The 906,800-nt window shown below is 66.7% G+C and carries 825 protein-coding genes, 19 tRNA genes, 1 other RNA gene, 8 pseudogenes and 3 riboswitches (2 of these 856 only partly in view); of the genes and pseudogenes, 504 read left to right on the top strand and 349 right to left on the bottom strand.

Features of this window, described 5'->3' with window-relative positions:
• Window positions 1-418 carry the 5' portion of a DnaA regulatory inactivator Hda gene (gene hda, locus AB3K92_RS25915; RefSeq protein ID WP_006484992.1) on the bottom strand. The gene continues 317 nt to the left of window position 1, outside the view, so only the first 418 of its 735 coding nucleotides appear in the window; its start codon is at window positions 416-418; its stop codon lies beyond the left edge, outside the window.
• Window positions 419-668: 250 nt separating this feature from the next.
• On the opposite strand from hda, the gene purM reads away from it, so the two are divergent.
• A complete protein-coding gene (gene purM / locus AB3K92_RS25920; RefSeq protein ID WP_369466080.1) occupies window positions 669-1,724 on the top strand; it encodes a phosphoribosylformylglycinamidine cyclo-ligase in 1,056 nt (351 codons plus the stop codon).
• Between the two features lie 111 nt (window positions 1,725-1,835).
• Window positions 1,836-2,231 (top strand): SgcJ/EcaC family oxidoreductase, encoded by a 396-nt coding sequence (locus AB3K92_RS25925; protein ID WP_369466081.1) that lies wholly within the window; start codon window positions 1,836-1,838, stop codon window positions 2,229-2,231.
• 34 nt (window positions 2,232-2,265) lie between these two features.
• Here AB3K92_RS25925 and tet read toward each other — a convergent pair whose 3' ends face one another.
• On the bottom strand, window positions 2,266-3,459 hold the full coding sequence (gene tet, locus AB3K92_RS25930) for a Tet(A)/Tet(B)/Tet(C) family tetracycline efflux MFS transporter (protein WP_369466083.1): 1,194 nt from the start codon (window positions 3,457-3,459) through the stop codon (window positions 2,266-2,268).
• A gap of 63 nt (window positions 3,460-3,522) precedes the next feature.
• Here tet and tetR point away from each other — a divergent pair, with 63 nt between their 5' ends.
• The gene (tetR, locus tag AB3K92_RS25935) at window positions 3,523-4,155 is read left to right on the top strand and encodes a tetracycline resistance transcriptional repressor TetR (protein ID WP_048022343.1); all 633 of its coding nucleotides are present in this window, start codon (window positions 3,523-3,525) and stop codon (window positions 4,153-4,155) included.
• Between the two features lie 3 nt (window positions 4,156-4,158).
• On the opposite strand, the gene miaA is transcribed toward tetR, so the two are convergent.
• Both miaA and mutL read right to left on the bottom strand, forming a co-directional pair.
• The gene (miaA, locus tag AB3K92_RS25940; RefSeq protein WP_369466084.1) at window positions 4,159-5,133 is read right to left on the bottom strand and encodes a tRNA (adenosine(37)-N6)-dimethylallyltransferase MiaA; all 975 of its coding nucleotides are present in this window, start codon (window positions 5,131-5,133) and stop codon (window positions 4,159-4,161) included.
• Window positions 5,130-7,130, bottom strand: a complete 2,001-nt coding sequence (gene mutL / locus AB3K92_RS25945) for a DNA mismatch repair endonuclease MutL (RefSeq protein ID WP_369466085.1) — start codon at window positions 7,128-7,130, stop codon at window positions 5,130-5,132. Before mutL ends, miaA begins: the two co-directional genes overlap by 4 nt.
• Before the next feature lie 183 nt (window positions 7,131-7,313).
• On the opposite strand from mutL, the gene AB3K92_RS25950 reads away from it, so the two are divergent.
• Window positions 7,314-7,997, top strand: a complete 684-nt coding sequence (locus tag AB3K92_RS25950) for a DedA family protein (protein WP_048022349.1) — start codon at window positions 7,314-7,316, stop codon at window positions 7,995-7,997.
• A gap of 72 nt (window positions 7,998-8,069) precedes the next feature.
• On the opposite strand, the gene AB3K92_RS25955 is transcribed toward AB3K92_RS25950, so the two are convergent.
• From AB3K92_RS25955 to AB3K92_RS25975, 5 genes are all read right to left on the bottom strand, one after another.
• Entirely contained in the window at window positions 8,070-8,894 is an 825-nt protein-coding gene (locus AB3K92_RS25955; protein WP_369466086.1) for a mechanosensitive ion channel family protein, read from the bottom strand.
• A gap of 334 nt (window positions 8,895-9,228) precedes the next feature.
• On the bottom strand, window positions 9,229-10,746 hold the full coding sequence (locus tag AB3K92_RS25960; protein ID WP_369466087.1) for a polysaccharide pyruvyl transferase family protein: 1,518 nt from the start codon (window positions 10,744-10,746) through the stop codon (window positions 9,229-9,231).
• Between the two features lie 267 nt (window positions 10,747-11,013).
• The gene (locus AB3K92_RS25965) at window positions 11,014-12,438 is read right to left on the bottom strand and encodes a mannose-1-phosphate guanylyltransferase/mannose-6-phosphate isomerase (protein ID WP_369466088.1); all 1,425 of its coding nucleotides are present in this window, start codon (window positions 12,436-12,438) and stop codon (window positions 11,014-11,016) included.
• 94 nt (window positions 12,439-12,532) lie between these two features.
• Window positions 12,533-14,347 (bottom strand): capsular polysaccharide biosynthesis protein, encoded by a 1,815-nt coding sequence (locus tag AB3K92_RS25970; RefSeq protein WP_369466089.1) that lies wholly within the window; start codon window positions 14,345-14,347, stop codon window positions 12,533-12,535.
• 233 nt (window positions 14,348-14,580) lie between these two features.
• The gene (locus AB3K92_RS25975) at window positions 14,581-15,738 is read right to left on the bottom strand and encodes a glycosyltransferase family 4 protein (protein WP_369466090.1); all 1,158 of its coding nucleotides are present in this window, start codon (window positions 15,736-15,738) and stop codon (window positions 14,581-14,583) included.
• A 123-nt stretch (window positions 15,739-15,861) separates the two neighbouring features.
• Between AB3K92_RS25975 and AB3K92_RS25980 the strand changes: the two genes are divergently transcribed.
• The 3 genes from AB3K92_RS25980 (at window position 15,862) to AB3K92_RS25990 (ending at window position 20,732) form a co-directional block, all read left to right on the top strand.
• Window positions 15,862-17,031 (top strand): polysaccharide biosynthesis/export family protein, encoded by a 1,170-nt coding sequence (locus AB3K92_RS25980; protein ID WP_369466091.1) that lies wholly within the window; start codon window positions 15,862-15,864, stop codon window positions 17,029-17,031.
• A 154-nt stretch (window positions 17,032-17,185) separates the two neighbouring features.
• A complete protein-coding gene (locus tag AB3K92_RS25985) occupies window positions 17,186-18,490 on the top strand; it encodes a glycosyltransferase family 4 protein (RefSeq protein ID WP_369466092.1) in 1,305 nt (434 codons plus the stop codon).
• Window positions 18,393-20,732, top strand: a complete 2,340-nt coding sequence (locus AB3K92_RS25990; protein WP_369466093.1) for a glycosyltransferase — start codon at window positions 18,393-18,395, stop codon at window positions 20,730-20,732. Before AB3K92_RS25985 ends, AB3K92_RS25990 begins: the two co-directional genes overlap by 98 nt.
• Window positions 20,733-20,838: 106 nt before the next feature.
• On the opposite strand, the gene AB3K92_RS25995 is transcribed toward AB3K92_RS25990, so the two are convergent.
• The 4 genes from AB3K92_RS25995 to AB3K92_RS26010 all read right to left on the bottom strand — a co-directional run bounded on the left by AB3K92_RS25995 (window position 20,839) and on the right by AB3K92_RS26010 (window position 25,582).
• Entirely contained in the window at window positions 20,839-22,860 is a 2,022-nt protein-coding gene (locus AB3K92_RS25995) for an HAD-IIIC family phosphatase (protein ID WP_369466094.1), read from the bottom strand.
• Between the two features lie 124 nt (window positions 22,861-22,984).
• A complete protein-coding gene (locus tag AB3K92_RS26000; protein ID WP_226112962.1) occupies window positions 22,985-23,632 on the bottom strand; it encodes an ABC transporter ATP-binding protein in 648 nt (215 codons plus the stop codon).
• Entirely contained in the window at window positions 23,629-24,429 is an 801-nt protein-coding gene (locus AB3K92_RS26005) for an ABC transporter permease (RefSeq protein ID WP_059698859.1), read from the bottom strand. Before AB3K92_RS26005 ends, AB3K92_RS26000 begins: the two co-directional genes overlap by 4 nt.
• 1 nt (window position 24,430) lies before the next feature.
• The gene (locus AB3K92_RS26010) at window positions 24,431-25,582 is read right to left on the bottom strand and encodes a hypothetical protein (protein WP_226112963.1); all 1,152 of its coding nucleotides are present in this window, start codon (window positions 25,580-25,582) and stop codon (window positions 24,431-24,433) included.
• A 451-nt stretch (window positions 25,583-26,033) separates the two neighbouring features.
• Here AB3K92_RS26010 and AB3K92_RS26015 point away from each other — a divergent pair, with 451 nt between their 5' ends.
• The 7 genes from AB3K92_RS26015 to AB3K92_RS26045 all read left to right on the top strand — a co-directional run bounded on the left by AB3K92_RS26015 (window position 26,034) and on the right by AB3K92_RS26045 (window position 40,170).
• Window positions 26,034-27,239 (top strand): capsule biosynthesis protein, encoded by a 1,206-nt coding sequence (locus AB3K92_RS26015; protein WP_226112964.1) that lies wholly within the window; start codon window positions 26,034-26,036, stop codon window positions 27,237-27,239.
• A 17-nt stretch (window positions 27,240-27,256) separates the two neighbouring features.
• Window positions 27,257-28,024, top strand: coding sequence for an SDR family NAD(P)-dependent oxidoreductase (locus AB3K92_RS26020; protein WP_369466856.1), 768 nt, complete (start codon window positions 27,257-27,259; stop codon window positions 28,022-28,024).
• Window positions 28,021-29,553, top strand: a complete 1,533-nt coding sequence (locus AB3K92_RS26025; protein ID WP_369466095.1) for an LTA synthase family protein — start codon at window positions 28,021-28,023, stop codon at window positions 29,551-29,553. The genes AB3K92_RS26020 and AB3K92_RS26025 overlap by 4 nt, the downstream gene beginning before the upstream one ends.
• A gap of 3 nt (window positions 29,554-29,556) precedes the next feature.
• Window positions 29,557-37,191 carry a type I polyketide synthase gene (locus tag AB3K92_RS26030; RefSeq protein WP_369466096.1) on the top strand — a complete coding sequence of 2,545 codons (7,635 nt, stop codon included), beginning with the start codon at window positions 29,557-29,559 and terminating at the stop codon, window positions 37,189-37,191.
• The gene (locus tag AB3K92_RS26035; RefSeq protein WP_021157189.1) at window positions 37,188-38,105 is read left to right on the top strand and encodes a UDP-3-O-acyl N-acetylglycosamine deacetylase; all 918 of its coding nucleotides are present in this window, start codon (window positions 37,188-37,190) and stop codon (window positions 38,103-38,105) included. Before AB3K92_RS26030 ends, AB3K92_RS26035 begins: the two co-directional genes overlap by 4 nt.
• 65 nt (window positions 38,106-38,170) lie before the next feature.
• Window positions 38,171-39,499, top strand: a complete 1,329-nt coding sequence (locus AB3K92_RS26040) for an aminotransferase class I/II-fold pyridoxal phosphate-dependent enzyme (RefSeq protein WP_027788280.1) — start codon at window positions 38,171-38,173, stop codon at window positions 39,497-39,499.
• On the top strand, window positions 39,496-40,170 hold the full coding sequence (locus AB3K92_RS26045) for a GNAT family N-acetyltransferase (RefSeq protein ID WP_369466097.1): 675 nt from the start codon (window positions 39,496-39,498) through the stop codon (window positions 40,168-40,170). Before AB3K92_RS26040 ends, AB3K92_RS26045 begins: the two co-directional genes overlap by 4 nt.
• Window positions 40,171-40,194: 24 nt before the next feature.
• On the opposite strand, the gene AB3K92_RS26050 is transcribed toward AB3K92_RS26045, so the two are convergent.
• Together AB3K92_RS26050 and AB3K92_RS26055 are read right to left on the bottom strand one after the other, a co-directional pair.
• Window positions 40,195-41,028 (bottom strand): class II glutamine amidotransferase, encoded by an 834-nt coding sequence (locus tag AB3K92_RS26050; RefSeq protein WP_175850418.1) that lies wholly within the window; start codon window positions 41,026-41,028, stop codon window positions 40,195-40,197.
• Window positions 41,029-41,242: 214 nt separating this feature from the next.
• Window positions 41,243-41,572 (bottom strand): carboxymuconolactone decarboxylase family protein, encoded by a 330-nt coding sequence (locus tag AB3K92_RS26055; protein WP_006484989.1) that lies wholly within the window; start codon window positions 41,570-41,572, stop codon window positions 41,243-41,245.
• 130 nt (window positions 41,573-41,702) lie between these two features.
• Between AB3K92_RS26055 and AB3K92_RS26060 the strand changes: the two genes are divergently transcribed.
• The 9 genes from AB3K92_RS26060 to AB3K92_RS26100 all read left to right on the top strand — a co-directional run bounded on the left by AB3K92_RS26060 (window position 41,703) and on the right by AB3K92_RS26100 (window position 49,416).
• Window positions 41,703-42,650, top strand: a complete 948-nt coding sequence (locus tag AB3K92_RS26060) for an AraC family transcriptional regulator (RefSeq protein ID WP_257249218.1) — start codon at window positions 41,703-41,705, stop codon at window positions 42,648-42,650.
• Between the two features lie 102 nt (window positions 42,651-42,752).
• Window positions 42,753-43,196 carry an inner membrane protein YiaA gene (gene yiaA / locus AB3K92_RS26065; RefSeq protein ID WP_027788274.1) on the top strand — a complete coding sequence of 148 codons (444 nt, stop codon included), beginning with the start codon at window positions 42,753-42,755 and terminating at the stop codon, window positions 43,194-43,196.
• 138 nt (window positions 43,197-43,334) lie between these two features.
• On the top strand, window positions 43,335-44,399 hold the full coding sequence (locus AB3K92_RS26070; RefSeq protein ID WP_369466098.1) for a glycosyltransferase family 2 protein: 1,065 nt from the start codon (window positions 43,335-43,337) through the stop codon (window positions 44,397-44,399).
• 64 nt (window positions 44,400-44,463) lie between these two features.
• Window positions 44,464-45,480: a hypothetical protein gene (locus tag AB3K92_RS26075; protein WP_301852891.1), complete on the top strand. Its 1,017-nt coding sequence runs from the start codon at window positions 44,464-44,466 to the stop codon at window positions 45,478-45,480.
• Complete coding sequence (locus tag AB3K92_RS26080; protein WP_369466099.1) at window positions 45,477-46,226, top strand: hypothetical protein; 750 nt, start codon at window positions 45,477-45,479, stop codon at window positions 46,224-46,226. Before AB3K92_RS26075 ends, AB3K92_RS26080 begins: the two co-directional genes overlap by 4 nt.
• Window positions 46,223-47,380: a hypothetical protein gene (locus AB3K92_RS26085; RefSeq protein WP_369466100.1), complete on the top strand. Its 1,158-nt coding sequence runs from the start codon at window positions 46,223-46,225 to the stop codon at window positions 47,378-47,380. Before AB3K92_RS26080 ends, AB3K92_RS26085 begins: the two co-directional genes overlap by 4 nt.
• Window positions 47,377-47,994 (top strand): phosphatase PAP2 family protein, encoded by a 618-nt coding sequence (locus AB3K92_RS26090; RefSeq protein WP_048022400.1) that lies wholly within the window; start codon window positions 47,377-47,379, stop codon window positions 47,992-47,994. Before AB3K92_RS26085 ends, AB3K92_RS26090 begins: the two co-directional genes overlap by 4 nt.
• On the top strand, window positions 47,994-48,938 hold the full coding sequence (locus AB3K92_RS26095) for a fatty acid desaturase family protein (RefSeq protein ID WP_369466101.1): 945 nt from the start codon (window positions 47,994-47,996) through the stop codon (window positions 48,936-48,938). The genes AB3K92_RS26090 and AB3K92_RS26095 overlap by 1 nt, the downstream gene beginning before the upstream one ends.
• 67 nt (window positions 48,939-49,005) lie before the next feature.
• The gene (locus AB3K92_RS26100; RefSeq protein ID WP_369466102.1) at window positions 49,006-49,416 is read left to right on the top strand and encodes a DUF3592 domain-containing protein; all 411 of its coding nucleotides are present in this window, start codon (window positions 49,006-49,008) and stop codon (window positions 49,414-49,416) included.
• Window positions 49,417-49,514: 98 nt separating this feature from the next.
• Here AB3K92_RS26100 and AB3K92_RS26105 read toward each other — a convergent pair.
• The 9 genes from AB3K92_RS26105 to AB3K92_RS26145 form a co-directional block, all read right to left on the bottom strand.
• A tRNA-Lys gene (locus AB3K92_RS26105) sits at window positions 49,515-49,591 on the bottom strand.
• 108 nt (window positions 49,592-49,699) lie between these two features.
• Window positions 49,700-50,449 (bottom strand): tol-pal system protein YbgF, encoded by a 750-nt coding sequence (ybgF, locus tag AB3K92_RS26110; RefSeq protein WP_021157175.1) that lies wholly within the window; start codon window positions 50,447-50,449, stop codon window positions 49,700-49,702.
• A 19-nt stretch (window positions 50,450-50,468) separates the two neighbouring features.
• Window positions 50,469-50,981: a peptidoglycan-associated lipoprotein Pal gene (pal, locus tag AB3K92_RS26115; protein WP_021157174.1), complete on the bottom strand. Its 513-nt coding sequence runs from the start codon at window positions 50,979-50,981 to the stop codon at window positions 50,469-50,471.
• Between the two features lie 17 nt (window positions 50,982-50,998).
• Window positions 50,999-52,294: a Tol-Pal system beta propeller repeat protein TolB gene (tolB, locus tag AB3K92_RS26120; protein WP_027788267.1), complete on the bottom strand. Its 1,296-nt coding sequence runs from the start codon at window positions 52,292-52,294 to the stop codon at window positions 50,999-51,001.
• A 109-nt stretch (window positions 52,295-52,403) separates the two neighbouring features.
• Window positions 52,404-53,474 carry a cell envelope integrity protein TolA gene (tolA, locus tag AB3K92_RS26125; RefSeq protein WP_021157172.1) on the bottom strand — a complete coding sequence of 357 codons (1,071 nt, stop codon included), beginning with the start codon at window positions 53,472-53,474 and terminating at the stop codon, window positions 52,404-52,406.
• Window positions 53,471-53,920 carry a protein TolR gene (gene tolR, locus AB3K92_RS26130; RefSeq protein WP_011351075.1) on the bottom strand — a complete coding sequence of 150 codons (450 nt, stop codon included), beginning with the start codon at window positions 53,918-53,920 and terminating at the stop codon, window positions 53,471-53,473. Before tolR ends, tolA begins: the two co-directional genes overlap by 4 nt.
• Before the next feature lie 10 nt (window positions 53,921-53,930).
• Entirely contained in the window at window positions 53,931-54,608 is a 678-nt protein-coding gene (tolQ, locus tag AB3K92_RS26135; protein WP_021157170.1) for a protein TolQ, read from the bottom strand.
• 130 nt (window positions 54,609-54,738) lie between these two features.
• Window positions 54,739-55,224: a tol-pal system-associated acyl-CoA thioesterase gene (ybgC, locus tag AB3K92_RS26140; protein ID WP_060174611.1), complete on the bottom strand. Its 486-nt coding sequence runs from the start codon at window positions 55,222-55,224 to the stop codon at window positions 54,739-54,741.
• Between the two features lie 101 nt (window positions 55,225-55,325).
• Window positions 55,326-56,072: an SDR family NAD(P)-dependent oxidoreductase gene (locus AB3K92_RS26145; protein WP_021157168.1), complete on the bottom strand. Its 747-nt coding sequence runs from the start codon at window positions 56,070-56,072 to the stop codon at window positions 55,326-55,328.
• Window positions 56,073-56,252: 180 nt separating this feature from the next.
• Window positions 56,253-56,353: riboswitch (ZMP/ZTP riboswitch) on the top strand.
• 137 nt (window positions 56,354-56,490) lie between these two features.
• Between AB3K92_RS26145 and glyA the strand changes: the two genes are divergently transcribed.
• The 7 genes from glyA (at window position 56,491) to AB3K92_RS26180 (ending at window position 61,279) form a co-directional block, all read left to right on the top strand.
• On the top strand, window positions 56,491-57,738 hold the full coding sequence (gene glyA / locus AB3K92_RS26150; protein WP_021157166.1) for a serine hydroxymethyltransferase: 1,248 nt from the start codon (window positions 56,491-56,493) through the stop codon (window positions 57,736-57,738).
• Window positions 57,739-57,744: 6 nt separating this feature from the next.
• A complete protein-coding gene (gene nrdR, locus AB3K92_RS26155; protein ID WP_006476792.1) occupies window positions 57,745-58,224 on the top strand; it encodes a transcriptional regulator NrdR in 480 nt (159 codons plus the stop codon).
• 153 nt (window positions 58,225-58,377) lie between these two features.
• Entirely contained in the window at window positions 58,378-58,941 is a 564-nt protein-coding gene (locus AB3K92_RS26160; protein ID WP_369466103.1) for a GspH/FimT family pseudopilin, read from the top strand.
• Window positions 58,942-58,958: 17 nt separating this feature from the next.
• A complete protein-coding gene (locus AB3K92_RS26165; RefSeq protein ID WP_369466104.1) occupies window positions 58,959-59,348 on the top strand; it encodes a hypothetical protein in 390 nt (129 codons plus the stop codon).
• A complete protein-coding gene (locus AB3K92_RS26170) occupies window positions 59,338-60,171 on the top strand; it encodes a PilW family protein (protein WP_369466105.1) in 834 nt (277 codons plus the stop codon). The genes AB3K92_RS26165 and AB3K92_RS26170 overlap by 11 nt, the downstream gene beginning before the upstream one ends.
• Window positions 60,172-60,374: 203 nt before the next feature.
• Window positions 60,375-60,836: a hypothetical protein gene (locus AB3K92_RS26175; protein WP_301853076.1), complete on the top strand. Its 462-nt coding sequence runs from the start codon at window positions 60,375-60,377 to the stop codon at window positions 60,834-60,836.
• A 14-nt stretch (window positions 60,837-60,850) separates the two neighbouring features.
• The gene (locus AB3K92_RS26180) at window positions 60,851-61,279 is read left to right on the top strand and encodes a type IV pilin protein (protein WP_175925874.1); all 429 of its coding nucleotides are present in this window, start codon (window positions 60,851-60,853) and stop codon (window positions 61,277-61,279) included.
• A gap of 54 nt (window positions 61,280-61,333) precedes the next feature.
• Here the strand turns inward: AB3K92_RS26180 and AB3K92_RS26185 are convergent, their stop codons facing one another.
• From AB3K92_RS26185 to AB3K92_RS26200, 4 genes are all read right to left on the bottom strand, one after another.
• The gene (locus tag AB3K92_RS26185) at window positions 61,334-61,777 is read right to left on the bottom strand and encodes a DUF3318 domain-containing protein (RefSeq protein WP_021157160.1); all 444 of its coding nucleotides are present in this window, start codon (window positions 61,775-61,777) and stop codon (window positions 61,334-61,336) included.
• A 43-nt stretch (window positions 61,778-61,820) separates the two neighbouring features.
• Window positions 61,821-62,210, bottom strand: a complete 390-nt coding sequence (locus AB3K92_RS26190) for a phage holin family protein (RefSeq protein WP_021157159.1) — start codon at window positions 62,208-62,210, stop codon at window positions 61,821-61,823.
• A gap of 122 nt (window positions 62,211-62,332) precedes the next feature.
• Window positions 62,333-62,635, bottom strand: a complete 303-nt coding sequence (locus tag AB3K92_RS26195) for a YqjD family protein (protein ID WP_006494044.1) — start codon at window positions 62,633-62,635, stop codon at window positions 62,333-62,335.
• A 32-nt stretch (window positions 62,636-62,667) separates the two neighbouring features.
• The gene (locus AB3K92_RS26200; RefSeq protein ID WP_124589402.1) at window positions 62,668-62,868 is read right to left on the bottom strand and encodes a hypothetical protein; all 201 of its coding nucleotides are present in this window, start codon (window positions 62,866-62,868) and stop codon (window positions 62,668-62,670) included.
• A gap of 85 nt (window positions 62,869-62,953) precedes the next feature.
• Between AB3K92_RS26200 and AB3K92_RS26205 the strand changes: the two genes are divergently transcribed.
• Window positions 62,954-63,592 carry a peroxiredoxin gene (locus AB3K92_RS26205; RefSeq protein ID WP_021157158.1) on the top strand — a complete coding sequence of 213 codons (639 nt, stop codon included), beginning with the start codon at window positions 62,954-62,956 and terminating at the stop codon, window positions 63,590-63,592.
• A gap of 165 nt (window positions 63,593-63,757) precedes the next feature.
• Here the strand turns inward: AB3K92_RS26205 and AB3K92_RS26210 are convergent, their stop codons facing one another.
• Window positions 63,758-64,945 carry an acyl-CoA dehydrogenase gene (locus tag AB3K92_RS26210; protein WP_021157157.1) on the bottom strand — a complete coding sequence of 396 codons (1,188 nt, stop codon included), beginning with the start codon at window positions 64,943-64,945 and terminating at the stop codon, window positions 63,758-63,760.
• A gap of 127 nt (window positions 64,946-65,072) precedes the next feature.
• Here AB3K92_RS26210 and AB3K92_RS26215 point away from each other — a divergent pair, with 127 nt between their 5' ends.
• A complete protein-coding gene (locus AB3K92_RS26215) occupies window positions 65,073-65,864 on the top strand; it encodes an IclR family transcriptional regulator (RefSeq protein ID WP_021157156.1) in 792 nt (263 codons plus the stop codon).
• Window positions 65,865-66,019: 155 nt separating this feature from the next.
• Window positions 66,020-66,430 carry a GFA family protein gene (locus tag AB3K92_RS26220; protein ID WP_369466106.1) on the top strand — a complete coding sequence of 137 codons (411 nt, stop codon included), beginning with the start codon at window positions 66,020-66,022 and terminating at the stop codon, window positions 66,428-66,430.
• Between the two features lie 135 nt (window positions 66,431-66,565).
• On the opposite strand, the gene AB3K92_RS26225 is transcribed toward AB3K92_RS26220, so the two are convergent.
• Window positions 66,566-67,369 (bottom strand): EAL domain-containing protein, encoded by an 804-nt coding sequence (locus AB3K92_RS26225; RefSeq protein WP_021157154.1) that lies wholly within the window; start codon window positions 67,367-67,369, stop codon window positions 66,566-66,568.
• A 373-nt stretch (window positions 67,370-67,742) separates the two neighbouring features.
• On the opposite strand from AB3K92_RS26225, the gene AB3K92_RS26230 reads away from it, so the two are divergent.
• The 5 genes from AB3K92_RS26230 to fahA are packed head-to-tail and all read left to right on the top strand — an operon-like array spanning window position 67,743 to window position 73,663.
• Window positions 67,743-69,395: an FAD-dependent oxidoreductase gene (locus AB3K92_RS26230; protein WP_060157327.1), complete on the top strand. Its 1,653-nt coding sequence runs from the start codon at window positions 67,743-67,745 to the stop codon at window positions 69,393-69,395.
• Window positions 69,396-69,423: 28 nt separating this feature from the next.
• Window positions 69,424-69,654: a DUF2783 domain-containing protein gene (locus AB3K92_RS26235; RefSeq protein WP_021157152.1), complete on the top strand. Its 231-nt coding sequence runs from the start codon at window positions 69,424-69,426 to the stop codon at window positions 69,652-69,654.
• Window positions 69,651-71,012 (top strand): MFS transporter, encoded by a 1,362-nt coding sequence (locus AB3K92_RS26240; RefSeq protein ID WP_059685105.1) that lies wholly within the window; start codon window positions 69,651-69,653, stop codon window positions 71,010-71,012. The genes AB3K92_RS26235 and AB3K92_RS26240 overlap by 4 nt, the downstream gene beginning before the upstream one ends.
• A 15-nt stretch (window positions 71,013-71,027) precedes the next feature.
• Window positions 71,028-72,362, top strand: coding sequence for a homogentisate 1,2-dioxygenase (gene hmgA / locus AB3K92_RS26245; RefSeq protein ID WP_048026668.1), 1,335 nt, complete (start codon window positions 71,028-71,030; stop codon window positions 72,360-72,362).
• Window positions 72,359-73,663: a fumarylacetoacetase gene (gene fahA / locus AB3K92_RS26250; RefSeq protein WP_369466107.1), complete on the top strand. Its 1,305-nt coding sequence runs from the start codon at window positions 72,359-72,361 to the stop codon at window positions 73,661-73,663. The genes hmgA and fahA overlap by 4 nt, the downstream gene beginning before the upstream one ends.
• 187 nt (window positions 73,664-73,850) lie before the next feature.
• Here fahA and AB3K92_RS26255 read toward each other — a convergent pair whose 3' ends face one another.
• The 5 genes from AB3K92_RS26255 to AB3K92_RS26275 form a co-directional block, all read right to left on the bottom strand.
• Window positions 73,851-75,011 carry an MFS transporter gene (locus AB3K92_RS26255; protein ID WP_021157148.1) on the bottom strand — a complete coding sequence of 387 codons (1,161 nt, stop codon included), beginning with the start codon at window positions 75,009-75,011 and terminating at the stop codon, window positions 73,851-73,853.
• A 103-nt stretch (window positions 75,012-75,114) separates the two neighbouring features.
• Window positions 75,115-76,284 (bottom strand): MFS transporter, encoded by a 1,170-nt coding sequence (locus AB3K92_RS26260; protein ID WP_200059817.1) that lies wholly within the window; start codon window positions 76,282-76,284, stop codon window positions 75,115-75,117.
• 237 nt (window positions 76,285-76,521) lie between these two features.
• Window positions 76,522-77,301 carry a 5,6-dimethylbenzimidazole synthase gene (gene bluB / locus AB3K92_RS26265; protein ID WP_219707440.1) on the bottom strand — a complete coding sequence of 260 codons (780 nt, stop codon included), beginning with the start codon at window positions 77,299-77,301 and terminating at the stop codon, window positions 76,522-76,524.
• A 179-nt stretch (window positions 77,302-77,480) separates the two neighbouring features.
• On the bottom strand, window positions 77,481-78,479 hold the full coding sequence (locus AB3K92_RS26270) for a 2-hydroxyacid dehydrogenase (protein WP_369466108.1): 999 nt from the start codon (window positions 78,477-78,479) through the stop codon (window positions 77,481-77,483).
• 30 nt (window positions 78,480-78,509) lie between these two features.
• Complete coding sequence (locus tag AB3K92_RS26275; RefSeq protein WP_059487238.1) at window positions 78,510-79,493, bottom strand: LysR family transcriptional regulator; 984 nt, start codon at window positions 79,491-79,493, stop codon at window positions 78,510-78,512.
• A gap of 36 nt (window positions 79,494-79,529) precedes the next feature.
• On the opposite strand from AB3K92_RS26275, the gene AB3K92_RS26280 reads away from it, so the two are divergent.
• Both AB3K92_RS26280 and AB3K92_RS26285 read left to right on the top strand, forming a co-directional pair.
• Window positions 79,530-80,183, top strand: a complete 654-nt coding sequence (locus tag AB3K92_RS26280) for a hypothetical protein (RefSeq protein ID WP_219707442.1) — start codon at window positions 79,530-79,532, stop codon at window positions 80,181-80,183.
• A 65-nt stretch (window positions 80,184-80,248) separates the two neighbouring features.
• Window positions 80,249-81,460, top strand: coding sequence for an alanine--glyoxylate aminotransferase family protein (locus AB3K92_RS26285; protein ID WP_060051879.1), 1,212 nt, complete (start codon window positions 80,249-80,251; stop codon window positions 81,458-81,460).
• Between the two features lie 18 nt (window positions 81,461-81,478).
• Here the strand turns inward: AB3K92_RS26285 and AB3K92_RS26290 are convergent, their stop codons facing one another.
• Window positions 81,479-82,414: a helix-turn-helix domain-containing protein gene (locus AB3K92_RS26290; RefSeq protein WP_369466109.1), complete on the bottom strand. Its 936-nt coding sequence runs from the start codon at window positions 82,412-82,414 to the stop codon at window positions 81,479-81,481.
• A gap of 137 nt (window positions 82,415-82,551) precedes the next feature.
• Here AB3K92_RS26290 and AB3K92_RS26295 point away from each other — a divergent pair, with 137 nt between their 5' ends.
• The 3 genes from AB3K92_RS26295 (at window position 82,552) to AB3K92_RS26305 (ending at window position 84,833) form a co-directional block, all read left to right on the top strand.
• A complete protein-coding gene (locus tag AB3K92_RS26295) occupies window positions 82,552-83,442 on the top strand; it encodes a DMT family transporter (RefSeq protein ID WP_059860473.1) in 891 nt (296 codons plus the stop codon).
• A 113-nt stretch (window positions 83,443-83,555) separates the two neighbouring features.
• Window positions 83,556-84,227 carry a hypothetical protein gene (locus AB3K92_RS26300; protein ID WP_048023664.1) on the top strand — a complete coding sequence of 224 codons (672 nt, stop codon included), beginning with the start codon at window positions 83,556-83,558 and terminating at the stop codon, window positions 84,225-84,227.
• 9 nt (window positions 84,228-84,236) lie between these two features.
• Window positions 84,237-84,833 (top strand): RES family NAD+ phosphorylase, encoded by a 597-nt coding sequence (locus tag AB3K92_RS26305; RefSeq protein ID WP_060130946.1) that lies wholly within the window; start codon window positions 84,237-84,239, stop codon window positions 84,831-84,833.
• Between the two features lie 95 nt (window positions 84,834-84,928).
• Here the strand turns inward: AB3K92_RS26305 and AB3K92_RS26310 are convergent, their stop codons facing one another.
• Complete coding sequence (locus AB3K92_RS26310) at window positions 84,929-86,143, bottom strand: MFS transporter (RefSeq protein ID WP_059487247.1); 1,215 nt, start codon at window positions 86,141-86,143, stop codon at window positions 84,929-84,931.
• 359 nt (window positions 86,144-86,502) lie between these two features.
• Here AB3K92_RS26310 and xdhA point away from each other — a divergent pair, with 359 nt between their 5' ends.
• The 4 genes from xdhA to AB3K92_RS26330 all read left to right on the top strand — a co-directional run bounded on the left by xdhA (window position 86,503) and on the right by AB3K92_RS26330 (window position 91,621).
• Window positions 86,503-88,047, top strand: coding sequence for a xanthine dehydrogenase small subunit (gene xdhA / locus AB3K92_RS26315; RefSeq protein ID WP_060130948.1), 1,545 nt, complete (start codon window positions 86,503-86,505; stop codon window positions 88,045-88,047).
• An 18-nt stretch (window positions 88,048-88,065) separates the two neighbouring features.
• Window positions 88,066-90,429, top strand: a complete 2,364-nt coding sequence (xdhB, locus tag AB3K92_RS26320; RefSeq protein ID WP_369466110.1) for a xanthine dehydrogenase molybdopterin binding subunit — start codon at window positions 88,066-88,068, stop codon at window positions 90,427-90,429.
• A gap of 84 nt (window positions 90,430-90,513) precedes the next feature.
• Window positions 90,514-91,131 (top strand): xanthine dehydrogenase accessory protein XdhC, encoded by a 618-nt coding sequence (gene xdhC, locus AB3K92_RS26325; protein ID WP_060331203.1) that lies wholly within the window; start codon window positions 90,514-90,516, stop codon window positions 91,129-91,131.
• Window positions 91,132-91,219: 88 nt separating this feature from the next.
• Window positions 91,220-91,621 carry a nuclear transport factor 2 family protein gene (locus AB3K92_RS26330; RefSeq protein ID WP_021157132.1) on the top strand — a complete coding sequence of 134 codons (402 nt, stop codon included), beginning with the start codon at window positions 91,220-91,222 and terminating at the stop codon, window positions 91,619-91,621.
• A 39-nt stretch (window positions 91,622-91,660) separates the two neighbouring features.
• Here AB3K92_RS26330 and AB3K92_RS26335 read toward each other — a convergent pair whose 3' ends face one another.
• The 3 genes from AB3K92_RS26335 to AB3K92_RS26345 form a co-directional block, all read right to left on the bottom strand.
• The gene (locus AB3K92_RS26335; protein WP_369466111.1) at window positions 91,661-92,608 is read right to left on the bottom strand and encodes a LysR family transcriptional regulator; all 948 of its coding nucleotides are present in this window, start codon (window positions 92,606-92,608) and stop codon (window positions 91,661-91,663) included.
• A 68-nt stretch (window positions 92,609-92,676) separates the two neighbouring features.
• Window positions 92,677-93,315: a DsbA family protein gene (locus AB3K92_RS26340; RefSeq protein ID WP_369466112.1), complete on the bottom strand. Its 639-nt coding sequence runs from the start codon at window positions 93,313-93,315 to the stop codon at window positions 92,677-92,679.
• Between the two features lie 94 nt (window positions 93,316-93,409).
• Window positions 93,410-94,852, bottom strand: coding sequence for a TAXI family TRAP transporter solute-binding subunit (locus AB3K92_RS26345; RefSeq protein WP_048029112.1), 1,443 nt, complete (start codon window positions 94,850-94,852; stop codon window positions 93,410-93,412).
• A 423-nt stretch (window positions 94,853-95,275) separates the two neighbouring features.
• Between AB3K92_RS26345 and AB3K92_RS26350 the strand changes: the two genes are divergently transcribed.
• The 3 genes from AB3K92_RS26350 to AB3K92_RS26360 all read left to right on the top strand — a co-directional run bounded on the left by AB3K92_RS26350 (window position 95,276) and on the right by AB3K92_RS26360 (window position 100,318).
• Entirely contained in the window at window positions 95,276-95,641 is a 366-nt protein-coding gene (locus tag AB3K92_RS26350; protein WP_021157129.1) for a BON domain-containing protein, read from the top strand.
• A 136-nt stretch (window positions 95,642-95,777) separates the two neighbouring features.
• Window positions 95,778-97,868: a D-(-)-3-hydroxybutyrate oligomer hydrolase gene (locus tag AB3K92_RS26355; protein WP_369466113.1), complete on the top strand. Its 2,091-nt coding sequence runs from the start codon at window positions 95,778-95,780 to the stop codon at window positions 97,866-97,868.
• Window positions 97,869-98,482: 614 nt separating this feature from the next.
• Window positions 98,483-100,318 carry a S10 family peptidase gene (locus AB3K92_RS26360; protein WP_042973160.1) on the top strand — a complete coding sequence of 612 codons (1,836 nt, stop codon included), beginning with the start codon at window positions 98,483-98,485 and terminating at the stop codon, window positions 100,316-100,318.
• Between the two features lie 157 nt (window positions 100,319-100,475).
• Here the strand turns inward: AB3K92_RS26360 and AB3K92_RS26365 are convergent, their stop codons facing one another.
• The 5 genes from AB3K92_RS26365 to AB3K92_RS26385 form a co-directional block, all read right to left on the bottom strand.
• Window positions 100,476-101,264 (bottom strand): sulfite exporter TauE/SafE family protein, encoded by a 789-nt coding sequence (locus AB3K92_RS26365; RefSeq protein WP_021157126.1) that lies wholly within the window; start codon window positions 101,262-101,264, stop codon window positions 100,476-100,478.
• 299 nt (window positions 101,265-101,563) lie between these two features.
• Window positions 101,564-103,003 carry a DHA2 family efflux MFS transporter permease subunit gene (locus tag AB3K92_RS26370; RefSeq protein WP_060377615.1) on the bottom strand — a complete coding sequence of 480 codons (1,440 nt, stop codon included), beginning with the start codon at window positions 103,001-103,003 and terminating at the stop codon, window positions 101,564-101,566.
• 136 nt (window positions 103,004-103,139) lie between these two features.
• Entirely contained in the window at window positions 103,140-103,871 is a 732-nt protein-coding gene (locus AB3K92_RS26375; protein ID WP_369466114.1) for a DsbA family oxidoreductase, read from the bottom strand.
• 231 nt (window positions 103,872-104,102) lie between these two features.
• Window positions 104,103-104,897, bottom strand: coding sequence for a transcriptional regulator (locus tag AB3K92_RS26380; RefSeq protein WP_081052705.1), 795 nt, complete (start codon window positions 104,895-104,897; stop codon window positions 104,103-104,105).
• Window positions 104,894-105,856: an ornithine cyclodeaminase family protein gene (locus tag AB3K92_RS26385; RefSeq protein WP_369466115.1), complete on the bottom strand. Its 963-nt coding sequence runs from the start codon at window positions 105,854-105,856 to the stop codon at window positions 104,894-104,896. The genes AB3K92_RS26380 and AB3K92_RS26385 overlap by 4 nt, the downstream gene beginning before the upstream one ends.
• 378 nt (window positions 105,857-106,234) lie before the next feature.
• Between AB3K92_RS26385 and AB3K92_RS26390 the strand changes: the two genes are divergently transcribed.
• From AB3K92_RS26390 to AB3K92_RS26430, 9 genes are all read left to right on the top strand, one after another.
• A complete protein-coding gene (locus AB3K92_RS26390) occupies window positions 106,235-107,014 on the top strand; it encodes an ABC transporter substrate-binding protein (protein ID WP_027788228.1) in 780 nt (259 codons plus the stop codon).
• Window positions 107,015-107,081: 67 nt separating this feature from the next.
• On the top strand, window positions 107,082-108,326 hold the full coding sequence (locus AB3K92_RS26395; protein WP_369466116.1) for an NAD(P)/FAD-dependent oxidoreductase: 1,245 nt from the start codon (window positions 107,082-107,084) through the stop codon (window positions 108,324-108,326).
• Window positions 108,327-108,825: 499 nt separating this feature from the next.
• Window positions 108,826-111,555, top strand: a complete 2,730-nt coding sequence (locus tag AB3K92_RS26400; protein ID WP_369466117.1) for a beta strand repeat-containing protein — start codon at window positions 108,826-108,828, stop codon at window positions 111,553-111,555.
• A 287-nt stretch (window positions 111,556-111,842) separates the two neighbouring features.
• A complete protein-coding gene (locus AB3K92_RS26405; protein WP_059492614.1) occupies window positions 111,843-112,202 on the top strand; it encodes a hypothetical protein in 360 nt (119 codons plus the stop codon).
• Between the two features lie 27 nt (window positions 112,203-112,229).
• Window positions 112,230-112,745 (top strand): sigma-70 family RNA polymerase sigma factor, encoded by a 516-nt coding sequence (locus tag AB3K92_RS26410; protein ID WP_175756235.1) that lies wholly within the window; start codon window positions 112,230-112,232, stop codon window positions 112,743-112,745.
• Window positions 112,742-113,527: an anti-sigma factor gene (locus AB3K92_RS26415; RefSeq protein ID WP_369466118.1), complete on the top strand. Its 786-nt coding sequence runs from the start codon at window positions 112,742-112,744 to the stop codon at window positions 113,525-113,527. Before AB3K92_RS26410 ends, AB3K92_RS26415 begins: the two co-directional genes overlap by 4 nt.
• Window positions 113,528-113,555: 28 nt before the next feature.
• The gene (locus tag AB3K92_RS26420) at window positions 113,556-113,987 is read left to right on the top strand and encodes a quinol oxidase (RefSeq protein WP_369466119.1); all 432 of its coding nucleotides are present in this window, start codon (window positions 113,556-113,558) and stop codon (window positions 113,985-113,987) included.
• A complete protein-coding gene (locus AB3K92_RS26425) occupies window positions 113,984-114,616 on the top strand; it encodes an outer membrane lipoprotein carrier protein LolA (protein ID WP_369466120.1) in 633 nt (210 codons plus the stop codon). Before AB3K92_RS26420 ends, AB3K92_RS26425 begins: the two co-directional genes overlap by 4 nt.
• 44 nt (window positions 114,617-114,660) lie before the next feature.
• Window positions 114,661-115,176, top strand: a complete 516-nt coding sequence (locus tag AB3K92_RS26430) for an SRPBCC family protein (protein WP_369466121.1) — start codon at window positions 114,661-114,663, stop codon at window positions 115,174-115,176.
• Between the two features lie 104 nt (window positions 115,177-115,280).
• Here AB3K92_RS26430 and AB3K92_RS26435 read toward each other — a convergent pair whose 3' ends face one another.
• From AB3K92_RS26435 to AB3K92_RS26460, 6 genes are all read right to left on the bottom strand, one after another.
• The gene (locus AB3K92_RS26435) at window positions 115,281-116,330 is read right to left on the bottom strand and encodes an ABC transporter ATP-binding protein (protein WP_369466122.1); all 1,050 of its coding nucleotides are present in this window, start codon (window positions 116,328-116,330) and stop codon (window positions 115,281-115,283) included.
• 28 nt (window positions 116,331-116,358) lie between these two features.
• Entirely contained in the window at window positions 116,359-117,957 is a 1,599-nt protein-coding gene (locus tag AB3K92_RS26440; protein WP_048024287.1) for an iron ABC transporter permease, read from the bottom strand.
• A 2-nt stretch (window positions 117,958-117,959) separates the two neighbouring features.
• Entirely contained in the window at window positions 117,960-118,994 is a 1,035-nt protein-coding gene (locus tag AB3K92_RS26445; RefSeq protein WP_048024285.1) for an iron ABC transporter substrate-binding protein, read from the bottom strand.
• A 66-nt stretch (window positions 118,995-119,060) separates the two neighbouring features.
• Window positions 119,061-120,359 (bottom strand): iron uptake transporter deferrochelatase/peroxidase subunit, encoded by a 1,299-nt coding sequence (gene efeB, locus AB3K92_RS26450; RefSeq protein WP_369466125.1) that lies wholly within the window; start codon window positions 120,357-120,359, stop codon window positions 119,061-119,063.
• 11 nt (window positions 120,360-120,370) lie between these two features.
• Window positions 120,371-121,504: a hypothetical protein gene (locus AB3K92_RS26455; RefSeq protein WP_369466126.1), complete on the bottom strand. Its 1,134-nt coding sequence runs from the start codon at window positions 121,502-121,504 to the stop codon at window positions 120,371-120,373.
• A gap of 65 nt (window positions 121,505-121,569) precedes the next feature.
• On the bottom strand, window positions 121,570-123,036 hold the full coding sequence (locus tag AB3K92_RS26460; RefSeq protein WP_060130972.1) for a carbohydrate porin: 1,467 nt from the start codon (window positions 123,034-123,036) through the stop codon (window positions 121,570-121,572).
• Between the two features lie 679 nt (window positions 123,037-123,715).
• Between AB3K92_RS26460 and groES the strand changes: the two genes are divergently transcribed.
• Window positions 123,716-124,009 carry a co-chaperone GroES gene (gene groES / locus AB3K92_RS26465; RefSeq protein ID WP_011351136.1) on the top strand — a complete coding sequence of 98 codons (294 nt, stop codon included), beginning with the start codon at window positions 123,716-123,718 and terminating at the stop codon, window positions 124,007-124,009.
• 46 nt (window positions 124,010-124,055) lie between these two features.
• Window positions 124,056-125,696 (top strand): chaperonin GroEL, encoded by a 1,641-nt coding sequence (gene groL, locus AB3K92_RS26470; protein ID WP_021163332.1) that lies wholly within the window; start codon window positions 124,056-124,058, stop codon window positions 125,694-125,696.
• 187 nt (window positions 125,697-125,883) lie between these two features.
• Here groL and AB3K92_RS26475 read toward each other — a convergent pair whose 3' ends face one another.
• Complete coding sequence (locus AB3K92_RS26475; protein WP_027788204.1) at window positions 125,884-126,750, bottom strand: hydroxymethylpyrimidine/phosphomethylpyrimidine kinase; 867 nt, start codon at window positions 126,748-126,750, stop codon at window positions 125,884-125,886.
• Window positions 126,751-127,004: 254 nt separating this feature from the next.
• Here AB3K92_RS26475 and AB3K92_RS26480 point away from each other — a divergent pair, with 254 nt between their 5' ends.
• The 8 genes from AB3K92_RS26480 (at window position 127,005) to AB3K92_RS26515 (ending at window position 133,630) form a co-directional block, all read left to right on the top strand.
• Complete coding sequence (locus tag AB3K92_RS26480; protein ID WP_004186709.1) at window positions 127,005-127,175, top strand: rubredoxin; 171 nt, start codon at window positions 127,005-127,007, stop codon at window positions 127,173-127,175.
• Between the two features lie 103 nt (window positions 127,176-127,278).
• Window positions 127,279-128,580 carry a hypothetical protein gene (locus tag AB3K92_RS26485; RefSeq protein WP_104765861.1) on the top strand — a complete coding sequence of 434 codons (1,302 nt, stop codon included), beginning with the start codon at window positions 127,279-127,281 and terminating at the stop codon, window positions 128,578-128,580.
• Window positions 128,581-128,773: 193 nt separating this feature from the next.
• Window positions 128,774-129,352, top strand: a complete 579-nt coding sequence (locus AB3K92_RS26490) for a YqgE/AlgH family protein (protein ID WP_027788202.1) — start codon at window positions 128,774-128,776, stop codon at window positions 129,350-129,352.
• On the top strand, window positions 129,349-129,798 hold the full coding sequence (gene ruvX, locus AB3K92_RS26495; protein WP_059498355.1) for a Holliday junction resolvase RuvX: 450 nt from the start codon (window positions 129,349-129,351) through the stop codon (window positions 129,796-129,798). Before AB3K92_RS26490 ends, ruvX begins: the two co-directional genes overlap by 4 nt.
• Entirely contained in the window at window positions 129,785-130,297 is a 513-nt protein-coding gene (gene pyrR / locus AB3K92_RS26500; protein WP_048024273.1) for a bifunctional pyr operon transcriptional regulator/uracil phosphoribosyltransferase PyrR, read from the top strand. The genes ruvX and pyrR overlap by 14 nt, the downstream gene beginning before the upstream one ends.
• A gap of 73 nt (window positions 130,298-130,370) precedes the next feature.
• Entirely contained in the window at window positions 130,371-131,402 is a 1,032-nt protein-coding gene (locus AB3K92_RS26505; protein WP_006476735.1) for an aspartate carbamoyltransferase catalytic subunit, read from the top strand.
• A 61-nt stretch (window positions 131,403-131,463) separates the two neighbouring features.
• Entirely contained in the window at window positions 131,464-132,753 is a 1,290-nt protein-coding gene (locus AB3K92_RS26510; protein WP_369466134.1) for a dihydroorotase, read from the top strand.
• A 19-nt stretch (window positions 132,754-132,772) separates the two neighbouring features.
• Window positions 132,773-133,630: a 1-acyl-sn-glycerol-3-phosphate acyltransferase gene (locus AB3K92_RS26515; RefSeq protein WP_060319962.1), complete on the top strand. Its 858-nt coding sequence runs from the start codon at window positions 132,773-132,775 to the stop codon at window positions 133,628-133,630.
• A gap of 45 nt (window positions 133,631-133,675) precedes the next feature.
• On the opposite strand, the gene AB3K92_RS26520 is transcribed toward AB3K92_RS26515, so the two are convergent.
• A complete protein-coding gene (locus AB3K92_RS26520) occupies window positions 133,676-134,515 on the bottom strand; it encodes a symmetrical bis(5'-nucleosyl)-tetraphosphatase (protein WP_369466137.1) in 840 nt (279 codons plus the stop codon).
• 340 nt (window positions 134,516-134,855) lie between these two features.
• On the opposite strand from AB3K92_RS26520, the gene rfbB reads away from it, so the two are divergent.
• From rfbB to rfbD, 4 genes are read left to right on the top strand one after another with little or no spacing between them, the layout of a single operon-like run.
• A complete protein-coding gene (gene rfbB / locus AB3K92_RS26525) occupies window positions 134,856-135,917 on the top strand; it encodes a dTDP-glucose 4,6-dehydratase (RefSeq protein ID WP_059860433.1) in 1,062 nt (353 codons plus the stop codon).
• An 11-nt stretch (window positions 135,918-135,928) separates the two neighbouring features.
• Window positions 135,929-136,822 (top strand): glucose-1-phosphate thymidylyltransferase RfbA, encoded by an 894-nt coding sequence (rfbA, locus tag AB3K92_RS26530; RefSeq protein WP_059485308.1) that lies wholly within the window; start codon window positions 135,929-135,931, stop codon window positions 136,820-136,822.
• Window positions 136,807-137,358: a dTDP-4-dehydrorhamnose 3,5-epimerase gene (gene rfbC, locus AB3K92_RS26535; protein WP_059485307.1), complete on the top strand. Its 552-nt coding sequence runs from the start codon at window positions 136,807-136,809 to the stop codon at window positions 137,356-137,358. The genes rfbA and rfbC overlap by 16 nt, the downstream gene beginning before the upstream one ends.
• Window positions 137,359-137,365: 7 nt before the next feature.
• On the top strand, window positions 137,366-138,250 hold the full coding sequence (rfbD, locus tag AB3K92_RS26540) for a dTDP-4-dehydrorhamnose reductase (RefSeq protein ID WP_185731794.1): 885 nt from the start codon (window positions 137,366-137,368) through the stop codon (window positions 138,248-138,250).
• A gap of 157 nt (window positions 138,251-138,407) precedes the next feature.
• Here the strand turns inward: rfbD and AB3K92_RS26545 are convergent, their stop codons facing one another.
• From AB3K92_RS26545 to AB3K92_RS26580, 8 genes are all read right to left on the bottom strand, one after another.
• Window positions 138,408-139,526, bottom strand: a complete 1,119-nt coding sequence (locus AB3K92_RS26545; RefSeq protein ID WP_369466140.1) for a glycosyl transferase — start codon at window positions 139,524-139,526, stop codon at window positions 138,408-138,410.
• Window positions 139,517-140,617, bottom strand: a complete 1,101-nt coding sequence (gene wecB / locus AB3K92_RS26550) for a non-hydrolyzing UDP-N-acetylglucosamine 2-epimerase (protein ID WP_226191542.1) — start codon at window positions 140,615-140,617, stop codon at window positions 139,517-139,519. Before wecB (AB3K92_RS26550) ends, AB3K92_RS26545 begins: the two co-directional genes overlap by 10 nt.
• 14 nt (window positions 140,618-140,631) lie before the next feature.
• Complete coding sequence (locus AB3K92_RS26555; protein WP_369466142.1) at window positions 140,632-144,306, bottom strand: polysaccharide pyruvyl transferase family protein; 3,675 nt, start codon at window positions 144,304-144,306, stop codon at window positions 140,632-140,634.
• Complete coding sequence (locus AB3K92_RS26560; protein WP_060058373.1) at window positions 144,306-145,613, bottom strand: ABC transporter ATP-binding protein; 1,308 nt, start codon at window positions 145,611-145,613, stop codon at window positions 144,306-144,308. Before AB3K92_RS26560 ends, AB3K92_RS26555 begins: the two co-directional genes overlap by 1 nt.
• A gap of 132 nt (window positions 145,614-145,745) precedes the next feature.
• The gene (locus tag AB3K92_RS26565) at window positions 145,746-146,984 is read right to left on the bottom strand and encodes a glycosyltransferase family 4 protein (RefSeq protein WP_369466144.1); all 1,239 of its coding nucleotides are present in this window, start codon (window positions 146,982-146,984) and stop codon (window positions 145,746-145,748) included.
• A 1-nt stretch (window position 146,985) separates the two neighbouring features.
• Window positions 146,986-147,594 carry a DapH/DapD/GlmU-related protein gene (locus tag AB3K92_RS26570; RefSeq protein WP_059485300.1) on the bottom strand — a complete coding sequence of 203 codons (609 nt, stop codon included), beginning with the start codon at window positions 147,592-147,594 and terminating at the stop codon, window positions 146,986-146,988.
• A gap of 116 nt (window positions 147,595-147,710) precedes the next feature.
• Window positions 147,711-149,138 carry a mannose-1-phosphate guanylyltransferase/mannose-6-phosphate isomerase gene (locus tag AB3K92_RS26575; protein ID WP_059485299.1) on the bottom strand — a complete coding sequence of 476 codons (1,428 nt, stop codon included), beginning with the start codon at window positions 149,136-149,138 and terminating at the stop codon, window positions 147,711-147,713.
• A gap of 117 nt (window positions 149,139-149,255) precedes the next feature.
• Window positions 149,256-150,083, bottom strand: a complete 828-nt coding sequence (locus tag AB3K92_RS26580) for an ABC transporter permease (RefSeq protein WP_059485298.1) — start codon at window positions 150,081-150,083, stop codon at window positions 149,256-149,258.
• Between the two features lie 747 nt (window positions 150,084-150,830).
• Between AB3K92_RS26580 and AB3K92_RS26585 the strand changes: the two genes are divergently transcribed.
• Genes AB3K92_RS26585 through AB3K92_RS26600 form a run of 4 tightly spaced genes read left to right on the top strand, consistent with a single transcriptional unit; the run spans window position 150,831 to window position 155,562 of the window.
• Entirely contained in the window at window positions 150,831-151,685 is an 855-nt protein-coding gene (locus AB3K92_RS26585) for a glycosyltransferase (RefSeq protein ID WP_369466147.1), read from the top strand.
• Complete coding sequence (locus AB3K92_RS26590; protein WP_060131126.1) at window positions 151,682-152,644, top strand: SDR family oxidoreductase; 963 nt, start codon at window positions 151,682-151,684, stop codon at window positions 152,642-152,644. Before AB3K92_RS26585 ends, AB3K92_RS26590 begins: the two co-directional genes overlap by 4 nt.
• Window positions 152,645-152,649: 5 nt before the next feature.
• The gene (locus AB3K92_RS26595; protein ID WP_175904027.1) at window positions 152,650-153,666 is read left to right on the top strand and encodes a glycosyltransferase family 4 protein; all 1,017 of its coding nucleotides are present in this window, start codon (window positions 152,650-152,652) and stop codon (window positions 153,664-153,666) included.
• A 12-nt stretch (window positions 153,667-153,678) separates the two neighbouring features.
• Window positions 153,679-155,562 carry a nucleoside-diphosphate sugar epimerase/dehydratase gene (locus tag AB3K92_RS26600; RefSeq protein WP_027788180.1) on the top strand — a complete coding sequence of 628 codons (1,884 nt, stop codon included), beginning with the start codon at window positions 153,679-153,681 and terminating at the stop codon, window positions 155,560-155,562.
• A gap of 89 nt (window positions 155,563-155,651) precedes the next feature.
• Here AB3K92_RS26600 and AB3K92_RS26605 read toward each other — a convergent pair whose 3' ends face one another.
• From AB3K92_RS26605 to AB3K92_RS26625, 5 genes are read right to left on the bottom strand one after another with little or no spacing between them, the layout of a single operon-like run.
• Complete coding sequence (locus AB3K92_RS26605; RefSeq protein ID WP_021161712.1) at window positions 155,652-156,758, bottom strand: glycosyltransferase; 1,107 nt, start codon at window positions 156,756-156,758, stop codon at window positions 155,652-155,654.
• Between the two features lie 27 nt (window positions 156,759-156,785).
• Window positions 156,786-157,808: a UDP-glucose 4-epimerase GalE gene (gene galE, locus AB3K92_RS26610; protein WP_318833893.1), complete on the bottom strand. Its 1,023-nt coding sequence runs from the start codon at window positions 157,806-157,808 to the stop codon at window positions 156,786-156,788.
• A gap of 15 nt (window positions 157,809-157,823) precedes the next feature.
• Window positions 157,824-158,960, bottom strand: a complete 1,137-nt coding sequence (locus AB3K92_RS26615) for a glycosyltransferase family 4 protein (RefSeq protein WP_369466151.1) — start codon at window positions 158,958-158,960, stop codon at window positions 157,824-157,826.
• Between the two features lie 51 nt (window positions 158,961-159,011).
• A complete protein-coding gene (locus tag AB3K92_RS26620) occupies window positions 159,012-159,836 on the bottom strand; it encodes a glycosyltransferase (RefSeq protein WP_021161709.1) in 825 nt (274 codons plus the stop codon).
• Entirely contained in the window at window positions 159,833-161,089 is a 1,257-nt protein-coding gene (locus tag AB3K92_RS26625) for a lipopolysaccharide biosynthesis protein (protein WP_059590324.1), read from the bottom strand. Before AB3K92_RS26625 ends, AB3K92_RS26620 begins: the two co-directional genes overlap by 4 nt.
• Window positions 161,090-161,352: 263 nt before the next feature.
• Between AB3K92_RS26625 and AB3K92_RS26630 the strand changes: the two genes are divergently transcribed.
• From AB3K92_RS26630 to AB3K92_RS26640, 3 genes are all read left to right on the top strand, one after another.
• Window positions 161,353-162,747, top strand: coding sequence for a phosphomannomutase/phosphoglucomutase (locus AB3K92_RS26630; protein ID WP_021161706.1), 1,395 nt, complete (start codon window positions 161,353-161,355; stop codon window positions 162,745-162,747).
• A gap of 671 nt (window positions 162,748-163,418) precedes the next feature.
• A complete protein-coding gene (locus tag AB3K92_RS26635; RefSeq protein WP_059485291.1) occupies window positions 163,419-164,297 on the top strand; it encodes a methyltransferase domain-containing protein in 879 nt (292 codons plus the stop codon).
• 239 nt (window positions 164,298-164,536) lie between these two features.
• On the top strand, window positions 164,537-165,217 hold the full coding sequence (locus tag AB3K92_RS26640; protein ID WP_369466155.1) for an acyltransferase family protein: 681 nt from the start codon (window positions 164,537-164,539) through the stop codon (window positions 165,215-165,217).
• Window positions 165,218-165,283: 66 nt separating this feature from the next.
• Here AB3K92_RS26640 and istB read toward each other — a convergent pair whose 3' ends face one another.
• Entirely contained in the window at window positions 165,284-166,081 is a 798-nt protein-coding gene (istB, locus tag AB3K92_RS26645; protein WP_175223704.1) for an IS21-like element helper ATPase IstB, read from the bottom strand.
• Window positions 166,074-167,579: an IS21 family transposase gene (gene istA, locus AB3K92_RS26650; protein WP_213309336.1), complete on the bottom strand. Its 1,506-nt coding sequence runs from the start codon at window positions 167,577-167,579 to the stop codon at window positions 166,074-166,076. Before istA ends, istB begins: the two co-directional genes overlap by 8 nt.
• Before the next feature lie 67 nt (window positions 167,580-167,646).
• Here istA and AB3K92_RS26655 point away from each other — a divergent pair, with 67 nt between their 5' ends.
• Window positions 167,647-168,072 (top strand): hypothetical protein, encoded by a 426-nt coding sequence (locus AB3K92_RS26655; protein WP_369466158.1) that lies wholly within the window; start codon window positions 167,647-167,649, stop codon window positions 168,070-168,072.
• Between the two features lie 374 nt (window positions 168,073-168,446).
• Here the strand turns inward: AB3K92_RS26655 and AB3K92_RS26660 are convergent, their stop codons facing one another.
• Window positions 168,447-170,096 carry an FAD-dependent oxidoreductase gene (locus AB3K92_RS26660; RefSeq protein WP_081332245.1) on the bottom strand — a complete coding sequence of 550 codons (1,650 nt, stop codon included), beginning with the start codon at window positions 170,094-170,096 and terminating at the stop codon, window positions 168,447-168,449.
• 254 nt (window positions 170,097-170,350) lie between these two features.
• Here AB3K92_RS26660 and AB3K92_RS26665 point away from each other — a divergent pair.
• The 4 genes and pseudogenes from AB3K92_RS26665 to waaA form a co-directional block, all read left to right on the top strand.
• A pseudogene (locus tag AB3K92_RS26665) lies at window positions 170,351-171,095 on the top strand (DDE-type integrase/transposase/recombinase); the annotation flags it as partial.
• Between the two features lie 118 nt (window positions 171,096-171,213).
• Window positions 171,214-172,242, top strand: a complete 1,029-nt coding sequence (gene waaC / locus AB3K92_RS26670) for a lipopolysaccharide heptosyltransferase I (protein ID WP_205713828.1) — start codon at window positions 171,214-171,216, stop codon at window positions 172,240-172,242.
• A gap of 75 nt (window positions 172,243-172,317) precedes the next feature.
• Complete coding sequence (locus tag AB3K92_RS26675) at window positions 172,318-173,202, top strand: Kdo hydroxylase family protein (RefSeq protein WP_021161704.1); 885 nt, start codon at window positions 172,318-172,320, stop codon at window positions 173,200-173,202.
• A gap of 37 nt (window positions 173,203-173,239) precedes the next feature.
• The gene (gene waaA, locus AB3K92_RS26680; protein WP_059498377.1) at window positions 173,240-174,598 is read left to right on the top strand and encodes a lipid IV(A) 3-deoxy-D-manno-octulosonic acid transferase; all 1,359 of its coding nucleotides are present in this window, start codon (window positions 173,240-173,242) and stop codon (window positions 174,596-174,598) included.
• A 68-nt stretch (window positions 174,599-174,666) separates the two neighbouring features.
• On the opposite strand, the gene ureG is transcribed toward waaA, so the two are convergent.
• The 16 genes from ureG to hemN all read right to left on the bottom strand — a co-directional run bounded on the left by ureG (window position 174,667) and on the right by hemN (window position 189,345).
• Window positions 174,667-175,314 carry an urease accessory protein UreG gene (gene ureG, locus AB3K92_RS26685; protein WP_027788168.1) on the bottom strand — a complete coding sequence of 216 codons (648 nt, stop codon included), beginning with the start codon at window positions 175,312-175,314 and terminating at the stop codon, window positions 174,667-174,669.
• A gap of 14 nt (window positions 175,315-175,328) precedes the next feature.
• On the bottom strand, window positions 175,329-176,009 hold the full coding sequence (locus AB3K92_RS26690) for an urease accessory protein UreF (RefSeq protein ID WP_042976674.1): 681 nt from the start codon (window positions 176,007-176,009) through the stop codon (window positions 175,329-175,331).
• On the bottom strand, window positions 175,996-176,619 hold the full coding sequence (gene ureE / locus AB3K92_RS26695; protein ID WP_369466161.1) for an urease accessory protein UreE: 624 nt from the start codon (window positions 176,617-176,619) through the stop codon (window positions 175,996-175,998). The genes AB3K92_RS26690 and ureE overlap by 14 nt, the downstream gene beginning before the upstream one ends.
• Window positions 176,620-176,643: 24 nt before the next feature.
• Entirely contained in the window at window positions 176,644-178,350 is a 1,707-nt protein-coding gene (ureC, locus tag AB3K92_RS26700; RefSeq protein WP_021161918.1) for an urease subunit alpha, read from the bottom strand.
• 28 nt (window positions 178,351-178,378) lie between these two features.
• Window positions 178,379-178,684 carry an urease subunit beta gene (locus AB3K92_RS26705; RefSeq protein WP_021161917.1) on the bottom strand — a complete coding sequence of 102 codons (306 nt, stop codon included), beginning with the start codon at window positions 178,682-178,684 and terminating at the stop codon, window positions 178,379-178,381.
• Between the two features lie 8 nt (window positions 178,685-178,692).
• Window positions 178,693-178,995, bottom strand: a complete 303-nt coding sequence (gene ureA / locus AB3K92_RS26710) for an urease subunit gamma (RefSeq protein WP_006406310.1) — start codon at window positions 178,993-178,995, stop codon at window positions 178,693-178,695.
• A 236-nt stretch (window positions 178,996-179,231) separates the two neighbouring features.
• Window positions 179,232-180,107: an urease accessory protein UreD gene (locus AB3K92_RS26715; protein ID WP_060131128.1), complete on the bottom strand. Its 876-nt coding sequence runs from the start codon at window positions 180,105-180,107 to the stop codon at window positions 179,232-179,234.
• A 181-nt stretch (window positions 180,108-180,288) separates the two neighbouring features.
• The gene (urtE, locus tag AB3K92_RS26720; RefSeq protein ID WP_059709739.1) at window positions 180,289-180,981 is read right to left on the bottom strand and encodes an urea ABC transporter ATP-binding subunit UrtE; all 693 of its coding nucleotides are present in this window, start codon (window positions 180,979-180,981) and stop codon (window positions 180,289-180,291) included.
• A gap of 4 nt (window positions 180,982-180,985) precedes the next feature.
• Entirely contained in the window at window positions 180,986-181,843 is an 858-nt protein-coding gene (gene urtD, locus AB3K92_RS26725; RefSeq protein WP_021161914.1) for an urea ABC transporter ATP-binding protein UrtD, read from the bottom strand.
• Window positions 181,840-183,027: an urea ABC transporter permease subunit UrtC gene (gene urtC, locus AB3K92_RS26730; RefSeq protein WP_048024225.1), complete on the bottom strand. Its 1,188-nt coding sequence runs from the start codon at window positions 183,025-183,027 to the stop codon at window positions 181,840-181,842. Before urtC ends, urtD begins: the two co-directional genes overlap by 4 nt.
• A 1-nt stretch (window position 183,028) precedes the next feature.
• Window positions 183,029-184,648 carry an urea ABC transporter permease subunit UrtB gene (gene urtB / locus AB3K92_RS26735; RefSeq protein WP_059498389.1) on the bottom strand — a complete coding sequence of 540 codons (1,620 nt, stop codon included), beginning with the start codon at window positions 184,646-184,648 and terminating at the stop codon, window positions 183,029-183,031.
• Window positions 184,649-184,787: 139 nt separating this feature from the next.
• On the bottom strand, window positions 184,788-186,095 hold the full coding sequence (urtA, locus tag AB3K92_RS26740) for an urea ABC transporter substrate-binding protein (protein ID WP_021157051.1): 1,308 nt from the start codon (window positions 186,093-186,095) through the stop codon (window positions 184,788-184,790).
• A gap of 431 nt (window positions 186,096-186,526) precedes the next feature.
• Window positions 186,527-186,850: a rhodanese-like domain-containing protein gene (locus AB3K92_RS26745; protein WP_059485281.1), complete on the bottom strand. Its 324-nt coding sequence runs from the start codon at window positions 186,848-186,850 to the stop codon at window positions 186,527-186,529.
• Between the two features lie 14 nt (window positions 186,851-186,864).
• Window positions 186,865-187,521 carry a protein-L-isoaspartate O-methyltransferase gene (locus tag AB3K92_RS26750; protein ID WP_369466165.1) on the bottom strand — a complete coding sequence of 219 codons (657 nt, stop codon included), beginning with the start codon at window positions 187,519-187,521 and terminating at the stop codon, window positions 186,865-186,867.
• A gap of 104 nt (window positions 187,522-187,625) precedes the next feature.
• Complete coding sequence (locus AB3K92_RS26755) at window positions 187,626-187,883, bottom strand: hypothetical protein (RefSeq protein WP_369466167.1); 258 nt, start codon at window positions 187,881-187,883, stop codon at window positions 187,626-187,628.
• Between the two features lie 70 nt (window positions 187,884-187,953).
• Window positions 187,954-189,345 carry an oxygen-independent coproporphyrinogen III oxidase gene (gene hemN, locus AB3K92_RS26760; RefSeq protein WP_027788157.1) on the bottom strand — a complete coding sequence of 464 codons (1,392 nt, stop codon included), beginning with the start codon at window positions 189,343-189,345 and terminating at the stop codon, window positions 187,954-187,956.
• Window positions 189,346-189,517: 172 nt separating this feature from the next.
• On the opposite strand from hemN, the gene AB3K92_RS26765 reads away from it, so the two are divergent.
• From AB3K92_RS26765 to AB3K92_RS26775, 3 genes are all read left to right on the top strand, one after another.
• Window positions 189,518-189,832 carry a YkgJ family cysteine cluster protein gene (locus tag AB3K92_RS26765; protein WP_369466170.1) on the top strand — a complete coding sequence of 105 codons (315 nt, stop codon included), beginning with the start codon at window positions 189,518-189,520 and terminating at the stop codon, window positions 189,830-189,832.
• Window positions 189,829-190,410: a DUF1439 domain-containing protein gene (locus AB3K92_RS26770; protein ID WP_021157056.1), complete on the top strand. Its 582-nt coding sequence runs from the start codon at window positions 189,829-189,831 to the stop codon at window positions 190,408-190,410. The genes AB3K92_RS26765 and AB3K92_RS26770 overlap by 4 nt, the downstream gene beginning before the upstream one ends.
• 81 nt (window positions 190,411-190,491) lie before the next feature.
• On the top strand, window positions 190,492-191,322 hold the full coding sequence (locus tag AB3K92_RS26775; RefSeq protein WP_021157057.1) for an undecaprenyl-diphosphate phosphatase: 831 nt from the start codon (window positions 190,492-190,494) through the stop codon (window positions 191,320-191,322).
• Window positions 191,323-191,432: 110 nt separating this feature from the next.
• On the opposite strand, the gene trmB is transcribed toward AB3K92_RS26775, so the two are convergent.
• Both trmB and AB3K92_RS26785 read right to left on the bottom strand, forming a co-directional pair.
• Window positions 191,433-192,200, bottom strand: coding sequence for a tRNA (guanosine(46)-N7)-methyltransferase TrmB (gene trmB / locus AB3K92_RS26780; RefSeq protein WP_369466174.1), 768 nt, complete (start codon window positions 192,198-192,200; stop codon window positions 191,433-191,435).
• Window positions 192,201-192,333: 133 nt separating this feature from the next.
• Window positions 192,334-192,408: transfer RNA gene (locus AB3K92_RS26785), tRNA-Gly, on the bottom strand.
• A gap of 76 nt (window positions 192,409-192,484) precedes the next feature.
• Here AB3K92_RS26785 and AB3K92_RS26790 point away from each other — a divergent pair.
• The 3 genes from AB3K92_RS26790 (at window position 192,485) to AB3K92_RS26800 (ending at window position 195,261) form a co-directional block, all read left to right on the top strand.
• Window positions 192,485-193,294 (top strand): Imm72 family immunity protein, encoded by an 810-nt coding sequence (locus tag AB3K92_RS26790; RefSeq protein WP_369466175.1) that lies wholly within the window; start codon window positions 192,485-192,487, stop codon window positions 193,292-193,294.
• 89 nt (window positions 193,295-193,383) lie between these two features.
• The gene (locus AB3K92_RS26795; protein WP_318826548.1) at window positions 193,384-193,728 is read left to right on the top strand and encodes a cupin domain-containing protein; all 345 of its coding nucleotides are present in this window, start codon (window positions 193,384-193,386) and stop codon (window positions 193,726-193,728) included.
• 372 nt (window positions 193,729-194,100) lie between these two features.
• On the top strand, window positions 194,101-195,261 hold the full coding sequence (locus AB3K92_RS26800) for an enolase C-terminal domain-like protein (protein WP_369466176.1): 1,161 nt from the start codon (window positions 194,101-194,103) through the stop codon (window positions 195,259-195,261).
• A gap of 11 nt (window positions 195,262-195,272) precedes the next feature.
• Here AB3K92_RS26800 and AB3K92_RS26805 read toward each other — a convergent pair whose 3' ends face one another.
• The 3 genes from AB3K92_RS26805 to AB3K92_RS26815 form a co-directional block, all read right to left on the bottom strand.
• The gene (locus tag AB3K92_RS26805; protein ID WP_369466177.1) at window positions 195,273-195,899 is read right to left on the bottom strand and encodes a LysE/ArgO family amino acid transporter; all 627 of its coding nucleotides are present in this window, start codon (window positions 195,897-195,899) and stop codon (window positions 195,273-195,275) included.
• 123 nt (window positions 195,900-196,022) lie between these two features.
• The gene (locus tag AB3K92_RS26810; RefSeq protein ID WP_021157064.1) at window positions 196,023-196,364 is read right to left on the bottom strand and encodes a multidrug efflux SMR transporter; all 342 of its coding nucleotides are present in this window, start codon (window positions 196,362-196,364) and stop codon (window positions 196,023-196,025) included.
• Window positions 196,365-196,487: 123 nt separating this feature from the next.
• On the bottom strand, window positions 196,488-197,417 hold the full coding sequence (locus AB3K92_RS26815; protein WP_021157065.1) for a LysR substrate-binding domain-containing protein: 930 nt from the start codon (window positions 197,415-197,417) through the stop codon (window positions 196,488-196,490).
• Between the two features lie 170 nt (window positions 197,418-197,587).
• Between AB3K92_RS26815 and AB3K92_RS26820 the strand changes: the two genes are divergently transcribed.
• The 3 genes from AB3K92_RS26820 to scpB (AB3K92_RS26830) all read left to right on the top strand — a co-directional run bounded on the left by AB3K92_RS26820 (window position 197,588) and on the right by scpB (AB3K92_RS26830) (window position 201,001).
• The gene (locus AB3K92_RS26820) at window positions 197,588-198,910 is read left to right on the top strand and encodes an MFS transporter (protein ID WP_021157066.1); all 1,323 of its coding nucleotides are present in this window, start codon (window positions 197,588-197,590) and stop codon (window positions 198,908-198,910) included.
• A gap of 61 nt (window positions 198,911-198,971) precedes the next feature.
• Window positions 198,972-200,195: a CaiB/BaiF CoA-transferase family protein gene (locus AB3K92_RS26825; protein WP_059498400.1), complete on the top strand. Its 1,224-nt coding sequence runs from the start codon at window positions 198,972-198,974 to the stop codon at window positions 200,193-200,195.
• The gene (scpB, locus tag AB3K92_RS26830; RefSeq protein ID WP_021157068.1) at window positions 200,192-201,001 is read left to right on the top strand and encodes a methylmalonyl-CoA decarboxylase; all 810 of its coding nucleotides are present in this window, start codon (window positions 200,192-200,194) and stop codon (window positions 200,999-201,001) included. The genes AB3K92_RS26825 and scpB (AB3K92_RS26830) overlap by 4 nt, the downstream gene beginning before the upstream one ends.
• Window positions 201,002-201,084: 83 nt before the next feature.
• On the opposite strand, the gene AB3K92_RS26835 is transcribed toward scpB (AB3K92_RS26830), so the two are convergent.
• The 3 genes from AB3K92_RS26835 to AB3K92_RS26845 all read right to left on the bottom strand — a co-directional run bounded on the left by AB3K92_RS26835 (window position 201,085) and on the right by AB3K92_RS26845 (window position 203,141).
• Window positions 201,085-201,627, bottom strand: coding sequence for a chromate transporter (locus AB3K92_RS26835; protein WP_059678066.1), 543 nt, complete (start codon window positions 201,625-201,627; stop codon window positions 201,085-201,087).
• Window positions 201,624-202,235, bottom strand: a complete 612-nt coding sequence (locus AB3K92_RS26840) for a chromate transporter (RefSeq protein WP_369466179.1) — start codon at window positions 202,233-202,235, stop codon at window positions 201,624-201,626. The genes AB3K92_RS26835 and AB3K92_RS26840 overlap by 4 nt, the downstream gene beginning before the upstream one ends.
• A 150-nt stretch (window positions 202,236-202,385) precedes the next feature.
• Window positions 202,386-203,141, bottom strand: a complete 756-nt coding sequence (locus tag AB3K92_RS26845) for a DeoR/GlpR family DNA-binding transcription regulator (RefSeq protein WP_021157071.1) — start codon at window positions 203,139-203,141, stop codon at window positions 202,386-202,388.
• Window positions 203,142-203,222: 81 nt separating this feature from the next.
• On the opposite strand from AB3K92_RS26845, the gene AB3K92_RS26850 reads away from it, so the two are divergent.
• The 5 genes from AB3K92_RS26850 to AB3K92_RS26870 all read left to right on the top strand — a co-directional run bounded on the left by AB3K92_RS26850 (window position 203,223) and on the right by AB3K92_RS26870 (window position 206,223).
• Window positions 203,223-203,822 (top strand): NUDIX domain-containing protein, encoded by a 600-nt coding sequence (locus AB3K92_RS26850; protein ID WP_021157072.1) that lies wholly within the window; start codon window positions 203,223-203,225, stop codon window positions 203,820-203,822.
• Window positions 203,819-204,199 (top strand): NUDIX hydrolase, encoded by a 381-nt coding sequence (locus AB3K92_RS26855; RefSeq protein ID WP_021157073.1) that lies wholly within the window; start codon window positions 203,819-203,821, stop codon window positions 204,197-204,199. The genes AB3K92_RS26850 and AB3K92_RS26855 overlap by 4 nt, the downstream gene beginning before the upstream one ends.
• Window positions 204,200-204,387: 188 nt before the next feature.
• Complete coding sequence (locus AB3K92_RS26860) at window positions 204,388-205,263, top strand: NAD-dependent deacetylase (protein WP_369466180.1); 876 nt, start codon at window positions 204,388-204,390, stop codon at window positions 205,261-205,263.
• 199 nt (window positions 205,264-205,462) lie between these two features.
• Window positions 205,463-205,849 (top strand): fluoride efflux transporter CrcB, encoded by a 387-nt coding sequence (gene crcB, locus AB3K92_RS26865; protein WP_021157075.1) that lies wholly within the window; start codon window positions 205,463-205,465, stop codon window positions 205,847-205,849.
• Window positions 205,850-205,872: 23 nt separating this feature from the next.
• Window positions 205,873-206,223, top strand: a complete 351-nt coding sequence (locus tag AB3K92_RS26870; RefSeq protein ID WP_048024203.1) for a DUF190 domain-containing protein — start codon at window positions 205,873-205,875, stop codon at window positions 206,221-206,223.
• Window positions 206,224-206,235: 12 nt separating this feature from the next.
• Here the strand turns inward: AB3K92_RS26870 and AB3K92_RS26875 are convergent, their stop codons facing one another.
• Together AB3K92_RS26875 and AB3K92_RS26880 are read right to left on the bottom strand one after the other, a co-directional pair.
• Window positions 206,236-206,799 carry a YggT family protein gene (locus tag AB3K92_RS26875; RefSeq protein ID WP_006488584.1) on the bottom strand — a complete coding sequence of 188 codons (564 nt, stop codon included), beginning with the start codon at window positions 206,797-206,799 and terminating at the stop codon, window positions 206,236-206,238.
• A 75-nt stretch (window positions 206,800-206,874) separates the two neighbouring features.
• The gene (locus AB3K92_RS26880) at window positions 206,875-207,804 is read right to left on the bottom strand and encodes a Rossmann-like and DUF2520 domain-containing protein (protein WP_369466181.1); all 930 of its coding nucleotides are present in this window, start codon (window positions 207,802-207,804) and stop codon (window positions 206,875-206,877) included.
• Between the two features lie 516 nt (window positions 207,805-208,320).
• Between AB3K92_RS26880 and AB3K92_RS26885 the strand changes: the two genes are divergently transcribed.
• Window positions 208,321-208,623 carry a hypothetical protein gene (locus tag AB3K92_RS26885; protein WP_021157078.1) on the top strand — a complete coding sequence of 101 codons (303 nt, stop codon included), beginning with the start codon at window positions 208,321-208,323 and terminating at the stop codon, window positions 208,621-208,623.
• Window positions 208,624-208,747: 124 nt separating this feature from the next.
• On the opposite strand, the gene AB3K92_RS26890 is transcribed toward AB3K92_RS26885, so the two are convergent.
• Window positions 208,748-209,416, bottom strand: a complete 669-nt coding sequence (locus tag AB3K92_RS26890; RefSeq protein ID WP_021157079.1) for a LysE family translocator — start codon at window positions 209,414-209,416, stop codon at window positions 208,748-208,750.
• 58 nt (window positions 209,417-209,474) lie between these two features.
• Window positions 209,475-211,031 carry a UbiD family decarboxylase gene (locus AB3K92_RS26895; protein WP_042973112.1) on the bottom strand — a complete coding sequence of 519 codons (1,557 nt, stop codon included), beginning with the start codon at window positions 211,029-211,031 and terminating at the stop codon, window positions 209,475-209,477.
• Between AB3K92_RS26895 and AB3K92_RS26900 the strand changes: the two genes are divergently transcribed.
• Together AB3K92_RS26900 and AB3K92_RS26905 are read left to right on the top strand one after the other, a co-directional pair.
• Entirely contained in the window at window positions 211,003-211,197 is a 195-nt protein-coding gene (locus tag AB3K92_RS26900) for a hypothetical protein (protein WP_124535574.1), read from the top strand. The genes AB3K92_RS26895 and AB3K92_RS26900 overlap by 29 nt on opposite strands.
• A gap of 430 nt (window positions 211,198-211,627) precedes the next feature.
• Window positions 211,628-212,737, top strand: coding sequence for a lytic transglycosylase domain-containing protein (locus AB3K92_RS26905; RefSeq protein ID WP_042973113.1), 1,110 nt, complete (start codon window positions 211,628-211,630; stop codon window positions 212,735-212,737).
• A gap of 126 nt (window positions 212,738-212,863) precedes the next feature.
• On the opposite strand, the gene AB3K92_RS26910 is transcribed toward AB3K92_RS26905, so the two are convergent.
• The 10 genes and pseudogenes from AB3K92_RS26910 to AB3K92_RS26955 all read right to left on the bottom strand — a co-directional run bounded on the left by AB3K92_RS26910 (window position 212,864) and on the right by AB3K92_RS26955 (window position 222,568).
• On the bottom strand, window positions 212,864-214,060 hold the full coding sequence (locus AB3K92_RS26910; protein ID WP_369466182.1) for a pyridoxal phosphate-dependent aminotransferase: 1,197 nt from the start codon (window positions 214,058-214,060) through the stop codon (window positions 212,864-212,866).
• 72 nt (window positions 214,061-214,132) lie between these two features.
• A complete protein-coding gene (nusB, locus tag AB3K92_RS26915; protein WP_027788132.1) occupies window positions 214,133-214,570 on the bottom strand; it encodes a transcription antitermination factor NusB in 438 nt (145 codons plus the stop codon).
• Window positions 214,567-215,085, bottom strand: coding sequence for a 6,7-dimethyl-8-ribityllumazine synthase (gene ribH, locus AB3K92_RS26920; protein WP_011351235.1), 519 nt, complete (start codon window positions 215,083-215,085; stop codon window positions 214,567-214,569). Before ribH ends, nusB begins: the two co-directional genes overlap by 4 nt.
• 53 nt (window positions 215,086-215,138) lie before the next feature.
• Window positions 215,139-216,281, bottom strand: a complete 1,143-nt coding sequence (ribBA, locus tag AB3K92_RS26925) for a bifunctional 3,4-dihydroxy-2-butanone-4-phosphate synthase/GTP cyclohydrolase II (RefSeq protein WP_369466183.1) — start codon at window positions 216,279-216,281, stop codon at window positions 215,139-215,141.
• A gap of 194 nt (window positions 216,282-216,475) precedes the next feature.
• On the bottom strand, window positions 216,476-216,994 hold the full coding sequence (locus tag AB3K92_RS26930; RefSeq protein WP_369466184.1) for a DUF1993 family protein: 519 nt from the start codon (window positions 216,992-216,994) through the stop codon (window positions 216,476-216,478).
• A 139-nt stretch (window positions 216,995-217,133) separates the two neighbouring features.
• Complete coding sequence (locus AB3K92_RS26935) at window positions 217,134-218,903, bottom strand: prolyl oligopeptidase family serine peptidase (protein WP_369466185.1); 1,770 nt, start codon at window positions 218,901-218,903, stop codon at window positions 217,134-217,136.
• Window positions 218,904-219,247: 344 nt separating this feature from the next.
• Window positions 219,248-219,498, bottom strand: a pseudogene (locus tag AB3K92_RS26940) (riboflavin synthase); the annotation flags it as partial.
• A 5-nt stretch (window positions 219,499-219,503) separates the two neighbouring features.
• Window positions 219,504-220,625, bottom strand: coding sequence for a bifunctional diaminohydroxyphosphoribosylaminopyrimidine deaminase/5-amino-6-(5-phosphoribosylamino)uracil reductase RibD (ribD, locus tag AB3K92_RS26945; RefSeq protein WP_175925923.1), 1,122 nt, complete (start codon window positions 220,623-220,625; stop codon window positions 219,504-219,506).
• 15 nt (window positions 220,626-220,640) lie between these two features.
• On the bottom strand, window positions 220,641-221,924 hold the full coding sequence (gene hemL / locus AB3K92_RS26950) for a glutamate-1-semialdehyde 2,1-aminomutase (RefSeq protein ID WP_369466186.1): 1,284 nt from the start codon (window positions 221,922-221,924) through the stop codon (window positions 220,641-220,643).
• A 191-nt stretch (window positions 221,925-222,115) separates the two neighbouring features.
• Complete coding sequence (locus tag AB3K92_RS26955; protein ID WP_048024193.1) at window positions 222,116-222,568, bottom strand: hypothetical protein; 453 nt, start codon at window positions 222,566-222,568, stop codon at window positions 222,116-222,118.
• Between the two features lie 255 nt (window positions 222,569-222,823).
• Between AB3K92_RS26955 and AB3K92_RS26960 the strand changes: the two genes are divergently transcribed.
• On the top strand, window positions 222,824-224,041 hold the full coding sequence (locus AB3K92_RS26960) for a Bcr/CflA family multidrug efflux MFS transporter (RefSeq protein WP_369466187.1): 1,218 nt from the start codon (window positions 222,824-222,826) through the stop codon (window positions 224,039-224,041).
• A 60-nt stretch (window positions 224,042-224,101) separates the two neighbouring features.
• Here the strand turns inward: AB3K92_RS26960 and AB3K92_RS26965 are convergent, their stop codons facing one another.
• The 4 genes from AB3K92_RS26965 to zwf all read right to left on the bottom strand — a co-directional run bounded on the left by AB3K92_RS26965 (window position 224,102) and on the right by zwf (window position 228,648).
• Complete coding sequence (locus tag AB3K92_RS26965) at window positions 224,102-224,362, bottom strand: T6SS amidase immunity protein Tai4 family protein (RefSeq protein ID WP_346656376.1); 261 nt, start codon at window positions 224,360-224,362, stop codon at window positions 224,102-224,104.
• Between the two features lie 141 nt (window positions 224,363-224,503).
• Window positions 224,504-226,432, bottom strand: coding sequence for a bifunctional transcriptional regulator/glucokinase (locus AB3K92_RS26970; RefSeq protein ID WP_059485261.1), 1,929 nt, complete (start codon window positions 226,430-226,432; stop codon window positions 224,504-224,506).
• Complete coding sequence (gene pgl / locus AB3K92_RS26975) at window positions 226,410-227,090, bottom strand: 6-phosphogluconolactonase (RefSeq protein WP_059678031.1); 681 nt, start codon at window positions 227,088-227,090, stop codon at window positions 226,410-226,412. Before pgl ends, AB3K92_RS26970 begins: the two co-directional genes overlap by 23 nt.
• Window positions 227,091-227,178: 88 nt before the next feature.
• A complete protein-coding gene (zwf, locus tag AB3K92_RS26980; protein WP_021163442.1) occupies window positions 227,179-228,648 on the bottom strand; it encodes a glucose-6-phosphate dehydrogenase in 1,470 nt (489 codons plus the stop codon).
• A 432-nt stretch (window positions 228,649-229,080) separates the two neighbouring features.
• On the opposite strand from zwf, the gene AB3K92_RS26985 reads away from it, so the two are divergent.
• The 4 genes from AB3K92_RS26985 (at window position 229,081) to AB3K92_RS27000 (ending at window position 233,483) form a co-directional block, all read left to right on the top strand.
• A complete protein-coding gene (locus tag AB3K92_RS26985) occupies window positions 229,081-230,328 on the top strand; it encodes an ABC transporter substrate-binding protein (RefSeq protein WP_059485260.1) in 1,248 nt (415 codons plus the stop codon).
• 138 nt (window positions 230,329-230,466) lie between these two features.
• The gene (locus AB3K92_RS26990; protein ID WP_369466189.1) at window positions 230,467-231,405 is read left to right on the top strand and encodes a carbohydrate ABC transporter permease; all 939 of its coding nucleotides are present in this window, start codon (window positions 230,467-230,469) and stop codon (window positions 231,403-231,405) included.
• Window positions 231,395-232,252, top strand: coding sequence for a carbohydrate ABC transporter permease (locus tag AB3K92_RS26995; RefSeq protein WP_011544828.1), 858 nt, complete (start codon window positions 231,395-231,397; stop codon window positions 232,250-232,252). The genes AB3K92_RS26990 and AB3K92_RS26995 overlap by 11 nt, the downstream gene beginning before the upstream one ends.
• Window positions 232,253-232,364: 112 nt before the next feature.
• Window positions 232,365-233,483, top strand: coding sequence for an ABC transporter ATP-binding protein (locus tag AB3K92_RS27000; protein ID WP_021163438.1), 1,119 nt, complete (start codon window positions 232,365-232,367; stop codon window positions 233,481-233,483).
• 252 nt (window positions 233,484-233,735) lie between these two features.
• Here AB3K92_RS27000 and AB3K92_RS27005 read toward each other — a convergent pair whose 3' ends face one another.
• The 5 genes from AB3K92_RS27005 to trxB form a co-directional block, all read right to left on the bottom strand.
• Window positions 233,736-234,095, bottom strand: coding sequence for a hypothetical protein (locus tag AB3K92_RS27005; RefSeq protein ID WP_369466190.1), 360 nt, complete (start codon window positions 234,093-234,095; stop codon window positions 233,736-233,738).
• 249 nt (window positions 234,096-234,344) lie between these two features.
• Window positions 234,345-234,470, bottom strand: coding sequence for a hypothetical protein (locus tag AB3K92_RS27010; protein ID WP_260429894.1), 126 nt, complete (start codon window positions 234,468-234,470; stop codon window positions 234,345-234,347).
• A gap of 306 nt (window positions 234,471-234,776) precedes the next feature.
• Window positions 234,777-235,400, bottom strand: a complete 624-nt coding sequence (locus AB3K92_RS27015; RefSeq protein ID WP_011351253.1) for a trimeric intracellular cation channel family protein — start codon at window positions 235,398-235,400, stop codon at window positions 234,777-234,779.
• Window positions 235,387-236,166: a Smr/MutS family protein gene (locus tag AB3K92_RS27020; RefSeq protein WP_027788120.1), complete on the bottom strand. Its 780-nt coding sequence runs from the start codon at window positions 236,164-236,166 to the stop codon at window positions 235,387-235,389. The genes AB3K92_RS27015 and AB3K92_RS27020 overlap by 14 nt, the downstream gene beginning before the upstream one ends.
• A gap of 136 nt (window positions 236,167-236,302) precedes the next feature.
• On the bottom strand, window positions 236,303-237,265 hold the full coding sequence (gene trxB, locus AB3K92_RS27025) for a thioredoxin-disulfide reductase (RefSeq protein ID WP_021163435.1): 963 nt from the start codon (window positions 237,263-237,265) through the stop codon (window positions 236,303-236,305).
• A 412-nt stretch (window positions 237,266-237,677) separates the two neighbouring features.
• Here trxB and AB3K92_RS27030 point away from each other — a divergent pair, with 412 nt between their 5' ends.
• From AB3K92_RS27030 to AB3K92_RS27040, 3 genes are all read left to right on the top strand, one after another.
• Window positions 237,678-239,987 (top strand): DNA translocase FtsK, encoded by a 2,310-nt coding sequence (locus AB3K92_RS27030; RefSeq protein ID WP_021163434.1) that lies wholly within the window; start codon window positions 237,678-237,680, stop codon window positions 239,985-239,987.
• A gap of 46 nt (window positions 239,988-240,033) precedes the next feature.
• On the top strand, window positions 240,034-240,723 hold the full coding sequence (gene lolA / locus AB3K92_RS27035; protein ID WP_048024184.1) for an outer membrane lipoprotein chaperone LolA: 690 nt from the start codon (window positions 240,034-240,036) through the stop codon (window positions 240,721-240,723).
• 182 nt (window positions 240,724-240,905) lie between these two features.
• Window positions 240,906-242,216, top strand: coding sequence for a replication-associated recombination protein A (locus AB3K92_RS27040; RefSeq protein WP_021163432.1), 1,311 nt, complete (start codon window positions 240,906-240,908; stop codon window positions 242,214-242,216).
• Between the two features lie 39 nt (window positions 242,217-242,255).
• Here the strand turns inward: AB3K92_RS27040 and AB3K92_RS27045 are convergent, their stop codons facing one another.
• Window positions 242,256-242,522, bottom strand: a complete 267-nt coding sequence (locus AB3K92_RS27045; protein WP_059856485.1) for a DUF2164 domain-containing protein — start codon at window positions 242,520-242,522, stop codon at window positions 242,256-242,258.
• 262 nt (window positions 242,523-242,784) lie between these two features.
• On the opposite strand from AB3K92_RS27045, the gene serS reads away from it, so the two are divergent.
• The 3 genes from serS (at window position 242,785) to AB3K92_RS27060 (ending at window position 246,129) form a co-directional block, all read left to right on the top strand.
• Window positions 242,785-244,086, top strand: a complete 1,302-nt coding sequence (serS, locus tag AB3K92_RS27050) for a serine--tRNA ligase (protein WP_021163430.1) — start codon at window positions 242,785-242,787, stop codon at window positions 244,084-244,086.
• A gap of 136 nt (window positions 244,087-244,222) precedes the next feature.
• Window positions 244,223-244,313, top strand: a tRNA-Ser gene (locus AB3K92_RS27055).
• A gap of 280 nt (window positions 244,314-244,593) precedes the next feature.
• Window positions 244,594-246,129: a methyl-accepting chemotaxis protein gene (locus AB3K92_RS27060; protein ID WP_021163429.1), complete on the top strand. Its 1,536-nt coding sequence runs from the start codon at window positions 244,594-244,596 to the stop codon at window positions 246,127-246,129.
• A gap of 105 nt (window positions 246,130-246,234) precedes the next feature.
• Here the strand turns inward: AB3K92_RS27060 and AB3K92_RS27065 are convergent, their stop codons facing one another.
• The gene (locus tag AB3K92_RS27065; RefSeq protein WP_369466192.1) at window positions 246,235-247,395 is read right to left on the bottom strand and encodes an alkane 1-monooxygenase; all 1,161 of its coding nucleotides are present in this window, start codon (window positions 247,393-247,395) and stop codon (window positions 246,235-246,237) included.
• 664 nt (window positions 247,396-248,059) lie between these two features.
• On the opposite strand from AB3K92_RS27065, the gene AB3K92_RS27070 reads away from it, so the two are divergent.
• The 5 genes from AB3K92_RS27070 to AB3K92_RS27090 all read left to right on the top strand — a co-directional run bounded on the left by AB3K92_RS27070 (window position 248,060) and on the right by AB3K92_RS27090 (window position 251,237).
• Entirely contained in the window at window positions 248,060-248,572 is a 513-nt protein-coding gene (locus tag AB3K92_RS27070) for a GNAT family N-acetyltransferase (protein ID WP_027788116.1), read from the top strand.
• 181 nt (window positions 248,573-248,753) lie between these two features.
• A complete protein-coding gene (gene minC / locus AB3K92_RS27075) occupies window positions 248,754-249,533 on the top strand; it encodes a septum site-determining protein MinC (RefSeq protein ID WP_048024177.1) in 780 nt (259 codons plus the stop codon).
• Window positions 249,534-249,592: 59 nt separating this feature from the next.
• On the top strand, window positions 249,593-250,408 hold the full coding sequence (minD, locus tag AB3K92_RS27080) for a septum site-determining protein MinD (RefSeq protein ID WP_042978309.1): 816 nt from the start codon (window positions 249,593-249,595) through the stop codon (window positions 250,406-250,408).
• Window positions 250,409-250,420: 12 nt separating this feature from the next.
• Entirely contained in the window at window positions 250,421-250,675 is a 255-nt protein-coding gene (minE, locus tag AB3K92_RS27085; RefSeq protein ID WP_006486661.1) for a cell division topological specificity factor MinE, read from the top strand.
• A gap of 160 nt (window positions 250,676-250,835) precedes the next feature.
• On the top strand, window positions 250,836-251,237 hold the full coding sequence (locus tag AB3K92_RS27090; protein ID WP_059485255.1) for a YXWGXW repeat-containing protein: 402 nt from the start codon (window positions 250,836-250,838) through the stop codon (window positions 251,235-251,237).
• A gap of 116 nt (window positions 251,238-251,353) precedes the next feature.
• Here the strand turns inward: AB3K92_RS27090 and AB3K92_RS27095 are convergent, their stop codons facing one another.
• Window positions 251,354-252,913 carry a chloride channel protein gene (locus tag AB3K92_RS27095; RefSeq protein WP_060157422.1) on the bottom strand — a complete coding sequence of 520 codons (1,560 nt, stop codon included), beginning with the start codon at window positions 252,911-252,913 and terminating at the stop codon, window positions 251,354-251,356.
• Between the two features lie 170 nt (window positions 252,914-253,083).
• On the opposite strand from AB3K92_RS27095, the gene waaC (AB3K92_RS27100) reads away from it, so the two are divergent.
• Window positions 253,084-254,082, top strand: coding sequence for a lipopolysaccharide heptosyltransferase I (gene waaC / locus AB3K92_RS27100; RefSeq protein ID WP_369466194.1), 999 nt, complete (start codon window positions 253,084-253,086; stop codon window positions 254,080-254,082).
• A 19-nt stretch (window positions 254,083-254,101) separates the two neighbouring features.
• On the opposite strand, the gene AB3K92_RS27105 is transcribed toward waaC (AB3K92_RS27100), so the two are convergent.
• From AB3K92_RS27105 to rph, 9 genes are all read right to left on the bottom strand, one after another.
• On the bottom strand, window positions 254,102-254,281 hold the full coding sequence (locus AB3K92_RS27105; RefSeq protein ID WP_021164136.1) for a hypothetical protein: 180 nt from the start codon (window positions 254,279-254,281) through the stop codon (window positions 254,102-254,104).
• A 102-nt stretch (window positions 254,282-254,383) separates the two neighbouring features.
• Window positions 254,384-255,694 carry an MFS transporter gene (locus AB3K92_RS27110; protein WP_175863702.1) on the bottom strand — a complete coding sequence of 437 codons (1,311 nt, stop codon included), beginning with the start codon at window positions 255,692-255,694 and terminating at the stop codon, window positions 254,384-254,386.
• Window positions 255,695-255,988: 294 nt separating this feature from the next.
• On the bottom strand, window positions 255,989-256,480 hold the full coding sequence (locus tag AB3K92_RS27115) for an energy transducer TonB (protein ID WP_021164133.1): 492 nt from the start codon (window positions 256,478-256,480) through the stop codon (window positions 255,989-255,991).
• A gap of 334 nt (window positions 256,481-256,814) precedes the next feature.
• On the bottom strand, window positions 256,815-257,108 hold the full coding sequence (locus tag AB3K92_RS27120) for a hypothetical protein (RefSeq protein WP_027788108.1): 294 nt from the start codon (window positions 257,106-257,108) through the stop codon (window positions 256,815-256,817).
• Window positions 257,109-257,341: 233 nt separating this feature from the next.
• Window positions 257,342-257,737, bottom strand: a complete 396-nt coding sequence (locus AB3K92_RS27125; protein ID WP_021164130.1) for a hypothetical protein — start codon at window positions 257,735-257,737, stop codon at window positions 257,342-257,344.
• A 142-nt stretch (window positions 257,738-257,879) separates the two neighbouring features.
• Window positions 257,880-257,967, bottom strand: a tRNA-Ser gene (locus AB3K92_RS27130).
• Window positions 257,968-258,011: 44 nt separating this feature from the next.
• A complete protein-coding gene (gene hemW, locus AB3K92_RS27135) occupies window positions 258,012-259,226 on the bottom strand; it encodes a radical SAM family heme chaperone HemW (RefSeq protein ID WP_059485251.1) in 1,215 nt (404 codons plus the stop codon).
• A gap of 34 nt (window positions 259,227-259,260) precedes the next feature.
• A complete protein-coding gene (gene rdgB, locus AB3K92_RS27140; protein ID WP_021164128.1) occupies window positions 259,261-259,887 on the bottom strand; it encodes an RdgB/HAM1 family non-canonical purine NTP pyrophosphatase in 627 nt (208 codons plus the stop codon).
• A gap of 1 nt (window position 259,888) precedes the next feature.
• Window positions 259,889-260,620: a ribonuclease PH gene (gene rph, locus AB3K92_RS27145; protein WP_021164127.1), complete on the bottom strand. Its 732-nt coding sequence runs from the start codon at window positions 260,618-260,620 to the stop codon at window positions 259,889-259,891.
• Window positions 260,621-260,793: 173 nt separating this feature from the next.
• On the opposite strand from rph, the gene AB3K92_RS27150 reads away from it, so the two are divergent.
• The 4 genes from AB3K92_RS27150 to AB3K92_RS27165 all read left to right on the top strand — a co-directional run bounded on the left by AB3K92_RS27150 (window position 260,794) and on the right by AB3K92_RS27165 (window position 265,100).
• On the top strand, window positions 260,794-261,717 hold the full coding sequence (locus AB3K92_RS27150; RefSeq protein WP_124922140.1) for a YicC/YloC family endoribonuclease: 924 nt from the start codon (window positions 260,794-260,796) through the stop codon (window positions 261,715-261,717).
• Between the two features lie 7 nt (window positions 261,718-261,724).
• A complete protein-coding gene (gene gmk, locus AB3K92_RS27155) occupies window positions 261,725-262,408 on the top strand; it encodes a guanylate kinase (protein ID WP_021164125.1) in 684 nt (227 codons plus the stop codon).
• 58 nt (window positions 262,409-262,466) lie between these two features.
• Complete coding sequence (gene rpoZ, locus AB3K92_RS27160; protein WP_006025620.1) at window positions 262,467-262,670, top strand: DNA-directed RNA polymerase subunit omega; 204 nt, start codon at window positions 262,467-262,469, stop codon at window positions 262,668-262,670.
• A gap of 63 nt (window positions 262,671-262,733) precedes the next feature.
• Window positions 262,734-265,100 (top strand): bifunctional (p)ppGpp synthetase/guanosine-3',5'-bis(diphosphate) 3'-pyrophosphohydrolase, encoded by a 2,367-nt coding sequence (locus AB3K92_RS27165; RefSeq protein WP_021164124.1) that lies wholly within the window; start codon window positions 262,734-262,736, stop codon window positions 265,098-265,100.
• A 190-nt stretch (window positions 265,101-265,290) separates the two neighbouring features.
• Here the strand turns inward: AB3K92_RS27165 and AB3K92_RS27170 are convergent.
• The 3 genes from AB3K92_RS27170 to AB3K92_RS27180 form a co-directional block, all read right to left on the bottom strand.
• Window positions 265,291-265,367, bottom strand: a tRNA-Arg gene (locus tag AB3K92_RS27170).
• A gap of 60 nt (window positions 265,368-265,427) precedes the next feature.
• Window positions 265,428-265,504, bottom strand: a tRNA-Arg gene (locus AB3K92_RS27175).
• 67 nt (window positions 265,505-265,571) lie between these two features.
• Window positions 265,572-265,648 (bottom strand) — tRNA-Arg (locus AB3K92_RS27180).
• A 129-nt stretch (window positions 265,649-265,777) separates the two neighbouring features.
• Between AB3K92_RS27180 and greB the strand changes: the two genes are divergently transcribed.
• Window positions 265,778-266,341, top strand: a complete 564-nt coding sequence (gene greB, locus AB3K92_RS27185) for a transcription elongation factor GreB (RefSeq protein WP_369466195.1) — start codon at window positions 265,778-265,780, stop codon at window positions 266,339-266,341.
• A gap of 83 nt (window positions 266,342-266,424) precedes the next feature.
• Here greB and AB3K92_RS27190 read toward each other — a convergent pair whose 3' ends face one another.
• Together AB3K92_RS27190 and AB3K92_RS27195 are read right to left on the bottom strand one after the other, a co-directional pair.
• On the bottom strand, window positions 266,425-267,570 hold the full coding sequence (locus AB3K92_RS27190) for a porin (protein ID WP_021163930.1): 1,146 nt from the start codon (window positions 267,568-267,570) through the stop codon (window positions 266,425-266,427).
• Between the two features lie 499 nt (window positions 267,571-268,069).
• On the bottom strand, window positions 268,070-268,336 hold the full coding sequence (locus tag AB3K92_RS27195; RefSeq protein WP_048024307.1) for a hypothetical protein: 267 nt from the start codon (window positions 268,334-268,336) through the stop codon (window positions 268,070-268,072).
• Here AB3K92_RS27195 and AB3K92_RS27200 point away from each other — a divergent pair.
• The 3 genes from AB3K92_RS27200 to AB3K92_RS27210 all read left to right on the top strand — a co-directional run bounded on the left by AB3K92_RS27200 (window position 268,335) and on the right by AB3K92_RS27210 (window position 270,220).
• Complete coding sequence (locus AB3K92_RS27200; RefSeq protein WP_369466196.1) at window positions 268,335-268,754, top strand: hypothetical protein; 420 nt, start codon at window positions 268,335-268,337, stop codon at window positions 268,752-268,754. The genes AB3K92_RS27195 and AB3K92_RS27200 overlap by 2 nt on opposite strands.
• Window positions 268,736-268,939, top strand: coding sequence for a cold-shock protein (locus AB3K92_RS27205; protein ID WP_011351289.1), 204 nt, complete (start codon window positions 268,736-268,738; stop codon window positions 268,937-268,939). The genes AB3K92_RS27200 and AB3K92_RS27205 overlap by 19 nt, the downstream gene beginning before the upstream one ends.
• Before the next feature lie 141 nt (window positions 268,940-269,080).
• The gene (locus AB3K92_RS27210; RefSeq protein ID WP_060275885.1) at window positions 269,081-270,220 is read left to right on the top strand and encodes an exonuclease domain-containing protein; all 1,140 of its coding nucleotides are present in this window, start codon (window positions 269,081-269,083) and stop codon (window positions 270,218-270,220) included.
• 18 nt (window positions 270,221-270,238) lie between these two features.
• Here the strand turns inward: AB3K92_RS27210 and AB3K92_RS27215 are convergent, their stop codons facing one another.
• Both AB3K92_RS27215 and AB3K92_RS27220 read right to left on the bottom strand, forming a co-directional pair.
• On the bottom strand, window positions 270,239-270,832 hold the full coding sequence (locus AB3K92_RS27215; protein WP_059619167.1) for a chorismate mutase: 594 nt from the start codon (window positions 270,830-270,832) through the stop codon (window positions 270,239-270,241).
• 223 nt (window positions 270,833-271,055) lie between these two features.
• Complete coding sequence (locus AB3K92_RS27220; RefSeq protein WP_006756195.1) at window positions 271,056-271,202, bottom strand: hypothetical protein; 147 nt, start codon at window positions 271,200-271,202, stop codon at window positions 271,056-271,058.
• A gap of 198 nt (window positions 271,203-271,400) precedes the next feature.
• On the opposite strand from AB3K92_RS27220, the gene AB3K92_RS27225 reads away from it, so the two are divergent.
• The 4 genes and pseudogenes from AB3K92_RS27225 to AB3K92_RS27240 all read left to right on the top strand — a co-directional run.
• On the top strand, window positions 271,401-271,790 hold the full coding sequence (locus tag AB3K92_RS27225) for a DUF2946 domain-containing protein (RefSeq protein ID WP_369466197.1): 390 nt from the start codon (window positions 271,401-271,403) through the stop codon (window positions 271,788-271,790).
• Window positions 271,791-271,916: 126 nt separating this feature from the next.
• On the top strand, window positions 271,917-274,280 hold the full coding sequence (locus tag AB3K92_RS27230; protein WP_369466198.1) for a TonB-dependent receptor: 2,364 nt from the start codon (window positions 271,917-271,919) through the stop codon (window positions 274,278-274,280).
• Window positions 274,268-274,591, top strand: a pseudogene (locus tag AB3K92_RS27235) (exo-alpha-sialidase); the annotation flags it as partial. The gene AB3K92_RS27230 and the pseudogene AB3K92_RS27235, both read left to right, overlap by 13 nt.
• Window positions 274,586-274,861 (top strand): annotated as a pseudogene (locus tag AB3K92_RS27240) (TlpA family protein disulfide reductase); the annotation flags it as partial. The pseudogenes AB3K92_RS27235 and AB3K92_RS27240, both read left to right, overlap by 6 nt.
• Before the next feature lie 79 nt (window positions 274,862-274,940).
• On the opposite strand, the gene AB3K92_RS27245 reads toward AB3K92_RS27240, so the two are convergent.
• The 7 genes from AB3K92_RS27245 to pepN form a co-directional block, all read right to left on the bottom strand.
• Complete coding sequence (locus AB3K92_RS27245) at window positions 274,941-275,195, bottom strand: GlsB/YeaQ/YmgE family stress response membrane protein (RefSeq protein WP_027788093.1); 255 nt, start codon at window positions 275,193-275,195, stop codon at window positions 274,941-274,943.
• Between the two features lie 262 nt (window positions 275,196-275,457).
• The gene (locus AB3K92_RS27250; RefSeq protein WP_021163939.1) at window positions 275,458-275,670 is read right to left on the bottom strand and encodes a hypothetical protein; all 213 of its coding nucleotides are present in this window, start codon (window positions 275,668-275,670) and stop codon (window positions 275,458-275,460) included.
• Window positions 275,667-277,400: an FAD-dependent oxidoreductase gene (locus AB3K92_RS27255; protein WP_219706757.1), complete on the bottom strand. Its 1,734-nt coding sequence runs from the start codon at window positions 277,398-277,400 to the stop codon at window positions 275,667-275,669. Before AB3K92_RS27255 ends, AB3K92_RS27250 begins: the two co-directional genes overlap by 4 nt.
• Before the next feature lie 144 nt (window positions 277,401-277,544).
• Entirely contained in the window at window positions 277,545-278,354 is an 810-nt protein-coding gene (locus AB3K92_RS27260; RefSeq protein ID WP_219706756.1) for a helix-turn-helix transcriptional regulator, read from the bottom strand.
• 170 nt (window positions 278,355-278,524) lie between these two features.
• Window positions 278,525-278,600, bottom strand: a tRNA-Thr gene (locus AB3K92_RS27265).
• Between the two features lie 205 nt (window positions 278,601-278,805).
• Window positions 278,806-279,819 carry a class 1 fructose-bisphosphatase gene (locus tag AB3K92_RS27270; protein ID WP_006485729.1) on the bottom strand — a complete coding sequence of 338 codons (1,014 nt, stop codon included), beginning with the start codon at window positions 279,817-279,819 and terminating at the stop codon, window positions 278,806-278,808.
• Between the two features lie 269 nt (window positions 279,820-280,088).
• The gene (gene pepN, locus AB3K92_RS27275; protein ID WP_059485245.1) at window positions 280,089-282,782 is read right to left on the bottom strand and encodes an aminopeptidase N; all 2,694 of its coding nucleotides are present in this window, start codon (window positions 282,780-282,782) and stop codon (window positions 280,089-280,091) included.
• 187 nt (window positions 282,783-282,969) lie between these two features.
• On the opposite strand from pepN, the gene AB3K92_RS27280 reads away from it, so the two are divergent.
• Entirely contained in the window at window positions 282,970-283,671 is a 702-nt protein-coding gene (locus AB3K92_RS27280) for a DUF4136 domain-containing protein (RefSeq protein ID WP_048024326.1), read from the top strand.
• A 54-nt stretch (window positions 283,672-283,725) separates the two neighbouring features.
• Here the strand turns inward: AB3K92_RS27280 and AB3K92_RS27285 are convergent, their stop codons facing one another.
• The 8 genes from AB3K92_RS27285 to AB3K92_RS27320 form a co-directional block, all read right to left on the bottom strand.
• Window positions 283,726-284,298 (bottom strand): TMEM165/GDT1 family protein, encoded by a 573-nt coding sequence (locus AB3K92_RS27285; protein WP_021163944.1) that lies wholly within the window; start codon window positions 284,296-284,298, stop codon window positions 283,726-283,728.
• 78 nt (window positions 284,299-284,376) lie between these two features.
• A riboswitch (yybP-ykoY riboswitch) is annotated at window positions 284,377-284,514 on the bottom strand.
• Window positions 284,515-284,678: 164 nt separating this feature from the next.
• Window positions 284,679-285,995, bottom strand: coding sequence for a guanine deaminase (gene guaD / locus AB3K92_RS27290; RefSeq protein ID WP_059485243.1), 1,317 nt, complete (start codon window positions 285,993-285,995; stop codon window positions 284,679-284,681).
• Entirely contained in the window at window positions 285,992-286,348 is a 357-nt protein-coding gene (locus AB3K92_RS27295; protein WP_081052653.1) for a hypothetical protein, read from the bottom strand. Before AB3K92_RS27295 ends, guaD begins: the two co-directional genes overlap by 4 nt.
• A 27-nt stretch (window positions 286,349-286,375) precedes the next feature.
• Complete coding sequence (locus tag AB3K92_RS27300; RefSeq protein WP_021163946.1) at window positions 286,376-287,401, bottom strand: adenosine deaminase; 1,026 nt, start codon at window positions 287,399-287,401, stop codon at window positions 286,376-286,378.
• A gap of 18 nt (window positions 287,402-287,419) precedes the next feature.
• The gene (gene xdhC / locus AB3K92_RS27305; RefSeq protein WP_048024332.1) at window positions 287,420-288,424 is read right to left on the bottom strand and encodes a xanthine dehydrogenase accessory protein XdhC; all 1,005 of its coding nucleotides are present in this window, start codon (window positions 288,422-288,424) and stop codon (window positions 287,420-287,422) included.
• A 638-nt stretch (window positions 288,425-289,062) separates the two neighbouring features.
• Window positions 289,063-289,575: a disulfide bond formation protein B gene (locus AB3K92_RS27310; protein ID WP_021164287.1), complete on the bottom strand. Its 513-nt coding sequence runs from the start codon at window positions 289,573-289,575 to the stop codon at window positions 289,063-289,065.
• A gap of 140 nt (window positions 289,576-289,715) precedes the next feature.
• Window positions 289,716-291,092, bottom strand: a complete 1,377-nt coding sequence (locus AB3K92_RS27315; protein WP_060221097.1) for an amidase — start codon at window positions 291,090-291,092, stop codon at window positions 289,716-289,718.
• 6 nt (window positions 291,093-291,098) lie between these two features.
• Entirely contained in the window at window positions 291,099-291,779 is a 681-nt protein-coding gene (locus tag AB3K92_RS27320; protein ID WP_048024337.1) for a GntR family transcriptional regulator, read from the bottom strand.
• 279 nt (window positions 291,780-292,058) lie between these two features.
• Between AB3K92_RS27320 and AB3K92_RS27325 the strand changes: the two genes are divergently transcribed.
• Both AB3K92_RS27325 and AB3K92_RS27330 read left to right on the top strand, forming a co-directional pair.
• Window positions 292,059-293,249: a gamma-glutamyl-gamma-aminobutyrate hydrolase family protein gene (locus tag AB3K92_RS27325; protein ID WP_021157482.1), complete on the top strand. Its 1,191-nt coding sequence runs from the start codon at window positions 292,059-292,061 to the stop codon at window positions 293,247-293,249.
• Between the two features lie 115 nt (window positions 293,250-293,364).
• Window positions 293,365-294,057, top strand: coding sequence for a DUF2968 domain-containing protein (locus tag AB3K92_RS27330; RefSeq protein WP_060229371.1), 693 nt, complete (start codon window positions 293,365-293,367; stop codon window positions 294,055-294,057).
• Window positions 294,058-294,135: 78 nt separating this feature from the next.
• On the opposite strand, the gene AB3K92_RS27335 is transcribed toward AB3K92_RS27330, so the two are convergent.
• Complete coding sequence (locus AB3K92_RS27335) at window positions 294,136-295,074, bottom strand: hypothetical protein (protein WP_219706752.1); 939 nt, start codon at window positions 295,072-295,074, stop codon at window positions 294,136-294,138.
• Between the two features lie 358 nt (window positions 295,075-295,432).
• Between AB3K92_RS27335 and AB3K92_RS27340 the strand changes: the two genes are divergently transcribed.
• Window positions 295,433-296,728, top strand: coding sequence for an MFS transporter (locus AB3K92_RS27340; RefSeq protein WP_042973445.1), 1,296 nt, complete (start codon window positions 295,433-295,435; stop codon window positions 296,726-296,728).
• A 91-nt stretch (window positions 296,729-296,819) separates the two neighbouring features.
• Here the strand turns inward: AB3K92_RS27340 and AB3K92_RS27345 are convergent, their stop codons facing one another.
• Window positions 296,820-298,730 carry a tetratricopeptide repeat protein gene (locus AB3K92_RS27345; protein WP_369466199.1) on the bottom strand — a complete coding sequence of 637 codons (1,911 nt, stop codon included), beginning with the start codon at window positions 298,728-298,730 and terminating at the stop codon, window positions 296,820-296,822.
• Window positions 298,731-298,788: 58 nt separating this feature from the next.
• On the opposite strand from AB3K92_RS27345, the gene AB3K92_RS27350 reads away from it, so the two are divergent.
• A complete protein-coding gene (locus AB3K92_RS27350) occupies window positions 298,789-300,432 on the top strand; it encodes an FAD-dependent monooxygenase (RefSeq protein ID WP_219706751.1) in 1,644 nt (547 codons plus the stop codon).
• Between the two features lie 8 nt (window positions 300,433-300,440).
• Here AB3K92_RS27350 and AB3K92_RS27355 read toward each other — a convergent pair whose 3' ends face one another.
• From AB3K92_RS27355 to AB3K92_RS27370, 4 genes are read right to left on the bottom strand one after another with little or no spacing between them, the layout of a single operon-like run.
• The gene (locus AB3K92_RS27355) at window positions 300,441-300,692 is read right to left on the bottom strand and encodes a formate dehydrogenase subunit delta (RefSeq protein WP_021157475.1); all 252 of its coding nucleotides are present in this window, start codon (window positions 300,690-300,692) and stop codon (window positions 300,441-300,443) included.
• A gap of 7 nt (window positions 300,693-300,699) precedes the next feature.
• Window positions 300,700-303,651 (bottom strand): formate dehydrogenase subunit alpha, encoded by a 2,952-nt coding sequence (fdhF, locus tag AB3K92_RS27360; RefSeq protein WP_369466200.1) that lies wholly within the window; start codon window positions 303,649-303,651, stop codon window positions 300,700-300,702.
• 17 nt (window positions 303,652-303,668) lie between these two features.
• Window positions 303,669-305,246, bottom strand: a complete 1,578-nt coding sequence (locus tag AB3K92_RS27365; protein WP_059590198.1) for an NADH-quinone oxidoreductase subunit NuoF — start codon at window positions 305,244-305,246, stop codon at window positions 303,669-303,671.
• Window positions 305,243-305,743 (bottom strand): NAD(P)H-dependent oxidoreductase subunit E, encoded by a 501-nt coding sequence (locus AB3K92_RS27370; protein ID WP_369466201.1) that lies wholly within the window; start codon window positions 305,741-305,743, stop codon window positions 305,243-305,245. Before AB3K92_RS27370 ends, AB3K92_RS27365 begins: the two co-directional genes overlap by 4 nt.
• A gap of 131 nt (window positions 305,744-305,874) precedes the next feature.
• Here AB3K92_RS27370 and AB3K92_RS27375 point away from each other — a divergent pair, with 131 nt between their 5' ends.
• From AB3K92_RS27375 to AB3K92_RS27385, 3 genes are all read left to right on the top strand, one after another.
• Window positions 305,875-306,981 carry a substrate-binding domain-containing protein gene (locus tag AB3K92_RS27375; protein WP_021157471.1) on the top strand — a complete coding sequence of 369 codons (1,107 nt, stop codon included), beginning with the start codon at window positions 305,875-305,877 and terminating at the stop codon, window positions 306,979-306,981.
• Window positions 306,982-307,082: 101 nt separating this feature from the next.
• Window positions 307,083-307,352, top strand: a complete 270-nt coding sequence (locus tag AB3K92_RS27380) for a hypothetical protein (RefSeq protein WP_042973441.1) — start codon at window positions 307,083-307,085, stop codon at window positions 307,350-307,352.
• Window positions 307,353-307,729: 377 nt separating this feature from the next.
• Entirely contained in the window at window positions 307,730-308,089 is a 360-nt protein-coding gene (locus tag AB3K92_RS27385) for a DUF4148 domain-containing protein (RefSeq protein ID WP_369466203.1), read from the top strand.
• Window positions 308,090-308,358: 269 nt separating this feature from the next.
• On the opposite strand, the gene ssrA is transcribed toward AB3K92_RS27385, so the two are convergent.
• The 4 genes from ssrA to ompA form a co-directional block, all read right to left on the bottom strand.
• Window positions 308,359-308,728: a transfer-messenger RNA gene (gene ssrA / locus AB3K92_RS27390) on the bottom strand.
• 17 nt (window positions 308,729-308,745) lie between these two features.
• Entirely contained in the window at window positions 308,746-309,462 is a 717-nt protein-coding gene (gph, locus tag AB3K92_RS27395; RefSeq protein WP_048024353.1) for a phosphoglycolate phosphatase, read from the bottom strand.
• A 13-nt stretch (window positions 309,463-309,475) separates the two neighbouring features.
• On the bottom strand, window positions 309,476-310,174 hold the full coding sequence (ubiG, locus tag AB3K92_RS27400) for a bifunctional 2-polyprenyl-6-hydroxyphenol methylase/3-demethylubiquinol 3-O-methyltransferase UbiG (RefSeq protein ID WP_021157466.1): 699 nt from the start codon (window positions 310,172-310,174) through the stop codon (window positions 309,476-309,478).
• A 154-nt stretch (window positions 310,175-310,328) separates the two neighbouring features.
• The gene (gene ompA / locus AB3K92_RS27405) at window positions 310,329-310,997 is read right to left on the bottom strand and encodes an outer membrane protein OmpA (protein WP_021157465.1); all 669 of its coding nucleotides are present in this window, start codon (window positions 310,995-310,997) and stop codon (window positions 310,329-310,331) included.
• Between the two features lie 527 nt (window positions 310,998-311,524).
• Here ompA and gyrA point away from each other — a divergent pair.
• The 16 genes from gyrA to cysM all read left to right on the top strand — a co-directional run bounded on the left by gyrA (window position 311,525) and on the right by cysM (window position 329,272).
• Window positions 311,525-314,128 (top strand): DNA gyrase subunit A, encoded by a 2,604-nt coding sequence (gene gyrA, locus AB3K92_RS27410; protein WP_042973437.1) that lies wholly within the window; start codon window positions 311,525-311,527, stop codon window positions 314,126-314,128.
• 83 nt (window positions 314,129-314,211) lie between these two features.
• On the top strand, window positions 314,212-314,811 hold the full coding sequence (locus tag AB3K92_RS27415; RefSeq protein ID WP_021157463.1) for a DUF2059 domain-containing protein: 600 nt from the start codon (window positions 314,212-314,214) through the stop codon (window positions 314,809-314,811).
• A gap of 155 nt (window positions 314,812-314,966) precedes the next feature.
• On the top strand, window positions 314,967-316,049 hold the full coding sequence (serC, locus tag AB3K92_RS27420; RefSeq protein WP_059856563.1) for a 3-phosphoserine/phosphohydroxythreonine transaminase: 1,083 nt from the start codon (window positions 314,967-314,969) through the stop codon (window positions 316,047-316,049).
• A gap of 33 nt (window positions 316,050-316,082) precedes the next feature.
• The gene (gene pheA / locus AB3K92_RS27425) at window positions 316,083-317,165 is read left to right on the top strand and encodes a prephenate dehydratase (protein ID WP_048024358.1); all 1,083 of its coding nucleotides are present in this window, start codon (window positions 316,083-316,085) and stop codon (window positions 317,163-317,165) included.
• A 186-nt stretch (window positions 317,166-317,351) separates the two neighbouring features.
• The gene (locus tag AB3K92_RS27430) at window positions 317,352-318,278 is read left to right on the top strand and encodes a prephenate dehydrogenase/arogenate dehydrogenase family protein (protein ID WP_059678012.1); all 927 of its coding nucleotides are present in this window, start codon (window positions 317,352-317,354) and stop codon (window positions 318,276-318,278) included.
• Window positions 318,279-318,291: 13 nt separating this feature from the next.
• Window positions 318,292-319,596 (top strand): 3-phosphoshikimate 1-carboxyvinyltransferase, encoded by a 1,305-nt coding sequence (aroA, locus tag AB3K92_RS27435; RefSeq protein WP_048024362.1) that lies wholly within the window; start codon window positions 318,292-318,294, stop codon window positions 319,594-319,596.
• Window positions 319,597-319,610: 14 nt separating this feature from the next.
• The gene (gene cmk, locus AB3K92_RS27440) at window positions 319,611-320,297 is read left to right on the top strand and encodes a (d)CMP kinase (protein ID WP_006476573.1); all 687 of its coding nucleotides are present in this window, start codon (window positions 319,611-319,613) and stop codon (window positions 320,295-320,297) included.
• A gap of 124 nt (window positions 320,298-320,421) precedes the next feature.
• Window positions 320,422-322,152 carry a 30S ribosomal protein S1 gene (rpsA, locus tag AB3K92_RS27445; protein WP_306304903.1) on the top strand — a complete coding sequence of 577 codons (1,731 nt, stop codon included), beginning with the start codon at window positions 320,422-320,424 and terminating at the stop codon, window positions 322,150-322,152.
• A 22-nt stretch (window positions 322,153-322,174) separates the two neighbouring features.
• The gene (locus AB3K92_RS27450; RefSeq protein ID WP_006486894.1) at window positions 322,175-322,498 is read left to right on the top strand and encodes an integration host factor subunit beta; all 324 of its coding nucleotides are present in this window, start codon (window positions 322,175-322,177) and stop codon (window positions 322,496-322,498) included.
• A gap of 210 nt (window positions 322,499-322,708) precedes the next feature.
• A complete protein-coding gene (locus tag AB3K92_RS27455; protein WP_021157458.1) occupies window positions 322,709-323,002 on the top strand; it encodes a lipopolysaccharide assembly protein LapA domain-containing protein in 294 nt (97 codons plus the stop codon).
• Between the two features lie 53 nt (window positions 323,003-323,055).
• Complete coding sequence (gene lapB / locus AB3K92_RS27460; protein WP_369466208.1) at window positions 323,056-324,228, top strand: lipopolysaccharide assembly protein LapB; 1,173 nt, start codon at window positions 323,056-323,058, stop codon at window positions 324,226-324,228.
• A gap of 90 nt (window positions 324,229-324,318) precedes the next feature.
• The gene (locus AB3K92_RS27465; protein WP_021157456.1) at window positions 324,319-325,719 is read left to right on the top strand and encodes a UDP-glucose/GDP-mannose dehydrogenase family protein; all 1,401 of its coding nucleotides are present in this window, start codon (window positions 324,319-324,321) and stop codon (window positions 325,717-325,719) included.
• 7 nt (window positions 325,720-325,726) lie between these two features.
• Window positions 325,727-326,677, top strand: coding sequence for a D-glycero-beta-D-manno-heptose-7-phosphate kinase (gene rfaE1, locus AB3K92_RS27470; protein WP_369466210.1), 951 nt, complete (start codon window positions 325,727-325,729; stop codon window positions 326,675-326,677).
• Window positions 326,678-326,740: 63 nt separating this feature from the next.
• Entirely contained in the window at window positions 326,741-327,733 is a 993-nt protein-coding gene (gene rfaD, locus AB3K92_RS27475) for an ADP-glyceromanno-heptose 6-epimerase (RefSeq protein WP_021157454.1), read from the top strand.
• A gap of 73 nt (window positions 327,734-327,806) precedes the next feature.
• Window positions 327,807-328,154 (top strand): helix-hairpin-helix domain-containing protein, encoded by a 348-nt coding sequence (locus tag AB3K92_RS27480; protein WP_021157453.1) that lies wholly within the window; start codon window positions 327,807-327,809, stop codon window positions 328,152-328,154.
• Between the two features lie 215 nt (window positions 328,155-328,369).
• Window positions 328,370-329,272: a cysteine synthase CysM gene (cysM, locus tag AB3K92_RS27485; protein WP_042973431.1), complete on the top strand. Its 903-nt coding sequence runs from the start codon at window positions 328,370-328,372 to the stop codon at window positions 329,270-329,272.
• A gap of 78 nt (window positions 329,273-329,350) precedes the next feature.
• On the opposite strand, the gene mltB is transcribed toward cysM, so the two are convergent.
• A complete protein-coding gene (gene mltB, locus AB3K92_RS27490) occupies window positions 329,351-330,694 on the bottom strand; it encodes a lytic murein transglycosylase B (RefSeq protein ID WP_369466212.1) in 1,344 nt (447 codons plus the stop codon).
• A gap of 43 nt (window positions 330,695-330,737) precedes the next feature.
• On the opposite strand from mltB, the gene AB3K92_RS27495 reads away from it, so the two are divergent.
• A complete protein-coding gene (locus tag AB3K92_RS27495) occupies window positions 330,738-331,661 on the top strand; it encodes a histone deacetylase family protein (RefSeq protein ID WP_021157450.1) in 924 nt (307 codons plus the stop codon).
• A gap of 30 nt (window positions 331,662-331,691) precedes the next feature.
• Here the strand turns inward: AB3K92_RS27495 and AB3K92_RS27500 are convergent, their stop codons facing one another.
• Complete coding sequence (locus tag AB3K92_RS27500) at window positions 331,692-332,612, bottom strand: alpha/beta hydrolase (protein ID WP_124922123.1); 921 nt, start codon at window positions 332,610-332,612, stop codon at window positions 331,692-331,694.
• Between the two features lie 216 nt (window positions 332,613-332,828).
• Between AB3K92_RS27500 and AB3K92_RS27505 the strand changes: the two genes are divergently transcribed.
• From AB3K92_RS27505 to AB3K92_RS27530, 6 genes are all read left to right on the top strand, one after another.
• Window positions 332,829-333,863 (top strand): methionine ABC transporter ATP-binding protein, encoded by a 1,035-nt coding sequence (locus AB3K92_RS27505; protein ID WP_027788053.1) that lies wholly within the window; start codon window positions 332,829-332,831, stop codon window positions 333,861-333,863.
• Complete coding sequence (locus AB3K92_RS27510) at window positions 333,853-334,506, top strand: methionine ABC transporter permease (RefSeq protein WP_369466215.1); 654 nt, start codon at window positions 333,853-333,855, stop codon at window positions 334,504-334,506. The genes AB3K92_RS27505 and AB3K92_RS27510 overlap by 11 nt, the downstream gene beginning before the upstream one ends.
• 31 nt (window positions 334,507-334,537) lie before the next feature.
• Window positions 334,538-335,332: a MetQ/NlpA family ABC transporter substrate-binding protein gene (locus AB3K92_RS27515; protein ID WP_021157447.1), complete on the top strand. Its 795-nt coding sequence runs from the start codon at window positions 334,538-334,540 to the stop codon at window positions 335,330-335,332.
• Between the two features lie 228 nt (window positions 335,333-335,560).
• Window positions 335,561-336,310 carry an electron transfer flavoprotein subunit beta/FixA family protein gene (locus AB3K92_RS27520; protein WP_021157446.1) on the top strand — a complete coding sequence of 250 codons (750 nt, stop codon included), beginning with the start codon at window positions 335,561-335,563 and terminating at the stop codon, window positions 336,308-336,310.
• A 16-nt stretch (window positions 336,311-336,326) separates the two neighbouring features.
• Window positions 336,327-337,262: an electron transfer flavoprotein subunit alpha/FixB family protein gene (locus AB3K92_RS27525; RefSeq protein WP_369466217.1), complete on the top strand. Its 936-nt coding sequence runs from the start codon at window positions 336,327-336,329 to the stop codon at window positions 337,260-337,262.
• A gap of 99 nt (window positions 337,263-337,361) precedes the next feature.
• A complete protein-coding gene (locus tag AB3K92_RS27530) occupies window positions 337,362-339,152 on the top strand; it encodes an acyl-CoA dehydrogenase (protein ID WP_175850039.1) in 1,791 nt (596 codons plus the stop codon).
• 100 nt (window positions 339,153-339,252) lie between these two features.
• On the opposite strand, the gene AB3K92_RS27535 is transcribed toward AB3K92_RS27530, so the two are convergent.
• Window positions 339,253-340,539, bottom strand: coding sequence for a D-amino acid dehydrogenase (locus tag AB3K92_RS27535; protein WP_369466220.1), 1,287 nt, complete (start codon window positions 340,537-340,539; stop codon window positions 339,253-339,255).
• 145 nt (window positions 340,540-340,684) lie between these two features.
• On the opposite strand from AB3K92_RS27535, the gene AB3K92_RS27540 reads away from it, so the two are divergent.
• The gene (locus AB3K92_RS27540; protein WP_011351353.1) at window positions 340,685-341,173 is read left to right on the top strand and encodes an Lrp/AsnC ligand binding domain-containing protein; all 489 of its coding nucleotides are present in this window, start codon (window positions 340,685-340,687) and stop codon (window positions 341,171-341,173) included.
• Between the two features lie 104 nt (window positions 341,174-341,277).
• Complete coding sequence (locus AB3K92_RS27545) at window positions 341,278-342,453, top strand: PA0069 family radical SAM protein (RefSeq protein ID WP_369466222.1); 1,176 nt, start codon at window positions 341,278-341,280, stop codon at window positions 342,451-342,453.
• Between the two features lie 49 nt (window positions 342,454-342,502).
• Here the strand turns inward: AB3K92_RS27545 and AB3K92_RS27550 are convergent, their stop codons facing one another.
• Together AB3K92_RS27550 and AB3K92_RS27555 are read right to left on the bottom strand one after the other, a co-directional pair.
• Window positions 342,503-342,970, bottom strand: coding sequence for an NINE protein (locus AB3K92_RS27550; protein ID WP_048022992.1), 468 nt, complete (start codon window positions 342,968-342,970; stop codon window positions 342,503-342,505).
• A gap of 109 nt (window positions 342,971-343,079) precedes the next feature.
• Window positions 343,080-344,219, bottom strand: a complete 1,140-nt coding sequence (locus tag AB3K92_RS27555) for a sorbosone dehydrogenase family protein (protein ID WP_369466224.1) — start codon at window positions 344,217-344,219, stop codon at window positions 343,080-343,082.
• Between the two features lie 153 nt (window positions 344,220-344,372).
• On the opposite strand from AB3K92_RS27555, the gene rpsP reads away from it, so the two are divergent.
• From rpsP to AB3K92_RS27585, 6 genes are all read left to right on the top strand, one after another.
• On the top strand, window positions 344,373-344,627 hold the full coding sequence (gene rpsP, locus AB3K92_RS27560) for a 30S ribosomal protein S16 (RefSeq protein ID WP_006476550.1): 255 nt from the start codon (window positions 344,373-344,375) through the stop codon (window positions 344,625-344,627).
• A gap of 42 nt (window positions 344,628-344,669) precedes the next feature.
• A complete protein-coding gene (gene rimM, locus AB3K92_RS27565; RefSeq protein ID WP_369466226.1) occupies window positions 344,670-345,347 on the top strand; it encodes a ribosome maturation factor RimM in 678 nt (225 codons plus the stop codon).
• Window position 345,348: 1 nt separating this feature from the next.
• Window positions 345,349-346,143 carry a tRNA (guanosine(37)-N1)-methyltransferase TrmD gene (gene trmD / locus AB3K92_RS27570; protein ID WP_006476548.1) on the top strand — a complete coding sequence of 265 codons (795 nt, stop codon included), beginning with the start codon at window positions 345,349-345,351 and terminating at the stop codon, window positions 346,141-346,143.
• A 133-nt stretch (window positions 346,144-346,276) separates the two neighbouring features.
• Window positions 346,277-346,669 (top strand): 50S ribosomal protein L19, encoded by a 393-nt coding sequence (gene rplS / locus AB3K92_RS27575; protein ID WP_006753174.1) that lies wholly within the window; start codon window positions 346,277-346,279, stop codon window positions 346,667-346,669.
• An 87-nt stretch (window positions 346,670-346,756) separates the two neighbouring features.
• Window positions 346,757-347,443, top strand: a complete 687-nt coding sequence (locus tag AB3K92_RS27580; protein ID WP_369466228.1) for a CoA pyrophosphatase — start codon at window positions 346,757-346,759, stop codon at window positions 347,441-347,443.
• A 120-nt stretch (window positions 347,444-347,563) separates the two neighbouring features.
• Window positions 347,564-348,502: a CobD/CbiB family protein gene (locus AB3K92_RS27585; protein ID WP_021159740.1), complete on the top strand. Its 939-nt coding sequence runs from the start codon at window positions 347,564-347,566 to the stop codon at window positions 348,500-348,502.
• Between the two features lie 67 nt (window positions 348,503-348,569).
• Here the strand turns inward: AB3K92_RS27585 and AB3K92_RS27590 are convergent, their stop codons facing one another.
• From AB3K92_RS27590 to AB3K92_RS27600, 3 genes are all read right to left on the bottom strand, one after another.
• A complete protein-coding gene (locus AB3K92_RS27590) occupies window positions 348,570-348,887 on the bottom strand; it encodes a hypothetical protein (protein WP_059678336.1) in 318 nt (105 codons plus the stop codon).
• Between the two features lie 67 nt (window positions 348,888-348,954).
• The gene (rsgA, locus tag AB3K92_RS27595) at window positions 348,955-349,896 is read right to left on the bottom strand and encodes a ribosome small subunit-dependent GTPase A (protein WP_021159738.1); all 942 of its coding nucleotides are present in this window, start codon (window positions 349,894-349,896) and stop codon (window positions 348,955-348,957) included.
• Window positions 349,893-351,152, bottom strand: a complete 1,260-nt coding sequence (locus AB3K92_RS27600) for a M48 family metallopeptidase (RefSeq protein WP_048022930.1) — start codon at window positions 351,150-351,152, stop codon at window positions 349,893-349,895. The genes rsgA and AB3K92_RS27600 overlap by 4 nt, the downstream gene beginning before the upstream one ends.
• Before the next feature lie 117 nt (window positions 351,153-351,269).
• On the opposite strand from AB3K92_RS27600, the gene orn reads away from it, so the two are divergent.
• Complete coding sequence (gene orn, locus AB3K92_RS27605) at window positions 351,270-351,890, top strand: oligoribonuclease (protein WP_048022931.1); 621 nt, start codon at window positions 351,270-351,272, stop codon at window positions 351,888-351,890.
• Window positions 351,891-351,924: 34 nt separating this feature from the next.
• On the opposite strand, the gene mog is transcribed toward orn, so the two are convergent.
• Window positions 351,925-352,539: a molybdopterin adenylyltransferase gene (mog, locus tag AB3K92_RS27610; protein WP_048022994.1), complete on the bottom strand. Its 615-nt coding sequence runs from the start codon at window positions 352,537-352,539 to the stop codon at window positions 351,925-351,927.
• Complete coding sequence (yjgA, locus tag AB3K92_RS27615) at window positions 352,523-353,125, bottom strand: ribosome biogenesis factor YjgA (RefSeq protein WP_272481918.1); 603 nt, start codon at window positions 353,123-353,125, stop codon at window positions 352,523-352,525. The genes mog and yjgA overlap by 17 nt, the downstream gene beginning before the upstream one ends.
• A gap of 127 nt (window positions 353,126-353,252) precedes the next feature.
• On the opposite strand from yjgA, the gene pmbA reads away from it, so the two are divergent.
• Complete coding sequence (pmbA, locus tag AB3K92_RS27620; protein ID WP_369466229.1) at window positions 353,253-354,623, top strand: metalloprotease PmbA; 1,371 nt, start codon at window positions 353,253-353,255, stop codon at window positions 354,621-354,623.
• Between the two features lie 85 nt (window positions 354,624-354,708).
• Here pmbA and AB3K92_RS27625 read toward each other — a convergent pair whose 3' ends face one another.
• Together AB3K92_RS27625 and AB3K92_RS27630 are read right to left on the bottom strand one after the other, a co-directional pair.
• A complete protein-coding gene (locus AB3K92_RS27625; protein ID WP_369466230.1) occupies window positions 354,709-355,209 on the bottom strand; it encodes a dihydrofolate reductase in 501 nt (166 codons plus the stop codon).
• A 270-nt stretch (window positions 355,210-355,479) separates the two neighbouring features.
• On the bottom strand, window positions 355,480-355,806 hold the full coding sequence (locus AB3K92_RS27630) for a hypothetical protein (protein ID WP_059706958.1): 327 nt from the start codon (window positions 355,804-355,806) through the stop codon (window positions 355,480-355,482).
• A 501-nt stretch (window positions 355,807-356,307) separates the two neighbouring features.
• Between AB3K92_RS27630 and AB3K92_RS27635 the strand changes: the two genes are divergently transcribed.
• Together AB3K92_RS27635 and AB3K92_RS27640 are read left to right on the top strand one after the other, a co-directional pair.
• A complete protein-coding gene (locus AB3K92_RS27635) occupies window positions 356,308-357,705 on the top strand; it encodes a sigma-54 dependent transcriptional regulator (protein WP_021159730.1) in 1,398 nt (465 codons plus the stop codon).
• 41 nt (window positions 357,706-357,746) lie between these two features.
• A complete protein-coding gene (locus AB3K92_RS27640) occupies window positions 357,747-358,718 on the top strand; it encodes a thymidylate synthase (RefSeq protein WP_059863503.1) in 972 nt (323 codons plus the stop codon).
• 102 nt (window positions 358,719-358,820) lie between these two features.
• Here AB3K92_RS27640 and AB3K92_RS27645 read toward each other — a convergent pair whose 3' ends face one another.
• Both AB3K92_RS27645 and AB3K92_RS27650 read right to left on the bottom strand, forming a co-directional pair.
• Complete coding sequence (locus AB3K92_RS27645) at window positions 358,821-361,334, bottom strand: DUF6600 domain-containing protein (RefSeq protein ID WP_369466231.1); 2,514 nt, start codon at window positions 361,332-361,334, stop codon at window positions 358,821-358,823.
• A 162-nt stretch (window positions 361,335-361,496) separates the two neighbouring features.
• Window positions 361,497-362,204, bottom strand: a complete 708-nt coding sequence (locus tag AB3K92_RS27650) for a helix-turn-helix transcriptional regulator (protein ID WP_027788033.1) — start codon at window positions 362,202-362,204, stop codon at window positions 361,497-361,499.
• A 195-nt stretch (window positions 362,205-362,399) separates the two neighbouring features.
• Here AB3K92_RS27650 and AB3K92_RS27655 point away from each other — a divergent pair, with 195 nt between their 5' ends.
• On the top strand, window positions 362,400-362,540 hold the full coding sequence (locus AB3K92_RS27655) for a hypothetical protein (protein ID WP_006753078.1): 141 nt from the start codon (window positions 362,400-362,402) through the stop codon (window positions 362,538-362,540).
• Window positions 362,541-362,670: 130 nt separating this feature from the next.
• Entirely contained in the window at window positions 362,671-363,183 is a 513-nt protein-coding gene (locus AB3K92_RS27660; RefSeq protein ID WP_012328135.1) for an acyl-CoA thioesterase, read from the top strand.
• Between the two features lie 71 nt (window positions 363,184-363,254).
• Here AB3K92_RS27660 and fumC read toward each other — a convergent pair whose 3' ends face one another.
• The 3 genes from fumC to AB3K92_RS27675 form a co-directional block, all read right to left on the bottom strand.
• The gene (gene fumC / locus AB3K92_RS27665) at window positions 363,255-364,649 is read right to left on the bottom strand and encodes a class II fumarate hydratase (RefSeq protein WP_369466232.1); all 1,395 of its coding nucleotides are present in this window, start codon (window positions 364,647-364,649) and stop codon (window positions 363,255-363,257) included.
• 155 nt (window positions 364,650-364,804) lie between these two features.
• Complete coding sequence (gene norM, locus AB3K92_RS27670) at window positions 364,805-366,193, bottom strand: multidrug efflux MATE transporter NorM (RefSeq protein ID WP_059620772.1); 1,389 nt, start codon at window positions 366,191-366,193, stop codon at window positions 364,805-364,807.
• 134 nt (window positions 366,194-366,327) lie between these two features.
• The gene (locus tag AB3K92_RS27675) at window positions 366,328-366,546 is read right to left on the bottom strand and encodes an RNA-binding S4 domain-containing protein (protein WP_021159725.1); all 219 of its coding nucleotides are present in this window, start codon (window positions 366,544-366,546) and stop codon (window positions 366,328-366,330) included.
• Between the two features lie 269 nt (window positions 366,547-366,815).
• On the opposite strand from AB3K92_RS27675, the gene AB3K92_RS27680 reads away from it, so the two are divergent.
• Window positions 366,816-367,217 (top strand): hypothetical protein, encoded by a 402-nt coding sequence (locus tag AB3K92_RS27680; protein WP_027788030.1) that lies wholly within the window; start codon window positions 366,816-366,818, stop codon window positions 367,215-367,217.
• A 123-nt stretch (window positions 367,218-367,340) separates the two neighbouring features.
• Here AB3K92_RS27680 and AB3K92_RS27685 read toward each other — a convergent pair whose 3' ends face one another.
• The 8 genes from AB3K92_RS27685 to fdxA all read right to left on the bottom strand — a co-directional run bounded on the left by AB3K92_RS27685 (window position 367,341) and on the right by fdxA (window position 371,723).
• Window positions 367,341-368,123, bottom strand: coding sequence for a DUF4088 family protein (locus AB3K92_RS27685; RefSeq protein WP_175925955.1), 783 nt, complete (start codon window positions 368,121-368,123; stop codon window positions 367,341-367,343).
• Between the two features lie 161 nt (window positions 368,124-368,284).
• The gene (locus tag AB3K92_RS27690; protein WP_021159722.1) at window positions 368,285-368,623 is read right to left on the bottom strand and encodes an AzlD domain-containing protein; all 339 of its coding nucleotides are present in this window, start codon (window positions 368,621-368,623) and stop codon (window positions 368,285-368,287) included.
• Window positions 368,620-369,387 (bottom strand): AzlC family ABC transporter permease, encoded by a 768-nt coding sequence (locus AB3K92_RS27695; protein ID WP_369466233.1) that lies wholly within the window; start codon window positions 369,385-369,387, stop codon window positions 368,620-368,622. The genes AB3K92_RS27690 and AB3K92_RS27695 overlap by 4 nt, the downstream gene beginning before the upstream one ends.
• Window positions 369,388-369,509: 122 nt before the next feature.
• Window positions 369,510-370,409, bottom strand: coding sequence for an AraC family transcriptional regulator (locus AB3K92_RS27700; protein ID WP_021159720.1), 900 nt, complete (start codon window positions 370,407-370,409; stop codon window positions 369,510-369,512).
• Window positions 370,410-370,470: 61 nt separating this feature from the next.
• Window positions 370,471-370,956 carry a CreA family protein gene (locus AB3K92_RS27705; protein WP_027788025.1) on the bottom strand — a complete coding sequence of 162 codons (486 nt, stop codon included), beginning with the start codon at window positions 370,954-370,956 and terminating at the stop codon, window positions 370,471-370,473.
• 119 nt (window positions 370,957-371,075) lie between these two features.
• Window positions 371,076-371,151 (bottom strand) — tRNA-Asn (locus AB3K92_RS27710).
• A gap of 71 nt (window positions 371,152-371,222) precedes the next feature.
• Window positions 371,223-371,298: transfer RNA gene (locus tag AB3K92_RS27715), tRNA-Asn, on the bottom strand.
• Between the two features lie 101 nt (window positions 371,299-371,399).
• Window positions 371,400-371,723 (bottom strand): ferredoxin FdxA, encoded by a 324-nt coding sequence (gene fdxA / locus AB3K92_RS27720; protein WP_011351384.1) that lies wholly within the window; start codon window positions 371,721-371,723, stop codon window positions 371,400-371,402.
• Between the two features lie 300 nt (window positions 371,724-372,023).
• Between fdxA and pncB the strand changes: the two genes are divergently transcribed.
• The 5 genes from pncB (at window position 372,024) to rmuC (ending at window position 377,994) form a co-directional block, all read left to right on the top strand.
• The gene (pncB, locus tag AB3K92_RS27725) at window positions 372,024-373,223 is read left to right on the top strand and encodes a nicotinate phosphoribosyltransferase (RefSeq protein ID WP_048022948.1); all 1,200 of its coding nucleotides are present in this window, start codon (window positions 372,024-372,026) and stop codon (window positions 373,221-373,223) included.
• Window positions 373,224-373,311: 88 nt separating this feature from the next.
• A complete protein-coding gene (locus tag AB3K92_RS27730) occupies window positions 373,312-373,974 on the top strand; it encodes a lactate utilization protein C (protein WP_059649268.1) in 663 nt (220 codons plus the stop codon).
• 43 nt (window positions 373,975-374,017) lie between these two features.
• A complete protein-coding gene (locus AB3K92_RS27735) occupies window positions 374,018-375,448 on the top strand; it encodes a sodium:proton antiporter (protein WP_021159715.1) in 1,431 nt (476 codons plus the stop codon).
• Window positions 375,449-375,529: 81 nt separating this feature from the next.
• On the top strand, window positions 375,530-376,519 hold the full coding sequence (locus AB3K92_RS27740) for a D-glycerate dehydrogenase (RefSeq protein WP_059590137.1): 990 nt from the start codon (window positions 375,530-375,532) through the stop codon (window positions 376,517-376,519).
• A complete protein-coding gene (gene rmuC / locus AB3K92_RS27745) occupies window positions 376,516-377,994 on the top strand; it encodes a DNA recombination protein RmuC (RefSeq protein ID WP_059589881.1) in 1,479 nt (492 codons plus the stop codon). The genes AB3K92_RS27740 and rmuC overlap by 4 nt, the downstream gene beginning before the upstream one ends.
• A gap of 88 nt (window positions 377,995-378,082) precedes the next feature.
• Here rmuC and AB3K92_RS27750 read toward each other — a convergent pair whose 3' ends face one another.
• The 6 genes from AB3K92_RS27750 to AB3K92_RS27775 form a co-directional block, all read right to left on the bottom strand.
• Window positions 378,083-378,568, bottom strand: a complete 486-nt coding sequence (locus AB3K92_RS27750) for a GNAT family N-acetyltransferase (RefSeq protein ID WP_027788021.1) — start codon at window positions 378,566-378,568, stop codon at window positions 378,083-378,085.
• Window positions 378,565-378,840, bottom strand: a complete 276-nt coding sequence (locus AB3K92_RS27755) for a hypothetical protein (protein ID WP_006401288.1) — start codon at window positions 378,838-378,840, stop codon at window positions 378,565-378,567. The genes AB3K92_RS27750 and AB3K92_RS27755 overlap by 4 nt, the downstream gene beginning before the upstream one ends.
• A gap of 39 nt (window positions 378,841-378,879) precedes the next feature.
• Window positions 378,880-380,178, bottom strand: a complete 1,299-nt coding sequence (gene glp, locus AB3K92_RS27760; protein ID WP_369466234.1) for a gephyrin-like molybdotransferase Glp — start codon at window positions 380,176-380,178, stop codon at window positions 378,880-378,882.
• 105 nt (window positions 380,179-380,283) lie between these two features.
• Window positions 380,284-380,901 carry a molybdenum cofactor guanylyltransferase MobA gene (gene mobA, locus AB3K92_RS27765; protein WP_369466235.1) on the bottom strand — a complete coding sequence of 206 codons (618 nt, stop codon included), beginning with the start codon at window positions 380,899-380,901 and terminating at the stop codon, window positions 380,284-380,286.
• Between the two features lie 27 nt (window positions 380,902-380,928).
• Window positions 380,929-382,041 (bottom strand): GTP 3',8-cyclase MoaA, encoded by a 1,113-nt coding sequence (gene moaA / locus AB3K92_RS27770; protein ID WP_021159709.1) that lies wholly within the window; start codon window positions 382,039-382,041, stop codon window positions 380,929-380,931.
• Window positions 382,042-382,172: 131 nt separating this feature from the next.
• On the bottom strand, window positions 382,173-385,307 hold the full coding sequence (locus tag AB3K92_RS27775) for an Rne/Rng family ribonuclease (protein ID WP_369466236.1): 3,135 nt from the start codon (window positions 385,305-385,307) through the stop codon (window positions 382,173-382,175).
• A gap of 721 nt (window positions 385,308-386,028) precedes the next feature.
• On the opposite strand from AB3K92_RS27775, the gene AB3K92_RS27780 reads away from it, so the two are divergent.
• The 4 genes from AB3K92_RS27780 to AB3K92_RS27795 are packed head-to-tail and all read left to right on the top strand — an operon-like array spanning window position 386,029 to window position 389,107.
• Window positions 386,029-387,033: an RluA family pseudouridine synthase gene (locus tag AB3K92_RS27780; protein ID WP_059589887.1), complete on the top strand. Its 1,005-nt coding sequence runs from the start codon at window positions 386,029-386,031 to the stop codon at window positions 387,031-387,033.
• An 11-nt stretch (window positions 387,034-387,044) separates the two neighbouring features.
• Complete coding sequence (locus AB3K92_RS27785) at window positions 387,045-387,704, top strand: HAD-IA family hydrolase (protein ID WP_027788016.1); 660 nt, start codon at window positions 387,045-387,047, stop codon at window positions 387,702-387,704.
• Window positions 387,701-388,102: a Rieske 2Fe-2S domain-containing protein gene (locus tag AB3K92_RS27790; protein ID WP_048022961.1), complete on the top strand. Its 402-nt coding sequence runs from the start codon at window positions 387,701-387,703 to the stop codon at window positions 388,100-388,102. The genes AB3K92_RS27785 and AB3K92_RS27790 overlap by 4 nt, the downstream gene beginning before the upstream one ends.
• Window positions 388,103-388,114: 12 nt before the next feature.
• A complete protein-coding gene (locus AB3K92_RS27795; protein ID WP_021159703.1) occupies window positions 388,115-389,107 on the top strand; it encodes a S49 family peptidase in 993 nt (330 codons plus the stop codon).
• Between the two features lie 61 nt (window positions 389,108-389,168).
• Here the strand turns inward: AB3K92_RS27795 and AB3K92_RS27800 are convergent, their stop codons facing one another.
• Both AB3K92_RS27800 and AB3K92_RS27805 read right to left on the bottom strand, forming a co-directional pair.
• On the bottom strand, window positions 389,169-389,891 hold the full coding sequence (locus tag AB3K92_RS27800; protein ID WP_048249558.1) for an SAM-dependent methyltransferase: 723 nt from the start codon (window positions 389,889-389,891) through the stop codon (window positions 389,169-389,171).
• Window positions 389,888-390,520, bottom strand: a complete 633-nt coding sequence (locus AB3K92_RS27805; protein WP_369466237.1) for a Maf-like protein — start codon at window positions 390,518-390,520, stop codon at window positions 389,888-389,890. Before AB3K92_RS27805 ends, AB3K92_RS27800 begins: the two co-directional genes overlap by 4 nt.
• 221 nt (window positions 390,521-390,741) lie before the next feature.
• Between AB3K92_RS27805 and AB3K92_RS27810 the strand changes: the two genes are divergently transcribed.
• From AB3K92_RS27810 to nagZ, 22 genes are all read left to right on the top strand, one after another.
• On the top strand, window positions 390,742-391,380 hold the full coding sequence (locus AB3K92_RS27810; protein ID WP_369466238.1) for a DUF177 domain-containing protein: 639 nt from the start codon (window positions 390,742-390,744) through the stop codon (window positions 391,378-391,380).
• Between the two features lie 98 nt (window positions 391,381-391,478).
• Window positions 391,479-391,658, top strand: coding sequence for a 50S ribosomal protein L32 (rpmF, locus tag AB3K92_RS27815; protein WP_006051932.1), 180 nt, complete (start codon window positions 391,479-391,481; stop codon window positions 391,656-391,658).
• A gap of 129 nt (window positions 391,659-391,787) precedes the next feature.
• Window positions 391,788-392,894, top strand: a complete 1,107-nt coding sequence (gene plsX, locus AB3K92_RS27820; protein WP_059486575.1) for a phosphate acyltransferase PlsX — start codon at window positions 391,788-391,790, stop codon at window positions 392,892-392,894.
• On the top strand, window positions 392,895-393,884 hold the full coding sequence (locus AB3K92_RS27825; RefSeq protein WP_042975163.1) for a beta-ketoacyl-ACP synthase III: 990 nt from the start codon (window positions 392,895-392,897) through the stop codon (window positions 393,882-393,884).
• Between the two features lie 83 nt (window positions 393,885-393,967).
• Window positions 393,968-394,900 carry an ACP S-malonyltransferase gene (gene fabD, locus AB3K92_RS27830; RefSeq protein WP_369466239.1) on the top strand — a complete coding sequence of 311 codons (933 nt, stop codon included), beginning with the start codon at window positions 393,968-393,970 and terminating at the stop codon, window positions 394,898-394,900.
• 36 nt (window positions 394,901-394,936) lie between these two features.
• Window positions 394,937-395,686 (top strand): 3-oxoacyl-ACP reductase FabG, encoded by a 750-nt coding sequence (gene fabG, locus AB3K92_RS27835; RefSeq protein WP_006476504.1) that lies wholly within the window; start codon window positions 394,937-394,939, stop codon window positions 395,684-395,686.
• A 144-nt stretch (window positions 395,687-395,830) separates the two neighbouring features.
• On the top strand, window positions 395,831-396,070 hold the full coding sequence (gene acpP, locus AB3K92_RS27840) for an acyl carrier protein (RefSeq protein ID WP_004197638.1): 240 nt from the start codon (window positions 395,831-395,833) through the stop codon (window positions 396,068-396,070).
• 167 nt (window positions 396,071-396,237) lie between these two features.
• Window positions 396,238-397,470 carry a beta-ketoacyl-ACP synthase II gene (fabF, locus tag AB3K92_RS27845; RefSeq protein WP_021159697.1) on the top strand — a complete coding sequence of 411 codons (1,233 nt, stop codon included), beginning with the start codon at window positions 396,238-396,240 and terminating at the stop codon, window positions 397,468-397,470.
• Between the two features lie 12 nt (window positions 397,471-397,482).
• Window positions 397,483-397,947 (top strand): hypothetical protein, encoded by a 465-nt coding sequence (locus AB3K92_RS27850; protein ID WP_060196093.1) that lies wholly within the window; start codon window positions 397,483-397,485, stop codon window positions 397,945-397,947.
• Window positions 397,948-398,038: 91 nt separating this feature from the next.
• A complete protein-coding gene (rpoE, locus tag AB3K92_RS27855; protein ID WP_006490873.1) occupies window positions 398,039-398,638 on the top strand; it encodes an RNA polymerase sigma factor RpoE in 600 nt (199 codons plus the stop codon).
• 86 nt (window positions 398,639-398,724) lie between these two features.
• On the top strand, window positions 398,725-399,342 hold the full coding sequence (locus tag AB3K92_RS27860) for a sigma-E factor negative regulatory protein (protein ID WP_027788009.1): 618 nt from the start codon (window positions 398,725-398,727) through the stop codon (window positions 399,340-399,342).
• Window positions 399,343-399,347: 5 nt separating this feature from the next.
• A complete protein-coding gene (locus AB3K92_RS27865) occupies window positions 399,348-400,400 on the top strand; it encodes a MucB/RseB C-terminal domain-containing protein (protein ID WP_059620763.1) in 1,053 nt (350 codons plus the stop codon).
• Between the two features lie 16 nt (window positions 400,401-400,416).
• Complete coding sequence (locus AB3K92_RS27870) at window positions 400,417-401,919, top strand: DegQ family serine endoprotease (protein WP_021159693.1); 1,503 nt, start codon at window positions 400,417-400,419, stop codon at window positions 401,917-401,919.
• 7 nt (window positions 401,920-401,926) lie between these two features.
• Window positions 401,927-402,163 carry a glutaredoxin family protein gene (locus tag AB3K92_RS27875; protein ID WP_027788006.1) on the top strand — a complete coding sequence of 79 codons (237 nt, stop codon included), beginning with the start codon at window positions 401,927-401,929 and terminating at the stop codon, window positions 402,161-402,163.
• A gap of 199 nt (window positions 402,164-402,362) precedes the next feature.
• The gene (gene lepA, locus AB3K92_RS27880) at window positions 402,363-404,156 is read left to right on the top strand and encodes a translation elongation factor 4 (RefSeq protein WP_021159691.1); all 1,794 of its coding nucleotides are present in this window, start codon (window positions 402,363-402,365) and stop codon (window positions 404,154-404,156) included.
• Between the two features lie 16 nt (window positions 404,157-404,172).
• A complete protein-coding gene (lepB, locus tag AB3K92_RS27885) occupies window positions 404,173-405,066 on the top strand; it encodes a signal peptidase I (RefSeq protein ID WP_027788005.1) in 894 nt (297 codons plus the stop codon).
• 153 nt (window positions 405,067-405,219) lie between these two features.
• Window positions 405,220-406,458 (top strand): ribonuclease III, encoded by a 1,239-nt coding sequence (rnc, locus tag AB3K92_RS27890; RefSeq protein WP_059620761.1) that lies wholly within the window; start codon window positions 405,220-405,222, stop codon window positions 406,456-406,458.
• A 60-nt stretch (window positions 406,459-406,518) separates the two neighbouring features.
• Entirely contained in the window at window positions 406,519-407,418 is a 900-nt protein-coding gene (era, locus tag AB3K92_RS27895; protein WP_027788003.1) for a GTPase Era, read from the top strand.
• Entirely contained in the window at window positions 407,405-408,241 is an 837-nt protein-coding gene (gene recO, locus AB3K92_RS27900) for a DNA repair protein RecO (RefSeq protein WP_021159687.1), read from the top strand. Before era ends, recO begins: the two co-directional genes overlap by 14 nt.
• Window positions 408,238-409,014: a pyridoxine 5'-phosphate synthase gene (pdxJ, locus tag AB3K92_RS27905; protein WP_059486583.1), complete on the top strand. Its 777-nt coding sequence runs from the start codon at window positions 408,238-408,240 to the stop codon at window positions 409,012-409,014. The genes recO and pdxJ overlap by 4 nt, the downstream gene beginning before the upstream one ends.
• Window positions 409,015-409,086: 72 nt before the next feature.
• Window positions 409,087-409,515, top strand: coding sequence for a holo-ACP synthase (gene acpS / locus AB3K92_RS27910; protein ID WP_021159685.1), 429 nt, complete (start codon window positions 409,087-409,089; stop codon window positions 409,513-409,515).
• A 16-nt stretch (window positions 409,516-409,531) separates the two neighbouring features.
• Entirely contained in the window at window positions 409,532-410,560 is a 1,029-nt protein-coding gene (nagZ, locus tag AB3K92_RS27915; protein WP_021159684.1) for a beta-N-acetylhexosaminidase, read from the top strand.
• Window positions 410,561-410,753: 193 nt separating this feature from the next.
• Here the strand turns inward: nagZ and AB3K92_RS27920 are convergent, their stop codons facing one another.
• The 3 genes from AB3K92_RS27920 to earP form a co-directional block, all read right to left on the bottom strand.
• Complete coding sequence (locus AB3K92_RS27920; RefSeq protein ID WP_027788001.1) at window positions 410,754-412,139, bottom strand: sigma-54 dependent transcriptional regulator; 1,386 nt, start codon at window positions 412,137-412,139, stop codon at window positions 410,754-410,756.
• Between the two features lie 269 nt (window positions 412,140-412,408).
• The gene (gene efp / locus AB3K92_RS27925) at window positions 412,409-412,966 is read right to left on the bottom strand and encodes an elongation factor P (RefSeq protein WP_011351421.1); all 558 of its coding nucleotides are present in this window, start codon (window positions 412,964-412,966) and stop codon (window positions 412,409-412,411) included.
• 128 nt (window positions 412,967-413,094) lie between these two features.
• Window positions 413,095-414,279 carry an elongation factor P maturation arginine rhamnosyltransferase EarP gene (gene earP, locus AB3K92_RS27930; RefSeq protein ID WP_369466240.1) on the bottom strand — a complete coding sequence of 395 codons (1,185 nt, stop codon included), beginning with the start codon at window positions 414,277-414,279 and terminating at the stop codon, window positions 413,095-413,097.
• A gap of 76 nt (window positions 414,280-414,355) precedes the next feature.
• On the opposite strand from earP, the gene uvrC reads away from it, so the two are divergent.
• The 7 genes from uvrC (at window position 414,356) to AB3K92_RS27965 (ending at window position 419,092) form a co-directional block, all read left to right on the top strand.
• Window positions 414,356-416,401 carry an excinuclease ABC subunit UvrC gene (uvrC, locus tag AB3K92_RS27935; RefSeq protein WP_021163084.1) on the top strand — a complete coding sequence of 682 codons (2,046 nt, stop codon included), beginning with the start codon at window positions 414,356-414,358 and terminating at the stop codon, window positions 416,399-416,401.
• Between the two features lie 90 nt (window positions 416,402-416,491).
• Complete coding sequence (pgsA, locus tag AB3K92_RS27940; protein ID WP_021163085.1) at window positions 416,492-417,079, top strand: CDP-diacylglycerol--glycerol-3-phosphate 3-phosphatidyltransferase; 588 nt, start codon at window positions 416,492-416,494, stop codon at window positions 417,077-417,079.
• Between the two features lie 137 nt (window positions 417,080-417,216).
• Window positions 417,217-417,292, top strand: a tRNA-Gly gene (locus tag AB3K92_RS27945).
• Window positions 417,293-417,345: 53 nt separating this feature from the next.
• Window positions 417,346-417,421 (top strand) — tRNA-Gly (locus AB3K92_RS27950).
• Window positions 417,422-417,472: 51 nt separating this feature from the next.
• Window positions 417,473-417,548: transfer RNA gene (locus AB3K92_RS27955), tRNA-Gly, on the top strand.
• A gap of 100 nt (window positions 417,549-417,648) precedes the next feature.
• Window positions 417,649-417,722 (top strand) — tRNA-Cys (locus AB3K92_RS27960).
• A 170-nt stretch (window positions 417,723-417,892) separates the two neighbouring features.
• Window positions 417,893-419,092 (top strand): site-specific integrase, encoded by a 1,200-nt coding sequence (locus AB3K92_RS27965; protein WP_369466241.1) that lies wholly within the window; start codon window positions 417,893-417,895, stop codon window positions 419,090-419,092.
• Between the two features lie 18 nt (window positions 419,093-419,110).
• Here the strand turns inward: AB3K92_RS27965 and AB3K92_RS27970 are convergent, their stop codons facing one another.
• The 12 genes from AB3K92_RS27970 to AB3K92_RS28025 all read right to left on the bottom strand — a co-directional run bounded on the left by AB3K92_RS27970 (window position 419,111) and on the right by AB3K92_RS28025 (window position 425,471).
• Entirely contained in the window at window positions 419,111-420,058 is a 948-nt protein-coding gene (locus AB3K92_RS27970; RefSeq protein ID WP_175897839.1) for a phosphoribosyltransferase, read from the bottom strand.
• Window positions 420,059-420,101: 43 nt separating this feature from the next.
• A complete protein-coding gene (locus tag AB3K92_RS27975; RefSeq protein ID WP_369466242.1) occupies window positions 420,102-420,425 on the bottom strand; it encodes a helix-turn-helix domain-containing protein in 324 nt (107 codons plus the stop codon).
• Window positions 420,422-420,682 carry a hypothetical protein gene (locus AB3K92_RS27980; protein ID WP_369466243.1) on the bottom strand — a complete coding sequence of 87 codons (261 nt, stop codon included), beginning with the start codon at window positions 420,680-420,682 and terminating at the stop codon, window positions 420,422-420,424. The genes AB3K92_RS27975 and AB3K92_RS27980 overlap by 4 nt, the downstream gene beginning before the upstream one ends.
• Window positions 420,679-421,644: a hypothetical protein gene (locus AB3K92_RS27985; RefSeq protein ID WP_369466244.1), complete on the bottom strand. Its 966-nt coding sequence runs from the start codon at window positions 421,642-421,644 to the stop codon at window positions 420,679-420,681. Before AB3K92_RS27985 ends, AB3K92_RS27980 begins: the two co-directional genes overlap by 4 nt.
• A complete protein-coding gene (locus AB3K92_RS27990; RefSeq protein ID WP_369466245.1) occupies window positions 421,641-422,099 on the bottom strand; it encodes a hypothetical protein in 459 nt (152 codons plus the stop codon). Before AB3K92_RS27990 ends, AB3K92_RS27985 begins: the two co-directional genes overlap by 4 nt.
• On the bottom strand, window positions 422,096-423,415 hold the full coding sequence (locus AB3K92_RS27995; RefSeq protein ID WP_369466246.1) for a pyridoxal phosphate biosynthetic protein PdxJ: 1,320 nt from the start codon (window positions 423,413-423,415) through the stop codon (window positions 422,096-422,098). Before AB3K92_RS27995 ends, AB3K92_RS27990 begins: the two co-directional genes overlap by 4 nt.
• Window positions 423,415-423,774 carry a beta-hexosaminidase gene (locus AB3K92_RS28000; RefSeq protein WP_369466248.1) on the bottom strand — a complete coding sequence of 120 codons (360 nt, stop codon included), beginning with the start codon at window positions 423,772-423,774 and terminating at the stop codon, window positions 423,415-423,417. The genes AB3K92_RS27995 and AB3K92_RS28000 overlap by 1 nt, the downstream gene beginning before the upstream one ends.
• 4 nt (window positions 423,775-423,778) lie before the next feature.
• A complete protein-coding gene (locus AB3K92_RS28005; RefSeq protein ID WP_175897834.1) occupies window positions 423,779-423,988 on the bottom strand; it encodes a hypothetical protein in 210 nt (69 codons plus the stop codon).
• A gap of 7 nt (window positions 423,989-423,995) precedes the next feature.
• Window positions 423,996-424,148 carry a hypothetical protein gene (locus AB3K92_RS28010; protein ID WP_175897833.1) on the bottom strand — a complete coding sequence of 51 codons (153 nt, stop codon included), beginning with the start codon at window positions 424,146-424,148 and terminating at the stop codon, window positions 423,996-423,998.
• A 2-nt stretch (window positions 424,149-424,150) separates the two neighbouring features.
• Entirely contained in the window at window positions 424,151-424,366 is a 216-nt protein-coding gene (locus tag AB3K92_RS28015; RefSeq protein ID WP_175897832.1) for a hypothetical protein, read from the bottom strand.
• A gap of 141 nt (window positions 424,367-424,507) precedes the next feature.
• Window positions 424,508-424,789, bottom strand: a complete 282-nt coding sequence (locus AB3K92_RS28020; protein WP_175897831.1) for a hypothetical protein — start codon at window positions 424,787-424,789, stop codon at window positions 424,508-424,510.
• A gap of 154 nt (window positions 424,790-424,943) precedes the next feature.
• Window positions 424,944-425,471: a helix-turn-helix transcriptional regulator gene (locus AB3K92_RS28025; RefSeq protein WP_175897830.1), complete on the bottom strand. Its 528-nt coding sequence runs from the start codon at window positions 425,469-425,471 to the stop codon at window positions 424,944-424,946.
• A 103-nt stretch (window positions 425,472-425,574) separates the two neighbouring features.
• Between AB3K92_RS28025 and AB3K92_RS28030 the strand changes: the two genes are divergently transcribed.
• The 5 genes from AB3K92_RS28030 (at window position 425,575) to AB3K92_RS28050 (ending at window position 430,839) form a co-directional block, all read left to right on the top strand.
• Window positions 425,575-425,823: a hypothetical protein gene (locus tag AB3K92_RS28030; protein ID WP_244117125.1), complete on the top strand. Its 249-nt coding sequence runs from the start codon at window positions 425,575-425,577 to the stop codon at window positions 425,821-425,823.
• A gap of 111 nt (window positions 425,824-425,934) precedes the next feature.
• Complete coding sequence (locus tag AB3K92_RS28035) at window positions 425,935-426,459, top strand: hypothetical protein (RefSeq protein ID WP_369466253.1); 525 nt, start codon at window positions 425,935-425,937, stop codon at window positions 426,457-426,459.
• 8 nt (window positions 426,460-426,467) lie between these two features.
• Window positions 426,468-426,860 (top strand): hypothetical protein, encoded by a 393-nt coding sequence (locus tag AB3K92_RS28040; protein ID WP_369466255.1) that lies wholly within the window; start codon window positions 426,468-426,470, stop codon window positions 426,858-426,860.
• A 154-nt stretch (window positions 426,861-427,014) separates the two neighbouring features.
• Window positions 427,015-429,753 (top strand): VapE domain-containing protein, encoded by a 2,739-nt coding sequence (locus tag AB3K92_RS28045; RefSeq protein WP_369466256.1) that lies wholly within the window; start codon window positions 427,015-427,017, stop codon window positions 429,751-429,753.
• 288 nt (window positions 429,754-430,041) lie between these two features.
• The gene (locus AB3K92_RS28050) at window positions 430,042-430,839 is read left to right on the top strand and encodes a hypothetical protein (RefSeq protein ID WP_369466258.1); all 798 of its coding nucleotides are present in this window, start codon (window positions 430,042-430,044) and stop codon (window positions 430,837-430,839) included.
• Between the two features lie 280 nt (window positions 430,840-431,119).
• Here the strand turns inward: AB3K92_RS28050 and AB3K92_RS28055 are convergent, their stop codons facing one another.
• On the bottom strand, window positions 431,120-431,302 hold the full coding sequence (locus tag AB3K92_RS28055) for a hypothetical protein (protein ID WP_369466260.1): 183 nt from the start codon (window positions 431,300-431,302) through the stop codon (window positions 431,120-431,122).
• 40 nt (window positions 431,303-431,342) lie between these two features.
• Between AB3K92_RS28055 and AB3K92_RS28060 the strand changes: the two genes are divergently transcribed.
• The 26 genes from AB3K92_RS28060 (at window position 431,343) to AB3K92_RS28185 (ending at window position 455,715) form a co-directional block, all read left to right on the top strand.
• Entirely contained in the window at window positions 431,343-431,816 is a 474-nt protein-coding gene (locus AB3K92_RS28060) for a hypothetical protein (RefSeq protein WP_369466261.1), read from the top strand.
• Window positions 431,817-432,001: 185 nt separating this feature from the next.
• Window positions 432,002-432,580 (top strand): hypothetical protein, encoded by a 579-nt coding sequence (locus AB3K92_RS28065; protein WP_369466263.1) that lies wholly within the window; start codon window positions 432,002-432,004, stop codon window positions 432,578-432,580.
• The gene (locus AB3K92_RS28070) at window positions 432,543-434,606 is read left to right on the top strand and encodes a phage terminase large subunit family protein (protein WP_369466264.1); all 2,064 of its coding nucleotides are present in this window, start codon (window positions 432,543-432,545) and stop codon (window positions 434,604-434,606) included. The genes AB3K92_RS28065 and AB3K92_RS28070 overlap by 38 nt, the downstream gene beginning before the upstream one ends.
• Before the next feature lie 2 nt (window positions 434,607-434,608).
• Entirely contained in the window at window positions 434,609-434,815 is a 207-nt protein-coding gene (locus AB3K92_RS28075; protein ID WP_059670916.1) for a phage head-tail joining protein, read from the top strand.
• Between the two features lies 1 nt (window position 434,816).
• Window positions 434,817-436,340, top strand: a complete 1,524-nt coding sequence (locus AB3K92_RS28080; RefSeq protein WP_369466266.1) for a phage portal protein — start codon at window positions 434,817-434,819, stop codon at window positions 436,338-436,340.
• 49 nt (window positions 436,341-436,389) lie between these two features.
• Window positions 436,390-438,408: a prohead protease/major capsid protein fusion protein gene (locus AB3K92_RS28085; protein ID WP_369466267.1), complete on the top strand. Its 2,019-nt coding sequence runs from the start codon at window positions 436,390-436,392 to the stop codon at window positions 438,406-438,408.
• A 66-nt stretch (window positions 438,409-438,474) separates the two neighbouring features.
• On the top strand, window positions 438,475-438,810 hold the full coding sequence (locus AB3K92_RS28090; protein ID WP_369466270.1) for a capsid cement protein: 336 nt from the start codon (window positions 438,475-438,477) through the stop codon (window positions 438,808-438,810).
• A 2-nt stretch (window positions 438,811-438,812) separates the two neighbouring features.
• Window positions 438,813-439,109 carry a hypothetical protein gene (locus tag AB3K92_RS28095; protein WP_060331543.1) on the top strand — a complete coding sequence of 99 codons (297 nt, stop codon included), beginning with the start codon at window positions 438,813-438,815 and terminating at the stop codon, window positions 439,107-439,109.
• Window positions 439,106-439,531, top strand: coding sequence for a hypothetical protein (locus AB3K92_RS28100; RefSeq protein WP_369466272.1), 426 nt, complete (start codon window positions 439,106-439,108; stop codon window positions 439,529-439,531). Before AB3K92_RS28095 ends, AB3K92_RS28100 begins: the two co-directional genes overlap by 4 nt.
• A gap of 30 nt (window positions 439,532-439,561) precedes the next feature.
• Window positions 439,562-440,500: a phage tail tube protein gene (locus AB3K92_RS28105; RefSeq protein ID WP_226257477.1), complete on the top strand. Its 939-nt coding sequence runs from the start codon at window positions 439,562-439,564 to the stop codon at window positions 440,498-440,500.
• Window positions 440,501-440,594: 94 nt separating this feature from the next.
• The gene (locus tag AB3K92_RS28110; protein WP_369466274.1) at window positions 440,595-440,897 is read left to right on the top strand and encodes a hypothetical protein; all 303 of its coding nucleotides are present in this window, start codon (window positions 440,595-440,597) and stop codon (window positions 440,895-440,897) included.
• Between the two features lie 101 nt (window positions 440,898-440,998).
• The gene (locus AB3K92_RS28115; protein ID WP_063813031.1) at window positions 440,999-441,274 is read left to right on the top strand and encodes a DUF1799 domain-containing protein; all 276 of its coding nucleotides are present in this window, start codon (window positions 440,999-441,001) and stop codon (window positions 441,272-441,274) included.
• Window positions 441,275-441,345: 71 nt separating this feature from the next.
• Window positions 441,346-444,099 carry a phage tail length tape measure family protein gene (locus tag AB3K92_RS28120; protein WP_369466275.1) on the top strand — a complete coding sequence of 918 codons (2,754 nt, stop codon included), beginning with the start codon at window positions 441,346-441,348 and terminating at the stop codon, window positions 444,097-444,099.
• The gene (locus AB3K92_RS28125; RefSeq protein ID WP_369466276.1) at window positions 444,089-444,427 is read left to right on the top strand and encodes a phage tail protein; all 339 of its coding nucleotides are present in this window, start codon (window positions 444,089-444,091) and stop codon (window positions 444,425-444,427) included. Before AB3K92_RS28120 ends, AB3K92_RS28125 begins: the two co-directional genes overlap by 11 nt.
• 1 nt (window position 444,428) lies before the next feature.
• Complete coding sequence (locus AB3K92_RS28130; protein WP_369466277.1) at window positions 444,429-446,096, top strand: tail fiber domain-containing protein; 1,668 nt, start codon at window positions 444,429-444,431, stop codon at window positions 446,094-446,096.
• Complete coding sequence (locus AB3K92_RS28135; RefSeq protein ID WP_369466278.1) at window positions 446,093-446,782, top strand: phage minor tail protein L; 690 nt, start codon at window positions 446,093-446,095, stop codon at window positions 446,780-446,782. Before AB3K92_RS28130 ends, AB3K92_RS28135 begins: the two co-directional genes overlap by 4 nt.
• A 4-nt stretch (window positions 446,783-446,786) precedes the next feature.
• Window positions 446,787-447,518 carry a C40 family peptidase gene (locus tag AB3K92_RS28140; protein ID WP_175897814.1) on the top strand — a complete coding sequence of 244 codons (732 nt, stop codon included), beginning with the start codon at window positions 446,787-446,789 and terminating at the stop codon, window positions 447,516-447,518.
• A complete protein-coding gene (locus tag AB3K92_RS28145; protein ID WP_369466279.1) occupies window positions 447,515-448,096 on the top strand; it encodes a tail assembly protein in 582 nt (193 codons plus the stop codon). The genes AB3K92_RS28140 and AB3K92_RS28145 overlap by 4 nt, the downstream gene beginning before the upstream one ends.
• Window positions 448,093-451,464: a host specificity protein J gene (locus AB3K92_RS28150; RefSeq protein WP_369466280.1), complete on the top strand. Its 3,372-nt coding sequence runs from the start codon at window positions 448,093-448,095 to the stop codon at window positions 451,462-451,464. The genes AB3K92_RS28145 and AB3K92_RS28150 overlap by 4 nt, the downstream gene beginning before the upstream one ends.
• Entirely contained in the window at window positions 451,464-451,769 is a 306-nt protein-coding gene (locus AB3K92_RS28155) for a hypothetical protein (protein ID WP_176115278.1), read from the top strand. Before AB3K92_RS28150 ends, AB3K92_RS28155 begins: the two co-directional genes overlap by 1 nt.
• Window positions 451,769-452,506, top strand: coding sequence for a hypothetical protein (locus AB3K92_RS28160; protein WP_369466281.1), 738 nt, complete (start codon window positions 451,769-451,771; stop codon window positions 452,504-452,506). Before AB3K92_RS28155 ends, AB3K92_RS28160 begins: the two co-directional genes overlap by 1 nt.
• A 57-nt stretch (window positions 452,507-452,563) precedes the next feature.
• Window positions 452,564-452,857, top strand: a complete 294-nt coding sequence (locus AB3K92_RS28165; RefSeq protein ID WP_369466283.1) for a holin — start codon at window positions 452,564-452,566, stop codon at window positions 452,855-452,857.
• Window positions 452,850-453,269 carry a glycoside hydrolase family protein gene (locus AB3K92_RS28170; protein ID WP_175897810.1) on the top strand — a complete coding sequence of 140 codons (420 nt, stop codon included), beginning with the start codon at window positions 452,850-452,852 and terminating at the stop codon, window positions 453,267-453,269. Before AB3K92_RS28165 ends, AB3K92_RS28170 begins: the two co-directional genes overlap by 8 nt.
• Window positions 453,266-453,760, top strand: coding sequence for a DUF2514 family protein (locus AB3K92_RS28175; RefSeq protein ID WP_369466284.1), 495 nt, complete (start codon window positions 453,266-453,268; stop codon window positions 453,758-453,760). Before AB3K92_RS28170 ends, AB3K92_RS28175 begins: the two co-directional genes overlap by 4 nt.
• Before the next feature lie 168 nt (window positions 453,761-453,928).
• Window positions 453,929-454,717 (top strand): DNA adenine methylase, encoded by a 789-nt coding sequence (locus tag AB3K92_RS28180; RefSeq protein WP_059670899.1) that lies wholly within the window; start codon window positions 453,929-453,931, stop codon window positions 454,715-454,717.
• 110 nt (window positions 454,718-454,827) lie between these two features.
• On the top strand, window positions 454,828-455,715 hold the full coding sequence (locus tag AB3K92_RS28185; protein ID WP_369466285.1) for a hypothetical protein: 888 nt from the start codon (window positions 454,828-454,830) through the stop codon (window positions 455,713-455,715).
• Window positions 455,716-455,767: 52 nt separating this feature from the next.
• Here AB3K92_RS28185 and AB3K92_RS28190 read toward each other — a convergent pair whose 3' ends face one another.
• The gene (locus tag AB3K92_RS28190; RefSeq protein ID WP_212175599.1) at window positions 455,768-456,268 is read right to left on the bottom strand and encodes a hypothetical protein; all 501 of its coding nucleotides are present in this window, start codon (window positions 456,266-456,268) and stop codon (window positions 455,768-455,770) included.
• A 209-nt stretch (window positions 456,269-456,477) separates the two neighbouring features.
• Here AB3K92_RS28190 and AB3K92_RS28195 point away from each other — a divergent pair, with 209 nt between their 5' ends.
• The gene (locus tag AB3K92_RS28195; RefSeq protein ID WP_369466286.1) at window positions 456,478-457,134 is read left to right on the top strand and encodes an SOS response-associated peptidase family protein; all 657 of its coding nucleotides are present in this window, start codon (window positions 456,478-456,480) and stop codon (window positions 457,132-457,134) included.
• Window positions 457,135-457,188: 54 nt separating this feature from the next.
• Entirely contained in the window at window positions 457,189-457,965 is a 777-nt protein-coding gene (locus tag AB3K92_RS28200) for a TIR domain-containing protein (RefSeq protein ID WP_369466287.1), read from the top strand.
• Window positions 457,966-458,120: 155 nt separating this feature from the next.
• Here the strand turns inward: AB3K92_RS28200 and gvpU are convergent, their stop codons facing one another.
• Window positions 458,121-458,585 carry a gas vesicle accessory protein GvpU gene (gvpU, locus tag AB3K92_RS28205; RefSeq protein WP_369466288.1) on the bottom strand — a complete coding sequence of 155 codons (465 nt, stop codon included), beginning with the start codon at window positions 458,583-458,585 and terminating at the stop codon, window positions 458,121-458,123.
• Between the two features lie 60 nt (window positions 458,586-458,645).
• Here gvpU and AB3K92_RS28210 point away from each other — a divergent pair.
• Window positions 458,646-458,757, top strand: a tRNA-Cys gene (locus AB3K92_RS28210).
• A 171-nt stretch (window positions 458,758-458,928) separates the two neighbouring features.
• Window positions 458,929-459,372, top strand: coding sequence for a GNAT family N-acetyltransferase (locus AB3K92_RS28215; protein WP_042977606.1), 444 nt, complete (start codon window positions 458,929-458,931; stop codon window positions 459,370-459,372).
• Window positions 459,373-459,488: 116 nt separating this feature from the next.
• Here AB3K92_RS28215 and AB3K92_RS28220 read toward each other — a convergent pair whose 3' ends face one another.
• Both AB3K92_RS28220 and AB3K92_RS28225 read right to left on the bottom strand, forming a co-directional pair.
• Window positions 459,489-460,037: a GNAT family N-acetyltransferase gene (locus tag AB3K92_RS28220; RefSeq protein WP_059486594.1), complete on the bottom strand. Its 549-nt coding sequence runs from the start codon at window positions 460,035-460,037 to the stop codon at window positions 459,489-459,491.
• A gap of 58 nt (window positions 460,038-460,095) precedes the next feature.
• Window positions 460,096-460,716, bottom strand: a complete 621-nt coding sequence (locus tag AB3K92_RS28225) for a helix-turn-helix domain-containing protein (protein ID WP_059551902.1) — start codon at window positions 460,714-460,716, stop codon at window positions 460,096-460,098.
• Between the two features lie 153 nt (window positions 460,717-460,869).
• Here AB3K92_RS28225 and AB3K92_RS28230 point away from each other — a divergent pair, with 153 nt between their 5' ends.
• Both AB3K92_RS28230 and map read left to right on the top strand, forming a co-directional pair.
• The gene (locus AB3K92_RS28230) at window positions 460,870-461,106 is read left to right on the top strand and encodes a ParD-like family protein (RefSeq protein ID WP_021163089.1); all 237 of its coding nucleotides are present in this window, start codon (window positions 460,870-460,872) and stop codon (window positions 461,104-461,106) included.
• A complete protein-coding gene (gene map, locus AB3K92_RS28235) occupies window positions 461,106-461,912 on the top strand; it encodes a type I methionyl aminopeptidase (protein WP_021163090.1) in 807 nt (268 codons plus the stop codon). The genes AB3K92_RS28230 and map overlap by 1 nt, the downstream gene beginning before the upstream one ends.
• A gap of 147 nt (window positions 461,913-462,059) precedes the next feature.
• Here the strand turns inward: map and AB3K92_RS28240 are convergent, their stop codons facing one another.
• Together AB3K92_RS28240 and AB3K92_RS28245 are read right to left on the bottom strand one after the other, a co-directional pair.
• Window positions 462,060-462,563 carry a GAF domain-containing protein gene (locus AB3K92_RS28240; protein ID WP_021163091.1) on the bottom strand — a complete coding sequence of 168 codons (504 nt, stop codon included), beginning with the start codon at window positions 462,561-462,563 and terminating at the stop codon, window positions 462,060-462,062.
• A 102-nt stretch (window positions 462,564-462,665) separates the two neighbouring features.
• Window positions 462,666-463,583, bottom strand: coding sequence for a LysR family transcriptional regulator (locus tag AB3K92_RS28245; protein WP_021163092.1), 918 nt, complete (start codon window positions 463,581-463,583; stop codon window positions 462,666-462,668).
• 109 nt (window positions 463,584-463,692) lie between these two features.
• On the opposite strand from AB3K92_RS28245, the gene AB3K92_RS28250 reads away from it, so the two are divergent.
• Both AB3K92_RS28250 and AB3K92_RS28255 read left to right on the top strand, forming a co-directional pair.
• On the top strand, window positions 463,693-464,565 hold the full coding sequence (locus AB3K92_RS28250; RefSeq protein ID WP_369466290.1) for a pirin family protein: 873 nt from the start codon (window positions 463,693-463,695) through the stop codon (window positions 464,563-464,565).
• A 126-nt stretch (window positions 464,566-464,691) separates the two neighbouring features.
• Window positions 464,692-465,177: a GNAT family N-acetyltransferase gene (locus AB3K92_RS28255; RefSeq protein ID WP_021163094.1), complete on the top strand. Its 486-nt coding sequence runs from the start codon at window positions 464,692-464,694 to the stop codon at window positions 465,175-465,177.
• Window positions 465,178-465,204: 27 nt separating this feature from the next.
• Here the strand turns inward: AB3K92_RS28255 and AB3K92_RS28260 are convergent, their stop codons facing one another.
• Genes AB3K92_RS28260 through AB3K92_RS28270 form a run of 3 tightly spaced genes read right to left on the bottom strand, consistent with a single transcriptional unit; the run spans window position 465,205 to window position 467,181 of the window.
• Window positions 465,205-466,074, bottom strand: coding sequence for a cytochrome c oxidase assembly protein (locus AB3K92_RS28260; protein WP_021163095.1), 870 nt, complete (start codon window positions 466,072-466,074; stop codon window positions 465,205-465,207).
• A 10-nt stretch (window positions 466,075-466,084) separates the two neighbouring features.
• On the bottom strand, window positions 466,085-466,531 hold the full coding sequence (locus AB3K92_RS28265) for a copper chaperone PCu(A)C (protein ID WP_111999616.1): 447 nt from the start codon (window positions 466,529-466,531) through the stop codon (window positions 466,085-466,087).
• A gap of 14 nt (window positions 466,532-466,545) precedes the next feature.
• The gene (locus AB3K92_RS28270) at window positions 466,546-467,181 is read right to left on the bottom strand and encodes an SCO family protein (RefSeq protein WP_021163097.1); all 636 of its coding nucleotides are present in this window, start codon (window positions 467,179-467,181) and stop codon (window positions 466,546-466,548) included.
• Window positions 467,182-467,463: 282 nt separating this feature from the next.
• Between AB3K92_RS28270 and otsB the strand changes: the two genes are divergently transcribed.
• Both otsB and otsA read left to right on the top strand, forming a co-directional pair.
• Complete coding sequence (otsB, locus tag AB3K92_RS28275; protein WP_021163098.1) at window positions 467,464-468,216, top strand: trehalose-phosphatase; 753 nt, start codon at window positions 467,464-467,466, stop codon at window positions 468,214-468,216.
• Window positions 468,213-469,592 carry an alpha,alpha-trehalose-phosphate synthase (UDP-forming) gene (gene otsA, locus AB3K92_RS28280; protein ID WP_021163099.1) on the top strand — a complete coding sequence of 460 codons (1,380 nt, stop codon included), beginning with the start codon at window positions 468,213-468,215 and terminating at the stop codon, window positions 469,590-469,592. The genes otsB and otsA overlap by 4 nt, the downstream gene beginning before the upstream one ends.
• Window positions 469,593-469,670: 78 nt before the next feature.
• Here otsA and AB3K92_RS28285 read toward each other — a convergent pair whose 3' ends face one another.
• Window positions 469,671-471,503: an ABC transporter ATP-binding protein gene (locus tag AB3K92_RS28285; RefSeq protein WP_042977612.1), complete on the bottom strand. Its 1,833-nt coding sequence runs from the start codon at window positions 471,501-471,503 to the stop codon at window positions 469,671-469,673.
• Between the two features lie 564 nt (window positions 471,504-472,067).
• Between AB3K92_RS28285 and AB3K92_RS28290 the strand changes: the two genes are divergently transcribed.
• Together AB3K92_RS28290 and AB3K92_RS28295 are read left to right on the top strand one after the other, a co-directional pair.
• The gene (locus AB3K92_RS28290; RefSeq protein WP_369466291.1) at window positions 472,068-473,132 is read left to right on the top strand and encodes a glycosyltransferase family 4 protein; all 1,065 of its coding nucleotides are present in this window, start codon (window positions 472,068-472,070) and stop codon (window positions 473,130-473,132) included.
• A 234-nt stretch (window positions 473,133-473,366) separates the two neighbouring features.
• Window positions 473,367-474,173 carry a hypothetical protein gene (locus AB3K92_RS28295; protein WP_059706919.1) on the top strand — a complete coding sequence of 269 codons (807 nt, stop codon included), beginning with the start codon at window positions 473,367-473,369 and terminating at the stop codon, window positions 474,171-474,173.
• A 242-nt stretch (window positions 474,174-474,415) separates the two neighbouring features.
• On the opposite strand, the gene gudD is transcribed toward AB3K92_RS28295, so the two are convergent.
• Window positions 474,416-475,768, bottom strand: a complete 1,353-nt coding sequence (gudD, locus tag AB3K92_RS28300) for a glucarate dehydratase (RefSeq protein WP_060058211.1) — start codon at window positions 475,766-475,768, stop codon at window positions 474,416-474,418.
• A 359-nt stretch (window positions 475,769-476,127) separates the two neighbouring features.
• Here gudD and AB3K92_RS28305 point away from each other — a divergent pair, with 359 nt between their 5' ends.
• Window positions 476,128-476,889, top strand: coding sequence for a FadR/GntR family transcriptional regulator (locus tag AB3K92_RS28305; protein ID WP_021163105.1), 762 nt, complete (start codon window positions 476,128-476,130; stop codon window positions 476,887-476,889).
• Between the two features lie 124 nt (window positions 476,890-477,013).
• On the opposite strand, the gene AB3K92_RS28310 is transcribed toward AB3K92_RS28305, so the two are convergent.
• From AB3K92_RS28310 to pdxY, 3 genes are all read right to left on the bottom strand, one after another.
• Entirely contained in the window at window positions 477,014-478,162 is a 1,149-nt protein-coding gene (locus tag AB3K92_RS28310; protein WP_042977615.1) for a branched-chain amino acid ABC transporter substrate-binding protein, read from the bottom strand.
• A gap of 382 nt (window positions 478,163-478,544) precedes the next feature.
• Window positions 478,545-480,689, bottom strand: coding sequence for a phosphocholine-specific phospholipase C (locus AB3K92_RS28315; RefSeq protein WP_369466292.1), 2,145 nt, complete (start codon window positions 480,687-480,689; stop codon window positions 478,545-478,547).
• Between the two features lie 382 nt (window positions 480,690-481,071).
• Complete coding sequence (pdxY, locus tag AB3K92_RS28320; protein WP_042977705.1) at window positions 481,072-481,932, bottom strand: pyridoxal kinase PdxY; 861 nt, start codon at window positions 481,930-481,932, stop codon at window positions 481,072-481,074.
• Window positions 481,933-482,105: 173 nt separating this feature from the next.
• Here pdxY and AB3K92_RS28325 point away from each other — a divergent pair, with 173 nt between their 5' ends.
• Window positions 482,106-483,167 carry an alpha/beta fold hydrolase gene (locus tag AB3K92_RS28325; protein ID WP_059620753.1) on the top strand — a complete coding sequence of 354 codons (1,062 nt, stop codon included), beginning with the start codon at window positions 482,106-482,108 and terminating at the stop codon, window positions 483,165-483,167.
• A gap of 27 nt (window positions 483,168-483,194) precedes the next feature.
• Here the strand turns inward: AB3K92_RS28325 and AB3K92_RS28330 are convergent, their stop codons facing one another.
• Complete coding sequence (locus AB3K92_RS28330; RefSeq protein ID WP_048024384.1) at window positions 483,195-484,193, bottom strand: LLM class flavin-dependent oxidoreductase; 999 nt, start codon at window positions 484,191-484,193, stop codon at window positions 483,195-483,197.
• A 639-nt stretch (window positions 484,194-484,832) separates the two neighbouring features.
• On the opposite strand from AB3K92_RS28330, the gene hpnI reads away from it, so the two are divergent.
• The 16 genes from hpnI to AB3K92_RS28410 all read left to right on the top strand — a co-directional run bounded on the left by hpnI (window position 484,833) and on the right by AB3K92_RS28410 (window position 503,162).
• Window positions 484,833-486,008: a bacteriohopanetetrol glucosamine biosynthesis glycosyltransferase HpnI gene (gene hpnI / locus AB3K92_RS28335; protein ID WP_059486612.1), complete on the top strand. Its 1,176-nt coding sequence runs from the start codon at window positions 484,833-484,835 to the stop codon at window positions 486,006-486,008.
• A gap of 157 nt (window positions 486,009-486,165) precedes the next feature.
• A complete protein-coding gene (gene hpnJ / locus AB3K92_RS28340) occupies window positions 486,166-487,587 on the top strand; it encodes a hopanoid biosynthesis associated radical SAM protein HpnJ (RefSeq protein WP_021163186.1) in 1,422 nt (473 codons plus the stop codon).
• 3 nt (window positions 487,588-487,590) lie between these two features.
• A complete protein-coding gene (gene hpnK, locus AB3K92_RS28345) occupies window positions 487,591-488,475 on the top strand; it encodes a hopanoid biosynthesis-associated protein HpnK (protein WP_369466293.1) in 885 nt (294 codons plus the stop codon).
• The gene (locus AB3K92_RS28350) at window positions 488,472-489,521 is read left to right on the top strand and encodes an HpnL family protein (protein ID WP_048024390.1); all 1,050 of its coding nucleotides are present in this window, start codon (window positions 488,472-488,474) and stop codon (window positions 489,519-489,521) included. The genes hpnK and AB3K92_RS28350 overlap by 4 nt, the downstream gene beginning before the upstream one ends.
• 87 nt (window positions 489,522-489,608) lie before the next feature.
• Entirely contained in the window at window positions 489,609-490,166 is a 558-nt protein-coding gene (locus AB3K92_RS28355; RefSeq protein ID WP_021163189.1) for a lipoprotein, read from the top strand.
• A gap of 270 nt (window positions 490,167-490,436) precedes the next feature.
• Window positions 490,437-491,126 (top strand): ABC transporter permease, encoded by a 690-nt coding sequence (locus tag AB3K92_RS28360; protein WP_021163190.1) that lies wholly within the window; start codon window positions 490,437-490,439, stop codon window positions 491,124-491,126.
• Window positions 491,123-491,836, top strand: coding sequence for an ABC transporter permease (locus AB3K92_RS28365; RefSeq protein ID WP_011351456.1), 714 nt, complete (start codon window positions 491,123-491,125; stop codon window positions 491,834-491,836). The genes AB3K92_RS28360 and AB3K92_RS28365 overlap by 4 nt, the downstream gene beginning before the upstream one ends.
• 20 nt (window positions 491,837-491,856) lie before the next feature.
• A complete protein-coding gene (locus AB3K92_RS28370) occupies window positions 491,857-492,657 on the top strand; it encodes an ABC transporter ATP-binding protein (RefSeq protein ID WP_021163192.1) in 801 nt (266 codons plus the stop codon).
• A gap of 22 nt (window positions 492,658-492,679) precedes the next feature.
• Window positions 492,680-493,720, top strand: a complete 1,041-nt coding sequence (locus AB3K92_RS28375; RefSeq protein WP_027787973.1) for a GlxA family transcriptional regulator — start codon at window positions 492,680-492,682, stop codon at window positions 493,718-493,720.
• Window positions 493,721-494,781: 1,061 nt separating this feature from the next.
• Window positions 494,782-496,014, top strand: coding sequence for an aspartate aminotransferase family protein (locus tag AB3K92_RS28380; RefSeq protein ID WP_369466294.1), 1,233 nt, complete (start codon window positions 494,782-494,784; stop codon window positions 496,012-496,014).
• A 30-nt stretch (window positions 496,015-496,044) separates the two neighbouring features.
• Window positions 496,045-497,097, top strand: a complete 1,053-nt coding sequence (gene aruF, locus AB3K92_RS28385) for an arginine/ornithine succinyltransferase subunit alpha (protein WP_059498074.1) — start codon at window positions 496,045-496,047, stop codon at window positions 497,095-497,097.
• Entirely contained in the window at window positions 497,094-498,128 is a 1,035-nt protein-coding gene (gene astA / locus AB3K92_RS28390; RefSeq protein WP_048024400.1) for an arginine N-succinyltransferase, read from the top strand. The genes aruF and astA overlap by 4 nt, the downstream gene beginning before the upstream one ends.
• Window positions 498,129-498,135: 7 nt before the next feature.
• A complete protein-coding gene (astD, locus tag AB3K92_RS28395) occupies window positions 498,136-499,599 on the top strand; it encodes a succinylglutamate-semialdehyde dehydrogenase (RefSeq protein ID WP_021163197.1) in 1,464 nt (487 codons plus the stop codon).
• 14 nt (window positions 499,600-499,613) lie between these two features.
• Window positions 499,614-500,954 carry an N-succinylarginine dihydrolase gene (gene astB / locus AB3K92_RS28400; RefSeq protein WP_021163198.1) on the top strand — a complete coding sequence of 447 codons (1,341 nt, stop codon included), beginning with the start codon at window positions 499,614-499,616 and terminating at the stop codon, window positions 500,952-500,954.
• Window positions 500,955-500,961: 7 nt separating this feature from the next.
• Complete coding sequence (gene astE / locus AB3K92_RS28405; RefSeq protein ID WP_369466858.1) at window positions 500,962-502,005, top strand: succinylglutamate desuccinylase; 1,044 nt, start codon at window positions 500,962-500,964, stop codon at window positions 502,003-502,005.
• 362 nt (window positions 502,006-502,367) lie between these two features.
• On the top strand, window positions 502,368-503,162 hold the full coding sequence (locus AB3K92_RS28410; protein WP_048024404.1) for an ABC transporter substrate-binding protein: 795 nt from the start codon (window positions 502,368-502,370) through the stop codon (window positions 503,160-503,162).
• A 98-nt stretch (window positions 503,163-503,260) separates the two neighbouring features.
• Here AB3K92_RS28410 and AB3K92_RS28415 read toward each other — a convergent pair whose 3' ends face one another.
• Together AB3K92_RS28415 and cdpA are read right to left on the bottom strand one after the other, a co-directional pair.
• Entirely contained in the window at window positions 503,261-504,760 is a 1,500-nt protein-coding gene (locus AB3K92_RS28415; RefSeq protein ID WP_021161766.1) for an HDOD domain-containing protein, read from the bottom strand.
• 25 nt (window positions 504,761-504,785) lie between these two features.
• Entirely contained in the window at window positions 504,786-506,528 is a 1,743-nt protein-coding gene (gene cdpA / locus AB3K92_RS28420) for a cyclic di-GMP phosphodiesterase CdpA (protein ID WP_194290282.1), read from the bottom strand.
• A 279-nt stretch (window positions 506,529-506,807) separates the two neighbouring features.
• Here cdpA and AB3K92_RS28425 point away from each other — a divergent pair, with 279 nt between their 5' ends.
• Complete coding sequence (locus AB3K92_RS28425; protein WP_021161764.1) at window positions 506,808-507,359, top strand: peroxiredoxin; 552 nt, start codon at window positions 506,808-506,810, stop codon at window positions 507,357-507,359.
• Between the two features lie 110 nt (window positions 507,360-507,469).
• Here AB3K92_RS28425 and AB3K92_RS28430 read toward each other — a convergent pair whose 3' ends face one another.
• The gene (locus AB3K92_RS28430) at window positions 507,470-508,099 is read right to left on the bottom strand and encodes an NAD(P)H-binding protein (RefSeq protein WP_027787962.1); all 630 of its coding nucleotides are present in this window, start codon (window positions 508,097-508,099) and stop codon (window positions 507,470-507,472) included.
• 239 nt (window positions 508,100-508,338) lie between these two features.
• Between AB3K92_RS28430 and AB3K92_RS28435 the strand changes: the two genes are divergently transcribed.
• The gene (locus AB3K92_RS28435) at window positions 508,339-509,823 is read left to right on the top strand and encodes an NYN domain-containing protein (protein WP_060072856.1); all 1,485 of its coding nucleotides are present in this window, start codon (window positions 508,339-508,341) and stop codon (window positions 509,821-509,823) included.
• Window positions 509,824-509,982: 159 nt separating this feature from the next.
• Here the strand turns inward: AB3K92_RS28435 and AB3K92_RS28440 are convergent, their stop codons facing one another.
• From AB3K92_RS28440 to AB3K92_RS28475, 8 genes are all read right to left on the bottom strand, one after another.
• Window positions 509,983-510,375, bottom strand: a complete 393-nt coding sequence (locus tag AB3K92_RS28440; protein ID WP_059677594.1) for a VOC family protein — start codon at window positions 510,373-510,375, stop codon at window positions 509,983-509,985.
• 105 nt (window positions 510,376-510,480) lie between these two features.
• The gene (locus tag AB3K92_RS28445; RefSeq protein WP_048024411.1) at window positions 510,481-513,789 is read right to left on the bottom strand and encodes an efflux RND transporter permease subunit; all 3,309 of its coding nucleotides are present in this window, start codon (window positions 513,787-513,789) and stop codon (window positions 510,481-510,483) included.
• A 104-nt stretch (window positions 513,790-513,893) separates the two neighbouring features.
• On the bottom strand, window positions 513,894-517,007 hold the full coding sequence (locus AB3K92_RS28450; RefSeq protein WP_219706207.1) for an MdtB/MuxB family multidrug efflux RND transporter permease subunit: 3,114 nt from the start codon (window positions 517,005-517,007) through the stop codon (window positions 513,894-513,896).
• A gap of 15 nt (window positions 517,008-517,022) precedes the next feature.
• Entirely contained in the window at window positions 517,023-518,390 is a 1,368-nt protein-coding gene (locus tag AB3K92_RS28455) for an MdtA/MuxA family multidrug efflux RND transporter periplasmic adaptor subunit (protein WP_369466296.1), read from the bottom strand.
• Window positions 518,391-518,643: 253 nt separating this feature from the next.
• Window positions 518,644-519,468 (bottom strand): IclR family transcriptional regulator, encoded by an 825-nt coding sequence (locus AB3K92_RS28460; protein ID WP_057056455.1) that lies wholly within the window; start codon window positions 519,466-519,468, stop codon window positions 518,644-518,646.
• Between the two features lie 634 nt (window positions 519,469-520,102).
• Complete coding sequence (locus tag AB3K92_RS28465) at window positions 520,103-522,067, bottom strand: PhoX family phosphatase (protein ID WP_369466297.1); 1,965 nt, start codon at window positions 522,065-522,067, stop codon at window positions 520,103-520,105.
• A 159-nt stretch (window positions 522,068-522,226) separates the two neighbouring features.
• Window positions 522,227-523,420, bottom strand: a complete 1,194-nt coding sequence (locus tag AB3K92_RS28470) for an ammonium transporter (protein WP_048024422.1) — start codon at window positions 523,418-523,420, stop codon at window positions 522,227-522,229.
• Between the two features lie 263 nt (window positions 523,421-523,683).
• Window positions 523,684-524,019, bottom strand: a complete 336-nt coding sequence (locus AB3K92_RS28475) for a hypothetical protein (RefSeq protein WP_059498062.1) — start codon at window positions 524,017-524,019, stop codon at window positions 523,684-523,686.
• A 193-nt stretch (window positions 524,020-524,212) separates the two neighbouring features.
• Between AB3K92_RS28475 and AB3K92_RS28480 the strand changes: the two genes are divergently transcribed.
• From AB3K92_RS28480 to AB3K92_RS28495, 4 genes are all read left to right on the top strand, one after another.
• Window positions 524,213-524,641 (top strand): hypothetical protein, encoded by a 429-nt coding sequence (locus AB3K92_RS28480; protein ID WP_021159399.1) that lies wholly within the window; start codon window positions 524,213-524,215, stop codon window positions 524,639-524,641.
• 90 nt (window positions 524,642-524,731) lie between these two features.
• A complete protein-coding gene (locus AB3K92_RS28485; protein ID WP_226202362.1) occupies window positions 524,732-525,187 on the top strand; it encodes an Rrf2 family transcriptional regulator in 456 nt (151 codons plus the stop codon).
• A 128-nt stretch (window positions 525,188-525,315) separates the two neighbouring features.
• Window positions 525,316-525,957, top strand: coding sequence for an NAD(P)-dependent oxidoreductase (locus AB3K92_RS28490; protein ID WP_021159401.1), 642 nt, complete (start codon window positions 525,316-525,318; stop codon window positions 525,955-525,957).
• 244 nt (window positions 525,958-526,201) lie between these two features.
• Entirely contained in the window at window positions 526,202-526,672 is a 471-nt protein-coding gene (locus tag AB3K92_RS28495; RefSeq protein WP_006484401.1) for an Lrp/AsnC family transcriptional regulator, read from the top strand.
• 42 nt (window positions 526,673-526,714) lie between these two features.
• Here the strand turns inward: AB3K92_RS28495 and AB3K92_RS28500 are convergent, their stop codons facing one another.
• Genes AB3K92_RS28500 through AB3K92_RS28510 form a run of 3 tightly spaced genes read right to left on the bottom strand, consistent with a single transcriptional unit; the run spans window position 526,715 to window position 530,214 of the window.
• Window positions 526,715-527,488, bottom strand: coding sequence for an ABC transporter ATP-binding protein (locus AB3K92_RS28500; protein ID WP_021159403.1), 774 nt, complete (start codon window positions 527,486-527,488; stop codon window positions 526,715-526,717).
• Between the two features lie 4 nt (window positions 527,489-527,492).
• Complete coding sequence (locus AB3K92_RS28505; protein WP_230956040.1) at window positions 527,493-529,127, bottom strand: iron ABC transporter permease; 1,635 nt, start codon at window positions 529,125-529,127, stop codon at window positions 527,493-527,495.
• Window positions 529,128-529,170: 43 nt separating this feature from the next.
• Entirely contained in the window at window positions 529,171-530,214 is a 1,044-nt protein-coding gene (locus AB3K92_RS28510) for a Fe(3+) ABC transporter substrate-binding protein (protein WP_060221621.1), read from the bottom strand.
• A gap of 255 nt (window positions 530,215-530,469) precedes the next feature.
• Between AB3K92_RS28510 and AB3K92_RS28515 the strand changes: the two genes are divergently transcribed.
• Window positions 530,470-530,631, top strand: a complete 162-nt coding sequence (locus AB3K92_RS28515) for a hypothetical protein (RefSeq protein ID WP_006476417.1) — start codon at window positions 530,470-530,472, stop codon at window positions 530,629-530,631.
• Window positions 530,632-530,778: 147 nt separating this feature from the next.
• Here the strand turns inward: AB3K92_RS28515 and AB3K92_RS28520 are convergent, their stop codons facing one another.
• Window positions 530,779-532,146 carry an amino acid permease gene (locus AB3K92_RS28520; RefSeq protein WP_048024431.1) on the bottom strand — a complete coding sequence of 456 codons (1,368 nt, stop codon included), beginning with the start codon at window positions 532,144-532,146 and terminating at the stop codon, window positions 530,779-530,781.
• A 291-nt stretch (window positions 532,147-532,437) separates the two neighbouring features.
• Window positions 532,438-534,729, bottom strand: coding sequence for an FUSC family membrane protein (locus AB3K92_RS28525; protein ID WP_369466298.1), 2,292 nt, complete (start codon window positions 534,727-534,729; stop codon window positions 532,438-532,440).
• A gap of 181 nt (window positions 534,730-534,910) precedes the next feature.
• Here AB3K92_RS28525 and recC point away from each other — a divergent pair, with 181 nt between their 5' ends.
• Genes recC through arfB form a run of 4 tightly spaced genes read left to right on the top strand, consistent with a single transcriptional unit; the run spans window position 534,911 to window position 544,651 of the window.
• The gene (recC, locus tag AB3K92_RS28530) at window positions 534,911-538,255 is read left to right on the top strand and encodes an exodeoxyribonuclease V subunit gamma (protein ID WP_369466299.1); all 3,345 of its coding nucleotides are present in this window, start codon (window positions 534,911-534,913) and stop codon (window positions 538,253-538,255) included.
• Window positions 538,252-541,962, top strand: a complete 3,711-nt coding sequence (gene recB, locus AB3K92_RS28535; protein ID WP_369466300.1) for an exodeoxyribonuclease V subunit beta — start codon at window positions 538,252-538,254, stop codon at window positions 541,960-541,962. Before recC ends, recB begins: the two co-directional genes overlap by 4 nt.
• On the top strand, window positions 541,959-544,250 hold the full coding sequence (locus AB3K92_RS28540) for an AAA family ATPase (RefSeq protein WP_369466301.1): 2,292 nt from the start codon (window positions 541,959-541,961) through the stop codon (window positions 544,248-544,250). The genes recB and AB3K92_RS28540 overlap by 4 nt, the downstream gene beginning before the upstream one ends.
• Window positions 544,247-544,651, top strand: a complete 405-nt coding sequence (gene arfB / locus AB3K92_RS28545; protein ID WP_021162067.1) for an alternative ribosome rescue aminoacyl-tRNA hydrolase ArfB — start codon at window positions 544,247-544,249, stop codon at window positions 544,649-544,651. The genes AB3K92_RS28540 and arfB overlap by 4 nt, the downstream gene beginning before the upstream one ends.
• Before the next feature lie 58 nt (window positions 544,652-544,709).
• Here arfB and AB3K92_RS28550 read toward each other — a convergent pair whose 3' ends face one another.
• The 5 genes from AB3K92_RS28550 to thiC all read right to left on the bottom strand — a co-directional run bounded on the left by AB3K92_RS28550 (window position 544,710) and on the right by thiC (window position 550,350).
• Entirely contained in the window at window positions 544,710-545,990 is a 1,281-nt protein-coding gene (locus AB3K92_RS28550; protein ID WP_021162066.1) for an EAL domain-containing protein, read from the bottom strand.
• Window positions 545,991-546,450: 460 nt separating this feature from the next.
• A complete protein-coding gene (locus tag AB3K92_RS28555) occupies window positions 546,451-547,377 on the bottom strand; it encodes a DMT family transporter (RefSeq protein ID WP_021162065.1) in 927 nt (308 codons plus the stop codon).
• Between the two features lie 143 nt (window positions 547,378-547,520).
• Entirely contained in the window at window positions 547,521-547,760 is a 240-nt protein-coding gene (locus tag AB3K92_RS28560) for a hypothetical protein (protein WP_021162064.1), read from the bottom strand.
• A 196-nt stretch (window positions 547,761-547,956) separates the two neighbouring features.
• Window positions 547,957-548,169 carry a glycine zipper 2TM domain-containing protein gene (locus tag AB3K92_RS28565; protein ID WP_021162063.1) on the bottom strand — a complete coding sequence of 71 codons (213 nt, stop codon included), beginning with the start codon at window positions 548,167-548,169 and terminating at the stop codon, window positions 547,957-547,959.
• Between the two features lie 249 nt (window positions 548,170-548,418).
• Complete coding sequence (gene thiC, locus AB3K92_RS28570; protein WP_369466304.1) at window positions 548,419-550,350, bottom strand: phosphomethylpyrimidine synthase ThiC; 1,932 nt, start codon at window positions 550,348-550,350, stop codon at window positions 548,419-548,421.
• Window positions 550,351-550,474: 124 nt separating this feature from the next.
• Window positions 550,475-550,591, bottom strand: a riboswitch (TPP riboswitch).
• Window positions 550,592-550,860: 269 nt separating this feature from the next.
• Between thiC and AB3K92_RS28575 the strand changes: the two genes are divergently transcribed.
• From AB3K92_RS28575 to AB3K92_RS28585, 3 genes are all read left to right on the top strand, one after another.
• Window positions 550,861-551,121 (top strand): pentapeptide MXKDX repeat protein, encoded by a 261-nt coding sequence (locus tag AB3K92_RS28575; RefSeq protein WP_369466305.1) that lies wholly within the window; start codon window positions 550,861-550,863, stop codon window positions 551,119-551,121.
• A 92-nt stretch (window positions 551,122-551,213) separates the two neighbouring features.
• Window positions 551,214-551,846 carry a cytochrome b/b6 domain-containing protein gene (locus AB3K92_RS28580; RefSeq protein WP_027787939.1) on the top strand — a complete coding sequence of 211 codons (633 nt, stop codon included), beginning with the start codon at window positions 551,214-551,216 and terminating at the stop codon, window positions 551,844-551,846.
• Window positions 551,847-551,875: 29 nt separating this feature from the next.
• Window positions 551,876-552,664 (top strand): molybdopterin-dependent oxidoreductase, encoded by a 789-nt coding sequence (locus AB3K92_RS28585; RefSeq protein ID WP_369466306.1) that lies wholly within the window; start codon window positions 551,876-551,878, stop codon window positions 552,662-552,664.
• Window positions 552,665-552,704: 40 nt separating this feature from the next.
• Here the strand turns inward: AB3K92_RS28585 and AB3K92_RS28590 are convergent, their stop codons facing one another.
• Together AB3K92_RS28590 and AB3K92_RS28595 are read right to left on the bottom strand one after the other, a co-directional pair.
• Window positions 552,705-552,986, bottom strand: a complete 282-nt coding sequence (locus AB3K92_RS28590) for a helix-turn-helix domain-containing protein (RefSeq protein WP_059486657.1) — start codon at window positions 552,984-552,986, stop codon at window positions 552,705-552,707.
• A complete protein-coding gene (locus AB3K92_RS28595; protein ID WP_042976757.1) occupies window positions 552,983-553,336 on the bottom strand; it encodes a type II toxin-antitoxin system RelE/ParE family toxin in 354 nt (117 codons plus the stop codon). The genes AB3K92_RS28590 and AB3K92_RS28595 overlap by 4 nt, the downstream gene beginning before the upstream one ends.
• A gap of 505 nt (window positions 553,337-553,841) precedes the next feature.
• On the opposite strand from AB3K92_RS28595, the gene AB3K92_RS28600 reads away from it, so the two are divergent.
• Window positions 553,842-555,014: an EamA family transporter gene (locus AB3K92_RS28600; RefSeq protein WP_059486883.1), complete on the top strand. Its 1,173-nt coding sequence runs from the start codon at window positions 553,842-553,844 to the stop codon at window positions 555,012-555,014.
• Between the two features lie 21 nt (window positions 555,015-555,035).
• Here the strand turns inward: AB3K92_RS28600 and AB3K92_RS28605 are convergent, their stop codons facing one another.
• From AB3K92_RS28605 to AB3K92_RS28635, 7 genes are all read right to left on the bottom strand, one after another.
• Window positions 555,036-556,235: an MFS transporter gene (locus AB3K92_RS28605; RefSeq protein ID WP_224052789.1), complete on the bottom strand. Its 1,200-nt coding sequence runs from the start codon at window positions 556,233-556,235 to the stop codon at window positions 555,036-555,038.
• Between the two features lie 466 nt (window positions 556,236-556,701).
• Complete coding sequence (locus AB3K92_RS28610; RefSeq protein WP_369466308.1) at window positions 556,702-557,526, bottom strand: phosphodiesterase; 825 nt, start codon at window positions 557,524-557,526, stop codon at window positions 556,702-556,704.
• A gap of 87 nt (window positions 557,527-557,613) precedes the next feature.
• Window positions 557,614-558,645, bottom strand: a complete 1,032-nt coding sequence (locus AB3K92_RS28615; RefSeq protein WP_059649300.1) for an ABC transporter ATP-binding protein — start codon at window positions 558,643-558,645, stop codon at window positions 557,614-557,616.
• 13 nt (window positions 558,646-558,658) lie between these two features.
• Window positions 558,659-559,567 carry an ABC transporter permease gene (locus AB3K92_RS28620; RefSeq protein WP_369466311.1) on the bottom strand — a complete coding sequence of 303 codons (909 nt, stop codon included), beginning with the start codon at window positions 559,565-559,567 and terminating at the stop codon, window positions 558,659-558,661.
• A gap of 10 nt (window positions 559,568-559,577) precedes the next feature.
• On the bottom strand, window positions 559,578-560,402 hold the full coding sequence (locus AB3K92_RS28625; RefSeq protein ID WP_048024450.1) for an ABC transporter permease: 825 nt from the start codon (window positions 560,400-560,402) through the stop codon (window positions 559,578-559,580).
• Window positions 560,403-560,418: 16 nt separating this feature from the next.
• On the bottom strand, window positions 560,419-561,447 hold the full coding sequence (locus tag AB3K92_RS28630) for an ABC transporter substrate-binding protein (protein ID WP_369466313.1): 1,029 nt from the start codon (window positions 561,445-561,447) through the stop codon (window positions 560,419-560,421).
• 85 nt (window positions 561,448-561,532) lie between these two features.
• Window positions 561,533-562,558, bottom strand: a complete 1,026-nt coding sequence (locus AB3K92_RS28635; RefSeq protein ID WP_126360616.1) for a substrate-binding domain-containing protein — start codon at window positions 562,556-562,558, stop codon at window positions 561,533-561,535.
• 845 nt (window positions 562,559-563,403) lie between these two features.
• On the opposite strand from AB3K92_RS28635, the pseudogene AB3K92_RS28640 reads away from it, so the two are divergent.
• From AB3K92_RS28640 to lpdA, 7 genes and pseudogenes are all read left to right on the top strand, one after another.
• Window positions 563,404-563,552, top strand: a pseudogene (locus AB3K92_RS28640) (Arm DNA-binding domain-containing protein); the annotation flags it as partial.
• Window positions 563,553-563,758: 206 nt separating this feature from the next.
• Window positions 563,759-566,689, top strand: a complete 2,931-nt coding sequence (locus AB3K92_RS28645; RefSeq protein ID WP_226191643.1) for an ATP-binding protein — start codon at window positions 563,759-563,761, stop codon at window positions 566,687-566,689.
• A 753-nt stretch (window positions 566,690-567,442) separates the two neighbouring features.
• The gene (locus AB3K92_RS28650) at window positions 567,443-568,069 is read left to right on the top strand and encodes a flavin reductase family protein (RefSeq protein WP_126360618.1); all 627 of its coding nucleotides are present in this window, start codon (window positions 567,443-567,445) and stop codon (window positions 568,067-568,069) included.
• 394 nt (window positions 568,070-568,463) lie between these two features.
• On the top strand, window positions 568,464-569,696 hold the full coding sequence (locus AB3K92_RS28655; protein ID WP_042975095.1) for a 3-methyl-2-oxobutanoate dehydrogenase (2-methylpropanoyl-transferring) subunit alpha: 1,233 nt from the start codon (window positions 568,464-568,466) through the stop codon (window positions 569,694-569,696).
• Between the two features lie 2 nt (window positions 569,697-569,698).
• Window positions 569,699-570,739 carry an alpha-ketoacid dehydrogenase subunit beta gene (locus AB3K92_RS28660; RefSeq protein WP_034195800.1) on the top strand — a complete coding sequence of 347 codons (1,041 nt, stop codon included), beginning with the start codon at window positions 569,699-569,701 and terminating at the stop codon, window positions 570,737-570,739.
• Between the two features lies 1 nt (window position 570,740).
• The gene (locus tag AB3K92_RS28665) at window positions 570,741-572,078 is read left to right on the top strand and encodes a dihydrolipoamide acetyltransferase family protein (RefSeq protein ID WP_059554911.1); all 1,338 of its coding nucleotides are present in this window, start codon (window positions 570,741-570,743) and stop codon (window positions 572,076-572,078) included.
• A gap of 5 nt (window positions 572,079-572,083) precedes the next feature.
• Complete coding sequence (gene lpdA / locus AB3K92_RS28670) at window positions 572,084-573,475, top strand: dihydrolipoyl dehydrogenase (protein WP_369466317.1); 1,392 nt, start codon at window positions 572,084-572,086, stop codon at window positions 573,473-573,475.
• 139 nt (window positions 573,476-573,614) lie between these two features.
• Here the strand turns inward: lpdA and AB3K92_RS28675 are convergent, their stop codons facing one another.
• Complete coding sequence (locus AB3K92_RS28675) at window positions 573,615-575,099, bottom strand: helix-turn-helix domain-containing protein (RefSeq protein WP_225740427.1); 1,485 nt, start codon at window positions 575,097-575,099, stop codon at window positions 573,615-573,617.
• 277 nt (window positions 575,100-575,376) lie between these two features.
• On the opposite strand from AB3K92_RS28675, the gene AB3K92_RS28680 reads away from it, so the two are divergent.
• From AB3K92_RS28680 to AB3K92_RS28715, 8 genes are all read left to right on the top strand, one after another.
• Complete coding sequence (locus AB3K92_RS28680; RefSeq protein WP_225723163.1) at window positions 575,377-576,228, top strand: oxidoreductase; 852 nt, start codon at window positions 575,377-575,379, stop codon at window positions 576,226-576,228.
• Between the two features lie 160 nt (window positions 576,229-576,388).
• Entirely contained in the window at window positions 576,389-577,126 is a 738-nt protein-coding gene (locus AB3K92_RS28685) for an SDR family oxidoreductase (protein WP_104768405.1), read from the top strand.
• 52 nt (window positions 577,127-577,178) lie between these two features.
• Window positions 577,179-578,078 carry an SDR family oxidoreductase gene (locus AB3K92_RS28690; RefSeq protein ID WP_369466320.1) on the top strand — a complete coding sequence of 300 codons (900 nt, stop codon included), beginning with the start codon at window positions 577,179-577,181 and terminating at the stop codon, window positions 578,076-578,078.
• Window positions 578,079-578,173: 95 nt separating this feature from the next.
• The gene (locus AB3K92_RS28695) at window positions 578,174-578,947 is read left to right on the top strand and encodes an SDR family oxidoreductase (RefSeq protein WP_104768407.1); all 774 of its coding nucleotides are present in this window, start codon (window positions 578,174-578,176) and stop codon (window positions 578,945-578,947) included.
• Between the two features lie 97 nt (window positions 578,948-579,044).
• The gene (locus AB3K92_RS28700; protein ID WP_021159565.1) at window positions 579,045-579,362 is read left to right on the top strand and encodes a nuclear transport factor 2 family protein; all 318 of its coding nucleotides are present in this window, start codon (window positions 579,045-579,047) and stop codon (window positions 579,360-579,362) included.
• Window positions 579,363-579,422: 60 nt separating this feature from the next.
• Complete coding sequence (locus AB3K92_RS28705; protein WP_104768410.1) at window positions 579,423-580,799, top strand: aldehyde dehydrogenase family protein; 1,377 nt, start codon at window positions 579,423-579,425, stop codon at window positions 580,797-580,799.
• Window positions 580,800-580,811: 12 nt separating this feature from the next.
• On the top strand, window positions 580,812-581,081 hold the full coding sequence (locus AB3K92_RS28710) for a hypothetical protein (RefSeq protein WP_021159563.1): 270 nt from the start codon (window positions 580,812-580,814) through the stop codon (window positions 581,079-581,081).
• Window positions 581,082-581,165: 84 nt separating this feature from the next.
• Complete coding sequence (locus AB3K92_RS28715) at window positions 581,166-581,729, top strand: DUF924 family protein (protein ID WP_021159562.1); 564 nt, start codon at window positions 581,166-581,168, stop codon at window positions 581,727-581,729.
• Between the two features lie 46 nt (window positions 581,730-581,775).
• On the opposite strand, the gene AB3K92_RS28720 is transcribed toward AB3K92_RS28715, so the two are convergent.
• Both AB3K92_RS28720 and AB3K92_RS28725 read right to left on the bottom strand, forming a co-directional pair.
• Entirely contained in the window at window positions 581,776-582,723 is a 948-nt protein-coding gene (locus AB3K92_RS28720) for an MBL fold metallo-hydrolase (protein WP_104768412.1), read from the bottom strand.
• A 66-nt stretch (window positions 582,724-582,789) separates the two neighbouring features.
• Window positions 582,790-584,460, bottom strand: coding sequence for a GMC family oxidoreductase (locus AB3K92_RS28725; RefSeq protein WP_369466323.1), 1,671 nt, complete (start codon window positions 584,458-584,460; stop codon window positions 582,790-582,792).
• Window positions 584,461-584,671: 211 nt separating this feature from the next.
• Here AB3K92_RS28725 and AB3K92_RS28730 point away from each other — a divergent pair, with 211 nt between their 5' ends.
• From AB3K92_RS28730 to AB3K92_RS28745, 4 genes are all read left to right on the top strand, one after another.
• Complete coding sequence (locus AB3K92_RS28730; RefSeq protein WP_230949566.1) at window positions 584,672-585,628, top strand: LysR family transcriptional regulator; 957 nt, start codon at window positions 584,672-584,674, stop codon at window positions 585,626-585,628.
• A gap of 141 nt (window positions 585,629-585,769) precedes the next feature.
• Window positions 585,770-586,564, top strand: coding sequence for a class II aldolase/adducin family protein (locus AB3K92_RS28735; RefSeq protein WP_175849675.1), 795 nt, complete (start codon window positions 585,770-585,772; stop codon window positions 586,562-586,564).
• A gap of 28 nt (window positions 586,565-586,592) precedes the next feature.
• A complete protein-coding gene (locus tag AB3K92_RS28740) occupies window positions 586,593-588,044 on the top strand; it encodes an aldehyde dehydrogenase family protein (RefSeq protein WP_369466324.1) in 1,452 nt (483 codons plus the stop codon).
• Between the two features lie 237 nt (window positions 588,045-588,281).
• Window positions 588,282-589,346, top strand: a complete 1,065-nt coding sequence (locus AB3K92_RS28745) for a porin (RefSeq protein ID WP_226214668.1) — start codon at window positions 588,282-588,284, stop codon at window positions 589,344-589,346.
• A 36-nt stretch (window positions 589,347-589,382) separates the two neighbouring features.
• Here AB3K92_RS28745 and AB3K92_RS28750 read toward each other — a convergent pair whose 3' ends face one another.
• Window positions 589,383-589,688 carry a hypothetical protein gene (locus tag AB3K92_RS28750; protein WP_021159554.1) on the bottom strand — a complete coding sequence of 102 codons (306 nt, stop codon included), beginning with the start codon at window positions 589,686-589,688 and terminating at the stop codon, window positions 589,383-589,385.
• A 167-nt stretch (window positions 589,689-589,855) separates the two neighbouring features.
• Between AB3K92_RS28750 and AB3K92_RS28755 the strand changes: the two genes are divergently transcribed.
• The gene (locus tag AB3K92_RS28755) at window positions 589,856-590,485 is read left to right on the top strand and encodes an NAD(P)H-binding protein (protein ID WP_021159553.1); all 630 of its coding nucleotides are present in this window, start codon (window positions 589,856-589,858) and stop codon (window positions 590,483-590,485) included.
• Between the two features lie 27 nt (window positions 590,486-590,512).
• Here AB3K92_RS28755 and AB3K92_RS28760 read toward each other — a convergent pair whose 3' ends face one another.
• A complete protein-coding gene (locus AB3K92_RS28760) occupies window positions 590,513-591,430 on the bottom strand; it encodes a LysR family transcriptional regulator (RefSeq protein ID WP_059589963.1) in 918 nt (305 codons plus the stop codon).
• 127 nt (window positions 591,431-591,557) lie between these two features.
• On the opposite strand from AB3K92_RS28760, the gene speB reads away from it, so the two are divergent.
• From speB to AB3K92_RS28785, 5 genes are all read left to right on the top strand, one after another.
• Window positions 591,558-592,523 carry an agmatinase gene (speB, locus tag AB3K92_RS28765; protein WP_369466325.1) on the top strand — a complete coding sequence of 322 codons (966 nt, stop codon included), beginning with the start codon at window positions 591,558-591,560 and terminating at the stop codon, window positions 592,521-592,523.
• On the top strand, window positions 592,516-592,980 hold the full coding sequence (locus AB3K92_RS28770; RefSeq protein WP_069253348.1) for a GNAT family N-acetyltransferase: 465 nt from the start codon (window positions 592,516-592,518) through the stop codon (window positions 592,978-592,980). Before speB ends, AB3K92_RS28770 begins: the two co-directional genes overlap by 8 nt.
• A gap of 144 nt (window positions 592,981-593,124) precedes the next feature.
• Window positions 593,125-593,802: an SOS response-associated peptidase family protein gene (locus AB3K92_RS28775; protein WP_369466859.1), complete on the top strand. Its 678-nt coding sequence runs from the start codon at window positions 593,125-593,127 to the stop codon at window positions 593,800-593,802.
• Between the two features lie 303 nt (window positions 593,803-594,105).
• On the top strand, window positions 594,106-595,536 hold the full coding sequence (locus tag AB3K92_RS28780) for a cytosine permease (protein ID WP_369466326.1): 1,431 nt from the start codon (window positions 594,106-594,108) through the stop codon (window positions 595,534-595,536).
• A gap of 160 nt (window positions 595,537-595,696) precedes the next feature.
• On the top strand, window positions 595,697-596,767 hold the full coding sequence (locus tag AB3K92_RS28785) for a porin (protein ID WP_369466327.1): 1,071 nt from the start codon (window positions 595,697-595,699) through the stop codon (window positions 596,765-596,767).
• A gap of 58 nt (window positions 596,768-596,825) precedes the next feature.
• Here the strand turns inward: AB3K92_RS28785 and AB3K92_RS28790 are convergent, their stop codons facing one another.
• On the bottom strand, window positions 596,826-597,782 hold the full coding sequence (locus tag AB3K92_RS28790; RefSeq protein WP_027787919.1) for a LysR family transcriptional regulator: 957 nt from the start codon (window positions 597,780-597,782) through the stop codon (window positions 596,826-596,828).
• A 188-nt stretch (window positions 597,783-597,970) separates the two neighbouring features.
• On the opposite strand from AB3K92_RS28790, the gene AB3K92_RS28795 reads away from it, so the two are divergent.
• From AB3K92_RS28795 to AB3K92_RS28810, 4 genes are all read left to right on the top strand, one after another.
• Window positions 597,971-599,281, top strand: a complete 1,311-nt coding sequence (locus AB3K92_RS28795; protein ID WP_048023682.1) for an MFS transporter — start codon at window positions 597,971-597,973, stop codon at window positions 599,279-599,281.
• 31 nt (window positions 599,282-599,312) lie between these two features.
• Window positions 599,313-600,584, top strand: a complete 1,272-nt coding sequence (locus tag AB3K92_RS28800) for a Zn-dependent hydrolase (RefSeq protein ID WP_059677611.1) — start codon at window positions 599,313-599,315, stop codon at window positions 600,582-600,584.
• A 49-nt stretch (window positions 600,585-600,633) separates the two neighbouring features.
• Window positions 600,634-601,656, top strand: coding sequence for a histone deacetylase family protein (locus AB3K92_RS28805; protein WP_059498010.1), 1,023 nt, complete (start codon window positions 600,634-600,636; stop codon window positions 601,654-601,656).
• A gap of 105 nt (window positions 601,657-601,761) precedes the next feature.
• Window positions 601,762-602,052, top strand: coding sequence for a hypothetical protein (locus AB3K92_RS28810; RefSeq protein WP_369466328.1), 291 nt, complete (start codon window positions 601,762-601,764; stop codon window positions 602,050-602,052).
• Between the two features lie 32 nt (window positions 602,053-602,084).
• On the opposite strand, the gene AB3K92_RS28815 is transcribed toward AB3K92_RS28810, so the two are convergent.
• From AB3K92_RS28815 to AB3K92_RS28830, 4 genes are read right to left on the bottom strand one after another with little or no spacing between them, the layout of a single operon-like run.
• On the bottom strand, window positions 602,085-603,047 hold the full coding sequence (locus AB3K92_RS28815; RefSeq protein WP_176130955.1) for a spore coat U domain-containing protein: 963 nt from the start codon (window positions 603,045-603,047) through the stop codon (window positions 602,085-602,087).
• Window positions 603,044-605,389: a fimbria/pilus outer membrane usher protein gene (locus AB3K92_RS28820; protein ID WP_369466329.1), complete on the bottom strand. Its 2,346-nt coding sequence runs from the start codon at window positions 605,387-605,389 to the stop codon at window positions 603,044-603,046. The genes AB3K92_RS28815 and AB3K92_RS28820 overlap by 4 nt, the downstream gene beginning before the upstream one ends.
• A gap of 46 nt (window positions 605,390-605,435) precedes the next feature.
• Complete coding sequence (locus AB3K92_RS28825; RefSeq protein ID WP_048023676.1) at window positions 605,436-606,155, bottom strand: molecular chaperone; 720 nt, start codon at window positions 606,153-606,155, stop codon at window positions 605,436-605,438.
• Window positions 606,156-606,170: 15 nt separating this feature from the next.
• Window positions 606,171-606,668 (bottom strand): spore coat U domain-containing protein, encoded by a 498-nt coding sequence (locus AB3K92_RS28830; RefSeq protein WP_059649315.1) that lies wholly within the window; start codon window positions 606,666-606,668, stop codon window positions 606,171-606,173.
• A 256-nt stretch (window positions 606,669-606,924) separates the two neighbouring features.
• Between AB3K92_RS28830 and AB3K92_RS28835 the strand changes: the two genes are divergently transcribed.
• Window positions 606,925-607,152 (top strand): hypothetical protein, encoded by a 228-nt coding sequence (locus tag AB3K92_RS28835; protein WP_369466330.1) that lies wholly within the window; start codon window positions 606,925-606,927, stop codon window positions 607,150-607,152.
• 96 nt (window positions 607,153-607,248) lie between these two features.
• Here the strand turns inward: AB3K92_RS28835 and AB3K92_RS28840 are convergent, their stop codons facing one another.
• The gene (locus AB3K92_RS28840; protein WP_091922273.1) at window positions 607,249-608,454 is read right to left on the bottom strand and encodes an MFS transporter; all 1,206 of its coding nucleotides are present in this window, start codon (window positions 608,452-608,454) and stop codon (window positions 607,249-607,251) included.
• 743 nt (window positions 608,455-609,197) lie between these two features.
• Window positions 609,198-610,109, bottom strand: a complete 912-nt coding sequence (locus AB3K92_RS28845) for a LysR family transcriptional regulator (RefSeq protein WP_059677616.1) — start codon at window positions 610,107-610,109, stop codon at window positions 609,198-609,200.
• A 180-nt stretch (window positions 610,110-610,289) separates the two neighbouring features.
• Between AB3K92_RS28845 and AB3K92_RS28850 the strand changes: the two genes are divergently transcribed.
• Window positions 610,290-611,210, top strand: coding sequence for a pyridoxal-phosphate dependent enzyme (locus tag AB3K92_RS28850; protein WP_369466331.1), 921 nt, complete (start codon window positions 610,290-610,292; stop codon window positions 611,208-611,210).
• 190 nt (window positions 611,211-611,400) lie between these two features.
• Here AB3K92_RS28850 and AB3K92_RS28855 read toward each other — a convergent pair whose 3' ends face one another.
• Complete coding sequence (locus AB3K92_RS28855) at window positions 611,401-612,672, bottom strand: DUF2242 domain-containing protein (RefSeq protein WP_369466332.1); 1,272 nt, start codon at window positions 612,670-612,672, stop codon at window positions 611,401-611,403.
• A gap of 115 nt (window positions 612,673-612,787) precedes the next feature.
• Complete coding sequence (locus tag AB3K92_RS28860) at window positions 612,788-613,681, bottom strand: LysR family transcriptional regulator (protein ID WP_048025422.1); 894 nt, start codon at window positions 613,679-613,681, stop codon at window positions 612,788-612,790.
• 108 nt (window positions 613,682-613,789) lie between these two features.
• Between AB3K92_RS28860 and AB3K92_RS28865 the strand changes: the two genes are divergently transcribed.
• Window positions 613,790-614,545, top strand: coding sequence for a TerC family protein (locus tag AB3K92_RS28865; RefSeq protein ID WP_021162687.1), 756 nt, complete (start codon window positions 613,790-613,792; stop codon window positions 614,543-614,545).
• 96 nt (window positions 614,546-614,641) lie between these two features.
• Window positions 614,642-614,977, top strand: a complete 336-nt coding sequence (locus AB3K92_RS28870) for a zf-TFIIB domain-containing protein (protein WP_369466333.1) — start codon at window positions 614,642-614,644, stop codon at window positions 614,975-614,977.
• Between the two features lie 94 nt (window positions 614,978-615,071).
• Here the strand turns inward: AB3K92_RS28870 and AB3K92_RS28875 are convergent, their stop codons facing one another.
• Both AB3K92_RS28875 and AB3K92_RS28880 read right to left on the bottom strand, forming a co-directional pair.
• Entirely contained in the window at window positions 615,072-615,482 is a 411-nt protein-coding gene (locus tag AB3K92_RS28875) for an Hsp20/alpha crystallin family protein (RefSeq protein ID WP_369466334.1), read from the bottom strand.
• Between the two features lie 16 nt (window positions 615,483-615,498).
• Entirely contained in the window at window positions 615,499-615,939 is a 441-nt protein-coding gene (locus AB3K92_RS28880; RefSeq protein ID WP_021162690.1) for an Hsp20/alpha crystallin family protein, read from the bottom strand.
• A gap of 247 nt (window positions 615,940-616,186) precedes the next feature.
• Here AB3K92_RS28880 and AB3K92_RS28885 point away from each other — a divergent pair, with 247 nt between their 5' ends.
• Complete coding sequence (locus AB3K92_RS28885) at window positions 616,187-617,104, top strand: 3-hydroxyacyl-CoA dehydrogenase NAD-binding domain-containing protein (protein WP_369466336.1); 918 nt, start codon at window positions 616,187-616,189, stop codon at window positions 617,102-617,104.
• A gap of 69 nt (window positions 617,105-617,173) precedes the next feature.
• Here AB3K92_RS28885 and AB3K92_RS28890 read toward each other — a convergent pair whose 3' ends face one another.
• Together AB3K92_RS28890 and AB3K92_RS28895 are read right to left on the bottom strand one after the other, a co-directional pair.
• A complete protein-coding gene (locus tag AB3K92_RS28890; RefSeq protein WP_059620716.1) occupies window positions 617,174-617,452 on the bottom strand; it encodes a DUF4148 domain-containing protein in 279 nt (92 codons plus the stop codon).
• Window positions 617,453-617,622: 170 nt separating this feature from the next.
• A complete protein-coding gene (locus tag AB3K92_RS28895) occupies window positions 617,623-618,471 on the bottom strand; it encodes a LysR substrate-binding domain-containing protein (protein ID WP_021162693.1) in 849 nt (282 codons plus the stop codon).
• Between the two features lie 328 nt (window positions 618,472-618,799).
• Between AB3K92_RS28895 and madL the strand changes: the two genes are divergently transcribed.
• The 11 genes from madL (at window position 618,800) to AB3K92_RS28950 (ending at window position 627,556) form a co-directional block, all read left to right on the top strand.
• Window positions 618,800-619,195, top strand: a complete 396-nt coding sequence (madL, locus tag AB3K92_RS28900; RefSeq protein WP_021162694.1) for a malonate transporter subunit MadL — start codon at window positions 618,800-618,802, stop codon at window positions 619,193-619,195.
• Between the two features lie 11 nt (window positions 619,196-619,206).
• Window positions 619,207-619,974 carry a malonate transporter subunit MadM gene (madM, locus tag AB3K92_RS28905; protein WP_021162695.1) on the top strand — a complete coding sequence of 256 codons (768 nt, stop codon included), beginning with the start codon at window positions 619,207-619,209 and terminating at the stop codon, window positions 619,972-619,974.
• Between the two features lie 134 nt (window positions 619,975-620,108).
• Window positions 620,109-621,755: a malonate decarboxylase subunit alpha gene (gene mdcA / locus AB3K92_RS28910; protein WP_027787897.1), complete on the top strand. Its 1,647-nt coding sequence runs from the start codon at window positions 620,109-620,111 to the stop codon at window positions 621,753-621,755.
• A gap of 10 nt (window positions 621,756-621,765) precedes the next feature.
• Window positions 621,766-622,080 (top strand): malonate decarboxylase acyl carrier protein, encoded by a 315-nt coding sequence (gene mdcC / locus AB3K92_RS28915; RefSeq protein WP_021162697.1) that lies wholly within the window; start codon window positions 621,766-621,768, stop codon window positions 622,078-622,080.
• A complete protein-coding gene (locus AB3K92_RS28920) occupies window positions 622,077-623,018 on the top strand; it encodes a biotin-independent malonate decarboxylase subunit beta (protein ID WP_369466337.1) in 942 nt (313 codons plus the stop codon). The genes mdcC and AB3K92_RS28920 overlap by 4 nt, the downstream gene beginning before the upstream one ends.
• Window positions 623,005-623,712 carry a biotin-independent malonate decarboxylase subunit gamma gene (gene mdcE, locus AB3K92_RS28925; RefSeq protein WP_369466339.1) on the top strand — a complete coding sequence of 236 codons (708 nt, stop codon included), beginning with the start codon at window positions 623,005-623,007 and terminating at the stop codon, window positions 623,710-623,712. The genes AB3K92_RS28920 and mdcE overlap by 14 nt, the downstream gene beginning before the upstream one ends.
• Window positions 623,699-624,367, top strand: a complete 669-nt coding sequence (gene mdcG / locus AB3K92_RS28930) for a malonate decarboxylase holo-[acyl-carrier-protein] synthase (RefSeq protein WP_059649393.1) — start codon at window positions 623,699-623,701, stop codon at window positions 624,365-624,367. The genes mdcE and mdcG overlap by 14 nt, the downstream gene beginning before the upstream one ends.
• Complete coding sequence (gene mdcB / locus AB3K92_RS28935) at window positions 624,364-625,230, top strand: triphosphoribosyl-dephospho-CoA synthase MdcB (protein ID WP_369466340.1); 867 nt, start codon at window positions 624,364-624,366, stop codon at window positions 625,228-625,230. The genes mdcG and mdcB overlap by 4 nt, the downstream gene beginning before the upstream one ends.
• The gene (gene mdcH / locus AB3K92_RS28940) at window positions 625,227-626,159 is read left to right on the top strand and encodes a malonate decarboxylase subunit epsilon (RefSeq protein ID WP_021163378.1); all 933 of its coding nucleotides are present in this window, start codon (window positions 625,227-625,229) and stop codon (window positions 626,157-626,159) included. Before mdcB ends, mdcH begins: the two co-directional genes overlap by 4 nt.
• Window positions 626,160-626,264: 105 nt before the next feature.
• Window positions 626,265-626,786: a phospholipase D-like domain-containing protein gene (locus AB3K92_RS28945; RefSeq protein WP_042977871.1), complete on the top strand. Its 522-nt coding sequence runs from the start codon at window positions 626,265-626,267 to the stop codon at window positions 626,784-626,786.
• Window positions 626,787-626,911: 125 nt separating this feature from the next.
• Window positions 626,912-627,556 (top strand): phosphoribosyltransferase, encoded by a 645-nt coding sequence (locus tag AB3K92_RS28950; RefSeq protein WP_059620710.1) that lies wholly within the window; start codon window positions 626,912-626,914, stop codon window positions 627,554-627,556.
• A 9-nt stretch (window positions 627,557-627,565) separates the two neighbouring features.
• On the opposite strand, the gene AB3K92_RS28955 is transcribed toward AB3K92_RS28950, so the two are convergent.
• A complete protein-coding gene (locus tag AB3K92_RS28955) occupies window positions 627,566-628,795 on the bottom strand; it encodes a polyhydroxyalkanoate depolymerase (RefSeq protein ID WP_059620709.1) in 1,230 nt (409 codons plus the stop codon).
• Between the two features lie 171 nt (window positions 628,796-628,966).
• On the opposite strand from AB3K92_RS28955, the gene AB3K92_RS28960 reads away from it, so the two are divergent.
• Together AB3K92_RS28960 and AB3K92_RS28965 are read left to right on the top strand one after the other, a co-directional pair.
• Window positions 628,967-629,596 carry a glutathione S-transferase family protein gene (locus AB3K92_RS28960; protein WP_059649325.1) on the top strand — a complete coding sequence of 210 codons (630 nt, stop codon included), beginning with the start codon at window positions 628,967-628,969 and terminating at the stop codon, window positions 629,594-629,596.
• 173 nt (window positions 629,597-629,769) lie between these two features.
• The gene (locus AB3K92_RS28965) at window positions 629,770-629,976 is read left to right on the top strand and encodes a hypothetical protein (RefSeq protein ID WP_042977865.1); all 207 of its coding nucleotides are present in this window, start codon (window positions 629,770-629,772) and stop codon (window positions 629,974-629,976) included.
• A gap of 108 nt (window positions 629,977-630,084) precedes the next feature.
• Here AB3K92_RS28965 and proP read toward each other — a convergent pair whose 3' ends face one another.
• On the bottom strand, window positions 630,085-631,572 hold the full coding sequence (gene proP / locus AB3K92_RS28970) for a glycine betaine/L-proline transporter ProP (protein WP_059589992.1): 1,488 nt from the start codon (window positions 631,570-631,572) through the stop codon (window positions 630,085-630,087).
• Between the two features lie 539 nt (window positions 631,573-632,111).
• On the opposite strand from proP, the gene AB3K92_RS28975 reads away from it, so the two are divergent.
• Window positions 632,112-632,444, top strand: coding sequence for a YnfA family protein (locus AB3K92_RS28975; protein WP_059497978.1), 333 nt, complete (start codon window positions 632,112-632,114; stop codon window positions 632,442-632,444).
• Between the two features lie 34 nt (window positions 632,445-632,478).
• Here the strand turns inward: AB3K92_RS28975 and dnaQ are convergent, their stop codons facing one another.
• The 3 genes from dnaQ to AB3K92_RS28990 are packed head-to-tail and all read right to left on the bottom strand — an operon-like array spanning window position 632,479 to window position 634,503.
• Window positions 632,479-633,213, bottom strand: coding sequence for a DNA polymerase III subunit epsilon (gene dnaQ / locus AB3K92_RS28980; protein WP_059486729.1), 735 nt, complete (start codon window positions 633,211-633,213; stop codon window positions 632,479-632,481).
• A 37-nt stretch (window positions 633,214-633,250) separates the two neighbouring features.
• The gene (rnhA, locus tag AB3K92_RS28985) at window positions 633,251-633,694 is read right to left on the bottom strand and encodes a ribonuclease HI (RefSeq protein ID WP_021163370.1); all 444 of its coding nucleotides are present in this window, start codon (window positions 633,692-633,694) and stop codon (window positions 633,251-633,253) included.
• On the bottom strand, window positions 633,691-634,503 hold the full coding sequence (locus AB3K92_RS28990) for a class I SAM-dependent methyltransferase (RefSeq protein ID WP_027787882.1): 813 nt from the start codon (window positions 634,501-634,503) through the stop codon (window positions 633,691-633,693). Before AB3K92_RS28990 ends, rnhA begins: the two co-directional genes overlap by 4 nt.
• Window positions 634,504-634,521: 18 nt before the next feature.
• Between AB3K92_RS28990 and gloB the strand changes: the two genes are divergently transcribed.
• The 8 genes from gloB to AB3K92_RS29030 all read left to right on the top strand — a co-directional run bounded on the left by gloB (window position 634,522) and on the right by AB3K92_RS29030 (window position 645,010).
• A complete protein-coding gene (gene gloB / locus AB3K92_RS28995; RefSeq protein ID WP_021163368.1) occupies window positions 634,522-635,328 on the top strand; it encodes a hydroxyacylglutathione hydrolase in 807 nt (268 codons plus the stop codon).
• A gap of 151 nt (window positions 635,329-635,479) precedes the next feature.
• Entirely contained in the window at window positions 635,480-637,048 is a 1,569-nt protein-coding gene (locus tag AB3K92_RS29000) for a transglycosylase SLT domain-containing protein (protein WP_042977861.1), read from the top strand.
• A 157-nt stretch (window positions 637,049-637,205) separates the two neighbouring features.
• Entirely contained in the window at window positions 637,206-638,423 is a 1,218-nt protein-coding gene (locus AB3K92_RS29005) for a nitrate/nitrite transporter (RefSeq protein WP_369466341.1), read from the top strand.
• 372 nt (window positions 638,424-638,795) lie between these two features.
• Complete coding sequence (carA, locus tag AB3K92_RS29010) at window positions 638,796-639,941, top strand: glutamine-hydrolyzing carbamoyl-phosphate synthase small subunit (RefSeq protein ID WP_027787879.1); 1,146 nt, start codon at window positions 638,796-638,798, stop codon at window positions 639,939-639,941.
• A 37-nt stretch (window positions 639,942-639,978) separates the two neighbouring features.
• On the top strand, window positions 639,979-640,638 hold the full coding sequence (gene leuE / locus AB3K92_RS29015) for a leucine efflux protein LeuE (RefSeq protein ID WP_021163364.1): 660 nt from the start codon (window positions 639,979-639,981) through the stop codon (window positions 640,636-640,638).
• Window positions 640,639-640,687: 49 nt separating this feature from the next.
• Window positions 640,688-643,942 (top strand): carbamoyl-phosphate synthase large subunit, encoded by a 3,255-nt coding sequence (gene carB / locus AB3K92_RS29020; RefSeq protein ID WP_021163363.1) that lies wholly within the window; start codon window positions 640,688-640,690, stop codon window positions 643,940-643,942.
• A 118-nt stretch (window positions 643,943-644,060) separates the two neighbouring features.
• Window positions 644,061-644,537, top strand: a complete 477-nt coding sequence (greA, locus tag AB3K92_RS29025) for a transcription elongation factor GreA (protein WP_021163362.1) — start codon at window positions 644,061-644,063, stop codon at window positions 644,535-644,537.
• A 14-nt stretch (window positions 644,538-644,551) separates the two neighbouring features.
• Window positions 644,552-645,010, top strand: a complete 459-nt coding sequence (locus AB3K92_RS29030) for a DUF4149 domain-containing protein (protein WP_021163361.1) — start codon at window positions 644,552-644,554, stop codon at window positions 645,008-645,010.
• A gap of 79 nt (window positions 645,011-645,089) precedes the next feature.
• Here AB3K92_RS29030 and AB3K92_RS29035 read toward each other — a convergent pair whose 3' ends face one another.
• Window positions 645,090-645,617 carry a YhbY family RNA-binding protein gene (locus AB3K92_RS29035; protein WP_059486740.1) on the bottom strand — a complete coding sequence of 176 codons (528 nt, stop codon included), beginning with the start codon at window positions 645,615-645,617 and terminating at the stop codon, window positions 645,090-645,092.
• A gap of 193 nt (window positions 645,618-645,810) precedes the next feature.
• Between AB3K92_RS29035 and AB3K92_RS29040 the strand changes: the two genes are divergently transcribed.
• The 11 genes from AB3K92_RS29040 (at window position 645,811) to phoR (ending at window position 658,050) form a co-directional block, all read left to right on the top strand.
• A complete protein-coding gene (locus tag AB3K92_RS29040; protein WP_021163359.1) occupies window positions 645,811-646,473 on the top strand; it encodes an RlmE family RNA methyltransferase in 663 nt (220 codons plus the stop codon).
• A gap of 166 nt (window positions 646,474-646,639) precedes the next feature.
• Entirely contained in the window at window positions 646,640-648,538 is a 1,899-nt protein-coding gene (gene ftsH / locus AB3K92_RS29045; protein WP_021163358.1) for an ATP-dependent zinc metalloprotease FtsH, read from the top strand.
• A gap of 72 nt (window positions 648,539-648,610) precedes the next feature.
• Window positions 648,611-649,510 (top strand): dihydropteroate synthase, encoded by a 900-nt coding sequence (folP, locus tag AB3K92_RS29050; protein ID WP_124909664.1) that lies wholly within the window; start codon window positions 648,611-648,613, stop codon window positions 649,508-649,510.
• A 28-nt stretch (window positions 649,511-649,538) separates the two neighbouring features.
• Window positions 649,539-650,894 carry a phosphoglucosamine mutase gene (glmM, locus tag AB3K92_RS29055; protein WP_021163356.1) on the top strand — a complete coding sequence of 452 codons (1,356 nt, stop codon included), beginning with the start codon at window positions 649,539-649,541 and terminating at the stop codon, window positions 650,892-650,894.
• 453 nt (window positions 650,895-651,347) lie between these two features.
• Window positions 651,348-652,382 carry a phosphate ABC transporter substrate-binding protein PstS gene (gene pstS, locus AB3K92_RS29060; protein WP_027787874.1) on the top strand — a complete coding sequence of 345 codons (1,035 nt, stop codon included), beginning with the start codon at window positions 651,348-651,350 and terminating at the stop codon, window positions 652,380-652,382.
• Between the two features lie 94 nt (window positions 652,383-652,476).
• Complete coding sequence (gene pstC / locus AB3K92_RS29065; RefSeq protein ID WP_369466342.1) at window positions 652,477-653,463, top strand: phosphate ABC transporter permease PstC; 987 nt, start codon at window positions 652,477-652,479, stop codon at window positions 653,461-653,463.
• Complete coding sequence (gene pstA / locus AB3K92_RS29070) at window positions 653,460-654,353, top strand: phosphate ABC transporter permease PstA (RefSeq protein ID WP_021157278.1); 894 nt, start codon at window positions 653,460-653,462, stop codon at window positions 654,351-654,353. The genes pstC and pstA overlap by 4 nt, the downstream gene beginning before the upstream one ends.
• A gap of 15 nt (window positions 654,354-654,368) precedes the next feature.
• Window positions 654,369-655,217 (top strand): phosphate ABC transporter ATP-binding protein PstB, encoded by an 849-nt coding sequence (gene pstB / locus AB3K92_RS29075; protein ID WP_021157277.1) that lies wholly within the window; start codon window positions 654,369-654,371, stop codon window positions 655,215-655,217.
• An 18-nt stretch (window positions 655,218-655,235) separates the two neighbouring features.
• Window positions 655,236-655,940 (top strand): phosphate signaling complex protein PhoU, encoded by a 705-nt coding sequence (gene phoU, locus AB3K92_RS29080; RefSeq protein WP_021157276.1) that lies wholly within the window; start codon window positions 655,236-655,238, stop codon window positions 655,938-655,940.
• Between the two features lie 31 nt (window positions 655,941-655,971).
• Window positions 655,972-656,673 (top strand): phosphate regulon transcriptional regulator PhoB, encoded by a 702-nt coding sequence (gene phoB / locus AB3K92_RS29085; RefSeq protein ID WP_027787869.1) that lies wholly within the window; start codon window positions 655,972-655,974, stop codon window positions 656,671-656,673.
• Between the two features lie 57 nt (window positions 656,674-656,730).
• On the top strand, window positions 656,731-658,050 hold the full coding sequence (phoR, locus tag AB3K92_RS29090) for a phosphate regulon sensor histidine kinase PhoR (RefSeq protein WP_021157274.1): 1,320 nt from the start codon (window positions 656,731-656,733) through the stop codon (window positions 658,048-658,050).
• Between the two features lie 127 nt (window positions 658,051-658,177).
• Here the strand turns inward: phoR and ppk1 are convergent, their stop codons facing one another.
• Window positions 658,178-660,241: a polyphosphate kinase 1 gene (ppk1, locus tag AB3K92_RS29095; RefSeq protein WP_021157273.1), complete on the bottom strand. Its 2,064-nt coding sequence runs from the start codon at window positions 660,239-660,241 to the stop codon at window positions 658,178-658,180.
• Window positions 660,242-660,519: 278 nt separating this feature from the next.
• Between ppk1 and ppx the strand changes: the two genes are divergently transcribed.
• Window positions 660,520-662,034, top strand: a complete 1,515-nt coding sequence (gene ppx, locus AB3K92_RS29100) for an exopolyphosphatase (protein ID WP_027787866.1) — start codon at window positions 660,520-660,522, stop codon at window positions 662,032-662,034.
• Window positions 662,035-662,110: 76 nt separating this feature from the next.
• Here ppx and AB3K92_RS29105 read toward each other — a convergent pair whose 3' ends face one another.
• The 3 genes from AB3K92_RS29105 to AB3K92_RS29115 all read right to left on the bottom strand — a co-directional run bounded on the left by AB3K92_RS29105 (window position 662,111) and on the right by AB3K92_RS29115 (window position 663,525).
• The gene (locus AB3K92_RS29105) at window positions 662,111-662,545 is read right to left on the bottom strand and encodes a hypothetical protein (RefSeq protein ID WP_069253908.1); all 435 of its coding nucleotides are present in this window, start codon (window positions 662,543-662,545) and stop codon (window positions 662,111-662,113) included.
• 178 nt (window positions 662,546-662,723) lie between these two features.
• Window positions 662,724-663,161, bottom strand: a complete 438-nt coding sequence (locus tag AB3K92_RS29110; RefSeq protein ID WP_081052724.1) for a DUF3592 domain-containing protein — start codon at window positions 663,159-663,161, stop codon at window positions 662,724-662,726.
• A gap of 40 nt (window positions 663,162-663,201) precedes the next feature.
• Entirely contained in the window at window positions 663,202-663,525 is a 324-nt protein-coding gene (locus AB3K92_RS29115; RefSeq protein ID WP_124842337.1) for a hypothetical protein, read from the bottom strand.
• Window positions 663,526-663,710: 185 nt separating this feature from the next.
• Between AB3K92_RS29115 and AB3K92_RS29120 the strand changes: the two genes are divergently transcribed.
• Window positions 663,711-664,256, top strand: a complete 546-nt coding sequence (locus tag AB3K92_RS29120) for a hypothetical protein (RefSeq protein WP_069253365.1) — start codon at window positions 663,711-663,713, stop codon at window positions 664,254-664,256.
• A 97-nt stretch (window positions 664,257-664,353) separates the two neighbouring features.
• Here AB3K92_RS29120 and AB3K92_RS29125 read toward each other — a convergent pair.
• A tRNA-Pro gene (locus AB3K92_RS29125) sits at window positions 664,354-664,430 on the bottom strand.
• 161 nt (window positions 664,431-664,591) lie between these two features.
• Between AB3K92_RS29125 and sixA the strand changes: the two genes are divergently transcribed.
• A complete protein-coding gene (sixA, locus tag AB3K92_RS29130) occupies window positions 664,592-665,053 on the top strand; it encodes a phosphohistidine phosphatase SixA (RefSeq protein WP_042973255.1) in 462 nt (153 codons plus the stop codon).
• Window positions 665,054-665,223: 170 nt separating this feature from the next.
• Entirely contained in the window at window positions 665,224-666,030 is an 807-nt protein-coding gene (locus AB3K92_RS29135) for a GNAT family N-acetyltransferase (RefSeq protein WP_059497959.1), read from the top strand.
• A 210-nt stretch (window positions 666,031-666,240) separates the two neighbouring features.
• On the opposite strand, the gene AB3K92_RS29140 is transcribed toward AB3K92_RS29135, so the two are convergent.
• Window positions 666,241-666,411 carry a hypothetical protein gene (locus AB3K92_RS29140; protein ID WP_165580743.1) on the bottom strand — a complete coding sequence of 57 codons (171 nt, stop codon included), beginning with the start codon at window positions 666,409-666,411 and terminating at the stop codon, window positions 666,241-666,243.
• Window positions 666,412-666,547: 136 nt separating this feature from the next.
• Between AB3K92_RS29140 and AB3K92_RS29145 the strand changes: the two genes are divergently transcribed.
• Window positions 666,548-666,724, top strand: coding sequence for a hypothetical protein (locus AB3K92_RS29145; protein WP_021157264.1), 177 nt, complete (start codon window positions 666,548-666,550; stop codon window positions 666,722-666,724).
• Window positions 666,725-666,783: 59 nt separating this feature from the next.
• Here the strand turns inward: AB3K92_RS29145 and AB3K92_RS29150 are convergent, their stop codons facing one another.
• From AB3K92_RS29150 to AB3K92_RS29170, 5 genes are all read right to left on the bottom strand, one after another.
• Window positions 666,784-668,154 carry an MATE family efflux transporter gene (locus tag AB3K92_RS29150; protein WP_369466347.1) on the bottom strand — a complete coding sequence of 457 codons (1,371 nt, stop codon included), beginning with the start codon at window positions 668,152-668,154 and terminating at the stop codon, window positions 666,784-666,786.
• 10 nt (window positions 668,155-668,164) lie between these two features.
• A complete protein-coding gene (locus AB3K92_RS29155) occupies window positions 668,165-668,488 on the bottom strand; it encodes a DUF2288 domain-containing protein (protein WP_027787860.1) in 324 nt (107 codons plus the stop codon).
• 76 nt (window positions 668,489-668,564) lie between these two features.
• A complete protein-coding gene (locus AB3K92_RS29160; RefSeq protein WP_369466349.1) occupies window positions 668,565-670,184 on the bottom strand; it encodes an acyl-CoA synthetase in 1,620 nt (539 codons plus the stop codon).
• Window positions 670,185-670,552: 368 nt separating this feature from the next.
• Window positions 670,553-671,254 carry a peptidoglycan DD-metalloendopeptidase family protein gene (locus AB3K92_RS29165; RefSeq protein WP_027787858.1) on the bottom strand — a complete coding sequence of 234 codons (702 nt, stop codon included), beginning with the start codon at window positions 671,252-671,254 and terminating at the stop codon, window positions 670,553-670,555.
• 141 nt (window positions 671,255-671,395) lie between these two features.
• Window positions 671,396-672,307, bottom strand: a complete 912-nt coding sequence (locus AB3K92_RS29170) for an aldose epimerase (RefSeq protein ID WP_369466351.1) — start codon at window positions 672,305-672,307, stop codon at window positions 671,396-671,398.
• A gap of 478 nt (window positions 672,308-672,785) precedes the next feature.
• On the opposite strand from AB3K92_RS29170, the gene AB3K92_RS29175 reads away from it, so the two are divergent.
• Together AB3K92_RS29175 and AB3K92_RS29180 are read left to right on the top strand one after the other, a co-directional pair.
• Window positions 672,786-673,616: an undecaprenyl-diphosphate phosphatase gene (locus tag AB3K92_RS29175; protein ID WP_021157259.1), complete on the top strand. Its 831-nt coding sequence runs from the start codon at window positions 672,786-672,788 to the stop codon at window positions 673,614-673,616.
• 181 nt (window positions 673,617-673,797) lie between these two features.
• A tRNA-Arg gene (locus tag AB3K92_RS29180) sits at window positions 673,798-673,874 on the top strand.
• Window positions 673,875-673,925: 51 nt separating this feature from the next.
• Here AB3K92_RS29180 and glmS read toward each other — a convergent pair.
• Window positions 673,926-675,743 (bottom strand): glutamine--fructose-6-phosphate transaminase (isomerizing), encoded by a 1,818-nt coding sequence (gene glmS, locus AB3K92_RS29185; protein ID WP_021157245.1) that lies wholly within the window; start codon window positions 675,741-675,743, stop codon window positions 673,926-673,928.
• Window positions 675,744-675,792: 49 nt separating this feature from the next.
• Window positions 675,793-676,887 (bottom strand): hypothetical protein, encoded by a 1,095-nt coding sequence (locus AB3K92_RS29190; protein ID WP_369466355.1) that lies wholly within the window; start codon window positions 676,885-676,887, stop codon window positions 675,793-675,795.
• A gap of 1,303 nt (window positions 676,888-678,190) precedes the next feature.
• Here AB3K92_RS29190 and wecB (AB3K92_RS29195) point away from each other — a divergent pair.
• From wecB (AB3K92_RS29195) to AB3K92_RS29220, 6 genes are all read left to right on the top strand, one after another.
• Complete coding sequence (gene wecB, locus AB3K92_RS29195; protein ID WP_048025864.1) at window positions 678,191-679,408, top strand: non-hydrolyzing UDP-N-acetylglucosamine 2-epimerase; 1,218 nt, start codon at window positions 678,191-678,193, stop codon at window positions 679,406-679,408.
• Between the two features lie 603 nt (window positions 679,409-680,011).
• Window positions 680,012-680,473, top strand: coding sequence for a (2Fe-2S)-binding protein (locus tag AB3K92_RS29200; protein ID WP_021157241.1), 462 nt, complete (start codon window positions 680,012-680,014; stop codon window positions 680,471-680,473).
• Entirely contained in the window at window positions 680,470-682,794 is a 2,325-nt protein-coding gene (locus tag AB3K92_RS29205; protein WP_369466358.1) for a molybdopterin cofactor-binding domain-containing protein, read from the top strand. The genes AB3K92_RS29200 and AB3K92_RS29205 overlap by 4 nt, the downstream gene beginning before the upstream one ends.
• Window positions 682,795-682,862: 68 nt before the next feature.
• Complete coding sequence (locus tag AB3K92_RS29210) at window positions 682,863-683,630, top strand: class II aldolase/adducin family protein (RefSeq protein ID WP_124475891.1); 768 nt, start codon at window positions 682,863-682,865, stop codon at window positions 683,628-683,630.
• A gap of 108 nt (window positions 683,631-683,738) precedes the next feature.
• Window positions 683,739-685,568 carry an acyl-CoA dehydrogenase gene (locus AB3K92_RS29215; RefSeq protein ID WP_321896061.1) on the top strand — a complete coding sequence of 610 codons (1,830 nt, stop codon included), beginning with the start codon at window positions 683,739-683,741 and terminating at the stop codon, window positions 685,566-685,568.
• A 148-nt stretch (window positions 685,569-685,716) separates the two neighbouring features.
• The gene (locus AB3K92_RS29220; RefSeq protein WP_369466361.1) at window positions 685,717-686,697 is read left to right on the top strand and encodes an NADPH:quinone oxidoreductase family protein; all 981 of its coding nucleotides are present in this window, start codon (window positions 685,717-685,719) and stop codon (window positions 686,695-686,697) included.
• 100 nt (window positions 686,698-686,797) lie between these two features.
• On the opposite strand, the gene AB3K92_RS29225 is transcribed toward AB3K92_RS29220, so the two are convergent.
• Window positions 686,798-687,334, bottom strand: a complete 537-nt coding sequence (locus tag AB3K92_RS29225) for a PadR family transcriptional regulator (protein WP_369466363.1) — start codon at window positions 687,332-687,334, stop codon at window positions 686,798-686,800.
• A 150-nt stretch (window positions 687,335-687,484) separates the two neighbouring features.
• Here AB3K92_RS29225 and AB3K92_RS29230 point away from each other — a divergent pair, with 150 nt between their 5' ends.
• The gene (locus tag AB3K92_RS29230) at window positions 687,485-689,509 is read left to right on the top strand and encodes an FAD-dependent oxidoreductase (protein ID WP_369466365.1); all 2,025 of its coding nucleotides are present in this window, start codon (window positions 687,485-687,487) and stop codon (window positions 689,507-689,509) included.
• Window positions 689,510-689,552: 43 nt separating this feature from the next.
• On the top strand, window positions 689,553-689,993 hold the full coding sequence (locus AB3K92_RS29235; protein WP_059486766.1) for a nuclear transport factor 2 family protein: 441 nt from the start codon (window positions 689,553-689,555) through the stop codon (window positions 689,991-689,993).
• Between the two features lie 183 nt (window positions 689,994-690,176).
• On the opposite strand, the gene AB3K92_RS29240 is transcribed toward AB3K92_RS29235, so the two are convergent.
• The 5 genes from AB3K92_RS29240 to AB3K92_RS29260 are packed head-to-tail and all read right to left on the bottom strand — an operon-like array spanning window position 690,177 to window position 695,240.
• On the bottom strand, window positions 690,177-691,253 hold the full coding sequence (locus tag AB3K92_RS29240) for a S9 family peptidase (protein WP_059677650.1): 1,077 nt from the start codon (window positions 691,251-691,253) through the stop codon (window positions 690,177-690,179).
• Between the two features lie 13 nt (window positions 691,254-691,266).
• Window positions 691,267-692,934, bottom strand: a complete 1,668-nt coding sequence (locus AB3K92_RS29245; RefSeq protein WP_369466367.1) for a bifunctional 3-(3-hydroxy-phenyl)propionate/3-hydroxycinnamic acid hydroxylase — start codon at window positions 692,932-692,934, stop codon at window positions 691,267-691,269.
• Window positions 692,935-692,984: 50 nt separating this feature from the next.
• A complete protein-coding gene (locus AB3K92_RS29250) occupies window positions 692,985-694,052 on the bottom strand; it encodes a maleylacetate reductase (protein WP_059590034.1) in 1,068 nt (355 codons plus the stop codon).
• Between the two features lie 7 nt (window positions 694,053-694,059).
• Complete coding sequence (locus AB3K92_RS29255; RefSeq protein WP_048025876.1) at window positions 694,060-694,362, bottom strand: Dabb family protein; 303 nt, start codon at window positions 694,360-694,362, stop codon at window positions 694,060-694,062.
• Window positions 694,359-695,240, bottom strand: a complete 882-nt coding sequence (locus AB3K92_RS29260; RefSeq protein WP_369466370.1) for an intradiol ring-cleavage dioxygenase — start codon at window positions 695,238-695,240, stop codon at window positions 694,359-694,361. The genes AB3K92_RS29255 and AB3K92_RS29260 overlap by 4 nt, the downstream gene beginning before the upstream one ends.
• Window positions 695,241-695,357: 117 nt before the next feature.
• Here AB3K92_RS29260 and AB3K92_RS29265 point away from each other — a divergent pair, with 117 nt between their 5' ends.
• From AB3K92_RS29265 to AB3K92_RS29295, 7 genes are all read left to right on the top strand, one after another.
• A complete protein-coding gene (locus tag AB3K92_RS29265; protein ID WP_369466371.1) occupies window positions 695,358-696,281 on the top strand; it encodes a LysR family transcriptional regulator in 924 nt (307 codons plus the stop codon).
• A 162-nt stretch (window positions 696,282-696,443) separates the two neighbouring features.
• Window positions 696,444-697,352 (top strand): transporter, encoded by a 909-nt coding sequence (locus AB3K92_RS29270; RefSeq protein ID WP_369466373.1) that lies wholly within the window; start codon window positions 696,444-696,446, stop codon window positions 697,350-697,352.
• Window positions 697,353-697,463: 111 nt separating this feature from the next.
• Window positions 697,464-697,613 (top strand): hypothetical protein, encoded by a 150-nt coding sequence (locus AB3K92_RS29275; RefSeq protein WP_369466374.1) that lies wholly within the window; start codon window positions 697,464-697,466, stop codon window positions 697,611-697,613.
• A 234-nt stretch (window positions 697,614-697,847) separates the two neighbouring features.
• Window positions 697,848-699,938: a TonB-dependent receptor gene (locus tag AB3K92_RS29280; RefSeq protein WP_369466375.1), complete on the top strand. Its 2,091-nt coding sequence runs from the start codon at window positions 697,848-697,850 to the stop codon at window positions 699,936-699,938.
• A gap of 29 nt (window positions 699,939-699,967) precedes the next feature.
• Window positions 699,968-700,735, top strand: a complete 768-nt coding sequence (locus AB3K92_RS29285; RefSeq protein WP_059627677.1) for an ABC transporter ATP-binding protein — start codon at window positions 699,968-699,970, stop codon at window positions 700,733-700,735.
• Window positions 700,732-701,748, top strand: a complete 1,017-nt coding sequence (locus AB3K92_RS29290) for an ABC transporter substrate-binding protein (protein WP_369466377.1) — start codon at window positions 700,732-700,734, stop codon at window positions 701,746-701,748. The genes AB3K92_RS29285 and AB3K92_RS29290 overlap by 4 nt, the downstream gene beginning before the upstream one ends.
• Complete coding sequence (locus AB3K92_RS29295) at window positions 701,745-702,788, top strand: iron ABC transporter permease (protein ID WP_059863456.1); 1,044 nt, start codon at window positions 701,745-701,747, stop codon at window positions 702,786-702,788. The genes AB3K92_RS29290 and AB3K92_RS29295 overlap by 4 nt, the downstream gene beginning before the upstream one ends.
• A 54-nt stretch (window positions 702,789-702,842) precedes the next feature.
• On the opposite strand, the gene AB3K92_RS29300 is transcribed toward AB3K92_RS29295, so the two are convergent.
• Both AB3K92_RS29300 and AB3K92_RS29305 read right to left on the bottom strand, forming a co-directional pair.
• A complete protein-coding gene (locus tag AB3K92_RS29300) occupies window positions 702,843-704,219 on the bottom strand; it encodes an ATP-binding protein (RefSeq protein WP_021157222.1) in 1,377 nt (458 codons plus the stop codon).
• Window positions 704,220-704,945 carry a response regulator gene (locus tag AB3K92_RS29305; protein WP_021157221.1) on the bottom strand — a complete coding sequence of 242 codons (726 nt, stop codon included), beginning with the start codon at window positions 704,943-704,945 and terminating at the stop codon, window positions 704,220-704,222. It lies immediately after the preceding gene.
• A gap of 246 nt (window positions 704,946-705,191) precedes the next feature.
• Here AB3K92_RS29305 and AB3K92_RS29310 point away from each other — a divergent pair, with 246 nt between their 5' ends.
• Both AB3K92_RS29310 and AB3K92_RS29315 read left to right on the top strand, forming a co-directional pair.
• Entirely contained in the window at window positions 705,192-705,938 is a 747-nt protein-coding gene (locus tag AB3K92_RS29310) for a MipA/OmpV family protein (RefSeq protein WP_369466378.1), read from the top strand.
• A 287-nt stretch (window positions 705,939-706,225) separates the two neighbouring features.
• The gene (locus AB3K92_RS29315) at window positions 706,226-706,561 is read left to right on the top strand and encodes a hypothetical protein (RefSeq protein WP_021157219.1); all 336 of its coding nucleotides are present in this window, start codon (window positions 706,226-706,228) and stop codon (window positions 706,559-706,561) included.
• 22 nt (window positions 706,562-706,583) lie between these two features.
• On the opposite strand, the gene AB3K92_RS29320 is transcribed toward AB3K92_RS29315, so the two are convergent.
• Window positions 706,584-707,975 carry a hypothetical protein gene (locus AB3K92_RS29320; RefSeq protein WP_369466379.1) on the bottom strand — a complete coding sequence of 464 codons (1,392 nt, stop codon included), beginning with the start codon at window positions 707,973-707,975 and terminating at the stop codon, window positions 706,584-706,586.
• Window positions 707,976-708,011: 36 nt separating this feature from the next.
• Window positions 708,012-708,275, bottom strand: coding sequence for a PAAR domain-containing protein (locus AB3K92_RS29325; protein ID WP_021157217.1), 264 nt, complete (start codon window positions 708,273-708,275; stop codon window positions 708,012-708,014).
• Between the two features lie 481 nt (window positions 708,276-708,756).
• Between AB3K92_RS29325 and AB3K92_RS29330 the strand changes: the two genes are divergently transcribed.
• The 12 genes from AB3K92_RS29330 (at window position 708,757) to AB3K92_RS29385 (ending at window position 727,511) form a co-directional block, all read left to right on the top strand.
• A complete protein-coding gene (locus AB3K92_RS29330; protein ID WP_369466380.1) occupies window positions 708,757-711,552 on the top strand; it encodes a type VI secretion system Vgr family protein in 2,796 nt (931 codons plus the stop codon).
• 2 nt (window positions 711,553-711,554) lie between these two features.
• The gene (locus AB3K92_RS29335; protein WP_060218229.1) at window positions 711,555-712,412 is read left to right on the top strand and encodes a DUF4123 domain-containing protein; all 858 of its coding nucleotides are present in this window, start codon (window positions 711,555-711,557) and stop codon (window positions 712,410-712,412) included.
• 118 nt (window positions 712,413-712,530) lie between these two features.
• The gene (locus AB3K92_RS29340) at window positions 712,531-713,130 is read left to right on the top strand and encodes a DUF3304 domain-containing protein (RefSeq protein WP_369466381.1); all 600 of its coding nucleotides are present in this window, start codon (window positions 712,531-712,533) and stop codon (window positions 713,128-713,130) included.
• Window positions 713,127-715,529, top strand: a complete 2,403-nt coding sequence (locus AB3K92_RS29345) for a DUF2235 domain-containing protein (protein ID WP_369466382.1) — start codon at window positions 713,127-713,129, stop codon at window positions 715,527-715,529. Before AB3K92_RS29340 ends, AB3K92_RS29345 begins: the two co-directional genes overlap by 4 nt.
• Window positions 715,530-715,641: 112 nt before the next feature.
• Window positions 715,642-719,379, top strand: a complete 3,738-nt coding sequence (gene tssI / locus AB3K92_RS29350; RefSeq protein ID WP_369466383.1) for a type VI secretion system tip protein TssI/VgrG — start codon at window positions 715,642-715,644, stop codon at window positions 719,377-719,379.
• On the top strand, window positions 719,376-720,302 hold the full coding sequence (locus tag AB3K92_RS29355) for a hypothetical protein (RefSeq protein WP_257249473.1): 927 nt from the start codon (window positions 719,376-719,378) through the stop codon (window positions 720,300-720,302). Before tssI ends, AB3K92_RS29355 begins: the two co-directional genes overlap by 4 nt.
• A gap of 37 nt (window positions 720,303-720,339) precedes the next feature.
• A complete protein-coding gene (locus tag AB3K92_RS29360) occupies window positions 720,340-720,741 on the top strand; it encodes a hypothetical protein (RefSeq protein WP_369466384.1) in 402 nt (133 codons plus the stop codon).
• A 69-nt stretch (window positions 720,742-720,810) separates the two neighbouring features.
• Window positions 720,811-723,627: a type VI secretion system Vgr family protein gene (locus AB3K92_RS29365; RefSeq protein ID WP_369466385.1), complete on the top strand. Its 2,817-nt coding sequence runs from the start codon at window positions 720,811-720,813 to the stop codon at window positions 723,625-723,627.
• 5 nt (window positions 723,628-723,632) lie between these two features.
• Entirely contained in the window at window positions 723,633-724,523 is an 891-nt protein-coding gene (locus AB3K92_RS29370) for a DUF4123 domain-containing protein (RefSeq protein ID WP_226166786.1), read from the top strand.
• On the top strand, window positions 724,520-724,906 hold the full coding sequence (locus tag AB3K92_RS29375) for a DUF805 domain-containing protein (RefSeq protein ID WP_369466388.1): 387 nt from the start codon (window positions 724,520-724,522) through the stop codon (window positions 724,904-724,906). Before AB3K92_RS29370 ends, AB3K92_RS29375 begins: the two co-directional genes overlap by 4 nt.
• Entirely contained in the window at window positions 724,903-725,382 is a 480-nt protein-coding gene (locus AB3K92_RS29380; protein ID WP_042973214.1) for a DUF3304 domain-containing protein, read from the top strand. The genes AB3K92_RS29375 and AB3K92_RS29380 overlap by 4 nt, the downstream gene beginning before the upstream one ends.
• Before the next feature lie 5 nt (window positions 725,383-725,387).
• On the top strand, window positions 725,388-727,511 hold the full coding sequence (locus AB3K92_RS29385) for a DUF2235 domain-containing protein (RefSeq protein ID WP_369466390.1): 2,124 nt from the start codon (window positions 725,388-725,390) through the stop codon (window positions 727,509-727,511).
• Between the two features lie 53 nt (window positions 727,512-727,564).
• On the opposite strand, the gene AB3K92_RS29390 is transcribed toward AB3K92_RS29385, so the two are convergent.
• From AB3K92_RS29390 to AB3K92_RS29400, 3 genes are all read right to left on the bottom strand, one after another.
• Window positions 727,565-728,803 (bottom strand): transglycosylase SLT domain-containing protein, encoded by a 1,239-nt coding sequence (locus AB3K92_RS29390; protein WP_369466392.1) that lies wholly within the window; start codon window positions 728,801-728,803, stop codon window positions 727,565-727,567.
• Between the two features lie 237 nt (window positions 728,804-729,040).
• Window positions 729,041-729,217: a hypothetical protein gene (locus AB3K92_RS29395; protein ID WP_155644059.1), complete on the bottom strand. Its 177-nt coding sequence runs from the start codon at window positions 729,215-729,217 to the stop codon at window positions 729,041-729,043.
• Entirely contained in the window at window positions 729,217-730,377 is a 1,161-nt protein-coding gene (locus tag AB3K92_RS29400) for a porin (protein ID WP_060060828.1), read from the bottom strand. The genes AB3K92_RS29395 and AB3K92_RS29400 overlap by 1 nt, the downstream gene beginning before the upstream one ends.
• 473 nt (window positions 730,378-730,850) lie before the next feature.
• Between AB3K92_RS29400 and AB3K92_RS29405 the strand changes: the two genes are divergently transcribed.
• Genes AB3K92_RS29405 through AB3K92_RS29420 form a run of 4 tightly spaced genes read left to right on the top strand, consistent with a single transcriptional unit; the run spans window position 730,851 to window position 735,825 of the window.
• Complete coding sequence (locus AB3K92_RS29405; RefSeq protein ID WP_124842413.1) at window positions 730,851-731,360, top strand: sigma-70 family RNA polymerase sigma factor; 510 nt, start codon at window positions 730,851-730,853, stop codon at window positions 731,358-731,360.
• Between the two features lie 3 nt (window positions 731,361-731,363).
• The gene (locus AB3K92_RS29410) at window positions 731,364-732,350 is read left to right on the top strand and encodes a FecR domain-containing protein (RefSeq protein ID WP_369466396.1); all 987 of its coding nucleotides are present in this window, start codon (window positions 731,364-731,366) and stop codon (window positions 732,348-732,350) included.
• Between the two features lie 54 nt (window positions 732,351-732,404).
• Window positions 732,405-734,981, top strand: coding sequence for a TonB-dependent siderophore receptor (locus AB3K92_RS29415; protein ID WP_369466398.1), 2,577 nt, complete (start codon window positions 732,405-732,407; stop codon window positions 734,979-734,981).
• A gap of 55 nt (window positions 734,982-735,036) precedes the next feature.
• Window positions 735,037-735,825 (top strand): hypothetical protein, encoded by a 789-nt coding sequence (locus tag AB3K92_RS29420; protein WP_060218217.1) that lies wholly within the window; start codon window positions 735,037-735,039, stop codon window positions 735,823-735,825.
• A 15-nt stretch (window positions 735,826-735,840) separates the two neighbouring features.
• Here AB3K92_RS29420 and AB3K92_RS29425 read toward each other — a convergent pair whose 3' ends face one another.
• Complete coding sequence (locus AB3K92_RS29425; protein ID WP_048025896.1) at window positions 735,841-736,731, bottom strand: LysR family transcriptional regulator; 891 nt, start codon at window positions 736,729-736,731, stop codon at window positions 735,841-735,843.
• 112 nt (window positions 736,732-736,843) lie between these two features.
• On the opposite strand from AB3K92_RS29425, the gene AB3K92_RS29430 reads away from it, so the two are divergent.
• Together AB3K92_RS29430 and AB3K92_RS29435 are read left to right on the top strand one after the other, a co-directional pair.
• A complete protein-coding gene (locus tag AB3K92_RS29430) occupies window positions 736,844-737,269 on the top strand; it encodes a VOC family protein (protein ID WP_059486828.1) in 426 nt (141 codons plus the stop codon).
• A 140-nt stretch (window positions 737,270-737,409) separates the two neighbouring features.
• The gene (locus AB3K92_RS29435; protein WP_021163062.1) at window positions 737,410-737,994 is read left to right on the top strand and encodes a flavin reductase family protein; all 585 of its coding nucleotides are present in this window, start codon (window positions 737,410-737,412) and stop codon (window positions 737,992-737,994) included.
• A 51-nt stretch (window positions 737,995-738,045) separates the two neighbouring features.
• On the opposite strand, the gene AB3K92_RS29440 is transcribed toward AB3K92_RS29435, so the two are convergent.
• Window positions 738,046-738,942, bottom strand: coding sequence for a LysR family transcriptional regulator (locus tag AB3K92_RS29440; protein ID WP_192387216.1), 897 nt, complete (start codon window positions 738,940-738,942; stop codon window positions 738,046-738,048).
• Between the two features lie 97 nt (window positions 738,943-739,039).
• On the opposite strand from AB3K92_RS29440, the gene AB3K92_RS29445 reads away from it, so the two are divergent.
• From AB3K92_RS29445 to AB3K92_RS29455, 3 genes are read left to right on the top strand one after another with little or no spacing between them, the layout of a single operon-like run.
• A complete protein-coding gene (locus AB3K92_RS29445; protein WP_369466401.1) occupies window positions 739,040-740,338 on the top strand; it encodes a CitMHS family transporter in 1,299 nt (432 codons plus the stop codon).
• 42 nt (window positions 740,339-740,380) lie between these two features.
• Window positions 740,381-741,739 carry an acyclic terpene utilization AtuA family protein gene (locus AB3K92_RS29450; RefSeq protein ID WP_059707021.1) on the top strand — a complete coding sequence of 453 codons (1,359 nt, stop codon included), beginning with the start codon at window positions 740,381-740,383 and terminating at the stop codon, window positions 741,737-741,739.
• Window positions 741,739-742,050, top strand: coding sequence for a hypothetical protein (locus AB3K92_RS29455; RefSeq protein WP_027787796.1), 312 nt, complete (start codon window positions 741,739-741,741; stop codon window positions 742,048-742,050). Before AB3K92_RS29450 ends, AB3K92_RS29455 begins: the two co-directional genes overlap by 1 nt.
• A 49-nt stretch (window positions 742,051-742,099) precedes the next feature.
• On the opposite strand, the gene AB3K92_RS29460 is transcribed toward AB3K92_RS29455, so the two are convergent.
• Complete coding sequence (locus AB3K92_RS29460) at window positions 742,100-742,921, bottom strand: nitrilase-related carbon-nitrogen hydrolase (RefSeq protein WP_369466402.1); 822 nt, start codon at window positions 742,919-742,921, stop codon at window positions 742,100-742,102.
• Between the two features lie 273 nt (window positions 742,922-743,194).
• On the opposite strand from AB3K92_RS29460, the gene AB3K92_RS29465 reads away from it, so the two are divergent.
• Window positions 743,195-745,024: a methyl-accepting chemotaxis protein gene (locus AB3K92_RS29465; RefSeq protein ID WP_369466404.1), complete on the top strand. Its 1,830-nt coding sequence runs from the start codon at window positions 743,195-743,197 to the stop codon at window positions 745,022-745,024.
• 71 nt (window positions 745,025-745,095) lie between these two features.
• On the opposite strand, the gene AB3K92_RS29470 is transcribed toward AB3K92_RS29465, so the two are convergent.
• Window positions 745,096-745,887, bottom strand: a complete 792-nt coding sequence (locus tag AB3K92_RS29470) for a response regulator transcription factor (RefSeq protein ID WP_369466405.1) — start codon at window positions 745,885-745,887, stop codon at window positions 745,096-745,098.
• Window positions 745,888-746,106: 219 nt separating this feature from the next.
• Here AB3K92_RS29470 and AB3K92_RS29475 point away from each other — a divergent pair, with 219 nt between their 5' ends.
• The 4 genes from AB3K92_RS29475 to AB3K92_RS29490 are packed head-to-tail and all read left to right on the top strand — an operon-like array spanning window position 746,107 to window position 751,227.
• Window positions 746,107-748,458, top strand: a complete 2,352-nt coding sequence (locus tag AB3K92_RS29475; RefSeq protein ID WP_369466407.1) for a hypothetical protein — start codon at window positions 746,107-746,109, stop codon at window positions 748,456-748,458.
• Window positions 748,455-749,675 (top strand): hypothetical protein, encoded by a 1,221-nt coding sequence (locus AB3K92_RS29480; protein WP_155638464.1) that lies wholly within the window; start codon window positions 748,455-748,457, stop codon window positions 749,673-749,675. Before AB3K92_RS29475 ends, AB3K92_RS29480 begins: the two co-directional genes overlap by 4 nt.
• A gap of 13 nt (window positions 749,676-749,688) precedes the next feature.
• Complete coding sequence (locus AB3K92_RS29485; RefSeq protein ID WP_369466410.1) at window positions 749,689-750,360, top strand: DUF1266 domain-containing protein; 672 nt, start codon at window positions 749,689-749,691, stop codon at window positions 750,358-750,360.
• Window positions 750,361-750,420: 60 nt separating this feature from the next.
• Window positions 750,421-751,227: a hypothetical protein gene (locus AB3K92_RS29490; RefSeq protein WP_059649398.1), complete on the top strand. Its 807-nt coding sequence runs from the start codon at window positions 750,421-750,423 to the stop codon at window positions 751,225-751,227.
• A 42-nt stretch (window positions 751,228-751,269) separates the two neighbouring features.
• Here the strand turns inward: AB3K92_RS29490 and AB3K92_RS29495 are convergent, their stop codons facing one another.
• Both AB3K92_RS29495 and AB3K92_RS29500 read right to left on the bottom strand, forming a co-directional pair.
• A complete protein-coding gene (locus AB3K92_RS29495) occupies window positions 751,270-752,199 on the bottom strand; it encodes a phosphatidate cytidylyltransferase (RefSeq protein WP_021163071.1) in 930 nt (309 codons plus the stop codon).
• Between the two features lie 37 nt (window positions 752,200-752,236).
• The gene (locus tag AB3K92_RS29500) at window positions 752,237-752,869 is read right to left on the bottom strand and encodes a lysophospholipid acyltransferase family protein (protein ID WP_021163072.1); all 633 of its coding nucleotides are present in this window, start codon (window positions 752,867-752,869) and stop codon (window positions 752,237-752,239) included.
• A gap of 234 nt (window positions 752,870-753,103) precedes the next feature.
• On the opposite strand from AB3K92_RS29500, the gene AB3K92_RS29505 reads away from it, so the two are divergent.
• From AB3K92_RS29505 to AB3K92_RS29525, 5 genes are all read left to right on the top strand, one after another.
• Window positions 753,104-753,235 (top strand): hypothetical protein, encoded by a 132-nt coding sequence (locus AB3K92_RS29505; protein WP_269112272.1) that lies wholly within the window; start codon window positions 753,104-753,106, stop codon window positions 753,233-753,235.
• Window positions 753,236-753,335: 100 nt separating this feature from the next.
• Window positions 753,336-753,947, top strand: coding sequence for a CDP-alcohol phosphatidyltransferase family protein (locus AB3K92_RS29510; RefSeq protein ID WP_021163074.1), 612 nt, complete (start codon window positions 753,336-753,338; stop codon window positions 753,945-753,947).
• A 73-nt stretch (window positions 753,948-754,020) separates the two neighbouring features.
• Complete coding sequence (locus AB3K92_RS29515; protein ID WP_369466414.1) at window positions 754,021-755,790, top strand: bifunctional alpha/beta hydrolase/class I SAM-dependent methyltransferase; 1,770 nt, start codon at window positions 754,021-754,023, stop codon at window positions 755,788-755,790.
• Window positions 755,787-757,193 carry a phosphatase PAP2/dual specificity phosphatase family protein gene (locus AB3K92_RS29520; RefSeq protein WP_369466416.1) on the top strand — a complete coding sequence of 469 codons (1,407 nt, stop codon included), beginning with the start codon at window positions 755,787-755,789 and terminating at the stop codon, window positions 757,191-757,193. The genes AB3K92_RS29515 and AB3K92_RS29520 overlap by 4 nt, the downstream gene beginning before the upstream one ends.
• Window positions 757,193-757,645, top strand: a complete 453-nt coding sequence (locus AB3K92_RS29525) for a hypothetical protein (RefSeq protein WP_048025904.1) — start codon at window positions 757,193-757,195, stop codon at window positions 757,643-757,645. Before AB3K92_RS29520 ends, AB3K92_RS29525 begins: the two co-directional genes overlap by 1 nt.
• A gap of 83 nt (window positions 757,646-757,728) precedes the next feature.
• Here AB3K92_RS29525 and AB3K92_RS29530 read toward each other — a convergent pair whose 3' ends face one another.
• Window positions 757,729-758,925 carry a sensor domain-containing diguanylate cyclase gene (locus tag AB3K92_RS29530; RefSeq protein WP_042978329.1) on the bottom strand — a complete coding sequence of 399 codons (1,197 nt, stop codon included), beginning with the start codon at window positions 758,923-758,925 and terminating at the stop codon, window positions 757,729-757,731.
• A gap of 307 nt (window positions 758,926-759,232) precedes the next feature.
• Between AB3K92_RS29530 and bcsB the strand changes: the two genes are divergently transcribed.
• The 9 genes from bcsB to AB3K92_RS29575 are packed head-to-tail and all read left to right on the top strand — an operon-like array spanning window position 759,233 to window position 773,929.
• Window positions 759,233-761,551: a cellulose biosynthesis cyclic di-GMP-binding regulatory protein BcsB gene (bcsB, locus tag AB3K92_RS29535; RefSeq protein WP_369466418.1), complete on the top strand. Its 2,319-nt coding sequence runs from the start codon at window positions 759,233-759,235 to the stop codon at window positions 761,549-761,551.
• A 3-nt stretch (window positions 761,552-761,554) separates the two neighbouring features.
• Window positions 761,555-762,769: a cellulose synthase complex periplasmic endoglucanase BcsZ gene (bcsZ, locus tag AB3K92_RS29540; RefSeq protein WP_059554796.1), complete on the top strand. Its 1,215-nt coding sequence runs from the start codon at window positions 761,555-761,557 to the stop codon at window positions 762,767-762,769.
• Window positions 762,754-766,635 carry a cellulose synthase subunit BcsC-related outer membrane protein gene (locus AB3K92_RS29545; RefSeq protein ID WP_369466420.1) on the top strand — a complete coding sequence of 1,294 codons (3,882 nt, stop codon included), beginning with the start codon at window positions 762,754-762,756 and terminating at the stop codon, window positions 766,633-766,635. Before bcsZ ends, AB3K92_RS29545 begins: the two co-directional genes overlap by 16 nt.
• An 11-nt stretch (window positions 766,636-766,646) precedes the next feature.
• Window positions 766,647-768,623, top strand: coding sequence for a cellulose biosynthesis protein BcsE (gene bcsE, locus AB3K92_RS29550; RefSeq protein WP_369466422.1), 1,977 nt, complete (start codon window positions 766,647-766,649; stop codon window positions 768,621-768,623).
• On the top strand, window positions 768,620-768,853 hold the full coding sequence (locus AB3K92_RS29555) for a hypothetical protein (protein ID WP_027787777.1): 234 nt from the start codon (window positions 768,620-768,622) through the stop codon (window positions 768,851-768,853). The genes bcsE and AB3K92_RS29555 overlap by 4 nt, the downstream gene beginning before the upstream one ends.
• Window positions 768,850-769,626, top strand: coding sequence for a cellulose biosynthesis protein BcsQ (gene bcsQ / locus AB3K92_RS29560; protein WP_021164403.1), 777 nt, complete (start codon window positions 768,850-768,852; stop codon window positions 769,624-769,626). The genes AB3K92_RS29555 and bcsQ overlap by 4 nt, the downstream gene beginning before the upstream one ends.
• Complete coding sequence (bcsA, locus tag AB3K92_RS29565; RefSeq protein ID WP_059486850.1) at window positions 769,623-772,160, top strand: UDP-forming cellulose synthase catalytic subunit; 2,538 nt, start codon at window positions 769,623-769,625, stop codon at window positions 772,158-772,160. The genes bcsQ and bcsA overlap by 4 nt, the downstream gene beginning before the upstream one ends.
• 27 nt (window positions 772,161-772,187) lie before the next feature.
• Complete coding sequence (bcsG, locus tag AB3K92_RS29570) at window positions 772,188-773,744, top strand: cellulose biosynthesis protein BcsG (RefSeq protein ID WP_124923210.1); 1,557 nt, start codon at window positions 772,188-772,190, stop codon at window positions 773,742-773,744.
• Window positions 773,726-773,929 (top strand): hypothetical protein, encoded by a 204-nt coding sequence (locus AB3K92_RS29575; RefSeq protein ID WP_042975818.1) that lies wholly within the window; start codon window positions 773,726-773,728, stop codon window positions 773,927-773,929. Before bcsG ends, AB3K92_RS29575 begins: the two co-directional genes overlap by 19 nt.
• A 69-nt stretch (window positions 773,930-773,998) precedes the next feature.
• Here AB3K92_RS29575 and AB3K92_RS29580 read toward each other — a convergent pair whose 3' ends face one another.
• Genes AB3K92_RS29580 through AB3K92_RS29595 form a run of 4 tightly spaced genes read right to left on the bottom strand, consistent with a single transcriptional unit; the run spans window position 773,999 to window position 777,206 of the window.
• Window positions 773,999-774,883: a pirin family protein gene (locus tag AB3K92_RS29580; protein WP_059497854.1), complete on the bottom strand. Its 885-nt coding sequence runs from the start codon at window positions 774,881-774,883 to the stop codon at window positions 773,999-774,001.
• Window positions 774,884-774,915: 32 nt separating this feature from the next.
• Window positions 774,916-775,308, bottom strand: a complete 393-nt coding sequence (locus AB3K92_RS29585; protein ID WP_021160831.1) for an OsmC family protein — start codon at window positions 775,306-775,308, stop codon at window positions 774,916-774,918.
• A gap of 46 nt (window positions 775,309-775,354) precedes the next feature.
• On the bottom strand, window positions 775,355-776,935 hold the full coding sequence (locus tag AB3K92_RS29590) for a sodium:proton antiporter (protein ID WP_226202618.1): 1,581 nt from the start codon (window positions 776,933-776,935) through the stop codon (window positions 775,355-775,357).
• A 10-nt stretch (window positions 776,936-776,945) separates the two neighbouring features.
• Window positions 776,946-777,206, bottom strand: coding sequence for a DUF1427 family protein (locus tag AB3K92_RS29595; RefSeq protein WP_021160829.1), 261 nt, complete (start codon window positions 777,204-777,206; stop codon window positions 776,946-776,948).
• Between AB3K92_RS29595 and AB3K92_RS29600 the strand changes: the two genes are divergently transcribed.
• Both AB3K92_RS29600 and AB3K92_RS29605 read left to right on the top strand, forming a co-directional pair.
• Window positions 777,205-777,480, top strand: a complete 276-nt coding sequence (locus tag AB3K92_RS29600; RefSeq protein WP_369466425.1) for a hypothetical protein — start codon at window positions 777,205-777,207, stop codon at window positions 777,478-777,480. The genes AB3K92_RS29595 and AB3K92_RS29600 overlap by 2 nt on opposite strands.
• 8 nt (window positions 777,481-777,488) lie before the next feature.
• The gene (locus AB3K92_RS29605) at window positions 777,489-778,175 is read left to right on the top strand and encodes a hydrolase (RefSeq protein ID WP_369466426.1); all 687 of its coding nucleotides are present in this window, start codon (window positions 777,489-777,491) and stop codon (window positions 778,173-778,175) included.
• Between the two features lie 22 nt (window positions 778,176-778,197).
• On the opposite strand, the gene AB3K92_RS29610 is transcribed toward AB3K92_RS29605, so the two are convergent.
• Complete coding sequence (locus AB3K92_RS29610) at window positions 778,198-779,121, bottom strand: LysR family transcriptional regulator (RefSeq protein ID WP_021160827.1); 924 nt, start codon at window positions 779,119-779,121, stop codon at window positions 778,198-778,200.
• Between the two features lie 118 nt (window positions 779,122-779,239).
• On the opposite strand from AB3K92_RS29610, the gene AB3K92_RS29615 reads away from it, so the two are divergent.
• The 6 genes and pseudogenes from AB3K92_RS29615 (at window position 779,240) to AB3K92_RS29640 (ending at window position 781,586) form a co-directional block, all read left to right on the top strand.
• On the top strand, window positions 779,240-779,407 hold the full coding sequence (locus tag AB3K92_RS29615) for a DUF1427 family protein (RefSeq protein WP_021160826.1): 168 nt from the start codon (window positions 779,240-779,242) through the stop codon (window positions 779,405-779,407).
• A 19-nt stretch (window positions 779,408-779,426) separates the two neighbouring features.
• Window positions 779,427-779,627: pseudogene (locus tag AB3K92_RS29620) on the top strand (hypothetical protein); the annotation flags it as partial.
• Window positions 779,617-779,829: pseudogene (locus AB3K92_RS29625) on the top strand (DoxX family protein); the annotation flags it as partial. The pseudogenes AB3K92_RS29620 and AB3K92_RS29625, both read left to right, overlap by 11 nt.
• A 25-nt stretch (window positions 779,830-779,854) precedes the next feature.
• Complete coding sequence (locus tag AB3K92_RS29630; protein ID WP_059677689.1) at window positions 779,855-780,769, top strand: hypothetical protein; 915 nt, start codon at window positions 779,855-779,857, stop codon at window positions 780,767-780,769.
• Complete coding sequence (locus AB3K92_RS29635) at window positions 780,766-781,461, top strand: YoaK family protein (protein WP_048025922.1); 696 nt, start codon at window positions 780,766-780,768, stop codon at window positions 781,459-781,461. Before AB3K92_RS29630 ends, AB3K92_RS29635 begins: the two co-directional genes overlap by 4 nt.
• Window positions 781,458-781,586 carry an alginate export family protein gene (locus AB3K92_RS29640; protein ID WP_230952407.1) on the top strand — a complete coding sequence of 43 codons (129 nt, stop codon included), beginning with the start codon at window positions 781,458-781,460 and terminating at the stop codon, window positions 781,584-781,586. The genes AB3K92_RS29635 and AB3K92_RS29640 overlap by 4 nt, the downstream gene beginning before the upstream one ends.
• Window positions 781,587-781,677: 91 nt before the next feature.
• Here AB3K92_RS29640 and AB3K92_RS29645 read toward each other — a convergent pair whose 3' ends face one another.
• Entirely contained in the window at window positions 781,678-783,264 is a 1,587-nt protein-coding gene (locus AB3K92_RS29645; protein ID WP_021160821.1) for an acid phosphatase, read from the bottom strand.
• 224 nt (window positions 783,265-783,488) lie between these two features.
• On the opposite strand from AB3K92_RS29645, the gene AB3K92_RS29650 reads away from it, so the two are divergent.
• From AB3K92_RS29650 to AB3K92_RS29660, 3 genes are all read left to right on the top strand, one after another.
• A complete protein-coding gene (locus AB3K92_RS29650) occupies window positions 783,489-784,874 on the top strand; it encodes a cytochrome-c peroxidase (RefSeq protein ID WP_021160819.1) in 1,386 nt (461 codons plus the stop codon).
• Between the two features lie 128 nt (window positions 784,875-785,002).
• On the top strand, window positions 785,003-785,389 hold the full coding sequence (locus AB3K92_RS29655) for a hypothetical protein (RefSeq protein ID WP_021160818.1): 387 nt from the start codon (window positions 785,003-785,005) through the stop codon (window positions 785,387-785,389).
• An 11-nt stretch (window positions 785,390-785,400) separates the two neighbouring features.
• Complete coding sequence (locus AB3K92_RS29660; RefSeq protein WP_059677691.1) at window positions 785,401-785,871, top strand: NUDIX domain-containing protein; 471 nt, start codon at window positions 785,401-785,403, stop codon at window positions 785,869-785,871.
• A gap of 70 nt (window positions 785,872-785,941) precedes the next feature.
• On the opposite strand, the gene AB3K92_RS29665 is transcribed toward AB3K92_RS29660, so the two are convergent.
• Complete coding sequence (locus AB3K92_RS29665) at window positions 785,942-786,385, bottom strand: hypothetical protein (protein ID WP_059649382.1); 444 nt, start codon at window positions 786,383-786,385, stop codon at window positions 785,942-785,944.
• Between the two features lie 136 nt (window positions 786,386-786,521).
• Window positions 786,522-788,231, bottom strand: a complete 1,710-nt coding sequence (locus tag AB3K92_RS29670; protein WP_027787758.1) for a glutamine--tRNA ligase/YqeY domain fusion protein — start codon at window positions 788,229-788,231, stop codon at window positions 786,522-786,524.
• 244 nt (window positions 788,232-788,475) lie between these two features.
• Between AB3K92_RS29670 and AB3K92_RS29675 the strand changes: the two genes are divergently transcribed.
• Together AB3K92_RS29675 and AB3K92_RS29680 are read left to right on the top strand one after the other, a co-directional pair.
• On the top strand, window positions 788,476-788,685 hold the full coding sequence (locus AB3K92_RS29675) for an ornithine acetyltransferase (protein ID WP_011351716.1): 210 nt from the start codon (window positions 788,476-788,478) through the stop codon (window positions 788,683-788,685).
• 178 nt (window positions 788,686-788,863) lie between these two features.
• Complete coding sequence (locus tag AB3K92_RS29680; RefSeq protein ID WP_369466431.1) at window positions 788,864-789,418, top strand: RBBP9/YdeN family alpha/beta hydrolase; 555 nt, start codon at window positions 788,864-788,866, stop codon at window positions 789,416-789,418.
• Window positions 789,419-789,508: 90 nt separating this feature from the next.
• On the opposite strand, the gene AB3K92_RS29685 is transcribed toward AB3K92_RS29680, so the two are convergent.
• Window positions 789,509-790,729 (bottom strand): CaiB/BaiF CoA-transferase family protein, encoded by a 1,221-nt coding sequence (locus AB3K92_RS29685; protein ID WP_048025927.1) that lies wholly within the window; start codon window positions 790,727-790,729, stop codon window positions 789,509-789,511.
• Between the two features lie 249 nt (window positions 790,730-790,978).
• On the opposite strand from AB3K92_RS29685, the gene alaS reads away from it, so the two are divergent.
• Window positions 790,979-793,603, top strand: a complete 2,625-nt coding sequence (gene alaS / locus AB3K92_RS29690) for an alanine--tRNA ligase (protein ID WP_060126119.1) — start codon at window positions 790,979-790,981, stop codon at window positions 793,601-793,603.
• Between the two features lie 230 nt (window positions 793,604-793,833).
• Here the strand turns inward: alaS and AB3K92_RS29695 are convergent, their stop codons facing one another.
• Window positions 793,834-794,748 (bottom strand): LysR family transcriptional regulator, encoded by a 915-nt coding sequence (locus AB3K92_RS29695; RefSeq protein WP_059486871.1) that lies wholly within the window; start codon window positions 794,746-794,748, stop codon window positions 793,834-793,836.
• A 124-nt stretch (window positions 794,749-794,872) separates the two neighbouring features.
• Here AB3K92_RS29695 and AB3K92_RS29700 point away from each other — a divergent pair, with 124 nt between their 5' ends.
• The 11 genes from AB3K92_RS29700 to AB3K92_RS29750 all read left to right on the top strand — a co-directional run bounded on the left by AB3K92_RS29700 (window position 794,873) and on the right by AB3K92_RS29750 (window position 811,054).
• A complete protein-coding gene (locus tag AB3K92_RS29700) occupies window positions 794,873-796,123 on the top strand; it encodes a YbfB/YjiJ family MFS transporter (protein ID WP_369466433.1) in 1,251 nt (416 codons plus the stop codon).
• Between the two features lie 377 nt (window positions 796,124-796,500).
• Window positions 796,501-798,165, top strand: a complete 1,665-nt coding sequence (locus AB3K92_RS29705) for a ShlB/FhaC/HecB family hemolysin secretion/activation protein (protein ID WP_369466434.1) — start codon at window positions 796,501-796,503, stop codon at window positions 798,163-798,165.
• A gap of 64 nt (window positions 798,166-798,229) precedes the next feature.
• Entirely contained in the window at window positions 798,230-801,376 is a 3,147-nt protein-coding gene (locus tag AB3K92_RS29710; RefSeq protein ID WP_369466435.1) for a GLUG motif-containing protein, read from the top strand.
• A gap of 280 nt (window positions 801,377-801,656) precedes the next feature.
• Window positions 801,657-805,043: a GLUG motif-containing protein gene (locus AB3K92_RS29715; RefSeq protein WP_369466437.1), complete on the top strand. Its 3,387-nt coding sequence runs from the start codon at window positions 801,657-801,659 to the stop codon at window positions 805,041-805,043.
• Between the two features lie 349 nt (window positions 805,044-805,392).
• On the top strand, window positions 805,393-805,929 hold the full coding sequence (locus AB3K92_RS29720) for an NUDIX domain-containing protein (protein WP_059497824.1): 537 nt from the start codon (window positions 805,393-805,395) through the stop codon (window positions 805,927-805,929).
• Between the two features lie 139 nt (window positions 805,930-806,068).
• Entirely contained in the window at window positions 806,069-806,506 is a 438-nt protein-coding gene (locus tag AB3K92_RS29725) for a thioesterase family protein (protein WP_021157113.1), read from the top strand.
• A 9-nt stretch (window positions 806,507-806,515) separates the two neighbouring features.
• On the top strand, window positions 806,516-807,451 hold the full coding sequence (locus tag AB3K92_RS29730) for a branched-chain amino acid ABC transporter permease (RefSeq protein WP_124922898.1): 936 nt from the start codon (window positions 806,516-806,518) through the stop codon (window positions 807,449-807,451).
• Window positions 807,444-808,673, top strand: a complete 1,230-nt coding sequence (locus AB3K92_RS29735; RefSeq protein WP_059497820.1) for a branched-chain amino acid ABC transporter permease — start codon at window positions 807,444-807,446, stop codon at window positions 808,671-808,673. The genes AB3K92_RS29730 and AB3K92_RS29735 overlap by 8 nt, the downstream gene beginning before the upstream one ends.
• Window positions 808,670-809,422, top strand: coding sequence for an ABC transporter ATP-binding protein (locus tag AB3K92_RS29740; protein ID WP_369466440.1), 753 nt, complete (start codon window positions 808,670-808,672; stop codon window positions 809,420-809,422). Before AB3K92_RS29735 ends, AB3K92_RS29740 begins: the two co-directional genes overlap by 4 nt.
• The gene (locus AB3K92_RS29745) at window positions 809,419-810,123 is read left to right on the top strand and encodes an ABC transporter ATP-binding protein (protein WP_059812390.1); all 705 of its coding nucleotides are present in this window, start codon (window positions 809,419-809,421) and stop codon (window positions 810,121-810,123) included. The genes AB3K92_RS29740 and AB3K92_RS29745 overlap by 4 nt, the downstream gene beginning before the upstream one ends.
• Window positions 810,124-810,307: 184 nt before the next feature.
• Window positions 810,308-811,054 (top strand): glucose 1-dehydrogenase, encoded by a 747-nt coding sequence (locus AB3K92_RS29750; protein WP_021162382.1) that lies wholly within the window; start codon window positions 810,308-810,310, stop codon window positions 811,052-811,054.
• Between the two features lie 52 nt (window positions 811,055-811,106).
• On the opposite strand, the gene AB3K92_RS29755 is transcribed toward AB3K92_RS29750, so the two are convergent.
• The 5 genes from AB3K92_RS29755 to iolC form a co-directional block, all read right to left on the bottom strand.
• Window positions 811,107-811,601, bottom strand: a complete 495-nt coding sequence (locus AB3K92_RS29755; RefSeq protein ID WP_369466444.1) for a heme-degrading domain-containing protein — start codon at window positions 811,599-811,601, stop codon at window positions 811,107-811,109.
• Between the two features lie 80 nt (window positions 811,602-811,681).
• Complete coding sequence (iolB, locus tag AB3K92_RS29760; RefSeq protein ID WP_048025939.1) at window positions 811,682-812,500, bottom strand: 5-deoxy-glucuronate isomerase; 819 nt, start codon at window positions 812,498-812,500, stop codon at window positions 811,682-811,684.
• A 43-nt stretch (window positions 812,501-812,543) separates the two neighbouring features.
• Window positions 812,544-813,473 (bottom strand): myo-inosose-2 dehydratase, encoded by a 930-nt coding sequence (gene iolE / locus AB3K92_RS29765; RefSeq protein WP_369466446.1) that lies wholly within the window; start codon window positions 813,471-813,473, stop codon window positions 812,544-812,546.
• 62 nt (window positions 813,474-813,535) lie between these two features.
• Complete coding sequence (gene iolD, locus AB3K92_RS29770) at window positions 813,536-815,419, bottom strand: 3D-(3,5/4)-trihydroxycyclohexane-1,2-dione acylhydrolase (decyclizing) (RefSeq protein ID WP_369466448.1); 1,884 nt, start codon at window positions 815,417-815,419, stop codon at window positions 813,536-813,538.
• Between the two features lie 70 nt (window positions 815,420-815,489).
• Window positions 815,490-817,448, bottom strand: a complete 1,959-nt coding sequence (gene iolC, locus AB3K92_RS29775) for a 5-dehydro-2-deoxygluconokinase (RefSeq protein WP_059706707.1) — start codon at window positions 817,446-817,448, stop codon at window positions 815,490-815,492.
• 315 nt (window positions 817,449-817,763) lie between these two features.
• Here iolC and AB3K92_RS29780 point away from each other — a divergent pair, with 315 nt between their 5' ends.
• The 8 genes from AB3K92_RS29780 (at window position 817,764) to AB3K92_RS29815 (ending at window position 826,844) form a co-directional block, all read left to right on the top strand.
• Complete coding sequence (locus tag AB3K92_RS29780; protein ID WP_027787741.1) at window positions 817,764-818,690, top strand: sugar ABC transporter substrate-binding protein; 927 nt, start codon at window positions 817,764-817,766, stop codon at window positions 818,688-818,690.
• A 68-nt stretch (window positions 818,691-818,758) separates the two neighbouring features.
• Window positions 818,759-820,342, top strand: coding sequence for a sugar ABC transporter ATP-binding protein (locus AB3K92_RS29785; protein WP_042976999.1), 1,584 nt, complete (start codon window positions 818,759-818,761; stop codon window positions 820,340-820,342).
• A gap of 27 nt (window positions 820,343-820,369) precedes the next feature.
• Window positions 820,370-821,395 carry an ABC transporter permease gene (locus tag AB3K92_RS29790; RefSeq protein ID WP_021162374.1) on the top strand — a complete coding sequence of 342 codons (1,026 nt, stop codon included), beginning with the start codon at window positions 820,370-820,372 and terminating at the stop codon, window positions 821,393-821,395.
• Between the two features lie 75 nt (window positions 821,396-821,470).
• A complete protein-coding gene (locus AB3K92_RS29795; RefSeq protein WP_021162373.1) occupies window positions 821,471-822,382 on the top strand; it encodes a sugar phosphate isomerase/epimerase family protein in 912 nt (303 codons plus the stop codon).
• Between the two features lie 59 nt (window positions 822,383-822,441).
• Window positions 822,442-823,455, top strand: coding sequence for a Gfo/Idh/MocA family protein (locus AB3K92_RS29800; RefSeq protein WP_059484327.1), 1,014 nt, complete (start codon window positions 822,442-822,444; stop codon window positions 823,453-823,455).
• An 18-nt stretch (window positions 823,456-823,473) separates the two neighbouring features.
• A complete protein-coding gene (locus AB3K92_RS29805; protein WP_369466452.1) occupies window positions 823,474-824,400 on the top strand; it encodes a TIM barrel protein in 927 nt (308 codons plus the stop codon).
• A gap of 56 nt (window positions 824,401-824,456) precedes the next feature.
• Complete coding sequence (locus AB3K92_RS29810; RefSeq protein WP_021162370.1) at window positions 824,457-825,629, top strand: Gfo/Idh/MocA family protein; 1,173 nt, start codon at window positions 824,457-824,459, stop codon at window positions 825,627-825,629.
• A gap of 330 nt (window positions 825,630-825,959) precedes the next feature.
• Window positions 825,960-826,844: a MurR/RpiR family transcriptional regulator gene (locus tag AB3K92_RS29815; protein ID WP_021162369.1), complete on the top strand. Its 885-nt coding sequence runs from the start codon at window positions 825,960-825,962 to the stop codon at window positions 826,842-826,844.
• Window positions 826,845-826,924: 80 nt separating this feature from the next.
• Here the strand turns inward: AB3K92_RS29815 and AB3K92_RS29820 are convergent, their stop codons facing one another.
• Complete coding sequence (locus AB3K92_RS29820) at window positions 826,925-828,445, bottom strand: CoA-acylating methylmalonate-semialdehyde dehydrogenase (protein ID WP_027787736.1); 1,521 nt, start codon at window positions 828,443-828,445, stop codon at window positions 826,925-826,927.
• A gap of 113 nt (window positions 828,446-828,558) precedes the next feature.
• Between AB3K92_RS29820 and AB3K92_RS29825 the strand changes: the two genes are divergently transcribed.
• The 7 genes from AB3K92_RS29825 to AB3K92_RS29855 all read left to right on the top strand — a co-directional run bounded on the left by AB3K92_RS29825 (window position 828,559) and on the right by AB3K92_RS29855 (window position 835,844).
• A complete protein-coding gene (locus tag AB3K92_RS29825; protein ID WP_059652440.1) occupies window positions 828,559-829,494 on the top strand; it encodes a LysR family transcriptional regulator in 936 nt (311 codons plus the stop codon).
• Window positions 829,495-829,611: 117 nt separating this feature from the next.
• Window positions 829,612-829,839: a sulfurtransferase TusA family protein gene (locus tag AB3K92_RS29830; RefSeq protein ID WP_006402122.1), complete on the top strand. Its 228-nt coding sequence runs from the start codon at window positions 829,612-829,614 to the stop codon at window positions 829,837-829,839.
• A gap of 200 nt (window positions 829,840-830,039) precedes the next feature.
• Window positions 830,040-830,462 (top strand): hypothetical protein, encoded by a 423-nt coding sequence (locus tag AB3K92_RS29835; protein WP_021162366.1) that lies wholly within the window; start codon window positions 830,040-830,042, stop codon window positions 830,460-830,462.
• Window positions 830,463-830,731: 269 nt separating this feature from the next.
• Window positions 830,732-831,436: a response regulator transcription factor gene (locus AB3K92_RS29840; RefSeq protein ID WP_006490421.1), complete on the top strand. Its 705-nt coding sequence runs from the start codon at window positions 830,732-830,734 to the stop codon at window positions 831,434-831,436.
• The gene (locus AB3K92_RS29845; RefSeq protein ID WP_059484323.1) at window positions 831,433-832,794 is read left to right on the top strand and encodes a FecR domain-containing protein; all 1,362 of its coding nucleotides are present in this window, start codon (window positions 831,433-831,435) and stop codon (window positions 832,792-832,794) included. The genes AB3K92_RS29840 and AB3K92_RS29845 overlap by 4 nt, the downstream gene beginning before the upstream one ends.
• 10 nt (window positions 832,795-832,804) lie before the next feature.
• A complete protein-coding gene (locus AB3K92_RS29850) occupies window positions 832,805-835,192 on the top strand; it encodes a CHASE2 domain-containing protein (RefSeq protein WP_059620630.1) in 2,388 nt (795 codons plus the stop codon).
• A 37-nt stretch (window positions 835,193-835,229) separates the two neighbouring features.
• The gene (locus AB3K92_RS29855) at window positions 835,230-835,844 is read left to right on the top strand and encodes a DUF4136 domain-containing protein (RefSeq protein WP_027787730.1); all 615 of its coding nucleotides are present in this window, start codon (window positions 835,230-835,232) and stop codon (window positions 835,842-835,844) included.
• Window positions 835,845-835,903: 59 nt separating this feature from the next.
• Here AB3K92_RS29855 and galU read toward each other — a convergent pair whose 3' ends face one another.
• Together galU and AB3K92_RS29865 are read right to left on the bottom strand one after the other, a co-directional pair.
• Window positions 835,904-836,788, bottom strand: coding sequence for a UTP--glucose-1-phosphate uridylyltransferase GalU (gene galU / locus AB3K92_RS29860; protein WP_059620629.1), 885 nt, complete (start codon window positions 836,786-836,788; stop codon window positions 835,904-835,906).
• Between the two features lie 87 nt (window positions 836,789-836,875).
• Window positions 836,876-839,743, bottom strand: a complete 2,868-nt coding sequence (locus tag AB3K92_RS29865) for a valine--tRNA ligase (protein WP_059620628.1) — start codon at window positions 839,741-839,743, stop codon at window positions 836,876-836,878.
• Between the two features lie 224 nt (window positions 839,744-839,967).
• On the opposite strand from AB3K92_RS29865, the gene AB3K92_RS29870 reads away from it, so the two are divergent.
• Both AB3K92_RS29870 and AB3K92_RS29875 read left to right on the top strand, forming a co-directional pair.
• A complete protein-coding gene (locus tag AB3K92_RS29870; RefSeq protein ID WP_059620627.1) occupies window positions 839,968-842,331 on the top strand; it encodes a UvrD-helicase domain-containing protein in 2,364 nt (787 codons plus the stop codon).
• Window positions 842,328-843,125, top strand: a complete 798-nt coding sequence (locus tag AB3K92_RS29875; protein ID WP_048025567.1) for a 5'-methylthioadenosine/adenosylhomocysteine nucleosidase — start codon at window positions 842,328-842,330, stop codon at window positions 843,123-843,125. Before AB3K92_RS29870 ends, AB3K92_RS29875 begins: the two co-directional genes overlap by 4 nt.
• Window positions 843,126-843,194: 69 nt before the next feature.
• On the opposite strand, the gene AB3K92_RS29880 is transcribed toward AB3K92_RS29875, so the two are convergent.
• A complete protein-coding gene (locus AB3K92_RS29880) occupies window positions 843,195-844,433 on the bottom strand; it encodes an MFS transporter (RefSeq protein ID WP_369466461.1) in 1,239 nt (412 codons plus the stop codon).
• A 407-nt stretch (window positions 844,434-844,840) separates the two neighbouring features.
• On the opposite strand from AB3K92_RS29880, the gene AB3K92_RS29885 reads away from it, so the two are divergent.
• Window positions 844,841-846,514, top strand: coding sequence for a methyl-accepting chemotaxis protein (locus AB3K92_RS29885; RefSeq protein WP_021160814.1), 1,674 nt, complete (start codon window positions 844,841-844,843; stop codon window positions 846,512-846,514).
• 21 nt (window positions 846,515-846,535) lie between these two features.
• On the opposite strand, the gene AB3K92_RS29890 is transcribed toward AB3K92_RS29885, so the two are convergent.
• Genes AB3K92_RS29890 through AB3K92_RS29905 form a run of 4 tightly spaced genes read right to left on the bottom strand, consistent with a single transcriptional unit; the run spans window position 846,536 to window position 851,438 of the window.
• Window positions 846,536-847,411, bottom strand: coding sequence for an HlyD family secretion protein (locus AB3K92_RS29890; RefSeq protein WP_014897260.1), 876 nt, complete (start codon window positions 847,409-847,411; stop codon window positions 846,536-846,538).
• A 12-nt stretch (window positions 847,412-847,423) separates the two neighbouring features.
• Window positions 847,424-847,627, bottom strand: coding sequence for a DUF1656 domain-containing protein (locus AB3K92_RS29895; RefSeq protein WP_011351756.1), 204 nt, complete (start codon window positions 847,625-847,627; stop codon window positions 847,424-847,426).
• The gene (locus AB3K92_RS29900) at window positions 847,624-849,825 is read right to left on the bottom strand and encodes an FUSC family protein (protein WP_226287505.1); all 2,202 of its coding nucleotides are present in this window, start codon (window positions 849,823-849,825) and stop codon (window positions 847,624-847,626) included. The genes AB3K92_RS29895 and AB3K92_RS29900 overlap by 4 nt, the downstream gene beginning before the upstream one ends.
• 14 nt (window positions 849,826-849,839) lie before the next feature.
• Window positions 849,840-851,438: an efflux transporter outer membrane subunit gene (locus AB3K92_RS29905; RefSeq protein ID WP_226287506.1), complete on the bottom strand. Its 1,599-nt coding sequence runs from the start codon at window positions 851,436-851,438 to the stop codon at window positions 849,840-849,842.
• Window positions 851,439-851,595: 157 nt separating this feature from the next.
• On the opposite strand from AB3K92_RS29905, the gene AB3K92_RS29910 reads away from it, so the two are divergent.
• Together AB3K92_RS29910 and AB3K92_RS29915 are read left to right on the top strand one after the other, a co-directional pair.
• Window positions 851,596-852,537 carry a LysR family transcriptional regulator gene (locus AB3K92_RS29910; RefSeq protein ID WP_042975805.1) on the top strand — a complete coding sequence of 314 codons (942 nt, stop codon included), beginning with the start codon at window positions 851,596-851,598 and terminating at the stop codon, window positions 852,535-852,537.
• Window positions 852,538-852,654: 117 nt separating this feature from the next.
• On the top strand, window positions 852,655-852,807 hold the full coding sequence (locus tag AB3K92_RS29915) for a hypothetical protein (RefSeq protein WP_006476208.1): 153 nt from the start codon (window positions 852,655-852,657) through the stop codon (window positions 852,805-852,807).
• A gap of 70 nt (window positions 852,808-852,877) precedes the next feature.
• Here AB3K92_RS29915 and AB3K92_RS29920 read toward each other — a convergent pair whose 3' ends face one another.
• The 4 genes from AB3K92_RS29920 to wrbA are packed head-to-tail and all read right to left on the bottom strand — an operon-like array spanning window position 852,878 to window position 856,183.
• Entirely contained in the window at window positions 852,878-853,708 is an 831-nt protein-coding gene (locus AB3K92_RS29920; protein WP_059555302.1) for a metallophosphoesterase, read from the bottom strand.
• A 25-nt stretch (window positions 853,709-853,733) separates the two neighbouring features.
• The gene (locus AB3K92_RS29925; protein WP_369466464.1) at window positions 853,734-855,155 is read right to left on the bottom strand and encodes an FAD-binding oxidoreductase; all 1,422 of its coding nucleotides are present in this window, start codon (window positions 855,153-855,155) and stop codon (window positions 853,734-853,736) included.
• 18 nt (window positions 855,156-855,173) lie between these two features.
• The gene (locus AB3K92_RS29930) at window positions 855,174-855,566 is read right to left on the bottom strand and encodes a DUF2069 domain-containing protein (protein ID WP_369466465.1); all 393 of its coding nucleotides are present in this window, start codon (window positions 855,564-855,566) and stop codon (window positions 855,174-855,176) included.
• The gene (gene wrbA / locus AB3K92_RS29935) at window positions 855,563-856,183 is read right to left on the bottom strand and encodes an NAD(P)H:quinone oxidoreductase (protein ID WP_060074034.1); all 621 of its coding nucleotides are present in this window, start codon (window positions 856,181-856,183) and stop codon (window positions 855,563-855,565) included. The genes AB3K92_RS29930 and wrbA overlap by 4 nt, the downstream gene beginning before the upstream one ends.
• Window positions 856,184-856,328: 145 nt before the next feature.
• Between wrbA and AB3K92_RS29940 the strand changes: the two genes are divergently transcribed.
• Complete coding sequence (locus tag AB3K92_RS29940) at window positions 856,329-857,660, top strand: YihY family inner membrane protein (protein ID WP_021160808.1); 1,332 nt, start codon at window positions 856,329-856,331, stop codon at window positions 857,658-857,660.
• Between the two features lie 16 nt (window positions 857,661-857,676).
• On the opposite strand, the gene AB3K92_RS29945 is transcribed toward AB3K92_RS29940, so the two are convergent.
• Window positions 857,677-857,994: an Mpo1-like protein gene (locus AB3K92_RS29945; RefSeq protein ID WP_021160807.1), complete on the bottom strand. Its 318-nt coding sequence runs from the start codon at window positions 857,992-857,994 to the stop codon at window positions 857,677-857,679.
• 159 nt (window positions 857,995-858,153) lie between these two features.
• On the opposite strand from AB3K92_RS29945, the gene AB3K92_RS29950 reads away from it, so the two are divergent.
• From AB3K92_RS29950 to aroC, 3 genes are all read left to right on the top strand, one after another.
• On the top strand, window positions 858,154-858,609 hold the full coding sequence (locus AB3K92_RS29950; RefSeq protein ID WP_006755543.1) for a CBS domain-containing protein: 456 nt from the start codon (window positions 858,154-858,156) through the stop codon (window positions 858,607-858,609).
• A 139-nt stretch (window positions 858,610-858,748) separates the two neighbouring features.
• Window positions 858,749-860,683 carry an MFS transporter gene (locus AB3K92_RS29955; protein ID WP_021160806.1) on the top strand — a complete coding sequence of 645 codons (1,935 nt, stop codon included), beginning with the start codon at window positions 858,749-858,751 and terminating at the stop codon, window positions 860,681-860,683.
• 238 nt (window positions 860,684-860,921) lie between these two features.
• Window positions 860,922-862,022, top strand: coding sequence for a chorismate synthase (gene aroC / locus AB3K92_RS29960; RefSeq protein WP_369466466.1), 1,101 nt, complete (start codon window positions 860,922-860,924; stop codon window positions 862,020-862,022).
• A 129-nt stretch (window positions 862,023-862,151) separates the two neighbouring features.
• Here aroC and AB3K92_RS29965 read toward each other — a convergent pair whose 3' ends face one another.
• A complete protein-coding gene (locus AB3K92_RS29965; RefSeq protein ID WP_048025575.1) occupies window positions 862,152-863,825 on the bottom strand; it encodes an electron transfer flavoprotein-ubiquinone oxidoreductase in 1,674 nt (557 codons plus the stop codon).
• Window positions 863,826-864,003: 178 nt separating this feature from the next.
• Between AB3K92_RS29965 and AB3K92_RS29970 the strand changes: the two genes are divergently transcribed.
• Window positions 864,004-864,786, top strand: coding sequence for an SDR family oxidoreductase (locus AB3K92_RS29970; RefSeq protein ID WP_011351770.1), 783 nt, complete (start codon window positions 864,004-864,006; stop codon window positions 864,784-864,786).
• A gap of 32 nt (window positions 864,787-864,818) precedes the next feature.
• Complete coding sequence (locus AB3K92_RS29975; protein ID WP_027787712.1) at window positions 864,819-865,259, top strand: thioesterase family protein; 441 nt, start codon at window positions 864,819-864,821, stop codon at window positions 865,257-865,259.
• 105 nt (window positions 865,260-865,364) lie between these two features.
• Here AB3K92_RS29975 and AB3K92_RS29980 read toward each other — a convergent pair whose 3' ends face one another.
• Window positions 865,365-865,910 carry a LuxR C-terminal-related transcriptional regulator gene (locus AB3K92_RS29980; RefSeq protein ID WP_369466467.1) on the bottom strand — a complete coding sequence of 182 codons (546 nt, stop codon included), beginning with the start codon at window positions 865,908-865,910 and terminating at the stop codon, window positions 865,365-865,367.
• Window positions 865,911-866,132: 222 nt separating this feature from the next.
• Here AB3K92_RS29980 and AB3K92_RS29985 point away from each other — a divergent pair, with 222 nt between their 5' ends.
• Window positions 866,133-866,837, top strand: coding sequence for a CoA transferase subunit A (locus AB3K92_RS29985; RefSeq protein ID WP_021162428.1), 705 nt, complete (start codon window positions 866,133-866,135; stop codon window positions 866,835-866,837).
• 1 nt (window position 866,838) lies between these two features.
• Complete coding sequence (locus tag AB3K92_RS29990; RefSeq protein ID WP_021162427.1) at window positions 866,839-867,480, top strand: CoA transferase subunit B; 642 nt, start codon at window positions 866,839-866,841, stop codon at window positions 867,478-867,480.
• Window positions 867,481-867,557: 77 nt separating this feature from the next.
• Here AB3K92_RS29990 and AB3K92_RS29995 read toward each other — a convergent pair whose 3' ends face one another.
• Complete coding sequence (locus AB3K92_RS29995) at window positions 867,558-868,490, bottom strand: LysR family transcriptional regulator (RefSeq protein WP_048025577.1); 933 nt, start codon at window positions 868,488-868,490, stop codon at window positions 867,558-867,560.
• Window positions 868,491-868,582: 92 nt separating this feature from the next.
• Between AB3K92_RS29995 and AB3K92_RS30000 the strand changes: the two genes are divergently transcribed.
• The 13 genes from AB3K92_RS30000 to AB3K92_RS30060 all read left to right on the top strand — a co-directional run bounded on the left by AB3K92_RS30000 (window position 868,583) and on the right by AB3K92_RS30060 (window position 881,678).
• Window positions 868,583-869,467, top strand: coding sequence for a DMT family transporter (locus tag AB3K92_RS30000; RefSeq protein WP_111997519.1), 885 nt, complete (start codon window positions 868,583-868,585; stop codon window positions 869,465-869,467).
• Window positions 869,468-869,753: 286 nt separating this feature from the next.
• On the top strand, window positions 869,754-870,650 hold the full coding sequence (locus AB3K92_RS30005; RefSeq protein WP_111997520.1) for an alpha/beta fold hydrolase: 897 nt from the start codon (window positions 869,754-869,756) through the stop codon (window positions 870,648-870,650).
• An 80-nt stretch (window positions 870,651-870,730) separates the two neighbouring features.
• Window positions 870,731-871,084: a RidA family protein gene (locus AB3K92_RS30010; protein ID WP_021162422.1), complete on the top strand. Its 354-nt coding sequence runs from the start codon at window positions 870,731-870,733 to the stop codon at window positions 871,082-871,084.
• A 44-nt stretch (window positions 871,085-871,128) separates the two neighbouring features.
• On the top strand, window positions 871,129-873,363 hold the full coding sequence (locus AB3K92_RS30015; RefSeq protein WP_193094025.1) for a bifunctional (p)ppGpp synthetase/guanosine-3',5'-bis(diphosphate) 3'-pyrophosphohydrolase: 2,235 nt from the start codon (window positions 871,129-871,131) through the stop codon (window positions 873,361-873,363).
• An 87-nt stretch (window positions 873,364-873,450) separates the two neighbouring features.
• Window positions 873,451-873,527: transfer RNA gene (locus tag AB3K92_RS30020), tRNA-Val, on the top strand.
• Window positions 873,528-873,798: 271 nt separating this feature from the next.
• Window positions 873,799-875,706, top strand: coding sequence for a threonine--tRNA ligase (gene thrS / locus AB3K92_RS30025; RefSeq protein WP_027787704.1), 1,908 nt, complete (start codon window positions 873,799-873,801; stop codon window positions 875,704-875,706).
• A gap of 49 nt (window positions 875,707-875,755) precedes the next feature.
• Window positions 875,756-876,280 (top strand): translation initiation factor IF-3, encoded by a 525-nt coding sequence (gene infC / locus AB3K92_RS30030; protein WP_071734130.1) that lies wholly within the window; start codon window positions 875,756-875,758, stop codon window positions 876,278-876,280.
• 189 nt (window positions 876,281-876,469) lie between these two features.
• Window positions 876,470-876,667, top strand: a complete 198-nt coding sequence (gene rpmI / locus AB3K92_RS30035; RefSeq protein ID WP_004191477.1) for a 50S ribosomal protein L35 — start codon at window positions 876,470-876,472, stop codon at window positions 876,665-876,667.
• Window positions 876,668-876,697: 30 nt separating this feature from the next.
• The gene (gene rplT, locus AB3K92_RS30040) at window positions 876,698-877,057 is read left to right on the top strand and encodes a 50S ribosomal protein L20 (protein ID WP_004192938.1); all 360 of its coding nucleotides are present in this window, start codon (window positions 876,698-876,700) and stop codon (window positions 877,055-877,057) included.
• A gap of 148 nt (window positions 877,058-877,205) precedes the next feature.
• The gene (gene pheS, locus AB3K92_RS30045) at window positions 877,206-878,219 is read left to right on the top strand and encodes a phenylalanine--tRNA ligase subunit alpha (RefSeq protein ID WP_021162419.1); all 1,014 of its coding nucleotides are present in this window, start codon (window positions 877,206-877,208) and stop codon (window positions 878,217-878,219) included.
• Window positions 878,220-878,315: 96 nt separating this feature from the next.
• Window positions 878,316-880,745 (top strand): phenylalanine--tRNA ligase subunit beta, encoded by a 2,430-nt coding sequence (gene pheT, locus AB3K92_RS30050; protein WP_369466468.1) that lies wholly within the window; start codon window positions 878,316-878,318, stop codon window positions 880,743-880,745.
• Between the two features lie 70 nt (window positions 880,746-880,815).
• On the top strand, window positions 880,816-881,202 hold the full coding sequence (locus AB3K92_RS30055) for an integration host factor subunit alpha (protein ID WP_006486093.1): 387 nt from the start codon (window positions 880,816-880,818) through the stop codon (window positions 881,200-881,202).
• Window positions 881,203-881,264: 62 nt separating this feature from the next.
• Window positions 881,265-881,678: a MerR family transcriptional regulator gene (locus AB3K92_RS30060; RefSeq protein ID WP_369466469.1), complete on the top strand. Its 414-nt coding sequence runs from the start codon at window positions 881,265-881,267 to the stop codon at window positions 881,676-881,678.
• 81 nt (window positions 881,679-881,759) lie between these two features.
• On the opposite strand, the gene AB3K92_RS30065 is transcribed toward AB3K92_RS30060, so the two are convergent.
• Together AB3K92_RS30065 and AB3K92_RS30070 are read right to left on the bottom strand one after the other, a co-directional pair.
• Window positions 881,760-883,970: a hypothetical protein gene (locus AB3K92_RS30065; protein WP_369466470.1), complete on the bottom strand. Its 2,211-nt coding sequence runs from the start codon at window positions 883,968-883,970 to the stop codon at window positions 881,760-881,762.
• A gap of 345 nt (window positions 883,971-884,315) precedes the next feature.
• Window positions 884,316-885,176 (bottom strand): tyrosine-protein phosphatase, encoded by an 861-nt coding sequence (locus AB3K92_RS30070; protein ID WP_369466860.1) that lies wholly within the window; start codon window positions 885,174-885,176, stop codon window positions 884,316-884,318.
• Between the two features lie 353 nt (window positions 885,177-885,529).
• On the opposite strand from AB3K92_RS30070, the gene AB3K92_RS30075 reads away from it, so the two are divergent.
• From AB3K92_RS30075 to AB3K92_RS30100, 6 genes are all read left to right on the top strand, one after another.
• Complete coding sequence (locus AB3K92_RS30075) at window positions 885,530-886,243, top strand: class I SAM-dependent methyltransferase (protein ID WP_369466471.1); 714 nt, start codon at window positions 885,530-885,532, stop codon at window positions 886,241-886,243.
• A 161-nt stretch (window positions 886,244-886,404) separates the two neighbouring features.
• Window positions 886,405-886,481 (top strand) — tRNA-Pro (locus AB3K92_RS30080).
• Between the two features lie 1,165 nt (window positions 886,482-887,646).
• Window positions 887,647-888,453 (top strand): hypothetical protein, encoded by an 807-nt coding sequence (locus AB3K92_RS30085; protein WP_369466472.1) that lies wholly within the window; start codon window positions 887,647-887,649, stop codon window positions 888,451-888,453.
• Window positions 888,454-888,467: 14 nt separating this feature from the next.
• Complete coding sequence (locus AB3K92_RS30090; RefSeq protein WP_113047424.1) at window positions 888,468-888,752, top strand: PAAR domain-containing protein; 285 nt, start codon at window positions 888,468-888,470, stop codon at window positions 888,750-888,752.
• Between the two features lie 419 nt (window positions 888,753-889,171).
• Window positions 889,172-890,380, top strand: a complete 1,209-nt coding sequence (bamC, locus tag AB3K92_RS30095) for an outer membrane protein assembly factor BamC (protein ID WP_021162411.1) — start codon at window positions 889,172-889,174, stop codon at window positions 890,378-890,380.
• A 522-nt stretch (window positions 890,381-890,902) separates the two neighbouring features.
• The gene (locus AB3K92_RS30100; RefSeq protein ID WP_021162410.1) at window positions 890,903-891,193 is read left to right on the top strand and encodes a putative quinol monooxygenase; all 291 of its coding nucleotides are present in this window, start codon (window positions 890,903-890,905) and stop codon (window positions 891,191-891,193) included.
• A 40-nt stretch (window positions 891,194-891,233) separates the two neighbouring features.
• On the opposite strand, the gene AB3K92_RS30105 is transcribed toward AB3K92_RS30100, so the two are convergent.
• The 3 genes from AB3K92_RS30105 to AB3K92_RS30115 all read right to left on the bottom strand — a co-directional run bounded on the left by AB3K92_RS30105 (window position 891,234) and on the right by AB3K92_RS30115 (window position 892,846).
• The gene (locus tag AB3K92_RS30105; RefSeq protein ID WP_021162409.1) at window positions 891,234-891,491 is read right to left on the bottom strand and encodes a hypothetical protein; all 258 of its coding nucleotides are present in this window, start codon (window positions 891,489-891,491) and stop codon (window positions 891,234-891,236) included.
• Window positions 891,492-891,626: 135 nt separating this feature from the next.
• Window positions 891,627-891,905, bottom strand: a complete 279-nt coding sequence (locus AB3K92_RS30110; RefSeq protein ID WP_011351789.1) for a hypothetical protein — start codon at window positions 891,903-891,905, stop codon at window positions 891,627-891,629.
• Window positions 891,906-892,129: 224 nt separating this feature from the next.
• Window positions 892,130-892,846: a YdcF family protein gene (locus tag AB3K92_RS30115; protein ID WP_059855350.1), complete on the bottom strand. Its 717-nt coding sequence runs from the start codon at window positions 892,844-892,846 to the stop codon at window positions 892,130-892,132.
• Between the two features lie 157 nt (window positions 892,847-893,003).
• On the opposite strand from AB3K92_RS30115, the gene AB3K92_RS30120 reads away from it, so the two are divergent.
• Window positions 893,004-893,321 carry a hypothetical protein gene (locus tag AB3K92_RS30120; protein ID WP_011351791.1) on the top strand — a complete coding sequence of 106 codons (318 nt, stop codon included), beginning with the start codon at window positions 893,004-893,006 and terminating at the stop codon, window positions 893,319-893,321.
• A gap of 190 nt (window positions 893,322-893,511) precedes the next feature.
• Here the strand turns inward: AB3K92_RS30120 and AB3K92_RS30125 are convergent, their stop codons facing one another.
• Entirely contained in the window at window positions 893,512-893,763 is a 252-nt protein-coding gene (locus AB3K92_RS30125) for a hypothetical protein (RefSeq protein WP_060056313.1), read from the bottom strand.
• A gap of 206 nt (window positions 893,764-893,969) precedes the next feature.
• A pseudogene (locus tag AB3K92_RS30130) lies at window positions 893,970-894,356 on the bottom strand (transposase); the annotation flags it as partial.
• 429 nt (window positions 894,357-894,785) lie between these two features.
• Here AB3K92_RS30130 and AB3K92_RS30135 point away from each other — a divergent pair.
• From AB3K92_RS30135 to truB, 9 genes are all read left to right on the top strand, one after another.
• Entirely contained in the window at window positions 894,786-895,688 is a 903-nt protein-coding gene (locus AB3K92_RS30135) for a LysR family transcriptional regulator (protein WP_021162406.1), read from the top strand.
• Window positions 895,689-895,762: 74 nt separating this feature from the next.
• A complete protein-coding gene (locus AB3K92_RS30140; RefSeq protein ID WP_369466473.1) occupies window positions 895,763-896,965 on the top strand; it encodes a pyridoxal phosphate-dependent aminotransferase in 1,203 nt (400 codons plus the stop codon).
• A 273-nt stretch (window positions 896,966-897,238) separates the two neighbouring features.
• Window positions 897,239-898,270, top strand: a complete 1,032-nt coding sequence (gene scpB, locus AB3K92_RS30145; RefSeq protein WP_042977016.1) for an SMC-Scp complex subunit ScpB — start codon at window positions 897,239-897,241, stop codon at window positions 898,268-898,270.
• A gap of 60 nt (window positions 898,271-898,330) precedes the next feature.
• Window positions 898,331-900,088 carry a 23S rRNA pseudouridine(2605) synthase RluB gene (gene rluB, locus AB3K92_RS30150; RefSeq protein WP_369466474.1) on the top strand — a complete coding sequence of 586 codons (1,758 nt, stop codon included), beginning with the start codon at window positions 898,331-898,333 and terminating at the stop codon, window positions 900,086-900,088.
• A gap of 458 nt (window positions 900,089-900,546) precedes the next feature.
• The gene (gene rimP / locus AB3K92_RS30155) at window positions 900,547-901,005 is read left to right on the top strand and encodes a ribosome maturation factor RimP (RefSeq protein WP_014897219.1); all 459 of its coding nucleotides are present in this window, start codon (window positions 900,547-900,549) and stop codon (window positions 901,003-901,005) included.
• Window positions 901,005-902,480: a transcription termination factor NusA gene (nusA, locus tag AB3K92_RS30160; protein ID WP_006476166.1), complete on the top strand. Its 1,476-nt coding sequence runs from the start codon at window positions 901,005-901,007 to the stop codon at window positions 902,478-902,480. Before rimP ends, nusA begins: the two co-directional genes overlap by 1 nt.
• 91 nt (window positions 902,481-902,571) lie before the next feature.
• Window positions 902,572-905,499, top strand: a complete 2,928-nt coding sequence (gene infB / locus AB3K92_RS30165; protein WP_027787688.1) for a translation initiation factor IF-2 — start codon at window positions 902,572-902,574, stop codon at window positions 905,497-905,499.
• Between the two features lie 114 nt (window positions 905,500-905,613).
• Window positions 905,614-906,012 carry a 30S ribosome-binding factor RbfA gene (gene rbfA / locus AB3K92_RS30170; protein ID WP_021162402.1) on the top strand — a complete coding sequence of 133 codons (399 nt, stop codon included), beginning with the start codon at window positions 905,614-905,616 and terminating at the stop codon, window positions 906,010-906,012.
• Between the two features lie 13 nt (window positions 906,013-906,025).
• Window positions 906,026-906,800, top strand: the 5' portion of a protein-coding gene (truB, locus tag AB3K92_RS30175) for a tRNA pseudouridine(55) synthase TruB (protein WP_021162401.1). It continues 158 nt past the right edge of the window; only the first 775 of its 933 coding nucleotides appear in the window; the start codon lies at window positions 906,026-906,028; the stop codon falls past the right edge of the window.

The following is a 906,800-nucleotide window of genomic DNA, read 5'->3' on the forward strand; positions in this document are numbered from 1 at the left end:
CGAGCGCGAGCGGCGCCGCGGGGCCCGCCGCGACGAACGCGCTCGACGGGTGCGCGCGTACTTCGTTGAACAGGTTGAACAGCGCGACCTGCTGGGTGTCGCTCATCCGGTCGCAGTCGTCGATCGCATAGATGCCGATGCGCGGGTCGAACGTGAACGCGCCGAGCGGGCTTTGCGGCGTGAGATAACGCGCATAGCCGTACGAGGCGTCGCTCACGAGCGCCTGCAGCAGATGGGTGCGGCCGCATCCGGGCTCGCCCCAGATATAGAACGACCGGTCCGGCACGGGGCCCGCCGCGAGCGCGAGGTCGAGCTTCTGCAGGCGCGAGATGAGCTCGTCGTTCTCCTCGTTCATGATGAAGTTGTCGAACGTGGCGGGCGGCGGCGTGCCGAGATCGAGCGTCAGTTGACGGGACACAACAGTCACAATGCGGGTCGGTTGAAAATACGCGTGCCGTACGCCGGGCACGCGCCGGGGACTGCGCCTTCGCGGGCTTCACGCGCGCCCGCACGCACGGCGCCACGCCGGTTTCGGCGCGGTTCGCTCGGCGATGAAAACGGGGACGTGTTGACCAAGATGCAATCCCTGACGATTCGGTGCTGGGAATTCCGGCCAACGGGCCGGCTTCGGGTAAAATCGCATTTTACCGACCTTCTCGCATTCCCCCATGAATCCTCCGAAATCCGCTCCCGACGCCCAAGGTCTGTCCTATCGCGACGCAGGCGTCGACATTGACGCGGGCGACGCGCTCATCGACAAGATCAAGCCTTTTGCGAAGAAAACCCTGCGCGACGGCGTGCTCGGCGGCATCGGCGGGTTCGGCGCGCTGTTCGAAGTACCGAAGAAGTACAAGGAGCCCGTGCTCGTGTCGGGCACCGACGGCGTCGGCACCAAGCTCAAGCTGGCCTTTCATCTGAACAAACACGACACCGTCGGCCAGGATCTCGTCGCGATGAGCGTGAACGACATCCTCGTGCAGGGCGCCGAGCCGCTGTTCTTCCTCGACTACTTCGCGTGCGGCAAGCTCGACGTCGATACCGCCGCAACGGTCGTCAAGGGCATCGCGCAGGGTTGCGAACTGTCCGGCTGCGCGCTGATCGGCGGTGAAACGGCCGAAATGCCGGGCATGTACCCGGATGGCGAATACGACCTGGCCGGCTTCGCGGTCGGCGCGGTCGAGAAGAGCAAGATCATCGACGGCAGCACGATCGCCGAGGGCGACGTGGTGCTGGGCCTCGCGTCGAGCGGCATCCACTCGAACGGTTTCTCGCTCGTGCGCAAGATCATCGAGCGCGCGACCCCCGACCTGTCGGCCGATTTCCACGGCCGCTCGCTCGCCGATGCGCTGATGGCACCCACGCGCATCTACGTGAAGCCGCTGCTCGCGCTGATGCAGAAGCTGTCGGTCAAGGGCATGGCGCATATCACCGGCGGCGGCCTCGTCGAGAACATTCCGCGCGTGCTGCGCGAAGGCCTCACCGCCGAGCTCGACCAGAACGCGTGGCCGCTGCCGCCGCTGTTCAAGTGGCTGCAGGAGCACGGCGGTGTCGCCGATGCGGAAATGCACCGCGTGTTCAACTGCGGGATCGGCATGGCCGTGATCGTCTCGGCGGCCGACGCCGACGCAGCGATCGCCGACCTGACAGCCGCCGGCGAACAGGTGTGGAAGATCGGCACCGTGCGTGCGACCCGCGAAGGCGAGGCGCAGACCGTCGTGGTCTGACGCACGGCCGCAGCAGATGCAGCAAGGAAAGCCGCCCGGATTCGATCCGGGCGGCTTTTTTTTCGGGCGCCGCGTGGCGTACGGGCGCGCGCCGATGAAGGAGGAGCGACGATGACCGAAGACGAACGCGTGATCCGTGAGCTCGTCGACAACTGGTTCGTATCGAGCCGCCGCGGCGACCTGGCGACCGTGCTCGACCTGATCGCCGACGACGCGATCTTCATGGTGGCCGGCAGGCCGCCGTTCGACAAGGCGGCGTTTGCGGCCGCGTCGCGTGACGCGAACGCCGGGGGCGGGCCCGCGCCGACGATCGACGGCCGTTACCGGATCGACGAACTGCGCGTGCTGGACGACTGGGCGTACATGCGCAATTTCATCGAGATCGAGGCGACTCCGCCGGGCGGCGAGACGATCCGCCGTTCCGGCCATACGCTGACGATCTTCCGCAAGGCCGACGGCCGCTGGCAGCTCGTCCGCGATGCCAATCTCGTGACGCTCGCGCATTGAGCGCGGCGGCGGGCGTGAATGTGCCGGCCGGTGCTCACGCGGACGGACGTGCCGCGCCCGCCGGCCGGGCACCGGCCAGCAACGGCGGGACGAGCAGATAAAGCAGCGCGGCCGCGGCCCAGACGAGCCCCGGCCACGTCGCGCGTGTCGCCGCATAGGTTGCGGTGACGACCAGCGGCCCCGCGACACCGATCAGGCTCGCCACGCTCGCGAGCGCGCCTTGCAGTTCACCCTGGCGCGCATCGTCGACCTGCCGCGCGAGCATCGCCTGCAGCGCCGGCAGCGTCATGCCGCCCGCCGCGAACAGCGGCAGCAGCGCGAACGGCACCCACGCGGCGGTCGCGAACGCAATCGCCACGAGCCCGAGCGCGTCGCCCGCGAGGCCCAGTGCGAGCGCGCGGCGCTCGCCGAGCCGCGCGATCAGCGGCCCGATCGCGAAAGCCTGCGCGAGTGCGTGACACGCACCGTAGCCCGCCAGCGACAGCCCCGCGATCGGTGTCGACCACCCGAAATGTTCCTGGCCGTACAGGATCCACAGCGTGGCGGGCGCCTGCGACACCAGCGCCACGATCACGTAGATGCCGATCAGCGGCACGAGCGCCGGTGAGCCGGTCAGCCGGCGCAGGCTGGCGAACGGGTTGAGCGCGCCGGCCGTTTGGCCTTCGCGGGCCGAACGCGGCCGCGATTCCGGCAGCGCGCGCCAGACGAGCACGAGATTGAGCGCGTTGAGCACGGCGGCCGCGACGAACGGCGCGCGCACATGCAGCGCGCCGAGCAGGCCGCCGATCAACGGGCCCGCGATGAAGCCGATGCCCATCATCGCGCCAAGCTGGCCGAAGCGTCGCGCGCGATCGGGTTCGGCCGTGACGTCGGTGACGTACGCAGTCGCGACCGCGACGTTCGCGCCGGTGATGCCCGCGATCAGCCGCCCGACGTAGAGCCAGGCGAGCGTCGGCGCGAGCGCCATCAGCAGGTAGTCGAGCGCGGCGCCCGCGAGCGACACGAGCAGGACGGGCCGGCGGCCGAAGCGGTCGCTCAGCGCGCCGAGCAGCGGTGCGCACAGGAACTGCGCGAACGCGTACAGCGCGAGCAGGATCCCGTAGTGGGTGTCGGTGCTGCCCGCATCGGCGAGCGAGCGCAGGAGCCCGGGGAGGATCGGCATCACGATCCCGACGCCGATCGCGTCGAGCAGGACCGTGGCCAGAATGGTAATCAGGGACGGATTCAAGAGGGTGACTCTATCGGTGATAGAGTGGCGATTATTCCACAACTTTCCCTATCGGTGATAGAGATGAAGGACACGGGAGCGCGGCTGACGCGCGACACGGTACTGCGCGCGGCGCTCGACCTGCTCGATGAGGTCGGCATCGATGGACTGTCGACGCGGCGGCTCGCCGAGCGGCTCGGCGTGCAGTCGCCGACGCTTTACTGGCATTTCCGGAACAAGGCCGAACTGCTCGACGCGATGGCCGAGGCGATCATGCTCGAGCGGCACGATGCGTCGCTGCCGCGGCCGGGTGAGGCGTGGGATGCGTGGCTTCTCGACAACGCGCGCAGTTTCCGCCGCGCGCTGCTGGCCTATCGCGACGGCGCGCGCCTGCACGCCGGTACGCGGCCGCGGGCGCTGCATTTCAGCTCGATCGAACGCAAGGTTGCGCTGCTCGGCGAAGCGGGTTTCGCGCCGGACGAGGCGGTCGACGTGATGTATGCGCTGGGCCGCTTCGTGGTTGGATGGGTGCTGGAGGAACAGGCGGAACCCGAAGGCGAGGCCGATGCGCCGCTGCCGGACGCGGCCGAGTATCCGTTGCTCGCCAAGGGCTGGGCAGCGCTGCGCGCGCGCGGCGGCGACGAAGCGTTCGAGCGCGGCGTCGCGCTGATCGTCGACGGCGCCCGCGCGCGCCTGGCGGCACGCGGGCGCGGCTGACGGTCAGGCCGGCGTGCCGCCGTCGAGCGCGCGTTCGAGCGCGTCGAGCGCGCGGGTCGTGGCGTCCGGCGCGATGCAGTCGACAACGATCCGCTCCGGCATCGCGCGCAGCCAGGTGATCTGGCGCTTGCAGAGCTGGCGCGTCGCGAAGATGCCCTTGTCTCGCATCGTCCGGTAATCGGTGTCGCCGTCGAGGAATTCCCATGCCTGCCGGTAGCCGACGCAGCGCATCGACGGCAGGTCGGGATGGAGATCCTCGCGACGGCGCAGCCGCTCGACTTCGTCGATGAATCCCGCGTCGAGCATCGCATCGAAGCGCTGCGCGATCCGTACGTGCAGTACCGCGCGATCGGACGGTTCGAGCGCGACCGGCACGAAGCGGTAAGCGGCGGCCGCATCGTCGCTGCGTCGCGGGGCGGCGAGCAGTACCGACATCGGCTGCCCGCTCAGCATGAACACTTCGAGCGCCCGCTGGATCCGTTGCGAATCGTTCGGCGCGAGCCGCGCGGCCGTGTCGGGATCGACCTGCGAGAGTCGCGCGTGCAGGGCGGGCCAGCCATCGCGCGCGGCTTCGGCATCGAGGGTCGCACGCACGTCCGGATCGGCGCCGGGCAGGTCGTTGAGCCCCTGCGTCAGTGCCTTGTAGTACAGCATCGTGCCGCCCGCGAGCAGCGGCGTGCGGCCGCGCGCGATGATTTCGCCGAGCAGGCGCAGCGTGTCGGCGCGGAAACTCGCGGCCGAATACGCGTCGGCCGGATCGATGATGTCGATCAGGTGGTGCGGCACGCTCGCGCGCTCTTCGCGCGAAGGCTTCGCGGTGCCGATATCCATGTCGCGGTAGACGAGCGCCGAATCGACGCTGACGATCTCGATCGGGCGGCGCGCGGCGAGCGCCAGCGCCGCGGCCGTCTTGCCCGATGCGGTGGGGCCGAGCAGGCAGGCGATCGTCGTCGGAGAGGACTGCGGTGAAGCGCTCATTGTCCGCGCATGAACAGGCGGTCGAGATCGTCCAGCGTGAGCTGATACCACGTCGGCCGGCCGTGATTGCACTGGTCCGCGCGTTCGGTCGCCTCCATCTGGCGCAGCAGCGCGTTCATCTCGTCGAGCGTCAGGCGCCGGTTCGCGCGCACCGCGTGGTGGCAGGCGAGCGTGCCGAGCAGCTCGTGCTGGCGCTCGGTCAGCACGCGCGAGCCGCCGAATGCGTGCAGGTCGGCGAGCACCGCGCGCGCGAGCGACTGCAGGTCGGCATCCTTCAGCAGCGCCGGGACCGCGCGGATCGCGAGCGTCGTCGGCGACAGCACCGCCAGGTCGAAACCGAGCGATTCGAGCGTGTCGCGCTCTTCCTCGACCGTGCCGATCTCGACCGGCGTGGCCGTCATCGAGATCGGCAGCAGCAGCGCCTGCACGGCGACCGAGCGGTCGGCGAGCGCGTTCTTGAACTGTTCGTACAGGATCCGTTCGTGTGCCGCGTGCATGTCGACGATCACGAGCCCGTGCGCGTTCTGCGCGAGCACGTAAATGCCGTGGATCTGGCCGAGCGCGAAGCCGAGCGGCTGCTCGTCGTGCGCGGTGGCGGCGATCGGCGATACGGTGAAGCCGGGCAGCGGGGCGAGCGGCGTGTCGGCCGAATCGCGCGCGATGATGGTCGTGCCGTCCGGTGTGCCGGCGCCGCTATCCTTGCGGCCGAACATCGCGTCGTAGAGCGCGAGCGGCTGCGCGACGGGCAGCGTGCCCTGCGTCATCCGTGCCTGGCGCATCCAGGTGTTGCCTGCCGACGAGGACGACGGCGACGAGAAGCCGCTGCCGCCCGTGCCACCGATGCCGCCGCTCGCGTGGCCCTGGCTCTGCCCGAGCGGCGTGTCGAGGAACGACGACGGCCCGCGCGGTGCCGGTTCGATATGCGCGGCATGGCCGCCCGCCGTGGTTTCCGGCGACGCGCCCGCATGGCGCGCGAGTGCGCGCTGGACCGCATGGAACACGTACTGGTGGATCGAGCGCGAATCGCGGAAGCGTACTTCGATCTTCGACGGATGCACGTTCACGTCGACGGCCTCCGGCGGCAGGTCGAGAAACAGGACATACGAAGGGTAGCGGTCGCCGTGCAGCACGTCCTCGTAGGCTGCGCGCACCGCGTGCGTCAGCAGCTTGTCGCGCACGAAGCGGCCGTTGACGAAGAAATACTGCTGGTCGGCGCGCCCGCGGCTTGCGGTCGGCAGCCCGGCGCAGCCGTAGACGGCGAGCGGGCCGGCCTGCTCGTCGAGCGGCAGGTGCGCGGTCGCGAAGCCGTCGCCGAGGATCTTCGCGACGCGCTGCGCGGGCTCGGTCGCATTCCAGTGCTCGACGGCCTTGCCGTTGTGCAGCACCGAGATCGCGACGTCCGGCCGCGCGAGCGCCGCGCGTCGGATCATTTCCAGGCAGTGGCCGAACTCGGTCTGCTCGCTCTTCAGGAACTTGCGCCGCGCGGGCGTGTTGAAGTACAGCTCGCGCACCTCGATCGTCGTGCCGGTCGCACCGGCGGCGGGCGACAGCACGCCCGTCTGCGCGTCGATCTTCATCGCATGCGCGGCATCGGCCGTCCGGCTCGTGATCGACATCTCGGCCACCGATGCGATCGACGCGAGCGCTTCGCCGCGGAAACCCAGCGTGGCGACCGCCTCGAGCTCCTCGAGCGAGCGGATCTTGCTGGTCGCGTGGCGCATCAGCGCGAGCGCCAGCTCGTCGGGCGGAATCCCGCAGCCGTCGTCGGTGATCGAGATGCGCTTGACGCCGCCTTCTTCCAGCACGATGCGCAGCGTCGTGGCGCCGGCGTCCATCGCGTTCTCGAGCAGCTCCTTGACGACCGACGCCGGACGTTCGACGACCTCGCCGGCGGCGATCTGGCTGATCAGCTGGTCGGGCAGGGGTTGGATCGCGCGCAGCGGGCGCGGAGCAGGGGCGGGCGTGTCGCCCGCGGCCGTTTCGGTGATTTCGGACATGGCCGAATTATAGCGAGGCGGCGGATGCGTGCCGGGGCGGCGGAGCGTTACGTTTTTTCACGGAGCCTTAAGGTAGTTTCGGTATCATGGCTCCGTTTCGCGCGCCGCCTTGGCCGGCGGGCGCTTCCGCCAAGCCTGGCCTGTTTCGGCCGTTCCGGCCCTATCGCCTTCGAGGAATCGCATTTGGATACGCTGCTTCATTTCGTCAACCTTGTCCTGCATATCGACGCCTTCCTCGGCGATTTCATCCGGCAGTACGGCGCGTGGGTCTATCTCGTGCTGTTCCTGATCGTGTTCTGCGAGACGGGGCTCGTCGTGTTCCCGTTCCTGCCGGGCGATTCGCTGCTGTTCATCGGCGGCGCGTTCGCGGCGACGGGCGAAATGAACGTCGGCGCGCTGATCGTGCTGCTGCTCGTCGCGGCGATCGCCGGCAACACCGTGAACTACCTGATCGGCCGCTGGGTCGGCCCGAAGGTGTTCAATACGCATATCCCGGTGCTCGAGCGCTTCCTTGACCGCGCCGCGCTGCAGAAGACTCACTCGTTCTACGACAAGCACGGCGGCAAGACGATCGTGCTCGCGCGCTTCATCCCGGTCGTGCGTACGTTCGCGCCGTTCGTCGCGGGCGCTTCGTCGATGAGCGTCGCGCGCTTCCAGCTCTTCAACGTGATCGGTGCGCTGGTGTGGGTGCTGCTGCTCGTGCTGCTCGGGTATTTCTTCGGCAACATCCCGTTCATCCGCCAGTACCTGAACGTGATCGTGCTGGTCGGGATCGGTGCGGCGATCGTGCCGGTCGCGCTCGGCGCGGTGTGGAAGCTGGTGCGCGGGAAGCAGTCGGATAATGTGCAGAAGACGGGCGGGCGTTGAGCGGGGGCTTTGCTTCAGTCGATAAAAAAGCGTGGCGGGTGCCACGCTTTTTTTTTTCGTCCGGTGCCGCCGTCATGCGCTGCGATGCAAGAGCGGTGTTTCGGGCGTCGGGTATTGCGCGTCGCGGAACGTCTCGAGGATCACGCGGTTGGTGTCGCAGTACACCTGCCAGTAGTTTTCCGGTTGCGTGGACGGGCGCACGAACAGCAGCGGGCCTTCCGGCGTGAACTGCAGCACGCCGACGTCCGGCGCCGGGGTGGTCAGCACGTTCGGGATCTGCTGGATCGACGCTTTCAGGCGGTTGATCGCGTCGACGGCATCGACGCCGTTCGCGATCTTCGCGGTCAGGTCGACGCGACGATACGACGTTGCGCTGTAGTTGGCGATGTTGTCCGAGAAGATCTTGTTGTTGCCGACGATCGTCACGATGTTGTCCGGCGTGACGATCGTCGTGCCGAACAGGCCGAGCTCCTTGACCGTGCCCGTGACGCCGCCCGCGTTGATCACGTCGCCGATCTTGAACGGACGCAGCACCTGCATGAACACGCCGGCGGCGAAATGTGCGAGCAGGCCGCCCCAGGCGGTACCGATCGCGAGGCCGAGGCCGGCGAGCAGCGCGGCGAACGAGGTGGTCTGCACGCCGAAGATCTGCAGGATCGCGAGGATCAGCAGGATCGTCAGCAGCACGCCGACGACGGAGGTCAGGTAGTCGGTGAGTGTCGGGTCGACCTTGCCGCTGCGGCGCACGACCTTGCCGAGCAGGCGGGTGCCGATGCGGATCGCCCAGCGGCCGACGAACCACAAGACGATCGCGGCGAGGAGGTTGAGGCCGAAGTCGAGGCCGCGGGTCATGACGAATTCCTGAACAGTAGCGATGTTCAATGTACGGTTCTCCATAGGAAATAAAAGGGTAGTCGCGACAATTCGAGTGACGGCCTCTTTATATCCGACCTGTGTCAACGAGACAACGCATCGATTTTTCTCCGAATCCAGGTGCTCGCGTGGATGGGGAGATTCTCCTTAGAGTGGCGGATGTACCGGCCGACGCATGCGGACGCCGACAGTGTCAGCTTAACTGGATAGCGCAATTGCGCGACAACGAACCTGCGGAAGAATCTTTGGCCGAGGGGACGCAGAATGGGCAGTGTGCCTTGCAAGGCACACTGCTGACATCAGTTGGTTGCCGTAGCCGATTCGCCAATCGGGACTGGGGTTTTATGTTGCTGTTACATTAGAGGTTAAGCCGCCCAGATAATTCATGAGGAGCTGTGAGGATGGATTTCATGCCTTCGACGGAGTGCCGAGCACGAGTCATAAAATTGGCGAAGCAAGCCCACTCGCTTGACGAATAATCTGTCTGCGTCGCGATGTCGCTATTGGGATCAATGATGCGACTTGCTAACCCGATTTCATCAAACAATTCCTTGATTTTAGGGACTGGAAATGCTGAACACGGGATGCCTGATGAAAGAGAGAAAATTGCGCCGTGATAACGCATCGTATATACGTGTTCGCTTGCTCGAATCGAATCAATGAACTCGCGTTCGTTTGTTGCGTAGACGATATTCTCGAAAGTGACTGTCATGTCTTGATCGAGAGCGGGCTCCATTAACACGGCTTTCGTTGCGACGCCCTGTGCATGTAGTTTCGATTCCAATGCCTTGAGATAGAATAGGCTCAGATTTTCCGTATCGTTGATCGGGAATTTCGGTACCAAGATGACCTCTCGTGTCGGCGCGGTGGGGCGCTCGCCGGCCGGTTGTACCGAGACACTGCGGTTTGAAAGAAATGGGTCTGGCATCCAACAGGCATCTTGTCGAATATCTCGAAGTGCTTCGATGCTGGTGGTATCGCGGCCGGATACATGAAAGGCATTGCTGATAAGTAGTCGATAGCCAGGCGCGCGAGCCGGATCGTCAAGCTCGGTTGACGAGGCGCCCACGCCAACGATTGCATAGGGCGTGCCGCTTGCAATCAATGCTTCAACCCAACCGGTTTCATAGAGCGGAAAATGCGGAGTCGAGAGCAGTCCGCCACCGCCGATCACGATCAGGTCCATTTTTTGAAGTAAATCGAGATCGAGAATCCTGGTTCGAGGAAGTAGCGGGATGTTCGTCGGTACATCGATCTTATGTTCCCAAGAACAGCCGAACAGATTGATGGGTTGCGTTTCCGCGAAAATATGGCGTAATAATGCGTCGACTGCGTGTACTTGACAGAAGTCCCCAGCGTTGCCATTCAGATAGGCGCCGAACGCAAGAACGCGGGGCAAAGATGCGGTGGCGAGTTGGCGCTTGGTTTGTGACTGTGCCGTTAGCGAGTCGAGAAGAAAAGTACGCTGCATCCGATCGGTGAACTCATCGGAACTGAGCAGTTCGTGAACCAGTTCGAACAGATTCAGATGACGAGACACGTGGGCGGCCCTAATTTTGTCGTCTGACAGATCGCGCCTTAGGATCGCGTTGTACGCAAGGTCGACCTCGGGACCGGCAAGCCGACTGTGCCAAACCACGTCAGCGCGAAGGGAACCGGTGTTTTGAAAGCCATAAGGAGCGGGTTGCTCGTGGCCAGCGGAAAAGTGCGACTGAAACTCGGAGCTGCGAACGATGCTCCGGCGCAGTTCGTCGAAGCTTGGTGCCTGTAAGGCATTCGTAATAATCTCTTCGCTTTCCGGATCCCGACCGAGCAATACCCTATAGAGCCATATGACGGAGTCTCTGGACAGTCTTGCGTTCGTGTTGCTTTCCACTTCTAATTCTCTCTGTCTCGTTCCTATCCCGAAACAATACTATTGAAATGAGATGGAATAAAGCAGATTGAAATATTCTGTAATATTCTTGTGGTGTTGAAGGTGTTTGAATTGTAGGGTTTATGCTGAGGGAAACTGCTTGACGATGTGCGGCAAGCTGGGGTTTCGAGCGCCCGTCGACCAAGTCCGGAAGCACGCAAATCTGCCGGCCCAACGATTGGGAACCGGCAAGGGATGCGTCGGAAGGCGACTGGCGCCGCCTCCAGATTACTTCGATGCTCGACCGTAAGTGTCCTCGAAGCGGACGATATCGTCCTCACCGAGATAGCCGCCGGATTGCACTTCGATCAGTTCGAGCGGGATCTTGCCCGGATTCTTAAGGCGGTGCGTAGCGCCTAGCGGAATGTAGGTCGATTGGTTCTCCGTCAGCATGATTTCCGCATCTCCATTCGTGACGAGCGCTGTACCCTTGACTACGATCCAATGCTCGGCTCGATGGTGATGCATCTGCAGACTCAACTGCGCGTTCGGATTTACGATAATTCGTTTGACTTGGAACCGGTCGCCCTGATCGAGGCCTTCATATGAGCCCCATGGGCGAATTACACGGCGATGCGTGACTGATTCGTGCCGTCCCGATGCATTAAGCCACTCCACGATTTTCTTGACGTCTTGCGTCTTGTCACGACTGGCTACAAGGACAGCATCGGCTGTTTCGACGACGACGATATTGTCCAGACCAATCGTCGCGACCATTCGATGTTCGGCGCGAACGTATGAATTAGATGTTGCATCCGCATAGACATCACCGATAAGCGTGTTGTCACAATCATCGACCGATGCGATGTCAGCAAGTGCGCTCCAGGATCCGATGTCGTTCCAGCCGAGCTCTGTCGTCGCGATAACTGCTGCGCGGGTGGTCTTCTCCATTACCGCGTAATCGATTGACACATTCGGGCAGGCGCCGAAGGAGTCAGCGTCGAGGCGCAAGAAATCACAGTCTCGACTCGACGATTCAAAGGTGAGTTCGGCATGGCGTGCGATGTCTGGTGCATAGCGTTTTAGTTCCTCCATGTATGTGGATGCTCTTAGCATGAACATACCGCTGTTCCAGTAATGGGTGCCGTCGGAGACAAAGCGTGCGGCCGTTGCGGCGTCGGGCTTTTCCACGAATGCATCGACCTCGTAGGCAGATTCGCCCGGCGCAATTGCAGGGCCTCGGCGGATATAACCATATCCTGTGTGCGCTTCCGTGGGTGTTATGCCGAACGTCACGAGGTACTGATCGTGGGCGATAGCTGCTGCGCCTTGCACTGCCGCTGCAAACGCATCGCCATTGGCGATCACGTGATCTGACGGAAGAACTAGGAGAAGCGCGTCGGGAGAGTCCTGAAGCGCAATCAGCGCAGCGATCGCGATCGCAGGCGCAGTATTGCGGCCGACGGGTTCGAGAACGATCGACGAGGGAGGCACGCCGACTTGACGGAACTGTTCGGCAACGAGAAATCGCTGCTCGTTGTTGGTGACGACGATCGGTCTCTGTACGTCGCCAATGTTGCTCAGACGAAGCGCCGTTTGCTGAACCAGCGTGTTATTGCCGGTCAGCTTCAGATATTGTTTTGGGTAACCGCCGCGTGACATTGGCCACAGCCGGGTGCCGCTTCCACCACACAGAATGACGGGATGAATCATGCATTTTCTCCAGAATTACTATCTATTGGCGTCCGATTAATCGGTTTGTTCGAGTAGATTTTGCAATTTCGAAAAATTTAATTGTTGCTAAAGGTCAGCTGACGCTCTCTGTGTCGTCCTTCGTGATAAGTCGCTTGCCATGGTCGGCGGCGTGACTGATTGCATTTCGACTCCAGCGCCAGCCCTTGATGAACGGGCGTGCGAAGTTCCCGTGGATCTTGTCGAGCGGGCGTGCCGCGGCTTCGGCAAGTTGTCGAACAATTGCCTCTGGTGTTGTGAAGAGGCTCAACTGCCAGTCCCAGTAAAGCGGATAGCGGAGGAGTACACCCGCTGTCAGCATATCCAGGGACAAGCTTCGTTCTCGCCAAGGCTGCGGGAGTGCATCGTGAGTCAATCCCCAGCCCGAATAAAACGGCAACCCGTAAGTGAATACCGGTTTTTCCCGTATGAGAGCGTCAAAGCCGGCGAGAGACGACAGGGTGTGCAATTCGTCGGTAACCTCGATCAGGGAGATCAGGTCTGCACTGGTATCGATGACATCGGCGAGGTGAGCTGCATCGATGAGCCCGGTACGATTGCCAGACAGTACATCCGGATGGGGCTTGTAGACGATGTATGCGTCTGGATGCTGCGCGCGAACTTCGCGCAGCAGATCCTCTGAGGTGGAGAGTGTGCCGGTACCGAGCCGAATCGATGCGTCGTCTGCTACCTGCCCGGCGACGAGTGCAATACGACGCCCCTTTGGCGCGGACCACATCGGAGCGCGGCGCCCGAGGTTGTATTTCGTGAGCCCTAGGCGCACGATCTCCTTCCGCAGTGCAGCCGCTCGCTTCAACTCGGCGTTGTCGAAGGTGGTTGTGTTAAGAATGATCGTCAGATCACTTGGACGGCATGCATCGAAATAAATCCCGCGTCGGTCGATGACTTGACTACAAGGAGGAGACATATCCGATCCGAGGCCGGCCGAATGCAAGAACCCGTCCTCGATCCGGACATGGCGAATGTCTCTGTCCAGTCCGTGTGTGGAGCGACCTCCCCAGATGGCAGCGTATTCGCCCTGATGGACATTTGATGCACGGGACGTCCAACGCAGTGTGCCTCCGCCCGCAGTCAGATATGGGGCTGCATATTTGCGCTTCCACCATTGAAAGCCGACGCATGCTACTTGATTGAGGTCACTGTACCGTATCGCGACGGAATGCTGCAATTCGATACTATCGAGCACCGAGTCCAGTGTGCCAATTTCGTTCGAGCATGGATCAAGGTAGGCTGCTAGTTGCAGGAACGTTGCATTGAAGAACTTGGTGAGGGTCGGTTGTGCTGTGCGTTCGGGCATCTCCACGTAATCGCTTGTTAGACCCCAACCTGCATAGTATGGCGAGCCGAAAGTGTAGACAGGAATCTCCGCGAGTAGGCCTGCCATGCCTTCGGACGCACCCACTGTATAGATCGCATCCGCTTGCTCGAGTATTTCGGCGAGAGAATGCGCGGTATTCAGGAATCGGGCGGTAGGGGGTAGGGCCGTCCTAGCGGATAGCCAGCGGCCTGATCCGGCGTCGGACGAGCGCAAGATCCAAAGGGGCGCTTCGGGATAAGCCGAGCCGGCAGCTTTAACCATCGCAGTGAATGCGGGGCGGCGATTGCGGCGAGGTGTACAGATGTCAGTATACGAAGTGTCGCGTTCATCGATAAGGACTACGCGTGGCGCTTCGTCGACCTCATACCACGTTGTGGGAAGGTCGGCGATACGCCGTCGAAGATGCAACGCATTCGTTGCCAGAATTCGCTGGATCAAGGCGGGTATACGGGCATCATTCGGAGCGTCCCGATCTTTGTCGAGTACTTTCTGGATCGCTGCGGTAAGTTCACCGTGTCGGGCCAGCTCTGTGGGAATGCCGAACCAAGACAAGGGTGGGGCGTGCCGTGATCGGCCGGCGCAAATGGGCCCAGGGCACATGTGCAATGCTGGGAGGCCAACCGGCGTAGCGGAGCTCGTAAATTTCCCGATTGTGCGCTCGCCAATCCAGGCAAATGGGGTGCGTCTGCCTAGCCAATTGGCCAATCGACGCCAGTATGCAATTGTCGTGGCATCGAGCGCGGGTATGGTGGCTCCCGTCGGCATTTGGGTTTGTGAGGGCCGCATTACCGAAGCGCCTCAAGGAAGCTATCGACGTTTCGAAAATGCTCGGCCCAGGTCGGGGCGTGAAAGCTGGAGATTCGTGCGACCTGTGCCGCTCGCTCGACACTCTCGAATTGGGAGTAAGCACGGATCCGCGTTAGCCATCCCGGGCCGTCGAGGGGGTCAATATAGTCCGGAAAATCCGACGAGATTTCGTGAAAGACGGACAAATCACTGGCTAGCACTGGTACCCCGAGCGTCAGTGCTTCGACTAGAGGCATACCGTAGCCTTCGACGAACGACGGGAAGAGAAGTGCGCGCGCGTGTCGGAGCCAAGCGTGAAGCCGTGCGTCGCTGCAGTCTGACTCTTCAATGACCGATTTGCGTAGCGGCACACACCGTTCGAGCATGTCGATGACGTTTTCGCACTCCCATCCGCGGCGGCCGATGATGACGAGTTTGGGGGCATCGTCCCCCATTTGTTCGACAAGACGTCGCCAGATGTGAAGCATGAACCAATGATTTTTGCGAGGCTCAATCGTTCCCAGCATCACGAAATATGGCTCACGGAGAGGCGGGGGCACATCCGTGAGAGATTCGACGCCGGGAGCCAATCGGGCGACGATCGATGGAGGTACAGCCAAACCGGCTTCGCACGCCTCCGTATGCAGAGACATGAGGGTTGCCTCTGAGTTGGTGATGAGCCCAGCTGCGTGCCGAAGCGCGGTACGTATGCGAAGACGGTGCGCTATGTCGACGCCTGGGCGGCAATATTCTGCGTGTGTGAGCGGGATCAGGTCGTGAATCATGAACACCGGACGAATTTGTCGGTGCTTCATCGCGGTGTAATACCGTGGATGCTCCATACCGTTGTGGCTCGTGTGCAGAAGCACGGAACGGCTGACAGTCGCGTTAGGCGCTATTATCTGGTCAACGCACGCGCGCGCCACGATCCGACGGATTACATGCCGATCGCGACTGGCCGATGACAGAATATCAAACGCCCGTTGTGAATTCCTATCTGACAGGATCGTGACGAAGCCGCGCTCGCTGAGGACTGCGCGCGCGTTTGACCCATACCGCTTGATATAGGCGAGGCCGACACGATCCACTCCCGTCGGTAATAAGCCGTCGTAAAGGCGTGACAGAAGTCGGGAGATGTCCAGAAAGATGTTTAACACTGTTGCAGAATCGTTGTGTTTAAGGCAAAACGGGAGGGGTGCGTCGTTTTTTTTGTCAGCGGTCGTCTATTGTAATTTACGGCGTGAGACAATTCGCGCCAATCTTAATCATGTGTCTCGAAAATGTTGCATTTGTCTCGTAGCGCGCTGGTTGCCTTGCTGGTCGGTGGGGCGGCGGTATTGACGGGGTGCGCTGGTATTCCTTCCTCCGGCCCAAGTGCGGCGCAAATTGGTCGCGTGACGGATCCACAGAGCAACCCGCTTGGCATTCAGATCGTCGACTTGACGGACGATGTCGCACGAAAGCTGCATGCTGAGCGCAACCACGCGGATTTTTCGACGGTTTTTGGCGATCGTGCAAAGTTCACGCAGCAGTTGGGCATAGGCGACACCATCGAAGTGTCGATTTGGGAGGCGCCGCCCGCGACGCTGTTCGGTGCGGCACAGGTTGATGCGCGAAGCGGTCCGAGCAATGCTCGAGTGACGGTACTGCCAGATCAGATGATCGACAGTGATGGCAATATCAATGTGCCATTTATCGGTGCAGTTAAGGCTTCGGGGCGGACTCCGGTTGAATTGCAGCAACAGATCGCGTCAAGATTGCGGCCGATTGCTCATGACCCGCAGGTCCTTGTGAAGCTGTCGCGTAATGTCACCTCCTACGTCACAGTGGTTGGCGATGTCGCCAACAGCAATCGGATGCAGCTCACACCTCGCGGTGAGCGTTTGCTCGATGCACTTGCGTCTGCGGGAGGGGTTCGCCAGCCGATCGACAAGATCACGCTGCAGGTTACGCGAGGCTCAACGGTCTCGTCGTTGCCGCTTGACGTCGTTATTCGTGATCCGCGGCAGAACGTGCCGCTTCAGGCTGGAGATGTCGTTACTGCGCTGTTCCAGCCCTTCAGTTTCATGGCACTTGGTGCAACGGGGAAAAATCAGGAAGTGAATTTCGAGGCGCAGGGTATTACGCTTGCGCAGGCGCTGGCGCGATCCGGTGGACTTGAAGATACGCGCTCGGATGCTCGTGGTGTATTTATCTTCCGTCTTGAGAGTGCCGACGCGCTGCGATGGCCCACGTCGCCCGTACGAACTACGGCTGACGGAAGGGTGCCCGTCATTTATCGAATCGATCTGAAGGACCCGAACGCATTCTTCGTTGCGCAAAGTTTTGTGATGGACAACAAGGATGTTCTGTATGTATCGAATGCACCTGTGACAGAAATTCAGAAAGTACTGAATCTCGTGTTCTCTGTTGCCTATCCGGTCGTGACCGGCGTACAGACATTCCGTTAACGAAGTTACGCGCGGCGCGATAGAGATCGTTTCGATTTTCTGCTCGACCAGTTTGCTCTGACGAACAGATGAGTTGTGGTCGGTGCGGGAATGCGGACGACATGTGCCGCTGTGACCCAATGAGAGCATCGAAGTCAGAGAGGCACGAAAAGATATGAGTCGTACAATTGCGATCGATGGTCACAATTTAGCGTTGCAGCGTGGCACAGGGGTCGCGACTTACGCAAAGAATCTCGCCGACGCAGTGACGACAATGGGGTGGAGCGTTCAAACCTTATACGGCGCGCCGGTGTCGCATCGGGCACCGGCACTACTGCGCGAGGTTTCCTTCTTCGATTATTTGGGTGGGATTCGATCAAAGCAGAATGTGCTATCCGAGATTGTAGGGTGGGTAAAGGAGGCTTTGACCACTCCGTTGGGGCGCACCGCTGTCGAGATTCCTGTGACTGGCAGTGTTGAGGTGCGGCGCTTCGACTCGAGATTACCTCGGCGGTCGGCAATCTTTAACGTCGAGGACATGTTTAGTGTTGCGCGACGGCACTTTCAGCGATATGGGCGTTTTCTCGAAGTCAAGATGGCACACGCACCGGATGCTATGCACTGGACTTATCCGTTGCCGATAAGGCTTGCGGGTGTGCCCAATATTTATACAATTCATGATCTCGTTCCGCTCAAGCTGCCCTACACAACACTTGACAACAAGCGGTATTATTTCAGGCTAATCCGGGAGTGCATTCGATCTGGGAACCTAATTTGTACTGTTTCGGAACAATCGAAGCGAGATATCGTGGAACTTTTTGATGTACCTGACGAGAGGGTCATCAATACTTACCAGGCGGTCGAGCCGTCGTGGGGTAACGCAGGCCGGAGTCGCAGCGAAGTCGAACACGAAGTTGCCGGATTATATGGTTTAGAGCCCGGTAACTATTTTTTGTTTTTTGGAGCGATTGAACCCAAGAAGAACGTTGGCAGACTCGTTGAAGCATTCTTATCGGTTCCGCTCCGAGCGAGCCTTGTCATCGTCGGTTCCCTCGCGTGGAAGTCCGCGGAAGAGATGAAGCTTATCGACAGTCTGTTGAAAATGCGGCCAGAACTGGGGCGTCGAATTCGCGTATTTGATTATGCGCCGAGACAATTTCTTGTAAGTCTAGTGCGGTCTGCAAAGGCCGTTGTGTTCCCCTCTTTATATGAGGGTTTTGGGTTACCGGTTCTTGAGGCGATGCAACTCGGCACGCCAACGCTTAGTTCCACCGAAGGTTCGCTTCCGGAGGTCGCCGGGGACGCGACATTGAGCGTCGATCCGTACGACGTCGCGGCAATTGCCCGTGGTCTAACGCAGCTTGATTGCGACGACGCTTTGCGTGCGCGCCTTGCTGCTGCGGGTATCGAACGGGCAACGCAGTTCAACATGTCTATTTACCAGACTCGATTGCGCGAGCTGTATCAACGAGTTTTCTAATCAAAAATCTAATGTTTCTGAGGGAGCGATCATGCTACAGGGGTTGTCGATTTTTCCAAATGCCAAGAAGCAACAGTTCATCGAGCACGTGAAGTCAGGTGATGCAGCTCGCGATGCTCGTGCATGGGAGCGAGCGGTCATTGCTTACCAAGACGCCCTGGATGTCAATCCGAAGGCGGAGGGTATCTGGGTGCAGCTCGGGCATGCACAGAAGGAACTGGGCATGTTCGGAAAAGCCGAGCTGAGCTATAAGCGGGCGCTTGAACTGAATTCCAGCAACGATGATACACACACGCAGCTCGGACATTTGTTTTCGGTGCGAGGCGATGTACGCAACGCTGTCAAGCACTATCGTTCTGCGGTGACTCTGGGCTCGAAGGATCCTATCGTCTTCTCTTACATCGACAGTCATGGGAGTGAGGTCGAACATGATCAGTCTGGTGCCACTGCGAATGGGCAGGCTCCGATCTACTTTGACTACAGCGACCTTGTACAGTACTTTCGTCACAACCGCTTCCCGACCGGTATCCAGCGCGTCCAAATCGAACTCTTCAAGGCGGCGCAAGAGGCTTCATTCGACGTGCCCATCCGAGCATGTGCATTCGTTGAAGGGACTGATTTCTGGGTAGAGATTGATCCGATTGCATTTCGGCGATTGTGTGACCTATCTTCTCTGCCGGGTGAAACTAACGATTCGGTCTGGGTCGGCGCACTCAATCAGGTGTTCGACGGGCTGTCGCGACGGGCATCAGTACGCTTTCCACGCGGGGCAACGCTCATCAATATCGGTACGTCCTGGTGGATCAAGGACTATGGCGCGTACATTCGCCAAGCCAAGCAGAAGTACGGTTTGCGGTATGTACCTTTCGTGCATGACTTGATTCCGCTGATCACGCCTGAGCATTGTTCGAAGGGGCTGGTTGAAGAATTCAAGGCGTGGATTGAACTCGTCATGCTTCAGGCTGATTTCATCGCGGTGAACTCCGTTAATACGAAGACCGACGTCGTCAATTATGCGGAAACACGTAAAGCGCTCGGCTACGAACCACAAGTCGTGAGACTGGACGCGGAGTTTGCGCGAAATTCGGTGTGTGCGGAAGATGACAGCTTCGTGACCGATTGCGGCCTGGTTGCCGGTCAATACGTTCTGTTTGTGGGCACGCTCGAATCTCGCAAGAATCATGCTGGTGTGTTTCAAGCATGGAAGCGGATGATTGCAAAGCGCGGAATCGAAAACACACCGATGCTCGTGTGCGTGGGTAAGCGCGGATGGTTGTTCGATCAGGCCAATGCGGTGGTTGAGTCCGACAGTAGGCTGGCCGGCAAGATTCTGACGTTATCAGGGATCTCGGACGACGAATTGGCATCGCTCTATCGCGGGTGCTTGTTCACTGTGTACGCGAGCTACTACGAAGGTTGGGGTCTACCTGTCACGGAAAGTTTGAGTTTCGGCAAGGTTTGTCTCAGTGCAAACAACTCTTCGCTGCCCGAGGCGGGTGGGAAGTTTGCGGACTACTTCGACAACGACTCAGTGTCGGATCTGGTGCGTGGTCTCGACAAACTGATATCTGACGAAGCATACCGGAAATCGCGCGAAGTGGAGATTGCATCGCAGTTCCGGCCGCGACGCTGGGAGGAACTGCTGCGCGATCTTGTCAACGGCGTGACGAATCATTTCAGCCAACCTGCGGCTAAGCAGCGGGACGAGTCGCCGGTTGCGCAGGTGGTGCCAGGGGTGCTTTACAGCCTCGCGGCTGATGAGCGGACGAGTGAAAACCGCGCCGTTGCAGAAACTATGCGTCACGAATTGACTTGGCACCCATCGGAGTCGTGGGGGTGTTGGGCAAAGAGCAAAACGGCGAAGCTTGCATTTAAGCTATCGGGAGATCGGAAGTTGGTGCGGGACGAATTTTTCGTCTATATGAAGCTTTCAAGTGGCCCCAGGCCGCTTACGGCAACGTTCCGCTTGGGTGTTCACGTCCTGGGGGCTGTGACTTTGCCGGCCGACGCGGTTGAGTATGTACGTTTTCGCGCAAAGCGCGCGTGGCTCGTCGATCGAGAGAGCAAGCTGTACAACGTTTTGGCGATCGATCATAACGAATTGACCGATCTTGCGATGCATTCCGATGGCGGAGACAAGCGAAATATCGGGATCGGCTTTCGCGAATTCGGGGTGTGCGATCCGGATGACTTCGAGTTCCGTCTTGAAATCATGGATCGACGGGACATGCGGGTAATCTAACGTCGCAAAAGTAAAACGGTCCCGGTTCCGTTTCCGGACTCGGGACCATTTGTCGATTCGCTAATGGCTGCAATGCTTGCGGAAACCGGCCTGCACCGCGTTGAGCTTAAGATTCGATCAGAATTGTCTTGACGTGTGGAGGGGCGACCCAGTCTTGAGCGGGGAGAAGCCTGCGCCACCGCCCGTCATACGGCTCGAAGCCGCATCGTTCGAAGAGATCCCTGCATAGGAAGTTGGCCTCGGTTTCTGCGATTTCCCCGATTATCTCGACGTGCCCGGCTTTCTGGATGCTGTTGGCAATGGCATGCATGGCGGCAATTTCCACGTCGAGTCCAATGACTCGACAACTCATCGCCCACTGCTTCACATGAAAGCTATCGATAAGGACCACACCGACAAGGCCATAGTTCGTATAGATATCCTTGACTTCGAAAGTGAGAAAGCGCCCACCTCGATTGAAAAAGGCAGCGACGGCTTCATGCGTCCATCGCACACCCGTTGTATTGAACTGATTCGTCTTGTTGAGCAGTTCGAAGGCACGCGGAAAACGTGACGCATCGACAGAGTCGATGGATTGAAGTTTGAGCGTCAAATCTAATGTGCTCAGGAATTCGTCACGTGAAAGCGTCTTGCTGTCCGTCTCGCGTTTGACTTGAGCCTGAATCATTTCGGTGCGACGAGTTGATTCTTCGCTAATGCCGACGACCTGAGTTTCAGGCGCCCACAATAAGATCCGCCGAGTTTCATACGGGCTGTGACCAAGCGTGCGGATATCGGGGAATGCTTGTTTTACCGCCGCGCGTTCCACAGGATTGTCGTCAACGAACACCGCATTTTTGGGTAGTAAGCTAGCCAGTGCGAGCACCTCGCGAACGTTTTCAGCTTTTGGGTTCCAGTTGATGCGACGGATGGCGAAATCTTCTAGCGTGATGCGATCAGCCGTGATATCACTCCAGAGTTCGCGAATGCGGTCCTCGCTGTTCTTGCTGACGATTGCGAGAAGGATGCCGCGCTTCTTCAAAAAAAGCAAAGCGTCGACGAGCCCGACAGGCCACCCTTCCATCATGTTCGGCCCCAGCGTTTCGGGAGCGCCCTCTGCAGCGATTCCGCGCCACAGACTATCGTCGAGATCCATGATCACGATTTTGACTGCATCGGCCTGGCGAATCGTTCGATAGAGGGCAGATGCTTCTGACCAGATCGCCGAAATGAACTGTTCGACTTTTGATCCGTAGAGCTTACTTGGTCGCTGAACTGGCTCCAGTCGGTTTGTATCCAGACCGAAGTCGAAATCTCCGAGGACCCCATGGTGGACAGTAACCGCAAGTGCATCATCTTGATGGTACTTTCGACCATACATGGAAGAGATATTGTCGATATCCAGAATATAAGCATTCTTGAATGACGCGACTTCGTCGGCAAGACGCTGATTCAATTGTTCTACAAAGTAGACAATATTGCGCAGGTCATAGCGCGGGAGCAAGCGGCCTAGCGGATTGTATTGCGGGATAAGGAAATTGCAGACAAATGACAGGATTCCGTGCTGCGCATTCCATCGCATAGCTTGTCGGACCATCTGGATCATTCGCGTGCAAGCTGCGTCGAAAAGTTTTTCGAAGTCCTGCGGTTGATCGTAGTTGAGGCGGCCGTACGATCTTTCGTGAAGGATATGGCGCAGCGGGATCTGTACGATCTGAAAATCATACTCTTCGATCGCTTGAGGTGGAGCGGGCGGCAACTGAGCGAGATTGTTGATTTGGATGTAATCGACAGCGCACTTTTGTGCGAATACGCCTCGCCACGCTTCAATTAGGCAGGATCCCAGCAGCAGTATCCGGCGGGGAGCAAGATCGCCTACTTGCAGGTCGGTTGGTGTGTGATAGTGGGTAATCAGCGACTCTGTACCGCTGCTTGCTTGCGTTTTGATTTCTGTCCGCTTGAGGCGCGATTCATCAGAATTCAAAAAAGCCGACACTACCTGTTCGAGGCGATAGCGACCAGATCGCAGCGCGTCTGACCAATCCGACAGCCCTTTTGTATCCGGCTCACGCTCGTGAATCGATTTGTAAAGTGCCGTGAGGCATTGTTCGATTGTAAAGCCTTCGTTTTCGCGCGCGTTGCTATCCATCGTTGTTGGCCTTTTGTAGGCGGCGGCCTTGCTTTGGCTTCGCCGGAATGGGGAGTATCGAGGGTAAGTTTACTCGTAGACGACGCTACCCGTTTGCATCGATTTGTGCAGTTTCCTAGCCCATCTACAGGGTCTCATAATGTGTATACGCCGCGTCGACGTCGGGAAAAGCCTGAAGTTCCCCCGAATCAAGGACATATGCGCGCGAGCAATGTTCGCGGATCATGTGCGGATCGTGCGAAACCATGATCATTGCCCGGTCAGCGCGCTTCTCGAACAATTCGACGTGGCACTTACGCTGAAAGTCGGCGTCACCGACAGCAATGACTTCGTCGATCAGAAAGCAATCGAATTCAATGGCCATGGAAATGGCGAACGCGAGGCGGGCGCGCATCCCGTTTGAGTACTTCTTGACTGGCTCTCGTAGGTACTGGCCGAGTCCGGTGAATTCTTCGACGAAAGGCTGCGCTGCTTTGTACGATGCCCCATATACCCGGCAGACGAACCGCAGGTTATCGAGTCCGGTAAGGCTGCCTTGGAACCCCCCGGAAAACGCGAGCGGCCAGGAAACACTCATCTTGCGATCGATGCGCCCCGAGGTCGGCAGTTCAGAGCCGCCGATCAAGCGGACAAGCGTTGATTTGCCAGCACCATTGCGACCAAGAATCCCGATTCGCTCGCCCTTTTGAATCTTGAGGTTGATTTGGTCGAGCACGACGCGCTTTCCGGAGCGAACTCGATAGTGTTTGCAAATACCGGAGAGTTCGATCATTGAGACTCCACTCGACGCGATGCGTCACGGACCACTGCAAGGCCGATCCAAGTCAGTACGAGGCAGATCGCGGAGACATACGGTACATCGTAATAAGGCTTAATCTCGTTGCCAAAATAGCCATAGCGAAATAACTCTACGCAATGCGGTACGGGGAAAATCATGACGATGTTGCGAATATTGGGTGGCAACCAGCTGGCCATTGCAAATGCGCCGGAAATCGGCAACTGGAAGTATGCGAGCGGATGCCAAAGCCGCTCGACCATTTCGCTATACTCGCTTAACCCGCCGATGATGAGGCCCATTGCGGCTGAATACCACGCAAGTAGTGCCCATCCAGCGACCATATTCAGCATATCGGCCGGCGGTGCAATGATTCCCATGCCGACGAAGATGAGTAGTAGCACCATCACCGAGAGTGTGATACCTGCGAGTTCGAGTGCAATGCGTGCGAGAAACAAATCGATTACTCGCACGTTGCGGTGAAAGAGCAGTGACGCATTAGGTTCGATTGCGAGTGCACATCGACTGATTGTATTGCGCCACACAAGCACAGTTGAATAACTGGTAAGTGCGTACGCGATGAGGCTGACATGATGGCCGGAGCTGACGTCATGAAACAGCCCCCACAGCAGCATCACGCCAAGTGTAAACATCATCGGTTCGGCAAATAACCATGCGAAGCCGATATTGTGTCGTCCGTAACGAGTAATGATCTCGCGCATGATCAGCGCGAAGATGATTCGACCTTGGATGGTCAGAGAGCGTAGCAGCGGCGTTGCATCCTTCTGGGCCATGTTAGTCTCGATGTTCCCGGACGCTGGCAAGCAGGAGACTGAGCGCGCCCCAGGTGACGAGGCCCACGACAAATGCCGTCAGGATTCCCCGGATGCGCTTCGGCTCAATCGCGATGTCGGGGCTGTTCGGTTCTACGAGCCGTTCTAGATAGAGCTGCTTGCGTTCTGCCTCACTGCGGGCATTTTCTAGGGCGGCCATAGCGGAGGCGAGTTGCTTGTCGGCAAACTGTGCATCCAGTTGCAGGCGCGCGTAGCCGGTTGCCTTCTGTGACAGTGAATCTTGTCCGCCGGTGACGCCGCCTGTCGCGACCTTGATCTGTTTCTGTAGTGTGTCGATGCTAGCCTTGAGAACCGGAACCTGTGGATTCTGCGGAGAAATGGCTTGCAACTGGGTCAGTTGGGTTTGCGCTGAGAACAGTTGCGTTTGCAGGCTGGTCACCTGCTGTAATTGAAGTGCTGATTGCCTGTCCGGGTCGAAGACGGTGTGTGAATTGCGAAATGCGGCAAGCGCGGCAGCGGCGTCTTTTGCCTTTTCGGCTGCAGCGTTGACTTGGCGCTGCGCAAATTGCACTGTGTCGGCCGCGGCGCGCTCGTTCATTCGGTTTACCAGTCGCTCGCTTAGATCCAGCAGCGCGTGGTTGAATCGGGTTGCTTCTTCTGAAGTGAACGCGCGGGTCTGGAGCGTCGTGATCCCAGAGGTCGCGTCCAAGTCGACGGTAACGACGTGCTTGTTATAGTACTTCCACAGCGATTCGAAGCTATCGTCAAACCCAGTGTGGAAGCGGCTGATAAAATCGCCTTGCTTCGAGTAGGCATTGCGGATAACGTTGCTGTGATTCAACTCCCTCAAAGCATCGCGTGACTGGATATAGTCGATGATCGGATAGGTATCGTCTTGGGAGCGAGCAAAACCGCCGCCCTGTAATAGGGCGCCGACGAGGCTCATCTGTGGGCGCTGCTCTGCGCTGCGAACAACAAAGCGTGACTCGGACACATAGACGTCCGACGCAACCACGCCAAAATATGCAGTCGCAAGTGCGGTCGGCGCGATCACAGTCAGTGCGAACAGCCGATTCACGCTTTTAATTTTCTCAAGCAGACTGCGCTTGGGTTTCAGCGGCGAGTTTGCCGTGTTGCCAGATACGTTTTCCAACTTGGTCCTAGATACTTTGGGTGCGATCCTGTGGCTGGTCGCCTGCGTCGTTTGCGAAGATGCGGGTGACGCAGGGCAAGGTCTTGCGCCGGTTGGTGGGGGCGGGGTTGGCCCGGCCGGTAAACCGACGTATCACCGCCACATGTCAAGCAAATTAAGATCTGGGTCGCCGTGCCGTTTAGGGGCGATCCGCGGAAATGGCTGCCTCGGGGTCGTCGAGATTCCGCGAGGGGCGGGTGATTATAGCCAGCCGGATCTTGTTGCGCTATCGATTGTCGCGTTAAGGCAAATTTTTTGAATATTTAATAATCTTTTGTGGATTGAGTGCGATAATCCAGCGGCCGTAAGAGTGGCGTACTGTCCCGGGGAGGTCAAGGTTGGCGTTTTCTGCAGGGGCGGTAGTCTCGCAGTTGCGTCATCTCACATTCGCCCGACATCCGAACATTACCCCATGCGTCGCTCATTTCTCGCCCTGCAAGGCACGGCGTCTCCGTTCTTTCGCCGACTCGCTTATGGGCTGCGCGCCAAAGGGCACGCAGTGAGGCGGGTAAATTTCTGTGGGGGCGATCTTGTCTACGGTGGTCGCGGCGAGCCGGCGTGGAATTACACTGGCCACCTTGATGAGTTGCCCAGTTGGTATGCGGACAAGATTCGAACTGGCGATTTCACCGATGTCATCATGTTCGGGGACTGTCGTGAAGTGCATCGACACATGCATCCAATAGCTGATGCCGCCGGTCTGCGCGTGCACGTCTTTGAGGAGGGGTATGTTCGGCCACACTGGCTGACGCTCGAGCGATACGGTGTCAATGGGCGATCGCAATTGCCGCGAGAGCCGGAGTGGTATCGTGCTCACCGTCACGCAACACCGGCAAGTCCGCCGGCTGCGCCGACTGGCTATAACCTCGCAGAGCGTGCATATCACGATATCGCCTATCGAATCGCCAATTCGCTGTTTGCAATGCGTTTTCGTCACTATCGTAGCCATAGGCCAGAGAATGGCCTTGTCGAGTACGCGGGGCTAGCTTTGCGTGCTGCGTCACAGAGGCAATATGAGGGGCATGCGAGGCGAGTTACCGAGGAATTGCTCCGTGAGTCGCGTGAGTATTTTCTTTTTCCATTGCAGCTCAATTCGGATGCGCAGATTATTGTTCACTCGCCATTTGATGGCGTCCGAGAGGCAATTCGATATATTGTCGAGTCATTTTCTCGCTGCGCGCCTGACGATACGTTGCTAGTTATAAAAAATCATCCCCTCGACACTGGGCTTATTAACTATCGCCGTTATGTGGCGTTTATTGCTCAGGAATTTGGTGTTGAGCACCGCGTGCGATTTATAAATGCAGGTCATTTGCCTACGCTGCTTGAGTACGCGCGGGGGGTTGTCGTTGTCAATAGTACAGTAGGATTGTCGGCATTGCATCACCGCCGCCCATTGATTGCCCTTGGCGATGCGATATACAACATGCCGGGGTTGACTTGGCAATCGGACGTTGATGCGTTCTGGGAAGCGCAAGTGCAACCTGATCAGCAACTCTATCAAGCGTTTCTCGACTACGTGATTCATCACACGCAGATTAACGGAGATTTCTATACTCGGTCGGGTGTGGAGCGTGCGGTTATCGGCGCTGTTCGACGCCTCGGGGCGGCGAAGTGAGCAGGGCGCCGACTAGGATTGTGATTACGGGGGCTAGTTCCGGGATTGGTTATGCGCTCGCGCTTGCTTATGCCAACGCAGGAGTGGTGCTTGGGCTGATCGGACGGGATGCTCAGCGGCTTCAAGCTTGTGCTGATGCATGCATCGCGCGTGGCGCCAAGGTCGTAACAGGGTTGCTCGATGTCCGCGACCCGGGAGCGCTGGAGATTTGGCTGCACTCTTTCGATAATGCTTTTCCAATAGAGTTGCTGATCGCCAATGCAGGACTCGCAAGCACGCTCAAGAGTGCTCGAGATTGGGAGGCACGTGATCGCATTACCGATGTCGTCGACACAAATTTCTACGGAGCGATCCACACGGTTTTGCCTGTGATTGAAAGGATGCGCGCGCGTAAGCGCGGCCGTATTGCGATGGTCAGTTCGATCGCTGCGCTTCGCGGCATGGCGATCTCTCCGGCCTATTGCGCGAGCAAGGCCGCGATCAAGGCTTATGGCGATTCCGTGCGCCCGCTGCTTGCGCGCGACGGCGTGGGCGTCACGGTCATTTTGCCCGGTTTTGTGAAAACGGCGATGAGCGACGCGTTCCCAGGCGACAAGCCGTTCCTTTGGAGTGCCGAGCGCTCGGCCGCATACATCCGCCGACGGCTCGATGCGGGCCGAAGCGAGATCGCATTTCCCGGGTTGCTCGCGTTCGGCATGCGCCTCCTGCCGCTTTTGCCGGCCGCGCTCGCCGACGCGATCCTTGACCGCCTGTCCTATCTGCCGTCGAAGGACCGGGTCAATTGAGCGCGCGTCTTGCCGTGACGCTGGCGGCTACCGTTGCGCTGTCGTTTGCGGTCGATGCGATCGCGGTCCCGCGCGCGCCGCTGAGGCGGCCACTGCTGTCGTCAGTGCTTCACATTCTTTCTGTACTCTTTGTGTTCGACTTGGTATTCGCCGCCACGTCACGACTGCTGTTTTCAGCGTGCGCTTCGCTTGCGCTAGTCGGTCTTGTCGCCGCAGTCAGCAATGCGAAGTACGAGTCGCTACGCGAGCCGTTCGTATTTACCGATCTGAGCCTTTTCAGTCAGTTGTTCTCGCATCCTCGTCTTTACTTGCCGTTTTTGAGCGCTGGCAAGGTCGTCGCGATCGGTGCCGGTATTGTGCTTGTGGTTGCGGGTTTTGCCGTCGAGCAGCCCGTATTTCCAGCGTCCCGCGCACTGGCCTGGTTCGCGGCGGTGCTGTTGTTCATGCTTGCCGTGCCCTTGGCAGCACGCGTACCGCTCACGCTTGATCCTTGTGCAGACCAGCGACGACACGGTTTTTTTGCCGTGTTCGTCGCCTATCTTCTCAATGGTTTTCGTCCTGCCGCGTATCGTCGGTTCCGCAAGGTCGTAGCGGCAGGGCCGTTCGCAACCGGCAGGCCGATGCGACGCCCAGACGTGGTCCTGATACAGAGCGAATCGTTCTTTGATGCGCGCCGGCTTGGCGAAGCAATCGAGCAGAAACTCTACAGTAGCTTCGACGACGCCCGTCGCGAGGCTGTATGGCATGGCGAGATGACGGTGCCTGCCTGGGGAGCGAATACCATGCGAACGGAATTTGCGGTGTTGACTGGCACAGAATCCTATTCGCTCGGGTATGCGCGCTTTTATCCCTATGCATTTGTAAGGAACAAAATCGCCTCGCTCGCATCCTGGTTCGACCGTTGCGGCTACGATACAGTTGCGATTCATCCCTATTACGCGGACTTTTTCGGGCGGAACCGGGTATTGCCGTTGCTAGGTTTTACGCGCTTTCTCGATATTCGCCACTTTGAGTTGGCGTCCCGTGCAGGCCCGTACGTTGCGGACGCCGCAGTTTCCGATTCGATCATTGGCGAACTTGAGGCGGCAGGGGCGGACCACCCGCGATTCATATTCGCGATGACGATGGAAAACCACGGCCCGCTGCACCTCGAGCAGGTTTTGCCTGGTGATTCGTCTTCGAGGCATACTCTGGGCGAAGACGCCTCTTGGCGCGACCTGACGGCATATTTACGGCACATTGAAAATGCCGACGCAATGATTGGCCGCTTGCTCGATCATTTGCGTACCAGCGATCGTGAAACCGTCGTTTGTTTCTACGGCGACCACGTTCCCGCGCTGCCTCATGTATTCGAAAAACTCGGCGTTACACCGCAAAACAGCGACTACTTCATATGGCGGAATTACGGCACGGATGCTCCCGAGCGCCGTAACCTGGCTGCCGAAGAACTCGGGTCGGTACTTTTGCATGTGGTACAAGATGACGGAAACCGCACGAAACAGCCGTGCGCATCCGAGAAAGCGACATAAAAGATGAACAGTAAGATTGCAATAATTGGGGTGGCTTGTCGGTTTCCCGGGGGCGCTAACGATCTTGGCGGCTTCTGGCAACTGCTGCGCGACGAACGCGACGCAGTGACCGAAATCCCCGCCGATCGCTTCGGCACCGATTTCTACCAGCACCCGTCCAAGCGCGAACCGGGCAAGAGCTACACGTTCTCGGCCGGCGTCGTCGACAACGTCGCCGGCTTCGATGCCGCATTCTTCGGCATTTCCCCGCGCGAAGCGGCCCAGATGGACCCCCAGCAGCGCCTGCTGCTCGAACTCGCATGGGAAGCGTTCGAGGACGCCGGCGTGCGCCCGGCCGACATGCGCGGCAGCAACTGCGGCGTCTTCGTCGGCGCCGCCAGCATGGATTACGGCAACCGCAACATGGACGATCTGAACGTGATCGATCCGTATTCGGCGACCGGCAACACCCTGAGTATCGCGTCGAACCGCGTGTCCTACCTGTTCGACCTGCGCGGCCCGAGCATGTCCGTCGATACGGCCTGCTCGTCGTCGCTCGTCGCGCTCCACCAGGCCGTCAAGGCGCTGCAGTCCGGCGAAGCCGACGTGGCGCTCGCGGGCGGCGTCAACCTGCTGCTGCACCCGTTCGGTTTCGTCAGCTTCTCCAAGGCGTCGATGTTGTCGCCGCGCGGCCGTTGCCGCGCGTTCGATGCGACCGGCGACGGTTATGTCCGCTCGGAAGGCGGCGCGTTCGTGCTGCTCAAGCCGCTCGATCGCGCGCTCGCCGACGGCGACACGATCCATGCGGTGATCGCCGGCTCCGGCGTGAACTCGGTCGGCCACTCGCCGGGCGGTATCAGCGTGCCGGGCGCGGCCGCGCAAGCATCGCTGCTGCGCAGCGTCTACGCGCGCGCGGGTATCGATCCGCAGTCCCTGGCGTATCTCGAGGCACACGGCACCGGCACGGCGGTCGGCGATCCGATCGAGGCGCGTGCGCTGATCGACGTCGTGTCGGGCGAGCGCCCGGCCGATCGTCCGCTGCTCATCGGTTCGGTGAAGACCAACATCGGCCACCTCGAAACGGCATCCGGCATGGCCGGGCTGCTGAAGGCCGTGCTGTGCCTGAAGCATCGCGCGGTACCGCGCTCGCTGCATTTCGTCACGCCCAATCCGGGCATCGATTTCGACGGTGGACGTTTGCGTGTCGTCGATCGCTTCATGCCGCTCGACGCAGGCGACGCGCCGCTGACGGTCGGCGTCAACTCGTTCGGCTTCGGCGGGACGAACGCACACGTCGTGCTGACCGAGGCGCCGGCTGCAAACGAGGCGTCGGCGGCCGCGCCCGAGCCGACTCACGCGCAGTTGTCTCCGCTCGTCCTGACCGCGCGCAGCGCGAATGCGCTCGGCGCACTCGCGGGCCGCTATCTGTCGATGCTCGACAACGGCGGCGACTGGCAGGCGCTTGCCGCCGCGGCCGCACGTCGTCGTCAATGGCTCGAGCATCGCGCGATCGTCGCGCCGGCCGACGCGGCCGAAGGCCGTGCGGCACTCGCGGCGCTGGCCCAGCCGGCACCGGAAGGGTTGCCCGCCTGCGTGGCGACCGGCCAGGCCCCGGCCGACACGCCACGCACCGCGCTCGTCTTCTCGGGCAACGGCTGCCAGTGGGTCGGGATGGGCAACGAGCTTTATGCCGAGAACGCCGTCTTCCGCGCGGCGCTCGACGAAGTCGACGCGCTGTGGTGCGCCGACGGCAGCCCGTCGCTGGTCGACGTGATGCGCGGTGGTCCGAGCGCGGAATGGCTGGCCGGCGCGGGCGCCGAATGGCTCGCCGCGACGGAGAACGCGCAGCCGCTGCTGTTCGCGATCCAGGTCGGCATGATCCGCGTGATCGATGCGAGCGGGATGCGTTACGACGCGGCGATCGGCCATAGCGTCGGCGAGATTGCGGCGGCGTGGGTGACGGGCGCGCTGTCGCTCGCCGATGCGGTGCGCGTGATCAAGATCCGCAGCCGCGCGCAGGCGATGACGCGCGGCAGCGGCCGGATGGCAGCCATCGGCATCGGCGATGCAGCGGCGCGCGAGCTGATCGCGCGCCACGGGCTTGCGCGCCGTGTCGAGATCGCCGGCATCAACAGCCCCGATGCGGTGACGCTCGCGGGCGAGCTGCAGGGTCTGCAGGCACTGGAGGCGGCGCTGCGCGGCAGCGGCAAGTTCTTCCAGATGCTGGATCTCGACTACGCATTCCACAGCAGCCACATGGATCGCATCGAGCCGGTCGTGCTGGCCGAACTGGCGAGCCTGCGGCCGCAGTTGGGCAACGGCACGTTCGTGTCGACCGTGACCGGCGGCGCGCTTGCCGGTACCGAGCTCGATGCGCGCTACTGGTGGCGCAATATCCGTGAGCCGGTGCGCTTCGGTGACGGCATCGCGCATCTGATCGAGCAGGGCGTGCGACTGTTCGTCGAGGTTTCGCCGCATTCGATCCTGCGTACGTACGTGAAGCAGGCGCTCACGGCCGCCGGCGCAACCGGCACGGCGCTGCCGACGCTCAAGCGCGGTCACGGCAGCGCGGCGACGCTGCGACAGGCGATTCTCGCGACGATCGCGCACGGCGCGAGCGTCGATCCCGACCGCTTTGCGCCGGGCGAATCGCGTGCTGCGTTGCCGTCCTATCCGTGGCAGCGCGACCGCTTCTGGCTGACGCCGACCGTCGAAGGGTACGGCCTCGTCAATCGCCGCCGCGAGCATCCGCTGCTCGGTTATCGCCTGCATGAGCACGCATTCGCGTGGGAAAACCAGCTCGATCCGGCGAAGCTGCCGATGCTGGCCGATCACGTCGTCGACGGCGGCGTGGCGTTCCCGGGCGCGGGTTACGTGGAAATGGCCCTCGCCGCGGCACGGACTTTCTTCGATACACCGGATGCGGCACTCGAAAACGTCGAGATCCGCACGCCGGTCGTTTTCCAGCCGCAGCAGGCGAAACTGTTCCGGCTCGTGATCGAGCCGCGCACCGCGACCTTCACGATCGAGACGCGCGACCGGATGTCCGACAGCGCGTGGACGCTGAACGTGACGGGGCGGATGCTGGAAAGCGGCAACGCGCTCGGCGATACGAGCGTCGTGCCGTCCGCCGCGCTCGATCGTCTGCTCGCGCTGCCCGCGGCCGACGGCGACACGCTGTACGCAAACACCGCGGCCATCGGCCTCGGCTACGGGCCGGCGTTCCGCTGGGTTCGCACCGTGCGGGTTGCCGCGAGTGACGGCGCGGCGCTGGCGGACGTCGCCGCGCCGGCCGCATGCGGCGACGCGCAGGCTTTGTCCGCGTATCTGCTGCATCCGGCGCTGATGGACAGCGGGTTTCATCCGCTGTTCGCCTTGCTGGCGGCGCACGCCCGCGAAGGCGAGCATCCGGCGTACGTGCCGGTGCAGATCGGCCGGGTCGACTATCTGCGCGGCGACACGATCGAGCGGGTGCGCGTGCAAATCGACCGGCACAGCCCGCATTCGATCGTCGCGCATTTCGAATTCCTCGACGCGCGGGGTGCGATCGTCGCGCGGCTCGGCGCTTGCCGGTTCCGGCGCGTCGATCTCGTCGGCCGTCGGCAGAACCTGCCTGCACGCTTCGTCTATCGCCTTGAAGACATGCCGCTGCCGGGCGACGTCGATGCAGCCGGTTTGCCGGCCCCCGATGCGCTGCTTGCGCAGGCCGTCGCGCGGCTGGACGCAACCGGTAACGACGTCCGCCGGGCGCAGCATCTGACCGAAATCCTGCCGCTGCTCGACGTGCTGGCGAGCCTCTACGCGCTCCGCGCGTTCGATGCGCTCGGCGCATTCGCCGGCACGTGGCAGCCGGCGGCGGGGCGTGCGGCGCTGGCTGCGCGTCTTGCCGACATGCTGGTCGAGGATGGTCTCGCTCATCGCGACGGCGCGCTGCTCGTGCGCGACGACGCGGCGTGCGCGGCGCTGCCGCCGCTCGACGAGCTGTGGCGCGGGTTGCTGGCCGAATCGCCGGGGCACGTGGCCGAACTGACGCTGCTCGCGCATTGCGGCGCGGCGTTGCCCGACGTGCTGGGCGGCGCGAAGGATGGCGCGCGCTTGCTGTCGCCGACTGGGCACAGCCTGGTCGAGCAGCTCCTTGCCGCGTCGCCGACGTGGCAGCACGTGCACGCGTTGCTGACCGCAAGCGTCGAGCAGGCGGTCGATGCATGGCAGCCGGCACGCCGGCTGCGCGTGCTCGAACTCGGCGCGACGGACGGCGACGTGCTGCAGACGCTCGGCATGCATCTCGCTGCCGCGCGCTGCGACCACACGATCGCGGCGACGGCCGGCCAGCTGGCCGGTTTCGACACGGATGCGGAAGCGGTGGTGCGCACGGTGGCACTGCAGTCGGGCGAGCGGCTGTCGCTGTCGGCCGATGACGCCGGGCCTTACGACCTGATCGTCGCGAACCGCGCACTCAGCGATCGTCATGATGTGGTCGATGCACTGAATGCGATGCGGTCGTGGCTGGCGCCGGGCGGACTGCTGCTGCTGGCCGAGTCGCGTCACGGCCGCTTCTCCGACATCGTGTTCGCCTCGCAGGCAACGTCGACGGAAGCCGCTGCCCCCGCGTCGCTGGCGCCGGCGGATATCGAGGCAGCGCTCGCACGCGCGGGTTACGTCGACGTTGTGCGGCACGTCGAGCAATCGCTCGATCTGGACGGTACGCCGACGTTCGTCATCGCGCGCAACCCCGCGAGCGCCGCTGCTGCACGACGCACCGACGACTCGAGCGATCTCGGTACGCTCGCACGCAACGAACAATGGCTCGTGATGCACGCGCCGGGTGCCGCCGGCGGTTTCGGCGGCCAACTGGCCGACGCGCTGGCGCGCGCGGGTTATCCGGCCGACATCGTGGACATCACGCATGCGGCCGACGCGATTGCGTCGTTGCCGGCCGGGCAGCCGGCGCACGTGGTGTTCTGCGCACCGGAAACGCCGCTGGCCGAATCGGCGACGGGCGATGGCCTGATGGCTGCGCAGCGTCACGGCGCGATCGCGCTGGCGGCGCTCGTCCGTGCGCTCGGCGCGCAGCCGAACGCGGCCACGCGCCTGACCGTCGTCACGCGCGGCGGCGCGCCGTTCGCCGGGGCCGCGAATGCGCATCCGGAACAGGCGACGCTGTGGGGCCTCGGTCGCGTGCTGGCGAACGAGCATCCCGAACTCGCGTGCCGCCTGATCGACGTCGATCGCGCGGTGGACGGGATTCCCGATGCGCTGATTCGCGAGCTGACCGGCTCGGCGGTCGAGGAAGAAGTCGTCCTGGGCGCACACGGGCGTCTGGTGCCGCGCATGCTGACGGCCGCGCAGGCCGCGGCTCGCAGCGATGGCGCGATCGCGCGTGCGGCCGTGCTCGCGTTCGATGCACCGGGCTCGTTGCGCAATCTCGAATGGTTCGCGTTGCCGGAAAGCGCACTGGGCGCGGACGAGGTGGAGATCGAGCCGGTTGCGACCGGCCTCAATTTCCGCGACGTGATGTATGCGATGGGGCTCTTGTCCGATGAGGCGGTCGAGACCGGCTTCGCGGGCGCGACGATCGGCATGGAGCTGTCCGGCCGCGTCGTCCGCGTGGGCAGTGCCGTGACGGCATTCGCGCCGGGCGATGCGATTCTCGGCTTCGCGCCGGCCTCGTTCGCGACGCGCGTCAGGACGCGCGCGCAAGCGATCGCGCTGAAACCCGAGCGTCTGACGTTCGAGGAAGCCGCGACCGTACCGACCACGTTCTTCACCGCGTATTACGCGCTCGTCGAACTCGCGCGGCTGCGTCGCGGCGAGCGCGTGCTCGTGCACGGCGGCGCGGGCGGCGTCGGGATCGCCGCGATCCAGCTGGCGCGCCACTTCGGCGCGGAAGTGTTCGCGACGGCCGGCAGCGACGAGAAGCGCGAGTTCGTGCGCCTGCTCGGTGCCGACCACGTGCTCGATTCGCGCAGCCTCGCGTTCGCCGACGACATTCGCGTGCTGACGGGCGGGCAGGGCATCGACATCGTGCTGAATTCGCTCGCCGGCGAAGCGATGGTGCGCAGCATCGACACGCTGCGTCCGTTCGGTCGTTTCCTCGAGCTCGGCAAGCGCGATTTCTACGAAAACAGCCACATCGGGCTGCGGCCGTTCCGCAACAACATCAGCTATTTCGGCATCGATGCCGACCAGTTGATGGGTGCGTTGCCGGAGCTGACCGAACGCCTGTTCGGCGAAGTGATGGCGCTGTTCGCCGCAGGCGTGCTGCATCCGCTGCCGTATCGCGCGTTCCCCGCCGAACGGGCGGAGGATGCGTTCCGCTACATGCAGCAGGCGCGCCAGATCGGCAAGGTACTCGTGACCTATCCGTCCGGCACGCCGGCGCCGACGCGCGGTGTCACGCGCGCGGGCTCGCTCGCGCTCGATCCGCATGGCACGTACCTGGTGGTCGGCGGCACGGGCGGGCTCGGGTTTGCGAGCGCGCGCTGGATGGTCGAGCGCGGCGCTCGCCGGCTGACGCTGGCGAGCCGTTCCGGCGAGCTTGCCGGTGCGGCCCGCGAGGAGGTCGAGCGCTGGCGCGCGACGCTCGGCGTCACGGTCGATGTCGTCTCGTGCGATGTGACCGATGCCGCGGCGGTCGATGCGATGATTGCCGCGATCGTGCGGCGCGGCAGCCCGCTCAAGGGCGTGCTGCATTCCGCGATGTCGATCGACGACGGCCTCGTGCGCAATCTCGACGATGCGCGGATGGCCGCGGTGCTCGCACCGAAGGTGGCCGGCGCGTGGAACCTGCACCGCGCGACACGCGCGCTGCCGCTCGACCTGTTCGTCGTCTATTCGTCGGCGACGACCTATCTCGGCAATCCGGGGCAGTCGAACTACGTCGCGGCCAACACCTTCCTCGAGGCGCTCGTCGAACATCGCCGCGCGGCCGGGTTGCCCGGCACGTTCATGGCGTGGGGCCCGCTCGAGGACGTCGGCTTCCTCGCGCGCCACGCGGATACGCGCGAGGCGTTGCAGTCGCGAATCGGCGGTGCATCGATCACGTCCGACGAGGCGATGGCCGCGCTCGAGCGCGCGCTGGTCGCGGGCGCGGCCGGCGAAGCCGTGGTCCGGCTCGACTGGCATGCCGTGGCGCGCGGGATGCCCGCCGCGAAGGCACGCCGGTATTCGCTGCTGCAATCGCATGCGAAGGGCGGCGATGCGCGCGACGGCGGCACGCAGTTGCGGGAAGAAGTGCTGGCCCTGCCGCGCGACGAAGCGATCGCGCTTGTTGCCCGGACGCTGCAGGCGCAGATCGCGCGGATCCTGCACATGACGCCGGATCGCATCGCGCTCGACAAGTCGGTGCTCGACATGGGCATGGATTCGCTGATGGGGATGGAACTCGGCCTGGCGGTCGAGGAAGCGTTCGAGGTCAAGCTGTCGGTGATGGCGATTGCCGAGGGCGCGTCGGTGACGACGCTGGCCGGACGCATCGTCGATTCGATCGGCGCGTCGGCCGATGCGTCCGACGCCGGGGCGGCGACCGATGCCGCTCAGGAGGCCGTCGCGGCGCTTGCCGCGAAACACGCGATCGAAGGCGAAGCGCGCGCGATGCTCGATACGCGGGCGGCGCCCGTTGCGGGCCAGGTGTCGCCGACGCTGGAGGTCGCGCGATGAGCGCGCCGTCCGGCTGGGCGACGCGCCAGGGCACGCTGGCAGGTCCGCTGGCGATCGACGGCCACGGGCTGCACACGGGGCGCCGGGTGGGGGTGCGGATCCTGCCCGCGCGGCCGGAAGACGGCGTGACGGGAATCGTGTTCCGTCGCGTCGCGCAGGGGCGCACGCTCGCGACGCTGCCGGTCGATCCCGCGCTGCGCCGCGCCCAGCCGCTCTGCACGATGCTGCGTAATGCCGACGGCGTCGGCGTCCGCACGATCGAGCATCTGCTCGCGTCGCTGCTCGCATGCGAGATCGATCACGCGATCGTCGAGATCGACGCCGAGGAAGTGCCGATTCTCGACGGCAGCGCCACGCCGTGGGTGGATGCCATCCGCGCGTGCGGCCGGGTCGCGCTCGATGCGCCGAAACGCTTCATCCGCGTGCTGCGGCCCGTCGTCGTCGGGGATGGCGAGGGTGACCAGCGGCGCGAAATGCGGGTCGAGCCGGCGCCGCGTTACGAACTGAGCGTGCGCAACGACCTGCGCGGCTTCGGCGACATGCATTGGGACGGTGCGCTGACGCCGGCCGCATTCGAAACCGAAATCGCGCCGTCGCGCTCGTACGGGCGCGTGAAATGGGCCGTGCCGGCGATCGTCGCCGGCTATCTGCGCGGCGTGCCGATCCTGCGCGGCGCACGGCCGTCGTGCACCGCGTCCATCGTCGGCAGCCGCGTGCTGGGCGGGATGCGCTTGCCGGATGAATTCGTCCGGCACCGCGTGCTCGACCTGGTCGGCGATCTCGCGCTGGCCGGCGCGCCGCTGCTGGCGCGCGTGAGCGCGCTGCGGCCAAGCCACGAGATGAATTTCCGGCTGGTCGACGCGCTGCTGGCCGCGCCCGACGCGTGGCAGTGGGCCGAGTTTTCCGACGCGTGACACCACGTCTTTTCATGACGCGCGGCGTAACATAGCGTCTTTTTCGAGATTAAGCGAAGGAAGCAATGGCACTGGGAGAGCATCTTCGCCAGCAACTGGCGGCGAAAGCGCTGAAACGGCAGCTGGAGCGCGCGACGGATGCTGCCGCGGCACCGGGCGTGCCCGGCACGCAGGCAGCGCAGACCGCATCGGCGCGCAGCCGCTTCGAATCGATGCCGCAGTATCAGCAGGTCCGGATCATGCGCGAGATGGGCGAGAAGCTGCGCGTCGACTCGCCGTTTTTCCGCGTGCACGACGGCGTCGCCGGTGCGACGACGCAGATCGGCGGACGCGAATACCTGAACTTCGCGAACTACAACTACCTCGGCCTGGCTGGCGATCCGGACGTGTCCGCGCGCGCGAAAGCCGCGATCGACCGGTACGGCACGTCGGCATCGGCGAGCCGGATGGTCGCGGGCGAACGCCCGGTGCAGCGCGATCTCGAACGCGCGTTGGCCACGTTCTACGAAACCGACGACTGCGTCGCGTTCGTGAGCGGCCACGCGACGAACGTGACCGTCATCGGCGCCCTGTTCGGCCCGGGCGACCTGATCGTCCACGACGCGCTCGCGCACAACAGCATCGTGCAGGGCGCGCAGCTGAGCGGCGCGAAGCGGCTGAGCTTCGCGCACAACGACTGGCAGGCGCTCGACGAACTGCTTGCGCGCGTACGCCGCGAATACCGGCACGTGCTGATCGCGATCGAAGGGCTGTACAGCATGGACGGCGATTTCCCCGACCTGCAGCGCTTCGTCGACGTGAAAACGCGCCACGGTGCATTCCTGCTGGTCGACGAGGCGCATTCGCTCGGCGTGCTCGGCGCGACCGGCAAGGGCATCCGCGAGCATTGCGGCGTCGCGCCCGACCAGGTCGACATGTGGATGGGCACGATGAGCAAGACGCTGGCCGGCTGCGGCGGCTTCATCGCCGGCTGCCAGCCGCTCGTCGACATGCTGCGCCATCTGGCGCCGGGTTTCCTGTACAGCGTCGGGCTGGCGCCGACGCTCGCCGAAGCGTCGCTGGCCGCGCTCGAGCGCCTGCAGGCCGAGCCGGAGCGCGTCGCGCGACTGCAGGCGCGCGGGCGGCAATTCCTGAACGAAGCGCGCGCCGCCGGGCTGAATACGGGCACGAGTGCCGGGTTCGCGGTCGTGCCGGTGATCACGGGGAGCTCGCTGAAGGCCGCGCAATGGGCCAATGCGATGTTCGACGAAGGGATCAACGTGCAGCCGATCTTCTATCCGGCCGTCGAGGAAAAGGCTGCGCGCCTGCGCTTCTTCATCTGCTCGACGCACGAGCCGGAACAGATCAGCCGGACGGTCGCCGTGTTGTCGCGACTCGCGGGGCGCAGCGGATGACGCTGGGAGGCGCGTTCGCGCAAGCGGCTCCGCGTGCCGGCGAGCGCGTGCGGTTTCGTGCGGCCGAGGCGAATGACGCGGCGTCGTGCGGGCCGCTCGTGTTTGCGTCCGGTGTGGCGGAATTCGGGTTTTTTCTCGGCGAAAGCGATGCGCGGTGCATCGCTTTCCTGCAGCAGGCATTCCGGTCGCGTCATGGGCGCTTCTCGTGGCGCCGGCATCGCGTCGCGGTCGCTGACGACGGCAGCGTGCTCGCCGTGATGGCGATTCACGACGGGCAACGGACGATGTTCGACGACGTGCATGTCGTGTGGGCGCTGGCGCGCTTTTTCGGCGTGCGCCGCACGATGGGGCAGTTGTTGCGCGGGCTGATTCTCGAAACGGAAATTCCGGCGCCGAAGCGTTCGCAGATTCTCGTCGCGCATTGCGCAACCGACGAGCGACAGCGCGGCACGGGGATCTTCAGCGCGTTGTTCCGTGACGCGCTGGACACAGGGGCATTGCCGGCCGACGGCAGCCGCGATGTCGTCCTCGACGTGCTGACCCGCAACGCGAGGGCCCGCGCGCTGTACGAACGGCTCGGGTTCACCGCACTGCCGCGGCCGCGCGACCGTTCGCGCCGGCTGCCCGCCGGACTTGATTCGGTTCGGATGCGGTTTGGTCGTCGCGGCTGACGGCGCGTATGGCAGCCTGCCGCGCTACTTGTGTCGCGGCGCGAACGGCCGCTGCTGCACATCAGCACCCTGCGCGACGATCGCCGTGCTCTCCGGCACTTCCTCCCACGCGCCGCGCAGGTCGACGAGCGGCTCGGACACGACCATGAATGCGTCGTCGCCGGCTTCGGCGATGCGCGGGTTGTGCGGATACAGCTCATGGAGGTGCTTGAACGACGTGCTGTGGAACAGCGAACGCGACTGCCGTTCGCTCGAGTAACGCACCGCGATGATCCGCTCGCCGTCGGTTGCGCAGATCGTCATGTTGAGCGGTTCGTCCACGCGGTGCCGTGCGGCCGTTTCCTCGACCATGCCGACCATCCGCTCGAGCGCGGGCAGCGGCATCTGCTCGAGGCCGTAGGTCAGCGCGAGGCGGAACATCAGTTCGGAGTCGGTCGAGCCTTCGAGCGTCGGGAACAGCGCGGGATCGACCTTCATCGTCAGGTCGCGGCGCAGCTTGTGAAAGTCGCGGATCAGCCCGTTGTGCGCGAACAGCCAGCGGCCGTGGCGGAACGGGTGGCAGTTGGTTTCCTGCACCGGCGTGTCGGTGGCCGCGCGGATATGCGCGATGAACATCCGCGAGCGGATCGCGCGTGCGGCTTCGCGCAGGTTGCGGTCGTTCCACGCGGGATGCACGGAGCGGTAGCGGAACGGCAGTTCGTCGGGGCGCCCGTACCAGCCGATGCCGAAGCCGTCGCCGTTGGTGGTCGTCGCCCCCAGCTCCGAATGCAGGCTCTGGTCGATCAGCGAATGCTTCGCGCGGAACAGCACGGTTTCCAGATGGATCGGATTACCCGTATAGGCGAGCCAGCGGCACATGGAGCGCTCCTTCACGATGGATCGTTCGCGCATGGTAGCCGACTTCGCGGCGCATCCTCGCCCGCGTGCGCCGGGCCAGCCATTCGGGCAGGTACGCTGGCCAATCGTCATACGTCAGTTGCCCGGGTGCGCGGTGCGCAACCGGGCAGACATGCAGCCATGAAACCATGCAGCCGGGCGCCGCCACGCGACGGCAGCGCCGCGGCCGTCGGGTTCAGTCGCCGAGCGCGTCCATCACGCGCGCCGAATAGACGAGCGCCGCACCCGCGTTCAGCGCAATCGCGACGCCGAGCGCTTCCGCCACTTCCTCCTTCGTCGCGCCATGCTTGGCCGCTTCGGCCGTGTGCACGGCGATACAACCGTCGCAGCGTGTCGTGACCGCCACCGCGAGCGCGATCAGCTCGCGCGTCTTTGCGTCGAGATGGCCGGTCTTCGCGCCGGCGCCGGATAGCGCCTTGTAGCCGGCCAGCGTGTCCGGCGACAGCTTGGCGATGTCGCCGATGCGCGTCGAGAGTTCCTTCCGGTATTCGTTCCAGTTCAGCATGATGCGTCCTTTTCGAGAAGAGGTGAGGAAGGCGGCGGGCGCCGCGATCTCGGGCGATGCAGGCTTATTCTGATCGTTCGCGCTGAGGGTTTCGATACGCTAGAGTGTCAATTTTTAGCGCAATCGTCTCATGGATGCCCTGAGTCAACTGCTGTCGCTGGGCCGCAGCCATGTCGAGCTCGACGTGCGCTGCCTGCTCGGCGGGCCGTTCGCGATGCCGCACGACCCGCTGCCGCCGGGCGAGGCGGCGTTTCACCTGGTGCTGGCCGGAACGTGCCGGCTGCGTACCGCGGAAGGGCGCACGCTGCAGCTCGCCGACGGCGATTTCGTGCTGCTGCCCGCGGGCGGCGCGCACGAGCTGCTCGACGCCGGCGCGGGCCGGTCGCGGCCGGTTGCGGCGCTGCGCGAACAGGGCGCCGGCGGCGGCGCGGTGCTGCCGGTCAAGTCGAATCTCGATCCGGCCGAACCGGGCGGCGCGAGCGTGGACCTGCTGTGCGGACGGTTCGTCTATGCGCGCGGCGCGGGCGAACTGCTGATGCGCACGCTGCCGCACGTGCTGCATGTCGGGCTGCGCGAGGCATCGGGGTTCGCACCGCTGCAACTGCTGACGAGTGTGCTGCGTACCGAGGCGTCGAATGGGCAGCCGGGCGCCGGCGCGATCGTGAACGCGCTCGGCCAGGCGCTGCTCGCGTATGCGTTGCGCGCGTACGGCCGTGGCGCGCGCGTGCCGTCCGGCTGGCTCGCGCTCGCTGCCGATGCGCGGCTCGGCCCGTCGGTACAGGCCGTCCTGCAGGCGCCGGAGAAGCCGTGGACGGTCGAGTCGCTCGGCGACACATCCGCGATGTCGCGTGCGACGTACGCCCGGCATTTCCGCGAGCGGGCCGGAATGAGCGTCGGCGCGTTCGTCGCACAGATCCGGATGATGCATGCGTGCGCGCTGCTGCAGGACACGCAGCGCGGGCAGGCGGAGATCGGGCAGGCGGTCGGTTACCAGTCGGAAGCCGCGTTCGGCAAGGCGTTTCGCGCGGTGCTCGGCACGACGCCGGGGCGCTGGCGACGCGCGCAGCGCGAATCGTAAGACTGCAAGCAAGCCGTCTTGCCGCGTGCCAAAGCTGCTACCATGCGCGAAACGCAGTTCAACGAAAACGATTTCGAACAAGAAGAAAGAGAGGGCAAAGCAATGAACCAGACCACCATCCAGCAACCGTCGTTCGCGTTCGTGGCCGCGTCGTGGGCCGCGCTGCTCGCCGGTTTCGCAGCATTCCTGATCGGTCTCTGGAACGCCGGCATGCAGCTCAACGAGAAGGGTTACTACTTCACCGTGCTGGTGTTCGGCCTCTACGCGGCGATCTCGCTGCAGAAGAGCGTGCGCGATCGCGCGGAAGGCATTCCCGTCACCGGCATCTACTACGGCCTCAGCTGGATCGCGCTGCTGCTGTCGATCGCGCTGCTGATCGTCGGCCTCTTCAATGCGACGCTGCAACTGAGCGAGAAAGGCTTCTACGCGATGTCGTTCGTGCTCGCGCTGTTCGGCTCGGTGGCCGTGCAGAAGAACACGCGCGACCTGCAGAACGCGAAGCCGCGCTATACCGACGCCGAATCGGCGCCGTCCGTCCAGGAGTGACCACACGCGAAGCGGGCGCCTTCCGGGCCGCCCGTTTTGCGACGACGGTCGCGGGCGACCCGCATCCGCCTATGCGTGCGGGCTCGCCGCCCATTCGTTTCATCCATGCCGTCGCGCATGACGATGGAGACATTCAGGATGCCGGACACCACGAAAACCTCGCCGCGCACGCGCACGGCGGCTCACGCCGTGGCGGCGAAGGCCGCGCTCGTGCTGGAAACGAACAACCTGCGCGGCGGTGCCGGCCTCGCGCAGGCCGTCGATAGCCTGAAGCGCCTCGTTTCGGCGCTGTCGAAGCAGACCGTGCCGCCCGCGGCACTCGCGCAATGGATCATCACGCACGACGGGCTGCCGGCCGATGCGTGCGTGGAGATCGTCGCGCTGGCCGGCCGCCCGATCGACTTCGTCGAGATCGGCGCGAGCACCGGCTACTACGATGCGAAGAACGACGGGTTCGATCGCGTCGACGCGGATCGTTGCGACATCGTCGTGTTCGGCGATGCCGATTGCCGGCCGGCCGACGACTGGCTCGAGCACCTGCTCGCGCCGTTTGCACGCGAAGCCGGCGATGCACCCGTCGCGGTGGCGGGGCGCACGAGCTATGCGCCGAACGTGCTCGGCATCGCGCTGACGTCGATCGATTTCATGTATTTCCCGAGCCCGCTGCGCGCCGGCGCGACGCGCAACTTCTACGCGAACAACGTCGCGTTCCGGCGCGACGTGTTCGCGCAATTTCGCTACGAGCCGCTCGACGGCGTCTATCGTGCGCACTGCCAGGTGATGGGGCTGCGGATGCAGGCGGCCGGTGTGGCCGTCGAATTCGCGCCGGCCGCGCATACCGAACATCGGCTGCCGGACACGCATCGCGAATCGCTGAAGCTGCGCTGGATGCGCGGCGAGGACAGCGTCGGGCTGACGCCGTATCTCGTGAACGCGTACCTGCCGAGAGGATGGCAGTGGCTCGGACGCAGCGGCCCGCTCGGCCCGTTCTGCGTGATGGCGATGCGGCTCGGCTACAGCCTGCGCGCGCTCGATCGCCAGCAGTTGCCGCGGCTCGGCGCCATGCGTTATCTCGCGGCCGTCGGCGTCACGATCGCGGCGTCCGCCGTCGATACGCTCGGTGCGCTCGCGCGCGGTTTCGGTCTCGCCGGGCGCGCTTCGGCCCGGCGCGATCTCGACGCGCTGTCCTATCACCGTCATTGAACCGGCGCCGCGCATCGCGCGCGGCCACGACACGCCGCATCCTGCCTTCATTCCGACCACGACCATGCCTTCTCTCGCCGCCCGTGTTGCCTGCATCGCCCTGTTTGCCGCCAGCGCCGGCGCCCATGCCGCGCCGGTCGATCACGCGGGGCGCGGGATCTACCACTTCGCGTCGCAAAGCGGCTGCCCGTTCGCGAACGCGACCGCCGCCGACTGCAATCGCGTCGCGCTCGATGCGCCCAACGTTCACGCGAGCATCGATACCGATGCGCACGCGATCGTCTTCTCGAGCGATGCGACGCGCCGCACGAAGGACGTGCTCGGCGACGTGCTGCTTCAGGGCACGGGCGTCGACCGCGACGGCCGGCGCGTGCCGTTGAGCGTGCATGTGCTGCTGCGTCGCGACGGCGCGAAATGGGACCGTGACGTGTACGTTCATGCGCCCGTGCACGGCACGTTCACCGATGTGCGGATCGATCCGTATCGCGTGCGCGTGAAGGAGGGCGATGGCGAACGCGACGTGCTCACGCCGGACGAAACGCTGGCACTGTTCGCGCATCCGTCGCTGGCATCGCGGCTCGCGCGGCATCTCGTGAAGGTGAGCGCGACCGATCCGAAGCAGCCATCCGCGGACGACATCACGATCGCACTCGGCGTCGGCGGCTTGACGAAGTCGGTCGCGCGCGCGAGCTTCACGTCGAGCGCGCCGCACGATGCGGACGTCGATCGCGCACTGGCATCGGGCACGTGGTCGATCCGTTTCGACGCACTGAGCAATCACATTCCGGTGTGGGTCGCGCAGCGCGAGCTGTTCCTGTTCGGTCTCGACGGCAGTGCGCTGCTGAAAGACGTGCGCGAGCGCGGTTTCCGCAAGAACGACCGGATCGAATTCGGCGCGCGCGACGGCAACGGTTATCTGCGCGTGAACGGCCGCGAGGAGGCATTCGCGGGGGCGACCGCGTCCGCGCATGCGTTCATGCAGGAAAGCTTCATCGGCCTGATCCTCGGATGGCGTCGCGATCCGGCCGCCGCCGCGGCATCCGCGACGAAATCCGCGTCCGCACGGGGTGTGCCGGCATGACCGCGGCAGGCGAGCTGCCCGCGTCGCCGCCGGCGTCGCACGATGGTCGCTTCGACTGTCTCGATGCGCCCGCGCCGCGCGGTGCGGCACGGGTGCGTGCGTACCTCGTCGATCGCATCAAGCGGGCGGCGATCCGGCAGCTTCATCGCAGCACGCATGGCGAGCGCTGGGTGCTGCGCATGTACCTGATCGGCGAGGAAGCGACCGAGTGCGCGTTGCACGAGGACTGGACCGGCCAGCCGCCGGACTGGCTCGCGCCGCGGATCGAGCAGCATCTCGCGGACGAGCGTCGCCACGCGGCCGCGTTCGCCGATGCGCTGCGCGCACGCGGCGTCGCGCCGTCGACCGCGCCGCACGAGCCGGACTGGCTGAGCCGGCGCAAGATCATGCGGTGGCGCCGGCTCGCGCAGCGCCATGCGCCGCATTTCGCGCAAGGCGTGCTCGTGCCGGCCTATGCGACGGGGCTGTGCGCGGAGCAGATGGCGATGCGCGTGCTCGCGCGCCACTGCGCGACGATCGGCGCTGCCCATCCGCTGTATCCGCTGCTCTCGCGCGTGCTCGCGGACGAGACGCGGCACGTCCGGCTCTGCGCGGACACGCTGCGCCGTCTCGTCGCGCCGTCCGAGCTTGCGCGGCTCGCCGCGTTGCTGGACGGGATCCGCGCGATCGAAGCCGGTTTCGGCGTGACGGGCGCGCTGGCGATGTACGCGGCCGGCTGGCTCCAGACGCTTCGTCCGCGCGCATGATGCCGAGGATCGTCTATCTCGCGACGGCCGACGCGCGCGGCCACCTGATGCGCGCACAACTGCTCGTGCATGCGTTGCGCGCGGCCGGCGCGCAGGTCGACGTGCTGACGACGTCCGATGCGGGGCAGGCGTTTCTGGCCGCGTTCGACATCGACGCAGCCGTGCTGTCCCGTCACTACGCGGTGCAGTTCGACGAACGGCAGAACATGCTGCGCGATGCGACCGATCGTAATGTCGCGCATTACGTGTTCCGGCCGACGCGCATGCTGCGCGACATCGCGCGGCTGCGTGCGATCGGCCGCGATGCCGATCTCATGATCAACGACTCGTTTCATCCGGCGCTGCTGTTCATGGGCGCGATGCCGGGCTGGCGGCGCCGCGTCGTTCACGTGTACGGCGGCAGCCTGCGCCGCGCGTTGACCGCGAATTTCGATGCACGGCTGCCGCGTGTGCTGGCGCGTGCTTTCGCACGGATCGTCGACTGGCAGATCGATTCGGCGCGGTGCTGCATCGAACACGATTTCGCATACGATGCGGCCGACGAAGTCCGGCGGGCCCACGCGCATTGCCGGCTGCCGACTCCGGTGCCGATCGTCGCCGAACGGCTGGCCTCGGAGCCGGCCGCCGCAGCCGTCTATCTGAATCCGCACTTCCGCGATATCGCGCTCGCCGATGCGTTGTCGGCTGGCATGCGCGACGCGGGGCTGGCCGCACACCGTGTGGGCGAGGGCTATGCGGGGCACGACGGCTGGACCGGCGTCGACGCCGATTGGGTGACGCGTGCCGCCCATGCACCGCTGATCGTGTCGGCACCCGGCATGGCTGCGCTGTCGATCGCACGCGTGTATCGCCGCCCGATCCTGCTCGTGCAGTCAGACCAGCCCGAGCAGGCGAGCAACGCCGCGCGCGCCGCACAGCTGCAGCTCGTGCACCGCGTCGTCACATGGCGCGGCGATGCGGCCGCGTTCCGATGGGAAGTCGGGCAGGCCGCGGCCGAGCTGATGTGCGATCCCGGTACGCAAGCAGGAACGATCGCCGGCCGCGAGCATGCGCGTGCGCGCGTGGACGCATGGACGTCGCGCCTCCTGGCGCTGCGTCCGTGTGCGCAGGTGGCCGATTCCGATACGCGCTGCGAGGCGCCGGCGCCACGATGAATTCGCTGTCGTTTCGTGACGATCGCCGGCCCGATATCCGGCAGATGCTGGCCGCGACGTTCGGCATGGCGGCCGGTCTCGCGATCTTCTTTCTGCTGGAGCGCGGCGTCACGCCGCACCATGTGTTCGCCACGGCGATCGATGCGCGGATTCCGTTCATCGCGTGGTCGTGGTTCGTCTATGTCGGCTTCTTTCCGTTCGTGATTGCGCTCGCCGGGTATGCCCGGCCGCCCGCGTTCGCCGCGTTCAGGGAAGCGGTGCTGATCGCGTTCGTGCTCGGTGTCGTGTGTTTTCTGCTGTTTCCGGAAGCCGTGCCGAGGCCCGACGTCGCGGAGATCGGCAACGCGTTCGTACGCCACCGCCTCGCGCGCATGTGGCAGCTCGATCTCGCCGCCAACGGCTTTCCGAGCCTGCATGTCGCGGTGACGTGTCTGGCCTGCCGGATGCTGGCGGACCGGCGGCGGCTCGCGACCGTGACGGTCGGTCTGCTGATCTGCACGTCGACGCTGACGCTCAAGCAGCATACGGTCGCCGATGTACTGGGCGGCGTGGCGCTCGCGATGGTCAGTGCGCTGTGGGTCGAGCGGCGTTCGCTGCGCAGGAGGCTCGCTTGATGGATACCCGCGTTCACCCGGCCGGGCCGAATGCCGAGCTTGCGCGGTTCGTGCCGGATCCCGCGTTGTTTCGCGTGAGCGCCGCGCGTGTCGGTGCGGCGCTGGCGGGAGACTGGCTGATGATTGCCGCTGCGTTCGCCGTTGCGATCGCGTTTGCGCATCCGCTTGTGTACGCGTTGGCCGCGATCGTGATCGCGCGCAGCCAGCTGGCGCTCGCGGTCATGATGCACGAAAGCGCGCACGGGTTGCTGGCGCGGAACCGGCGCGTCAACGACGCGCTGGGCCAGCTGTTTGCGGCCGGCCCGCTGTGGCTGTCGCTGCGTACGTATCGCGCGGGCCATCTGAAGCACCATCGCGCGCCGATGCAGCCGGACGATCCCGTCGCGCTGCTGTTCGGCGTGCACGACTATCCGGTGACGCGCAGGCGCCTGATCGGCCGCCTGCTCGCATACGCGTGCGGGATCGGCTACGTGACGAGTGTCGTGAAGCTAGCGCGCGGCGAGTTTGCGCATGCGTTGCCAAAGGTCGGGAAGTCGCGCGCGTATGCCGCGTGGGAGGTCGTGTCGATGCTCGCAGGCAACGGTGTGCTGTTCGGTGCGCTCGCGTGGGCCGGACATCCGCTGCTGTACGTCACTTTGTGGATCGTGCCGTCCGTCACGCTGCTGCCGCTCGCCGGGCAGGTGCGCGCGATCTTCGAGCACGCGGGGTTGCCTGCAGGTGCCGACCAGAGCCGCAACGCGCGCACGATCGCACGGCGTTCGTGGCAGACGTTCCTGTTCGGCCCGCACGCGATTCATTTTCATATCGAGCATCACCTGTTCATGCGGATGCCGTTCCATCACCTGCCGGCCGTGCATCGGCAGCTCGTGCAGCGGCAGTTGCTGCCTGAGCGCAATCTGTACGCGGGATATGGTGAGGTGCTGCGCGACGTCAGCGTGCGTTGACGCGCGAGAGGGGGGTATTGCCTGCCCCGTCCGGGGCGGGAATCATGAGCGGATCGATACCGGGAACATGATGGTCGACAGGCCTGCGAGGTTCAATTACGTGGCGCTGGCGATCGGCGCGATCCTGGCGGTGTGGGGCGCGGAAACGATCGACGAACGGCTCGCGTTGATCGAATCGTACGTTGCCGTGCAGGGGACGGTCGTCCGGTTGACCCACGGCGCGCATCACCCGTTGATCGAGTTCGTGACGAAAAGCGGCGAACGCGTTTCGTTTCCGGGGAGCTTCGTGACGGTGGGGTTCGGCGACACGTTGCCGGTGCGCTACGATCCGGCCAGGCCGCGAGCCAGCGCAACAGTCGACACGTTCACGAACATGTGGCTCGAGTCGATCATCTCGATCGCTTTCACGATGGCGTTTCTTTACGCCGGCTTGAAGGGAAAGTCGCTTCTGCCGAAACCGGGGGGAGGCGCCGAGTAGTGCGGCACGTATCGCGGAGATACCTGCCATCGACACGGATGCGACAGACGCAAAAAAGCCTCCGCTTGGGAGGCTTTATTTGCACTATCAAAGATAGTTGGTAGGGTGGGAGGGACTCGAACCCTCGACTCTCTGATTAAAAGTCAGATACTCTAACCAACTGAGTTACCACCCCACGTTCTTGAAACCTGTCGGTTCGTTGCTTGAACAACTTGGGCAACGACCCAAAGAGCAAAAGATTATAGCGACGGAATATCAGGCTGTCAACATTCCGCCGCGATAATTATTTGATCGTTTCAAGCTTGCCCTGCGCCGTCTGTGCAGCATTCGACCCGGCGTACTGCGAGACGACCTGCTCGAACGTCTTCTTCGCGGCCGCCTTCTGGCCTTGCTCGAGCTGGTTCGTGCCGATCGCCACGAGGGCGTCGGCCGCGCGCGGGTGCTGCGGGAACTTGCTGACGATCCCTTGCCACGTCGCAGTCGAACCGCGGTAGTCGCGCAGTGCGTATTGCGCATTGCCGTACCAGTACTGCGCGGTCGGCTGGTAGGGGCTCTGCGGATACTTCGCGATGAACGCGCGGAACGAAGCCGCGGCCGCCTTGAAGTTGCCGTTGCGGAACTGTTGTTGCGCCGCATTGAGCGCATCCGTTTCACCCGGCTGCACGGTGCCTTCGACACCATCGATCGTCGCCTGCTGCGGCTCGAACTTCTTGAGCCGCGTGTCGAGATCCTGGTAGTACTCCTTCTGCTGCCGTTCGAGCGTCGTCAGCCGGTTCGTCAGATCCTCGTTCTCGCCGCGCAGCGTCGCGACCTGCTGGTTCAGCTGGTCGAGACGGCCGGATTGATCGAGGATCGTACGCTGGGCGGCCGACAACTGGCTGGCCAGGTTGTCGGTCTTGGTGCGCAGATCGAGCACGGCGCGGCGCGCTTCGTTGTCGTCGAACACGCCGGCGTGCGCCGGCGCGACCGACCACGCCGCGCCCGCGACGCAGAATGCTGCGGCAACGCGCAGCAGGGATACACGGTGCGTCATACGGCGATTCTTCCGTTACTTACTGTTGGTAGACGAGGTCGGCGCGACGGTTCTGCGCCCACGATGCTTCGTCGTGACCCGTTGCCTGCGGCTTTTCCTTGCCGAGGCTCACGGCTTCCATCTGCGAATCGTTCACGCCGAGCAGTGCCATCGCGCGACGGACGGCTTCCGCACGCTTCTGGCCCAGCGCGAGGTTGTACTCGCTCGTGCCGCGTTCGTCGGTGTTGCCCTGGATCAGCACGTGGCGCTGCGGGTGGCTCTTCAGGTACTGGGCGTGCTGCTGCATCAGCGACTGGTAGTCGTCCTTCACCGAATAGCTGTCGAAGTCGAAGTAGATGCTGCGCTTCGCGAGCGGGCTGTTCGGGTCGTTCAGCGGATCGACGTTCACTTGCGCGACGTTGTCGGCGCTCGGCTGCGTGCTGACCGCACCCGCGTTGTTGGCCTTGTCGTCGAGCTTCACGCCCGACTTGCACGCTGCGAGCGCGCTGATCATCATCACGGCCAGGGCCAGACGAGCTTTATTCGACATCATGGTTACTCTCCTTGTGGTCATTGCATGAAGGGCCCCCACGACGGCTCACGTACGGAGCCGCCCTGGACGGACAGGATTTGCGGCGGCGCGCTGCCGTCGGAGGGCACTGCTGCCAGAACATTGCGACCACCCGACTGGGTAGCGTACAGAAGGTACTGGCCGTTTGCCGCGAAGCTCGGCGATTCGTCGCGATTCGTATTCGTGATGGCGTTCGCCGCGCCCGATTGCAGATCCTGAACGTACAGCTTGAAGCCCCCGCCCGTGCGGGAGATGTAAGCGAGCAGCTTGCCGTCCGGGCTGATACGCGGACTCGTGTTGTAGCTGCCGGTGAAGGTCACGCGCTGCGCGGCACCGGCGCTCTCGCCCTGTGCGGGCATCCGGTAGATCTGCGGCGCACCGCCGCGATCGCTCGTGAAGTAGATCCAGCGGCCGTCCGGCGAGTAGAACGGCTCGGTGTCGATCGAGCTGCTCTGCGTGAGGCGGCGCAGGCCGCCGCCCGTCGAATTGACCGAATAGATTTGCGTATTGCCCGTCAGCGACAGCGCGACGGCCAGCGTGTTGCTGTCCGGCGACCATGCCGGTGCGCTGTTGTTGCCCTTCTGGTCGGAGACGATGTAGCGGCGGCCGGTCGGCAGGTCGTGAATGTAGACGATCGGCTTCTTGCGCTCGAACGACACGTACGCGACCTTCGTGCCGCTCGGCGACCACGACGGCGAGATGATCGGCTCGGTGCTCGACAGCGCGATGCGCGCGTTCTGGCCGTCCGAATCCGAGATCTGCAACTGGTAGCGGTTACCGGTCTTGATCACGTACGACAGGCGCGTGGCGAACACGCCGCGCACGCCGAGCAGCTTCTGGTAGATGTAGTCGGCGATCTTGTGGCCGGCCGTGCGCAGCGTGGTGTCGGTGGCCGTCAGCGACAGGCCGCCGAGGCTTTGCTGCTTCACGGTGTCGTACAGGATGAAGTTGACCTTGTACTGGCCGTTCGCCTCGCGGTTCACGCTGCCGGCGACGAACGCATTGGCGCCCTTGGCCTTCCATGCGCCGAGATCGACCGATGCGGTCTCCGGCACGGGCGTGCTGCCTGCGTCGATGTTGGTGAATTTGCCGCTGCGGGCGAGGTCGGCGCGGACGATCGACGTGACCTGCTGCGGCAGGTTCGCCTCGTTCGCGAAATTCGCGGTGGCGATGGGGAACTGGGTCGACCCGACACCGGTGATCAGCACGTTGACCTGGGCGTTAGCGGCGCTGCCCGCCGTAATCAGACACGAGGCCACGAGTGCCCTGAAACCTAGCTTTGTCATCAAACTCATGCTTCTTGCTTCCCGTATGGCTTGGATCGCTGCGCAACGGCAGAGACAGTAAAAATACCCGATTCGTTCCCGTCCGACAGCGACGCCCGGAGTGTAAGCGCATTTCGTTTCACTCCGCCGCCTTGAAGGTAATCGTAATGTCAGACGGGGTACGACCGTTAGAATCGGGCGGCAACGGGACCGATGCGTGGATCGCATTGACCACGGCTTGATCCCACCCCGAATTCCCGCTGGAGCGGGAGACCGATGCGCTCAATACGTCACCGGACGGCGTGCACCGAATCTTGACGACGGTGGTCAGGCCTGCCCGCTCGCCGCCCCAAACGATGTTCGGCTTGACGCGGCGGCGCACCTTGTCGGCATAGCCGGGCGTCGCGGCATTGCCGCCGGAACCCGTACCGGTGCCGCTTTTCGCGAGGCCTTCGCCGCCGCCTTCACCGGCACCGGACAGGCCCTGCATCTGCGCGAGACGCGCGCTGCGCTCGCGGTCGAGCTTCGCGTTCGCCGCCGCATTGGCCTTCGCGCGTGCCGTGGCTTCGGCCTTCGCCTTGGCCTGGGCTTCCGCCTTTGCCTTCGCGGCCGCGTCGGCTTTCGCCTTCGCCGCCTGCTGCGCTTCGAGCTGCGCCTGCTTCTGCTGCTGGAGTTTCTGCTGTTCGAGCTTCTGCTGCTCAAGCTTCTGCTGCTCGGCGAGCTGCTGTTGCCTGAGCTTGTCGGCCTGTTTCTGCCGGTCGCGTTCCGCGGCCTTTTGCGCGGCGAGTGCGGCTGCCTGCTGCGCGGCAAGCTGCGCGCGCCGGGCTTCCTCTTCCTGTTGCGCCTTCAACTGCTGTGCGCGGCGCTGCTGCTCGAGCAGCGCTTCACGCGCGGCCGCTTCCTGCTGCCGCTTCTTCTGCTGCAGCGCGATGTCGGCCTGCTCGTCGCGCACGGGGGGAGCGGGGGGCGCGACCTTCGCGGGCGGCGCCGGCGTGACGACGGGCCGCGGTGCGGGCACGTCGGGCACCTCGGTCCACAGCTCGGCTTCGGCGCCGGCCGGCGTGCTGTTCTGCCACTGCACGCCGTGATAGAGGAACAGCGCGAGCAGCACGTGCATCAGCGCGGCGAGCGCGAATGCGCGCCAGGTACCGCGCTCGCGGGGAGGCTGAGGCGGGTAGGCGGAGCTGCGCGTGGATTGCTGCCGGTTCATTGCGATTTGACGAGGAGGCCGACGCGCTTGACGCCGCGCGCCTTCAGATCGGACATCACGGTCATGACCGCATCGTACTGCACGGTCTTGTCGGCCGCGATCACGACCGGCTGGTCGGGATGATCGGCCTGCCGGGCCACGATGAAGCTGTCGAGCTCGGCCTTCGTCATCGTGTCTTCCTGGGTCGCGCCCGAGTCGCCCTTGTACTTGACGCTCATCGTGCGATCGGCCTTGATGTTGACGACGACGGGCGGCGTCTGCTCCTGCGGCGCGGCGTTGCCGACGGTCGGCAGGTTGATGATCGACGGGGCGACGAGCGGTGCGGTGACCATGAAGATCACGAGCAGCACCAGCATCACGTCGATGTACGGCACGACGTTGATGTCGGCCATTGCACGGCGCGAGCGGCCGCCGCGCATGCTGGATCGGATGGGGCTTCCTGCCATGGCGCGCTCCTTACTGGGCCTGACGCTGCAGGATGTTCGAGAACTCTTCGATGAAGGTCTCGAAGCGGATCGCGAGGCGGTCGATGTCGTGCGCGTAGCGGTTGTACGCGACCACGGCCGGAATCGCGGCGAACAGGCCGATCGCGGTGGCGACGAGCGCCTCGGCGATGCCTGGCGCGACGTTCGCGAGCGTGGCCTGCTGCACGTTCGCGAGGCCGCGGAACGAGTTCATGATCCCCCAGACCGTTCCGAACAGGCCGATGTACGGGCTGACCGAGCCGACCGACGCGAGGAACGCGAGGTTCGCTTCGAGCACGTCCATTTCACGCTGGAACGACGCGCGCATCGCGCGGCGTGCGCCGTCGAGCACGAGGCCCGGATCGCTGATGCGCTTTTCCTTCGCCTTCAGGAACTCGCGCATGCCCGATTCGAAGATCCGCTCGAGCGCGCCGATCGTGTGGCGGTTGTTGGCTGCGCTCTGGTACAGCGCCTGCAGGTCGCCGCCCGACCAGAAATCCTTCTCGAAGCGTTCGGTCTGCGCGCGGGCGCGGCGGATCGCGAACCACTTGCGGAAGATGAAGGTCCACGACATCAGCGACAGCAGCAGCAGCAGCCCCATCACGGCCTGGGCCAGCACGCTCGCGTTGAGGACGAGGGAAATGATCGACAGGTCTTGAGAAGTGTTCATAGAGGTTTGAGTAACGTCCCTTCGGGGCGCCCGGTATGCGTGCGGCGCGGCGCGCCGGCCATGCCTGGCGCCGAACCTTGCTTAGTATCGAATCAGAAAGGCAAGTTCATAGGCTGTGTCTAAACGGCGCTCATGCGAGCTTCGTTGACAGTGCAGTCTGCCCGTCGTCGATGACGGGCCCGCGTTCCAGCGCGTCGAGCACGGCCGGCGGGATCGCCGCGGGCCGGATGCCGGTACGGTCGACGCAACCGAGGCGGATGTGCCCGGCCACGAGCAGCGTGTCTCCACACCAGGCTTCCTGCATGAACTCCACCGATGCGCGGCCGATGCGTCCGGGCCGGCTCGTGATCGCCAGGGTGTCGTCGAGTCGCGCCGGTGCGCGGTAGTCGAGCGACGTGCTGCGGACGACGAAGATCGCACCGGTATCGTCGGCGAGCCGACGCTGGTCGATGCCGCAGGCGCGCAGCCACTCGGTGCGGGCGCGTTCGAAGAACTTCAGGTAGTTGGCATAGAAGACGATGCCGCCTGCGTCGGTATCCTCGTAGTACACGCGCACCGGCCAGATGAAGCCGGAGGGCGCTTCCGGGGAGCGGGTAGGCTGGGTCATGGCGCGCATTCTACCGGAAGGCAGGAGCCTGATTCGTAACCGATTCGTAACGGAATGTAGTATGCGGTAGCACACTGCTGGCCGGCCCGAAGGGGCCGGCCAGCGGGGCTTCAGCCGCGGTGGACGGTCGGGCCGCCGGGTGCTTGCGCGATCGGCATCAGCTCGATCGTGTTGACGTTGACATGCGCCGGGCGCGTCGCGATCCAGTAGATCGTGTCGGCGATGTCCTCGGGCATGAGCGGCTGGACGTTGTTGTAGACGTTCGCCGCTTTTTCGTTGTCGCCGCGATAACGGACGTTCGAGAATTCGGTGCCGCCGCACAGGCCGGGCTCGATGTCGGTGACGCGCAACGGCGTGCCGAGCAGGTCGGCGCGCAGGTTCAGGCTGAATTGTCTGACGAAAGCCTTGGTCGCCCCGTAGACGTTTCCGCCTGCATAAGGGTACGAACCCGCGACCGAGCCAAGGTTGAAGATATGGCCGCGGCCGCGCTCGATCATGCCGGGCAGCAGCGCGTGCGTGACCGTGACGAGGCCCGTGCAGTTCGTGTCGATCATCGTGTGCCATTCGTCGAGGCTGGCCTTCTGGGCCGGCTCGACGCCGAGCGCGAGGCCGGCGTTGTTGACGAGCACGTCGAGCGCCGCGAATTCGGCGGGAAGGGCGGCCGGCACGGCCTCGACGGCCGCGCGATCGCGTACGTCGAGCTCGAGCGGCAGAAGCGAATCGCCGAGTTCGGCGGCGAGCGCATCGAGACGATCCTTGCGACGCGCGGTCGCGACGACGCGGTGGCCTCCGTTGACAAAGGCACGGGCGATGGCGGCGCCGAAGCCGGCGGACGCGCCTGTGACGAACACGATCATTGCTGCTCCTGGTCGAAGACAAAATAGCGGGTGATATCCCGCAAGCCTACTGAGAATGCCGCACCGCGGCAAGGCGGCAAAGCGTTCCGGCACGGGCGCGTAGAGTCTGGCCCCAATTGCTTCGGGCGCACCGCCGTGCGGTTGCCTATTCATGACGCATCCAATACACTAACGCGCTCATCACCCCTGCGTGACTGGCGATAGAACCCTTCGGGTTCAAGGTGGAGCATCCCACCGTGAAGCGCGGGGCGCCGTTTTTGCCGTTCGCCTGGGCAGCCGTTGTGCGCCGTCGCGTGCATCGCCGGTGGCTGTCCTGCCTCGCGTCATACGGATTCTTCCGCCACGTCGAGCTGGTCCCGCCAGCAGCGCACCGTACTCGGCCACTTCGGTCAACCTGTACACACTTAACGGAAACCGTATGTTTGACAGAGCCCAAAGCACCATCGCGAACGTCGATCCCGAAATCTTTGCTGCGATCGAGCAGGAAAACCGCCGCCAGGAAGATCACATCGAGCTGATCGCGTCGGAAAACTACACGAGCCCGGCGGTGATGGCCGCGCAAGGTTCGCAGCTCACGAACAAGTACGCGGAAGGCTATCCGGGCAAGCGCTACTACGGCGGCTGCGAATACGTGGACGTGGTCGAGCAGCTGGCGATCGATCGCGTGAAGCAGCTGTTCGGCGCGGAAGCGGCGAACGTGCAGCCGAACTCGGGTTCGCAGGCGAACCAGGGTGTGTTCTTCGCAATGCTCAAGCCGGGTGACACGATCATGGGCATGAGCCTCGCGCACGGCGGCCACCTGACGCACGGTTCGCCGGTGAACATGTCGGGCAAGTGGTTCAACGTGGTGAGCTACGGCCTGAACGAGAACGAAGACATCGATTACGAAGCGGCCGAGAAGCTGGCGCAGGAACACAAGCCGAAGCTGATCGTCGCGGGCGCGTCGGCGTTCTCGCTGAAGATCGATTTCGAGCGTCTGGCGAAGATCGCGAAGTCGGTCGGTGCGTACCTGATGGTCGACATGGCGCACTACGCCGGCCTGATCGCTGCAGGCGTGTACCCGAACCCGGTGCCGCACGCGGACTTCGTGACGACGACGACGCACAAGAGCCTGCGCGGCCCGCGCGGCGGCGTGATCCTGATGAAGGCGGAGTACGAGAAGCCGATCAATTCGGCGATCTTCCCGGGGATCCAGGGCGGCCCGCTGATGCACGTGATCGCGGGCAAGGCGGTGGCGTTCAAGGAAGCCCTGTCGCCGGAGTTCAAGGCGTACCAGGAGAAGGTGGTCGAGAACGCACGCGTGCTGGCGGAAACGCTGGTGAAGCGCGGGCTGCGGATCGTGTCGGGCCGCACGGAAAGCCACGTGATGCTGGTCGACCTGCGCGCGAAGAACATCACCGGCAAGGCAGCGGAAGCCGCGCTCGGCGCCGCGCACATCACGGTGAACAAGAACGCGATCCCGAACGATCCGGAAAAGCCGTTCGTGACGAGCGGCGTGCGCCTGGGCTCGCCGGCGATGACGACGCGCGGGTTCGGTCCGGCGGAAGCGGAACAGGTGGGCAACCTGATCGCTGACGTGCTGGACAACCCGGAAGATGCAGCGACGATCGAGCGCGTGCGCGCGCAGGTCGCCGAGCTGACCAAGCGTTTCCCGGTCTATCGCTGATCGACGATGCGTTGCCCGTTCTGCCGGCATGACGACACGCAGGTCGTGGACTCGCGCGTGTCCGAAGATGGCGCCGCGATCCGGCGGCGCCGTCGCTGCTCGGCTTGCGACAAGCGCTTCACGACGTACGAGCGGGTCGAGCTGTCCCTGCCGTTCGTCGTGAAGAAGGACGGCAGCCGCACGGAATTCGACCGTCGCAAGATCGTCGCCAGCATGCAACTCGCGCTGCGCAAGCGGCCGGTTGCCGCCGACGCGATCGACGCGGCGGTCGCCCGCATCGAGTATCAACTGCTCGCGACAGGCGAGCGCGAAGTGCGTAGCGAGAAGCTCGGCGAACTCGTGATGAACGAGTTGCGCGGCCTCGATACGATCGCTTATGTCCGCTTCGCATCGGTGTATCGCCGGTTCGAGGACGTTTCCGAATTTGCCGACGTGATCGAAGAGTTCCGTCGCGCCTCTCCCGCCAAGACTCCGCGTAAGCGCTGACGCGCTGCGTCCGTTCATCGTCTTCTCCGTTGGATCAGTTCGCGCCGATTGTGTCGGTCGCGATCGCATGCCGCCAGTCGGCCGTTCGGCAAATGGCGCGCGTCCGCACGCGTCGCTACAGTCGTCGCATCACCTTGGCGAAGGACGGCTGCGATGGGACTGCACGCTTTACCCCTGAAAAATGTGTTGCGCCGCTCGGGCGGGTTCACGCTCGTCGAGCTGATGGTCGCGCTTTCGCTGGCGGCCGGGCTCGCGCTCCATGCGGCGCCCGCCTTCGATCAGTGGCGGATGCGTGAACGTGTGGATGCACGCTCGCGCGCGTTGCTCGGCGCGCTGTCGTTTGCACGTGCCGAGGCGATGCGCCTCGGCGTGCGCGTCACGCTGTGCAGGGCCGGGAGCGCCGGCACCTGTTTGCGTGCGGGTGAGCGGTGCGATCCGGCCGAATGGTCGTGCGACTGGATCGTCAGCGGGCAGGTCGACGGGCAGTCACGCGTGCTGAGGCGCTATCCGCGCGATGTCGAAGTGGCCGTCGCGGGTGCGGCGCACGATCTCGCGTTTGCGCCGCCGGTCGGTCAGGCAATCGGTGGTATCCGGCGCTTCGAATTGAGTCCAGGACGCGACATATCGGGGGCTGACGCCACACGTGCGTCGCGTTGCGTGCGGATCGCGGCAGGTGGCCGGGCGCGGGTTGTCGCCGGCCGCTGCGACGCGGCGTGAATGTCATGCGCAACGCAATGCGCGGCACGTCGCTGCTCGAAGCGATGCTGGCCGTCGCGCTCCTCGCGGCCGTCATGCTGGCCGTGGCGGGCAGCCAGCTTGCGATGGCGCGTGTGCAGCGCGCGACGATCTGGCGTGAACGCGCGCTGTGGCTGGCTGATGCGCGTATCGAGCGCTTGCACGTGGCCGCGCAGGCTGACGATGGCCTTGCGGCGCGGGCCGCGGCGTCGCTGCCCGGCGGCGCGATGATGCGTGGCGATGGCCCGGGTGGCGTCAGCTACGCGGTTGTCGGCTGGCGCGGCGGTCATGCGGCTACCGGGCCGCGATGCGATGCGACGGGCAGGCCGGCGCAGCCGCCGTCTTGCGTCCGGATTCCGTATCGGGAGGCTGACGCCGATGAACGCTGATCGCCGCACGCGTGCGCATACGCTGCTTGAAGTATTGATTGCGATGACCGTCGGTCTGCTCGTGCTCGCGGCGGCCGGTGCGCTGGTCCACGCGCAGCGCATCGCCCAGCGGCGTGCGGACGACGGGTTCCGGATGCGCGATGCGGCTGGCACCGCACTGATGCTGATCGGCCAGCAGATCCAGATGGCAGGATTCCGGCCGCTCGATGCAGGGGGCGTGTCGTCGTTGCCGCCGGTGTTCGGCTGTTCGATGGCGCGTGTGAGGGGAAGTGGCGCGCAAGTGCGGTGCGAGCCCGTGCGCGCTGTATCGGACGCGCTGCTGGTCCGGTATGTCGGCGACGCCGTGTCGACGTGGCCCACCGTTAGCGGCCAGGTGCCGGATTGCCTCGGGCAGGGTATTGGCGGGGTCGGCGAACGTGCGCCGGTGGAGAACCGCTTCGATGTGCACGTTAGTCCGTCGACGGGCGAGCCCGAACTGTATTGCGAAGGAAACGGCCGTCCGGGCACGCCGCAGCCGGTCGTGTCGGGAATCGATCAGTTGCGGGTGCGCTATCTTCGTCGCGGCGGCACGCAGTTCGTCGATGCCGATGCCATGCGCGTCGACGACTGGCACGAGGTCGTGGCCGTGCATGTCTGCGTGCGGGCGCGCGGTGAACCGTCGGGCGAGCCGGCGCGGCACGTCGACTGCGATGGTCGCACCGTCGCTGTACAAGACGGCCGCGCGCGCATGACGCTCGATCGCATCGTCGCGTTGAGGAATGTCGCGGGCGCATTCGACGATACGCCGCGCGATGCAACGGATGCACGCGAGGTGCAGCGATGAGCGGAGCGGGGCGGTACGCACCGCAGCGGTCGGGATGCGGCGCGGCAGGCAACACCCGCGAGCGTATCGCGACAAGTGGCGAAGCCCTGCGGCGGGCTGCGGGTGCGGATGTCCTGGCGTCGAGACGGCGAGCGCCGCACCTGCGCTTGCGGTCAACCAGCCGCGATCGGCGTCGCGAAGCGGGCCTTGCATTGCCCGCGGTGATCGCGGTCGGCGCGGCGGTTGCGGCGTTGACAGGCACGTGGTTCGAGGCTGCGCTGACGGAATCGCGCCGCACGCGCGCGTTGTCCGATCGGCTGGTCGCATTTCACGCGGCCGATGCCGCGCTTGCTGCGTGCACAGCGCGATTGCGCCGGGGCTCGGCGCCCTACGTAAGCGAAGGCAAGTCGCATGCGGAGCCCGACGCTTGGCGGCGCGCGCCGGCGCTGGCGGCGGCCGAAGCGTTCGCTCCGTTCGCAGGATGGCCGGCGGTCGGGCAACCGCCACGATGCCTGATCGAAGCGTGGCGCGGGGCAGGGCCGGCCGATGCCCGCGCGTACGTGGTCACCGCGCGCGGTGTCGGTGCGCATGCATCGAGCGCCGTCTGGCTGCAGCATCAGGTCGCGATCCGCGACGGACACATCGTCGCCTTGCGCTGGCGTCACGTCGCGACGGTGCCTCGATGAGCGGTGGCCCATCCATGCAACGCGCGGCGGGATTCACGCTGATCGAGCTGATGATCGTGCTCGCGATCGTCGCGGTGCTGGCCGGATGGGGTATCCCGTCGTATCGCGAGCAGGTGGCGCGCGCTCATCGCGCATCGGCAGTCGCCGCGCTGTACCGGGCGGCCCAATATCTCGAAGCCCTCGAGGGCGTACCGCCTTCGGCATTGCCCACGGCACTCGCGCAAGCGCCGCCGGACGGGCGCGCGGTCTATCGTTTGGCGCTCCGGCGGCCGGACGGCGACGATTCGGCCGTGAGCTATGAGCTGGAAGCCATCCCGCTCGACACCGGCCCGATGCACGGCGATGCATGCGGCGCGTTCACGTTGCGCTCGGACGGGGCGAAAGGCAATGTCCGAAGTGATGCCGTCGACGGACAGGACGCCGCGTGCTGGGGTGTGCGTTGAGTTCGAACGAAAGGCGCGCCACGGCGGATGGCCGTGCGCACAGGATGCCGACGATCAGTCGTCGTGCGCGTCGAGCCCGCGCTCGTCGCGGGACGCCTTCCAGATCCGGTAGACCTCCCATGCAGCGAAACCGAGGGTGCCCCACTTCAGCGCGGGCCCCGCGCTCGCGCGCAGCAGCGAGCGAACGGGTTTGGCGAGCACGAGCGATGCGAGCGAACTCAGCATCGGATACTGGTTGACGAGCTGGCCGAGGCTCGCGTTCAGGTTCCTGGCGGACTGGCCGAACTTGTTGCTGGACAGGCCGGGGATGAACACCTTGAGCCAGCTGAAGCGCGTGACGGCCTGGCGCATTTCGCCGGCGGCTTCCGCGAGTTCGAGCCGCTCGACTTCGGATCGCAGGATCAACAGTTCCTTGCGGAGCGCGCGATGCTGCGACGCGCTCCAGTTCGATCGCGACGAATGGGAGCGGGGGGAATTGCCCGTGACGTTCTGGCTCATGGCGCGTCGGCGAAGTAGGTGGGAGGGGTGAGCGCGACTGCGTTCACGGCTTGCCGCGGAACAGTTCGCGGTCTTTCTCGAGTTCGGCGAGCGTCGCCTCGAATACGGTCGGCGCGTCGCGCAGGCCCGAACGGGCTTTCAGTGCGCACGCGATCCCGCCTGCGGCATAGAGCGCGGTGATCGCCGCGAGCGACTGCCAGCGGTAGGTATCCCAGAACGCGATCGCGACGAGTACGGTCAGGCTGATGAGTGCCATCGTCGCGAGCATCATCGCGGCGAGCCCGAGGAACAGCACGCCCATCAGGCGCTCCTTCTCCTCGGCAAGCTCGATGCCCACCAGTTCGAGGCGCGTTTGCAAAAGCCCGATCGCGGAGCCGACGAGGCGGCGCAGCGGTCCTTGGCCGGACGGCTGCGAGGTGGTGTCTGTCGTCATGGGTGAGGTGCGTGCGCGTGCAGTGTGCAGCTAGGACAAAGCCGGCCGGCGGAAACCGCCGGCTGGCTTCGACGCCCGCAGGCCGCGTGAAGCGGCCCGCGGGACGGAACGCGCAGGGCGCGTTACTTGCGGTTGATCAGCAGGCCGATCAGCACACCGACGCCGGCGGCGACGCCGATCGACGTCCACGGATGCTCGTGCACGTAATCGTCGGTCGCGCGGGCGGCCTTCTTGCCTTTCTCGACCACGACGACCTGGACGTCGGCTGCCTTTTCCTTGGCCTGCTTCAGGCGCGACATGGCTTTCTCGCGCAGCTCGGCCGCACGGTCGCCCGTGCTGCTCGCAGCTTGCTTGAGCAGGTCTTCGGCGTCCGAGAGAACGGTTTTGATATCCGACATCAGTTTCTCCTTGTTGATTTCCGACATTGCAACTCCCTTCATGCTGTCATGCTGCAGGTTCACATCGTAGCGAAACGCCTGCCTGCTGGCGAGCCGGGAAGAAACACGACGGCAGCGCAAGACCGCATGGTAAACGATTTGTAATCATCAACAGAGCGGCAAACGGGGTGAAAAGTTTCCCGCAGGGCTGCCAGCGCTGCATCGACACCGGGCAAAAATGACAAAAAAGTATGAATATCAAACGGAATAATCGTTCGCATGCCGCATTGCTTCCCGTAAGCTGACAGACTTTCCCGCGCCGACCCGGGCGCGGTTTCAACCAGCATCGTTCGAGGAGGGAACATCATGAGTCTGCGTCTTGGCGACATCGCACCGGATTTCGAGCAGGAATCGAGCCTGGGCCCGATCAAGTTTCACGAGTGGCTGGGCGACGGCTGGGGTGTCCTGTTCTCCCATCCGGCCGACTACACGCCGGTATGCACGACCGAACTCGGGCTGACCTCGAAACTGAAGGGCGAATTCGAGAAGCGCAACGTGAAGGTGATCGCGCTGTCGGTCGACGGTGTCGAATCGCACAAGGGCTGGATCAACGACATCAACGAAACGCAGTCGACGGTCGTCGGCTTCCCGATCATCGCCGATGCGGACCGCAAGGTTTCGCAGCTGTACGACATGATCCACCCGAACGCGAACGAAACGCTGACGGTGCGTTCGCTGTTCGTGATCGACCCGAACAAGAAGGTGCGGCTCATCATCACGTATCCGGCCAGCACGGGGCGCAACTTCGACGAAGTGCTGCGCGTGATCGACTCGCTGCAACTGACCGACAACTACAAGGTCGCGACGCCCGGCAACTGGAAGGATGGCGACGACGTCGTGATCGTGCCGTCGCTGCAGGATCCGGAAGAGCTGAAGAAGCGCTTCCCGAAGGGCTTCAAAGCCGTGCGTCCGTATCTGCGCCTCACGCCGCAGCCGAACAAGTAAGCATCGGCGGCACGTGAACGCGATACCGGGCCGCCGGCCCGGAGCGCGGATCCGATGAAAAACGGCCCGCCCGGCAGTGATGCCGGGCGGGCCGCGTCGTTTATGCGTGCGCGGCGCGGCGCGGCGCGGTGCGGCGTGGCTGCCGGGCGCGCCGCATCCGGCTGGTCAGAAGAACGCCTGGATGCCCGTCTGCGCGCGGCCGAGGATCAGCGCGTGGATGTCGTGCGTGCCTTCGTACGTGTTGACCACTTCGAGGTTCACGAGGTGGCGCGCGACGCCGAATTCGTCGGAGATGCCGTTGCCGCCGAGCATGTCGCGCGCGAGCCGGGCGATGTCGAGCGCCTTGCCGCAGGAGTTGCGCTTCATGATCGACGTGATTTCGACGGCCGCCGTGCCTTCGTCCTTCATCCGGCCGAGGCGCAGCACGCCTTGCAGGCCGAGCGTGATTTCTGTCTGCATGTCCGCGAGCTTCTTCTGGATCAGCTGGTTCGCGGCGAGCGGCCGGCCGAACTGCTGGCGGTCGAGCACGTACTGGCGCGCGGTGTGCCAGCACGATTCGGCGGCGCCCAGCGCGCCCCAGGCGATCCCGTAGCGGGCCGAGTTCAGGCACGTGAACGGGCCGCGCAGGCCGCTCACGTTCGGCATCAGGTTCTCTTCCGGTACGAACACCTCGTCGAGGACGATCTCGCCGGTGATCGATGCGCGCAGCCCGACCTTGCCGTGGATCGCGGGCGCCGACAGGCCCTTCCAGCCCTTTTCGAGGATGAAGCCGCGGATCGCGTCCTTGCCGTTCTCCTCGAGCTTCGCCCACACGACGAACACGTCGGCGATCGGCGAGTTCGTGATCCACATCTTCGCGCCGGACAGCGAGTAGCCGCCGGGCACCTTCTTCGCGCGGGTGACCATGCTGCCCGGGTCGGAGCCATGGTTCGGCTCGGTCAGCCCGAAACAGCCGATCCATTCACCGGTCGCGAGCTTCGGCAGGTATTTCTGCTTCTGCGCGTCGGAGCCGAATTCGTAAATCGGCACCATCACGAGCGACGACTGGACGGACATCATCGACCGGTAGCCCGAATCGACGCGTTCGACTTCGCGCGCGATCAGTCCGTAGCTCACGTAATTGAGGCCGGGGCCGCCGTATTCCTCGGGAATCGTCGGGCCGAGCAGGCCGACTTCGCCCATCTCGCGGAAGATTTCGGCGTCGGTGCGCTCGTGACGGAACGCCTCGGTGACGCGCGGGGCGAGCTTGTCCTGCGCATACGCCTGCGCCGCGTCGCGCACCATCCGCTCTTCTTCGGTCAGTTGCTGGTCGAGCAGCAGCGGATCGTCCCAATGAAAAGTTGCAGCACTCATCGTCTCATCTCCTGTCGGGCAGAGCCGGCGCTTCAGCGCTTGCTCCGGCCCCATGCCAAAAGTTCGCTTGACTCGTGTTCCGCTGTGCGGAACAATGTTTTGCAAATCGAACCCAGTGTAGCACCAGATGACACTTTCAACCATCGACGAAACCACGATCGACGAGCGCAAGTTCGTCGTCGCGCTCGCGCGCGGGCTCGACCTGCTGCGCGCATTCCGGCCCGGCGAGACGATGCTTGGCAACCGCGACTTCGCGGAGCGCACGGGGCTGCCGAAGGCGACCGTGAACCGGCTCGCCTATACGCTGACCGTGCTCGGCTACCTGCGCTACGACGAGACGCTCGGAAAGTATGCGCTCGACGCCGGCGTGCTGTCGCTCGGCTACGCGCTGCTGTCCGGCTCGGGGACGCTCGACCTCGCGCGGCCGCACATGCAGGCGCTCGCGCGCGACATCGGCGCGGCCGTGTCGCTCGGCTGCCGCGACGGGCTCGACATGATCTATCTGGAGACGATCCGCAGCGAGACCGCGCTGACGCTCGGGCTTGCGCCCGGTTCGCGGCTGTCGATGCTGACGAGCTCGATGGGGCGCGCGTACCTGGCCGTGCAGCCGGAAGACGTGCGCCGCGCGCTCTATGCGGAACTGCACCGCGCGGCCGGCGGCGCGGCCGACGCCGATGCGCTCGTCGCCGCCGCGCAGCACGCGGTGGCCGAGTTCCCGGCGGGCGGTTGCTGTTATTCGTTCCGGGCGTGGCACATGGACGTCAACGCGGCGGCCGTGCCGTTTCGCGAGCCGCGCGAGGGGCGCTGGCTGATCCTGAGCTGCAGCGGCCCCGCATCGTCGATGGACGAGGAGGTGTTTCGCACGCAGGTCGGGCCGAAGCTGAAGGCGCTCGCGCAGCGGCTCGGGCAGACGGCCTGAGAAACGCGGCGCGCGTTGCCCTCGCACCGCAACCGCGTCGTCGCCGGTGAAGGTATTGGTGACGGTGACGGCGGGAGGCCGCCGCCACCGTCTCTTGTGGCGCGTTCGAACCTCGCTCATCATCGTTCGCCAGCTTCCCGACGACGAGGTCTGCGATGTCTCACCCCGAATCCATGGAAGGCGGATGCGCGTGCGGCGCGATCCGCTACCGTATCGCCCAGGTCCCGACCGACGCCGGCTTCTGCCATTGTCGGCTCTGCCAGCGCACGACCGGTGCGGCGGTCGTCGCATCGGCATCGGTGCCGATCGACGCGTTCGAATACCTGCAGGGCGAACCGACCGTCTACGCGTCGAGCGCGTGGGGCGAGCGGCGCTTCTGCGGCCGTTGCGGCGCGCAGCTCGAATACCGGCTGAGCGACGCGCCGAAAACGGTCGAGATCAATTACGCCACGCTCGATGAGCCGTCGCGGCTACGTCCGGCGTGGCACGTCTGGTATCGGGATCGTTTCCCGGGCATCGAGATCGACGACGATCTGCCCAAGTACGACGATGGTGGAAGCGTGTAAGCGGTAACCGTCTGCACCGACGGGCAGGCGTCGCGCCAGGCCATCCGATCGCTTCATCCTTCTTCAAGCGGCGCCACACCCTCGCCGCGCATCCGGCGCACGGCTCCCCGCGTGCGCCGGCTACCTCCTGTCCGTTCAGGCCGTCACGACCTTCGCGAACACGGGCCCCTGCATGAACCGCACGTCGTGCTGGCGCAGCAGCTCGCACTGCGTTTCGTCGACGACGCCGTCGAAGATCAGCGGAATCCGCACGCGCTGCGCATATGCGACGAGCGCCTTGACCATCCCGTCGCGCAACGCGATGCCCGCATCCATCTTGATGTAGTCGGGGCGCGCCATGTCGGATTCGACCGCGAGGATGCGGCCCGGGTCGGGCAGCTTGTCCGCCACCTTGAAGCCGTGATGCTGGTAGCTGCGTGTCAGGTAGCCGAGGAAGGTCTTGTGCGCGACCGCGACCGCCGGTAGCTCGATCACGATCCGCTCGGGCGGCAGCCCGAAGCGCTGCAGCACCGACGAGAAATGCTTGCCGTGGTCGTACTTCACGCTCTTCAGCAGGCGTTCGTGCACGCGCAGGAACAACAGCCCGTGGCGCTGGGCGCCGAAGAAATTGATTGCGTGCAGCGCGCGCGACAGGCGGTCGATCGCCACGAGCGTCTGGTCGTCGACGGCCGAGTCGACCGGATCGTGCGGCGCGCCCGTGACGACGGTCACGGCCTGGAAGCCGAGTTCGTCGCCATAGCGCTCGATGGCGTCGGCGAACGACGTCGATTGCGGCGCGCCCGGCATCGTCACGTCGTAGATCGGTTCGTAGGCGCTGCCGAGCGTGCGCTCGGGCAGGTTCGCGCTTGCGGTGCCGCCATCGGCGAGCGCGAGGTGATCCCGCAGATACGGCAGTTGCCCGGCACGGGCGACCAGCTCGGGAATGGTGGGCGGAATCATCGGCGTGAGAAGGAAAAACGGCGGCCGAACGGGCCGCCTCGTAGCTTGATATTAGCAGTGCCGGCCAAGCTCGGCTCGGCGTTTCACTTATATGGTTATCCCGTCTTCGAGCCTCCGCCTAGGGTTTACGTTGATTTCACTATTCGTAATTGGTTTTACTATTCGTAAATCCAGAATTTGTCGCCGATCAAGAAATGCGGCAGGCGGGCGCCGCGAAACGGCGCCGTTCGCGAATCAACAGGAAGCAAGGAGCGAGACGTGGCGGTTGACAGGAATGGCACGCGGGACGGCGGCGCGGCGCGCCGGCAGGCGACGGGCGGGATGACGGGCGAGCCGGCGCGCGCCCGGCAGGGTTGAGGGGCGGACGGCGACCATGAGCATCGATTACCAGACGCTGAAGTTCGAATATCGTCCGCGTGCGCAGGACGCAAGCGTTCACCCGGTGATCGTCGTCGGCGCGGGCCCGGTGGGCCTCGCGGCGGCGATCGACCTCGCGCAGCAGGGCGTGCCCGTCGTGCTGCTCGACGACGACGACACGCTGTCCACCGGCTCGCGCGCGATCTGCTTCGCGAAGCGCACGCTCGAGATCTTCGACCGGCTCGGCTGCGGCGAGCGCTTCGTCGACAAGGGTGTCAGCTGGCACGTCGGCAAGGTGTTCCTGCAGGACGAGCAGCTGTACGCATTCGACCTGCTGCCCGAGGAAGGGCATGCGCGCCCCGCGTTCATCAACCTGCAGCAGTACTACGTCGAAGGTTATCTGGCCGATCGCGCGTTCGAGCTGCCAAACATCGATATCCGCTGGAAGCACAAGGTGACGGGCATCGAGCAGGCGGCCGAACACGCGGTGCTGACGATCGAGACGCCGGAAGGCCTCGCGACGCTGCGCGCGCAGTACGTGATCGCGGCCGACGGCTCGCGCAGCCCGATGCGCACGATGATGGGCCTCGAAAGCCACGGCCGCACGTTCAAGGACCGCTTCCTGATCGCCGACGTGAAGATGAAGGCGGAGTTTCCGACCGAGCGCTGGTTCTGGTTCGACCCGCCGTTCCACCCCAATCAGTCGGTGCTGCTGCATCGCCAGCCCGACAACGTGTGGCGCATCGACTTCCAGCTCGGCTGGGATGCCGATCCGGTCGCCGAGAAGCAGCCGGAGCGCGTGATCCCGCGCGTGCGCGCGCTGCTCGGGCCGGACGTCGAGTTCGAGCTCGAATGGGTGAGCGTCTATACGTTCCGCTGCCAGCGGATGGATACGTTCCGTCACGGCCGCGTGCTGTTCGCGGGCGACTCCGCGCACGGCGTGTCGCCGTTCGGCGCGCGCGGCGCGAACAGCGGCGTGCAGGACGCCGACAACCTCGCCTGGAAGCTGAAGCTCGTGCTCGACGGGCGTTCGGCTGACCGCCTGCTCGATACGTATGCGAGCGAGCGCGAGTTCGCGGCCGACGAGAACATCCGCAATTCGACGCGCTCGACGGACTTCATCACGCCGAAAAGCCCGGTGTCGCGCGTATTCCGCGACGCGACGCTGAAGCTCGCGCGCGACTGCGAGTTCGCGCGCAAGCTCGTGAACAGCGGCCGCCTGTCGGTGCCGGCGGTGCTGGCCGACTCGCCGCTGAACACGCCGGACCGTAATGGCGACGCATTCGCGGGCGCGATGCGCCCGGGCGCGGCGGCAGCCGATGCGCCGGTGCGTGCACAGGGCGCGCCGGGCTGGCTGCTGCAGCATCTGGGCAGCGGCTTCACCGGCGTGCTGTTCGGGCTGCCGGGCGATGCGGGCGCGCTCGCGCAGGCGCTCGACGGCCTCGCGCTGCCGGTGCGGCCCGTGCTCGTCGTGCCCGCCGGGCACGCGCAGCCTGTCGCGGGTGTCGACGTCGTGGAGGACGTCGACGGTTTCGCCGCGCAACGCTACGACGCGAAGCCCGGCACGTTCTACCTGCTGCGCCCCGACCAGCATGTCTGTGCCCGCATGCGCACGCTCGAGCGCCAGGCGCTTGCCGACGCGCTGGCGCGCGCGACCTGCGCACGCTGAATACGATAAAGACTCCGGAGACTCCGTCATGCCCTCACTCGACACCCGCCCGCGCCTGGCTGACCCGGACGCGTTCTATGAAGCGCTGATCGACATGCATCGCGACCTGTCCGACGCCGATAGCCAGCTCGTCAACGCGAAGCTGATCCTGCTGCTCGCGAACCAGATCGGCGACGCCGACGTGCTGCGCGAAGCGATGGCGCTCGCGCGCCAGGGCGTGACGCCGCCCGTGCATCCGGCCGCCGAGGTCGCGCAATGAGCGCGGCGCCGGCCGACGCGCGCGTGCTCGAAGTCGAGCACGTGATCGACGAAACCCATCGCCCGGGCTTTCACTGGATGCTGCTCGTGCTGTGCGGGCTGTGCCTCGTGATCGACGGGTTCGATGCTCAGGCGATGGGCTACGTCGCCCCGAGCGTGATTGCCGAATGGGGCGTGCCGAAGCAGGCGCTCGGGCCGGTGTTCAGCGCGAGCCTGTTCGGGATGCTGCTCGGCGCGCTCGGGCTGTCGGTGCTGGCCGACCGGATCGGGCGGCGCCCGGTGCTGATCGGCTCGACGCTGTTCTTCGCGGTGACGATGCTCGCGACGCCGTTCGCGGGTTCGATCCCGGTGCTGATGGCGCTGCGCTTCGTCACGGGCCTCGGCCTCGGCTGCATCATGCCGAACGCGATGGCGCTGGTCGGCGAGTTCAGCCCGGCCGCGCATCGTGTGAAGCGGATGATGATCGTATCGTGCGGCTTTACGCTCGGCGCGGCGCTCGGCGGCTTCATCAGCGCCGCGCTGATTCCGGCGCTCGGCTGGCGTTCGGTGTTCTTCGTCGGCGGCGCGGTGCCGCTCGTGCTCACGATTGCGATGGTCGCGCGGCTGCCCGAATCGCTGCAGTTCCTGGTGCTGAAAGGGCGCGTCGCGCAGGCGCGCGACTGGCTCGCGGGTTTCGCGCCGCAGGCCGGCATCGATGCGAACACGCGGCTCGTCGTGCGCGAGCGCGCCGCGACCGGCGCGCCGGTCGCCGAGCTGTTCAGCCATGGCCGCCTGCCGGTCACACTGCTGCTGTGGGCGATCAGCTTCATGAACCTGATCGACCTGTATTTCCTGTCGAACTGGCTGCCGACGGTGATGCGCGATGCCGGTTATTCGCCGGGTACGGCCGTGATCGTCGGCACGGTGCTGCAGACGGGCGGCGTGATCGGCACGCTGTCGCTCGGCTGGTTCATCGAACGCTACGGCTTCGTGCGCGTGCTGTTCGCCTGCTTTGCATGCGCCGCGGTGTCAGTCGGGCTGATCGGCTCGGTCGCGCATGCGCTGCCGTGGCTGCTGGCGGTCGTGTTCGCGGGCGGGTTCTGCGTGGTCGGCGGGCAGCCGGCCGTGAACGCGCTCGCGGGCCAGTATTACCCGACGTCGCTGCGCTCGACGGGCATCGGCTGGAGTCTCGGCATCGGCCGGATCGGCTCGGTGCTCGGGCCGCTCGTCGGCGGGCAACTGATTGCGCTCAACTGGTCGAACGGCGCGCTGTTCCACGCGGCCGCGGTGCCCGTGCTGTGCTCGGCGCTGTTCGTCCTCGGGCTTGCGGGCGTAACGCGGCGCAACGGCGTGCAGGCGCCGACCGCCGCCACGAATTGAGGGAGAAAGGAAACGATGACGCTTGACCTGTCGAAACCGGCAAATGCCGGCTACCTGAGCGGTTTCGCGAACGAATTCGCGACCGAGGCACTGCCCGGCGCGCTGCCGCACGGCCGCAACTCGCCGCAGCGCGCGCCGTACGGGCTGTATGCGGAGCAACTGTCGGGCACCGCGTTTACCGCGCCGCGTGGCCACAACCGCCGCTCGTGGCTGTACCGCATCCGCCCGGCGGCCGTGCATCGGCCGTTCGAGCCGTACGCGGGCCCGCAGCGGCTCGTGTCGGAATTCGGCGACTCGGCCGACGTGCCGCCGACGCCGCCGAACCAGCTGCGCTGGGACCCGCTGCCGATGCCGGTCGAGCCGACCGATTTCGTCGAAGGGCTGGTGACGATGGCCGGCAACGGGTCGGCCGCCGCGATGAACGGCTGCGCGATCCACCTGTACGCGGCGAACCGCTCGATGCAGGACCGCTTTTTCTACAGCGCCGACGGCGAACTGCTGATCGTGCCGCAGCAGGGGCGCCTGTTCATCGCGACGGAATTCGGCCGGCTCGACGTCGAGCCGTTCGAGATCGCGGTGATCCCGCGCGGCGTGCGTTTCTCCGTCGCGCTGCCGGACGGCGATGCGCGCGGCTACATCTGCGAAAACTTCGGCGCGCTGCTGCGTCTGCCGGACCTCGGCCCGATCGGCTCGAACGGCCTCGCGAACCCGCGCGACTTCCTGACGCCGCAGGCCGCTTACGAAGACCGCGAAGGCGCGTTCGAGCTGATCGCGAAGCTGAACGGCCGGCTGTGGCGCGCGGACATCGGCCATTCGCCGCTCGACGTCGTTGCGTGGCACGGCAACTACGCGCCGTACAAATACGACCTGCGCCTGTTCAACACGATCGGCTCGATCAGCTACGACCATCCCGATCCATCGATCTTCCTGGTGCTGCAGTCGCAGAGCGACACGCCGGGCGTCGACACGATCGACTTCGTGATCTTCCCGCCGCGCTGGCTCGCGGCCGAGGATACGTTCCGCCCGCCCTGGTTCCACCGCAACGTCGCGAGCGAGTTCATGGGGCTCGTGCACGGCGCGTACGACGCGAAGGCCGAAGGCTTCGTGCCGGGCGGCGCGAGCCTGCACAACTGCATGTCGGGCCACGGGCCCGACGCGGACACGTTCGAGAAGGCGTCCGCGAGCGATACGAGCAAGCCGCACAAGGTCGACGCGACGATGGCGTTCATGTTCGAAACCCGCACGCTGATCCGGCCGACGCGCTACGCGCTCGACACCGCGCAGCTGCAGGCCGACTACTTCGAATGCTGGCAAGGCATCAGGAAACACTTCAATCCGGAGCAACGATGAGCGATACCCAAGACTGGCGCGCGACGCTCGACCCGGCCCGCAAGAGCTGGGTCGAGACGGCGAACGATCCCGCCTGCGATTTCCCGATCCAGAACCTGCCGTTCGGGATCTTCAGCGATGCGAAGCAACCGGCGCGCCGCGCGGGCGTCGCGCTCGGCGACCAGATCGTCGATCTTGCGGCGCTCGTGCGTGCGGGCCTCGTGACGCTGCCGACCGATGTCGATGCGTTCGCCGCGCCGACGCTCAACGCGTTCATCGCGCTCGGCCGCGACGCGTGGCGCAGCGTGCGTGTGCAACTGTCGGCGCTGTTCTCGAACGATAACGCGACACTGCGCGACGACGCAGCGCTGCGCGCGCAGGTGCTCGTCGCGCAGCGCGACGCGGTGCTGCATCTGCCGGTCGAGATTCCCGGCTACACCGATTTCTATTCGTCGAAGGAACATGCGACCAACGTCGGCTCGATGTTCCGCGATCCGAAGAACGCGCTGCTGCCGAACTGGTCGGAGATGCCGATCGGCTACAACGGCCGCGCATCGTCGGTGGTCGTCAGCGGCACGCCGGTGCGGCGGCCGAACGGGCAACTGAAGCTGCCCGACCAGGAGCGCCCGGTGTTCGGCGCGTGCCGCAAGCTCGACATCGAACTGGAGACGGGTTTCATCGTCGGCAAGGGCAACGCGCTCGGCGAGCCGATCGCGTGCGAGGACGCGGAAGCGCACATCTTCGGGATGGTGCTGCTGAACGACTGGAGCGCGCGCGACATCCAGCAGTGGGAATACGTGCCGCTCGGCCCGTTCAACTCGAAGGGCTTCGCGACGACGATCTCGCCGTGGATCGTCACGCTCGACGCGCTCGAACCGTTCCGCGTCGCGCAGCCTGAGCAGTCGCCGCAGCCGCTCGCGTATCTGCGCCATGCGGGCAAGCATGCGTTCGATATCGCGCTCGAAGTGACGCTGCGCGCCGAAGGGGCGGCCGAGGCCACGTCGATCTGCCGCACGAACTTCAAGCACATGTACTGGACGATGGCGCAGCAGCTCGCGCATCACACGGTGGCCGGCTGCAACACGCGCGTGGGCGACCTGATGGGTTCGGGTACGATCAGCGGGCCGACGAAGGATTCGTTCGGCAGCCTGCTCGAACTGACGTGGAACGGCAAGGAGCCGGTCGCGCTGAACGGCGGCGGCAGTCGCACCTTCATCGAGGACGGCGACGAACTCACGCTCGCCGGATGGTGCCAGGGCGACGGCTATCGCGTCGGGTTCGGCACGTGTGCCGGCAAGATCCTCCCCGCGCGGAGCGCCTGACGGCGCGCGGCGCGACACGCAACAGATCGTTCGGAAGGACAGGGCGGTCCGCATTGCGCGGGCCGTTTTCGTTTGGCAGGCCGGGGGGCGGCGCGTGTGCGTCCGTGTGGGGCGCCGAGTATGAGCGTTAATGTTTGAGTCTGCGTCTGCGTCTGCGACATCGACATCGACATCGACAGCGCCGATATCAGACCGCGCGCTGCAACGCGGCGCGGCGCTCCCACAGCGCGGCCGCGACGAACGCGGCGACACAGACGACCAGCACGCCGACCAGCGCGTTGCTGCCCAGTTGCTCCATCAACGCGCCGGCGACCAGCGGGCCGCCGAAGCTCGCGGCGCTCCACGACGCCGACACGAGCGAACTCGCGGTGACGAGCGCCGCGCCGCGGAAGCGTTCGCCGCACGCGACGAGCGACAGCGTGTAGATGCTGCCGGCCGCCGCGCCGAGCACGAACAGCAGCGGCCAGCACAGCCATGGGTTCGCGATGACGAGCGGCAGCAGCGGCAGGCCGGCCAGCACGATCCAGCCCGCACCGAGGTGCACGCGTTCGCGGCCGAGCTTGTCCGCGAGCCAGCCGATCGGGAACTGCATCGCGGTATCGCCGAACAGCATGATCGACGCGAGCAGCACGGCCGTGGCGCTCGCGACGCCGTGATCCATCGCGTAGAGCGGCAGCAGCGACAGCGCGAGCGTATCGAACAGCGCGAAGAAACCGGTGCCGATGATCAGCGCGGGCATGCGCGGCAGCACGTCGAGCCAGCGGCCGTGCGCTTCGTGATGCGCGTCGTCGCCGGCTAGCGGCGCGCGCCGGATCGTCGCGAGCGTCGGCAGCGCGAGCAGGAACAGCGCGCCGCACAGCGCGAAGCGGATGCTCGTCGCACCGGCGATCTGGCTCACGAGCACGGGGCCCGCCATCTGGAACAGCGTGAAATTGGTTGCGTAGATCGCGACGACACGGCCGCGCGTCGAATCGTCGGCGAGCTGGTTGACCCACGCCTCGCCGATCGTGAACAGCAGCATCAGCGCGGCGCCGCACAGCACGCGCAGCGCGCCCCACAGGATCAGGTTCGACGTGAACTGCATCAGCGCCGTGGCTGCCGCGAGCAGCACGACCGATACGACGATCGCGCGGCGCGAGCCGATGTGGCGTGCGAGCGCGGTGACGAACGGGACGATCGCGAGGCCGCCGAGGGCCTGCGCGGCGGTCAGCATGCCGACGACGTTGGTGCCGTGCCCGGCCTCGGTCAGCGCGAGTGCGGTGAGCGGCAGTGTGGCGCCGGTGCCGAGGCCGACGACCGCGACGCTCAGGATCAGCGCGAGGAAATCGCGATTCAGAATGGCTTTCATCGGCCGGGATGCTACACCGCGGACCTTGAAAGGTCCATGAAGGCCATCAGGTTCGGATGGTGTTGCTGGCGTTGCGCGCGCAACGAATGCGTACGGGGCGGCGTTACACGTATTCGGTCGGCACGGTCACCGGGCGGCGTTCGAGCGACGCCGACCACAGCGTGAGCGCCAGCGCGGCGACGGCCATCGCGACGCCGACCCACGGCAGGCTCACGAGCGACACGCCGGAGCCGATCGCCATCCCGCCGAGCCACGCGCCCGTCGCGTTGCCGAGGTTGAATGCGCCCTGGTTCAGCGTCGATGCGAGGTTCGGCGCATCGCTTGCGCGGTCGACGATCAGGATCTGCAGCGGCGGCACGATCGCGAACGCGAGGATGCCCCACACGAAGATCGTCGCGAGCGCGGCGAACGGCAGGTGCATCGTGCCCGCGAACAGCGCGAGGACCACGCCGATCAGCGCGAGCGTCGCGATCAGCGACGGCATCCGGCGCCAGTCGGCGAGCTTGCCGCCGAGCGTGCCGCCCACCGTCAGCCCGAGGCCGAACAGCAGCAGCACGTAGGTGACCTGGCGCGGGGAGAAGCCCGTCACGTCCTCGAGGATCGGCGTGATGTAGGTGAACACGCTGAACAGGCTTGCCGACGCGAGCACGCTGATGCCGAGCACCATCAGCACCTGCGGATGCTTCAGCACGCTGAATTCGCGCGTGATGCTGGTGTCGGGCATCGCGAGATTCCTTGGCAGGCAGGCGGCGAGCGCGGCGGCCGCGGCGATGCCGATGCCGGTGACGGCCCAGAACGTCGCGCGCCAGCCGAATGCCTGGCCGAGCGCGGTGCCGAGCGGCACGCCGAGCACGTTCGCGAGCGTGAGGCCGGTGAACATCAGGGCGATCGCCTGTGCGCGGCGGTTCGGTGCGACGAGGTTGCTCGCGACCACCGAGCCGATCCCGAAGAACGCGCCGTGGCAGAACGCGGTGACGACGCGCGCAGCCATCAGCACCGCGTAGCCCGGTGCGATCGCGCAGAACAGGTTCCCCGCGATGAACAATCCGATCAGGCCCATCAGCGCGCGCTTGCGCGGCATCTTCGCGGTGACGATCGCGAGGATCGGCGCACCGATCGTCACGCCGAGCGCGTAACCCGACACGAGCATCCCGGCGGCCGGGATCGACACGCCGAGATCGCGCGCGACGTTGGGCAGCAGCCCCATGATCACGAATTCGGTGGTACCGATTCCAAATGCGGCGACGGCGAGGGCGAAAAGAGGTAAGGGCATCGCGGTGGGCTCGGGAAAAGCCGCCGCTCGGGCTGGCGCAGGATGCGCGGGACGGGCGGGCGGGAGGCGAACGACAGTCGCGATTCTACTTCAGTGAAAACCCCTATGCTTGGGGCCAAAACGGATGTTGCCGGCGTGCGACGAGGCTGCGCGCTTGAAGCTCACAGTGTGGGATTCAACGGGGCTTGCCGCGGTGAATGTGCCGGTGTCGGCACGATGCCGGCGACCGCGTACACGTCAGGCGATGCGTTCGGGGGAGCCGTCGACGCTCGTGGTCGGCGCGCCCGGGGTGCTTGCGGAGCCGGAGGCCGTGCCGGTGCCCGCTGTCGCGTCCGCGCGCGTCGAAGGCGTCGAAGGCGTGCCGGCGACATCGATCGGGGCCGGATCGTCCCAGCCGTTTTCGAACAGGCACGCTTCGATCGGCATCCGTGCGGCCCAACGCTCCTGCTCGAGCATCGGCTTCGCATAGAACGCGTCGACGTGCCCGACGCACAGCACGGCGATCGGCTTCGCGCCGTCGGGCATGCGCAGCAGCGCGCGCAGCGCGTCGACGTCGAACAGCGAGACCCAGCCCATCCCGAGCCCTTCGGCGCGGGCCGCGAGCCACATGTTCTGGATCGCGCACGCGGCGGATGCGAGATCCATTTCCGGCAGCGTGCGGCGGCCGAACACGTGGCGCTCGCGGCCGTCGGCGAGCGCGACGACCAGCAGCTCGCCGCATTCGCGCACGCCTTCGACTTTCAGCCGCATGAATTCGTCCTGGCGCTCGCCGAGTGCGTCGGCGGTCGCGCGGCGCTCGGCCTCGACCAGCGCGTGGATCGCGGTGCGCAGCGCGGGATCGGTGATGCGGATGAAGCGCCACGGCTGCATGAAGCCGACGCTCGGCGCGTGATGCGCCGCGCGCAGCAGGCGCGCGAGCACGGCGGGATCGACGGGCGCCGGCGTAAAGTGGCGCATGTCGCGCCGTTCGAAAATGGCGCGGTAGACGGCGGCGATGTCGGAATCGTCGAAACGCATGAGCGGGAGGGGCGGGATAACGTCGGCGCAACGATAGCAGACGGCGCACCGGAATCGTTACATCGGTCGAAACAAAGCGCGAAATTGTTGATGAAACGCGCGTCGTTTGCAGCGATGGCCATAAGCAAACGATTGCGGTGGCGCCGGCAACCGTCAAATGAGCCGTTTTCGTCGGTTTGTCAGCGATTCGCGGTCACGACGTTCTGCGGCGTGCCCGCATGCCAGGCCTCGATGTTCAGCAGCGTCGTGTGCGCGATCTCGGCCAGCGCTTCGCGCGTGAAGAACGCCTGGTGGGACGTGACGATCACGTTGGGGAACGTCAGCAGGCGGGCGAGCACGTCGTCCTGCAGCGGCAGGTCGGAGTGATCCTCGAAGAAGAGCCCGCTTTCCTCTTCGTACACGTCGAGCCCGAGATGGCCGAGCTGGCCGCTCTTGAGCGCATCGACCAGCGCCTGCGCATCGACGAGGCCGCCGCGCCCGGTGTTGATCAGCATCGCGCCATGCTTCATCCGCGCGAGCGTCCGTTCGTTGATCAGGTGGTGCGTCGACGGCAGCAGCGGGCAGTGCAGGCTGACGATGTCGGCGTGGTGCAGCAGTTCGTCGAGCTCGACATAACGCGCGCCGAACGCGATCAGTTCGTCGTTGTACGGCGGCACCGAGTGCGCGAGCACATGCATCCCGAAGCCCATCATGATCTTCGCGAACACGCTGCCGATGATGCCGGTACCGATCACGCCGACGGTCTTGCCGTGCAAGTCGAAGCCGAGCAGGCCGTTCAGCGAGAAGTCGCCTTCGCGGGTGCGCGCGACCGCGCGCGGCAGGCGGCGGTTGAGCGCGAGGATCAGCGCGACCGCATGCTCGGCCACCGCGTGCGGCGAATAGGCGGGCACGCGCACGACCGTGATGCCGAGCCGCTCGGCGGCGGCCAGGTCGACATGGTTGAAGCCCGCCGAGCGCAGCGCGATCAGGCGCGTGCCGCCGTCGGCCAGCCGTGCGAGCACGGCCGCGTCGACGGTGTCGTTGACGAACGGGCAGACGACCCCATAACCGTGCGCGAGGATCGCGGTTTCCGCGTCGAGGTGCGACGGCTGGAAGTGCAGCCGATAGCCGAACTGCCGGTTGGCGGCAGCGAACGAATCGTCGTCGTACTGCCGGCTGCTGAACAGGATCACGCGCACGCTGCATCTCCGAAGGCTGACGCGCGCAGTTTACTGCAGGCCCGTGACGATGTCGGAGCGGTCGGGCCCGCGCGGCGGCCGCAGGAAGCCGTAGTCGGTTCGTTCGCGGGCCGGCTGCGCACTGAAGTGATCGAGCGCGTGCTCGACGAAGCTGCGCGTGCGGGCCGGCACGTACTGGCGGTTCGGGTAGACAAGCGACAGTTGCGTGTCGGGATCGTCGATCCGGTAGCCGGCCATCAGCCGCACGAGCGTGCCGTTCGCGAGCGCGCCTGCGACGCACGGCTCGGGCAGCACCGCGATGCCGGCGCCGGCCACGGCCGCCGCCTGGACGAGCGCGAGCTGGTTGACCGTGCAGGTCGGGCGCACCGTGACGGAATGCGCGATGCCGTCGTGGCCGACCAGTTGCCACGCGGGCGCATGCTGGTGCGATGCGAGCGTGACCCAGTCGTGGCCCGGCAGGTCGTCGGGCAAGCGCGGCTCGCCGCGTCGCTCGAGATAGGCCGGTGCCGCGCACGCGACGAACGGGTTCGGCGCGAGCGCGTGGCCGATCAGCGTCGGGTTGCCGTCGAGCCGGTTGCCCGTGACGATGCCGACGTCGTAACCCGAATCGAGCACGTCGAGCGGCCCCTCGGAGACGGTCAGCTGCACGCGCAACTCGGGGTAGCGGTGCCGGAAGCTGCTGACGAGCGGCGTCAGTGCAAGCGGCGACAGCAGGCCCGACGCGACGACGCGCAGCGTGCCGGCCGGTTCGCGCACGGCATGCGCGACGGACGATTCGAGGTGGTCGAATTCCTCGAGCAGCGCACGGCACCCGTCGAGGTAGCGCACGCCGGCCTCGGTAAGCGACAGGTTGCGCGTGGTGCGGTGGATCAGCCGTGTGTTCAGGTGGCCCTCGAGCATCGCGATCGAACGCGTGACGAGTGCATTGGACACGCCGAGATGGTGCGCCGCGCGCCGAAAGCTCTGCTGCTCGGCGACGCAGACGAATACACGCATGGTCTGAATCTGGTTCATGGCTTGCGTATTTCTGGCCCGGTTGATTGATTATGGTTGACGCTTTTCGCCGCGCAACCTCGAAAGCGTATCGCGCGGCACCCAGTTTTCCTTCGTATCGAAAAATCGTTTTTTTCGATTCCGCAGACGATTGTTCAATACAGAAGCGATATCCGTCAACCTGCGAAAAGGGGCGGGTTGCGGAAAATCGAAATAGGGAGTAACGCGTTAAACACGGTGCTGTATCGATGCCTGCCGTTCAAAGACGGCAGGGTATTAGAGCAAGCGCTGGGTTTCTGGTATTTCATATGTCAATCAATGGGTTGTAGGCAATTCTGGTGCACTTGCTCCGGTATTGAAGGGAAGCGTACCCCAATACATGCAGAGGTAATGGATGTTTTTTGGGGCGGCACGTCGATTTTGCGTGCCGGATTCCATGAGGCGATTTTTAGGGCGGATTCGGTCTATTTTTTTGATGCAGAAGTCGCGTTGAACCGGCGGTTTCGACGAATCACGGTGTTATTGACGGAGAAAATCGTGCGCGTGGCGTACCAATGGAACCGTTTCACAACCTCGCCCGCAATCGTTTCTCATTTCGAATGGCTGGCGTGCGGCACACGCACGGCTGGCTGGCCCGGTCCGGCGACCGGGCCAGCGTTGCGCTGTCCGGTCGTGCGTGCCTCTTGCGCGAGGCGGCGGAACACGGAATGATCGATCAGTTCGCCATGCAGCGCGGCGAGCGTCCGTGCACTTCCTTTCCTCACCTTTTACCCGCCATGTCCATCGATTACTCGCCGATTCCCTGTCCCGTCGTCGTGCCGCTCGACGCGATCCTGCCCGAAGAACCGCTGCTGATGATGGGGGCCGGCCCGGTTCCGATCCCGGCCGCCGTCGCGAAGGCGAACACGATCGTGATCAACCACCTCGGCGCGACGATGGCGAAGATCATCGAGCAGGTGAAGGAGATGGCGCGCTACGTGTTCCAGACCCGCACGAAGTGGGTGCTCGGCGTCGCGGGCCCCGGTTCGGCCGCGATGGAAATGGCGATCTCGAACCTCGCGTGGCGCGGTACCCGCGTGCTGTCGATCCGCAATGGCTTCTTCAGCGCGCGGATGGCCGAGATGGCCACGCGCGTCGGCGCCGACGTCGCGACGCTCGAAGTGGCCGATCGCGCGGTCGCGAGCCTCGACGAGATCGCGGATGCCATCGCGCGCGAGCGGCCCGAGATCGTCACGATCGTGCAGGGCGAGACGTCGAACACCGTGTGGAACCGCGACCTGCGCGACATCGCGGCGCTCGCGAAGGCGGCCGGCGCGCTGGTCGTGGTCGACGCGGTGTGCACGCTGTCGACGATGCCGCTCGAGATGGACGCGTGGGGCATCGACGCGGTGATCACGGGGGGCCAGAAAGGACTGTCGTCGATTCCCGGCGTATCGCTGATCGCGTTCTCCGACGCCGCGTGGAACCGGATGAAGCAGCGCCCCGAACCGAACGCGCACTGGTGCCTCGACATGGCGCTCGCGGAGAATTTCTGGCACAACGCGGGCTATCACTACACGGCGCCCGTGTCGGGCGTGCTCGCGCTGCACGAAGCGCTGCGGCTCGTCTGCGCGGAGACGCTCGAAAGCCGCTTCGCGCGCCACCTGCGCTGCTCGCTTGCGCTGCAGGCAGGCGTCGAGTCGATGGGGCTCAGGCTCTATGCGCCGAAGGATTGCCGGCTGAACTCGGTCGTCGGGATCGAGACGCCGGAAGGGCTGACGCCGGGGATGGTCTGCGGCCACATCTCGAAGCAGTACCAGGTCGAGATCTCGGGCTCGTTCGGGTTGCCGATCGTGCGGATCGGACAGATGGGCGAGCAGTGCCGTGAACACAACCTGTTCCGGACGCTGCATGCGTTCGGTCGCACGATGGTCGACCTGAAGGTGCCGGTCGACCTGCCGGCCGGCGTCGCGGCGCTCGAACAGGAACTGTCGCGGCGCGGCGCGTAAGCGGCGACGGGGCCGCGCTCAGCGGCCCTGCATCGCACGCCGGTAGGTATTCGGCGTCGTACCGTGAGCGTCGCGGAAGCGATGGCTGAAGTGGCCGGCATTTGCATAGCCGCAGTCGGCCGCGATCTGCGCGAGCGGCAGCGCCGTCGTGCGCAACAGCTCGCGCGCCCGCGCCAGCCGTTGCTCGGCCACCCACGCGTGCGGCGCCCGGCCGAACGACAACCGGAACATCCGCGAAAAGTGGTACTCGGACAGCGCGGCGACGTCGGCGAGTTCGCCGAGCGTCAGCGGTTGCGTCAGGTACGTGTCGATGTAGTCGCGCACGCGGCGGCGCACGGCCGGCGCGAGCCCGCCGCGGAACGACGTGTCGGTGCGGGTCGTGCTCTGCCCGCGCAGCAGCAGGCTCAGCACCTCATGTGCGGTCTCGTTCACGCGCAGCCGCTCGTCGGCATCGTCCCAGCCATCCAGCGCGAGCGAGCGCAGCAGGGCGGCGACGCGCGCATCCTCGAAGTAGGTGCGGTCGGCGAGCTTTAGCTCGCGCGGCTCGCGGTCGAGTTCGCGAATCGCGCGCTGCGTGAAGTGCTCGGGCAGGAAATACAGGTGGATGAAGTGCATCTCCCCGCGCACCCACCAGCGTGATTCGTGGTCGCCGGGCAGCGCGCACAGCAGGCTCGGCGCACCGTAGCGCGGCACGCGCTGGCGTTCCGTCTGGTAGCCGCCGTCGAGGTAGCACGACAGCGTGTGGTGGCCCGGCTGCTCGTAGATCGTCTCGCTTTCGTCGGTGATCCGCGTCCATTCAGCGATCGCGAGATGGTCGCCGAGCCACGCAAGGCGCTCGAGCGTCGCGTTCGCGTCTGCGAGCGTGCGGCAGACCGACTGCAGGCCGAACGGCAGATCGCCGCCGGCCAGGGCGGCGGGGTGGTCGATGGGGGGCGCGGAAAGGGTGAGGCTCATGATGGGCCGAGTATAAGCGGGCGGGCGGCGCCGCGGGCGGCGGCCCGAAAAAGACCGCAATTCCGGACAATCGGCGCGCGTTGGGCGGCGGCATAGTCGGAGTCCCGTTTCACCCGTCTTTTTGGATCGTCGCCGCCATGAACCTGTCGCTTTATTTCGTCACCGTGTTGATCTGGGGCACCACCTGGATCGCGATCAAGTGGCAGCTCGGCTCCGTGCCGCCGCCCGTGTCGATCGCATGGCGCTTCTGGCTCGCGGCCGCCGTGCTGTTCGCGCTGCTGCGCGTGATGCGCCGGCCGGTGCGCCCGCCGCGCGAAGCGTGGCGTTTCCTGCTGGCGCAGGGCTTCGCGCTGTTCTGCCTGAACTTCCTGTGCTTCTACTACGCGGAACAGGTCGTACCGAGCGGCCTCGTCGCGGTGATCTTCTCGACCGCGCCGCTGTTGAATTCGATCAACGGCCGGCTGTTCATGGGCCGCCCGCTGCGGCCGTCGGCGATCGCCGGCGCGCTGCTCGGCCTGACCGGCATCGCGTGCCTGTTCTGGCAGCAGATGGCCGGCCATCTCGACGACCACGCGACCTGGATGGGGCTCGCGATCGCGCTGGCGGGCACGATGTGCTTCTCGGCCGGCAACCTGCTGTCGAGCCGGATGCAGTCGATGGGGCTGCACCCGCTCGCGACCAACGGCTGGGCGATGCTGATCGGCGCGGCGATCCTGACCGTCGGCAGCGCAGCGGCCGGCTTGCCGTTCACGCTCGACACGAGCCCGCGTTATCTCGGCGCGCTCGTCTACCTGGCCGTGCCGGGCTCGGTGATCGGTTTCACCGCCTATCTGACCCTTGTCGGCCGGATCGGGCCGGAGCGTGCCGCGTACTGCACGGTGCTGTTCCCGATCGTCGCGCTGGCGGTGTCGACGGTGTTCGAGGATTACCAGTGGTCGCCGCTCGCGGTGGTCGGGCTGCTGCTGGTGGTGGCCGGCAACCTGGTCGCGTTCGACCTGACGCGGAGGCTGTTTCCGAGGACGGCGTGACGGATGAGGGGGCCGCCCGATGTCGCCTGCCCGCTCGTCAGTTTGGTTGTCATGGTTGACTTGGTTTCGAATCGGGCCTACTCTCGAGCTTCCGGTCGTGCGAGGAGGTAGCGATGGTCAGGCAGGCTCATGCGCTTGAAGGCGCGGCTGCGGTTCTCGATGTCGAGACCGAGGAGGCGCTGCGCAGCGCCGTCGGCGCCGCGACCATGCTCGGGCCCGATCGGGCCCGGGCGCTGCTCAGGCTGTCGGACGAACAACTGGGGCACTTGTTCAAGGTCGGTATCGCCCAGGTCATCGATCTGGCCGGCACGATCACGTTCGGCATCGCTGCCGCCGCGACCCGCGACAGGCAACCGTCCGTTCGCAGGAAACCGCCTGCGAGGCCGGTGGCCCGCGCGGATGCCGCGGCCGCCGATTTCGAGCAGCGTGCGCTGGCCGAACGGCGGGCGCTCGTCGCGAAGGGCGCGCTGCTGCCGGCCGCGGAGATCTGGGCAGGGCTCGGCATGACACGGCAGGCGCTCAGCAAGGCGGTCGTGTCGGGGCGCATCTTCGCGGTCGACGTGGGGGCGGCGCAGTACTACCCGGCCTTTTATCTGACGGGCGATATCGATCGCAAGACGCTCGGAAAGGTGACGCAATGCCTCGGTGGGTTGCCGGGGTGGAGCAAATGGCAATTCTTCACGACGCCCAAGGCGTCCCTCGGCAACGTCACGCCGCTGAAGGCGCTGTCGCAGGGGAAGCTTGCCGAGGTCGAGCGTGCCGCGGCGGCGTTCGCGGAACGCTAGGAGGGGCGGTTGACGTTGAGGCCGCCGAGCGAACACTTCGCGAATGCGACGCTGGTTACGCGGACGATTCCGCCGGCGGCGCTGGTGCGCGTTTCCCGGTACGAGACGGGCGAGCCGTACTTCGGCAAGTCGGGCGGCAACCGTTTCGACGACCCGCGCAAGCGGCGCCGGTATGGCACCAGCTATTTCGGTTTCGACATGCACTGTGCGTTCGCCGAGACGGTGCTGCACGACGAAGTCGCCGATCTCGCCGCTGGCGGCTTTCCGCTCGTGACGACGGAGCTCGAGCGCTTCGTGCTGTCGTTTACCGGCTCGCCGCTGACGGTGGCCGTCCTGCACGGCTTGCCGCTGAAAAACCTTGGCGGCGACGGCGCGCTGTCGACCGTCGTACCGTACGGCATCCCGCAGCAATGGTCGCTCGCTGTGCACGGGCATGGCCGCCGGGTCGATGGTTTTCTGTATATGTCACGCCATCTCAACACGTCGGAAGCGCTCGTGCTTTTCGATCGTGCCGAACCGAAGCTCACGCTCGAGCGCGCCGTGCCGTTCCGGCGCCACGTCGACGCTGCCCGCGTGCTGCGGGACTTCAACATACTGCCGCGTTAAGTCACGTCAAGCCGTGTTTCGCCGGACGCCGACGAATGGACCCGCGCGGCTTTCGTCGGAAGGAGGGCCCGCGCGATATCCCGCGGCCCGGGCGCTCATGCCGCCGCGCCGCTCCCCGCAACCCGCGCCTGCCGCTGGTACAGCACCATCGACAGCGCGACGCCCGCGGCGGCGGCCACCGCCGCGAACAGGAACACCTGCGGATAACCGAACGCGCCCGCGACATAGCCGGCGAGCGGGCCCGTGATGCCGAGCGACAGGTCGAGGAACACCGAGTACGCGGACAGCGCCGCGCCGCGGCTCGCGGGCGGCACGAGCGCGACGGCCTCGACGCCGAGTGCCGGGAAGATCAGCGCGAAGCCGAAACCCGTCAGCGCGGCGCCGACGAGCGCGACATGCGGCACGGGCGCGAGCCACAGCAGCAGGAGGCCCGAGCATTCGAACGCGAACGACACGATCGCGACGCGGAAGCCGCCGTAGGTCTTGATCGTGTTCGCGAACAGCAGGCGCGCGCCGATGAACAGCGTGCCGAACACGGTCAGCGACAGTGCGGCGTTCGGCCAGTGGCGCGCCGCGTAGTACAGCGTGACGAAGGTGGCGATCGAGCCGAAGCCGGCCGAGCCGAGCGCGAGGCCGAGGCCGTGCGGCAGCACGCGCGTGAACACGCTCGCATACGACATCCGTTCGCCGTGCACGAGCGGCACGGAATCGATCAGGCGCGCGAGATAGAAGCCGGCCGCGGCGAGCGCGATCACGATCACGCCGATCAGCGCCGGATTCAGCGTATGCGCGATCGCGACGCCGACCGGCGCGCCGAGCGCGAGTGCGCCGTAGGTGGCGATCCCGTTCCACGAGATGACCTTCGCGTTGTGCGTGACGCCGACCCGACCGATGCCCCACAGGATCGCACCGGTGCCGCACAGGCTCTCGCCGACGCCGAGTACGAGACGGCTCGCGACTAGCAGCACGAGGCTCGCGACCGGCCAGTGGGCCAGCAGCAGCGCGACGAGCAGCAGCACGCCCGACACCCCGCAGCCGACCAGCCCGCGCAGCACCGTCTGCTTCGGCCCGAGCGTATCGGCGAAGCGCCCGGCGAGCGGCCGCGACGCGAGCGTCGCGAAATACTGGACGCTGATCGCGCCGCCCGCGACGATCGCGGAAAAACCGAGGTCGTCATGGACGAAGCCCGGCAGCACCGCGAGCGGCAGGCCGATGGTCAGGTAGCAGATGAACGTGAAGCAGACGACGGACACGATTTGCAGCGTGACCGCGAACCCGCTGCGCGGCGGTGTGGCGGAATCGGTTGACATGGGGTCGGAACGAATGAACGAAGCGAGCGGAAGACGGCGAAAAAGGGAATCGGGATTTTCCCATGGAACCGGTTTTCACGCAGGTACCATTTAGTTAGTCGCACCCCGTTTTTGACGATGGCGGACGGTGTTGAAGGCGTCTGGAACGGGTGCAGGGCACCGTGCGGAAAGGGCTGCGGGCGGCCCCGGCGCTCCCCCGGCGTTCCCCGGCGTTCATATCGCGGCAGTTATATGGGCCCCATGCGTGATGGGCTATGGGTTGCGAAATTTGATGGTGTTAGCGTGCAAACTGTCAGAAAAACGTCGGTCGAGCGCACTGCGCAGGCCGCCTTGCCCCCCATTTGAAGAATCATCGAGACATGAGTGAGCCGATCCGCTTCTACCATCGTCACGCGATCCGCGAAGTCAGCGGCGCGGACGTCACCCGCACCGTGCTGCAGTATCTGCGCGAGGACGCGCATTGCACCGGCACCAAGGAAGGCTGCGCGGAAGGCGACTGCGGCGCATGCACGGTCGTCGTCGGCGAGCTGACCGACACCGGCGCGGTCGAGTTCAAGGCCGTCAACGCATGCATCCAGTTCCTGCCGACGCTCGACGGCAAGGCGCTGCTGACGGTCGAGGACCTGCGTCAGCCGAACGGCGCGCTGCATCCGGTGCAGCAGGCGATGGTCGACTGCCACGGTTCGCAATGCGGGTTCTGCACGCCGGGCTTCGTGATGTCGATGTGGGCGCTGTACGAGAAGCACGGCCACGAAGGCTGCGGCAGCGCGTGCGCGAAGGCGAAGGACGTGCCGACGCGCACCGAGATCGCCGATGCGCTGACCGGCAACCTGTGCCGCTGCACCGGCTACCGGCCGATCGTCGATGCCGCGGTGCAGATGTTCGACGCACCGGCACCGTCGGCGCCGGTCGACACGGCCGCGCTGGCCCGCACGCTCGCGTCGCTCAAGCGCGACGACACGTTCGACTACACGACGCACGACGGCGCGCGCTTCGCGGCGCCGCGCACGCTCGACGCGCTGGCCGCGCTGAAGGCCGAGCGGCCCGACGCGCGCATTCTGGCAGGCAGCACCGACATCGGCTTGTGGGTCACGAAGCAGATGCGCCGGCTCGACGACCTGATCTACGTCGGCCGGATCGCCGAGCTGCAGCGTGTCGTGCACGGCGACGACTGGATCGAGATCGGCGCGGGCGTGACGGTCGAGAACGGGTATGCGGCGCTGGCCGGTACATATCCGGAGCTGACCGAAATGTGGAAGCGCTTCGCGTCGCTGCCGATCCGCAACGCCGGCACGATCGGCGGCAACGTCGCGAACGGCTCGCCGATCGGCGATTCGATGCCGGGCCTGATCGCGCTCGGCGCACGCGTGGTGCTGCGCGGCGGCGACACGGTGCGCGAGCTGCCGCTCGAGGCGCTGTACACGGGCTACCAGCAGAAGGACATGGCGCCGCACGAATTCGTCGTCGGCCTGAAGGTGCCGACCCGCACCGGCGCGCGCGAAAAGCTGCAGTTCCGCACGTACAAGCTGTCGAAGCGGTTCGACTCCGACATCTCGGCCGTGTGCGCGGCGTTCGCGTTCATCGCGGACGGCGACACGATCCGCGAGCCGCGCATCGCGTTCGGCGGAATGGCCGCGACGCCGAAGCGGGCGACGCACACGGAAAGTCTGCTCGACGGCGCGACGTGGCACGAAGCCACCGCGCAGGCCGCGATGCAGGCGCTCGAGCGCGACTACCAGCCGCTGTCCGACATGCGCGCGACGAGCACGTACCGCCTCGATACCGCGAAGAACCTGATGTACCGATTCTGGCTGGAGACGCGCCCGCACGACCCGCTGCCGCCGCAAGCCCTGAATGTGCGTGAAGTGGCCGCCGAAACCGGCACCGACGCGGCGCGCGTCTGAAGACGGAGAACCCCGAACATGAACCAGCAAGCAGAACCGTTCCTGAACACCCTCGATCCGCAAGCCGACGCCGCGCAGGTCCACGTCTCGCGCGCGCACGAATCCGCGCACCTGCACGTCAGCGGACGTGCCACCTACACCGACGACATCCCGATCGTCGCGGGCACGCTGCACGCGGCGCTCGGCCTGTCGGCGAAACTGCACGCGAAAATCGTGTCGATGAACTTCGACGCGGTGCGCGCGACGCCGGGCGTGGTCGCCGTGTTCACGGCCGACGACATTCCGGGCGTCAACGATTGCGGCCCGATCATCCACGACGACCCGGTGCTCGCGAAGGGCATCGTGCAGTTCGTCGGCCAGCCGATGTTCATCGTCGTCGCGACGTCGCATGAAACCGCGCGGCTTGCCGCGCGCCGCGCACAGATCGACTACGAGGAGTTGCCGGCGATTCTCACCGCGCAGGAAGCGCGCGCGGCCGAAACCTACGTGATCCCGCCGCTGAAGCTCGCGCGCGGCGACGCGGCCGCGCGCCTTGCCGCCGCACCGCACCGCGAGTCGGGCGAAATGCTGCTCGGCGGCCAGGAGCAGTTCTACCTCGAAGGGCAGATCGCGTACGCGGTGCCGAAGGACGACGACGGGATGCATGTGTACTGCTCGACGCAGCACCCGAGCGAGATGCAGCACCTCGTCGCGCACGTGCTCGGCGTCGCGTCGCACAACGTGCTCGTCGAGTGTCGCCGGATGGGCGGCGGGTTCGGCGGCAAGGAATCGCAGTCGGGCCTGTTCGCGTGCTGCGCGGCGCTCGCCGCGTGGAAGCTGCTGTGCCCGGTGAAGCTGCGTCCGGATCGCGACGACGACATGATGATCACCGGCAAGCGCCACGACTTCCATTACCGCTTCGACGTCGGTTACGACGACGACGGCCGCATCGACGGCGTCGCGCTCGACATGACGTCGCGCTGCGGCTTCTCGGCCGACCTGTCGGGCCCGGTGATGACGCGCGCGGTATGCCATTTCGACAACGCGTACTGGCTCGGCGACGTGAACATCGCCGGCTACTGCGGCAAGACCAACACGCAGTCGAACACCGCGTTCCGCGGCTTCGGCGGCCCGCAGGGCGCGTTCGCGATCGAGTACATCCTCGACGACATCGCGCGCTCGCTCGATCGCGATCCGCTCGACGTGCGCTACGCGAACCTGTACGGCAAGACCGAACGCAACGTGACGCCATACGGGCAGACGGTCGAGGACAACGTGCTGCAGGAGCTGCTCGGCGAACTCGAGGCGACGAGCGACTACCGCGCGCGGCGCGCGGGCGTGCGCGAATTCAACGCGCGCAACACGGTGCTGAAGAAGGGCATTGCGCTCACGCCGGTGAAGTTCGGCATCGCGTTCAACGTCACGCACTTCAACCAGGCCGGCGCGCTGGTGCACATCTATACCGACGGCTCGGTGCTCGTGAACCACGGCGGCACGGAGATGGGGCAGGGGCTCAACACGAAGGTCGCGCAGGTCGTCGCGCACGAGCTCGGCATCCGCTTCGGCCGGATCCGCGTGACGGCGACCGACACCAGCAAGGTCGCGAACACGTCCGCGACGGCCGCTTCCACGGGCTCGGACCTGAACGGCAAGGCGGCGCAGGATGCGGCGCGCCAGCTGCGTGAGCGGCTCGCGGTGTTCGCGGCGAAGCAGTTCGGCGACGGCAAGGTCGACGCGGCCGACGTGAAGTTCGGCAACGATTTCGTGTGGGTCGGCGGCAACGGCGTGCCGTTCGGCGACGTGATCGCGAAGGCGTACCTCGCGCGCGTGCAGCTGTGGTCCGACGGTTTCTACGCGACGCCGAAGTTGTACTGGGATCAGTCGAAGCTGCAGGGCCGGCCGTTCTACTACTACTCGTACGGCGCGGCCGTGTCGGAAGTCGTGATCGACACGCTGACCGGGGAGATGCGCACGCTGCGCGTCGATGCGCTGCACGACGTGGGCGCATCGCTGAACCCGGCGCTCGACATCGGCCAGGTCGAAGGCGCGTTCATCCAGGGGATGGGCTGGCTGACGACCGAGGAGCTGTGGTGGAACAAGGGCGGCAAGCTGATGACGCATGCGCCGTCGACGTACAAGATCCCGACGGTGAACGACACGCCGCCCGAGTTCAACGTGCAGCTGTTCAAGAACCGCAACGTCGAGGACAGCATCCACCGTTCGAAGGCCGTCGGCGAGCCGCCGCTACTGCTGCCGTTCTCGGTGTTCTTCGCGGTGCGCGACGCGGTGGCCGCGGTCGGCGACTACCAGGTGAACCCGCCGCTCGATGCGCCGGCCACCGGCGAGTCGATCCTGCGCGCGGTCAGCGCAGTGCGTGCGGCGCGCGCCGGTCAGGCAGGCTGAGATGAAACGGCTCCCGTGCTCGCTTCGTTCGCTGCTTCCGATGGGGGCGGTCAGCCTCCTTGGGGCGGCCCGGCGGAGGCTGACATGAACGGCCCCACGCGCTCGCTTCGCACCGCGCCGCCGGAGGCGTTCGCGCAGGGCACCGGCCAGCGCAACCGCGCGAGCGGCACGCGGGCGCCGATGCACATCGTGCTGTTCGGCGCCGGGCACGTCGGTCACGCGCTCGTCACGCTGCTCGGCGCGCTGCCGTGCGTCGTGCAGTGGGTCGACACGCGCGACGAGCTGTTCCCGGACGAATGTCCGCCGAACGTGCAGCCGGAGCCGACCGACACGCCGGAGGCCGTCGTCGACGCGGCGCCGCCCGGCGCATATTTCCTCGTGATGACGCACAACCACGCGCTCGACTTCTCGCTCGCCGCTCAGATCATGCGGCGGCGCGACTATGCGTACTTCGGGATGATCGGCTCGCGCACCAAGCGCGTGAAGTTCGAACGCCGGCTTGCCGCGCGCGGCGTCGATCCGGCGCGGCTCGTCGAGATGGTGTGCCCGATCGGCGTCGCGGGCATCGTCGACAAGGCGCCGGGCGCGATCGCGGTGGCCGTGTGCGCGGAGCTGCTGCAGGCGCGCTCGGGCATGCCGGTGGCCGATGCGAAGGCCGCGGCGGCGGGGCGTGCGCGCGACGACGTGTCCTGCGCGCGGTAGCATGGCGCGGCCAGGGCATGGCCGCGCGTTTTTGCATACACTGCACGACGACGCGCGGCACCGGGCCGCGCCTTACCGTGCACGCACCATGTCCGATCACCAGGTTTATCTCGACACGCTCGATGCGAGCCTCGTCGCCATCGAGCGCTGGCTGTCCGGCGCCGATACCGCGCCCGGGGCGCTCGACGCGCTGCTCGCTTGGTTCTCCGCCGATTTCACGATGATCCTGACCGACGGCCGCGAGGTCGACCACGACGGCACGCGCGCGCTGTTCGCGAAGCTCGCCGGCGCGAAGCCGGGGCTGCGCATCACGCTGTCGGACACCCGCGTGCTCACGGCCGACGCGTCACATGCGACGCTCACCTATCTCGAAGCGCAGCACGCGGCCTCGGGCGAGCTGCCCGCGCGCCGTGCGACCGCCGTGTTCGAACGCGACGCGGCGGGCGTCGTGCGCTGGACCCATCTGCAGGAAACCTTCTGCACGGCCTGAGCGGCCTGAGTGGCCGCGCCGAGGCTCGACGCTCGCGGCTCAGCGCTTGCGGCCGCGGGCGACCGTCAGCTCGTCGGACACGCTCTGCATCAGCGCGCACAGCCACGCGATGTCGGTCGGCCGGTCGGGTTGCGGATGCGTGAGCAGGTAGCTCTTGATGCGCGGAAACGGCACCGGCGGCGTGACGACGACGAGCGGCAGCAACTGCGCATAATGCGTCGCGAAGCGGCGCGTCGTCGTGAAGATCAGGTCAGACTGCAGCAGCACCTGCGGCACGATCCCGAAGTACGGAAGCGTCGTCACGATGCGCCGCGTGAGGTGCGCGCGGGCAAGGCCGATCTCGATCGCGTTGCGTTTGTCGCCGGTGTACGGCGTCGGCGCGACGTGCGCGGCCGACGCGTACGCGTCGCGCGTGAGCGGCCCGCGCGCGAGCGGGTGCGCGTCGCGCATCAGGCACACGATCGTGTCGGAGAACAGGTCCTGGCGTGCGAACTGCGGGTCGGGTTTCGGCCAGTTGCCGATCACGAGATCGAGCGCGCCGGATTCGAGCGCGCCCGCATGATCGAGCGCGGGATTCAGCGAATCGATTTCCAGGTGCGCATGCGGCGCCGCGTCGCGAAAGCGTTCGATCAGCGTCGGCATGAAGAAATCGTTCAGGTAATCGGGCGCGGCGACGCGGAACGTGCGCCGTGCGGACGACGGATCGAAGTCGCCGTGCGGCGTCGCGATGAAATCGACCTCGCGCAGCGCGCGCTGCGCGGCCTCGAGCAGCGACGCGCCGTATTCGGTCGGCACCATGCCGGATTTGCCGCGCACGAGGATCGGGTCGTTCAGCGTCTCGCGCAGCTTGCGCAGCGCGGTGCTGATCGCGGGCTGGGTCTGGTTCAGCCGCAGCGCGGCCTGCGTGACGCTGCGCTCGAGCAGCAGCGTGCGCAGCACACGCACGAGCCAGATATCGAGCGAGGCGGTACGGTCGTCGTCTTCCATCGGTGGGGGTGATTCGGGTGACGCGTAACGTTACCGTAATCGCGCGTTGCCGTGCGTGATACCGGCCATCACGCGCGGCCCTTCGGCAGCGCGCTGATCCGCTTGACCTCGCGCGATTCGAGCCAGTTCGGCGTGCGCGCGCAGTACAGCACCATCGGCAGCGCGTCCTCGCCCCAGAACAGCTGCCGGTTCATCCAGAACGTCGGCACGCCGAACACCCCGAGCGCGATCGCGTCGGCGTTGTTGCGCGCCAGCTGCGCGGCGGTCTCCTCGAATTCGATCAGCTCGTCGCCGTGGCCGACGCCGACCCGCTCGCACAATGCCGCGAACCCTTCCGGCGTCGACGAGTCGTTGCCGTCGCGCCAGATGAAGCGGAACATCTCCAGCACGGTCGCGATGTCGGCGCGCAGCGCGATCGCGAGGCGCAGCACCTTGTCGGACTCGAACGGGTGAGCGGGCGGCATCTTGAAGCGGATGCCGAGCTGCTCGGCGCGGAACAGCGCGTGACGGTACGTGAACACGCGCTTGGCCGGCACGTCGGCGCTGGGGCGCTGCCCCCAGTGCCGCTGCAGGTCGGGCAGCGACACGGCGACGGGTTCGAACGGCACGTCCGGCCACTTGTCGTGCTGTTCGAGGAGCAGGTAGGAGAACGGCGACACGAAGTCGAAGAACCAGGCGGGCTGGGCGATATCGAGGCCGGTTGTCATGTCGATCTCCAGTGGATGGGGCGTGCGGCGTCTGGCGGCGGCCTCCATGTTACGCGGCGGCGCACGCATGCGGCAATGATCGCGGATCGTCCGGTCAAGCGGAACCGGGAGTCGCCCGAGGGGGCGCGCCGGCCGGTGGCGCGGCGTCGGCACGTGCCTGCGGCGCACCGCCGGCGCCCGGCGGGCCGGCCGGCGTGTCGTGGTCGTGCGCGGTGAGCCGTTCGCGCACGAAGCCGATGTGCTCGCGCAGCACGTAGAACTGGCCCGCATAGGCGAGCGGCATCTTCATCCGGTTCACGGCTTCCTCGATGTCGTCGAGTTCGTCGAGCAACTGCACGCGCTCCTCGGCCGTGTGCTCGCCGAGCGCGCGGCGCTCGAGCGCGATCAGCGCGCCGTACCAGCGGTAGATGCGCGAGCGCACGCGCCAGCCGTACAGCGACGGCACGAGCCGCAGCCCGGGGATCAGCACGACGATCAGCGGCACGACCACGACGAGCAGCCGGTCGACGAGGCTCGCGACCCAGAACGGCAGCCGCCGGTACAGGAAGGACTTGCCGGATTTGTAGTAGCGCGCGGCGTCGTCGGACAGCGGGAAGCCGCGCGTGACGGACGACGGGAATTCGCCTGCGTGCTGCAGGATCGTCGCGTGGCCGTGCACCTCGCGCGCGGCCTCGATCAGCAGGTCGGACAGCGCGGGGTGCAGCGAGTCGCGTGCGACCAGCTCGATGGTCGGCGCGACCGTGTGGATGTCGGCGGGCGGCAGGTTGCGGCCGAGATCGTAGACGCCCATCGGCAGCGTGATCGCGGTCAGGTACGGGAAGCGCCGCGCATACGCCTCGGCCTGGGTGAACGAATACACGTGCACGCCCGGTGCGCGGAACAGCTTCGCCATCACCGGGATCTGCGTCGAGTCGCCGGACAGGAATGCCGCGTCGATCTTGCCGTCGAGCAGCGCGGTGGCCGCATCCTCGCCGGCGGTCGGCAGCAGCTCGGTCGACCCGCCCGGCACGATGCCGTTCATCTTCAGCAGCGCGAGGCTCAGTTCGCGCGCGCCGCTGCCTTCCGCGCCGAGCGCGAGCCGCTTGCCCTTGAAATCGGACAGGCGCGCGACGACCGGGCCGCGGTACATGATCGCGAGCGGCACGTAGCCGATGCTGCCCAGCGACACGAGGTGCTCGTCGCGCTCCTTCGGGCCGATGCCGCTCTGCACGAAGCCGACGTCGACCGGCGCGTTCGGGTTCGACAGCCGCGCGAGGTTCTGGGCGGACCCTTCGGACGACTGGACGTCGAGCGTGACGCCGTTCTTCGCGAGGATCGTCTTGTATTTCTGCGCGGCGTTCCAGTACGTGCTGCCGGGCGGCCCGGACGAGATCACGAGCGTGGACGGCGGGGCCGGCTGGATCAGCTTGACCGCGAGCCAGACGGCCGTGGCGGCGAGCAGCACGGTGGGGCCGATCGACAGCGCGAGGTCGCGCCACGACACCGCGACGAAACGGGCGAGGATGCGGCGAGGCGGGCGGGGGCGGGCTGGCTTCATGGGGGGCGGCGGATGACGCTGGCGTGACGTATCGGTGACGGTCGGCGCGGACGAGGCGGATTCTCGCGGCGATGGTACCCGGTTTCGCGGTGCGTGCGCGAGTGCGGCGCGGCGGCGCGACGACAGCGGCGGGGGCCGCCGCGTCAAAAGCTTTGCGCTTCCGCGGGCGCTGGATTACATTGTGCGACGCAGCCGCGCCCGATTCGCGCGCGACCCGGCACGCAATGAGACCGGGCGCGTCCGGCCGGCGGCTGTCCGGCCCGGCCGGCCCGCTCTCGCGTGCGCCGTCCGCCAGCCCGTCTTGCCTCTCTCGTATCGCCGTGGAAAACACCGGCTGTCCCGCCCGTTCGCGCGCGGGCCGGCTGTTTTTGGGGGTATCCGGCCGTACTGTGCACGGCCGTTCCGGAGTGATAAGGAGATAGCATGAAGTCGATCGTGTTGAGAGCGTTGGGTGTCGCCGCCGTGGCGGCCTGTCTGTCGGGCAGCGTGTATGCGCAGTCGAGCGATGCGGCGGCAACGGAAGCGCCCGCGGCAGCGACCAGCGCGCCGAAGGCCGCCGCGAAAACCGCGAAGAAGGCGAACCGCAAGCTCGGCTATACGGTGCGCAAGGCGATTTCGAAGGAATCGGGCGTGAACGTGTCGAACCTCGTCGTGCGTTCGAAGGGCGGCGCGATCACGCTGGAAGGCACGATGCCGGCCCAGGACCAGATCGACAAGGCCGAAGCTGCAGCCAAGGGCGTGGCGGGCGTGACGTCGGTCACGAACAAGCTGACGGTTCAGCAGCAGTGATGCCGGGCGGCGGCGCGCGAGCGCCGCGTGCGCCCGTTTCCAGGCGGGCCCCGGCATGCCGGGGCCCGTTTGCGCTTGAGAGGCCGCAAGCCGCATGAAGCGGCGGCGGACCGATAACGATATCGAGAGGGCGGCGATGACGAGGCTCGGGTGGGGCAGGCGGATGGTTTTCGGCGCGGCGCTGGCCGCGATCGCGCTACTCGGCGCCTGTAACGGCGACGAATCGGCCGAGCGCAACCGGTTGCCCGGTTTCGTGTCCGGCAGCGTGCGCACGACAGCCTATGACGGCGCGAGCGACGACCTGCTGACGGCCGGCCTCGGCAAGACGGGCCTCGGCTCGGCCACCGCCCCCGGCTTCGCGAACGCCGCCCGGCCGACTGGCGCCGAGCTGCGCCGCCTGGCGATCTGGTCGAACTACCGCGCGCTCGTCGACATGAGCGCGAACGGCGGCTACGGCCGCTTCTGGGGGCCGAACGTCGATCTCGACGGCAACGACACGCTCGGCGAAGGCAAGATCCCCGGCACCGAATATCTCGCGTACTCCGACGACGGCAGCGGCAGCAAGAACGTGACGCTGCTCGTGCAGGTGCCCGCCAGCTTCAATCCCGCGCAGCCGTGCATCGTCACCGCGACGTCGTCGGGCTCGCGCGGCGTGTACGGCGCGATTTCCGCAGCCGGCGAATGGGCGCTCAAGCGCGGCTGCGCGGTCGCCTACAACGACAAGGGCGGCGGCAACGGCGCGCACGAACTCATGTCGGACACCGTCACGCTGATCGACGGCACGCTCGCCAACGCGGTGCTGGCCGGCACCGCGAGCCTGTTCACCGCGAACGTGACGAGCGGCGATCTCGCCACCTTCAATTCCCGCTTCCCGAACCGCTATGCGTTCAAGCACGCGCATTCGCAGCAGAATCCCGAGCAGGACTGGGGGCGCGTGACGCTGCAGTCGGTCGAGTTCGCGTACTGGGCGCTCAACGAGCAGTTCGGCCCGCTGATCGACAGCTCGCATCACGGCGTGCGCTATCGCGCGGGCGACATCACGACGATCGCCGCGTCGGTCAGCAACGGCGGCGGCGCGTCGCTCGCGGCGGCCGAGCAGGACAGTCGCGGCTGGATCACCGCGGTCGTGGTCGGCGAGCCGCAAATCAACGTGCGGATGGCGCCGAATGCGGTCGTGCGCTCGGGCGGCCAGCCGGTGCCGTCGTTCGGCCGGCCGCTGGCCGACTACGCGACCCTCGCGAACCTGCTTCAGCCGTGCGCGGCCGCGTCGGCGTCGCTCGCCGGTGCGCCGTACCTGAGCGCGCTGCCGGCGGCGACCACGCAGTCGATCCGCACGCAGCGCTGCGCGACGCTCGCCGCGGCCGGGCTGGTGGCGGGGGCCGATACGCAAAGCCAGGCCGCCGACGCGCTCGCGCAGCTCCACGCGGCCGGCTACCTTGCCGATTCCGACCTGCTGCAAGCGCCGATGTGGGATTCGCAGGCGATTCCGGCGATCGCCGTCACGTATGCGAACGCATACACGCGCTCGCGCGTCACCGACAACCTGTGCAATTTCAGCTTCGCGACGACGAACCCGGCAACGGGCGCCGTCGCCGCGCCTGCCACGTCGCCGATGCCGACCGTCTTCGGCGTCGGCAACGGCGTGCCGCCGACGGCCGGCATCAACCTGGTGTTCAACACGGGCGCGGGTATCGACCACCGGCTCGCGACACCCGATGCGAGTTTCGCGGGCGCGCTGTGCCTGCGCCAGCTCTGGACGAACGGGATGCTCGGGATGCCCGCGAACGTCGACGCGGTGCGCGTGAACGCGAACCTGCAGGGCAAGCCGGCGATCATCGTCCAGGGCCGCAGCGATGCGCTGGTGCCCGTGAACCACGCATCGCGCGCGTACGTCGCGCAGAACGGCATCAGCGAAGGCGGGCGCAGCCGGCTCGTGTTCTACGAGGTGACGAATGGCCAGCACTTCGACGCGTTCCTGCCGGTGCCGGGCTTCGACACGCGCTTCGTGCCGGTTCACTACTACAACGTGCAGGCGCTGAACCTGATGTGGCGGCACCTGAAGAACGGTGCGCCGCTGCCGCCGTCGCAGGTGATCCGCACGGTGCCGCGCGGCGGCACGCCGGGCGCCGCGCCCGCGCTGACGAGCGCGAACCTGCCGCCGATCTCGGCCGCGCCGGGGGCGAACGCGATCACGACCGGTGCCGGCGCGATCGACGTGCCGCTCTGACGGCGCCCGCCGCGCCGCCCGCACGAAGCCGGACAGCCGTCCGGCTTTTTCCTTTGAGCGAATGGAATCGGTCCCGGATTGGCTTTTGTCCGAATGGCGAGCGCTGTAACAAATTCTTACTTTACGGCGGTAAATCAGAACCCTAATATGCGCCGGTATTTTCACTTAATTTAATAAATTACAGATACGAAGATATTCCTTTCCGTTTAGTTAATCGATCCTTTCGATTTTGTTAAATCGGCTCGAGTCACGGTTGATCGCTGTTCTGCGATTAATCGGTATCTCGCCGAGGGGGATCGTTCGTCTGTTCGAAGCGAGGTGCCCTTGTCGGGCGGGCCTTGCGGGGTGTGTTTTTGCCGTCGATTTTGTGTGCATGCAAATTCGCGCAATGAATTCGTATTGCTGCGGATTATTGAATTGCCGTTTGCAATGGAATTGATTCCATTGTGCGGTTGCAAAAAAACATGGGTGGGGTAAATCGTGCCGATCGGTATTCGCCGATCCGGTAAAAAACTCGGAGTGCGTCGCATAACGAATGCATTCCTGGTGCGGAGCGCCGGCGCAAATGATCCTTTGCGACCGGCGGTATTTATCGTTCTGTTCGAGAGGCAATAATGACGACACGGAAGTCCTTGAAAGACGGTTTCGCGCTATTCGGAACGACACTGAGCGTGCCGCTCGCCGCAGCCGCGGCCGCGGCGCTGCTCGTCACGGGGTGCGGCGGCGACGACGGGCCGAGCCCGGCTGCTTCGGCCGCCGCCGCGGCCGCGACGTCGGCCGGCGCCAGCACGCAGGCCAACACCAGCGCAACGGCCGCAGCGGCCGACCAGCCGTACGTCGACACCGACGTGTACGGCACCGGGCCGAACGACGCGGTCACGGATTCCACGGAAGGGGCGGCCGTCGTCCACCGTTCGGTCACGATCGGCGGCAAGACCATCAAGTACACGGCCACCACGGGCCACCTGACGACGATCGACCCGGTCACGTCGGCGCCGAACGCGAAGATGTTCTACGTCGCGTACACGCAGGACAATCCGGACCCGTCGAAGCCGCGCCCGGTCACGTTCTTCTACAACGGCGGCCCCGGCTCGTCGTCGGTCTACCTGCTGCTCGGCTCGTACGGGCCGAAGCGCCTGCAGTCGTCGTTCCCGAACTTCACGCCGCCCGCGCCGTACAAGCTGCTCGACAACCCGGACAGCCTGCTCGACCGTACCGACCTCGTGTTCATCAACCCGGTCGGCACCGGTTATTCGGCGGCGATCGCCCCGGCGAAGAACAAGGACTTCTGGGGCACCGACCAGGACGCCCGCTCGATCGACCGCTTCATCCAGCGCTACCTGACCAAGTACTCGCGCTGGAATTCGCCGAAATTCCTGTACGGCGAGTCGTACGGCACCGCGCGCAGCGCGGTCGTGTCGTGGGTGCTGCACGAGGACGGCATCGACCTGAACGGGATCACGCTGCAGTCGTCGATCCTCGACTACGCGAATGCGTTGTCCGCGCCGGGCACGTTCCCGACACTCGCGGCCGACGCGTTCTACTGGAAGAAGACGACGCTCAACCCGACGCCGACCGATCTCGACGCGTACATGGTCCAGGCCCGCAACTACGCGGACAACACGCTCGCGCCGCTTGCACAGAAGCCGAACCCGCAGGACGGCGGCTTCGTGAACGTGCGGCTGAACCTGAACCTGCAGACCGCGCAGCAGATGGGCGCGTACATCGGCACGGACCCGACGTCGCTGATCCAGACGTTCGGCAACCCGGCCGCGCTCGGCAACGTGCCGTCGTCGGACGACAACCCGCCGTACACGTTCTTCCTGACGCTCGTGCCGGGCACGCAGATCGGCCAGTACGACGGTCGCGCGAACTTCACGGGCAAGGGCATCGCGCCGTACATCCTGCCGAACTCGGGCAGCAACGATCCGTCGATCACGAACGTCGGCGGCGCGTATACGGTGCTGTGGAACAGCTACATCAACACCGACCTCAAGTACACGTCGACGTCGTCGTTCGTGGACCTGAACGACCAGGTCTTCAACAACTGGGACTTCAGCCACACCGACCCGACCGGCGCGAACAAGGGCGGCGGCAACACGCTGTACACGGCCGGCGACCTGGCGTCGACGATGAGCGTGAACCCGGACCTGAAGGTGCTGTCGGCGAACGGCTATTTCGACGCCGTCACGCCGTTCCACCAGACGGAGCTGACGCTCGCGCAGATGCCGCTCGACCCGACGCTCAAGGCGCAGAACCTGACGATCAAGAACTACCCGTCGGGCCACATGATCTACCTGAACGACGCGTCGCGCACCGCGCTGAAGGGCGATCTCGCCAACTTCTACGACGGCATCCTCGCGAACCGTACTGCGCTGCAACGGGTGCTGAAGCTGCAGGCGCGCACGCAGCAACTCAAGCAGCAGAAACTGCAGCAGCAAGGGCAGTAAGCGGAGCGGGCGGCTCGAGCCGCCCCGGATGGACGACAGCCCGATCGGCGCAGGCCGGTCGGGCTGTTTTTCATCGCAGCGGAGGCGGGCGCGGCGCGTCGGCGGCGCTGGCCGGGAAAAAGCGCAACCGCGGGCGAAGGGCGGGATCGGCGCCCGCCTACGCGAGCACGAGCCTCACGCCGACCGCGACGAGCGTCGCGGCGAGCAGGTTGCGCAGCAGCCGCTCGGGTGCGCGCGCCGACAGCAGGCTGCCGAGCACGATGCCCGGCAACGAGCCGAGCAGCAGCGACAGCAGCATCGACCAGTCGACCGAGCCGAGCAGCCAGTGGCCCATGCCGGCGACCAGCGTGAGCGGTACCGCGTGCGCGATGTCGGACCCGACGATGCGGGTCGTCGCGAGCATCGGATACAGCAGCAGGAGCACGGTGACGCCGATCGCGCCGGCACCGACCGACGTCATCGACACGAGCACGCCGAGCACGGCGCCCGTCAGCACGGTCGACCACAGCGTGCGCGCGGGGCTCGGTGTGAGCGGGTTGCGCGCGGCGAACGCGGTGAGCTGGGGCCGGAAGATCAGCGCGAGCGACGTGAGCAGCAGCGCGACGCCGAGCACGAGCTGGATCATCCGCGCGGTGCCCGGCGTATTCATCCCGTGCGTGTGCAGCCACCACAGCGTGATGGCCGCGGCCGGCACGCTGCCTGCCGCGAGCCGGCCCGTGATGCGCCAGTCGATCGAACCCTTCAGGCCGTGGACGAGCGTGCCGGTGGCCTTGGTCGCCGCCGCATAGAGCAGGTCGGTGCCGACCGCCGTCGCGGGGTGGACGCCGAACAGCAGCACGAGGATCGGCGTCATCAACGAACCACCGCCGACGCCGGTCAGGCCGACGAGGATGCCGACGAACAGGCCGGACAACGAGTACAGCAGATCGATATGGGGAAGCGACATCGGAAGCGGATGGTTATGCGGCGTTCGGCGGTAGCGGCGCGTGGGTCAAAGTCCGCCATTGTCGCAAATGTGGCGGGTCGGTGTACGACTGCGTTAAAAATCGGCCGGGAAGGCGCGGGCGGCAGGCGGCGCTGAAACGGGCGTTTGAACGGGGCAGGGCCAACGTGGTGGCCGGTGCCGGCCTGCGACGACAGGACGGGCGGTGCGCGGCACCCGGAAGAAGAAAAAGGGCGCGACGGTGCGCGCCCCGGGTTCGATACAGACGGCCGGATTCATCCGCCGCCTGCGGCTCGTCGGCGTCAGTGCATCGCGGGGCCGGTACCTTCGACGGCGTCCTGCCGCCGGATGCGCAGCGCGAGCCCGATCAGCGCGGCGGCGGCAGCGAATGCCGCGCCGAACGCGAAGGCTGCATGGTAGCCGCCGTTCAGTGCGTCGAGCGGCGCGGCGTTCGCGGCCGCGAGCACGTCGGTGCGGGCGGCTGCGAGGCTCGCGAGCACGGCGAGGCCGAGCGCGCCGCCCATCATGAACGCGGTGTTGACGATCCCCGACGCGAGCCCGGAATCGGCCGGATCGACGTCGCTCATCGCGGCGAGCAGCATCGGGTTGAACGCGACGCCCGCGCCGATGCCGAGCAGCGTCATGCCGGGCAGCACGTGCCAGGCGAAGCCGCCGTCCACCGGCGCGCGCGAAAACAGGGCGAGGCCGCAGGCCGCGATCAGCAGGCCGGCCGCGATCGGGCCGCGGATCCCGAAGCGCATCACGATGCGCGCGGACAGCCCGAGCGAGAACGCGGCCATGATCAGGTTCGCCGGCAGGAACGCGAGACCGACCTGCAGCGGCCCGTAGCCGAGCACACGCTGCATGTACAGCGCGGACAGGAAGAACCACGCGAACATCGCGGCCGCCCACAGCACGCCGATCACGTTCGCGAGCGCGACGTTGCGCGCGGCGAACAGCGTGAGCGGCATCAGCGGATGCGCGGCGCGCGCCTCGATCGCGATGAACAGGGCGAGCAGCGCGACCGCGGCGCCGATCAGCACGACGGTCTGCGTCGACAGCCAGCCGGCTTCGTTGCCGCCGACGATCCCGTAGACCGCCAGCATCAGCGACGCGGTCACGGTGACCGCGCCCGCGACGTCGAGCCGTGAGGTGCCGGCCGGCGCGCGCAGGCGCGGCAGCAGCGCGACGCACATCGCATAGACGGCGATGCCGATCGGCAGGTTGACGAGGAAGATCCAGTGCCACGACAGCGAGCTCGTCAGCAGCCCGCCGAGCAGCACGCCGATGCTGCCGCCGCCCGCGCAGACGAAGCCGTACACGCCCATCGCCCGCGCGCGTTCGCCGGGCTCGGTGAAGAGATTCATGATCAGCGACAGCGACACGGCCGACACCACCGCGCCGCCGAGCCCTTGCACCGCGCGCGCGGCGATCAGCATCGTCTGCGACTGGGCGAGGCCGCATGCGAGCGACGCGAGCGTGAACACGACGAGGCCGGCGAGGAACATGCGCCGCTGGCCATACAGGTCGCCGAGCCGGCCGCCGAGCAGCAGGCAGCCGCCGAACGTCAGCAGGTACGCGTTGACGACCCACACGAGGGCCGTTTCGGTGAAATGGAGGTCGGTGCTGATCGACGGCAGCGCAACGTTCACGATCGTGCTGTCGAGCACGATCATCAGCACGCCGAGGCAGAGGACGATCAGCGCGTACCAGCGCTTCTCGCCGTGGATCCCGTGGGTCATGGGCTTGCAGCCTTCTGATAGTTATTTGAAAGGATGCATTGTAGGCCCCCTCGGCGCGGGCTTCCTGCCGGTTTGTGGCAGGAGCGATGCGTAGTCGCGCGTCCGGGCGGGACGCGCGTGACGGATGCGACGGGCGTTATGTGCGCGCCGGCAGTTCGCAGCCGTCGGGGCCGCATGCGGCCGCGTCGCTGCCGTCGAGCTCGACGATGCCGTCGCGCCATGCCTGGTCGAGCGCCTGCGCGAATGCGTCGGCCGGCTGCGCGCCCGACACCGCGTAACGGCCGCCGAACACGAACAGCGGCACGCCGCGCCCGCCGATCTGCGCGGCGCGCGCGATATCGGCTTCGACTTCGTCGCGATACAGGTCGCTGCGCAGCACGTCTTCGACGGCCGCGCGCTCGAGCCCCGCTTCGACCGCGAATTCGGTGAGCTCGGCGTGATCGAACAGCGAGCCGTGCTCGCAGAAATACGCGCGGTACAGCCGCTCGGTCAGCGCGTGCGCGCGGCCCGTCGCTTCCGCGAGCTTCACGAGCCGGTGGCCGTCGAGCGTGTCGCCGACGAGCGTGCCGGGCAGGTCGTAACGCAGCCCGACGCTCGCGGCCGCATCGGTTACCTGGCGCAGCATCCGGTCGACCTGCGCGGGCGACATCCGGTACTTGCCGGCGAGCATCGCCTCGACCGGCTCGACCGGCTGGCCCGGCATCAGCCGGTATGCGCGCAGCGCGACGTCGACGCGCTCGGCGTGCGCGAACGCGGCGAGCGCCTCGTCGAAGCGGCGCTTGCCGATCCAGCACCACGGGCAGATCAGGTCGGACCAGATTTCGACGGTCAGGGTCGGGCGGGCAATCGGGGCGGGAGCGGTCGTCATGGGCGGTTCCGGGCAGCAAAAAAGTGTAACCGGGACTATATCACTTGTGCTTCGACGCTTCGTCCAGGCCGGGCGGGCGCGTGAAACGGGCGCCCGCCGCATCACGAAGCATAGACACGGAAGCGGCGCACCGATAGCGATGGCCGATACCGGCCGCCGCCGCGCGTCCCGACGAACAGGCGTTTCGTCGTCACGGCGAACGGGCGAACCCGCCCGCCCCCCGCGTTTCGCTTACGCGTCGCCCTGCGTTTCCTTCAGGTGCTTGAGGTGTTTGTAGACCGTCGCGCGGCCCATCCCGAGCACATTCGCGACGTAGTTCGCCGCGCTCTTGCCGCGGAACGCGCCCTCCGCGTACAGCGCTTCGACGAGCTCGCGCCGGTGCTCGCGCGTGAGCCCGTTCAGCCCGACCTGCCGCTCGCGCAGCCAGCCGTGCAGGAACGTGTTGATGCGCTCCTGCCAGTCGTCGCGGAACAGCTCGTCCGGCTGTGCGATCACGCCGGCACCCTTGATGAACAGGTCGAGCGTCGCGCGCACCTCGTCGAACACCGCGATGTTGAAGTTGATGCACATCATCCCGGCCGGGTGGCCTTCGTCGTCGAACAGTACGTTGCTCACGCAGCGCATCCGCCGGCCGTCCCAGTTCAGCTTCTCGTACGGGCCGATCACGCGCTCGCGCGCGGAATGATCGATTTCCTCCAGCGCGGAATCGTCGCCGACCTCGCGCTTCGACAGGTTGTTCGCGAGATACAGCACGGTCTGGTCGTGCAGGTCGTGGATCACGACTTCCGCGTACGGGAAGAACAGCGCGGCGATACCGTCGGCGATCGGCGCATAACGGGTGAGCAGCAGGTCTTTGACGGGGGATTTCTTCTTGCGCATCGGTGTCGCCATCTCGGGTGGGCGGGGGCCGGGCGGCCCATCGGGCCGGCGAGGCGGCGCGCCGGTGGCCGGCATGCCCGTGCGCCCGCGCGCGGCCGCCGCGGCGGTTGCGCCATTGTATCGGCCCCGCGCTCGCGTGCCGCTCATGCGCGCGTCAGGTGCGTGTACAGCGCGTGCGCGATCGCGATGTCCTCGAGCCCGAGGCCGATCGAGCGGAAGAATGCGTGACGCGCGTACGACGGTGCGGGGCAGGTGCCGGCGACGAGCGCGGGCAGGTCGCCGGCGATCCGCGCGGCTTCCCAGCCGTGCTCGGCCGTCGCGATCTGCATTTCGCCGGCGCTCGCGGGCGTCGTGTGCCGGTAGTCGCAGTACACGTCCATGCCGGGCAGCCACGCGGGCGGGATCTCGTGCGCGCGTGCGACGTTCGTGCTGATCGACGTGACGAGCGCGGGGCGCGTGAGCATCCCGTCGCCGAGCACGGGCGTGCCCGACGACGTGCACAGCGTCACGACGTCCGCGTCGCGCACGCAGGCTTCGACGCTCGCCGCGGCGCGTGCGCGCGGGTCGAGCTGCGCAAGCGCCGCCTGCTGCGCCGCGTCGCCGGCGAGCGCGGGCGAGTACACGCGGATCGTCTCCCAGTCGCGCAGTCCCGCGGTGTGCCGCAGATGCGCGAGGCCGACCGCGCCCGCGCCGACGATCGCGAGATGGCGCGCGTTGCCCGGCGCGAGACAATCGACCGCGAGCGCGGTCGTGCCGGCCGTGCGCTCGACCGTCAGCAGGCCCGCGTCGCACCACATCAGCGGCTGGCCCGTGCGCATCGACATCAGCGCGGTCCACGCGGTGACGATGGGCTTGCCGCCCGTCACGACGTACGGCGACAGCTTCGCGCCGAACACCTGCGCGTCGGCGAGCGCGCCAAGATACGTGATGAAGTCGCCGGCCTGCCCGGGAAACAGCGTGAGCGTTTGCGGCGGCTGCACCGCGCGCGCCGCGGCGAGCGACGCGAACATGCTGCGCAGCGTGCCGAGCACGTCGAGCGACGGCAGGGCCGCGCGCACCGCGGCTTCGTCGACGGTCAGCGGCAGGGTCGGGGCGGTTTGCGTCATGAGGACATCTCCGGTCGGGGCCGGACTGGACTGTCTCGATCGACGTGTCCGGCAGAGTTCGTGATGGACGAAAAGTCTAATATAGACAAACGAAATCGGGAGAATTTTTCTTTTCGAGACTGTGTGTCATCGCGAGATTCTGGAAAAATGTCGATAAATCAAGGGTATTTTCGATGTCGGGCGAATTTCCGACGACGCGTATCGGGGCACGATTCTCGTATCCCCTATAGTCTATCCTAGACTTTGAGTCTATATTTCGCGTGCAGGACACGACGCGCCGCCGCGTGGCGACCGCCTGCTTCGAATGCCGATCCGGCGCCCGGCCGCGGCCGTCGTGTACCGATCTTCATCGCCTCAATCCAGAACGGAAGGACCGTCATGAACTGGAAGCTCTCCCTCTGCGCCGCTGCGGCGCTCGCCTGTGCGGCCGTCACGGCCCACGCGGAACAGACCACGTTGCGCTTCGGGATCGAAGCCGCCTATCCGCCGTTCGAGAGCAAGACGCCGGCTGGTCAGCTGCAGGGTTTCGACGTCGACATCGGCAACGCGGTGTGCGCGAAGCTGAACATGAAGTGCGTGTGGGTCGAGAATTCGTTCGACGGCCTGATTCCGGCGCTGCAGGCGCGCAAGTTCGACGCGATCAATTCGGCGATGAACATCACCGCGAAGCGCAAGCAGAGCATCGACTTCACGCCGGCGATCTACGTGGTGCCGATCGTGATGGTCGCGAAGCACGGCTCGCCGCTGCGGCCCGACGTCGCGAGCCTGCGCGGCAAGCACGTCGGCGTGCTGCAGGGCTCGTCACAGGAGGATTTCCTGAAGGCGCACTGGGCCAACGCGGGCGTGGCCGTCGTGTCGTACCAGGATCAGGACCAGATCTACGCCGATCTCGTCGCGGGTCGTCTCGACGCGGCCGTGCAGGAAGCGCAGACCGCGCAGGACGGTTTCCTCGACAAGCCGGCCGGCCGCGACTACCAGATCGTCGGCGAGCCGCTGAAGGATCCGGCGACGCTCGGCGAAGGCACGGGCTTCGGGATGCGCAAGAACGACAAGGCGCTGCAGGCGAAGATCGTCGGCGCGCTCGACGCGCTGAAGAAGGACGGCACGCTCGGCGCGCTGTCGCAGAAGTACTTCAAGCGCGACATCGTCGCGAAGTAATGACCGCCGCGCGCCGGCCGCCGGGCCGGCGCGTGCCGCATCGAATCTCGACGCAGTACGGGGAACCATGGATTTCGACGTCATCGTTCTGGGGGCCGGCATCGTCGGCGTGTCGTCGGCGCTGCATCTGCAGGATCGCGGGTTGCGCGTCGCGCTCGTCGACCGGCGCGCGCCCGGCGAAGAAACGAGCCACGGCAATGCGGGGCTGATCGAACGCTCGTCGGTCGTGCCGTACGCGTTTCCGCGCCGGCTCGGCACTTTGCTGCGCTATGCGCGCAACCGCTCGGTCGATCTCTACTGGGACTACCGCGCGCTGCCCGCGTATGCGGGCTGGCTCGCGCGCTTCTGGCGCGAATCGTCGCCGCAGCGGCTCGCGGCCGCCGCGCGCGACCTGCTGCCGCTCGTCGCGGCGAGCGTCGTCGAGCACGACGCGCTGCTCGCGCGTACCGATGCGCAGCCGCTCGTGCACGACGGCGGGTGGATCGAAGCGTTCCGGTCGCCCGCGCTGTTCGATGCGGAAGCGCGCGTGCAGCAGCGCGTGGCCGACGCGCACGGGCTGCGGATGACGGTGCTCGACGCACGTGCGTTGCGCGCGACGGAGCCCGGCGTCAGCGACGCGTTCTGCGGCGCATTCCACTGGCAGGACCCGAAGACCGTGTCGAGCCCGGGCGGGCTGACCAAGGCCTACGCGCGGTTGTTCGAGCGCGACGGCGGCACGTTCGTGCGCGGCGATGCCAAGACGCTCGTGCATGTGGAGGACGGCTGGCAGGTCGGTACCGAACATGGGCCGATCTCGGCGCGCTCGGCGGTGGTCGCGCTCGGGCCGTGGTCCGATCACGTGTTCGCGCCGCTCGGCTACCGGATTCCGCTGCGCGCGAAGCGCGGCTACCACATGCACTACCGGCCGACGCGCGCACCGTTGAACGCGCCCGTGTGCGATACCGAGGAAGGTTTCGTCGTCGCGCCGATGGAAGGCGGACGGCTGCGGCTCACGACCGGCGTCGAGATCGCGCTGCGCGGCGCACCGCCGACCGGCGTGCAGCTCGCGCGTGCGGAACCGCTGGCGCGCGACGCGTTCGGCATCGGCGAGCGGCTCGATCCCGAGCCGTGGCTCGGGATGCGGCCGTGCACGCCCGACATGCGCCCGGTGATCGGGCCCGCGCCGCGCCATCGTCACCTGTGGTTCGCGTTCGGCCATTGTCACCACGGGCTTACGCTCGGCCCCGCGACCGGGCGCCTGCTCGCCGAAATGATGACAGGCGCGCCGACCTATATCGATCCCCATCCGTACCGGCCGGCACGCTTCGGCTGATCCCGCGGCGCGCGCAGCTTCGCGCGCGCGCCGGTTGCGACGCGGCCTTTACAATGTTTCATTCTGCTATCCGAATTACCGGAAATCACGCAATCGGAAATGATCTGCGTAATCGGCAAGAAAGATGATCGCCAAATAAAGAAAATCAGCAAATCGGCGATTTATCAATGCATTTTCATTTTGCTGAAATGTGTAATCGGCAGCCGCTCGTGACGGTCTGATGCACCGCGCCGCCAGCGCGTTCCGGTGTTACGCGGAATGTACCGGAACACGTTACCACCGGGCTCGCAAACGTTACGTTACATCCGGGCTATGCCGCCCTTTTTCGTCAGATGATTGCGATGCCGGAGTCGCGATTTTCGTCTGAAATCGATTAAAAAAGCGTTATTGCTTGCCAATAGACAGACGAATCAATCCGGTTTTTCGAATTGGCACACTTCGTGCAATCCGTCCCCATGCTTTATCAACGTTGTGCCAACCGAGATGGGGAAAAACAAAGATGGGACAAAATCTGAAATTGACGGGTGCAGCGCTGTCGGTCGCGACGGTGTTCGGGGTACTGGCTTCGGGTTCCGCGGTGGCGGGGCCCCTTGATGGGCTGCCGATCCCGCAAGTGATCGTCAACCCGCCGACGAACAGCGTCTCGGTCGGGCTGGTCGCGACGGGGACGTCGCCGCTGGGTTCGGTCACCGTGGCGGCGGGCGGGGCGGGCGCGATCCAGACGTCCCTTGGCGATCCCGGCCAGGCACTGTCGGGCGCCGTGGGGGCGGTGACGGGTGCACTCGGCGGTGGCGGCGGCACGGTGCAGCCGCTCGCGCCGGTTCAGGGTGTGGTGAACCAGGTGACGGGTGCGCTGAGCGGCGGCAACCCGGCTGGCGCGTTGAGCGGTGCGCTGAATACGGCGACGGGTGCGTTGGGCAATGCGGTTGGCACGGTGACGGGGGCACTGGGCAATGTCGGCGGCGGGGCGAATCCGCTGGCGCCGGTTCAAGGTGTCGTCAATCAAGTCACGGGTGCACTCGGCGGTGGTAACCCGGCTGGTGCGTTGACGGGTGCACTCGGTACGGTGACCGGTGCGCTGGGCAACGTCGGTGGTGGCGCGAATCCGCTGGCGCCGGTGCAGGGCGTGGTGAATCAAGTCACGGGCGCACTCGGTGGCGGCAACCCGGCAGGTGCGTTGACGGGGGCACTCGGTACGGTGACCGGTGCGCTGGGCAATGTCGGTGGTGGGGCGAATCCGCTGGCGCCGGTGCAGGGTGTCGTCAATCAAGTGACGGGTGCACTCGGCGGTGGTAACCCGGCTGGTGCGTTGACGGGGGCACTCGGTACGGTGACCGGTGCGCTGGGCAATGTCGGTGGAGGGGCGAATCCGCTGGCGCCGGTTCAAGGTGTCGTCAATCAAGTGACCGGCGCACTCGGCGGTGGCAATCCCGCTGGTGCGTTGACGGGTGCGCTCGGTACCGTGGCGGGTGAGCTCGGTGCTGGCAATCCGGCCGGCACGGTAAGCGGTGCAATCGGCAACGTGACGGGGGCGCTCGGCGCATTGGGCGCTATCGGCGGCGGCAATCCCGCGGGTGCGCTGACCGGCGCACTGAACACGGCGACCGGGACGCTAAGCAACGCACTCGGTACCGCAACGGGCGCGCTCGGCGGCGGCAACCCCGCAGGCGCACTGACCGGCGCACTCGGTACGGTCACGGGCGCACTGGGCGGTATCGGCGGCGGTTCGAACCCGCTGGCCCCGGTGCAAGGTGTCGTGAACCAGGTCACGGGTGCGCTCGGCAGCGGCAACCCTGCAGGCGCGCTGACCGGCGCACTCGGTACGGTCACGGGCGCATTGGGCGGTATCGGTGGCGGCTCGAACCCGCTGGCCCCGGTCCAAGGCGTCGTGAACCAGGTCACGGGCGCGCTCGGCGGCGGCAACCCCGCAGGCGCACTGACCGGCGCACTCGGTACGGTCACGGGCGCACTGGGCGGTATCGGCGGCGGTTCGAACCCGCTGGCGCCGGTGCAAGGTGTCGTGAACCAGGTCACGGGCGCGCTCGGCGGCGGCAACCCGGCAGGCGCGCTGACCGGCGCACTCGGCACGGTCACGGGCGCACTGGGCGGCATCGGTGGCGGCTCGAACCCGCTGGCCCCGATCCAGAACGTCGTCGACCAGGTCACCGGTACGCTCGGCAGCGGCAACCCGGCCGGCACGCTGAGCAACGCGGTCAACACGATCACGGGCACGCTCGGCAACGTCGGCGGCGCGGGCAGCCCGCTGGCGCCGGTGCAAGGTGTCGTCACGCAGCTCGCGGGCACGCTCGGCGGCTCGGATCCGCTGGCGCCGGTGCAAGGCGCCGTGAACCAGGTCGTCGGCACGCTGTCCGGCGCCGGTGGCGGCAGCCCGATCGCGCCGATCACGAACCTCGTAAACGGCCTGCAGAACGCACTGCCGACGGGCGGCAACGCGGCTGGCGCGCTGACCGGTGCACTCGGCTCGGTGACGGGCGCACTCGGCAGCCTTGGCAACCTCGGCGGCTCGAATCCGCTGGCGCCGGTGCAGGGTGTCGTGAACCAGGTCGTCGGCACGCTGGGCAACAGCAATGCGGTCGGCACGGCCACGAATGCACTGGGTAACGCGGTCGGCTCCGTCGTGGGCGCACTCGGCAACCTCGGCGGCACGAACCCGCTGGCGCCGGTGCAGGGCGTCGTGAACCAGGTGGTCGGCACGCTCGGCAACCTCGGCGGGTCGAACCCGCTGGCGCCGGTGCAAGGCGTCGTGAACCAGGTCGTCGGCACGTTGTCGGGCGCGGCGGGCAACAACCCGATCGCACCGATCACGAACCTCGTGAGCGGCCTGACGGGCGGCAGCAACGCGGCCGGCGCACTGACCGGTGCGCTCGGTTCGGTGACGGGCGCACTCGCGAACGGTCCGGTGGCCCTCGGGCAGGCGGCCGGCGCGCTGTCGGGCGCGGCCGGTTCGACGGCAGCGGCGGGCGGCAGCCTGCTCGGCTCGGGCGCGAACGCGGCCGGCGGCACGGCGGGTGCGGTTGGCTCGCTGCTGACGACGGGCGGCAACGCGACGGCGACTGTTGTCAACGCGGTCGGCACGACGGTGGGCACGGCGCTCGGCTCCGCGCCGGGCCTGTCGGTCACGCCGCATTCGGGCAACAGCGCGCCGGGCAACCCGCTCGCACCGGTGTCGTCGCTGCTCCAGTCGCTGACGGGCGCACTGCCGAAGTAAACGGCCGGACACGCTCGGCGGCGCGAGATCGGCCGCCGTGCGCAACGGGTCGCGCAACGCGGCATGACAGGGATGTCATGCCGCGTTGTCCTTTTTGGGGCGCGCTTTCTTTTGTCGCATGAATGGTCGCGGCATGAACGGTCGCGGCCGACGCGGAATATTCGGCCTCCTTCGTCCGTTTACATACCGAATCCCGGCAGCGCCGGCCGGCGGGATAATCGTCGTGACGAAGCCGATCGTTCCTGCCGGTGCCGCCGTGTCGCGATGCCGTGCCAAGGAGAAAGGACATGAAACGGATACTCGTTGCCGCCGCGCTGACGGCGGCTATCGTGCGGCCGGCCGCCGCGGAACCGCCCCGTGCCGGCGACGGCAAACTGGTCGACGAAGATCACATGACGCTCTACGTGTTCGATCGCGACGCGCCCGGCAAGAGCGCGTGCGACAGCGCGTGCGCGGCCAACTGGCCGCCCGCGCTCGCCGACGCGTACGACAAGGCCGTGGGGGCGCTGAGTCTCGTCGCGCGCGACGACGGCCGCAAGCAATGGGCGTATCGCGGGCGCCCGCTGTATCGCTGGAAGCAGGATCGCAAGCCCGGCGACGCGGGCGGCGACGGGATCGGCGGCATGTGGCACGTTGCGCGCCCGTGACCGCGTGGCGGTGCGCGAGGCATCCTGATGAGCTATGAATCGGATCTGCTGGTGTGGCTGCCGCATCTCACGCGCTATGCGCGTGCGCTGACGGGCGACCGCGCCTGGGCGGACGATCTCGTGCAGGACACGCTCGAGCGTGCACTGAACCGCCCGCCGCGCGATGGCGGCAACCTGCGCGCGTGGCTGCTGACGCTGCTGCGGCACCGCTTCATCGACCAGTTGCGCGCGCGGCACGAGATCGCGGTCGACGATGCGACGGCGCCGTGGCAGACGACGGCCGCGCCGGCCGGCGAGATCGGCGGGCTGGTGCTGCGCGACGTGCAGCGCGCGCTGTACCGGCTGCCGGTCGAGCAGCGCGAGGTGTTGCTGCTGGTCGCGCTCGAGGAGTTGAGTTATCGCGATGCCGCCCAGGTGCTCGGTGTCCCGGTGGGAACGGTGATGTCGCGCCTCGCACGGGCGCGCGGGCAGATGCGCGCGATGCTGTCGGACGAGCCGTCGGCGCACGGCACGGCCGCGTTACGGGTGATCGGGAAGACATGATGGACGAACCGCGCAAACCTTCGAACGACGAGCGGGACGACGATGCGTCGGCGCAACTGCTGTCCGCGTTGCTGGACGGCGAGCTGTCCGGGCGCGAGCGAAACGAGATGCTCGAGCGGGTGCAGGCTGATCCGGAGGCGGCCGAACGATTCGCGCATTACCGGGCGCAGCGCGACGCACTGCAGGCGCTGTTTCCGCTGCCGGGTGCCGCGCCCGCGCTGTTCGTGCAGCGCCGCGCGCCGCGTCGGCGCGGGATCGCCTATGCGCTCGCGGGGCTCGCGGCCGGGCTGCTGATCGGCATCGCGCTGCACGCGGGCTGGGTCGCGCTCGACAGCGAACCGGCGTTCGCCGCGCGTGCGGATGTCGCATACGCGACGTACGTGGCCGATCGCGAACATCCGGTCGAAGTCGGAGCGGGCGACCCGGAACGCCTCGCCGGGTGGCTGTCCGCGCGTTTCGGGCGGCCCGTGCGCGCGCCGTCGCTCGACGAATACGGCTACGCGCTGCTCGGCGGCCGGCTGCTCCCGGGCGACGCGGGGCCGGCCGCGCAACTCATGTACCAGCGCGCGGACGGCGAGCGCGTGACGCTTTACATGACGGCCTATGACGCACGGCGCGTCGCACCGCGGGCGATGTCGGCCGGCGACCGCTACACGTATTTCTGGTCGGATCGAGGGATGGGTTACGCATTGTCCGGCCGGGGCGATGAACGGCGCCTGCGCGAACTCGCGATCGAAGCGTGCGGTGAGCTCGGCGGCCAGACCGACGCGTGGAAGGGATGACGCGCACGGCGCCGGTACGGAGCAAGCGATGAAGATGACGATGACGAAGGGGCTCGTGCTGATCCCGTTGCTGGCGGCACTCGCCGTGGGCACGCCGCTTGCCCGGGCGGAAGGTGACGCACCCGTGCGCGTGCCCGTCGATGCCGACGGCGTGCAGCGGGTCGCGATCGTCGGCGGCAGTTATTTCTTCCGGCCGAACCACGTGATCGTGAGGGTGAACGTGCCGGTCGAGCTGACCGTGTCGGCCGAGCCCGGCCTGGTGCCGCACAGCTTCGAAATCGATGCGCCACAGGCCGGCATCGCGGTGCACACGGAACTCGGCACGATGCCGAAGACGTTTCGCTTCACGCCTGCGCAGCCGGGCCGGTTCGCCTACTATTGCACGTATCGGCTGCTGTTTTTCAGCAGCCATCGCGAGCGCGGGATGGAAGGCGTGCTCGATGTCGAGGCGGCGCCGTGATCGCCGCGTTGCTGGCCGCGAGCCTGATAGGAGCGAGCATGACCGCCGATCCCGTGACCGTCGCGCAGGCGCATTTCGACCACGTCCGCTCGTACCGCGCGACGATCCGCTCGTCCGCGCGCAGCGGCGAACACACGGAATTCCGCTACGCGTACCTGAAACCGGGCTTCGTCCGGATGGATTTCGTGTCGCCGCATCACGGCGCGGTGCTCGCGTACGATCCCGGCGACGGCAAGGTGCGGCTGCGCCCGTTCGGCGCGCATGCGCCGCCCGCGCTGACGCTGTCGCCGTCCAATCCGCTCGTGCGCGACCGCAGCGGCCACCGGGTCGACCGGTCCGACGTCGGTGAACTGTTGCGCAACGTTCATGCGCTGCAGGAGGGCGGCTCGACGGTGACCGAAGGCGAGGAGGCCGTCGGCGGCCGGACCGCGCTGCGCGTGTCGGTCACGGGTGCGCCCGCGCAAGCGGTCGACGGCGTGCATCGCTACCGGCTCTGGCTGGATACCGAGGACGGTTTTCCGCTGAAGGTCGTCAGCTTCGCGGACGATGGCGACGTGCCGCTGGAGACCGTGACGCTCGACGACGTCGAGATCGACGTCGCGTTTCCCGAACGTTTCTTCGCGCCCTGAACGGTGCACTGACTCATGCCCCGGACGGGCATGCCGGAGGCCGCATGGCGGAATACCGGTTCTCGACGACTTGGCGCGTGGACGCGCCGCTCGCGGCGGTGTGGGACGCGATCTACCAGGTCGACCGCTGGCCCGACTGGTGGAAGGGCGCCGTGCGTACCGTCGAGATCGAACCGGGCGACGTGCGCGGCGTCGGCGCGCTGCACCGGTACACGTGGAAGGGCGCGCTGCCGTACCGGCTCACCTTCGACATGCGCGTGCGACGCGTCGAGCCGCGTCATGCGCTCGAAGGCCGCGCGAGCGGCGCGATCGAGGGCGACGGATGCTGGTCGTTCGCCGCCGACGGCGCGCGCACGATCGTGAGCTACGACTGGCACATCCGCACGCACGTGCGCTGGATGAACTGGCTGGAGCCGCTGGGTCGGCCGCTGTTCCGATGGAATCACGACGTCGTGATGCGCGAAGGCGCGAAGGGGCTCGCGCGGCTGCTGGGCGCGGCCGTCGAGACGGACGGCCGGATTTTCCGGCCGTTGCCGAATGCAGGTTGCGCCGATGCCTGAACGTGCGTGAACGCGTGTAAAAGCGCCGAAAGCCGAAAGCCGAAAGCCGAAAGCCGAAAGCCGAAAGCCAACCGCCAACCGCCAACCGCCAACCGCCGCGCCGCTCAGCGCGCGTACGCCATCACCGCGCCATCCACCACCAGGGCGACACGTTCGCCCACGGCCGGACACCGGTGTCCCGGCACGCGAGCGCGCACGAGCACGTCGGGATCGGCATCGAGGCGCACGACCACGTCGGCATCCTGGCCCGCGAACTGCGCGGCTTCGACGCGCGCCGTATGGCCGCGCGCGGCGTCGGCCTGCGTGACCGGCACGATGCCGATCTGCTCGGGACGCAGCATCGCGTCGGCCGGCCCGTCGGGCAGCGGCGCGACAAGCGGCAGTTCGCCGAGCGCGCAGGCGATGCGCATGCCGCGCACGCGGCCGGCGAGCAGCACGGCCTGCCCAACGAACGACGCGACGTCGCGCGTGACCGGCTGCCGGTACAGCGTCTGCGGCGCGGCGGTTTGTACGAGGCGGCCGTGCCACATCACCGCCACTTCGTCGCCGAGCGTCATCGCCTCGGGCTGGTCGTGCGTGACGAGCACCGATGTCGCACCCGCCGCGTCGAGCGCATCCGCGACCGCGCCGCGCGTTTCGTGGCGCAGCGACGTGTCGAGCGCGGAGAACGGTTCGTCGAGGATCACGAGCGACGGCTCCGGTGCGAGCGCGCGGGCGAGCGCGACGCGCTGCTGCTGGCCGCCCGACAGTTGCTGCGGCGCGCGGCTCGCATACGATGCGGGCAGCCCGACCATCTCGAGCAGTTCGTCGACGCGATGACGGCGCCGCCGCGCCGCGCGCGGCAGCCCGAACGCGATGTTGTCGGCCACCGACAGATGCGGAAACAGCGCGCCTTCCTGCGGCACGTAGCCGATCCGGCGTGCCTCGGGCGGCAGGTGCACGTCGGGCGCGGCCACGCGGCGCCCGTCGATTTCGACGGTGCCGCGCTCGGCGCGCTCGAAGCCGCACAGCACGCGCAGCAGGGTGGTCTTGCCGCTGCCGGACGGGCCGAGCAGCGCGAGGCGCGAACCGCGCCGCACCGTGAGATCGATGTCGTGCAGGACGGTATGCGATCCGAACGATTTGGACAGGCCGCGGATGCGTAGTTCACTCATGGGCGGTTCCGGGGAAAAAGGGCGGCGCTCAGTTGCGCACCGACGCGCGGCCGAGCAGCAGGAACAGCAGTCCCGATGCGCCGAGCGACAGCGCGACGAGCAGCGCCGCATAGGGCGCCGCGGCGGCGAACGCGAGCGTCGCCGTATCGCTCCACACCTGCGTCGCGAGCGTGCGGGTGCCGATGGGCGACAGTAGTAGCGTCGCGTTGAGTTCCGTCACGACCGAGATGAACACCATCGTCGCGGCCGCGCCGAGGCCGGGTGCCGCGAGCGGCAGCACGACGCGCGTGAGCGTCGCGCGCCAGCCGAGGCCGAGCGAGCGCGCGGTTTCCTCGAGCCGGACCTGCACGTGCGACAGCGCGGCGCGCACGCTGACGACCGCGAGCGGCAGGAACAGGATCGCGTACGCGGCGACGAGCGCCGGTGCGCTCTGGTAGAGCGGCTGCAGCAGCCGCACCGTGATCGACACGATCGCCAGCGCGACGACGATGCCCGGCACGCCCTGCACGGTCATCGCCGTGCGCTCGAGGAGGGTGGCGACGCGGCCCGGATAACGGACCAGCAGGAACGCGAGCGGCAGCGCGAGCAGCGTCGTGACGGCCGCCGCCGCGAGGCCGTAGCCGGACGACGCGAGCGTGGCCTGCCACAGCAGCTCGGGCGACACGTCGGCGGGTGTGACGGCGGCCGCGCCCTGTTGCGTGAGCCAGTAGCCGATCATCGCGAGCGGCACGCCGAGCGTCGCGGCTGCGAGCGCGGCGAACGCGACGGTGACGGGGCCGCGCAGGTTGCCGAGCGGATAACGCATCGCGACGCGGCGTGCGGCGCGGTGCGTATGACCGTAGCGCGCATGGCCGCGTGCGCGAGCCTCGATCGCGAGGCACAGCAGGCACAGCGCGATCAGCACGCAGCCGAGCAGCGATGCGCCGCCGCCGTCGAACGCGGTGCGGTATTCCGCATAGATCTCGGTCGTGAACGTGCGAAAGCGCAGCAACTGGAATGCGCCGAACTCGGACAGCACGCCGAGCGCGACGAGCAGCATCCCGCCGCACAGCGCGGGGCGCAGCTGCGGCAGCACGACGCGGAAGAAGGTATGCCACGGCGAGCAGCCGAGCGTGCGCGCGCTTTCCTCCAGCGCGGGGTCGAGTTCGCGCAGCGCGGCGGCCACCGGCAGGTAGACGAGCGGGAAGTACGCGGAGGTCAGCACGATCAGCGCGCCGAGGAAATCCTGCAGGTCGAGGCTCAGCGATACCCACGCATAACTCGTGATGAACGGCGGCACCGCGAGCGGCGCGGCCGCCAGCGCGGTCCACAGCGGCCGGGCCGGCAGGTCGGTGCGCTCGATGAACCACGCGAGCGCCGTGCCGAGCAGCGTGCACGCGAGGGTCGCGGCGAGCGTGATCGACAGCGTGTTGACGAGCAACTCGCCGACGAGCGGGCGCCACAGCAGCTCGATCGCATCGTCGACGCCGAAGGTGGCCGCGCGGTACAGCGTGAAGCCGAGCGGCAACAGGATCGCGAGCGGCCCGCACGCGGCCGCGGCGACGAGCGCGCGCGACGGGCGCCGCCGTGTCGCGGTGCGCTCGTCGTCGCGCGCGGTGCGCGCCGTGCGGGACACGGCGTCGCTCATGCTCAGAGGAGGCCGGCCTGACGCAGCAGCTTGCCGGCCTGGCTGTCGTCGCCGAGCTGTTCGAACGTCAGCGCCGGCGGGCTCAGTTCGTTGAACGGTTTCAGGATCGGATCGGGGGCGACGCCCGGGTGCAGCGGATACTCGAAGCTGACATGGCCGCCCGCCATCAGCTTCTGCGCACGCTCGCTGACGAGATACGCGACGAACTTCTGCGCTTCCGGCTGGTGCTTCGATGCTTTCAGCACCGCGGCGCCGGACACGTTGACGGCACCGCCGACGTCGCCGTGGCCGAAGTGGTGGATCGCGCTGCGCGTCGACTTGTCGCCGAGTTCCGCGTGCAGGCGGTCCCAGTAGTAGTTGTTGACGATGCCGGTCAGCACGCCGCCGCGGTTGACGGCCGCAGTCACGCCTTCGTCGTCGTCGAAGATCTGCGCGTTGGCCTTCAGGCCCTTCAGCCATTGCAGCGTCGCGGCCTCGCCATGCAGCGCGAGCACCGCGCTCACGAGCGGCAGGAAGTCCGCGTCGCTCGGCGCGACGCCGACCTTGCCCTTCCATTCGGGCTTCGCGAGATCGAGCAGCGACGCGGGCAACTGCTGCGGCTGGATTTTCGCGGTGTTGTAGACGAGCACGTTCTCGCGCGCGAGCACGCCGACCCAGTTGCCGTCGGCCGGGTTGAAGCGCGCGGGCACCGACTGCAGCGTGGCGCCGTCGGTCTTCGCGAACAGGCCCTTGCGATCGAGCAGCACGAGCTCCGGCGAGTTTTCGGTGAAGTACACGTCGGCCGGTGTGCGGTCGCCTTCCGCGACGATCTGCGCGGCGAGCGCGGGGCCCTCGCCCGAGCGCACCTTCACGGTGATGCCGCTCTGTGCTTCGAAGTCCTTGACGAGCTGGTTCACGACTTGCTCGTGCTGCGCGTTGTACAGCGTGAGCGTCGCGGCATGCGTGCGGGTGGCGTGCAGCGCGCCGGTCAGCATCAGCGCGGCGGCCGCCGCGGAAATCAGGTGCCGCAGCGGGCGGCTAACGGGTGAAGTGATCATGTCGTTTTCAGCAGGTTGCATCCGGCCGGGCCGGAAAAGGTGTGCGTTGGCTGGCGTGGCGCGACGTCATGCCTCGAACAGTGCGGCGCCGATGTACGAACCGGGTTGCGCGCCCGGCGGGCACGCGAAGATCGCGCTGCCGACGTGCGTGGTGAACTGGTTCATGATGTCCAGCTTCGAGAGCTTCTCGTTGATCGGAATGAAGCCCTTGCGCGGGTCGCGCTGGTGCGCGACGAACATCAGCCCCGCGTCGTACTCGGTCTGCTGGCGCCACGGCGGCCAGCGCTCGATGTAGAAGCTCGTGCTGTCGTTGTACGAGTACGCGCGGCGCAGGATCTGCGCGCCGTTGTTGACCTGCGGCGATGCGAGGCGCGCGTGCGAGTTGTCGGGGATCACCGGGTTGCCGTCCTTGTCGGCCGCGTCGAGGTCGAGCGCCTCGAACTCGTGCTTCTGGCCGAGCGGCGCGCCGCTGTACTTATGGCGGCCGACCACCTGTTCCTGGAAGCCGAGCTCCGTGTTGTCCCAGTGTTCGAGCGTGATGCGGATCCGGCGCACGACCGTGTAGGTGCCGCCGTTCATCCATGCCGGGCCTTCGCTGCCGGCCCACACGAATTCGTTCATCGCGGCCGGATCGGACATCGGCGGATTCATCGTGCCGTCCTTGAAGCCCATCAGGTTGCGCGGCGTCTCGCCGGGCTTGCCCGACGTGAAGCCGGCCTGGCCCCAGCGCATCTGCGTTGCGTTAGCGCCGAGCCGCACGAGCTGGCGCACGGCGTGGAATGCGACCTGCGCGTCGTCCGCGCATGCCTGGATGAACAGGTCGCCGCCGGTTTTCTCGGGCAGCAACTGGTCGCCGTTGAAACGCGGCAGGTCGACGAGCGCGGCGGGGCGATGCTTCGCGAGGCCGTAGCGGTCCTTGCCCGCGAGCGCGAACAGGCCGGGCCCGAAGCCGAACGTGATGGTCAGGCGCGCGGGGCCGAGGCCGAGCGCGTCGCCCCCGTCGGCCGGCGCGACTTCGTCGCCGCCCGTCGCGGCGAGCGGTTGCGCGGTGTCGCCGCGCGTCATCCGCGCGGCGGCGTCGGTCCAGGTCTTCAGCAGCGCGATGACGTCCGCGCGCTGCGCCGTCGTCAGGTCGAGCGCCGCGAAATACGCGTGGCGCTGCTGCGGCGTCGTGATGCCGCTCTGGTGCTGGCCGTAGAACGGCTCGACGCCGTCGTGCGCGGGGGCCGGTGCGGCGGCGGCGGCATCCGCTGCCTTCGCGGCCGGTATCGACGCCGCCGCGAGGCCGGCGGCCACCGCGGCGCCGCCCGCCTTCAGGAAGCCGCGCCGTGCGGGGCGGGGCGGCTGGTTGTGATCGTCTGCCATGGTTCGTTCCGTTACTTCGCGAGCAACAGCGTGTTGACGTCGTCCGCGACGTAGTAGAAGCCGTCGCCCTCGGGCGTCATCGCGATGCCGAACAGGTTGCCGTTGCCGGGGGGCGACTGTGCCTTGTCGGTGTTGATCCAGCGCGCGTAGAGCTGCTTGCCTGCGACCGGGTCGATCTCGACGACCTGGCCGTTCTGCGCGTTGGTCGCGAGCAGGTGGCCGTTCGGTGCGGTCGCGAGCGCGAGCGGGCGGCGCAGGAAGCCGTCGGCGGTGACCTGGCGGCCGACGCCCGCGCTGGTGTCGCGCGTGAGCGGGTCGTCGATCTCGACGATCCGGTTGCCGATCGCGTCCGACACGTACAGCTTCTTCTGGTCGCCGGACAACGCGAGGCCGGTCGGGCCGACCAGGAACACGCCCTTGTCGGCCTGCGCGCCAAGGCCGCTCGCGACGACCGTTTCCTGCTTGATCACGGGCGGCTTGCCCGCCGGCACGTCGAGATCGAGGCGCAGTACGGTCGCCTGCTTGTAGATGGGCGGGTTGCCGTCCGCGCGGCCGACGCCGAAGCCCGCCATGCTGACGAACAGCGTCGCGCTGTCGCCGCGGTCGACCACGGCCATGTTGCCCCACGGGTCGTTGATGTTCGGGGTCGACCACGTCGATGCGATCTTGCCCTGCGGATCGAGCACGATCAGGCAGCCGGCACCCTTGGTGTTCGTCGTGCCGTCGTTGCTCGGCGTGCTGCCGACGATCACCCAGCCGGATTTGAGCATCGTCATCGCCGTCGACAGGCCGATGCCGCCCGGGCACGCCTTCAGGTCGCGCGGGATCGATGCGAACAGGCTCAGCTGCTTCGTCGACGGGCGGTAGTCGACGATCGTGCTGCCGGTACCTTGCAGGTTCGCCGAGTTGTTGAAGTTGTCGACGAGCACGTCGCCCGCCTGGATCGTGCCGGCCGACACTGGCGCGACCGCGATCGCGTACGGGTTCTGGTCGCCGTTGTCGGGCACCGTGTTGACGAGCGTGGTGTGGCGATGCAGCGTCTCGAGGAAACCTTGCGGCTCGGCGAGTGCGCCGGCGGCGGCCGTCAGGGCGGCGGCGGCCAGTGCGCCCGTCGCGAAGCGGCGAAGCGGGGCGGATTGAATCATGTGAATCTCCTGGAGGGCGCGCCGTCCGGGCGGCGCGCGAAAAACGGGTAGCGTGGGCGCGTCGCTCAGAACGTGATCGTCGTACGCGCGCCGAGCACGAACGTGTTGCGCAGCGGCTGCGTCGCGTCGCTCGGGTTCTGGCCGGCGCCCGCGTTGAACGTGTACTGCGCGTCGGCCTGGACGATCCACCACGGGTTCACCTGGTACTGGTAGGTCGCCTCGAGCGTCGTCTCGCGGGTGCGCACGCCGTACGGGCCGGTCGCGAACGTCCGCGCGGCCTGGTCGAGGTCGGTCACGTGGTTGCCGACCTGGATGTACGTGACGCCGAGGCCGACGCTGTCGTTGTCGCGGCCTTCGAACGGCGCCTTCAGCACGATCCCCGCATTGGCCGAGAAGCTCACCAGGTTGCGGTCGCCCGGCGCACCCATCACGCGCGCGAACACGCCGAGGCTGCGTGGGCCGGTCGGGTCGGGGCGCCAGATCATCTGGTCGGCCACCGCGTAGAAGCTGTAGTCGCCATGGTGCTGCTGCGCGTTGCCGTTCGACGCGGGATCGGAGAGCGACAGCCCGTCGGTGCCCACGTTCTGGTCCGCGAAGCGGCCGTTGTGATACCAGACGCCGATCTTGTAGGTGCCCGGCAGCCCGTTCGAGCGGCCGGTGTCCATTTCGCCGTCGGACGGCTGGTTCAGCGCGTACTGCAGCTCGCCGATATAGAGCGTGCCGTTGTGCAGGTTGAAGTTGGTGCCGCTGAGGTTGTTCGGGTTGTTGCCGAGCGGGTCGCCGTCGAACACGCCCGCGAGCGCGGTGAGCTTCGGCGTGATCTGCGCGCGCACGCGCACGCCGAGGCCCGCGAGCGGATACGCGGGGCCGCCGTTGGGCAGGTCGTACGACGGCAGCGCGGGCCAGCCGAACATCGTGTTGACGAACGTGTTCGCATACGTGCTGACCATGAATTCCTGGTCCAGGCTCTGCTGGCCGATCTTCACGTCGACGCGCTTGTCGAGGAACGACTGCTGGTACCACAGCTCCCACAGGCGCGTCGTGCCCTGCGCCTCGATGCCGCTCGCGGTGTTGAGCGTGCCGAGGTTCCGCGCGCTCAGGTTGGTGCCGTGGATCTGCAGCGCGCTGACGTTGAACGTGCCGCCGGCCAGGCCGGTCGCCTTCTGCGTGTCGACCGTCAACGTGGCCGTCGTCAATCCGTCGTAGGCGCCGCCGCGGTTCAGGCCGCCGCGCAGGTTCGCGAGGTATTCGCTGGTTTCGGTGATCTGCAGCGTCGCGCCGTACTTGCCGAGCCACGGGCGGATGCCGCCCATGTCGCCGAGCAGGCTCTGGCGCGTCCAGATGCCGGTCCACATGTTGGTCGGCTTCGCCTGGATCGAGAGGTCGGCCTCGGGCGCTTCGGGTTGTGCGTCGACGGGTACGTCGGCGAAGGCGGCGCCGCTCGCGAACGACGCGCATGCAAGGATGGCCGCGCAGGCGGCGGGGCGCATCCGGGCACGGACGCTGTCTCCCTGGAACGACGCAAACTTCATATCAAATTCCTGCTTCTAATTGGTTTGGAGTCCTGCTTGTCCATCGCTGTCCAGACGCTCGGCTCCGATTGGCCAGGGCAAGAAGCGAAGCGCAACGCGGCGCATCGTAGGAGTGTCAAATGGGAAAGTCAATGTAAACGAGAATGATTCGCATTAAATTACCGAATGTAATCCAGGGGCTTACGGACAGGGCGTTTGGCGTGTTTAGTGCAGAGGTAAACCGTAAATATCGGCGTAATAAAAATGAATGATTCGATGTGAGTCGATGGATCTGCGCGGTGGGGCGCGCGAGGTATTGGGCTGGTGCCGGAGGGGGTGTGTCAGCGGACAGATGTGGTGCCGTTACGGAAGTTTTTGTGTGATGGCATCGATCGCAGGAACTCCGTGCTTTCCCGGTGTCCAAACGGGGCTGGATGAGATTTCTGGGCCGCGCGGGCCTGCCAGGTTGGCCGGAAAGTGAATGTAAGGGGCTGTTGTGAAAGGATTTTTTGCCGTTTCCGCGCGCTTTCTGCGCTGCGTCTCCGCCCTGAAAATTCGTCCGGTTTCCCTTCTTGAATTTGTCAAAACCCGTCCATATAATTAGCACTCGCTGCACGAGAGTGCTAACAATTCTCTGCCGGGCGATAAGCCGGGCAGATTCCCTAAGCGTTCTTCAATCTCAGTCAAGAGAGGAGTGAATATGAACCTTCGTCCTTTGCACGATCGCGTGATCGTCAAGCGCCTGGATCAGGAAACCAAGACCGCCTCGGGCATCGTGATCCCCGACGCCGCTGCTGAAAAGCCGGACCAGGGCGAAGTCCTGGCCGTCGGCCCGGGCAAGCGTGACGACAAGGGCGCCCCGATCGCGCTCGACGTGAAGGTCGGCGATCGCGTCCTGTTCGGCAAGTACGCAGGCCAGACCGTGAAGGTCGACGGCAACGAACTGCTGGTCATGCGCGAAGAAGACATCATGGCCGTGGTCAACGCCAAGTAAGCGTCCACCGACGGTACATATTCCCAAGAATTCAAGGAGTTAGAAGATGGCAGCTAAAGACGTCGTATTCGGCGATTCCGCCCGTTCGAAGATGGTCGAAGGCGTGAACATTCTCGCCAACGCAGTCAAGGTCACGCTGGGTCCGAAGGGCCGCAACGTGGTGCTCGAGCGCAGCTTCGGCGGCCCGACGGTCACCAAGGACGGTGTGTCGGTCGCGAAGGAAATCGAGCTGAAGGACAAGCTCCAGAACATGGGCGCGCAAATGGTCAAGGAAGTGGCTTCCAAGACCAGCGACAACGCAGGCGACGGCACGACGACGGCAACCGTCCTCGCGCAATCGATCGTTCGCGAAGGCATGAAGTACGTCGCATCGGGCATGAACCCGATGGACCTGAAGCGCGGCATCGACAAGGCAGTCGCAGCGGCTGTCGACGAGCTGAAGAAGATCAGCAAGCCGTGCACGACGAACAAGGAAATCGCACAGGTCGGCTCGATCTCGGCGAACAGCGACACGTCGATCGGCGATCGCATCGCTGAAGCGATGGACAAGGTCGGCAAGGAAGGCGTCATCACCGTCGAAGACGGCAAGTCGCTGGCCGACGAACTCGACGTCGTCGAAGGCATGCAGTTCGACCGCGGCTACCTGTCGCCGTACTTCATCAACAACCCGGAAAAGCAAGTCGCCGTCCTCGACAACCCGTTCGTGCTGCTGCACGACAAGAAGGTGTCGAACATCCGTGATCTGCTGCCGGTGCTCGAGCAAGTCGCGAAGGCTGGCCGTCCGCTGCTGATCATCGCTGAAGACATCGAAGGCGAAGCGCTCGCAACGCTGGTCGTGAACAACATCCGCGGCATCCTGAAGACCGTTGCGGTCAAGGCGCCTGGCTTCGGCGATCGTCGCAAGGCGATGCTGGAAGACATCGCGATCCTGACGGGCGGCCAAGTGATCGCCGAAGAAACCGGCCTGACGCTCGAGAAGGCAACGCTGGCAGAACTGGGCCAGGCGAAGCGCATCGAAGTGGGCAAGGAAAACACGACGATCATCGACGGCGCAGGCGAAGCCGTGAACATCGAAGCACGCGTGAAGCAAGTGCGCGCGCAAATCGAAGAAGCGACGTCGGACTACGACCGTGAAAAGCTGCAAGAGCGCGTGGCCAAGCTGGCCGGCGGTGTTGCAGTGATCAAGGTCGGCGCAGCGACCGAAGTCGAAATGAAGGAAAAGAAGGCACGTGTCGAAGACGCACTGCACGCGACGCGCGCAGCTGTGGAAGAAGGCATCGTGGCAGGTGGCGGCGTTGCGCTGATCCGCGCTCGCACCGCGATCGCAGGCCTGACCGGCGCGAACGCCGACCAGAACGCCGGCATCAAGATCGTGCTGCGCGCAATGGAAGAGCCGCTGCGCCAGATCGTCACGAACGGCGGCGAAGAAGCCAGCGTCGTGGTGGCGGCAGTTGCTGCAGGTACGGGCAACTACGGCTACAACGCAGCGACGGGCGAGTACGTCGACATGGTTGAAGCCGGCGTCGTCGACCCGACCAAGGTCACGCGTACCGCACTGCAGAACGCAGCTTCGGTTGCAGGCCTGCTGCTGACGACGGACGCAGCTGTCGCCGAACTGCCGAAGGAAGACGCACCGATGCCGGGCGGCATGCCGGGCGGCATGGGCGGCATGGGCATGGACATGTAATCGACTTCGGTCGATGGTGTCCGGAGCGCGCAGCGATGCGCGTTCCAGCCAAAAGAAAAGACCCGCAGCGATGCGGGTCTTTTTTTATTGGTGCCGTCGAATCGGCGGCGGGCGCGGGACGGCCGGGTGCGGCAAGGATGGCGCCGCCGGTTCGCCGCGACGGCGGGACGTGCCCGCCGTGTCAGGCTCAATGCCGGTGCGACGTCCTCGGCACCGGGTCGACCTTGACCGCCGGCGGGGTATCGGCGTCTTCATTGCTGCGCGCCCAGAAGAACCGGTCGGGCAAATACGCGCCCATGCCGGGCCGGAACGCGTCACGCACGGCCTGGTACAGGTATTCCTGCGCCTCACGAACCGCTTCGGGCGGCTCCTGGCCGTTCGCGAGCAGTGCCGCGATGGCCGCGCCCAGCGTGTCGGTGATGCCCATCAGCCGATGCGGCGAACGATCCCACATGTCCTCGCGCAGCTGGCCTTCTTCGCCGTACAACGTGTTGACGAGCCGATGCGAGCCGGTCTCGGACGACAGGATGTACTCGCAGCCCTGCGACAGCAGGTGCGACACGGCCGCGTCGAGATTCGGCGCCTCGGCGTCGCCGTCCGGCTGCGCGAGCGCGATCAGCGTCGCGTAGTCGGCAACCAGCAGCGTGGTTTGCGGCGCGAGCAGGTCGGCGATCGATTCGCGCAGGTCGTCGGCGGCGAGCACGTGTTCGTCGTCGAGCGTGAAGTCCGGCGCGAGCACGAGCGGCACGCCGTCGTAGTCGGCGACGACCTCGGCGATCGCGCTCACGACTTCCGCACGCGTCGCCGCGCCGATCTTGAACGCGGCAACCGGCATGTCTTCGAGCAGCATGCGCGCCTGGGCGGCGACCACGTCGGGATCGAGACCGGTGACTTCGTCGCAGGCGGCCGAGTCGCGCACCGTGTAGCCCGTCAGGACGGACACGCCGTGACAGCCCATGCTCGCCAGGGTCATCAGATCGGCTTGGAGGCCGGAGCCGCCGGTGGGATCGGACAGGCCGAAGGTGAGGACGATCGGAGGGGCGTTGCTGGACATGTAAAAATGGGGCAAGAGAAAAACGGGAAAGCGACGGACATGCGGACGGCGAGGCGAAATGGGCGTTTTCGGCCCTGTGTTGCCCGGCAGGCCGCACTTTTCAGCCATTATGCGGCGGAATCCGGCCCGCACGACGGATTTTTTAGCGCAGCGCAACGTAGTCGCCTTACTCCAGCGCGATTGCTAGGCAGTCCGGCCCCGACACGGTACCATCATGGCTCCCGAATTTACCGACTTTCCCGACGCGGCTTAAGATGGAATACAAGAGCTGGATGTGCCTGATTTGTGGCTGGATTTATGACGAAGAAGCCGGGCTGCCCGAAGAGGGCATTGCCCCGGGCACGCGCTGGGAAGACGTCCCGATCAACTGGACGTGTCCTGAATGCGGCGCCCGCAAGGAAGACTTCGAGATGGTCCAGATCTGACCGGACCCTCGGCCCACGGCACACCGCTCAGGCCTCGCATCGGCCCGGCGCTCGCGCGCCGAGGCCTGCGCGAGCGACTTGACGATGACAGGCGCGCGCGTGCATGAGGCCCGAACCGGCGAACGTTCCCCACCCTGACGCATTGCCCAACCCGCGCGGCGGGGCCGTGCGCGCGGCCGACGCGTGGCTTGCGGCGGCTGCCGACGCATTCGAGCGTCGCGACGACGCGGCCGCGCCGCTGTCCGCCGCGGCGGCCGTGCTGGCGGAAGCCGGCTGGCTGCCGGCCGCGCGATTCGCGGGGCAGTTGTCGGCCGCCGTGCCGCTCGTCGCCGTCGAGCCGACTTCGGCTGGCTGGCGGGCCGCACTGCGCGATTTCCGCGCGGCCGTCGGCCGTCACAACCTGCGCGAGCTCGCGTGCTCGCCCGTTCTCTTCGAGCATTTCCGCGCCTTGCGCGCGCAAAGCGCCGCCGACCTGCGCGCGAGCGCGCCGCTCGACGCGCTCGCGCTCGTCGGCCGCGCGGTGCCGCCGGCCACGCTGCGCGCGTTGCCCGATGCGTTTGCGACCCGGATTCGTGCCCGCTACGAACAGGCGCTGCTTGGCGTGCTGCGCGCGGAACACGGCGCGCCCGATGCGGCACTCGCCGAACTCGACGCGATGCTGGCGGCGCTCGCGGGCGACGATCCCTACGATTTCTGGCGGCTCGCGGCCGCGTGCGTGCGCGCGCTGCGCGCCAGCGGCGCGCCGGAGCTGAAGCGCTTTCTCGCGCGGACGAACCTGCTGCTCGGCGAGCACGCGCAGGGCCGGCGCAGTGCGCCGCCGGAACTCGTGCGCGAGACGGTGGCGCTGCTGTGGCGCGATTTCGCGCTGTTCGGCGCCGCAGCCGAGGATGTCGCACTCGTCGACGTGCTGCACGACTACGGGCTGACGGTCGACTGGCACGTCGCCGGCACGCCCGCATCGGAGGCGCTGTGGGAGGCCGATGCCGCCCGGGCCGAGCACGATGCGGTTGCCGCCGCGCCGACCCGCGCGCTCGGCGTCGTGACGGTCAATGCACACGCCTATGAGGATTTCCTGCAGACGGCCGATGCGTCGATGGCCGACCTCGCAGCCGATCCGGCCGCGGCCGACGCGGGGGCCGCATGGCATGCGTCCGGCGCCGCCTACCGGGTCGGTACGGCCGCCTGCGCGCTCGGGCTCGGCCACGCGGCGCTGCTGGCCGATACGCTGGGCCTGGCGTGGCGCCGTGCGGCGCACGGCGTGCCGCTCGCCGACGGCGGCCTCGATGCGCACGGCCACGCGTCCGACATGCTGCGCGGGGCGCTGCTGAAGATCGCCGCCGGCGTGGCGCCGCCGGACCTCACCGCGGCGTCCGGCGCGCTCGGCGCGGCGCTCGGCCGGGCCTGACGAACAGGGGGACGAGCAGGGGACGAACACGCCGCGGCGGCCCTTGCAGCGCGGGCCTGCAACACGCTGCCGACAGCGCCCGCGCGCGTGTTAGAGTGCCGTGTGATCCGCGCGCGCCGTTGCCAGCGCGGCGCGGCGTTGCTTGTTGATCGCGGCCCGGTCAGGCCGCGGCGTCTTTGCTAAAATTCAAACCATGTCAAAGCCTTCCGATCGCATCAATCTCACCAACCAGTTCCTGATCGCCATGCCGAACATGGCGGATCCGACGTTTTCAGGAACGGTGGTCTATCTTTGCGATCACAGCGAGCGCGGTGCGCTCGGCCTCGTCATCAATCGTCCTACCGACATCGACCTCGAATCGCTGTTCAACCGCATCGACCTGAAGCTCGACATCGAGCCGCTGCTGCACATTCCGGTGTATTTCGGCGGCCCGGTCCAGACCGAGCGCGGTTTCGTGCTGCACGAGCCGGTGGAGGGCGCGAGCTACAACTCGTCGATGTCCGTCGAGGGCGGGCTGGAGATGACCACGTCGAAGGACGTGCTCGAGGCGGTCGCGACGGGCAACGGCCCGAAACGCTTCCTGCTGACGCTCGGCCATGCGGGCTGGGGGGCCGGGCAGCTCGAGGAAGAAATTTCCCGCAACGGCTGGCTGACGGTCGCCGCCGATCCGCGCATCGTGTTCGACACGCCGGCCGAAGAGCGCTTCGAAGCCGCGCTCGGCCTGCTCGGCGTCAGTTCGTCGATGCTGTCCGGCGAAGCAGGGCACGCATGAGTGGCGCGAGCGCGCGCGATGCGACGCTGCTCGCGTTCGACTACGGCGAAAAACGTATCGGGGTCGCGATCGGCAATGCGCTGACGCGCTCGGCCCGTGCGCTCGTCGTGATCCAGAACCTGAACCGCGAACACCGCTTCAAGGCGGTCGGCGAACTGCTGGCCGAATGGCGGCCGGACGCGCTCGTCGTCGGCCTGCCGATGCATCCGGACGGCACGCCGCACGACATGACGCAGCAGGCGAAGCGCTTCGGCAACCAGCTGAACGGCCGCTTCGGGCTGCCCGTCACGTGGGTCGACGAGCGTTATTCGTCGGTCGAGGCCGAGGCCGGGCTTCGCGAGCGCAACGTGCGCGGCCGTGCCCGGGCCGAGATGCTCGATGCCGAGGCCGCGCGCGTCATCCTTCAACAGTATCTCGATCAATTGTCCGACCATGAGCACCATTGACGCCGAGGCGCTTTACCGCGTCCTGCTCGACCAGATCCGCGCCGCGTACGGCACGGCGTTCGCGGAACCAGGCGGCCCGCGGCTCGCCGGCATTCACAGCGGCGGCGCATGGCTCGCCGAGCGCCTCGCGCGCGATCTCGGCGCGCCGGCGTTCGGCGTCGTGAACGTCGCGCTGCACCGCGACGATTACGCGAAAAAGGGGCTGCACAGCCAGGCCAGCCCGACGTCGCTGCCGTTCGAAGTCGACGGCGCGCGCATCGTGCTCGTTGACGACGTGTTGTATACCGGGCGCACCGTGCGCGCGGCGCTCAACGAGCTGTTCGACTACGGCCGTCCAGCCGCGGTCGAGCTCGCGGTGCTCGCCGATCGCGGCGGCCGCGAGCTGCCGGTCGCCGCGCGCTTCGCGGGCGGCACGCTGGACGTGCCGGCCGGCGCGACGCTCGTGCTCGCGCGCGACGACGCGCAGTTCACACTGCGCGTCGAGGCGCACGGCGCCTGAGCGGCACGCGAACCGTATCCCGGGCCGCTGGTTTGCACCGCGGCCCGTTTGCATAGTTGGAATCACGCACACCATGACCACCGACACCACTGGCCGCACCGGCAATCCCGCTGCGGCCGCGAGCCCCGACCGGTTCCGCTACGGCTTCCTGAAGGGCAATCCGCAGCTCACGAAAAACGGCGAGCTGAAGCACCTGCTGTCGATCGAGGGCCTGCCGCGCTCGATCGTCAATCACATCCTCGATACGGCCGAGCAGTTCGTCAGCGTGACGGACCGTGAAGTGAAGAAGGTGCCGCTGCTGCGCGGCAAGTCCGTGTTCAACCTGTTCTTCGAGAACTCGACGCGTACCCGCACGACCTTCGAGATCGCCGCGACGCGCCTGTCGGCCGACGTGCTGAACCTGAACATCAATGCGTCGTCGACGAGCAAGGGCGAATCACTGCTCGACACGATCAACAACCTGTCGGCGATGCATGCCGACCTGTTCGTCGTGCGTCATGCGTCGAGCGGCGCGCCGTACCTGATCGCCGAGCACTGCGCACCGCACGTGCACGTGATCAACGCAGGCGACGGCCGTCATGCGCACCCGACGCAGGGCCTGCTCGACATGTACACCATCCGTCACTACAAGCGCGACTTCACGAAGCTGCGCGTGGCGATCGTCGGCGACATCCTGCATTCGCGCGTCGCGCGCTCCGACATCCACGCGCTCACCACGCTCGGCGTGCCGGAAGTGCGCGCGATCGGCCCGCGCACGCTGCTGCCGGGCGGCCTCGAGCAGATGGGCGTGAAGGTGTTCCACAATCTCGACGAAGGTCTGAAGGGCGTCGACGTGATCATCATGCTGCGCCTGCAGAACGAGCGCATGAGCGGCGCGCTGCTGCCGTCGGCGCAGGAGTACTTCAAGACCTGGGGCCTGACGCCCGAGCGCCTCGCGCTCGCCGCGCCCGACGCGATCGTGATGCACCCCGGCCCGATGAACCGCGGCGTCGAGATCGACTCGCAGGTCGCCGACGGCCCGCAGTCGGTGATCCTCAACCAGGTCACGTTCGGCATCGCCGTGCGGATGGCGGTGATGGGCATCGTCGCCGGCAACAGCGACTGAGCCCGCTTTCGCGCATCCTGATCCAGGCACTCAACGCATTCAACGCATTCACAGACAGCGCATGAAGATTCATATCAAAGGCGGCACGCTGATCGACCCGGTCGCCGGCACCGAACGGCAGGCCGACGTTTTCGTCGCGGACGGCAAGATCGCCGCGATTGCCGACGCTGGCACCGCCGCGCCGGCCGGTTTCAACGCCGGGAAGACCATCGACGCATCGGGCCTGATCGTCGCGCCCGGCCTCGTCGACCTGTGCGCGCGGCTGCGCGAGCCGGGCTACGAGCACAAGGCGACGCTCGCGTCCGAGATGGCCGCGGCCGTCGCGGGCGGTGTCACGACCCTCGTTTGCCCGCCGGATACCGACCCCGTGCTCGACGAGCCGGGCCTCGTCGAGATGCTCAAGTTCCGCGCGCGCAACCTCCACCAGGCGAACGTGCATCCGCTCGGCGCGCTGACGGTCGGCCTCAAGGGTGAAGTGATCACCGAGATGGTCGCGCTGACCGAGTCCGGCTGCGTCGGCTTCACGCATGCCAACGTGCCGGTGCGCGACACGCAGGTGCTGCTGCGTGCGCTGCAGTACGCGAGCACCTACGGCTACACCACGTGGCTGCGCCCGCAGGACGCATTCATCGGCCGTGGCGGCGTTGCCGCGAGCGGCGCGCTTGCGTCGCGGCTCGGGCTGTCCGGCGTGCCGGTCGCGGCCGAGACGATTGCGCTGCACACCATCTTCGAATTGATGCGCGTGACGGGCGCACGCGTGCACCTCGCGCGGCTGTCGTCGGCGGCCGGCCTCGCGCTCGTGCGCGCGGCGAAGGCCGAGGGGCTGCCCGTGACGTGCGACGTCGGCGTGAATCACGTGCACCTGATCGATGTCGACGTCGGCTACTTCGATTCGCAGTTCCGGCTCGATCCGCCGCTGCGCAGCGAGCGCGATCGCGAAGCGATTCGCGTGGCGCTCGCCGACGGGACGATCGACGCGATCTGCTCCGACCACACGCCGGTCGACGACGACGAGAAGCTGCTGCCGTTCGGCGAAGCGACGCCGGGCGCGACGGGGCTCGAGCTGCTGCTGTCGCTGACGCTGAAGTGGGCGGACGAGACGCGTACGCCGCTCGCGCAGGCGCTGCGCCGCATCACGTCGGCGCCGGCCGACGTGCTGCAGCTGCCGGCCGGCCGCCTCGCCGAAGGCGGTGCGGCCGACCTGTGCGTGTTCGACCCGCGCGCACACTGGCGCGTCGAGCCGCGTGCGCTGAAGAGCCAGGGCCACAACTCGCCGTTCCTCGGCTACGAACTGCCCGCCTGCGTGCGCACGACGCTCGTCGCCGGACAGATCGCGTTCGAGCGCTCCTGAACCACGCCGGACCTTCGCCATGATTGCCCTTCGCAAGCTGCGTCTCGTCTTTCACCTGTTGCGCGGCATGGCGATCGTCGCGCTGCGTTTTTCGCACGTCACGCCCGCGCGGCGTGCCGAGATGACGCGCCGCTGGTCGCTCAAGCTGCTGCGGATCTGCGGGATGCGCCTCGTCGTTCATAACGACGGCGCGCGGCTCGATGCGAGCGCGCTCGTGGTCGGCAACCACGTGTCCTGGCTCGACATCTACACGATCAACGCGTGGCGGCCGACGCCGTTCGTGTCGAAGGCCGAGGTGCGGCAATGGCCGGTCGTCGGCTGGCTCGCCGAGAAGCTCGACACCGTGTTCCTGCAGCGCGAGAAGCGCACCGAGGCGATGCGGGTCATGCACGAAATGGCCGAGCGCCTGCGCAACGGCGGGCTGATGTGCGTGTTTCCGGAAGGCACGACGACGGACGGGCAGGAACTGCTGCCGTTCCATGCGAACCTGTTCCAGGCCGCGGTATCGGCGGGCTGCGCGGTGCAGCCGATTTGCCTGATGTACGAGGACGCGCAGCGGCGGCAGTCGGTCGCGCCGGCCTACACGGGAGAGCTGGCGCTCGGCAAGTCGCTCGACATGGTGTTGCGCGGCGGCCCGATCGTCGCGCATCTTTACGTGTGCGAGCCGATCGCGCCGGGCGGCGACCGGCGGGCGACGTCCGCCGCGGCGCGCGATGCGATCGCGGCCGCGCTCGCGACGCTGCAGGAGAGGGTCGGCAAGCCGTCGGCCGAGTCGCTCGCGGAACTGGCGAAGCATGCGTATCCGGTGACCGAGGTCGGTGGCGGCGAAGCGGGGAACGAGGCGGCCGACGCGCCCGTGCCGGGGCGAGAGGGCTGACGCGTTGGGGCCGACCCACCTCCGGCCCCGCGAATCAGTCTCTCGTCACTCTCCGCCCGGTGAGCGGCACGCTTCGCACTGCACCTGCGTGACCGTGCGCTGCGCCGGATCGGCCGTCAGCCGCACGGCCGACAGCTGATTACCCCATACACATCCCGAATCGAGCGCGACGACGTTCTCGCGCAGCATCAGGCCGAGCGCGGCCCAGTGCCCGAACACGACCGTCACGTCCTCCGTGCGGCGCCCCGGTACGTCGAACCACGGCAGGTAGCCGGGCGGCGCGCTGTCGAGGCCGCCGTTCGCCTTGAATTCCATCGCGCCGTCGGGCGTGCAGAAGCGCACGCGCGTGAATGCGTTGAACGCGACGCGCATCCGGTCGCGTTTCTTCAGGTTGGGACTCCATTGATTCGGCTCGTTGCCGTACAGCTGCTGCAGCGTGTCGCGCCAGTCGGGCGCGCGCAGCGCGCGCTGGAGTTCGTCGGCGAGTTCGAGCACCAGCGTGGTGTCCCACTGCGGCAGCACGCCCGCATGCACGAGCAGCATTCCGTTTTCCGCATGCACGAACGGGCGGTGGCGGACCCAGTCGAGCAGCGCGTCGGCGTCGGGGGCGTCGAGGATTTCGCCGATGGTGTCGCCCGGGCGCTCGGTGCGCAGGCCGGTGGAGACCGCAAGCAGGTGGAGGTCGTGATTGCCGAGCACGACGGTCGCACGCGGGCCGAGGTCGGCAACGGCGCGCAGGGCGGCGAGGGAGCCGGGCCCGCGGTTGACGACGTCGCCGGCGATCCAGAGCGGGGTGTCGGCAGGTGGGGACAGCTTGTCGAGCAGCGACTGGAGAGCGGAATGACAGCCCTGGATGTCGCCGATGGCGATGGGGGTGCGGGTCATGGGAGGCAAGTTGTTACAAATCCTGACGCGGGTCGAAAAAGGATGCGATCGCTGCAATGCAACTGCGAGCGTATTCGGTGAATTTTAACGTATTGATTTGAATGGGGATTTTTTCGGGGGAGGGGCCGGGGCGCTGTTTCAAGTTGTTAGCGACGTGGATTTTGACCCAACCCGCTTCTTATAATCAGTGGCCCCTCAACAAAATTAGCATTTCATGGTTTTGACGGTTACGGTCAGCAGTTAGAATGCCCGCCTTGGGGGGACGTGCACGTCATCGTCGCGTCCGGAGTTTGTGGCGGCTCGCGCTTGAGGCACGCCATGTATGACGAGAGGGAGCCTCATGATTCTGGTGACGGGCGGCGCGGGTTTTATCGGCGCCAATTTCGTAATCGACTGGCTGCGTCAATCCGACGAGGCCGTGCTCAACGTCGATAAATTGACCTATGCAGGCAACCTTCGCACGCTGCAATCGCTGAACGGAAGCCCGAAGCACGTATTCGCCCGCGTCGACATCTGCGACCGCGCGGCACTCGACGCGCTGTTGGCCGCACACCGGCCGCGCGCGATCCTGCATTTCGCGGCGGAAAGTCACGTCGATCGCTCGATTCACGGTCCGGCCGAGTTCGTTCAGACCAACGTCGTCGGCACTTTCACGCTGCTCGAGGCCGCGCGCCAGTACTGGAGCGCGTTGCCCGACGAGGAGCAGGCCGGCTTCCGGTTCCTGCACGTGTCGACCGACGAAGTGTTTGGTTCGCTGTCCGCAACGGATCCGCAGTTCTCTGAAACGACACCGTACGCGCCCAACAGCCCGTACTCGGCGACAAAGGCGGGCTCCGATCACCTGGTGCGTGCGTATCACCATACGTATGGCCTGCCGACGCTCACGACCAACTGCTCGAACAACTACGGCCCGTACCAGTTCCCCGAAAAACTGATTCCGCTGATGATCGCGAATGCACTCGCGGGCAAGCCGTTGCCGGTCTACGGCGATGGCCAGAACATCCGCGACTGGCTGTACGTCGGCGATCACTGCAGCGCGATCCGCGAAGTGCTTGCTCGCGGCACACCGGGCGAGACCTACAACGTCGGCGGCTGGAACGAAATGACGAACCTCGACGTCGTGCATACGCTGTGCGATCTGCTCGACGACGCTCGACCCAAGGCGCAAGGCACGTATCGCGACCAGATTACGTACGTGAAGGATCGTCCGGGGCACGATCGCCGTTACGCGATCGATGCGCGCAAGCTCGAGCGCGAACTCGGCTGGAAGCCGGCCGAGACGTTCGCAACCGGCCTCGCGAAGACGGTCGCCTGGTATCTCGACAACCAGGCGTGGTCGGACGAGGTGGCTTCGGGCGAATACCGCAAGTGGGTCGAGACCAATTACGCAGCACGCGTTTGACAGGAGAGGCGATGGCACGCAAGGGCATCATTCTCGCCGGCGGTTCAGGCACACGGCTCTATCCGATCACGCACGCAGTATCGAAGCAACTGCTGCCGGTGTACGACAAGCCGATGATCTACTATCCGCTGTCGACGCTGATGATTGCAGGCATCCGGGACGTGCTGATCATCTCGACGCCGCAGGACACCCCGCGCTTCGAGTCGATGCTCGGCGACGGCAGCCAGTGGGGGATGAATATCCGGTATGCGACGCAGCCGTCGCCGGACGGGCTCGCGCAAGCGTTCGTCATCGGCCGGGACTTCGTTGGCAACGATCCGTCGGCGCTCATCCTCGGCGACAACATTTTCTACGGGCACGATCTCGCGAAGCAGCTCGAGCGGGCCAACGCGAAGGATACGGGCGCGACCGTATTTGCGTATCACGTTCAGGACCCCGAGCGGTATGGCGTGGTCGAGTTCGATCGCGAATTCCGCGCGATATCGATTGAAGAGAAGCCGGCAAAGCCGCGTTCGAGCTATGCGGTCACGGGGCTGTATTTCTACGACAGGCAGGTTTGCGACATCGCAGCCGACATCAAGCCGTCGGCGCGCGGCGAGCTCGAGATCACCGATGTCAATTCGCGCTACCTGGCGGCGGGCCAGCTCGACGTCGAGCTCATGGGGCGCGGTTATGCGTGGCTCGATACGGGTACGCACGATTCCTTGATCGAGGCGGCGACGTTCATCGCGACGCTGCAGAAGCGTCAGGGGCTCATGGTTGCGTGTCCCGAAGAGATCGCGTACCGCCGCAACTGGATCGACGCGGAGCAGGTGCTGAAACTGGCACAGCCGCTCGCGAAGAACGCCTACGGGCAGTATCTCCGGAACCTACTCACCCATCAGGTCGCATGGCAATCCACGTAACGGCAACGGCACTGCCCGAAGTCAAGCTTATCGAGCCGAAAGTCTTCGGCGACGCGCGCGGGTATTTCTACGAGAGCTTCAACGCGCGCGAGTTTGCGGAGCACGTCGCTCCGGGCATCGAGTTCGTGCAGGACAATCACTCGCGATCCGCAAAGGGCGTGCTGCGCGGGCTGCACTACCAGATCGAACACACACAGGGCAAGCTGGTACGCGTGGTCGAGGGAGAGGTGTTCGACGTCGCAGTCGATGTGCGCCGCAGTTCGCCCAATTTCGGCAAGTGGGTCGGCGTGACGCTGTCCGCCGACAACCATCGGCAGCTTTGGGTTCCGCCGGGGTTCGCGCATGGCTTCCTTGTGGTGTCCGAGTCTGCTCAGTTTCTCTACAAGACGACCGATTATTGGTTTCCCGAGCACGAGCGCAGCATTGTCTGGAATGATCCGGACATCGGGATCGCGTGGCCGCTGGATGGCGAGCCGCTGCTGGCCGTCAAGGATGCCGCGGGCATGCGGTTGATGGACGCTGATCTTTTTGAGTGAGGTCGTGATGAATTCCGAGTCGACGATCCTCGTAACCGGTGTCACGGGTCAGGTAGGTTTTGAACTGCTGCGCTCGCTGCAGGGGCTCGGCCGTGTGGTGGCGTGCGACCGCTCGATGCTCGATCTGTCCGATCTCGACCGGATCCGTGCTGTCGTGCGGGCGTTGCAGCCGGCCTTCATCGTGAATCCGGCTGCCTATACGGCCGTTGACAATGCCGAGGACGACGTCGATGCGGCAAGACGCATAAATGCCGATGTGCCGCGGGTCCTGGCGGAAGAGGCTGCGCGCAGCGGTGCGGTGCTGATTCACTACTCGACCGATTACGTGTTCGACGGAACCAAGGCGGGCGCGTATACCGAGACCGATGCAGTGAATCCGCTGAACGTGTATGGGACGACCAAGCTCGAGGGCGAGCGTGCGATCGAGAACGCAGGGTGCGCGTATCTGACCTTGCGAACCAGCTGGGTATACGGGCGACGTGGCAGGAATTTCTTGCGCACGATGCTCAAGCTGGGCGCGGAGCGACCCGAATTGCGTGTGGTTGCCGATCAGGTCGGCGCGCCGACCTGGTCGAAAACAATTGCAGCCGCGACTGCGCACATCCTCTCCAAAGGGCTGGCGGCCCATGATGAGGCGTGGTGGCAGGCGCGCTCCGGAACCTATCATCTGAGTGCGGCCGGCGAGACGTCCTGGCACGGTTTCGCCAAGGCGATCCTCGGCATCGCGATGGGTGACGACGCACCCGCTGTGGTGCCGATTTCCGCGAGCGAGTTTCCGGTGCGCGCAAGTCGTCCGGCGAATTCGCGCTTGTCCCACGGCAAACTCGCCGAGACGTTCGGCCTGCATCTGCCCGATTGGGAATACGCGCTGGGCCTCTGCATGGCCGACTGAAAGGGAGCGCTGGCGATCGAACCCCTGCATCGCCAGGTATTGACGGGGAGCGTCAGGGTAACGGGCAGTCGCGCAAGCGGCGGGTCCCGTCACCGAGCGTTGCCGTCTTGTCAGCCTTGCATGCCAAAACAAACCGCGATCGAGCAGGGATGAAACACTAGCCGAGAATGCCTGTTGCCGAGAAACGGGCGGCCCAGCTGTTTGCGCTCCGGATCCGCGATACCTCGTCGGGCGCCGTCCGGTATTCGAGTGCCTCGACAACGATTGAAGACAGGTTCTCGGATCCGCTCGAGAGGAATGTACCGGGTTCGTCGCACCGCGTTGCCATTTCTCCGAAAGGGGTCGAGATGACCGGTAATCCAAGCGCTCTGTACTCGTAATACTTGATCGGATCGACACCGTCCGTGAGCGGGTTGCGCAGGAACGGAATCAGGCCGACGTCGAAATCCGACATCGCGGCGAGAGCGGCGGCGTGCTTCAGCGGCGGAAGAATCTGCACGTTCGCGGGCAGCGCGATTTGCGGGGGATGGAATAACGGCCCGATCAACCGGATCGTGTCCGCGGGGCTGCATTGCGCAAGCGCAGCGAGCCATTGCCAGTCGAACCACGGCCCCATGGTGCCCAGGTAACCCAGTACATGCGGCCCGGTATGATCCGACGTCTTTTCGCGGAACGCCGGAAGGACGGCTGGATCGAGCCCGTTGTGGACCAGCTTGGCGTCAGGCCGAATACTGCTCCAACTCGAGCGCAAGCCCGAAGACGATACGAAAACCGTGTCGACCTCGCGCGCGACAGCGAGTTCGGTGCGTTTCATCGCCGAGCGCGAAACGCCTCGATAGAACGACGGGAAGTCGTCCATCCTGTCGTAGAGCGACCGGGCGGGACGAGCCGCTCGTAACACGTCGAGCGCGAGCGCGGACGGCTTTCCGACCGCGAGAAGCGTGTTGCGCTCGGCGCAGAATTGCGTGACGCGACGCGTGATGTCACGCCATCCGAATCGATTGATTGCGGTGCCGAGGGGCAGTGGCTCGAGCGGAAGGCTGCGAATGCGGACGACGTCGAGCCAAGGTGGCGCGGCGGTATGCGCGTCGGACTTGCCTTCGCCGGATGGACGGCGCAAGTCTTGAAGCATGGGCAGGCGGGTTGGATACGGATCGATCCAGAGCACCCGGCCATGGGTTTCTTGATGAAACCACTCGACGAACTTGTGAGGTCGCTGTGCGAAGCTGCTCCATGGCACCGGCGACAGATAGACGAGTTGTTCGATCACGCGCATTGTTCCCGGATGACGTCGAAAATCCGCTGAGCTGCCTTTCCGTCACCGTAGGGCGAGACGCCGCGTGCAACCTTGCTGTACTCGTCGGCGTTGTCGAGCATCAGCTGGACCGCATCGACGATCGTATCGGTTTGAGTGCCGACGAGCTTGACGACACCGGCTTCGACAGCTTCCGGGCGCTCGGTCTCGTCGCGCAACACCAGGACCGGTTTGCCCAGAGCGGGCGCTTCTTCCTGCACGCCGCCCGAGTCGCTGAGGATGAGGTACGAGCGCTGCATGGCGGCGACGAACGGCACATAGTCGAGCGGCGGGCAGAGTCGGATCCGGGCGTGGTGCGACAGCAGTTCGCGCGTCGTACGCTGGACGTGCGGATTGGGATGAACGGGAAACAGCACCTCGACGTCGTCGTTGGCGTCGACAATCCGGCGAATGGCATGGCAGATCCGTTCGAGCGGAGCGCCAAAATTCTCCCGGCGATGCGCGGTGACCAGAATCAGCCGCTTCGTGTCGTCGATATCGACGCCGCAGGACGGATGTGTCCGCAAGACAGTGTGAAGCGCGTCGATGACGGTGTTCCCGGTCACCCAGATCTGGTCGCTGGGGATGTTTTCATGCAAGAGGTTGTCGCGCGAACTCGCTGTCGGCGCGAAATGCAGCCTTGCAAGGCGCCCCGCGAAAACGCGGTTCATCTCTTCAGGAAACGGATTGCGGAGGTCGCGGGTACGCAGGCCCGCTTCAATATGACCGAACGGTATATGCCGATAGAAGCATGCAAGCGCCGTGGCCATGACCGTCGTGGTGTCGCCTTGTCCCAGTACGAGATCGGGACGCTTGTCCACGAGCACGGCATCGATGCCGTCAAGCAGACGCGACGTCAGGCTGGCAAGCCCCTGATTCGGACGCATGATGTCGAGATCGACATCCGGTTTGATATCGAAACAGGTCAGGATCTGGTCGAGCAGATCGCGGTGTTGCGCGGTCGCGAGCACGTGCACCTTGAATCCCGGATCCGCTCGCAAACGCAGGATGACCGGCGCCATCTTGATGGCCTCCGGTCGCGTGCCTACGACGCACAGTATGGTTCTAGACATGCTGTCGCTTCGAATCAATCGATGTAGTCCAGATAGAAATGCGGGTAATCGCGCCACTTCTCCTTGAAGTAGTTCGCGTTTCGAAGGAATAGCTTGCGATAGGCCTCGCTGCCGCTGTCGGCGCCGGTCGTTTGATGGGGCTGATGGCGGATTCCGGACAAATCCCGGTAAGTGACCTTCATTCCGAGTGCCTTGACCTGGAAGCACAGGTCCGTATCTTCAAAGCAGGTCGGGTCGTAGAAGGTATCGAATCCTTGCGTCGCATCGAACGTGCGCCGACGCATGAAGAAGCCGCTGGTGCCGAGGAAGCCGATGTCGGCACGATAGCCGTCGCGGATTGCCGCCGCGTTCATCGCCCGATTCGGACAATAGTCGGCAATCATGCCGCCGAGATCGGTGCGCGTGGCGTCGAACCAGCCTGCATTCCATCCGATGACGCCGACACTCGCGTCGTTTTCCAGGACGTGCAGCGCTTCTTCGAAACCCGACGCGCCCACAAACCACTGATCGCTGTCGAAGAAGACGATGTACTTGCCCGTGCTGTGCTGAACGCCGAGATTACGTCCCGACGAGCAGCCATTCTCCGGGTTGCGGACCAGCCTGACGTTGGGAAATTCGCGCTCGACGAGTTCTGCGCCACCATCGGAACTTGCATTGTCGACGACAATCACTTCCGCTATGTATGGCGCAGCGTGCTGGAGCAGGGTCTGCAGGCAGCGTGCGATGATGCCCGCGTTGTTGTGGATCAGGATAACGACGCTGACGTCATGCCGGGGCTGCGGCGGGCACAGCTGCTCGATGCGGCCGAGCCAGCTGTTGCCCGCAACGAAGATGTCGTCGTTTTGTGTGACGGGTTCTGCCGCAGCGAGTGCGCCGCATTGCGCCGCGAACGACGCAAGGTCCGTGCGAACGTGCAGCAGCGGGGTGGCTGTCACGCCAAGTTCCATCGAACACACGACCGGCTTGCGCTGAAGCAGCGCCGCATAAATACCTGCGGTGGAGTCGGCGTAGCGCAGGCTCCGCGCCGCAAGCGGGAAGAACATGAAATCCGCATGGGCGATGTAGGCCGGCACTTCGCTCGTGTGCCGCATGCCAAGCATGACGACGTTATCCGGCAGGCCCGGCGTCAATTGCCCATCGGCGATCACGCAGAACGTGACGTTGGCGTTGCGCTCCGCGGTTTCCTTGAACCACTGGTAATCCACCGAGTCGAGTCCGTCGACCGAGTAGAACAGTGCGACGCTGCGGCGCTTGGACGGCATGTCGCCCGGACGGTTGTACTGCTTGTAGACGTCGAAGACCGTATGAACCGCGGCACCGGGCAGCAGCTCGATTTTTTCCCGAGCAGGCTGCGGGAGGGTGTCTGCAAGTGCCGGCATGCCGACGGTGCATCGATCGGCATCGACGGCGATCGACTCGAGGACGCGCATGGCCTGGCCATCGTGGCTCCAGTCCTGTGCGATGTCGAGGATCGTTTCGAGCCCGCGATTGCGCGCGAACTCGAAAAAGGGTGTGACCCGGGAGTCGGGCACGCCGATGATCAATTTCGCGCTTTCCGATACCTGACCGAAAATGTCCTCGATCTTCGTCGGATCGATATATTCGTGAATCAATCCGGGAATGCGGGGCGTGAGCGGCGCGGGCGTCGAGCCCGTATCCGGAGGCACGACCAGATAGACAACGCGATGGCCCGCGGCGAGCGCCGTCGTGGTCAGTTGTGCGTAGCGATGCCCGGAACCCGCCCAATCGTAGGCGTGAGCGGCGATGACGATGATTTCTTCGCGTTGCAGCTTGGCTGCTGCGCGGAACGAGAGGCGTTGATCTTCCGCAGTCGGAGTGCCGCTTGCCACTTCGATGGCGGCCTGCTGGATCTGCTGCTGTGCTTGCTGATACCGGTAATGGCGTCGTGCAGCAGACACGAGCGCGCGTACGCCGCCATTGCGCAGAATATAGGCGGCACGGCTCATGTAGGTGAGAGGGGCGGACATGTACCGGCGAAAAAGCATAGAGGATCCCGAAGTGGAGTGAATTGCGGCTGCGGCCACATTGGGTTGCGTGAGTGCTTCGGATTGGGCGTGACCCTGCTCGAATTGCCGGATCGTTGCCTTCAGGCTTGAAATTTTATCAGCTTGTTCCTCCGCGACTTTTCGAGCGGAGTCCTTGAGCGTCGTCGTTTGTGCGGCATGCATCTGTGACGCATGCTTGACGAACGCTTCCGCCGCGAGCAGTTTGTGGTTCGCCAGTTCCAGTCTGTTCTGAAGCTCGGCGACCTGTTCTTCCTGTTGCGCAAGCTGTGCGTCGCGGAAGTGCAGCAAACCCACTGTTTTCCCGAGTTCCGTCTCAAGCTGGCCGACCCGTGCGTCTTTCTCGGCGAGTTGTGAATCGCGGTAGCGCAGCAGGTCGAGCGCCTTCTCGCTCATGCGAGCGGCGCCATTCTTTTGCCAGATGAGCTGCTCGAGCCATGTGCTCATCCAGTCCAGCTGCTGGCTGCTCCAGCGACGCGGGGCTCCGCCGGACGCGGAGCGAACGGCCGCAAAAGCGTCGTCCAGTACGGTTGAATGTACGCAGGCCGAAGCGTTTAGCGCGTCGAGCTTTTCCTGCGCGATGATCCAGGGCGCGCCATCCGGATGTGTCAGCCTGCGCACTGCGGAGGTGAAGTCCGCTGCGTCGTCGTTCAGCTGAAGGCGCAGCGACGCCGGCAGGCCCGCCATATCGTGCGCACGCGCCATCTTGGCGTCATATTCCAGCGCCGCGACCGGGATCGATTTTCCGAGCGCGAGGATGCTTCCGTGCAGGCGCATCGAGAACGCGGCGTCACACTCGCCGATGACCGCGAATGCCTCGTCGGGCGTGATCCGGTCAATGATGACGCTTTCGATATGGGGCGACACCGCGAGCTTGAGGTGCTCGAGAAAGGATCGATCGGTGAGACGCTCCTGGTCGCCGACGCTCCATTGAAAGCCGAGCCACACGATCGACCAGCTGTCGTCCAGCGCTTCGTTCAACGCGGCGACGAGTTTTCCTTCCCAGTTCCGGTTGAACTCCCACGATCGGGCGATGACCGCCAGCTTCTTCTTTGTCCCCAACGGGGCGAGCTTGCCGGAAATGTGGACTTCGGCGGGCGGGCGGCTGACGAATGCCCAGCCCGGATCGGCGCCGACGGGAATGTCCCGACGTACGCCGATATCGTGCAGAAGCGCCTCGGAGTCGGTATCGCGTAGCGAAACGTGATCTGCATGCGTGAACACGTCGCGCGTGATGTCGCGGCCGGCCGGGTTGACCAGCGGTCCGACACCGTGTGCCCAGATGACCGTGCGGACCCCGAACTGTCGAGCCATGTAAAAAATCCGCGCATAGCCCGCGATATCGTTTTGGGTCGGGTCGTAAAGTGCCTCGACGTTGAACGGATGATGATCCTGAAAGATGCCGCCACCGCCGAATACCAGCAGATCGGCGTCGGACAGCGCGCGGCCGACGGCACCGAGATTGAAATAGTCGACGGCGGCGATGCCGTGGGCATGCGTCGTATATTCGGGGTTGATGCTCAGTGCGACGAGCTCGCCGCCGCGCTCCCGAACCTGGCGAGCGAGCAGGCCCAGCAACAATTCGTCACCGACGTTGGGTGCGCCGTAATAGCCGACCGCGACGACCTTGATGCTGCGCGCTTGCATGGTGTCGTTCTCCGTCATCATTCGAACTCGAATACCGGACACGGCGCGAGCCACCCCGATCCACTGTTGTTTTCCGGAAGCACGTCGATGTGGCCACCATAGGGCAGGCGCGCGTGCCGTTTGTATTCGCCGGAGGCGATATCGCCGACGCCGACCGCCAGCACATAGCGGTTGCCGGAGAAGCTCGCGCGCATCTTCCAGGTGAACTGGTACGTTCCGGCGGACAGGGGCGGGAGCGCAATATTCATGTGCTGGGTGGTCGCGCTCCACAGCACGATATCGTCGATGCTTTTGATCTGAAGTCCGAAGCAAGGCTTCGGGTTCGGCTCGGACACGCTGATCGATACGACGACGCGGAACGCTTCATTGAACGAGAAGGTCGTGCGTTCCTTGCCGTTCGCATCCTCGATCTTCACGTCGAGAATCGACGTCCGGTCCGACATGGCCGTCATGGCATCGCTTACCGCCGGGCTGGCGGGGGAATCGGTGTCGGTGTGCTGTGTCGGCACCTCGATGTCGATCGCGCTCCCGCCTTCTTCGTCGACGAGGTCGTTCGCATAGAGCTTGACCACGTCGCGGCACGGACCGTCCTTTACCAGCCGGCCCCGCTTCAGGTAGATGGCCCGGTCGCAGTACTCGACGAGGGTGTTGGTGGAGTGTGTTACCAGCAGGATCGTGACGCCTTCCTTCTGCATCTTCCGGATCCGCGTCAGGCATTTGGTCTGAAACGCGGTATCGCCGACCGCAAGCGCCTCGTCGACCACCAGGATATCGGGGGAGACGTGAATGGCTACCGCGAATGCGAGCCGGACGTACATGCCCGACGAGTAGGTCTTGACGGGCTGGTCGATGAATTCGCCGATGTCGGCGAACGCTTCGATTTCGTGAAAACGCGCGCGGATTTCTTCCGACGTGATGCCCATGATTCGGGCAGACAGCATCACGTTCTCGCGGCCGCTGAATTCCGGATTGAACCCGGCGCCGAGTTCCAGCAGTGCGGAGATCCGGCCGTTGACCGTGACCGAGCCGTCGCTCGGCGACAGCGTGCCGGCAATGATTTGCAGCAATGTCGACTTTCCGGAACCGTTTCTGCCGATGATTCCAATGGTCTCTCCCCGCCGGACGGGGAAAGAGACGTCGTGCAGCGCCCAGAAATCGCGACCGTATTGCCGGGAATTGCTCCCAGGGAGCTTGATGCGAGTCGCGAGCGAGTGCCGCAGCCGGTCCGCCGGTTTGTCGTAGATACGGAAGCACTTGGAGAGGTGCTCGACGTTGACGAGCAGCTGTTCCGTTTGGCTTGTAGGTTCAGGCTCGCGAGTTTGCATGAGAGGGAGCGAGTTAGCTTTCACGTGTTCAGCGCAGGCGGAAAAATGACGATCGCACAGTGGACCCAGGGGTCGGATGCCGACTTGCCTCGCGGCCACCGCGGTGGCACGGCGAGGTCGGCATTCGTTCGGTTACCGCGAATGCATCAGCCTATTGTAGAGGTCCCGTTTGGTGCGGACGCACGCATCGAGATCATACTTGTCCTTCAGGAGCTGACGGGCGTTCGTGGACAGCGTCGCCAGCATCTCGCGATTCTGGGCGAGCTCGATGATTGCGTCGGCAAATTCGGCCGCCGTATCGCAAATGACGATATCCCGACGGTTGACGGCGCCCAGCCCCTCGCAGCCCTTTGCCGTGCTGAGAACCGGAATGCCGTTGCTCATCGCTTCCAGGATCTTGACGCGCACGCCGCCGCCTGAAAGCAGCGGAACAAACAGTAGATGTGCATCCGCCAGAATCGGGTCGAGCGACGGCACGAAGCCGTGAACGAAGATGTGTCGTCCGTCGTGCAGCGCCTTGAGATCGTCCGGCGGGTTGCCTCCGGTGAAATGGAGCTTGATGTTGTGCGTCTCGAGCCTGTCGCGTACCAGTGGGAGAATGTCGCGGACAAACCACGCAACGCCTTCCGCATTCGGATACCACCAGAAGCCACCCATCCAGAGCAGGTTGACCTCGTTGGTCGGCTTCGCTCGGTAGTCGGTGTCCTTGATCGGGAAGCACAGCGGCAGATAGTGCTTTTCCACGGGTGCCTTCACGCGATCCATGTCTTCGCGTGAAATGAACGTCATGGCGTCGAAGCGCCAGACGTTGTCGATTTCGACGCGTCGGGCGTTGTGGCGGCTGATCTCGGCGATGCGCGCGACCGCTGCTTTTTTCCAGCCCGTCAGCTGCGCGGGAATCCAGAACGGGAAGAGGTCGGATTCGATGTTGTGACTGACCAGGACGGCCGGCAAGGCCGGGAAGAACTTGCGGAAAAAGGCCAGATGACTGCTGTGCACCTCAAGCATGTCGATCTTCTTTTCCTCGACGATCCGGCGGGCACTGCGAATTGCTGCAGGGCTGAAGTAGCTCGCATCCATGAACGGAAGCCCATGGAAGCAGTGGACCAGTGAATGCCACGCTCGTCCGGGCGTACCCATGTCGGCAGGCATGGCCGCCCGCGGCTCCACGTGGACCGATTTGAAATGTCGTTCATATAGTGAACGATTTTCCTCGATCTTCTTCTTTTCCTCGTCTCCACCGATGGTGAACAGATGGAAATCGTACTCGTCGACCAGCGGCGCGAGCGTATTCATCACGTAGATCGGGCCACCCGCGCTGGCAGGAAGCGGCGGGGACAGCGTAAAAACGAGGATGCTCTTTTTCTGCATATTAGCCACGGGATTCGTCAAACACGTCGGTGTCGAAGAAAGGGGAAAAGTCGGTCAGATAGGCGATGTCGGGATTGCGTTGGCCGATGATTTTTGCAGGCACGCCACCGACCACGGTGAAATCCGGGACGTCCTTCGTGACGACCGCGCCGGCCGCGACGACCGCGCCTTTGCCGATCGTTACGCCTGGCAGGATAATGGCGCGCGCGCCCAGCCATGCGTGATCGTGGATGGTCACGGTGCCGCCGATCGACATGAAACCAGGGTGGTTGTGATCGTGATGCAGGCTGAGAAGGCAGCACTGGAACGAGATGTTGACGTTGTTTCCGATCTCGATGCCCGTGCGACCGTCCAGGTAGATCTCACGATTGAGCACGCAGTTGTCGCCGATGCGCACGTTGCAGCGTGTGTGGTACCCGGTGAAGAACTGCCGCATGCTGACGTGCGTTCGTTGGCCGATGACGACACCCAGCACGCGTCGATAGTAGAAGTTGCGGACTCTTTCAATCGGCATGCGCGCAATGAAGTTGTTGCCGATGTAGTACTTGAGCGCGGCCAGGAAAAAATACGTCGACGACGCTAGCAGGCGGGCCTTGATCCTGCTTTTCATGCGGCCTCGGAAGCTTGCATTGGTCATGATGTGAGGGAGCGGTTATTCAGGCAGTTGCTGCCGTCGCGCGCCGGAAAGGACGACGACTGCAACCGCCTTTGCGCGATGGCAGAGGGCTAGCTTCGACCGTAGTTGTCGTCGAAGCGGACGATGTCGTCTTCGCCGAGGTAGTCGCCGCTCTGGACTTCGATCATCACGAGGTCGACGACGCCCGGATTGGTCAGACGGTGCTTGTGTCCGGCCGGGATATAGGTCGATTCATTGGTGCGCAGGTAAAACTCCTCATCGTTGTTGACGACGAGGGCCATGCCGCTCACCACGATCCAGTGTTCGCTGCGATGATGATGCAATTGCAGGCTGAGGCTTGCGCCCGGTTTGACCTCGATTCGCTTGATCTTGAAGCGGGTGCTTTCTTCGAGAACCGTATACATGCCCCACGGACGGCCTACCGTTCGATGTACCCGGAAGGTTTCGTGGCCTTGCGACTTGAGGGCCGCGTAGACGTGCCGAACGTCTTGCGCGCGATTGCGATCGGCAATGAGGAGCGCGTCGGGGGTGTCGACGACCAGGAGGTCCTTGACGCCTACGGCACCGACCAGCCGGTTGTCGCTACGGATGTAGCAATTGCTGACATCGTGGAGCAGCGCTTCGCCGTCCACACGATTGCCGTGGTCGTCCGGCTTCAACAGGTCGCCGAGCGCATTCCACGAACCGATATCGCTCCAGCCGATATCGCAGCGCACCACCGCAACCTTGTCGGAGCGCTCCATCAGCGCGTAGTCGATCGAAATATCGGGCGTGCGATTGAGCTGGTCACCATTCAGTTCGACCAATGAAACGCCACCGCCTTCCGACTGACGAGACTGCGCGATGCATGCACGCGTGGCTTCGAGCACGTCGGGGCAATGTTTTGCCATTTCCGCCAGCAGGAATGCGGCGGTAAAGCAGAACATGCCGGAGTTCCACAGGAACGATCCCGACTCGACGTATTGCCTGGCCACATCCACCGTCGGTTTTTCCACGAATCGCTTGACCCGCGTGCCGTCTGCCTCGATGTATCCGTATGCGGTTTCCGCAAACGTCGGCGTGATGCCGAAGGTGACCAGCGCACCCTTGAGCGCCAAGGCGGCAGCTTCCTGGACGGCGGTCGCGAAGGCGGCATCGTCCGTCACGAGGTGGTCCGCGGGAAGCACCAGCAGGATGGCATTTTCGCCGAGCGTTGCGGCAACACGCAGCGCGGCGGCGGCGATCGCGACGGCCGTATTGCGTCCGAACGGCTCGAGGATGAACGACGTCGACAGATGCCCGGTATTGACGGTGCTGAATTCGTCGCTTGTCTTGAAGTACAACTCGCGGTTCGTGACCGTCACGACTTCGGTGACGCCCGGAAGCTGGGCGCCGCGCTTGAACGCCTTTTGCAGCAGGCTCTCGCCATCTTCGAGGCGGATGAACGGCTTCGGATGGGATTCGCGCGAAACGGGCCACAGGCGAGAACCTGCGCCGCCACACAGGATGGTGGGAACTATTTGGGGCTGCGTCGACATGTGCAGAATATCTCCGGTGATTGCTCTATCGCGTCATGATCCGATCAGTCGGCGATCTATCCGCGTGCACGGCGACTGCCACTGATGCAAGGCGGCGTGCGAGCGCGCTGGCATGGATTACAGGACGTCTGCGAATCCCTTTCGGGTCCGCTGGAACCACCAGAATCCGAACCACGCGAGAAGCAGGGATGCGATCATGCAGGTTAGCCAGTTCGTCCAGTCGGGGGTGTGCCCGAAGATCAGCGTGTTGCGTCCCTCTTCGATGATGAACGTAAGGGGGTTGAGTTCGATCCAGTACCGATACTGTGGCGGCAGATTCGACACAGGGTAGAAAACCGGCGACAGGAACATCAGCACTGACGTGATGACACCGGTAATCTGCGAAATGTCTCGAATGTAGACGCCCAGAGCCGACAGAAACCATGCGAGCCCCAGTGAGCCGACGATCAGAGGCAGCATGACGACGGGGAACAGGATGGCGGTCCAGGGCAGCGAGTGGATAAGGATGCACTCGGCGATGATCAGGACCAGCAGGCTGATCGCGCTGTGGAACAGCGCCGACGCGAGCGCGACCACCGGCAGTATCTCGAGCGGGAAAATAACCTTTTTGACGTAGTTGACGTTTGCAAGGATCAACGTCGGCGCCCGGTTGATGCACTCTGCCAGCAGGCTGTGGAGGATCAGGCCGACGAACAGGACGATCGCGAAGCTTGCCTTGTCGTCGCTCGTGGTACCCCATCGCGACTTGAAGATGACGGAGAAGAAGAAGGTGTAGACGACGAGCATCAGCACGGGATTGAAGAACGACCACGCAAGACCCATTGCCGACCCGCGATAGCGCCCGACGACCTCGCGTTGAGTCATTTGCAGAATCAGTCCGCGATTACGGTAAATGCTACGGGCGATCGCCATCGGCGATGCCGGGTGCTTCGAGTTCGGATTCATCAAGTTGCGTGTCGTTGCATTCGGATCGGTGATGGAGCCCCCAACCCCTCGCCCACGTGGCGCAGCCATTGTTGCGGGGTGTCGTGAGTCTGAAAAAGGCGGCAATCCAGTTGGCCGCGACGTTTCAATGTGCTCCCGACTTCAATCCTGAGCGATCGGGCAAATAAGGTGCCATCGCCCGCAACGTATTCTAATGCAGGCCATCCGTCCAGCCCTGGGCTGAAGCGCTCTCCGCTTTGATCGACGGCGCTTGGCGACGCTGGGTTGAGGCCGGACCGGTACCGACTGACGACGGCTCGCCCATGGAAACCAAGTATCATCGCCGGAATGCCGATGACGCGCAATAGATGTTAATGTTTTCACATCTTTTAACAACTGGGCGTCCGGCGGGGGATTGACATGCTCAGGCCTCCTGGTGTTTATGAGATGCGGTATTCGGCACCGCGAGGGAGGCGCGCCCTGGAAGGGGCGCGTATCTCGTGCCGAAGCCGGTCCGGCCGTGGCTCGCCTGGGTCGCCGATCAGGGCGCAAACGCGCCGGGCCGGCACGGGCTGAGGGCAACGGCATTGCACGGCGTCCCGGGACGGGCGCGTCCGGCAAGGGTGCGACCAGTTAGAATTGCACCCGTATCGAGAGCACGCGGCAGGCATTCCCTGCACGCCTGACAAATGAGTAAGCCCGCTGTCTCCCAGACGGGCTAGCCAACCCATCGCGCTTGCTGCAGTCAAGCGCTTAGCCGAACTCCGGATGAATGTCATAAGCGCCCCACAACGTCAGTCCGATGACGTCGATGGTCTCTCCATTTCCCTGGTCGTATACCGCCCCGATATCGCGCAGCTGCGGCAGACGCTCGACAGCCTCGGCGCAGCGTGCGAGAACCTGCGGGTGGTTTCACCTGAATACCCCGTCGAGCTGTTCCTGGTCGACAACGGCGGACTCTGCGACATTTCGGGGGCGGTCGACCGGCTCGGCGCGCAAGGTGTGGCATGCCGAATATTGACGGGGCATGGCAACGTCGGTTACGGGCGTGGCCACAATCTGGCGATCGAGCATTCCACCGGGGCGTTGCACTTGATCCTGAATCCGGATATCGATCTGGATCCGCAGGCATTGGTGTTGGCCCGAGCGTTTTTCAATTCGCACGCCGACACGGGCTTGATCGCGCCTTGGGTCGGGGATGAAACAGGCGGGTTTCAGTATCTCTGTCGCCGGTTTCCGTCGGTCGTCGATCTGCTGGTTCGCGGCTTCTTGCCGACCTGGGCCAGACGGCCATTCCGGAAGCGACTTGCCCGCTATGAAATGCGCGATACCATCGACGGCAAGTCCGTCGTCTGGGATCCCCCCATCATCAGCGGTTGTTTCATGCTGTTTCGAACGAGCGTGCTGAAGACGCTAGGGGGCTTTGACCCTCGATATTTCCTGTATTTCGAGGACTATGACCTGAGCTTGCGCACCCACGATGTCGCGCGTGTCGCCTATGTCCCGTCCATCCGCGTGATTCATCACGGCGGAGGCGCTTCGCGCAAGGGTTTCGCGCACATTCGGATGTTCGCAGCGTCCGCGCTGAAGTTCTACAGCCGGTTCGGCTGGAGGTGGTGGTGAGCCGCATTGTCATAACCGGTGCGAACGGTTTCGTCGGCCGCGCCGTGTGCCGACTTGCGCTGGCGGCGGGGCATACCGTCACGGCGCTGGTGCGCCGGCCGGGTGGGTGTGTCGAGGGCGTGCGAGAGTGGGTGCACGACGCACCTGACTTCGAGGGAGTCGCTAGTGCGTGGCCCGAGGATTTGCAGGCCGATTGCGTGATCCATCTGGCCGCGCGGGTACACGTGATGCACGACAAATCCCCCGATCCGGACGCCGCCTTCGATGCGACCAACGTAGCGGGCACGTTGCGGGTTGCCGATGCGGCGCGCATGCATGGTGTGCGCCGGTTCGTCTTCGCGAGCAGCATCAAGGTAGTGGGCGAGGGCGATGCGGGCGTACCGCTCGCGGAGGATGCTGTCCCGGACCCGCAGGATGCATATGGGCGCTCGAAGCTGCGTGCCGAGCAGCAACTGGCTCGGCTCGGTGAGGTCGGTCTTGAAGTCGTCGTCGTCCGTCCGCCGCTCGTCTACGGGCCGGGGGTACGCGCCAATTTCCTCCGGATGATGGATGCCGTATTCCGCGGTGCGCCATTGCCATTGGCCGCGATTCCTGCTCGTCGCAGCATTGTCTACGTCGACAACCTTGCCGATGCCCTGCTGCACTGCGCAATCGATCCGCGTGCGGCGGGGGAGTGCTTCCACGTCGCTGACGACGATGCGCCCTCGGTTGCGGGATTGCTGCGGATGGTCGGTGACGCGCTCGGCAGGCCTGCAAGGCTGTTCCCGGTGCCGGCAGGTGCGTTGCGTGTGCTCGGTCGGCTGACCGGTCGAAGCGCCGCTGTCGCTCGCCTGACGGGCAGCCTGCAGCTCGACACGGGGCGTTTGAAGCGGGTACTGAATTGGCAGCCGCCATATACGACGCGACAGGGCCTCGAGGCAACGGCCGCATGGTATCGTTCGCGCCACATACAGAAATAGGCAACATGCACTTCACGATTAACACGTGGTTTGCCGCGGCAGCGGTGGCAACGGGCGCGGCCGTCGCCACGACGACGATCCTGCGCGTGCTGCTGGCCACCGGTCTGGCGTGGCGACTGGCCACCGACATCCCGAATGAGCGCTCGCTGCATACGCGCCCGACACCGCGCGTCGGTGGCTGGGGCATCGTGCCGGTCTGTGTTGTCGCATTGCTGTGGCTCGCGCCACAGATGTGGTTCATCGCCGTGGCGGCGGCGGGGCTGGCGGCCCTGTCGCAGCTCGACGATCGGCGCGGGCTACCCGCTCGTGTGCGGTTTGCGGCGCATTTGGCCGCGGTCGTGGCGCTGATCGTCGTCTACCCGGCCGCCGCCCCATGGTGGCTGCTCGTCGGGATTGGTTTCGTGATGGTCTGGCTGACCAATCTCTACAATTTCATGGACGGAGCGGACGGCCTCGCCGGCGGCATGGCGCTGTTCGGCTTCGGAGCCTACGCCGTTGCGGCACTGGCCGGCGCGCAACCGTCCCCGGATCTCGTCGTCGCGGGCGGGGCGATCGCGGGGGCCGCGTTCGGCTTTTTGCTGCTGAACTTTCATCCGGCGCGACTTTTTCTTGGCGACGCAGGTTCGATCCCTCTCGGATTCATGGCCGGCGCGCTCGGCTATTGGGGCTGGCACGGTGGCATTTGGCCGATCTGGTTTCCGGCGGCGGTGTTTGCCCCGTTTATTGCCGATGCATCTGTAACGCTTCTGAGACGTTTGTTACGCGGAGAAAAGTTCTGGCAAGCGCACCGGGAGCACTATTATCAGAGGATGGTGCGTTCCGGCATGAGTCACGAGCGTACTGCCGTGTATTGGTACCTCATCATGCTTCTGGGCATCGTCGTCGCTTTCTGGGCGCTCGGTCGTCCTGTCCTGCTGCAATGGTTGGTGTTCCTGGCGTGGTATGGCGTGCTGATGTGTATCGGCGTGGCGATCGACATGCGCTGGCGCCGGCTGCGGACGGTCATTGATAACAATTCGTGAGGTCTCTCGCCGATGTTGCGATCCAAAGCATCATGGCTGTCACTCAGTGCTTTCCTGTTCGATCTGCTGGCGGTTGTCGTCGCGTGGTTGTTCGCCTATCTCGTTCGCTTCAACGGTAGCGTTCCGCCCGATTTCCTGAGGGGCTCGCTGACTGCGCTCGCCTGGGTGCTTCCCGTCTATGCGCTGACGTTCCACCTGTTCGGCCTGTATCGCGGGCTGTGGGTGTTCGCGAGCCTGCCGGACCTGGTGCGGATTTCGAAGGCGCTTGCGGGCGGCGGCGTGATCGTGATGATCGGCGCCGTGATGTTCCAGCCGTCGCCGATCATCCCGCGTTCAGTGCTGCTGGTCTCCCCGCTGATGCTGTTCCTGATGATGGGCGGCGCCCGTGCGCTGTATCGCGCGATGAAGGAGTTTTACCTGTACGGCGGCCTCGTCGGGCAGGGCAAGCCGGTGCTCGTGATCGGCGCGGGCACGGCAGGCGCGAACCTGGCGCGCGAATTGTCACGCTCGGGCGAATGGCGTCTCGTCGGCCTGCTGGATGACGACAAGACGAAGCAGGGCCGCGAAATCTATGGCTACAAGGTGCTCGGCTCGCTCGACGACGTCGCGCACTGGACCGAGGCGCTGAAGATCGAATACGCGATCGTGGCGATTCCGTCCGCGTCGGTCGAGGTGCAGCGCCGGACGGCGACCCTCTGCGTGCGCGCCGGCTTGAAAGTGATGGTGCTGCCGTCGCTGACCGCACTGATGCCGGGGCAGGGCTTCCTGTCACAGATCCGCGAGATCGACCTCGAGGATTTGCTCGGCCGTGACGCCGTGACGATCGACACGCCGCACGTCGAGGCGCTGCTTCGCGGTCGTGTCGTGATGGTGACGGGCGCTGGCGGCTCGATCGGTTCCGAGCTGTGCCGGCAGATCCTGCGTTTCGCGCCAGCGCAACTCGTTGCGTTCGACCTGTCCGAGTACGCGATGTATCGCCTGACCGAGGAACTGCGCGAGCGTTTCCCCGATCAGCCGGTCGTGCCGATCATTGGTGACGCGAAGGATTCCCTGCTGCTCGATCAGGTGATGTCCCGCCACGTACCGCACATCGTGTTCCATGCGGCGGCATACAAGCACGTCCCGCTGATGGAGGAGCACAACGCATGGCAGGCGCTGCGCAACAACGTGCTCGGCACGTACCGCGTGGCCCGTGCGGCGATCCGCCACGACGTGCGTCACTTCGTGCTGATCTCGACCGACAAGGCCGTCAATCCGACCAACGTGATGGGCGCGAGCAAGCGCCTCGCGGAAATGGCCTGCCAGGCATTGCAGCAGACGAGCGGGCGCACCCAATTCGAAACCGTGCGTTTCGGCAACGTGCTGGGCAGCGCGGGCAGCGTGATTCCGAAGTTCCAGCAGCAGATCGCGAAGGGCGGCCCGGTGACGGTCACGCACCCGGAGATCACGCGCTTCTTCATGACGATCCCGGAAGCGTCGCAGCTCGTGCTGCAGGCGTCGAGCATGGGGCACGGCGGAGAGATCTTCATTCTCGACATGGGCGAGCCGGTGAAGATCGTCGATCTCGCATGCGACCTGATCCGCCTGTACGGTTTCTCGGAAGATCAGATCCAGATCGAGTTCACCGGGCTGCGGCCCGGCGAGAAGCTCTACGAGGAGCTGCTCGCGGACGACGAGGCGACGACGCGCACTCCGCATCCGAAACTGCGGATCGCGCGTGCGCGGGAAGTACCGGACAATTTCCTCGACGAGCTGCTGCCGTGGCTGATGCAGCATCGTGTCCTGCCCGATGACGAAGTGCGGCGAGACCTGCGGCGCTGGGTGCCGGAATACCAGACGGCCGTTACCCCGACGCTGCAGAGCGTGCCGTCGGTGCGCGTCGTATCGAACGGGTAACTTGGTGGCCGGGCGGCGGTTCGAACCGCATGGCAATGACGAAAAAAAACGCCCCGCGGGGCGTTTTTTTGATGAAGCCGGCGGGTCGTTCAGTGGCTGCGCCGCTCCTTCCTCACCACCATCCACCGCGGCACGCGGAACCGCACGATGCTGAGATACAGCCACACGTAGGTCAGCGCGAACAGCACGACGAACACGAACAGGTGCACCGTGTGCCGCCAGAACAGCGTCGCGGGTATCACCGCGACGAGGCACAGCAGCCACAGGTACGGCGACGTCAGCGAATTTCGGCGCGTGAGGTCGTGCGCGTGCTTCGTGCCGACCGCCCAGCGCATCAGCCGCTTGTACACGAGCATGTGCAGGTGCACGCCGTCCGGAATCCCCGGCGACATCCCCCGAATGAATTTCTTCCGGTAGATCGAGAAGCAGGTCTCGAAGATCGGGTACATGAACAGCAGCACCGGGTACCACGCGGATACCTCGCGGTTGCGCATCACGAGCATGATCGCGAGTTCCGCGAGCATGAAGCCGATGAAATAGGCGCCGCCGTCGCCGAGGAAGATCAGCCCGGCCGGGAAATTCCACAGGAAGAAGCCGAGCACGGCGCCCATCATGATGATCGACGCGGACATGACGACCGGGTCGCGGACCTGGAACGCCACGTAAGCGAGCGATGCGAACATCATGAAGCTGACCATCGACGCGAGCCCGTTGAAGCCGTCGATGATGTTGACCGCGTTCGCGAGCGCCGCGACCGCGAGCACGGTGATGAACGCCGAAATGGCCGCGTAGCGGAGCAGGAAATCGAGCGGCGGCACGCTGATGCGCGTGACCGCGATACCCATCAGCCAGAACGCGAGCGCGGCCGCGCCCATCGTGCAGAGCAGCCGCGCGCGCGGCGACACGCGTTTGGTCAGGTCCTCGACGAGGCCGGACAGAAACGCCGGCAGCCCGCAGGCCGCGATGCCGAGAATACTGCCCGCGATCGTCGGATAGTGCCGGGACAGAATCAGCGCGGCCACGACGACCCCGGCGAGGATCCCGATGCCCCCCACGCGCGGCACGGGCCGCACATGGAATTTCTGCACGCCGGCCAGGTCGCTGTCGACCGAGAATTTCTCGTGAAGGTGCGCGTAGCGCACGATGAACAGCGTGACGAGCAGGGAGACGATGAAGCCGGACGCGAAGCTGAGCATGGGATCGCTCGAAAAATGGACAGCGGATTATACAAAACCGCGGGGGTTCCCCTCCTGCCATCGCCAGTGGTCGACACACATTTCCTCGATGCCGAGCGTCGCGCGCCAGCCGATGATGTCGGCCGCGGCCTGCGGGTTCGCGTAGCACTCAGCGATGTCGCCCGGGCGGCGTGCGACGAGTTCGTACGGCACCGGGCGGCCCGAAGCCTTCTCGAACGCGCGCACGACTTCCAGCACGCTGTAGCCCTGGCCCGTGCCGAGGTTCACGACGAAGCTAGCGTCGCGTTTCGCGAGCGCGTCGAGCGCGGCGATGTGCCCCTTCGCGAGATCGACGACGTGGATGTAGTCGCGCACGCCCGTGCCGTCCGGCGTCGGGTAGTCGGAGCCGAACACGCGCAGTTTTTCCAGCTTGCCGACGGCAACCTGCGCGACAAACGGCATCAGGTTGTTCGGGATGCCGGCCGGATCCTCGCCGATCAGCCCGCTCGCATGCGCGCCGACCGGGTTGAAGTAGCGCAGCGTCGCGATGCGCCACGTCGGGTCCGACACCTCGAGATCGCGCAGGATCTGCTCGGCGATCAGCTTCGACTGGCCGTAAGGATTCGTCGCGGACAGCGGGAACGACTCGTCGATCGGCGAGCGCTCGGGCACGCCGTACACGGTCGCGGACGAGCTGAACACGAACTGCTTCACGTTGCGCTCGCGCATGACCTTGAGCACCGCGAGCAGGCCGCCGAGGTTGTTCTGGTAGTACTCGAGCGGCTTCTCGACCGATTCGCCGACGGCCTTGAGCGCCGCGAAATGGATCGTGCCGGTGATCGGATGCGCGTCGAACACCTTGGCGAGCGCGGCTTCGTCGCACACGTCGACCTGATGGAACGCGGGCGTCTTGCCGGTGATCCGCTCGATGCGGCGCACGGATTCGGCCTTGCTGTTGACGAGGTTGTCGACGATCACGACATCGAAGCCGTTGTCGAGCAACTCGACGGCCGTGTGCGAGCCGATGTAGCCCGCACCGCCGGTAACGAGGATGGTGCCTTTAGCGGTCATTGCAGATGCGCTCCTTCAGAGGGTGATGCCGGTTAACGAGTGGATGGTGCGCCGGTAGCGTTCGACGACCTGCTGTTCGTCGAATTCCGCCGCGACCTTCTGCCGGCCGCGTGCGCCCATCGCGTCGCGTCCGGCCGTTCCGAGTTCGATCATGCGGAGCAGCTGCTCCGCGAGGCTCGCGCTGTCGCGCACGCGGCACAGGAAGCCCGTGTCGCCGTCGGCGACGACGTCGCGGCAGCCCGGCACGTCGGTCGCGACGATCGGGCGCCCCATCGCCGATGCCTCCATCAGCGTGCGCGGCACGCCTTCGCGGTACGACGGCAGCACGACGCAGTCGGCCGCCGCGATATGGGGGCGCACGTCGTGCGCTTCGCCGAGATACTCGACGACGCCTTCGCCGACCCACGCATCGACATCCGCGCGGCCGATCGCGCTCGGATTGTCGACGCCGAGCGGCCCGAGCAGCTGGAAGCGCGCGTTCGGGAAGCGCTCGCGCACGACGCGCGCGGCCTCCACGTATTCGCGCACGCCCTTGTCCCACAGCAGGCGGCCGATCAGGATGAAGACGGGGGCGCTACCGGCCGGCAGCGGCACCGGCGCGAACTGTTCGAGATCGACGCCTTCGCCGTGCAGCAGCCGCGCGCGATCGGGATGCGCGAGCAACTGCTCGTCGGTGAAGGTGGCGAGATCGTCGCGGTTCAGGAACCACACTTCGCGCGGGAAGCGGAACGCGAACCGGTACAGGCGCTTCGCGACGCTCGCCGCGCGGCTCTTCTGGATGAAGACGTAACCAAGCCCCGTCGTCACCGCGATCGACGGCACGCGCGCGAGCCACGCGGCGACCGAGCCGTAGATGTTCGGCTTGATCGTGTAGTGAAACACGAGATCGGGCTGCAGCGCGCGGTAATGACGGACCAGTGAGGCAAGCGTGCCGAGATCCTCGCGCGGGCTCGTGCCTTTCGACGCGACCGCGAGTGCCACGTAGCGGCAGCCCATCTGCTCGAGCAGGGGCACCGTGCGATCGTGCGGTGCGATCACGATGACGTCGGCGCCGCGCGCGACGAGCGCGCGGATCAGCCCGTGGCGATACGTGTAGATCGCCCAGGCCGTGTTGCAGACGAGCGCGATGCGCAGCGGGGAGGTGGCGGACATGAAAAAAAGAAAAAATAAAGCGTCGAAATGGCCGAAAACGCCGGCTACGCGTCAGGCGGACGGCCGGGCGGCGAACAGCGTCTGCTTGATCCGCTGCAACGTACGGTACGGCGTCACGAAATGCAGCAGGTTCTTGGCGAGGCCGGCCCAGTCGTACGGGTTCAGCGCGTTGAAGTGGCTCAACAGCAGCGTGAGCGTCGACACCAGCTGGCGCCGGCGCTTGGTCGCACTGATCCCGCCCTCGTTCAGTTCGTAATAGAGGCCGAGTTCCGGCAGGTTCGCGCAATCGTAGCGTTGCATTAACCGCAAGAAAAGATCGAGATCCTCGGCCGCACGGTATTTCGCACGATAGTTCCCCACTTCGCGCACGGCGTCGATGCGCAGCATGACCGACGGATGCACGAGCGGCGAGCGCAGAAAGCGCGTGCGGCGCAGCGTGCGCGGATCGGCGGGCGGCGTCAGCATGAAGCGCGGTTCGCCGGCGCGCGACACGACCTGCGTCCACATGCCGACGCAGGCCACGCGCGGATGGGCGCCGAGATACGCGCGCTCCTTTGCGAGGCGCTGTGGCGCAGCGAGATCGCCCGCGTCGATGCGGGCCGCGAAGCGAAAGCCGCGCGCGGCGAGCGCGTCGATGCCGGCCGCGAGCGCGCGCTCGATGCCGCCGTTCTCCGGCATGCGCAGCACGTCGATCGTGAGGCCGGGCAGGTCGGGCGCGACGATCGGCGGCGTGCTGCCGTCATCGACGATCAGCACGTGCACGGGCGTGTCCTCGCGAAACGATGCGAGGGTCCGAACGACGTCGTCGTGCCCGTTGTAGGCCGGCATCAGCACGGCCACGTCGTCGAGCGGGGTCGGGCAATCAGGGGACGTCATGGTCGCAGCTTGAAACGGATGTAATAAAAGTTGACGGCGGCGGCGGCCAGATAGCCGGCTGCCAGCCCGACGAGCGCGCCGTACAGCCCGAGCCGCGGGATCGCGAACAGGTTGACGAGCGCGGCGATCGCGAGCGCGAGCAGCCATTTCGACAGCAACACGAATTTTGCTTGATATTTGAGAACGATAAGATTGCCTATCGCCTCGATGCCGGCCGGCACCGACAGCCAGACCGCCCAGCGGAAGATGTCGACCGACGCCTCGTAGCCGTGGCCGAACACCTTGCCGACGATCAGCGGGGCGGCGGCGTCGAGCACGAGCGCGCCGGCCGTCATCAGGCAGGCCGTCATCGCGATCAGCCGGACGATGTTGCGGCGCAGCCGCGCGACGTCCTGCACGCGATAGACGAAGGCGGGTGCGATCGTCTGCGCGAGCATCAGCGCGAGCGTGATCCAGTTCTCGTTGAGCTGCTGCGCGGCCGAGTAGCGGCCGAGATCGGCGAACGACACGTGACGCTCAAGCATCAGGCGGTCGAGCTTCAGGAACAGGTACATGCAGATGAGGCCGAGCCAGAACACGGTGCCGGCCGTCGCAAAGTGCCTGAACAGCGGCTTGTCGAACGTCCAGCCGAGCGAGCCGCCGTTACGATGCCGGTAGTACAGCATCAGCGCGAAACCGATGGCGGCGGCCTCGAGCGCCCACAGCCACGCGAAGCGGGCGGGGCCCGCGGCCGCACGGACGAGCAGCCAGACGAGCAGCGCCTTCGCCAGCGCGGTGACCATGCTGGTGACGAGCTGCGGCTTGCTGTAGGTCATGCTCTGCAGCCACGCGTTGATGACGCCGACGAACGGTTCGCGGAACACCATCGTGACCGCCAGGCCGGCGAGCATCGCGCCGACCAGCGGATCGAAGGCACCCGCTGCGATCGCGATCCAGGTCGCGACGAGCGCGGCGGCGGAGACGGCGATGCGCAGCGCGAATGCGCTGCCGAGTACTGCGCCGAGCTGGGCGGGCGGGCGCTGGACGATGGTCGGGACGAGGATTTCCGCGCCGCACACCCAGGTGAGCGGCGCCAGTACCAGGAGGAGCGTATTCGCATACTGCCATTTGCCGAACACATCCGGCCCGAAATAACGGGCCAGCAGGCCGCTGATCGCGATCGCGACGCCGATCTGCGTGAGCCGTTCGAGTCCCAGCCAGACGAGATTCGCGACGGCCTTCGCGACGTCCGGGTTGCCGAAGCGCTTCAGCATGCGCTGTGGCGGCGTGCGCGCAAGGGGGCCGGCAGGGCGCCCGGGGGCTGCAGGTCGGCGGCGACGGGACGGCTAGGCATTAAAATGGGCGGCATGCGCGTCATCAAAACCCGCGATTATAAGTGGGATCGGGGTGGCTTCCGCCGTTCTGCGCCAGCGGGTGCGCTCCTTGCCGGACGGGCATGTATCATGCGCGGCACCGGCGAGCGGCGGCCAGGCAAGCCAGACAATTTTCCATGCACGCAACTGAGAGAAGTGAATCGATGATCTCCCAATCCATCTTCAAGGCATATGACATTCGTGGCGTGGTCGGCAAGACGCTCGACACCGACACGGCGCGCGGGATCGGCCGGGCATTCGGCAGCGAAGTGCGCGCGCAGGGCGGCGACGCGGTCGTCGTCGCGCGCGACGGCCGCCTGTCCGGGCCGGAGCTCGTCGGCGCGCTTGCCGACGGCCTGCGTGCAGCGGGCGTCGACGTCGTCGACGTCGGCATGGTGCCCACGCCGGTCGGCTATTTCGCGGCGAACGTGCCGCTCGCGCTGAAGGACGGCGAGCGCCGCGTCGATTCATGCATCGTCGTCACGGGCAGCCACAACCCGCCCGACTACAACGGTTTCAAGATGGTGCTGCGCGGCGCCGCGATCTACGGCGAGCAGATCCAGGCGCTGTACCGCCGTATCGTCGACGAGCGCTTCGAAACGGGCAGCGGCTCGTACGAACAGTTCGACGTGGCCGACCAGTACATCGCGCGCATCGTCGGCGACATCAAGCCGGCCCGTCCGATGAAGCTCGTCGTCGACGCCGGCAACGGCGTGGCCGGCCCGCTCGCGACGCGCCTGTTCAAGGCGCTCGGCTGCGAACTCGTCGAGCGCTTCACCGACATCGACGGCACGTTCCCGAACCACCACCCCGATCCCGCCCACCCGGAAAACCTGCAGGACGTGATCCAGGCGCTCAAGGACACCGACGCCGAGATCGGCTTCGCGTTCGACGGCGACGGCGACCGCCTGGGCGTCGTCACGAAGGACGGCCAGATCATCTATCCGGACCGTCAGCTGATGCTGTTCGCGGAAGAAGTGCTGTCGCGCAACCCGGGTGCGCAGATCATCTATGACGTGAAGTGCACGCGCCACCTCGCGCAATGGGTGAAAGCGAAGGGCGGCGAGCCGCTGATGTGGAAGACGGGCCACTCGCTCGTGAAGGCGAAGCTGCGCGAGACGGGTGCGCCGCTCGCCGGTGAAATGAGCGGCCACGTGTTTTTCAAGGATCGCTGGTACGGCTTCGACGACGGCCTCTACACGGGCGCACGCCTGCTCGAGATCCTCGCGAAGACGGCCGATCCGAGCGCGCTGCTCAACAGCCTGCCGGACGCGATGAGCACGCCCGAACTGCAGCTCTGGCTCGACGAAGGCGAGAACTTCCGCCTGATCGACAAGCTGCAGAAGGAGGCGAAGTTCGACGGCGCCGAGGAAGTCGTGACGATCGACGGCCTGCGTGTCGAGTACCCGGATGGCTTCGGCCTCGCGCGTTCGTCGAATACGACGCCGGTCGTCGTGATGCGTTTCGAGGCCGAGACGCAGGAAGGGCTCGAGCGCATCCAGGAAGACTTCCGCCGCGTGCTGACGGCCGCGAAGCCGGACGTCAAGCTGCCGTTCTGAGTGCCGGTGGCGGCGCGGCCGCCACTGGTGCTAAACGCCCCCAGGGCTGGATCCGAAAAGCGGCTCACGCGCATCGCGTGAGCCGCTTTTCGCACTGTGTGCGGCTAGACCGCAATTCCAGTCGCAACGGGGCAGGTTTGTCCCTGTGCCGCAAGCATTCGATGTGATTTTGAGGCCTCGGGTGCCGTCTACGGCCACGCCTGCCTGATCAGATCGAGCGCGTTGCGTTGGGCGGGGTGGCAATGTCGAAGTCGAGTGCAGCTTCGCATGGACCTCGCCATTTCGACTCCTCGCGCGCGGCGATGAACGCTTGTCCCGAACGCTGACCGAATTTCGTTTCCTCGCCTTCGCCTGTCTGATTCACACCCGAATCATCGACATTATTTATATAGGTTCATATCGGATCCGGAATCCAGGCGGCCCAGATAGCGCGCAAATACGGGAATATCTGGGTATTCGACGAGTCCGAAGGCTCCCGGGCTGGCATTCATGGCTATTCCGAATATCTGACTCATTCGATCGATGTGGAGTATGCCGACAAGGCGGCTAACACGGAGACGGGTTTGCGCCCTGTTATCACTGCGTTGGTTGGCGCAAGTCAGAAATGGCGGAGGATGCTATACAATGTCCAGTCCGAACATCCCCACCAGCTGTCAACAGAGCATTGACATATGGAAACGATTGCCGCAGGAGCGAGGTTCGATTCACCATATATAAATCAGGAGACAATCACCGAAGCGACGAGGCGCGTCGACGAGGAGGGCCGACGTCTCGGCGTCGGCGGCGGAGGTCTTCATTTCGATACAAGGCGTTTCGCGTTGACCGTCGAATACATGAAAGCGTTCGAGCTTCACCGAGGGTATTGTGTCGAAATCGGTAGCCTCGAATACTTGAGCTCCAAAGTGATATGGTCGTTCTTTCCAGGCTCAACCGTCTGCGGCACCGAAAGCGACCTGCGATATGATCCGCTTCCTTTTGCTGACAATTCAGTCGACAACATAATCTGTACCGAGGTCATCGAACATATTTCGGACATTTCTTATCGGCAGGCGACGACGCTGAACGGAATATTCTTTTTCCTCGATGAGGTCTACAGGGTTCTTCGCGTTGGGGGGCGTGCGCTAATATCAACTCCGAATGCGGCCAGCCTATGGGCAATTCAGCGGGCGATGATGCAACAAGTGCCATTGATGTATGACTGGCACTTCCGTGAGTTCACGAAACACGAAATGCGTCAGATCGTTGAATATGCCGGATTTGAGATCGTTGAACATAACGCCGAGTTTGTATGGCATTTATGGGATTTCAGTCCGGTTGAAGAGTTCTTGAGGAACTCAAACTACGAATTGTCTGACCGGGGGGATGATCAGTTCATGATCATCGAGAAGCCGGCCCAGCGAATCCGGAGGCCGCACGATCTCAATCTGCCGTCCAAGAAAATCTGGAAAGAAGGTGGCCTGCGGCGGGTCAAGAATCAAATTCGACGAAAGCTATATAACCTCGACCTCAGGCTAAGGCTTGCGGCGAGGCGATTCGCCGGGCGTAATTAATGTACGAAACCAAATGCTCCCGCGGGGAGAAAGCGGTGTAAGCATCCCCGCCGCTCGCCAGTGTCTGACCCGGCCCCTTGATGCGGCCGGTCTCGAGATCCTGCACGCAACCGAGGGCGACGGTATGCCGAAACGGTTCTGCGGCCGATTGTGATTGGACCAGGGGCGATTCGTGGTGTGAGAAAATTGGCGCAACCCGCAACATGCGCTTGCGCCCCTTCCCGATTCGACCCGTCAACATGCTCGGAGCACTCCGCACCTTTCTTGCGCTGATCGTCATGGCCGCTCATCTAGGGCGATGGACTGATCTTACGGCAACATATGCCGTGGCGACGTTCTTCGTGATCAGCGGCTATCTGATGACCGCAACGCTCCATCGCAATTATGGGTTCGGATCATCGGGATTCTTTCGATTCTTCCTGAACCGATTCCTGAGGCTCTATCCGATGTACTGGATTGCAGCCGGCATGTCGGTTTTGCTGATTGCCCTTGAGCCCACGCTTGCGGAGGCATATCACCGAAATTTTCTGTTGCCCGACTCACTGCGATCGTGGGCTCGCTTGGCCATGAACTGGTACTGGCGCCCGGATTTTCCCCTGCCCGGCAAGCCGAGCGTATCGCACGTCGTGCCGCCGGCATGGGCGCTAGCCGTTGAATTTGCGATGTACGTGATGCTCGCATCGGGTGCTGCGCGCAACGTCAAAACCGGCGTGCTGTGCCTGCTTGTCGGCGTGTTGTTCCATGTTGCGATGGCTCATGACGTGAACGAGCGGATATATGCGATACCTGCGGCCGCACTTCCGTACGGCATCGGAATATGCCTCTATTTCGCAGTCAAGGCGTGTCGGGCTTCCGTCACCACGTATGCCTCGGTTACCGCTACGCTCCTGTACGCAGGATTTATATGCGCGCTGTGTTGATTTCCACCGAATCTTGACCCACCGTTTTCATCTAAATCTGACCCACCCCGAGACAGCGTAGTACATCTATTCCGGTGTGGATAACTCCTCACTGCCTGCTGCTTTTGCTGCTCTCTTTCTGGTTGCCTTCGCCTTGGCAGAACTGGACTTGAAGCGCCAGGATTCATTGCCCGTTTCGACGATGTGGCAGTGATGGGTAACGCGGTCCAGCAGCGCCGTCGTCATCTTTGCGTCCCCGAACACGGTCGCCCACTCGCCGAAGCTGAGGTTGGTGGTGATCGCGACACTCGTGTGTTCATACAGCTTCGAGAGCAAGTGGAACAGCAATGCGCCACCGGTCTGGCTGAACGGCAGGTAGCCCAGTTCGTCGAGGATCACCAGGTCGACGTACATCAGCTTATGGGCGATCTGGCCTTGTTTGCCGATGGACTTCTCCTGCTCCAGTGCGTTGGTCAGCTCGACGGTCGAGAAGTAGCGCACTCGCTTGCCGTGGCGCTGCACGGCCTCAATTCCGATCGCTGAGGCGAGGTGCGTTTTGCCGGTGCCGGGGCCACCGATGAACACGACGTTGTGTGCGCTTGCGAGGAACGACAGGTCACTGAGTTCTCGAACCAGCGCTTCGTCGACGTGCGCCTGCGCGAAGTCGAAGCCCTTCAGGTCGCGGTGAGCCGGGAAGCGAGCGGCGGTCATCTGATAGGCGATCGAGCGCACCTGTCGCTCCGCCGTCTCAGCCATCAGCAGCTGCTTCATGAAGCGCTCCGGGTCGAACTCCGTGTGACGCGACTGCGCCAGCAGCTCTGGCCAGGTGCTCGCCATGCCATGCAGTTTGAGCCCCTTGAGCTGGGCGGCGATGTCGTTAGACATGACGGTCCTCCGGTGGGTTGGCGCGCAGGGTTTCGTAGCGGCTCACGTCGGCGGCCGGCTCTTCGGTAAGCTGGAGTTTCGTCGTCGCGAGGTTGGTGCTCGTGGTGGGTGCCTTCAACCGGCTCAGCACGTTCAGAACGTGCTCCCCACTGGGGCGTCCCGAGTCCAGCGCTGCCTGCACGGCAAGCAGCACGGCATCGAGTCCGTGTTCGCGCACCGCGGCGAGCACCTGCGTCATGATGCGATCACCTCCCGGGTGCTTCAGTAGGTGCCGCTGCAACTGCTGCAGCGGCTGTGGCATCGTGACGAACGGAGCACCGTTGCGCAACGCGCCGGGTTTGCGCTCGACCAGCGTGATGTAATGGCGCCAGTCGTAGAAGGTCATGTGCCGCTCGAAGCTGCGTTCGTGGCGTGCGATCTCCTGGGCGTCGGCGACGACGCTGAGATATGCCGGATAGCAGCGCACGCTCACCAGCTGGTTCGTGTACTCGGTGGGCACGCTGTAGCGGTTGCGCTGGAAGTGGATGAGGCTGGTCGACGACACCCGCAGCGTCTGCTCGACATAGCCGTCAAACGGGCGTGGATTGGGCATCAGCCTGGTGCGCTCGTCCTGCAGCACGTCCTCGACCGTCAGCTCGGGCCACTGCGGGTGCCGCATCTGCCAGGCCTGACGACACTGGCCCGCGACCCATTCGTTCAGAAGCTCCAGCGTTTCCCAGCGTCGTAGCGCAGCCTCGTGCCAGATCTGGCGGCGCCGGTCCTGCACGTTCTTCTCAACGATGCCCTTCTCCCAGCCGGCGGCACGGTTGCAGAATTCCGGCTCGAACAGGTAATGGCCGCACATTGCCTCGAAGCGGGCGTTAACCGCGCGCTCCTTGCCGCGGCCGACCTTGTCCACGGCGGTCTTCATGTTGTCGTAGATGCCGCGGCGCGGAACGCCGTCAAACGCGGCGAATGCGCGGGCGTGCGCATCGAACAGCATCTCGTGACTCTGGGTCGGATAGGCGACCAGCCAGAACGCCCGGCTGGCATTGAGCTTGACGTGGGCGACCTCCAGGCGTCGCCGCAACCCGCCGATGAAGGCGTATTCGCAGCTCCAGTCAAACTGAAATGCTTCACCGGGTTCGAAGGCCAGCGGTACATAGGCCTTCCTGCGCGGGGCTTCAGCCTGCTCCTCGTGCCAGCGTCTCACGAAGGCGCTGACGCGGCCGTAGCTGCCGGCGTAGCCCTCGCCGCGGATGGCCTCGAACATGAACCGGGCCGTGCGCCGGTCACGCTTCGGGCGATGGCTGTCCGCCCGCAGCCAGCCCGTCAGCTGCGCGGCCCACTCGTCGACGACGCTCGGGCTGACGCGCTTCGGGTACTTCGGCTCAACGGCATCCGTTTGCCGAAGCCAGCTGCGCACCGTGTTCCGGGACAGGCCCGTGCGCCTGGCAATCTCGCGCAGCGGGACCTTCTCGCGGAAATACATCCGCCTGATCTTGGCCAATATGCCCACCGTGATCACCTCTGTATCCCCTGCTCAAAGATTGAGCAGGGCATTCAATCACGTGGGTCAAAATTCGATGAAAATTACTGCCTCAGGTGGGTCAGTTCTGCGTGGACATCAACACGCGCTGCATTTCCTCCCGCTCGATGCTGCAGGAATCCCTTACTACCTGAATCTGGCGGGATTCGCGGTGGCATTCTTCTTCATCGCGTCCGCGACGGAAGGGCGCTATTTCAGATGGATCGATCGAAATATCGGAGGCCTGTCTTACCCGATCTATCTCATCCACTATCAGGCTGCCTTCGCCATCCAGCTCCTTCTTTCTACGAAAGCAACTGGCTGGACGTTGTTCTGGTTCACGCTCCCCTTGGCGGTGGCTCTATCGGCGGCGCTCGAATACTTGAACAGGCAGATAGTTGACCCTTGCAGGAATGTGGTTCGCGCAAAAGGTGGCGTCCTGTCTGGCGGCACACCGGACATGAGCCAATCAGGCACCAGGTGAATTCAAGGTGTCTAGCGGAAACCTAGCAGCGTAAGACGTCCATCGCGGATCAGCTTGCGCAGCATCATCCGCAGGTTGTGCGTGGCGTCGAGCACTGTGTGGATTGCGTCACCCAGCGCGCCCTTGAGTCAGTTCCGATCGAGTTTGCCGTCGATCGCAACGTCCTTGTAGTCGCCTTGTAAAGAGTTGCAGGTTTTACGCGCCAATATGCCCGTTCCCTGCAACTCCCGTATCGTTTCGACCTTGCAGCCTGGCTGTACATGCTTTCAAGGATTGTTCAGGGTCGACTGCTTTCTCGGTTGAGTCGGTGAAGGCGACCAGGAATTCCATCGGGAACCTCGGAAAGTACAAGCAGCCATGCTGGCCCGTCGGCGTCATCTGTTCGCCAACACCGCACCTTCGTTCACCAGTATCGCGGACAGCTTTGCATAGTCGATGTTTTGAACACTGCTTCGCGAATCTATGGCGAGCGCTGCGGCGGCACCGGCCGCCTGACCGGTAATCATGAAGGTCGGCTCGACGCGTATCGATGAATACGCGACGTGCGACGCGGACAGTGCAACCGGCACGAGCAAATTCCGGATCTCGCTGTACTTGGGGGTGATCGATCGATACGAGATCGGGTACGGACGCGGCAGTGGCTGCCAAATGGCGCCTTCGGTACCGACCTGTCCGTCTACCGCAATGCGATTGACCGTATGCTGATCGATTGGGAACGCACCGAGACCAATGGGATCAGAGATCCTGGTTTCCGTGTACAGATCGTGCTGTGTCATCACATAGCTACCGACCATCCGGCGACTCTCCCGTACATAAAGGCGCCATGGGAACCCGCCGTTATCCTGGAACTCGTCCTTGCAGAACCCCCACGAGCGAACGTCTTCGCGTACGTTAGGCGGAATGCGGGGATCCGTCGCGAGAAACGTCAGGAGCGCCAGCGTATAACGCTTGTGCTCCGCCTCGATTTGGCGCCGACCGTTCGCATTCGCATTGGCATACTCCGCGCTTCCCTCGATCTCGTCCGTAGACAGCAGGCCGAGGCTATTGACGTCGAACTTGTTGTTGGGAATCGGAACGTTCGCGATGTAGTTGAACGTCTTGACGATTTCCGGGTGAGCCACGGCGACGCGCCCCAGCAGTTCGAATTCCTTGGGATCGTAGTTGGCCGGTTTGACGACGGGAATCTGGTTTCCCTTATCCGGAGTGAGGCAAAGCCGGTAGCCATATGCCTGCACGGCCGAGTCTGCCGTGCCCGGCGCGCCGAGATTGTTGGGCGCCACATGCGGAAGCAATCCGCTGTCCGGGCGACCTGGCACGACGTAGGGATCCACGCGCGCGCCGTCCTTGATGGAAATGGGGCCAACGCCGGCGAGGGGTTCGCCATATTGTGATTTCGCTTCGCGCCCGAGCGTATGGTCGACGCCGGCCTTCTCGAGCAAATCGCCTTCGTAGCTCGCATCGATGAATATCTTCGCCGCGTAACTATGTCCGTTGCTCGTCTGGACGACCTTGATCTCGTGATTGTCGGTTTGAACGCTCGCCAGTTCGGCACCGTATTCGACGGAAACGGACGGGGCGTCGGCAAGCATCTTCAGCAGAATGCTCTCGGCGACATGCGGCTCGTGAAATATGCCGCCCATCGTCCAGGTCTTCCCGTAGCGCGTGTTTACCGCGTCGACGAAACGATGCGCGAAACCGCCCATTGCCCATAGACGATCCTGGGGATAGGCGTCTGTCACGCCGATCCCGCTCGTCGTCATGCCACCGACGTGTTTCGTCGGTTCCAGAATGACGACCCGCTTTTTCAATTTCGCGGCTTCCAGTGCCGCGGATATACCGCCCGGCGTCGCACCGTAGACGAGGACATCGGCAGGGTCGGATCCCGGCGCCGGAACGGGCATGGCGACGGGCGGAGCGGGTGTCCCCTGTGGTTCGTCGTCCGTACCGTGGCCGCATGCCGCGAGAATGAGCACCGAACCGACCAGCAGCAATTTGCTTGCAACACTATCGAATACTACGAACATGTGACAGCGCGAGTGTTAGAGAAACAGGGTTAGATGATTCGAGCGACGAGGAGCCGGGCTCGGCGAGCGCCTTCATTATTACGACGTATTAAAAACGTTACGGCGCATTACGAAAGGTGCGCGGAGTTTATCACTTGCGGATGACACAAAACTATCGACTGAAACCCTGCGGATCCTTGCCGCGCGAGGCGTGGCGAAACGGGGGCAGGAGAGGGTGAGGGGCGGATCAAGGTACTGGCAAACAGGGGGCGGGGGCGACGAAGGCCGGCAAGCTGAAAGATGTCGTTGACCGACACCGAAAGCCACTGACAGAAAGGGAGGTCGAGCTGGCACAGGTCAAGCGTTAGCTGGTCGGGGTCGGAACGGAGCGCCATCTCCTCGAAAGGTTCTCGACGTACTTCGCGAAGGAGTCGAGGTGAGGTGCGGATTGAACAAATACGACGAGACTACCCCGTGCCGCCAATGTGCCGAGTGCTGGGCGTACCGGTGAGTGGCAACCATGTGTGGCGCAAGCGCAAGTCGCCCGAAAGAACGTGGCAGGAACTTCGCCCAGGAAGCGGAAGTGCTCACGGTCCACCGGCGAATCCGCGAAAGTTTTAGGCCCGAGCGTCTGTGGCGACATCTGGAGAAACGTGACGTGCGAATCGGTTTGCCCCGGGTCGGGAGGCTGCGCAGAAAACCGGGACAGCGCTGCAAGCCGAAACGCCGGTTCAAGGCCACGACGAGTTCGAATCACGGCCTGCCTGTCGCGTCGAATCCGCTGAACCAGGATGTCTCGGTGACGATGCCCAATCAAGCTGGTGTGGTGACATCACCTCTATCGCGATCGATGAGGGTTGGTTGTGTCCTGCCGGCCTGAGAGACCCGTACCGCGGTGAAATCGCCGGTTACGCGATGAGCGAACGGATGACGAAACATCTGGTCACGCACGCCGTGTTTCGCGCTGTTGCGACTCGCCGGCCGCCTGCAGGGCTGATTCGCCACACCGATCGCGGGTCGTAACACGGTGCGTTGGCCTATCAACTGCTCGTGAACGGGGTGACCGCTGCTAATTCAGTCCGACCTCAGTTTTTCGCCTGTCCGCCCCCCCGGGCGCGATAAAATCGCGTCTTTATGCCTGTCGCCGGCTGCCAGCCGGCGTTTTTTCAGCGTGCAAAAGATCCTGATCGTGCGCGTGTCGTCGCTGGGCGACGTCGTGCACAACATGCCGGTGATCGCCGATATCCGGCGCCGCCACCCCGATGCGCAGATCGACTGGCTCGTCGAGGAAAGCTTCGTCGACCTCGTGAAGCTCGTCGACGGCGTGCGCAACGTGCTGCCGTTTTCGTTGCGGCGCTGGCGCAAGAAGCCGTTCTCGGGCGCCACGTGGCGCGAGATCCGCGCGTTCCGCCAGCGCCTCGCGGCCGAGCAGTACGACCTCGTGATCGATTGCCAGGGTCTCATCAAGACGGCCTGGGTCGCGAGCTGGGCGCGCGGCCCGCTCGTCGGGCTCGGCAACCGCACCGACGGCGCCGGCTACGAGTGGCCCGTGCGTTTCTTCTATCGCAAGCGGGTGCCGATCGCGCCGCGCACGCACGTCGTCGAGCGCTCGCGGCAACTCGTTGCGGCCGCGCTGGGCGATCCGGCGCCGACGCCGGCCGACCCGGTCGACTTCGGCCTCGATACGCGCGCGGCGGCGCTCGCGGTGGCCGCGCTCGGCCTGAACCTGCCGGTGCCGTACGTGGTGTTCGTCCACGCGACGTCGCGTGCCGACAAGCAGTGGCCGGACGCCGCGTGGATCGAGCTCGGTCAGGCGCTCGTGCGGCGCGGCGCATCGCTCGTGCTGCCGTGGGGCAACGACGCGGAGCGCGCGACCAGCGAGCGGCTCGCGAAGGAATTCGGCGCGGCGGCGATCGTGCCGCCGAAGCTGTCGCTGCCGGCCGTGGTCGGCCTGATCGACGGCGCGGCCGCCACCGTCGGGGTTGACACAGGTCTGGTTCACATCGCGGCGGCGCTGAAGCGTCCGACGGTCGAACTGTACAATTTCGCGACGGCCTGGCGGACCGGCGGCTACTGGTCGCCGAACGTCGTCAATCTCGGCACGGCGGGGCAACCCCCGTCGATCGCGCAGGTGAAGTCGGCGCTCGCGGGCTTCGGTCTCCTGTAACGGCCGCCATAGGCACGAACCGGCACGCACCCGCACGCACCGGCACGAATCCGCGCGAACCCAAGCGAACCGATCATGAGCGAATCCCAGATCATCGAAGTCCCGTCCGCCGACTGGAGCGGACACAACCTGTCGGCGCCGCGCGAGCAGCTGCTGGCCGCCGTCGAGGAAGGCAAGGTGCTGTATTTCCCGCACCTGCGCTTCGCGATCGAAGGCGGCGAGGAAGCGCTGCTCGATCCGGCGCTCGCCGACCCGAAACGCAAAAACATCAGCCTCGCGCCGAACGGCGGCGCGCTCGCCGGCGTGCTCGGCGACAGCGTCACGCAGTCGGCGGTGCGCGCGCTCGTCGCGCGTTTCCAGCAGCAGGCCGGCACGCTCGTCGACGGCCTGTTTCCCGAATACCGCGGCAAGCTGCGCGTCGCGCCGACGAGCCTGCGGCTGATGCAGGTCGAGACGCGCCAGACATCCTGGCGCAAGGACGACAGCCGGCTGCACGTCGACGCGTTCCCGTCGCGGCCCAACTACGGCGAGCGCATCCTGCGCGTGTTCACGAACGTGAACCCGGCCGGCGTGCCGCGCGTGTGGCGCGTCGGCGAGCCGTTCGAGGATGTCGCGAAGCGCTTCCTGCCGCGCATCAAGCCGCAGCTGCCGGGTGCCGCGTGGCTGCTGAACCTGCTGCACGTGACGAAGTCGCCGCGCAGCGCGTACGACCACCTGATGCTGAACCTGCACGACAGCATGAAGGCCGATCTCGACTACCAGAAGACCAGCCCGCAGGAGACGATGCCGTTTCCGCCGGGCTGCGTGTGGATATGTTTCTCGGATCAGACTTCGCACGCTGTGATGTCCGGCCAGTTCATGCTCGAACAGACGTTCTTCCTGCCGGTCGACGCGATGGTTCGCCGCGAATGCGCGCCGCTCGGCATTCTCGAACGCCTGAAGGGCAGGGCGCTGGTTTGAGCGCGCACCTGCTTCGACGCAACACGAGGGCCGCCGCATGCTGCGGGTGATCTATCGCGCGCTGTGGTGGCTCGTCGCGCCGGCCGCGGTCATCCGGCTCTATGTGCGCTCGCGCAAGGAGCGCGGCTATCGCGAGCACATCGCCGAACGTTTCGGCCACGTGGCGGGCCGCTCGCGCGACGACCGCGCGCCGCTGATCTGGGTGCATGCGGTGTCGGTCGGCGAGACGCGCGCCGCGCAGCCGCTGATCGACGCGCTGATGCGCGCGCGTCCCGATGCGCGCATCCTGCTCACGCACATGACGCCGAGCGGTCGCGCGACCGGCGAACAGATCTTCGGCGATCGGGTGCTGCGTTGTTACCTGCCGTACGACATGCCAGGCGCGGTGCGGCGCTTCCTGCATGCGTGGCGGCCGACGCTCGGCCTCGTGATGGAAACCGAGGTCTGGCCCACGCTGATCGACGAGTGCCGCCGCGCGGACGTGCCGCTGGTGCTGACCAATGCGCGGATGTCCGCGCGTTCGTTCCGGCGCGCGGCGAAGTTCGGCGCGGCGACGCGCGACGTGTTCGGCGGCTTCTCGCGCGTGCTCGCGCAGAGCCCGGCCGATGCGGAGCGGCTGACGTCGCTCGGCGCGCGCAACGTCACCGTGCTCGGCAACCTGAAGTTCGACATGACGACGCCGCCGGAACTGGCGGCGCGCGGCCATGCGTGGCGCGACGCGATCGGCGCGCGGCCCGTGTGGGTCGCCGCGAGCACGCGCGAGAACGAAGAGGCGCTGGTGCTGCAGGCGTTCGCCGCGATGCGTACGCCCGGCGCGCTGCTGGTGCTCGTGCCGCGTCATCCGCAGCGTTTCGCCGAGGTCGAGGCGCTCGTCGGGCGCAACGGGCTCAAGTGCGTGCGACGCTCCGCATGGGCGGCCGACGCGGCGGCACTCGCGGCCGGCCGTCCGGCCGCCGAGCCGCTGCCGGACGACGTGACGGTGCTGCTCGGCGATTCGATGGGCGAGCTCGGCGCGTATTACGCGGCCGCCGACATCGCGTTCATCGGCGGCAGCCTGCTGCCGCTCGGCGGACAGAACCTGATCGAAGCGTGCGCGGTCGGCGTGCCGGTACTGATCGGGAAGCACGTGTTCAACTTCACGCAGGCGACTGCCGACGCGGTCGCGGCCGGCGCGGCACTGCAGGTCGAGGATCCGCTCGATCTCGCGCACGTGCTCGACGCGCTGTTTGCCGACAACGCGCGGCGCATCGCGATGGGCGCGGCCGGCGCGGCGTTCGCTTCGCGTCACCGCGGCGCGACCGCGCGTACGGTCGACGTGCTTGCCGCGCTGCTGCCGCCCGCCGAAGCCGGCGCGCATGCGCTGCCGGGCGTGCAGGACACCGCCGACGACGCATAGACGGCGGGCGGCGCGATGCCGCCCCGGCACGCGTGGCGGCGTCGCAGCGCGCCGCCACGCCGCTCACCTCACACCGTCAGCAAACCCTTCTTTTCGATGAACGCGATCACGTCCGCGACACCTTCGAGCGCCTTCAGGTTCGTCATCACGTAGGGCCGCTCGCCGCGCATCTTCTTAGTGTCGGACGCCATCACGTCGAGGTTCGCGCCGACTAGCGGCGCGAGGTCGGTCTTGTTGATCACGAGCAGGTCGGACTTCGTGATGCCGGGGCCGCCCTTGCGCGGAATCTTCTCGCCGCCCGCGACGTCGATCACGTAGATCGTCAGGTCCGACAGCTCGGGGCTGAAGGTCGCCGCGAGATTGTCGCCGCCCGATTCGATGAACACGATGTCGGCGTCGGGAAAGCGCGACAGCATCCGGTCGACGGCCTCGAGGTTGATCGACGCATCCTCGCGGATCGCCGTGTGCGGGCAGCCGCCCGTCTCGACGCCCATGATGCGCTCCTCGGGCAGCGCGCCGGCAACCGTCAGCAGCCGCTGGTCTTCCTTCGTATAGATGTCGTTGGTGATCGCGACGAGGTCGTAGCGCTCGCGCATCGCCTTGCACAGCATTTCGAGCAGCGTGGTCTTGCCGGAGCCGACGGGGCCGCCGATGCCGACGCGCAGCGGCGGCAGTTTCTTCGTGCGGCGGGCGGGGGAGGGTGCGGGTGCGTTCATGGCGTGTGTCGTGTTCAGGAGCGGAACAACCGCGAATACTGGGTTTCGTGCCGTGCGGACAGGATGCCGAGCTGCGGCGCGAACGTGTTGACGGCGTCGGGCGGCGTCGCGAGCGCGCGGCGTACGGCCGCGTCGATCGCGCCGCGCAGCGCGACGATGATGCGTTGCCCGGCGAGCTGGCCGAGCGGCACGGCCTTCAGCGCGGCGGACGTCTGGTTCTCGACCCAGCCGAATGCGTACGCGGCGAGGACGGCATCGGCACTCGCGTCGTGCGCGGCGGCCGCGTAGGCGAATGCGGTCGGCAGCGCGATCGGCGACATCGCCGCGAGCGTCGCGCGGCGCGCGGCATCGCCCCATTCGAGCGACGCGCACAGTTGCGCGAGCGACCAGCCCATCTGTTCGGTCTCGCGGCGCAGTTCCGCCGATTCGCGGCTCGCGACGAACCATGCATTTTCGGCGACGAGCGCGTGCGTGTCGTGCGCGTGCCAGCGCGCGAGCTGGTGCGCGAGGAACGGCAGCTCGCCGTGCGCGAGCACGTCGGTCAGGCCGCTGGCGATCCAGTCCCGCGCGGAATCGGCGTCGTGGATCAGGTTCGCGTCGAGCGCGGCTTCGAGGCCCTGCGAATAGCTGTACGCGCCGATCGGCAGCGCCGGCGACGCGAGATGCAGCAGCGCGACGAGTTCAGTGGTGGTCATGGCCGTGGCCGTGCGTGCATCCGGGACCATGCTGATGATCGTGATCGTGATCGTGATCGTGATCGTGATCGTGCGAGTGCGAGTGCGAATGGCCGTGATGCTCGCCGAACACCTGCTGCGCAAGCGCGTAATCCTCGGCGAACGTCGCATCGTGCCCGTGCTTGTGTCCGCCGCCATACGCGCCGGCTTCCGGCTGGAACGGCGCCTGCGTTTCCTCGACCTGCGTGCCGAGCCGGCGCAGCATGTCCGCGAGCACCGGGTCGGCCTCGAGCTTCAGGTAGCCGTCGCCGATCTCGACCGGCGTATGACGGTTGCCGAGGTGATACGCGGCACGCATCAGCGTGAGCGGATCGGCCGCGCGCACGCGCAGCACGGTTTCGGCGGCCGCGGCGATGCGCACGAGCGAGCCGTCGTCGGCAACGAGCACGTCGCCGTCGCGCAGAATCGTGCCGCGTGGCAGCAGCACTGCGACGTCTTCGCCGGTGTCGAGCGTCGCCGCGAGGCGGCTCTTGCAGCGGGCGTCATAGGCGAGCGTGAGCGTCGGCGCGCGTGCGACGAGCGACGCGGCGAGTTTCACGTTCGGGGCGATACGTTTGTCGAGGGTGCGCATGAAACAGGAACCGGAAGCCGGCCATCAGAACAGGAAATAACGCTGCGCCATCGGCAGCACCGTGGCCGGCTCGCAGGTGAGCAACTGGCCGTCGGCGATCACGTCGTAGGTTTCGGGATCGACGCTTATCGACGGGCGCCATGCGTTGTGGATCATGTCGGCCTTCGTCACGTTGCGGCAGTTGCGCACGGGCACGATCCGCTTCGCGAGGCCGTAGCGTTCCGCAATACCGGCATCGGCCGCCATCTGCGACACGAAGGTCAGCGACGTGCGCGCGAGCGCACCGCCGCGCGTCGCGAACATCTCGCGATAGTGGACCGGCTGCGGCGTCGGGATCGACGCGTTCGGGTCGCCCATCTGCGCCATGGCGATCATCCCGCCCTTCAGGATCATCGACGGCTTGATCCCGAAGAACGCAGGTTCCCACAGCACGAGGTCGGCCCACTTGCCGGGTTCGATCGAACCGACTTCGTGCGCGATGCCGTGCGTGAGCGCCGGGTTGATCGTGTATTTCGCGACGTAGCGCTTCGCGCGGAAGTTGTCGTTACGCGCGTTGTCTTCCGGTAGCGCGCCGCGCTGCACCTTCATCTTGTGCGCGGTCTGCCAGGTGCGGATGATCACTTCGCCGACACGGCCCATCGCCTGCGAGTCGGACGACAGCATCGACAGCGCGCCGAGATCGTGCAGGATGTCCTCGGCCGCGATCGTCTCGCGGCGGATCCGCGATTCGGCGAACGCGAGATCCTCGGCGATCGACGGATCGAGGTGATGGCACACCATCAGCATGTCGAGGTGTTCGTCGAGCGTGTTGATCGTGTACGGGCGCGTCGGGTTGGTCGACGACGGCAGCACGTTCGCCTCGCCGCACACCTTCAGGATGTCGGGCGCGTGGCCGCCGCCCGCGCCTTCGGTGTGGTACGTGTGGATCGTGCGGCCCTTGAACGCGGCGACCGTCGATTCGACGAAGCCGCCTTCGTTCAGCGTGTCGGTGTGGATCGCGACCTGCGTGTCGGTGTCGTCGGCCACCGACAGGCAGTTGTCGATCGCGGCGGGCGTCGTGCCCCAGTCCTCGTGCAGCTTCAGCCCGATCGCGCCGGCCGCGATCTGCTCGACGAGCGGCTCGGGCAGGCTCGCGTTGCCCTTGCCGAGGAAGCCGAGGTTGATCGGCCAGCCGTCGGCGGCCTGCAGCATCCGCTCCATGTGCCACGGGCCCGGCGTGCAGGTCGTCGCGTTGGTGCCGGTGGCGGGGCCGGTGCCGCCGCCGAGCATCGTCGTGACGCCCGACGCGAGCGCCTCGTCGATCTGCTGCGGGCTGATGAAGTGGATGTGCGTGTCGATGCCGCCGGCCGTCACGATCAGCCCTTCGCCGGCGATCACTTCGGTCGCGGCGCCGATCGCGATCGTCACGCCCGGCTGGATGTCGGGATTGCCGGCCTTGCCGATCGCGGCGATGCGGCCGTGCTTGATCGCGATGTCGGCCTTCACGATGCCCCAGTGATCGAGGATCACCGCGTTCGTGATGATCGTGTCGGGCACGTCGGCGGCCACGCGCTGCGACTGGCCCATGCCGTCGCGGATCACCTTCCCGCCGCCGAATTTCACTTCCTCGCCGTAGGTCGTGTAATCGCGTTCGATCTCGATCAGCAGTTCGGTATCGGCGAGCCGGACGCGGTCGCCCGTCGTCGGCCCGAACATTTCCGCGTACGCGCGGCGGCTCAAGCGTAATGTCATGTGCTGTTCCTGAAGAGCGGGGCGCGGCTTACAGCGGCCCCATCACCTTGCCCTGAAAACCGTAGACGGCACGATCGCCCGCGAGTGCGACCAGCTCGACGGTGCGCGTCTGGCCCGGCTCGAAGCGCACGGCGGTGCCGGCCGCGATGTTCAGGCGGAAGCCGCGCGCGGCCGCGCGATCGAACGACAGCGCGTCGTTGACTTCGAAGAAGTGGTAGTGCGAGCCGACCTGCACCGGGCGGTCGCCGGTGTTCGCGACGACGAGCGCGAGCGTCGCGCGGCCCGCGTTCAGTTCGTGTTCGCCGTCGTCGGTGAGGATTTCGCCGGGGATCATGCGGGGCCTCACGGAATCGGGTGGTGGACGGTCACGAGCTTCGTGCCGTCGGGGAAGGTCGCTTCGACCTGGATGTCGGGAATCATTTCCGGCACGCCGTCCATCACGTCGTCGCGCGTGAGCAGCGTCGTGCCGTAGTGCATCACCTCGGCGACCGTCTTGCCGTCGCGCGCGGCTTCCATTAGCGCGGCGGTGATGAAGGCGACTGCCTCCGGATAGTTGAGCTTCAGGCCGCGTGCGCGACGGCGCTCGGCCAGCAGCGCCGCCGTGAAGATCAGCAGCTTGTCCTTCTCTCGGGGAGTCAGTTTCATGAAGGCAAACGTTCAGTAAAACGTAATTTTTATCGGTGCGTGGGCGACAGGGCGAACGCGCGGGTCATCGTAGCACCGCGCCGTTTTGCGTGCGTCGTGTATCGGTTATGTAAGCAGCAAGGCGCGTGCCATGTGCATGGAACGCGGCGCGATGCGCGTTCCTGGTGCGCGATGCATGGGCAACGTGCAGCGCCGGTCGCGGCGCTGCATCGAAACGGTGCGTGGCGCGACCGGGCTCAGGTTTGCCAGAGGCGCAGCGGCCGTGCGTCGACGCCGTGCACGATTGGCCGCAGATGCAGCCAGCAGTCGGTGAAGTGGCGTTGCAGCGCTTCCATCGACGTCGACAGCGCGCGCACCAGCACGACGCCGGGTGTCACGCAGGTCGCGCTCGCGCGCAGCGTGGCATCGAACGGCATCCGCGCGGCGAGCGATTCGGCGAGCGCGGCGTCGCATGCGGCGCCGGCGGCCCACAACGTGCCGTATACCGGAAAGCCGGCGAGGCCCTGCAGCGCACCGCGCAGCGGATCGTGCGCGTCGAGCAGCGCACGTTCGGTCCACAGCGGCCGACCGTCGGCGTCGACGAGCGCCGCGCTCGACACGATGCGCCCGGCCGACCAGGTTTCGCCTGCCGCCTGCCGGCCGAGCTGCGTCGCGTCCCAGCCGATCGCGCTCGCGCCGTTGCCGAGCGTCACCTTGAAGTCGAGCGCGGCGTGCGCCGCGTCGAAGAACAGGTTGTTCTGCGGCAGCCAGTCGAGTCTCGCGTGCGCGCCGACCGTGATGCCGATGCGCTGCGTCGCGTCGAGACCGTTCGACTTGTACCACTTGGTCGCGCCGGGCGTTGTCAGGACCGCGTGCGTGCCGTCGCCGAGCGCGATGTCGATGTCGAGCCGGTCGCCGCCCGCGACGCCGCCCGGTGGGTGCACGATCACCGCGTGGCAGATCGCATCGCCTTCCGGATACAGCGGCCGCTGCACGCGCAACGGGCCGTCGTGCAGCCGGTGGGCGAGCGTCGTGCGTGCGCCGTGCCGCTCGAAGCCGAGTTCGAGGCGGCCGCGCCACGACTTGGCGACGGCGGGGCGGGACAGCGGAGCGTGGGAATCGGGGGCAGACATCGGCGGGAAGCAGGGGACGGACGCAGGGATCGAGAATGCTACCGCAACACTATACGCCCGAGTGTTCCGGTTGCTGAACGCGGTGAGGCGATGAAGCTGATAGGCGATGAAGCCGACGATCGCATGACGTGCATCGATCGCCGGCACCGCGCAGCGGCGCAATCGTGCGCCGCGTGCGTCGTTACACCGCGATCAGCTCGCGCACGCCGTTCGTCTCCATGTCCCGCGCATCACCCCCCGCGACGATCTCGCCGCGGCTCATCACCCAGTAGCGATCCGCGATCGAGCGCGCGAAATCGTAATACTGCTCGACGAGCAGCACGGTCATCTTCGATTCGTCGACGAGCTGGCGCAGCGTGCGCCCGATGTCCTGGATGATCGACGGCTGGATGCCTTCGGTCGGCTCGTCGAGGATCAGCAGCTGCGGTTCGCTCATCAGCGCGCGGCCGATCGCGAGCTGCTGCTGCTGGCCGCCCGACAGGTCGCCGCCGCGCCGCGCGCGCATGTCCTTCAGCACCGGGAACAGGTCGTAGATGCGGTCGGGTACTTTCGACGGCGCCTTGCGGCTCGCCGCGCCGACGAGCAGGTTCTCCTCGACGGTGAGCCGCGGAAAGATGTCGCGGCCCTGCGGCACGTACGCGAGCCCGGCCGCGACGCGCGCATACGGCGGCATCGCGCCGAGCGCGGTGCCGCGCCACGACACGCTGCCGCTCTTCGCGGCGACGACGCCCATCAGGCAGCGCAGCAGCGTGCTCTTGCCGACGCCGTTGCGGCCGAGCAGCACGGTGAGCTTGCCGTCGTCGGCGGCGAGGCTCACGTTGCGCAGGATATGGCTGCCGCCGTAGTACTGGTTCAGTGCTTCGATCTTCAGCATCGCATCAACGTCCGAGATAAGACTCGATCACCGCGTCGTCGCGCTTGACCTGGTCGAGGGTGCCTTGCGCGAGGACCGCGCCTTCGGCCATCACCGTCACGCGGCCCGATTCGCCCGCGAGCGCCGCGACGAATTCCATGTCGTGCTCGACGACCATCATCGAGCAGGTGCCGCGCAGCGTGTTCAGCAGCTCGGCGAGCTCCATCGTCTCGTGGTCGGTCATCCCGGCCGCCGGTTCGTCGAGCAGCAGCAACGCAGGGCGCTGCATCAGCAGCATGCCGATCTCGAGCCGCTGCTTCTGCCCGTGCGACAGCTCGCCCGCCGCGCGATACGCGTCGCTTTCGAGGCCGATCAGCGCGAGCGTCTCCTCGATCTTCGCCTGCGCGGTGCGGTCGAGCCGCGCGCGCAGCGACGCGAGCCAGCCCTTGTCGGTCTGCATCGCGAGTTCGAGGTTTTCCCACACCGGATGCTGCTCGAACACGGTCGGCTTCTGGAACTTGCGGCCGATGCCCGCGCGCGCGATCTCCGGCTCGTTCATTCGCGCGAGGTCGATGGTCTGGCCGAGAAACACCTTGCCCGCATCGGGGCGCGTCTTGCCGGTGATCACGTCCATCATCGTCGTCTTGCCCGCACCGTTCGGGCCGATCACGCAGCGCAGCTCGCCCGCGTCGATCGCGAGCGACAGCTTCTTCAGCGCGCGGAAGCCGTCGAAGCTCACCTCGATATCCTCGAGGTAGAGGATCGTGCCGTGCGACGTGTCGATGCCCGGCGGCACCACGCGCCCCATCGATGCGGTGCCGCTGACGGCGAGCAGCTCGTCCTCGGGCGGCGGCGTGAACTGGTAGAGGGCCGTTCCGTTCATGCACGTTTCCCCTTCGCGAGCACGGTTTCGACGAGGCCCATGATCCCGCGCGGCAGCAGCAGCGGCACGAGCACGAAGATCAGGCCGAGGAAGAACAGCCAGTATTCGGCGAAGTACGCGGTGAAGAAACTCTTCGCGCCGTTCACCGCGAACGCACCGACGATCGGCCCGATCAGCGTGCCGCGGCCGCCCACCGCGACCCAGATCGCCATCTCGATCGAGTTGCCGGGCGACATCTCGCCGGGATTGATGATGCCGACCTGCGGCACGTACAACGCGCCCGCGATGCCGCACAGCACGGCGGACACGGTCCACACGAACAGCTTGTACGCGAGCGGGCTGTAGCCGAGGAACATCAGCCGCGTCTCGCCGTCGCGCACCGCGGTGACCACGCGCCCGAGCTTGCTGGTGACGATCGCGCGCGCGGCGATGAACGCGAGCACGAGCGTCGCGAACGTCAGCAGCAACAGCACCGTGCGCGTGCCGGGCGACGTGATCGCGAAGCCCGCGATGCGCTTGAAGTCGGTGAAACCGTTGTTGCCGCCGAAGCCCGTCTCGTTGCGAAAGAACAGCAGCATCGCGGCGAACGTCAGCGCCTGCGTGATGATCGACAGGTACACGCCTTTCACGCGCGAGCGGAACGTGAAGAAGCCGAACACCCAGGCGAGCACGGCCGGCACGAGCACGACGAGCGCGAGCGCCCACGCGAGATGCTGCGTGCCGCTCCAGTACCACGGCAGCTGGTGCCAGTCGAGGAACACCATGAAGTCGGGCAGGTCGCTGCCGTACTTGCCGTCGCGGCCGATCTCGCGCATCAGGTACATGCCGATCGCATAACCGCCGAGCGCGAAGAAGAGGCCGTGGCCGAGGCTCAAGATGCCGCAGTAGCCCCACACCAGATCGAGCGCGAGCGCGGCGATCGCGTAGCACATCAGCTTGCCGGCGAGCGTCATCGCATACGCGGACAGATGGAACGCGCTCGACTCGGGCGCGACCAGCGCGGCGAGCGGCACGCCGATGCCGATCGCGATGCACAGCGCGATCAGCGCGAGCCACGCGCGGCGCGACAGCAGCGCGGGGCGGGGCGGCAGGCCGAGCGCGAAACCGTTCTCCGCACGCGCGGCGGCGGCGGGCTTCGGCGCGTCGGCGAGCGGCTTCGACAACGAATCGGTGATTGAAGTCATGTCACGCCTCCGCGCTGCGGCCCTTCGGGGCGAACATGCCCTGCGGACGCTTCTGGATGAACAGCACGATCATCACGAGCACCGCGATCTTCGCGAGCACGGCGCCCCAGAACGGCTCGATCGCCTTGCTGACGAGGCCGAGCCCGAAGCCGCCGAGCACGGTGCCGGCGATCTGCCCGACACCGCCGAGCACGACGGCCATGAACGAATCGATGATGTAGTTCTGGCCGAGGTCGGGGCCGACATTGCCGATCTGCGACAGCGCGCAGCCGCCGAGGCCCGCGATTCCGGCGCCGAACGCGAATGCGTACGCGTCGACGCGTGCGGTTTTCACGCCGACGCACGCGGCCATCCGGCGGTTCTGCGTGACCGCGCGCACGAACAGGCCAAGGCGCGTCTTCGTCAGCACGGCCCACGCGACGAATACCACCGCGAGCGCGAACGCGAGGATCACGAGGCGGTTGTACGGCAGGATCAGGTTCTGCATCACCGTCACGCCGCCGCTCATCCACGACGGGTTCACGACCTGCACGTTCTGCGCGCCGAACAGCATCCGCGTCGCCTGGATCAGGATCAGGCTCACGCCGAAGGTGGCGAGCAGGGTCTCGAGCGGGCGGCCGTACAGGTGCCGCAGCACGAGCCGTTCGAGCACGATGCCGACGAGCGCGGCCGTCACGAACGACACCGGCACGGCGACGAGCGGATACCAGTCGAACGCGCCGGGTGCGTAGCGCTGGATCAACGTCTGCACGACATAGGTTGCGTACGCACCGATCATCAGGAATTCGCCGTGCGCCATGTTGATCACGCCGATCAGCCCGTACGTGATCGCGAGGCCGAGTGCGGCGAGCAGGAGCACGCTGCCGAGCGACAGCCCCGCGAACAGCGTGCCCGCGATCTCGCCGCGGCGCTGCAGAGAGTGCAATGCGTCGAGCCCTTGCTGGGCGGCGTCGCGCACACGCGCGTCGGGCTCCGCGTAGCTGCCGTCGGCATTCTTCGCGACGAGCGGGCGCAACTGCTCGATCATGTCGAGATCGCTGCGCGCGGCCACGACCTGCACGGCTTCGAGGCGCTTCGCCGGATCGGCGTCGTGCAGCGCGGCGATCGCCCATAATGCATCGAGGCGGCGCTTCAGCGCGGGATCGGTTTCCTTCGCACGGGCGCGGTCGATCATCGGCTTGAGTGCCGGGTCGGGCGACTTCAGCAGCGCATCGATCGCGTCGCGGCGCGCGGCGACGTCGGGCGACGCGAGCGCGAGCCCCGACAGCGCGCCCGCGATTTTCGTGCGCAGCAGGTTGTTCAGCATCACGGGCTGCGCGTCGCCGGCCGGCGTCGCGGCCTGCGAGAGCGCGTCGTGTGCGGTGTCGCCGGACTGGATCAGCAGGCGGCCGTCGCCGGTCGCGAGCGCGTCGCCGCTCGACAGCGCGTTGAGCAACGCGACGGCGCGCGGATCGGGATCGGCGGCGAGCCGTTCGATCGCAGCCGTCTTCGCGTCGAAGTCGTCGCCGGCGAGCGCGGCGGTATCGGCGGCCGTCAGCGCGAACGCGGCGCGCGGCAGCCCGCCCGCGAGGGCGGCGCACGCGACGATCGCGACGGCGGCTCGGCGAAAGCGTGTAGGCATCGGGAAATCCTGTCGGGCGTGGAAGGCGGATGCGGGCGGCGATGCGCGGGCGCTTGCGGTGCGTCGGCAAGCGCGCCCGGGGCATCGGCGCCTGCAAGCGGGCGGAGCATCGCGCCGGTGCGCGACGCCCCGCGTCGCGTCAGGCGAGCGCCGTGCGCTGCCGGCGCAGGAACGCCGGGATCGACGTGACGATGTCCGGCTTGCCCTGGTTACCCGCGATGTACGGGCTCCACGGCTGCGCGCGCACGGCCGTCTTCGTCTTCCACACGACGTTGAACTGCCCGTCGCCGCGGATCTCGCCGATCATCACCGGCTTGTGCAGGTGATGGTTGCCGTCCATCGCGAGCGTGAAGCCCGACGGCGCGGCGACCGTCTGGCCGATCATCGCGACACGCACCTTGTCGACGTCGGTGCTCTTCGCCTTCTCGACGGCCTGCTTCCACATGTGGATGCCCACATAGGTCGCCTCCATCGGGTCGTTGGTCACGCGCTTCGCGCCGCCCGGCAGGTTGTTCGCCTTCACCCAGGCGGCGAACTGGTCCTTGAACTTCGTGTTGGTCGGGTTCTTCACCGACATGAAGTAATTCCACGCGGCGAGGTGGCCGACGAGCGGCTTCGTGTCGATCCCGCGCAGTTCCTCCTCGCCGACCGAGAACGCGACGACCGGCACGTCGGTCGCCTTGATCCCCTGGTTGCCGAGCTCCTTGTAGAACGGCACGTTCGAGTCGCCGTTGATCGTCGAGATCACGGTCGTCTTGCCGCCCTGCGAGAAGTTCTTGATGTTCGCGACGATGGTCTGGTAATCGCTGTGGCCGAACGGCGTGTAGACCTCCTGAATGTCGGCGTCCTTCACGCCCTTCGATTTCAGGAACGCGCGCAGGATCTTGTTGGTCGTGCGCGGATACACGTAATCGGTGCCGAGCAGGAAGAAGCGCTTCGCGCTGCCGCCTTCCGCGCCCATCAGGTACTCGACGGCCGGGATCGCCTGCTGGTTCGGCGCCGCGCCCGTATAGAACACGTTGCGCGACATTTCCTCGCCTTCGTACTGCACCGGGTAGTAGAGCAGCCCGTTCAGCTCCTCGAACACCGGCAGCACCGACTTGCGCGACACCGACGTCCAGCAGCCGAACACGCACGCGACCTTGTCCTGCGTGAGCAGCTGGCGCGCCTTCTCGGCGAACAGCGGCCAGTTCGATGCGGGATCGACCACCACGGGCTCGAGCTTGCGGCCCATCACGCCGCCGCTCTTGTTGATGTCGGCGATCGTCATCAGCGCGGTGTCCTTCAGCGACGTCTCCGAGATCGCCATCGTGCCCGATAGCGAGTGCAGGATGCCGACCTTGATCGGGCCGGTGCCCGCATCGGCCGCGTGCGCGAACGGGCTCTTGCCCGCGAGCGCAAGCGCGCCGGCCATCGAACCGAACTTCAACAGACTGCGACGTTTCATCGGGTTCCCCTTGACGTGTTGGATATGCGTGCGCCTTGACGGCGTCGGCCAACAGATAACGCAAGGCATGTGCCAGTCGTGCGGATGCACGCCCGGCGTGCCTGCGCGGGGCAGGGCGGGGCGCCGGGACGGGGCACATGACGCGTCGTGCAGCATGCGGGGTCCGTCGCGGTGCAGGGTCGCGGGCGGAAATGGTGCACGGTCGGGGTTCCCCGTTCCGGTGCCTGCGTGCGGTGCGGGAACGGTCGTGCACCATGACTTCACGCCAAGCGGGGTGGGGCGGCGCGGTACCGTCGCAGGTCAGACGACGCCGAGACGAACCGGAGCGGGAAAGAAAAACGGGCGCGCCATGCGCGCCCGTTCGGCGGGTCGGTATGACCGGCGGCGATGTGCCGGCCGGTGCGGCGGCGCGCGATGCGCCACCGGCGGGATCAGTAGCGCGGGACGGACGGATCGACGTCGCGCGACCACGCGTCGATCCCGCCTTGCAGGTTGTACAGCTTCGTGAAGCCGCGCGACTCGAGGAACATCGCGACCTGCGCGCTGCGCATCCCGTGATGGCACACGCAGACGATTTCCGCTTCGTCGTCGAGCTCTTCGCTGCGCGCGGGAATCTGCTGCATCGGGATCGACACGCTGCCGGCGATGTGCGCGGTTGCGATTTCCCACGGTTCGCGCACGTCGAGCACGACCGGCGCGGGGCGCGCGTTGTCGCCGAGCCATTCCGCGAGCATCGCGGCGGTCAGGATCTGCATGGAGGCTCCGCTGCTCAGAACTTGAAGCGCGACGGCTCGATCGCGTTGACGAGGTGGTCGATGTAGGTTTCGAACACGTCGGCGACGCGGTACTGCTTGTCGTCGATGCGCGTGATGATCTGCACCTTCATCACCGGACGGCCGCCGACGAATGCCGACAGGCGGCCGCCGACCTTCAGTTGCTCGAGCATTTCCTGCGGCACGACGGGCAGGCCGCCCGCGACGCAGATCACGTCGTACGGCGCCTTGCCGGCCCAGCCGCGCGAACCGTCGCCGAGGACGACTTCCGCGTTGGTCACGCCGTCGTTGCGCAGGTTGTCTTCCGCGAACTTCGCGATGGCCGGATCGATCTCGACGGCCGTCACGTGCCGGGCGCGATGCGCGAACAGCGCGGCCAGATAGCCCGAACCGGCGCCGATCACGAGCACGTTCTCGTGCTTCTTGACGGCCAGCTCCTGCAGCACGCGCGCTTCGACGCGCGGGAACAGCATCTTGCTGGTGCCGCCCGGCAGCGGCAGTTCGAGGTCGGCGAACGCGAGATCGCGGTATTCGGCCGGAACGTAGTTTTCACGCTTGACGATCGACAGCAGGCCCAGGACGTCGAGATCCAGCACGTCCCACGGCCGGATCTGTTGTTCGATCATGTTGAAACGCGCGTTTTCGATATTCATGGTGTGGTCACGCAGCCTGGTCGGCCATCAGCGGGGATAGAGAAACTTCGTGATTGTACCAAACGGGGCGGCCGCGAGCCCTTCAGGCGGCCTGCAACAGACCTTTACCCCTTGCTCTTCTTGATCTGCGCCTCGAAGGCGAGGTCGAGCTTGCTCGCCTTGCGCGGCTTTTTGGGGCCGAATTCGTCGACGAACTTGACGAACGCGTCGAGCGGCAGCGGTTCGCAGCGCTTCTCGGCGGTGCCGCCCGAGCGGTCGACGAGATAGAACAGGCCGCCCGCCATTGCGACGGCCGCGAAATGCGGGTTGCCGGAGCGGGTCTTCAGGCGTTCGACCGCGTGGGTCGCTTTGGTGGTGCGCATCGTGCGGATTCTGGCGGGGCGTAAGCCCCACACTGTATCAAACCGGCCGCCCGCATGCGCCCGGCCGACCCTAGACCGTGCGTGAATACCGCTGCTGCTGCGTTTGCCCGAGGTACGCGTCGAACGCCATCGCGATGTTGCGCACGACCATCCGGCCGGCCGGATGGATCGTCAGGCGGTCGCCCGCGATCGTCAGCAGCCCGTCGCGCTCGAACGGGCGCAGCGCGTCGAGTTCGCGCGCGAAATGATCGGCGAAGCGGATGCCGTGTGCGGCCTCGACATGCGAGAACGGCAGTTCGAGGTTGCACATCAGCTGCGTGATCACGTCGCGGCGCAGCCGGTCGTCGGGCGTGAGCCGCACGCCGCGCGCGATCGGCAGCCGGCCCGCGTCGAGCGCGGCGCCGTAGGCGGGCAGGTCCTTCGCGTTCTGCGCGTAGACGTCGCCGACCTTGCCGATCGACGACACGCCGAAACCGACGAGGTCGGTATCCGCGCGCGTGCTGTAGCCCTGGAAATTGCGTTGCAGCGTGCCGTTGCGCTGCGCGCGCACGAGTTCGTCGGACGGCCGCGCGAAGTGATCCATCCCGATGTACACGTAGCCGGCCGACGTCAGCATGTCGATCGCGAGGCCGAGCAGCGCGATGCGCGTTTCCGGCGGCGGCAGCGTCGCATCGTCGATCTGCCGCTGCATCTTGAACAGGTGCGGCATGTGCGCGTAGCCGAACACCGACAGCCGGTCGGGCGCGAGTTCGATGATCGTTTCCAGCGTGCGCGCGAAGACGGCAACGGTCTGGTGCGGCAGCCCGTAGATCAGGTCGACGCTCACCGAATGAAACCCCGTCGTGCGCGCGGCGGAGAGCAGGTCGGCCGTCATCGCGCGCGGCTGGACACGGTTGATCGCCTGTTGCACGGCCGGGTCGAAATCCTGCACGCCGAGGCTCAGCCGGTTGAAGCCGATATTGCGCAGGTGGACGAGCGTGGCGGGCGTGACCGTGCGCGGATCGATCTCGATCGAAAATTCGGCGTCGGCATCCGGCGCGAGCGCGAAGTGCTCGCGCGTGGCCGCCATCAGCTCGGCCGTTTCGTCGTCGGACAGGAAGGTGGGCGTGCCGCCGCCCCAGTGCAGCTGCGTGACCGGGCGTGCGGGATCGAACAGCGCGGCCTGCAGCGCCATCTCGCGCTTGAGCTGCTCGAGATACGGGCGTGCGCGGCGGCGGTTGTTGGTCGCGATCTTGTTGCAGCCGCAGTAGAAGCACGCGGTGTTGCAGAATGGGATGTGGAAGTACAGCGACAGCTCGCTCGACGAGGCGCCGGGGTCGCTCGCCGCGCGCAGGTAGTCGGCCGGGTCGAAATCGTCGCGGAACTGCAGCGCGGTGGGGTACGACGTATAGCGCGGCCCGTTCGCGCCGTATTTCGCGAGCAAATCGGGACGGAACATTGAGTCGGCAGAACCGGAACGCATGATGGTCTCGCGCTTTTTAGATGCTTTCGAGTATATAAACGCGCGATTGAGCTGCATTGTGTAATAACGTCGCAGCCGGCGATGGCACAATGCGGGGTGGGGCTGCCGGCACCGCGTCCGGTTGCCGCACCGTTTTTTGTTGTTCGTTCGAGAGAGCCGAGTGTCCGTCGAAATGCCTGTCCGCCCGGCGCCTGATGTCCCGCCGCCGCATGCGTGCCGCGAGGGCTGCGGCGCGTGCTGCATCGCGCCGTCGATTTCCAGCCCGATTCCGGGCATGCCCGACGGCAAGCCGGCCGGTGTGCGCTGCGTGCAGCTCGGCGACGACCTGCGCTGCCGGATCTTCGGCCGCCCCGAGCGGCCCGCGTGCTGTTCCGGGCTGCAGCCGGCCGCGGACATGTGCGGCGCGGCGCGCGACGACGCGCTCGCGTGGCTCACGCGTCTCGAGGCCGCGACGCGGCCGTCGCAACCAGGAGAGTGTTCAGCATGACCGCACCTTGCGCGCCCGGCCGGCGCCGTTTCCTCGCCGCAACCGTCGGCGCCATCGGCGTGACGCTGTCGCTCGCCGCGTGCGCGTCGACCTTCCCGTTCATCCCCGATCACTACACGTTCTCGCGCGGCGACGTGCAGAAGGCCGTCGCCCGCAAGTTCCCGTACCAGAAGACGGTCGCGCAGGTCGTCGACGTGTCGCTCGCGAACCCGGCCGTCAACCTGCTGCCCGACCAGAACCGCGTCGCCGTGCAGCTCGACGCGCATTTCGCGAGCCCGTTCCTGCGCGCGCCGGTCAGCGGCAAGTTCACCGTGTCGGGCCAGCTTGCTTACGACGCACCGAGCCGTTCGGTGGTGCTGAAGTCGCCGGCCGTCGACAGCCTCGCGCTCGACGGCGACGCGCAGATGTACGCACAACAGGTCGGCGCGGCCGCGGGCCTGCTCGCGACGCAGTTGCTGACCAACTATCCGATCTACACGTTCAAGCCCGAACAGCTGCAATTTGCCGGGGTGAACTACGAACCCGGTACAATTACGATTCTTACAAACGGCATACGCGTGGCGATCGTCGAAAAGTGACGACGAACCGCGCCCGGCCGGAGGGGGGCCGCGCGTGGAAGAGTGGCCCATTCATTCGACCATTTCGGAGTTGGGCCACGGATGGACTGGATCCTGATCTGCAAGGCTTTGATCCTCGGCGTCGTCGAGGGGCTGACGGAATTCCTGCCGGTGTCGAGCACCGGTCACCTGATCGTCGCGGGCAGCTTCCTGAATTTCAACGATTCGCACGCGAAGACTTTCGACGTCGTGATCCAGTTCGGGGCGATTCTCGCCGTCTGCTGGGAATACCGGCAACGGATCGCGTCCATCGTATCCGGGCTGCCCAGCCGGCCCGATGCGCGGCGCTTCACGCTGAACGTCGTGATCGCGACGATTCCCGCGATCGCACTCGGCCTCCTGCTCGAGAAGAAGATCAAGGCGGTGCTGTTCTCGCCGGTACCCGTCGCGTTCGCGCTCGTCGTGGGCGGGGCGATCATCCTGTGGGCCGAGGCGCGGCAGCGCGAACGCAGCGAGCCGCCGCGTGTGGTGTCGGTCGACGCGCTGACGCCGCTCGATGCGCTCAAGGTCGGCATCGCGCAGTGTTTCGCGCTGATTCCCGGCATGTCGCGCTCGGGCTCGACGATCATCGGCGGGATGCTGTTCGGTCTCGACCGGCGCGTCGCCACCGAATTCTCGTTCTTCCTCGCGATTCCGATCATCTTCGGCGCGACGCTCTATGAAACCGTCAAGGACTGGCAGGCGTTCACCGTCGATTCGCTCGGCCTGTTCGCGCTTGGCCTCGTCGCCGCGTTCGTCAGTGCGTTCGTTTGCGTGCGCTGGCTGCTGCGCTACGTCGCGACGCACGATTTCACGGTGTTCGCGTGGTACCGGATCGCGTTCGGGCTGTTCGTGCTGCTGGTCGGATACAGCGGCTGGCTGAACTGGGCGTGACGCGGCACGGAGGCGGGCGCGCCTCCAATGAGAAAAGCCCGATCGGCAGATAACCGATCGGGCTTTTTTTATCCGGATCCGGGCGGCCTGCGCCGCCGCAGCGGGAAGGCTCAGCCGGCGCGCTTGCGGAACACCAGGTCCCACACGCCGTGGCCGAGGCGCAGCCCGCGCCGTTCGAACTTCGTGACCGGGCGGTAGTCGGGGCGCGGTGCGTAGTCGGCGGCGGTGTTTTCGAGCGTTGGTTCCGCGCCGAGCACTTCCAGCATCTGCTCGGCGTAGTTCTGCCAGTCGGTCGCGCAGTGAATGTATGCGCCGGGCTTCAGGCGCGACGCGAGATGCGCGACGAGCGGCGGCTGGATCAGCCGGCGCTTGTGGTGGCGCGCCTTGTGCCACGGGTCGGGGAAGAAGATGTGCACGCCGTCGAGACTTTCCGGCGCAAGCATGTGCTCGAGCACCTCGACCGCGTCGTGCTGGATGATGCGGATGTTCGGCAGATCCTGCTCGCCGATCAGCTTCAGCAGCGCGCCGACGCCCGGCTCGTGCACTTCGACGCCGAGGAAGTCGTCGCCGGGGCGGTTCGCGGCGATTTCCGCGGTCGATGCGCCCATCCCGAAGCCGATCTCGAGGATGCGCGCCGCGCTGCGGCCGAACACCGCATTCCAGTCGGGCAGCTCCGGCGCATACGGCACCACGAAGCGCGGGCCGAGTTCGTCGAGCGCGCGGCGCTGGCCGGTCGACACGCGGCCGGCGCGCGTCACGAAGCTGCGGATGCGGCGGTGGTGCAGCGGATTGACGGCGTCGGCGCCTTCGGCGGCTTCGTCGGGAATGGCGTCGTCGTGCGGCGGCAGGCCGGCTTCGTTCGGATCGTCGTGCATCATCGGTACAGAGAAAGGCTCGGTTGCGGGCGAGGGCCCGTTGCGCGCAGCAGTGCGCCGGGTGAACCGGCACATGGTACAAAAAAGCCGCCTTCGACGAGGCGGCTTTTGCGTAGGCTGCGATGCAGCCGGAAAGTGGAGCGGGCGATGGGAATCGAACCCACGTCATCAGCTTGGGAAGCTGAGGTAATGGCCATTATACGACGCCCGCAGAACGCGTGATTCTACAGGGGTTCGGGTCGGGATGGCAAGCGGGAGGTTCGGCGCAGAGCAACTGACAGGGTTCGATGCCGGACCGTTGGCGTCGCGCGCAGTGGCGGGTGAGCCCTCGTATTCACGGGATCTACTGTCCAGGCTGCGACCTGTTGTTTGGACGGAGTGCGCTTGAAATCGGTCGTAAATGCGATCCTTTCTTTCATTCACTGGGACTGAAGGACACCAACTTTTCGGACCCGGTGTATGCCACTGGGTTCGCGGAGGGGGTGTGGATCGAGAGATTGATTTGCTACGCGCTCAAGTGCACGGTCGGATTCGCTTATACCGGGATGCTTGCATACGGAACACGTGCGGATGGCGGGACCCGCGTATTCGAGCACTGGACTTATGAATCCATGTTCGAAAACGCGCCCCTTCCTGCATGGCGATATTGGCCACCCGGTCGCACCTATCCTGCATCGCTTCCTCCCTGTCCGCCGAAGAACGAATCCGCAAGCGGCGAGGTTTGCAGCGACCAGGAGATTCCTGTCGAGGGTATCTGGGAGCCGTGGTTTCCGTTCGGCAAGGTGGGCTGTCCGAGCTACTTCCTCAAAGGCAGTGTTGCCCACAAGTACCTGTTGGAAGGTACGAACGACGAGCATGAGGTGCACTGGCGGCTGCTGTGGGAAGACGAGCGTTACCGGGATGGCAGCATTCCGGCGGAGGGGAAACTTACTGCCCCAAGCCTGTCGCCTGACCGACGCTACAGGGCCTGCCCGGAGAGCCTTGTCCGCGCACCGGTTACTGACAAAGCCCGACCGCATCGTCAGACGGCACCGCAGCGCCAACGCCGAACGAAACGCGCCGCCCTGCGCTTCCCCGCAGGCCGGTGTCGAAAATAGACGAGTCGGTGTCGGAAGCATGCAAGTCCCGACCACGCTTTCGCACTAACGTGACAAGCCTCTTACACGAACGTTAGTCTGGAGCTGACATGTCCGATTTCATCACCGTTTTGCGCGAAACCTGCCCGACGCCGGTCCTTGACGCGACCAAGTGGAAGCGTATCGGCGGCGATCCGCACACCGTGAACCTCAACGCGTACCTCTCCAAGGACGGCAGCAAGATCATGGGTACCTGGATCTGCACGCCGGGCAAGTTCGAGGTGAACTACGAGAAATGGGAGTACTGCCACTTCCTCGATGGCTACTGCATCATCACACCGGAAGGCGAGGAGTCGGTGCACCTGAAAGCCGGCGACGTCTTCGTGATCGAACCCGGCATGAAAGGGACCTGGGAAGTGGTGGAGATGGTGCGCAAGTACTTCGTCTTCGCCTGAGCGGGCCGGTAGATTCGAGCCACGCATACCGTCGTCGTCCGGATACCTTCGAGGTTCGCGCCCTCCGGGCGACCGCACGTTTTCGCGCGACAGCGTGGTCGATGCGGTGTACGTGGTGGGCCGGGGCATTCGTATCGCGGGGCGCGGTCAAATCGCCGGGGCCGGCGACACGGTCGACCGCGTACTCGTTCAAGCCGGCACACACCGGCGCATTCCGTCCAGGCGGTGCGCGTGGCCGATTCGAAAAGGCGATCGCCGCGCCGGCCTGCGCGTCATCGCCCAAACCCCTATGATGCAGCGATCCGCCCACCGTTCCGGTCGCATCGCGTACGTCGTTCGCTTGCGCCGGTCGCCACCCCCGGAATCCCGACCATGCGTATCACCGACATCCGCGAACGCACGATTCCCGTCTCCCGCTATGCCGACCTGGCCATTCCATCCGGCGGCCTGACAACGAGCGTCGTCGCGCTCACCACCGACGTCGTGCGTGGCGGCCGCCCCGTGACGGGCTACGGCTACGCATCGGTCGGTCGCTTCGCGCAGGGGGGCCTGATCCGCGAACGGTTCGCGCCGCGCCTGCTGGCCGCCGCCGACGCGCTCGCCGACGAAGCCGGCACGAACCTCGACCCGTTCCGCGCGTGGCGCGCGATGATGGCCGGCGAAAAGCCCGGCGGACACGGCGAACGCTGCGTGGCGATCGGCGCGCTCGACATGGCGATCTGGGACGCCGCCGCGAAAATCGCCGACCTGCCGCTCAATCGCTTTCTGGCCGACCGGCTTGGACGCACGGCGGCACCGCGCGTGCGTGTGTACGCGGGCGGTGGTTATCGTTATCCGCACGACGATCTCGCGCGCCTGTCGGACGAGATGCGCCGCATTGCCGACCTTGGCTACACGCACGCGAAGATCAAGATCGGTGGCGCGGACGTCGCTCAGGACAGCAGGCGCATCGAAGCGGCCGCCACGCAGTTGGCGGACAGTTCGCATCTCGCGGTCGACGCGATGAACACGTACGACGCGACGACCGTCGATATTGCCGTCGCGATGCTCGAGCCGTTCGGCCTCTGGTGGTTCGAGGACATCTGCGATCCGCTCGACCTGCCGCTCCAGGCGGACGTCGCCACGCGCTACGCGCCGCCGATCGCGGCCGGCGAAGCGCTGTTCTCGCTCGCGGAAGCGAAGCTGCTCGACCGCTACGGCGGCCTGCGTCCCGACCGCGACGTGCTGGTGTTCGACCCCGTGCATTGCTACGGGCTGCCGGGATACCTGCAGATCGTCGAGCACTTCGCATCGCGCGGCTGGCGGCGCGACGCGTTCTGGCCACATGGCGGCCACCTGTTCTCGCTGCACGTCGTCGCTGCGCTCGGGCTCGGCGGTGCGGAAGTCAATCCGTTCGCGTTCGATCCGTTCAGCGGGCTCGCCGATGGCGCAACCGTCGACGCAGGTTTCGCGCGCACGCCGCAGGCACCAGGCATCGGTTTCGAGCGGCATGCCGGCGCGCATCGCGCGTTTCGCGCGGTATCGGGCCGCTGATACCCAAAGCGCTAAAGTGCGTGGATCGCGAAACGCATCGCGAAGCCGAGCATCATCGCCGCGACGAACAAATCGAGCACGCGCCACGCCAGCGTACGGGCAAACCACGCGCGGCACGCGCGTGCGCCATAGGCGAGTATCAGGAACCACGCGAGCGAAGCCGCCATCGCGCCGAACGCGAACGGCGCGCGTTCGGCGGGCGCGTGACTCACGATCACGGTGCCGAGCAGCAGCACGGTATCGATCCACGCATACGGATTGAGCAGCGACACCGCGGCCGTCGCGAGCAGCGTGCGCGACAGCGCAGGGGCGTGGCGCGCGTGTGAGTCGTCGACGTGCTCCGGCCGCCGCCGCCGGATTGCCGAGCGCAGCGCGAGCAGGCCATAACCGGCGAGATAGGCGATACCGGCCCACAGCGCGGCCGATACCACACCGGGATGCCGTGACAGCAGTGCAGACAACCCCTGCGCGCCGAGCGCGATCAGCAGCGCGTCGCTGCCTGCGCAGACGAGGGCGATGGAGAAGAGATGGGGGCTCGAGATCGAGCGCTTGATGACGAAGGCGTCCTTGGGGCCGACCGACGTGAACAGGCCGGCGCCAAGCAGCAGGCCTTCGATGAAGGCAGAGGTGTCGAGCACGAGCGGGCCGACAACCTCTTAAGCTGAACCGGTGATGGTTACGATGAACGAAACGTTAAGGGCCGCGCGGGGGCGTTGTCAATGCCCCTGGCGCCCATGCGTCGACGACCGGCCCGCCACCGGTCAGTGCGTCGCCGCCTCGCCGAGGTTGAGCGCGACGAGCGCACAAACGGTCAGCGCGATGCCGGCGAGCTTCAGCGACGACACCGATTCGTCGAAGCAGACGATGCCGATCACGGCCGTGGCCGCGGTGCTGGCGGCGGCCCAGCTCGCGTACGCGAGCCCCATTTCGAGCCGCTTCGTCGCGAGCGCCATCAGCCAGACGGCGCACGCATAACAGACGACGGTGAGCGCGGACGGGAGCGGGCGGGAAAAGCCGGCCGAGTATTTGAGGCCGACGGAGCCGAGCACTTCGGCGAGGACACTGACGCCCAGCAGAAGCCAGGCAGACTGGAGCGGGGACACGAACGGCCTCCTTCCCCCGACGCTTATACCGAGCGGCGAGGAGAAGTGGAGGTGTCAGCGGTACCCAGAACGAAAGCAGCTTAGTACGCGCGGAAGGGCAATACAAGGCATGCGCCGCGCCAGTCATGCGCGGTCGGTGTTGCCGGCCGCCCACTCCGGTCGCTGCCCGAGCGTGTCGAACAGCCGGACGATCTCGGCTTTCACCTTCTGCACCGCGTTGCTGACGAGCGCCGTATCGTGCCAGCACAGCGACAGGTCGCGCGCGAACAGACGGTGCGCGACCGTCGACAGCTTGAGCTTGCGTTCCTCGATCTCGACGTGCGCGGCCGTCCACGGCAGGATCGTCACGCCGAGCTGCGCCATCACGGCAGCGAACAGCAGCCCGGTCGAACTCGCCTCGAAGCCGATCTCGTACGACAGCCCGGCCTCGCGCATTGCCCATTCGACACGGTTGCGGATCGTGTTCGGCGCGCTCGGCAGGACGAGCGGCATCCGTGCGATCGCATCGAGCGGCACGGGATCGTCCGGCACCGGGAATTCGGGCCACGTGATCAGGTACAGCGTTTCCGTCAGCAGCCGGTGGATCGCGATGCCGCGCGTCTCGACCGCGTCGACGACGATCGCGAGATCGAGCCGTGCGCGTTCGAGCAGCGTGTCGAGATCGGCGCTCGGCGCCTCGATCAGTTCCAGCATGATGCCCGGGTAGCGGTCACGCACCGCGCGGGCGAGCGGAATGGCCAGCACGCGCGCGGTGCTCGACGGCATCCCGACCGTCACGCGGCCCTGCGGCGTGTCGGCGTCGCGGCGCAGCAGCTCGCGCGTGCCGTCGGCCTGGCGCAGCAGTTCGAGCGCATGCCGGTACAGCGTGCGGCCGGCGGCGGTCGGCGCGACGCCGCGCACGCTGCGTTCGAGCAACTGCATCCCGAGATCCTGTTCGAGATTGCGCATCTGCTGGCTCACCGCCGGCTGCGCGACATGCAGCGCCTCGCTCGCATGCGTGACGTTGCCGCATTCGACGACCTTCACGAAATAGCGCAACTGCCTCAAGTCCATCGCCGCCGCCTCCCGATTCAAGTCATAAGCCAATCCGATCGAGCAAGATGAATATCATATTTTTCCCCGATCGATGGGGTTTCTATACTCGTCTCACACAAGAGCCAGCCTGCCGGCCATCCCGGACCGGACGCGGCAAAAGCGCCGGCCCCGCCGGCAAGGAGACGAAGATGTTCAAGGCGATCGACGCGCCGGCGGCCGGCGCGAAGCCGCGGCGCACGCCGCTCACGCGCGAGCAGGTCAAGGGCTTCTGGGCCGTGTATGCGGGCTGGGTGCTCGACGGCGTGGATTCGGTGATCTACGCGCTCGTGCTGATACCCGCGCTGACCGAACTGCTGCCGGCGTCCGGCATCGCGGCGACGCCCGCGAATCTCGGGATGTACGGCTCGATCCTGTTCGCGCTGTTCCTGATCGGCTGGGGGCTGTCGTTCATCTGGGGGCCGCTCGCCGACCGCTTCGGCCGCGTGCGCACGCTCGCCGCGAGCATCCTGATCTATTCGGTGTTCACCGGCGCGGCCGCGTTCGTGCACGACGTGTGGGCACTGGCCGCGTGCCGTTTGATCGCCGGGATCGGCGTCGGCGGCGAATGGGCGCTCGCGGGCACCTACGTGGCCGAGAGCTGGCCGGAAGATCGCCGCAAGATGGGCGCCGGCTACCTGCAGACGGGCTACTACTTCGGCTTCTTCATCGCGGCGTGCCTGAACTACACGATCGGCGCGACCTACGGGTGGCGCGCGATGTTCCTGTGCGGGCTCGCGCCCGCGCTGCTCGCGGTGTTCACCGTGATGCGCGTGAAGGAGCCCGGCCAGTGGCGCCGGCACGACGCACGCGACGGCGACGTGGCCGACGCGCGGCGCGCGCATCCGCTGCGCGAGATCTTCGCGCCGGCCTTCCTGCGCCGCACGCTGACGAGCGCGAGCCTGGTCGGCGTCGCGATCGTCGGGCTGTGGGCCGGCTCCGTGTACGAGGCGAGCGCGGTCACGACGCTGGCGGCGCGTGCGGGCATCGATCACATCGGCGCGCTGCGGCTCGCGTCGATCGGCGCGGCGATCCTGTCGTGCGCGACGATCGCCGGCTGCCTGGTTGCGCCGTGGCTCTCCGAACGGCTTGGCCGGCGCACGGCGCTCGGTGTGTATTTCGCGGGCATGGCCGGTTCGATCGTGTTCGCGTTCGGCTGGGCGTTCTACCAGCCGAACGGGCTCGCGGCGTTCATGGTGTCGCTCGCGTTTCTCGGTTTCTTCGGCGGCAATTTCGCGATCTTCTCGTTGTGGCTGCCGGAGCAGTACCCGACACGCGTGCGTGCCACCGCGTTCGCGTTCAACGCGTCGGTCGGCCGCTTCATCGGCGCAGGCGTGAACTTCCTGCTCGGCGCCGCGATTCACGGTTACGGATCGCTCGGCGTGCCGGTCGCATGGACCGCGGCCGCGTTCGGGCTCGGCATCCTGATCCTGCCGTTCGCGGTCGAAACGCGCCATCAGACGCTGCCCGAATGAGCGGTGCGCCGCGATCGTTCGGAAACAAGCCACACCCAGTCATCAATATCAGGAGTCCGGAATGCAGGCATTACAAGGAATCAGGGTCGTCGATCTGAGCCGCGCGCTGTCGGGGCCGTTCTGCTCGATGGTGCTCGCCGATCTCGGCGCCGACGTGATCAAGGTCGAGTCGGGGCCGCACGGCGACATGAGCCGCGCGTGGGGGCCGTTCGATCGCGGCGTGAGCACGTACTACCTGTCCTGCAACCGCAACAAGCGCGGCATCTGCGTGGATTTCCGGCAGCCGGCCGGCCTCGACGTCGTGCGCCGGCTGATCGGGCAGGCCGACGTCGTGATCGAGAATTTCAAGGCCGGCACGATGGACGCGATGGGGCTCGGTTACGCCGCGCTGAGCGCGCGCGACCCGCGGCTCGTGATGGGCAGCGTCACCGCGTTCGGCCCGCGCGGCCCGTTGCGCGACTGGCCGGGCTTCGACCAGATCGCGCAGGGCTACACGGGGCTGATGAGCCTCACCGGTTTTCCCGACGGCGAGCCGACCCGCACGGGCACCGCGATCGGCGATCTCAGCTCGGGGATGTGGGTCGCGACCGGCGTGATGGCGGCGCTGTTCGAGCGCGAGCGCACGGGGCGCGGGCAGCATGTCGGCACGTCGCTGCTCGAAAGCCTCGTGTCGCTGCTGAGCGTGCACGGGCAACGCTACCTGAGCCTCGGCGACGTGCCGCGCCGCACCGGCAATGCGCATGCGGTGATCGCGCCGTACGGCGTGTTCGAGACGGCCGACGGGCCGCTCAACCTTGCGCCGATCACGACCGACATGTGGCTGCGGCTGTGCCAGTTGCTGGATCTGCCCGAACTGCCGGACGATCCGCGCTTCGCGACCAACGATGCGCGTGTCGCGCACCGTGACGAACTGAAAGCGCTGCTCGAAGGCCGGTTGCGCACGCGCGGCAAGCGCGAATGGACGCAACGATTCGTCGACGCCGGGCTGCCGGCGGGGCCGATCAACACGCTCGACGAAGTGTTCGACGATCCGCAGCTCGCGCATTGCGGGCTGGTCGAACCGGTCGCGCATCCGACGCTCGGCACGCTGCGCCAGGTCGTCACGCCGCTTGGCGGGATGGGGGACGCGGTGCCGGCGCCGCGCACGCGCCATGCGCCGCCGCTGCTCGGCGAGCATACGGTCGACGTGCTGCGCGAAGCGGGCTACGACGACGACGCGATCGACACGCTGCTGGCCGGGCGTGCGATCTTCCAGGCGGAAGCGGTGGCGGAGGCCGTGCAATGAGCGACACGACGAAACACGATGGCGCGTCGCGCGTGACGGTCGACATGGTCGGCGAACGGATCGCGCGCGTGCGGTTCGCGAATCCGGCGCGACGGCATGCGCTCGACGCGCCGTTGCTCGATGCGCTCGTCGCGCGCCTCGATGCGCTGGCCGAACACCGTCCTCCGCCCGTCGTGATCCTGTCGAACGACGGCAGCGGCGACGTGTGGAGCGCGGGGCACGATCTGCGCGAGCTGGCCGACGATCGCGATCCGCTCGCGTACGGCAAGCCGCTCGAACGGGCGCTGCGGCGCGTGCGGACTTATCCGGGCGCGGTGATCGCGGCGGTGTCGGGTTCGGCGTGGGGCGGGGCGGTCGATCTCGTGATGAGCTGCGACCTGGTGGTCGCGGCGCGCGATGCGCGTTTTGCGATGACGCCCGCGAACATCGGCCTGCCGTATTCGACGAGCGGCCTGCTGCGCTTCCACGACAACCTGCCGATCCACGTGCTGAAGGAGATGTTCTTCTGCGCGCAGCCGCTCGATGCGGAACGCGCCGCGCATCACGGGCTCGTGAACCGGCTGGCGGAAGCAGGCGGTGTCGACGAGGCGGCACTCGACGTCGCGCGCACGATCGCCGCGAAGGCGCCGCTTGCCGTGCACGCGGTGAAGGAGCAGTTGCGCGTGCTGCAGGATGCGCGGCCGTTGCCGGCCGACGCGTTCGAACGGATCGCCGAGTTGCGCCGGCACGCGTGCGAAGGCGAGGACTTCGACGAAGGGCTGCGCGCGTTTGCGGAGCGGCGCGCGCCGGTGTTTCGCGGCGCGTAGGGCCGGCGCAAGCCCGCTATCGGCGTGAACAGGCCCGCTGCGTTCACGTGCGCGAGCGGTTCCGCGGCGCGAGGCGGCGTGCGTTACGCGCCGCCGATCGCGTGCACGCCGACGAGCAGCAGCGCGCCGATGGCGATCAACAACAGCGCATGGACGCGCGTATACATCACGCACAGCGTCGACGCGACCGCGATCGCGCGCGCGGCCCAGCCGCCGTCGAGCGCCTGCAGCAGCACCCACACCGACGCGAGGATCATGCCGGCCGCGACCGGGCGCAGGCCGCCCTCGAGCGCGATCTGCCAGCGCGCGCCCTGGTGCCGCCGCCACAGATGCGCGACGCCGTAGATCAGGAACGCCGTCGGGCCGAACAGCGCGAGCGTCGCGATCACCGCGCCCCAGAAACCGGCCACCTGCCAGCCGATCAGCGTCGCCAGCAGCGAGCCGGGGCCCGGCGCCATTCGCGCGATCGCGAAATCGTTCACGAATTGCGTGGCGGTCATCCAGTGATGCACGTCGACCACCTGCCGCTGGATGTCGGCGATGATCGCCTGCCCGCCGCCGATCGTCGCGATCGACAGCGGCGCGAATACGCCGACCAGCGCGGCGTAGCGTTGCGATGCGGTCATCGTGTGTCGCGCCCGGCCGGTGTGGCGGCTGCGCGGCGGTATTCGAGCGCGACGCTCAGCGTGCCGCCGGCCAGCACGGTCCACACCAGCGGCCAGTGCAGCACCGCAACCGACACGAAGGTGAGCGCCGTCACCGCGAACGGCAGCGCGCGGCGCGGCAACCGACGCACGGCGGTGATCGCCATCGAGATCGACAGCCCGATCGCCGCGGCCGCCGCGCCGGCGAGCGCGACATGCGTGAGCGGAAAGCGCGTGAGGGTCGAGAACGCGATGCCGAACAACACGATCAGCACGGCCGGCGGCGCGATGATGCCGGTGAAGCCGGCCACGGCGCCGCGCCATCCGGCGAGCCGGTAGCCGATCCAGATCGCGAGGTTCTTCACGTTGACGCCCGGCAGCGCCTGCGACAGCGCGAGGCCGTTGAGAAATGCCTCCTCGTCGAGCCAGCGGCGCTCGTACACGAAGTCGCGCATCATCCGGCCGCTGAGCCCGCCGCCGAAGCTGGTCAGGCCGATCTGCGAGAACGCAATGAACAGTGCGAGGACGCCGGGCGACGGCGCGTCGCCTGCGGGCGGCGCCGACGGGGAGGTGGCGGAGGGCGGGGGCATCGGGCGTGCAGTGCGTGGCGATGGGGTGGGCGCCCATGTTAGCAAGCGGACGCTGTCAGCACGCTGACATCGGCGAGGTGTTGGCGTGATGAAAGCACGCAGGTAATTCGATGGGCCCATCCAACCCATCCGCCACGGCCACGACCGACGCTACGCGCGCACGACCGTCACGCCCGCCGCTTCGATCGGCTTCGTCAACGCGGCGTCGGTTTCCTTTTCGACCACCACGGTGTGCGCCAGCGTCAGCTCGCCGATCACGAACTGCGACGCCGCGCGCAGCTTCGACTGCGACGCGAGCACGACGGTCTCGGCCGCGCGTTCGGCCAGTGCGCGCTTGATCGCCGCTTCCTCGAAATCGCCGGTGCTGAGCCCCGCAACCGGGTGCACGCCCGTCACGCCCATGAAGTAAAGATCCGCGTGGATGCGCGCAATGCCTTCCATGGCCGCCGCGCCGACGGCGACGATCGAATGCTTGTAGAGCCGCCCGCCGATCAGGATCACGTCGATCGACGGATGCGCGGCGAGCGCCACCGCGACACTCGGGCTGTGCGTGACGATCGTCGCGCGCAGGTCGGCCGGCAACTGGCTGACGAGCAGCGCCGAGGTGGTGCCGCCATCGACGATCGCCACCTGCCCGGGCGCGATCATCTCCGCGGCGCGGCGCGCGATGCGCCGCTTTTCCGCCGTCTCGAGCGTTTCGCGCTGCGCGAACGGCGCGACGGCCGGCGACGCCGGCAGCGCACCGCCATGCACGCGCTGCAGCAGGCCCTCGGCCGCGAGCTCGCGCAGGTCGCGGCGGACGGTGTCTTCGGATACGCCGAATTGCGCGCTCAGCTCGACCGCCAGCACCTGGCCGTCGCGCGCGAGTGCGTCGAGGATCGCTTTCTTGCGTTGTGTCGTCAGCATCGGGTTTGCACGAATTTTCTTGAAATTGCACGAATCTGCACGTTACCATGGGCACCGTCTTTTGTCGAACCGGAGGCTGGGATGGCTGCAACGCGGGACCGTGTCCGCATCGTCGATACGACGGTGCTGTCCGATGACTGGTATGTGCTGAAGAAGGTGACGTTCGATTTCCTGCGCCGCGACGGAACGTGGCAGCGCCTGAGCCGCGAGACCTACGATCGCGGCAATGGCGCGACCATCCTGTTGCGCAATGCCGATACCGGCGATGTGCTGCTGACGCGGCAGTTCCGGATGCCGGCGTTCGTCGGTGGACACGACGGCATGCTGCTCGAGGCCGCCGCCGGCCTGCTCGACGACGCGACGCCCGAGGCGCGCATCCGCGCGGAGGCCGAGGAGGAGACCGGTTACCGCGTGCGCGGCGTGCGCAAGGTGTTCGAGGCGTTCATGAGCCCGGGCTCGGTGACGGAGAAGCTGCATTTCTTCGTCGGTGAATACGATGCGTCGCTGCGCACCGGCGACGGCGGCGGCGTTGCGGAGGAGGGCGAGGATCTCGAGGTCGTCGAGATGCCGCTGCAGGCGGCGCTGGATGCGGTCGAGCGCGGCGAGATCGTCGACGCGAAGACGATCATGCTGCTCCAGTACGTCGCGCTGCGGGAAACCGCCGGCGCGCGCACGGCATGACGCCGCTGCTCGTGCTGGTCGCCGGCCCTTACCGCAGCGGCACGGACGGCGACCCCGCGCGCATCGCCGCGAACCTGCACCGGCTGGAGGAGGCGGCGCTCGCCGTGTATCGCCGCGGGCATGTGCCGATGATCGGCGAGTGGGTGTCGCTGCCGCTCGCCGTCGCGGCCGGGTCGCGACAGGTCGGCGACGCAGTCAGCGAGGCGTTCCTGTATCCGGCCGCGCACCGGCTGCTGCGCCGCTGCGATGCGGTATGGCGGATCGACGGCGCGTCGCGCGGAGCCGACGCGGATGTCGCCCTCGCGCGGCAGCTCGGCAAGGCCGTCTATTTCTCGGTCGACGACATTCCGGTCGTGCAGGACGATTCGGATCGCTGAACAGGCGGGAGGCGCCCGGCCAAGGCGGTGCAGGCGGCTCCGCGCGTCGCTCGCCCGCACCGCCCGCGGCCGGGCGGGCGTCGCGTCATGCCGTTGCATCGTGCACCTCATGCATGCCGCGCTGCGCGCGAACCGGCGTATGATCGCGACGCCACCCGCGCACTGTCCGACGCCACCGACGCCCCGTCATGCCGCTCTCCGATTCCGCTGATTTCACTGCTGCTGCTGCTGCCGCCGCGCAACTGCCCGCCGATCTCGTCGCTTCCGCCGTTGCCGCGCTCGCACGCGCAGACGCATTGCTCGTGACGGCCGGCGCCGGTATCGGCGTCGATTCCGGGCTGCCCGATTTCCGCGGCACGGACGGGTTCTGGCGCGCGTATCCGGCGCTGCGCCACGAGCGCTTCGAATTCCACGAGATCGCATCGCCGCACGCGTTCCGCGCGCGTGCGCCGCTCGCATGGGGCTTCTACGGGCACCGCCTCGCGCTCTACCGTGCGACGGTGCCGCATGCGGGCTTCGCGATCCTGCGCCGCTGGATCGACGCGATGCCGAACGGCGGCTTCGTCCTGACGAGCAACGTCGACGGCCAGTTCCAGAAAGCCGGCTTCGATCCGGCGCGGATCGTCGAGATCCACGGTTCGATCCACGTGATGCAGTGCCTGCGCCCCTGCTCGGACGACACGTGGGATGCGGCGCCGTTCGTGCCGGACGTCGATGAAACCACCTGCCGCCTCGTCGGCGAAATGCCGCGTTGCCCGCGCTGCGGCGGCCTCGCGCGGCCGAACATCCTGATGTTCGGCGACACCGGCTGGCTCGGTGCGCGCTACGACGCGCAGGAACGTGCGCTGGAAGACTGGATTGCGCGGGCCGGGCGTGTCGCCGTGGTCGAGATCGGCGCGGGCACCGCGATCCCGACCGTGCGCCTGCTGAGCGAACGGCTCGGCGCCGACGTGATCCGCATCAACGCGCGTGAAGCGCATGCGCGCCGTGCGGACGTGATCGGCCTGAAGGGCGGCGCGCTGGCGACGCTGGGCGCGCTCGACGCAGCCTGGCAACGCGCGTGACCGTGTGTGAACGTGCGGGTACCCGCCACGCGAACGGGCGGGCATCCCGCCGGCGGCGGCCGTTGCAGGCGCGACGCGAATCCGCATACATTTCAGCCAGTGCCGCCCGCACGCACGCCGCACGCGTGCGGCCCGGACATCACCCCGGGCGACCGGGGCCGGCGGCTGAATCCAGCCGCTTCATCGAACGGGAGCGCCCTTGTTCTATTCGATCGTCGCGATCTTCGTCGGCGCCGGGCTCGGCGCATTGCTGCGCTGGTTCCTGAGCCTCGCGCTCAACGAATTCTTTCCCGCCGTGCCGCTCGGCACGCTCGCCGCGAACCTGATCGGCGGCTACGTGATCGGCATCGCCGCCGTCGTGTTCACGACCCGCGTCGGGTTGCCGCCCGAGTGGCGGCTGTTCGTGATCACGGGCTTTCTCGGCGGCCTCACGACGTTCTCGACCTATTCGGTCGAAGTGATGACGCATGCGTTGCAGGGCGAATTGGGATGGGCGTTTGCGGTGGCTGCCCTACACTTGACTGGATCGTTCGCGCTGACGGCGCTCGGCATGTGGACCGCGCGCGCATGGCTCGCGGCGGCCTGAGCGTGCCGCCATCGGAGGGAGCGATGGACAGGATCTTCTTGCGCTTCTACGTGCACGAGCAGCACCGGCTGCACTGGAAGCCGCTGTGGGAATGGCTGCTGGAGGAGGCGAACCGGATGGGCGTCGCGGGCGGTTCCGCGTTTCGCGCGATGGCCGGCTTCGGCCAGCATCGCGTGCTGCACGAGGACCGCTTCTTCGAGCTGCAGGGGTCGGTCGCGATCGAGGTCGAATTCATCGTCACCGAGGACGAGGCGCAGCGCTTGCTCGCGAGGCTGTCGCAGGAAAAGGTGCGCGTGTGCTACGCGATGATGCCGGCGCAATTCGGCGTGATCGACACGCTCGGCGCACCGCCGGCGCAGGGGCCGGCGGTGTAGGGGGCGACGGCGTCAGATGCCGAACATCGTCAGCGACACGGCGGCGCGCGTGACGATCATCAGCAGCACCTGCACGATCACGAACAGCAGGATCGGCGACAGGTCGATGCCGCCGAGATTCGGGATCACGCGGCGCAGCGGGTTCAGGAACGGCGCGGTGAGCTGGTAGAGGATCGGCATGGCCGGCGAGCGCGGGTTGAGCCACGACAGCAGCGCCATCAGGATCGTCATCCAGATCACGAGATTGAGCGCCCACTTCACGACGGTGAGCAGCGCGACCACGACGAGCGTCGCGATCACCGCGGCCGGGTCGAAGCCGGCCATCACGACCATCAGCACGACATAGACGAGCGCGGTGAGGAGGGCGGCGACGACGCTGGCCCAGTCGATGCCGCGTACGCCCGCGATGACGCGGCGCAGCGGCAGCACGAGCCAGTTGGTCGCCTGCAGCACGGCCTGCGTGACGGGGTTGTACGGCGGCACGCGGACGGCCTGCATCCAGACGCGCAGGATCAGCGCGGCGCCGAACAGCGTGAAGACGGTATTGAGCAGAAAACGGGCGATCTCGCCGAACATCGTTGGCATCCTTTTTATACGGTCAGTAGCGTGCGGCCGCCAACGCCGGATGGCGGCGCATCGGCCGACACCTTATCACGCCTCGTCTCGCGACGGGGAGGGGTGCACGGCCGTGCGCGCGAGTGACGTTTCGACGGCTTCGGCGAGCGCCGGCAGCGACGCCGGCGGCGTCGCGCGCTGCGCCGCGAGCGCGACCGCGCGGCGCGTCAGCAACGCGTACAGCGTCGCGTGATCGCCGCCCAGCGTTTCAAGCAGTGCCAACTGGCGTTCGACGATGCCCGTATCGCCGCGCGACACGGGGCCCGAGAGCGCGTTCGCGAGCCCCTTGTCGCGTGCGGTCTCGATCGTACCGGCCAGCATCGGCAGCAGCGCGCGCAACGCGGCTTCCTCGTCGAAACCGAGGCCGCGCCACAGCTCGACCGCTTCCGCCAGCCCGCACAGCGCGAAGCTCGCCGCGTAGTGCGCGGCCGCGTGATAAAGCATCCGGCCGCCGGCCGGAATCGACAGCGGATGGCAGCCGAGTGCGGCGGCAAGTCGCATCAGCGTCGCATGCAATGCGCCGTCGGCTTCGATCGTGACCGAGCAGCCGTCGATGCGGGCGAGATCGGCGTCGGTGCCGCCGAACAGGTAGAGCGGATGGAAGCCGCCCGTGGCCGTGCCTTGCTGCTTCGCCGGATCGAGCAGTGCGACGGCCGACGCGCCGCTGCAGTGAACGACGGCCTGCCGCGCGGCGCGCGATGCGTCAAAGCGCAGCGCCGCGGCGGCGGACGCGAGATGGTCGTCGGGCACCGTCAGGAAGATCAGGTCGGCGGCGTCGGCGACCTGCTGCGGCGTGTCGACCGCCTGGCAGCCGTCGATGCGCGCGGCGAGGGCCGCGGCCGATGCGGGCGTGCGGCTCGCGATCGCGACGACCGGAAAGCCGGCCTGCGCGAAACGCTGCGCGACACAGCGTGCGAGACGGCCGGCGCCGATGAAGCCGAGGCGGGGTGTGTCGGGGACGGACATGGCAGCGAACGTAAGCGAAAACGAAGCAACCGCCAGTATCGCAGGAATGACGGCGGGGCCGCGAAAGGGCAGCTTCCGTGCGGACACGTGCGTGGCTGACAGTTACGCGGCGCGAACGACGTATCTATCGACGCCCGGGCACCACGGTCGATTCACGATCCTGGAATCCGACCCCGAAATATACCGAGCCGGTGTCCGGCTTGAAACGTCGGCATCTTGTCTCGAATTTGTAATCGTTCATTACGATCGCGTGCTCGCCGCACGCGCCGTATCCGGTAAGACTGACCGGCCATGATGTCGCGACCCGACTCGTCGGACGGAACCGCGCGGCCCGCAAGGCCCGCCGAAGGTGCTGCGAGCCGCGCCGCACGGCGGTTCCGGCCGCGTGCGATTGCAATTTGCAACAAATGCCCGATACGTGAGGAGCGCGTTTTCGCTACATTGCTTCCATGCGACGTGCATGCCCGCCGTTGCCGACAGGAGCGCATAAAATACCGCTCCAGCAGGAGAATCGAAGTGAAAAAGCTCATTCCGTTCATCGCCGCCGCTGCGCTGGGCCTGGGTGCCGCAAGCGCTGCGCAGGCTCACGTGTCGATCGGGGTCGGCATCGGTATCCCGGTCGCACCCGCGTATCCCGTTTATGCACCGCCGCCGCCCGTGTACTACGCGCCGCCGCCTCCGCCCGTCTATTACGCGCCGGCGCCGGCCTACTACGCGCCGCCGCCCGCCGTGGTCGTCGGCGGCTATGGTGGCTACTACGGTCGCCCGTACTGGCGCCATGGTTACGGCGGCTGGGGCCATCACGGCTGGCGTCGCTGATTCGTCCCGCGCGGCCTGACCGCGTGCGGCAAAACGGCGCAGCGTCCCGAGCGGGGCGCTGCGCCGTTTTTCTTTTCGGGCTGCCGCCCGGCCTCGGTGAGCGGCCCGTGCAGGCCGGCTGCGATTACACCGCGTGCACGATCAGGTCGCGGTAGCCGCCGACGATCACGCTATACGAGAAATACGCGAACAGCAGCGCCGACGCGACGTGACACGCGCGCATCAGCCCCGCGCCCGCGCGCTTGCGGCCCTGGCTCGCGAGCGTGCACATGAAGAGCGTCCATGCGAGGCCGCCGAGGAAAAAGCCCGACAGGAACACCGACGCGGTGGCCGGCGTGGTCGCGCCGGCTTTCGCGATCAGCGCGCCGCCGACCGCCGCGAACCACAGGATCGCGCTCGGCGACGACATCGCGAGCAGCATGCCGCGCAGGAAGCTGCGCCGCGCGCTCGCACGCGGCTGCGGCGCATCCTCGCCATCGTCGCCCGCCGCCTTGGCTGGCGCCAGCGCTTCCCGCGCCATCTTCCACGTGAGGAACAGCAGCACCGCGCCGCCGCCGATCCACACGATCCAGCGCACCGGCTCGAACTGCAGCAGCACGGCCATCCCGGCGAGCGCGAGCGCCGCATAGACGAGATCGCCGACGCACGATCCGATGCCGAGCCAGAAGCCCGGCCGGAAGCCGTGCGACAGCGTCAGCGACAGCATCGCGACGTTCACGAGGCCGATGTCGAGACAGAGCGACAGCGACAGAAAGAAGCCGTCGGACAGCATGGAGGCGGGCGGAAAGGTCATCTTCGTTGTTCTTGTTGCAATGGCAATCCACGGGCCGGCGGGCGCCGGCCGCGCGGCGTCAGAGTCCGATCTCCTGCCAGAGCCGGTCGACGCGCGCCTTCACGGCGGCATCCATCTCGATCGGGCGGCCCCATTCGCGGCTGGTCTCGCCCGGCCACTTGTTGGTCGCGTCGAGCCCCATCTTCGAACCGAGGCCGGCCACCGGCGATGCGAAGTCGAGATAGTCGATCGGCGTGCTGTCGACCATCACGGTGTCACGCACGGGGTCGACACGCGTCGTGATCGCCCAGATCACCTCCTTCCAGTCGCGGATGTTCACGTCCTCGTCGACGACCACGATGAACTTCGTATACATGAACTGCCGCAGGAAGCTCCACACGCCGAACATCACGCGCTTCGCATGGCCCGCGTAGCTCTTCTTCATCTGGACGATGGCCATCCGGTAGCTGCAGCCTTCGGGCGGCAGGTAGAAGTCGGTGATCTCCGTGAACTGCTTCTGCAGCAGCGGCACGAACACCTCGTTGAGCGCGACGCCAAGCACCGCGGGCTCGTCGGGCGGCTTGCCCGTGTAGGTCGAGTGGTAGATCGCGTCGCGGCGCATCGTGATGCGCTCGACGGTGAACACGGGGAACCACTCCTGCTCGTTGTAATAGCCGGTGTGGTCGCCATAGGGGCCTTCGAGCGCGTGTTCGTACGCGGCCGACGCGTTGCCGGCCGGGCGCGGCGGTGCGCCGGCCGGAGCGGGGGCGGGGGTGCCTTCCTGCGGATAAATGAAGCCTTCGAGCACGATCTCCGCGCGCGCGGGCACCTGCAGCGTGTCGACCCCGGGCGTCAGGCACTTCGCGAGCTCCGTGCGGCTGCCGCGCAGCAGGCCGGCGAACTGGTACTCGGACAGCGAATCGGGCACGGGCGTCACCGCGCCGAGGGTCGTGGCCGGATCGGCGCCGAGCACGACCGCGACCGGATAAGGCTTGCCGGGGTTGCGCAGCGCGAATTCGCGGAAGTCGAGCGCGCCGCCGCGATGCGCGAGCCAGCGCATGATCAGCTTGTTGCGGCCGATCAGCTGCTGCCGGTAGATCCCGAGGTTCTGCCGCGACTTGTTCGGCCCACGCGTGACCGTCAGGCCCCACGTGACGAGCGGCCCCGCGTCGCCGGGCCAGCAGGTCTGGATCGGCAGCCTGTTCAGGTCGACGTCGGCGCCTTCCCAGACGATCTCCTGGCAGGGCGGCGACGACACCGACTTCGGCGCCATGTCCCACACGGCCTTCGCGAGCGACAGCAGCTTGCCGGCGTCCTTCAGGCTCTTCGGCGGATCGGGTTCCTTCAGCGCGGACAGCAGGCGCCCGAGATCGCGCAGCGAATCGAGCGCGGCGTCGTCGCCCGCATCGACGCCCATCCCGAGCGCGACGCGGCGCGGCGTGCCGAACAGGTTGCCGAGCACCGGGAAATCGTAGCCGGTCGGTGCGTTGAACAGCAGCGCAGGGCCGCCGGCGCGCAGCACGCGGTCGCACAGCTCGGTCATTTCCAGCACGGGCGACACGGGCTGCGTGACGCGCCGCAGTTCGCCGAGCGCCTCGAGGCGCTGGATGAAATCGCGTAAGTCTTTGTATTTCATGAAGATGGTCCGGGCCACCCGCGTGGCGGGCAGCGATGGGCGGGCGCAGCGGCCGGCTGCGGCCCCGAATCGACCGACGATTTTACCCGCGCCGCCGCATGCCCGCCCGGCGGAGAAAAAAGTCGACCGCGCGCAAACCCCCTACGGCACGGGGCTCGCGATCTGAAGAGTGTCCTTAAATTACTTTTTGTTATAATTTCAAGGTTTTATAGTGTTGACGATCTATAAAACCCTGCTAGAATCCGCTCACATTGGCTGCAGGGTAAAAGGCTTCGAGCCGCCAATCACCGATCTTTGACGCAGCGCGTCACCGTCCGCCGATACCTGCACGGCGTATCCGACGGCCTTAGTCGTAGTCTCAGCCAGCGCCACCAGACGCTGGTTTTTTGCGTGGGTGCCACCGCGTATGCCCGCCTCGCCCAGTGTGCGAAGGTGCCGGCCCTCTTACACCGTGGCCTCGAACGGTACTTATACCGTTTCCCCGATGTCTGCACGCCCCGACCAAGGCGTGCGGCGTCGTGATTCCGCGGCGCGTTACCTGTCTCGCCATCGAGCTGAGCGAGCCGCACGAGTCATGTTCATGGGAGATGATCTGAATGAACGCTTGGTTATCGTGGCGTCCTAGTGAGCAGCATGCGCAATTCGTGCGCAGCATGCTGCGTCGCGGGACGCGTGTCAGTCACCATCTATTCAGCGTAGTCGGCTGTCTTGCGGTCGCGGTTGCACTCGCACTGTGGCTGCTGCCAACCGTGCGCGGCACGCTTGCCGCGAAGCTGATGCCGGTCGTATCCGCGGCCGTGCAAGCCGGCCCGGCCCGTCTGCTGACCGGCCATCCGCTGCCGAACTTCGCGCCCGCCGGCGCGCAGCCGCAGCAGGAAGACAGCCCTGAAACGGACGCGCTTGCGGTCGGCCTCGACGTCGCACCGGAAGCCAACGCGCAGGGCGATGCATCCGATCCCGCCCGCAACGGCCCGTCGCCCGTTGCGCTGGCGAAGCTGATCCCGACCCAGCGCGTGGCGGCCGATGCGCGTGACGACCGTGCGCTCGCGTCGAATCGCGAGCAGGCGCTGGTCGCGACCTACCTGTCGCGCCGTTACCGCGTCGCGCAGGAGCCGCTCGGCCAGCTCGTCAAGGCTGCGTTCCAGACCGGCCGTGACGTCGGCCTCGATCCGCTGCTGCTGCTGTCCGTGATGGCGATCGAATCGGGCTTCAACCCGTACGCCGAAAGCGGCGTCGGCGCGAAGGGCCTGATGCAGGTCATGTCGAAGGTCCATTCCGACAAGTTCGAGTATTTCGGCGGCACCGATACCGCACTGCAGCCGCTCGCGAACCTCCAGGTCGGTGCGCTCGTGCTGAAGGACTGCATTGCACGTGGCGGTTCGCTCGCGAACGGCCTGCGCCTGTACAACGGCTCGACGAACCCGGACGACACCGCATACGGCGCGAAGGTGATGGCCGAGCGCAGTCGCCTGCGCGATGTGTCGCACGGCCGCAGCGTGCCGGTCAACGCGCCGCAGGCGCCGGCGAAGCCGATCGTCACGGCCGCTGCTGTGACGGCGGCAGCGGGCGGCGCGAAGCGCGTGCATGCGACGCTCGAAACCACGACGTCGGCGAAGTCGACGGCATCGAAGGAAGCCGCGCCGCAGGACGACGCGAGCGTCGATACCGCGAAGTCGCACGGCGACCGCTCGGAGCTCGGCGCGTAACGCCCGGCGCTAGCGCATCGCACGGCTTCGGCCGGCAGGACATGAAAAAGGCACCCGATCAGGGTGCCTTTTGCTTTTTTGCGGCGCGAGAAGCCGCCGGCGTGCCGGCCGAGGCTCAGTCGTGGCTCAGTGCTGCCCGAACAACGTCGCGAGCCGTTCGACCGCTTCCTCGAGCCGCGAGTAGGCCGTCGCATAGGACAGGCGGATATAGTCGCGCGGCGCATGGACACCGAAGTCCATGCCGGGCACCAGCACGACGCCCGCGTCATGCAGCATCGCCGTCGTGAGCGCGGCGCTGTCGCCGGCCGCCGGGTGGGCGACGCCGCCGCAGTGCGCATACACATAAAATGCGCCATCCGGCATCACGGGCACCGTGAAGCCGAGCCGTTCGAGCGCCGGCGCGATGAAATCGCGGCGGCGCTTGAATTCGAGCCGGCGCGCTTCGTAGATGTCGAGCGCCGCCGGCTCGAAGCAGGCGAGCGCCGCGTGCTGCGCGAGCGCGGACGGGCAGATGAACAGGTTCTGCGCCAGCTTCTCGAACGTGCCGACCAGCGCGGGCGGCACGACCAGCCAGCCGAGCCGCCAGCCCGTCATGCTGAAATACTTGGAGAAGCTGTTCACGGTGACGACGTCGTCGCCGAATGAAAGCGCCGACACGGGCGCCGCGTCGTAGCTGAGCCCCTGGTAGATCTCGTCGACGATCGTGAAACCGCCGCGTGCGCGCACGGCTTCGACGATCCGCTTCAGCTCGTCCGGTTCGAGCGACGTGCCGGTCGGGTTCGACGGCGATGCGAGCAGCACACCGCGAGTGCGGTCGCCCCAGCGCGAGCGGACGTCATTCTCGGTGAGCTGGAAGCGTGCGTCCGGGCCGCTCGGCACGAGCACCGCGCGGCCTTCGGCCGCCGCGACGAAGTGCCGGTTGCACGGATACGACGGGTCGGGCATCAGCACCTCGTCGTCACGCCCGACGAGCGCGAGGCACGCGAGCAGCAGCGCAGCCGACGCGCCGGCCGTCACGACGATCCGCTCCGGGCTGATCGTGAGGCCGTAGGCACGCGCGTAGTGCGCGGCGATCGCCTCGCGCAGCGGTGCAATGCCGAGCGCGCTCGTATATTGCGTGACGCCGCGGCGCAGCGCGGCCGCAGCCGCTTCGACGACCGGCTCCGGCGCGGTGAAATCCGGCTCGCCGATGCCCATGTGGATAACATCGCGCCCGGAGGACTCGAGACGCTGTGCCTCCTTCATCAGTTCCATCACGTAGAAGGGCTGGATCGCGTCGACGCGTGCGGCGAGCTTGACGAGCGAATCGGTGGCGGTATTCATCGGGCGGGCAGGGGGAGGGGCGTGACGAAAGAAAAAACGGGCGCATGCGCGCCCGTTCCGGACCAAACGGTATCAGCCGTTGCGGCGCGCCTGCGTTTCGGCGGGGCGCAGCTTCGCGGCAAGCTTGTCGAGCACGCCGTTCACGTACTTGTAGCCGTCGGAGCCGCCGAACGTCTTCGCGAGTTCGACGGCTTCGTTGATGATCACGCGGTACGGCGTTTCGACGTGGTGCGTGAGCTCGAACGTCGCGATGAGCAGCACGGCGCGTTCGACCGGCGACAACTGGTCGATCGGGCGGTCGAGCGACGGCGTCAGCGCTTCGACGAGCGTGGTGTGCTCGCGGATCACGCCGTGCAGGATCGCGTCGAGCAGCTCCTTGTCAGCCTTGTCGTAACCGAGCGCGCCGCGCAGTTGCGCGTCGATCTCGCCGGAGGACGCGTTCGACAGCAGCCACTGGTACAGCCCCTGCGTCGCCAGCTCGCGCGATTGTCGGCGGGCGCTCTTCTTCATGCGCGCTCCTCTTCGTCGTCTTCGTCTTCCTCTTCGTCCTCGTCGTCATCGCCGAGCTGGTCGAGCGCCATCGTCAGGTTGGCCATCTCGACGGCGACGCGTGCGGCATCACGACCCTTTTCGGTCATGCGCGCGACGGCCTGCTCGTCGTTTTCGGTCGTCAGGACCGCGTTGGCGATCGGCAGGTTGAAGTCGAGGCCGATGCGGGTGATGCCCGCGCCGCTCTCGTTCGACACGAGTTCGAAGTGGTAGGTCTCGCCGCGAATCACCGCGCCGAGCGCGATCAGCGCGTCGAACTGGCCGCTTTCCGCGAGCTTCTGCAGCGCGAGCGGGATTTCCAGCGCGCCGGGCACCGACACGAGCAGCACGTCTTCACCGGTGACGCCGAGGCGTTCCAGTTCCTCGACGCACGCGTCGGCGAGGCCGTTGCACACCGGCTCGTTGAAGCGCGATTGCACGATGCCGATCCGCAGGCCGTCGCCTTCGAGATTCGGTTGGTATTGTCCGATTTCCATGATCTTGTCCGTGGTGTGGATGAACGGTTATAGGGCGAAAGCGCCGTGGCGGGTTACGCGTTGGACGCCGGGCAGGACTTGGCTTCGCCGCCGGGCATCGGAATGAAGCCCGTGACTTCCAGGCCGTAGCCGGACATGCTGCCCAGCTTGCGCGGATTCGACAGCACCTGCATCTTGCCGACGCCGACATCGCGCAGGATCTGCGCGCCGATGCCGAACGTCTTGAAATCGACCGGCCGGCGCTTCAGCACAGCGGCCTTTTCTTCCTCGTCGAACGCCTTGAAGACGTCGATCAGGTGTTCCTTCGTGTCGCCGCAGTTGAGCAGCACGATCACGCCGAGGTCGCGCTCCGCGATCTCGCGCATCGCGGCGTCGAGCGTCCACGAGTGCGTCGACACGCCCGTTTCGAGCAGGTCGAGCACCGACAGCGGCTCGTGCACGCGCACCGGCGTATCGGCGTCGGGCGCGGGCGCGCCGCGCACCAGCGCGATGTGCGGCGAGCCGCTCGGCTGGTCGCGGTACAGCACCGCGCGGAACGTGCCGTGCGCGGTCTGCATCGTACGCTCGGCGATCCGCTCGATGATCGATTCGGTGCGGCTGCGGTACTGGATCAGGTCGGCGATCGTGCCGATCTTCAGGTTGTGCTCCTGCGCGAATTCGATCAGGTCGGGCAGGCGCGCCATCGTGCCGTCGTCCTTGATGATCTCGCAGATCACCGCGGCCGGCGTGAGGCCGGCGAGCGCGGTGAAGTCGCAACCGGCCTCGGTGTGGCCCGCGCGTACGAGCACGCCGCCCGGCTGCGCCATGATCGGGAACACGTGGCCCGGCTGCACGATTTGCTCGGGGCGCACGTCGTGCGCGACCGCCGTGGCGATCGTGTGCGCACGGTCGGCGGCCGAGATGCCGGTCGTCACGCCTTCGGCCGCTTCGATGCTGACCGTGAACGCGGTGCCGTACTGCGTGCCGTTGCGGTAGGTCATCAGCGGCAGGTGCAGCTGCTTGCAGCGTTCCTGCGTCAACGTCAGGCAAACCAGGCCGCGGCCGTACTTGGCCATGAAGTTGATCGCTTCCGGTGTGACGAATTCGGCGGCGATCACGAGGTCGCCCTCGTTTTCGCGATCTTCTTCGTCGACCAGGATCACCATCCGGCCGGCTTTCAGCTCGGCGATGATGTCGAGCGTGGAGGCGAGCGTCATAAGGGGGCGAGAAAGAGGAAAGTGCGTATTTTACGCCAGCCGGACGGCGTTTCGGCTGGCAGGGGCCGCGCGCCGCCGGCAAGCGCTCCGGAAAGCGCCGCGGCCGACCTGAGCGGCAGGCCTGGCCGGCCCGCCGCGCGATGCTTGCACGCGCGGTGCGGACGGTGGCGGGCCGGGCCTTGCCCGGCCGCGCGTCAGGCTTGCTGGTCGCGCCCGCCCAGGTAGTCGAGCTTGCCGAGCTCGACGCCGCTGTGGCGCAGGATGTCGTACGCGGTCGTCACGTGGAAGAAGAAATTGGGCAGCACGAAATTCAGCAGGTACGACTCGCCGGTGAACTCGATCGGGCCGACGCGCATCTTCAGCACGATCTGGCGCGTCTCGCTGCCGTCGATCTGCGCGGCGTCGAAGCTTTTCAGGTAGTCGATCGTCTTCTGGATGCGTGCGTGCAGTTCGTCGAAGGTCTGCTCGACGTCCGGATAGCTCGGGATCTCGGAGCCGGCGAGGCGCGCGGCGCAGCCCTTGGCCGTGTCGGTCGCAATATAGACCTGGCGGACGAGCGGCAGCATGTCCGGGTACAGGCGGGCGCCGACGAACACCGACGGATCGATCTGCTTTTCGGCCGCATGCGCCTGCGCCTTGCCGAGAATGTGCTGAAGATTGGTCAGGCCGCGGATCAGCACGGGCAGCGAAGCCTGGTACATCGAGATGGACATGGGGACGACTCCTTGAGGAAGAGGGCGGCCGCTACGCGGCGCGTCGTGCATTGCGGTATCGAAACCGCTGTCGACGCATCTTAGCGCGACCGCATGACCCGTGCGCGTCGTTGGCCGTTCGGCCAATGGCGCCGGCCGGTCACGCGCGCTGCAGCCAGTCGATCATCCGCCGGTACCGGTCGGCGATATTGGCAGGCGATTGCGGCACGTGATCGTCGCCCCAGTAGCGGATCAGCCGCACGTCGCGTTTGAGCTGGGTCAGCGCCGCGAACATCCGTTCGCTTTGTTCCAGCGGCACGTAGTCGGCGTCGCCATGGATCAGCAGCAGCGGGGTCGTGATCCGTGCCGCGTGCAGCACCGGGCTGATCGCGTGATAGGCATCCGGGCGGATCGACGGCGGCGCGTCGATGTTCCAGCTGTTGTCGGCCAGCACCTTGCCGAGCAGCTCGAAACGCTCGGGACGGGTGTCGTGGCCCGTTTCGTAACGCAGGCGTGCGTCGAGCGACGCGTAGAGCGCGGCCGCATCGCTGATGCCGGCGCTCGACATGCCCGAGCGGAACATCGGCGTACGGGCGAGCAGCATCATCGTGGCCCAGCCGCCCAGGCTCTGGCCGTACAGGTGGAGCCGGCCGCGATCGACGAATCCGGCATCGACCGCGGCGTCGACCGCCGCGTGGACGTCGTCGAGCATCCTGTCTGCCATCGTCGCCGGCGCCTCGCCCAGCACGCCCCGCATGTTCACGTCGACGACCGCAAAGCCGTGTGCGGCGAACAGCTGGAAGTTGAACGGCAGCGGGCAGTCGGGTTCGTGAAACAGGTGCGGGTGGGGCGCGACCTTTTCGTACGGGTACACCCAGACGACTGCGGGTACCGGCGCACCCGCGTAATCCGGTGGCAGCAGGACGTCGACGAAGCGCTGCCGGCCGGGCTCCGCGCCGCGGCAGGCAAGCCGGTGCGTCGTGCCGGTCGCGATGCCGGCCAGCTGGCGATTCGTCTCGAACACCACGGTCGCGTCGCGCGCGCCGGCCAGGCGAACCGTCAGCCGGGTGGCGTCGCGACCGTGTTCGATGACGGCCGCGTACCGGCGCTCCGGTTCTGCCGATATGCGTTCGCGGAGCACCCCATCGTGATCTGCCGGTTCGTCGGCGTCGTTGGTGCCGCGCGTGTCCGGCGGCGTGTCCGTGACCGCCGCGCGTGTCAGCCCGGCCCGCGCGCACGCTTGCGGCGACAGCGCGGACAACGCGCCCGATGCGGGATCGAACGCCCACCAGTCGGGTGCGGATGCGGCGGGCGGATCGCCGAACGCGGCGCTGTCGAGCACGTCGGCCGTCGGTTGGCGGCCGAGCGCGTTGGCCGCCCATGCATCGTGCGCGTTCCCGAACAGCCGGCGGTGCAGATGCGCCATCACGGGCGTCGCCCGTTCGGCTAGCAGCGGCAGCGCGACGCGGCCATCGGGCAGCCACGTGAACGGCCCGTCGCGGTCGAGCGGGGACAGGTCGACGCTGCGCGCGGTCGTGACCGGCATCGCGGCCCCGGTCGCCGGGTCGATCAGGACGGCATGCACCGCATCGTCGTCGGCCGACAGCGTGACCGCCGCGATCCATCGTCCGTCCGGCGACCACGACGGCGAGCCGCACGCGCGGCCGGCCCGCGCATTGCCGGCCAGCCGGCGCAGCGTGCGGCCGGCGAATTCGTACAGGTGCAGCTCGGCCCGGTCGAGCCCGCCAAGATACGCGCGGTCGAAGCGGCGGCCATCGGCCAGCGGGCGGACGACGGCGAAGCAGATCGAGCCGCCGTCCGGCGACAGCGCGCAGGTGCGACCGTAGTCGCGCTGGAAGCTGTCGAGAGACAGCAGGTCGTCGACGGTGAAGCGGCGGTATTGCGGAGGATCGGAAGGGACGGCCGTCACGCAAGCTCCTCGTCGCATCGGTGGAAGCGGATAGACAAGATGCGTCGGAAACGAGTTCCGGCCCGGCCGCACCGGCCGCCGGCAAAGCCATGTCCGTGGTCGGGCACGACGGGGCGGGAATGTCGCCGGACCCCGGCGGGTGTTCGACACGATCGCCGCGCGCGATGCGAAGGGGGCCGGGGCGCGCGGCACGCGAGCATGTGCGGCAGTTGCTCGGGACGATTCCGGCGCGGGCAGGTGGGGAGGACGCAGGCGCCTGATTGCCGGTGCGCGGCGGCGCGAAGGACAAGGAAACGTGGCGGCCGGCAGCGTACCGGCCGCCACGCCGGAAACCGCCCGCGTGATCAGTCCTGATGTACGCCTTGCAACGTCGACAGCATCCGTTCGACGTGGCGCGCGATCATGTCGACTTCGAGATCGACCTTGTCACCGGCCTTCACGTGGCGCAGTGTCGTGACCTCGACCGTATACGGAATCAGGTTGATCGCGAACTTGCAGCCGTCCGCGCGATCGTCGATCGTGTTGACGGTCAGGCTCATGCCGTTGACCGCCCCTTGTACACGAGATAGCGGCCGAGCTCGCGCGGCGCGACGATCCCGTTCAGTGCGCGGCGTCCGTCGGCGTGAAGCGCGCGAGGATCCGCAGATCGTCGCCGACCCGCTCGACCCCGTGGAACGACAGCCGCGTGCGCGCATCGAGGCTCGCCGGCGCGGCGAGGTCGAACATGCCTGCCGCATCGGCGCCCAGCAGGCTCGGTGCGAGATAGATGAGCAACTCGTCGACGCACTGCTCGCGCAGCAGCGAGCCGTTCAGCTTGTGGCCGGCCTCGACGTGCAGCTCGTTGACGCCGCGTGCGCCGAGCGCCGCCAGCATCGCGGGCAGGTCGACCTTGCCGTGCGCATTCGCGAGCGGCACGATTTCCGCGCCGCGGGCCTTCAGCACCTTCGCCCGCACTTCGCCGGCGGCGTCGAGCCGGCCGCAGAAGATCAGCAGCGGAGCGCCTTCGAGCAGTCGCGCGTCGAGCGGCAGGTCGAGGCGACTGTCGACCAGGATGCGCTGCGGCTGGCGCGGCGTGTCGATCCCGCGCACGGTCAGCAGCGGGTTGTCCTCGCGCACGGTGCCGATGCCGGTCAGGATCGCGCAGGCGCGCGCGCGCCACGCGTGCCCGTCGAGGCGCGCGGCCTCGCCGGTGATCCACTGGCTTTCGCCGGACGGCAGCGCGGTGCGGCCGTCGAGCGACGCGGCGGTCTTCATCCGCACCCATGGGCGGCCGCGTGTCATCCGCGACACGAAGCCGATGTTCAGTTCGCCCGCTTCATGCGCGAGCAGCCCGCAGCGCACGTCGATGCCCGCATCGCGCAGCATCCCGAGGCCGCGCCCCGATACCTGCGGGTTCGGGTCCTCCATCGCGGCGACGACCTTCGCGACGCGCGCGTCGATCAGCGCGTTCGCGCACGGCGGCGTGCGGCCGAAATGGCTGCACGGTTCGAGCGTGACGTAGACGGTCGAGCCCGCGACGTCGTGGCCGCGTGCGCGCGCGTCCTTCAGTGCCTGGACCTCCGCGTGATCCTGGCCGGCCGGTTGCGTGAAGCCTTCGCCGATCACGTCGCCGTCCTTGACGATCACGCAGCCGACACGCGGGTTCGGTGCCGTCGTATACATGCCGCGCGCGGCGAGCGCGAGCGCACGCTGCATGTGGGCGAAATCGATATCCGAGAACATGCGCGCGGCCCCGGGTCAGGCAGCGAGTGCCGCGAAGGCGCGGCGCGCGGCCGCGAGCGTCGCGTCGATCACCGCGTCGTCGTGCGTGCTCGACACGAAGCCGGCCTCGTACGCGGACGGCGCGAAATACACGCCTTCGTCGAGCATCAGGTGGAAGAAGCGGTTGAAGCGCTCGGTGTCGCTCTTCGTGACTTCGGCGAAGCTGGTCGGCACGCGTTCGGCGAAGTAGAGGCCGAACATCGCGCCGATCGAGTCGGCCGCGAACGGCACGCCGGCCGCGCGCGCTTCGGCCGCGAGGCCGTCGGCGAGACGCTTCGTCTGCGCGGTGAGCGCGTCGTAGAAGCCCGGCGCCTGGATCAGCTGCAGCGTCTTCAGCCCTGCGGCGACCGCGATCGGGTTGCCCGACAGTGTGCCGGCCTGGTAGACGCCGCCGAGCGGCGCGAGGTGGGCCATGATGTCGCGGCGGCCGCCGAACGCGGCAGCCGGCATCCCGCCGCCGATCACCTTGCCGAGGCAGGTGAGGTCGGCCGTGATCCCGTAGTACGCCTGCGCGCCGCCGAGCGCGACGCGGAACCCGCACATCACCTCGTCGAAGATCAGCACGGCGCCGTGCTTCGTGCACAGCGCGCGCAGCGTGTTGAGGAATTCCGGCGTGCCGCGCACGAGGTTCATGTTGCCTGCGACCGGCTCGACGATCACGGCGGCGATCTCGTCGCCGAACGCGCCGAACGCTTCCTCGAGCGCGGCGACGTTGTTGTATTCGAGGACGGTCGTGTGCTTCGCGATGTCGGCGGGCACGCCGGCCGACGTCGGGTTGCCGAACGTCAGCAGGCCCGAGCCGGCCTTCACGAGCAGGCTGTCCGCGTGGCCGTGGTAGCAGCCCTCGAACTTGACGATCCGGCTGCGGCCCGTGAAGCCGCGCGCGAGGCGCAGCGCGCTCATCGTGGCCTCGGTGCCGCTCGACACCATCCGCACCTGCTCGATCGACGGCACGAGCTTGCAGATTTCCTCGGCGATCTCGATCTCGGCTTCGGTCGGCGCGCCGAACGAGAAGCCGTCGGCGAGCACGTTCTGCACGGCCGACAGCACTTCCGGATGGACGTGGCCGACGATCATCGGGCCCCACGAGCCGATGTAGTCGATGTACTGCTTGCCGTCGGCATCCCAGAAATACGGGCCTTGCGCGCGCGCGACGAAGCGCGGCGTGCCGCCGACCGAACGGAATGCGCGCACCGGCGAGTTGACGCCGCCGGGAATGGTCTTCTGGGCGCGTTCGAAGAGGATCTGATTGTTGGACATGAGCGAAACCTGCGAGAGAAGGGCGCGGGGGCCTGTGCACGGGCCGCGGCGCCTGGGCGGAACGATCGTCCGATTGTACCGGAGACGCGCGCGGCGGGCCCGCGGCGCGGTCCGCGGCCTTTCGGCGCGTGCGGGGTTGCGCGGGCCGGGGCCGGAAAGGAGGGGCAGATGCGGCGCGGCGGCCGCTTCGGTTATCGCGGCGGTTTGCGCTTGCCGGTCAGCTCGGCCCAGCGCTTCTCGAGCGGGCCTTCGACCATCGGCTTGATCACGGTGCCGGAGCTTTGCGCATCCCAGGTCTGTACCGAGTACGGATGCACGCGCAGCGCGTCGCGCGGGATCACGACGTCCTGGTGCGCGTCGACCAGCCAGTCGTAGACGAAGTCGATGCACAGCCGGTAGCCGCGCTTCGTCGCCGGATCGGGTACCTCGTACGGCGCGCGCGTCACGTAGCCGGAGCCGAACACGCCCTTGGGCTCCTTCGCGACGCGGTGCAGGAACACGCGGTCGCCCGGCAGGATGCCGCGCGCGAAGCCGCAGCCCCACACGTCATGCACGGCCTCGCCGGCCTTCACGCGCGCGGCGACGTCGGGCAGTTCGGGCCACGGCCATTTCTTGGGGCTCCAGATCAACAGGAAAGCGGTCATCGGTTCGGTCGTGCGTCGAATTGAATGGGTCAGACAATAGGGGAGTGAGGCGCTGCAAGCTTAATCGAATCCCTGCTCGCGATCCCGCGCGGCGGGCACCGTGCCGGTGTTTTTCCGCCGGTCGCGCGCCGGGCCGGCGGCACGAAAAAAAGTTGCGCGTACAATCATGGGCCCGAGCGCGTCGTTCGCGGCGCGGTCTCCCGTCTTCACCACCACGCGCGCCCCGATGCGCGCGGCGCTCCATTCCGGATACCCATGTCTCACGTCGTCCGGCGCCGGCCCGATGCCCGGCTGATCCTGTTGCTCGGCGCGCTCGCCGCCTGCGGGCCGATCGCTACCGACATGTACCTGCCGAGCCTGCCGTCGATCGCCGCCGGTTTCTCCGTCAGCCCCGGCGCCGCGCAGCGCACGCTGACGAGCTTCATGGCCGGCTTTTCGGTCGGCATGCTGCTGTACGGCCCGCTGTCCGACACGTGGGGCCGCCGTCCCGTGCTGCTCGGCGGCATCGCGCTATTTACGCTCGCGAGCATCGGCTGCTTCGTATCGAACTCGATCGACATGCTGATCCTCGTGCGCTTCCTGCAGGCGCTCGGCGCCGGCGCGGCGTCGGTGCTGTCGCGTGCGATCGCGCGCGACGCGCACGAGCCGACCGACGCGGCGAAGGTGCTGTCGATGGTCGCGATCGTCACCGCGGTCGGGCCGCTGCTCGCGCCGCTGATCGGCGGGCAGATCCTGCGTTTCTCGGGCTGGCGCGGCGTATTCGTCGTGCTGGCCGTGTTCGGCGCGGTGTGCGCGGCGACCGCGTACCTGCGCGTACCCGAAACCTGGCCCAAGGAGCGGCGCAAGAGCGCGGCCGTGCTCGCGTCGTTCGCGTCGTACGGGCGCATCCTGTCCGATCCCGTCGCATGGGGTCACATGCTGTGCGGCGGGATGGCGTTCGCGTCGATGTTCTCGTACATCACCGCGACACCGTTCGTCTACATCGAGTATTTCCACGTGTCGCCGCAGCACTACGGGCTGCTGTTCGGCCTGAACGTGGTCGGCATCATGATCGGCAACTTCACGAACACGCGGCTGGTCGGCCGCATCGGTTCGCTGCGCATCATCGCGGCCGCGTCGCTCGTGAGCTGCATCGCGTCGCTCGCGGTCGCGTTCGTCGCGCTGACGGGGGTGGGCGGGCTGTGGTCGATCGTCGTGTGCCTGTTCTTCGTCGTCGGCGTGGTCGGGATCCTGTCCGCGAACTGCACGACCGACCTCATGCATCGTTATCCGCACAATGCGGGCGCGTCGGCGGCGGTGTTCGGCGCGATGCAGCTTGCGCTCGGCGCGCTGGCGAGCGTCGCGATCGGCGCACTCGCGGACGGCACGCCGTTCGCGATGGGCGTGACGATCGGCGTCACCGGCGTGCTGTGTTTCGCCGGGCGCTATCTGGTGCTGCGCTGGCACGGACGGCCGGTGAAGGCGGGCGCTTGAGCGGCGGGGCGGAACTGGCGGAGGAGGGCGGTGGACGGGTTTGCACTTCCCACCTCTGCATCACTTTGAACGGTCTGACGAGCGATTGTCGAGTCGATAGCTGCGCTTCGGGTTGGTTACGAACCGTTTGACCTGCGCATCGAGTTCCCGACTGTGATACAGATCCAGGCATTTCAGAAAATCAAACCGCACGCCCTTGATTTCGGATTCGACGACCGGATTGCGATAGTCGCGAGCAAGAAAACGATTGACCAGCGATTTGCCCGCGTCGGGGTTCCGTTCCAGATCGAAGTGTGGGGATGTACGAACGTATGACGTCACGCGCGCCCTCGGCAGAAGGCATCGTCGATGCCTGTCGCGCCGCTGTTGTTTGCGCTGGTGCCGCTCATGCAAAACACCCCGAACGCCGGGCTTGAATCCAGCGTTCGGGGTGTCGTGGATCGACGGTGTTTCGCCGAAGCGTCAGTCCCGCGCGACGTCCTTCGCCGCCGGCGATGCGCCGTGGCTCAGCCAGTCGAGCACGTCGGCCGTTTCGTCGTCGCTCGCCCGCGCGCGCGCTTGCGCGACGGCCTCCGGCAACTCACCGTTGGTCGACGCCCGGCGGATCGCGACGCCGACCGCGAGGATGTCGATCATCAGCAGATGCAGGATCCGCGAGATCATCGACAGCTGCGATTCGCGCATCTCGATGTGGTCGGTTTCGAGCGCGACGGTCGCGCGCTTCGCGAGCGGCGTGTTGCTCGACGTGATCGCGATCACCTTCGCGCCGGCCTGCATCGCGACGTCGAGCACGCGCAGCAGCTCGGGCGCGCGTCCCGACTTCGACACCGCGACGATCACGTCGCCCTTGCCGAGCAGCGCGGCCGATGCGGCCTGCATGTACAGGTCGCCGTACGCGATCGTCGGGATTCCGAAGCGGAAGAACTTGTAGTGCGCGTCCTGCGCGACGATGTTCGAGTTGCCGAGCCCGTAGAACTCGATGCGCCGCGCGCCGTTCAGGATCTCGATCGCGTTCTCGACGTGCTCGAAGTTCAGGTGCTCGCGCAGCTGCAGGATCGCCGACACCGTGTTGTCGAGCACCTTCGCGCCGAAGTCGGTGGCCGTGTCGCCGAGATGCACCTGGCTGTGGCTCATCGGGATCGTGCCGGTGAGGCCGGTGGCGAGCTTCAGCTTGAAGTCCGACAACCCTTGGCAGCCGAGCGAGCGGCAGAAGCGGATCACCGTCGGCTGGCTCACGTCGGCCTTGCGCGCGATGTCGACGATCGGGTCGTTGATGATCGAGCGCGGATGGTTCAGCGCGAGATCGGCGACGCGGCGCTCGGCCGGCGTCAGCGCGTCGCGCATCTGGCGGATCCGTTCGAACACGGCCGACGACGCACCGCCCGAGCGGTTCGACAGCTGCTCCGCGAGGATCGCGGATACGCCGAGGAACGCCGGGTATTCGGCGGTGATCAGGTAGGTCGGGATGTTCTCGAGGTAGTGCGTGAAGCGGCCCTTCGCCTCGAAGCGCGCGCGGAACGACGAGCGCGTGAACAGCTCGCCGAGCTTCAGCGCGACGCCGCCGCCGATGTACACGCCGCCGAGCGCGCCGAGCGTCAGCGCGACGCTGCCCGCGAACGCGCCGAGAATCCCGCAGAAACATTCGACCGTCTCGAGCGCGAGCGCGTCGCCCGCATGCGCGCGCTCGACGATCTCGACCGTGTCGACGGTCGCGGCGACGCGCTTCTTGTCGCGCGCGGCGAGCGCGCGATAGATGATTTCCATGCCGGGGCCCGCACACACGCGTTCGAACGACACGTGCGGAAACTTCTTGCGCGCGTACTGCAGCACCAGATCCTCGCGCTCGTCCTGCGGCGCGAACGACGCGTGGCCGCCCTCGCTGCCGAGCGCGATCCAGCGGTCGTCGGCCGGAATCAGCCCCGACACGCCGAGCCCGGTGCCGGGCCCGAGCAGCCCGATCACGCTGTTCTGGCGGCGCGTGCCGCCGCCGACCTGCACGCGCTGCGCATCGGTCAGGCCCGGCAGCGCCATCGCGAGCGCGGTGAAATCGTTGACGACGAGCAGCGTGTCGAAGCCGAGCGCGCGGCGCGTCGCCTCGATCGAGAAGCTCCAGTCGTGGTTGGTCATCGTGACCTGGTCGCCGTCGACCGGGTTCGCGATCGCGATCGCCGCATGGTTCACGCGGTTGATCTTCACGTCCTTCAGATACTTGCGGATCGCGTCGGTGATTGTCGGATAGTCGGCGCCGGGATAGACGCGGATCTGCGTGATCTCGCCTGGGCCGGTTTCCAGCGCGAAACGCGCGTTGGTGCCGCCGACGTCCGCGAGCAGGCGCGGGCCGTCGGCATGCTGGCCCGCGACAACGGCCTTACTTTGCGCACCAGTAGACATCGAGCTGGGTCCCCTTGTCGTTGGCCAGTTGGGAAATCGCGTTCTTCTGCAGCGATGCGGCTGCGGCGTCGAGCACCGCGCGCTTGCGTTCGCCCGCGATCAGCAGGAACAGCCGGTCGACGCGCTTGAGCGCATCGAGCGAAAAGCTCACGCGCGCATGCGGCGCGGCGCCCGGATGCACGGCGACGAAGCGTTCGCGCGTCGTGATCGCGTGGTTCCATTCGGGCGCGTCGGCGAAGATCGACGCGGTGTGGCCGTCCTCGCCCATGCCGAGCACCGCGACGGTCGGCACGCGGTAGTCGGCGTTCGCGTTGAGCGCGGCGACGTGCGCATCGAGCGTGCTGCGCGTGTCGACGAGCGGCAGGAAGCGGGCAGGGGCCGCTGCGTGTTGCAGCAGCGTATCGCGCACGAGTTGCGCGTTGCTGGCCGCGTCGTCGTCCGGCACCCAGCGGTCGTCGACCAGCGTGACGTCGACGCCGGCCCAGTCGAGCGCCGCGTGCGACAGCGTGTGCAGGAACGGGCGCGGGCTCGTGCCGCCGGACACGGCGAGCGTCGGGCGCGCGGGGCCGGCGAGGGCCGCGCGCAGCGCATCGCCGACGGCGCGCGCGAGCGCTTCGCTTTGCGCTTCCTGGGTGTCGAAAGCGTGGATCTCGATCACATCTCCTCCGGACTGCTTTGTCTGTTCAAATCGTACGAATCGTGATGCACGTTGCCGCGTACGGTGGCGTACGCGGCAACGGTTTGTATCAGTTCTCTTCTTCGAGCCAGCAGGTGTCGTGCTGCGCGAGCATCGCGCTCGACGCGGCCGGCCCCCACGTACCCGCCGCATACGGCTTCGGCGGTTTCAGCGTGCGTGCCCATTCGTTCAGGATCGGCTCGACCCACTGCCAGGCGGCTTCCTGTTCGTCGCGACGCACGAACAGCGCGAGCCGGCCGTTGATCACGTCGAGCAGCAGGCGCTGGTACGCCTCCATCTGCCCTTCCTTGAAGAACTGGTCGAACGCGAGGTCGAGGTGCACGCTCGCGAGGTTCATCCCTTCGCCCGGCTGCTTCGCGAGGCAGTACAGGCGAATCGTCTCGTTCGGCTGCAGCCGGATCACGAGACGGTTCGCACCGGGGCGCAGCGCGGTCGGCCCCAGCGCCGAGTGCGGCACCGGGCGGAAGTTGACGACGATCTCCGCGACGCGATCGGCCAGCCGCTTGCCGGTGCGCAGGAAGAACGGCACGCCGGCCCAGCGCCAGTTCTCGATCTCGACCTTCAGCGCGACGAAGGTTTCGGTCTGGCTGTCGGGCTTCACGCCTGGCTCGGTCGCGTAGGCCGGCACCTGCGCGCCCTTGATCACGCCCGCATGATACTGGCCGCGCACGGCAACCTTGCCGATGTCGCGCGGATCGATCGGCTTCAGCGCGCGCAGCACGCGCAGCTTCTCGTCGCGCACCGAATCCGAATCCATCGAATGCGGCGGCTCCATCGCGACGATCGACAGCAACTGCAGCAGGTGGTTCTGCACCATGTCGCGCAGCGCGCCCGTATTGTCGTAGAAATCGCCGCGTGCCTCGACGCCGAGCTCCTCGGCGATCGTGATCTGGATGCTCTCGACCCATTCGCGGCGCCACAGCGGCTCGAACAGCGCATTGCCGAAGCGCAGCGCGAGCAGGTTCTGCACGGGTTCCTTGCCGAGGTAGTGGTCGATCCGGTAGATCTGGCCTTCCGCGAAGATCTCGCCGACCGCGTCGTTGATCGCATTCGACGACTTCAGGTCGTAGCCGAGCGGCTTCTCGAGCACGATGCGCGAGCCTTCGTTCAGGCCGACCGACGCGAGTGCCTTGCAGATCGGCACGAACAGCGACGGGCCCGTCGCGAGATAGAACACGCGGATGCCGGGCAGCGATGCGATCGCGTCGCGCAGCACGACGTAGTCTTCCGCACGGCCGAGGTCGAGCTTTACATACTCGATGCGATCGAGGAAGGACTTCCACGCGGTTTCGTCGAGCGCCTTGCCGGCGGCTTTCTCCGCGTGCGGCTTCACGTGCGTGTCGACCCACTCGAGATAACCCGCACGATCCGATTCGTGACGCGCCACGGCGACGATCCGGCCGCTCTCCGCCAGCATGTTCGCACGGTGCGCTTCGAACAGCGCGGGCAGGATCTTGCGCATCGACAGATCGCCGGTGCCGCCGAAAAGTACGAAGGTAAAGCTGGAATCGGTATGCATGTGTCTCCGCCGTGTTGGGGGTGCTGGGAAGCGATCCGTAGTGCGATAAAAATATTTTTGACACTGAATTGTAGTTTAACTACAATCCGCCGCAAGGGGTAGCACCTGGGTGAAGAAAAAAAGAAGTGCGGTCGATGAACTGCGCGAGCTTCGCCTTCGGGAACGCCTTGTGCCGAATGTTATCGGACATTGACGGCGCGCATCGTCCGCGCGCCGTTGGCCCCGGGCTCGCGCCGCAGCATCGCGGCGGGCCAGAAACACAAAGAGGAGACACGCCGTTGAATCTCGATTCACGCTTTCTGTAAGAGCCCGGCCGGTCATCGGCCCCGTACGCTGCATGCGTCCCGCGGCTCGATTTCCCCGTCGTTTATCAAGAAGCCGGTTCCCGGTCAGGGAACCTCACGAGTTGATTCAGTCTGGAGGAGATAAGTAATGAAAGTTCGCTCGATCATGGGCGCGCTCTGCGCGGCAGGTCTGATGGCTGGCGCCGTGGCGGCGCAGGCAGCCGAGAATGTAACGGTGCTGCACTGGTGGACCTCGGGCGGCGAGTCGAAGGCCGTCGGCGTGCTGAAGGACGACGTGCAGAAGCAGGGCTACGTGTGGAAGGACTTCGCGGTCGCGGGCGGCGCGGGCGCAGCGGCGATGACCGCGCTGAAGACCAAGGTGATCAGCGGCGACGCACCGTCGGCCGCGCAGATCAAGGGCCCGCTGATCCAGGACTGGGCCGACCAGGGCGTGCTCGTCAACATCGATTCCGCTGCCGGCGACTGGAAGCAGAACCTGCCGCCGGAAATCGACAAGATCATCAAGTACAAGGGCCACACCGTCGCGGCGCCGTTCTCGGTGCACCGCGTGAACTGGCTGTACATCAACAAGGCCGCGCTCGACAAGGTCGGCGCGAAGGTGCCGACCACCTGGCCTGAATTCTTCGCGGTGGCCGACAAGCTGAAGGCCGCGGGTATCCAGCCGGTCGCGATGGGCGGCCAGCCGTGGCAGGACCTGACGCTGTGGGAAGACGTCGTGCTGTCGCAGGGCCCGGCGTTCTACAAGAAGGCGCTGGTCGACCTCGACCAGGCGACGCTGACGTCGCCGCAGATGCTGTCCGTGTTCGACACGGTGCGCAAGATCCAGGGTTACTTCGATACCGGCCGTAACGGCCGCGACTGGAACCTCGCGACCGCGATGGTCATCAACGGCAAGGCCGGCATGCAGTTCATGGGCGACTGGGCGAAGGGCGAGTTCGAGAACGCCGGCAAGAAGGCGGGCAAGGACTACATCTGCGCGGCGGTGCCGGGCACGGCGAATGCCTACACGTTCAACGTCGACTCGTTCGTGTTCTTCCAGCAGAAGGGCGAGAAGAACGCGACGCCGGGCCAGCTCGCGCTCGCGAAGACGATCATGACGCCGGACTTCCAGGAACAGTTCAGCCTGCTGAAGGGCTCGGTGCCCGTGCGTCTCGGCGTGAAGATGGACAAGTTCGACGATTGCGCGAAGAAGTCGTATGCCGACGAGCAGACCGCGATCAAGTCGGGCGGCTTCGTGCCGTCGCTCGCGCACGGCATGGCGCAGAGCGATGCGACCGCCGGCGCGATCACCGACGTCGTGACGAAGTTCATGAACTCGCAGCAGGATTCGAAGAGCGCGGTCGCCGCGCTCGCGAAGGCCGCGAAGGTCAAGTAACGCGCGCCAGGCGCCCGGCCGGAAACGCTTCATCGGCCGGGCGTTTTTGCATGTGCAGCAAACGGGCTCGCCCGCGGGCCCGTGTCGTACCCGGCGCCGGCCCGGCCTGCGTCGCCCTCGTTCCAGGAGTCGAATCAAGTGGCTGCCCCTCTTAGCGGAAACGGATCCGGCGCTGCCGCCGCACGGCGTACGTCGCCGATGTCGGCCTTCGCCGATCGCTGGATCCCGAAGCTCGTGCTCGCGCCGAGCGTCGCGATCGCCGTGGTGTTCATCTACGGCTTCATCCTGATTACCGGCTATCTGTCGCTGACCCGCTCGCGGCTGTTGCCCAACTACGAATTCGACGGCTTCGGCCGTTACACGGACCTGTTCCAGAACGACGTGTGGTGGACCTCCGCCGCGAACCTCGGCTGGTTCGGGATTCCGTTCATCGCGATCTGCGTGGGGCTCGGCCTGTTCCTCGCGATCCTGCTCGACCAGCGGATCCGCAACGAAGGCGCGCTGCGCGCGGTCTTCCTGTACCCGATGGCGCTGTCGTTCATCGTCACGGGCACCGCATGGCAGTGGATCCTGAACCCGGGCCTCGGCCTCGAGAAGGTGATGCACGACTGGGGCTGGACGAGCTTCTCGTTCGGCTGGCTCGACGATCCGGACAAGGCGATCTTCTGCGTGGTGATCGCGGCCGTGTGGCAGTCGACCGGCTTCGTGATGGCGCTGTTCCTCGCGGGGCTGCGCGGCGTCGACGCCGAGATCTTCAAGGCCGCGCAGGTGGACGGCGCGACGCTGCCCACCATTTACCGCAAGATCGTGATCCCGAGCATGCGCCCGGTGTTCTTCTCGGTGCTGCTGATCCTCTGCCACATCACGATCAAGACCTTCGACCTCGTCGTCGCGCTGACGGCGGGCGGGCCGGGCACGTCGTCGTCGCTGCCGGCCATGTTCATGTACACGTTTTCGTTCAACCGCGGCCAGCTCGGGCTCGGCGCGGCATCCTCGGTGATGATGCTCGCGACCGTGGTCGCGGTGCTGGTGCCGCTGATGTATATGGAATCGAGGAGCACCCGCAATGCAGCCTAAGATGACGATCAGCCGGGCAGTGATCTATGCGGCACTGATCCTGTTCGCGCTGTATTTCCTGTTCCCGATCTACGTGATGCTGTCGACGTCGTTCAAGGACCTCGACCAGCTGCGCACCGGCAACCTGCTGACGCCGCCCACCACGTGGACCGTCGACCCGTGGGTGAAGGCGTGGAGCGGCGCCTGTACCGGCGTGCGCTGCGACGGCATGAAGCCGTTCTTCCTGAACTCGCTGCAGATGGTGATCCCGGCCGTGCTGATCTCGTCGCTGATCGGCGCGTTCAACGGCTACGTGCTCACGCACTGGCGCTTTCGCGGCGCGGACGCGCTGTTCACGATGATGCTGGTCGGCTGCTTCATCCCGTTCCAGGTGATCCTGCTGCCGATGGCGCGCCTGCAGGGGATGCTCGGCCTCGCCAACACGATTCCGGGCCTCGTGTTCGTGCACGTCGTGTACGGGATCGCGTTCACGACGATGTTCTTCCGCAACTTCTACGTGAGCGTGCCGGCCGAGCTGGTGAAGGCCGCGCGCATCGACGGCGCGGGTTTCTTCACGATCTTCACGAAGATCCTGCTGCCGGTGTCGCTGCCGATCTTCATGGTGTGCCTGATCTGGCAGTTCACGCAGATCTGGAACGACTTCCTGTTCGGGATCGTGTTCTCCGGCGTCGATTCGATGCCGATCACGGTTGCGCTGAACAACCTCGTCAACACGTCGACGGGCGTGAAGGAATACAACGTCGACATGGCCGGCGCGATCATCGCCGCGCTGCCGACGCTGCTCGTCTACATCGTCGCCGGCCGCTATTTCGTGCGCGGGCTGACGGCGGGCGCGGTGAAGGGGTAAGCGCGGCTTCATCCGATACGACGAACCGGCCGCGCCTCGCGCGCGGCGCATCGAAACGAACCCGACGCGGCGCCGGAGTGCGCCGCGCGAGACGAGACAGAGGATTCACAGCATGGCAAGCCTTTCCATCCGTGACGTGTACAAGACCTACCCGAACGGGGTGCCGGTCCTGAAGGGTGTCGACATCGAGATCGAGGACGGACAGTTCCTGATTCTGGTCGGCGGTTCGGGCTGCGGGAAATCGACGCTGCTCAACATGATCGCCGGGCTCGAGACGGTCACGAGCGGCGAGATCTGCATCGACGGCAAGGTCGTCAACGACCTGTCGCCGAAGGATCGCGACATCGCGATGGTATTCCAGTCGTACGCGCTGTATCCGTCGATGACGGTGCGCGAGAACATCTCGTTCGGCCTGAACATCCGCAAGGTGCCGAAGAGCGAACAGCAGCAGATCGTCGACCGCGTGTCGCAGATGCTGCAGATCCAGCACCTGCTCGACCGCAAGCCGGGCCAGCTGTCCGGCGGCCAGCGCCAGCGTGTCGCGATGGGCCGCGCGCTCGCCCGCGATCCGTCGCTGTTCCTGTTCGACGAGCCGCTGTCGAACCTCGACGCGAAGCTGCGTATCGAGATGCGCGCGGAAATCAAGCTGCTGCACCAGCGTCTCGGCACGACGATCGTCTACGTGACGCACGACCAGATCGAGGCGATGACGCTCGGCGACCGGATCGCGGTGATGAAGGACGGCGTGGTCCAGCAGTTCGGCGCGCCGCAGGAGATCTACGATTCGCCGTCGAACCTTTTCGTCGCGGGCTTCATCGGCGCGCCGCCGATGAACTTCATCAACGGCAAGCTGGTCGAGCAGGGCAGCGGGATCGCGCTCGAGATCGATACGGGCCTCGCGCGCAGCGCGCTGAACCTGCCGTTCGACGCGAAGCGGATGAACGGCCACGTCGGCCGCGAAGTGATCCTCGGGCTGCGTCCGGAGCGCATCACCGATGCGCGCAACGCGCACCACGGCGAGGCGTCGAAGCTGCAGCCGATCGACGTGCGCGTCGACGTGACCGAGCCGACCGGGCCGGACACGCACGTGTTCGCGCAGGTGAACGGCAAGCGGATCGTGAGCCGCGTGCATCCGGCCGCGAACCCGCAGCCGGGGCAGACGCAGTCGCTGCTGTTCGACGTGTCGAAGGCCGTGCTGTTCGATCCGGCGTCGGAAGAGCGGATCGCGTAACGTCGCACGTCTCGCCGAGAAAGCAAAGGGCCGTCATATCTCTGACGGCCCTTTGCGTTTTCGGCGGGCGATGCCGGTACTCACTGCCAATACGCGCAACTTCCGGGCGTCGGCGAACGCGCTCCGAATCTTCATAAGTGCGAAAAAACATCTCGTTTCCCCACTTTGTACCTTCCACGGGCGTGATGAGAGAGTTTCGCCAGCTCCTCGGTCACTGGGCAAAAAATAGCGTCACGAGTTGATGAAACGACGTCAATCGACCTGACGAAAGCGACGGTTGGATTTCAGTTTCCTGCGAACATCGGGGGCAAATATAACGGAGCCTAGAACGGAGAGCATGAGTAAGCTCAGGTAGACCGAGGCAGCGCTTAGAATCGGTACGAACAGTATTCTATGTCCTGCAGAGAACAGGTTGAGTGAAAAGAAGATGCGGAGCAGCACAAGGAATGGAACAAACATGGACGCAACGAAGCATTGCCGGTAGCGTTTCTTTGTGTGATCTTTCGAGGTTAGTTTTGCGCTATCGATAACGGAATGAATTTCGTTTTCGGAAGTGGATTTCAGCTCTGGAACAATCATTCGAAGGATGAACAGGAATGGGATTGTTTTCATCGCCGTTTTCCGGTGTAAGTAAGTATTTTCGGAAGTGTCGAGCGGAACGAGATCGAATGGTCGTGGCCTTGAGAAATGGCTGAATTGGTGTCCGGTGAAAATTTGACGTGTCGCGTCACGAGTGGGCTATCTCAATAACATCCTGGTGGAGAGGTCGGTTATTAATTTTGCGATTTGATTTCCATCAAGCTAGGGGGCGGGATTTTAAATCATTCATTCCGATTCCCGGATTTTCGATGGTGATCGTAATCAATGGAAGGTGCCCGGAGCTAGATGGAACGTTCCGCCGCCGAGCGGTAACGGGATCGCGCCGCCGATGCCAAATCCTGCGATATCACCTGCCCAAGTGGCGCCAGAAACGAGATCCAGTTCCATGATGGTCAATTCCCTCATCCGATATTTCCCCTTCAAATTTATTTGGATAACTAATCGATAAACATATATTACGAATTGCTTTCGCAGTGTTGCGCAATCGACGGATGTTTGCAACCAGTTTATTTTGAGATTTCCGCCTGGAGTCGTCGCGTTACATTTGATCAGCGAGAGGTGACATCGTGAGGGCTGTTGATGCGTTCGAAGGCGCGAAACGACCTAATGTTCTCGACGCCGCATTGGGGATTCGCCTCGAGCAAAGTTAAGCGGTGGACTGCCGAGATGGGGCGCTGCGGTGGATCGAGCCGCTCAGTGCGGCAGCCGCACGTCGAACTTGAAGGTCGCGAGCCGAGCGACGAGGATGAAGCCGGTCGCGAGCAGCACGCTGTACACGGAATCGAACTGCAGCCACACGAGCAGCAGGTAGAACCAGCAGCCGACGAACGCGCAGGTCGCGTACGGCCGCGAATCGCGCAGGATCAGCGGGATGTCGTTGCACAGCACGTCGCGGATGATCCCGCCGACCACGCCGGTAATCACGCCCATCATCACCGCGATGAAGCGCGGCATCTCGGCATCGAGCGCGATCGCCGTGCCCGAGATGCTGAAGATCCCGAGCCCGATCGCATCGGCGACGAGCAGCAGCCGCTCGGCCGACAGCCGCGACAGCATGCGCAGCACGAACGGCGCGAACAGCGCGAGCACGAAGATCGCGATCACGTAGTCGTCATGCACGACCCAGTAGAACGGCCGGCGCTCGAGCAGGATGTCGCGCAGCGTGCCGCCGCCGAACGCGGTGGCGAGCGCGACGACGAACGTGCCGACCGAATCGAGACGGTTCTTGCGCGCCTCGATGAAGCCCGAGATCGCAAAGGCCAGCGTGGCGATCGCCTCCAGTATCGCGATCGCGAGCGTCAGCCTAGGATGCGGCACGCGGCCCCCGGTCGGCGGGTGCCGCGAACGGCTGCAGCAGGACCAGCACCGCGCCCGCGCCGCCGTCGTGGCCGCGCGCCTCGCAGAACGCGATCACTTCTTCTTTCTGCACGAGCCACGCGCGCACCTTGCCCTTCAGCACGGGTTCCTTGCCGATCGAGCCGAGCCCCTTGCCGTGGATCACGCGCAGGCAGCGCAGCCCTTTCTTGCCGGCTTCGCGGATGAACTCGGCGAGCGCGTCGCGCGCCTCGTCGCGCCGCATCCCGTGCAGGTCGATCTGCGCCTGCACGATCCACGCGCCGCTCCTCAGCTTGCGCACGACGTCGCGGCTGATGCCGGGGCGGTGGTAATACAGCGAGTCGTCGCTGTCGAGCAGCGTCTCGGGATCGAATTCGTCGGACAGCGTCGCGTTCAGCACGGCTTCCTCGTCGCGCTGCGTCTGCTTCGGCACCGGGTCGGGCGGCGTGCGGCCGGCGGCCGCGCGCGGCGGGGCATTGAGCGGCTGGATCGCGCCGATCTCGTTGCGGAACAGGTTCGCGTCGGCTTCCGCCTTGCGCTCGGCCTTGGCCGTTTCGACGCGTTGGCGTTCGCGGCGATCGGCTTCGCCTTGCAGCGACTTGCGCAACGCGCCGAGGCCCGCGAGCCCCTGGCCGCGCAATGCGGCGGGATCGGGCGCGGGCGCCGGCGCGACGGGCGCGGGGTTCGCGGGACGGGCGGCGATCTGCCGCTTCGCGGGATCGCTCGGATGGGGCTGGTTCTTCGCCATGATTCGGTACGCAGGGCAGGCGCGTTCGGGCGCGCGGGCAAAAAAAAGCCGCTGCACGGCGGCAGCGGCTTTCCGGTCGAGCCCGCTTCGCGGCAGCGGACGCCATTGTAGCGCCCGGCGCGAGCGGTCTCGCGGCTTACTTCTTGTCGTGCAGGCTTTCGAGGTAGCGCTGCGCGTCGAGCGCGGCCATGCAGCCCGTGCCCGCGCTGGTGATTGCCTGGCGGTACACGTTGTCCTGCACGTCGCCGGCGGCGAACACGCCCGGCACGCTCGTCGACGTCGCGTTGCCGTGCAGGCCGCTCTTCGTCAGGATGTAGCCGTCCTTCATCTCGAGCTGGCCCTGGAACAGGTCGGTGTTCGGCTTGTGGCCGATCGCGACGAACACGCCCTGCACGCTGAGGTCTTCCGTCGCACCGGTCTTCACGTTCTTGATGCGCAGGCCCGTGACGCCCGAATCCTCGCCGGTCACTTCGTCGAGCACGTGATCCCACTTGATCACGACGGCGCCTTCCTTTTCCTTTTCCAGCAGGCGGTCGATCAGGATCGGCTCCGCGCGGAACTTGTCACGGCGATGGATCACCGTGACCTTCTTCGCGATGCCCGTCAGGTAGAGCGCTTCCTCGACGGCCGTGTTGCCGCCGCCGATCACCGCGACTTCCTGGCCGCGATAGAAGAAGCCGTCGCAGGTCGCGCAGGCCGACACGCCCTTGCCCATGAAGTGTTCTTCGGACGGCAAGCCGAGATACTGCGCGGACGCGCCGGTCGCGATGATCAGCGAGTCGCACGTGTATTCGCCCGAGTCGCCGATCAGGCGGATCGGCTGCTCGTGCAGCTTCGCGGTGTGGATGTGGTCGAACACGATTTCGGTGTTGAAGCGCTCGGCGTGCTCGAGGAAGCGCGCCATCAGCTCCGGACCCTGCACGCCTTTCGCGTCGGCCGGCCAGTTTTCGACGTCGGTCGTGGTCATCAGCTGGCCGCCCTGCGCGATGCCGGTGATCAGCACCGGGGACAGGTTGGCACGTGCCGCGTAGACGGCAGCCGTGTAGCCGGCGGGGCCGGAACCGAGAATCAGGACTTTGGCGTGTTTGGGCGTGGACATGTGCGAATCCGTAAAAGTCGGCTGCGGCGGGCGGGGTAGGGCTCGCCGTACGATCCGGGTTGACCGGGATGCCGTCATAGATGGGTATCAGACGCGCATTATAAAGGCCCCGTTGCTGCGTTGCCGAACGAGAGTTTCAATCGCGGCGATAGTGTCTCGCGGCGCAACGGTCGCGCATGCGGGGCGGGCGGGGCGTGGCACCCGCCCGGGGCGGCGCGGCTGCGGGCGGGCGGCCGGACCGCGCACCGGAGTGAAAGGTAGAAAGGGCCGCCGCGGAGAGCATGCGCCGCGCCGGCCGTACCCCGGCCCTGTTATGTAACCGTCATTTACACTTGGCGGCCCGGTGCAGCGCTTACAATATGCGGGATCGAACGACAGGCGGGCGCGCAGCCCGTCCTCTTTATACGGATTCATGGCAAAAGCTCCTTATTCCGCCCAGGCACAGGCGTTGCCGCACCGGATGTCGAAGCTCCTCACGGAGATCCGCTGGATTCTCCAGGTCGCGCTCTGCGCATTTCTGGTGATGGCCCTGCTGAGCTACAGCCGGCGCGATCCGAGCTGGACGCACGCCGCCCAGGTGGACCACATCTCGAACTGGGCCGGCCGCGTCGGCGCCTGGACGGCCGACATCATCCTGCTGCTGTTTGGCCTGTCGGCCTACTGGCTGATCGTGCCGCTCGCGCGGCGCATCGCCGTCAACTACCGCCGCATCACGCGTCACGAGGCGGTCGTGGACGAACCCGAGCGGCCGATCGGCTGGCTCACCGAAATCTTCGCGTTCGTGCTCGTCGTGCTGGCGTGCGACGGCATCGAGGCGCTGCGCATGTGGTCGCTGAAGGTGCAGTTGCCGCGCGCGCCGGGCGGCGTGATCGGCGAGGCCGTGGCGGGCGCGATGTCGCACGCGTTCGGCTTCACCGGCGGCACGCTGCTGCTGCTGATCCTGCTCGCGATCGGCCTGTCGCTGTATTTCCGCTTCTCGTGGCTGTCGGTCGCCGAGCGCGTCGGCGGTGCGATCCTGTCCGCCGTCAACGTCGCGAAGCTGCGCCGCGAGGCCGAGCGCGACCGCAAGCTCGGCGAGGCCGCGGCCGTGCGCCGCGAAGGCAAGGTCGAAGAGGAACGCGTGCGCATCGAGGATCACGAGCCCGTGACGATCGTGCCGCCGGTCGTCACGCCGGCGAAGTCCGAGCGCGTCGAGCGCGAGCGCCAGGTGCCGCTCTTCACCGACCTGCCGGGCGATTCGACGCTGCCGCCGGTGTCGCTGCTCGACCCCGCGCCGAAGGCGCAGGAGGCGATTTCGGCCGATACCCTCGAATTCACGTCGCGCCTGATCGAGAAGAAGCTGAAGGATTTCGGCGTCGAGGCGAGCGTCGTGGCCGCGTATCCGGGCCCGGTCGTCACGCGCTACGAGATCGAGCCGGCCACCGGCGTGAAGGGCAGCCAGATCGTCAATCTCGCGAAGGATCTCGCGCGCTCGCTGTCGCTCGTGTCGATCCGCGTCGTCGAGACGATTCCCGGCAAGAACTACATGGCGCTCGAACTGCCGAACCAGCGCCGCCAGACGGTGCACTTGTCCGAGATCATCGGTTCCGAGGTGTACGCGGCCGCATCGTCGGCGCTCACGCTCAGCCTCGGCAAGGACATTGGCGGCAAGCCGGTGTGCGCGGATCTCGCGAAGATGCCGCACCTGCTGGTCGCCGGTACGACCGGCTCGGGCAAGTCGGTCGGGATCAACGCGATGATCCTGTCGCTGCTGTATAAAGCGACCGCCGAGCAGGTGCGCCTGATCCTGATCGATCCGAAGATGCTCGAAATGAGCGTCTACGAAGGCATTCCGCACCTGCTGTGCCCGGTCGTCACCGACATGCGCCAGGCCGGCCACGCGCTGAACTGGACGGTCGCGGAGATGGAGCGCCGCTACAAGCTGATGAGCAAGCTCGGCGTGCGCAACCTCGCGGGCTACAACAACAAGATCGACGAGGCCGCGAAGCGCGAGGAGAAACTGCCGAACCCGTTCAGCCTGACGCCGGAAGATCCCGAGCCGCTCGGCCGCCTGCCGAACATCGTCGTGGTGATCGACGAGCTGGCCGACCTGATGATGGTCGTCGGCAAGAAGGTCGAGGAACTGATTGCACGGATTGCGCAGAAGGCGCGCGCGGCCGGCATCCACCTGATCCTCGCGACGCAGCGTCCGTCGGTCGACGTGATCACGGGCCTCATCAAGGCGAACGTGCCGACCCGGATCGCATTCCAGGTGTCGTCGAAGATCGACTCGCGCACGATTCTCGACCAGATGGGCGCCGAATCGCTGCTCGGGATGGGCGACATGCTGTACCTGCCGCCGGGCAGCGGGCTGCCGGTGCGCGTGCACGGCGCGTTCGTCGCCGACGACGAAGTGCACCGCGTCGTCGAGAAGCTCAAGGAGCAAGGCGAGCCGAACTACGTCGAAGGGCTGCTCGAAGGCGGCACCGCCGACGGCGACGAGGGCTCGGCCGGCGCGGGAACCGGCGAAGGCGGCGGCGAGTCTGATCCGCTGTACGACCAGGCGGTCGAGATCGTCATCAAGAACCGCCGCGCGTCGATCTCGCTCGTGCAGCGGCACCTGCGGATCGGCTATAACCGCGCGGCGCGGCTGCTCGAGCAGATGGAGCAGTCGGGGCTCGTGTCGGCGATGTCGTCGAGCGGCAACCGCGAAATTCTTGTGCCGGCGCGCGACGCGGAATGAGTCCGCGGCGTTCGCGGCGCCGGCCACCCAGGGAGAAAACCGCAATATGCAGCAACATTCGTTCGCAATGTCTCTTCGTTCGACGCGGCGCTGGCTCGGCGCGGCGCTCGCCGGCGCATCGCTGATGCTCGCGGCGACGCACGCGTTCGCGGGCGGCACCGAGCAACTGAAGGCGTTCGTGTCGCAGGTGCGTTCGGCGAAGGGCGACTTCACGCAGCAGATCGTCAAGGCACCGTCGAAGGGCGCGAGCGCCGCGCAGGCCGTGCCGAAGCCCACCGACAATTCGAGCGGCACGTTCGTGTTCGCGCGCCCGGGCAAGTTCATCTGGACGTACCAGAAGCCGTACCAGCAGGTGCTGCAGGCCGACGGCGAGAAGCTCTACGTGTATGACCGCGACCTGAACCAGGTGACCGAGCGCAAGCTGAACGGCGCGCTGGGCGCGAGCCCGGCCGCGATCCTGTTCGGCAGCAACGATCTCGACAAGAGCTACACGTTGCGCGATGCCGGCGAGAAGGGCGGCATCGAGTGGCTCGAGATGCTGCCGAAGGCGCAGGATACGCAGTTCCAGCGGATCGGCATCGGCTTTCGCAACGGCACGCTCGCCGCGATGGAGCTGCACGACGTGTTCGGCAACGTCACGCTGCTGACGTTTACGAACATCCAGACGAATCCGCCGCTGAAGGGCGATACGTTCAAGTTCGTCGTGCCGAAGGGCGCCGACGTGATTACCGGCTGACCGGCGCCGCACGCCGCTTTTTCGCAACGGGCCTGCCGGCGACGGCAGGCCCGTGTTGTTTTCGGGCGCGGGCACTGGGCGCGGGCACGGGCAGCAGGCACGGCGGTGCCGTCGCGCGGCTGTCATAATGTCGGGTCCGGCGGCCGGTTCGGCCGCGACCGTTTGATGTGGAGCGAGGGTTCATGTCCGATCTGTTTCAAGTCGAGCCGCGCCGCCCGCTCGCCGAGGCGCTGCGGCCGAAGACGCTCGCCGAGGTGATCGGCCAGACGCATTTGCTGGGCGAAGGCAAGCCGCTGCGGCTCGCGTTCGAATCGGGCAAACCGCATTCGATGATCCTGTGGGGGCCGCCCGGCGTCGGCAAGACGACGCTCGCGCGGCTCACCGCGCTCGCGTTCGACTGCGAGTTCATCGCGCTGTCCGCGGTGCTCGGCGGCGTGAAGGACATCCGCGAGTCGATGGAGCAGGCGAAGGATACGCTGAACCGCACCGGCCGCCACACGATCCTGTTCGTCGACGAGATCCACCGCTTCAACAAGGGGCAGCAGGACGCGTTGCTGCCGTTCGTCGAGTCGGGGCTCGTGACCTTCATCGGCGCCACGACCGAGAACCCGAGCTTCGAGGTCAATTCGGCGTTGCTGTCGCGTGCGCAGGTGTACGTGCTGAAGTCGCTGGACGACGACGAGATGCGACAGTTGCTGAAGCGCGCACAGGAAATCGCGCTCGACGGCCTCGCGTTCGACGACAAGGCGATCGATACGCTGGTCGGTTATGCGGACGGCGACGCGCGGCGCTTCCTGAACCTGCTCGAGCAGGCGCAGACGGCGGCCACGTCGGCCGGCGTCGCGACGATCGACGCCGATTTCGTCAGCAGCGCGATGACGCTGAACGCGCGGCGCTTCGACAAGGGCGGCGACAACTTCTACGACCAGATCTCGGCGCTGCACAAGTCGGTGCGCGGTTCGAGCCCGGACGGTGCGCTGTACTGGTTCTGCCGGATGATCGACGGCGGCGCGGATCCGAAGTACCTCGCGCGGCGGATCGTGCGGATGGCGTGGGAAGACATCGGCCTGGCCGACCCGCGCGCGCTGCAGGTGGCGAACGACGCGGCCGAAACCTACGAGCGGCTCGGCTCGCCGGAAGGCGAGCTCGCGCTCGGGCAGGCGGTGATCTATCTCGCGTGCGCGGCGAAGAGCAACGCGGGTTACAACGCGTTCAACCAGGCGATGGCGTTCGTGAAGCAGGACAAGTCGCGCGAGGTGCCCGTGCACCTGCGCAACGCGCCGACCAGGCTGATGAAGGAACTCGGCTACGGTCACGCGTATCGCTACGCGCACGACGAGCCGAATGCGTATGCGGCCGGCGAGACGTACCTGCCGGACGGGATGCGCGAACCGCGCTGGTACAAGCCGGTGCCGCGCGGGCTCGAATCGAAGATCGCCGACAAGCTCGCGTGGCTGCGCGAACTCGATCGCGAAGCCGGCAAGAAGGACTGACGGCGCGGCCCGGGCCGGCCGGCGTGGTCGTGGCTCGCGTCAGCGCTTGCGTACCGGCTGCTTCTTCCAGTAGTCGAACGGCTCCTGATGGCATTCGATGTCGAGTTCGGCGATGCGCGTGTGCAGGCTCGACTGCGCGTCGGCGATCGCGAGGTTGTAGATCACCGGGCCGATCTCCTCGACGAAGAAGTGCAGCAGCGCGCCGGCCTGGATATTGCCGATCGGCTCGTCCATGTTTTCTGTGAAATAGCGTTGCAGTGACGCGATCGCACGGTCGCGTATTTCCTTGTCCAGTTCGATGGCCATCGGATTCCTTGGGTGCTGTGACGTGGGGCGGGCGCCTCGCTCGATGCGCCGCCGCGGGCCCGCGCGGGCGTTTCGCGATCCGCGGCGCTTCGATGCCGTGCGATTTCGCGGGTGCCGACGGGCGGGCCGGCAACGCGATACTGCCATGGCCGTCGCGCCACGGTCATCGCCTGTTTGCAGCATAGTCCGTCCGTCCAGTGCCTTGGCGGCCCTGCGGTGCGTTAGAATTCCCGTCTTACACAACGATTTTCCAAGTCCTCCCATGCTCGACATCCAGTTGCTGCGCAAAGACCTCGACGGCGTCGCGAAGCGCCTCGCCGATCGCGGCTACACTCTCGACATCGCCGCGTTCTCCGCCCTCGAAGCGGAACGCCGCGCGATCCAGACCCGCACCGAAGAGCTCCAGGCGCGCCGCAACAGCCTGTCGAAGCAGATCGGTGCGATGAAGGGGAAGGGCGAGGACACGTCGGCCGTGATGGCCGAGGTCGGCGGGATCGGCGACGAAATGAAGGCGGGGGAAGCCAAGCTCGGCGACATCCAGGCGCGCCTGTCCGACCTGATGCTCGGTATGCCGAACGTCGCGCATGAAAGCGTGCCGGTCGGCAAGGACGAAGCCGACAACGTCGAGGTGCGCCGCTGGGGCACGCCGCGCCAGTTCGACTTCGAGGTGAAGGATCACGTCGACGTCGGCACGCCGCTCGGCCTCGATTTCGAGACCGGCGCAAAGCTCGCCGGCGCGCGCTTCACGATGCTGCGCGGCTCGATCGCGCGCCTGCACCGCGCGCTCGCGCAGTTCATGATCGACACGCACACGCAGCAGCACGGCTACACCGAAGCCTATACGCCGTACATCGTGAACCCCGAGATCCTGTACGGTACGGGCCAGCTGCCGAAGTTCGCGGACGACATGTTCCGCGTCGAGAAGGGCGGCGAGGAGAACAAGGTCACGCAATACCTGATCTCCACGTCGGAAATCTCGCTGACGAACACCGTGCGCGAGTCGATCGTCGAAGGCTCCGCGCTGCCGATCAAGCTGACCGCGCATTCGCCGTGCTTCCGCTCGGAAGCCGGTTCGTATGGCCGCGACACGCGCGGGATGATCCGCCAGCACCAGTTCGACAAGGTCGAGATGGTGCAGGTCGTCGCGCCGGATGCGTCATACGCGGCGCTCGACGAGATGGTCGGCCATGCGGAAGCGATCCTGCAGAAGCTTGGCCTGCCGTACCGCGTGATCACGCTGTGCACGGGCGACATGGGCTTCTCGGCCGCGAAGACGTTCGACCTCGAAGTGTGGCTGCCTGCGCAGAACACCTATCGCGAGATCTCGAGTTGCTCGAATACCGAGGCGTTCCAGGCGCGCCGGATGCAGGCGCGTTTCCGCAACGCGCAGGGCAAGCCGGAACTCGTGCATACGCTCAACGGTTCGGGCCTTGCGGTCGGCCGCACGCTCGTCGCTGTGCTGGAGAACTACCAGAACGCGGACGGCTCGGTCACGGTGCCGGAAGTGCTGCGTCCGTACATGGGCGGCATCGAGCGTATCGACGCGCCGGCACAGGCGTCGTAACGTCGCGCTCCGGCGATCGCTTCAATCCCTCGCAAAAAAATTTGCAAAAAGGGCTTGTGAGATTCGAAGAGATCGTTCTATAATCTTTTCTTTCGCGGAAACGACCAAACGCGAAATGCAGTAAAGCAGCAAGGAAGGAGAGGTGGCAGAGTGGTCGAATGTACCTGACTCGAAATCAGGCGTACGGTTTCCCCGTACCGTGGGTTCGAATCCCACCCTCTCCGCCAAAATACGAAGCCCCTTGATCCGGAAGGATCAAGGGGTTTTTCGTTTTGGGCTTGCTCAATCGTGTGTCTCAAGGCGTGGTGGCGGCAACAGCATCGACCGTCGATGCATCGGAATGTGCCGATGCGATAGCGACCGTGTCCCATACGTCTTGCTGCGCAGTGGGCAGCGTCGGCGGTCCAGCCTGTCCGGATCGGGGCGGCGCGTGCACGTCCTGTCCTTGCCGCTTTCTTCAGCTTTAAGCCCGCGCTTGCTGCACCGTTCCCGTCGATCCAAGGTCCCATGAAGCTGAGCTACAAGATTCCCCTCGCATTTGCCGTCGCGCTGCTGCTGATGTTCGGCGGCGCGCTGTACGGCATCCATATTCTCAATCGATCGATCGATACGTTTGCCGACGACGTGCAGACGAACGTCGGCGACGAACGGCTCGTGTCGGCCACGCTCGTGCAGTTCAAGCTGCAAGTGCAGGAATGGAAAGACACGCTGTTGCGCGGCAAGCAGCCCGCGAAGCTCGACCAGTACTGGCAGGCGTTCCAGACGCGCGAGCACACGGTCGATACGCTCGCCGCGCAGCTCGTTCATCAGTTGCCGCCCGGCGAGAGCCGCTCGCTCGTCGAGCAGTTCATGCGTGCGCACACGGCGATGGGCGAGGGTTACCGGCGCGGGTTCGACGCGTTCAAGGCGGCCGGCTTCGAGCCGTCGGCCGGCGATGCCGCCGTGGCGGGCGTCGACCGCGAACCCGCGGTGCTGCTGGAGCGGGCCGCGAAGTCGATTGCCGACGAGAGTGCCGCCGTGTCGGCGCAGGCGAGCCGCGATGCGCAGCACGCCACTGTCGCGAGCCTCGTGCTGATGCTGGTCGTGCTCGGCGTCGCGATGGTCGGTGCGTTCCTGTTCAGCCGCGCGATCCTGCGTCCGCTCGACCGCGCGGTCGCATGCGCGCAGGCCGTCGCCGAGGGCGACCTGACGCGCGACGTCGACGCGGCCGGCCGCGACGAGATCGCCGACCTGCTGCGCGCGTTGCGGACGATGCAGGCGAGCCTGTCGGGCGTCGTGCTCGAAGTGCGTACGCACGCCGAAGCCGTCGCGACGGCGAGCGCACAGATCGCGTCGGGCAATCATGATCTGTCGGCGCGTACCGAGGCACAGGCCGCGTCGCTCGAGGAGACGGCCGCCAGCATGACCGAACTCACGGGCATCGTCCGCCAGTCGGCCGAGCACGCGCAGCACGCGGCGCAGCTGGCGCGCGACGCATCGACGATCGCGGCGGCCGGCGGCGGCGTGATGTCGGATGCCGTCGGCACGATGAACGGCATCGCCGACAGCTCGGCGAAGGTCGGCGAGATCATCGCGGTGATCGACGGCATTGCGTTCCAGACCAACATCCTCGCGCTGAACGCAGCGGTCGAGGCGGCGCGCGCGGGCGAGCAGGGGCGCGGCTTCGCGGTCGTCGCGGCGGAAGTGCGTACGCTCGCGCAGCGCAGCGCCGCCGCCGCGAAGGAGATCAAGGGGCTCATCGAGCAGTCGACGCGGCGGGTCGACGAAGGCGCCGTGCTGATCGGCCGGGCGGGCGAGTCGATTCACGAGATCGTCGGCGCGGTGCAGCGCGTCACGACGATCGTCGGCGAGATCTCGTCCGCGTCGCAGGAGCAGAGCGGCGGCATCCAGCAGGTGAACATCGCGGTCACGCAGATGGACGAAGCGACGCAGCGCAACGCGGCGCTCGTCGAGCAGGCATCGGCCGCGACGCAGGCACTCGCCGAGCAGGCGAGCGCGCTGCGGCATGCGGTTGCCGTGTTCAGGTTGCCGGAAATGGCGTGACGGGGGCGCCGTCGTGCCCGGCTCGAACGAAGCCGGGGGCCGGCGCGGCATCGGCTGTCGGCGGTACGCGCCGACGCCAAGCTACCAGCGGCCCGGCCCCCGCGATCAAGCCGTGGCCGGATATTGCGCGAGCACCCGGGCGCGGATCGACGGCTTGATGTTCGATTGCGCCATGTTGCCGCCGTAGTGCGCGACCACCCGCGGATTCATCACGCGATACCAGAGCGGCGGCACGTACGCGAACAGGATCATCGTCGCGTAGCCGGCCGGCAGTTGCGGCGAATCGTCGAAGTGGCGCAGCGCCTGGTACGAGCGCGTCGGATTCGCGTGATGGTCGGCGTGCCGCTGCAACTGGTACAGGAACAGGTTGGTGACGACGTGATTGCTGTTCCACGAATGCTGCGGCGTGCAGCGTTCGTAGCGGCCGTTCGGCAGCTTGCGGCGGCCGAGCCCGTAGTGCTCGACGTAGTTCACGACTTCGAGCAGCGACGCGCCGTAGACGGCCTGGATCACGAGGAACGGGATCACGACCTTGCCGGCCATCGCGATCGCGATGCCCCACACGACGACGGTCATCGCCCATGCGTGCAGCACCTCGTTGCGCCAGGTCCACGGCGAATGCCCGAGGCGTTCGAGGCGGGCCTTCTCGAGCCGCCACGCGGAGCGGATGCTGCCGCTCACGGTGCGCGGCAGGAAGGCCCAGAACGATTCGCCGTAGCGCGCGCTCGCCGGATCCTCGGCCGTCGCGACACGTACATGGTGGCCGCGATTGTGCTCGACGTAGAAATGGCCGTATGCGACCGGCGCGAGCGTGATCTTCGCGAGCCAGCGCTCGAAGCGGTCGGTCTTGTGCCCGAGTTCATGCGCGGTATTGATCGAGATGCCCGTCGCGGCGCCGAGCGACAGCGCGAAGCCGACATAGTCGTACCAGGCGAGCGCGTGCGTGCCGACGATCCATACGCACGCGAAGAACGCGACGTATTCGACGAGGGTCGCGAGATAGACGATCAGCCGGTAGTAGCGCTCCCGTTCGAGGTGCGGCACCACGGCCTCGGGCGGATTGTCGCGATCGTCGCCGATCAGCGTGTCGAGGATCGGGATCACGCCGAACGCGAACAGCGGGCCGAACCACCAGAACACGTGCAGGCCCGTCGACAGCGCGAGCTGGGCGGCGAGAATCGGCAGCGTGATCGTCAGCGCGCCGAGCAGCCACAGGTAACGCTTGCCATCCGACCAGCCCGAAGCCGATCCGTCGGTCATTGCCATTGTCTCCCTCCTGCGGGCCGGCCCGAAGGCGGCCGCCTGTATGGTTGTTCGAATTCTCGTTGGCCCGCGACGCACGCGCGGTTGAACCGGATCGTCGTCCGGTTCTGCCTGTTATACGACCCATGTGCACGCTTGCCAAACTCCGGCACTAGGCGTGCGGCTCCAAACGGCGGCGCGCGTGCGGCGCAGGCAGGGAAGGGCCCGCGCACGCCGATTGAAACATGCGGGAATGACCGGATCGGCCCGCGCGGGCGGCAGGTTTGTCAGACGGATGGCGTGCCGTGACGAGGACGGGCATCGACGCTGCGGGTTCGCAACAAATGTTGCGTCGCAATATGCGGAGCGGGATGGTGACCCATGTCGCTTGCTTCGACGTTACCAATATTACGGTTCATTACGCCTTTCATGATGAAATGCAAGGGTCCCGACCTGCGGCTGCCTCGTGCCGCAAGGCGACTGGCGCCAGGTGTCGCATGAAGCCGTCGCGGAGGTCGTCCGGTTGCCGCATCGATGCGCCGATGCTGCACCTGCACACGGGTTGGCCGCGTGGCCGCCCGCAGGGCCTGCCGCCTTTCGATTCGCGCCGCCATTTGAAAATTACGATTTGACTCATGCCCCGCTTTCGGTTGAAGCTAATAGCTTGCTGTCCGAAGGGTGTGCCTGCATGAGTTCGACCTTGACCGTTCGTCGTATCGTTGCCGACCAGGGCGGCGTGTATCGCGAACTCCGCGCTGCATCGCTGCGCGAGCCCTACGCGCCCGGCGAAGCGCCGGAGGCCGAATTGCTGAACGTCGAAACGGACGCAGCGTCGGCGATCGCCGCGCAGCGCGCCGTGTCCGACGAGTCGACGACTTTCCTGCTGTATACCGAAGGCCATCCGGCCGGCATGATCGGCGCGTATTTCGACAATACGCCCGATCGGCGTGCGTTCGTCAGCGAGCTGTGGGTCGCGCACGCGGTGCGCCATCTGCGCGGCGGCGTGCTGCTGCTGGAGACGGCCACCGCCTGGCTCGCCGAGCGCGGCGCCCAGGACGTCTACGCGTGGATTGCCGATGCGAACCGCAACGCGATCCGCTTCTACGAGCGCGCGGGTTTCGGCAACACCGGCGAACACGCGCCGATCGCGCGGATGCCCGGCGCGATGAAATCGCTGTACGTGTCGCAGGTGAAACACTGACGCGACGTCAGAACGCGGGCCGCGCGGCGCGATGAAGGTCCGGTCGCCCGCTTGCCAGCCCCCTTGCCAGCCCGCTCTCCGGTTGCGCACCCGCCCGGTGCGCCGCAACCCGGTTCCCCAAAAATAATGGCCGCGCGCGTGGACGCCTGTAAAATACGCAAAAAATTTTTGCAGAGTGTCCATGTCGCTTAAAAAATCGCCATTCTTCGAGCTGCGCAGCGGATCGGTCGATACGTTGCTGTTCACCGTGAAGACGACCGATCTCGATGCGTTGCGTACCGAACTGGTCAAGCGCTTCGAAGCGACTCCCGAGTTTTTCGCCGACGATGTCGTCGCGATCGACGTCCGCCGCCTGGCGGACGGCGAACGCGTCGCGCTGGCGGACATCCGCCAGATGCTGAACGACGTGCGGATGCGCCCGGTGGGTGTCGTCGCGCTGGCCACGCAGGGCTGGGCGGGGGAAGCCGGCCTGCCGTTGCTCGAGGCGCGCGATCGCCGCGTGCCGGCCGCGAAACCGGCCGAGGGCGCGGAAGCGTCGCCGGTCGCCGAGGCCGTCGTCGCTGCGGCAGCCGCGGTGGCGCCCGAGCAGGCGTCCGAGCCGGTGCCGGTGTCGAACCAGCCGGGGGGCCAGACGCTCGTGATCGACCGGCCGTTGCGTTCGGGGCAGCAGATTTACGCGAAAGGAGACCTCGTGGTGCTCGCGCCGGTCAGTCACGGCGCGGAGATCATCGCGGAAGGCAATATCCACATCTACGCGCCGTTGCGCGGCCGCGCACTCGCGGGCGTGCACGGCAATCACGACGCGCGCATTTTCTGCACGTGTCTCGAGCCGGAACTGATTTCGATCGCGGGTATCTATCGGACAACCGAGAACCCGTTGCCCGCCGATGTACTGGGGAAAGCGGTGCAGATCCGGCTCGAAGAGGAAAAACTGATGATCGAACCGCTGCGCCTGACGTAATACACGCGGTGCGCTCCGGATCGATCGGCTCTCATTGACGAACACAGGGTATTGGGTAAATGGCAAAAATCATCGTGGTGACCTCGGGCAAGGGCGGCGTGGGCAAGACGACGACGAGCGCGAGCTTTGCGTCCGGTCTCGCGCTGCGCGGCCACAAGACGGCCGTGATCGACTTCGACGTCGGCCTGCGCAACCTCGATCTCATCATGGGCTGCGAGCGCCGCGTGGTGTACGACCTCGTGAACGTGATCCAGGGCGAAGCGAACCTGAACCAGGCGCTGATCAAGGACAAGAAGTGCGAGAACCTGTTCATCCTGCCGGCGTCGCAGACGCGCGACAAGGATGCGCTCACGCGCGAAGGCGTCGAGAAGGTGCTGAACGACCTCGCCGCGATGGACTTCGAATACATCGTCTGCGATTCGCCGGCCGGCATCGAGGCGGGCGCGCTGCACGCGATGTACTTCGCGGATGAAGCGCTGATCGTCACGAACCCGGAAGTGTCGTCGGTACGCGACTCCGACCGCATTCTCGGCATCCTGTCGTCGAAGACGAAGCGTGCGACCGAAGGCAAGGATCCGATCAAGGAACACCTGCTGATCACGCGCTACAGCCCGAAGCGCGTCAGCGAAGGCGAGATGCTGTCGCTCGAGGACATCAGCGAGATCCTGCGCATCAAGCTGATCGGCGTGGTGCCCGAGTCGGAAGCCGTCCTGCATGCGTCGAACCAGGGCCTGCCGGCCGTGCATATCGACGGCACCGACGTGGCGGAAGCGTACAAGGACGTCGTCGCGCGCTTCCTCGGTGAAGACAAGCCGCTGCGCTTCACCGATTACCAGAAGCCGGGCCTGCTGCAGCGCCTCTTCGGCAGCAAGTAACGGAGGCCGCCAATGTCCATCCTTTCGTTTCTCCTCGGTGAGAAGAAGAAGTCCGCGTCTGTCGCGAAGGAGCGCCTGCAGCTCATCATCGCGCACGAGCGTGTCGGCGGCCGCCCGCCGGCCGATTACCTGCCGGCGCTGCAGAAGGAGCTGGTCGCGGTCATCTCGAAGTACGTCCATATTTCGAACGATGACATCCGCGTGAGCCTCGAGCGCCAGGACGATCTCGAAGTCCTCGAAGTGAAGATCGAGATCCCGCAGGCCTGAGTGCTACCTGTGTCCCTCCGCACGGCGGCAGTCGCCGCCGTGCGCGTCTTACGCCCTGTTGCACTTTCGGGCACGCCGTAACACGGCGCCTGTCGGCCGTTATCGCTCCTCCCGCATTGAACGAATACGCTCGCGTAACTTGTTCAACCTGGAGGTTGTGATGGCTGTCTCTACTGTTCAACGTCGTATCGTTTCGCTCGCCCTGCTTGCCGCGAGCCTGTCAGCCGTCGTCGCGCCGCTTGCCGCGCATGCGGACGAGATTCTCGTCGGCACACCCGTGATCGCGCCGCAGGGCCGCGTGGTCGTCGCCGAGCCGGTCGCCGTGCGCACCGAGGAAGTCGTCATCGTCGCGCCGAATGCGCCGCCGCCGGTGCGCTACGAGGTCGTGCCGTCCGCGCGCGTGGGCTATGTGTGGGATCGCGGGCACTGGCACTGGGAGCATGGCCGCTACGTGTGGATCGGCGGCCACTGGGAGGCCGAGCGCGTCGGCATGCAATGGGTGCCGGGCCATTGGGACCAGCGCGGTCCGAACTGGTTCTGGACCCGTGGCCACTGGGCGTGATGGAGGCGGGCGATGAAAAGAACCGCAATCGCCATCGCGCTCGTCGCGATCACGCTGGCCGGGTGCATCGTCGTGCCGGCGCGGCCCGTGTACTACCGGCCGGCACCCGTCGTGATCTACTGAGCGTCGCGCGGGCCGGGCTGCGCCGCGTCGTTGGTCCCGGCCGCGGCCGGCTCGTCGTCGTGCGGCGCGGGCGCACCGGTGGCGCCTTCGGTCGGTGCTGTGGCGGGCGGCACTTCACCGCCTTCGTCGCGCAGCGTGTCGAGCGGGTCGGCGGGCGCGGCGGCCGCATCCTGCGGCTCGGTGACGCCGGTTGCAACCGTCGTGCTCGCCGCGGCTGCCGCAGCCGGTTCCGCGGCCGCGACGGGCGGCGCGAGATAGCGCAGCGCGAGCGTTTCGTAGAGCGGCGGCGCGAAGAAGCGCGATACGCGGCTCGACACCAACGCGGTGGCCATCAGCGAAATCACGAGTGCGTGACCGTTGATCATCTCCATCACGATCACGAACGACGTGATCGGCGACTGCGTGACGGCCGCCATGTAGCCCACCATCGCGAGCGCGATCAGCATCGGCAGGCTCATGTTGCTGAACACGACGTGCAGCAGATTGCCGAACCCTGCGCCGATCGACAGCGACGGGGCGAAGATCCCGCCGGGGATGCCCGGCAGGTACGACGCGACCATCGACACCATTTTCAGGAACGGGTAGAACACCGACAGATGCTGGCTGCCGTCGAGCAGGCCGCGTGCTTCGGCATAGCCGCTGCCGAAGGTCGTGCCGCCCGATACGAGGCCGACGACGGCGATCGCGAAGCCGCACAGCGCGGCGAACGCGATCGGCCGCTCGCGATACAGGCCCAGCAGCCGCGCGGGCAGCCAGCGCCCCGTGTTGAGCAGCAGCCAGCAGAACAGCCCGCCCGCGATCCCGGTCACGATCGCGGTGACCAGCACGGCGAGCGCCAGCAGTTTCGGGAAATGGGGGCCGGCATCGATCGTACCGAAATACGTGTAGTTGCCGTTCAGGCCGAGCGCGACGACGCCGGCGAGTATGATCGCGGTGATCAGCACGCCGCTGGCGCGCGCGGAGAAGCTGCGCGTCAGCTCTTCGATCGCGAATACGATCCCGGCGAGCGGCGTATTGAACGCGGCCGACAGCCCGGCCGCCGCGCCGGCGAGCACCAGCTGGCGTTCGATCTGCGCGTTCGAGCGCGGGTAGAAGCGCCGCAGGTTGAACATCAGCGCCGCGCCGACCTGCACGGTCGGCCCTTCGCGGCCGATCGTGAAGCCGCCGAGGATGCCGAGGAACGACACCAGCACCTTGCCGAACAGGATGCGCAGCGTCAGCAGCCGGGAGCCGAACGCGCTCGGGCGCGCATGCAGCGTCGCGATCACCTGCGGGATGCCGCTGCCCTCGGCGCCGCGGAAGAAGCGGCGCGTGATCCATACCGACACCGCGGCGATTGCCGGCGTCAGCAGCAGAGGCAGCCACGCGGCGTGATCGCGCATCGTGCGGAAGCTTTCGTAGCCCCAGTCGATCAGTCGCGCGTAGAGTACGGCCGCGAGGCCGACGACAATCGCGCCGAGCCAGAAAACGCCGTACTGGCGCCAGATTCTCAACGAGCGACGGGTGAGGGCGGGAAACAGGGCGGGAAGGGCGGCAAGCGCGGGGCGTGGCATCGGCGGGGCCATCGGGCAAAGGAGACATTATAAAAAGGAACCGGGGCCGCACAGTGGGCGACAGGGTTTCGCAAGCTTGTAGCATTTCGTTGCAAATGTAATTCAAGAGTAATGTTCGCGGCGGGTATCCGTCGTTAGCATCCCCAAATGGCTGGCTATTCCCCGCAAACGTGAAACGCATCCTCATCGTGAAAGTGACGTCGCTCGGCGACGTCGTCCAGACGCTGCCTGTCGTGGCGGATCTGCATCGCGCCTTTCCCGGCGTAACGGTCGACTGGGCGGTGGACGAATCGTGCGCGGAGGTCGTGCGCTGGCATCCGGGCGTCAGCCGTGTCCTTTGCGCGCCGCTGCGCCGTTTCAAGAAGATGCGCAATCGCGGCGACCTGAAGGCGATCTCGGCGTCGATCGGCGCGCTGCGGGCGCACCGCTACGATGCGGTGATCGACCTGCACGGCGTCTACAAGAGCGCGATCATTTCGGTGCTGGCGCGCGCCGCGCGCCGCATCGGCTACCAGACGCAGGATCTCGGCGAAACGGGCGCCCGCTTCGCGTATTCGCATCGCTTCGGCCCGCGGCCGGACTGCGATGCGTGGCACGGGATGCGCGTGAGCGCGGGCGAGGCGCTCGGTTACGCGCCCGAGGGTGTCGCGACGTACGGTATCGTCCCGCCGCAGGACGTGAACCTGCCGACGTCCGTGACCGACGGCGCACCGTTCATGCTGTTGTTCCATGCGACGTCCAACCCCGACAAGAAATGGCCGGCCGATCACTGGGCCGCGCTCGCCAAGCAGATGATGGCGCGCGGCGTGCGCGTGCTGCTGCCGTGGGGATCGGCTGCCGAGCACGACGACGCGCAGGACATCGCCGCGCGCGCGCCGGGGGCGGTCGTGCTGCCCGCGATGACGGTGCGCGAACTCGGCGCGGCGCTTGGCCGGGCTGCGCTCGTGGTGGGGGTCGATACGGGGTTCGTGCACATGGCGCACGCGCTGCAGCGGCCGACCGTGATGATCTTCGTTGCGACGTCACGGCACCATTGCGGGATCGGCGGCGCGCCGACTGCCCTGTCCATCGGCGAGCCGGGCACGGTGCCGTCGGTCGGGGAGGCGCTGGACGCGATCGGTGCGGTCTGCCCGGCCTACGGCGCGCTGCGCGCGCGACTGACCGCGTGACGAAGCGGGGCGGGCCGGTTCAGGCGAGCAGCGCCTCGACCGTGACGACGGCGGCGATCGCCGCCAGGTTCGCCAGCAGCGCCTCGAACACGAGGCCGCGCCACGTCTTCGGCCGGAAGCGCAGCGCGAGCAGGAGCGCGCCACCGAGCGCAAGCGCGAGGATCAGGACGAGATCGGCATTGCCGAGGCGGATGTTCATGGCGGCGGCTCCATCGGGGCGGGATCCCGGGCGCGCGGCGGCGCACCCAGGATCGAGTATAGGCAGCGCCGGCCATCGCACAACCCGGGTCGCCCCGGAGACTCAGACGAGCGACGCGTCGCGCGTTTCGCGCATCAGCAGCACGCCGATCAGGCTGATGGCCGCCGCAACCGATACATACCCGCCGACCCACGACAGCCCGCCGCGCGCCGCCAGCAGTTGCGCGATGTACGGCGCGATCGACGCGCCGAGGATCCCGCCGAGGTTGTACGCGACCCCCGCGCCCGTATAGCGGACGTTGGTCGGGAACAGTTCCGGCAGCAGCGCGCCCATCGGCGCGAACGTCACGCCCATCAGGAACAGCTCGATCGTCAGGAACAGCGCGACGAGCGGCATCGAGCCGCTGCCGAGCAGCGGTTCCATCGCGAAACCCGACAGCAGCGCGGCGATCGCGCCCACGACCAGCACCGGTTTGCGGCCGAAGTGATCGGATGCCCACGCGGACAGCGGCGTCGCGAGTCCCATGAACACGACCGCGAAACACAGCAGGCCGAGGAAGCTCTGGCGCGGAATATGCAGCGCCGACACGCCGTACGACAGCGAAAACACCGTCGAGATATAGAACAGCGTGTAGCAGACGACCATCGCGAGCGCGCCGAGCAGCGTCGGCTGCCAGTGTTGCGTGACGAGGGTCGCGACCGGCACGCGTACGCGCTCGTTGCGATCGAGCGCGGCCTGGAACGCGGGCGTTTCGGTGATCTTGAGTCGCACGTACAGGCCGAGCGCGACGAGCACCGCGCTGACCAGGAACGGGATGCGCCAGCCCCAGCTGCGGAACTGCTCGTCCGACAGCGACAACGCGAGCGCGAAGAACAGGCCGTTCGACATCAGGAAGCCGACCGAGGGCCCGAGCTGCGGGAACATGCCGAACCAGCCGCGCTTGCCCTGCGGCGCATGCTCGGTCGCGAGCAGCGCGGCGCCGCCCCATTCGCCGCCGAGGCCGATCCCCTGGCCGAAGCGCAGCACGCACAGCAGCACCGGCGCGAGCGTGCCGATCGCGTCGTAGCCGGGCACGAAGCCGATTGCGGTGGTGGATACGCCCATCACGAGCAGCGACGCGACGAGCGTCGATTTGCGCCCGATGCGGTCGCCGAAGTGCCCGAACAGGAACGAGCCGATCGGGCGCGCGATGAACGCGATGCCGAACGTGACGAACGCGGACAGCGCCTGTGCGGTCGCGGAGCCGTGTGGAAAGAATACGGGGCCGATGACGAGCGCGGCAGCCGTTGCGTACACATAGAAATCGTAGAACTCGATCGCGGTGCCGATGAAGCTCGCGAACACGATGCGCCGGTGGCTGACGGCGCCGGCCGAACCGGTTGCGTGTGCAACGGTCGGGGGGGATGCGGACATGGATGTCTCCGTTTTGTCGTTAGGGCGGTCGGCTGGGCGTGCGGTTGGACAGGCGGACGCCTGCCGGGGGCAGCCGAGCGGATGATGCGGTAGCGGCGTGGACGCGCGCCGTGGCGCGGACGTCACCCGCCGGTCGACGATGGAGACGGGTACGTCGCCGCCGCCCGGTGCCGGCGTGATCGGCTCGTATGCCGGGTGGGGCGCACGAACGCGCGCGCGGCGTGATGGCCGCGCGATTGCGGAAAATTATAGCCAGCGCCGCCGCGCACCGGCAATCGCGGTGCGGCGGGCCGGTCAGTCGATCGATTGCGCCTGCGCCGACGCGGTGCTTTGCAACTGGAAGTGGCCGTCGTCGTTGAAGAGCCAGCCTTCCATCATTTCGAGCCGGCCGTTGCCGTCGAGCAGCCGCGACGGCGGCGGCGGCAGCGGTGCCGAGCGGCGCAGCGACGCGAGCGCGAGCGCTTCCGCTTCGTTGTCGCCGTTGCTGCGATAGACGGACGCGTTGACGAGCCGGCCGCTGCCATCGACGGTGAAGGCCACGACGACGAGCGAACGGAGCATGGCCTGCGGCGTGCCGTGCAGCATGCCGGACGGATTGCGTTCGGCGACACGCTGCGCGACTTCGACGCGGTATTGGTCGAGGCTGCCAGTGCGTGTGACCGACGGAATCGTCAGGATCGAGTGCAGCGACGGAGGTGGCGTAATCGTGCACGCCGCGAGCATGGCGACGACGGCCAGTGCAACTGCACGCAGCCGGTCGACGCGCGAACGGGAAAGGGGGCGCATGGGAGGCTAGCCAGAAGTGACTATAAAAAAATGATAGGCGCACGGACGCGAGCCGGCATCGGGAGAAACGCATAACGGGCGATGCCGGGTGTCGCGATCGCTGATGGCGACGCAGCGTGCGCCCGCGTATCGCGATGTGACGTGACATGTGACGGCACGCTCGCGCGGCTGCCGCACGTCCGCATCCCGGCGCGCTTGTTGCACGGTTGAAAGCAAGGCGAGGAGCGCGACCGGCACACAGGCGCTTGGCGACGGTTCGGCAGCGCGCATCGGTTGCCGCGGGCTGCACCGCGGGAGACGCCCGCGCAATCGTCAGCGACGCGTGCCGCCCGGTTCAGAAACCGTGCGTGACGAGTGACAGGACCGACAGGTCGGGGTGCGTGCCGTCGATGATGCTCTTGCCGACATGCACGGCTTCGTGGACGGCTTCATCGAGGCTTGCGAAGCTTTCTTCGCCGTCCGCATGGAACGGTACCGCGTGGCCGGGTAACGCGGGATTCGCGCCGGGATGGCATACGTAGCCAGTGTAGGTGTAGCGCGTGTCGCTGCCGGGCACGGCGGCCGGCACGACATGGACCTCGAAGCCTTCGTAATCGACGTGTTCCGTCGGTATCGACAGTTCGGTCATGGCGATCTCCGTGTACCGCACGCAGGGGTGGCGCGCGCGGCATCGAGTACGCGGCGGCGGTCGTGTCGCCGTGTTGATCGAATTCTAGGTGATCGAGCGGCTGGCCGGGAGGCTTCCGGCGCGCTGCGGCGCGATGACGGGCTGCTGCCCGTGCCGGTGGCTCGGATGCCGCGCGAGAACCCGGCGCGAACGCACGTGCCGTTTCGACGAACGGGTTCGTGCGCGGCGCTGCATCATTGTTTGCAGCGGGCGTCCTTGCGCTGCACGACGATGATCACCGGGTATTTCTGGCCGTGGTCGAGCTCCACGCGTGCCACGACGGTGAGCGTCGCCGGATCGGAATCGTCGTACACGCTTACCTGTTCGTTGCGCAGGTAGGTCACGCCGGTGCAGTTCGATGTGCGTCCGTCGTCTCCCACCTTGCACTGGAGGTCGTTGTCTTTCAGGTAGTTGTACGGCGACGGGCTCGCGAGGTATTCGCTCAGGCCGCGCGGCGAGCCGCCGACGCCGGACACGTATGCGATCGCGCACGACGCTTGCGCGGCGCTGCCGGACGCGGTGTCGGCTGCCGCGTGCGTGCTGACGGCCGCGAGCAAGGCGACGAGCGACGAGACGATGAGGGGCTTCATGACGTGGGGTTCCCGTTTCGCGAATCGGAGCGCCGGATTGTAACGGCATCCGGCGGGACACGTCGGAACGTGGGGGAAAGCCGTGCGGGAACCAACAAAAAACCCCGTCATTCGCTGAATGGACGGGGTTTGGCAAACTTCCTGGCGGAAGCGGTGAGATTCGAACTCACGGACAGTTTCCCGTCGCCGGTTTTCAAGACCGGTGCCTTAAACCGCTCGGCCACGCTTCCACACGAGGCGGCATTGTAACCGAAATGCCGCGATCTTCATGCCCTCAATCGTCGCGCAGGAACAATTCCTGCAGGTCGTTGAGGAAACGCTGGCCGAGCGGCGTCGGCGCGATCTGCGCGAAATCGCGTGCGATCAGCCCGCGCCGTTCCGCTTCCTGCAGTGCCGGCTCGATCGTGCTCATCGGCAGGCCGGTGCGCTCGGCGAAGCTGTGCACGGGGAAGCCCTCGACGAGCCGCAGCGTGTTCAGCATGAACTCGAACGGCAGGTCGCGCGCGCCGACTTCACGCTCCTCCTGCACGGCCGTGCCGGCCATCGCCTGCTCGATGAAGGTCGCCGGATGCTTGTAGCGTGCCTGCCGCAGGATCCGGTTCGGGAACGACAGCTTCGTGTGCGCGCCCGCACCGATCCCGAGATAGTCGCCGAAACGCCAGTAGTTCAGGTTGTGCTTGCACTGATGATTCGGCTTCGCATACGCGGACACTTCGTAGCGCCCGTAACCGGCCTCGGCCGTACGTGCGTGAATCCATTCCTGCATGTCGGCCGACGCGTCGTCGTCGGGGACGACCGGCGGGAACTTCGCGAACAGCGTATTCGGCTCGAGCGTCAGGTGATACAGCGACAGATGCGGCGGCGCGTACGACAGTGCGGTTTCGATGTCGGTACGGCATTCATCGAGCGTCTGGTTCGGCAGGGCGAACATCAGGTCGAGGTTGAAGTTGTCGAAGTTCTTCGCGGCGATCTCGACGGCTGTGCGCGCCTGCGCGGTGTCGTGAATCCGGCCGAGCGCCTTCAGGTGCGTTTCGTTGAAGCTCTGGATGCCGACCGACAGGCGGTTCACGCCGCTCGCGCGGAACTGCGCGAACTTCGCGGCCTCGAACGTGCCCGGATTCGCCTCGAGCGTGATCTCGGCATCGGCGTCGAGCGGCAGCAGCGCGCGCACGTCGGACAGCAGCCGGTCGAGGCCGGCGGCCGACAGCAGGCTCGGCGTGCCGCCGCCGATGAACACCGTATGCACCTGCCGGCCCCACACGAGCGGCAGCGCCTGCTCGAGATCGGCGCGCAGCGCGTCGAGATATTCGGTTTCCGGAAACCGTTCGCCTTTCCATTCGTGCGAGTTGAAATCGCAGTACGGGCACTTGCGCACGCACCACGGGAAATGCACGTACAGCGCGAGCGGCGGCAGCGACGTGAGCCGCACCTGGCCGGGCGACGTGAAGGTCGCGACGACGCGTGCGCCGGTTTCCGCGGCCTGGCTCATGCAACCTCCCGCAGCGAAGGGGTATCGGGCATGCTCATGCCTCCTCCGCGAGCCGCGCCAGCAGCGCCTTCAGCGCCAGCGCGCGGTGGCTGTGCGTGTTCTTCACGGCCGGTTCGAGTTCGGCGGCCGTCGCGCCGAGCGAAGGCAGATAGAAATACGGGTCATAGCCGAATCCGTGCTCGCCGCGCGGGGTATCGACGATTTCGCCCGCCCAGCGCCCTTCGGCGAACAGCGGCTCGGGGTCGTCCGCATGGCGCACGAGCGCGAGCACGCAGCAATAGTATGCGCGCCGGTCGTCGACGCCGCGCAGCTGCTCGACGAGATACGCGTTGTTCGCCGCATCGCCCTTGTCGCGGCCCGCGCGCTGCGCATAGCGCGCCGAATAGACGCCCGGCGCGCCGCGCAGCACGCGCACGCACAGGCCCGAATCGTCGGCGATCGCCGGCAGCCCGGTGAGCCGCGACGCGTGACGCGCCTTCGTCAGCGCGTTCTCGATGAAGGTGCCGAACGGCTCGTCCGCCTCGGGCACCGCGAGGTCGCCCTGCGGGACGATCTCGATGCCGACCGTCGAGAACAGCGCGGTGAATTCGCGCAGCTTGCCGGCGTTGTTCGACGCGAGGACGATGCGCGACAGCGGCGCGATGGTGTGGTCGTCCGGCATATCAGGCGCCCAGCACGTCTTTCTGAAGCTGCACGAGTTCGGCGATCCCGCCTTGCGCGAGGTCGAGCAGCGCGTTCATCTCGGCGCGCGAGAACGGCACGCCTTCCGCCGTGCCCTGGACTTCGACGAAGCCGCCGGCGCCGGTCATCACGACGTTCATGTCGGTGTCGCAGCGCGAATCTTCCGCGTAATCGAGGTCGAGCACGGGCGCGCCTTCGTACACGCCGACCGAGATCGCGGCGACGTGGTCGGTGATCGGCGAGCGTGCGAGCTTGCCGGCCGCGATCAGCGTCGACACGGCGTCGTGTGCGGCGACGAACGCGCCGGTGATGCTCGCCGTGCGCGTGCCGCCGTCGGCCTGGATCACGTCGCAGTCGATGTGGATCGTGCGCGGGCCGAGCGCCTCGAGGTCGAACACGGCGCGCAGCGCGCGGCCGATCAGGCGCTGAATTTCCTGCGTGCGGCCGGTCTGCTTGCCGCGTGCGGCTTCGCGGTCGCTGCGCGTGTGCGTCGCGCGCGGCAGCATGCCGTATTCGGCGGTCAGCCAGCCTTGCCCGCGGTCGCGCAGGAAATCGGGCACGCGTTCGGAGACGCTCGCGGTGCAGAGCACCTTGGTGTCGCCGAATTCGACCAGCACCGAGCCTTCGGCGTGTTTCGTGTAGTGGCGCGTGAGGGCGACCTTGCGCAGTTCGTCGGCGCGGCGGCCGCTCGGGCGGGAAACGGAGGACGTCATGTGGGAATCGCGGAACGAGAGGAAACCCCGATTTTAGCGCCGAACGGCGGGCTTGCCCGGCGGGGTGGTTCCCAAAAATGGGATAATGCGCGCTTCCCGCCCCGCGCTTTCCGATGCGCCGGGCGCCTCGACATATCCCCGCCCGCGAGGGCACCCAGACGGCGAGACGAACCATGATCTACAGCATGACGGGCTACGCGAGCGCGACGCGCGAACTCGCGACGGCCACCGGTAACGGCGGCACCAGCGTGTCGGTCGAACTGCGCACCGTGAACTCGCGCTTCCTCGACCTGAATTTCCGGATGCCGGACGACGTGCGCGCGTGCGAACCCGCGCTGCGCGAAATGCTGATGAACAAGCTGTCGCGCGGCAAGGTCGACATCCGCATCAACCTGCAGCGCGGCGAGCAGAGCATCGGCGCCGGCGCGCTGAACCAGTCGGCGCTCGGCCAGCTCGCCGAGCTCGAGCGCTCGGTGCTGGATACGTTCCCGGGCGTCGGCCGCCTGCGCGCGGGCGAGATCCTGCGCTGGCCCGGCGTGATCGCCGAAAGCGGCGTGTCGGCGGAAGCGATCCGCGACGCGGTGCTCGCGTGCGGCAAGGAAGCGATCGGCGAGCTCGTCGTCGTGCGTTCGCGCGAAGGCGCGCAACTGGCGACGATGCTGCTGTCGAACGTCACCGAGATGGAAGCGATTGTCGCGCGCATCACGCCGCTCGTGCCGGAGCTGATCGCGAAGCATCAGCAGAAGATCGTCGAGCGGCTGCAGGAAGCGCTCGGCCTCGCGGCGCCCGAGGGCGGCTCGACGGTCGTCACGCGCGAGGAAGCCGCGGAGCGCATTCGTCAGGAAGTGACGATGTACGGGATCCGGATCGACATCGCGGAAGAGCTGTCGCGTCTCACCGCGCACCTGAATGAAACGCGTCACGTGATCGAGAAGGGCGGCCGCGTCGGCAAGCGTCTCGACTTCATGATGCAGGAACTGAATCGCGAAGCGAACACGCTCGGCTCGAAGGCGGCGGCGAAGGAACTGGCCGACGCGTCGATGGCGCTGAAGCTGCTGATCGAGCAGATGCGCGAGCAAGTGCAAAACCTGGAGTAACAGCAACATGACCGAATCCACCCGCGACGTCCACGCGTCGCATTCGCTGCACGGCGGCGTCTATCCCGGCAACCTGTTCATGGTCGTCGCGCCGTCGGGCGCCGGCAAGTCGACGCTCGTAAATGCGCTGCTGTCGAAGGACAACGACATCTGCCTGTCGATCTCGTACACGACGCGCAAGCCGCGCCCGGGCGAGCAGGACGGCCGGCACTATCACTTCACGACGGTCGAGGATTTCCGCGCGCGTCACGCGGCGCATGAATTCCTCGAGAGCGCGGAAGTGCACGGCAACTACTACGGCACGTCGCGCGTCTGGATCGAAGAGCAGATGAAGAACGGCCACGACGTGCTGCTCGAGATCGACTGGCAGGGCGCGCTGCAGGTGAAGAAGCAGTTCCGCAACGCGGTCGGCATCTTCATCCTGCCGCCGTCGCTCGACGCACTCGAGGAACGCCTGAAGAAGCGCGGCCAGGACGAACCGAACGTGATCACGCGCCGCCTGCTCGCCGCCGGCAGCGAGATCGCGCACGCGTCGGAAGCGGAGTACGTGGTGATCAACGAGAATTTCGAGCGTGCGCTCGCGGAGCTCGAATGCATCGTCGCGGCCACGCGCCTGCGCTTTGCTTCGCAGTACGCGCGACACACGGAGCTGTTCATCGAGCTCGGCATCCATCTGCCCCACGCGGAATGACGCGGGGGACGAGGGACATAAGGTAGAATAAGGACTATATTCAGAAGGAATTACCAACATGGCTCGCATTACCGTCGAAGACTGCCTGAAGCAAATCCCGAATCGCTTCGAACTGGCGCTCGCCGCCACCTATCGCGCGCGGCAGCTCGCGCAAGGCCATACGCCGAAGATCGAAAGCCGCGACAAGCCGACCGTCGTCGCGCTGCGCGAAATCGCTGCCGGCCAGGTCGGCGTCGAGATGCTGAAGAAGGTGCCGGTGTAACGCGCATCCGGCCCGTTCCAGCCATGTAATCCACGCGCGCAACGACTCGACCTGGAGGCGAATATGAGCACCACCCCATCGTCCGCCTCCGCGGATTCGACCACCGAAGCCACGGCCCAGTCGCCTGCGCGCCAGTACATCGACGCGGTCCTCGAACAGTCCTTCCGGCATCTGTTCGGGCCGACCGCCACACCTGAGCAGCCGCGCAAGCACGGCGTCGTTTCGATCGCGAAACTGACGGCCGTGCTGGCCGAGTATCTCGCTCCGGAAGAAATCAAAGAGGTCAAGGCGGCGTTCCACTTCAGCGACGAAGCCCACCTCGGTCAATATCGCCAGAGCGGCGAACCCTACATCACCCATCCCGTCGCCGTCGCGGAAATCTGTGCCGGCTGGAAGCTCGACGCGCAGGCCGTCATGGCAGCGCTCCTGCACGACGTGATGGAAGACCAGGGCGTGACCAAGAGCGAGCTGGCCGAACGGTTCGGCCCGAAGGTCGCCGAACTGGTCGACGGCCTGTCGAAGCTCGACAAGATGGAGTTCCGCAGTCGCGAGGAAGCGCAGGCGGAAAACTTCCGCAAGATGCTGCTCGCGATGGCACGCGACGTGCGCGTCATCCTCGTCAAGCTCGCCGACCGCCTGCACAACATGCGTACGCTCGGCGCGGTGCCGATGGAAAAGCGCCGCCGCGTCGCGCGCGAGACGCTCGATATCTACGCGCCGATCGCGCACCGCCTCGGGTTGAACAACACGTATCGCGAGCTGCAGGACATGAGCTTCGCGAACTTCAACCCGCATCGCTACGCGACACTCGAGAAGGCCGTCAAGGCGGCGCGCGGCAACCGCCGCGAAGTGATCAGCAAGATTCTCGAGGCCGCGCAGCGCGCGATGGCCGACGCGAAGATCGACGCCGAGATCACCGGCCGCGAAAAGACCATCTACAGCGTGTACCGCAAGATGCGCGACAAGCAGCTGTCGTTCTCGCAGGTGCTCGACGTGTACGGTTTTCGCGTCGTCGTCGACAGCCCGCTCGACTGCTACACGTGCATCGGCGCGCTGCACGCGCTGTACAAGCCCGTGCCCGGCAAGTTCAAGGACTACATCGCGATCCCGAAGATCAACGGCTATCAGTCGCTGCACACGACGCTCGTCGGTCCGTTCGGCGCGCCGATCGAGTTCCAGGTGCGCACGCGCAAGATGCATGAGATTGCCGAGGCGGGGGTCGCCGCGCACTGGCTGTACAAGAACGGCAGCGCCGATCTCAGTGACGTGCAGAAGCGCGCCCACCAGTGGCTGAAGTCGTTGCTCGACATCCAGAGCGAAGCCGGCGATTCGAGCGAATTCCTCGAGCACGTGAAGATCGACCTGTTCCCCGACGCGGTCTACGTGTTCACGCCGAAGTCGAAGATCATGGCGCTGCCGCGCGGCGCGACGGCGCTCGATTTCGCGTATTCGATCCACAGCGATCTCGGCAACCAGTGCGTGGCCGTGAAGATCAACAACGAGCTGTTGCCACTGCGCACCGAGCTGAAGAGCGGCGACATCGTCGAGGTGATCACCGCGCCGTATTCGAAGCCGAACCCCGCATGGCTCGGCTTCGTGCGTACCGGCAAGGCGCGCTCGGCGATCCGTCACTACCTGAAGACGATGCGCCTGAACGAGTCGGTGCAGCTTGGCGAGCGGCTGGTCGACCAGAGCCTGAAGGGCTATGGTCTCGCGCTGGCCGATGTCGAGCCGGAGGTGTGGGAGAAGCTCGTGCAGTGGACGGGCAACAAGAGCCGTCAGGAAATCTTCGCGGACATCGGCCTCGGCCGTCGCGTTGCCGCAGTGATGGCCAAGCGCATCGAGGTGTTGATGAGCGGCCGCGATGCGGACGACGATCTGCCGAAGTCCGAGCGGCATCCCGCGCACCATGCGCCGCCGGTCGTGATTACCGGCACCGAGGGGATGTCCGTGCAGTTGTCCGCGTGCTGCCGGCCGATTCCGGGCGACGCGATCATGGGCTACATCGGCATCGGCCTGGGGATGGCGATTCATACGACCGATTGCCGCGTGGCGCAGCGGATTCATCGCCGCGATCCGGGCCGCTGGATCGACGTCGAATGGGCGCCGCAGCCGGGCCGCCTGTTCGATGTCGCGGTGAAGGCGCTCGTGAAGAACACGAAGGGCATCTTTGCGCGCGTGGCGGCGGACATTACGTCGGCCGACGCGAATATCGTGCATATCGCGATGGACGAGGATCTGACGCACGAATCGACGGTACTGCGCTTCGTGATCCAGGTCAGCGACCGCGTGCATCTTGCGAACGTGATGCGGCGCGTGCGGACCAATCCGGACGTGATGCGGATCATGCGCGAGCGTTCGACCGACGACGGCGCGCACGCGCGCCATGACGGCGGCATGCGGATCGAGCGCGAGCGGCAGGATTATTGACGCTTGCCGGAGCACGAGCGGGCGATTGATCGACGGCGGCCAATATGGCCGCCGTTTTCATTTGTGCGGCACGAAGGGCGAACGTGCGGCGTGGCCTGGACAAGGGCGCCTGTAAGCGGGCCGTGTCGTAAGCAAGGGAAGGGGAGGCGGAAAAGAAAAAGGGCTTTCCCGGAGGAAAGCCCTTTTAAGGTGGCGCGGCTGGCAGGATTCGAACCCACGACCCCTTGGTTCGTAGCCAAGTACTCTATCCAACTGAGCTACAGCCGCACGCAAAACGGTACTGCTTGACTGTCGGAACCTTCTGCGATGGGAAGGCTCCCAAAAAAGTGGCGCGGCTGGCAGGATTCGAACCCACGACCCCTTGGTTCGTAGCCAAGTACTCTATCCAACTGAGCTACAGCCGCACGCAAAACAAAACTTCTACTGCTTCGAACTGAAAGGGCCTTCGGTTCGGAAGGCCCTCGAAAAAAGTGGCGCGGCTGGCAGGATTCGAACCCACGACCCCTTGGTTCGTAGCCAAGTACTCTATCCAACTGAGCTACAGCCGCACGCAGAAGCGAAATTATAGCAGGGTTGTATAAAAAGGGAAGCCTTATTCGCGAATTGTTCTGCGCAGCCTTGCCGGGGCCCCCATCGTGTACCCTTGGAGCATCAGTCATCCACGTTGAACCTGCATCATGAACAAGGCGTTTGTCAAAGAGTCGGACGGCGACGACGACGATCTCGACCAGACCCAGCCGGCGATTCCGGCGGGCGCGAAGAACTACATCACGCCGGCCGGCCACAAGCGGCTGAGGGACGAACTGCTGAACCTGATCGACGTCGAGCGTCCCGAGGTCGTGCGGCTCGTGTCCTGGGCCGCATCGAACGGCGACCGGTCGGAAAACGGCGACTACATCTACGGCAAGCGGCGGCTTCGCGAGATCGATCGCCGCATCCGCTTCCTGACGAAGCGGCTCGATCTTGCCGAAGTCGTCGATGCGAGCCGGCAGGAGAATGTCGACCAGGTGTTTTTCGGTGCAACGGTCGATTACGAGACGCCGGACGGCGAGGATCATACGATCACGATCGTGGGGATCGACGAGGTCGATCTGGATCGCGGCTGCGTCAGCTGGATTTCACCGGTCGCGCGTGCGCTGATCAAGGCGAAGATCGGCGATACCGTCATGCTGATGACACCGGCCGGCCCGCAGCCGATCGACGTGCTCGACGTTCGCTACCCGCCGCGGGACAACGCCTGAGCGATACCCGGCGCAGTCCGGCAAAGAAAAAGCGCCCCGACGGGGCGCTTCGTCATCCGGCGTGCAGCGGATGTGCCGGTCGCTCAGAAGCGATGGCGCATGCCGGCCGTAACCGCGATCTGCTTGTTGGTCGATGACGCGGCGCCCAGCCCGTTGATGTTGGCGCCGAGGTCGAGGCCGTCGTTGTTGACCTTCTGGAACTCGCCCTGCAGGTAGACGTCGGTGCGCTTGGACAGCGCATAGTCGGCTTGCAGGTTGAACTGGTGCCAGGTCGGCTTGTCGCCGGCCAGGCGGCCCTGCGTGTACGTGTAGGAGCCGGCAAGCGACAGCGCCGGCGTCAGCGCGTAGCGGCCGTTGAGTTCGTAGTTGCTGAAGCGCGCGGTTCCGCCGAGGCCCGTGATGCCACCGGACACGCCGGACTGCCCCGCGCTGATTGCACGGATGCCGGTGAGGCGCGTCTGCGTGAACACGAAGCCGACCGTGGCCGGGCCGAACCCGTAGTTCAGGCCGGCGCCCCAGGTGCGCTGCACGCGCGAGGCGAAGGTCCAGTCGCCGGTCACCGCGCCCGGATCGGTCGCTGCCTGCGCGAGCGCGTTCACGTCGCTGTTCAACTGCAAGTAGGCCGCGGCGAAGTTGAAGCCCAGGTAGCTGTACGACACGCCGCCGCTATAGGCGCGGTTGTTCGCGAAAGACGTCGAGTTCGAGAACCCGTACAACGCACCGAACTTGAGGCCGCCGTAGTTCGCGCTCTGATATTTGACCGAGTTGTTGATCCGGAACGAGTTGTTCAGGTTGTCGTTGTCGAACGGGTGGGCGAACTGCGTGCCGCCGTACTGGGTGCCGGTCAGCGACAGCGGCCCGAGGTAGTCGACGACGCTGTCGTACTGCCGGCCCAGCGTCAGCGAACCGTAGCTGTCGTGTGCGAGGCCGACAAACGCTTGCCGGCCGAATTCGCGGCCGTTCTGCTTCAGCGCGCCGTTATTGATGCCGAAACCATTTTCCAGCGTGAAGATCGCTTTCATGCCGCCGCCGAGATCTTCGGTGCCGCGCAGGCCCCAGCGGCTGCCGTTGACCGAACCGCTCGTTTCCTGCCAGGCGCTGTGGCCGTGCTGATTGTTCGTGTAGGTGATGCCGGCGTCGATCAGGCCATAGAGCGTCACGCTGCTCTGGGCATGGGCTGCCGTAACGAATACACCCGACAACGCGGTGACGATCAGGGTTTTTTTCATGGATCTGTCTCCAAACAGGATGATGTCGATCGAACCTGCTGCGGACTGGCATGTTCTGCTTGACGCTGCGGCCGATCCGGCAGAGCGGCGGTGCGGTTTTCAAAAAGCCATCTGCAGTGTAAGGAGTGCGCGCAGCGGGGGAGGGATGCGCTTTAAGCAATAATGTATTTTGGAATCCGCAAAGATCGTCGGGGTAGTGCAAACGGTTGTCCAGCAAGGGTTTGCGGCGATGCAACGAAAGAAAATGGCGCTCAGGACTGCGTAACGGATGTTGCGCGATCGCGACAGGTAATCAGCGGCAGGTGACGGCGGTCATAGCGCGATTATTGACACATCGGCAATAGAGGTTTGTGTGGAGCATGGATAATGAAAGGTTGTTCTCTCGCTATACTGCGATCTCTGCTTTCCGAAGCAGACTTTTTCGTTGACGGAAAAGATCTCCAAACCTTTGTCGGCGCGACTTCCCAGTCGCGCTTTTTTTTTGCCCCGCCGCTGCGCACTACTGCGTGTACGAGCGCCGCTTGCGCTTGGCCGCAGGCGCGGCCTCCTCGGCTTCGTTCGGGGGCGGCGTGTATGTCCAGTCTTCCATCACGTAGTGACGGGCATCGAGAGGCGATGCAAGCAGGTTCTGCCAGTGATCGCCGTGCCAGGTCGTATCGAACTCGGTGTCGCACGGCGCTTCGCGCGCGGACTCTGCCAGAGCGCGGGACTTGCGGCGTACGCGTCCGAGTCGGCTCGCGAAGCGCTTGATTCCGTCCAGCCACATGACCTTCTCCTTCCTTCCGGCATTGGATGAGCATCGCAATGTCCCCGCATTTCCGCAACCCGGAAAAAACCCGAGGATTTTACCGAGGCGATTTGTCCCCGGTAGAAATTTCAGGGTCGAGATTATTGGAACTCCCACCCCGGTAATGTTGACAGGTTTTCGACTCGAATCAATTAATAAAGGGCGATGGTGTACCGATTCCAATGGCATTAGCACTTTTTTGATAAAACGATCATCAAAAATTTTCTTGACGCACCCGGATTGTCCAATTTATAAAGTGAGCACTCCGTCCTCGGGCGGCGTGCTGGTGCTGGTGCAGTTGCTGGCGCGATGTTTCGGGATTTCGGGAAACGGCTATAAAAATAGCTTTTTTGATCTAATCGAGTGGGGAACGAAGACATGGATACCGGTATCGTGAAATGGTTTAACGATGCTAAAGGTTTCGGCTTTATTACGTCGGACAATGGTGGTGAAGATTTGTTTGCGCACTTTTCCGAAATCAAGATGGACGGCTTCAAGACGCTGAAGGAAAACCAGCGTGTTTCGTTCGACGTGAAAGTCGGGCCGAAAGGCAAGCAGGCAGCGAATATCCAGGCGGTCTGACGCGCCACGCATTGCCGATCACGTCCGGCCCCCGCATGGCGGGGGCTTTTCATTTTCCGGGGACGGAACAATACGGTTCGGGCTGGCCGCGAACAGGGATGCCGGTGCATACTCACGGAAGCATCGTTTCCCAGTCTTTTCATGTCCGATTTCCCCCGTCCGTCCGATCCGGCCAGCGAACAGCCGCTCGTTTTCGTCGACCTTGAAACCACGGGCGGCTCGCCCGCCGAACATCGCATCACCGAAATCGGCGTGGTCGAAATCGGCCCGCTCGGCGTGTCGACGTGGACGACGCTCGTCAATCCAGGGCAGTCGATTCCGCCGTTCATCCAGCAACTGACGGGTATTTCGGACGAGATGGTGCGCGACGCGCCGTCGTTCGCATCGCTGGCGCCGGCCTTGTTCGAGCGGCTCGACGGCAAGCTTTTCGTCGCGCACAACGCAAGCTTCGACCGAGGTTTCCTGCGGGCCGAATTCGAGCGCGCCGGGTTCGCGTTCAATCCCGACGTGCTGTGTACGGTGCGGCTGTCGCGTGCGCTGTTCCCGCGTGAAACGCGGCACGGGCTCGACGCGTTGATCGAGCGCCACGGCCTCGTGCCGGCAGCACGCCACCGGGCGCTGGCGGATGCCGATCTCCTGTGGCAGTTCTGGCGCCAGTTGCACGACATCGTGCCGCTCGAGCGGCTGCGCGATCAGATCGCGCGCACGACGCGCCACTTCCGTCTGGGCGGCGACCTGACCGAAGCCTGGCTCGATACCGCGCCGGCCGGGTGCGGCGCGTACGCACTGTTCGGGGAGGGCGACGCGCCACTGTACGTCGGCCGCAGCGTACGCGTGCGGCAGCGGCTGCGCGCGTTGTTGACGGGAGAGCGTCGGTCGTCGAAGGAAATGCGGCTTGCGCAGCAGGTGCGGCGCGTTGAATGGCGCGAGACGGGTAACGAACTGGGGGCGATGCTCGCGGAAGCGCAATGGATCGCCGGGCTGCGTCCGTCGTACAACCGGCGCCCTGCGGCCGAGACGGCCCGTGTCGGCAATGCCCCCTGGCCGTTCGAAGGCGCCGTGGCGTTCGAAGCGAGCGGCGAGCGCCGCCTGTTTCATGTGATCGATGGGTGGCGCTATCTCGGCGTCGCGGAATCGCTCGACGCGGCCGCGCAGCTCGCGGCCGACGGGGCGGCCGGCGCGTTCGAACCCTTCACCCACCGCCTGCTTCAGACGCATCTCGCGCGCGGCCTGCAACTGATTCCGCTCGCCGCACTCACGCCTGCGGGCCAGGCGGGTTGACCCGGCGCGACCGTCGTATCAGCCGATTGCGCTTGCGCCGCCGGCCGAGCAGACGTGCGACAGTGCGGTGTCGAGCGCCTGCGTCTGCGTGGAGTCGTAGCGCGTGAGCGTCTTCCAGTTCGCGATGCTGCGCGCGAGCCGCGCCTGACAATCAGGCGCATCGCGCAGCGGCGCGACCTGCGTGAGCCCCGTGAGCATTTTCTGCGTCAGCCGGTCGAGCGCCGGGCGCGTGCTGGTCGCGAGATCGGGAGGCGTGCCTTCCGGCGGACGCGTCGCGCGCCAGGTTGCGAACAGGGCATTCTGCACATCCTTGCTCGCGGCGATCTGATCGTCGAAGAACGTCCGCGCGAACGCGGGATCGACGCCGGCCTGTGCCGCGCGCTTCCCGACCGATTCGAGCAGCGCCGCTTCGCGCGGCCGGTCCTCGATTGCCTTGTGATTCGCCCATTTCCATCGAGCCACCGGCTCAGCGAGCGCGAGGCGCTGCGACGCGAGCGCGACGATGTTGGTGAGGGCAGTGTCGTCGCCGTCCGCAACGGCGATGCGCGGGGACGAAAAGAGGGCGACGCCGAGCGCGGCGACAGCGACGCTGGCACGAATGGCTTGCTTCATCGGAACGATCGGGAGAGCCGGGCGGGCCGGACGTGGAAAACCAGAAGGATAGACGAAGACAGTCGCGCGGCGTAGCGACGCGACAGAGGAATCAGCAGGCGAGCTGATCCGGCACCGTCAGGCTGTTGCGGCCCGGGTGCGAGGCGAGTTGCGCGCGATGCGCAATGATGAACCGCACGATAGCGATGATCGACACGTGGCGGTTACAGAACCGAACAGGCGTTCACTTCGGCGAGTACAGCTTGTGCTGCTCGTCGAAGAATGCCCGTACGTGGTCGGGCAATTCGGCGAGGAATTCCACGCCGACGGGTTCCGGATCCGGGCTCATCACTTGCTCGGGCGGTGGCATGCGAGTTGGTCTTTCGTCCATGGTCATTTCTCCAGCAGGTTCGATGATTATCATCCTCGCGCTTGGATTTATGCCAGTGGCGAATCGTTAGATTTTGTCTCTGTTGTATTAACGGCACATGCGCTCAGACGCGCGCTGCGATGCCGACTATCGAGTCGTGCGGAATCGGCAACAATCGGGCCGCTTGTTATACTTGCGCGCACTTTTTCCTGGACCGCGATGAAACGAACGACGCGATGGATCAGCCTCGTATGGCTGGCGCTGGTACTGAACGTACTGTCGCCCGTCGTCGGCTATGCGCGTCTCGCCTCGAGCGGCTCCGGCGAGCTCACCCTCGAGTTGTGCAGTGCAGCGGGCGCGCGCCAGATCGTGCTCGCGCATGCCGGCGGCGACCACGATGCGCCGTCGTTCGACCATGCCGGCGTGCCGCACTGCGTGTACTGCCCCGGCTTCGCGGCGAACGTGGCGCTCGGTACGAGCCTGCCCGCGCTGCCGGGTTTCGTGCGGACGTTCGCCTACCGCGCGGCAGCCCCCGTCATTCCCGATTGCCCCCGCAAGGGTATCCGTCTCGCGCAGCCTCGCGCGCCGCCTGAACACGCTCCGATCTGATTGATGTCGTCCGCGCGCCCCGGTGGTGCGCGTGCCGCTCGCGGCCGGGCCGCGTGCCGCGCCGTCCGTGCGCGGTGCGCGTGCTCGTGTCCGGCGGCGTCCGATCACGTTTTCAGGAATCCCTTCATGTCCTCCTCCTTCGCCGCGCGGCCGTCGCGCGGGCGGCTCGCGCTCGCATGCGCGGCCGCGTTCGCATGGCCTGTCGCCCATGCAGCTTCAACTGACGATACGCGTGTCGACACTGCCCGCCGTGGTGTCGAGCGTCCCGCCGAGACCGTCGCGCCGGCATCCGCCACCGCAACCGTTTCGCCGGTGCCGGCCGGCAGTACGCTGACCGCGGTCAGCGTGACCGCGCAGCGGCAACCGGTCGATCCGGATACGCCGGCCGTCGTCACATCGATCACGCGCGAGCAGATCGAATCGCATACCAACGTCACCACCGAGGACGCGCTCAAGTACGCGCCGAACCTGATGGTCCGCAAGCGCTATATCGGCGACCGCAACAGCGTGTTCGCCGGTCGCGACTTCAACGAACTGCAGAGCGCGCGCGGGCTCGTCTACGCCGACGGCGTGCTGCTGTCGAACCTGCTCGGCTCGAGCTACGCGTACCCGCCGCGCTGGTCGCTGATTCCGCCTGACGATATCGCGCGCGTCGACGTGCTCTATGGCCCGTTTTCCGCGCTGTACCCGGGCAACTCGATCGGCTCGACCGTGTTGCTCACGACGCGCCGGCCGGAAAAGCTCGAGGCGTCGCTGTCGACGCAGTTCTTTACGCAGCGCTACCACGACGGCTACGGATTCGCGGACAGCTTCGGCGGCAATCACCAGACCGCGCGGATCGCAAACCGCGTCGGGCGGTTCTGGTTCGCGCTGTCGCTCGACCGGCTCGAGAACAACGGTCAGCCGATGCAATATGCGAGCCCCAATTCGGCGTACAACCCGAAGCTCGGCGCCGCCGTGCCCGTGAGCGGCGCCGCGACCGACATCGGGCCCAACGGCAAGCCGCGGACGATCGTCGGCGCGCAGACGATCGAGCGGACCGAACAGCTCAACGAGACGATCCGGATGGGCTACGCGTTCACCGACCACGTCGACGCGACGCTCACGCTCGGGCATTGGGAGAACCATTACCGGCAGCATGGCGAAACCTTCCTGCGCGATGCGGCCGGCAATCCGGTCTACGGCGGCAACGTGTCGATCGGTGGCCGGAACATGACCGTTGCGCCGAATGCGTTCGCGCCGCAGCGCGGCGACCAGGAGAACTGGCTGTACGCGCTCGGGCTGAACGGCCGGCTCGATTCAGGCTGGCGCCTGTCGGGCGTCGTGTCCGCGTACGACGTGTCGCGCGACGTGCAGCGCTCGGCGTCGACCGTGCAGGGCGGGGCAGGCACGCTGTTCCAGGGAGACGGCACCGGCTGGCGCACGTTCGACCTGAAGGCCGAGGCGCCGGAAGTGAAGGGCCACACGTTCACGTTCGGCTATCACTACGACAACTACTTCCTGCGCAACGTCACGTACAACACGGCCGACTGGCTGGCCGGGCCGACCACGTCGCTCGCGAGCACCTATCGGGGCGACACGCGCACGCAGGCGCTGTTCGGGCAGGATGCGTGGCGCTTCGCACCGGGCTGGCTCGCGACGCTGGGGCTGCGCTACGAACGCTGGGATGCGTACGGCGGCGCGCTCGGTAACGCGAGCGGCACGCTCGGTTATGCGGATCGCAGCGCGAATGCGCTGTCGCCGAAAGTTGCGTTGCAATGGGATGCGACCGACGTCTGGCGCTTCCGGCTGTCGTTCGCGACGGGCACGCGTTACCCGACGGTCGGCGAACTGTTCCAGGGCACGATCTCGAACAACGCAATCGTCAACAACAACCCGAACCTGCGGCCGGAAAAGGCGATCGACTGGGACTTCACGGCCGAACGCGACGTGGGTGTCGGCGTCGTGCGTGCCAGCGTGTTTCAGAGCGATCTGCGCGATTCGATCTACAGCCAGACGACGGTGTCGGGTGCGACGACGGTGACCAACATCTCGAACGTCGATCGCGTGCGCGTGCGCGGTGTCGAACTTGCGTTCAGCGGCGAGAACGTCGGGCTGCGCGGCCTCGGTTTCGACGCGAACGTGTCGGCGAGCAACGCGCAGATCCTCGCCGATGCTGCGAATCCCGCGTACGTCGGCTCGCGCTTTCCGCGTATTCCGCGCATGCGTGCAAACCTGCTCGCGTCCTATCGCTTCGACGAACACTGGCTCGCGAGCGTCGGTGTGCGCTATTCGGGCCGCCAGTTCAACACGCTCGACAACAGCGACGTGAACCCGGACGTCTACGGCGGCACGAGCTCGTTCACGATCGTCGACCTGAAGGCGCGCTACCGCTTCGACCGTCACTGGACCGCGTCGGTCGGCATCGACAACCTGACGGACCGCCGCTACTACGTGTTCCATCCATATCCGGGCCGTACTTTCTATGGAGAACTGAAATGGTCGCTGTGAAGTCGCTCGCGGCAGGCGGCGCGTTGTGGTGCGCGTTGCTGTCGACTGCCGGTGCGCACGACACCCACGACGTGCCGAAGGCCGCCGATTCGCATGCCGCGCCCGCGCAGCACAAGCAGCCGCTCGCGACGGGGGCGGCATTCGACACGTATCACCGGCCGTGGGGCGCGTGGGTCGAAGGCGCGCATGTCGTCGTCGCGCATTCCGACGACGCAGGTCGCACGCTGTCCGCACCCGTCACCGTCGACGCGATGCCGGAGCCGATCTACACGAGCGCCGAGAATCGCCCGAAGATCGCTACGAGTCCGGACGTGCAGCTCGCGATGGTCGCAATGGATGCGTACGACGACAACGGCGCGGCGATCTCCCGCGCACTCGCGCAGATGAATCTGCCACCGCAGGTCGCGTAGTACGCGAACGCCGAGCCGATGCCCGAGCGGCTTCGCGCGGCGCTCGATGCGGGATGGAGAGGGGACGTGCCGCGCACCGTTTGGATCGTGCGCGATGGCGCACGCGAAGCGCGCAGCGGATTGCTGACGGCCGACGTGCTCGACGGCGGGTTGCAGCGCGTTACGCGCTGAACGGGCCAGTGGCGCGCGGCGAACGGGCCGCGCGCCGGCCTGATGCGAAAACGCGCCCGAAGGCGCGTGGAGAGAAGCGTCAGGCCGCTCGCTTGAATAGCCGGATCACGAACAGCAGGATCACCGCACCGACGACCGCGACGATCACCGATCCGATGAAACCGCTGCCGATGCTGATGCCGAGCAGCCCGGCGAGCCAGCCGCCGATCACTGCGCCGACGATCCCGACGATGATGTCGACGATCAGCCCGAAGCCGCCGCCCTTGACGAGCAAGCCGGCAAGCCAGCCGGCGATCGCGCCGATGATGAGCCACATAATCAAGCCATGAGTCATGGTGATCCTCTCCTTGTGTTGTGTCGAATGACCGGACGTCGGCTGTGTCGCCGCAAGCTGAATGAAGGCGGCATTGCGACCCGCCGCGCCGCCCACGCAATGTAACGCGATAGACGGGTCGGAATCGTTAAGTAATGTTATGCACCCTTAACGGGATTTTCCAGGGAATTCGTCTGCATACGGCGAGGCTGGCGCACGGGCGATGCGCGGCGAAATGAATCTGTAAGAAATGGCCGCCGGTGAAACCGGTCGGCCGTGAGCGTCACCGTCCGGGCGTCGGAGCCTGCATGTTCGCGGCGGGCAAGCCGTCGCTTGCGTCGGCAATCAGCCGTGCGACGGTCGCGGTGTCGCCGATCGCCTCGATCGACAGCAGTGCGAAGCGGGCGAGAAAGAGCGACGCATCGGCTTCGCCGATCCGCGTCATCGTGCGGCACAGGTCGGTGTAGAGGGTGTCGCGTTCGGTATCCGTCATCATGTGGTCTCCTGAGGATCGGTCGATGCGCAAGGATGGAGTGCGCGTTCGAGTGCGGCGGCCACGTCGCCGGCGCGCGCATCGTGCCAGCGGCCGAGTACGTGACCGTCCGGACGCACGAGATAGACGGTGCCGTCGCGCGCGCCGTACATGTCGAACAGCCGGCCGTCGACGTCATGGCCGCCGCAGGCCGGTTGCCGTGGTGCCGCATGCCGCGCGAGCGTGACGAGCGCGAACGGCATCCGCGCAGCCTGCAGGCGGCGTTCGAGATCGGCCAGCGTCGCATCGGGCACGCCGTCCGCGGTGAAGCAGAACGCGGTGAAGCGCGGAGCGACGAGGTCGGTCAGATGGCCGCGGCGCACGTCGCTGCCGTGTGCCGTGTACAGCATCAGCGGGCATTCGGCGAGCACCGTGCCGGGCGCGGGGCCGGCCGAAAACGTGTCGCGTTCGGCCGCGTTGAGCGGCGACGTCGCATACGCGATGGCCGTCGTCTGGCGCGGATTGATCAGCGAACGCAGTGCGGGATGGCGGACCGCGAGCGACAGCACGGCCTTGCGCATCAGTTCGAACGCGAATGACGGCGGCGCCATGAACTCGGTGCTCTTGGTGCCGTAGCGGAGGTTCTCGTGCGTCGCGAACACGCGTTCGTCCGAGTAGCTGTCGAGCAACGTGTCCGATGCGAGCCCGCGCGTCACGTACGCGAGTTTCCATGCCAGGTTGTCGGCATCGTCGATGCCCGAGTTCGCGCCGCGCACGCCGAAGATCGGCACGAGGTGCGCGGCGTCGCCGCAGAACAGCACGCGCCCGTGCCGATAGCGTTCGAGTGTCAGTGCGTTCGCCTTGTAGATCGTGATCCAGATCGGCGACCAGTCGCCGCGCTCGCCCATCATGTCGAGCAGGTTCTGCACGCGCGGGATCACGTTCTCCGGTTTTACGGCGGCTTCGGCATCCTCATCGTCGCGCAACTGGTAGTCGATCCGCCACACGTTGTCGGGCTGCTTGTGAACGAGCACCGTCGAGCCCGGATTCGACGACGGGTCGAAGTACGCCAGTCGTTCGGTCGGCCGGTCGCTGTCGAGCGCGATGTCGACGATCACGTAGCGGCCCTCGTAGCTCGTGCCCCGGAGCGACAGGCCGAGCGCGTCGCGCATCGTGCTGCGCCCGCCGTCGCACGCGACGACCCGGTCGGCGTCGAGTGCGTAGCCGCCGGGCGGCGTGTCGACGTCGAGGCGCACGCCGTCCGGTTGCGGGGTCACGCCGGTGACTCTCGTCTGCCAGCGGATCTCGATGAGTTCGCGGCGGCGCAGCGCGGCGTCGAGCAGGAACTGCTCGATGTGATACTGCGCGAGATTCACCATCGGTGGCAGCTTCTGGTTTTCGTCCTGCGGCATCGTGAAATGCAGCACTTCGTCGCGACGGTAGAAGCTGCGCCCGCCGGTCCACGGCAGCCCCTTGCGCAGGAAGTCGTCGAGCGCGCCGAGCCGCTCGATGATCTCGAGGCTGCGTCGCGAGATGCAGATGGCGCGGCTGCCGTGGCAGACTGCGTCGTCGGCCTCGATCAGCACGCTGCGGATGCCGTGGTTCGCGAGGCCGAGCGCGACGGCCAGGCCGACGGGGCCGCCGCCGACGATCGCAACGCGATGCCGGTGCGTATCGATACCGTCGTCGCAGGCCGGCAGATGCGCGGGATGGCGCTCGGCGACGAACGGGTAGGGCTTGAAGTCGATATCCATCGTTGGCTTCCAGGGGAGTCCGGTTTGACGTGCGTGCATCGACGCAAAGATGCGCGCAACAGGTCGGGACAGTATGGAAGCCGGTCGTGCGTCGGTTGTCCCCAATTCGGGTACAGCGAGGGGCTCAACGCAGGCCGCGACGTTTCACGGCTGCATGCACAGCGCAAACAGCTCGCGCTGGCTCGAGATGCCGAGGCGCCGGTATGCGCGCTTCTGGTAGGTGACGACGCTCGATGCCTTCACGCCGATCGTCTCGCCGATCTCGTGCGCGGTCTGGCCGTCGAGTACGCCACGCAGCACGTCGAGCTCGCGCTTGGACAAATCGGGGCATGCATGGCGCAGTCGCGCGAGCATCCGTTGCGGGATACCGATCTGCGCCGCACCGGCGAGCGCGTAGTGATGCCTTGCGGCCTGCGCGATCAGTGGCGCAAGCGCTTCGATTGCGGCGATCTCGCGCGGCTGGAATGTGCCGCTGCGATGCGCACGGTACAGGTTGATCGACAGCCACGTTGCATCGCCGGGCTGCATCAGCAGCGCCAGCCGGTCGGATACGTCGGGGCCGCGGTAGCACGCGGCACGATACGCTTCGTGATCGATCTCGTCGCCGGCCTGCTGGTGCAGCAGCAGATCGTGGCGGCGTGTACCGAGATGGGCTGTCGACACGATCTGCTGGTTGCCGTCGAGTGCGTAGAAATGTCGTGCGTAGGTGTCGGCGAGGTCGCGCAGGTAGCGGCCTCCGCGATGATCGGCGACCGACATCGTGCGCGGGCGATTGCCGAACTCGTACGCGAAGATCGTGCACTGCGTGATGGACAGCGCGTCGTCGAACAGCGTCAGGATTTCGGCCGCGAATGCGTTCGGCTCGTTGCCGCCGATCGCGGCGACGAGGCGCGTCGTGCGGGACACGTCCAGCTGCGCGGCGAGATTCGCTCGCTCGATACGCCAGGTGCGCATGAAGAAGGGGGCGAGGGTGGAGTGTCCGGCGATTGTAGTCGTCGGCGCGTGATACGGGAGTCCGGGGATGCCCGCAAGCGGACTGGGTGAGGCGAGACGGCGGGCGCACGATTTCGGCGCCGGAAAAGAGAAAAGGTCTGACAAGCGATGCTTGTCAGACCTTTATGTCTTGGTGCCGGAGATAGGAGTCGAACCTACGACCTTCGCATTACGAATGCGCTGCTCTACCAACTGAGCTACACCGGCAGCAGAGAAATGAAATTATATGGTGATTTCCGGGATCTTGGCAATAGGTTTTGCGAAATTTTTTCAGCTTGCTGCCGCTGCTTCGCGAAACCATCGATCCGGCGGACTTCCCGCTTTCACTTCACTGTGATGCGGCCGGTCAGGGCCACATCAAGAGGCGCGATTGTACTTGCGCATCGCACCTCCGTCTAGTGCTGCAGTGCAATTATTTTGCTTCGTCGTGATAGCCGGTCACGCGCTCGACTTCGTTCTTCGAGCCAAGGAACACGGGCACGCGCTGGTGCAGGCCGGTCGGCTGGACTTCCATGATGCGCTGCGTGCCCGTCGTCGCGGCGCCGCCCGCTTGTTCGACGATGAACGACATCGGGTTCGCTTCGTACATCAGGCGCAGCTTGCCCGGACGATCGGGCGTGCGCTTGTCGGCCGGGTACATGAAGATGCCGCCGCGGTTCAGGATCCGGTGCACGTCGGCGACCATCGAGGCGATCCAGCGCATGTTGAAGTTGTCGCCGCGCGGGCCGTCCTTGCCGGCGTTCAGTTCGTCGACGTAGCGCTTGACCGGGTCGTACCAGTGGCGCGCGTTCGATGCGTTGATCGCGTATTCGCGCGTGTCGGCCGGGATCTGCATGTTGCTCTGCGTGAGCACCCACGAGCCGACTTCGCGGTCGAGCGTGAAGCAGTTCACGCCGTTGCCGGTCGTCAGCACGAACACCGTCTGCGGGCCGTACACGGCGTAGCCGGCCGCGACCTGCTGCGTGCCCGGCTGCAGGAACGATTCCTCGGTTGCCTGCTTGCCGTCCGGGCAGCGCAGCACCGAGAAGATCGTGCCGATCGACACGTTCACGTCGATGTTCGACGAACCGTCGAGCGGGTCGAACACGAGCAGGTATTCGCCGCGCGGGTAGTTCGCCGGGATCGGGAAGAAGGTTTCCATTTCTTCCGATGCCATCGCGGCGAGGTTGCCGCCCCATTCGTTCGCGTCGAGCAGGATCTCGTTCGACAGGATGTCGAGCTTCTTCTGCACTTCGCCCTGGACGTTCTCGCTGCCGGCGGTGCCGAGCGCCTCGCCGAGCGCGCCCTTCGACACGTTGTAGCTGATCGCCTTGCACGCGCGTGCGACGACTTCGATCAGCAGGCGCAGGTCGGCGGGGAGGTTGTTGGTCTCACGTTGCTGTTCGATCAGGAACTTCGACAGCGTGGTGCGGCGGGCAATGGACATGACAGACTCCAGAAGGCCAAAGAATCCTTGAATGGCCGCAATTTTACCCGTCGCGCCTCCCGTGCCGCCCGCTTTTTTCGTCCGGTTACATGGCCGGGCGGCCGAGCCGGGCCGGTTTCCGGCGGCGAAGACGCACGGGGCGCGCCATCAGCGGGCGTGGTCGGACCCCGCGACTGCGTCCGGGGCCGGCAGTATTCGCGCAATAAAAAAGCCGGTGCCGCCACTGGCGGCACCGGCCGTTTCGCGCGTGAGCGATGCGGAGGATTGCGTTACGCGAGCGCCTTCTCGACGATCTCGCGCACGTCGCGCGATTTCGCGCCGGCGGCGACCTGCTCGAGCGCTTCACGCATCCGGTCGCGCAACGCGGGCGTGAAGCGGCGCCACAGTTCGAGCGAGCGGGCGAGGCGCGCCGCGACCTGCGGGTTGATCGCGTCGAGCGCGAGCACCTGTTCGGCCCAGAATGCATAACCCGAGCCGTCCGCCGCGTGGAATTGCGCCGGGTTGGCCGCGCAGAAGCTGAAGATCAGCGAGCGTGCGCGATTCGGATTCTTCAGGTTGAACGCGGGGTGCGCGAGCAGCTTGCGAACCTTCGCGAGCGTCGGCTGCGCGGGCGTACCGCGTTGCGCGGCCTGCATCGCGAACCATTTGTCGATCACGAGCGCTTCCTTCTCGAAGCGGCGGTAGAAATCGTCGAGCGCGTGCTCGGCCGGTTCGTTCGCGCCGGCGGCCGCGGCGGACAGCAGCGCGCCGAGTGCGGCCGCGCGATCGGTCATGTTGTTCGCCGCGTCGTATTGCGCGGTCGCGAGGCGCACGGCATCGGCCGGATCCTCGAGTTCGGCGAGATACGCGAGCGCGAGATTCTTCAGCGCGCGGCGGCCGGAAGCCTCGGGCGTCGGTTCGTAGGCGCCGGGCGTCTGGTGCTGCTCGTATGCGGCGAGCCAGTCGGCGCGCAGTGCGGTGGCGAGCTGGCGGCGCACGAACTGGCGCGCGCGATGCACGGCGGCCGGATCGGCTTCCGCCATCTGGTCGGCGAGGTAGGTTTCCGACGGCAGCGTCAGCGCGAGTTCGCGGAACGCAGGCGACAGCGTCGCGTCGGTCAGCACGCGGCGGAAGGCGGCCACGAAGTTCTCGCCGAGCGTGAGCGGCTCGTTCGCGGCGGCACGCGCGGCGAGCGTCAGCAGCGCGCGCGTCGCGAGGCGCTGGCCGGCTTCCCAGCGGTTGAACGGATCGCTGTCGTGCGCGAGCAGGAACGCGAGGTCGTCGTCGCTGTAGTCGTACTCGACGATCACCGGCGACGAGAAGTTGCGCAGCAGCGACGGCAGCGGTTGTTCCGGCACGTCGACGAACGTGAAGGTCTGTTCGGTGTCGGTGAAGTCGAGCACGCGCGTCGTGCCCGCCGCGGCGGCTTCGCCGTCGAGGCGCAGCGGCAGGTCGCGGCCGTCGCGGCCGATCAGGCCGATCGCGAACGGGATCAGCAGCGGCCCTTGCTGCGTTTCGCGCGCGGCCGGCGACGCGTCGCCGTAGCCCTGCGCGAGCGTGACGGTATAACGGCGCGCGGCCGCGTCGTACGCGGTGCGCACCGACACGCGCGGCGTGCCGGCCTGGCTGTACCAGCGCTCGAACTGCGCGAGGTCACGCCCGTTCGCGTCGGCCATCGCGTGGCGGAAGTCGTCGCAGGTCACGGCGTGCCCGTCGTGGCGCTTGAAATACAGGTCCATCCCCTTGCGGAAGCCGTCGCGGCCGAACAGCGTCTGGTACATCCGCACGACTTCCGAGCCTTTCTCGTAGACGGTCATCGTGTAGAAGTTGTTGATCTCGACGTAGCTCTCCGGGCGCACCGGGTGCGCCATCGGGCCGGCATCCTCGGCGAACTGCAGCTGGCGCAGCACCCGCACGTCCTCGATGCGCTTGACCGCGCGGGCAGCCGATTCGACGGCGTCGCCCGCGGCCATGTCGGCCGAGAATTCCTGGTCGCGGAACACCGTCAGCCCTTCCTTCAGGCTCAGCTGGAACCAGTCGCGGCAGGTCACGCGGTTGCCGGTCCAGTTGTGGAAGTACTCGTGGCCGACCACCGACTCGATGTTCGCGAAGTCGGTGTCGGTCGCGGTCTCGGGGTTCGCCAGCACGTACTTCGTGTTGAAGATGTTGAGCCCCTTGTTTTCCATCGCGCCCATGTTGAAGTCGCCGACCGCAACTATCATGAAGCGGTCGAGATCGAGCTCGAGGCCGAAGCGCTTCTCGTCCCAGCGGATCGAATGGATCAGCGAATCCATCGCGTGACGTGTCTTGTCGAGATCGGCCGGCTCGACCCACACCTGCAGCAGCTTTTCCTTGCCCGAGCCGGTCGTGATCTTCTCCTCGATCGCGACGAGCTTGCCGGCGACCAGTGCGAACAGGTAGCTCGGCTTGCGGAACGGGTCTTCCCACTTCGCGAAGTGGCGGCCGTCGGGCAGGTCGCCGGAATCGACGAGGTTGCCGTTCGACAGCAGCACCGGGTAGGCGGCCTTGTCGGCGCGCAGCGTCACCGTGTACGACGCCATGACGTCCGGGCGGTCGAGGAAGTAGGTGATGCGGCGAAAGCCTTCGGCTTCGCACTGCGTGAAGAAGTTGCCGCTCGACACGTAGAGACCCGACAGCGTCGTGTTCTGGTCGGGTGCGCATGCGCTTTCGAGCGTCAGCTCGAACGCATCGGGCACGTTCTCGACCGTCAGCCCGTGCTCGTGCGCGCGCACGGCGCCATGCGGCGCGCCGTCCAGCCATGCGCCGACGAATTCGAGCGCTTCGCCCATCAGCTCCAGGTGCGGCGCGGGCGCGGCGTCCGGATTGCGGCGCACGCGCATCGTATTCCTGACGATCGTGCGGGCCGGCGCGAGATCGAATTCGAGCGCGACGGAATCGATGAGGAAGGCCGGCGGCGTGTAGTCGGCGCGGCGGATCACGGTGGAGGAGGCGTTGTCGGACATGGTCGTCGAGATCGGTGGAGTGGGGGGCGGGCCCGTCACGCGGGCCGGGCGAACCGGGCCATTGTACAAAGGCTTGCGGCTGCGTGCCGGGCGAACTTTTTACCGGTTCCGGGAGTCCGCGTATTATCGGCATCCCGTTACGGTTCGCGCGGTGCGACGAACGGGTGACGGATCGACGAGGATCAACATGAAACGCGAATGGATTCAACGCGGTGCGGGCTGGGCGGCGGTGCTGTGCGTGGCGCTGCTGACCGGCTGCACCAGCTACGTGACGACCCAGGTCACGGCCTTCTCCGACTGGAGCGGCAGCGACGCGACACGCACCTATGCGTTCACCCGTACTGACGCGCAGAAGAACAGCATCGAGCAGTCGACTTACGAGCCGATCGTCGCGAACGAGCTGTCCACCTATGCGTTCCGGCAGGTGCCGCAGGCGCAGGCACGGTATCTCGTCGGGCTGACCTATGCGGTCGGCAGCGATCTCGTGACCGTGCCGCAGCCCGTCTATTACGATCCGTGGTTCGTCGGGCCGGGGCCGTACTGGCGGCGCGGGCCGTGGGGCCCGTGGGGGCCCTGGGGGCCGATGCCGGCCGGTTATGTCGCGCAGACGTATCAGGTGTTCGACTACACGCTCGGCATCCGCATCACCGAGCGCGCGACGGGCAAGGAGGTCTACAACGTGTCCGCGCGCACGACCGGCGACAACGGCACGCTGCTGTATGCGATGCCGTTCCTCGCACGCAGCGCGCTCGCCGATTTCCCGCTGTCGAACGGCGCGGTCCGCTCGGTCCGGCTGCCGGTCGACAAGCGCGGCGGCCCGGCGGCACCGGCCGCCAACGAGCGCGCGGTGCCGGCGGCGCCCGCTTCGGGCGCAGCCGCCGCCAAGTAACGCGGCATCAGCCTAGGCGCGGCCGTCCGGCCGCGCCTGCCATTTTCTTCCCCGTCAGACCCCGACGCCCAGCAGCGCCAGCGCACCGAGCACGACGAACAGCACGGCCGCGATGCCGTGCACCAGCTTGGTCGGGAGGCGGTGCGCGAAACGGTCGCCGAGCAGGATCGCGGGCACGTTCGCGAGCATCATCCCGAACGTCGTGCCGGCCACGACACCGATGTAGTCCTGGAAGCGCGCGGCCAGCGCGACGGTCGCGATCTGCGTCTTGTCGCCCATTTCCGCGAGGAAGAACGCGACGAGGGTCGCGCCGAACACGCCGAGCCGCGAACGGTTGGCATTGGCCTCGTCGGCGTCGAGCTTGTCCGGCACGAGGATCCACAACCCCATCGCGATGAACGAGAACGCGAGCGCCCAGCGCATGATCGACGGCGTGACCAATGCGCCAAGCCATTCGCCGAGCGCGCCGGCGAAACCGTGGTTCACGAGCGTCGCGACGAGCACGCCGAGAATGATCGGCACCGGCTTGCGATAGCGTGCGGCCAGGACGAGGGAAAGCAATTGGGTCTTGTCGCCGATTTCAGCGAGGGCGACGGCGCCGGTGGAGATCAGGAAGGCTTGGGACACGTATGGGGTTCCACGGGCCGGTGTTGTGCGTGCGAGCGACGATCCACGGCGCGCCGGGCCCTGATGCGGCGCACTGTGAACCATCGGTCTCGCCAGGCCTAGGTGGCTGCGCCCGCCATGGCCGCAAGGCCAAGTCTGTTGACGGACGCCTCCGTCACGATGCGCGCCGGGGGCGCGGGACATCGAGCGGAGCGGCTACTCCCCAATGAGCGGCGAATTCTAGCACGGCGTGTCGCGTGCGGGAAAGCGGTCGAGCGGCGCGGTGCCTGGCGCTCGGCAAGCGCCGGCTGTACGGCAGACGGGCAGACGGGCAGACGGGCAGACGGGCAGGCAGACGCGGCGGCGAACGCCCGCGCCTGCCGGGCCCCCCCGGAACGCCGTTACGCGGCGGGGCGGCGCGCCGCCCCGCGCTCGTGGACGAGTTCGCCGGCCGCATAGGTGCGGTACACCGCGCGGTCGTCGCCGAGCAGCGCGAACGCGAACAGCAGTTCCTCGAGCGAATCCGCGCGCTTCGTGCGGCGCGCGAGCAGCGGCGTGGCCTGCGGATCGAGCACGACGAAGTCGGCCTCGGTGCTCGGCTTGAGCGTGCCGACCGTGTCGGCGAGGTCGAGCGCCTGCGCGGCGCCGGCCGTCGCGAGCCAGAACATCCGGGTCGCGGTCAGGTGGTGGCCCGACAGCCGCGCGACCTTGTGCGCTTCGTTCATCGTCTGCAGCATCGAGAACGAGGTGCCGCCGCCGACGTCGGTCGCGAGCGTGACGGGCACGTCGTATTCACCGGCCTTGTCGAAATCGAACAGCCCGCTGCCGAGGAAGAAGTTCGACGTCGGGCAGTGCGCGACGACGGTGCGCGTCTCGGCCATCCGGCGGCGGTCCTCGTCGTCGAGGTGGATGCAGTGGCCGTACACCGCGCGCGGGCGCAGCAGCCCGTAGCGGTCGTAGATGTCGAGATAGCTGCGATGGCCGGGGAACAGCTCGGCCACCCATTTCACCTCGTCGACGTTCTCCGCGACGTGGCTCTGTACGAACACGTCCGGATGGCGGCGCGCGAGTTCGCCGCACGCCTCGAGCTGCGCTTCGGTCGACGTCGGCGCGAAACGCGGCGTGAGCGCGTACATCTGGCGGCCCTTGCCGTGCCAGCGGCCGATCAGCTCGGCACTGTCGTCGTAACCGGATTGCGCGGTATCGCGCAGGAATTCGGGGCAGTTGCGATCCATCAGCACCTTGCCCGCGATCATCCGCAGGTCGCGTGCGTCGCTCGCCGCGAACAGCGCGTCGGCCGACTGCTTGTGCACCGTGCAGTAGACGAGCGCGCTCGTCGTGCCGCAGGCGAGCAGTTCGTCGACGAAGAAGTCGGCCACCTCGCGCGCATGCTCGGGATCGCCGAACTGGCGCTCGGTCGGGAACGTGTACTTGTCCAGCCACGGCAGCAGGCCCGGTGCCGGCGACGCGATCATGTCCGTCTGCGGATAGTGGATGTGCGTGTCGATGAAGCCGGGCACGATCAGCTTGTCGCGCAGGTCATGGACGATCGCGTCGCGCGCGAGCGTCGCGGCGAGCTGCGCGTACGGGCCGGCCGCGACGACTTTGCCGTCGTCGACGATCAGGAGGCCGTCGGTCTCGTAGTTCGCGGCCTGGCTCGATTGCGCCGGGTCGCCGTTGAAAGTCAGCAGCTGGGAACGGAAAGCGGTTTGCGTCATGACGAATGGTCCTGCATCAAGGTAAGGCGAACAGAAGAAAGCGATCGACGCCGGAGGGCGGCGGGACGGCGCTTCGCGAGCGGTAGCGGCACGCTGTATGCGGCACGACCGGAGGCGGTTGCGCGGGCGAACGTGGCGGCCGAAGCCGCCGGCGAGTGGTTGCCGGCGGGCCTCGCAGCCGCTGCGTTCGCGACCGGTGCGGCGGCGAACGCAGCGGCGACCGCAGCGGCAAACCGCGACGGCAAGCACGGGCGGGCGACGAATGGCGCGCGCGCTGCCCGGGCACGCACGCGACCGTTCCGGCGCGACGCCGGGCCGGTGGTTGCGAAGCGGATGCCGTTGCCGTGTTTCATCTGTCTGGCGTTCCTCGATGCGGGCCGTCAGGCGGCCTGCCAGTACGCGTCGAGGCGCGCGTACAGTGCGTCGCGCTGCGCCGGTTCGATGAACGATGCCTCGAAGCCGTTGCGGATCACCGCATGGACTTCGGCATCCGTGAGTTGCAGCCCTTCGGCCGTCGCGAAGTAGTTTTCATTGACGTAGCCGCCGAAATAGGCCGGATCGTCGGAGTTGATCGTCACCGCGACGCCGCGATCGAGCAGCGCCTTCAGCGTGTGTTTCGCCATGTCGTCGAACACGCACAGCTTGAGGTTCGACAGCGGGCAGACGGTCAGTGCCGTGCGCGTCCTGGCGAGACGCTCGACCAGGGCCGCGTCCTCGATGCTGCGCACGCCGTGGTCGATCCGGTCGACCTTCAGCACGTCGAGCGCCTCGTAGATGTATGCGGGCGGCCCTTCCTCGCCGGCATGGGCGACGAGCTTCAGTCCGAGCGCGCGTGCCTTGTCGAACACGCGCGCGAACTTCGTCGGCGGATGGCCGAGTTCGGACGAATCGAGGCCCACGCCGATCAGGCGATGACGATAGCGCTCGAACAGCGGCAGCGCGGATTCGAACGTCGCGAGCGCGTCCTCTTCGGACAGGTGGCGCAGGAAGCACAGAATCAGCTTGCTCGACAGCCCGCGCTGCTCGTAATCGGCGAGTGCGCGCTCGATGCCCGCGACTACCGTCTCGATCGGCACGCCGCGTTCGGTGTGCGTTTGCGGATCGAAGAACAGTTCGGTGTGGACGACGTTGTCAGCGAGCGCGCGTTCGCAGTACGCGGCCGTCATGTCGTAGAAATCCTGCTCGGTCAGCAGCACGCTCGCACCGGCGTAATAGATGTCGAGGAACGACTGCAGGTCGGTGAACGCGTAGGCGGCGCGCAACGCGTCGATCGAGTCGTATGCGAGTTTCACGCCGTTGCGCTGCGCGAGCGCGAAGATCAGCTCGGGCTCGAGCGAGCCTTCGATGTGGATGTGCAGCTCCGCTTTCGGCGCGCGGGCAATCTTGTCCTTGAATGTCGGGGTCATGGCGTCGTTCTTGGTCGGTCAGTAGGTAGGGGAAGCCTGCGCGGCCGCGTTCGCTTCGACGGCCTGCAGCAATTGCGCAGCCACCGAGATCGCGATCACTTCGGGTGCCTTGTCGATGATGCCTTCGACACCGATCGGGCAGCGCATCCGCGCGACCTGGGCCGGGTCGATGCCGATCGCCGCGAGGCGATGATCGAACTGCACGCGTTTGGCGTGCGAGCCGGTCATCCCGAAGTATGCATAGTCGCCGCGTCGCAGGATGCGCTCGGCCAGCACGAAATCGAGTGCGTGGTCGTGCGTCATCACGACGAAGTAGGACTGCGGCGGCGCCGTGTCGACGGCGTCGGCCGGGGCAGCGGCCGCCTCGATCGCGAGGTTGCCGATGCCGGCGAGCGCGTCGGCCGGCGGGAACACCGCGTCGGGCCCGTCGATCCAGCGCACGTGGCACGGCAGCGTCGCCAGTACCTTCACGAGCGCGGTGCCGATGTGCCCGGCGCCGAACAGCACGACGGGGAACGCATACGGCGCGATCGTTTCGGTCATCAGCGACACGCCGCCGGTTTCCCACAGCAGGCAGTCGGCACGCGCGGCTTCCGATTCGGGCTCGCTCAACAGCGGCGCGCCCGGCGAGGGGCCGAATGATACGCTACGCACGGTCGCGGCGCCGGCCGCGACACGCTTCGCGAGCGACATGATCCAGCCGAGATCGCCGACGTCGAGCCGCTCGAACGCGAGCACCACGGCGCCGCCGCAGCACTGGCCGAGGCTCGGGCCGAGCGCGAGCCGTTCGAGCCGGCGCGCGTGCGGCACGTGCGCGCCGTCCTTCAGCAGATGCCGCGCGATCTCGATCGCCTTCCATTCCAGATGACCGCCGCCGATCGTATGGCGGGCCGTGTCGCGCGTGACGAGCATCTTGGTGCCGGCTTCGCGCGGCGCGGAACCGTCGGTGTGCGCGACCGTCACGAGCACGGCCGCTTCGCCGTGCGCGAGCAGTTGCTGCAGATCGCCGAGCCAGGCTTCCATCAGCACACCCCGTGCGAAACGACGCGGCACGGCACGCGGCGCGGGCTGGCGAGCGTGGCGGCAACGATGACGGACGGGAGCGGGGCGGGCCGGCCGCACGGCGAATGCGGTGCGGCGGCGCGGGGACGGTGCGCGCGGACGGCACCGCCGGATGCGCGGACGCCATGAGGATGACGGATGCGGATGGTTTGCGTTGTCATGATGAATCCAGTCGACATTGCGGATCGGGCGCGCGTTACGCAGGGGTGGTGAGACCGCCTGGCCTCGCGCACGTAGATCGCCATCCAGTCCCGAAGATAGCACCGCACGGCGACGGGAACATCGCGGGGCGCTGATCCGGGCTATCAGGAGGCGATCATGTCGATCATAGGCCCGCCGCTCGGGATCCGGGCGCCGATGCGTGCGCATCGGGCCAAAACGCAGGCGTGGCGGGGCTGGGCGCGGAAGTCGCGCGATGCGCGTTCGCCCGGCTATCCGGGCGGCGGCGAAGTAGGTGTTTACGCGGGGCCGCCCAGGTACGGCCGGTCAGGGGCGACCGGCCGGGCCGGTTCGGCGGGTGCTCCGGTGCCGGGCTTGCCGGCCGGCGGCGTGCGGCCCGGGTGAGCGGGCCGCGCGCGGGCCGGTGCGAAACCGGCCGGTCAGGCCGCGAGCTTGCGGCGATGGCGCCAGAGGCTCGCGACGACGGCAACCAGGATCGCGGCGAAGCCGATCAGCGCCCAGCCGGGCAGCAGGATGCCGAGGATCGGCGGGTAGACGGTCTCGCACAGCCCGGCGACCTTGAACATGCCGGGGAACCACTGCGCGGGCGGCAGGCTGTCGACGATCGGCTGCAGCGTGTCGAAGCCGCAGCTGAAGCCCGGATTCATCTGGATCGACAGATGCCGGGCGGCCGTGCCGACGCCGCCGGCGGCGGCGATCGCGATCAGCAGCTCGAGCACCCAGATGACGCGCCAGTTGCGGATCCCGGCGGCCAGGAACGCGAAGATCCCGATCGCACAGAAGAAGTAGCGCTGGATGATGCACAGCGGGCAGGGATCTTCGTTCTTCACGTACTGCAGGTAGAGCGCACCGGCCAGCAGGGCGATGCACACCCAGCCGAGCAGCATCAGCAGGCGGCGTTCGCGGCGGATTGCGAGCGTGTAGTCGTTCATGTCGGCGGGGTTCCTCGTGGGGTCGGTCCGGAAAACAATCGCGCGATTTTAGCGCGAACGGTCTGGCACGAAACTGACAGCGCGCGTGCGGCAACCTGCCGCACCGCGCGTCCTGTCCGCCGGCGCTCGGCTGGCTGCGTTCAGCGGATCGTATTGAGCACGGCCTCGACGGCCTGGCCGATCGCGAGCAGCGCGTCGTCGCGATGCGGTGCGGCCGCGAGCATCAGGCCGACCGGCGCCGCGTCGCGCGGATGGCAGGGCAGCGACAGCGCGCACGCGTCGAGGAAGTTGAACGCGCTCGGGTTGCGCAGGATCAGCGCGTTGGTGCGCGTGAACGCGGCGTCGTCCGTTTCGAGGTCGGCGATGCGCGGCGGCACGACCGGCACCGTCGGCGCGACGAGCGCATCGAAGCGCGCCCAGACCGTGTGCGCGGCTTCGTCGAGCATCGCCGTGCGCGCGGCGAGCAGGTCGAGATAGTCGGCCGCGCTCGCGGGTTCGCCCTTCAGGATGCGCGTGAGCACGCGCGGATCGTACTGGTCGCGGTGCCGCGCGAGCAGCGGGCGATGCCATGCGTAGGCCTCGATCGGCGAGAAGCCGAAGCGGTTGACTTCCGGCAGCCGGTCGAGTGCCGGGAAGCGCACTTCCGTGACGATCGCGCCGGCGGCTTCGAGGTGCTTGAGCGCGGCGTCGAGCGCGGCCGCGACGTCGGCATCGACACCGTCCGTCACATAGTTCGTCAGCACGCCTAGCCGTACGCCCTCGAGCGGCCGGGCGGCCGGCACATGCGGTTCGAGTCCCGCGAGCATCCGGTCGACGAGCGCGCAGCAGGCGACCGTCAGGCCGATCGGGCCGAACGAGTCGAGCGTCGTCGACAGCGGTACGCCGCCTTGTGTCGGGATCCGGCTCGCGGTCGGCTTGAATCCCGTCAGCCCGCACAGTGCGGCCGGAATGCGGATCGAGCCGCCCGTGTCGGTGCCGAGCGCGACGGCGGCCATCCCGTCGGCGACGGACGCGGCCGCGCCGGACGACGAGCCGCCGGAAATCCGTGCGTCGCCCGGTACGTCTCGGTGGTACGGCGAGCGCGGGTGGCCAAAGTGCGGATTCAGCCCGAGCCCCGAGAACGCGAACTCGCTCATGTTGGTGCGGCCGACCAGCACCGCGCCCGCCCGCTTGAGCCGAGCGACGGCGACCGCATCGGTGCGCGCGGCCGGCGCGCCGTCGAGCACGCGCGAACCCGCGCGCGTCACCTGGCCCGCGACGTCGAACAGGTCCTTGACCGACACGGGAATGCCCGCGAGCGGCGACAGCACGGTGCCCGCGGCGCGCAGCCGGTCGTGCGCGTCGGCGGCCGCACGCGCGTTGTCGGCATCGACTTCAGTGAAGACGACCGCACCCTGGCCCGACGGATCGGCGATCCGGTCGAGCGCGGTGTCGACGAGCGCGCGGCTCGTGGTCCGGCCGGCGGCGAGGTCGGCGGCGAGCTGGGCGAGCGGGGGAAAGGGCGTGAAAGTGGTCATGGCGGCTCAGGGGCGAAGATGTTGAAGAAGCGTGGAGCGGAACGAGTCGATATGGTTTTCGACGGCCGCGCGTGCGCCGGCGGCATCGCGCGCGGACAGCCGGTCGAACAGTTCGCGATGTTCGTGCTGGACATCGGCGAGATGGTGGGGTTCGGACAGCGTGACGAACCAGAAGCGCAGCGACCGTTCGTGCAGCGCGCGCAGGATGTCGGCGAGAACCGCATTGCGCGCGGCCGCGGCGATCGCCTGGTGGAACGCGCGGTCGAGTTCCATCATGCCCTCGACGTCGTGCGTGTCGACGCACGCCTGTCCTTCGTCGAGCAGCGCGGCCAGGCGCGCCAGATCGTCGGGCGTCGCATGGCGCGCGGCGAGTTCCGCACAGTGCGCTTCGTTGATGCGCCGCACGTCGATCACCGCGACGATGTCGTCGAGCGACAGCGGCTGCACCATCAATCCCTTGCGCGGCATCACGGACAGCAGTCCTTCGAGCACGAGCCGATGCACGGCCTGGTGCACCGGCGTGCGGCCGATCCCGGTGCGGGCGACGAGGTCGGCTTCGTTGAGTGCGGCGCCGGGCTTCAGGCGCATCGTGATGATGTCGCGCTGGATCAGTGCGTACGCGCGGTCGGCGAGGCTGGCCACCGGTGCGGCGGGGCGGTCGCGGGTGACGTCGGTCAGGGCATTCATGCGGGGTGCGGCGCGGCGGCCGGCCGGGGCGCGATCATGGCGCGGGCGATCGGGAAGCGTGGACGATGCCTGGATATTATTGTGATATATCACTGGTGTCCAGTACCGGCGGCGGTGCACCGGCTTGCCGGTGCGAGGGACGGGGCGCTTGCCGGCGCAGTTTGCCGCCGACTTGCAACAATATCGACAGGATGTTGCAGGTTTGCCGCGCGATCGTGCGCTGAAGCATAATGAATCCTCGTTTATCCATACGCGTGAGCGACGTACCAGACCATCGTCATGAGCGAAAACACGCCTTCCCCGGCCGGTCTGCCCGGCACCTCCTCCGTTTCTTCCGATTCCCCCCGTACCGATCCGGCGAAAGCGCCCGATGCGCCGGCAGCCCAGGCCGCCGCCGCGCAGAACGTCGCCGCGGACGGCGCGTCGCCGGTCACGGCGGCGTCCGAGCCGGGCGCGCCCGGTGCAACGGGCGCCGCCGTCGATGGCGCTGCTGCCGCGCCGCCGAAGCATGGCGCGCCGCCGCCGGGGTTCGGCGCGCAGCCCGACTTCGACACACCGCGCCCGCCGCCGGCGAGCGCGCAGAATGCGCCGCCGGCCTACCTGAAACAGAGCGACACGCCGTGGTCGGTGTTTGGCCGGATCGTGGCCGCGCGCGCGCGCCGGTTGTTCGACCGCGCCGGCCAGCGCATCACGCAGCGCACGCTGCGCATCGGCGTGTCGGCGCGGATCTTCCATCCGGAACCGGGTGCGAAGGGGCTGCGGGGCAAGACGCTGCAGTATCTCGAGGAATCGATCGCGCACTGGGTGATGTCGCGCGACGTGCTCGTGTTCATGATTCCGACCGTCGGACACCAGGGCATGATTCACCCGAGCAACATCCGCCTGCGCGACTACGCGAAGCATCTCGACGGGCTGCTGCTGCAGGGCGGCGCCGACGTATCGCCGCAAACCTACGCCGCGTCCGACGCCCGCCCCGAATGGCCGGGCGATCGCGTGCGCGACATGTACGAACTCGAGCTGCTGCACGAGTTCGTCGAATCCGGCAAACCCGTCCTCGGCGTGTGCCGCGGCTGCCAGCTGATCAACGTCGCGTTCGGCGGCTCGCTGTACCAGGACATCGCCACCGACGTGCCGACCGCGAATGCTCACGTGAGCGAGCATTACGACCAGCATCGACACGCGATCCGCTTTCCCGATTCGTCGACGCTCGCGAGCATGTTTCCCGGGCGCAGCGAGGCGATCGTCAACTCGATTCACCATCAGGCGATCCGCGATCTCGGCCGCGATCTGAACATCGAGGCCGTGTCGGCGGGCGACGGGATCATCGAAGGCATCCGTCACAGGCGTTCGCCGTTCGTCGTCGGCGTGCAGTGGCACCCCGAGTTCCATCGCGCCGGCGGCTCGGAGCTGCTCGACTGCACGCCGCTGCTCGATGCATTCCTGCGCGCGGCGCGCGAAACCCGCCTGTAGCCAGCTACTTTTTTCGCGTCGTACGAAGGCCGGCCGCATCCCGATAAATTCGAGATGCGGCCGTTTCGTTTTGAACGATAATCGCGAGTTCCGATTCGTTCGCCGGAGTTCGACGTTGGTTTTCCGAAATTTTTCCCCTGCACGATGCGCAACGTGGATCGTTGCGCTGGCTGCCTGCATGCAAGCGGGCACGGCCTGGTCCGCCGACGCGACCGCGCCGGCCGCCGGTACGCGCCCGGCGGTCACGAGCCTGCGCGGCGACGCGGCGGCGTCCACCGCGGTGGCGACGGATGCATCCGCGCAAGGCAACGTCGCCGAGCTGACGCAGATGCTGCACGATGGCCGGATCGTCGAAATGCGCACGACGTACAACGGCAGCTACGGTGCGAGCCTGATGTTCGATCCGCGCGAGATGACGTACTACGTCGCGCTGTTCCAGGACAAGCACCTGTGGCGTGTGATCCGGTCGCAGGAGAAGAGCCGCGCGGAGATGGTGTACGCGAACTTCGTTCAGCAGACCGTACAACTCGCCGATATCGAGATCCGTCGTACCGAGCTTGAGGCGCAGAAAGCGTTTCTCGAGCGCGTGATCGCGCTGCAGGCAAACCGGGCGCAGCAGTTGCAGGCCGACCTGAGCGTTGCGCGTAGCCAGCAGGCCGAAGTCGCGCAACGGCAGCGTTCGGCGCAGGAGCAGGCACAGGCGCTGCAGGTCGAGAAGCGGGCCGCGCAGATGCAGTTGCGTGATCTGCAGGAGCAGGTGCGGCAACTCGAAAAGCAGACCGAGACGGGGCTGCCGGTACACAAGTAACGATTCGTCAGACGGACGGAGAGAGACGGGCAAAACCCGGCGAAGCTTGCTTCGCCGGGTTTTTTCATGGCGCGGCCGTCAGCGCGCGAACGCGTCCGGCGTATCGGTCAGGCGGCGGTGGGACAGTTGTGCCGTCCAGTCGAAACCGGCGGCGGGCGTGCGCGTTGCGTGGGCGGGTTGGGTAGCGCGCAGCGTGCTTGCCGTCGCGATCAGCGTGAGCGGATCGTCGAGCGTGTCGCGTGGTGCGGCGACTGCGGGCGACGCGGGGGCGAACTGATCATGTGCGCTTGGAGCGGCCGTGCTGCTCCGGACCGGTGGGCGCGAGGCCAGCCGAGACGGGGGCGCGGTCCGGGCCGGCGCCGCCGTCGTCGCGCCGCGTTTGTCGTTCGAACGGAGTGACGATGCCGTGGGCGGCACGTTGGTCGTTGCGTCGGGACGAAGCGATGCCGGACGAAGCGTGACGGGGGGCATGACCTGCGGCGCTTCGGCCGTTGTCGCGACAGGTGCGGCCATCGTGCGCTGCGGTGGCGCGCTCGTCGACGTATCCGGCTGCACCGTCGCAACCCGCACGGCGCCGGACGACGACGTAGCGTGATCCGGCAAGCTGCCGGCCGCGTGAATCGCGTATGTCGGCCCGAATCCCGCAGGCGGTTCATATGCGGCGATCAACCAGCCGATGATGCCGAGCGCGCCGATGCTCCAGCAGATCGCGTACCTCGCACGCCGGTCGTGAGAGCGGCGGATGCGCGTGCCGGTAACAGCAGCCGGCACGACCGGGGCGCCAGCCGAAACCGGCGTCGGTATCGCCACGGGCCGTGGCTGCCAGCGGCACGCGCTGTGCGGCCGGTCGACGTCGATGCAGGATGTCGTCAGCGTGGCGAGACAGTGCCTGCCGGGCCGCGCACCGGGGGCGCCGCGAAAGGTCCATTCGCGGCCGAACGACGGAACGATATCGAGCGGCGTGACGCGAGGGCGGGCGAGTGCGCCTTCGACGGGGACGAGGGGCGATGGGGTCATGAGGGCAGTACGCCGTGCGACACGGGCAACCGTGCCGGCCGCGGCGCGGAAATGTCGTCGCTAATCGTGACATTGTGGTCAGGCGGCGAGAGCAGGTCGATCAGATCAATCCGATTTTTGCTTCCGATTCGGGACGATTCGTACGAGAAGCGTGCCGCGACGGCAATGGCGACGGTCGCGGCGGCACAAGGCAAATGTCGGGTTGGCGTGGCATGATGCGCGAACCATGCCGGTGCGCGCGTCGTCGCGCGGTGCGCCGCCGGCGGGCAGCGATGCCCGTGCGCGCCGGCCCGGCGCCGCGTGCGTCGTCGGATCCATGCGGCGCGGATTCGCGCCATCCGAGCTGAGCGAGAAAAACATGTCCACAGCGTCACACGCCATCACGCAGGAATCGAAATTCCGCACCGTGTTCCGGGTCGTCAGCGGCAACTTCCTGGAAATGTACGACTTCATGGTCTACGGCTATTACGCGTCGGCCATCGCGAAAACCTACTTCCCGAGCGGCAACGCATTCGCGTCGCTGATGCTGTCGCTGTCGGTGTTCGGCGCGGGCTTCCTGATGCGGCCGGTCGGCGCGATCGTGCTCGGTGCGTACATCGACCACCACGGCCGGCGCAAGGGGCTGATCCTCACACTCGGGCTGATGGCGCTCGGCACGCTCACGGTGGCCGCGATACCCGGCTACGCGACGATCGGCGTGCTCGCGCCGGTGCTCGTGCTGCTCGGCCGGCTGCTGCAGGGCTTTTCGGCGGGCGTCGAACTCGGCGGTGTGTCGGTCTATCTGTCGGAGATCGCGACGAAGGGCCACAAGGGGTTCTATACGTCGTGGCAGTCGGGCAGCCAGCAGGTGGCCGTGGTGTTCGCCGCGCTCGTCGGCGTGCTGCTCAACCGCGCGCTGCCGGCCGAGGAGATGACCGCGTGGGGGTGGCGCATTCCGTTCCTGATCGGCTGCCTGATCGTGCCGTTCCTGTTCCTGATCCGGCGTTCGCTGAAGGAGACCGACGAGTTCCTCGCGAAGCGTCATCGTCCGACGATGGGCGAGATCATGCGTTCGATGCTCGACAACTGGGGCGTCGTGGTGGCGGGCATGGGGATGGTGATCATGACGACGGTGTCGTTCTACATGATCACCGCCTATACGCCGACGTTCGGCAAGGAAGTGCTGCACCTGTCGTCGCTCGACGCGCTCGTCGTGACCGTCTGCGTGGGGATTTCCAATCTCGTGTGGCTGCCGCTGTCCGGTGCGTTGTCCGACCGTATCGGTCGCCGCCCGGTGCTGATTGCGTTCACCGTGCTGACGCTGCTGTCGGCTTACCCGGCCGTGCTGTGGCTCGTCGGCGATCCGTCGTTCCTGCGGCTGCTCGCGGTCGAGCTGTGGCTGTCATTCCTGTATGCGTCTTATAACGGCGCAATGGTCGTCGCGCTGACCGAAGTGATGCCGGCCGACGTGCGCACGGCCGGTTTCTCGCTGGCATACAGCCTGGCGACGACGATCGGCGGCTTCACGCCCGCGATCTCGACGCTGCTGATTCATCAGACCGGCAACAAGGCCGCGCCGGGGCTGTGGCTGAGCGTTGCCGCGATTTGCGGGCTGATCGCGACACTCGTGCTGTATCGCACGCCCGAGGCTCGCAACCAGTACAAGGCGGCCTGACGGGCAAGCGCATGCCGCGCGGCGCCGGCCGCACGCGTTGCATTGAAAAAGGGAGCCCGGGTGAACGGCGCTCCCTTTTTTTCGTCCGCGCTCAGGCTTCGCGCAGCATGCCGGCGACTGCTGCCGCCACGTCGAGCCATTGCCCCGGTGCGGGCTGGCGGGCGAGCCTGGCCTGCGGATACCACGGGCAGTCGTCGCCGGTGAACCAGCGCCAGTCGGGCGCGAACGGCAGCATGACCCACAGCGGCTTGCCGAGCGCGCCGGCGAGGTGCGCGACCGCGGTATCGATCGTGACGACGCCGTCGAGCCGCCCGATCAGCGCGGCCGTGTCGGCAAAGTCGTTCAACCGGCCGTCGAGCCGATGCACGCGCGGATGCGCGTCGACGCGCGCGCGTTCGTCCTCGTCGAGTGCGGGTTGCAGCACGATCCAGTCGATATCCGGCAGCGCGAGCAGCGGTGCGAGCGCGTCGAACGGCATCGAGCGGTTTTCCTGCGCCTGCCGTCGCCCCGACCATGCAAGGCCGAACTTGCGCTTCGACTGCCCGCCGAGCGAGCCGCGAAAGCGCCGGCCGGCGCCGTCGGGGGCGTCGAGGTAGCGCGAGCCCGCGACGATGTCCTCCGCCTGAAGCCCGAGCAGGAACGGCAAGCTCATCAGCGTGCACGCGACATCGGCGGCAGGCGGTTTCGCGGTGCCCTGTGCGACGAGGGTCACGCGCCAGCGCGCTGCAGCCGGCGCCAGCAGCGTAACGAGTTCCGGCTGGACTTCGAGCACGACGCGCGCGCAGCGCGCGCGCGCGAGCGGCACGAAGCGGACGAACTGCAGCGTGTCGCCGAAGCCCTGTTCCGCGCGGATCAGCAGCGTGCGCGACGCAATCGGTTCGCCTTGCCAGCGCGGCAGCGTGCCGAGCGGCGTCGCGCCCGGCGTGTCGTGGCGCGCTTCATAGGCGGGCAGGCCGCGCGTGAAGTCGCCGAGCGTCAGCAGCGTGACCGCGCGGTGCAGCTTTGCCAGCGTGAGATCGGGGGCGACGCGCAGCGCCTGGTCGAACGCGCGCAGCGCCATCTCGTGCGCACCGAGCGCGTGATGTGCGTTGCCGAGGTTCAGCCAGGCCAGGCTGAACGACGGATCGAGACCGACCGCACGCTCGTAGAAGGGCAGTGCGTCGCGGTGGCGCGCCTGCGCGCTCAGTGCGTTCGCGAGCCCGAACAGCGCGAGCGGAAACGGCGGATGCAGCGCGAGCGCGGCTTCGAACGCGGCGGCGGCCTCGGCATGCCGGCCGACCGCGTCGAACGTGTTGCCGAGATTAAAGTGCGCGGCGACGAAGCGCGGCTGCGCGGCGATCGCGGCCTGGAAGTGCGCGATCGCGTCGTCGGCGCGGCCCATCGCGTTCAGCGCCATCGCGAGGTTGTTGTGCGCTCCCGCATGCCCCGGCAGCAACTCGAGCGCGCGGTGGAACGCGGCGAGCGCGTCGTCGTGGCGGCCCAGAGCGTTCAGCGCGTTGCCGAGATTGTTGTGGATCGATGCATCGTCGGGCGTGAGCCGCAGCGCGCGGCCGAATGCATCGATCGCATCGTCGTGGCGCTGCAGCGCCGCATACGCGTTGCCGAGGTTGTAGTGCGCGAGCGGAAATTCGGGCGCGAGCGTCAGCGCGTTGCGAAAGCGGTCGACCGCTTCGTCGAGCCGGCCGAGCGCCTTCAGCGCGTTGCCGAGATTGAGCTGCAGCGCGGCATCGTCCGGACGCAGCGCGACGGCGCGGCCGACGAGGTCGGCCGCCTCGGCGTGCTGGCCCTGCTGGTGCCGCAGCACGCCGAACAGATGCAGCGCGTCGGCGTTGGCGGGATTGGAGGCGAGCGCGTTGCGATAGCCGTGCTCGGCCTCGGCGAGGCGGCCCGCGCGGTGTGCGGCATACGCCCGGTCGAATGCGGTATCCATGACGCGAAAACTGACGGAAAGGGCGTATTTTCCCACACCGCGCGGCGGTGCCGCGCGTCGGCCGATCGGCATATGGCCCCGTCACGTGGAGCGGCGTAGACTTGCAGGATCGCGTGTCATCGAGGTTCTCATGGCTGACACACTGCCCGATATCCGGCCCGTGCTGATCGTCGGCGCGGGGCCGACCGGCCTTGCCGCGGCGATGAGCCTCGCGCGGGCCCGCGTGCCGGTGCGCATCATCGATCGGCTAAGCGCGCCCGCGCCGCATTCGCGCGCGATCGGCATCCAGGCGCGCACGCTCGAACTGCTGGAGCAGCATCGCGCGGTCGAACCGTTTCTCGCGCTCGGCCATCGTGCGCATGCGGCCGCGCTCCATGCCGACGGCCGCGTGATCGCGCGGCTCGATTTCGATCCGCTGCACACGCGCTATCCGTACCTGCTGTTTCTCGACCAGACGGTCACCGAGCGCCTGCTCGCCGAGCATCTGGCCCGGCTCGGCGTGACGGTCGAGCGCGGCGCGACGCTGACCGCATGCGATGCGGGCGGCGCGTCGCTCGACGTGTCGATCCGCCGCGCCGACGGTCGCGACGAATCGTTCGCGCCGTCGTACCTGATCGCCGCCGACGGCGCGCACAGCACGGTCAGGCATCTGCTCGGCCTGGGCTTCACCGGGCAGGCGTTCGAGCAGACGTTCCTGCTCGCCGATTTCGCGGCGATACCCGACTGGCCGGACGAAGAGATCCACCTGTTCGCGACGCCCGAAGGCATGGCCGGCCTGTTTCCGATGGGCGGCGGCCGTTACCGGCTCGTGGCCGACCGGCCGCCCGGCAGCGACGCGTCGTCCGATGCGCCGGTCCCGTCGCTCGCGGAATGCGACGCGATCGTGCGTGCCCGTGCCGGTGTGTCGATCTCGCCGAGCGATCTCGTGTGGTCGTCCTATTTTCATCTGCACAGCCGGATGGTCGACCGGCTGCGTCACGGCCGCGTGTTCTTCGCGGGCGACGCCGCGCACGTCCACAGTCCGGCCGGCGCGCAGGGCATGAACACCGGCATCCAGGAAGCGTTCAATCTTGGCTGGAAGCTCACGCGCGTGCTCGGCGCGGGCACACCCGAGCGGCTTCTCGACACGTATCACGCGGAACGTCATCCGATCGAGCGCGACGTGTTGCGGCAGACCGGTTTCGTCACGCAGGTCGTCGAAGCCGAGCGCGGCGCGATGAAGCTGCTGCGCGATCATGTCGTGCCGCTGCTGGCGTCGTTCGGGCCGATGCGCGACGCCGTGCGGCGTACGGTCAGCGAGCTCGGCGTGCAGTACCGGAAGAGCCCGCTCACGCTGGAGCGCGTGCTAGACGGCGGGCCGCGCGCAGGTGAGCGGGCACCCGATGCGTTCGTGCGCGTGGTCGACGGGCCGCTCGGTCAGGCGCCCGGCACGGCGCGGCTATACGACCTGCACGATCCCGCGAGTTTCACGTTGCTGCTGCTGGAAGAGCCGCCGGATGCCGACGCCGGCGCGTTGCCGCCGATACCGGCCGATGCGCAGGTGCTCGCGCAGGGGCTCGAACGGATCATGCCGGACGCGGTGCGCGTCTGGCGCGTCACCGATGCCGAAGGCGGGGATGCCGGGCTTGCGCAGGAATACGGCCGCTCGCGGCCGTCGTTTTACCTGCTCCGGCCCGACGGTTACGTGGCCGCGCGCGGGCGCACGGCGACCGACGCGAATGCGTTGCTGCGCCACTGCGAAAGCTGGTTCGCGGGCATGTCGCGGCCCGCGTAGCGGGGCGGTCAGGCCTTTGCCGCGGCAGGCACGAGGGACGCGCGGTGTACGGCGATCGCGTCGCGCACGATCGGCGCCGCGCGTTGCGCGGCCTCGCTTGACGGATCGTCGAGCGCCGCGAGCAGCGCGCGGCGCATCCGCGGCTCCCAGAAGCGCCGGATATGGTCGGCGATGCCGGCCAGCGCTTCGTCGCGATCCGGCATCGATTCGAAGAATGCGCCGATCTGGTTGGCCATGTCGATCAGGTGTCCGTTGTCCATCGCTTCCTCACTTGCCCGTGGTCACGCCGGCGGTCGCGGCCGCACGGCGCTCGAGCAGATCGAGCTGCTCCGCGTTGAAGCGCGCGTAGGCCTGCTGCCAGTCGGACGGCTGCGCGACGGGCAAGACCTGGACGGCCGTCACCTTGTACTCGGGGCAGTTCGTCGCCCAGTCCGAGCTGTCCGTCGTGATCACGTTCGCACCCGATTCGGGGAAGTGGAACGTCGTATAGACGACACCCGGCTGCATGCGTTCGGTCACGAGCGCGCGCAGCACCGTCTGCCCCGCACGCGACTCGATGCCGACCCAGTCGCCGCTGCGGATTCCGCGATCCTGCGCGTCGTGCGGATGGATCTCGAGGCGGTCCTCCTCGTGCCAGCGGACGTTCTCGGTGCGGCGCGTCTGCGCGCCGACGTTGTATTGCGACAGGATGCGACCTGTCGTCAGGATCAGCGGATAACGCTGCGTGACCTTCTCCGGCGACGCGATGAACTGCGTGATCACGAACTTGCCCTTGCCGCGCACGAATGCGTCGATGTGCATCGTCGGCGTGCCTTCCGGTGCGTGCTCGTTGCACGGCCACTGGATGCTGCCGAGCGCGTCGAGCTTCGCGTACGACACGCCCGAGAACGTCGGCGTGAGTCGCGCGATCTCGTCCATGATTTCCGACGGATGCGCATAGTCCATCTCGTAGCCGAGCGAGCGCGACAGCATCAGCGTGACTTCCCAGTCCGCGTAGCCTGCGAGCGGCGGCATCACCTTGCGCACGCGCGAGATGCGGCGTTCCGCGTTCGTGAACGTGCCGTCCTTCTCGAGGAACGACGAGCCGGGCAGCAGCACGTGTGCGTACTTCGCGGTCTCGTTCAGGAAGATGTCCTGCACGACGATGCATTCCATGGCCGACAGTGCGGCCGCGACGTGCTGCGTATTCGGGTCCGACTGGACGATGTCCTCGCCCTGGCAGTAGAGCCCCTTGAAGCTGCCGTCGAGCGCCGCGTCGAACATGTTCGGGATGCGCAGCCCCGGTTCGGGTTGCAGCGTGGCCGACCACGCCTGTTCGAACTGCGTGCGCACGATCGTGTCGCTGATGTGCCGGTAGCCGGGCAGCTCGTGCGGGAACGAGCCCATGTCGCACGAGCCCTGCACGTTGTTCTGGCCGCGCAGCGGATTGACGCCGACGCCTTCGCGGCCGACGTTGCCGGTCGCCATCGCGAGGTTCGCGATGCCCATCACCGTCGTCGAGCCCTGCGCGTGCTCGGTCACGCCCAGCCCGTAGTAGATCGCGGCATTGCCGCCCGTCGCATAGAGGCGCGCGGCTTCACGGACCTGTTCCGCCGGCACGCCCGTCACGTCGGCGGTCGCCTCGGGCGAATTGTCGGCACGCGATACGAATTCGCGCCACTGCTCGAATGCGCGTGTCTCGCAGCGCTCGGCGACGAACGCGTCGGCGACGAGCCCCTCGGTGACGATCACGTGCGCGAGTGCGTTGACGATCGCGACGTTGGTGCCGGGGCGCAGCTGCAGATGGTGGGTGGCCTTCACGTGCGGGCCGTCGACGACGTCGATGCGGCGCGGGTCGATCACGATCAGCTTCGCACCCTCGCGTACGCGCCGCTTCAGCCGCGAGCCGAACACCGGGTGCCCGTCGGTCGGGTTCGCGCCCATCACGACGATCACGTCGGCCTGGCCGACCGACGCGAACGTCTGCGTGCCGGCCGATTCGCCGAGCGTCGTCTTGAGGCCGTAGCCCGTCGGCGAGTGGCACACGCGTGCGCAGGTGTCGACGTTATTGTTGCCGAATGCGGCGCGCACCAGTTTCTGCACGAGGTAGGTTTCCTCGTTCGTGCAGCGCGACGACGTGATGCCGCCGATCGAGTCGCGGCCGTACTTCTGCTGCAGCTTGCGGAATTGCGTTGCCGCGTAGGTGAGCGCTTCGTCCCAGCTGACTTCGCGCCACGGGTCGGTGATCTTCTCGCGGATCATCGGCTTCGTGATGCGGTCCTTGTGCGTCGCGTAGCCCCACGCGAAGCGTCCCTTCACGCACGCATGGCCTTCGTTCGCGAGGCCGTTCTTGTGCGGCGTCATGCGCACGACCTGCGTGCCCTTCATCTCGGCCTTGAACGAGCAGCCGACGCCGCAGTACGCGCAGGTCGTGACGACGGAGTGTTCCGCCTGCCCGAGTTGCACGACCGATTTTTCCTGCAGCGTGGCGGTCGGGCAGGCGGCGACGCATGCGCCGCACGATACGCATTCCGACGCCATGAACGATTCGCTTTCGCCCGCGGCGACGCGCGATTCGAAGCCGCGTGCGGCGATCGTCAGCGCGAACGTGCCTTGCGTTTCCTCGCAGGCGCGCACGCAGCGGTTGCAGACGATGCACTTCGACGGGTCGTACGTGAAGTACGGGTTCGACTCGTCCTTGCGGTCTTTCAGGTGATTCGCGCCGTCGAAGCCGTAGCGCACCTCGCGCAGCCCGACGACGCCCGCCATGTCCTGCAACTCGCAGTCGCCGTTGGCGGGGCAGGTGAGGCAGTCGAGCGGATGGTCGGAGATGTACAGCTCCATCACGTTGCGACGCAGCGACTGCAGCCGGTCCGACTGCGTGCGCACCTTCATGCCCGCTTCGGCAGGCGTCGTGCACGAGGCGGGATAACCGCGCCGGCCTTCGATCTCGACGAGGCACAGCCGGCACGAGCCGAACGGTTCGAGCGAATCGGTCGCGCAGAGCTTCGGGACGTTGACGCCGGCTTCGATCGCCGCGCGCATCACCGACGTGCCGGCCGGCACGGTGACCGGCTGGCCGTCGATTTCGAGCGTGACGTCGGTATCGGCATGCCGTTGCGGCGTGCCGTAGTCGGTATCGTCGAACGGGTCGCGGGCACGCGCTTGCGCGGCGCTCTTGCACGCGCATTGGCCCGAGCCGCAGCCGCCTTGGCGGACGTTGTTCGTGTCGAGGGACATGCAGGGCTCCTTCTGGGTCAGGCCGCAGCCTTGACCGGACCCGACGCGGCATCCTTGCCGGCGGCGAGCCCGAAATCTTCGGGGAAATGGTCGAGCGCGGACAGCACCGGATAGGGTGTCATGCCGCCCATTGCGCACAGCGAACCGGCCAGCATCGTGTCGCACAGGTCGCGCAGCAGCGTGACCTGCCGCTCCGACGTGTCGCCGTGGCGGATGCGCGCGATCGTCTCGACGCCACGTGTCGAACCGATCCGGCACGGCGTGCACTTGCCGCACGACTCGATCGCGCAGAACTTCATCGCGTATTCGGCCAGCTCGGCGAGGTTCGACGTATCGTCGTGGAGCACGATGCCGCCGTGCCCGACGACCGCGCCGATCGCCGTGTACGCTTCGTAGTCGAGCGGCACGTCCCACTGATGGTCGGGCAGGTAGGTGCCGAGCGGGCCGCCGACCTGGGCGGCGCGCGCGGGCCGGCCGCTTGCCGTGCCGCCGCCGAAGTCGAACAGCAGCTCGCGCAGCGTGACGCCGAACGCGAGCTCGACGAGGCCGCCGTGGCGGATGTTGCCCGCGAGCTGGAACGGCAGCGTGCCGCGTGAGCGGCCCATCCCGTAGTCGCGGTAGAACGCGGCGCCGCGCGCGAAGATCACGGGCGCCGTCGCGAGCGTGATCACGTTGTTGATGACGGTCGGCTGGCCGTACAGGCCCGCGAGCGCGGGCAGCGGCGGTTTCGCCCGCACGACGCCGCGCTTGCCTTCGAGCGATTCGAGCAGCGCCGTTTCCTCGCCGCACACGTACGAGCCCGCGCCTTTCGCGACGTGCAGCTCGAACGCATGCGCGGAGCCGAGCACGTGCTCGCCGAGCCAGCCGGCTTCGCGTGCACGGACGATCGCGGCTTCGAGCGTGGCGATTGCATGCGGGTATTCGCTGCGCACGTAGATGTAACCGACCGTCGCGCCGGTCGCGACGCCCGCGATGATCATCCCCTCGATCAGGCAATACGGGTCGCACTCCATGATCAGGCGGTCGGAGAAGGTGCCCGAATCCCCTTCGTCTGCATTGCAGACGATGTATTTCTGCGTGGCGCTGGCTTGCCGGACCGTGCGCCATTTGATGCCGGCCGGGAACGCGGCACCGCCGCGGCCGCGCAGCCCCGATTCGATCAGCGTTTCGCACGCGGCGTCGCCATCGAGCGCGAGCGCGTTCTTCAGGCCGGCGAGGCCCTCGTATTGCAGGTAGTCGTCGATCGACAGCGGATCGGTCAGGCCGATGCGTGCGAACGTGAGGCGTTGCTGGCGCGCGAGATAGGGCAATGCGTCGACGAGGCCGACACCGCTCGGATGCGTGCCGCCGTCGAGCCAGTTTGCGTCGAACAGGGCCGGCACGTCGGCGGCCGACAGGTTTGCATACCCGACGCGGCCGGCGGCCGTGCCGACCTCGACGAGCGGCTCGAGCCACAGCAGCCCGCGCGAACCGTTGCGGACCAGCTCGACGGCGACGCCGCGCCGTTGTGCTTCCGCCGTGATGGCGGCAGCGAGCGCGTCGGCGCCGAGTGCCAGTGCGGACGAGTCGCGCGGAACGTAGATGCGGGTCGTCATGCGGCCTCCGGGGTATGGGCGACCGCCTCGGCAAGCAGCGCGTCGAATTTCTCCGGCGTGACCTTTGCGTGCAGCACGCCGTTGACCGTCAGCGACGGCGATTGCGCACACAGTCCGAGGCAGTACACCGATTCGAGCGCGACGTCACCGGTCGCATGCGCGTTCGCGACATCGCCGTGCGCCTTGTCGAACCGGCAACCCGTGCGGGCTTCCGCATGCGCGGCCAGCGCTTCGCAGCCCATGCTGCGGCACGCTTCGGCACGGCACATCTGGATCGTCACGCGGGCGGGCGGTGCGGTGCGGAAGTGGTGGTAGTAAGTCAGTACGCCGTGCACTTCCGCGCGCGACAGATTGAGCGCCCTGGCGAGCGGTGCGACGCAGCCCGGCGGCACGTAGCCTGCGTCGTCCTGGATCGCGTGCAGGATCGCAACGAGCGACCGGCCGGCGCGCGCATGACGCTCGACGAGCGCGTCGGGCGCTTGGGAATTCGGGGACATCGGTTGTGCTCCTCCAAAGTCTCATATGCGCTCGGGATTCATATAGTGCGCACTGCGACTTCGTTCTGATTGATTTTAACCAACGATAAGCGGAAGATTTGGCGGTCGCAATAGGAAATCGGAGTGCATAATTGATTCGGATCGAATGCGACGCGTATCTGACCGTACGCGACACGGAAGGCCGTGCGGCCAGCCTGTCGGATGTCGCGCCGTTGCTGGAACTCGTGGCCGACACGGGCAGCATCGCGCAGGCCGCGCACGCGAAAGGGCTGTCCTACCGGCACGCGTGGGGCATGCTGCGCGCGCTGGAGGCGTGCATCGGCGGGGAACTGATCGAAACCGCGCGCGGCAAGGGCTCGACGCTGTCGGCGCTCGGGCAGGCAGTCGTCGATGCGCAGCGCCTCGCGCGTAGCCGGCTCGACGGTAACCTGCGGACGCTGGCGGCCGAAGTGGCGAGCGACCTGAACCGGCGGCTCGCGCAGCGCGACGGTGCCGTGCGCATTCACGCGTCGCATGGCTACGCGGTCGCGACGCTCGTATCCGCGCTCGTCGACGCGCAGGCGGCTGTCGACATCAAGTATCGCGAGAGCGTCGAGGCCGTGCAGGCGCTTGCCCGCGGCGAGTGCGACCTGGCGGGCTTCCATCTGCCGCGCGGTGCGTTTCGTGCGCAGTGCGCGCAAATCTACCGACCGTGGCTCGACGATACGCGTCATGTGCTGATCCACCTGACTCGGCGCCAGCAGGGGCTGTTCGTCCCGCGCGGCAACCCGAAGCAGGTTCGCGGTCTCGCGGATCTCGCGCGCAATGACATCCGCTTCGTCAACCGCCAGCCGGGGTCGGGCACGCGCATGCTGCTGGACCTCGCGCTGCGCGCGATCGGCATTGATCCCGAGCGCATCGACGGCTACGCATCGGCCGAGCTCACACATTCGGCGATCGCGGCGTTCGTCGCGAGCGGGATGGCTGATCTCGGCTTCGGCGTCGAGCCTGCGGCCCATCATTTCGGGCTCGATTTCATCCCGGTCGTCGACGAAGACTATTATTTCGCGTGCGAACGCGCGCGGCTCGACGCGCGGCCGCTTGCCGGCGTACTGGCGCTGCTGCGCGACGCGCGCTTCGTCGAGCGCGTCGCGCATCTCGACGGCTACGACCCGGCTGCGTGCGGAACGTTGACGAGCATCGCGACGGGGCTGGCCGGCGGCGACGGCGCGAGTGTGCCGGGCGGCAATTCGCGGTAACGCGCGCGCGATCGAACCGCGCTGCAGCAGCGGGGGATTTGCGCTACGCTTGCCGCTTGACCAACGTTCCAACAAGCACGCCGTTCAAGCGTCATCCCGCCATGAAATTTTCCGTTCCCCTCGCCGCGGCAGCGTTGACCGCGGGGCTGCTGGTCGCTGTTTCGCCGTTTGCGCTCGCGCAGAATTCCCCTGGTGTGCCTGGCGGTATCCTGAGCGAACAGTTTCGCCTGAACGAGCACCCGCAGATGCCGTTCGCAGCGTCGACGCCGTCGCAGAAATACCAGAGCGGCAAGAAGTCGGCCTTGCGCCGCAAGGGCGACCTGGGCGATCCGAACGGCTGCAACCTGAAGTGTCCGATGGATAGCCAGTAACCGGGCGGACGGGCGCGTCCGCAAGGGTCATGCGGCGCCGGTTCGCTTGACGGGCGTTTCGTCCGCGTACTGGCCTGGCCGGTTGACCGGCGACTGCCTGAATCTCGTGCGATTCCGGTTCTGTCCGAGCCCCGCGAAGCGTTGCCGCTTCGCGGGGCTTTTGCTTTCCGGCGAATCTTCATGCGATTCGATGTCGGGCGATGCCTGCATGTGCGCATCGTCGGCCTGGCAGGTGATCTAGGGTTAACCCGTAAATCAGGAAGGATGTCTTCCAGAAAGCTGCCTTATTCTTAAGCATCCGCCTACATAAACTTCGGGTTGTCAGCGATGAACAAGGTGTTCACCGCGAACACAGACAAATCTGGAGGTAGGTCATCATGAAGTCGCTCGTTCAAGCTGTTGTCGTCGCCGCTGCTCTCGTTGCCCCGGTCGTGTCGTTTGCCCAGTCGGGTTCGACGATCACCCGCGCGCAGGTTCGCGCCGAACTGGTCCAGCTGCAGCAGGCAGGTTACAACTCGGCTCGCGGCGAAGATCCGCATTATCCGGAAGCGATCCAGGCCGCAACGGCGCGTGTTGCAGAGCAACAGCGCAGCGCGCTGGCGCAAGCGCAAGCGCAAGGCGCCGACGCCAGCGGTTACGGTGCACAGGCGCAAGGTGCGTCGGCATCGGGTTCGCGTGCAATGGGCGTGCGCCCGGCCACCGCTGAAGAAATGAAGTCGCTGTATCGCGGCAGCTAAGCCGCACATCGCCCGGTGTGCGTGAGTGCTGGTGCGACGACGCGTCCGGCACTGCGGCACCCGGGTCGGCCGCCGCCTGGCGCGATCGATGATCGTGCGGGCGCGGCAGGACATCCGTCACCTCCTGTCGCCGGAATACCGGTGGCATTCCGCCCGGCCCGCCCGTGGCTGGGCGCTTTTTCGGAAGGGGAAGGGTGCATGCGTTTCGCCGGCAACAAAAAACCCCGCAGACTTGCGTCATGCGGGGTTCGTGCGACGAGCGCGGAATTTGGTGGAGGCGGCGGGAATCGAACCCGCGTCCAGAAGCGCTCCACGACTAGTTCTACATGTTTAGTTCAGTCATTTGATTTAACCGCAGCGACGCGGACGAACACGCTGCACTACGGCGATTCGCTAGGTTTTCGACCCTGGCGTCGCGACGCCGACAGGGCTTAACTGACGTAAATGACCTCTGGCGGTATTGCTACCGGTCTTGCGACACTAGCCCGTCAGTGAACTAGGCAGAGGACGGCGGCCGTTAGGCTGCCAGTGCGAACGTATCGTCGTTTGCAGTTACGATTTTCCCATTGATTAACGAGGTGACGGGTCCTCGACATGCCCTAGCCGCTTCACAACCCCTGTCGAAACCAGGTCGCCCCCGCGGATAAGATCGACCATTATAGCCCAACATCGCGCAGCAGTTCGCGCAGTTGCTGTGTCGTGTCGACGAGATGCTGCGCTTGCCAGTCGGCCGGTGCGGCGCCGTCGCCGCAGTAGCCGTACGCGGCCGCGATCGTCGCCATGCCGGCGGCGCTGCCGGCCTGAATGTCGCGCAGATCGTCGCCGACGTAGACGATGCGTGCGGGCGCGAGCGTCAACTGGTCGGCCGCATGCAGCAGCGGGGCCGGATGCGGCTTCGGGTGCGGCGTTGTGTCGCCCCCGACGACGCAGGCCGCGCGTGGCGCGAGACCGAGCAACTCGACGAGCGGCGCCGTGAGCCGCATCGCCTTGTTCGTGACGATCCCCCAGCGCACGCCGCGCGCATCGAGTTCGTCGAGCACGTCGCCGATGCCGGGGAACAGCGTCGTATGCACACACAGATCCGTCGCGTAGTTGGCCAGGAACTCGTCGCGCATCGCTTCGTATCCGGGTGTGTGCGGATCGATGCCGAACGCGCCGCCGAGCAGGCCTCGCGCGCCAGCCGAGGCCAGCGGACGCAGCACGTCGAGCGGTGTTTCGGGCAGGTCGCGCACGCGTTGCATCTTGTTGACGGCCGCCGCGAGATCGGGGGCCGTGTCGGCGAGCGTGCCGTCCAGGTCGAACAGCACGGCATCGCAGTGCAGCAGGCGCGGTTCGTCGAGTGCAGCCCGCGCGGTCGAGAGGGGAGTCGTCATGCAGGGTGGAGGGTCATGCGCCGCGGCGGCACGCGACGAGGTAGTTGATGTCGGTGTCGTTCGACAGCGCGAAGCGCTTGCCGATCGGGTGATACGTGATGCCCTTGATCTCCACGATGTGCAGATCCGTCGCACGCACGAAGCCGGCCAGTTCCGACGGGCGGATGAAGCGCGCGTAGTCGTGCGTGCCCTTCGGCAGCATTTGCGCGATGTACTCCGCGCCGATCACGGCGAACAGGTAGGCCTTCAGGTTGCGGTTCAGCGTCGAGAAGAACACCCAGCCACCCGGCTTCACGAGCGTCGCGCACGCGGCGACGACATCGCCGGGAGACGGCACGTGCTCGAGCATCTCCATGCACGTGACGACATCGTAGGTGCCCGGTTCACGCGCGGCGATCGCTTCCGCGGCGATGGCTTCGTAGTCGACCGAGATGCCGCTTTCGAGGCTGTGCAGGTCGGCGACGCCGAGCGCTTCGGTCGACAGGTCGATACCTTTCACCTGTGCGCCGAGTCCGGCCATCGACTCGGACAGGATGCCGCCGCCGCAGCCGACGTCGAGTGCACGCTTGCCGGCGAGGTGCGCATGCGCATCGATCCAGCCGAGGCGGACCGGGTTCAGGTCGTGCAGCGGCTTGAATTCGGCGTTCGGATCCCACCACCGATGGGCGAGGTCGCTGAATTTCTGGAGTTCGTGTGGATCGGCGTTGGTCATGTCGGCAAACGGGCTACGAGAGGAGGGCGGTACTGCGATTCGTCAGCCCCGAGTATATAAGAAGCGGACGAGCGGCGAAGCGGCAGGCGCCTGGACGGGCGTCAAAGAAAAAGCCCCGCCGGGGCGGGGCTTTGAAGCAGTCGAAAACCGCGGCTTAGTTTGCCGGAACGGTCGTCTTCTGGACTTCTTGCGTACCAACCACTTCGACTTCCACGCGGCGATCCGGTGCGAGGCAGGCGATGAGTTGCTTGCGGTTCTTCTGGTTGCAGCCCGTCGTGACCGGGTTGCGCTTGCCCTTGCCTTCCGTGTAGATCTTGTTGGCCGGCACACCCTTGCTGACCAGGTACGACTTCACGGCTTGCGCACGGCGCAGCGACAGACGGTCGTTGTACTTGTCCGAACCGATGCGGTCCGTGTAGCCCGTTGCGACGACCACTTCCGTGTTCATGCCTTCGATCTTCGAAGCCAGTTCGTCCAGCTTTTGCTTGCCCAGCGGCTTGAGCGTTGCCTTGTCGAAGTCGAACAGTGCGTCAGCTTGATACGTGATCTTCTGGCTCGAGATAGCCGGAGCGACCGGAGCGACCGGCGGCTGCGGTGCCTGGGCGACCAGTGCGCCATCGCACTTCGCGTTGGCGGTGGCCGGCGTCCAGAACGCATCGCGCCAGCAGAGCTCGTTCGTGCCGTTCATCCACACCCATTCGCCCGTGCCGTTCACCCAGTTGTCATTGACGGCTTGACGCGACGCCGGCACCGACTGTGCCGAAGCGGATGCAGCCATAACTGCGGTAGCTGCAATGAACGCGAGCTTTGAAAGTTTATTCATATTTCTCCTCTCGAAATTGAGATTACCGCAGGTTTACTGCGAGCCTGTTGACGGTGACAAGTCATACATTGCTCGAAGTATAACATTGGTGCGGCACAAAAAACGCGGCACCGCTCTGTGTAGACTTCGAGCAGCGTCTAACTTTCAGTGCGTTGGCATTTTGCCATATCGTTCCCTTCCTACGAAAAAAAATCCTCCCCACCCTAAGATCGCTTCAACTTTGTGGTGCATGCGCAACACCGGCCTGCCGCAACTTTCAGAGATTGTCAAGAGTGTGTCGGCGAAATTGCGCGAATGTGCGTGGTTGTTTACTCGTGCGCGTGAAACAAGTGTGAAGGGATCGCCTGCGGCGTCGAGTCGCGCGCGATTTCGGTCGAATCGACGTGGCCGCGATTTTCGCTATTTATATATAGAGGGGGCGGCGAATTGGCGGCTGATGGGCGCATGTTAGAATCTCGCGTTGCGTTGCGCATGCAGCGCCCACGCGAAAGGCGTTCGCCGTCTTCGCTCCGAAACGATACGGATACATGGATCAATTCGCCAAAGAGACCCTGCCCACCTCCCTAGAGGAGGAAATGCGCCGTTCGTATCTCGATTACGCGATGAGCGTGATCGTCGGACGTGCCCTCCCGGATGTCCGCGATGGCCTCAAGCCCGTGCACCGGCGCGTGTTGTTCGCGATGCACGAACTGAACAACGACTGGAACCGCGCGTACAAGAAATCGGCGCGTATCGTCGGTGACGTGATCGGTAAATACCACCCTCACGGCGATACCGCGGTGTACGACACGATCGTGCGGATGGCGCAGGATTTCTCGCTGCGCTACATGCTGATCGACGGGCAGGGCAACTTCGGCTCGATCGACGGCGACAATGCCGCGGCGATGCGTTACACCGAAATTCGCATGGCGAAGATCGGTCACGAGCTGCTCGCCGACATCGACAAGGAAACGGTCGATTTCGAGCCGAACTACGACGGCAACGAAATGCAGCCGTCGGTCCTGCCGTCGCGCATTCCGAACCTGCTGATCAACGGCTCGTCGGGCATCGCGGTCGGCATGGCGACCAACATCCCGCCGCACAACCTGAACGAAGTCGTCGACGCGTGCCAGCACCTGCTCGGCAACCCGGAAGCGACGATCGACGAGCTGATCGAGATCATCCCGGCGCCGGACTTCCCGACGGCCGGCATCATCTACGGCGTCGCCGGCGTGCGCGACGGCTACCGCACCGGGCGCGGCCGCGTCGTGATGCGCGCGGCCACGCACTTCGAGGAGATCGACCGCGGCCAGCGGATGGCGATCATCGTCGACGAGCTGCCGTACCAGGTGAACAAGCGCTCGCTGCTCGAGCGGATCGCCGAGCTCGTCAACGAGAAGAAGCTCGAAGGCATCTCCGACATCCGCGACGAGTCCGACAAGAGCGGCATGCGCGTCGTGATCGAGCTCAAGCGCGGTGAAGTGCCGGAAGTGGTGCTGAACAACCTGTACAAGGCGACGCAGCTCCAGGATACGTTCGGCATGAACATGGTCGCGCTGGTCGACGGCCAGCCGAAGCTGCTGAACCTGAAGGAAATCCTGCAGTGCTTCCTGTCGCACCGACGCGAAGTGCTGACGCGCCGCACGATCTACGAACTGCGCAAGGCCCGTGAACGTGGCCATGTGCTCGAAGGTCTCGCGGTCGCGCTCGCCAACATCGACGAATTCATCGCGATCATCAAGGCAGCGCCGACGCCGCCGATCGCGAAAGCGGAGTTGATGGCGAAGCCGTGGGATTCGTCGCTCGTGCGCGAGATGCTCACGCGCGCCGAGAGCGAGAACGCGGCGGCCGGCGGCCGTTCCGCGTACCGCCCGGAAGGCCTGAACCCGGCGTTCGGCATGCAGAGCGACGGGCTGTACCGCCTGTCCGACACGCAGGCCCAGGAAATCCTGCAGATGCGCCTGCAGCGCCTGACCGGCCTCGAGCAGGACAAGATCATCGGCGAGTACCGCGAAGTGATGGCGCAGATCGCCGACCTGCTGGACATCCTCGCACGCCCCGAGCGGATCACGACGATGATCGGCGAGGAGCTGACCTCGGTGAAGGCCGAATTCGGCGATGCGCGCCGCTCGAAGATCGAGCTGAACGCGACCGAGCTGAACACCGAGGATCTGATCACGCCGCAGGACATGGTCGTCACGATGTCGCACGCGGGTTACGTGAAGTCGCAGCCGCTGTCCGAGTACCGCGCGCAGAAGCGCGGCGGCCGCGGCAAGCAGGCGACGCAGATGAAGGAAGACGACTGGATCGAGACGCTGTTCATCGCGAACACGCACGACTACATCCTGTGCTTCTCGAACCGCGGCCGCGTGTACTGGGTCAAGGTCTACGAAGTGCCGCAGGGCTCGCGCAACTCGCGTGGCCGCCCGATCGTCAACATGTTCCCGCTGCAGGAAGGCGAGAAGATCAACGTCGTGCTGCCGGTCAAGGAGTTCTCGGCCGACAAGTTCATCTTCATGGCGACGTCGCTCGGCACCGTGAAGAAGACGCCGCTCGAGGCATTCAGCCGTCCGATGAAGAAGGGCATCATCGCGGTCGGCCTCGACGAGGGCGACTTCCTGATCGGCGCGTCGATCACCGACGGTGCGCACGACGTGATGCTGTTCTCCGATTCCGGCAAGGCCGTGCGCTTCGACGAGAACGACGTGCGTCCGATGGGGCGCGAGGCGCGGGGTGTGCGCGGCATGCAGCTCGAGGACGGGCAGCAGGTCATCGCGATGCTGGTCGCGGGCAGCGAGGAGCAGACCGTGCTCACCGCGACCGAGAACGGCTACGGCAAGCGCACGCCGATCACCGAGTACACGCGTCACGGCCGCGGCACGAAGGGTATGATCGCGATCCAGACGTCGGAGCGTAACGGCAAGGTCGTGGCCGCGACGCTCGTCGACGCCGAGGATCAGATCATGCTGATCACGACGGCCGGCGTGTTGATTCGCACCCGTGTCTCGGAGATTCGCGAGATGGGGCGTGCCACGCAAGGTGTTACACTCATCAGTCTCGATGAGGGTACCAAGCTCTCCGGCCTGCAGCAGATCGCGGAGGCCGAGGAGGGCGATGGCGAGGCCGACGAGGCGTCGGACGGCGAAGCCTGAAGAACGGATGAGACTCTGGCCGCCGCGGGCGTGAAGCGCCGCGGCTGGCGAGCAACCATTCATATTTCCAAAAGGGAGTGATGATGCAAAAGCAATTCAAGCAACTGGTCCTGCTGGCTGCACTGGTGCCGACGTTCGCGATGGCGCAAGCGCTGTCGAATTCCGCACCGGCGCCTGCCGCGGCAGCTGCGCCGATCGACGCCGACAAGAAGGCTGCGATCAAGGATCTGCTCGACGCGATCGACGCGCCGAAGCTCGTGTCGGCAATCGGCAACAGCGCCGAAATGCAGGCCAAGCAACTCGTGCCGGCAATCCTGTCGGACGCGCTGTCGGAAAACAAGACGCTGAACGACAAGCAGAAGCAGGCTGCCGTTCCGACGCTGCAAAAGAACGCGGTGCCGAAGCTGGTCGACGGCGCAGGCAAGGTGTTCGGTACGCAACAGTTCCAGAACGACGCGATGTCGGCTCAGTACGACGCCTACGCGAAGTACTACAGCACGTCGGAGATCAAGGATCTGACGACGTTCTACAAGAGCCCGACGGGCCGCAAGTTCATCCAGGTTCAGGATCAGGTCGGTCGCGACGTGGTCAACGGCCTGATGCAGAAGTACATGCCGCAAGCGATCCAGGCAACGCGTACGCAGGCTGACAAGGAAGTCGCAGCAGTCAAGCCGGGCAAGTAAAGCCGTCCGGGCACGCTACCGGCCGTTCGGCCGGGTTTGGCGGGAGCCTGACGACAGTGCGATAATGGCCGTTTGCGCGCGAGCGCAAGCGGCCATTTCTTTTCTGGCGCGTTCTGCCGGCGGCGAGCCGGTCGCGTCCCTCCGAGGTTTTCACGATGCGCGTCTTTAATTTCTCCGCCGGCCCTGCGGCGATGCCCGAGGAAGTGCTGCGGCAAGCCGCCGACGAAATGCTCGACTGGCACGGCAGCGGTATGAGCGTGATGGAGATGAGCCATCGCGGCAAGGAGTTCATGTCGATCCACGAGGCCGCGCTGACCGACCTGCGCGACCTGCTCGGCGTGCCGGCAAGCCACCGGATCCTGTTCCTGCAGGGCGGCGGTATCGCCGAAAACGCGATCGTGCCGATGAACCTGCTCGGCTCGCGCAAGACGGCCGACTTCGTCGTGACGGGCTCGTGGTCGCAGAAATCGTTCAGCGAAGCGAAGAAATACGGCACGCCGCATCTCGCCGCAACCGGCAAGACGGAAGACGGCTTCACGCGTGCGCCCGCGCGCGCCGAATGGCAGCTGTCGGACGATCCGGCCTACGTGCATCTGTGCACCAACGAAACGATCGACGGCGTCGAGACGTTCGAGATTCCCGATCTCGGCGACGTGCCGCTGGTCGCGGATGTCTCGTCGCACATCCTGTCGCGTCCGATGGACGTCGCGAAGTACGGTGTACTGTTCGGCGGTGCGCAGAAGAACATCGGGATGGCCGGTGTGACGCTCGTGATCGTGCGCGAGGACCTGCTCGACCGCTCGCTGTCGATCTGCCCGTCCGCGTTCGAATGGAAGACCATTGCCGCGAACAACTCGCTGTACAACACGCCGCCCACCTACGCGATCTACGTCGCGGGTCTGGTATTCCAGTGGCTGAAGCGGCAGGGCGGTCTCGAAGCGATCGAGGCCCGCAATATCGAAAAGGCGAAGCTGCTCTACGACACGATCGATGCGAGCAGTTTCTATCTGAACAAGGTCGAGCCGGCAGCACGTTCGCGAATGAACGTGCCGTTTTTCCTGGCCGACGAAACGCGCAACGAAGACTTCCTTGCCGGCGCAAAGGCGCGCGGGCTGCTGCAGCTGAAGGGCCACAAGTCCGTCGGTGGCATGCGGGCGTCGATCTACAACGCGGTGCCGCTCGAGGGCGTGAAAGCGCTCGTCGAGTACATGAAGGACTTCGAGCAGCGCGGCGCCTGACGGCGGCGCTGTTCAAACAGCACGGCAAAACGCATGGACGACGAACTGAATTCCCGCCTGAAACCGCTGCGCGATCGCATCGACGCGATCGATGCGCAGCTGATCGCGCTCCTGAACCAGCGCGCCGCGGTGGCGCTGGAGGTGGGCGAGGTCAAGAAGCATTTCAACGCGCCGGTGTTCCGGCCGGAGCGCGAACTGCAGGTGATCGCGCGGCTGCAGGACATGAGCGCGGGGCCGCTCGCGAGCGAGCACATCAGCGCCATCTGGCGCGAGATCATGGCCGCGAGCCGTGCGCTCGAGCAGACGATCCACGTCGCGTTCCTCGGGCCGGTCGGCACGTACAGCGAGCAGGCGATGCTCGAGTATTTCGGCCAGTCGATCGAAGGGCTGCCGTGCCCGTCGATCGACGAAGTATTCCGCTCGGTCGAGGCCGGGGCTGCCGCATACGGCATCGCGCCGGTCGAGAATTCGACCGAAGGCGCCGTGTCGCGCACGCTCGACCTGCTGCTGCAGACGCAACTGCTGATCAGCGGTGAGCTCGCGCTGCCGATCCATCACAACCTGCTGACGCAGGGCGGCACGCTGGACGGCGTGAAGCGCGTCTGCGCGCATGCGCAGGCGCTTGCGCAATGCCAGCAGTGGCTCGCGGCGAATGCGCCGCAGCTCGAGCGGCAGGCCGTGGCGAGCAATGCGGAGGCCGCGCGTCTCGCGGCGGCCGATCCGACCGTCGCGGCGATCGCGGGCGACCGTGCGGCCGCGCACTACGGATTGCAGATCGCGTTCTCGCTGATCCAGGACGATCCGCACAACCGCACGCGCTTCGTCATCGTCGGCAAGCAGCCGGCCGGGCAAAGCGGTCACGACCAGACGTCGCTGATCGTGTCGGTGAAGAACGAACCGGGCGCCGTGTTCAAGCTGCTCGAGCCGCTCGCGCGGCACGGCGTGTCGATGACGCGCTTCGAGTCGCGCCCGGCGCGCGTCGGCACGTGGGAGTACTACTTCTACATCGATATCGAAGGGCACCGGGACGATGCGGCGGTAGCGGCCGCGCTCGCGGAACTCGGCCAGAAGGCCGCGTTCCTGAAGATACTCGGTTCGTATCCGCGCGCACGCTGAAACGCGGCGGCCCGTCGCCTGCCCGGGCAGGCGTTGCGGCGAGGCGGGCAGGGCAGGCCGGTCGGCGCTGCCGAAGGCGGGTTCGGCCCGCGTCCGGCGCAGGTTGCGCCGGGTGCGGGCCCGTTGCCCGGAATCTGGAATTCCGCATGCGGGGCGTCGTTCCGCGCGCGTAACTTGGCTCTTGTCGTGTCAGGCTTTGCATTCAACAAACTGGTCATTTTCGGCGTCGGCCTGATCGGCGGATCGCTGGCCCGCGCGCTGCGCGAACGCGCGCCGGGCGGTGCGGGCGAGGTCGTCGGCGTGGGCCGTTCGCGTGCGTCGGTCGAGCGCGCGCTCGCGCTCGGCGTGATCGATCGCGCGGCGGCGCTCGACGATGACGCGCAATTGCGCGACGCGCTGGCCGGCGCCGATCTCGTGCTGCTGGCGGCACCCGTTGCGCAAACGGGCCCGTTGCTCAAGCGCATCGCGCCGTGGCTTGAAGAGGCGACGATCGTCACCGATGCCGGCAGCACCAAGTCCGATGTCGTCGCAGCCGCGCGCGACGCGCTCGGCGCACGCATCGCGCAGTTCGTGCCCGGGCATCCGATTGCCGGTCGCGAGTCGAGCGGCGTCGAGGCCGCGTTGCCGGATCTGTACGTCGGCCGCAACGTGGTGCTGTGCCCGCTGCCGGAGAATGCGCCCAAATCCGTCGCGCGGATCGACGCGATGTGGCGCGCGACCGGCGCCGACGTGCGCACGATGAGCACGGAGCAGCACGATCGCGTGTTTGCGTCGATCAGCCATTTGCCGCACGTGCTGTCGTTCGCGCTCGTCGAGCAGATCCTCGGCGAGGCCGACGCGGAACTCAAATTCTCGTACGCGGCGGGCGGTTTCCGCGATTTCACGCGCATCGCGGCGTCGAGTCCGGAGATGTGGCGCGACGTGTGCGTCGCGAATCGCGCGGCGCTGCTCGACGAGCTCGACGGCTATACGCGCGTGCTCACGCGGCTGCGCGCGGCGATCGACGCCGGCGACGGCGCGGCGCTCGAAGCCGTGTTCACGCGTTCGCGCGCCGCGCGCAAGGCATGGCAGGAGCGCGGCGGCGCGCCCGCTGCCGAACCGGTCAAGAAATAACAGGACGATTCCCATGGACTATCTCGATCTCGGCCCGTACTCCAGCGCATCGGGCACCGTGCGCCTGCCCGGCTCGAAGAGCATTTCGAACCGCGTGCTGCTGCTCGCGGCGCTGGCCGAAGGCGAAACGACGATCACCAACCTGCTCGATTCCGACGACACGCGCGTGATGCTCGACGCACTCGGCAAGCTCGGCGTGAAGCTCGCGCGCGACGGCGACACCTGTGTCGTCACGGGCACGCGCGGCGCATTCACCGCGAAGACGGCCGACCTGTTCCTCGGCAACGCGGGCACGGCCGTGCGGCCGCTGACCGCCGCGCTCGCGGTGAACGGCGGCGACTATCGCGTGCACGGCGTGCCGCGCATGCACGAGCGACCGATCGGCGATCTCGTCGACGGCCTGCGCCAGATCGGCGCGCAGATCGACTACGAGCTGAACGAAGGTTTCCCGCCGCTGCGGATCAAGCCTGCGACGATCTCGGTCGATGCGCCGATCCGCGTGCGCGGCGACGTGTCGAGCCAGTTCCTCACGGCGCTCCTGATGACGCTGCCGCTCGTGAAGGCGAAGGACGGCCGGATCGTCGTCGAGATCGACGGCGAGCTGATCTCGAAGCCGTACATCGACATCACGATCCGGCTGATGGAGCGCTTCGGCGTGACCGTCGAACGCGACGGCTGGCAGCGCTTCGTCGTGCCGGCCGGGGTTCGCTACAAATCGCCGGGGCAGATCATGGTCGAGGGCGACGCATCGTCGGCGTCGTATTTCCTCGCGGCCGGCGCGCTCGGCGGCGGGCCGCTGCGTGTCGAGGGCGTGGGGCGCGCGAGCATCCAGGGCGACGTCGGTTTCGCGAACGCGCTGATGCAGATGGGCGCGAACGTGACGATGGGCGACGACTGGATCGAAGTGCGCGGCATCGGCCACGACCACGGCAAGCTCGAGCCGATCGACATGGACTTCAACCTGATTCCCGATGCGGCGATGACGATCGCGGTCGCGGCGCTGTTCGCCGACGGCCCGAGCACGTTGCGCAACATCGCAAGCTGGCGCGTGAAGGAAACCGACCGCATCGCGGCGATGGCGACCGAACTGCGCAAGGTCGGCGCGATCGTCGAGGAAGGTCCTGACTATCTCGTCGTCACGCCGCCGGAAAAGCTCACGCCGAACGCGGCGATCGATACGTACGACGATCACCGGATGGCGATGTGTTTCTCGCTCGTCAGCCTAGGCGGTGTGCCCGTGCGGATCAACGATCCGAAGTGCGTCGGCAAGACGTTCCCCGACTATTTCGACCGCTTCGCCGCGCTCGCCAAAGCCTGACCCGACTGTTTCCGATGAAATCGACCCGACCCTTTCACCCGACTCCCGTCATCACGATCGACGGTCCCACTGCATCCGGCAAGGGCACCGTCGCCGCGCTCGTCGCCGCGCATCTTGGCTTCCACCTGCTCGACAGCGGCGCGCTGTACCGCCTCGCCGCGCTCGCGAGCGTGCGCTACGGCATCGCGGCAGAGGACATCGACGCGCTGGTGAAGCTGATCGACGATCTCCACATCACGTTCCGGGAGGGCTGCGCGCAGCTCGACGGCGTCGATGTGTCGAACGACATCCGTGCCGAAGCGGTCGGCAACCGCGCATCGGCGATTGCCGTGCATGGGCCGGTGCGCACCGCGCTCGTCGCGCGTCAGCGCGCGTTCCGCAAGACGCCGGGCCTCGTTGCAGACGGGCGCGACATGGGCACCGTGATCTTCCCGGACGCCGTGTTGAAGGTGTTCCTGACGGCCAGCGCCGAGGCGCGCGCGACCAGACGGCATAAGCAATTGATGCAAAAAGGTTTTTCTGCTAATATAGATGACTTGCTCCGGGATCTTCGTGAACGTGATGCGCGCGACAGCAATCGCGCGGCCGCGCCGCTGAAGCCTGCGGCAGATGCCAAGCTGCTCGATACGTCGGCGCTTTCGGTCGATGAAGCGGTCGACCAGGTGCTGCAGTGGTACCGGGCGCTCGGCCAGCCCGCCTGAGAAGGCGGGTAGCAGTAGGTGTTCCGCGTCGCAAGCGCGGAGCGTGTTTCGAACCCTTAACCCCGTGTGGTCATCGATCTGGCCCTTTCAGCCTGCCATTCCGGCCGGCGTGGCACAGCGATCCATGCACAATCAGATTTTTATGTCCGACCTGCAAACCTCCACCCCGAATACTGAATCTTTCGCGGCTCTGTTCGAAGAGTCGCTGACCCGCCAAGACATGCGCGCCGGCGAAGTGATTTCTGCCGAAGTCGTGCGCGTCGACCACAACTTCGTGGTCGTCAATGCAGGCCTGAAGTCCGAGGCTTACATTCCGATCGAGGAATTCCTGAACGATCAGGGCGAGGTTGAGGTGCAGTCGGGCGATTTCGTGTCCGTCGCGATCGACGCACTCGAAAACGGCTACGGCGACACGATCCTGTCGCGTGACAAGGCGAAGCGCCTTGCATCGTGGCTGTCGCTGGAAAAGGCTCTCGACAACAACGAACTCGTCACCGGCACGATCACCGGCAAGGTGAAGGGCGGCATGACCGTGATGGTCAATGGCATCCGTGCGTTCCTGCCGGGTTCGCTGGTCGACACGCGTCCGGTCAAGGACACGACCCCGTACGAAGGCAAGACGCTCGAGTTCCGCGTGATCAAGCTCGATCGCAAGCGTAACAACGTCGTGCTGTCGCGTCGTGCAGTGATCGAAGCAACCCAAGGCGAAGAGCGCGCGAAGCTGCTCGAGACGCTGAAGGAAGGCGCGATCGTCAACGGCGTGGTCAAGAACATCACCGACTACGGCGCGTTCGTCGACCTCGGCGGCATCGACGGCCTGCTGCACATCACCGACATCGCATGGCGTCGTGTGCGTCACCCGAGCGAAGTTCTGTCGGTTGGCCAGGAAGTCACCGCGAAGATCCTCAAGTTCGACCAAGAGAAGAACCGCGTCTCGCTGGGCATCAAGCAACTGGGCGACGATCCGTGGGAAGGCATCTCGCGCCGTTACCCGTCGGGCACGCGCCTGTTCGGCAAGGTCACGAACATCACCGACTACGGCGCATTCGTCGAAGTGGAATCGGGCATCGAAGGCCTCGTCCACGTGTCGGAAATGGACTGGACCAACAAGAACGTTGCTCCGTCGAAGGTTGTCCAGCTGGGCGACGAAGTCGAAGTCATGGTCCTCGAGATCGACGAAGACCGCCGTCGTATCAGCCTCGGCATGAAGCAGTGCAAGCCGAATCCGTGGGATGACTTCAGCCGCAACTTCAAGAAGGGCGACAAGATCACGGGCGCAATCAAGTCGATCACCGACTTCGGCGTGTTCATCGGTCTGCCGGGCGGCATCGACGGCCTGGTCCACCTGTCGGACCTGTCGTGGAGCGAAGCCGGCGAAGAAGCCGTTCGCAAGTACAAGAAGGGCGACGAAGTCGAAGCGATCGTGCTCGGTATCGACGTCGAGAAGGAGCGTATTTCGCTCGGCATCAAGCAGCTCGAAGGCGACCCGTTCAGCAACTACGTTGCAATGAACGACAAGGGCTCGATCGTCGACGGCGTCGTGAAGACGGTCGATGCGAAGGGTGCGGTCGTCACGCTGACGGGCGACATCGAAGGCTACCTGCGTGCGTCGGAAATCTCACAGGATCGCGTCGAAGACGCACGCAACGTGCTGAAGGAAGGCGACAAGGTCAACGCGATGGTGATCAACATCGATCGCAAGTCGCGCGGCATCAACCTGTCGATCAAGGCGAAGGATTCGGCTGAACAACAGGAAGCGATCCGCGGCCTGCAGTCGGACACCAGCGCTGCTGCGACCGGTACGACCAACCTCGGCGCGCTGCTGAAGGCGAAGCTCGACGGCCAGAACCAGTAAGCCTCACGAGGTCTGCTGAAGTATGACCAAATCCGAGTTGGTCGCGCAGCTGGCATCGCGATTTCCGCAACTTGTCCTCAAGGATGCGGATTTCGCGGTGAAAACGATGCTCGATGCGATGTCTGACGCTCTGGCGAAAGGGCATCGTATCGAAATTCGGGGTTTCGGCAGCTTTGGCCTCAACCGTCGCCCGGCGCGCGTCGGACGCAACCCGAAGTCAGGGGAGAAAGTGCAGGTGCCCGAGAAGTTCGTGCCGCACTTCAAGCCTGGCAAGGAATTGCGGGAACGCGTCGACGGCCGCGCCGGTGAGCCGCTGAAGGCTGACGATCCGGACGACGAGCGTTGAGCGTCACCCGGATTGCCCGGAACCCATCCGGCGAAGGCTGAAAAGAAAAGCGCCCCTTGTGGGCGCTTTTTTCATTTCCGGCGAATGCGACGCAACGGGTGCGAGCAGGATGTGCGCAGCCGCGGAAACGCTTCCTTTACAATACGGGTCGATTCGGCGCGACGAAGGGGAGTCGCGCGCCGCGGCAAACCTCAACAAAGAGAGGGCTTCATGAAGTTTATCGTCTGGCTGATCCGGGTATTGGTGTTCGTACTGCTGCTGGTGCTTGCGCTGGCCAATACGCAAACCGCGACGCTGAATTTCGTGGCCGGCTATTCATGGCAGGCGCCGCTGATCCTGATCGGCCTCGCGTTCTTCGCCGTGGGGCTGCTGGCTGGCTTGCTGTCCGCGCTGCCTTCGATCTTCCGCCTGCGTCTCGAGAACGGGCGCCTGAAGCGCGATCTGCGCGCGGCGCGCGAAACGCCGGCCGTCATCGACCAGCCGCCGATGCCGCCCGTCATTTAACACGGACGCCGCGCGATCATCGCGCGGTTTTCGTCTCTGCTTCGATATTTCGCATGGATCTGGATTTCTGGTGGTTGCTCGCGATTCCGGTCGCGTTCGCGCTCGGTTGGGCGGCGTCACGCTATGACCTTAAGAATCTCCTGTCGGAGAGTGCCAACCTGCCGCGCTCGTATTTCCGCGGCCTGAATTTTCTGTTGAACGAACAACCCGACAAGGCGATCGACGCGTTCATCGAGGTCGCCAAGCTGGATCCCGAGACGGTCGAGCTGCACTTCGCACTCGGCAACCTGTTTCGCCGCCGCGGCGAAACCGACCGCGCGATCCGCGTGCACCAGAACCTGCTGAGCCGCACGGACCTGCCGGTCAACGAACGCGACCACGCACTGTACGAACTCGGCCAGGACTTCCTGAAGGCCGGCCTGCTCGATCGCGCCGAGGAGGCGTTCCACAAACTCGCCGACGGCGATTACGCGCTCGGCGCGCAGCGGGCGCTGCTGACGATCTACGAGATCGAGAAGGACTGGAACAAGTCGATCGATACGGCGAAGCGCATCGAGTCGATGAGCGACAAACCGCTCGGCGTCGAAATTGCGCAGTTTCACTGCGAACTCGCGCAGGACGCGCTGCAGCGCAAGAACGCGGCAGCGGCTGCCGAACAGTTGCGCCTCGCGTTGACCGTGAACCCGCAGAACGTTCGCGCGACGATCCTCTCCGGCGACGCCGCGGCGGCCGAGGGCAACCATGCGGCCGCGATCGAGCACTGGAAGCGTGTCGAAGCGCAGAATCCGGCGTATCTGCCGCTCGTCGCCGACAAGCTGATGAAGGCGTACGTCGCGCTCGGCAAGAACGCCGAAGGTGCCGAGCTGCTGATGGGCTATGTCGACCGCTATCCGTCGAACGACCTGCTCGACATCGCATACCAGCACATCGCGGGCTTGCGCGGCCAGGACGCGGCGCACACGCTCGCGCGCATGCAGATGGAGAAGTCGCCGAACCTGTCGGGGATGCTGCACCTGCTCGATGCGCAGATCGCGGCGGCCGACGAACCGCGCCGTAAGGAACTTGAAATGATGCGTGCGCTGATCAAGCAGCGCACCAAGAATTTGCCACGGTATACGTGCCAGAATTGCGGTTTCCGGGCGCGCAATTTCTACTGGCAGTGTCCGGGCTGCAGCGGCTGGGAAACCTATGCGCCGCGTCGCGTCGATCCTGCGATGCCGGGCTGATCCCGGCACGCGGAGCCAACGCACTGCGGTTGCCGCCGGGTTCGTCCCGGCGGCCAAGTTAGTCAATTACCGGGAAGTACCGGAACATCTATGAAAATCACCATCATCGGCACCGGCTATGTCGGTCTCGTCACGGGCGCCTGCCTGGCGGAGATCGGCCACGACGTCTTCTGCCTCGACGTCGATCCGCGCAAGATCGACATCCTGAACAACGGCGGGATGCCGATTCACGAACCTGGGCTGCTGGACATCATCGCGCGCAACCGCGCGGCGGGGCGCCTGCGCTTTTCGACCGACATCGAGGCAAGCGTCGCGCACGGCGAGATCCAGTTCATCGCCGTCGGCACACCGCCCGACGAGGACGGCTCGGCCGACCTGCAGTACGTGCTCGAAGCCGCGCGCAACATCGGCCGCCACATGACGGGCTTCAAGGTGATCGTCGACAAGTCGACCGTGCCGGTCGGTACCGCGCAGCGCGTGCGCGGCGTGGTCGACGAAGCGCTCGCCGCCCGCGGGCTGGCGGGCAGCGTCGCGCATCGCTTCTCGGTCGTGTCGAACCCGGAGTTCCTGAAGGAAGGCGCCGCGGTCGAGGACTTCATGCGTCCGGACCGGATCATCATCGGCGTCGACGACGACGAGACGGGCACGATCGCGCGCGAGAAGATGAAGAAGCTTTACGCGCCGTTCAACCGCAATCATGAGCGCACGATCTACATGGACGTGCGTTCGGCGGAATTCGCGAAATATGCGGCGAATGCGATGCTTGCAACGCGTATCTCGTTCATGAACGAGATGTCGAATCTTGCCGACAAGGTCGGCGCCGACATCGAGGCCGTGCGCCGCGGGATCGGCTCCGATCCGCGCATCGGCTATCACTTCCTGTACGCCGGCGTCGGCTACGGCGGCTCGTGCTTCCCGAAGGACGTCCAGGCGCTGATTCGCACGGCCGGCGAGAACGGCCAGCCGTTGCGCATCCTGGAAGCCGTCGAGGCGGCCAACCATGCGCAGAAGGACGTGCTGATCGGCAAGATCGAGCAGCGCTTCGGTGCCGACCTGACCGGCCGCGAGTTCGCGGTCTGGGGCCTGGCGTTCAAGCCGAACACCGATGACATGCGCGAGGCGCCGAGCCGCCGCCTGATCGCCGCGCTGCTCGAACGCGGCGCGACCGTTCGTGCGTACGATCCGGTCGCGATCGACGAGGCGCGGCGCGTGTTTGCGCTCGACTTCGATACCGATCCTGGCGCGCTGGCGCGGCTCCATCTCGTCGACACGCAGGACATCGCCGTGACGGGCGCGGACGCGCTCGTGATCGTGACCGAGTGGAAGGAATTCCGGAGCCCCGATTTCACGCGCCTGAAGGCTGAACTGAAGGCGCCGGTGATCTTCGACGGGCGCAATCTGTACGAGCCGGATGCGATGGCCGAACTGGGCATCGACTACTACGCGATCGGCCGGCCGTATGTCGATCCCCAGTCGTCCTCCCGTGGCTGATCACACGATGAATACTCTCCGCGAGGTCGTTCCGGTACCGCGTGCGCAACTCGCGCGCTCGCGCGTGCTTGTCGTCGGCGACGTGATGCTCGACCGTTACTGGTTCGGCAACGTCGATCGCATTTCGCCCGAGGCGCCCGTGCCGGTCGTGCACGTGCAGCGCCAGGAAGAGCGGCTCGGCGGTGCGGCCAACGTCGCGCGCAACGCCGTGACGCTCGGCGGCCAGGCCGGGTTGCTGTGCGTCGTCGGGTGCGACGAACCCGGCGAGCGCATCGTCGAACTGCTCGGCAGCAGCGGCGTGACGCCGCATCTCGAACGCGACCCGGCGCTGCCGACCACGATCAAGCTGCGTGTGCTCGCGCGCCAGCAGCAACTGCTGCGCGTCGACTTCGAGGCCATGCCGACGCACGAGGTGCTGCTCGCGGGGCTCGCGCGCTTCGATGCGCTGCTGCCGCAGCACGACGTCGTGCTGATGTCGGATTACGCGAAAGGCGGCCTGACGCACGTCACGACGATGATCGAGAAGGCGCGTGCGGCCGGCAAGTCCGTCCTCGTCGACCCGAAGGGCGACGACTGGGCGCGCTATCGCGGTGCGTCGCTGATCACGCCGAATCGCGCGGAATTGCGCGAAGTGGTCGGGCAGTGGAAATCGGAAGACGACCTGCGCGCGCGCGTCGCGAACCTGCGTGCGGAGCTCGGCATCGACGCGCTGCTGCTCACGCGTTCGGAAGAAGGCATGACGCTGTTTTCCGCCACCGGCGAACTGCACGCGCCGGCGCTCGCGCGCGAGGTGTTCGACGTGTCGGGCGCGGGCGATACCGTGATCGCGACGGTCGCGACGATGCTCGGCGCAGGCGTGCCGCTCGTCGACGCCGTGGTGCTCGCGAATCGCGCGGCAGGCATCGTGGTCGGCAAGCTCGGCACGGCCACGGTGGACTACGACGAACTGTTTCATTGAGCGCATGCGGCGGCGCGATGAGCGCGCCGCACGCATGGCTCGCACTTTTCAGGCAGGACGATCATGACCCTCATCGTCACCGGCGCAGCCGGTTTTATCGGCGCGAACATCGTCAAGGCGCTCAACGAGCGCGGCGAGACGCGCATCATCGCGGTCGACAACCTGACGCGCGCGGACAAGTTCCGGAATCTCGTCGATTGCGAGATCGACGACTATCTGGACAAGTCGGAATTCGTCGAACGTTTCGCGCGCGGCGATTTCGGCAAGGTACGCGCGGTGTTCCACGAAGGTGCGTGCTCGGACACGATGGAAACCGACGGCCGCTACATGATGGACAACAACTTCCGCTACAGCCGCGCGTTGCTCGACACCTGCCTCGCACAGGGCACGCAGTTCCTGTACGCGTCGTCGGCGGCGACCTACGGCGGCTCGACGCGATTCGTCGAGGAGCGCGACGTCGAGGCGCCGCTGAATGTCTACGGCTATTCGAAGTTCCTGTTCGACCAGGTGATCCGTCGTGTGCTGCCGACCGCGAAGAGCCAGATCGCGGGCTTCCGCTACTTCAACGTGTACGGCCCGCGCGAGACGCACAAGGGCCGCATGGCATCGGTCGCGTTCCACAACTTCAACCAGTTCCGCGCGGAAGGCAAGGTGAAGCTGTTCGGCGAGTACAACGGCTACGCACCGGGCGAGCAGACGCGTGACTTCGTGTCGATCGAGGACGTGACGAAGGTCAACCTGTTCTTCTTCGATCATCCGGAGAAGTCGGGCATCTTCAACCTCGGGACCGGCCGTGCGCAGCCGTTCAACGATATCGCGTCGACGGTCGTGAATACGTTGCGCGCGCTCGACAACCTGCCGCCGCTGACGCTCGCGCAGCAGGTCGAGCAAGGGCTGATCGAATACGTGCCGTTCCCCGATGCGCTGCGCGGCAAGTACCAGTGCTTCACGCAGGCCGACCAGACGAAACTGCGTGCGGCCGGTTACGACGCACCGTTCTTGACCGTGCAGGAAGGCGTCGACCGCTACGTGCGTTGGCTATCCGGCCAGGTTTAAACGGAAGCGTTGCATCGATAGACTGGGTCTCACGGTCGGCAGCCGCCGGCCGTATTCATCGGAGATCCAGCACATGATCAGGAAATGGTTGGCCGCAGCGGCAATGCTCGGCACGATCGCCTCGGCCTGGGCGGCCGTCGACGTCAACACCGCCAACGAGGATGCGCTCGTCGGCATCAAGGGTATCGGCCCGGCGCGAGCAAAGGCGATTCTCGACGAACGCGGCGCACGCGGCCCGTTCAGGAATGCGGAGGATCTCGCCGCACGCGTGAAAGGCATGGGCGGCCATACCGTCGAGCGGCTTCAGCAGGAAGGCCTGACGATCGGTGCGGCCGGCACGGGTGCCGCGCAGCCGGCCCCGGGCAAGCCGGCCGCCGGCAAGCCCGCAGCCGCACCTGCCCGCACCACCACGCAGAAGTAACGCGTCGCGCGCAGCCGACAACAAGCTCCTTCAGTCGCCGTCGTTGCGACGGCTTCCCGCGGCATGCCGCGGGTTTTTTGCGTGGGCACGGCGCATGGGGGCGTCCACGCGTCGCACGGCATGCGTATTCCATCGCCGCAATGGGGTTGCCGGCGCGAGCAGCGGTGCTGGTTTACAATCGATCGATTGATCGGCCTCGTACTCACGGTATATCCATGGCTTACAAAACTATCGAAGACACGATCGGCAATACGCCGCTCGTCCAACTGGTCCGCTTGCCGGACGACGAGATTCGCGCGCGCAACAACGTGGTGCTCGCGAAGCTCGAAGGCAACAATCCGGCCGGTTCCGTGAAGGATCGTCCGGCGCTGTCGATGATCAGCAAGGCCGAGGCGCGCGGGCGTATCAAGCCGGGCGACACGCTGATCGAGGCGACGAGCGGCAACACCGGTATCGCACTCGCGATGGCAGCGGCGATCCGCGGCTACAAGATGGTGCTGATCATGCCGGAGGACCTGTCGGTCGAGCGCCGCCAGAGCATGGCCGCCTACGGTGCCGAAATCATCCTGACGCCGGTGAAGGGCGGGATGGAGCTGGCACGTGATCTCGCGGACGAGATGCAGCGCGAAGGCAAGGGCGTGATCCTCGACCAGTTCGCGAACCCCGACAATCCGGTTGCGCACTACGAAGCGACGGGCCCGGAAATCTGGCGCGATACCGAAGGGCGCGTCACGCACTTCGTGTCGGCAATGGGCACGACGGGCACGATCATGGGCACGTCGCGCTACCTGAAGGAGCAGAATCCGGCGATCGAGATCGTCGGTGCGCAGCCGGAAGACGGTTCGCGCATTCCGGGCATCCGCAAGTGGCCGGAAGCCTATATGCCGACGATCTTCGATCGCAGCCGTGTCGACCGCGTCGAGAGCGTGAGCCAGGCTGCGTCGGAAACGATGGCGCGCCGCCTCGCGGCCGTCGAAGGCATCTTCGCGGGCATTTCCTCGGGCGGCGCATGCGAAGTCGCGATGCGCATCGCGCGTCAGGTCGAGAATGCGACGATCGTGTTCATCGTCTGCGATCGCGGCGACCGCTACCTGTCCACGGGCGTGTTTCCTGCCTGAACGCGGGCAGATGCGCGTCGCGCGTGTACGAAACGAAAGCGCCGCTTGTGCGGCGCTTTTTCATTGGGCGGGCGGTGCTTACTGCGACTGTGTATCGGTGGTACTCGGCTGAAGTGCGCCGCTCGCTTCCATCTGCGCCTTGACCGCCTCGCCAAGCTGGTACACGGTAAGCGCGTAGAAGAAGCTGCGGTTGTAGCGCGTCAGCACGTAGAAATTCTTGAGCCCGAGCATGTATTCGGTCGCGCGGCCCGGCGACGGCAGGTCGACCACCGTCACGGGCGTGCCGGCTTCGGTCGTGATGTTGACCGTCGGCTCGTTCAGCGTCATGCCCGCGCGCAGCAGTTGCGACAGTGCCCAGTGCGGTTCGGGCTGGCCGTCGGCGGCGGCCTGTGCGATCCCCAGGCTGCCCGTGTCGGGCGTGATCTGCCAGACCACCGGGCGGTCGGTTTCCCAGCCGTGCTGCTTCAGGTAGTTCGCGACGCTGCCGATCGCATCGACAGGACTGCTGCGCAGGTCGACATGGCCCGTGCCGTCGAAGTCGACCGCATATTCGCGGATGCTGCTCGGCAGGAACTGTGGAATCCCGATCGCGCCCGTATACGAACCGAGCACGGTGGTCGGGTCGAGCTGGTTGTCGCGGGTCCAGACCAGGAAATCCTCAAGGTTCTTGCGGAACGTCGCCTGGCGGCTGTCACGATTCGGCGTGTCCGGATAGTCGAACGTGAGCGTCGTCAGTGCGTCGAGCACGCGGAAATTGCCCATGTAGCGGCCGTAGATCGTCTCGACACCGATGATGCCGACGATCACCTCGGGCGGCACGCCGAACTGCTCGGATGCACGCTGCAGCGTTGCCTGGTTCGCCTTCCAGAATTTCACGCCCGCGTTGATGCGGATCGGCTCGATGAAGCGCGAGCGATAGACGCGCCAGTTCTTGACCGTCGGCGACGGGGCCGGTTTCACGAGCTTGACCGCCGTCGCCGAATAGCTGATGCGCGAGAACAGCGCATGCAGGCTCGCGGAGTCGAAGCCGTTGCGGCTGACCATCTCGTCGATGAACGCGTCGACCTTCGCGTTGTTCGCGTAACGCTGCGGAACGATTTCCTCTTCGAAGGTCTGGCCTTGCGGCGTCGGCTGTTGCGGCTGGGCCTGTGCGACGAGCGTGCCCGCGGGCTTCGCGGGTCGCGTCTGCGCGCCGGCAGGCGCGGTGCCGAGGGCCGCGACGGCAGCGGCCGCGACGAGCGGAACGAGAACACGGAACAGCGCGGAGAGAAGGGCGGCAGGCTTGCTGGAATTCATGTCGAAGCGGGCGGACAGGGCGATTGGGTTCGGCGCAGTATACCCGACGGATCCGGCGCGCCGGGGCGTGGCAGGCCACCGTTGTGGTAAGTTAGCGGCGAATTCGCGGCAGACGATGGACATCATTGATGGAGACCTGCGGCGCACCGTGCGCCGCGGATGACAGCTTATGGCAACCGCTTTCTATACGCACCCCGACTGCATGCTGCACGAGATGGGGGAATGGCATCCGGAATGCCCGGCCCGCCTGTCGGCGATCCAGGATCAACTGATCGCGAGCCGCATCGACGATCTGATCGTGCACGAAACCGCGCCGTTCGCGAGCGAGGTGGCGCTGGGCCGGGTGCATACGCAGGCGCACATCGACTACATCCGGAGCATGACGCCGGTCGACGGCTACGTCGAGATTGATCCCGATACGCTGATGAACCGCGATACGTGGCGCGCGGCGCTGCGTGCGGCCGGCGCCGCGATCGCGGCGACCGACGCGGTGATCGAAGGCCGCTACGCGAATGCGTTCTGTGGCGTGCGTCCGCCCGGTCATCATGCGGAGCCTGCGCGCGCGATGGGTTTCTGCTTCTTCAACAACGTCGCGATCGCCGCGCGACATGCACTCGACGTACACGGTCTGGAGCGGGTCGCGATCATCGATTTCGACGTGCATCACGGCAACGGCACCGAGGCGGCGTTCGCGAACGACGAGCGGGTGCTGATGTGCAGTTTCTTCCAGCATCCGCTGTACCCGTTCTCGGGCGTCGATCACCAGGCGCCGAACATGGTCAACCTGCCGATGCCCGCGCGCAGCAACGGGATGGCGATCCGCGAAGCCGTCGACATGTTCTGGCTGCCGCGCCTCGATGCGTTCAAGCCGCAGATGCTGTTCGTGTCCGCGGGTTTCGATGCGCATCGCGAGGACGACATCGGCAACCTCGGCCTCGTCGAAGCCGACTTCGAATGGTTGACCGCGCAGATCGTCGAGGTGGCGCGCCGGCATGCGCAGGGGCGCATCGTGAGCTGCCTCGAAGGCGGCTACAACCTGTCCGCGCTCGGGCGCAGCGTCGTCGCGCACCTGCGCGTACTGGCCGGCATCTGACGATCGCGTGACCGGCCGGGCCGGGCGCACTCAGCGCGCCGGCACGCGCGCGTGAATCCACGCGATCAGCGCGTCGATCACGCGATCGCGTTCGAGATCGTTCATCGTTTCGTGAAAGCCGCCTTCGTACAGCGTCAGCGTGCGATCAGGCGAGCCGACGTGCGCACCGAACGCACGGCTGCCGTCGGGTTCGGTCAGCTTGTCCTCGGTGCCGTGATAGACGAGCACCGGAACGCGCAACGCGCCGCGACCGCTTTCGATGCGTGCCATCGCGTCGAGAATCTCCGCGCCGGTGCGCGCGGGCACCGCGCCGTGATGGACGAGCGGATCGGCACGATTGGCTGCGACGATGGCCGGATCGCGCGACAGCAGCGCGGCATCGATCCTGATTGCGGGGAAGGTCGGCCATATGCGGCTGATGACGCGGCTCACGGCGAGCATCCAGCGCGGCACGTCACGTCCCGGCGCGAGCGCCGGACTCGACAGCACGAGGCCGCTCAGCGCGTGGCCGCGTGCCGGCGCGCGTTCGATCGCGTACAGCGCCGCGACCGCCCCGCCCATGCTGTGCCCCATCAGGAACAGCGGCGAATTGCCGCGTGCGGCTTCGGCGACCAGCGCATCCGCATCGTTCAGGTAGCCGTCGAAGCGCTCGACCCAGGCGCGCTTGCCCGGTGACTGGCCGTGCCCGCGCAGGTCGACCGCGAGCACCTCGATGCCGGCCGCATTCAGCCGGCCGGCGAGCGCGGCATAACGACCCGCGTGTTCGGCAAGGCCATGTACGAGTGCGATCGTCGCGCGCGGCGGCTCGGTGCCGTCGCCAGCCGGCCAGCGGTACGACGCCAGTTCGAGCCCGTCGGCGGTACGCAGGCGGACCATCGTCGGCGCGGGTGGGGACGATGGTGCCGGTCCGGCGGTGGCAGGTGCGGCGGCCGGCGTGGTGGTGGCGGTCATCTGGTGTGTCCCCTGTCGGTTGGTCGGTGTTCCGGATCATAGTCGCGGCATCGTCGTGACGCGCCAGCGGCGTCCCTCTAATTTCGTGCGGTTATGAAAAGATCGAAATCGATTATTAAGGGGAATGAGGGGTTTGCGGTAAAATCGTCGGTTATTCCAGATGCATCGGCGGCCGACTGGCGGGCCAACTCGCCAGCCGGCCGCCGTTTTGTTTACATGATCGAATTACGCAATCTTTCGCAGCGATTTCCCGGGCCGGGCGGCTGGGTCGAGGCGCTGCGCAACATCAACCTGACGATCCCGCAGGGCGAAGTGTTCGGCATCATCGGCCGAAGCGGCGCCGGCAAGAGCACGCTCGTGCGCACGATCAACCTGCTCACGCGGCCGACAGAAGGCAATGTCGTCGTCGGCGGGCTCGATCTCACGCTGCTGTCTGCTGGCGCGCTGCGCGAGGCGCGACGCGAGATCGGCATGATCTTCCAGCACTTCAACCTGCTGTCGTCGCGCACGGTGTTCGACAACGTCGCGCTGCCGCTCGAGCTGGCCGGCGCAAGCCGTGCCGACATCGAGGCCGCGGTGCTGCCGCTGCTCGACCTCGTCGGGCTGTCCGCGCAGAAGGATCGCTATCCGTCGCAGATCAGCGGCGGGCAGAAGCAGCGCGTCGGCATCGCCCGCGCGCTTGCGAGCCAGCCGAAGGTGCTGCTGTCGGACGAAGCGACGTCCGCGCTCGATCCCGAGACCACGCGCTCGATCCTCGACCTGCTGAAGCGCATCAACCGCGAACTCGGCCTGACGATCGTGCTGATCACGCACCAGATGGAAGTGATCAAGCAGGTGTGCGATCGCGTCGCGGTGCTCGATGCGGGGCGCGTGGTCGAGGAAGGCCGCGTGATCGACGTGTTCCTGCAGCCGCATCACGAGGTGACGCGCGCGCTGATCGGCGACGTGATCGCGCAGGAGTTGCCGCCCGCGCTGAAGGCGCGCGTGGCCGAGCGGCTGAAGACCGGCAGCGGTCATCTGCTGCGGCTTGCGTTTACGGGCTCGGGTGTCGACCAGCCGATCCTGTCGGAAACGATCCGTCGGTACGAACTCGATTTCAACATCCTGCACGGCCAGATCGACGAGATTCAGGGGCAGGCATTCGGTTCGCTCGCGGTGCTCGCGGGCGGCGAGCCGGGCAAGGTCGGGCAGGCGCTCGCGTTCCTGCGCGAACAAGGTGTGGTGGTAGAGGAGCTTTCGTATGTTGAGTGAGATGTTCGATATGTTCGTGCAGTCGTTCTGGGAGACGCTGATCATGGTCGGCATCTCCGGGGCGGTCGGCGCGCTCGTCGGCCTGCCGCTCGGCGTGCTGCTCTACCTGACCGACCGCCAGGGCGTGCTGCAGAACTTCGCGGTGAATCGCGTGCTCGGCGGCATCGTGAATGCCGTCCGCTCGACGCCGTTCATCATCCTGCTGGTCGCGGTGATTCCGTTTACGCGGCTCGTCACGGGTTCGTCGATCGGCACGGCCGCGGCGGTCGTGCCGCTGACGCTCGCGGCCGCGCCGTTCATCGCGCGTCTCGTCGAGACGGCGCTGCGCGAAGTCGACCGCGGGCTGATCGAGGCCGCGCAATCGATGGGCGCGACCACGTCACAGATCGTCTTCAAGGTGCTGCTGCCCGAATCGCTGCCGGGTGTCGTCGCGGGCCTGACGATCACGTTCGTGTCGCTGGTCGGCTATTCGGCGATGGCGGGCGCAATCGGCGGCGGCGGGCTCGGCGATCTCGGGATCCGCTATGGCTACCAGCGCTATCTGCCGGAAGTGATGTGGACGGTCGTCGCGATCCTGATCGTGTTCGTGCAGATCGTGCAGTCGTTCGGCGACTGGCTCGTCCGCCGGCTGAGCCACAAATAAGACGAAATTGATCCGTTAGGGGAGACAGACGATGCAACGACGCTTCATGCTGAAGTTCGCGGTGGCACTGGGCGCAGCCGCGCTGTTCGCGGGCGCGCACGCTCAGGCCGAAACCATCAAGGTGGGTGTGACGGGTGGGCCGCACGCGCAGATCATGGAAGCGGTGAAGAAGGTCGCGGCGAAGAGCGGCCTCGAGATCCGCATCGTCGAATTCTCCGACTACGTGCAGCCGAACGCGGCGCTCGCGTCGGGCGACCTCGACGCGAACAGCTACCAGCACGATCCGTATCTGCAGGCGCAGGTGAAGGATCGCGGCTACAAGCTGATCAAGGTCGCGGATACCGTCACGTTCCCGATGGGCATCTATTCGAAGCGCGTGAAGTCGCTGACCGAACTGAAGCCGGGCGCGCGTATCGCGGTCCCGAACGATCCGACCAACGGCGGCCGTGCGCTGCTGTTGCTGCAAAAGCAGGGTCTCCTGAAACTGCGCGCGGACGCGGGGCTGAAGGCGACGCCGCTCGATATCGTCGACAATCCGCGCAAGCTGAAGATCGTCGAGCTCGACGCGGCGCAGATTCCGCGCTCGCTCGGCGACGTCGATGCGGCCGCGATCAATACCAACTACGCGATGGAAGCGGGGTTGAAACCGAAACAGGACGCGATCGCGATCGAAGGGCCGAACGGCCCGTACGCGAACATCCTCGCGATACGCGAGGCGGACCGGAACAAGCCGTGGGTCGCGAAACTGATCGCGGCCTATCATTCGGCCGACGTGAAGCAGTTCATCGAAGGCAAGTTCGGCGGCGCGGTCATTGCCGCCTGGTAACGGGCAGAGCACGGGACGCCCGGCGGGATTAGAGTCGATGATCGAAAACCCGGGCTTTGCGTCCGGGTTTTTTCTCTTTTAAAATAGAACGATCGTTCGCTATCATTGGCGCGTCGTCAAGAAGCGGTATCCTCGACAACCATGATGGTTGGGTCCGCTTGGCCGCGCAGTCATGAGGCCTCGCTATAGAATGGCCTCTGGTCGTATTCGTAACTTTGGAGCGTGTGCATGAAAATCCTGGTGCCAGTGAAAAGAGTGGTCGATTACAACGTGAAGGTCCGTGTGAAGTCGGACAACACGGGCGTCGACATCGCGAACGTGAAGATGTCGATGAACCCGTTCGACGAAATCGCGGTTGAAGAAGCGGTGCGCCTGAAGGAAGCGGGCGTGGCGACCGAAGTGATCGCCGTGTCGGTGGGCGTCACGCAAGCGCAGGAAACGCTGCGCACGGCGCTGGCGATCGGCGCGGATCGCGCGATCCTCGTCGAGTCGAACGACAGCGTCGAGCCGCTGGCCGTCGCGAAGATCCTGAAGGCGCTGGTCGACAAGGAACAGCCGCAGCTGGTGATCCTCGGCAAGCAGGCGATCGACGACGATTCGAACCAGACGGGTCAGATGCTGGCCGCGCTGGCGGGCCTGCCGCAAGCGACGTTCGCATCGAAGGTCACAATCGCCGACGGCAAGGCAACGGTCGCGCGTGAAGTCGACGGCGGCGCGGAAACGCTGTCGCTGACGCTGCCGGCGGTCGTGACGACCGACCTGCGCCTGAACGAGCCGCGTTACGTGACGCTGCCGAACATCATGAAGGCGAAGAAGAAGCCGCTGGAAACGGTGAAGCCGGAAGACCTCGGCGTGGACGTCGCGCCGCGTCTGAAGACGCTGAAGGTGGCCGAGCCGCCGAAGCGCGCAGCCGGCGTGAAGGTGCCGGACGTGAAGACGCTGGTCGAGAAGCTGAAGACCGAAGCCAAGGTGCTGTAAGAGGGAGCGGAAAGAAATGACGATTCTGGTGATTGCAGAACACGACAACGCGTCGATCAAGGCCGCGACGCTGAACACGGTGGCGGCGGCAGCGAAGATCGGCGGTGACATTCACGTGCTGGTCGCGGGCCACAACGCGCAAGCGGCGGCCGATGCCGCAGCGAAGATCGCAGGTGTGTCGAAGGTGTTGCTGGCCGACGCGCCGCAGCTCGAAGCGGGCCTCGCGGAAAACGTCGAAGCGACCGCGCTGAACATCGCGAAGGACTACTCGCACATCCTCGCGCCGGCGACTGCTTACGGCAAGAACATCGCGCCGCGTATCGCCGCGAAGCTGGACGTCGCGCAGATTTCGGACATCACGGCGGTTGGCAGTGCCGACACGTTCGAGCGCCCGATCTACGCGGGCAACGCGATCGCGACGGTGCAGTCGAGCGACCCGATCAAGGTCATCACGGTGCGTGCGACGGGCTTCGATCCGGTGGCAGCGGAAGGCGGCAGCGCAGCGGTCGAGAAGATCGAAGCGGCGGCAGACGCCGGCAAGTCGCAGTTCGTGAGCCGTGAAGTGACGAAGCTGGACCGTCCGGAGCTGACGAGCGCGAAGATCATCGTGTCGGGCGGCCGCGGTCTGGGCAGCGGCGAGAACTACACGAAGGTGCTGGAGCCGCTGGCCGACAAGCTGTCGGCGGCGCTCGGCGCATCGCGCGCGGCAGTCGACGCCGGCTACGTGCCGAACGACTACCAGGTCGGCCAGACCGGCAAGATCGTCGCACCGCAGCTGTACATCGCGGTCGGTATCTCGGGTGCGATCCAGCATCTGGCCGGGATGAAGGATTCGAAGGTGATCGTCGCGATCAACAAGGATCCCGAAGCACCGATCTTCAGCGTGGCCGACTACGGCCTCGTCGGCGATCTGTTCGCGCTCGTGCCGGAGCTCGTGAACGAGCTCGGCTGACGCAGTGTGACGCTCAGGCGGTAAGCACACGAGAAGAGGGGCGCGACGAGCGCCCCTTTTTTTTCGCCATCGACAGAAGAGAGAAGAGGGAGACACACCATGAGCTATAACGCCCCCGTCAAGGACATGCTGTTCGTGCTGAAGGAACTCGCGGGCATCGACACCGTTGCGCAACTGCCGGGTTTCGAGGACGCCGGTTACGACACGGCGCAGGCCGTGCTCGACGAGTCCGCGAAATTCTGCGGCGAGGTGCTGGCGCCGCTGAACGTCGAAGGCGACCGCAATCCGAGCAGCTGGAAGGACGGTGTCGTGACCGCGACGCCGGGCTTCGGCGAAGCATTCCGCCAGTTCGTCGAAGGCGGCTGGCAGGGGCTGCAGCACCCGTCCGAATACGACGGCCAGGGGCTGCCGAAGCTGATCGCGACGCCGTGCATCGAGATGCTGAACGCGGCGAACCTGTCGTTCGCGCTGTGCCCGCTGCTGACCGACGGCGCGATCGAGGCGCTGCTGACGGCCGGCACCGACGAGCAGAAGCAGCGCTACGTGCCGAAGCTGATCTCGGGCGAATGGACCGGCACGATGAACCTGACCGAGCCGCAGGCGGGCTCGGATCTTGCGCTGGTGCGTTCACGCGCCGAACCGCAGGGCGACGGCACGTACAAGGTGTTCGGCACGAAGATCTTCATCACGTGGGGCGAGCACGACATGGCGGACAACATCGTCCACCTGGTGCTGGCACGCACGCCGAACGCGCCGGAAGGCGTGAAGGGCATTTCGCTGTTCATCGTGCCGAAGTTCCTGGTGAACGACGACGGCTCGCTGGGCGAACGCAACGACGTGCACTGCGTGTCGATCGAGCACAAGCTCGGGATCAAGGCGAGCCCGACGGCGGTGCTGCAATATGGCGATAACGGCGGCGCGATCGGCTACCTGATCGGCGAAGAGAACCGCGGCCTCGAATACATGTTCATCATGATGAACGCGGCGCGCTTCGGCGTCGGGATGCAGGGGATCGGCGTGGCCGACCGCGCGTACCAGAAGGCTGCGGAATTCGCGAAGGAGCGCGTGCAGAGCCGCCCGGTGGACGGATCGGCCAAGCAGTCGGTGACGATCATCCATCACCCGGACGTGCGCCGGATGCTCGGCACGATGCGCGCGCTGACCGAAGGCGCACGCTCGCTGGCCTACGTGGCCGCGGCGCACAGCGACATTGCCCACCGCCATTCGGACGAGGCGAAGCGGGCGCGTCATCAGGCAATCTACGAATATCTGGTGCCGGTCGTGAAGGGCTGGAGCACGGAGATGGTGAACGACGTGGCGAGCCTGGGCGTGCAGGTGCACGGCGGGATGGGTTTCATCGAGGAAACCGGCGCGGCGCAGTATTACCGCGATGCGCGGATCCTGGCGATCTACGAAGGCACGACGGCGATCCAGGCGAACGACCTGGTGGGCCGCAAGACGCTGCGCGACGGCGGCGCGGTGGCGAAGGCGCTGATCGCCGAAATCGGCGAGACTGTCGCGGCGCTGGGCAAGCTGGACGGCGCAGCGGCCGCATCGATGAAGGTGCAGCTGGAGAAGGGCGCGAAGGCGCTGTCGTCGGTGGTGGATTACGTGCTGGCGAACGCGAAGCAGGACCCGAACGCGGTGTTCGCGGGCAGCGTGCCGTACCTCAAGCTGGCGGGCGTGGTGCTGTGCGGATGGCAGATGGCGCGTGCGCTGGTGGCCGCGCAGGCGAACCGCGCGAGCGACCCGGCGTTCTTCGACGCGAAGATCGCGATCGCGCAGCTCTATGCGGAGCAGGTGCTGGTGCAGGCAGGCGCGCTCGAGGCGTCGATCGTCGGCACGAAGGGCAACGAGGGCGTGCTCGCGTTGACGGAAGACCAGTTCTGATTCTTCGCGGGACACTCGACGTCATGAAAAAGGCGCCCCCCGGGGCGCCTTTCTTTTTGATGCCGGCCGGCAGGCCCGCATTGCTGCGGGCGGCGGCGGCTTATGCGTAGGCCGGGCGCGTCTGGCCTGCCACGTCCTTCAGGTAACGGTGTACCGACAGGTCGTCAGCCTGGATCGCAGGCATCTTGCCCGAGATCAGGTCCGCGAGCAGTTGGCCCGAACCGCACGACATCGTCCAGCCGAGCGTGCCGTGACCGGTGTTCAGGAACAGGTTCGACACCGGCGTGCGGCCGACGATCGGCGTGCCGTCCGGCGTCATCGGGCGCAGGCCCGTCCAGAACGTTGCCTTCGACGTGTCACCGCCGCCCGGGAACAGGTCGTTCACGCACATTTCGAGCGTTTCGCGGCGCGCCGCGCGCAGCTTCTTGTCGAAGCCGACGATTTCCGCCATGCCGCCGACGCGGATGCGCTGGTCGAAACGCGTGATCGCGATCTTGTAGGTTTCGTCGAGCACCGTCGATACCGGCGCGGCCGCTTCGTTGACGATCGGCGCGGTGATCGAATAGCCCTTCAGCGGATAGACGGGGATCTTCATCAGGTTCGAGATGAAGCTGGTCGAGTACGAGCCGAGCGCGACGACGTACGCGTCCGCACGCACCGTCTCGCTGCCGCACTGCACGCCGGCGATCTTGCCGCCCGCGATCGCGAGCGCATCGATCGGCGTGTTGTAGCGGAACTTGACGCCGAGCGATTCCGCGAGTGCCGTGAGGCGCGTCGTGAACAGCTGGCAGTCGCCCGTTTCGTCGCCCGGCAGGCGCAGGCCGCCCGTCAGCTTGTGCGAAACGGCGGCGAGGGCCGGTTCGGCATTCTTCAGTTCGGCCGGCGACAGCAGTTCGAACGGCACGTTCGCTTCCTGAAGGACGGCGATGTCCTTCGCTGCACCGTCGAGTTGCTGCTGCGTGCGGAACAGTTGCAGCGTGCCGCCCGTGCGGCCTTCGTACTGGATGCCGGTATCGGCGCGCAGCGCCTGCAGGCAGTCGCGGCTGTATTCGGCGAGGCGAACCATGCGGCCCTTGTTGACTGCATAGCGCTCGGCCGTGCAGTTGCGCAGCATCTGGTACATCCACTGGAGCTGGAAGCGCGTACCGTCGAGGCGGATCGCGAGCGGCGCGTGTTTCTCGAACATCCATTTGACGGCCTTCAGCGGCACGCCGGGGGCGGCCCACGGCGCGGCATAACCGGGGGAGATCTGGCCAGCGTTCGCGAAGCTCGTCTCGAGCGCCGGGCCGGCCTCCCGGTCGATCACCGTGACTTCATGACCGGCGCGCGCGAGGTAATACGCGCTTGCCACGCCCACCACACCGCTGCCCAGAATGACGACTCGCATAGCTGCTCCAGATGGAAGGGACCAGATCGAGGCCGGGCGCACCTGCGGCTCCGTGTAACCTCTAGCTGATCTAGTTTTTTGCGCTATGGTATTGTCGAATGTGTAGGTTTTGTTATCGTATTTTTCAGGTTTTCAGCATAAACAAATGAGAACGCAACGTCAGCCCGTACGCTCGCTCGACAAGCTCGACCGGCGCATCCTGAAACTGCTCCAGGACGACGGCCGGATGGCGATGAAGGACCTCGCGGAACAGGTCGGACTGACCGTCACGCCGTGTATCGAGCGTGTGCGGCGCATGGAGCGGGACGGCGTGATCACCGGTTATCACGCGCGTGTCGATCCTCACCAGCTGGATGCCGCGCTGCTGGTGTTTGTCGAGATCACGCTCGGCCACAAGGGCGGCAACATGTTCGAGCAATTCCGCCGGGAAGTGATGAAGATCGACGAGGTGCTCGAGTGTCATCTCGTGTCCGGCGATTTCGACTACCTGATCAAGGCGCGGATCGGCGAAATGGCCGACTACCGCAAGCTGCTCGGCGACATCCTGCTGCAGTTGCCGGGCGCCGTGCAGTCGAAGAGCTATGTCGTGATGGAGGAAATCAAGGAGACGCTGACGATCGCGGTGGGCGACTGACGTACCGGCGGCAGGCCGCCGGGCTCTCCTTTATCCCGCTCTTGGCACGCTGCGCCCAATACTGTATAAATGTACAGTATTGGGCGCAGGCGAATGGTGGGCATATGGACGATCGATCCGACAACGAATTTCCGATAGCGCCGCCCGTGCCCCGCAAGGGGCGCGGTGCGGTCGACAACCTGCAGGGGCGATACGAGATCGCGCAGCGTGAAGCGGTCGACGACGGCTGGACACACGAGTCGGACGATGCCGATTTCCCCGCGCCGCTGCGCACGCAGGTATTCGAGGAGCGGGCGAAGAGCATCCTGACGCACAACCAGTCGCCCGATATTCCATTCAGCGTATCGCTCAATCCGTATCGCGGTTGCGAGCACGGGTGCATCTACTGCTTTGCGCGTCCGACGCACAGTTATCTCGGCTTGTCGCCGGGGCTCGATTTCGAAAGCCGCATCTATGCGAAGGTCAATGCGGCCGAACTGCTCGAGCGCGAGATTTCGCGCAAGCGCTACGTGCCGGAGCCGATCGCGCTCGGCGTCAATACCGACGCCTACCAGCCGGTCGAGCGCGACTTGCGCATCACGCGCAGCGTGATTCAGGTGATGCATGATCGCGGGTTGCCGTTCGCGGCGATCACGAAGTCGTCGCTGATCGAGCGCGATCTCGACTTGCTCGCGCCGATGGCCGAGCGCAAGCAGGTGATGGCGGCGGTCACGATCACGACGCTCGACGCCGATCTCGCGCGCACGCTCGAGCCGCGCGCGGCGACGCCGGCGCGACGGTTGCGTACGATACGTGCGTTGAGCGAGGCGGGCGTGCCGGTCGGCGTGAGCATTGCGCCGATGATTCCGTTCGTCACCGAGCCCGACATGGAGCGTGTGCTCGAGGCGTGCGCGGAAGCCGGCGCGACGCATGCGAGCTACATCATCCTCAGGCTGCCGTGGGAAGTCGCGCCGCTGTTCAAGAACTGGCTGGCCGCGCATTTTCCCGACCGCGCGGAGCGCGTGATGAACCGCGTGCGCGACATGCGCGGCGGGAAAGACTACGACTCGGATTTTTCGAAACGGATGAAGGGCGAGGGAATCTGGGCCGACCTGCTGCGGCAGCGCTTCCGCCAGGCCGTCAAGCGGCTCGGGCTGAACGAGCGCACGAACGGCATTCTCGATCTGTCGCAGTTTCGCGGCACGCCGGCCGCCGTGGCGCCGGCGCCGCGTGTTGCTGTTCGTTCAGCCGGCACGCGATCGACGCAGGCGCGCGACGACATGCAATTGAACCTGTTCTGATCGGCGCGCCGAACCGGCGCGGGGTGCCGGTGTGTCGCGTTCGTTGCGCTTACTGCGAAATCTGCTTGGCCGCTTCGACCTGCGACTCGAAATACGTCTGGAACGACAGTGCGAGCGCGGTCATCAGCAGGAACGCGCCGATCAGCAGCGAGAAGATCACCACGAAGATCACGGTCCAGCCCGACTTGCTGTGCCTGCCCGTCTCCGCGTTGAATTGCGCGTCCCATTTTTCGTCGGGACGCAGCCCGTAGACGAGCGCGGCGAGGAAGGCGGCCAGCAGCGAGATTGCGCCGGGTACCGCAAGCCACCAGCCGAGGCCGGCGCTGCGCTGGGTCTCGGCGAGCAAGAGGAAGCCCGGGATGCCGACGATCGTCGCGAGCAGGTGCGCCCAGCCGTACACGTCGCGAAAGCCATACAGATAGAAGCGGTGCGCGCCGAGCGAACCGAACAGGAACGCGAGGGCGGCGGTGAGCGTCTTGGAGCGGAAGCGGCGGGACGGTGCGGTGCTGCTGGACATGGATGGCGGCGTATTGTCGTTGGCATGGGCGGCCGGCGGGCCGGCGCGGGCGCGCGGCCCGGCACGCATTCTACGATGCCCGGTCGGGGCCGGTCATCCCTGTACTGCGTCAAGGTGCCGCATAGGTCACGCGATAGATTGCGCCCGCGTAATCGTCGCTGACGAGCAGCGAGCCGTCCGGCAGCGGCAGCACGTCGGCAGGGCGTCCCCAGACCGTGCCGTCGGGCCGCAGCCAGCCCGTGACGAACGGAGTCTGGCGCGCGTGGCTGCCGTCCGCCGAGACCACGACACGCATCACGCGGTAGCCGACCTTCGTGCTGCGGTTCCAAGAGCCGTGTTCGGCGATGAACACGTTGTTGCGGTACGACGCCGGAAACATCGGCCCTGTATAGAAGCGCATGCCGAGGGCCGCGACGTGCGCACCGAGTTTCAATACGGGCGGCACGTAGCGGCGGCAAACGTCGGGGCTGCCGAATTCGGGGTCAGGCGTGTCGCCGCCATGGCAGTACGGGAAGCCGAAGTCGAGGCCTGCGCGCGGTGCGCGGCTCAGCTTGTCGTCGGGCACGTCGTCGCCCATCATGTCGCGCCCGTTGTCGGTAAACCACAGCTCGCCCGAATCGGGGTGCCATGCGAAGCCGACCGTATTGCGTATGCCGCGGGCGACAATCTCGCTCCCGCTGCCGTCCGCCTTCATGCGCGCGATGATCGCGTAGCGGCTGCGATCGGCGAGACAGACGTTGCACGGTGCGCCGGTCGGCACGTACAGCTTGCCGTCGGGGCCGAACGCGATGAATTTCCAGCCGTGATGGTGTTCGGTCGGCAGCGCGTCGGTGACGACGGCGGGTGCGGGCGGTGTGGCGAGCCGGTCGTCGATGCGATCGAGCCGCAGGATGCGCGATACGGCTGATATATAGAGTGCGCCGTCACGGTAGGCGACACCGACGGGCATGTCGAGCCCGGAAGCGATCACGTAGCGCGCGCTGATCCGGCCCTCGTGCATCACGAACGCGTGCACGCGGCCTTCCCGCGTGCCGACATACAGGATGCCGCGTGGCGACCACGCCATTTCGCGCGCGGTCGGTACCGCGTCGGCCAGCACTTCGACGTGGAAGCCGGGCGGCACGACGAGTTCGCCCACCGGCAGCGGCGCGGCTGACGCCATTGCGGATACGAGGCAGGCAAGGCCGGCAAGCAGCGCCGCGAAACGGTGCTGCGCGCGGCACATCGAGGCGGCGCGAAGGGGCGGCATGACGGTGTGGAACGTCCCGGACACGACGATTCTATGCCCGGCGGACAGGCCGCCCGCGGATTTTTTGCGCGTAAGTGTTTGTTGTACCTCTGGTTTCCGGCTATAATCGCGTGTTTCAGTAGTTTCGAACCCGGTTTTCCCGAAGGACATCATATGGTTATCATCCGTCTGGCTCGTGGCGGCTCGAAGAAGCGCCCGTTCTACAACATCGTTGCTACCGATTCGCGCAACCGTCGTGACGGCCGCTTCATCGAGCGCGTCGGCTTCTACAACCCGGTCGCCACGAAGGGCGAATCGCTGCGTATCGCTCAGGATCGCCTGACGTACTGGCAAGGCGTTGGCGCGCAACTGTCGCCGACCGTCCAGCGTCTCGTGAAGGAAGCGCAAAAGGCGCAACCGGCTGCCTAACATGGCACGGTGTGCCGGTCGTGCCGGCTGTGAGGTGCATTGATGGCGGGTCACGATTCCGGTAATGCAAGGCGCGGGCGTGCGTCGTTTGGCGCATTCGTCCGCAAGCCGGTCGAGCGCGACGTTGTCGCGAACGCCGGTCAGGCTGCCGAGCAGGGCAGTCTCGAAGTGGCGCAGGCCTGGCCCGACGATGCCGTCGAGGTCGGGGCAGTGGTCGACGCCTATGGCCTGAAGGGTTGGGTCAAGGTGGCGACACATGCCGACGCCGGTCGCGGTGGCGATGCGTTGCTCAAGGCGCGCCACTGGTGGCTGGAGCGCGGTGCGGAGCGGCTTTTCGTCCGCATCCTGCAGTCGAAGACGCACAGCGACACTGTCGTTGCGCAACCCGCGGGCGTGAGCGACCGCGATGCCGCGCTGGCCATGCGCGGTTTTCGCGTGTTCGTGCGCCGGGAAGATTTCCCGGCATTGGCCGCGGACGAATTCTATTGGGTCGACCTGATCGGTCTCGATGTCGTCAACGAGCAATCGGTGGCGCTCGGGAAGGTGAGCGGGATGATCGACAACGGCGTGCATTCGATCATGCGTGTCGAGTATCCGGCGACCGGCAAAGACGGTCAGCCGACCACCGACGAGCGGTTGATTCCGTTCGTCGGCGTATACGTCAAAACGGTGGATCAGGCGGCGCGTCGCATTGTCGTCGACTGGGAAGCCGATTACTGAAATGAACCAGGTTACCGAGAGCGCGGTGCAGTTCGACGTCGTCACGCTCTTTCCCGAGATGTTCCGTGCACTGACCGACTGGGGGATCACCAGCCGGGCCGTCAAGCAAGGGCGCTTCGGGTTGCGCACCTGGAACCCGCGTGATTTCACGACGGACAACTACCGCACGGTCGACGATCGTCCGTACGGCGGCGGTCCGGGCATGGTGATGCTGGCCAGGCCGCTCGAAGCCGCGATCGATGCCGCGAAAGCGGCGCAGGCGGAACAGGGTATCGCGAGCACGCGCGTCGTGATGATGTCGCCGCAAGGCGCACCGCTCACGCACGATCGCGCGGTGCGGATGGCGCAGGAACCCGGCGTCGTCGTGCTGTGCGGTCGCTACGAGGCGATCGACCAGCGCCTGCTCGACCGTTGCGTCGACGAGGAAATCAGCCTCGGCGATTTCGTGCTGTCGGGTGGCGAATTGCCGGCGATGGCGATGATGGATGCCGTCGTGCGGTTGCTGCCCGGTGTGCTGAACGATTCGCTGTCGGCCGTGCAGGACAGCTTCGCCGATGGCCTGCTCGATTGTCCGCACTACACGCGCCCCGAGGAATACGACGGCGTGCGCGTACCGGACGTGCTGCTCGGCGGGCATCATGCCGAGATCGAGAAGTGGCGGCGCCAGGAAGCATTGAGGAATACGTTGCGGAAGCGGCCGGACCTGATCGTCCGGGCGCGCCGCGAGAAGTTGTTGAGCCGGGCCGACGAGGCGTGGCTCGCGAACCTCGCACGCGAAGCGAAGGACGCCTCCTGAGGCGGCTGCGCGGGCGGGAATTGGCGGTGCCGTACATGCGTGTGCGGCGCCTGATGTGAATCCATCCTCTATCGGGGCCAGGCCTGGAAGCAGGCGGGTGTGAACGCCGACACGATGGCATAAGGAGTCAGTAATGAATCTGATCGCAAAACTTGAGCAGGAAGAAATCGAGCGCGCGCTCGCCGGCAAGACGATCCCCGAATTCGCCCCGGGCGACACGGTGATCGTGAACGTGAACGTGGTTGAAGGTAACCGCAAGCGCGTTCAGGCCTACGAAGGCGTCGTGATCGCTATTCGCAACCGTGGCCTGAACTCGAATTTCATCGTCCGCAAGATCTCGTCGGGCGAAGGCGTCGAGCGTACGTTCCAGACGTACTCGCCGCTGCTGGCAAGCATCGTCGTGAAGCGCCGCGGTGATGTGCGTCGTGCGAAGCTGTACTACCTGCGCGAGCGTTCGGGCAAGTCGGCTCGTATCAAGGAAAAGCTGGTGTCGAAGGATCGCGCCGCAGCAGCTTCCCAAGAGTAAGAGCTGTAAGGAAAAAGCACCCACCCGGGTGCTTTTTTCATTCTGGCGCGACAATATGCTCGATACGACACAAACACGAGAGCCCCATTGAATCGCCGCCCCATCATCGATCCCGAAGTCCTGCCGGTCGAAGGCACCGGCGCCGGCCTGCCGGCCATCGATTCCCGCCTGATGACACCGTCCGGCCTGCGCGACCGTTTCGCGCGCACGCTCGAGTGGCGCGTCGAGCCCGACGAGGCGAGATTGCAGGAGGGCGTCGATCCGCGTAGCGCGGCCGTCCTCGTCCCGCTCGTCGTCCGCGAGTCCGGCCTCACCATGTTGCTGACCCAACGCGCCGACCACCTGAACGACCACGCCGGACAGATCAGCTTCCCCGGCGGTCGCCGCGAACCGTTCGATCGTGACGCGACCGCAACCGCATTGCGCGAGGCGAAGGAAGAGATCGGGCTGGCGGACGAGCGTGTCGAGATCCTCGGCGCGTTGCCCGACTACCTGACCGGCACGGGCTTCTGCGTGACGCCGGTGGTCGGCCTCGTGCATCCGCCGTTCACCGTGCAGGCCGACACGTTCGAAGTGGCCGAGATTTTCGAGGTGCCGCTCGCGTTCCTGATGAATCCCGCGAACCATCAGGTCCGGGTGTTTCGCTGGGAAGGCGGCGAGCGTCGTTTTTTTGCGATGCCCTATCCGAATGGCGAACCCGGCGGGCATTACTTCATCTGGGGCGCAACTGCCGGCATGTTGCGCAATCTGTACCGCTTCTTGGCAGCCGGCTAGGCGCACGCGGCGGCTGGCGCGCGCGGCCGGCTGCCGCACGACTGCGCCGGCGGCCATCCGGTGCTTACGCTGTGCTATCGTTATGCAAAAAATGACATAACTCCGAAGACGGCGCCACGCATGACTTTCTTTTCGGTTCTCCTCGCCCTCATCATCGAACAGGTACGCGCGTTGTCGCCGAACAATCCGGTGTTCGCGTTGTTCCAGTTTCATGCGGAAACCGTCGCGCATGGTCTAGACGCAGGCAAGCAGAAGCACGGCATCCTCGCATGGCTCGCGGTCGTGCTGCCGTGGGTGCTGATCGTCGCGCTGATCTATTTCCTGCTGTACAAGGTGAGCTTCGTGCTCGCGTTCATCTGGAACGTCGTCGTCGTGTATTTCACGCTCGGCTTCCGCCAGTTCAGCCACTACTTCACCGACATCCACCTCGCGCTCAACAACGATGACGTGCCCCGTGCGCGCGAGATCCTGCACGAGTGGACGGGTATCGACACGGTCGACATGCCGGTCGGCGAAATCGTCCGCCATACGCTGATTCACGCCGTTGTCGCATCGCATCGTCACGTGTTCGGCGTGTTCTTCTGGTACGTGCTGCCGATCGGCCCGGCCGGCGCCGTGCTGTACCGGATTTCCGAATACCTCGCACGCAGCTGGTCGACGCCGGGCGACGACCGCACGGCGGCCTTCTCGACGTTCGCGCAGCGCGCGTTCTTCGTGATCGACTGGATTCCCTCGCGACTGACCGCACTCGGCTTTGCAATCGTCGGTAACTTCGAGGACGCGATCTACGCGTGGCGCAACCATACGCGCCAGTGGCCCGATCCGAACGACGGCGTCCTGCTAGCAGCCGGTAGCGGCGCGCTCGGCGCACGCCTCGCGGGGCCGCTCGCGGAACCGTCGAGCCTCGATGCGCTGGCGGTCGGTGACAGCGGTCCGTTGACGGTCGGTGACGATTGCACGCCGCGTACGCTGCAATCCGCAGTTGGCCTTGTCTGGCGCGCAGTGATCCTGTGGATGATTCTGCTGCTGATGCTGACACTCGCCGTCTGGGTGTCGTGACGGGGCAGTGCGGTGCCCGATGAAAGACAAAAGGCCGGCTCGATGCCGGCCTTTTTTGCTGTGCGGGTCAATCGTCGCGCGGGTCGCGCATGGCGCCGCATTGCCAGCAGGCCGTGAACTGGGCCTCGAGCGCCTCGCCGCACTGCCGGCAGCGCCAGGGCGCGGCGCCGGCCGACGGGCCATGCGAAGCGGCATCGAGGAGCCGGCGCGCGAGCGCGTCGTCGCGTTCGTCGTCGAGCCACAACTCGGGCGTGCACGCGTCGGCAGGCAGGCCGCCGAGTGCGCCGGTCGCGTAGCAGTTATGCAGCTCGCAACCGATGCCGGCCACCTGGAGGACGTTGGCCCAATGCTGCGCCGTCGCGAGATCGGGTGCCTTGAAACGCATCGCGGCTCCTGTCGGTGAGGGCCGGCCCGCATGGGACCGGCTGGCCGCCGCGCGCGTGCCGCGCGGGTCAGCGGACGATCTGGCTTGCCTCGTGCACGAGTTGCGCATACAGCGCATGCCGTGTCGGCGCGATGCGGCCGTCGGCGACGGCTTCGAGAATCGCGCAGCCGGGTTCGTGCAGATGATGGCAATTATAGAAACGGCAGTCCGCGAGCAGCGGCCGGAACTCCGGAAACGCGCGCTCGAGACGGCCTTCCGTCAGGTGGTAGAGGCCGAATTCCTGGAAGCCCGGCGAATCGATCAGGGCGCCCCCGCCTTCCAGCGGGTAGAGGCGCGTGAACGTCGTCGTGTGACGGCCGCTGTTGAGCGCGGCCGAAATCTCGCGCGTGGCGGCTTCGGCGTCGGGAACGAGCAGGTTCACGAGCGTCGACTTGCCCATCCCGGACTGGCCGAGCAGGATCGTCGAATGCCCGGCGAGGTGCGGCATCAGTTGTGCGCGCGCGTCGTCGGGCGAGCCTTTCACCGACAGCTCGAGCACGTCGTAGCCGAGTGCGCGGTAGGGTGCGAGGCGCTCGCGCGCGACCGGCAGCGCGGCTTCGACGTCGATCTTGTTCAGCACGACGAGCGGCTTCAGCTCGTTCGCCTCGGCGGCAATCAGCGCGCGGCCGAGCAAGTCCTCGCTGAAATAGGGCTCGGTTGCGAGCACGATCAGCAACTGGTCGAGGTTGGCCGCGAACAGTTTCGACTTGAACTGGTCGGAACGGTACAGCAGGTTGCGCCGTTCGCCGATCTCGACGATGACACCCTGGTCGGCCGAGGCGAGTTCGTACGCGACCCGGTCGCCGACCGCGATATCGCTCTTCTTGCCGCGCGGGAAGCACTGCAGCATCGGGCCGCCATCGTCGGGCGCGACGATGTAGTGGCGCCCGTGCGCCGCGATCACGCGGCCTTCGGCACGTTGCGCGCCCGACGCGCGCGGGGCCGGCTTGCGGGAGGTCGGCCGGCTCATGCGTGCTGCAGCAGGCGGTCGATCCGCTGCGAGGCGGGCGGATGCGAGTAGTAGAAGGCCGTGTAGACAGGGTCGGGCGTCAGCGTCGACGCATTGTCCTCATAGAGCTTCACGAGCGCGCTGACGAGATCCTGCGCGTCGGTCTGGCTGGCCGCGAATGCGTCGGCCTCGAATTCGTGCTTGCGCGACGTGAGGCTGCCGAACGGCGTCGCGAAGAACAGGAACACGGGAATCGCGAGGAAGAACAGCACGAGCGCGGCGCCCGCGTTGCTCGTGTCGAGCGACGGCGTGACGCCGAGCCCCGTGTAGAACCACGTGCGCTGTGCAAGCCAGCCGAGCAGCGCGAGCAGCACGAGGCTCAGCACGAACGACACGAGCATCCGCTTCATCACGTGGCGGCGCTTGAAGTGGCCGAGTTCATGCGCGAGCACGGCCTCGATTTCCTGGCCGGACAGGCGTGCGAGCAGCGTGTCGAAGAACACGATCCGCTTCGAGGCGCCGAAGCCCGTGAAGTACGCATTGCCGTGCGCGGAGCGGCGGCTGCCGTCCATCACGAACAGGCCCTTCGCCGCGAAGCCGCAGCGCTTCATCAGCGACTCGATGCGCGCGCGCAGCGCGTCGTCCTTGAGCGGTTCGAACTTGTTGAAGATCGGTGCGATGAAGGTCGGGTAGATCAGCAGCACGAGCATCTGGAACGCGACCCAGACGATCCAGGTCCACAGCCACCACAGGCTGCCGGCCTGGTTCATCAGCCACAGCACGACGAACAGCAGCGGCAGGCCGAGCGCGGCGCCAAGCAGCGAGTTTTTCAGCATGTCGGTGAAGAACAGCCGCTTGGTCATCCGGTTGAAGCCGAAGCGCTGTTCGATTCCGAACTGGCGGTAATACTCGAACGGGACGTCGATCACGCTCGTGATCACGAGCACCGCGGCGACGAGCGCGACCTGCTGCCCGTAGCCGCGGCCGAGCCAGCCGGTGAGCAGCGTGTCGAGGGCGCCGACGCCGCCGAGCAGCGTGAGGCCGACCAGCACGGCCGCGCTGACGACGATCTCGAGCATCGTCAGCCGGGTGCGCTCGACCGTATAGTCGGCCGCGCGCTGGTGGGCGGTCAGCGGGATGGTCGCGCTGAACTGCGCGGGGACGCCGTTGCGGTGCGCGGCGACGAAGCGGATCTGCCGCGACGCGAGCCACAGCTTGGTGACGACCATCGCGAGCACGGCGAGCGCGAACAGCAGGGTGAACGAAAAGGGTGACATCGAAGGCGCCAAAGGGTTCTATGCGAGAATTATATGTTCTTGCGGACCGGGCCCGCTGATGCGATGCCGGCCGCCCGGGCGGCGCCGCGCGCTGCCCGCCATTTTCCAGGATGACTCATGACCGATACCGCCGCTTCCACCAGCCAGCCCGCGCTCGTGCGCAACGAGTTGAACCTCGTCTGGCTCGACATGGAGATGACGGGCCTCGACCCGGATAACGACCGCATCATCGAGATCGCGGTCGTCGTGACCAATTCCACGCTCGACGTCGCCGTCGAAGGCCCCGTGTTCGCGATCCACCAGAGCGACGAAACGCTCGCGAAGATGGACGACTGGAACAAGTCGACGCATGGCCGCTCGGGCCTGATCGACCGCGTGCGCGCGTCGACCGTGACCGAGGCGGACGCCGCCGCGCAGCTGCAGGCCTTCCTCGCGCAGTACGTGTCGCCCGGCAAGTCGCCGATGTGCGGCAACTCGATCTGCCAGGACCGCCGCTTCATGGCGCGCTGGATGCCCGAGTTCGAGCGGTTCTTCCACTACCGCAACCTCGACGTCAGCACGCTCAAGGAGCTGTGCCGCCGCTGGCAGCCGGCGATCTACAAGGGGTTCCAGAAGCGGGCGATGCACACGGCGCTCGCGGACATCCACGAATCGATCGACGAGCTGAAGTACTACCGCGAGCATTTCCTGATTCCGGCCGCGTCGGCCTCGGCAGGCGAGTCCGCGCCGGCCGCCTGAGCGGGCCGGCACGCGCCCGGCGCCGGGTACAGGCTCAGCGCCGCGCGCTTTTCGGCCGGAACGCCGCAACCACCGCGTCGTCGGTCTCGATGTACGGGCCGCCGATCAGGTCGATGCAGTAGGGCACCGCGGCGAAGATGCCGGGCACGGTCGACTTGCCGTCGGCATCGCGCAGCCCTTCGAGCGTTTCCCGGATCGATTTCGGCTGGCCCGGCAGGTTGATGATCAGCGCCGCATGGTCGGCCTGGGCCGTTTCGCGGATCACCGCGACCTGCCGGGACAAGATCGCGGTCGGTACGAAATTCAGGCTGATCTGCCGCATCTGTTCACCGAACCCGGGCATTTCCTTCGTCGCGACGGCCAGCGTGGCCTCGGGCGTCACGTCGCGGCGCGCGGGGCCCGTGCCGCCGGTCGTCAGCACGAGGTCGCATCCCGCGACGTCGACGAGCTCGGCGAGCGTGGCGGAGATCGTGGGCGCATCGTCCTGGATCAGGCGCGTTTCGGCGCGCCACGGCGACGTAAGCGCGCCGCCGAGCCATTCCTGCAACGCCGGAATGCCCTTGTCTTCGTAGACGCCCGTGCTCGCGCGGTCGCTGATCGACACGAGGCCGACGACGAGCTCGTCCGGGTGGTTACGCTTCGTCGTCATGGTCGTCTCCGGCGTCGTCCGCCGCTTCGTCGTCCGCATCGGACGCGCCGCCGGCGGCCTTGATCCACTGGAACAGCTCGCGGAAATAGCGCGGCGGCTTGCCCTGCTGCGCTTCCTTGCGTGCGTTGCGGATCAGCGTGCGGCCTTCCTGGATATCGGCTTCCGGGTGCTGGCGCAGGAATTCGGTCAGCGCGTCGTCGTTCGCGAGCAACTGTTCGCGCGTGCGTTCGATCCAGTGCAGGCGGGCCGTCGCGGCCTTGTTCACGCCGCGCTGCGCGTCGAGCGCGGTGCGCAGCGCGGCCGTCTCGTCGTCGGTCAGCGAGCGCATCACGCGGCCGACGTACTGGAGCTGGCGGCGCTTGCCTTCGTGATCGGTGATCCGGCGGGCTTCGCGCACGGCGTCTGCGAGATCTTCGGGCATCGGCATGCGCTTGAGGGCGTCCTTCGGCAGGTCGACGAGCGCCTGGCCGAGCTCCTGCAGCGCGTGCATTTCGCGTTTCAACTGGGATTTGCTGGGGCGATCGTAGCCATTGTCGTCGTCCTCGACGGCATGCTCGATCGGCTGGATTCGGGTTTTGCGTGTCATGGACGGCATTGTATCGCGCCGCGGACACGCCAAGCTTGTCGGTGTCCGGCCCCGGACCTTGCTATGATCGCGGGATACGCAATATTTTGAACATGCGGGCGCCCGCCCGCCACCGGATATCAAGACGATGGCAGCCAATCTCGACGTACAAGCGCGCTATTTCCCGCACACGCAGGACCAGCTCAAGGAAATCGCCTCGGACATCCTTCGCCATGCGAAGGCCCTCGGCGCGACGGATGCCGCGACCGAAATCTCCGAGGGCGACGGCCTGTCGGTGTCGGTGCGCCGCGGCGAAGTCGAAACGATCGAGCACAACCGAGACAAGATGGTCGGCGTGACCGTGTTCATCGGCAAGAAGCGCGGCAACGCGAGCACGTCGGATTTCTCACCGGGCGCGATCAAGGATACCGTCGCCGCCGCCTACAACATCGCGCGCTTCACGGCCGAGGACGAGGCCGCCGGCCTCGCTGAAGCCGAGCTGCTCGAAACCGACCCGCGCGACCTCGATCTGTACCACCCGTGGGCACTGACGGCCGACGAGGCCGTCGAACTCGCCCGCCGCGCGGAAGATGCCGCATTCGCGGTCAGCCCGCAGATCCGCAATTCGGAAGGCGCGAGCGTGTCGGCCCAGCATTCGCAGTTCGTGCTCGCGACGTCGCGTGGCTTCCTGTCCGGCTACCCGTACTCGCGCCACTACATCGCATGCGCGCCGATCGCGGGCAGCGGCCGTCACATGCAGCGCGACGACTGGTATTCGTCGAAGCGCAGCGCGACCGATCTCGCGGCGCCCGAAGCGGTGGGCCGTTATGCGGCCGAGCGTGCGCTTGCGCGGATGGGCGCGCGCCGTCTCGACACCCGCAAGGTGCCCGTGCTGTTCGAGGCGCCGCTCGCGGCCGGCCTGCTCGGCGCGTTCGTACAGGCGGTGAGCGGCGGTGCGCTGTACCGCAAGACGTCGTTCCTGGTCGACAGTCTCGGCAAGCCGGTGTTCGCGCCGCACATCCAGGTCGTCGAGGATCCGCACGTGCCGCGCGCGATGGGCAGCGCGCCGTTCGACGAGGAAGGCGTGCGCACGCGTGCGCGCAGCGTCGTCAAGGATGGCGTGGTCGAAGGCTACTTCCTGTCGACCTATTCGGCGCGCAAGCTCGGCACGCAAACCACCGGTAACGCAGGCGGCTCGCACAACCTCGCGCTGCGCAGCTCGAACACGCAGCCGGGCGACGATTTCGACGCGATGCTGAAGAAGCTCGGCACGGGCCTGTTGCTGACCGAGCTGATGGGGCAGGGCGTGAACTACGTGACGGGCGACTATTCGCGCGGCGCGGCGGGCTTCTGGGTCGAGAACGGCGTGATCCAGTATCCGGTCGAGGAAATCACCGTCGCGAGCACGCTGCAGGAAATGTTCCGGCATATCGTCGCGATCGGCGCCGATTCGATCGTGCGCGGCTCGAAGGAAACGGGCTCGGTGCTGATCGAGCAGATGACGATCGCCGGGCAGTAAGCGGCGCGCGGCCTCGGCCGCCATCAAACAAAAAAGCCCGACGGCGTGAGTGAGCCGGTCGGGCTTTTTTATTGCGCGCGATGCGTCAGCCGTGCTTGCGCTCGTAGACGACGAACGCATAGCCGAACGTGTTCGGCGCGGCCGCCTGGTGCGCGTCGCGGGACACTTCCTGCCAGTGCGCGGCGTCGGGTGCCGGGAACGACGCGTCACCGTCGAAGTCGGCATCGATCTCGGTGACGACCAGCTTGTCGGCGAGTGCGAGACCTTCCGTGTAGAGTTGCGCGCCACCGATCAGGAACGCCTCGGGCACCCCGTCGCGCGCGGCGAGCGCCAGCGCATCGGCGAGCGACGTGACCGTGTCGCAGCCGTCGAAGCGTCGCGCCGCATCGCGCGTGACGACGATGTTGCGGCGGCCCGGCAGCGGCCGGCCGATCGACTCGTGGGTCTTGCGGCCCATCACGATCGGTGCGCCCATCGTCGTGCGCTTGAAGAAGGCGAGATCCTCGGGAAGTTTCCAGGGCAACTGGTTGTCGCGGCCGATGATGCCGTTGCGGGCACGCGCGACGATCAGGGTCAACGTCGTCATGAAGGTGGGGAGAGGAAAACCGGAATGGCGCCGATTCTACCGGAACGGCGGCGCGCACCGGTTCCGGGTGCGCGCATCCGCCTTCCGGCGCTGCGCGCCGCGACGGTCGAAGCCACGCGTCGCGGCGACGGAATGAATAAAAAGCGTGCCCGCCGGGGGACGGAGCACAAAACCGTTTCGTGTCGAGAGATCGCGAATGCAGCCTCTGATCGATGCTCTCTGGCTTGCCCGGATCGATACGTCATCCTGATCAAATGGATCGATCGACGGTCACTGATGCGTACTGCCTTGTGCGGTGCCTTCCATTGCGTGCTGCACGTCGCCCGGCTGCGGTATCGGGAGCGGCATCGGCAACTGGGGCGGCGGGGGGATCTCGTCCCACAAGGTCACCGATGTCCTGCCGGCCGGCAGCGGTTGCGGTGCCGACACGGTCACGATGCCGAACCCGACGCCGTGCTGCATGCCCGGCGTGTTTGATGCAAACAGCATGGCGTGATCCGGCTTCGAGCTTTCGTCTGCGTGTACGGGCGTGGGCGGGCCGGCGGCCGCGACCGCAATGGTCATCGGCACGAAAGAAAGTAAAAGATGTTTTCGCATGGTCGCTGTCTCCGACGGTTTCCCTATTCAGCGAAATGCATGCCATCGCGCCGCGACCGTTGTCGAGACTGCGATTCGTGCGCAAGCGTTGCGAATTGTGGCGGAAAACGGCTGAAAATGTTTCAGGCCTGAAACGAGGGGGCTCGGGAATACTGCGGATTCAATCGATACGCTTCAAGGACGAAAATCGTCGCATGCATCGATGACTGCACGCATTGCTGCATAGGTGCTATGTGCAGACGATTGACATACATCGACATCCTGAGCGATTCGGCCGTATCGCCCACGGTACTGAAATCGGATTGTCGTATTCAGTGCCTATAACTAAGCTATCTTGATCAAAATAACTGGACGCGAGATAAGCGCCATCATGCGAGGCTTTGTCGTTGCCGAGCATCGGCATGGCGAATCGAGCCGCCTTCGGCTGCCCCGATTCGATCCTTTCGCACGCATACTGACGTGCACGGCAATCGTTAGACGGTTGAGGAACGGGGTGAGCATATGGGAGTCGATCAGCGGCATGTGATCTACTATTCGCGCGAGCCGAACGACGCGTTGCGCGGCCATTTCGACGAATGCGGCTGGCGTGTCGATCTCGCGGAGACCGTGCGGGACGTACGGCGCGTCGTGCAGCACGGTGTCGCAACGGCCGGGCTGCTCGATTTTTCGCCGGGCTTCAAGCCCTCGGACCTGCGCGAACTCGAATCCTGTCTGAGCATTCAGCACATCGGCTGGATCGCGGCGACGCGCCGCGGCCAGTTGCAGGACGCCACGCTGCGCCATCTCATTCGTGACTACTGTTTCGACTACGTGACGATGCCGTACGAGACGGCGCGGATCGTCGAGACCGTCGGTCATGCGCACGGCATGGTCGCGCTGACCGAAACCGCTGCGCCGCCCGTCGGCACGGGACGCAGCGAGGGCGAGATGGTCGGGACCTGCGATGCGATGCTCGGGCTCTTCAGGACGATTCGCCGCGTCGCGGCGACCGACGCACCGGTGTTCATCTCCGGCGAATCGGGTACGGGCAAGGAGCTGACGGCGGTCGCGATTCATGAGCGCTCGTCGCGCGCGCATGCGCCGTTCATCGCGATCAATTGCGGCGCGATCCCGTCGACGCTGCTGCAGGCCGAGCTGTTCGGCTATGAGCGCGGCGCGTTTACCGGCGCGAACCAGCGCAAGATCGGCCGCGTCGAGGCCGCCAACGGCGGCACGCTGTTTCTCGACGAGATCGGCGACTTGCCGCTCGAAAGCCAGGCAAGCCTGCTGCGCTTCCTGCAGGAAGGCAAGATCGAGCGGCTCGGTGCCCACGTATCGGTGCCCGTCGACGTGCGCGTGATCTGTGCGACGCACGTGGACATGGACGCAGCGCTGCGCGAAGGGCGGTTCCGCGAGGACCTGTTCCATCGTCTGTGCGTGCTGAAGATCGAGGAGCCGCCGTTGCGCGCGCGCGGCAAGGATATCGAGATACTTGCGCGCCACATGCTCGAGCGTTTCAAGGGCGACGCACATCGCCGCCTGCGCGGCTTTTCGCCTGATGCGGTTGCGTCGCTGTACGGCTATTCGTGGCCGGGCAACGTGCGTGAACTGATCAATCGCGTGCGCCGCGCGATCGTCATGTCGGAGGGGCGGATGATCACCGCCGCCGATCTCGAGCTGAGCGAATTTGCGACACTCGCACCCGTGTCGCTGCTGGAGGCGCGTGAGGCGGCCGAACGGCAGGCGATCGAGCAGGCGCTGTTGCGTCATCGTGGCCGTTTCGCGGATGCCGCGCGCGAGCTCGGCGTGTCGCGTGTCACGCTCTACCGGCTGATGTGCGCGCACGGCATGCGCGATCGCGGCGACACGCTGGCAGGGTTTTCGGCGCCGTTGCAGGAGCTTCCGCGTCACGCTTGCTAAAATTGGCGGGTACGGCCGCCCTCGCGGCCGAAGGAACCCGCATGAAACAGTATCTCGATCTCGTTCGCACCATTCTCGATACCGGCACCTGGCAGGAGAACCGCACGGGGATCCGCACCATCAGCATGCCGGGCGCGATGCTGCGCTTCGACCTGCAGCAAGGCTTCCCGGCCGTGACGACCAAGAAGCTCGCGTTCAAGTCGGCGATCGGCGAACTGGTCGGTTTCCTGCGCGCGTCCCGCAGCGCGGCCGATTTCCGCGCGCTCGGCTGCAAGGTGTGGGACGCGAACGCGAACGAGAATGCCCAGTGGCTTGCGAACCCGTATCGCCAGGGTGTCGACGATCTCGGTGACGTGTACGGCGTGCAATGGCGCCAGTGGCCGGGCTACAAGGTGCTCGACGCGGGCGCCGACGCGCAGATCGCCGATGCGACGCGCCGCGGCTTCCGGATCGTGACGCGTTTCGACGAAGACGGCGCACCGAAGGTGCTGCTGTACAAGGCAATCGACCAGTTGCGCCAGTGCCTGGACACGATCATGGAGAATCCGTCCGATCGTCGCATCCTGTTTCACGCGTGGAACCCGGCCGTGCTCGACCAGATCGCGTTGCCCGCGTGCCATCTGCTGTACCAGTTCCTGCCGAACGCGACGAAGCGCGAAATCTCGCTGTGCCTGTACATCCGCAGCAACGACGTCGGCCTCGGCACGCCGTTCAACCTGACGGAAGGGGCCGCGCTGCTGGCGCTCGTCGGCCGGCTGACCGGCTACACGCCGCGCTGGTTCACGTACTTCATCGGCGACGCGCACATCTACGAGAACCAGCTCGACATGCTGCAGCGCCAGCTCACGCGCGAGCCTTACGACAGCCCGCGGCTCGAGATTTCCGAGCGTGTGCCGGATTACGCGAAGACGGGTGTTTACGAGCCCGAGTGGCTGGAACGGATCGAGCCGTCGGATTTCTCGCTCGTCGGCTATCGCCACCACGAGCCGCTGACCGCACCGATGGCCGTCTGATCGCGCGGCCCGGGCCGCGCGGAGGCATCGATCCGCTTCCCGCAGGAAAATGGCCCGACCGGCTGATACCGGTCGGGCCATTTTGTTTCACGTTTGCGGCGCCTACTGGCGGTGATGCTCTTCGTGGCCGCCTTGCGGCGGCGGGTTGCTCGGGTGTGGCGCCTCGACGTGCGGCGCCGGTTGCGGCCGCGGTTCCATATGCGGTGCGGGCATCGACGGGCGCGGCTCCATGCGCGGCGCCTGCGGTTGCGGGCGCGGCATGTCATGCACGGCGGGGGCCGGCGGCCGGTACTCGTTCACACGTGGCGGGGCGACTTCGCGGTGCGGCGCCGGTTGCGCGAATTCGGGGTGCGGTTGCGGCGCGGGCGCCGCGCGCTCCGGTTGCGGTTGCCCATGCTGCGCCGGTGTCGGGAATTCGGGGCGCGGGCGCGGCTGCGGAATCTGCGCCGTATTGTCGAGCCTTGGTTGCGGCAGTGCGCGCGGCGTTTCGTTCCGGCCGCCGGGCTGCGCGCCCTGCAGCGCCGGCGCGCCCTCCGGATGCGGGATCGCCGCGCTGCGCACCGGCGGCAGCGCATTCTGTCCCGCCGCATGCAGTGCGGTGGGCGGAGCGGGGCGCTGGCGCTCCATCGGTGTGTGCGGCTGCATCCACGCGGGCGACGGCGTCTCGGCCGCGTGCGCATTGCCGATGCCGGCCGGACTGTTGTTCGCTACCGGCGGATGGGGGACACCGTTACCGGGCCCGAACGCCTGATGTGGCGCCGGGTTGCCGGGTGCCTGCGGCATGCCACCGTTGGCGAAGTGCGGTGCGCCGGGGTTTTCGCCGTTCGTGGGCCGCGTGGAATTCGGCACGCCGGGCATCGGTGTTCCCGGCCGCCCGGCCTGCAAGGCGGCCGGCTGGCCTTCGCGAGGCGCGCGTGCCGGCTGCACGACGGGGCCGTGCGGATTCACGAGCTGCACGTTGTGCATCGCCCATGCGCCGCCACCCGGTTTGCCCGGTATGCGGACCGGACGCGCCGTATAGTCGGCCGGCACGTTCGTCTTCACGACGGGCGCGCCGGCACCCGGCACGCGCCCGCCTTGCTGCGCGAGGTGGGCGGCGGCCTGGTCGCGATACGCGGCCGGCACGGCGGGATTGCGCGTGGCGACGTACGGATGCTGGGCAATTGCCGCCGGCGGGCGGTAGCTCGCATTGCGCAGCCCGCCGGTGAAGCTCTGGCGTACCGGCGCAATGCCCGGCGTACCCGGCGTGACATGCGCATTGCGCCATTGCTGCGGGTCGACGTGCTGCGAGAAGTGCGCGACAGGCTGACCGTGCACGAACGCGGCAGCCGGTACGGCCGTGATCGCGTGCGGCGCACGGAAGTTGACGTAGGTCTTGTTGATGTTGGTGATATTGGTGATGTTCGTCACGTTCACGGTCTTGTTCACGTTGACGTTGTTCACCACGATGTTGCGGTTCACCCGGTCGTAGTAGTGCGGGCTCCAGCCGCCCCAGCCCGGATGCCACGGTTCGCCCGGGCCGAGCGCGAACCACGCGCAGCCGGCCGCGGCGACGCCGCCCACCGTGAGCGCGACGCTCCAGTCGGGGCCGCCGCCACCGCCGACGAACGCGACGAGTGCCGGTGCATAGGCCGGCGGCTGGCTGACAGCCAGCGGGCCCGGTACCCAGGCCCAGCTATCGTCCACGTACGCCCAGCGGCCGTAGTGATACGGCGCGAAACCCCATGGCGCGTCGTCGACCCACGTCCAGCCCCACGGGGCCTGCCAGATCCAGTGACCGTCGTGATATGGCGCCCAGTCCGCCGGCGTATCGTTCGGCACCCATACCTGGCCGTAATTCGGGGTATTGCGCCACGTGCCGTTTGCGTCGAGATCCTGGTAGCCGGGAATGTCACGGGACACATAGCGGGCCGACACCGAGCGTTCCTCGGCCGCGTCGCGGCTGGCGGCCCACTGGTCGAGCGCATCGGGGCCGGGGGCGGCGGCTTGCTGCGCGACCTGCAGGTCGGTGCCCGTGAACACGACCTGCTGCCCCGGTGACAGCGGATACTGGCCGTTGCTGCCGTAGACGGTCGCACTGCCGCTGCGCACCGTGACCGTCGTGCTCGCGCCGTTCGGCGCGACGTCGACGCGATAGTCGCCGGGGCCCGTGATGCCGAGCGCGAGGTTCGGCGTGTCGATTTCGTACGATCCGCCGGCCGGCAGATCGCGCACGTGAGTCGATACGGTGCCGAGCCCCACTTTCAGCTGGGTCGTCGTGTCGTCGAGGTTCAGCACCGACAGGCTCGTCGACTCGCCGAGCCGCACCGCGGTCGAGCCGATGTGCAGTTCCGAGCGCGCACCGGCATCGTTCCAGAGCTGGTCGCCGGTCGTCAGCGGCCGGTTCACGGCGGCATACGACCACGTATCGGTGCCGGCCGGCTCGGTCGTCACGGCGCCCGACAGGTAATTGAGCCGTGCGACACGGCTGGGCGGATCGCCGCCCGGTTGCCGTGCCGCGGCCGCATACGGAGGGGCGTCGGCCGATTGCGCGAATGCGGGGGGCAGGGCCGCAAGCGCGACGAACGCGAGCAGTGTGCAGCGGGCGGTTCGCTTGAGCGTGAACAGGGTGGCCATGGTGAGCGTCTTCGTCATTGTCGCGGCGCGTCGATTCGTGCCGTTGAGTTCACAATATCCGCTCGGCCTGTTTCAATGCTCGGTGTTTTGTAAGTCGAATGGCACGCGATGTAACAAAACCTGTCGATCGCGCGCCGTTGTCGTGCAGACGCAATGCGGGCGTCAAGCGGACGTAAGCCACTCGTCGAAAACCTGCTGTCCGGGCACGGTGACGCGCAGCACGCGCGGCCGTGCCGCACGCTCGATCCAGCCGTGCGCGCAGAAGCTCTCGAGCAGTGCCGCACCGAGCGCGCCGCCGAGGTGTGAACGCCGCTCGCTCCAGTCGAGGCATCCGCACGCGAAGCGGCGCCGGCGCGTGCGCTGCTGTGCGACGTCGATGCCCCATTGCGCAAGCGCCTGGGTGCCGAGTTCGGTGGTCTCGATCGCATCGCCGTCCGCCTGCAGCCAGCCGCGCGCAGTGAGCCCGTCGAAGATGCGCACCGCGAGTTCGCCGGCCATGTGGTCGTAGCAGGTGCGCGCATAGCGCAATTCGGCCGGGACCGTGCGGGACGGCGGCGGAGCCGCGCGATGCGGCGCGGCCGCGCGGGCGACGTTCGCGAGTGCCTCGAGCGATGCCGCGATGTCGGCCGATGCGATCCGGTAATAGCGGTGCCGGCCACGCACGTCGAGCGCGAGCAGGCCGCCTTCGGTCAAGCGCGAGAGGTGGGCGCTTGCGGCGGAGGGCGACAGCCCCGCGATCATCGTCAGCTCGCCCGCCGGTCGTGCGCTGCCGTCCATCAGTACCCACAGCATCGCGGCGCGTCCTGGGTCGGCGATCAGCGAACCGATGCGGCTCAGGCCCGGAAAGTGGTGGTCGTCTTGGTCGGTCATCGTCGTGTCTCGTCAGGCGGGATGGTCTCCAGTGTAGTGGGCGCGCGCATTCGATGTTTCGGTTCCGGCTGAAATGTCGGATGCAGACTTGCCGGCGGCGTCGGTGCGGCGAACCGGGCCGCGGCCGCGTGCGGCGCGCGCGTAGAATGGCCGAAAGCGGCGGCAGCGGGCTGCCGCACGTGACACGACGCAACGATGAAGACGATTTTCTGTTTGCTGGCGGCGGCGCTCGTCTGCGCGGCATGTGCGCAGGGCGGTGCGGGCGCGGCCGGCGAGCGCGGCGGCAGCCTCGAGATGTACGGGACGATCGATCAGGGCATCACGGTGCGCCGCTGACCGGCGCCGGCAACAGGCACGCCGGGCACGGCCCCCACGGCCGCGCCACACGGGGCGCCCCGCGACGCGTTGCCGCAGTGCAACGTATAATCGGCCGATTACAGCGCCCCTGCCGCCTGGAGCCAACACGATGTCCCAACCGTCCCCCGTACCGGCCGCCCTCGACCGCACCGAAACCGTATTCCGCTTCCTCGCCGAACCGTCGTCCGTGAACTTTGGCGGCAAGGTGCATGGCGGCGCGCTGATGAAGTGGATCGACGAAGTCGCGTATGCGTGCGCGGCCGTCTGGTCGAGCCGCTATTGCGTGACGGTCAGCGTCGGCAACATCCGCTTCCAGCGTCCGATCCTGGTCGGCAATCTCGTCGAGCTGAAGGCGCGCGTCGTTGCGACGGGCCGCACCAGCATGCACATCCATGTGTCCGTCCATGCCGGGGATCCGAAGGGCGGCGTGCTGCGCCAGACGACCGATTGCCTCGTCGTGTTCGTCGCGGTCGACGAGAACGGCAACCCGGTGCCGGTGCCGCCGTTCGTGCCCGAGACCGACGAGCAGAAGGTGCTCGCGAAATATGCGGCCGACGTGCGGGCCGCGCTCGACAAGATCGTCGAGATGAAGCCGGAAGAAGTCGCGAAAGGCGCGGTCTGACCGCGGCGGGCGCCGCGCATCGCGCCGCGCCCGCGATTCCGTAGAACGTCGTCCCGCCGGTCGTCGTACCGTCAGCGCGACCCGATCATCTGCTCGGGGCGCACCCACGCATCGAATTCCGCCTCGGTCAGGTAGCCGAGCGCGAGCGCGGCGGCCTTCAGCGTCGTGCCTTCCTTGTGCGCCTTCTTTGCGATCTGCGCCGACTTGTCGTAGCCGATGTGCGGATTGAGCGCCGTCACGAGCATCAGCGATTCGTTCAGCAGCAGGTCGATCCGCGAGCGGTTCGGCTCGATGCCCACCGTGCAGTGGTCGTTGAAGCTCTGCGCGCCGTCGGCGAGCAGCCGCACGGACTGCAACACGTTGTGCGCGATCATCGGCCGGAACACGTTCAGCTCGAAATTGCCGCTCGCGCCGCCGACGTTGACCGCGACGTCGTTGCCGAACACCTGGCAGCACAGCATCGTCACGGCTTCGGACTGCGTCGGGTTCACCTTGCCCGGCATGATCGAGCTGCCCGGCTCGTTTTCCGGAATCGACAGTTCGCCAAGCCCGCAGCGCGGCCCGCTTGCGAGCCAGCGGACGTCGTTCGCGATCTTCATCAGGCTGGCAGCAACCGTCTTCAGCGCGCCGTGCGCGAACACCAGCGCATCGGCTGCCGCCATCACCTCGAACTTGCTCGGCGCCGTCACGAACGGCAGCTTCGCGAGCCGGCCGATCTCATCGGCGACACGCACCGCGAACTCCGGATGCGCGTTCAGCCCTGTGCCGACCGCGGTGCCGCCGAGCGCGAGCTCATACAGGTGCGGCAATGCCGATTCGACGTGACGGATGCCCTGGTCCAGCTGCGCGACATAGCCGGAAAACTCCTGGCCGAGCGTGAGCGGCGTGGCGTCCTGCAGGTGCGTGCGGCCGATCTTCACGATGTCGGCGAAGGCCTTCGACTTCGCGTCGAGCGTCGTGCGCAGCGTGCGCAGCGCCGGCAGCAGGTGGTTGACGATCGCGTACGCGGCGGCGACGTGCATGGCGGTCGGGAACACGTCGTTCGACGACTGGCCGCGGTTCACGTCGTCGTTCGGATGAACCTTGCGCGCTTCGCCGCGCTCGCCGCCCATCAGTTCGCTCGCGCGATTCGCGATCACCTCGTTGAGGTTCATGTTGGTCTGCGTGCCGGAGCCCGTCTGCCACACGGCGAGCGGGAATTCGCGCGGATGCTTGCCGGCGATGATCTCGTCGGCCGCGTCGATGATGGCGCGCGCCTTGTCGTCGGCCAGCACGCCGAGCGACTGGTTCACGGCCGCCGCGGCGCGCTTGACGATCGCGAGCGCGTGGATCAGCTCGGGCGACTGCTTCTCGGTCGAGATCCGGAAATTCTGCAGCGAGCGCTCGGTCTGCGCGCCCCAGAGCCGGTCGGCCGGTACGGCGATCTCGCCGAACGTATCGCGTTCCATCCGAACTGCTTCGTTCATGATCCACTCCTCCAGGAAAGGGGAAAGGCCGCGCGTCGTCGCGCGGCATCAGGCATAACCAGACGTATCGTGAGGCAGTCGCGCCGCTGGCGCGGCGTCTCGAGGTCTTCAGCCGACTAGCATAGCGCCGGCCGGAATTTCGCGTCGTGTCGCGCTCAGTGCGGCGACGCCGTGAGCGACGCGCTCTTCAGATGAAAGCGCCACCCCATCAGCACGGCCACGCTGGCAAGGCCGGCCGCGAGACCCCACCAGAGGCCGCGGGCACCGAGGCCCACGTGGAACGCGAACCAGTAGCCGGTCGGAAAACCGATGCCCCAGTAGCCGAGGGTCGCCGCGAGCATCGGGATGCGCGTGTCCTTCAGGCCGCGCAGCGCGCCCGACGCGACGGTCTGCGCGCCGTCGACGATCTGAAACACCGCGGCGATGCCGAGCAGCGACGCGGCGAGCGACACCGTGGCCGCGTTCGACGGATCGTCGAGGTTCAGGTACAGGCCGACGATCGCGTGCGGCGCGACGATCAGCACGATGCCCGACAGCGTCATGAACGCGACACCGAGGCCGAGTGCGACGAAACCCGCGTGCCGCGCGGCGACGGGCGCCCCCGCGCCGACCCAGTAGCCGACGCGCACGTTGGCGGCCTGGCCGATCGCGAGCGGCACCATGAACGCCACCGACGCGACGTTCAGCGCGATCTGGTGCGCGGCCAGCGACGTCGCGCCGAGCACGCCGATGGTCAGGCCGGTTGCGAGGAACAGCGTCGACTCGACCCCGTACGTGATCGCCACCGGCCAGCCGATGCCGATCAGCTCGCCCATCATGGGCAGCTTCGGGCGCGCGGCGGTGACGAAATGACGGAAGCGCTGCCGGCCGTGCAGCAGCCAGATCAGGGCGAGCGCGGTGAGCCAGATCGTGATCGTCGTCGCGACCGCCGAACCGAGGAAGCCGAGGCGCGGCAGCCCGAACGCGCCGTGGATCAGGCCGTAGTTCAGCACGGCGTTGACGCCGACGCCGCCGATCGACACCCACAGCAGCCGCCGCGCCGCGCCGATCGCCGGAAGGAATGCGCGCATCAGCCCGACACCGATCAGGCTGCCGAGCGCGGCGAAGCGCAGGATGCCCGTGTATTCGCCGACGTGATGCGCGAGCAATGGCGGCTCGTGGAACATCAGCAGGATCGGTTCGGACAGCGACAGCGCGATGATGGCCGGAATCGCGAGCAGCACGGACAGTGCGAAGCCGGTCCAGTAGATGTGCGGTACGCGCTCGTCGGCCTTGGCGCCGCGCGCGTGCGCGACGCTGACGCTGACCGACGACAGCACGCCTTGCAGCACGGTCACGATGACGAAGAAGAAGTTCGCGCCGAGCCCGCCGGCGGCGAGCGAATCGGGGCCGAGCGAGCCGAGCAGCACCGTGTCGGTGACGCTCATCGCCATCTGCGAAAGCTGCGCGATCGCGAGCGGCGCGGCGAGGCGGGCGGTATCGGCGGCATGACTGGACAGGGACGGCGGCGCGGCGGCCGTCCGCGTAAGACCGGAATGCGACATGGAGTGGGCGCTCGCGCGGGTGCGGGCCCGCGCTATATGTATTTATTTTGAGAGACGGCTAGCTTACGGCTTTATTCGAACCGTGTCGAACGCGCGCGCCGATGGCCATGTCGCAGGCAGGGGAACCGTCGGCCCTAGGCTTCGCGCACCGCAATGCGCGTGTCGCCGAGCAGGACGACCTGGCCCGCGCGGATCTTGCAGGTCTTGCGCAGTTCGACCGCGCCGTCGACTTTCACCGCGCCGGACGCGACGATCAGCTTCGCGCTGCCGCCGCTGTCCGCGAGGCCGGTGATCTTGAGAAGGTTGTGCAGCTCGACGTATTCGCCGGTCAGCGTGAAATCCAGGTTGGGCATGACGAAGAAGGTGCGCAAGGCGCGGGAGGAAACGCTCCGCATCATACGGCACCACGGGCCGGCACGCGAGCGCGGGGCGCCGCGGCATGCAGTTGTTAAGGACTGTGAGCGACTCGTCAGCAAATGAAACGGTGGGTAACAGTCTGAGAGATTCGAGAACCGGCCGGGCGCGCCGCGGGTCTTTTTCGTACCTGCTGCGTGTTGCGGCAGGGGAAGCGACGGACCGCATCGCTGCGGTTCGGGCTCACAACTTCCTGAGGAGAATTGCCATGTCCAAGATTCGTACGATGCTGATCGGTGCCGCGCTGACGGCGTTCGCCACTTCGGCCGCATTTGCCCAGACGGGCACGGCGGTGCAGGGCACGGCCGGTGCCGGCGTGCAGGCGCAGACGCCGGCGGCGGGTGTCGGTGCCGGCATGCAGGGCAGTGCGGGCGCGAACGCGTCGGGCAATGCCGCCGGCGGGGCAACCGATGCGGTCGGCGCGGCAGCCGACGGCGCGAAGGATACGGCGTCGTCGGCCGTCCACTCGGCCAAGAAGCATACGAAGCATGCCGCGAAGTCGGCCAAGAGCCATGTCGGTTCGGCCAAGGCGAAGGCCGGCGAAGCGACCGAAGGCGGCGCATCGGTCGGTGCGGAGGGCGGTGCATCGGCCCAGGGCGCCACGCAGTAAGCGGTGCCTGGCGCCGCGCGACGCTCGTCCCTGGCGGTGCGTCGCGACGGCGGTCATCCAGCGGCCCGGTTCGCATTGCGCGAACCGGGCCGTTTTCGTGTGTCGATGCGCATGGGGGCGCCGTTACGGGCGGCGCTGTCCTTGCCCTTGTCCCGGCCCCTGTGCCGACCGCGCGGCAGCCGGGGTGAATACGCTGCGCAGCCACGCGGCGAGCCGTGCGAAGACATCGTACGGCTCCTCGACGAAAATCTCCGGCTTCAGCAGCCGCAGGTATTCCATGATCTGCTGCGCTTCCTGTTTCTGGAACGAGCCGTGCGCGAGCCCGAGCCGCAGCAGCCCGCGCAGTTCGCCGAGCTTGTCGCGCGCGGTGCTGCCGACGCTCATCTCGCACGCGAGCTTGGCCTCGTAGACCCGTTGCCGCAGCGATTCCGCGAGGCGCCATGCCGGCGTCTGCATCAGTTCCTCGAGTGCCTGGATATCTTGCGCCGCGCCCTTGATCTGCGACGCGAGCGGGTCGATCAGCGACGGGTCGCCCTGCGCTTCGGCGACGATCGCCTTCGCCCAGTCGCGGCACGCCTTCGCGAGTTCGTCGGGGGTCCATTCGGAACGGCACGCGAAGCCGAAGCCGAATTCGCCGGCCTGTCGCATCAGGATCGCGACGACGTCCGGGAATTCCTTGTCGAGCGTGCGTTTGGCCCACGCATACTGGCCGCCCTGCAGCATCCGCTGCACCGCGTGCTCGGTCAGCGGCACCATGTTGTCGAGCAGTTTGGCGCGCAGGAAATCCTCGAACGACGGCGTCGCGAACTGCGGGTCGAGTTTCAGCGACACGCGGACGAACGCGTCGTAGTCCTTGCGCAGGGACTCGAGCGTGTCGTCCTTGAGGGAAAGGGTGATCTGGCCCATGAATCGTCTCGATGGCGGCCCGCGCAAGCCGGCGGCCGGCACGGCGCACCGGGGCGGGCGCAGCGTCGACTGACCGGTGCGCGCCGAGGCCGGTGGCGGGTCTTCATCTCCTATATCGGCCTGCCGGGCGGAAACTTGAGCGCGCGTGACCGAGCGTGTGCTCAGGCGGGCAGCCAGTGGGGCAGCACGACCCCTTGCCAGAAAAAGAACACCGCGAGCCCTGCCGCGATCGTCACGAGCGGGCGGCGGGTCGCTGCCGACACGAGCACGGCCGCCAGCGCGCCGACGAGCTGCGGATTGCGCCAGGTCAGCTCGGCCGTGCCGCCGTGCGGCGAGACGGTCATCGGCACGATGATCGCGGTCAGCACGGTGACCGGCACGAAGCCGAGCGCGGTCCGCACGAGCGGCGGGAAGGCCAGCCGTTCGCCGAACAGGAACAGCGTCGAGCGGATCGCGTACGTGATGACGGCCATCCCGAGAATCAGCAGCGCGTAGCTCACGATGCGGCCTCCGTGCGCGAGCCGGCACGCGATCGTTCGTGCAGCAGCGTGAGCGCGACGCCGATCGCGACGCCGGCGGCGACCGCGCCGAGCAGTCCGAGCTTGTACGGCCAGCCCTGCCAGAAGTACGCCAGCGTGCCGGCCGTCACGGCCGCCGCGAAATAGCGCAGGGTGCCGAGCTGCGGGACGACGATCGCAATGAAGGTGGCCGCCATCGCGAAATCGAGGCCCAGCGACTGCAGCCCCGGGAACGCCGCGCCGAAACCGATGCCCGTGAGCGTCCAGACCTGCCAGTTCAGGTACATCGCGAGCCCCGAGCCGAAGAAGTAGTGGGGGCCGATCGCGCCGGGCGGGAAATGCCGGTAGTGCGCATAGGCGACCGCGAACACCTCGTCGGTCATCAGCGCGCCGAGCGTTGCGCGCCAGCGCAGCGGCAGGTGCGCGACATAGGGCGCGAGCGTTGCGCTGTACAGCAGGTGACGCAGGTTCACGATCAGCGTGGTCGCGAGCACGACGACGAAGCTTGCGCTACCCGCGATCAGGCCGAGCGCGATGAACTGCGCGGAGCCCGCGAACACGGCGAGCGACATCAGCGTGCCATGCCACGCGGCGAGCGGGCCGCCGCCGACGAGCGTGCCGAAAATCACGCCGAACGGGGCGGCGCCAATCATCATCGGGATCGTGTCGCGCGCGCCGTCGAGCCATTCGTTGAACGGGCGGCGAGCGGGCGATGCGGGTGTCGGGTTCAAGGGGGGCTCCTCCATGAACGGGAGGATAGCGGGCGGGGGGCGAGCCGGCTTGTATGTTCTTGCGCTTGGGCGGCGAGCCGGTGCTTGCCTGCTTGCAGGCGCCGGCGGCATCGCGTTGGCGGGCCGGACGCCGCGCGTCAGCTCGCCTGCCAGCGCCCGGGCGGTACGCCGAACATGCGTTTGAAATGCCGTGTGAAGTGGCTTTGGTCGACGAAGCCGCTGGCCGCGGCGACGTCGGCGACGGGCACGCCCGCGCGCAGCGGCGCCAGCGCGCGCTGCAGGCGCAACTGGTTGCGCCACGCATGCGGCGGCATGCCGTTCGTGCGGGTGAACAGGCGCGCGGCGTGGAACGGCGACAGGCCGGCCGCCTGCGCGACCTCGTCGAGCGTCACCGTGCACGTCAGATCGGCGGCGAGCCGTTCGCGCATCGCGTCGACGCGGGGTTCGTCCGCCGCGAGCGGCGCCGGTCGCGGCAGGGCGTCGGCATGGCGCACGATCAGCGTCGACAACGCATCGAGCATCGCCGTTTCGGCGGCGAGCGGATCGTAGATGCGGGGTGCGCCCGTCGCGGGAACGTCAGCTGCTTGCCCGTGCGCCTGCGAGGGCAGTGCGTGCTCGCTGCCGGCCTCCATCATCCGGTGTGCCAGCGTGAGCCGCGCCGCCAGGTCGGCGTCGCGAATCACGTCGGGCGCAAACCACGGCGCGTCCTGCGGGCGGCCGGCGATCGCGCTGGTGAGTTCCCGGATGAAATCGACCGGGATGTAGCTGACGCGATAGCACCAGCCCTCGTCGGCGGCACGCGACCCCGTATGCACTTCGCCCGGATTGATCACGGGCACGGTGCCGGTTTCTGCGACATGGCCGCTGCCGCGATAGGTGTAGCGTTCCGCGCCTTCGAGAATCACGGGGATCGTGTACGCGTCGTGCCAGTGGGGCGCGAACGTGTGGTCGCGATAGGTGGCCGTGACGAGATCCGCATCCGGCAGCAGCGGCGTGCGCCAGTAGCGTGCGGAGTCGGGAAGGCGGGTGGCAGACATGAGCGGGCGCGGAGCGGTCGAACCGACAGTGTATCGCTCGCGCGCCCGGCGGGCGCGGGCCTTACTTGACCGGAATCGTCGTGCCGGCCGGCATCGGCACCGCGGTGACGGCGTTCTTCGGGCTGCCGCTGACGATGCGGTCGCTGTAGGTCAGGTAGACGATCGTATTGCGCTTGGTGTCGACCACGCGCACGACGTGCAGGGTCTTGAAGATGAACGACATGCGCTCGCTGAACACGTCGGTCTGCTGCTTGAGCGGCTCCTTGAAGCTGATCGGGCCGACCTGCCGGCACGCGATCGACGCTTCGCTCGGATCCTCTGCGACGCCGAGCGTGCCCTTGATCCCGCCGGTGCGCGCGCGCGACACGTAGCAGGTCACGCCGTTCACGACCGGATCGTCATACGCCTCGACGACCACGCGATCGGAGCCCGTGACGCGGAAATGGGTGTTGACGCTGCCGACTTCCTCCGCGTGCGCGAGCGGTGCCGCGGCGAATGCGGAAAGCAGGAGGGCGAGTGGTGCTGAGCGGAGGAGACGGTGCTTCATCGACGGAACCGGATGCGAATGCGGGACAGAGACTCTAGCATGCGCGCGACCGGGCGACGAAAGCCGAAAGGCGGGCCGGAAAAACAAAAGGCCCGTCGAATGACGGGCCTTTCGCTATTTGGCTCCCCGACCTGGGCTCGAACCAGGGACCTACGGATTAACAGTCCGGCGCTCTACCGACTGAGCTATCGGGGAATAAATCGGTACATCTGCTTGTTTGTCTACCAGCAAAAAGCCCGTCCACTTTCAACGGGCCTTTGCGTTTTTGGCTCCCCGACCTGGGCTCGAACCAGGGACCTACGGATTAACAGTCCGGCGCTCTACCGACTGAGCTATCGGGGAACAAACAACAACAGCAGAGAAACGAGATTGTATGGAGCGTTGATCAACCTGTCAACACTTTTGGGCCGCGGCGCACAAAAATTTTTGCAGCCGCTGCGCGATCAGCGCTCGAGCAGGTGCAGTTTGTCCTGCACGTCCTTCCATTCGTCCGCGTCGGCCGGTGCCGGCTTGGTCTTCGTGATCGACGGCCAGTCCTTTGCCAGCTCGGCGTTCAGCGCGGTGAACTGCTGCTGGTCACCCGGAACGTCTTCTTCGGCATAGATCGCATTGGTCGGGCACTCGGCGACGCACACGGCGCAGTCGATGCACTCGTCCGGATCGATGGCGAGAAAGTTGGGACCTTCACGGAAGCAATCCACCGGGCACACATCCACGCAGTCCGTGTATTTGCACTTGATGCAGCCTTCGGTCACAACGTGAGTCATTAAAACGCTCCTGCTTGGCGGTATATATGGGGTGGCGTTTGCGCCAAAACCGGCATTGTAACTGAAGCGCAAAACCCGCACGGCGTGGTCGGCTATCCGGCTTATATCGTTTCGTGATTAGTTTATGGCGGCCCGCAGAAGGGACTCGCCGACGGGGCGCGTGTGCCGCACGGCGGCGCGGCCGGGCAGGGCGGCGGGCGGTTTCGCGATGGTCGGGCCCGCATTCGGGTAACATGGCCGGCAGACCGGGCGGCGCGCGGTGCGCCGGGGCCCTGTCACGATACTGGCGGTGCCGTAATCATGATCATCACTTCGCTGCTCGACACGGATCTCTACAAGTTCACGATGATGCAGGTCGTCCTGCATCACTTTCCTGCCGCAAACGTCGAGTACCGCTTCCGGTGCCGTACGCCCGGCGTCGATCTCGTGCCGTACATCGACGAGATCCGCGACGAGGTGCGCGGCCTGTGTTCGCTGCGCTTCACCGACGTCGAACTCGACTACCTGCGGCGCATGCGCTTCATCAAGAGCGATTTCGTCGACTTCCTCGCGCTGTTCCACCTGAACGAGAAGTACATCTCGATCACGCCGTCGCCGAAGGGCAACGGCGAGATCGACATCGTGATCGAGGGGCCGTGGCTGCACACGATCCTGTTCGAGATCCCGGTGCTCGCGATCGTCAACGAAGTCTATTTCCGCAACACGCAGCGCGAGCCCGACTATCGCGAAGGTCGCGAGCGGCTGTGCGAGAAGATCAAGCTGCTCGGCGCGAAGCCCGAGTTCGCCGACTGCAAGATCGCCGACTACGGCACGCGCCGGCGCTTCTCGAAGGTGTGGCACGAGGAAGTCGCCCTCACGCTGCGCGACGGGCTCGGCCCGCAGTTCGCCGGCACGAGCAACGTGCTGTACGCGATGAAGCACGGCATCACGCCGCTCGGTACGATGGCGCACGAGTATCTGCAGGCGTGCCAGGCGCTCGGCCCGCGGCTGCGCGATTCGCAGATCTACGGCTTCGAGATGTGGGCGAAGGAGTATCGCGGCGACCTCGGGATCGCGCTGTCGGACGTCTACGGGATGGACGCGTTCCTGAACGACTTCGACATGTACTTCTGCAAGCTGTTCGACGGCGCGCGCCACGATTCGGGCGATCCGTTCGAGTGGGGCGAGCGCATGCTGCGCCACTACGAGGCGAACCGCTGCGACCCGCGCACCAAGGTGCTCGTGTTCTCGGATGCGCTCGACATCCCGAAGGTCATGCAGTTGTACGAACGGTTCCGCGGCCGCTGCAAGCTCGCATTCGGCGTCGGCACCAACCTCACGAACGACCTCGGCTACGTGCCGCTGCAGATCGTGATCAAGATGGTTCGCTGCAACGGGCAGCCGGTCGCGAAACTGTCGGATACGCCGGGCAAGAGCATGTGCGACGACAAGGCGTATCTCACGTACCTGCGCCAGGTGTTCGGCATCGCGCAGCCGGTCGAGGAAGACGCGTCGAAGTAAGCGTCGGTCGAACGGCCAAAACTGCGTCGCGGCGAGGCCGGCCGGTATAATCCGACGGTATCGCCCGCCAACGTCACGAGGACCGTTCATGGACACTTCCGCTGCCCGTCGCCAGATCCTCGCGCGCATTCGCGCGGCGCAGGGGCGTGCGGCCGAACCCGATGCGGCCGAGCGCGACGGCGTTGCCGACTATCTCGCCCGTCATCCGGAGGGCCCGCGCCCGCCGGCGCCGGCCGACCTCGTCGCGGCGTTCGTCGACGAAGCGGCCCGTCTGTCGACGACGGTCGACGAAGTCGCGGCGCTTGCCGATGTGCCGGCCGCCGCAGCCCGCTACCTGTCCGCTCACGGCCTGCCGACGCAGGCCGTCGCATGGCGCACGCTGGCCGATTTCGACTGGGCGGGCGCAGGCCTGTCGGTCGAATGCCGCAAGCCGCGCGACGGCGATCTGGTCGGCCTTACCGGCTGTTTTTGCGCGACCGCCGAAACGGGCTCGCTGGTGCTGCTGTCCGGCCCCGACACCTATGCGTCGGCGGCCCTGCTGCCGGAAACGCACATCGCGATCGTTCCCGCGTCGCGGATCGTCGCCGGTCATGAGGACGCCTTTGCGTTGATCCGCGCGGAGCGCGGCGAATTGCCGCGTGCGGTCAATTTCGTGTCGGGCCCGTCGCGCACGGGCGATATCGAGCAGACCATCGTACTGGGCGCGCACGGCCCGTACCGCGTTCACGTGATCGTCGTACGGGGCGCATGACGCGCCCGCCGCATTCACCACCATTCGAACAAGGAAGTTCTGCATGAAACGACATGCCGCCTGGGCGGGCATGGCGTCGGGGATCGCGCTTGGCGCCGTTCCCGCGCTTGCATCGGCCGCAACGCTCGACGGTGCCTCGCTGTCTGCCCTCTGGGGCATTCCGTTCGCCGGAATCCTGCTGTCCATCGCACTGTTCCCGCTCGTCGCCCCCGTCTTCTGGCATCACCATTTCGGCAAGATTGCGGCCGCGTGGGCGGTGGTGTTCCTGATCCCGTTCGGATTCGCGTTCGGTGCGGGCACTGCGTTCGGCACGCTCGTGCATGCGCTGCTCGAGGAATACATTCCGTTCATCGTGCTGCTCACCGCGCTCTATACGGTCGCGGGCGGCATCTGCGTGAACGGCAATCTGCATGGATCGCCGAAGCTCAATACCGCGATCCTCGCGCTCGGTACGCTGCTCGCGAGCGTGATGGGCACGACGGGCGCCGCGATGCTGCTGATCCGGCCGCTGCTGCGCGCCAACGATAACCGCAAGCATGTCGTGCACGTCGTGATCTTCTTCATCTTCCTAGTCGCGAACGCGGGCGGCTCGCTGTCGCCGCTCGGCGATCCGCCGCTGTTTCTCGGTTTCCTGAACGGCGTGAGCTTCTTCTGGACGACCACGCACCTCGCACTGCCGATGCTGTTCATCTGCGCGGTGCTGCTGACACTGTTCTTCGTGCTCGATACGTACTTCTACCGGAAGGGCGGCGAGGAGCGGCCGGCCGTGCTCGACCCGACGCCGGACGGCGCGGCGCTGTCGATCGACGGGAAGATCAACTTCGTGCTGCTCGCGGCCGTGGTTGCGCTCGTGCTGATGAGCGGCATCTGGAAGCCGGGTATCGCGTTCGACGTATGGGGCACGCACGTCGCGCTGCAGAACCTCGTGCGCGACGTCGCGCTCGTGGGCGTGACGCTCGCGTCGCTCGCGCTGACGCCGCGTTCCGCGCGCGAGGGCAACGCGTTCAACTGGGCGCCGATCGAGGAAGTCGCGAAGCTGTTCGCGGGGATCTTCGTGACGATCGCGCCGGTGATCGTGATCCTGCGCGCCGGCGCCGACGGCGCGTTCGCGCAGATCGTCCATCTCGTCACAGGGCCGGACGGCAAGCCGATCGACGCGATGTACTTCTGGGCGACGGGCATCCTGTCGTCGTTCCTCGACAACGCGCCGACCTATCTCGTGTTCTTCAACCTCGCGGGCGGCGATGCCCAGTCGTTGATGACGACCGGCGCGTCGACGCTCGCCGCGATTTCCGCGGGTGCGGTGTTCATGGGCGCGAACAGCTATATCGGCAACGCACCCAACTTCATGGTGAAGGCGATCGCCGAATCGCGCGGCGTGAAGATGCCGAGCTTCTTCGCGTATCTCGGCTGGGCGCTGGTCGTACTGATACCGGTATTCCTGCTGACGTCATGGCTTTTCTTCACGGCGTAAGCTGACGATTTTCAACCTTGAGCGGGCGGTCCCGGCGGCGCACGGCGCGCTTCGATCCGCCCGCGGCATGCGGAGATGGCGATGCAGAAGATCCTGGTCGCGCGTCCGATCTTTCCGGACGTGATCGAGCGGCTCAAGCAATATTTCGACGTCGACTGGAACAACGGCGACGCACTCGCGCCCGGCGCGCTCGCCGCGCGTCTGGCCGACAAGGACGGCGCGTTGACGGCCGGCGATCCGGTCGGCGCGGCCGAGTTCGCCGCGGCGCCGCGCCTGCGCGTCGTGGCGAACATGGCGGTCGGCTACAACAACTTCGACATGGCTGCGTTCAACGCGGCGAACGTGCTCGGCACCAACACGCCCGACGTGCTGAACGAGTCCACCGCCGATTTCGGCTGGGCGCTGATGATGGCCGCCGCTCGCCGGATCGCCGAATCCGAGCACTGGCTGCGCGCCGGCCACTGGCAGAAGTGGGCTTACGACGGGTTCCTCGGCAGCGACATCTACGGCTCGACGCTCGGCGTGATCGGAATGGGGCGCATCGGCCAGGCGCTCGCGCGCCGCGCGCGCGGCTTCGGGATGCAGGTGATCTATCACAACCGGTCGCGTGTCGCGCCCGAGATCGAGGCCGAGCTGAACGCCGAATACGTATCGAAGGATGCGCTGCTCGCGCGCGCCGATCACGTCGTGCTCGTGCTGCCGTACACGCAGGAAAACCACCATACGATCGGCGCGGCCGAACTCGCGAAGATGAAGCCCACCGCGACGCTGACCAATATCGCGCGCGGCGGGATCGTCGACGACGCGGCGCTGGCCGTCGCGCTGCGCGACGGGACGATCGCCGCCGCCGGCCTCGACGTGTACGAAGGCGAGCCGACGGTGCATCCGGCGCTGCTCGAGGTGCCGAACGTCGTGCTGACGCCGCATATCGCGAGCGCGACAGAAAAAACGCGCCGCGCGATGGCGAACCTCGCCGCCGACAACCTGATCGCCGCGCTGGGCGAGGGGCCGCGCGCGGGGCGCCCGCCGAATCCGATCAACCCTGACGTGATCGGGAAGCCGCGCGCATGACGATGACGTTGTTGCTTGCGGCGGTCGTCGTGCTGGCCGTCGCGCTCGCGGTGGCGATCGTCGCGCTCATGCGTGGCGCTGGCCGTCACGACGATACGGCGATACTGGGCGACCAGATCGAGGACGCCGCGCACGCGCAGGCGCGCGCGGTCGAGCGGCTCGAACGCGAATTGCGCGGCGAGATCGTCGAGAACGCGCGCGGCTCGCGCACCGAGCTGGCCGGCAGTTTTGCGCAGCTTCAGCAGACGCTCGCCGCGCAGCTGACGAGCGTGGCGACCGTGCAGAACAACCAGGTCGAAGGCTTCGCCCAGCAGCTCGGCAAGCTCGTCGCCGGCAACGCGCAGCAGTTCGACGCGATGCGCGAGAGTTTGCAGCGTCAGGCACAGCAGGCGCGCGAGGAGCAGACGGGCGCGCTCAGGCTGTTCGGCGACACGTTGAACCGGCAGCTCACGCAGCTGACCGAGGCGAACGATCGCCGGATCGGCGAAGTGCGCGCGACGCTCGAACAGCGGCTGAAGGAAATCGAGACGAACAACGCGGCGAAGCTCGAGGAGATGCGCCGCACCGTCGACGAGAAACTGCACGCGACGCTCGAGCAGCGGCTCGGCGAATCGTTCAAGCTCGTGTCGGACCGGCTCGAGCAGGTGCATCGCGGGCTCGGCGAGATGCAGACGCTCGCGGCGGGCGTCGGCGATCTGAAGAAAGTGCTGACCAACGTGAAGACGCGCGGCACCTGGGGCGAAGTGCAGCTCGAGGCGCTGCTCGAGCAGATGCTGACGCCCGAGCAGTACGCGAAGAACGTCGCGACGGTGCCGAAGAGCAGCGAGCGCGTCGAGTTCGCGATCCGGCTGCCGGGGCGCGATGCCGGTACGCGCGACGCGCCGCCCGTGTGGCTGCCGATCGACGCGAAATTCCCGCGCGAGGATTACGAGCGGCTGATCGACGCGCAGGAGCGCGCCGATGCGGCGGCGGTCGAGGAAGCGGCCCGCGCGCTCGAAGCGCGTGTGCGGCTCGAGGCGCGCACGATCGCCGAGAAGTACGTCGCGCCGCCGCACACGACCGATTTCGCGCTGCTGTTCCTGCCGACCGAAGGGCTCTATGCGGAGATCCTGCGTCGCCCGGGGCTGACCGATCTGCTGCAGCGCGACTATCGCGTGACGGTGGCCGGCCCGACGACGCTCACCGCACTGTTGAACAGCCTGCAGATGGGTTTCCGCACGCTCGCGATCGAGCAGCGGTCGAGCGAGGTGTGGCAGGTGCTCGGCGCGGTAAAAACGGAATTCGGCAAGTTCGGCGACGTGCTCGCGCGCACGAAGGCGCAGCTCGAAACGGTCACGCGCTCGATCGAGTCCGCCGAGCAGCGTACGCGCGTGATGAACCGCAAGCTGAAGCAGGTCGAGGCGCTGCCGGGCGACGCGGCGGCCGGGCTGCTCGGTGCGGAAGGTAGCGACGGCGCCGATGCGGACGACGCGTGACGCGCGTTGCCGATACCGGCCGGAACGAAAACGGGCGCCGCGGCGCCCGTTTTTTCATGCAGCGATTGCCGGTGCGGCCGCGATGCGCTCAATGCCCGGCGAGCGTGTCCAGCGCGTCGCCCGTCACGCGAACGATGCGCCAGTCGGGCAGCACGGTGGCGCCCATCTTCTCGTAGAAATCGATCGCAGGCTGGTTCCAGTCGAGAACCGACCATTCGAAGCGCCCGCAACGGCGCTCGACGGCCAGGGCCGCGAGGTGACGCAGCATCGCGGTGCCGAGGCCCGTGCCGCGTTGCGACGGCTGCACGTACAGATCCTCGAGATAGAGGCCACGACGGCCGAGGAACGTCGAGTAATTGTGGAAGAACAGCGCATACGCGACGATCGCGCCGTCGTGTTCTGCCACCCGCGCTTCGGCGGCAGGCCGCGCGCCGAACAGCGCGTCGGCGAGGTCGGCCTCGGTTGCCACGAACAGATGCGTGAGCTTCTCGAATTCGGCGAGCTCGCGCATCAGCGCGAGGATCGCCCCGACGTCGCTCGCTTGCGCTGCGCGGATCAGCGGTGTGCCGCTCACGCTTCCTCCGGCGGATCGGACAGCACGATCTCGATGCCGCCGAAGCGCGATGCGACCCAGTTGTACGCGTGGCACGCGATCCACAGCAACACGAAGCCGAGGATGGCGTTCAGCAGCAGCGCGCTCAGGATCGTGCTCAGTTCGACCATCCCGTAACGAACGTAGGCGACGAGAATGCCGAGCAGCACGATCGGCACGCTGAACGTCAGGTAGACGAGGATCAGCGCCTTTGCGGTCTGCCCCGCGGCGATCGACGAAATTTGTTTCTTCATGTGCGGATTGCCCCCGTAGAGATATACCGATAGTGGAATTCAGATCAGGCCGTCGAACGGCAGGATGTCGACCGGGGTGCCCGCGTCGACTGCTGCGGTATCGTGGCCCAGGACGATGAAACAGTTGGCGGCCGAGAGGCCGCTCAGCGACGCGGAACTCTGCGAGCCGGCGGGTGCGACGTGCCAGCGGCCGTCGGCGGCGCGTGTCGCGGTGCCGCGCAGGTAGTCGGTGCGGCCTGGGCGCGTCTTCAGCGCATGCGTGCTGAGTGCCGTATGCATCGCCGGCGGCTGGGCCTGCGCGCCGGCCAGCGTCAGCAGTGCGGGGCGCACGATCGCGTAGAACGTCACGGCGGACGCGACCGGATTGCCGGGCAGGCCGAAGAACAGCGCGTGACCGGTGTCACCGGGCGCGCGTGCGAGGGTGCCGCACGCGAGCGGCCGGCCGGGACGCAGCGCGAGGCTGGCGAACGTCACGTCGCCGAGCCGTGCCATCACGTCGCGCGTGAAATCGGCTTCGCCGACCGATACGCCGCCGGACGTGATCACCGCGTCGGCCTGCGCGGCGACGGCGTCGCGCAATGCGGCTTCGAGCGCGGCCGGGTCGTCGCGGACGATCCCGAGGTCGACCGCGTCGACATGCAGTCGTTCGAGCATCGCGATCAGCATCCCGCGATTGCTGTCGTACAGTGCGCCGGGGCCGAGGGGCTCGCCGGGCTCGCGCAGTTCGTCGCCGGTGGAGAACACGGCGACGCGCACGCGCCGGCGCACCGTGACCTCGGTGATGCCGAACGACGCAAGCAGCCCGAGATCGGACGGTCGCAGGATGCGGCCCGCGGCGAGCGCGCAGGCGCCGCGCGCGAGATCCTCGCCGGCCTTGCGGCAGTTCGCGCCGCGCGCGATGTCATGTGCGACGAAGCGAATCGTGTCGCCGTCGGCGCGCACGCTTTCCTGCGGAATCACCGTGTCGCATCCGGCCGGCATCGGCGCGCCCGTCATGATGCGCACGCATGATCCGGCCGCCACGGTGCCGTCGAACGGATGGCCGGCGAGCGCGGTGCCGGCGACCGTCAGCGCGACATCCGCTTGCGGCGCCGCGTGCGTGCAGGTGCTGCCGTCGAACGCGTAGCCGTCCATCGCCGAGTTGTCGTACGCGGGAATGTCGAACGGTGCGTTCACGTCGGCCGCGAGCACGCGGTCGAGCGCATCGCGCAGCGCCACCGTCTCGCACGCCGCGACGGGCACCGCACAGCGGCACGCGAGTGCCTGCGCGTCGGCGAGCGACAGCGGGGCATCGGAATCGGGGGCGCTTCGGGAGGCGGGCGAGGATTGCGTGATCATCAGTCGGACTGCGCCGCAAGGCGTATCGGGTTCGTGGCCGGTGGCGCGAGGAGGGTGCCTGGGCGCGGGTTTCGCGTGCGGCGGGCGGGAACCGCGCGAGTGCCGTCAGCGGCGGGCCAGCGCGGCGAGTTCCTGCCAGGAGTTGGCATTGTAAAACGCACGCTCGTCGTGAAACTCGACTTCGACCGTCTTGTGGCGTGCGTACCACGCACGCACCTTGCGGTCGCCGGCCGCGAGCCGGGCGGCGAGATCGTCGGCCAGCGACGTGCGCAGCAGCGCAAACGTCGGCTGCGGCGAGCGCGCCTGCTGCGCGTCGACGGTCACCGCCATGGCGATGTCGGCCTGCTGCGCGTCGAGCGCCGCGTGCAGCCGTGCGACGAGGTCGGCGGGCAGGTAGGGCGTATCGCATGGCGAACACGCGACGAGCGGCGCGCGTGCCGCCCGCATGCCGGCGAGCAGGCCCGCGAGCGGGCCGGGGAAGTCGGGCGTTTCGTCCGCGACGATGCGCGCGTCGAACGGCGCACCGAGTTCGGCATAACGATCGGCATGGCGATTCGCGCTGATCAGCGTTTCGTCGACCTGTGGCGAGAGGCGGCGCAGCACGTGCAGCGCGAGCGGCGTGCCGTCGAGCAACTGCAGGCCCTTGTCGATGCCGTCCATGCGTGTGGCCCGCCCGCCTGCGAGCAGCAGGCCGGCGATCGAGGGAGAGGTGGAAGCGGGCATCGCGAGAAGGCGGAAGGGCAGCGTGCGTCAGCCGCCGATATACGACATCTCGACACGCTTGCCGGCGCCGTCGGGCACGGTGTCGGCAGACGCGCTGCCGCGCAGCTGCGAATAACGATCGGTGCGGGCCTGCCAGATGCGGGCGATCGCGGTCGCGATCTCGGCGTCGCTCGCGCCGCCGCGCACGAGTGCGCGCAGGTCGTGGCCCGTCGACGCGAACAGGCACAGATACAGCTTGCCTTCGGTCGACAGCCGCGCGCGTGTGCAGTCGCCGCAGAAGGCCTGCGTGACGCTCGAAATCACGCCGAGCTCGCCGCTGCCGTCCGCATAGCCCCAGCGCTGCGCGGTTTCTGCCGCCGTGTGCGGCTCGAGCGGCACGAGCGGGAAGTGTTCGGCGATGCGTGCGATGACGTCCGCCGACGGCAGCACCTCGGTCATGTTCCAGCCGTTCGACGTACCGACGTCCATGTATTCGATGAAGCGCAGGATCACGCCGGTACCGCGGAAACGCTCCGCCATCGGCAGGATCTCGCTGTCGTTGGTGCCGCGCTTCACGACCATGTTGACCTTGACCGGCGCGAGGCCCGCGGCCTGGGCGGCGAAGATGCCGTCGAGCACGTCGGCGCTTGCGAACTCGGCATCGTTCATGCGCTTGAACAGCGTATCGTCGAGCGCGTCGAGGCTGACCGTCACGCGCGTGAGCCCGGCGTCCTTCAGCGCGCGTGCCTTGCGGGCGAGCAGCGAACCGTTGGTCGTGAGCGTCAGGTCGAGCGGGCGGCCGTCGTGCGTGGTCAGACGTGCGAGGCGTTCGATCAGGAATTCGAGATTCTTGCGCAGCAGCGGCTCGCCGCCCGTGATGCGGATCTTCTCGACGCCGTGTGCGACAAAGAGTCGCGCTACGCGTTCGATTTCCTCGTGCGTGAGCAGCGCGCTGTGCGGCAGGAACGGGTAGTCCTTGTCGAAGACGGCGCGCGGCATGCAGTACACGCAGCGGAAGTTGCAGCGATCCGTCACCGAAATGCGCAGGTCGCGCAGCGGCCTGGCGAGCGTGTCGGCCAGCGTGCCGTCCGGGGCGTGCGCGACGCCGGAGACGTCCGGCATCCCGCTGACGTCGGCGAGAGGAATGATGCGTCGGGACATGTTGAAAGAAGTGCGAACCAGACCTCTATTTTAGCCGCAAGCGGCGGGCCGGTCCGGTGGGCGGAAACCCGCAGCGCGGACGTGAAAAAGCCCGCCGGAGGCGGGCTTTTCCTGGTCGGGCGATGTGCCGGTCAGTGATGCGTCGTTTCGACCTGCTGCATCGGGGCCGTATCGACCGGCGGCAGTACCTTGCGTTCGCGCGGCACGCGAGCCGGGCGCGGGAGTCGCGACGCGGCTTCCTGCGCGGCGGCGAACTTGTCGGCGTCCGTGTTCACCCAGACGAGACCGGCCTGCTCCAGCACGACATCCAGGCTCGCCGAAGCGGGCGCGGCTGCCGGTTGTGCGGAAACCGGTGCCGGTGCCGGTGCTGCGACGGCCTCGACCGGCGCAGCTTCGACCGGTGCCGGCTCGACAGCCGCCGGAGCGGCTTCGATCGCCACGGCCGGCGCGGCTTGTTCGACGGGCGCGGACTGCGGTGCTTCGACCGCGGCAGGCGCTGCCGGCACTTCGAACGCGTCCGTCGGCGAAACCGCGACCGGAGCCGGACCGGCTTCCGTTTCGACGGCCGGTGCGACCGGAGCCGGTTCTGCCGCGTGGGCAACAACCGCCGGTTCGACCGGAGCCGCTTCGACGTGTACCGATGCCGGCTGCGGCTCGACAGCGGCCGGCGCGACCGGTTCGGCGTGGCGCTCGACCGCTGCTTCGGCGACGACGGCGCCTGCCGCAGCCGCGGCCACGACGACTGCCGGTGCGGCCGTGTGGGCCGGTTCGGCAGCAGCCGGTGCTTCCGGCGTCACGGCTTGTACGGCGGCTTCGCCATCTGCGCCTTGCTCGGCGTGGTCGACGACTGCGCCGTCTTCCTCGCGCTCGCGGCGACCGCCGCGGCGGCCGCGACGGCGACGGCGACGTTCCTCGCCATCACGCGCGCCGGCTTCCGCGTCGGCTGCCAGCTCGGCGCCGGGCAGGGCCTCGGCGACGGCCTTGTCGGCTTCCGGTTCCGGATGCGTTTCGCCACGGTTGACCGTTTCGAGCGTAGCCGCATGCTGGGTCGGCTTGCGGCGCTCGCCGCGCTCGCGACGTTCCTGGCGCTCGCCACGGCCGGCGGCCTCGACGCCTTCCGGCTGCTCGGCACGCTCGCGCGGTTCGCGGTTCTCGCGCGGCTCGCGGCTTTCACGCGGCTCGCGGCCTTCGCGCGGGCCACGGCCCTCGCGACCTTCGCGACCCTCACGGCCTTCGCGGATCTCGCGACCTTCACGCGGCTCACGGCCCTCGCGCGGTTCGCGGTTCTCGCGCGGCTCACGTGCTTCACGCACTTCCTTGCCTTCGCGTTCCTGGCGTTGCTGCTGGCCGCGGCCTGCAGCAGCCTGGTCGCGTCCGCCTTGTGCCTGCTGGGCGCCACCGCGACGGTTGCGGTTGCGATCGCCGCCGCGTTCGCCGCGTTGCTCGGACTTCTCGGCGCGTTCGCCGCGAGCCGGACGGGCTGCCTGCTCCTTCGCCGGCGCCGGGGCGACCGGTGCGGGCGCCGGAGCCGGTGCCACGCCGAACAGGCCCTTCAGCCAGCCGATGAAACCGCCGCTTGCCGGCGCGACGGGCGCGGGCGCGGCAACGGGTTCGACCGGACGCTGAGGTGCCGGGCTCGGTGCCGGACGCTCGGGCGTGATGCCCTTGACCGCGGCTTCCTGCTTCGGCTTCACTTCCGCCGCGCGCTTGCTGTAGCCGGTTTCCGACTCGAGTTCGCGGGCCGCTTCCTCGGCCATCTTCCAGGATGCGCGCGGATCGTCGAGGCGCGCGTCGTCGTGGCGCAGGCGCTCGAGCTTGTAGTGCGGCGTATCGAGGTGCTTGTTCGGGATCAACACGATGCCGACCTTGAAGCGCGACTCGATCTTGTTGATTTCCTGACGCTTTTCGTTGAGCAGGAAGGCGGTCACCTCGACCGGCACCTGGCAGTGGATCGCCGCGGTGTTTTCCTTCATCGCTTCTTCCTGAATGATCCGCAGGACCTGCAGCGCGGACGATTCGGTATCGCGGATGTGGCCGGTGCCGTTACAACGCGGGCAGGTCACATGGCTGCCTTCCGACAGGGCCGGACGCAGGCGCTGGCGCGACAGTTCCATCAGGCCGAAACGGGAGATCTTGCCCATCTGGACGCGCGCGCGGTCATGCTTGAGCGCGTCTTTCAGGCGCTGCTCGACTTCGCGCTGGCTCTTCGCCGATTCCATGTCGATGAAATCGATCACGATCAGGCCGCCGAGGTCGCGCAGGCGGAGCTGGCGGGCGACTTCGTCGGCCGCTTCGAGGTTCGTGCGGGTCGCCGTTTCCTCGATGTCCGCGCCCTTGGTCGCGCGGGCCGAGTTCACGTCGATCGCGACGAGCGCTTCGGTGTGGTCGATCACGATCGCGCCGCCCGACGGCAGCGGCACCGTACGCGAGTACGCGGTCTCGATCTGGTGCTCGATCTGGAAGCGGGAGAACAGCGGCACGTCGTCGTGGTAGCGCTTCACCTTCGCGACGTTGTCCGGCATCACGATATCCATGAATGCGCGGGCCTGATCGTGGATCTCGTTCGTATCGATCAGGATTTCGCCGATATCGGGCTGGAAATAGTCCCGGATCGCGCGGATCACGAGGCTCGATTCCAGGTAGATCAGCATCGGCTGGCCGGCGTTGCCGCTTTGCGACGCCGCTTCGATCGCGCGCCACAGTTGCAGCAGGTAGTTCAGGTCCCACTGCAGTTCCTCGGCGCTGCGGCCGATGCCCGCGGTACGGGCGATCATGCTCATGCCGTCCGGAATCTGCAGTTGCGCCATCGTTTCGCGCAGTTCCTGACGCTCGTCGCCTTCGATCCGGCGCGACACGCCGCCGCCGCGCGGGTTGTTCGGCATCAGCACCAGGTAGCGGCCGGCGAGCGAGATGAAGGTGGTGAGGGCGGCGCCCTTGTTGCCGCGCTCTTCCTTCTCGACCTGGACGATCAGTTCCTGGCCTTCGCGCAGTGCATCCTGGATGCGCGCGGAGCGCATGTCGATGCCTTCCTTGAAGTACTGGCGGGCGACTTCCTTGAACGGCAGGAACCCGTGGCGGTCTTCGCCGTAATTGACGAAGCACGCTTCGAGCGACGGCTCGATACGGGTGATGACACCTTTGTAGATATTGCCTTTGCGCTGTTCGCGCCCGGCGGTTTCGATGTCGATGTCGATGAGCTTCTGCCCATCGACGATGGCGACGCGCAGCTCCTCCTGCTGCGTCGCATTGAACAGCATGCGTTTCATGAACGGCTCCAGGCGGCTCCGCTGCCGGCGCCTCGCGGTTGTCAGTCGCGAGGGCGGGAACGACGGCAGGCCGCACCTTGTTGTGTTGTCACAAGCACGCTGGAGCGGGAACGATGGCGGGGAGAATTGCCTGAAGAGGCGCTTGGGCCCCGAAAGACGGGGCCGGCGGCCGTAGGGCACCTGCGAATACGGCTTCAAAGCACGGCGTTCACACACCGCACGCTGCAAAAGCGCGCTAAGCCTGTCCGGGCATTGCCACGGGCGCGCGCAATGCGTCGCGCGCGCCGACGGGCGGCAGATGCTGCGGCTTGGGCCGCAGCGGGGAGTATCGAATCCAGCCCGACTTTCCCGCTTGGGGTGTACTTCCCTGGTTTGACGTCGCCAAGTCCCGCACGCTTCGCGGAACCAAATCGGGCGCAACGCCGTAATTTTCGCAACCGGCAGCCTGCGGACGCACCTCGCGCCGTCGGGCTGCCGATCAAATTCTTTTCAACCAACTTTCCGTTACCGCGGCGCCTTGCCGACCGAATCCGCCTGTGGGCGCGATCCTTGCCGACGGGCGGCGCCGTGCGTGCAACTTGCTGCATCTCTTTGATTAGGGGCGAGCAGCGGACCCCCGGCGCAAGTAAAATAGCGGTTTGCGCTTGCGCCTTGCCCGATTCAGCCGGGGCCGGCCGATCAGGCCACCCACAACGTCAGGCTGGGCAAAATTATATTCAGTATGAATGAGTTAGGCAAAATATCCCAGAATTCGGTCGCAAGCGGCCAGGTATCGATGATCGAGATCGACGAAAACTCGGCCGGTCAGCGGATCGACAACTTCCTGTTGCGCGTCTGTAAAGGCGTGCCGAAAAGCCATATTTACCGGATCCTGCGCAGCGGCGAAGTGCGCGTCAACAAGGGCCGGATCGATGCGCAGTACCGCCTCGAACTGGGCGACCTCGTCCGCGTGCCGCCGGTGCGCGTCGCGGCGGCCGACCTCGCGCGCGCCGACACGCCCGTCGTGCCGCCCGCGAATTTCCACGTGCTGTACGAGGATGACGCGATGCTCGTCATCGACAAGCCGGCGGGGGTCGCGGTTCACGGTGGCAGCGGCGTCGCGTTCGGCGTGATCGAGCAGATGCGCCAGGCGCGCCCGCGCGCGAAATTCCTCGAACTGGTGCACCGGCTCGACCGCGAGACGTCCGGGATCCTGATGCTCGCGAAGAAGCGCACGGCGCTCGTCGGCCTGCACGAGCAGATTCGCGAGAACCGGATGGACAAGCGCTACTTCGCGTGCGTGCACGGCGAATGGCAGCCCGACTGGGGCCGCCGCCGCGCGGTGAAGGCGCCGCTGTTCAAGTATTCGACCCCGGAAGGCGAGCGCCGCGTGCGGGTGCAGGACGACGGGCTGCCGTCGCATACGGTGTTCAACCTCGTCGACCGCTGGCCGGACTACGCGCTCGTCGAAGCGGAACTCAAAACGGGTCGGACCCATCAGATCCGGGTGCATCTCGCGCATCTCGGCCTGCCGATCGCCGGCGACGCCAAGTATGGCGATTTCGCACTGAACAAGGCGCTGGCGCGCGCGAATGCGCAGCCGTCGCTGAAACGGATGTTCCTGCATGCGCACCGGCTGAAGCTCGCCCACCCGCTGACCGGCGAGGCGCTGCAGTTCGATGCGCCGTTGCCGGACGAATGCCGGCGCTTCCTCGACCAACTCAGCGCATTGCGCGATACCGCCTGAACCTGAACCGCATGGCTCGACAGCAATTTGACCTGATCGTCTTCGACTGGGACGGCACGCTGATGGATTCGACTGCGCACATCGCGCACAGCATCCAGGCCGCATGCCGCGATCTCGGCCTGCCCACGCCGTCCGACGAGGCGTCGCGCTACGTGATCGGCCTCGGCCTGCGCGACGCGCTGCAGATTACCGCTCCGACCCTCGATCCGTCCGACTATTCGCGGCTCGCCGAGCGCTACCGCTATCACTATCTGCTCGACGACCAACGCATCGAGCTGTTCGCCGGCGTGCGCGAACTGCTCGCCGAGCTGCGCGACACCGGTTATCTGCTCGCCGTGGCAACCGGCAAGGGCCGGGTCGGGTTGAATCGCGTGCTCGACCAGTCGAAGCTGACGAGCCTGTTCGATGCGACCCGCTGCGCGGACGAGACTTTCTCGAAACCCCATCCGGCGATGCTGCACGAGTTGTCCCGGGAACTGGGGCAGGATCTTTCCCGCACCGTGATGATCGGCGACACGACGCACGACCTGCAGATGGCCGCGAGTGCCGGGGCGGCCGGCGTCGGTGTCGCATACGGCGCGCACACGGCCGATGCGCTGGCTGCGCTCACGCCGCGCTTCGTCGCGCCGGACGTCGAGGCGCTGGCCGCGTGGTTGCGGGAGCACGCATGAGCGCGGCGCCGGACGCGATGCGCGTGTGTGCATCGGATGCCCTGGCCGACGGCGGTGCCGGCGTGCGCGTCGACGCGACGCTGCGCGGCGAGCAGGCCGTCGTGTTCTTCGTGCGCTACGAGGGGCGCGCATACGGTTACCTGAACCGCTGCGCGCATGTGCCGATGGAGCTCGACTGGGCCGAAGGCCAGTTCTTCGAATCGTCGGGCCTCTACCTGATGTGCGCGACGCATGGCGCGATCTACGAGCCGAACACCGGCAAGTGCGTCGGCGGCCCGTGCCGCGGCGGCCGGCTGCGGCCGGTCGAGGTCGACGAGCGCGACACGGCCGACGGGCGTGCGGTATTCTGGGTGCCCGACGCCGACCTGCGTCCCGCCGTTTCCGCCAAGACCGACTGACGACAATACCGCATGGCCGACCAACCGAATTCCCCGGATTCCTCCTCCCGTCCCGACAGCCGTGAACCGAACTGGGAGCGTGCGGCGCTCGAGCGGATCGCGCTTGCGGCCGTCAAGGAGCAGCGCGCGGCACGGCGCTGGAAGATCTTCTTCCGCTTCGCGTTCCTCGGCGTGTTCGTGCTGCTTGCGTTCGCGCTGATCGATTTCTCGAGCGATGCGAAGTTCTCGGCGAGCGGGCGGCATACGGCGCTCGTGACGATCGACGGCGAGATCGCCGCCGGCGTCAACGCGAACGCCGACGACATCAACACGGCGCTCGACGCCGCGTTCGACGACGACGGTACGGCCGGCGTCGTGCTGCGGATCAACAGCCCGGGCGGCAGCCCGGTGCAGGCCGGGATGGTCTACGACGAGATCCGGCGGCTGCGCGCGAAGCATCCGGACAAGCCGCTGTACGTCGTCGTGACCGACATGTGTGCGTCGGGCGGCTATTACATCGCATCCGCTGCCGACAAGATCTTCGTCGACAAGGCGAGCATCGTCGGGTCGATCGGCGTGCTGATGGACGGGTTCGGCTTTACCGGCCTGATGGGCAAGCTCGGCGTCGAGCGGCGCCTGCATACGTCAGGTGAAAACAAGGGCTTCTACGATCCGTTCTCGCCGGAGACGCCGAAGATGGACGCGCATGCGCAGGCGTTGCTCGACCAGGTGCACGCGCAGTTCATCAAGGCAGTGAAGGATGGCCGCGGCAAGCGGCTGCACGAGACGCCCGACATGTTCTCGGGCCTGTTCTGGACCGGCGAGAAGAGCGTCGAGCTCGGGCTCGCCGACGGCTTCGGCACGACCGACACGGTCGCGCGCGACGTGCTGAAGGCGCCCGATCTCGTCGACTATACGGTGAAGGAAAGCCTGACGAACCGTGTCGCGCGCAAGTTCGGCGCGGCCGTCGGCGGCGCCGCGATGAAGGCGCTGACGGCCGGCGGCGCGGCGGTCAGCCTGCGCTGACGGAAGCGGGCGGGCCGCGATGGCCCGCCGATCGGCTGCCGGGCAGCCACCGGTCGCGGCTTCAGTTCGCCAGCAGCAGGAAGATCGCAGGGCGCTTGTGCAGATTCGGCGCAGGCGCTTTTTTCCAGTCCGCCACGGTGCGGCTCGCGATCGTCTCGGTCGCGAGGGTCAGGTCGGCCGCGACGCAGATCTGCGTCGACGGTGCGCAGGTCGCGACGAGCGTGTCGAGCATCGCCTGATTCCGGTACGGCGTTTCGATGAAGATCTGCGTCTGGCGCGCCTTGCGTGACAGCTGCTCGAGTTCGCGCAGGCGTTTCGCGCGCGCAGCCGCGTCGACCGGCAGGTAGCCGTTGAACGCGAAGCTTTGGCCATTCAGGCCCGATGCCATCAGCGCGAGCAGGATCGAGCTCGGCCCGACGAGCGGCACGACCTTCACGCCGCGCTCGTGTGCGCGGCGCACCAGCAAGGCGCCGGGATCGGCGACGGCCGGGCAGCCGGCTTCGGATACGAGGCCGGCATCCGCGCCGGCCAGCACGGGCGCGAGCAGCCGGTCGATCTGGCCGGCCGGCGTATTGACGTTCAGTTCGCTGATCTCGATTTCCTGGATCGGGCGCGTCGTGCCGATCTTCTTCAGAAACGCGCGCGTCGTCTTCGCGTTCTCGCCGATGTAATAGCCGAGCGTGCCGGCGCGTGCCTGCACGGCCGCGGGCAGGACCGCCGCGAGCATCGATTCGTCGCCTTCGCCGAGCGTGTTCGGAACGAGATAGAGCGTGCCGGCCGTCATGCGCGGTCTCCACGGGTGGTTGCAAACAGTGGATATTCGGCGGCGCGCAGCATCCGCGTCAGCGCGATCAGCGGCAGGCCGACGAGCGCGGTCGGGTCGTCCGAGTCGATCGCGTCGAGCAGCGCGATGCCGAGCCCTTCCGACTTGGCGCTGCCGGCGACGTCGTACGGCGTTTCCGCGCGCAGGTACGCATCGAGTTCGGCCTCGGGCAGCGAGCGGAAACGCACGCGCGTGACGACGTCCTCGACCTGCGCTTCGCCCGTGCGGCTGTCATACAGGCAGAGCGCGCTGTGGAATTCGACTTCGCGGCCCTGCATCGACACGAGTTGCGCGAGCGCGCGCTCATGCGTGCCGGGCTTGCCGATCTGGCGCCCGTCGAAGGTCGCGACCTGGTCGGACCCGATCACGAGCACGCCGTCCGGCGCGTCGATCGTCGCGGCGACGGCGCGCGCTTTCGCGCCTGCAAGGCGTAGTGCGGTCGCGGCCGGCGTCTCGCCGTCGTGCGGGGTTTCGTCGAGGTCGGGCGACACGACGTCGAAGGGGATGCCGAGGCGCTCGAGGAGCGCGCGGCGGTAGCGTGAACTGGAGGCAAGAATCAGCCGCGGCGGGCGGCAAACGGTATCCGGCATGGTCGGTGGGATCGGTGAGTCGTCGGGTGTTGCGCAGCGTTGCTGCGGACGCAAGCTTAAGTGATTGACTGAAAAAGGTAAAACAGGTATGCTTTCCCGCTTTTCGTCGGCAGGCTTCCGTTGTGGTGGCGCCTGCCGGGTCTTCGGAAGTAAAGTACGGTCACCCGTACGCGAGCGGCACCAAGTCGGATCCGCAAGTCAGCCTGTAGGCAGGAGCGCACATGAACACTTCTTCTGGCAAACCTGCTGCGGCGCCACTTGATCCGCATGCAGTCGACCTGTTCGAGTTCGCCCGCAGCGGGCGGCAGGCAGCAGGCGCGGTGCGCCTCTCGCAACTGCCGCGCATGTTAAACGAAGTGCCTGCGGACGCGCCAGATCGCGACACGGTCTTCGCATGGCAGGCGGAAGGGTTCACCCAGAAGGAGTTGCAGGACGACGGCGCCGACGGGCAGCAGCCGTATCTGCGCCTCGCGGTGCACGGTCACGCGTGGCTCACGTGCCAGCGCTGCATGACCCCGTACGACCAGACGTTCGACGTCGACATGACGTACCGGGTCGTCGCGACCGAAGAAGAAGCTGAAGAATTTCCGCTCGACGACGATGAAGCCGATGTGATCGTGGGCTCACGCCAGTTCGATCTCGTCGACTTGATCGAAGAGGAATTGCTGCTTTCGTTGCCGCTCGTGCCCAAGCACGAGGTTTGCCCGGCAGTTCACGAAAGCCTCGTGTCGGGTGCGAGCGGTCCCGCGGAAGAGACGGACGAGGAGTCCGACGAAGCCGGGGACGAAGGCAAACGGCCGAATCCGTTCGCAGCGCTGGAAGCGCTGAAGAAGGGCGGTGACGGCACCAAGAAACACTAAGCAGTTGTGGCGCGGGAAGGCGTAAAGGCTTTGGGCCAGGGTAGTTAAGCGCCGGATCGGGCTGTGTTAGAATCCGGAAAATTATTTAGGAGTTAGTCATGGCAGTCCAGCAAAACAAGAAGTCGCCGTCGAAGCGCGGCATGCATCGTTCGCACGATTTCCTGACGGCAGCGCCGCTGGCAGTCGAGCCGAGCACGGGTGAAGTGCACCTGCGTCACCACGTCAGCCCGAACGGCTACTACCGCGGCAAGAAAGTCGTCAAGACGAAGAACGACTAAGCGTCAAGTCACGCGTTGCGCGCTACGTTTGCCGTTCGCGTGACAACTGGTTCGCTTGACACTTTCCTGGCTCAACAAAAAGGCGGCATTCAACTGCCGCTTTTTTGTGCCTGAAATTCGTCGCATTCCATGACCGTAAAGCTCACAATCGATTGCATGGGAGGCGACCACGGCCCGTCCGTGACCGTTCCCGCGGCAGTCAAGTTCGTCCGCGCGCATCCCGATGCGCACCTGATGCTCGTCGGCATCGAAAGCGCGATTCGCGCTCAGCTGAAAAAGCTGAAAGCCCTCGACGATCCCGCGCTGACCATCGTTCCCGCCACCGAAGTCGTGGCGATGGACGACCCTGTCGAAGTGGCGCTGCGCAAGAAGAAGGATTCTTCGATGCGCGTCGCACTCAACCACGTCAAGGAAGGCGCGGCGCAGGCCTGCATCTCCGCCGGCAATACCGGCGCGCTGATGGCCGTTTCCCGTTACGTACTCAAGACGCTGCCCGGCATCGAGCGGCCCGCGATCGCGTTCGCGCTGCCGAACCCGACCGGCTACACGATGATGCTGGACCTCGGCGCGAACGTCGACTGCGAACCGCAGCACCTGCTGCAGTTCGCGGAGATGGGGCACGCGCTCGTGGCCGCGCTCGAAGGCAAGGAGCGTCCGACGATCGGCCTCTTGAACATCGGCGAAGAGATGATCAAGGGCAACGAGACGATCAAGCGCGCAGGCGAACTGCTGCGCGCCAGCACGCTCAACTTCCGTGGCAACGTGGAAGGCAACGACATCTACAAGGGCACGGTCGACGTGATCGTGTGCGACGGCTTCGTCGGCAACGTCGCGCTGAAGACGTCCGAAGGGCTCGCGCAGATGCTGTCGGACATCATCCGCGAGGAGTTCGGCCGTTCGCTGATGTCGAAGCTGATGGCGCTGCTCGCGCTGCCGGTGCTGATGCGTTTCAAGAAGCGCGTCGATCACCGCCAGTACAACGGCGCGGCGCTGCTGGGGCTGAAGAGCCTCGTGATCAAGAGCCATGGTTCGGCCGATGCCTACGCGTTTGAGTGGGCAATCAAACGCGGGTATGATGCCGTCAAAAACGGCGTGCTGGAGCGCCTCACGCGTGCGATGGCGGATAATTCGGTGTCGCTCGGCGACGGCGAACACAACGCGGGCGGCGCGGGCCATGCAAGCCCCGCCGCAGGCCATCACGCCGAACCTTCCGCTGCGCAATCCTCTAAAGCATAAATGGCCCAATCGACTCTCTATTCCCGCGTGCTCGGCACGGGCAGCTACCTGCCGCCCGACCGCGTCACGAACCAGCAGTTGACCGATCGACTTGCGAAGGAAGGCATCGAGACGAGCGATGAATGGATCGTTGCGCGCACGGGCATCCATGCGCGCCATTTCGCCGCACCGGACGTCACGACCAGCGACCTCGCGCTCGAGGCGTCGCGTCGCGCGATTGAGGCCGCCGGCATCGATCCGCAGTCGATCGACCTGATCATCGTCGCGACTTCGACCCCCGATTTCGTGTTCCCGAGCACCGCGTGCCTGCTGCAGAACAAGCTCGGCATCAAGAACGGCGGCGCGGCCTTCGACGTACAGGCCGTGTGTTCGGGCTTCGCGTACGCGATGGCGACCGCCGACAGCTTCATCCGCAGCGGCCAGCACCGCACCGCGCTCGTGGTGGGTGCGGAGACGTTCTCGCGCATTCTCGACTTCAAGGACCGCACGACCTGCGTGCTGTTCGGCGACGGCGCGGGCGCGGTGATCCTGTCCGCGTCGGAAGAGCCGGGCGTGCTCGGCAGCGCGCTGCACGCGGACGGCAGCTACTCGAACATCCTGTGCACGCCGGGCAACGTCAATCGCGGCGTGATCGACGGCAGCGCGTTCCTGCACATGGACGGGCAGGCCGTGTTCAAGCTCGCGGTCAACGTGCTCGAAAAGGTCGCGATCGAAGCGCTCGCGAAGGCGAATCTCGCGCCCGAGCAGATCGACTGGCTGATTCCGCACCAGGCCAACATCCGCATCATGACCAGCACCTGCCGCAAGCTCGGCCTGCCGCAGGAGCGCATGGTCGTGACGGTCGACCAGCACGGCAACACGTCGGCCGCGTCGATTCCGTTGGCGCTCGACGCCGCGGTGCGCGACGGTCGCATCCAGCGCGGCCAGCACGTGCTGATCGAAGGCGTCGGCGGCGGCTTCACCTGGGGCGCGTCGGTCTTCCGCTACTGATCCGCGGCGCGCGACGGCTGCGCGCGGATCCCACCGGCGCGCCATTCGTGCGCGCCGTCCGAATCGATTCAATTGGGGACGATATGAAATTTGCATTCGTATTTCCGGGGCAGGGCTCGCAGGCGGTCGGCATGCTCAACGCATTCGCCGATCTGGCCGTCGTGCGCGAGACGCTCCAGGAAGCGTCCGATGCACTCAATCAGGATCTCGGCAAGCTGATCGCCGAAGGCCCGGCCGAAGAGCTGAACCTCACCGCCAACACGCAACCCGTGATGCTGACCGCGGCCTACGCGTGCTATCGCGCGTGGCAGCAGGCGGGCGGCCCGGCGCCGTCGATCGTCGCCGGACACAGCCTCGGCGAATACACGGCGCTCGTCGCCGCCGGCGCGCTCGCGTTCAAGGATGCCGTGCCGCTCGTGCGTTTTCGCGCGCAGGTGATGCAGACGGCCGTGCCGGTCGGCCAGGGCGGCATGGCCGCGATCCTGGGTCTCGATGACGACACGGTGCGTGCGGTATGCGCGGAAGCCGCGGAAGCGGGTGTCGTCGAGGCAGTGAACTTCAATGCACCTGCGCAGGTCGTTATCGCAGGCAACAAGGCCGCGGTCGAAAAGGCCTGCGAGATCGCGAAGGCGAAGGGCGCGAAGCGCGCGCTGCCGCTGCCGGTGTCGGCGCCGTTCCATTCGTCGCTGCTCAAGCCGGCGTCGGATCAGTTGCGCGACTACCTCGCGAACGTCGACGTGAAGGCGCCGCAGATTCCGGTCGTCAACAACATCGACGTCGCCGTGGTCAGCGATCCGGCCGCGATCAAGGACGCGCTGGTGCGCCAGGCCGCGGGCCCGGTGCGCTGGGTCGAGTGCGTGCAGCACATCGCAGGCACGGGCGTCACGCACGTGATCGAATGCGGTCCGGGCAAGGTGCTCGCTGGCCTGACGAAGCGCATCGACGGCAACCTGACGGGTGCGTCGGTGTTCGATCCGGCGTCGCTCGACGAAGCGCTCAAGCTGGTGACCGCCTGACGCGGCGCCTTTTCTCAAGAGACGGATATTCGATTCATGGACAAGACTCTCGATAAACAGGTTGCGATCGTTACCGGCGCATCGCGCGGCATCGGCCGTTCGATCGCGCTCGAACTCGCGCGCCTGGGCGCGACGGTGATCGGCACGGCGACGAGTGAGTCGGGCGCCGCTGCGATCACCGCGGCGTTCGCGGAAGCGGGCGTCACGGGTCGCGGTGCGGTGCTGAACGTCAACGACGCGGCAGCCGCCGAGGCGCTGATCGACGCGACCGTGAAGGAATTCGGCGCGCTGAACGTGCTCGTCAACAACGCGGGCATCACGCAGGACCAGCTCGCGATGCGGATGAAGGATGAAGACTGGGACGCGGTGATCGACACCAACCTGAAGTCGGTGTTCCGCCTGTCGCGCGCGGTGCTGCGCCCGATGATGAAGGCGCGTGGCGGCCGCATCATCAACATCACGTCGGTGGTCGGCTCGGCCGGTAACCCGGGTCAGGTCAACTATGCAGCCGCGAAGGCGGGTGTCGCGGGCATGACCCGTGCGCTCGCACGTGAAATCGGCAGCCGCGGCATCACCGTGAACTGTGTGGCGCCGGGCTTCATCGACACCGACATGACGAAGACGCTGCCGGAAGAACAGCAGGCCGCGCTCAAGACCCAGATTCCGCTCGGCCGCCTCGGCAGCCCGGAAGACATTGCCCACGCCGTCGCGTTCCTCGCATCGCCGCAGGCCGGTTACATCACCGGTACGACGCTGCACGTGAACGGCGGCATGTACATGTCGTAACGATTTTCGTTTACCATCCGCGCCGTATCCCGTTTTTCAGGCGGATCGGCGCTTGATCGACCATCAAGCCAACGCGCGTTTTGGCGTCAGCAAACCTGATAAAATGCGCGCACTTGTAAATCTGAACTTTCCCTCGGAGGGGTAATGGACAACATCGAACAACGTGTCAAGAAGATCGTCGCTGAACAACTGGGCGTCGCGGAAGCCGAGATCAAGAACGAAGCTTCGTTCGTGAACGACCTGGGCGCCGACTCGCTCGACACCGTCGAACTGGTGATGGCTCTCGAAGACGAGTTCGGCATGGAAATCCCGGACGAAGAAGCAGAGAAGATCACGACCGTTCAGCAAGCGATCGACTACGCTCGCGCAAACGTCAAGGCGTAACAGGCGCCTTTCGCGCTTGTCCGCCACGTCGCCGCGATCTTCGCGATTGACGCGCCATCCTGCCGGCCTCGCGCCGGACGGACTAACAGCCACAGGGCTCGCAGGGCTGGTTCCTGTGGCCACTGTGGCTTTTGTTTTTGTCATCCAATAATGGAAAAGAGGTTACCGTGAGCCGCCGTCGTGTTGTTGTTACAGGCCTGGGGCTGATTTCGCCTGTTGGCAATAATGTTGCCGACGGCTGGGCCAATCTCGTCGCCGGCAAGTCCGGCATTGCCACCGTCACGAAGTTCGACCCGTCGAACCTCGCCGTCCATTTCGCGGGCGAAGTGAAGGGGTTCAGCGCCGAGGAGTACATCCCGGCGAAGGAAGCCCGGAACATGGATACGTTCATCCATTACGGCATCGCCGCCGGTGTCCAGGCCATCAAGGACAGCGGGCTGGAAGTGAACGAAACCAATGCGGAGCGCATCGGCGTGCTGGTCGGTTCCGGCATCGGCGGCCTGCCGATGATCGAAGATACGCACCAGACCTACGTCGATCGCGGCGCGCGCCGGATTTCGCCGTTCTTCGTGCCGGGTTCGATCATCAACATGATCTCGGGTCACCTGAGCATCATGTTCGGGCTGAAGGGCCCGAACCTCGCGGCCGTCACGGCCTGCACGACCGGCCTGCACAGCATCGGCCTCGCGGCGCGCCTGATCCAGGCCGGCGACGCCGACGTGATGGTCGCGGGCGGCGCCGAATCGACGGTGTCGCCGCTCGGCATCGGCGGTTTCGCGGCAGCGCGCGCGCTGTCGACCCGCAACGACGATCCGGCCACCGCGTCCCGACCGTGGGACAAGGACCGCGACGGCTTCGTGCTGGGCGAAGGTGCGGGCGTGATGGTGCTCGAGGAATACGAAGCGGCAAAGGCACGCGGTGCGAAGATCTACGCGGAAGTCTCGGGTTTCGGCATGACGGGCGATGCGTACCACATGACCGCGCCGAACATGGACGGCCCGCGCCGCTGCATGGTCGCGGCACTGCGCGACGCCGGCGTGAACGCGGACGAGGTCCAGTACCTGAACGCGCATGGCACGTCGACGCCGCTGGGCGACAAGAACGAGTCCGACGCGGTGAAGGCGGCCTTCGGCGAGCATGCGTACAAGATCGTCGTGAACTCAACGAAGTCGATGACGGGCCACCTGCTGGGCGGCGCGGGCGGCCTCGAGTCGGTGTTCACGGTGCTCGCGCTGCACAACAACGTGTCGCCGCCGACCATCAACATCTTCAACCAGGACCCCGAGTGCGATCTCGATTACTGCGCGAACACCGCACGTGACATGAAGATCGACGTGGCCGTGAAGAACAACTTCGGCTTCGGCGGTACCAACGGCACGCTGGTGTTCAAGCGCGTCTGACGCCGCAGTCACTTGACGAGTCCATTCGATGCGCCGGCCGGGCGTCCGCAGCGCTTTGCGTTGCGGGCCTCGGCCGTGTCATATGTCGTGCTGGCCGCGTTCGTCGCGTCGGCTGCCGCGTCGGCCTACCTGTTCTGGGCGCCGCGCGCGGGCGCTGCCGCGGGCGCATGCGTGTCGGCCGTGACGGCCGCGCTGCTGGCCGTATGCGCCGCACGGGCCAGTGCCCGCCGGCTGCCGGCCGAGCTGCGGATCGACGCGTTCGGGGAAATCGCGGCGTTCGGCCGCACCGGGCGCCTGCTGGCCCGTGGCCGCGTGACGGGGCATGCGCACTGGAGCAGCCTGCTGCTGGTGCTGTCGGTCGGGCAGGGTGCCCGGCGAGCCCGGCCGCTGCTGATTCCGGCCGATGCGCTCGACGCCGCATCGTTCAGCGCGCTTTCCGTGCTGGCGAAGACGGCGGGCGCGGCGGGGCGGGCATGACGGCGGCGCGGTTACGTACCGTAACCAGCGTCCGGCGCGGGAACGTTACAATGACGCTCCGCGTTGCATCCCTAGTTAACGGATTTGTCAGGTGAGTGAAAAAGAAATCGATCAGGCTCTGGTCGAACGCGTACAGAAGGGCGACAAGGCGGCGTTCGAACTCCTGGTCTCCAAATACCACCGCAAGATCATTCGGCTGATCTCGCGCCTCGTGCGTGATCCCGCCGAGGTCGAGGATGTGGCCCAGGACGCGTTCATCAAGGCGTATCGTGCGCTGCCGCAATTCCGCGGCGAATCGGCGTTCTATACGTGGTTGTACCGAATTGCCGTCAACACGGCGAAGAACTACCTTGCGACGCAAGGCCGCCGGGCGCCGACCTCGACCGAGGCCGATGCGGAGGAAGCGGAAACTTTCTCCGACGCAGACCAACTAAGGGATATCAACACGCCTGAGTCGATGTTGATGAGCAAGCAGATTGCCGAGACGGTCAACGCTGCCATGGCTCTGCTGCCCGAGGAACTGCGCCAGGCAATTACGCTGCGCGAGATCGAGGGCCTGAGCTACGAAGAGATCGCGGAAATGATGGGCTGTCCGATCGGGACGGTCCGGTCGCGGATCTTCCGTGCACGCGAGGCAATCGCTGCCAAATTGCGTCCGCTGCTCGATACGCCCGAAGGCAAGCGCTGGTAAGCGCGACAGGCGGAGCGACGCGGGTCGGGGTCTAGTTACGGTTAGAGTCGTGAAGTCACGACGGGGTGTGCAAGATGGGGAGCATCATGGGGTCGGTCAATACGCAGTCGCAAGCGTGCTCGCGCGGCGAGCGCCTTTCCGCGCTGGTCGACGGCGAAATGTTCGATGGCCCGGACAACGGGCAGTTTCTGGCTGAGCTCAACCGCGCGGATCGCGCTGCGTGGGCCCATTACCACCTGATCGGCGATGCGCTGCGCTCGGACGAACTGGCGCTGTCGCCCGCGCTGAGCGTCGCGTTCACCGCGCGCATGTCGGCTGCGCTCGAAAGCGAGCCGCACCTGCTCGCGCCGGCGGCCGCGCCGGTCGCGCGCAAGCTGCTGTCGCTGCGCCGGCGCGTCGTGCCCGCGTTCGCGGTTGCCGCCGCGGCGGCCACGCTGACGTGGATCGTCGTCCCGCAAATGCAGACGGCCGGTGCCCCGGGCGCCGTCCAGGTCGCGTCGGCCGGTGCGCCGCAAGGCGGCAACCTGCAGCGCGTGACGGTTGCGCAGGCATCGGCCCAGCCGGGGCTGCAGGACGTCAACATCATCCGCGACGCCAGCCTCGACCAATACCTTGAAGCGCACCAGCAATTCGCGCAGCAGCCCGTCGTCACGGGTTCGATGCCGCTGATCCGCGCTGCCGTGACCACCACGCCAGGCCAATAAACCCGATGCGGACATTGCAGTTGAATCAAGCCATCTCCGGATGGAAGCGGCTGCCGGCCCTCCTGCTTTGCGCAGCCGCCCTGTTGTCCGTTCAATCCCTTCCCGCCAGCGCCCAGCAACCGGACGATCCCGTCGCGACCCGCAAGGGTGCCGCGGACTGGCTCGACCGCGTCCAGCAAGCGGCGCAGCAGCAGAGCTACGAAGGCACGTTCGTCTATCAGCGCGGCGGGTATGTGCAGTCGTCGCGCATTGCGCACGTCGCGTCCCGCGACGGCGAATTCGAACGCATCGAGACGCTCGACGGCAAGCCGCGCAAGCTGCTGCGCCACAACGACGAGCTGTACACGTTCGTACCCGAGCGCAAGCTGTGCGTGGTCGAGCGCCGTCAGACGCGCGACTCGTTCCCCGCGCTGCTCGGCGCGAGCGGCGAGCACGTGATGTCCGTCTACGACGCGAAGTCGCTCGGCAAGGATCGCGTCGCGGGGATCGACGCGCAGGTCGTCGAGCTCGCGCCGAAGGACGCATACCGCTTCACGTACAAGCTGTGGGCCGACGCGCGCACGGGGCTGCTGCTGCGTTCGCAGACGCTCGATGCGAACGATCATGTGCTCGAGCAGATCGCTTTCTCGCAATTGCAGACGGGCGGCGCAAGCGGCGACAAGGCCGCGATCGCGGCCGGCATGCGCAACCTGAGCGGCTGGACGGTCGTACGCCCGCCGGTCGCGACGGTCGACATGGAAGCGCAGGGCTGGCAACTCGCACCGAGTGTTGCCGGTTTCCAGAAGATTCGCGAAGTGCGCCGGCCGATGGCCGCGCGCGACGCGGGTGAGCCGCCGATTCCGGTCGATCAGGCCGTCTTCACCGACGGTCTCGCGACGATCTCGGTTTTCATCGAGCCGGCCGAAAAGAATACGCGCAAGGAAGGCGCGGGCAGCACCGGTGCAACGAACGTTCTCGTGAAGCGCCGCGGCGACTACTGGATCACCGTGCTCGGCGAAGTGCCGCCGGCGACGTTGCAGCAGTTCGCGTCTGCCATAGAATACAAGGCTTCCAAGTAACGCTACGGCTTCCGACATGATGAAACTCACGCTGCGCAAATGGCTCGCGGCGGCGGCGTTGTCTGCCTGCCTGCCGCTCGTGCCACATACCGCGGTCGCGGTGACGGCTCCCGCTGCCAGCCTGCCCGACTTCGCCGATCTGGTCGAAAAGGTCGGGCCGGCCGTCGTGAACATCCGGACCACCGCCAACGTGCCGACGAGCAGCGGCCCGCGCGGGATGCTCCCGCCGGGCTTCGACAACGGCGACATGTCGGAATTCTTCCGGCGCTTCTTCGGCATTCCGCTGCCGCAGGCGCCCGGCAACGGTGGCGGCAACGGTGGCGGCAACCCGAAGAACGCGCCGGCGCCGGACAATCCCCCCGACACCGAACAGAATCGCGGCGTCGGCTCGGGTTTCATCGTGTCGGCCGACGGTTACGTGATGACCAATGCGCACGTCGTCGACGATGCGGACACCATCTACGTGACGCTGACCGACAAGCGCGAATTCAAGGCGAAGCTGATCGGCGTCGACGATCGCACGGACGTCGCGGTCGTCAAGATCCAGGCGTCGAACCTGCCGGTCGTCGCGATCGGCGATTCGAACAAGGTGCGTGTCGGCGAGTGGGTCGTCGCGATCGGTTCGCCGTTCGGCCTCGACAACACGGTGACGGCCGGCATCGTCAGCTCGAAGAGCCGCAACACGGGCGACTACCTGCCGTTCATCCAGACCGACGTCGCCGTGAACCCCGGCAACTCGGGCGGCCCGCTGATCAACATGCAGGGCGAAGTGATCGGCATCAACTCGCAGATCTACAGCCGTACCGGCGGCTTCATGGGCATCTCGTTCGCGATTCCGATCGACGAGGCGATGCGCGTGGCCGACCAGCTGAAGGCGACGGGCAAGGTCACGCGCGGCCGGATCGCGGTGGCGATCGGCGAAGTGACGAAGGACGTGGCCGATTCGATCGGGCTGCCGAAGGCGGAGGGCGCGCTCGTCAGCAGCGTCGAGCCGGGCGGGCCGGCCGACAAGGCGGGCATCCAGCCGGGCGACATTATCCTGAAGTTCAATGGCCGTTCGGTCGACACGGCGTCGGATCTGCCGCGCATGGTCGGCGACACGAAGCCGGGCACGAAGGCGACGGTCAGCGTGTGGCGCAAGGGTCAGGCACGCGATCTGCCGATCACGATCGCGGAAACCCCGGCCGAATCGACGGCGAAGGCCGAGCAGCGCAAGAACGCGCCGCAGAAGCCGCGCCAGGCCAACTCGCTCGGTCTGACGGTCAGCGACCTGACGGCGGAGCAGATGAAGACGCTGAAGCTGAAGAACGGCGTGCAGATCGACGGCGTCGACGGCCCGGCCGCCCGTGCGGGCCTGCAGCGCGGCGACATCGTGCTGCGTGTCGGCGACACCGATATCACGAACGCGAAGCAGTTCGCCGAAGTGACCGCGCAGCTCGATCCTCAGAAGGCGGTCGCGGTACTCGTGCGGCGCGGCGACAACACGCAGTTCGTGCCCGTGCGGCCGCGCCAGAAATAACGCGCCGATGTTCACGCTCTACGGCCGCGGCTGGTGCCACCTGTGCGACGACATGCGCGACGCACTGGCGCCGGTGGCGGCCGAATTCGGCGTTGCGGTCGATTACATCGACATCGATACCGATGCGGCACTCGTCGCCCGCTACGACGAGGACGTGCCCGTGCTGCTGCTGGACGGTGCGGAAGTGTGCCGCCACCGGTTCGACGCCGCGAAGGTGCACGACGCGCTCGCGGCCCGGCGCTGAAGCCGGGCTGCTGCCTTGCGGCGACGTCTGGTACCGGGCTATGCCCGGCGGGCGGCCCCGGCAGGGTGCCGCGCGGGCCGGCGTTGGAAATACCGCCCGGCGAAGGCCTTTTCGGCTAAAATAAGCCGTTTTTTCACCGACTTACACAAGGCGTGCTCAGCGGTCGTCGAGCGCGCCTTTTTCGCTTGATCGGCACTGAATGGATCATATTCGCAATTTCTCGATCATCGCGCACATCGACCATGGCAAGTCGACGCTCGCGGATCGCATCATCCAGGTATGCGGCGGCCTCGCCGACCGTGAAATGGAAGCGCAGGTGCTCGACTCGATGGATATCGAGCGCGAGCGCGGCATCACGATCAAGGCGCAGACAGCCGCGCTGTCCTATCGCGCGCGCGACGGCAAGGTCTACAACCTGAACCTGATCGACACGCCGGGGCACGTCGACTTCTCGTACGAAGTCAGCCGTTCGCTGTCCGCGTGCGAAGGCGCGCTGCTGGTCGTCGATGCGAGCCAGGGCGTCGAGGCGCAGACGGTCGCGAACTGCTATACGGCGATCGAGCTCGGCGTCGAGGTCGTTCCCGTGCTGAACAAGATCGACCTGCCGGCCGCGAACCCCGAGAACGCGATCGAGGAGATCGAGGACGTGATCGGCATCGACGCGACCGACGCGACGCGCTGCAGCGCGAAGACGGGGCTCGGCGTCGAGGATGTCCTCGAAGCGCTGATCGCGAAGGTGCCGCCGCCGAAGGGCGATCCGGCCGCGCCGCTGCAGGCGCTGATCATCGACTCGTGGTTCGACAACTACGTTGGTGTCGTGATGCTGGTGCGCATCGTCAACGGCACGCTGCGTCCGAAGGACAAGATCAAGATGATGGCGACCGGCGCGCAGTATCCGGTCGAGCACGTCGGCGTGTTCACGCCGAAATCGCGCAATCTCGAATCGCTGTCGGCCGGGCAGGTCGGCTTCATCATCGCCGGCATCAAGGAACTGACGGCCGCGAAGGTCGGCGATACCGTCACGCATGCGACCAAGGCTGCTGCCGAGCCGCTGCCGGGCTTCAAGGAAGTGAAGCCGCAGGTGTTCGCGGGGCTGTATCCGGTTGAGGCGAACCAGTACGACGCGCTGCGCGAATCGCTCGAGAAGCTGAAGCTGAACGACGCGTCGCTGCAGTACGAGCCGGAAGTGTCGCAGGCGCTCGGTTTCGGTTTCCGCTGCGGCTTCCTCGGGCTGCTGCACATGGAAATCGTGCAGGAGCGGCTCGAGCGCGAGTTCGACATGGATCTCATCACGACCGCACCGACGGTCGTCTACGAGGTCGTGCAGAGCGACGGCTCGACGATCATGGTCGAGAACCCGGCGAAGATGCCGGAGCCCGGCCGCATCGCCGAGGTGCGCGAGCCGATCGTCACCGTGAACCTGTACATGCCGCAGGACTACGTGGGCTCGGTGATCACGCTGTGCGAGCAGAAGCGCGGCTCGCAGATCAACATGCAGTATCACGGGCGCCAGGTGCAGCTTACGTACGAGATCCCGATGGCCGAGATCGTGCTCGACTTCTTCGATCGCCTGAAGTCGGTGTCGCGCGGCTACGCGTCGATGGACTACGAGTTCAAGGAATACCGTTCGTCGGACGTCGTGAAGGTCGACATGCTGATCAACGGCGACAAGGTCGATGCGCTGTCGATCATCGTGCACCGCTCGCAGTCGCAATACCGCGGCCGCGAAGTGGCCGCGAAGATGCGCGAGATCATCCCGCGCCAGATGTACGACGTGGCGATCCAGGCCGCGATCGGCGCGCACATCGTCGCGCGCGAGAACATCAAGGCGCTGCGCAAGAACGTGCTTGCGAAGTGCTACGGCGGCGACATCACGCGAAAGAAGAAACTGCTCGAAAAGCAGAAGGAAGGCAAGAAACGGATGAAGCAGGTGGGTTCGGTCGAGATCCCGCAGGAAGCGTTCCTTGCGATCTTGCGCGTCGAAGACAAATAACAGGACTGTTCCTTTTATGAATTTTGCGCTGATTCTTTTTGTGCTCGTCATCTTGACGGGCGTAGCGTGGGTGCTGGACAAACTGGTGTTCCTGCCGCAACGACGCAAGGCGGCCGACTCGGCGATCGAGGAGTTCGATCGCCAGCAGTCGCGCATCGACAAGCGTTTCGCGGATGAAAACGCGGTGCAGACGCGTTCGAAGCTGCGCGACGAAAAGCTGCGCCAGCCGTGGTGGCTCGAGTACACCGCGAGCTTCTTCCCGGTGATCCTGGCGGTGTTCGTCGTGCGTTCGTTCGTCGTCGAGCCGTTCAAGATTCCGTCGGGCTCGATGGTGCCGACGCTGCTCGTCGGCGACTTCATCCTCGTCAACAAGTTCGAATACGGGCTGCGCCTGCCGGTGACGAACACGAAGATCACGCAGGGCAGCCCGCTGTCGCGCGGCGACGTCGTCGTGTTCCGCTATCCGAAGGACGAGTCGGTCGACTACATCAAGCGCGTGATCGGCCTGCCGGGCGATACCGTCGCATACCAGGACAAGCAGCTCACGATCAACGGCCAGCCGGTGCCCGAAACGCCGCTGCCCGATTTCTTCGACGACGAGCGCCAGAATTACGCGAAGCAGTTCGAGGAAACGATCGGCAACAAGAAGAACGCGATCCTCAACAACCCGGCCGTGCCGCCGTTCGTGATGGGCGCATACGACTATCCGTTTCGCGACAACTGCACGTACAACAGCCGCGGCGTGATCTGCAAGGTGCCGCCCGGTCACTACTTCATGATGGGCGACAACCGCGACAACAGTGCGGACAGCCGCTACTGGGGTTTCGTGCCGGACCAGAACATCGTCGGCCGCGCGTTCTTCATCTGGATGAACTTCAGCGACCTCAAGCGCATCGGTTCCTTCAACTGATCGCATCCGGGTCACTCGCAATACGCGACGCACGGGCCGCGTCGCGTATTGCCGAACTACTTTAAGAACCGGCGGTAACACCGCCTCGTCACGCCTTTTCGCGTCCGGCCGTGCCGTTTCGGCCCGACCGGCGCCCGCGTTATACTCCTGCACATGCCCTTATCCCAGTTGGAAAGCCGGCTGCGCTACGAATTTCGCAATGCGGAATTGTTGCGCCAGGCTTTGACCCATCGCAGTCACAGTGCCACGCACAACGAACGGCTCGAGTTTCTCGGCGATTCCGTTCTGAATTGCGCGGTGGCTGCCCTTTTGTTCCAGCGTTTCAGCAAGCTGGACGAAGGCGACCTGTCGCGCGTACGCGCCAACCTCGTCAAACAGCAGTCGCTGTACGAAATTGCTCAGGCCCTGAATATCTCGGACGGCCTGCGGCTGGGCGAGGGCGAGCTGCGCAGCGGCGGGTTCCGCCGCCCGTCGATCCTCGCGGACGCGTTCGAAGCCATCATCGGGGCCGTGTTCCTCGATGGCGGCTTCGAAGCCGCCCAAGGGGTCATCAAGCGCCTCTATATCCCGATTCTCGACCACATCGATCCGCGCACGCTCGGCAAGGACGCGAAGACGCTGCTGCAGGAATACCTGCAGGGGCACAAGATCGCGCTGCCGACTTACACGGTGGTCGCCACGCATGGTGCGGCGCACAATCAGCAATTCGAGGTCGAATGCACGGTGCCGAAGCTCGACGTGAAGGTGTCGGGCTCCGGTGCGAGCCGGCGCGCGGCCGAGCAGGCCGCCGCGAAGAAGGCGCTCGACGAGGTGATGGCGGCCGCGCCGATGCTGGCCGCCAAGCCGAAGCGCTCGAAAAACGCACGCGGGTCGAAGCATGTCGAACCCGAAATCGTGCCGGGCGTGAAGGGTGTGCAGGAAGCGCTCGACCTGCGCTCGCCGGAGCGCAAGGAACGCGCGGCGGCGCGCGAGGCGAGGGCGGCCGGTGCGGCGCCTGCGGCAACCGCGGCGACCGGTAATGAACCGGCCGCGGCGCCGATGGCCGCGATTCGCGCGGCGCATGTCGACGCAGCTGCCGAGAAGGGTGAACGGGCGGCGAAGCCGGCGGTCGACAAGGCTGCCGAAAAGCCGGCTGAGAAGCCGGCCGAGCGACCCGACAAGGCCGTGGAGAAACCCGCCGAAGCCGTGCCCGCCGCACGCGCAGCCGACAAGCCGGCTGCCCAGGCCGCCGATCCGGCCCCCGCGTCCGCCGACAAGACTTCCGCCGGTACCGACTCCGCTTCGCGCACGGCTGCGCGCACGCGCGATACGGCGGCACCGGATTCCGAGACGCCGCCGGGCGGCGTGAGCCTCGCTGCCGCGCAGGCGCGCGTGGCCGATGCCGACCACTGAATTGCCCATCGATCGTGCCGCGCGCCGCGCGGCCGTTTCCGAACCTGTCTCCCAAACGATATGAACACTCCCGCTCCTACCGGTTTCCGTTGCGGCATGATCGCGATCGTGGGCCGCCCGAACGTCGGCAAGTCGACGTTGATGAACGCACTCGTCGGCCAGAAGATCAGCATCACGTCGCGCAAGGCGCAGACGACCCGCCACCGCATCACCGGCATCAATACGTTCGACGACGCGCAATTCGTGTTCGTCGACACGCCCGGCTTCCAGACCCGTCACAGCACCGCGCTGAACCGTTCGCTGAACCGCGCGGTCACGTCGACGCTGACGTCGGTCGACGTGATCCTGTTCGTGATCGAGGCCGGCCGCTTCGGCCCCGACGACCAGAAGGTGCTCGACCTGATCCCGCCCGGCATGCCGACGCTGCTGATCGCGAACAAGATCGACCGCGTGACCGACAAGGCGTCGCTGTTCCCGTTCATGCAGCAGATGAGCACGCTGCGCGAGTTCACCGAGCTCGTGCCGCTGTCGGCGCAGCGTCCGGAAGACATCAAGCGCCTGCTGGACACGATCAAGCCGTACCTGCCGGAAGGCGAGCCGATCTACGGCGAGGACGAGTTGACCGACCGCAGCTCGCGCTTCCTCGCCGCCGAAATCCTGCGCGAGAAGGTGTTCCGCTGGACCGGCGACGAACTGCCGTACACGAGCACCGTGCTGATCGACAAGTTCGAGGAGGAAGGGCGCCTGAAGCGCATCTTCGCGACGATCCTCGTCGAGCGCGATTCGCACAAGGCGATGGTGATCGGCAAGAAGGGCGAGAAGCTCAAGCAGATCAGCACCGAGGCGCGGATGGACATGGAGAAGCTGTTCGACGGCCCCGTGTACCTCGAGACCTTCGTGAAGGTGAAGAGCGGCTGGGCCGACAACGAGGCGGGGCTGCGTGCCTATGGGTACGAATGACGCACTGACGTCGACCGAAGACGCGGTGACGGCCGGCGCGAACGACGCGCCGCTGCCGGCACCGCCCGAACCGCCGCGCAAGGCGCGGCGCGCGACGTCTCGCACGTCCGATTTCCGCGTCGCCGAGCAGCCGGCGTTCGTGCTGCACAGTTATCCGTATCGTGAAACGAGCCTGATCGTCGACGTGCTGACGCGCGATCACGGCCGGCTCGCGCTCGTCGCGAAGGGCGCGAAGCGCCCGCACTCCGCGCTGCGCGGTGTACTGCAGACTTTCCAGCCGCTGCTGCTGTCGTGGTCGGGCAAATCCGAGGTGCGCACGCTGACGGGCGCCGAGTGGGTCGGCGGGATGCTGCCGCTCGGCGGCGACGGGCTGCTGTGCGGTTTCTACGCGAACGAGCTGCTCGTGAAATTCTGCGCGCGCGAGGATCCCCAGCCGCCGCTCTTCAACCACTACGTGCTGACCCTCACGCGCCTCGCCCACGGCGAGCCCGCGGTGCAGGTACTGCGCTCGTTCGAGCGCGTGCTGTTGCGCGAGACCGGCTACGCGATGGCGCTGAACCGCACGGTCGCGCGCCGCGCGGTCGAGCCTGACCGCCGCTACGTGTTCGATCCCGAGCGAGGCGTGCGCAACGCGGACGACGAAGTTCCGTCGCACTGGCCGGTCATTTCCGGGCAGACGTTGCTCGACATGGAGCAGGACGATTACCATCGAGCCCAGACGGTTGCGCAAAGCAAGACGCTGATGCGCTTCCTGCTGAACACCTATCTCGGCGGTACGCCGCTTGCCACGCGTCAGATCCTGATCGACCTGCAAAACCTATGAGCTTCTTCCTGACAACGCCCACCGCCATCGACCTCGGCGTGAACATCGACCACGTCGCGACGCTGCGCAATGCGCGCGGCACGACCTATCCCGATCCGATCCGCGCGGCGCTCGCCGCCGAGGAAGCCGGCGCCGACGCGATCACGCTGCATCTGCGCGAGGATCGCCGCCACATCGTCGATGCGGATGTGCGCAAGCTGCGCCCGCTGCTGAAGACGCGCATGAATCTCGAATGCGCGGTGACGGCCGAGATGCTCGATATCGCCTGCGAAGTGCGCCCTCACGACGCGTGCCTCGTGCCCGAGAAGCGCGAGGAACTGACGACCGAAGGCGGTCTCGATGTCGCCGGCCGCTTCGAGGCCGTGCGTGCGGCGTGCAAGCAGCTTGCCGACGTGGGCGTGCGCGTGTCGCTGTTCATCGACCCGGACGAGACGCAGATCCGTGCCGCGCACGAAGCAGGCGCGCCGGTGATCGAGCTGCATACCGGCCGTTATGCCGAAGCGCACGACGAAGCCGGGCAGCAGCGCGAATACGAGCGCATCGTCGCGGGCGTACAGGCCGGTGCGCAGCTCGGCCTGAAGGTCAATGCCGGTCACGGGCTGCACTACACGAACGTGCAGCAGATCGCCGCGATCGACGGCATCGTCGAGCTGAACATCGGCCATGCGATCGTCGCCCATGCGATTTTCGCGGGCTGGGACAACGCGGTGCGCGAAATGAAGGCGATCATGGTCGCCGCACGCGTTGCCGCGCTGCATGGCGGCGCGCGGTGAAGATGAAAGGCCGCTGCGCATCGTACGTCATGCGTGACCCGGCTCAGCCAGGCCATACCGGCGCGTACTGACATGGCGATCTACGGCATCGGTACCGACATCGCACAGGTGAGCCGCGTCGCGGCCGTGCTCGAACGCACGGGCGGCCGGTTTGCCGAAAAGGTGCTGGGCCCCGACGAACTGCGCGTGTTCCATGCGCGCCGCGCCCGCTCCGAGGCGCGCGGCATCGCGTTCCTCGCGACGCGCTTTTCCGCGAAGGAAGCGTTCTCGAAGGCGATCGGGCTCGGCATGCACTGGCCGATGACGTGGCGTGCGCTGCAGACCCTCAACCACCCGAGCGGCGAGCCGTACGTGGTCGCGTCGGGCGAGCTGGCCGACTGGCTTGCCGCCCGCGGCATCACGGCGCGCGTGACGGTCAGCGACGAGCGCGACTACGCGGTGTCGTTCGTGATCGCCGAGACGGACGCCGCGCCTGCCCCTGTTTCCCGAACCTCCTCCTGACGGAATTCCCGATTCGATGAAAACGACTCCCGGCCCGGTCATGCTCGACGTCGTCGGCACGGCCCTGTCGCGCGACGATGCGCGGCGCCTCGCGCATCCGAATACCGGTGGCGTGATCCTGTTCGCGCGGCACTTCCAGAACCGTGCGCAACTGACCGCGCTGACCGACTCGATCCGCGCGGTGCGCGAAGACATCCTGATCGCAGTCGATCACGAAGGCGGGCGCGTGCAGCGTTTCCGCACCGATGGCTTCACCGTGCTGCCCGCGATGCGGCGCCTCGGCGAGCTGTGGGATCGCGACGTGCTGCTCGCGACGAAGGTCGCGACGGCCGTCGGCTATATCCTGGCCGCGGAATTGCGCGCATGCGGGATCGACATGAGTTTCACCCCCGTGCTCGACCTCGATTACGGGCACTCGAAAGTGATCGGCGATCGCGCGTTCCATCGCGATGCGCGCGTCGTCACGCTGCTCGCGAAGAGCCTGAACCATGGGCTGTCGCTCGCCGGGATGGCGAACTGCGGCAAGCATTTCCCGGGGCACGGTTTCGCGGAGGCCGACTCGCACGTCGCGCTGCCGACCGACGACCGCACGCTCGATGCAATCCTCAAGCAGGACGTCGCGCCTTACGACTGGCTCGGCTTGTCGCTGTCCGCGGTGATTCCCGCGCACGTGATCTACACGCAGGTCGACAAACGGCCGGCCGGTTTCTCGCGCGTGTGGCTGCAGGACATCCTGCGCGGGCGGCTCGGCTTCACCGGCGCGATCTTCAGCGACGACCTGTCGATGGAAGCCGCGCGCGAAGGCGGTACGCTCACGCAGGCGGCCGACGCCGCGCTCGCTGCCGGCTGCGACATGGTGCTCGTCTGCAACCAGCCGGACGCGGCCGAGGTCGTGCTGAACGGGTTGAAGGCGCGGGCAACGGACGAGTCGGTGCGACGCCTCAAGCGGATGCGCGCGCGCGGCAAGGCACCGAAGTGGGACAAGCTGATCGCGCAGCCCGAATACCTGCAGGCGCAGGCGTTGTTGAGCAGCGCACTGGCATGAGCGGGGAGGGGATGGCGCGACGTGTGCCATTCCCCGGTCGCCGAAACAAAAAGCCGCGCAACTGCGCGGCTTTTTCATGGGTTACTGCAAGTGCGAACGGGTAGCGTCACGAGTCAAGCGGCCCCGGGACGGTGATGCTCTTGGCGCAACTAACGGTCTGATTCCGCCAGCGCCTGCAAGCATCGACGCCCGCTCAGTTCACCTTCATCCGCTGCAGCTTGTTGTACAGCGTCTTCGGGCTGATGCCGAGCAGCGTGGCCGCGCGGTGGCGCGTACCGCCGACCGCATCGAGCGTCGCGCGGATCAGCAGATCCTCGACGTCGGACAGCGGCGTGCCGACCTTGATCTGCACGCTGCTGCCGTTCAGCGCGGCGCCGGCCGAGAAACTCGGCTCGCCCGCGCGCAGCGTCTCGATGAAATCGCCCGATGCGTCGTACGCGAAGCGCACGCGTTCCTGCAGTTCGCGCACGTTGCCCGGCCATTCGTAGGACAGGCATTCGCGCACGAAGCCCGGTGCCGCGCGCTTGTCGGTCGTGCTGCGGCCGGTTGCGCGCGCTTCGCGGTTCAGCTCGTCGATCAGCGCGTCGCCGATCGCGAGTGCATCGCCGTCGCGCTCGCGCAGCGGCGGCATCGTGATCGACGCCGCGTCGAGGCGCAACCACAGATCCTCGCGCAGCGTACCGTTCGCGACCGCTTCGCGTGCCGGGCGGCGCGTGGTCGCGATCAGCCGGAAATCGCTCGTGATCGAACTCGTGCCGCCGATCCGCATGAAGTTCTGCGAATCGAGTGCATGCAGCAGCGCTTCCTGCAGCACGAGCGGCAGCGCGGTGATTTCGTCGAGGAACAGCGTGCCGCCGCCGGCCTGCTCGAACAGGCCCGATTCGCGGCGCTCGGCGCCGTCGAACGCGCCGCGCTCATGGCCGAACAGTACGCTGTCGAGCGATGCGCCGTGCCGGCCGGCCTGCGCGATCGTCCTGCAGTCGAACGACACGAACGGCCCCTTGCGGCGCCGGCTCAGGTCGTGCAGCGTGCGCGCGGCCAGCTTCTTGCCGGTACCGGCTTCGCCGGAGAACAGGACGGCCGTTTCGGTGCGCGCGTTGTGCTCGATCATGTCGTACACGTGCTGCATCGCGTCGCTGCGGCCGACCAGCGCGCCGAAGCGTCCGAGATGGCGCAGCGACGCGCGCAACGACTGCACTTCGTCGATCAGTTCGTACGGGCGGGGGATCCGCGCGAGCAGGCTGCGCAGGCGCGGAATGTTGATCGGCTTCAGCAGGTAGTCCCAGATGCCGTGACGCAGGCCCTCGATGGCGCTCTCGACCGTCGCATTGCCCGTCAGCACGATGACGGGCAGCGAGCCGTTCGGCTGTTGCTGCGGCAGGTGCTGGAGCAGGTCGAACCCGCTGCCGTCCGGCAGGTTCAGGTCGACGAGCACGACATCGGGAATCGAGCGGCCGAGCGCCGTGCGCGCTTCGGCGAGCGACGTGGCCGTGTCGACCGAGAAGCCGTCCGCGGCGAGCAGCGCGGTGAGACCGGACAGACTGTTGGGATCGTCTTCGACAATCAGGGCGTGTGGCATGGTGGACGCGAGTCGAGTCAAGAGAGGCGGGCTGTCGGTCATCTGGGCCGCAGCCGCATGTCAGATTAAAAACTGATTTTATGCCCCGCTGAACGCGTAACGAGCATTATTTCTCCGGCGCTATAAAACAGTTACCGATGATACAAATTGAATATCTTTACCGGTGGATTTTGTGCTTTACATGAGCCTTGCCCGCGCGCGCTTGTTGCCGCAAGACAAACAAAAAGCGCCCCGAAGGGCGCTTTGTTCGATGCGGGCGTCGCTGGCGATTACGCGCGGCTGCGGTATTCGTTCGTGCGCGTATCGATTTCGATCTTGTCGCCGGTGTTGCAGAACAGCGGCACTTGCAGTTCGAAGCCCGTTGCGAGCTTGGCGTTCTTCAGCACCTTGCCCGACGACGTGTCGCCCTTGACTGCCGGTTCCGTGTAGGTGATCTCGCGAACGAGGACCGTCGGCAGTTCGACCGAGATCGCCTTCTCGTTGTAGAACACGACTTCGCAAGCCATGCCGTCTTCGAGGTAGTTCAGCGCTTCGCCCATCATTTCGGCTTCGACTTCGAACTGGTTGTAGTCGGCGTCCATGAACACGTACATCGGGTCGGCGAAGTACGAATACGTCACTTCCTTGCGGTCGAGCACGACGACGTCGAACTTGTCGTCAGCCTTGTAGACCGCTTCCTGGCCTGCATTCGTCAGCAGGTTCTTCATCTTCATCTTGACGACGGCGGAGTTACGGCCCGACTTGTTGTATTCAGCCTTGGCGATGACCCATGCGTCGCTGCCGATCTGCACGACGTTGCCTACGCGGAGTTCCTGTGCGGTTTTCATAAAAAACTGTCCTGATCAAATCAAATAAATAGGTGCCTGAGCGTTGCACAACGGGTGAGGCGCCAAGCAGACGCGTTCCGGTGGGCGCCAAAAGCAAGCGCTTGCGTGGTCGGCCGTCGGATAACCGCTTATTTTAACTGAGATTTTGCGTATTCCGCCAGCTTTCCCGTGAGATCGCCGACGGCCGCGAGCGCATCGGCCCAGCGGGCCGCGTTGGCGTCCAGTGCGGCGCGGTGCTGCCAGAAATCCGCCCAGTCGGGCGTGCCGGCGCCGTTCCAGGCATGCCAGAACCGCTCGAGCGCCGTGCGCGGCGCGTCGGCGAGGCCGGCCGACAGGTGCGCGAGCGCGGCGTCGAGCTTCGGCAGGTGCACGTCGTCGGCCTGCGGATAGATGTGCCACACGAACGGCTTGCGTGCCCACTGCGCGCGGACGAAAGAATCCTCGCCGCGCACGAAATTGATGTCGGCCGCCCACAGCAATGGATCGTAGTCAGCCTGGGGGACGAACGCGAGCCCGTGTGCCGTCAGGTTGCCGCTGTGCGCATGCGTGCCCGCGTCGAACGACTCGACCCCGAAAAAACGCGCGACGGCAGGCGACACGCGGCCGGCCGGCACGAGCGCGACGACCGGCGACGGGCCGTCGCGCCACTGCGCGAGCAGCGCGTCGACGGCCGGATTCTCGTACGCGAACAGGCTGACGACCGTCGTGCCGGCGGCCGGCGGCGCGCCGCCGGTCGCGCGCCGCCACCATGCGTCGCGCGCCGCCGCGTCGGCTTCGAAGGCCGTGCGGCGCGAATCGAGGTCGTGCTCCTTCAGGACGCCGCCGGTGCCGGCCGACAGGCCGGGGAAGAAGAACGTCTTCAGCAGCGGGTAGCGCGGATGCGGCGACGGGCGCAGATGGAAGTCGGCGACCCAGTCCTCGGCGCTCAGGTATTCGAGGTTGATCCACACGGGGCGGCGCGCGCGGCGCGCCATCGCCGCGAGATACGCGCCGGGCAACTCGCACGCGAACGCTTCGATCACGACATCGGCGATCTCCAGCGCGTCGCCGACTTCCGCATGCCAGTGTTCGACCACGATCGTGTCGACCGTCTGCCGACCCGCGTCGGGATCGACGCCAGGCAGCAGGCACGAGAACGTGCGCAGGTCGTCGATGAACAGGCGAACCTGCCAGCCGTGCTCGTGCGCGAGCTGGCGCGCGAGGCGCCAGCAGACGCCGATGTCGCCGAAATTGTCGATCACGTTGCAGAAGAGGTCGCAGGCGATCGGTTCGCCCGGCGCGGCGGGCAGGGGGGCAGCGGTGGTGCGTGGCATCGAAGCGGGCCGGTGAATGCTCTAAACTGGCGATTCTAATAGACCCGTTCCGCGTTACAAGGCGCCCGGATCACGCATGACATCCCCTGAAGCTCCCGATACCCCGTTCGAACCGAAGAAGATCCTTGCGCAGTTGCCGCACATGCCGGGCGTCTATCGCTATTACGACACGACGGGCGCCGTGCTCTATGTCGGCAAGGCACGCGACCTGAAGAAGCGCGTATCGAGCTATTTCACGAAGACGCAGCTGTCGCCGCGCATCGCGATGATGGTCACGCGCATCGCGCGCATCGAGACGACCGTCACGCGTTCGGAGGCCGAAGCGCTGCTGCTCGAGAACAACCTGATCAAGGCGCTCGCGCCGCGCTACAACATCCTGTTTCGCGACGACAAGTCGTATCCGTACCTGAAGCTCACCGCACACCGCTTTCCGCGCATGGCCTATTACCGCGGCTCGGTCGACAAGCAGAACCAGTATTTCGGGCCGTTCCCGAGCGCCTGGGCCGTGCGCGAGAGCATCCAGATCCTGCAGCGCGTGTTCCAGTTGCGCACCTGCGAGGATTCGGTCTTCAACAACCGCACCCGGCCGTGCCTGCTGCATCAGATCGGGCGCTGCACGGCGCCGTGCGTCGGCGCGATCTCCGACGAGGATTACGCGATCGACGTGTCGAACGCCGCGCGTTTCCTGCTCGGCCGGCAGTCCGAAGTGATGAAGGAGCTCGAGCAGAAGATGCACGCGTTCGCGTCCGAGCTGAAATTCGAGCAGGCGGCGGCCGTGCGCAACCAGATGAGCTCGCTCGCGACGGTGCTGCACCAGCAGGCGATCGAGGTCGGCAGCGACAGCGACGTCGACATCCTGGCGGTGGTCGCGCAGGGCGGGCGCGTGTGCGTGAACCTTGCGATGGTGCGCGGCGGCCGGCATCTCGGCGACAAGGCGTATTTCCCGACGCACGTCGAAAGCGCGCTGACGCTCGCCGAAGGCGGTCTCGGCGACGAGTCCGAACTGGCGGAAGCGGCCACCGCGCCTGCCGATGCACCGGCTGACGCATTACCCGACCTGCCCGCCGAAGAATCCGGCCGCGCGCGCGGCGACGCGGCGGCGTCGGTCGAGGCCGAGGTGCTCGACGCGTTCATCGCTCAGCACTATCTCGGCAATCGCGTGCCGCCCGTGCTGGTCGTGAGCCATGCGCCCGCGAGCCGCGACCTGCTCGAATTGCTGTCCGAGCAGGCCGGCCACAAGGTGTCGCTGGTGCGGCAGCCGCAGGGGCAGCGGCGCGCGTGGCTGTCGATGGCCGAACAGAATGCGCAGATCGCGCTCATGCGGCTGCTGTCCGAGCAGGGCTCGCAGCAGGCGCGCACGCGCGCGCTCGCGGAGACGCTCAGCTACGAATGCGACGATCTTGCGACGCTGCGGATCGAATGCTTCGACATCAGCCATACGATGGGCGAGGCGACGCAGGCGTCGTGCGTCGTCTACCACCATCACAAGATGCAGTCGGGCGAGTACCGCCGCTACAACATCACCGGGATCACGCCGGGCGACGACTACGCGGCGATGCGGCAGGTGCTCACGCGTCGCTACGAGAAGATGGTCGAGCAGGCGGCCCAGGCGGCAGCTGTCGACGAAGCGGCCGGCATTGACGGCGAGTCGACGCGCCAGGCCGAGGCGTCGAGCCTGCTGCCGAACATCGTGCTGATCGACGGCGGCAAGGGTCAGGTCGAAATCGCGCGCCAGGTGTTCACCGAGCTCGGCCTCGATACGTCGATGCTGGTCGGCGTCGCAAAGGGCGAGGGGCGCAAGGTCGGCCTCGAGACGCTCGTGTTCGCGGACGGCCGCACGCCGCTCGAACTCGGCAAGGAGAGCGCCGCGCTGATGCTCGTCGCACAGATTCGCGACGAGGCGCACCGCTTCGCGATCACCGGCATGCGCGCGAAGCGGGCGAAGGCGCGCCAGACGTCGCGGCTCGAGGAACTCGAAGGCGTGGGCGCGAAGCGCCGGCAGCGGCTGCTCGCGCGGTTCGGCGGGTTGCGCGGCGTGGTGGCCGCGAGCGTCGAGGAACTCGCGAGCGTCGAGGGCATCTCGCACGCGCTCGCCGAGCAGATCTACAAGCAGCTTCACTGACGCGGCCGTGCGGCCGGCTGCCTCGCCAGCGTTCTTGTGGCAGGCCGGTCGACACGGCACAATTGCGAATCCTTTACTGTCCCGCATGCCATGCCGTTCAATTTCCCGATTTTCCTGACGTGGGTACGGATCGTGCTGATCCCGCTCGTCGTCGGCGTGTTCTATCTGCCGGACACGGTGATGGGCGGCGCGCACCGCAACCTCGCGGCGGCGGCGATCTTCATTCTCGCGGCGCTGACCGACTGGTTCGACGGGTTTCTAGCCCGCAAGTGGAACCAGACGTCGTCGTTCGGCGCCTTTCTCGATCCGGTCGCGGACAAGCTGATGGTGACGGCGGCGCTGCTGATCCTCGTGCAGATTTCGCGCGTCGATGCAGCGATCGCGCTCGTGATCGTCGGCCGCGAGATCGCGATTTCGGCGCTGCGCGAATGGATGGCGCAGATCGGCGCGTCGAAAAGCGTGGCGGTGAACCAGCTCGGCAAGTTCAAGACCGCATGCCAGATGGTTGCGATTCCGATGCTGCTGTTCTACGGGCCGCTGCCGCTCGGCATCGCCACGATCGATACGCGCGTATGGGGCGAGTGGCTGATGTATCTCGCGGCGGTGCTGACGATCTGGTCGATGCTGTACTACATGAAGCTCGCGTGGCCGCAAATTCGCGAGCGCGGCGGCGCGTGATGCGTGTCACGCGTTCGGTCGACCAGGTTTTTTGGAAAAAGGGCTGGAAAAGCCCTTGACACACGAATGTGCCTTCGACATAATCTCGCTTCTCCGCTGCACGACGAAGTAAGTGTGTGACGGGGAGGCAGTAGCATGCGGGAGTAGCTCAGTTGGTAGAGCGCAACCTTGCCAAGGTTGAGGTCGCGAGTTCGAGACTCGTCTCCCGCTCCAGATTTTTTCTGGCAGCGTGTAGTACGGCAAAGCGCTGCAGATGCAGGACACATGCGGGAGTAGCTCAGTTGGTAGAGCGCAACCTTGCCAAGGTTGAGGTCGCGAGTTCGAGACTCGTCTCCCGCTCCAGATTTTTCTGGCAGCGTGTGGTACGGCAAAGCGCTGCAGGTGCAGGACAATGCGGGAGTAGCTCAGTTGGTAGAGCGCAACCTTGCCAAGGTTGAGGTCGCGAGTTCGAGACTCGTCTCCCGCTCCAAGTAATGGGGAAGCCACGCTTCCCTTTTTATTTGATGGACCTCCGGTCCTCGAATAAAAAATCTGTCTCTTGCCTCACGGCATCCGGACAGTCCGCTTTTGGCGCGATAGCAAAGCGGTTATGCAGCGGCCTGCAAAGCCGTTTAGGCCGGTTCGACTCCGGCTCGCGCCTCCAAGTAGAACGAGATAAAGCCCTGATTCGTCAGGGCTTTTCTTTTTTCTGCGCATTTCCAAAGATGGAAATGCGTCGCCTAGAGTGGTAAAAAGTCGCCTGTAACCAACCACAAACCGACGCCAACCACCCGTCAATCGGCTAATTGGCAATCGAGGCGAATTCATCTAGGCATGGCGAACAAACGACAGCGGCCGTCCGGCACGTGGGAATACACGATCAAGCGGGCGAAGCTGCTACCAAAGCCACTTTCCCTGACCTTTGACACCGAGGAAGAGGGCGACGCGTACGTTGCTCGATTGGAGCAGCTGCTGGACGCCGGCATCGTGCCGGACGAGGTCATCGAGCAGCGCGAAGCGATCGCGACAACAGGCGACGCGATTCGGGCGTACCTGCGCCGCGTGTCAGTGCCCGACTCCGACGTCCAGGTGCTCAATGCGCTCCTCGGCAGAGCAGCCATCAAGGCAAAGTCGCTTGCGACGCTCGATTACCAGTGGGTCGAGCAGTGGGTGACAAGCATGAAGCGTCATGACCACCTTTCGCCGTCAACGATCCGACACTACGTCGGTGCATTGGCCCGCTGCTTCGATTGGGTGGTGAGATCGGGCACGCCGATGTTGGCGACCAACCCGCTCCGACTGCTCCCGAAGCGATATGCGACCTACACTGATGAAGATCGAGCGTCGGTGGAGGCGCAGGATGTCGACGCGAAAGAGGACGTGCACCGGGATCGGAGGCCGAGCGAGGCGGAGCAGGCCGAGATTCGACGACTGATGGCCGGTGGGAAGCCAAACGGCCGCGAGCGTGCGTTCGATCTCCCATACCGGCCGGCGCTGGTGTTCCTGTTCGAGCTGGGTATCGAGTCCGCCATGCGGATGCGGGAAATGTACACGCTGGAGGTCGACCAGTTCGAGGTTAGCCGCCGGACGGCGTCGCTCGAGAAGACGAAGAACGGCAGCAAGCGCTCGGTGCCGCTCACGACGATCGCGATCGCCGCGTACGAGCGGTACGTCGGGGCCGTGAATGGGGGTGATCCGGAAATGAACGGCTTCACCTTCGACGGCGGCCGGTTGTTTCCATGGGTCGACGATATGGAGGCGTCGATGCGGGCTGAGGGCGTGCAGCTGCTGAAGCGCAAGGTCCTCGCTCGCGTCTCGTCTCGGCTCTCGGCGCAGTTTGGGCGGATCTTCGACGCGGCTGGCTGCTCGGATCTCGTGTTCCATGACCTGCGGCACGAGGCAACGTCACGGCTGTATGAGCGTACGACGTTGAGCGACGTTCAAATTGCGAAGATCACTGGGCACACGAATCCCAAGGTCTTGATGCGCTATGCAAACCTGCGGGGTAGTGATTTGGCGGAAAGGCTTTGGTAACAGCAAAAAAAAGACCGCTCAATTGCGGTCTTTTTTTGTGTTTCGGCCCCAAATCCAGCGCCAGTTTCGGTAGGCAGCATCTCGAGCGCTTGAGGCTCTTATCGGTCGCCGCTTCCCGTCTTCAGCTTCATCGCGGAGAATGCCGCGCGAGCGGAGTCGCTGATCCGTTGTTTCCCGTGCTTTAGCGCAACGGCCTCTGATTTCTTCAGCGGTACGGAAGCCGAGGAGGTACTGCGCTTCATCGGCTGTGAGGGCCGCCGGTTCAATGTCGAAGATTTCCCGAATGTCATTGCCATACTCCTTCTCAAGACGCGAGACAGTCTTCTTTGCTGGAAACAGTCTACCAGAGCGACTCGCATTTACTAGAACAACTGCTCCGATGACTGCCCCGCCACCGCGTCGAATATGATCGGCAAGGTCGCAAAGGGTGCCACCCATAGTCGTCACATCGTCAACCAGTACATATTGGCCGTCGCGGACGACCTGGCCGCTGAACGATGGTCTCGCGATCATCCTTTCCATTGCGTCGGCGCCGGTGTGATACACCTTCGCTGTCTGGATGATTTCCAAATCCAACTGCCCCCGCGTCGCGAGCGACAGCAACACCGCGAATGTTTGAGGAATCGCGTTATCGCCAAGGGCTTCCCGTGCGTGCGGCGCGACAAATATGTAGTCTCTTGGCCACTCTCCCGAACTTCGTTTGGCGAGAACTTGCTGGACGATTGGTGCCCCAACCGCAGCGACAAGGCGAATTGCAGCATCAGAATCGCCGGCTTTTGCCGCCTGATAGTCTGGATGCTCTTTCAGTGGGCCATCGTTAGTCCAGAGAAAAAGCGGTACGTCAACATTTTCGGGGAAGCCGAATTCTCGGTGCGGCGGTCTGCCTGCCGCACGCTTGCCAAGGACGGTGGTTGCTCGTGCTTGGCGGGGCGGCAATTTGTTTGTCGGTTTGGGCGGCGCAGCCATACGACCAGTATACAACGGCAGTCGAAATGGCGCGCCGCGCGCTCTACGCGGCCATGACATCGGGCAATCGCGGTAGCGGTCGTGCTTTTCGCCCCGGCCGGCGCGGGTCCGTCGCGGAAAGTTGCTTTGTGATCGCCCGGTGCACTCGTTCGTCCGTCGCAGGTGCCCCGCTGCGTATCTGCTCGATCCGTTTCTGCGTTTGCGCCTGCACCTGTTCGCGCAGGTAGGCCACAACGTCGTCTTCCAGAAAGACCCATGCCCGGCCAATCTTGGCACCGAGGATGTCGCCGCGATGAACGATATCGAGCAGCGTGGTGCGGTCGATCTTGAGGAATTCCGCGCATTCGATCAGGTCAAGCGTCCTCACGCGTTACCTCCTCGATCGGCAGTGATGCAGTCGCGCCAGTGTTCGAGCTGCTCGATGTACTCGGCATGCGTCGGGTGATCTGCGACGGTCATCCAGCATTCGTGGCTGCTGAAAGCGCCGCCGCTGATCGCGTGCGTACTTAGCTGGCCGGCGCAAATTTGTGTGGCCAGATCGGTAAGTGCTCTGAACAGGTCGTCAACGGTATCCGCCTGCATCTCGAGGCGAAACTGGACTGCGCGCTTCGGGGGCGTTGTCATCGGCTACCTCTTGCGAGCGCAGCTGCGCGATCAAGCCGTTCGATTTCGGCGAGGATCAGTGCGCCGGCCTTGACCAGTTCGCGTCGACGGTCGTCGCCGATCTTCGCGCTCCAGCCCTCGGGCAGGATCCCTTGGCCGAACGTGGCGCCATAGCCGGTATCAGCCGCCGGCCAGTCGCGAACGCCTGCGGGCATCGCATAGTACGCGGCGAGCGCTGCGATTTCTCCGCATGCATGCTCGTCGTCGTGTTCTACCGTCCAGCCTTTTTCGGTGATCTGGCGACGGCGCTCGGCGCGCACATCGACCACTGCGTCCGTGACCTCGGGCGACGTGTTGATCACGATTGCCCCGTCTTTCCGCATCATCCAGCCGCGTTTGCCTGGCACAAAATCGCCGGACATGATCAAGGCATCGGTGCGCTCGCCCATCTGCGTGGGAGGCGGGAAGGCGGCGGTGAGCATTGCGCGGTAGGCGTTCGTCCACGAGGCTGCGTAGGATTGATCGGAGCTTGGTGCTGCCGTCCACGCGTCGATCATCTTGGGTGTTGGCTCGATCGGCACGAGCGCATAGCCGTGTGGGATCGCCGATGGTTCCGGTTCGCGTGCGGGGGCAGGCCTGCCTTCGTCGGGCATTTCTTGATGCAGGCCGACAATAATCTGCATCGCTGCGGCCGCAGGGAATTCCTCCTCGATCTCTTCCGGAGTCCGGCCCTCGAGCATTGCGTCGGAGTCACCCAGGTGTGTGTCGAGCAGATCCATCGCGCGACGCAGTTGCGCCTTCAGGTGCGTCGTCGCTGTTGCGGGCTGCTCGACAGTGGGGGCGGCGTCCAGCGCTTCGTAGATCGCGGCCTTCAGGGCCGGTATCGAGTCTTGCCCGTCGGGCATGTCAAGTTCGTGATTCCGGGCGATCTGTTCGATCTGCTCGTCCGTCAGCGCATCAGCGCGGCTATTTTCGGTGGTCATTGTTGGTCTCCGGAGGTGGTTGCGGGTAGAGCGCGGCCGAGTTGCATCAGGCCCGTTTCCAGCGTGATCCCGGCGGTTGCTGCCCAGGTGCGTGCCTCCTGCGCGGCGTTGTGGCGGGCGTAGCTGCCCGTTTCGTCGGACATCAGATCCAGCAGCTCGACGTCGGCCGCCTGCGAGATCTCTACGACGAGCTCGCGAATTGCGATGCGCACCGCCTCGAGGCGCTCGGCTCTGCCTCGGCGGGTCACCGCCGAGGTATCGTTCGTCTGGATAGGTTTGCGACGCGTGAGCGTCGCTTCGTTCTTCTGGATCGCTTTTGCGGGCGCACGCCCGCGCTTGCCGCTCTCGACAGATTTGCCGTCGACGCTCGCGAGTGCGATAGCTGTGCGTCCGCTTCCGTGTTCCCGCTTACGCGACAGCGGACGTGGGGTAGAAAGAGCCGGGCGCGGGGTCATTGGGCGGCCTCCAGCGTGGCGACATGCTTGGCTGCCAGCTCGGGCGTCCAGTCTGGATCAGGCATGGCGTACAGCTCATCGAGCCATGCACGAACGTGGGTCGTCTCTTTGGCCTTCAACATGGCGGAGCTGGCGTTGATGCGGAGAGCGAGTACGTGTACGGCCGCGCGAATTGCTTGCACTCGCGTCGGATAGGTCGGTTCACCATCGCGGTGCCCGCACGGCGAAGAACCGCCGGCAGTTCCGATCGTGTAGTCCAGTCCGAAAATCCACTGGCCTTCCGCAATCAATGCGAGGCGAATTTCGACAGGAATGCGGCCAGTCCTTTCCAGTTTCGGTGCGGAGATAACATCCGTGGCGGTGTAGACGCCATGCTTGTTTGCTGTAGCGATGGAGTAGGTCCGGCGCTCAGGGGCGGCATCGAGCAAGTCCGCGACCGGCGTCAATGCCGCATGGACGGCATAAATCGTACCGGGAGACAGGTTCCCGAATACGGGATCATGTAGGACAGCCTGTAGCGCCTGTAAAAGTTGCTTTGCGCGCGGCTCGTCGATCTTCGTCGGTTTGGGGGCGGAGGGTTTGGCGGCCGGCGTGTCGCCGCCCAGGTGCTTCTTCGTCACCTTGGTCTTGCCTGCTTCCTTCGCTTTCGACAAACCGGAGACGATGCGTTCGAGCGCCTTGTCGCCGCCGTGCGCGCGGATCTCTTCGATCGCGAGGGTGCCTGCGATCGCGCCGCTGCGGACGAGGTCGTGTAGTTCGGACGGAGCTTTCTCCAGTAGCGCGGCGTCACGGATCGACTGTTCCGAAATGTTGAGACGGGCACAAATGGTTTTGGTGTCGAGTCCGTGAAGGTCGCGAAGCTCGGCGATCGACGTCGCGAGATCGAGCGGCGACGACGCTTTCGATACATTGCTCACGTAACCGTCGATCACCATTTCCGACCGCTTTACGTCACGCGAATCGCGGACAACGATCGGAATCTTTCCGAGGTCTTTCCCTGCTGCGATCGCTGCGCCTGCCGCGAGGTAGCGATGCTGACCCTTGTAGACGTAGAAATAGTCTTTGCCGTCGACCTTGCGTGCGTAGCAATGGAGCGGGGAGCCCTTGTCATACCCGTTCTGCACCATCGATGCGGTCAGTTCCTTGACCCACTGCGGATCGACGGGGCGGACGTTGTCGCGCGGGTCGTAGCGCAGTGCTTCGTATGGCGTCATCCACAGGTCGGCGGAGGTCGCGCCGGCCGCGGCTGCTGCCGCCTTGGTGTTCCCGGTCTGGATCGGTGCGGTCAGGTCGAGCTGTTGCGTGCGGTCGTTCATCACGCGGCCTCCTTCGCTGCCTGCTTACGTCGCGGCTTCGCTTTCTGCGCGGCCTGCTCGATGGCGGCCTTTGCTGCTCGCTCGGCCGACTGCCGTTGACGGCGTGCCGCGTTGACGGCGCTCTCGCAATCGCCTTCACTCGGAATCGAAATCTGCCTGCGGACGACGTCGTGACCGTCCATGATCAGGTGCTCAGTGTGGACGCTGTCGGCGATCGGTCGGCGCATCACAACCGTCTTGCCGACGAGGATCGGCGTCGACGGCCTGCGGGCATCGCGGTCGTAGCGGACGATGGTCCGCAGACTAAGGGTATTGCCGCGCGGAGCATCGGTTTCGAAGCGCTTAATCGGGCGGGGCATGGTCTTACTCCTCTTCACTTTCGCCGGCCGCGCGACATTTCATGTCGACGTGTCTGGCGTGCGGTTGCTGATCGCGCGTCCGAAGCGCCGCGCAGTTCGCGAGGCAGATCCGGAGGGCGGGATTGGTCAGGGATGCGGAGGCGGGGCCGGGCAGACAGCGAAGGCGATGCTCGCGGGCGATTTGTTCGTCGGAGATTCGATCGATCGCTGTCATGCTCGGATCAGCCGGCGGTCGAGCTCGAGGCCGCGAACGCGATACGGTTGGCCATTGACATTTCCGAACGGAACGTGCTGACGGCGACTGCGATGAAGATCACGAGCAGGGCGATGGTTGTGCGCGCTGCGCCGGGTTGAGATTTGCGGTTCCGGCTCATGGCTACACCTGCGCGCGCGAATGCGGACGGGCGGTCGGCGCTTGGGGCGCGTCATTGCCGGGGAGGAGATTCACAAGGATCACGACGACAGCCGCGACCATCACGAAGCGCCATGCGGTCGTCGACTCGGCTTGCTTGGCGGGGGGAAAGTAACTTTGCTGCATGCGCTGGATCGCTGCCCGCCGAGCAGCACCGTGCGCGTCAAAAATGGGTTTCATGAAAACCTCCGGTGGGCGCGTCGGGTGACGCGTTCCGCCGGAGGATATCCGCATACGGAATTAAATGTCAATCCGTATGCGGAAGTTTCAATGTGACGTCTGCCCGGAAAATTAGGTGCGGATGCCGTGCGCGGAAGTGATTCAGGGACGGGGGCGCCACAGCCGCGCCGCGCAGAATTGGCCGGCGAGCGATAGCGCTGCGTCGATCAGCGGGTATTCGTTGATGTACGTGGCGGCTACGAAGCCAATCGTCGCTATGACTGCAAGGGAGACGGTGCCGCGCTGGTGAGGTGCAGGTCGGCTGGTGTGCCGCGCTCGCATCAGCTTGTCGGTGAGGCTTTTGAGGCCGCGAGTCAGGAGGGGGAGAAACTCGGTTTCTACGCCGGTTGCCGTCGAGTCGAGCGATCCGTCAGCTCGCAGCAAGACGAGCGCAGCCGCAACAGCGCGCGTCTCGTCTGAATCAAGGCGTGAGCTGAGGTGTGATGCGATGCGCAGGTGGCGTGCTTCGAGATTGCTCTGCGCTGGCTGCGTGGTGGTGCGTGCGGCACTCTCGTGCCGCGACCGATATGACGAGAGGTCAGTGACTGTTGCTTGCGCCTCGGAGTTTGCGGCGTCTTTGGGCCGATTGGCTATTGGTCTCATGTTCGCTCAGCGTATCAGTGGTTAGATCACGTTGAGCGACGCGTTCGACGAGCGAGCGCTCGTCGTCTGTGGCCGGAATGGTCTCCGATACAGATGTCAGTTCGCCGGCACCTCCCGTGCTGGCCTCGTATGTTGCGATCACAAACTCGGCGAACGCCTGAATCTTGTCCCGCTCTCCTGCCGGCAAGCGAGCAAAGCGTTTTGGGTCGATCGGGAGTGCGCGAGACCCATCACGATCGTCGTCGTCGAGGAGTTGCGCGATCGAGATTCCAAAAGCCGTCGCCAGCTTATATGCCGTCGCCAGCTCAGGCTCGGTGCCCAGGTTCAGCACACGGTGAATCGAGCTCTGCGACATTTTTGCGCGTGCCGCGAGCTTTGCCTGTGTGTCTGCGGCCGGTACACGGCCCATCCAGAGACGCACCCTGTCTGCCAGAAGTTGCCGCATGGAAATGTCTTTGCTCATGGAGGGAATCATTCCATATATGGAATTCCCTATGAGGAATTTTGGAAGTTGTGTAAAATTCCGCATACGGAAGTTTCCGGGTGATTCTCAAATTGGGGGAGCGATGAAAGGCAACCGCGAACCGATGCTCGACACCGTGCTGCGGCGTCTGAATCAGGTGAAGGGCGAGTGGCCCCGAATCGCAGACGAAAGCACGGTGCCATATCAAACCATCACGAAGATTGCATGCGGGTTCGTGCGTGATCCGCGCGTGTCGACCGTGCAGGCCCTTTACGACTACTTCGCCGATCTCCCGGAGCCCGACGTCGGCATGAATGGCCGTGTGCTGGAAACGCTGCACGGCCCGCATTGAGTTACCGCTTTGGCGACGCATTGACCTGTCCCATTGGGATGAATCGTACGTGCGCGGCAGGCGGGTAAACAGAATGAAAGTCCACCATCATCAAGAACAGGCGGGGCACCAATGACCTGCAGATACAGCGGGACCGAGTGGCTCGACGTCCTCTATACGTCGATCCGCAATACGCCGGGTGGCGTAGCCGAGGCAGCGAATTTCCTGACGGCCCGTCGCGGTCGGTCAATCTCGGCAGAGGCACTGCGGTTGCGCCTTCGCGCGGTCGACGAGAACCGTCTCTCGATGGAGATGTTCGAGCTGCTGATCGAATGGCTGGATGAGCGTCGATCGCCATTTGCGTTGGATGCGCTCTACGCATTGAACGAGCGGTTCGGTCTCCGTGCAACCGAGGCACACGCTGCACCGGAGGGTGATCCTTCTGAGGCCCTGATCGACGAAACGCTGCAGATCGCCAAGCACACGGGTGAGGTCGCAGATTCCGTGCGCTCGGCCCTCGAAGACAAGGACATCAGCGAGGGCGACGCGACGACCATCACAACAGCTGCACGTTCGCAGCAGCGTGCGCTCGATCGCCTCATCCGGCTCGCTCGGTTGGCCGTGCGCGGTCCGAAGCCGCTATTTCGTCGCGACTGAGCCGGCCTATGCGCTTCTGCTCCGGAATGCAGTGCTGCAACCCGTACCGCGAACAGGCTGGCCTGTCGTGCGATTACGGCAACCAGTTGTGCTGCGCCAGCTCTGCGCTCGAGCGCATGGCGACTGCGATGCCGTCCGGCGTTCCCCGCCTCATCAATACGTTGCTCGATACGTTCCCGGCTTCGGCTGGTTACGTGATCCAGCACGCTTTGCGCTATGCCGACCCGTCCGTTGCGATCGACACCGCTGCGAAGTACTGCGCGTCTCTCCCGACTCGAGCGGATCGGCTGGCGTTCAAAGACCAGATCGCTGGCTTTCTCGGCAGCGAGCAACTCGAGCAGTTCGAAACATCGACCCTCGCCGAATTTCATCGGCGAAAAGCCACAACCAATCGGGGGTAACAAAGTGACTTTGCCGCAAGTCTCAATCTCGCTTCGTGCACACCACACTCGTGCAAGACACCGCTTTTCCGTAGGTCAATCAGCGTTCGTCGCCGGACGTGCATCGTTCCGCCGCCGCCGGGCCGCCCGGATCTTCGCGACGGGGGCGTGAGCCTTGTCCACGATCGATCAGATCATTGCGCAGCTCGACGCTGCGGGGCATCCGCGATTGCCCGAAGGTCATCCCATCGCGGACGGGAAACCGCACCGCTACGGCCCCAAGAAAAAGCACTGGTATTCGTTGCACGAGATCGTCCGCGCCGGACAAGTAGTCGGCTACACCGGTGCGTTTGGCGAGTGGGGCGGTGACGACAACGGCGCGCAAAAATTCGTGTGGCAAGGTGGTGCGCTTCCCCCTGATGTACTCGCTGAAACCCGGCGACGGCAGGAGGCAACCGAACGCGCGGAAGAGGAAAAGCGACGCAACGCTGCGAAGCTGGCCGCCAACCGTGCGCGTCAGCAGTGGGGCGAAGCTGCTGAAGAAGGCGCGTCCGCGTACCTGGATCGCAAGCAGATTACAGCCGAGGGCGTCCGATTTGCAGAGGACGGGACACTGTATGTTCCGCTGCTGCGGTACACGGCCGACGACGTTCGTATGGTCGGCCTGCAGAAGATCACGCCAGACGGTGCAAAGCGCTTCAACAAAGGGACGGAGAAGAAGGGCGCGGAATGTCGCCTCGGCAGTGTGAACGCCGACGACAAGATCGTGATGGTCGCAGAGGGCTATGCAACGGGCCGGTCAATCCGCATGGCGACCGACGAAGCGATCCCGGTATCGGTGTGTGTCGACGCCGGCAACATCATGCTCGCCGCACGCGCTCTGCGCGACGCGTATCCGGACGCGCATATCCTGATCTGCGCTGATGACGACTGGAAGGTCGAGCAGCAGATGCGGAACTGGCTCGCCGACAAACTCGGCTACAGCGGCGACCTGGTCGTTGGCGCTGATCCAGTCGAGATCGAGCATCGGGGTGTCGCTCATCGTGTCAATGCAGAGGTGGCGCAGATCAACGGAGGTGTTCCGTTCATCGAACTGCGCGTCGTTACCGATTCGCGCCCGGAGCAGATCAAGCGATTCGAGAACACTGGCCGCGCACGTGCCGAAGAAGCAGCAGCGGCGGTCGGCAATGCGAGCGTAACGTTCCCCGTCTTCTCGAACCGCGAAGATCGCAAGCTCACGGACTTCAACGATCTGCACTGCGAGGAAGGGCTCCACGTCGTCAAAGAGCAGGTCGCACGAGCAATCCTCGCAGCACTGGCGCCGGCCGCGAGCGACGTGAAGCCCTTCCCGCACCTGCATGCGGTCGAGAAAACTGCGGACCCGCTGTTCGATCAGGCGGTCGCAGCTGTGCGTGAGGCGCGTCGGGCGTCTGTCTCGCTCGTGCAGCGCCAGCTCAAGATCGGCATTAACCGTGCGGCTCGCATCCTCGACGACATGGAGAAAGCCGGCATCGTATCCGCAGAGAACGACAAGGGTTCGCGCCGTGTGCTCGACGCGGGCGATGATTCCCCCCCTTCGTCGGCTGACGCGGCCGACGACGAATCGTCGGCGGAGCCGGAGCGTCAACCTCGGTCGTGGTACGCGGATCTGCGTCGCACGAACAGCGGTGCGTTGCTTCCGACCGTCGACAACATCTTCGCGATTCTGTCGAACGATCCGAAATGGGACGGTGTCCTCGGCTTCGAGCTGTTCGCGCTGCGGATCGTGAAGCTGAAGCCGCCGCCGTTTCCGGGTGGTGAGGTGGGTGAGTGGACCGATCGCGACGACGCACGCTGCGCGTTGTGGCTCGGGCAGCGCTACGCAGTCAGCCCGCGCGCGGATCTTATCTCGGACGCAGTATTTCTGGTGGCCGAGCGCAATTCGTTTCATGAGGTGCGCGACTACCTCGCGGGCCTGACCTGGGACGGCACTCCGCGGCTGAGGAACTGGCTCGTTACGTACCTCGGGGCGGAGGACTCGGAGTACGTGCAGCTCGCGGGTTTCAAGTGGCTTGTCGCGTCGGTCGGCCGTGTGATGAAGCCCGGATGCAAGATGGACAACGTGCTCATCCTCGAAGGCGCGCAGGATGCGGGCAAGTCGTCGGCGTTCCGGACCATCTTCTCGCAGCGGTGGTTCACGGACGCGAACATCATCATCGGCGACAAGGATTCGTATGCCGTGATGGCAGGAAAGTGGGTGATCGAGCTGGCGGAGCTGGATGCGTTATCGAAGTCGGAATCATCGAACTCGAAGCGCTTCTTTTCGACGGCCGTCGACACGTATCGACCGCCGTATGCGAAGCGAGCCATCGACGTGCCGCGTCAGAGCGTATTCGCCGGCACGGTCAACTTTGACACGTACCTGAAAGATGAATCGGGCAACCGTCGCTACTGGCCGGTCAAGGTCGCTGACGTGTTGAACCTGAAGGGCCTTGCTGCCGATCGCGACCAGATCTGGGCGGAGGCGTACCAGATCTATACCGAATGGGACGCGGCAAACGTTGAGGCTGACGGAGTGCTGCCGGCACCGTGGCAGGTCTTGCCCGAGGAGAAGCCGTTGTTCCGTGTCGAGCAGGACGCGCGCTACGAAGGCGACGTGTTCGAACCGATGATCGCTCGCTTCATCGACGCGCGCGACACCGTCACGATGGAAGAGATCCTCGGCGACTGCCTGAAGCTGGACATTTCGAAGTGGACGCCGGCCGAGCAGCGCCGCATCGGCAAGGCGATCAAGTCGATCGGGTGGGTGCGCAAGCGCGAGACGAAGGGCGCGCGCGGCTGGTACTACCAGCGACCCGAACAGGTCGAGATCGTCGCGCGGGCTGCGACAGCAGCAGTCGCGGCAGCGGAGGTCGCCGATGAAGCATGTTTCTAATGGTCGCCTCCACGCCGTTCAACTCGCATCGTTCGGCGCGCTGCGTCAGCGTTGTTCGTCGCGCCACGTTGGAACTGTTGCCGCGCCTCGACGGATCAATCGGCGCGCCGATATCCGTCCCGTGTCCCGACGTCCCAAGCGTCCCGCCTCACGTACGTGCGTGTGTGCGTGCGACGTGCGCGACACGCACACACGGATGGGCGCACGTCGCAAGCGCGCACGCGCGCACCTGACCTTCTTTCCTTGGGACAGTGGGACAGTAGGACAACATAGAGAACGGGGTGAGGGATGATCGATCTGAAAGAACTAGCCGGGACCGCGATGAATGTTCAGAGCCAGCTCAACGATCAGGCCGTCAACGCAGAGACCACGTTAGCTGCCCTCGCATTCGCGGGCGATCTCGGAAAGTTACTTTGGCATATGAAGTACGGTCAGGACGTGTCATATGTGCACGACGTGAAGCGGTCCCCGCTTCGACGTGCAGTTCTGCTGCTGTCACATCGCATTCGAACGTCGCGGAAGTTCTCGCGGGCGAAGTTCACCGGCCTCGATCACCAACAGGCACTCGAAAAGCGTCGAGGTCAGAAAGTCGACATCGCGAAGGCGGACATCGTCGAGCGATTCGCGCGTCGAGTGATCATCGAGTGGTGCGCGGATATCTGCACTGATTGCGACGGTCACGGTGTGATCGGTCGATCACGTCGCGACGAACCGACCGACCACGACGTTGAATGCCCCGTTTGTCATGGTCGTCGAAAGGTCGTAGTCGACGAGCAGCGCGTGCCGTTCGCACACAATGGCCGCAGTCCGATGGTGCTGCGCGAGTACGGCACATGTGCCGAGTGCGACGGCGTAGGCAAGATCCGTGTCTCGGCATCCGGGGTTCGCGTCGGTCGACAGATCTGCAAGAGCTGCGGCGGATCGGGCAAAGCCGCGATCGACGAGCCGGCGCGTGCGCGTGCGCTCGGAATCTCGCTGGATCTCTACCGTGCGCAGTGGCCTCGGTATTTTGTCGCGGCGCTCGCGCTGTTGGATAGTGTCGACGGAAGCGTGTCTGACACGGTGAGACGGAAGATGCAACGATGAAAATCTTGCAAACCAAGAAGAGCGCGCATAAAATTCGGCCATCCTTTACCGAGTCACTGGATATTCGCTGGCACCGCGCGTTAGTCGTGCAAACCTCTCGGAGACATAACAACAATTAAGGGTGCCCGTTAGGTCAGTGGGAGGCGCTCGCCTTCACGAAATGGAATTCTCGAAGCCTCGAGTGCGCAAGCCTCGGGGCTTTTTGCATTGGAGGCCGCATGACTGGTGGCTCTTTCACGCTACGTGTCGACTCGTCTCGCCTCGAAGCGTCGTTCGAAGATCACGTGCAGCGGCAGTTACCGTTCGCGATCTCGAAAGCGTTGAACGACACGGCCGCTGCGGGCAAAGCAGCTTTGGGCGATGAGATTCGCGAAGTGTTCGATCGACCGACGCCGTACACGCAACGCTCGTTGCGCATCAAGTCGGCGACGAAGAAGCGGCTCGAGGCGCGCGTCGGGTTCATCGACGAATCGTTCAAGGGCACGCCCGCAACGAAGTACCTGATGCCGCAAGTGACGGGCGGCCCGCGTAGCGTGAAACGAGTTGAAGCGTTGCTGCGAGCGCGGGGATTGCTGCCGTCCGATATGTACGTTGTGCCAGGTGCGGCAGCGCAGCTCGACCAGTACGGCAACTTCAGCCGTGGCCAGTACTCGAAGATCCTTTCGCAGCTGCAGGCGTCGCGTGATCGAACGCAGAACGAAACGGACCGATCTCGAAAGCGTCGCAAGCGCGATCCGCTTCGCGACGCGCGCTACTTCGTCGGTCGACCGGGTGGCGGCAGGATGGCACTCGGCGTGTGGGCGCGATACAAGTTCGCTTCCGGCTATTCGATTCGGCCGGTCCTGATGTTTGTTCGCGCGCCTCGCTACAGTGTGCGCTTTCGATTCAATCAGGTGGTCGAGAGCACGACGGTGCGCACGCTGCCGACCGCGTTCGAAGCCGCGTTGAAGCTCGCGATGGCGACCCGTCGACCGTAGATGAGAGTCAGTCGCGTCGCGGCGGGTCCTCCCCGACCCCCTGCCGATGCGGGTAATTCGAGCCACGTCAGACGTGCAGTGTCAAAGATTTTTCAGGGTGGTCACCGGGGTGGTCAGGTGGTCGGTTTTGGTGGTCAACGGGTGGTCATATGGCTGAGATGAGTCAACGCGGTTTCGCGCGTCACATGAACGTCGCGCTCAACTCGGTCCAGAAAGCCATCAAGGCTGGGCGGATCTCGCTGAATGCGAACGGCAAGATCGACTCCGATGCGGCCGAGGTCGCATGGCGGCGCAACACTGACGAATCGCGCCGATCGTTCGAGGATCTGTCGCGGGCGACGCCTGCGCTTTCCTCGGCTCCTCTGCCGTCGCCGCTGGGCGACGACGAAGACGACTTCCCCGCTGGCGCGAAGAACGAAGACCCGCACATGGCGAAGTATCGCGCTGCGCGTGCGCATCGCGAAGAGACTCGCCTCGAACGTGAACGCATGGAGTTGGCGCGTGAGCTCGGCAACACGCTTGCGCTCGCGGATGCGCAGCGGATTGCCTTCACGACCTTCCGAACGGTGCGCGACAACGTGATGAACGTGCCGGTGCGCGTGAAAGACATCCTCGCGGCCGAGGACAGCCCGGCCCGAGTCGAATCAATACTTGAGGAGGAGCTCGCACGAGCGCTGTCCTCGGTCGACGTAGACGCGTTGATGCAAGATCAAGACGGTGACGCCGATGGGAGCGATCGAAGCTTTCCTGAAGACGATCAATGAGGCGATTCAGCCTGACGACCGCATCGGTATCGCCGAATGGTCTGAGCGGCATCGCATCTTGCCCGAGAACAGCCCGGAGCCGGGTCAGTGGCGAAACAGTCGAACGCCGTACCTCGTCGGCATCATGGATGCGTTGTCCGGCATGGCGAGCAACGTCACGCGATACACGCACGACGATCTGCGTCCGTTCGACAACAGTTGGGTCGTGGTCGTCGGCCTTCAGAAAGGGCACCAGCTCGGCGGTTCGGCGCTTGGCGAGAACTTCATCGGTCGCAGTATCACGACAGCGGCCGGCAACATCTTGTGCGTATTCGCGACGAAGGACGACGCTGAGAAGTGGGAGATGGACCGCTTCGAGCCGATGAGGCTCGCGACGCGTGCGCTGCGCCGCCGCGTGAAGGATTCAAACCGGAAGAACAGCGCCAACACCAAGCTGCGCAAGCGCTATCCCGGCGGCATGATGAACCTCGTGAGTGCGACGCGCGCAGGTCGCCTCAAGTCAACGACGGTTCGTTACGCGTTGCTCGAGGAGGTTGACGAGTACGAGCTCAACGTCGACGGACAGGGCAATCCGATCGACCTTGCCGTCAATCGGACAAGCAACTTTGGCCGCCGGGCAAAGGTGTTCGCGAACAGCACGCCGACGATCAAGCGTCGGTCGCAGATCGAGAAGCTGTACGAGCAGGGGGACCAGCGCCGGTACTTCGTGCCATGCCCGCATTGCGGGCATCCGCAGTTCTTCGACTGGCACAAGGGGATGAAGTACACACCGGGCGAGCCGGAAACCGTGCGCTACTACTGCGAATCATGCGGGGCCGGCGGTCGTGAGCACGAATGGAAGCGGGGGTATGACAGTGCGTACTGGATGCCGACCGCGAAGGGCGACGGGAAGACTGCCAGCTTCCACCTTAGCGCCATCTACGCACCGCTCGGCTGGCGTCCGTGGGACGAGATGGCGGCCGACCACGAGGCCGGTAACCTCGACGTCGAGAAGAAGATCGCTTTCTTGAACAACGGCCTCGCCGAGACGTACGAGGACAAGGCCGCCGAGATGAAATGGCAGACGGTTAAGCGCCGCTCGCAGCCGTACAAGCTGCGTACGATCCCCCTCGGGTGCCTCATCCTGACTGCGGCTGTCGATACCCAGAACGATCGTCTCGAGGTCGAGATCGGCGGCTGGGGGCGAGGGATGCGGAACTGGACGATCGATCACATTGTGCTGCGGGGAGATCCCGCGACGAAGGCTCCATGGGCCGCGCTCGACAAACTGCTCGAGACACCGATCGTCAACGCTTTTGGTGTGCCGATGCGCATCGAGCTGTGTGCGGTCGACTCGGGTGGTGGCCGCACGCAGGACGTGTACGACTACTGCCGGCTTCGTAAGCACCGTGGCGTGTTCGCGATCAAGGGGGCGCGTGACAAACACAAGCCGATCATCGGACGCCCGACCGATCAGGACGTGACGAAGAACGGTCGGACGTACAAGGGCGGGGTGCAGCTTTGGCCAGTGGGAACTGATACAGCGAAGTCTCGGATCTACAGCGCGTTGTCGCGCGACGAGGAGCTAGAGGCCGCTGATCATCAGATGCTGTTCTCGACGGATCTCGAAGACGAGTACTTCGAGCAGCTCTGCGCTGAGGCATACAACCCGGCGAAGGATCGGTGGGACAAGCTTCGCAAGCGCAACGAGGCGCTCGACCTGAAGGTCTACAACCTCGCATGTGCGTACCACCCGAAGCTGCGGCTCAATGCGTTTCAGGACGCCGATTGGGCTGCTGTCGAGGCTGTTGTCGAGCCGCGTGTCCGTGATCTGTTCGCCGAGCCGGCTCCGGAGGTCGACACCGATTCAGTCGGGAGCGCTGCGGAATCGAATGGCGATGACCTGGCGGTCGAGCCGGAAGCGGCCGATTCGGCAGTTGAGGAAGTTGAACCCGTCGTATCCGCTCCCGTGCCAGAGGAGACGGAGGCTCATCCCGTTACGACCGGATGGGTTCCCCGACGTGATAACTGGTTGAGGCGTAGGTAGCTATGGCATTCACACAGAACGATCTGATCGCCGTCGAGCGAGCCATCGCGAGCGGGGCGCTGACGGTGGAATACAACGGCAAGAAAACGACGTTCCGCAGCATCGCCGACCTGCTCGCAGCTCGCGACCTGATCAAGGCAGACGTCGACGCGGCCGCAGGCGGCTCGCGCCGGCCCCGATCGAGCATCGCAATCATCGAGCGATTCTGATATGCGCACGAACATTCTCGACAAGATGATTGCAGCGGTCTCGCCCGTGTGGGGCGCTCGCCGGATGCAGGCACGTGTCGCGCTCGATGCTGCTCGCGGCTTCGATGGCGCGAAGCGCGGTCCTCGCGCTGTCGGCTGGCGCGCAAGCGGGGCCAGTGCGACCGCCGAGCTTGCGCCAGCATTGGCGACTCTGCGTAACCGGTCGAGGGATCTCGTCCGGAACAACGGATACATCAAGCACGCGTTGAACGTGAAGGTCGCGAACCTGATCGGGACAGGCATTCGCGCGAAGTTTGACAACAAGGCGCTGCAGAAGCTGTGGAAGCATTGGGTCAAGCAATGCGATGCGGCTGGTCTGCTCGACTTCAATGGCATTCAGGCGCAGTGTTACCGGGCGATGGATGAGGCCGGGGAGGCGTTCGTTCGGTTTAGGACGCGTCTGCCTGACGATGGCCTAGAGGTGCCGCTCCAGCTCCAGGTGCTGGAAGCGGAGTACCTCGATAGCGCCAAGACGGGGCCGACCGACAACGGGGGATTCATCATCACCGGGGTGCAGTTTGATGCGATCGGCCGCCGCGTCGGGTACTGGTTCTTCGATCGGCACCCCGGCGAGATCGCACTCGTTCCGCGTGACATGCAAAGTCACTTTGTGCCGGCGTCCGAAGTCATCCATCTGTTCGATGCAATCAAGCGCCCCGGTTCGGTGCGCGGTTTCCCCGAGTTCTCCACGTCGATCTGGAAAGTCCGCGATCTCGACGAGTATCAGGACGCGGAGCTGGTCCGGAAGAAGATCGAGGCGTGTTTCGCGGCCTTCGTGAAGACGAACGATGAAGGCTATCAACCCGGTCGACCCGTTGCCATCACCGGGGCGAAGGCCGATGCGCCGCGCGTCGAGGCTTTGTCACCCGGGATGATCGAGTATCTGCGCAGCGGCGAAGAGATCCAGTTCGCTGCACCGGCCTCTAGCGACGGTTACGAAGAGCACGTGCGCATCGAGTTGCGTGCGATTGCGGCCGGCTGCGACATCACATACGAGCAGCTGACAGGCGACTACTCGCAGGTCAACTTCACGAGCGGGCGCATGGGGAAGATGGAGTTCAAACGGATCATGGAGCAGCGGCAATGGTTGATCGTGATTCCGATGCTCTGCGAGCGCGTCGCAATGCGCTTCGTATCGACGGCATTCCTCGCAGGCAAGACGAAGCTTTCCACATGTGACGTCACGTGGACGCCGGAGCGTATCGAGTTTATCGATCCGGCTCGCGAGGCGAACGGCCTGATCGCGCTGATCGAGGCGCGGCTCAAGAGTCGCAAGCAAGGTATTCGTGAACTCGGCGACGACCCGGAGGAAGTCGACGAAGAGATCGTCGCCGATCCGCTCAACGCTGACGAACCGCCGCCCGGCAGTAGAAGTGCCGGATCTGGCGGAGCGAGGTCTTCGCCCGATACCCGGCGACGGACGATTTCCACCCACAAGCGCCCGCGTAAGCGGGCGTTTTCATTTGGAGGCAAGCATGCCCCGTAGCACTAACAGCCCGACGAGTCCGCAGGCGCGGGGCACGTCGATGCCTCTCATGTCGCGCCTGATGCCGGTCTCATCGTTCAACGCCGATGCGCGAACTGTCGACGTGACGTGGACGGCCGGCGCGCAGGTCGCACGATACGACTGGATGCGTGATCGGCCGTATCTCGAAGAGCTCAGTACTGCGCCCGGTGCCGTCCGCATGGATCGCCTGTCGTCGGGGACCGCGCCGGTCATCAACAACCACGAGCGTTGGCGGGGACTGGACGGTGTCCTTGGTGTCGTCCAGGCGGCCGATCTCGACACCGCAGCCGGCACCGGGTCTGCGACGCTGCGATTCTCCCGCCGTGACACGGCGGAGCCGTACTTTCAGGACGTTCAGGACGGGATTCTCCGAAACGTCTCCGTTGGCTATCGAACCTACCGCATCGAGATGATCCCGCCCGGCCAAGAGGGCAACGAGATGTGGATCTATCGCGCGATCGATTGGGAGCCGACCGAGATCTCCGTCGTCGATATCAACGCCGATGCCGGGTCGACGACACGTGGTGATCCCGGTCAATCGTTCGCGGGGCAACTTCCCACTTTCCCGTGCGAGTTCGTCGAGCGCGGGGCAGCAGCACAACCCACCGGGGCCGCTACCCCGTCGATCAATCAAGGAGCAGAGACGCAAATGCATGTTCAAGACAACACCCGTACCCAACCGACGACCGTTCAAACCCCGACGCCGGCACCCGGCAACGTCACTCCGGCGCCTGCGGCCGACAACGCGCGTGCCGAAGGCGAACGCGCTGAACGTCAGCGCATCATCGACATCGGCGCGGCCGTGCGCGCGAGCACGCTCGACGGCCAGCAAGCGCTGATCGACAGTTACATCGAGCGCGGCGTCGCGATCGACGCCGTACGCGCCGAGGTGCTGCGTTTGCAGGCCGAGCGGTCGAACGCAACGAACATCCGCGGGCAGGTGAATGTTCAAACCGTCACCGACGAGACGGACGTGCGCCGAGCCGCGATGACCGATGCACTCATGCATCGCCTCAACCCGCGCCACACGATCACTGACGCTGCTCGCCAGTATCGCGGCATGACGCTGCGTGAACTTTGCCGCATCGGTCTGGAAGCGGCACACGTTGACACGCGCGGCATGGACATCCGTGCGCTGGCCGGCGCTGCGCTCGGGATGGGCGAGCGCGGCGGCTACCACACGACGTCGGATCTGCCTGTCGTGTTCGGTAACGTGATCAATCGCACGCTGCGCGACGCGTACGCGGCAGCGCCGCGCTCGTTCACGACGTGGGCGCGTCAGGGCGTTCTGACCGACTTCCGCGCGGCTACGCGCGTGATGGTCGACGGCAACCTTAAGCTCGAGAAGGTGAACGAGGCCGGCGAGTACAAGACCGGCACCCTTGTCGACGGCGGCGAAGTGATCCAGCTCGGCACTTACGGCAAAGTGATCAGCTTCACGCGCCAGATGATCATCAACGACGATCTGTCGGCACTCGAGCGTGTGCCGCTGTTCTTCGGCCGTGCAGCTGCGAACCTCGAATCGGACCTGGTCTACGGCGCACTGACGGGCGGCGGCAAGATGGCTGACGGCAAGCCGCTATTCGATGCCGCGCACAACAACATCGGTACGGCAGCTGCGATCAGCATCGACTCGCTGTCCGAAGGGCGCACCAAAATGCGTACGCAGAAGGCACCGGGCGACGATTCGGTCGTGAATGTGATGCCGAAGTATCTGCTCGTGCCGGCGGCGCTCGAGACGGTCGCTGGCCAGTACACGAGCAACCAGTACACGCCGACCGTCGCGAAGGATCAGAACCCGTTCTACGGCGTTCTGACACCGGTTGTCGAACCGCGCCTCGACGCGATCAGCTCGACGGCGTGGTACCTCGCTGCCGATCCCGCGACGATCGATACGGTCGAGTTCTGCTACCTCGAGGGCGAGCAGGGCCTGTACACCGAGCAATCGCTCGACTTCGATGTCGACGGCCTGAAGGTCAAGGCGCGGATCGACTTCGCAGCGAAGGCAACCGACCATCGCGGTCTGTTCCGCAACGCCGGCAAGTAACTTACGCGGCGGCGCACGTGTGGTGTGCCGCCGCGCGTCTCTGTCTATTTCAACAGGAGTGCATGTATGCGGAACTACATTCAAGACGGTGACATTCTCACCGTGACGCTGACGAAGGACGTCAACTCCGGCGATCTCGTCCTGCTCGGCTCGTCGAAAACGCCGGCTGTCGCATATGGTTCGTATGCGGCGAACGTGCCCGGCGAGTACGCGCTCGACGGCGTCTTCGAGCTGCCGGCGGTGGCGGCGGATGCTGCTGTCGTTGGCGATGCTGCATTCTTCGATGCGGCGGCCGGCACAGTGACGGCCAAGGCGGACGGCAATGTTCCTGTCGGCATTTATGCCGCACCGAAGGCGGCAAACGTCAGTATCGCTCGTGTGCGTCTTCTGCGGACGCAGTGACGATGTATGACCCGTCTGTTATCTGGGCGGCGATTGCGGCCGTAGGCATGCTCAAAACGGCCGTGATCGAGGAATCTGGTGCAGACCTGCAGGTCGGTTTCTTCGCCCCTGACGAGATGGATCTCGACGGGCGCGTGACAGTCTCGAAACATCGGATCGAGTACCAGACGACTGCCGCTCCGGATCTGCGCCGCGATTCCATAGTCGTGATCGACGGCGTGCGGTATTCGATCTTTCGCCCGCCGAGACGCACCGATGACGGCTTTTTCTCTGTCGCCGAGCTGGAGGTGAAGCGATGACGACGATGCGCGAGCAATTCATCGAGCGGTTGATGTTGGTGCTGTCGAACGAGACGCGCTTGCACGATGCGGGCGTCGTGATCGAGCGCTCGCTCTTCGCCGCGTTCGCGAGCAACGAGCCGCGTGTGATGGTCGTGCATCGCGGCTCCGATCCCGTGGTCGAGGAGAACGTCGGCGTGACGACGCGCGAGTGTGGCGTCGCGCTGTCTGCCGTCGTTCACGCCGACGCTCCGGACCGTGAGGCCGACGTCATGTTCGAAGTGACGCACCCAATCGTGATGGGATTTCAGGCTGACGGTCTGATCGGCGTTCGCGAAGCCGGCACGGATGAGCCGCAGGCTGGCGACGCGGACGGTGGTGTTGGCGTTGTGACGATGCGGTATCTCTTTCTTTACCAGACGCGTGCCGGGCACCTCGCTTGAGGTCGCGGCGGCGCATTGACAGGAGTTGAAATGGGTAGCCCCAAATCAATGCGAAATTCCGTCGTACTGGCCGCACTGCAAACTGCGGTAGGTACGCCGGCCGTGCCGAAAGGCGCAACGGATGCCATCCTCGTGAGCAATCCCTCAGCGAAGCCGATCTCGGCAGAATACACCGGTCGGGATCTGGTTCGCCCGTTCTTTGGGAGCAGCGAGCAGCTCCCGGCCGGCGCGCACGCCGAGCTGGATTTCGAGGTCGAGGTCGCCGGGTCCGGCGGGGCCGGGGTTGCGCCGGCATGGGGCCGGCTGCTTGTAGCGTGCAATTTTGCCGAGACAATCACCGACAAGGTCGACGTGAAGTATCGTCCGGTCAGCACGGCCGTCCAGACGCCGCTGACGCTTTACTACTACCTCGACGGACTGCTGCACAAGCTGACGGACGCACGCGGGACGGTGTCGTGGGATTTTACGGTGAAGCAGATCCCGAAGATGAAGTTTCACTTCATGGGCGTCTACAACCCGGTCGTCGACTCGCCGCTGCCGGCGGACACCGATTTCTCAAAGTTTCTGCGGCCGAAGCTCGCGAGTACCGAGGCAACCACCTGGGCAATGCACGGCTATACCGGCCCGCTGCAGGCGTTGTCGCTCGATCTCGCCAACTCGCTGACGTGGGCGGCCTTGATCGGCTACGAGGGAGCGGAGATCAACGACCGTCAGCCGACCGGCAAGATCACGATGCAGCTCGGGTCGGTGGGGGAAAAGAACTGGTGGCAGTCGGTCAAGGATGCGACGACCGGCGCTCTCACCATCACGCAGGGCAATGTGCCCGGCAACATCGTCCAGTTCGACGCCCCCAAGGTGCAGTTGACCGATCCGTCGTATTCGGACCAAGACAAGAAAGTGATGCTCGATGCAACGCTGACGGTCAATCCGGATCGCGGCAATGACGAGCTGGTGATCACCGTAAAGTAACTTTTCGAACCCCATTCAGACGGCCGCGTGATGCGGCCGTTTCTCTTTGCGAGGCCGTATGTCCTACTGTTTGACCAAAGCCCCGACCTTCACGATGAAGGTTACCGTTGTGGAGCCGGGCACGAGCTCGAGCGGCGATATTGAAACCCACGAGTTCGTCGCCGTGTACAAGCGGATTTCGATGACCGAGTGGGACGAGATGCGAGCGTCCGGTCGCACTGACCAGTCAATCGTCGCCGACCTGCTCGTCGGCTGGCACGGTCTTGTTGACGATACTGGTAAAGAGGTGCCCTTCACGAACGGGACGCGCGACGCGCTTCTGTCCATTCCGCACGCGCTGCGTGGCGTTGTCGTGGCATTCATGACGGGTGCATCGGGTGCTGGACTAAAAAACTGATCGACGCGGCACGGCATTGGGCCCGCGCATCGTCGCCAGCACCGACCGTCGATCGCGGCGTCGTCGAAGCGCTGGCGGCGTTCGGTGCGAGGTCGGCTGATCTGGAGGTCGCTGCGTCGCAAGCGTCAGACACCGCGTTTGAGGTCTACCCGGAGAACTGGGATGCGGTTCGCGTGTTCGTTGCGATGACGACGCAATGGCGAATGACAGGGATCGCTGGTTTCGGTGGCGCATCGATGTTGCATACCGGGCTCGACTATTCGGCGCTTGAGCCAGTGTTGCGATTGCTCGACGTGAAGCGCAGACGTCGTGCCGCGTTGTTTCAGCAGATCAGGGTCATGGAAGAAGCGGCGCTCGAGGTGCTGTTGGCGGATTGACCAGAAGTAGTGGGGCATTCGATATGAACGGACAAAGCGGAAATTTGGGCCAGCTGGTAGTGCAGTTGACGATGGACCCGTCGACCTACACCGCGAACCTAAAAGCAGCGCAGAACAGCACGACGTCGTTTGCAAGCGGTGTCAACCAGTCTGCGCAACAGGCTGGCCAGTCGATGCAGAAAGTCGGGGTACATACCGTCGCAGCTCGCCGCGAGCTCATGGTGATGGCTCACGAGGTCGTGACGGGTAGCTGGAAGAACCTTGGTGGCTCCGCAATGGTATTCGCGGAGCAGATCGATCTGATGCATGTCGCACTTAGTCCGGTCGGCTTGGCAATCGGTGCGGTCGCAGCAGCTGTCGGCACGCTCGCGGTCGGGATCTACAAGGGCGCGCAGGAGGTCAGCACGTTCAACAAGTCGATCCAGCTCACCGGCAACTATGCGGGCATGACGACAAGTAGCATTGCTGCAATGTCGGTGTCTGTAGCGGACGCGACGCATGCGAGCGTGGGTACTGCGCGGCAGAGCGTCCAGTCGCTCGTGTCGACGGGACAGATCGCAGGCGAAGCGCTCCAGGTGCTCGGACAGAGCATGATTCGACTGCATGAGCTGACGGGTGCCAGCCTCGACGAGATCTCCAAGGATTTCGCGAAGATGCCCGAGGGTGTTGCGAAGTGGGCCGAGGAGCACAACCGCAGCATGCACTTCATGACGACGGCGCAGTACGAGCATATTCGTGCGATCGAGGAGACGGGCGACCGACAAAAAGCCATGCTCGAGACGGCGAAGCTGCTCGACACCCACCTACGCGGCGAGTCTCTTTCGAACCTTGGGGCGCTGGAGCGAGCATGGCGTGGGGTGGGGAGTGCGATTGGTGGCGCGTGGGAGTGGATGAAGTCGATCGGCAAAGCCGAGACGACGGCCGAGCGTGTTGTGGCGGCGAAGGCTGACCTGCGTCAACTGGAGGACGCAGCGCGGCGGGGAGGGGTCGCAATGCGCCCCGATGCGATGGAAGCGGCTCGTGCGCGGCTTGCTGCAGCTGAGAAGGCGGCGGCGGATGAAGCGACCGCAGCGGGCAAGAAGTCGGACGACGCGCGTACCCAAGAGGCGGGCATCGCGGCGTCGGACTACCTCAAGCGGTTGCGGGATGAGGCGCGGGGCATTGCTCGTGTCAATGATGCGCTCGACGACTACAAGCGCAAGGTTGCCGATTACAACAAGGCGAACCCTGAAAACAAAGTGTCAGCTGCTCAGATGGCCGCGGACATGGCAGAGATCCGGAAAAAGTACTCCGACCGCTCGGGCGCATCGGACGCGAACCGGATCCGGAAGAGCTTGCTCGATGCGGCCCTGCAGGAGACGAAGAACAGCCTCGAGCTGATCCAGAACGCCTACAAGAACGCCGACGATCAGTTGCAGGCGCTGCACAAAGCAACTTTGATTTCGGATCACGCGTTCTATGCAGCACAAATCGCGCTTGCCGACGACACGACGGCGAAGAAGATCGACGCCTACGAGCGTGAGAAAAAGACGCTCCAGTCGGCATATTGGAAGGCCCCGGCCGACGAGCGTATTCGCATCACGAAGGAGATCGGCGAGGTCGACACGAAGATCGCGAAGACGCGGGAGGAAAACGCGTCGCGTGATCTGGTGCTACTGACGCAGCAAGAGGACGCGCAGCGTCGTTACTTGAAGTCGATTTCCGACACGCGCGATGCGCTGTTGGCGCAAGCAGGTGTGTCGGTGCCGCGCGCGATGCACGACTACGACGATCGCAATCGGGGTGCGCTGCTGCAGGCGGCTTCGACGGGAGACGTGCAGGGGGCGGCATTCATCGAACAAAACCGGCAGCTCACGAAGATCTCAGCGCAGTACAACGACATCATCGCGCAGGCGAGCAGCGTGCAACGGAAGATCTCGCTCGATCAGCAAGAGGGGTTGACCGGATGGATCGACGGATTGTCACAGTTGCGCGCGAATTCGGCTGACACGGTGACGTCGCTGCAGGCCCTGTATGACGAGGTCAACCGGCTTTCGTGGCAAACGACGGACGAAGGTGTATTGCGCAATCTGGACGTGATGCGCGATCGCATCCGTCAGTCGATGCTCGACAGCTCGAACTATCTGAAGGACTTCACGGACGCAGGACGTAATGCTTTCAGCGGACTGTTTCAAGACATTGCGACGGGGGCAAAAACGCCTGCCGAGGCGGTGCGCTCGATGGTCGTGAGCATGCTTGGTTCGTTTGCGCAGCTTTTCGCGAACAGGGCTTATACGGGGCTCCTCGGGATGCTATTCGATGGGGCTCTTTCCAGTGCTGGCGGTATGGGCGGGAGCGCATATGGCTTCACGCCGCTGTCCTCTATCGCGGGAAGCGGTGCGCTATTTGGTCTGGGTGCGGGGATGAAGTTTGCGGGCGGTGGGCTGATCAGTGGACCCGGTACGGGTACGAGCGACAGCATTCTGGCCCGCGTGTCGAATCGTGAATTCATCGTACGCGCTGACGTCGTGTCTCAGCCGGGCGTGCTGCCGATGCTGGAGGATCTCAACAGCGGACGGGGCATGTCGCGGCTCTCGAGGTTCGCCAGCGGCGGGCTCGTAGCAGGCTCACGCATGGGTGGCGGCGTTGCATCGGCCGCTGGATTGAGCCTTTCGTTGTCGATGCCGATTTACATCCAGTCGAGCGATAGCGAGCAGGCTCAACCGTCGTCGATGGGGGCTGCTCAAGCACTTGTGGACGGCCTGAAGCAAAAGATGCGTGCTGTTGTCCTCGGCGAGACTCGACCGGGCGGAATCATCTACTCCTTCGTGAAAAATGGCAGATGAAATTTTCTCGTGGTCAGTTCGCACCGGCGATACAGGCCAGATCGAATTCAAGGTACGAGCCGCGTCCTTTGGGGACGGGTATCAGCAGCGTGTCGGCGATGGGATTAATTCGAAGCGTGCGAAGTGGCCTGTCACGATCAAAGGGACGTTGACGGAGGTTCAGCCGATTCTGGATTTTCTGGATCGACATGCTGGACGCAAGGCGTTTCAGTGGACGTCACCGATCGGAGTTGTGGGGCGCTATGTGTGCGCGGGGTATTCGCCGCTTCGTGGCGCGGGAGCCATAGTTACTTTGACGGCGATGTTCGAAGAATTTTTCGGGGCTTGATATGGCGAAATTGGAAAAGGTGGATCTCGGCGCACCAGGTACGGGTGTAGGTGGTGATTCTCCGCGCAGTGCGAACGAGCGAATCAATCGTAACGTCGACATTCTGAATTCGCAGGCCGCAGTGACATCAGTTCCGCTGATCACGTCGCCGCAGGCGCTTTCGGTCGCGATTCATATGGGTAAGCGAGTCAACATCAACCTTGCGAATCCTGGGATCGTCAATATGCCGAAGATTGCTGATCTGCCTGATCAGGATGGCGTGATTCTGCTTCGTAATATCGGGGCAAGCATAGTCACATTGGCTCCTGCTAGTGGCACGAATGACTGGGTCGGGCTGTCTCGATTGAACGCGGGCGAGTCGGCAATGATGGATGGGTTTGGTGGTGGTTGGAATGTTCTGATGCGTGGTCGTGCGCGTACCGACGATGAGATGATAGTCGGGAAGATGACCGTTGGCGGGACAATATCAGCCACAGGGGGAATTGCAGGAAACATCGCAGCGAGTGGCAAGGTTGGGGGCTTCAACGGAGCGAATATTCTCCTGAATGGCTCGGGGGAGTTGGGTAATGTCGGCTGGGCTTCGAGCGGCTTGGGTGTGGTTCAAGGGGGCTATGCGGAAGGAACATTTTTTTCAAATCTTGCGCCGATCACGGCGGGAAATTATGTGTTGGATTACGCCGATTTGATTCCGTGCGCCCCGCGATTGGCGTTAAATCTCTCAGCTGAACTCAATGCACAGGGTATGTCCCAAGGCCAAGCGCGGATCAAGATTGAGGCGCTGGATGCATCGAAGTCGATGTTGTCGGAATTAGGATCGGTTGCGGTAGCGGCAGGTACGGGCGGATGGCAATACCGTAGCGTAACAGTTACAACTCCGGAAAATACCGCGTATATCCGCGTCTGCAGGATTGCAGACTTCGCCCCCCGTGCGTCTGCTTACGGTTGCAGCATTCGGAGGATCAAGGTTGAAAACGGATCCGCACCGTCGCTGTACTCTCAGGAGGCGAGCATTGCGTATCTGGGTGGCGCACCTGCATATGCGGGACGTCCAACCTTTGCCGGAAAGGTTCCATGGGATTCTGGAAACCTCGCGAATCCGATGGATCTCGACGGTGTCCAGACCGTTACCGGGCTGAAGAGCTTCACGCAGCGCATCGTCGTCTCGAAAGATCCCGTGAATGGTGCATATACGAATGCTCCCGTCTGCGTAGTGGCACCGACTGGTATGGCGTCGGTTGCCCTTGCGAGCAAGAATGGAGCGTCCGTGGTGCAGTTGCGTTGCACTTCCGACACTAGCGCTCTTGAAGTGGTCAACGGATCCTCCGGTGCATACCAGCCGATCACCTGTTATTCGGTGACACAAACCTCGGATGAACGCCTGAAGTCGGACGTTGAGACGATTACCGACGTGCTGGAAAAGCTACGCAAGGTTCGGGGTGTCTATTACGTGATGAATGAGGTTCGCGGCGTCGGCGTCATCGCCCAAGAGGTACGTGAGGTCTTTCCGGAGGTTGTGGATGAGCTCGGAGTATCTGCGGAGGACGGGACGCCATATCTGGGGGTCAACTACGCGAACATGGTTGGTCCGCTCCTTCAGGGAATGCTTGAGATCGATGCGACATTGCAGGATGCGATGAAACGTATCGATGCGTTGGAGTCGGAAAAATGAGCATCACTACCGATATTCAGCAGCTCGAGCCAGGTGCGCTGATCGAGCTTTTCGAGCTAGACGCGACGGCGATCGGTGGTCAGGTAGCCTACTTTCACGGTCACCGGCAACAAGGCAAGATTGTTTGGCGTGCCGTCGCATATTCGCCATGGCCGATCACGGCGGATGGCTTCGAGCGAACGAGCTCCGGGCGACAGCCTGTTCCGACATTGAAGGTTGGAAACCTTGACGGATCCATTTCGTCCCTGTGTCTCGCATTCGCCGATATGGTCGGCGCGAAGGTGACGCGGCGGCGGACCCTGTTGAAGTATCTCGACGCCGTCAATTTCCCGAGCGGGAATCCGTGGGCAAATCCGAATGAGGAAATGCCGCCTGAGACATGGCTGATCGAGCGGAAGTCGCGCGAGGACAATGTGACGGTCGAGTTCGAACTGTCGTCGCCGCTTGATTTCGACGGCGAGCAGCTACCGCGCCGGCAAATCATTCCGAACCTGTGCACCTGGGCTTATCGTGGTCCGGAGTGCGGGTACACGGGAGGGCCGTGTGCAGACGCGAACGATGCCCCGACCACTGATCCTGCCAAAGATCGATGCAGCAATAGCGTGCGGGGCTGCAAGCTGCGATTCGGTGCCAACAATCCACTGCCTTACGGCGGCTTTCCTGCTGCGGGCCTCGTCCGCACCTGATCCTATGAAAAAAGCAACTTTGGACGCGATCCGCTTGCACGCGGTTCGCGCGTATCCGCACGAGTGTTGCGGTCTGGTGATTGTCGAGCGTGGCCGCGAGCGCTACGTCGAATGCAGCAATGCGGCGACGGGTAGCGATCATTTTGTTTTGCCGGCGGACGAGTATGCGGCGGCTGAGGATCGCGGCGCGGTCGTGGCTGTTGTCCATTCACATCCTGATTCACCCGCCGAACCATCGGAGGCGGATCGGGTCGCCTGCGAGGCGTCGGGCGTCGCGTGGCATGTCGTCGAGGTCCGGCGTGGTGACGATGGCGTTGTTCGGCCGGGGGCGATTGAGACGATCGAGCCGGTTGGGTTTCAGGTTCCGCTCGTTGGTCGGTCGTTTGCGCACGGCGTGCTCGACTGCTACACGCTGGTCCGAGATTGGTACCGCGTCGAGCATGAGATTGTGCTGCCTGACTTTCCCCGCCGGGATGCTTGGTGGGAGGCTGGTGAGGATCTCTACATGCAGCACTATCGCGCGGCGGGATTCGTGGCGTTGCAGGGAATGGAGCCGGTGCCGGAACGTGGCGACGTCATCTTGATGCAGGTGCGCGCGCCGGTCCCGAATCACGCGGGGATCTATCTCGGCGACGGCACGATGTTGCACCACCTCTACGACAAACTGTCGAGCCGTGACGTCTACGGCGGTTACTGGCGGGAAGTGACTCGCCTCATTCTGAGGTTCGAAGGATGAGTGACAACGTTCGGGTTATCAGGCTGTACGGCTATCTCGGCGCGCGGTTTGGCCGGGTTCATCGATTCGTCGTGGATTGTCCCGCGCGCGCGATCGGAGCGCTATGCGTGTTGGTGCCCGGCTTTGAGCGCGAGCTGATGCAGAGCCGGGATCGGGGCATCACGTACGCAGTCTTCGCGGGTCGTCGCAATCTCGGCGTGCGCGATCTGAGCTTTCCGTGCGGTGACGAGGACATCCGCATCGCCCCGGTATTGCAGGGAGCGAAGGCCGGAGGGCTGTTTCAGACGATTCTCGGTGGGGTGATGGCTGCGGTCGGCTACTACTTCGGATGGACCGGGATCGGAGCGGTAATCGGCAACATGGGTGTTGCCATGATGGCCGGCGGGATCTCGCAACTGCTCGCTCCGTCGCCGCGCGGGTTATCGACGAGAGATAGCCCGCAGAACCAAGCCAGCTACGTGTTCAATGGCCCGGTGAACACGACTGCGCAGGGCGGCCCCGTCCCGGTCCTGTATGGCGAGCTCGAGATCGGTTCGGCGGTCGCATCGGCCGGCATCTACGCGGAGGATCAGCTATGACGGCATATGGGTATCACGACGTTGTCGGGTACAAGAAAGGCGGCGGCGGTCGCGCTCCGATCGAGGCGAGCGACACCGCACGGTCGATCTCGTATGCGCGCGTGTTGGACATTCTGTCGGAGGGCGACATCGAAGGGCCGGTGAATGGACTGAAGTCGGTTCTCCTTGACGGTACTCCATTGGCAGCGGACGACGGCACGATCAATTTTCCGGGGGCGACGATCGAGTTCCGCACCGGCTCGCAGGACCAAAGTTACATTCAGGGTTTTCCTGCGGTCGAGAACGAGATCGGCGTGAGTGTCGAGCTGCGCAGCGCAACACCGTATTCGCGCGCGATCACCAATCTCGAACTGTCCGCTGTTCGCGTGCGGCTATCGACGCCGCAGTTCCAGCAGGTCGACCCCAACACGGGGGACGTGAAGGGCTATCGGGCTGAGTATCAAATCGAGATCGCGACGGACGACGGCGCATTCCAGGTGGTTTTGAAGACGGCGTTCGATATCAAGGTGTCGGGAAAGTATGAGCGGTCGCACCGTGTCGACCTGCCGCCGGCTCGTCGGGGGTGGACGTTGCGCGTTCGACGGCTGACGCCGAATGCGGGCAGTACGACGATCGCGGACACCATGATGGTCGAGTCCGTAACGGAGGTCATCGACGCGAAGCTGCGTTACCCGAACACGGCGCTGGCCGGCGTCATGGTCGATGCGTCTCAGTTTCAGCGTGTGCCAACGCGGTCGTACCACCTTCGTGGTCGTCGCATCCGCATTCCGTCGAATTATGATCCAGCGACGCGTGGCTATACGGGCGTCTGGGATGGCACGTTCAAGGTTGGATATACGAACAACCCGGCGTGGGTGTTCTACGACATGGCGACCCATCCGCGCTACGGCATGGGGCATCGAATTGCGCTTGACCAGCTCGATCGCTACCAGTTGTACAAGATCGGCCAGTACTGCGACGAACTTGTTCCGGACGGCAAGGGCGGGCAGGAGCCGCGCATGACGTGCAACGTATACCTGCAGACCCGTGCCGACGCATACAAAGTTCTGGCAGATCTGGCTTCCGTGTTTAGGGGCATTACGTACTGGTCGGCTGCGCAGATCTGGGCGGTGGCAAATATGCCTGCACAGCCGGTCTATACGTATACGGCCGGAAACGTCATCGACGGACTGTTCGTGCGGCAGGGAACCGAGCGAAAGACGCGATACACCGTTGCGCTGGTCTCGTGGAGCGATCCTGCAAACCACTATCAGCAGGCGGTTGAGGCGGTCGAGGATCGTGACGGAAAGCTGCGTTATGGGGTGCGGCAGACGGAGATCACGGCGATCGGATGCACATCGCAGGGGCAGGCGCAGCGAGTCGGTAAATGGGCTTTGCTCACGTCGCGCATGGAGACGCAAGAAGTAACTTTTTCGGTGGGTCTCGACGGCATGCTTGCGCTGCCGGGGCAGGTGATCCGCATAGCCGATTCGACGTTCGCCGGCCGCCCCATCAGTGGTCGTATTCACGCGGTTGCAGGGCGCACGATCACGGTCGACCGTGATCCCTCGGTGAAGCCGGGGGATCGGCTAATTGTGAACCTGCCTAGCGGCCGGAACGAAACGCGCGTGGTGTTCAAGGTGTCTGGTCGGGACATAACCGTGTCTACCGATTGGTCGGCTCAACCTGTCACCGAGGCGGTGTGGGCGGTCGAAAGCGACGACCTGGCAGTCCCAATGTTTCAGGTCGTGTCGGTCGCGGATCGCACTGACGATCAGTCGCTACGCTTCGAGATCACCGTAGTTCAGCACGCGCCGGGCAAGTTTGACAGCGTTGATTTCGGGACGCGGATCGAGGAGCGGCCGGTGACTGTCATTCCGCCGTCGATTCAGCCGCCGCCGGCAAACGTCCGTATCACGTCGTACTCGCGGATCGATCAAGGTGTGGCGTCAACCGTCATGGTGATCGGGTGGGATCCCGGTCAAGGTGCCGTGCAGTATGAGGCACAGTGGCGGAAGGATAACGGTGACTGGATCTCTGCGGGTCGAACTGGATCCGTGAACATCGAAGTACCGAACATCTACGCGGGAGCGTACATGGCCCGCATAGTCGCGATCAATGCGATGAATGTGCCGTCGCTGCCGGCGTTCAGTCCGCTGACGACCATGCAGGGCAAGACGACGCCTCCGCCTGCGGTGACGTTTCTGCGCTCGACGTCGCAGATCATGGGAATCGGTCTGGAGTGGGGCTTTCCAGAAGGAGCGCTCGACACTCAGCGGAGCGAGTTGTGGTACTCGACGACGTCGGATCGTGGTACGGCGAAGAAGCTCGGGGACTTCGCCTATCCGCAGCACGCGTACACGATGGACGGATTGCACGCTGGTGCGTCGTTTTTCTTCTGGGCTCGGCTCGTCGATCGCTCGGGTAACGTCGGGCCGTGGTATCCGGCCGGCGCTGGCGTGAACGGGCAGTCGAGTTCGGACGCCACTGCGATTGTCGAGTACCTGAAGGGGCAGATTGGCAATTCGGAACTGACTCAGCAGCTGCAGTCGCAGATCAAGAGCGCATCTGACTTTGTCGGCCCGGCGAAGCAGCAGCTAGAGCAGCTCGCCAATGCAGTGGGAGACGTCAAATCTCAGGTCGAGCGTGTCGACGGTGTTGTCGCGAAGTGGACGCCTGAGTGGGCCGGCGCTACTGATGGTTACGCAGGGGATGCCACGAAGCTGGCCGGTGCGTGGACGCAATGGTCGGCCATGACGGACAAGATATCAGCTGTCGCGCGTCGAGTAGATACCGTTTCCTCGGTGGCCGGCGATCTCGGTGCACAGATACGCATTGAGCAAAACACGCGCGTCAACGAGACAAGTGCGATGGCAGAGCGGATCGTCACGACCGAGGCAAGCGTCGGAAAGGTCAGTGCTGCTGTTGAACAAACCTCGCAGGCGGTCGCGGATGTGGATGGGCGCGTCAAGGCGTATTACACGTTGAAGGTGCAGGCGACGGTCGGCGGCAGTTACTACGTAGCAGGCATGTCGGTTGGCGTCGACAACAACAACGGGGTCGTGCAATCGCAGATCTTGTTCCAGGCGGATCGCTTTGCTCTGTTGAGCTTGGCAAATGGAGGCTGGTACACGCCGTTCGTCATCGAGAATGGGGAGGTATTCATCAACCGCGGATTCATCGGAAAGGGGTGGATTACGAATCTTATGATCGGCGACGTGATTCAGAGCAACGACTACGTCGCGGGTCAGCGAGGTTGGCGCATCGATAAGAATGGCTCGTTCGAGATCAACAGCGCCGATGGTGGCGGGCGCACGGTCATCAACCAGTATGGCGGTCAGGTGTACGGGGCGAACGGTGGTCTGCTTGTTCGTTGGGGGAGGTGGTAATGCCGGCTGGACTGCAGATCTTCGATTCGAATGGTCGCTTACTGCTCGACGGAACGACGCGGTGCGGTCGCCTGCGTGGAATGCTCTGGATAGGTGGGGCTGACGGTGGCCAGCAGGTTGATCTGTCGGGTGGTGAGCCGTTTTGGGCGTTCATGCCGGATTGGTTGTTCAAGCACATCTCGATGAAGGCTCCGGTGCCGAACATCGAGATCAACGCGAGTGGTGTGCGTTGGTGGTACAGCATGGACGGCGGCAACGATTATCGGACTCCTGTAGTGGGCTGGCTCATTTATGGGGTGTTTTGATGGGAGTTGGTTTTCAGGCTTTTACCGATGGCGGTGTCTTCCAGATTGACGGACTGACGCCCAACTATCAGCTCGTGCAACGGCTTGAGGCGGTATCGCAGCAGACGACTGTGGAGACGGTCTATAACAATGCGAGCATCCAGTATTACGGGACGTACTGGATGTGTGCTTTCGTGTTCACGGCCGATCGCCCGTTATATGCATTTTGCGCAGATCCGGGCGTCGGCGTCTCGCTGTGGGATGCGAAAGCATCAAAGGACGGACGCACGTACACGGTCAGATTTATTACCGAGGCGCAGACCACTGTTCGCTTGTTCGTGTTCTCGAACGTACCTGCGACGGGAAGCCGATACGGGCTGCAGGTGTTTAGCCCCAATGGGACTCTCATCGCTGATGCTGCTAGCCCGTTCTATCGCGTCCTTGACGTGATTGAGTCTCGGTACATGGGCGACGCGGGCTGGGCGGTTACTGGGTCACCTAATCCGTCATGGGATCAGCGCGCGTATGGGCGCCCCGTGTTGATTTCCGGGTTGTGGCCGGCCCATTACATATGGGGCTCGTCAAACAGCAGTCAGCGCCTCTGGGACGTTCTGGAGATCGGCACGGTACGGGTCACTGGCGACGTTATCTCTTGGGGCACGCGGATCTACAACGGGGGGAGATCGCCAAATATAACGACATTCAGGGAGTGCTGGCACATGCGCTTCATGGTGCTAGACGGAACAGGAATCGTGTAATAGGCCGCCAAGTTTGGCGGCCTTTTTCTTTGTGGGGTACGGGGAAGAGGAGCCGTAATGCAAGAGCATGAAAAAACCATCGTGGAGTTGATTCTCATGGGCGGATTGATTGGCATCGCGAAGGTGCTGGTCGGCAGTGAGCCGTTGTCGTTTCGGCTCGTAGTCGGCCGGGCCGTGTTGGGCTCTGCGACGTCGATGGTCGCTGGCATCGCACTGCTGCAGATTCCGGATCTGCCGCCGATCGCGCTGCTCGGCCTCGGCAGCGCGTTCGGCATCGTCGGGTCGCAGTACCTCGAGGTGCTGCTGCGGAGAAAGGCAAAGCAACTTTTTGGGGGTAGCAAGAATGGGTAACTACGACGCGTTGAAATTGAAAGCCGAACTGACGCGGGACGAGGATCGGCGATATCGAATCTACACCGATACGGTCGGCAAGGTATCAGGCGGTATCGGCCGCAACCTGACCGACAAGGGGTTCCGCGATAACGAGATCGATCTGATGTACCAGAACGATATCGCCGAAACCGAGGCATGGCTCGATCGCGCGTTGCCGTGGTGGCGCTCGCTCGACCCGGTTCGTCAGCGCGTGATGATGAACATGGCATTCAACATGCAAGGGAGGTTGCTCGGATTTCGCAATTTCCTTGCAGCCGCGCAACGCGGTGATTGGGGCGCGGCTGCGACGGAGATGCTGGACAGCCTGTGGGCGAGGCAGGTCGGGGATCGTGCGAAGCGCCTTGCATCGATGATGAGGAGTGGCGCATGACATGGCTCGATCCTCGCATCTGGCTGGCCGTCATCGTTGCGGTCGTCATCGGATCCGCTGCTGGCTACTCGAAGGGGCACCGTGATGCCGATCAGTCGGCCGCAGTCGCCAGTCAAAAAAAACAGATCGATGATCTGACCGCCGAGCGCGACGGCCTCGGTCGCCGCTTGGCGAAACAACAGGAGATTGCAACCGATGCTGCGAAAGAACGTGATCAGGCAGTCGCTGATGCTGTTGCTGCCGATGGTGCTGCTGACGGGCTGCGTAAGCAAGTCGCCGTACTTATCGAGCGCGCAAAGCATTCCGCCATTGTCGGCGGAGGCCCGGCAACCGGAGACGCCCTCGATCTGCTTGCCGACGTGTTCGGCCGGGCTGATGCGCGAGCGGGAGAATTGGCGAGCATCGCTGACAGGCGGGGAATCGCCGGCCGGCAGTGTGAGCGCAGTTACGACGCGTTGATCGTCGACGCGCAATCTATCCAGTCGCGGTAGCGCGGCATTCGAGGCCGGGAGGCCTCGAGAGAAACAGGGCGACCGAGGGAATGTTCGCGCATTGTCCTCGGTCACCTTTCCACTGAGCAAGCCAGTGAATCAGCCAAGGCCCCGTTTACCTACGTAGGCGGGCCGGATTCTACACCAAGTTTAAAAACGGCTTTCACAATGGCAAATCCGATTATTCCGTGGATCGGCGGCAAGCGCCGCCTTGCAGATCACCTGATCCCGCGCTTTCCGTCACATGACTGCTACGTCGAAGTGTTCGCTGGCGGTGCCGCGTTGTACTTCATGCGTCCGCCGGCAAAGGTCGAGGTGATCAACGATGTCAATGGCGAACTGATCAACCTCTACCGCGTTGTGCAACATCACCTCGAGGAATTCGTGCGCCAGTTCAAATGGGCATTGACGAGCCGGCAAGTTTTCGAGTGGCTGAAGTCGACGGTCCCGGAAACCCTCACCGATATCCAGCGAGCCGCGCGCTTCTACTACCTCCAGAAAAGTTGCTTTGGCGGGAAGCTCGAAGGGCAGACGTTCGGCACAGCGACAACGACTCCGCCGGGCCTGAATCTTCTGCGGATCGAGGAGGAACTTTCAGCCGCGCATCTCAGGTTGGCGAATACGTTCGTCGAGCGTCTCGATTGGGCTGGATGCATTGACCGCTACGACCGGGCGCACACGCTGTTCTATCTCGATCCCCCGTATTACGAGACGGAAGGTTACGGCGTGGCGTTCCCGTTTGCCGAGTACGAAAAGATGGCGGATCGGCTGCGCACGATTAAGGGGCGGGCAATCGTGAGTCTGAATGACCATCCCGAGATTCGACGCGTGTTCGACGGATACCACATCGAGACGGTGCCGATCGACTACACGGTCGGGGGTGGTAAGGGAGTCAGCCGGAACGAACTGATCATTTTTAGTTGGGACGACGCAGCGCAACCGGTCGGCTTGTTCTGACCTAGGCCGGGGCGTTGACCCCGGCTCGCTTTCAATAGTTACCTGCGTGTAATCATTCTGTAAAATGGAATCGCGGGGACATACCAAATCAACTAGCACCTGAGACTTCAATGAAAAAAAAGCTACTTGCTGCTTTATGCGTTGCAGCCGCTCTGTCGGCCTGCGGGGGTGGGGACGACGTCGCGCCGGCTAACACCGGGCCGGCAATTCGCATGACGTTCACCGGGAATCCGATTATTGGTTCGCGTGTTGCGCGTGCGATGGCGGCTGTCGACGCGAGCTCGCCAGTCGTGCCGAACTCGAACAATGCACTGGCGACGATCGATGCGTTGCAGGCCGCATTCAAAGCGCGCGGTGCCGACGTTGGCGTTTATCCTGGCGTGATCGACGGTACGACTCTGCATCAACTCGTCCAGGCGGAGAACGGTGGAGTTGGTCCGACTCAAGCGGACGTGATGAACGTGAACATCAACATTTCCGAGTGGGTGTTGATGAATTTCCAACTGGACGATATGACCGGCTACGTCGACACGCCGGAAAAGTATGCGGCAGTGGATCAGTTTCGAAGTGACCTGCAGATCTACGCTGCGCGCGAGTATCTCAAGGGACGGGTCGTTCACGCGGTGCTCCCGATCGTTTCGTGTGCACCCGTGCGGACGGAGCGAGTTACCGGCGCGAGCGGGAGCACATTCGATCAAGTGTATTTCCCCGCATCCCGCGAGTTGTATGCAGCGATCAATATGGCATCGACCGGTGGTGTTGTCGGGTTCCGTACCGTTGGCGGGCTGTGGCAGTCGGATCCGGTCCATATGGGCGCGGACTGTTCGACACCGGATCAGGTGGCTCAGGACGCGCAGATCAACAGCATTGTCGATCCGCTAACGATCAATTACAAAGCCGCGCTTGAAACGATCAATCTGTGCAAGCACAAGCCGGAAGCGATTCCTGAGTACATCCGGGGTGCGCAGTGTTGGGGCATCGAGCCGGTCAAGAAGTAATCGTAGTGGCGTCGCGCGCGAGCCAGCGTGCGACGCATTCCCTTCCGCGTGGTCAATCGAACCGCGCACCGTCAATCATCCGTCGAAGCTGATCAAGCGCGAACGAATCGGGGTAGCCGTTCTTCTTCAGCTCCAGCTCGGCCGCGCAGACCATTTTCTCCATGAGCCGCAGTGTTCGGCGGACGTGTACGACTTCCAGCACGAAGCGTTGTTCGAGCGTAAGCGAGCGATGTTTCTTGAAGTTGGCCGCGCTCCACGCGTCGCGCAACTCCTCCCATGTCAACCGTTGAAACTCGGGTAGCTTCGTTGCCTTGTCGGAACCCGGATCAGGTTCACCGGGAACGTCATAAAGCCTGCGTTTCATTTCTTCGCGCGCGCGCCACTCGTCGGAGAACGGCTCAACGGGCGCGCGAGGATTGTTCATTCGGCCTGCCCGCATAACCTCCCTGTCGATCTTGTTCGACAGGCGTCGCAACGGGGCAGCATATTGCAGCTCGTCGGCACGATCGAGGTACGCGATCATGCGTGTCGCGTCGCCGGTAAGCCCGCTCATTTCTCTCATCGTGATTCGCAGGTGTAGCACTTCGAGAATCAGCCGATGGACGTCGGCGTACGTGCACGAGTTCCACCACTTCGACATCTCATCGAACTTGGGAGGGCCAAATGGGGGCAAGATCATGATGCGTGCAAAATACTGTATGGATATACAGTTTATCGCGCGGTAAGATGAGGTCGTCAAGTCTCAATAATTGGGGGCGGCCAGTGTGCACAAACTACAAGGCACCAAGCGAAGATCCGGGTATCAACGAACTGAAGATTGGCATCGGTGACCTGTACCGTCGCGACCCGTGGGAGTTGGATGTCTATCCGGACTATGCGGCACCGATCGCTTGGGCGGACGGGGACGGCCTCGGCGTTGTAAAAGCTGTGTTTGGATTCTGGCCGAAGTTCATGCAACCGGAGCGTGTCGACGAGCGCGGCCGGAAGCGGAAGAAGCTCGACACGATGAATGCCCGGTCTGAGACGGTCGGAGAGTCGCGGCTGTACGGCAAGGCTTGGCGAGCGGGGCAACGTTGCCTGATCCCGGCGCGTTGGATATACGAGCCATGTTATGAGACGGGCCGGAACGTATGGCAGCGAATCGGCCTTACGGACTGGCAGTCGTACTGTGTGGCGGGCATCTGGCGGCGCTACGATGGCGACGACGGCCGTACGCTCATTGGTATGTCCATGCTTACCGTCAACGCCGACGGCCACGCTGTAATGGGGCGCATGCACAAACCCGGTGACGAAAAGCGCTCGGTGGTCATATTGCGGCCAGTCGACTATGACGAATGGCTGCATAGCAAGAACGTAGAGGCGGCTCGGACACTATTGAACCTGCTTCCGGCAAATGAAATGATTGCAGCTCCAAAGTAACCTTGGTCAGTGGCTTCCGATATCGGGAATTGCAAAATCGTCAACGGGGTAATAATGAGTGAATTCGCAAATGCGATGGCAAAACTTGCTGGGGTCCGAAAGGCGGTCGAACACGCGCTTGCTGAACAAGTAGGGCGGGGCAACGCAATTCAGCCACGACCAAGCTTTGCGCCAGCCGACGTTGGAAAATTCTTTGAACAATTTGTCCAGCAAACTGCGGTTCTCAGCAAGGAACGGCCTGATCTTTACGGCGACTTCGTGATGATGGATGTTGGGGCGGATCTAGAGATGATGCCCGACGCGGCAGGGCAAGCCCGACGATACTATTCTAGAACTAAGCTCATGCAGTTGATTGGGGCCATTGACCAATTGATGGAGATTCGGGCGAGCAGTGTTCCCCCAGCAAAATCGCGTCGGCTGCCAATGCGAGTTTTTTTGTCGCACGGTCGTTCTAAGGATTGGATGGACGTGCAACGTCACATTGAGAAGGAAGTTGGGCTTGACACACTCGAACTAGCGCAAGAGGCGAGTCAGGGGCAGACGGTAATTGAGAAGCTCGAGACAAACAGCGAACTATGCGATAGCGCCGTGATCGTTATGAGCGGAGATGATTCGGATGCTGCAGGACAGTCGAGGGTACGTGAGAACGTGATGCATGAGATTGGATTCTTTCACGCTAAGTATGGACGAAGCCGAGTCATCCTGCTTCACGAGGAGGGCGTGAGCATTCCGACGAATCTTGCGGGGATTGTGTATGTTTCATACCCAAAAGGGTATGTCCATGCGACATACAGCCCGCTTGATCGAGAGTTACTTAGCATTTACCGTTGAGGGTGATAGTCCCCGCGATACGTAAAAGCCCGCTGCGAGCGGGCTTTTTTGCAGAAGTGCTGCAACGTCGGACATGTGCCTTGCCGGATGTACGGGGCGTATATCCATCCCTAATCTAAGAGGGGGCGTCCGGGTATGTTTGCCGCGTATGACTGTTAGTCTTGGTGCAAGGTGCCCAGGTTGAACCCGGAAACTTCTCGGAGTCGCCCCCGCCACCATACTCCGCCATTGCCCGGAATCGGCGATCCGCTTGGATGGAAGGTACGGGCATTTTTCAGGTGAATGTAGTACGGCTGGTCCACGCCTTTTTTGTATGAGCCATCCTCTTCCAAATACACCTTTCCCCAGTTTGCGAAGCTTTCTTTGAGTCCGGCCGCGCCGTTCGCATCGTTAAAGGAGCCGGCAAAGGTTGCCCCGAACCCTTCGAAGTAGTGTTTGCCGCCGATCAGCTGGCCGCTAACCAGAAAGCCACCCACGAACAACGTGATGCCAATCTCGAGGTCGCTGCTATTGACCATCGAGACTAATGACTGAAGGAACCAATCATTTTCTGCGCTGGTGACGACGTGCAGGGGAGTTGACGGCCCACCGTCGTGCGGGGCTGTGGTCTGCTCGCTCATGGGAATTCCCTCGTGTTGTGGAACTCAAATCATAGCCGATCGAACATTACGAAGGGATGAGGCGAACGAATGGTTAATGTGGGTGGTTAATTTTATTAAGTTATTGAAAATAAATAAGAGACGACGGCCTGCAAAGCCGTTTAGGCCGGTTCGACTCCGGCTCGCGCCTCCAGGTAAGAAGCGAAAAGCCCCGCTTCGGCGGGGGCTTTTCTTTTTTCCACGCCCGTTGCGGAGATGGCTCGTGAGACGGGCGGGATGGATGCGGTAGCATGACGCGACCCGCGGGCGTTTGGGCCCTGCGCGAAACGTTGAGGCTGTCGATGCAGAAACCTGGTGAGGCGGATTGAATACCCCGGAGCCCGAAACGAGGGACGCGCGGCTTTCCGATTGCGCCGCAATCGCGAGGCTGTTGCGCCAGCTCGGATATGACGTCACGCCCGCGCTGATCCATGAAAAATTGCTGTCGCTGGCCGACAAGCCGAGTGACCGGGTCTGCGTGGCGATTCTGAATGGCGAGATTGTCGGCAGTATCAGCCTGCACATCCTTCCGCTCTTTCACGCACCCGGGAATCTCGGGCGCATCACGAGTTTGGTCGTCGACGAGCGTCACCGGGGATGCGGAATCGGCGGTGCGCTGATGGCGGACGCGCAACGTTGGTTCGAGCGCGGCCGATGTGTGAAGCTGGAGGTGACGAGTGGTGACCAACGTCCGGACGCTCACCGTTTTTACGCGCATCACGGTTTCGCGCGCGACGGGCAGCGTCTTTCCCGGAAAATGCGCACGTAGCGCGTGTTTGAAATCAAAAAGCCCGCTGCGAGCGGGCTTTTTGATTTCGGCAGATGCAGCGGGATTCTCGAACGGGCTTCGGTCATGCGATGCCGCTTGTCCGTCGCGACATCCGCTCAGCCGTCCACCGGTTGCGCAGGCGTGTCGAGCGTCAACTGATAGAACGCCGCATCGAGCCAGCGGCCGAACTTGAAGCCCGCTTCCTTGATCGTGCCCGAATGCACGAATCCCAGCTTCGCATGCAGTGCGATGCTCCCCGCGTTGGCCGCATCGATGCAGCCGACCAGCACGTGTACTTCCGCTTCCCGCGCGCGCCGGACGACTTCGCGCAGCAGCACTTCGCCAAGCCCGCGGCCGCGCTGGTCGCGATGCACGTACACGCTGTGTTCGACCGTGTACTTGTAGGCGGGAAACGCGCGGAACGTGCCCCAGCTCGCGAAGCCGAGCAGCGTGCCCGACGCGTCGACCGCGCCGATGACCGGGAAGCCGCCTGCGCGTTTCGCCGCGAACCACGCGACCATCGCTTCCGGCGGGCGCGGCTTGTAGTCGTACAGCGCGGTCGAGTTCGCGATCGCGTCGTTCAGGATCTCGAGGATGGCCGGCGCATGCTCGGCCTCGCTGCAATCGATCAGGCGCACGTCGTCGCGCTGTTTCGGGGAATTCATACGGACTCCTGTGGGCAGTAAGTGGGTCGCGCGCACGGCTGCTGCGACGACGCGTTCATCAGGGGTTGCGCACGCCGGCGGCGGACGCATCGCAGATCACGACGACATAACGCGCGGCGTGCGGCGACGGATTGCTGAAAATCAGCGGCTGGTCGAGCCGCATGGCCAGGCAGTCGCCTTCGTGAAGTTCGTGAAGCGTTTCGCCGAACGTGACGTCGACGCGGCCGCTGATGATCCACACCTGCTGATGCAACGCGCTTTCGCGTCCGCCACTGTCGTACGCGACGCGCGCACCGGGCGGGAAATCCACCTCGACGAGCTGGATCGGCGACGGCCAGCCAGCCGGGGAGAGGTTGCGGCGCACATAACCGGACGCCGGATCCCGCCATTCGGCCTGCTGCGCGCGGCGTGCCAGCGGCTGCGCGGGCGCGTCGTCCTGGTCGCCGCCGAACAGCCCGGCCAGCGACACGCCGAGCCCGGCTGCCAGCTTGTCGAGCACGACGGCCGTCGGGCTGGCCGATGCACGTTCGATGAGCGAGATCATCGAACGACTGACGCCGGAGCGCGCAGCCAGCGCATCGAGCGTGTAGCCTCGCACGGTGCGCAGGTCGCGCACGCGCCGGGCGATGCGTTCGTTGATGCCGGTGTCGTCGGCCGCGGCGGTGACGGATTCTTTCATGGTGGATTTATTTTCCAGCAAACTGGAATTCGGTGTCAACGCCGGTGACGGGCCGGCAGCCGGCCGACGGCTCGACGGAATCCGCATGGCTTGCCCGCCAGCCGACCGCAGCGTAATATACGAACCGGCTACGTTTCGTTTAATTGGGGATATATGGGCATCATCAAGATTTCCGAGCACATGCACGAGCGGCTGCGCTCGACCAGCACGGCGCTGAGCCGCTCGATCAACGCACAGGCCGAGCACTGGCTGCGCGTCGGGATGCTGGCGGAACTCAATCCGGCGCTGTCCTACGGCGACATCTGCCGGATGCTGATCGAGGCCGAAGCACGGGGCGGCGACGCGGGGCCGGCGGAACCGGTCGAACACGGCATCGAGCAGGTGGCGTAATGGCGAAGCGAGAAATCCCGATCCGCGGCATGGCGGAAATCGCGAAGTCGCGCGAAGCCGCGAAGCTGGCGTCACAGGTACTGACGATGATCACCGAGCACGTGAAGCCGGGCGTCACCACCGACGAACTGGACGCGCGCTGCCGCGAATACATCGTCGACGTGCTCGGCGCGATCCCGGCGAACATCGGCTACCACGGTTATCCGAAGACGCTGTGCACGTCGGTCAACCACGTGGTGTGTCACGGTATCCCGACGTCGCGGCCGTTGCGCGACGGCGACATCGTGAACCTCGACATCGCGGTGATCAAGGACGGCTGGTTTGGCGATACGAGCCGCATGTATTTCGTCGGCGAACCGAACGAACTCGCGCGGCGCCTCGTCGCGACGACCTATGAGGCGATGCATGCGGGCATCCGCGCGGTACGTCCGGGTGCCACGCTCGGCGACGTCGGCTACGCGATCCAGCAGGTCGCGCATCGCGAAGGATTCAGCGTGGTTCGCGAGTACTGCGGGCACGGCATCGGCGACGTCTATCACGACGAGCCGCAGGTGCTTCACTACGGCCGCCCGGGCACGGGCGTACCGCTGCGGCCGGGGATGATCTTCACGATCGAGCCGATGCTCAACGCCGGCAAGCGCGATACGCGCATGCTGGCGGACGGTTGGACGGTCGTCACGAAGGACCATTCGCTGTCGGCCCAATGGGAGCACATGGTCGTGGTGACGGAAACGGGCTTCGAGGTGCTGACCGAGGATGTGAAGCCGCAAGCGTCCCCGGCGCTGTCCGGCACGCACGCTGCCTGACGCGTAAAGTGCGCCGCGAAGGGCGGGGCGGCGGCACAGTGAAACGGGCTCCCTTGCGGAGCCCGTTTCGTTCGAGGTCATGCGGCGCGATTCATGCGTGAACGCGGCGACCTGCCGCGCGGTGGATGAACGCGGCTCAGCCGCTGCTCAACCGCGCGCCTTCTGCCATGCGGATTCGACGAATACGCGGCAGAGCGCCTCCATCCCCTGGCGGTCTTCTTCGTCGAAGCGCGCGGCGACCGGGCTGTCGACGTCCCACACGCCGATCAGCGTGCCGTCGCCGGCCACCAGCGGCACGACGATTTCCGATTCCGACGCGGCGTCGCACGCGATATGGCCGGGGAAGTCGTGCACGTCGCGCACGACCTGCGTCTCGCGCGTCTGCGCAGCCGTGCCGCACACGCCCTTGCCGAGCGCGATCCGCACGCAGGCGGGCTTGCCCTGGAACGGCCCGACCACGAGCTCCGTCCCGTCGAAGAAGTAGAAGCCGGCCCAGTTGAGACGGTCGAGCGAGTGGTAGACCAGCGCGGCGAAGTTGGCCGCGTTCGCGGTCAGGTCGCGTTCGGATTCGACGAGCGCGCGTGCTTGCTCGACGAGCGTCGCGTATTGATCGGCCTTGGAGGCGTTGGGGTCGTTGGACAGCGTGAACATGGCGGAAAAGCGATCGGGGTTGTGGGATGCGCGATGCGCGTACCGCAGTCTACGGCACGCGCGCACGGTTTGCAGCGCGCGGTTGCGCGCGACGCGGCAAGCTCAGTCGGGTTCGAGTTCGGCAAACCGCGCGGCCAGAAAATCGAGCAGCGCGCGCACCGCAGGCAGCAACCCCCGGCGCGACGCGAACACCGCATGCACGATCTCGCGGCGCGGTGCCCAGTCGGGCAGCACGGTTACCAGCGCGCCGCGCGCGACCTCGTCGCGCACCATCATCGTCGGCAACTGCACGATGCCGACACCCGCGACGGCCGCCGCGCGTAACGCGAGCATGCCGCCGGTCACAAAGCGCGGCAGGTGGTGGATTTCCGCATGCGCGCCGTCGGGCCCGCGCAGCCGCCACACGTGCGTGGACTGCGGGACGCCGTGATCGAGGCTCGGCAGGCGCGCGAGATCGGCGGGAACGGCCGGTGCGCCATGCTCGCGCAGCAGCGCGGGGCTCGCGACGAGGCACTGGCCGCGCTCGGCCAGCACGCGCAGCGCGAGATCGCTGTCCTCGAGCGGCGGCGGGCGTACGCGGATCGCGACGTCGATCCCTTCGCCGACCACGTCGACGCGCCGGTTGGTCGCTTCCAGATGAATCTCGACGCGCGGGCACGCGACCATGAACGCGGCGATCATCTCGCCGACGAGCGAATCGAGCAGCACGATCGGGCAACTGACGCGCACGATGCCCCGCGGCTCCTCGTGCAGCAGCGCGATCGCCTCGTCGGCCGCATCGGCCTCGACGAGCATCGCGCGGCAATGCGCGTAGTAGGTCTGGCCGACGTCGGTAACCGTGAAGCGGCGCGTCGAGCGCTGGATCAGCCGCATTCCGAGTCGCGCCTCGAGCAGCGCGATGCGCCGGCTCAGCTTCGATTTCGGCATGTCCAGCGCACGCCCGGCCGGTGCGAAGCCGCCGTGTTCGACGACCTGCACGAAATAATAGAGATCGTTCAGATCCCGCGCTTTATCGTTCATGAAATGGAACGCTGAGTGCGATTTTGGCAGTCTACCGGATCGATCGTTCCACCTCTATATTCCTGTCCAGGATGCGAAACACGTGTTTCGCCGCAATTCGGAGAAGGCAATGAAGAAGATCCAGGGTGTGTACAGTGCGCCGCGCGGCCATTGGGTCGGCGACGGTTTCCCGGTGCGTTCGATGTTCAGCTACCAGTCTCACGGCGCGCATCTGAGCCCGTTCCTGCTGCTCGACTACGCCGGCCCGGCCACGTTCGAGCCGGGCTCGGCCTCGGCGCCGCGCGGTGTCGGCCAGCATCCGCACCGCGGGTTCGAGACGGTGACGATCGTCTATGACGGCGAGGTCGCGCACCGCGACTCGACCGGCGCGGGCGGCGTGATCGGCCCGGGTGACGTGCAGTGGATGACGGCCGCGAGCGGGATCCTGCACGAGGAATTCCACTCGGAAGGGTTCACGAAGCGTGGCGGCCCGCTCGAGATGGTCCAGCTGTGGGTGAACCTGCCCGCCAGGGACAAGATGGGGGCGCCCGGCTACCAGACGCTGCTGGATGCCGACATCCCCATGGTCGAGCTGCCGGACGGCGCGGGGCGTGCGCGGATCATCGCGGGCGAGCTCGACGGGCGGCGCGGCCCGGCCCGCACGCATACGCCGATCGACGTATGGGACGTGCGGCTCGTGGCCGGCGGCCATGAGCGGTTCCCGGTCGCTGAAGGGCGCACGCTCGCGGTGGTCGTGCTGAGCGGTACCGTGCAGGTGAACGGCGAGACGGTCGCCCGCGAAGCGCAGTTCGTGCAGCTCGGCCGCGACGGCAGCGACGTCGAGATCGAAGCGAATGGCGACGCGAAGCTGCTGATCCTGAGCGGCGAACCGATCGACGAGCCGGTCGTCGGGTATGGGCCGTTCGTGATGAACTCGCAAGCGGAGATCCGCACCGCGATCGAGGACTTCAACAACGGCCGCTTCGGCCAGATGCCGGCATGACGGACAGGCCCCGCGTTATGCGGGGCCTTTTTTCGGGTGCGGGCGGCCGGTCGCGCGGCGCGTGCGCTTCGGGGCATAATCGACGGTTGCCGCGCGCCGGCCGGCGCGCCCGAATCAGGACCGACCATGAACGCATCCGCCGCATCCCCGAGCGCCGCCGATCTCGACTGGCGCTGGAAATCCTTCGACGCGCTGACAGCGCGCGAAGTCTATTCGATCCTCGAAGCCCGCAGCGCCGTGTTCGTCGTCGAGCAGAACTGCGTGTATCGCGACATCGACGACGCGGACCAGGCCGCCTGGCACCTGGCCGCATTCGATCCGGCCGGGCGGCTCGCCGGCTATCTGCGCGTGCTGTTGCCGGATGCGCAGAACACCGATGTCCGCATCGGCCGCGTGCTGACGACCGCCGCGTTTCGTGGCGCCGGCCTGGGCAATGGGCTGCTGTCGCGCGCGCTCGAGCATATTCGCGCGCAGTGGCCGGATACGCCGGTGAGCCTGCATGCGCAGGCCCACTTGCAGCGTTTTTACGGGGCATTCGGCTTCACGCCGAGTTCGGACGTGCACGACGAGGACGGCATCCCGCACGTGTGGATGAGCAGCGCACGCGCGTAATGCGCACCGCGCCGCGCCGCGCGGCAGTCAGTGCGCGGCGCGCGCGACCGACGGCGCGTCCGCGCGTTGCGCGGCCCGTTCGCCGATCAGGCGGCCGCGGGCGGACAGCCGAAGCCAGTGCCGCAGCGCGATCAGCGCGCCGATCACGCTCATCATCGAGCCGGGAATCCACAGCAGCAGGCCGCCGATCTGCTGGTCGCGCAGCGGGCTCAGCCACGTGAACGCGCGGCCGCAGATCGAGTAGATCGGATACAGCTCGTGCGGCGTGAAGAAGATCAGCGCGCCGAGTGCGATCTGCGGCGGGATCGCCGCGACGACGATCAGGATCCGGCGGCCCGGCGACAGCCGGGCAGGCGGCGCGGGGCGCGGATCGACGACGAGCCACCAGAACAGCAGCCCGTCGATCACCATGCTCCAGTTCATCACGCGATAGAGACGCCAGTCGAGCATCGCGATGAAGTGGATCGGCGACAGCAGCCAGAAATAAATCAGCCCGACGAACAGCACGACCGCGACGACGGGATGGAATACCACGTCGAGCGTCGCGCGCACGGGCGCCCACGCGAGGGCGGGGCGCACGAAGCGCTGCCGCCAGCGAAACGGGATGCCCGCGCGAATCGCCGCGCCCGGATAGGAGAGCGCGATGAAGAACGGCCCGAGGTGGTGCAGCACGAGGTGCTGCGCGCGGTGCAGGAAGAACTCGTGCTCGAAGAAATAGTCGAGCCGCGTATGCAGTGCGATGTAGAGCGCCGTCAGCCCGAACCAGAACGAGAACTGCCGCAGCGGCGACACCTTCGCCTTCTTCACGCCGCGCGCGAACAGCACGGCAGCGGTGAGCACCGCGATCACCACGGTCGGCGACGGTTCCCACGGATCGAGCCAGTACAGGAGGTTCATCGCGCGCGTATCACTTCGCCTGGGCCGGCGATTTCACGGCGAACGGCGCATCGACCGTTTCGCCGTCGGAGAATTTCAGGCGCAGGTGCACGGTGTCGCCCGGCTTGATCGCGTGCTTCGGCTCCTCGAGCATGAAGTGGTAGCCGCCCGGCGCGATGTCGACCTTGCCGCGTGCGGGGATCGTCAGCTTGTCGACCATTTCCATCTTCTGCGTCGAGCCGTTCGAGACGGTCTGGTGCAGCATCGCCATCCCGTAGTCGGGGCTGTCGACGTCGACGAGATCGACCGGCTTGTCGCCCGTGTTCACGATCGTCACGTAGCCGCCGGCCGGCAGCTTGTTCGGCAGCCAGCGCACCCATGCGTTCTGCGCGGTGATCGCACCGGCGGCGTAGGCGTGGGCGCCGGCGCACAGCGCGGCGAGGAGGGCGAGCGTCTTGAGTGTCGTCTTCGTCTTCATGTCGTGAGAGGAATTCAGGTGGTGGAGGCGGTGTCGATGATCCGGCGCACATCGGCGGCGATGGCGTCGGGCGAGTCGCGGTCGGTCGCAAGCAGGCGGGCGCGGCCGGTTGCGTCGAAGATGTAGACGGCCGAGCTGTGCGTGACTTCGTAGCCGCCGGACGGATCGCGCTGTTCCATCTGGTACGCGACGCGATAGCGCTTCGCGAGCGATTCTATCTGGCGGTCGGTGCCGGTCAGGCCGCGTGCATGCGCGGCGTCGAACGCGGCGACATACGATTGCATCGCCTGCGGCGTGTCGCGTGCAGGATCGACCGAGACGAACAGGATGCGCACGTCGTTGGCCTGCGGGCCGAGCTTCGCCAGCACTTCCATCAGCCGTGCCATCGTTTCGGGGCAGACGTCGGGGCAGTGCGTGTAGCCGAAGTAGACGAGCGCGACCTGGCCGTGGAACGCATCGGCGTCGACGGGATGGCCGTCGCCGCCCGTCAGCGTGAACGACAGGTCGGGCAGGTGGCCGGTGACGTTGGTCAGGTTCCAGCGCGGCTCGTCGTGCGTGCACGCGGCGAGCGCCACGGCGGCGGCGAAGGCCGCGGCCGTGCGGATGAAGCGGGAGAAGCGCCGGTGCGGCGCTGGGCGGGCAGACGACATCCTGGGGCTCGATCGGACGGAAAGGTGACCGGCCGGCGCGATGCCAGGCGTCGCGCGGCAGGCGGTTGCGACTGTAGCGCAATTCGCGCGCCCGCGTCCTTTCGAAACCCGTACGGGGCGGACGAGCGGGGCAATATGTCGCAGTTGACGCAATCGGCGGCGCGCGGCTGGCGATGCGCCGGTTTCGCCCATCTCGGTGCGCAGGCGCGGTAAGATGCGCACAATTCCATTCGCGCAGCGGCGGTGCGGCGTTTGCCGGCCGGCCCTCAGACTATCGAATCGATGCAATCCGTTCCGGCTTCCCTGTCCCTGACCGATACCGCGTTCTTCTTCGACTTCGACGGCACGCTCGTCGAACTGGCGCCGACGCCCGACAGCATTCACGTTCCGCCGTCGCTGCTGACGCTGCTCGACGAGCTGCGGCACCGCTCGCACGGTGCGGTCGCGGTCGTGTCCGGGCGCGGTATCGACAACCTCGACGCGTTCCTCAAGATGCCCGGCCTGCCGATCGCGGGCCTGCACGGCGCGGAGCGCCGCGATGCGAACGGCGACACGCAGCGCATCGGCTTCAACGACGAACGCCTGCTGCGCATCGAGCGCGAGCTGGCGGCCGTCGTCGACCGTCATCCGGGCATGCTGCTCGAAATCAAGGGTGCGGCCGTTGCGCTGCATTACCGCAACGCGCCCGAGCGCGAGGCGGCTGCGCGCGCGGCCACCGAGCGCCTCGTCGCCGACTACGCCGATGCGTATGTGCTGCAGCCCGGCAAGATGGTGTTCGAGATCAAGCCGAAGGGTGTCGACAAGGGGCGCGCGCTGGCCGCGTTTCTCGACGAGCCGCCGTTCGCGGGCCGCGTGCCGCTGTTCGCGGGCGACGACCTGACCGACGAGAAGGGCTTCGCGGTGGTCAACGCGCGCGGCGGCCTGTCGATCAAGGTCGGCGCGGGCGAGACGTCCGCCCGCATGCGGCTCGATTCGGTCGACGCGCTGCATGAGCAGATCGCGCACTGGCTCGGTGCGGGGCAGCCGCACGCATGAGTCGCCTCATCATCGTTTCAAACCGCGTCGCACCGATTTCGGAAGGCGAACCGGCGGCAGGCGGCCTCGCGATCGGTGTCTACGATGCGCTGAAGGAGACGGGCGGCATGTGGTTCGGCTGGAGCGGCGAGGTCGTCGCGTCCGGTGCGCCGCAGATTCGCGTCGAGGAGCACGGGCCGGTCACGTTCGCGACCATCGGCCTGTCGCGGCGCGACTACGACCAGTATTACCGCGGCTTCTCGAACGCGACGCTGTGGCCCGCGTTTCACTACCGCACCGACCTGATCCAGTACGACCGTCACGAGTTCGAAGGCTACAGCCGCGTGAACGTGTGGCTCGCGCAGCAGCTCGTGCCGCTGCTGCAGGACGACGACGTGATCTGGGTGCACGACTATCACCTGATCCCGTTCGCGCGCGCGCTGCGCGCGGCCGGCGTGAAGAACCGCATCGGCTTCTTCCTGCACATCCCGTTTCCCGCCGCGCAGGTGCTCGTCAACGTGCCGCCGCATCGCGACCTGGTCGAGTCGCTGTGCGCGTTCGACCTGCTTGGTTTCCAGACCGAACCCGACCTGCGCGCATTCTGCGATTACGTCGAATCCGAAGCGGACGGCGTGATCGAGCGCGACGGCCGCCTGGTGACGGTGCGCGCATTCGGCCGGACGCTGCGCGCGGCCGCGTATCCGATCGGCGTGCATCCGGACGAGATCGCGGCGCTCGCGCAGGCCGGCGAGCACGGCAAGGCGGTGCGCACGCTCGCGGCGTCGCTGCGGGGCCGCAAGCTGATCATGAGCGTCGACCGGCTCGATTACTCGAAGGGACTCGTCGAGCGCTTCCGCGCGTTCGAGAAGCTGCTCGAGCACGAGCCGTCGCATCGCAATCGCGTGTCGTTCCTGCAGATCGCGCCGTCGACGCGAGCGGAGCTGCGCGCGTACCAGGACATCCGCCTGCAGCTCGAAGGAGAGTCGGGGCGCATCAACGGACGCTTCGCCGAGCTCGACTGGGCACCGATCCTCTATATCCATCGCCAGTACGATCGCCAGCTGCTCGCGGCGCTGTACCGGCTCGCGCGGGTCGGCTACGTGACACCGTTGCGCGACGGGATGAACCTCGTCGCGAAGGAGTACGTATCCGCGCAGGATCCGGACGATCCGGGCGTGCTCGTGCTGTCGCGCTTCGCGGGCGCCGCGCGCGAGCTGACGGGGGCGCTGATCGTCAATCCGATCGATATCGACGGGATGGCCGATGCGTTGTCGCAGGCGTTGACGATGCCGCTCGCCGAGCGGCGCGCGCGTTATACCGACATGATCGCGCAGCTTCGCGAGAACAACGTGTCGGTGTGGCGCGACAACTTCCTGCGCGATCTGCAGCACGCGTAACCGACACCTCCCGCCGGAAATGAAAAAGCCGCAGTGCTGCTCGCACTGCGGCTTTTTTGCTGGCTGCGGGCCGGTGCGTCAGGCCACGCGTTCGCCGGTCGGCGTGCTGCCGTCGGGCGCCGCGTGATGGCGGCCGTGCTGCTTCGCGAGCAGGTCGCGGTACAGGCCGGGGCGGTTGCGCAGCACGTCGGGCGGCCCGTCGTCGATGACCTTGCCGTTGTTCATCACGATGATCCGGTCGAAGTTGCGCAGCGTCGACAGGCGGTGCGCGATCGCGATCACCGTGCGACCGACCATCAGGCGGTCGAGCGCGCTCTGGATCGCTTCCTCGGACGCGCTGTCGAGCGCGGACGTCGCTTCGTCGAGCAGCAGGATCGGCGCGTTCTTCAGGATCGCGCGCGCAATCGCGATGCGCTGGCGCTGGCCGCCCGACAGCTTGACGCCGCGGTCGCCGACGATCGTGTCATAGCCTTCCGGCATCGCTTCGATGAACTCCGCGCAGCGCGCGTCGCGCGCGGCCGCGAGCACTTCGTCGCGGGTCGCTTCGGGGCGGCCGTACGCGATGTTGTCGTAGATCGTCCGGTGCAGCAGCGAGATGTCCTGCGGCACGAGCGCGATCGCGTGGCGCAGGCTGTCCTGCGTGATCGACTTCACGTCCTGGCCGTCCACCTGCACGACGCCGTCCTGCGTGTCGTAGAAGCGCTGCAGCAGCGCGAGCACGGTCGACTTGCCGGCGCCCGACTTGCCGATCAGGCCGACGCGCTGGCCCGGCTCGATATGCAGGTCGAAGTGGTCGAGGATCGCGCGGCGGTGCGGATACGCGAACGTCACGCGCTCGAAGTCGACGCGGCCGCCCTTGGCCGACAGCGGCTGGGCGTCCGAACGATCGGGCATCCCGTGCGGCTCGAGCAACGTCTTGACGGCTTCGGACAGGCGCGCGACGTGCTGGGTGACGTCGACGAGCGCGACCGCGAGGTCGCGCGTGCCGTGCAGGATCGTGAAGCCGAGCGAGCTGACGAGCACGATGTCGCCGGACGTCGCGCGGCCCTGGTCCCACAGCCACAGCGCCCAGCCGAGCAGGCCGGCGGACAGCATCGCGGTGATCACCGCGTGCAGCAGGCGCAGCTTTTCGAGATAGAGCAGGCTTTGCTGGCGCGCATCCATCTCGGCCTTGACCGTTGCGCCGAAGCGCTTCTGTTCGCGCAGCGTCATCCCGAACGCACGCACGAGGCCCATGTTGCCGATCACGTCGACGAGTTCGCCGTCGACCGCGGCGGCCTTCGCCGCGAACGCGTGATGGCGGGCCGAGCCGCGCCCGGCGAGCTTGAACAGGATCACCGACAGCACGGCCGAACAGCCGAGCAGGCCGGCGGCCATCATCGGATTGACGACGATGATCATCAGGATCGCGCCCATCACCGCGATGCACGGCGGCAGCACGTTCCACGCCATCGTGTTCTCCGACGTGTAGACGGCGTTCGACGTGGCCGTGATGCGGCTCGCGAGCGTGCCCGGCTGCTTTTCGGAGTAGTAGGTCGGCGAATGGCCGATCAGGTACTGGAACAGGTCGCGCCGCAGGTCGCCGGTGACCGCGACGAACGTATGCGCGGCGACCCAGCCGCCGACACGCCACAGCAGGTTGTCGGCCGCGATCAGCCCGACGAGCAGCGCGAATGCGCTCCACAGCGGGCCGGGGTGATGACGCCCGGTCGCCAGCACGTCGATCAGGTGCTTGATCGCGTATTGCGAGCCGAGCGCGCAGCCGACGGCGGCCAGCACGCTGCAGAGCACGATCAGGTGGGCAACGGGATGCAGGCGGATGTAGCGGAACAGGAACGCGATCGGCCGGTGCGCGTAGCTCGACAGCTTCGCGTTGTGGGCGTTGCGCTGGGCAGGGGTGAGAGATTCCAAAATATGCGTGCGGTGATTCGGTGATTGAGCGTTGCGGCGGGATCGCTTGCCGGCGTTCGCCCGGACTGAATAATCCGGCATTGTAAACAAGGCCGTGCGCTGCGCTGCGCGAATCTTGCCTCGGCCAGGGGTGCTCGATCGATTTTGAGATAAAATCCGGCATCCCGTCCTGTCTCATGTGCCGGAATCACGCTGCCGGCAGTCACGGGGGCAAGGAATGCCAAAAGGGCCTTCCACTCTAGAACGGACGCCCAAGTCCGCGGGTTGCAAAGTGTTGCACCTTTGTAACAAAGTAAAGTGTTTGAAATGTTGTGCGCCGTATCGGGATTAACCCTAGATAATCGGCTCCGGGTTCGATTCCAGGTTTTTTACGAACCCCTGTCAACGGGTCTTCGTTTCAAACGTTCTATGCCTGTCGCGTCGCCGACGCTCCTTGAGCAGCGCGGGTTTGACGCCCCCGGCAGGCTGATTCGTCCGACTTTTCGGACGAAATGCATCCAGCCCGGACCGCCGGCAGGTTGCCGACCCATACCTGGTTTTTAGCCGATTTTTTAGGAGTTACGCATGCGAATCGCCCAAATCGCTCCGTTGCACGAAGCGGTGCCCCCGAAACTGTACGGTGGTACCGAGCGAGTGGTGTCCTACCTCACCGAAGCACTTGTCGAGATGGGGCATGACGTTACGCTCTTCGCGAGCGGCGATTCGCAAACCTCCGCGAAGCTCGAAGCGTGCTGGCCGCAGGCGCTGCGCCTCGACCCGACGATCCGTGACGTGATGGCCCCGCACATGCTGCTCCTCGAGCAGGTGCGCCGCCGCGCGGAAGAGTTCGACGTCCTGCACTGCCACATCGACTACTACCCGTTCTCGCTGTTCTCGCGTCAGCCGGTCCCGCATCTGACGACGATGCACGGCCGTCTCGACCTGCCGGAACTGCAGCCGATCTTCAATGCATTCAGCGACGTGCCGGTCGTGTCGATCTCCGACAACCAGCGCATCCCGCTGCCGCAGGCGAACTGGCTGTCGACCGTTTACCACGGCCTGCCGGAAAACCTGCTGACGCCGATCCCGAACGTGAAGCCGAGCTACCTCGCGTTCCTCGGCCGCATCTCGCCGGAGAAGCGCGTCGACACGGCGATCCGCATCGCCGAGCAGGCCGGCCTGCCGATCAAGATCGCCGCGAAGCTCGACAAGGCTGACCGCGCGTACTACGAAGAGAAGATCAAGCCGCTGTTCGCGCTGCCGCACGTCGAGTACATCGGCGAAATCAGCGAAGCCGAAAAGACGGAATTCCTGGGCAACGCGCACGCGCTGCTGTTCCCGATCGACTGGCCGGAGCCCTTCGGCCTGGTGATGATCGAGGCAATGGCCTGCGGCACGCCGGTGATCGCGTTCAAGCGCGGCTCGGTGCCGGAAGTGATCGACAACGGCGTGTCGGGCTACGTCGTCGAAGACGAACTGTCGGCCGTCGCGGCGCTCAAGCGCCTCGATACGCTGCCGCGCGAGAAGGTCCGCGCCGCGTTCGAAGCACGCTTCTCGTCAAAGGTGATGGCGCAGAACTACGTGAAGGGCTACGAGGAACTGCTGCGCCAGAAGCGTCGCACGGTGCTCCGCGAAGTCAACGCAGGCTGATTACGGGCCGCCGCCTGGCGGCGCGCGGCTTGCCAACGACGCCCCGTCCGGGTTTCCGGCGGGGCGTTGTCACATCCGCGGCGCGGATCTGTTGTATTCTCGCCGCGCCCGACGCCGCGAACGGCCCCCGAAGCGGGCCGCCATGGCATCCAGCCGTCTGTCCAGACGGTAATGTCCCTATAATGGCCGTGCCGTGAAATCCGGCCCCGCACGAATATCCAGAGGAGAGCAGTCTTGGCGAGAACGAAATCCACGCGCGCAGCGCCGGCCCCCGGCGCCGGTGTGATCTTCGCGTTGCGTGCGATCGGTCTCGTGCTGCTCGCGCGCTGGCTGTTCTCGATGTCCCAGATGGGCTATCGCTCGTCGCTGTCCGCGATGGTGTCGTCGCCCTGGGCGTTCGTCTACCTCCTGCTGATCTTCCTGCTGCTCGCGCTGCCGGGTGCCGTCGCGCGCGCCGAGCGGCCGTTCCATCCGCTGCCGCAGTGGCTGCGCCAGGCGCTGCGCGTCTTCGCGCTGATCGGTTTCCTGTTCGCGGTCTGGTCGATCGGCATGTTCGTCTGGGTGGATGGCTGGCGCCTCGCGCTGCATGCCGTGACGGCGACCAACGGCTGGCTCGTTGCCGCCCCGGCGCTTTATGCGGCGATCGTCTGGATCTGCCGTCCGCGGCCGCTGTGGCGGACCAACGTGGCGGCCCGCCGCTTCGCGGTCGGCCGTTATGCGATTTCGCTCGACGTGCTGACGCGCACCGCGATCGTCTGGATGGAAAGCCGCAAGGTCGGCCAGTACGACGCGCGCGAACTGTCGGTGCGCTGGCCCGGCCGTGCGGCGCCTGCCGCCGGCGAAGGGGCGACGGGCGGACAGTCCTCGGTCGTGCCGCCGCGTCGCGGCGGCCTGTTCAATCGACCGAAGGTCGAGCTGCTGTGGGATTCGCCGGCGGCCGTCGGCCATAACCGGCAGATCGTCATGCGCGCGCCGCTCGCGACCGAAGGCGACCGTGTCGCGGTGCTCGCGCTCGACGCCGCGCTCAAACAGATCGTCTGACAAGTCCCGCGCACGGCGTGCGGGCGCGGGGGATTGGGGCGGACGGCCAGGAATGGCCGGACAGGTGCGGCCGGCCAAGTCCGGCCGAGTCTCGATCTGGCCGGCCGGATTCCCATCGCCATCCCGATCGGGATCCTGTCCGACACGAGCAGCGTTTTCCGGCGGACACCGCCAGCCGCGCCTCGCCGCTAGTCTTGAGCCCGGCCCGGCCGGGCGATTCAGCCGCCCGGTCCGTTCCGCGCTCAGCGCACGAGGCAGGGGCGCTTGTTGTTGAAAGTCCACCCCGGAATCAGGTACTGCATCGCCGCCGCGTCGTCGCGGGCACCGAGCCCGTGCTGCTTGTACAACTCATGCGCGACCGCGACGGCATCCATGTCGATATCGATGCCGAGACCCGGCCGCTTCGGCACGTCCACCAGCCCGTTCTCGATCTTCAGCGGCTCGCGCGTCAGCCGCTCGCCGTCCTGCCAGATCCAGTGCGTGTCGATCGCGGTGACCTGGCCCGGTGCGGCGGCCGCGACATGCGTGAACATCGCGAGCGACACGTCGAAGTGGTTGTTCGAGTGCGAGCCCCACGTGAGGCCCCAGTCGCGACACATCTGCGCGACGCGCACCGAACCCTGCATCGTCCAGAAATGCGGATCGGCGAGCGGAATGTCGACGGCCTGCAACTGCACCGCGTGGCCCATCTGCCGCCAGTCGGTCGCAATCATGTTGGTTGCCGTCGGCAGCCCCGTCGCGCGGCGGAATTCGGCCATCACCTCGCGGCCCGAGTAGCCGTTCTCGGCGCCGCACGGATCTTCCGCGTAGGCGAGCACGTGATGCTGGTCGCGACACAGCCGCACGGCCTCGTCGAGCGACCATGCGCCGTTCGGGTCGAGCGTCACGCGTGCGTCGGGGAAGCGCTCGGCGAGCGCCGTCACGGCCTCGATCTCGCTCGCACCTTCGAATACGCCGCCCTTCAGCTTGAAGTCGTTGAAGCCGTAGCGCGCATGCGCGGCTTCGGCGAGCCGCACGATGGCCTCGGGCGTCAGCGCGGCTGCGTCGCGCACACGCGTCCAGTCGTCGGTCGCGCCGCTGCCGTCGCGGTAGGGCAGCGCGGTCTTCGTTCGATCACCGACGTAGAACAGGTAGCCGAGCATTTCGACGCGCTCGCGCTGCTGGCCCTCGCCGAGCAGCGCGGCGACCGGCACGCCGAGATGCTGGCCCAGCAGGTCGAGCAGCGCAGCCTCGAGCGCGGTGACCGCGTGGATCGTCGTGCGCAGGTCGAAGGTCTGCAGACCGCGGCCGCTCGCGTCGCGGTCGGCGAAGGTGCGCCGCACGTCGTTGAGCACCGCATGGTAATTGCCGACCGGCTGGCCGACGACGAGCGCACGCGCATCGTCGAGCGTGCGGCGGATGCTTTCGCCGCCGGGCACTTCGCCGACGCCGGTCCGGCCCGCGCTGTCCTTCAGGATCACGAGGTTGCGGGTGAAGAACGGGCCGTGTGCGCCGCTCAGGTTGAGCAGCATGCTGTCGTGGCCGGCGACCGGAATCGCTTGCAGGTCGACGATGCGCGGCGTGTCGTGGGAGGGCGAGGCAGTGACGGCGTTCATGGGCGGCGATGGCAGAAGGGTGGGCAATGCCGTGCGGCAAAAGCTTTGCCGCGCGCGGCAGGAGGTGCGATCATTCGACAACCGACGTGCGCGGCGCGCAAGCCCCCGCAGGTCGACGCAACCCGGAACGGGGTGGGAGCGACAACCTGACCAGCGGAGCGCAGAACGCGAAAGCTGGCTGATCGTAAGGCATGGGACCAGGCAGTGCCGGCGTGCGCGCTTGAGTCGACAGGAGATCCGTGTTTTGATCGTCAGTCGTCGGATGACTTGTGACGCAGTATAATGAATCATCGGCTTTCGCTCAAACCCCGCGTAAACCCTCGGCTCACATTACGATCATTCAAAAAGGAACCGGCCTCATGTCCGTGCCTACGCTTCCCGCAGCGCCGCGCCGTCGCGCACGCAGCCTCGCACAAGATGTCGTCGACGCGCTGACCGCGCAGATCGAAAACGGCACGCTGCGTCCCGGCGACAAGCTGCCGACCGAAACCGAAGTCATGGCGGCGCAGGGCGTGAGCCGTACGGTCGTGCGCGAGGCCATCTCGCGGATGCAGGCGAGCGGCCTCATCGAGACGCGCCACGGCATCGGCAGCTTCGTGCTGGAGCCGTCGCGCCGCCAGACGCTCGGGATCGACCCGGCAACGATCACGACGCTGCGCGACGTGCTCGCGGTGCTGGAACTGCGCATCAGCCTCGAGAGCGAATGCGCGAGCCTCGCCGCGCAGCGCGCGAACGATACCGACCTGGTCGCGCTGCGGCGCGCGCTCGACGCGATCGCAACGGGGGCGGGCGGCGGCCGCGACACGGCGCAGCTCGATTTCCAGTTCCACCTGCAGATCGCGCAATCCACCGGCAACCGCTATTTCGTCGACATCATGACGCAGCTCGGCACGTCGATCATCCCGCGCACGCGCGTGAATTCGGCCCGTTTTGCCGGTGACGATCTGGAGCGATACGTCGGCCGGCTGAACCACGAGCACGAGGACATCTACGAGGCGATCGCGCGCCACGACCCGGAGGCCGCACGCGCCGCGATGCGCACGCACCTCACCAACAGCCGCGAGCGGCTGCGCCGCGCGCACGAGGCGGCCGAGGCCGAGCGCGACACGCAGGCCGGCTGATGCGCCGGGCGGCGCGTCCGCCCGGTCGAATCGCATCAACATCAGTCGTCATACGAGATCGATATCCGTTCATCGATCTCCGCGGCCGGGCGGCCGGTCCGCCGTCGGCCGCCGGCACCGCCGATCAGCCTCCCTTCGTCGTGATCGTCTTCCACGCGCCGCTCTTCACCTGGTACAGCGTCGACATCCCGCTCTTCAGCGAACCGTCGCTCGCGAACGAGATGCGGCCGGTGACACCTTCGAAGTCGATCTTCTTCAGCGCCGGACGATAGACCTTCGGGTCGGTCGAGCCGGCCGCCTGCATCGCCTTGATCGCCGCCCACGCGGCGTCGTAGCCGAACTGCGCGTACGACAGCACGTCGACGCCGAAGCGCTTCTTGAAACGCTGCTCGAAATCCTTCCCTTGCGGCAGCTCGTCGAGCGGCCGGCCGTATTCCCATGCCATCGCGCCTTCGGCGGCCGGGCCCGCGATCTTGATGAACTCGTTGTCCTTCACGCCGCCGCCGCCGACGAACTGCGCGTTCAGCCCGAGCTGGCGCATCTGCTTGATGAAGTTCGCGGCGAGTGAATCGAGGCCGCCGAAGAAGATCAGGTCGGGATTCTTGGCCTTCAGGCTCGTGATCTGCGCGCGAAAGTCGACCGCCTGGTTGCTGGTGAATTCGCGGCCGATGAGGTTCCCACCGGCGGCCTTCACGGCCTTCTCGAACTCGTCGGCCTCGCCCTGGCCGAACGCGGTGCGGTCGTCGATGATCGCGATGCGCTTCGCCTTCGTCACGTCGACCGCGTACTTGCCCGCGTTGCCGGCGTTCTGGCCGTCGGTCGCGATCACCATGAACATGTTCGCCAGCCCGCGCGAGGTGAGCGTCGGGTTGGTCGCCGCCGGATCGATCACCGGGATGCCGGCCTTGTCGTAGACGACCGAGGCCGGAATCGTCGTCCCCGAGTTGAAATGGCCGACCACGACCGACACGTTCTGGTCGACGAGCGCCTGCGCGGCCTGCACGCCGATGCGCGGGTCGGCCTGGTCGTCCTGCACGACGAGGTTGAAGTGCGCGGGCTTGCCGGCGATCTGCACCTTCTGCGCGGCGGCATCGTCGAGCGCGAGCTGCACGCCGTTCTGCAGGTCCTTGCCGTAGCCGGCGTTCACGCCCGTGAGCGGCGCGGCGAAACCGACCTTCACGTCGGTCGTATCGGCGGCCCGGGCGGCCTGTTGCGAGAGGAGGGCAAGCGCGGATGCAATCGACACCGACAGCAGGGAATGACGGAATTTCATGTTGTTCCTCTTGTTCGATACCTGCGAGTAAGTACCGCACACGCTCGGGATGGCTGAACGCGTGCGACGGGCGGGCGGTTCGACCGCTTCTCGGAATCGGGCGGGGAGGTCGGCATCGTGATCCTCGGAAGAATCTCCCGTCAGGCTCGGCGAAGAGCCCCGATCGTTTCGATATATAGGTCGCCGATATGCGTGGGTCTTGGCAATTTGCCGCGCATTCGATGCGGATTTGCGCATAGCTTCCGCGCGTGCGGAGGCAGCCGGTATCGGGAGTTTCCCGTCGCGAACGGAGCGGGCGGAGAGGAGGAGTAGGGGAGCGGAGGAGCGGAGGCGAGGGGAGGCAGCACGGCCCGCCGGGGCCGCGCCGCCTCACATGAGGTCGTCAGTCGGACAGCGCGTCCGATGCGGCTTCGGCATCGTCGTGCGATGCGTGTGTGCGGATCAACGGATCGCTGGTGCTCGGGCGCCCCGTCTCGACGTGGCCCGCGAAGCGGCGCAGGAAGCCGAGCAGCCGGCCGTCGCTGACGGTCAGGTCGTACCAGCCGTGGCTGCCGCGCAGATCCCAGTAGTCGTCGATCTGCTGGCCCGGCGCGAGATCGAACGTGCGCGCGCGGCCGTGGTCGTATGCGTTCGTGACCTTGAGCCGCACCGCCTTGTGGCCGCGGTTCATCAGGCGCAGCGTGATGTTGCCGTTCGCGACGTCATAGCCGTAGATCACCTCGGGGTTCACGTTCGCGCTGCCGACGCCGGTCGCGAACGGGCCGCGGAAATGGCAGTAGAAGCCGTTCGGGCCGTACACGTCGAGGTCGTACAGGCCGAGCGACGCCGCGGCGCTCCACGTGTCGGCGATCCGCTTGCCGGCTTCGACGGTGTACGCCCACGGGCCGTCGAGGCGGTTGCGCGACTGGACCTGGAACGCGGCGCCCGCCCGGCCCGTGTTCGCGAAGGTCAGCCGGAACTGGCCGTTGACCGATTCGACGCGGCCGTGCACGAACAGCTCGTAAGGCAGCGCGCGCGCCGGCCGCAGTCCGGCCTCCTGCTTCGGCAGCTTCTGCAGCACCGGCGGCACGGGGATGTAGTCGGGGTGGCGCAGGCGGTCGGGCGGCGCGTAGCCGCTCGTATCCGGCAGCGTCGGCCAGCCGGCGTCGGCCGTCGCGAAATCGAACGCGGCGGTCAGGTCGCCGCACACCGCGCGACGCCACGGCGACACGTTGGCCGCCTTGACCGGGTATTGCGCGCCGAAACGGGCCTCGATGAATTGCAGCAGCGACGTGTGATCGAAGGTCTGCGAGCAGACCCAGCCGCCTTTCGTCCACGGCGACACGACGAGCATCGGCACGCGCGGCCCGAGGCCGTACGGGCCGGCCATGTGCGATGCGTCGCCGGGGAACACCTCGTTGGTCGTCGCGACCGTCGACAGCCCGTTGTCGCGCGACTGCGGCGCGAACGGCGGCTGCACGTGGTCGAAGAAGCCGTCGTTTTCGTCGTACGTGATGAAGAGCGCGGTCTTGCTCCATACGTCCGGATTCGACACGAGCGCCTTCAGCACCTGCTCGATGTACCACGCACCGTAGTTCGCCGGCCAGTTCGGGTGCTCGGAATATGCTTCCGGCGCGCAGATCCACGACACCTGCGGCAGCGTGCCGTTCTTCACGTCCTGCTGCAGGACGTCGAACAGCGTGCCGCCGGCGCTGATGTTGGTGCCGGTGCGCGCCTTGTCGTACAGCGGTGTGCCGGGCAACGCGGTGCGGTACTGGTTGAAGTAGAGCAGCGAGTTGTCGCCGTAGTTGCCGATGTACGGGTTCTGCGTCCAGCCCCACGAGCCGTTCGCGTCGAGCCCCGTGCCGATGTCCTGGTAGATCTTCCACGACACGCCGGCCTGTTCGAGCACTTCCGGATAGGTCGTCCAGCCGTAGCCCTTTTCCTCGTTGCCGAGCACCGGGCCGCCGCCCGTGCCGTCGTTGCCGACGTAGCCCGTCCACATGTAGTAGCGGTTCGGGTCGGTCGAGCTCGGGATCGCGCAGTGGTACGCGTCGCAAATCGTGAACGCGTCGGCGAGCTGGTAGTGGAACGGGATGTCGTCGCGCTTCAGGTACGCCATCGTCGTGGTGCCCTTGTTCGGCACCCACTGGTCGTAGCGGCCCTTGTTCCATGCCGCGTGCATGTCCTGCCAGCCGTGCGGCAGGTCCTGCAGGAACTGCAGGCCGAGCTTGTCCGCGCCCGGATGGAACGGCAGCAGCTCGGCCGGGCCGACCGGCTGGTGGAACACCGACTTGCCGTTAGCGAGGCGCAGCGGGCGCGGGTCACCGAAGCCACGGACACCGCGCATCGTGCCGAAGTAGTGGTCGAACGAGCGGTTCTCCTGCATCAGGATCACGATGTGTTCGATATCGCGGATGGTGCCGGTGCGGCGGTTCGCGGGAATCGCGAGCGCATCGCGGATCACGGGCGGGAACAGGTTCAGCGCGGCGGCGCCGGCGGTGCCGGCAGCGACGCGCAGGAAGTCACGACGGTTCGATCGGGTCATGGTCGTTATCGTGGGGTAAAGAGGGAGCCGATTGGCGGGACCAGCGGGAACGGCGCACACCGGGTCGCAGGATGCGGCTGCGTTGGTGCGTGCCGCCGCGAGCATAGCGAGGAATCGGTGTCATTCATGTGAAGTCCGGAAACGTTTGCATCCGCATCGAAGCGATATCGACGCAGCGTCGGGGCATATCGCGAACGGTCGTGGTGACGCAGGGGGAGAGCGGGAAAGCGGGACAACAGGAAAGCAGGAAAGCAGGAAAGCAGGACAACGGGACAACGGGACAACGGGACAACGGGACAACGGGACAACGGGACAACGAGACAACGAGACAACGAGAAAGCGCGGAATGCACGCCGCTGAAGCGGTGGGCGATGCCGCTACGTCAGGCGTCCGTCACCCACGCGCCGAACCATTCGCTCGGGCGTGCGATCTCGTCCTGCGCGGCGACGAGCTCGAGCTCGTAGCGGCGCGCATCGTAGGTCGCTTTCACGACCGCATGCACGGCTGCGAGCGTGTGCTCGAACGCGGCGCGCACGGAGTCGCCGCGCAGCCGGCATGCGACGAAGATCGCGCTGGTCAGGTCGCCGACGCCGACCGGATGGCGGGGAAACGCGTACAGCGGGCGCTGGCCGATCCATGCCTCGGTTTCGGTGACGGCGAGCATGTTGAAGCGATCGGCCGGGCTGTTGCGGTCGTGCAGGTGCTTGACGAGGATGATTTGCGGGCCGCGGCGGATCAGCGCGCGGCACGCTTCGACGGCTTCGGCGACGGTTTCGATGCGTCGCCCGGCCAGCTTCTGCAGTTCGGTGTGGTTCGGCGACATGCCGTCGGCGAGCGCCGGCATTTCCTGGACCATGAATTCCTCGACGCCGGGTTCGGGCCGGATGCCGCCCGTCTGGCCCATCGCCGGATCGCAGAAGTACCACGCATTCGGGTTCATCGCCTTCACCGAGCGGACGATCTCGACGGCCGCGCGCGCCTGCGGCGGCGAGCCGAGGAAGCCGGACAGCACGGCGTCGCAGCGCTTGAGCGCGCCGATCGCGGCGATGCCGTCGACGAGCTGCTCCATCTTCGCGGCATCGATCGCGCTGCCCGCCCAATGGCCGTACTGCATGTGATTCGACAACTGGACGGTATTGAGCGGCCAGACGTTGACGCCGAGGCGCTGCATCGGGAACACGGCCGCACTGTTGCCGGCATGGCCGTAGATGACGTGCGACTGAATGCTGAGGACGTTTTTCATGGGAATCGCCTGCACGCGTTTCAGGGTCACGTCACACGATACCCGAGATCGTCGCGCGCGCGGAAGTCGCGCGGCCCCGGAGTGTTGCGCGCCGTCGTCAGCGCGACCGCGTAGAATCGCGGTGCGCGAGGCGGCCCGGCTGCCCGCGTGCGTCTCCAATCACCGTGATCGCCATGCTTTCGATTCGCAAGATGTTGTATGCCGTGCGCGCCGTCGTGCTCGGCGCGGGTGTCGCCGCCGCGTGCGCCATGCCTGTCGCGGCGGCCGCCGCATCGGCCGCCGGCAACGACGGGCCCGTGTACGGCCCGCGCCTGGAAGGGTTCAACTATCCGGCACCCGTGCATGTGTATACGTTCGTGTCGCAACGCGAAACGCTCGAGATGGCCTATCTCGACGTGCCGCCGGCGCACCCGAACGGCCGCACCGTCGTGCTGCTGCACGGGAAGAACTTCTGCGCGGCGACCTGGGAGGATACGATCGGCGTGCTGAGCCGGGCCGGCTATCGCGTGATCGCACCGGACCAGATCGGCTTCTGCAAGTCGTCGAAGCCCGATCGCTACCAGTACAGCTTCCAGCAACTGGCGCGCAACACGCACGCGCTGCTCGAATCGGTGGGGGTGAAGTCGGCGACGATCGTCGGCCACTCGACGGGCGGGATGCTCGCGATGCGCTACGCGCTGATGTATCCGAAGGCGACCGAGCAGCTCGTGCTCGTGAACCCGATCGGCCTCGAGGACTGGAAGGCGCTCGGCGTGCCGCCGCTGCCGGTCGACTACTGGTATGCGCGCGAGCAGAAGACCACGGCCGACAGCATTCGCCGCTATGAGCAGGGCACGTACTACGCGGGCAAGTGGTCGCCGTCGTACGAGCGCTGGGTGCAGATGCTGGCCGGGATGTACCGTGGCGCCGGCCGCGACGCGGTCGCCTGGAACTCCGCGCTGATCTACGACATGATCCTCACGCAGCCGGTGGTCTACGAACTCGGCGCGATCCGCGTGCCGACGCTGCTGATGATCGGCGACAAGGATACGACCGCGATCGGCAAGGACGTGTCGCCTCCCGACGTGCATGCGAAGCTCGGCCGCTACCCGGAACTCGCGAAGCGGACGCAGGCCGCGATCCCCGGCGCGCAGCTCGTCGAATTCCCGGCGCTCGGGCACGCGCCGCAGATCCAGGATCCGGACGCGTTTCACAAGGCGCTGCTCGACGGGCTGGAGGCCGCGCACCCGCAGTGACGCGGGGGCGGCTGCGGGCGTGTGCCGTCAGCGCACCTCGCTCGCGAGCTCGTCGCGGATCTGCGCGGTCAGTTCGAACGAACGCAGCCGTGCCGCGTGATCGTAGATCTGCGCGGTGACGATCAGCTCGTCGGCCCCCGTCTGCGCGATGCGGTCGCGCAGCTTGTCGCGCACGGTGTCGCGCGAGCCGACCGCCGCGAACGACAGCGAATGCGCGACGGTCGCGAGCTCGAGTTCGTTGGCCTCGAGCACGTCGACGGGCGGCGGCAGCTTGCCCGGCGTGCCGCGCCGCAGATTGATGAACTGCTGCTGCAGCGACGTGAACAGGCGCCGCGCCTCGTCGTCGGTATCGGCGACGAACACGTTGACGCCGACCATCGCATGCGGCTTCGGCCACGCGGCCGACGGCCGGTACTGCGCACGATAGATCTCGAGCGCGCGCATCAGGTAATCCGGCGCGAAGTGCGACGCGAACGCGAACGGCAGCCCGAGCATCGCCGCCAGCTGCGCGCTGAACAAACTCGAACCGAGCAGCCACACGGGCACGTCGAGCCCCGCGCCGGGCACCGCGCGCACGCGCTGGCCGGGCACCGGCTCCGCGAAGTAGCGCTGCAGCTCGGCGACATCGTCCGGAAACGAATCGGCGCTGCCGATCAGGTCGCGGCGCAGCGCGCGCGACGTGGTCTGGTCGGTGCCGGGCGCGCGGCCGAGGCCGAGGTCGATGCGCCCCGGATACAGCGACGCGAGCGTGCCGAACTGCTCGGCGATCACGAGCGGCGCGTGGTTCGGCAGCATGATGCCGCCCGAGCCGACGCGGATCGTCTGCGTCGCGCCCGCGACATGACCGATCACGACGGCGGTGGCCGCGCTCGCGATGCCCGGCATGTTGTGATGCTCGGCCAGCCAGTAGCGCTGGTAGCCCCACCGTTCCGCGTGCTGCGCGAGATCGACGGTGTTGCGGAACGCCTGGGAGGCGTCGGCGCCGGCCGGAATGGGGGCGAGATCGAGTACGGAAAACGGAGTCATCGGTTGGCCTTCGAACAAGGGGGCTGGGTGATGCGCTTACGCAACAAATGCCAGGGATTTTGCCAAAGGGTTCCGGAACGTGCTGGGAGCGGCGCGATACCCATGCGCGTTTCAGGGGTGCAGGGCCGAATCCGGCGATCGTTGCAAAAATCAATCCAATCGGCGATTAATTACCAATCTTTACGGCGATTGGATGTGAATCCGCATCGACGTACAAATTTGCACGAAACGATTGATTTTCAAGACTGCAATACGCCTGCAAACCGCTTACGCTAACGTGAACGCGGGTGCGCTCAAATGGTTCGCCGACTGCGCAGCTTTGCCGGAAATGCACAAGTCCGTTTCTCGTAGCGCCGAGCGCGGGGTGCCGCAGACTGCTAAAATCCGGCGCCTGCCCATGTTGTGCCGAAGGTAGCCATACGAGTCTTCCCGCATCTCGCCCAGGTTTCCCGCGGAGGTGCACCACGCGAAACCGGGCATGGCCATACCCGAAGGATGGGTCGAGCCTTCCTCATATACAGACGCTGCTGGAACAAGGAGTCGGGTCGTGCCCGCGTTCGTCGTTGTCGGAATACCGAATCACGCTCAATCGCGTTCAAGCGTTCTCCATGGCGTTCAGGTCGCCGGGAGGCGTCGCGCATGACGGCAACCGCAACGATGCTCGACTGGCTCCTGATCGTCTTCACGCTGGCCGCGGCCGGTTATGCGCTCGTCGCCGCGTTCGCGCCGCGGCCGCGTACGCCGCGCACGGCCGCGCGCGACGGCTTCGAGCCGGTCAGCGTGCTCAAGCCGCTGTGCGGCGCCGAGCCGCACCTGTACGAAAACCTCGCGACGTTCTGCGAGCAGCGCCATCCGCGTTACGAAGTACTGTTTGGCGTCGCGTCGGCGGCCGATCCGGCCGTCGCCGTGGTCGAACGGCTGCGTGCCGATTACCCCGAGTGCGACATCACGCTCGTGATCGATGCGCGCGTGCACGGCAAGAACCTGAAGGTCAGCAACCTGATCAACCTCGCCGAACGCGCGAAATACGGCCGCATCGTGATCGCGGACAGCGACATCGCGGTGACGCCCGATTATCTGGAGCGCGTGACGGCACCGCTCGCCGACGTGTCGGTCGGCGTCGTCACGTGCCTGTATCATGCGCGCAGCGTCGGCGGGTTCTGGACGCGAATCGGCGCGCAGTTCGTCGACGCCTGGTTCGCGCCGTCGGTCCGGATCACGCATCTCGGCCGCTCGAGCCGCTTCGGCTTCGGCGCGACGCTCGCGCTGACGCGCGACACGCTCGACCGGATCGGCGGTTTTCCCGCGCTGAAGGACGAACTGGCCGACGATTTCTGGCTGGCCGAGCTGCCGCGCCGCCTCGGGCGCCGCACCGTGCTGTCGGAGGTCGAGGTCGCGACCGACGTGATCGAGCCGTCGTTCGGGCCGCTGTGGCACCGCGAGACGCGCTGGCTGCGCACGATCCGTTCGCTGAACCCGGCCGGTTTCGCGTTCCTGTTCATTACGTTCACCGTGCCGTGGCTCGCGATCGGCGCGGCGCTCGCGCTGCGCCTCGACGGAACCTTCGCCGGCTCGCTGGCGGGCGGGGCGGCCGTGGTGGGCGCGTTCGGGCGGCTCGTGCTGCACGCGCGCGGCGAGGACGGCTGGCGCGCATTCTGGCGCGACTTGCCGCTCGTCGCGGTGCGCGACACGCTGCTCGCGCTCGAGTGGCTCGCGGCCGTGTTCGGCACGCATGTCGTGTGGCGCGGCGCGAGGATGACGGTCGTCGGCGGCGAGCGCGCGACGGCGGCCGTGGAAGCAGTGGACGGCCGCTAGGGCCGTTCCGGTCGAACCCGGCCCGAGGGCCGACACGCGCTGCGCGGCGAGGCCGCGCGGCGCGACATGACAGAGAGGCGGGCGCCCGCTGGGCGGCCCGCGGTTTTTTGACTGAATCGTTGTAACGAAACGAACTATGCAGGCTACCGGAGCATTCATGAAAACGCTGTTCTTGCAGGCCCCTTCGTATGACGGCTTCGACGGCGGAGCCGGCTCGCGCTATCAGGCGAAGCGCGAAATCCGTTCCTTCTGGTATCCGACCTGGCTCGCGCAGCCGGCCGCGCTCGTGCCGGGCAGCCGCGTCGTCGACGCGCCGGCCGACGGCCTGTCGGTCGAGGAAACGCTGAAGATCGCCAACGACTACGATCTCGTGATCATCCACACGAGCACGCCGTCGTTCCCGACCGACGCGATGTTCGCGCAGGATCTCAAGAAGATGAAGCCGTCGATGCTGGTCGGCATGGTGGGCGCGAAGGTGATGGTCGATCCGCACAACTCGCTCACGGCGAGCGAGGCGATCGACTTCGTGTGCCGCGAGGAATTCGACTACACCTGCAAGGAAATCGCCGAAGGCAAGCCGTTCCCCGAGATCAAGGGCTTGAGCTGGCGCGCGAAGGACGGCTCGATCGAGCACAACGAAGCGCGTCCGATCCTCGAGAACATGGACGAACTGCCGTTCGTCGCGCCCGTCTACAAGCGCGACCTGAAGATTGACAACTACTTCATCGGCTACCTGAACTACCCGTACGTGTCGATCTACACGGGCCGCGGCTGCAAGTCGCGCTGCACGTTCTGCCTGTGGCCGCAGACGGTCAGCGGCCATCGCTACCGCACGCGCTCGGTCGAGAACGTGCTCGCGGAAGCGAAGTGGATCCGCGACAACATGCCGGAAGTGAAGGAACTGATGTTCGACGACGACACCTTCACCGACGACCTGCCGCGCGCCGAAGCGATCGCCATCGGCCTGGGCAAGCTCGGCATGACGTGGTCGTGCAACGCGAAGGCGAACGTGCCGTACAAGTCGCTCAAGATCATGAAGGAAAACGGCCTGCGCCTGCTGCTGGTCGGCTTCGAATCCGGCGACGACCAGATCCTCGTGAACATCAAGAAGGGCGTGCGCACCGATTTCGCGCGCCGCTTCAGCGCGGACTGCAAGAAGCTCGGCATCAAGATCCACGGCACCTTCATCCTCGGCCTGCCGGGCGAGACGCAGGAAACCATCAAGAAGACGATCGAGTACGCGAAGGAAATCAATCCGCACACGATCCAGGTCTCGCTCGCCGCGCCGTATCCGGGCACGACGCTCTACAAGCAGGCCGTGGAAAACGGCTGGATGGAAGAGAACAAGACCATCAACCTGGTGAGCAAGGAAGGTGTGCAGCTCGCGGCGATCGGCTACGCGCACCTGTCGCGCGACGAGATCTATCACCATCTCGAGCAGTTCTATCGCCAGTTCTACTTCCGTCCGTCGAAGATCTGGGAGATCGTACGCGAGATGCTGACGAGCTGGGACATGATGAAGCGCCGCCTGCGCGAGGGCGTCGAATTCTTCCGCTTCCTGCGCGCGCACGAGGCGTAAACCGTGGCGACGCAGCGGGCGGCGCGGGCGCTGATCTTTACCGCGGACGACTTCGGGCTGCACCCGCGCGTCAACGCGGCAGTCGAACGCGCGCACCGCGACGGCGTGCTGAACGCCGCGAGCCTGATGGTCGGCGCGAGCGCCGCACCGGATGCGATCGAGCGTGCGCGGCGCCTGCCGTCGCTCGCGGTCGGCCTGCATCTCGTGCTCGCGGACGGGCCGGCCATGCTGCCCGCGCATGAGATTCCCGCGCTCGTCGGCCCCGACGGGCGGTTCGGCGACGCGATGGCGAAGGACGGCTGCCGCTTCTTCTTCCTGCCGCACGTGCGGGCGCAGCTGCGCCGCGAGATTCGCGCGCAGTTCGACGCGTTCGCGGCGAGCGGCCTGCCGCTCGACCACGTGAACGCGCACAAGCATTTCCACCTGCACCCCACCGTGCTGTCGCTGATCATCGAGATCGGCCGCGACTACGGGTTGCGCGCGGTGCGGCTGCCCTACGAGACGAGCGCGCCCGCGCTGCTCAAGCCGTGGATCGCGCTCGTGCGCGCGCGGCTCGACCGGGCGGGGCTCGCGCACAACGACTACGTGGTCGGGATCGAGCATACGGGCGCGATGGACGAGGCCGTGCTGCTCGACGCGCTGGCCAAGCTGCCGCCGGGCGTCGGCGAGATCTACTGCCATCCGGCCGAGGCCGGCGACGGCCCGATCACGCCGACGATGGCCGGCTACCGTCCGGTGGACGAACTCGATGCGCTGCTGTCGCCGCGCGTCGCGGCCGCGCTGAAGGCCGCGGGCGTCGCGACCGGCGGCTTTGCCGATGTGTTCGGCCAGCCCGCGGCGCGGCGCGGCGGGCAGGCGTCGCGTGCACCGGGAGCGCAGCCGTCATGATCAAGTGGATCAAATGGCTCGGCTGGCCGCTCGGCATCGGCATCCTGCTGGCGCTGGGGCTGCACGAAGGCATCGGCGACGTGTCGCAGATGCTCGCGCGCGCCGGTTACGCGCTGCTGTGGCTCGTACCGTTCCACGCGCTGCCGCTGCTGCTCGACGCCTACGCGTGGCACCTGCTGCTCGACAGGCGCTCGTCGCTGCCGTTCCTCTGGTGGATCGCGACCGTGCGCGAAGCGGTGAACCGGCTGCTGCCGGTGGTCGGGATCGGCGGCGAGCTGGTCGGCATCCGGCTCGCGCGCTGGCAGGTGCCCGACGCGAGCCGCGTGACGGCGTCGGTGATCGTCGAGGTGCTCGTGACGATCGTCGTTCAGTATGCGTTTGCCGCGCTCGGCCTCGTGCTGCTGCTCGCGACGACGGACAACATGGGCGGCGGCACGATCGGCCTCGCGCTGCTGCTGACGCTGCCGCTGCCGGTGCTCGGCGTCGTGCTGATGCGCCGCGGCGGGATCTTCCATGCGATCGAGCGTTTCGCGGGCCGCCTGCTCGGCGATTCGCACCGGCTGCTGCAGGGCGTCGACGGCAAGCGGCTCGACGCCGACATCGATGCGCTGATGTCGCGCACGGGCCTGTTGTTCAGCGCGTTCTTCTGGCAGCTGGCCGGCTACGTGCTCGGCGCGCTCGAGATCTACTGGGCGCTCGCGCTGCTCGGCCATCCGGTGTCGATCGGCGGCGCGATCGCGATCGAGGCGATGACGCAGGCCGTGCGCCATGCGGCGTTCATGGTGCCGGGCGGCCTCGGCGTGCAGGAGGCGACCGTCGTGCTGCTCGCGCAGATGTTCGGCGTCGACCGCGAGACGGCGCTGTCGCTCGCGCTGGTCAAGCGCGGCCGCGAGGTGCTGTTCGGCTGCCTCGCGCTCGGGTCGTGGCAGCTTGCCGAACTCGTGCGCACGCGCCGCAGCATCGGTGCGCCGCCGGCCGTGCCGCGCGCGCCGCAAGCGACGGGCCGCGTGGCGGAAACCGAATCCGAAACCGAAACGATGCATTGACCACGAGACGGGCCGCGCGCCCGTCTCGCGCTTTTGGCGTCGCGCGGGTATCCTTGCCGCGTGTTTTCTCGACGCGCATTTCTTCCGATGAATTTCCGTTTCCGGCTGCTCCCCGTGACGATGCTGGCCGCCGCGCTGGCGCTGACCGGCTGCGACGACAAGCAAGGCAACCTCGACGTGCAACGTATCAGGGACTTCTTCAACGCGATCAAGCCCGCGCCGCTGCTGCTGAAGGGGCTGAAGGCCGGCGAATCGACCGAGGCCGACGTGCGCGGCACGATGGGCAAACCCGAGACCGAGCGCGACTTCACCGACGGCTCGAAGCGTCTCGAATACCCGCGCGGCCCGATGGGCAACCAGACGTGGTTCGTCGACCTCGATGCGAACGGCCGCTACACGGGCGCGACGCAGGTGCTGACCGCCGAGAATTTCGCGAAGGTGCGCCCGGGGATGAACGAGGACGAGGTGCGCCGCCTGCTCGGCAAGCCCGGCGACATCGCGCAGTATCCGCTCAAGCCCGAGACGGTCTGGAGCTGGCGCTGGCTCGAGGACGGCGTCAACACCGACGCGTTCTTCAACGTCCATTTCGGCCCGGACGGGCTCGTCTACACGACTTCGCGCTCCGACATCCTGAAGGGGCGGTAAGCCCGACCGTCTTCGGCGCTATATCGAAAAAGCGACCGGAAAATTGCAAAAAGTCCGCTTCCCCGGCCGTTATCCGGTTGTCAGGGAGCGGCTTTTTTCCTTTTGAAACAGCGGTGTAGGTCGCGGTTGAAAATGATGGGGCGGATTGTTGCGACGCAGCAATCACGTGCCGGGTGATTTGAGGCAATCAATTTCGCTTGCGACTATCCGCGTCAGCCCGGCGCGGGACAGGCAGACGCGTCGGCATCCATTCCAACTCTGGAGACGCGCGTGTTCCTTTACGGCTTTGGTCCTGTCCTCTGGGCCGGCACCGTGCAGACCATCGAGCTGTCGGTGCTGTCGCTCGCCACTGCGGTGGCGCTGGGGCTGATCGGCGCGGTGGCGAAGCTGTCGCACAACCGGGTGCTGCGAGCGATCGCGACCGGTTATACGACGCTGATCCGCTCGGTGCCCGATCTCGTCCTGATGCTGCTGCTGTTCTACAGTATCCAGATCTGGCTGAACCAGTTCACCGACTTCGTCGGCTGGGACCAGATCGACATCGACCCGTTCGTGGCCGGCGTGCTCACGCTCGGCTTCATCTATGGCGCGTACTTCACCGAGACGTTCCGCGGCGCGTTCCTGTCGGTGCCGCGCGGCCAGCTCGAAGCCGGTGCGGCTTACGGGATGAGCGGGATGCGCGTGTTCGTGCGGATCATGTTTCCGCAGATGATGCGTTTTGCGCTGCCGGGCATCGGCAACAACTGGCAGGTGCTCGTGAAGGCCACCGCGCTGGTATCGATCATCGGTCTCGCGGACGTCGTGAAGGCCGCGCAGGACGCCGGCAAGAGCACGTTCAACATGTTCTTCTTCATCCTCGTCGCGGCGCTGATCTATCTCGCGATCACGACCGTTTCCAACCTCGTGCTGATCCAGCTCGAGAAGCGTTATTCCATGGGCGTGCGGCACGCAGAACTATGATCGAGATCCTCCAGGAATTCGGCCAGGCGTTCCTTTACTGGGACGGCCAGCGCCTCTCCGGCCTCGCGGTGACGCTGTGGCTGCTCGTCGCGTCGATTTCGCTCGGCTTCGTGTGCGCGGTGCCGCTCGCGGTCGCGCGCGTGTCGAAGAACAAGTGGGTGTCGACGCCGGTGCGGTTCTACACGTACGTGTTCCGCGGCACGCCGCTCTACGTGCAGTTGCTGCTGCTGTACACGGGCATGTACAGCCTCGAGTTCGTGCGTTCGCACTCGCTGCTCGACGCGTTCTTCCGCAGCGGCTTCAACTGCGCGATTCTCGCGTTCGCGCTGAACACCTGCGCGTACACGACCGAGATCTTCGCGGGTGCGATCCGCGCGATTCCGCACGGCGAGGTCGAGGCGGCGCGGGCATACGGGATGTCGCCGTTCACGATGTACCGCCGCGTGATCCTGCCGTCGGCGCTGCGCCGCGCGCTGCCGCTGTACAGCAACGAGGTGATCCTGATGCTGCACGCGACCACCGTCGCGTTCACGGCGACCGTGCCGGACATCCTGAAGGTCGCACGCGATGCGAATTCCGCGACCTACATGGCGTTCCAGTCGTTCGGAATCGCCGCGCTGATCTATCTTGCGGTATCGTTCGCACTCGTCGCGGCGTTTCGCCGCGCGGAGCGCCACTGGCTCGCGTATCTCGCGGCCGCCCGTCATTGATTCACTTCGAGGAGAGCCAGTTGGCCGAGATCACTCAAACGAGCGCGTCCGCTTCCACCAAGCTTGCCGCGGTCGACATTCACAAGCGCTACGGCGACAACGAGGTGCTCAAGGGCGTATCGCTGAACGCGAAGGCCGGCGACGTCATCAGCATCATCGGCGCGAGCGGCTCGGGCAAGAGCACGTTCCTGCGCTGCATCAATTTTCTCGAGCGGCCGAATGCGGGGCAGATCGTCGTCGACGGCGAGACCGTGCGCACGAAGACCGACCGCGCCGGTGCGCTCGAAGTCGCCGATCACAAGCAGCTTCAGCGCATCCGCACGAAGCTCGCGATGGTGTTCCAGCACTTCAACCTCTGGGCGCACATGAACGTGCTCGAGAACGTGATGGAAGCGCCGGTGCACGTGCTCGGCATTTCGAAGAAGGAAGCCGAGGAGCGCGCGCGCGAGTACCTGGAGAAGGTCGGTTTGCCGCCGCGCGTCGAGAAGCAGTATCCGTCGCATCTTTCCGGTGGCCAGCAGCAGCGCGTGGCGATTGCGCGTGCGCTGGCGATGCATCCGGACGTGATGCTGTTCGACGAGCCGACGTCGGCGCTGGACCCGGAACTGGTGGGCGAAGTGCTGAAGGTGATGCAGAAGCTCGCCGAGGAAGGCCGCACGATGATCGTCGTCACGCACGAGATGGGTTTCGCGCGCAACGTGTCGAATCACGTGATGTTCCTGCATCAGGGGCGGACCGAGGAAGAGGGCGATCCGAAGGAAGTGCTGGTACGCCCGCAGAGCGAGCGGCTGAAGCAGTTCCTGTCGGGCAGTCTCAAGTAACGCGACAGGGCGGGTTTCATACGTGGTACCGGTGTCTCGTCCCGCAGGCGCCACCCGCACGATGCAGGTGGCGATCGTTGCATTGCCGCCCGTGTCGATGTCGGGCGTGGGTCCGATCGTCGATGCGCTGAACCTCGCGAACGAGATCGACGGGCGGCTGCTGTATCGCTGGCAGGTGTGTTCGTGGGACGGGCGGCCGGTGCCGCTTGCCGGCGGTGCGCAGTGGCATGCCGACGCGGCGTTTAACGATGCGATCGCGTGCGACTGGGTCATCGTCGTGTCGGAGCGGTTTCAGCAGTTTGCCGACTATCGGTTGTTTCTCGCGAGTCTCGCGCGGGTCGGGCAGCGCACGCCGCTCGTGACCGGAATTCATCATGGCGTGTGGTGGCTGGCGATGGCCGGGCAGCTTTCCGGGTACCGGGTGAGCGTGAACTGGGAGACGTATCAGCAGTTCGCCGAACAGTTCGAGCGGTCGATCGTCACGCAGCAGATCTTCGAGATCGACCGGGACCGCGCGACGTGCGCGGGTGGGCAGGCTACCGTGGATTTCATGCTGGCCATGATTGGCCGGGAACATGGGGCGGACCTCGCGGAGCGGATTGCCGATGCACTCGGGGTCGGGACTTTGCGGAGCGGCGAAGAGCGGCAGCGGATTCCTTTTGTGACTGCGCCGGGCGAGCGGCATCCTCGGTTGAACGACGCGTTGCTGCTCATGGAAGCCAATGTCGAGGATCCGTTGACGACCGACGAGATCGCCGAACTCGTCGGCGTTTCACGCCGGCAGCTCGAGCGGCTCTTTCGACAGTATCTCGGGGCGATGCCCTCGAAGTATTACCTCAACCTCCGGTTGCTCAAGGCCCGGACTCAGTTGCAGCGGACCAGCAAGTCGGTTGTGCAGGTTAGCCTTGCCTGTGGGTTTTCTTCCGCTGCGCACTTTTCCAACGCGTACCGCGAAAGGTTCGGGGTCACGCCTCGGGAGGATCGGCGAGCGTGGCTCGAGAAGCAGACCGGCGGGGGCAGTGAACCGCGGGGTGGGGCGCTCGTCGAGCGCGGGAAGGATTGATTTCAGGTTTTTTGCGGTGTGCTTGCCTTTGTCGTCGTGAAGCACCTGTGATCTTGTCGGTCTATTAGCGTCGCCCCTGCGCGGGGCGGCGGTCACTTTTCTTTGTCTTGCCAAAGAAAAGTAACCAAAAGAAAGGCGCCCGGAAAACGCATGACTTCCCGGTGCCGTGGTCGTCAGAGTGGTTCGCACCTAAGTGTCCGCGCCAGTCAGGAGACCGGAGTGGTTCGAGCAATGGTTCTGACGCCACTCCCTACCCAACAGAGCGGTATACCGCCCGCCAGCTCCATCCTCGCTTCGCTCGGCTGCAAGGTACCTCCCGTCGCGTTTCATGCGCTTGCTGCTTTTGCCAGCGCTGATCAGCAAATCGATACTCTTTACTCACACCATTCGTACCTGTCGGACTGCTTGTCATCAGTACTTGTTTGATAACGACCGTGGCCGTGTGTTTTCGTGATTGATTGCTGCGTCCCTTTTTCCTGCGAACGCGTGTGTCCTTGATTTGCTGAATTCGGGGTACTTGCGCGCGCGATTGCCGGGAGGATTGACCTTTTGCGCTACTGGAGGGGGTGTACCTGTCGGCCGAGCGAAGCGAGGGCGGAGCTGGCGGGTGGTATACCGCTCTGTTGGGTAGGGCGTGGTGTCAGAACCATTGCTCGAACCACTCCGTGTTCCTGACTGGCGCGGACACTTAGGCGGTGTCCACTCCGGGGACCACGGCACCGGGAAGTCATGCGTTTTCCGGGCGCCTTTCTTTTGGTTACTTTTCTTTGGCAAGACAAAGAAAAGTGACCGCCGCCCCGCGCAGGGGCGACGCTAATAGACCGACAAGATCACAGGTGCTTCACGATCACAGGTGCTTCACGACGACAAAGGCAAGCACACGCCCCCCAAGCCGCAAAACCAGAGCGACGCTTCCACGAAACCACCCGCCCGGAGAGAGGGCAAAATAAAGCGCACTATCCGCTTCCGATAGAACCCGTCGCAATTCCGCAAGACGCTTGCGTCACCCTTACCTAAACTTGATCCTGTTGAACCCTCTTACGAAACCGAAAGGAACGACCATGACGACCTCGACCGTGACCCGCCAGACATTCGACGAAGTGATGGTGCCGGTATTTTCTCCCGCGCCGTTCGTGCCGGATCGCGCAGAGGGCTCCCGCGTGTGGGACACGGCCGGCCGCGAGTACATCGATTTCGCGTGCGGCATCGCGGTGACGTCGCTCGGCCACGGCCACCCGGAACTGCTGAAAGTCCTGGACGAACAAAGCCGCAAGCTCTGGCACATCGGCAACGGCTACACGAACGAGCCGGTGCTGCGCCTCGCAAAGCGCCTCGAATCGCTGACCTTCGCCGACCGCGCGTTCTTCGCGAACTCGGGCGCGGAAGCGAACGAAGGCGCCCTGAAACTCGCACGCCGCGTCGCGTTCGACCGCCACGGCGCCGACAAGGCGGAAATCATCTCGTTCGTGCAGTCGTTCCACGGCCGCACGTTCTTCACGGTCAGTGTCGGCGGCCAGCCGAAGTACTCGGAAGGCTTCGGCCCCGTGCCGGCCGGCATCACGCACCTGCCGTACAACGACATCGAAGCCGCGAAAGCCGCGATCGGCCCGCAAACCTGCGCAGTGATCGTCGAGCCCGTGCAAGGCGAAGGCGGCGTGATCCCGGCCGATCCGGCATTCCTGAAGGCACTGCGCGAAGCCTGTGACGCGAACGACGCACTGCTGATCTTCGACGAAGTGCAAACGGGCGTCGGCCGCACGGGCCAGTTCTACGCGTACATGGACACGGACGTCACGCCGGACATCCTCACGACCGCCAAGGCGCTCGGCAACGGCTTCCCGATCGGCGCGATGCTGACGACCAACGAACTGGCCGCGCACTTCAAGGTCGGCGTGCACGGCACGACGTACGGCGGCAACCCGCTCGCATCGGCGATCGCCGACAAGGTCGTCGAACTGATCGGCGACCCGGCACTGCTCGAAGGCGTGCGCGAACGCAGCGTGCGCCTGAAAGGCGCGCTCGAGCGCATCAACGCACGCTTCGGCATCTTCAAGGACGTGCGCGGCAAGGGCCTGCTCGTCGGCGCGGAACTCACCGCCGCATTCGATGGCCGCGCGAAGGACTTCGTCACCGCGGCGGCAGAAAACGGCCTGATCATGCTGATCGCCGGCCCGAACGTGCTGCGCTTCGTCCCGTCGCTGGTGATCCCGTTCGACCTGCTCGACGAAGGCGTCAAGCGCTTCGAGAAGGCCGTCGAACAAGTGCTCGCCGCCCAGGAAGCCACCGCGCGCTGATCGGCGCACCCATCGCAGACAGGAACGACGATGCTATTTGTTCGCCCCGGCAAACTCACGGATCTCGATGCGCTCGCGCACATGGCGCGCACCGCGCAACCGGTCCTGCACTCGCTGCCGCACGACCGCGCGGCGCTCGAAGCGCGCGTGGCGCTCTCGGAGGATTCGTTTCGCGCGGACGTCGACTTCGCCGGCGAGGAGTTCTATCTCTTCGTGCTCGAGGATTCGTCGACGGGCAAGCTGCTCGGCACGGCGAGCATCGTGGCCGCGGCCGGTTACTCGGAACCGTTCTACGCGTTCCGCAACGACGCCCTGATCCACGCGTCGCGCGAGCTGCACGTGAACCGCAAGATCCACGCGCTCACGATGTCGCACGAGCTGACCGGCAAGAGCCGGCTCGCGGGCTTCTACGTCGATCCGTCGCTGCGCGGCGACGCGGCCGCGCACCTGATCTCGCGCGCCCGGATGATGTACATCGCCGCGAACCGCCGCCGCTTCACGCCGGAAGTGTTCACGCTGCTGCTCGGCGTGAGCGACGACACGGGCGCGTCGCCGTTCTGGGAAGCGGTGGGCCGCAAGTTCTTCGGCCGCAACTTCACCGACGTCGACATCGCGTCGGGCGGCCGCAGCCGCACCTTCATCGCGGAAGTGATGCCGGCGTATCCGCTCTACGTGCCGCTGCTGCCGGAAGCCGCGCAGCGCGTGCTCGGCGAGCCGAACGAATCGGCGCTGCTCGCCTACGACATCCATCTCGAGGAAGGCTTCGAGCCCGACCGCTTCGTCGACATCTTCGACGCGGGCCCGGTGCTCACCGCGCAGGTCGACCGCACCGCGTGCGTGAAGCACGGCACGGAGCGCGTCGTGCGCGAGGCCGCGCACCAGCAGGGCGACGTCGCTTACATGGTGTCGACGGGCAGCGGCGAATCGTTCCGCTGCGTGCTGGCCGACCTGCCGGGCGATGCGGCTGACGCACCGCTCGCCGGCGACGTGCGCGCGGCGCTCGATGTGAAGGATGGCGATGTCGTGCGCTGCGTGCCACTGCACCGCCGCGACGATGAAGATTTGAAGGGAGACGCAGCATGATCGTCGTTCGGGTCGTACAAACGGGCGACGTCGACGCGCTCGTGTCGCTCGCGAAGGAAACCGGGCCGGGCCTGACCACGTTCAAGCCCGACCGCGACGCGCTCGCCGCGCGCATCGAGCGCACGCGCCGCACGCTCGAGGGCGAGGCAGCGCCCGGCGAGGCCGGCTACTTCTTCGTGATGGAAGAATCGAAGACGGGCGACATCGCGGGCGTATGCGGGATCGAGTCGCAGGTCGGCCTCGAACAGCCGTTCTACAACTACCGCGTGAGCACGGTCGTGCACGCGAGCCAGGAGCTCGGCGTGTGGACGCGCATGCACGCGCTGAACATCTCGCACGACCTGACCGGCTACGCGGAAGTGTGCTCGCTGTTCCTGAGCCCGCGTTATCGCACGGGCGGCGTGGGCGGCCTGCTGTCGCGCTCGCGCTTCATGTTCATCGCGCAGTTCCGCGAACGCTTCCCGGAACGCATCTGCGCGGAACTGCGCGGCCACTTCGACGAAGACGGCACGTCGCCGTTCTGGCGCGCCGTCGGTTCGCACTTCTACCAGATCGATTTCAACGCGGCCGACTACCTGAGCTCGCACGGCCGCAAGTCGTTCCTCGCGGAACTGATGCCGCGCTATCCGGTGTACGTCGACCTGCTGCCGCAGGACGCGCAGGACGCGGTCGGCCTCACGCACCGCGACACGCTGCCGGCCCGCAAGATGCTCGAGGCGGAAGGGCTGCGCTACCAGAACCACGTCGACATCTTCGACGCGGGCCCGGTGCTCGAATGCCACGTGAACGACCTGCGCACGGTGCGCGAGAGCGTCGTCGTGCCGGTCGCGATCGGCGTGCCCGACGCGCAGGGCGACCATCCGCCGACGTCACTCGTGTCGAACACGTCGCTCGCCGATTTCCGCGTCGGCGTCGCGCCGGGCGTGGTCGCGAACGGCTCGTTCGTGCTGTCGGCCGACGATGCCGCCGCGCTCGACGTGAAGGCCGGCGATCCGGTCCGCGTGCTGCCGCTCAAAGTCAAACAGGGATAAACGAATCATGACGGAACTCTTCATCGACGGCGCCTGGGTCGCAGGCTCGGGCCCCGTGTTCGCTTCGCGCAACCCGGGCACCGACGAGATCGCATGGCAGGGCGAAAGCGCGTCGGCGGCCGACGTCGACCGTGCGGTCGCGAGCGCGCGTCGCGCATTCGCCGGCTGGTCGGCACTCGACTTCGAATCGCGCTGCGCGATCGTCAAGCGCTTCGCCGCATTGCTCAACGAACGCAAGGAAGCGATCGCGACCGCGATCGGCCGCGAGACGGGCAAGCCGCTGTGGGAAGCGCGCACCGAAGTCGCGTCGATGGCCGCGAAGGTCGGCATTTCGATCCAGGCCTACCAGGAACGCACCGGCGAAAAGCGCCAGGACATGGCCGACGGCGTCGCGGTGCTGCGTCACCGCCCGCACGGTGTCGTCGCGGTGTTCGGCCCGTACAACTTCCCCGGCCACTTGCCGAACGGCCATATCGTGCCCGCGCTGATCGCCGGCAATGCGGTCGTGTTCAAGCCGTCGGAGCTCGCGCCGGGCGTCGCGCGCGCGACGGTCGAGGTGTGGCAGGAAGCCGGGCTGCCGGCCGGTGTGCTGAACCTCGTGCAGGGCGAGAAGGACACGGGCATCGCGCTCGCGAATCACCGGCAGATCGACGGGCTGTTCTTCACCGGCAGCTCGGACACCGGCACGCTGCTGCACCGGCAGTTCGGCGGCCGTCCGGAGATCGTGCTCGCGCTCGAGATGGGCGGCAACAATCCGCTCGTGATCGGCGAAGTCGAGGACATCGACGCGGCCGTCCATCACACGATCCAGTCGGCGTTCCTGTCGGCCGGCCAGCGCTGCACGTGCGCACGCCGCATCTTCGTGCCGCAGGGCGCGTTCGGCGACCGCTTCCTCGCGCGTTTCGCCGACGTCACGTCGAAGATCACGGCCGACGTGTTCGACGCCGATCCGCAGCCGTTCATGGGCGCGGTGATCTCGGCGCGCGCGGCCGCAAAGCTCGTCGACGCGCAGTCGCGCCTGATCGAGCAGGGCGCGAAGCCGATCATCGCGATGACGCAGCGCGATCCGCGCCTGGGCTTCGTGAACGCGGCGATCGTCGACGTGACGGGCGTGGCGAACCTGCCCGACGAAGAACACTTCGGCCCGCTCGCGCAGATCGTCCGCTACGCGACGTTCGACGAAGCGATCGAGCGCGCGAACGACACGGCATTCGGCCTGTCCGCCGGCCTGCTCGCCGACGACGCGAACGCATGGGACCACTTCCGCCGCACGATCCGTGCGGGGATCGTCAACTGGAACCGTCCGACCAACGGCGCATCGTCCGCCGCACCGTTCGGCGGCACCGGCCGCTCGGGCAACCATCGCCCGAGCGCGTACTACGCGGCCGACTATTGCGCGTATCCGATGGCGTCGGTGGAAAGCACGCAACTGACTTTGCCCGCGAGCCTGTCGCCGGGCCTGCACTTCTGATCGAGGGAACGACGATGAACGCACAAGAAGCCAATTTCGACGGGCTCGTCGGCCCGACCCACAACTACGCCGGCCTGTCGTTCGGCAACGTGGCGTCGCTCAACAACGAGAAGTCGGCCGCGAACCCGAAGGCCGCCGCGAAGCAGGGGCTGCGCAAGATGAAGCAGCTCGCGGATCTCGGCTTCGCGCAAGGCGTGCTGCCGCCGCAGGAGCGGCCGTCGCTGCGCCTGTTGCGCGAGCTCGGCTTCTCGGGCAAGGACGCGGACGTGATCGCGAAAGCCGCGAAGCAGGCGCCCGAACTGCTCGCCGCCGCGAGCTCGGCATCGGCGATGTGGACCGCGAACGCGGCCACCGTCAGCCCGTCGGCCGACACGAGCGACGGCCGCGTGCACTTCACGCCGGCGAACCTCTGCAGCAAGCTGCACCGCGCGATCGAACACGAAGCGACGCGCCGCACGCTGTCGACGCTGTTCGCCGATCCCGCGCACTTCGCGGTGCACGAAGCGCTGACCGGCACGCCGGCACTCGGCGACGAAGGCGCGGCGAACCACACGCGCTTCTGTGCCGAATACGGCAAGCCGGGCATCGAGTTCTTCGTGTACGGCCGCGCGGAATACCGCCGCGGCCCCGAGCCGAAGCGCTTCCCGGCACGCCAGACCTTCGAGGCGAGCCGCGCGGTCGCGCATCGCCACGGGCTCGCCGAAGAAGCGACGGTGTATGCGCAGCAGGACCCGGACGTGATCGACGCGGGCGTGTTCCACAACGACGTGATCTCGGTCGGCAACCGCGACACGCTGTTCACGCACGAGCGCGCGTTCGTCAACAAGCAGGCGATCTACGACACGCTGACCGCCGCGCTCGACGCACGCGGCGCGCGCCTGAACGTGATCGAGGTGCCCGAGGCGGCCGTGAGCGTAAACGACGCGGTCACGTCGTATCTGTTCAACAGCCAGCTGCTGTCGCGCGCGGACGGCTCGCAAGTGCTCGTCGTGCCGCAGGAATGCCGCGAGAACGGGAACGTCGCGGCTTATCTCGACGAACTCGCGGCCGGCAACGGCCCGATTCACGACGTGCTCGTGTTCGACCTGCGCGAAAGCATGAAGAACGGCGGCGGCCCGGCGTGCCTGCGACTGCGTGTCGTGCTCAACGACGCGGAACGCGCGGCCGTCACGTCGAACGTGTGGATCAACGACACGCTGTTCACGTCGCTCGACACGTGGATCGACCGGCACTATCGCGATCGCCTCGCACCGGAAGACCTCGCCGATCCGGCGCTGCTCGACGAATCGCGCACGGCGCTCGACGAGCTCACGCAGATCCTGCGCGTCGGTTCGCTGTATGACTTCCAGCGCTGAGGCACGGATGCCGGCCAACGTGCTGCTCGACGACTTCCTCGCATTCACGCTGGCCGGTAGCGCGCCGTCCGTGACGGACGGCACCTGCGCGGCCGGCGCCGTGCGTTGGTCATGGCGCGGCGACGGTCTGCTCGCGCTCGAACCGGCCGCGGCCGCCGGCGCGGCGCGCCCGAGCGTGCTCGTGTCGGCCGGCGTGCACGGCGACGAGACGGCGCCGATCGAGCTGCTGTCGATGCTCGTGCGCGATCTCGCATCGGGCGCGCTGCCGCTCGCGTGCCGGCTGCTCGTCGTGCTTGGCAACGTGCCGGCGATGCGTGCCGGCGAGCGTTATCTCGACGACGACCTGAACCGCTTGTTCAGCGGCCGTCATGCGCAGGTGCCCGCCAGCCGCGAAGCTCCGCGCGCCGCGCAGCTGGAAGCGGCCGCCGCCGCGTTCTTCGCGGACGCGCCGGCCGGCGCCGCGCGCTGGCACATCGACATGCACACGGCGATCCGCGCGTCGGTGTTCGAGCAGTTCGCACTGCTGCCGCACACGGGCACGCCGCCGACGCGCACGATGTTCGAATGGCTCGGCGACGCGCGCATCGCGGCCGTGCTGCTGCATACCGCGAAGGGCAATACGTATTCGCATTTCACGGCCGAGCACTGCGGCGCGCTCGCGTGCACGCTGGAACTCGGCAAGGTGCGCCCGTTCGGCCAGAACGACCTGACGCGCTTCGCACCGGCCGACCGCGCGGTGCGCAAGCTCGTGTCGGGCGCGGGGGGAGATGCGGTCGCGCAGCGCGATCATCCGCCGCTGCCGCGCGTGTTCACGGTGATCGACCAGATCACGAAGCAGAGCGATGCGCTCGAGCTGTTCGTCGCGGCCGACGTCGCGAACTTCACCGCGTTTGCACGCGGCACGGTGCTCGCGCAGGACGGCGACTACCGCTACACGGTGACGCACGACGAGGAACGGATCGTGTTTCCGAACCCGACCGTGAAGCCGGGCCTGCGCGCGGGCCTGCTCGTCGTCGACACGACGCGCGAGACGATCGCGGCGCTCGTTTGAGCGCATGTCCCGACCGGCTGCCGATTGCGCTGCCGCGACGGCACGGCCCGTGCCTGACCCGCAACCCGTCGGTATCCCGTCGTCGCCCGCATGCCGGGGCCGACGGCACGCCCCCCGGCTTGCGTATTTGCGACACCGTTTTGCAAGTTCGGCGGATCGCCTGACCGGCGCCGCGCGCGCAGCGCAGCATCGCGCGACGTCGCCCGCTTTGCCATATCGGGCCGCGCGGATTGGTACAATCGCGGCCTTGCGGCTGTTGCGCCGCATCACGGCGTGGCATCGCGATTGTCGTGGTCATCCGACCCTGCAATGATGCAAGCGCCCGTAGTTCCGGAACATTCGAGTATCGAGGAGAGCACCTGATGAAGTTGGATTGGCGTAAAGTGGCCGCGCATGCGGTGGTGGCGGCATCGGCGGTGGCGGCAGGCAGTGCGGTTGCCGCGGATCTGAAGGAGATCCGGTTCGGCGTCGAGGCCTCGTACGCACCGTTCGAATACAAGACGCCCGACGGCAAGCTGACCGGCTTCGACATCGACATCGGCAACGCGGTGTGCGCGAAGCTGAAGACGAAGTGCGTGTGGGTCGAGAATGACTTCGACGGCCTGATCCCGGCGCTGCAGGCGCGCAAGTTCGACGCGATCAACTCGGACATGACGATCACCGACCAGCGCAAGCATGCGATCGCGTTCACCGATCCGATCTACACGATTCCGAACCAGCTGATCGCGAAGCAGGGCAGCGGCCTGCTGCCGACCCCGCAATCGCTGAAGGGCAAGCGCGTCGGCGTGCTGCAGGGCACGATCCAGGAAGCGTACGCGAAGAAGAAGTGGGCGCCGGCAGGTGTCGAGGTCGTGCCGTACCAGACGCAGGACCTAGCCTACGCCGACCTGAAGTCCGGCCGTCTCGATGCGACGTTCCAGGACGCGGAAGCCGGTTCGAAGGGCTTCCTGGCGAAGCCGCAAGGCCAGGGCTTCGCGTTCGCGGGCGGCACCGTGAGCGACGCCGAGATCCTCGGCTCGGGCGTCGGTTTCGGCCTGCGCAAGAACGACGCGGCGCTGAAGACCGCGCTCGATCAGGCGCTGAAGGACCTGAAGGCCGACGGCACGATCGACAACCTCGCGAAGAAGTACTTCAGCGTGCCCGTGACGCTCAAGTAAGCGTTGCGTTCGATCGCACGATGCAAGCAAACCGGCCGCTCATGCGGCCGGTTTGCTTTTGCAGGCGGGAAAGGGAGGAAAGCGGCGGGGGCGCCGCGTCACGCCGGAAAGAACCGGCCCAGTTCGCGTGCGAGCTCGTTGAGCACGCCCATCTCCTGCTGCGTGATCTTGCGCGCGGGCTGCGCGCCGGCCCAGTCGCCGTACAGCAGCGCGACGGTCGTCGTGCCGACGCGCACGGGCAGCAGCACGAACGCGCGCGTGTCGTCGAACGCGTCGAGATACCACGCGGGCAGGCGCTTGAGCATCTTCGGCTCCCGTGCCTGCTCGATGAAGATGCCGACCGAGTTCGAGATCGCGAGATGAAACACGTCCGGCTCGAAGCGCTCGTCGAAGCGCAGCCGGTCGAGCATCGTATCGACGCCGGGGCCGAAGCCGAGGCGCGCGGCGAACATGCCGTCGTCGTGACGCACGAACATCACGGTGCGCGTGAACGCGAGGCCGGCCAGCAGGCTTTCCGACGCTAGCGCGAGTACCGGCGTCAGCACGTGCTCGGACGGCAGCGCGCGCAGGTCCGCGAGGCCGGCTTCGAGGCACGCCTCGGGCTCGGCCTGCGCGCGCGCGATCGCATCGGCGTTCGCGCGCAGCTCGACGATCTCGCGCATCATGGTGTCGCTCGCTTCCTCGCGCGCGAGCCGCTCGGCGATCTCGACGAGCGCGTCGGGTTCCATGCCGAGTTCCGCGCCGTAGTGCTGCGCGAGCGCGGCGATGCGCGCGTCGCGCTGCGGGCTCGCGGGCATCACGAGCGCACCCGCGACGTCGGTCGAGCAGCGGCTGATCTCGCGCAGCCAGCGGACGCGCTCGGTCGGGCCGTCGTCGGACACCTCGCCCGCATCGAGGTCGTCCTCGTCGTGGCCGAACGCGTCGGTGCGGACCACGTGGTCGTGGTCGGCCATCCCCGCGCGGATCACGTCGGGCAGCCGCCAGCGCGCGGCCGCCTCGAGCCCGATCTCGTCGAAGCCGACGCCGAGCACGTCGATGCAGGCGGCCGCTTCGTCGCCGTTCAGTTCGGCCGCGCGGCGGCGGATCCGGTCCCATTCGCTGTCGAGATAGCAGACCACGAGCAGCTTGCCGACCTGGCGCATCAGCGTGCAGACGACGGCTTCCTCGCCCGCGCGCAGCTCGACGCGTTCGGTGAGCTTGCGTGCGACGCAGCCGGACAGCAGCGCGCGGTTCAGTTCGAGCTTCGCGTCGATGCGCCGCGGCGTACTGTGGTGGAAATGGTCGACGAGCTTGAGCCCGACGACCAGGTGGCCGACGGCATCCATGCCGAGCACCATCAGTGCGCGGGTCACGGTCGTGATGTTGCCGCCGAACGCCATGTACATCGCGGAGTTCGCGAGCCGCAGCACTTTCTGCGTGAGCGCGAAGTCCGACAGCACGACGCGCACGAGCGCGGTGAAGTCGAGGTCGTCGTTCTTCATCGCGGCCATCGTCGCGCGCAGCGACTCCGACAGCAACGGGAAATCGCCCCGTTCGTTCATCCGGGCCCACAGCTTGTCGAGCAGCGCGGTGCGGGGCAGGTGTTCGGTGATTGACATACGGATCTGTCCGGTTCGCCGCGCGTCAGGCGGCGGCGTGCAGGTGCAGCTGATGGGCCTCGAAGCGCCGCGCAAGCTCCTCGGACGGCAGCGCCTGGCAGACGAGCCAGCCCTGGATATGGTTGCAGCCCATTTCCGTCAGCAATTCGCGCTGCGCCTCGGTCTCGACGCCTTCCGCGACGAGCTCGAGATCGAGCGTCTGCGCGAGGCCGACCACGGCCGACACGATCGCGCGGTCGTTGCGCGAGGTCAGCAGGTTCTCGACGAAACTGCGATCGATCTTCAGCTTCGCGAGCGGGAAGCGCTGCAGATACGCGAGGCTCGAATAACCGGTACCGAAATCGTCGATCGCGAAGCGGATGCCGAGATCGGTCAGCTCCTCGAGCAGCCCCTTCGCCTGCGCGGGATCGTGCATCAGCAGACTTTCGGTGATCTCGAGCACGATGCGGCGCGGGTCGATGCCCGTCAGCGCGATCGCCTCGCGCACGCTTTGCGTGAAGCGCGGGTCGCGGAACTGCTGCGGCGACACGTTGACCGCCACGTACTGCAGCGCGAGCCCCTGGCGGTCCCACGCGACGAGCTGCATGCACGCGGCCTTGAGCACCCAGTTGCCGAGATAGTTGATCAGGCCGATCGATTCGGCGAGCGGAATGAAGGTCGCCGGCGGCACGAGGCCGTGCACCGGATGGCGCCAGCGGATCAGCGCCTCGACGCCGACCACCGCGCCCGACTGGCTGCGCGTGATCGGCTGGAAATGGAGCGAAAACTCGCCGTTGCGCACGCCGTCGTACAGGTCGGCCTCGAGCTTCAGCCGTTCGGCATCCGCCGGGTCGTCGACGGGCGCGTGGAACGCGAGCGCGTTGCCGCCCGACGCCTTCGCCTGCGCGAGCGCGTGGTCGGCACGGCGCAGCAGCGGGCTGTGGTGCTGCGCGCGATGCGGGGCGGCACGCTCGTCAGGGTAGAGCGCGATGCCGATGCTCGCGGACAGGTGCACGGTCTGCCCCTGGTACACATAGGGCTGGCGCACCGCGGCCTGCAGCCGGCGTGCGAGTGCATCGGCGGCATTGCTCGCCTGCGTGCGGTCAGGCGCACTGAGCACGACCGCGAACTTGTCGCTCGCGACGCGCGCGAGCTGTTCGTTCTGCGTGACGAGCGCCTTCAGCCGCTGCGCGGTTTCGCGCAGCAGCGTGTCGCCCGCGTCGTAGCCGAGCGCGCGGTTGATCCGCTGGTAATCGTCGAGGTCGAGCAGCAGCAGTGCCGCGCAGGTGCCGCCTTCGTCGGCGGCCTGCTGCGCGCGCATCAGCGCGGGCACGAGCGCGGACAGGTTGTCGAGGCCCGTCATCGGGTCGTGGTGCATCTCGTAGGTCAGGCGCGCCTCGAGCGCGCGCCACGACGACACGTCGAACGCCGCGATCGCGAACCCGTCGACGCCATGGTGGCGGCTCTTGAACGCGCGGATCTCGACGTCGAGCGGGTAGGTCAGCGATTTCACGATGCACATCGTCGCCTTCTCGACCTGGCCGGAACGCGCGGCGCGCGCAAGCAGGCCTTCGAGCGCCGCGGTATCCTGTTCGGCGATCAGGTCGCGCAGCGTCAGCGTGTGCAGGTAGTCGCGGTGGTAGCCGATGAAGCGCAGGCTTGCGTCCGACACGTAAAGAAAACGCAGTTCGCGGTCGACATGGGCGAGGAAATCCACCGTGCCAACCGTCTGTTCCAGCCAGTTGCGTACGGAGTCGTCGCGTCGCGGGGCGCCGGCGCGCGCGGGCATCAGCGCGCCGCCCGACCAGGCGAAGCGGCGCAGCGTATGCAAGGCGCTGCGCCAGGAGCCCTTGCGTGACGTCTGTTTCCTGTTGGCTTCCATGTTTCTCGCTGACGTGAAGGGCTGGAACCGGTTGTCCGGAAGGAATAACGGCAGACTGTGCGGAATCTTTAACGGGCCGGGCGCGGATGGCGCTGCCGCGGCTCCGAATCGGCCACGCAGGTGTTCGACAGGCGAACGCCAGCGTGACCCACATCGAGGCTGACTTTATAAGAAATGAGGATGCAGATGAAGCGAAAACTGTTGCTGGGCGCCGCCGTGGCGGCGCTGGTGGCCGGTCATGCACTGATGGCGCAGGCGGAACTGAAGCCGGGCGCCGCGGCGCCCGATTTCACGACGCAGGCGTCGCTGGGCGGCAAGACCTACACGTACGCGCTCGCGGACGCGCTGAAGCAGGGGCCGGTCGTGCTCTATTTCTACCCGGCCGCGTTCACGAAGGGCTGCACGATCGAGGCGCACGCGTTCGCGGACGCAGTCGACCGTTACAAGGCTTACGGCGCGACGGTGATCGGCGTATCGGCCGACAAGATCGACACGCTGACGAAGTTCTCGGTGAGCGAGTGCCGGAGCAAGTTCCCGGTCGCGGCCGATCCGGACGCGAAGATCATCCGGGAATACGACGCGAAACTGCCGGCGATCGACCGCGCGAACCGCGTGTCCTACGTGATTTCGCCGGAAGGGAAGATTCTCTACGAATACACGAGCATGTCGCCCGACAAGCACGTCGAGAACACGCTTGCCGCCGTGAAGGCGTGGGCCGACGCCCATCCGAAGCAGTAAACGGGCACCGGGGAACCGGGGCACCGCGTGCGTCAAGCGTCGAGGCGGCCCGTCGTGCGGGCCGCCGGTACGGATCGACGCGCCGCCGCGCGGCGGCGCGCGTGAGGGCGCTAGGCGCGCAAGGCCTGCTCGATCGGCACGCTGCCGCCGACGAAGCCGACGATCTTGCGCGAGATGCCGAGCTTGATCGCCTCGATCGCGGCCCAGGCGACATCCTGGCGCGACACGGGCGGGGCGCCGTCGAACCACGCGTCGGTCAGCGCGATCTTGCCGACGCCCGGATCGTCCGTGAGCGGGCCGGGGCGCAGGATCGCGTAGTCGACGCCCGACGCGATCACCCGATCGTCGCCTTCGCGCTTCATCTGCGAATAGTGGCGCAGCGCGTCCGGGCCGAGTTCGGGCCGGTACGCGGACAGCGAGCTGATCACCACGAGCTTCTGCGCGTTGTAGGCCAGCGTGTATTCGGCCGCACGGGCGACCGCGTCGCGGTCGACCTGCTCCTCTTCGGCCGCGCCTTCCGATTCGGCCGAGCCGGCTGCGTAGATCACGTGCGTGATGCCCTGGAATGCGTGCGAGAAATCGTTCGTCAGATCGGCCTCGACCACCCGCGCGCCCGCCAGCGCATAGCCGTGCCGGCGCACGAGCGCCGTGACCTCGAACTCCGGCTGCTTGAGCAGCAGATCCGCGCAGGCCTGGCCCGTTCGGCCGGTCGCGCCAATCAGCAGTACCTTCGTCGTCATGAAACCGCTCCTTGCTCGATGCGTCGTCCTCCCAGATAGGGACGGACGACCGATAACTCAAGTGTAATGTCGATTTGCCCGTGCGGCGGGTGTGTATTAAGGGGCGTACCGGCGGCGGGCCTTCCTGCGGTCATTCGTTCACACGGATGCGGGAATGACGCGCCGACCGGCTATCATGTGCGCGATGCATTTTTCGCCGCTATGTCATACAACGCAGCGGCCCACCGGTTGGAGTACACATGGCATTACCCCTGGACAACGTCAGCATGGCCGTGTTCTGCGACTTCGAGAACGTCGCGCTCGGCGTGCGCGACGCGAAGTACGAGAAGTTCGACATCAAGCCCGTGCTGGAGCGCCTGCTGCTGAAGGGCAGCATCGTCGTGAAGAAGGCCTATTGCGACTGGGATCGCTACAAGGGCTTCAAGGCGTCGATGCACGAAGCGAGCTTCGAGCTGATCGAGATTCCGCACGTGCGCCAGTCGGGCAAGAATTCGGCCGACATCCGGCTTGTCGTGGACGCGCTCGACCTCTGTTACACGAAGTCGCACGTCGATACGTTCGTGATCATCAGCGGCGATTCGGATTTTTCGCCGCTGGTGTCGAAGCTGCGCGAGAACGCGAAGAAGGTGATCGGCGTCGGCGTGAAGAAATCGACGTCGGACCTGCTGGTCGCGAACTGCGACGAATTCATCTTCTACGACGATCTGGTACGTGAGCAGCAGCGCACGCTCGCGAAGCGCGAACAGCAGCAGCGCGCGGGCAACGGCGGCGCGAAGCGGCCGGACGAGCCGTCGGCGTCGCGCAAGCACGACCTGGACGCGCGCAAGGCCGAGGCGATCGCGCTGGCCGTGGAGACGTTCGACGCGCTCGCGTCGGAGCGGGACGACGTCGGCAAGATCTGGGCGTCGGTGCTGAAGAGCGCGATCAAGCGTCGCAAGCCGGATTTCAACGAGTCGTACTACGGATTCCGTGCGTTCGGCAACCTGCTCGACGAGGCGCAGGCGCGCGGCCTGCTCGAAGTGGGGCGTGACGACAAGTCGGGCGCGTTCGTGTCGCGGGCACGCCAGTCGGTGGCCGCGGAGCAGGTGGCGCAGGCCGGCGAAGGCGGCCCCGCGCACCACGGCGGCCACCACGGCGCGCGCGCGGCGGAGCCGGCGCGGGCCGGCCGCGAGCCGCGACGTCGCGAGCAGCGGGCGGAAGCCGTCGTGCACGAAACGGTGCAGGTCGACGCGGACGACGCGGCGATGGCCGAATCGGCCGGAGCCGCCGAAATCGCGGCAGTCGTGCCGGCTGAAACGACCGAAGCCGTGGAAGCGGTGGAAGCAGCCGAGGCGCACGGCGACGCGAAGGATGGCCGCAAGCGTGCGCGCAAGAGCGCGGCGAAGAAGACCGGCGCGAAGAAGGGCGCCGCCGCGAAGAGCGCAGGCCGTGAGTCGGCCGGGCGACCGGACGACGCCGGGCATGGCGCGGCGAAGCACGGCGGCGACCAGCACGCGCACGGCAAGCATGCGGGCGACACGCATCGCGACCCGGAGCAGGGCGACATGTGGCCCGCCGCGGTGACGCACACCGAGCCGTCGGGCGGCGACGTCGGCGGCGAGGTGGCTGCCGCGCCGGCCGAGGCGGCCGTCGAAGCGCCCACCGAAGCCAAGCCGAAGAAACCGGCCCGCAAGGCGGCACCGCGCGCGCGGCGTCCGCGCAAGGCGGCGGCAGCGGCCGAGTAATGGTCGTGTAATGGTCGAGTAGTGGCCGAGGTAACGGCCGAACAACGGCCGAGCCGGGTAATGGCCCGGTAACGGCCGCCGGCCGGGTGTCGTCCGAAGCAGGTCGGCACGCGGGCCGGTTTCTCGCAGTGCAACAGCGGCCGGCGCAATGCCGGCCCTTCAGCCAACCTGACCGTTCACCGCATAAGGCTGCGTCATCACTTCGAGGAAGTGGCCGTCCGGATCGTCGAAATACACGCCGCGGCCGCCGTTGTGGCGGTAGATGTCATCGGGTTGCCGCTTCGCGGGATCGGCCCAGTGCGGCAGCCCTCGCTCGCGGATGCGTGCCAGCACGCGATCGAAGCCGGCTTCGTCGAGCAGGAACGCGTAATGCTGCGACCGGATGTCCCCCGCCTGTTCGTAGAAATCGAGCGACACGCCGTTGTCGAGCGGCACAACCAGCATCGCGCCGAACGGCGTCGGCGGCGGCAGTTCCAGAAGCTCGGTGAGGAAGCGGCTCGACGCACGCTTGTCGCGACACCAGACGATCGTATGGTTGAGCTGGACGTTCATGGCGTGTCCCCGTGAAGGGTCCCGCGGTGGGCATGGACTCACGATAGCCGATCGCTGCCGATGCGCAAGCGCGGCAAGCGGCCGCCCGGCGGGCGGCCGCTTCCATCACTCCCCGGCGACGGCCGGCCCGCCGGAATTCCCGCGGCGGTTGCGCCGCTTCTCGGCCCAGACGCGGAAACGGTCCATGTACAGGTAGACGACCGGCGTCGTATAGAGCGTCAGCACCTGCGACACGATCAGGCCGCCGGCGATCGCGATCCCGAGCGGCGCGCGCAGCTCGGCACCGTCGCCGCTGCCGAACGCGAGCGGCAGTGCGCCGAACAGCGCGGCCATCGTCGTCATCATGATCGGGCGGAAGCGCAGCAGGCACGCCTCGTGGATCGCGTCGAGCGACGATTTGCCGTAGTTGCGCGTCTGGTCGATCGCGAAGTCGACCATCATGATCGCGTTCTTCTTCACGATACCGATCAGCAGGATCACGCCGATCAGCGCGATGATGCTGAACTCGGTCTTGAACAGCAGCAGCGCGAGCAGCGCACCGACACCGGCCGACGGCAGCGTCGACAGGATCGTGATCGGGTGGATGTAGCTCTCGTACAGGATCCCGAGCACGATATAGACGGCCAGCAGCGCCGCGAGGATCAGGATCGGCTGGTCGTTCAGCGACTGCTGGAACGCCTGCGCGGTGCCCTGGAAGCTGCCGACGATCGTCGGCGGCACGCCGACCTGCGCCATCGTCTGGTAGATCACCTGCGTCGCCTGCGACAGCGACACGCCGGGCGGCAGGTTGAACGAGATCGTCGTCGCGACGAACAGCCCCTGGTGGTTGACCGACAGTGGTGTCGTGCTCGGCCCGAACGTCGCGATCGCCGACAGCGGGATCATCGTCGACTTCGACGTCGACACCGACGCACCCGACGACGCGCTCGACTTGCCGCTCGCCGCGATCGCGTTGAGCGCCTGGTTGCGCGCGGAGTCCGACGCGATCGCGGCGGCGCTCTGCGCGGCCGTGCCGGCGCTCGACGTGCCGGCCGACGTCGCGACGTAGGTGCCGGCCGCCGCGTTGGTGGTCTGCGAGCCGTTCGCACTGCCGCCTGACGTGCTGACCCACACCTGGTTCAGCATCTCGGGGCTCTGCCAGTATTTCGGCGCGACTTCCATCACCACGTGGTACTGGTTCAGCGGGTTGTAGATCGTCGAGACCTGGCGCTGGCCGAATGCGTCGTACAGCGTATTGTCGATCTGCGCGGGCTTGATGCCGAACCGCGCGGCCGTCGCGCGGTCGATCGTCACCATCGCCTCGAGGCCGCCTTGCTGCTGGTCCGAATTCACGTCGGTCAGCTCGGGGCGCTTCTGCAGCGCCTCGGTCAGGATCGGCCCCCACTTGTACAGGTCGGCGCTCGAATCGCCGAGCAGCGTGAACTGGTACTGCGCGTTGCTCTGCCGGCCGCCGACGCGGATGTCCTGTGCCGCCTGCAGGAACGTGCGCGCACCCGCGACGTCCGCCAGCGGCGGGCGCAGTTGCTGGATCACCTGGTCGGCCGTGAGCTTGCGCTCGGTACGATCCTTCAGCGTGACGAACATGAAGCCCGAGTTGGTCTGCGTGCCGCCGGTGAAGCCCGCGACGCTCTTCACGTTCGGGTTGCCCTGCACGATCCGCATCATCTCGGAGAACTTCAGCTTCATCGCCTGGAACGACGTCGACTGGTCGGCCTGGATGCCGCCGATCATCAGCCCGGTGTCCTGCTGCGGGAAAAAGCCCTTCGGCACGACGACGTACAGGTAGGCGTTCAGCACGATCGTTGCGACGAGCGTCAGCAGGATCAGCAACGGCCGGCGCAGCGCCCACGACAGCGAGCGTTCGTAACCGCGCTGCATGCGGCTGAAACAGCGTTCCAGGAATCGCGCGAAGCGGCCTTCGCTCTGCGGTTCGTGCGACTCGGGGAGCAGGCGCGCGCACATCATCGGCGTGACGGTGAGCGACACCGCGAGCGATACCGCGATCGCAAGCGACAGCGTCAGCGCGAACTCGCGGAACAGGCGCCCGACGATGCCGCCCATCAGCAGGATCGGCAGGAACACCGCGACGAGCGAAATGCTCATCGACAGCACCGTGAAGCCGACCTCGCGCGCGCCGTCGAACGCGGCCTGCATGCGCGACTTGCCGTTCTCGATATGCCGCGAGATGTTCTCGAGCACGACGATCGCATCGTCGACGACGAAACCGGTCGCGACGATCAGCGCCATCAGCGACAGGTTGTCGATCGAGAAGCCGAGCAGGTACATCGCGCCGAACGTGCCGACGATCGAGATCGGCACCGCGACGCTCGGGATCAGCGTCGCGCGCCAGTTGCGCAGGAACAGGAACACGACCATCACGACGAGGCTGATCGCGATCAGCAGCGTGTGCTCGGTGTCCTTCAGCGACGCGCGAATGGTGGTCGAGCGGTCGAGCACGGGCGTGACCGTGATGTCGGCCGGCAGCGACGCGGTGAGCTGCGGCAGCGCCGCGCGCACGCGGTCGATCGTATCGATGATGTTCGCGCCGGGCGAGCGGTAGAGGATCACGAGCACCGCGCGCTTGCCGTTCGACAGGCCGAGGTTGCGGAGATCCTCGACCGAATCGACGACGTCGGACAGGTCGGACAGCCGCACGGCCGCGCCGTTGCGATACGCGACGACGAGGTCGCGGTATTGCGACGCCTCGGACGCCTGGTCGTTCGTATAGAGCTGGTAGCGCTGCGGGCCGAACTCGATCGCGCCCTTCGGCGCGTTGGCGTTCGCGGAGGCGAGCGCCGCGCGCACGTCCTCGAGGCCGATCCCGTAGTGGAACAGCGCCTGCGGCTCGAGCTCGACGCGCACGGCCGGGTTCGCGGAGCCGCTCACCGACACCTGGCCGATCCCGTCGATCTGCGACAGCGACTGCTGCAGCACCGTCGACGCGGCGTCGTACAGCTTCGCGGGCGACGAGGTTTCCGACGTCAGCGACACGACCATGATCGGCGAGTCGGCCGGGTTGACCTTGCGGTAGGTCGGGTTGCTCTTCAGCGCGGCGGGCAGGTCGGCGCGCGCCGCGTTGATCGCGGCCTGCACGTCGCGGGCGGCGCCGTCGATGTCGCGGTTCAGCCCGAACTGCAGGATGATCCGGGCATTGCCGACCGTGCTCGTCGACGTCATTTCGGAGACGTCGGCGATCGAGCCGAGGTGCCGCTCCAGCGGGCTCGTCACGCTGGTCGCGACGGTCTCGGGGCTCGCGCCGGGCAGCGACGCCTGCACCGAGATGGTGGGGAAGTCGACCTGCGGCAGCGGCGACACCGGCAGCTTGACGAACGCGAACAGGCCCGCGAGCGCGACGCCGATCGCGAGCAGCGTCGTCGCGACGGGGCGCGTGATGAAGGGGCGCGACAGGTTCATGTCGGCACTCGCTGGGCCGCCGCGTGTTCCGACGGATGCGTTTTCGGGAGATGGGAGGGCTGCGCCCCCCCACGCGAACGAAGTGAGCGTGAGGGTCGTGTCATTTACGCATCCGTGCGCGATCCGGCTTGCGGGCCGTGGCGCTCGAACCAGCCGCGCACGCGGCGCGCGAGCGAGTCGAAGCCGAGGTAGATCACGGGCGTCGTGAACAGCGTCAGCACCTGCGACACGATCAGGCCGCCGGCGATCGCGACCCCGAGCGGCTGGCGCAGCTCGGAGCCCGCGCCGGCGCCGACGATCAACGGCACCGCGCCGAGCAGCGCGGCGAGCGTCGTCATCAGGATCGGCCTAAAGCGCAGCAGGCATGCCTGGTAGATCGCCTCGCGCGGCGGCTTGCCTTCGACACGTTCGGCCTCGAGCGCGAAGTCGATCATCATGATCGCGTTCTTCTTCACGATACCGATCAGCAGCACGATGCCGATGATCCCGATGATGTCGAGGTCGTGCCCGGTGATCATCAGCGCAAGCAACGCGCCGACGCCGGCCGACGGCAGCGTCGACAGGATCGTGATCGGGTGGATGTAGCTCTCGTACAGCACGCCGAGCACGATGTACATCGTGACGACCGCCGCGAGGATCAGGAACAGCTGGTTCGACAGCGATGCCTGGAACGCGAGCGCCGCGCCCTGGAAGCGCGTCTGGAACGACGCGGGCAGCCCGATGTCCTTCTCGGCGGCGTCGATCGCCTTGACCGCCTCGCCGAGCGACGCACCCGCCGCGAGGTTGAACGAGACGGTGGTCGACGGGAACTGCGACAGGTGCGCGACCAGGAGCGGCGACGGCCGTTCGTGGAACGACGCGATCGACGCCAGCGGCACCTGGCCGCCGCCCGCCGACGGCAGGTAGATGTCGTTCAGCGATTGCGCGTAGTGCTGCTCCTTCGGCTCCGATTCGAGAATCACGCGGTACTGGTTCGACTGCGTGAAGATCGTCGACACGATGCGCTGGCCGAACGCGTCGTACAGCGCGTTGTCGACGGTCGCCGGCGTGATGCCGAAGCGCGCGGCGCTCGCGCGGTCGATCTCGATGTAGACGGACTGGCCGTTGCTCTGCAGGTCGGTCGCGACGTCGGCGAGCGACGGCTCCTGCTGCAGCCGCGCGACGAGCTTCGGTACCCAGGTCGCGAACTCTTCCGAGTTCGGGCTCGTCAGCATGAACTGGTACTGCGTCGGGCTGACGGTCGAGTCGATCGTCAGATCCTGCACCGGCTGCATGAACAACGAGATGCCGGTGATGTTCGCGACGCGCTGCTGCAGGTCGCGGATGATCTGCGCGGCGGTTTCGGTGCGTTCGTCGCGCGCCTTCAGGTTGATCAGCATCCGGCCGCTGTTCAGCGTGATGTTGCTGCCGTCGACGCCGATGAACGACGTGAGGCTCACGACGTTCGGATCCTTCAAGATCTCGGCCGCGAGCGTCTGCTGGCGCTCGGCCATCGCGCCGTACGAGATCGACTGCGGCGCCTGCGTGATCGCCTGGATCACGCCGGTGTCCTGCGCGGGGAAGAAGCCCTTCGGCACGTACACGTACAGCAGGCCCGTCAGCGCGAGCGTCAGCAGCGCGACGACGAGCGTCGAGCGCTGGCGGTTCAGCACCCATTCGAGCGCGACCGCGTAGCGCGCGATCACCCAGTCGATCGCCTGGTGCACGCGCGCCTCGAAGCGGTGGCTCTCGGGCGGCGGCGAATGGCGGAGCAGCTTTGCGCACATCATCGGCACGAGCGTGAGCGACACGATCGCCGAGATCACGATCGTCACCGCGAGCGTGATCGCGAATTCATGGAAGAGGCGCCCGACCACGTCGCCCATGAACAGCAGCGGGATCAGCACCGCGATCAGCGACACCGTCAGCGAGATGATCGTGAAGCCGATCTGCTTCGAGCCCTTCAGCGCGGCCTCGAGCCCCGATTCGCCTTCCTCGACGTAGCGCGCGATGTTCTCGATCATCACGATCGCGTCGTCGACGACGAAGCCGGTCGCGATGGTGAGCGCCATCAGCGACAGGTTGTTCAGCGAGAAGCCGGCCATGTACATCACCGCGAGCGTGCCGATCAGCGACAGCGGCACCGACAGGCTCGGGATGATCGTCGCGTAGATGTTCGCGAGGAACAGGTACATCACGAGCACGACGAGCCCGACCGCGACCAGCAGCTCGAACTGCACGTCGCGCACGGCGGCGCGGATCATCGTCGTACGGTCGGTGACGATCTGCACGTCGAGCGCGGCCGGCAGCGTTTCCTGCAGCTTCGGCAACTGCGCCTTGATCGCGTCGACGGTCGCGATCACGTTCGCGCCCGGCTGGCGCTGCACGTTCAGGATGATCGCGGGTTCCGAATTCACCCACGCGCCGAGCTTGGTGTTCTCCGAGCCGGCGACGACCGTCGCGACGTCGGTGAGCATCACCGGGCGGCCGCCCTTGTACGCGACGACCGCGCTGTTGTATTGATCGGCGCTCGTGAGCTGGTCGTTCGCGTTGATCGTGTACGCGCGCGTCGGGCCGTCGAAGTTGCCCTTCGGCGTGTTCACGTTCAGGTTCGAGATCGTCGTGCGCAGGTCGTCGAGGTTCATCCCGTACTTCGCGAGCGCGGTCGGGTTCGCCTGGATCCGCACGGCCGGGCGGTTGCCGCCCGACAGGCTGACGAGGCCGACGCCCGCGATCTGCGAGATCTTCATCGCGAGGCGCGTGTCGGCGAGGTCCTGCACCTGCGTGAGCGGCAGCGTCTTCGACGTGACGGCGAGCGTGATCACCGGCGCGTCGGCCGGGTTGACCTTCGCATAGATCGGCGGGGCGGGGAGGTCGGACGGCAGCAGGTTGCCGGCCGCGTTGATCGCGGCCTGCACTTCCTGTTCGGCGATGTCGAGCGGCAGGTCGAGCGAGAACTGCAGCGTGATCACGGACGAGCCGGCCGAACTCTGCGACGACATCTGGTTCAGCGACGGCATCTGCCCGAACTGCCGTTCGAGCGGCGCGGTGACCGACGAGGTCATCACTTCCGGGCTCGCGCCCGGGTAGAAGGTCTGGACCTGGATCGTCGGATAGTCGACTTCCGGCAGCGCGGCGAGCGGCAGGAAGCGCAGCGCGACGAGACCGGCCAGCATGATCGCCGCCATCAGGAGGGCGGTGCCGACCGGCCGGAGAATGAAAAGGCGGGATGGATTCATCGAGCGGCCCGCGCGTTACTGGGCCGAGGGGGCCGCTGCCTGCGACGCGCCGTGCCGGTGTCCGCCGCGCTGGCCGCCGGCGCCCGATGCACCCGACGCCGCACCGGCGCCGCGCGCGCCCGACGCGCCTTTCGGCTTGTCGGCCGGGATCGAGATCTTCGCGCCTTCGCGCAGGCGGTCGGAGCCGTCGGTCACCACGCGTTCGCCGAGCGACACGCCGCTGACGATGCTCGTGCGTTCGCCGTCGACCGGGCCGACCGTGACCTTGCGCACCGTCACCGTGTTGTCGGGTTTCACGACGTAGACGAACTGGCCGATCGAGCCGGTCAGCACGGCGGAGGTCGGCACGATCGTCGCGTTGCGCATCACGTCGACGAGCAGCCGCGTGTTCACGAACTGATTCGGGAACAGCATGCCTTCCTTGTTATCGAAGTTCGCGCGCAGCTTGACCGTGCCCGTGCTCGTGTCGATCTGGTTGTCGAGCGTCGCGAGCGAGCCCGTCTCGAGCGGCACCGTGTTGTTGCGGTTGTACGCGGTGACCGACAGCTTCTGGCCCGCGTTCACCTGCTTGAGGATCTGCGGCAGGTTGTCTTCCGACGTCGTGAAGATCACGCTCATCGGCTGCAACTGCGTGATCACGACGATGCCGTTGGTATCGCCCGGCGTCACGTAGTTGCCGGGGTCGACCTGGCGCAGGCCGACGCGGCCCGACACCGGCGCCGTGATGCGCGCATACGTGAGGTTCAGCTTCGCGGAATCGATCGCGGCCTGGTCGGTCTTCACCGCGCCTTCGTATTGCTTGACGAGTGAGGCCTGCGTATCGACCGTCTGCGACGCGATCGAATCCTGCGACAGCAGCGTCTGGTAGCGCTTCAGGTCGAGGCGGGCCGTCGCGAGCAGCGCCGAGTCGCGCGCATGCGTGCCTTCGGCGTTCTCGAGCGCGACTTGGTACGGGCGCGGGTCGATCTGCGCGAGCACGTCGCCTTTCCTGACGATCTGGCCTTCCTGGAACGAGACCGACTGCAGGTAGCCCGACAGCTGCGTCTTGACCGTCACGTTCGCGAGCGGCGTGACGGTGCCGAGCGCGGACAGCACGATCGGCATTTCGCCCTGCGTCGCGGTTGCGACCTGCACGGGCTGCGGAATGTTCGCCATCGCGGCGGGGCCGCCTCGGCCGCGGTGGCCGCCACCACCGGCGGCGCTTGCACCCGCGCCCGTCGCGGCACTGCCGGCCGCCGGCGTGCGGTTCCACGGGTGCCACCACAGCAGGCCGCCGATGACGACGACCGCGAGCGCCCCGGCCATCAGCGTGCGGCGCGGGCGTCGTGCGGCGGGAGACGCGGGGTCGTTCGAAGGAGGCGTGGGCTTTTGTTCGTTATCCATCGTGTTCTGTCAGGAAGACGGCGCGGCGTGCCGGAAATCGGACTGCTGGGCTGCGCGTGGGCGGGCGGTGCCGGGAAGGGGCGCCCGGCTCGGTCCGGGGCCCCGCCGGCCTGCGCGGGAAAAGAGCGGTGCGCACCGCGAAGGCGGCGCGACGATGGGCATGATCCTACGTCCCGTCCCCGTTACAGTCCAGTGGACTATCTTTCAACGGGTTACGGTCGTTACAGAACGCAATTGGACGATGACGAATCGATTACACGGCGTGCCGCCGGGCCGGTGCGCCGCCGATCTCGCGGGTGATTTTCGCGATGCATTCGTGCAGCGCGGGTACCACGTGTTCGTGCAGCCATTCGGGCGGGCACTGGTGCGACGCGCCGCCGCAATTCACCGAATAGCGCTGCCCCGACGGGCCGACGAAACCGGCCGCCACCGCATTCAGGCCCTCGCGCCATTCGCCGATCGCGATCGCGCAACCGTCGCGCATCGCGTCGTCCAGCGCGGGGGTCAGGCGCGCGGACACGTGCGGCCAGTCGTCGCCGGCCGTGGTGCGCAGCGACTCGAGCAGCAGGCGGCGTTCGTCGTCCTCGAGTGCGGCGAGATACGCACGGCCGACCGCGGTGCGTGCGATGTCCATCCGCGAGCCGATCTCGAGACGCGTGACGAGCACGGCCGAGCGCGGCCGGATCACGTCGATCGCGACCATGTCGAGCCGGTCGCGCACCGCGAGGTGCACGGACAGCGACGTGCGTTCGGCCAGCTCGATCATGAACGGCCGCGAACGCGCGCGGATGTCGAAGTTGCGCAGGAAGCCGTGGCTCAGTTCGAGCACCGACGCAGTGAGTACGAAGCGCTCGCTGTCGGGCAACTGGAACAGGAAGCCGGCGCTGACGAGCGTCGCGGTGATGCGCGAGACGGTCGGCTTCGGGATGCCGGTCAGTTCGGTCAGCTCGCGGTTGCTGACGGGCGCGTCGGCAGCCGCGATGCGGCGCAGCACCGCGAGGCCGCGGGCGAGGGCGGTGATTTCGTCGGGCGAGGATTCACGGTCCCGCGACGCGGGAGGGGTTACAGTGGTCGACACGAAGGATTCTCTCTATTTCCGAAACTCGATTTCAATTTTGTTGGTTTTGTAGGACTATTGTCAAAGGATGCATGTTCCGTGGGTGAACCGGTCATGGGATGAGATTTTACGGGTTCACCCTTGGTTTATTAGGAAAACGCTCAAATGAGCGTTGCCAGAAAGTGCATGAACCGGTGCAAATACCGCTTGACTTGTCGGGCGGAAACGGAAAGAATGTCTCACGTTTTCGAAACATCGTTTCAAGAGTTTAACCGGCAACGATGTTTCGCGCAGTCTCTCAGGTTCTAGCACGGCCCTCGGAATGGCTAGAACTTTTTTAGCGCCACGGTCTCCGTGGCGCTTTTTTTTGCCCGTTTTCCTGCTCGCCCGCCCGGACGCGTCAGGCCCGTATTATCCCCCGATCGTCGAAACCCCCCGTTTTTACCCGCGCGGCGTCTGCCCGCGCGTGCGCCTGACGCGATTCGCACGCGCAAAAAAAAGCGCGATGTCCGCACTGGGCATCGCGCATCAAACGGCGTGGAGCGCCGACGAATGATCGGTGATGAAGAAAGGGACGTTCGGTTGGGGACGCCCGGTCAGGGACGCCCCCGGCCGGGCACCCGGCCGGCGGGCGGCGCCTCCTCGCGCGGCCCGGTCAGGCCTTCGCGAGCTTGATGCTGGTCTGCTCGGCCGTCAGGTAGCCGACGCTCGCGCCGAAGCGGTCCTTGAAGTTCGCGCGCACGAGCGGGTCGAGCGTCGGCTTGACCTTGTCGTGCAGCGGCGATTCCCAGTCGCCCGCGTGCTGGAAGTTGCTCATGATGTACGTCCAGCCGTTGATCTCGTCGACCGCGTGCAGGCCCGTCGATTCCGCGCCGGCCGGGCACGACAGCACGCGCACCAGCGACTTCGTGTCGACGTTGTAGGCCCACAGGAAGTTGTTCACGTGCATGCCCGAGTCTTCGCCGATGAAGAGCGTGCGCAGCTTTTCGGAGAACTTCAGGTTGTCCGGGTTCGCGATCTTGTCCGGGTTCGCGAGGTTGCCGAGCCCGTCGGCCGCGGCGAGATCCTCGCCGACGAGCGCGGCCGGCGCGCCCATGTCGACCGGCACCCATTCGCTGTCGATCGCGCTGCCCGTCGTGTCGCGCTGGCTGCCCTTCAGGTTCAGCGCATAGACGGCGCCCGCGGCGATCTTCTTGTCGACCGCGACGTCGCGCGACGCCGCATTGCCCTTGACCATCGACGTCTCGATTCGCGACATCGCCGTGTAGACGATCTTGTCCTTCGCGTTCACGGTCGTGCCTTCGAGCTTCGTGAAGCCCATGCTGCCGCCGAGCAGTGCCGCGTAGCGGTGCGTCTCGAGGAACGCGGCCGCCTTTTCCATCCCCGGCTTCACGCGCATCCAGTTGAACTTGCCGCCGAAGTGGACCTTCGTGTAGCTCGCATCGTTCGGGTCGGTGGTCACCAGGTCCATGATGTCCGATGCCTTCAACGTGTTCGCGAGCGCCTCGATCTCGCTGCTCGTCGCGTGGCCGATCCTGATCCACGTGAGCGTCGCGGTGCCGGCGCCAGCCGACGAGGTCTGCGTCCACTTCGCGACATACAGCGTGCCGGCCGACAGGTCGGCGGCCTTGTCGGCGACGAACATGAACAGGCCGCCGTTGGTGGCGTCGTCCCCCATCATCACGGTGCGCTGGTCCGGCATCACCTGGATCAGCTCGTGCGAGATGCGGCCGAGGCAATAGTGCTTCTTCACGGTGCCCGTGCCGTCGGGATTCACGGTGATCTCGGGCAGGTGGCCGTAGTGGTAAGGGTTCGCCTTCGTCTCGTCGCCGAACGTGTTCTTGCTGAACGCCTTGAACTGCGCGTCGGTCGCGGCCTTGGTCGCGTCCGGCTCGTACTCCTCGCTCGACAGGTGCGTGCCCCACGGCGACAGGCTCGCGCCGCACGTGATCCACAGGCCGTGTGCCTTCGACGTGTCGACGTTGTGGTACTTGACGACCTTCAGCGCGCCGTTGGCCGGATCCTGGTCGAGCGTCAGCACCGCGATCGGCGACGGCAGCTGGCCGTACTGCGATGCGCTCGCCTGGTCGCGCGTCGTGTATTCGAACTGCACGACGGCGAACACCGTGTTGCCTTTCACGCCGGGCACGTTCGCGTTCTTCAGCGTCAGCAGCGAGCTGCCGTCCGGGCAGTCGGAATAGAACTGGCGCTCCTTGCCGGCAACCGAGCGGTCGATGATCGGCTGGTTGTTGATGTCGTAGTAGCCGCCCGCGAGCGTCGTGCCGCCCTTGCCGTCCGGCACCATGTCGCCCGTCACGAAGAACGGCCGGTACGCCAGCTTGAAGTTGCGCGCCGAGCCGTCCGAGAACGACACCGACAGCGTCGAGCCGACCGTCGTCGTGGCCATCGCGGCCGCGTTGTCGAGCGTCGGTGCGGCCATCGCCGAGAACGTCGCCGACGTGTACGCGGCGGCGACCGGGGCCGGCGTCGACGCCGGATTGTCGTCGCCGCCGCAACCCGTCAGCAGGGCCGGCAGCGCGAGGCCGGAAAGGGGAAGCATCGGCGCGCCGGCGAGGATCTTCAGGGTCTGACGACGGGAAGCATTGGGCAACGCGGGCATGTGGAGTCCAGTTTCAGTTGTTGGAAGAATGGCCTTCGCGAAGCAGGCGCTCGGCAAGCTCCGCGAAGGCAAATTGAAAACTGGACGGAAGTGTAAGGACGCTCGATGAAAGTTTTTTGAATTGAAAACGTAATGGCGAGTTGGGCGTTTGTCAGGGGCTCAATCGCGTTCGGGCGTCGCCGAGATGCGGTGGATCGACAGGTCCGCGCCGTCGAATTCGGCTTCGCGGTCGAGGCGCAGCCCGACGGTCGCCTTCAGCGCACCGTACACGAGCGTGCCGCCCGCGGTCGCGATCGCGATGCCGCCGAGCGTGCCGACGAGCTGTGACATGAACGACACGCCGCCGAGGCCGCCGAGCGCGGGCAGGCCGAACACGCCGGCCGCGAGCCCGCCAAGCGCGCCGCACATGCCGTGCAGCGGCCACACGCCGAGCACGTCGTCGATGCGCCACTTGTTCTGCACGCAGGTGAACATCGCGACGAACAGTGCGCCGGCGGCCGCGCCCGTGACGAGCGCGCCGATCGGGTGCATCACGTCGGAGCCCGCGCAGACCGCGACGAGGCCCGCGAGCGGCCCGTTGTACGTGAAGCCCGGGTCGTTGCGGCCGGCCATCCACGCGGCGAGCGTGCCGCCGACCATCGCCATCAGCGAGTTCACGGCGACGAGGCCGCTGATCTTGTCGAGCGTCTGCGCGCTCATCACGTTGAAGCCGAACCAGCCGACCGCGAGCACCCACGCACCGAGCGCGAGGAACGGGATGTTCGACGGCGGGTGCGCGGCGATCCGGCCGTCCTTCGCGTAACGGCCATGGCGCGCGCCGAGCAGCAGTACGGCCGGCAGCGCGACCCAGCCGCCGAACGCGTGCACGACGACGGAGCCCGCGAAATCGTGGAACGGCGCGCCGAACGCGTGCGTGAGCCAGGCCTGCACGCCGAAGCGTTCGTTCCACGCGATCCCTTCGAAGAACGGATAGATGAAGCCGACGATGATCAGCGTCGCGACGAGCTGCGGATTGAACTTCGCGCGCTCGGCGATGCCGCCGGAGACGATCGCGGGAATGGCCGCCGCGAAGGTCAGCAGGAAGAAGAAGCGCACGAGCGCGTAGCCGTTGTGCTGCGACAGCGTGCCGATGTCGTCGAAGAACTCGACGCCGTACGCGATCGTGTAGCCGATGAAGAAATACGCGAGCGTCGACACCGAGAAGTCGACCAGGATCTTCACGAGCGCGTTGACCTGGTTCTTCTTGCGGACCGTGCCGAGTTCGAGAAATGCAAAGCCCGCGTGCATCGCGAGCACCATGACGGCGCCGATCAACAGGAACAGTGAGTCGACGCCGGATTTCAGACCATCCATGCCGTGGCTTCCTTGCGCAAAAAACGGGCAAGGAATGCAAATATCGAGCCAACTTGGTGAGCCGCCGCATGGAGTTGGTGCCCGGGCGCCGCGTGGTGAGGCATTCCGATGAATCGTGCACGGGAAGAGGGCGTAGCCGGCGCAGCCCGAGCGCGATGCCGGGTGCACGTGTGTGGTGCGGCGCGTACGGAACTGGTGCGTGCGACGAGCCGGTTGGTGCGGCGTGGTGCGCGGTGGTGCGTCGCGGCGCACCAGCCGGCGCGTCAGTGGCGCGCGAACAGCGGGGGCGGCCGCCGCAGCCGCAGCGCACACACCGACCAGTAGGCGGCGACGGTTGTCAGTCCGAGCGCGGCGAACGCGAGCGCCGCGAAGCCCGTGAGCGACTGGCCGTCGGCGTCGGGGCCGAGGATGCCTTGCGCGACGATCAGCGCGGCCGTCCAGAAGCCGATCACGGCTTGCGCGAGCAGGCGCGCGGCAGCGACGCGGCGCGGGCGCCCGGATTCGGCCAGACGGTGCACCGACCGCGGGCGCAGACACAGGAACAGGGTGGCGGCGAGCAACGCGGCCAGGGCGATGAGCCAGTTGACGAGGAAATCCATGAGAAAAAGGGGGCACGTCCGAAGCGGGTTGAAGCTCGCCCACTTTAGAGTCCTCGCGTGCGCGATTGAATCAGACGAGTCCGAAATTGAAAGCCATTTTTAATGGCGGGGCGTGATTGGCCCTGTTCAACAGGCGGTATCATCGACGTCGGTCCAACCACGAGGCCGCGCCACGCGCGGCCGGAGATTGCTGATGAAGATGAAGACATCGCGGGCGCGTCGCGTGCCCGGGTCCGTACTGGCGGCCGTGGCCGCCGGTGCGCTGCTGTTGCTCGCGGGCTGCGAGAAGTCCGGTGCACCGGTCACGCAACCCGATACGGCCGCGAGCGCGGCCGCCGATGCCGCGAACAATGCGGCCAAGGCGCTCGACCAGGTGGCGAGCACCGTCAACCAGCAGATCAACGCCGCGAAGGCCGGCATCGCGTCCGCGGCGTCGGCCGTGCCGCCGCTGTCCGCGAGCGGCCTCGCCTCCGCCGCGCAGGCGCAGATCGACGCGGCTGCTTCCGCGGTCGTCGCGCATGCGGCTTCCGAAGCCGGCGCGAAGATCGCCGAAGCCGGCAAGAAGCTCCAGCAGTGGAGCCAGCAGAATGCGTCGGGCGCCAAGCCCGCGAGCGGGGAGTGACGCGAGCTTGCATGATCCGCGAATTGTAATTATGATGGTTACATATGTCGCCGGCCGCAGGATGGGCCGGCGTCGTCAAGTGGGTGAGGAATGAATACCAGCAGCCGGTTCGCGTTTGCCGTCCACGTGCTTGCCTTGCTGTCGATGCAGGAAGGCGTGCCGCTGTCGTCAGACATCGTCGCGGGCAGCGTGAACACGAACCCGGCGCTGATCCGCCGCCTGCTATCGATGCTGGCGGCTGCCGGGCTGACCACGTCGCAGCTGGGCGCGGGCGGCGGTGCGCTGCTGGCGCGCGAGCCCGGTGCGATCACGCTGCTCGACGTATATCGTGCGGTCGACGATGCGCAACTGTTCGCGCTGCACCGCGAGGCACCGAATCCCGCGTGTCTCGTCGGGCGGCACATCCAGGGCGCGCTGACCGACTACATCGGCGACGCGCAGCGCGCGATGGAAGCCTCGCTTGCCACGCGCACGCTGGCCGACGTCACGGCCGACGTGCTGGATCTGGAACAGCGTACGCAACATGACGTGCGCGCCGGCGGGTAACCGGCGGCAGGGCAGGAAGCCGGACGGCGCGCATGCGCGGTGTCCGGCGCAACGGGGGCTTTGCCCCGTTTTTTTCGATCTTATCTGTAATTAACATCGTTACATATTTTGCTTACTGGAGAATCGACATGACGCAACGTACCCTGAATATCGCGCTGTTCGGCGCCACCGGCACGATCGGCTCGCGTATTGCCGCGGAAGCCGTGCGACGCGGCCATCGCGTGACCGCGCTGTCGCGCCATCCCGGCGCGGCCGGCGACGGCATCACCGCGAAGGCGGCCGACCTGTTCGACGCGGCCAGCATTGCGGCCGCGCTGCCGGGTCATGACGTCGTCGCGAGCGCGTACGGCCCGAAGCAGGACGATGCGACGAAGGTCGTCGCGGCCGCGAAAGCGCTGGTCGCCGGCACACGCGAGGCGGGCTTGAAGCGGCTCGTGGTGGTGGGCGGTGCAGGTTCGCTCGAAATCGCGCCGGGCAAGCAGCTGGTCGACAGCGAAGGCTTTCCTGAAGCATACAAGGCGCAGGCGCTCGCGCACCGCGATGCGCTCGCCTACCTGAAGACGGTCGACGATCTCGACTGGACGTTCTTCGCGCCGGCCGCGATGATCGCCCCGGGCGAGCGCACGGGCACGTTCCGCACGGGCGTCGGCAAGCTGATCGCGGATGCGCAGGGCAACAGCAGGATCTCGACGGAAGACTACGCGGTCGCGTTCGTCGATGCGCTCGAGCAAGGCAGCTTCGTGCGCGAGATCGCGACGGTCGCGTATTGAGCGGCGCGCCGGCCGGCGCGTGAGCGCCGGGCCGGCCGCGACGTGCAGGAACGCCAGGCGATTCCACCTTGACGGGCGGGATCGCCTGTTTCGTCTGGAGCGGGCTGCGTGCCGGCAGACGCGCACGACCCGCACGTGTACCGGATCGGTATTTACACTGGTCGACGCGGCGAGGCGGTTTTCATATTGTTCCCCGTTGTGCAGGATGAATAGAATAAATTTCTATCTACGAGGGACTGGAGAAATGGACGCCATCGATCGCAAGCTGCTGGAGCTGTTGCAGGCGGATGCCACGCTGCCGATCGCGGAACTGGCACAGCGCGTGAACCTGTCGCAGACCCCGTGCTGGAAGCGCGTGCAGCGGCTCAAGGAAACCGGCGCGATTCGCGCGCAGGTTGCGCTGTGCGATCCGCGCAAGCTTGGGGTCGGCACGACCGTGTTCGTCGCGATCCGGACGAACCAGCACACCGAGGAATGGGCGCAGCGGTTCACGCAGGCCGTGCGCGACATGCCGGAAGTGGTCGAGGTGTACCGGATGAGCGGCGAGACCGATTATCTGCTGCGCGTCGTGGTGGCCGGCATCGACGATTACGACCGCGTCTACAAGCAGCTGATTCGTACGGTGCCGCTGTTCGACGTCAGCTCGTCGTTCGCGATGGAGCAGATCAAGTATTCGACCGCGCTGCCCGTGCGCGACCTTGCCGAGCCGGCGTAGCGCGGCAACGAAACGGCGCGGGCGTGCAGCGCGCCCGCGGGTTCAGCGGCCGCGCGCCAGTGCGCGTGCGCGCTCGTCGGCCAGTGCGTCGCGGCGCACGAAATCCGCGACGAACGGGCTGGCCGGATGGTGATGCAGTGCGTACGGCGTATCCCATTGCGCGAGCTGGCCATCCTTCATCACGCCGATCCGGTCGGCGATCGCGAACGCTTCCGCCTGGTTGTGCGTGACGAGGATCGCAGTGTGGCCCGTGCGTTTCAGGATGTCGCGCAGCTCGAACGCGAGCCGCTCGCGCGTATCGACGTCGAGATTCGAGAACGGCTCGTCGAGCAGCAGCAGTTCCGGTGACGGCGCGAGCGCACGGGCGAGCGCGACGCGCTGCTGCTGGCCGCCCGACAGCTCGTGCGGATAGGCGCTGCCTGAATCGGCAAGGCCGACCAGATCGAGCATTTCCGCGACACGCATGCGCCGTTCGGTCTTCGGCATGCGCCGCAGACCGAACGCGACGTTGTCGGCCGCACTGAGGTGCGGAAACAGCGCGTAATCCTGGAACATCATGCCGATGCGGCGCCGCTCGGGCGGCACGTCGAGCGACGGCGCCGCGACGGGCGCGCCGTCCAGCACGATGCGCCCCATGCGCACCGGTTCGAAGCCGGCGATCGCGCGCAGCACGGTGGTCTTGCCGCAGCCCGACGCACCGAGCAGGCAGCCGATGTCGCCGCGCGGCAGCGCGAGGCTCAGGCCGTCGACCACCGTGCGGCGGCCGTGCGGCGTGTCGTAGGCGAGGCAGAGGTCATCGAGTTCGAGCAGGTTCACGGTGTCAGGCTCCGATCTTGTGGCGGGTGCGGGCGAGCAGGATCACGGGCACGAGCCCGGCCAGCACGATCGCGAGGGCGGCGACCGCGCCTTCCTCGTAGGTGCCGCGCGCCGCTTCCGCATACAGCCAGGTGGCGAGCGTGTCGAAGTTCAGCGGGCGCAGCAGCAGCGTCGCCGGCAATTCCTTCATGGCGTCGACGAACACCAGCAGTGCGCTCGTGGTGAGCGCGGGCCGCAGCAGCGGCAGGTGCACGCGGCGCAGCGTGCCGCCGGCCGTTTCGCCGAGCGAACGCGCGGCCTGTTCCAGCGAGGGGGGAATGCGCGCGAGGCCGGCCTCGATGCTGCCGGCCGGGATCGCGAGAAAACGCACCGTGTAGGCGATCACGAGCGCGGCCGCCGAGCCCATCAGCAGCAGCCCGTCGCGGCCGAGTGCCGCGCCGAACAGCCGGTCGGCCGCCGCGAACGGGATCAGCAGGCCGATCGCGAGCACGGTGCCGGGCACCGCATAACCGAGGCTCGCGATTCTCGCGCACACGCGGGCCGGGCCCGCGCCTGCGCTGTCGCGTTGCGCGCGCGCGGCCCATGCGACGACGAGCCCGCATGCGAGTGTCGCGACGGTGGCGGCGGTGGCGATCGTCAGCGTGTTCGCGAGCCCCGTCATCAGCTGCGTGGACACGCCCCCGACGAGATGCAGCCGCTTGGCCGTCTCGACCGCGAGATACGCGGCCGGCGCGCCGAAGCCGAGCAGCACGGGCAGCCAGCCGAGCACGGCGGCGCCCCATGCGGCCGTACCCGTCAGGCGGCGCGGCGCGATCGGCCGCATGCGCCGGCCATGCGCATAGCGCTGGCGGCGGCGCCCGTAGCGTTCGAGCACGATCATGCCCACGACGATCGCGAGCATCGCGAGCGCGATCTGTGCGGCGCCGGCGAGATCGGACCGCGTGATCCATGTCGTGTACACGGATACCGTCAGCGTCTGCACGCCAAGGAATTCCGATGCGCCGATATCGTTCAGCGTTTCGAGCAGCGCGAGGCTAACGCCGACCGCGATCGCGGGCCGCGCGAGCGGCACGACGACGCGCCAGAACGTGGCGATGCGTCCCGCGCCGAGCGTGCGCGCGGCTTCGAGCAGGCTCGCGGACTGCGTGACGAACATCGCGCGCGTGCTCAGGTAAACATAGGGATACAGCACGAAACCGAGTACGAAGATCGCGCCGGGCAGCGAGCGCAGGTCGGGCAGGCGGAACTGGCGCGGGCTGTCGAAGCCGAGCAGCCAGCGGATCGCGCCCTGTACGGGGCCGATCGGGTGCAGCAGGTCGAGGTATGCGAACGCGACGATGTAGGTGGGCACCGCGAGCGGCAGCAGCAGTGCCCATGTGAGCACGCGGCGGCCGGGAAAGTCGTATGCGGTGACGAGCCACGCGCAGCCGGTGCCGACGATCGACACGATCGTGCCGACGCCCGCGAGCAACAGCAGCGTATTGACGAGCGCCCGCGGCAGCACGAATTCGGCGAGATGCCGCCAGTGCGCGAGATCGGCGTCGAATGCGGCGGCCACGAGCACCGCGAGCGGCGCCGCGACCGCCGCGGCGATCGCCAGCGCCGCGAGCAGCCATACGCTGCCCGCGCGCGGCAGCAGGCGCGGCCGGCATGCCACGCGGCGCGCGCCGGCGGTGGTTGCGTCAGTTGTCAAAACCGACCTTGTCGACGAGCTGGCTCGCCTGCTTGCGATGCTTCGCGATGTCCGCCAGCGGCAGCGGGTCGATCTTCAGCGTGCCGAAGCCGGCGATCACCGGATCGAGTTTCACGTTCGCGCGCACCGGGTATTCGTAGTTCGCCTGCGCATACAGCGCCTGCGCTTCCGGCGACACGAGGTATTCGAGCAGCTTCACCGCGTTGGCCTTGTGCGGCGCATGCTTCGCGACCGTCGCGCCGCTGATGTTGACGTGCGTGCCGCCGCTCTTCGCGTTCGCGAACGTCGGCCGCACGACCTTGATCGCATCGCCCCACTTGCGTGCGTCGCTGCCGGGCTCCGCATTCTTCATGTGGCCGACGTAGTACGCATTCGCGAGGCCGACGTCGCAGATGCCGCCGAGGATGTCGCGTGCGACGTCGCGGTCGCCGCCCGTCGCCTTGCGCGCGAGGTTCGCCTTCACGCCGCGCAGCCATTTCTCGGTCGCGGCTTCGCCGTCGTGCGCGATCATCGCCGCGACGAGCGCCGTGTTGTACGGATGCTGGCCCGAGCGGATGCAGACCTTGCCCTTCCATTTCGGATCGGCGAGATCCTCGTAGCGGAACGCATCGACCTTCAGGTCCTTCTCGACGTACAGCACGCGATCGCGCAGCGACAGCGCGTACCAGTCGCCGTTCGCGCCGCGCAGGTTCGCGGGAATCGCGTCGTCGAGCGTCTTCGAGCGCACCGGCTGCGTCAGCCCGCCGTCGACGAGATCGAGCAGGTTGCCGACGTCGACCGTCATCAGCACGTCGGCCGGAGACTGCGCGCCTTCCGCCTTCACGCGCTCGAGCAGGCCGTCCTTCACGAACACCGTATTGACCTTGACGCCGCTCTGCTTGGTGAACGCCTCGATGAGCGGCTGGATCAGCTTCGGTTCGCGGGTGGTGTACAGGCTGACTTCCTCGGCCGCGTGGGCCAGCGGCGCGAAGGCAGCGGCGGCAAGGGCGAGGGCGCCGGCGAGCGGCAGCAGGCGGGTGCGCGGATTCGACATGAAGACTCCGGAGGGGCAGGTGGACGAAGGGAGCGTTCCGGGGCGCGCCTGCCGCTCGATCGACCCGGAACATTACAAAATGAAAGACTCGGGATTCTAGATCGAAATGGGAACCGTTATCAAATGAAAGATAACGGCGGGTAGCTGGAGGACGGGAAAGGGGAGCGGAAGCGGGGAGCGGAAACGGGGCGTCGCGGGACGGGCGCAAGCGCGTAGAATGCCCGCTTCGATGAATTTGACGGAGTCGCCCCGACCATGAACGATCAGCGCAAGAAGAACCCAGTCCGCAACGTGAGCATCCTGATCGTCGTGGCCGTGCTGCTCGTGATCGGGACGATCCTGTACAACGCGATTTCGCAGAAGCACGCGTACGACGAAGCCCATCCGGCCGAGGCCGCGAGCGCCGCGTCGCACTGACGAGCCGATGCGCGGCCCGGCGGGCCGCGCACGTGGCGTCGATGTGAAGGGGTGAGTGCCCGGCTGCTGGCGCGGCTGATGCCGCGCGGAGCCGGGAACGACGCGGGCGCCGGAACCGGCGCGCCGCGTACGCAGGTCAGCCGTGCGTCAACGTGACGCAGGTGCGAATTTCGGGCGGATCCGTGCGTAGAACACGGCCGCGAGCAGCGCGAGCCACGCCGCGCCGACATACAGCGCGACACGCGTGTCCTCGAACCAGCCGAGCATCACGATCACGAAGCCCATGAACGCGATCGTCAGCGCCGGCGCGACCGGCCACAACGGCACCTTGAACTTCAGCGCCGCGACTTCGGCGCTCGACAGCCGGCGGCGCATCGCGACCTGCGACAGCAGGATCATCAGCCAGACCCACACGGTCGCGAACGTCGCGATTGCCGCGACCATCAGGAACACGTCTTTCGGCATCAGGTAGTTGAGCAGCACGCCGGCGAGCAGCGCGACCGCCATCACGAGCACCGTGACCCACGGCACGCCGTGCCGCGACGTCGTCATCAGCACGCGCGGTGCCTGGCCCTGGCGCGCCATCCCGAACATCATCCGGCCGGCGCCGAAGATGTCGCTGTTGATCGCGGAGATCGCCGCGCTGATCACGACCAGGTTGAGGATCGTCGCGGCCGACTTCACGCCGAGCGCGGAGAAGATCTGCACGAACGGGCTGCCGTCGCTGCCGACACCCGTCCACGGGCTGATCGACATCAGCACGACCATCGTCAGCACGTAGAACAGCAGGATGCGCGCGGGCACCGCGTTGATCGCGCGCGGAATCACGCGCTCCGGATCCTTGGCTTCGCCGGCGCTCATCCCGATCACCTCGATCCCGCCGTACGCGAAGATCACGACCGACAGCGACGCGATCAGCCCGCCGACGCCGTTCGGCAGGAAGCCGCCATGGTTCCACAGGTTCGCGAACGTCGGCACGTCGGCCGAATGGCCGAAGTGCATGCCGGTCAGCAGGATCGCCACGCCGCCGCCGATCATCGCGACGATCGCGCCGACCTTGATGATCGACAGCCAGAACTCGAGTTCGCCGAACACCTTCACGTGGCACAGGTTCAGCCCGCAGATGATTGCGACGACGCCGAGCACCCAGATCCATTGCGGGACGTCCGGAAACCAGAAGCCCATGTAGATGCCGAACGCGGTGATGTCGGCGATCGCGACGATCACCATTTCGAGCGTGTAGGTCCAGCCGGTGACGAAGCCGGCAAACGGGCCGAGGTTCTCGGTCGCATAGTGGCCGAACGAGCCGGCGACGGGTTCGCGCACGGCCATCTCGCCGAGCGCGCGCATGACCATGTAGACGGCCGCGCCGCCCAGGATGTACGCCAGGATCACGGCCGGGCCCGCGAGCTGGATCGCGGACGCCGAACCGTAGAACAGGCCCGTGCCGATCGCCGAACCCAGCGCGAGAAAGCGGATGTGCCGCGCGCTCAGGTGGCGCTGCAAGTTTTTCATCGTGTCTCCGATATCGTTATGCGACGGACCGGGCGAGCGGGGCCGGTCCGATTGCCTCAAGTTGTATAGACAACTTGAATGTGAACGAATGATAACAAGCCGGGCCGGGTGACCGGAATCGGGTATTCCCTGACTGGCGCGACGGGCGCAACAGGGGGACGGGCGGTCGCGCAGGGAAGGCGCGGGCCGCCTGGAAAGCTCGGATCATGCTTCGGGGATCGCTGAATCGGGGAGCGCCGGAGGCCGACCCGCGGCATGCGCGGGCCGGCGACCGGCGGGGTAACGCCGTGGTCAGGCGGGCAGGCGGATCACGCTCGCATCCTTGCGGATCAGCAGCGACGACGCGAGCATCTGCTTGCACTGATGTGCGAGCACCTTCAGGTCGTGCGTGAGCTCGGCACCCACCGCATCGGATTTCTCCGCGGACACGACCATCGCGTCGAGGTCGCGCGTGATCTGCTTCGACGCGTCGAGCTGATCGGCGGGCGGCGCCTCGCCGGCCTCGGCCTTCTCGAGATTGTCGAGCACGGCGGCGAGGCCGCGGTGCAGCGCGTCGTCGTGAAGGATGTTGCCGTCGGCTGCGCAGGCCGTGCGGATCAGCGGCGCGGCGGCCGTGATCTGCGCGCCGAGCACGTGGGTCTGCACGAGCAGGTCGTTCAGTTCCGGCACGAAGCGCTGGTGCGCCTTCGGCTCGATCATCATCCGCTGGAACGCCTGCCCGAGATTCGCGAACGCGATGTGTACGTCCTTGCGCGCGAGGCGGTAGCGGTAGTCGTCGTCGAGGGTCGTGGCCGGCGCCTCGATGGCCGCGGCGACGACCGGCACGACGGCCGCGCCGTCGGCGGCCGGCACGGGCGGCGGCGATACGCCGCGCCCGGCCCGCCACACCGCCTCGAAATACTTGCGGGTCGCGGTGAGCATGTCGGCCACCTGCTTGCCCATCAGCCGGTATTCCCAGTACGGGAACAGCCGGCTCGCGGCGATCGCGATCATGCAGCCGACCACGGTGTCGATCGCGCGCTCGCCGATGATCCGCATGCTGCCCGGCGCGAGCAGGTGGAACATCAGCAGCACGTACGACGACGTGAACACGACGCTCGCCGCGTAGTTGAACAGCAGCAGGCTGTAGCTCATCACCATCGACCCGAACATGATCGCGATCAGCAGGTGCGGCTCCTTCACCGTGTAGATCAGCGCGATGCTGGCCGCGCAGCCGATCAGCGTGCCGATGATCCGCTGTGCGTTGCGCTGCTTGGTGAGCGAGTAGCCGGGTTTCAGGATGATGATGGTCGTCATCACGATCCAGTACGCGTTCGTGAGCGGCAGCAGCCGGCCGAGCCAGAACCCGACCGCCACCGCGATCGTCACGCGCAGCGCGTGGCGGAAGCTCGGGGAACGCATGTTCAGGTTCGAGAAGATCAGGAGTGGCGACATCCGGCGGCGCTGCAGGAAGCGCGTGAGCGCCTTGTCGATCTTCAGTTCGGTCTGCTGCGGATCGGCGTGGCCCGACAGGTTGCGGCGCATCCGGTCGATCAGGCGCGTCGCGCTCCAGATGCGCCGGAACGTGGCGAGCACGGCCGCATACGCCTCCGCGTTGGTGGCCGGGAAGTTCTTCTTGCGCATCAGCTCGATCTCGTACTCGATCGCGCGCAACTCGGCCTTCACGCTGATCCGCGAATGCGGGGCGCGGTTTTCGAGCACCGCGAGGCCGATCTCCTCGAGATCGGCGGCCGCCTTGCGGATCAGGTCGCGATAGAAGATGATCAGGTCCGAGCCGCCGAACGTGTTGCGCACCAGCGGGTAATCGGTGTGTGCGCCGACGAACAGCTCGTGCAGGTCGACACTGTTGATGAACAGGTTGTACATCGTCGTGCGGCCGGGATCGAGCTTGCCGCGGCGCAGCTTCGGCAGGTTGCGCAGCACGATGTCGCGCGCGGTTTCCTGGGTTTCGACCGCCGTGATCTGCTTGGCGACGAGATTGCGGTAGCACTCGTCGAGATCGGCATCGAGGTCGTAGAACTGCGCGCGCGCGAGCAGGTAGTCGGCGCAGGCGAACAGGCTCTCGGCCAGCGCCTGCTGCTCGATCCGGCGCGCCTGCCATCGCGACACGAGCGTGGCCCAGTACGTGTACCAGAGGCCGCCCGCGAGAATCCAGCCGGCGTTGATGAACGCCTGCAGCGGCGTGAATTTCTCCTCGAGCGTCATCACCATCATGAACAGTGTCGCGAAGCTGATCTGCGGCCAGCGGTTGCCGTAGACGACGATCAGCGACAGCACGAAGGTGAGCGGCACGATGGTGAGCCACAGCACGAAGATGTTCGGTGTGGCAAGGCCGGTCGCGAGCGCGGCCAGAAAGCCGATCACGCTGCACGCGAGCATTTCGTTGTGCTTGTACTTGAGCGGGCCCGGCATGTCGACGACGCAGGCGCCGAGCGCGCCGGTCGAGATCGTGAAGCCGAGCTCGCGGTTGTGAAACACGATCAGGCACAGCACGGCCGGCAGCGACACGCCGACCGCGATCCGCAGGCCGCCGAAAAAGTACTGGCTGTAGAAAAACTTTCTGATTTCGACCGAATAGCGCATCGATGGACTGAATGGCTGACGAAGACGCCCGGGGCGGCGTATTGACTGGCGACGAGTCTATCGTATTTCGCGGTCCGCAAAACCTGGCTTTCCGGCCGAGGTTCGCGGAGGCGGTCCATTTGCTATCCTTGGTGATCCTGTTCGCCCGGCCCCGCCCGCGCGAGGTTCCGACGCCTGCTTCATGCTCCATCTCTTCTATTCGAACCGTCACGAAACGCTGGCCGACGCGCTGCTCGAGGATCTGGCCGCGTTCCCGGCCCGCAACGGCCCGTGGGCGCCGCAACAGGTCATCGTGCCGAGCGCGGCGCTGCGCCGTCGCCTCGAGCTCGACATCGCCGCGCGCAACGGCGTATGCGCGAACGTCGAGTTCACGTATCTCGCGCAGTGGCTGTGGGCGCAGATCGGCCGCGTGCTGACGGTGCCCGCGCGTTCGCCGTTCGCGCCCGACCGCCTCGTGTGGCGCTGCTACCGGCTGTTCGCGCAGGCATCCGACGGTGCGCCGTGGCTCGCGTCGCCGCGGCTGGCCGCGTATCTGTCCGCGTCCGACGATGCGATGCGCTACGAGCTTGCCCACCGCGTCGCGGCCGTGCTCGACCATTACCTGACCTATCGTCCCGAGTGGCTCGCCGCGTGGCAGGCCGGCGAGTCCGTGCTCGCGGGCGACGGCGCGCCGCGCGGGATCAGCGACGCCGCGCGCGACGACGAGCGCTGGCAGGCCGCGCTGTGGCGCGCGCTGCTTGCCGAGCTGAGCGACAGCGGCACGCCGCCGGCGCACCGCTTCCTCGTCGAGGCGCGCCATCTCGATGCCGAAACCGTCGCGCGCGCACGCACGCACTGGCCGGAATCGGTCAGCGTGTTCGCACTGCCGACGATGCCGCCGCTGCACGTCGCATTGCTGCGCGAACTGTCGCGCTGGATCGACGTGCGCGTCTATGCGCTGAACCCGTGCCGCGAATTCTGGTTCGACATCGTGACCGCCGCGCATGCCGAAGCGCTCGACGCGGCCGGGCGCCTCGACTACCAGGAGGTCGGCCATCCGCTGCTCGCCGAATGGGGCAGGCAGACCCAGGCGCAACTGCACATGCTGCACGAACTGACTGAAAGCGCCGCGTCGGGCGACGCGTCGCGTTTCGTCGAGAATCCCGCGCCGACTTGGCTCGCGCGCGTGCAGAACGCGATCCTCGAGCTGCGGCCCGAGGCCGAAGCCGGCGATGCCCCGGCCGAGCGCGGCATCGAGGTGCACGTATGCCACAGCCTCGCGCGCCAGCTCGAGGTGCTGCACGACCGGCTGCTCGCGTGGTTCGACGCGGACGCGAGCCTGCAGCCGTCCGACGTGCTCGTCGCGGTCGCCGATCTCGCGGCGGCCGGCCCGCTGATCGACGCCGTGTTCGGCACGGCCGGCAGTGGCGGTGCGCGCGTGCCTTACCGGATCACCGGCCTGCCGCCTTCGCAGGCGAACCCGGTCGCGCGCGTGCTGCTCGACTGGCTCGCGTTGCCGGAGCGGCAGGTCGGTGCGCCCGAGCTGGTCGAATGGCTGCGTGTCGACGCGGTGGCGGCACGCTACGGCATCGATGCGACGGCGCTCGAGACGGTGCAGACCTGGCTCGCGGCCGCCGGCGCGCGGCGTGGGCTGTCGCCGCTCGCGAGCGACGATGCGGCCGTGCCGTCGCCGCGTCATACGTTCTCCGATGCGCTCGCGCGGCTCTTTCTCGGTTATGCGATGCCGGAAGGCGCGGCGCCGGTCGGCGCATGGCTGCCGATCGAGGCGGCCACCGGCAGCGAGGCCGAACTGCTCGGCCGGCTCGCACGCTTCACCGACGATCTCGACGGCTTCGCGCGGCGGCTGGCCGAAGCGCATACGCCGCACGGCTGGAGCGAACTGTTCGCCGACACGCTTGCGCGTTTCTTCGATTCGGGCGCCGCATATGCGGATGCGCTCGCGGGCGTGCGCGACGCGCTCGACGCGATGCTGGCCGCGATGACGGAGGGGGCGCCCGACGAAGCGCTGCCGGCAGCCGTCGTCCGGGCCGGGCTGGCCGCCGCGCTCGACGACCCGGCGCGCGGCGGGGTGCCGTGGGGCGGCGTCACGTTCTCGTCGCTGACGAGCCTGCGCGGGCTGCCGTATCGCGTCGTCTGCCTGCTCGGGATGGACGACGGCGTGCTGCCGAGCCTCGCGCGCGCGGACGAATTCGACCTGATGGCCGTGTTGCCGAAGCTCGGCGATCGCCAGCGCCGCGACGACGAGCGCAACCTGTTTCTCGACCTGCTGCTCGCCGCACGCGACCGGTTGCTGATTGCCTATACGGGCCGCAGCATTCGCGACAACGCGCCGTTGCCGCCCGCGGCACTCGTCGACGAATTGCTCGACCATCTCGCGCTCGTCACGGCGGGCCCCGACGCCGCGCCGGACGCAGTCGATGCCGCGCGGCGCGCGTTCATCGTCGAGCATCCGCTGCAGCCGTTCGCGGCCGCGTATTTCCAGCCCGGCAGCGCGCTCGTGTCCTATGACGCCGAGCGGGCGACGCTCGCGTCGCTGCTCGCCGCCGAAGCGTCGCGCGACGGCCCGCGCGAATTGCCGTTCTTCGCGCAGCCGCTGCCGGCCGAGCCGGTCGAGCCTGTCGCATTCAGCGAATTCGAACGCTTCTGGCGCCATCCGGCGCGTGCGTTGCTGCGCGGCCGGCTCGGCATCGTGCTTGCCGACGCGCAGGCCGAACTGCTCGATACGGAACCGTTCGCGCTCGACTTCGCCGGCAGCGATGCGCTCGCCGAGCGCGTGCTGCCGCTGCTGATCGAATCGGACGAGGGCGGCGTGCACGATCACGCGCTGCGCATCGCGGACGCGAGCCCCGAACTGCCGGGCGGCGCGACGGGCGCCGTGTGGCGCGACCAGGCGCTCGGCTCGATGACGCAGCTGGCATCGAACGTGCGTCGTGCGCTGGCCGACGGGATGGAGCGGCGGTCGTTCTCGCTCACCATCGTGCCCGCGTGGCCCGACACCGAGCAGACGCTGTTCGGCGCGCACGACGCGCTGCTGTCGGGCGACGCGGTGAGCGCACCGCTTGAACTGCACGGCACGCTGAACCGGCTGACGCAGGCCGGGCAGATCATCTACCGTTATGCGAGGCCGAGTGCGCGCGACTACCTGTCCGCGTGGCTTGCGCATCTCGTCTACTGCGCGATCGAGCCCGGCGGCCCGCGCCGCACCCTGTGGTTCGGCAGCGGCGGCGCATTCGAGCTGACGCCGGTCGCCGCGCCGCTCGAGCAGCTCGCACCGCTTGCCGCGCTATTTCGCGCGGGGCGGCGCATGCCGCTGCGGTTCTTTCCGCGCAGCGCATGGGCGCGGGTGTCCGACGGCGAGGCCAAGGCCGCGAGTGTCTGGATCAACGAGCGGGTCGTGAGCGAAGCCGACGATCCGGCCATCGCGATCGCATGGCGCGGCGCGCATGCGTCGCTCGACGAGCCGTTCGCCACGCTCGCGCGGCTCGTGTTCGATCCGCTCGTCGAGCATCTGAAGGAGGTCGCATGAGCGCCGTGTCGCAGCCGCAGCAGGCGCTCGAACTCGACGTGTTCGCGTGTCCGCTCGATGGCGTCAACCAGATCGAGGCATCGGCCGGCACCGGCAAGACCTGGAACATCTGCGCGCTCTATGTGCGCCTGCTGCTGGAAAAGGATCTCGGCGCGGACGAAATCCTCGTCGTGACCTTCACGAAAGCGGCGACCGCGGAGCTGCACGAGCGGATTCGCGGCCGGCTCGCGCAGCTTGCGCATGCGCTCGACACGGGTGACGACGGCGGCGATCCGTTCATCGAGCGCCTGCTCGAGACGACGCTCGGCGAAGGTGGCGAGCTCGACCCCGAAACGGCCGCGAAGCGGATCCGGCGTGCGCTGCGCGCGTTCGACCAGGCGGCCATCCATACGATCCACGCGTTCTGCCAGCGTGCGCTGCAGGAAGCGCCGTTCGCGGCCGCGATGCCGTTCGCGTTCGACATGGAGGCCGACGATGCGTCGCTGCGCTTCGAACTCGCGGCGGATTTCTGGCGCACGCGCGTCGAACCGGCGGCCGCGCGCTGGCCGGGTTTCGCGACCTGGCTCGTCGAATCGGGCGCCGGGCCGGCCGCGCTCGATGCGCAGCTCGCGCGCCGGTTGAAGAAGCCGCTCGCCGCGCTGCGCTGGGACGGCGTGACCGAGCCCGACGAATCGGCCGAGGCCGCTGCGGCCGAATGCTTCGCGGAGGCCGGGCGGATGTGGGCGGCCGAGCGCGAAGCGATCGATGCGTTGCTGCGCGCCGCGCAGCCCGCGCTCAACCAGCGGTCGCACAAACCCGAAGCAGTTGCCGATGCGCTCGCCGCATGGGCCGCGCATTTCGAGCAGGGCGACGCGACGGCTACGCTGCCGAAGGCCGCGCTGAAGCTCACGCGCACCGCGCTCGTGAAGGCGACGAAAAAAGGCGGCGCGACGCCCGAACACGCGTTCTTCGACGTGGCGGACGCGCTCGAGGCGGCCGTGGCGGCGGCTGAAGCCGCGCAGCGCGCGCGCTGGCTCGCGCTGATCGCCGAATGGCTCGACCTGGCGCCGGGCGAGCTGGCCGAGCGCAAGCGCACGCGGCGCATCGTGTCGTTCGACGATCTGCTGGCGAACCTGTACCACGCGCTGCATGCGCATCCGTGGCTCGCCGAGACGCTGCGCGCGCGCTATCCGGCCGCGCTGATCGACGAGTTCCAGGATACCGACCCGCTGCAGTTCGCGATCTTCGACCGGATCTTCGCGCCGGGCGGCCCGTTATTCCTCGTCGGCGATCCGAAGCAGGCGATCTACAGCTTCCGCGCGGCCGATCTGCATACCTATCTGGCGGCGCGCGCGCGGGCGAGCGCGTGCTACACGCTCGCGGTCAACCAGCGTTCGACGCCCGCGATCGTCGATGCGTGCAACCGCTTCTTCATGTCGAATCCGCGCGCGTTCGTGCTCGACGGGCTCGACTATTACGCGGTGCGTGCCGGCACGCGCGTGCGCGCGCCGTTCGTCGACGAAACCGATCCGGGCCCATCCGGCGACTTCCGGGTGTGGGCGTTGCCTGGCGGTGAAGGCACGTTGCTCAAGCGTGATGCGCAGGCACAGGCCGCGCAGGCCTGCGCCGCCGAGATAGCCCGCCTGATGCGGGGCGCGCGCGAAGGGCGCGTGCGGCTCGGCGAGTCGCCGCTGTCGCCGGGCGATATCGCGGTGCTCGTGCAGACGCACCGGCAGGGCAGTCTCGTGAAGCGCGTGCTGGCCGCGTGGGGCATCGGCAGCGTGGAACTGGCGCAGGCCTCGGTGTTCTCGACCGGCGACGCGGAGCAGCTTGAACGCGTGCTGGCGGCGATCGATGCGCCGGGCGACCTGCGGCGGCTGCGCGCGGCGCTCGCAGCCGACTGGTTCGGCCTCGATGCCGGCGCACTGTGGCGGATGGAGCAGGGCGACGGTGATGCGTCGCACGAAGCGTCCGCGGCCGACAGTGCCGACGCGATGAGCTGGGTCGAGCGCTTCTCGCGGTACCGGCTGCTGTGGCGCGAACGCGGTTTCGCGGTGATGTGGCGCACGTTCACGCGCGAATTGCGGATCGCCGAGCGGCTGATGGCCGGCGCGGACGGCGAGCGTCGCGTGACCGACATCAACCATCTGGCCGAATTGACGCAGGCACGCGCGTCCGCGCAGCCGGGCATCGCGCCGACGCTGCGCTGGCTTGCCGCGCAACGGCTCGACGGCGGCGGCGAGGAAGCGCAGTTGCGGCTCGAATCCGATCGCAACCTCGTGCAGATCGTCACCGTGCACAAGTCGAAAGGCCTCGAATACGCAATCGTGTTCTGTCCGTTCCTGAACGACGGCGGGTTGCGCGAGCCGCCCGCGTCCGCGTTGCCCGATGCGCGCGAATACCACGACGATGCGGGCGACGCGGTGCTGCATTACGGGTGCGACGACGAGGCGGCCGCCCACGCGGCGCGGCAAGCGCTGCGCGAGCAGGCCGCGGAACGCGCACGGCTCGTCTACGTGGCGCTCACGCGTGCGGTCTATCGCTGCTACGTCGTCGCCGGGCCGTACCTGTCGTCGCGCTCGACGCGCGAGGCGCGACGCAGCGTGCTGAACTGGCTCGTCGCCGGCGCCGGCCAGGCGTTCGATGCGTGGCTCGACGAGCCGCCCGACGAAGCCGCGCTCGATTCGGCGTGGCATGCGCTCGCGGGCGGCCCCGTGAGCGTCGCGCCGCTGCCGGCGCCAGCGCGCCCCGTGCGTCTGGCGGCCGGGCACGACGCGTCGCAGACGCTCGCGGCGCGCCATGCGACGCGCGTGCTGCGCGATGCCTGGCGGATGGCCAGCTTCAGTTCGCTGACCGCGTCGATGGCGCGCGAGGAGGCGGGCGTCGCGGCCGTGCCGGATGACGAACTGCGGCCCGACCACGATGCGCTTGCCGCGGTCGCGCCGGATGCCGAATGGCTGTTGGCCGATACGGTTGCGCCCGAACCGCCGGACGACGACATCCTCGTGTTCCCGCGCGGCGCGGCGGCCGGCGAGTGCCTGCACCGCCTGTTCGAGCTCAGCCGGTTCACGGAGCCCGAGTCGTGGCCGAAGGCCGCGCTCGGTGCGCTGCACGACCGGCCGGTCGAGGCCGGGCCCGAACTCGCGACACGTCTGCCGGCGATGATGGCGCAACTGGTCGATGACGTCGTGCACACCGAGCTCGTGCCGGGCATGCGGCTCGCCGATCTCGATCCCGCGAAGCGGCTCGACGAAATGGGGTTCCTGTTCCCGGCGCCGTCGCTCGACCTGATGGCGCTGCGCCGCCTGCTGGTTGCGCACGGCTACCCGGACGTTGCACTGGAGGCGGGCATGCTCGCCGGTTTCATCAAGGGTTTCATCGACATGATCGTCGAACACGACGGCCGCTTCTGGATCGTCGACTGGAAGTCGAACCATCTCGGCACGACGCCGGACGCTTACGGCCCGCGCGCGCTCGACGTCGCGATGGCCGACCACGCGTATCACCTGCAGGCGCTGCTCTATACGGTCGCGCTGCATCGCTACCTGCGCGGGCGGCTGCCCGATTACGACTACGACACGCATGTCGCGGGCTACCTGTACCTGTTCGTGCGGGGTGTACGGCCCAGCTGGCGCAGCGGCGGCGAGCCGGCCGGCGTGCATGCGCGGCGGCCCGCGCGTGCGCTTGTCGACGCACTCGACCGGATGATGGAAGGGGGCCGAGGATGAACGCGCAGGACGATACGCTCGAATTCACCGGCGGCCTCGTCGCGCGGCTGCCCGAGCCCGCCGATTTCGGCATCGCGCTCGCGGAAGGTTTCGCGCGGCGGATCGGCGATCTCGCTCGCCGCGCCGGCGCGCCGGCCGCGGCCGCGCGCTGGGCGGCGCGCGCCGCGTTCGCGACGAGTCGTGCGACCGCGGGCGGCCACGTGTGCGTCGCGCTCGGCGCGCTCGCGCAGCGCTACGAAACACCGCTCGATGAGGTTCGCGCGGCGCTCGCCGCGAGCGGCGTGGTCGCGTTCGGCACGCTCGCGCGTGGCGACGAGCGGCCGCTGATCGTCGACCGCCACGACCACCTGTACCTGTCGCGCTATTTCGACTACGAACGGCGGCTCGCCGATGCGCTCGTCGCGCAGGCCGGTGCGACCATGCCAGACGAAGGTCTTGCGCCCGACCGGCTGCGCGACAGTCTCGCGCGTTACTTCGGGCCGGCGAACGGCGAAGTCGACTGGCAGCGCGTCGCGGCGATCGTCGCGCTGACCGGCCGCGTGACGATCGTCAGCGGTGGCCCGGGCACGGGCAAGACGACCACCGTCGTCGGCGTGCTGGCCTGTCTGCTCGATGCGCATCCGGGGCTGCGCGTCGCGCTGGCCGCGCCGACCGGCAAGGCCGCGCAGCGGATGCAGGAAGCACTGCATGCGCGGGCCGGCGACCTGCCGCCCGAACTCGCGGCGCGCCTGCCCGATACGTCGTACACGCTGCACCGGCTGCTGGGCGGCGGCGGGGCGGCCGGTTTCCGGCATCATCGCGACAATCCGCTGCCGTACGACCTGATCGTCGTCGACGAGGCATCGATGATCGACGTCGCGCTCGCAGCGCATCTGCTCGATGCGCTCGCGCCGGGGGCGCGGCTCGTGCTGCTCGGCGACAAGGATCAACTGGCCGCGGTCGAGGCGGGTGCCGTATTCGCGGAGCTGAGCGCGCGGCCGGCGTTTACCGCCGCGGCGCGTACACGCATCGCGCAGGCGCTCGGCATCGACGAGGCGGCATTCGTCGCGGCGCTGCCGGTGCAGGGCGAGGCCGCGACCGTGGCCGCGCCCGTTCCCGCTGTGCATCCGGTTTCCGCCGCGTCCCGCGTTCCGGCGCCGCCATCGACCGCCACACGCAAGCCGGCGTCGCGACGGAAGGCCGATGCGAGACAGGCATCGCTCTTCGACGACGAACCGCAGGATGACGAAGTTTCGTCGTCCGACGTCGCGCCGCCGCCGGCCGAAACCGGTGAAGCAGGCGATGCAGGCGAGGCCTCCGCATGGATCGAGGTCGACGAACTGGCGTGGCTCGACGCCGTCGAGCTGCCGCCGTTCGACGCAGGCGACGCGGCGCTTGCGTCGGTCACATCGAACCCGCCGGGCGAACCCGCCGCCGCGTCCGCCGCGCCCACGCCCGCACCGGCACCCGCACCGCTCGCCGACTGCGTCGTCTGGCTCGAACGCAACTACCGCTTCGGTCTCGATTCGCCGATCGGGCGGCTGTCGCTGGCGATCCGCAGCGGCGACGTGCAGGCCGCGCTCGACGCGCTGCCCGCCGACGATTCGGCGGCCGCGTCATTCCATGACGATGCGGGCGAGTCGCTCGCGACGTTGACGCTCGAGCGGCTCGCGCGGCGGTTCGGTGCTTACCTCGACGCGTTGCGCGACGCGCTGGCCGCGCCGGTGCCCGATCCGCTGCCGCTGTTCGACGCGCTCAACCGGTTCCGGATCCTGTGCGCGACCCGCAGCGGCTTGCGCGGCGCGGAGCACGTCAATGCGCTCGTGGCCGCGCACGTGCGCCACGCGGCGCGCGTGCCGCTGGCGGTCGGCGCGCACTGGTTCACGGGGCGGCCGATCATGGTGACGCGCAACGACTACGCGCTCGGGCTGTTCAACGGCGATATCGGCATTGCGCTGCCCGACGCGCACGGCGTGCTGCGCGTGTGGTTCCGGCGTGCGGACGGCACCGCGCGCGCGGTGTCGCCTGCTGCGCTGCCGCCGCACGAAACCGCGTTCGCGCTGACGGTCCACAAATCGCAGGGCTCGGAATTCGACGAAGCCGCGCTGGTGCTGCCGGCATCGTTCGGCCGTGTGCTCACGCGCGAACTCGTCTATACGGCCGTCACGCGTGCCCGTACGCGCGTGCAGGTGATCGGGCCGCGGCGCGTGCTGGCGCAGGCGGTCGCGACGCGCACGCAGCGCGATTCGGGGCTCGCGGCACGCGTCGACGAGGCGCTTGCACGGCGCCGCATGGAGGCGTCGCGATGATGATCCGCTATACGCTCGATCCGGCCGAGGTCGAATGGACGGCCGTGCGCGCACAAGGCGCCGGCGGGCAGAACGTGAACAAGGTGTCGAGCGCGATTCACCTGCGCTTCGACATCCGCGCGTCGTCGTTGCCGCCTGTCATCAAGGAGCGGCTTCTCGCGCTGTCCGACCAGCGCATCACGCGCGACGGCATCGTCGTGATCAAGTCGCAGGAATACCGCACCCAGGAGAAAAACCGCGAGGCCGCGCTGGCGCGCCTCGATGCATTGATCGCCGGCGTTGCGTTCACGCCGCGCGCACGGGTCGCCACGCGGCCGACGCGCGCGTCGAAGGAGCGGCGGCTCGAGCACAAGTCGCGCCGCAGCGCGGTGAAGTCGGGAAGAGGGAAGGTGATCGACTGACGAATGGCCGGGCGGACGAACCGCGGGTGCGGCACCCGGGCGCACGCACCCGCGCCGGTTACCGCATCACGGTGCCGGCGCTGTCGAGTACGAAGTCGACGCAGAACACGACGAGCCGGCTCTGCGCGCGGATCGCGACGGCGGCCGTATAGCAGTCGCGGCCTTCCGTCAGCGAGAAGTGCGGGCCCATCAGCGCGACGCGTCCGGGCGCGGCGATCGCGCGCTGGAAATACGGGCGCCGCGACCAGTTGCTGTGGGTCTCCGGAAAGAGCGGTGCGAGGCGGGTGACGCCGGCCTGGCCGTCGTCGGCGGGCGCGCCGATCGACGGCAGGAACTGCTCGCCGGTTTCGTCGGTGACGAACACGCGGCGGGCGGCCGGCACCGTGAACACGCGTTGCGCGGCGTCCTGCAGGTTGCCGCTCGCGGAAAACGCGGCCGCGCCGGTCAGCACGAGCCGCTCGATCGCATCGAAGCCCGGCTGCTCGGCGACGACCGGCGTGTGCCGGCGGGCGATGAAGCGCTGCCACGCGGCGTCGAGCATCGCGGGTGCTGCCGCGCTGGCGTGGGCGATCGATGCGTCGGGCTGGCCGAACTGGAAACCCTGCACGAAATCGATGTCGGCTTCCATCAGTGCCTGCAGCGAATCGTCGTTTTCGACGCCCTCGGCGAGCACCATCGCGCCGGCCTGGTGCAGCATCGACACCAGGTGATGCATGATGCGGCGATCGTCGGCCGAACCGGTCGCGCGTTCGACGAGCGAGCGATCGAGCTTGACGATGTCCGGGCGCGCGCGCCACACGCGGTCGAAGTTCGAGAATCCGGTGCCGAAATCGTCGATCGCGATCAGAAAGTCGCGATGCTGGATCATGTCGATCGTGCGGGCGAGCGCGGCTTCGTCGCGCGACGGCTGTTCGACGACCTCCAGCACGATGCGGTTCGGCGGCAGCGCGAAATGCCGGCACAGCGCCTCGACGAATTCGCGCTGCACGAGGCCCGAGTCGAGCACGCGCGGCGTGACGTTCAGGAACAGCCAGCCGTCGCCGATGCCCTGCGCGACGAAGTTGGCCGTATGCAGGCAGCGCGCGAGCCGGTCGAGCAGCAGCGCGTCGGCGTCGGCGCGCGTCTTGTCGAACAGCGCGGCGGGCGAGATCAGTGCGCCGTTCGCGTCGACGACACGCAGCAGCGCCTCGTAACCGACGACCCGCTTGTGCGTGATCGACAGCACGGGCTGGAACACGCTGCGCAGCGTCGTGGTGCGATAGGTGGCGACCCAGCCGCCAGGCGTCGGCGTGAGACGGTCGAGCAGGGAGTCGAGCGAGAGGTCGCGGGCGGGCTTCATGTCAACGGAGCCCGGGGGCGAGCGGCGGGGCGGTAGCGCGCCGCCGCGCTGAAGCGGTCGCACGCGCCGGCGGACGCGAAAGGACGTGAGACATCGAGGCCGCCTTCTGCGGGTAAGTGTTCGGAGTGTAACGGGAACGGGGCCGCTCGCGTATCAGGGAAACTCCAGACGCACGCGGGTATGCGGCTGCGGCCGGCGCGGCGCGCATGCGTGCCGCGCATCACCGCCGCGACGCGAAGGGCGCAGCCGCACATGACGACCCGGCGGTTTGGCGAGCATGGTGAGCGCGATGAGGCGACGCGGGAAATCCCGGCGGCCGGCAGGGCCGCGAGCGCATGGCGCCGTCAGACGAATGCCGGCGGTGCTGCGGCACCCTCCACGGCGACGCGGAGAACGGCCGGCACCCGGTCGGAGCGCGTCACGGCCCGACCGATGGCGATACGTGCACCCGAATGAATCGTCAGGTCGCTTCGCCGCTGCGCGGCCGGATCCCGGGAATCCGCTTGATCACGCCGGTCGCGAGCGCGGTGCCGACGAGCACGATCGCGCAGCCTTCGATCATCACGGCCGACACGTGTTCGCCGAGGAACAGCGCGCCCCACAGCAGGCCGAACACCGGAATCACGAACGTCACGGTGATGGCGCGGGCGGGTCCGACATGCGCGATCAGGTAGAAGAAGATGAAATACGCGATGCCCGTGCAGGCGACGCCGAGCGCGAGCACCGAGCCCCACGCGTGCGCGCTGACCGGCGCGGCCGGCCAGGTGGCGATCGCGAACGGCAGCAGCAGGACGGTCGAGCCGATCATGCTGCCGGTCGCGTTGACGAGCGGATCGACGCCGGTCAGCTTGCGCTTCGTGTAATTGGCCGCGATACCGTACAGCAGCGTCGCACCGAGCGCCGCGACGGCGGCGAGCGCGGTCGCCGCGGCGCCCGTTTCGCCATGCGCATTCGCGATCTGGTTCCACACGAGCGTGAGCACGCCGGCGAACCCGATCACGAGGCCGAGCGCACGCGGCAGCGACAGCTTGTCCTTCAGCCACAGGTAGGCCACGAGCGCGCCCCAGAGCGGCGTCGTCGCGTTGATCACCGACGTCACGCCGGCCGACAGCGTCAGCTCGGCGAACGCGAACAGGCAGAACGGGATGCCCGAGTTCAGTGCGCCGACGACGAACAACGGCCACGCGTGACGGCGCAGCCGGGTGCCGAGGTCGGCGGGTTTGAAGCGCGTCAGCGCGAAGCCCGCGAGAAACAGCGCGCCGATACCGACCCGCAACGCCATCAGCGGCGCCACGCCGAGATCGACGACGCCGATCCGGATAAACAGGAACGACGCGCCCCACAGGGCGGCGAGCACGGTCAGCAGAAGGGCGTTCTTGGGCGACATCGAGTGTGAGGGGCGGGGAAAGGATGCGGAGAATCTTACACCCCGTTACCAGCCCGTCGTTTCACGTTTCGATGAAATGACAAGAAACGGGAATGTCGCCGGTTGCCGGCACGGGATAGCCGCGTGCCGGCGGTCGAGCCCGGTCAGTGATGGCGCCAGCCGCCGCGTCCGCCGAAGCCGAAATTGAGCGATACCGCCGGTCCCCAATAGCCGCCCCATGCGGGCGCATAGGCGGGTGCCGGATAGTAATAGGCGGGGCCCGGATCGACATAGACCGGGGCCGGTGCAGCCGTGTAATAGCCGCCGGGATAATAGCCGTACGGGTAGTAGCAGCCGGCGAGCGTCACGCAGGCGAGCGCCGCGGCGACGAGGGTCCTGTTCATGATGTCTCTCCGGCGGAGCCGGCAATCGGCAGATGCTTAAGCTTAGGCCGCGCGCCGATGACACGGTGTGCAAAACGGTAACGGATCATTTCCGCACGGGCTGCCGGCCACGTTGCGGCGCCGCATGCGAAAACGACGCTTCCGCACCGCGAAAACGCCGTCTGGCCGACTGTCGCGGCGCGCTGCGCCGCCTCTTTTACTTGCCGACCTGGTTGCCGATGATGCCGCCGGCCGCTGCGCCGCCGAGCGTCGACAGCGCGCTGCCGCCGATCGCCGCGCCGGCGACGCCGCCGACACCCGCACCGATTGCCGTATCGCGCTGGCGTCGTGACATCGAATCGCAGGCCGACAGGCTGGCCACCGTCGCGACGAGCAGAGCGCATACCCCAAAACGCCGAATCGAATTCATGATCGTTGTCCTTGTGGTAGTGAACGGAGGTCGCGCGACCGGCTGGCGACCGCGCATGACCCCAATCTACGCGCCGTCCCGTGGCGCAGCTGTAAGGACTTGTTAAGGCTCGGGCGGTTTCGTAATCATTTGTTTCCCTCGCGCGGGCAGGCACGCGGTGTGCACACGCGCAAAAAAGCCCGCTCGAAAGCGGGCTTGCGCAGCGCCTGAGCGCGAGACGCAGCGGTCCGGGCGGACCGCCGCGCGTGCTTATTGACGGTGATAGATCTCGGCGCCGGTCTTGACGAACTCGACTGCCTTGACTTCCATCCCCTTCTTCAGCGCTTCGGTTTCCGACACACCCTGCTGCGCCGCGAACTCGCGCACGTCCTGCGTGATCTTCATCGAGCAGAAGTGCGGGCCGCACATCGAGCAGAAGTGCGCGACCTTCGCCGAATCCTTCGGCAGCGTTTCGTCGTGGAATTCGCGCGCCTTGTCCGGATCGAGACCGATGTTGAACTGGTCTTCCCAACGGAACTCGAAGCGCGCCTTCGACAGCGCGTTGTCGCGCACCTGCGCACCCGGGTGGCCCTTCGCCAGGTCGGCGGCGTGAGCGGCGAGCTTGTATGTGATGATGCCTTCCTTCACGTCGTCCTTGTTCGGCAGGCCGAGGTGTTCCTTCGGCGTCACGTAGCACAGCATCGCGGTGCCGAACCAGCCGATCATCGCGGCGCCGATGCCGGACGTGATGTGGTCGTAGCCCGGCGCGATGTCGGTGGTCAGCGGCCCGAGCGTGTAGAACGGCGCTTCCTTGCACCAGTCGAGCTGGAGATCCATGTTTTCCTTGATCAATTGCATCGGCACGTGGCCGGGGCCTTCGATCATCACCTGCACGTCGTGCTTCCACGCGATCTGCGTGAGTTCGCCGAGCGTCTTCAGCTCGCCGAGCTGCGCTTCGTCGTTCGCGTCGTAGATCGAGCCCGGGCGCAGGCCGTCGCCGAGCGAGAAGCTCACGTCGTACGCCTTCATGATCTCGCAGATCTCTTCGAAGTGTTCGTACAGGAAGCTTTCCTTGTGATGCGCGAGGCACCACTTCGCCATGATCGAGCCGCCGCGCGACACGATGCCCGTCATCCGGTTCGCGGTGAGCGGCACGTACTGCAGGCGCACGCCCGCGTGGATCGTGAAGTAGTCGACGCCTTGTTCGGCCTGCTCGATCAGCGTGTCGCGGAAGATTTCCCAGGTCAGGTCCTCGGCCTTGCCGTTGACCTTTTCCAGCGCCTGGTAGATCGGCACCGTGCCGATCGGCACCGGGCTGTTGCGGATGATCCACTCGCGCGTTTCATGGATGTGCTTGCCGGTCGACAGGTCCATCACCGTGTCGCCGCCCCAGCGGATCGCCCACGTCATCTTGTCGACTTCCTCGCCGATCGACGACGTGACGGCCGAGTTGCCGATGTTCGCGTTGATCTTCACGAGGAAGTTGCGGCCGATGATCATCGGCTCGGATTCCGGGTGGTTGATGTTCGCGGGGATGATCGCGCGGCCGCATGCCACTTCCGAGCGCACGAATTCCGGCGTGATCTCGGCCGGCGCGTTCGCGCCGAAGGCCGCTGCGCCGAACGCCTGGCCCGGGTGCTGGCGGCCCATCATCGCGGCGAGCTTCGCGCCGTTCGGGCCGCTCGCCTTCAGGCTCTCGAGGTACTCGGCGCGGCGCTGATTCTCGCGGATCGCGATGTATTCCATTTCCGGCGTGATGATGCCCTGGCGCGCGTAGTGCATCTGCGTGACGTTCTTGCCGGCCTGTGCGCGGCGCGGGTTGCGGTGCAGGCCCGGGAACCGCAGGTCGGCGGTGGCCGGGTCGGCCGCGCGCTCGAGGCCGTACTGGCTCGACAGGCCGCCGAGCACTTCGGTGTCGCCGCGTGCCTCGATCCAGCCCTGGCGCAGCGCGGCCAGGCCCGCGCGGATGTCGATCTTCGCGTCCGGATCGGTATAGGGGCCCGACGTGTCGTACACGTAGATCGGCGGGTTCTTTTCGCCGCCGAAGCCGGTCGGCGTATCGGCCTGCGTGATTTCACGCATCGGCACGCGGATGTCGGGCTGCGAGCCGGTTACATAAACCTTGCGCGAATTGGGCAGCGGGGCGATAGCGGCGGCGTCGACGTGTGCGTCGGCGGACAGAAACTTCGGATTGGCGTTCATGCAATCTCCTGTATGAGCGCCGGACAGGCGCTTCGGCGCTTGCCCGGAGCCCTTGACGAATGTGGGGCTCGAGCTAAGCAGGAGACGAGGCTTGGTGAGGCGGCGGATTTCGTCAGAAGGATGGCGGCGAAATCCGTACGCTTCCCTGCGCTGGCATTATCCAGATCAGGTTCAAAGGGTATTTCTCACCCGCAATGCCGGTTGTTTGACCGCGCGCATTGCAGGACCCCCGCGTTAGCAGCGCACACGATACACTGGCTTCGCGGCGGTTTCAACCGGGAGAGGATCGGCTGCCCCGGTGCGGCCGCAGCATGGCGGGCGGTGCGATGGCCCGTCGAGATGGCAGCGCGCGTCGCCGCTGCATGGCCCCACGGCTTGGCCGGCCGGGGTGAAGCGGTGCAACATGGCGCGCTTTCGCGCAACCTCAAAAAATTTTTTCGCAGCGGCTGTCATTTCCCGCGACGTCGTCCGTCTATTCGGCTCCTTAAACCCATGTTTTGGAGAGATGTCATGAAAAAAGTACTGATCGCCGCTTGCGTCGCCGCTATCGCCACGATCGCCACGGGCGCGTATGCGCAGAACGACGCGATGTCGCAGCCGGGTTCGTCGATGTCGAAGGACGCGATGGGCCACGACGCGATGGCCAAGGATGCAATGGGCCATGACGCGATGAAGAAGGACGGCATGAAAAAGCATGCGATGAAGAAGGACGCGATGTCGCACGACGAGATGGGCAAGCCGTCGGGCGACAAGATGGCGCCGTCGAACTGACGGAAGCGGACGCGGCGCGGCCGGCGCGTGCGTCGCACGGCGGCCGCCCGCACCGCATCCTGTCTCGTCGACTCATTCCCGGAGTCTTCATCATGCAAACCGTTCCCGCTACCGGCCGCGCGACCGCCACGCCGCCCGCGCGCCCGATTCATCCGCTGTGGGTGCGCGCGAGCCACTGGCTCAATGCGCTCGCGGCGATCCTGATGGTGCTGTCCGGCTGGCGCATCTACGATGCGTCGCCGATCTATCCGCCGTTCGTGTTTCCGCACGGCATCACGCTGGGCGGCTGGCTCGGCGGCGCGCTGCAATGGCATTTCGCGGCAATGTGGCTGCTGGTCGGCAACGGGCTGTTCTACCTCGCGATGTCGATCGCGACGGGGCGCCTCGCACGCAAGATGCTGCCGGTCACGCCGGCGTCGATATGGCGCGACGTGCGTGCCGCGCTGGGCGGACGGCTGTCGCACGACGACCTGAGCGTCTACAACGCGGTGCAGCGTGCCGCTTACCTGACCGCGATCGTCGATCTCGTCGTGCTGGTGCTGTCGGGCCTCACGATCTGGAAATCCGTGCAATTCCCGCTGCTGCGCGAATTGTTCGGCGGCTACGACAACGCGCGTGTCGTGCACTTCTGGGCGATGTCGCTGCTCGTCGCATTCGTTGTCGTTCACGTCGCGATGGCGCTGCTGGTGCCGCGCTCGCTGCTCGCGATGCTGCGCGGTCGCTGACCCGCGAGCCGCGGGCGAAGGAAATCATCATGTCGGAATCCGAATACAAGCGCGACGGTTCGCGCTGGCCGCTCGACCGGAAGTCGCTCGAGCTCGACGTGCGCCGCGAGCTCGAGATGCCGTCGCGGCGCCTCTTCAACCGGCGCATCCTGACGCTCGGCGGCCTGACGATGCTGACCGGCTGCACGTTGAAGGACGACGCGTCGGTCAACACGTTCCTCGAGACGGTGTCGCGCATGAACGACCGCGTGCAGGCGTGGCTGTTCAGCGGCGAACGGCTCGCACCGACCTACACCGAAGCCGACATCACGCGACCGTTCCCGTTCAACGCGTACTACGGGATCGACGACGTGCCGCACGTCGATGCGTCGACGTACCGGCTCGTGCTGTCCGGCCGCGTGACGGGCAAGCGCGTGTGGACGCTCGACGAACTGTATGCGCTGCCGCACGCGGAGCAGATCACGCGACATATCTGCGTGGAAGGGTGGAGCGCGATCGGCCGCTGGGGCGGCACGCCGTTCGGCGCGTTTCTCGCACGGGCCGGCGCCGATACGCGGGCGAAGTACGTGGGCTTCAAGTGCGCGGACGATTACTACGAGAGCATCGACATGCCGACCGCGCTGCATCCGCAGACGCTGCTCGCGTTCGACTACGACGGCCGCCGGCTGCCGCCGGAATTCGGCTTCCCGATGAAGCTGCGGATGCCGACCAAGCTGGGCTACAAGAACCCGAAGCACATCATGGAAATCTTCGTGACCGATACGTATCCGGGCGGCTATTGGGTCGATCAGGGGTACAACTGGTTCGGCGGATCGTGAGCGGTGCGTGGCATGCGGTGGCGGCGCGTGCCGCGACGCATCACGCGGATTCACGCACCTGGAGGTCGACGCGCAGGCCGACAGCCGCCGCCATGTTGACGAGCGCGTCGAGCCCGAACAGGTTGATCTTGCCGCGCAGCAGGTCGGAGACGCGCGGCTGCGTGACACCCAGCTGTTTCGCGGCCTGAGCCTGGCTGAGCTCGAGCTGCGCGATGCGCTGCTTGAGTGCGATCATCAGTTCGGAGCGCAGCTTCATGTTCTCGGCTTCGGCCGGCTGGCCCTCGATTGCGTCCCAGACGCTTGCGTAACGTTCGTTGGTCATCGTTTCCTCTCCATCATCAGCGCGCGATAGCGCCGGGCGGCCAGATCGATATCGGCCCTGGTCGTGCGCGCCGATTGCTTCCTGAAGCAGTGAAGCACGTAGACGGCGTCGGCGAAGGTCGCGACGTAAATGATCCGGAATGCACCGCTCGTTTCGCGCAGGCGAATTTCCCGCACACCGACGCCGACGGTGCGCATCGGCTTCCAGTCGTCCGGCGCCAGGCCGCGTTGCACCTGGTCGATCTGGTGGCCGGCTTCGCGTCGCGCGGGCAGCGGAAAACCGCGAAGATCGGCGAGGGCGCTGCCGACGAAAACAACCGGCTTCGGCGGAAGAATGGTCGAATTATACAAAATTTTGTATGGGTGTGGCGGGTTTTGAACGAAGGTCGCGCAGGGCACGCGGCGCGTGAGTCGACCGTCACGATAAGGGGGAAGCCGTGGCCGGTGTGCAGGACTGGCCGTTCGGCCGATGCCTGGCTCGCGCGCGGCGGATTGCCGTCGGCAGTGGGGGCGAGCCGGCACCGGCAGCGCATGCGCGCGGCGTATCCGGCCCCCGATTTCACCCGCCCGCCGGCCGTAAAATGTCGCGCGGAAACATCATTCGCGATCCTTTCAGACAGGTCCGACGATGCTTTCGAATCCTTGATGCCATAATGCCGAGCGTGCGCAGCCGAAGCGGTTGCGCGCATTTTTTTTGTCCCTCTGCCGCCGCCTGCCGGTTCTCTTTCGTCGCCGTTCGCACTGCCATGTCGTTCCGCACGTTCGCTCTGCCTTCCCGGTCCCGCCAGGGCCGTTTGCCGGCATCGCCGGCGTCTTTCAGCGGAGCACGCGGCGCGACGTGCGGGCAGGCTGCGCGATGACGCCGCTCGACCGTCTCCTCGATTTCCTCGCCCGCTTCTCGTTCCGGATCCGCCTGCCGCAAAGCCGCGGCGGCCGCGTCGCGCTGGCGCTCGTGTTCATCTATTTCGTCTGGGGTTCGACTTACAGCGGCCTGCATTTCGCGCTGCAGTCGTTCCCGCCGCTGCTGCTGTCGGGGCTGCGCAACCTGCTCGGCGGGATCGGCCTGTTCATCTTCGCGCTGCGGCGCAAGCCCGAATGGCCGACGCTGCTCGAAATCCGCAATGCGGGGATCGTCGGCACGATGCTCGTCGCGCTGTCGTCCGGCACGATCGCGCTCGGGATCAGTTCGGTCAGCAGCGGCTCGGCCGCGGTGATGGTGGCCACGGTGCCGCTGTTCGCGACCGTGATCGCGGCGGTGGCCGGCCGGCCGGTCACGAAAGGCGAGTGGGCGGCCGTCGCGCTCGGGATGGTCGGCATCGTCGTGCTGAATTCGGGCGGCGCGGCCGCGCAGAATTCGGCGCTCGGCACGATCTGCGTGCTGGCCGGCGCACTGTTCTGGGCCGGCGGCGCGCATCTCGCGACGCGGCTCAAGCTTCCGTCCGACCTGTTCCTGTCCACGTCGCTGCAGATCGGCCTGGGCGGCATGATCTCGACGCTCGTCGCCTGGCTGATCGGCGAGCGCATCGAGCACGTGATGGTGGGGCCGGTGTTCGCGTTCCTGTACCTGATGGTGTTCTGCACGATGGCCGCGTACGTTGCGTACGGCTACCTGATCCGCCACACGAGCCCGATCATCGCGAGCAGCTGCATGTACGTGAACCCGATCGTCGCGGTCGCGCTCGGTGCGCTGCTGCTGGGCGAGCCGGTGACGATGGCGACCGTGGTCGCGACCGTCGCGATCCTCGGCAGCGTCGGGCTGTCGTTCGTGTTCGATCCGGCGCGCCGGCCCGCGGCGCGCGCGGCAGCCGCCGGTTCGGCGGCCGCGGCAGCCACGTCGGCGGCGGAGGCTTCGTCCGCGCCCGAGCAGATCGCGGTGCCGGATGCGGCACCGATCCTGGCGCCTTCCGCCGTTCCGCTGGCCGTGCCGACCCCGGCTGCCGTGATGGACCCCGCCGGGGTCGTGGATCCGGCGCCGGCGTTCGCGCCGCCGCCCGCCGCCGAGCCGGCAGCGCCCCGCAGCGACGCGTGACGCTGCCGTGGCCGGTCGCGCTTAGTCGCGCTGGCCGCCGCGATGGTGGAACCAGCCCGCCAGCGCGGTGAACGCCAGCCCGGTCGCGCACAAGCCGATCCAGCCGAACGCGTGCCACGCGGCCACACCGGCCGACGAGCCGAGCGCGCCGCCGATGAAATAGCACACCATGTACACCGTGTTCACGCGGCTGCGCGCCTCGGGCTTCAGCGCATAGATGCGCGACTGGTTCGAGATCTGCGCGGCCTGTACGCCGACGTCCAGCACGATCACGCCGATCACGAGCCCGACGAGGCTCGAGCCCGACAGCGCGAAGATCACGAACGACAGCGCGAGCAGCGCGATCGCGAGCGAGATGATCGCGCGCGGGCCGCGCTTGTCCGCGAAGCGGCCCGCGTAGGGCGCCGCGAGGGCGCCCGCCGCCCCGACGATCCCGAACAGGCCGGCCGCCTGCGGGCCGAGATGGAACGGCGCGCCGGCGAGCAGCAGCGTGAGCACGGGCCAGAACGCGCTGAATGCCGCGAACAGCGCGGCGCCCGTCAAAGACGCCTCGCGCAGCCCGCGCAGTTCGACCGCCAGATGCCACATCGAGCCGAGCAGCTTGCCGTATGACAGCGTCGAAGTCGGCGAGCTGCGCGGCAGCCGCAGCACGATCACGGCGGCGAGCGCGACGAGCGCCGCGACCGACGCGGCGAACACCGCGCGCCAGCCGAAATATTCGGCGACGAAACCGGCGGCGGTGCGCGCGAGCAGGATGCCGAGCAGCAGGCCGCTCATCACGGTGCCGACCGCGTGCCCGCGTTCGGCCGGCGGCGCGATCTCGGCGGCGAACGGCACGGCCTGCTGCGCGATCGTCGCGAGTACGCCGATCGCGAGGCTCGCGACGGCGAGCACGGCCAGCGACGGCGCGGCGGCCGCGACGATCAGCGCGACCGACAGGCCGGCGATCTGCATCAGGATCAGCCGGCGGCGGTCGAAGCGGTCGCCGAGCGGCGCGAGCAGGAACATGCCGGCCGCATAGCCGAGCTGCGTCGCGGTCGGCACCGCGCCGATCCACGAGGCGCCGTCGGGAAACGCGGCGCGGAAGCTGTCGAGCAGCGGCTGGTTGTAATAGATGTTCGCGACGGATACGCCCGCGATCGTCGCGAGCAGCAACAGCAGGCTGCGCGAATAGTGGGGCGAGGCGGCGTCGGTCGGATGGTCGGTGGAGGCGGTGGACATGGCTGCGCGGACGGAGTGGGGCGGCGCGGCGCGCGGCGCACGCGTCGGGTGCGCGGGCGCGCGGGGCGCCGGTCAAGGCTGCCGATCATACCGGAGCGGCGTGAATCCTGCCGGGCGCGCGGCGGGGCGGCGGACCGGCGAAGCCGGCAGAGTCGGCAGAGTCGGCAGAGTCGGCAGAGTCGGCAGAGTCGGCAGAGTCGGCAGAGTCGGCAGAGTCGGCAGAGTCGGCAGAGTCGGCAAATCGGCAAATCGGCAAATCGGCAAATCGGCAAATCGGCAAATCGGCAAATCGGCAAATCGGCAAATCGGCAAATCGGCAAATCGGCAAATCGGCAGATCGGCAGATCGGCAGGTCGGCAGGTCGGCAAACCGGCAAACCGGCAAACCGGCAAACCGGCAAACCGGCAAACCGGCAAACCGGCAAACCGGCCGTCCGCCACCTCGTCACCGCGCGCGCTTCACTCCGTCAATCGACCAGCTCGCCCGTCGGCTCGTAGAACGGATAAGGCCCGGCGCCTTCATCGACATACACGTGATGCGACGTCATCCCCGTATCGGGTGCATGACGGTGAACCGCGAACGCCGGCGGCTCGAGCCGGAATGCGGACGGCGCGTCGGTTCGCAGGTCGAAGGCGACCTGATGCGCGGGCGACGGCACCGCGGCCGCGAGCGTGCCGCCGAAGCGCGTGAACATCGTGCGATGCACGTGGCCGCACAGCACGCGCTCGACGTTCGGATGAGCGCGCAGCAACGCGTCGAGTTTCGCGGTGGCGGCGGGCGCGAGGCGCAGCTTGTCCATGTGGCCGATTCCCGCCGCGAACGGTGGATGATGCAGCGCGACGATCACGGGCCGGTCGCGCGCGGCGTCGAGCTGCGCGGCGAGCCACGCGAGCCGTGCGTCGCACAGGTCGCCGTGGCTTGCGCCGGGCACCTGCGAATCGAGCGCGAGCACGCGCACCGCGCCGACGTCGAGCGCGTACTGCACGAATTCGCCATCCTGCAGCTCGGCGCGATCGGCAAACGCGCGGCGCAGCCCGGCGCGGTCGTCGTGATTGCCGATCATCAGGTAGTACGGAATCTCGAGCGCCGCGAGCAGCCCGCGCAGGTTGCCGTACTCTTCATCGTGGCCGAAGTCGGTGAGGTCGCCGGTGACGAGCACGGCGTCGGGGCGCGGCACGAGCGCGTTCAGTCTGTCGATGCAGCGCGCGAGCGCGGCCGCCGTGTCGACGCGCCGGTACGCGAGCTGGTCCGGACGCTTGATGTGGAGATCGCTGATTTGAGCAAGCAGCATCGTCGTTCCTCGGAATCGTCTGGTTGTTGTCGCGGCGGCGTCGCGCGCCGCGGTAGGGGGCTGCATGAATGATGCCCGAACGACCGATTACGCGCCGAGCGCGATCAGGCCTTCCGGTGCGATCGCAAGGCCGACCGCCGTACCGCGTGCGAGCGCGATGCGGCCCGGCACGTCGATCACGAGCGCATCGGGGGCCGCATGCTCGATCGTGAGCCGCGTGCGTTCGCCGAGGAACGCGCACGCGCTGACCGCGCCGCGCAGCGGCGCATGCGCGGGATCGGCGAGCTGCGCATCCTCGGGGCGGAAGAACCACTCGTCGGCGGCGTGCGGCGTGGTGATCGCGCCGCCTGTGGTCACCAGCGTGCCGTCGCGCCACTGCCCGGCGAGCCGGTTCAGCGTGCCGATGAACTGCGCGACCGTGCGGTTCGCCGGGTGGTAGTAGATGTCGCGCGGCGTGCCGATCTGCTCGATGCGGCCCGCGCCCATCACGACGATCCGGTCGCCGAGCTCCATCGCTTCGGCCTGGTCGTGCGTCACGTAGACCGTCGTCACGCCGAGCTCGCGCAGCAGCGCATTCATCTCGCGACGCAGCACGTCGCGCAGCTTCGCGTCGAGCGCGGTCAGCGGCTCGTCGAGCAGCAGCACGCGCGGTCGCACCGCCAGCGCGCGGGCCAGCGCGACGCGCTGGCGCTGGCCGCCCGACAGCTGGTCGACCGGCTTGTCCGCATGCGCGTCGAGCCGCATCATCGCGAGCAGCTCGTCGACGCGCGCGCGCAGCGCGCGCGGCTCGGTCTTGCGGATCTTCAGCCCGTAGCCGACGTTGCCGCGCACCGTCAGGTTCGGAAACAGCGCGTAGTTCTGGAACACCATGCCGACCTGCCGGCGCTCGATCGGCAACGCGGTGACGTCGTCATGGCCGAAGGCGATCGTGCCGCCGGCATCCGGCGTGTCGAGGCCCGCGATCAGGCGCAGCGTGGTCGTCTTGCCGCAGCCCGACGGCCCGAGCAGCACGAGCGTTTCGCCCGCGCCGATCGACAGGTCGAGCGGTTCGAGCACGCGCGTGCCGCGGAACGTCTTCGCACAGCGGGTCAGGGTGATGGGAGTGGAATCGAGTTTCATGTCTGCGAGAAATTCAGCGCGGGCGCTTCTTGAGCGCACGCGTGCCGGATGGATCGACGCCGAGCCACTGCATCGCGACGAGCAGCGGCAGCGTCATCAGCAGGAACAGGATCGTGTACGCGCTGCCGACTTCGAGGCGCAGCGACGCATAGGTATCGGCGAGCCCGACCGGCAGCGTCTTGGTGTCGGGCGTGTGCAGCATCCACGTGAGGTTGAATTCGCCGATCGACAGCGTGAGCACCGCGAGCGCGCCCGCAACGATGCCGGGGCGCAGGTTCGGCAGCACGATCGTGACGAAGCGCGTGACGAAGGATGCGCCGAGGCTGGCCGCACCTTCCTCGAGCGTGCGCAGGTCGGCACCGGCCGCGACGGCTGCCACCGCGCGCACCATGAACGGCAGCGTGAACACGACGTGGCCGGCGACGATGAACCACAGGCTCATCCGGAACGCGGTGAAGCCGCCGTAGACGACCAGCAGCGCGAGCGCCGACGCGAGGCCGGGCAGCGCGACGGGCAGCACCAGTGCCTCCTCGATCGCGCGTGCGACGCGGTGCCTGCTGCGCGCGAGCGCATAACCGGCCGGCACGCCGACGACGAGCACGATCGCGAGCGTCGCGAACGCGACGTAGAGCGACAGCGCGACCGAGCCGTGATACTGCTGCCACACTTGTTCCAGCCAGCGCAGCGTGAGGCCGCTCGACAGGCCGCGAAAGTAGTTGACGGTGAGGCCCGCGAGCACCGACATCACGACGGGCACGATCAGGAACGCGCACAGCAGCAGCGTGACGCCCCATTGCAGCGCGGCGATCATGCGCGCGCCGGTGACGCGCGGCGCGCGGCGGGCGAAACCGTTCGCTTGCGCGGGAGCAGGTGCCGGCGAAGGCGACGGCGACGGCGCGGAAGAGCCGGAAAGCGATTGCATGCGGAAATCCTCAGGCCGCGGCGGCGGCGGTGTGGCCGGTGAAGCGACGCGCGAGCGCGAGCACGGCCCAGGTGACGATGCCGAGCACGATCGACAGGCCGGCCGCCGTCGCGATGTTCGCGTTCAGCGTGAACTCGGTGTAGATCGTCATCGGCAGCACGTTCAGGTCGGTGGCGAGCGTGAATGCGGTACCGAACGCGCCCATTGCGGTCGCGAAGCAGATCGCGCCGGCCGCGATCAGGCCCGGCGCGAGCGCCGGCAGCACGATGTCGACGAAGATGCGCCACGGCGACGCGCCGAGCGAGCGCGCGGCTTCCTCGAGCGACGCGTCGAGCTTCGACGCGGCCGCGATCACGGTGACGATCACGCGTGGAATCGAGAAATACAGGTAGCCGACGAACAGCCCGGCGACCGAGTACGCGAACACCCACTTGTCGCCGGTGAGCTTCGCGGACAGCATGCCGATCAGCCCCTGCCGGCCGGCGAGCATGATCACCATGAAGCCGACCACGACGCCCGGGAACGCGAGCGGGAACGTGAGCAACGCGAGCAGCACGCGCTTGCCCGCGAATTCGCGGCGCGCGAGCAGGAGGCCCGAGATCGTCGACAGCGCGAGCGTCGCGAGCGTGACGCCCGCGGAGAGCGCGACGGTCTCGCCGAGGCTTTTCATGTAGCGTGCATTGCCGAGCAGGGCCGCGTAGTGCGGGAGGAATGCGCCGTCGGCGGACACCCGGACGAGCGCCGCCATCGGCAGCAGCCAGAAGGCGGCGAACACCGCGAGCGCCGGCGCGACGAGCGCGACGCGCCAGCGCAGCGGGAAAGTCAGGTCGAGCATCGGTGCGTCCTGGCGCTTACTGCATTACTTGCAGGTACTGCTGGCCGAATGCCTGCTGGCCGGCCGCCATCTTGCCGAAGTCGACCGATTTCGCGCGGGCGTATTCGCTCGCCGGCAGGAACTTCGACGCGACGTCGGCGCCGAGCGCCTGTGCGCGCACCGGGCGCAGGTACGCGTTGGCCCACAGCTTCTGGCCTTCGTCGGACAGCACGAAGTCGAGCACCTTCCTGCCGTTCGCGTCGTGCGGTGCGCCCTTCACGAGACTCATCACGTACGGCACCGCGATCGTGCCTTCCTTCGGAATCACGAACTCGACGTTCGCACTGTCCTTGTACTTCGCGCGATACGCATCGAAGTCGTAGTCGAGCAGGATCGGGATCTCACCCGACAGCACGCGCGCATACGCGGTCTGCTTCGGCACGATCGGTGCGTTCGCCTTCAGCTTCCTGAACCAGTCGAGCGCCGGCTTGAAGTTGTCGAGGCTGCCGCCGAGCGCCTGGTTCACGGCGACCGCGCCCGCGTAGCCGACGAACGCGCTCGACGGGTCGAGATAACCGACCATGCCCTTGTATTCCGGCTTCAGCAGGTCGGCCCACGAGCGCGGCACCGGCTTGCCGTCGAGCGCGTCCTTGTTCACGAAGAAGCCGAGCGTGCCCGAGTGGATCGCGAACCAGTAGCCTTGCGGGTCCTTCAGGTTCGCGGGGATGTCGTTCCAGTGCGCGGGCTTGTACGGAGCGATCACGCCCTTGTCCTTCGCCTGTAACGCCGACGACACGCCGAGGTAGACGACGTCGGCCACCGGGCTCTTCTGCTCGGCGATCAGCTGCGCGATCGACTGGCCCGAGTTCTTGTTGTCGAACGGCACGCGGATGCCGGTCTTCTGCTTGATCGCGGCGATCTGCGCGGCCCAGTCGGCCCATTCGGGCGGGCAGTTGTAGCAGATCGCCGTTTCGTCGGCGTGGGCGGCGGGCGCGCCGGCGACGAGCGCGGCGAAGGCGAGCGGCGCGGCAAGCGCGCGCAGCAGCGAGGTCAGGCGATAGGACACGGTGAATCTCCGGGCGAGTGGGTGTGGCGCTGGGGTGGTGTGGTGATGGGTGTGTGTGTGGCCGCGCGGCGCGTGCGTTCGGCGCTCACGCGTTGCGCAGTTGCAGGTCGGTGGCCGGCGGCGCAATCGTCGCACCGTCGCGCACCGTGTGCGGCAGGATCGTCGACGTGCGCTCGATCGCCGCGCCGCCGATGCATTCGACGAGACGCTGCCACGCGTGGCGGCCGATGTCGCGGTTCGGCGTCGCGACGCTCGCGAGCGGCGGCGCGAGCAGCTCGCCGATCGCGATCCCGTCGAAGCCGAGCACCGACAGATCGTCAGGAACCGAGAAACCCGCACGGCGCAGGCCGCGCATCACGACCATCGCGAGCAGGTCGTTGCTGCAGAAGAGGGCGGTCGGACGCGTGGCGTGCGCGGTGAGGTGCGCGAGCACCGCATCGGGCAGCTCGGGCGCGTTGAAGTCGACTTCGACGGGCGGCAGCGGCGCCACGCCGACTTCCTCGAGCGCCTGCGCATAACCGAGATGACGCTGGCGCGCGCGGTCCGACGCGGCGAGCGAACCGGCCAGCATCAGCACGCGGCGATGGCCGTGCGCGGTCAGCCGTTGCACGCCGTCATAGGCGGCGCGGCGGTTGTCGACCGACACCGACGGGCGGCGCTGCGTGTCGTTGTGCATCAGCACGTAATGCGGGCCGTCGCGATCGAGCATGTCGAGCAGCGGGTGCGTGTCCGCATCGGCGACGGTGAGGATCAGCCCTTCGACGCGTTGCTCGCGCAGCGTCTCGATCGCATGACGCTCGCGCGCCGCGTCGTATTCGGTCGTCATCAGGATCAGCTTGAAACCGGCCGCGGTCGCGAGCGCGTCGATGCCTTGCAGGCAGTCGGCGAACACCGGGTTCGACAGCGTCGGCACGACGACGCCGACGAGCCGCGTGCGCTCGCCGCGCAGTTGCCGGCCAAGCGGGCTCGGGCGGAACTGCAGCGTGTCGATGGCGGTGCGGATCGTCTGCAGCGTGGCGGGGCTGACGGTATGCGGCGCGTTGATCGCACGCGAAACGGTGGCGATCGAGAAGCCCGCGAGGGCGGCGACGTCCTTGATGGTCGAGGTCATGAAGTCTTGCGATGTAAACGTTTTCGGCCGGGGAATTATCGAAAACGTTTGTGACTTCGCGATGACGCACGCGACGCTTGTTTCGCGACAAGCACGATACAAACGTCAGACGGTTGGGGCCCGTCGGACGACGCGCGGTCGATTGTATCGGCGGAGGTCGCGGCGCGGGACGAAATCGGCGGCCGTGTGGCGCCGGTGTCGTATCGGCGTCGAACGCGCGGGCGGAAGTGATGCGATGGCGTCGGTATCGCGATGCGGCGCGGCGGAATAAGGGAACGCATGCGCAAGCAATGGTAGAATCGCGTCCGCCCTCTTGCCGGGGTGATGAAATTGGTAAACATAGCGGACTTAAACGATTGAGTGCCCGGCCGGAAACGGTCGGTGCAGAACCCTTCAAATTCGGCGAAACCCCTGATGTGCGCATCGAGGCAACGCCGAGCCAAGCCTCGCGGCATCCGCGAGGAAGGTGTAGAGACTAGACGGGGGGCGCCTAAGGCGCACGGGCAGCAGGCACGCCCGCGCGCGATGGTGAAGGCATAGTCCAGCGCACGAACGGCATCGCGTCCGCGACGCCGGCTTTGAAAGAAGCAGTGTGACGAAAATCCGCCGCCTTAACTGGCTTGCCGGTTCGAGTCCGGTCCCCGGCACCAAAAACTGTTCCAGCAAATTCTGCTGAGATGCTGAAACCTGCGACAGCGCAAGGCTTCGCGGTTTTTTTATTCCAGGGTACTCCAGGCTCGTTCATAGACGGCCGGGGGAGCAAGTTGGGGCAACATTGGGGGGCCGTTGCCTCACTATCTCAGACTCCGCTCTGAAGTTGCCCCGCGCCGCTGACCGCCACGACTATCCGAAACGCCAAATTCTCTGACAAGCTCGCGCGTCTATTTGACGGTGGCGGTCTCTATCTTGAAATCGCGCCTAGCGGGGCAAGTGGTGGCGGCTCAAGTACCGCTTCGCGGGAAAGGAAAAGCGTATCTCGCTGAGCGTCCAACCGTCCAAGTGATGGTCATGCTATTGCTTGCTCGTCCGCTCGTCGCCGCAAATCTGACCTTCACTACTGCCATTCGGGTATTCCCGCCCGGCCCCGCCTGTCGAGAGATTAGCAACGACTGTGAGGTCGACCGAAGGACTAAGTTTGATAACTAATGCTATATTGATCGGGTCGTTGAAAAATAACGCATTCTTACGCGTGAAAAGAAAATGATTACATTGCCATTGTTGTTTGAAAATATTCTTCAGAAAGTTCCTGCACTTGAGGCAGCCGTGCGTAAGAATTTGGAACTGTTTGAACCTTGGCTCGAACAAAGCGGAATGCCGTTCTTTCCCGGATTCACAGACCATAGCCCGCGCCATATTCGGGATGTATTGGAGACCGCCGCGTCGCTGGTTTCCGACCAAAGTCGTGACTTACTAAGTGCGGAAGATATTACTGTTCTTTGCATGTCGATTCTGCTCCATGACTGCGGCATGCATTTGACGCAAGATGGATTCCGTGCGATTGCAAACAATGCAGAGCCAGCGGTAATATCTGGGCTCCATGATCGACCATGGCAGCAACTTTGGAATGATTTTCTCGGTGAGGCAAGTCGATTTGGTGAAGAAAAGCTCGTTGCGATTTTTGGTGATGCGGAACCTCTTCGCATAGATCAATTACGTCTTGATGACCTCTCTGAGCGTGATTGTCTGTTAGTCGGGGAATTTGTACGTCGGCACCATGCACGACTTGCTCACGAAATTGCTCTGCGAGGTGTTCCGAATCGGAATGGCGCGCCGCTTGAGTTGATTGGACTTGATCAAGAAATCAAAGATCTGGCTGGTTTGGTTGCGCGTAGTCATGGGATGTCAATTAGATCCACTTTTTCTTACATTGAAGATCGATATGGGTTGATACCTGAACATCGGCGAATTAAAACGCCATTTTTGATGGCGGTGCTCCGAATAGCGGACTATGTTCAAGTTCAGAGTGAGCGTGCTTTAAGAAGTTTGTTAAGCGTCAAAGAGCTAAGGAGTCCAGTCTCTCGTCAGGAGTGGCGGAATCACTTTGCCGTTCGTGATGTTTCTGTAAGACACGACGACCCGGAGGCTTTATACGTCCACGCGGCACCAACGGACGTCAGGACATATCTAAGACTTACTACGTTGTTCAAGGATATTCAACGCGAACTAGATGAGTCCTGGGCAACTATTGGTGAAGTCTACGGCCGGCGCGGGGACCTCGCGGCGCTGGGTCTTAGTTGGCGACGTATCAGATCTAACTTGGACAAGACGGAGCAATTTGCCAGAACCGTCCCGTACATTCCGATTAAAGCTGGCTTCGACGCATCCGGCCCGGATTTGCTGAAGCTTCTGGTTGGTCCGCTCTACGACTATTCGTACAAGGTCGGAATTCGCGAATTGGTTCAGAACGCCGTTGACGCGTGTAGAGAACTCGCTGACCTCTCAGAGAGGGAATTAAAAAATGTGAACAAACCGGACAAAATCGACGTTCTGGTCGAGTTCCAAGAGTCGGACGATGGAACCGGCTGGATTACCGTGAGCGACCGGGGCGTTGGTATGACGCTAGATACGATTACAAAATATTTTCTTATCGCGGGAGCTTCATTTCGCAACAGCGATGTGTGGAAGCGACAGCATATGGATGAACGCGGACGTACGCGGGTACTTCGCGGCGGAAGGTTCGGCGTTGGAGCGCTCGCAGCGTTTCTTCTCGGCGATGAGATTAAGGTCCAAACACGGCATATTGATAGAGCGGACGTTGATGGGCTCGAATTTACTGCGCGAATGGACGAACCTGTTGTTGAACTTAGACGCTGCGTATTACCGTATGGTACAAGCATACGGGTATGGATCTCTGATCATCGCGTCCTTGACGCGCTTCGTCCAACTGTGTCGTCCGACGTGATCAATAATGGTGCTGGTGACTCGATAAAACTCGACAATTGGCATGCGGTCGATTGGTTTGCTCAAGCTGAGCCTCGTGTTAAATATGTTTGGAATGGATTTGATATATCCAAGAGTTACGAGTACCGTGAAAAAATTCGAATAAAGGCGGAATACATTCCATCGCATGACAAAGTGGTGCCGTCACCCAACGGGCCGTTGGGGGATTGGCGTGCGCTCCCTGATCCCACCCCCTATGCCGCCATATTATGGAGATATGAGTTTAAAAAGGAACCGCGATCAGGCGAGAACGAGGATCATCTATTGCCCTCCGAAATTACGGTCAACGGGATCCGTGTTCAAAAAATTGGTCGTTACGATGGGCGGGATACCCATATCGGCATTGCCGGGAAAGGAGAAGAGTTCGGCCCAAGGTTTGCATTGCGCCGCCCGTCGATTGCGGTGTTTGACCCCGCGGGAGTATGCCCGATCAACCTGCAAAGAAGTGCGATAGCTTTTGACAGGATGGGTTTGGACGACCGTCTCGCTGACGACATACTCGCACGTCACATTGAAGCAATCGCAGCGGAGGCGCGGATTTGCACATCTCTATTGGATTTTCAGAAGTTATGCAAAAAAATGACGAAGGAAGAGGCCGTTAATTATGGAGGATTCGTGTCACCAATCTGCGCGACTTCTCTGGGAATTACGTTGAATTCTGTTCACCTGCTCGCCGAGCTTGAAATTAGAAATTTGTTTTTTATAGACTCGCCAGACGCAGCACCACCTTCGTCCTTCTCTAGTGTCCTCCGAGACGAGGATGCGCTGTTCTTTCGACAGCGAGGCGGAGGAGTTGCAAACGATCTGACGTGGTTTCGTGGACTTTTCGATCCCAGTTATTGGTATTCGTCAACGGCAGGGCTACCGCGAGTCTATCGTCAGGAGGCAATCTCCGTAATGCCACGGAAAAAATGGCTTTCAGCGAGCGAAAAAGGGAAGGTTAACCGTCAGATACTGGAATCTTTGAGTAATAAAGCGCACCGGGGTAATTTTGAGCTTGTTGTCTCTGGAAAAATTAAACAAGCTGATCGCTTTCTCGATCGTATAGACAAACTTTTAGATATTTTTGGTGAAAATGCGGAAATATCCATATGGTCGATGCAAGACGGGCAGCAACTGTCGGAGCAGGTGCCCTTACTAACTAGACTCTGGGTCTCGACCATAGGTGGCGCGACATTTAAGTCTGAGTGACGCCTACAACTGCATGAACGATGACATTGATCGAATATGCAGCATCCGTCCCGCTTACTGATGCGGCGACGACGCCGGAGTAGCTTAGGGTCGCTGCCGGCGAATACCGTACATGGACGCCCCCGGCCCGATGGGCTTCATGATGCAGCGGTGTAAATCGACAATCTTTTGCTACTCATCGATTTGCGTCCGCTGACCTAACGGGAGTGTTCTCTCCATGACGATTTCGCCGTTCGGCGAGCGATATGGGTAGAAAAGTGCGCAGGTAGCTTGCGGGGCTTTCCTGCATTGCGTGTAAGGTAGACCATCTCACCATCCAAAAAATTAGGCTTGCGACCATGAGCTTTGTATCTAAAGTCAGGCGGCCAAGCGGCCAAGCGGCCAAGCGGCCAAGCGGCCAAGCGGGCATGGGGGCAACTCTGGAGGCAGCTTGCTCATTTCACCAGGGTGTATCACGGACTGGTAAGGAGTAGGCGAAACTATTTCAGTCCGATCCCCGCACCATCGATTGCGTCGATGCGATTCGGTTCGATGAAGGGGTAAAAAACCGCAAGAAATCCAGCGCTCGCCGTTTTTTATTTGGCCCACGCACCGGCAGCGGCACGCCCGCGCGGCTCGCGATGCGCTTCACTGCGCCGAAAACCTCGCCATGTGATACTGGCACGCACGTCGCACCGGACGCCTGCGTCGCCACCGGCGAACGCGTCCCGCCGGCAGCCTCCCCATCGTTTGCCTCCCGCAGGACCACCCGTCATGACCGACTCGACCCATCACTATTACGAACCGTCGCAAGGCCACGGCCTGCCGCACGATCCGTTGAACGCGATCATCGGCCCGCGCCCGATCGGCTGGATTTCATCGCGCGGCAGCGACGGCACGCTGAACCTCGCGCCGTACAGCTTCTTCAACGCGTTCAACTATCGGCCGCCGATCATCGGCTTTTCGAGCACCACCGCGAAGGACAGCGTGCGCAACGTGCAGGAGACGGGCGAGTTCGTGTGGAACCTCGCGACGCGCGATCTCGCCGAGCGGATGAACCAGACCTGTGCCGCCGTGCCGTACGATGTGAACGAGTTCGAACTCGGCGGCCTGACCGCGGTGCCGTCGCGCCTCGTCGACGTGCCGCGCGTCGCGGAAAGCGGCGTGAACTTCGAATGCAAGGTGACCGACGTGATCCGGCTGCGCGACCATCGCGGCGTCGAAACGCCGGCCACGCTGGTGCTGGGCGAGGTCGTCGCGGTCCATATCCGCCATGACTTGCTGAAGGACGGCATCTTCGACACGTTCGGTGCGGGCATCATTCTTCGTGCGGGCGGCCCGTCGGCTTATGTGCACGTGAAACCCGACAGCCGCTTCGACCTGTTCCGTCCCGACGCGTGATCGAGCGCGCGTCGCAGTAAGCCGGCAACGGGGCGCACAAGCACCCGAACCCGACGAAAGACCCCGTTGAAATCCAGGATTTCGCGGGGTCTTTTGCTTCGTACCCTCACATGATCGGGACGACGCCGATCCGTCCGTCCCTCGATTCCCGGTCGCCGTCATCGCCGCCCCGGCGACGATGCGCTGCAGCAAACCTGTCCTTCGCCGAAGCCGGCCGCCGCCATGGCAAATCTGCTCACGACGAACGAGCGGCTTGGGCATCGACGCCCGCCGCTGCCAGGCATAGATTTCCAAGGTTGACGTGCTTATCCGCGCGTCAGCTCGCGCGCAGGCCGGCAACCGGCCCGCGCGTTCCCAAACAGCGTGAGACACAATCGAGCGTGGAGACGACACGATGAGCCTGTCAGAGCCATTGCGTCTGCATGTGCCGGAGCCCACCGGGCGCCCGGGCTGCAAGACGGATTTTTCCTACCTGCATCTATCGCCGGCCGGCGCAGTCCGCCGCCCGCCGATCGACGTAGCCGCGGCGGACACCGCCGATCTCGCCCGCAGCCTCGTGCGCGTGCTCGACGACAACGGCAAGGCCGTCGGCCCGTGGGCACCGGATCTCGACGATGCGCGGCTGATTGCCGGCCTGCGCGCGATGCTCAAGACCCGCATTTTCGACGCGCGCATGATGATCGCGCAGCGCCAGAAAAAAATCTCCTTCTACATGCTGAGCCTCGGCGAAGAGGCGATCGGCACCGCGCATGCGATGGCGCTGCGCGACGGCGACATGTGCTTCCCGACCTACCGCCAGCAGAGCATCCTGATCGCACGCGACGTGCCGCTCGAGCGCATGATCTGCCAGCTGATGTCGAACGAAGGCGACCCGCTCAAGGGCCGCCAGCTCCCCGTGATGTACTCGGATCGCGACGCGGGCTTCTTCTCCATTTCCGGCAACCTTGCGACGCAGTTCATCCAGGCGGTCGGCTGGGCGATGGCGTCGGCGATCAAGGGCGACACGAAGATCGCGTCCGCGTGGATCGGCGACGGCGCGACGGCCGAATCCGACTTCCACACCGCGCTCACGTTCGCGCACGTGTACCGCGCGCCGGTCGTGCTGAACGTCGTCAACAACCAGTGGGCGATCTCGACGTTCCAGGCGATCGCGGGCGGTGAGGGCACGACGTTCGCGGGGCGCGGCGTCGGCTGCGGGATCGCGTCGCTGCGCGTCGACGGCAACGACTTCCTCGCGATCTACGCGGCGTCGAGCTGGGCGGCCGAACGTGCGCGCCGCAACCTCGGCCCGACGCTGATCGAGTGGGTGACCTATCGTGCGGGCGCGCATTCGACGTCGGACGATCCGACCAAGTACCGGCCGAGCGACGACTGGTCCCATTTCCCGCTCGGCGACCCTGTCGAACGCTTCAAGCGTCACCTGATCGTCAAGGGCATCTGGTCGGACAGCGCACACGAAGCGTTGACGGCCGAACTCGAGGCCGAGGTGATCGCCGCGCAGAAGGAAGCGGAAAAATTCGGCACGCTGGCCGACGACCGGATTCCGTCGCCGGCCTCGATGTTCGACGACGTCTACAAGGAGCTGCCCGCGCACCTGCGCCGTCAGCGCCAGGAACTGGGAGCATGATCATGGCGCAACACGAGACAGGCACGGCAACGCAGCCGATGACGATGATTCAGGCGCTGCGCTCGGCGATGGACGTGATGCTCGGGCGCGACAGCGACGTGGTCGTGTTCGGGCAGGACGTCGGTTATTTCGGCGGCGTGTTCCGCTGTACCGAAGGACTGCAGAACAAATACGGCAAGTCGCGCGTGTTCGATGCGCCGATCTCCGAAAGCGGGATCGTCGGCGCGGCGGTGGGGATGGGCGCATACGGGCTGCGCCCGGTGTGCGAGATCCAGTTCGCCGATTATTTCTACCCGGCATCCGACCAGATCGTGTCTGAAGGCGCGCGGCTGCGCTATCGCTCCGCCGGCCAGTTCACCGCACCGATGACGATCCGCATGCCCTGCGGCGGGGGCATCTACGGCGGCCAGACGCACAGCCAGAGCCCTGAGGCGATGTTCACGCAGGTGTGCGGGCTGCGCACGGTGATGCCGTCGAATCCGTACGACGCGAAAGGGCTGCTGATCGCGTCGATCGAGAACGACGATCCGGTGATCTTCCTCGAGCCGAAACGGCTGTACAACGGCCCGTTCGACGGCCATCACGACCGGCCCGTCACGTCGTGGCTCAAGCATCCGTCGAGCGCGGTGCCCGAGGGCTACTACACGGTGCCGCTCGATACGGCCGCCGTGGTGCGTCCCGGCAACGACGTGACGGTGCTGACCTACGGCACGACGGTGCACGTGTCGCTCGCCGCGGCCGAGGAGACGGGCATCGATGCGGAGGTGATCGACCTGCGCACGCTGTGGCCGCTCGACCTCGACACGGTCGTCGCGTCGGTGCGCAAGACCGGGCGCTGCGTCGTGGTGCACGAGGCGACGCGCACCTGCGGTTACGGGGCTGAACTGGTGTCGCTGGTCCAGGAACATTGCTTCTACCACCTCGAGGCGCCGGTCGAGCGCACGACGGGCTGGGACACGCCCTATCCGCATGCGCAGGAGTGGGCGTACTTTCCGGGCCCGGCCCGGGTCGGTGAAGCGTTGCGACGCGTGATGGAGGCGTGAGATGGGGATTCATGTCATCAAGATGCCGGATATCGGCGAAGGGATTGCCGAGGTCGAACTGGTGGCCTGGCACGTGGAAGTCGGGCAGACGATCAAGGAAGACCAGCCGCTCGCCGATGTGATGACCGACAAGGCGGCGGTCGAGATTCCGTCGCCTGTGACGGGCAAGGTGATCGAACTCGGCGGCCGGATCGGCGAGATGATGGCGGTCGGCAGCGAGCTGATCCGCCTCGAGGTCGAAGGCGCCGGCAACCTGAAGGCCGGCGCACCGGTGCGGGAATCAAAGGTAGAAACCGCACCGGTCGCGGCCGCGCCGTCGACGGCGGTGGCCGACGCGCCGGCAGAGTCGCCCGCCAGGCCGGCGACGAAGCACGCGCCTGCGGAGCCGCGTCAAGCGAAGCACGCCGAACGCAAGGAACACGTGGAGCCGCCGCGCGCGGCACTCGCGCCGGGTGAACGGCCGCTCGCGTCGCCGGCCGTGCGCCAGCGCGCATGGGACATGGGCATCGAGCTGCGTTATGTGCGCGGCACGGGGGAAGCCGGCCGGATCCTGCACGCGGATCTCGATGCGTATGCGGGCAGCGGCAGCGGTGCGGCGCGCGGCGCACGCGGATCGCGGGCGCACGGCTACGACGAACGCAACGACGAAACCGAGGTGCCGGTCATCGGCTTGCGGCGCGCGATCGCGCGCAAGATGCAGGAAGCGAAGCGCCGCATTCCGCATTTCAGCTACGTCGAGGAGATCGACGTCACCGAGCTCGAATCGTTGCGGATGGATCTGAACCGCCGCTACGGCGACACGCGCGGCAAGCTCACGCCGCTGCCGCTGCTGATCCGCGCGATGGTGATCGCGTTGCGCGACTTTCCGCAGATCAACGCGCGTTTCGACGACGAAGCGGGGGTCGTCACGCGCTACGGCGCGGTGCACATGGGCGTCGCGACACAGACGGACAGCGGCCTCACGGTGCCGGTGCTGCGTCACGCGGAAGCGAAGGACGTGTGGTCGATTTCCGCCGAGATCGCGCGGCTCGCCGACGCGGTGCGCACGAACCGCGCGCAGCGCGACGAACTGAGCGGCTCGACGATCACGATTTCGAGCCTCGGCGCGCTCGGCGGCATCGTGTCGACGCCGGTCATCAATCATCCCGAGGTCGGCATCGTCGGCGTGAACCGGATCGTCGAGCGGCCGATGTTCCGCGACGGCGCGGTCGTCGCCCGCAAGATGATGAACCTGTCGTCGTCGTTCGACCATCGTGTCGTCGACGGCGCGGACGCGGCCGAATTCATCCAGGCGGTGCGCGCGGTGCTCGAGCGCCCGGCACTGCTGTTCGTGGAGTGAGCGCAATGAAGAACGAACACACCACGCTACTGGTGATCGGCGGCGGCCCGGGCGGCTACGTCGCCGCGATTCGCGCCGGCCAGCTCGGCATTCCGACCGTGCTCGTCGAGCGCGACCGCCTCGGCGGCACGTGCCTGAACATTGGCTGCATCCCGTCGAAGGCGCTGATCCACGTGGCCGACGCATTCGAACAGGCACGCGGCCAAGCGGGCGAGGGCGCACTCGGGATTCGTGTGAGCAAGCCCGAGATCGACATCGCAAAAAGCGTCGCATGGAAGGACGGCATCGTCGACCGGCTGACGCGCGGTGTCGGCGCGCTGCTCAAGAAGAACGGCGTGCGCGTGTTGCACGGCGACGCACAAGTGGTCGACGGCAAGACCGTCGACGTCGTCGCCGGCGGCCACACGACGCGGATCAGTTGCGAGCACCTGCTGCTCGCGACCGGTTCCGAACCGGTCGCGCTGCCGTCGATGCCGTTCGGCGGGCATGTCGTGTCGTCCACCGAGGCGCTGTCGCCCACGACCTTGCCGAAGCGGCTGGTCGTGGTCGGGGCCGGATACATCGGGCTCGAACTCGGGATCGTCTATCGCAAGCTCGGCGTCGACGTGAGCGTCGTCGAAGCGGCGGAGCGCGTGTTGCCTGCGTACGATGCCGAACTCGCGCGGCCGGTTGCCGATTCGCTCGCGCGGCTCGGCGTGCGGCTGCTGCTCGGCCACAAGGTGCTCGGCCTCGCGGAGCAGGGCGCGGTGCGTGTGCAGGCCGCCGACGGCGCGGAGCAGACGCTGCCGGCCGATCGCGTGCTGGTTGCGGTCGGCCGCCGGCCGCGTGTCGACGGTTTCGGGCTCGAGTCGTTGCCGCTCGATCGCAACGGTCGCGCGCTGTGGATCGACGACGAATGCCGGACGTCGATGCGCAACGTCTGGGCGATCGGCGACGTGGCCGGCGAGCCGATGCTCGCGCATCGCGCGATGGCGCAGGGCGAGATGGTGGCCGAGCTGATTGCCGGAAGGCGCCGCAAGTTCATGCCCGCGTCGATCCCGGCCGTGTGCTTCACCGATCCGGAGATCGTCACGGCCGGCTGGTCGCCGGACGACGCACGAGCGGCCGGTGTCGATTGCGTGAGCGCGTCGTTCCCGTTCGCGGCGAACGGGCGCGCGATGACGCTGCAGGCGACCGACGGTTTCGTGCGCGTGGTCGCGCGGCGCGACAACCACCTGATCGTCGGCTGGCAAGCGGTCGGGCGCGGCGTGTCGGAGCTGGCCGCGGCGTTCTCGCAGTCGCTGGAAATGGGCGCGCGGCTGGAGGACATCGGCGGCACGATCCATGCGCATCCGACGCTGGGTGAAGCACTGCAGGAGGCCGCGCTGCGTGCGCTCGGGCATGCGTTGCATGTCTGACGGGCGGGCGTGACAGGGAAGCACCGCCGGTGCGCGATGCGTGCACCGGCGGTGCTTCCCTCCGTTTTCGGGTGAATGGCCGATACCTCCATTCGGTTTCCGGAAGAAATGTCGCAAGGCCGGCATTCGGTGACCCCGCCTATTCATCCGGATCGCGTTGCCCGTGATCCGTTTCGATTCGACCGGCCGACCCGGTCCGCATCCTGAGTGCTCTCGGCGTCACGCCGAAGTGCCGCCTGATCGCGGTCGACAGGTAGCTCTGCGTGCCGAATCCGCAATCCAGCGCAATCGACAGGATGCTGTCCGTCGTGTGTTCGAGCAGCCAGCGTGCGCGTTCCAGCCGCCGCTCGATGACGTATTGCGCGGGCGTGCGGGAAAACTGCGTCCTGAACGCGTCAATGGTGGCGCGCTCGCTCATGCCGACCAGTCGGCAGAGATCGGCGGTGTCGATGCGGCTTTCCAGCGACGCGTCGATGAACCGGTTGATCGTCTGCGCGCACAGCGGCGCAGCCGCGGTGTCGGCCGTCAGCGGCTGATCGGCGGCATTCGGGTTGCGCCGATAGGTGGCGCCGGGCGGTTCGCCGAAGCGACGGTGGTACTCGCGCACGAAGCGCGCGGTGATCGCGAACCCGTACGCATGCAGCGTCGCATCGAAATCCGGCTTGTCGCCGCGCGCGAGTGCGCGGTTGACATGACGAAAGCGTGCTTCATTGCGCAGGTCGGCCGACGACTTGCCGGCGACGCGACGAATACCGTGCTCCAGGGCTTCGGTCGCGCATCCGAGGACGTGTGCGACTGCGCCGAGGGTTTTCCAGCGCAGCGGCGCCTCCTCGAGCATGCGGATGGCGACACGCGCCTGATGTTCGGGCGCGCAACGATCGCGGTCGAACAACGCACCGTGATTGTTCGCGTGACCGGTGACCATGAGCTTCAGCATGTGTTCGAGCAGCGCGTCGACGGCGGCGTCGGGGATCGGCGACATCCGGATCATCCGGCGCAGGCATCCGGCCGCCGCGTTCCATTGCGCGCGCAGCTCGGGCGCAGCCGGCGTCAGCGCGAACTCGACCGGGGCGAGCCCGGGCCGGCCGACCCATCGCGCGAGAAAGCCGTTGATCCGTTCCGCATCGATGATGACCGACAAATGGCCGAATCCGTCGGGCCCCGTCGTGCAGAGCGAGCGACCCGTCGATGAAACGGGCATCACGTCGCCCACCGCGCAGCCCGCATCCGCACCGTCGCTTTCGTATTGCGCGTGGCCGCGACGGCACGACAGGAACAGGTAGTTCGGACGCGCGTCGTTCGAGCGGAAGTGAAAGGGCATCAGGTAGTCGACGTCATAGATGCCGACGCCGTTCCATTCGTGTCCCGTCATGCTGACGTCCCGGCGAACCGCGTGCTGCGCCGTGAACTGATTGTCGGCGTAGATCGTGCCGATGAAATCGGACACTTCGTCGGGATCGTCGCTGTGAAAGCGATGCGTCCTGGGAAGCGGGTCGCTCATGCTGTTTTCCACTCCGAACGGATGCCGGCACGGCTCCATGCCGTTGGCTGCGTGACGTGCCGCATGCTTCTGCGGGGCACGCGCGCGCCCACTATTGCACCTTGCCGGCGCGCGATGCTTCAAGAATTGTCAAAACCGGTACCGGTCGCGACGCCGTCGCCTTGTCTGACGAAAGACCGATTGCGGCGGTCGCGACGCGGCATCGCTTTCGGTCGCGGGATTTTCAACTTTCCGGTGCGCATGGTTGAAAGAACCGGCGCCGGCTGAGCGCTACCATGGATGAACCGATTGTTAGTCAATCGTGGATAGTTCATCTCGGTGGCCCCCGTTCATTCGTACGATCGGCTCGACTACACTCGATCCATCTCAACACCTTCACATAGGAATCCGGAGTTTTCGAATGAACACCGCAACGATGGCAGACAAGGTCGTACTGATCACTGGCGTTTCGTCCGGTCTCGGCCGCGAACTGGCGCAACGCCTGCTCGCGGAAGGCGCGCGGGTCGCGGGCACCGTGCGCGGCGCCGAACAGGTCGCGGAATTCGAACGGCTCGCACCCGGGCGCGCGCTCGGCGTGCTGATGGACATCACGCAGCCCGACGCGGTGACGGCCGGCGTGCAACGCGTGCTCGAGCGGTTCGGCCGCATCGACGTGCTCGCCAACAATGCGGGCGTCGGCACGGTCGGGGCGGTCGAGGAAACGACCGAAGCCGACGCACGGCAGATATTCGACGTGAATTTCTTCGGCGGGTTGCGCGTGATTCACGCGGTCCTGCCGACGATGCGCCGCCAGCGCTCGGGCCACATCGTGCAGTTCTCGTCGATTGCAGGGTTCGCCGGCTATCCGGGGTTGGGCGTGTACGCGGCGGCCAAGGCCGCGACCGGCGTGCTTGGCGAGGCATTGGCCGGCGAACTCGCGCCGCTCGGCATTCATGTGACGGTGCTGACGATCGGCATTTTCGAAACGCAGTTCGCCGGACGGTCGCTGGCGTACTCGTCGAACCGGATCGACGACTATGCCGACACGCCGGCCGACCAGTTCCGCGGCTTTATCGGCCAGCTGCAGGGCAAGCAGCCCAACGTGCCGGAGAAGGGCGCGCAGGCGATCGTCGACATCCTCAAGGCCGCGAAGCCGCCGGTCCACTTCGCACTCGGCGCCGATGCGGTGGGCACGATGCTCGGCCGCGCCGAATCGATCGAGCGCGATATCCGGGCGTGGGAAACCATGTCGCGATCGACGCAGCGCGGCTGAGCAGGTACCCGGTTCATCCGGAACGAATCCGGATGAATGGTATCGGTGTACTAAGTATTAACGAATGCGTCATCGGGAATCGAACCCCGCCGCGATCGGGTATCGCGCGGGTGACGCATGCGCCCGGATGCGCCGGGCGCGGATCCATGGAGAAACGGACATGAGTACTCGAACAAGCGTGGCGATCGTGACCGGTGCGTCGCGCGGGATCGGCGCGGCGATTTCGCGGCGGCTGGTGGACGACGGGCTCGCCGTGGTCGTCAATTACGCGGGCAAGGCGGCCGAAGCCGAGGACCTGGCGCGCGATCTCGCGGATGCGGGGGGGCAGGCGATCGCGGTGCAGGCCGACGTCGGCGATCCCGCTGCCGTGGCGAGGCTGTTCGACGCGGCCGAAGCCGCGTTCGGCGGTGTCGACGTGCTGGTCAACAACGCCGGGATCATGAAACTGGCGCCACTGGCCGACAGCGACGACGCGCTGTTCGACACCCAAGTCGCCGTCAACCTGAAGGGGGCCTTCAATACGCTGCGTGAAGCCGCGCGCCGGCTGCGCAACGGCGGGCGCATCGTCAACCTGTCGAGCAGCGTGGTCGGGCTGAAACCCGAGACGTACGGCGTCTATACGGCCACCAAGGCGGCGGTCGAGGCGATGACGGGCATCCTGTCGAAAGAACTGCGCGGCCGATCGATCACCGTCAACGCGGTCGCGCCGGGGCCCACCGCGACCGACCTGTTCCTGAACGGCAAGTCGGCCGAGCTGATCGAGCGCATGTCGAAGATGAATCCGCTCGAGCGTCTCGGCACGCCGTCCGACATCGCGAATGCGATCTCCTTCCTCGTCGGGCCGGACGGCGGCTGGATCAACGGCCAGGTGCTGCGCAGCAACGGCGGCATGGTCTGACGCCGATCCGTGCGTGTCGATCGATTGCAGTCGTCATTCAAGGAGCATCACCATGAGCAAGACTATTCTCATCACCGGCGCGTCGAGCGGCTTCGGGCGCATGACCGCCGAGGCGCTGGCGGCGGCCGGCCACACCGTGTTCGCGTCGATGCGCGATACGGCCGGACGCAATGCGCCGGTCGTTGCGGAGATGGTCGAGCATTCGAAAGCGCAAGGCGTCGATCTGCGCACCGTCGAGATCGACGTGCAATCGCAGGATTCCGTCGATGCCGGCGTCGCCAGCGTCATTGCCGAGGCCGGCCGCATCGACGTGCTGATACACAACGCGGGGCACATGGTGTTCGGTCCCGCCGAAGCATTTACGCCGGAGCAATACGCGCACCTGTACGACGTGAACGTGCTGAGCACACAGCGCGTGAATCGTGCGGTGCTGCCGCACATGCGCAAGCGCGGGAACGGCCTGCTGCTGTGGGTATCCAGCAGCAGTTCCGCGGGCGGCACGCCGCCGTATCTGGCGCCGTATTTCGCGGCGAAGGCGGCGATGGATGCGATCGCGGTGCAATACGCGCGCGAGCTGTCGCGCTGGGGCATCGAGACTTCGATCGTCGTGCCGGGTGCATTCACGGGCGGCACCAACCATTTCGCGCATGCCGGTACGCCGGCCGATGAAACGCGTGCGGCCGAATACGACGCCGGACCGTATGCCGGGTTCGGAGACCAGGTGTTGAAGGCGTTCGCGGACATCGTGCCCGCCGACGCGGACGCCGGCGAAGTGGCCCGCGCGATCGTCGATATCGTGGGCATGCCGTTCGGCAAGCGGCCGTTCCGCGTCCATATCGATCCGACGCAGGACGGTGCGGCCGTCGGCTTCGCGGTGCTTGACCGCGTGCGGGCGGAGATGCTGCATCGCGTCGGCCTCTCGGACCTGCTGCGTCCGAAAGCGAACGCGTGACGCACCGGGCAACCGGCGCAGGCCGGCGCGCGGCAACCGATACGAATCGACACGACGCATGTGCATGCGCACATGGTCTGAATCAGGAAAACGAAATGGCAAACCATGACATCAAGGGTAAGACCGTATTGATCGCGGGCGGCGCGAAGAACCTGGGCGGGCTGATCGCGCGCGATCTGGCCGAGCACGGCGCGAAGGCCGTTGCGATTCACTACAACAGCGCGAGTTCGAAGGCGGACGCGGAGAAGGCGGTCGCTGCGATCGAGGCGGCCGGCGCGCAGGCCGTCGCATTCCAGGCGGACCTGACGCATGCAGCGGCCGTCGAGAAGCTGTTCGCCGATGCGGTTGCGGCGGTCGGTCGTCCCGACATCGCAATCAACACGGTCGGCAAGGTGCTGAAGAAGCCGTTCACCGACATCAGCGAAGCCGAGTACGACCAGATGAGCGCGGTGAACGCGAAGTCGGCGTTTTTCTTCTTGCGCGAGGCAGGCCGCCACGTGAACGACAACGGCAAGATCGTGTCGCTGGTGACGGCGCTGCTCGGTGCGTTCACGCCGTACTACGCGGCCTACGCGGGCACGAAGGCGCCGGTCGAGCACTACACGCGTGCGGCGGCGAAGGAGTTCGGCGAGCGCGGCATTTCGGTGACGGCGGTGGGGCCTGGCCCGATGGACACGCCGTTCTTCTATCCGGAGGAAGGGGCGGAGGCGGTGGCGTACCACAAGACGGCCGCCGCACTGTCGAAGTATTCGAAGACGGGGTTGACCGACATCGAGGACGTCGTGCCGTTCATCCGTCACCTGGTCAGCGACGGCTGGTGGATCACGGGCCAGACGATCCTGATCAACGGCGGCTATACGACCAAGTAACGCACGCGGGCCGCCGGTGCGTCGCCCGGCGTCTGCATTCGCATGCCGCGGGTCGGGCCCGGGCGACGCCGGCATGCCCTCATCGAGGAACGGCATCATGAAAATCGACACACTCCGCCATCCGGTTGTCCGGCGCGCGATCGACGCGCTCCAGCAAGGCGACGGCGCAGCATGGGCCGCGCTGTTCGCGCCCGATGCGACTCTTTACGACGACGGCCGCCCGCGCGACCTGCACGCGTTCAACCGCGATGCGATCGGGTCCGAGCGCTTCTCGACGATCGATCGTGTCGAGAACGACGGGCTCGATGTCTACGGCCAGTTCCATTCGGACCGCTGGGGCACGTTCCGCACGTACTTCAAGTTTCAGGTCGACGGCGACGGCCGGATTTCGCGGCTCGACATCGGGCAGGCCTGAACCGTTTGCATACCGCCCCGGGCCGTTCCGGCCGGCGGCCTTCCCAAGGAGATCGCGACCATGTCGAACCCTTATCAGTCCGTGCTCGACGCACAGCGCGCGCGTTTCGACTCGGATGTCACGAAAACACTGGCATGGCGCATCGCGCAGCTCGACCGGATGGAGCGCATGCTGCACGATCACCAGGATGCGCTGTGCGCCGCGCTGTACGAGGACTTCGGCAAGCCGCCGTTCGAGCAGCTGTTCGAGATTTCGGTGCCGACCGGCGTCATCCGGTATTACCGCGAACACCTGCACGAGCTGATGGCGCCGCAGAAAGTCGCGATTCCGTCCGCGCTGGAGGCGGCCGGCAACGCGGGCATGATCTACAAGGAGCCGTACGGCGTGACGCTTGTGATCGGCCCGTTCAATGCGCCGATCCTGTTGCTGCTGGACCCGGCGATCGCGGCATTGGCTGCCGGCAACACGGTGGTGCTGAAGCCGGCGAATACCACGCCTGCGACGGCCGCGCTGCTGAGCCGGCTCGTGCCGCAGTATTTCGCGCCGGAGGACGTCGTCGTCGTCACGGGCGGCCGCCAGGAAATCGGCGCGTTGCTCGAACTGCCGTTCGATTTCATCTTCTTCACCGGCAGTTCGGCGGTCGGCAAGGTCGTGATGCGTGCGGCTGCCGAGCACCTGACGCCGGTCCTGCTGGAACTCGGCGGGCAGAACCCGTGCATCGTCGACGAAACCGCGAATCTCGACATCGCGGCCGACCGGATCGCGTGGGGGCACAACGCGATCTCGGGGCAGTGGTGCATCGCGCCCGGCTACGTGTACGTGCATGAATCGGTGGCCGATGCGTTTCTCGCGAAGCTCAAGGCGTCGATCACGAAGATGTATGGCGACGATCCGCAACGCAGCCCCGATTTCGCGCGGATGATCAGCGAACACGATGCCGCGCGCGTCGCGTCGTACATCGTCGCCGACAAGGTCGTGCACGGCGGCCGCCACGACGTGGCGGCACGTTATGTCGAGCCGACCGTGCTGTATCCGTCGACGTGGGACGACCCGGCGATGAAGCAGGAGGTGTTCGGCCCGGTGCTGCCGGTGCTGCCGTACCGAGACCTGCGCGAGATCGTCGGCATCATGAAGCGCAAGCCGAAGCCGCTCGCGTGCTATGTGTTCAGCAAGCGGCAGGCGAACGTCGACCAGGTGCTCAATGGCCTGTCGTTCGGTGGCGGCTGCGTGAACCAGACCAACCTCCATTGCTGGATCGACAGTTTGCCGTTCGGCGGCGTCGGCAACAGCGGGATGGGGAAGTACTACGGCAAGGCCGGCTTCGATGCGCTGAGCAATACCAAGTCGATGCTGATCGGCAATCCCGATGCGGTGCTCGACGTGTTTCCACCTTACGCGGGCAAGGACATCGGCACGATGCTCGGCGTCTTCGCATAACGGGAGGGCACGATGCATACGCTCTGGACGATCGTGGCCGGCGTGCTGTTGCTGGCCGTGTTCCTGTTGTTCGGGCAGCTATGGGGCACGCACGCGGCATCGCTGGCGTTCGCCGCAAAAGCGTTCGTGCCGGTCTGGCTCGGTTTATCGCTGTTCAATCTTTGGGTGGGCGTGCATCGGGCCGGATACGGCGTGAGCGAGGAGCTGCCGATCCTCGCGATCGTGTTCGGCGTGCCGGCCGTCGTTGCGCTTGCCGCCGCGCTGCTGTTCCAGCGCACCTGAATCGACGCGCGACGACGGACCATGCGCGCGCTTGCGTCCGTCGTTGCGGCACTGCTCCCGTCCACCCGCCGCTCGTCTCCTCCCATGAAGATCGACATGCCTCTGTTTGCCGCGCCGCTCGCGCAGGACGTCGTCACGTTCTGGATCGACGCGGGGCCCGCGCAATGGTTCGCGAAGCACGCCGATTTCGATCGCCGCTTTCGCGAGCGCTTCCTCGACACGCATCTGGCCGCGGCGAGACGCGAGTTCGACGACTGGCTGTCGACGCCCTACGGAACGCTCGCGCTGCTGTTGCTGACCGATCAGTTTCCGCGCAATGCGTTTCGCGGCACTGCGCACATGTATGCGACCGACGCACTCGCACGGCAGTTTGCAATGCATGCGTACGAACATGGCCAGATGTCGTGCGTCGAGCAGCCGCTGCGCCTGTTCTTCTGCCTGCCGTTCGCACATTCGGAAGACCCCGCGGACCAGCGGATCTCCATCGAACTGAACGGGAGGCTCGGCCAGCCGTGGCTGGCGCATGCGATGCGGCACAAGGACATCGTGATGCGCTTCGGCCGCTTTCCCCATCGCAACCCGCTGCTGGGCCGCGAGACGACGCGCGACGAGGCGCGTTTTCTCGCGGAAGGGGGATTCGCCGGATGAGCACGCCCGCGCTCGAGGCATGGCCGCCGCGGCGGCCATGCGCGCATCAGCGCAGGAACTCGATGCCGAACGTGCCGCCCATATCGACGATATGCCCCGCATGCGGCGCCTCGAAGTGACCGGGCAGCAGCAATGCGCCGTGTTCGACGCAATGCGCGAGCAGTTCGAAGCGGCTTTTCGCGGCGAGCTGGCGGTCGTCGCAGACCTTGCTGCTCCATTGCCAGAACGGGATCTGGATTGGCGAGTGCAGCATGTCGCCGCTGAACACGCCGCGCGAGCCCTGGGACGTCAGTTCGATCCGCACGTGGCCCGGCGAGTGGCCCGGAGCGTGGCGGATCAGGAACGTGTCGTCGAGTTCGTAGGTGTCGTCGAACATCGTGGCCTGGCCGGCCTCGATGACGGGCAGCACGCTGTCGTTGTACATCGGCTTGAACCACGCCGGCCCTGCCGGGCCTTCGCCACGGATCGCGCGGACCAGGTGATCGTGCTCGACCTGCGAAATCACGTAGCGCGCGTTCGGAAACGTCGGTACCCAGACGCCGTTGACGAGTTGCGTGTTCCAGCCGACGTGATCGGCGTGGAGGTGGCTGCACATCACGTAGTCGATTTCCTCGGGCTGGATGCCGAGTGCGCGCATCCGGTCGAGATAGCGCGTCGACAAGCGGTGCATTTCCGGCAGGCCGGGCCGATCCTTGTGGTTGCCAATACAGCTGTCGATCAGCACCGTGTGCCGGCCGGTACGCACGATCCAGCTGTGCACGGGCATCGGGATGCGGCCGCTTTCCGGATCGTAGTGCGTCGGCGCGAGCCAGTGTTCGTGCTCGGCCACGCGCGCGCGGTCGAAATCCGGCAGCCAGCTCTGCGCGGTTTCGCCGAGCAGCATCGTGTCGTACAGCCGGATGATCTCGACGTTGCCGAGCGCGAGGGAGAAAGCATGCGGCTCGGCATTCGTGATGTGCGCATGACAATGCGCATGCCCGCAGGAATGGGTCATCGGTGTCTCCTGAATGGTTGGAATGAATCGGATCGGGGCGTGGCGCGACGCCCCGGACACGATCGTCTACATCGGCGCCGTGGCGCGGACCGGGGCCCGCGGCACGGGCACGGCTTTGCCGGTCATGAAGTCAGCTGCGCGTTCGGCCATCATCATGATCAGTGCGCTGGTCGGCCCGCGGATGATGCGCGGGATCGCCGATCCGTCGACTACACGCAGGCCGGTCACGCCGCGCACACGCATCTGCGTATCGACCACGGCCGCCGCATCGTCGTCGGCGCCCATGCGGCACGTGCCGACCGGGTGATGAAGCGTGATCGCGATACGGCGGATGAATGCGTCGACGTCGGCATCGCTCTGCACGTGCGCACCCGGCGCGACCTCTTCGTCGATGAAGGGACGCAGCCCGGCCTGTGCGCCGATTTCGCGCATGCGCCGGAACATCTCCCGGGCCGCGATGCGATCGTTCTCGGTGGCGAGGAAGTTTTGCTCGATCCGCGCATGTTGAGCCGGATCGGCCGACTTCAGCGACACGCGACCGCGGCTTTCGGGCGTGAGGAAAATGCCCTTGATCGCGAACGAGTCGGAATACGCGTGCCTGAACGGCTCGAAGTACGGCGCGGCGTTCATGGCGCCGGCAGCGAGGATCAACTGAACGTCCGGCAGCGGCAGATGCGGCTGGCTTCGAACCAGCCCGAGCGCGGCGGCGGGGATCTTGCCCGAGAAGCCGTTGCCGCCCGCCAGCGTGCGCATGACGTCGAACGCGATGCGGTCGGCACGCATCATCCGGTGCAGCGGCCCCGGTTCCTTGCGGCTCCAGCGCAGGTCGAACACGATGTGGTCGTGGAGGTTGGCGCCCACGCCGGGCAGTTCGACCTTCGTCCCGATGCCATGAGCGCGCAGGTTGTCGGTCGCGCCGATGCCCGAGAGCATCAGCAGTTGCGGCGAGTTGATCACGCCGCCGCAGAGGATGACCTCACGGCGCGCGTCGGCACGGTAATCGGTATCGCCGCGACGGTATTCGATCGCGGTGGCGCGGGGTGTGCCCCGGTCGGTATCGAGCACGATCCGCCGGGCGAGCGCCCCGGTCACGAGCGTGACGTTGCCGCGCGCGAGCGCCGGGCGCAGATAGGCGACCGCGGCGCTGCAGCGCAGGCCGTTGCGGATGGTGGCCTGCATCGGCCCGAAGCCTTCGACGGATGCACCGTTGTAGTCGTCGTTTTCCGGATACCCGCACGCACGCGTCGCGTCGAGGAAGCCGCCGATCAACGGATCGCGATAGTCGAGCCGGATCACGGTCAGCGGGCCGCGCCCGCCGCGCAACGACGATTCGCCGCACTCCCAGGATTCGGAACGCTTGAAGTACGGGAGCACGGCGTCGTACGACCAGTCCGTCAGGCCGAACTCGTCGACCCAGGCTTCGTAATCCTCACGAGCGCCGCGTGCGTAAGCCATGCCGTTGATCGACGACGAACCGCCCACCACCTTGCCGCGCGCGCACTCGATTCGGCGGCCGTCCATGCCGGGTTCCGGCTCGGTGAAATAGCCCCAGTCGAAGAGCCGGTTCTTCAGAATCTGGCCCCACGTCAGCGGCACCTTGATGTACGGCGAACGATCTTGCTCGCCGGCTTCGAGCACGAGGATGCGGACGTTCGGATCCTCGCCGAGCCGGTAGGCGAGTGCACAGCCTGCCGAGCCGGCGCCGACGATCACGTAGTCGAACGTATCGGTTTTCATTGCCGCACCTCGCGATGCGTGATGGCCGGGCGGGCCGGCGCAACCCGCGAACGCGGGGCGCGGCGACCGGCCGGAACAGGCGTCGAACGAACCATGATGTCTCCAGGTGGGCCTGAACGCAGGCCTCTCGGTTGTGGGTTCATTCGATTGTGCGTAACCTGAAACATATCTTCCAATACGTATTGCATGGCCATCCGATACCCGGCTGGCTATGGGCGAGGGGACTGTGCGCGGATTCGATTCGTATCTCACTTTTCAGAAGCTCGAGGTGTTCTGCACGGTGGTCGAGCTCGGCAGCGTCACGCGCGCGGCCGACCGGCTGTGCATCGCGCAGCCGGTCGTGACCGCGCACGTGCGCAGCATGGAGAAGCGGCTCGGTTATGCGCTCGTGAAGCGCGCGGGGCGCAACATCGCGCTCACGGAGGCCGGCGAGCGGATCTATCGATGGGCGACCGAGGTCATCACGCGCACGCGCGAAGTCGAGCGCGAGCTTGCGGGCCTCGAGCAGGGCGAAATGGGCAACGCGGTCGTCGCGACGTCGATGTCGATCGGCTCGTACGCGTTGCCGCCGCTGTTCGCCGATTTCCACCGGCGGCAGCCGGACGGGCTCGTGACCGTGCAGATCCTGACGCCGCAGGCGGCCGTCGATGCGACGCGCGTGGGCGGCTGCGATTTCTCCGTCATCCTGATCGCGGCCAACCAGGATCTCGACGGGCTCACGATCCTCCCGCTGTGGGAAGACGAACTGCTGCTCGTGTGCGGCGCGTCGAGCCCGTGGGCCGCGCAGGCGGCCCGCGATCTCGACCTGCGCCGCGTGCCGTTCGTGAGTACACCGCGCAACCAGCCGCGCCGCGAGCTCGAAGAGGCATTGCTGCGCGAGCGCGGCCTCGAGCAGCGCAAGGTCGTGATGGAGCTCGGGCATCCGGAAGCGATGAAGCACGTGGTGCGCGAGAACCTCGGGGTGAGCTTCATGTTTGCGTCGGCGGTGCGCGCGGAGGTCGAGCGTCGCGAGCTGGTGGTGCTCGATCGCCCCGATCTGTCGATGAAGGTACCGATCTATCTTGTGCATCGCGACGACAAGCGCTTTTCGGCGTTCCAGGCCGAACTCGTGCAATTCATTCTCGATGCCGCGTCGCCCGGCACGGCAGCGCACCTGTCGAATTCATAGTCGGTCGACTATCTGTTCGGCGATCAATAGCTAATAGACCTATGGTCGGTCCGGTTCTAAGCTGGCCGGGTGCTTGACGGTTCGCATCGAGACGCGATGCGGACTTGCGCACTGCCAGTCAACCCGAAAACAGGCCGACCCATGTGTACTCTTCATCTTCAATCCGGCGGCGCCGCCGCGTATGCGGACGACGCCGGGCGTCCCGCCGATGCGCCGGATCCCGCGCTCGTCGAGGACCTCGTCTGCGCGAACCGCATCCTGTTCGCCCAGGGCATCGTCGATGCCTTCGGCCACGTCAGCGTCCGTCACGACAAGGATCCGCAGCGATTCCTGCTCGCGCGCAACATGGCGCCCGGTACCGTCGACGTCCAGGACATCGTCGAATTCACGCTGGACGGCGTGCCCGTCAATGCCGGCGGGCGCGCCGTCTATCTCGAGCGCTTCATCCACGGCGAGGTCTACAAGGCCCGTCCGGACGTGCAGGCGATCGTGCACAGCCATTCGCCGACCGTGCTGCCGTTCAGTGTGACGAAACGCACGCCGCTGCGGCCGGTGTGCCACATGAGCGGATTTCTCGGCGCGGGAACGCCCGTGTTCGAGATCCGCGAGACGGCAGGCGATGCGACGGACCTGCTGGTACGCGACAACGCGCTCGGCGCGGCGCTGGCGCGGCGGCTCGGCAGTGCGGCGTTCGTGCTGATGCGCGGTCACGGTTCGACGGTGGTCGCGCCGACGCTCAAGCAGGCCGTGTATCGCGCGGTCTACGCGGAAGTGAATGCGCGCATGCAGATCGAGGCGCTGCAACTGGGCGACGTGGTCTATCTCAGCGAGCAGGAAGCCGCGACCGCTTGCGCGAATATCGAAACGCAGGTCGAGCGCCCGTGGGCGCTGTGGAAGCAGCGCGTACAGCGCGAGCAACACGTCGGCGCGCGCTGACCGCGATCGACTGAAAGAGGAGACGAGCATGAACGAGCAGTTGATGACAGGCCGCTTGCTGATCGACGGCGAACTGGTCGAAAGCGAGACCGGCGAGTGGGTCGAGTCGATCAATCCGGCCACCGAGGAAGCGATCGGCCGGGCGCCGGCCGGTTCGCGCAAGGACGTCGCGCGGGCCGTCGATGCGGCGCAGCGAGCGTGGCCGGCGTGGGCCGAGCGCACCGGCGAGGAGCGCGGCGAGTTGCTGCGCGGGTTTGGCGAGCGCCTGCTCGAGCGCGCGGAGGAACTGTCGCGCATCGAGGTGCTCGATTCCGGCAACACCTGTGCACCGACGCTCGCCAGCATGCACGAGACGGTGCGTAGTCTGCGCTATTACGCCGGGCTCGTGCACGGGCTGCACGGCGAGACGATCCCGGCCACCGGCCGGCATCTGCACATGACCGTGTACGAGCCGTACGGCGTCGTCGGCCGGATCGCCGCGTTCAATCACCCGGCGATGTTCTCGGCGGCGCGTACCGCGTCGGCGCTCGTGACCGGCAACACGGTCGTGGTGAAGCCGCCCGAAACGTCGCCGTTGTCCGTGCTCGTGCTCGGCGAGGTCGCGCGCGACACGTTGCCGACCGGCGTGTTCAACATCATCAACGGAACGGGGGCGGAGGTCGGCGATGCGCTGGTGCGCCATCCGGACGTGAAACGTCTTGCGCTGATCGGGTCCGTGCCGACCGGGCGCGCGATTCAGCGCAGTGCGGCGGAGGTGGGCGTCAAGCACGTGACGCTCGAGCTGGGCGGCAAGAATCCGATGATCGTGTTTCCCGACGCGGATCCGGACGCGGCCGCCGAAAGCGCGGTGCGCGGGATGAATTTCTCGTGGCAGGGACAGTCGTGCGGATCCAATTCGCGGCTGCTCGTTCATGACGACCTCTACGACGACGTGCTCGCGCGGGTCGTCGAGCGCGTGGCCGCGATCCGCGTCGGCGATCCGATGTCGCCCGACACGGACATGGGCCCGATCAACTCGCGCAAGAGCTACGAACACGTGATGAGCTTTCTCGATCCGGCGCAGACGCACGGTGCGCGGCTGATGACGGGCGGCCGTCGCCCGCCCGGGCGCGCATTCGAGAAAGGCTTCTGGGTCGAACCGACCGTCTATGCCGATGTCACGCCGGCGATGCGGCTGTGGCGCGAGGAAGTCTTCGGCCCGATCCTGTCGGTCGCGCGATGGCGCGATGTCGACGAAGTCGTCGCGATGGCCAACGACACGGAATACGGGCTGTCGGCCGCGATCTGGACCAACGATATCCGGCAGGCGCTCAACACCGCGCGCCGCATCCGCGCGGGCAGTGTGTTCGTCAACGGCAGCAACACGCACTTTCTCGGCGTGCCCTGGGGCGGTTTCAAGAACAGCGGCGTCGACCGGGAGGAGGGGATCGAGGAGATGTACAGCTACGTCGAGAAGAAGGTCATCAACGTGATGCTGTGAACGGCGCGATTCACCGCGGGCCGTGCCCGTCATCGACGGCGGCGGCCGGCGGCGACGGGCACTCTCCACTCATGGAAGCCGGATAACGCGGGCAGGAGCGAGGCACCGGGCGGGACACACGAAGCCCGCGCGCGTCGATCAAATAGTTTTCCTAATAAAAATGACGACCGGCACATGGAAGATACGCATGCGACCGGCGCGTCGATCATCGATGGATTGGAGACAGTATCCGTGAGAATGAAGGCAATGGCCGTCGCGCTGGCGACGGTGTCGTGCCACGCGCACGCGCAGAGTTCGGTGACGCTGTTCGGCATCGTCGACAACGGCATCTCGTACGTGAGCAATGCGGGCGGCAAGTCGCTCGTGCGGGCGATGTCCGGCATCCAGGCGCCGAACCTGCTCGGGATTCGCACGGTCGAGGATCTCGGCGGCGGAGTCCAGGCGCTCGTCTTCATGGCGTCGCAGCCCGATCTCAACAGCGGCACGGTGCGCGGCGGGGCGCTGTCCGGGCGTGAATCCTATGTCGGCATCGTCACGCCGTACGGAACCGTGACGCTCGGCAGGCAGTTCGACTACATGTTCGACGAACTGTCGCTGCATCGCTGGGGGCACGAGATTTCCTATGTCAGCCTGTACCAGTTGCCGGGCGGCCCGTTCTCGAAGCTGGGCGCCGCGCTCGGCACCTTCGACTACACACGCATCGCCGGCGGGAGCGCGACGCCGAATGCGATCAAGTTCACGTCGGCGTACTATGGCGGGCTCCGGTTCGGCGCGATGTACGGCTTCAGCAACATCGCCGGGCAGACCGGCACCAACAACCTGTCGAGCTTCGGCGTGTCCTACGACAACGGGTCGTTGCGGCTGGATGCGGCCTACACGTATTCGAAGCAGGAAGGGATCGACAACGGGCACCTCGGTATCCGCAACGCCGGCGCGGGCGGCCGCTACGCATTCGGCGACTTCGCGCTCGACGCGCTGTACGTGAATACGCGCAACACGTCGACCGGCGCGCACGTCGATACCTACGAGATCGGCGGCTTGTACCGGTTCGCGCCGGACCTGTTCACGTACGCGAACTATCTTTACGCGAAAGGCAACCGGCAACTGGCCGGCAATCATTCGAACCAGGTCGGCATCACGCTCGATTACCTGCTGTCGAAGAAAACCGACGTCTACATGAGTGCCGTGTATCAGCAGGCGAGCGGCGGCGAGGACGTGATCGCGTCGGTATGCGGCACGTTCACGGCGTCGTCGGGCGCGCGGCAGACCGTGTTGCGCGTCGGCGTTCGAACGGTGTTCTAGGCGGGTGGCGCTCGTCATCCTGCCGGCTGGCGGATGTCATTGCGCCGTCACGTCGCGACAGAACGCATCGATCGCAGCGACCATCTGCGGCAGCCCGGGCTGCTCGATCGGATAGCGACCCGTGTTCTCCAGCTTCGTCACCTTGACCGGCACGCGGCGAATGCACGCGAGGAACGGCTCGCTCAGGTGCAGCGGCGTCCAGCGGTCCGCGGCCGGTTGCGTGAGCAGGACGCGGGGCAGACGGCGAAATCTTCCGGCTCGAGTCGAATAAATATCAATTTCGAGCGCTTTGATGCGATAAAAATTTCGAATGTGCGCGGAAATGAAGCGTCGACGAAGCATGGCGGGAGTCGTGCCGCGTCAAGTCAGAGACAGGAAATGAGCACGGCCTGTAACTTTTCGAGATGTTGGGCGCTTGTCGGCGCCGAGTCGGCCGACGATCATGTGGGAAGCCGGAAACCGGGGCGTTCCCGCTCCGCCAACGCAGGCTCCACACGGAAGAACCGGACATGAAATTGCTGCTCGTCGGCGCGACCGGACTCGTCGGGCGTCACGTCCTCGAAGTCGCGCTCGCCGATGCGCGGGTCGATCAGGTGATCGTCCTCGCGCGCCGCCCGTTGTCGCCGCACCCGAAGATGCGCGCGCTCGAGGTCGATTTCGATCATCTGCCCGACGCGGCCGACTGGTGGCATGCCGATGCCGTGATCTGCACGCTCGGCACCACGATGCGGGCCGCCGGCTCGAAGGCGGCGTTCCGGCGCGTCGACCACGACTATCCGCTCGCGGTCGCGCGGCTCGCGTACCGCCACGGCACCCCGGCCTACGTCCTGAATTCCGCACTCGGTGCGGACCCGGCATCGAGCATCTTCTACAACCGCGTGAAGGGCGAGGTCGAGCAGGCGCTCGCCGGCGTCGGGTTCGCGTCGCTCACGTATGTGCGGCCCGGGCTGATCGGCGGCAGCCGCGACGAATTCAGGCTCGGCGAGCGGCTGCTGGTGTTCGCGTTGAACGCGGCCCGCCCCGTGTTGCCGGCAAAGTGGCGCGTGAATCCCGCGTCGCGGATTGCCCGCGCGCTGCTCGACGCGGCGATCGACGCGCGGCCGGGCGTGCAGGTCATCGCGTCGGACCGGCTCGCCTGACGCGCATTCGGCCGCCCGCTTACCCGGTTATTCGCCTGACCATCCATCGAGCTCGCCGAACTGTTCGGCGAGCGCCGCCGTGAACGCTTCCAGCGCTTCGCTGCCGTCGCAGTTGCGCGGTGTCGCGAGCTGGAATTCCACCGTATGGCTCAGCTTGCTCGCGAGCAGCCGGCGCATCTTCCCGGCGGCGACCCACGGCGCCGCGACATGGTCGGGCAGGAAGCCGACATGCGCGCCGGACAGGATGAAGATCACGTCGGCGTCGACGTTTTCGGAGAACGCGGTCGGCTGCGCGTTGCGCAGCGCCGCACCCGACGTGTTCGTCTTGTAGAGCCGCGCGACGTTGCTCGCGCCCGCGATGTCGTTGACCGACACGGTCTTTTTCGCAAACAGCGGATGCCGGGCGCCGCAGTGCAGCGACTGGTGTTCGACGAACAGCGGCGTGTAGTGCAGGCCGGCCTGGTGGCCCGAAAAATAGCCGATCGCGAGCTGGAGTTCGCTTTTCAGCAGCCTGCGTTCCAGCTCGTCGGGCGGTACCGCGACCATCTCGATCAGCACGTCCGGCGCCCGTTCGCGAAAGCGGCCGACGCTTGCCGCGATCGATTCGACGACGTCCGGCGCCAGTCGCTCGGACAGCCCGATACGCAGCTCGCCGAGCAACGTGCCCGACACGTGCTGCGTATCGCGCGTGAACACGTCCATCGCGTGCAGGAGCCGCCGCGTCGACTGCAGCACGCGTTCGCCCTTCGGCGTCAGCCGGAAGCCGCTCTTGCCACGATCGCACAGCCGGAACCCGAGACGCGTCTCGAGCTTGGCCATCTGCGTGCTGATGGTCGAAGGCGCCATGCCGAGCGTGCCCTGCGCGGCGCTGAAGCCGCCGCTTTCGACGATCGTCAGAAAGAGCCGCAGCAGCTGCACATCCATGTCTCTCAAGCGGGTCAGCATGGCAATACGTCGCATTTCGTGAAGTTGGCTTATGTTAGTTCATATTTTTCGTCGGATGCCGGGGCGGCAGAATCGGGCACGAGGTCGCCAGCCGCGCGGCCGTCCCCCTTCAGACAGGAATCCGACGATGAGCCAGAACGATTTCGCCTTCACGCGCGACAGCCTCTACGGCACGCAGGCCGAGCCGACCTTCGCGGGCGCGACGAGCTTCATGCGCCGGCGTTTCAGCCGCGATCTCGACGGCGTCGACCTCGCGATCACGGGCGTGCCGTTCGATTCCGCCGCATCGCACCGGCCCGGCACGCGCTTCGGCCCGCGCGGGTTGCGGATCGCGTCGACGGGCATCGCGTGGGAGCGCCCGTGGCCGTGGTCGTTCGATCCGTTCGACGTGCTGGCCGTGGTCGACTACGGCGATTGCGCGTTCGATCTCGGGCAGCCCGAATCGGTGCCGGGCGCGATCGAGCGGCATGCCGACGGAATCCTCGCGCGCGGCTGCGCGATGCTGACGCTCGGCGGCGATCACTTCATCACGTATCCGCTGCTGAAGGCGCACGCGAAAGTGCACGGGCCGCTGTCGCTCGTCCATTTCGATGCACACACCGACACGTGGCCCGATCACGACGTCAAGCGTATCGATCACGGGACGATGTTCTATCACGCGGCGCGGGAAGGGTGGGTCGTGCCCGGACGGTCGGCCCAGGTCGGCATCCGGACGACCAACGACGCGCCGATGGGCTTCGACATCCAGGATGCGCGCCACGTGCATGCGTCGACGCCCGCCGCGATCGCCGCGCGCATTCGCGACCGGGTCGGCGATCATCCCGTGTACCTGACGTTCGACATCGACTGCCTCGATCCGGCGTTCGCACCGGGCACGGGTACGCCGGTCTCGGGCGGGCTGTCGAGCCATCAGGCGTTCGAGATCCTGCGTCACCTGGAGGGCATCAACCTGGTCGGCATGGACGTGGTCGAAGTGTCGCCGCCGTATGATCATGCGGAAATCACGTCGCTGGCCGGCGCGACGATCGCGCTGGAGTTGATCTGCCTGTATGCGTCGCGCCGGCGCGCCACGGAAAAATCGAACGATGACTGAACTCACCTGGCGCAAGGCCGTTCCCGACGATGCGGCCGCGTGCATCGAACTGCGCGGCAAGACGCGCGAGAACGCATTCACCGACGCGCAGTTGCGCGACCTCGGCATCACCGTCGAAAGCTGGGGCGACGGCATCCGGGCCGGCCTGGTCTCGGGCCGGGTCTGCTGCGCGAACGGGCGCATGGTCGGCTACTGCTTCGGCGACACCGGATCGGGCGAGATCGTCGTGCTCGCGATCCTGCCCGAGTACGAGGGGGCGGGGATCGGCAAGCGACTGCTGCGGCAGGTGATCGACGCGTTCGCCGCGAACGGCTTCACGTCGCTGTTTCTCGGCTGCTCGACCGATCCGGCGTCGCGCTCGTACGGCTTCTACCGGCATCTGGGCTGGACGCCGACGGGCACGCTCGACGAAGCCGGCGACGAAATCCTGACGTTTCAGATCGCGCGGCACGCATGACGGCACGCGTCGGAGGCGCGAGGCGCTGCGTCGATTCTTCGATTCTTCGATTCGTAAAACTGTTTCGTCATACCAAACGATAACGTGACCGCGGCGCCTGCGCTGACCTACGATGGAGACATTGCTTCCACCGTCCACCGAGCCGTGTGCACCCACTACCGCGCTCCCGATGAAGACCCGGGCATCAGCGAACTGAAGATCGGAATCGGCGACCTGTTCCGCCGCGACCCCTGGGCACCCGACGTGTATCCCGACTACGCGGCGCCGGTCGCGCGCGCCGACGGCGACGGCCTCGAGGTCGTCGCGGCCGTGTTCGGTTTCTGGCCGAAATTCATGCAGCCCGAGCGGATCGACGAGCACGGCCGAAAAAGAAAGAAACTCGATACGGTGAACGCGCGGGCGGAAACGGTCGGCGCGTCGCGGCTCTACGGCACCGCGTGGTGCAACGGCCAGCGCTGCCTGATTCCGGTGCGCTGGATCGTCGAGCCCTGTTATGAAACCGGTCGCAACGTGTGGCACCGGATCGGCGTCGCCGGCTGGCAACCGTGCTGCGTCGCCGGCATCTGGCGGCGCTACGAAGGCGCCGACGGCCGCGAACGCGTGGGCATGGCGATGCTCACGGTCAACGCCGACGCGCACCCGCTGTTCGCGCGGATGCATCGGCCCGGCGAAGAGAAGCGGGGCGTCGTGATCCTGCGCCGCGACGATTACGACGAGTGGCTGCACGTGCGCGACATCGAGGCAGCCCGGCGCATGCTGAACCTGCTCCCCGCCGACGACATGACGGCCGAACCCGATCAGGCATCGCCCGCGCGCACCTGAGCTTTCATTATTCCGACGTCCTGCTTTCGACCAAACCGGCCGAACGTGTGCCGATTATTCGGACGATTTCGAAAATCGGCCGATACCGGGTAATCACCGATATCTCGCAAGTTGTATATACAAGATCATCCGCTGGCAATGTCGGCACACGTCGTGCCGCTTGCGCGCCAGCGCGCAAACCGTGCGTGCGTGGCGCATGCCGGCGATCCACGGCGCCCCGCACCCGCAGAGCCGAAAGGGCGGCTCGCAGCTTCCCGTCTTGTTCGAACCATTTGTGATCCTGAGTATTTTGGAGATTTGCCCGTGTCAACGAATCCCAGTGGAAAAGCCGGCGGCCTGATCGAAGTCCGTTCGATCGACTTCATTCCCGACGCCGAGCGCCACGGCGGCCTGCTGAGCCAGTTCACCCTGTGGCTGTCGGCCAACCTGCAGATCACGGCCATCGTCACGGGCGCGCTCGCCGTCGTGCTCGGCGGCGACGTGTTCTGGTCGCTGGTCGCGCTGCTGCTCGGCCAGTTCGTCGGCGGCGCGGTGATGGCGCTGCACGGCGCGCAGGGGCCGCAGCTCGGCTTGCCGCAGATGATCTCGAGCCGCGTGCAGTTCGGCGTCTATGGCGCGATGATCCCGATCGTGCTCGTGTGCCTGATGTACATCGGCTTTTCCGCGAGCGGCTCGGTCCTGGCCGGGCAGGCCGTCGCGCAGCTGCTGCACGTCGACGACGCGGCCGGCATCCTGCTGTTCGCCGCCGTGATCGTCGTGCTGACCGTGTTCGGTTATCGCGCGATCCATGCCGTCGGCCGGGTCGCGAGCGTGATCGGCATCGCCGCGTTCGTCTACATGTTCACGCAGCTGTTCGCGAACCACGACATCGGCGCGCTGCTCGCGAACCGGCATTTCTCGCTCGCGAGCTTCCTGCTGTCGATGTCGCTGTCCGCGTCGTGGCAGATCGCGTTCGGTCCGTACGTCGCCGACTATTCGCGTTACCTGCCGCGCTCGACGTCGTCGGTCGCGACGTTTCTCGCGGTCGGCCTCGGCTCGGTGATCGGCGCGCAGGCGGCGATGGTGTTCGGCGTGTTCGCGGCCGCACTGGCCGGCAGCCAGTTCGCACACCATGAGGTGGCGTATATCGTCGGCCTCGGCTCGACCGGCGCCGTGGCCGCACTGCTGTACTTCAGCATCGCGTTCGGCAAGGTGACGGTGACGGCGCTCAACGCATACGGCAGCTTCATGTCGATGGCGACGATCGTCAGCGGCTTCCGCGGCAAGGGCGCCGTGTCGTCGAAGAGCCGCCTCGTGTACATCTTCGGGATGATCTGCGTATCCACGCTCATCGCGCTCGCGGGCCGCCATTCGTTCCTGAAGGAATTCACCGCGTTCATCCTGTTCCTGCTCGCGTTCTTCACGCCGTGGAGCGCGATCAACCTGGTCGACTACTATTGCTTCACGCGCTCGCGCTACGACGTGCCGGCGCTGTCCGATCCGGACGGCCGCTATGGCCGCTGGAACGTGATGGCGATCACGATCTACGTGGCCGGCATCCTCGTGCAGTTGCCGTTCATGTCGACGCACATCTACACGGGCCCGCTCGTCGATGCGCTCGGCGGCACCGACATCTCGTGGATCCTCGGCCTGATCGTGCCGGCCGTGCTGTATTACATCGGTGCGCGCGCGTCGCGCCGCAGCATTCCCGAACGCCTGATCCTGCCGCTCGAACGCGGCGAAGTTCACCACTGACGACACGTCACGCGCATCGGGCCGGCCGGCTGCCGGCCTGAATGCCGCGCGAGCCGGGCGCTGCCTGCGCCGGGTTCTTCCACACGTTTCCCTTTCGACGATGCCGGCGCGGCGCGGCTGCCGCGCGCGGTGTCGTTTCATTCTCAGACCATTGAATAGTATGACTAAGAAAATGACAGCCCGCGGCAGCGATGCCCGGGCGCGGATGGTGCACGCCGGTCTTCGCGTGACGGTGGCGGCGGCGTGCGCCGCCGGATCGGGCGCGGCGCTCGCGCAGGACGGCGTCACGCTGTACGGCGCGATCGACGAGTTCGCGCAATACGTGAACACGGGCAACGGCTATACGGCGGCGATCGGTTCGGGCGGCCAGTGGGGCAGCCGGTTCGGGCTGAAGGGCGGCGAGGATATCGGCGGCGGGCAGAAGATCGAGTTCGCGCTGGAGAACGGCTTCAACCCGAACGACGGCTCGCTGGCGAGTTCGGGCAGCCTGTTCAACCGGCAGGCGTGGGTCGGCATCGCGGGGCAGTGGGGCAAGGTGCGCGCGGGCCGCCAGAATTCGCCGCTGTTCAACGACCAGGGCGGACAGGATGCGTTCGGCGGTGTCACGCAGGCGTCCGGCATGGACAACCTGACCGTGTTCGCGTTCCGCACCAGCAATACGCTGTCGTACCAGAGCCCGGAGATCGCCGGTTTCCAGGGCGGGCTGTACTTCGGGTTCGGCGACGCGGGCGGCGTGCGCTCGGCGGGCGCCAGCCAGCAGTTCGACCTGACTTACGAACACGGGCCGTTCGGTGCGTTCGTCGCGGGCCAGTGGCTGAAGAACGCGACGGCGACCACGACCGATCGTACGATCATGGCCGGTGCATCGTACGAGATCGGCAAGGCGACCGTGTACGGCGGTTTTTCCGCGGTGAAGTGGGCCGATCTCGGCATCGATTCGCGCGTGTACGGGCTGTCGGTCAAATACCAGTTCAATCCGGCGAGCTACGTGGCGCTCGGCTACGCGTATCTGCACGACCAGTCGTCGCAAGGCAACAATGCGGACCAGCTCGGGTTGATGTACGAGTACGACCTGTCGAAGCGCACGAGCTTCTACGGCGCGCTGTCGTACCTGCGCAACCGCAACCAGGCCGGCTACACGCTGGCCGGTGCGGCGAACCCCGGCCTGCCGCTCGCGTATCCGGGCGCGAATGCGCGTGGCGTGCAGCTCGGCATCGTGCATCGCTTCTGACGTTGCCGACGCGCCGGGCCGGGTGCGCCCGGCGCTTTCCTCCGGCGCGCTCGCGCCGCTACTTCCCCAGCCGCTCCGCAAGCGAATGGCGCTGCATGCAGCGCTCCATCGCGTCGAGAAACGCGTGCTCGGCCGCGTTCATCTTGCGATCGCGATGCCACAGCAGGAACACGTCGACGTCGACGAGCCCTTCGTCGGGCGGCAGCCGCCACAGCCGCTGCTGGGCGATGTCGTCGCGCACGATGTGTTCGGGCAGGCAGCCGATCCCGTAACCCGCGAAGATCAGCCGCCGCACTTCCTCGAGGCTCGGCGACGATGCGACGATGCGCCCCGTGAAACCCTTCTGGTCGCGAAACACGGTGAGCGGCGACAGGCTGTCGCCGATCTGGTCGCTCGTGAACGACACGAAATTCTCGGCGAGCAGATCGTCCATGCGCAGTTGCGTCTGCCCGAACAGCCGGTGATGGCGGCCGCAGTAGATCGCATAACGCTGGCGCAGGAAGCAGCGCATCTCCAGCTTGTCGTGCGGCGTGCGGCACAGGCCGAGCCCGGCCGTGGCGGTTTTCTGCAGCAGCGAAGAAAGGATGTCCGACGAGCGCATCACCTCGATCTGCAGGTCGATGCGCGGATACGCGCGATGGAATTCCGCGAGGAATTCGTCGTAGACGGGCGACTCGATGCGGCTCACCGTCAGCAGCCGGATCGAGCCGGTCAGGTCGGCTGTGCTGTCGTCGATTTCGGTTTCGAGGCGCGAGATGCCGCCGTAGATGTCGCTCGCGATCCGGTACACGGCTTCGCCCGCCGGCGTCGTCGCGAAGTGCGTGCCGCGCCGCTCGATCAGTTTGCGTTCGAGCGTGTCCTCGAGCCGCCGCAATGCCTGGCTCACGGCCGGCTGCGTCACGTGCAGGCGCGCGGCCGCGCGGCTCACGCTGCGCTCCTGCACGATGACGAGGTAGGTGCGCAACAGGTTCCAGTCGAGACGGTCGTTCAGGAACGGGGCGAGGTCGGGGCGCATCGGGTCTCCGGGCGAGGCGTCGGGCGGGTATTAGTTGAATTTATACGGCGAATAATAACTTGAAATTTGACTAATGATTTGCGGTCGCCGATAAAGGAGGGGCGCCGCAGCGTGCGGCGCAAGGCCGCGACAGACGGCCGTCCACGATATTGCGTGTCGCGCCGCAGCGGCGCGCGTCAGGAGCCCGCATGACCCAGTCCCTTCCTTCCGCCCGCCAGCCGGGACGCGCCGCGACGGCCGCGTTCATCGGCACGATGATCGAGTGGTACGACTTCTACATCTACGCGACCGCCGCCGCGCTCGTGTTCGGCGAACTCTACTTCCCGTCGCATGACCGCTTCGTCAGCACGATGGCGTCGTTCGCGACGTTCGCGGTCGGCTTCTTCGCGCGGCCGCTCGGCGGCGTGATCTTCGGGCACCTCGGCGATCGCATCGGCCGCAAGAAGGCGCTGATGACGACGCTGATGATGATGGGCGTCGCGACCGTCTGCGTCGGGCTGCTGCCCGATTATTCGACGGTCGGCCTGCTCGCGCCGGTGCTGCTCGTCGCGCTGCGCGTGGTGCAGGGGATCGCGGTCGGCGGCGAATGGGGCGGCGCGGTGCTGATGGCGGGCGAGCATGCGCCGCAGGGGCGCCGCACGTTCTTCGCGTCGTTCGCGCAGCTCGGCAGCCCGGCCGGGCTGATCCTGTCGCTGATCGCGTTCCGTGCGGTCACGTCGATGGACAAGGCGGACTTCCTCGCATGGGGCTGGCGCCTGCCGTTTCTCGCGAGTTCGGTGCTGCTCGTGGTCGGCATCCTGATCCGGCTCGGCGTGAACGAGTCGCCGGAATTCGCGCGCGTGAAGGAAACCAACCGCACGGTGAAGCTGCCGGTTGCGGAAGTGTTCCGCTCGGCGTCGGGGCTCGTGTTCCTTTGCATCGGCGCGAACACGATCGGCATCGCGGGCGTCTATTTCACGAACACGTTCATGATCGCGTACACGACGCAGTACGTCGGCGTCTCGCGATCGCTGATCCTCGACAGCCTGTTCGCGGTCGCGATCATCCAGTTCTTCGCGCAGCCGGTCGCCGCGTGGATCGCCGAGCGCATCGGCGGCGCGCGTTTCCTGAAACTCGCGGCGCTGCTCGCGATGCTGTCGCCGTATCCGATGTTCATGCTCGTGCAAGGCGGCACGTCCGCGTCGCTGATTGCCGGCATCGCGCTCGCGGTGGTCTGCATGGCCGGCTTCTATTCGGTGATCGCGGGTTTCGTGAGCGACGTGTTTCCCGCGCACGTGCGCTATTCGGCGATCTCGCTGGCTTACCAGATCTGCGGCGCGATCGCGGGCGGGCTGACGCCGCTCGTCGGCACATGGCTCGCGCATCGCTTCGCGGGCCAGTGGTGGCCGCTCGCGGTGTTCTACACGTGCCTGGCCGGCATCTCGCTGCTCTCCATCGTCGCGATCGACGCACGCCGCGCCGCGCGGCCGGCCGCCGCCGAAGCGCTCGGCTCGCAGTGACCCTCAACGAACGAATTCATCCGGAGTGCACATGAAAGACCTGCTGGAAATCGACGGCGCCCGCTTGTGGCAGAGCCTGGCGGACATGGCGCGCGTCGGTGCGACGCCTCGCGGCGGCGTGCGGCGCCTGGCGCTCACCGACGACGATCGTCGCGGGCGCGACCTGTTCGCGCAGTGGTGCCGCGACGCGGGGATGACGGTGAGCGTCGACGCGGTCGGCAACCTGTTCGCGCGGCGCGACGGCGTCGATCCGCAGGCCGCGCCGGTGCTGATCGGCAGTCATCTCGACACGCAGCCCGAAGGCGGCCGGTTCGACGGCGTGTATGGTGTGCTCGCCGCGCTCGAGCTCGTGCGCACGCTGAACGACGCAGGCATCGCGACCGGCAAGCCGCTGGAAATCGTGTCGTGGACCAACGAGGAGGGCGCGCGTTTCGCGCCGGCGATGCTCGGCTCGGCCGTGTTCACGGGCGCGTTGCCGCTCGACGATGCGCTCGCGAAGCAGGACGCCGACGGCATCACGCTCGGCGCCGCACTGGACGCCTGCGGTTATCGCGGCGAGCGCGCGACGGGCGGCGCGGTCGATGCGTACTTCGAAGCGCATATCGAACAGGGCCCGGTGCTGGAGGCCAACGGTACGACGATCGGCATCGTCACGGGCGGGCAGGCGATCCGCTGGCTCGACGTGACGGTGACGGGCGTGGCCGCGCATGCGGGCACGACACCGATGCCGTATCGCAAGGACGCGTATTTCGCGAGCGCGCAGATGGCGCTCGAACTCGAACGGATCGTCGCCGGTCATGCGCCGCGCGGGCTCGCGACGATCGGGCAGGTCGGCATCCGCAACGCGTCGCGCAACACCATTGCCGGCGACGTGACGTTCACGGTCGACCTTCGTCATCATGACGATGCGCAAGTCGACGCGATGGAGCGCGAACTGCGCGATGCGTGCGCACGTGTCGCCGCGGCGCGCGGCGTGCAGGTCGCGATCGACACCTGCTGGCGCAGCCCGGCGACGCCGTTCGATCGCGACTGCGTCGAGCTGGTCGCGCAGGCGGCTGCGGCGTTCGGCTATACGAACGAACGGATCGTCAGCGGCGCCGGGCACGACGCGATCCTGCTCGCGCGCCGCGTTCCGACCGCGATGGTGTTCATCCCGTGCGTCGACGGCCTGTCGCACAACGAAGCCGAGGACGCCCTGCCTGCCGACGTGACGCGCGGCACGAACGTGCTCCTTCATGCGGTGCTCGCGCGCGCCGGCGTCGCGGCGAGCGTTGCCGCGGCGGCCGCCACGCAGGATGCGTGACACCGCGAACCGATCGATCGACCGACAGAACAACCGACGAGGGCAAACGATGAACACCTATTTCCATCCCGAGCAGCTGCTGCACCATCCGCGCAGCTACCTGTCGCGCGGCCGGATGCGCGAGCCGCAGGAAGTGCCCGAGCGCGCGGCGCGGCTCGTCGCGGCCGTCCGGTCGCTCGACTTCGACGTACGCGAGCCGGCCGACCGCGGCACCGCGCCGATCGCGGCCGTGCATGACATGAACTACCTGCGCTTTCTGGAAGAAGCGCACCGCGACTGGAAGCGGATGCCCGACGACTGGGGCGACGAAGTGATGTCGAACGTGTTCGTGCGGGATCCGAACCCGCTGCGCGGCGTGCTCGCGAAGGCCGCGCGCTATCTCGCCGACGGCAGTTGCCCGGTCGGGGCGAACACGTGGCGCGCCGCGTACTGGTCCGCACAGAGTGCGCTGGCGGCTGCGGCCGACGTCAACGACGGCGCACGCGACGCGTACGCACTCTGCCGGCCGCCCGGCCATCACGCGCGCCGCGACGCGGCCGGCGGCTTCTGCTACCTGAACAATGCGGCGATCGCCGCGCAGTCGCTGCTCGGCCGCCATCGCCGGGTCGCGATCCTCGACACCGACATGCATCACGGGCAGGGCGTGCAGGAGATCTTCTACGGCCGCGACGACGTGCTGTACGTGTCGATCCACGGTGACCCGACCAACTTCTACCCGGTCGTCGCGGGTTACGAGGAAGAGACGGGCGCGGGCGCCGGCGACGGTTTCAACCTCAACCTGCCGATGCCGCACGGCGCGCCCGAGTCGGCGTTCTTCGAGCGGCTCGACGACGCGCTGCGCGCGCTCGCGCGGTTCCAGCCCGATGCGCTCGTGCTCGCGCTCGGCTTCGATATCTACAAGGACGATCCGCAATCGCAGGTTGCCGTCACGACCGACGGTTTCGGCCGGCTCGGCGGGGCCATCGGCGCACTCGGGTTGCCGACGGTGATCGTGCAGGAAGGCGGCTATCACCTCGAAAGCCTCGACGCCAACGCGCGTGCGTTCTTCGGCGGGTTCGCCGCCGCGCGCTGACCGGCGCGGCGGGGCTCGATCGCGTGCGTGCGGATTGAGGTTTTCCGCGAGCATGCCGATAATTCGCGCATCTGCCTGGATGGATGCACGAAGGAGGGCCGCACGATGACAGCCGGCCAGATCACACGCGGTGCGATCGCGCTCGCCGCACTGGGCGCAGGGTCGCTCGCGAGCGCGGCGGAACCGTCGATTCCGCTGCGAGTCAGTCTCGTCATTCCGGAAACCTGCACGATCGACACCGGCGCGCCGCAGGCGGCTGCCGATGCCGGCATGCCGAGCGTCAGCTGCGTGCACGGCACGCCGTTCGTGCTCAGCCACGCGGCGCTGCCCGATGCGCGCCCGGCGCCGCGCGGCATCGGCACGGGCGCGCCGTCCGCATGGACCGTCACGTTCTGAACGGCGCGCCCGCCCGTTCATGCCGTTGAACGCTAGAAACTGATCGTCGCGGTGATCGTGTCGCTGTAGCTGCCGGGCGCGGGCGTGGTCTGCGCCGGCACCGCGCCGTACACGGTCACGACCTGCGCCGTGCCCGTGCCGACGCCCGTGACCGTCGCGCTGCCGCCCGTGCCGTCGCCCCATCCGATCGAGTGCGCGGCGTCCGTATACAGCCCGTAAGCGATCGTCCCGCCACCACCGCTGCGCTTCATCTGGCGCGCCGTCACGTCGCCGCTGCCGCCGCTGCTCAGCGCGATTTTCCACGCGTCGCCGTTGGTGCATTGCGCGGTAATCGTCCCCGTTGCCGCGAGCGTGCCCGACAGGATGCTCGCGGTGCCGAAGCTCACGTTGGTCGCGTTGATGTTGCAGTTGTTGATGACGTCCGCCGTCGCGCCGAACGGGAAGGTGCCGCTCGACGTCGTCAGCGATGCGCAGGTCGGCGCGACGAGCAGGTAGAACCCGGTGTTGATCGATGTCGTGTTGCCGCCGAACTGCTGCGAATAGGTCGTGGTGCTGTTGCCGGTCGTCGGCACGGTCGGCTGGTTTCCGGTGATCTGTCCGTACACGGTGACCGTCGCGGACGCGCTCGTGCCGAGCGCGGGTTTGGCGAGCGTGACGGACGCCGGTGTCGTGCCGGAATACACGGAGCCCCACGCGACCGAATGTCCACCGTCGAGATAGAGATCGTACTGCATCGCGTTCGTGCCGTTGACGAGGCTGCGCGGGCTCGTGCCGCCGAGGTTCAGGCACACGAGCACGTTCGGCACCAGCGAGACGGCCGACCACGTGCAGGTGACGCTGACGGTGCCGGTCGCGGTGACCGGCGCGTTGGAGATCGGGCTGACCGATCCGAAACTGACCGTCGACGCCGTGGCCGTGCAGGACTCGGCCCGCGCGTGATGCGGCACGCCGCACCACGCGGCGAACGCGATGACGAGCAGCAGCGCGAGCCTCATGGCGCCGCCCGGCAGGTGAGGGGCCCGAGGGTCGGCAGCGTGCCGTCGCCGGGCGCGGTGAACGCGAATTCCGTGATGCAGCGCTGCGTGCCGGAGTCGATCACGAGGTGGTTGTCCTCCTTCAGCCCGTCGATGAACGTGAGCCCGTCGTAGCCGACGATCGTATCCGCGCCGCTTTCGGCGTGGTGCACGCGCGCGCCGGCCGGCAGCGGGCGGCCCTCGGCGTCGCGCAGGATCACCGACGCCGCGCGATAGCGCGACACGCCGAAATGCGCGACGACACCCGATTGCGCCTGCGGCACGACCGTCATCGACGTGCGGGCGATCCGCGCATCGGCGGGCAGCTTCATCGAGTCGATCGCGATCTGGTTGTTCTGGTACGCGTTCAGGTCGGGCACGAGCAGGTGCCCCGCGCGGTCGGTCGTGCCGATCACGCGGTTCTCGTGCAGCACCGGAATGCCCGCGACGCCGTCGGTCGACACGAGCGCGAAGCCGTCGTCGATGCGGCGCGACACCTGCAGGCTGCTGTCCATGAACACGAGCGCGCCGCTCACGTCGAGCGACGCGCCGGTCTGCCGGTCGATCTGCTGCGCGGCCGCGATGACTTCGCCCGCGTGGCCGAGATACCGCAGTTGCGCCTGCCGGTAGGGCACCGCGCCCGTGCCGCCCGTCTGCACGCCCCAGCCCCAGCCGCCGCCGTAGTCGGGCGGCCGGCTCGCGTCGATGGTGTAGTTCGACTGGCCGCGCTGGCGGCCGACGGTCGTGTTGATCGACGTGTTGCGGCCGAGCCCGATGTTCAGCGACACGAACGCGCCGTTCGCACCTTGCTGCGCGAAGTCGCGGTACGCGCTCACGCTCAGCGACGCGAGATCGCCGAAACCCAGCGTGTACGACACCGTGCCGATCCGCGTACCCGGGCCTTGCGGCATCCGGAAGCCGATATAGCTCAGCGACAGGGTCTGGCGGTGCATGAACGGCAGCGCGAGCGTCGCCTGGTCGGTCGCCGCCGGCGCCGTCGCGCCGTCGCGCGATGCCAGGTCGCCGTAGCGGCCGAACGCGCGGATCGTCTGCGCGTTGATCGAGAAGCGCGGCTCGATCAGCTGGTAGCCCACGCTCACCTGCGTGCCCGGAAAGCGGCCGGCGCTGCCCGCGACCGCGCCGCTCACGACGCCCGCGTAGCCGAGCCGCAGCAGCGCGCCGACGCCGGCGTTGAGCACGCCGCCGGTCGCTTCCGCATGCCCCTCGACGGTCAGCGCGTCGGTGACGCCGCGCCGCATCGAGCCGCTGATGGCCGGCCGCGCGTCGTAGTCGAACGACTGCAGCCCGTAGTGGCGGCGCAGGAAGCCGGCTTCGAACGAATAGCTCGACAGCCCGGCGGACAGCATGCGCGTATCGACGTAGAGCGGCACGGAGGTCGCGACGGTGCGGCCGAGCGCGTCGCGCGTGATGACGGTCGCCTGGCCGGCACCCCTGATGCCCGGCACGTCATGGATGAGGAACGGGCCGCTCGGCACGTTGCCGGTGTACTGGCGCACGTTGTTGATGTAGAGGTCGACGGCCGACGGGACGGCGGCGGAGCCTGCGAGCGACGGGATCGGGAACGTGACGAGATCGGGGCGCAGCGCGAAGTTGCTGCGCCACTGGAAGCCGCCGATGCGCACCGAGCGCGTCCACGCGAGCGACCCGGAGATCGTGTCGCCGATCTGTGTCGTGCCCGGCCGCGCCGGGTCCGAGCGGCTCCATGACGTATCGAAGCGCGTGTAGCGCCGCTGGCCGTTGTAGAAGGTCGCGGCGCCCGTGGTGTCGAACACGCCGCCCGGATCGAAGTAGCGCACGTCGGTGTAGAGCGAGTACTGCCGGTCGCCGATCGTCTGCGCGTACGCCTCGTAGTTGATCGCGACGCCGCGCGACGCGCTGGCCGCCTGCGTGGGCGGCAACGCACGGCTGTCGACCGCGTATGGCCGGCGCAGCGAGTCGGGCATCTGCAGGTCGACGCTCTGGCGTGCCGCGTCGTAGCGGTAGCGCAGGCCGGGGATCGCGTCGAGGTCGACCGTCGCCGCGTCGGCGAGGCCGAGCCGGTCGGTGGCAACGCCGATCGTGCGCAGGTCGGCGCCGCTTGCCGACAGGTGGCCGTCGCGTTCGCGGAAGTGCGCGAGCAGCGTCGTGTTTTCGCCGTTGACGCTGACTTCGAGGATCACGTCGTGCGTGCCGTCGGTCATCACGAGCACCGGGAGTTCGTCAGCGCGCACCGGGCCGAATGCGAGCAGGCCGCCGGCCACGACGGCCGCGAGCACGGCGCGCGGCAAGCGGCGCGGCGCTCCGCGTCCATTGGCCGGGGCCATGCCGGCGCGTGGCGAAGGGGGCGAGGCCGGGCGGCGCACCGGCGGTCTAGCCCGGCGGCTCCACCGCGACGACCGCACTGGCCGGCTGCGAATTGACGGCCGCCCGCACCGTGACCTTGCCGCCGAGCGCGACGCCGGCCGGCAGCGGCACGCTCCACTGGCCGGTTCGGCCTGCGAGCGCGTAGCCGAGCAGCCCGCGCGTGAGCGGGTACGCGCGCCCGTCGCCGGTCACGAGTTCGACCGACGCGAGTTGCGCGCGCCGCGTGCCGCCGTTGTGCACGCGCAGTACCCAGCCGCCGTTGCTGCGCAGGAGCGCCCAGTCGAGCTGCGGCGCGCCGCTGGCGGCCGGCTCGACGAACACCGGAATCGAATAGCGCAGCCGGATCGACACGCCGTTGGCCGGTGCCTCGCCGGGCTGCGGCAACTCGTCGATCAGCAGCCGGTAGGTCTGCTCGGTACCGGCTGGCGTACGCGAAGCGCGCACGACGCGGATCAGCTGCTCGGCCTGCTTGCCGACCTCGATCAGCGGCGGGCTGGCGAGCAGATCCTGGGTGGGCGTCAACGCATCCTCGCCATTGGCCTGATCCCAGCGGAACACGCGCACCTGCCCGTACACCGGGCGCTCGCCCGGATTGCGGAGCGTGATGCCGGTGGCCGTGTCGTCGGCGCCGAATTCGATCGTGACGGGGGAAATCTGCAGCGACGCGGCGTGCGCGGCGCCGGCCGCGCACAGCAGCGCGGCGAGCGTTCGACGTAATGCGGACATGGGAAGCAGCGCCGGTCAGAAGTAGGCGGTTGCGGTGATGGTCGTCTGATAAGTGTCAGGCTTCGGCGTGGCTTGCGTGGGCACCTGGCCGTAGACGGTGAAGGACTGTGCGGAGCCCGTGCCGGTGCCGGCCACGGTGTCCGTGCCTTGCGTGTTGCCCCAGATCGTCGTCCGTCCGGCGTCCTGGTAGAGCTGGAAACCGACCGTCGTCGTCGTGTTGCCGGTCGCCGTGCCGGCCATCAGCCGGCTCGCGACGGTCGACCCCGTGACCTGGCCCGCGTCGAGACCGACGTTGTACGGCGTCGTATTGGTGCAGGTGACGCTCAAGGTCGTCTGCTGGTTGATCGCGGCGGACAGCACGCCGTTCGTGCCGAAGGCCAGCGGGTTCGCCGTGATCGTGCAGTTCGGTTGCAGCGTGAGCGTGACGTTGAAGGTGGCGGTCGACGTGCCGTTCGAATAGATGGCGGCGTCTGCGGCGGGCGTCGAAAGGCCGACTGACAGCGCGAGCGACAATGTGGTGGATACGATGGCGACTTTCACGCAGATCCCTCATCGATCGAATTTTCGTTGGATTTATGCCGCGTTTCGCAGGCCACGGTATCGCAGATGCTGATACGAACCGGCAATTCTTTCAATATTAAAATCGAGCCTGTTTCATTTTGTTACATCTGGATTGGGTGTTGAGTAAATAAAGTCGGGAAGCATTGCGATTTGTGATTTAAAGGCGCGAATTGAATGAGATATATTCCTGCGATGAAGCAAGTACTTCATGAATCATGCCGGATTCGGCCGTGATTTTTGCCTGAGCGGGCGGGGTGAATCAGCCTGTGCGGAATGGTTGATTAATGAATCTGGCGGAATTGAGAGAATGAAAAATGAATCATTCAAGGGGATTGGGTTGATTTCGGCAATTCGCAAGAGAATTTTATTCTTGTCGAAACGGGATTCGCGGATATTCCGGATATTCGGGCTTGAAGATCGAATGAAGTGGAATTGACGGTTGAAAACGAACGCGGCCGCATCGAGCGGCCGCGAACGTGTTCCGGTGCGGGGGGTGATCCGGCATTCGTCGCCGGTGGACGGCGTGTCGCGATTACGAATTCGCGGCGGCCGGTGCGCGGCGCTGTTGCGCGATCTGCAGGAAGACGAGCGCGAGGCCGGCCGCGGCGATCAGCCCGCCGACGAGCGGCACGGCCGCATACCCGAAGCCCGCCGAGATCGCCGCGCCGCCGGCGGCCGCACCGAGTGCGTTGCCGAGGTTGAACGCGCCGATGTTGACGGCCGACGCAAGGCCCGGCGCCTCGTGGGCCGCCCGCATCACGCGCATCTGCAGCGGCGGCACGACCGCGAACGTCGCGATGCCCCACACGAGCAGCGTGACGGCGGCGCCGGCATGCGTGCTGGCGAGCACCGGGAACGCGACCATCGTTGCGATCAGCAGCAGCAGGAAACCGATCAGCGTGCCGTCGAGCGAGCGGTCGGCCAGACGCCCGCCCGCGATGTTGCCGATCGAGAAGCCGACGCCGATCAGCACCAGCATCGCGGTCACGAAGCCGGGCGTGGCGCCGGTCAGGTGTTCGAGCGTCGGTGCGACATACGTGTAGAGCGTGAACATCGCGCCGGCGCCGAGCACGGTCGTCCCGAGCGCGCCGAGCACGACGGGGCGCGTCAGCACCGAGAGTTCGGCGCGCAGGTCGGGCATCTTGCCGGCTTCGCCCTTCGGCAGCGCGGCGAACAGCCCCGCGATCGCCACCAGGCCGAGGCCCGCGGTCGCCGCGAACGACATGCGCCAGCCGATGATCTGGCCGAGCCAGGTCGCGGCCGGCACGCCGCCGACGTTCGCGATCGTGAGACCCATGAACATCGTCGCGACCGCGCTGGCCTGCTTTTCGCGCGGCACGAGGCTGGCCGCGACCACCGAGCCGAGCCCGAAGAAGGCGCCGTGGTTGAGGCTCGTCACGAGGCGGGCGAGCAGCAGCGTCGTGTAGCCGGGCGCGAGTGCCGACAGCAGGTTGCCGATCGTGAAGATCGACATCAGCGCGATCAGCGCCGAGCGGCGCGACCAGCGCGCGAGCAGCAGCGTCATCAGCGGCGCGCCGACCATCACGCCGATCGCGTAAGCACTGATCAGCATGCCGGCTTGCGGAATCGACACGTGCACGCCGTCGGCGATCACCGGCAGCAGGCCCATCGGCGAGAACTCGGTCGTACCGATGCCGAACGCACCGGCGGCGAGTGCCAGCAGCGGCAGCGCGGCGCCGCCGCCCGGGCGGGAAGGAGAGGAAGTCGTGGGGTTCACGCGATGTGCTCCTGTAATCGGGAAACAACGGCACGGGGCCATTGAGGACAGTGCGAAGTGTGCCTGCTTCACTTTTGCGGAAAAAGCCGTATCCGGACGAAATTATCTTGATTTCATTTCAACAATGCAGCGTGCAGCGAAACCGGCAGGCGGCGCGGGTGAACGAGTGGAGGGCTTTTTTTCGAAGGCTTTTTGTAAAGATTGGCGGGTGACTCTCGACCGGGATAGCGCGATCCATGAGCGGTTCGACGCGGACAGATACCCGTTTTGCCCTTTTTCGCCCGGGTGGCCCGGAAGCCGTCCGCCGCCCGTCCGGCGGCGTGGATCCGGCGGGCCGGCGAGGTGACGGCCATCGCCCGGCGCGAGCGTCGCGTCACCACCGGAAACCCCTGGCAGACAAGGCACGCAGGCAAAAAAAGCCCCGGCCACAGGGGGACCGTGACCGGGGCAGAAACGCATCCTCTCTTTGGCACGAGGGTTGGATGCGCGCGAAGTATATTTCGACGCGTGACAATTCGAACCGGCGTTAAACGGCCGTTTTGGGTGTCAATTTAAAAACACCGGCGCTGCGGCGTCTCCCGTCGGCGTTTTGAAAGATGTTTAGCGCAAGGGATGCGGGTGATTAGTACGTCAGGCCGGTCGAACCGGCGTTTTGACGGAGGGGCGTCCGGTCGTGGATCGACGGGGCGAATTCGGCTGCCCGGATCGTAGGGCGGACGCGTCTTCGGTCGAACCGCGCCCGGTCAGTTCGCTTCGCCGGCCGCATCGCGCACGGCCGCCAGAAACCGCGCGACGACGGGCGACGGCGGCACGGCGGCGCCGTCGAACACGAACTCGATGTCGAAGCGGCTCGCGAGTTCGTCGAGCGCGACGAGCCTGACCGTGTGCGGGCAGGTCGGCGACGCGCTTTCCGGCACGAACGCACAGCCCATTCCGGCCGCGACGAGGCCGATCAGCGTCGGAATGTCGCTGCCGACCTGCGCGATGCGCGGCGTGAAGCCGGCCTGCCGGCACTGCGCCATCAGGAACCGGTGATGCGCGGCGGAGCGCTGCGCGTCGAACCACACGAACGGCTCGTTCGCGACGTCGGCCAGCGTGCGCGGCGCGGTGAAGTGTCCGCCCGGCGGCGCGGGCATCGCCAGCACGAAGCGGTCGCTCAGCAACCGTACGCCGGACAGGTGCGGCGCCTCGTCGCGACGCCACGCCATGATGCCGCCGTCGAGCTGGCCGCGCACCAGCGCGTTCGCCTGTTCGGCCGACAGCATCGGCGCGATCGACAGCTTGACGTCCGGGCAGGCATCGCGAAACGCCCTGAGGACGTTCGCGACGACAGGCAACGGCAGGCAGTTCGGCAACGCGCCGAGCCGTAGTTCGCCCAGCTGGCCGGCCGCGCTGCGCAGCGCGCGCTCGCGGCTGTCCTGCAATGTCGCGAGCAGGCCGGTCGCGTCCTGCAGGAAGCTCGTGCCGGCCGCCGTGAGCGTGACGCCCGTTGTGCGGCGGATCAGCAGCGGCGTGCCGATCGCGTCCTCGAGTTCGCGGATCTGCCGCGACAGCGCGGGCTGGACGATGCCGGCCGCACGGGCGCCCGCCATCACGCTGCCGGCTTGTGCGACGGCGACGAAGTAGCGCAGGTGACGCAATTCGATCTGGCGCATGCGGTATCCGTTCCGGTTCGTTGATATACCTGTGAAGCATAACAAGTGCCATGCAATGGTATTGGAAAGCATGGGGAGCCTGCCGTACGATGGCCGTCATCGCCGCTCGCCCTCGCGCGTCGCGTGCGCTTCTTCCGCGAGTTTCTTCCGTTCGCCTCCATTCCCATTGGTTCTGTCCCCATGCCGCTTCATATCCCGACCCCCTATATCCGCTCGCAAATCGCGTCTTGCCGGCTCGGCAGGACCATCCGGCTGAAGCTCGATGCGCTGCAGCCGTCGGGCTCGTTCAAGCTGCGCGGCATCGGTGCCGTCTGCGAAGCGCGGCACGCGGCCGGCGCGCGGCGGTTCGTGTCGTCGTCGGGCGGCAACGCGGGCATCGCGGTCGCCTATTGCGGCCGCGCACTCGGCGTGCCGGTACGCGTCGTCGTGCCGGAAAGCGCATCGGCCCGCGCCCGCGAGCTGATTCGTGTCGAGGGCGCGGAGCTGATCGTGCACGGCCCGAGCTGGGCCGAGGCGAACGCGTTCGCGCAGTCGACGCTCGGCGAGCACGATACGTTCGTGCACCCGTTCGACGACCGCGTGCTGTGGCAGGGCCACGCGACGATGATCGACGAGATGGCGGCGGCCGGCCCGAAGCCCGACGCGGTCGTGCTCGCGGTCGGTGGCGGCGGGCTGCTGTGCGGTGTGCTCGAAGGGCTGGCGCGCAACGGCTGGCACGACGTGCCGGTGGTCGCGGCCGAAACGGAAGGTGCCGACTGCTATGCGCGCTCGCTCGCGCAGGGGCGCCCGGTCGAATTGCCGGCGATCACGAGCATCGCGACGTCGCTTGGCGCGAAGCGGCCGTGCGACGCGGCGGTCGAATGGGCGACGCGGCACGAGATTCATCCGGTCGTCGTGTCCGACGCCGACGCGGTGGCCGCGTCGCTGCGCTTCGTCGACGAACACCGGATCGTCGTCGAGCCCGCCTGCGGTGCCGCGCTGGCTGCGCTCGAGCGGCCGGTGCCCGTGCTCGCGTCGGCGACGGATATCGCCGTGATCGTCTGCGGCGGCGTGACGGCGACCGTCGAGCAGTTGCAGACGCTGCGCGCGACGTTGCGGTAGGTAACGCGGCCGTCGATCGCGGCGAACGCGTGCATTGGCGCGTATTCCCGCTGCGAAGCGTCGGCGCCATGCCGGCTACGCAACGGACAGGCAGCCGCCAGCGTGGAAATTCATGCGAGGAACGACGGGGAAGGGTGCGTATCGTCGCGCTGCGCCGGTTACGGCCGGGCGCGGCGATACGGGTGGCCGGTCAGTTTGCGGCCGGTGCGCTCGCGCCGGACGGGGCGGACGAGGCGACAGGATTGGCCGCGGCAGGCGCGGGTGCCGAGCTCGAGGGCGCCGATGCCGGTACGGCGGCCGATGCGGCGGACACGGGCGCAGGCGCGGCCGGTGCCGGTGTCGGCGTCGCAGCGGCGGGTGGGGCAGCGGCGGGCGCCGAGGCCGCTGCGGCGGGTGTCGATGCCGGACTGGAAGCGGAAACAGGCGTGGAAGCGTGCGCGGGCGCCGATGCCGGTGTGGATGCCGCCCCGGACGCTGTTGCAGGTGCCATCGCCGGTGCGGGCGTCGACGCGGTGGTTGGAGCCGGTGCAGCGCCCGAAGCCGGAACCGAAGCCGGAGCCGGAGCCGAAGCTGGTACCGAAGCCGAAGCTGGTACCGGAGCCGAAGCTGGTACCGGAGCCGAAGCTGGTACCGGAGCCGAAGCCGGCACCGAAGCCGGTACCGCACCCGAACCCGACGCGGCCACCGGCGCGGCAGCACGCATCGCCGCCGGCGCGACCACGGCCGACGCCGCGGCCGGCACGGCATGCGCGCCCGATTCGGGGGCGACGGCCGGCAGCGAAAGCGGCACCGGCGCCGCGGGCGGCGTCGGCACGGCCGGGGTCGTCATCTTCATCGGCTCGCCCTGCGGCGTCGGCGCGGGTTCGGGCAGCGGCGTGACGGGTTCCTTCTCGGCGGCCTTGACGGTCGCGCGGTCGCGGCGGGCCGGGTCGATCTTCAGGAAATGCTCGACGAGATTGAAGAAGCGCTCATAGAACACGCCGGCGGGAATCGTCTCGCTGGCGGTCTTGACGAGCGCGTCGTCGCTCGACCCGATCGGCAGCGACAGCGAGCCGAACACGCTGAGCCCGACGCTGGCCGACGTATTCGACTTCTTCAGCGTGTAACGATCCTGCACCGCGTTGACGTACGCGATGCTCGACGAGCCGTCCGCGTTCGCGTCCGCACACACGACGTGAAACTCGATCACCACGTGCATGTCGTTGTTCGGCTGGAAATTCTTGCTGCCGTCGACCGCATCGTTGCGCGACGACGACACCACATAACCCTGGCTCAGCAGCGCGCGCCGCGCGGCCTCGCAGGCCGCGTCGGATTTCGAATGAAACGTATGCGCATACGGGCTGCTCGTCGCGTCGAACTGTTCCTGCTGGTAGATCGGCTTGGGCGGCGACGAGCACGCCGCCAGCACGGTCGCGGCCGCGAGCGCGCACGAAACGGAAAACAGGCGAAATCGGTTGTGCATGGCGTCTTTCAGAAGGCTTGGCGAGAGGCCGCGCAACGGCGGTGCCTGGATGAAGCGCGCGGCAATCTCGTAAGGCCGGGGCGCCATTATAGTTTCGTTTGATGTCGCACTCGCTTCAGTCGGCCGGCGCGCCGCGCGCCGCGTCCAGCAATTGCGACGTCAGCGGATGGTGTTCGCCGCGCCGCGAACGGATCGCGTGGATCTCCTCGGTCACGTCGCCCGCGCGCCCGAGCCGCCGCAACCCGCGCAGCAGCGACGCATCGTTCGCGCCGAGTTCGCTCAGCGGAAACACGCCGAGGCCGCGCGCCGCGAACACGGCCATCAGCGCGCTGTCCTCGAATTCCCCGGCCACGCGGGGCACGATCCGCTCACCTTCCAGCCACCGGTCGAGGCGCGCGCGCAGCGCCGAATGCGCGGTCGGCAGCAGCACGGGCAGCTCGGCGAGGCACTGCGGAAAGTGCTCCCGCGCGGCCGGCGTGACGAGTGCCGCGGGGCCGTACCAGTCGACCGGCGACGCGACGAGCCGCTCGCTCGTCACGCGCAGGTTCGAACCGGACGGCGCGCCCTGGCCGGCCAGCACGAGATCGAGATGATGCAGCGCGAGCTCCGCGAGCAGCGCGTCGTGCTCGCCCTCGTGGCACAGCAGCCGCAGCGTGGGGGTATCCAGCACGGGTGCCAGGATCGCGTGCGCGGCAAGCTTGGAGATGCCGTCCGCGAGGCCGACCGCGAGCCGCACGGTCGGCTGGCTGGCCGCCGCGCGCACTTCGTCGGGGATCAGCCGTCCCATCTCGAAGATCGCCTCCGCGCGCGCAAACGCGGCCTGGCCGGCGTCGGTCATCGCGACGCTGCGTCCGGCCGGGCGCAGCAACTGGTGCCCGAGCGCCTTCTCGAGCTCGCGCACCTGCGCGCTGATGGTCTGCACGGCCATGTCGAGCCGTCCGGCCGCGCGCGCAAAGCCGCCTTCCTTCACGACGACCCAGAAGTAGTACAGATGTCGGAAATTGAGCATCGGATCGTAATTTCGGAAAAACCGAACCAAAAATCAGATTCTCTCTGATTTTTACGAAGTTCTGGGCGGCATATCATCGGGCTTTCCACTTTCGAATCGGCCCATTTCATGGACTACCTGCTGACGCTTGCCGCCGACCCCGCCGTCTGGGCGGCGCTTCTGACGCTCGTCGTGATGGAAGTCGTGCTCGGCATCGACAACCTGATCTTCATCTCGATCCTCAGCAACAAGCTGCCCGAAGCGCAGCGCGCCCGCACGCAGCGCCTCGGCATCGCGCTCGCGCTGGTGATGCGCCTCGCGCTGCTCGGCAGCGTCGCGTGGATCGCAAGCCTCACCGAACCGGTGTTCACGCTGTTCGACCATGCGTTCTCGTGGCGCGACATGATCCTGCTGTCGGGCGGCCTGTTCCTCGTGTGGAAGGCGACCACCGAGATCCATCACCACGTGTCGCACGACGGTGACGGCGCGGGCGGTGCCGGCGGCGCGGCAGGCCTGACGATGTGGGCCGCGATCGGCCAGATCGTGATGCTCGACATCGTGTTCTCGATCGACAGCATCGTGACCGCGATCGGCATGACCGAACACGTGCCGATCATGTTCGTCGCGGTGATCGTCGCCGTCTCCGTGATGCTGTTCGCCGCGCAGCCGCTCGCACGCTTCATCGACCGCAACCCGACCATCGTGATGCTCGCGCTGTCGTTCCTGGTGGTGATCGGCATGACGCTGATCGCCGAAGGTTTCGGCTCGCATGTGCCGAAGGGTTACATCTACGCGGCGATGGCGTTCTCGGCGTTCGTCGAAGGCATGAACATGCTGGCGCGGCGCGCGAAGGCGAAGCGCGCGGCACGGACGGAAGGCCGCTGAACGGCCGCGCGCGACGCCGGCTGCCGCTCAGGCGGCACCCGGTTCGCGCGTCTCATACGGCATCCAGACGAAATTCGCACGGAAAGGAGAAGCGCGATGAAATGCCCTGTCTGCAAGACGCCCGATCTGCTGATGGCCGAGCGCCAGTCGATCGAAATCGACTACTGTCCGACCTGCCGCGGCGTATGGCTCGATCGCGGCGAACTCGACAAGCTGATCGCGCGCGAAGCCGGCGACGCGCCGGTGCGTCGCGACGAGACGCCCGTGCGGCACGATGCGCAAGCGGCGCGCGGCCATGACGGCGGGTGGGGGCGCGACGGCCGCGCTCACGACGACCGGGACCGGCACGATGGCCGCTCGCACGGCGATCGTTACAAGCATGACGGTCAGCGTCGCCGGAAATCGGTGTTCGACCTGTTCGACTTCGACTGACTCCGCCGATGTCGTCATGTCGTTGAAAAGCCCCGCCGGGCGCGTACCCGGCGGGGCTTTTTCACGCGTGCGGGACGACGGCACGCACCGATGCTTACGCGTTGCCGGCCGTCACGTCGATGTGGCGCGGACGCGTTTCCTCGCGGCGCGGAATCGTCAGCGTCAGCACGCCGTCGCGCAGGTTCGCGTCGATCCTCGATGTGTCGAGGTCGGGGCTCAGCACGAAGCTGCGCGCATAGCGCGTCGCGCGGATTTCGGCATGCCGCACGCGGAGGTCGGCCGGCGCATCGAGGTGCGTGTCGGCCTCGATCGTCAGCGTGTTGTCGTGCACCTTCACGTCGAGGTTCTCGCGCGGCACGCCGGGCAGGTCGGCCCGCAGCGTGACGCCGAGGTGATTCTCGACGATGTCGACGGCCGGCGTGATCGCGGGCCGGCGCGCCGCTTCGGCGGCAGCGGGGTGGACGGTGCTCGATTGGCGTTCGGCGAGGGTCGGGTTCGCATTCATGTCGGTATCCTGAGTATTATTGAACGGTGATCGCGCGCGGCTTCGATGCCTCGCGCCGGCCGACGCGAATCAGCAGGCAGCCGTTTTCATAGCGGGCGCTGACCTGGTCGGGATCCGCGTCACGCGGCAGCTCGACGACGCGGCGGAACGCACCGTGAAAGCGCTCCTGCGCATAGGTGCGCAGGTCGTCGCCTTCTCCGCCTGGCGCCGGCTTGCGCTCGCCGCTGATCGTCAGCAGGTCCTTGTCGATCGACACGTCGAAGTCGGCCGCGGCCATGCCGGGCGCGAACGCGACGATCTCGATCGCGCTGTCGGTGGCGCCGACGTTGAGCGCGGGAAAGGCGCCGGGCCGCACCGCGCGAATGCCGGACGGACGATCGCCGAGCAGGTTCGCCACCTGCCGCTGCACGCGGGCGAATTCGTCGAACAGGTCGCTGCCGAAATGGATACCGCTCATTTGAGTCCTCCTGAACAGGGAACGCGGGAGACGCGACGGCGCGACGCTGGCGGCGGGCGCGACGCGGGGGCTCCACTGGGTCGAAACGGGGGCAGTGCGTGGTGCGGTGCACTGCCCGACGACGCGTAATTAGTGGCCGCCGCAGCGCATTTCAAGAGGGGATCCACAATCTGCATCAATGCAGGCCCGTGCGGTTCGATGCGACAATCGCCGCGATCTATCCGCAGACCAACGACACGGGACAACCATGGACATTCGACGCATCGCGATCGTCGGCGCCGGCGTGATCGGCGCCAGCTGGGCCGCTTTCTACCTGACGCAGGGCTTCGACGTCGTCGCGACCGATCCGGCGCCGCAAGCCGACGCGCGGCTGCGCGACGCACTGGCCGCGTTTCTCGGCGAGCGGGCCGCCGAGCTTTCCGCGCGGCTGTCGTTCGATGCCGATCTCGTGCGTGCGCTCGACGGCGTCGACTTCGTGCAGGAGAACGGCCCGGAGCGGCTCGACCTGAAGCGCGCGCTGTACCGGCAGATGGACGACGTGCTGCCCGCGCACGTGCCGATCGCGTCGAGTTCGTCGGGCCTCAAAATGTCGGACATCCAGACCGCGTGCGAAAGGCATCCGGAACGTTGCCTGATTGCGCATCCGTTCAATCCGCCGCACCTGATTCCGCTCGTCGAGCTGGTCGGCGGCGAGGCCACTGGCCAGGACGTGATCGCGCGCGTGAAGGCGTTCTACGATGCGCTCGGCAAGCAGACGATCGTCCTCAACAAGGAGATGACCGGCCACGTCGCGAACCGGCTCGCCGCGGCGCTGTTCCGCGAGGTGTATCACCTCGTCGGCGAAGGCGTCGTGAGCGTTGCCGATGCGGACAAGGCCGTCGCCTGGGGGCCCGGCCTGCGCTGGGGGCTGATGGGGCAGTGCCTGACCTATCACCTCGGTGGCGGCGCGGGCGGAATTGCGCACTTCCTGGAACACCTGTCGGGGCCGATCACGAGCTGGTGGGACGACCTCGGCACGCCCTCGTTCAACCCGGACGTCGATCGCAAGCTGAACGACGAATTGCGCGCGATCCAGGGCGAGCGTTCGATGCAGGAACTGGCGGCCGAACGCGACCACCTGCTCGTCGAGCTGATCGACGCGCGGCGCCGCAGTTTCCTGCCGTGATCGCGCCCGGGCGGAGCGTTTCGATCGGGCCGCGATCGGTCGGGCCGCGATCGGTCAGCCCGCGCTCCGCTACTGCTGCGCTGCCGTTTGCGGTGCCCGCGGCGTCTGGGCAAGCCACGACGGGCTCGCGGCCTGCACGAGTTCGCGGTTGCGCGCGCGCGTCTCGGCGCTCGGCGGGTAGTTGCCGTCGTTGGTCGGCAGTTCGCCGTCGAGATAGGCCTGCTTGAGCTGGGCGATGACTTCCGCGCGTGTCAGGCCCGGTTCGGGCGCAGCGGCATCGTTCTGGGCAAAGGCGGGGGACAGCAGGGCGGCGGCGGCGGTCGCGACGGCGAATCGCAAGACATTCATGGTGTGCTCCGATCAAGGGGACGGGACACCGGATGCGCGCGGCGGCTGCCGTGCGTTCCGATGGGGCCCATTGTCGTGAGCGGGTGCTGCGCGGACGATGACGCGTTCCGGGCAGAACGGTCAGTTGCAGGCGCGGCCGGCCGCGCATGCGTGCGTCGCGCCCGGTGAGCTTACAACTCCGACGCGGCCGTGATCAGCGTGGCTTCGAGCGCGAGCGTCGATCGCGACGCGGCCGCCGGCCGGTCGATCACGTACTCGAGTTCGCCGAGCTCGGGCAGCCCCGCGTCGAGCCGCGCGAGCCCGGCCGGGATCACGTAGCCCGCGAACGCGCTCACGCCGAGCCCCGCGCTCGCGGCGGCGCGCAGCACCGCGACGCTGCTGCTGACTACCGCGATCCGGTACGGCCGCCCGACGGCTTCGAGCGATTCGAGCACGCGGCGGCGCGACACGCTCGGCTCCGGATGCATCGCGAGCGGCAGCACGGTCTCGTGGCCGGTGATCCGCGAATCGGGGCCCGTGCACCAGTACAGCGGCTCGCTGCGGATCACGCGGCCGCGCCGGCTGCCCGCGATGCGCTTCGCGAACACGAGATCGTGCCGCCCTTCGTCGAGCGCGTCGAACAGGTCGCCCGACAGCCCGGTCGAGATCGCGAGCTCGACCTCCGGATTGCGCTGCACGAAGCTTGCGAGCGCGGCCGTCAGGTGCGCCGACGCGAAATCCTCCGACATCGCGAGCCGCACCTTGCCCGACAGCGGCGGGCCGCACACCGACGTGACGGCCTCGTCCATCAGTTCGAGGATGCGCACCGCGTAGCGGAACAGCGCGTCGCCGTGCTGCGACAGGTGCACGTTGCGCGTGTCGCGTTCGAACAGCGGCCGGTCGAGCAGCTCCTCGAGGCGGCGGATATGCTGGCTGACGGTCGACTGCGACAGGCTCACGCGCTCGGACGCGGCGGTGAAGCTGCCGGACTGGGCGACGGCGACGAAGCTGCGCAGCAGCTCGGGCGGTAACGGGCGCATTGCTAAATCCACTGAATCGGTTTCGACAACTTCATAAATGGCCGGATATTGCGGCGCTAGTATCGGATCACGCCCCGGTGCGTGCCCGTCACGGCGCGCACCGAATGCGTAGCCCGCGTCGTGCCGGGGGCTGCATCGGTCAGTCTAAGGCATCCGGCGTCCGGCCCGAAACCGCATCATCCCATCGACCGCCCGAGAACGCGCCCGCACGACGGGCCGCCGGGCCGCGGCGCACCGCCGCAGGAGACAAGTCCGCGCACGGGATCGGCGTGCGGGGCCGGTTCCTGCATGCGTCCGGCGCCCGTCACGAAGAGACTGGAGACGACTCATGATCATCTACGGAACCGCGCTGCTGGCGTTCTGCCACCTGGCCGGCCTGTTTCTCGGCGACCTGCTCGGCAGCGCGATCGGCGTGAAGACCAACGTCGGCGGCGTCGGCATCGCGATGCTGCTGCTGATCTGCCTGCGCCTGTGGCTGCACCGGCGCGGCTGGCTGCCGAAGGAAACCGAGGCCGGCGTCGGGTTCTGGGGCGCGATGTACATCCCCGTCGTCGTCGCGATGGCCGCGAACCAGAACGTCGTCGCCGCGCTGAAGGGCGGCCCCGTCGCGCTGCTGGCCGCCGTCGGCGCGGTCGCGATCTGCGCATGCTGCATCGCGGTACTCGTGCGCACCGGGCGCGACGACACGGCCTTCGCGGCCGTGCCGCAATTCGAAGAACAGTGACGGAGGCCGCCATGCTGCAGATGCTCGAAAAAGTCGTCGCCCACAACGGGCTCGTCGCGTCGTTCGCGCTGGTCGGCCTGATCATGTGGCTGTCGTCGATCGCGTCGCGCAAGCTCACGTTCGGCCGTGTGCACGGCTCCGCGATCGCGATCGTCATCGGCCTCGTGCTCGCCTATGTCGGCGGCGCATTCACCGGTGGCGAGAAGGGGCTGGCCGACGTCAAGCTGTTCGCCGGCATCGGCCTGATGGGCGGCGCGATGCTGCGCGATTTCGCGATCGTCGCGACCGCGTTCGAAGTGCAGCCGACCGAGGCACGCAAGGCCGGGCTCGTCGGCGTCGTGTCGCTGCTGCTCGGCACCGTGCTGCCGTTCATCGTCGGTGCGTGCATCGCGCGCGCGTTCGGCTACACCGACGCGGTCAGCATGACGACCATCGGCGCGGGCGCCGTCACCTACATCGTCGGCCCCGTCACGGGCGCGGCGATCGGCGCGAGCTCCGACGTGATCGCGCTCAGCATCGCGACGGGGCTCGTGAAGGCGATCATCGTGATGGTCGGCACGCCGGTCGCGGCCAACTTCATGGGCCTGAAGACGCCGCGTTCCGCGATGATCTTCGGTGGCCTGGCCGGCACCGTCAGCGGCGTGAGCGCGGGGCTCGCCGCGACCGACCGTCGGCTCGTCCCGTACGGCGCGCTGGTCGCGACGTTCCATACGGGCGTCGGCTGCCTGCTCGGGCCGTCGGTACTGTTCTTCACGACGCGCGCGCTGGTCGGCGCGTAGCGCGCTGCGATGCGGCTCAAGTGCGCGGGCCGCATCCATCGCGGCGTCCTCTGAGTCGCATTCGTCAACATCATCAATCGGCGGCGGCGCCCGGCTTAGAATGCCGCTGAACCATCGAAGCGGGAGAACTGTTCATGACGGGATGGAATCACGCGCGGCAGGCGCGCGATGCACGCCTCGCGGCCGGTGCGCGTTTCGCGCAGGGCAAGCGGGTCGATGCGCGCGACGCCGTCGCGTTGCTCGAAGCGGTGCTGCGGCCCGGCGACCGCGTGTGCCTCGAAGGCGACAACCAGAAGCAGGCCGACCTGCTCGCGACGGCGCTTGCCGATGTCGACAGCGCGAAGATTCACGACCTGCACATGGTGCAGTCGGGCGTCGTGCTGCCCGAGCATCTCGACGTGTTCGAGCGCGGCATCGCGAAGCGCCTCGACTTCGCGTATTCGGGCCCGCAGTCGCAGCGCATCGCGAAGCTGCTGTTCGGCGGCAAGATCGCGCTCGGCGCGGTGCACACCTATCTCGAGCTGTTCGCGCGCTACTTCATCGACCTCACGCCGCAGGTCGCGCTGATCGCCGCGGTCAGCGCCGACGCCGACGGCAACCTGTACACGGGCCCGAACACCGAGGACACGCCGACCGTCGTCGAGGCCACCGCGTTCAAGGACGGCATCGTGATCGCGCAGGTCGACCGCATCGTCGACAAGGTGCCGCGCGTCGACATTCCCGGCGACCGCGTGCACTTCGTCGTCGAGGCGGGCCGGCCGTTCTACGTCGAGCCGCTGTTCACGCGCGACCCGGCCGCGATCACCGAAACGCAGATCCTCACCGCGATGCTTGCGATCAAGGGCATCTACGAACCTTACGGCATCAAGCGCCTGAACCACGGGATCGGCTTCAACACGGCCGCGATCGAACTGCTGCTGCCGACCTACGGCGAGAAGCTCGGGCTGAAGGGCAAGGTCTGCTCGCACTGGGCGCTCAATCCGCACCCGACGCTGATTCCCGCGATCGAATCGGGCTGGGTCGAGCAGATCCACTGCTTCGGCTCGGAAGTCGGGATGGACGACTACATCCGCGCGCGTTCCGACATATGGTTCACGGGCTCCGACGGATCGCTGCGCTCGAACCGCGCGTTCTGCCAGACGGCCGGCCTCTACGCGTGCGACATGTTCATCGGCTCGACGCTGCAGATCGACCTGTCCGGCCATTCGTCGACGGTCACCGCCGAGCGCATCGCCGGTTTCGGCGGCGCGCCGAACATGGGCAGCGACGCGCGCGGCCGGCGTCACCCGAGCGAGCCGTGGCTGAAGGCCGGCGCGGAAGCCGACCCCGATACGCCGGCGGCACTCAGGCGCGGCCGCAAGCTCGTCGTGCAGATCGGCGAGACGTTCGGCGACAAGAACGTGCCGATGTTCGTCGAGAAACTCGACGCGCTGAAGCTCGCCGACAAGCTGCAGCTCGACCTCGCGCCGATCATGGTCTATGGCGACGACGTCACGCACATCGTCACCGAGGAAGGGATCGCGAACCTGCTGATGTGCCGCGACAAGGACGAACGCGAGCACGCGATCCGCGGCGTCGCCGGTTATACGGAGATCGGCCGCGGCCGCGACCGGAAGATGGTCGAGCGGCTGCGCGAGCGCGGCGTGATTCGCCGTCCGGAGGATCTCGGCATCGATCCGCTCGACGCCGACCGCCGCTGGCTCGCCGCGCGCTCGATCAAGGATCTCGTGCACTGGTCGGGCGGGCTTTATGCGCCGCCGGCCCGGTTCCGCAACTGGTGAGGAAGAGGGCATGGAACAGTTGAACTATCGCTTCACCGCGCGCGAGCGCGCGAAGGGCGAGCTGGCCGCGGCGCTCGTCGGCGTGGTGGCATCCGGCAATCTCGAGGTGCTCGTCGAGCGCGTGCTGCCGGGCAACGAATGCGAGATCGACATCCGCACCGCGGCGGTCGGTTTCGGCGCGGTGTGGCAGGCCGTCGTCACGGATTTCGTCGAGCGGCGCACGCCGGGCGGCCTGAAGCTGTCGATCAACGACGGCGGCGCGCGGCCCGACATGGTGTCGCTGCGGCTCGCGCAGGCCGTGCGCGCGATCGAAGGGGACGCATGATGAACGACATTCATCACACCCATGACGCCCCCGCGTTCGTCGCGAACGCGGCGAGCTGGTACGAAGCATCCGCGCGGCAGCGCGTCGACGGGCTGCTCGACGCGGGCAGCTTCGACGAATTCCTCGGGCCGGCCGAACGCGTGACGAGCCCGCACTTGCCGCTGTTCGACCTGCCGCAGCAGTTCGACGACGGGATGGTGGTCGGCCACGGCCGGCTCGACGGGCATCCGGTGTTCGTCGCCGCGCAGGAAGGCCGCTTCATGGGCGGGGCGTTCGGCGAAGTGCACGGCGCGAAGCTCACCGGGCTGCTGCGCGCCGCGCGCGAAGTCGGCAAGCCGGTGCTGATCCTGTTCGATACGGGGGGCGTGCGGCTGCAGGAGGCGAACGCGGGCGAACTCGCGATCGCCGAGATCATGCGCGCGCTCGTCGAAACGCGTGCGGCCGGCGTGCCTGTGATCGGGCTGATCGGCGGCCGCGCGGGCTGCTACGGCGGCGGCGGATTGCTCGCCGCATGCTGCTCGGCGCTCGCGGTGTCGGAGCAGGGCCGTATCAGCGTGTCGGGCCCCGAGGTGATCGAAACCAATCGCGGCGTCGAGGAGTTCGATTCGAAGGACCGCGCGCTGATCTGGCGCACGATGGGCGGCAAGCACCGGCGGCTGATCGGCGGCGCGGATCGCTACGTGGCCGATACGCCGGACGCGTTCCGCGCGGCCGCGCTCGAGCTGATCGGGCGTGCGCCGGCATTCGATGCGGCGATGCTGCGTGCCGAGCAGGCGCGTCTCGAGGCGCGTGTCGAACGGTTCGGCGCATGCAACGATGCGCTCGACGTCTGGCGCGCGCTCGGGGCCGGCAAGCCGGAAGCGATTCCGGGCATGCCGGACGACACGTTCGTGTCGCTCGCGGATCAATTGCAGGAGAGCACGCATGACGCTCGATGAAGTGCTGGATGCCTTGTTTCCCCAGGGCCATTCGATCGCCCGCACCGGCGGCCTGTTGACGGGGCATGCGGAACTGGCCGGTACGCGCGTCGACGTGATCGGCGTCGCCGACCGCTTGCCGTTCGGCATCGACGAGGCGCTGACGCTCGCGGCGCGCGTGCTCGACACGATCGCGCGCGGCGGCGACACGCCGATCCTCGTGCTCGTCGACAGCGACAGCCAGCGGATGAGCAAGCGCGACGAACTGCTCGGCCTGAACGAGGGGCTGTCGCATCTCGCGAAGTGCCTGATGCACGCGGATCTCGCCGGGCACCGGACGGTCGGCGTGCTGTACGGCCACACGGCCGCCGGCGCGTTCATCGCGACCGCGCTCGCGACGCGCACGCTGCTTGCGGTGCCGGGCGCCGAACCGGAAGTGATGGATCTGCCGTCGATGTCGCGCGTGACCAAGCTGCCGATCGACGTGCTGAAGGAGATGGCACGCTCGACGCCGGTGTTCGCGCCGGGGCTCGACAATCTCGTGAAGATGGGCGCCGTCGACGCCGTGCTCGATCCGGCCCGCGCGCTCGACGCGCAGGTCGGCGAATGGCTCGGCAAGCCGGCCGAACGCGTCGACCGGCGCGCTGCGCGCGGCCGGCCGGTGGCTGCCGATGTCGCGCGGCGCGTCGAGGCGCTCGCGCGTGCCGCGCGCTGAGATGCCGCTGCGCCGCCACACGCTCGTCACGTTGACGGCGGCGGGGTGGGGCGCGGCATTCGCGCGCGATCCCGCGCTCGCCGCCGATCCGCTCGTGCAGGCGTGGGCCGCGCGCGGCCGGCCGCTGATCGTGCGCCGCGCGTCGCCCGACGAGGCCGATGCCGGCCGCGTGCCGCTCGGCCTGCCGCTGCCGCCGTCCGCGGGCAAGCGGCGCATCGCGCTGAACGCAGCGGCCGATGCGCTCGCGACGGTCAGCCCGCTGCCCACGTTGTCCGACGTGCTCGCGGCCGCGCCCGACGCGTGGCGCGCACCGTTGCGCGAGCTCGATGCGCTCGGCGCGCGGTGCGGCGTGCAGGGCCGCGTGTTCGGCAGCCTCGCATGGCAGGCGCTGACGGGCGAGCCGTACCTGGGCGAGTCGTCCGACCTCGACATCGTGTTCCCCCTACCGGAAGCGGCATCGGTCGCGACGCTGCTCGACGGCCTTGCGGCGATCGACGGGCGCGCGCCCATGCGCATCGACGGCGAACTGCTGCGCAACGACGGCGCGGGCGTCAACTGGCGCGAACTGCACGCGCGGCAGCCTGAAGTCGCGGTCAAGACGGCGATCGCCGTCGAACTGATGCCGGCCGACGCCTTCACCGGGGGCGCGCGATGAGTGCATGGGCCGCCTGCCGCATACCGGCGCCGTCCGAAGCCGAGCGCATCGCCGAACTGGCCGAGCGCAGCCTCGTGCTCGAGATCGAGACCTATCCGAAGCCGGGGCTCGTCAGTCACGTCGACACCGGCAGTCACACCGACATGGATGCCGCGACCTTCGCACGCAGCGCCGCCGTGCTGCGGCCTTACTTCGCGGAACTGGCCGACGCAGGCGCGCGCGATGCGGACATGGCCGTGCTGCGCAAGATCGGCCTGCGCGGCGAGCACGCGATGCTCGCCGCGACCGGCGGCGTCAACACGCATCGCGGCGCGATCTTCGGGCTCGGGCTGCTGTGTGCGGCGGCGGGCCGGCGTGCGACGCCGGGCGCCGTGCCGGGCGGGACGACGCTCGGCGCGTTCGTCTCCCGCCGCTGGGGCGCCGACATCCTCGGCGGCCCGCGCCTGCCCGACAGCCACGGCGAACGCGCGAGCCGCCGCTACGGCGTCGGCGGCGCGCGCCGCGAGGCGGCCGACGGTTTCACGACGGTCTATGCGGTCGGGTTGCCCGCGCTGCGCCGCGCGCGGCGCGACCTGCCCGGCGACCCGGAAGCGGCGCGCGTCGACGCGTGTTTCGCGCTGATCGCCGCGCTCGACGATACGAACCTGCTGCACCGGGGCGGGCAGGACGGCCTCGAATTCGCGCAAGCAACCGCACGCGCGTTCGTCGCACGCGGCGGCGTGCGGGCGCGCGACTGGCGGCGACGCGCGGCCGCCGCGCATCGTGCGTTCGTCGCGCGCCGGCTGAGCCCGGGCGGCGCGGCCGACCTGCTCGCGATGAGCGTCTTCGTCGATGCGCTCGAAGTCGACGGAGGCGCGCGATGACGCTGGCCATCCTCTGTTCGGGACAGGGCGCGCAGCGCGCCGACATGTTCGACCTGACCGGCACCGCACCGCAGGCCGATGCGCTGTTCGCACACGCCGGCCGGCTGCTCGGCGACGATCCGCGCGCGTGGGTGCGGCAGGCCGGGCCGGACGCGCTGCGTGAAAACCGTGCCGCGCAGATCCTCTGCACGGTCCAGGCGCTCGCGGCTTCCGCGCTGCTCGATGCGGTGTGGCCGCGCCGGCGCTGCGTCGCCGGCTACAGCGTCGGCGAAGTCGCGTCGTGGAGCGTCGCGGGGATGATCGAGCCGGACGCCGCGCTCGACCTGGCCGATGCGCGTGCGCGTGCAATGGATGCCGCGAGCGGCGGCGACGAGCGGATGGTGTTCGTGCGCGGCCTGACGCGCGCTCGGCTTGCGCGATTGTGCGACGGCCGCGACGCGGCGATCGCGATCGCGAACCCGGGCGACGCGTTCGTGGTCGCAGGGCGCCAGCCCGATGTCGATGCGGTGGCCGACGACGCGTCGCGCGACGGTGCGCTGCGCGTCGCGCCCGTCTGCGTGCGGATCGCGTCGCACACGCGCCGACTCGCCGCGGCCGTGCCGGTGTTTCGCGCGTCGCTCGCCGCCGCCCACGTGCGGCGGCCGTTGCCCGGCACGCGGCTCTTTTCGGGTATCGACGGCGCGTCGGTGCTCGACGTCGACGCGGGACTCGACAAGCTGGCCCGGCAGATCGCGGAGCCGGTCGAGTGGGCGGCCTGTCTTGCCGCGTGCGTGGAGGCCGGTGCGACCGCGTTCCTCGAGCTCGGCCCCGGCCGCGCGCTGGCCGAGATGGCCGGTAGCGCATATCCTGCGCTGCCGGCGCGCAGCCTCGCGGATTTCCGTTCCGTCGACGGCGTCGCGAGCTGGCTCGCGCGTGTCGCGGCGGGCTGACCGACGGCCCGGAAGACCCTCGCCGGAGTCGCCTTTCGCACTGTGTGTTGCGCCGGCGCAGCAGCCTTGCAGCCGGCGCTTGCCACACGAATTGGCGTCGCTAAAATGGCGCCCGCCATGAGACCAGCCGCCTTCCTTCTCGCCGCGCTCTGCTGTGCGGCGAGCGCCCACGCCAGCCAGATTCCGTCCGACGCCGCATCGGTCGGCACATACTTTTCGTATGACAATGCGGCGGCCGACGCGACCGTCGACTTGATCGAGCAGGCGCAGCGTCGCGTGTTGCTGGCCGGCTATACGCACGTGCCGCCGGCGGTCGCGAGCGCGCTGCGCGCGGCCCGCTCGCGCGGGATCGAGGTGCGTGTCGTGCTCGTGCGGTCGCCGCACGCGGGCCGGTACAGCGGCGCGGGCTATCTGAAATCGTCGGGTATCGACGTGGCGATCGAGTCGCGGCACGGCGATCCTGCGCCGCGCTTCGTGATCGTCGACGACAGCGTCGCGCTGACGACGCTGTCCGAAGGGGCGGCTGCGCATGCGGAAACGGTGAACGTGTTCCGGCGCGCGCCCGAGCTCGCGCAATCCTATGCGCAGTCGTTCTGGCGGCTGTACCGGCAGGCCGGCGGCCTCTGACCCTTTCCTTCGGTGCCCCGCGCGCCGGTATGACCCTGCTTGCATCGGCGCCGACGATGAACCATGCTCGTTGACAGGCGCCGGCGCGGGTTTCGCGCATCCGGCGCAACGGCAGGGGGCCGAACGTGTTCGAGTGTTTTGCCGATCGCACCGATGCCGGCTGCCGGCTGGCCGACGCGTTGCGCGATTATGCGGGCCGCGGCAATGTCGTCGTGCTCGCGTTGCCGCGCGGCGGCGTGCCCGTCGCGTATCCGGTCGCCTGTGCGCTGCACGCGCCGCTCGACGTGCTGGTCGTACGCAAGCTCGGCGTGCCGTCCGATCCCGAGCTCGCGATGGGCGCGATCGCGACGGGCGGTGCGATTCATCTGCAGCGTTCGGTGCTCCGCTCGATGAGCGTGTCCGACGCGCAGCTCGCCGATGTGATCGCGCGCGAGACGGTCGAACTGCATCGCCGCGAGGCGTTGTATCGCGGTGCCGCGCCGCCGCTGCCGGTCGAGGGGCGCATTGCGATCGTCGTGGACGACGGCGTCGCGACCGGCGCGTCGATGCGCGTCGCGCTGCAGACGTTGCGCGAGCGTCACCCGGCGCGCATCGTCGCGGCTGCGCCGGTCGCGCCGGCGGGCGCGCGGCACGCGTTCGACGACCTGGCCGATGCGTTCGTCACGCTCTGGCAGCCGCTGCCGTTCTTCGGGATCAGCCAGTTCTACGCGCGCTTCGAGCAGACGAGCGACGACGAGGTGCGCGCATTGCTCGACGCGGCGCGGCCCTGAGACACGGCATCACGTGCGCCTGATGCGGCGCGGGCGGGGGCGGGGGCGAGGGCGGCGTGTTTCGGCCCACGCGAACAGGCGCTGCAGCATCGGATGGACTTCCCCGCGCCAGCGTACCCCGGTAAACAACCCGTAGTGATCGCAGTCGCCGATGTCGATGCGGTAGCGCTCGTCGTCGGCGAGGCCGCTGCACATGTCGAGCGCTGCATGCGTCTGGCCGGCGCCCGTGACCGCGTCGCATGCGCCTTCGACGGTCAGCAGTGCGACGCCGCGCAGCGCGGCCGGCTCGACGCGCTGCCCGCCCACGTCCCACGTACCGACCGCGAGGCTCATGCGCTGGAACACGATGTCGATCGTGTCGAGGAAATACTCGGCGGGCATGTCGAGCAGCGCCGTGTATTCGAGCAGCGCACGCCGTGCGCCGGCGAGCCCGGTCATGTCGAAGCGCGACGCGGCCAGCGCGTACGCTTCGATCAGCGACAGGAAGCGCTGCGGGTACACGAGCGCGATCTCGCCCTGCTGCAGATAGGTGGGAAACACGTGGCGGCCATGCCCCGCGAAACCCGGCGGTACGACATCGATCAGGTGGCGGCGGCACCAGCCCAGCGAATGGGCCGCGGCGGCGGTGCCGAGCGCACTCGGATTCCGGCGCGCGTCGAGCGGGCCGCCGATCAGCGTGACGCTCGCGGGCGGCACGAGGCCGCGAGCGGCGCGCAGCGCGAGCGCGCCGAGCACCGGCACGGTTGCCTGGCACACGGCGACGACATGCAGCGGCCGGTCGTCGTGCGCGAGCCCGTCGACGAAGCCGTCGAGCGTCGCGACATATTCGTCGAGCCCGAAGCGGCCCGCCGCGAGCGGCACGTCGCGCGCATTGCGCCAGTCGGTCACGCAGACGTCGCCGTCCGCGAGCAGCGTCTCGACGGTTTCCCGCATCATCACGGCCGCATGCCCGGCGAGCGGCGCACAGAGCAGTACCGTGCGCCGCGCATCGACGCGCGTGAAGCGCCGCAGGTCGCAGAACGGCGTGCGCGCGACGATGTGCTCGCCGACGGCCGGCCACCCGATGTCGAAGTGCGGGGGCTCGCCCGGCGGCCCGAGCAGCGGCTCGAACAGGTCGTCGTAGCACGACGATGCGGCGTGCGGCAGCGTCGCCGCGGGCCACGCGTCGAACGCATGCCGCGTGGCCGCGCGCCAGGCGCGCATCCATTCCCGCTGCTGCTCGACGAGGGCGTACCACATGGCGAACCTTGGGGCGGAAGGGGGGTGAACTTGCATTATGGTCACTGTGGCCGGACAACGTGAGCCCCACGTGCGGCCGGCTGATGCGCATCAAACGCACGGGGGCGCTAGGCGAAGCCCTGCGGCGCTGCTACAGTCGTCGATCCCATACCCTCAAGCGGAGCGTTTGCGATGAAGCTGATCGGCATGCTGGATTCCCCGTTCGTGCGCCGTGTCGCCATTTCGGCGAAGCTGCTCGACCTCCCGTTCGAACACGAGTCGATCTCGGTGTTCCGTCATATCGAGCAGTTCAGGGCGATCAATCCGGTCGTCAAAGCGCCGACGCTCGTGACCGACGACGGTGCGACGCTGATGGATTCGTCGCTGATCGTCGATTATCTGGATCATCGGGTCGCGCCCGAGCGGCGGCTGCTGCCCGAGGATGCCGCCGCGCGCCTGAACACGCTCGTGCCGGTCGGTTTTGCGCTGGCGGCCGCCGAGAAGAGCGTGCAGGTGGTCTGCGAGCTGGCGCTGCGTCCGGCCGACAAGCAGCACGAGCCGTGGCTCGAGCGCGTGCTGAGCCAGATCGAGGGCGCATACGGTGCACTGGAGCCGCTCGTCGCCGCGGCGAACGGCTGGTTCGGCGGCGCGCGCCTGCTGCAGTCCGACGTGACGGTGGCGGTCGCATGGCGATTCACGCAGTTCATGGCGGCCGACTACCCGGTGCTCGCGCGGATCGATCCGGCCCGTTATCCGGCGCTCGCCGCGCATTCCGCGCGGGCGGAAGCGCTGCCGGCCTTCGTCGAAACGCCTCTCGCGTAGGCCCGCCGGCGGGCCATCCGGTTGCTGCGGGCCGCTGCCGGCTGCCCGCCGGGCCTCGCCAGGCAAGCGTCGGCCGATTGTTCTCCGCGGCTGACAAGTGACTTCGCATTCGCGCGGTTTATCCGGCGGGCGCCGATCCCTAGAATCCACTCCATCGAATGACGCCTTGCCTGATGGAGCTGATGATGCGAACCCTGATCGAATCGAGCCTGTACCACCCGTCCGTCGTGTTGCCGCTTGCCGCGCTGACGCAGTTGATGGTCGAGCGCGATTTCAATCTCGGTCAGGTCGGGCTGATCGTCGCGACGCGTGGTGCACAGGCGGCCGTGTCGCGATCGCGCGCACTGCTGTTCTGCCGCCATTGCGAAGCGCAAGCATGAACGCGTACGCGGCGAGGAGATGAAAAAAAGCCCGGCCGGCGCGAGCCGGTCGGGCGGATCGGATTCGATCGAGCCCCGGCTTCGGCCGGGGTTTTTCATGGGCGATGCTCAGGCGCGTGCGGTCGACACGGCAGGGTACATGCCCGAATCGTCGTCCTCGCGCATCTGGCGCACGAGCTGGTGCGCTTCGCGGCGCGTCGCGACGGCCGGCGGCGAGCCCTTGAGCGGCTGGCGTGCGGTTTCGGCGAGCGCGACGACCGACACGATGCCGATCACGGCGGCGCCCATCATGTAGTACGCGGGCATCATCAGGTTGTGCGTGACGTCGACGAGCCACGCGGTGACCAGCGGCGTCGTGCCGCCGAACAGCGACACCGACACGTTGAAGCCGATTGCGAGCGCGCCGTAGCGGATCTCGGTCGGGAACAGGGCCGGCAGCGCCGACGGCATCACGCCGGTAAAGCACGACAGCAGCACGCCGAGGATCAGCAGGCCGCCGAACACCGATGCCGTGGTGCCGGCATGGATCAGCATCATCGACGGGATCGACAGCGCGAGCAGGCCGACGCAGCCGGCGAGCATCACGGGCTTGCGGCCGACCCGGTCGGACAGGCGGCCGGCGGCGAGCGTCAGCGGCATCATCAGTACCATCACGATCAGCACGAGCACGAGGCTGTGCGATTCGTCGAAATGCAGCGTCGAGGACATGAAGCTCGGCAGGTACGACAGCACCATGTAGTCGGTCACGTTGAAGATCAGCACGAGGCCGACGCACAGCAGCAGTGCACGCCAGTTGCGCATCAGCGTTTCGCGGAAGCGCGCCTTCGGCACGGCCTTGTCCTGCGCTTCGCGCTCCTCCGCCTGGCGCTTGAACGCCGGCGTTTCCTCGAGCTTCATCCGGATGTACAGGCCGATCAGGCCGAGCGGGCCGGCGATCAGGAACGGCACACGCCAGCCCCACGACAGCAGCGCCTCCTGCGACAGCGACGCGGTGAGCAGCGCGACGACACCGGCACCCATCACATAGCCGATCAGCGTGCCGAATTCGAGGAAGCTGCCCATGAAGCCGCGGCGCTTGTCGGTCGAGAACTCGGCGATGAAGGTGGCCGCGCCGCCGTATTCGCCGCCGGTCGAGAAACCCTGCACGAGACGGGCGACGAGCAGCAGCACGGGGGCCATGATGCCGATCGACGCGTAGCTGGGGATCAGGCCGATCGCGAAGGTGCCGACGGCCATCATGATCATCGTGGCGGCGAGCACGCGCTGGCGGCCGATGCGGTCGCCGAGCGGGCCGAACACCATGCCGCCGAGCGGGCGCACGAGGAAGGCGGCCGCGAAGGTGCCGAAGGTGGCGAGCAGCTGCGCGGACGGGCTGCTGGACGGAAAGAACACCTTGCCGAGCGTGACGGCTATGTAGCTGTAGACGCCGAAGTCGAACCATTCCATCGCATTGCCGATGGCCATCGCGCTGACGGCGCGCTTGAGCAGGCTCTGGTCGACGACGGTGATGTCGTCCGCGACGAGCGGGGCTTCGCCGGACGACGAAGCGGAGGAAGAAGCAGCGGTCGGGCTGACGTGTGTTGCGGTCAAGGTCATGCACTCCTTTGACTGCGCCGAACGGGCGGGCCGTCCGACACGGTTTGCCGGCGAGCGCGGTATCGCGTGCGGCGCGTCGGGGCAGACCATTAAGCACTTACTGCACAAGCGGCGGTAAAGGGCCGTAAGGGGCTGCTTCGACGCGGGCCCGATGGGCCGTCGCGACAGTGCGCTCATGAAGAATGGGCCGCGTGATGCAAGCGGCAGATGCCGGTGCGGACGATGTCCTGCGTTCCGGCAAGCGCCCCGGAGGGGCAACGAAACGAGAAAAGCGGGCCTGTCGGGCGGGCTTTCCTGTGGGTGCAATTTCGGTCGAAGGGCCGGCCCGCAACGCGCGGACGGACTTCTCTCGAAATCGAATAGACAGAGATTGAATGTTGAAACAGGCGACATGATAGCACGATGACGGACGATCGTGCAAATTGCCGGGAAACGCCCGTCTGGCGGGGCGTTCGGCGGGGGCGGCTCGGGTATGATCGGCGGCGCGCGGCGGGGCCGTGCCGTCTCACGGTGACGGGGGCGAATTCACGAGGAACCGGATGACCGAACTGATGAGGATCGCGGCGTTGTTCGCCGCCACCGCGCTGGCCGAAATCGTCGGCTGTTACCTGCCGTGGCTCGTGCTGAAGGAGGGGCGGCCGGTGTGGCTGCTGCTGCCGGCCGCGCTGTCGCTCGCGTTGTTCGCGTGGCTGCTGACGCTGCACCCGAGTGCGGCGGGGCGCACCTATGCGGCGTACGGCGGCGTGTACATCGCGGTGGCGCTGGTCTGGCTGCGGGTGGTCGACGGCGTCGCGCTGACCCGCTGGGACGTGGCCGGCGCGGCGCTTGCGCTCGGCGGAATGGCGGTCATCGCGCTGCAGCCGCGCGTGTGAGCGCGGCCGCGGCGCGTGCCGTGTGCCGCGTGTTTCAGGCCGCTTCGGCGGCGCCCGCGTCGGCGGACTGGCGCCATACGCAGGTGCCCTTGACCGACTTGTCGAGCTCGTCGAGCTGCGCCTGGTGCGCGGCGAGCTCGTCGTCGCTCGCGGCCACCACGGCCAGGTCGAGCGCGGCGAGCGACACGCGCTGGCCGTTTGCCGTGCCGCCGTCGGCACCCGCGTCGTCGAGCATGTCGATCACGAGGCTGTCCTGGCCGCGCGTCATCGCGAGATAGACCTCGGCGAGCAGTTCCGAGTCGAGCAGTGCGCCGTGCAGCGTACGGTGCGCGTTGCTGATGCCGAAGCGGTCGCACAGCGCGTCGAGCGAGTTGCGCTTGCCGGGGAACATCTGCTTGGCCTGCACGAGCGTGTCGATCACGCCGCCGCAATGTTCGGTGAACGGCGGCAGGCCGAGCCGCGCGAATTCCGCGTCGAGAAAGCCAAGGTCGAACGGCGCGTTGTGGATGATCAGCTCGGCGTCCTTCACGAAGTCGCGGATCTGGTCGGCGACTTCCGCGAATTTCGGCTTGTCGCTGAGGAATTCGGTCGTGAGGCCGTGCACCGCCAGCGCGCCCGGATCGCTGTCGCGCTCGGGGTTCACGTAGAAGTGCAGGTTGTTGCCGGTGAGCCGCCGGTTCAGCAGCTCGACGCAGCCGATTTCGATGAGGCGGTCGCCCGTGCGGGCGTTCAGGCCGGTGGTTTCGGTATCGAGAATGATCTGGCGCATGTCGGGGAAAACGTAGGAAACAGGGGGCGGCCCGCGTTCAGGCCGTGAGCGATTCGACGCCGCGATTCGCGAGCGCATCCGCGCGCTCGTTTTCGGGATGGCCCGCGTGGCCCTTGACCCAGCGCCACTCGACCTCGTGCTGCGCGACGAGCGCGTCGAGCCGCTTCCACAGGTCGGCGTTCTTCACGGGCGTCTTCGCCGCGGTGACCCAGCCTTTCTTCTTCCAGCCGTGGATCCACTCGCTGATACCTTTCTGCACGTATTGCGAATCGGTGTGCACGATCACCTGGCACGGCCGCTTCAGCGCTTCGAGCGCGGCGATCACGCCCATCAGCTCCATGCGGTTGTTGGTCGTGTTCGGCTCGCCGCCGAACAGCTCCTTTTCCTTGTCGCCGTAGCGCATCAATGCGCCCCAGCCGCCGGGGCCGGGGTTGCCCTTGCAGGCGCCGTCGGTATAGATGTCGATCGTATCGATTGTCATGAATGTTCTTGATGGGTGGTCGGGGAGGCCGCCGGCGTCAGGCCCGGTGCGAGCACGGGTTTCTTCATCCGGATCTGGCCGACGAGGCGCATGCCGCGCACGCGCTTGACGGCCGTCACCATGTAGACGGCGCCGAAGATCGGCCACCAGCGGTCGCCGGCGGCTTCCATGAAGCCGTAGCGGGCCAGCCACTTGTCGGTGACGAGCGGCGGCCGGTAGCAGCCGAAGCGGCCGCGTTCGAGGTCGAAGCCTAGCAGCTTGATCCAGTCCTTGAGCCGGATGAACGCGATCTGGTCGCGCGTGGCCGGCACGAACGGACGGTTCGCCATGCGCCCGAACGATTGCCGCATCCCCCACAGGCTGAGCGAATTGAAACCGGTGATCACGAGCTGGCCTTCCGGCATCAGCACGCGCTCGGCCTCGCGCAGCAGGCGGTGCGGATCGGACGTGAATTCGAGCGTGTGCGGCATCACGATCAGGTCGACGCTCTGCGACTCGAACGGCAGGTCGAGCAGGTCGCACCAGGTCGTGCTGCGATCGGCGGGCGCATGCTCGGGCGAATGGGCTTCGCGGGCCCACGGATATTGATAGGGCGCGCTCGCGCCGCTCGCCGGGTCGAGCACGAGGCCGCGATACGGCATGCGGTTCTCGCGCAGCGCGTCGAGTTGCGGCAGGCCGAGCTGCAGCGCGTGGAACCCGAAGACGTCGGACACGATCCGGTCGAGCTGCGCCTGCTCCCAGCCCAGCACGTAGCGGCCGGGAGGCGAGTCGGTCCAGGCGGGCCAGTCTATAATTTGACGGTCAGACATAACGATGATTGCGCGCCCATGAACGAGCTGGAATACGTGCCGGTTCCGGCATTCGATGACAACTATATCTGGCTCGTCTCGGACGGCCGCGATGCGATCGCCGTCGATCCGGGTGAAGCCGCGCCGGTGCGCCGGGTTCTTGCCGAACGAGGCTGGCGGTTGACCGCTATTTTACTCACGCACCATCATGCCGACCACGTCGGCGGTGTCGCGGCACTGCGCGATAGCCAACCGGACGATGCTCCGCTCGCGGTTTACGGCCCCGCGGCCGAGGCGATCGGCGTGGTCACGCGGCCGCTGGCAGGCGGCGATCGCGTGACGCTCGACGCACCGTCCGTCGCCTTCGACGTGCTCGATGTGCCCGGTCACACGCGCGGCCACATCGCCTATTTCCAGGCGGCCGGGCCGCGCAACGCGGCGCCGCACGTGTTCTGCGGCGACACGCTGTTCTCGTGCGGCTGCGGGCGCCTGTTCGAGGGCACGCCCGCGCAGATGCTCGCGTCGCTCGACGCGCTCGCCGCACTGCCGGGCGACACGCGCGTGCATTGTGCCCACGAATACACGCTGTCCAATATTCGCTTCGCGCTCGCATGCGAGCCCGGCAATGCGGCGCTCGCTGCGTGGCGCGACGAAGCGCAGGCGCTGCGCGCGCGCGGCGTGCCGACGCTGCCTACTACGATTGCCCACGAGCGTGCCGTTAACCCGTTCATGCGGTCGGACAGCGCGGCGATTCATGCCACGCTCGAGGCCGAGTTGCATGAAACGGTGCCGGATCGTCTGACGGCATTCACGCTGATGCGCGAGTGGAAAAACCGGTTCCGATGACGATTTCCGGAGGACTCCAAAGCTCAAGCGGTGTCTGTAAAAATTGCTCCAAATGTAGGATTTCGCTGAGTTTTCGGTGTTTTTATTGACGTGAAGCACGCACTTCCGTAGTATCGCCTGCAATTTCCAGCCGTCGGAAGCCGAGATTTTCATGCGACTTATATTGAGTGCGATGGTGGTTCTGCTGCTCGCCGCTTGTGCGAGCCAGGCCCCTGTCGCCAACAACGCCGCCGATTCGCAGGCGACGTCCAACTACCTCCGTAAATCAGCCACCGCCAAAGAAACTGTCGACGTCGACAAGCAATCCGTCGGCGACCTGACCAGTGCAGACTCCGATCTCTGGGGGCGCATCCGCCGCGGTTTCCAGATGCCCGACCTGCAGAGCGACCTCGTCGACATGCAGACGACCTGGTACACGCAGCGGCCCGATTACGTGCAGCGCATGACCGAGCGCTCGCAGAAGTACCTGTATCACATCGTCGAGGAGCTCGAGGCGCGTCACATGCCGACCGAGCTCGCGCTGCTGCCGTTCATCGAGTCCGCGTACAACCCGCAGGCGCTGTCGGTCGCGAAGGCGGCCGGCATGTGGCAGTTCATGCCCGGCACGGGCCGTACCTACAACCTGAAGCGCAACATGTGGCAGGACGAGCGCCGCGACGTGCTCGCGTCGACGAGCGCCGCGCTCGACTACCTGTCGCGCCTGCATGACATGTTCGGCGACTGGTATCTCGCGCTGGCCGCGTACAACTGGGGCGAGGGCAACGTGCAGCGTGCGATCGCGCGCAACCAGGCGGCCGGCCTGCCGACCGACTACCAGAACCTGCGGATGCCGAACGAGACGCGCAACTACGTGCCGAAGCTGCAGGCGGTGAAGAACATCATCGCGAGCCCGCAGCAGTATGGCCTGACGCTGCCGGACATCCCGAACCACCCGTATTTCGTGACGGTCACGACGTCGCGCGACATCGACGTGGCGGTCGCCGCGAAGCTCGCGAACCTGTCGCTCGACGAATTCCGCTCGCTGAACCCGTCGTTCTCGAAGCCGGTGATCCTCGGCGCGACCGAGCCGCAGATCCTGCTGCCGTTCGACAATGCGTCGGCGTTCGAGAAGAACCTGAAAGCCTACAACGGCCAGCTTTCGTCGTGGACCACCTATACGGTCAGCGAACGTGCACGACCGGCCGCGATCGCCGAGAAGATCGGCGTGGACGCCGATACGCTGATGTCGATCAACAAGATTCCGGCCGGCATGCGCCTGAAGCCGGGCTCGACGATCGTCGTGCCGCGCGGCGATGACGACGACGAGGACATCAGCGCCGACGTCGCCGAAAACGGCGCGCTCGCGATGGAACCCGATGTGCCCGACACGCGCAAGATGCTGATCCGCGTGCGCCGCAAGCAGTCGATGGCGGCGATCGCCGGCCGCTATGGCGTGTCGGTCGGCCAGCTCAAGGCGTGGAACCGCACGCACCGCGATCTCGTGATGCCGGGCCAGGCGCTCGTGCTGCATGTGCCGGTCGGCCGTTCGGTGCCGGCGGAGCCCGGTCCGGAACGGATCGCGACGTCGGCCGCCGGTGCGCACATCGAGCGCGCGAGCCTGGCGGTGGGCGGCAAGTCGCATGGCGCGAAGCGCGGCGCGGCGAAGCCGGCGGCCAAATCGACGAAAGCGACGAAAGCGGCGCCGGCCAAGGCCGCAACGCAAAAGGGCAAGAAGAAGTAGCGCAGTCGCGAGCGCATCGCGCGGCCGGCCCGGTTCGTGCGATTGCGTTATCATCCGACGAAATGCGATGAAACGCCGTCACCGAGGTGACGGCGTTTTTGTTTGTGCGCGGCGCGGGGGTGCCGCCTTGAATGCCTTCATATAACAAGGAGAGACGATGTCGTCGGTGCAGGTGAGGGTGCTCGCGCTGTTTTCGGTCGGGTATTTCGTGTCGTATGTGTTTCGCGGCGTCAATCTGGGCTTCGCGCCGTTCGTCACGCACGAGCTCGGGTTGTCGGCCGCCGATCTCGGCCTGCTCACGAGCCTTTATTTCCTCGGCTTCGCGGGCGCGCAGATCCCGGCCGGCGTGATGCTCGATCACTTCGGCCCGCGCCGCGTGACGGCCGGCATGCTGCTGTTCGCGGCCGCCGGCGCAGCCGTGCTCGGTGCCGCGCACAGCCTCGGCACGATGATGGTCGGCCGGCTGCTGATCGGCGTCGGCGTGTCGGTGTGTCTCGGCGCGGCGTTCAAGGCGCTCGCGCAGCATTTCCCGGTCGGCCGGCTGCCGCTCGTGAACGGTCTCGTGATGGCCGTGGGCGGCCTCGGCGGCGTGATGGTCGGCTCGCCGCTGACCTGGCTGCTCGGCTGGACGAGCTGGCGCGCGATCTGTTTCGGCCTCGCGGTGCTGACGGTGGCCGTTGCGGCGTCGATCGGCCTGGGCGCGCCGGAGGCGAAGCAGGTGCGTCACCAGGGCGGGCTCGTCAGCCAGTTCAAGGGCACGTGGCATATCCTGGGCAGCCGCGCGTTCTGGAAGATCTCGTCGTTCTCCGTCGTCACGCAGGGGGTGTTCTACGCGATGCAGTCGCTGTGGGTCGGGCCGTACCTGCGCGATGTCGCGGGGTTCGATGCGCCGCATGCGGCGCGCCTCGTGTCGGTGCTCGGCTTCGCGATGATGGCCGGCTGCGTCGGCTTCGGCGCCGCGGCGCGCGTGCTCGAGCGGCGCGGCGTGTCCGTGTACGCGTTCTGCGGCATCGGCATGGCGTTGTTCGTCGCGACGCAGGCTGCGATCGTGGCGCGCGTGCCGTTGCCGCCGGCCGTTCTGTGGGCCGCATACGGAATGTTCGGCGGCGTCGGCATCCTGACCTACGCGGTGATGGCCGGGCATTTTCCCGCGCATCTGATCGGCCGCGCGAACACGACGCTCACGCTCGTGATCTTCCTGCTGATCTTTGCGTTCCAGATCGGTGTCGGCGCGGTGCTGTCGCACTGGCCCGCGGTCGACGGCCGCTATCCGGCCGCCGCGCACTTCACCGCATGGGGCGTGTTGCTCGCACTGCAGCTCGCGAGCGCGGTCTGGTACGTATGGCCCGCGCGCGGCGCTGGCCAAGTGCACTGATCCGGCGGTACGCTCGGGGCAGGGCGGCCGCGTAAAACGGGGCCGCAGCGCGCTGCTTCGCGTCGCCGCGCGTCGCGCGTCGCGCACGCACGATCGGACGGCCATATCAATTGAAGATAAGGCCATTTTCAGGCTATAATTTGAAAGTTTGTGCTGATCAACCTCGCACCCTAGCGCCTACCTCATACATCCCGTTCATCCGCCGCACGCCGCCTGCCGGGCGATGCCGCGAAGCCTCGTGCGCCACGCGCCGGGTTCGCGTCACGACAACGCAGGCCGCGTCCAGCAAGCGACCACGCGCGCCCACGCAGCGCGGCGCTCGCGCGGCAGGGTAAACAGGTCGGCAGCAGGGTGTTCCCCAAGGAGCCTCCCGTGTTGCCGTCTTTTACTCCCGCCTTGCTTGCACTCGCCGACGGCACGGTCTTTCGTGGTTATTCGATCGGGGCCGAAGGCCACACGATCGGCGAAGTCGTGTTCAATACCGCGATCACCGGCTATCAGGAAATCCTGACTGACCCGAGCTACTCGCGCCAGATCGTCACGCTCACCTATCCGCATATCGGCAACGTCGGCGTGAACGCCGAAGACGTCGAAGCCACGAAAGTCCATGCCGCCGGCCTGATCATCCGTGATCTGCCCACGCTCGCATCGAACTTCCGCATGGACCGCACGCTCGGCGACTACCTGCGCGACGAAGGCGTCGTCGCGATCGCCGGCATCGACACCCGCAAGCTGACCCGCATCCTGCGCGACAAGGGCGCGCAGAACGGCTGCATCCTGACGGGCTCGGACGACGAAGCGAAGGCGATCGAACTCGCGCGCTCGTTCCCGGGTCTCGCGGGCATGGATCTCGCGAAGGTCGTGTCGACCACGAAGCCGTTCGAGTGGAAGCAGACCGAATGGCGCCTCGAAGGCGGCTACGGCATGCAGGAAGCGCCGAAGTACCGTGTCGTCGCGTACGATTTCGGCGTCAAGTACAACATCCTGCGCATGCTCGCGGAACGCGGCTGCCATGTGACGGTGCTGCCGGCCGAGGCGAGCGCGGAAGATGCGCTCGCGCTGAATCCGGACGGCATCTTCCTGTCGAACGGCCCCGGCGATCCGGAGCCGTGCGACTACGCGATCGCGGCCACGAAGCAGTTCATCGAGCGCGGCGTGCCGACCTTCGGCATCTGCCTCGGTCACCAGATCATGGGCCTCGCGGTCGGCGCGAAGACGCTGAAGATGAAGACGGGCCACCACGGCGCGAACCACCCGGTGAAGGATCTCGGGGACGGCCGCGTGGTGATCACGTCGCAGAACCACGGCTTCGCGGTCGATGCGGATTCGCTGCCGGCCAACGCGCGCGTGACGCACGTGTCGCTGTTCGACGGCACGCTGCAGGGCTTCGAGCTGACCGACAAGCCGGCATTCTGCTTCCAGGGCCACCCGGAAGCGTCGCCCGGCCCGCATGACATCGGCTATCTGTTCGACCGCTTCACCGCGCTGATGGACGCGGCGAAGCAGCGCAACGCTTAACGCAACCGACGCAACCGAAGGACGGGAGATTCGCATCATGTTCGGCCACGCACTCGGCATCACGGATATCTGGACCTACGTGTTCGGCGTGATCTTCATCATCCTGCTGCCGGGGCCGAACTCGATGTACGTGCTGTCGCTCGCGGCGCAGCGCGGCGTGAAGGCCGGCTATCGCGCGGCGTGCGGCGTGTTCGTCGGCGACACGGTGCTGATGGTGCTGTCCGCCGCCGGCGTCGCGTCGCTGCTGAAGGCGAACCCGCTGCTGTTCTCCGTCGTCAAGTACGGCGGCGCCGCGTATCTGCTCTACATCGGCACCGGCATGCTGCGCAGCGCGTGGCAGAAGCTGCGCGCGCGCGCCGATGCGCCGGCCGATGCACCGCCCGCGGTCGACGGCGAGCGCCCGTTCCGCAAGGCGCTGATCGTGAGCCTGCTGAATCCGAAGGCGATCCTGTTCTTCATCTCGTTCTTCATCCAGTTCGTCGACCCGGCATTCCCGCATCCCGCGCTGTCGTTCGTCGTGCTCGGGGCGATCGCGCAATGCGCGAGCTTCCTGTACCTGAGCACGCTGATCTTCGCGGGTGCGCGGCTCGCCGAGCACTTCCGCCGCCGCCGCAAGCTTGCAGCAGGCGCGGCGAGCAGCGTGGGCGGCCTGTTCATCGGTTTCTCGGTGAAGCTCGCGCTCGCCACGATGAGCTGAGCGCAGCCGGCCGACCCACGACAACGATTACTTATTGAATTCACAAGCCATGCCAAAACGCACAGACATCAAGAGCATCCTCATCATCGGCGCCGGCCCGATCATCATCGGCCAGGCGTGCGAGTTCGACTATTCGGGCGCGCAGGCTTGCAAGGCGTTGCGTGAGGAGGGCTACAAGGTCGTTCTCGTCAACAGCAACCCGGCGACGATCATGACCGACCCGAACACGGCCGACGTGACCTACATCGAGCCGATCACGTGGGAAGTCGTCGCACGCATCATCGAGAAGGAGCGCCCGGACGCGATCCTGCCGACGATGGGCGGCCAGACCGCGCTGAACTGCGCGCTCGACCTGCACCACCACGGCGTGCTCGAGAAGTTCGGCGTCGAGCTGATCGGCGCGTCGCCGGAAGCGATCGACAAGGCGGAAGACCGCCAGAAGTTCAAGGAAGCGATGACCAAGATCGGTCTCGGTTCCGCGAAGTCGGGCATCGCGCACTCGATGGAAGAAGCGACCCAGGTGCACGCCGAGATCATGGCCGGCACCGGCGGTAGCGGCTACCCGGTCGTGATCCGTCCGTCGTTCACGCTCGGCGGCTCGGGCGGCGGCATCGCGTACAACCGCGAAGAGTTCGAGGAAATCTGCAAGCGCGGTCTCGACCTGTCGCCCACGCGCGAGCTGCTGATCGAAGAGTCGCTGCTCGGCTGGAAGGAATACGAGATGGAAGTCGTGCGCGACCGCGCCGACAACTGCATCATCGTCTGCTCGATCGAGAACCTCGACCCGATGGGCGTGCACACCGGCGACTCGATCACGGTCGCGCCGGCGCAGACGCTCACCGACAAGGAATACCAGATCCTGCGTAACGCATCGCTCGCGGTGCTGCGCGAGATCGGCGTCGACACGGGCGGCTCGAACGTGCAGTTCTCGATCAACCCGAAGGACGGCCGCATGGTCGTCATCGAAATGAACCCGCGCGTGTCGCGTTCGTCGGCGCTCGCGTCGAAGGCTACCGGCTTCCCGATCGCGAAGGTCGCGGCGAAGCTGGCCGTCGGCTACACGCTCGACGAGCTGAAGAACGAAATCACCGGCGGCCAGACGCCGGCGTCGTTCGAGCCGACCATCGACTACGTCGTCACGAAGATCCCGCGTTTCGCGTTCGAGAAGTTCCGTGAAGCCGACTCGCGCCTGACCACGCAGATGAAGTCGGTCGGCGAGGTGATGGCGATCGGCCGTACGTTCCAGGAATCGTTCCAGAAGGCGCTGCGCGGCCTCGAAGTCGGTGTCGACGGTCTCGACGAGAAGTCGACCAACCGTGACGAGATCGCGATCGAGATCCACGAGCCGGGCCCGGATCGCATCTGGTACGTCGGTGATGCGTTCCGCATCGGCATGACGGCCGAGGAAATCTTCGCGGAAACCGCGATCGACCCGTGGTTCCTCGAGCAGATCGAGCAGATCATCCTGAAGGAAAAGGCACTCGCGGGCCGCACGCTCGCATCGCTGACGTTCGACGAGCTGCGCTACCTGAAGCAGAGCGGCTTCTCCGACCGTCGCCTCGCGAAGCTGCTCGGCGCGACGCCGGAAGACGTCCGCAAGCGCCGCATCGAACTCAACGTGCGCCCGGTCTACAAGCGCGTCGACACGTGCGCGGCCGAGTTCGCGACGAAAACCGCGTACATGTACTCGACCTACGAGGAAGAGTGCGAGGCGCAGCCGACCACCAACAAGAAGATCATGGTGCTGGGCGGCGGCCCGAACCGGATCGGCCAGGGCATCGAGTTCGACTACTGCTGCGTGCACGCGGCGCTCGCGATGCGCGAGGACGGCTACGAAACGATCATGGTCAACTGCAACCCGGAAACGGTGTCGACCGACTATGACACGTCCGACCGCCTGTACTTCGAGCCGCTGACGCTCGAAGACGTGCTCGAGATCGTCGACAAGGAAAAGCCGGTCGGCGTGATCGTCCAGTACGGCGGCCAGACGCCGCTGAAGCTCGCGCTCGACCTCGAGGCGCACGGCGTGCCGATCGTTGGCACGTCGCCGGACATGATCGACGCGGCCGAAGACCGCGAACGCTTCCAGAAGCTGCTGCAGGACCTCGGCCTGCGCCAGCCGCCGAACCGCACCGCGCGCGCCGAAGACGAAGCGCTCGCGCTGGCCGACGAAATCGGCTATCCGCTGGTCGTGCGTCCGTCGTACGTGCTGGGCGGCCGCGCGATGGAAATCGTCCACGAGCCGCGCGACCTCGAGCGCTACATGCGCGAGGCCGTGAAGGTGTCGAACGATTCGCCGGTGCTGCTCGACCGCTTCCTGAACGATGCGATCGAGTGCGACGTCGACTGCATCTGCGACGGCGAAGCCGTGTTCATCGGCGGCGTGATGGAGCACATCGAGCAGGCGGGCGTCCACTCGGGCGACTCCGCATGCTCGCTGCCGCCGTACTCGCTGTCGAAGGAAACCGTGGCCGAGCTGAAGCGCCAGACGGGCGCGATGGCGAAGGCGCTGAACGTGGTCGGTCTGATGAACGTGCAGTTCGCGATCCAGCAGGTGCCGCAGGCTGACGGTTCGAAGCAGGACATCATCTACGTGCTGGAAGTGAACCCGCGCGCATCGCGCACGGTTCCGTATGTGTCGAAGGCGACCAGCCTGCCGCTCGCGAAGATCGCGGCGCGCGCGATGGTCGGCCAGAAGCTCGCGCAGCAGGGCGTGACGAAGGAAGTCGAGCCGCCGTACTTCAGCGTGAAGGAAGCGGTGTTCCCGTTCGTCAAGTTCCCGACCGTCGATCCGGTCCTCGGGCCTGAAATGCGTTCGACCGGCGAAGTGATGGGCGTCGGCCAGACGTTCGGCGAAGCGCTGTTCAAGTCGCAGCTCGCGGCCGGTTCGCGCCTGCCGGAGTCGGGCACGGTGCTGCTGACCGTGATGGATGCGGATAAACCGAAGGCGGTCGAAGTCGCGCGCATGCTGCACGACCTCGGCTACCCGATCGTCGCGACGAAGGGCACGGCTGCCGCGATCGAAGCGGCCGGCGTGCCGGTGAAGGTCGTGAACAAGGTGAAGGACGGCCGTCCGCACATCGTCGACATGATCAAGAACGGCGAGATCGCGCTCGTGTTCACGACCGTCGACGAAACGCGCCAGGCGATCGCCGATTCTCGTTCGATCCGCATGAGCGCGCAGGCGCACAAGGTCACGTACTACACGACGATGTCGGGCGCGCGCGCGGCAGTCGAAGGCTTGCGCTACCTGAAGGATCTGGAAGTCTATGATTTACAAGGTCTTCACGCTCGCCTAAACTAAGCAGTCAGTTACCTGTCGAAGCAACACGTGCCGCGATTAGGCGGTGTTTCCAGTGCATCGGAAACGCGCTTAATCGCGGTGATTTTTTTTATAGCCGTTTTTAGCGATTGAGCCGTTTATGAGCACCATTCCGTTGACAAAGCGTGGCGCAGAGCAACTGCGCGATGAATTGCAGCGCCTCAAGTCCGTCGAGCGGCCGGCCGTGATCAACGCGATCGCGGAGGCCCGCGCACAGGGCGACCTGTCCGAAAACGCCGAATACGATGCCGCGAAGGAAAAGCAGGGCTTCATCGAGGGTCGTATCGCGGAAATCGAATCGAAGCTGTCGGCCGCGCAGGTCATCGATCCGACCGTGCTCGACGCCGAAGGCCGCGTGGTTTTCGCATCGACCGTCGAACTCGAGGATCTCGAGTCGGGCGACACCGTCAAGTACCAGATCGTCGGCGACGACGAAGCCGATATCGATCACGGCCTGATCTCGGTCAGCTCGCCGATCGCGCGTGCGCTGATCGGCAAGTCCGAAGGCGACGTCGCGGCCGTGCAGGCGCCGAGCGGCGTGCGCGAATACGAAATCATCTCGGTCAGCTACATCTGAAGCGGGGCGACACGATGCCGCATCGCGTGTTCCGTCTGCTGTCGGCCGTGTGGGTCGGCAGCCTGCTGACGATCGGGTATGCGGTCGCGCCCGTGCTGTTCAAGACGCTGGAGCGGATGACGGCCGGTTCGGTCGCCGCCCAGCTGTTCCGTATCGAGGCGATCCTCGGTGTCGTATGTGGCGTGCTGCTGCTCGCGCTGTCGAACCAGCAGGTTCGACGCGGCAGCAGCGAATATCGCCGCGTGCGCTGGGTCGTCGCCGCGATGGTCGTATGTGTGCTGGTCGGGTATTTTGCGCTGCAACCGTTCATGAACGCGCTGCGGGTCGCCGCGATGGACGCGGGCACCGATATCGCGAATTCGCCGTATGCGAGCCGCTTCGGGATGCTGCACGGCGTCTCGAGCGTGTTCTACCTCGTCGAGAGCGTGCTGGGGCTGATGCTGATCTGGCGTCTGCCGGCGCGCGACGCCTGACGCGTGTGCCGCGCAGGCCCGGTCGATGCCGGGCCCGCGGGCAGGGTGGCGGGACGGCGCAGCCGTGCCGCCCCGATGCTTACTTGTCCTGGAACGGCCGCTTGGTGCTGGCCTGGCGCTTTTTCGCACGCTTCACGGTACCGCCCGCCGTCACGCGCTCGTTGCCGCGCACCGTGACCTTGACCGGCCGCGGACGGCGCACGGGGCTCGCGTTCGGCGACACCTTGACGACCTTGACGGTGCGCGGTGCACGGCCTTTCTTGTCGTCCACGGCTTCGGCCGCGCTCGGCAGCGTGCCGGCACGACGGCCGCGGGCCGGGGCCGCAACGGCGGCTTCGGGTTTCCAGATCACCAGCAGCTTGCCGATGTGCTGGATCGGCGCCGCGCTCAGGCGATCGCAGATCTCGTCGTAGATCGCGATGCGCTCGTCGCGCTCGTCGCCGAACACGCGGATCTTGATCAGTTGGTGCGCGTCGAGGTGCACCTTGATTTCCTTCAGCACGGCGTCGGTCAGCCCTTCGGCGCCGATCAGCACGACGGGCTTGAGCGCATGGGCCTGGGAGCGCAGCGCGGAGCGCTCGGCGGGAGAAAGCGAAAGGGCGGGCATGGAAATGTCGAAATCTAAATAAGGGCGCGCTGACTGAAAAGCGATCGCGGGTAGTTACCGCGTCAGCCGTGCGCCGAAACCACGTAAAATCGCGGCTTGGGCCCGAAAAGGGGCCGCAGCCGCGCGAAGAAGACGCGTATTATCCGCTAAAAGCGCGGCTTCACGAAGCAATTGGCAGCAATCTCTCTTTCGAATGGCAAAAAACCGCTTCAACCAGCACTGGCTGCACGACCACATCAACGACCCGTACGTCAAAATGGCGCAGCGGGAGGGCTATCGCGCGCGTGCCGCGTACAAGCTGAAGGAAATCGACGAGCAGGACAAGCTGATCCGTCCGGGCCAGGTGATCGTCGATCTCGGCGCGACGCCGGGCAGCTGGAGCCAGTATGCCCGCAACAAGCTCGCGCAGGGCAAGAAGCGCGATGCGGAGCGCGAAGGCGGCATCGACGGCACGATCGTCGCGCTCGACATCCTGCCGATGGAGCCGATCGCCGACGTCCACTTCCTCCAGGGCGACTTCCGCGAGGATGACGTGCTTCACCAGCTCGAGGAATTGCTCGAAGGCCGCGCGGTGGACCTTGTTATTTCCGACATGGCCCCCAACCTCTCCGGCGTGGCCTCGGCGGACGCGGCGCGCATCGAGCATCTCTGCGATCTGGCGCTCGAATTCGCGCAGAACCATCTGAAGCCGGATGGTGCGTTGCTCGTGAAATGTTTCCACGGCAGCGGCTACAGCCAGATCGTCGAGAAATTCAAACAGCAGTTTAAGACCGTCGCGCCGCGCAAGCCGAAGGCGTCCCGCGACAAATCGTCCGAAACGTTCATTTTGGGTCGGCATCTGAAACGTCCGCGCTGATGCGCGGCGGGGTGCCGCAAACGGGCTCCGGCCCTTGCCAGACAAGCGAAGCGCTATCGCGGCGGTTGTCAATGCTTATGGCGAGGGTGGTCGGACTGGATTAGAATGACCGAGGGGCGCCGCAAGGAAAATGTAGGCGCTCGTCTACGAGTGAAGGAGTGGTGCTTTGAACAACAATATGTTTTCGAAGGCAGCGGTGTGGCTGGTGATCGCACTGGTGCTGTTTACGGTGTTCAAGCAGTTCGACAAGCCCCGCGTCCAGGAAGGCGTGTCCTATTCGCAGTTCATGGACGACGCCAAGAACGGCAAGGTCAAGAACGTCATCGTTCAGGGGCGCAACCTCACCGTCACTCCGGCTGATGGCCAGAAATACCAGATCGTGTCGCCCGGCGACATCTGGATGGTTGGCGATCTGATGAAGTACGGCGTGCAGGTCAGCGGCAAGGCCGACGACGAGCCGAATGCGCTGATGTCCGCGCTGTACTACCTCGGGCCGACGATCCTGATCATCGTGTTCTGGTTCTACATGATGCGGCAGATGCAGGGAGGCGGCAAAGGCGGCGCGTTCTCGTTCGGCAAATCCCGCGCGCGGCTGATCGACGAGAACAACAACGCGGTGAACTTCTCCGACGTCGCGGGCTGCGACGAAGCGAAGGAAGAAGTGTCCGAGCTCGTCGACTTCCTGCGCGATCCGCAGAAATTCCAGAAGCTCGGCGGCCGCATTCCGCGCGGCGTGCTGCTCGTCGGCCCTCCGGGTACCGGCAAGACGCTGCTGGCCCGCGCAATCGCGGGTGAAGCGAAAGTGCCGTTCTTCAGCATCTCGGGTTCGGACTTCGTCGAAATGTTCGTCGGCGTCGGCGCGGCCCGTGTGCGCGACATGTTCGAGCAGGCGAAGAAGCATGCACCGTGCATCGTGTTCATCGACGAAATCGATGCGGTCGGCCGTCATCGCGGCGCCGGCATGGGCGGCGGCAACGACGAGCGCGAACAGACGCTGAACCAGATGCTCGTCGAGATGGACGGCTTCGAGGCGAACTCGGGCGTGATCGTGATCGCCGCGACCAACCGTTCCGACGTGCTCGACAAGGCGCTGCTGCGTCCGGGCCGTTTCGACCGCCAGGTCTACGTCGGTCTGCCGGACATCCGCGGCCGCGAACAGATCATGCGCGTGCACCTGCGCAAGGTACCGATCGCGAACGACGTCGATGCGGCAGTCATCGCGCGCGGCACGCCGGGCTTCTCGGGCGCCGATCTCGCGAACCTCGTGAACGAGGCCGCGCTGTTCGCCGCACGCCGTGGCAAGCGCATCGTCGAGATGCAGGATTTCGAGGACGCGAAGGACAAGATCTTCATGGGTCCGGAGCGCAAGTCGGCGGTGATCCGCGAGGAAGCGAAGCGTGCGACCGCTTATCACGAGTCGGGCCACGCGGTGATCGCGAAGCTGCTGCCGAAGGCCGACCCCGTGCACAAGGTCACGATCATTCCGCGCGGTCGCGCGCTGGGTGTCACGTGGCAGTTGCCGGAGCATGACAACGAAACGTACTCGAAGGACTACCTGATGGACCGCCTCGCGATCCTGTTCGGTGGCCGGGTGGCGGAAGAGTTGTTCATGAACCTCGTCAGCACCGGTGCGTCGGACGACTTCAACAAGGCAACGCAGACTGCGCGCGCGATGGTCGCCCGTTTCGGCATGACCGATGCGCTCGGGCCGATGGTTTACGTCGACGACGAAAACGATGCATCGCCGTTCGGCCGTGGCTTCACGCGCACGATTTCGGAAGCGACGCAGCAGAAGGTCGATTCGGAAATCCGCCGCGTGCTCGACGAACAGTACGGCCTTGCGCGCCGCCTGCTCGAAGAGAACCGCGACAAGGTCGAAGCGATGACCGCCGCGCTGATGGAGTGGGAGACGATCGATGCCGATCAGATCAACGACATCATGGAAGGCCGTCCGCCGCGTTCCCCGAAGAGCTCGCCGGCTGTCGGCGGCGATTCGTCGGGTGGCGGCAGCAGCGCCGAGGTGAAGGCCGGCAACGCGCCGGCGCCTGCGTCGCCGGCGGCATAATCTCCGCTCTTTAGCACCGTTCACGGGCTGGTGTGTCTTCACACCGGCCCGTTTTGCATTCATTCACGCCAGTTGCCCGTGTCCGATTCCGCTGTTTCCCCCCAAATTCCCGCGCCGCTCCGGTGCGGCCGCTTCGAACTGACGTTCGAGCGCCCGCTCGTGATGGGCATTCTCAACGCCACGCCCGATTCGTTCTCCGACGGCGGCCGCTTCCTCGCGCGCGACGATGCGCTGCGCCAGGCCGAGCGGATGATTGCCGATGGCGTCGATCTCCTCGATATCGGCGGCGAATCGACGCGCCCCGGCGCACCGCCGGTGCCGCTCGACGAGGAACTCGCGCGCGTGATCCCGCTTGTCGAAGCGCTGCGCCCATTGAACGTGCCGCTGTCGATCGATACCTACAAGCCGGCCGTGATGCGCGCGGCACTGGCCGCAGGCGCCGACCTGATCAACGACATCTGGGGGTTCCGCCAGCCGGGCGCGATCGACGCGGTGCGCGAGGGCAATTGCGGGCTGTGTGCGATGCACATGCTCGGCGAGCCGCAAACGATGCAGGTCGGCGAACCCGATTACGGCGACGTCGTGACCGACGTGCGCGATTTTCTCGCCGCACGCGCGCAGGCATTGCGCGACGCGGGGATTGCGCCGGAGCGGATCTGCGTCGATCCCGGTTTCGGGTTCGGCAAGGCGGTCGTCGACGACAACTATGCACTCCTGGCCGCGCTGCCTGAAACGGCGCCCGCGCGGCCCGACGGGCGCGCGTATCCGATACTCGCGGGCATGTCGCGCAAGTCGATGCTCGGCGCGGTGATCGGCGGCAAGCCGCCGATGGAGCGCGTCGTGGCGAGCGTGGCGGCCGCATTGTGCGCGGTCGAGCGTGGGGCGGCGATCGTGCGCGTGCACGATGTCGCGGCGACGGTCGATGCGTTGAAAATCTGGAATGCCGTGCGCGAAGCCGCGCGGCAACGATAAGTCAGAAGACGAAGGAGGAAGATTCGCTATGGGACGTCGATATTTCGGCACGGACGGCATTCGCGGCACGGTGGGCGAGGCACCCATCACGCCGGATTTCGTGTTGCGTCTCGGCTACGCGGCCGGCAAGGTACTGGCCAGCTCGGCCGATGGCGCGGCAGGCTCGCGGCCGACCGTGCTGATCGGCAAGGACACGCGCGTGTCGGGTTACATGCTCGAAGCCGCGCTCGAGGCAGGGTTCTCGGCGGCGGGCGTCGACGTGATGCTGGCCGGCCCGATGCCGACGCCAGGGGTCGCCTACCTGACGCGCGCGTTGCGCCTGTCGGCGGGCGTCGTGATCAGCGCATCGCACAATCCGTATCGCGACAACGGAATCAAGTTCTTCTCCGCTGACGGCAACAAGCTGCCGGACGACACCGAAGCCGCGATCGAAGCGTGGCTCGACAAGCCGCTCGAATGCGCATCGTCCGACGGTCTCGGCAAGGCGCGCCGCCTCGACGATGCGGCCGGCCGCTATATCGAATTCTGCAAGAGCACGTTCCCGGCCGCGTTCGACCTGCGCGGGCTGAAGCTCGTGATCGACTGCGCGCACGGTGCCGCGTACCAGATCGCGCCGCACGTGTTCCACGAACTCGGCGCGGACGTGATCCCGATCGGCGTCGCGCCGAACGGCTTCAACATCAACGACGGCGTCGGCGCGACCGCGCCGGACGCGCTGGTGCGCGCGGTGCGCGCGAACCACGCCGATCTCGGCATTGCGCTCGACGGCGATGCGGACCGCCTGCAGGTCGTCGACGCGACCGGTCGCCTGTACAACGGCGACGAGCTGCTCTACGTGCTCGTGAAGGACCGGATCGCGACCGACGGCAAGGTGGAGGGTGCGGTCGGCACGCTGATGACGAATCTCGCCGTCGAAGTCGCGCTGCAGCGCGCGGGCGTGAAGTTCGTGCGGGCGGCGGTCGGGGATCGCTACGTGCTCGAGCAGTTGCGCGAGCACGGCTGGCAACTCGGCGCGGAAGGCTCGGGCCACATCCTGTCGCTCGATCGCCACTCGACCGGCGACGGCATCGTGTCGGCGCTGCTCGTGCTGGCTGCGCTGAAGCGCAGCGGCCAGACCCTCGCGCAGATGCTCGACGGCGTCACGCTGTTCCCGCAGAAGCTGATCAACGTGCGGATGAAGCCGGGTGCCGACTGGAAGGGCAGCACGTCGATTCGTGCAGCGATCGACGCAGCCGAAGCCGCGCTCGCCGGCAGCGGCCGTGTGCTGATCCGCGCATCGGGCACCGAGCCCGTGTTGCGCGTGATGGTCGAAGCGCAGCAAGCGGCCGACGCGGTTCGCCATGCGGAGACGATCGCCGACGCGGTGCGCGCGGCGACGGCCTGACGCGCGGGCCCGGCGCGAGGGCGGTCTGACGCCCGCGCGCCGGTGTTCCGTTGAACCGGCATGCGGCGCCTTCGGGGCGCCGCGATTTCGTCAGACGCAAAGGTTTGCGATACCTATAAGTAACGCATATCGCCTGCCGCATGCCCCGGACGAAAAAACGTCCGACCCCGAGATCGGGGCAGCTGCCGGCGGAGGCTTTTCGTACCACCGACGCGGTGCCGCGATCCCGCCACACAATGAGAAACGGGGCGTCATCCCGTCCGTTCCGGGCAGGCAATTCCTGCCGCCATCGCCCCTCCGGCGCCGTCTGCGCGCCACGCGCGCCGACCCGGTTACTCCCTTTCAACCAGTCATGTTACTGTCACGCCAGTTTCATCGATTGTCACATTACCGTCATGAGGAGCCCCTAACCTTCGCGGTGCCGTAGTCATCCGCTCACACACTGGAGGTCTCATGAAATTGATGCAAACCGCGATTGCCGGCCTGGCTGGCGCGCTTTTCGCCGTCGCCGCCCACGCTGCCGACATCACGGGCGCAGGCAGCACGTTCGCGATGCCGATCTATACGAAATGGGCTGCTGACTACCAGCAGACCGGCGGCGCGAAGGTCAACTACCAAGGTATCGGTTCGTCGGGCGGCCTGAAGCAGATTATCGCGAAGACGGTCGATTTTGCCGGCTCGGACGCTCCGCTGAAGGATGACGAGCTCGCGAAGGAAGGCCTGTTCCAGTTCCCGACGGTGGTCGGCGGCGTGGTGCCGGTCGTCAACGTGCCGGGCGTGAAGGCCGGCGAACTGACGCTGTCGGGCCCGGTGCTCGGCGACATCTACCTCGGCAAGATCAAGAAGTGGAACGACCCGGCGATCGCCGCGCTGAACCCGAAGGTCAAGCTGCCGGACACGGACATCGCCGTGGTCCGCCGCGCTGACGGCTCGGGCACGAGCTTCATCTGGACGAACTACCTGTCGAAGGTCAACGACGAGTGGAAGTCGAAGATCGGCGAAGGCACGACGGTCAACTGGCCGACGGGCACGGGCGGCAAGGGCAACGACGGCGTCGCGGCCTTCGTGCAGCGCCTGCCGGGCGCGATCGGCTACGTCGAGTGGGCGTACGCGAAGAAGAACAACATGATCTACACGGCCCTGAAGAACTCGACGGGCACGGTGGTCGAACCGAAGACCGAAACGTTCAAGGCCGCTGCCGCAGGCGCGAACTGGTCGAAGTCGTTCTACCAGATCCTGACGAACCAGCCGGGCAAGGAAGCATGGCCGGTCGTCGGCGCGACGTTCGTGCTGCTGCACGCGAAGCAGGAAAAGCCGGAGCAGGGCGCGGAAACGCTGAAGTTCTTCAGCTGGGCGTTCAAGAACGGCGAGAAGGCTGCTGACAGCCTCGACTACATCTCGCTGCCGCCGGCAGTCGAAGCGGAAATCCGCAAGCAGTGGAAAGTCAAGGTGACGGACGCTTCGGGCAAGCCGGTCGCCGCCGAGTAAGCATTGCAGCGGTTCGCTGCCCGGCCGTGCCGGCCGGGCAGTGTGTGCGGTAAAGCCGGGCGTTACGGCGCCCGGCAATCAAAAGCAGGCACCCATGTCTGATATTTCTTACACGTCCTCCCGGTCGCCCGATAGTGCGCAGCAGCGCGCGCCGAGCCGTCTCGGGGATGTCCTGTTCGGCGGCCTTGCTCGGCTCGCCGCGATCGTGACCCTGCTGCTGCTGGGCGGGATCATCGTTTCCCTGATCATTGCGTCGATGCCGACCATCCAGAAGTTCGGCCTCGGCTTCCTGTGGCAATCCGAGTGGGATCCCAACTCGGACATCTACGGCGCGCTCGTGCCGATCTACGGCACGATCGTGACGTCGATCATCGCGCTCGTCATCGCGGTGCCCGTCAGCTTCGGCATCGCGCTGTTCCTCACCGAGCTGTCGCCCGTGTGGCTGCGCCGCCCGCTCGGTATCGCCATCGAGCTGCTCGCCGCGATTCCGTCGATCGTGTACGGCATGTGGGGCCTGCTCGTGTTCGCGCCGATCTTCGCCGAATACTTCCAGAAGCCGATCGGCCGCCTGTTCAAGGACGTCTGGGTGCTCGGCCCGCTGACTGCCGGCCCGCCGATCGGTATCGGCATCCTTGCAGCCGGCGTGATCCTCGCGATCATGATCATCCCGTACATCGCATCGGTGATGCGCGACGTGTTCGAAGTCACGCCGGTGCTGCTGAAGGAGTCGGCCTACGGGATCGGCTGCACGACCTGGGAAGTGATGTGGAAGGTGGTGCTGCCCTACACGAAGACGGGCGTGATCGGCGGCGTGATGCTCGGCCTCGGCCGCGCGCTCGGCGAAACGATGGCCGTGACCTTCGTGATCGGCAACACGAACCTGCTCGACAGCGTGTCGCTGTTCGCGCCGGGCAACAGCATCACGTCGGCGCTCGCGAACGAATTCGCGGAAGCGCAGCCGGGCCTGCACACATCCGCGCTGATGGAACTCGGCCTGATCCTGTTCGTGATCACGTTCATCGTGCTGTCCATCTCCAAACTGCTGCTGCTTCGTCTCGAGAAGGGAGAGGGCAAGAAATGAGCGAGCCCATCATGAATTTCCCGGGGCCGGACGGCGCCGCGCTCGACGCGATGCGCAACCGCCTGCAGCGCAAGCGCAAGGCCGTCAACGCGATCGCGCTCACCGCGTCGCTCGGCGCGATGGCCTTCGGGCTGCTGTGGCTCGTGTGGATTCTCTACACGACGGTGCATCTCGGCGTCGGCGGCCTGTCGCTGCAACTGTTCACCGAATCGACGCCGGCGCCGAACACGGAAGGCGGCGGTCTCGCGAACGCGATCGTCGGCAGCCTGCTGCTGTGCGGTTTCGGCACGCTGGTCGGCACGCCGATCGGCATCCTCGCAGGCGTCTATCTCGCCGAGTACGGCCAGAAGAACCTGCTGGCGAGCACGATCCGCTTCATCAACGACATCCTGCTGTCGGCGCCGTCGATCGTCATCGGCCTGTTCGTGTATGCGATCGTCGTCGCGAAGTCGGGGCGCTTCTCGGGCTGGGCCGGCGTGATCGCGCTTGCGCTGCTGCAGATTCCGATCGTGATCCGCACGACGGAGAACATGCTGAAGCTCGTGCCGAACGCGCTGCGCGAAGCGGCCTTCGCGCTCGGTACGCCGAAGTGGCGCATGGTGTTGAAGATCACGCTGCGCGCATCGGTCGGCGGGATCGTGACGGGCGTGCTGCTCGCGGTCGCGCGGATTGCCGGCGAAACGGCGCCGTTGCTGTTCACCGCACTGTCGAACCAGTTCTTCTCGTGGGACATGAGCCAGCCGATGGCGAACCTGCCCGTCACGATCTACAAGTTCGCGATGAGCCCGTTCGCGGAGTGGCAGTCGCTCGCATGGGCGGGCGTGTTCCTGATTACGCTCGGGGTGCTCGGACTCAACGTCCTGGCGCGCTCGATCTTCTCGAAAAAGTAACGGCGGAGCAATCCGATGAATATGGCAGAGAGCCACCTGAATCCCGTCGAGCGCACCGCTGCGCCGGCCGGCACGCATGACGCGGCGAACGATCGCCCGCTCGCGCCGCTGAACGCGAAGATCGAGGTCAACAACCTCAACTTCTTCTACAACAAGTTCCACGCGCTGAAGAACATCAACCTGCGCATTCCCGAAGGGAAGGTGACGGCGTTCATCGGCCCGTCGGGCTGCGGCAAGTCGACGCTGCTGCGCACGTTCAACAAGATGTTCGCGCTCTATCCGGAGCAGCGCGCCGAAGGCGAAATCCTGATGGACGGCGAGAACCTGCTGACGACGAAGCGCGACATCTCGCTGCTGCGCGCACGTATCGGCATGGTGTTCCAGAAGCCGACCCCGTTCCCGATGTCGATCTACGACAACATCGCGTTCGGCGTGAAGATGTTCGAAAAGCTCACGCGCTCGGAAATGGACGACCGCGTCGAGTGGGCGCTCACGAAGGCCGCGCTGTGGAACGAAGTGAAGGACAAGCTGAGCCAGAGCGGCTACGGCCTCTCGGGCGGCCAGCAGCAGCGTCTGTGCATCGCGCGCGGCATTGCGATCCGTCCGGAAGTGCTGCTGCTCGACGAACCGTGCTCGGCGCTCGACCCGATCTCGACCGGCCGCATCGAGGAACTGATCGCGGAGCTGAAGAGCGACTACACGGTCGTGATCGTCACGCACAACATGCAGCAGGCAGCGCGCTGCTCGGATTACACGGCCTACATGTACCTGGGCGAGCTGATCGAATTCGGCGAGACCGAAAAGATCTTCATCAAGCCGGTGCGCAAGGAAACGGAAGACTACATCACCGGCCGTTTCGGTTGATGACGGAGAACAACAGCCATGTCGGATAAACATCTGTCGAGCCAGTTCGACGCGGACCTCAATGCCGTGTCGTCGAAAGTGCTGGAAATGGGCGGGCTCGTCGAGTCGCAGATCGTCGGCGCGATGCACGCACTGAACGAGTTCGATCGCGATACGGCCGAGAAGGTGATCGCGGCCGAGGAAACGCTGAACGCGATGGAAGTCGACATCGACCAGGAGTGCGGCAACATCATCGCGCGGAGACAGCCTGCCGCGCGGGACCTGCGCCTTTTGATGTCGATTTCGAAAACGATTACGAACCTCGAGCGCGCCGGCGACGAGGCCGAGAAGATCGCGAAACGCGTGCGCCGCCTGGTCGACGAGCCGGCCGCGCGTGCGGTCAACATCGCCGAGATCAAGGTGTCGGGCGAGATGGCCGTGACGATCCTGCGCCGCGCGCTCGACGCGTTCGCGCGTCTCGATACGGTGGCCGCCGCGCAGATCGTCAAGGACGACAAGGAGATCGACCAGGAATTCCGTGCGTTCGTGCGCAAGCTCGTGTCGTACATGCAGGAAGATCCGCGCACGATCTCGGTCGGCCTCGAATACCTGTTCATCGCGAAGGCGATCGAGCGGATCGGCGACCACGCGAAGAACATCGCCGAATTCATCATCTACATCGTGAAGGGCACGGACGTGCGGCATCAGCCGCGCGACACGCTCGATCGCGAAGCCAACAGTTAATCGACTCCGTACAGGGAAAAAAGAGGTGCCGATGCCCAGCAACATTCTCGTCGTTGAAGATGAGCCCGCGATTTCCGAACTGATCTCGGTGAATCTCCAGCACGCCGGTCACTGCCCGATTCGTGCGTACAACGCCGAACAGGCGCAGAACCTGATCAGCGACGTGCTGCCCGATCTCGTGCTGCTCGACTGGATGCTGCCGGGCAAATCCGGCATCGCGTTCGCGCGCGACCTGCGCAACAACGAACGGACCAAACACATCCCGATCATCATGCTCACCGCCCGCGGCGACGAGCAGGACAAGGTGCTCGGCCTCGAAATCGGCGCGGACGACTACGTGACGAAGCCGTTCTCGCCGAAGGAACTGATGGCGCGGATCAAGGCCGTGCTGCGCCGCCGTGCGCCGCAGCTGACCGAGGACGTCGTGTCGATCAACGGGCTGCGCCTCGACCCGGCCACGCACCGCGTCGCCGCGCATGCGGAAGGCAGCGAGATCAAGCTCGATCTCGGCCCGACCGAGTTCCGCCTGCTGCATTTCTTCATGACGCATCCGGAGCGCGTGCACAGTCGCACGCAACTGCTCGACCAGGTATGGGGCGACCACGTGTTCGTCGAGGAGCGCACCGTCGACGTGCACATCAAACGATTGCGCGCGGCCTTGAAACCGGCTGGTTGCGATGCGATGATCGAGACCGTGCGCGGCAGCGGCTACCGGCTCGCCAAGCACGCGTAACGTATCCGGGCCTGCCGTGTGCCACGGCAAGCCGTTCATTCTTTCGGGCGCTGAATCATGAACATCATCTGGGCGCGCTTTCTGGTGTCGCTCGTGCTGCTCGTGCTGATCGGCGTATTGGTCGGCGTTTTCGCCGGCCCGACCGCGGGCCTCGTGTTCGTGGTCGTGATGCTGGTTGCGCAGGGCTTTTTCAGTACCTTTCACACGCAGCGTCTGTGGCGGCTGCTCGATGCGCCGGTCTACGGTGAAGTGCCGAGCGCGCCGGGCATCTGGGGCGAGATCTACTATCGTCTGCACAAGCTCGCGAAGCAGTGGCATGCGCAGGTGCGGCAGGTCGAGCAGCAGCATTCGCGCTTCATCCAGGCGATCCAGGCGTCGCCGAACGGCGTCGCGATGCTCGACGATCACGACCAGATCGAGTGGTGCAATGCGATCGCCGAGGTCCATTTCGGCCTGGATGCGAAGCGCGACCTGCGCCAGCACATCACCAACCTGGTACGCCATCCCGATTTCGTCCGCTACCTGAACGCGCAGCATTACGACGAGACGCTCGTGATGCGCGGCATGGGCGACTCGCGGCAGAACGTGCTGGAAGTGCAGGTGTTTCCGTACGGCGAGAACCGCAAGCTGCTGCTCACGCAGGACATCACCGAGCTCGAGCGGACCGACGCGATGCGGCGCGACTTCGTCGCGAACGTGTCGCACGAACTGAAGACGCCGCTCACCGTGCTGTCGGGCTTTCTCGAGACGATGCGCGAGCTGCCGCTGAACGAGGAAGACCGCGCGCGCTATCTCGAGATGATGGAGCAGCAGGCATCGCGGATGCGGCACATCGTGACCGACCTGCTGGTGCTCGCGAAGCTGGAGGGCGAAAGCAAGCCGCCGGTCGATCGCGCGATCGACATGCGCGCCGTGTTCGATCACCTGAAGGAGGATGCGCAGACGCTGTCGAACGGGCATCACGACATCGCGTTCTCGATCGACGAGACGCTCGGCGTCACCGGCGCGCAGACGGAGCTGTTCAGCGCATTCGCGAACCTCGTCACGAACGCGATCCGCTATACGCCGGAAGGCGGGAAGATCGTCGTGACGTGGCGGCGCGAAGGCGCGCAAGGCGTGTTTTCCGTCACGGACAGCGGCTTCGGCATTCCGGCCGCCGACCTGCCGCGGCTCACCGAACGCTTCTATCGCGTCGACCGTAGCCGTTCGCGCGACACGGGTGGCACGGGGCTCGGGCTCGCGATCGTCAAGCACGTGCTGCAGCGGCACGACGCACACCTGTACGTGCAGAGCGAGGAAGGGCGCGGCAGCACGTTCACTGCGCGGTTCCCGGGTTCGCGTGTCATCGCGATTCGGCCGGCCACGTACGAGGCATGATCGCGTAACGGTATCCGTCGCTCGTCCGGCGAGCGGCGGCATGCCGGATCCGCAACGAAAAAGCGCAGCCCGCGGGCTGCGCTTTTTCGTTGGCGACGCGGCGTGCAACTCGCGCCGCGTTGCCGGTTCACGAGCAGAACTTCGCGAGCAGCCCGAGTTGCGCGTTGCGGATCGTCTTGCCGGCGCGGCGCCGGCGGTAGTGGCCGTCGCTGTGCATCTGCCATGCCGACTGGTTGTCGCCAAGGCACACCGACAGGCCTTCGGCGATCACGCGCCGCTTGAGCTTGCGATCGCGGATCGGGAACGCGACTTCGACGCGGCGGAACAGGTTGCGGTCCATCCAGTCGGCGCTCGACAGATAGACGTCCTCGGCACCGTTCGCGTGGAAATAGTAGATCCGGTGGTGCTCGAGGAAGCGGCCGACGATCGAGCGCACGGTGATGTTTTCCGACAGCCCCGGCACGCCGGGCTTCAGCGCGCAGACACCGCGCACGATCAGGTCGACCTTGACGCCGGCCTGCGACGCTTCGTACAGCGCCGCGATCACCGTCGGTTCCAGCAACGCGTTCATCTTCGCGACGACGCGCGCGCGCTTGCCGGCACGCGCATTGTCGATCTCCGCGCGGATCGAGTCGATGATGCGCGGATGCAGCGTGAACGGCGACTGCCACAGCTCGTGCAGCGTGAGTTCGCCGCCGATGCCGGTCAGTTGCTGGAACACGTGATGGACGTCCTCGCAGATCTTCTGGTCGGCCGTCATCAGCCCGAAGTCGGTGTAGAGGCGTGCCGTGCGCGGGTGGTAGTTGCCGGTGCCGAGGTGCACGTAGCGGCGCAGCGACGCCTTGCCGCCCTGCACGACGCGCCGCACGATCAGCATCATCTTCGCGTGGCACTTGTGGCCGACCACGCCGTACACGACATGCGCGCCGACGGCCTCGAGCTGCGACGCCCAGTTGATGTTGGTTTCCTCGTCGAAGCGCGCGAGCAGTTCGACGACGACGGTCACTTCCTTGCCGTTGCGCGCGGCTTCCATCAGCGCGTCCATCAGCGGCGAATCGGTGCCGGTGCGGTAGATCGTCTGCTTGATCGCGACGACGCTCGGGTCCTTCGCGGCCTGCTGCAGCAGTTCGAGCACCGGCTGGAAGCTCTCGTACGGGTGGTGCAGCAGGATGTCGCCGTTGTCGATCGCGTCAAACATCGTCGGCGCGTTCGTGATCGCGGCGGGCGTCGACGCGGTGAACGGCGTGAACTTCAGGTCGGGGCGGTCGACGAGATCGGGAATCTGCATCAGCCGCACGAGGTTCACCGATCCGGCCACGCGATAGCAATCCTTGTCGCCGAGCTCGCTTTCGTCGAGCAGGCGTCGCACGATGTGCGGCGGCGTGTCGGCCGACACCTCGAGGCGCACCGCGTTGCCGAGGTGGCGCGCGGGCAGTTCGCCCTGCAGCGCGACGCGCAGGTTCGTGATCTCGTCTTCGTCGACGAACAGTTCGCTGTTGCGCGTGATACGGAACTGGTTGCAGCTCTTCACGACGAGTTGCGGGAAGAGTTCGCCGACGAAGCGCTGCATGAACGAGCTCAGCAGCACGAAGCCGTGCTCGAAGCCCGACAGCGCGTGCGGCATGCGTACGACGCGCGGCAGCGCGCGCGGCGCCTGCACGATGCCCATCACGGCCTGGCGGCCGAATGCGTCGCGGCCTTCGAGCTCGACGACGAAGTTCAGGCTCTTGTTCAGCACGCGCGGGAACGGGTGGGCGGGATCGAGGCCGATCGGCGTCAGCACGGGCAGCAGCTCGTCGAGGAAGTAGTGCCGCGCCCATTCGAGCTGCTCGTCGTTCCAGGTGTCGCTCGCATGGAAGTAGATGCCTTCCTGCTCGAGCGCGGGCAGCACGGTTTCGTGCAACATCGTGTACTGTCGATGGACGAGCCGCTGCGCGCGTTCGACCACGAGATCGTAAGCATGTTGTAACGACATCCCGTCGGGCGTCAGGGCGCCGGGGTTGTCGCGGATCTGCTCCTGAAGGCCGGCCATGCGGACTTCGAAGAATTCGTCGAGGTTGCTGCTGGTGATGCAGATGAAGCGGAGGCGCTCGAGCAACGGGACTTGCGGATCGGCTGCCTGGGCCAGCACGCGCTCGTTGAAACCGAGGATGCCGAGTTCACGATTGAGAAGCGGATAACGGACGGACATCGGCAGAGTTGGGGGTGATTCAGGCGATGATTCGAAAGGACGCTCGGAAACTCTCACGGTACGATGACGTGCTGATGACAGTGATGTATTTGTATCGGGAAATTCTACGCTTTAATCGTTTCGCCCCATAAATGTTTCGACGATATGCAAACGAGCGGTATGCATGCCCGTGAAGCGTGGCAACGGCAAGCGTTCCACGCTTAAAATGTCGCCTTTGATTGATCGCCCAGGGCTGTCGCACCGGCCGCCGCGGGCGAACGCGCACGGAGCCCCTTCTGATGGTTACAACCCCCCACTTGCTGGCTGCCGTGGATCTCGGCTCGAACAGCTTCCGGCTGATCGTCGGACGTGTCGAGGAAACGCCGGCGGGCAGCCAGATCTATCCCGTCGATGCGCTGCGCGAGCCCGTCCGGCTGGCCGCGGGCCTGTCGAGCGACAAGATGCTCGATCGCGCGTCGCAGGAGCGCGGCTGGGAGGCGCTCAAGCGGTTCGGCGAGCGCCTGCGCGATTTCCATCCCGATCATGTGCGCGCGGTGGCCACCAACACGCTGCGCGTCGCGAAGAACGCGGGCGAGTTTCTCGGCGAGGCGGAAGCGGCGCTCGGTTTCCCGATCGAAGTGATTGCAGGCCGTGAAGAAGCGCGCCTGATCTACGCGGGCGCCGCGCACTCGGTGCCGGCGAGCGCCGGCAAGCGGCTCGTCGTCGACATCGGCGGCGGCTCCACCGAATTCATCATCGGCTCGCACTACACGCCGATCGTGATGGAGAGCCTCTATATCGGCTGCGTGAGCCACAGCCGCGCCTTCTTCCCCGCCGGCAACGTCGACGAATACACGATGCGGCAGGCCGAACTCGCGGCTAAGCGCGAGATCCAGATCATTTCGAGCGAGTACAAGAAGGCCGGCTGGGACCAGGCGATCGGCTCGTCCGGCACCGCGCGCGCGCTCGCGGAACTCGTCGAGGCGAACGGCTTCAACGATCCGGGCATCACGCACGGCATTTCGCGCGGCGGCCTCGAGCGCCTGAAGCGTGCGCTGATCAAGTCGGAGAACGTCAACCGGCTGAAGCTGATCGCGCTGAAGCCCGACCGCGTGCCGGTGCTCGCGGGCGGCCTCGCGATCATGCTCGCGGTGTTCGAGGAGCTTGGCGTCGACTACGTCGATACGACCGACGGCGCACTGCGCCTCGGGGTGCTGTACGACCTGCTCGGCCGGACGCAGCACGAGGACATGCGCGCGGTGACCGTCGAGGGCTTTACGCGCCGCTACGGTGTCGATCGTGCGCAGGCCGAGCGGATCGGCGCGCTGGCGGGGCGTTTCTACGACGAACTCGAGGAAGCCGACGACGAAGCGCGCGAGGAAGGACGGATGTTCCTCGGCTGGGCGGCCGCGTTGCACGAGATCGGCCTGTCGATCTCGCATAGCGCGTATCACAAGCATTCGGCCTATATTGCGAGCAACGCGGACATGCCGGGTTTTTCGCGCACCGACCAGGCGCGGCTCGCCGCGCTCGTGCTCGGTCATGCGGGCAAGCTCGGCAAGCTGTCGCAGGCACGCGAAGTCGAGTGGCCGCTGCTGTTCTGCCTGCGGCTCGCGGCGCTGCTGTGCCGGCGCCGAACCGACGCGGGGCTGCCCGACATTTCCGTCTCGCAGATGAAGAAGGGCGGGTATGAAGTGCGCCTGCCGAGCGCGTGGGTCGAGCAGAACCCGCTGACCGACTACAGCCTCAGCCAGGAGGCGGCGGAATGGGAGAAGGTCGGAATCCCGTATCGCGTGGTGTATACGGGCGCGTAAAAGGCCGACAGCGGGGCAGGGCCGGGCGGCAGGTTGGCCGCCCTCAGGATGGCCGCATGATCGTCCTGGCGGTCGCTCAGTCCGACGAGCAGACGATCGCGGTCAGGAACGGAAACGCCTGCCTGACGGTCGCGTCGCTGCCGGCCTTGCGCACGGCTTCCTCCACCGCACTTTTCGTGCCGCGCACCACGACGCCATAGGCCCAGTCGCCGATCGGCGTGCCGTCGCCGGTGCGGAAGATCGGGTCGTTCGCCTGGTAGCCGAGCACGACGTAGACGCCGAAGCCGTATGCGGTCAGCGAGTGGCTCGTGCGGAATGCGTTGACCGAGTTCGATTCGACGTGCATCGGCTCCGACTGGATATCGCCGGCGGCGAGCAGCGGCGCGACGAACTTGTGCCCGGTCGAGTGGCAGTCGAGCGCGTCGTCGAGTGCCTTGGCCGATGCGGTGCCGGCGGTCGCAAGCGCGAACAGCGATGCGCACAGGGCGGTCTTGAGAATGTTGTTTGTCATGCGCGGATGCAGGTTGTCCACGCGCATTATCGCGTGTTCCCGGAAGTGTCGTATCCGGGTTGCGGCAGCGAGGCCGGCCACCTCGTTCGATTCGTGACCTTTGCAAGCGTGACCGACGATGAAAGCGTTCGGACTTGCCGCGAATGCCCGGGCATCGCATGAATCCGTGCGTCGCCGCTCAACGGCTTATCGCGTTCCCGTACCGTCCGGTGAGCACGAACCGTGCGCCGAACAGCGGCAGGACCAGAAAGCCGAGGCCTGCCGGCAATCCCCACAGCACACCGCCCCATATCGCGAGGAACGTGGCGGCCCGGGCCGTTTCCGCAGGCGCGGCAGGGTCGTACGCGACCTGCACGACGGTTCCGGGCGGACCGTCCATGCCGCCGTTCTGCACGAACTCGATGCGCTGGCCCAGGGCTGTTTCGAAGCGTATGGTCGGGTGTCCGCTCGACTTGACGACTACACCGGGCGCTCGAGAGGCATGCGAAAGGAAGACCGTCGTCCGGTAGGCCTGCACGACGCAGAAAGCGAGTACGGCGGCGCCGATGATCATGGCGATGACGGTCGCGATATTCATCGCCGGTTTTGCCGGGCGATCAGTCGAGGAGGCTGTCATGCGAGGTTCGGATGGTGTCGGGGGCGGCAAGTGGGTTCATTCACGCGTGGTACGCATTGCGCAGGTAACCTGAGCTGCCGCCGTCGGTGCCGGTGAGCTGGGCCGAGATTTCCTGTCTCTCGCGGGACCAGGAAGCCGCCCAACTGCGGAAGCCGAAGCGGTCGGCGGACGAAGCCTGCTCGTCGCCGCCGAAATGGCGCTTCACGAAGGCCGACAACCGCGACACGGCTTCGTCGAAAGGGAGGTCCGTTTCGAGCATCCACATCTCGTACGTTTTCCGTTCATCCTCGACGAACTCGACAGCCAGATTCCCGATGGTGCCGAGGCCTTCGGGCAGTTGCAGGGACGACAGGGATGTCGGCATGGTTGACGAAACTCCGGTCTGGCAATGGGGCGCTGATAATGGTACCGCTACGGGTTCGAGTTGGCCCTGTTGATGTGCCGTTTATTCCTGGAAAAGGTGATTCGTGCGAGCGTACCGAAGTGGATAACCCGCGATGCTGCACCTCGATGAGTCGATTGGCGACGCAACTGACCGGTAACGGTCGAATGAAAGTGCTCGTCGTCGGTCTTTTATCGGTGGCGACAGCGACGTTCGGCGCGACGCCGGGAATCGACGAGGCCGGTGTCCTGCGTCAGGTGCTTTCCTGCCCGTTGGCGGGCGGGAGTCGCATTGCGCTCGAGGCGCGCTCGCATGGGGCGGACGGCGATGCACTGTTCGTGCGGCGGGGGCACAAGACCGGGCGTGCGTTCCTTGACATGCCGGAGACCGATTTCGTGGGCAGGATTGCGTTGTCGAGGTGCGTCGGCAGGACCCTCGTCTTCGTACTGAACTACGGATCGCCTTACCTGAAGGGCGTCGCGATCCGGCTGAATCCGGTCACGCATGTCGAAGAGCGGATCTATTTCGCGGAGAAGGCGCTTCCGCGGTGGCTGTATTCGGGGCGTCGGGCGATGTGGGTGATCATCCCCAACGAAGGCGGCGAGACGGACGGGAAGTATCTGGTTTATCGATATTCCGAAGGGCGGCTGACCGAAAGCGCACCGGTCGATCGACTGCCGGTCGCGACGCGTGATCTCGTGCGGATCGAGTGACTACGTGGCGCGAAATGCGGCGGTTGCCCGGGATCTTTCACGGGCCAGAAATGGAAAAGGGGTTACAACACTAGGTGTTGTAACCCCTTGATTCCGGTGGTCGGAGCGAAAGGATTCGAACCTTCGACCCTCTGATCCCAAATCAGATGCGCTACCAGGCTGCGCTACGCTCCGACGAGCCAAAGATTTTATCTTTGAATGGCTGATCCGGTCAATCCCTATATGCGGGTAAATGCCGCGGCGGCGAACGAGCCGCAATTTGCGACAATTCGCACGGTAATCGGCCGGCCCGCACGCATGGGCGCAGGGCCGCTCGCCGAAGCAAGGAGAACATCATGATGAACCTGATCCTGTGGCGCCACGCCGAAGCCGAAGACTACGCGACGAGCGATCTCGCGCGGCAGTTGACCGTCCGCGGCCGCAAGGACGCACAGGCGATGGCCAAGTGGCTGCGTGGCCGGCTCGAGACGAACACCGTGATCCTCGCGAGCCCGGCGGCCCGCACCGTGCAGACCGTCGAGGCGCTGACCGACCAGTACCGGACGGTCGATGCGCTCGCGCCGGGCGGCAGCGTCGACGACGTGCTGGCGGCTGCCGGCTGGCCGGACGGCATCGCGCCGACGGTCGTGATCGTCGGCCACCAGCCGACGCTCGGCAGTGTCGCCGCGCAACTGATCGCCGGCGGCGACGACAGCTGGAGCGTCAAGAAGGGCGGAATCGTGTGGCTCGCGAGCCGCACGCGCGACGGCAGCCGGCAGGCCGTGCTGCGGGCGGTATTGACGCCCGACCTGGTGTGAGGCCCGCCTGAAGCGCTTTGAAGGGTTTCGTCATACGGTTTCGCAAGCTTTCTGCTAAAGTCAATTCGGCGACACGTCATTGAAAGGACACGGTCGTGCCACATAACGGTCACGGCCGATTACTACATTGGCGGGCATGTCGTCCTATTCCTTACGATCAGGAAAGCCTAATGCGAGAACTGCCGACGCCTACGCTCCCTTTTGCCTCGCTGCCCCTCGACACGTCGCGGCGCCTCCTGCCGCGCGCTGCTGAAACCGTCACATCGGAGTATCGCCTGCGCGCCGCGTGGGCGCGTACGGAAGACGAATTGCGCGAAGCCCAGCGCCTGCGTTACAGCGTGTTCGCCGAAGAGATGGGCGCGCAGGTCAGCGGTCCCTCCGGTCTCGACGTCGATCCGTTCGATGCGTACTGCGACCACCTGCTGGTTCGCGATCTCGACACCCTGAAGGTCGTCGGCACGTATCGCGTGCTGCCGCCGCACCAGGCGGCGCGTGTCGGCCGCCTGTACGCCGAAGGCGAATTCGATCTGTCGCGCCTCACGCATCTGCGCGGCAAGATGGTCGAGGTCGGCCGCTCGTGCGTGCACAGCGACTACCGCAGCGGCGCCGTCATCATGGCGCTGTGGGGCGGTCTCGGCACGTACATGATGCAGAACGGCTACGAGACGATGCTCGGCTGCGCGAGCGTGTCGATGGCCGACGGCGGTCACTATGCGGCGAACCTGTACCAGTCGCTGTCGGCAGGTTCGCTGACGGCGCCCGAGTATCGTGCGTTCCCGCATACGGCCCTGCCGGTCGACGAATTGCAGACGGGCACCGTCGTGGCGCCGCCGCCGCTGATCAAGGGTTACCTGCGTCTCGGCGCGAAGATCTGCGGTGCGCCGGCCTGGGATCCCGACTTCAACTGCGCGGATTTCCTGACGCTGTTCCGTCTGTCCGACATCAACGTGCGCTACGCCCGCCACTTCCTGGGCTGAGCCGTCTGACCCGCGTCGCGCCCGCCTGCTGATTCGGGCGCGTGCATGCGAACGCCGTCGCGCGGCATGAGCCGCGCGACGGCGTTCGTCCATCTGATCAACGTGTGTGAATCGGGCCCCGTTAATTTCGGCGATACGCGACCACCGGCGTGCCGTAGGAACGGCACGTTCGGGAACGGCCCGGGGGCGGGCCGGACGGCAGCGGCGCGCTTAGTGCTTGCGCCGCCAGTCGAGCAGGTGGTGTTCGGCCATCCAGTGATGGACGAACCCTTCGCCGCCATGGCTGCGCTTGTATTCGCGCGACTCGAAGAACGACAGGGCGACGAACACCATCAGGCCGATGAACAGGCCGATCAGGCCGGCAATTTCCTCAGACGACATGGCAGCCTCCTTTCCACGGCACAGCGCCATGCGTACATAGTAGGACATGCGCGGCGCGACTCCGAAGCAGGATTTCCGCTAGACTCGGCGCGGTCCCGGCGTGCGATGGACGCGCCGATTTCCGGAGCCCTACCCGATGACCCGTTTCATGCTGGCCGTGCTGGCCGCAGCTTTTCTCGCCGCCTGTACCAGCGATCCTCATCAGGCCCGTCGCGGCCATCCGCCTGAAGATCCGGCCGACTATCACGGCGTGCCGACCGACATGACGCCGCCGACGATGCTCGATGCGCCGCCGCCCAAACCCGTGCAGTAACGGCTGTTCAAGGCGGCTCAGGGGCGCTTCGGGCCGCCCAGGGCCGGTTCGGCGTGCCCTCAGGCGCGGGCCGCGTGTGTATCGGTGCCGATGCGCCGCAACAGCCCCGGCAGGTAGCGCGCCAGCGTCGCGCCGCGCGCGGCCATGAACAGCAGCAGCGCGAACCAGAGGCCGTGATTGCCGAAGGTGCCGACGGCGGCGAGTGTGGCGACAACGAAGATCGACAGCGACGCGACCATTGCGCGCATCAGCGATTGTGTCTGTGTGGCACCGATGAAGACGCCGTCGAGCAGGAAGCCCCAGACCGACACGATCGGCGAAATCGCGGCCCACGGCAGGTAGCGCAGCGCAACCTCGCGGATCTCGGCCTGGTTGGTCAGGCGCGCGACGATCCAGCTGCCGGCGGCCCAGTACACCAGCGCGAACAGCAGCGCGCCGAGCGCCGACCAGAGCAGGGTGACGCGCACGGCCTGCCGGAAGGCGCCGCGGTCGCGTGCGCCGGCCGCCGCGCCGACGAGTGCCTCGGCCGCATGCGCGAAGCCGTCGAGGCCGTACGCCATGAACGTCTGGAAATTCAGCAGCAGCGCGTTTGCCGCGAGCGTCGCATCGCCCTGTTTCGCACCGAGGTGTGCGAACCAGCCGAATGCGCCGAGCAGGCACAGCGTGCGCAGGAAGATGTCGCGATTGAGCGCGATCAGCCGCTTGAGTGCGACGCGGTCGGCGAGTGCGCGTACCGCGATCGGCGCAAGGCCGCGCGGCCGCAGCCGCCACAGCATCCAGGCGCCGAGCGCGAAGCCGCATGCGTCTGCCGTGGCCGTCGCGGCGCCGATGCCGGCAATGCCCCAGCCGAAGCCATACACGTAGAGCAGCACGGCGCCGATGTTGACCGCATTGATGAACACCTGCGCGACGAGCGCGAGCCGCACGCGCTGCACACCGAGCAGGTAGCCGAGCACGACGTAGTTCGCGAGCGCGAACGGAGCGCTCCAGATCCGCGCGTGGCTGTAGGAAAGCGCCGTCGCGCGGACGGCATCGCTGCCGCCGAGCGCCGACAGCGCAAACGAAAGCAGCGGCACCTGCAGTGCCAGCACCGCGGCGCCGAGCGCGAACGCGACGATCAACGCGCGCAGCACGTTCAGGCGGATCCCGGCGGCGTCGCCGGCACCGTGCGCCTGCGCGACGAGACCGGTCGTCCCCATTCGCAGGAAGCCGAATCCCCAGAACACGAAATTGAAGAACAGCCCGCCGAGCGCGACGCCGCCGAGATACTGCGTGCCGTCGAGGTGGCCGGCGACGGCCGTGTCGACGGCGCCGAGGATCGGCTGGGTCAGGTTCGCCAGGACGATCGGAAACGCGAGCGCGAGGACGCGCCGGTGCGTGACGGTGGCCGAGCCCGTGCCGGCCCCGTGCGGTAACGCGGATTCGGACATGGCGGACGCGTCAGGCGCGTTCCTGCACGCAGACCCACGGCGAGACGACGACTGCCCACAGCTCCGGGTTGCGCGCCGCGTAATCGGCGGCGGTTTCGGCCGGCATGCGCGCGACGAGGCCCGCGGACAGCCAGCGCGTGACCTGTTCGGCGTCATCGTCGGCAACCGCTTCCGCGACGCTGACGAGATCGAGGTCGCGCGCAACGGACAGCAGCTTGCCCTGCGCGAAGAAGCGTTCGAGATCGCACCAGTCGATCTTGGCGGTTTCGCCGAGGAGTTTGGCGTAGAGCGGGCTGTGCGACGCGCCCGCGGCGGCGTGGTGATCAGAGGACATCGTTTTCTTGGAAAGACTGCGTGGTGGCGCCACTATAAACCATCCGGCCGGGCGGGCGGCACGGGTGGCGGCCCGCTTATGCGTCGCGCAGCGCGCGGCGCACGATCTTGCCGGTCGCGGTCATCGGCAGGCTGTCGACGAACGCGATCGCACGCGGATACTCGTGGGCGGCGAGGCGCTTACGCACGTGCGCCTGCAGTGCCTGAACGAGCGCATCGTCGCCGGCGTGACCGGGATTCAGCACGACGAACGCCTTGACGATCTCGGTGCGCGTCGCGTCGGGCACGCCGACGACGGCCGCCATCCGCACCGCCGGATGCGTGAGCAGGCAGTCCTCGATCGGGCCCGGGCCGATCCGGTAGCCGGCGCTCGTGATCACGTCGTCGTCGCGGCCGACGAAGCGGACGAAACCGTCGGCGTCGATCATGCCTGTATCGCCGGTGAGCAGGTAGTCGCCCGCGAACTTGTCGCGGGTTGCGTCGGCGTTGCGCCAGTATTCGAGGAACATCACCGGATCGGGGCGTCGCACCGCGATGCGCCCTTCGACGCCGGGCGGCAGCGGCGTGCCGTCCGCGTCGACGATCGCGACCGCATGGCCGGGCACTGCCTTGCCGATTGCGCCGGGCTGCGCATCGAACAGCGCCGCGCAAGACGACAGCACCATGTTGCACTCGGTTTGCCCGTAGAACTCGTTGATCGTCACGCCGAGCGCGTCGCGTCCCCAGGCCGTCAGTTCGGTGCCGAGCGTCTCCCCGCCGCTCGCGACCGATTTCAGCGACAGCGCGTAGCGTTCGCGCGGTGCCTGGACGGTGCGCATCAGCTTCAGCGCAGTGGGCGGCAGGAACGCGTGGGTGACGCCGTGCCGGGCCATCAGCGCGAACGCGGCGTCGCCGTCGAATTTCTCGAAGCGGCGGGCGAGCACGGGCACGCCGTGATGCCACGACGGCAGCAGCACGTCGAGCAGGCCGCCGATCCATGCCCAGTCGGCGGGTGTCCAGAACAGGCGCGCGTCGCGCGGGAAGCACTGCTGCGACATCTCGACGCCCGGCAGGTGGCCCGGCAGCACACGATGCGCATGCAGCGCGCCTTTCGGCTTGCCCGTCGTGCCGGACGTATAGATGATGAGCGCCGGATCGTCGGCGGCCGTATCGGCCGGCACGAAGTCGGGCGTCTCGGCGGCGAGCGCCGCGTCGTAGCGCAGCACGCGGGGAGAGCCGGGCGCATCGTCGCCGATGCAGTAGATGGTGTGCAGTGCCGGCAGCTGCGCGCGCAGCGATGCGATTTTCGCGTAGCCGGCCGCGTCGGTAACGAGCGCGGCCGCCTCGCTGTTCGCGAGCCGGTATTCGAGCGCGTCGACGCCGAACAACGTGAAGAGCGGCACCGCGATGGCGCCGAGCTTGTACGCGGCGAGGTGCGCGATGGCCGTTTCGGGGCCCTGCGCGAGAAAGATGCCGATGCGGTCGCCGCGCCGCAGGCCGGCGCGCACGAAGCTGTTCGCGAGCCGGTTAGAGGCATTCCTCAGGTCGTCGAACGTGATGCGGGACACGTCGCCTTGCGCCGTTTCGTGGATCAGCGCGAGGCGTCCGCTGCCGTCCGCCCATTTGTCGCAGACGTCCACGCCGATGTTGTAGCGGGCCGGAACGTCCCACGCGAAGCGGGAGAGCAGGTCGTCGTAGCGGTCGGTGGCGGGCAGCATCGCAGTGTCTCCTGGGTGGCGGCGTGGTGTCGGACGAACGGATTACATCAGGGTTTCACGCAGGGGAATCCACAATGACGCCTGAGGGTAGGGAATCCTCGCACTCGTCCAATTGCTGCGGCTCAGTGCACGATTCCGCAATGACGCATAAGATCACCTAAAAATCAGTGTGTGACCATGGATTTGCTTCTGATAGCTGCGGGGTTCAGCCTGATCGGAATCGGCGTGCTGGTAGCGTTCGCCTGTCGCGTCGATCCGTTGTCCGGCCGTTTCACCGGACGTCTGCGCAAGCGCTGACATCACCTTTCCCGATTTTCACCGCGACGACACGCGATGCGTGCCGGCATCGCGTGTCGTCCGTCGGGCGCTCAGCGCGCCGGCAGGTAGCGCGACGGGTCGATCGACCGGCCGCCGTAGCGCAATTCGAAATGCAGCGCGACGCGATCGCTGTCGCTGTTGCCCATCTCGGCGATCGATTGCCCCTGCGTGACCGACTGGCCTTCCTTCACCAGCAGCGCACGGTTGTGTGCGTAGGCGGTCAGGTAGTCGGCGTTGTGCTTGAGGATGATCAGGTTGCCGTAGCCGCGCAGCCCGTTACCCGCGTAGACCACCACACCCGGCGCGGCCGCAACTACCGGCGTGCCCGGCGAGTTCGCGATGTCGATCCCCTTCGATTTCGAGCCGTCGAACGTGCGGACCACGTTGCCGGCCGCCGGCCAGATCAGCGCGATGCTCGTGGCCGGCTTGACGGCCGATTCAACCGGTGCGGAAGGCGCGGGGCGGGCCCGGCCGGCACTGCCGGTGCCGGTGGTCGACGGCGTCGATGCGGTGGTCGTGCCGGGCGGCGGCGCGACGCGCAGCACCTGGCCGACTTCGATCGCGTCGGGGTTCGTCATCTGGTTCCAGCGCACGATGTTCGACACCGACGTGCGGTTGTCGCGCGCGATCTTGTAGAGCGTATCGCCGCGCTCGACGCGATAGAACCCGGGGCCGACGGGCGCGGAGCCGCACGCGACGAGCAGGGCGGCGCAGGCGGCTGCGAAGAGTCGCTTCGTTGTTGTTCCGAACATTGAACCTCGCAAGACCCTGCCGCTCGTGACGCGGCAGGCAACACAAAACGTCCGATTTTAACGGGTTCGACCCGCGCACCGCAGTTTGTGCCGTTGCCGGGGCCGTCGGGCGCCGGTTCGGCAGGCGTCTCGTCCCACGTCTCAGCCGGCGAGCGGGAGGACGCGAATCCGCAGCGTGGCCGTTTCGGTCGCGCCCGGCGCGAGCATGCGCAGCCCGAGGCCGTTGTGGATCGCATCCGGCAGGCCGAGCCACGGTTCGACGCAATAGAAATCGGAATCCGGCTTTTCGGTCCAGGTCGTGACCGCGTACCACGGGATCGAGCGCGGCACGTCGAGCGCGATCTCGATCGTGCGGCGCCGGCCCGGCATCACGATGCGCACCGGCGTGGCCGGCACGCCGTCGAGGCAGTGGAAGCGGTCGAGGATCTCCGGGTTGTCGAGGCGATAGCGCGCTTCGCCCGGCTCGGGCGGGCTGATCGAACCGTCCGGCTGCTGCGCGCGGCGATGCGTGGGCGGCAGTTCGAGCGTGGTTTCCGCGCGTTCGCCGTGCGGCAACGCGAAATAGAAATGGTGACCGGCGTAGTAGGGCAGCGGTGTGTCGCCGCGATTGGTCGTCGTCAGCGCGACTTCGAGCGTGTGCGAGTCGGCCAGCCGGTAGGTCGTTTCGAACCGGAAGTCGAACGGGTAGCTCGTGCGCAGTGCGTCGGTCGCGTCGAGCGTCATCGACAACGCGGCGCCGTCGGCCGACGGGTGCGCGGCGAACGGCAGGTCGCGCGCGAAGCCGTGCATCGGCAGGTCGCGCACCACGCCGGCGGCGTCGCGCCAGCGGCCGAGCTCGCCGTCGACGCGGTGACGGCCGAGGAACGGGAACAGCAGCGGGTTGCCGCCGCGCACGCGCGCGAGGTTGCTCCAGTCGGCCGTTTCCGGCCAGAAGATGACCGGTTCGCCATCGACATCCCATGACAGCAGGCGGCCGCCGAATTGCGGAGCGACCCGGACGAGCGACGGGCCGGCGTGAAGTTCGTGAATGTCGTGTTGCTGGAAGGTCGGCATGGCGAATCGGGTTGGGCGGGTGAACGGGAACGGCGCGCTCCATTATCGGGCCGTGGCGGCTTGGGGAAAACCCTTCTCGGGAAATCGCGAGTTTTTAAGACCGTCAACGGTCGGGATAATGCCTCTAAACCGGTGAGGTTGCCGGGTCATGACACTTCGTGGAGGGGGCCATGGATCTGGCAATGGCAATGGGACTCGCACTGTTCGGCATGTTCACGGGCAGCACGGTATTATTTTTCTATCAGCTCGGCCGCTGACGGCAATTCCTGCCGAAATCGAAAGGCCCGCCATGCAAATGGCGGGCTTTTTGCTTTCTGGGCGCTTACAGGTTGCAAGCGTTTGTGTGCATTGCCGCAATATCCCGCCAAATGCCTTGGCGCAGTAATCCGGGCTCGGCATAATCGGGGCGCGTTTTTTCGGACGCGCATCGCGTCGTCCGCTTCTCTTCCCGCTCAATCTTCATTAAAAGGACCGACGCGTGAGTCTCTGGTTTCTGGTATTCCTGAGCGTCCTGCAGGGCGTCACCGAACTCTTTCCCGTCAGCAGCCTTGGCCATACGCTGCTCGTGCCGGCGCTGTTCGGCATGCACATCGACAAGCACGCACCGCAACTGCTGCCGTTCCTCGTTGCGCTGCACCTCGGCACCGCGCTGGCGCTGCTGTGGTATTTCCGCGCGCGCTGGATCGCGCTGATCGGCGGCTTCTTCGCGCAGCTCGGCGGCCGCAAGAACGACGACGGGCACCTGATGTGGGCGCTCATCATCGGTACGATCCCGACCGGCATCGTCGGGCTGCTTCTCGAGAAGCGCATCGAACGCGTGTTCCACGACCTGCGGATCGTCGCGATCGCACTGATCGTGAACGGCGTGCTGCTGTGGCTCGGCGATCGCATCCAGCGTAGCCGCGCGCATCAGGCGCCCGAAAAGATGACGTTCAAGCAGGCGTTCTTCGTGGGTCTCGCGCAGATCGGCGCGCTGATTCCGGGCTTCTCGCGCAGCGGGCTGACGATGATCGCCGGCAATGCGGCGGGCCTGACGGCGGAGAAGGCCGCGGAATTCTCGTTCCTGCTCGGTACGCCGATCATCTTCGCGGCGGGCGTGCTCGAACTGCCGAAGCTGTTCCATGCGCGCGACCAGCTCGCCGATGCGCTGCTCGGCGGCGTGCTGACGGCGATCGCCGCGTACCTGAGCGTGCGGTTCCTGATGCGCTATTTCGAGGGGCGCGGCCGGCTGGCTTCGTTCGGCGTGTATTGCGTGATCGCCGGTGTGTTCTGCCTCGGCTGGTTCATGCTGCACCCGCAGCCGGTTTGAGGCTGCGTTGGCCGGTCTCGCATGATGTGACGCGATGATCGGGTATAATTTCGGGCTCGGCTTCATGCCGGGCCCGTTTTGTTTCGGGGCTTCGAGTCTGGTTTGTGGGTTTGCCGGTTTTGCCGGTGCTCGAAGTCTTGCGTCAGATGCGGCTCGTGCAGGCCGTGTCTTTTCTCCCCGACCGCCCTTAGCTCAGCTGGATAGAGCAACGGCCTTCTAAGCCGTAGGTCACACGTTCGAGTCGTGTAGGGCGGGCCAGTCTCGGCACTTGCAGACCTTCACCAGTCCGCCCGCGGTACCCACCTCCCGTCACTCCACCGTAACCGATTTCGCCAGATTCCTCGGCTTGTCGATATCCGCGCCGCGCAAACACGCCGCGTGATACGCGAGCAACTGCAGCGGCACGACGTGCAGGATCGGCGACAACAACCCGTAATAATCCGGCATCCGCAGTACCGACACGCCTTCGCTGTTGTCGATCCGCGTATCGGCGTCGGCGAACACGTAAAGCTGTCCGCCGCGTGCCCGCACTTCCTGCATGTTCGACTTCAGCTTCTCGAGCAGCGCATCGTTCGGTGCGATCGTCGCGACGGGCATCGTGTGCGTCACGAGCGCGAGCGGCCCGTGCTTGAGCTCACCCGCGGGATACGCCTCCGCGTGGATGTACGAAATCTCCTTCAGCTTCAACGCACCTTCGAGCGCGATCGGGTAGTGCAGCCCGCGCCCGAGGAACAGCGCATTCTCGTGCTGCGAGAATTCCGCCGCCCAGCGTTCGATCTGCGGCTCGAGCCCAAGCACCTCCTCGAGCGCGCCGGGCAGCCGCCGCAATTGCATCGTGTAGCGCGCGAGCTGCGCATCGTCGACATAGCCGCGCAGCCGCCCGAGCGTAACGGCGAGAATGAACAGCGCGACGAGCTGCGTCGTGAATGCCTTGGTCGACGCGACGCCGATTTCCGGGCCGGCCCGCGTCAGGAAGCGCAGTCCTGCCTGCCGCATCATCGCGCTGGTCGGCACGTTGCAGATCGCCAGCGTATCGATATGGCCGAGCGCCTGCGCATACTTCAGCGCGGCGAGCGTGTCGGCGGTCTCGCCGGATTGCGATACGCTCACCACCAGCGTATTCGGCATCGCGAGCGCGTCGCTGTAACGGTATTCACTCGCGATCTCGACCTGGGCCGGCAAGCGCGCGATCGTTTCGAGCCAGCGGCGCGCGGTCAGGCCGGAATAGTGGCTCGTGCCGCACGCGAGAATCAGCACATTGTCGATCTGCTCGAACGCGCGCGCGGCGTCGGGGCCGAATACGGCCGGATCGAACAGCCCCGCATCCGGGATGGTCGCGGCCACGGCCTGCGGTTGCTCGAATATCTCCTTCTGCATGAAATGCCGGTACGGCCCGAGTTCGACCGCGGCCTGCGCGGACGAAATGGTCTGTACCGCACGCTCGACCGGTGCGCCGCCGCGATCGAGTATGCGCACGCCGCCCGGCGTCAACTCGACGATGTCGCCTTCCTCGAGAAAGATGAAGCGGTCGGTGATGCCGGCGAGTGCGAGCGCGTCGGAGGCAAGAAAGCATTCGCCATCCGTCACGCCGACGACGAGCGGCGAGCCGACCCGTGCGCCGATCAGCCGCTGCGGCTCGTGCTTGCTGAACACCGCGATCGCGTACGCACCGTGAAGTTGCGACGTTGCCGCGCGCACGGCGGCGAGCAGGTCGCCGCGATACTTGCTGTGGATCAGGTGCGCGACGACCTCGGTGTCGGTCTGGCCGTCGAATTCGTAGTGCGCGTCGGAAAGTTGCTTGCGCAACGTTTCGTGGTTCTCGATGATGCCGTTGTGCACGAGCGCGATCTCGTCGCGCGAGAAGATCGGATGCGCGTTGCACGTAGCCGGCGCGCCGTGCGTCGCCCAGCGCGTGTGCGCGATGCCGGTGCTCCCGGTCAGGCCGGCGGTACGCACGTGCGCGTCGAGATCGGCGACGCGCGACACGCTGCGCTCGCGGCGCGCGTGGCCGTCGACGACCGTCGCCACGCCGCATGAATCGTAGCCGCGATATTCGAGGCGACGCAAACCTTCAATCAGAATCGGGACGATGTCCCGTTGCGCGACTGCGCCGACGATGCCACACATGACACGTCTCCTTCCCGTTTAGTCATCATGGACCGCACACGCCGTTGCGTCAGCGCGATGCGGTTGCCGTTGCCGTTGCCGCCGCCGTCGTGAGCCCGCATCGAGCGGGTATGACGGGGTCGGCCATCCGGCTTTCGAATGCCAGATAAAGCGACTCCTCCAGTACGTTCCAGTGCGCGCCGTGCCGGTATGGCCCCGATCGCGCTTGCCAGCAGGCAACCGTGCTCCAATCGTTCATCTTGACCGCGACCAGCGCGATCAGGCTCCATGGGTAGTCGGTGTTGGCAAGTTGCGGCCAGCTCTTGCCGTACTTCCGAATCCACCGTGCATAGATCGCCTCGCCGGATTGTTCGGGAACCTGAATACCGGACAGGAGCGGGAGGATCTGCGCGATCTTCGCCGGATAAAAACTCGCATCGCTGACCTGCTGCGTGCTGGCGCGAAAACCGGATGCCGTGCCGCGCCAGAACACTTTCAGGATCGCGGAGGCAAGCTGGTCGGCGCGCAGGCTCCACGGGCCCGCATGCGTGTAGTCGGCGCGCCGGACGTAGTACGCCTCGAGTGCCTGGAACGCGCTGTGTACCTCGACGTTGTCCATCAGCAGCGCGACGTGCAGCGAAGACGAGATCTGATACACGCCGGAGGGCTTGTCTAGCAGCGTCTCCAGATGCATGGCGGCGCGGTTCAGGCTGAGTTCCCACGCGGTGGGCAAGCCGCCGGGCGGCGCGAAGCGGGCGAGCAATTCGATCCAGGTCGCCATCATCGCGTCGTCGGTTTCCGCTTCGGCACATGAGCGGTAGCGGCCGTCCTTCACGCAGTAGCGATCGAAGCCGCCATCCGGGCGCTGGCGCGGCAGCAACCATGCGATCCACGCGAGTGCGGCCTGACGGGCGTCGAGTTGCGCGTCGGACGCGGCGAGCAGCGCTTTTGCCGCGAAATACGGATCGATGCCGACGCCGTTCAGGCGCACGGTGATCGCACCGTCGGTGCGCTGGTACAGCCCTTCGAGCCGGAGTTCGGCGGCGCTCGCGTGCAGTGCGAAGCCGCACGCGGCGAGACAGCAGGCGACGTGCCACAGGCGGCACCGCGCGATGGTGGCCGCGACGTGCGAGCGTGCGGTCGGGGAAAGCGCGGGCCGTTTCATGGGCTGGGCTCCTGCGCGGGGTCCTGTGCAATCGTCGCCGGGCGCGGCGTTGGCCGCGTCGCGCCTGGCGAGCGTGTCGACGTTGCGGCTCGGTTCACGGTGATGCGGGTGAACCCGAGGCTCGTACCGGGATGTGCGTCCACGAGGCAGTTCCTTGCATCGGAGCCTGAACCTGGCTCGGGGATCGCGCATTGCAACGGGACACGTCGGCACGTGCGATGCGCGGGAGCGCTGGTCTTTCGCTCCCGGCGGACGCGCCGCGTTTCCTCCCGGCTTCGTTGCTTGGGCGTCCCCGTTCGTCCGCTGTCCGGCGCGTGCTTCGAGGTACACCTGACTGTCATTAAGCAAGGCGTGAGCCATCGGCCGCGATGCCGCGCGCAGCAAGGGGCAGGCACGAAGGCCGGGGGCGCGGCGCGGACGGCGGCGGCGGATTTTGATTCATCGAAGAATCAGCCCGCGTGCGACCGGGATTGCAGCGCGCACATGCGATGCGTCCAGCGAATTGTCTGTCGAACGTATGCCGCGCTGGCAGCGTGACTGTGCGCGGCGATGCGCGCCGTGTCGTTCGTTGTGTGCGCATCGGCCGGGGTGCCGATGCGATTCATGCAGGCGCATGCGCTGCATGGACCGCGCATCGATGTATCCGCCCCGTTTCGGATCAGCGTTACACATTCGCAACATTTCGCATGCGTCGATTCGTGCGACGTGAAGGACGTTGCATGTCGGTTAAATCCCTCGTGCGGGAGCGCGGCCGAGCGGCCGATTGCGCCGCCCGCTGCGCAGACAAAAGTGGCGGATCGAGTAAACGCAACGCGCTTCGACAGATCCGCGAGATCCGATGCGAAACGAACGTGCGACACGCGTCCGCGATTCGTCGGACGACGCCGCTGAAGGGGCGATGAAACTGCCCGGATTTTTGCCTGTATCGCGCTCGACCGGCGGTGCGACACACGTAGCAGTTGTGAAACATTTCATCGTGCGTCGCGTGTGCGTGGTGCATGCGGTGCGAACCGGACACGGCCGCAGTACGACTGGTTTGAATATTGCTGTAGTGGAGGGGACGTGACGAACGGACGTGACGCCTGGCCAAGCGAGGAACGACTCATGACGTGACTGATCAAGTGCAACGAGACGCCGGTAGTACGACGATTCGCGTGGCGCAGACCACGTGGACAGGGCGGCGCGCTCGCTCCGCGACACTGCAGCGTGTCGATCGCGTGCGAGTACGGAAGGTGCCGTCTGAATACATGCTTCGCGCCACGAGCAGGGTCATTCAGCGCGATATGGGTCAACGAGGATAACGATGAAAAAGATTTTGCTTGTGTTCGGGACTCGGCCGGAGGCCATCAAGATGGCACCGCTGGTGCGTGCATTAAAAGCACAGGCCGGTGTCGACGCCAGGGTATGCGTGACCGCGCAGCACCGCGAAATGCTCGATCAGGTGCTGACGCTGTTCGACATCAAGCCCGACTACGATCTCAACGTGATGCGGCAAAGCCAGACGCTGACCGACGTGACGACCGGCATTCTGCAGGCAATCGGCGTCGTCTTCGACGAGTTGCGCCCGGACGTCGTGCTGGTGCACGGCGATACGACGACCACGCTCGCGGTCAGTCTGGCGGCGTTCTACCGCTATTTGCCGGTCGGGCATGTGGAGGCCGGCCTGCGTAGCGGCGACATCTGGTCGCCGTGGCCGGAGGAGTTGAACCGCCGCGTGACCGACGCCGTATCGTCGTGGCATTTCGCGCCGACCGGGCAGGCACGCGACAACCTGCTCAGCGAGGGCGTGCCGGGCGGGGCGGTCGTGCTGACCGGCAATACCGTGATCGATGCGCTGCACGAGGTCAAGCGCATGCTGGACTGCACGACGGCGCTGACGGAGAAGGTCGCCGGACAGTTTCCTTTTCTCGAGCCGTCGCGGCGCGTGGTGCTGATCACGGGCCATCGACGTGAAAGTTTCGGCGAGCCGTTCCAGAATTTCTGCGAGGCGCTGTGCACGCTCGCGAAGCGCTATCCCGACGCGCAGTTCGTCTATCCGCTGCACATGAATCCGAACGTGCGGGAGCCGGCGCGCGCCCGGCTCGGTCACATGCCGAACATCTACCTGATCGAGCCGCAGGAATATCTTTCGTTCGTATTCCTGATGTCGCGCGCGCATTTCATCATCACCGATTCGGGTGGCATTCAGGAAGAAGGGCCCGCGTTGGGCAAGCCGGTGCTCGTCACGCGCGAGACGACGGAGCGGCCCGAGGCGATCCAGGCCGGTACCGCGCGGCTCGTCGGTACCGATCAGGAGCGGATCGTGTACGAAGCGTCGCGTCTGTTCGACAGCGAGAGCGCTTACGGGGAGATGGCGCGCGCGAGCAATCCGTACGGCGACGGCCATGCGAGCGAGCGGATCGTTCACGCGCTGATGCGGAATTCGGGCGTACCCACGAAGGCGACGAGTTTTTCGATGGGGGCGGCGGAAATGCCGTTCAACGCGCTCACGCTGGGGTTACAGGCGTTAAGGTCGCGGTGAGCATCGCGGCGCGCTAGCGTTCGAACCACGCGTTGCAATCGCGGGACGATCCGGTCCGGCCGGGAGGCCGGCCGGACGTTTGCGCGCTCGATCATTTCCGGTTTCTCGGTTCGCTGATTGCACAGGGCGGGTCTGGTCGTCCGGTTTTTGCTACCGCCGTACCGAAGCGCCCGGCGAAACATGGGCAGTCGCTGCGCAAGAACGGGAGCGAACCGCCTGCGGCCGCGCATCGAAACATCGATACCTGAGAATCACCCGCCCGCCTCTCCGGCAAGCGTGACCGGTCGCGACCCGCCATCTCCGGGCAAATTTCCCGCTCCGATTACCTGAAACGCCCGAATCCCCGCGATCCGACGGCAAATCCGAAATGGTTCGATAATGCGGATCGGCGATCCATGCGGACGAGCGAGCGGCCGGGAATTCGTTGCCACGTTGCGCAGGCAACCGGGCCGCCGCATCGTTTGCAGCATCCGCCGGGCCGTGCCTGCAGGCAACACGGCCCACGACACGGCGCCCTGCCTGGTTGTTCGGAATGTGCGCCGCGCCGTTCGAATCCCCACCCGATGCCTGCCCGAAGCGGGCATCGCAACCAGGAGGTGAACGATGATCACGCTGACCGTCAACGGTAGCGAGCAGCACTTCGACGGCAATCCCGACATGCCGTTGCTCTGGTATCTGCGCGATGTTCTCGGCCACACCGGCACCAAGTTCGGCTGCGGGATGGCACTGTGCGGCGCGTGCACCGTGCACGTCGACGGCGTCGCGATCCGGTCGTGCATCACCCCGGTCGCGGCCGCTTCCGGCAAGCGCGTGACGACGATCGAGGGCCTGTCGACCGATCTGACCCATCCGCTGCAGCAGGCGTGGCAGGAACTGAACGTCGCGCAGTGCGGCTACTGCCAGTCCGGGCAGATCATGCAGGCCGCGTCGTTGCTGAAGACGAATCCCCATCCGACCGACGCCGACATCGACGATGCGATGTCCGGCAACATCTGTCGCTGCGGCACCTACACGCGCATACGCGCGGCGATCCGCCTGGCCGTGCGCCGCGGAGGTGCCGCATGAGCGCGCCCGAACTCTCCGTCCATAACGAAAGCCGTCGCGCGCTGCTGCTCGGCTTTGCGTCCGGCGGGTTGCTGCTCGCGTTCGGCGTGCCGTCGCTCGTGCGCGCGGCCGTGCCGAACCAGCCGCCCGTCAGTGTAGATCCGCGATATGGCGGCGCGGGAATGCCGCACGGGTTGCGCGACGATCCGCACCTGTTCGTCGCGATCGCACCCGACGGCACGGTCACGGTGACCTGCATCCGCTCCGAGATGGGGCAGGGCGTGCGCACGAGCGTCGCGCTCGTGGTGGCGGACGAACTGGGCGCGGACTGGGCGCGCGTGAAGGTCGCACAGGCCGTCGGCGACGAGCCGCGCTACGGCAACCAGAACACCGACGGCTCGCGCAGCCTGCGCCAGAGCTTCGCCGCGTTGCGCCGCGCGGGCGCGGCGGCGCGCACGATGCTCGAACAGGCTGCCGCCGCGGCGTGGGGCGTCGATGCGCGGCAGGTCAAGGCAACCGTGCATGAGGTCGTCGACACGAAGAGCGGACGCAAGCTCGGCTTCGGCGAACTGGCGGCGAAAGCGGCCGCGTTGCCGGCACCCGATCCGGCGACGGTGCCGCTGAAAGCGCTAGCCGAATTCCGCTATATCGGCAAGGGCGAAACGGCGTTGATCGACGGACGCGACATCGTCGCCGGTCGCGCGCACTACGGGATCGACACGCGGCTCGACGGCATGCTGTACGCGGTCGTCGCGCGCCCGCCGGCCTACGGGGACACGATGGCGTCGTTCGACGCGTCGGCGGCGGAGAAGCTGCCGGGTGTCGTCAAGGTCGTGCCGCTCGCGTCGACGCCGCTGCCGTCCGGCTTCCAGCCGCTCGGCGGCGTGGCCGTCGTCGCGCGCGACACGTGGACGGCGATCCAGGCACGCGCGCAACTGAAGATCGACTGGAAGCACGGGCCCAATGCGAACTACGATTCGGCCGCGTATCGGAAGACGCTGGAAGCGGCGGCCGCGCAACCGGGCGACGTGATCCGCAACGACGGCGACGCGGCGGCGGCGCTGGCCGGCGCCGCGAAACGCGTGCGTGCGACCTACTACATCCCGCATCTCGCACACGCGACGATGGAGCCGCCCGCGGCCGTCGCGCGCGTGGCGGACGGCCGATGCGAAGTGTGGACCTGCACGCAGGCGCCGCAGACCACGCGCGACGAGGTCGCGAAGGCGCTCGGGTTGCCGGGCGAGCGCGTGACGGTCAACGTGACGCTGCTCGGCGGCGGTTTCGGCCGCAAGTCGAAGCCCGACTACGTGGTGGAGGCGGCGCTGCTGTCGAAGGCGGTCGGCGCGCCGGTCAAGCTGACGTTCACGCGCGAGGACGACCTTGCGCACGACTACTTCCATGCCGTGTCGCTCGAAGCGTTCGACGGCGGGATCGATGTGTCGGGGAAAGTGGTCGCGTGGCAGCATCGCACGGTTGCGCCGTCGATCCAGTCGACCTTCAGGGCCGGCGTCGTGCACGAGCAGCCGGGCGAGCTCGCGCAGGGGATCGCGGACCTGCCGTTCGCGATCCCGAACGTGCGGATCGAGAATCCGGCCGCGCAGGCGCACACGCGGATCGGCTGGTTCCGCTCGGTCTACAACATCCCGCATGCGTTCGGAATCCAGAGTTTCGTGTCGGAGCTGGCGCACGCGGCCGGCCGCGACCCGAAGGATTTCCTGCTCGAACTGATCGGGCCCGCGCGGCGTTTCGAGCCGCACATCACGGTGAAGAACGTGAACTACGGCGAGGATCCGGCGCTGTATCCGGTCGACACCGGGCGCCTGCGGCGCGTGGTCGAGACGGTCGCGCGCGAGGCGGGCTGGGGGCGCAGGCTGCCGAAGGGGCACGGGCTCGGGATCGCCGCGCACCGCAGCTTCGTGTCGTATACGGCGGCGGTGTGCGAGGTGCAGGTCGATGCCGACGGCAAGATCACGGTGCCGCGGGTCGACATCGCGATCGACTGCGGGCCGCAGGTCAATCCGGAGCGCGTACGCTCGCAGCTCGAGGGGGCGGTGGTGATGGGGCTCGGTATCGCGCTGCACGGCGAGATCACGTTCAAGGACGGCCATCCGGAGCAGAGCAACTTCAACGGTTTCCAGGTGCTGAGAATGAACGAGGCGCCGCGTGAAATCCGCGTGCATCTCGTCGCGCCCGACGATTTCGCGACACCGCTCGGCGGCGTGGGCGAGCCGGGCCTGCCGCCCGTCGCGCCCGCGCTGACCAATGCGATCTTCGCGGCGACCGGCACGCGCATCCGCAGCCTGCCGGTTGCCGATCAGCTCGCGAAGCCCCGCGCGGGGTGACGCAATCCCCGGGCCGGGCCGTATCGCGCGGCCCGGTACGCATCCATCCTTGAACAAGGAGTGTCGACGTGGACTCATCCGATATCAGCGTGAAGCAGGCAGTTTCCCCGGCCGAATGGGACGCGCGAGTCAACCTGGCGGCGGCTTACCGCCTCACCGCGCTGTTCGGCTGGGACGATCTCGTGTTCACCCATATTTCCGCGCGCGTCCCCGGCCCGGAGCATCATTTCCTGATCAACCCGTACGGCATGATGTTCGACGAGATCACGGCATCGTCGCTGGTGAAGGTGGATCTCGAAGGACGCAAGGTGTCCGAATCGCCGTACGAGATCAACCCGGCCGGCTTCACCATCCACAGCGCGGTGCACGCGGCCCGCGACGATGCGCTGTGCGTGATGCATACGCATTCGATCAACGGCGTCGCCGTGTCGGCGCAGGCGGGCGGGTTGCTGCCGCTTTCGCAGCAGTCGCTCGGCGTGCTGGCGTCGCTCGGCTATCACGACTACGAGGGCATTGCGCTCAACGAAGGCGAAAAGGCGCGCCTCGTGCGCGACCTCGGCGCCCACACGAACCTGATGCTGCGCAACCACGGCCTGCTGACCGTCGGGGCGACGCCGGCAGACGCGTTCGTCGCGATGTACTTCTTCGAAGCGGCCTGCATGATCCAGGTGCGCGCGCAGGCCGGCGGCACCGCGCTGCTGCCGATCGCACAGCCGATTCTCGACGGCATCAAGCAGCAGATCGCCGCGGTGACGCGCGGCATGGGGGCCGGCGCGCTCGTCTGGCCCGGGCTGCTGCGCCGGCTCGATCGGCGCAATCCGGGGTACGCGGACTAGCGCATCCGTCGTTGTTGTTTGCGAACGACCGTGCTAAATTCCTGCCAGCATTCGCAATCACGGAACCCTTCATTCGGCTGACGAAGCCGGCCCCCGGGAGGCAGCACGATGAGCTTGTTGATGTCGCGACGCGATCTCGCGTTCCTGTTGTACGACTGGCTCGATGCGGAGGCGCTCGTCGCGCTGCCGCGCTACGCGGAGCACAGTCGCGAGACGTTCGACGCGGTGCTCGATACCAGCGAGCGGATTGCCGAAGACCTGTTCGCGCCGCATGCGGCACGAGGCGATCGCGAGGAACCGCACTTCGACGGCGAGCGCGTGACGCTGATCCCGGACGTCGAGCCGGCCGTGCGCGCCTTCGCGGACGCCGGGCTGATCGCCGCGGGCCACGACGAAGCGCTCGGCGGCATGCGCTTGCCGAAGCTGGTCGAAGCCGCGTCGTTCCTGTTCTTCCAGGCCGCGAACATCGCGACCGCCGCCTATCCGTTCCTGACCGTCGCCAACGCGAACCTGCTCGTCGCGCATGGCACTCCCGCGCAGATCGACGCGTTCGCGCGCCCGGAGCTGGAAGGGCGCTACTTCGGCACCATGTGCCTGTCCGAGCCGCAAGCCGGATCGTCGCTGTCCGACATCGCGACGCGCGCGGATTTCGAGTGCGACTCGCCGCTCGGCCCGCGCTACCGGCTGACCGGCAACAAGATGTGGATCTCGGGCGGCGAACACGAGTTGACGGAGAACATCGTCCACCTCGTGCTCGCGAAGATCCCCGACGAACACGGCCGCCTGCTGCCCGGCACGCGCGGCATCTCGCTGTTCATCGTGCCCAAGTACCTGCCCGGTACCGACGGCGCCGCGCAGGGCGAGCACAACGACGTGGCGCTCGCCGGGCTGAACCACAAGATGGGCTACCGCGGCACCACCAACTGCCTGCTGAACTTCGGCGAAGGCACGCGCTACCGGCCGGAAGGGCGGGCGGGTGCGATCGGTTATCTGGTCGGCCAGCCGAACCACGGCCTCGCGTACATGTTCCACATGATGAACGAGGCGCGTATCGGTGTCGGCGCGGGCGCGGTGGCGCTCGGCTACACGGGTTATCTGCATGCGCTCGACTACGCGCGGAACCGGCCTCAAGGGCGTCCGCTGGGGCCGGCGGGCAAGGATGCCGCCGCGCCGCAGGCGCCGATCGTCGAGCATCCGGACGTGCGGCGCATGCTGCTCGCGCAGAAGGCCTATGTCGAAGGCGGTCTCGCGCTGATCCTGTACTGCGCGAAGCTGGTCGACGAAGCACGCGCGCATGACGACGCGACCGTGCGCGCCCAGGCCGGGCGGCTGCTCGACATCCTGACGCCGATCGCGAAAAGCTGGCCGTCGCAATGGTGTCTCGCGGCGAACGACCTCGCGATCCAGGTGCACGGCGGCTACGGCTACACGCGCGATTACGCGGTCGAGCGGCTCTATCGCGACAATCGGCTCAACCCGATACACGAAGGCACGCACGGAATCCAGGCGCTCGACCTGCTGGGCCGCAAGGTCGCGCAGGACGATGGCGCGCTGCTGCACGCACTCGACGGGAGAATCGGCGCGAGCGTCGAACGCGCGCGGGCCCTCGATGCCGGCCTGCTAGAGCAGGCCGATGCACTGGCGCAGCGCTGGTCGCGGCTGGTCGACGTCACGCGACAGCTCGGCGCGATCGGCGATCAGCAGGCGCGGCTCGCGAACGCGAGTGTCTATCTGGAAGCGTTCGGCCATCTCGTCGTCGCGTGGCTGTGGCTCGACGTGACGCTCGCCGCGCACGGGCAAGCCGGCGATTTCCACGACGGCAAGCGTGCGGCCGCCCGCTACTTCTTCCGCTGGGAGTTGCCGAAAGTGGACGCACAGCTCGATCTGCTGTCGAGCGTCGACACGACGACGCTCGACATGCGCGACGCGTGGTTCTGAACGTAGTCGAATCCACATTCCGGAATGCTGACGATATCGCGAAGGCCGGTTCGGATGGCCGTCGCCCACACGTCGTGAACCGGGCGCGCGGGAGCATCCCGCAAACCGCATCGATGCGCGGCCACGCCGCGCAAGGAGAGAGAAGCGCATGAAAGCCCTGTTGTGTACCGCATTTGGCCCGATCGACAGCCTGCGCATCGAAGACGTCGCGATTCCCGAGCCGGCGGCCGGCCAGGTCCGGGTCAACGTGAAGGCCGCGTCGCTCAATTTCCCCGACGCGCTGATCGTCCAGGGGTTGTATCAGGTGAAGCCGGCGTTGCCGTTTTCGCCGGGCGCCGAGTTTGCCGGCGTGATCGACGCGGTCGGCGACGGTGTTACCGCATGGCGGCCCGGCGATTCGGTGGTCGCGTTCACGGGGCACGGCGGGTTCGCGCAGCAGTGTGTGGCCGATGCGCACCAGATCGCCCCGTTGCCGCCAGGGATGACGTTCGAGCAGGGCGCGGCGCTCGTGCTCGCGTACGGCACGTCGCTGCACGCGTTGCAGCAGCGTGCGCGACTGCAGGCGGGCGAGACGCTGCTCGTCCTGGGCGCGGCGGGCGGCGTCGGGCTCGCCGCGATCGAGATCGCGAAGGCGCTCGGCGCGCGCGTGATCGCGGCGGCGTCGAGCGCGGACAAGCTCGCGCTGTGCCGCGAAGCCGGCGCGGACGAGACGATCGACTACGCGACCGAAGACCTGCGCCGCCGCGTGGACGAACTGACCGGCGGGCGCGGCGCCGATGTCGTCTACGATCCGGTGGGCGGCGCATACACCGAGGCGGCGCTGCGCGCGACCGCGTGGCGCGGCCGGTTCCTCGTCGTCGGGTTCGCGGCCGGCGAGATTCCGAAGATCGCGCTGAACCTCGCGCTGCTCGAGGAGCGCGACATCCTCGGCGTGTTCTGGGGCGATGCGGTGCGCCGCGACCCGGCGCAGCATGTCGCGAACATGCGCTTGCTGGCGGAATGGTTCGCGGCCGGCAAGGTGCGGCCCGCGATCACCGAGCGCGTGCCGCTGGCCGGCGCGACCGACGCGATCGCGCGGATGGCGAACCGGCAGGTGAAGGGCAAGGTGGTGATTCTGCCGGACGCGTGACTACGATATGGCGCGTCGCGGCGCGAAGCGCGCCACGACGGCTGCGTGCACCGGTGCAACACCGGTGCAGCCGAGCCGGTGGCCGCCGCGCGAACCCGGCTCAGTCCTTCGGCAGGCGCAGCGTGTCGAGCGCATGCTGCGAAAACTCGACCCAGAACCGCTCGTTCGCAATGCCGGCCTGCAGCACCAGATGCTGCAGGCGCTTCGTGCGTGAATCGTCGGGCGTCGAAAAGTCGCGCGCCTCGATTTGCAGATAGAGATCGAGCTTTTCCTGGTGAAGCGCGATGCGCCGCCCGATTTCGTCCTCGAGGCCGGCCGGCCCGAGCACCGCTTCCGCGCGCAGGCGCACCATCAACGCTTCGCGCAGCGGCGTCGGATCTTCCGGTTCGGCGATCCAGCGCCGCAGTTCCTTTTTGCCGGCCGGCAGGATCCGGTACGCGCGCTTGCGGCCGCGTCCCGATTCGGCGGGCAGCGATTCGATCCAGCCCGTTTCCTCGAGGCGCCCCAGTTCGCGGTAGATCTGCTGGTGCGTGGCCTGCCAGAAATAGCCGATCGAGCGATCGAAGCGGTCGGCGAGCTCGGACCCCGAACCGGGACGTTCGGCGAGCGCGGTGAGGAGTGCGTGAGGCAGGGACATGTCGGATCGGCGGAGGCAGCGGAATGAACCGCATCTTGCCATATCGGGGCCACAGTACAAGTCGCGGGTCACGTTTATGCAACTTGTTGCGTAAACGAACGCGGTGAACTACCATCTGTGCAACTTGTTGCATAAAAATGGAGACACCCGATGGCATCCCGCTATCCGCATTTGACGACCCCGCTCGAACTGGGCTTCACGTCGCTCAGGAACCGAGTACTGATGGGGTCGATGCACGTCGGCCTCGAGGAGGCGCCGCATGGATTCGAGCGAATGGCGGCGTTCTACGCGGAGCGCGCGCGAGGCGAGGCCGGCCTGATCGTCACGGGTGGTTTCGCGCCGAACGAGCGCGGCCGTCCGGCGCCGGGCGGCGCGATGCTGACGACCGAAGCGGAAGCCGAACGCCATCGCGTCGTGACGCGTGCGGTGCATGCGGAGGGCGGCAGGATCGCGCTGCAGATCCTCCACTTCGGGCGCTACGCATATCACCCGGCGCTCGCCGCGCCCAGTGCGCTGAAAGCGCCGATCAACCGGTTCACGCCGCATGCGCTGAGCGGCGACGAAGTCGACGAGACGATCGCCGATTTCGTCCGATGCGCGGCGCTTGCGCAGCATGCGGGCTACGACGGTGTCGAGATCATGGGGTCCGAGGGTTACCTGATCAACGAGTTCATTGCCGCGCGCACGAACCATCGCGACGACGCGTGGGGCGGTGCTTACGAGAATCGCATCCGTTTCGCGGTCGAGATCGTGCGGCGCGTGCGCGAGCGGGTGGGCAAGAACTTCATCGTCATCTACCGGCTGTCGATGCTCGATCTCGTCGAAGGCGGCTCGACGCTCGACGAGGTGATCCGGCTCGCGCAGGCGATCGAGACGGCCGGCGCGACGATCATCAATACCGGCATCGGCTGGCACGAGGCGCGCATACCGACCATCGCGACCAAGGTGCCGCGCGCCGCGTACGCATGGGTCACGCGGCAATTGATGGGCAAGGTCGGCATCCCGCTCGTGGCGACCAACCGGATCAACACACCGGAAGTCGCCGAACAGCTGCTCGCCGACGGCTATTGCGACATGGTGTCGATGGCGCGGCCATTCCTCGCCGACGCCGAATTCGTGCGCAAGGCGCGGGAAGGGCGCGCGGACGAAATCAACACGTGCATCGGCTGCAACCAGGCGTGCCTCGACCATACGTTCAGCGGCAGGATCACGTCCTGCCTCGTGAATCCGCGCGCCTGCCACGAAACCGAGCTCGTGATCCGCCCCGCACGGCAGCGCAAGCGCATCGCGGTGGTCGGTGCCGGCCCGGCGGGACTCGGTTTCGCGGTCACGGCGGCCGAGCGCGGTCATGCGGTGACGCTGTACGAAGCGGGTGCCGAGATCGGCGGCCAGTTCAACATTGCGAAGAAGGTGCCCGGCAAGGAAGAGTTCAATGAAACGCTTCGTTACTTCCGCCGGCAGATCGAGTTGCGCGGGATCACGCTGCACGTCAATACGCGCGCGAGCGCCGAGATGCTGCTGCAGGGCGAATTCGACGAGGTGGTGATCGCGACGGGCATCGTGCCGCGCACGCCGCCGATCGACGGCATCGGGCATCCGAAGACGCTCGGTTATCTCGACGTGCTGCGCGACGACAAGGCCGTGGGCCGCAGCGTCGCGATCGTCGGCGCCGGCGGTATCGGTTTCGACGTCGCGGAATATCTGGTTCATCGCGATGGCGGCGAACAGGCGGACGCGGACCGGTTCTTCAACGAATGGGGCGTCGATCGATCGTATGCGAGTGCCGGCGGGCTGGGCCGTGCGCAACCCGAGCCGGCCGCGCGGCAGGTGCATCTGCTGCAGCGCAAGGCATCGAAGATCGGCGACGGGCTCGGCAAGACCACCGGGTGGATCCACCGCACGGCGCTGAAGGCGCGCGGCGTCGGCATGTCGTCGGCGGTGACGTACCGTCGCATCGACGACGAAGGATTGCACGTGACGATCGACGGCGTCGAACAGACGCTGCCGGTGGACAACGTGGTGATCTGCGCGGGGCAGGAGCCGTCGCGCGAACTGGCGGAGCAACTGCAGGCCGCCGGATGCCGCGTGCATCTGATCGGCGGCGCACACGAGGCCGCCGAACTCGATGCGAAGCGTGCGATTCACCAGGGCACGACACTGGCCGCGACGCTTTGACGCCGATTCGTTTCTTTTCCGTCCGATGAGTCAGGAGACTTCGATGACACACGCACCGCTGCAAGTTCATCCCGCTGTCGCGAAATCGCTCGACGCGTGGCATGCGATGATCGACAACAAGGATTTCAGTGCACTCGAATCGATCGTTCACCCGGATGCGGTGTTCCGTTCGCCGATGGCGTTCAAGCCGTACGGGCCGGCACCCGCGCTGTTGATGGCGCTACGCACGGTGATCACGATCCTCGAGAATTTCGTCTATTACCGCCAGTTCGTCACCGACGACGGCCTGAGCGTGGTGCTGGAATTCAGCGCGAGCGTCGGCGACAAGGCGCTGAAAGGGATCGACATGATCCGCTTCGACGAAGAAGGGCGGATCGTGGAATTCGAAGTGATGATCCGGCCGTTCAATGCGCTGCAGGCGCTCGGTACGGAAATGGGCGCGCGGCTCGGGCAGCAGTTGCCGGCGTTCAAGGTTGGCAGTTGAAGCGGGTCATGATTGCGCAACTGCGCGCGTATCCCGGTTCGGCCGGCCGTCGTGAGCGGATGGCGAAGTACGCCTTCACGCACGTGGAAATCGACGGCGTCGCGGCAAGCGGCGACGCGACGTCGTCATGCCTGATGCCCCGCGCGGTGTCGACCGTCGGCACGGCCGGCACCGCATGCGTGTTCACACCACTGCCGCCCGCGCCAGCCGCTCGGCGAACCAGTCGCAGACGAGCGCGGTGCGCTCGGACGCGTGGTTGTAGATCGTGTGCTCGCCGTCCGACCAGACCTTGAGCGTCGCATCGCCTGACGTCGCGGCATCGAGAAACGGCTGTTGATCGTCGATCCGGATCAGCGGATCTTCACCGCCGTGCAGCACCAGCAGCGGACACGCGATACGGTCGCGTTCGGACGAGAAACTCATCCGCGCGAAGTTCGCCGCCACGGCATCGGGATCGTCGTTGCCGAGCATCGCCGCGGCCTGCTCGACGAACGTGCGGAACGGCAGCAGCGTCGGCGCCGCGAGCGCGCCGTTCACGCAGCAGGCCGCGATCCGTCGGTCACTCGCGGCAGTCGACGCCGCCCACAACCCGCCGATGCTGTTCCCCCAGATACCGATCGGCCCGGGCACATGATCGGCGACGTGATCGACGAAGCGCCGATAGGCGGCGCTCATGTCGACGTCGACGAAGATCCGCTGTTCGAGCCGCGTCTCGCCCTGGCCCGGCCCCTCGGCGAGCAGCGTGGCGAGGCCGCGTGCCGCGAGTGCGCGCGCGATCGGCCAGTACGCGAAGCCCCAGCCGCTCTGGCCGCCGAACACGATCACGGTGCCGCGTACGCGCTCCGCCGGCGGTCGCACCAGCCAGCCGATCAGGCGCGCATCGCCGAACGGCGCTTCGACACGTTCGATGCGCTTGTCGGACCAGCGCGCGAGGCCGTGCGACGCGTCGACGAGCCGCGCATAGAGCGCGCGCTTGCGCGGCACGTCGTGGTTGAACGCCATCTGCGCGAACAGCAGGTTCGCGATGGCCATCGCCTGCGCGTCGGCGGCCGTGACCCGGTGGCCGGCACCCGCCGCCTGCGCGGCGCGCGCGAGCTGCGCGTCGGCCAGCGCTTCGGCCGCGACGTCCCACGGTTCGCCGGTGGACGTGCGGGCGTGCAGCGCGGTTGCGTCCGCGTAGTCCATCCCGCAATCGAGCAGGCGCGTGACGGGCATCGCGCGCTGCAGCGACAGCGCGAACGGTGACAGTTCGGTCGTCATGCGTCGGTCTCCTTCACGATGCGTGGGTGACGGCTGCCGAAGCCGCCGAAGCCGCGGCAGGCTCGCTCGAAACGGCGGACCAGTGCAGTGTGTCGCGCAGCGCGTCGACGAGCGCGCCGAGATCGCACAGGTCGCTTACCGAACCGAACACGATGAAATCGGGCCGCTTGATATACGCGGCGATGCCGTGCGCGTGCATGAACGCGTGCTGCTCGCCGTCGAGATCGACCACGGCATCCGGCGCGCACACGTCGTCGGCCAGCACGGCCACGTGACAGCCGAGCTGCGCGAGGAATGCGCGCTGCGCGTCGTCGAGATGGCGGGCAGGGTGCGCGCGCGTGACGAGCTGGAAACCCTGGCCGACCACGTCGTCGAAACGGCCCTCGGCCGCGCCGCGCCTCGCGCGGCCTTGCGGGGCCGGTGCGCCCGTCGTCGGCAGCAGCGTGCCGTCGGCTTGCGCGTGCACGATGCCGTGGCCGAGCTTCGGGAACGGCGGCATCGGCGGCATGTTGCCGGAGCGGAACGCCGCGTCCCGTTCGGCGACCTTGCGCGGATCGTCCTCGTTGACGACCTGCCCGAGAAACAGCGACATCTGCGTGATCGCCGTCACGTGCGGGCGGCGCTCGGCTTCGTAGGTGTCGAGCAGGTCGGCGGACGCGCGCCCGGTCAGCACCAGGTCGAGCTTCCACGCGAGGTTGATGCCGTCGCGCATGCCGGAGCACGCGCCTTGTCCCATGTACGGCATCATCGTGTGCGCCGCATCGCCCGCGAGCAGCACGCGGCCCGCGCGCCAGCGTTCGGCCATCCGCGTCTCGAACGTGTAGACGACGTGCCGCAGCAGCTTCAGGTCGTCCGGGCCGTAGCCGTAGTGGTCGTTGAGCCACTTCCAGCCGGCTTCTTCCGTTTCCCATTCGGCCGTCGATTCGTTCGGCAGCACGCGCAGCTCGAAACGCGTGCGCTTCGTGCCGATCGGCATGTGCATGTACGCGCGCGCCGGATCGCAGTAGATCGTCGTGCGCGCGCAGCCGTCGCCGAGATCGCGCTTGTTTTCCGAATCGAGATTGAGCCAGCGTTCGTTGTAGCCGAAATCGGAGCGTTCGATGCCGAGCGTGCGGCGCACGAGGCTGTTCGCGCCGTCGGCGCCGATCGCGTAGCGCGCACGAAAAACGCGCGGCCTGTCGGTCCATTGCGCGTCCTGGACGCAGCGGGACGGATGCGCGGTCAGCGTCACGCCGTCGTCGTCCTGCTGCAGCGTATCGACTTCCCAGCCGCGCAGGATCGTCACGTTCCTGAAGGCGCTGGCGCGTGCATCGATCGCGTCCTCGATGTCGGGCTGGTAGATCGAGATGTGCGCGGGATAACCGCATGCGCGTCCGGTCCAGTTCAGTTCGAGCAGCAGGTCGCCGTTCGCGTCGCAGTAGTGATAGGTGTCGACTGCCTTCGCGTTGCGCAGCGCGTGATCGACGTCGGCACTGGCCTGCACGATGCGCGCGGTTTCGCCGTCGATGTGCGTGAGGCGCGGCAGGCCGTAGGGCGTCGGCCAGCGTTCGAGGACGATCACGCGATGGCCGGCGCGGCCCAGCATCGATGCGGCGACGAGGCCGGTCGGGCCGTAGCCGACGATCGCGACGTCGCAGTGTTCGGCGGTGCTGTCGCCGTGCGCGCTCGATTCGGTATTCATGTGGGGTGTCTCCATGACTGTGGCGTTTGTTGGTTTGTCGTGTGATCGATTCAGCGCGCGGTCGTGCCGGGCAGGTTGCCGTCGAACGCGTCCTGCAGCAGCGCGCGCAGGCCGTCGCGTTCGATCGGGCGAGGGTTCCAGTACGGATTGGCGGCCGCGAGATCGGCCGCGCGATCGAGATCGGCTTCCTGCATGCCGATCGCCTTCAACGAGACGGGCGCGCCGTTGTCGAGCGCCAGTGCATAGAGGCCGCGCGCCGCGTCGTTCGTGCCGATCGCGCGGGCGATGCGCTGCATCGCGTCCGGCGCGTGCGCCGCGTTGTACGCGAGCGCATGCGGCAGCACGACCGTATGGGTCGGCGCGTGCGGCAGGTTGAAGCTGCCGCCGAGCGTATGACAGAGCTTGTGGTGCAGCGCCATGCCGACGTTGCCGAGCACCATCCCGCACAGCCACGCGCCGTAAAGCGCGTCGCCGCGTGCGCCGAGATCGGCGGTGTCGCGGCGCACGCCGGGCAGGCCGCGCGCCAGCGCGCGGATTCCTTCCTCGGCGACGAGGCTCATCACCGGGTTCGCGTTGTTCGCGTAGAGGCCTTCCGCTGCGTGCGCGATCGCATTGAGCCCGCTCGTCACGGACAGCTCGACGGGCAGCGTGACGGTGAGCGCGGGATCGTAGATCACCGTTTTCGGCAGGACGCGCGCGTCGGAGCCCGTGCGCTTGATGCCGCCTTCCGTCAGGCCGTAGATCGGGGTCATCTCGCTGCCCGCATACGTCGTCGGGATGGCGAGGATAGGCAGGCTGCTTTCGAGCGCGATCGCCTTGCCGAGGCCGATCGTCGAGCCGCCGCCGATCGCGATCGCGCAATCCGCACCGCACGACCGGGCGAACGCCTGCGCATCGCGGGCGATTTCGATCGGCACGTGCATCGTCGCGCGATCGTACAACCCGGCCGCGCGCGCGCCGAGCCGCTCGACGATGTATTGCGCGAGGTCGCGCTGCTCCGGCGTGCAGAGCACGAGCGCACGCTGCGCGCCCAGTTCCAGCACTTCGCGTTCGAGATGGTCGAGGCTGCCTGCGCCGAAGATCACGCGTGCGGGGCGTGCCTGGTAAATGAAATTCATGTCGTCGTCACTCCATTGCGTAGTCGACCTGGTGGCGCGCGATGCGCAGGCCGGCCAGTGTGTCGCGTACGCGTGCGTGTTCAGGATGCGTCGTGTATCCGTCGAGCGCTTCGCGCGACTCGAATTCGGCGACGAGTATCAGGTCGCACGCGTAATCGGCCGCGCTGAAATCCGCGCCGACCTCGAGGTGCGTCATGCCTGGAATCCGGCCGCGCAGGCTTTCGAATGCACGCTTCACGCTGGCGCGTGCCGCCGCGCGTTCGCTGTCGGTTTCGCCTGCGACGTTCCACATCACGACGTGCCGGATCATGCGCCGCGCCCGGCGGGATTGAGCACGAAGTCGTAATCGAGCGTGTAGAACGGCGTGTCCATCCGCGAACCGTCCGGCGCGATGCCGGGCGCGTGCCGCACCCAGTCGGCGACGAGCGTCGACCGTACGCCGAATACCGCGTCGGAGTCGAGATAACGATCGCCGTCGCGAAACACGTGCGTGATCAGCGTTTCGTAACCGCGCGCCGCGATCATGAAGTGCAGGTGCGCGGGGCGCCACGGATGACGGCCGAGCGCGTCGAGCATGGCGCCGACGGGGCCGTCGTGCGGAATCGGATACGGTTCGGCGAGGATCGAGCGGAACGCGTAACGGCCGTCGGCGCCGGTGCGCAGCCGGCCGCGCGCGCGATGCGTGACCGAACCGTCGTCGGCCGGCAGTTGGACGTCGTAGTGCCCGTCCTCATCGGCTTGCCAGACTTCCAGCGACGCGTGCGCGACCGGCATGCCGTCGATGCTGCGCACATGGCCGGATACGAAGCAGGGTTCGCCGCATGCGCCGTTCGCGATGTCGTCGAACATCCCGAAGTCGCGGCTGCCTTCGACGTAGAACGGGCCGAATACGGTCGCCTCCGTGCAGCCGGCCGGCTTCGCATTGTTCTGCGCGGTGACGAGGGTCGACAGCCCGAGCACGTCGGAAAGCAGGATGAATTCCTGGCGCTTGTCGTCGGTGATGTGCCCGACCGCGGTCAGGAAGCCGATCGCGGCTTGCCATTCGGCCTCGGTGAGCTTCGTCTCCCGCGCAAACGAATGCAGGTGCTGGACGAGGCTGGTCATGACCGTGCGCAACCGCTCGTCGCGACAGCCGGAGAGCGATGCGATCACGGCCTGCGTGATGGTGTCTTCGTTGAGATTGCGCATGGGGTTGTCTCCTGATGTCGTTGGATGGCGCGTTGACGTAACATTAATTCCTCCCTGGATCGTAAAAAAGATGGTTTGGAGGAGTTTTGTTCTCCGCCAAGTGGAAGAATCCAACGCATGGACAAGTGGACGCAGATCGAATTTTTCGTGCAGGTCGCCGAGTTGGGGAGCCTGTCGAAGGCCGCCGAGCGGCTCGGCATGTCGAGCGCGGCGGCGAGCCGCTGCCTGAATGCGCTGGAGGAGCGGCTGGGGGCGCGGCTCGTCGAGCGGACTACGCGCCGCCTGTGGCTGACCGACGCGGGGCACGAATACCACCGGCGCTGTGTCGCAATCCTGACGGAGCTGTCGGAGGCCGATGCGGCGGTCAACGAAACGAGCGTCAATCCGGCCGGCACGCTGCGCGTGACCGCTTCCGTATCGTTCGCGTCGATCTATATCGCACCGGCGTTGCCGGAGTTTCACCGGCGCTACCCGAACCTGAACGTGCAGATCATCGCGGCGAACCGCTACCCGGATTTCATCGAGGCGGGCATCGACGTGGCGATCCGCACGCGCGAGCATGAAGCGGATTCGGGCATCACCGTGCGCAAGCTCGCCGAGACACGGCGCGTGCTGGCCGCGTCGCCCGGGTATCTGGCGAAGCACGGCGCGCCGGCGACACCCGATGCGCTGTGCGACCACCGGTTGCTGGTCTACAACCTCGCGAACGATCCGTACGCGCTGCATTTCCGCCGCGGCACGAAGAAGCAGTCGGTCACGATCAAGAGCGTGCTCGATGCGAACGAAGGGCAGGTGATCCGCGCGGCGGCGCTTGCCGGGCTCGGCATCCTGATCCAGCCGCTCTACATCGTCCACGAGGATATCGTCGCGGGGAAGCTGGTGCCGGTGCTCACCGACTGGCAACTGCCGGCACTCACCGTCAACATCGCGTACCAGAGCCGCCGTCACCAGCCCGCGAAGATCCGTGTCTTCACCGAATTCCTGATCGAGCGTTTCGAACGCCTCGGGCTCGCGCGCAAATGGAAGGAAGTCGGCCGCTGATCGCGGGTCGTCGCCGCGCCGCCGCGCATTTCTCCGTATAACGAAGAACTGTTCTCCTGAACGTCGTCTTTTTCGCCGCTGTCGTGCGCTTTACATTGCGTCTCCCCGGGCCTGCGATGCCCGGCCCGCGATGACACGATAACAATCCGGTCTGGAGACGACATGAAATTCACCTTGCGACGTGTACCCTTGGCATTCCTGATCGCCGGCGCCATGCAGGTTCCGGCGTCGGCCACGGAGAACGGGCAGATCAGCTATCCGTTCGGCGTCAACACCGTGCTGAACGGGCTGCTTCCGCCGCCCGGCAACACGCAGTACTTCAACTACGCGCTGTACTCGGTATCGAACCGGTTTGCCGGGCCGGACGGCGGCGGCGCGGTGCCGGGGTTCCACCTGAGCGTCGTCGCGGAAACGCCGCGCGTGGTCCACACCTGGGGCGCGACGTTCGGGCCGTTCTCGCTGTCGAGCAGCGCGATCGTGCCGATCGTGCACCTGCACCTGTCGACGCCGGTCGGTACGGGAAACCGCACGTCGCTCGGTGACGTGATCGTCGAGCCGTTCATGATCAACTACGCGAACGCATCGAAGACCTTCTTCGCGTTCTTCTCTCCGTCGTTCGCGGTGCCGAGCGGCGCGTATGCGGCGAACCGGATCGCGAACACGGGGTTGAACACGTATGCGTTCCTGCCCTACGTCAGCACGACCTGGTTTCCGGATCGCGACTGGGAGATCTCGACGACCACGCTGCTGGAGCTGAATTCGCCGAACCATGCGACGCGGTACCACTCGGGTGCGGTGGCCGTGCTCGATTACCTGGTCGGCTATTCGATCGACCGGCGCGTGCAGGTCGGCGTGCAGGGCACGTTCCTGAAGCAGTTCACCGACGATACGCAGGACGGCATCAAGGTCGCGTCGGACGGTTTTCGCGGGCAGTCGGTCGCGATCGGCCCGCAGCTGCGTTACATGTGGGGGCCGGCGTCGGGCGTGGTCGTGAAATACCAGCACGAGTTCGCGGTGCGCAACCGGCCGCAGGGCGACAAGCTGTGGGTGCAGTTCAGTTTTCCGATCTAGGCGGCGACGTTGCGCCGGCCGGTCGCGGCGCGCGTCATGGGCACGAGTGGCCGGTCGACGAGGGCCGGCGCGCTGTTGTGATTGCGTTTGCATCGCGGCGTCGAAAGCGGCATGCCTCGGGCAACTGCCTTCCCGGCGGCCGACGCGGTCGTGTCGTCGACACGTGAGCCGGAATACCGGCCGAATTATCCAGGGATGCTGCCGCTGCGACCCGTCGCGGGTTCCAGCCGCGAGCCGGGCGTACTGATCCACGAATCCTGACAAAACCCTGACGGAATAAATTGATATAACGTATCATCCGACGTTTGGATCGACGGCCGTCCGAGGCTGTCGGGCAAGCCACGTGCGACGAAACCACACGAAGACCGATACGAAGTGACGAAGACGAAACACAGGCGGGCGCGCGACGCGCGGCTGCACGCCGGCTCGCGCCGGTACGACGGGGGATGGCGCTCGCGTGCCGCGTATGGTTGCGCAACCTGGGTGGGGTGTGCGATGGCGACGTCCGCCGCGCTTGCCGCGGAAGCGGCCGCACCTGCACCCGACGACCGCCATGCGCTGCCGGCGATCAACGTCAGCGCGCGATCCGCACCGGCCGACCCGCTGACCCGACCGCTCGAGACGGGCTCGCGGCTCGGGCTGGCAAGTCTCGATACGCCGGCAAGCGTCGAGTCGGTCACGGCCGACACGATCGAGGCGCGCGGCGATCGCACGGTGCTCGATGCGGTGACGCGCACCGCGGGGTTCGCGAGCGCGATGGCGCCCGGTACCGGCGGCACCGCCTTGAGCGTGCGCGGTTTCAGCGGGCAGGAATCCGTGATGACGCTGCTCGACGGCGTGCGGCTGATGCCGGCGGCCGGCACGATCACCTTTCCGTTCGACACGTGGTCGGTCGAGCGCATCGAGGTGCTGCGCGGCCCGGCGTCGGTGCTGTATGGCGAAGGAGCGATCGGCGGCGTCGTCAACGTGGTGCCGAAGCGGCCGCAGCGCACGCGCGAGACGACGCTGCAGGCCGGCGTCGGTGCCGACGGCGCGAAGCGCTTTGCGTTCGATACGACAGGCGCGCTCGGCCCGCGGTTGTCATATCGCTTCTACGCGAGCGATGCACGCGCGAACGGCCTCGCCGAGCGGGCCGATACGCATACGACGGCCGTCGGCGGCGCGCTGAAATTCGACGTGAGCCCGAAGCTCACGCTGACGCTCGACTTCGACTATGGCCGCCAGATGCCGGCGACCTACCATGGTGTGCCGGCACCGAACGGCGTGCTCGATCCGTCGCTGCGCAAGCTCAACTACAACGTCGGCGATGCGACGATTGCCTACTACGACCAGTGGACGCGCCTGTCGGCCCGCTACCGGCCGACGGCCGGCGTGACGATCGACAACCAGCTCTACTACCTGACGTCGAACCGTCACTGGCGCAATGCGGAATCGTACGCGCTCGACACCGCGACGGGTCTCGTCACGCGCGGGGACTATCTCGACATCGGCCATCACCAGCGGCAGATCGGCGATCGGCTGAGCGCACGCTTCGACGGCACACTGTTCGGCCGCGCGAACCGTTTCGTCGTCGGTACGGAATTCAGCCAGGTCACGTTCAGTGGTACCAACAATTCGCCGTATGGCGGCGAATCGACGGTGCCCGCGCACGGTTTCGATCCCGGCGTGTTCACGAGCCCCGACCCGACGGTGCCGCAGTTCAGCACGCGGGCACGGCAGGCGGCGGTGTTCGCCGAGAACCGGCTCGACGTGCTGCCGCGGCTCGCATGGGTGAGCGGCCTGCGCTACGACCACATCGCGTTCAGCCGCGAGCAGGCGGCGACCGGCGCCGGCTTCGACAAGCGCTTCGCGAACGTCGGCTGGCGCACGGGCTTCGTGTTCGAAGTCGCGCCGACGCTCAGCGCGTATGCGCAGTACACGACGGGCGCGGAAGGGCTCGGGTCGCTGTTGACGCTGTCCGCGTCGCAGGCGAACTACCGGCTTGCCACCGGCGAACAGTGGGAGGCCGGCGTCAAGCAGACGCTGCTCGACGGCCGCGCCTACTGGACCTTCGCCGTGTACGACATCACGAAGCGCAACCTGCTCAGCACCGATCCGTTCAATCCCGCGCTGCGCCAGCAGGTCGGCCGGCAATCGTCGCGCGGCATCGAGCTGACGGGCGGCGCGCGGCTGCCTCACGGCTGGACGGTCGACGCGAACGTCGCGCTGCTGCGCGCGCGTTATGACGAGTTCAGCCAGAAGGTCGGCAGCGCGACGGTGTCGCGCGCCGGCAATGCGCCGGCCAACGTGCCGCAGCAGACGGCGAACCTGTGGCTCGGCTGGGCGTTTGCCGAGCGCTGGCAGGCGAATGCGGGCATGCGCTACGTCGGCGCGACGTACGGCGACGACGCGAACCGCATACAGGTGCCGTCGTACACGGTGTTCGATGCATCGCTGCGCTGGCAGCCGACGGCGCGCACCGAGCTTTCGCTGTACCTGCGCAATCTCGCGAACCGCACGTACGCGGTGACGACGTCGAACGGCGGCGAGCAATGGCTGCTCGGCCCGTCGCGCTCGGCGGAGCTCGTCGCGACGATGCGCTTCTAGTGCGGCGCGGCGAGCCTCCCGTGGCGCACATGCTCGACATCGAACGCGTGAGCTGGTCTCCCGGCGGCGCGATCGCCGTGCTCGATTCGGTGACGCTGAGCGTGGCCGACGGCGAGTTCGTCGGGCTGGTCGGCCCGAACGGCAGCGGCAAGACGAGCCTGCTGCGCTGTGTGTTCCGTTACGCACGGCCCGATGCGGGCCGTGTCGCGCTCGACGCGCAGGACGTGTGGCGCATGCGGCCGCGTGCGGTCGCGCAGCGCATCGCGGTGCTGCAGCAGGAGACGCCCGACGATTTCGGGCTGACGGTCGATGAACTGGTCGGCATGGGGCGCACGCCGCACAAGCGGCCGTTCGACGCGGAGACGGCGGACGATCGCCGGATCGTCGAATCCGCACTGCACGACGTCGGCCTCGTCGAGCGCCGCGCGCAACGCTTCGCGTCGCTGTCGGGCGGCGAGAAGCAGCGCGCGCTGCTGGCTCGTGCGCTCGCGCAGCAGCCCGAACTGCTGCTGCTCGACGAACCGACCAACCATCTCGACCTGCGCCATCAGCTCGAACTGCTCGCACGTGTGCGGCGCCTCGGCATCGCGACGCTCGCCACGATTCACGATCTCAATCTCGCGGCCGCGTATTGCGACCGGCTCCACGTGCTCGCGCACGGCAGGGTCGTCGCATCGGGCGCGCCGGCCGACGTGCTGACCGACGCGCTGCTGCGCGACGTGTTCGGCGTCGTCGCGCTCGTCGATCGCCATCCGGTCACGGGCCGGCCGCGCATCACGCCGCTTCATCCGGAATGACCGCCATGCCGTTTCCTGTCCTGCACTCCGCGTTGCAGTCTGTGTTGTCGTCCGCATTCCGCCGGCTGGTTGCCGCGACCCTGCTCGGCTGCGCGGCCGCGCATGCGGGTGCCTATCCCGTCACCGTGCGCAGTTGCGATCGCGACGTGACGTTCGACCGCGCGCCGACGCGCGCGGTGAGCAACGACGTGAACCTGACCGAGATGATGCTCGTGCTCGGCCTGAAGGACCGGCTCGTCGGCTACACCGGCATCGGCGGCTGGAAGACGGGCACCGCGCGCGTGCGCGACGCGCTGCGGGGCGTGCCCGAACTCGCGAGCCAGTATCCGTCGCTCGAGGTGCTGGCGGCCGCGCGTGCCGACTTCTATCTCGCGGGCTGGAACTACGGGATGCATGTCGGCGGTGCGGTGACGCCGGCGACCCTCGCGCCGTTCGGCATCCGGACGTACGAGCTGACCGAATCGTGCTCGCACGTGATGAAGCAGACGGCCGCGTCGTTCGACGACGTGTTCCGCGACCTGAACAATCTCGGCCGGATCTTCGGTGTCGACGCGCGCGCCGCGCAGGTCGTGGCCGCGATGCGCGCGCGTCTCGCGGCGGTGTCGCGCGCGATCGGGCGTCCGGCGCCGCTGCGCGTGTTCGTCTACGACAGCGGCACCGACAAGCCGATGACGGCCGGCGCGCTCGCGATGCCGACCGCGCTGCTGACGGCGGCCGGGGCGCGCAACGTGATGGCCGACCTGCCGCGCAGCTGGACGCAGGTGAGCTGGGAAAGCGTGGTGGCGCGCGATCCGCAGGTAATCGTGATCGTCGATTATTCGGCCGTGACGGCCGCGCAGAAGCAGCAGTTCCTGCTGAGCCAGCCGTCGCTCGCGCGCGTGGCCGCCATTCGCGACCGGCGCTTCATCGTGATTCCCTACGATGCGGCGACACCGGGCCCCGAGAACGTCGCAGCCGTCGAGACGCTGGCGCGCGCGCTGTATCCGGCCGCGTTCGCCGGGCCGGCGCGATGAGCAGGCACGTGCGTGCTTCGCGGCCCGGCATGCGCACGGTGCTGCCGGCGCTCGCGCTGCTGCTGGTCGTGTCGATCGTCGTATCGGCCGCGTTCGGTCCGGCGCCGATCGCGATGCCGGCCGCGGTGCGGATCGTCGCCGCGCACATCGTGCCGGCGTTCGGCGAGGCCGGCGCGTTCGCGGCGGCGGCGGCGGGCGACGACAGCATCGTCTGGCTGATCCGGATGCCGCGCGCGCTGCTCGCCGCGATCGTCGGCGCGACGCTGGCAGCGGTCGGCGTCGCGTTGCAGGCGGCGACCGCGAACCGCCTGGCCGATCCACACCTGCTCGGCGTGAGCGCGGGCGCGATGCTCGGCGCCGTCGCGGTCACCGTGCTGGCCGGCGCGGCACTCGGCCCGTTCACGCTGTCGGCTGCCGCCTTCGCCGGCGCGCTCGCGGCGACGGCCTGCGTCATCGCGCTCGCTTACCGGCGCGGCCGGCTCGAATCGGACCGGCTGCTGCTCGCGGGCGTATCGGTGTCGTTCATGATGGCCGCGTTCGGCAACCTGCTGCTGTATCTCGGCGATCAGCGCGCCGCGTCGTCGGTGCTGTTCTGGATGCTCGGCGGCGTCGGGCTCGCGCGTTGGGATCTGCTGCCGGTGCCGGCCGTGTGCGCGACGCTTGCCGGCGGCGCGCTGTACGCGCGCCGGCGCGAACTGAATGCGCTGATGTCGGGCGACGTGGCCGCGGCCGCGCTCGGGGTGCCGAGCGCGCGGATGCGGCGCGAGGTGTTCGTGGTCGCGTCGTTCGCGACCGGTGCGATGGTGGCGGTGAGCGGGGCGATCGGCTTCGTCGGGCTCGTGACGCCGCATCTGTGCCGCCGCGTCGTCGGTGCCGAGCACGGCAGGCTGCTGCCGGTTGCCGCGCTGACCGGCGCGATCCTGCTCGTGTGGGCCGATGTGGCGGCCCGCACGCTCGCGGCGCCGGAGGATCTGCCGATCGGGATCGTGACCGCGATGTTCGGCAGCCTGTTCTTCGTCGCGCTGCTGCGCCGCCGCTGAGCGACGCGTGTGCACCGGCGGCGGGCGCGCAGGCGAGGGCGCCTGCGGCGCGCGTCATTGCCGCGGGACGGCCATGCCCGTGCCGCGGCCGGATGCGTCGCCCTGCGCGACGGTATCCGGCACGTCGAACAGGTTGTCCGGCAGCGTCCGCACGGGCAGTGTGATCACGAAGCGTGCGCCGCCGAGCGGTGAATCCTCGAGCCGCACGTCGCCGCCGTGCACCAGTGCAACGCGTCTCACGATCGCGAGCCCGAGCCCGAAGCCGCCGGTCTGCCGATCGCGGCTGGAGTCGAGCCGCTGGAACGGTTCGAATACGCGGGCGCGTTCGGCGGCCGGAATACCGGGGCCGTCGTCGTCGACGCTCAGCACGAGCGCGCCGGACGCGTCGCGTGCGGCGGCGAGCAGCACGGTGCGCGAGGCATAGCGTGCGCCGTTGCGGATCAGGTTCAGCAACGCGCGGGCAACCAGCTTCGGGTCGCACACGTGGGTCGCGGGGGCACCGAGCGTCGATACGTCGAGCGAGATGCCGCGATCGGCGACATCGTTCGAGACGTTGCCGGCGACGCTGTCGATCAACGCGTCGACGACGACTTCCATCGGCGCGAGCTGGCTCGCGCCCTGTTCGAGCCGGCCGATCGTCAGCAGCTCGGTGACGAGTTCGTCGAGTTCGCGCACGTCGCGGCGCAGCGCGTCGCGGCGTTCGCGCATCCGACCCGTTTCATCCGGCTCGGCGAGCAGCGCGAGGCCGAACTCGAGCCGCGCGAGCGGCGTCTTCAGTTCGTGCGAGATGCCGTGCATCATTTCGCGCTGCTGCTTGATCGACGCCTCGATGCGCTCGGCCATGTCGTTGAACTGTTGCGACAGTTCGTCGATGTTCGACTTGCCCGACAGCTTCACGCGCGTCGACAGCGTGCCGGAGCCGAATGCGCGTGCGGCGTCCTGCAGCTTGCGCAGGTCGCGCCAGTGATAGTGAACCCACAGCACCACCGCGAGCAGTGCGCTGAGCGCGAGCAGCATGTATGCATAGATCTTGATGTCGAGGCTGAATGCTTCGATCGGCCGCGCATGCAGTACCGAACCATCCGCGAGCGGCATGTAGTAATCCTTGCGGTCGTAGCTGATCGAGATTCGGCCGGCGTCGAGATCGCGCAGCGGCTCGCCGCTCAATTGCGCTCGGGCGGTGGCCATCGGCATGAAGTCGAACCTTTCGTTGCCGTGTTTCGCGAGCTCGCGCAGCGCGAACTTGCGCTGCTCGCCCGGGTGGCGTTCGAGGTAATCGTTGAGCACGAACGCGTAGGTCGTCAACGACTCCCGCTCCGCCTGCGCGGTGCGATCGTAGAAGATCCGGTCGAACGACAGCTGGACGAAGATGATCGACGCGGCGACGAACAGGATCACGACGAGGTACAGCCTGATCAACGGACGCAGCATTTATTCGTCCCACGCGGAAGGGCTGAACAGGTAGCCGCGGCCCCAGATCGTCTTGATCTTGTGCGGCTCCGACGACGCATCCTCGAAGCGGCGGCGCAGCTTCGAGATGCCGGAATCGACCGAGCGGTCGAGTCCGTCGAACTCGATCCCGCGCAGCTGCTTCAGGATGTCGTCGCGGCTCAGCACGGTGCCGGCCGCGCGCGCGAGGATCAGCAGCAGGTTGAATTCGGCAGTCTTGAGGTCGACCGGCTCGCCGCGCCAGGTCACGGTGCGGTTCGGCGGCGAGATCGCCAGCTCGCCGAACACGAGCGCTTCGGGGGCGGCCACGGGCGTGTCGGCGGCGGCCGGCTGCGCACGGCGCAGCAGCGCGCGGGCGCGCGCGACCAGCACGCGCGGCTCGATCGGCTTCGTCACGTAGTCGTCGGCGCCCGTCTCGAGGCCCGCGACCTGGTCGTAGACGTCCAGGCGCGCGGTCAGGATCAGCACGGGGACGTTGGTGAACGCGCGGATGCGCCGGCAGACTTCCATGCCGTCGAGGTTCGGCAGCATCAGGTCGAGTATCACGAGGGCCGGCTGGTGCTCGCGCACCGCCGCGACGGCGAGGTCGCCGCGCCGCACGACCGTCACCGCGAATTCATAGCCGTCGAGGTATTCGCGGACGAGCTGCGCCAGGCGGTCGTCGTCTTCGATCAGCAGTACGCGGTATTTGAGTGGATCTTCGTTCATGGTCTCCTCTTGACGCACGCGTCAACTCACGCCCCGGCAAGCCGGTGCGCGGCGCGGCACGCGAATTCTATCCGGCGCGCCGAAGGCCGGGGGAGCGGGGCGACAATCTCGAACAATCGAACACAATTGAGCACAGATTTTCCGAAGATTCAGGACAGTCTCGGCGCGGGGCGGCACCTAGACTGCGGGCTCCGTCACTTCTATCTCAATATTGTGCGCCCAATACTTCGCCGCTACCGCTATTGCATGCCGCTCGCCGGCCTGACCCTCGCCGCCGCCGCCCACGCGGAAAACCAGTATTCGCTGTCGCTCGGCGGTGGTTTCGCACCGCGCTATCCGGGCAGCAACCAGTATCGCGGTGTCGTTGCGCCGGGGCTTTCCGCGAAGTTCGGTAACGGCTTCTTCATCGACAGCACCGAGGGTGCCGGCTACCGGCTCGACCTGCCGCACGGCGTGTTCCTGTCGGCGGCCGTGAGTTACGACGCGGGCCGTGCGGACGAGAACCGCTTCGACCTGCCGGGCTCCGACTACCTGAAGGGCATGGGCCGGATTCCGGGCTCGGTGCTCGTGGGCGTGCGCGCGGGCGTGACGCTCTTCAACGCGGCGGAGCTGAGCGTCTCGATCGACACACCGGTGACGCACACGTCGCGCGGCGTGTCGGGGCACATGGATCTCGCGGTGCCCGTGTTCAAGACCTCGCAGCACGAGATCATCGTGACGGGAACCGTGCACGCGGGCTCGGGGCGCTACACGCAGACGTTCTACGGCGTGACCGACGCACAGTCGATGACGAGCCGGTTCCGGCCGTATTCGACGAGCGGCGGGATCGACAGTGCGTCGATGGCGATCGCGTGGAACTGGACGCTGTCGCAGCACTGGTCGGTGCTCGCGACGGGTGGCGTGACGCGCTTGCTCGGTCGCTACGGTGACAGTCCGATCGTCCAGTCGCGCAGCAACTATTACGGCATCGCGGGCGTGACCTACAAGTTCTGAGTGAGTTGCGGGCGCGCGCATGCCGCACGCGCGGGCGTCGGTGCCGGCGCCGGTGTTGCAGCCGTCGCGGCGAATCGCGTGCGGTAACATGCAGGCGGGTCCGGCGCCGTGCCGGACTTGCGACCCGGTTCGCCGATACGGCCGGACCGTATTGCGTCACTGCCGGCATTCGCCGGCCGGCCTTCGTCGGGGAACGGTCGGCGGCGCGCGGCACCGATCATTCATGCGGCGCCGGGCCGTGCACGAAGGCCGTACACGTCACACCGGGGCGCGACAGGGAGAAACCGATGAAGAACACGATCGCGATACTCGTTGCACTCGTTGCGAGCGCAACCTTTGCAGGATGTGCGGACATGGACACGAAGCACCCCAACGCCACCGCCGGCGGCGCGGTGATGAACCCCGCGCCGTCGGGTGCCGCGAGCGCGTGCAAGGCGGACGCCGCGCCGGACGACGCGCTGGTCGGAAAAACCGAGGCCGATGCGGCCGCGCTGCTCGACGGCTGCCTGTGGCGCGTGCTCGAGCGCGACGGCAAATCGCTGCCGGGCACGATGGACTATCGCCAGGAGCGACGCGACCTCGGCATTCGCGACGGCAAGGTGATCTGGGTGCGGCGCGGGTGAGGGAGTCGGCCGCTGTGTCCGGTTATGCGGTGGCCGTCCCGGATTGCCGCGCGAAAGCGGCAGTGTCGGCCGTCGTCGCGGGGGTGACGAGCATCACGCCGCGTGCGAGCGGATCGCTGACCGATGCCGCGAATACCGCTTGCCGCTCCTCCGTCGCGCGATCGGCGGCGACCGCAAGCGCCGCCAGCGCGAGCGCCGCGCCGCTTGCGCCGTTGGCGAGCCCGAGGTGGCGGCTGCGTTCGGCGGCCTCGGCGCCCCAGGTCTGTTCGCCGACCGTCACGACTTCGGTGCGACGACTGCCGCGCTGATCGGCGTCGGTGACGAATCCGGGTGCCGTCAGGTCGGGGTGCAGCATCGACAAGCGTGTACTCGCCGCAGTGAGCAGTTGCCCGAGCGTCGTCGAATCAGCCTTGCCGTGATCGGCGGAACCCGCGCGGCGCGCGGAAGCGATGCGATGGAGCGACGGCACGGGCGTCGCATGCGGGGCGTCGGGATGAGCGAGCAGCAGCGCGCATGCGCCTTCGCCGGGCGTTACGCCGTCCGGCCGATCCCGGCCGTAGAGCCGGCCCGCGCGATCCAGCGCGTCGACGGCGTCCTGGCTTGCGGTGGAGTCGAATGCGAGCACGACGTGCAGATCGGCGGACGGTTGCAGGTGCAGCGCCTGGATCAGTTCGTCGATGACCGCCCACGCTTGTACGGGATCGGCGACCGTGCGCAGTTGCGCGCGAACGATGCCCGGCGCGACGGCTTCGCGTGCCGTGTGCGCATCGAGCCATGCGGCGAGCGTTGCGGCGACCGGTTGCCAGCGGTCCGGCATCAGCAGGTGGAGCCTGAGCGGCGGCGCGTTCGCGCCGGACAGCACGGCATGCCGCTCGCGCAATTCGTCGAGTGCATCGGCGGCCAGCAGCAGCCCGCGCCAGTGCTCGTCCTGAAGTGTTTCCTGCGCGCCCGGCGCGAGGAGGCTCGCATCGAACCGGTCGGGCGACACCGAATCGACCGTGCTGGCGAATACACCGGTTCCGTCCGGGCGTTGCAGTTCGGGATGAAGCGCGACGGGGTGCTCTTCCCGGGCCGCCGCATCGATTTCCGCGGTCGTCGCACCCGTCGGCAGCCGGACGCTGCTGTCGAGCAGAAGGGCCGACCACGTGTGCGACTCGGCATCCTGCGTGGCCGTCGCGTCCTTCGACGCGGACGTCGCCGCCGGTGCGGCCGCCGCGGGTGCCGGGCGCCGGCCGAGCCCCCGGCGCAACCACGCCACGCAAACGGCGAGCGCCGCCGGCAGCACGAGCCCGCACAGCAGGAGGTCTCCGGTGGTCGGTGCATGTCGGGTCGCCTTCCACCAGACGAACACGGCGACCCACACCGCAACGAATAGCGCGGCGACGAATGCCGTTTTGCGCAACCCCGTGATCATTTCCTTCCATTCCCCCGTGACTTGCCGACGCGTGTGTCAGTTGCCGTCACTGCCTGCCGTTCTGCTTGCGACCAGCACGGCGCCGCAGGCCGTCTTGTAGCCGTCGCGTGCGACGCCTTCGCCTTGCACGATCATCGTGTCGTCGCCGTCGACGATGTGATTCGGGCCGTGTACCGGACACGTCACCGTGTCGTTGCGGCGAGCGATGCCGCGACCGTCGACCGACGACAGCGTCGATGCACTGGTCACGGTGCCGCCATGGCTGTGCTTGTCACCAAGGACGATGAAGGGTTGGGTCATCCGGATAGGCCTCCTTGCTGGATCGTCGTCGATGCATCCGGATTTCCCGATCCCGGATGTCATCGGCGACGCTTTTCGAATCCATTTCGACTGAATCAGGTATTTATTACCTTTCGGAAATAATTGCCTGATTCGGCCGGATAGTCAGGTAGCTGTCGAACTGAAAGCAGCCATTATCGCGTGTGAAGCCCGCACGTCAAGGTTTCGAGTTTTTTGTCAGGTGTTTTCCTGTAGCGGAGTCTGACTGTGTAATTTAAAATAGTAAGCTTCAAAAAAAGGGTGCATCCATTCAGCCAGCCAGTTGGCTGCGCTCCGCCTGATGGCGGGGCAGGTGCCCGTAGCGGGCAGTGCTGCAGGGGAATTCCGCGTGTTTCCTGCCGGTTCGGCGTGGCGATTGCGGTGCCGGCAATCGTGCATCGTCCCGTGTTCGTCGCAGCCTACGCACTTAAAAACGTCGAAATCCTGAGAGAGCGGGAATCGCATGAGCGTCATCAAGGAATTTGCGTCTCTATTCGGCGCATTCAATCGCCTGTATTCGCTGGACGGATCCGGCGCGCTTGCTGCATTTCAAATCGAGCGCTGGACCGGTCGTGAATCGCTCTCCGATCTCTTTCAATGGAACGTCGATGCGCTGTCGACGGATCCCGCGCTGGATCTCGACGCGATGCTCGGGCAGCGTGTCGCGATCCGCACTACGCTCGCGAACGGTACGACGACGCTGCGAAGCGGACTCGTCGCCGAGGCCGAGTGCATCGGTTACGACGCCGGCCTCGCTCGCTACCATCTCCAGATCGTGCCGTGGCTCGCGGCGCTCACGCATGCGCGTGACGAACGAACCTTCGTGAATCAGACGCTCGCCGACGTGCTCGACACGGTGTTCGCGCCGTACGCCGGGATCGCGCGGTGGCGCCTCACGCCGGATGCTGGCCGGCGTCTCGACGCGCTGGCGCCGGTTGCGTATCGCGTGCAGTACCGCACTCATACGCACTATGAATTCGTGCAGCATCTGCTGGCCGAGGCCGGCCTCGGGTTCTGCTTCGTCGAGGACGAGGACGCGCCCGCCGGGCATGCGATGCTGGTCTTCGACGACAGCGCGCAACTGGCCGAGGACGAGACGTCGGCGCGACGCGGCGGGGTGCCGCGCCGCTCGAGCGGGACAGCGACCGACGCCGACGACGTGATCCTCGGGATCGGGCAGTCGCTGTCGCTGACGGCCGATCGTGTCACGCTGATCAGCAGCGACTACCGCGCGAACCGCGCGACCACCGCGAGCACGGATCTCGGCCGGCCGAACGGACCGCGCGAGCTCTACGACGACGTCGGGCCGGAAGCGTTCGATACCCTGCGCGACGCGGAAGACACGGCCCGGCGCCAGGCCGATGCGATCGTGTCTCGCGCATGTTTCTGGACCGGCTACGGCACGCTGCGCACGGCGCGCGCCGGGCGTGCGCTGAAGCTCGTCGATGCCGGCTGGCAAGCCGTGCGCGGTACCGCGGCGCCCGAGGATTTTCTGCTGACGCACGTCGAGCACGTCGGGATCAACAATCTCCCGCCGACCGTCATGGAAGCCATCGAGCGGCAACTCGGGCCGCTGCCGGCGGCGAAGGTCGATCCGCGCGTGCTCCGGCATGCGCAGGCGGGCGGTTACGCGAACCGGTTCGAGGCGGTGCCGCGTACGCAAGTCTGGCGGCCCACGCTGGCGGACGGGACCGGGCAGCGGCTCAATCCGGTTGCGACGGCGCTGGGCGCGCAGACGGCGATCGTCGTCGGTCCGACCGGCAGCGTGCAGCCTGGTTCGACGGGGCCGGTGCATGCCGACGCGCAGGGGCGCTTGCGCATCCGGTTCCACTGGCAGGCGGAAGACGATACGGGCACCTATCCGACCCGCGCGATTCAACGGCTCGCGAGCGACGGGCACGGGCTTCAGCAGGTGCCGCGCATCGGCCATGAAGTTCTCGTGCAGTTTCACCACGGGCTGATTCACCGGCCGATCGTGCTCGGCGGCCTGTTCAACGGCCGCGGTGAAGGCGGTGAGTCGCCTTCGCCGGGCGGCGCGGCCGGGAAACCGCTCGACGCATCGATCTACGCGCAGGCGGGCGACCATGCGCCGAGCGCGCAGGGCAATCTCGCGAACGGGCTGAGCCCCGCGTGGCACGGCGCCGGCGGCGGCGCGGATCGCCACAATCACGCCGGCGCGCTGTCGGGCTTCAAGAGCCAGGGGTTCGACGGGCAAGGCCACAACCAACTGGTCGCGGACGATTCCGACGGCATGGGGCGCCTGCAGATGGCGACCACGCATGCGGCGACACAACTGAACCTCGGCCATCTGCGTCATCAGTCCGACAACTATCTCGGCAGTTTTCGCGGCCAGGGCGTCGAATTGCGCTCGGACGCGTACGGTGCGATGCGTGCGACGCGCGGCTTGCTGGTGTCGAGTTATGCGCCCTCCGGCGCCGCCCAGCCGGCGGGCGACGCCTCCGCGCTGCAGGCGCTGCTCGCGCGGCACGCCGCGCTGGTCGGCCGGTTCGACAAGACTGCCGATACCCACGGGACGCTGCCGTTCGCCGCGCAGCGCGGCGTGGAGCAGGCGGGCCAGTCGTCGCTGAACGGCAAGGCCGCGCCGCTCGACGCGCTCGCGCAGAGCTTCGCAACGACGGTCGGCGCGAACGGCTACGCACAGGCATCGGCCGATGCCGCGCAGCGATCGACGGGCAACGCATTGCCGCATACGGGCGACGCGGTGCTTGGGATCGAGGCACGGGGCGGACAGGGGTTGATCGCCGGGCAGGCGCTGCAATGGGCGGCCGGCGAAACGCTGTCGCTCGGCAGCGGTGCCGACTTCAATCTCGCCGCCGCGCAGCAGCTGCGCATTCACAGCGGGCAGGGCATCGGCTGGCTGGGCGGCGCGAGCCATGCGGACGGCGTCGGCATGAGCCTGATCTCCGGCAGGGACGGGCTGACGCTGCAGGCGCAGCGCGACGTGCTGGGCCTGCGTGCGCGCGACGGCCTGAAGGTCGCGTCCGCGAGCGCGGATGTCGAGATCGCCGCGAAGAAGACGGTGCATCTCGCGGTGAGCGGCGGCGCGCATGTGACGATCGAAGGCGGCGACGTCACGTTCGGCTGCCCGGGCAAATTCGTCGTGTATGCCGCGCAGCATGCTTTCGTGGGCCCTGATCAAATGAGTACGCCGTTGCCGCAGTTTCCCGAGAAGGTGTGCGTCGAATGCCTGCTGCACGCGATGCAGTCGGGCAGCGCGCTGGCGGGCAAGGCAATCTGAGCATGAAGATCGAACCGAGCGACTGGATCGACCGCTATCCCGACGACACGCCGGATCGGCTGAACGCGCTGTTCGAGCACGCGCCGGCCGGCGGCCGCTGGCATCTGCTGCTCGACATGGGTTTCGCACCGGCGCTGCGTGACCGGATGCCCGCGGTCGACCGCAACGATGCCGTCGTCGTGCTGTACGAAGGCGTGTACGACGGCGACGACCTGGCGGCGATCTCGCCGTGCCTCGCGCCGTTGCCTGTCGACGCGGCAGCGCGCGCGGCGATGCTCGAGACCGTGCTGCGCGAGACGTCCGGATGTCCGATGGTGAGCCTGTTGCGCGGTGCGCGCGATACGGGCGCGCTTGCCGCGCATCTGCGCGGGCAGATGGAGGCAAGCGCGGCGGCCGACGGCGAAGCGTTCCTGGTGCGTTTCGCCGATACGCGTTGCCTGCCGGCCTGGCTCGAGGCGCTCACGCCCGCGCAGCGTCGCCGCTTCACGGACGGCATCGACGCGTGGCATGTGTTCGATCGCACCGGGGCGCTCGTGGCGCTCGATGTCGACACCGCACGTGAAGCGGTGGCCGGCGAAGCGGGTGCCGGGCGCAGCGGCGAGCCCTACGTGCTCGACGGGGACCAGGTCGAACGACTGCGGCAAGCCGCGAAGATCGACACGCTGCTTTTTCATGTCCGCCAGCGTCCGGAGAGTTTCGGCCGGCTGCTCGCAACGCCGTCGCAAGCCCATGCGTGCGTGAGCGCGGCGTGGGCGCGGCACGACGGGCCGCCTGCGGCAGCGTCGCGGGTCGCGCTCGATGCGCTCGCGGCGGCCGGGTATCTGGCGACGGAGCGGGCGCCTGCCGCGTCGTCCGCATAGAACAAAGCGGGTTCGCGCGCATGCGAACGGCGACACGGACGTGTCTGCGCGGCATGCGACGGAGCACACTGTTGATAGCGATCCGCGCCGGACGGCGTCGGACAAGAGGATCAAAGAAATGAGTCTGAATGCCGGTTCCACGACGTTTGCCGCTCGGCTGCTGATGTTCATGGCCATCCTGCTGGGGACGGCAGGATGCTCGCGTGCCACCGATGTGTCGTTTGCGGCGTCGGGTGTGGCGGGGGGGGCGAGCGCGTCGGCCGAGCCCGACACGATGGGCTTGAAGCTGAATGCCCTCAACTACACCGACGTTCCGATCGGCGCGTTCTACGTCGACGGCACCTGGGGCGGGGCGGTTCCGGCTCGCGTCGGCAGCGGCGGCGGCGCGATCATCTGCTGCGTCGCGTTACCGAAGCAATGGCATCCGGGGTTGACCGTCAACCTGCAGTGGCGGGACGACAACCTGTACAGGAAGGATCCGAAGGCGCTCGCGAGCCGCGTCGTGCCGGTCGAGCGCTACGACGCGTTCTCGGACGGCTTCCTGTGGGTCCTGTTCTTTCCGCACGATCGAATCAAGGTCTATGCGTCGCAGTGGATGCCCGGTTACCGCGGTTTTCCCGAAAATCTTCAGGCGCCCGCCGAAGCGTGTCCGGGACACTTCACGTTGCGCAACGGCGATCCGCAGTGCCCGAATCCCGACAAGAGGATCACGCGATGAGTTTCCGCTTCGCGAGCGCTGACCGGCCCGACGTTGCGGTCGTCACCCCGGAGGAGCAGGACGCGATCATGCGCCGCCTGCACGACGACGACGGGATGAGCTGCTGCAAGACGCTGCACGTCGGCATCTTCTTCGACGGCACGCGCAACAACGCCGATCGCGATCGCGCCGGCGGCAAGCACAGCAACGTCGCACGCCTGTTCGACGTGTTTCCCCGCGACAAGTATCACAGCGCCATCTACGTGGCGGGCGTCGGCACGCCCTTCGTCGACGAGGTCGGCGACCAGGGTGTCGGGCTGCAGGCCGCGGCGGGCGCCGCGACGGGGTGGGCCGGCGAGGGGCGCATCAACTGGGCGCTGCTGCAGATCCACAACGTCGTGCATGCGCACGCGTTCGGCAATTCGCTGTCCGCGGCGCTCGGCAAGAGCGACAAGGCGCTCGCGAAGGCCGTCAGCGTCGACCTGAATTTCAAGGGCATCGATCTCGGCGGCACCCCGCCGAAGCCGGGCAGTCTCGGCGACATCAACGCGCGAGGCAGTTCGAGCGCCGGCGCGCTCAAGCTGATGGCGGCCGAGCAGAACGGGATCGAACTCACCTGGGATCGCGACACGATCTGGGCACAGCTCAAGGGCGAAGTCGATACGGCGAACTGGACCGCGACCATGCGCGCATGGGACGACAAGCGGCGCGCCGCGTTGCGGGCCCGTTGCGCGCAGTTGAAGGAGCGCGTCGGCGATCTGCTGGTCAAGGGCAAGCCGAAACTGCAGCGCATCCGCCTGTATGTGTTCGGCTTTTCGCGCGGCGCGGCTGAAGCGCGCACGTTCTCGAATTGGCTGAACGATGCACTCGACGCCGATTTCAGCCTGTGCGGCGTGCCGGTGTCGTACGACTTTCTCGGCCTGTTCGATACGGTCGCGTCGGTCGGCATCGCGCAAAGCACGGCCGCGACGTTGTTCGACGGGCACGGCGGCTGGGGACGCAAGGAACTGATGAGGGTGCCGTATTCCGTCCGCCGCTGCGTCCACATGGTCGCAGCACACGAGCCGCGCGGATCGTTCCCGCTCGACCTGATCGATGCGTCGATCGACGGGCGCGAGGAGATCGTCTATCCGGGCGTCCATTCGGACGTCGGCGGCGGTTATGGACCGGGCGAGCAAGGGCGTGGCACGGGCGATGCGGACAAGCTGTCGCAGATACCGCTGCTCGACATGTATCGCGAAGCGCGCAAGGCCGGTGTTCCGCTCGACATCAACGGGCCCGGTGTCGCCGCCGAAGCGGCTGCGGCGTTCGCGATCTCGCCCGCGCTCAAGCGCGCGTTTTCCGCCTACGTGAGAACGAGCGCGGACTACTACTACGCCAGGGAACACGGCACGCCGGGGCTGATGCGCGCGCACTACGGGCTGTACCTGCGCTGGCGCAAGATGCGCCTCGACAACTTGCGTACGCAACCATCGTTCCTGGCCGCCAAGGCCGCGTATCCGCAGGATGCCGTCGACCTCGACAGCGCGAACGAGGAACTGCGGCTCGAATGGCACGACCTGCTCGAGTGCGAGAAGCAGGGCGGCCCGACCGTGGGACGCTACGCGGGCAACGCGGTCAGCAAGAAGCTCACGCAGAACCCGAAGGCGGCCGCCGTCATTTCCCCGGCCGTGCTGCCGATCGTCCAGGGCCTGCAGTCCGCGCTTCCGCTCGTCGGTCCGGTGGTACGCGCGAGTGCGAAGCGCGCCGAGGATTTTTTCCAGTTGCAGCTCGACGAGAAGTGGCAACAGTGGCTCGAGGTGCGGGGCGACTGGAACATGGGGCCGCCGGAGGCGCCGATCAGCGCGCTGTACGACAACTTCATGCACGACTCGCGCGCGTGGTTCAAGCCGCTTGGCGACGACGACGACGTCTGGAACTACAACCAGATCAAGGCGCTGAAAACCCGTCAGGCGGAATTCGAGCGCGAGCACGCGGCGTGGCGGAAGCGTCGGCAGCTTGGCCAGCCGGGGCCGTCGCAGATCATGCAGGTGATGGGCGCGAGTGCGCTCGGGCTCGGGCCCGGGGTCAGCGCGGTGCAGGAGCCCGAACCACGTTCGCCGCTGAGCGCACGGCAGGCCGATATCCTGAAGCGCTACGACGCCGCGCAGCAGGCCGCGCAGAAGGCACGCGCGGCCAAGGACGCGAATGCGCCGACCGACAGCGCCGTGCTGACCGATCCCAATGTCACGGGCGGTCTCGCGTTGCAGGATTCGGGGCGCGAGTTTTCGTTCGTCTGGGGTTACCTGCGCTGGCGCACCGTCTACGTGAACGGCGTGCGCTGGGATGCGCCCCACGTACCGAGCGTGCAGGAAGAAATGGAGGCGCAGCGCAAGATGCTGCAGTACAAGGTCAACATGAACGGGATCTTCCCGCAATGATGCGGCGTACTGTCTCCCGCGTGCGGCGGCCGCTCGCCGTTGCACCGCAGAACCGATTCGATACGAACCAGCCGACGCGAAACGCATTCGCGCGCGATTGCCGAGAAACGACATGGATCTTGTTGCCGCATTAACGGGGTACGGGCAAGCGACCCGCCATATCCAGATCGATACCGCGATGCCGGGGGCATTCGTGGTCGAGCGCTTTCACGGTCGTGAAGGGATCAGCGAATCGTTCCGGTTCGAGATCGACGTGCTGTCGAGCGAGCCGTTTCTCGATCTGGCGCCGCTGATCGGCAGCGCCGTGCGGCTGCGCCTTGCGACGGCGGCGGGCGAGCGCTGCTGGAACGGCTACGTCACGCATGCCGCGTATGCGGAGAGCGACGGCGAGTTCACGCGCTACCGGCTCACGATGGAATCGTGGCTCGCGCTGCTGCAGCTGCGCCGCAATTGCCTGTATTTCGTCGATCTCGACGTCGAGGGCATCTGCGAGCAGGTGTTCGGCGATTACCCGGAAGCGCATCGGCGCTACGAGCGAGTCGAGCCGCTGCGTGCGTTTCGCCTGCGCGGCCAGTATCGGGAAACCGATCTCGATTTCGTGTTGCGGCAGCTGTCGGAAGCCGGGTTGTCGTTTCGCATCGAGCACGGGCAGGACACGGGGAACGCACCGTCGGGCGATCATACGGTCGTCGTGTTCGACCGCCACGCACGGCTGCCCGACGGCAGCGCGATCGCATTCAATGCGCTGGACGTCGGCGATCCGGACGGCGTGATGACGCAATTCTCCGATCGGCGTCAGCTCGTGCCGGATCGGGTGGTGACGACGAGCTGGAAAGCCAGCGAGCTCGTTGCGCTGGCCGGCCAGGCGCAGCAGCCGGCCGACGCCGACGCGCCGCTGCTGCCGGTGCGGGAAGTCTACGACGGCCAGCGTGCCGGCCGCTTCGACACGAGCGGCGACGCGCAGCGTTACGCCGAGCAGCGTCTCGACGCGCTGCAGCTCGCCAAACGGGTTTACCGTGGCGGCGGATCGTCGCGCACGCTCGAGGTCGGCAGGGTGCATACGCTGAACGATTATCTGAGCGGCCCCGTGCGGTTCGTGCCGCTGTCGATCGAGCATGAGGCCGTCAACAATCTCGGCGCGCAGATCGGGCAGCTGTTCGGACGCGGCGAGCTCGAGAAGGGCCTGTATCGCAACCGCTTCGTCGCGGTGCCGGAAGGCACGCCGATCGTGCCGCCGCATCGCGACCGGCCGACGGTGCATGGCGTGCAGACCGCGATCGTGGTCGGCGAGCCGGGCGGCCGCGTCAGCAGCACGCGCGATCACCAGGTCCGCATCCAGTTTCCGTGGATGCGCGGTGTCGCGCCGCTGCCTGGCGGGCTGACCGATACGGCGAGCCGCTCCAATCCGGCCGGCCATGCGCCGGGCGACCATCGGTCGGGCATCCTGGTCCGCGTCGCCGAACAGGCCGCCGGGCCGAATTTCGGCCATGCGTTCGCGCCGCGCGTGGGGGCGGAGGTGGTGGTCGGCTTCGAGTCCGGCAACATCGACGCGCCCGTCGTCCTCGGCCAGGTGTACGGCGGCCGCGTGCGACCGCCGTTCTCGGCCGGCGAAGGCAGCGACGCGAATCATTCAGGATCGCTGACGGGCCTGCAGACGCAAACGCTCGACGGGCAACCGGGCAGCCGCTGGGTGATGGACGATGCGGCCGGGCAATTGCGCCACGAGCTGAACAATTCGACTGCCCGCACGCGCCTCGCGCAGGGTTATCTGATCGACCAGCAGGGCACGATGCGCGGCGCCTATCGCGGCGAGGGTTTCGAACTGGCGACGCAGGGCTGGGGCGTCGTGCGGGCCGGCGCGGGCGTGCTGGTATCGAGTACCGCGCGTCGGTTCGGTGCGTCGACGCAGATGGACGTCGCCGAACGCGTGGAGCAGTTGAAGGACGCCGAGAAAACCGCGCAGGAACTCGACCGGGCGGCCACCGGCGCGATGGCAGTCGGCCTGAGCGCGAACGCGGCGCTGACGGATTTCCTGAAGGCGATCGATCCCGCGCAGGACGGCAAGTATGCGGGGAGCGTGGGCGGCCAGAGCGCGACCAAGCCGAGCGGCACGCAGCGCGACGGCGGCGATCCCGTCGAGCGATTCGCGACACCCGCGGTGCTGATGGAGTCGCCGGAGAACATCGTGGTGACGACGCCGGACAGCGCGGTGTCGTATGCGGCGCAGCATGTTCATGTGACGTCGCAAGGCGACGCACACGTGGGCGCCGGTGCGACCGTGGCCGCGGCGACGGGCGATGCAGCAAGCCTGTACAGCGTGGCGGGCGGGCTCAAGGCGATCGCGGGCGAAGGGCCGGTGAGCGTCGAGGCGCACGCGTCGACGATGGAGATTCTCGCGGACCAGACCGTGCGCGTGACGTCGACCGACGAGCGCGTCGACGTGCTCGCGCAGGATGCGATCGTGCTGCAGCAGGGGCCGAACCGGATCACGCTGAAGGGCGGCGACATCATCGTCGAGACACCGGGGCAGTTCGCGGTGAAGTCGGGCGGGCATCCGTTCCCGGGGCCGCGCGCCGCGAGCGTGAAGCTTCCGGCGCTGCCGGTGTTGCCGCAGGGCGACCCCTGCGACTTCCTCGTACAGGCGCTGGCGGCGAGCCCGGCGGGGAGAGGGGCGGTGGCGGCGGGGGGCAGTGCGGCGGGGGCGGCAGGCGGGGCGGCATGGAGCGGGGCAGCGTCGGGCGCGACGGCTTTGATGGCCGACATGCCGGCTCCGGGAGCAGGTAGCTTGCCGCTTGTCCCGCAGGCGTTGGCAGGTGAGTCGAGTCGATCCATGCCTGCACCGGTACCCGCTTCGTCGGGACAAAATGCGGCGCCCGGCCCGTCGCTCGGTTATTCGACTCCGCCGCCGGTGTCCAGCGAACTGGAAGGCATGCCGAAGAAAGGCCCGGCTGCGCAAAGCGGGCCCTGCAATCTTCACGTCCCCGCGATTCCCACCGAGCTTCATACGGTCGATGCCGGATGCGTCAGCTATTTCCAGACGGGAGAGGACGGCAAGGCGGTACTCAAGGACAAGAAGCGAATCTGGCTGAATTTTTCCGGCACGGAGGATTCGTACGACATCGGATACGCTCCCGCGACGGCGACCGTGACGGCGACCGTCTATATCAAGGTCAACCTGAAGGACCAGTACTGGATCAATAACGGGGCCGTCTACATGGATCCATCGACGGGCAAACCGTTCTCGGTACCGTTCAATAGCGATGGAATCCGTAAAGACCTGGTGATTAAGATCGTGGACCGGCCGGGTGGGCTGGCTCCCATATCGGGTTTCAAGAAGCGCATCGAGGACGGGCTGAATAGAGGGAACTATTCGATGCAGCCCAAAAAATGCCCGCTTGGCAGTGCATGTACATGCAAGGTCAAGCTGAAACTGGAAGTCGAACTGGTTCAAATTGGGCGATGCCATGCGGAGGTCAATCTCTATCCGCTGGTAACGCGAGCCAACTCGGCGAATTGGGGGGAAGTGCAGGTCGAGTGGGACGAAGAACAGAAGCGGTATGTCCCGGTGTCGCCCCAGCATGCGCTCGTACATGAGACCGGGCACCTGTTCGGCTGGCCGGATGAGTACTTTATTAACGGCGGCGCCGTGTTCGGAAGGTACATCAATTCACGACATCTGGTCGACCTGAAAATGGCGCAACTTGACGACAACTGGCAGCGCACGACCGAGACGAACGTGATGGGTCGCGGAATGTTCACGGAAAAACCGGAAATTCCGAAGTACTACATGTATGGCTTCCGTGACTGGTTCAACAAAAAAACCGGAATTGACTGGGAAGTGCTGAAATGATGCGTTCTTTCCTTTTTTTTATGGTGTCGATGATTTCTTTCGGAGTGGTGGAGATGGCGCTCGCACATGATCGTCCGGATTATTTCGAGATTCGTAGCGGACAGGGACAACTCAATCCTTCGCCATCGATGGTCTTCACGGCCGATGGTCGAACGGTGTCGTACTTTTCGCGTGGGCGGGACATCGACCCGATGCCGCCATCGAGTTACGTCGGAATCGGGAAATATACGGCGGATCTCACGGGAACCTATCGCCAGCATGTCGATATGGTCAAGGCGACGTTGAGCAGCAGGAAAATCCCCCAGATCCGCGAAATCAACAAGGGGTCCGTGCTCGTCTATTCGTTCGACAAGGACGGCCACCATTACGAGGGCACGTACAACTATCAGTTCGACGATCAATTCAACGAGAACCTTTCGGTGCTTTATGACCTTGCCCACGATCTGCTGGCGCATGGCACGCCCGAGATCAATCTTCATCCGGAATTTTCGGTGCGGTCCACGGCAGAACATCTGGCTGTCGATGTGACGCTCGCGAACGATGGCAAGCAGGACGTGACGGTTGACGGCCCGGATCACTGGTCGCCGGATCTTGCGAGACCCGATCTGCAATATATGCAGATCGGTGGCGGTAGCGACAACGTTCGATTCCGCGTCAGGCTGGTCAGCAAATATCTGAACGACACATCGCGTCGTAATCGGCGCGAAATCGTCGTCAAGCCCGGTCAGCCCGAGAAGATGGAATTCCTCGTGCCTTACGCGGATCTGACCTATGACGCCAATTCGCCGATGCGCCGTGTCGAGCCCGGCACCTACGTCTTCGCCGGCAAGATGAACGTCGACATCCTGCGTCCGCAGGAAATGGACGGACGGATCTTCACGCCGACGAATCGGTTGGAAAACGTGAACCTGACGGGGAAGTGACCCTGACGTGATGCGCGTTATACGAATCCTGGTGTTGGTGGCATTGCTTCCCTGCGCGACGGACATGGCGTCTGCGCGGGACGAGCATGGTCATTTCGAAATCCGGAGCAGCCCGGGGCAGATCAAGCCTGCGCCTCCATTGGGTTTCACGTTTGACGGCAATCGTGTCGCCTACTATTCGCATGGGCTGGATCTTGATCTCATGCCGCCGGCGAAGTATGTGGGAATCGGAAAATACACGGGAGAACTGAACGATCGTTACCGGCTGGAAATCGAGCAGATGCAGCGGATTCTGGCCAATAACGAGATCGCTTCGGTTCCGGGCCGGAATGTCGGATCGGTCCTCGCATATTCGTTCGATCGGAAGCCCTCGGAAATGAAAGGCAAAGCATTCATACGGATGGACAAACTGTCCGACGTCGATTTGACCGAACGGTAATGCGTAACCCGATGCTTCGACTCCAGGAACTGAACGTACCACCCCCCGCGAACCCCGAACCCACCCATCATGTCGACCCAATCTGACCTCATCCAGGCGTTCTTCCGCGGCTGGTCGCAGCACGACCGGTTTCTGTGGCTGACCACGCCGCTCGGCGCGGACAAGCTCGTCGCCGAGAGCCTGCACGGATGGGAGTCGCTCGATCGCGGCGGCTTCCGGTTCCAGGTCACCGCGCTGACCGAGCGTCCCGACGTGCCGCTCGACAAGCTGATCGGTGCGCCGATCCTGATCGAATGGCAGGCCGCCGACGGGCAGGACGCACGGCGCCCGTTCCACGGCCATGTGATGGCCGCGGAGCTCGTCGGCTACAACGGCGGGCTCGCGCGCGTGCAGCTCGTCGTCGAACCGTGGCTCGCGCTGCTGCAACAGCGCGTCGACAGCTACAACTTCGTGAACGCGAGCGTGGTCGAGATCAGCGAACAGGTTTTCTCGCACTACGCGCGTGGCGCGGTCGCGCCGTCCTGGCGCTGGGCGCTCGCCGACCCCACGCGATATGCGAGCCGCAGCCTGACCGCACAGGCCGGCGAATCGGACTTCGCGTTTCTCGAACGTCTGTGGGCGGAAGAGGGCATCTTCTACTGGTTCGAACACGAGGGCGACGCGCAGTCGACGAACCTCGGCAAGCACACGCTCGTTCTCGCCGATACCAACCAGCGTTTCGACCCGGCCGAACCCGAGGTCGTCGGGTTCCACCAGACGAGCGACGGCGATCCGCGCGGCGGCATCCGGCACTTCCTGAACGCGCGCCGCTGGCGCATCGGCAGCGTCGCGCGCGCCAGCTGGGATCATCGAAGCCTGTCGACCCGTCCGTCCGGCGTGCGCGCGAACGGCGCGGTCGTGCCGGGCGAGGATCGCGACGTCGCCGGCCCGTACGCGTTCCAGACCACCGGGATCGGCGAACAGCGCGCACAGCAGCAACTCGACGCGCAGCGCGTGGCGGCGCTGCAGGCCGAAGGCAGCGGTACGCGTCGTGATCTGCGGCCGGGGCTGCACTTCGCGATGTCGCAGCATCCGTCGCTCGATGCATCGCGCACGTTCGTGTGCCTGCGTGTCGAGCACGACGCGCGTGCGAACGTGGGCGCCGACGTGCACGGTGCGATCGCGCAGCGACTGGGCGAGATTCCGTCGATGCCCGACGCCGCACCCGGCGAGGCAGTCGGATACGGCGGCGCGCAGGCGCTGCATGCGGCAATCGACGCCACGACGCACGCTGGCGGCGCGCTCGTGGACGGCAACGAGGTGTACCGGAACCGCTTCGCCGCGTTGCCGTTCGACCAGGCCTATCGGCCGCTGGCGTCGAACGGGCACGGTGCGCGCGTGCATCCGGTCGCGGTGATGCCGGGCGCACAGACAACCGTCGTGGTCGGCGCGGGCGATCCGGTTCACACCGAACGCGATCACCGGATCCGGATCCAGCATCACGCGCAGCGTGGGCAGAATTCCGCGAGTCGCGAAGCGCATCCGCGCGCGGCGAATGCGCCGGCCGATCGTGGCGCCGGCACCTGGACGCGCATGGTGACACCGGTCGGCGGCGACAACTGGGGTGGCGTGAGCGTACCGCGCGTCGGCCAGGAAGTCTGGACCGAGTGGCTGGAAGGCCAGCCGGACCGGCCGGTTGCGGTCGCCGCGCTGTACAACGGGCGGGGCAACGCCGACGCGCAGCACAATGCGCTCGCGGGCGGCCCGAGCGGCAGCACGGCCAATGCGGCGGCGTGGTTTGCCGGCAACGACCATGCGGCCGTGCTGACCGGCTTCAAGACGCAGGACATGAGCGCGAGCCAGACCGGCGCGGGCGGCTCGCGGCAATTCATGCTCGACGATACGGCGGGCCAGTCGAGTGCGCGCCTTTACACGACCGATCACGGCAGTGGCCTGACGCTCGGCCACATCAAGCAGGTGCAGGACAACCGGCGTCTGGCCGATCGCGGCTACGGCGCCGAATTGTCGACGCAGGCGGCCGCTGCGCTGCGCGCCGGTGCCGGCCTGCTGATCAGCACGGCGTCGGGCGTGAACCAGATGGACGCGAGCACGGCGAGCCAGGTGCTCGCGCAGCAACGCGAGATGCTGCAGGGGCTCGCGGATTTCGCGCGCAAGCAGGGGGCGGAGCCGGGTGTGAGCACGGCGCAGCCCGGTGTCGCGAGTGCCGGCGCGAGCGCCGCGTCACCGCTCGCGGCGATCGACGGGCTGCAGCAGAGCGAGGCGGCGATCGGCGCGACGCGTGAAGGCAATGGCGCGGGCGGTGCCGGCGGCGGCGGTGCGGTGGCGTGGCAGCATCCGCATCTCGTCGCGCACGGCGAGGCCGGCGTCGTCGCGATGACCGCGCGAAGCCACGTGTGGGCGTCGGGCACGCAAACCGCGCTGAGCGCAGGACGCGACGTTCAGGTTACGGTCCACGGCAAGTCGAGCATCGTCGCGAAGGAAGGCATCGCGCTGTACACGCACGGCACCTCGGGCGGCAGCCGCCCGGTGCCGGCCGTCGGCATCGCGCTGCACGCGGCGACGGGCGCCGTCACCGTGCAGGCGCAGAACGCCGGGACGCTCGACGCCAATGCGCAGCGCGCGGTGACGGTGTCGAGCGCGCAGGCGAGCGTCGCGCTGCAGTCGCCGAAGCGGCTGCTGCTGACGGCCGCCAACGCGTTCCTGAAGATGGAAGGCAACGACATCGTGATCGGCGCGCCCGGCAAGGCGACGTTTCATGCGGCCCAGCACACGCTGGCCGGGCCGCGTTCCGCGAACGTGCAGCTGCCGTCGATGAACAAGCCCGCGTGCGTCGAATGCATGCGGGATCTCGCGCATCGCCACGAAGCGATCGCCACGCGCGGGTGACGCCGATGACAACGCTGCTTCAGACCTGGGAAACGACGGCCGCCGCGGAGCACACGGCGTTTCCGGATACCCATCGCTATCTGCTGGCCGATGCTTCTCAACTGCCGATCAACGCGGCGCCGTGGCGAGAGCTGATCGCGCAAGGGCAGGTTCACAACCTGCTCGCCGGTCAGCCGGAAGCGAGCAACCCGGAAGTCTGCGCGCTGGTGTGCGACTATCGTGCGCCGCACGTGCCGGCGTTGCTCGAACGGCAGTTCGCGCGGCGGCCGTTCGCGTTTCTGTCGCTGGTCAGCATCTATCCGCTCGACGAACTCGCGCCGAAACTTGGTATCCGGACGCGCGTGACGTTGCCCGACGATCGCGACGGCCTGCTGCGGTTCTACGATGCGGCGGTGTTCCAGACGCTGGCCGGCGCACTGTCCGGGTCGCGCTATCAGGCGCTGTTGTCGCCGTGCGTGTCGTGGACCTGGGTGTGTCGCGATGGAACCGTCGGTACGGTGCGGCATCCGCGCCGGCACGAGCGGATCTTCTACGCGCGCGTGGACGCCCGCGAGCTCGACGCATTGCGCCGCGGCAGCCGGCCGGACGCCGTGCTGGCCGAGTTGCGGCGCAACGGCCGGATCCCGGCCGACGCGGATCCGTTCGACACATACGCGCGCATGCTCACACTGTTCGGCATGCTGGATGCACAGGGGCTGAACGACGACAGGCTCGCCTACCGGATTGGCGCGACGCTCGCGATGGTCGGCCACGTGCGGCTCGACGATGCGAGTGTCGCCGAGTGCATCGCCGCGCATCGGCACGATCACGACGCGTTGTGCGACGCATTGCTGGATCGCCTGCTCGAGCACGGCGAGGCAGCGAATGCCGCGACGGAACAGGAGGCGCAGCGATGAACGTGCCCGCGCTGTTTTCGTTGCGCGGCCGGGCCGGGCGCATGCAATGGTGGAGCGTGACGGTGCCGTTGCTGGTCGCCGGTTCGGTGTTCGACGCGCTCGCCGATCTGCCCGCCGCGCAGCGTGCGCAGACGATCGTCGGCCTTGCCGGATGGGCATTCGCGATCGTGATGATCTGGCTGCTGGTCGCGGTGTCGGTGCGGCGCTGGCACGACATCGGCAAGTCCGGGTGGTGGACGCTCGTCCATGCAATTCCCGTCGTCGGCGCATTCGTCGCGATCGCGATGAACGGGTTCGTCCGTGGCGACGACGTACATAACCGGTTCGATCCGCCGTCGCGCGGTGAAGGCAACAACGACGCAAGTTTGCGAGGGTATCGATGAAATTCAGGGCAGGGATGCACGTTTTGGCGCTGGTCGGGCTCGGTGTGCTCGCCGCATGCAGCAAGCACGGCGTCGACGTGTCGGCGGAGCCGCATAACGTGTGCGTCACCGGATACAACGAGTACGGCCGTAAGCTGCACGAATTCTGGCTCGACAACGAGCACAAGTCCGGGTGCTTCGGCAATCCGGCGGCGCGCGAGGACGGCGAGGCATTCGGCGGCGGCGGCGGCTTTGCGTGTGGCTGCAAGGTGACGCCGGGGCAGAAGGTGAAGCTGTACTGGGAATTCGCGCAACCGCTGGCCGACATTCAGCGCGGCATCCAGCCGGAACGCAAGACGATCGACGTGACCATTCCGCAGCCGGAATCGCCGACGTCGCGCTATCTGCGCGTGTATTTCCGCAAGAACGGTACCGCCGAGCTGCAGTGGGTCGACGACATGAACGCACCCGAGCTCAAGCCGACCCAGGAGAAGTGAGCGCCATGGCCGAAATCAACCTGAAGAAGGATGCCGCAAGCGCGGAGACGGATCGCGTCAAGGCGGAAGCCGAGCAGATGTGCCCCGCATGCGAGCACATGCTGTGGGTCAGCTTCTATTTCGACGGATTCGGTTTCGGCGACAAGGAAGGACCACGAACCAATATCCTGAAGCTGTTCAACGCCGCATACGACAAGAAGAACAAGAACATGCGGCGCTTCTACTATCCGGGGCTCGGCGCCGATTTCGACCCGGAAGCCGGCGTGCTTCGGCAGGTATTGAAGGACAAGGCGCTCGACACCGCCGGCGAAAAGGCCGGCGACAAGCTCAAGGAGATGACCGTCGACAAGGCCAAGGAGAAGGGCATGAAGACGGTCGAGGACGCGTGGAAGCAGAGCGGCAGGAAGGGAAATTCCACGCTGAGCGGCCGCGTCGGCGACACGGTCGGCACGGTGTTCGACAAGGCGAAGGAAGGCGTGGGCGACGCACGGAAGCGGCTCGAGCGAGCCGTCGCGCGGCCGGGGGCGGAAAAGAACCGCGCGTTGCGTTACCTGAAGCGCGAATGGCGAGGGTTCTGGCGCGATGTCGTCAAGTATCCGTACCGGATTCCGAAGACGGTCCTGAAGGAGGTCGGCAAGGAAACGCTCGGCGCGCTGGCCGAGTCGTTCCAGCTCTCGCGCGACACGAAGCTCGGCGCCGCGCTGTTCAATACCGGCGTCGATACGCGCCTGAAGGCGGCGGACGAAGATTTCAAGGCGGCCGTGGCGGGCGCGAAGCAGGCGGGCACGATCAACAAGATTCATGTCGGGATCTTCGGTTACGACATGGGCGGCGGCCTCGCGCTGGCCTTTGCAAAACAGTTGCTCGAGGAAACCTGCAAAGGCGGGAAGTACGACGGCGTGGCGGTCAAGATCAAGTTCATGGGCTTGTTCGACTGCGTGACGAACCGTTTCGACGACAACCTGCTGACGGGCTACATTCCGTTGAGCAACGCGGTGTCGTCGGATCTGATCTTGTCGCCGGACATCGAGAAATGCGTGCACTACGCGGCCGCGCATGAACTGCGCGTGTACAAGCCGTTGACGATGCTCGGCGTCGATCCGGCCGACATGCGCGGCAGGCGGCAGGAGCGCCTCTTTCCCGGCGCGCAGGTGGACGTGGGCGGCGGCGCGATCGAAGGCGAGGACGGCATTTCCGACAAGCTTGCGCGTGTGCCGCTCGAGATGATGTACCACCGCGCATACGGCGCGGGCATTCCAATGCCGAGCCTGACCGCGCTGGCGAACGAGGACGGCGCACTGTATCAGCAGATCGTCGCGCCGCAGGAGGTCCAGGCCTTCCAGCTCGACTACCGGGTGACCGTCAAGAAGCTCGTGGCGACGACGCGCGAGATTCCGCCGCTGTCGCCGCTGGGTGCAGGCATCGGCTATCCGTCGGCGGCGCCCAGGCCGTCGACCGGGCCGCTCGATTTTCTCAATCCGAAGCCGCTGCCCGACATGACGGACGGTTGCCGTGTGCCCGACCGGACGCCGCCGCGCCCGGTCGTCGTGACCGACCTGCCGAAGGACATCCAGGGCGAGCTCAAGGGCCACATGGTCGTGTACATCCAGTGGCTGCGCATGTGGTACGACCGGGCCGAGAATCGCGCGGCCGCGACACAGCGCAAGCCGGGGTGGCTCGGTGGCGCGGCGAATCCGCTGGCGTACGGCCGTTACGAGAAGCTGGTGCGCGAAATCGACTACCAGAAGCAGCACGGCACGCGCCCGGGATACGGGTTCGATCGGAAGCAGGCGATGAAGCAGCTCGACGGCGAGTTGCCGGCGTCGATGTTCAATACCGACCCGCAGGCGCAGGCGCTGTTCTGGCTGTGGAACAATCCTGGCGAGCGCCTGCCGCAAGTCGAAGCGATGTATCCGCTGTTCGTGAAGCACGTGCACGACAGCATGGCCGAGAGCGATATCGAGGCCGTGTGGAGCCACCTGGTGTCGATCAAGAACTACATGAATACGCGGGCGATGCAGAAGATCGCGACCGCGCCCGACAAGTCCTTCCTGGATCGCGTCGCGGACGTGTACCACTCGCTGGTGTCGACCGTATCCGCACCGTCCGGCACGACGGTCGTTCGATAGTCGGCCGGCCGCCGACCCACGCCGGCCGCCGACGCGCGGCCGGGGCCCGTGCGTTACTTCGAGATGTACCAGAGCGCGTCGGTGCTGACGCGCGCGGCCGGCTTCGTCGTGGACGGCACCTGAGGCGTCGCAACGGGGGGCGGCGTGTTCGACGTCACCGCGGTGGGCCACGTCGCCGGCGTAGTCGACGGGGGCGATGCCGTCGACGCATTGGCGGTACTCGCGGTCGGTGCCGAACCCGACGTCGACGCCGTGTCGATGTACCAGAGCGCATCGGACGATGCGGTCCGCCTGGTCGACGCATTCGCTGCCGCCTGATTCGCAGCCGGCGCGGCGGCAGCCGTTGCCGCCGTCGCGCCCGAACGCGGCGTTCCCGCCGCAGCCGTTGCCTGCGCCGTCGTCCCGGCTCCGCCACGCTGCGCACGCGCCTCGAACGGCCCGAGCTGGAAGATTAACGTTTGCGCGGGACGCGTCAGGACGGCATACGGGAACTGCAGCTCCCACGACATCAGCACGCGGCCCGACGACGTTTCGGTGAAGATCGCCGGCAGGTGCTTCATGTCGCTGAACTGCACGTAGACCCGTGCGCCGTCGTCGAACACCTGGGTCGGCTTGGCCTGATCGGCCCCGGTGACCGTCCAGCCGAAGTTGTACGTGCCGGCCGGGCCGGCGGGGCCGCCCTGCGGGGGCGCCGGCGGCGGAGCCGACGAGATCGTGCGCGGGCGCGTGACCTGCTGCGGGGCGGACACGCTCAGGCTCGCGAACGGGTTGTACGCCTGGGCCTGTTGCGGCGGCGTAAAGGACGGTGGAAGGATGGGCATGGGAGTATCCGGCGAATCCGGCATGGTCCGGATTGCATCATAGACCTTGCGCGCATACGCGAGGCGCTTGTCGGGCGACGCGGAGTTGTACGCGCCGATCGCGTTCCAGTTGGCGCCGAGCTGGCGGATGTTCTGCGACAGGATCCACGCGCCGACATACGCGTTCGTGCACGCATCGAACAGGCTCTCCCGCGTGATGCCTTCGCGCGCGAGCGTCGGCAGCCAGGTGCTGTTGATCTGCATCAGCCCGATGTCGACCGTGCCGTTCGTGTTGGTGTTGACGGCGTTCGGGTTCATGCCCGACTCGACCTGTGCGATGCCGCGCATCAGGCTGACGCTCACGTGCTGGAACGCGGCCGCGTCGTCGAGGCAATCGGCCCGCGCGACGCCGTGCAGCGCGCACGACAGCGCAATCGTCGAGGCGATTTTCAGCGTTTCTCGGCTGATCGAACGGGTGGTCTGACGCGGCATGGCAGGATGGGGCGGAATCCGGGCGCCCGGTGCAAGGAAATTACGCGAGACGCGAAGTTTGCCATAGCGAGCAGGCAAATGGCTCGCGTCAAACTTTCCTTTGCATTTGCCCATGCGCCCGACACGCCTTTTTATCGTGTCCGATCACGGCGTGCGGCGAAGCATTATCGGTAAATATGGCCGGATTTCCCGGTGAATGGCGGGGCAATGGCGGCGCCGGAATACTGACGCATCGCGTCATTCGTCCCGGGAAACCGGTGCTGAATCAAACCGGATGAAAATCGGCAGGCAGCCGATATCCGTGGTGAAACGGGCGACGAAAAGGCGATCGGGAAATACGCCGGCGGCCGGTGCCGCCGTATCGGCCGATGCGGATTCGGCCGGCCGCACGGTGGGCAGCCGGCCGTTCTGCATCAGAAGCGGTGACGCAGGCCGAGGTTGACCATCGTCTGCGAGCTCGTGCCCGCGTAGCCGTACGAACCGATCGACGCCTGCGCGCCCATCGAGCCGCCGTTGCCGTCGCCGGTCCGGCCGCTTGCGTGCTGGTACGCGGCTGTCAGGTAGACGTCGGTGCGCTTCGACAGGTTGTAGTCCGCGCCGGCCGATACCTGGTGATAGGTGGCCGACGTGTCGCCGCCCGAGCGCGTATAGCTGTAGCCGACGCCGACCAGCAGCGCGTTCGTCGCCTGGTAGTTCACGAAGCCTTGCCCGGTGTTGTAGTGCTCGTTCGAGTTGAATACCGAGCTCGCATCGCGGCGGTACTGCGCGTTGCTGTAGCCGACGCCGAACGTGAACGGGCCGGCGACGTACTGGCCCGCGATGCGCGCGATGCCGATCGAGTGCGCGCTCGCATAACCGTTGTTGATCGGGCCGTCGAAGGTGCCGTCCGACGAGCTGGTCCAGCCGTTGCGCAGCGTGTTCGACGCGGGGCTGTTGGTCGCGTGGAAGTACCCGCCCGCGACGCTGAACGGCCCGTTGTTGTACGACACGGCGGCCGAATACGATTGCGCGGCGCCGGTGCTGCCGGCGATGCCGCCGAACGAATACATCGCGGAGAACTGCAGGCCCGCATAGACGGCCGACGTGTACTTCACCGCGTTGTCGACGCGGAAGCTGTTGTCGTAGTTGTCGACGTCGCCGGGCGTCGCGAACACGCTGCCGAGATAATTGTCGGCGGTGATGCCCTGCACGAGATCGACGAGCGGATCGTACTGGCGGCCGAACGTGAGCGTGCCGTAGCGGTCGCTCGTCAGGCCGACGAACGCCTGCCGACCGAACATGCGGCCGCCCTGGCCCTGCCGGCCGTTGCTCGGGTCGAAGCCGTTCTCGAGCTGGAACAGCGCCTTCAGCCCGCCGCCGAGATCCTCGGTGCCTTTCACGCCAAAGCGGCTGCCGGCCAGGTTGCCCGCGCTGCTGTTGCCGAGCATCCACGCGTTGTCCTTGCCCTGCGCATGGTTCACGTAGGTGATCGACGTGTCGATCACGCCATACAGCGTGACGCTCGACTGCGCATGCGCGACGGGTATCGCCGCGAATGACGCGATCGAAATCAGCGAGAGGGTCGTGCGTTTCATTTCATCTCCTTGCGCATTGGCTTGTGTTCGTGATCTGGAATGGCAGGAGACTACCGAGTGCGATTAAAACGGAAAAACGAAATTCTCTTTTGTGGCTTGAGGCAGACAGGGATGTGCTCCAGTCTCGACGATCGAGGGATTTGAATTATTGAAAATTACGTATCAATTGATTGTCATTTCGCGATTTGGCCATTCCGGCTTGCATATCCCGCGATAATTTCGATCGATTCGACGGGGAGTCGAGGTGGTTCGGATATTGTTATCGATCCGTCAAATAACTATTTAATGAATCGATTTGGCCGCGGTGTAATGAATGTGTTAACGACGCATCGGGCGACGGCATCGCGGCGGCGTCTCCCTTCCTGTCGCGTTGTCGTGGCGTGCGTGGCACGCCGGTCGTCGACCTGGTTTTGTATATAATAATCATTCTCATTTACAAGATCGTTGACGCCTGCGCACCCCGGAACCCGGCCATGTCTGCTGACCAGCTGTCTCTCCATCGAGAAATCGACGCCCTCTATTCCGGCCACCACGCGTGGCTGCGCGGCTGGTTGAGCCGGAAGCTCGGTTGCGCGCACCGCGCGGCCGACCTGGCGCACGACACCTTCATGCGCCTGCTCGCACGCGACGAGCCGATCGGCGCCGACGAGCCGCGCGCGTTTCTGACCACGGTCGCGCAGCGCGTGCTGAGCAACCACTGGCGGCGCGAGCTGATCGAGCGCGCGTATCTCGATGCGCTCGCGCAGCGCCCCGAAGCGTATGCGCCGTCGCCGGAGGAGCGGGCCGTCGTGCTCGAGACGCTGCTCGAAATCGACCGGCTGCTCGACGGCCTGCCGCTCGCGGCGAAGCGTGCGTTCCTGCTTGCGCAACTCGACGGGCTCACGCAGGCCGAGATCGCGCGCGAACTCGGCGTGTCGCTCGCGACGGTGAAGCGTTATCTCGTGAAGGCCGGCACGCAGTGTTTCTTCGCGATGGCGGCCTGACCGATGGCCGCCCCGGGAGCGCCGGCGGTGCCGCCGCAGGTTGCGCGTCGCGCGGTCGAATGGTGGGTCGACCGGCAGGCCGGCCGCACCGGCGAAGCGTTCGACGCCGCGCTCGCGCGCTGGCGCGCGGAGGATCCAGCGCACGACGCGGCATGGCGCCATATCGAAACGATCCAGCAGAGGTTGGGCGGGCTCACGGCCGGGCTCGACCCGCAGGCCGCGCACGCGGCGCTGCTGTCGCCGCGTGCGGGCCGCCGCCGCGCGGCCGTGAAGGCGCTGGCCGTGCTGCTGTTCGCGGGCGGCGCCGCATGGATGGCCGAGCCCGCGCGGCGCGCGGCGATCTGGCCGGCGGACCTGCGAACGGCGGTCGGCGAGCGGCGCACGGTGACGCTCGCGGATCGCACGGTCGTCGTCCTCGATACCGACACGGCGCTCGACGTGCGCTTCGACGCCGCCGCGCGCCGCCTGCGCCTGCTGCGCGGCACGATCATGGTGACGAGCGGTCACGACGATCGCGTGCCCGCGCGGCCGCTCGTCGTCGCGACCGCGCAAGGCGAGTTGCGGCCGCTCGGCACACGCTTCGCGGTGCGGCAGCGCGACGGCGCGACGCGAATCGAAGTGTTCGCCGGTGCCGTGCGCGTGCAGCCGGACGACGCGGCGGCAGGCGCGCGCGTGATCGCGGCCGGGGAGGGCGCGGATTTCACGCGCGATGCGATCGGCGTGCAGGCACCGCTCGATGCGTATGCGTCCGCGTGGACGGGCGGCATGCTGGTCGCGTCGCGCATGCGGCTGGCCGACCTCGTCGCCGAGCTCGACCGCTATCGCCGCGGCAGCCTGCGCTGCGCTGCGGCCGTGGCCGACCTGCGCGTGTCGGGCACTTATCCGCTCGACGATCCCGCGCGTGTGCTCGACACGCTGAAGGCGACGTTGCCGATCGATGTGCACTACCTGACGCGCTATTGGGCGACGGTCGTGCCGGCCCGTTCCTGAGCGTGTCGAAAAAAATTTCCGCCGACCTGAGCTGTTTCTCGATGTTCGCGTGACATGGGTAATGAAAGCAGCACTGGCCCATCGTCCACCGACTTCCCGATCATGGTTTCCATCCGTCTCACGTATCGGCGCCGTCCGGCGCCCGACCGACATCTGCCGCGCGCCGCGCGCCCGGCCGCACCCGCCGCGCCCGGGCACCTCGCGCGCCGGCTCGCCGGTGCCGTGCTGGTGTCCGCGCTGCTGCCGCTGCCCGCGCTGGCCGACACCGGCACCGATGCGGCGCCGGCCGCGCAGCGCGCGGCACGCCGTGCGTTCGACATTCCGGCCGGGCCGCTCGAAGCGGCGCTGAACCGGTTCGGCCGCGACGCGGGCATCCTGCTCGCGTTTCCGGCCGAGCTGACGGCCGGCCTGACGAGCGACGGCGTGCAGGGCCGCTTCGACGTCGACGGTGCGCTCGACCGCCTGCTGGCAGGCACGGGGCTCGTCGCGTGGCGGCAGCCCGGCGGCGGCTACACGCTCAAGCGTGCGGACGGCACGGTCGCACGACCCGTGGCGGCCGGCGTGGCCGCGGGCGCCGAGTTGCCGGCGATCACGGTGCGCGACAGCGCGCTGCGCGCCGAAAGCTATCGCGCGCCGAAGGAGGCGGGCGTACTGCGTTCCGACATCCCGCTGCTCGACACCGCGCAGGCCGTCAACATCGTGCCGGCGCAGGTGCTGCGCGACCAGCGTCCGCGCAATCTCGACGACGCGCTCGGCAACGTCAGCGGCATCACGCAGGGCAACACGCTCGCGGGCACGCAGGACACGATCATGAAGCGCGGCTTCGGCGGCAATCGCGACGGCTCGGTCATGCAGAACGGGATGCCGCTCGTGCAGGGGCGCGCGTTCAACGCGGCGGTCGACAGCGTCGAGGTGCTGAAGGGGCCGACGTCGCTGCTGTATGGGCTGATGGACCCGGGCGGCGTGGTCAACGTCGTCACGAAACAGCCGCAGCTCGTGCGCTACAACGCGATCTCGCTCGGCGCGTCGACGTTCGGGCACGGCAAGAACGGCGGCAGCGCGACCTTCGATTCGACGGGGCCGGTCGGCGATTCGCGGCTCGCGTACCGGCTGATCGTCGATCAATCGAACGAGCAGTACTGGCGCAACTTCGGCGAATACCGGCAGACCTTCGTCGCCCCGTCGCTCGCATGGTACGGCCGCGATACGCAGGTCGTGGTGTCCTACCAGTACCGGACCTTCCATTCGCCGTTCGATCGCGGCACGGCGCTCGACCCGCGTACCAACGCGCCGCTCGACATTCCCGCGCGGCGGCGCCTCGACGAGCCGTTCAACAACATGGACGGCGAATCGCACCTCGCGCAGCTGAGCGTCGATCACCAGTTCAACGCGGACTGGAGCGCGCATCTCGGTTACAGCTACAACCGCGAGACCTACGACGCGAACCAGTTGCGCACGACGGGCGTCGATCCGGTGAAGGGCACGCTGTCGCGCAGCAACGATGCGACGCACGGCTCGCTCAGCACCGACAGCTACGGGATCGGCTACGTGAACGGCAAGCTGACGCTCGGCGGGATGCGGCACGACGTGCAGGTCGGCTTCGATACCGAATACCGTCGCATCTACCGCAAGGACATGCTGCGGCAGGCCGTGAAGACGCCGTTCAGCTATGTCGATCCCGTCTACGGGCTGCTGCCGCCGTCGAGCACCGTGTCCGCGAGCGACAGCGACCAGACCGACACGCTGCACGATGCGTCCGCGTTCGTGCAGGACACGATCCACCTGACCGACAAGTGGATCGTGTCGGGCGGGCTGCGCTACATCACGTACAACCAGGTCGCGGGGCGCGGCCGGCCGTTTACCGCGAACACCGATCTCAGCGGCTCGAAGTGGCTGCCGCGCGCGGGCGTCGTCTACAAGTGGACCGATACGTTCTCGCTGTACGGCAGCTATTCGCAGTCGCTGAAGCCGTCCTCGTCGATCGCGCCGATGACGGGCTACATCATCGACGGCGCGACGCCGCCCGAGGAAGCGACCGCGTGGGAAGTGGGCGGCAAGCTCGACCTGCCGGGCGGGATGACGGGCACGCTGGCATTCTTCAACATCGACAAGAAGAACGTGCTCGTGTCGCAATACAACGACGCGACCAAGCTGACCGACTGGCGCACGTCGGGCAAGGCGCGCTCGCGCGGGATCGAGCTCGACGTGTCGGGCCGAATCGGCGAGCGCGTGAACGTGATCGCGAGCTACGCGTACATCGACGCGAAGACGACCGAGGACCCGCTTTACGCGGGCAACCAGCTGTGGAACGTCGCGCGCCACACGGCATCGCTCGCGGCTGTCTACGATTTCGGCACGCTGGCCGGCGGCGACGACCTGCGCATCGGCGCGGACGTGCGTTACGTCGGCGCGCGGCCCGGCGATTCGGCGAACAGCTTCACGCTGCCGTCGTACGTGCTCGCCGACGCGTTCGCGACCTACGACACGCGGATCGGCAAGCAGAAGCTGTCGTTCCAGCTCAACGTGAAGAACCTCTTCAACCGCACCTACTACCCGTCGAGCGCGAACCGTTATTTCGTCGCGATCGGCGATGCGCGACAGGTGTCGCTGCTCACCACGCTGCAGTTCTGACCACGCAATCGCCGCGCGGCCGTCACGGCGGCGCGCGGCTTCGGAGAAGATCCAGATGAACCGGAACATGAAAACCGGCGCCGTGCGCGCCATTGCCACCGGTGTCGCCGGTGCGCGGCGCCGCGCGTTGCGCGCGATCGCGGGTTCGGTGCTCGCGATCGGCGCGGGCCTGGGCCTCGGGGCAGGGGCGGCTGCGCCCGCGCGGGCGGCCGATGCACCGCAGGCCGTCACGCGCGTCGCGATGCTCGTGCAGCTGCGCGGCCCGAACCTGAAGGTCGACGAACGCATCGGCCAGCATCTCGGCGAACGCGGCTACGCGGTGCGCCTGATCGACGAGTCCTCGACGCCCGACGCGGCGCGCGACGCCGACCTCGTCGTGATCTCGTCGACGGTGTCGTCGAAGAACGTGCGGCCCGGCTGGCGCACGCTCGACAAGCCGCTCGTCACGTGGGAAAACGACCTGCTCGACGATCTCGCGATGACGGGCAAGCGTCATGACGTCGACTTCGGCGAAACGGGCAAGGAGCGCTATCTGTGGCTCGTCAATGCGCCGCACCCGATCTCGGCCGGGCTGCCGGCCGGCGCGACGAACGTGTACGGCAAGCAGGCGCCGATGAGCTGGGGCAAGCCAGGGCTCGGTGCGATCACGATCGCGACCGTGTACGGCCAACCCGACAAGGCCGCGATCTTCGCGTACGAGAAGGGCGCGACGATGGACTACGAAGCGCTCGCGCCGGCGCGCCGCGTGATGTTCTTCCTCGACAACGACACGTTCGCGAACCTGTCGCCGGCCGGGGTCGCGCTGTTCGATGCGGCGGTCGACTGGGCGGCCGGGCGGCGCTGACCGACGGCGTCGGCGTTATGCCGGCTGCGGCGGCGCGCGCCGTCGTGACGCCGCCTCGATCAGTTGCGCGAGCTGCTGGGCCGGCTCCGACATCGTCCGCCGCGCGCGGTGCACGAGCCCGATGTCGCGGTGGAACGTGTGGTGTCCAAGGTCGATCGCGCGCACGCCGGCCGGCCAGCGGCGATAGACGGCGGTCTGCGGGACGATCGCGACGCCGACGCCGTTCGCGACCAGCTTGACGATCGCGTCGAGCTCGTCGAGCTCACACGTGTCGCGCACCGCGAGGTGCATCTTTCTCAGGAAACGATCGACCTGACGCCCGCCGAACGATGCGCGGTCGTAGCGCACGAACGGTTCGCGCGCGAGCAGTTCGGCCCAGTCGTTGCCTTTCATGCCGCGCGGCACGATCAGCCGGAACGGTTCCTGCGCGAGCGTCGTCCAGTGCAGGTCGCTCTGCAGCGAAAACGGCGGACGGATGATCGCGGCCATGTCGATCTCGCCCGCGTCGACCCGGTTGACCAGCTCGATCGACAGCCCCGGTATCACGCGCGTGCGGCACGCGGGATGCCGGCGATGGAAATCGGCGAGCGCGGCCGGCAGCAGTGCGCTCTGCACCGACGCGATCGCGCCGATCGTCACGCGCACGGCGGCCGGCGAGCCGGGGGCCGTCGAGCTCAGGTTCTCGTACAGGCCGAGCAGCGCCTGCGCCTGGCCGAGCACGTGATGGCCCATTTCGTTGAGCCGCGCCGACCGGCCCTGCCGGTCGAACAGCGCGAAGCCGAGCTCGGCTTCGAGGCGCTGCATCTGCGCGCTGACGGCCGCCTGCGTGAGCCCGATACGGTGGCCGGCCGCGGCGAACGTGCCTTCCCGGGCGACGGCGACGAGGGTTCTCAGTTCGCGGATCATTCATCAATTCCGTTTGTGAATGACGAAACTATATATTGATTTAATTTTCGCTCGACCTTGACTACCATGGTGCCGTCCTCGCGCCACGCGAGCGTTCCATCACGAGGCAACCATGAGTCTTTCCCCGTTTCACCTGGCGATCCCGGTCTACGACCTGCCGGCCGCGCGCGATTTCTACGGCCGTGTGTTCGGGCTGGCGGAGGGGCGTTCGAGCGCGCAGTGGGTCGACTTCGACTTCTACGGGCATCAGCTCGTGATCCACGAGCATCCGAAGACCGCATCGCAGGAAGGTGCGCATACGAACGCGGTCGACGGTCACGACGTGCCGGTGCCGCATTTCGGGATCGTGCTCGACTGGGCGAGCTGGGAAGCGCTGGCCGAGCGGCTGAGATCGTTCGGCGTGACCTTCGTGATCGAGCCGTATGTGCGCTTCCAGGGGCAGGTCGGCGAACAGGCGACGATGTTCCTGTTCGATCCGTGCGGCAACGCACTCGAATTCAAGGCGTTCCGCGATATCGGCCAGTTGTTCGCGAAGTGACCGGCGGCGTTGTCGGCACCGATTGAAATTGGGTGCGAGAATGCGGCCTTCGGGCCGGCTGCGCACATGCCCACCTGCGCACCGGCCGGCGCCGCGCCGCACGGCATCCGTCCGTGCGCGCCGTTCTCCAGGGAATCCGTATGGACAGTCACATCGCTCCGGTGGAGCTGAAGAAAGCCTACCGTCTCCTCAACCACGGCCCGACCGTGCTCGTGTCGGCCCGCCACGACGGCGTCGACAACGTGATGGCCGCCGCATGGGCGTGCGCGCTGGACTTCCTGCCGCCGAAGCTGACGGTCGTGCTCGACAAGTCCGCGAAGACGCGCGAGCTCGTCGAGCGCAGCGGCACGTTCGTGATCCAGGTGCCGACGGCCGCGCAACTGCAGCTCACGCACGCGGTCGGCAGCCACAGTCTCGCCGAGCGTCCGGACAAGCTGCGCGAGGCGGGCGTCACGCTGTTCGACGTCGAGGGCCACGACCTGCCGTTCGTCGCCGGCTGCTCGGGCTGGCTCGCGTGCAGGCTGGTTCCGGAGCCGCACAACCAGCAGACCTACGACCTGTTCATCGGCGAGGTGGTCGCGGCGTGGTCCGACACGCGCGTGTTCCGCGACGGTCACTGGTATTTCGAATCGGCCGATCCGGCGCTGCGCAGCCTGCACTACATCGCGGGCGGCAATTTCTATGCGATCGGCGAATCGCTGCACGTCGATCCGGACGCGCAGTAAGCCGAACCCGGCATCAAGCGCGGGCGGGCTGTCCCGATCCGGGCGCGCGGTTCACGTGCGCTTTTTCAATTCCGTCAGCATGGTTTCCGCGAACGCCTGCGCGACGCGCGGCAGCGTGCGGCCGCGCTTCGTGACGAGAGCGATCGGCCGCACGAACGCGGGATCGTCGATCGGCTTCGCCACCAGCTCGGGCTCGGCGCGCACCTCGCGCGCGGTCGCGGGCAGGATCGTCACGCCGAGCCCGCCGCGCACCATCGCGACGGCCGTCATCATGTAGGTCGGCTCGCACGCGATGTCGGGCGTGCAGCCGGCCGCGTCCAGCGCGGCATCGACGACGCTGCGCACGCTCGTGCCCTGCGCGGTGAGCACGAGCGGCACGGCCGCGACATCGGCGGTGCTCACGCGGCGCTTGCGCGCGAGCGGATGATCCTTCGGGCACACGGCGACGAGCCGGTCGGCGCCCGCATACAGCACCTCCAGCGACGCATCGAACGTGTCGCCGCCCGTCAGTCCGAGATCGGCCTCCTCGTTGCGCACGAGCGCGGTGACGAGGCTCGCGACGCCGTCGCGGATCTCGAAGCCCGCGCGCGGCACGTCGCGCCGGAACGACTGGATCAGCTCCGGCAGCACGCTGGACGCGAAGGTCGGCAGGCACGCGAGCCGCACCGTGCCGCTCGTGCCTTCGCCGAGCGCGCGCGCGTCGCGCAGCACGCGCTCCATGTCGTCGAGCGAACGCTGCAGCAGCGGCAGCAGCTCGCGCCCGGTCTGCGTGAGCGCGACGCTGCGGCTGTTGCGGTCGAACAGGCGCGCGCCGACGATTTCCTCGAGCCGGCGGATCTGCACGGTCAGCGCCGGCTGCGACAGGTGCAGCCGCGCGGCGGCGCGCGTGAAGTTGCCGGCGTGCGCGACGGTGACGAACGCGCGAATGTCGCGAAGATTCAGATCCATAATGGTTCGTGATTGCTGCGATCAAATCATTTCAATTGTGCTATCGCTGCGCCGACCTTACGCTCGTCTCCAACAAAAGACAAGGTAGGAGACACGGATGCTGCCGTTACTCGGGCTTGGCACGATCGTCGTGCTGCTGGCCGCGATTCTGTCGAAGCGGATGTCGCCGCTCGTCGCGCTGATCATCGTGCCGATCGCCGCATCGCTGATCGGCGGCTTCGGGCTGCACACCAGCAAGTTCGTCGTCGACGGGCTGAAGGGCCTCGCGCCCGTGGTCGGCATGTTCGTGTTCGCGATCCTCTATTTCGGGACGATCACCGACGCGGGCATGCTCGACCCGATCATCGACCGCATCCTGCGCGCGGTCGGCACGCGGCCGACGCGGATCGTGATGGGCACGACGCTGCTCGCGCTGCTGATCCACCTCGACGGCTCGGGCGCCGTGTGTTTCCTCGTGACGATTCCGGCCGTGCTGCCGCTGTACGACCGGCTGAAGATGGACCGGCACGTGCTGGCCGCCGCGGTGTCGATGGCCGCGGGCATCAACTTCCTGCCGTGGACGGGGCCGATGATCCGCGCGTCCGCTTCGCTGCACCTGCCAGTGTCGGCGCTGTTCAATCCGCTGATCCCGGTGCAGGCGATCGGGCTCGTGTTCGTGTTCGGCGTCGCGTACTGGCTCGGGCGGCGCGAGGAGAAGCGGCTCGGCCTGTCGCGCGACGATGCGTCGATTCCGTTGCCGACCCGCGAGCTGACGCCCGACGAGCAGGCGCTGCGCCGGCCGCACCTGTTCTGGTTCAACCTCGTGCTGACGCTCGTCGTGCTCGGCACGATGGTCGTGATGGGCGAGAAGATCCCGCCGGCGATCATGTTCATGGTCGGGCTGTGCATCGCGCTGATGGTGAACTACCCGGACGTCGACATGCAGAGGAAGCGCATCGACGCGCATGCGCGCGCGGCGCTGATGATGGCCGGCATCCTGCTCGCGGCCGGCGTGTTCACGGGGATCATGCAGGGCAGCGGGATGCTGAAGGCGATGGCGCAGGCGGCGGTCGGCTTCGTGCCGCCGTCGATGGCCGGCCACATCCCGGTCGTGCTCGGCCTCGCGTCGATGCCGCTCAGCATGCTGTTCGATCCCGATTCGTTCTATTTCGGCGTGCTGCCCGTGATCGCGGAGGTGGCCGGCCAGCTCGGCGTGCCGGCCGTGCAGGTCGGGCAGGCCGCGCTGCTCGGCCAGATGACCACCGGTTTCCCGGTCAGCCCGCTGACGCCCGCGACCTTCCTCGTCGTCGGCCTGTGCGGCATCGAGCTGGCCGAGCACCAGAAGTTCACGTTTCCGCTGCTGTTCGGCGCGTCGATCGTGATGACGGTCGCGTGCGTCGTGCTGGGCATCTTTTGATTTTCACCGGCGGCGCACCCGCCGGACGACGACGGTATGGACATGACAGCAAAGCAACCTGAACGGCGCGTGCGCATCGGCGCGGGCGCCGGCTACTCGGGCGACCGGATCGAGCCCGCGGTCGAGCTGGCCGAACACGGGCAGCTCGACTATCTCGTCTTCGAATGCCTGGCCGAGCGCACGATCGCGATCGCGCAGCAGGCGCGGCGCCAGGACCCGTCGCTCGGCTACGACCCGCTGCTCGACGCGCGGATGCGCGCCGTGCTGCCGGTCGCCGCGCCGAAGGGCGTGCGCATCGTGTCGAACATGGGCGCGGCGAATCCGCGTGCGGCCGCACGGCGCACCGCCCGGATCGCGCAATCGCTCGGCGTCGCCGGGCTGAAGGTTGCGGCCGTCGAAGGCGACGACGTGCTCGACGTCGTACTGCGCGGCGCGTTCCGCTTCGAGGAATCGGGCGACGACGTCGCCGCGTATCGCGACCGCATCGTGTCCGCGAACGCGTATCTCGGCGCCGCGCCGATCGTCGACGCGCTCGCGGCCGGCGCGGACGTCGTGCTGACCGGTCGCGTCGCCGATCCGTCGCTGTTCGCCGCGCCGCTGATCCATGCGTTCGGCTGGCGGATGGACGACTGGGACACGCTCGGGGCCGCGACGGTCGTCGGCCACCTGCTCGAATGCGCGGGGCAGGTGACGGGCGGTTATTTCGCCGATCCCGGCTACAAGGACGTGCCGAACCTCGCGCGGCTCGGGTTTCCGATCGGCGAAGTCGCGGCGGACGGCTCGGTCGTGATCACCAAGGTGCCGCACGCGGGCGGCCGCGTGAGCGCGGCGACCTGCAAGGAACAGCTGCTCTACGAGATACACGATCCGGCGCGGTACCTGCAGCCCGACGTCGTCGCGGATTTCACGCAAGTCGCCGTCGCCGAGGAGGCGGCGGACCGCGTGCGCGTGACGGGCGGGCGCGGCACGGCGCGGCCCGACACGCTCAAGGTGTCGGTGGCGTATGTCGACGGCTGGATCGGCGAAGGCCAGATCTCGTATGGCGGCCCGGGCGCGCTCGAACGCGCGCGTCTCGCGCTCGGGATAGTCCGCGAGCGGCTGGCATTGACCGGCGTCGCCGCGACCGAGCTGCGCTTCGACCTGATCGGCGTCGATGCGCTGTATGGCGACGCGACGCCGGCCGTGCGCGGCGAGCCGGCCGAGGTGCGTGTGCGGGTGGCCGGCCGCGCGGCGAGCGCCGGCGAAGCGGCGCGGATCGGCAATGAAGTCGAGACGCTCTATACGAACGGGCCGGCCGGCGGCGGCGGCGCGTTCAAGTCGACGCGCGAGGTGATCGCCGTGCAGTCGGTGCTGCTGCCGCGCGCGGCCGTGACGCCGTCGTTTTCATTCGTGGAGGCATGATGCAACTGCGTGAACTCGCGCATGCGCGCACCGGCGACAAGGGCAATACGCTGAACGTGTCGGTGATCTGCCGCGATCCGCGCCATTACGATCATCTGCGCACGCATCTGGGTGCCGATGCGGTGAAGGCGTGGCTCGCGGGTATCGTGCACGGCGACGTCGTGCGGTACGAACTGCCGGCGCTCGGGGCATTCAATTTCGTGCTGCGCGATGCGCTCGGTGGCGGCGTCACGCGCTCGCTCGCGCTCGACGCGCACGGCAAGTCGGTCAGTTCGGCGCTGCTGGCGATCGAGGTGCCGGAGCCGGCGTGACGGGCGTGACGGGCGTGACGGATGGCGCCGACCGGGCGGGCGAGCCCCGTCACGGAATCAGCAACTCGCGAAGCCCGTCCGCATGCTCGATACGTTCGCCGGCGATGTGCAGGCGCTGGTCCCTGCGATAGTCGTAAACCGCGCGCGACGCGGCGAGCTGGTCGAAATCGAGCTCGATCGCGTGGCGCGATTCGCGGTTGCCGGCCTCGAAGACCAGGTTGCCGAACGGATCGGCCGCGAGGCTGCCCCCCGCGAACACGACGTCGTGCGTGCTGCCGCCGACGCGGTTGGCGACCACCGTGAACACCTGGTTCTCCATCGCCCGCGCCGTTGCCGACGTGCGGTGGACCGGGCGGTACGGTTCCATGTTGCCGTCGGTGATGAGGATCAGCTCGGCGCCGAGTTCGGCGAGCGCGCGGCCGGTTTCGGGGAATTCGTTGTCGTAGCAGATCAGCAGGCCGATCCGCACGCCGTGCCATTCGATCGTCGCGTAGCGGTCGCCGGGCAGCACGACGCCGTGCTCGCTTACCCACAGGTGTGTCTTGCGGTAGCGCAGCGCGATGCCGTCCGGCGTGACGAACACGGTGGTGTTGTAGAAGCGGCCGCCGTCGTTCTCGATCAGCCCGACCACGACGGCAACGTCGCGCGCGCGTGCGGCCGCGATGACCGCGCCGACGCTCGGGCCGTCGAGCGGCTCGGCGCATTCGGCCAGGTTCGACGGATCGAGGAAGCCGGTGAGCTGCGCTTCCGGAAACATCACGATGTCGGTGCCCGGTGCGCAGGTCGCGATCGCGTCGAGCGTGCGCCGCAGGTTGTAGTGCGTGTCGCCGTCGCGGCCGGCGAGCTGGACGATGTCGAGCTTCAGTTTCATGGGCGATTTCGGTGGGTGGGGCCGGCGCGGCCGGCTCCGCAACGTTGGACGTCGGAACGCCCGAGTATGCGCCGAACCGCCGGTTTTCCCATCCCGCCGGCGTGTTAACCCGTCGGGGGTATTGATCCCGCGTACTGTCGCCGGCCCGGGCTCAACTTTTTTTGCCGGTCTGACCAGTCGAACCTCAAGTTGCATCGCGTGCGGTCGTTAAGGACGGTTGAGTGCCCATTTGACCAACCGAAAACAACGCGGCAACCGGAGATCAACGTCATCATGCTGTCATCGATTCGCGCCCGGATTCTGGCGACCTGCGTCGCCATCGTGGTCACGGCCCTGGCCGTGACAGGCGGCCTTGTGTACTACGTCGTCAAGCAGCACAACGACACGACCATCGACCAGAACCTGCAGTCCGTCCTGACCGGCCACGCGCTCGCGCTCGACGAGTGGGTCGCGAGCCGCGCGCAGCAGACCCAGGCGCTCGCGGACACGCTGACGCCGGGCGAAGGCGATCCGCTGCCGGCGCTGACGCTGCTCGGCAAATCGGGCGGTTTCCAGGTGCTCACGCTCGGGCTGCCGGATCGCACCGCGTATTCGAACGTCCCGCTCGCGGCCGGCTACGATCCGACCGCGCGCCCGTGGTTCAGGCAGGCGGTCGACGCAGGCAGGCTCGTCGTCACGGCGTTGTACCGCGACGCGTCGACCGGCAAGCCCGCGTTCGCGTTCGCCGCCCCGATCGTTCGCGGCGGCACGCTGAAGGGCGTGCTCGCGGCGAGCCTCTACATGGAGCGTGCGAGTGCGATCGTGGCGTCGATGCATCCGACGCCGTCGAGCTTCGCGTTCCTGGTCGACAGGAGCGGGCGCCTGATCGCGGGCGCGAAGACCGATCTGATCATGAAGCCGGCCGCCGAGCTGTCGCCCGAACTGACGCCGGAGCGGCTCACCGGCCTGCAGACGGCGACCGAACCGGTGGCGATCGACGTGGACGGTGTGACCAAGCTGCTGCGCGCGCGCCCGATCGCCGGGACGGACTGGTCGCTCGTCATAGCGCTCGACCGGTCGGACGTGACGGCCGGCATGCGCGCCGTCGCGACGACGACGCTCATTGCGATCCTCGTCGTCGCCTGCGTCGCGGCGGCACTCGTCGGCGCGTTGACGAACGCGGCATTCAAGCGCGTGCTGCTCGTGCGCGACGCGCTGACCGACGTCGCGAGCGGCAGCGGGGACCTGACGAAGCGGCTGCCGGCCGACGGCGGGGACGAGGCCGCGCAGATCGCGCGGGCCTTCAACCTGTTCGCCGAAAAGATCAGCGCGATCCTGCTGCAGATACGCGGATTCAGCGAATCCGTGAGCGTGGCGAGCGCGGAGATCGCGCAGGGCAACCAGGACCTGTCGAGCCGCACCGAACACGCGGCATCGAGCCTGCAGGAGACCGCGGCGGCGCTCGAGGAGATCGCCGGCACGGCGCGCAACTCGGCCGACGCGGCCACGCAGGTGAGCCGGCTGGCGGAATCGGCGTCGGGCGTTGCCGTGCGCGGCGGCGAGGTGGTGAGCGAAGTGGTCGCGACGATGGACGAGATCACGAAGGCGTCGGCCGAGATCTCGAACATCATCGGCGTGATCGACGGCATCGCGTTCCAGACCAACATCCTCGCGCTGAACGCGGCCGTCGAGGCGGCGCGCGCGCACGAGCACGGGCGAGGCTTCGCGGTCGTCGCGGGCGAGGTGCGCACGCTTGCGCAACGCAGCGCGGTGGCTGCCAGGGAAATCAAGCAGTTGATCCAGTCGTCCGTCGAGAAGATCGAAGGCGGATCGGGGCTCGTGAAGACGGCCGGCACGACGATGGACGAGATCGTCGAGGGCGTGCGCGGCATCACGAGCGTGATCGCGGAAATGACGGTCGCGGCGAACGAGCAGAGCACCGGGCTCGCGCAGGTGAACCAGGCCGTGTCGCAGCTCGATCACTCGACGCAGCAGAACGCCGCCCTCGTCGAGGAGTCGGCTGCGGCCGCCGCGCTGTTGCGCGAGCAGGCGGCTCAGCTCGCGCAGACGGTCGGCGAATTCAAGCTCGCGGGTTCGCAACGGGCCGCGACGGCATCGGCATGATCCCGCCGCGGCCGCCGAAGGCCGCCGCAAAGAGGCACGAAGGAGGGCGAAAACGGGCGCGACGGAGCGCGCTATCCGTCGGCCTGCGCCTTCAGGAACAGTGAAAACAGTTCCGATTGCGAATTGATCGCGAGCTTCCCGTAGATGTTGCGCCGGTGCACCTTGACCGTTTCGGCGGAAATCGACAGCTTGTTCGCGACTTCCTTGTTCGAGCGGCCGCTGAGGATCAGCCGGATCACGTCGAGTTCGCGCGCGGTGAGCGGCGTGCCGAGCCGCGCCATCGCCTGCTCGAAGCCATCGTGCGCGCCGGCCCGGCGCGGCGGCGCTTGCTCCGCGGAGGCGGGCTCAAACGCGAGCCGCTGCCGCATCAGCCCGGCCACCCACGGCCGGATCAGGTCGAGCAGCGCAACCTGCCCGGGGCTGAAGCGTCGTTTGCTGCCGAGCGACAGGCACAGCGTGCGCGCATCGTCGAGCACGACGTTGAACTGCACCTCGTCCTCGACGACGTTGTGCGTGAAATAGAGCGTGTAGTACTCGGTATCGCGAAAGCATTCGGGGGCGACGTCCGACAGCCGGAACAGGCCGCTCCTCGGCGCGTCGCGGTTCGCGATGTAGAACGGGTCGAGCTGGTACAGGCCCTGCACGTAGTCGCGGAACAGCGGGTCGGGGCCGCCGGCTTCGTACGGGCATTCGGCGAACACCTGCGGGCGGCCGTCGCCGAAGGTCAGCACGACCCAGCTGTCGACCGCGACGTATTCCTCGATCAGCCGGATCAGCGCCAGCCAGAAGCCCGGCTGGTCGAGCGACTCGATGAGCCGCCCGACCGAACGATGCCACGCGACATCCTGCAAGGTGAGGTTCATGCGGTTTCCGGGTCGGCGGGACCGGTCGGCGCGCGTCGCGCCGTCGCACCGTGCGCATCGACCTGTCCGGGGATGAAGAACGAGATCGTAACGCCGGGCGACGCGAATGGCGAGGCCGCGCACGGTCGCCGTCTCCTGATAAGCTATCGCGATTCCGAGATGGAGAAGTCGATGACTCCCAGCGCCAATACAACTACAAACGCCCATTCCAATATCGATATGACGACGATGCCCCTGACGGGCCAGCCGCTCGACACACTGATGAACCGGCTCGAAGCCGATCTCGAGGAAAGCGATTCGAGCCGCGAGAGCGACCTTGCGGCTCGACTGCGTGCGCAGCCGTTGCGTGCCGATTCGCTCGACGCGATCGCGCGCCTGCACACGCTGTGGATGCGCGCCGGCGATCCGGCCGCCGCGCGCGCCGTGCTCGACGAGGACGGCGCGGGCGTGCACGACGCGGCGCCGCCCGAGGCGCGGCCCGACATTCGCATGCAACTCGCGCTATACCGGCTGCAGGTCGCCCGGCATCTGGGCGAGAACGACGCGGTTACCGAGGCGATCGGCCAGATGCACGACGTCTTGCGCACGTCGCCGACGCTCGATGCCGATCGCTACGTCCGCGCACGCATTCTCGATACGCTCGAATTCGACCACGCGGAGCATGCGCTCGACGCGATCGAACTGCGGCATGCGCTGAACCGCGCGATTGCCGACCGCGCCACGTTTCGCGCGTGGGACGAGGCGAACCGGCAATGCCTGCGTGCGTGGGCACTGCGGCGTCTCGACCGGGACGACGACGCGCGTGCGGCGGCCGAGGCCGCGGTGGCTGCGATGGCATCCGCCGGCGCGGACCAGGACATCGACGCCGACGACTGGCTGCGGATCGGCCGGGCGATGATCGAGATCGCGCCGCTGCAGCTCGACACCATTCGCCAGGCCGTCGAGTCGCGCATTGCCGACTGGGCGCTGCCGCCGCGCCGCGAGGCCGAGGTGAGGCTGGCGCGGCTCGCCGCGCGGGCCGCCCACGCGCAAGGCGATCTCGCGGGCGCGCTGGCCCGTTGCGAGATGGCGCGCCACAGCCTCGAATCGGATGGCAGCGACGACTTCATCGAATACGAACTGCCGTGGCTGCTCGAGGCGGGCCGTTTCGACGACGCGGGGCGCCGGGCGTTCTTCCACGTGTACCAGATCGAAAGCGGCATGCTCGACCGGGTCGGGCAGATCATCCATGCGCGCCTGGCCGAGCCGACCGACACGTCGGTCTGGTGGCCGCTGTGCGCGATGCGCGCAGCGGGTTTCCAGCCGACGCTCGAGCGGTTCGTCGAACTCGGCGCGGAAGGGCCCGACGCGCTGGCCGCGCGTTCGCCGACGCATGGCGAGATCTTTGCCGCGTTCGGCTCGCTCGAAGGCGACGCGTTGCGCTACGCGATCGCCGACGCCGCGCGCGAGGTCGCACTGCGGCGCGCGCCCGGCCATCCGTGGATCGCGCGGCTCGCGGCCGTCTACGACGGCGAAACCGGCCGCATCGACGCGACGACCCAGGCCGCGCGCCTGCTCGCGGCCGCGCAGGAAGGCGAGATGTACGACAAACGCACCGGGTTCGTGCTGACCGATGCGCGCATTCGGGCGCTGGGTGTCGCCGCCGCGATGAAGCTGCCGCCGCCGCCGCTGCGCAGCGGCTTGTGGAGCTACGGCTACGCGTGCTCGATCGAGGACAGGGCCGAGGAGGCGATCGACGCGCTGCCGCCCGCGGAACAGGCGCCGGTGCGCGCCGATCTCGAGCGCCTGAAGATCGCCGTGTACGAGCAGGGCCGCGCCTGCATGGAGCGCTTCTTCGAGACGGGCAACGGCCATCCGTACGATGCGTGCGCGCACCTGTATTCGATGCTCTGCAACAACCTCGCGATCCTCTATCGCGACGAGGAGCGCTACGACGAAGCGCTGGTCCTGCATCGCAGCGGGATCGCGGCGAGTTCGTTTGCCGAGCATTACGACGGCGTGCGCTATGTGCTCGCGTGCCAGGGGAAGGATGAGGAGATGCTCGAAGCCGCCGAGCAGCTGTGGCACTACGCCGCCGAATTCGGTTACAGCCGGCACGAGCCGAACTGGTACGTGCGCGACGTGGTGCGCGCGCTGTACCGCGTCGATCGCTGCAACGAATTGCCGATCTGGCTCGAGCGCCTGGTCGGCTGGCAGCGCGAGCACGACCAGCTCGACGGCAGGTTGCCTAACGAGGCACTGATTGCCCGCCTCGTGTTCGCGGCCCACATGTCGGAGTCGCATCCGGACCAGGCATCGGCGCTGTACGACGCCGCGCGTGCGCAGGCCGACGCGTCGCGCGATCTGGACGTGCTGCTCCGGGCCGCCGACGCGGCGTACGAACTGGGCCGCCAGCCGGACGTGAAATATTTCTACGAACGGGTGCTCGCCGGCAACCGGCACGCCGCCGAACCGCTCGACCTGAAGGTGGACGTGATCGAGCGGCGGATCAGCGAGGCCGGTGCGCCGCCCGCGGCGCCGGGCCCGGCGACGGCCGCGCCGGGCAAGCGCTGGTGGAAGTTCTGGCAATGACGGCCGTCGGTCGGCGGGCCGGCTATGCGCCGCGCAACGCGCTGAACGCCGATGCGCTGAAAGCGGCGATCGCCGCGCGCAGCACCGCGCGAGGCGATGCCGACGCGGTGCGCGCGTGGCTGCTCAACCATTTCTACCGGCACGTCGTCGCGAACTTCGAGCCGGCACGCACGATCGGGTCGCTCGACGACGCGCGGCAGGCGCTCGGTAACGCCGCGCCGCCGGCGTGGGTCGCGCGGCGCTTCGGTGCGGACGCGAAGACGATCGGCGAGGCCGACGCCGGCAGGCTGGCGCCCGTCGTCTGGGTCGACCCGGGCGATCCGCAGCTTCTCGCGCTCGAAACCACGCTCGTCGAGTTCCTCGAGTCGCGCAAGGGGACCGGGCTCGACGGCAAGCTCGACCGTGTCAATTGCCCGCAGGCGCTCGCGATGTGGGAACGCGAGCATGCGGAGATGGCGGCCCGGATTGCGCGCGGCTGGCGCGAGAGCCAGCCCGACGCGCTGCGCACCTGGTGTGAAACCGCGAACGGCCGCTTCGTCGAATTCCTGCCCGACAGCGCGCTGCTGCGCGCCGAAATGGCGTTCGAGAGTTACGTGATGCGCCATTGCCTCGGGCAGTTCGCCGACCGGCAGGCGCTGACGGGCGGCTACGGCGGGCGCTACGCGGAAGCGATCGAGGCGCGCGCGCTGCGGCTGCTGAGCTTCCGGGACGCGAGCGGCCAGCCGCACATCACGATCGGTGTCGCGGTGCGCGCGGACGGCGGCCTCGACGTCGATCAGGTCAAGGGCAAGCAGAACCGGCCGCCGGTCGAGCGCTATGTCGACGACGTGCTGGCGTGCCTGAATACGCTGGGGACGACGGATAACACGCCGCCCGACTGCATCGCGCTCGGTGTGGTCCATACGGCGTCGGGATGGTGCAGGATCGAGGACGTGACGGATGCCGCGTCGCAAGCCCGGCTCGTCGCGCGCCATCCGCAATTGTTCGGGCGGCTCGCCGAGCCGACGCCGACCGTCGAGTGGCTGGTCGCCGCGCGGCAGCCCGAACTGTTGCAGGCGCGGCCGCCGCGCGCCGGCTCGGTGCGTTACGCGGTGCGTGCGACGCTGGCGCCCGCGGTGCCGTCCGCGCAGCGGGACGACACACCGCCCGCCTTTGCAACCGAGAACGTGCGCTGGCCCGGCTACGACGCGCCGCAAGGCGCCAGTGCCGGCGAATGACGGGGCGAAGACCATGACACTCAAGCTGATCGTCGCGTTGTTCATTTTGTGGCGTATCGTGCGCTACTTCCGCCGGCGCGGTGCGCGCCATTCGACCTTGTCCGCCCGCAAGCACTGGGCGCTGCTGCTCGCGCATCCGTACGTGGAGGCGACCGGGTTCTCGGGTTTCGACGATGCGGATACGAGCCACCTGAACGACACGTCGCGCAAGTTCCTGCGCGCGCAGATGCTGCATCAGATGGAGTTGCGCACCGACGCGACGGACGACGATGCGCGCGCGCACCTCGCACGCGTGCTCGAGACGCAATGGTTTCGGGCCGACCTGCATGCGCTGCAGCCGACCGACGACCCGCGTGCCGCACTCGCGTTCGCCTGTGCGCGGATGGCGTTCCTCGCGCGCGTGGCGATGCTGATGGGCTGGACCGAGCCGGACACCGCATGGCGTGTGCTGTTGCTCAACGCGCAGCGCGCGCAGGATTGTTTCGACAGCTGGACGGATTTCGGTAGCGCGTATATCGCGGGCCGCAAGCAGTGGGTGGCCGGGTTTCGCGCCGATCCGTTCGGCAAGGCGTTCGACGACGCCACGCTGCAGCGCTGGCTTGCACCGCGCGACGGTGCGTGGGGGCGGGCGGCATGGCCGGGGCTGGCGGCGTTCGATCCCGAACCGGTCGCGCAAGCTCGGTGACGCGTCGATGCCGCCAGCCGTTCACTTCGCATGCCGCTTTCCGTTTCCGCCGACGCCGACATGATTTCATCCGTTCATCCCCTGTTGCGACGCCTGGCGCTGTCCGTTGCGTGTGCGGTGCCGGCGTCGGTGCTGCCCGCGACGGCGCAGGCGGTCGAGCCGGTTGCGGCCGACCGCCTGCTGCGCACGTTCCTCCACGACCACTACGGCAACTGGCGCGCGGACCGCAAGGGCTGGCAGTCGGACGCGGGCGATTTCATTTACTCGCCGTGCGGGTCGCTGCGCGTCGCGACCGCCGACGGCCCGCGGTATCTGCTCGCGGTGTGCGGCGAGACCGAGGCAGCCGTGCAGGACGGCACGCCGGGGATGGATTCGGACGGCACGACGGGCACCATCGACCTGTACGTGCTGAAGCCCGCGGCGGACGGCAAGACGCTCGAGCCGGTGGTGAAGAAGACGGATATCGCGTCCGGCAAGCGCGGCGAGCCGGGTACGGTGCGCATCGAGCGGTACGGCCCGCACCTGTTCGGCTTCACGATCGGCGACGGCGTCACGCTGCAGGGCTATACGATGGCGATGCGATCGATCTGGCTGCCGGTCGGCAACGCGATCGTCGAGGCGGCGCCGCGCATCGACGAAGCGCTCGACAACACGGGGTCGCTCGATTGCGGGAACGCGAAGTCCCGTTGCGAGAGCCGCACGTTTTCGATCGTGCCCGACACGACCGGCACCGGCGACGTCTATCCGTTGACGGTCACGGAAACGGGCTCGCGCGGCGACAAGGAGATTCACGCGCGCTACACGGTGAAGTTCGACGCGGCACGCGGCCGCTACGTGGTACCGAAGGCATTGCGCGCAGGATACTGACCGTTCGCGCGAAGGAGCGGGCGGCGCGGTGCCGCCCGAGCGTCACACGTACAGGTACCGTACGAGGTGGAAGAACACCGGCGCGGCGAAGCAGATCGAGTCGACGCGATCGAGCATCCCGCCGTGGCCCGCGATCATCGAACCCCAGTCCTTGGTGCCGAGCGAGCGCTTGACGGCCGACAGCACGAGGCCGCCGACGAAGCCCGCGATCACGATCGCGAGCGAGATCCCGAACGCGGCGCCGAAACTGAACGGCGTCACGCGATACAGCGACGCGCCGCACAGCGTCGCGAGCAGCCCGCCGCCGACGAACCCCTCGACCGTCTTGGACGGCGACAGCTGCGGCGCGATCTTGCGGCGCCCGAACAGCTTGCCGACGACATACTGCAGCACGTCGCTGATCTGCACGACGAACAGGAAGAAGAACAGCAGCAGCGCGTTCTGTCCCGTGTAGCGCGGAATGTCGAGGATCAGCACGGCCGGCGCGTGGCTCAGCCCGTACACGCACACCATCAGCGCCCAGTTGATCTTCGCGTTGCGGCTCAGGAATTCGCGCGTGTCCTGCGTGAGCGCCGACACGAGCGACATCGCGAAGAACAGGTGCACGGGCACGAAGATCGAGTACATCCCGTACCAGTCGATCCCGAGCAGCAGGTATTGCACGGGGATCGCGACGAAGAACGCGATGAACAGCGTCGTGTGGTCGCTCGCGGTCGTCGGCGTGAGCGTGATGAATTCGCGCAGCGTCAGGTAGGACAGCACCGCGAACACGAGATACGTGACGTTGTTGCCGAGGCTGATCGCGATGACCATGATCGCGATCATCGCCCACCACGCACGGATGCGCTGGTTCAGGTTGACGATGGTCGCGCTCGTGCCGCCGCTGCGCGCGCCGAGGATCGCGCCGATCACGGTGGCGATGACGAGCACGCCCGTGACGCCCGCGACCAGTTCCCAGAAGAGAGTTCGCATGAGGGATATCCGGAAAAGGGGAGAAGGGGGGCTGCGTTCAGCCGGCCGGCCGCTGCGGCGGCGCGAGCGCGACGATCGCGTCGCGCATGCGGGCGAGGAACGTCGGCTTGTCTTCCTGGGCACCGAGCGCATCGTTCGCGCCGAAGTGCACCTTGCAGATCAGCGGCACCGGCCAGATCGCACCCTTCGGCATGATCCGTTGCAGGTTCTCGAGATAGACGGGCGCGAGCGCGACGTCCGGAAACTCGGTCGCGAGGTGGAACAGCCCGCTCTTGAACGGCTGCGGCAGGATCTCGGCGCCGCGCGTGCCTTCCGGGAAGATGATGATCGAATGGCCCTGCCGGAGCGCGTCGCGCACGGGGTCGAGCGGGTCGCCGCCGGACTCGCGGTGGCGATCGATCAGCACGACGTTCAGCAGCTTCTGCGCGATGTGGCGCTTCGCGTCGCTGCTGTCCCAGTAGTCGCGCGCGGCGACGGGCCGTACGACCGCGCGCACGTCGCGCGGCAGCGCGGCGAGGATCGCGAGCGTGTCGATGTGGCTCGTGTGGTTCGAGAAATAGATCTTCTGCGTCGGGGACGGCGGCCCCTGATGCCAGACCGGATACGCGCCGGCGACGAGCCGCACGATGGACAGCAGGAAGTCGCGCTGCCAGACGTTGAGAATGTTCATCGGCGCTGCGCCTCCTGCCTGCATGCATGGCCCGCGGCGCTTGCGCGGCGAGCGGGACCCCGGAATGCCGGCGCGGCAGGATGCGCGCCGGACGGCCCTTGTTTAAATTTTTTCAAATTCGTGGCTGCCTGTCGCAGGTCCGCGATAATCGGACGATTCGCCGCCACACGCTGTTGCGTCGCGGCGAATGCGCCGGTCGGCGGCGTGATAATCGGCTGTTGCACGAGCGCCCGTTTGCAGTTCGAATGGATCGTGCTGCGTTCGGGCCAGCGGATTATCGCGAGTTTCCGTCAAAAACGCCAGATTGGCGCCGCGCTGGCGGGCCGGGCGCTGCTTGACGCATCGGGGCCGCTCGGCGACGATTAGGGCCGTCCATGGAAGGCCGTCCAGGGCCGTTTCACCGCCCGGGGCATGGCGGCGGGAAATGTGTCCGACTGTGCCGCGTGAATAGAACGAATACGAAACGATGAGCCTCTACGCACTCAAACCCAAATTCCAGAACCGCCTGCGCCCGTTCGCGAACTCGCTCGCCGAGCGTGGCGTCACGGCCAACCAGGTCACGCTGTTCGCGGCCGGCGGCTCGATCGTCGTCGGCGCGCTCGCCGGCCTTGGCGTATTTGCCCGCGCGCTGTTCCTGCTGATCCCGCTGTGGCTGTTCGTGCGGATGGCGCTCAATGCGATCGACGGGATGCTCGCGCGCGAGCACAACCAGAAGAGCACGCTCGGCGCGTACCTCAACGAACTCGGCGACGTCGTGTCCGATATCGCGCTGGTGCTGCCGTTTCTCGCGATTCCGGCGTTCGCTCCGGCAGACGTCTGGCTGTTTGCACTGACGGCGGTGATCGTCGAATGCGCGGGGCTGATCGGCCCGCTGGTCGGCGTGAGCCGCCGCTACGACGGCCCGTTCGGCAAGAGCGACCGCGCGCTCGCCCTCGGCGCGTTCGCGTTGTGGATCGGGCTCGGGTTTCCGGTCGGCGGCGTCGCCGCATGGCTGTGGCGGCTGCTGATCGTGCTGTCGATCGTGACCGTGGTGCGGCGCGTGCAGGCCGGCATCGCGGAAAAGGGTAGTCAAGGGTAGTTGAAGCAGTGGCGGTACCGGGCGCCGGAGGGCGGCGCACCAAGATTCGAATAACGAAACGAGAGAAAAATACATGAGCGCACGCACGGCACGTGAGGCCGATTTCATCACGCACGACGGCGAAACGCTGTTCTATCGTCACTGGCCCGCGACGGGCCCGCGCTGCCGCGGCGCCATCGTGCTGCTGCATCGCGGCCACGAACATTCGGCGCGCGTCGCGCATCTCGTCGACGAGCTCGACCTGCCGGATTTCGCGTTCTTCGCGTGGGATGCGCGCGGCCACGGCCGCTCGCCCGGCGCGCGCGGCTACAGCCCGAGCGCGGCCGCGTCGGTACGCGACCTGCAGACCTTCGTCGAACATATCCGCGACACGCACGGCATCGCGATCGAGGACATGGCCGTGGTCGGCCAGAGCGTCGGCGCGGTGCTCGCGGCCACCTGGGTGCACGACTACGCGCCGCCGATCCGCGCGCTCGTCGTCGCGTCGCCGGCGTTTCACATCAAGCTCTACGTGCCGTTCGCGCGGCCGGGCCTGCGGCTGATTCACAAGCTGCGCGGGCTGTTCTACGTGAACAGCTACGTGAAGCCGAAATTCCTCACGCACGATCCCGAGCGGATCGCGAGTTATGCGTCCGATCCGCTGATCACGCGGCCGATCGCGGTCAACATGCTGCTCGACCTGCACGACACCGCGCAGCGGATCGTCGCCGATGCGGCCGCGATCACCGTGCCGACGCAACTGCTGATCTCGGGCGCCGACTGGGTCGTGCATCGCGGCCCGCAGGACCGCTTCTTCGAACGCCTCGGCGCCGCGCGCAAGGAGCGCATCGTGCTGCCGGGCTTCTATCACGACACGCTCGGCGAACGCGATCGCGCGCAGGCGCTCGCGCCGCTGCGCGCATTCGTGCTGCGCGAATTCGATGCGCCGAGCCCGCGCGTGTCGCTCGCCGATGCCGACCGGCGCGGCGCGTTCCACGACGAATACGCGGCACTCGGCCGCCCGCCCGCGAATGCGTTCGCGCGTGCGTACTGGGCGCTCACGCGAGCCGGCCTGAAGGCCGGGGGCGCGCTGTCGGACGGTATCGCGCTCGGGCTGCGGCTCGGTTTCGATTCGGGCTCGACGCTCGATTACGTGTACCGCAATCGCGCGCAAGGGCGGCTCGGCATCGGTGCGCTGATCGACCGCACGTATCTCGATTCGCCGGGCTGGGTCGGCATCCGCCAGCGCAAGGTGCATCTGCAGGAGCTGATCGGCGCGGCGATCGGTCGTCTGCGCGGCCACGGCACGCCGGTGCGGATCGTCGACATCGCGGCCGGTCACGGGCGCTACGTGCTCGACGCGATCGCGTCGGCCGCCGAGCGCGACGGCGCGGCGCCCGACGACATCACGCTGCGCGACTACAGTCCGCCGAACGTCGAGGCCGGGCGCGTGCTGATCGCGCAGCGCGGCCTCGAGCCGATCGCTCGCTTCGAGCGCGGCGACGCGTTCGACGAGGCGTCGCTCGCGACGCTCGAGCCGCGTCCGACGCTCGCGATCGTGTCGGGCCTCTACGAACTGTTCGGCGAGAACGCGCTGATCGAGCGCTCGCTGCGCGGGCTCGCGCAGGCCGTGCCGCCGGGCGGGTATCTCGTTTATACGGGGCAGCCGTGGCATCCGCAGCTCGAATTCATCGCGCGCGCACTGAACAATCACCGCGGCGAGGCGACCTGGGTGATGCGCCGCCGCTCGCAGGCCGAGATGGACGAACTCGTCGCGCGCGCGGGGTTCCGCAAGCTCGACCAGCGGATCGACGAAATGGGCATTTTCACGGTCAGCCTCGCGCAGCGGGTCGACGCGTCATGAGCGAGTTCGGCGGCGACGCGCGCGGCCTGGCGGCGCAGGCGTCGGCGGCCGGCGCACGCGACGCGTCGTTCGCGCTGCGTGTCGGCTGGCTCGCGGTGATGGGCGCCGTGTTCTTCTCGACCTACGGCTTCGCGAACTGGCTCGCCGCGCGCCGTGCGGCGGTGCCGACCTTCGCGTTCGGCTGGGAGCACGCGATCCCGTTCGTGCCGTGGACGATCGTGCCGTACTGGTCGATCGACCTGCTGTATGCGCTGTCGTTCTTCTTCTGGACGCGCCGCGCCGACCTGCTCGATCACGTGAAACGGCTGTTGACCGTGCAACTGGTTTCGGTTGCGTGCTTCATCGCGTGGCCGCTGCGCTTCGGGTTCGAGCGGCCCGACGCGGGCGGCGTGGCCGGTGCGCTGTTCACGCTGCTGATGGGGTTCGACAAGCCGTTCAACCAGGCGCCGTCGCTGCACATCGGGCTGCTCGTCGTGCTGTGGGCCGTCTATGCGAAACACGTGCGCGGCACGCTCGCGCGCGTCGTGCTCCACCTGTGGTTCGCGGCGATCGGCGTGTCGGTGCTGACGACCTACCAGCATCACGCGATCGACGTGCCGACCGGTGCGGCCGTCGGCTGTCTTGCGCTGTTCCTGTTTCCGCTGCGCGATGCCGCGGGCCGGCTGCCGGGCGCCGATGCGTCGCCGGGCGCGGCCGGCCGCACGCTTGCGCGTCGTTATGCGCTCGGCGCGGCGGCGGTCGCGCTCGTGGCGCTCTGGTGCGTGCCGCGCGCGCCCGGCTGGGCGCTGGCGGCCGGGTGGGTCGCGCTGGCGCTCGCGTGTGTCGCGTGGATCTACCGGCGCGGCACACCCGGCGCGTTCCAGAAGGATGCGCACGGGCGTTTCCCGGTCGTCATCCGCTGGCTGCTTGCGCCGACGATTGCCGGCGCATTCGTCAATTCGCGGCTGTGGACGTTCCGGCAGCCGGCGCCGGTGCGGATCGACGAACGCGTGTCGCTCGGCCGCACGCCGACCACATCCGACGTGCGCCGCCACGGTTTCACGGCACTGGTCGACCTGACGGCCGAAATGCCCCGCTGGGCGGCGGCCGACGCATCGCTCGCCTATGCGAGCGTGCCGCAGCTCGACCTCGTCGCGCCGACGGCCGCGCAATTCGCGCAGGCCGTCGCGGCGCTCGAACGCCTGCACGGGGAAGGGCACGACGTGCTGGTCTGCTGCGCGCTCGGCTACGGGCGCAGCGTGCTGTGCGCGGCCGCGTGGCTGGCGGCGCGACGCGGGTTCGGCGATGCGCGCGACGCGCTGGCCGCGGTGCGCGCGGTGCGGCCGCATGCGGTGTGGTCGGACGACGGCGTGGCCGTGCTGCAGCACTGGATCGATCGCCGGCGCGGCGCGGGAGGCGTGTGATGCGCGACCCGTCCGCGCCATTCAGGATTGCCGCCGCGCGCGGCGCGCTCGATGCGGGCGCGTGGGCGATCGCGGCCGCGCTGGCCGCGGCCGGCGCGGGCTGGTGGATCGCGTCGGGCTGGGCGCCGGCGACGGTCGCGCGCGTGCTGCTGGCCGTCGTCAGTACCGGGTCGGGGATCGCGGCGCTGTGGGTCGCGGTGCGGATCGAGATCGACCGCCGGCTGTTCGCCGCGCTTGCGCGCGCGGCGGCCGGCGACGCATCGGTCGACGACGCCCTCGCCGCGCTCGACCGCGCGCTCGCCGATCTCGGCTGGATCGACGCATCGAAGGCCGGCCGCGCGCTCGACGCACGCGTGCGCGGCGCGGTCGGGCTGTGCCGGGCCGGCGTGCTCGTCGCGATCGTGCAGTGGCTCGTGGTCGGGCTCGCGATCGCTGTTGCGCAGGTGGGCTAGTCAGCGGCCGTGCGAACCCGCTGCGCGGTCGACGCTGTCGTTCCGGCTACGGGTTTATCGAGGAAGCCGCCTCGGGATCTGGGTTACGCGTGAGCCGTCCGCTGCGACCGCGTGCGCTTCACCTCATACATCGCCTGGTCCGCATGCTCGATCAGCGCGGTCATGTCGGTGCCGTCGTCGGGCAGCAGCGCGATCCCGACGCTGACGCCGAGCCGCAGCGGGCGCCCCTCGAATTCGAACGGTTCGCTGACCTGCCGCGCGAGCCGCGTGCTTTGCGCATGCGCGTCGTCGCGGTTGCCGATGTTCGGCAGGATCACCGCGAATTCGTCGCCGCCGATACGCGCGACCGTGTCCGAGCGCCGCACCGCGCCCTGCATCCGCGTGGCGATCTCGCGCAGCGCCGCGTCGCCCGCGCGGTGGCCGAACCCGTCGTTGATCGGCTTCAGCCCGTCCATGTCGATGTTGAGGATGCCGAGCCGGCCGTTCGCGCGCAGCGTCGTGTGCATCGACTGGCGCAGGCGGTCGTAGAACAGCGCGCGGTTCGGCAGGCCCGTGAGCGCGTCGTGCGTCGCGCGCATGTAGAGTTCGTTCGCCTCGTTGCGTGCCGCGTGGAACATCGCGGCGGCGATCAGGTCGGCCGTCAGCCGCAGCGTGCCGGCATCGGCTGGCGAAAAGCCGTCGACTTCCGGCGACATCACCTTCAGCACGCCGACCGTCGTGTCGGCATGGGTGAGCGGCATCACGAGCATCGAACGCAGGCCGACACGCCGGCATGCGTCGCGATCGACGCGCGGGTCGGTTTCCGAATCGATGCAGTGGAGCAATTCGCCTTGCTGCACGCACAGGCCGGACAGGCTGCCCGAGCGCCGCAGCCGCAGGCCGAGCATCCCGGCCGCGGTGCCCGACGCGGCGCGGTACACCATGTCGTCACCCTCGGCGAATTCGACCGCGGCGGCGCTCGCGCCGGTGAGCTGCGGCACCTGCTCGGCCACATACGCCATCACGCTGCCGAGGTCGAGGCCGAGCTTCGCGATCTCGGTCTGGGCGGCAATGATGCGCAGCAGGGTGTCGGGGGACGGAGTGACGGTGTCGGCGATTTGATTCAAGTCAGTTTTCCGTGAAAGAAAGCACGTCCGGCGGCACGGGATTGCGGTAGCATACGCGCCGCTTCGCGGCGGCGCGTTCCGGGGCGGTCTGCAACGGACCGCCGCCGGCCGGCCGAACCGCGCCGGCAGTATGCCGTTCGGCCCGTCGGGCGACAACGGCGCAATTCTTACCATTCCTCCCTCTCGCGCAGCATTTTCGACTGGATTGAGGTTTTTTTCGCTTCATCGTCGCGAATCGGGGTAAGTTTTGTCCTATTTTTGAGATAGTGTGACGAATGAGCGTGTGCCGGTGCCAGGAGCGCGCGCAGCACGATGACAGGCGATTAAAGAAATCGCCGCATCGTTTCGATAAATGAATCAGGCCAGTTGGATAGATATGAGGGGAAGCAGTGGGATTGTTCACTCACGGGCATAGCTGCTTTGCGCGCATCGGTTCCGATGCAACGGATGACCTGACGATCCTGACGAAACGGAGCGGCGCATGAAGCCGGCCGTGTCGCTGTTCGTCCTGTCGGCCGCCATGGTCGGCGCATTTCACGCGGCCGCGCTGTCGGCCGCGCCGATGCCGGCCGTGCCGGCCGCCGCCGCCGCCGCGGCCTCGGGCGCGATGCCGGCGCCGGTGCTCGCGGCCGCGCCCGCGGCGGCCAGTGCGCCGTCCGCCGGCTTGCCGGCGACAACGGTGCATCTGCCGTTCGCGTCGCTCGGTGCGTTCGATCCGCTGCGCCTGCGCGGCGCCGACGACGCGCGCACGATCAACGCGGGCGTGCGGCTCGACCGCGTGGTCACCGGCGCGCGGCTGCGCCTGACCTACGCCTATTCGCCGTCGCTGGTGTTCCCGATGTCGCACCTGAAGGTGTCGGTGAACGGCGAGGTGATCGCGACCGTTCCGTTCGACGCCGCGCAGGCGGGCCGGACGGTCACGCAGGAAATCCCGATCGATCCGCGCTATTTCTCGGATTTCAACCAGATCGGCCTGCGCCTGATCGCGCACTACACGCTCGACCATTGCGAGGATCCGTCGAACTCGGCGCTGTGGGCCGACGTGAGCCCGAAGAGCGAGCTGATCCTCGACGAGTCGCCGGTGCGCCTGCCGAACGATCTCGCGCTGCTGCCCGCGCCGTTCTTCGACCGGCGCGACAACGGCCGCGTTCGCTTGCCGTTCGTGCTGCCGGCGTCGCCGGATTCGGCGACGCTGCGCAGCGCGGGCGTGCTCGCGTCGTGGTTCGGCGCGCTGGCCGACTACCGGCATGCGCGGTTCCCGGTGTCGTCCGGGCTGCCGACGGACGACCAGGCGGTGGTGATCGGCACGGCCGCGACGCTGCCGGGCGGCCTCGCGCTGCCGGCGATCAACGGGCCGCTGCTCGCGGTGGCCGACAACCCGGCTGCGCCGGGGCGCAAGCTGCTCGTCGTCACGGGCCGCACGGCGGCCGAGGTCGACGATGCGGTCGCGACGCTCGTGCTGGGCCGCGCGGCGCTGTCGGGGCCGGCGGCGACGGTCGCGCACGTCGATCCCGGCGCGCCGCGCAAGCCGTACGACGCGCCGCGCTGGTTGCCCGTGAACCGGCCGATCGCGTTCCGCGAGCTGGTATCCGATACGCGCCAGCTGGAAGTGCGCGGCACGACACCCGACGCCATCCGCCTGAACCTGCGCGTGCCGGCCGATCTGCATTCGTGGAACGGCGCGGGCGTGCCGATCACGCTGCGCTACCGCTACACGGCGCCGACCGTGCAGGACAACTCGACGCTCGCTGTCGAGATCAACGAGCAGCTCGTGAAGTCGTACCGGCTCGGGCCGTCCCATGCCGAGGACGCGCACGGCCGCATGCAGCTGCCGCTGCTGTCGGTGCCCGAAGGGCGCGTGACGAGCGACGTCGACATCCCGGCGTTCCGGGTCGGCAGCGGCAACCAGCTGCAGTTCCGCTTCACGCTCGACTCGCAGAAGACGGGCCTGTGCTCGAGCACGGCGACCGAGCCGCAGCGCGCGGCGATCGATCCCGATTCGACGATCGACTTCTCGCACTTCGTCCATTACGCGCAATTGCCGAACCTCGCGTTCTTCGCGAACAGCGGCTTCCCGTTCACGCGCTTCGCCGACCTGTCGCAGACGGCCGTCGTGATGCCCGACCGGCCGTCGCCGCAGGAGCTCGAGGCCTACCTGACGATGCTCGGCCACATGGGCGAATGGACCGGGTTTCCGGCCCTGCGCGTGCAGGTCGCGCGGCCCGGCGACGTCGCCGCGCTGTCGGGCAGCAAGGACCTGCTCGTGATCGACGGCTCGCCCGCGTCGCCGCTGCTCGCGCACTGGCGCTCGGCGCTGCCGCTCGTGATCGGCGAGCAGGGCGGCGCGGGCGGCGAAGGCACCACGCGCATCGCGTTCTCGGTGAAGGAGCGCTGGCGCAACGGCGTCGGCCTGGCCGAAGGCGGTGCCCACATCGAGCAGACCGGCTCGCTCGCGGCGCTTGCCGGGTTCGAGCTGCCGGGCAGCCGGGGGCGCAGCGTAGTCGCGCTGACGGCGACCGACCAGCCGCGCCTCGGCGACTTGCTCGACGTGTTCGAGAACGCCGGGCTCGTGTCGCAGCTGCAGGGCGACCTCGCGCTGGTGCGGCCGGGGCAGGTCGACAGCCTGCGCGTCGGCGAGCCTTACGTGGTCGGCTTCGTGCCGTGGTATGCGCGCGTGTGGACGGAAGCGGCGCGGCATCCGGTCGTGCTCGGCGCGGTCGGCGTGGTCGCGGGGCTGTTGCTCGCGCTCGGCGTGTTCAGCGTGCTGCAGAGAATCGCCGCGCGTCGACGGGGGATGTAACGGATGGCGCGGGTTATGGCGAAGCGACGGGCAACGCGGCCGGCGCGGCGCGTCGGCGCGGCACTCGCGCTGGCGGTGGCGATGACGTGCACGGCAGCCGGCATGGCCGCGCGCGCGCACGCCGCGGGCACGGCTGACGCGGGATGCGGCGCCGCGTGGCCGCGCTGGGACGCGTTCAAGCGCGATTTCATCTCGGCCGACGGCCGCGTGATCGACGTCGGCTCGGCCGATTCACGCACGGTGTCGGAGGGGCAGGCGTATGGACTCTTCTTCGCGCTGGTCGCGAACGACCGGCGCATGTTCGACACGATCCTCGCATGGACCGAGAACAATCTCGCGCAGGGCGACCTGAGCGCGCACCTGCCGGCGTGGCTGTGGGGCCGTGCGCCCGACGGCGCGTGGCGCGTGCTCGACGCGAACGCGGCGTCGGACGCCGACCTGTGGATCGCGTATGCACTCGTCGAGGCCGGGCGGCTGTGGCACGAGCGCAGCTACACGGCGCGCGGCGCGCTGCTCGCGAAGCGCGTGCTCGACGACGAGACCGCGACCGTGCCGGGCCTCGGGCTCACGCTGCTGCCGGGGCCGACAGGGTTCAAGCTGGCCGACGGCCAGTGGCGCGTGAACCCGAGCTATTCGCCGCCGCAGGTGATCCGCGCGCTCGGCGCGCGCCTGCCCGACGACCGGCGCTGGGCCGCGCTCGCCGCCAGCACCGGCCGCGTGCTGCTCGACACGGCACCGAAGGGCTTTTCGCCCGACTGGGCGCTGTATCGCGCGGGCACGGGTTTCGGGCCCGATCGCGACACGCATGCGGAGAGCGCGTACAACGCGATCCGCGTGTATCTGTGGGCCGGCATGCTCGACCGCGCCGATCCGCTCGCCGCGCCGTTGCTCGCACGCTTTGCGCCGTTCGCCGACTACATCGCCGCGCATGGCGCGCCGCCGGAGAAGGTCGACACGACGACGGGCGTCGCGGGGCCGAACGACGGCAACGGCGGGTTTTCGGCGGCGGCCGTGCCGTTTCTCGACGCGCGCGGCCAGCGTGCGCTCGCCGATGCGCAGGCGGCGCGTGTCGATACGCTCGCGCGCCAGTCGGCGCCCGGTTACTACACGAGCGTGCTGACGCTGTTCGGGCTCGGCTGGCGCGACGGGCGCTACCGGTTCGGCGCGGACGGCACGCTCGACGCCCGCTGGGGAGGCCGCTCGTGCGCCGCCCGCTGAAGCGCGCCGCGCCGCACGTCGCGGGATTCGCGTGGCTCGCGTCGTCGGTGTGCGCGGCGGCGCCGGGCACCGCGCCGGGCACGACGATGGCATCCTCCGCGACGCCGGCGGCCGCCGCGTCCACCGATGCGCAGCGCCAGCTCGACACTGCGCGGATGTGGGGCGTCAAGCATCGCGACGACCTTGCGCGCGACGCGCTGCGCAAGGGGCTGCTGATCGCGCCGGGCGATCCCGAGCTGCTGGCCGAACAGGTTCGCGTGCTGCTGCGGCTCGGCGATGCGAAAGGCGCGCAGGCCTCGCTCGCTCGCCTGCAGGCACAGTCGCCGAATGCGCCCGCCACGCGGCGGGTCGCCGACGAATATCGCGTCGCGACGAGCGGGCGTGGCGAGATGGCGCAGATTCGCCTGCTCGCGCGCAGCGGCCGTGCCGACGAGGCGGCACGGCGGATCGTCGCGCTGTTTCCGAACGGTGCGCCGGACGGTGCGCTCGGCGCCGAGTACTACCAGATCGTGTCGAATGCGCCGGGCGGGCGCGAGCCGGCGATCGCCGCGCTGCGCCGCGCGGTCGCGGCCGATCCGCAGGACACGAGCGCGGCGATGGCGCTCGTGCGGCTCCTGAACCAGCGTGCCGACACGCGGCCGGAGGCGAACCGGCTTGCGTGGGCGCTCGCGAAGCGCGCCGACGCCGACCATACGGAGGCGATGGCGCAGTGGCGGCGCGTGCTGCAGTCGGCCGGCAGCGATCCCGCGTATCTCGATGCGCTGCATGCGTACCTCGTGCTCGTGCCGGACGACACCGAATTCGTCGATCGCGCGGCGGCACTGGATCGCCAGCGCGACGCGCAGCGCCGGCTCGAGCGCAATCCCGACTACATCGCGCAGCAGCGCGGCCTGCAGGCGCTCGCGCGCGGCGACCTGGCGGGCGCCGATCCGCTACTGACGCGCGCCGCGCGCGCACGCGCGGACGACGCCGACGCGGTCGGCGGGCTCGGCCTGCTGCGCCTGCGCGAAGGGCGGCACGACGAGGCGCGCGCGCTGTTCACGCGCGCCGCGACGCTCGCGACCGACCAGCGTGGCAAATGGCAGGGCCTCGCGCGCACCGCGCAGTTCTGGGGGCTGCTCGCGCAAGGCCGCGCGGCGGCCGCCGCGGGACGTCCGCAGGACGCGGAGCGCGCGGCGCGTGCGGCACTCGCGATGCAGCCGGACAGTCCGGACGCGAAGCTGCAGCTTGCCGATGCGTTGCTCGCGCAGCGCGACTGGGCGCGCGCGGAGCCGTTGCTGCGCGAGCTGCTGGCCGCGCGTTCGCCGAGCCTCGCGGCCGTGCGCGACACGGCCACGCTGTATCAGAACACCAGCCGCGCGGACCGGATCGGCCCGCTGCTCGACGCGTTGCAAGGCCGCGTGACGGGCCGCGACGACCGGCACGCGCTCGACGGCCTGCGTGCCGACCTGCTCGCGGACCAGGCGCGCGCGCTGGCGGACAAGGGCGAACGCGGGCCCGCCGCGCAGCGCTACGAGGCGGCCGTGCGCGCGGCGCCCGACGCGCCGTGGACGCGCTTCGCGCTCGCGCGCCTCTATCGCGACATGGGGCTGCCGCAGCTCGGCCGCACGGTGATGGACGACGGGCTCGCGCAAGGCGCGACGCCCGAGATGCGCTACGCGACCGCGCTGTATCGCAACTCCGTCGACGACGCGGCGGGCGCGCAGGCCGCGCTCGCGCCGGTCGACGACGCGCATCGTACGGACGGAATGCGCGCGCTCGCGCGCAAGCTCGATGCGCAACGCGCGCTGGCCGACGCACGCGATGCGCTCGCGCGCGGCGACCGCACGGCGTTCGCCGCGTCCCTCGCGCAGGCCCAGGCGAGCGCGCCGGACGATCCCGACATGCTCGCCGCGATCGGCGCGCAGTGGATCGACGCGGGCGAACCGGATCGCGGCCTCGCACCGTTGCACGACTGGATCGCCGCGCATCCGCGTGAAGCCGATACGGACGTGCGGCTGCGCTATGGCGACCTGCTCGGCAGCGCGGGGCGCGACGACGCGCTTGCCGCGTGGCTCGACGCGCTGCGCCGGGAACCGTCGCTGACGCCCGCGCAGACCGCGCGGATCGAGGACCAGTCGCTGCGGCTCGTGTTGCGGCAGACCGACGAGGCGATCGCACGGCAGGACTACGCACAGGCGCGCAAGCTGCTCGATCATGCGAGCCCGGCCGGCCGCGCGGACAAGCGTCATGCGCTCGAACGGGCCGATCTCGAGCGCGCGCAAGGCCGTTACGACGCGGCGCGCGATGCGCTCGCGCCGGTCGTCGCGCGCACGCCGGACGATGCCGATACGCAGCTCGCGCTGGCACGCATCGACGAGGACAGCGGCAACCGTGCCGCCGCGCTGGCGCGCGTGCAGGCGGTGCTCGCGCGCACGCCGGACGACGACGTCGACACGCAACTGTCGGCCGTGCGCCGCCTGAACGCGCTGCGCCGCGCGGACGAAGCCGCGCAAGTGACCGACCGGCTGCATGCCGCGTATCCGGCGCGCGCCGACGTGACGGTCGCGGCCGGACGCGTGGCCGAGGCGCAGGGCCGTTATGACGACGCGGCGTCGCTGTACCGGTTGTCGCAATCGCAGGAGCGCGCGACGGGCGTGAGCCCGGGCCGTGACGGCCTGACGCCCGCGCAGGCCGCGTTCGCGGATCTCGAGCAGCGGCGCAATCCCGAGATCGAGACCGGCTGGACGCCTGCCTACAAGTCGGGCGACGAAGGCATATCTTCGTATCGCGCGCAGCAGGTGCCGATCTACATGCAGATGCCGGTCCGCTACGACGGCCACGTATTCGCGCAGATCGACACCGTGCATCTCGACCCGGGCACGCTCGATACGAGCGACGCGAATGCGTATTCGCTCAAGACCTTCGGCACGTTCGCGGCGCTCAAGGCGCAGAACGCGCTGACGCCCGCATCGATCGCGAATCCGCCGGGTTCGCTGCACCAGTCGACGACGGGCGTCGCGCTCGGCGCCGGTTATCTGTCGGACGCATGGCGCGTCGACCTCGGCACGTCGCCGCTCGGTTTTCCCGTGCATTACCTCGTCGGCGGCGTGCGTTACCGGTTCGACGCGGGCCCGGCCAGCTTCTCGATGAACGCGTCGCGGCGGCCGGAGACGAGCAGCGTGCTGTCGTACGCGGGGATGCGCGACCCGTGGACGGGCGCGGTCTGGGGCGGCGTGCGCCGCGACGGCGTGAACCTGCGCGCGTCGGTCGACGTCGGCCGCACGAACCTGTTCGCGGAACTCGGCGCGGGCGTGCTGTCCGGCCGCAACGTCGAGCGCAACGCGGAAGTCACGCTGCGCACCGGCTTCACGGTGCCCGTGTACGAGCGTGCGACGATGAAGGTCAGCACGGGGCTCGTCGGCAACGCGTGGCACTACGCGCAGAACCTGCGCTACTACACGTACGGGCAGGGCGGTTACTACAGCCCGCAGCGCTACCTGTCGCTCGGCGTGCCGATCGAATGGGCGGGGCGGCACGATGCACTGTCGTGGGACCTGACCGTCACGGGCGGGATCTCGAACAGCTACGAGAAGGATTCGCTGTATTACCCGACGTTCTCGGACCAGCGGGCCGCGCAGGTGGCGGCCGGGTTCGTGTACGCGGGCAGCTCGACGCGCGGCGTGTCGTTCTCGTACGGCATCAACGGGATCGTCGAGTATCGCGTGAACCCGCACCTGAGCGTCGGCGCGCAGCTGCACGTCGACCGGTCGCACGACTACGCGCCGAGTTCGGCGCTCGTGTACCTGCGCTATGCGTTCGACGCCCGTGCGCAACGCAGCTGGCTCGTCACGCCGACACCCGTGCGGCTTTATTCGGATTACTAGGGGAACGCGCCGTGAATACGGAAATCGATGCCACCCGTCCCGCGCTCGGCGCCGCCGGCCTGCTGGGCCGCCTGCGTGCGCTGCTGGGCGCGGGGCCGGCCGGCGGCCGCGCCGGCACGGTGAGCCGGCTCGCGATCGACGGCTTGCCCGACGCGTGGACACAGCTGGAAGCCGGCGGCCTGTACGCGATCTACGCGGCCGGCGGCACGCCGGCCTGCGATGCGCTCGTGTGGGAGAGCGCGCGGCAGGCGCGCACGCGCGACGTGACGGTCGTGCTCGCGCGCGACGCGGCGCACGTTGCCGGGCAGATGCGGGCGCGCGGTTTCGCGGACGGCGCGCATCCGGCCGGCTGGCCGCGCAACCTGAACGTGCTGGCGATGCCGCCCGCGGCCGAGCCGGCCGGCGGTGACGGCACAGGCACAGGCGCGGGCGCGACGGCCGACGCATCGCGTCGCGCGGCGCCGGGCCCGTTCGCGCGGCTGACCGGCGGCCTGCGCGCGATGAAGCGTTACGGCTTTCGTGCACGCTCGCTGTATTTCGTCGAGGGCGCGCAGCGCTGGTTCAGCTGGGACGACCCGATCGCGCTCGCCGACGAGGCGCATGCGCTCGCCGACTGGTGCCGCACGCGCCGGATCGCGCTCGTGCTGCTGCTCGATCCCGAAGCGACCCGCGCGGACGACGCGGCACGCACCGACGATGCACCGCTCGTGCGCGATGCGGATCGCACGCCGCGCAGCGGTTTCCACGGTATCTGCTCGGGCGTCGCGCAGTTGCAGCGCACCCACGGCGAGCTGCTGTGGATCGTCGACTTCTGGCGCGCGGGCGATACGCTCGCGGCCGGCGAGGTACGGCCGCTGCGTTTCGCGCCGGGCGGCCGGCTGTCGGCGAGCATCGACGGCGGCGCGACCGAGCCGGCCAACCGGATGAAGCTCGCGAGCGACGAGGATCGCGTCGTCGTCAGCCGCGCGGTGCTCGACGGCACGAACCGCGCGCCGCAGGGCTGGGAAATCGTCGAGGACAACGCGGCCGTCGTTGCCGCCTGTGCGCATGCGCAGGCCGCGACCGCGGTGCTCGTGTTCCGTTCGCATGCGCAGCTCGAAGCGCTGTGCGCGGACGTGCACACGCTGCGCCGGCAGTGCGGCGGTGCGCTGAAGATCGCGGTCGTCGAGCGCGGCGAAGTGCTGCGCCAGCAGTTCGAGATGCTCGTGCTGAGCGTCGGCGCGAGCCGCGTCATCGCACGCGACCTGCCGGTATCGCGACTGCAGGGGGCCGTGCATGCGCTGCGCGGCCAGCTTTATGCGCGGCCCGTCGCGGCCGACTATCGTGCGGCGCTCGCGGCCGCGCTCGGCGATTCGGTGCTCGGTTATCTGCCGGTCGGCGCGTTCTGCCTGCGGATTCGCGCGGTGCTCGATCGCGGCGCCGTGCTCGCGCTGCCGCACACGCTCGCGAAGATCGCGCTGCTGCCCGGCGTGTCGCACGTCGACGCGCTGCGGCATTGCCGCCCGCGCCGCGCGGGCGACGTCGTGACGGCCGATGCCGCGCACCTGTACGTGTTCCTGTTCGCGTGCGAACCGGCGGACGCGGAGGACGCGCTCGCGCGCATCTTCGACGTGCCGGTCGACACGCTGTCCGACCGCGTCGTGTGTCTCGGGCAGGGCAGCATCGATACCGAACTCAACGCGCTGAAGGCCGAGAACCGGCGCGCGCCGATCGCCGACTACAGCGACTTGTTCGGGGCCGCGCAGCCGGCGAGCGCCAGTCGCGCCCCGCTCGCGCGCACCGGGCCCGGCGACGCGTTGCCCGACGCGAGCGAAGTGAGCGGGGCGATCGACGCGATCGATACGATCGTCGCGCTCGAGGCGATCGGTGCGATGCCGGCGGCGGCCGCGGCCGCCGACGCTTCGGCGCCGGAACCCGTCATACTCGCCGCGCGCAAGCGCAGCGCCATCCGCAGCGCGATGCCGCTGCGCAAGGAGGGGGTCGCATGATCGCCGAACTCGTCATCGGATTCATCGTCGGCATCGCGATCGCGGTGCCCGTGTGGATCGTCGCGCAGCATCTCGGCATCGGCCGCGGTTTTCATGCACCGCGCGGGATCGACCGGCGTGACGCGGTGCCGTGCGAACTCGTGCCGGTCGCGCTGCGCGGGCGGCTGCTCCCGGACGCCGGGCGCGAGCGTGGCGAGCATGACGAACGTCACGGTGAGGCGGCCCGATGAAGACGATCGCCATCACGTCGACGACCGGGGGGGCGGGCCGCACGACGCTCACGGCCGCGCTCGCGGTGCTGCTGGCGCGTCGCGGCCGGCCGGTCGTCGCCGTCGAATTCGATGCGCAGAACCTGATGGGCGCGACGCTCGGCCTCGACACGCTGGCCGAGCACGGCCTCGCGCAGAGCGTGCTCGGCGGCGCCGAGCCGTGGCATGCGCACACGTGGCGCAACGCCGACGGCGTGCTGTTCGTGCCTTACGGGCAGGTCGACGCGGCCGGCGCGGCCGCATGCGATGCGCGGCTCGCGGCGGATCCGGCTTGGCTGTCGCGCGCGCTCGACGAGATCGCGTTGCCGGCCGACGGCGTCGTGCTGATCGACACCGCGCGTTATCCGTCGACGCAGGCCGAGCAGGCGATTCGCCGCGCGGACCTGACGCTCGTCGTCGTGCCGCCCGAGCCGGCCGCCTGTGCGACGACGGCCGCGCGGCTCGGTGCGCTCGGGGCGGGTGGCGAACTGCACATCGTCGTGAACCGGCTCAATCCGGCGCGCGACATGCAGCGCGACGCACTCGCGATGCTGCGTGCGGTCGCGGGGCCGGCGTCGATGCTCGAGCAGCGCATCCACGTCGATGCGGCCGTGCCCGAAGCGCTCGCGCGCGGCAGCTGGATCTTCGACGATGCGCCGTATTCGCAGGCGTCGCACGACCTGAACGGCGTCGCGAACTGGGTCGATACCTGGCTGGCGGCACGCGCGGCCGTTCGCCGCGGAGCGGCGCGATGAACGCGCGCATCGCGCCGCGCCTGCGCGCATTCGGACGCCGCACGGCCGACTGGATCGCGCGCGGCATCGGCTTGCCCGCGCAACGCACGCTGGTCGACTGGCTCGTGCGGCTGTTCTTCCACGCCCCGCCGCCCGGCCGGCCCGATCACGTGCGCCGCTGGGTGCGTGTCGCGTCGCTGCGGCTCGCGCAAGAGTGGGGCGTGCTGCAGCCGCTCAGCCCGCGCGAATGGCTGTGGCGCGCGATCGTGCGGGCGCCGCGCGCGGCCGACGGCCGCCCCGCGCGCGATCCGCTCGCCTGGTTCGACAAGTACGTCGTGCCCGTCTACGTGGCCGGGCGCGCGGTCGGCCGGCGCATCAACGCGTTGCTCGAGCGTCTGCCATGGGTGCGCTGGGGCGGCTGGCTCGACGCGCGCGCGAACGGCGTCGGCCGGCGCCGCTGGCTCGCGCCGCTGCTGCTGGTGGCCGGCGCACTGCTGTGGGCCGCGGCCGGCATGTCGCCGCTGATGCCCGGCGCGCAGTTCGCGTTCTTCGCGATCGTCGCGGTACTGGCGCTCACGCTGCGCCGCCTGCCGGGCCATCTGCCGACGCTCGCGCTCGCGTCGCTCGCGCTGCTCGCGACGGTGCGCTACGTGTGGTGGCGCACCACGCAGACGCTCGATTTCCGCGGCCCCGTCGAGGCCGTCGCGGGTTACCTGCTGTACGGCGCGGAAGCCTATACGTGGATGATCCTGCTGCTCGGCTTCGTGCAGACGGCCTGGCCGCTCGACCGGCCGATCGTGCCGCTGCCCGACGATCCCGACACCTGGCCGACCGTCGACATCTACATCCCGACCTACAACGAGCCGCTGTCGGTCGTGAAGCCGACGGTATTCGCCGCGCAGAGCATCGACTGGCCGAGCGCGAAGCTACGCGTGTACCTGCTCGACGACGGCCGGCGCCCCGAGTTCGCGGCGTTCGCGGCCGAGGCCGGCATCGACTACCTGACGCGCGACGACAACCGCCACGCGAAGGCCGGCAACATCAACCGCGCGCTGCCGAAGACGCACGGCGAATACATCGCGATCTTCGACTGCGATCACGTGCCGACGCGCTCGTTCCTGCAGACGACGATGGGCGTGTTCCTGCGCGACCCGAAGTGCGCGCTGGTGCAGACGCCGCACCATTTCTTCTCGCCCGATCCGTTCGAGCGCAACCTCGGCACGTTCCGCGAGATCCCGAACGAGGGCAACCTGTTCTACGGCCTGGTGCAGTCGGGCAACGACCTGTGGAACGCGACGTTCTTCTGCGGCTCGTGCGCGGTGCTCAAGCGCAGCGCGCTGGAAGAGGTGGGCGGCGTCGCGGTCGAGACCGTGACCGAGGATGCGCACACGGCGCTCAAGCTGCACCGGCGCGGCTATACGTCGGCGTACCTGCCGACCGTGCAGGCGGCCGGCCTCGCGACCGAAAGCCTCGCGGGCCACGTGAAGCAGCGCACGCGCTGGGCGCGCGGGATGGCGCAGATCTTCCGCATCGACAACCCGTTCCTCGGGCGAGGGCTCGGCCTGATCCAGCGGATCTGCTACGGCAACGCGATGCTGCATTTCTTCTACGGGATTCCGCGGCTCGTGTTCCTGACGATCCCGCTCGCGTACCTGTTCTTCCACCTGTACTTCATCAACGCGTCGTCGCTCGCGCTCGCGAGTTACGTGATCCCGTACCTGGTGCTCGCGAACGTCGCGAACTCGCGGATGCAGGGGCGCTACCGCCATTCGTTCTGGGCCGAGGTCTACGAGTCGGTGCTCGCGTGGTACATCGCGCTGCCGACCACCGTCGCGTTCTTCAGCCCGAAGCACGGCAAGTTCAACGTGACCGACAAGGGCGGCAAGATCGACGAAGGTTACGTCGACTGGTCGACGTCGAAGCCGTATCTCGTGCTGTTCGGGCTGAACGTGCTCGCGATCCTCGCCGGCATCTGGCGGCTCGTGGCCGACCAGGGCGACGAGGCGTCGACGATCCTGATCACGCTCGGCTGGACCGTGTACAACCTCGCGATGCTCGGCGCGGCGCTGGCCGTCGCGCGCGAGACCAGGCAGGTGCGCGTCACGCACCGGATCGCGATGCGCGTGCCGGCCACGCTGCTGCTCGCCGACGGCTCGACGGCCGCATGCTTCACGAGCGACTACTCGACCGGCGGCCTCGGCCTCGAAGCTGTGCCGGGGCTCCCGGTCGCCGTCGGCGACACGCTGACGGTGTGCGTGACGCGCGGCGACCGGCCGTTCCCGTTCCCGGTGCGCGTGACCCGCGTGACGCCGACCCATATCGGCGTGAGCTTCGAGGAACTGACGCTCGAACAGGAGCGCCAGCTCGTGCAATGCACGTTCGGGCGCGCGGACGCGTGGCTCGACTGGCACGAAGGCCAGCGCGTCGACACGCCGCTCGGCGGGCTGAAGGAAGTGCTGCGCATCGGCCTGGATGGTTATGTACGAATGTGGAAGGGTGCGGCGCGCGGCCTGCAGGCCATGCTGGCGCCGAAACTCGATCGGGCGCGCGACTGACGCGGCGCTCATCATGGAGTGGGTTAGATGACGTTCTGGAATCTGTATTTCATCCTGAAGTTCGCGCTGTTCGCGACCGGGCACCTGCAGCCGTTCTGGCTCGCGAACCTCGCGTTCGCGGTGGCGCTCGCGGCGAGCGCGCCGATCCGGCGGCGTGCGTGGCGCATCGTCCGGCAGGTCGTCGCGATCGCGATCGCGGTGCCGCTGCTCGCGCGCGAACTGCATGCGCCGCCGCTTGCCCGTCTCGCCGAGGCCGCGCAGGAAGTCAGCACGTTCCGCCTCGACTACTGGATGGAGCTGCTGCCGCGCCTGCTGCCGCCCATGCTGGTGCTGACGGTGGCCGGTGTGCTGATCGTCTACTTCATCGTCAACCGGTGGCTGCGCGTCGCGACCTTCGTGCTGGCCGTGCTGGTCGTGATGCCGCTATGGCAGGCCGGTAGCGGGCTGATGGCGCGTGTCGTCGCGCCGCTTCCGCAGCAGGCGAACGCGGCAGGCACGACGCTCGCCGGCCAGCCCGAGGACCACAACGCCGCGCTCGCGACGTTCCGCACGCAGGAGTCGCAGCGACAGGTCGCGTTCGGCCACCTCGGCAGCGATCCGGCCGCCCAGTTCGACGTGATCGTGCTGCACATCTGCTCGCTGTCGTGGGACGACCTCGATGCCGCGAAGGTGCGCAACCATCCGATGCTGAGCCATTTCGACTACCTGTTCTCGAACTTCAGCACGGCCGCGAGCTACAGCGGCCCGGCGGCGATCCGCGTGCTGCGCGCGAGCTGCGGGCAGGAAGCGCACGCCGACCTGTACAAACCCGCACCGCAGCAGTGCCACCTGTTCTCGCAACTGGCGAGCGCCGGTTACTCGGTGCAGTCGCTGCTGAACCACGACGGCCACTTCGACAACTTCCTGCAGGTGATCCACGACAACATCGGCGTGGCCGACGCGCCGATGATCTCGAACGCGGCCGCGCCCGTTGCGATGCATGCGTTCGACGGCTCGGCGATCAAGGACGACTACACGACGCTCGCGAACTGGTACGCGCAGCGCGCGTCGGTGCAGGGCCCGGTCGCGCTGTACTACAACACGATCAGCCTGCACGACGGCAACCGGATCGTCGGCAGTTCGCTGACGAGCATCGACTCGTATCCGCAGCGCGTGACGAAGATGATGGACGACTTCGACCGCCTCGCCGACCTGATCGCGCAATCGGGCCGCCGTGCGGTGATCGTGTTCGTGCCCGAGCACGGTGCCGCGCTGCGCGGCGACAAGTACCAGGTCGCGGGGCTGCGCGAAATCCCGACGCCGCGCATCGTGCACGGGCCGGTGGGCGTGCGGCTCGTCGGCTTTGCCGGCAATCACGGCGCGACGACCGTGATCGACCAGCCGACCAGCTTCCTCGCGCTCGCGCAACTGCTGTCGAACCTCGTGTCGAACAGCCCGTTCAAGCCGGGCACGACGCTCGCGCAATACGCGGCCGACCTGCCGCGCACGCGGATGGTCGGCGAGAACGAGGGCACGGTGACGATGCAGACGGCCGAGGGTTACTCGGTGAAGACTCCGGATGGCGTATGGATCGACGAACAGTAATGCTGCACGGTGACGGCGACGACGATCGCCTGTCGCAACCGAACGACGTGCTCGGCCTCGCACGGCATCTGCCAGCGCTCGATCCCGGGCGTTATGTCGACGAGCAGGCGCGCCGTGCGTTCATCGAGTCGCTCGACCGCTGGCCGACACTGGCGAAGCTGATGGGATTGAAACCGTCGGCGTAACGCGGACGGGACGACGGCCGGCATGCGTGCCGGCCGTCGGTTGCCTGCGGGCGATCCTGTCTATTGTGCCTATTGCGCCTTGCGTTCCGGCTGGCGTGTCCATTCGTTTTCTTCGCCCGGCACCTTGCCGAAGGTCTGATCGGCCCACGCGGCGCGGGCCGCGTCGATCTTCGCGCGCGCGCTCGACACGAAATTCCATTCGATGAAACGCTCGCCCGGCAGGTGCGCACCGCCGAGCAGCATCACGCGTGCGCCGCTTGCGCTGGCGAGTGCCACGGTCGCGCCGGGTTCGAGCACGGCCATCGTCGCGGGGGCGACCGGCGTGCCGTCGATGGCGAGGTCGCCGTCGACCAGGTATACGCCGCGTTCCTCATGTTCGGCATCGAGCGCGAGCGTGCCGCCTGCCGCGAACTCCGCATACGCATAAAGCGTCGGCGAGAACACGGCGACCGGCGACGCGAGCCCGAACGCGGTACCCGCGATCACGCGCACGGTCGTGCCGTCACGCGTGAATGACGGCAGCGTGTCGGCCGGATGATGGACGAACGCGGGCGCGGTGTCTTCATGCTCGACCGGCAGCGCGACCCAGGTCTGGATCCCGTGCACCGGCTGCTCGCGCGGCCGGTCTTCGTCGGGCGAGCGCTCCGAATGCACGATGCCGCGGCCGGCCGTCATCCAGTTCACGTCGCCCGGCACGATCTTCTGCCGGAAGCCGAGGCTGTCGTGATGCATCAGCGAGCCGTCGAACAGGTAGGTGACGGTCGCCAGGCCGATGTGCGGATGCGGCAGCACGTCGATGCCGCGGCCGGCCGGCAGCACGGCCGGCCCCATCTCGTCGAAGAAGATGAACGGGCCGACGAGGCGTGCGGCGCGCGCGGGCAGCACGCGGCGCACGACGAGGTTGCCGATGTCGCTTTCGCGCGGCGTGAGCAGGGTCTTGATCGAGGCGGACATGGTGGGGATTCTCGTGGTCGGTGCGGGGCGCGTCAGGCGATCGCCGTATCGATGGTGATCGGATGCGAGAGGATCTTGTGCACCGGGCAGGCGTTCGCGATCTGCAGCAGGCGTTCGCGCTGTTCGCCGGACAGGTCGCCGTCGAGCGTGATGCGGCGCACGATCGTGCTGCCCGCGCTGCCCGATTCGTGCGCGAGCTTCACGTGCACTTCGGCGAGCGGCCAGCCCTTGCGTTGCGCATACATCTTCAGCGTGATCGCGGTGCATGCGCCGAGGCTCGACAGCAGCAGCGCGACGGGCGTCGGCGCGGTGTCGCCGCCGCCGAGCGGCGTGGGCTCGTCGGCGCGCCACTGGTGGACGCCGTCGGTGAAGTGGACGAGGTAATCGACGGCACCGATGCTTGCTTCGACGGACAGTTCGCTCATTGCAGTTCCATAAGGAGAAAGGGGGAGGCGGCGGCTTGGCCGGGCTTCAGGGTTCGAGCAGGCGCTGCAGGCGCAGTTCCTCGAAATCGAGTTCCGATTCGATCCGGTGCAGGACCGTGTCGTCGACCTTGCCGTCGCGATGCAGGTCGAGCAGCGCGCGGCGCGACACGCCGACGAGGTCGAGTTCGACGCGCAGCATGCGCGCCCGCACGTTGGCCGGTTCGGTGCCATGACGAAACGCGCGTTCGTTGAAGGTCACGCGGTTCCGGTATTCGGCGAGCAGGCGGTCGAGCGAAGGGCGTTCGAGGCTCGACCCGCGCTGTTCGAGCGCGTCGAGTTCGGCGAGCGCCGCGCCGAACGTATGCGCGCGCACCGCGTGCTCGGACATCGTGTGCCGTGCGGCCGGGCGCAGCTTCAGTACGCGGATCAGCGGCGCGAGCGTGCCGCCCTGCACGACGAGCGTCGCGATGATCAGCAGGAACGTGCTGAACAGGATCAGGTCGCGGCCGGGGAAGGTGGCCGGCAGTGCGATCGCGGCCGCGAGGCTCACGACACCGCGCATGCCTGACCAGCCGAGCACGACGGCTTCGCGCCACGACCACGGCGCGTGGCCCGCGCGCGGCGCGCGCAGGCGGCCCGGTAGCCACATCGCGACGAACACCCATACGACGCGCGCGCCGATCGCGGCGGCGGTGGCGGGCAGCGCGACGCGCAGGCCGGCCATCAGCACCGCGCCTTCGTGGTTCACGCGTGCGAGGATCGCGTGCAGCGCGAGGCCGATCAGGATGAACACGAGCGCGTCGAGCACGAACACGATCGCTTCCCAGGTCGCCTTCGCCTTGATCCGCATGTCGGCGTCGAACACGCGATGCTGGCGCACGCCGAGCACGAGGCCGCAGGTCACCACCGACAGCACGCCCGAGCCGTCGACGGCTTCCGCGATCCCGTAGCTGCCCCACGCCATCGCGAAGGTCACGACGATGCCGAGCATCGGGTCGCGCAGGCGCGGCAGCACCCAGCACATCGCATGGCCGCACGCGAGGCCGACCGCGATGCCGATCAGCGTCAGCGAGAAGAACAGGCCGGTGGCGCTGGTGGCCGTGATCGATACCGCCAGCGCGGCCGACACGGCCATCTGGTACAGCAGCAGGCCCGACGCATCGTTGACGAGGCTCTCGCCTTCGAGCACCGCGACGAGCCGCGCGGGCAGCGGGTGGCGCTGCAGGATCGCCTTCGCGGCGACCGCGTCGGGCGGCGACACGATCGCGCCGAGCGTGAAGCAGGCGGCCCACGGCAGCACCGGGTTCACGGCATGCACGGCGAGCGCGACCGCGACGGTGGTGAACACCACCGCGCCGAGCGCGAGCGACGCGATCGATGCGAGCTCCTGCCGGAATTCCTTCCACGCGGTGTAGAACCCGCTCGACATCAGCAGCGGCGGCAGCACGGCCGCGAGCAGCAGCGCCGGGTCCATGTCGGGTACACGCTTGCCGGCGACCGCGACCACGCAGCCGCCGAGCAGCAGCACGACGGCCGGCGGAATCGAGATGCGTTCGGCGAGCCACGTGAGCGCGCCCGCGCCGCAGATCAACAGCAGCAGGTAATGAAACAGTTCGACGTTGGTCATGAGCCTGGCGTCACGACGGCTTGCGGTCGTTGGCGGCGCCGCCCGGCAGCGTACCGAACATGTGCTGGCCGCATTGTGCGTCGTGCCACGCGGTATTGAGCCGGTAGCCGGACAGCATCCGGCGCGCGAGCGGGAGGATCTGCTCGCCGGCCAGCATGCCGAGCAGGCCGAGGAGCGCGATGATCGGCGGCGCCGGCGAATTCACGCCGAGCGCGCCGTAGATGACACCGGCGAGGATGCCGGCGAACAGCGACAGAAAATACGGTTTCATGATGAAAACCTCTCGTGACAGGCTGGTCGGGCGCGAAGGCGGCGCCTTCAATGTGCTGGAAGCGTATCGGTTTTACGTGCGGAAAAAAAGGGCGGACAGCCTTCGGAGCCCCCCTCTTTCGGAATTCGATCGATTCCATTTCTTGGATGTTCGGGCCGCGACTTTTCCGATTAAATGGCTGCAACCGGAACACGCCGATCCGGGGCGACGCACAGCCGGCTCCTCCGCCATCCCGGTCGGGGCAAGCCTTGAACGTTTCCAGACCAAAGGATGATTCGCTACATGAGCAACGCCAAGCTTGAAGTCCTCACTCCCCACAATAGCCAGATCATCTTCATCGACCAGCAGCCGCAGATGGCGTTCGGTGTGCAGTCGATCGATCGCCAGACGCTGAAGAACAACGTCGTCGGGCTTGCCAAGGCCGCGAAGGCATTCAACATTCCCACCACGATCACGACGGTCGAAAGCGACAGCTTCTCCGGTTACACCTACCCTGAACTGCTCGACGTGTTTCCGAACCACAAGACGCTCGAGCGCACGTCGATGAACTCGTGGGACGACCAGAAGGTGCGCGACGCGCTGGCCGCGAACGGCCGCAAGAAGGTGGTCGTGTCCGGCCTGTGGACGGAGGTCTGCAACACGACGTTCGCGCTTTGCGCAATGCTCGAAGGCGGCTACGAGATCTACATGGTCGCCGATGCGTCGGGCGGCACGTCGAAGGACGCGCACGACTACGCGATGCAGCGGATGATCCAGGCCGGCGTCGTGCCGGTCACCTGGCAGCAGGTCGCGCTCGAATGGCAGCGCGACTGGGCGCGCCGCGACACCTACGACGCGGTGATGGCGATCGCGAAGGAGCACTCGGGCGCGTACGGGATGGGCGTCGATTACGCATACACGATGGTCCACAAGGCCGCCCAGCGCACCGCGACGCCGCACGAGTCGATTCCGGCCGTGCCGGCGAAGTAACCGGCCGCGTGTTGCCGCACGGTCAGACGGGCGGCAGCGCCCACGGCGCGTGCGACAGGTGTTCGACGAGAAAGTCGAGCAACGCCGTCACGCGCGCGGCGCGCAGCATGCCGGGCGGTGTGACGAGGTTGACGTTGATATCGGGAATTTTCCAGTCATGCATCACTTCCTCGAGCGCGCCGCTTTGCAACTCGTCCCACACCAGGAACGACGGCTGCAGCGCAAGGCCCTGGCCGGCGATCAGCGCGGGGCGGAGCACGTCGGCGTTGTTCGCGCGAATGCGGCCGCGCACCGGCACGCCGAATTCCTCGCCCGACGTCTTGTGGCGGAAGCGCCAGAATTCGGGCGTCGGGATGTTCGTGTAGGTCAGGCATACGTGCTGGTCGAGTTCGCTCGGATGAGTCGGCCGGCCGTGCCGGTCGAGATACGCGGGCGACGCGACGAGCGGCCGGCGCACCGCGCACAGGCGGCGCGCACGCAGCGACGAATCGTTCAGTTCGGCAATCCGGATCGCGACGTCGAAGCCGCCGGACACGATGTCGACGAAGTGGTCGGTCAGCACGAGGTCGACGTCGACGCGCGGATAGCGTTCGAGAAACGCGGGCAACAGCGGCGCGAGATTGCACAGGCCGTAGGACATCGGCGCGTTCACGCGCAAGAGGCCGTGCGGTTCGAGCGCATGCGCGGAGGCTTCGCCTTCGATCAGTTCGGCATCGGCGAGCAGCCGGATCGCGCGATCGCGCAGCAGCTCGCCGGTCGGCGTGAGCGACAGCTTGCGCGACGTGCGGTACAACAGCATCGCGCCGAGGCGTTTTTCGAGGCGGGCGATCGCTTTCGACACGGTCGGTTGCGATACGCCGAGCAGGTCGGCGGCCTTGGCGAACGAACCGGTCTCGGCGACGCGCGCGAAGATGGCCCAGGCTTCGAGATCGGGAAGGTGTTGCATGGCTGGAAGGCGTGGCAGGCAAGCGAAGCGGGTGGGGCGGCAGCGGATCGCGCCGCGAGCGCATGGCGCCCGTACGGGCGGAAATGCGGGGTCATTCTAATCCAGTCGTGAGGAGCGTATGGAATCGTATGTCGTTTCATTGGGTGCCGGCATGCTGGTCGGCGTCATGTACAGCGTGGTCAAGGTGCGTTCGCCCGCACCGCCGCTGATTGCCCTGGTCGGGCTGGCCGGCATGCTGGCCGGCGTCGCGGCCGTCGCACCGGTCCGTCACTGGCTCGGTTTCTGACTGGATCGAAGGCACATCGATGAACGCACCCGCCACTCGACCGGATCTGATCCTTCACAACGGAAGGGTCATGACCCTCGACCGCGCGAACCCGTCGCTCGCGCTTGCAATGGGCATGCTCGAGCGGCAGGTGGCGATCGCGCGTGCGCCGCAATGGGTGCGCGTGGCCGGCGGTTTCACAGAACACCCGTTCGCCGGGAAGCGCCTGCCGACGATCGACGTGGCGCGGCGACGGCGGCCTCGGCATGTGGACGCCCGTCGCGATGGCGGTGGCGCACGACTTCGGGAACCGGACGGGCGCTGCGCATTTCATGGCGCTCGACAGCTTCTTCTAGCATCTCGGGCTGATCGCGGCATGCGTGCTCGCGACGCGGCTCGCCGATGCGACGTATCCGGCCGGCAACGGCCGTGCCACCCGATGACGATCAACAACAAGGACATCCAGTCATGAAAACGATTCGTTCCGCCTTGCTCGCGCTGGCGATCGCCGCCGGCCTCGTCGCGGCGCCGGCCGTGTACGCGAAGCCGCCCGTCCTGCCGGCGGCCACGCCGACGCTCGCCGTCGGGCCGCAATACGACACGACGCACGTGTACGTGGCGCCGGAGGATTTCGATCGCTTCACCGACAGCTTCGTCGCGACGTTCGGCGGCAGCAAGTCGAAGCAGGGCGTGTTCCAGGTCACGCCGACACCGAGCCGTACGATGTCGCAGCTCGTGTTCACGCCGGCCGGCACGATCTCCGTGTTCGGCTTCAAGACGCCGACTCCCTGGCCGTTCGGCGCGGAGCGCACGGGGTATCTCGTCACCGACATGGACGCGGCGATGAAGGTGGCGCGCGAGCACGGCGCGGAAGTGATCGTCGACACGTTCCCCGATCCGATCGGCCGCGATGCGGTGATCGCGTGGACGGGCGGCGTGAAGATGCAGCTCTACTGGCACACGCAGGCGCCGAAGTACGACGCCCTGCAGACAATCCCGGAGAACCGCGTGTACGTGTCGCCGCAGAGCGTGCGCAAGTTCGTGCACGACTTCGTCAAGTTCTCGAACGGCAAGGTGGTGTCCGACGATCTGAAGGCGCCCGGCGTCGAGATCGGCCGCCCGGACGACACCTATCGCCGCATTCGCATCACGTCGGGCTTCGGCAAGATGACGGTGCTCGTGACGGACGGCCACCTGCCTTATCCGTACGGGCACGAGACGACGGGCTACGAGGTGCCGGACCTGGCCGCAACGCTGGAGAAAGCCAGGGCGGCCGGCGTCGACGTGCTCGTGCCGCCGTACACGGCGGACGGGCGCGACGCGGCGCTGGTCCGGTTCCCCGGCGGTTATGTTGCCGAGATCCACGCGGGGGCGGCGCGATGAAGCACGAGGACACGATTCTTGCCGCGGTGGCCGGCTTCGTCGACACGCTGAGCTTCGTCGCGCTGTTCGGGCTGTTCACCGCGCACGTGACCGGCAACTTCGTGCTGATCGGCGCAGGGGCCGCGGGGTTCGGCCAGGGCATCCTGCTGAAGCTGAGCGTGTTTCCCGCGTTCGTGTGCGGTGTCGTCGCGAGCAGCCTGATCGCACGCGCGTTTTCCGGGCGGCCCGCGTGGCAGGGTACGCGGGCGCTGCATGCGGTCCAGGCCGTGCTGCTGCTCGGCTTCTGCGCGGCCGGCGTGTGGGCGTCGCCCGTCACGCAATCCGACAGCCTGCCGGTGCTGCTGGCCGGCATCGTCGGCACGTTCGCGATGGGCATCCAGAACGCGCATCCGCGCGTGATCGCGCGCGCCGGCGTGCCGAACACGGTGATGACCGGCAACGTCACGCAGGCGATTCTCGACGTCGTCGACCTGCTGTCCGCCGGCACGCCCGACAGCGTGCGCACGGCGGCACGCGCGCGCTTCGCGAAGATGTGGCCGGCGATCGTCGCGTTCGCGCTCGGCGCGACGGCCGGCGCGCTGGGCTTTCGCTATCTCGGGTTCTGGGCGCTGCTGGCTCCGGCCGTCGCGCTTGCGGGACTGGCGGCCTGCGCGGGGATGTCGGCCGGCACCGCCGCGCGGGAGCATGCGTGATCGGGCCGCGCATTGCGCAGCAGGTCGATGCGGCGTCGGGCGACCGGCATCCGCACGACGGCCGTGTCGAGGCAGGCGGGCACAACGCCGACCATGTCGGGGTCGCGCTGAAGTACGGCGGGTGACGCGCGCGTTCCGATGAAAAAAGGGCGGCCGGGAGGCCGCCCTTCGTGCGTTCGGGCCGGCGATGACACCGGCCCGCCTGTCGCGATGCCGTTACAGGTTCGGCGACAGTTGCAGCGCGTTCGTCAGGTCGCCCATCGGCTGCCCGCCGTTGGCCTTCAGCGCGTCGTCGCGCTGTTGCAGGCCGGCGAGGCGCGGCAGCGAGAAGCGGCGCGTGATGAAGCGCAGGATCGACGCGGTGTCGTACTGCGTGTGGTCGACGAAACCCTTCTTCGAGAACGGCGACACGATCAGCGCCGGAATGCGCGTGCCCGGGCCCCAGCGGTCGCCCTTCGGCGGCGACACGTGATCCCAGAAGCCGCCGTTTTCGTCGTACGTGACGACCACGACCATGTTCTTCCACTGCGGGCTCGCCTGCAGGTGCGCGAGCACGTTCGCGATGTGCTGGTCGCCGCTCGCGACGTCCGTGTAACCCGGGTGCTCGTTCAGGTTGCCCTGCGGCTTGTAGAACGCGACCTGCGGCAGCGTGCCTGCGTCGATCGCCTTGATGAACTCGCTGCCGTCGGTGCCGCCGTCGAGCAAGTGCTGCGCGCGGCTCGTGCTGCCCGGTGCCTGGTTCGCGTAGTAGTTGAACGGCTGGTGGTGCGGCTGGAAGTTCGGCGCCGTCATGTTCGGGCCGTAGATCACGTTCGCCGTGCCGCTTTGCGCGGCCTGCAGTGCCTGGTTCCACGCACCGCTGTACCACGCCCACGACACGCCCGCGTTGGTCAGCAGGTCGCCGATGTTCTGTTGCGACTGCGGCGGCAGCGTCGTCGCGGCCGACGGGTCGGCGAGGTTCGGATCGCCGCCCGAAGCCGCCTTGTTGCCGCTCGGCTGGTACGGCGGCTGCATCGTGTTGATCGCGTAGAAGTCGGGCGTCAGGTTGCCCGAGTTCACGAACTTCGGCGCGCCGTCGAGCGCGGAAGCGGGCGAGTTGCTCGCGAGCTGCAGCGACTTGCCGTCGGCGGCGACGGCCGAGATCGAACCGGCGGCCGGGCTCTTGTCCGCGTTCGCGTAGAACGGCGCGCACGCGCAGATCAGGTACTGGTGGTTCAGGAACGAACCGCCGAACGCGCCCATGAAGAAGTTGTCGGCCAGCGTGAACTGCTGCGCGATCTTCCACAGCGGCAGCTTCGTCGCGTCGGGCGTGTAGTGGCCCATCACGAGGCCGCCCGAGTCGGCCCATGCGGCGAACATGTCGTTCTTGCCGCCGTTGATCTGCATCTGGTTCTCGTAGAAGCGGTGATACAGGTCGCGCGTCGTCACGCTCATCGGCGTGTTGAAGCCGTTCGGGTCGTCGATCGCGAACGGCGCGTTCGGCAGGTTGGCCGTCATCGCCTCGGTCACGGCCGGCGTCACGCCCTTCGCGGTCAGGCCGCCCCAGGCCTTCGGCAGCGTCGCGAGCGGCTGGCCGTTGCGGTCCTTCTGCTGTGCGCTGGCCGCGGTCACGTTCTGCAGGCCGTTCGCGCCGGGGAAGTTGCCGTACAGGTTGTCGAAGCTGCGGTTTTCCGCGTAGATCACGACGACGTTCTTGACCGTCGACAGGCCCTGCTGCTGCACGTCGTCGCCGCCGCAGGCGGTGAGGGCGGCGGCCGCGGCAACGGCGATCGGTGTAAAGCGAATCCAGGCGTGGTTTTTCATCCGTTGTACTCTCTATCTCTCTCTTGTCGCGTGGGGAACCGGCGCATTCGTGCACCGCCGGTTCGCGAGGTGACCGTGGCATGTCCGGCTGCACGCATTTTGAGGGTGCGATTTGACAGGCGGGTGTAGGCGTCCTTTCGATTGGCTGTCGATGAGTCGTCATGTAACGGTCATGCGGCTGACATAAACTCCGGCCGCTCCTGAACCTACTTTCCGACGAATCGATGAAGCCTCGCCAACCGACAGCCGGCGCATTCGCGCATTCGTGGCTGCATCTCGCCGGCGCATTCGCGCTGGCCGCCACGCTCGTCACCGTTGCCGGCTGTGACGGACAGCCCGGTGCCGGTACGCCGTCCGCGCAGGCCGCGAGCGCGTCGGGCGCGCCGGACGGTGCGCACCCGGTTGCGTCCGCAACGGTTGCCGCGAGTGGCGCCGTGGTCGCGACGAACCAGCCGCAGACGCGCGCACAAGTTTACGAAGGCGTGCGCCGGATGACGGCCCTCGGCAAGCAACTTTTCTTCGACCCTACGCTGTCAGGTTCCGGCAAGCTCGCGTGCGCGTCGTGTCACAGCCCCGATCACGCATTCGGGCCGCCCAATGCGCTGGACGTGCAGTTAGGCGGCGACGACATGAAGCATCCGGGCTTTCGTGCGGTGCCGTCGCTCAAGTACCTGCAGGGCGTGCCGCAGTTCACCGAGCACTTCCACGATTCCGACGACGAAGGCGACGAGAGCGTCGATGCCGGCCCGACGGGCGGCCTCACGTGGGACGGCCGCGTCGATACGGGCGCCGAGCAGGCGCGCATTCCGCTCACGTCGCCGTTCGAGATGAACAGCTCGCCGGCGAAGGTCGCGCAGGCCGTGAAGGCCGCGCCGTACGCGCAGGAGTTCCGCGCGGTGTTCGGCGTGAAGGTGCTCGACGACGATGCGGCCACGTTCAAGGCCGTGCTGCGCGCGCTCGAAACCTTCGAGCAGACGCCCGAACTGTTCTCGCCGTACACGAGCAAGTACGACGCGTATCTCGCGGGCCACGCGCAGCTCACGCCGGCCGAAATGCGCGGGCTGCAATTGTTCAACGACGAAAAGAAGGGCAACTGCGCGAGCTGCCACATCAGCCAGCGTGCGCTCGACGGCACGCCGCCGCAGTTCAGCGATTTCGGGCTGATCGCGATCGCGGTGCCGCGCAATCGCGCGCTGCCGGTCAATCGCGACCCGCGCTTCCACGACCTCGGCGCGTGCGGGCCCGAGCGCACCGACCTGAAGGGCCGCGACGAATTCTGCGGGCTGTTCCGCACGCCGTCGCTGCGCAACGTCGCGCTGCGCAAGACGTTCTTCCACAACGGCGTGTATCACACGCTCGAGGACGTGATGCGCTTCTACGTCGAGCGCGACATTCATCCGGAGAAGTTCTATCCGGTCGTGCACGGCAAGGTGCAGATCTACGACGATCTGCCGAAACGCTACTGGCCGAACATCAACCGCGAAGCGCCGTTCGACCGCAAGCGCGGCGAGCAGCCGGCGCTGAACGCGGCCGAGATCAAGGACGTGATCGCCTTCCTCGGCACGCTGACTGACGGATATCGGCAAACGGCCGCGCCGGCCGGCCACTAGAAGGCGGTGCGGGCGGCACGCATGCTATCCTCGCTCGCTGACAGGCGCAGTGTGCGTGCCGGAGCGCCGGCCCCCGGTTCGCCGGCATGCGCGTTGCGCCGTTTGATCGAATATCCAAGGAGAACAACATGTCGATGCGTGCATCCCTTTCCGTCGTCACGCGCGTGCTGGCCGGCGCCGCGTGCGCAGCCGCGATGCTGCCCGCCCATGCGCAGAACAACCTGAACTTCCTGAACGACACGCCGATCAGCTATTTCAGCAAGGCCGACCGTGCGTCGCTCACGAAGGCGGTTGTGCAAGCACGCGATGAAGGCAAGGACGGCGAGGCCACGACGTGGCAGAGCAGCGGCCGCGGCACGCAGATCGATGCGAAGCTCACGCCGACCACGACCGAGACGGACGGCAAGACCTGCCGCGAAATCGCCACCGAAATCACCGCGAAGGGCCAGACGATGACGCTCAAGCCCGTCTATTGCAAGACCGACGCGGGCAAGTGGCAGTTGCAGAAGCGCTGAGCACGCGTGTGATGAAGCGGGGCGACGCGCCGCGCACGGTGTCGTGCGGCGTCGTGATCCTCGATGCGGCCGGCCGCGTGTTCCTCGCGCACGCGACGGACACCACGCACTGGGACATCCCGAAGGGGCAGGGCGAGCCGGGTGAATCGCCGGCCGACGCCGCGCTGCGCGAGCTGCTCGAGGAAACCGGCATCGCGCTGGCGCCGGCCCGGTTGCTCGATCTCGGCCGCTTTGCGTACCGGCACGACAAGGATCTGCACCTGTTCGCGGTGCAGGTGGCCGAAGGCGAGATCGATCCGGGGCAGTGCACGTGCACGTCGCTGTTTCCGAGCCGTCGAGACGGCTCGATGATTCCCGAGATGGATGCGTATCGCTGGACCGTGCCGGCCGACATCGACGCGTATGCGAGCCGCAGCCTCGCGCGGCTGTTTCGCACGAAGCTGTCGCTGGTGGATCTGCATCGGCGGTTGACGGGCGCGTAACCCTGGCATGCAATAAAAAAACCGGCGCAAGCCGGTTTTTTCATGGTTCGTCCGATTCGCGGCCGGTGAGTCAGGCCAGCCATCGATCGGTGTCGCGATGCTGGTCGAGGCCGATCGCTTCGAACTCGTCGAACGCGTCGCCCTTGGCGACGCCGAGATGGCGAAGCGCTTCGTTGATCGCATGATCCGACACGACGAGCGGGCCGCTTGCGCGGCCATCCGCGAAGCGCGCATGCGCCTGGGTGCCGCTGCCGCCAAAGAATTCGGCTTCGACATAGGCCAGTGCAGCGTGCGCACTCAACTGTTCACACAGCGACAGAAGTGCCGGCGGCAGCACCGTGTCGCCCCCGTCGGTCAACGGGCAGAACGGGATCGCGTGAGCGTTCCGGAACGCGGTGTCGAGCGGGATCATGTCGATGTCGCCGCGCAGGCGGACGACGCGCAGCCCCCGCGGCAGCGGCGCGGACGCAAATGCGCCGGATCTGGCGACGATGGCCTGCAGCGAATAGGGCATGGCGACGGTTCCTGACGTGGCATTCGGGGCAGGCCGCCCCGGCGAGCGGGCAGTCGGGCTGCGCATCGGCGCAGCCGTTGCCGTGCATGACGAACGGCACAGGCGCGGGCGACCGGCGCCGCGCCTGTCCGATCCGTCAGGCCGGCTTGCCCCAGCTGTCGCGCAGCCCGACGATCCGGTTGAACACGGGCTTGCCCGGCTTCGAATCGACACGATCGGCCACGAAGTAGCCGTGACGCTCGAACTGCACGCGCGTTTCCGGCGCGATGTCGCTGTTGCCCGGCTCGACGTATGCCTGGACGATCTTCTTCGAATCGGGATTCAGCGCCTCGAGGAAGTTCGCGCCGCCCGCGTCCGGATGCGGCTCCTTGAACAGGCGGTCGTAGATCCGCACTTCGGCCGGCTGCGCATGCTTCGCGCTGACCCAGTGGATGTTGCCCTTGACCTTGTAGTTGTTCGCGCCTTCGGTGCCCGACTTGCTGTCCGGGAAGTAGTTGCAGTGCACGGCCGTCACGTTGCCGTCGGCGTCCTTGTCGAAGCCCGTGCACTCGATCACGTAGCCGTAGCGCAGGCGCACCTTGTTGCCCGGGAACAGGCGGAAATAGCCCTTCGGCGGGTTCTCGACGAAATCCTCGCGCTCGATCCACAGCTCGCGCGAGATCGGGAACGTGCGCACGCCGCGATCCGGATGGTGCGGATGCACGGGCGCCGTGCACGCTTCCTCGAGGTCTTCCGGGTAGTTGTCGATCACGAGCTTCAGCGGATCGAGCACGGCGACCGTGCGCGCAGCCTTGTCGTCGAGGTCGTCGCGCAGCGCGCCTTCGAAGATGCTCATGTCGATCCACGAATCGATCTTCGTCACGCCGATGCGCTCGCAGAACAGATGGATGCTCTCCGGCGTGAAGCCGCGACGGCGCACGCCGACGATCGTCGGCATCCGCGGGTCGTCCCAGCCGTCGACGTGGCCTTCGGTGACGAGCTGCAGCAGCTTGCGCTTGCTGGTGATCGCGTAAGTGAGGTTCAGCCGCGAGAATTCGATCTGTTGCGGCAGCGGGCGCGTGAACATGCCGGCTTCCGCGAGTTCGTTCAGCACCCAGTCGTACAGCGGGCGGTGATCCTCGAATTCGAGCGTGCACAGCGAATGCGTGATGCCTTCGAGCGCATCCGAGATGCAGTGCGTGTAGTCGTACATCGGGTACACGCACCACGCGTCGCCGGTGCGGTAATGGTGCGCGTAGCGGATCCGGTAGATCACCGGGTCGCGCATGTTCATGTTCGGCGAAGCCATGTCGATCTTCGCGCGCAGCACGTGCTCGCCTTCCTTGAACTCGCCGGCCTTCATGCGGCGGAACAGGTCGAGGTTTTCTTCCGGCGTGCGGTCGCGGAACGGCGACGGCTTGCCGCCTTCGGTCAGCGAGCCGCGGTTCGCGCGCATTTCTTCCGCGCTCTGGCTGTCGACGTATGCCTTGCCGCGCTGGATCAGCAGCTCGGCGAATTCGTACAGCTTGTCGTAGTAGTCGCTCGCGAAGTACTGGTGATCGACCGCGTCCTTGCGCCAGTCGAAGCCGAGCCAGCGCACCGCGTCGACGATCGAGTCGACGTACTCGACGCTTTCCTTTTCCGGGTTCGTATCGTCGAAGCGCAGGTGGCACACGCCGCCGTAGTCGCGTGCGACGCTGAAGTTCAGGCAGATGCTCTTGGCATGGCCGATGTGCAGGTAGCCGTTCGGCTCGGGCGGGAAGCGTGTTTCGACGCGGCCGCCCCATTTGCCGGTGCGGTTGTCGTCGTCGATGATGTTGCGGATGAAATTGGAAGCCGCGGGGGCGTCGTTGCGTTCGGTGCTCATGCGGATGGCGTCAGGTTGTGTCGGCGCGTCGCGCCGGTTTAATCCCGTGATTCTACCTGACCGGGGTCCGTCCCGCGCGGCTGGCGGCGCGGCAGGCGCGGGTTTCGACGGATTATCTCGATATTGTGTCGGCTGTAACACGACGTAAATCGGATTGCCCGGGCCGTTTGGCGTTGCCTATGATGGCTTCACCGATTCAATGCCGCCGCTCGCATGACCGCGCGGCGAGAGGACACCAACAATCATGATGAAGAAGACCACGTTTATCGTTCGTACCGCCGTGATCGTCGCGGCCCTGTCGCAACTCGGCGCGTGCGCCATGACGCATACGCAGCGCAATGCCGGCATCGGCGCGGCCGCGGGCGGCGCGCTCGGCTACCTGGTGACGGGCGGCCCGCTCGGCACGGTCGCCGGCGCCGCGGCGGGCGGTATCGTCGGCGCGAACGTGCGCTGATCGACGACATGACGCGAGCCGCGTGCCACGCGGCTCGTCGTCCGGTCGCGACGCCGTCCCGCACGCGTCCCGGCCCCTTGCACATCCTTCCGGTTTCAGACAGGCAGCATCAGGGAGGAACGGGTGTGCGACACTGCGTCGACGCCATATAACGATTTCACCCGTCGACGCACCTTCCATGAGCTCATTCCCCGTTCTCGTCCTGCCGGGTTACGCCAATTCGGGCCCGCTTCACTGGCAGAGCCGCTGGGAGCGTGCCGATGCACGTTTCTCGCGCGTCGCGATGCCCGACTGGGACCGTGCGTTCCGCAACGGCTGGTGTCTCGCGCTCGATCGCGCGGTCGAAGCCGCGCGCGGGCCGGTGTTGATCGCCGGCCACAGTCTCGGCACGCTCACCACCGCGTGGTGGGCAACCCGCTATGCGCGCCCGGCCGCGCTCGCGAAGGTGCGCGGCGCGCTGCTCGTCGCGCTGCCCGACCCGGGCGGCCCCGCGTTTCCGGCCGATGCGCACGGCTTCGGGCCCGTGCCGCTCGAACGGCTGCCGTTTCCGACCTGCGTCGTCGCCAGCAGCGACGATCCGTACGGCTCGTCCGCGTTCGCGCGCCGTTGCGCGAACGCATGGGGCAGCGCATTCCACGATATCGGCCCGCGTGGCCACATCAATGCGGACAGCGGGCTCGGCGACTGGCCCGAGGCGCACGGCTGGCTCGACGCGCTCGCCCGCCGCGGCTGACGGCGCGCGGCGGGGCGGCTGCGGCAGCGGCAACTGCGGCAGCCGCCTGCCCGCCGGCACCGGCGCCGGGCGCCGTGCACGGATCGCCTCTCAGATCGCCTGTTTCGCGCGCAGCCGGGCGATCTTCGCGTCGTCGTAGCCGAGCATGTCGCGCAGCACGTCGTCGGTCTGTGCGCCGAGCAGCGGCGGGGCGGTACGCGCGTCGGGCGGCGTCACGCTCATCCGGATCGGGTTGCGCACGAGCTTCGCGTTCGCGCCGCTCGGGTGCGGCAGCGACACCTGCATCCCGCGCGCGACGACCTGCTCGTTGTCGAACACCTCGTCGAGATCGTTGATCGGCCCGCACGGCACGCCGGCCGCTTCGAGCACGTCGATCCAGTCGGCCTTGCCGCGCGCCTTCACCATTTCCGCGAGGATCGGCACCAGCGTGTCGCGGTGACGCACCCGCGACGGATTCGTCGCGAAACGCTCGTCGTCGGCCAGCTCGGGCCGGCCGCCCGCCTCGACGAACTTGCGGAACTGCCCGTCGTTGCCGACCGCGACGATGATCCACCCGTCGCTCGTCTGGAACGTCTGGTACGGGACGATGTTCGGATGCGCGTTGCCCCAGCGCACCGGCGGCTTGCCGCTCGCGAGGAAGTTGGTGTTCATGTTCGCGAGCAGCGCGACCTGCACGTCGAGCAGCGCCATGTCGATGTACTGGCCTTCGCCCGTCCGGTCGCGGTGGGTGAGGGCGGCGAGCACCGCGATCGTCGAGTAGAGGCCGGTCGCGAGGTCGGCGATCGCGACGCCGGCCTTCTGCGGGCCGCCGCCCGGCTCGCCGTCGCGTTCGCCGGTGATGCTCATGAAGCCGCCGATTCCCTGGACGATGAAATCGTAGCCGGCACGATGCGCGTACGGGCCCGTCTGGCCGAAGCCGGTGACCGAGCAGTAGACGAGGTCGGGCTTCACCGCGCGCAGCGATTCGTAATCGAGCCCGTATTTCTTCAACTGGCCGACCTTGTAGTTCTCGAGCACTACGTCGCTTTGCGCGGCGAGTTCGCGCACGATCTGCTGGCCCTCGGGCGTCGCGATGTCGACCGTCACCGAGCGCTTGTTGCGGTTCGCCGCCAGGTAGTACGCGGCCTCGGCGGTATCCGCGCCGTCCGCGTCCTTCAGGTACGGCGGCCCCCAGTGGCGCGTGTCGTCGCCGGCGCCGGGGCGCTCGACCTTGATCACGTCCGCGCCGAAATCGGCAAGCGTCTGCGCGCACCACGGGCCCGCGAGCACGCGGGTGAGGTCCAGCACGCGGATATGGCTCAGGGCACCCATCGTCGAATCGTCTCCTTTCATGGCTGGCCTTGGCAGGCAAGGCGAATTGGCATGCCGAGCATCTTAAGGCGAATCGGCGTCGCGAGTGGCCCAGCCGGGCCGGCAGGAGGCCCGAGCCGCTTTGCCGGCGCTTTGCCCGGAAGCCGGCCCCGATCCCGTATAATCGATCGTTTCCGAATCCATGCCGCCGCGCGCCGCCCAAGGGCGCCGGCGTTTGAAGCCGTCTTTGCCAGACTGTCCCCGCACGCCATGAAAGCTGCCGAAATCCGCGAGAAATTTCTCAAATTCTTCGAATCGAAGGGCCACACGATCGTCCGCTCGTCGAGCCTCGTGCCCGGTAACGACCCCACGCTGATGTTCACGAACTCGGGCATGGTCCAGTTCAAGGACGTGTTCCTCGGCACGGACCCGCGTCCGTACTCGCGCGCCACGACGGCGCAGCGCAGCGTGCGCGCGGGCGGCAAGCACAACGACCTCGAGAACGTCGGCTACACGGCGCGCCACCACACGTTCTTCGAGATGCTCGGCAACTTCTCGTTCGGCGACTACTTCAAGCACGACGCGATCAAGTTCGCGTGGGAACTGCTGACCACGGTCTACCAGCTGCCGAAGGACAAGCTGTGGGTGACCGTGTACCAGGAAGACGACGAAGCCTACGACATCTGGGCGAAGGAAGTCGGCGTGCCGACCGAGCGCATCATCCGCATCGGCGACAACAAGGGCGCGCGCTACGCGTCGGACAACTTCTGGACGATGGGCGACACCGGCCCGTGCGGCCCGTGTACCGAGATCTTCTACGACCACGGCCCGGACGTGTGGGGCGGCCCGCCGGGGTCCCCTGAAGAAGACGGCGATCGCTACATCGAGATCTGGAACCTCGTGTTCATGCAGTTCAACCGCGACGCGCAGGGCAACATGACGCGCCTGCCGAAGCAGTCGGTCGACACCGGCATGGGCCTCGAGCGTCTCGCCGCGGTGCTGCAGCACGTGCACAGCAACTACGAGATCGACCTGTTCCAGAACCTGATCAAGGCCGCCGCGCGCGTGACCGAGGTCAGCGACCTCACGAACAACTCGCTGAAGGTGATCGCCGATCACATCCGCGCGTGCTCGTTCCTGATCGTCGACGGCGTGATCCCCGGCAACGAAGGCCGCGGCTACGTGCTGCGCCGCATCGTGCGCCGCGCGATCCGCCACGGCTACAAGCTCGGCCGCAAGGGCGCGTTCTTCCACAAGCTGGTGGCCGACCTCGTCGCCGAGATGGGCGTTGCCTATCCGGAGCTGAAGGAAGCCGAGCAACGCGTGACCGACGTGCTGCGCCAGGAAGAAGAGCGCTTCTTCGAGACGATCGAGCATGGCATGTCGATCCTCGAAGCCGCGCTGGCGGATGTCGAAGCCAAGGGCGGCAAGGTGCTCGACGGCGAACTCGCGTTCAAGCTGCACGATACGTACGGCTTCCCGCTGGACCTGACGGCCGACGTGTGCCGCGAACGCGGGATGACGGTCGACGAGCCGGCATTCGACGACGCGATGGCGCGCCAGCGCGAGCAGGCGCGCGCGGCCGGCAAGTTCAAGGCGACGCAGGGCCTCGAATACACGGGCGCGAAGACCACATTCCACGGTTACGAGGAAATCGCGTTCGACGACGCGAAGGTCGTCGCGCTGTACGTCGACGGTTCGGCCGTCAACGAAGTGAAGGCCGGCCAGGATGCGGTCGTCGTGCTCGACCACACGCCGTTCTACGCGGAATCGGGCGGCCAGGTCGGCGACCAGGGCGTGCTCGCGAACGCCGCGACGCGCTTCGCGGTGGCCGATACGCTGAAGGTGCAGGCCGACGTGATCGGCCACCACGGCACGCTGGAGCAGGGCACGCTGAAGGTCGGCGACGTGCTGCGCGCGGAGATCGACGCGCACCGTCGTGCGCGCACGCAGCGCAACCACTCGGCCACCCACCTGATGCACAAGGCGCTGCGCGAAGTGCTCGGCGCGCACGTGCAGCAGAAGGGTTCGCTGGTCGACGCGGAAAAGACCCGTTTCGACTTCGCCCACAACGCGCCGATGACCGACGACGAAATCCGTCGCGTCGAGCAGATCGTCAACAACGAAATCCTCGCGAACGCGCCGGGCATCGTGCGCGTGATGCCGTACGACGAAGCGGTGAAGGGCGGCGCGATGGCGCTGTTCGGCGAGAAGTACGGCGATGAAGTGCGCGTGCTCGACCTCGGCTTCTCGCGCGAACTCTGCGGCGGCACGCACGTGCACCGCACCGGCGACATCGGCCTGTTCAAGATCGTCGTCGAAGGCGGCGTCGCGGCCGGCATCCGCCGCGTCGAGGCGATCACCGGCGACAACGCGCTGCGCTACGTGCAGGAACTCGACGCGCGTGTGAACGAAGCGGCAGCGGCGCTGAAGGCGCAGCCGTCGGAACTGACGCAGCGGATCGCGCAGGTGCAGGACCAGGTGAAGTCGCTCGAGAAGGAGCTGGGCGCGCTGAAGTCGAAGCTCGCCTCGAGCCAGGGCGACGAACTCGCGCAGCAGGCCGTCGAAATCGGCGGCGTGTACGTGCTGGCGGCGACGCTCGACGGCGCGGACGCGAAGACGCTGCGCGAAACGGTCGACAAGCTGAAGGACAAGCTGAAGAACGCGGCGATCGTTCTGGCGGCCGTCGAAGGCGGCAAGGTCAGCCTGATCGCAGGCGTCACGCCGGACGCGAGCAAGAAGGTCAAGGCCGGCGAGCTCGTGAACTTCGTCGCGCAGCAGGTCGGCGGCAAGGGCGGCGGCCGTCCGGACATGGCGCAGGCGGGCGGCACCGAGCCGGCGAACCTGCCGGGCGCGCTCGCGGGCGTGAAAGGCTGGGTCGAAGAGCGCCTCTGATCGGCCTGGCCGGCGCGGCGCCCGCAAGGGCGGAGCGCCGGCCCGCACCGCGCGATTCTTTCGACGGAATCGCATGAAACGACCCGATCGGCATCGGTGCCGGCCGGGTCGTTTTGCGTTTACGCGCTGTGTGGGGCCGATCCGCCATCGTGCCTGACGCACGAACGGTTGCCCGGTACGCAAACGGACGGTGCGTGAGTGCGCCGTCGCGCGCCCGTTGGCGGATCGCTTCAGGCCGGCAGCGCCACGTGCGCTTTCTGTACGGCGTCCTGCTGCCGCTCGGCTTCCCCAAGCGCATCGCGTAGCGCGGCGAGCGCCGCCGACGCATAACCCTGCCGCCACGCGAGCAGCGTGTCGATGCCCTCCAGCTCGGGGATCACGTGTGCGGCGATGTTGCCGGTTTCGGGCTGCAGGTCGAGCACCGAACGCGGCGCGACCGCGACGCCCGCGCCGGCCGCGACACACGCGACGATCGCGTGATACGAGCCGAGTTCGAGCACGCGCGCCGGCTTGACGCCGTGCGCCGCATACCACTGTTCGACGTACTTGCGATACGTGCAGCCGCGCTCGAATGCGATCAGCGTCGGCAGGATCACGTCGCGCGGCGTGCGCACCGGTGGATGGCCGCGCGGCGTGAGCAGCACGAGATCCTCGCGGAAGATCGGCACCGTCTCGAACGTGTCGGGCAGCGTGTCCGGCGCCGGCGGGCGCGCGAACAGCGCGGCGTCGATCTCGAAGTCGCGCACGCGCTCGATCAGCCAGCCCGTCGTGCCCGTCACCAGTTCGAGCGACACGTCGGGCCAGGCGTGGTGATAGCGCGCGAGCACGGTCGGCAGCCGGCTCGCGGCCGTGCTTTCCATCGTGCCGAGCCGCAGCCGACCGCGTGGGGTGTCCTCGCGCACCGCGTCGCGCGCCTCGTCGGCGAGCGCGAGCAGGCGCTCCGCATATGGCAGCAGCGTGTGCCCGGCCGGCGTCAGCACGAGCCGGCGGCCGTCGCGCACGAACAGCGCCGCGCCGAGTTCTTCTTCGAGCTGCTTGATACGCGTCGTCACGTTCGACTGCACGCGATTGAGCTTGGCCGCCGCGCGCGTCACGCCGTTCTCGCGCACCACGGCCCGAAATATCGCCAGTGCCGCCAGATCCATGATTCTCTCCTAGCGATGAATGGATTCTCAATTATTCATTTTTCGAGAACGTTTGGTCAAGCTACGATGGAAACGTTCCGATTTCCGATCCGGCCGGCGCGTTCCGCGCGCGGCCCATGCCGCCATGTCCCGTTCCGATGCCCCGAGCGCCGCCGCCGGCGCGCCTTTCGTCGACGATACCGACCGCCGCGCCCGCACGGTCGCGCTGGCCTGCATGGTCGGCCTCGCGATCGTGCTCGGTGTCGGCCGCTTCGCGTTCACGCCGCTGCTGCCGCTGATGCTCGCCGACGGTTCGATCGGCCTGAAGGCCGGCGGCTGGCTCGCATCGGCGAACTACGCGGGTTACTTCGTCGGTGCCGTCAGTTGCGCCGCGCTGCGGGTGGCGCCCGCGCGCATGGTGCGCGTCGGGCTCGTGGCCACCGTGTTGCTCACCGCCGCGATGGGTGTCGGCCACCTGCTGCCCGTGTGGCTCGCGGTGCGCTTCGTCGCGGGCGTCGTCAGCGCATGGACCTTCGTCTTCATGTCGCAATGGGGGCTGCGGCGGCTGGCCGAACTGGTCGCGCCGGAGTGGAGCGGGGTGATCTACGCGGGGCCCGGCGTCGGCATCGTGGTGACGGGGCTGATCGGCAGCGCGCTGGCCGGCCAGCGCGCGGCGTCGGGCTGGCTCGGTTTCGCGGCGCTGTCGGCCGTGCTGTCGGTCGCGATCTGGCGCACGTTCGGCAGTGCGCCGGTGTCGGCAGCCATGCCGCCGGCCGTGACTGCCCGGCATGCGGCGACGGTCGCGGCGCCGCACGACGCGCGGCGCCATCGTGCGGACGCCGCTTGGCTCGTCGTGCTGTACGGCATGCCGGGCTTCGGCTACATCATCACCGCGACGTTCCTGCCCGTGATCGCGCGCGCCGCGCTGCCGGCCGGGTCGCCGTGGCCCGACCTGTTCTGGCCGATGTTCGGCGCGGCGCTGATCGTCGGCGCGGTCTCCGCTTCGCGGCTGCCCGGCCACTGGGACAACCGGCTGCTGCTCGCGGCCGGTTGCGCGACGCAGGCGCTCGGCATCGCGGCCGGGATCGTGTGGCCGAACGCGGCCGGTTTCTCGGTCGGCAGCCTGTTGCTCGGCCTGCCGTTCACCGCGATCACGCTGTTTGCGATGCGCGAGGCGCGGCGCCTGCATGGCGAACGCGCGGCCGGGCTGATGGGCTATGCGACCGCGTCGTACGGCGTCGGGCAGATTGCGGGGCCGCTCGTCGCGGCGCCGCTGGTGGCGCGATACGGGTCCTTCACGCCCGCGCTGTGGATCGCGGCCGCGGCGCTGCTGGCCGGGGCGGCGGGGTTCGTGGCGATGACGGCGGTTGCCGGTGCGCATCGACGGCGCGCGTGATACCGACGGACGATGCCGTCGGCGCGCACGGGCAACGTGTCGATTGCCCGGGGACGATGCCGTTTCGATCGGGGTAAATTAATAGGATTACTATTTTTCCCGGAAGCGGATTAGTACGCGACTGATTTTTAACGACGATTGCTGCGCAAATTTCGTACCTGATCTACATACATCCGGAATGCCTGTCTGTAGCATCCGCCGAATAAATTGATCGCCGGAGGGGTCCGGCGATTGCACTTCGGATGCAGTGGCGCATGTGGGTAGATCAACGAAGAATTATCGTCCGTTGCCGTAACGACATCGGTTGTTTCGTCATCGCGGGCGCAAGTACAGCCGGTTCACCGCCCGGGGTTGTTGCCGACAGTGGTGTGCCGCGCGTGCTTCGGGGCGCCGGCAGCATGCTGTGCCTGTCGTTGCTGTGGGGCGCGGGCGTGGCGGGCGTGCCCGGGCAGGCACACGCACAGGTGCCGAACGCCGGAGCGACGATGCGCGATGTCGAAACGTCGCGTCCGGCGCTGCCGCCGAAAGCCGCGCCCGATCTCGAGATCGTTCCGTCCGAAAGCGCCGCGCAACCGCAACCGGATGCCGGGCCGCGCATCGCCGTGCGCGCGTTCCAGATCGGCGGCAACACCGTATTCGACACCGCAACGCTGCAGGCGCTCGTCGCCGGGCTGGCGGGCGACGCGCTCACGTTTGCCGACCTGCAAGGCGCGGCCGAGCGGATCACCGCCTACTATCGCGAGCGCGGTTACGTGCTCGCGCGTGCCTACTTGCCGAAGCAGGACATCGAAGACGGTGTCGTGCGCATCGAAGTCGCTGAAGGGCGCTACGGCAAGATCGAGATCCGGAATCATTCCCGCGCACTCGACGCCGTGCTGCGGCAGCCGCTTGCCGCGCTGCATCCGGGCGACGTCGTCCGCGGCTCCAGCCTCGAGCGGAGCCTGTTGCTGCTCGACGATCTTGCGGGCGTCGGTGCGCGCGGCACGCTGCGCCCCGGCGAGGTGCCGGGCACCACCGATCTCGTCGTCGATGCCGAACGCGGGCCGCCCGCATCCGGGTCGCTCGAATTCGACAACTTCGGCGGGGTGTCGACGGGGCGCTACCGCGTCAGCGGCAGCGTCGACGTCAATGCGCCGTTGCGGCTCGGCGATCGCCTGAGCCTGCGCGGGCTCGTCAGCGACGAACGGCAACGCTATTACCGCGCCGCCTATCAGGTGCCGGTCGGGCCGGCCTCCACGCGGGTCGGCGTCGCGTATTCGTCGTTGCGCTACCGGGTCGCGGGGCGGTTTTCCGATCTCGAGATGAGCGGGCGCGCCAGCGTCCAGACCGTCTATGTCGCGCAACCGCTCGTGCGTGCGCGCGATTTGAGCGTCACCGCGCAGGTGCAATACGAGAACAAGAACCTGCACGACACCTACGGCACTTTCTCGCGCCAGAACGACAAGAACGTCGGCCTGTGGACCTTCGGGCTCAGCGGCAACAGCCAGGACGGCTGGCTGGGCGGCGGCCGCAACGGCTTCTCGGTGATGTTCGGCGTCGGGCGTTTGCGCAGCAACGATGTGTTCGAGTCGAATCCGCTGACGAAGTCGATCGGCGGTTTCAAGAAGCTCAACGTGGACGCGCAGCGGATCCAGGCGCTGGGCGGCCGTTTCCAGCTGTACGGGCAGGTCAGCGCGCAGTTCGCGTCGCGCAATCTCGATTCGTCGGAGAAATTCAGCCTCGGCGGCCCATACGGCGTGCGGGCGTACGCGCTCGGCGAAGGCAGCGGCGACCAGGGCTGGCAGGCCAGCGCGGAACTGCGTTATCTCGCCGCGCCGGGGTGGCAGGTCAGCATGTTCGTCGACGCGGGCGCGGTGCAGCTCAACCGGCATCCGTGGACGGGCGAACGGAATACGCAACACATGCAGGCGGCGGGTATCGGCGCGACCTGGTTCGGCGCGAAGCGCCAGGTGTCGCTGACGGCCGCATTGCCGCTTGGTCGGGGTGGCGATTCGCCGACCCGCGCACCGAGCGTATGGGTTCAGGCCGCTCAGTATTTCTGAGTTGGCGTGATCAACTGCTCGGTTGTTTCACGAGCATTCAAAAACTACATAAATAGGATTCCAAATGAACAAGGCATATTCATTGGTATGGAACGACGTGCAGGGCGGCTGGTGCGCGGTGAGCGAGACCGCGCGTCGCCGCGGCAAGACGGGTAGCGGCAAGCGCCTGCTGGCGGCCGGGGTATCACTGCTGGGCCTGGCGGCGACGAGCGCGTATGCGCTGCCGACGGGTGGCGCGGTGGCCTCCGGGAAGGCGGACATCGCGACGTCTGCGGACGGCAAGACGATGTCGATCAACCAGCACACGGACAAGCTGATCACGAACTGGCAGGACTTCAGCGTGGCCGGCGGCGAGCGTGTGTCGTTCAAGCAGCCGGACGTCAAGTCGATCGCGCTGAACCGCGTGATCGGCACGAACGGCAGCCAGATCCACGGGCAGATCGATGCGAACGGGAAGGTGTTCGTGGTGAACCCGAACGGGGTGGTGTTCGGTGCGGGTGCGCAGGTGAATGTGGGCGGTCTGGTGGCGTCGACGAAGGACATCTCGGACAAGGATTTCCTCGCAGGCACCTACCGGTTCTCGGGCACATCGGGCCAGTCGGTGGAGAACGCGGGGACGATCGCGGCGACCGAGGGCGGTAGCGTCGCGCTGCTGGGCGCACGGGTGTCGAACACGGGCGTGATCCGTGCGAAGGCAGGACGCGTGGCGCTGGGCGCAGGCGACGCGTTCACCGTGAACTTCGACGGCAACGGCCTGCTGAACCTGCAGGTGGAAGGCGGCGCGATGGACGCGCAGGCGCACAACGGTGGTCTGCTGAGCGCGGAAGGCGGCGAGGTGCTGATGACGGCGCGCGCGGCGAACGGCCTGCTGAACGCGGTGGTGAACAACAGCGGGCCGATCGAGGCGCAGGGTTTGAAAGAGCGCAACGGGAAGATCGTGCTGGACGGCGGCCTGGTGCAGGTCGCGGGCAAGCTGAACGCGGCGGGCGGTGACGTGACGACGCGCGGCGAACAGGTGAAGGTGGCGGGCGACACGCAGGTCGACACGCGTTCATCGTCGGGCCGCACGGGCACGTGGACGATCGAATCGGCGAATGCGAGCGTCGCGAATGCAGACGCCGCACTGGACGCGGCAACGCTGTCGCGCACGCTGGCCACGACGAACGTGGCGTTGACGAACACGTCGGGCGACCTGGCGGTGGATGGCGCAGTGAACTGGACGAGCGACCATACGCTGGCGCTGACGTCGCAAAAGGGCGACGTGGCGCTGAAGCGGGCGGTGGCGGCGAGCGGCGCGAAGGCGAGCGTCAAGGCGAACGCCGCAGGTGAAATCCGTGTGGACGACAAACTTGCGCTGACGGGCGACCAGGCGCATCTGGAGCTGAACGCGAAGAAGGGCCACCGGTTCACGCAGGACAACGCATCGGCCACGCTGTCGGGCCGCAACGCATCGTTCTCGTCGAACGGCGAAGGGTATCAGGTGATCCACGACGTGGCGGGCCTGCGTAACGTGGACCGCGACCTGAACGGCCGTTACGTGCTGGGTAACGCGATCGACGGCAAGGGTGTGGCGTTCCAGAGCATCGGTGCGAACAGCGCATTCGAAGGCGTATTCGACGGCCTCGGCAACACGGTGTCCCGACTGAACGTTACCGGGTTCGCTCCCTCCATCGGCCTGTTTTCCGAGAACAAGGGGCGTATTGCCAATCTCGAGCTCGTTTCGCTGATCGTGAACAATCAGGCTAACGTGCGCAACTCGCAGGTCGGCGGCCTGGCCGGCGTCAACCGCGGGACGATCTCGAATGTCCGCGCGGCGGGGATGACGGTCGCGTCCACATCCCCCATCCGGGGCGAGAGCGTGGTAGGGGGGCTCGTCGGCGTCAACGATCACGGCGTGATCGATGGCGCGCGCTTCCAGGGCCGTATCAGCGGTAACGAAAAGGCGACGACGATCGGCGGGATCGCCGGTAATAGCGTTGGCGGCGCGCGTATCGCGAACAGCCACGCCGACGCCGAGATCACGAGCAAGGACGCATCGGCGACCGGTTTGTATATGTTGGGTGGCCTGGTCGGCATGAACTTGGAGTCGACCGTGTCGAACTCGTCGAGCGGCGGCAAGCTTTCGGCGGGCGTCAACGCGGTCGCGGGCGGTCTGGTCGGTTACTCGGCCGGCGGCGCGATCGACCACTCGACGTCGTCGATGGCCGTGTCGGCCGGCAAGGACGCCGCTGTCGGCGGTGCGGTCGGCTGGAACGCCGGTGCGGATCTGTCGAACGTGTCGGCGATCGGCAACGTCAGCGCGACGTCCGGGGCCACGATCGGCGGTCTGGTCGGCGGCAACGAAGGCAACGTTCGCGATTCATGGGCAAGCGGCACCGTCACCGCGGCAGCCGGTAGCACGATCGGCGGCTTCGTCGGCAGCAACGACAACGGCGCGATCAGCGGGTCGCACGCGTCCGGCAACGTCAGCGGAAACGGCGCGGCCGCAGCAGGCGGCTTCGCGGGTAACAACGCCGGAGGCGTCCTCGCGGACGTGTCTTCGCAGGGGCGCGTGACCGGTGCCGCGAGCGAGCGGGTCGGCGGCCTCGCGGGCGCGAACACCGGAACGATTCGACAGGCGGTGGCGGCCGGCGACGTGAGCGCCGGCAACGCGAGCAAGGTCGGCGGGCTCGTGGCCGTCAACGACGGGAAGATCGAAGATTCGCGCTCGAGCGGCACCGTGCGCGGCGGGCTGGACAACACGATCGGCGGTCTGGTCGGCGAGAACAACGGCACGATCGCATCGTCGAGCTCGACGTCGAACGTTGCCGCAGGGAGCGGCAGCTACGTGGGCGGCCTGGTCGGTTTCAACAAGGGAATCGACGCCGTGGTGAGTGGCTCGAAGGCCTTCGGCAACGTCACGGTCGCCAACGGGCTTGCCATTGGCGGGTTCGTCGGCTGGAACTACGGGACGATCGCCGATTCGGAATCGTCGGGAACGGTGACGAGCACCGCCACGATCGGCGGCGGCTTCGCGGGCGGCAACTCCGGCACGATCCGGTTGTCTGGCACGAGTTCGAAGTTCGATTACCCGGCGCAGGCGCGGCCGTCGCTTTATGGCGGTTTCGTCGGGATCAATACGGGAAGCATCAAGTCGAGTGAGACGACGGGCGCCGCAGCGAGTGAACGGTTCGCCGGCATGAACCGCGGCATCGTCGAAGCCAAGCGGTAATTCGTGTCGGTGCGGGGGAGGGGGCAGCGTATGGCGCCGACGCATTCGCGCCGTCGCGGCGCCGTCCCCCGTTCCCGATCGTCATGCGACTCCTTCGTCAAGTGGTATGCAAGGTACCCGCAGCGGCCAGTCGACTCGAGGGCACGATCGCTCGGCACCGTGCATGGTCAGCGCTTGGCCGGGCGCATGTATGCGTTCAGGCCTGTGCGGAATTTCCGGGCAGGCATGACGGTCGCTCGCTTTTCGCGAGCATTCAAAATCCAGATAAAGAGGATTCCAAATGAACAAGGCCTATTCATTGGTATGGAACGAAGCGCAGGGCGGTTGGTGCGCGGTGAGCGAGACCGCGCGTCGCCACGGTAAGACGGGCGGCGGCAAGCGCCTTCTGGCGGCCGGGGTGTCGCTGCTGGGCCTGGCGGCGACGAGCGCGTATGCGTTGCCGACGGGTGGCGCGGTGGCCTCCGGGAAGGCGGATATCGCGACGTCTGCGGACGGCAAGATGATGTCGATCAACCAGCACACGGACAAGCTGATCACGAACTGGCAGGACTTCAGCGTGGCCGGCGGTGAGCGTGTGTCGTTCCAGCAGCCGGACGTCAAGTCGATCGCGCTGAACCGCGTGATCGGCACGAACGGCAGCCAGATCCACGGGCAGATCGACGCAAACGGGAAGGTGTTTGTGGTGAACCCGAACGGGGTGGTGTTCGGTGCGGGTGCGCAGGTGAATGTGGGTGGTCTGGTGGCGTCGACGAAGAACATCTCGGATGCGGATTTCCTGGCGGGTAACTACCGGTTCTCGGGCGCTTCGGGACAGTCGGTGGAGAACGCCGGGACGATCGCGGCGACCGAGGGCGGTAGCGTCGCGCTGCTGGGCGCACGGGTGTCGAACACGGGCGTGATCCGTGCGAAGGCAGGACGCGTGGCGCTGGGCGCAGGCGACGCGTTCACCGTGAACTTCGACGGCAACGGCCTGCTGAACCTGCAGGTGGAAGGCGGCGCGATGGACGCGCAGGCGCACAACGGGGGGCTGCTGAGCGCGGAAGGCGGCGAGGTGCTGATGACGGCGCGCGCGGCGAACGGCCTGCTGAACGCAGTGGTGAACAACAGCGGGACGATCGAGGCGCAGGGTTTGAAAGAGCGCGAAGGGAAGATCGTGCTGGATGGCGGCCTGGTGCAGGTTGCGGGCAAGCTGAACGCGGCGGGCGGTGACGTGACGACGCGCGGCGAACAGGTGAAGGTGGCGGGCGACGCGCAGGTCGACACGCGTTCATCGTCGGGCCGCACGGGTACGTGGACGATCGAGTCGGCGAACGCGAACGTCGACGGCGCGGACGCTGCGATCGGCGCGGCAACGCTGTCACGCGCGCTGGGCACGACGAACGTCGCATTGACGAACACGTCGGGCGACCTGACGGTGAATGGCGCGGTGAACTGGGCGAGCGACCATACGCTGGCGCTGACGTCGCAAAAGGGCGACGTGGCGCTGAAGCAGGCGGTGACGGCGAGCGGCGCGAAAGCGAGCGTCAAGGCGGACGCCGCAGGAGAAATCCGCATCGACGACAAACTTGCGCTGACGGGCGACCAGGCGCATCTGGAGCTGAACGCGAAGAAAGGCCACCGGTTCACACAGGACAACGCATCGGCCACGCTGTCGGGCCGCAACGCATCGTTCTCGTCGAACGGCGAAGGGTATCAGGTGATCCACGACGTGGCGGGCCTGCGCAACGTGGACCGCGACCTGAACGGCCGCTACGTGCTGGGCAACGCGATCGACGGCAAAGGCGCGGCGTTCCGGAGCATCGGCGCGAGACGCGCGTTCGAAGGCGTGTTCGACGGCCTCGGCAACACCATTGGCGATCTGTCGATCTCAAATCCGGGCAGCAACGCCGTCGGCCTTTTCGAGGCCAACGGCGGGCGTATCGCGAACCTCGGGCTCGACAGGATCTCGACGCGCGCGGTCGTGCCCTACGGCCGCACACCGGCCAGCGTCGGCACACTGGCGGGCTACAACTTCGGCACGATCTCGGACGTGAAGGCGACGAACGTCGTGGTGAGCAGCGAAGGCATGGCGATTGTCGGCGGCCTCGTCGGCAGCAACTACGGCGGATCGATCGAGCGTGCGTCCGTGCTGGGTTTCGTCAACGGCGGCAACGATGCGCTGCATGTCGGCGGGCTGGCCGGTGAAAACATCTCGTTCGTCTCGCCCGGTGCCGACGACGCGCTGATCCGCGACAGCCGTGCCGACGTCCAGGTCGTCAGTGCGTCGAACGGCAGCGCAGGCGGGCTTGTCGGGGACAACCACGGTGTCGTCGACAGGTCGACGGCGACCGGCATCGTCAACGCACGCGGCAGCGGCGCGCGCGTCGGCGGGCTGGTGGGCGTCAACAATGGCGGCGTGATCAACGCGTCGACGGCCGCCGGCGATGTGCGGGGCGTCCGCAATGCATCCGTGGGCGGCCTCGTCGGCCACAACGCGGGTCGGGTGGACGCATCGACGTTCAAGGGCATCGTCGCGGCGACCGACGGCGCGCGTGTGGGTGGCCTCGTCGGCGAAAACCGCGGCGTCGTGCATGCGTCGACGGCAGTCGGCAGGGTAATGGGCGGCGCGTCGAACGTCGGCGGCCTCGTCGGCGCCAACTTCGCGAGCGTGAGCGATTCGACGGCCAGCGTCAACGTCGACGCCGGCATGGCAGGTGTAGCGGGCGGGCTGGTCGGCTACAACGCAGGCAGGATCGACGCGTCGAGCACGGACAGCTACGTTACGGCAGCGGCGAGCGGCATCGCAGGCGGGCTGGTCGGCCGCAATGCGGCGACCGGCGAAGTGCTTGCGTCGTCGGCTGCTGGCGACGTGATCGCGGGCGACTTCGCAACGGCGGGCGGTCTGGCCGGCGTGAACGACGGCGCGATCCACGGTTCGTCGTCGAAGGGGGCCGTGATGGCCGGCATGATGGCGCAGGCCGGCGGTCTGGTCGGCGTCAATGCGGGCACCGTGCAGGCGTCCGCATCGACGGGTTCGGTCGTCAGCGATTTCGAGAGCGTCGTCGGCGGCCTCGTGGCGTCCAACAGCGGCGTGATCGACGGATCGTCCGCGTCGGGCGACGTCCGGGTCGGGTTCGGCAGCATCGCTGGCGGGCTCGTCGGCCGCAACACGGGTACGGTGCGCGACGCCGGCGCGAAGGGCACGGTCGCCGTGACGGGGACGGGCAAGGCCGGCGGGCTGGTCGGCTTCAACGCCGGCCGCGTGTCGTCGTCGAGCGCAAGCGGCGACGTGCTGGCCGATCGGGGCAGTTCGGTCGGCGGCCTGATCGGCGAGAACGCCATTGGCGCGTCGGTCGAGCACTCGAGCGCGACCGGTTCGGCGGCCGGCGGCCACGACAGCTATGTCGGCGGCCTGGTCGGCTTCAACAGCGGCATGGTCGCATCGTCGTCGGCGGCCGGCACGGTTTCGGGTGGCTATTATGCGCGGCTCGGCGGCCTGGCCGGCGCGAACTTCGGCACGTTCGACAACGCGACGACGGCAACCCGCGTTGCGCTGACGCCGGGTTACCGCCAGCAAGCCGGCGCGTTCGCGGCCCTGAACTTCGGCCTTTTCAAGGGCAGCAGCGCAACTGGTGCCGCAGCGGGGATGCCGCTCGCCAACCTCAACTACGGCCAGATCCGCGACTGACCGGTGCCGACCATGCCGGCGGCCCGGCCCGGCCCGGCCCGGTCTGACCTGACCTGACCGGATCGCCGGCAAGCCTGCCGCACGCGGCGGCCCGCGCAGGAACGGGCCGCCGCGTGCAAGCGGGACGCACCTCGCCGGGCATGCGCGCGCATGCCCGGTGCGCGAACCGGCCGGGCGCGAACGCTGGCCGGGCGTCGGCGGATGGCATCGCCCGCGCGATTCCGGCCGGTTCGTCCGGCTGTCGCGGAAATCCTCGGCGCCGCGCAAACTCGCTAGAATCGAGACTTTCCCGCGCCGAGCGCGACCGGCGCCGCCGTTGCAGGCGGCCCCGGTCGCCCCGTCTCCATCGATGACCACTGCCGATTACCGCTTTTGCCCGCGCTGCGCGAGCCCGCTCACCGAGCGTGCCGATCCCGACCACGAAGGCGGCCGCATCCGCCAGGCCTGCCCCGACGGCACCTGCGGCTACGTGCACTGGAACAACCCGCTGCCCGTCGTCGCCGCGATCGTCGAACTCGACGGCAAGATCCTGCTCGCGCGCAACGCGGCCTGGCCCGAAGGCATGTTCGCGCTGATCACCGGCTTCCTCGAGAACGGCGAAACGCCCGAGGACGGCATCGCGCGCGAGGTGTTCGAGGAAACGGGCCTGAAGGCCGAGCACGTGTCGCTCGTCGGCGTGTACGAATTCATCCGCAAGAACGAACTGATCATCGCGTATCACGTGCGCGCGTCGGGCACGGTCGTGCTGTCGCCGGAACTGCTCGAATACAAGCTCGTCGATCCGCCGCTGCTGCGCCCGTGGCGCGCCGGTACCGGTGTCGCGCTCGCCGACTGGATGCGCGCGCGCGGCCTCGATTTCGAATTCGTCGACCGGCCGGGGCAGTGACGGGCCGGCCCGTGCACAGGGTTTTCTCCGCCGTGCCGCGTGCGATCGCGACGCGGCGCTTCACCCGTTGCCGGCGCGCCGTGCCCTGCGGCCGCCGTGCTTCGTCTGCTTCGCTTCCCACGTCCTGATCGCCATCGCCATGTCCGACAAGCCGCAACCGCGTCCGCGCGACGCCTACCGCCACTTCCTGCCGATCACGACCCGCTGGATGGACAACGACGTCTACGGGCACGTGAACAACGTCGTCTACTACAGCTACTTCGACACCGTCGTGAACGAGTACCTGATCCGCGCGGGCGTGCTCGACGTCGAGCACGGGCAGACGATCGGGCTGGTCGTCGAGACGCAGTGCAACTACTTCGCGCCGCTCGTGTTCCCGCAATCGGTCGATGCGGGGCTGCGTGTCGTGAAGCTCGGCACGTCGAGCGTGCGCTACGAGGTCGGGCTGTTCGCGCAAGGTGATGCCGCGCCCGCCGCGCAGGGGCATTTCGTGCACGTGTACGTCGATCGCGGGACACGCCGTCCCGTGCCGCTGCCCGACGCGTTGCGCGCCGCGCTCGAGCCGCTCACTGCCTGACGGCTCGCGGTGCACGCGCTCGCGCTCCAGGTCTTCAACGGCCTCAGCTACGGCTTGCTGCTGTTCATGCTGTCGGCCGGCCTCACGCTGATCTTCAGCGTGCAGGGCGTGCTCAACTTCGCGCATGCGAGCTTCTACATGCTCGGTGCGTATGTCGGCTACAGCATCGCGGCGCAAGCGGGCTTCTGGCCCGCGCTCGTGCTTGCGCCGCTCGCGGTCGGGCTGCTCGGCGCCGGCTGCGAACGCGCGCTGCTGCGCCGCGTGCAGGCGCGCGGCCATACGAGCGAACTGCTGCTGACCTTCGGTCTCGCTTACCTGATCGGCGAGGGCGCGAAACTCGTCTGGGGTCTCGCGCCGTTGCCGGCGCCCGTGCCGCCGCTGTTCGACGGTGCGCCCGTGAGCGTGTTCGGCCTCGCGTTGCCGCGCTACCGGCTGTTCATGATGGCGATGTCCGCGACGATGCTGGTCGCGCTCGGCGCGCTGCTGCGCGTATCGCGCATCGGGCTCGTCGTGCGTGCGGCGCTCACGCATCGTGCGGCCGTCGAGGCGCTCGGCTACGACGTGCCGCGCGTGATGACAGGCCTGTTCGGCGCCGGCACCGCGCTCGCGGCGCTGGCCGGCGTGATCGGCGCACCGCTGGCGGTGATCGAACCCGCGCTGGCCGAGACCGTCGGGTCTGTCGTGTTCGCGGTCGTCGTGATCGGCGGGCTCGGCTCGCTCGGCGGCGCGTTCGTCGCGTCGCTCGCGGTCGGTTTCGCGCAGACCTTCGCGGCCGCGAGCGACACGTCGCTGCGCGACCTCGCGTCATGGGCCGGCATCGTGTTGCCCGACAGCGTGGCCGCGGTGTCGATCGCGCAACTCGCGCCGCTGGTGCCGTACCTGCTGCTCGTCGCGGTGCTGGTCGCGCGGCCGCGCGGGCTGTTCGGAGAACGGGTCGATGCGTAGCCGCGTGCTCGCCGGATGCACGCGCTGGGCGCTGTTCGCCGCGTGCTTCGTGCTGCCCGCGTGGCTGTGGCCGCACGGCGCGGTGCTCGGCTATCTTGCGCAGACGGCTGCGCTCGTCGTGCTCGCGCTGTCGTACAACCTGCAGCTCGGCACGACCGGGCTGCTGTCGTTCGGGCATGCGGCGTTCGCGGGCCTCGGCGCGTTCGCGGCCGCGCACTGGTTCAACCATATGGGCGGCCCGCTGCCGCTGTTGCCGCTCGTCGGCGGCGTGGCCGGCGCGGGATTCGGATTCGTTGCCGGGTTGCTCGCGACACGCCGTTCCGGCACCGCGTTCGCGATGATTACGCTCGGGCTCGGCGAATGCGTCGCGGCCGCCGCATGGAGCGTGCCGGCATGGTTCGGCGGTCTCGGCGGCGTGCCGATCGACCGCGCGGGCGGCACGACGTGGGGCGGCTGGCAGTTCGGCGCGCCGGCGCACGCGTATGCGGTGATTGCCGCATGGTGTGTCGCGTCGGCATGGGCGATGCACGCGCTGACGCACACGCCGCTCGCGCGGCTCGCGAACGCGGTGCGCGACAACCCGGCGCGCGTCGCCGCGCTCGGCACCGATCCGCGCCGCGTGCGGCTCGCGATGGTTACCTGCGCGTCGTTCTTCGCGGGTATCGCCGGCACACTGACGTTGATCGACGTCGAGCTCGCGACGCCCGACAGCGTGTCGATGGCGCGCTCCGCGACCGTGCTGATCGCGACCGTGATCGGCGGCACCGGCGCGTTCTTCGGGCCGGCGGCCGGGGCCGCCGTGCTGACCGCGCTGAGTGTCGTCGTCGCGGGCGTGTCGCGCGCGTGGGCGCTGTATCTCGGCGTGCTGTTTGTCGTGATCGTCGTGGCCGCGCCGCGCGGGATCGCCGGTATCGCGCAAGCGGTCGCGCACGCGTTGCGGCGCGGCGCGCCGGGGGCCGAGCGGTGGCGCCTGCTGTGCGGCATCGGCGCGTGCGTGTTCTGGGGCGTCGCGGTCGTGTGCGCGGCCGAGCTCGGTTATGCATGGCGCTTCGCGCAGGACGACGGCTCGGGCCTCGCGTTCGGTGCGTGGGGCATCGATGCCGATACGCCGGCCGGCTGGGCCGTCGCGTGTTCGGCGGCGGGCATCGGTGCGCTGCTGTGGGGCTGGCGCGCGCGCTTCGCGCAGGGTGCACGGCCTGGCAAGCGGGAGGACCGGCGATGAACGGCAACGCGATCGCGCTGCATGGCGTCGTGCAGCGCTTCGGTGCGCAGACCGTGCTCGACGGCGTCGAGCTGAGTATCGCGGCCGGCGAGCGCCATGCGCTGATCGGGCCGAACGGCGCGGGCAAGTCGACGCTGTTCGGCGTGATCGCGGGCGCGACGCGGCCGACGCGCGGGCGGGTCGTGCTGCACGGCGTCGACCTGCGCGGGCGCGGGCCGGTCGTCGCGAGCCGCCTCGGCATCGGCCGCAGTTTCCAGCAGACGAGCGCGTTCGCGCGCCTGAGCGTGTTCGACAACCTGCGCTGCGCGGCGCTGCATGCGCCCGCCGAACGGCGGCGCTGGTGGAACCGGCTGCGCGAATCGGCGTCGGTCGATCTCGCGGCCGCGCGCGTGCTGCACGACATCGGGCTCGCTGCGCGGCGCGGCGCGCTGGCCGCCGAACTGAGCTATGCGGAACAGCGCGCGCTCGATCTCGGGATCGCGCTCGCGAGCGGCGCGCGCACGCTGCTGCTCGACGAACCGACGGCCGGCATGAGCCGCGAGCAGGCGGCGCGGATGATCGCGCTGATCCGCGCGACGACGCAGGGCCGCACGGTGCTGATGATCGAGCACGACATGGACGCGGTGTTCGGTTTCGCCGAACGCATCACGGTGCTCGTGCGCGGCGCGGTGGTCGCGACCGGCGCGCCCGATGCAATCCGTGCCGATTCGCGCGTGCGCGCCGCGTATCTGGGAGAGGGGCGCGCATGAGCGCACTGCTCGACATTCGCGGCCTGCGCGCGTGGTACGGATTGCAGCCCGTGCTCGACGGCGTCGATCTTGCGCTGGCACCGGGCGAGACGCTCGCGCTGCTCGGCCGCAACGGCTCGGGGCGCTCGACGCTCGCGAAGGCCGTGCTGGGGCTCGTGCGCACGGCCGGCTCGGTGCGCATCGCCGGTGCCGAATGCGCGGGTGCGCGCACGTTCGAGATCGCGCGGCGCGGTGTCGCTTACGTTGCCGAAAGCCGCGACGTGTTCCCGCTGCTGACGGTGCGCGACAACCTGCGGCTCGGGCTGCGCGGTGCCGGCGGTGCGGCCGAACGCGCGGCGCTCGAACGCCTGTTCGACCGTTTCCCGCTGCTGGCCGCGCGCACGGACGTGAAAGCCGGGCGGCTGTCTGGCGGCGAACAGCAGGTGCTCGCGCTGGTGCGTGCGCTAGCCGGCCGCCCGCGCGTGCTGATCGTCGACGAGCCGGCCGAAGGGCTCGCGCCGCTCGCGGTCGACGAAGTCGGCGCTTGCCTCGCCGCGCTGCAGGCCGACGGCGTCGCGATCCTCCTGATCGAGCAGCGGCTGCAGTTCGCGCCGCGGCTCGCACGGCGCGTCGCGGTGATGGGGCGCGGACGGATCGTCTACGACGGCGCGCTCGACGGCCTGGGCGGCGAGGTCGCCGATGCGTGGCTGAGCGCCGGCTGACGGCGCGCGATCGATTGTTCGGCAAACTCCGCCAGTCAATTCGTGTCGAGCCGCTTTATCGCGGCGGTGCCGCACCGTACATTGCCAGTCAGGCCGGTCGTCATCACAACGCGTCGACGCGTCAACGCATCGTCGCGGCAACCGGCGCCATCCATCGAAGGTCTTCTGACTGAGGAATGAAATCATGAGCAAGCTGGCAGGCAAGGTCGCGATCGTCACGGGCGGATCGAAGGGCATCGGCGCGGCAATCGCGAAGGCACTGGCCGCCGAAGGCGCGTCGGTCGTCGTCAACTATGCGAGCAGCAAGGCGGGTGCCGACGCGGTCGTCGGCGCGATCGTCGAAGCGGGCGGCCGTGCGGTCGCGGTGGGCGGCGACGTGTCGAAGGCAGCCGACGCGCAGCGCATCGTCGATACGGCGATCGACACGTACGGCCGTCTCGACGTGCTCGTCAACAATTCCGGCGTGTACGAATTCGCGCCGATCGAGGCGATCACAGAAGAGCACTATCGCCGTCAATTCGACACGAACGTGTTCGGCGTGCTGCTGACGACGCAGGCAGCCGTCAAGCATCTCGGCGAAGGCGCGAGCATCATCAACATCAGCTCGGTGGTGACCAGCATCACGCCGCCCGCCAGCGCCGTCTACAGCGGCACCAAGGGCGCGGTCGACGCGATCACCGGCGTGCTCGCGCTCGAACTCGGCCCGCGCAAGATTCGCGTGAACGCGATCAACCCGGGGATGATCGTGACCGAGGGCACGCACAGCGCGGGCATCATCGGTTCGGATCTCGACAAGCAGGTGCGCAGCGAGACGCCGCTCGGCCGCCTCGGCGAGCCGGACGACATCGCGTCGGTGGCCGTGTTCCTCGCGTCGGACGATGCACGCTGGATGACCGGCGAGCATCTCGTCGTGAGCGGCGGGTTGAACTGATCGTGCGGGGCGGTGCATCGGCGCGCTTGCGCCGGTCGTGCCGCCGTTGTCGTTACGCGTGCGGCGCAAGCGCGTAACGGCCGACGTGCCACTGCAGGCTCTCGACGACGAGCGCGTGATTGTGTTCCGAGTCGAGCCCCGCGATCGTCATCGCGCCGACGATGCCGGCCCCGGCAACACGCAACGGCACGCCGCCGCCGTCGAGCGCATAGTCGTCATCCGACAGCCCCTGCGACTGCAGCGACCAGCCGGCGCGACGAAAGCGCTCGCCGACCGCGAGTGAGCTGAGACCGAAGCGCAACACCGTGTTCTGTCGCCGGCGGATCGCGTGGTTGTCGTTCGCGTGGCTGCCGTCGAGCGCGCAATAGAACAGCGGCGCCTGCTCGCCGACGATGCTCACCGCGATCGGCAGCCCGCGGCGCGACGCGAGGTTGACCGCGATCTCGCCCATCCGGCGGGCAAGCGCCGCATCGAAGCGCGGCAGCGCCGGGTTCGACGCGTCGTCGTCGAACGGGTGGGGATCGAGGCGAAAGAGGGTCGTCACCATGGCGGCTCCGTGGCGTTCCCGGCGCTGGGTGCGCGTGCCGGGCATCGCATCGTCACGGGCCGCGCGCGCCCGTTTTCCATTCAGCGCTTCGGCGCCGCGTCGAGCATCCATTCGTGCGCGGGGTCGTTCCTGAACGCCCACGCGCGGCTCGGTCCGGCCATCACGTTCAGGTAGTACAGGTTGTAGCCGTGCGGCGCGACCACCGGATGGTAGCCGCGCGGCACCATCACGACGTCGTGGTTCTCGACCGCGCACGCTTCGTCGAGGCTGCGGTCGTCCGTGTACACGCGCTGGAACGCGAAACCCTGCGGCGGATCGATCCGGTGGTAGTAGGTTTCCTCGAGCGAGGTTTCGTCGGGCGCCGCGTCGCGGTCGTGCTTGTGCGGCGGATAGCTGCTCGAATGGCTGGCCGGCGTGACGACCTCGACGACGAGGAGGCGCTCGGCCGCCGGGTTGTCGCCCATCAGGATGTCGCATACGTAACGCGTATTGGTGCCTTGCCCGCGTACCGAGCGGCGCATCCGTTCGCCGTCGAGGCGTTGCACGGGTTTGTCGCCGCTCGCATACGGCGCGGTGCACAGCGCGATTTCCGCATCGCGCGTCGCGACCAGCGTGACCGTCTTGCCGCCCGGCACGTACAGCGCATCGGGCGATACGTCCTCGAATACGCTGTCGCGCTTGCCGAGCGCATCGTGGGTCGTGCCGTCGACCTCCGCGCGCACCGTGCCCGTGAGCACGACGACGCACAGTTCCCGCGTACCCGTGTCGAGCGTTTCGGTGTCGCCGGCTTTCAGGCGCAGCGCGCGAAAGCCGACGTGCTTCCAGCCGGCCGATTCCGGCGTGACGTTGCAGATTTCGCGGTCGGCAGAGGCTTTGACCAGCAGGGGAGAAATCGTCATGGGGTGGGGCTCCGCAATGGGGGGACAGCGGGGGTGACGGGGCTCACGCGCTCAAGCGGTCGACGATCGCGCGCAGCGATTCGTAGCCCTTCTTCGCATACGCATAACTCGGCGCGACGGCCGGATCCTGCTCGGCCTCGACGACGAGCCAGCCTTCGTAGCCGGCATCCTTCAGCGTGCGCAGCGTCGCCTCGTAGTCGAGCGCGCCGTCGCCGGGCACCGTGAAGGTGCCGTTGATCACGCCGTTCAGGAAGCTCCAGCCGCTGTTGCGCGCCTGCGTGACGACCTGCGGCCGCACGTCCTTGCAATGCACGTGGACCACGCGCGATACGTGTTTCTTCAACAGCGTCACCGGGTCGGCCGCGCCGCCGAAATACGCGTGGCCGGTATCGAACAGCAGGAACACCTTCGCCGGATCGGTCAGCGCCATCAGCCGGTCGACGTCGTCGGGCGATTCGACGTATGCGCCCATGTGGTGATGGTAGGCGAGCTTGATGCCGTACGTGTCGAGCAGGTGCGCGCCGAATGCGTCGAGGCGGGCCGCGTAGCGCCGCCATGCGTCTTCGTCGACGAAGCGCGGCCGCTTCGCGACCGGCGTGTCGATGTTGCCCTGGATCGTGCCCGCGCATTCGCCGTAGACGACCACGTTCACGTCGTTGTATTGCAGCTTCGTCATGTGCGCGCGGCAGCGCTCGATCTCCGCGGCGACCGCATCGGCGTCGCTCATGCCCGGCGCGACTTCCGCGAGGAAACCCGAATACCAGCCCGACACGCACACGAGCCCGAACCCGGCAAGTTTCGCCTTCAGCTCGGGGCCCGACTTCGGAAACTTGTTGCCGAGCTCGAAGCCCGCATAGCCGATTTCGGCGCCTTCCTTCAGCGCCGTTTCGAGCGGCGTCTCGCCGCCGAGCGACGGCAGGTCGTCGTTCATCCACGACAGGGGATTGATACCGATGCGGACGTTCCAGCTCATGACGGGCTTCCTTGGTTCGAATGTGTTTTTCGCGGGGAGGGTGCGTGGAGCAGCGTGCGCCATCAGCGCCGCTGCCGGGTCTTCGCGTCGAGATACGCGCGGTGCGCGTCCTCGACGCCGGCGCGTTCGGACACCTGCGGCACGGCAACTTCCCACCATGCGCCGCCGTCGTCGGTCGTGCGCTTGTGCGTGGTGTCGATCACGAGCACCTGGCTCGTCTTCGCTGCGCGGGCGCGCTTCATTTCGCTGCGCAGCTCGCCGATGTCGCGCACGTGCACGGCGTCGGCACCCATCGCGCGCGCGTGCATCGCGAAGTCGATCGTCGAGCGTGCGCCGCCTTCGGGCACGCAGTCGTCGAGCATGTTGTTGAAGCTCGCGCCGCCGCAGTTCAGTTGCAGCCGCTCGATGCAGCCGTAGCCGCGGTTGTCGAGGATCACGACGACGATCTTGCGGCCGAGCATCACGGACGTCGCGAGTTCCGCGTTGAGCATCATGTACGAGCCGTCGCCGACGATCACGATCACTTCGCGCTCGGGCCGCGCGAGCTTCGCGCCGAGGCCGCCCGCGACCTCGTAGCCCATGCACGAGTACGCGTAGTCCATGTGATAGTTGCCCGGCACGCCGCTGCGCCACAGCTTGTGCAGTTCGGCCGGCAGCGTGCCGGCCGCGCACACCACGAGGTCGTCGCGCGCGCTGTCGCGCCCCGCGTCGGCCGCGGAGTCGCGCACCGCGCCGATCACTTCCGCGTCGTAGGGCAGCGTGTCGTTCGGCACGTGCGTCGTGAGTTCGGTCACGCGCGCGTTCCATGCGGCGGCCTGGTCGCGGTTGCTGGCCGTCCATGCCGGATCGGCGTGCCAGCCGGCCAGCGCGGCCGACAACTGGCCGAGGCCCGTGCGCGCGTCGGCGACGAGTTGCCGGCCGCGTTTCTTGCCCGCGTCGAACGGCTGCACGTTCAGGCTCAGCAGCGTCGCGTTGCCGTAGAGCGCATGCGAGCCGGTCGTGAAGTCCTGCAGCCGCGTGCCGACCGCGAACACCACGTCGGCCTGCGCGGCCGCGCGGTTCGCGGCGGGCGAGCCCGTCACGCCGATCGAGCCGAGGTTCAGCGGGTGGTCCCACGCGAGGCTGCCCTTGCCGGCCTGCGATTCCGCGACCGGCACGCCATGCATGTCGGCGAACGCACGCAGCGCGTCCCACGCCTGGCTGTACAGCACGCCGCCACCCGCGACGATCAGCGGCTTCTTCGCGGCCTTCAGCACGTCGAGCGCATCGGCGAGCTCGAGCGCGTCGGCCGGCGGCCGGCGCATCCGGATAACCGGCGGCGCGAAGAAATCCTCGGGCCAGTCGTACGCGAAGGTCTGCACGTCCTGCGGCAGCGCGAGGCACACGGGGCCGCACTGCGCGGGGTCGGTCATCACCTGGATCGCACGCGGCAGCGCGACGAGCAGCTGCTCGGGCGACGTGATCCGGTCGAAGTAGCGCGTCACCGGCCGGAAGCAGTCGTTCGCGCTGACGTCGCCTTGCTCGAAATCCTCGACCTGCTGCAGCACGGGGTCGGGCAGGCGCGACACGAACACGTCGCCGGGCAGCAGCAGCAGCGGCAGGCGGCCGACGTGCGCGAGCGCGGCGGAGGTCAGCATGTTGGTCGCGCCGGGGCCGATGCTCGACGTCGCGGCCATCATCCGCTGGCGGAAGTTCGTTTTCGCGAACGCGATCGCCGCGTTCGCCATCCCTTGCTCGTTGTGTGCGCGGAACGTCGGCAGCCGGTCTTTTTCCGCATGCAGCGCCTCGCCGAGCCCGGCCACGTTGCCGTGGCCGAAGATCGCGAACACGCCGCCGCAGTAGGGCAGGATCTCGACGCGGCCGTCGGGCTGGACGACTTCGGCGCGCAGGGCGGCCAGGTAGCGCACGAGCGCCTGGCTGACGGTCAGTCTTACGGTAGAGGTCATGTCGGTCGGTGAAGAGGATTCGGGTGGATCATCGCGGGCGTCGCTTCGTGCTGTGTCACGTCACGTCACGTCACGCCGCGGCGGCGCGGGCGGCCGCCGCACGGCGGCCGAGCCACGCATCCACGAGCTGCGCGAAGTTGCCGGCCACTTCATCGATCAGCGCCTGGTCGTCGATCCGGCCGGCGAACCAGTTCAGCGATGCATCAGCCCACAGCGTGCGCCCGACCATGAAGCCCTTGACGATCGGGTTGGTCGCCGAGCGGAAGCTGTCGACGAGGTATTGCAGCGGCTGGTTCAGACCGAGGATCACCGCGCCACGGCAGTGCGGGTCGCGCTCGGCGATCAGCGCGGCTAGCCGTGCCCAGCCGTCGGCGCTCAGCGGCGTGAGCTTCCACCATTCGGGTTTCACGCCGAGGTTGTAGAAGCGCGCGATCGTGCGCAGCACCGCGTCGTCCTCGGTGCCGGCCGGCGTGACCGCGCGCGGCGGAATCATTTCGAGCAGCAGTTCGTTGCCGCTGGCGCGCGTGGCTTCCCACAGTTCCAGCACGCGCTGCTCCTGTTCGACGCGCAGGTCGACCTGGTCGTCCGGATGATAGTGAACGAGGCACTTCACGACCTGTTCGGTCGGCCAGTGCGTGAGCGACGAGCCGACCGAGCGCGTTTCGTCGAAGCGCAGCGGCCGCGAGCCCGGCAGCTCGACCGGGCGGCCGACCCACCAGCCGCGCCCGGTGGCCGACGCCAGCGCGTCGCTGCCGTAGCCGCCGCCGTCGATCAGCACGCCGACATGGCCTTCGATATGACGATCTCGCTCGACCTGCTCGACCGCGCGCACGAGCAGGCGCTTGAGCGTCCTGATCCGCGCTTCGTCGGCGCCGGCCTGCACCGCGAGTTCGTAGAACTGGCTGCGATGATCGAACGCCATCACGCACAGGTCGTCCCATTCGCGGCGCGGCACCGTCACGCGATGCAGGTGCGCGAGCGTGTGATCGGCATCGACCTGCGGATTGCGGCTGCCGTCGAACCAGTGCGCGAGTTCGGCCGGCGTCGGCATCGCGGCCGAGCACGCATGGCGCGACACGACGATCGCGCCGCACGCGTTCGCGATGCGCGTCGATTCGGCCCAGTCGCGGCCGCGCAGCAGCCCCGACAGCAGGCCCGACAGGAACGCGTCGCCCGCGCCGAGCACGTTGAGCACCTCGACGCGTTCGCCGAGGAAGGTCGGCGCATCGTCGATGCGGGCGGGAATGTCGCCTTCGATCACGCAGCAGCCGAGCGCGCCGCGCTTGACGACCAGCGTCGCGTTCGTGATGGCGCGCACCGCCTGCAACGACCCGATCAGGTCGTGCGGCACGCCGCCCGCGATCAGGAATTCCTCCTCGGTACCGACCAGCAGGTCGAATTCGCCGAGCACCTGCTGCAGCTGACGCGTCACCTGCGCGTCCGGCACGTAGCGGTTCTCGCCCGCGCCGCGCGCGGTCAGTCCCCACAGCACGGGCCGGTAGTCGATGTCGAGAATCCGCACGACGCCATGGCGGCGCGCATAACCGAGCGCGGTCAGCGACGCCTCGCGCGTGCCCGGCGTCGACAGATGCGTGCCGGTGATCGCGAGCGCCCGGCAGCCGGCGATGAAGTCCTCGCTGATCTCGTCGGCGCGCACGGCCATGTCCGCGCAGTTCTCGCGCACGAACAGCAGCGGGAACGTGTCGCGATCCTTCAGCCCGAGCAGCACCAGCGCGGTGAGGCGTTCGCGGTCGGTCTGCAACTGGCTCGTGTCGCAGCCTTCGCGCTCGAGCGTCTCGCGCAGGAAGCGGCCCATCTGCTCGTCGCCGACGCGCGAGATCATCGCGGTCTTCAGCCCGAGCCGCGCCACGCCGAACGCGACGTTGCCGGACGAGCCGCCGAGATACATCTGGAAGCTGCGCGCGTCTTCGAGGCGGCTGCCGTACTGCTGCGCATAGAGATCCACGGCCACGCGGCCGAGGCAGGCGAGATCGATGGGGCGGTCACTCGGAAAGTTCAGCAGGCTCATATCACGTGTCACGCTCGCGGCCGGCGTTCGGCAATGCCGGCGGATTAGGGGACCGATCCGGTCGCGACCGTCCGCACCGTGTATTGCACGACGCGGGACTGCCTGCCGCCAGGAATCGGGCTACGGACGCAGTCTAGACTTTTTGGAAATCCAGTTCCCTAGGTGAAATCACGTAGAAATAAATTTCCAAATTTTCGAGGAAGTGATCTACAGTTTCATCCGGATGCTTCAGTCCGTATCGGATTCGATCGGACTCGGCCCGGCGGCGCGCAACGCGCCGTCTTCCGCCCCCGGAGATGAGGAGACAGATTGATCATGAAGACCAAGCTGATGGCCGTCGCGGCCGCCGCGATCCTGGCTGCGCCGCTCGCGCATGCCGAGAAGATCGGCGTGACGATGGCGTCGTTCGACGACACGTTCCTGACCATCCTGCGCAACAGCATCGCCGATTCGGCGAAGAAGGACGGCGCGACGGTACAGATCGAGGACGGCGGCAACGACGTCGGCAAGCAGTTGAGCCAGGTCCAGAACATGATTGCGCAGAAGGTCGACGCGATCATCGTGAACGCGGTCGATACCGACGCGACGCCGAAGATCACGAAGATGGTGACAGCCGCGAAGATCCCGCTCGTCTACGTGAACCGCAAGCCGGTCGATTTCGACAAGCTGCCGGCCGGCGTCGCGGTCGTCGCGTCCGACGAGAAGCAGTCGGGCACGCTGCAGGCGCGCCAGGTGTGCAAGCTGCTCGGCGGCAAGGGCGACCTCCTCGTGCTGATGGGCGAGCTGTCCAACGAATCGGCGCGCGCCCGCACGAAAGACATCGAGGACGTGATCGCGACGAAGGATTGCGCGGGCATGAAGATCGTCGACAAGCGCGAGGGCAAGTGGAGCCGCACGCAGGGCCAGGACATCACGATGAACTGGCTGAGCTCCGGCACGAAGTACGACGCGATCATCTCCAACAACGACGAGATGGCGATCGGCGCGATCAATGCGCTGAAGGCCGCGCGCAAGTGGACGCCGAAGACGATCGTCGCCGGCATCGACGCGACGCCCGACGGGCTCGCCTCGATGAAGAGCGGCGAGCTGAAGGTGTCGGTGTACCAGAACGCGTCCGGGCAGGGGCAGCAGGCCGTCGCGGCCGCGCTCAAGCTCGCGAAGAAACAGCCCGTCGACCGCTACGTGAACGTGCCGTTCGAGCTCGTGACGCCCGAGAACATGAGCCAGTACGCGAAGCACTGACCGGTGATCCGTTGAACTGCGCGTGCCCGGCATGACCGGGCACGCGCGCGACTCGTCGAGGAACGTCCATGTTTACAGCCAGGATCGCGCGCCCGATGGCCGGCGACGATGCGTCGGCCGGTGCGTCGGGTTTGTCCGGCGCGTCGGCCCCGCCGGCTTCTTCCGCGGCCGACTGCGTGCTCGAGGTGCGCGGTGTCGGCAAGTCCTTCCCGGGCGTCGTCGCGCTCGACGGCGTGCAGTTCCGCGTGCGTCGCGGCACCGTCCATGCACTGATGGGCGAGAACGGCGCGGGCAAGTCGACGCTGATGAAGATCATCGCGGGCGTCTACACGCCCGACGAGGGCGAAATCCTGATCAACGGCGAGCCGGTCGTGCTGAACGGCCCGCTCGATGCGCTCGATCGCGGCATCGCGATGATTCACCAGGAACTCAACCTGATGCCGTACATGACGGTCGCGGAGAACATCTGGATCCGCCGCGAACCGAAGAACCGCTTCGGCCTGATCGATCACGCGGCGCTGCGCCGCCAGACGGCCGCGCTGTTCGAGCGGCTGTCGATCGACATCGATCCGGAAACCGACGTGCGCACGCTGACGGTCGCGAGCCGCCAGATGGTCGAGATCGCGAAAGCCGTGTCGTTCGACTCGGACGTGCTGATCATGGACGAGCCGACTTCCGCGCTGACCGACAAGGAAGTCACGCACCTGTTCCGGATCATTCGCCAGCTGCGCGAGCAGGGCAAGGGCATCGTCTACATCACGCACAAGATGAACGAGCTGTTCGAGATCGCCGACGAGTTCTCGGTGTTCCGCGACGGCAAGTACATCGGCACGCATGCGTCGAGCGACGTCACGCGCGACGACATCATCCGCATGATGGTCGGGCGCGAGATCACGCAGATGTTCCCGAAGGAGGAGGTGCCGATCGGCGACGTCGTGCTGTCGGTGAAGAACCTCGGCGTCGACGGCGTGTTCCGCGACGTGAGCTTCGAGCTGCGCGCGGGCGAAATCCTCGGCGTGGCCGGCCTCGTCGGCTCGGGGCGCTCGAACGTCGCGGAGGCGCTGTTCGGCGTCGTGCCGGCCACGTCGGGCGAGATCCGGATCGACGGCAAACCGGTGCGGATCGCGACACCCGCGCAGGCGATGAAGCACGGGATGGCCTTCCTCACCGAGGATCGCAAGGACACCGGCTGCTTCCTGAATCTCGACCTGCTCGCGAACATGGAAGCGGCGGTGCTCAGCAACCGCTACGTGAAGTTCAATTTCGTGCGGCAGGCGCAGCTGAAGCGCGACTGCGAGGAAATGAGCCGGATGCTGCGCGTGAAGTCGCCCGGGCTGCACGAGGAGATCCAGAACCTGTCGGGCGGCAACCAGCAGAAGGTGCTGATCGGCCGGTGGCTGCTCACGCAGCCGCGCATCCTGATCCTCGACGAACCGACGCGCGGCATCGACGTCGGCGCGAAGGCCGAGATTCACCGGCTCGTCAGCGCGCTCGCCGGCAAGGGCGTCGCGGTGCTGATGATCTCGTCGGAAATGCCGGAAGTGCTGGGAATGAGCGATCGCGTGATGGTGATGCACGAAGGGCGCATGACCGGCATCGTCGATCGCAAGGACGCCGACCAGGTCCGCATCATGGATCTCGCGTCGCGCTGAGCCGAAACAAGACTGGAGACAAATGAAATGGGCAACCTGAACCCGGCTGCGGATGCGCAGACCATGACGATCAAGGCGCGGCACATGAAGTGGCCGCCCGAACTGAGCATCTTCCTCGTGCTCGTCGGCATCAGCCTGTTCTTCGAGATCGTCGGCTGGATCGTCGTCGGCCAGAGCTTCCTGTTCAATACCGAGCGGCTCGAGATCATCGTGCTGCAGATGGCCGTGATCGGCATCATCGCGGTCGGCGTGAACCTCGTGATCATCACCAGCGGGATCGACCTGTCGTCGGGCTCGGTCGTGGCTGCCGCGGCGGTCGTGTCGGCAAGCCTCGCGCAGGTGTCCGACTTCCCGCGCGCGGTGTTCCCGCACCTGACCGACCTGCCGATCATCTGGCCCGTGCTGGCCGGCGTGTGCGTCGGGCTGCTGGTCGGCCTGCTGAACGGCTCGCTGATCGCGATGACCGGCATCCCGCCGTTCATCGCGACGCTCGGCACGATGGTGGCCGCGCGCGGGTTCGCGAAGTGGTTCACCAACGGGATGCCCGTGTCGATGCTGACCGACCAGTTCGCGGCCATCGGCGCCGGCGCCAATCCGGTGATCATCTTCCTCGTGATCGCCGCGATCTTCCACGTCGTGCTGCGCTACACGCGCTTCGGCAAGTACACCTACGCGATCGGCGCGAACCGTCACGCGGCCGTCGTGTCGGGCATCAACGTTACGCGCCACCTGATCTTCGTCTACGCGATCGCGGGCCTGCTGAGCGGGATCGCCGGCACCGTGACCGCCGCGCGCGCGATCTCGGGCCAGTCGGGCATGGGCGTGATGTACGAACTCGATGCGATCGCGGCCGTCGTGATCGGCGGCACGTCGCTGTCGGGCGGGCTCGGCCGCGTGACGGGCACCGTGATCGGCGTGCTGATCCTCGGCGTGATGACGTCGGGCTTCACGTTCATCCGCATCGACGCGTATTACCAGGAGATGGTCAAGGGCGCGATCATCGTCGCGGCCGTGATCGCCGACCAGTACCGCAACAAGAAGAAGCGCCGCTGACCGTCGTGCATCGCCGGACGAGGGCGGCACGTGCCGCCGCGTTCGTCCGTAACCCACTGTCGCCGAGGATTTTCGATGAAGATCGCGCTGGACCCCTACATGATTCGCCACCTGCCGCTCGACCGCCTGCCGCACGCGGTGGCCGAGCTCGGCTACGACCAGATCGAGCTGTCGCCGCGCAGCGACTTTCTCGACTGGTGGGTGATGCCGCGCGCGACGCGCGAGCGGATGGCCGCTTTCCGGCAGGCGATGCGCGCAAGCGGCGTCGGCCTCGCGTCGCTGCAGCCGATGTACCGCTGGGCGAGCCCGTTCGAGGACGAGCGGTTATGGGCCGTGCGCTGCTGGAAGAAGGCGATCGAGGTGGCGGTCGAGATGGAGTGCGCGCTGATGGTGTCGGAGTTCGGGCGCGGCGCGTCGCCCGAGCGCTCGGTCGGCGAACGGCCGGGCGCGAACCCGAAGGAGCTGTGCGAAGCCGCGTGGTTCCGTTCGATGGACGAGCTGCTGCCGATCCTCGAGCGCGAACGCATCGTGCTGTCGGTCGAGCCGCATCCGGAGGACTGGATCGAACAGCTGCAGCCGGCGATCGACATCGTCACGAACATCGGCTCGCCGTCGCTGAAGCTGTCGTACATCGCGCCGCACACGTTCTACTACGGCGACGACATGGCCGCGATGATCGCGCAGGCCGCGCCGATCCTCGCGCACGTGCGCGTGGCCGACACCTTCGACCACCGCAAGAGCAGCCAGCTGCGCTACATCGTGAACCCGCCCGGTTCGAACCAGATCCGCGTGCACCAGCATCTCGACATCGGGCAGGGCGAGATCGACTGGGACGTGTTCTTTCGCGCGCTCGGCGCGGCAGGCTTCGACGGCGTGATGTCGTCGTGCGTGTTCGCGTGGGAGGACCGCGCGGAAGCGTCGTCGCGCTACATGCGCGAGACGATCCGGCGCTACGTCGATCGTTTTTTCGATCGCACCGCGCGCTGACCTATTGCCGACCGGTGCGGCGGGTGTCGCACCGCAGATGAACGACTGGAGACTGTTAGATGACCTTGCAAATCGGCGTGATCGGCTGCGGCGCGATCGGCCAGGACCACATCCGCAGACTGACCCGCACGCTGTCCGGCGCGCGTGTCGTGGCCGTCAACGACATCGATCCGCAGCAGGCGCGCGACGCGGTGACGAAGTACGGGCTCGATGCCGAGATCTACGCCGACGGCCACGAGGTGGTCGCGGCCGCCGATGTGCAGGCCGTGCTCGTCACGTCGTGGGGCCCGACGCACGAAGCGTTCGTGCTCGACGCGATTGCGCACGGCAAGCCCGTGTTCTGCGAGAAGCCGCTCGCCGTCACGGCGGAAGGCTGCATGCGGATCGTCGAAGCGGAAGTCGCGCATGGCAAGCGGCTCGTGCAGGTCGGCTTCATGCGTCCGTACGACGAAGGTTACCGCGCGCTCAAGCGCGTGATCGACAGCGGCGAGATCGGCGCGCCCTTGATGCTGCATTGCGCGCACCGCAACCAGTCGGTCGGCGAGCGCTACACGACCGACATGGCGATCACCGACACGCTGATTCACGAACTCGACGTGCTGCGCTGGCTGCTCGGCGAGGACTACGTGAGCACGCAGGTCGTCTATCCGAAGAAGACGCGCCATGCATCGTCGCATCTCGCCGATCCGCAGATCGTGTTGCTGGAAACCGCGAGCGGCGTGCGCATCGACGTCGAGATCTTCGTGAACTGCCAGTACGGCTACGACATCCAGTGCGAGGTGGTCGGCGAGCAGGGCATCGCGAAGCTGCCCGATCCGCCGGCGGTGGGGCTCAAGCATGCGGCGCGGCAGTCGGTCGAGATCATGACCGACTGGAAGGAGCGTTTCATCGCATCGTACGACGTCGAGCTGCAGGCGTTCATCGACGGCGTGCGCGCGCACGCGCTCACCGGGCCGTCGGCCTGGGACGGTTACGCGGCGGCGGTCGCGGCCGACGCATGCGTGCGGGCGCAAAAGAGCGGGGCGGTCGAATCGATCGCGATGGCTGATCGTCCCGCGTTCTATCGCGGCTGACCTGCCGGAGAGACCGACATGACGATGAAGATTGGCTGCGCGCCCTGCTGCTGGGGTGTCGACGACGTGAAGAACCCGCACCTGCCGCCGTGGCGGCAGGTGCTCGCCGAAGCCGCGCAGGCCGGCTACTCGGGCATCGAGCTCGGGCCGTACGGCTACATCCCGCTCGAACTCGACGTGGTGAGCGCCGAGCTCGAGCGGCAACGCCTGAGCATCACCGCCGGTACGATCTTCGACGATCTCGTGGCGCCGGAGAACCTGCCGAACCTGCTGCGCCAGACGCGCGACATCTGCGCGCTGATCACGCGGCTGCCGAAACTGCCGACGCAGGACGGCCAGCGCTACGCGGCGCCGTACCTGGTCGTGATCGACTGGGGGCATGAAGAACGCGACTACGCGGCCGGCCACGGCGATCGCGCGCCGCGGCTGTCCGGCGAGCACTGGGCGCGGATGGTCGACCATATCCGGCAGATCGCGACGATCGCGCGCGACGAATTCGGCGTGCGCGCGGTGATCCATTCGCATGCGGGCGGCTACATCGAATTCGCGGACGAGATCGACCGGATCGTCGCCGACATTCCGGCCGACACGGCCGGCCTCTGTCTGGATACCGGCCACCTGCATTACTCGGGCATGGACCCGGAAACCTGGCTGCGCCGCCATGCGGCGCGCCTCGACTATGTGCACTTCAAGGACATCGACGCGGCCGTGTACGACGCGGTGATGGGCGAGCACATCGCGTTCTTCGCCGCGTGCGCGCGCGGCGTGATGTGCCCGATCGGCACCGGCGTGCTCGACTACCGGTCGATCCGCCACGCGCTCGACGACATCGGCTACGCCGGGTACATCACGATCGAACAGGAGCGCGACCCGCGCAATGCCGGCACGAGCCTGCGCGACGTCGCCGCGAGCCGCGCGTTTCTCGCGTCGGCCGGCTTCGCATGATGCATCGCGCGTTGCACCCCCGAACCCCCTGAACACGGACCAGGAACACCACCATCATGATTGACGGACAGATTCTGCTTGGACATTCGATTCGCTGGGGCATGGTCGGCGGCGGGCTCGGCAGCCAGATCGGCTACAGCCACCGGTCGGCCGCGTTGCGCGACGGCAGCTTCCAGCTGGTCGCCGGCGCGTTCGACATCGATCCCGAACGCGGCCGCCAGTTCGGCGTGAAGCTCGGCGTCGCCGCCGAGCGCTGTTATCCCGACTACGCGACGATGTTCGACGCCGAGGCGCGCCGCCCGGACGGCATCCGCGCGGTGTCGATCGCGACGCCGAACAACACGCACTTCGAGATCTGCCGCGCCGCGCTGAACGCGGGGCTGCACGTGGTCTGCGAGAAGCCGCTGTGCTTCACGACCGAGGAGGCCGAGGCGCTGCAGCGGCTGTCGGTCGAGAAGAACCGGATCGTCGGCGTCGCATACGGTTATTCCGGACACCAGATGATCGAACAGGCGCGCGAGATGATCGCGCGCGGCGATCTCGGCGAGATCCGCATCGTGCAGATGCAGTTCGCACACGGGTTCCACAGCGAGGGCGTCGAGGCCGCGAGCGCGGCCGCGCGCTGGCGCGTCGACCCGAAGTTCGCGGGCCCGAGCTACGTGCTCGGCGACATCGGCACGCATCCGCTGTACATCTCCGAAGTGATGGCGCCCGAGCTGAAGATCCGGCGGCTGATGTGCTCGCGGCAGAGCTTCGTGAAGAGCCGCGCGCCGCTCGAGGACAACGCGTTCACGATCATGGAGTACGACACGGGCGCGGTCGGGTACGTGTGGTCGAGCGCGGTGAACGCGGGCTCGATGCACGGCCAGAAGGTGAGGGTGATCGGCGCGAAGGCGAGCGTCGAATGGTGGGACGAGCATCCGAACCAGTTGCGCTACGAAGTGCAGGGGCAGCCCGCCCAGGTGCTCGATCGCGGGATGGGTTATCTGCATCCGCACGCATTGCGCGAAGATCGCATCGGTGCCGGGCATCCGGAGGGGCTGTTCGAGGCCTGGTCGAATCTCTATGCGCGCTTCGCGCTCGCGATGGATGCGGCCGACCGCGGCGACGCCGCGGCGTTGAAGAACATTCGCTTTCCGGATGTCCATGCGGGCGTGGAAGGCGTGCGCTGGGTGGAGAACTGCGTGCGCTCCGCCGATGCGGGCGGCGTGTGGATCGACTATCGCTGAACCGGCGGCGCGGGCAGGCTGCTTGCCGCATGTTTCCGCTTCTGCTGCTTCTGCCGCCTTTGCCGCTTTTTCCGTTGCTCGCCGCTTCACCCCGATGGCGGCTTGGTAGACGCCCTAATCTTTACGACGCCGCGAGAGCGTTGGACAATCGCTTCCAGTATCGCCGTGGAGCGTAGGCAAGTGATGATCGAGCGCGTGGGAGCGAGCACGTGGCGCGGGCCGCGCCGCAAACGTGATTAAATTCGCCCTTCATGCATGTGTTCAGGTGAGCCCCGGGCCGCGTCCGTCAGTGTCGCGCGCGCATCGGGGCCGTCAACTTCGCGCTATCCGATGAGTTCATCCGAGAAACCTCCCGCCACCGTCGAGCAGTTCCTGCAGCACCTGACGCAGGAGTACGACGGCCTCAGCAATCGCCTGAAGGTGATTGCGCGCCACGTGGAAACGCATCGGGACCAGCTTGGCCTGGAAGGCATCCAGTCGCTCGCGGAGGCGTGCGGCGTCCAGCCGTCGGCCGTCGTGCGCTTCGCGAAGCATTTCGGCTTTTCCGGCTTCTCCGAGATGCAGCGGCTGTTCCGCGAAGGGCTCGCGCAGCAGATCGCGCCGGGGCGCGCGTACAACCTGCGGCTGCGCGACGTGATCGAGTCGGGCTCGTCGAGCCTGCAGCCCGAACAGATCGCCGACGAGTTCATCAAGGGCAGCATTGCCGGCATGCAGCAGCTGCGGCAGACGCTCGATTCGCAGGCGCTCGCGCAGGCCGTCGACCTGCTCGCCGAAACCCAGGCGATCTGGATCGCGGGCTCGCGGCGCGCGTTTCCGATCGCCGTGTACCTCGACTACGCGCTGCAGCACACCGACAAGCGCATCGGGCTGTTCAGCGCGCTGGGCAGCATGCATCTCGGGCAGATCCGGTCGGTGCGCGAGGGCGACGTGATGATCGTCATCTCGTTCATGCCGTATGCGGAGGAAACCGTGCAGGTCGCACAGCAGGCCGTGCAACGCGGCGCGCGGCTGATCGCGATCACCGACAGCCGGATGAGCCCGCTCGCACGGGAGGCCGAGGTGACGCTGATGGTGCAGGACAGCGAGACGTTCGGCTTCCGCGCGCTGACGGCCACGATGGGCCTCGCGCAGAGCCTGTTCGTCGCGCTCGCGTATCGGCTCGAACTGTCGTACCTGCCGACCGCCGACGGCGCGCACGGCACGAAGGCCGGCTGACGCCGCCTGCCGGTGTACCGGCCGCAAGCGCGGCCGGCACCCGGCAACCGGCACCCGGCCGTCGGCGTGCCTTCAGGCAATTACTTCGCGGTCGGCATCGCGAATTCGGCACCCTTGCCGATGCTCGACGACCAGCGCTGCATCACCGACTTCTGGCGCGTGTAGAAGCGCACGCCTTCTTCGCCGTAGGCGTGCATGTCGCCGAACAGGCTCTTCTTCCAGCCGCCGAAGCCATGCCACGCCATCGGCACCGGAATCGGCACGTTGATGCCGACCATCCCGACCTGGATGCGCCGCGCGAATTCGCGCGCGATGCCGCCGTCGCTCGTGAAGCACGACACGCCGTTGCCGAACTCGTGCGCGTTGATCAGGTCGACCGCCTCGCCGAAGTCCTTCACGCGCACGCAGCCGAGCACGGGCCCGAAGATTTCTTCCTTGTAGATGCGCATGTCGGGGGTCACGTGATCGAACAGCGTGCCGCCGGTGAAGAAGCCTGCCTCGCGGCCCGGCACGCGCAGCCCGCGGCCGTCGACCACCAGTTGCGCGCCTTCGTTCACGCCTTGCTCGATATAGCCCTCGATGCGCTTGAGTGCATCGCCGGTGACGATCGGGCCCATCTCGACTTCCGGCGACATCCCGTCGCCGATCACGAGCTTGCGGGCGCGCTCGGCCACCAGCGGCACGATCTTGTCCGCGACGTCGCCGACCAGCACCGCGACGCTGATTGCCATGCAGCGTTCGCCGGCCGAGCCGTACGCGGCGCCGATCAGCGCGTCGACGGCCTGCTCGAGGTTCGCATCGGGCATCACCACCAGATGGTTCTTCGCGCCGCCGAGGGCCTGCACGCGCTTGCCCGACTGCACCGCGCGTTGCTGCACGTAGGCCGCGATCGGGGTCGAGCCGACGAAGCTGACGGCCTGCACGTCCGGGTGGTCGAGCAGCGCGTCGACCGCCCCCTTGTCGCCCTGGACGACGTTGAACACGCCGGCCGGCAATCCGGCCTGCGTGAGCAGGTCGGCGATGAACAGGGCCGCCGACGGGTCGCGCTCGCTCGGCTTCAGCACGAACGTGTTGCCCGTCGCGATCGCGACCGGGAACATCCAGCACGGCACCATGCACGGGAAGTTGAACGGCGTGATGCCCGCGACGACGCCGAGCGGCTGGCGCATCGTCCAGTTGTCGATGCCGGTGCTGACCTGGTCGGTGAAGTCGCCTTTCAGGAGCTGCGGCACCCCGCACGCGAATTCGATGATGTCGATGCCGCGGGCGACTTCGCCCTGCGCGTCGGAGAACACCTTGCCGTGCTCGGCCGTGATGATCGCCGCGAGTGCGTCGCGGTGCTCGTTCATCAGTTGCAGGAAGCGATGCAGGACGCGCGCGCGGCGGATCGGCGGCGTCGCCGCCCACTCGGGGAACGCGGCATGGGCCGACGCGACGGCCTGCTGCACTTCGCTGTCGTCGGCGAGCGCGACGCGGCGCACCGCGCGGCCGAGCGCCGGATTGAGCACGTCCTGGAAGCGGCCGCTGCGGCCGGAGACGGGCGCGCCGTCGACATAGTGGCCGACGTCGGCGTCGGAGGTGTACGCGGGAACCGGATTCATCGTGTCTCCTGAGGGATCGGGTAGGGTGGACGGCACCCAGTCTAGGCAAACGCGCCGGGCGGGAGAAGGCCGCGCAGCTTGATTCACTGTTCAGAATTCTGAATAATCGGCGGATGAATCAGCAAAATGTCCAGGCGCTCTGGCCGCATATCCATTCGCTGACGGTGCTGGCCGCGGCCGGCAGTTTCACGGCCGCCGCGCAGCGGCTCGGCATCAGCAAGGCCGCGATGAGCCAGCGCATCGCCGATCTCGAAAAAGCGGCCGGCGTGCCGCTCGTGCGGCGCACGACGCGCAGCGTGCGGCTCACCGACGCGGGCCAGACGCTCGTCGACAGCACGCGCGACGCGTTCGAGTCGATCGGGCAGCACTTCGCGCGCGTGAAGGACCTGGCCGGGGAGCCGCGCGGCCTGCTGCGCGTGACGGTGCCGGTCGCGCTCGGGCGCCAGCAGGTCGTGCCGCACCTGCCGGATTTCCTGCGGCGGCATCCGGGCGTGAATATCGAGCTCGACCTGTCGGACCGGCTGCATTCGCTGACGCAGGAGGGTTTCGACCTCGCGATCCGCCATACGACCACCGCGCCGCAGACCCACGTCGCGTGGAAGCTGTGCGACACGCGTTCGCTGCTCGTCGCGAGCCGCGACTACCTCGACGCGCGCGGCGCGCCGAGGCACCCGAGCGAACTCGTCGAGCACAGCTGCCTGTGCTACCTGCGCGAGCACGAGCCGGCCGCGTGGAGCTTCGAGCCGGACGGCCGGCGGCGCGAGCGCGTGAGCGTGCCGGTGCGCGGCAGTTTCGCGGCGAACAACAGCGAGGCGATGCGCGAAGCTGCGCTCGGCGGGCTCGGCATCGCGCTGCTGCCGGACTTCAGCGCGCAGCGCGATCTCGACGCCGGCCGGCTCGTCGCGCTGCTCGACGGCTGGCGGCCGTCAGGCGCGTTCGGTGACCACATCTTCGCGATCCGCCCGTACAGCCCGGTCGTGCCGAGCGCGGTGCGCGCGCTCGTGCGGCACCTGCGGGAACGGCTCGCGGGCGGCTTCTCCGGCGCGTGAACCCGGTGCCCGCGAGGGCCGGGCCCTGGCCTGCCCGGGCAGGCGCGGCGGCGCTGCGGTAAAATCGCGGCTTCTTCCCGCGCCGCGTGTGGCGCGACATTCGAAGGTCGACAGCCGATGCAGATTCACAAGGAAGTGGACGCGCGCGGGCTCAATTGCCCGTTGCCGATCCTGCGTGCCAAGAAAGCGCTCGCCGATATGGAAAGCGGGCAAATCCTCAAGGTGCTCGCGACCGATCCGGGTTCGCAGCGCGATTTCGCCGCGTTCGCGAAGCAGACGGGCAACGAGATCGTCGAATCGACGACGCAGGACAAGACCTTCGTGTTCCTGATGCGCCGCCGCTGAAGGCCGGCGTCATGCTGCCGGCCGCGCCTGGCGCCAGCCAGGCCGCGCTTTTCTGACAATTCTTAAACCTCGCTTCGTGACCGGCTGCGTATACTGACCCGGCCGGTCGTCCGCTCCCAGCGGATGCGCCGGCCACGGTACGTCTTACGGCGGGCACGGGGGCCATGCCTGACGCTACCGTCGTACAACGGGGAGAGGACATGTCCTTCAGACCAGGGACCATTCGAAGTCCGTCCGGAGCGGAACGCAGCGTATCGGGACTGAGCCGTATCGAGCTCGATCCGCAGCAGGATCGTCACGCGCGTGCGGCGCTGGAAGCGTACGCGGATTCGGCCGCGGCCGAGATGCCGTGGCTGGCCGAGTGGCTCGACGAACGGCTGCGCGACGCCGCGCTGGACGACGGCTCGGGCCTGACCTACTGCGGTGCGACGATCGAGCGCGTGTTCGATCTGGCGCAGGCGTGGGCGGCGAGCCAGCCGGATTACGCGGCCGCCGCGTGGGAGCGCGTGCGCGGCCAGCTGCAGCGGATGCTTGTACAACCGGCGCATTCGGAACCGCTGCCGCCGCACGTGCCGGCCGACGATGTTGCCGAGCCGGTGGCCGGCATCGCAGGCGTCGACTAGGCGCCCGATTGCGCGACGGGAAGCATTATTCGAAGAAAAGACGGTAGTCCGCGCAATTTATTGGCGAATTTCATACTACTATGATGAAATCGCCGGTTCGTCCGTGCCCCGTTTTTGAGATATTTAGCCGGGGTCGCCGGTTTGCGCAGGTGGCGCGAGCGGCGAACGACGGCTCGCCGGCCGGTATCCGGAAGCCGCGCACATGCTGCGCGGCCGGGGTTGGGGCGGGGAGCTGAACTGGACGAATCGATTTCGATTTGCGGGGTGCTATGAGAATTGCTGTACTGGATGACGATCCGGCCCAGACGGATTTCGTCAGTCAAACGCTGACGGCCGTCGGCCATACGTGCTATGCGTTCAAGGAAGGCAAGGCCCTGAAGAAACGCCTGCAGCGCGAGACCTTCGATCTGCTGGTGCTCGACTGGAACGTGCCCGACATGTCCGGCGAGGAAGTGCTGAAGTGGGTGCGTGCGAATCAGACCGAGCACAGCCTGCCGATCATCTTCATGACGAGCCGTGACGACGAGGCGGGGATCACGCAGATCCTCAACGCCGGCGCCGACGATTACGTGGTCAAGCCCGTGTCGGGCCCGATCCTGCGTGCGCGCATCGGCTCGTTGCTGCGCCGCGCGTATCCGGTCAACGCCGAGGCAACCGTTCGCGAGTTCGATCAATTCCGTTTCGACGTGAACCTGAAGCAGGCTTACGTCGGCGACAAGGCCGTGAGTCTCACGCAGAAGGAATTCGAGCTCGCGCTGCTGCTGTTCCAGCACCTCGACCGGCCGTTGTCGCGCGCACACATTCTCGATCTCGTGTGGAAGCAGGCGACCGACATTCCGTCGCGCACGATGGATACGCACATCTCGATGCTGCGCACCAAGCTCGGCCTGCGGCCCGAAAACGGTTATCGCCTCGCGCCGATCTACGGCTACGGCTACCGGCTCGAGCGGGTCGGCCAGGGAGAACCGGAGTGACCACGGGAATCACGCAGCACACGGCGAACCTGCGGACGGCGGCGCTGCGTGTGTCCTGCGCGGTCGCGTTTGCGTTCGCCGCGCAGCATGCGGCCGCGCAGCCGCCAGCCGCGGCGGGCAAGATGGTCGTCTACCGCACGCAGGCGGGCGACACGCTGTACGACGTCGCCGCGCGCTACCTGCAGGGCGCGGACGACTGGCAACTGCTTCAGCAGATCAACGGCGTCCCCGCGCCGAAACACCTGCAGCCCGGCATCGCGCTGAAGCTGCCGGTGGCGCGCCTGCGCAAGGAAAAACTGACCGCGCGCGTCATCGCGGTACAGGGGACGGCCGAACGCGCGTCCGGCGACGCATACGCGCCGCTCGCGAACGATGCGACGCTTGCCGAGGGCGATCGCGTGCGCACGGGCCCGAACGGCTTCGTGACGCTCGAGCTTGCCGACGGCACGCACATGAGCCTGCCGCCCGACAGCCAGCTCGACCTGAAGGCGCTGCGCCGCACGGTGCTGACCGGCACGCTCGATCGTGAGTTCGAACTCACGCGCGGCTCGGTCGACAGCGAGGTCACCCATCTGAAGAAACGCGACGACCGCTTCCAGATCCGTTCGCCGTCGGTCGTGGCCGGCGTGCGCGGTACGCACTTTCGCGTGAATTACGACGCGGCCGGTAGCGCGTCGACGCGCGTCGAAGTGCTCGACGGTACCGTCGGCGTCGCGGGCGATCGGCAGCCGGCCGGCCCGACGCTCGTGCATGCGAATTTCGGCAGCGTCGCGACGTCGTCCGGCGCGGTCGGCGCGCCCGTCGAGTTGCTGCCCGCACCGGCGCTCGCGCACCCCGACAAGGTGCAGGACGAGCCCGACGTCACATTCGACGTCGCGCCGCTCGCCGACGCGCATGCCTACCGCTTGCAGCTCGCGCACGACGCCGGGCTGCTCGACCTGTTCCGCGAAACGCGCACCGATTCTCCGCGGGCGGTCTTTCACGACGTGCCGAACGGAAACTACTTCGTGCGGGTCGCCGCGATCGACGCGAACGGCCTCGAGGGCCGGCCGCGCACGTATGCGTTCGAGCGCCGCGTGATGGGGCTCGACGCGAGCGCGTCGCCCGGCGCCGGCGGCTACGAGTTCCGCTGGTCGCCGAACGGTTCGGGCAAGGATGCGCGTTACCGGTTCGTGCTGTCGCGCTCGAAGGACCTGAGCGCACCGGTCGTCGACCAGGTCGGCCTGCATGCGCGCCAGATCACCGTCGCGCACCTGCCGCCGGGCGACTATTTCTGGGCCGTGACCGTCGAGGAATTCGAGGGCGGCAAGTTCTACGAGAAGACCAGTCCGGTCAGCGCGTTCACGCTGTCGCGCTGATCCGCGGCGCATGAAACCCGACTCCGTTTCCCCGCGGCGGCGCCTCGGCCGCCGCTTCCTGATCGAATGGATCGCGATCGGCTGCCTCGGGATCGCGGTGATCCTCGCGTGCGCGCTCGGCCGCCTGTCGACGAGCGTCGATGGCCTGATCTACGACCGGCTGCTGATGCTGCGCAGCCTGCCGCTGTCGCCCGACGTGGTGGTTGTCGACATCGACAACCAGAGCGTGTCCGCGCTCGGCCGCTGGCCGTGGTCGCGCGACGTGCACGCGCGGCTGCTCGACACGCTGGCGCGCGCGCAGCCGGCTGCCGTCGTCTACGACGTGCTGTTCACCGAGCCGTCCGCGGAGGATCGCGCGTTCGCGGACGCGATGAGCCGCGTGCCGACCTTCCTGCCCGTGCTGCTGAGCCCTGAACAGGCGGACGGCACGCGCGCGGTCGATCCGCCGGTGGCCGCGCTCGCGGCGCGCGCGGTCGGGCTCGGCCACATCAACCTCGAAGTCGACCGCGACGGTATCGTCCGCAGCGTCGCACTGTTCGAAAGCGACGGCCGCGTGCGCTGGCCGCAACTGATGGTGCCCGTGTATCGCGCGATCCAGGGCGGCCGGCTGCATCCGGTCGGCGGCGTGCCGGGCGGGAACGCGCACGACCTGTCGCGCGATGCGGCGGGCGAGGGCCGCTACCTGATCCCGTTCAGCCGCAACACGCCCGCGTATCCGACGCTGTCGTTCGACGACGTGCTCGAAGGGCGTGTGAAGCCCGACGCGCTGCGCGGCAAGATCGTCGTCGTCGGCGTGACGGCGTCGGGGCTGTACGACCGCTTCGCGACGCCCGTGTCCGGCGAGTTCGGGCCGCTCGCCGGTGTGTATATCCATGCCAACGTGCTCGACATGCTGGCGACCGGCAGCGCGATCTCGCCCGCGTCGCGCACCGGGCTGTTCGCCGCGTCGCTGCTGCCGCTCGCCGTGCTGCTGGGCGGCTTCCTGATGCTGTCGCCGTGGCGCGCGCTGCTGCTCACGCTGAGCCTTGCCGGGCTCGCCGTCGTCGCGAGCATGGCGCTGCTGTTCGAGGCGCGCATCTGGCTGTCGCCGGCGCCCGCGGTCTTCGGGCTGGTCGCCGTCTACCCGATCTGGAACTGGCGGCGCCTGGAAATGACGATGTCGTACCTGCGCCGCGAGCTGCAGCGGCTCGCCGACGAGCCGCACCTGCTGCCCGAGGCGCCGCGCACGCGCAGCGTCGGCGGCGACGTGCTCGAGCGGCAGATGGCGCTGATGGCGCAAGCCGCGCAGCGCGTGCAGGACATGAAGCGCTTCGTGTGGGACAGCCTCGACAGCATGCCCGAGCCGATCTTCGTGACCGACCTGGCCGGCACCGTGCTGATTGCGAACCATGCGGCCAAGCGCTACGGGTCGCGCCTGTCGCTGCCGTTGCCGGAAGGGCGGCCGCTGCGCACCGCGCTCGGCGAGCTGACGTTCATGAAGACCGTCGACGGTAACGCCGAACACGACGCGGCGATCCGCGAGCACTGGCCGGCCGTGCTCGACCCGACGCTCGAGGCCGAGCACGACGCGATGGCGCGCGGCATCGAGGTGCGCGATCGCGACGGGCTTGACCATCTGCTACGCTACGCGGCCTGCACGAACGCGCAGGGCCGCGTGACGGGCTGGATCGCCGGTCTCGTCGACGTGACCGAACTGCATGCGGCCGAGCGGCAGCGCGAGGAAGCGCTGCACCTGCTGTCGCACGACATGCGCTCGCCGCAGTCGTCGATTCTCGCGCTCGTCGAAATCGAGCGCGACCGCGCCGAAACCGATGCGATGCGCGGGCTGCTCGCGCGGATCGAGCGTTATGCGCACCGCGCGCTGTCGCTGGCCGACGAGTTCGTGCAGCTGGCGCGCGCGGAGTCGCAGGTGTACCAGCTCGAAGTGACGAGCCTCGTCGACGTGCTGATCGATGCCAGCGACGAGGTGTGGCCGCAGGCGCAGGCGAAGCACATCCGCGTCGATACCGACGTCGGCACCGACATGTGCTGGGTGCGCGCGGACCGCTCGCTGATCACGCGCGCGTTCGTGAACCTGCTGAACAATGCGGTCAAATACAGTCCGTCCGATACCGTGATCACGTGTACGCTGGCGGTCGAGCACGCGTCGAAGCGGATGTTCTGTACGATTCGCGATCAGGGGTACGGCATTGCGCCGGAAGATCAGCGGCATCTGTTCGAGCGTTTCAAGCGGTTCCATGCCGGCGAGCGGCCCGAAATCTCGGGCTCCGGGCTCGGCATGGCATTCGTGAAGACGGTCGTCACGCGCCATGGGGGCAGCGTGTCGGTCGACAGCGAGGTGGGTGTCGGCACCGCGGTGACGGTGTCGCTGCCCGCGATCGACGAGCCGTCCGCCTGACAGGGCCGGGCACGACGGCAGGCATTTGGGGAAAGCCATGAGAAAGGAATGGGCAGCGGCCGCGCTGGCGGCGTCGCTGTTGACGGGTTGCGCCGGCGTGACGAGCGGCGTGAGTGCGGTCGGGCAGCCGAACGCGTTCGCATCCGATGCACACGGCTACGATTTCGTGCGGACGGCCGCGCAGGCCAACGATGCCGAATACCGGCAGATCGAGACGCTCGTGCGCGACGAACTCGCGCACCGCGGCTTCGATGCGAAACCCCTCAAGGACGCGCGCTACCGGCTGTCGGTCGCCTACGCGACGCAGCCGACGGCGGTCGCGGCCGTCGCCGACCAGTGCGGTGCGGCGAGCAGCGCATGCGTGACCGTCGACGGGCCGTCGCCGCTCGCGCTGCCGTTCGCCGGAAAGGTATACCGCCACGTGCTGACGCTGCGGTTCGTCGACGCGAAGTCGGGGGCCGACGTCTATCGCGTGACGGCGTCGCTGCGCGATCGCGAGCCGGGCACGCAGCAGGCCGCGCCGGCGCTCGTGAAGAGCGCGCTCGCGAAGATGCCGTTCGACGCGGGCAACGGCTGGCTCGTCAAGACGAAAAAAGACGACGCGGGCGGGATGCCGGGCGTCGTCTCGGTGAAGCCGGCCGAAGCGCGCTGAGCGCCGGCCGGTGAGGTGAGGGCGGGCTCACCGGAGTGAGCCCTTGTGCCCTGCCGTGTTCAGTCGGCCGGGTGTGCGCCGTTGCGCGAGCGCAGGTACGCGTCGAATTCCGCGCCGACTTCCGCGTGGCGCAGCGCGAATTCGACCGTCGCCTTCAGGTAGCCGAGCTTGCTGCCGCAGTCGTAGCGCGTGCCCTGGTACTTGTAGGCCAGCACCTGTTCATCGGCGAGCAGTGCCTGGATCGCGTCGGTGAGCTGCAGTTCGCCGCCCGCGCCGGGCTTCAGCGCGCGCAGATGCTCGAAGATCCTCGGCTTCAGGATGTAGCGGCCGACCACGCCGAGGTTCGACGGTGCGACTTCCGGCGCCGGCTTTTCGATGATCGCCGACATCTTGACGATCGACTCCTCCCACTCCTTGCCGTCGACGATCCCGTACGACTTCGTCTCCGACGGCGGGATCTCTTCGACGCCGATCACCGAGCTGTGATAGTGGTCGAACACGTCGACCATCTGCTTCATCACGGGCGGGTTGCCGTCGAGCAGGTCGTCGGCGAGGATCACCGCGAACGGGTTGTCCGCCACGAGCTTTTCCGCGCACAGCACCGCATGGCCGAGGCCGAGCGCTTCCGGCTGGCGCACGTAGAAGCAGTCGACATGGCTCGGCTTGATGCTGCGCACGAGTTCGAGCAGCTTCTCCTTGCCGCGCGCCTCGAGTTCGGCCTCGATTTCGTACGACTTGTCGAAATGGTCCTCGATCGCGCGCTTGCTGCGCCCGGTGACGAAGATCATCTCGGTAATGCCGGCGGCGATCGCTTCCTCGACCGCGTACTGGATCAGCGGCTTGTCGACGACCGGCAGCATTTCCTTCGGGCTTGCCTTCGTTGCCGGCAGGAAGCGCGTGCCGAGGCCGGCAACTGGGAATACCGCCTTGGTGACTTTCAACATGATCGAACCTTTATTTCTGTAATCGACTTGTCAGACGGTTTATGTTCACGCCCGCATTATAGTGAACGCAAACAACCTTACCCTTTGTTACGCAGGCAACCGATCGAGCTGCGCACGCAGTTTTTCGAGCGTGCTCTGGAATTCCGCGACGCGCTTCTGCTCCTGTTCGACCACCGCCGGCGGCGCTTTCGCGACGAAAGCCTCGTTGCCGAGCTTCGCATTGCATTTCGCGATTTCGCCCGTCAGGCGCGCGATTTCCTTCGACAGGCGCTCGCGTTCGGCCGCGACGTCGATTTCCACCTTCAGCACCAGCTTGTTCGGCCCGACGATCGCGATCGGCGCGCCATGCGCTTCCTTGTCGAGCGCCGCTTCGTCCGCGAGGATCTGCACTTCCGACAGGCGCGCGAGGGCCTGGACGTACGGCGCGAACGAGCGCAGGCGCTCGGCATCGCCGGCGGCAAGCAGCGGCACCTTGGTTGCCGGCGACAGGTTCATCTCGCCGCGCAGGTTGCGGCACGCGTCGACGATCGCCTTCAGGTCGGCCGCCCACTGTTCGGACACCTCGTCGATCTTCTGCAGGTTCGCGACCGGGTACGCCTGCACCATCAGCGACGCTTCTCCGTCGGCCTTGCCTTGCGGATAGCGGCCCGCGAGCGGCGCGACCTTCTGCCAGAGCGCTTCGGTAATGAACGGGATGATCGGGTGGGCGAGGCGCAGCACCGTTTCGAGCACGCGCAGCAGCGTGCGGCGCGTGGCGCGCTGCTGTTCCGGCGTGCCGTTCTGGATCTGCACCTTCGCGAGTTCGAGATACCAGTCGCAGTATTCGTCCCACACGAACTTGTAGATGCTGCTTGCGATGTTGTCGAAGCGGTAATCGGCGAAGCCCTTCGCGATGTCGGCCTCGGTACGCTGCAGCAGCGACACGATCCAGCGGTCGGCCGCCGAGAAGTCGAGGTAGCCGCCCGGGCCGCAATCGCCCGCGCCGCAGACTTCCGGCTTGTCGCTGCCGCAGTCGTGGCCTTCGCAGTTCATCAGCACGAAGCGCGTCGCGTTCCACAGCTTGTTGCAGAAGTTGCGATAGCCCTCGCAGCGCGCGAGGTCGAAGTTCACGTTGCGGCCGAGCGTTGCCATCGACGCCATCGTGAAGCGCAGCGCGTCGGTGCCGAACGCGGCGATGCCGTCCGGGAATTCCTTGCGCGTCTTCTTCTCGATCGTCGCGGCCTGTTTCGGGTTCATCAGGCCCGTCGTGCGCTTCGCGACCAGCGTGTCGAGGTCGATGCCGTCGACGATGTCGATCGGGTCGAGCGTGTTGCCCTTGCTCTTCGACATCTTCTGGCCTTCCGCGTCGCGCACGAGGCCGTGCACGTAGACGGTATGGAACGGCACCTGGCCCGTGAAGTGCGTGGTCATCATCACCATCCGGGCGACCCAGAAGAAGATGATGTCGAAGCCCGTGACGAGCACCGACGACGGCAGGAAGTGCTTCAGTTCAGGCGTTTCGTTCGGCCAGCCGAGCGACGAGAACGGCACGAGCGCCGACGAGAACCACGTGTCGAGCACGTCCTCGTCGCGCTTCAGTGCGCCCGTGTAACCCTTCGCGACAGCCTGCGCGCGCGCTTCTTCCTCGTTGCGCGCGACGAACACCTCGCCGTTCTCGCCGTACCACGCGGGAATCTGGTGGCCCCACCACAGCTGGCGCGAGATGCACCAGTCCTGGATGTTCTCGAGCCACTGGTAATAGGTGGTCGTCCAGTTTTCCGGCACGAACTTGATCTGGCCGTTGCGCACGACGTCGAGCGACGTTTCCGTGATCGACTTGCCGGGATTGAACGTGCCTTCCGGCGCCGGCTTCGTCATCGCGACGAACCACTGGTCGGTCAGCATCGGCTCGATCACGACGCCCGTGCGGTCGCCGCGCGGCACCATCAGCTTGTGCGGTTTCACCGAGTCGAGGAAGCCTTGCGCGTCGAGGTCGGCGACGATCGCCTTGCGCGCGTCGAAGCGGTCGAGGCCGCGATACTGCTCGGGGCCGTTGTCGTTGATCTTCGCGTCGAGCGTCAGGATCTCGATCGGCGCGAGGTTGTGGCGCAGGCCGACCTGGTAGTCGTTGAAGTCGTGCGCGGGCGTGACCTTCACGACGCCCGTGCCGAACTCGCGGTCGACGTAGTCGTCGGCGATCACCGGGATCTCGCGGCCCGTCAGCGGCAGCGTGACGAGCTTGCCGATCAGGTGCGCGTAGCGCTCGTCTTCCGGATGGACCATCAGCGCGACGTCGCCGAGCATCGTCTCGGGGCGCGTGGTGGCGACGGTCAGCGAGCCCGAGCCGTCGACGAGCGGGTAGCGGATGTGCCACAGGTGGCCGTTTTCCTCTTCGCTCACGACTTCGAGATCCGACACTGCGGTCAACAGCACCGGATCCCAGTTGACGAGGCGCTTGCCGCGGTAGATCAGGCCCTGTTCATAAAGCGTGACGAACACGTCGCGCACAGCGGCCGACATCTTGTCGTCCATCGTGAAGTATTCGCGCGACCAGTCGGTCGACGCGCCGATGCGACGCACCTGGCCGGTGATCGTCGAACCGGATTTTTCCTTCCATTCCCACACGCGCTCCACGAACTTCTCGCGGCCGAGGTCGTGGCGCGACACGCCCTGCGCGTCGAGCTGGCGCTCGACGACGATCTGGGTCGCGATCCCCGCGTGGTCGGTGCCGGGCACCCACAGCGTGTTCTCGCCGAGCATCCGGTGGTAGCGGGCGAGGCCGTCCATGATCGTCTGGTTGAACGCGTGGCCCATGTGCAGCGTGCCCGTCACGTTCGGCGGCGGCAACTGGATCGAGAAATCGGGGCGGGCCGGATCGAATGCCGGGGCCGCGTAACCGCGCTTTTCCCACTCCGGCCCCCAATGGGACTCGATGGTGTGGGGCTCGAAACTCTTCGCAAGCGTGTTGTCGCTCATGTTGGAAATCTGCCGAAAAATGCGTGAATTGGATGCCGAATCCGACAATTATAAATGGATGCACATCGACCAGCCATCGCCTTGCCGGCGCGGGTCCGTCGCGACGCGGCCGCCACGTGTCGGCAACGTACCCGCGACGGGCGGTCGAACGGATCGGGAACGGCATCGTCCGGCCGACTTATAATGTCGGGTCCGCATTTTTCTCGCCCGTTCGCTGCCGCTCCATGCCCGACCTGCTCGCCAATCTGAACCCCGAACAACTCGCCGCCGTCACGTTGCCGAACGAACCGGCGCTGATCCTCGCAGGGGCGGGCAGCGGCAAGACCCGCGTACTGATCACGCGCATCGCGTGGCTGATCCAGCAGGGCTACGCATCGCCGCCCACCGTGCTCGCCGTGACCTTCACGAACAAGGCCGCGCGCGAGATGATGGCGCGCCTGTCGGCGATGATGCCGATCGACACGCGCGGGATGTGGATCGGCACGTTCCACGGCCTGTGCAACCGGATGCTGCGCACGCACTGGCGCGACGCCGGCCTGCCGCAGACCTTCCAGATCCTCGACACGGCTGACCAGCTGTCCGCGATCAAGCGGCTGATGAAGGCGGCGAACGTCGACGACGAGAAGTACCCGCCGAAGAACGTCCAGTACTTCATCAACAATGCGAAGGAGCAGGGGCTGCGTCCCGACAAGGTCGACGCGACCGACAACTTCAACCGCAAGTTCGTCGAGCTGTACCAGGCATACGACCAGCAGTGCCAGCGCGAGGGCGTCGTCGATTTCCCCGAGCTGCTGCTGCGCTGCTATGAATTGCTCGCGTACAACGCGCCGCTGCGCGCGCACTACCAGGCGCGCTTCCGGCATATCCTCGTCGACGAGTTCCAGGACACCAACAAGCTGCAGTACGCGTGGCTCAAGATGCTCGCGGGCGGCCAGAACGCGATCTTCGCGGTCGGCGACGACGATCAGTCGATCTACGCGTTCCGCGGCGCGAACGTCGGCAACATGCGCGACTTCGAAGACGAATTCCGTGTGCGCAACCTGATCAAGCTCGAGCAGAACTACCGGTCGCACGGCAACATCCTCGACGCGGCGAACCAGCTGATCTCGAACAACGCGCACCGCCTCGGCAAGAACCTGCGCACCGACGCGGGCCACGGCGAGCCCGTGCGCGTGTACGAGGCGAGCACCGATTCGCAGGAAGCCGGCTGGATCGTCGAGGAGATCCGCTCGCTGATCAACACCGGGATGGCGCGCAGCGAAGTGGCCGTCCTGTACCGCAGCAACGCGCAGTCGCGCTCGATCGAGCATACGCTGATGTCGTCGGGCATTCCGTACCGCGTGTACGGCGGCCTGCGCTTCTTCGAACGCCAGGAAGTGAAGCACGCACTCGCGTACCTGCGCCTGATCGACAACCCGAACGACGACACCGCGTTCGTGCGCGTCGTGAACTTCCCGACCCGCGGAATCGGCGCGCGCTCGATCGAGCAGCTCGCCGACGCCGCGCGCCTGTACGGCTGCTCGATGGCCGCCGCGATTCCGTACGTGACGGGCAAGGCCGGCACGAGCCTCGGCGGGTTCGCGAACCTGGTCGCGAAGATGAGGGCCGACACGCAGCACATGAACCTGCCCGACACCGTCGAGCACATCGTGCGCGCCAGCGGTCTCGCCGATTTCTACCAGGGCGAGCGCGAAGGCCAGGACCGTCTCGAGAACTTGCAGGAACTCGTGAACGCGGCCACCGCGTTCATCGCCGAGGAGGGCTACGGGCTCGACACGCCGGCCCGTTCGATTCCGCTGCGCGCGGGCGCGATCGCGGCCCCGGAGCTCGGCACCGCGGCGGACGACCAGGCGGTCGACGTGCTCGACCCGGTATCGCCTGCCGACCCGGCACAGAACCCCGACACGATGACGCCGCTCGCCGGTTTCCTGTCGCATGCGTCGCTGGAGGCCGGCGACAACCAGGCGCAGGCCGGCCAGGATGCCGTGCAGCTGATGACGGTGCACGCGGCGAAGGGGCTCGAATTCTCGGCCGTGTTCATCACGGGCCTCGAGGAAGGGCTGTTCCCGCACGAGAACAGCGTGCTCGAATCGGACGGCCTCGAGGAAGAGCGCCGGCTGATGTACGTCGCGATCACGCGCGCGAAGGAGCGTCTCTACCTGTCGTTCGCGCAGAGCCGGATGCTGCATGGCCAGACGCGTTACAACGTGCGCTCGCGCTTCTTCGACGAGTTGCCCGAACACGTGCTCAAGTGGCTGACGCCAAAGGTCGAGGCCGGTTCGCGCTGGGGTGGCCGGTCGGACAACGCCGGGTACGGGCGCGACTGGTTCGCGCGGCCGGGCGGCGGCAGTCGCGAGCAGATCGTCGATGCGGCCGTGTCCGCGCCGCTGCCGGCGTTCGCGAACAAGCAGCGTGCCGCCGATACCGGTTTCCGCGTCGGCCAGCAGGTGTTCCATACCAAGTTCGGCGAAGGCACGGTCACCGCGCTCGAAGGCAACGGCACCGATGCGAAGGCACAGGTGAAATTCAAGCGGCACGGCGAGAAGTGGCTCGCGCTCGCGGTCGCGAAACTGCAGGCGGTGGAATGACGGGCATCGACAGGGTGGGTACCGCTTCGATTCGACCGCTCGGCATCCTGGCCGCGCTGCCCGAGGAACTCGGCGACCTGATCGCCGCGATGCGCGCCGACGGCGCGATGAAGACGGTCACGCTCGGCCGCCGCGATTATCACGTCGGTACCGTGCACGGCGCGGCCTGTGTGGTGACGCTCGCGCGGGTCGGCAAGGTCGCGGCCGCCGCGACGGTCAGCGCGCTGATCCACGTGTTCGGCGTGTCGGGCATCGTGTTCACCGGCGTCGCGGGCGGTGTGTCGCGCACGGTGCGCGTCGGCGATGTCGTCGTGGCCGATACGCTGCTGCAGCACGATCTCGACGCGTCGCCGCTGTTTCCGCGCTATGAGGTGCCTTTGCTCGGCATCACGCGTTTCGCGACCGACGCCGCACTGACCGCGCGCCTGCGGGCCGCGTGCACGCAATTCGTCGCGGAAGAGGGGGCGCAGTTCGCCGCTCGCTTCAGCCTGGCCGGCGCGACGCTGCACGCCGGGCTCGTCATCAGCGGCGACCGCTTCGTGTCGAGCGAGCGCGAGGTCGTCGCGCTGCGCGATGCGCTGCCGGATGCGCTCGCGGTCGAAATGGAAGGGGCCGCGATCGCGCAGGTGTGCGCGGAGCACGACGTGCCGTTCGCGCTCGTGCGCACGATCTCCGATACGGCCGACGACCACGCGACGCAGTCGTTCTCGCACTTCCTGTCGGCGATCGCGAGCAGCTATTCGTCCGGCATCCTCAAGCGTTTCCTGACGCTGCACGCGACGACGGCGGCCTGAAGCCGCCGTCGATCCCGTCGATCGGAGCATCACGGCCGCGGCGCCGGCAGGCGCGCCGCGGCCGTTTTTTCACGCCTTCTTGCGCCGGCTGCTTTCGAGGTTCGGCAGGAACACCGTCAGCACGCCGATCAGCGGCAGGAACGAGCACACCTTGTAGACGAACGTGATGCTCGTTGCGTCGGCGAGCTGGCCGAGCACGGCCGCGCCGACACCGCCGAGGCCGAACGCGAAGCCGAAGAACAGGCCCGCGACCATCCCGACCTTGCCGGGCATCAGCTCCGTCGCGTAGACCAGGATCGCGGCGAACGCCGACGCGAGCACGATGCCGATGATCACGGTCAGCACGCTGGTCCAGAACAGGTTTGCGTACGGCAGCAGCAGCGTGAACGGCGCGACGCCGAGGATCGATACCCAGATCACGTACTTGCGGCCGATCCGGTCGCCCACCGGCCCGCCGATCAGCGTGCCCGCCGCCACGGCCGCGAGGAACACGAACAGGTGGATCTGCGCGGCCTGCACCGACAGGTGGAACTTGTCGATCAGGTAGAACGTGAAATAGCTGTTGATGCTCGCGAGGTAGAAATACTTCGAGAACACGAGCAGCACCAGCACGCCGATCGCGCCCATCACGCGGCCGCGCGACAGCGTCGGATGGCCGGCCGCCGCGGCCTTCTTCTTCATCGACGGATGCTTCTTGTACCAGTGGCCGATCTGCGTGAGCACGATCATCGCGACGAGTGCGGTTGCCGAGAACCACGCGATGCTGTGCTGGCCGTGCGGAATGATCACGAGCGCGGCGAGCAGCGGCCCGAGCGCGGAACCCGCGTTGCCGCCGACCTGGAACACCGACTGCGCGAGCCCGTGCTGACCGCCCGACGCCATCCGCGCGACGCGCGACGATTCGGGATGGAACACCGACGAGCCGCAGCCGACGAGCGCCGCGGCCACCAGCAGCATCGGGAAATTCGGCGCGACCGACATCAGCAGCAGCCCGGCGAGCGTGAAACCCATGCCGACCGGCAGCGAATACGGTTTTGGCCGCTTGTCCGTATAGAGGCCGACGAGCGGCTGCAGCAGCGACGCGGTGATCTGGTAGGTGAGCGTGATCAGGCCGATCTGCGCGAACGACAGCGCGAACTGACTCTTGAGCATCGGGTAGATCGCGAGGATCAACGACTGGATCATGTCGTTGAGCATGTGCGAGAAGCTGATCGCGCCGAGCACCGGGTAGACGGTGCGGGCGACGGGTGGCGCGGAAGGCTGGGTGGCGGCTGCGCCGGCGGAGCCGGTGTCGAGGCTGGTTTCCATGTGAGAGCTGAACGAGTTGAGGTGGCGGGCGCGCTCTGCTGGGGATCGGCGCGTCTTGAATCGTTGCTGCGTCAAAGAAGTGTAATGTGGCGTATCGGGAATGTCCGGACAAGTTTTATCGTGAATCGGACATTCATCCGACGGATCGCCCGATGCCCGCTTTTTTGGCCGGGTATAACGCAGGCGGCACGCCCGCCCGCAAGCGGGGCGGGCGCCCGGGGCCGGTGCGTGGTTTACCGGACTCAAGAAACGGCGGTGGCGGCCGTAGAACGACCCAATGACAACTGGCGCGCCGCGCCCGGCACCGGCTATCCGCCGTGCGGGCGCAGGACGCGCGGCATGGCCAGCCATCGCGGGTACGCCGGGACCGACCTTTCCGGCCGCGTGATCAATACGGGGATATATCGATGAAAGCAGCATCTTTGCGTCCACAGCCCGGTGCGGTCGCCGCCGCACCCGACGTCGCCGCCGGTCGCGCCGCCCGGCGCCCGCGGGCGGCGCGTCGCGAGCGCCGGCCGTGGACCGTCAAGGCGACGTTGCGCGCCGCATTCGCGATCCTGCTCGCCGGCACGCTGGCGATCGGCATGTTTTCGCTCTGGCAGATCAGCCGGCTGAATGCGTCGATCGCGTCCGTCTACGAGCAGGGTCACGTCGCGAGCCGCGCGGCCGAGGAGGTTCGGGCCGAAGTGCTGCGCGCGAGCCGTGCCCAGAAGATGCTGCTGACCGCGACCACCGCGAAGGAACGCGACGAGCTGGGCGCCGAGGTGGGCGCGGGGCTCGCGTCGATCGGCCAGGCGCTCGGCACGCTGCAGCGCTACGCGGATCCGGCCGACGTCGACGATTCGGCGCGGCTGCGCGCATTCTCGACGGCGGTCGGCGCGTGGAGCGCGCATCTGCGCGATTTCGTCGCGCTCGTGCGGGCACAGCCGCTCGACCTGTCGCAGATGAGCTGGCAGGTCGGCACGCAGGACGTGTCGCTGCTGGTCGAAACCGGCAAGCTCGAAAAACTGGTCGCCGAACTCGTGAAGACACGCGGCGCGAAGTCGAAGGCGACGCTCGATGCGTCCGCCACCATTTTCTCGTCGTCGTTCGCGATGATCGCGGCGATGACGGTTGCGCTGATCGTGCTCGCGATCGTCATCGCGGAGCGCGTCGTGCGCCGTCTCGCGTCGCAGCTCGGGGGCGAGCCCGCGCATGCGAAGGCGATTGCCGCGGACATCGCGCGCGGCGACCTGACGCGACCAATTACGCTGGGCCGGCACGACCGCGACAGCATGGTGCGTGCGCTGGCCGAGATGCAGACGGGGCTCGCGGCGACCGTCGGCGAGATTGCCGTCAGTGCCGAGGCGATCGCGGCCGCGTCGGGCGAGATTTCCACCGGCAATCTCGATCTGTCCAGGCGTACCGAGCAGCAGGCCGTCGCGCTCGAGCGCACCGCGGCCAGCATGGAGCAGCTCACGTCGACCGTACGGCAGAACGCCGAGAACGCGCGGCAGGCGAGCGCGCTCGCGGCCAATGCTTCGGCCGTTGCGGAGACGGGCGGGGAAGTCGTCGGGCGCGTCGTCGCGACGATGAGCGAGATCGACGACAGCGCGAAGAACATCCGCGAGATCATCGGCACGATCGAGGGGATCGCGTTCCAGACCAACATTCTCGCGTTGAACGCGGCGGTCGAGGCCGCCCGCGCGGGCGAGCAGGGGCGTGGCTTCTCGGTGGTCGCGGGTGAAGTCCGCCTGCTCGCGCAGCGCGCGGCGACCGCGGCGAAGGAGATCCGCGCGCTGATCGGCGCGTCGGTCGAGCGAGTCGCGAACGGTGCGGCGCTCGCGCATGATGCGGGCCGCACGATGGACGACGTCGTTCGGGCGGTCAAGCGCGTGACCGACATCATCGGTGAAATTTCCGCCGCATCGGACGAGCAGAGCGCGGGCATCGACGAGATCGGCCGCGCGGTCACGCAGATGGACGCCGGCACCCAGCAGAACGCGGCACTCGTCGAGCAGGCGGCCGCCGCGGCGAATGCGCTCGACGAGCAGGCGCAGGCCTTGAAGTCGCTGGTCGGGCGCTTTCGTATCGCGGCCTGAGCGCTGCCGACCGTTCAGACGTTACGACTTCTTCTGCTTGTCCGGATCGATGATGACCGTGCAGGTCGTACCCGCCGACAGCACCACGTCGGCCGGCACTTCGTCGATCCTGATGCGCACCGGCACGCGCTGCGCGAGGCGCACCCAGTTGAAGGTCGGGTTCACGTCCGCGACGAGGTCGCGGCTTTGCGGGTTGTCGCGATCGTAGATGCCGCGCGAGATGCTTTCGACGTGGCCCTTCATCACGCCGCCGCTCATCAGCCGCATTTCGGCCGGCGCGCCGATCTTCACGCGCGGCAGCTTGGTTTCCTCGAAGTAGCCGTAGACCCAGAACGAGTGGCTGTCGACGATCGCGAGCTTCGCCTGGCCGGCCACCGCGTAGTTGCCCTTGAACGTCTGCAGGTTCGTGATGTAGCCGTCGACCGGCGCGACGACGCGCGTGCGCTCGAGGTTGAGCTTCGCGGCATCGAGCGCGGCGATCGCCTGCTGGTACTGCGCATCGGCGCTCGACGCACTGTGCGCGGCGTTCTCGCGGTTTTCCTTCGACACGACGAGCGCATCGAGATCCGCGCGGCGCGCCGCGTCGTCGCGGCGCATCTGCAGTTCCGCGCGGCGGGCGGCGACGGCCGCCTGCGCCTGCTCGACCGCGATCTGGTAGTGCGAAGGGTCGATCTGCATGATCAGGTCGCCCTTTTTCACGAGCTGGTTGTCATGCACGGGCAGTTCGACGATCGCGCCCGACACGTCCGGCGCGACGTTGACGATCTCGGCGCGCACGCGCCCGTCGCGCGTCCACGGATCGTCCATGTAGTGCACCCACAGCGAGCGCCCGATCAGGATCGCGACGAGAAGGATGACGGCGGTCGCGACGAAGCCGAAGAGTTTTCTGAGAATCATGATGGTTCGGAATCAACGGTAAACGGCAAGACTCAGTCCGCCGCAAATGCAGACGAGGAGGCAGGCCCGGAACAGCGACGGGTGCCAGACGAGACGGTAGAGGCCCGTATAGGCGAGCAGGCGGTCGACGGCCCAGGTCGCGAGCGCGCCGAGGACGAACATCAGCACCACCGTGGGCATGTAGGCATCGAGAATGGCGATTTCACGCGGCATCATGACGAGGCTCCTGGTTGGGGACGCACGGGGCGGTTGCGGTTGAGCGCGGCGAGCGGCGATTCGGGATCGAGCAGTGCCGTGCGCACGAAATGCAGATGGCTCAGGATGCGCTGCAGCCGGTGGCGTTCGTCGCGCGTCGGCGTGAATGCGTCGAGCGTCTGCCGGGTCGCGTCGATCGCATCGTTCACCGCGGCGAGCGTTGCATCGAAACGTTCGGCGTCCGGCCGCGCGAACAGTGACGACAGCGCGGCGCGCATCGTCTCGATCGCGCGGCGCCACGGCGTCGTCGGCGCGTAGCGCGGGTCGGACGGCAGCGTTGCCAGTTCGTGGCGCAGATCGATGGCCGCATTCCCGGTTTCGAGCACCGCGAACATCCAGCGCAGCGCGTCGCGCTGCACGTCGGGCTGGTCGGCCGACAGCGTGTGCGCCTGGTACATCAGGTCGCGCGCGCCGCTCTCGAAGCGCGTGCGCAGTCCGGCGAGCCGCGCGTGGCAGGCCGCGACGGCCTGGTGACGCAGGTCGGCGAACAGGCGTTTCTTGAGCCACGGCGCGGTCGGCGGGAACAGCACGGCGAACGCGATCGCCGAGACGAGCATCGACAACAGGAGCGCGAGCGCGTCGTTCATGAAGCTCGTCGGATCGTAGTGCGTGATGCTGTCGGGGCCGGCGAGGAAGCAGAAGAAGATCAGATAGCCCGCGCCGTAGCCCGCGAGCTTCGGCTTCAGCGTCATGTAGATGCCGATCGCGAGCAACGGCGCGAGCGCCGCGCACAGCAGGACGAAGCCGTCGATCCGCGGGTAGATGCCGAACGTCAGCAGGAAGCCGGTGCAAACGGCCAGCGCCGTGCCCATCCCCATCTGCGCGGCCATCGCGGTCGGGCGCGGCGCCGACGACGCGAGCGCGCAGGTCGCCGCGGCGTTCAGCACCAGCATCACGCCGCTCGGCCACGCGGTCTCGATCCAGAACCACCCGAGCGCAAGAATCACCGTCGCGGTGCGGATCCCCGCGATCGTGGCGGCCGTTTTGTTGGTGCGCGGCTCGTAGCGTTCGATCCAGCGTTCGCGCTCGTGCGTCGCGGTCGCGAGCGACGCATAGGTCGCCGCGTATTCCTGCAGGTCGGTGATGAAGCGGTACAGCAGTTCGGCGGCGGTATCGAAGTCGAGCAGCGGGAAGTCGGGCTGCGTTTCGAGTTCCGCGCGCGTCGCGCGGATCCGGCGCGGCAGCGCGTCGCGCCACGCGAGCAGCTGTTCGGCCGAGTGCGCGGCGTCGATCGACGTGCGCACGGGTTCGCCATCGCGCGTGAGCAGCGGCGCGATCTCGCGGAAATACGGCTCGATCGCGTCGATCGCCGCCTGCGCGCCGGCCGCGTGCAGCCGGTTCATCAGCTGGTGCAGCGCGTGAAAGCGGCTCGACGCGCTCATGAACTCGCTGTTCAGCCGCGCGAGGCGGCCGCTGCGCATGCGCGTGTCCGGATCCTCGAACACGGCCATGCTGCGCGCGGCCTCGAAGCCGACCACGTCGGCGACGAAGCGCGTATGGATGGTCTCGATGTGCGCGCGGTCGAGCTGGCCCGACAGCGCCGACGCGACGTAGTCGACGAAGCTGCCGAAGCGCTTGCGCACCGTCGTGCGCATCTGCTCGCCCGTATACCGCGGAAACACGAGCGCACTGACGACGCCGGCCGACACGATCCCGATGATGACTTCGGAGACCCGCGTCATCGCGCTCATGAATGCGCCATCCGGGTGTTGCGACGCGGGCAGGCCGATCAGCGCGGTCGTATAACCGGCGAGCAGGAAGCCGTAACTGCGGAAGTTGCGGTTGCGCGCGGCGCCGGCGGTGCATAGCGCGATCCACAGGGCGATCGCCAGCAGGAACAGCTGCGGCTGCTGCGGGAACAGCCCGACGAACGTGAGTGTCGCGATGAGCCCGAAAATCGTGCCGGCGACCCGGTAGAAGCTTTTCGCGAGCACGGCGCCGCTTTGCGGCTGCATCACGATGAAGACGGTCGTCATTGCCGTTTTCGGCGCCGGCAGGTCGAGCCGCATCGACACGCCGAGCGCGATGAAGGCCGCGAGCAGCGCCTTGAACAGGTAGAGCCACGCGGCGCCGTCGGTGCGGGCCCAGTCGCCGAACGCGGCATACCAGGCCGCGAACGGACCGCCGGTGGTCGGGGAGAGGGGGGAGGAGGCTGACATGGCGTCGCTCCGGGTTACCGTGCGGCCGGCACGCCGGACGCACCGGCGGCCGCGACCTGCGCGGGCCGGGCGGCGGCTGCCACGGGTTTCGCACCCGACGCGGCGGCCGGCGCGGCTGCGCCCGCGGCGGATTCGCCATGCGGCCGATGGCTGCCCGCCGGAGGCACGTCCGTGCCCGTCTCGACGCCGCCACCAAGCGCGGCCATCAACTGAGCGTGCGCGGCGAGGCGTTCCGCATCGATGCGGGCGGCCGTTTCCTGCGCGCGCAACAATTGCTGCTGCGCGACCAGCACGTTGACGTAGTCGGTCAGCCCGCGGCGGAAGCCTTCGCGCGACAGCTGATAGCTGCGGTCGTTGGCGGCCACCGAGCGCGCGGCGTCCTTCTTCTGCGTATCGAGCGAACGGATCCGCACGACCTGGTCGGCGATGTCCTTGAGCGCGCCGACGATCGTCTGGTTGTATTGCTCGACCGCCTGGTCGTAGCCGGCATTCGCCGCGCCGAGCTGCGCGCGCAGCCGGCCGCCTTCGAAGATCGGCAGCGACAGCGCGGGGCCGGCCGTCCAGCCGCCGTTCATCGCGCGCAGGAAGTCGGTGAACGGCGCGGTCACGCCGAAGCCGCCGACCGTCGCGAGCAGGTCGATGTTCGGGTAGAACGAAGCCTTCGCGACGTCGATGCCGCGCGCCTGCGCGTCGACCGTCCAGCGTGCCGCGACGACGTCGGGGCGGCGGCCGAGCAGGTCGGCCGGCATCGCCGACGGCAAGCCGGCCGGTGCGTCGAGCGACAGCCGAGGCCGCTGGATCGCATCGCCGGCGCCCGGGCCCTTGCCGGCCAGTGCGGCGAGCTGATGCCGCGCGAGCTGGATCGCTTCCTCGTAGCTGTCGATCTGGCGCTCATAGTCGGGCAGCGTCGATTCCGCCTGGCTCACCTCGAGCTGCGTGCCGAGGCCAGCCTGCAGCCGCTTGCGCGCGAGATCGGCGAGCGAGCGCTGGCGTTCGAACGTTTCGTGCGCGAGGTCGAGCAGCGCGTAGTTCATCGACATGCCGACGTACGCGCGCACGACGTTGACTTCGAGTTCGAGCTTCGCCGCGCGTGCGTCGGCGGCGGTCGCGTGCGCGGTGTCGAGCGCGCGCTCGGTCGCGTTCTTGTCCTTGCCCCACAGGTCGAGGTGGTAGGACAGGCCAAGCGTGCCGGTATTGTTCCAGGTATCGGTGTTCGCGAGCGGGCCGGGGCCGTAATAGACGTTGTCCGGCCAGTGCTGGCGCATCAGCGAGAGGTTGCCGTTGATCTGCGGCAACTCGGCCGAGCGTGCCACGCGCGCCATCGCCTGCGCTTCGCGCACGCGGGCCTCGGCGGCCGCGAGCGTCGGGTTGCCGGCCTGCGCGGCAGCAATCCACGTGTCGAGCTGCGGATCGCGGTAGGCGCGCCACCAGTCGGCCGCGGGCCAGCCCGCGTCACGGTCGGCCGCGCGGATCGCCGCGCCGGCATCGAGCGCGTTCGCTTCGATGCGGGCCGACTGCGGCTTGTTGTCGCCCATGCTCGCGCACCCGGCCATTATTAATGAGACTGCAAGAACCGCCAGTGCGAGCGTCCCTTTTGTCGCCGGAGACTGCACGATTTTCTCCCTTTCGGATATAGATGAGTCGGATGCGATTATATTTTTCAGCGATTCCTGAATATACGGACAAGGGTGCAAGTCATTTTTACGAATCCTGAGACAATACTTGTTCGCCTCTGTGCAACAATCCGTCCGGATTCAAACGGGTAATGGGATGGATACGTTACAAAACATGCGGGTATTCGTCCGCGTGGTCGACGCGGGAAGCTTTACCGCGGCCGCCCAGCAGATGAATTCGACCACTGCCTACGCGTCGCGCGCGGTCTCGGATCTCGAGGCGCACCTGCGCACGCGCCTTCTGAACCGGACGACGCGCCGGATCGCACTGACCGAAGCCGGCGAGCGCTACCTGCAGCGCTGCGAGCAGATCCTCGCGTATGTCGACCAGGCCGAAGCCGAGGCGGGCGACGCGCACGCGCGCCCGTCGGGCAAGCTGAAGGTGCATTGCTTCACGAGCCTCGGCCAGCACTACCTGGTGCCGGCCATCGCGCGTTATCGCGAGCGCTACCCGGACGTGCACGTCGAGCTGACGCTCGCGCAGCGGATGCCCGACCTGCTCGACGAGGGCTACGACGTCGCGATCGTCGTCGGCCGCGACCTGCCGGATTCGGGGCTCGTGTCGCAGCGGCTCGGCGAGAGCTACAGCGTGGTGTGCGCGTCGCGCGGCTACGTCGAGGCGAACGGCGTGCCGCAGCGGCCCGCGGATCTCGCGCAGCACGTATGCCTCGGGATGGTCGCGCCGGGCTTTCAGTTCGACGAATGGGCGCTGGCGGGGCCGAACGGCGACGAAGTCGTCCCGATCACGGCGCCGCCGTTTCGCGTGAACGTCGCCGAGGCGCTCGCCGTGGCCGTGCGCGAAGGGATGGGGATCGGCGGCCTGCCGCTCTATTCGGCGCTCGGCTGGTTGCGCAGCGGGCACATCGTGCGCGTGATGCCCGAATACCGGTCGCACGTGATGAACATCTACGCGCTGTATCCGTCGCGTCAGTACCTCGACGCGAAAATCCGTACCTGGGTCGATTTCCTGCGCGACGAGTTGCCGGCCACGCTGGCAGCCGACGAAGCCGCGCTCGAACAGTACACGCGTGCGACATGACCGCGCGGTTGGCGGCGATCTGACGAGATTTGTCCTTCACGCAACATTTTTTTACGAACGCGTGTCAGACAGTTTGATACTGTGGGAATTAACGAGATACGCAACCCCGGAGTAGCGATGGATACGCACCTGATGATCGGCCTTGGAGTCCTGCTGGGCGCGGCGGCCGCCGCCGCGGCGACCCGCGACTTGCTGCGCGCGATGAAGGCGAAGGCGCAGATGAAGCCGGTGCCGGTACGGGTGCGCGAGCCGCGCCGCCCCGGCCGCTGATCCGCGGTCACGCTCCGGGGCGACAAGGTCGCGCGAAAAGGCCGTGCAATGCGGCCGGGAGGGCCGGCGTTCAGCCGAGCTCGACGACCTTGTCCCACGTGAACGCGGTATTTTCCCGTTCGCCGGTGCGCCGGTGGATGTAGCCGCGCGGATTGCATACCACGCGTGTGCCACCGTCCGCCACATAGTCGAATGACGTATGCGTGTGGCCGTGGAGCCACAGATCCACCGGCGGCTGCACGAGTTCCGCCATGTCCGTGACGAATCCCGCCGATGCAAGATCGTCCGCGTAGCGCTGCGCCAGCGAGCGCCGGTGCGGCGCATGATGGGTCACGACGATCGTCCGGCCCGCGAACGGCGCCGCGAGTTGCGTTTCCAGCCATGCGCGGCTGCGTCGATGCAGCGCGATCGCGTCGGCCGGCGAGAAATCCCGTTCCGGCGTGCCCGGCGCCGCATGCAGCGCCGCGTCATGCGGCCAGGTCACCTGGATCAAGCCCTTGAAATCGAGCATCACGCGCAGCCCGGCGTCGATTGCACCCGCGAGGCTGGCTTCGTCGGTACCGAACAGCGAAAAATCGGCCCAGAGCGTCGTGCCGAGCACGCGGAACCGCTGCCCGGGATCGACGTAGACGTCGTTGTTCAGGTAATGCACGTTGTCGAGCGCCTGCGCCGCGTCGCGCATCGCCGTCTCCAGCGCGCCGAATTCCCCGTCGTAGTACTCGTGGTTACCTGGCACGTAGATCACCGGTACCGCGGGATCGAACGTTTCGGCCGCCCAGCGCAGGCCTTCCGCGTGATTGTGGATGTCGCCGGCCAGCACGACGAGATCCGCGTCGGCATGCGCGATCGCGTCGGGCTGGTTGCTTTCGAGGTGCAGGTCGGACAGGACGCGGATTTTCACGGGCGGAGCTCCGGAGTGGGCGGCTTCAGCGCAGGACCTTGCCGGGATTCATCAGGCCGCGCGGGTCGAGCGCGGCCTTCAGCGTGCGCATCAGCGTCGTTTCGACCGGCGACTTGTAGCGCTGCGCGTCGTCGATCTTCAGCTGGCCGATGCCGTGCTCCGCGCTGATCGTGCCGTGGTGGCGGTGCACGTTGTCGTAGACGATCCGGTTGATCGGCGCCTGGAACGCGGCGAGGAACGCCTTCGGATCGCCGCCTTCGGGCATCTGCACGTTGTAGTGGAGGTTGCCGTCGCCGAGATGGCCGAACGTGACCATCCGCGCGCCCGGCGCGGCCTGCTGGATCGCCGCGTCGGTTTCGTCGATGAAGCGCGCGATCGACGAAATCGGCACCGCGATGTCGTGCTTGATGTTGAGCCCCTCGTCGGCCTGTGCGAGCGGGATGTGCTCGCGCAGATCCCAGAACGCGCGCGATTGCGCGAGATTCTCCGCGACCACCGCGTCGACCACGAGCCCGGCCTCGAACGCTTCCTCCATCAGTTTCTCGAACAGCGCGCGCGCATGCGCTTCGCTTTCGTTGTCGGACAGTTCGAGCAGCACCGTTTGCGCGTGCGTCTGCGCGAACGGGTAGCGCAGTTGCGGGTAGTGCTTGCCGACCAGCTGCATGCAGAAATCCGACATCAGCTCGAAGCCGGTCAGGAGCGGCCCGGCCGCGCGCTGCGCGAGCGCGAGGAAATCGAGTGCCGCGTGCGGCGATTCGAGCGCGGCGAGTGCCGTGACCTGCGCGGCCGGCAGCGGATGCAGCTTCATCACGGCCGCCGTGATGATCCCGAGCGTGCCTTCCGCGCCGATGAACAGGTCGCGCAGGTCGTAGCCCGTGTTGTCCTTGCGCAGTCCGCGCAGGCCGTCCCAGATCTCGCCCTGCGGCGTCACCACCTCGAGCCCGAGGCACAGCTCGCGCGCGTTCCCGTAGCGCAGCACCGCGGTGCCGCCGGCATTGGTCGACAGGTTGCCGCCGATCGTGCAGCTGCCTTCCGCCGCGAGGCTCAGCGCGAACAGCCGGCCGCCTTCGCGGGCACGTGCCTGCACGTCGGCGAGAATCACGCCGGCTTCGACGGTGATCGTGTTGTTGTGCGGATCGAGCGCGCGCACGCGGTTCAGGCGCGCGACGCTCAGCACGGCCTGGCTGCCGCTCGCGTCGGGCGTGGCGCCGCCGGCAAGGCCGGTGTTGCCGCCTTGCGGCACGAGTGCGATGCCGTGTGCGTTGGCCAGCTTGACGAGGGCGGCGACCTCGGCCGTGTTCGCGGGTTTCAGCACCGCGCACGCGGCACCCTTGTAGCGGCGGCGCCAGTCGGTCAGGAACGGTTCGGTATCGTGCGGGTCGGTCAGCACATGATCGGCGCCGATCGCATCGCGGCACGCGGAAACGAAAGCTTCGGAGGACATCATCACCTTGTCGCGTAAGGTTCAGGACGCGGCGCGCGACTTTTTCGCCACGCGCTTGAACGGCGCGACGTATGCCAGCGCCGTCACGAAGAAACCGACGGCGAGCGCGGTTTCGCACCAGCCGAGCGTCGCGGACAGCCCGCGATCGGACATGCCGCGCACGACGCCTTCGGCGAAATAGACGAGGATCAGCATGCTCGCCCACTGCATCGTATAGATGTTACGCCGCCAGACGCCGGGCAGCGCGAGCGCGAGCGGTATCGCCTTGAGCATCAGCGCGGAGCCGCCCGGGCGCAGCGGCGCGAGCCGCAGCTCCCACGCGAGCGACAGCGCGATCAGCGCGACGAGGCATGCGGCGGCAATCAGCGCGTAGCGCGGCCGGGCAGTGACGGCGGGACGGGCGGGGGCGTTCATGCGGCCTCGGCGGCCCGGGCGCTGGAGAGGGCCGCCGCCGCGCGGGCGAGCCGCACGCCGAGCGCGGCCGCGAGCGCCTTTTCGTCTGCCGACAGGCCGCCGGCGGCCGAGTGGTCGTGCTGCGCGACGTGAGAGGCGCCGTACGGCGTGCCGCCGGTACGCGTCGTGCTGAGTGCGGATTCCGTGTACGGGATCCCGACGATCATCATGCCGTGATGAAGCAGCGGCAGCATCATCGACAGCAACGTCGATTCCTGGCCGCCGTGCAGGCTGCCCGTCGACGTGAACACGCTGGCCGGCTTGCCGGTCAGCGCACCCGACAACCATTGCGGCGTGGTGCCGTCGAGGAAATACTTGAGCGACGCGGCCATGTTGCCGAAGCGGGTCGGCGAGCCGAGCGCGAGGCCCGCGCATTCCTCGAGATCGCGCAGTTCCGCGTACGGCGGGCCGTCGGCGGGAATGTCGGGGGCGGTGGCTTCGCAGACGGTCGACACGGGCGGCACGGTGCGGATGCGGGCCTGCATGCCCGGCACGCTGTCGATGCCGTTCGCGATCGCTAGCGCGAGATCGCGCGTGGCGCCGTGACGGCTGTAATAGAGAACGAGGATGTCTTTCATGGACGACGGAACCGCGTGCGGCCGCGCGCGTGCCCGGTGCAGTCGGCCCCTGCTGGAATCGAGCGGCTATTATAGGGGCTGAAGCCGTCGCGCAGCGCGGCGGCGGCGCGCCACCGGGCGCGCGGTATCAAGAAGGAGAAGCCGTTTGCCGAAGTTGAGCGTCGATCTCGACACCCTCAAGCGCCTGGCGCAGTTCGCGGCCCGGCGCAGCGCCGAGGATCGCATCCCGCAAGTGGCGGGCAGCCTGACGTTCACGACGATGCTGGCCCTCGTGCCGCTCGTGACGGTCGCGTTCGCGCTGTTCACCGCGTTCCCGATGTTCGCGTCGTTCCAGATCTCGCTGCAGGGATTCCTCGCGGATCACCTGATGCCCGCGCAGTTCAACGTCCAGATATTCAAGTACCTGAACCAGTTCGCGTCGAAGGCCAAGGGGCTGACGACGGCCGGCCTGATCGTGCTCGTCGTCACATCGGTGATGACGATGATGACGATCGAGTCGGCGTTCAACCTGATCTGGCGGGTACGCAAGCCGCGACCGTTCGCGCAGCGCGTGCTCGCGTACTGGGCGCTGATCACGCTGGGCCCGCTGTTGTTCGGTGTGAGCCTGTCGATCTCGTCGTACCTGTTCACGCAGTCGCTCGCGTTTACCGGCGCCGGGTCGTCCACGTCGATCGTCGAATGGCTGCTGGCGCTCGTGTCGCTGCCGCTGGCGGTGCTCGCGTTCACGCTGCTGTACGTGTACTTGCCGAACTGCACGGTCGCGTGGCGCGATGCGGTGATCGGCGGGCTGTTCGCGGCAATTGCGTTCGAGCTCGCGAAGCGCGGTTTCGGCTACTACGTGCGGCGCATTCCGACCTATACGGCCGTATACGGTGCGTTCGCGGCGTTGCCCGTTTTCCTGTTGTGGGTGTACCTGAGCTGGTTCATCGCGCTGCTCGGCGCGATGGTGGCCTCCGCGCTGCCGGCGATCCGCGTCGGCCAGTTCCACCGCATCCACTATCCGGGCAGCGACCTGCTCGACGCACTGGAAATGCTCGCGCGGCTGGCCGAAGCGCGCACGGCCGGCAAGCGCGGCTACACGGCGATGCGGCTCGCGACCATGCTGCGCTGCGACATGGAAACCGCGCAGCGCCTGCTGACGACGATGGAGGAGCGGGAATGGATCGCGCGGCTGGACGGCGGCGGCGAGACCACGCCGCGCTACATCCTGCTCGCGAACCCGGAGCAGCTGACGCTCGCGCAGTTGTTCGACGTGCTGGTGATCGACCGCACGGAGCTGACCTACCAGTTGCAGCGACGCCGCAGCCATGTCGATGGCGCGGCGCTGCTCGCGGTGCTGTCGAGCGATCGCTTCGACGTGTCGCTCGCGTCGCTGATCGCCGCGCACCGGCCGGCCGGCGCACAAGCGGCGGGTGTCCCGGGGCCGGCGCCGGGCGGCGTGCCCGACCCGCACGCGCGGCCGCCGCGGCCCGCGTGAGCGGGGTGCCTGGCCGTTACAGCGGGATCTTGCCGGTGCAGATGTCCTTGAACATCACCCAGTCGCCCATCAGGCTGTAGATCGGGTGCCGGAACGTGGCCGGGCGGTTCTTCTCGAAGAAGAAGTGTCCGACCCACGCGAACCCGTAGCCGCAGACGATCGCCGCCGGCAGCCACAGCCAGTCGCCGGTCGCGATCGCCATCGCGACGCAGCCGATCACGCCGAGCGAGCCGACGAAGTGCAGCCGCCGCGACGTCAGGTTCTGGTGTTCGTTCAGGTAATACGGGTAGAAATCAGCGAAGCTGGCGAATTGCTCCGTATGCGTATGCGCCATGGCCGTCTCCTCGGGCCGCTGTTCATGGGGCCATTGTGCTGCCGGCGGCCGGCTTCCGCAAGCGGGGCGGCGGCCCGCCGCACGGGCCCGCGCTTTCCTTTTGACAGGCTTTCCGATAGGATCGAAAGAGGTTTTGCATTCAAGCATGAGGGGACTACGATGCGCGTCAGCGATATTCTGAAAGTTAAGGGCAACACGCTGTTTACGGTGACGCCCGACAAGCCGCTGCGCGAAGCGGTCGACACGATGGCCGAGCACGACATCGGTTCGCTCGTCGTGATGGAGTACGGCGATCTCGTCGGGATGCTGACGTTCCGCGAGATCATCCTGCGCCTGCACGTGAACGGCGGTGCGATTGGCGACGTGCAGGTGCGCAAGGTGATGGACGAGCCGCTCACGTGCACGCCGGAAACGGATGTCAACGAAGTGCGCCGGATGATGCTCGAGCGCCATGCGCGCTATATGCCGGTGCTCGACAAGAAGGTGCTGATGGGCGTTATTTCGTTCTACGACGTCGCGAAGACGGTCGTCGAGGCGCAGAGCTTCGAGAACCGCATGCTGAAGGCGTACATCCGCGACTGGCCGGAATCGGAAGCCGAAGCGCACAAGTCGTGAACCACGCCGCGCCCGTCGCCGTCATGCGCGGGCGCCGCCACCCGGCACGCGGCGGCGCAGGCTTGTCCTGCGCCGCCGTTTTTCCAATGACCACACAAGGCCCGTGCAGCGTCGCCCAGACGGCGCGCGCGTATTCCGCATGAGCGATCAAACGCAAGCCACTTCCAGGCGGCGCGACGAACGGCACGCGCACGCGTCGCAGTTCGACCTGCTGCGCGAGCGCCGTTTCGCGCCGTTCTTCACGACCCAGTTCCTCGGTGCGCTGAACGACAACGTCTTCAAGATCGGCTTCACGTCGCTCGTCACCTATCACACCGCGCGATTCGCCGGTGTCGATGCGAAGACGGCGGCCTTCCTGATTTCCGCGATCTTCATCCTGCCGTTCGTGCTGTTCTCGGCGACGTCCGGCCAGATCGCCGACAAGTACGACAAGGCGACCCTCACGCGTTTCGTGAAGACCTTCGAGATCGTGCTGATGCTGGTCGGCGCGGCGGGCTTCGTCATGCACAGCGCGCCGCTGCTGTATCTGTGCACGTTCATGATGGGGATGCACTCGACGCTGTTCGGGCCCGTCAAGTATTCGTACCTGCCGCAGCATCTCGGCGAGCATGAGCTGGTCGGCGGCAACGGCCTCGTCGAGATGGGCACGTTCATCGCGATCCTGATCGGCACGATCATCGGCGGCGCGGCCGCGGGCATCGAAGGTGCCGGCGAGCGCGTGCTCGCGGTGAGCGTGCTCGTCATCGCGATCGCGGGGCGTCTCGTCGCGCAGCGCGTGCCTTCCACGCCGGCGCCGCAGCCCGATCTCGTGATCAACTGGAATCCGGTCAGCGAGACCTGGCGCAATCTCGGGCTCGCACGGCAGAACCGCACCGTGTTCCTGAGCCTGCTCGGCATCTCGTGGCTGTGGTTCGTCGGCGCGACGTTCCTCACGTCGTTCTTCAATTTCGCGAAGGACGTGCTGTCGGCGAGCCCTGACGTCGTCACGGTCCTGCTCGCGACGTTCTCGGTCGGTATCGGCCTCGGATCGCTGCTGTGCGAACGGCTGTCGCAGCGGCGCGTCGAGATCGGCCTCGTGCCGCTCGGCTCGATCGGCATCAGCGTGTTCGCGATCGAGCTGTATTTCGCGAGCCGCGCGCTGCCGTCGCCCGGCCATCTGCTGTCGGTCGGCGAATTCCTGGCCGGCGCGCGCCACTGGCGCATCCTGGCGGACCTGTTCCTGCTCGCGATGTTCGGCGGCTTCTACAGCGTGCCGCTGTACGCGCTGATCCAGAGCCGCAGCGCGCCGACGCACCGCGCGCGGATCATCGCCGCGAACAACATCCTGAACGCGCTGTTCATGATCCTGTCGGCCGTGATGGCGATGGGGCTGACCAAGGCCGGCGTCGACATCCCGGGGCTGTTCCTCGTCACCGCGCTGTTGAACGTGATCGTCGCGGCCTATATCTATCTGCTCGTGCCGGAGTTCCTGCTCCGCTTCGTCGCGTGGGTGCTCGTCCACACGTTCTACCGGATTCGTCTCGTGCACGCGGAGCGGATTCCGGCGGAAGGCGCGGCCGTGCTCGTGTGCAACCACGTCAGCTACGTCGATGCGCTCGTGCTGGCCGCCGCGAGCCCGCGCCCGATCCGTTTCGTGATGGATCACCGGATCTTCAAGACGCGCTTCGCGAGCTGGGTATTCCGGCATGCGAAGGCGATCCCGATCGCGCCGCGCCACGAGGATCCCGCGATGCTCGCGCGCGCGTACGACGCATGTGAGGCCGCGCTGAAGGACGGCGAACTCGTGTGCATCTTTCCCGAGGGCAAGCTGACCAAGACGGGCGACATCAACACGTTCCACCACGGCATCACGGAAATCCTGGGCCGCACGCCGGCACCCGTGATTCCGATGGCGCTGCGCGGGCTGTGGGGCAGCTATTTTTCGCGGCATTCCGATGCGCGGATGCCGCGACCCATCAAGCGCGGCGTGATGAGCCGGCTGACGCTGGCGGTCGGCGAGCCGGTCCCGGCATCGGTCGCGACGCCCGAGTCGCTGCAGGCCGCGGTAACCGAACTGCGCGGCGCGCGGAAGTAGGCGGGCGCCTGTCCGGATGCGTCCGGCTGCAACCGGACCGGACGGGCTTGCGCCGCACGAGCCGGGCCGCGCGTGCACGTTCCGGGCGTCCGGGCGGCGTTTCATGCGGCCTGCGGCCCGCGGGCGCGGGACGGCTGGCATAATAGCGGCTTACCTCTTTTCTCGACCGGCAAACGATCGATCTGCCCGCGCCCGGGCAGCGCGTCGGTTTGCCCATTTCTCTTTGGGCGGTTCCATCATGTCCGGCAATACCCTCGGCACGCTTTTCACTGTCACGACCTTCGGCGAATCGCACGGTCCCGCGATCGGTTGCGTGATCGACGGCTGCCCGCCGGGAATGGGGCTGACCGAAGCCGACATCCAGGTCGAACTCGATCGCCGCAAGCCGGGCACGTCGCGTCACGTGACGCAACGGCAGGAGGCTGACCAGGTCGAGATCCTGTCGGGCGTGTTCGAAGGCGTGACGACCGGTACGCCGATCGCACTGCTGATCCGCAACACCGACCAGCGCAGCAAGGACTACGGCAACATCGTCGAGACGTTCCGTCCCGGCCACGCCGACTACACCTACTGGCAGAAATACGGCATCCGCGACTACCGCGGCGGCGGCCGTTCGTCCGCGCGCCTGACCGCACCGATCGTCGGCGCGGGCGCGGTCGCGAAGAAGTGGCTGCGCGAGCGCTTCGGCGTCGACGTGCGTGGCTACATGAGCGGCCTTGGCGAAATCGACGTGCCGTTCGTCGACTGGTCGCACGTGCACGAGAATCCGTTCTTCTCGCCGAATGCGGCGGTCGTGCCGGAGCTCGAGGCGTACATGGATGCGCTGCGCAAGGATGGCGATTCGATCGGCGCGCGCATCGACGTCGTCGCGTCGGGCGTGCCGGTCGGCTGGGGCGAGCCGGTGTTCGACCGTCTCGATGCGGACATCGCGAAGGCGATGATGAGCATCAACGCGGTGAAGGGCGTCGAGATCGGTGCGGGTTTCGACAGCGTCGCGCAGCGCGGCTCGATGCACGGCGACGAGCTGACGCCGGGCGGTTTCGTCGGCAACCATGCGGGCGGCGTGCTCGGCGGGATTTCGACGGGGCAGGACATCACCGTGTCGATCGCGATCAAGCCGACGTCGAGCATCCGTACGCCGCGCCGTTCGATCACGAAGGCGGGCGACGAGGCGACGGTGGAAACGTTCGGCCGCCACGATCCGTGCGTCGGCATCCGTGCGACGCCGATCGCCGAGTCGATGCTCGCACTGGTGCTGATCGATCATGCGCTGCGCCATCGCGCGCAGTGCGGGGACGTCGAGACGTCGACGCCGAAGATCGCCGGTAGCGCGACCTGACGCAAACGGGCGGGGCGCGGCACGTCTCGCCATTGGGAATGCAAAACGGGGCGCTGCTTCAGGCAGCGCCCCGTTTCGTTTGTGGCGACCAGCAAAAACGCGCCGCTCGCGGCGGCGCGTCGTGGCGGATTACATGTTCGGGTAATTCGGGCCGCCGCCGCCTTCCGGCGTGACCCACACGATGTTCTGCGTCGGGTCCTTGATGTCGCAGGTCTTGCAGTGCACGCAGTTCTGCGCGTTGATCACGAGGCGATCGCTGCCATCGTCGTTCTTCACGAACTCGTACACCGCCGCCGGGCAGAAACGCCCCTCCGGCCCCGCATACGTGCGCAGGTTCACGTTCACCGGCACGTTCGCATCCTTCAAGGTCAGGTGCGCCGGCTGGTTCTCTTCATGGTTCGTGTTCGAGATGAACACCGACGACAGCCGGTCGAACGTCAGCTTGCCGTCCGGCTTCGGGTACTCGATCGGCTCGCACTGCGACGCCGGCTTCAGCATCTCGTGGTCCGCATGCTTGTGGTGCAGCGTCCACGGCACGTTGCCGCCCATCACCTTCTGCTCGAGGCCGACCATCAGCGTGCCGAGGTACAGCCCCTTGGCCATCCACTGCTTGAAGTTGCGCGCGCGGTACAGCTCCGTGTACAGCCACGATTGCTTGAACGCATCCGGGTACGCGTTGAGTTCGTCCGACTGGCGGCCCGCCTGCACCGCGTCGAACGCGGCGTCGGCGGCCAGCATGCCGGTCTTGATCGCCGCATGGCTGCCCTTGATTCGCGACGCGTTCAGGAAACCCGCGTCGTCGCCGATCAGCGCACCGCCCGGGAACACCGTCTTCGGCAGCGACAGCAGACCGCCCGCCGTAATCGCGCGCGCGCCGTACGACACGCGCTTGCCGCCTTCGAGGAACGCGCGGATCGACGGGTGCGTCTTGTAGCGCTGGAATTCCTCGAATGGCGACAGGTACGGGTTCGTGTAGCCGAGGCCCACCACGAAGCCGACCACGACCTGATTGTTGTCCATGTGATACAGGAACGAGCCGCCGTAGGTGTCGGACTTCAGCGGCCAGCCGGCCGTGTGGATCACGAGGCCCGGCTTGTGCTTGGCCGGATCAATTTCCCACAGCTCCTTGATGCCGATCCCGTACGCCTGCGGATCGGCGTTCGCGTCGAGCTTGAACTTTGAGATCAGCTGGCGGCCGAGGTGGCCGCGGCAGCCTTCGGCGAACAGCGTGTACTTCGCGTGCAGCTCCATGCCGAGCTGGAAGTTCTCGGTCGGCTCGCCGTCCTTGCCCACGCCCATGTTGCCGGTCGCGACGCCTTTCACGGAGCCGTCGTCGTTGTAGAGAATCTCGGCGGCCGGGAAGCCGGGGAAGATCTCGACGCCGAGCGCCTCGGCCTGCTGGCCCAGCCAGCGCGTGACGTTGCCCAGCGAAATCACGTAGTTGCCGTGGTTCTGGAAGTTGGCGGGCAGCGCCCAGTTCGGCGTGGTGACGGCGCTTTTCTCGGACAGGAACAGGAAGCGGTCTTCCGTCACCTCGACGTCGAGCGGTGCGCCGCGTTCCTTCCAGTCGGGGAACAGTTCGGTGATCGCGCGCGGGTCCATCACCGCGCCCGACAGGATGTGCGCGCCGATCTCGGAACCCTTCTCGAGCACGCACACGCCGATCTCGGTGCCTTTCTCGGCGGCCAGCTGCTTGAGCCGGATCGCCGCCGACAGCCCGGCGGGGCCGCCGCCGACGATCACGACGTCGTATTCCATCGATTCGCGCGGGCCATATTGCTCGATGAGGCTTGCGGGGGTCATTGGCGTTCCTCTAACCGTTAGAATGCTTTTATTCGGGAGCGTATTGTCTGCGAAACGAAACGCTTGCCGCAACAGCATGCGGCTAGATTAGCACGATCGTTCTATTTTTGTGCTAGGGTAATGCCGCTCGGGCCATGCTGCCCGTAGCGGCGAAACGACATCGAAAGGGGATGTGCAAATGGGTCGTTCGATCAATCTGGAAGGCAAGGTTGCGCTGGTCACGGGGGCGTCGAGCGGCCTGGGGCAGCGTTTTGCGCAGGTGCTGTCGCAGGCCGGTGCAAAGGTCGTGCTCGCGAGTCGTCGCGTCGAGCGCCTGAAGGAGTTGCGTGCCGAGATCGAGGCGGCGGGCGGCGCTGCGCACGTCGTGTCGCTCGACGTCACCGACGTCCAGAGCATCAAGGCGGCGGTCGCGCATGCGGAAACGGAGGCCGGCACGATCGACATCCTGGTGAACAATTCGGGCGTCTCGACGATGCAGAAGCTCGTCGACGTGACGCCGGCCGATTTCGAGTTCGTGTTCGATACCAACACGCGCGGCGCGTTTTTCGTCGCGCAGGAAGTCGCGAAGCGGATGATCATGCGCGCGAACGGCAGCGGCAACGGCAAGCCGCCGTGCCGGATCATCAATATCGCGTCGGTGGCCGGCCTGCGCGTGTTCCCGCAGATCGGGCTGTACGCGATGAGCAAGGCCGCGGTCGTGCAGATGACGCGCGCGATGGCGCTCGAGTGGGGGCGCCACGGGATCAACGTCAACGCGATCTGTCCGGGTTATATCGATACCGAAATCAATCATTACCTGTGGGAAACCGAGCAGGGCCAGAAGCTGCAGTCGATGCTGCCGCGCCGGCGCGTCGGCAAGCCGCAGGATCTCGACGGGCTGTTGTTGCTTCTCGCGGCCGACGAGTCGCAGTTCATCAATGGCTCGATTATCTCCGCCGACGATGGCTTCGGCCTCGCCTGAGCGGATGACATTCAGCAACACAGAAGACTGCAATGAGCGCAACAAGCGATTACTCCCCCGTATTTGAGATGTCGATGCCGATCCGCTGGGGCGACATGGACGCGTTCGGCCATGTGAACAACACGGTCTATTTCCGCTACATGGAGCAGGCGCGGATCTCGTGGTTCGAGGAACTCGGCATCGCCGGCGGCAATGGCGAGGGGCAGGGGCCCGTCATCGTCACGGCGTCGATGGAATTCCTCAAGCAACTGCACTATCCGGGCGACGTGATCGCGAAGATGTCGGCCGCGAAACCCGGCCGGAGCAGCTTCGATACCGGTTTCGAGCTTACGCGCGCGGATGATCCGCAGCACGTCTATGCGCGCGGCAAGGCGCGCTGCGTGTGGGTCGACTACGCGCTCGGCAAGTCGGTACCGCTGCCCCAGTTGCTGCGCGACACGATCGAGCGCGCGCTCGCGACGAAGGTCGGCTGAGCGTCGGCACGGCGAGGCCGGCGCCCGGGCGCCGGCGGCACGCCATGCCTGCTGTTTCACGAATCGGCCGCCATGCGCGGCCGATTGTCATCCGGGAGCCGCCATTCACTGCCCGAGCAGGCGCTGCAGCAGCTCCGGCGTATTGTTGGTGCCGTACTTGCGCATCAGCCGCGCGCGGTAGATGTCGACCGTGCGCGAGCTGATGTCGAGCACGCGCCCGATCTGCTTGCTGGTCTTGCCGGTCGCGAGCTGGGCGGCGATCTCGCGCTCGCGCGGGGTCAGTTCGACGGCGACCCGGCGCGTCGCGCTCAAATCCTCGAAGGTCCAGACGCCTGCCGCGAGCGGTGCGGTGCGGTCGAGCGCGCGGCCGGTGACGTGGCACCAGAACAGCTCGCCGTCCGCGCGTTTCATGATTCTGTCATCCGAGTAGATGCCGTTCGCGGCCATTACGCGCGCGATACGTTCGCCGATTCGCTGGAATTCGTCCGTCGACGGGTAGAGCACCTCGTACGATTTCCCGATCAGGTCGGCCTGCACGCAGCGGAAGATCGACGCCAGCGCGTCGTTGCAATCCTCGATCACGCGGTCGCGCGACAGGACGAGGCCGAGCGGCGCGAGGTGGAAGGCGGTCTGGTAATCGAGAGCGGGCATGGCGCAGGCAAGCGGAGGCAAACGCTTATGTATTTTTGCGTATTGTGCCGCATCCGCGCCGCATCGTACCCTTTCAGGCATCTCGTGGCGGTTTGCCGCGGTATAAAAACAGCGCGCCTCGACGCAGGCATCGCCGTGCATGCATAGAATGATGCGGCGGGCTTGCGGGCCACGTGGCGCGTGAACCGGTTTCGCTGGTTTCCATAGAGGAAGGGACAACTGATGAACAAAGTCTATCCAAGCGCGGCTGCCGCGCTGGAAGGGATCGTCCGTGACGGACAGACCTTCGCGGTGGGCGGCTTCGGCCTGTGCGGGATTCCGGAGGCGCTGATCGCCGCGTTGCGCGATTCGGCCGTCAAGGGCATCACCTGCATCAGCAACAACGCGGGCGTCGACGGTTTCGGCCTCGGCCTGTTGCTGGAAACGCGCCAGATCAAGAAGATGATCTCGTCGTACGTCGGCGAAAACAAGGAGTTCGAGCGCCAGTACCTGGCCGGCGAACTCGAACTCGAATTCACGCCGCAAGGCACGCTCGCCGAAAAGCTGCGCGCGGGCGGCGCGGGCATCCCGGCGTTCTTCACGAACACGGGCTACGGCACCGTGATCGCGGAAGGCAAGGAAACGCGCCAGTTCGGCGATCGTCACTATGTGCTCGAACCGTCGCTGACGGCCGATGTCGCGCTCGTGAAGGCCTGGAAGGCCGACAAGTCGGGCAACCTGATCTATCGCCGCACCGCGCGCAACTTCAACCCGATGTGCGCGATGGCCGGCAAGATCACCGTCGCGGAGGTCGAGGAAATCGTCGAGAACGGCGAGCTCGATCCGGATCACATCCACACGCCGGGGATTTTCGTGCAGCGCATCGTGCTGAACGCGACGCCCGAAAAACGCATCGAACAACGCGTCGTACGCGCGAAAGGAGACTGACATGGCCTGGAATCGTGACCAGATGGCCGCGCGCGCGGCGAAGGAACTGCAGGACGGCTTCTACGTGAACCTCGGCATCGGCCTGCCGACGCTCGTCGCGAACCACGTGCCGGAAGGCGTCGAGGTGTGGCTGCAGTCGGAGAACGGCCTGCTCGGCATCGGCCCGTCGCCGACCGAAGACGAAGTCGACGCCGATCTCATCAACGCCGGCAAGCAGACCGTCACGACGCTGCCGGGCTCGTCGATCTTCTCGTCGGCCGATTCGTTCGCGATGATCCGCGGCGGCCACATCAACCTCGCGATCCTTGGCGCGATGCAGGTCAGCAAGCAGGGCGACCTCGCGAACTGGATGATCCCCGGCAAGATGATCAAGGGGATGGGCGGCGCGATGGATCTCGTCGCCGGCGTGAAGCGTGTCGTCGTGCTGATGGAGCATGTCGCGAAGGGCGATCAGCACAAGATCCTCGAGGAATGCAACCTGCCGTTGACGGGTGTCGGTGTGGTCGACCTGATCATCACCGATCTCGGCGTGATCGAAGTGACGCCGTCCGGCCTGAAGGTCCTCGAGCTCGCCGATGGCGTGAGCGCCGACGAGATCCAGGCAAAGACGGGTGCGCCGCTCGACGTCAGCGCGGTCGCCTGAGTTTTTTCATGTCGATTCGCCCCGCGTGCCGTCAGGCACGCGGGGCGTTCTGTTTGTGGGATGCGCGCCCGGCCGCGTCAGACGGCGGTCTGCAACGATTCCACGCGTTGTTCGCCGGTGGGCGTGCCGTCGTCGGGCGAACCCAGCTGCAGCGCATGAAACAGGAAGCGTTGCAGCGTGACTGCCGCCGACGTGTGATCGCCGAGGTCCGCGCGGCTGAACAGCCCGAAATCCGCGGCGGGTGGCGCGGGCAGCCCGGCTGCCTGCGGGTCGAGTGCGCGCATCGTGTCGCGACGCACGTTCCAGTCGAGCAGTACCGCGACGCCGAGGCCTGCCTCGACCGCCGACTGGATCGCGGACAGGCTCGTGCTAGTGCAGATGACGCGCCACGCACGGCCGGCGTCGCGCAACATCGCGAACAGCTTTTCCTGCCACGGGCAGGTGCCGCCGAACGCAACGATCGGTACCGGTTCGTTGCGAGGGAGGCGGTCGGCGGTGGCTGCGGCGGCCCAGTGCAGTGGATGCTGCCATGTCGTGAGCGGCTCGGCCCGGATCAGCGCGGGGTCGCCGATCACGAAATCCAGTGCGTGGCTCGCGAGTCGCTGCGACAGGACGGGGCTCGTATCGACGACGATCTCGAGCGCGACGTTCGGAAATGACGCCGCGAACTGTCGCAACGCGTGCGGCAGACGGCCGACGGCGATGTCCTCGAGGACACCGAGCCTTACGGTGCCCGAGATGTCGCCTGCGGCGAGCGCGGCACGGGCGGCGAGCCCGACGCCGAGCAACTGGTGTGCATACGGCAGCAGCACGTTGCCCGCGGCCGTCGGCGTGACGCCGCGCGGCGAGCGTTCGAGCAGGCGCTGGCCGACTTCATCCTCGAGCCGTCGCAGCGCCATGCTGACGGCGGCCTGCGTGCGATGCAGCGCCGTTGCCGCCGTGCTGACGCTGCCGGTTTCGACCACGGTGACGAACGTGCGCAGCAGGGTGCTGTCGAGATCGCGGGTCATCAATATTCCTGATGCGGACATAAGAATTATCAGCTTATATCAAGCATGCGGCCGCGGTTAGCATCGGCGTGTCACTGAACCGGAGCGGTTGCATGAGCGAGGAATCGAGTACGGTACGACCGGATGTCGCGCAGCGCGTGGCGTCACTTTTCACGAATGCGGTGGCGCCGCTGCTGGCCGTCGCGTCGATGTGCAGCGTGCAGCTCGGCGCGGCGCTGTCGAGGCCGGCGACGATCGAGTACGGCACCGTCAGCACGACCTGGCTGCGGCTCTGTTTCGCCGCGCTCGCGCTGGCCGTGGTCGTCCGGCCGCCGCTCCACACCTATTCCCGGCAGCGCTGGATCGCCGCCATCGCGCTCGGCACGGCGATGGCCGCGATGACGCTGTGCTTCTTCGAAGCCGTGCGTCGCGTGCCGCTCGGCCTGGCGGTGGCGATCAACTTTCTCGGGCCGCTGGCGGTCGCCACGATCGGCGTGCGCAAGCCGGCGATGCTGGCATGGCCGGCACTCGCGCTGGCTGGCGTGCTGCTGCTGGCGCGGCAGGACGGCATGTGGGTGACGGCGCCGGCCGCGCTGGTCTTTCCGGTCGGCTCTGCGCTTGGCTGGGCCGCCTATATCGTGTTGATGAAGCGTGTCGGCACGCTGTTCGACGGGCTGCAAGGGCTGTCCGCGTCGCTGTTCGTGGCCGCGCTCGTCACGACACCGTTCGGGCTGGCGCAAAGCGGCGGCCACTTGCCGGCCGGCCAACTGATCGATGCCGCGTATCTGGCGGTGCTCGTCCCGCTGTTTCCTTACGTGCTCGAACTGATTGCGTTGCGAAGGATGAGCGCATCGGCATTCGGCATCCTGATGAGCGCCGAGCCCGCGATCGCTGCGGGGATCGGTTATGTCGTGCTGGCGCAGCCGATGAGCACGCTGCAGGTCGCCGGCACGCTGTGCGTGGTCGGTGCTAGCATCGGCGCGGTCATGCAGAAATAACCGCGCTTTCCCGGCCATGACGGACCGGTGCACGATGGTGCGTTCGCGGCGCCGTCGCCGCGGCCGCAACGGAGGCTGGATCGGCAGCCTGCTGAACACGGAACACCGCGCCTGATTCCGCACGGCCGCGTGACATTTCATTGGCGCTCGCACGAGCCGCAAGCCCGCAAGGGTGGTCAGGCGACTCGTGATCCGGAACGGGTTTACAATCGATCGCATCCCCCGGCTGCCCTGGCGGGCCGGGCCCACATGCCATCGCGCCGCACCGTTCGGCAGGACGCCTCCGATGCCCACTTCCCCCGTGAACTCCCCGATTCCCCGTCAGCGGCGCGTGCAGTGTGCGAGCGCGGCCGGCCTTCACCACGTCGCCTATACCGAGTGGGGCGATCCCGCGAACCCGCGCGTGCTGGTTTGCGTGCACGGCCTGACCCGTTCCGGGCGCGATTTCGACCGGCTCGCCACGGCGCTGTCCGATACGTATCGCGTCGTCTGCCCCGACATCGTCGGGCGCGGCCAATCGGACTGGCTGGCCGATCCGAGGCTCTACGCGATTCCGCAATACGTGGCCGACATGGTGACGCTGATCGCGCGACTCGACGTCGAATCGGTCGACTGGTTCGGCACGTCGATGGGCGGCCTGATCGGCCTGGCGTTTGCGGGGCTGCCCGGTTCGCCGTTGCGCCGGATGATCGTCAACGACGTCGGCCCGCGCATCGAACCCGATTCGCTGACGCGCATCGGCGAATATCTCGGCGTGCAGCCGCGCTTTGCGACCGAGCAGGAGGGTGTCGACTATCTGACGTCGCTGTCGCTGCCGTTCGGTGCGCTGACCGCCGACGAGTGGCGCGAGATCAACGGGCCGCTGCTGCGCGAACTGCCCGAAGGTGGCTGGACGGTCCGCTACGATCCGCGCATCGCCGAGCCGTTCAAGGCAACCACGCCCGAGTTGGCCGCAATCGGCGAGGCCGCGCTGTGGCGCGCCATCGAGACGACGGATGCATCGCTGCTCGTCGTGCGCGGCGAGACGTCCGACCTGCTGTCGCGCGAGACGGTGGCCGACATGGTGCGTCGTGGCCGGCACGTCACGCACGCCGAGATTCCAGGGGTGGGCCATGCGCCGGCGTTCGTCGACGCAGGCCAGATTGCGCTCGCGCGGCGGTTTTTCGTCGAAGGCGGCGCATAAACGCGTCATAATATGCGGTTCGACGGCACGCGGGCCGTGCCGCCACCCGAATCTCCATCCACTCACGACCGGAACATTCCATGGCAGTCATTCGTCACCACGTCGGGGCCCGACTCTCCGAAACCGCGATCCACAACGGTACCGTGTATCTGGCCGGCCAGATCGCCGAAGACACCACGCAGGACATCAAGGGCCAGACGCGCGAAGTGCTCGGCCACATCGACCGCCTGCTCGCCGAAGCGAACAGCGACAAGGCGCATCTGCTGTCGGTGCAGATCTACATTTCCGATCTGGCGAATTTCGACGGCATGAATGCGGAGTGGGATGCATGGGTCGCGCAGGGCAACACGCCGCCGCGCGCCACCGTCGAGGCGAAGCTCGCGGATCCGGCGCTGCTCGTCGAGATCGTGGTGGTCGCCGCACAGCGGAGCTGAACCGGACGCAACCCGACGATGATCGTATTCCGCCAGGCCAAGCAATGACCGAGTCCGTTTCCGCTTCCCCCGTCGCGGCACCGTCGTTCGACGACGTGCTCGCGTTCGTGCGCGAACGGGCCGGCGACGCGCGCCTGTCGTCGGGCGAACTGCTCGCCGATCACTCGGCGGGCACGGCGGCGATCATGCGCACGCTGAACGTCGATCCGCCCGCGATGCAGGCGGCCGCGCTGTTCGTGCTGACGCCGCACCTGAGCGACCCCGAGCGCGAACTCACCGAGCGTTTCGGCGACGAAGTGGCGCGGCTCGTGTCCGACGTGCGCAAGCTGTTGCGGCTCGGTACCGTCAGCCTGCGTGCCGCGCAGAACGCGGTGCCCGATGCGGGGCGTGACACGGCGGAAGAGCGGCGTACGCAGATCGAGGCGCTGCGCAAGATGCTGCTCGCGTTCGCGCAAGACATCCGCGTGGTGTTGATCCGGCTCGCGTCGCGCCTGCAGTCGCTGCGCTACTACGCGGCCGCGAAGATCGACCCGCCGCCCGACGTCGCGCGCGAGACGCTCGAGATCTATGCGCCGCTCGCGAACCGTCTCGGTATCTGGCAACTGAAGTGGGAGCTCGAGGATCTCGCGTTCCGCTTCGAGGATCCCGTCACCTACAAGCGGATCGCGAAGCTGCTCGACGAGAAACGCATCGAGCGCGAAGCGTACGTCACGCAGGCGATCGACCGGTTGCAGCAGGAGCTGGCGGACGCGAACATCCAGGCCGATGTGAGCGGCCGGCCAAAGCATATCTACAGCATCTGGCGCAAGATGCGCGGCAAGGAGCTCGATTTCTCCGAGCTGTACGACGTGCGCGCGTTTCGCGTGATCGTGCCGGACATCAAGGATTGCTACGCGGTGCTCGGCATCGTGCATCACCTGTGGCAGCCGGTGCCGAAGGAATTCGACGACTACATCTCGCGGCCGAAGCCGAACGGCTACAAGTCGCTGCATACGGTCGTGATCGGCGATGACGGCCGCGCGTTCGAAGTGCAGATCCGCACGCAGGAGATGCACCGTTTCGCCGAGTACGGCGTCGCCGCGCACTGGCGTTACAAGGAGGCGGGCGCGCGCGGCTACGGCGGCCAGTTCTCGGCGAACGACAAATACGACGAGAAGATCGCATGGCTGCGCCAGCTGCTCGCGTGGAAGGATGACGTCGAGGACGGCGCGGAAAAGTCGGGCGACAAGGCGTGGGCGCAATTGCGCGAGACGTCGCTCGACGACGACCACATCTACGTGCTGACGCCGCAGGCGCGTGTGATCGCGTTGCCGCAGGGCGCGACGCCGGTCGATTTCGCGTACCACCTGCACAGCGAGCTTGGTCATCGCTGCCGTGGCGCACGCGTCGACGGCGCGATGGTGCCGCTCAATACGCCGCTCGCAAACGGCCAGACGGTCGAGATCGTCGCGGTGAAGGAGGGTGGGCCGTCGCGTGACTGGCTGAACCTGCAGCTCGGCTACATGAAGAGCCCGCGCGCGCGTCAGAAGGTGCGTGCGTGGTTCAACTCGATCGAGCAGGAAGAAAACATCTCGCATGGCCGCGCGCTCGTCGAAAAGACGCTGCAGCGCGAGGGCAAGACATCGGTCAACCTGGACAATCTCGCCGCGAAGCTCGGCTTCAAGTCGCCCGAGGAGCTGTTCTCGGTCGTCGGCAAGGAAGAGTTCAGCCTGCGCAATGTCGAGCACGCGCTGTCCGATGCGCCGCCGCCGGAGCCGGCGCCCGAAGCGCCCGCCGATTTCGAGAAGCGCAGCAGCGGCGCGAGCGTGGCGCACGGCGCGTCGACCGGCGTGCTGGTGGTGGGCGTCGACGCGCTGCTGACCCAGCTCGCGCGCTGCTGCCGTCCGGCACCGCCCGATCCGATCAGCGGTTTTGTCACGCGCGGCAAAGGGATGTCGATCCACCGCACCGATTGCCCGACGTTCCGCCGGATGGTCGAGCGCGCGCCGGAGCGCGTGCTGCAGACGACCTGGTCGGCCGACGTGCTCGGCGGGCGCGGTGCGTCCGTCTATCCGGTCGACCTGATGATCGAGGCGAGCGACCGGCAAGGGTTGCTGCGCGATATCTCCGAAGTGTTCGCGCGCGAGAAGATGAACGTGGTGGGTGTGAAGACGCAGAGCCGCCGCAACGCGGCATTCATGCAGTTCACGGTCGAGGTGTCGAACTCGGCGCAGGTGCAGCGCGCGTGCACGCTGCTCGGCGAGGTGCAAGGCGTCGTGCGGGCGGGGCGGAAGGCGTGATATGGGGTTGGAGCCCCGTTATTTTGCTGCGACCGCATAAAAACACTTGCCAAGTCGGTAACGGCTCCATATAATCTTAGCTTCTCTAGGCTCGTAGCTCAGCTGGTTAGAGCACCACCTTGACATGGTGGGGGTCGTTGGTTCGAGTCCAATCGAGCCTACCAACGAATTGAGAATGCCCGGTCTCCGGGTGTTCGATGCAGTAAATAACTCAACGCGAACAAGGCGAATACGGTTATGACACCGCGAACGTTGACCGAAACCTTTTCGGAGCGACGCTAGTCGAGGAACCCTTTCGCCCTTTCAGTCTGAGTGAAGTATCGAATGCGGCCCCTCGAAAGCGGGGCCGCATTTTTTTTGTCGCGAAATTTTCCCGCGCGATTTTCATGTCGCGTACCTGGTCTGCCGCCCACTGTCGGCATCACGGAGATTGCTATGGTTTCGATACGCTTGCCTGACGGCTCAGTTCGACAATACGAGCATCCGGTGACAGTTGCCGAGGTTGCAGCCTCGATCGGTCCCGGCCTTGCGAAGGCTGCGCTTGGTGGCAAGCTCGATGGCGAGCTCGTCGATACGTCGGCCGTGATCGACCGCGACGCGTCGCTCGCGATCGTGACCGACAAGGATGCCGATGGCCTCGACATCATCCGCCACTCGACGGCGCACTTGCTCGCATACGCGGTGAAGGAACTGTATCCGGACGCGCAGGTGACGATCGGCCCGGTGATCGACAACGGCTTCTATTACGACTTCTCGTACAACCGTCCGTTTACGCCTGAAGATCTGGAGAAGATCGAAAAGCGCATGCAGGAGCTCGCGAAGAAGGACGAGCCCGTGACGCGCCGTGTCGTGTCGCGCGACGAAGCGGCGGGCTACTTCCGCAGCATCGGCGAGAAGTACAAGGCCGAGATCATCGAATCGATTCCGCAAAGCGACGAAATCAAGCTGTATTCGCACGGCGGCTTTACCGATCTGTGCCGCGGCCCGCACGTGCCGTCGACGGGCAAGCTGAAGGTCTTCAAGCTGATGAAGGTCGCGGGCGCGTACTGGCGCGGCGATTCGAAGAACGAGCAGCTGCAGCGTATCTACGGCACGGCCTGGACGAAGAAGGAAGACCAGGACCAGTACCTGCACATGCTCGAGGAAGCGGAAAAGCGCGACCACCGCAAGCTCGGCAAGCAGCTCGACCTGTTCCACATGCAGGAAGAGTCGCCGGGCATGGTGTTCTGGCATCCGAAGGGCTGGGCGCTGTGGCAGCAGGTCGAGCAGTACATGCGCCGCCGCGTGAACGAAGCCGGCTACCTCGAGATCAAGACGCCGATGATCATGGACCGCTCGCTGTGGGAGGCGTCGGGCCACTGGCAGAACTACCGCGAGAACATGTTCACGACGGAGTCGGAGAAGCGCGACTACGCGATCAAGCCGATGAACTGCCCGGGTCACGTCCAGGTGTTCAAGCACGGCTTGCGCTCGTATCGTGACCTGCCGCTGCGCTACGCGGAATTCGGTTCGTGCCACCGCAACGAGGCATCGGGCGCGCTGCACGGCCTGATGCGCGTGCGCGGCTTCGTGCAGGACGATGCGCACATCTTCTGTACGGAAGACCAGTTCATCTCGGAGTCGATCGCGTTCAATACGCTGGCGATGAGCGTGTACAAGGACTTCGGTTTCGATCACATCGACATCAAGCTGTCGCTGCGCCCGGATCAGCGTGCGGGCACGGACGAGACGTGGGATCGCGCCGAGCAGGGCCTGCGCGACGCACTGACCGCCTGCGGTCTGACGTGGGAAGAACTGCCGGGTGAAGGCGCGTTCTACGGTCCGAAGATCGAGTACCACATCAAGGATGCGCTCGGTCGTTCGTGGCAGTGCGGTACGCTGCAGCTCGACATGGTGCTGCCGGAACGCCTCGGCGCCGAGTATGTCGCCGACGACAGCAGCCGTCGCCGGCCGGTGATGTTGCACCGTGCGATCGTCGGTTCGATGGAGCGTTTCCTCGGCATTTTGATCGAGCACCACGCTGGTGCAATGCCTGCCTGGCTCGCGCCGTTCCAGGCAGTTGTGCTCAATATCGCCGAAAGTCAGGCCGAATATGCGCAATCTCTGGCCCAATCGTTGCAAAAACAAGGGGTTAGAGTGACGGCCGATTTGCGCAATGAGAAGATTAGCTATAAAATACGCGAGCACACGCTGGAAAAGGTGCCTTATCTCCTCGTCGTGGGTGATAAGGAGCGTGATGCGCAAACGGTAGCCGTGCGTGCCCGTGGCGGCGTCGATCTTGGCGTGATGCCGGTCGAAGCCTTCGTTGAGCGTCTGCAGGAAGACCTGCGCTCGTTCAAGTAACCGCCCTGGCAGCGCGGCTCGTTTTTTTAATTTTTAGAGGAAACGTAACATCGCTACTGATAAGTCGTCGCATCGCATCAACGGTGAAATCACTGCGCCGGAAGTGCGTCTGGTCGGGATCGAGAACGAACCGCTCGGTATCGTAAAACTCGCTGATGCTTTCCGTAAATCGGAAGAACTGGATGTTGACCTGGTGGAAATCGCGCCGCAAGCGGTTCCCCCGGTTTGCCGTCTGATGGATTACGGCAAGTTCAAGTACCAGGAATCGAAGAAGCAGCACGAAGCGAAGCTGAAGCAGAAGGTCATCCAGGTCAAGGAAGTCAAGTTCCGCCCGGGTACCGATGACGGGGATTACAACGTCAAGCTTCGCAATCTCGTGCGCTTCCTCGAAGAAGGCGACAAGACGAAGATCACGTTGCGTTTCCGCGGTCGCGAAATGGCTCACCAGGAAATCGGTATGCGGATGCTTGAGCGTCTGCGCACGGATCTCGAGGAAGTCGGCCAGGTCGAGCAGATGCCGAAGATGGAAGGGCGCCAGATGATCATGGTGCTCTCGCCGAAGAAAAAGAAGTAACGGGCCCGCGCGCTTCGCGCGCAGGTTCGCAGTGGTTCGGCGCGTTGCCCGGTCAGGGCAACGCGCCAGCAATGACGGCGGCTGCGCAAGCGGTTCGCCGTACACAAGTGGACTGGGTTTCGAAGGGCGGGTCAAGGGCGCAAGCCAACCGCACACCCATCGCCATCTAATAAACTGGAGTTGTTCGTCATGCCTAAGATGAAGACCAAGAAGAGCGCTGCAAAGCGCTTCGTGGTGCGTCCGGGCGGTACCGTCAAGCGCGGTCAAGCCTTCAAGCGTCACATCCTGACCAAGAAAACCACGAAGAACAAGCGCCACCTGCGCGGCGCAACGGCAGTTCATGATTCCGATCTGAACTCCGTCCGCGCAATGCTGCCGTTCGCGTAACCCCTCAATCGATACTCTAAGGAGAGAAACATGCCTCGAGTCAAACGTGGGGTAACCGCACGGGCCCGCCACAAGAAGATCATCAACCTGGCCAAGGGTTATCGCGGTCGCCGCAATAACGTCTACCGCATCGCCAAGCAGGCGGTGATGCGCGCTGGTCAGTACGCATATCGCGATCGTCGCAACAAGAAGCGTGTGTTCCGCGCACTGTGGATTACGCGTATCAACGCGGCGGTTCGTCAGCACGACATGACCTACAGCGTGTTCATCAACGGCCTGAAGAAGGCGTCGATCGAACTCGACCGTAAGGTGCTGGCTGACATGGCGGTGTTCGACAAGGCTGCTTTTGCTGCGATCGTCAAGCAGGTGAAAGCCGCCGTTGCAGCCTAATTGCGAAATTAGCACTGCGTGGTTAGTTGCAGCGATGCTCCGGTAGTTTCGGCCGCTGCAGCGAAAACGGGGCTCTTCCGAGCCCCTTTTTTGTTTGGTGTGCGATTTCGCTCGCCAAGACCGAATGACGTTGGAAATGATGGGATCTATGGATCTGGACCAGATTGTCGCCGACGCGCAGCAGTCCTTCGAACAGGCTGCCGACATCACCACGCTCGAAAACGAGAAAGCACGATTTCTCGGCAAGTCGGGTGCGCTGACCGAGTTGCTGAAGGGCCTCGGCAAGCTCGATCCCGAAGCACGCAAGACCGAAGGCGCACGCATCAACGTCGCGAAGCAGCAGGTTGAAGCCGCGCTGACCGCACGCCGTCAGGCACTGGCCGACGCGCTGCTGAACCAGCGCCTCGCAGCCGAGTCGATCGACGTGACGTTGCCGGGCCGCGGCGCCGGTGCAGGCAGCCTGCACCCCGTGATGCGCACGTGGGAGCGTGTCGAACAGATTTTCGGCTCGATCGGCTTCGATGTGGCAGACGGCCCCGAAATCGAGACCGACTGGTACAACTTCACATCGCTGAACAGTCCGGAGAACCATCCGGCGCGTTCGATGCAGGACACCTTCTACGTCGAAGGCAAGGATGCCGACGGCCGCCAGCTGCTGCTGCGCACGCACACGAGCCCGATGCAGGTGCGTTACGCGCGCATGAACCGTCCGCCGATCAAGGTGATCGCGCCGGGCCGCACGTATCGCGTCGACAGCGATGCGACCCACTCGCCGATGTTCAATCAGGTCGAGGGGCTGTGGATCGACGAAAACATCAGCTTCGCCGATCTCAAGGGCGTCTATACCGACTTCCTGAAAAAATTCTTCGAGCGCGACGACATCCTCGTGCGCTTCCGTCCGTCGTATTTCCCGTTCACGGAACCGTCGGCCGAGATCGACATGATGTTCGAGCAAGGCAAGAACGCCGGCAAGTGGCTCGAGATTTCCGGTTCGGGGCAGGTGCATCCGACCGTGATTCGCAACATGGGCCTCGATCCCGAGCGCTACATCGGCTTTGCGTTCGGCAGCGGCCTCGAGCGCCTGACGATGCTGCGCTACGGCGTCCAGGATCTCCGGCTGTTCTTCGAGAACGACCTGCGTTTCCTGCGCCAGTTCGCGTAACGCCGCGCGCCGCGCCGACCTGTGCCCGTGCACGCCCCGACGGACGATCCGGCGGGGCCCGGGCGTCGATCTAACCTGTTTCGAACGTAGACATCCATGCAATTCCCTGAATCCTGGTTGAGAACCTTTGTCGACCCGCAGCTGACGACCGACGAACTGTCGCACGCGCTGACGATGGCGGGGCTCGAAGTCGAATCGCTGAGCAAGGCTGCGCCGCCGACGTCGAAGATCGTCGTCGGCCGCGTGCTCGAAGTCGTCAAGCATCCGGATGCGGACAAGCTCAATGTCTGCCAGGTCGATGCCGGCACCGGCGCGACGCTGAATATCGTCTGCGGCGCACCGAACGTCGCGCCCGGCATCAAGGTGCCGGTCGCGCTGGTCGGCGCGGAACTGCCGCCGGCGGAAGAGGGTGGCAAGCCGTTCGCGATCAAGCTGTCGAAGCTGCGCGGCGTGGAGAGCCAGGGGATGCTGTGCTCGGCACGTGAACTGAAGCTGTCCGAGGATCACAGCGGCCTGCTGGTGCTGCCGGAAGATACGCCGGTCGGCCAGGACATCCGCGAGACGCTCAATCTCGACGACACGATCTTCGAAATCAAGCTGACGCCGAACAAGGCCGACTGCCTGTCCGTGTTCGGCATTGCGCGCGAGACGGCCGCGATCACCGGTGCGCCGCTGACGCCGGTCGATATCCGCCCGGTGCGCGTCGAACTCGACGAAACGCTGCCGGTGCGCATCGCCGCTCCCGATCTGTGCGGCCGCTTCTCGGGGCGTGTGATCCGCGGCGTGAACGCGCGTGCGAAGACTCCGCAGTGGATGGTCGAGCGCCTCGAGCGCTCCGGCCAGCGCAGCGTGTCGGCGCTCGTCGACATCTCGAACTACGTGATGTTCGAGCTCGGCCGCCCGTCGCACGTGTTCGATCTCGACAAGATCCACGGTGGCATCGAGGTGCGCTGGGGCAAGCGCGGCGAATCGCTGAAGCTGCTCAACGGCAACACGGTCGAACTCGACGAAACGGTCGGCGTCATTTCGGATGACCGCCAGGTCGAGAGCTTGGCCGGCATCATGGGCGGCGACAGCACGGCCGTCACGCTCGATACGACCAACATCTACCTGGAAGCCGCGTTCTGGTGGCCGGACAGCATCCGCGGCCGCGCGCGCAAGTACAACTTCTCGACCGATGCGGCCCATCGCTTCGAGCGCGGCGTCGATTACGCGACGACCGTCGAGCACGTCGAGCGCATTACGCAACTGATTCTCGAGATCTGCGGCGGCAAGGCCGGTCCGGTCGACGATCAGTCCGTGAACCTGCCGCAGCGCGCGCCGGTGAAGATGCGCGTGTCGCGCGCGAACCGCATCATCGGTGTGCAGATCGGCGCCGACGAGATCGCCAGCATCTTCACGCGCCTCGGCCTGCCGTTCGAGCGTGAAGACGACGCGTTCCTCGTCACGCCGCCGTCGCATCGCTTCGACATCGAGATCGAGGAAGACCTGATCGAGGAGGTCGCGCGGATCTACGGCTTCGAGAAGATCCCGGCGCGTCCGCCGGTCGCGACGAGCGAAATGCGCGCGACCAACGAGACGCGGCGTTCGATCCACGATGTCCGTCACGCGCTTGCCGCGCGCGACTACGCGGAAACCGTCAACTTCAGCTTCGTCGATGCGGAGTGGGAGCAGGATTTCGCGGGCAACGACCAGCCGATCCGCCTGCTGAACCCGATCGCGAGCCAGCTCTCGGTGATGCGCACGACGCTGTTCGGCAGCCTGATTTCCGTGCTGCGCCACAACCTGAACCGCCGCGCAGATCGCGTGCGCGTGTTCGAGGCTGGCCGCGTGTTCCTCGCCGATGCGTCGGCGAAGGCCGGTGAGCTGACGGTCGAGGGCTACGTGCAGCCGAAGCGCGTCGGTGCGCTTGCTTATGGCCCGGTGCTCGACGAGCAGTGGGGCGTGACGACCCGCGCGGTCGATTTCTTCGACGTGAAGGGCGATCTCGAGGCGCTGCTTGCGCCGGCAGCTGTACGCTTCGTGAAGGCGGAGCATCCGGCCCTCCATCCGGGGCGCAGCGCGCGCATCGAAGTCGACGGCCGTGCGGTTGGCTGGATCGGCGAGTTGCACCCGCGCCTGATGCAGAAGTACGAGTTGCCGCACGCTCCGGTGATGTTCGAAATCGACGCGGACGCGCTGATTGCGCGTGCGTTGCCCACGCCGACCGAGGTGTCGAAATTCCCGCCGGTTCGTCGCGATATCGCCGTTGTCGTCGATCAGGCGGTCGAGGTTCAGGCACTTTTCGACGAAATGAAGAAGGCGCTTGCCGAAGAGGCCTGCCGATTCGTTCAGAAGGTTGTACTCTTCGACGAATTTCGTGCAAAATCAAATACTTCCGGTGGCCTTGCCGCGCACGAGAAGAGCCTTGCCTTCCGCGTGACGCTGCAGGACGCGGCTGGCACGCTACAGGACGAGGTCGTCGATCAGGCGATCCAGGCGCTGGTCGAGCGGATGGCTCGCGCCGGTGCGCGCCTGCGCGGCTAAGGAGGAGGTCCGCCCGCTCGCGGGCGGTCTTTTCCGATCGTAATTTGATTTAACGCGCTGTATGGCAGATATGAACGACATGACCTCGAGTGAATTCGAAGCCCTCCTGACGGCGCAACGCAGCGCCATGAACCGCGATGCTTCGGCGCCGGCGTCCACCGAGACGCCCACGCTGACGAAAGCGGAACTGGCGGAGTTGCTGTTCGACAGCGTCGGGCTGAACAAGCGTGAAGCGAAGGACATGGTCGAGGCGTTTTTCGAGGTGATTCGCGACGCGCTCGAAAACGGCGAAAGCGTCAAGCTGTCGGGGTTCGGTAATTTCCAGCTGCGCGACAAGCCGCAGCGTCCGGGCCGCAATCCGAAGACGGGCGAGGCGATTCCGATCGCGGCCCGCCGGGTGGTAACCTTCCACGCGAGCCAGAAGCTGAAGGCGCTGGTCGAAAACGGCGCGGAGTAAGCCCCCGCGCGCTGACGTCCCCGCGCGGCCGCCGCGCACCCTTTACCGACGGTTAACCGACGATGACCACTACGGTTGAGAAAGTCGTCTTGCCTCCGATTCCCGCGAAGCGCTACTTCACGATCGGTGAAGTCAGCGAGCTGTGCGGGGTCAAGCCGCATGTGCTGCGTTATTGGGAACAGGAATTTACTCAACTGCGGCCGGTGAAGCGGCGTGGTAATCGTCGGTATTACCAGCACCATGAAGTGCTGCTGATCCGGCGGATTCGCGAGTTGTTGTACGAGCAGGGATTCACGATCAACGGCGCGCGCAACCGGCTCGATTCGCCGGGCGGCGAGCGGGCCGCGCCGGCACCCGTCGAGCCGGAGGTCCAGGCCGCCGATGCGCGCACACCGGGCAAGCCGGGCGCAACCGTCGACGTAATTGCATTGCGGCAGGCGCTGCTCGACGTGATCGACGGACTGAAGCACGACTGAGCGCGAAGTCCGAAGGATGAAATGAAAAGCCCGGTTGGCGACGTGCCACCGGGCTTTTTGCATGCACGTCTTACATGCACATCAACGCGATGCGAGCGGATTCTTTTGGCCCATGTCGACGACCAGCGTGCCGTCCGGCAGCATCCGCACGGAACCTTGCGCGACCTGGCTGCGGTAGCCGTACAGGTCGAAACGCATTGGGCCGGCCTCGGCCGAATTCCTGATCAGCGCGCGCACGTTCAGTTCGAGCACGTTGAACATCTTCATGTCGCCGCCTTCCATCCACATGTAGCTCGGCGCATCGATCTGCGGCCGTTGCGGCGCAGGCGAGCCCGCCTGACGCCTGAACGTGAGGCGCAGCCCGTCGCGCTCGACGGTTGCCTGGCCGAGCTTGCCGTTCAGCACGGGGGGCGGGAACACGGTGTACTGGTCGAGCACGAGCGTGTCGCCGCGCAGTTCAGCGCCGCGACGCTGCAACGGCGTCAGCGAAGCGAGTTCGATGCCGAGCGAACGCAGCAGCTTAGCCTGCGGAATCCCGAGCACCGACACCTGGGATGGCTTGAACGCGAGATGCCGGTCGTCGAGCACGGACAGCGAGCCCTTCATGTCGGTCGGCAGCCAGACGCCCGGCACATGGTTCCACAGCTTGATGCCGCCCTGGACACGCAGGTTCGTGCCGTCCGCGCTCAGCTGCAGGTCGTTGAGCGAGCGCGGCGAGTAGTCGAGCAGATAGTTGTTGAAGAGCGCGGACATCGCCTTCCACGATTCGACCACCGTGCCGCCGAGAATCCGGATGTCGTACTGGTTCGGGTCGTCGAGATCGACGGGTTCGCCGGGCCGCTTCGATACGAGTTCCACGTCGAGATCCTCGACGTGAAAGCCGATATCCCCGGACAGGTTGAAATCGACGTTGCGCAGATGGATCGTCGGGTTGCGATTCGACACGTGCCGCTCGTTGAATGGCGTGGTCGACGTGCGCCGCATGGCGACCTTCTGCATGCCGGGGTGAGTGGCGTTTGCCGCGAGTGCGTAGGCTTCCCAGTGCTGGCGTATGTCACGCAGCGCAGTCTGCTGCGCGGTGAGGAAACTGTCGTTCAGGCGCGCGGCCGCGTTGCCGAGCAGCGCGCCGCTGGCCGGGCCCGTGTACGAAGGCATCCGGATCGCCATCGCACCGCTTTCGTCGAAATTGAAGTAGCCGGCCGATACCTGGTCGCGATAGTGGTACAGGTCGAACACGAAAGTCTGGTCGCGCTTCGCCGGATCGACCGGGCCGATCAGGATGTCCGCGTTCATCGGCATCGAGCGCATGAACTTCACATCGCCGCCTCGAATGTACATGGCCTGCTGGGGCGCATTCGCAGGCATCGCGAAGCCGGCGTGCGTGCCGTCGTCGAGCTTCAGGTCGAGGCCGGCCGGTGTCACGCGCACCGCGGTGATCGTGAGTTTCAGGCGCGGCGGCGGCATCAGCTTGTCGACCGACATCACGAGATCGTCGCCGGCGAGTTGCGCGATCGGCGTCTGGACTTTCAGCAAGTCGGCCATCTTCACGTTGGCCGCGCGCATCACCGGCTGCGCGTTGATGCCCGATACGCGCACCCCCGTCGGATGGAACACGAGCTGGCTGCCGTCGCGGATCGCGAGCGTGCCGGTCAGCGAGAACGGCACCCAGCCGTCGCGCTGCATCTCGCCTTGGAGGTGAATCACGCCGTCGCCCGCCGACACGGCGAGCTTGCGCAGCGGCGCGTTGCGGTAGCCGAAGATGTAGGTGTTGAAGAGCGCGGTCAGCTTCGCGTTGTCGAGCGTGACCGTGCCTTCATGCACGTCGATCTCGAAACTCGTCGGATCGTCGAACACGATCGGCGCGCCCGCCTGCGTCGGCACGAGCGTGGCGGACAACTGATGGATGAAGAAGCCGAGGTTGTTGACGATACGGAAATCGACGTCGCGCAGGAACGTCATCGCGCCGTTCTGGCCCGAGTCGCGCAGCGTGAACTGGCGCGGTTGCGTCAGGCTGATCGATGCGAGCGACGGGACGGTACGTGCGAGCTGCTGTTCGCGGGCGAGGCGCTCGGCCTTGGTGCGTTCGATCTTCGTCGACGCGACCGACGTGTTGCCGTCACGCTGCGCCGACGATTCCGCGCAACCCGCACAAAGCAGCGCGAGCGCCAGCATGCCGCAGCCGAACACGCGGGATGGTCCGGGCGAGACAGGCCGGGCCGCGTGTTGCGGGCTGGAAATCCAGTCGAAAATTGCCAAAGGCGAGCGATGGCCGCGCCGGACCGCATTCCGCATCGTCTGTCTCCATGTCTTGTCGTGATCGACGGCGGTGCGCGGCACTACACGGCGCGAGCGTCGATGCCGTGCAGTGTGGCATAGCACGCTAGAGCGGCGTTACCAAACAACGGGCGCCCGGGCAGAGTGGGCCAGCATGCTGCGGGACAATGGATTCGGGGTGGTCGGGCGCGCGTATCAAACGGTCGTTTGGTTCGCGCGGCCCGCCCCAGGCGGCTTTCGTTGCGACCGGGAAAACCCGCCCAGGCCTTGGCTGGTAAGGGTTCCGCCGGATAAGAGGTGCAGCGGCCGCTGCGATAGAAGCGCAGATGCGATCCGGCCCCGTCGAAGCGGCCCGCGGGTGGATCAGACCAGCATGTGCTGCCGGATGGTGCTCAGCGTCGTCTGGTCGAGTTGCAGGCCGTTCGCGATATACGACGTCATCGAGCCGTACGACGCGGCGACCTGATCGAATGCCGCCTGCAGATAGTCAGCGTGCGCGCCCTGCAGCGCGGTCATCATGTCTGCCGCATTTTGCCCGCCGGCTTTTTGTGCCTGGGCGATCGACGCAGAGATTTCCGACGCGCTGTAGGCGTTGGTCAACAGGTAGTCGGCGAGTATCGTCTGCCCGGAGATGCCGAGGATCGTGTGCAGAATGGCGGTGGCCCAGCCGGTGCGGTCCTTGCCGGCCGTGCAGTGGAACACCAGGTTTTCGCCGGAGGCAGCGAAGTCGGTGAAGAGTGCACGATAGCTGGCATGCGCGGAGTCCGACGTGACGAACGCACGATACATGCTCAACATGAACGCTGTCGCGGTGGCGCCGGTCGTCGGGATCGGGGTGACGCTGGCGGCTCCGAGCACGTTGAGGTTTTGCCATGTGGCACCGGCCAGCGGCGCATCCGGTTGCGTCTTGATCTCGGCGGGCGTGCGCAGGTCGCAGACCTGCCTGATGTCGAGCGTGCCGACGGTGGCGATGTCGGCGGCGGACAACGCGAGCGCGGATGACCGATAGATCACGCCTTTCTTCATCTTTGCGCCGCTCGTCGTTACATAACCGGTTCCGTCCGGGCCGGCCGTGTCGCGAAAATTCGAAGCGGAATCCAGCCGCGGCGTCGCGACCGGCGCGACCGAAATCGAGTCGCCTCCGCATGCCGACAGAAATGACGCGCTCCCGAGCGCCGCACCTATCGTGCCGGCACCCAGCCGGAGAAAATGTCGACGTGAAATTTCGTTTTTCTGATGCATTCAAAGTCCTTTGTCGGAGAAGGTTGCAAGCGGTCGCGACCGCGGTGGTGACCGACGCCGCCTCTTGTCTCGCGCGCGACGCGGCAAAGCCGGGCAGGCCGGATCGATCGGCATGCAGTCGAGCGGACCGCCCGCGCGCATCGGTCTCGCGCCGGGTAAGCGCACGGTAGCGACTTGCGGCGAATCGGCCATCGTCCTTTTCGATTAGGGCGGAATGCGGGATACCGATAGCGGATGTGCGTCGTCGACGGGTAGGATCGGTGGCAGCGGCGAGGTAAGATCGGCAACAGTGGCTGTATCGACCAAAGTACAAGTAGCCATCACGGGGAAGCGTCATGGATCTCAAGGAAGTCGACGTACTGGGTGCGGGCGTGGGCGATCACTGGTACTACGCGTCGAAGGCGCGTGCGATCCGCCGGTTCCTGGGTGCATCGGGCGCGAACCGGATACTCGATGTCGGTGCAGGCTCCGGCTTCTTCTCGAAGCACTTGCTCGAGCGTACGCAGGCGTCGGAGGCGTGGTGTGTCGATACGAGCTACGCCGACGATACCGATGCGGAGGCGGCCGGCAAGCCCATCCACTTTCGGCGCTCCGTCGAACGATTCGATGCCGATCTCGTGTTGCTGATGGACGTGCTCGAGCATGTCGACGACGACGTCGGGTTACTCGCACGTTATGTGGCGGGCGCGCCTTCCGGAAGCCGGTTCCTGATCACGGTTCCCGCGTTCCAGTTCCTCTGGAGCGGCCATGACGATTTTCTCGAGCACAAGCGCCGATATACGCTCGGCAGTCTCGAGGACGTGGTGCGCCGCGCGGGGCTCGATGTCGAGCACGGCGCCTATTATTTCGGTCTCACGTTTCCGCTTGCGGCAGCGCTGCGGCTGGGTGAGCGGGCGCGTCGGCATCCGCGCGAGCCGGCGTCGCAATTGCGCCGTCACCATCCGTACGTCAACGGCTTGCTCAAGACGATCTGCCGGATCGAGTTGCCGATGTTTCGCTTCAACCGCGTCGCCGGCCTGACGGTCATCTGTCTCGCGCGCAAGCGCTGAATGCGATGCGCGGGGGCCGTGCGGCCGGTGCGAAGGTCGCCATGTCATGCACGTCGTTGGCTGCATCGGCGGCGTCACGCCAAAAAATTTCACAAGAACGTTCACAAAATGCATGTGACCCGTTCTAAATCGGAAAACTGTCTGTTATAATTTTTTTCTTTCGGGGCGTAGCGCAGCCTGGTAGCGTACCTGCATGGGGTGCAGGTGGTCGGAGGTTCAAATCCTCTCGCCCCGACCAGGAATCAAGGCCTGGAAGGCTTGTCAGTAAAGGGTTTCCTTATCTGGCGTAGCTTTCCAGGCCTTTCCTTTTTCCGGGTGTGTCAATTTGGTGTGTCGATCCCGCCGTGCAACTATGCGGAGATGACTGACTTGGCAACCCTTCCCACTGGCGTCTATTTGCGCCCCGGCTCGTCCGTATTCCACCTCCGGATCGGCGTGCCCAAAGACCTGCAACAACACTTCCGCAATCCCAAGACAACCTAAGACCGACGCATTCCGGGGAAGCCTCAGGACAAGCAATCGAGCTGAGGCCGGCGCGAGGGTGCACGAGATCATTGCTGATTGGCAGCGGTGGTTGTTGCTCTCGGGGCCAAGAACAAGCCCGCCCATTCGTGACACTTAAAGGTAACCTTTGGATCTACGATGATCTGTTGCCTTGGTGTTATGGTCATGCCGCCGGCCCTTTGACGTTTCAGGAGAGTGCGAAACAGCGCGATAGCCGTCAGTTTGCCTCGCCGTGCAGAACAATTTGATGCGGCAGCAGTGGGCCGCTGAAGTCGTCCCGAAGTGTCCCGTGTACATCGAAGCCAGTGCCAACATGGACGATGCCGGCTCCGGCAAACCCATCGCCCCAGGTTCTCCAAGCAATGGCTACTTTCAATGGACGCCCCGGTAGCCAGCGGATTCGGTCTCGTGAAGCAGTGGAAATGAAAAGAAGAGGGCGTCGCTTGTATTCAATCGTTTTTGGATGATGGCGCAACATGAGCACGGCGAGGTGCTACAGGATTTGATCTATAACGACAAGGCCTTTATTCGTCGACTTTAGGTTCAACGTTTCTCTGGTCCATGCCATGATTCCGCCATTGCAACTGAGTTTTGTCTCGAAGAATGAAACTTCTGATGCGCAGTATCGCTTGAATGCGCCAAAGGATCTTATTCTTGAGGATTATCCGCCGGCGGATGGTTTTGATTAAGGGGAAATTATTTGACCTCTTGATACAAAAAGCGTGAATATATGCTTGGTGAGTTGAGGGGTGTCGGGATGGGTGGTCGGTTGAAGGGTGATTAAGTCAATGTGGATCACAATAAAATCGAGTAAGTTACTCTGGTTGTTTTTTGCGGTGATCGCTCTGTGTGCTGCGTTTATCGCGTCACGGACCAATCAATATGAGAGGGATGAGAAAATGTCGGCTCAAGTCGTAACGATCAAGTTCGGAGCCGAAGGTAAGTCAGATGCCGAGGCTCAGGGGTTTTCCTTAATGAATCATCCGTCTGGTGTACATGCATATAAGACTCATTGGGATGATCCGCATAAGCTTGGGTTGGTAAAGTATGTGCAAGGAAAATATTCTTTCGACCTGGGCAATGCCTTGATCGTGACAGGTCTAGGGGACAAGGATAGTTCTGAGGGTGGGGTTGATAATTGGGATGTTAGTTTTAATCCGTCTTCGTCGCGAATAATCTCATATGAAGAGGCCCGAGATAAGATCGCTGCCCTGCTTGGTAGATTGCGATCCGCGGGGTGGGTGCGATACATAGACACTTCAGATCCTCGTCTGATTGGAAAGGAGGCCACGTCTTACGCATTAACAAAGTCTGGTGCTCTTTACTCGATAGATTCAACCTATACGCCAAGCGTGGAGGAATGGAAGGGTTTGATGGCTGTTGAGCCGAGATGGTATTTTTATGCGGATGGTATATTTCTAACCTTGTCGGTATCATATCAGTCATCTGGGGCTGATGGTATGGGATATTATTTATCTGATGTTCAGATTAGTACCGCATCCGACAATTACAGCCCATATTTTTCAGACAGTATTGAACGTAGGAGGCACTGGGAAAAATATCTGTCCGATGAACTGAAGCCGGCGGTGGAGGAGCGATCGAAGCGCGAGGCTGAACTGAAGGCCCAGGGCTACACGATCGATACGACGTATCAGGCTCCGCCGTTCGAGGCTCCGGACTTCTCGGCTAAGGCTGCTGCTCATTGATCCGGGGGCAATCGATGCAACGAGCAAACTTGCACGGGCGAGCGCAAATTGTGGTTGGTGATGCGACGAGCCACGGCGGTAAAGTGATTTCGGGTAGTCCGTCTTCAACATGGGGCACGTCGAAGGTTCCAATTGCCCGCAAGGGGGATCAAGTGACTTGCCCACTTTGTGCGCCGCATCTGTTTGAAATTGCTGAAGGGATGGCCGGGTGTCAGGATTTTGGGCAGCCGATGGCGCTGGAGGGTCATAAAACAACTTGCGGTGCGGTCCTGATCGCGCAGCCAGCGCCGAACGATTGACGGTCTTCAGTTTGGTTCGCACACGTAGGGGCCCTGTTTTTTCTCGACGTTGTTTGCGCGTGGGGACTCTTAAGGGGCGTGAACCGGGCGCCTCGCCCATCGGATGGCGAACACTCCTTGAAACGCGCAAGGTGGCCGCCACGGGGTGTATGTGCTTGCTCGTGCCACACTGCCTCGAATTTTGTGTCAATCGGCGCGGCGGTTTTGACCGACACGCTACCCCGGAAAGCCTTATTCCACCGAGGGTTCGAAGAGGTTCAAATCCTCTCGCCCCGACCAGACAAGAACCCGCGTCAGCTTGGGCTGACGCGGGTTTTTTCTTGCCGGTCGCTTTTTTGCACATCGCGGCGCGGCCCCGGTAAAATGCAAGGTTGATCCACGGAAAGCGCCGTGATTTAGCGGAAGAGGATTCCCCGAACATGACTGATCTTCGTCTTACCATGCGGTTCGCTGCAGTGCTCGCCACCGGCGCGCTCGTCGCCGGTTGCGGTACGTCGTCGCCCACGAAAGTGGACTACAAGAGCGATTCGAAATCGAAGGAAGCGTCGCTCGCAGTGCCGCCCAACATGCTCGACGAGACGGCCGATCAGCGTTCGCTGCCGCCCCAGGGCGGCGCGACTTCCCTGTCCGCGCTTCAGCAGGTCCAGCAGGCGGCACCTGCGCTGGACACCGTTGCTCCGGCCGTGGCCGGCATGCATATCCAGCGCGACGGCACCGAGAGCTGGCTCGTGATCGACGGCAAGCAGCCGGCCGACGTCTGGACGCAGGTTCGCCGCTTCTGGCAGGAGCAGGGTTTCCTGCTCGTCGTCGACCAGCGCGACAAGGGCGTGATGGAAACCGACTGGAACGAAACCCATCCGCAGATCAACGACGGCCTGATCCGCAGCGTGATCTCGAAGGCGATGGGCAACTCGTACGTGACGGCCGAGCGCAACAAGTACCGTACGCGTCTCGATTCGGCGCCGAATGGCGGCACCTACGTGTTCATCAGCCAGAAGGGGATGCGTGAGGCGATCACGGGCGCGAACAACGATTCGAGCAAGTGGGAACCGAAGCCGAACGATCCGGCGCTCGAGACCGAATACCTGAAGCGGTTGATGGCCGTGCTCGCCCAGAACGAGCAACGCGCGAAGAACGGCGAGCCGCCGATCGCGAACATCAAGGACAACACGATCCCGAAGGACAAGAAGGCGGACACCGACGCGTCGTCGAAGGCGGCCGCCGCGATTGCCGCGCAAAACGTCTCCCGCACGTCGGCGCAAGGCAACGATACGGCCGACGCGGCCGTGCCGTCGGAAGTCACGCTTGGCGAGCCGTACGACCGGTCGTGGTTGCACGTCGGTCTCGCGCTCGATCGTGCGAACTTCACGGTCGACGATCGCGATCGCACGAAGGGCCTGTATTTCGTGCGTTATGTCGATCCCAAGGATCTGACTTCGGCCGAACAGGGCTTCTGGAGCCAGCTGTTCCACGGCAAGAAGGAAAAGCAGGCGAAGCAGTACCGTGTCAACGTGAAGGCGCTCACGGCCGACCAGACACGCGTGGCGGTCGTTGACGATTCGGGTGCGATCGACACATCGTCGCCGGCTCGCCAGATCATGGGGTTGCTCGTGAATCAGCTCCGCTGATTTCCGCCGTTTCTCCGCACCAATGAAAAGCCCGCCACATGGCGGGCTTTTTCATGGCCGCTCGCCGCGCACACATGAGAAGGGTGGTCGGTCCCTTCTCGTGACGTTACGTAACATCCGCGTGTTACGGCGGCAGAACACATGCAGCATCGTCGTCCGGATAAATTTTGTCCTTATAAATCAATGAGGTGGTTCGTGTGTGATGGCTGGCACGCAACCTGCTTTATATGTTGGAATCGTTGAAACAGGGAGGATGGCGTCAGATACCGGGGGTGCGCCGCGAGCGCCCGATCAACGGTATCGACGTCTTCGAATGCCGATGCGACAAGTGTCGGCACAACTGATGATGATCCGCGCCAGCGTGTGGATCCCGATGGCCCCGTCGCCTATCCTCGTAGGGCGACGGTTTCGCCCGCGCTTCTCTGAAGCGCGGGCTATTTTTTTGGCCGTCGTCTGGGGCCGTGCCGGCGCAGCCGGTACACGATTCGCGTATTCTCGGACTTTTCCAGATGAGAGGGTGGAATGGCGGAAATTGCAGTCGTGGCGCTGATCGTGGCGAAGCCGGGCGCCGAGGAAAAGTTGCGCGTCCAGCTCGAAGGGATCGTCGAGCCGACCCGCAACGAAGCAGGCGCGCTGCAGTACGACCTGCATCGGGATCTGAAGGAGCCCGCGCGGTTCGTATTCATCGAGCGTTGGGAAAGCGAGGAGGCGCTTGCTGCCCATGCGCGTTCCGCGCACATTCTGGCTTATCGCGAAGCGGCCGCGGACTGGATCGAGCGTTCCGAAATCCGCGTGCTGTCGAAGCTCGTTTGAGCCGGGTGGAGCGACCGGACGTGTCCGGTCGCGGGGTGCGTCAGTGCGACGTGTTGGGGACGTCGAGGATCAGGATGATCGTCCAGTCGGCGTCGCCGTCGTGATGATACTGGCGCTCGGCGACGATGAACGGTTGCTGTTTGCCTTGCGGGCCGAGGAAGAGCACGTCGCCCTCCATCGGCAGGCACTCGATCGGCGGCAGCGCGAGGAACGCGTCGGCCGAGCCGCGGGGCATCAGTTGCTTGATCTGGCGAGTGGCGGCTTCGGTCCACTCGATGTCGAGTTGAATGTTGCTCATGCTGTCCTCCGCACCGGGGTGCGCACGGGTGGAAAAATTCGGTGCGCGACTTTAGCACAGCGCACGCGCGCCGCAATCAAAAAAGCCGAACCCGGTTGCCCGGATTCGGCTTTTTCTTGTGCGGTACCGCCGAACTTACTGGCTGGCAGCGTCTGCGGCCTTGGCAGCCTTCTTGCCGGCCTTCTTCGCGGCAGCCTTGTGGTGAGCAGCCTTCTTGCCGTGGTGATGCTCTTCCTGCATCGCCGGCTGTGCGGCTTCGGCCGCTTGCTGCTGCTGCAGCGCCTGCGCGCGCTGCTCGATCTCGGAGATCTTGGCCGGATCGGTAATCGTCTTGATTTCCGTGCTCTCTTGCGCATACGCTGCGCCAGTCAGCGCCGACATCGCTACCAGGATAGCCAGGGACGTCTTCTTCATTGCTTTACCTCCGCTAAGTGGTGATGAACCCGAGTGTTGCCGTTTTGTCTGGCGACTGCAATCGAGTGCGTGTCGAGTGTAACAAAAGTGACGGATCAATGTGCATCGGATCGCGGCGGGACGCAAGGCCCCGTTGAAGTCGCGCAACACTTCGCACACTTCGTCACGCGCCTGCCATCGTCGTCGGCGCAATCATTCCCGCTCGGATTTCCCGCAGCCGTCAGTCAGAACCACCCGAGCCATCGATAGACGTGGAACTGCGCGATGCCGACCAGTTCATGCAGCGCCTGTTCGGCGTTGGCCAGGTTGCGCCAGCGCGGCAGCCAGCCCGTTTGCGCGCGTCGGCGGTTCGCATAAACGGGCTGCGGGTCGATCCCGAAGTGGCGGAAATCGAGCAATGCGCGACGCATCTGATATGACGAAGTGACGAGAATGCGCGCGTCGTCATGCTGTGAGCGTAGTATAGGAGCGGTGAATTTCGCGTTTTCGTAGGTTGTGCGGCTATCTGGTTCCAGAGTGAGGTCCGCGGGAGCGACGCCTTCGGCGACGAGCTGGCGCCCGTAGACGGCCGCTTCGGTTTCTCCGTGATGCTGCGGGTCGCCGCCCGACATCACCACGGTGCAGTGTGCGGCCTGCTGCCGGCACGCGTGGTAGAGCGCCGCGACCTTGTGGATGCGGGCGGCTCCGTCAGGCGGGGGCTGCAGCCCGGCATCGGTGCGCCGTGTTCCGGCGCCGATGAGAATCAGTGTGGTCCGCCCATGCATGTCCGGGTGCTCGACAGGTACGACTCCCGCTTCGGTCCACGCGATCAGCGGCGCGGTGAGCCAGCCTGTCGCGAGCAGCCAGAGCAGCGCAACGGCGGCCATCGAGATGATTTGCCGCCGCTTGCGGCAGAGCATGAAACAGATGAAGAGAAGTACAAATGAATCGAACAGAATCAATTTGATTGGGGTATGGTGTCTTTTTATGGACGGCTGACGATCCGGCCCTGACGCGACGCCGAACGTCGGCCTCCAGAATCGGTGGCGGTATCGGCGGGCGGAGACCCCGCCCGGCGCGCCGCTTCGCATTGTCGCTGCACTTTAAGAAAGAATCGAGATGGCCACGTATTCCAACGAAGCGGTGCTCGACGCATTGAGACGAGTGCAGTACCGCCAGGTACCGTGGGCACGCCGCCCGGGCGTGTTCGAGTATCTCCGTTCGCTTGGGCTGATGGACACGGTCAGGCAGAAAACCGTAGCCCCTGCGCCGGGCTTTCACGCACCGGTCGACATTGCCGTGCTGACCGAAAGCGGCCGAGCCGAGTTCTCGCGCCTCGAGCGCGACGAGAAATTACTTTCCTGGACCGATCGCCGCATGGCCGACTACGCATTGAGCGAAGCGAGTGCCGTGGCGATTCTCGAAAGCCGCCTGTAGCGGCCGATCATTTCTCCGCACGTATCGCCCGCGCGGCAGGCGATAAAAAAAGCCCGTATCGCGAGGATACGGGCGTACCGGATACTTTTGCTGTTGCCACGCTGTGCTCATGGCAACGTTGTGACTCGCCGCATGCGGCGCAGTTCCCGGCAGCGGGCATTTTCTTTGGTGAATCCTGACATTGGCAGGACTACGGATGACGCGGTACGTCCGACGGCTGCGAGCCGATGCGCGCTCGCGCATTGCTGGCGATGTCGCCGCGCAGGTCGCCACGCGGCACGGTCTGCCGGCCGGACGGATTGGCCGAGGGTGGCTGGCGGAGCGTGTTCCGGTGATCCTGCTGGCGATGGGGCGGTTTCGCGCGATCGTCGGCGCGGGCTGGAGCGGACAACGCCAGGGAAATGACAATGCCGCATGCAACGAGCAGTGACATTGGTTTCATGGCGGGGCTCCCTTCAAGCCACGCGGCTTGTTGATATGTCGCTAAGGTAAGCGTGGGAGTGCAGGCTTGCTGTAAATATTGGTAAATAGATGTATCGCGCCACGACAACGGTAATCGACGGCACCGCAGGCGTCGCGAACAGATCGCGTCGCGGAAAGAAACCGGGCGGCCGAAGCCGCCCGATCGAGCATTCGTTACGCCATCTTGACGGGCGCGCGCCAGGATTCCGGATTGGTCCAGAAGGCGCCACGCAGCCGGTCGCGGCTCGGCGGGGCGGGCGGCTTCGCAGCACTCGCGCCGATGCGCCCGCGCAGGGAGATCTGCCGGCCGCTCGTGCCGAGTCGCTTCACGATTTCGGCGAGCGTGCCGTCCGCCTGCCATTCGTCGAAGCGACGGCGGCAAGTCGGCGGTGACGGATAGCGGCCCGGCAGCTTCGACCAGCCTTCGCCCGTCGACAGCACCCACAGCACGGCGTTCACCACCGAGCGGGCTTCCACACGGGGGCGGCCGCGCCGCTCACTCCGTGCGGGTTCCGAGCAAAACAGACCTTCGACCAGCGCCCACTCGTTATCTCTCAAATCGTCGAACAGCATCATGTCCTCACCTCAGCGAAGCTAACTCCGGTGCGCTGCCCTGCGCCGCGCACTCTTCAAGCACTCGATCGTCGAGTGCCGGGTGGGGGCGTCCGGTTGGCCGGCAGCGGCGTTTCTGCTCTTCCGTCCGACGAAACCTGCGCCCTGTGCGCCAGGTGATGCACGAAGCGTGCCATGTCGGAGGTAATTCCCTCGAGAGCCGCTTGGCAGCGAGCTAACGGCTAAGTCAGCTAGGGGCGTATAAGACGCCAAAATAACCCGCCAGCAAATCGGGACAATCACCAATCTTGTGCAGTTCGCCCGCACCGCGTGCGTTCGCATCGGTATTGCACCGCAGCGAAACATGGGGCAGATGCCTGATTCGCATATCGACACCGGAATCGCGCATTAAAATCGCGCATCGATATGGACGATTGATGAGGTCGGGAAATGAACGTCACGCTGCGCCAGCTTCGCGTCTTCATCGAGGTCGCGCGGCTCAGGAGCTTCAGTCGCGCGGGCGATGAAATCGGGCTCACGCAGTCCGCGGTCAGCCGCTGCGTGCGCGAGCTCGAGGCCGAGCTCGGGTTGAAGCTGATCGACCGGACGACGCGTGACGTGCAGCTGACCGATGTCGGCGCGAACCTGATCGCGAGTGTGTCTCGTCTGCTCGACGATCTCGACGACACGCTGCGCGAGATTCGCGAAATCGGCGAGCAGCGCCGGGGTCGGGTGATTGTCGCGGCCAGCCCGACGATCGCATGCCGGCTGATGCCGCGCGTGGTTGCGTCGTGCGAGCGCCAGTTCCCGTTCGTGACGCTGGGCTTGCGCGACGACGTGCAGAGCGACGTGTTGCGCAAGGTGAAGTCGAGCGAGGTCGATTTCGGCGTCGTGATCGGGCCGCTCGCGGTTGGCGATCTCGTCTGCGAACCGCTGATGACCGATTCGTTCTGCCTTGTCGCGCGTGCCGACCATCCGCTCGCGGCGCGTGCCGAGGTGCCCTGGACGGCGCTGGACGGCGAGCGCCTCGTGCTCCTCGATCATGCGTCGGGAAGCCGGCCGCTGATCGATGCCGCACTGGCCGCCCACCGTGTCAACGCGACGGTCATGCAGGAGCTCGGGCATTCGGCGACCGTGTTCGGCCTCGTCGAGGCCGGCGTCGGTGTGAGTGTGCAGCCGTGGTTGTCGCTGCCGCTGCCGGCCGGCTCGACGCTCGTCGCGCGGCCGCTCACGCCGCGCACCGAACGCACGGTCGAGCTGGTGCGCCGCCGCGACAGGTCGTTGTCGCCTGCCGCTCAGGCGATCTGGGAGCTTGTGCGGCAGATGCCGGCGAGGGCGGAGGACCTCGACTGACGCGCACCGACGTGCGCCGGTCCGGCTTGGGGCCGGTACACTACGCGGATCGTGTTCCTCGATGGTGGTGCTCGATGGCGCATTCTGCAGATTCTCTTTCGGTGTCTGGCGCGCTGGCGGCGCGCGATGTGGTGCACGCGCTGCGTCCGTCGCTGATCCGGGAAGTGGCAAACGCCGGCTTCGGCGTGCCGGACATGCTGCCGTTCTGGTTCGGCGAATCCGATCGCGTGACGCCGGACTTCATCCGCGACGCTGCGACGGCGGCGCTGCGCGACGGTGAAACCTTCTACACGCACAACCTCGGTGCCGCGCCGCTGCGCGACGCGATTGCGGCCTACGTCAGCGCCCGTCACGGTGCGACGGCGGCCGACACCGTGGCCGTGACGAGTTCGGGCGTGAGCGCGCTGATGCTGGCCGCGCAGTTGCTGGTCGGTCCGGGCGAGCGCGTCGTCGCGGTTACGCCGCTGTGGCCGAATCTCGTCGAGATTCCGAAGATTCTTGGTGCGCGGGTCGAATGCGTACCGCTCGGCTATGGCGAGGCAGGCTGGCAGCTCGAGATCGGGCGGCTGCTTGCGGCGCTGACGCCCGATACGCGGATGCTGCTGATCAACTCGCCGAACAATCCGACCGGCTGGACGATGTCGCGTGACGACCAGCAGGCCGTGCTCGCCCATTGCCGCCGCCACGGCATCTGGCTGGTTGCCGACGAGGTGTACGAGCGGCTTGCGTTCGGTGCGGACGGCGCGCCGTCGTTCCTCGACATTGCGTCGCGCGACGAGCGGGTCGTTGTCGTGAATTCGTTTTCGAAAGCGTGGGCAATGACGGGCTGGCGCCTGGGATGGCTCATCGCGCCGGCAGCGGTGATGGGCGACCTGTCGAAGCTCGTCGAATACAACACGTCGTGCGCGCCGGGTTTCGTGCAGGCCGCGGGTGAGGTCGCGCTGCGCGATGGCGAGCCGTTCGTGCGGTCGTTCGTCTCGGCGCTGCGTGATGCGCGCGATCACCTGGTTGCCGCGCTGCGCACGCTGCCGGGCGTCGAGGTGCCGCCGCCGCCGGGCGCGATGTACCTGTTCCTGCGCCTGCCGGGCGCAGCCGACAGTCTGGCGTTCTGCAAGACGCTGGTGCGTGAAGCGGGGCTCGGCCTTGCGCCCGGGCGCGCATTCGGTCCGGAAGGCGAAGGGTTCGTGCGCTGGTGCTACGCATGCGATCCGGCACGACTCGACGCGGGCGTCGAGCGGCTGCGCAGCTTTCTCGCGCGCGGAGCGGCCACCCGTTGAAGCGGGGCCGGAGCGGATTCGGCGCGCTGGCGGCAGCCCGGTTCGGCTCATCTTTACGCACTGGGCAATTTTGCGTAATATGGCGCTCAGTCACGCGGTTCCGTCGTTGAGCCGTGCTGTTCCGTCCGGTTTGGGCCTGGCCTGAAGTTGGTTCGCCGCCCCCGGTTCGTGCTCCCATCAATATGACCGATCAGAATCGGGCGAGCGCGTCTTCCGTTCCTTTCGTCTGTTTGTTGATCCGGTTCGTTTGACCACAGGGTCTGGCCTAGCTGCATGAATACCCAAGAGGCGAAGATCGTCCTCGAGACTGCTTTGATCTGCGCGCAGGAACCGCTGAAGCTCGGCGATTTGCGCAAGCTCTTTGCCGACGGCGTGTCGGCTGACACGGTCCGCACGTTGCTCGAAGATCTGAAACAGGATTGGTCCGGCCGCGGCGTCGAACTGGTGGCGCTGGCGACCGGATGGCGCTTCCAGAGCAAGCCGGCGATGCGTCACTATCTGGATCGCCTGCATCCCGAGAAGCCGCCGAAATATTCGCGCGCGGTGCTCGAGACGCTCGCGATCATCGCGTACCGGCAACCCGTCACGCGCGGCGACATCGAAGAGATTCGCGGTGTCACGGTCAATACGCAGGTGGTCAAGCAACTCGAGGATCGCGGCTGGATCGAAGTGATCGGTCATCGTGACGTGCCGGGGCGCCCGGCGCTGTATGCGACGACCAAGCAGTTTCTCGACGACCTCGGCCTGAAGGCGCTCGATGATCTGCCGGCGCTCGAAGAGCCGGCCGCGAACATCGAGGCTGCGCTGCTGGCGCAGCAGGCGATGGATTTCGACGGAGACATGTCGATTGCCGACGACGCAGCGGGCGACGCCCCGCAGGCAGGCGAGGCATCGGCCGGCCAGCCGGCAGGAGTGCCGGGCGATTCCGCGGCGGACGTCGTGCCGACGCAGGAAATCGCGAGCCGCGATACGCTCGAGGCTGATCGCGGGCAAGCGGAACAATTGGAACAGGCTGGCGCCGAAGTAGTGCCGGCCGGTGTGCAGCCCGAGCCGCTGCGCGCGGATTGGAGCGAGGAAGATCGCAAGCCGGCCGCCGAAGCGGTTGCCGGAGACGGAACGGAAGCGGCCGGCGACATGCCCGGCGAGGCTGGCCAGGCCGACGCCTCCCGTTCCCGTCCCGCGGACGGCGAGATGCTGGACGACACGTCCGACAGTCTCGCCGATGCCGTACGAAGCGCCAGTGCACCCATCGGTGTCGACGCGCTGCCGGACGACGAAGCAGAACCCGAACAGCGTCGCGCCTGATCGCGGCCAACTTCTTGCCGCGCCCGCGCCGGGCGCGAGACCTGACATTTTGAGGTTGTTTTGACAGATATCCACGATATTGAATCGTCCGCGCCTGCCGTGCAGGCAGCGCGTGCCGACGATGCACCGGAGCAGGGCGCTCCGGCCGAGGGTGGCGACGAGCGTCCCCGCCGCGGTCTGCGGCGAGGCCCGCGCAGCCTGATCGCGCGACGTCGCGCGGCGGCCAAGTCGAAGGGCGCCGAAGGCGAGCCGCAGGGTGGCGAAGACGCTGACGCGCAGCCGGCCGAAGCCGCCGAAGCGCAGCAGCCGGCACGTGCGCCGCGCAAGGAAGGCGCGGCCAAGGGCGGTCGCAAGCCGGCCGGCAAGCGCGAAAGTGCGCCCAAGGCCCAGGGCGGCCAGGGCCGTCGCGGCGGCGCATCGAAGGCTGAAGGTGGTGCGGCGAAGACGGAAGGCGATGCGTCCCAGGACGAACTGTTCGCCTATGTGACGTCGCCGGCATTCGACGCCGACAATTCCGCGGGCGGTAGCGGCGTGCGTGCGCCGATGCTGCGTCGCGGCCGCAACCAGCCGGCGAACAAGCGCGTGCTGTCGCCGGACGACGACGCGCCGAAGCTTCACAAGGTGCTGGCGGAAGCGGGCATGGGCTCGCGCCGTGAGATGGAAGAACTGATCGTTGCCGGTCGTGTGTCGGTGAACGGCGAGCCCGCGCACATCGGCCAGCGCATCATGCCGACCGACCAGGTGCGGATCAACGGCAAGCCGGTCAAGCGCAAGCTGCCGAACAAGCCGCCGCGGGTACTGCTGTACCACAAGCCGACGGGCGAGATCGTCAGTCACGCGGATCCGGAAGGCCGTCCGTCGGTGTTCGACCGCCTGCCGCCGATGAAGACGGCGAAGTGGCTCGCGGTCGGCCGCCTCGACTTCAATACCGAAGGTCTGCTGATGCTGACGACTTCGGGTGACCTTGCAAACCGCTTCATGCATCCGCGCTACAGCGTCGAGCGCGAATACGCGGTGCGCGTCGTCGGCGAGCTGGCCGAAGGCATGCGTCAGAAGCTGCTGCATGGTGTCGAGCTCGATGACGGCCCGGCAAACTTCCTGCGCATCCGCGACGGCGGCGGCGAGGGTACGAACCACTGGTATCACGTCGCGCTGGCCGAAGGCCGCAACCGCGAAGTGCGCCGGATGTTCGAGGCGGTCGGCCTGATGGTGAGCCGCCTGATCCGCACGCGTCACGGCCCGATTCCGCTGCCGCGCGGCCTGAAGCGCGGCCGCTGGGAGGAGCTCGACGACACGCAGGTGCGCAAGCTGATGGCGACTGTCGGCCTGAAGGCGCCGTCCGAGGAGAAGGGCAAGCGCGGCGGTGCCGGCCAGACCGAGCGTCGCCAGCCCGATCCGATGCAGACATCGATGGGCTTCATCAGCCGCGAGCCGGTGCTGACGGCGCACGGGCAGCTGGATCAGCCGCGTCGCGGCGGCGGTCGGCGCGGCGGGCCGGGTCTGCCGGGCCTGAGCGGCTACGGCAGCCTGCCGGTTGCGCCGTCGGGTTATGGCAATCGTGCCGGCGGCGGCCGCGATGGCAACCGCGCGGGCGGTGGTCGCGACGGCAATCGCACGGGTGGCGGTCGTGATGTCGACGGCAACCGCGCGTCGTACGGCGTAGGCCCCAAGCGCGAAGGCGCGGGCGCCAAGCGTGGCGGCAGCAAGGGTGGCGGCAATCGCAATCCGAACGGCAATCGGGCTGACGGCGCCGGCAACGGCGGCGGTCCACGCGGCGGCGGCCAGCGTCAGCAGCGCAGTCGTACGCGCAGCCGCTAAACACATATTGGCGCACGGCGGCACAAAGCCGCCGGCGTGCCGGCCCGATCGGCATCCCGCCGATTTTTGCCGGCACGGCGTATTGCGCTGATGGCTTTCGACTATATATAGTCGCGTGCCGCTGCGTCGCAGCCGGCATGACCGATCTCCGGCCTGGCAGGATGGTGCCGGCTGATCGGATAACCCGATTTCGCATTTTTGGGTCGGTAAAGGCAGGCGACACGCTGCATTTACCGGCTGGCTTGGCGTTTGCGCCAAAAATCGCTATAATCGCGGAGTCGCTGGGCGTACGGATTCAATGTGCGGCTCAGGTGCGACCACCAGTAAGAAGATGGGCGTTCCGCCCATTTTTTTTTGCTGAAACGGTTAGGCATCTCGGGTAGCGCTTCCTGCGCCGGCTAAGGCGCGCGCCCGCGGGTGAATCGCGAGCGGCGGGCGCGAACACCTGAGAGGACACTGTGCAACTGACGGAACTGATAGAAACCACGGTCACCGGGCTCGGCTACGAGCTGGTGGATCTCGAGCGCACTGGGCGCGGCATGCTTTGCATCTATATCGATCAGCCTGCCGGCATCTCGCTCGAAGATTGCGAAAAGGTCACGCGTCAGCTCCAGCACGTCTTGACGGTCGAAAACATCGATTACGAACGGCTCGAAGTCTCGTCCCCGGGGCTCGACCGCCCGTTGAAGAAGCTGGCCGACTTCGAGCGCTTCGCCGGCAGCGAAGTTTCCGTGACCTTGAAAAAGCCGCTGGACGGGCGCAAGACGTACCGGGGCATTCTGCACGCGCCGAATGGCGAAACGATCGGTTTGGAATTTGAGAGGAAGAAGGGCGAGGCGGCCATGCTGGATTTCACGCTGGCCGATATCGACAAAGCCCGCCTGATTCCGCAAGTTGACTTTAGGAGCCGCAAATAATGAGTCGCGAAGTGTTGATGCTGGTGGATGCGCTGGCGCGCGAGAAAAACGTCGACAAGGATGTGGTGCTGGGCGCCCTCGAGGCCGCGCTCGCATCTGCTTCCAAGAAGCTGTTCGACGAAGGCGCCGAAATCCGCGTCCATATCGATCGCGAAAGCGGCGAGCACGAAACCTTCCGTCGCTGGCTCGTCGTGCCCGACGAGGCAGGCTTGCAGGAGCCGGATCGCGAGATCCTGCTGTTCGAAGCACGTGAGCAGAAGCCCGACGTCGAAGTCGGCGAGTATGTCGAGGAACCCGTTCCGTCGATCGAGTTCGGTCGCATCGGCGCGCAGGCCGCGAAGCAGGTGATCCTGCAGAAGGTGCGCGACGCCGAACGCGAGCAGATCCTGAACGATTACCTCGAGCGTGGCGAAAAGATCATGACGGGTACGGTGAAACGCCTCGACAAGGGCAACTTCATCGTCGAATCGGGCCGTGTCGAGGCGCTGCTGCGCCGCGATCAGCTGATTCCGAAGGAAAACCTGCGCGTGGGCGACCGCGTGCGTGCGTACATCGCGAAGGTCGACCGCACCGCGCGCGGCCCGCAGATCGAACTGTCGCGTACGGCGCCCGAGTTCCTGATGAAGCTGTTCGAGATGGAAGTGCCGGAAATCGAGCAGGGCCTGCTCGAGATCAAGGCGGCTGCCCGCGACCCGGGCGTGCGCGCGAAGATCGGCGTCATCGCGTACGACAAGCGGATCGATCCGATCGGCACCTGCGTCGGTATCCGCGGTTCCCGTGTGCAGGCCGTGCGCAACGAGCTCGGTGGCGAAAACATCGACATCGTGCTATGGTCGGAGGATCCCGCCCAGTTCGTGATCGGCGCGCTCGCGCCGGCAGCTGTCCAGTCGATTGTCGTCGATGAAGAAAAGCACTCGATGGACGTCGTCGTCGACGAGAACGAGCTGGCTGTCGCGATCGGCCGCAGCGGTCAGAACGTTCGTCTTGCTGGCGAACTGACCGGCTGGCAGATCAACATCATGACGCCGGACGAATCCGCCCTGAAGCAGGGTGAAGAACGCGACCGGCTGCGTGCGCTGTTCATGGCGCGTCTCGACGTCGACGAAGAAGTTGCCGACATCCTGATCGACGAAGGCTTTACGAGCCTGGAAGAGATCGCGTACGTGCCGCTCAACGAAATGCTCGAAATCGAGGCGTTCGACGAGGACACCGTGCACGAACTGCGCAACCGCGCACGCGACGCGCTGTTGACGATGGCGATCGCGAACGAAGAAAAGGTCGAGAACGCAGCGCTGGATCTCAAGAGCCTCGACGGCATTACGCCGGAGCTGCTCGCGAAGCTGGCCGAACATGGCGTGCAGACGCGCGACGATCTCGCCGAGCTGGCTGTGGATGAACTGGTCGACATGACCGGGATGGAAGAGGATGCCGCTAAGGCGTTGATCATGAAAGCACGTGAACACTGGTTCCAGTGAGAAATGACCATGGCGCACTGATTTGATGGCGGCCGTATGGCCTGACCCGATGCTAACCGCAAGGAATCGGTCCTTGCACTAAGAGGAATGAATGGCGAGTAACAACGTAGCCCAATTTGCCGCGGAACTGAAAATGCCTGCTGGTGTGCTGCTCGAACAGCTGCAGGCAGCGGGCGTCCAGAAAGCGAGTGAAGACGATGCGCTGTCCGAAACGGACAAGGCGCGTCTGCTCGATCATTTGCGCAAGTCGCACGGCGCAACCGACGGCGACAAGCGCAAGATCACGCTGACCCGCAAGCATACGTCGGAGATCAAGCAATCTGACGCGACGGGCAAGGCTCGCACCATTCAGGTCGAGGTCCGCAAGAAGCGTACGTTCGTCAAGCGCGACGACGTGGCCGAAGGTGCGGAACAGGGTCAGGCGCAGGTCGCCGAAGCGGACGACGATGCAGAACTGAAGCGTCGCGAGGAAGAGGCGCGCCGCGAGGCCGAGCTGCTCGAGAAGCAGGCGCAGGAACTGCGCGAGCGTCAGGAGCGCCTCGAGCGCGAGGAAGCGGAACGTCGTGCCCGCGAGGAAGCGGCCGAAGCCGAGCGCCGTCGCGCCGAGGAAGAAGCGGCGGCGAAGCGTGCCGCGGCCGAAGCTGCGGCGGCACAGCAGCAGGCAGCCGCGCAGCAGGCTGCTGCAGCCGAACAGGAAGCGGAGACTCCGCAATCGGCGCAGTCCGCGCAGGACGAAGCGCGCGCAGCCGCCGAACGTGCGGCGCAGCGCGAAGCGGCGAAGAAGGCTGAAGACGCTGCCCGCGAGGCAGCGGACAAGGCGCGCGCCGAGCAGGAAGAGATCAGCAAGCGCCGTGCGGCGGCAGAAGCCGAAGCGCGTGCGATTCGCGAGATGATGAACACGCCGCGCAAGGCCGTCGTCAAGGCAGTCGAGCCGCCGAAGCCGGTCGAGCCGCCGAAGCCGGCCGAAGCGAAGGGCACGCTGCACAAGCCGGCAAAGCCGGAAGGCGCGCAGGCGCGTCCGGCCGTGAAGAAGCCGGCCGGTGCCGCACCGGCAACGACGCAGGCGCCGGCAGGCGCGGGCGACCGCAACAAGAAGCCGGGCGCAGGCAAGGGAGGCTGGCAGGACGACGCGTCGAAGCGTCGCGGCATCAAGACGCGCGGCGATTCGAGCGGCGGCGTCGACCGCGGCTGGCGCGGCGGCCCGAAGGGCCGTGGCCGTCATCAGGACAGTGCATCGTCCTTCCAGGCGCCGACCGAGCCGATCGTCCGTGAAGTGCACGTGCCGGAAACCGTGTCGGTTGCCGATCTCGCGCACAAGATGTCGATCAAGGCCTCCGAAGTCATCAAGGTGATGATGAAGATGGGCCAGATGGTCACGATCAACCAGGTGCTGGACCAGGAAACGGCGATGATCGTCGTCGAGGAACTGGGCCACCGCGCGGTTGCCGCGAAGCTGGACGATCCGGAAGCGCTGCTCGTCGAAGGCGAAACCGGTACCGACGCAGAGCAACTGCCGCGTCCGCCGGTCGTCACGGTGATGGGTCACGTCGACCACGGCAAGACCTCGCTGCTCGACCACATCCGCCGCGCGAAGGTTGCCGCAGGCGAAGCGGGCGGCATTACGCAGCACATCGGCGCGTATCACGTCGATACGCCGCGTGGCGTCATCACGTTCCTCGATACGCCGGGTCACGAAGCGTTCACGGCAATGCGTGCACGCGGCGCGAAGGCGACCGACATCGTGGTGCTGGTGGTGGCAGCCGACGACGGCGTGATGCCGCAGACGAAGGAAGCCATTGCCCACGCGAAGGCGGGTGGCGTGCCGATCGTCGTCGCGATCAACAAGATCGACAAGCCGGAAGCGAACCCCGATCGTGTCAAGCAGGAACTGGTCGCGGAAGGCGTCGTGCCGGAAGAATACGGTGGCGATTCGCCGTTCGTGCCGGTGTCGGCAAAGACGGGCGCGGGCATCGACGATCTGCTCGAGAACGTGCTGCTGCAAGCCGAAGTGCTGGAGCTGAAGGCACCGGTCGAAGCGCCGGCCAAGGGTATCGTGATCGAGGCGAAGCTCGACAAGGGCAAGGGCCCGGTCGCGACGATCCTCGTGCAGTCCGGTACGCTGAACCGCGGCGACATCGTGCTGGCGGGTACGGCCTACGGCCGCGTGCGCGCGATGCTCGACGAGAACGGCAAGCCGACGAAGGAAGCCGGCCCGTCGATCCCGGTCGAAATCCAGGGTCTGTCGGAAGTGCCGGGCGCAGGCGAGGAAGTGATCGTGCTGCCGGACGAGCGCAAGGCGCGTGAAATCGCATTGTTCCGTCAGGGCAAGTTCCGCGACGTGAAGCTGGCGAAGCAGCAGGCCGCGAAGCTGGAAAGCATGCTCGAGCAGATGGGCGAAGGCGAAGTGCAGAACCTGCCGCTCATCATCAAGGCGGACGTGCAGGGCTCGCAGGAAGCGCTCGTGCAGTCGCTGCTCAAGCTGTCAACCGACGAAGTGCGCGTGCAGATCGTGCACAGCGCGGTGGGTGGCATCAGCGAAAACGACGTCAACCTCGCAACGGCATCGAAGGCTGTCATCATCGGCTTCAACACGCGTGCGGATGCACAGGCGCGCAAGCTGGCCGAAGCGAACGGCATCGACATCCGCTACTACAACATCATCTACGACGCAGTGGATGAGGTGAAGGCGGCAATGTCGGGCATGCTGGCGCCGGAGAAGCGCGAAGTCGTCACCGGCATGGTCGAGGTGCGCCAGGTGTTCAAGGTGCCGAAGGTCGGCACGGTCGCCGGCTGCATGGTCACGGACGGTATCGTCAAGCGCTCGTCGTCGGTTCGCGTGCTGCGCAACAACGTCGTGATCTTCACGGGCGAACTCGAATCGCTGAAGCGCTTCAAGGACGACGTGAAGGAAGTGAAGCAAGGCTTCGAGTGCGGTATGTCGGTGAAGAACTTCAACGACGTCATCGAAGGCGACCAGTTCGAAGTCTTCGAAGTGACCGAAGTCGCGCGTACGCTGTAATCCTCGCGCATCGGCTCATGGGCGGGGCAGGCTTGGGCCTGTCCCGCCCATTTTCATGGTGGCGCGCCAACACTGGCCGCCGCTTCATCCTGATAAACGGATCACGGATCGATCATGTCCAGGAAACGTACTTCCCCCAATCGCAACGTGCAGATCGCCGACCAGATTCAGCGCGATCTGTCCGAACTCATCATGCGCGAGGTCAAAGACCCGCGCATCGGCATCGTGACCATCCAGAGCGTCGAACTCACGCCGGATTACGCGCACGCGAAGGTCTACTTCACCGCGTTGACCGGCGATCCGGCCAAGACGCAGGAAGCGCTGAACCACGCGTCGGGTCACTTGCACAACCTGTTGTTCAAGCGCCTGCACATCCATACGGTGCCGACGCTGCATTTCCACTACGACCAGACGATCGAGAAGGCCGTGGAAATGTCGCGCCTGATCAAGGAAGCGAACTCGACGCGCGCGAAGGACGACGACGAGGCCGACGCGGCTACCAAGGACGATTGAGCTCGACCGGCCTATGACGACTGCAGCATCCCAACGTCCGCGCGTGCCCCGGCGCGTGCTGGACGGCGTCCTCCTGCTCGACAAGCCGGTCGGCCTTTCGAGCAACGATGCACTGATTCGCGCGAAGCGCCTGCTGCTCGCGAAGAAAGCCGGTCACACCGGTACGCTCGATCCCCTGGCTTCGGGTTTGCTGCCGCTGTGTTTCGGCGAGGCGACGAAGTTCTCGCAGGATCTGCTCGAAGCGGACAAGACCTACGAAGCGACGATGCGTCTCGGCCAGCGTACGGCTACCGGCGACGCGGAAGGCGAGGTGATCGACACGCGCCCCGTCGAATGCGACCGTGCGGCGGTGGAAGCCGCGCTGGTGCGCTTCACCGGCGAGATCGTGCAGGTGCCGCCGATGTATTCGGCGCTCAAGCGCGATGGCAAGCCGCTGTACGAATATGCGCGCGCGGGGCAAACCGTCGAGCGCGAGGGCCGCAACGTGACGATCCTCGCCCTCGACCTGCTCGCGTGCGACCTGCCTGACGTGACGTTTCGCGTGACCTGCACCAAGGGCACTTACGTGCGCACGCTGGCAGAGGATATCGGCGAGGCGCTCGGTTGCGGCGCGCATCTGACGATGCTGCGGCGCACGGGCGTCGGTGCGCTGACGCTCGAGCATGCGGTAACGCTCGATGCGCTGTCCGATGCCGACGAGGCGGCGCGTGATGCGTGGCTCCAGCCGGTCGATGCGTTGCTGTCGACGTTTCCGCTGGTTCGTCTCGATGAAACCAGCGCGAAGCGGT

The organism is Burkholderia sp. Bmkn7 (assembly GCF_041103175.1).
Lineage (GTDB): Bacteria > Pseudomonadota > Gammaproteobacteria > Burkholderiales > Burkholderiaceae > Burkholderia > Burkholderia cepacia.

Excerpts from the sequence above, each read along its gene's own strand:
- AB3K92_RS29430 (WP_059486828.1), top strand. The coding sequence starts at position 736,844 with ATGAGTCTTTCCCCGTTTCACCTGGCGATCCCGGTCTACGACCTGCCG.
- AB3K92_RS29805 (WP_369466452.1), top strand. The coding sequence starts at position 823,474 with ATGACGATGAAGATTGGCTGCGCGCCCTGCTGCTGGGGTGTCGACGAC.
- ppx (WP_027787866.1), top strand. The coding sequence starts at position 660,520 with ATGGTTACAACCCCCCACTTGCTGGCTGCCGTGGATCTCGGCTCGAAC.
- AB3K92_RS29315 (WP_021157219.1), top strand. The coding sequence starts at position 706,226 with ATGAAGAACACGATCGCGATACTCGTTGCACTCGTTGCGAGCGCAACC.
- AB3K92_RS26770 (WP_021157056.1), top strand. The coding sequence starts at position 189,829 with ATGACCGCACCTTGCGCGCCCGGCCGGCGCCGTTTCCTCGCCGCAACC.
- AB3K92_RS27070 (WP_027788116.1), top strand. The coding sequence starts at position 248,060 with ATGAGTTCGACCTTGACCGTTCGTCGTATCGTTGCCGACCAGGGCGGC.
- AB3K92_RS28230 (WP_021163089.1), top strand. The coding sequence starts at position 460,870 with ATGGGCATCATCAAGATTTCCGAGCACATGCACGAGCGGCTGCGCTCG.
- AB3K92_RS28135 (WP_369466278.1), top strand. The coding sequence starts at position 446,093 with ATGAGCATCACTACCGATATTCAGCAGCTCGAGCCAGGTGCGCTGATC.
- tolB (WP_027788267.1), bottom strand. The coding sequence starts at position 52,294 with ATGAGTTTGATGACAAAGCTAGGTTTCAGGGCACTCGTGGCCTCGTGT.
- AB3K92_RS29000 (WP_042977861.1), top strand. The coding sequence starts at position 635,480 with ATGCGACTTATATTGAGTGCGATGGTGGTTCTGCTGCTCGCCGCTTGT.
- fabG (WP_006476504.1), top strand. The coding sequence starts at position 394,937 with ATGGACAAGACTCTCGATAAACAGGTTGCGATCGTTACCGGCGCATCG.
- AB3K92_RS27245 (WP_027788093.1), bottom strand. The coding sequence starts at position 275,195 with ATGACTCATGGCTTGATTATGTGGCTCATCATCGGCGCGATCGCCGGC.
- AB3K92_RS26035 (WP_021157189.1), top strand. The coding sequence starts at position 37,188 with ATGAGCGCGCCGTCCGGCTGGGCGACGCGCCAGGGCACGCTGGCAGGT.
- AB3K92_RS29135 (WP_059497959.1), top strand. The coding sequence starts at position 665,224 with ATGCGAGAACTGCCGACGCCTACGCTCCCTTTTGCCTCGCTGCCCCTC.
- AB3K92_RS29515 (WP_369466414.1), top strand. The coding sequence starts at position 754,021 with ATGAGCGCACGCACGGCACGTGAGGCCGATTTCATCACGCACGACGGC.
- leuE (WP_021163364.1), top strand. The coding sequence starts at position 639,979 with ATGTTCGGCCACGCACTCGGCATCACGGATATCTGGACCTACGTGTTC.
- yjgA (WP_272481918.1), bottom strand. The coding sequence starts at position 353,125 with ATGACACGCAAAACCCGAATCCAGCCGATCGAGCATGCCGTCGAGGAC.
- AB3K92_RS27250 (WP_021163939.1), bottom strand. The coding sequence starts at position 275,670 with ATGATGACGGATACCGAACGCGACACCCTCTACACCGACCTGTGCCGC.
- AB3K92_RS29725 (WP_021157113.1), top strand. The coding sequence starts at position 806,069 with ATGTCCGACAAGCCGCAACCGCGTCCGCGCGACGCCTACCGCCACTTC.
- AB3K92_RS27920 (WP_027788001.1), bottom strand. The coding sequence starts at position 412,139 with ATGCCACACGCCCTGATTGTCGAAGACGATCCCAACAGTCTGTCCGGT.
- AB3K92_RS29720 (WP_059497824.1), top strand. The coding sequence starts at position 805,393 with ATGACCACTGCCGATTACCGCTTTTGCCCGCGCTGCGCGAGCCCGCTC.
- AB3K92_RS26625 (WP_059590324.1), bottom strand. The coding sequence starts at position 161,089 with ATGCTGAAGCGCTTCGGCAACCCGGACGTCGCGAAGGCCGTCGCGAAT.
- AB3K92_RS26165 (WP_369466104.1), top strand. The coding sequence starts at position 58,959 with ATGCGCGGCACGTCGCTGCTCGAAGCGATGCTGGCCGTCGCGCTCCTC.
- AB3K92_RS26005 (WP_059698859.1), bottom strand. The coding sequence starts at position 24,429 with ATGGCCCAGAAGGATGCAACGCCGCTGCTACGCTCTCTGACCATCCAA.
- AB3K92_RS29215 (WP_321896061.1), top strand. The coding sequence starts at position 683,739 with ATGAGCTTGTTGATGTCGCGACGCGATCTCGCGTTCCTGTTGTACGAC.
- pal (WP_021157174.1), bottom strand. The coding sequence starts at position 50,981 with ATGATGTCGAATAAAGCTCGTCTGGCCCTGGCCGTGATGATGATCAGC.
- AB3K92_RS28435 (WP_060072856.1), top strand. The coding sequence starts at position 508,339 with ATGGCATTACCCCTGGACAACGTCAGCATGGCCGTGTTCTGCGACTTC.
- ubiG (WP_021157466.1), bottom strand. The coding sequence starts at position 310,174 with ATGACCAACGCCGATCCACACGAACTCCAGAAATTCAGCGACCTCGCC.
- AB3K92_RS26345 (WP_048029112.1), bottom strand. The coding sequence starts at position 94,852 with ATGAAGCCAGCCCGCCCCCGCCCGCCTCGCCGCATCCTCGCCCGTTTC.
- AB3K92_RS26675 (WP_021161704.1), top strand. The coding sequence starts at position 172,318 with ATGAGCGAATCCCAGATCATCGAAGTCCCGTCCGCCGACTGGAGCGGA.
- AB3K92_RS29575 (WP_042975818.1), top strand. The coding sequence starts at position 773,726 with ATGGATCGACGAACAGTAATGCTGCACGGTGACGGCGACGACGATCGC.
- AB3K92_RS27295 (WP_081052653.1), bottom strand. The coding sequence starts at position 286,348 with ATGAAACACGGCAACGGCATCCGCTTCGCAACCACCGGCCCGGCGTCG.
- AB3K92_RS26850 (WP_021157072.1), top strand. The coding sequence starts at position 203,223 with ATGGCTGCAACGCGGGACCGTGTCCGCATCGTCGATACGACGGTGCTG.
- galU (WP_059620629.1), bottom strand. The coding sequence starts at position 836,788 with ATGTTGAAAGTCACCAAGGCGGTATTCCCAGTTGCCGGCCTCGGCACG.
- xdhB (WP_369466110.1), top strand. The coding sequence starts at position 88,066 with ATGAACCAGCAAGCAGAACCGTTCCTGAACACCCTCGATCCGCAAGCC.
- AB3K92_RS28645 (WP_226191643.1), top strand. The coding sequence starts at position 563,759 with ATGATTACATTGCCATTGTTGTTTGAAAATATTCTTCAGAAAGTTCCT.
- AB3K92_RS29370 (WP_226166786.1), top strand. The coding sequence starts at position 723,633 with ATGACAACGCTGCTTCAGACCTGGGAAACGACGGCCGCCGCGGAGCAC.
- AB3K92_RS29745 (WP_059812390.1), top strand. The coding sequence starts at position 809,419 with ATGAGCGCACTGCTCGACATTCGCGGCCTGCGCGCGTGGTACGGATTG.
- AB3K92_RS27450 (WP_006486894.1), top strand. The coding sequence starts at position 322,175 with ATGACCAAATCCGAGTTGGTCGCGCAGCTGGCATCGCGATTTCCGCAA.
- pdxJ (WP_059486583.1), top strand. The coding sequence starts at position 408,238 with ATGAGCTTCTTCCTGACAACGCCCACCGCCATCGACCTCGGCGTGAAC.
- AB3K92_RS28440 (WP_059677594.1), bottom strand. The coding sequence starts at position 510,375 with ATGAACGTCCAGCTCAACCATACGATCGTCTGGTGTCGCGACAAGCGT.
- aroC (WP_369466466.1), top strand. The coding sequence starts at position 860,922 with ATGTCCGGCAATACCCTCGGCACGCTTTTCACTGTCACGACCTTCGGC.
- AB3K92_RS27965 (WP_369466241.1), top strand. The coding sequence starts at position 417,893 with ATGGCGAACAAACGACAGCGGCCGTCCGGCACGTGGGAATACACGATC.
- AB3K92_RS28035 (WP_369466253.1), top strand. The coding sequence starts at position 425,935 with ATGACCTGCAGATACAGCGGGACCGAGTGGCTCGACGTCCTCTATACG.
- AB3K92_RS26635 (WP_059485291.1), top strand. The coding sequence starts at position 163,419 with ATGGAAACGATTGCCGCAGGAGCGAGGTTCGATTCACCATATATAAAT.
- AB3K92_RS28695 (WP_104768407.1), top strand. The coding sequence starts at position 578,174 with ATGGCAAACCATGACATCAAGGGTAAGACCGTATTGATCGCGGGCGGC.
- AB3K92_RS26185 (WP_021157160.1), bottom strand. The coding sequence starts at position 61,777 with ATGAGCCAGAACGTCACGGGCAATTCCCCCCGCTCCCATTCGTCGCGA.
- AB3K92_RS29635 (WP_048025922.1), top strand. The coding sequence starts at position 780,766 with ATGAAGCACGAGGACACGATTCTTGCCGCGGTGGCCGGCTTCGTCGAC.
- AB3K92_RS28860 (WP_048025422.1), bottom strand. The coding sequence starts at position 613,681 with ATGCTCAATTTCCGACATCTGTACTACTTCTGGGTCGTCGTGAAGGAA.
- minC (WP_048024177.1), top strand. The coding sequence starts at position 248,754 with ATGTCGCTTAAAAAATCGCCATTCTTCGAGCTGCGCAGCGGATCGGTC.
- mdcH (WP_021163378.1), top strand. The coding sequence starts at position 625,227 with ATGACGCTGGCCATCCTCTGTTCGGGACAGGGCGCGCAGCGCGCCGAC.
- pncB (WP_048022948.1), top strand. The coding sequence starts at position 372,024 with ATGATCATCACTTCGCTGCTCGACACGGATCTCTACAAGTTCACGATG.
- AB3K92_RS26410 (WP_175756235.1), top strand. The coding sequence starts at position 112,230 with ATGAGCTATGAATCGGATCTGCTGGTGTGGCTGCCGCATCTCACGCGC.
- AB3K92_RS26640 (WP_369466155.1), top strand. The coding sequence starts at position 164,537 with ATGCTCGGAGCACTCCGCACCTTTCTTGCGCTGATCGTCATGGCCGCT.
- AB3K92_RS28105 (WP_226257477.1), top strand. The coding sequence starts at position 439,562 with ATGGGTAGCCCCAAATCAATGCGAAATTCCGTCGTACTGGCCGCACTG.
- AB3K92_RS27200 (WP_369466196.1), top strand. The coding sequence starts at position 268,335 with ATGACCTTCTCCTTCCTTCCGGCATTGGATGAGCATCGCAATGTCCCC.
- AB3K92_RS26340 (WP_369466112.1), bottom strand. The coding sequence starts at position 93,315 with ATGACAACCGGCCTCGATATCGCCCAGCCCGCCTGGTTCTTCGACTTC.
- AB3K92_RS29165 (WP_027787858.1), bottom strand. The coding sequence starts at position 671,254 with ATGTTCGGAACAACAACGAAGCGACTCTTCGCAGCCGCCTGCGCCGCC.
- AB3K92_RS28565 (WP_021162063.1), bottom strand. The coding sequence starts at position 548,169 with ATGAATTCGATTCGGCGTTTTGGGGTATGCGCTCTGCTCGTCGCGACG.
- AB3K92_RS26290 (WP_369466109.1), bottom strand. The coding sequence starts at position 82,414 with ATGAGCCTCACCCTTTCCGCGCCCCCCATCGACCACCCCGCCGCCCTG.
- urtD (WP_021161914.1), bottom strand. The coding sequence starts at position 181,843 with ATGAACGGAACGGCCCTCTACCAGTTCACGCCGCCGCCCGAGGACGAG.
- AB3K92_RS30060 (WP_369466469.1), top strand. The coding sequence starts at position 881,265 with ATGACCACTACGGTTGAGAAAGTCGTCTTGCCTCCGATTCCCGCGAAG.
- AB3K92_RS27370 (WP_369466201.1), bottom strand. The coding sequence starts at position 305,743 with ATGTCCCCGAATTCCCAAGCGCCCGACGCGCTCGTCGAGCGTCATGCG.
- xdhC (WP_048024332.1), bottom strand. The coding sequence starts at position 288,424 with ATGGAAGCCTGGCTCGGCGATCTGCAGCAACTGCTCGCGCACGGCGAA.
- AB3K92_RS28100 (WP_369466272.1), top strand. The coding sequence starts at position 439,106 with ATGACGACGATGCGCGAGCAATTCATCGAGCGGTTGATGTTGGTGCTG.
- AB3K92_RS28490 (WP_021159401.1), top strand. The coding sequence starts at position 525,316 with ATGACGCAACGTACCCTGAATATCGCGCTGTTCGGCGCCACCGGCACG.
- AB3K92_RS26900 (WP_124535574.1), top strand. The coding sequence starts at position 211,003 with ATGAAATCGCGTAAGTCTTTGTATTTCATGAAGATGGTCCGGGCCACC.
- AB3K92_RS27340 (WP_042973445.1), top strand. The coding sequence starts at position 295,433 with ATGTCCACAGCGTCACACGCCATCACGCAGGAATCGAAATTCCGCACC.
- AB3K92_RS26180 (WP_175925874.1), top strand. The coding sequence starts at position 60,851 with ATGCAACGCGCGGCGGGATTCACGCTGATCGAGCTGATGATCGTGCTC.
- AB3K92_RS26835 (WP_059678066.1), bottom strand. The coding sequence starts at position 201,627 with ATGACCGCATCGCAACGCTACGCCGCGCTGGTCGGCGTATTCGCGCCG.
- AB3K92_RS27320 (WP_048024337.1), bottom strand. The coding sequence starts at position 291,779 with ATGAATGCCCTGACCGACGTCACCCGCGACCGCCCCGCCGCACCGGTG.
- AB3K92_RS28870 (WP_369466333.1), top strand. The coding sequence starts at position 614,642 with ATGAAATGCCCTGTCTGCAAGACGCCCGATCTGCTGATGGCCGAGCGC.
- AB3K92_RS27380 (WP_042973441.1), top strand. The coding sequence starts at position 307,083 with ATGAAATTTTCCGTTCCCCTCGCCGCGGCAGCGTTGACCGCGGGGCTG.
- AB3K92_RS27000 (WP_021163438.1), top strand. The coding sequence starts at position 232,365 with ATGGCAAGCCTTTCCATCCGTGACGTGTACAAGACCTACCCGAACGGG.
- AB3K92_RS25995 (WP_369466094.1), bottom strand. The coding sequence starts at position 22,860 with ATGGATAGCAACGCGCGCGAAAACGAAGGCTTTACAATCGAACAATGC.
- AB3K92_RS27805 (WP_369466237.1), bottom strand. The coding sequence starts at position 390,520 with ATGCCGGATACCGTTTGCCGCCCGCCGCGGCTGATTCTTGCCTCCAGT.
- bcsB (WP_369466418.1), top strand. The coding sequence starts at position 759,233 with ATGAAGCCGGCCGTGTCGCTGTTCGTCCTGTCGGCCGCCATGGTCGGC.
- AB3K92_RS27590 (WP_059678336.1), bottom strand. The coding sequence starts at position 348,887 with ATGCGTTTCAAGGCACCCGATCTCGCGACGGCGCAGCATTGGGCCAAC.
- rfaE1 (WP_369466210.1), top strand. The coding sequence starts at position 325,727 with ATGAATACTCTCCGCGAGGTCGTTCCGGTACCGCGTGCGCAACTCGCG.
- AB3K92_RS27865 (WP_059620763.1), top strand. The coding sequence starts at position 399,348 with ATGCGGACATTGCAGTTGAATCAAGCCATCTCCGGATGGAAGCGGCTG.
- AB3K92_RS26620 (WP_021161709.1), bottom strand. The coding sequence starts at position 159,836 with ATGACGTCCCCTGATTGCCCGACCCCGCTCGACGACGTGGCCGTGCTG.
- AB3K92_RS27455 (WP_021157458.1), top strand. The coding sequence starts at position 322,709 with ATGAAGTTTATCGTCTGGCTGATCCGGGTATTGGTGTTCGTACTGCTG.
- astA (WP_048024400.1), top strand. The coding sequence starts at position 497,094 with ATGATCGTCGTTCGGGTCGTACAAACGGGCGACGTCGACGCGCTCGTG.
- AB3K92_RS29865 (WP_059620628.1), bottom strand. The coding sequence starts at position 839,743 with ATGAGCGACAACACGCTTGCGAAGAGTTTCGAGCCCCACACCATCGAG.
- scpB (WP_021157068.1), top strand. The coding sequence starts at position 200,192 with ATGAGCGACACGACGAAACACGATGGCGCGTCGCGCGTGACGGTCGAC.
- AB3K92_RS26455 (WP_369466126.1), bottom strand. The coding sequence starts at position 121,504 with ATGATTCAATCCGCCCCGCTTCGCCGCTTCGCGACGGGCGCACTGGCC.
- AB3K92_RS28960 (WP_059649325.1), top strand. The coding sequence starts at position 628,967 with ATGAAGCTGATCGGCATGCTGGATTCCCCGTTCGTGCGCCGTGTCGCC.
- rsgA (WP_021159738.1), bottom strand. The coding sequence starts at position 349,896 with ATGAGCCGGCCGACCTCCCGCAAGCCGGCCCCGCGCGCGTCGGGCGCG.
- AB3K92_RS27150 (WP_124922140.1), top strand. The coding sequence starts at position 260,794 with ATGATCTACAGCATGACGGGCTACGCGAGCGCGACGCGCGAACTCGCG.
- AB3K92_RS29600 (WP_369466425.1), top strand. The coding sequence starts at position 777,205 with ATGATGAAAACCTCTCGTGACAGGCTGGTCGGGCGCGAAGGCGGCGCC.
- AB3K92_RS26360 (WP_042973160.1), top strand. The coding sequence starts at position 98,483 with ATGACGACACGGAAGTCCTTGAAAGACGGTTTCGCGCTATTCGGAACG.
- mdcB (WP_369466340.1), top strand. The coding sequence starts at position 624,364 with ATGAGTGCATGGGCCGCCTGCCGCATACCGGCGCCGTCCGAAGCCGAG.
- AB3K92_RS28155 (WP_176115278.1), top strand. The coding sequence starts at position 451,464 with ATGCCGGCTGGACTGCAGATCTTCGATTCGAATGGTCGCTTACTGCTC.
- mdcE (WP_369466339.1), top strand. The coding sequence starts at position 623,005 with ATGACGCTCGATGAAGTGCTGGATGCCTTGTTTCCCCAGGGCCATTCG.
- AB3K92_RS29155 (WP_027787860.1), bottom strand. The coding sequence starts at position 668,488 with ATGTCCTCTGATCACCACGCCGCCGCGGGCGCGTCGCACAGCCCGCTC.
- AB3K92_RS27315 (WP_060221097.1), bottom strand. The coding sequence starts at position 291,092 with ATGACCACTTTCACGCCCTTTCCCCCGCTCGCCCAGCTCGCCGCCGAC.
- AB3K92_RS27640 (WP_059863503.1), top strand. The coding sequence starts at position 357,747 with ATGAAACAGTATCTCGATCTCGTTCGCACCATTCTCGATACCGGCACC.
- AB3K92_RS29435 (WP_021163062.1), top strand. The coding sequence starts at position 737,410 with ATGGACAGTCACATCGCTCCGGTGGAGCTGAAGAAAGCCTACCGTCTC.
- AB3K92_RS28700 (WP_021159565.1), top strand. The coding sequence starts at position 579,045 with ATGAAAATCGACACACTCCGCCATCCGGTTGTCCGGCGCGCGATCGAC.
- fabD (WP_369466239.1), top strand. The coding sequence starts at position 393,968 with ATGAAATTTGCATTCGTATTTCCGGGGCAGGGCTCGCAGGCGGTCGGC.
- AB3K92_RS29400 (WP_060060828.1), bottom strand. The coding sequence starts at position 730,377 with ATGAAACGCACGACCCTCTCGCTGATTTCGATCGCGTCATTCGCGGCG.
- AB3K92_RS25985 (WP_369466092.1), top strand. The coding sequence starts at position 17,186 with ATGAGTCGTACAATTGCGATCGATGGTCACAATTTAGCGTTGCAGCGT.
- AB3K92_RS28825 (WP_048023676.1), bottom strand. The coding sequence starts at position 606,155 with ATGTCCGCATTACGTCGAACGCTCGCCGCGCTGCTGTGCGCGGCCGGC.
- otsA (WP_021163099.1), top strand. The coding sequence starts at position 468,213 with ATGAGTCGCCTCATCATCGTTTCAAACCGCGTCGCACCGATTTCGGAA.
- AB3K92_RS28110 (WP_369466274.1), top strand. The coding sequence starts at position 440,595 with ATGAAGGTTACCGTTGTGGAGCCGGGCACGAGCTCGAGCGGCGATATT.
- AB3K92_RS29965 (WP_048025575.1), bottom strand. The coding sequence starts at position 863,825 with ATGACCCCCGCAAGCCTCATCGAGCAATATGGCCCGCGCGAATCGATG.
- AB3K92_RS27980 (WP_369466243.1), bottom strand. The coding sequence starts at position 420,682 with ATGACAACGCCCCCGAAGCGCGCAGTCCAGTTTCGCCTCGAGATGCAG.
- AB3K92_RS28330 (WP_048024384.1), bottom strand. The coding sequence starts at position 484,193 with ATGACTCCGTTTTCCGTACTCGATCTCGCCCCCATTCCGGCCGGCGCC.
- AB3K92_RS30125 (WP_060056313.1), bottom strand. The coding sequence starts at position 893,763 with ATGAAACCAATGTCACTGCTCGTTGCATGCGGCATTGTCATTTCCCTG.
- AB3K92_RS27480 (WP_021157453.1), top strand. The coding sequence starts at position 327,807 with ATGATCAGGAAATGGTTGGCCGCAGCGGCAATGCTCGGCACGATCGCC.
- AB3K92_RS28855 (WP_369466332.1), bottom strand. The coding sequence starts at position 612,672 with ATGCACAACCGATTTCGCCTGTTTTCCGTTTCGTGCGCGCTCGCGGCC.
- AB3K92_RS28650 (WP_126360618.1), top strand. The coding sequence starts at position 567,443 with ATGACCGACTCGACCCATCACTATTACGAACCGTCGCAAGGCCACGGC.
- astB (WP_021163198.1), top strand. The coding sequence starts at position 499,614 with ATGAACGCACAAGAAGCCAATTTCGACGGGCTCGTCGGCCCGACCCAC.
- AB3K92_RS27995 (WP_369466246.1), bottom strand. The coding sequence starts at position 423,415 with ATGAACGACCGCACGCAACAGCTCGACCTGACCGCACCGATCCAGACC.
- AB3K92_RS26435 (WP_369466122.1), bottom strand. The coding sequence starts at position 116,330 with ATGAGTGAACTACGCATCCGCGGCCTGTCCAAATCGTTCGGATCGCAT.
- AB3K92_RS29750 (WP_021162382.1), top strand. The coding sequence starts at position 810,308 with ATGAGCAAGCTGGCAGGCAAGGTCGCGATCGTCACGGGCGGATCGAAG.
- AB3K92_RS26660 (WP_081332245.1), bottom strand. The coding sequence starts at position 170,096 with ATGTTCGTAGTATTCGATAGTGTTGCAAGCAAATTGCTGCTGGTCGGT.
- AB3K92_RS29305 (WP_021157221.1), bottom strand. The coding sequence starts at position 704,945 with ATGAACGAAGATCCACTCAAATACCGCGTACTGCTGATCGAAGACGAC.
- ureC (WP_021161918.1), bottom strand. The coding sequence starts at position 178,350 with ATGACATTACGCTTGAGCCGCCGCGCGTACGCGGAAATGTTCGGGCCG.
- AB3K92_RS28185 (WP_369466285.1), top strand. The coding sequence starts at position 454,828 with ATGAAAAAAAAGCTACTTGCTGCTTTATGCGTTGCAGCCGCTCTGTCG.
- mdcC (WP_021162697.1), top strand. The coding sequence starts at position 621,766 with ATGGAACAGTTGAACTATCGCTTCACCGCGCGCGAGCGCGCGAAGGGC.
- AB3K92_RS26055 (WP_006484989.1), bottom strand. The coding sequence starts at position 41,572 with ATGCTGAACTGGAACGAATACCGGAAGGAACTCTCGACGCGCATCGGC.
- AB3K92_RS29325 (WP_021157217.1), bottom strand. The coding sequence starts at position 708,275 with ATGACCCAACCCTTCATCGTCCTTGGTGACAAGCACAGCCATGGCGGC.
- AB3K92_RS27505 (WP_027788053.1), top strand. The coding sequence starts at position 332,829 with ATGATCGAATTACGCAATCTTTCGCAGCGATTTCCCGGGCCGGGCGGC.
- AB3K92_RS28820 (WP_369466329.1), bottom strand. The coding sequence starts at position 605,389 with ATGGCCCCGGCCAATGGACGCGGAGCGCCGCGCCGCTTGCCGCGCGCC.
- bcsQ (WP_021164403.1), top strand. The coding sequence starts at position 768,850 with ATGAAGACGATCGCCATCACGTCGACGACCGGGGGGGCGGGCCGCACG.
- AB3K92_RS27535 (WP_369466220.1), bottom strand. The coding sequence starts at position 340,539 with ATGCGAGTCGTCATTCTGGGCAGCGGTGTGGTGGGCGTGGCAAGCGCG.
- orn (WP_048022931.1), top strand. The coding sequence starts at position 351,270 with ATGACCGATACCGCCGCTTCCACCAGCCAGCCCGCGCTCGTGCGCAAC.
- AB3K92_RS28480 (WP_021159399.1), top strand. The coding sequence starts at position 524,213 with ATGAAGATGAAGACATCGCGGGCGCGTCGCGTGCCCGGGTCCGTACTG.
- AB3K92_RS26895 (WP_042973112.1), bottom strand. The coding sequence starts at position 211,031 with ATGAAATACAAAGACTTACGCGATTTCATCCAGCGCCTCGAGGCGCTC.
- AB3K92_RS26910 (WP_369466182.1), bottom strand. The coding sequence starts at position 214,060 with ATGAATACCGCCACCGATTCGCTCGTCAAGCTCGCCGCACGCGTCGAC.
- AB3K92_RS28515 (WP_006476417.1), top strand. The coding sequence starts at position 530,470 with ATGAACGATCAGCGCAAGAAGAACCCAGTCCGCAACGTGAGCATCCTG.
- ribH (WP_011351235.1), bottom strand. The coding sequence starts at position 215,085 with ATGGAAATCGGACAATACCAACCGAATCTCGAAGGCGACGGCCTGCGG.
- AB3K92_RS29650 (WP_021160819.1), top strand. The coding sequence starts at position 783,489 with ATGAAGCCTCGCCAACCGACAGCCGGCGCATTCGCGCATTCGTGGCTG.
- AB3K92_RS26040 (WP_027788280.1), top strand. The coding sequence starts at position 38,171 with ATGGCACTGGGAGAGCATCTTCGCCAGCAACTGGCGGCGAAAGCGCTG.
- nrdR (WP_006476792.1), top strand. The coding sequence starts at position 57,745 with ATGCGTTGCCCGTTCTGCCGGCATGACGACACGCAGGTCGTGGACTCG.
- AB3K92_RS28290 (WP_369466291.1), top strand. The coding sequence starts at position 472,068 with ATGCGAATCGCCCAAATCGCTCCGTTGCACGAAGCGGTGCCCCCGAAA.
- AB3K92_RS27700 (WP_021159720.1), bottom strand. The coding sequence starts at position 370,409 with ATGTCTGCCACCCGCCTTCCCGACTCCGCACGCTACTGGCGCACGCCG.
- AB3K92_RS26365 (WP_021157126.1), bottom strand. The coding sequence starts at position 101,264 with ATGTCGCTTCCCCATATCGATCTGCTGTACTCGTTGTCCGGCCTGTTC.
- AB3K92_RS29120 (WP_069253365.1), top strand. The coding sequence starts at position 663,711 with ATGAAAGTGCTCGTCGTCGGTCTTTTATCGGTGGCGACAGCGACGTTC.
- purM (WP_369466080.1), top strand. The coding sequence starts at position 669 with ATGAATCCTCCGAAATCCGCTCCCGACGCCCAAGGTCTGTCCTATCGC.
- AB3K92_RS30005 (WP_111997520.1), top strand. The coding sequence starts at position 869,754 with ATGCCCACTTCCCCCGTGAACTCCCCGATTCCCCGTCAGCGGCGCGTG.
- AB3K92_RS29895 (WP_011351756.1), bottom strand. The coding sequence starts at position 847,627 with ATGATGCCGCGTGAAATCGCCATTCTCGATGCCTACATGCCCACGGTG.
- AB3K92_RS30090 (WP_113047424.1), top strand. The coding sequence starts at position 888,468 with ATGCAACGAGCAAACTTGCACGGGCGAGCGCAAATTGTGGTTGGTGAT.
- AB3K92_RS26445 (WP_048024285.1), bottom strand. The coding sequence starts at position 118,994 with ATGATCACTTCACCCGTTAGCCGCCCGCTGCGGCACCTGATTTCCGCG.
- bluB (WP_219707440.1), bottom strand. The coding sequence starts at position 77,301 with ATGCGTTTCGACGATTCCGACATCGCCGCCGTCTACCGCGCCATTTTC.
- AB3K92_RS29630 (WP_059677689.1), top strand. The coding sequence starts at position 779,855 with ATGAAAACGATTCGTTCCGCCTTGCTCGCGCTGGCGATCGCCGCCGGC.
- guaD (WP_059485243.1), bottom strand. The coding sequence starts at position 285,995 with ATGACGCAAACCGCTTTCCGTTCCCAGCTGCTGACTTTCAACGGCGAC.
- AB3K92_RS28445 (WP_048024411.1), bottom strand. The coding sequence starts at position 513,789 with ATGAACCTGTCGCGCCCCTTCATCACGCGCCCCGTCGCGACGACGCTG.
- trxB (WP_021163435.1), bottom strand. The coding sequence starts at position 237,265 with ATGTCCACGCCCAAACACGCCAAAGTCCTGATTCTCGGTTCCGGCCCC.
- hpnJ (WP_021163186.1), top strand. The coding sequence starts at position 486,166 with ATGAAAACGCTGTTCTTGCAGGCCCCTTCGTATGACGGCTTCGACGGC.
- AB3K92_RS26145 (WP_021157168.1), bottom strand. The coding sequence starts at position 56,072 with ATGATCGTGTTCGTCACAGGCGCGTCCGCCGGCTTCGGCGCCGCCATC.
- AB3K92_RS28510 (WP_060221621.1), bottom strand. The coding sequence starts at position 530,214 with ATGTCGAATCCGCGCACCCGCCTGCTGCCGCTCGCCGGCGCCCTCGCC.
- AB3K92_RS28605 (WP_224052789.1), bottom strand. The coding sequence starts at position 556,235 with ATGTCCACCGCCTCCACCGACCATCCGACCGACGCCGCCTCGCCCCAC.
- AB3K92_RS29695 (WP_059486871.1), bottom strand. The coding sequence starts at position 794,748 with ATGGATCTGGCGGCACTGGCGATATTTCGGGCCGTGGTGCGCGAGAAC.
- AB3K92_RS28450 (WP_219706207.1), bottom strand. The coding sequence starts at position 517,007 with ATGAATCCATCCCGCCTTTTCATTCTCCGGCCGGTCGGCACCGCCCTC.
- AB3K92_RS28890 (WP_059620716.1), bottom strand. The coding sequence starts at position 617,452 with ATGAATGTCTTGCGATTCGCCGTCGCGACCGCCGCCGCCGCCCTGCTG.
- AB3K92_RS28165 (WP_369466283.1), top strand. The coding sequence starts at position 452,564 with ATGCAAGAGCATGAAAAAACCATCGTGGAGTTGATTCTCATGGGCGGA.
- trmB (WP_369466174.1), bottom strand. The coding sequence starts at position 192,200 with ATGATGCACGACGATCCGAACGAAGCCGGCCTGCCGCCGCACGACGAC.
- map (WP_021163090.1), top strand. The coding sequence starts at position 461,106 with ATGGCGAAGCGAGAAATCCCGATCCGCGGCATGGCGGAAATCGCGAAG.
- AB3K92_RS27120 (WP_027788108.1), bottom strand. The coding sequence starts at position 257,108 with ATGACCGAACTGTCGATACCGACGGAACACGTCGATTACGAAGGCTTC.
- AB3K92_RS29280 (WP_369466375.1), top strand. The coding sequence starts at position 697,848 with ATGGCGACGTCCGCCGCGCTTGCCGCGGAAGCGGCCGCACCTGCACCC.
- AB3K92_RS28265 (WP_111999616.1), bottom strand. The coding sequence starts at position 466,531 with ATGAAGACGAAGACGACACTCAAGACGCTCGCCCTCCTCGCCGCGCTG.
- pheT (WP_369466468.1), top strand. The coding sequence starts at position 878,316 with ATGCAATTCCCTGAATCCTGGTTGAGAACCTTTGTCGACCCGCAGCTG.
- AB3K92_RS29380 (WP_042973214.1), top strand. The coding sequence starts at position 724,903 with ATGAAATTCAGGGCAGGGATGCACGTTTTGGCGCTGGTCGGGCTCGGT.
- AB3K92_RS27220 (WP_006756195.1), bottom strand. The coding sequence starts at position 271,202 with ATGGACGAAAGACCAACTCGCATGCCACCGCCCGAGCAAGTGATGAGC.
- AB3K92_RS26515 (WP_060319962.1), top strand. The coding sequence starts at position 132,773 with ATGATTGCCCTTCGCAAGCTGCGTCTCGTCTTTCACCTGTTGCGCGGC.
- hmgA (WP_048026668.1), top strand. The coding sequence starts at position 71,028 with ATGACGCTTGACCTGTCGAAACCGGCAAATGCCGGCTACCTGAGCGGT.
- AB3K92_RS26800 (WP_369466176.1), top strand. The coding sequence starts at position 194,101 with ATGCGTATCACCGACATCCGCGAACGCACGATTCCCGTCTCCCGCTAT.
- AB3K92_RS28790 (WP_027787919.1), bottom strand. The coding sequence starts at position 597,782 with ATGCGCCCCGACCTCGCCCCGTTCCTGAACGACCGTCTCGACTGGAAC.
- AB3K92_RS29665 (WP_059649382.1), bottom strand. The coding sequence starts at position 786,385 with ATGCCCTATTCGCTGCAGGCCATCGTCGCCAGATCCGGCGCATTTGCG.
- mdcA (WP_027787897.1), top strand. The coding sequence starts at position 620,109 with ATGACGGGATGGAATCACGCGCGGCAGGCGCGCGATGCACGCCTCGCG.
- AB3K92_RS28245 (WP_021163092.1), bottom strand. The coding sequence starts at position 463,583 with ATGAACGATAAAGCGCGGGATCTGAACGATCTCTATTATTTCGTGCAG.
- AB3K92_RS29320 (WP_369466379.1), bottom strand. The coding sequence starts at position 707,975 with ATGATCACGGGGTTGCGCAAAACGGCATTCGTCGCCGCGCTATTCGTT.
- hemL (WP_369466186.1), bottom strand. The coding sequence starts at position 221,924 with ATGTCCAACAATCAGATCCTCTTCGAACGCGCCCAGAAGACCATTCCC.
- AB3K92_RS27540 (WP_011351353.1), top strand. The coding sequence starts at position 340,685 with ATGAGAACGCAACGTCAGCCCGTACGCTCGCTCGACAAGCTCGACCGG.
- AB3K92_RS29330 (WP_369466380.1), top strand. The coding sequence starts at position 708,757 with ATGAGCGTCATCAAGGAATTTGCGTCTCTATTCGGCGCATTCAATCGC.
- AB3K92_RS26285 (WP_060051879.1), top strand. The coding sequence starts at position 80,249 with ATGTCCATCGATTACTCGCCGATTCCCTGTCCCGTCGTCGTGCCGCTC.
- serC (WP_059856563.1), top strand. The coding sequence starts at position 314,967 with ATGCGCGTCTTTAATTTCTCCGCCGGCCCTGCGGCGATGCCCGAGGAA.
- AB3K92_RS29150 (WP_369466347.1), bottom strand. The coding sequence starts at position 668,154 with ATGTCCGAATCCGCGTTACCGCACGGGGCCGGCACGGGCTCGGCCACC.
- AB3K92_RS29200 (WP_021157241.1), top strand. The coding sequence starts at position 680,012 with ATGATCACGCTGACCGTCAACGGTAGCGAGCAGCACTTCGACGGCAAT.
- AB3K92_RS26715 (WP_060131128.1), bottom strand. The coding sequence starts at position 180,107 with ATGTCTGCCCCCGATTCCCACGCTCCGCTGTCCCGCCCCGCCGTCGCC.
- AB3K92_RS28015 (WP_175897832.1), bottom strand. The coding sequence starts at position 424,366 with ATGAAACCCATTTTTGACGCGCACGGTGCTGCTCGGCGGGCAGCGATC.
- AB3K92_RS29030 (WP_021163361.1), top strand. The coding sequence starts at position 644,552 with ATGCCGCATCGCGTGTTCCGTCTGCTGTCGGCCGTGTGGGTCGGCAGC.
- AB3K92_RS29205 (WP_369466358.1), top strand. The coding sequence starts at position 680,470 with ATGAGCGCGCCCGAACTCTCCGTCCATAACGAAAGCCGTCGCGCGCTG.
- rmuC (WP_059589881.1), top strand. The coding sequence starts at position 376,516 with ATGACGATGACGTTGTTGCTTGCGGCGGTCGTCGTGCTGGCCGTCGCG.
- AB3K92_RS29220 (WP_369466361.1), top strand. The coding sequence starts at position 685,717 with ATGAAAGCCCTGTTGTGTACCGCATTTGGCCCGATCGACAGCCTGCGC.
- AB3K92_RS29780 (WP_027787741.1), top strand. The coding sequence starts at position 817,764 with ATGAAGACCAAGCTGATGGCCGTCGCGGCCGCCGCGATCCTGGCTGCG.
- AB3K92_RS28175 (WP_369466284.1), top strand. The coding sequence starts at position 453,266 with ATGACATGGCTCGATCCTCGCATCTGGCTGGCCGTCATCGTTGCGGTC.
- AB3K92_RS28150 (WP_369466280.1), top strand. The coding sequence starts at position 448,093 with ATGACGGCATATGGGTATCACGACGTTGTCGGGTACAAGAAAGGCGGC.
- AB3K92_RS26890 (WP_021157079.1), bottom strand. The coding sequence starts at position 209,416 with ATGACCTTTCCGCCCGCCTCCATGCTGTCCGACGGCTTCTTTCTGTCG.
- AB3K92_RS27860 (WP_027788009.1), top strand. The coding sequence starts at position 398,725 with ATGGGGTCGGTCAATACGCAGTCGCAAGCGTGCTCGCGCGGCGAGCGC.
- AB3K92_RS27810 (WP_369466238.1), top strand. The coding sequence starts at position 390,742 with ATGAACACTTCTTCTGGCAAACCTGCTGCGGCGCCACTTGATCCGCAT.
- recO (WP_021159687.1), top strand. The coding sequence starts at position 407,405 with ATGGGTACGAATGACGCACTGACGTCGACCGAAGACGCGGTGACGGCC.
- AB3K92_RS29735 (WP_059497820.1), top strand. The coding sequence starts at position 807,444 with ATGCGTAGCCGCGTGCTCGCCGGATGCACGCGCTGGGCGCTGTTCGCC.
- AB3K92_RS26260 (WP_200059817.1), bottom strand. The coding sequence starts at position 76,284 with ATGCCCTTACCTCTTTTCGCCCTCGCCGTCGCCGCATTTGGAATCGGT.
- AB3K92_RS29700 (WP_369466433.1), top strand. The coding sequence starts at position 794,873 with ATGTCCCGTTCCGATGCCCCGAGCGCCGCCGCCGGCGCGCCTTTCGTC.
- yiaA (WP_027788274.1), top strand. The coding sequence starts at position 42,753 with ATGAACCAGACCACCATCCAGCAACCGTCGTTCGCGTTCGTGGCCGCG.
- bcsG (WP_124923210.1), top strand. The coding sequence starts at position 772,188 with ATGACGTTCTGGAATCTGTATTTCATCCTGAAGTTCGCGCTGTTCGCG.
- ompA (WP_021157465.1), bottom strand. The coding sequence starts at position 310,997 with ATGAATAAACTTTCAAAGCTCGCGTTCATTGCAGCTACCGCAGTTATG.
- AB3K92_RS27520 (WP_021157446.1), top strand. The coding sequence starts at position 335,561 with ATGAAAATCCTGGTGCCAGTGAAAAGAGTGGTCGATTACAACGTGAAG.
- AB3K92_RS29285 (WP_059627677.1), top strand. The coding sequence starts at position 699,968 with ATGCTCGACATCGAACGCGTGAGCTGGTCTCCCGGCGGCGCGATCGCC.
- rnc (WP_059620761.1), top strand. The coding sequence starts at position 405,220 with ATGCCCTTATCCCAGTTGGAAAGCCGGCTGCGCTACGAATTTCGCAAT.
- AB3K92_RS28590 (WP_059486657.1), bottom strand. The coding sequence starts at position 552,986 with ATGACCAACGAACGTTACGCAAGCGTCTGGGACGCAATCGAGGGCCAG.
- lepA (WP_021159691.1), top strand. The coding sequence starts at position 402,363 with ATGGATCATATTCGCAATTTCTCGATCATCGCGCACATCGACCATGGC.
- wecB (WP_226191542.1), bottom strand. The coding sequence starts at position 140,617 with ATGTCTAGAACCATACTGTGCGTCGTAGGCACGCGACCGGAGGCCATC.
- ureE (WP_369466161.1), bottom strand. The coding sequence starts at position 176,619 with ATGCGCACCCTCGACAAACGTATCGCCCCGAACGTGAAACTCGCCGCG.
- AB3K92_RS28410 (WP_048024404.1), top strand. The coding sequence starts at position 502,368 with ATGAAGTTGGATTGGCGTAAAGTGGCCGCGCATGCGGTGGTGGCGGCA.
- AB3K92_RS28010 (WP_175897833.1), bottom strand. The coding sequence starts at position 424,148 with ATGAGCCGGAACCGCAAATCTCAACCCGGCGCAGCGCGCACAACCATC.
- AB3K92_RS28555 (WP_021162065.1), bottom strand. The coding sequence starts at position 547,377 with ATGTCGCCCAAGAACGCCCTTCTGCTGACCGTGCTCGCCGCCCTGTGG.
- AB3K92_RS29680 (WP_369466431.1), top strand. The coding sequence starts at position 788,864 with ATGAGCTCATTCCCCGTTCTCGTCCTGCCGGGTTACGCCAATTCGGGC.
- AB3K92_RS28745 (WP_226214668.1), top strand. The coding sequence starts at position 588,282 with ATGAAGGCAATGGCCGTCGCGCTGGCGACGGTGTCGTGCCACGCGCAC.
- AB3K92_RS26840 (WP_369466179.1), bottom strand. The coding sequence starts at position 202,235 with ATGCCCCCGCCCTCCGCCACCTCCCCGTCGGCGCCGCCCGCAGGCGAC.
- AB3K92_RS26815 (WP_021157065.1), bottom strand. The coding sequence starts at position 197,417 with ATGGACTTGAGGCAGTTGCGCTATTTCGTGAAGGTCGTCGAATGCGGC.
- AB3K92_RS26195 (WP_006494044.1), bottom strand. The coding sequence starts at position 62,635 with ATGTCGGAAATCAACAAGGAGAAACTGATGTCGGATATCAAAACCGTT.
- AB3K92_RS28365 (WP_011351456.1), top strand. The coding sequence starts at position 491,123 with ATGATCGAGATCCTCCAGGAATTCGGCCAGGCGTTCCTTTACTGGGAC.
- astE (WP_369466858.1), top strand. The coding sequence starts at position 500,962 with ATGCCGGCCAACGTGCTGCTCGACGACTTCCTCGCATTCACGCTGGCC.
- AB3K92_RS29270 (WP_369466373.1), top strand. The coding sequence starts at position 696,444 with ATGAAATTCACCTTGCGACGTGTACCCTTGGCATTCCTGATCGCCGGC.
- AB3K92_RS27645 (WP_369466231.1), bottom strand. The coding sequence starts at position 361,334 with ATGGCCACCCTGTTCACGCTCAAGCGAACCGCCCGCTGCACACTGCTC.
- AB3K92_RS28660 (WP_034195800.1), top strand. The coding sequence starts at position 569,699 with ATGGCGCAACACGAGACAGGCACGGCAACGCAGCCGATGACGATGATT.
- arfB (WP_021162067.1), top strand. The coding sequence starts at position 544,247 with ATGATGATCCGCTATACGCTCGATCCGGCCGAGGTCGAATGGACGGCC.
- AB3K92_RS29140 (WP_165580743.1), bottom strand. The coding sequence starts at position 666,411 with ATGTCGTCTGAGGAAATTGCCGGCCTGATCGGCCTGTTCATCGGCCTG.
- AB3K92_RS29525 (WP_048025904.1), top strand. The coding sequence starts at position 757,193 with ATGCGCGACCCGTCCGCGCCATTCAGGATTGCCGCCGCGCGCGGCGCG.
- AB3K92_RS28990 (WP_027787882.1), bottom strand. The coding sequence starts at position 634,503 with ATGTCTGACCGTCAAATTATAGACTGGCCCGCCTGGACCGACTCGCCT.
- AB3K92_RS26555 (WP_369466142.1), bottom strand. The coding sequence starts at position 144,306 with ATGACGGAGAACGACACCATGCAAGCGCGCAGCATCAAGGTCGTCGCG.
- AB3K92_RS28465 (WP_369466297.1), bottom strand. The coding sequence starts at position 522,067 with ATGCCCGCGTTGCCCAATGCTTCCCGTCGTCAGACCCTGAAGATCCTC.
- AB3K92_RS26400 (WP_369466117.1), top strand. The coding sequence starts at position 108,826 with ATGGGACAAAATCTGAAATTGACGGGTGCAGCGCTGTCGGTCGCGACG.
- trmD (WP_006476548.1), top strand. The coding sequence starts at position 345,349 with ATGAACCAGGTTACCGAGAGCGCGGTGCAGTTCGACGTCGTCACGCTC.
- AB3K92_RS29290 (WP_369466377.1), top strand. The coding sequence starts at position 700,732 with ATGACCGCCATGCCGTTTCCTGTCCTGCACTCCGCGTTGCAGTCTGTG.
- AB3K92_RS29340 (WP_369466381.1), top strand. The coding sequence starts at position 712,531 with ATGAGTCTGAATGCCGGTTCCACGACGTTTGCCGCTCGGCTGCTGATG.
- mobA (WP_369466235.1), bottom strand. The coding sequence starts at position 380,901 with ATGCCCGCTTCCACCTCTCCCTCGATCGCCGGCCTGCTGCTCGCAGGC.
- AB3K92_RS26485 (WP_104765861.1), top strand. The coding sequence starts at position 127,279 with ATGAGGCCCGAACCGGCGAACGTTCCCCACCCTGACGCATTGCCCAAC.
- AB3K92_RS29275 (WP_369466374.1), top strand. The coding sequence starts at position 697,464 with ATGCCTCGGGCAACTGCCTTCCCGGCGGCCGACGCGGTCGTGTCGTCG.
- uvrC (WP_021163084.1), top strand. The coding sequence starts at position 414,356 with ATGACATCCCCTGAAGCTCCCGATACCCCGTTCGAACCGAAGAAGATC.
- AB3K92_RS27095 (WP_060157422.1), bottom strand. The coding sequence starts at position 252,913 with ATGCCACGCCCCGCGCTTGCCGCCCTTCCCGCCCTGTTTCCCGCCCTC.
- lpdA (WP_369466317.1), top strand. The coding sequence starts at position 572,084 with ATGAAGAACGAACACACCACGCTACTGGTGATCGGCGGCGGCCCGGGC.
- thiC (WP_369466304.1), bottom strand. The coding sequence starts at position 550,350 with ATGAACGCCAATCCGAAGTTTCTGTCCGCCGACGCACACGTCGACGCC.
- AB3K92_RS29260 (WP_369466370.1), bottom strand. The coding sequence starts at position 695,240 with ATGCGCAATCTCAACGAAGACACCATCACGCAGGCCGTGATCGCATCG.
- AB3K92_RS29655 (WP_021160818.1), top strand. The coding sequence starts at position 785,003 with ATGTCGATGCGTGCATCCCTTTCCGTCGTCACGCGCGTGCTGGCCGGC.
- AB3K92_RS28145 (WP_369466279.1), top strand. The coding sequence starts at position 447,515 with ATGAGTGACAACGTTCGGGTTATCAGGCTGTACGGCTATCTCGGCGCG.
- gmk (WP_021164125.1), top strand. The coding sequence starts at position 261,725 with ATGACCGAATCCACCCGCGACGTCCACGCGTCGCATTCGCTGCACGGC.
- AB3K92_RS26995 (WP_011544828.1), top strand. The coding sequence starts at position 231,395 with ATGCAGCCTAAGATGACGATCAGCCGGGCAGTGATCTATGCGGCACTG.
- AB3K92_RS30065 (WP_369466470.1), bottom strand. The coding sequence starts at position 883,970 with ATGCGGAATGCGGTCCGGCGCGGCCATCGCTCGCCTTTGGCAATTTTC.
- AB3K92_RS28475 (WP_059498062.1), bottom strand. The coding sequence starts at position 524,019 with ATGGATTTCCTCGTCAACTGGCTCATCGCCCTGGCCGCGTTGCTCGCC.
- greA (WP_021163362.1), top strand. The coding sequence starts at position 644,061 with ATGAGCACCATTCCGTTGACAAAGCGTGGCGCAGAGCAACTGCGCGAT.
- urtC (WP_048024225.1), bottom strand. The coding sequence starts at position 183,027 with ATGACTTCAATCACCGATTCGTTGTCGAAGCCGCTCGCCGACGCGCCG.
- AB3K92_RS28755 (WP_021159553.1), top strand. The coding sequence starts at position 589,856 with ATGAAATTGCTGCTCGTCGGCGCGACCGGACTCGTCGGGCGTCACGTC.
- AB3K92_RS29190 (WP_369466355.1), bottom strand. The coding sequence starts at position 676,887 with ATGAAACGGCCCGCGCTTTCCCCGACCGCACGCTCGCACGTCGCGGCC.
- AB3K92_RS29945 (WP_021160807.1), bottom strand. The coding sequence starts at position 857,994 with ATGGCGCATACGCATACGGAGCAATTCGCCAGCTTCGCTGATTTCTAC.
- AB3K92_RS29105 (WP_069253908.1), bottom strand. The coding sequence starts at position 662,545 with ATGACAAACAACATTCTCAAGACCGCCCTGTGCGCATCGCTGTTCGCG.
- AB3K92_RS27280 (WP_048024326.1), top strand. The coding sequence starts at position 282,970 with ATGAAACGCGAATGGATTCAACGCGGTGCGGGCTGGGCGGCGGTGCTG.
- tssI (WP_369466383.1), top strand. The coding sequence starts at position 715,642 with ATGGATCTTGTTGCCGCATTAACGGGGTACGGGCAAGCGACCCGCCAT.
- AB3K92_RS29990 (WP_021162427.1), top strand. The coding sequence starts at position 866,839 with ATGGCCTGGAATCGTGACCAGATGGCCGCGCGCGCGGCGAAGGAACTG.
- ureG (WP_027788168.1), bottom strand. The coding sequence starts at position 175,314 with ATGAACGCACCCGCACCCTCCCCCGCCCGCCGCACGAAGAAACTGCCG.
- AB3K92_RS28795 (WP_048023682.1), top strand. The coding sequence starts at position 597,971 with ATGACCCAGTCCCTTCCTTCCGCCCGCCAGCCGGGACGCGCCGCGACG.
- AB3K92_RS28240 (WP_021163091.1), bottom strand. The coding sequence starts at position 462,563 with ATGTTCACGCTGTCCAACGACCCCAACGCCTCCAAGGCCGATCAATAC.
- AB3K92_RS29885 (WP_021160814.1), top strand. The coding sequence starts at position 844,841 with ATGAAAGCAGCATCTTTGCGTCCACAGCCCGGTGCGGTCGCCGCCGCA.
- AB3K92_RS28495 (WP_006484401.1), top strand. The coding sequence starts at position 526,202 with ATGGACGCCATCGATCGCAAGCTGCTGGAGCTGTTGCAGGCGGATGCC.
- pheS (WP_021162419.1), top strand. The coding sequence starts at position 877,206 with ATGGATCTGGACCAGATTGTCGCCGACGCGCAGCAGTCCTTCGAACAG.
- efp (WP_011351421.1), bottom strand. The coding sequence starts at position 412,966 with ATGAAAACCGCACAGGAACTCCGCGTAGGCAACGTCGTGCAGATCGGC.
- AB3K92_RS29415 (WP_369466398.1), top strand. The coding sequence starts at position 732,405 with ATGGGTAATGAAAGCAGCACTGGCCCATCGTCCACCGACTTCCCGATC.
- AB3K92_RS28560 (WP_021162064.1), bottom strand. The coding sequence starts at position 547,760 with ATGAACAGGACCCTCGTCGCCGCGGCGCTCGCCTGCGTGACGCTCGCC.
- tolR (WP_011351075.1), bottom strand. The coding sequence starts at position 53,920 with ATGGCAGGAAGCCCCATCCGATCCAGCATGCGCGGCGGCCGCTCGCGC.
- AB3K92_RS29790 (WP_021162374.1), top strand. The coding sequence starts at position 820,370 with ATGGGCAACCTGAACCCGGCTGCGGATGCGCAGACCATGACGATCAAG.
- ybgC (WP_060174611.1), bottom strand. The coding sequence starts at position 55,224 with ATGCGCGCCATGACCCAGCCTACCCGCTCCCCGGAAGCGCCCTCCGGC.
- AB3K92_RS27555 (WP_369466224.1), bottom strand. The coding sequence starts at position 344,219 with ATGCCGCCCCTTCGCGCCGCCTCGATGTGCCGCGCGCAGCACCGTTTC.
- AB3K92_RS29825 (WP_059652440.1), top strand. The coding sequence starts at position 828,559 with ATGAATCAGCAAAATGTCCAGGCGCTCTGGCCGCATATCCATTCGCTG.
- AB3K92_RS26705 (WP_021161917.1), bottom strand. The coding sequence starts at position 178,684 with ATGATCCCCGGCGAAATCCTCACCGACGACGGCGAACACGAACTGAAC.
- AB3K92_RS28040 (WP_369466255.1), top strand. The coding sequence starts at position 426,468 with ATGCGCTTCTGCTCCGGAATGCAGTGCTGCAACCCGTACCGCGAACAG.
- aroA (WP_048024362.1), top strand. The coding sequence starts at position 318,292 with ATGGACTATCTCGATCTCGGCCCGTACTCCAGCGCATCGGGCACCGTG.
- ppk1 (WP_021157273.1), bottom strand. The coding sequence starts at position 660,241 with ATGTCCGTCCGTTATCCGCTTCTCAATCGTGAACTCGGCATCCTCGGT.
- AB3K92_RS28250 (WP_369466290.1), top strand. The coding sequence starts at position 463,693 with ATGAAGAAGATCCAGGGTGTGTACAGTGCGCCGCGCGGCCATTGGGTC.
- acpS (WP_021159685.1), top strand. The coding sequence starts at position 409,087 with ATGGCGATCTACGGCATCGGTACCGACATCGCACAGGTGAGCCGCGTC.
- AB3K92_RS26405 (WP_059492614.1), top strand. The coding sequence starts at position 111,843 with ATGAAACGGATACTCGTTGCCGCCGCGCTGACGGCGGCTATCGTGCGG.
- AB3K92_RS29300 (WP_021157222.1), bottom strand. The coding sequence starts at position 704,219 with ATGCTGCGTCCGTTGATCAGGCTGTACCTCGTCGTGATCCTGTTCGTC.
- AB3K92_RS26755 (WP_369466167.1), bottom strand. The coding sequence starts at position 187,883 with ATGCGCACCACCAAAGCGACCCACGCGGTCGAACGCCTGAAGACCCGC.
- AB3K92_RS26570 (WP_059485300.1), bottom strand. The coding sequence starts at position 147,594 with ATGAAAAGCAGGATCAAGGCCCGCCTGCTAGCGTCGTCGACGTATTTT.
- AB3K92_RS26205 (WP_021157158.1), top strand. The coding sequence starts at position 62,954 with ATGAGTCTGCGTCTTGGCGACATCGCACCGGATTTCGAGCAGGAATCG.
- AB3K92_RS27020 (WP_027788120.1), bottom strand. The coding sequence starts at position 236,166 with ATGGCGAAGAACCAGCCCCATCCGAGCGATCCCGCGAAGCGGCAGATC.
- AB3K92_RS29465 (WP_369466404.1), top strand. The coding sequence starts at position 743,195 with ATGCTGTCATCGATTCGCGCCCGGATTCTGGCGACCTGCGTCGCCATC.
- aruF (WP_059498074.1), top strand. The coding sequence starts at position 496,045 with ATGCTATTTGTTCGCCCCGGCAAACTCACGGATCTCGATGCGCTCGCG.
- AB3K92_RS26415 (WP_369466118.1), top strand. The coding sequence starts at position 112,742 with ATGATGGACGAACCGCGCAAACCTTCGAACGACGAGCGGGACGACGAT.
- AB3K92_RS28725 (WP_369466323.1), bottom strand. The coding sequence starts at position 584,460 with ATGAAAACCGATACGTTCGACTACGTGATCGTCGGCGCCGGCTCGGCA.
- zwf (WP_021163442.1), bottom strand. The coding sequence starts at position 228,648 with ATGCATACCGATTCCAGCTTTACCTTCGTACTTTTCGGCGGCACCGGC.
- AB3K92_RS29740 (WP_369466440.1), top strand. The coding sequence starts at position 808,670 with ATGAACGGCAACGCGATCGCGCTGCATGGCGTCGTGCAGCGCTTCGGT.
- AB3K92_RS27195 (WP_048024307.1), bottom strand. The coding sequence starts at position 268,336 with ATGTGGCTGGACGGAATCAAGCGCTTCGCGAGCCGACTCGGACGCGTA.
- AB3K92_RS29955 (WP_021160806.1), top strand. The coding sequence starts at position 858,749 with ATGAGCGATCAAACGCAAGCCACTTCCAGGCGGCGCGACGAACGGCAC.
- hpnI (WP_059486612.1), top strand. The coding sequence starts at position 484,833 with ATGACGGCAACCGCAACGATGCTCGACTGGCTCCTGATCGTCTTCACG.
- AB3K92_RS27205 (WP_011351289.1), top strand. The coding sequence starts at position 268,736 with ATGGATACCGGTATCGTGAAATGGTTTAACGATGCTAAAGGTTTCGGC.
- AB3K92_RS27870 (WP_021159693.1), top strand. The coding sequence starts at position 400,417 with ATGATGAAACTCACGCTGCGCAAATGGCTCGCGGCGGCGGCGTTGTCT.
- lepB (WP_027788005.1), top strand. The coding sequence starts at position 404,173 with ATGAATTTTGCGCTGATTCTTTTTGTGCTCGTCATCTTGACGGGCGTA.
- rph (WP_021164127.1), bottom strand. The coding sequence starts at position 260,620 with ATGACGTCCTCCGTTTCCCGCCCGAGCGGCCGCCGCGCCGACGAACTG.
- AB3K92_RS28095 (WP_060331543.1), top strand. The coding sequence starts at position 438,813 with ATGTATGACCCGTCTGTTATCTGGGCGGCGATTGCGGCCGTAGGCATG.
- AB3K92_RS29500 (WP_021163072.1), bottom strand. The coding sequence starts at position 752,869 with ATGAACATTCTCAACGTCTGGCAGCGCGACTTCCTGCTGTCCATCGTG.
- AB3K92_RS28070 (WP_369466264.1), top strand. The coding sequence starts at position 432,543 with ATGGGAGCGATCGAAGCTTTCCTGAAGACGATCAATGAGGCGATTCAG.
- AB3K92_RS26235 (WP_021157152.1), top strand. The coding sequence starts at position 69,424 with ATGCCCTCACTCGACACCCGCCCGCGCCTGGCTGACCCGGACGCGTTC.
- mog (WP_048022994.1), bottom strand. The coding sequence starts at position 352,539 with ATGACGACGAAGCGTAACCACCCGGACGAGCTCGTCGTCGGCCTCGTG.
- fdxA (WP_011351384.1), bottom strand. The coding sequence starts at position 371,723 with ATGACTCACGTTGTGACCGAAGGCTGCATCAAGTGCAAATACACGGAC.
- rplS (WP_006753174.1), top strand. The coding sequence starts at position 346,277 with ATGAATCTGATCGCAAAACTTGAGCAGGAAGAAATCGAGCGCGCGCTC.
- greB (WP_369466195.1), top strand. The coding sequence starts at position 265,778 with ATGAACAAGGCGTTTGTCAAAGAGTCGGACGGCGACGACGACGATCTC.
- AB3K92_RS29035 (WP_059486740.1), bottom strand. The coding sequence starts at position 645,617 with ATGCCCGCCCTTTCGCTTTCTCCCGCCGAGCGCTCCGCGCTGCGCTCC.
- AB3K92_RS29250 (WP_059590034.1), bottom strand. The coding sequence starts at position 694,052 with ATGAATTTCATTTACCAGGCACGCCCCGCACGCGTGATCTTCGGCGCA.
- tolA (WP_021157172.1), bottom strand. The coding sequence starts at position 53,474 with ATGAACCGGCAGCAATCCACGCGCAGCTCCGCCTACCCGCCTCAGCCT.
- AB3K92_RS27675 (WP_021159725.1), bottom strand. The coding sequence starts at position 366,546 with ATGCCCAACCTGGATTTCACGCTGACCGGCGAATACGTCGAGCTGCAC.
- AB3K92_RS27125 (WP_021164130.1), bottom strand. The coding sequence starts at position 257,737 with ATGAAGCCCCTCATCGTCTCGTCGCTCGTCGCCTTGCTCGCGGCCGTC.
- AB3K92_RS29675 (WP_011351716.1), top strand. The coding sequence starts at position 788,476 with ATGATGAAGAAGACCACGTTTATCGTTCGTACCGCCGTGATCGTCGCG.
- pstC (WP_369466342.1), top strand. The coding sequence starts at position 652,477 with ATGTCTGATATTTCTTACACGTCCTCCCGGTCGCCCGATAGTGCGCAG.
- rdgB (WP_021164128.1), bottom strand. The coding sequence starts at position 259,887 with ATGCCGGACGACCACACCATCGCGCCGCTGTCGCGCATCGTCCTCGCG.
- AB3K92_RS26085 (WP_369466100.1), top strand. The coding sequence starts at position 46,223 with ATGATGCCGAGGATCGTCTATCTCGCGACGGCCGACGCGCGCGGCCAC.
- AB3K92_RS25955 (WP_369466086.1), bottom strand. The coding sequence starts at position 8,894 with ATGGAGAACCGTACATTGAACATCGCTACTGTTCAGGAATTCGTCATG.
- moaA (WP_021159709.1), bottom strand. The coding sequence starts at position 382,041 with ATGTCCCGACGCATCATTCCTCTCGCCGACGTCAGCGGGATGCCGGAC.
- glmM (WP_021163356.1), top strand. The coding sequence starts at position 649,539 with ATGGGACGTCGATATTTCGGCACGGACGGCATTCGCGGCACGGTGGGC.
- AB3K92_RS29840 (WP_006490421.1), top strand. The coding sequence starts at position 830,732 with ATGAGAATTGCTGTACTGGATGACGATCCGGCCCAGACGGATTTCGTC.
- AB3K92_RS29495 (WP_021163071.1), bottom strand. The coding sequence starts at position 752,199 with ATGCGAACTCTCTTCTGGGAACTGGTCGCGGGCGTCACGGGCGTGCTC.
- AB3K92_RS27350 (WP_219706751.1), top strand. The coding sequence starts at position 298,789 with ATGGCTGACACACTGCCCGATATCCGGCCCGTGCTGATCGTCGGCGCG.
- AB3K92_RS27010 (WP_260429894.1), bottom strand. The coding sequence starts at position 234,470 with ATGGAACTGGATCTCGTTTCTGGCGCCACTTGGGCAGGTGATATCGCA.
- AB3K92_RS27825 (WP_042975163.1), top strand. The coding sequence starts at position 392,895 with ATGGCCCAATCGACTCTCTATTCCCGCGTGCTCGGCACGGGCAGCTAC.
- AB3K92_RS26545 (WP_369466140.1), bottom strand. The coding sequence starts at position 139,526 with ATGCGCGTGATCGAACAACTCGTCTATCTGTCGCCGGTGCCATGGAGC.
- AB3K92_RS29995 (WP_048025577.1), bottom strand. The coding sequence starts at position 868,490 with ATGACCCGCGATCTCGACAGCACCCTGCTGCGCACGTTCGTCACCGTG.
- pstA (WP_021157278.1), top strand. The coding sequence starts at position 653,460 with ATGAGCGAGCCCATCATGAATTTCCCGGGGCCGGACGGCGCCGCGCTC.
- AB3K92_RS26170 (WP_369466105.1), top strand. The coding sequence starts at position 59,338 with ATGAACGCTGATCGCCGCACGCGTGCGCATACGCTGCTTGAAGTATTG.
- miaA (WP_369466084.1), bottom strand. The coding sequence starts at position 5,133 with ATGAGCGCTTCACCGCAGTCCTCTCCGACGACGATCGCCTGCCTGCTC.
- AB3K92_RS26030 (WP_369466096.1), top strand. The coding sequence starts at position 29,557 with ATGAACAGTAAGATTGCAATAATTGGGGTGGCTTGTCGGTTTCCCGGG.
- AB3K92_RS28815 (WP_176130955.1), bottom strand. The coding sequence starts at position 603,047 with ATGAGGCTCGCGCTGCTGCTCGTCATCGCGTTCGCCGCGTGGTGCGGC.
- AB3K92_RS27990 (WP_369466245.1), bottom strand. The coding sequence starts at position 422,099 with ATGACCCCGCGCCCGGCTCTTTCTACCCCACGTCCGCTGTCGCGTAAG.
- AB3K92_RS26490 (WP_027788202.1), top strand. The coding sequence starts at position 128,774 with ATGTCAAAGCCTTCCGATCGCATCAATCTCACCAACCAGTTCCTGATC.
- alaS (WP_060126119.1), top strand. The coding sequence starts at position 790,979 with ATGAAAGCTGCCGAAATCCGCGAGAAATTTCTCAAATTCTTCGAATCG.
- AB3K92_RS26820 (WP_021157066.1), top strand. The coding sequence starts at position 197,588 with ATGTTCAAGGCGATCGACGCGCCGGCGGCCGGCGCGAAGCCGCGGCGC.
- gph (WP_048024353.1), bottom strand. The coding sequence starts at position 309,462 with ATGACGACTCCCCTCTCGACCGCGCGGGCTGCACTCGACGAACCGCGC.
- AB3K92_RS27625 (WP_369466230.1), bottom strand. The coding sequence starts at position 355,209 with ATGACGACGTTGACCCTGATCGTCGCGCGTGCCCGCAACGGCATCATC.
- AB3K92_RS26380 (WP_081052705.1), bottom strand. The coding sequence starts at position 104,897 with ATGAGCGGCACGCGAGCGCGGGGCCGATACAATGGCGCAACCGCCGCG.
- urtB (WP_059498389.1), bottom strand. The coding sequence starts at position 184,648 with ATGCCTACACGCTTTCGCCGAGCCGCCGTCGCGATCGTCGCGTGCGCC.
- AB3K92_RS26375 (WP_369466114.1), bottom strand. The coding sequence starts at position 103,871 with ATGACGACCGCTCCCGCCCCGATTGCCCGCCCGACCCTGACCGTCGAA.
- AB3K92_RS26430 (WP_369466121.1), top strand. The coding sequence starts at position 114,661 with ATGGCGGAATACCGGTTCTCGACGACTTGGCGCGTGGACGCGCCGCTC.
- recB (WP_369466300.1), top strand. The coding sequence starts at position 538,252 with ATGAGCGCCGTGTCGCAGCCGCAGCAGGCGCTCGAACTCGACGTGTTC.
- cdpA (WP_194290282.1), bottom strand. The coding sequence starts at position 506,528 with ATGCCCGCGCGCGCCGGCGCCCCGCGACGCGACGACTCCGTACGCAAC.
- AB3K92_RS29480 (WP_155638464.1), top strand. The coding sequence starts at position 748,455 with ATGACGGCCGTCGGTCGGCGGGCCGGCTATGCGCCGCGCAACGCGCTG.
- pmbA (WP_369466229.1), top strand. The coding sequence starts at position 353,253 with ATGGCAGCCAATCTCGACGTACAAGCGCGCTATTTCCCGCACACGCAG.
- nusB (WP_027788132.1), bottom strand. The coding sequence starts at position 214,570 with ATGAAGAAGAGCGCCCGCCGACAATCGCGCGAGCTGGCGACGCAGGGG.
- serS (WP_021163430.1), top strand. The coding sequence starts at position 242,785 with ATGCTCGACATCCAGTTGCTGCGCAAAGACCTCGACGGCGTCGCGAAG.
- AB3K92_RS28760 (WP_059589963.1), bottom strand. The coding sequence starts at position 591,430 with ATGCTGACCCGCTTGAGAGACATGGATGTGCAGCTGCTGCGGCTCTTT.
- AB3K92_RS28260 (WP_021163095.1), bottom strand. The coding sequence starts at position 466,074 with ATGAACCTCCTGTACTGGCTCGATCCGTGGGAACCGTCGCCGACCGTG.
- AB3K92_RS27680 (WP_027788030.1), top strand. The coding sequence starts at position 366,816 with ATGTCCAAGATTCGTACGATGCTGATCGGTGCCGCGCTGACGGCGTTC.
- AB3K92_RS29660 (WP_059677691.1), top strand. The coding sequence starts at position 785,401 with ATGAAGCGGGGCGACGCGCCGCGCACGGTGTCGTGCGGCGTCGTGATC.
- AB3K92_RS28140 (WP_175897814.1), top strand. The coding sequence starts at position 446,787 with ATGAAAAAAGCAACTTTGGACGCGATCCGCTTGCACGCGGTTCGCGCG.
- AB3K92_RS26190 (WP_021157159.1), bottom strand. The coding sequence starts at position 62,210 with ATGACGACAGACACCACCTCGCAGCCGTCCGGCCAAGGACCGCTGCGC.
- hemW (WP_059485251.1), bottom strand. The coding sequence starts at position 259,226 with ATGAGCCAGGCCGCGGAAACCGGCGCACGCGTCGTCGCGACCTTCACG.
- AB3K92_RS29605 (WP_369466426.1), top strand. The coding sequence starts at position 777,489 with ATGAGCAACGCCAAGCTTGAAGTCCTCACTCCCCACAATAGCCAGATC.
- AB3K92_RS28810 (WP_369466328.1), top strand. The coding sequence starts at position 601,762 with ATGACAGCCGGCCAGATCACACGCGGTGCGATCGCGCTCGCCGCACTG.
- cysM (WP_042973431.1), top strand. The coding sequence starts at position 328,370 with ATGGCTTACAAAACTATCGAAGACACGATCGGCAATACGCCGCTCGTC.
- AB3K92_RS28355 (WP_021163189.1), top strand. The coding sequence starts at position 489,609 with ATGAATTTCCGTTTCCGGCTGCTCCCCGTGACGATGCTGGCCGCCGCG.
- proP (WP_059589992.1), bottom strand. The coding sequence starts at position 631,572 with ATGACCTTGACCGCAACACACGTCAGCCCGACCGCTGCTTCTTCCTCC.
- AB3K92_RS26845 (WP_021157071.1), bottom strand. The coding sequence starts at position 203,141 with ATGCTGACGACACAACGCAAGAAAGCGATCCTCGACGCACTCGCGCGC.
- AB3K92_RS29455 (WP_027787796.1), top strand. The coding sequence starts at position 741,739 with ATGCAACTGCGTGAACTCGCGCATGCGCGCACCGGCGACAAGGGCAAT.
- ybgF (WP_021157175.1), bottom strand. The coding sequence starts at position 50,449 with ATGACGCACCGTGTATCCCTGCTGCGCGTTGCCGCAGCATTCTGCGTC.
- AB3K92_RS26045 (WP_369466097.1), top strand. The coding sequence starts at position 39,496 with ATGACGCTGGGAGGCGCGTTCGCGCAAGCGGCTCCGCGTGCCGGCGAG.
- rfbC (WP_059485307.1), top strand. The coding sequence starts at position 136,807 with ATGGCAATCCACGTAACGGCAACGGCACTGCCCGAAGTCAAGCTTATC.
- AB3K92_RS28090 (WP_369466270.1), top strand. The coding sequence starts at position 438,475 with ATGCGGAACTACATTCAAGACGGTGACATTCTCACCGTGACGCTGACG.
- ribD (WP_175925923.1), bottom strand. The coding sequence starts at position 220,625 with ATGTTCTCGGATATCGATTTCGCCCACATGCAGCGTGCGCTCGCGCTC.
- cmk (WP_006476573.1), top strand. The coding sequence starts at position 319,611 with ATGAAATCGACCCGACCCTTTCACCCGACTCCCGTCATCACGATCGAC.
- AB3K92_RS27780 (WP_059589887.1), top strand. The coding sequence starts at position 386,029 with ATGAATGAGTTAGGCAAAATATCCCAGAATTCGGTCGCAAGCGGCCAG.
- AB3K92_RS26255 (WP_021157148.1), bottom strand. The coding sequence starts at position 75,011 with ATGAAAGCCATTCTGAATCGCGATTTCCTCGCGCTGATCCTGAGCGTC.
- AB3K92_RS28965 (WP_042977865.1), top strand. The coding sequence starts at position 629,770 with ATGGAGCTGATGATGCGAACCCTGATCGAATCGAGCCTGTACCACCCG.
- phoU (WP_021157276.1), top strand. The coding sequence starts at position 655,236 with ATGTCGGATAAACATCTGTCGAGCCAGTTCGACGCGGACCTCAATGCC.
- AB3K92_RS26090 (WP_048022400.1), top strand. The coding sequence starts at position 47,377 with ATGAATTCGCTGTCGTTTCGTGACGATCGCCGGCCCGATATCCGGCAG.
- AB3K92_RS28000 (WP_369466248.1), bottom strand. The coding sequence starts at position 423,774 with ATGCCCCGCCCGATTAAGCGCTTCGAAACCGATGCTCCGCGCGGCAAT.
- xdhA (WP_060130948.1), top strand. The coding sequence starts at position 86,503 with ATGAGTGAGCCGATCCGCTTCTACCATCGTCACGCGATCCGCGAAGTC.
- mltB (WP_369466212.1), bottom strand. The coding sequence starts at position 330,694 with ATGATGTCCATCGTCTGCCGCGAATTCGCCGCTAACTTACCACAACGG.
- AB3K92_RS28380 (WP_369466294.1), top strand. The coding sequence starts at position 494,782 with ATGACGACCTCGACCGTGACCCGCCAGACATTCGACGAAGTGATGGTG.
- AB3K92_RS28770 (WP_069253348.1), top strand. The coding sequence starts at position 592,516 with ATGACTGAACTCACCTGGCGCAAGGCCGTTCCCGACGATGCGGCCGCG.
- AB3K92_RS29815 (WP_021162369.1), top strand. The coding sequence starts at position 825,960 with ATGAGTTCATCCGAGAAACCTCCCGCCACCGTCGAGCAGTTCCTGCAG.
- recC (WP_369466299.1), top strand. The coding sequence starts at position 534,911 with ATGCTCCATCTCTTCTATTCGAACCGTCACGAAACGCTGGCCGACGCG.
- AB3K92_RS29355 (WP_257249473.1), top strand. The coding sequence starts at position 719,376 with ATGATGCGTTCTTTCCTTTTTTTTATGGTGTCGATGATTTCTTTCGGA.
- AB3K92_RS29040 (WP_021163359.1), top strand. The coding sequence starts at position 645,811 with ATGGCAAAAAACCGCTTCAACCAGCACTGGCTGCACGACCACATCAAC.
- rfbD (WP_185731794.1), top strand. The coding sequence starts at position 137,366 with ATGAATTCCGAGTCGACGATCCTCGTAACCGGTGTCACGGGTCAGGTA.
- AB3K92_RS27660 (WP_012328135.1), top strand. The coding sequence starts at position 362,671 with ATGTCCCAACCGTCCCCCGTACCGGCCGCCCTCGACCGCACCGAAACC.
- galE (WP_318833893.1), bottom strand. The coding sequence starts at position 157,808 with ATGACCGCTAAAGGCACCATCCTCGTTACCGGCGGTGCGGGCTACATC.
- AB3K92_RS29005 (WP_369466341.1), top strand. The coding sequence starts at position 637,206 with ATGTCGTCGGTGCAGGTGAGGGTGCTCGCGCTGTTTTCGGTCGGGTAT.
- AB3K92_RS28920 (WP_369466337.1), top strand. The coding sequence starts at position 622,077 with ATGATGAACGACATTCATCACACCCATGACGCCCCCGCGTTCGTCGCG.
- astD (WP_021163197.1), top strand. The coding sequence starts at position 498,136 with ATGACGGAACTCTTCATCGACGGCGCCTGGGTCGCAGGCTCGGGCCCC.
- phoB (WP_027787869.1), top strand. The coding sequence starts at position 655,972 with ATGCCCAGCAACATTCTCGTCGTTGAAGATGAGCCCGCGATTTCCGAA.
- AB3K92_RS26560 (WP_060058373.1), bottom strand. The coding sequence starts at position 145,613 with ATGCAAACTCGCGAGCCTGAACCTACAAGCCAAACGGAACAGCTGCTC.
- AB3K92_RS26215 (WP_021157156.1), top strand. The coding sequence starts at position 65,073 with ATGACACTTTCAACCATCGACGAAACCACGATCGACGAGCGCAAGTTC.
- AB3K92_RS26335 (WP_369466111.1), bottom strand. The coding sequence starts at position 92,608 with ATGGAAGACGACGACCGTACCGCCTCGCTCGATATCTGGCTCGTGCGT.
- AB3K92_RS29490 (WP_059649398.1), top strand. The coding sequence starts at position 750,421 with ATGATTTCATCCGTTCATCCCCTGTTGCGACGCCTGGCGCTGTCCGTT.
- madL (WP_021162694.1), top strand. The coding sequence starts at position 618,800 with ATGATCATCTACGGAACCGCGCTGCTGGCGTTCTGCCACCTGGCCGGC.
- AB3K92_RS29145 (WP_021157264.1), top strand. The coding sequence starts at position 666,548 with ATGACCCGTTTCATGCTGGCCGTGCTGGCCGCAGCTTTTCTCGCCGCC.
- AB3K92_RS28415 (WP_021161766.1), bottom strand. The coding sequence starts at position 504,760 with ATGTCAATCACCGAACACCTGCCCCGCACCGCGCTGCTCGACAAGCTG.
- AB3K92_RS29800 (WP_059484327.1), top strand. The coding sequence starts at position 822,442 with ATGACCTTGCAAATCGGCGTGATCGGCTGCGGCGCGATCGGCCAGGAC.
- AB3K92_RS26390 (WP_027788228.1), top strand. The coding sequence starts at position 106,235 with ATGAACTGGAAGCTCTCCCTCTGCGCCGCTGCGGCGCTCGCCTGTGCG.
- AB3K92_RS30075 (WP_369466471.1), top strand. The coding sequence starts at position 885,530 with ATGGATCTCAAGGAAGTCGACGTACTGGGTGCGGGCGTGGGCGATCAC.
- efeB (WP_369466125.1), bottom strand. The coding sequence starts at position 120,359 with ATGGCAGACGATCACAACCAGCCGCCCCGCCCCGCACGGCGCGGCTTC.
- AB3K92_RS28455 (WP_369466296.1), bottom strand. The coding sequence starts at position 518,390 with ATGGATAACGAACAAAAGCCCACGCCTCCTTCGAACGACCCCGCGTCT.
- AB3K92_RS29160 (WP_369466349.1), bottom strand. The coding sequence starts at position 670,184 with ATGCTGCCCGCCACCGACCGCTACGACGACCTGCTCTCCCGCTTCGCG.
- AB3K92_RS27385 (WP_369466203.1), top strand. The coding sequence starts at position 307,730 with ATGAAGTCGCTCGTTCAAGCTGTTGTCGTCGCCGCTGCTCTCGTTGCC.
- AB3K92_RS27255 (WP_219706757.1), bottom strand. The coding sequence starts at position 277,400 with ATGGATATCGACTTCAAGCCCTACCCGTTCGTCGCCGAGCGCCATCCC.
- istB (WP_175223704.1), bottom strand. The coding sequence starts at position 166,081 with ATGTCTAACGACATCGCCGCCCAGCTCAAGGGGCTCAAACTGCATGGC.
- AB3K92_RS26985 (WP_059485260.1), top strand. The coding sequence starts at position 229,081 with ATGAAAGTTCGCTCGATCATGGGCGCGCTCTGCGCGGCAGGTCTGATG.
- AB3K92_RS27785 (WP_027788016.1), top strand. The coding sequence starts at position 387,045 with ATGGCTCGACAGCAATTTGACCTGATCGTCTTCGACTGGGACGGCACG.
- AB3K92_RS26310 (WP_059487247.1), bottom strand. The coding sequence starts at position 86,143 with ATGTCAACCGATTCCGCCACACCGCCGCGCAGCGGGTTCGCGGTCACG.
- AB3K92_RS28655 (WP_042975095.1), top strand. The coding sequence starts at position 568,464 with ATGAGCCTGTCAGAGCCATTGCGTCTGCATGTGCCGGAGCCCACCGGG.
- AB3K92_RS29930 (WP_369466465.1), bottom strand. The coding sequence starts at position 855,566 with ATGAACGCCCCCGCCCGTCCCGCCGTCACTGCCCGGCCGCGCTACGCG.
- AB3K92_RS28885 (WP_369466336.1), top strand. The coding sequence starts at position 616,187 with ATGGACATTCGACGCATCGCGATCGTCGGCGCCGGCGTGATCGGCGCC.
- AB3K92_RS28085 (WP_369466267.1), top strand. The coding sequence starts at position 436,390 with ATGTCGCGCCTGATGCCGGTCTCATCGTTCAACGCCGATGCGCGAACT.
- rplT (WP_004192938.1), top strand. The coding sequence starts at position 876,698 with ATGCCTCGAGTCAAACGTGGGGTAACCGCACGGGCCCGCCACAAGAAG.
- AB3K92_RS29980 (WP_369466467.1), bottom strand. The coding sequence starts at position 865,910 with ATGCCCGCTCTCGATTACCAGACCGCCTTCCACCTCGCGCCGCTCGGC.
- AB3K92_RS29820 (WP_027787736.1), bottom strand. The coding sequence starts at position 828,445 with ATGAATCCGGTTCCCGCGTACACCTCCGACGCCGACGTCGGCCACTAT.
- groL (WP_021163332.1), top strand. The coding sequence starts at position 124,056 with ATGGCAGCTAAAGACGTCGTATTCGGCGATTCCGCCCGTTCGAAGATG.
- AB3K92_RS26905 (WP_042973113.1), top strand. The coding sequence starts at position 211,628 with ATGAACGCTTGGTTATCGTGGCGTCCTAGTGAGCAGCATGCGCAATTC.
- iolE (WP_369466446.1), bottom strand. The coding sequence starts at position 813,473 with ATGAGCTGGAACGTCCGCATCGGTATCAATCCCCTGTCGTGGATGAAC.
- dnaQ (WP_059486729.1), bottom strand. The coding sequence starts at position 633,213 with ATGCGCCAGATCATTCTCGATACCGAAACCACCGGCCTGAACGCCCGC.
- xdhC (WP_060331203.1), top strand. The coding sequence starts at position 90,514 with ATGAACGGCCCCACGCGCTCGCTTCGCACCGCGCCGCCGGAGGCGTTC.
- AB3K92_RS30010 (WP_021162422.1), top strand. The coding sequence starts at position 870,731 with ATGGCAGTCATTCGTCACCACGTCGGGGCCCGACTCTCCGAAACCGCG.
- AB3K92_RS28875 (WP_369466334.1), bottom strand. The coding sequence starts at position 615,482 with ATGAATGCGAACCCGACCCTCGCCGAACGCCAATCGAGCACCGTCCAC.
- AB3K92_RS27755 (WP_006401288.1), bottom strand. The coding sequence starts at position 378,840 with ATGAAGAAACAAATTTCGTCGATCGCCGCGGGGCAGACCGCAAAGGCG.
- AB3K92_RS27525 (WP_369466217.1), top strand. The coding sequence starts at position 336,327 with ATGACGATTCTGGTGATTGCAGAACACGACAACGCGTCGATCAAGGCC.
- AB3K92_RS29110 (WP_081052724.1), bottom strand. The coding sequence starts at position 663,161 with ATGACAGCCTCCTCGACTGATCGCCCGGCAAAACCGGCGATGAATATC.
- waaA (WP_059498377.1), top strand. The coding sequence starts at position 173,240 with ATGCTGCGGGTGATCTATCGCGCGCTGTGGTGGCTCGTCGCGCCGGCC.
- AB3K92_RS29440 (WP_192387216.1), bottom strand. The coding sequence starts at position 738,942 with ATGGATCTGAATCTTCGCGACATTCGCGCGTTCGTCACCGTCGCGCAC.
- AB3K92_RS26795 (WP_318826548.1), top strand. The coding sequence starts at position 193,384 with ATGTCCGATTTCATCACCGTTTTGCGCGAAACCTGCCCGACGCCGGTC.
- pstS (WP_027787874.1), top strand. The coding sequence starts at position 651,348 with ATGAAATTGATGCAAACCGCGATTGCCGGCCTGGCTGGCGCGCTTTTC.
- AB3K92_RS26655 (WP_369466158.1), top strand. The coding sequence starts at position 167,647 with ATGAAAATTACTGCCTCAGGTGGGTCAGTTCTGCGTGGACATCAACAC.
- AB3K92_RS28270 (WP_021163097.1), bottom strand. The coding sequence starts at position 467,181 with ATGTCGTCTGCCCGCCCAGCGCCGCACCGGCGCTTCTCCCGCTTCATC.
- AB3K92_RS28160 (WP_369466281.1), top strand. The coding sequence starts at position 451,769 with ATGGGAGTTGGTTTTCAGGCTTTTACCGATGGCGGTGTCTTCCAGATT.
- AB3K92_RS30135 (WP_021162406.1), top strand. The coding sequence starts at position 894,786 with ATGAACGTCACGCTGCGCCAGCTTCGCGTCTTCATCGAGGTCGCGCGG.
- speB (WP_369466325.1), top strand. The coding sequence starts at position 591,558 with ATGAGCCAGAACGATTTCGCCTTCACGCGCGACAGCCTCTACGGCACG.
- AB3K92_RS25925 (WP_369466081.1), top strand. The coding sequence starts at position 1,836 with ATGACCGAAGACGAACGCGTGATCCGTGAGCTCGTCGACAACTGGTTC.
- AB3K92_RS28600 (WP_059486883.1), top strand. The coding sequence starts at position 553,842 with ATGACGCCGCTCGACCGTCTCCTCGATTTCCTCGCCCGCTTCTCGTTC.
- rpsA (WP_306304903.1), top strand. The coding sequence starts at position 320,422 with ATGCACAATCAGATTTTTATGTCCGACCTGCAAACCTCCACCCCGAAT.
- AB3K92_RS27040 (WP_021163432.1), top strand. The coding sequence starts at position 240,906 with ATGTCCGATCTGTTTCAAGTCGAGCCGCGCCGCCCGCTCGCCGAGGCG.
- AB3K92_RS26350 (WP_021157129.1), top strand. The coding sequence starts at position 95,276 with ATGAAGTCGATCGTGTTGAGAGCGTTGGGTGTCGCCGCCGTGGCGGCC.
- AB3K92_RS26690 (WP_042976674.1), bottom strand. The coding sequence starts at position 176,009 with ATGACCACCACTGAACTCGTCGCGCTGCTGCATCTCGCGTCGCCGGCG.
- AB3K92_RS27735 (WP_021159715.1), top strand. The coding sequence starts at position 374,018 with ATGAAACGACATGCCGCCTGGGCGGGCATGGCGTCGGGGATCGCGCTT.
- AB3K92_RS26970 (WP_059485261.1), bottom strand. The coding sequence starts at position 226,432 with ATGTCTACTGGTGCGCAAAGTAAGGCCGTTGTCGCGGGCCAGCATGCC.
- AB3K92_RS27365 (WP_059590198.1), bottom strand. The coding sequence starts at position 305,246 with ATGACGACCCGCATCTACGTTCCGCGCGACTCGTCCGCACTGGCACTC.
- AB3K92_RS28715 (WP_021159562.1), top strand. The coding sequence starts at position 581,166 with ATGAAGATCGACATGCCTCTGTTTGCCGCGCCGCTCGCGCAGGACGTC.
- AB3K92_RS28305 (WP_021163105.1), top strand. The coding sequence starts at position 476,128 with ATGTCCGTGCCTACGCTTCCCGCAGCGCCGCGCCGTCGCGCACGCAGC.
- AB3K92_RS26600 (WP_027788180.1), top strand. The coding sequence starts at position 153,679 with ATGTTGCGATCCAAAGCATCATGGCTGTCACTCAGTGCTTTCCTGTTC.
- ribBA (WP_369466183.1), bottom strand. The coding sequence starts at position 216,281 with ATGACGCTCGCCTCCACGCTCGACATCATCGCCGAGCTGAAAGCCGGC.
- AB3K92_RS29450 (WP_059707021.1), top strand. The coding sequence starts at position 740,381 with ATGACAGCAAAGCAACCTGAACGGCGCGTGCGCATCGGCGCGGGCGCC.
- AB3K92_RS29375 (WP_369466388.1), top strand. The coding sequence starts at position 724,520 with ATGAACGTGCCCGCGCTGTTTTCGTTGCGCGGCCGGGCCGGGCGCATG.
- AB3K92_RS28880 (WP_021162690.1), bottom strand. The coding sequence starts at position 615,939 with ATGAGCGGTATCCATTTCGGCAGCGACCTGTTCGACGAATTCGCCCGC.
- glyA (WP_021157166.1), top strand. The coding sequence starts at position 56,491 with ATGTTTGACAGAGCCCAAAGCACCATCGCGAACGTCGATCCCGAAATC.
- AB3K92_RS28685 (WP_104768405.1), top strand. The coding sequence starts at position 576,389 with ATGAGTACTCGAACAAGCGTGGCGATCGTGACCGGTGCGTCGCGCGGG.
- AB3K92_RS28025 (WP_175897830.1), bottom strand. The coding sequence starts at position 425,471 with ATGAGCAAAGACATTTCCATGCGGCAACTTCTGGCAGACAGGGTGCGT.
- AB3K92_RS26745 (WP_059485281.1), bottom strand. The coding sequence starts at position 186,850 with ATGCAGATCCTGACCGCCGCGATGCTCGCGGAATGGCTCGGCGACAAC.
- AB3K92_RS26880 (WP_369466181.1), bottom strand. The coding sequence starts at position 207,804 with ATGTCCGTCCCCGACACACCCCGCCTCGGCTTCATCGGCGCCGGCCGT.
- AB3K92_RS26870 (WP_048024203.1), top strand. The coding sequence starts at position 205,873 with ATGGACAGGATCTTCTTGCGCTTCTACGTGCACGAGCAGCACCGGCTG.
- AB3K92_RS29265 (WP_369466371.1), top strand. The coding sequence starts at position 695,358 with ATGGACAAGTGGACGCAGATCGAATTTTTCGTGCAGGTCGCCGAGTTG.
- AB3K92_RS27730 (WP_059649268.1), top strand. The coding sequence starts at position 373,312 with ATGGACACTTCCGCTGCCCGTCGCCAGATCCTCGCGCGCATTCGCGCG.
- AB3K92_RS26790 (WP_369466175.1), top strand. The coding sequence starts at position 192,485 with ATGCCGGACCGTTGGCGTCGCGCGCAGTGGCGGGTGAGCCCTCGTATT.
- tolQ (WP_021157170.1), bottom strand. The coding sequence starts at position 54,608 with ATGAACACTTCTCAAGACCTGTCGATCATTTCCCTCGTCCTCAACGCG.
- AB3K92_RS29295 (WP_059863456.1), top strand. The coding sequence starts at position 701,745 with ATGAGCAGGCACGTGCGTGCTTCGCGGCCCGGCATGCGCACGGTGCTG.
- AB3K92_RS27510 (WP_369466215.1), top strand. The coding sequence starts at position 333,853 with ATGTTGAGTGAGATGTTCGATATGTTCGTGCAGTCGTTCTGGGAGACG.
- AB3K92_RS27695 (WP_369466233.1), bottom strand. The coding sequence starts at position 369,387 with ATGGAGGAGCCCCCCTTGAACCCGACACCCGCATCGCCCGCTCGCCGC.
- AB3K92_RS26520 (WP_369466137.1), bottom strand. The coding sequence starts at position 134,515 with ATGACCCGCACCCCCATCGCCATCGGCGACATCCAGGGCTGTCATTCC.
- AB3K92_RS27495 (WP_021157450.1), top strand. The coding sequence starts at position 330,738 with ATGGCAACCGCTTTCTATACGCACCCCGACTGCATGCTGCACGAGATG.
- AB3K92_RS26505 (WP_006476735.1), top strand. The coding sequence starts at position 130,371 with ATGACCACCGACACCACTGGCCGCACCGGCAATCCCGCTGCGGCCGCG.
- AB3K92_RS28430 (WP_027787962.1), bottom strand. The coding sequence starts at position 508,099 with ATGACGACGAAGGTACTGCTGATTGGCGCGACCGGCCGAACGGGCCAG.
- rbfA (WP_021162402.1), top strand. The coding sequence starts at position 905,614 with ATGTCCAGGAAACGTACTTCCCCCAATCGCAACGTGCAGATCGCCGAC.
- gvpU (WP_369466288.1), bottom strand. The coding sequence starts at position 458,585 with ATGAGCGAGCAGACCACAGCCCCGCACGACGGTGGGCCGTCAACTCCC.
- AB3K92_RS27775 (WP_369466236.1), bottom strand. The coding sequence starts at position 385,307 with ATGAAACGCATGCTGTTCAATGCGACGCAGCAGGAGGAGCTGCGCGTC.
- AB3K92_RS28220 (WP_059486594.1), bottom strand. The coding sequence starts at position 460,037 with ATGAATTCCCCGAAACAGCGCGACGACGTGCGCCTGATCGATTGCAGC.
- nusA (WP_006476166.1), top strand. The coding sequence starts at position 901,005 with ATGAGTCGCGAAGTGTTGATGCTGGTGGATGCGCTGGCGCGCGAGAAA.
- AB3K92_RS29420 (WP_060218217.1), top strand. The coding sequence starts at position 735,037 with ATGAACCGGAACATGAAAACCGGCGCCGTGCGCGCCATTGCCACCGGT.
- AB3K92_RS28785 (WP_369466327.1), top strand. The coding sequence starts at position 595,697 with ATGACTAAGAAAATGACAGCCCGCGGCAGCGATGCCCGGGCGCGGATG.
- AB3K92_RS29830 (WP_006402122.1), top strand. The coding sequence starts at position 829,612 with ATGCAGATTCACAAGGAAGTGGACGCGCGCGGGCTCAATTGCCCGTTG.
- AB3K92_RS29835 (WP_021162366.1), top strand. The coding sequence starts at position 830,040 with ATGTCCTTCAGACCAGGGACCATTCGAAGTCCGTCCGGAGCGGAACGC.
- AB3K92_RS26370 (WP_060377615.1), bottom strand. The coding sequence starts at position 103,003 with ATGACCCACGGGATCCACGGCGAGAAGCGCTGGTACGCGCTGATCGTC.
- AB3K92_RS29715 (WP_369466437.1), top strand. The coding sequence starts at position 801,657 with ATGAACAAGGCCTATTCATTGGTATGGAACGAAGCGCAGGGCGGTTGG.
- AB3K92_RS29170 (WP_369466351.1), bottom strand. The coding sequence starts at position 672,307 with ATGCCGACCTTCCAGCAACACGACATTCACGAACTTCACGCCGGCCCG.
- AB3K92_RS28750 (WP_021159554.1), bottom strand. The coding sequence starts at position 589,688 with ATGCTTCGTCGACGCTTCATTTCCGCGCACATTCGAAATTTTTATCGC.
- AB3K92_RS26420 (WP_369466119.1), top strand. The coding sequence starts at position 113,556 with ATGAAGATGACGATGACGAAGGGGCTCGTGCTGATCCCGTTGCTGGCG.
- AB3K92_RS26160 (WP_369466103.1), top strand. The coding sequence starts at position 58,378 with ATGGGACTGCACGCTTTACCCCTGAAAAATGTGTTGCGCCGCTCGGGC.
- rpmI (WP_004191477.1), top strand. The coding sequence starts at position 876,470 with ATGCCTAAGATGAAGACCAAGAAGAGCGCTGCAAAGCGCTTCGTGGTG.
- AB3K92_RS29585 (WP_021160831.1), bottom strand. The coding sequence starts at position 775,308 with ATGAGCGAACTGTCCGTCGAAGCAAGCATCGGTGCCGTCGATTACCTC.
- AB3K92_RS28690 (WP_369466320.1), top strand. The coding sequence starts at position 577,179 with ATGAGCAAGACTATTCTCATCACCGGCGCGTCGAGCGGCTTCGGGCGC.
- AB3K92_RS26100 (WP_369466102.1), top strand. The coding sequence starts at position 49,006 with ATGATGGTCGACAGGCCTGCGAGGTTCAATTACGTGGCGCTGGCGATC.
- AB3K92_RS28865 (WP_021162687.1), top strand. The coding sequence starts at position 613,790 with ATGGACTACCTGCTGACGCTTGCCGCCGACCCCGCCGTCTGGGCGGCG.
- AB3K92_RS29900 (WP_226287505.1), bottom strand. The coding sequence starts at position 849,825 with ATGTCAGCCTCCTCCCCCCTCTCCCCGACCACCGGCGGTCCGTTCGCG.
- AB3K92_RS28425 (WP_021161764.1), top strand. The coding sequence starts at position 506,808 with ATGAAGCGAAAACTGTTGCTGGGCGCCGCCGTGGCGGCGCTGGTGGCC.
- AB3K92_RS29385 (WP_369466390.1), top strand. The coding sequence starts at position 725,388 with ATGGCCGAAATCAACCTGAAGAAGGATGCCGCAAGCGCGGAGACGGAT.
- rimM (WP_369466226.1), top strand. The coding sequence starts at position 344,670 with ATGGCGGGTCACGATTCCGGTAATGCAAGGCGCGGGCGTGCGTCGTTT.
- AB3K92_RS26080 (WP_369466099.1), top strand. The coding sequence starts at position 45,477 with ATGACCGCGGCAGGCGAGCTGCCCGCGTCGCCGCCGGCGTCGCACGAT.
- rpsP (WP_006476550.1), top strand. The coding sequence starts at position 344,373 with ATGGTTATCATCCGTCTGGCTCGTGGCGGCTCGAAGAAGCGCCCGTTC.
- AB3K92_RS27310 (WP_021164287.1), bottom strand. The coding sequence starts at position 289,575 with ATGAACGACTACACGCTCGCAATCCGCCGCGAACGCCGCCTGCTGATG.
- AB3K92_RS26510 (WP_369466134.1), top strand. The coding sequence starts at position 131,464 with ATGAAGATTCATATCAAAGGCGGCACGCTGATCGACCCGGTCGCCGGC.
- AB3K92_RS27790 (WP_048022961.1), top strand. The coding sequence starts at position 387,701 with ATGAGCGCGGCGCCGGACGCGATGCGCGTGTGTGCATCGGATGCCCTG.
- AB3K92_RS27005 (WP_369466190.1), bottom strand. The coding sequence starts at position 234,095 with ATGAAAACAATCCCATTCCTGTTCATCCTTCGAATGATTGTTCCAGAG.
- AB3K92_RS27740 (WP_059590137.1), top strand. The coding sequence starts at position 375,530 with ATGCAGAAGATCCTGGTCGCGCGTCCGATCTTTCCGGACGTGATCGAG.
- minD (WP_042978309.1), top strand. The coding sequence starts at position 249,593 with ATGGCAAAAATCATCGTGGTGACCTCGGGCAAGGGCGGCGTGGGCAAG.
- AB3K92_RS28580 (WP_027787939.1), top strand. The coding sequence starts at position 551,214 with ATGCAAACCGTTCCCGCTACCGGCCGCGCGACCGCCACGCCGCCCGCG.
- AB3K92_RS29475 (WP_369466407.1), top strand. The coding sequence starts at position 746,107 with ATGACGACGATGCCCCTGACGGGCCAGCCGCTCGACACACTGATGAAC.
- AB3K92_RS28350 (WP_048024390.1), top strand. The coding sequence starts at position 488,472 with ATGATCAAGTGGATCAAATGGCTCGGCTGGCCGCTCGGCATCGGCATC.
- AB3K92_RS28080 (WP_369466266.1), top strand. The coding sequence starts at position 434,817 with ATGCGCACGAACATTCTCGACAAGATGATTGCAGCGGTCTCGCCCGTG.
- AB3K92_RS26860 (WP_369466180.1), top strand. The coding sequence starts at position 204,388 with ATGCCGCTCTCCGATTCCGCTGATTTCACTGCTGCTGCTGCTGCCGCC.
- AB3K92_RS30105 (WP_021162409.1), bottom strand. The coding sequence starts at position 891,491 with ATGAGCAACATTCAACTCGACATCGAGTGGACCGAAGCCGCCACTCGC.
- AB3K92_RS28710 (WP_021159563.1), top strand. The coding sequence starts at position 580,812 with ATGCATACGCTCTGGACGATCGTGGCCGGCGTGCTGTTGCTGGCCGTG.
- AB3K92_RS26930 (WP_369466184.1), bottom strand. The coding sequence starts at position 216,994 with ATGTCCATCTCGATGTACCAGGCTTCGCTGCCCGTGCTGATCCGCGGC.
- AB3K92_RS27325 (WP_021157482.1), top strand. The coding sequence starts at position 292,059 with ATGAGCGAAAACACGCCTTCCCCGGCCGGTCTGCCCGGCACCTCCTCC.
- AB3K92_RS29925 (WP_369466464.1), bottom strand. The coding sequence starts at position 855,155 with ATGATGTCCTCCGAAGCTTTCGTTTCCGCGTGCCGCGATGCGATCGGC.
- AB3K92_RS28635 (WP_126360616.1), bottom strand. The coding sequence starts at position 562,558 with ATGACCTCGACCATCAAGGACGTCGCCGCCCTCGCGGGCTTCTCGATC.
- AB3K92_RS29335 (WP_060218229.1), top strand. The coding sequence starts at position 711,555 with ATGAAGATCGAACCGAGCGACTGGATCGACCGCTATCCCGACGACACG.
- AB3K92_RS25980 (WP_369466091.1), top strand. The coding sequence starts at position 15,862 with ATGTTGCATTTGTCTCGTAGCGCGCTGGTTGCCTTGCTGGTCGGTGGG.
- plsX (WP_059486575.1), top strand. The coding sequence starts at position 391,788 with ATGACCGTAAAGCTCACAATCGATTGCATGGGAGGCGACCACGGCCCG.
- AB3K92_RS29230 (WP_369466365.1), top strand. The coding sequence starts at position 687,485 with ATGGCATCCCGCTATCCGCATTTGACGACCCCGCTCGAACTGGGCTTC.
- ruvX (WP_059498355.1), top strand. The coding sequence starts at position 129,349 with ATGAGTGGCGCGAGCGCGCGCGATGCGACGCTGCTCGCGTTCGACTAC.
- AB3K92_RS29460 (WP_369466402.1), bottom strand. The coding sequence starts at position 742,921 with ATGAAACTGAAGCTCGACATCGTCCAGCTCGCCGGCCGCGACGGCGAC.
- AB3K92_RS29395 (WP_155644059.1), bottom strand. The coding sequence starts at position 729,217 with ATGCAGAACGGCCGGCTGCCCACCGTGCGGCCGGCCGAATCCGCATCG.
- AB3K92_RS28060 (WP_369466261.1), top strand. The coding sequence starts at position 431,343 with ATGCCGCAAGTGACGGGCGGCCCGCGTAGCGTGAAACGAGTTGAAGCG.
- AB3K92_RS29645 (WP_021160821.1), bottom strand. The coding sequence starts at position 783,264 with ATGAAAAACCACGCCTGGATTCGCTTTACACCGATCGCCGTTGCCGCG.
- AB3K92_RS26225 (WP_021157154.1), bottom strand. The coding sequence starts at position 67,369 with ATGATTCCGCCCACCATTCCCGAGCTGGTCGCCCGTGCCGGGCAACTG.
- AB3K92_RS28800 (WP_059677611.1), top strand. The coding sequence starts at position 599,313 with ATGAAAGACCTGCTGGAAATCGACGGCGCCCGCTTGTGGCAGAGCCTG.
- AB3K92_RS27530 (WP_175850039.1), top strand. The coding sequence starts at position 337,362 with ATGAGCTATAACGCCCCCGTCAAGGACATGCTGTTCGTGCTGAAGGAA.
- urtE (WP_059709739.1), bottom strand. The coding sequence starts at position 180,981 with ATGCTGAAGATCGAAGCACTGAACCAGTACTACGGCGGCAGCCATATC.
- AB3K92_RS28850 (WP_369466331.1), top strand. The coding sequence starts at position 610,290 with ATGCCGCTTCATATCCCGACCCCCTATATCCGCTCGCAAATCGCGTCT.
- AB3K92_RS27260 (WP_219706756.1), bottom strand. The coding sequence starts at position 278,354 with ATGCGCACCTGGCGTATCGAGCGAGCGAATCTCGCCGCGCAGCTGGAC.
- bcsA (WP_059486850.1), top strand. The coding sequence starts at position 769,623 with ATGAACGCGCGCATCGCGCCGCGCCTGCGCGCATTCGGACGCCGCACG.
- AB3K92_RS26385 (WP_369466115.1), bottom strand. The coding sequence starts at position 105,856 with ATGACGCAAACCGCCCCGACCCTGCCGCTGACCGTCGACGAAGCCGCG.
- AB3K92_RS29870 (WP_059620627.1), top strand. The coding sequence starts at position 839,968 with ATGCCCGACCTGCTCGCCAATCTGAACCCCGAACAACTCGCCGCCGTC.
- AB3K92_RS27335 (WP_219706752.1), bottom strand. The coding sequence starts at position 295,074 with ATGACCCCATCGCCCCTCGTCCCCGTCGAAGGCGCACTCGCCCGCCCT.
- AB3K92_RS28255 (WP_021163094.1), top strand. The coding sequence starts at position 464,692 with ATGAACGCATCCGCCGCATCCCCGAGCGCCGCCGATCTCGACTGGCGC.
- AB3K92_RS27065 (WP_369466192.1), bottom strand. The coding sequence starts at position 247,395 with ATGGCAATGACCGACGGATCGGCTTCGGGCTGGTCGGATGGCAAGCGT.
- AB3K92_RS27415 (WP_021157463.1), top strand. The coding sequence starts at position 314,212 with ATGCAAAAGCAATTCAAGCAACTGGTCCTGCTGGCTGCACTGGTGCCG.
- bamC (WP_021162411.1), top strand. The coding sequence starts at position 889,172 with ATGACTGATCTTCGTCTTACCATGCGGTTCGCTGCAGTGCTCGCCACC.
- AB3K92_RS29240 (WP_059677650.1), bottom strand. The coding sequence starts at position 691,253 with ATGACGACCGAACTGTCACCGTTCGCGCTGTCGCTGCAGCGCGCGATG.
- AB3K92_RS29245 (WP_369466367.1), bottom strand. The coding sequence starts at position 692,934 with ATGAATACCGAATCGAGCGCGCACGGCGACAGCACCGCCGAACACTGC.
- AB3K92_RS26475 (WP_027788204.1), bottom strand. The coding sequence starts at position 126,750 with ATGTCCAGCAACGCCCCTCCGATCGTCCTCACCTTCGGCCTGTCCGAT.
- AB3K92_RS26220 (WP_369466106.1), top strand. The coding sequence starts at position 66,020 with ATGTCTCACCCCGAATCCATGGAAGGCGGATGCGCGTGCGGCGCGATC.
- AB3K92_RS26395 (WP_369466116.1), top strand. The coding sequence starts at position 107,082 with ATGGATTTCGACGTCATCGTTCTGGGGGCCGGCATCGTCGGCGTGTCG.
- AB3K92_RS27630 (WP_059706958.1), bottom strand. The coding sequence starts at position 355,806 with ATGCGAAAACATCTTTTACTTTCTTTCGTGCCGATGACCATTGCGGTC.
- AB3K92_RS26565 (WP_369466144.1), bottom strand. The coding sequence starts at position 146,984 with ATGCAGAAAAAGAGCATCCTCGTTTTTACGCTGTCCCCGCCGCTTCCT.
- AB3K92_RS27970 (WP_175897839.1), bottom strand. The coding sequence starts at position 420,058 with ATGGCTGCGCCGCCCAAACCGACAAACAAATTGCCGCCCCGCCAAGCA.
- lapB (WP_369466208.1), top strand. The coding sequence starts at position 323,056 with ATGGATCTGGATTTCTGGTGGTTGCTCGCGATTCCGGTCGCGTTCGCG.
- AB3K92_RS30015 (WP_193094025.1), top strand. The coding sequence starts at position 871,129 with ATGACCGAGTCCGTTTCCGCTTCCCCCGTCGCGGCACCGTCGTTCGAC.
- AB3K92_RS26200 (WP_124589402.1), bottom strand. The coding sequence starts at position 62,868 with ATGCGAACGATTATTCCGTTTGATATTCATACTTTTTTGTCATTTTTG.
- AB3K92_RS29970 (WP_011351770.1), top strand. The coding sequence starts at position 864,004 with ATGGGTCGTTCGATCAATCTGGAAGGCAAGGTTGCGCTGGTCACGGGG.
- AB3K92_RS26460 (WP_060130972.1), bottom strand. The coding sequence starts at position 123,036 with ATGAAGTTTGCGTCGTTCCAGGGAGACAGCGTCCGTGCCCGGATGCGC.
- AB3K92_RS29875 (WP_048025567.1), top strand. The coding sequence starts at position 842,328 with ATGACGGGCATCGACAGGGTGGGTACCGCTTCGATTCGACCGCTCGGC.
- AB3K92_RS29670 (WP_027787758.1), bottom strand. The coding sequence starts at position 788,231 with ATGAGCACCGAACGCAACGACGCCCCCGCGGCTTCCAATTTCATCCGC.
- madM (WP_021162695.1), top strand. The coding sequence starts at position 619,207 with ATGCTGCAGATGCTCGAAAAAGTCGTCGCCCACAACGGGCTCGTCGCG.
- AB3K92_RS27550 (WP_048022992.1), bottom strand. The coding sequence starts at position 342,970 with ATGTCCAGCAGCACCGCACCGTCCCGCCGCTTCCGCTCCAAGACGCTC.
- era (WP_027788003.1), top strand. The coding sequence starts at position 406,519 with ATGAACACTCCCGCTCCTACCGGTTTCCGTTGCGGCATGATCGCGATC.
- AB3K92_RS25965 (WP_369466088.1), bottom strand. The coding sequence starts at position 12,438 with ATGATTCATCCCGTCATTCTGTGTGGTGGAAGCGGCACCCGGCTGTGG.
- AB3K92_RS28200 (WP_369466287.1), top strand. The coding sequence starts at position 457,189 with ATGAGTGAATTCGCAAATGCGATGGCAAAACTTGCTGGGGTCCGAAAG.
- gudD (WP_060058211.1), bottom strand. The coding sequence starts at position 475,768 with ATGAACGCCGTCACTGCCTCGCCCTCCCACGACACGCCGCGCATCGTC.
- AB3K92_RS28975 (WP_059497978.1), top strand. The coding sequence starts at position 632,112 with ATGACCGAACTGATGAGGATCGCGGCGTTGTTCGCCGCCACCGCGCTG.
- AB3K92_RS26440 (WP_048024287.1), bottom strand. The coding sequence starts at position 117,957 with ATGAGCGACGCCGTGTCCCGCACGGCGCGCACCGCGCGCGACGACGAG.
- AB3K92_RS26240 (WP_059685105.1), top strand. The coding sequence starts at position 69,651 with ATGAGCGCGGCGCCGGCCGACGCGCGCGTGCTCGAAGTCGAGCACGTG.
- wecB (WP_048025864.1), top strand. The coding sequence starts at position 678,191 with ATGAAAAAGATTTTGCTTGTGTTCGGGACTCGGCCGGAGGCCATCAAG.
- AB3K92_RS28610 (WP_369466308.1), bottom strand. The coding sequence starts at position 557,526 with ATGCTGCTTGCTCAAATCAGCGATCTCCACATCAAGCGTCCGGACCAG.
- AB3K92_RS28125 (WP_369466276.1), top strand. The coding sequence starts at position 444,089 with ATGGCAGATGAAATTTTCTCGTGGTCAGTTCGCACCGGCGATACAGGC.
- AB3K92_RS27215 (WP_059619167.1), bottom strand. The coding sequence starts at position 270,832 with ATGAAGCAAGCCATTCGTGCCAGCGTCGCTGTCGCCGCGCTCGGCGTC.
- AB3K92_RS26615 (WP_369466151.1), bottom strand. The coding sequence starts at position 158,960 with ATGTCCGCCACCTCCCCGCTGCGCATCGCGCTCGTCTGCAACACGGCC.
- glmS (WP_021157245.1), bottom strand. The coding sequence starts at position 675,743 with ATGTGTGGCATCGTCGGCGCAGTCGCGCAACGGGACATCGTCCCGATT.
- AB3K92_RS27230 (WP_369466198.1), top strand. The coding sequence starts at position 271,917 with ATGTCCTCCTCCTTCGCCGCGCGGCCGTCGCGCGGGCGGCTCGCGCTC.
- AB3K92_RS27115 (WP_021164133.1), bottom strand. The coding sequence starts at position 256,480 with ATGCGCCCCCTTTCCCGTTCGCGCGTCGACCGGCTGCGTGCAGTTGCA.
- AB3K92_RS27090 (WP_059485255.1), top strand. The coding sequence starts at position 250,836 with ATGGCTGTCTCTACTGTTCAACGTCGTATCGTTTCGCTCGCCCTGCTT.
- AB3K92_RS27685 (WP_175925955.1), bottom strand. The coding sequence starts at position 368,123 with ATGGGCCAGATCACCCTTTCCCTCAAGGACGACACGCTCGAGTCCCTG.
- AB3K92_RS26855 (WP_021157073.1), top strand. The coding sequence starts at position 203,819 with ATGACGCCGCTGCTCGTGCTGGTCGCCGGCCCTTACCGCAGCGGCACG.
- AB3K92_RS27210 (WP_060275885.1), top strand. The coding sequence starts at position 269,081 with ATGTCCGATTTCCCCCGTCCGTCCGATCCGGCCAGCGAACAGCCGCTC.
- AB3K92_RS29915 (WP_006476208.1), top strand. The coding sequence starts at position 852,655 with ATGGATACGCACCTGATGATCGGCCTTGGAGTCCTGCTGGGCGCGGCG.
- AB3K92_RS27650 (WP_027788033.1), bottom strand. The coding sequence starts at position 362,204 with ATGACCGACCAAGACGACCACCACTTTCCGGGCCTGAGCCGCATCGGT.
- AB3K92_RS28895 (WP_021162693.1), bottom strand. The coding sequence starts at position 618,471 with ATGCGCCCGTTACCGCCCGAGCTGCTGCGCAGCTTCGTCGCCGTCGCC.
- AB3K92_RS27045 (WP_059856485.1), bottom strand. The coding sequence starts at position 242,522 with ATGGCCATCGAACTGGACAAGGAAATACGCGACCGTGCGATCGCGTCA.
- AB3K92_RS30100 (WP_021162410.1), top strand. The coding sequence starts at position 890,903 with ATGGCGGAAATTGCAGTCGTGGCGCTGATCGTGGCGAAGCCGGGCGCC.
- AB3K92_RS28050 (WP_369466258.1), top strand. The coding sequence starts at position 430,042 with ATGATCGATCTGAAAGAACTAGCCGGGACCGCGATGAATGTTCAGAGC.
- AB3K92_RS28470 (WP_048024422.1), bottom strand. The coding sequence starts at position 523,420 with ATGGATGGTCTGAAATCCGGCGTCGACTCACTGTTCCTGTTGATCGGC.
- AB3K92_RS27105 (WP_021164136.1), bottom strand. The coding sequence starts at position 254,281 with ATGAACATCCGCCTCGGCAATGCCGATCTCGTCCTGATCCTCGCGCTT.
- AB3K92_RS28540 (WP_369466301.1), top strand. The coding sequence starts at position 541,959 with ATGAACGCGCAGGACGATACGCTCGAATTCACCGGCGGCCTCGTCGCG.
- rpoZ (WP_006025620.1), top strand. The coding sequence starts at position 262,467 with ATGGCTCGCATTACCGTCGAAGACTGCCTGAAGCAAATCCCGAATCGC.
- ureA (WP_006406310.1), bottom strand. The coding sequence starts at position 178,995 with ATGAAACTGACTCCCCGAGAGAAGGACAAGCTGCTGATCTTCACGGCG.
- AB3K92_RS29950 (WP_006755543.1), top strand. The coding sequence starts at position 858,154 with ATGCGCGTCAGCGATATTCTGAAAGTTAAGGGCAACACGCTGTTTACG.
- AB3K92_RS28730 (WP_230949566.1), top strand. The coding sequence starts at position 584,672 with ATGGGCGAGGGGACTGTGCGCGGATTCGATTCGTATCTCACTTTTCAG.
- AB3K92_RS26575 (WP_059485299.1), bottom strand. The coding sequence starts at position 149,138 with ATGTCGACGCAGCCCCAAATAGTTCCCACCATCCTGTGTGGCGGCGCA.
- AB3K92_RS28625 (WP_048024450.1), bottom strand. The coding sequence starts at position 560,402 with ATGCTCGACCTGACTTTCCCGCTGCGCTGGCGCGTCGCGCTCGTCGCG.
- AB3K92_RS28955 (WP_059620709.1), bottom strand. The coding sequence starts at position 628,795 with ATGTGGTACGCCCTCGTCGAGCAGCAGCGGGAATGGATGCGCGCCTGG.
- AB3K92_RS29470 (WP_369466405.1), bottom strand. The coding sequence starts at position 745,887 with ATGAACCTCACCTTGCAGGATGTCGCGTGGCATCGTTCGGTCGGGCGG.
- AB3K92_RS28310 (WP_042977615.1), bottom strand. The coding sequence starts at position 478,162 with ATGAAATTCCGTCATTCCCTGCTGTCGGTGTCGATTGCATCCGCGCTT.
- AB3K92_RS28170 (WP_175897810.1), top strand. The coding sequence starts at position 452,850 with ATGGGTAACTACGACGCGTTGAAATTGAAAGCCGAACTGACGCGGGAC.
- AB3K92_RS27545 (WP_369466222.1), top strand. The coding sequence starts at position 341,278 with ATGGACGATCGATCCGACAACGAATTTCCGATAGCGCCGCCCGTGCCC.
- AB3K92_RS28740 (WP_369466324.1), top strand. The coding sequence starts at position 586,593 with ATGAACGAGCAGTTGATGACAGGCCGCTTGCTGATCGACGGCGAACTG.
- AB3K92_RS29795 (WP_021162373.1), top strand. The coding sequence starts at position 821,471 with ATGAAGATCGCGCTGGACCCCTACATGATTCGCCACCTGCCGCTCGAC.
- AB3K92_RS30000 (WP_111997519.1), top strand. The coding sequence starts at position 868,583 with ATGAGCGAGGAATCGAGTACGGTACGACCGGATGTCGCGCAGCGCGTG.
- AB3K92_RS27655 (WP_006753078.1), top strand. The coding sequence starts at position 362,400 with ATGAAGACGATTTTCTGTTTGCTGGCGGCGGCGCTCGTCTGCGCGGCA.
- AB3K92_RS29115 (WP_124842337.1), bottom strand. The coding sequence starts at position 663,525 with ATGCCGACATCCCTGTCGTCCCTGCAACTGCCCGAAGGCCTCGGCACC.
- AB3K92_RS27600 (WP_048022930.1), bottom strand. The coding sequence starts at position 351,152 with ATGTCACCCTTTTCGTTCACCCTGCTGTTCGCGCTCGCCGTGCTCGCG.
- nagZ (WP_021159684.1), top strand. The coding sequence starts at position 409,532 with ATGAAAACGACTCCCGGCCCGGTCATGCTCGACGTCGTCGGCACGGCC.
- AB3K92_RS26480 (WP_004186709.1), top strand. The coding sequence starts at position 127,005 with ATGGAATACAAGAGCTGGATGTGCCTGATTTGTGGCTGGATTTATGAC.
- AB3K92_RS27355 (WP_021157475.1), bottom strand. The coding sequence starts at position 300,692 with ATGGACAACGGACACCTGATCGACATGGCCAACCAGATCGGCGCATTC.
- AB3K92_RS29310 (WP_369466378.1), top strand. The coding sequence starts at position 705,192 with ATGCCGCTCGCCGGCCTGACCCTCGCCGCCGCCGCCCACGCGGAAAAC.
- AB3K92_RS28615 (WP_059649300.1), bottom strand. The coding sequence starts at position 558,645 with ATGAAACTCGATTCCACTCCCATCACCCTGACCCGCTGTGCGAAGACG.
- AB3K92_RS29590 (WP_226202618.1), bottom strand. The coding sequence starts at position 776,935 with ATGACCAACGTCGAACTGTTTCATTACCTGCTGCTGTTGATCTGCGGC.
- sixA (WP_042973255.1), top strand. The coding sequence starts at position 664,592 with ATGATGAACCTGATCCTGTGGCGCCACGCCGAAGCCGAAGACTACGCG.
- glp (WP_369466234.1), bottom strand. The coding sequence starts at position 380,178 with ATGATCACGCAATCCTCGCCCGCCTCCCGAAGCGCCCCCGATTCCGAT.
- AB3K92_RS27030 (WP_021163434.1), top strand. The coding sequence starts at position 237,678 with ATGGCAAAAGCTCCTTATTCCGCCCAGGCACAGGCGTTGCCGCACCGG.
- AB3K92_RS26630 (WP_021161706.1), top strand. The coding sequence starts at position 161,353 with ATGATCTCCCAATCCATCTTCAAGGCATATGACATTCGTGGCGTGGTC.
- AB3K92_RS28620 (WP_369466311.1), bottom strand. The coding sequence starts at position 559,567 with ATGCAATCGCTTTCCGGCTCTTCCGCGCCGTCGCCGTCGCCTTCGCCG.
- AB3K92_RS29530 (WP_042978329.1), bottom strand. The coding sequence starts at position 758,925 with ATGGTAAGAATTGCGCCGTTGTCGCCCGACGGGCCGAACGGCATACTG.
- AB3K92_RS26765 (WP_369466170.1), top strand. The coding sequence starts at position 189,518 with ATGCCTGTCCGCCCGGCGCCTGATGTCCCGCCGCCGCATGCGTGCCGC.
- AB3K92_RS29235 (WP_059486766.1), top strand. The coding sequence starts at position 689,553 with ATGACACACGCACCGCTGCAAGTTCATCCCGCTGTCGCGAAATCGCTC.
- AB3K92_RS30140 (WP_369466473.1), top strand. The coding sequence starts at position 895,763 with ATGGCGCATTCTGCAGATTCTCTTTCGGTGTCTGGCGCGCTGGCGGCG.
- AB3K92_RS28485 (WP_226202362.1), top strand. The coding sequence starts at position 524,732 with ATGAATACCAGCAGCCGGTTCGCGTTTGCCGTCCACGTGCTTGCCTTG.
- AB3K92_RS29890 (WP_014897260.1), bottom strand. The coding sequence starts at position 847,411 with ATGATTCTCAGAAAACTCTTCGGCTTCGTCGCGACCGCCGTCATCCTT.
- AB3K92_RS30055 (WP_006486093.1), top strand. The coding sequence starts at position 880,816 with ATGAACGACATGACCTCGAGTGAATTCGAAGCCCTCCTGACGGCGCAA.
- AB3K92_RS28550 (WP_021162066.1), bottom strand. The coding sequence starts at position 545,990 with ATGAAGCCCGCCCGCGACCTCTCGCTCGACTCCCTGCTCGACCGTCTC.
- AB3K92_RS29855 (WP_027787730.1), top strand. The coding sequence starts at position 835,230 with ATGAGAAAGGAATGGGCAGCGGCCGCGCTGGCGGCGTCGCTGTTGACG.
- AB3K92_RS27500 (WP_124922123.1), bottom strand. The coding sequence starts at position 332,612 with ATGACCGCCACCACCACGCCGGCCGCCGCACCTGCCACCGCCGGACCG.
- AB3K92_RS28575 (WP_369466305.1), top strand. The coding sequence starts at position 550,861 with ATGAAAAAAGTACTGATCGCCGCTTGCGTCGCCGCTATCGCCACGATC.
- AB3K92_RS26095 (WP_369466101.1), top strand. The coding sequence starts at position 47,994 with ATGGATACCCGCGTTCACCCGGCCGGGCCGAATGCCGAGCTTGCGCGG.
- bcsZ (WP_059554796.1), top strand. The coding sequence starts at position 761,555 with ATGGCGCGGGTTATGGCGAAGCGACGGGCAACGCGGCCGGCGCGGCGC.
- iolB (WP_048025939.1), bottom strand. The coding sequence starts at position 812,500 with ATGACGATTTCTCCCCTGCTGGTCAAAGCCTCTGCCGACCGCGAAATC.
- AB3K92_RS27985 (WP_369466244.1), bottom strand. The coding sequence starts at position 421,644 with ATGACCACCGAAAATAGCCGCGCTGATGCGCTGACGGACGAGCAGATC.
- AB3K92_RS29910 (WP_042975805.1), top strand. The coding sequence starts at position 851,596 with ATGGATACGTTACAAAACATGCGGGTATTCGTCCGCGTGGTCGACGCG.
- fahA (WP_369466107.1), top strand. The coding sequence starts at position 72,359 with ATGAGCGATACCCAAGACTGGCGCGCGACGCTCGACCCGGCCCGCAAG.
- iolC (WP_059706707.1), bottom strand. The coding sequence starts at position 817,448 with ATGAGCCTGCTGAACTTTCCGAGTGACCGCCCCATCGATCTCGCCTGC.
- AB3K92_RS29425 (WP_048025896.1), bottom strand. The coding sequence starts at position 736,731 with ATGATCCGCGAACTGAGAACCCTCGTCGCCGTCGCCCGGGAAGGCACG.
- AB3K92_RS27585 (WP_021159740.1), top strand. The coding sequence starts at position 347,564 with ATGACTTTCTTTTCGGTTCTCCTCGCCCTCATCATCGAACAGGTACGC.
- earP (WP_369466240.1), bottom strand. The coding sequence starts at position 414,279 with ATGCCACGCACCACCGCTGCCCCCCTGCCCGCCGCGCCGGGCGAACCG.
- AB3K92_RS26825 (WP_059498400.1), top strand. The coding sequence starts at position 198,972 with ATGCAGGCATTACAAGGAATCAGGGTCGTCGATCTGAGCCGCGCGCTG.
- iolD (WP_369466448.1), bottom strand. The coding sequence starts at position 815,419 with ATGACCTCTACCGTAAGACTGACCGTCAGCCAGGCGCTCGTGCGCTAC.
- AB3K92_RS29405 (WP_124842413.1), top strand. The coding sequence starts at position 730,851 with ATGTCTGCTGACCAGCTGTCTCTCCATCGAGAAATCGACGCCCTCTAT.
- AB3K92_RS26595 (WP_175904027.1), top strand. The coding sequence starts at position 152,650 with ATGCACTTCACGATTAACACGTGGTTTGCCGCGGCAGCGGTGGCAACG.
- otsB (WP_021163098.1), top strand. The coding sequence starts at position 467,464 with ATGCAATCCGTTCCGGCTTCCCTGTCCCTGACCGATACCGCGTTCTTC.
- gyrA (WP_042973437.1), top strand. The coding sequence starts at position 311,525 with ATGGATCAATTCGCCAAAGAGACCCTGCCCACCTCCCTAGAGGAGGAA.
- AB3K92_RS28065 (WP_369466263.1), top strand. The coding sequence starts at position 432,002 with ATGAACGTCGCGCTCAACTCGGTCCAGAAAGCCATCAAGGCTGGGCGG.
- rfaD (WP_021157454.1), top strand. The coding sequence starts at position 326,741 with ATGACCCTCATCGTCACCGGCGCAGCCGGTTTTATCGGCGCGAACATC.
- thrS (WP_027787704.1), top strand. The coding sequence starts at position 873,799 with ATGGTTTCGATACGCTTGCCTGACGGCTCAGTTCGACAATACGAGCAT.
- AB3K92_RS26955 (WP_048024193.1), bottom strand. The coding sequence starts at position 222,568 with ATGACCGCTTTCCTGTTGATCTGGAGCCCCAAGAAATGGCCGTGGCCC.
- fumC (WP_369466232.1), bottom strand. The coding sequence starts at position 364,649 with ATGAACGAAGCAGTTCGGATGGAACGCGATACGTTCGGCGAGATCGCC.
- carB (WP_021163363.1), top strand. The coding sequence starts at position 640,688 with ATGCCAAAACGCACAGACATCAAGAGCATCCTCATCATCGGCGCCGGC.
- wrbA (WP_060074034.1), bottom strand. The coding sequence starts at position 856,183 with ATGAAAGACATCCTCGTTCTCTATTACAGCCGTCACGGCGCCACGCGC.
- AB3K92_RS26050 (WP_175850418.1), bottom strand. The coding sequence starts at position 41,028 with ATGTGCCGCTGGCTCGCCTATACGGGTAATCCGATCCATCTGGAAACC.
- AB3K92_RS28665 (WP_059554911.1), top strand. The coding sequence starts at position 570,741 with ATGGGGATTCATGTCATCAAGATGCCGGATATCGGCGAAGGGATTGCC.
- hemN (WP_027788157.1), bottom strand. The coding sequence starts at position 189,345 with ATGCGTTCCGGTTCTGCCGACTCAATGTTCCGTCCCGATTTGCTCGCG.
- AB3K92_RS27060 (WP_021163429.1), top strand. The coding sequence starts at position 244,594 with ATGAAGCTGAGCTACAAGATTCCCCTCGCATTTGCCGTCGCGCTGCTG.
- AB3K92_RS28680 (WP_225723163.1), top strand. The coding sequence starts at position 575,377 with ATGAACACCGCAACGATGGCAGACAAGGTCGTACTGATCACTGGCGTT.
- pstB (WP_021157277.1), top strand. The coding sequence starts at position 654,369 with ATGAATATGGCAGAGAGCCACCTGAATCCCGTCGAGCGCACCGCTGCG.
- AB3K92_RS28805 (WP_059498010.1), top strand. The coding sequence starts at position 600,634 with ATGAACACCTATTTCCATCCCGAGCAGCTGCTGCACCATCCGCGCAGC.
- AB3K92_RS27515 (WP_021157447.1), top strand. The coding sequence starts at position 334,538 with ATGCAACGACGCTTCATGCTGAAGTTCGCGGTGGCACTGGGCGCAGCC.
- AB3K92_RS29345 (WP_369466382.1), top strand. The coding sequence starts at position 713,127 with ATGAGTTTCCGCTTCGCGAGCGCTGACCGGCCCGACGTTGCGGTCGTC.
- AB3K92_RS28525 (WP_369466298.1), bottom strand. The coding sequence starts at position 534,729 with ATGCGCTATTCGGTCGAAATCAGAAAGTTTTTCTACAGCCAGTACTTT.
- AB3K92_RS29975 (WP_027787712.1), top strand. The coding sequence starts at position 864,819 with ATGAGCGCAACAAGCGATTACTCCCCCGTATTTGAGATGTCGATGCCG.
- AB3K92_RS26275 (WP_059487238.1), bottom strand. The coding sequence starts at position 79,493 with ATGAACCAGATTCAGACCATGCGTGTATTCGTCTGCGTCGCCGAGCAG.
- AB3K92_RS28835 (WP_369466330.1), top strand. The coding sequence starts at position 606,925 with ATGAATCATGCCGGATTCGGCCGTGATTTTTGCCTGAGCGGGCGGGGT.
- AB3K92_RS27110 (WP_175863702.1), bottom strand. The coding sequence starts at position 255,694 with ATGTCCGCATCCCCCCCGACCGTTGCACACGCAACCGGTTCGGCCGGC.
- AB3K92_RS28325 (WP_059620753.1), top strand. The coding sequence starts at position 482,106 with ATGCTTTCGATTCGCAAGATGTTGTATGCCGTGCGCGCCGTCGTGCTC.
- AB3K92_RS28945 (WP_042977871.1), top strand. The coding sequence starts at position 626,265 with ATGGCGCCCGCCATGAGACCAGCCGCCTTCCTTCTCGCCGCGCTCTGC.
- AB3K92_RS26960 (WP_369466187.1), top strand. The coding sequence starts at position 222,824 with ATGTCTCACGTCGTCCGGCGCCGGCCCGATGCCCGGCTGATCCTGTTG.
- AB3K92_RS29390 (WP_369466392.1), bottom strand. The coding sequence starts at position 728,803 with ATGCCGCGTCAGACCACCCGTTCGATCAGCCGAGAAACGCTGAAAATC.
- AB3K92_RS29255 (WP_048025876.1), bottom strand. The coding sequence starts at position 694,362 with ATGATCCGGCACGTCGTGATGTGGAACGTCGCAGGCGAAACCGACAGC.
- pepN (WP_059485245.1), bottom strand. The coding sequence starts at position 282,782 with ATGTCCGACAACGCCTCCTCCACCGTGATCCGCCGCGCCGACTACACG.
- AB3K92_RS27705 (WP_027788025.1), bottom strand. The coding sequence starts at position 370,956 with ATGAAGCACCGTCTCCTCCGCTCAGCACCACTCGCCCTCCTGCTTTCC.
- AB3K92_RS27875 (WP_027788006.1), top strand. The coding sequence starts at position 401,927 with ATGTTCACGCTCTACGGCCGCGGCTGGTGCCACCTGTGCGACGACATG.
- AB3K92_RS29755 (WP_369466444.1), bottom strand. The coding sequence starts at position 811,601 with ATGGTGACGACCCTCTTTCGCCTCGATCCCCACCCGTTCGACGACGAC.
- AB3K92_RS29785 (WP_042976999.1), top strand. The coding sequence starts at position 818,759 with ATGTTTACAGCCAGGATCGCGCGCCCGATGGCCGGCGACGATGCGTCG.
- AB3K92_RS29445 (WP_369466401.1), top strand. The coding sequence starts at position 739,040 with ATGCTGCCGTTACTCGGGCTTGGCACGATCGTCGTGCTGCTGGCCGCG.
- AB3K92_RS27270 (WP_006485729.1), bottom strand. The coding sequence starts at position 279,819 with ATGTCCATTGCCCGCCGCACCACGCTGTCGAAGTTCCTGATCGAACAG.
- AB3K92_RS29410 (WP_369466396.1), top strand. The coding sequence starts at position 731,364 with ATGGCCGCCCCGGGAGCGCCGGCGGTGCCGCCGCAGGTTGCGCGTCGC.
- AB3K92_RS29850 (WP_059620630.1), top strand. The coding sequence starts at position 832,805 with ATGAAACCCGACTCCGTTTCCCCGCGGCGGCGCCTCGGCCGCCGCTTC.
- pheA (WP_048024358.1), top strand. The coding sequence starts at position 316,083 with ATGGACGACGAACTGAATTCCCGCCTGAAACCGCTGCGCGATCGCATC.
- AB3K92_RS27165 (WP_021164124.1), top strand. The coding sequence starts at position 262,734 with ATGAGCACCACCCCATCGTCCGCCTCCGCGGATTCGACCACCGAAGCC.
- AB3K92_RS26585 (WP_369466147.1), top strand. The coding sequence starts at position 150,831 with ATGAATGTCATAAGCGCCCCACAACGTCAGTCCGATGACGTCGATGGT.
- AB3K92_RS26000 (WP_226112962.1), bottom strand. The coding sequence starts at position 23,632 with ATGATCGAACTCTCCGGTATTTGCAAACACTATCGAGTTCGCTCCGGA.
- scpB (WP_042977016.1), top strand. The coding sequence starts at position 897,239 with ATGAATACCCAAGAGGCGAAGATCGTCCTCGAGACTGCTTTGATCTGC.
- AB3K92_RS26075 (WP_301852891.1), top strand. The coding sequence starts at position 44,464 with ATGCCTTCTCTCGCCGCCCGTGTTGCCTGCATCGCCCTGTTTGCCGCC.
- AB3K92_RS26775 (WP_021157057.1), top strand. The coding sequence starts at position 190,492 with ATGGACTGGATCCTGATCTGCAAGGCTTTGATCCTCGGCGTCGTCGAG.
- pdxY (WP_042977705.1), bottom strand. The coding sequence starts at position 481,932 with ATGAAAAACGTCCTCAGCATTCAGTCGCACGTCATCTACGGCCATGCC.
- acpP (WP_004197638.1), top strand. The coding sequence starts at position 395,831 with ATGGACAACATCGAACAACGTGTCAAGAAGATCGTCGCTGAACAACTG.
- rpmF (WP_006051932.1), top strand. The coding sequence starts at position 391,479 with ATGGCAGTCCAGCAAAACAAGAAGTCGCCGTCGAAGCGCGGCATGCAT.
- AB3K92_RS28720 (WP_104768412.1), bottom strand. The coding sequence starts at position 582,723 with ATGACCCATTCCTGCGGGCATGCGCATTGTCATGCGCACATCACGAAT.
- AB3K92_RS27635 (WP_021159730.1), top strand. The coding sequence starts at position 356,308 with ATGGGAGTCGATCAGCGGCATGTGATCTACTATTCGCGCGAGCCGAAC.
- AB3K92_RS27795 (WP_021159703.1), top strand. The coding sequence starts at position 388,115 with ATGGCCGACCAACCGAATTCCCCGGATTCCTCCTCCCGTCCCGACAGC.
- rfbA (WP_059485308.1), top strand. The coding sequence starts at position 135,929 with ATGGCACGCAAGGGCATCATTCTCGCCGGCGGTTCAGGCACACGGCTC.
- minE (WP_006486661.1), top strand. The coding sequence starts at position 250,421 with ATGTCCATCCTTTCGTTTCTCCTCGGTGAGAAGAAGAAGTCCGCGTCT.
- lolA (WP_048024184.1), top strand. The coding sequence starts at position 240,034 with ATGCAGCAACATTCGTTCGCAATGTCTCTTCGTTCGACGCGGCGCTGG.
- AB3K92_RS29520 (WP_369466416.1), top strand. The coding sequence starts at position 755,787 with ATGAGCGAGTTCGGCGGCGACGCGCGCGGCCTGGCGGCGCAGGCGTCG.
- AB3K92_RS28190 (WP_212175599.1), bottom strand. The coding sequence starts at position 456,268 with ATGAGCGGGCTTACCGGCGACGCGACACGCATGATCGCGTACCTCGAT.
- AB3K92_RS29510 (WP_021163074.1), top strand. The coding sequence starts at position 753,336 with ATGAGCCTCTACGCACTCAAACCCAAATTCCAGAACCGCCTGCGCCCG.
- AB3K92_RS29985 (WP_021162428.1), top strand. The coding sequence starts at position 866,133 with ATGAACAAAGTCTATCCAAGCGCGGCTGCCGCGCTGGAAGGGATCGTC.
- AB3K92_RS28585 (WP_369466306.1), top strand. The coding sequence starts at position 551,876 with ATGTCGGAATCCGAATACAAGCGCGACGGTTCGCGCTGGCCGCTCGAC.
- rnhA (WP_021163370.1), bottom strand. The coding sequence starts at position 633,694 with ATGACAATCGATACGATCGACATCTATACCGACGGCGCCTGCAAGGGC.
- AB3K92_RS26230 (WP_060157327.1), top strand. The coding sequence starts at position 67,743 with ATGAGCATCGATTACCAGACGCTGAAGTTCGAATATCGTCCGCGTGCG.
- pyrR (WP_048024273.1), top strand. The coding sequence starts at position 129,785 with ATGAGCACCATTGACGCCGAGGCGCTTTACCGCGTCCTGCTCGACCAG.
- AB3K92_RS28735 (WP_175849675.1), top strand. The coding sequence starts at position 585,770 with ATGTGTACTCTTCATCTTCAATCCGGCGGCGCCGCCGCGTATGCGGAC.
- AB3K92_RS27465 (WP_021157456.1), top strand. The coding sequence starts at position 324,319 with ATGAAAATCACCATCATCGGCACCGGCTATGTCGGTCTCGTCACGGGC.
- groES (WP_011351136.1), top strand. The coding sequence starts at position 123,716 with ATGAACCTTCGTCCTTTGCACGATCGCGTGATCGTCAAGCGCCTGGAT.
- mutL (WP_369466085.1), bottom strand. The coding sequence starts at position 7,130 with ATGTCCGAAATCACCGAAACGGCCGCGGGCGACACGCCCGCCCCTGCT.
- AB3K92_RS29580 (WP_059497854.1), bottom strand. The coding sequence starts at position 774,883 with ATGTCCGCCTCGATCAAGACCCTGCTCACGCCGCGCGAAAGCGACATC.
- AB3K92_RS29225 (WP_369466363.1), bottom strand. The coding sequence starts at position 687,334 with ATGTCCCTGCCTCACGCACTCCTCACCGCGCTCGCCGAACGTCCCGGT.
- AB3K92_RS30120 (WP_011351791.1), top strand. The coding sequence starts at position 893,004 with ATGGCCACGTATTCCAACGAAGCGGTGCTCGACGCATTGAGACGAGTG.
- AB3K92_RS29880 (WP_369466461.1), bottom strand. The coding sequence starts at position 844,433 with ATGGAAACCAGCCTCGACACCGGCTCCGCCGGCGCAGCCGCCACCCAG.
- AB3K92_RS27345 (WP_369466199.1), bottom strand. The coding sequence starts at position 298,730 with ATGCCGATCGGCCGACGCGCGGCACCGCCGCGCGGTGTGGGAAAATAC.
- AB3K92_RS30085 (WP_369466472.1), top strand. The coding sequence starts at position 887,647 with ATGTCGGCTCAAGTCGTAACGATCAAGTTCGGAGCCGAAGGTAAGTCA.
- gloB (WP_021163368.1), top strand. The coding sequence starts at position 634,522 with ATGAACGAGCTGGAATACGTGCCGGTTCCGGCATTCGATGACAACTAT.
- AB3K92_RS28180 (WP_059670899.1), top strand. The coding sequence starts at position 453,929 with ATGGCAAATCCGATTATTCCGTGGATCGGCGGCAAGCGCCGCCTTGCA.
- AB3K92_RS29595 (WP_021160829.1), bottom strand. The coding sequence starts at position 777,206 with ATGAAACCGTATTTTCTGTCGCTGTTCGCCGGCATCCTCGCCGGTGTC.
- norM (WP_059620772.1), bottom strand. The coding sequence starts at position 366,193 with ATGTCGCATTCCGGTCTTACGCGGACGGCCGCCGCGCCGCCGTCCCTG.
- AB3K92_RS29365 (WP_369466385.1), top strand. The coding sequence starts at position 720,811 with ATGTCGACCCAATCTGACCTCATCCAGGCGTTCTTCCGCGGCTGGTCG.
- AB3K92_RS26875 (WP_006488584.1), bottom strand. The coding sequence starts at position 206,799 with ATGTTCGGCGAGATCGCCCGTTTTCTGCTCAATACCGTCTTCACGCTG.
- AB3K92_RS26580 (WP_059485298.1), bottom strand. The coding sequence starts at position 150,083 with ATGAATCCGAACTCGAAGCACCCGGCATCGCCGATGGCGATCGCCCGT.
- urtA (WP_021157051.1), bottom strand. The coding sequence starts at position 186,095 with ATGAAACGTCGCAGTCTGTTGAAGTTCGGTTCGATGGCCGGCGCGCTT.
- AB3K92_RS28520 (WP_048024431.1), bottom strand. The coding sequence starts at position 532,146 with ATGAAAAACTTGCAGCGCCACCTGAGCGCGCGGCACATCCGCTTTCTC.
- AB3K92_RS30110 (WP_011351789.1), bottom strand. The coding sequence starts at position 891,905 with ATGAAGAAGACGTCCCTGGCTATCCTGGTAGCGATGTCGGCGCTGACT.
- AB3K92_RS29610 (WP_021160827.1), bottom strand. The coding sequence starts at position 779,121 with ATGCAACACCTTCCCGATCTCGAAGCCTGGGCCATCTTCGCGCGCGTC.
- AB3K92_RS28315 (WP_369466292.1), bottom strand. The coding sequence starts at position 480,689 with ATGACCCGATCGAACCGTCGTGACTTCCTGCGCGTCGCTGCCGGCACC.
- AB3K92_RS29810 (WP_021162370.1), top strand. The coding sequence starts at position 824,457 with ATGATTGACGGACAGATTCTGCTTGGACATTCGATTCGCTGGGGCATG.
- AB3K92_RS26060 (WP_257249218.1), top strand. The coding sequence starts at position 41,703 with ATGGATGCCCTGAGTCAACTGCTGTCGCTGGGCCGCAGCCATGTCGAG.
- AB3K92_RS26295 (WP_059860473.1), top strand. The coding sequence starts at position 82,552 with ATGAACCTGTCGCTTTATTTCGTCACCGTGTTGATCTGGGGCACCACC.
- AB3K92_RS28075 (WP_059670916.1), top strand. The coding sequence starts at position 434,609 with ATGGCATTCACACAGAACGATCTGATCGCCGTCGAGCGAGCCATCGCG.
- phoR (WP_021157274.1), top strand. The coding sequence starts at position 656,731 with ATGAACATCATCTGGGCGCGCTTTCTGGTGTCGCTCGTGCTGCTCGTG.
- AB3K92_RS28055 (WP_369466260.1), bottom strand. The coding sequence starts at position 431,302 with ATGAACCCGACGCGCGCCTCGAGCCGCTTCTTCGTCGCCGACTTGATG.
- AB3K92_RS27800 (WP_048249558.1), bottom strand. The coding sequence starts at position 389,891 with ATGACGGCCGGCACGCTCTATCTCGTTCCGAACACGCTCGGCGAAGGC.
- AB3K92_RS29710 (WP_369466435.1), top strand. The coding sequence starts at position 798,230 with ATGAACAAGGCATATTCATTGGTATGGAACGACGTGCAGGGCGGCTGG.
- infB (WP_027787688.1), top strand. The coding sequence starts at position 902,572 with ATGGCGAGTAACAACGTAGCCCAATTTGCCGCGGAACTGAAAATGCCT.
- rfbB (WP_059860433.1), top strand. The coding sequence starts at position 134,856 with ATGATTCTGGTGACGGGCGGCGCGGGTTTTATCGGCGCCAATTTCGTA.
- AB3K92_RS28130 (WP_369466277.1), top strand. The coding sequence starts at position 444,429 with ATGGCGAAATTGGAAAAGGTGGATCTCGGCGCACCAGGTACGGGTGTA.
- AB3K92_RS26330 (WP_021157132.1), top strand. The coding sequence starts at position 91,220 with ATGTCCGATCACCAGGTTTATCTCGACACGCTCGATGCGAGCCTCGTC.
- AB3K92_RS28120 (WP_369466275.1), top strand. The coding sequence starts at position 441,346 with ATGGACCCGTCGACCTACACCGCGAACCTAAAAGCAGCGCAGAACAGC.
- AB3K92_RS26300 (WP_048023664.1), top strand. The coding sequence starts at position 83,556 with ATGGTCAGGCAGGCTCATGCGCTTGAAGGCGCGGCTGCGGTTCTCGAT.
- AB3K92_RS29685 (WP_048025927.1), bottom strand. The coding sequence starts at position 790,729 with ATGGGTGCCCTGAGCCATATCCGCGTGCTGGACCTCACCCGCGTGCTC.
- AB3K92_RS27190 (WP_021163930.1), bottom strand. The coding sequence starts at position 267,570 with ATGAAAAAAACCCTGATCGTCACCGCGTTGTCGGGTGTATTCGTTACG.
- AB3K92_RS28845 (WP_059677616.1), bottom strand. The coding sequence starts at position 610,109 with ATGCGCCAGATCGAATTGCGTCACCTGCGCTACTTCGTCGCCGTCGCA.
- AB3K92_RS26070 (WP_369466098.1), top strand. The coding sequence starts at position 43,335 with ATGCCGGACACCACGAAAACCTCGCCGCGCACGCGCACGGCGGCTCAC.
- AB3K92_RS28705 (WP_104768410.1), top strand. The coding sequence starts at position 579,423 with ATGTCGAACCCTTATCAGTCCGTGCTCGACGCACAGCGCGCGCGTTTC.
- pgsA (WP_021163085.1), top strand. The coding sequence starts at position 416,492 with ATGCCGTTCAATTTCCCGATTTTCCTGACGTGGGTACGGATCGTGCTG.
- fdhF (WP_369466200.1), bottom strand. The coding sequence starts at position 303,651 with ATGTCCCTCGACACGAACAACGTCCGCCAAGGCGGCTGCGGCTCGGGC.
- AB3K92_RS26355 (WP_369466113.1), top strand. The coding sequence starts at position 95,778 with ATGACGAGGCTCGGGTGGGGCAGGCGGATGGTTTTCGGCGCGGCGCTG.
- AB3K92_RS28030 (WP_244117125.1), top strand. The coding sequence starts at position 425,575 with ATGAAAGGCAACCGCGAACCGATGCTCGACACCGTGCTGCGGCGTCTG.
- AB3K92_RS29555 (WP_027787777.1), top strand. The coding sequence starts at position 768,620 with ATGATCGCCGAACTCGTCATCGGATTCATCGTCGGCATCGCGATCGCG.
- AB3K92_RS26015 (WP_226112964.1), top strand. The coding sequence starts at position 26,034 with ATGCGTCGCTCATTTCTCGCCCTGCAAGGCACGGCGTCTCCGTTCTTT.
- AB3K92_RS29485 (WP_369466410.1), top strand. The coding sequence starts at position 749,689 with ATGACACTCAAGCTGATCGTCGCGTTGTTCATTTTGTGGCGTATCGTG.
- AB3K92_RS26605 (WP_021161712.1), bottom strand. The coding sequence starts at position 156,758 with ATGCTCAGCTTCGCGTCCGGCTTCATCGTCTCCCTGCTCGTCACGCTG.
- AB3K92_RS26750 (WP_369466165.1), bottom strand. The coding sequence starts at position 187,521 with ATGAATATCGAAAACGCGCGTTTCAACATGATCGAACAACAGATCCGG.
- AB3K92_RS27300 (WP_021163946.1), bottom strand. The coding sequence starts at position 287,401 with ATGACCCCGACATTCAAGGACAAGATTGCCCGCGCGCCGAAAGCGGAG.
- tetR (WP_048022343.1), top strand. The coding sequence starts at position 3,523 with ATGAAGGACACGGGAGCGCGGCTGACGCGCGACACGGTACTGCGCGCG.
- AB3K92_RS26210 (WP_021157157.1), bottom strand. The coding sequence starts at position 64,945 with ATGAGTGCTGCAACTTTTCATTGGGACGATCCGCTGCTGCTCGACCAG.
- AB3K92_RS28005 (WP_175897834.1), bottom strand. The coding sequence starts at position 423,988 with ATGACAGCGATCGATCGAATCTCCGACGAACAAATCGCCCGCGAGCAT.
- AB3K92_RS28225 (WP_059551902.1), bottom strand. The coding sequence starts at position 460,716 with ATGAAAGAATCCGTCACCGCCGCGGCCGACGACACCGGCATCAACGAA.
- AB3K92_RS29615 (WP_021160826.1), top strand. The coding sequence starts at position 779,240 with ATGGAATCGTATGTCGTTTCATTGGGTGCCGGCATGCTGGTCGGCGTC.
- AB3K92_RS27225 (WP_369466197.1), top strand. The coding sequence starts at position 271,401 with ATGAAACGAACGACGCGATGGATCAGCCTCGTATGGCTGGCGCTGGTA.